This is a genomic window from Pseudomonas fildesensis, from assembly GCF_001050345.1.
GTDB lineage: Bacteria > Pseudomonadota > Gammaproteobacteria > Pseudomonadales > Pseudomonadaceae > Aquipseudomonas > Aquipseudomonas fildesensis.
This window is the reverse complement of record NZ_LFMW01000007.1, coordinates 1-708,409: the sequence shown is the minus strand read 5'-3', so window position 1 is coordinate 708,409 and position 708,409 is coordinate 1. Positions and strand designations below refer to the sequence as shown.

The following is a 708,409-nucleotide window of genomic DNA, read 5'->3' as shown; positions in this document are numbered from 1 at the left end:
GTACCCGAATTTCTTGACGACCATAGAGCATTGGAACCACCTGATCCCATCCCGAACTCAGCAGTGAAACGATGCATCGCCGATGGTAGTGTGGGGTTTCCCCATGTGAGAGTAGGTCATCGTCAAGATTAAATTCCAGAACCCCTGTTTGCTAACGCAAACAGGGGTTTTGTTGTGGGCGGTCGAAAAATGCGAGATGCCTCATTGCGGCGGCATACAGAGCTAGAGTCCGGCCTTTCTATGCAATGACCCTGCGCATGGCTATCATGCGTGCCTCATTGTGAGGCGATACATGCATGCTGACGTTGTTGAAACTTCTGAAAGATGGCCGATTCCACTCCGGAGAAGCGCTTGGCGCTGCCCTGGGCGTAAGCCGCAGCGCTGTGTGGAAGCAACTACAGCATCTTGAGGCAGAGTTGAATCTACCTATCCATAAAGTCCGCGGCCGTGGATATCAACTGGCCTCGCCCTTGGTGTTCTTGAATGCGGAGGAGATCGCGTCGAATGCGGCCTCCTTGGCATGGCCTGTTCATATTTTCGACTCCATTGATTCAACGAATGCCGAAGCCCTGCGGCTTGTCGATGCCAACTGTGCCGCGCCATTTCTGGTGCTTGCGGAACAGCAGACAGCGGGAAGAGGTAGGCGAGGCCGCAAGTGGGTCAGCCCGTTCGCTCAAAATGTGTATTACAGCCTTGTGTTGCGAATTGAGGGTGGGCTGCGACAGTTGGAAGGTTTGAGTCTTGTTGTGGGGCTCGCCGTGATGCAGGCCCTGCGTAAGTCGGGCGTACAGGATGCGGCCTTAAAGTGGCCAAACGATGTTCTCGTAGGTCGGAAGAAAATTGCCGGCATCTTGCTGGAGTTGGTGGGAGATCCCGCCGATATCTGTCACGTTGTTCTTGGGATAGGTATCAATGTGAATATGCAGAAGGCTACGGACGTGGATCAGCAGTGGACTTCGGTACAGCTCGAAACGGGCTCTCCCGTAGACCGTAACCGTCTGGTTGCACAGCTGGGCCTGCAGCTGCAAGGTTACCTGGATCTGCATAAAGCCTCCGGTTTTGCAGCGCTCCAGGAGGAGTGGGAGCAAAATCACTTGTGGCAGGGGAAGGCTGTGTCCCTTATCGCGGGCGTAAACCAGATTGATGGCGTGGTGCTGGGCATAGATCGTCAAGGTGCTTTGCGTTTGAATGTTGATGGTGTAGAAAAAATATACAGCGGTGGTGAGTTAAGCCTGAGGCTGCGTGATGATTCTTGAACTCGACTGTGGGAATAGCTTTATCAAATGGCGCGTACTTGATTCAGATAAGGCGAATGCCTCTGCGGAAGGCGTTGTTGGTTCGGATGTCGCATTAATTGATAGCCTGGTAGCACTTCCTGGTCTGCGGCTGACGCGTTGCCGGATGGTGAGTGTTCGGGCTGTGGACGAAACCAATAAGTTGGTAGCGGCGCTGGAGGTCCAATTTGGCGTTGCGGTATCTTGTGCTGTTTCTGCAAGAGAAATGGCTGGCGTAAGGAATGGTTACGAAGATTTCGAGCGCCTTGGCCTTGATCGCTGGTTAGCGATACTTGGTGGATTCAAGCTGGCATCCCGCGCCTGCCTGGTATTGGATTTTGGAACTGCGGCGACTGCGGACTTCATTGCGGCGGACGGAGAGCACTTGGGTGGGTTCATTTGCCCAGGAATGCCGCTGATGCGTAATCAGCTACGAACGCACACCCGCAAAATACGTTATGACGATGCAGCTGCTGAGCGAGCTCTGGAGTGCCTCTCCCCGGGGCGTACGACTGTAGAGGCGGTTGAACGCGGTTGTACGCTGATGCTAAGAGGATTTGCCCTGACCCAGCTGGAGTTGGCCCGAAGCTACTGGGGTGATGATTTTACCGTATTCCTGACGGGTGGGGATGCTGGCCTAGTCGCGGATGCTGTACCGAAAGCTCTGCTCGTCCCTGATTTGGTATTCGTTGGTCTGGCAATGGCGTGCCCTTTGTCTTGAGGTGTTTATGCGTTGGTTGTTTTTGCTTTTGCTCGTCCTTAATGCCTTTTATTACGTCTGGCATCAACAAGAAGCTCCATTGCGCGCAAAAGACGTCACTCCCTTGAGCCTCTATCGGGCTTCTCAGCAGGATATTCGCTTGCTTAGCGAGTCTTCTGATGCGGTGGCTCGGCGCGATCGAGTGAAGGCGCCCGATGCGCAGAATACCTGCCTGTACATAGGTGGCTTTTCTGATCAGCGCGAAGTGCAGTCTGTAGAGCAGCGCCTCACGAGCCTGGATATAAAGGTCAAGGTTCAACTGCTGAACACTCCTGACGCGTCCGGCTACTGGCTTCGCGTAGCGCCTGAAAGCAGACGCCTGGCTGATGATCTGCCCTTTGAAAACCTTGCTAAGGAATTCAATGAGTTAAAACATAAAATAATGCTGTGTGAAGGCATTGCAACTCTCGAATAGTTTGCATAGAATGGCGCCCGCTTCGCAGTGAAGACCTTTGAGGTCCAAGGTGTGAGGCGGTGGTCAATGCAGCTAACCTCATATTTTTAATGAGAAAATGCTTGACAGAAGGCCGGCGTGATGTAGAATGCCGGCTCGCTTAGGAGGGGTTCCCGAGCGGCCAAAGGGATCAGACTGTAAATCTGACGTCTACGACTTCGAAGGTTCGAATCCTTCCCCCTCCACCATTTTTAGCGTGAGCTGCAAGCTCCGCGGGTATAGTTTAGTGGTAGAACCTCAGCCTTCCAAGCTGATGATGCGGGTTCGATTCCCGCTACCCGCTCCAAGTTTGCAGGTTGTGCACGGTGTTTTGCTCTTGTAGCTCAGTTGGTAGAGCACACCCTTGGTAAGGGTGAGGTCAGCGGTTCAAATCCGCTCAAGAGCTCCATATAACAAGGCAGATATGAAAATATCTGCCTTTGTTTTAACAGCTGCCTCGGCTTGATTGTGTTGCGCCTTGCTTTGTTGTTGGGTGATTTCAGGTCTATTGGGGTTGGTTGTTGTAAAGTCTTTTTCAGGCCTGCATAATGGTCGGCCTGATTTTGTTTTAGGTCAGTAGCTCAATTGGCAGAGCGACGGTCTCCAAAACCGTAGGTTGGGGGTTCGATTCCCTCCTGACCTGCCAGATTCACTTGGTGTGTCTGGCTTTCTTTTCACAGGATCTTCATAGATGACTCCTAAGGCTGAAGCTCAAAGCTCTCGTTTCGATCTGGTCAAGTGGCTCGCTGTGGTCGCATTGGTGGTCGTAGGCGTTGTTGGCAATCAGTACTATTCTGCTTCGCCGATCCTGTACCGTGTGCTCGCTTTGCTCGCCCTTGCTGCTGTAGCTGCCTTTGTAGGCCTGCAGACTGCCAAAGGCAAGTCTTTCGCGGTCCTGGTGAAGGAAGCTCGCACCGAAATCCGTAAAGTCGTTTGGCCGACTCGCCAAGAAACCACGCAGACCACATTGATTGTAGTGGCTGTTGTTCTGGTTATGGCGTTGCTGTTGTGGGGGCTCGATTCCCTGCTCGGCTGGCTTGTTTCCTTGATTGTTGGCTAAGGGTGTCCCGTGGCTAAGCGTTGGTACGTTGTGCATGCTTACTCGGGTTACGAGAAGCATGTTATGCGCTCTTTGCTAGAGCGCGTAAAGCTGGCAGGCATGGAAGATGGCTTCGGCGAAATTCTGGTTCCCACTGAAGAAGTGGTTGAAATGCGGAATGGTCAGAAGCGCAAGAGTGAACGCAAGTTCTTTCCTGGCTATGTGCTGGTTCAGATGGACATGAATGAAGGTACTTGGCACTTGGTCAAGGATACCCCTCGTGTAATGGGCTTCATTGGCGGTACTGCCGATAAGCCTGCTGCGATCACTGACAAAGAGGCAGAAGCGATTCTGCGTCGAGTTGCTGACGGTAGCGACAAGCCCAAGCCGAAGACGTTGTTCGAGCCGGGTGAGGTTGTTCGTGTCACAGATGGTCCGTTTGCTGATTTCAACGGTACTGTCGAAGAAGTTAACTACGAAAAGAGCCGAATCCAAGTGGCGGTGCTCATTTTCGGTCGCTCTACTCCGGTAGAGCTAGAGTTCAGCCAGGTCGAAAAGGTCTAGCTGGGCAAGCATCCCAACCCCGCAGCCCTAGGCTGTGGGGTTTTGTCGTCACTGGGATAAACGCGCAAGTAACCGGGGAGCCTTTCGAGGCGTTCGAACCCGTAATTGGAGTGCCTCATGGCCAAGAAGATTACCGCTTACATCAAGCTGCAAGTGAAGGCCGCTCAGGCCAACCCTAGCCCACCCGTCGGTCCAGCTCTGGGTCAGCACGGCGTGAACATCATGGAGTTCTGCAAAGCCTTCAACGCCCGTACTCAGGGTCTTGAGCCAGGTCTGCCGACTCCAGTGATCATCACTGTATATAGCGACCGTAGCTTCACTTTCGAAACCAAGTCGACTCCGGCTTCGGTTTTGCTGAAGAAAGCTGCTGGTCTGACTAGCGGTTCCGCTCGTCCTAACACCGTTAAAGTTGGCACCGTGACTCGTGCTCAGCTGGAAGAAATCGCGAAAACCAAAAACGCGGATCTGACTGCAGCTGATATGGATGCAGCCGTGCGTACCATCGCCGGTTCTGCTCGTAGCATGGGCCTTAACGTGGAGGGTGTGTAATGGCTAAGCTGACCAAGCGCCAAAAGGCTATCGCCGGCAAAATTGAAGCAGGCAAGGCCTACAACTTTGTAGACGCTGCTGCCCTGCTGACCGAGCTGTCGACTGTCAAGTTCAGCGAGTCCGTTGACGTTGCTGTGAACCTGGGTGTTGACCCGCGTAAATCCGACCAGGTCGTTCGTAGCGCTACTGTGCTGCCACACGGCACAGGCAAGACTGTACGTGTTGCTGTCTTCACCCAAGGCCCGGCAGCTGAAGCTGCTCTGGCTGCCGGCGCCGATCGCGTTGGCATGGACGACCTAGCTGCCGAAATGAAAGGCGGCGACCTGAACTATGACGTAGTTATTGCTTCCCCGGATGCAATGCGCGTTGTAGGTCAGCTGGGTCAGATCCTCGGTCCACGTGGTCTGATGCCTAACCCTAAAGTCGGCACCGTAACGCCAGACGTAGCCACCGCGGTTAAAAACGCCAAGGCTGGTCAGGTTCGTTATCGCACCGACAAAAACGGCATCATTCACACCTCCGTTGGCAAAGTCGGCTTTGATGCCGTCAAGCTGAAGGAAAACGTTGAAGCCCTGATCGCTGATCTGAAGCGTATCAAACCAGCTTCCTCGAAAGGTATCTACGTCAAGCGCGTTACCCTGAGCACCACTATGGGCCCAGGTCTGGTCATCGACCAAGGCTCGCTGGACGTATAAGACACAGGTTGGCGCAAGCAATTGCGTCAATTGAAAAAATTGGGGTCCCTGCCTGGCGGGGGCTATCCAAGACCGTAGGCGGCGCAAGTCTTAAACCTCAAGCCTACGCAGATGGTGCTCCCGGTTCCTTACCGAATCAGACACCAAAACGACATCAGGCCTAGGCCAGATGAAACGGTAACAAGCAGGAGTTAAACCCGTGGCAATTAATCTCGAAGACAAGAAGGCCATCGTCGCTGAAGTCAACGAGGCTGCCAAAGCTGCTCTGTCCGCTGTCGTGGCTGATGCCCGTGGTGTGACAGTAAGCGCTATGACCGGACTCCGTAAAGAGGCTCGTGAAGCTGGCGTATACGTACGTGTTGTACGTAATACCCTGCTCAAGCGCGCTGTTGCTGGCACTGACTACAGTGTCCTCAACGACGTGTTCACCGGCCCGACCCTGATTGCGTTCTCCACCGATCATCCAGGCGCTGCTGCCCGTTTGTTCAAGGAATTCGCCAAGGGTCAGGATAAGTTCGAGATCAAGGCAGCTGCGTTCGAGGGCAAGTTCCTCGCAGCTAACCAAATCGACGTACTGGCAACACTGCCGACCCGTAACGAAGCTATTTCTCAGCTGATGAGCGTGATCCAAGGCGCTACCAGCAAGTTGGCTCGTACTCTGGCCGCAGTTCGCGAGCAAAAAGAAGCTGCCGCAGCCTAAGGCTGAGCACTTTCTCTCGCGTATTTTTGTTTATTTCGATGGCCGCGTAGGCCGTCCCCCAATTCAGGAATTACAGCAATGTCTATCTCCCAAGACGATATCCTCAACGCCGTAGCTGAAATGTCGGTTCTGCAGGTTGTTGAGCTGATCAAAGCTTTCGAAGAAAAATTCGGCGTTTCCGCTGCCGCTGCTTCCGCTGGCCCAGCCGCTGTAGCTGCTGTTGCTGAAGAGCAAACCGAATTCAACGTTATGCTGTTGGAAACCGGCGAGAAGAAAGTAAACGTGATCAAGGCAGTTCGTGAACTGACCGGTCTGGGCCTGAAAGAAGCCAAGGCTGTAGTTGACGCTGCTCCAGGCATGGTTCTGGAAGCTGTATCGAAAGACGCAGCTGACAAAGCCAAAGTTGCTCTGGAAGAAGCAGGCGCTAAAGTCGAGCTGAAGTAAGCATCGACCTTGCGTTTCCAGCCCAAGCGTTAAGCTGAAGGCTGATGGCTGGTGGCTCTTGCCACCGGCCTTTTTCCGTTCTTGGCTGTCGACTCGGTCGCCGCCATTAACGTGCTGTAGCCACCCGAAGCGGTGGTGCAAACCATGGGGTTTGCGAGATTTTCTGGCTGCTCCCGTCGGAGGGGCCAAACAAGCAGGTGACCAAGCTGGGGAACGCTGATGGCTTACTCATATACTGAGAAAAAACGTATCCGCAAGGACTTTAGCAAGTTGCCGGACGTCATGGATGTCCCGTACCTTCTGGCTATCCAGCTGGATTCGTATCGTGAATTCTTGCAGGCGGGAGCGACCAAAGATCAGTTCCGCGACGTGGGCCTGCATGCGGCCTTCAAATCCGTTTTCCCGATCATCAGCTACTCCGGCAATGCTGCGCTGGAGTACGTCGGTTATCGCCTGGGCGAACCGGCATTTGATGTCAAAGAATGCGTGTTGCGCGGTGTTACGTACGCCGTACCTTTGCGGGTAAAAGTCCGTCTGATCATTTTCGACAAAGAGTCGTCGAACAAAGCGATCAAGGACATCAAAGAGCAAGAAGTCTACATGGGTGAAATCCCCCTGATGACTGAGAACGGTACCTTCGTTATCAACGGTACCGAGCGTGTTATCGTTTCCCAGCTGCACCGTTCCCCGGGCGTGTTCTTCGACCACGACCGCGGTAAGACGCACAGCTCCGGCAAACTCTTGTACTCCGCGCGGATCATTCCGTACCGTGGTTCGTGGTTGGACTTCGAGTTCGACCCGAAAGACTGCGTGTTCGTGCGTATCGACCGTCGTCGCAAGCTGCCGGCATCGGTACTGCTGCGCGCGCTCGGTTACACCACTGAGCAAGTGCTGGATGCTTTCTACACCACCAACGTATTCAGCCTGAAGGATGAAACCCTCCGCCTGGAGCTGATTGCTTCGCGTCTGCGTGGTGAAATTGCTGTTCTGGACATTCAGGACGAGAAGGGCAAGGTCATTGTTGAAGCCGGCCGCCGTATTACTGCGCGCCACATCAACCAGATCGAAAAAGCCGGTCTCAAGTCGCTGGACGTGCCTCTGGACTACGTCTTGGGCCGCACGACCGCCAAGGTCATCGTTCACCCGGCTACCGGCGAGATCCTGGCTGAGTGCAACACCGAGCTGAACACCGAGATACTGGCAAAAATCGCCAAGGCTCAGGTCGTTCGCATCGAGACCCTGTACACCAACGATATCGACTGCGGTCCGTTCGTCTCCGACACTCTGAAGATCGACTCCACCAGCAACCAATTGGAAGCGCTGGTCGAGATCTATCGCATGATGCGTCCTGGCGAGCCACCAACCAAAGACGCTGCCGAAACCCTGTTCAACAACCTGTTCTTCAGCCCAGAGCGCTATGACCTGTCTGCGGTCGGCCGGATGAAGTTCAACCGTCGTATCGGTCGCACCGAAATCGAAGGTTCTGGTGTGCTGTGCAAGGAAGACATCGTCGCGGTGCTGAAGACTCTGGTCGACATCCGTAACGGTAAAGGCATCGTCGACGACATCGACCACCTGGGTAACCGACGTGTTCGCTGTGTAGGCGAAATGGCCGAGAACCAGTTCCGTGTTGGCCTGGTGCGTGTTGAGCGTGCGGTCAAAGAGCGACTGTCGATGGCTGAAAGCGAAGGCTTGATGCCGCAAGACCTGATCAACGCCAAGCCAGTGGCTGCGGCGGTGAAAGAGTTCTTCGGTTCCAGCCAGCTCTCGCAGTTCATGGACCAGAACAACCCGCTCTCCGAGATCACCCACAAGCGCCGTGTTTCCGCACTGGGCCCGGGCGGTCTGACCCGTGAGCGTGCAGGCTTTGAAGTTCGTGACGTACACCCGACTCACTATGGTCGTGTATGCCCGATCGAAACGCCGGAAGGTCCGAACATCGGCCTGATCAACTCCCTGGCTGCCTATGCGCGCACCAACCAGTACGGTTTCCTTGAGAGCCCGTACCGTGTGGTGAAAGACGCTCTGGTCACCGACGAGATCGTGTTCCTGTCCGCCATCGAAGAAGCTGATCACGTGATCGCTCAGGCTTCGGCCACGATGAACGACAAGAAAATGCTGATCGACGAGCTGGTAGCTGTTCGTCACTTGAACGAGTTCACCGTCAAGGCGCCGGAAGACGTCACCTTGATGGACGTTTCGCCGAAGCAGGTAGTTTCGGTTGCCGCGTCGCTGATCCCGTTCCTGGAGCACGATGACGCCAACCGTGCGTTGATGGGTTCCAACATGCAGCGTCAAGCTGTACCCACCCTGCGCGCTGACAAGCCGCTGGTAGGTACTGGCATGGAGCGTAACGTAGCCCGTGACTCCGGCGTTTGCGTCGTGGCTCGTCGTGGCGGCGTGATCGATTCCGTTGATGCCAGCCGTATCGTGGTTCGTGTTGCCGATGACGAAGTTGAAACTGGCGAAGCCGGTGTCGACATCTACAACCTGACCAAATACACCCGTTCGAACCAGAACACCTGCATCAACCAGCGTCCGCTGGTACGTAAAGGTGATCGCGTTCAGCGTAGCGACATCATGGCCGACGGCCCGTCCACCGATATGGGTGAGCTGGCACTGGGTCAGAACATGCGCATCGCGTTCATGGCCTGGAACGGTTACAACTTCGAAGACTCCATCTGCCTGTCCGAACGTGTGGTTCAGGAAGATCGTTTCACCACGATCCACATTCAGGAACTGACCTGTGTGGCACGTGACACGAAGCTTGGGCCAGAAGAAATCACTGCAGACATCCCGAACGTGGGTGAAGCTGCACTGAACAAGCTGGACGAAGCCGGTATCGTTTACGTAGGTGCTGAAGTTGGCGCAGGCGACATCCTGGTCGGTAAGGTCACTCCGAAAGGCGAGACCCAGCTGACCCCGGAAGAGAAGCTGCTGCGTGCCATCTTCGGTGAAAAAGCCAGCGACGTTAAAGACACCTCCCTGCGTGTGCCTACCGGTACCAAGGGCACTGTCATCGACGTACAGGTCTTCACTCGTGACGGCGTTGAGCGTGATGCTCGCGCACTGTCCATCGAGAAGACTCAACTCGACGAGATCCGCAAGGACCTGAACGAAGAGTTCCGTATCGTTGAAGGCGCGACCTTCGAACGTCTGCGTTCCGCCCTGGTAGGCCGTAAGGCTGAAGGCGGCGCAGGTCTGAAGAAGGGTCAGGACATCACCGACGAAGTACTCGACGGTCTTGAGCATGGTCAGTGGTTCAAGCTGCGCATGGCTGAAGATGCTCTGAACGAGCAGCTCGAGAAGGCCCAGGCCTACATCGTTGATCGCCGCCGTCTGCTGGACGACAAGTTCGAAGACAAGAAGCGCAAACTGCAGCAGGGCGATGACCTGGCTCCAGGCGTGCTGAAAATCGTCAAGGTTTACCTGGCAATCCGTCGCCGCATCCAGCCGGGCGACAAGATGGCCGGTCGTCACGGTAACAAAGGTGTGGTCTCCGTGATCATGCCGGTTGAAGACATGCCGCACGATGCCAATGGCACCCCGGTCGACGTCGTCCTCAACCCGTTGGGCGTACCTTCGCGTATGAACGTTGGTCAGATCCTCGAAACTCACCTGGGCCTTGCAGCCAAAGGTCTGGGCGAGAAGATCAACCGTATGATCGAAGAGCAGCGCAAGGTTGCTGACCTGCGCAAGTTCCTGCACGAGATCTACAACGAGATCGGCGGTCGTAAGGAAGAGCTGGATACCTTCTCCGACCAGGAAATCCTGGATCTGGCGAAGAACCTGCGCGGCGGCGTTCCAATGGCTACCCCGGTATTCGACGGTGCCAAGGAAAGCGAAATCAAGGCCATGCTGAAACTGGCAGATCTGCCAGAAAGCGGCCAGATGCAGCTGTTCGACGGCCGTACCGGCAACAAGTTTGAGCGCCCGGTTACTGTTGGCTACATGTACATGCTGAAGCTGAACCACTTGGTAGACGACAAGATGCACGCTCGTTCTACCGGTTCGTACAGCCTGGTTACCCAGCAGCCGCTGGGTGGTAAGGCTCAGTTCGGTGGTCAGCGTTTCGGGGAGATGGAGGTCTGGGCACTGGAAGCATACGGTGCTGCTTACACTCTGCAAGAAATGCTCACAGTGAAGTCGGACGATGTGAACGGTCGGACCAAGATGTACAAAAACATCGTGGACGGCGATCACCGTATGGAGCCGGGCATGCCCGAGTCCTTCAACGTGTTGATCAAAGAAATTCGTTCCCTCGGCATCGATATCGATCTGGAAACCGAATAACACGTGACGCGAATCGAGAGCGGGGCTGTTTAGCCCGCTCTCTGCTCCGCCAGGAGGAAAGGCCTTGAAAGACCTACTGAATTTGCTGAAAAACCAGGGTCAAGTCGAAGAGTTCGACGCCATCCGTATTGGATTGGCATCGCCTGAGATGATCCGTTCGTGGTCGTTCGGTGAAGTTAAAAAACCGGAAACCATTAACTACCGTACGTTCAAACCAGAACGTGACGGCCTGTTCTGCGCCAAGATCTTTGGCCCGGTAAAGGATTACGAGTGCCTGTGCGGTAAGTACAAGCGCTTGAAGCACCGTGGTGTGATCTGCGAGAAGTGCGGCGTTGAAGTTGCATTGGCCAAGGTTCGTCGTGAGCGCATGGCGCACATCGAACTGGCTTCGCCGGTTGCCCACATCTGGTTCCTGAAATCACTGCCGTCCCGTATCGGCTTGCTGATGGACATGACCCTGCGTGATATCGAACGCGTTCTCTACTTCGAGAGCTATGTCGTTATCGATCCAGGCATGACCACCCTTGAAAAAGGTCAGTTGCTGAACGACGAGCAGTATTTCGAAGCGCTGGAAGAGTTTGGCGACGATTTCGATGCCCGCATGGGTGCCGAAGCTGTCCGCGAACTGCTGCACGCTATCGACCTGGAGCACGAGATTGGTCGTCTGCGTGAAGAGATTCCGCAAACCAACTCCGAAACCAAGATCAAGAAGCTGTCCAAGCGTCTGAAGTTGATGGAGGCCTTCCAGGGTTCCGGCAACTTGCCAGAGTGGATGGTGCTGACCGTTCTGCCGGTTCTGCCGCCAGACCTGCGTCCGCTGGTACCGTTGGATGGTGGTCGTTTCGCGACCTCCGACCTCAACGACCTGTACCGCCGCGTGATCAACCGTAACAACCGCTTGAAGCGCCTGCTTGATCTGTCCGCTCCGGACATCATCGTGCGCAACGAAAAGCGTATGTTGCAGGAAGCGGTCGATGCCTTGCTCGACAACGGTCGTCGTGGTCGCGCTATCACCGGTTCGAACAAGCGTCCTCTGAAATCCTTGGCTGACATGATCAAGGGTAAGCAAGGTCGTTTCCGTCAGAACTTGCTCGGTAAGCGTGTTGACTACTCCGGTCGTTCGGTAATTACCGTAGGCCCGACCCTGCGTCTTCACCAGTGCGGTCTGCCGAAGAAAATGGCTCTCGAGCTGTTTAAACCGTTCATTTTTGGCAAGCTGGAAATGCGCGGTCTCGCGACCACCATCAAAGCGGCCAAGAAAATGGTCGAGCGCGAACTGCCAGAGGTTTGGGACGTTCTCGCCGAAGTGATTCGCGAACACCCGGTTCTCCTCAACCGTGCACCGACCCTTCACCGTCTGGGTATCCAGGCGTTTGAACCGGTACTGATCGAAGGTAAGGCTATCCAGCTGCACCCTCTGGTCTGTGCTGCGTACAACGCCGACTTCGACGGCGACCAAATGGCCGTGCACGTACCGCTGACACTGGAAGCCCAGTTGGAAGCGCGTGCGTTGATGATGTCGACCAACAACATTCTGTCGCCAGCCAACGGTGAGCCAATCATCGTTCCGTCGCAGGACGTTGTATTGGGTCTGTACTACATGACTCGTGAAGCGATCAACGCCAAGGGCGAAGGTCGTGTGTTCGCGGATCTGCAGGAAGTTGACCGTGTGTTCCGTGCCGGCGAAGCCGCACTGCACGCCAAGGTCAAAGTGCGGATCAACGAAACCGTCAACGACCGTGACGGCGGCAGCGTGAGCGGCACTCGTATCGTCGATACCACTGTTGGCCGTGCGCTGCTGTATCAAGTTGTGCCAAAAGGTCTGTCGTACGACGTCGTCAACCTGCCAATGAAGAAAAAGGCGATCTCCAAGCTGATCAACCAGTGCTACCGCGTGGTTGGTTTGAAAGAGACCGTGATCTTCGCTGACCAGTTGATGTACACCGGCTTCGCTTATTCGACCATCTCCGGCGTTTCCATCGGTGTTAACGACTTCGTTATCCCGGATGAAAAAGCTCGCATCATCAGTGCTGCTACTGACGAAGTGAAAGAGATCGAAAGTCAGTACGCCTCCGGCCTGGTAACCCAGGGCGAGAAGTACAACAAAGTGATCGACCTTTGGTCCAAGGCCAACGACGAAGTTTCCAAGGCGATGATGGCCAACCTCTCGAAAGAGAAAGTCATCGACCGTCACGGCGACGAAGTTGACCAAGAGTCCTTCAACTCGATGTACATGATGGCCGACTCGGGCGCACGGGGTTCTGCTGCGCAGATCCGTCAGCTCGCCGGTATGCGTGGCCTGATGGCCAAGCCGGACGGCTCCATCATTGAAACGCCAATTACAGCGAACTTCCGTGAAGGTTTGAGCGTACTTCAGTACTTCATCTCTACTCACGGTGCTCGTAAAGGTCTGGCGGATACCGCGTTGAAAACCGCTAACTCCGGTTACCTGACTCGTCGTCTGGTAGACGTCGCACAAGATCTGGTTGTAACCGAGATCGATTGCGGTACCGAGCACGGCCTGCTGATGACTCCGCACATTGAAGGCGGTGACGTAGTAGAACCGCTGGGTGAGCGCGTATTGGGTCGTGTTATTGCCCGTGACGTATTCAAGCCAGGTACCGAGGAAATTATCGTTCCTGCCGGCACCCTGGTTGACGAGAAGTGGGTCGAGTTCATCGAACTCAACAGCATCGACGAAGTGATCGTTCGCTCGCCGATCAGCTGCGAAACCCGCTACGGTATTTGCGCCAAGTGCTACGGCCGTGACTTGGCTCGTGGTCACCAGGTGAACATCGGTGAAGCGGTCGGCGTTATCGCTGCCCAGTCCATCGGTGAGCCGGGTACCCAGCTGACCATGCGTACGTTCCACATCGGTGGTGCGGCAAGCCGGACCTCCGCAGCTGACAGCGTTCAGGTGAAGAATGGCGGTACTGTCCGTCTGCATAACCTGAAGCACGTTGAGCGGGTGGATGGTTGCCTGGTTGCTGTATCCCGTTCGGGTGAGCTGGCAATCGCTGATGACTACGGTCGTGAGCGTGAGCGTTACAAGCTGCCGTACGGTGCTGTGATTTCGGTTAAAGAGGGTGACAAGGTCGACGCTGGCGCAATCGTGGCCAAGTGGGATCCGCACACTCACCCAATCGTTACCGAAATGAAAGGTACCGTGACCTACGTGGGCATGGAAGAAGGCATCACGATCAAGCGTCAGACTGACGAATTGACCGGTATGACCAACATTGAAGTCCTCGACGCGAAAGATCGTCCAGCTGCCGGTAAAGACATCCGTCCTGCCGTGAAGATGGTCGATGACAACGGCAAGGATCTGTTGCTGCCAGGCACTGACGTAATCGCTCAGTACTTCCTGCCAGCTAACGCCCTGGTCGGTGTGGCGGATGGTGCGAAGATCGCGATCGGTGATGTTATCGCGCGTATCCCGCAAGAAACTTCGAAGACCCGTGACATTACCGGTGGTTTGCCGCGTGTTGCCGACTTGTTCGAAGCTCGTCGTCCGAAAGAAGCGTCGATTCTGGCTGAAGTCAGCGGCACTATCGCGTTCGGTAAAGAGACCAAAGGCAAGCGCCGTCTGGTCATTACCCCGAACGACGGTAGCGATCTGTACGAAGAGCTGATTCCGAAGTGGCGTCACCTGAACGTGTTCGAAGGCGAACAGGTAAACCGCGGCGAAGTTATCTCCGACGGCCCAAGCGATCCACACGACATCCTGCGTCTGTTGGGTGTAAGTGCGCTGGCCAAGTACATCGTTAACGAGATCCAGGACGTTTACCGCCTGCAAGGCGTGAAGATCAACGATAAGCACATCGAGACCATCCTGCGTCAGATGCTGCGTAAAGTTGAAATCGCTGAATCCGGCGACTCCAGTTTCATCAAGGGCGACCAGATGGAACTGACTCACGTACTGGTAGAGAACGAGCGTCTGGCTGGCGACGAGAAATTCGTTTCCAAGTTCACTCGTGTACTGCTGGGTATTACCAAGGCGTCGTTGTCCACTGAGTCGTTCATCTCGGCGGCCTCCTTCCAGGAGACCACTCGTGTACTGACCGAAGCAGCGGTAACCGGCAAGCGCGATTACCTGCGCGGCCTTAAAGAGAACGTGGTCGTGGGTCGTTTGATCCCGGCGGGTACCGGTTTGGCTTACCACAGCGAGCGTAAGCGCCGCCGTGAAGCTGACAAGCCGCTGCGCGTAAGCGCCAGTGAAGTGGAAGCTGCACTGACCGAAGCGCTGAACTCAAGCGGTAACTGAGTTCTGCGATAATTAAGTCTGGGCCCTGGCAGTCCCATTCGTCGGATCGAGGCAATTTTGCCCCGGTTCGATGAGCGGGAAGGTCGGGGCCTTGCCTTGACTGGGGACAAGATCCTCTTTAGACTCTTGTACCCCTAAATTTGGCGGGAATTCGTTCCTGCCATTTTGCTTTTCTTGCAAGACAATAGCGTCGCAAGACAACAGTGGAGCTAGTAGATGGCAACTATCAACCAGCTGGTACGTCAGCCGCGTAAGCGTATCGTCGAGAAATCCGACGTACCTGCGCTGCAGAACTGCCCGCAACGTCGTGGCGTATGCACTCGCGTGTATACCACTACGCCGAAAAAACCTAACTCGGCACTGCGTAAAGTATGCCGTGTGCGCCTGACCAACGGTTTCGAGGTTTCCTCGTACATCGGTGGTGAAGGTCACAACCTGCAAGAGCACAGCGTGGTACTGATCCGCGGCGGTCGTGTAAAAGACTTGCCAGGTGTTCGTTACCACACCGTACGCGGCTCCTTGGATACTTCCGGCGTTAAAGGTCGTAACCAGGGTCGTTCGAAGTACGGTACCAAGAAGCCTAAGTAGTAGCGGCTTTTTGTAAAACTGAATCATCTTATTTTCTGAGTCGATAAGAGTAAGGTCGGAGGCGTCCCGAAAGGGCACCGATTCCGAGCGAACCTGAAGACCGTTTGAGGGCTTATCCATGCCAAGAAGACGCGTAGCAGCCAAGCGCGAAGTGCTTGACGATCCAAAATACGGAAGCCAAATTCTGGCCAAGTTCATGAACCACGTAATGGAAAGCGGCAAGAAAGCCGTTGCCGAACGTATCGTTTATGGCGCGCTGGAAAAGGTTAAAGAACGCAAGAACAGCGACCCCCTGGAAATCTTCGAGAAAGCTCTCGACGCCATCGCTCCGCTGGTCGAAGTGAAGTCGCGCCGTGTAGGCGGTGCTACTTACCAGGTTCCGGTCGAAGTTCGTCCGTCCCGTCGTAACGCCCTGGCAATGCGCTGGTTGGTAGACTTCGCCCGTAAGCGCGGCGAGAAGTCTATGGCTCTGCGTTTGGCTGGCGAACTGTTGGACGCTGCTGAAGGTAAAGGTGCTGCTGTTAAGAAGCGTGAAGACGTGCACCGTATGGCTGAAGCTAACAAAGCTTTCTCGCACTACCGCTTCTAATTCTAGCTTCACTAATTTTGCGAGGGCTTTATGGCTCGTACTACTCCGATTAGTCGCTACCGTAACATCGGTATCGTCGCTCACGTGGATGCTGGTAAAACCACCACCACCGAGCGCGTCCTTTTTTACACCGGCAAAAGTCACAAGATGGGCGAGGTGCATGACGGCGCCGCGACCACAGACTGGATGGTTCAGGAGCAGGAGCGTGGTATTACCATTACTTCTGCTGCTATTACCGCCTTCTGGAAAGGTTCCGAGAAACAGTACAAGGATGAGCACCGCTTCAACGTAATCGATACTCCGGGCCACGTAGACTTCACCATTGAAGTTGAGCGTTCCCTGCGCGTACTCGACGGCGCTGTCGTTGTGTTTTGCGGTACCTCGGGCGTTGAGCCTCAGTCGGAAACCGTATGGCGTCAAGCCAACAAATACGGCGTTCCACGTCTTGTTTACGTAAACAAGATGGACCGTGCTGGTGCCAACTTCCTGCGCGTGATCGGTCAGATCAAGCAGCGCCTGGGTCACACTCCGGTGCCAATCCAGTTGGCTATCGGTTCCGAAGACAACTTCCAAGGCCAGATCGATCTGGTGACCATGGAAGCTGTGTACTGGAACGATGCTGACAAAGGTATGGTTCCTCGTCGCGAAGCTATCCCTGCTGAGCTGCAGGAATTGGCTGACGAGTGGCGCAACAACATGGTTGAAGCTGCGGCTGAAGCCAACGAAGAACTGATGAACAAGTACCTCGAAGGTGAAGAACTCACCAACGTGGAGATCAAGGCCGCTCTGCGTCAGCGTACTATCGCTGGCGAAATCGTCTTGGCTGTTTGCGGTTCCTCGTTCAAGAACAAGGGCGTTCCCCTGGTTCTCGATGCTGTGATCGACTACCTGCCTGCTCCTGTTGATATTCCTGCCATCAAGGGTACTGACCCGGATGACGAGACTATCGAGCTCGAGCGTCATGCTGACGACGCAGAACCGTTCTCCGCTCTGGCATTTAAAATTGCCACTGACCCATTCGTGGGTACCTTGACCTTCGTCCGCGTTTACTCGGGCGTGTTGAACTCCGGCGACGGCGTAATCAACTCGGTTAAAGGCAAGAAAGAGCGCGTGGGTCGTATGGTGCAAATGCACGCAAACGCCCGCGAAGAGATCAAGGAAGTGCGCGCTGGTGACATCGCGGCCTTGATCGGCATGAAGGACGTCACCACTGGTGAAACTTTGTGCAACGCTGACAAGCCAATCATCCTGGTTCGTATGGACTTCCCGGAGCCGGTTATTTCGGTTGCCGTAGAGCCTAAGACCAAGGATGACCAGGAAAAAATGGGTATCGCTCTGGGCAAACTTGCTCAGGAAGATCCATCTTTCCGCGTCAAGACTGATGAAGAGACTGGTCAAACGATCATCTCCGGCATGGGCGAGTTGCACCTGGACATCCTGGTTGACCGGATGCGTCGTGAGTTCAACGTCGAAGCCAACATCGGTAAGCCTCAGGTTTCCTATCGTGAGCGCATCACGAAGAACTGTGAAATCGAAGGCAAGTTCGTTCGTCAGTCCGGCGGTCGTGGTCAGTTCGGCCACTGCTGGATCCGTTTTGCTCCTGCTGACGAAGGTCAGGAAGGTTTGCAATTCGTGAACGAAGTAGTAGGTGGTGTTGTTCCTAAGGAATATATCCCTGCTATCCAGAAGGGTATCGAAGAGCAGATGAAGAACGGTGTTGTTGCCGGCTATCCGCTGATCGGCCTGAAAGCAACCGTTTTTGACGGTTCTTACCACGACGTCGACTCCAACGAGATGGCGTTTAAGGTGGCTGCCTCCATGGCAACCAAGCAGCTGGCCCAGAAGGGCGGTGGTGAGTTGCTTGAGCCAATCATGGCGGTAGAGGTTGTTACACCTGAAGACTATATGGGTGATGTCATGGGCGACCTTAACCGTCGTCGCGGCATGATCTTGGGTATGGAAGACACGGTTTCCGGCAAAGTGATTCGCGCCGAGGTTCCGTTGGGTGAGATGTTCGGTTATGCGACCGACGTTCGCTCCATGTCTCAGGGTCGCGCAAGCTACTCCATGGAATTCAAAAAATACAACACAGCTCCGGCGCACATCGCTGAAACTGTATCCAAAAAACAAGGCTGATTCAGTCCTTTAGGCAAGGAGTTAATTGTCGTGGCTAAAGAAAAATTTGATCGTTCCCTACCGCACGTCAACGTTGGCACTATCGGTCACGTTGACCACGGTAAAACCACTCTGACTGCTGCTCTGACTCGCGTTTGCTCCGAAATTTTCGGTTCCGCAATCGTTGATTTCGATAAAATCGACAGCGCACCAGAAGAAAAAGCTCGTGGTATCACCATCAACACCGCGCACGTTGAATACAACTCGTTGATCCGTCACTACGCTCACGTTGACTGCCCAGGTCACGCTGACTATGTGAAGAACATGATCACCGGTGCTGCCCAGATGGACGGCGCGATCCTGGTTTGCTCGGCCGCTGATGGTCCGATGCCACAAACCCGTGAGCACATCCTGCTGTCCCGCCAGGTTGGCGTTCCGTACATCGTGGTTTACCTGAACAAGGCTGACCTGGTAGACGACGCTGAGCTGCTGGAACTGGTTGAGATGGAAGTGCGCGATCTGCTGAGCACTTACGACTTCCCAGGCGACGACACCCCGATCATCATCGGTTCTGCTCGTATGGCTCTGGAAGGCAAAGACGACAACGAAATGGGCACCACGTCCGTTCGTAAACTGGTTGAGACTCTGGATAGCTACATCCCAGATCCAGTTCGTGTTATCGACAAGCCGTTCCTGATGCCAATCGAAGACGTATTCTCGATCTCCGGTCGCGGTACTGTTGTGACTGGCCGTATCGAGCGCGGTATCGTTAAGGTTCAAGATCCACTGGAAATCGTTGGTCTGCGTGACACTACTGTCACCACCTGCACCGGTGTTGAAATGTTCCGTAAGCTGCTCGACGAAGGTCGTGCTGGCGAGAACTGCGGCGTTCTGCTGCGTGGTACTAAGCGTGACGACGTTGAGCGTGGCCAGGTTCTGGTTAAGCCAGGCTCGGTTAAGCCACACACTACCTTCGAAGCTGAAGTGTACGTGTTGAGCAAAGAAGAAGGCGGTCGTCACACTCCGTTCTTCAAAGGCTACCGTCCACAGTTCTACTTCCGGACCACTGACGTGACCGGTAACTGCGAACTGCCGGAAGGCGTTGAAATGGTAATGCCGGGCGACAACATCAAAATGGTTGTCACCCTGATCAAAACCATCGCAATGGAAGATGGTCTGCGTTTCGCTATTCGTGAAGGCGGTCGTACCGTCGGCGCTGGCGTCGTAGCCAAAATCATCGCTTAATAAGTGATGACTTGAAAAAGCCCCCGCTTAGCGGGGGCTTTTTTATTGGGTTGACACCTATCTTGGGCGTCTATAGAATTGCGCCTCCTTTTAACGGGCGCAGTGCGCCCGGTGGGAATAGCAGCCGGAGTCTGAAATCCAATGCAAAATCAGCAAATCCGTATCAGGTTGAAGGCTTTTGACCATCGCCTGATCGACCAATCCACCCAGGAAATCGTGGAAACCGCGAAACGTACTGGTGCACAAGTGCGTGGTCCAATTCCACTGCCTACCCGTAAAGAACGGTTCACCGTTCTGGTCTCCCCGCACGTCAACAAAGACGCGCGTGACCAGTACGAGATCCGTACTCATAAGCGCGTTCTGGACATCGTCCAGCCAACGGATAAAACCGTTGATGCACTTATGAAGCTTGATCTGGCGGCCGGTGTGGAAGTACAGATCAGCCTCGGCTAAGACTTGGGTCTTAGTCGTGTAACGCTCTGAAATGGGCGGCCATAGCGGGTGAAAGCCCCGTACACTCATGAGGTTTACAACATGACTATTGGTGTAGTCGGTCGTAAATGCGGTATGACCCGTATTTTCACCGAAGAAGGTGTCTCCATTCCGGTCACGGTCATTGAGATCGAACCGAATCGCGTCACCCAGTTCAAAACTGAAGAGACCGATGGCTATCGTGCAGTGCAAGTCACTGTCGGCGAGCGTCGTGCTTCGCGCGTGACTGCTGCTCAAGCAGGTCACTTCGCTAAAGCAAACGTTGCAGCTGGTCGCACTGTTATGGAGTTCCGTCTTGAAGATGGCGACTACCAGGCTGGCGATCTGATCAACGCTGAAATCTTCGCCGCTGGTCAACTGGTTGATGTAACCGGTCAGTCCAAGGGTAAAGGCTTCCAGGGTACGATCAAGCGTTGGAATTTCCGTGGTCAAGACAACACTCACGGTAACTCCGTTTCCCACCGCGTCCCGGGCTCTATTGGCCAGTGCCAGACTCCTGGTCGTGTATTCAAGGGCAAAAAAATGTCCGGTCATATGGGCGCTGAGCGCGTGACCGTGCAGTCCCTCGAAGTAGTGCGCGTCGACGCTGAACGCAATCTGTTGTTGGTCAAGGGTGCTGTTCCTGGCGCTACTGGCGGCAACCTGGTTGTACGTCCAGCGGCCAAGGCTCGCGGTTAAGGGGAAGCTGACATGCAATTAAATGTAAATGACGCTCAAGCGATCGAAGTTTCCGAACTGACATTTGGCGGCGAATTCAACGAGACGCTGGTTCACCAAGCAGTCGTGGCCTACATGGCCGGCGGCCGTCAAGGTAGCAAGCAGCAAAAGACCCGTTCCGACGTTCGTGGTGGCGGTAAGCGCCCTTGGCGTCAGAAAGGTACTGGCCGCGCTCGTGCCGGTACTATCCGTAGCCCAATCTGGCGTGGCGGCGGTACCACTTTCGCAGCTCGTCCACAGGATCACACTCAGAAGCTCAACAAGAAGATGTATCGCGCAGCTTTGCGCTCCATCCTTGCTGAACTCGTGCGTACTGATCGTCTGGTCGTGGTTCAGGACTTCGCTGTTGAAGCACCGAAAACCAAAGATCTGTTGAACAAGCTGAACGACATGGGCCTGACTGACGTCCTGATCGTGTCTGAAGCTGTTGATCAGAACCTGTACCTGGCTGCTCGCAACCTGCCACACGTTGATGTACGTGATGTGCAAGGTTCCGATCCAGTTAGTCTGATCGCATACGACAAGGTGTTGATCACCGTGTCGGCCGTGAAGAAATTCGAGGAGCTGCTGGGATGAACCAGGAACGCGTATTTAAAGTTCTGCTTGGCCCGCACGTTTCCGAAAAGGCTACGGTTCTGGCTGACAAGAAAGGCCAGTTCGTTTTCAAGGTTGCAACTGACGCAACCAAGCTGGAAATCAAGAAGGCCGTCGAAAGCCTGTTCAGCGTGAAAGTAGAGCGTGTTACTACCCTGAATGTTCTGGGTAAGAGCAAGCGCACTGCTCGCGGTCTGGGCAAGCGTAATGACTGGAAGAAGGCGGTTATCTCCCTTCAGCCAGGCCAAGATCTCGATTTCAGCAGCAGTGCTGAGTAAGGAAGGGGTGCATCATGGCAATCGTTAAATGCAAACCGACTTCCCCTGGCCGCCGTTTTGTGGTCAAGGTGGTCAACCAGGAGCTGCATAAAGGCGCTCCTCACGCACCGCTGCTCGAGAAGAAATCGAAGACTGGTGGTCGTAACAACAATGGTCGTATTACCACTCGTCACATCGGTGGTGGCCATAAGCAGCATTATCGTCTGGTCGATTTCCGTCGCAACGACAAAGATGGCATCGCTGCCACTGTTGAGCGTATCGAATACGATCCAAACCGTACTGCTCACATTGCTCTGCTGCTGTACGCAGATGGCGAGCGTCGCTACATCATCGCCCCTAAAGGCGTGAGCGCTGGCGACCAGCTGATCGCAGGTGCTTTGGCGCCGATCAAGCCGGGCAACGCTCTGCAACTGCGTAACATTCCAGTTGGTAGCACCGTACACGGCATCGAATTGAAGCCAGGTAAAGGCGCGCAAATCGCTCGTTCCGCTGGTGCTTCGGCTCAGCTGATCGCTCGTGAAGGTGTCTACGTGACCCTGCGTCTGCGTTCTGGTGAGATGCGTAAAGTGCTGGCTGAATGCCGTGCGACCCTGGGCGAAGTCTCGAACTCCGAGCACAGCCTGCGTTCGCTGGGTAAAGCTGGTGCCAAACGCTGGCGTGGCGTTCGCCCAACCGTTCGTGGTGTTGCCATGAACCCGGTTGACCACCCACACGGTGGTGGTGAAGGTCGTACCTCTGGTGGTCGTCATCCGGTATCGCCATGGGGCTTCCCGACTAAGGGCGCGAAGACTCGTGGTAATAAGCGTACCGACAAAATGATCGTCCGTCGTCGCAAGTAAATAGAGGGATACGACAGTGCCACGTTCTCTGAAAAAAGGTCCTTTTATTGATCTTCACCTACTGAAGAAGATCGAAGTGGCGGCGGAAAAGAATGATCGCAAACCGGTGAAAACCTGGTCGCGTCGTTCGATGATCCTGCCACAAATGGTCGGTTTGACCATCGCAGTACACAACGGTCGCCTTCACGTCCCAGTTCTCGTGAACGAAGACATGGTCGGCCACAAACTAGGCGAGTTTGCCGGTACCCGCACATATCGTGGGCACGTGGCAGACAAGAAAGCCAAGCGTTAAGGGGTTAGGAAATGGAAGTAGCCGCTAAGTTGTCGGGCGCTCGAATCTCCGCCCAGAAAGCCCGCTTGGTCGCCGACCAGATCCGCGGGAAGAAGGTGGGCGAAGCGCTCAACCTGTTGGCTTTCAGCAGTAAGAAAGCCGCCGAGATCATGAAGAAAGTGCTGGAGTCGGCCGTAGCCAACGCCGAGCATAACGAAGGCGCAGACGTTGATGACCTGAAGGTCAGCACCGTTTTCGTCAACGAAGGGCGTTCGCTGAAGCGCATCATGCCGCGTGCCAAAGGCCGTGCTGATCGCATCGTCAAGCGGTCTTGCCATATCACTGTCAAGGTTGCTGACAAGTAACGGAGTCGAAGAGATGGGTCAGAAAGTACATCCCATTGGCATTCGCCTGGGAATCGTCAAGGAGCACACCTCCGTCTGGTACGCAGACGGTCGGACTTATGCGGACTATTTGTTCGCTGATCTGAAGGTGCGTGAGTATCTCCAAGACAAACTAAAAAGCGCGTCCGTAAGCCGTATCGATATCCATCGTCCGGCACAAACTGCACGTATCACCATCCACACCGCTCGTCCAGGTATCGTTATCGGGAAGAAAGGTGAAGATGTTGAGAAACTGCGTCAGGACCTGACCAAGCAAATGGGTGTGCCTGTGCACATCAATATCGAAGAGATCCGCAAGCCGGAACTCGACGGTATGCTGGTTGCGCAGAGCGTAGCTCAGCAGCTGGAGCGTCGTGTAATGTTCCGTCGCGCTATGAAGCGCGCCGTGCAGAACGCCATGCGCATTGGTGCCAAAGGCATCAAAATCCAAGTGAGCGGTCGTCTCGGCGGTGCTGAAATCGCACGTACTGAATGGTATCGCGAAGGTCGTGTGCCACTGCACACCCTGCGTGCCGACATCGACTATGCCAACTACGAAGCTCACACCACTTACGGTGTGATCGGTGTAAAGGTTTGGATCTTCAAAGGCGAAGTAATTGGTGGTCGCCAAGAAGAACTGAAACCACAAGCACCAGCGCCTCGTAAAAAAGCTGCTAAGTAAGGGGTACGCCAAATGTTGCAACCAAAGCGTACGAAGTTCCGCAAGCAGATGACAGGCCACAACCGTGGTCTGGCTCAGCGCGGTAGCAAAGTCAGCTTCGGCGAGTATGCGCTGAAGTCTGTAGCTCGTGGTCGTCTCACCGCTCGTCAGATCGAGTCAGCGCGTCGTGCACTGACCCGTCACGTTAAACGTGGCGGCAAGATCTGGATCCGTGTATTCCCGGACAAGCCTATCTCCAAAAAGCCCCTCGAAGTTCGTATGGGTAAAGGTAAGGGTAACGTGGAATATTGGGTTGCCCAGATTCAGCCAGGCAAAGTCCTGTATGAAATCGAGGGTGTTACTGAAGAGCTGGCGCGTGAGGCTTTCGCCCTGGCTGCTGCAAAGCTGCCGCTCGCCACCTCCTTTGTTAAACGGACGGTGATGTGATGAAAGCGAATGAACTTCGTGAAAAATCCGCACAGCAGCTGAACGAGCAACTGCTCGGCTTGCTGCGCGACCAGTTCAATCTGCGTATGCAGAAAGCAACTGGCCAGTTGGGGCAGTCTCATCTGCTCTCGCAAGTTAAGCGTGACATCGCTCGCGTGAAGACTGTGCTCAACCAGCAGGCAGGTAAGTGATCATGGCTGAAGCCGAAAAGACTGTCCGTACGCTGACTGGCCGTGTTGTCAGCGACAAGATGGACAAAACCATCACCGTTTTGATCGAGCGCCGCGTTAAGCACCCGATCTACGGTAAATATGTTAAGCGTTCGACTAAGCTGCACGCGCACGACGAAACCAATCAGTGCCATATCGGCGACAAGGTCACTATTCGTGAAACTCGTCCGCTGGCCAAGACTAAGTCTTGGGCACTGGTTGATGTTCTCGAACGCGCTGTGGAAGTCTAAGGACTAGGGGTCGGAGAAATTATATGATTCAGACTCAATCCATGCTCGATGTGGCCGATAACAGCGGCGCTCGCCGCGTTATGTGCATCAAGGTGCTGGGTGGCTCCCATCGTCGTTACGCTGGTATCGGTGACATCATCAAAGTTACCGTGAAGGAAGCAATTCCTCGCGGTAAGGTGAAAAAAGGCCAAGTGATGACTGCTGTTGTAGTCCGCACCCGTCACGGCGTACGCCGTGCAGATGGCTCCATTATCCGCTTTGATGGCAACGCTGCTGTTCTTCTGAACAACAAGCAAGAGCCGATCGGCACCCGTATCTTTGGGCCAGTGACCCGTGAACTTCGTACTGAGAAGTTCATGAAGATCGTCTCGCTCGCCCCAGAAGTGCTGTAAGGAGATCCGACATGCAAAAGATTCGTCGTGACGACGAGATCATCGTGATCGCCGGCAAAGACAAAGGTAAGCGCGGTAAGGTGCTTAAGGTTCTCGCTAATAACCGTCTGGTTATTGGTGGTCTGAACCTGGTTAAGCGTCATACCAAGCCTAACCCTATGTCGGGCGTACAAGGCGGTATCGTCGAAAAAGAAGCTCCGCTGGACGCTTCTAACGTCGCCATTTTCAACGGCGAAACCAACAAGGCTGACCGCGTTGGTTTCAAAGTAGAAGATGGCAAGAAAATTCGTGTCTTCAAGTCGACCCAAAAAGCGGTTGATGCTTGAACACTGCTAGGTAGAAGACCATGGCACGACTAAAAGAGATTTATTGGAAAGAAATCGCACCGAAGCTTAAGGAAGAACTTAAGCTTTCGAACGTGATGGAAGTTCCACGCGTTACCAAAATCACCCTGAACATGGGTCTGGGCGAAGCGGTCGGCGACAAAAAAGTCATCGAGCACGCTGTTGCTGACCTGGAAAAGATCACCGGTCAAAAAGTCGTTGTGACTTACGCTCGGAAATCCATCGCTGGCTTTAAAGTCCGTGAAGGTTGGCCGATCGGCGTCAAAGTGACCCTGCGCCGTGAGCGTATGTATGAATTCCTGGATCGTCTGCTGTCGATCTCCCTGCCTCGGGTTCGCGACTTCCGCGGCCTGAATGCCAAGTCCTTCGATGGTCGTGGTAACTACAGCATGGGCGTGAAAGAGCAGATCATCTTCCCGGAAATCGACTACGACAAGATCGATGCTCTCCGCGGTCTGGACATCACCCTGACCACCACTGCCAAGAACGATGATGAAGGTCGCGCCCTGTTGCGTGCTTTCAAATTCCCGTTCCGCAACTGATTGGAGTAGGACCATGGCCAAGATGAGCATGAAAAACCGCGAGCTGAAGCGTCAGCTCACGGTTGCCAAGTACGCCAAGAAGCGTGCAGCACTGAAAGCAATCATCGTTGATCTGAACGCAAGTCCAGAAGCACGTTGGGAAGCGACAGTTGCTCTGCAGAAGCAGCCACGTGACGCAAGCGCTTCGCGCATGCGTAACCGCTGCCGCCTGACCGGTCGTCCACACGGCGTTTACCGCAAGTTCGGCCTCGGCCGTAACAAACTGCGTGAAGCGGCAATGCGTGGTGACGTACCAGGTCTGGTTAAAGCCAGCTGGTAAGTACTTTCAAAGTCCAGGTGGTAGGTTTCGCAAGATACTGACCGCCGGTGACCTTGAATCTGGAACAAGCCCCTTTTGGGGCTTGTTTCATTTCCGTAGTGTGTCTAAAATACGCGGCTCGCCTGAGCCCGTGTGTTTTATGCTCGGAGATTCTCGGTGACATATGTAGCCGCAAGGCTAATTTTTTTGTATTAGGAGCGTCTAGCCCATGAGTATGCAGGACCCGTTAGCGGACATGCTAACTCGTATCCGTAATGCCCAGATGGCTGAAAAGTCCGTCGTAAGCATGCCATCTTCCACGTTGAAGGTTGCTGTTGCCAAAGTCCTGAAAGACGAAGGCTACATTGCGGGTTATCAGATCAGCAGCGAAATCAAACCACTGCTGTCCATCGAGCTGAAGTACTTCGAAGGCCGTCCGGTCATCGAGGAAGTGAAGCGCGTTAGCCGTCCAGGCCTGCGTCAGTACAAGTCCGTCGATGATCTGCCAAAAGTTCGTGGCGGTCTCGGTGTGTCTATCGTCTCCACCAACAAAGGTGTGATGACGGATCGTGCTGCGCGCGCTGCCGGTGTCGGCGGCGAAGTTCTTTGCACTGTGTTCTAAGGGGGGATAAGCATGTCACGCGTCGCTAAGAACCCCGTTAAGCTGCCAGCCGGTGTCGAAGTAAAATTCGCAGGCCAACAGCTTTCGGTGAAGGGTGCCAAGGGCACTCTCGAACTGAACATCCATTCGTCCGTTGAGATCGTTGAAGAAGCTGGTGAGCTGCGTTTCGCTGCTCGCAATGGCGATCAACAAACTCGCGCAATGGCCGGTACCACTCGTGCGTTGGTAAACAACATGGTCCAAGGCGTAAGCCAAGGCTTCGAGCGCAAGCTCCAGCTGGTCGGTGTTGGTTACAAAGCGCAAGCAAAAGGCACGGTTTTGAACCTGGCCCTTGGCTTCTCGCACCCAGTGGATTACGAACTGCCGGAAGGCATCACCGCTGAGACCCCTAGCCAGACCGATATCCTGATCAAGGGTATTGATAAGCAGCTGGTAGGTCAGGTGGCCGCTGAGATCCGCGACTTCCGTCCACCAGAGCCGTACAAAGGCAAAGGTGTGCGCTACGCGGACGAAGTCGTCCGTCGTAAAGAAGCCAAGAAGAAGTAGGGCATAGCAAATGACCGACAAAAAAGTTACTCGACTGCGTCGCGCTCGCAAAGCACGCCTGAAAATGCACGAACTCGAAGTCGTGCGTCTCTGCGTGTTCCGCTCGTCGCAGCACATCTACGCCCAGGTCATCTCGGCCGACGGCAACAAAGTCCTGGCAAGCGCCTCGACTTTGGATAAAGAACTGCGTGATGGTGCCACTGGCAACATCGACGCGGCCACTAAGGTTGGCCAGCTGGTCGCTACGCGTGCAAAAGCCGCTGGCGTCTCGCAGGTGGCTTTCGACCGCTCTGGCTTCAAGTACCACGGTCGCGTCAAGGCGCTGGCTGATGCTGCTCGTGAAGCTGGGCTGGAGTTCTAAGTTATGTCAAATAACGACCAAAAGCGCGACGAAGGCTACATTGAGAAGCTGGTTCAAGTTAACCGCGTAGCCAAAACCGTTAAAGGCGGCCGTATCTTCACTTTCACCGCGTTGACCGTGGTGGGTGATGGTAAAGGGCGTGTTGGCTTCGGCCGTGGCAAGTCACGTGAAGTGCCTGCTGCGATCCAGAAGGCAATGGAAGCTGCTCGTCGCAACATGATCCAAGTTGATCTGAACGGCACCACTCTGCAGTACGCAATGAAGTCCGCTCATGGCGCTTCTAAGGTGTACATGCAGCCTGCCTCTGAAGGTACCGGTATCATCGCTGGCGGCGCTATGCGTGCTGTCCTCGAAGTTGCTGGCGTTCAGAACGTTCTGGCCAAGTGCTACGGCTCGACTAACCCAGTAAACGTGGTTCACGCTACGTTCAAAGGTTTGAAAGCAATGCAGTCTCCTGAATCCATTGCCGCCAAGCGTGGTAAAAGCGTCAAGGAGATCTTCTGATCATGGCTACCGTTAAAGTAACGCTGATCAAAAGCATGACCGGCCGCATCCCTAACCACAAATTGTGCGTTAAGGGTCTGGGGCTGCGTCGCATCGGTCACACTGTAGAAGTCCAGGATACTCCCGAGAATCGCGGGATGATCAACAAGGCTTACTACATGCTGCGAGTCGAGGGTTAATCGATGAAACTCAATGATCTGAGTCCAGCGCCGGGTTCCCGTCGCGAAAAGCATCGTCCGGGCCGTGGTATCGGTAGCGGTTTGGGTAAGACTGGTGGCCGTGGCCACAAAGGTCAGACCTCCCGTTCCGGTGGCACCATCGCTCCAGGCTTTGAAGGCGGTCAACAGCCGCTGCATCGTCGCCTGCCTAAGTTCGGTTTCGTATCACTGAAAGCCATGGACCGCGCAGAAGTGCGTTTGTCCGAGCTGGCTAAAGTTGAAGGCGACATCGTTACTGTGCAGACCCTGAAAGATGCCAACGTGATCAACGTCAACGTACAGCGTGTGAAAATCATGCTGTCCGGTGAAGTGACTCGCGCTGTCACTATCGGCAAGGGAATCGGCGCCACCAAAGGTGCGCGTTCGGCTATCGAAGCAGCTGGCGGCAAGTTCGAGGAATAAATGGCTAAGCAAGGTGCTCTCTCAGCGCTCGGCAAAGGCGGTATGTCTGAACTTTGGGCTCGTCTGCGTTTTCTGTTCCTGGCGATTATCGTCTACCGAATAGGCGCACACATCCCGGTTCCAGGTATCAACCCGGACCGACTCGCAGACCTGTTTCGACAGAATGAGGGGACCATTCTTAGCTTGTTCAACATGTTTTCCGGCGGCGCGCTGGAACGGATGAGCATCTTTGCACTGGGGATCATGCCGTACATTTCGGCATCGATCATCATGCAATTGATGACCGCCGTCAGCCCGCAGTTGGAGCAGTTGAAGAAGGAAGGTGAAGCTGGCCGTCGCAAGATTAGCCAGTACACCCGCTACGGCACTGTCGCTCTTGCTCTGGTTCAAGCTATCGGCATGTCCGTTGGCCTGGCAGGGCAGGGTGTTGCGTTCACTGGTGACTTTGGCTTCCATTTCGTCGCGGTATCCACGTTTGTGGCTGGTGCGATGTTCATGATGTGGCTGGGTGAGCAGATTACTGAGCGTGGTGTTGGTAACGGTATCTCGATGTTGATTTTCGCAGGTATCGTCGCCGGTCTTCCGAGAGCGATTGGGCAGTCTTTCGAGTCTGCACGTCAGGGTGATATCAATATTTTTGCCCTGGTTGCTATCGGTTTGCTGGCAGTAGCGATTATCGGTTTTGTGGTGTTCATTGAGCGTGGCCAGCGTCGTATTGCTGTTCACTACGCCAAGCGTCAGCAGGGCCGTAAGGTTTTTGCTGCGCAGACCAGCCACTTGCCGCTGAAAGTGAATATGGCCGGTGTTATTCCGGCAATTTTCGCGAGCAGCATTTTGCTGTTTCCGGCTTCGTTGGGTACCTGGTTTGGTCAGTCTGAAAACATGGGCTGGCTGCAGGACCTCTCTCAGTCGATCGCTCCTGGTCAGCCGTTGAATATTCTGCTGTTTAGTGCAGGGATTATTTTCTTCTGCTTCTTCTATACGGCGTTGATGTTCAATCCGAAAGACGTAGCGGAAAACCTGAAGAAGTCCGGTGCCTTTATTCCGGGCATTCGTCCAGGTGAGCAGTCTGCGCGCTACATTGATGGCGTTCTGACTCGTTTGACCCTGTTCGGTGCTCTATATATGACGGCCGTGTGCTTGTTGCCCCAGTTCCTGGTGGTTGCAGCAAACGTTCCGTTCTACCTTGGCGGGACCTCGTTGCTGATCGTGGTCGTGGTTGTGATGGACTTCATGTCCCAAGTACAATCGCACCTCGTTTCGCACCAGTACGAATCCCTGATGAAGAAAGCCAACCTGAAGGGTTACGGCAGCGGCATGTTGCGCTGAGTACCCATAAGGTTCGAGGAGTTGGTGATGAAAGTTCGTGCATCGGTGAAAAAGCTGTGCCGTAACTGCAAAATTATTCGCCGCGAAGGTGTTGTTCGAGTAATTTGCAGCGCGGAACCGCGTCACAAACAGCGCCAAGGCTGAGTGTGATCCGCTTGAAGCCCGGCAGCTAGTGCGCTGCCGGGTTGATTATTTGTTATTACAGCGATATTATCTCGCGCCCTATTTCTTGGCTTCCGGGGCGTAGGTAGCTGTCAATTGGAGTCCCACTGAATGGCCCGTATTGCAGGCGTTAACATTCCAGATAACAAGCACACTGTTATCTCGCTGACCTACATCTATGGTGTTGGTCGCACTACTGCGCAGAAAATTTGCGCAGATACTGGGGTAAACCCAGCCGCAAAGATTAAAGATCTGAGCGACGAGCAGATTGAGCTGTTGCGTGGCGAAGTGGCGAAGTTCACCACTGAAGGTGACCTGCGTCGCGAAATCAACATGAAAATCAAGCGTTTGATGGACCTCGGTTGCTACCGTGGTCTGCGTCATCGTCGTGGTCTTCCAGTGCGCGGTCAGCGTACCAAGACTAACGCGCGTACCCGTAAAGGTCCGCGTAAGCCGATCCGCAAGTAATCGCCCACGCGAATCGACAGGAAATTAATCATGGCAAAACCTGCTGCTCGTCCTCGTAAAAAAGTTAAAAAGACAGTGGTTGATGGCATCGCCCACATCCATGCTTCTTTTAACAACACAATCGTGACCATCACCGACCGTCAAGGTAACGCGCTTTCTTGGGCTACCTCCGGTGGTTCGGGTTTCCGCGGTTCCCGCAAGTCCACGCCGTTTGCTGCTCAAGTAGCTGCTGAACGTGCTGGTCAAGCTGCGCTGGAATACGGCCTGAAAAACCTCGACGTTAACGTCAAAGGTCCAGGCCCAGGTCGTGAGTCTGCTGTCCGTGCTTTGAACGGCTGTGGCTATAAGATCGCCAGCATCACCGACGTGACGCCAATCCCGCACAACGGGTGCCGTCCGCCGAAGAAGCGCCGCGTGTAATCCAGGAGATTGTAAAGAATGGCTCGTTACATTGGTCCAAAATGCAAACTCGCTCGTCGCGAAGGCACCGATCTCTTCCTGAAGAGCGGCGTGCGCGCGATCGAATCGAAGTGCAACATTGAAGCAGCACCTGGTATCCACGGCCAACGCCGCGGTCGCCAGTCCGATTACGGCACCCAACTGCGTGAAAAGCAGAAGGTCCGTCGTATTTACGGCGTTCTCGAGCGTCAGTTCAGCGGCTACTACAAAGAAGCTGCTGGCAAGAAAGGTGCAACCGGTGAAAACCTGCTGCAACTGCTCGAATGCCGTCTGGACAACGTTGTATACCGTATGGGCTTTGGTTCGACTCGTGCCGAATCCCGTCAGCTGGTATCGCACAAATCCGTCAGCGTAAACGGCCAAACCGTTAACGTTCCGTCTTACCAGGTTCGTGCTGGTGACGTTGTCGCGATTCGCGAGAAAGCAAAAAATCAACTTCGCATTGTCCAAGCTCTCGATCTGTGTGCCCAACGTGGCCGCGTAGAATGGGTAGAAGTAGACACTGAGAAGAAGTCGGGCGTTTTCAAGAACGTTCCTGCTCGCAGTGATCTGTCCGCCGACATCAACGAAAGCCTGATTGTCGAGCTCTACTCCAAGTAAGGGCTAGAAAATAGGTGCATCCATGCAGATTTCGGTAAATGAGTTCCTGACACCCCGTCACATTGATGTGCAGGTTGTCAGTCCAACCCGCGCCAAGATCACTCTCGAGCCTCTCGAGCGTGGTTTTGGCCACACCCTGGGCAACGCGCTGCGCCGCATCCTGTTGTCCTCAATGCCCGGCTGTGCAGTAGTCGAGGCCGAGATTGACGGTGTGCTCCACGAGTACAGCGCCATCGAAGGTGTACAGGAAGACGTAATTGAAATCCTGTTGAACCTTAAAGGTCTGGCTATCAAGCTGCACGGCCGTGACGAAGTTACGCTGACCTTGTCGAAGAAGGGTTCGGGGGTGGTTACCGCTGCCGATATTCAGCTGGATCATGATGTCGAGATCGTTAACCCCGATCACGTAATCGCTAACCTGGCGTCTAACGGCGCCCTGAACATGAAGCTCACCGTAGCTCGTGGTCGTGGTTATGAACCGGCCGACTCGCGTCAGAGCGATGAAGACGAAAGCCGCAGCATTGGTCGCTTGCAGCTCGACTCTTCGTTCAGCCCGGTTCGCCGTATCGCATACGTGGTGGAAAACGCCCGTGTCGAGCAGCGTACTAACCTTGACAAGCTGGTTATTGATCTGGAAACCAACGGTACTCTGGATCCTGAAGAGGCTATTCGCCGCGCTGCAACCATTCTGCAACAGCAGTTGGCTGCGTTCGTCGACCTCAAAGGTGACAGCGAACCAGTGGTAATCGAGCAGGAAGACGAGATCGATCCGATCCTGCTTCGCCCGGTTGACGATCTGGAACTGACTGTACGTTCGGCTAACTGCCTTAAGGCGGAAAACATTTACTACATCGGCGACCTGATTCAGCGCACCGAAGTAGAACTGTTGAAGACTCCGAACCTGGGCAAGAAATCCTTGACTGAAATCAAGGACGTTCTGGCCTCACGCGGTCTGTCCCTCGGCATGCGCCTCGACAACTGGCCGCCTGCAAGTCTTAAGAAGGACGACAAGGCGACTGCCTGATCGTCGTAATCACCGAACGTGAGTTTGGTAAGGAATGAACCATGCGTCATCGTAAAAGTGGTCGTCACCTGAGCCGTACCAGCTCGCACCGCAAGGCCATGTTTCAAAACATGGCGGTGTCGCTGTTCGAGCACGAGCTGATCAAAACTACACTGCCGAAAGCTAAAGAACTGCGTCGCGTTGCTGAGCCGCTGATCACTTTGGCCAAGACAGACAGCCTGGCTAACCGCCGCCTGGTTTTCGACCGTACTCGTTCGAAAGCTATCGTTGGTAAGCTCTTCAACGACCTGGGCAAGCGTTACGCTACCCGTGAGGGTGGCTACCTGCGCATCCTCAAGTGCGGCTTCCGCACTGGCGACAACGCGCCTATGGCGTACGTCGAGTTGGTTGATCGTGCTACTGCCGGCGAAGCTGTAAGCGCCGAGTAAGACGACAAGTTGTAACGAAGAACCGGGCCTAGTGCCCGGTTTTTTGTGCGCGTAAGAAAAGCGCCATGTGTACAAGCTTTCGTCAGGTCAAGACCTGCACTATGGACCCTTGGAGGGTTGGTAGTAATTTTCTATTGCGGCCTACAATTTAATGAATTTGTAAGCGTCATGCTGATGATAAATACTTCCTCCAAGCCGATTAGCCGGCAGTTCCAAGTCCGACCTGAGGGAAATTGAGCATGAGCCAGAATAAAGTCCTTACTACCGCCAGCGGCGCTCCCGTTGCGGACAACCAGAATTCCCGATCTGCGGGCCCGCGTGGCCCGTTGCTGCTCGATGATTTCCATCTGATCGAGAAGCTCGCTCACTTCAACCGTGAAAACATCCCTGAGCGTCGCGTGCACGCCAAAGGTTCGGGTGCCTACGGTACCTTTACCATCACCCAAGACATCACCCAGTACTCCAGCGCCAAGCTGTTCGAATCCATCGGCAAGCAAACGCCGACGTTCCTGCGGTTCTCCACGGTAGGTGGCGAGCGCGGTTCGGCAGACACCGAGCGCGACCCACGTGGTTTTGCCCTGAAGTTCTATACCGAAGAAGGTAACTGGGACATCGTCGGTAACAACACGCCTGTGTTCTTCATTCGCGACCCACTGAAATTCCCGGATTTTATCCACACCCAGAAACGCTTGCCGCAAAGCAACTTGAAAAGCGCGCAGATGATGTGGGACTTCTGGTCGCACTCTCCAGAGGCGCTGCACCAGGTCACCATTCTGTTTTCGGACCGTGGCATCCCCGATGGCTACCGTCACATGCACGGCTTCGGCAGTCACACCTACAGCCTGATTAACGGCAAGGGCGAGCGGCACTGGGTTAAGTGGCACTACAAGACCAAGCAAGGCATCAAGAACCTGGCGCCGGCCGAGGCCGCACGCCTGGCGGGTACCGATCCTGATTACGCCCAGCGTGATCTGTTCGGTGCGATCGAGCGCGGTGACTTCCCGAAATGGCGCGTCTGCATCCAGATCATGACTGAGGCTCAGGCGAACGCTCACTACGAGAACCCTTTCGACGTGACCAAAACCTGGTCGCAGAAAGAGTTCCCACTGATCGAAGTCGGCGAACTTGAACTCAACCGCAACCCGCAGAACTACTTCGCTGAAGTGGAACAAGCGGCGTTCGGTCCAAGCAACATGGTTCCAGGTGTCGGGCTGTCGCCAGACCGCATGCTGCAGGGCCGCGTGTTTGCTTACGCAGATGCTCATCGCTACCGTGTCGGCACCAACCACCAGCAACTGCCGGTGAATGCCCCGCGTAACCCAGTGAACAGCTACCAGCGTGATGGTTCGATGGCATTCGGCAGCAATGGCGGTGCGACTCCCAACTACGAGCCGAACAGCTACGCTGACGCCCCGAAGCAAGCGCCTCAGTATGCTGAGCCAGCTTTGGCTTTGAGCGGTGCCGCTGATCGTTACGATCACCGCGAAGACACTGATTACTACAGCCACGCCGGTGCGCTGTTCCGCCTGATGAACGATGAGCAGAAAGCGCTGCTCATCAACAACATCGCGGGCGCAATGTCCGGGGTTTCCAGTGATGTGGTTCAGCGTCAATTGCAGCACTTCTACAAGGCAGATCCTGCTTATGGAGAAGCAATCGCAACGGCACTGGGTGTATCGCTTAACTAACTCTAAACGATAAGCAGAACCGCCCTCATTTGGGCGGTTTTTGCGTTATTTCAGCTACTTTTCTCCGGAAATCTTCACTTTCCTGCCGTTTGTCCCGTGACCTCCGGGGCATCATGGTTCAAACTACAAACTTTCAAGCAGGGAGATGTAGGGCGATGCAAGGTCACCCCGACGTAATCGATTACCTCAACACGTTGCTGACGGGCGAACTGGCAGCTCGTGACCAATATTTCATTCACTCGCGTATGTACGAAGACTGGGGCTTTACCGAGCTCTACGAACGTATCAATCACGAAATGGAAGAAGAGGCGCAGCACGCCGATGCGCTGATGCGCCGTATCCTGATGCTCGAAGGCACGCCTCGCATGCGTCCTGACGATCTGGACACTGGCACTACGGTGCCTGAGATGCTCGCCAGCGATTTGCGCCTCGAATACAAGGTCCGTGCTGCCCTTTGCAAGGGCATCGAGCTCTGCGAGCAGCACAACGACTATGTCACCCGGGAAATCCTGCGGGTGCAGTTGAATGACACCGAAGAAGACCACACCTACTGGCTGGAAAAGCAGTTGGGCCTGATCAAGTTGATTGGCCTGGAGAATTACCTGCAATCGCAGTTCTGATTCCCAGCTACAAAAAAGCCCCTGTCACCTCACAGTGACAGGGGCTTTTTATTGGGCCCGATAAGTCAGGCCCGGTCGCGCGCCAGCAACGGTTTCAAGTAGTAACCGGTGTGGGACTGCGACATCTCGCAGACCTGCTCCGGCGTACCCACCGCTATGATCTGGCCACCCTTGGAACCGCCTTCCGGCCCGAGGTCTACCAGCCAGTCGGCTGTCTTGATCACATCCAGGTTGTGCTCGATCACTACGACGGTGTTGCCGTGATCGCGCAGTCGATGCAACACGTCCAGTAGCTGTTGAATGTCTGCGAAGTGCAGGCCGGTAGTCGGCTCATCGAGGATATACAGCGTCTTGCCGGTGTCGCGCTTGGACAGCTCGCGCGAGAGCTTCACCCGTTGCGCTTCACCACCGGACAAGGTGGTCGCCGATTGCCCCAGTTTGATATACGACAGGCCAACATCCATTAACGTCTGCAGCTTGCGCGCCAACGCCGGTACCGCGTCGAAGAACACCCGAGCTTCCTCGATGGTCATCTCCAGGGTTTCATGGATGTTCTTGCCCTTGTATTTGATCTCCAGGGTTTCGCGGTTGTATCGCTTGCTCTTGCACACGTCGCACGGCACGTAGATATCCGGCAGGAAGTGCATCTCCACCTTGATCAAACCGTCGCCTTGGCACGCTTCGCAACGCCCGCCCTTGACGTTGAACGAGAACCGGCCAGGCCCGTAACCCCGCGAGCGGGATTCCGGCACGCCGGCGAACAGCTCACGAATCGGCGTGAACAGCCCGGTGTAGGTTGCCGGGTTGGAGCGCGGCGTGCGACCAATCGGGCTCTGGTCGATATCGACCACCTTGTCCAGGTGCTCCAGGCCTTTGATGCTGTCGTGAGCAGCCGCTTCCAGGGTGGTCGCGCCGTTCAAGGCGGTGGCACTCAACGGGAACAACGTGTTGTTGATAAGCGTCGACTTACCCGAACCGGAAACGCCGGTTACACAAGTCAGCAGGCCAAGGGGGATTTCCAGGTCCACATTGCGCAAGTTATTGCCACGCGCGCCCTTGAGGTGCAGCGCCATCTTCTTGTTGCGCGGCGTGCGCTTGGCCGGCACTGCAATCTTCACGCGGCCGGACAGGTATTTGCCGGTCAACGAGTCCGGATGAGCCATCACCTCGGCAGGTGTGCCTTGCGCAACGATATGCCCACCGTGTATGCCAGCCCCCGGGCCGATATCGACCACATAATCCGCCAGGCGAATCGCGTCTTCATCGTGCTCGACCACAATCACCGTATTGCCGATATCCCGCAGGTGCTTCAGCGTGCCCAGCAGGCGATCGTTGTCGCGCTGGTGCAGACCAATCGACGGTTCGTCGAGGATGTACAACACACCCACCAGGCCAGCACCAATCTGGCTGGCCAGACGAATCCGTTGGGCTTCCCCGCCGGACAAGGTATCGGCGCTGCGATCCAGCGACAGATAGTCCAGGCCAACGTTAACCAGGAACTGCAAACGCTCGCGGATTTCCTTGAGGATCTTGTCGGCAATTTCCCCACGGCGCCCAGTCAGCTTGAGTACACCAAAGTATTCACAGGCATCACCGATCGGCAGGTTGGTCACCGCCGGCAGCGTCTTCTCACCCACCCACACATGCCGCGCCTCACGACGCAGACGAGTGCCCCGGCAATCCGGGCAAGGTTGGGTGCTGAGGAATTTCGCCAGTTCTTCGCGCACGCTGGCCGATTCGGTCTCGCGGTAGCGACGCTCCAGGTTCGGCACGATGCCCTCGAAAGGGTGGGAGCGTTTGACGATGTCGCCTCGGTCATTCAGGTACTTGAAGTCGACGTTCTGCGAACCGCTGCCGTGCAGGATGACTTTCTGTTGCTCGGCCGGCAGTTCGTTGAAGGGTACTTCCAGGCTGAATTTGTAGTGGGACGCCAACGACCCCAGCATCTGGAAGTAATAGACGTTGCGCCTGTCCCAGCCGCGTATCGCCCCTTCCGCCAAGGTCAGGTCACCATTGACCAGCCGCTTGATGTCGAAGAACTGCTTCACCCCCAGGCCATCGCAGGTCGGGCAGGCGCCGGCCGGATTGTTGAAGGAAAACAGCTTGGGTTCCAGTTCGCTGATGGCGTGGCCACAAATTGGGCAGGCAAACCGTGCAGAAAAGATGATCTCTTCGCCTGGCTCGTCATCCATCGGCGCCACCAGGGCGATACCGTCCGCCAGCTTCAAGGCCGTTTCGAACGATTCCGCCAGACGCTGCTGCAAATCGGCGCGCACTTTGAAGCGGTCGACCACCACATCAATCGAGTGCTTCTTCTGCTTGTCGAGCTTCGGCGCTTCATCCAGTTCATAGAGCTTGCCGTTGATGCGGGCGCGCACAAAACCTTGCGCACGCAGCTCTTCGAAGACGGAAAGGTGTTCGCCCTTGCGCTCGCGAATCACGGGCGCCAGCAGCATCAGCTTGGCGCCTTCCGGCTGGGCCAGCACCAGGTCAACCATCTGGCTGACGGTCTGGGCTTCCAGGGGAATGTCGTGGTCCGGGCAGCGGGGGATACCCACGCGGGCGTACAGCAGGCGCAGGTAGTCGTAGATTTCGGTAATGGTGCCCACGGTGGAACGCGGGTTGTGGGATGTCGACTTTTGCTCGATGGAAATCGCCGGTGACAGGCCTTCAATGGTGTCGACGTCGGGCTTTTCCATCATCGACAGGAACTGGCGGGCGTAGGCCGACAGCGATTCCACATAGCGACGCTGACCTTCGGCATACAGCGTGTCGAACGCCAGGGACGATTTACCGGAGCCGGACAGGCCGGTGATGACGATCAGTTTGTCCCGGGGCAGGGTCAGGTCGATGTTCTTCAGGTTGTGGGTTCTAGCCCCACGAATCAGGATCTTGTCCAAGATGGCCTCGCACGGCGGGCGTAAATAATGCAGGAGTATACGGCTAAAGACTGGATGAATATACACTGTCAAAGGGCCGCTTGCAGCCTTACATGAAAGCTGCGCGGCAAAGCGCCGCATATACCCTCTCAATCGATGGGACTGGTAGAATCGCCGCCGGTTCACACGAGGTTTTTCCATGCACGATCCCCACAGCGAACGCATGAGTAGCGGCGAGACCCGAGCAGCAAGCGGTCTGGCCCTGGTGTTCGCGTTCCGTATGCTTGGCATGTTTATGGTGTTGCCGGTGCTGGCGACCTATGGAATGGATCTCGCAGGCGCGACCCCCGCCCTGATCGGCCTGGCGATTGGCGCCTATGGCCTGACCCAGGCGATTTTTCAGATTCCGTTCGGGATCATTTCCGACCGCATTGGCCGTCGCCCGGTGATTTACCTCGGGCTGATCGTCTTTGCCCTCGGCAGCGTGCTTGCGGCTCAGGCCGATTCGATCTGGGGCGTGATTGCCGGGCGGATCCTGCAAGGTGCCGGGGCGATTTCCGCTGCGGTCATGGCGTTGCTGTCGGACCTGACCCGTGAACAACACCGCACCAAGGCCATGGCTATGATCGGCATGACCATCGGCCTGTCGTTCGCCGTGGCCATGGTGGTCGGCCCCTTGCTGACGAGTGCTTTTGGCCTGCATGGGTTGTTCCTGGCCACCGGCGGTATGGCGTTGTTCGGTATCGTGATCGTGGCCTTCATGGTGCCGCGCTCCACCGGCACGCTGCAGCACCGCGAGTCGGGCGTCGCGCGCAAGGCGTTATTGCCGACGCTCAAGCATCCAGACCTGCTGCGTCTGGATTTAGGTATCTTCGTATTACACGCAATGCTGATGTGCAGCTTCGTCGCCTTGCCCCTGGCGCTGGTGCAAAAAGCCGGGTTGCCCAAGGAGCAGCACTGGTGGGTCTACCTGACCGCGCTGCTGATTTCGTTCTTCGCCATGATCCCGTTCATCATCTACGGCGAGAAGAAACGCAAAATGAAACGAGTTCTGCTGGGCGCCGTCGCGACATTGATGCTCACTGAGCTATTCTTCTGGCAGTTCGGCGACAGCCTGCGGGCGCTGGTAATCGGCACGGTGGTGTTCTTCACCGCGTTCAACCTGCTGGAGGCGTCATTGCCTTCGCTGATCAGTAAAGTTTCACCGGCCGGTGGCAAGGGCACGGCAATGGGGGTGTATTCCACCAGCCAGTTCCTGGGCTCTGCACTGGGCGGCATCATGGGTGGCTGGATGTTTCAGCACGGCGGTTTGTCGGTTGTGTTCCTGGGATGTGCCGGGCTGGCTGCACTTTGGCTGGCCTTTGCTGTTACCATGCGCGAACCCCCATACGTCACAAGTCTGCGCCTGCCGTTGTCGCCCGAAGCCATTCGCGAAGCTGGCTTGGTAGAGCGCCTTAAGGCCGTCGTTGGGGTAACCGATGCAGTCGTGGTTGCTGAAGAAGCAGCTATTTACATCAAACTGGACACCGAATTATTGGATCGCGCGACGCTCGAGCAACTGGTCAACCCAGTGCCGACAGCGCGCCCAGCCTAGGAGAACGTTATGGCCCGTGGGGTTAACAAAGTCATATTGGTCGGTACTTGCGGCCAGGATCCCGAAGTTCGCTACTTGCCTAACGGTAACGCCGTGACCAACCTGAGTCTGGCGACCAGCGAACAGTGGACCGACAAGCAAACCGGCCAGAAGGTCGAGAAAACCGAATGGCACCGTGTGTCGATGTTCGGCAAGGTCGCAGAGATCGCCGGTGAATACCTGCGTAAAGGTTCGCAGGTCTACATCGAAGGTAAACTGCAGACCCGCGAGTGGGAAAAAGACGGCATCAAGCGTTACACCACTGAAATCGTGGTCGACATGCAAGGCACCATGCAACTGCTGGGCGGCCGTCCACAGGGCGACCAACAGGGCCAGGGCGGCATGTCCAACTCGGCACCGCGTCCACAGCAATCCCGTCCGCAGCCAAGCCAGCAGCCACAGCGTGAGTCGCGTCCAGCGCCACAACAGGCCGCTCCGCAACCAGCTCCGGATTTCGACAGCTTTGATGACGATATCCCGTTCTAGGATACGTCTGAGACAGTCGATGTAAAGTTTTACCCTGAAAGCCCCAGGCGCTTCGCTCTTGGGGTTTTTATTTGCCTGAAGAAAAGTAAAACCTACAAGCTTGCTTGGGCTCGGAACAAGACGACGGACTGCTGGAAAGAGTTCGTGAGTGGGTGATTGAGTTTTTCCCTGAATATCAGCAGAGAATCGATGAATATATTGCGGCTTTTCATCGTGGAGAGGTGGCGGGAAGGCGTCTTGAGGTGGCCAACCTTGAATTGCCGTGAACGACCGCTTAAGCACTCGGCATTTGTTGTGATGGGTCACAAGATTTAGGCTGTGCCCCTCCTCTAAAAAGAAGGAAAACCGCAATGACCTGGTCAGCCAAGCAGTACACGATGTTCGAACAACAGCGCACTCGCCCCGTCCGTGACCTGGTCGCGGCTATTCCGAATACCGAAGTAAACACTGCCGTCGACCTGGGTTGCGGGCCCGGTAACTCCACCGAAGTGTTGGCCGAACGTTACCCGAACGCCCACGTCACCGGCATGGACAGCTCCGACGACATGCTGTTCGACGCGCGCAAACGCTTGCCGGCACTGAGCTTCGAACTGGCGGACATTGGCGCCTGGAACCCAGGGCAAACGTTCGATGTGATCCTGGCCAATGCCTCGCTGCAATGGCTGCCTGACCACGCCACGCTCTACCCGCATCTGGTCAACCAACTGACGCCCGGCGGCACGCTGGCGGTGCAAACCCCGGACAACCTCGACGAGCCTGCCCACCGGCTGGCTCGCGAAGTGGCCGCAGGGGGGCCGTGGTCGGCAAAGATCAGCGCGGTCAAACACAATGAGCGGCACACGGCGGGCTACTACTACGAACTGCTGAGCAAACATTGCAGCAGCGTTGACGTGTGGCGCACCACTTATCAGCACCCGTTGGCCGACCATGCAGCAGTGGTGGAGTGGTTCAAGGCATCGGCATTACGGCCGTTTCTTGCGCCTTTGACCGACGAAGAAAAAGCCGCCTTCCTGCAGGAATACCAGGCGCGAATTACCCAGGCCTACCCAGCCCTGGCCGATGGCACCGTATTGCTGCCATTCCCGCGCCTGTTCATCATCGCGACGCGCTGAAGACACATCAGCAAGTGGCGGTCATGCCGCCGCTGCTTGCGCCTTAAGGTATTCGTCCGCCGACACTACACCCGCATACGCGAACTCCAGCGATGCCATATAAGCATCATGCACCTGCGCCGCCGGGATGACCTTGCCATTGAACTCCAGGTCCCGCGTGGCACAAGCGTCATGGATAACTGTGACCTTGTAGCCCAAGTCCGCCGCCGCCCGTACCACCGCGTCGATGCACATATGGCTCATGCTGCCCACGACCACCAGCTCGGTGATTGCCCGCTGCTCCAAAAGCGTTCGCAGGTTAGTCTCGCGAAACGCATTCACGAAATGTTTAAGCACCACCGGCTCACTGCCCTCGTTCAGCGCCTTGGGATGCAAGTGCGCGCCCTCGGAGCCCGGAGTGAAGAACGGCGCGTCATCGGAAGTGAATTCATGGCGTACATGAATCACTGCATCGCCCGCCTGACGAAAAGCCTTGAGCACCTGCGCTGCCTTGTCCGCTGCGGCTTCCACGCCGTCAAGCGGCCACTTGCCCTGGGGGAAGTAGTCGTTCTGGATATCGATTAGGATGAGCGCTTGCTTGGCCATGTGTATTGCCTCGTGATGGGTTGATGGGCCCCAGTATCTTAGCTGGCGCCCAGGCCGAGGATTGGCTGCACCGACAATAACAGGGGGGAAACTGACAATGGCCGTGGAACGCTCGAGTGTCGAGCTGGGTGTGTTGATCTATCAGGGCGCGCAACTGGCGGCGGTGCATGGCTTGACCGATCTGTTCGGCGTTGCCAACCGGATCGGCGCCGAGCATCAGTCCGCGCAATTGCCATTGCTGCGGGTCAGCCATTGGCAAGTGGATGCCCATGGCACGCCCGCGCGGGTATTCGACAGTCACCCGGGGCCTGCGCAAGCGATGATGGCCGTGCTGGTGCCGCCGTCGATTGGCGAGTTCACCGAAGAACAGGCGCCGCCCGCGCTGCTGGAATGGATTCGCCAACAACACGCGACGGGCACCGTGCTCGGCGGCGTATGCATCGGTTCGATCATGCTGGCGCGCAGTGGCCTGCTGGACGGGCGCAGCGCCACCACCCATTGGTCCTCGGCCAAATCGTTCGCCGCCCGTTACCCGGCCGTGCGGCTGGAGGCGGATAAACCCATTGTCGATGACGGCGACTTGATCACTACCGCCGGGCTGATGGCCTGGTCCGAGCTGGGCCTGCGCCTGGTCGACCGCCTGATGGGCCCGAGCATTGCGGCCAGTACCGCGCGCTTTTTGGTGATCGAACACAGTGACAGTGCAAGCCAGTGCGGCAGCAACTTCGCGCCGATTCTTGGGCACGGCGACGGCGCGATTCTGAAGGTTCAGCATTGGCTGCAAGCCAGTGGCGCGGTGGATGTTTCCGTGACAGCCATGGCACAAATTGCGGGCCTGGAAGAGCGCACATTCCTGCGGCGCTTTCGCAACGCCACCGGGCTCAAACCCACCGAATACTGCCAGCACCTGCGGGTGGGCAAGGCGCGTCAGATGCTGGAGTTCACCAACGGTACTATCGACCATATCGCCTGGACCGTGGGTTATCAGGACCCGAGCGCCTTCCGCGCGACCTTCAAGAAAATTACCGGCCTGGCCCCCAGCGATTACCGTAGCCGCTTTGGCGTGTAAATCGTGCAGAACGCCGCACAGATAACGGGCCGTCGTGCAGAATCAGGCAGGCCAACTGCCATCGCTTTTTCGCCAACTGATTGATTTCCAACTCATCGTCCTGAGGCGAGGCTTGGCTTGATCCCTGCAGCGTTCCACCTCCACACATGGCGGGATCGCCAAGGGGGACGCATGACCCCGAATAATCGCAAGAAGCTGGTAGTCGCTCACTCCACGAGAGAAGGTGCACCGCTGCATGAAATCGAAACCAACCGCGCCCTGGCGCGCTGGCTGGCGCAGATCCTGGGCTTGAAGTTTGGCGGCAGTTACGACCCACAACGGCATGTCGACCGTGACCTCTACTTGCTGCCCACCCAAACCCTGGTCGGTCCCGCACAAGCGCTCGCGCTCAATATCAAAGGCCCCGAAGACCTGTGGGGCGGCTATGTCGATCACGACTTCATCTGCACCAAAGCCATCAGCCATGGCCTGCTCAGCCCAGAAGCGACAGCGCCGGAAGGCTGGTCGCCGCTGTTCTGCGAGAAAGTGCGCAATGTGGTGCTCGATGGCCTGAGCGTATTCGCCCTCGAAAATGCCCGGCCTGCCGCCACGCACCTACTTTACAGCGGCCCGATTCGTCTTAAACCCATACACGCCTGTGCAGGGCGCGGCCAGGAAGTTATCCACAGCCTCGACGAATTCGAGGCCCTGCTGGCGCGAATCGACGCTGCGCAGCTGTTCAAAGACGGCGTAGTGCTGGAGCAAGACCTGCACGACGTCATCACCCACAGCGTGGGCCAAAGCTTTATCGGCGACCACGTTTTCAGTTACTGCGGCGAGCAATACCTGACGAAAGACGGGCAGGGTGAAGACGTCTACGGCGGCTCCAATTTGATTGTGGTGCCGGGCTACTACGACGACCTTCTCATGCTCGACCTGCCCGACGACGTGCGTGAGGCCATCGAGCAAGCCCAGGTCTTCGACACGGCGGCCGATGAAGCCTACCCTGGCTTTTACGCCTCCCGGCGCAACTACGACATCGCCCAGGGCCTGGACAGTAACGGCCAGCGCCGCAGCGGCGTGCTCGAACAATCCTGGCGCATGGGCGGGGCCAGCAGCGCGGAAGTCGCGGCGCTGCAAAGCTTCATCAACAACCCCGGCCTCAAAGCCATTCATGTGTCCTCGGTGGAGACCTACGTGGACCAAACGCTGCCGGCGGATGCCATCAAGGTATACCGAGGCCCGGCGGAAAACAGCGACTTTCTTCTCAAGTACGTAACGGTTAAATCTTATGACGGCTAGAAGCGAAAGCATTGCGATCGATATCGACGACGAACAGATGAGCGGCACGTTCCTCAGCCCCAAATCGAAAGTGCCGGGTGTGTTGTTTGTGCACGGCTGGGGCGGTAGCCAGGAGCGCGACCTGGAACGGGCCAAAGGCATCGCCGGCCTTGGCTGCGTGTGCCTCACCTTCGACCTGCGTGGCCATGCTGGCTCCGGCATTCCGTTATCGCGCGTCACCCGCGAAGACAACCTGCGCGACCTGCTGGCCGCCTACGACCGCCTGCTCTCGCACCCGGCCATTGACACCTCGGCCGTGGCGGTGGTGGGCACCAGTTATGGCGGTTACCTGGCGGCGATTCTCACCTCATTGCGCCCGGTGCGCTGGCTGGCGTTGCGCGTGCCGGCGTTGTACCGCGACCAGGAATGGCTCAAACCCAAGCGCGACCTGGACAAGGCCGATTTGATGGATTATCGCGGCACCCTGGTGCACGCCGAATCCAACCGCGCCTTGCACGCATGCGCGGCCTTCACCGGCGATGTGCTGATCGTCGAATCGGAGATCGACGACCACGTGCCCCACGCCACCATCATGAGCTACCGCGCGGCGTGCCAGCAGACTCACTCCCTGACCCACCGCATCATCGATGGCGCCGACCACTCCCTGAGTGACCCGGTGTCGCAGCAGGCCTATACGTCGATCCTGGTCGACTGGATTACCGAGATGGTCGTGGGTGAACGCTTAAGCATCATCCAGTCCCAGTAGATACTCACGCGGGTGTTTTCTTCACCCGCAACGCCTTGGCTTTCGCCTCGACGCCGAGGTACATCACCAGCGCAATCAGCAGCGGCAGAATAAAGTAGATCGCCCGGTAGGCTATCAACCCGGCGAGCAAACTGCCGCGCGAGGCTTCATGTTGCAGCAGTGCGATAAACACCGCTTCCAGCACGCCGAGCCCGGCTGGAATATGCGTCACCACGCCCGCAATCGCGCTGATCAGCAGCACGCCCAGCACCAGCGGATAGTCGAGTTTGGCAGGCAGCAACGTGAATATCACCGCTGCCATCAACGACCAGTTCAACGCGCCAAGTGCCAGTTGCAAACACGCCATGCGCAGCGACGGCAGGTTGATCTCGATTCCACGAATCGACCACGCGCGTTTTTTCGAAAACTGGCACGCGGCCAAATAACCCAGGCTCGCCAACACCAACAACACGCCGACGCCTTGAAGCGCGCCACTGCTCAATTTCCAACCCGGCGGCATCGTCACCAGCCCGCTGCTGAACACCACACCGGCCAGCGCCATATAGCCAAACCAATTGGTCGCCAGGCTCAGGCCAAGGATCTTGGCGATATTGCCGGTGCTCACGCCCAGCCGCGAATACAGGCGATAGCGCATGGCAATCCCGCCAACCCACGCACTCAGGTTGAGGTTGAACGCATAGCTGATGATCCCCACCGGCAGGATCTGTTTCCAGCGCAACGGCTGGCGGACGTAGGTGCGGCCGATCAAGTCAAAGCAGGCGTAGACGAGGAAACTGCACAGCGTCAGCGCGCCGGCGATCAGTAAGGTGCGCAGTTTGAAATCGCCCAGGGTCTGGATCACTTCGCTCCAGTCGATACGCCGGGCGAGCAGGGTGAACAGCACGATCAGCAGCAGGAAGAAGGCGATGGTCAGCGGCTTCTTCCAGCGCTGGAATCGAGAGCCATGGGTGTCAGCGGTCATGGACGGGGCTCTCGATGGGTTTCAGACGCGGTTTGTGCGCCGGCAGCCAGCCAGTCAGCGCCGGGAAATGACGCATGACGTGGAACACCAGGAAACCCACGGTCAATCGCCATAGCCATAAACGTGGCTTGCGGTTTTCCGGCATGGTCTGGCAGTGATTCTTACTGAGGACTTCGAGGCGTTCGTACAGCTGCTGATTGAACGCGCGGTCGCGGATCAGCACGTTGGCTTCCAGGTTCAGCGACAGGCTCAACGGGTCCAGGTTGCTCGACCCCACGGTGCTCCACACGTCATCCACCAGCGCGACTTTGCCGTGCAGCGGGCGTTGGCAATACTCGTGAATCACCACACCGTCCTTGAGCAGGTAGTCGTAGAGCATGCGTGCGGCCAGCTTGGCCAGCAGCACGTCGGGCTGGCCCTGCATGATCAACTGGACGTGTACGCCACGGCGCGCCGCATTCCGAATCTCGCGCAGCAGGCGATAGCCGGGGAAGAAGTAGGCGTTGGCAATTACCACCCGTTGCCGGGCTTTGCTCAATGCGTGGATGTAGGCCTCTTCGATGTCGTCGCGGTGTTGCACGTTGTCGCGATAAATCAGGCGCACCAGGCCGTCGCACTTGTCCGTCGGCCACAGCGAAGGGCGTTGCTGGCGCCGCCGCCAGCCACGGCGCGTGCGCACCTGACGACCGCTTTGCGCCAGGGCAAAGTGATGCAGGTCGGCCACTGCCGGGCCGATCACCTGCACCGCGTAATCCTGCTTGGCCTCGGGGCCGAAATCCCCCAGGTGGTCGGCAGAAAAATTGATCCCGCCGATAAACGCCACGGCGGCATCCACCACCACGATCTTGCGATGCAGGCGGCGAAACCAGTTGGTGCGAATACCCAGGGTCTTGGACGCCGGGTCAAACATCTGCACCGTCACGCCGGCCTCCGCCAACTCGCCGAGAAAGCCCGGGCTCAGCTCGCCGCAACCAAAACCATCGAGGCTGACCACTATTTTGACCCCACGCTGCGCCGCGTCAATCAGGATGCCTTGCAGCTCGTGGCCGACCTTGTCTTCAAAGAGGATGAAGGTTTCGAGCAGGATCTCCCGACGCGCTGCGCGCAAGGCGTCGAACACCTTGGGAAAGTACGCCTCGCCGTTCTCCAGCAACTCGACCTGGTTGCCGCTTTGCCAACCGTAATCCAGGTCGCGGGCCTTGGCTTCGCCCGGCGGCTGGTCGGTGGAGATGTGCTCGACCGCGACGTTCATAGCTCGATCTCCACCGACAGCGGCACGTGGTCTGACAGGTGGGACCAAGGCCGGGTGGTCAGCACTCTGGGGTTATGCACCTGCAAGTTGCGCACATAAATGCGGTCCAGCGGCAGCAATGGCAGGCGCGCCGGGAAAGTACGTGCGGGCTTGCCGTGGGCGTGCACGAAGACTTCCGTCAGGCCACTTTGGCTGAGGTCGGCGCGCTGGCGCCAGTCGTTGAAGTCACCGGCGACCACCAGCGGCGCATCGGCCGGGATCTCGCTAATACGTTGCTCCAGCAAGCGCAATTGCTGCTGGCGATGCACCTCGCGCAAGCCCAGGTGGATGCAGATCGCGTGCACCTCTTGCCCGGTGCCCGGCAAGCGCAGCACGCAATGCAGCAGGCCACGGTTTTCATGGCCGCTTTGGGAGATGTCGAGGTTGTCGTAGCGGATGATTTGGAATTTCGACAGCAGCGCATTTCCGTGATCGCCATGGGGGTAGACCGCGTTGCGCCCGTAGGCGAACTGCGGCCAGATGCTGTCGGCGAGGAATTCATACTGCGGCATGTTTGGCCAATCGCTGTAGCGCTGGGGATGCCGCTCGTGGGCGCCGTGAATTTCCTGCAGGAACACCATGTCGGCGCCCACACTGCGCACCGCTTCGCGCAGCTCGGGCAGGATGAAGCGTCGATTCAGGGCCGTGAAGCCCTTGTGGATATTGACCGTCAGCACCGTGAAGCGAGTGATGGCGACGCTGGGAGTGATGGGCACCCAGTCGGGAATCGCAGCCATGGTTGCTCCTGAAAAAGGGTGGGGGCCTGGCCCCCGTTTATGGCTGACTGCGATTGCGGGAAGAAAGTTTCGGGCGTCCTACAGACGGCACGCCCGAGGGATCACGGGGAACGATCAGGGCTCAAACCCGTCAGTTCCTTACAGACCCTTGCGAAGGAGCCCGGTGTTTTGCTGAATCTCAAGACTGCATTACTGCTCGGTGCGCTGCTGTTTTGCGGCAGCGGCGCACTGCAAGCCGCGTCCACCGCGCCTGAACCCGAAGCGCCGGCCAAGCCGGAATTGCTGGTTGAAGGCGGCCTGCTCGGTGCCATCAGCTCCAGCATCGATGATGTACAGGACAAGCTGGACCTCAATCAGAACCTCGTCGACGCTTGGCGCCTGCGCGCGGATCGGGCGGCGGATGAAGTGGGGCGCCTGGTCGACCAAACGGCCCAACGCTCGCCGTGGAGCATCGCCGGTGATTTCCTGCTGTTATCCGGTGTATGGATCGGCGCCTTTGCGCTGTTGACGCTGCTCGGGCGCTTCGTCGTCCAGCGCTTGAGCCGCCGGCCCTTCATTGAGCAGCGCCGGCGCCTGCAAGCGGTGCTGGGGTACGTCGTGCCTTATACGATTCCGGCCGTGGTCTGCCTGCCGCTGACCCTATACGTCAGCCACTTTTTACCCACCTCGGTGGGCCGCGCGCTGGCGCTGTGTTTTGCCTACGCCACCAGCAGCGGCATTTTTTCCACGTCAATGCTGTTGTGCGTCATCGTCATGTTCAACCTCGGCCACAAGCGCCCGGCGGTGCAGATCATTCGTGATTACTGCCCCAGGCCGCTGTTCCTGATCGGCTTCCTCGCCGCCCTCAGTGACGCCCTGACCAGCCCGCAAATCGCCCGCCAGCTAGGCGGCAATATCACCAGCGGTATCGCAGTGTTCACCGGCCTGTTCGCGGCAGTGATCTTCGGCGTACTGGTGATTCGCCTGCGTCGCCCGGTGGCCCACTTGATCCGCAATCGGCCGCTGGCCCAGCGCCTTAAACACCCGGCGTTGCAGCAATCATTGCGGGTGTTTTCCGGGCTGTGGTATTGGCCGATCCTGTTGATGGTGCTGGTCTCGGCGATCAACCTGATCGGCGCCGGCGACGACAACCAGAAGGCGCTGCGCTGTGCGCTGTTCACCACCATCCTGCTGATCGGCACGGTGTTTCTCAGCACGGTTTTGCAACACCTGTTCAGGTCCCGCAGCCAGGTGGCGATCCAGCGCAGCAGCGCCTATAAGGAGCGCTTCCTCAGCCTGTTGCATGCGATTTTGCGCATCGTCATGGCCATCGCCTTTATCGAAGTCCTTGGGCGGATCTGGGGTATCTCGCTGTTTGAGTTTGCCCAGCGCAACTCGGTGGGCCGGGCGATCAGCGATTCACTCAGCAGTATCGGCCTGATCCTGCTGATGACGTGGCTGTTCTGGGTAGTGCTCGACACCGCGATCCAGGAGGCGCTGAAACCGCCGGTGAACAAACGCTCCAGTCGCCAGCCCAGTACGCGGGTCAAAACCATCCTGCCGCTGCTGCGCAACGCGGTGAAAATTATCCTGGTGGTGATCTGCGCAATCACCACCATGGCCAACCTCGGCATCAACGTCGCCCCGCTGTTGGCGGGTGCCGGGGTGGTCGGCCTGGCCATTGGTTTTGGCTCCCAGCAATTGGTGCAGGATGTGATCACCGGCCTGTTCATCATCATCGAAGACACACTGTCCATCGGCGACTGGGTGGTGCTCGACTCCGGCCACGCCGGCACCGTCGAAGGCTTGACCATCCGCACCTTGCGCCTGCGCGACGGCAAGGGGTTTGTGCACTCGGTACCGTTCGGGCAGATCAAGGCGGTCACCAACCAGTCACGGCAATTTGCCTATGCGTTCTTCTCTGTGCAGTTCACCTACGACACCGACGTGGACAAGGCCGTGGAGTTGATCCGCGAGGCCGGGCAGTCGATTCGTGATGACGTGTTCCTCAAGTACAACCTGCAAGGGCCGCTGGAGGTGTTTGGCGTCGACAAGATGGACCTCAACGGCGTGGTGCTCACGGCGCAATTTCGTACGGTGTCGGGCGGGCAATATGCGGTCAGCCGCGCGTTTAACCAGCGTCTGAAAAAACTTGTGGATAACTGTGATGAGGTGCACTTCGCGCAAACTTATCCACAGCAGGTTTTGTTGCCCAAGCGAGCCCCGCAGGTGGATGAACCGGATGTAGAGGTGCCGGCTTCGGTGGTATTGACGGAGCAACCCAGGCCCCAATGATTGATGTTGCTGGTACTGGCCCCATCGGGAGCAAGCCCCCTCCCACATTTGGAATGCATTCCAAATGTGGGAGGGGGCTTGCTCCCGATGGGGCCCTCAAAAGTACTCAAGCTCAATGCCTGATCAATTTTTCCTGAACCGCCTGCTTATCGATATCCAGCAACACCTGCTGCTTGCCCGCAACCATCACCGCCGCCGGCAAGCCATCGCGATACACAATCCGATTCCCGCTAACGGCCGGCACTTTGCTGCCCGGCAACAACGTGCCGACCAGGTTCAATGGATCTGCCCCGCACACCGCGATCAAACTCCCGTCATGCGCCCGTCGCCGCACTTCACGCAGCAACGGAATCGCTTCCGGCAACGCAAACTGTTCCCCCGCCAACCCGCTGACAAACCGCCCCCCGCGAATCTCACCGCGCGCCTCCAGCCGATGGAACGTGCGCAGCAATTCGCGCCAGCTCGGCAACCAGTCCGCCTCGCGCTCCAGCAAGCGCCAGAACACCACGCCATAGCGGCGTAGCAGCGTCATCGCCACATGTTCCAGCGTCTCGGCGGAATGCGCGCCGGCAGCGGCGGCTGGGCGCCGAATCAACGCCCAGCGCCCGGCATCGTCCATGCCGCCGATAAACGCACCACGGCCCCTGCGACTGCTGCGCGCCTGGCGCTTGCTGGCGGGCGTGGTCAGGGCGCGCAGGCCGGCGAAGCTGTCGGCGTTCACCAGGCCGGCACCCACCAGTTCCTGCAACGCGGTCTCCAGCTCGCTGCGCAGCAGATGGGCTTCGTGTACCAGTTCATCGAAAAACAGCGCGCCATGTTCGCGCAGGGCCAGGTGGACTTTCTGCGCCTTGGGCGACAACGTCGTGCTGTCGGTGGGTTCGGTCAGTCCGCTCCACAGCGGCACCTGGCTGCGCGGCAACAGCACCACCGGCGTGCTGCGCAGGGCCATGGCGCTGGCCCTGTTGCTAAGGCGCGTCCACACCAGCTTGCCGCTGCGGCACAGGTCGTCGAGCCAGGTGGAGGAGTAATCCTTGAGCCGTGCACTGAGTAAATCACTGTCCCAGGCCGAGGTGGCGGCGGCGTAGCCTTCGAGCTGGCCGACGATCTGCGCCAACATCGCGCTGCCCTGGCCGCGCGTGCTGTCGGACACATGCTGCCAATCGAACAGAAAGCGCATGAAATCCTGCAACGCCACCGGCTCGATTTCCCGGCGCAGGCGCTTGACCGTGTAGCGATGAATGCGCGCCAGCAAGTGGCGTTCGCACCATTGCTCGTCGCCGGCGCCCGGGCTGAAACGCCCTCGCAGCACGTAGCCTTCCTGCTCCAGCCGCGCCAATGCCTCGGTGACGGCGGCCACCGGCAAGGCCAGCGGCGCGGCGATCTCGATCAGGCTCAGCGGGCCGAAACCACCGAGGCGCGCACGCAGGACTTCCACCACGGCGTCGTCGTAGGTCCAAGGCTCGTCGAAACCTGGGAGCAGCGCCAAATCGTTGGGGTAGATCGCCTGCAAACAACTCAGGCGTTCCACCGCCACCCACAAGCCGTTCTGCAAAACATAGGCGCGGCCGCCCTTGGCCAGGGCTTGCAGCCACTCGGCCCACTGCGGCGTGACTTCATGGGCGGCGATGCACGCCAGGCTCATCAACGCCTCGTGCATTTCATCCAGGCCATGGGGCGCCGGCCAGGCTTCTTCGCGCACGCCGGCGATGGCGTCGGCATCCAGCGCGCCGAGGTCGTCGGTGCTCTGCGGGTCGCTCCAGCGCCGGTTGAGCACGGCCTGGGTACGGCGTTCTTCCAACGGTGCGTCGTCGAGAAAGGTGTAGGGGCGCGCGCTGAGAATTTCTGCGGCCATGGGCGAGGGCGCCGGCAGGTCGCGGCTGATCAGGCGCACCTCGCCACGCTCCATGCGCCGCAGCAGCGCCAGCCAGGCGTCGCTGTCCATGGCTTCGTGCAGGCAGTCGTCGAGGGTCTGTTCCACCAGCGGGTGCTCGGGCACTTCGCGTTCGCCGGCGAGGTTTTCCAGGCAGGCAATCTGGTCGGGGAAGACGCTGGCGATCAGGTCTTCGCTTTTCATGCGCTGGATCTGCGGCGCCACTTTGCGCCCACCGGTGTAACGCGGCAACGCCAGGGCCACGCCGGCGTTCCAGCGCCAACGAACGCCGAACAACGGTGCATCCAGTACGGCCTGGATCAGGATGTGTTCGGCGCTGTGGCTATTCAGGTAACGCCACACCTCATCCAGCTCGAAACTGTGGCTGGTGGACAGCGACAGCACAATCGCATTCTCGCTGGCCGCCGCTTGCAGCTCGAAGTTGAAGGTGCGGCAAAACCTCTTGCGCAGCGCCAGGCCCCAGGCGCGATTGACGCGGCTGCCGAACGGCGTGTGGATGATCAGTTGAGTGCCGCCGGACGCGTCGAAAAATCGCTCCATGATCAGCGTGTCCTGAGACGGCAACGCGCTGAGGGCCAGGCGTGCGCGGGCCAGGTAATCGAGAATTTGCTCGGCGCTGGCGCGGTTCAGGCCTAGGGTGCCGGTGAGCCAGTCGAGGGCCGGTTGCAGGTCGCCGGGGCTGGTGCTGAGCAGCGCATCCAGTTGCCCCTGCAAACGCGCCACGGCGGCGGACAATTCATTGCTGCGCCCCGGCGCTTCGCCGAGCCAGAACGGAATGGTCGGTGGCTGGCCATGGGCATCTTCGACCCGCACCTTGCCGGCTTCGACCCGCAGGATTCTGTAGGACGTATTACCGAGCTGGAAGATATCCCCGGCGATGCTTTCCACCGCGAAGTCTTCGTTGACGCTGCCGATGTTCAGGCTCTGCGGTTCCAGCAACACGCTGTAGTCAGCGTTGTCGGGGATGGTGCCGCCGCTGGTCACGGCGGTCAGCTTGGCGCCACGGCGGCCGCGCAGGGTGTGGGTCACGGCGTCGCGGTGCAGGTAGGCACTGCGGATGCCCTGGCGGCCGTTGTAGCCCTCGGCGAGCATCTGCAACAGTGCCTCGTAGTGGCGCTCATCCAGGGTGGCGTAGGGCGCGGCGCGGCGGATGAGGTCGAGCAGGGCTTGTTCCGGCCATTCGCGGGCACTGACTTCGGCGATGATCTGCTGGGCCAGCACGTCCAGCGGTGCGACCGGGATCTGCAAGGTGTCCAGCTCGCCACGGCGCACGCAGTCGAGCAGGGCTGCGCATTCGATGAGGTCATCGCGTGTGGTGGCGAACAGTCGGCCCTTGGGCGTGCCGCCGACCTGGTGCCCGGAGCGGCCGACCCGCTGCAGAAAGCCGTTGATCGAACCGGGCGAGCCGATCTGACAGACCAGGTCGACATCACCGATATCAATCCCCAGCTCCAGGGATGCGGTGGCGATCAGCACTTGCAGCTCGCCGGCCTTGAGCCGTTGCTCGGCATCCAGGCGCATTTCCTTGGCCAGGCTGCCGTGGTGGGCGGCCACGGCGGTTTTGCCCAAGCGCTCGCTCAAATGCCGGGCCAGGCGTTCGGCCAGGCGCCGGGTGTTGACGAAAATCAGCGTGGTGCGGTGTTCGCGGGCCAGTGTGGCGAGGCGGTCGTAGACCAATTCCCATACATCGTTGGCCATCACCGCTGAGAGCGGCACGGGCGGCACTTCGATATCCAGGTCCCGCGGGCGGGCGTGGCCGATGTCGACGATCTCGCAGGGCCGCTCGGTGCCCACCAGAAAGCGTGACACGGCCTCGATAGGCTTTTGAGTGGCCGACAGACCGATGCGGGTCAATGGTTCGGCGCACAAGCCTTGCAGGCGCTCCAGGCTCAACGCCAGATGGCTGCCGCGTTTGCCCGCGGCAATGGCGTGGATTTCATCGACGATCACCGTGCGCGTGCGCGTGAGCATCTGCCGGCCGGAGTCCGAGCCGAGCAGCACGTACAGCGATTCGGGGGTGGTCACCAGGATATGCGGCGGGCGCTTGCGCATCTGCGCGCGGTCTTTTTGCGGGGTGTCGCCAGTGCGCACGGCGGTGCGGATCGTAAGCGGCGGCAAGCCGAGCGCCTGCAAATGCTCGGTGATCCCGGCGAGCGGGTTTTGCAGGTTGATCTGGATGTCGTTGGACAACGCCTTCAGTGGCGACACGTACACCACCAGCGTCTCGTCCGGCAGTTGCCCACCGTTGGCCAGGCCTTGGTGCACCAGGTCATCGAGTACCGCGAGAAATGCGGTGAGCGTCTTGCCGGAGCCGGTGGGCGCGGCGATCAGTGTCGAGCGGCGCTGACGAATCAACGGCCATGCCTGGGCCTGGGCGCTGGTCACCGAGGGGAACGTGCTGCGGAACCAGGCGCTGACGGCGGGGTGAAAGCCGTTCAATACCGTGTCCGTTGATTCAGGAAGGTTCATGGTCAATTTATGCGGCCGGTCATCCCAAGTTGCAACCCCGCACTTTATCCGTGACGGTTGCGCTACAAACCCGCAAAATGCAACGATTCTGGAATAAACCCACGACATGGCTCACGGCCTGTCGACAATAACCATCGTTCCAAACAGACCGGGCCTGCTCAATCTATGCGAATGCGCCTTATGTTACTGGGCGGCGGGAATGCCCTCGGGCAGGCGCTGATTCGCCTCGGTGCAGAGGAAGACATCGGTTTCCTCGCACCCAAACCGCCCAACGACGGCTGGGATGCCGCGAGCCTCACCCAATTGCTCGACGACACCCGTCCCGATGCGTTGATCAACCTCGCCTACTATTTCGACTGGTTCCAGGCAGAGGCTGTCAGCGAAACCCGCCTGGCTTCCCAGGAATACGCGATCGAACGCCTGGCCGAACTGTGTCAGCACCACAACATCACGCTGGTGCAACCGTCCAGCTACCGCGTGTTCGATGGCTCCCGCGCCACCGCCTACAGCGAAAAAGACGAGCCGGTGCCCCTGGGCCTGCGCGGACAGGCGTTGTGGCGCATTGAGCAGAGCGTGCGCGCCACTTGCCCGCAACATGTGTTGCTGCGCTTTGGCTGGCTGCTGGATGACAGCGTCGACGGCACCCTCGGGCGCTTTTTGGCCCGGGCCGAGCAGCCGGATGAGTTGCTGATGGCGGATGACCGTCGCGGCAACCCGACGCCGGTGGACGATGCGGCGCGGGTGATCATTTCGGTGCTCAAGCAGCTCGATTGCGCGGCGCCGCTGTGGGGCACTTATCACTACGCCGGCCACGAGGCGACCACTCCGTTGGCGCTCGGCCAGGCGATCCTCACCGAAGCGCGCAGCTTTCATGCGCTGGCCATCGAAGCCCCCACCGCCCAGGCCCACGCGGCTCGGCTGGATGCAGGGGAGGAGCCGCAGCACGCGGTGCTGGCCTGCAAAAAAATCCTCCACACCTTCGGCATCAAGCCACGGGCTTGGCGGGCGGGGTTGCCGGCGTTGCTGGATCGGTTCTACCGCCACAGCTGACCCAACACACAACCCAATGTGGGAGGGGCGGTGCCACGTTTCGACGTGCTCCCGATAGCGCAGTGTCAGTCAACAGATTCATTGACTGAGCTATCGCTATCGGGAGCAGCCGAATCGTCGCACCGCCCCTCCCACATTGGTTTTGTAGCGTTTGTCAGGTCGTGGTTAGAACTTGTAACCAATACCCACCATGTAAACCATCGGGTCGACGTCCACATTGACCTTGGCGCGTGTGCCCTGGCCCAGTGCATTGTTGTCGACAGTGGCCTTGGTGCTGATGTCGATGTAGCGCGCCTGGGCGTTGATCATCCACTTTTCGTTGATCATGTAGTCAGCGCCGATCTGCGCGGCCCAACCCCAGGAGTTCTCGGCCTTGAAGTTGCTGAAGCCTGCGTCCGAAGCGCGGCTGCCGACGTGTTCGTCGTAGATCCAGGTGTAGTTGATACCGGCACCGACGTACGGCTGGAAGGCCGATTTATTGTCGAGTGGGTAGTACACGATGCTCAGGGTCGGTGGCAGGTGTTTCAGGGAGCCGAGTTTGCCGTTGGCGGCGCCGAGGGCGGTGCCCTTGATCTTCACGTCATGCTCGAACGGCGTGGCCGCCAGCAGTTCGATACCGACGTGGTTGGTCAGCATGTAGGCGAAGTTCAAGCCCAGTTGCGTGTCGCTGCTCATGGTCGCCTTGCCGCCCAGGTTGGCGCCGGCCAATGGGCCCTGGTCGACCTTGACACTGCCGCTGTCGGCCTTCGGGTTCACGGTAATTGCACCGGCGCGAATCAGAATGTCGCCCGCTTCGTGAGCGTGGGCAACGGGGGCAACGAGGGCGAGCGCGAAGAGGGACGCGCCGAGCAGGGACTTGTTCATGGGAGCTCCAGAGGACGTTTAAAAGTTGTACGTCCAATGGTAGAGATCGTTCCGTTTGGTCTTTTGACCCAGCTCAATGAATGGGTGATAAGCACTATTCCGGCAATTCGTAGATGTAAATCTTCTCGGCATCCATCTGATAGCCGGCGTCGGCCAACTCACTGGACGACGGTTTGACCTGCATCGCGCCCTCGATCCAATACGGTTGATATAACTCATCGAGCTTCACGCCGATTTCGCTTTTTACATGCACGATCTGGTTCGACGGCGGCGGCGGTACGTGGATGCAGGCGCCGAAATACGGCACCAGCAAAAACTCCGTGGTGCGGCCCTCTTCACTGACTTCCAGCGGCACGATATAGCCCGGCAGGCGGATATGCCGGCCGTTGAGGCTTTGCACCACCGGCGCATTGGGCAGGTCTTGCCTGGCCGCAGGCGCCGCCTCGACCGACAAGGCATCGGCCATGTTCGACAGGTCGTGCAGCGGTTTCATATTGGGGATTTCCGGCGGTGCGTCCGGCGGGATCATCTCCTGCCAGGACAAATCCTTGGGCTGCTCCTCCGCCCAGGTGGGCACGGCGACCAGCAGCAACAACGCAAACAGCGCACGACGCATCAGAGACTCCTCAGTGGATAGCTGCAAGCTACAAGCTGCAAGTAGAAGCCGATTCGCTTGAGGCTCGTCGCTTGAAACTTGCAGCGGCTGTTCACAGCCTTATGGACAGGCCATCGGCCAACGATTGGCGATAGGCTCGCCAGGCCGGCACGCTGCCCATCAACAGCGCTGCCGCAAGAATACCGGCCAGCAGGGTCCATTCATACTCGCTCGGCCAGGCCATCGGCAGGTCCAAACCATAGTTCGCCTGCAAATACCCGCGCGACGCGGCGATGCACACATAGAGCAAGCCGACGCCCGCCACCACGCCGGCCAAGGCCAGGGCGAACGCTTCGAAGATCAGCAACGTCGCGATATGCCAGGGCCGCGCGCCCACCGAACGCAGGATCGCCATTTCGCGGCGGCGTTCGTTGAGGCTGGTGAGAATCGCCGTGAGCATGCCGATCAAACCGGTCAGCACCACGAACAGCGAGATTACGAACAGGGCTTTTTCAGCGGTGCCCATCATGCTCCACAGCTCTTGCAGCGCCACGCCCGGCAGGATCGCCAGCATCGGCTCGCCACGGAACTCATTGATCTCGCGTTGCAGGGCGAAGGTGGAAATCTTGTTGTTCAGGCCGAGCATGAACGCGGTGATGGCTTGCGGCGTCAGGTCCATATTGCGTGCCTGGTCGGCGCTGATACGGCCTTTGCCCTGGGCGGGCACGCCGTTGTGCCAGTCGATATGGATCGCTTCCATGCCGCCGAGGCTGATATGTAGCGTACGGTCCACCGGCGTGCCGGTGCGCTTGAGAATGCCGACGACGGTGAACGGCTTGTCATCGTGTTTGACCAGGCTGACCACCGCCACGCCGTGGGCCAGCACCAACTTGTCACCGAGCTTGTAGTGCAGCGCTTCGGCCACTTCCGCGCCGAGTACCACTTCGAACGGGTCGGTGGCAAAGGCGCGGCCGCTGGCCAGTTCGAGGTTTTGCTTGCGACCGTACTGGTAGTGCTCGAAGTAGGACTCGTTGGTGCCCATCACGCGGTAACCGCGATGGGAGTCGCCGAGGGAAATCGGGATCGCCCATTTCACCTGCGGGCTGGCGGCGAAGTGCTCGTAACTGTCCCAGCGGATATTGTTGGTGGCATTGCCGATGCGGAACACCGAGTACAGCAGCAGGTTGACCGAGCCTGCGCGCGCGCCGACGATCAGGTCGGTGCCGCTGATGGTGCTCGCAAAACTGTTGCGCGCCTCAACGCGTACGCGCTCTACCGCCAGCAGCAGGCACACCGACAGGGCGATGGCGAAGGCGGTGAGGATCGCGGTAAACCGGCGGTTAGCCAGGCTGGCCATGGCTAGACGAAACAAATACATCTCAAACCTCTGCAGGCGTGGCGGCGCGATTGAGTTCGGCCAGCGACAGGTTGCGGTCGAACAGCGGCGCCAGGCTTTGGTCATGGCTGACAAACAACAGGCTGGCACCGGCCTCGCGGCATTCGGCGAACAACAGTTGCAGGAAAGCTTCGCGGGCGTCGTAGTCCAGGGCCGACGTGGGTTCGTCGGCGATCACCAGTTCCGGTTGGCCGATCAGCGCGCGGGCGGCGGCCACCCGTTGTTGTTGGCCGATGGACAGCGAGTCGGCGCGGCGCTCCAGTAAGTCTTTATCCTTCAGGCCCAGGTGCGCCAGCAAAGTCGCGGCGGCCTGGTCGACACTGCCGTGGCGTTGAATCGCCCGTTGCGCGCGCAGCTTGGAAAAGTGGCAAGGCAACTCGACGTTCTCGCGCACCGACAGAAACGGCAGCAGGTTGAACTGCTGGAAGATATAGCCGGTGTGGTCGACGCGAAAACGGTCACGGGCGCCGGCCGAGAGTTCGGTCAACTCCTGGCCGAGCAGGCGAATGCTGCCACGGCTGGGTTTCTGCACGCCGCCCAGCAGGCCGAGCAATGTGGTTTTACCGCTGCCGCTCGGGCCTTTCAGAAACAGCGTTTCGCCAGGCTCCAGGCGGAACGCGGGGATGTCCAGCAACTGCGGGTGACCGGGCCAGTTGAAGCCCAGGTCAGACAGTTCGATCAGTGCTTGCTTCATGGGAAATCAATATCGCCTGCTGGCAAATTTTCAAAAATGGCGCCGCCCCCTGTAGGCGTCGGCTTGCCGGCGATGGCATCGCCGCAGAGTCCTGAAAGACCGCGCCGCCTGCATCGCCGGCAAGCCGGCTCCGATAGAGGCCGTGTTCCAGTCAGAATTTAAGGGTGGCTGTAGTGGGCGTTGCTTCAACACCTTGCTGGCCGCTTGGGCCGATCAGTTGTACCTGAATTTTCTGGGTGGCGGGGAAGGTCTTGAACACCTGGGTCAGGTCGAGGTTGCTCAGGGCAGTCGGCGTGGCGCAGGTGAACTGGTAGTGGGCGTGGATTTCGCTGTGGTCGTGATGATGCTCGTGGGCGGCTGCGCCTTTACCGTCGGTGGCGTGGTCATCATCATCGTCGTCATGGTCGGCTTCAGGCTTGTCGCCGAACAGTGGGCTGTTGAGCTCCTGGGTGCTGATCACGCAACCGGCGGCTTTGGGCAGGTTGAACAGGGTCAGGGGGCTCTCAAGCTGTTTGCGCACGGCGGCGACCTTGGCTTTGTCTGCGGCGGTGGTCGCCACGTGTTCGAACCCCACCAGGTTCATTGCCGGGCTGTCCAGCTCCAGCTCCAGGGCCGGGCCGTCGAGTACCGCGTTAAGGCGGCCGACGCCGTGTTCATGGGCGCCGAGGCTGCCATGTTCGTGGTCATGGTCGTGTTCGTCAGCGGCATGGGCGATAGCCAGTGGCAGTAGGGCGAACGGTAAAGCAAGCATCAGACGGCGCATGAGAAAGCTCCAGAACATGAAGGTTTTGTTATGTGATCTTATAACAATAATGCCGAGAGTTTGACCGCCCGCTTGGCGTTGCGCAAGCCACATGGGAGCATGCCTGTCAGAAAAGTGCAGGAGTAAGGACGATGTTGCGAATTCGTGGGACCGTCGGCGACCTGCCGGTCGACTTGACGATTGAACTGGACGACGGCGATTGGGCGCGACTCGGCGCGCAGTTGCAGGCAACGCCAGTGGCAAGCGCGGCCGCCGCGCCGGCTGCTCCGGTCAAACACAATGATGACCTGTGGCAGAACGCCCAGGACCTGTTGCGCACTGCCGGGCAACTCAGCGGGCTGGAATTGCTCGATCAATTGGAAGGCCTGGCCGGCGATGCGTCGGCGGGCAAGCGCCTGTTGGTGCGCCTGCGCCATAGCGCCAACGTGAAGGTGAGCAGCGGCGGGGATACGCCGCTCTATACCTGGATCGAACCTTTGTAGGCGCGAGGCGGGCGCTAGTACAACGCGGCAAACAACTTGCGGCGGTACACCGTGACCAGCGGGTGGTCATTGCCCAGCAGCTCGAACACCTGCAGCAAGGTCTTGTGCGGCAGGCCTTCGCTGTAGCTGCGGTTGCGGATAAACAGCTTGAGCAAACCTTCCAGCGCCGCGTCGTACTGCTGGCGCGCCAGTTGTTGAATGGCCAACTGATAGGCCGCCTCATCATCCTGCGGGTTTTGCGCCAGGCGGCTCTTCAAGTCGGCGGCGTCCGGCAGGTCGGCGGCCTGGCGCAGGAAGGTGATTTGCGCCTTGGCCCCGGCGAGGGCGGCTTTGTGCTCGTCGCTCTTCACTGCGTCGAGCACGGCCTGGGCTTCGCCCAGTTCACCGCGTTCGGCCAGGCAGCGCGCGTAAAGGATCAGCGCGGCGGCGTTGGTGTTGTCCTCGCCCAGCAACGTCACCAGCACGGCTTCGGCATCACTGATGCGGCCCTCGGCAAACAGCGCCTGGGCCTGTTCCAACGGTGCTGCGGCAGCGGGTGGCGGCATCTGCACATGCGGCTCCAGCATCGCCCGCACCGCCGACTCCGGCTGCGCCCCGGCAAACCCGTCCACCGGCTGGCCATCCTTGAACAGCACCACCGTCGGCAGGCTTTGAATGCCAAAACGCGCGACGATATCCTGCTCGGCCTCGCAATCGACCTTGGCCAGCAGCAACTCGCCCTGATAACTCTCGGCAATCTGCGCCAGCATTGGCATCAACGCCTTGCACGGCGCACACCACTCGGCCCAGAAATCCACGAGCACAGGTTTTTCGAAGGAGTTCTGGATCACCGCCTGTTCGAAGTTGGCGGTGGTGACGTCGAAGATGTACGGCTTGGGCTCACTCATGGGGCGTCTCGAATAAAGCGGAATGGGGCAACTATAAGGGCTGGCGCCGCGAATGGTACAGGCTCACCTTGCGAAACTCCCAAGGCTCGGCCAGGTCCGGCAGCGTCAGCGCATCGAGAATTTCCAGGCGTTGATAAGCGGGGTGCTGGAAGTCCCGCACCCGCGAGTCAGCCACCAGCGCTTCGCGGCCACGGCTGAGGAAGTGATCCAGCAGGGGCAGGTTGGCGCGGTCGTAGAGCACGTCGGCGACGACGATCAGGTCGAAGCGGTCGGCTTCGGCGAAAAAGTCAGCCGAATAGCTCAGTTCTACCTCGTTGAGTTCAGCATTCGCCCGGCAGGACGCGAGCGCCAGCGGGTCCAGGTCGCAGGCTACGACTTCCAATGCGCCCGCTTTAACTGCAGCAATCCCAGCCACACCCGAACCCGCGCCAAAGTCCAGCACGCGCTTGCCCGCTACCCATTCAGGATTCGCCGCCAGGTACCGCGCCAGCGCCAAACCGCTGGCCCAGCAAAAACTCCAGTAGGGCGGTTCATGCAGGATGCGCCGGGTTTCTTCAGGGCTGAACGCGCGGTCCATGTTGTCGGCGTCGAGCAGCCACAACGAGAGTTCGGTGCCCGGCAACGGGCAGGGCACCAGTTGCGCGTCGCCAATCAGTTCGCTCAGCGCCGCTTGCAGGTCCAACGGTGGCGTCATGGGGCCTTGACGAGTTGCAGGGGGCCGGTGGTCTGGGTGATCGCTTGGGTAATGCGTACGGCGGGCAGGTGCAGGATCAACTGGCCGGACTGGCTGGCGCGACCGCGCAGCTCAACCCGCGCACCGGCCGGGAAGGCTTCGGGGTTGTAGCGCAGACGGAAGGCGAGGGGCTTGCCGTTGCCGGTCAACACGCTGCTGGCGAGCAGTTGTTGCGGGCGCGAACGGTCGTCTATCACCAGCAGCGCCATTTCGACTTCGGCGCCGGCAGGCACGTTGGTCAGGCTGCCGCTGATTTCCCGCTGATAGGCCGGCAGTGGGCCGAGGTCTTCAATGCCCGGGATTTTTTTCTCTTGGGCGGGCTGAGGTTGAGGTGCGGCCGGCTTGGGGGCTTCGCTGCTGCAGGCGACCAGAAAACTGAACACGGTGAGTAAAACAAGTGGTCGTAACTGCATGTACGGCTCCAGAAAGGACAAAATCCGTGGCTATAAAATAAACAAACATATAAGCCTGCCTATATACCGTAAAGGCTATGGCTTGTCTTGCCACAGGGATGCGCTACCATGGCCCTCCCTTTTTTTGTTGCCTGCCACCATGCACTGTCCCTTCTGCGGTGCCAACGACACCAAGGTCATTGACTCACGTCTGGTCGCCGAGGGCGATCAAGTACGCCGCCGGCGCGAATGCCTGGCCTCTGGCTGCGGTGAACGTTTCACCACCTTCGAAACCGCCGAACTGGTATTGCCACGTCTGATCAAATCCGACGGCAGCCGCCAGCCTTTCGACGAAGACAAACTGCGCGCCGGTATGCAGCGCGCCCTCGAAAAACGCCCGGTGAGTGTCGAGCGGCTGGAAGCGGCGCTGGTGCATATCAAGCACAAGCTGCGCGCGACCGGCGAGCGAGAAGTCAAATCCCTGGTGGTTGGAGAACTGGTGATGGGCGAGTTGCAAAAGCTCGACGAAGTCGCCTATATCCGTTTCGCCTCGGTGTATCGACGCTTCCAGGACCTCAATGAGTTCCGCGAAGAGATCGACCGCCTGGCCCGTGAGCCGGTCAAAGAATGAACCCACTTTGCGCTGAACAAGCTGTCCTCGACGCCCATTACATGGCCCGCGCCCTCGAATTGGCGCGCAAGGGCCTGTACACCACCCATCCCAACCCACGTGTGGGCTGCGTGATTGTGCGCGACGGGCAGATTGTCGGCGAAGGCTGGCACGTGCGCACGGGCGAGCCCCATGCGGAAGTGCACGCCTTGCGCGCGGCGGGTGACAAGGCCCGAGGCGCCACGGCGTACGTCACCCTCGAACCCTGCAGCCACTACGGCCATACCCCGCCGTGCGCGGATGCGCTGGTGAGTGCCCGGCTGGCGCGGGTAGTCGCGGCGATGCAGGACCCCAACCCGGAAGTCGCCGGGCGCGGCATGCAGCGCCTGGCCCAGGCCGGGATCGAAGTGCACAGCGGCGTGCTGGAAGTTGAAGCGAGGGCCTTGAATAAGGGCTTTCTCAAGCGCATGGAACATGGCCTGCCGTTTGTGCGGGTCAAGCTGGCGATGAGCCTGGACGGCCGGACCGCGATGGCCAGCGGCGAAAGCCAATGGATCACCGGGCCTGCTGCCCGCGCCGCCGTCCAGCGCCTGCGTGCCGAGGCCAGCGTGGTGCTGACCGGCGCCGACACGGTGCTGGCCGACGGCGCGCGCCTGACCGTACGCGCTGCCGAGCTGGGCCTGGATGAGGAAACTACCGCCCTGGCCATGTCGCGCCCACCGTTGCGCGTGCTGATCGACGGCCGCCTGCGAGTGGCGCTCAATGCACCGTTCTTCAAGGCCGGCCCGGCACTGGTCATCACCTGCGTGACCCCGGAGAACCAGTTTCCCCGTGGCCCCGAGTGCCTGGTGGTGCCGGGCGTCGATGGCCAGGTCGACCTGCGCTCGGCGCTGGTGGCGCTGGCTGCGCGTGGCGTCAATGAAGTATTGGTCGAGGCTGGCCCAAGCCTGGCGGGCGCGTTTGCCCAGCAGGGGCTGGTCGACGAGTACGTGATTTTCGTCGCGGGCAAGTTTCTGGGCTCCGCTGCCCGGCCTTTGCTGGACTGGCCGCTTGAGAAACTGGCCGACGCCCCCCAACTCAAGATCACTGAAATGCGCGCTGTAGGCGACGACTGGCGAATCACTGCCATCCCTCTACCCGCGGCGAGCGTATAATTCCCGGCCTGCGCTTGAGCGTCAGCCCTTCGTTTTCAGGAGAACGAAATGTTCACCGGCATTATCGAATCCATCGGCAGCATCCGTGCAATGACCCCCAAAGGCGGCGACGTGCGCCTGCTGGTTGAAACCGGCAAGCTCGACCTCGGCGACGTCAAACTGGGCGACAGCATCGCCGTCAGCGGCGTGTGCCTGACCGTCATCGAGCTGCCGGGCAACGGCTTTGCCGCCGACGTCAGCCGGGAAACCCTGGACTGCACCGCGATGAACGATCTTGCGGCTGGCAGCCCGGTCAACCTGGAAAAAGCCCTGACCCCGACTACCCGCCTGGGTGGCCACCTGGTCAGCGGCCACGTCGACGGCGTCGGCGAAGTGGTTGCCCGTAGTGAAAACGCACGTGCGGTTGAATTCCGTATCCGCGCGCCGAAAGCGCTGGCCAAGTACATCGCCCACAAAGGCTCGATTACCGTCGATGGCACCAGCCTGACTGTGAACGCCGTGAATGGCGCAGAATTTGAACTGACCATCATTCCCCACACCCTGAGCGAAACCATCATGGCGTCGTACCAGCCAGGTCGCCGGGTGAATCTGGAAGTCGACTTGCTTGCCCGTTACCTGGAGCGCCTGCTTTTGGGCGATAAGGCCGCAGAGCCAACTGCTGGGAACATCACCGAAAGTTTTTTAGCCGCCAATGGCTACCTGAAATCCTGACCAAGGGGGTGCCCTGTGGCGCTCAATAGCATCGAAGAACTGGTTGAAGACATCCGCCAAGGCAAGATGGTCATCCTGATGGATGACGAAGACCGCGAAAACGAAGGCGACATCATCATGGCCGCCGAGCTGTGCCGGGCAGAGCACATCAACTTTATGGCCAAGCACGCCCGCGGGCTGATCTGCATGCCCATGAGCCGCGAGCGCTGCGAGTTGCTCAAGCTGCCGTTGATGGCGCCGCGCAATGGTTCCGGGTTTGGCACCAAGTTCACCGTGTCGATTGAAGCGACCACCGGCGTCACCACCGGTATCTCCGCTGCGGACCGCGCGCGCACCGTGCAAGCCGCCGCCGCGAAAGACGCCAAGGCCGAAGACATCGTCAGCCCAGGCCACATCTTCCCGCTGATGGCCCAGTCGGGTGGCACCCTGGCCCGCGCTGGCCACACCGAGGCGGCCTGCGACCTGGCGCGCATGGCTGGTTTCGAGCCGAGCGGGGTGATCTGCGAAGTGATGAACGACGACGGCACCATGGCCCGCCGGGCTGAACTTGAAGCCTTTGCCGCAGAGCACAACCTCAAGATCGGCACCATTGCCGACCTGATTCACTACCGGATGATCCACGAACGTACCGTTCAGCGGATTGCCGAGCAGCCGCTGGACAGCGAACTGGGCCAGTTCAACCTGGTGACCTACCGTGATTCCGTGGAAGGCGACGTGCACATGGCCCTGACCCTGGGCAGCATCTGCGCCGATGAGCCGACCCTGGTGCGTGTGCACAACATGGACCCGCTGCGCGACCTGTTGATGGTCAAGCAACCCGGCCGCTGGAGCCTGCGCGCCGCCATGGCTGCGGTCTCCGAGGCTGGCAGCGGTGTGGTATTGCTGCTCGGCAACCCGGTGGATGGCGACGTACTGCTCGCGCATATTCGCGAAACCGCCGAGAACACCCAGGTCAAAACACCGACCACCTACAGCATCGTCGGCGCCGGTTCGCAGATCCTGCGTGACCTCGGCGTACGCAAAATGCGCCTGATGAGCGCGCCCATGAAATTTAATGCGATATCCGGTTTCGACCTGGAAGTAGTAGAATACGTGCCCTCCGAATAACGGCTGGCGCTTTTTGCCCCTTGTTCGCGGTTAAATCATCACTGAGGGACGCACTTTTCGCGTCCCGGCTCTTTAAGAGATTTGTCGAATGACCCTGAAGACCATCGAAGGTACCTTCATCGCCCCCAAAGGCCGCTATGCCCTGGTGGTTGGCCGCTTCAACAGCTTCGTGGTTGAAAGCCTGGTAAGCGGTGCCGTGGACGCCCTGGTTCGCCACGGTGTGAGCGAGAGCGACATCACTATCATCCGCGCCCCTGGCGCCTTCGAAATTCCACTGGTTGCGCAAAAAGTTGCACAGCAGGGTGAATACGCGGCGATCATCGCCCTGGGCGCGGTCATTCGTGGCGGTACTCCGCATTTCGAATACGTGGCCGGCGAATGCACCAAGGGCCTGTCCCAGGTGTCCATGGAGTTCGGTGTGCCGGTTGCTTTCGGCGTGCTGACGGTTGATTCCATCGAGCAAGCCATCGAGCGCTCCGGCACCAAGGCCGGTAACAAAGGCGCTGAAGCTGCCCTGTCCGCCCTGGAAATGGTTAGCCTGCTGTCGCAGTTGGAGGCCAAGTGATTTCCGACGAGAGCGATCAGTTCAACCCCAAGGACCCGCGCCCATCAGACGCCGGTAAGCCATCCAAGAGCGAAAAGCGTCGTGGCGCCCGTCAGCTCGCGACTCAGGCGCTTTACCAGCGCCACATGTCTAAAACCTCGCTGAACGAAATCGAAGCGCAGTTTCGCGTCGACAACGATTTCAGCTTTGCGGACGCCAGCTACTTCCATGACATCCTGCACGGTGTTCCGGCCAACCAGACCGAGATCGACGCTGCCTTGACCCCGTGCCTGGACCTGACCATCGAAGAGCTGGACCCGGTTGAACTGGCCGTACTGCGCCTGTCCACCTGGGAGCTGCTCAAGCGCGTCGACGTGCCGTACCGCGTGGTGATCAACGAAGGCATCGAACTGGCGAAAGTCTACGGTTCGACCGACGGCCACAAGTTCGTCAACGGCGTGCTCGACAAACTGGCCCCGCGCCTGCGTGAAGCTGAAGTGAAGGCGTACAAGCGCTAATCCGCGCTTGGAGAGGCAGGGCACATTGATGGGGGAGTTTGAGCTGATCCGCAAATACTTCGCCGCCGCGCCTTGTGCGCAAGGCGGCGAGGGCATTGCCCTGGGGATCGGCGATGACTGCGCCTTGCTGGCGCTCCCCGCCGGGGAGCAGCTGGCAATCTCTACCGATACGTTAGTGGCCGGCGTGCACTTTGCCGACCCGTGTGACCCGTTCCTGCTCGGCCAGCGCTCGCTGGCCGTGGCGGTGAGCGACCTGGCCGCCATGGGCGCCCATCCCCTCGCATTTACCCTTGCCCTGACCACCCCGACGGTCGATGCCGATTGGCTGCAACGCTATGCACAGGGTTTGAACACCATGGCGCAACGCTGCGGCGTGGGCCTGGTGGGCGGTGACACCACACGCGGGCCCCTGAGCCTGACCCTGACTGTGTTTGGCCGTGTACCGGCCGGGCAAGCGTTGACGCGCAGTGGCGCACGGCCGGGCGACTTGCTGTGTGTGGGTGGCGACTTGGGCAATGCGGCTGGCGCCTTGCCGTTGGTGCTGGGCCAGCGCACCGCTGAGGCCGCCATCGCTGATCCGCTGCTGGCGCATTACTGGTCGCCGCAACCGCAGTTGGCCCTGGGGCTGGCATTGCGGGGTAAGGCGACATCGGCCATGGATATTTCCGACGGGCTTTTGGCCGATTGCGGGCATATCGCCAAGGCGTCGGCTGTCAGCCTGTTGATCGAGCGCCAGACGCTTCCGCTGTCCAAAGCCTTGCTGGCGTTTGTCGGCGATGACGAGGCGCGGGTGGCGGCGTTGAGCGGCGGCGACGACTATGTGCTGGCGTTTACCCTGCCGCCCGCCGAAGTGGCGCCGCTGCTGGCGAAGGGCTGGCCGATCCATGTTATCGGCCGGGTCGAGGCGGGGCAGGGCGTGACGCTGCTCGACGCCAACGGGCAGGACATCACCCCGGCTATTCGTGGCTATCAGCATTTTCGCGAGACGCCCTGACCGGGCGACCTGCGCTACCCTTCTATAGCGTTATCACGGACGCAAGGCGTTGTAGGAGGTCGTTACCATGGATGTGCGCCGTTGGCTCTTGGTAATGCTGTGTGCCGTCACGTCCCTGGTACAGGCTGACGAAATTGCGGTCCCCGGCAAGGTGATACTCGCGAGTGAAGAATGGCGCGACTACACCAATAAAGACGGCACTGGCCTGGCCTGGGACGTGTTGCGGCGGGTGTTCGAGCCGGCCGGGATCACGCTGAAAATCCGTAGCGAGCCCTACACCCGCTCACTCGGCCTGGCCCAGCGTGGCGAGGTGGATGGCTGGGTCGGCTCCTATCGCGATGAAGCCAAGGGCGTGCTGTACCCGCACTGGAACTTCGATTCCGACCACATCTATGCACTCGGGCTTGCCACTTCGCCTATCCCGACAGTGGCGACATTGGGCAAGTACAGCCTGGCGTGGGTGCGCGGCTACAAATACGAGCAGTATTTGCCCACTGCACGCCGCTTCAACCAGATCGAACGCCGCGATGGCATTCTGTCGATGCTCCTGCATGCCAGGGCTGACTTCTATGTCGATTCGTTGAACGAATCCAAATACGTCCTCAGTCAGGCAGAGGACCCTTCCAAGTTCAAGCTCACCCCGATTGTCGAATTGCCGCTCTACGTGGCCTTTGCCAACAGTGCACGAGGGCGGGCAATGGCGACGTTGTTTGACCAGCGCATGAAGGTCTTGGTGAAAAGCGGCGAACTCAAGCCGATTTTCGAACACTGGAAACAGCCGTATCCGTTCTAGGACCCAGTGTAGGCGCAAGGGCTAGCCGCCCGCCTCGCTCCTGCATAGAACTGATGCAAAGGCCAATCAAACCGATTGATCTTTATCAGCGATAATTCAGCTTAAGCGTCTGTAGGAACAGGCTGTTACAATGCCTGCCTCTGTGAAATCTGAAATCAGGAGCACACGGTGCCCGTCGTTTTCGTCGCTGCTTCCAAGCTGCCTACCCCTTTTGCCACGTTTACCATGAGCGGCTTTCTCGAAGAAGCCACCGGGCGCGAGCATGTTGTGCTCAGCCTGGGCGACATCGCCGATGGCGCGCCGGTGCTCGGCCGCGTGCACTCCGAGTGCCTGACTGGCGACGCGCTGTTCAGCCAGCGCTGCGACTGCGGCTCGCAACTGGAAGCCGCGATGCAGGCCATCGCCCGTGAAGGCCGTGGCGTGTTGCTGTACTTGCGTCAGGAAGGCCGTGGCATTGGCCTGTTGAACAAAATTCGCGCCTACGAGCTGCAAGACGGCGGCGCCGACACCGTCGAAGCCAACGAGCGCCTGGGTTTTGCTGCCGACCAGCGTGACTACGCCATCTGCCTGCCGATGCTGGAGCACCTAGGCGTGAAATCCGTACGCCTGATGACCAATAACCCGCGCAAGGTCAAAGCCTTGACCGAGATGGGCATCACCGTAGCCGAGCGCGTGCCGCTGCACACCGGTCACAACCCGCACAACAAACTCTACCTGGCCACCAAAGCCAGCAAGCTCGACCACATGATGGGCAACGAGCATCAGGGCGAGGTCGACCGCGCGTGACTCGCGGCCAGGTGAAACGGCGGCTGTCCTTCAACTGGTGGCAGTACCTGGCCCTGGCAATGCTGCCCTTGTTCGTGATCAACCTGGTGTTCGGCCAAGCCGAATCCTTGCTGCCGGTGCTGGCCATGCCGTTTTTTATCGCCGGCGTGGCTTCGATGTTTCTCAGCCTGCGCTATTTCCACGGCTATAAACACGCGCTGATCGCCACCTCCAAAGCCCTCGACACCCCCGAAGAACCGGCTGCCTGGATCACCCTCGCGGCCCGTCGACGCACGGCCTTGTTGGTTGCCGCCGTGCCGGCCTGGATCGGCGCACTGGCGGTGTTCGTCGGCCTGGAGGCGGTGCCGCTGTTTCTGCTGGCGCTGTCGACCCTGGTGCTGTTTTACCTCTACCGCATCCCCCGTCAGCTGGGATGATGGGGCGCTGGCTGACGCTGCTGTTGCTGGCATTCGGTGCCCAGGCGCTGGCGGTCGAGCGCGTCGTCAGCCTGGCGCCCTCCCTCTCTGAAATCGTGGTTGAACTGGGCGCTGCCGACTTGCTGGTGGGCGTGCTCGATGGCGGCGAACGGCCGGCGGCGTTGGCGAACGTGCCGTCGGTTGGGCATTACGGCCAGTTGAACATGGAGCGCCTGCTCAGCCTCAAGCCCGACCTGATCCTGCTCTGGCCCGGCAGCGTTGGGCGGGCCCAGCGTGAGCAACTGCAGCGCCTGAATATCCCGGTGTTTGTCGCCGAACCCCATAGCCTTGAACAGCTGACCACCCAAGTCCAAGCCATTGCCGAGCAATTGGGCCGTGTCGACGCCGGTCGGCAGTTGGCCGCGCAATTGCGCCAACGCCTGGCCGAACTGCGCCAGCGCTATCAGCGTGCCGAGCCGTTGCGGGTGTTTTATCAGGTGTGGAACCAGCCGCTCTACACCGTGGGCGGCGGGCAGATCATCAGCGACGCGTTGAATGTGTGTGGCGCGCGCAATGTGTTCGACGACCTCAAGTTGCCCGCACCGCAGGTCAGCATTGAGTCTGTGCTGCAGCGCAATCCCGAGGTGATTCTGGTAGGTGATCAGGCTCAGATGGAGGCCTGGAAGGCCTGGCCAGCGATGGCGGCACGGGTGCGGTTAGTGCCGGACAAGGGCCTGGAACGGCCCAGCGGGCAGATGCTGGAAGCGGTGGCGCGGTTGTGTCAGGTGATTGTGCTGAACCGCTGACACCTGCATGGGTCTGTGCTTACCGCTCAGGTTTCCGGTGTCCAGGTCACGCCAAACATCCAGACTCGACCTTCTTCCCGGTAGTTCTGATTGTTCAGGAAGTCTGGATCGTCATAGCTATAGCGTGCCCGCGCGTAGGTCTTGTCCAGCACGTTATCGACTTTCAGCGACAGCGCCACTTCCCGGTTCAACGCCCAACTGCTGCGCAGCCCCAGCAAGGCGTAACCGCCCAGGCGATTGCGATTGTCTTCATCGTCGTAGCTGCGGCTGATCGCCTGCCAACTTGCGCCCACCCCGAATTGATCAAATTGCCGATCCAGGTCCAGGCTCACTGTGCGCCGCGCGCGACGGGCCAGGGTATGGCCGGTGTCGCGGTCACGCGGGTCGATGATCGCAACGCCCAGGTTGCCCTGCCAGCCAAACAGCTCCTGCTTGAGTGCGCCTTCAAAGCCATTGATGCGTGCCGACGCTACGTTCTGCGGCTTGCTGTTGCGGTCGAGGATGATTGCATCGCTCAAGTCGGTGCGGTACAGCGAGGCTTCCAGGCGTGTGCTGTCACTCAGTTGGCTGCGCCATTGCAGCTCGTAGCTCTTCGAGGTTTCGGGCTGCAGGTTGGGGTTACTGTACTTCGTGTCGGGGTAATAGAGGTCGTTGAAGGTCGGCGCCCGGAAGCCTTCGCTGTAGCTCAGCAGCAGGTCATTGTCGGCGTTGATTGGCAATGTGAGGGTGCCGCTCCAGCTGTTCTGGCCGCCGAATTGTTGATTCTGGTCCCGGCGCAGGCCCAGCTCTGTGGAAAACCATTCGCTGTGGAAGCGGTGCTGCGCAAAGGCAGCACGGTTCCAGCGGCTGTTTTCGGTAAAGGTGGTGGAGCCGTGGAAGCGGTCTTCGTACCAGTCGCCGCCGAGTATCAGGCTGTTCTGCTCATCCAGCGTCAGGTCGTTCTGCCAGTTGACCGAGTCGCGATAGGTATTGAACACGCTGAAATCATCGCTGAGGGTATCGCGCTTGGTGTCGCGGTTTTCGCTGTGGCCCAGTTCCAGGCGCGATTGCCAGTGTTCATTGAGTGTGGCGTCGACATAACCGCTGGCGCTGCTCACGGTGTAGTCGGTGTAGGGTTTTTGCCCAACACTTTGCCTGGTGGAGAAGTCGTAGCGGCCGAAGCTGTTGTCGTACTCCGACTTGCCGCGGTTATCCAACAGATTGAAACCCAGTTCCAATTCATCACTGAACGAATGGCTGAGGTTCAGGCTGATGGATTGATTGCGATAGGCATCATGGTCGCCATCGCTTGCGAACGACTCGTGCGTGGAGTTGATGCCCGCCGTTTCATCCAGGCTCACCCCCAGGTTGAAGCGCGTGTGCTCATCACCGCCGGAGAGACCCACGCTGCGCTCCCAGGTCTGGTTGCTGCCAAAACCCAGCTTCACGCGCGGCTGCAGGCCCTGTTCGGCATTGCGTCGGGTAAATACCTGGATCACCCCGCCAATCGCATCACTGCCGTAGATCACCGAGCGTGAGCCGCGCAGTACTTCCACGCGTTCAATCTGGTCGATGTTCAGGTATTGCAGCCCGCTGTCACCGGAGGTGGTATTGGCAATGCGTTGCCCATCGACCAACACCAGGCTTTGCGCGGATTTGGTGCCACGAATAGAGATGCCCGGCAAACTGCCACGCCCGCCGGTTGGCGCGACTTGCACGCCCGGTACGCGGCTGAGCAGGTCCGTCACGCTGGTGGGTTGCAGGCGGTCGATATCATCGCGGGTGAAGACCGTGTTGGCAGCGCTGCTGTCATTGCGCGCTTGTACCTGGCGGTTGGCGCTGATGACCACGTCGGGGAGTTTCAGGGCTTGGTCGCGGGTGTCAGCGAGCAGGGCTGGCGAGGGCAGAAAGAGGAGGGGCAGGGCCAGGCGAAGGTATTTCATGGGCTGTCCATGTGTAGGAGCCGGCAAGCCGGCTCCTACAGGTGTTTTGGGGTTACAGGCCCAGCAGTGTCAGGCGCTGGCGAACCGATGCCTCAATGCCAGCCTCATCCAACCCACATTCGGCCAGCATTTGCGCCGGCTTGGCGTGCTCGACGTACATATCCGGCAAGCCTATGTGCAGCACCGACTTGAGGATATTCTCCCGCGCCAGGAACTCGCTGACGGCCGCCCCGGCACCGCCCATGATGGCGTTCTCTTCGACCGTAACCAGCAATTCATGGCTGCCGGCGATCTCGCGCAGAAGTGCTTCATCCAGCGGTTTGACGAAGCGCATGTCGACCACGGTCGCGTCGATCTTCTCGGCCACTTTCAGGGCTTCGGCCAGTTGCACGCCGAACACCAGGAACGCAGTCTTGCTGCCTTGGCGCCGCACGATGCCTTTGCCGATCTCGATCGGCTCCAGGTCTTTTTCGATCACTGCATTCGAGCCATTGCCACGCGGGTAACGCACGGCGGCCGGGCCGTTGTACAGGTGGCCGGTGCTGAGCATCTTGCGCAGTTCGTTCTCGTCGCTAGGCGTCATCACCAGCATGCCGGGGATGCACCGCAAGTAGGACAGGTCGAAACTGCCAGCGTGGGTCGGGCCGTCTTCGCCTACAAGGCCTGCGCGGTCGATGGCGAACAGTACGTCGAGGTTTTGCACCGCAACGTCATGGATCAGTTGGTCATAACCACGCTGCAGGAAAGTGGAGTAGATCGCTACCACCGGCTTGGCGCCCTCACAGGCCATGCCGGCGGCGAAGGTCACGGCGTGCTGCTCGGCAATCGCCACGTCGAAGTAGCGCAGCGGGAAACGTTCGCTGAACGCTACCAGGTCGGAGCCTTCCTTCATCGCCGGGGTAATACCCACCAGGCGTGGGTCGGCGGTGGCCATGTCGCACAGCCATTCGCCAAACACACCGGAATACTTCGGCCCGCTGGCCTTTTTCGGCGCGGCGGCGGGCGCGTCCAGGGGTTCGAGTTTGGTGATGGCGTGGTAACCGATCGGATCGACTTCGGCCGGGGCGAAACCTTTGCCCTTCTTGGTGACGATGTGCAGGAACTGCGGGCCCTTGAGGTCGCGCATGTTACGCAGGGTGGCGATCAGAGTCGGCAGGTCATGGCCGTCGATCGGGCCGATGTAATTCCAGCCCAGTTCTTCGAACAGCGTGCCGGGGACCAGCATGCCCTTGGCATATTCTTCGGTACGTCGGGCAATTTCCCACGCGCCGGGTAGGCGCGAGAGCACTTTCTTGCTGCCTTCGCGCATGCTGGCGTAGGTACGGCTGGAGAGGATTTTTGCCAGGTAATTCGACAAACCACCGACATTGCGCGAGATCGACATGTCGTTGTCGTTGAGGATCACCAACATGTTGGCGTTCACTTCCGGCGCATGGTTCAGCGCTTCGAAGGCCATGCCGGCGGTCAGCGCGCCGTCACCAATCACTGCAATCGCCTTGCGATCGCTGTTTTGCAGACGGGCGGCAATCGCCATGCCCAGTGCCGCACTGATCGAGGTGCTGGAGTGGCCGACGCCAAAGGTGTCGTACTCGCTCTCGGAGCGACGCGGGAAGGCGGCGACGCCGTCCTTCTGGCGCAGGGTGCTCATGCGCTCGCGACGGCCAGTGAGGATTTTATGCGGATACGCCTGATGGCCCACGTCCCACACCAGCCGGTCGTCCGGGGTGTCGAACACGTAATGCAAGGCGATGGTCAGCTCGATGACGCCCAGGCCTGCACCGAAATGCCCACCGGTCTGGCCGACCGTGTAGAGCAATTCCAGGCGCAACTCATCGGCCAGGGTTTCCAGCTCGGCTTCACCCAGACGACGCAGGCCGTCCGGCGTGGCAGCACGGTCGAGCAGGGGCGTGGACGGGCGCTTGCGGGGAATCTCTTGAAACGTCGTGGGCATCAGGCGAATCGTTATAGGTATAGAAGAGGCGGCAGTTTACCTCAAGCATTGCAAACTGCCCACGCAGAGCGCCGAACTTGGCCGATATGCGGCCGTAATGGCCGCTGCAATCAGTGGCGACGTTCGACGATATACCGCGCCAGGTCACGCAGTGGCTCGGCCGCCGCGTCGAAAGGTCGCAGGGCGGCCAGGGCCTGGTCGCGCAGCTCAAGGGCGTAGGCCTTGGCGGCTTCCAGCCCGAGCAGCGCAGGATAAGTCGGTTTGTCCCGTGCGATATCGGCGCCCTGGCGTTTGCCCAGGGTGGCGGTGTCACTTTCCACGTCGAGAATGTCATCCTGCACCTGGAACGCCAGGCCGACCGCCCGGGAGTAGGTCTGCAAGGCGGCCAATTGCGCAGCTTCGGCACGGCCACTGGCCAGGGCGCCCAGGTGCACGGCGGCTTCGATCAACGCGCCGGTCTTGTGCCGGTGCATGTGTTCGAGGGCTTGCTGGTCCAGCTTTAGGCTGACCGAGCCCATGTCGATCGCTTGCCCGCCGACCATGCCGGCAGGGCCTGCGGCCAGGGCCAGGGCCGTCACCATACGCAAGCGGATTTCGGCATTCACGCTGCTCAGCGCCGGGTCCAGCAATGCGCTGAACGCCAGGCTCTGCAGGCCATCGCCGGCCAGAATCGCATAGGCTTCATCAAAGGCTTTATGAGTGGTCGGCTGGCCGCGACGCAGATCGTCATCGTCCATTGCCGGCAAATCGTCGTGTACCAGGGAATAGGCGTGAATCAACTCCACCGCACACGCCGCGCCATTGGCCTGCTCAGCGGGAGCGCCGAGGGCCTCACAGGCCGCATACGCCAGCAACGGGCGCACGCGCTTGCCGCCATTCATCACGCTGTAGCGCATGGCGTCGTAGAGACGGTTCATTTCGGGGCTTGGCGCAACAAACAAGGGTTCCAACGCCGCATTGACCCGGGCTTGGCTACTGGCCTGATACGCGTCGATCATTCGGGTTGTTCCGCATCGAAAGGTTCTTCGGCCAACTCCCCATCACGCTCCAGCAACACCTGCACCTTCTGCTCCGCCTGCGCCAACGCGCTCTGGCAGTCACGGGTCAGGCCGATGCCTTGCTCAAACGCCGTCAACGAGTCTTCCAGCGACAACTCGCCGTTCTCCAGACGCTCGACCAGGGTTTGCAGGTCGGCGAGGGATTGTTCGAAATCGAGTGCAACTTTTTTGCGGGCCATGGCGGCTATTCCGGTAGACGGTAAACCGGCGCGACACTAGCAGACATGGGGGATTTGGGCAAATGAGTGGCGACCGTTCAATCGCCCCGGTCGTTGATTTGATAGCGTGTACTGCGCCCTCCGCCGGGTAAACGCACCAGGCAGTTTTTCTCCAGCAAGTCGGCCAAATGCCGCGTCGCCGTTGCCTTGGACACCTTCCCCACCGCCAGGTACTGTGCGGCGCTGATGCCGTGCTCAAAGCCGTTCTTACCGCCGTCGAGCAGGCGGTTGAGCGCCTTGATCTGTTCGGCGGACAAAGAGAAGTCACGGTGTTGCTGCCAGAACCGGCTCTTGTCCAGCACCCGATCAATCCGTGCCATCACCTGCTGCAGGCTACGCAGAAGGGTTTTCAGGAACCACTCCAGCCAGACAGTGATATCCAGCGAGGCCCTCTGGCTGGACTCCAGCGCGTTGTAGTAACCGCCTCGGTCGTCCAGGATGTTGGCCGACATCGCATAAAAACGGATAGCCTGGTGTTCGCCCTGGGCCAATGCCAAGTCAGTGATCGTGCGCGTCAGGCGACCATTGCCGTCGTCGAAAGGATGCAAGGTGACAAACCAGAAGTGCGCCACGCCAGCGCGCACCAGAGGGTCGAGATCCTGCTGATGGCGACTGTTTTCGAACCAAGTCAGCGTCAAAACGCTGTTCACGACTACATTAAATAGCGATGCCGCTCATTGACGAGCAGTGTCCCTGCGCGTTCTTGAGCTGTGTTTCAAACGCTGCCAACCCCGTCTGCCCGGAGATGAAGGGCTTTTCACCGCGTAATCTCAAGTACATGCGCGCTTTTGCCGAGGCGTGGCCGGATTCTGAATTTGTGCAACAAGCTGCTGCACAATTGCCCAGGGGGCATAATTTAGTGCTGCTGGACAAACTCCCCGGCCCCGAAACCCGCCGCTGGTGCGCCGCTCAGGCGATCAAGCACAACTGATCGCGCAATGTCCTCGCCATCCAGATCGAGGCCCGTCTGCTGGAGCGCAACGGCAACGCCGTGAGTAATGTCGAGAGCCATCTGCCCAAACCTCAGTCCGATCTGGCGCGCGAGTCCCTGAAAGATCCTTACCGCTTTGACTTTCTTAGCCTGACTGCCGATGCCCATGGATGCCCAGTTCAGGCACCCACAGGACGGCCCCACCATCGGCCTGCTGCTTCATACACGCCGTTTACCGCCGGAGCGTCAAAAAAACCACAACCAAACCCAGGGCTCGGCCTAACAGACGCACGGATATAAGGTTTTCCTCATTTACCTTGCTGCTCCGTTGTTCCCCAAGCATCATTCTTTTTCCTAGACCTGATCGCGACGTATGCAGATGCCTCATCTTCCTGCCCCGCTTCCCGCCAATGAGCAAGAGCGCATCCGGTCCCTGGAACACCTGGGCATACTGGACAGCGCACCTGAGCCAGGTTTCGACGACATCGTGCTGCTGGCGACCAGCCTTTGCGATGTGCCGATCGCATTGGTGTCGCTGGTGGATAACGAGCGCCAGTGGTTCAAGGCCTGCATCGGCCTGGACGTGCGCGAGACCCACCGCGACCTGGCGTTCTGCGCCCACGCCATCCTGGCCCCGGAAGAGGTGCTGGTGGTGGAGGACGCCACTCGCGACCCGCGTTTTGAACACAGCGCGCTGGTATTAGGGCCGCCATATATCCGTTTTTATGCCGGCGCGCCGATTTGCGATGACCGAGGTTTTGCGCTGGGCACGGTCTGCGTCATCGACACCCGTGCCAGGACGCTCACCGTCGTGCAGCACAACGCCTTGCTGGCGCTGGCGCGACAAACCGCTTGCCTGCTGCAATTGCGCCGGCTCAGCGAACAGCGCGAACAGCATGCCCAACACCTGGAGAGCGAACTCGCCCAGGCCCAGTTGCTGGGGCGTCAGGCCGAACAGTTTATGCATCATGCCAAGCGCGTTTCGTCCCTGGGTATGGTGGCCGCCAGCATCGCCCACGACTTCAACAACCTGCTGCAGGCCCTCAGCGCCAGCCTGCAGATGATCCGCCTGCGCGCGCGCCGGCCTGCGGATGTCGAGCGTTTCAGCGACGCCGGGTTGCAAGCGGTGGATCAAGGCCGATTGTTGGTCAACCACCTGCTGACCAGCGTGCGCCATGACAGCCCCAACTTGATGTGCATCGACGTCAATGAACGCCTCGAAAGCATGCGTGACGTGCTTTTGCGCACCGCCACGGACAACATCGAACTGTCGCTGGACCTGGCAGCCCCGGGTACCGGTGTCTTGTGCGAAGAGGCGCAACTGAGTGCGGCCGTCATCAACCTGCTGGCCAACTCCCGTGATGCGTTGGGCGGCAAAGGCCGCGTACACATCAGCTCGCGTCTGGTGAACATCGAGCAGGACGAAGTCCTGGCCGCCGGCAATTACCTGCTGCTCAGCGTCGCCGACAACGGCCCCGGCATGCCCGATGACCTCGCAAGCAAAGTCTTCGAGCCGTTCTTCACCACCAAGTGCGCAGGCAAAGGGACCGGGCTGGGGTTGTCCCAGGTTCTGGAGTTCGCCCAACGTGCCGGCGGCACGGTGAAGGTGCAAACCACGCTTGGCGTCGGCACCACCATGAACCTCTACCTGCGGGCCCTCGGACGTATCGACAGCCACCTGCATCTGGACTGAAAAACGCCAAAAGCCTGCTTTTCAGGGCAGGCTTTCGTTGTCAGTCGGCTGACTTAGTTCTGACGCGCCGTCAGCGCCGAATAACCGTTCATCAAGTTGCGATAGTTCGGAATGCGCTGGGACAACAGATTGCCCAGGCCTTCGATATCGTTGCGCCAGTCACCCTGCAACTCACACGCCACCGAGAACCAGTTCATCATCTGCGCACCCGCTTGCGTCATCCGGCTCCAGGCCGCCTGCTGCACCGTGGTGTTGAACGTGCCCGAAGCATCCGTCACTACAAACACATCAAATCCTTCCGCCAGCGCCGACAACGTCGGGAACGCTACGCACACGTCCGTCACCACGCCCGCAATGATGATCTGCTTACGCCCCGTCGCCTTGATCGCTTTGACGAAATCTTCGTTGTCCCAGGCATTGATCTGGCCGGGGCGAGCGATGTACGGAGCGTCCGGGAACATCTCTTTCAACTCCGGCACCAACGGGCCATTGGGGCCCTGCTCGAAACTGGTGGTGAGGATCGTCGGCAGGTTGAAGAACTTCGCCAGGTCGGCCAGGGCCAGCACGTTGTTCTTGAACTCGTTGGGCGAGAAGTCTTGTACCAGCGAGATGAGACCGGTCTGGTGGTCGACCAGCAGAACTACGGCGTCGTCTTTGTTCAAGCGGTTGTAGGTTGCAGTGCTCATGGTTGAATCCTTTTTTGTTTAAGTGGGTTGGGCGTTGCGTTCAACATGGGCACAGATTAATGGGTGGTGGGTGTGGGATAAATCGGGTGGGAGGCGTCTTACTGTCAACTAAAAAAGGACAATGTTCGCGGCGGGAATAGGTTATGGATGGATGAGGGGGATGGGTAATCGACGCGGATCTGAAGGTGAGTTTTTCTGCAGGTACTAAAAGGCCGGCACAGGCTCTGAATGCACACCCAGGAAAAAGCCCAGGTCTTTCGAGCTGGGCCTTATGCGTTTCTATCAGGCGGTTGTCATTACGGCATCTGATGCACGGAGGCGGTTGCGTGGCCGTCCAGGTAGTGACCGCCGTCATCGATCAGCGTGTAGCTGACGGGTACGCGGGCATCTGCGCCGGGGGTGAAATCTCCCAGCGGGTAGGCTTTGTCGCTGAGGGGCGGGGCCATCATGTCGAGGGACTTTGCCACGGGCTGTTCACGCCCTTGAACACCCACGCGCAAAGAAGAAAACGAGGCGTGATAGGGGCTGGGGTTATGGCACACCAGCACCCAGGTACCTGCCTGCTGTTCGATGCGAAAGGTCAGGGTGCCAGCCATTTTTTCGGGAGCGCTGGGCAGGTGGGCGGGACGGTAGAAGATTTTCATCTGGGTGTTCATGGCCACGGCGACGCGTGTAGAAAGCGCGGGAGCGTCTACTTTGGCAGGAGGGATTTCGTAGAGATTCAACCAGCTCACGGACTCACGGTCCTTGGGCAGCGCGCTACCGTCGTAAACAATGCGCAGGCCCTGCAACGCTTGGGGTTGCAGACGAAATACCGAGGGCAGGGCGATCATCGCCGAGACTGAGTTTTCCGGCGCGCGGTTGCCTTCGCCGTTGTCAACCCAGGTTTGCACCACCACGGGATAGGCATTGGTGTTGGCCAGCATCAGCGAGCGTTGGGTCTGGCCCTCGTGGAAGATCAACCGGGTCTGCTCGGGCATTAGCCCGGCGCGGGCAATTGAGGACGCACTCATTGCCGCACACATCCACACAAGTGCTGAGTAGAACGCCAGCCTGATCATTGGACCTTCACCAGTACGTAAGCGGTGGCGTTGACCCTGCCCGGCTTGGCTGTTTCGCCAGGCAGGGTGCTGAGGGTCGCGGTGATCGTCTGCAGGTAGCTGGTGTAGCCGGACGCGCTGCTGCCGGCGCTGCTGGCGCCCGCCAATACCGGGTACCAGCCGCCGGTAGCGCCCGTGCCGGTGCCCGACCATCCCAGAAAATTCATGGCACTGCCGTTGCTGGCGTTACGCAGGCTGATACCCACCCCGGTGGCTACGGAAGGGTCGGTGCCATAGCCGTTGGACACCAGATAGGTCACCCCGCCGCCACTGGTCAACAGCCCCAGGGACTGGGCTTGGGTATACGCGCTGTAGGCCACTTGGATACCCAGTGCGGTCTGGTTGCTGGCGGTGCCGGAACTGGCGGTGTTGCTGCATTCCAGGCCGATGGTGAAATCACTGCTGCGCGTCATGCCCTGGTTCAACTCAGTGGCGGTGATCGGCAGGAAACTCACTACGGGCGTGACATTGCGGGCTACGCAGGTCGCGGTGTAACTGATAGAAGCCGCGGCGCGCATGCCAAACGCAATACCGTTGCGTGCGCCCCAGAAGTTGTAGTTGTTGTTGGAGTCCGACCCCACCGGGTCCGAGGCGATGCCACCCCCTCGAAACTGGATGTAGCCATTGGGCTGGGTGCATGTATAGCTGTAGGTCCCGCTGCCACTGGAGGCTGCCTGGCCCCCGCACCAGTTACTTCCCGAGCCTGACGATGGCGGGAGGCTGGATACGCGAGCAAGTTCGCCCTGGATCATGCTCAAGTGTTTGGCTTTGATCTGGATCTTGCTGCCGACCGTGTCGTACTGGGTGATTTTGGCGTCCTGCCAATAGCGTGTGAACACTTTGCCGGAGTTCAGGTGCGTCAATTTGATCCCGACATAGGGGAACCACGTGGCGTAGTAACCGGGCAGCCCATCGTTGACCGAGGCCCCTGAGCCATTGCCGATTTCCCAATAACCGCCGACACGGTCGTCACCGTTGGTGGCGAACACCTCGTAAATGCTGTCGGCGTCGCTCAGGTCGCATTGCCACAGTACGGTCTCGCTGGTGAGTCCGGGCGCCGTCGCGGCGGAGACTACAACGGAGCCCAAATGCGTGCCGACCGGTTGCAGGTAGCTGGAGGTCAGGTTAACCCGGCCAAACGTCAGTTGTGCCGAGTTGCCGTCCAGCACTTGATTACCGTTGAAGACCCGCGTGCAGGTTGCCTGGGCATCCGCACCGACGGTGGCGCCGAGGGTCAGGAGCAGTGTGAACAGTGGGCGAAAAAGAGTCATCGTGAGCTCCGGTGTAAAAGAGGTTCAGGGGCGGCGGCAGTCGCTGTTGAGTTTGATCAGGGCTTGGCTGACATCCTGTCGCGCCAGGTCGAACTGCATCCGGCACTGCTCGTTTGTGCCTTCGCCCCAACGGACGGTCAGGCGGCCCTTGAGTTTTTCGGTGCGCAGGTAAGCCTGGCTGCCTTGGCCGACCATCCCGATGAGGCTGCCGTTTTCGTCCAATACATCGGCGCCCATGGGCACGGCCTCACCGCCGGGGCGTACGGCTTTGACCAGGATTGCGTTGCCGACGCGGGTCTTGAATTCAACCTTCACGGCTGCTCCTGCATAGGGCGCTACGCGGCGCTGGCCGTCATCGAGTTCGGCTTTTTCACTCATGCCCTCAGGGTTGATGGCTACCGTGTTGTAGCGATAAGGGGTTAGCGACGGCACCAGCGCGTAGCCGTCGCTGTCGATGGTTGCACCCATGCCATTCATGACCTTCGCACCGCTGGCGCCCTTGGCTTCGATCAGGGCGAAGGTGTCGCCCAAGTAAGGCCCGAATGTCACACCGCCGCCGTGCACGGCCAAGGCACCACGAGCGCTGCCGGACGCTTGCCAGTAATCCTGCCCTTTGGACGCGCTGGCGCTGACCGAGGCGTTGGGCAGATATTTCTGGACGTTGGCGCTCCACACGTTCTGTTTCTGATCGGCGTCGCGGGACACGTCCATGCTGTAGCTCAAGGTCTGATCGGCCCCCTGGGTGCCCGACAACGAAGTTTGATACAGGTCGCCAGAGGTAGAGCTGTGCGTCACTGAGCTGCTCAGCGACGGCACATTCGAGCGGGCCGGGCTGCCAAGAGGGAAGGACACCGAGAGCAGCGTGACGGTCTCTTGGGTGCCGGCACTGCGCGTGGTGCCTACCCCGTTGTCCGAGACCGTGTTGTCCAGTTGGTCGTTGTAATTGCCGCTTCGCCGGTTCAGGTAACTGCCGGTGCTTTGTCGCGACACGGACAGGTTGACGCTGACGTTGTTGCGCAAGGTGTTGGCCCAGCCAAATTGCAGCTGCGTGTCGCGTTCTCGGCCGCTGCGGTAGTCCTGGGTCGAACCGGATAAAAACACGCTGCCGTAGTCATTGAGGTTTTGATTGATCGACACCTCGAAGCGTGAGCGTTGCATATAGCTCGTCGACTCCCAGGTTTGGTGGTTGCGGATCGACTCGCGCACGCCGAGCACGTCGCCGAGGTCTCGATAGCCTTCGGTTGAATAGCGGTAGCCGGCAATCGACAAGGTGGTCTTGGTCGGCTGGAAGGTACGGCTGTAGGACAGGCGTGCCATCCAGCCATCGAGCTGGCCTTCGTTCGGCAGATTGGCGCGCGAGTAGGTGGTGTCCAACCCGAATGCGCCCAGGGTGCTGGCGTAAACGCCGCCGAGCACCAGCGCCTGGTAGCCCTCGGCTACCCGCAAGCCGCTGTTGGCGGTCACGCTGTTGGTCAGGCCGCGCTGGTAGGTCATTTCGCTGAAGGGATCGTGGTCGCCAAGATCGCGGCTTCGGCCCAGCGCCATGCTGTAGCGTGACAGGCCAGGTCGCAACGATTCGGGAACCGCCGAAAACGGTACCGTGAAACGGCTGACGCTGCCGTCGGCCTCGACCACCGAGACTTCAAGGTCGCCGTTGTAGCTGGTGGAGTAGAGGTCGCTGATTTCAAAAGGACCAGGCGCAACGGTGGTCTGATAGATGTCATTGCCGTTCTGGCGCACGATCACCTGCGCGTTGGTTTTGGCAATCCCACGTACCGTAGGTGCATAGCCGCGCACTGACTCCGGCAACATGCGGTCGTCGGAAGCAATCTCCAGCCCGGTGTAGCTCATGCCGGAAAAAAACCGACCTGAAGTAAAACCCTGGCCCACGGTCATTTCGCCTTGTAATCCAGGCAGGGCGCGTTGGGCGTAAGTGCGGGTGGTGTTCCAGTGGCTGCCGTTGTCGTTGTCGTAACGCAAATTGCCTTGTTGGCGCAGGCGCCACAGACCCATGTTCAACCCGTTGTTGAGGGCCAGGTAGCTGGAGTCGGAACTGCCGCTGTAGTTGCCTGTGCGTGTGACGTGGTACTGGCTGGCGCTGTAGTTCACAAAACCGATGGTGTTGCCGCCGTCCAGGTTTTGCGGCGCGACGTAGCCGCGCGGGGTGTTCAGCATCAGGCTCTGTGGCACGTTCAGGTCCAGGCGCATCTGCCCGAAATCGAATGCTGTCGACGCGCCCTGAACGGCTTTGCCGAGCACCAGGCACTGGTCCGTGCCGGGGGACTGGATAGCGCTTTTGAGAACTCCGCCGCTTTCCAGCAACGCTGCGGGCAGGCATGGCTGCACATCGCCTTCACCCTGGTCGGCGAAGCGCAGGTCAACGCGGTCGACAAAACGACCGTTGATAAACAAATCCACCCGGTATTGCCCGGGTTCAATGGCGTTGACCCTGTTGAAGCGCGCCAGTGAACCGCTGCCAAACAGCATGTTGTCGTCGAACACATAAGCGTCGCTGGACGCTGCGACGGTGCTTTGCGCCATGGCAATGCCTGGGCTCATCAGGCTGACCGTGCTGAATAGGGTTGACTGCACGAAACCGGGTAACCAGCGGTGACGTGCAAATACAAGACCCATCTTGAAGGCTGATACGCAATAGGTAGGCATGACGATCACCCCGTGCTGATCAAAGAAGGGGCAGATCAGTGACGACATCAGCACCGAAATCGTTGACCAATGTCAGGCGCACGGTGTCTCCCGCAGCGGCGGAGGCGCCGGCGGGCAGCGCCCAGTTGGCCTGGCTCAACGGCGCGACCATCGATGCCTGGGAAAGCGCGTAGGACTTGCCCCGGCTGACCACGTCGGCACGGCGCACGGTGGCGAAATACCCGCTGTCATTGCGGGCGATCACCGCCTTGCCCTGAAGCTTGAAATGCAGGGATTGGCTCAGCGCGTCGGGGTTTCCGGCCAGCTCTTGCGGGCGGTAAAACACCTTCATGCGGCTACTGACGCTGAGCAGCAACTTGTTGGCTTGCAGCTCGCTGGTCTTCATGGCCGGCATCTGCACGAAATTGAGGTAGAACAGCGATTCGCGGTCCTTCGCCAAGTCGTTGCCGGTGAAGACCAGGCGCACGACCTGGCCGGCATTGGGGTTCATGCGAAACACTTGCGGGCTGGCGATAAATGGAGCGTCAGCGGTCTGTGCGGTGAGGTTCGGGTTGCCCGTGTCGAGCCACATTTGGACCAGGTAGGGATGGGTGTCCTGATTGGTCAGTTGCACCACCTTTTCCTGGGCTTGGGCCGGGTAGATGACACGGGTGCCCGTCATTACGACGCTGGCATGTGCATAGGAGGTCATGGCCGTGCCGAGTGTCAGCGCCAAGGCCAGTGTGGTTTTCTTCAGGCGAGTCATGGTGTTCTCCGTCCAACAGGCGCAGAGCGGGTGAAGAATGCGGGCGTGGGTAAAAGTGCCGGGCACAGGGCCCGGCAGGTACCAGGGATTACAGGTAATCCAGGGCGTATTGCGCGGTGGCCGAAACAGTACCGGCCGTGGCGGCACCGGCTTCGCTGATGTAGCGAACAGCGAAATCGTGGCTGGCGCTGGTGGCGCCGGAGCTCAGGGTCAAGCCTGCAACGGAGGTAATCCCGTTGAGTACAACGGCAGAACCGCCAGTTTCGCTGAGCAGTTGCACTTGTACGTTGGTGGCCGTACCCGCGTTGGCAAGGTTGCCTGCGCTGGTCACGTTGTTACCCAGGAAAGCCGTCTTGATGGCAAGGCTAGACGAGGGTGCGGTGCAGCCGCTCACGCTGATGGTGAACGGTGTTTCGCCTGCCGTACTACCCACTGCATTCAGGGCGGCAGCGCTGACGGTAGGCATCAGGATGACCGGGTTCGCGGCGTTGCCATTGACCGCTACAGCGCAGGTTTGAGCCGATACCTGGCCGGTGAACGTGATGGTGTTCTGGGCGGCTGCGAAGGTCAGGGCTGGAGCGGCGGTCATGGCCAGGATCAAGGCAATACGCTTCATGGTGGAACTCCTCATTAAAGTTGATTAGGGCAGTGCGTGGAGGCTGTCCGGTGTTCGCCAACGGGCGTAACGGGGCTTGTCCAGGCGCCGCAATCTTAAGGAGAGGAGGCGTTGGGTTTAATCAGGCGATTCTTAAAAGTTGCGAATGGCCATGCCTGGCGACCGTTCACCGAAGCGTGCCGAAAGCGCTGGGTACTTTGAGGATCGTCTTATTCCGACGCCCTGGCTGTTGGATTAACGTTCCCTGATGAAACTACGCCAATCCCTACCTCCGTTCGACACGTCGTTCTCAACTCCCACGGCGGCGAGAAAGTTGCTGCGCCTGTTGGTCATCGCTCTGGTGTTGGGGTTTTACGCGGGCGTCTACAGCTATGTGAGCGCCACCTTGAGCCAGGAGATATCCCAACGACGCAGTTACATGAATGCGGCGATATCCGATGCGCAGAGTTTTTTCGTCAGCCGCCAGACACTGCTCAAGACGCTGCGGCTGGCGGCGGTGCGCAGCATCACTGCGCCGGTAGCCAGTGCGAACGTGGTGGCGGGGGAAGAGGTGCACATCGGCCTGGGGTCGGACAAACAGGCCTGGAGCCTGTGGCTGACCCACCGCATGATCGACTACCTGCGGCTCAACAACGTGAACCTGTTGTACGCCGCGAGCGGCACCCGAGCCGAGGTGATGCGCCTGATCCCCGCCCGCGAACCGGTCCAGCTGATTGCCCCGCATTTGTTGGCGCGGCTCAACGCTGAATATGGCAGCGCCGCCGACGAGCTTTGGCTCACGGACCCTGAGCGCGATGATTCCCCCCTGTATATATTTACCCGTCTTGATGACCGTAGCCCTCAATCGGGTTGGCTGGGGTTGGAAGTCGAGTCGCCAGACCTGCTGAGCGCCTTGCGAAACGAAAACGCCGGCCAGTTCATCTTGCTCGACGCCAGCGGCCAACTGATTTTTGATAGCGCGCAGGGACAGTCGTTACGCCTGGAATTAGCTCAAATGCCGGCGCCTCAGTCGTTCGGCTTTGTCGGCGGCCATTGGCTGCCGGATCATCTGGCGATTCGTAAACAACTGGGGTTTTCGAACTGGCAAATCGTCTACGCCCTCGACATGCACTCACTGCTCCCCGCGTTGATAACCCCCGTGCTGATCAGCGTATTGCTGTGCGTACTCGTCACCTGGCTGATGATCTGGCTGATGCGGCGTATCGACCAGCGCCTGATCGTACCCGCCGGCAATCGCATTGAGGCGCTGGTGGAAAGCGAGGCTTTCAGCCGGGCGGTGATCCGCATTGCGCCGGTGGCGCTGTGCGTACTGCGCCGCCAGGACGGCGAGGTGGTACTTGATAACCCGCTGTATACGCAATGGATCGGCGACAGCCAGGAGCGCCAGCAACGCAGTGCTGACTGGATCCGTCGCGGCTTTGATGATGCCGAACACAACACCGTCGATGAGTTGCAACTGGCGGATGGTCGTCATCTGTATTTGAGCTTCGCGCGTACTCGGTACGAGCGCGAAGACGTATTGATCTGCGCGTTCAGCGACATCAGCGCGCGGATGCAGGTGGAAGTGGCCCTGGACCGCGCGCGGCGTATGGCTGACGCCGCCAACGAAGCCAAGACCTTGTTCCTGGCAACCATGAGCCACGAAATCCGTACGCCGTTGTACGGCGTGCTGGGCACCCTGGAGTTGTTGGCGCGCACTGAGTTGAGCGATCAGCAGAAAGGCTATCTGCAGGCTATCGAAGGGTCTTCTGCCAACCTGCTGCAACTGATCAGCGATGTGCTGGATGTATCGCGTATCGAGGCGGGGCAGCTGCAACTGGAGTGCAACCGGTTTTCACCGTTGGAATTGATCGAGGAAGTGATTCACGGCTATGCCGCCGCAGCTCAACACAAGGGCCTGCAATTGTTTGCCTGCATCGATCCGCAGTTGCCGGATTGGTTGAACGGCGACGTCAGCCGCATTCGGCAGATCCTCAGTAACCTGCTCAACAACGCGCTGAAGTTTACCGACAGCGGGCGGATCATCCTGCGCGTTCGGCTGGACAGCCGCGACGGTGAGCGTGTGATGTTGCACTGGGAGGTGTCCGATACCGGCAAAGGCATCTCCCACGAAGACCAGCAACACCTGTTCGAACCGTTCTACCAGGCTGACGGGAACACCCACGTAATAGCGGGAACCGGCCTGGGCCTGTCCATCTGCAAGCGCTTGATGCACCTGATGAACGGCAGTATGCGTGTGGTGAGTGAACCGGGCCTGGGCAGCAGCTTTACCCTGCACCTGCCCCTTGAGCAGCTATCGGCGTTGGAGCCATCACTGGGCGCTGACGAACTGTTGCCGGAAATGGTCTGCGTGGTTTCGCCGGTACGCGAGTTGGCCGTCAGCATCTGTGGCTGGTTGTGCCGATGGGGCGCGCGCGCGCAAGTCGGTTTGCCCAAGGCCTATGACAATACGCAGGGTGCGGTGATCCTTGAGTTGCACCCTGGCCGACTTGGCGAAACGTTGGCCGCGCACTGGGAAGGCCCGCGCGTACTGGCTGCCAGTGACCTGCATGATGATGCACTGAACAACCCGATTGGCATGGTCAGTTTCAACAGCTTGAAAGCCCTGCGCATGGCGGTCGGGGCCGCTCAAGGGCAACTCATGCGCGGCGCGACGGCACCGGCGCAAAGCTACCCGGTATTCAACCTGGGTATCCACGTGCTGGTGGCCGAAGATAACGTCATCAATCAGTTGATTCTGCGCGATCAGCTCGAAGAACTCGGTTGCACGGTCGAATTGGCCGGTGATGGGCTCACGGCCCTGGAGATGTGGCGCCATTCGACGTTCGACCTGATCCTCACCGACATCAATATGCCGCGCATGAACGGCTACGAACTGACCGCCAAATTGCGCAGCCTCGACTGCCACTTGCCGATTATCGGCGCTACCGCGAACGCAATGAGCGAGGAGGGTGAGCGTTGCCTGGAAGCGGGTATGAACCGCTGCCTGGTCAAGCCGTTTGCCTTGCGCACGCTTTACACCTGTCTGGAACCTTACCAAAGGAGTGGCAATTGAAACCCTATCGGGTGCTGATTGTTGAAGACCACCCCTTTCAGCATGAATTTTTGCGCAACCTGTTCAGTACCCTGGGTGGGTTCAACGTAGAGGCCGTGTGGGATGGCGCTACGGCGCTGCAACGCCTGGACACTCACACCTACGATCTGGTCGTGACTGACTTGTTCATGCCCGTAATGGACGGCGTGCAACTGATCCAGAGCATTGCCAAACTCGGCAAAGCGCCTGCGCTGGCGCTGATGAGTGTGGCCTCGCGACGTATGTTGGTCAGTGCCGGGCTTGTGGCAAAGAATCTGGGGCTGGAGGTGCTCGGGCTGATTTCAAAGCCGGTGGCTGCGTACGACATCATGCGCTTGCGCGATTCTCTCGATAAGCGCCGCAGTGACTTGGATGCCTCCCGTAGCCATCCTGTGCAGCCCGCTCGCCAGTGCCTGCTGGCAGCCATGGAGAGCGGGGAAATACAGGCCTGGTTTCAGCCGAAAAAATCGTTGCGTGACGGCCGAGTGTGCAGCGCCGAGGCGTTGGTGCGTTGGCGACACCCGCAGCAGGGTACGTTGCTGCCCAGGGATTTTCTGCCGACACTTCAACGTTTCGGGCTAGAAGACAAATTGCTGTGGCTGATGCTGGAGCAGACTATCGAGGCGCAGTCGTTCTGGCGTCGTCGTGGCTGCGAAGTGCCCGTATCAATCAACTTGCCGACCCACTTGCTCGACAGCCATGACCTTGCCGATCGTCTGCATGACCGCGTGTTGGCCTTGGGCGCCGAACCCGCCTCGATCGGTTTCGAACTGATGGAGACGTCCACCACCGAGTCGCTCAGTGACTACTACGCAGGTGCCTGTCGCTTGCGCATGAAAGGTTTCGGATTGGCGCAGGACGATTTCGGCAAAGGCTTCAGCTCCTATTTCAACCTGGTTTCCACGCCCTTCAGCGAACTGAAGATTGACCGCTCATTGGTCCACGGTTGCGTCGACAACGAAAGCCTCGCCACTGCGTTACAGAGCATTGTCGAACTGAGCCGAAAGTTGGGCCTGACGGTGACGGCCGAAGGCGTGGAAACCCAGGACGAGCTAGAGTTTTTACGCAAGATCCAGTGTGATCAGGCGCAGGGCTTCCTGATCTGCGCCGCCGTACCGCCTGAACGGTTTTTTGAGTTATTGCGCGAAGATGGCCTGAAGCCAGCACTAAATTGAAGTCAAATTGTCTACCTGTAACGCGCCATGGAATGGCAACAGTGGCGGAGAAGCTCCCCGCCGTCTCATTCCAAGACCCGGGGCGTCGGCGATGAAAAATGCAAGCCTGAAGTTCGGCGTCTTCGCCTTGAGCTCTCAACGAATCAACAAGCTGTTGCTGGTGCTCGCCGGCCTGACGGTGCTGCTGGTCAGCATGTGTTACTGGGCGGTTGAAAGGGTATTGGACGAAGAGCGGATCAAGGTCGACTTCCATTTTTCGGGCTTGATGGAAAGCATTCATGAGTACGACACGTTTTTGCGCAGTGTCGCCAGCGCTTATGACCGCAGCAACCAGAACATGCTGACCAATATTCGGCCCCTGTCCCGCGTCGAAATTTTGCAGAAAGGCCAGGAGCGTGTATTCCAGAATCACGGGTTGGCCCTGTCCCAGCCTTTCACCCTGAGCGAGCGCAAGCACTATGACCCGGAGCAGTTGCAGGGCGGCTATTCGCTGGGCGTGCAACTGACCGATTACTACAGCGCATTCTGGGCCAGCTCGTTCTACTCGGCGCCACAGATATTCCTGTTTTCGCCGAGCGACCAGTTCAACATCGCGATCCCCGGCGTCGATGGCACGCGCAAGCAATCGTTATTGCTCAAGAACAACTTCTTTGACGTGACGGCTTACTTGTACCAAGGGCTGCTCGCTCGGCACGAGCAACTCAATAACCGGCGCGTGAGCTGGATGCGTGCGCCCCGGGGGTTGTTGCAGGGTACCGAGACGATTGTGGCGTTTATCGGCGTGGACGTGAATCCATTGGTCATGCCTGACCGTCGAGATGATGGCCTACTGACGGTTGCAGCGCTGTTGGACGCTGGGCAAATCAACGACCTGGACCGCTTGCTGACACGCCCGATTGACCATCGCGTCACGCTGATCTCTCCGGCAGGGGATGTGCTGCTGGGCGATGCGCAAGGTTCAGGGTCATTGCCGGTTGGCATGAGCCTGGGCGCCGAAGGCTTGCGCTTCAAGGTGGTTTCGACGGGCAAAGATCAATGGGTTGGCTTGTACACCATCAGCTATGAAAACTTCTTTCGCTTCGCCAAGTGGTCATTGCTGGGTACGGGCGCTGTGTTTCTGCTCGCGGTGTTTTTAGGCTGGCGGATTAATCGCTGGTACCGCGCCGGCATCGTCGAGCCTGCGTTGCGAGCGACACGATTACTCACCGAAAGCGAAGAGTTCAACCGGGCCATGCTGCAAAGCGCCCCGGTAGGCCTTTGCGTGGTGCAACGTAACAACAGCAAGGTGCTGCTGGAAAACCAGCGCGCCCAAGAGTGGCAGGGCTCCGCTGAGCTGATCGATTTGCTCAACCGCGACTATCAAGACGAAGATCCGCGCGAGATGCAGATCGAGGTGGCTGGACGGCATTTGCTGGTTTCGTTCAGATTCAGTCGCTATCAGGGTGAGGATGTGGTGCTCTGCGGGTTCAATGACATCACCCGCCACGTTGATGATGCCCTGCTGATGGAGCAGGCCAAACGTTCCGCAGACGAGGCCAGTGCCGCCAAGACGCTGTTCCTGGCGACCATGAGCCATGAAATCCGCACGCCCCTTTACGGCGTATTGGGCAACCTCGAGCTGCTGGGGTTGACCCATCTTGACGCCCGCCAACAGGACTATCTGCAGACCATCGAGCGCTCTTCGGCGGTGTTGTTTCAGTTGATCAGCGATGTGCTGGACGTGTCGAAAATCGAATCCGGGCAGATGGCGCTCGAGACCGTGACTTTCAGCCCTCTGGATGTCTTCGAAGATGCGGTAAACAGCTATGCTGCCGCAGCCCTCAACAAAGGGTTGCAGGTGTTCGCCTGCGTGGATGCGAACTTGCCTGCCCTGATGAGCGGTGACCCTGGCCGCATTCGGCAAATCCTGAATAACTTGCTCAGTAATGCGATCAAATTCACTGATTCTGGCCGGGTCATCGTGCGCCTCAAGGTGACGGACCTGGAACTGAACCACGCAACGTTGCAATGGCAGGTTTCCGACACGGGCGCCGGCATCAGTGAAAAGCAACTGGGGCAGTTGTTCAAACCGTTCTCGCAGCTGGGCGGCAGCCAGCAGGCCGGCGGTGCGGGGCTTGGCTTGTCGATCTGCTCCCGCTTGAGCGAACTGATGGACGCACAATTGCGGGTAGTCAGCGAGCCGGGGCTTGGCAGCAGTTTCTCCCTTCACCAACGCCTGCCTATCGTCCCAGGCCCATTACCTGACTGTTCGGCCATTGAACTTCAAGGGTTGGCGGTATACGTGCGGGCACCGTTCAAGGAGCTTGAGCAATCGCTGATTGACTGGCTCAACCGCTGGGGCGCACGTGCGGTAGCGCTGCCGGCGGGCTACCAGGGTGATCAACATGAGTTGCTGCTGGATAGGGTGACGGGGCCTGGCCAGCAGAGCGTTTGGAATGGCCGGCATATCACGGCGACCGAACTCGGCGCACGTCAGGGCGACGTGTTGAAGCAAGCGTGGACGGTCAACGCCTACGACATTCGCGGCATTGCCCGAACCCTTTCGCAGGCGCGCCCAGGCGGCGTTAAACCGCTCGGGTCATCCGAGCGCGTCGGTGACCAGCGCTTGGGGTTGAGGGTGTTGGTGGCAGAAGACAACCCAATCAATCGCGCCATTTTGCAGGAGCAACTCGAGGCGCTGGGCGCGTGGGTCGTCGCCGCTGAAGATGGTGAGGAAGCGCTGCAACGCTGGTCGCCTGGTGCCTTTGATTTGGTCATCACCGACATCAATATGCCCCGGCTTGACGGTTATGGCCTGGCCCGCGCCTTGCGCGAGCGTGACAGGCAAACGCCGATCATTGGCGTCACTGCAAACGCTCTGCGAGAGGAGGGGGAGCAGTGCCTGGCGGCGGGAATGGACACCTGGGTGGTTAAACCCTTGAGCCTGGACGCGTTGCGCAAAACCCTGCTGCGCTATTGCGGCGAGCGCGTGGATAAACAGCACGAGGCGTCCACCCTGCAGCAAGGCGATCTGGACGGGTGGATCACGTTGTCCGCGACCATGCATCGGCTGTTCATCACCACCATGCAGGACGACGTCCGCTTGACACGGCAAGGTCTCGACGCAGGCGACAAGGAACACGTGGTGCGGCATTTGCACCGCATGAATGGCTCCCTCGCATCGATTCGTGCCTCGCGCTTGAGCGCTGCATGCAACGCGCTGGAAGAGGCGCTGTACAAGGGCTCACTGAACCCGAGCCTGGTGGCTCAGGTGCGCAACCTGCTACAGCGCCTGGAAGCGGTAATGGACGCCATGGCGCTCAATCCAAGCTCTCAAGGCCAACCATCGGACAGGTAAACATGAAAAAAATCAAGGTAGTGATTGCGGACGATCATCCCATCGTGCTGCTCGGCGTGCGTGAAGTTATCCAGCGCGACGGACGTTTTATAGTGGTTGGCGAAGCGACCAGTTCCAGCCAATTGATCGACAGGCTTCAGAGCGAAAAACCGGACGTGGTCATTACCGACTTTCACATGCCCGGCGACTCGACGTTTGGTGACGGCCTCAAACTGATTGAGTACCTCACCCGAAGGTTTGTCGACACGCAGATCCTGGTGCTGACCATGATGTCCAACAACTTGATCGTGTCACGCCTGCATGAATTGGGGGTGATGGGGGTTATTCAAAAAAACCACTTGCACGAAGAAATTGAAAACGCCCTGAACGCACTCGCCTCGCGGCGTAATTACCAGAGCCCCGTGCAGGAAGCCATCTCGGTTATCCACAATCAACAACAAGTCGACGAGCGCTTTGCCAGCTTATCCCTGCGTGAAATGGAGATACTGCGCCTCTTCGTGGCCGGCCACAGCGTGACGGACATTGCACGCATGGTTAATCGCAGCAGCAAGACAGTGAGTGCGCAAAAGGTCTCAGCGATGCGCAAGCTGGCGGTCACAACCGATCAGGCGCTGGTGACTTACTGTGTGAACGCCGGGAAGTTTCAATAACGCTCGGCGACTTTAAGAACTGCCTGATGGCCTGCGGCAAGCGCACCGTTGATCATGCCCTCATTTATCCATACGGATCGTCAAAATGAGCGGCAAGTGCGTGAAGCAGAAAAACATCATGGTGCTGTGCCGCCATGTCGGTGTTCTGCTTAATTACAGTGCGTTGTTAAATGAAGTAGGGTATTTCCACGTCATCCTCTGTTCTAGCATGAAAGAAGTGTTGAGTAACGTTGCCAAATCCAAAAAGATCGACTGTTTCATCGTGGATGGTTTTCGGGTATCCAGTACCGATAAGCAATACATTCGACGCTTGAATCGCCGTTGCTTGATAAAGCATTTTTTGTTACTGGGTGATTTTGCTTTTGATGACCAACCGCATGTATTTACCTGGGCCAAAACACATTGCATCCCGTTATTAGGGATGGCCAGGCAACCTGTGAGCGCATTAGATTTGGAGCGGTATCTGGAAATGCTATAGCGAGGCATCGCGGGTTGAAGTTGTGAGGAGCGTTCGTATCGTGTTTGCGCGCATGACTCCTGTCTTGCCCTGGCCCGGAAAAAGATAGGGGCTTCCCTCATCTCGCGGAATGCTCTTCACCCGCTTTACGACTTCTTCGGCAAGATGGAGTTGAACACCCTCGGACAGGGGAGCGCCTGAAAAGCCCGTAATAGCTAGGCTATCGGCAGGATCATCGGATGGGTAGGATTATTTCGGACATTAAAAAGCCGGCTTGTGGCCGGCTTCTCGGGGACTGCCTCAGCTTGTTTTTGACAAACCTCACCAGCCTTCAAATCGCTCAGCCAACATTGCGTCTGGCTGAATAGTAGGGCATCAGCGGGAACTCCTCCGCGTCGCCGGACAGGGTGAGTAGCTTAAAGCCATACCCTGCCAAATGTGCGGCGCATGATACCCACATTCATCTCAAATGCCCACCTCTGGGTCCGATTTAGAGCCTTCCCAGCCCAATAGATGCTCATCCAGCGGCACGGGCGGTCGGCGGTTGTTCAGCGTGGACCACCAGAACACCCATCCCACGATCTGGAAGCTCTGCTCAAACCTTTCCTCGTAGGTGAGATGTTCGTCCGGATGCTCGCTGGCATTGTGGCTGCGCATGCGTAAACCGCCGCCAGGGCGGTTGTAGAGGTATTTGATGCGCAGCATGCCGTCGTGTTCGACGGCGTAGATTTCGCCGTCGATGATTTGGGTGCGGCCTCGGTCTATGGCGAGGGTGGCGCCTTGTTGGATGATGTCGATCATGCTGTTGTCGACCATGTAGGCGCCGAGGGCGCGGTCGGGGTTTACGTTGAGGGTGTCGAGGGTGTGCAGGGAGACGCGGATGCGCTCGGTGGAGGTAAAGGAGGGGTGGAGGGGGATTTCCACGTCGATTTTTTCGGGGCCCTGGGCAGGGCCTGGCAAATACTTGCCGGTGGTTTCTCGGGTGGGAAGTGCGTTCCTTGCATCGGGACCTTCCAACAGAAAGTTGGCCGGTGGGTGTTTGGAGCCGAGCCCGGTGTTCAGCCACCGGGCAGAGACGCATAACAACTCAGCGATCTCGTTGAGTCGGCCCATGGGGACGCCGCGTTTGAACCAGTTGTTCACGTGTTGAGGCGTGACGCCGCGGTTCTTGGCGAAGTCGGAGGCGGAAAGATGAACTTCCCGTAATAGCGCTTTTAAACGATCACCTGATGTATTCATAAACGCAGAGTTTACTGGCCGATAAAACTGATCAAATAAACCATCCGTTGATTTGCGCGTGTAGGTTTTTACTTAGTTGTGGCTTGATCTTTCCTTGCAGCTACTTAGTTAAACACTGCGTATCAAGCGTTGAACTTAATGTTGATTTTTTCCCACAAAAAAAGCCCCGAATAATCAGGGCTTTTTTGATTGCCAGAGCAATGAGGAGCGGGTATCAGCCTTTGTAGGCAGCGACCGACTTCATGATCTCGGCACGGGCGGCGTCTGCGTTGCCCCAACCTTCGATCTTCACCCATTTGCCTTTTTCGAGGTCTTTGTAGTTCTCGAAGAAGTGCTTGATCTGTTCCAGCAGCAGTGGCGGCAGGTCGGTGTATTCCTTCACGTCCACGTACAGCTGGGACAGCTTGTCGTGGGGTACCGCGATAACTTTGGCATCGCCGCCGCCGTCGTCGGTCATGTGCAGGATGCCGACTGGACGAGCGCGGATAACCGAGCCTGGGGTGACCGGGTAAGGGGTCACAACCAGCACGTCGAGGGGGTCACCGTCGTCAGCCAGGGTGTTGGGGATGAAACCGTAGTTGGCCGGGTAGAACATCGGGGTGGCCATGAAACGGTCAACGAACAGGCAGTCGCTGTCTTTGTCGATTTCGTATTTGATCGGCGCGTGGTTGGCCGGAATTTCGATGGCGACGTAGATGTCGTTCGGCAGGTCTTTGCCAGCCGGAATCTTGCTGTAGCTCATTGGGCGTTGCCCCCGTAGTTGGCCATGGAACATGGCCGGATTGGCCTAAAAGTGGCGGCGATTATAGGCATATTCTGACGACGATGCCATGCGCCAGACGTCGTACGGTCATTCGCCTTATGGCTGATAACGCGGGTCGTGCGCTTGCAGTTGGGTCAGGCGGGCCAGAGGGTCCTGGCGATAAAAGCGGCTGAGTTGCGCGTACACCTGTGGATAACTTTCCATCAGTAAATCCGGCGCGCTGAAAAAATATTCGCTGGTAACGGCAAAGAATTCTGCCGGGTTTTCCGCCGCGTAGGGGTCGATGGCCGTTTCGGCATCGGGGTTGGCGTCCAGCTGGCGGTTGAGGTCGTCGTAGGCGCCTTGCATCACGCTGGCCCACTCTTGCACGCGCATGTCGTTGTGCAGCGGCGGCAGGCCGTTGGCGTCGCCGTTGAGCATGTCGAGCTTGTGTGCGAACTCGTGGATCACCAGGTTGTAGCCTTCCCAATTGCCACTGGCCAGCACGCCGGGCCAGGCGAGAATCACCGGGCCTTGCTGCCAGGCTTCGCCGCTGTGCTCGCCGTCCCACTCGTGTTCCACGCCGCTGGCATCGCGGTGGCGCTGCGGGCTGACGAAGTCATCGGGGTACAGCACCACTTCGTGGAAGCCCTGGTACCAGTCGAGGTCGCCCAGGTGCATCAACGGCAGTTGCGCTTGGGCGGCGAGCAACAGGCGTTGCTCCTGATGCAGGTCGACGCCGGGCAGGGCGGTGAGGTGTTTTTCAGCGAGGAAGATCACGCACGCTTCGCGCAGCCACTGGTCCTGTTCGGCGCTGAGGCCGTCGAGGAAGGTCAGGTGCTGGCGCACCCGCTGCCAGGTGTCGTCGGCAATCGGGTGCTTGGCCAGCAGGCGCCGGCGACGCCAGGCGCTGAGGGACCACATTCGCGATTACTGCGGCTTGGCTTCGGAGGAGGTGCGGCCAAAGCGGCTGCGGAACACGCCGATGATCATCGGCACCAGCGACAGCAGGATGATAAACACCACGAGCAGGGACAGGTTTTTCTTGATAAACGGTACGTTGCCGAAGAAGTAACCCAGGGTCACCAGGCCGCCGACCCAGAGGATGGTGCCCAGTACGCTGAACCCAAAGAAGCGTGGGTAGGGCATTTTGGCGATGCCGGCGACGAACGGCGCAAAGGTGCGCAGGATTGGCAGGAAGCGCGCCAGGGTCACGGTTTTGCCGCCGTGCTTGTCGTAGAAGTCGTGGGTTTTTTGCAGGTAGTCGCGACGGAAGATTTTCGAGTTCGGGTTGCTGAACAAGCGCTCGCCGGCCGTTCGTCCTATTACGTAGTTGGTGCTGTCCCCGAGGATCGCCGCCAACATCAACAGGCCGCCCAGCAGTACTGGGTCCATGCCACCGCCTGCGGCGACTGCGCCGGCGATAAACAGCAACGAATCACCCGGCAGGAATGGCATGACCACCAGACCGGTTTCGCAAAAGATAACGAGGAACAGAATGGCGTAGATCCACGGACCGTAATTGGTTACCAGCAGGTCGAGGTACACGTCGAGATGCAGGATTAGGTCGAGCGGGTTGAAATCCATGGATGGCACCTGTGTGGATGGCCCGGCTCAGCAGGCCTGTGCGGAAGCTCGGGTAATAAGGCTACAAGTGAATGTCGCGATTCTTACAACCCTGAAAGGTCGGCATTATACGGATTGAAAAGTGAAAAGCGTGTGGGTTTTGTAGCGGGGGATGTCGTGGCGAGCTTGCTCGCCACAGGTAACCGGCTCGGCACAAATCAGTCTTCGCTGATGGGCAGTACATAGTTTTTAAATTCGGTGTCTTCACGAAACCCGATCGACTCGTAGGTCTTCTGCGCCACTTTATTGTCACTGCTGGTCGATACGCGCAACCGCACCGCGTAGGTCTCCTTGGCCATCTTTTTCGCCGTACGCATCAAGTTATCCGCCACCAACTGCCGGCGCGCATCTTCCGCCACATAGATGTCATTGAGGATCCACACACGTTTAAGCGACAGCGAAGAAAAGCTTGGGTACAGCTGACAAAAGCCGAGCAACCGCTTGTCGTCATCATCAGCAAGAGCCAGGTAGATCACCGACTCTTTACGGCGCAGGCGCTTTTCCAGGAAGGCCCGCGACGAATCCGGAAAGGGCAGGGCGCCGTAAAACTCGCGGTATTTGACGAACAACGGGGTCAACAGGTCCAGGTGTTCCAGGGTCGCTTGAGTAATCCGCATGCCAGGCCTCAACTTCCAAATGGGGTATGACCACACGAGCGGCCGTGACTTGATGCTGCCTAAACACGCTAAAAAGCGCAATCGTGCCGGGATTAGTCCTTTGGCGGACTGAGCAGGAAATTACCTTTCATCAGGTCCGGGTTGTCTGATTCGATCGTCTGAACCTGTGCCTCATCCTTGAGGTTGACCCCCGACAGCTGCCGACGACACGCCTCTCGCATCAAGTACAGCAGGCGATGGGCCGCCATGCCATAGCTCAGGCCTTCCAACCGCACATTGGAGATGCAATTGCGGTAGACATCGGTGAGGCCGACCTTGGGGTTGTAGGTGAAGTACAGGCCCAGGCTGTCCGGCGAACTAAGCCCCGGCCGTTCGCCGATCAGGATCACCACCATTTTCGCCCCGAGCAACTGGCCGATCTCATCCGCCACCGCTACGCGGCCCTGTTCCACCAGGATTACCGGCGACAAGGACCACCCTTCGGCGTGGGTCTGTTCCTCCATGCGTGTCAGAAAAGGCAGCGTATGTTTGTGCACCGCCAGCGCCGACAGCCCATCGGCCACCACCACCGCGAGGTCCACGCCGCCGGGGTTGGCTGATGCATGATCGCGCAGTGCCTGGGCCGATTCATCGCTCAAGCGCCGCCCCAGGTCCGGACGTTGCAGGTAGCTATGACGGTCGATGGCGGCGCTGTGCAGCAACAGGCTGTCACGCCCGCGCTCGGCGAGTTGGCTGCTCAGTCCCTCGTGATCGAAGGGCAAATGCACCGCATCCCGCGCCTGGGCGTGGGCGAACTGGAAGTCCAGTTGGGCATTGGTGGGTATGCTGGTGCCGGTACGGCCCAGGGCAATGCGCGCCGGGGTGAGGCGACGTAGTTCCAGCCAAGGGTTGTCGGGGCTGCTTTCAAGGGATTCGACTTGCACGGGCGGCTCCTTCATCCCAATTGCGCCAAGGCGTGGCGAAATGCCGGCGGCAGGCTGTTGCCGAAGCGCACCTTGCCGTCGGCTTGCGTGAAGATGCCCATTTTCGCCAGCCACTGTTCAAATTCCGGCGCCGGCTTTAAACCCAATGTTTGCCGGGCGTACAAGGCGTCGTGAAACGAGGTGGTCTGGTAGTTGAGCATGATGTCGTCGGAGCCGGGAATGCCCATGATGAAGTTAATCCCGGCCACGCCCAGCAGGGTCAGCAGGGTGTCCATGTCGTCCTGGTCGGCTTCGGCATGGTTGGTGTAGCAGATGTCGCAGCCCATCGGCACGCCGAGCAACTTGCCGCAGAAGTGGTCTTCGAGGCCCGCGCGGATGATTTGCTTGCCGTTGTACAAGTACTCGGGGCCGATAAAGCCGACCACGGTGTTTACCAGAAACGGTTTGAAGTGCCGGGCCACGGCGTAGGCGCGGGTTTCACAGGTTTGCTGGTCGACGCCAAAATGCGCGTTGGCCGACAAGGCGCTGCCCTGGCCGGTTTCGAAATACATCAGGTTCTGGCCCAGGGTGCCGCGATTCAGGCTCAAACCTGCGTCGTAACCTTCTTGCAGCAGGCTCAGGCTGATGCCGAAACTGGCGTTGGCGGCTTCGGTACCGGCAATCGATTGAAACACCAGGTCCAGCGGCACCCCCCGGTTGATGGCTTCGATCGAGGTGGTGACGTGAGTCAGTACGCAGGCTTGGGTCGGGATTTCGTAGCGCTGGATGATCGCGTCGAGCATCTCCAGCATGGCGCAGATCGACGCGATGCTGTCGGTGGCCGGGTTGATGCCGATCATGGCGTCGCCGTTGCCGTACAGCAGGCCGTCGAGAATGCTCGCGGCGATGCCCGCGGGTTCGTCCGTGGGGTGGTTGGGCTGCAAGCGGGTCGACAAGCGCCCGCGCAGGCCCATGGTGCCGCGAAATTGCGTAACCACGCGGATCTTCTGCGCCACCAGTACCAGGTCCTGCACACGCATGATCTTGGAGACGGCGGCGGCCATTTCCGGTGTCAGCCCTGGCGCCAGTGCGCGTAGGGATTGTTCGTCGGCCGCATCGCTGAGCAGCCAGTCACGCAGCCCGCCGACGGTCAGGTGGCTGACCGTCGCAAAGGCCTGCTTGTCGTGGGTGTCGATGATCAGCCGGGTGACTTCGTCGCTTTCATAGGGGATCAGCACTTCTTCGAGAAAGTGCTTCAACGGGATATTGGCCAGCGCCATTTGCGCCGCGACCCGTTCGCCGTCGTTCTGCGCGGCAACACCGGCGAGGAAGTCTCCGGAACGTGCCGGGCTGGCCTTGGCCATCACGTCCTTGAGGCTGTCAAAGCGGTAGGTCAATGCACCGACCGCGTGGGAAAAGCTTGCCATACAGTGTCTCCTTGGTGACGCGGGCAAAATGTGTGCAAAGCGCCCGCGTCGAGGTTTACGGCATTTAGTGCAAGGCAGCCTCTGCGGCCTGGATCGCCGCGAACTCTTCTTCCGGCGTGCCTGCTACCAAGTGATGCCGGCTGTAGAAAGCAAAGTAAGCAATTAATACTCCATAGATGACTGCGGCGCCAATCACCACCCGCGGATCCACCAGAAAGCCCGCCACCACGGCCACGCAGGCCAGTACCAGCGCCACGCCCGAGGTGAAAATACCGCCCGGTGTGCGGTACGGGCGGTCCATTTTGGGGCGACGGATGCGCAGGGTGATGTGCGCGGCCATCATCAGCACGTAGGAAATAGTCGCGCCGAACACCGCCACCAGGATCAGCAAGTCGCCCTGGCCGGTCAGCGACAGGCCGAAACCGATGATGCCGGGGATGACCAGCGCCAATACGGGCGCCTTGCTTTTGTTGGTCTGGGACAGTTTGCGCGGCAGGTAGCCGGCACGGGACAAAGCAAAGATCTGCCGCGAATAGGCGTAGATAATCGAGAAAAAGCTCGCGATCAATCCTGCCAGGCCAACCAGGTTGACGAAACCGCCCATCCAGGTAGAACCGCCGTAAGACAGCGCCAACGCTTCAACCAGCGGGTTGCCCGACTTGATGAGCGCGTAGGTACCGGCGCCGCCCGGTGCGATCACCAGGATCAACAGGGCAAAGCTGGTCAGCACCACAATGGCGCCGATCAGGCCCCGGGGCAGGTCGCGTTTCGGGTTTTTGGTTTCTTCGGCGGCCAGGGGCACGCCTTCGACGGCGAGGAAAAACCAGATCGCATAAGGGATCGCTGCCCACACGCCGACGTAGCCGAAGGGCAGGAACGTACTGGCACCCTTGGCTTCGGTCACCGGAATGTCCAGCAGGTTGGCGACATTGAAGTGCGGCACCATCGCCACCAGGAACACGCCCAGGGCAATCGCGGCGACGGCGGTGATCACAAACATCAGTTTCAGGGCTTCACCGACACCGAAGATATGGATGCCGATAAAGATGATGTAGAACGCCAGGTAAATCATCCAGCCGCCGATACCGAACAGCGACTCGCAGTAGGCGCCGATAAACACGGCGATGGCGGCTGGCGCAATGGCGTATTCAATCAGGATCGCGGTGCCCGTCAGGAAACCGCCCCAGGGGCCGAAGGCACTGCGGGCAAAGCCGTAGCCGCCACCGGCGGTGGGAATCATGGAAGACAGTTCGGCCAGGGAAAAGCACATGCACAGGTACATGGTGGCCATCAGCAATGTGGCGAGGAACATGCCGCCCCAGCCACCCTGGGCCAGGCCGAAGTTCCAGCCGGCGTAGTCGCCGGAGATGACGTAGGCAACGCCGAGGCCGACTAAAAGCACCCAGCCGGCGGCGCCTTTTTTCAGTTCGCGTTGTTGGAAGTATTCGGTGCCGACTTTTTCGAAGTCGACGGAAGAGCCAGTGGGTTCGCTAGGCATGAGAAGTACCGTCCGTTCTTATTGTTTTATGCAGACAAGGGCGGGAGGTCGTTCCCGCGCTTTGCGTGGGAATGCATCCCGTGACGCTCCGCGTCACCTTGCGCAAGACTTGAGACTTGCGCAGACATCGGGACGCAGAGCGTCCCAGGCGGCATTCCCACGCAGAGCGTGGGAACGATCGGTGCCGGGGTTAGAAGAAGCCCAACGGATTAATGTCGTAGCTCACCAGCAGGTTCTTGGTCTGCTGGTAGTGATCCAACATCATTTTGTGGTTCTCACGCCCCACACCCGACTTCTTGTACCCGCCGAACGCGGCATGTGCCGGGTACAGGTGGTAGCAGTTGGTCCATACGCGGCCTGCCTTGATCGCCCGGCCCATGCGGTAGGCGCGGTTGATATCGCGGGTCCACAGGCCGGCGCCGAGGCCGAACTCGGTGTCGTTGGCAATCGCCAGGGCTTCGGCTTCGTCCTTGAACGTGGTGATGCTCACCACTGGGCCAAAGATTTCTTCCTGGAACACCCGCATCTTGTTAGTGCCCTTGAGCAGGGTCGGCTGGATGTAATAGCCGGTGGCCAAATCGCCCGTCAGCTTCTCGACCTTGCCACCGGTCAGCAGCTCGGCGCCTTCGCCCTTGGCGATTTCCAGGTAGGACAGGATCTTGTCGAATTGTTGCTCGGAGGCCTGGGCGCCGACCATGGTGTCGGTGTCCAGCGGGTCGCCACGCTTGATCGACTCGACCTTCTTCATCACCACTTTCATGAAGTCGTCGTAGATCGACTCTTCCACCAGCGCGCGGGAGGGGCAGGTGCACACTTCGCCCTGGTTGAAGAACGCCAGCACCAGGCCTTCGGCGGCTTTTTCGATGAATTGCGGCTCGGCTTTCATGATGTCGGCGAAGAAGATGTTTGGCGACTTGCCGCCCAGTTCCACGGTGGACGGAATAATGTTCTCGGCCGCCGCATGCATGATGTGCGAGCCCACTGGCGTAGAGCCGGTGAACGCAATTTTGGCGATGCGCTTGCTGGTGGCCAGTGCTTCGCCAGCTTCTTTACCGAAACCGTGCACCACGTTCAGCACGCCCGGTGGCAGCAGGTCGCCGATCAGTTCCATCAGCACGTTGATGCCCAGCGGGGTTTGCTCGGCGGGCTTGAGTACCACGCAGTTACCGGCGGCCAGGGCCGGGGCGAGTTTCCACGCGGCCATCAGCAACGGGAAGTTCCACGGGATGATCTGGCCGACCACGCCCAGCGGTTCGTGGAAGTGATAAGCGGCGGTGTGTTCGTTGATTTCGGCGCTGCTGCCTTCCTGGGCGCGGATGCAGCCGGCGAAGTAGCGGAAGTGGTCAGCGGCCAGCGGAATATCGGCGTTGAGGGTTTCACGCACGGCCTTGCCGTTGTCCCAGGTTTCGGTGATGGCCAGCAGTTCGAGGTTCTGTTCGATGCGGTCGGCGATTTTCAGCAGCACCAGCGAGCGGTCCTGAGCCGAGGTCTTGCCCCAGGCGTCAGCGGCGGCATGGGCGGCGTCCAGCGCCTTGTCGATGTCTTTGGCGGTGGAGCGCGGGAAGTCGGCGATGGGCTTGCCGTTGACCGGCGAGGTGTTGGTGAAGTAGTTGCCATCGACCGGCGCAACGAATTCGCCACCGATGTAGTTGCCGTACTTGGCCTTGAACGAAACGATGGCGCCTTCAGTACCGGGATGTGCATAACGCATGGTGGGTATCTCCTGACTTTTTATGTTTATTGGAGTGCAGCGTTGCTGCGCTTGATAGAGCGTAGAGCAAAGGTTGGGCCACTGCTTTGCAGGCCAGGTAAATCAAGGGGTTGGCGATTGTTGCAAGTCGTTGCTGTAACAGGGCTGGCACAGCGTAAGTGACAGTTTGTGCCATAAGCGGTACAGCCTGTGACCGGTGGGTCGGCACGGGATTGCAATGGTCGGATGGCTGGGGGATGCTGGGCGTTCTCACGCAGGGAGAATAATAAGAACATGCACAACGATCATTTCAGTCGCCATGCCCAGCAAGTCTTGACCGCCACCCGTGGGCAGGTCCTTTCGCAAGGCCCCGGCAGCGATCCGTCCATCGCCCGCTCCTGGTTGCGCTGCCTGGAGGACTACCACCTCGACCCTGCGCAAACCATCGCTCCCACCGTGCTTGAACATGGCCGCCTGCTGGAAAGTCGCGAGCGCCTGCAGCAAGTGCTGCACATTGCCGGCAGCGAGATGAACAGCCTGCATCAACAACTTTCCGGCGCCGGCCATGCGGTGCTGTTGACCGACGCACGCGGGGTTATCCTCAACTGCGTCACCGCGCCGTCCGAACGCAAGATTTTCGAACGCGCCGGGCTGTGGCTCGGGGCCGACTGGAGCGAATCCTGCGAAGGCACCAATGGCATTGGCACCTGCCTGGTGGAGCGCCAGTCCCTGACCATTCACCGGGATGAACACTTCCGTGGCCGTCACACAGGGCTGACCTGCTCGGCGAGCCCGGTGTTCGACCCTCACGGCGAATTGCTGGCGGTGCTGGATGTGTCGTCGGCTCGGGAAGCGGTGTCGCGCCAGAGTCAGTTCCATACCATGGCGCTCGTGAACCTGTCGGCGAAGATGATCGAGAGTTGCTACTTCCTGCGTCATTTTGAAAACCACTGGCTGCTGCGCTTTCACCTGCAGGCCGAGTCGGTGGGCCTGTTCAGCGAAGGGCTGCTGGCGTTCGACGGCGAAGGGCGTATCTGCGCCGTCAACCAAAGTGCACTGAACCTGCTGGGGCAGGTTCGCGGCGGCTTGTTGGGGCAACCGGTCGAGGCGTTTTTCGAGTGTTCGCTGGATCAATTGCTCGGCCGCGCCAGTGCCAATGCCACGGCCAGTTGGCCGTTGCGTACACGCGATGGCCGGCATTTATTTGCAGCCTTGCGCGGCCAGCCGCGCAGTACGCCGGCCCCCATGACCAAGCCAGAACCGCCTCGCCTGCCCGGCATCTGCCTGGGCGATGCGGCGTTGCAAAACGATTTTCGCAAGGCCTTGCGTGTGTTTGAGCGTGACGTACCGCTGGTGATCAACGGTGAAACCGGCTCGGGCAAAGAGGCCTTCGCCAAGGCGGTGCACCACGCCAGCCAGCGCGCCGACAAGGCCTTCGTGGCCCTCAACTGCGCGGCTATCCCGGAAAGCCTGATCGAAAGCGAACTGTTCGGCTACCGAGGCGGCAGTTTCACCGGCGCCCGCAAGGAAGGCATGCAGGGCAAGTTGCAACAGGCCGACGGTGGCACCCTGTTCCTCGACGAAATCGGTGATATGCCCCTGGCGTTGCAGACCCGTCTATTAAGGGTGCTGGAGGATCGCATGGTGGTGCCCATCGGCGGCGAGCCTCAGGCGGTGAATGTCAGAATTATCAGCGCGACCCACCGGAATTTACTGCGGCGTGTGCAGGACGGTAGCTTCCGTGAGGATTTGTACTACCGACTCAACGGACTGGAAGTCGGCCTGCCACCGTTGCGTGAGCGCAGTGATAAGTCTCAACTGCTGGATTTTCTACTGGCCGAAGAGGCTGGCGGGCAGAGCGTATGGCTCGACCCGGCGGCGCGTTCGGCGTTGTTGGCCTTTGCCTGGCCCGGTAATGTCCGGCAGTTGCGCACGGTGTTGCGCACACTGGCGGCGCTGTGTGATGGCGGGCGTATCGGCGTTGAGGACTTGCCCGTGCTGATTCGCCAGGCGCAACCGCTGCCGGTCACCGAGGCGAAGCCTGTGGAGTCCCCGCTCGAAGATGCCGAGCGACTCGCCTTGCTCACGGCACTGGAGCAACAACGCTGGCACATGACCCACACGGCGGAGCAGTTGGACGTCAGCCGCAACACACTGTATAGAAAGCTGCGCCGGCACGGCATTGCACGGCAGGCGATCAGCTAAAGAGTGCGATTTTTGCCCCCCTGCGCTAACCTGCCTCGATGTTTACGAGGTCGACTATGCACATTCATATTCTTGGTATCTGCGGCACTTTCATGGGTTCGATGGCGGTTCTGGCCAAAGAGCTGGGCCATCATGTCACCGGCTCCGACGCCAACGTCTACCCGCCCATGAGCACACAGCTGCAGGCCCAGGGCATTGAGCTGACCCAAGGCTACGACCCGTCGCAATTCGACCCGGTTCCGGACCTAGTGGTGATCGGCAATGCCATGTCCCGTGGCAACCCGGCAGTCGAGTACGTACTCAATAAAGGTTTGCCTTATGTGTCCGGCCCGCAGTGGCTGTCCGACCATGTGCTGCAAGGTCGCTGGGTATTGGCGGTCGCCGGCACCCACGGCAAGACCACCACCAGCAGCATGCTGGCCTGGGTGCTGGAGCACGCAGGCATGAGCCCGGGCTTCCTGATCGGCGGCGTGCCGCAGAATTTTTCGGTGTCGGCGCGCCTGGGCGATACGCCGTTCTTTGTGATCGAAGCCGACGAGTACGACAGCGCCTTCTTCGACAAGCGTTCCAAGTTCGTTCACTACCGCCCGCGCACGGCGATCCTCAACAACCTTGAGTTCGATCATGCCGACATCTTCCCCGATTTGCCGGCCATCGAGCGCCAGTTCCATCACTTGGTGCGCACCATTCCGAGCGAAGGCCTGGTGATCTACCCGACCACCGAGCCCGCCCTGCAGCGCGTGATCGACATGGGCTGCTGGACGCCGGTGCAAACCACCGGCGCGGGCGGGCAGTGGCAGGTCAAGTTGCTCAGCGAAGACGGCTCCAAATTTGAAGTGCTGTTTGAAGGCGTGGCCCAAGGCGTTGTCGAATGGGACATGACCGGCCAGCACAACGTTGCGAATGCCCTGGTGACCCTGGCGGCCGCACGGCATGTGGGTGTTGTACCGTCCATGGGGATCGATGCGTTAAGTGCGTTCAAAAGCGTGAAGCGCCGCATGGAAAAGGTCGCCGACGTGAATGGGATTACCATCTACGACGACTTTGCCCACCACCCAACGGCGATTGCTACCACGCTCGATGGCTTGCGCAAGCGAGTCGGTGATGCGCCGATCATTGCGATTGTCGAACCGCGTTCCAACTCCATGAAGCTCGGCGCGCACCGCGATGGCCTGCCGGAAAGCGTCAACGACGCCGACCAGGTGGTCTGGTACGCCCCGGCCAACCTTGGGTGGGACCTGCCAGGGGTCGCTGCGTTGTGCACGGTGCCGTCGAAGGTCTGCGATTCCATCGACGGCATCATCGAATTCGTCAAGCATCAGGCCAAGCCGGGCACCCACGTGGTGGTCATGAGCAACGGCGGCTTCGGCGGCCTGCATGGCAAGTTGGCCGAGGCGCTGAAATGAGCGGCCCGGAACGCGTCACCCTGGCGATGACCGGCGCGTCCGGCGCGCCCTATGGCCTGCGCTTGCTCGATTGTCTGGTGCGCGAAGACCGCGAGGTGCACTTCCTGATCTCCAAGGCTGCGCAATTGGTGATGGCCACCGAGACTGACGTCGCGCTGCCCCCCAAGGTGCAGATGATGCAAGCCTTCCTCACCGAATACACCGGTGCGGCGGCGGGGCAGATCAAGGTCTATGGCAAGGAAGACTGGATGTCGCCGGTGGCCTCGGGCTCTGGCGCGCCGGCGGCGATGGTGGTGGTGCCGTGTTCCACTGGCACCTTGTCGGCGATTGCCACAGGCGCCTGCAACAACCTGATCGAGCGCGCAGCCGATGTGACGTTGAAGGAGCGTCGCCAGTTGATTCTGGTGCCGCGTGAAGCGCCGTATTCGAGCATTCACCTGGAGCACATGCTGAAGTTGTCGAACATGGGCGTGACGATATTGCCGGCATCGCCAGGCTTCTACCACCAGCCACAAACCATCGATGACCTGGTGGACTTTGTGGTCGCGCGCATTCTCAACCTGCTGAACATTCCTCAGGACATGCTGCCGCGTTGGGGCGAACACCATTTGAGCAGTGATGAATAAGGCGCTGCTGTTGCTAATGGCGCTGCAACTGACGGGTTGCGCCACCGCGCGTACGCTGGATGCCGCAAAGCCGGGCGCGCCTGTGGTGTATGCCGGTACGCGGTTGGATTTGTATGCCATTAACGGAGGCTGCTGTGCCAAGGACCGTTTTGGTGCCGAGGCGCCGAGCTACCCTGGCGTGGACCTGCCGGCCAGTGCGCTGCTCGACACCTTGTTGTTGCCACTGTCGGTGTTGACGGTGCTGGGGGTTGGTTTTAACGCAACGGGCGGGTTGTAAAATTCGCGCGATATCCCTGTGGCGAGCCCGTTCGCCGAAACAGCCCTTCAACTACGAAGGTCGGATTATTTGCCCAGCTTGCGCAACTCATCCGACTCCACCACCCGCACCCCATCCTGCTCTTCCAGCGCTAGGCGCCACATGGCTCGGGCCAGTTCGCACACTTCAATGCCGTGGTACTTGCCGGGAATCAGCCGTGACAACGGCCCGGCGATTTTTTCGGCCAGGCGCGACTCCAGTCTTTCTCCCAGCAACAGCGAAGGTCGCACGATGGTCAGTTGTGGCCAATCCTGTGCCTTCAGCGCCTGTTCCATTTCCCCTTTGACCCGGTTGTAGAAGATCGAGGATTTCGGGTCGGCGCCAATCGCGCTGATCACGATCAGGTGCCGCGAGCCCATTTCCCGTGCGCGCTTGGCGAAGGCCACGACCATGTCCAGGTCGACGGCGCGGAAGGCTGCTTCCGAGCCGGCTTGCTTGATGGTGGTGCCCAGGCAGCAGAAGGCGATATCGACCTGGCCACTCAGTTGCGGCAGGAACACGGCCGGGTCGCCCACCGGGTTTTCCAGGTGCGGGTGTTCGGCCAGTGGTTTGCGGCTGGGTGCCAGCACGCGGGTGACGGTGGGTTCATTGAGCAGGCGGTCGAGCAGGTGTTCGCCGGTGAGGCCAGAGGCGCCGGCGAGCAAGATATGCTGAGGTGTCAGGTACATAGTGTTTCCCCCCTTGTTACACGTTACAGCTTAGTTGCCTTTGGCTTCCTTGCTATTCATTGAGACGCTTTCGAGCGCCTTTCGTGCCTGCTGTTTGCGTAATAGTTGCCAGTGGGCGATCACGCCTTTGGGGGCCCAGATCTGCGGTTCGGAGGCTTCGAAGTTGTCCGCCTGTTCGCGTTCGGTCACATGCAGTTGCGCCAGTTTGAAGGCTTGCTGCAAGTCATCGGTCTGGTTGAAGGCTTGGGCGAAGAGGGCGTCGCCGAAGTACGTGAAGTCGGCTTCCTCGGAGCACCCGAAGGACACGCGGTCGGCGCGCGAGGCCGTCATGATCAGGGTGTGCTCGTCTTTCAGCGCCGGAATAAAGCCGCCGGAGTAGCAGGCAGAAATCACGATGATCTTGTCGCGGTTTTTCAACGGAGTGAGCACTGCGGCCAACTCGTCGGCGGGCAGGTCGGCCAGTTCCATGCGCGGCTGGTCCAGCACCAGTTCATGTTCGTGGGTGCCGTGGCTGGTCAGGTAGATAAACACCAGGTCTTCCGGCCCGCTGCGCTCGGCGAGGGTCTGCAACGCACGGCGCAGGCTTTCGCGGGTGGCCATCGGGCGGTCGGCGATGTGGTCGCGGTGGTTGACCAGGCGAATCTGCCCACGCGCACCAAAACGCGTGGCGAGCATATTGCTGACGTAATCGGCCTCGCGCAGGAACACACTTTGTTTACCGTCGCCGGCCAGCGCCAGGGTGTACAGCTCTATGGCGGGCGTGGAAGCGGGTACGGCGGCGAGGGCGGTATCGAGCAGGCGGCCCTGGGCCAGCACGCCGGTTTCCAGCGGGTCGGGCAACAGCTTGCCGTCGGCGTCACGCACGCGCATGCCGTTGACCCAGGTGCCGGCTTGTACGGTGCCATCGATGAGGACGAGGGTGCCGCGCCCCTGGTAGCTGTCGCTGTCAAAACCGCCGACATAGAAGCTGCCGTCAGTGAGGTTCAGGCGGCCTTCGCCGGTGAAGCGCCAGTCGCTGAATTGGCCGACATAGTGGCTGCCATCGACGCCAATCAACTCGCCCTTGCCGCTCAGTGCGCCTTCCTTGAACTGGCCGATCCACACGTCGCCATCGGCGTTTTCATAACGGCCCTTGCCGTTGAGCTGGTTCTGTTTGAACTGGCCGACATAAATGTCGCCATCAGCGCTGTTGAAGGTGCCGTTGCCTTCCAGCTGGCCGTCGACGAAGTGGCCGCTGAACTGATTGCCGCTGTCGTCGTTGCGCTGGCCTTCGCCATTCGGCTTGCCGTGGGCGAACTGGCCCTGGTACTGGCTGCCGTCAGCCAGCTCAAGGCGACCGAGGCCGGAATACTGGTCGTCCTTGAATTCGCCGCGATAGGTCATCTGCCCTTCTTTGAGGGTGCCTTCGCCGTTGCGTCGCCCGTTCTTGAAACCGCCCACATACTGGCTGCCGGCGGTGGTCAAGCTGCCCTGGCCGTCGAACAAGCCTTGCTGGAACTGGCCTTTATAGATTTCGCCATTGCTGCCATGCCATTCGCCCTGGCCGTGCCATTGGCCTTTGTCGAACTGCCCCGCGTACCAGCTGCCGTTGGGGTAGTCCACGCGGCCCTCGCCTTGCAGCAGGCCATTGACCACATCGCCCCGGTAGCGGCCACCATCGGGCAGGCGCGCATCGGGCGGCAACAGCGATTCGCCGTCTCCGCAGGCGGTGAGCAACAGGGCAAGGGCAAGGGGAGCGAGTGGGCGCATAGCGGGATCCGGATAATTGAGCGCCGAGTATGCCGCAGCTGTGAAGTTGATACGTACATTTGTGGCGAGCGGGCTTGTCGATTCGTCGCACCGCTCGCCACAACTGAGGTCGTGAGCCGCAGGGCTTACACGAAGTAGAGTGACAACGACTCGGCAACGTAAGCGGGTTTTTCCTGGCCTTCGATTTCCAGGGTGGCGGTGGCCTTGAGCAGCCATTGGCCGGGCTTTTTCTCGGTGACATCAGTGAGTGTCACTTGCAGACGCACCTTGGAATTGACCTTCACCGGCTGGATAAAGCGCACGCTGTCCAGGCCATAGTTGACCGCCATTTTCAGGCCTTCGGGCACGATCAGGATGTCTTCCATCAACTTGGGCATCAGCGACAGCGACAGGAAACCGTGGGCAATGGTGCTGCCAAACGGCGTTTGCGCGGCCTTGACCGGGTCGACGTGGATGAACTGATGATCGCCAGTGGCCTCGGCGAACAGGTTGATGCGCGCCTGGTCGATGGTGAGCCATTCGGAACGTCCCAGTTCCTTGCCGACATAATCTTTGAGCTGCGCTACGGGTACATAGGGCATTGCTTCTCTCCTTGGTTCATCGGTTTATCCTCATCCACTGTAGGAGCGAGGTGTTGTTTTTTATGGATTACAGAGAACCAATGTAGATCATCATGGCGAATCAACCCGGTCAACCCACCATGCTTTTGGCGAATGCCGAAGCATAGGGCTGGCGTGCTTATAATGCGGGCGGGCTTTGAAGGGGGGAGAACGGATGCTGTTACGCGGTCTGACATGGCTGGTGCTGTTTCAATTGATCGGCACCGCGATCAATCATTTGCTGTTGCCGGTACTGCCCGGGCCGATCATCGGCCTGCTGCTGATGCTCGGCTACCTGATATGGCGCGGCGAAGTCGGTGAGCCGCTGAGCCTGGCCGCCAGCAGCCTGTTGCGTTACTTGCCGTTGCTGCTGGTGCCGCCGGCGGTCGGGGTGATGGTGTACGCCAAGGATATCGCCGCGGATTTCTGGGCCATCGTCGGCGCGCTGGTGTTGTCGCTGGTGATCGCCATGGGCTTTGTCGGCGTGCTGATGCAAAAATTGGTCAAACGCCAGGCGAGCAAGGAGGAGGGGCAATGACCTTCGAGTGGCAGGGCGCCTGGACGGCAGTGATTCATCATCCCTTGTTCGGCATCGGTATCACCCTCGGCGCCTATCAACTGGTGCTGGCGGGGTTCGAGAAAACCCGCTGGATCTTCCTGCAGCCGGTGCTGGTTTCCATGCTGCTGGTGATCGGCGTGTTGCTCACCTGCGGCCTGAGCTACGCCGAGTACCGCAAGAGCACCGAGATCATGAGCATCCTGCTCGGCCCGGCAACAGTCGCCCTGGCCGTGCCGCTATATTTGAACCTGCGGCGGATTCGCCAATTGTTCTGGCCAATTTTTACTACGCTGGTGGTAGGAGGCGTGCTGGCGACCGGACTGTGTGTGCTGCTGGGCTGGTGGTTCGGCGCCGAACATATGATGCTGATGACCATGGCGCCCAAGTCGGTGACCTCGCCGATTGCCATGCTGGTGGCCGAGCAGATCGGCGGCGTGGCGGCGTTGGCGGCGGTGTTTGTGCTGATCACCGGTGTGATCGGCGCGATGATAGGCCCGGCGTACCTGTCGCGCCTGGGTGTGCATAGTCCTGAGGCGCGCGGCATGGCCCTGGGCATGACGGCCCATGCCGTCGGCACCTCGGTGGCCCTGCAGGAAAGCGAAGAGTGCGGCGCTTTTGCAGCGCTGGCCATGAGTCTGATGGGCGTGGCGACGGCGGTGTTCCTGCCGTTGGCTGTGTCGGTAATTGTTTAAACCGGGTTTAAGGAAACCTTTATGAGTCTGGCGCTGTTTCCGCTCAATACCGTGCTGTTCCCTGGCTGCACCCTCGACCTGCAACTGTTCGAGGCGCGCTACCTGGACATGATCAGCCGCTGCATGAAAAAGGGCGAAAGCTTCGGCGTGGTGTGCATCCTCGACGGCAGCGAAGTGGGCGGGGCGCCCGATGGCTATGCGTTGATCGGCTGTGAAGCGTTGATTCGCGACTTCAAGCAGCAGGACAACGGCCTGCTGGGGATTCGCGTCGAAGGTGGGCGCCGTTTCCGCGTGCGTGACGCCGGCGTGCAGAAAGACCAGTTGCTGGTGGCTGAGGTGCAGTGGCTGGAAGATCTGCCGGACCAGGCGTTGGAGGAAGAGGATGCTGACTTGCTGGCCTTGCTCCACGCCCTGGCCGAACATCCGATGGTCGCCTCGCTGGACATGGGTACCGAGGCCAATGGCCAGCAATCCCTGGGCAATCAGTTGGCGTATCTGCTGCCGTTCACCGAGGCTGACAAGATTGACCTGCTGCAACTCGACGACCCGCAGCAGCGGTTGGATGCGATCCAGATGTTGCTCGACGAGTTGCAGGGTGAACTGTTCGCTTAATAGGCATACCGCAGCAGCGCGTGTGGGGTGCCGGTGAACGCGATAAAACCGAGCACCGCCACCACCGCAGGCAACACCAACCACCAGGCTTTGATCGACATCGGCGGCAACGGGCTGCGGTACTCGCTCACGGCCAGGCTGAACGCGCACACCGTCATGGCCAGTAATGTGCCTGCCAGGATGTCGGTGGGCCAATGGGCGCCCAGGTACACCCGCGACAAGGCAATGAACGCGGCCGGGATGCACCCAAGCAACAGCCAGGTCAGGCGCAGCCGCGTGGGTTGACCGCGACCGGCCAGCACTGCCAGCGCCAGGAAAAACGCGAATGCGCCGGAGGCGTGGCCGCTGGGCATGCTGAAACTGGTCAGCGGGTCGGTAAGGATTTCCGGGCGACCACGGGCGAAAAACAGCTTGGTCCCGGTGTTGATCACTGCCGCCCCGGCCAGCGTGGCGCCGACAAACAGTGCGTGGCGCCATTGCCGCGCCAGTAGCAGCAGGCCGGTGAACACGGCGCTGGCGACGAACATCTTCTTGAACTCGCCCAACTGAGTAATCATCACCATCGTCTGGTCCAGCCAGGGGCTGCGGTGTTCCTGCACCAGAGCGCTCAGGCCCTGGTCAAAATGATTCAGGTGCGGATAACCGATGAACAGCGCAATCAACAGGGTCAGGCTGGCGCAACCGAACCACAACGTGGTGCGACGGACGCCGCGCAAACTGCCGCTTAAACCCAGCCCCAGCAACACCGCCAGGCACGCGGTGACAACCCCCGCTTCCGGCCAGAAGCCTTCCGGCAGTGGCAGGCGGAACGCGGCGCCGGTCGCCCAGCCTGGCAGCAGATAGGCCACTGTCCAGCCCGCCGCCGCGACAATGCTCACCAGCGCGAAGCGGGGGAACGGCATGTCGCACATGCCGGCCACCATCGGCAGCATGGGCCGCAGCGGGCCGATGAAACGTCCTACCAGCAGGCTGGCGATGCCGTACTTGTGGAAGTAGGTCTCCGAGCCGTTCATCCATTCGGGATGGTGGCGCAGGCCGGGCAGGCGCCGAATGTTTTGATGGAAATGCCTGCCGAGGAAGTAGGAAACCCCGTCACCCAGCAGGCCGCCGAGAAAACCCAGCAACAGGGTTTCACTCAGTGACAGCGCGCCGCTGCCGGCCAGCGCCGCAATCGCAAACAGCAACACCGTGCCCGGTACGATCAGCCCGACAATGGCCAGGCACTCCACGCACGCGACGATAAACACCGCGACCGCGAGCCATTGCGGGTTCAGGGTCAGCCAGCCGGTAATGCCATCGAGCCATTGGCCCATAAATCGTTACTCCATATCCATGTGGCGAGGGAGCTTGCTCCCGTTGGGCTGCGAAGCGGCCCCAGTAAGGTAGATACGTTCTTGCAGGCAAAACTCGATTGAGGAGTTTGTCGCCGCATCGCGACGCAGCGGGAGCAAGCTCCCCCGCCACCGCTTCAAATTAAAAAATAGTCGCGGCCTTCGACCTGGCCGCGACGCAGTGGGTTCCGCGTGCAATACGGCGCATAGCCAGCATCGACGAAGCGGTACATCAGGTGTTCATCGCGGCCGCTGGGAATTCCCAGGCGGGTGGTCTGGATAACCTGCGTGGGCGACTGGCCCACGTCCTCTACGTAGAGCAATTGCTGGTCGAAGCGCTTGGCATCCCACATCGGTACCTTCAAGCCCAGCGCCTTGCACAACAACGTCTGGCCGGCGCAGAGCTTTTGCGAGGGGCGTGGGCTGCCGCTGGCGTCCGGGTTGTTCAGCAGCATCTGCGCCAGGCTGGCGGGCCCGGAGGTTTCGTCGACCCAGGGATAGGCGGATTTGATCAGTACAGCATTGCCCGGGCCCTGGGCGCTGAAGTTCAGTGAATCGCCACCACGGGCGTAGTACATGTAGATATGACCACCATCCAGAAACAAAGCCTTACGCTTTTCTGTGTAGCCCAGTGAGGCGTGGCTGCCTTTTTCGGCCACGTAATAGGCTTCGGTTTCAATAATGCGGGCTGAAAGCCACACATCGCCGACACGATGGCGAATCACTTTTCCGAGCAATTCGCGCGCAAGCAATTGCGCATCTCGGTCGAAGAAGCGGTCGGGCAGGGCGCTGGAGGGATGTTGGGGCGAATCACTTGGCATGGCGATCAGGGGTAAATACGGCTAAATGTGACGGAATAATAACAACTCCAACCTTAATTACCGCTGAACCCCAGGTTTTTACAGTTCATTTCGACCATCCGCCCCTCACCGCTGTCAGTCGGGCGGCGTCACAGCTATAATCTGCCGCTTTCCTCTTTGCCAAGACTCCCTGACTATGACTGAGTCCGTTCTTGACTACATGACCCGCCTGGGTCGCGCTGCCCGTCAGGCCTCGCGGTTGATCGCCCGTGCGAGCACCGCGCAGAAGAACCGTGCCCTGCTGGCCGCCGCCGACGCTCTGGATGCTTCGCGCTCCGAGCTGGCGGCTGCCAACGAACTGGACCTGGCCAACGGCCGCGCCAATGGCCTGGAACCGGCCCTGCTGGACCGCCTGGCGCTGACCCCGGCACGTATTGACGACATGATCGAAGGCCTGCGTCAGGTGGCCAAGCTGCCTGACCCCATCGGTGAAATCCGCGACATGCGTTACATGCCTTCCGGCATCCAGGTCGGCAAGATGCGCGTGCCCCTGGGCGTGATCGGCATCATCTATGAGTCGCGCCCGAACGTGACCATCGACGCCGCGAGCCTGTGCCTCAAGTCCGGTAACGCAACCATCCTGCGTGGCGGTTCCGAGGCGATTAATTCCAACCGCGCCATTGCGGCCTGCATTCAGCAGGGCCTGGCCGTGGCCGAACTGCCGGCTGAAGTGGTGCAAGTGGTGGAAACCACCGACCGCGCTGCTGTTGGCGCGCTGATCACCATGCCGGAATTTGTCGACGTGATCGTGCCGCGCGGTGGCAAGAGCCTGATCGAACGGGTCAGCCGCGATGCCAAGGTGCCGGTGATCAAGCACCTGGACGGCGTGTGCCACGTTTACATCGACATCGCCGCCGATATCGACAAGGCGATCCGTATCGCCGACAACGCCAAGACCCACCGCTACGCCCCGTGCAACACCATGGAAACCCTGCTGGTGCACGTCGGCATCGCCGATCGCGTGCTGCCGCCGCTGGCTGCCATCTACCGTGACAAGGGCGTGGAACTGCGTGGCTGCGAGCGTACCCGTGCGCTACTCGGCGCGGACGTGATCGAGGCGACCGAACAAGATTGGTACACCGAGTACACGGCACCGATCCTGTCGATCCGGATCGTCGACGACCTGGACCAGGCCATCGAACACATCAACACCTACGGCTCCAAGCATACCGACGCCATTGTTTCCGAGCATTTCAGCGATGCCCGGCGTTTCCTCAACGAAGTGGATTCTGCTTCGGTGATGATCAATGCCTCGACGCGTTTTGCCGACGGCTTCGAGTACGGCCTGGGCGCGGAGATCGGTATCTCCACCGACAAGCTCCACGCACGCGGCCCGGTCGGCCTGGAAGGCCTGACCAGCGAGAAGTACGTGGTGTTCGGCGACGGTCATGTGCGCACTTGATGGCTAAACGCATCGGGCTGCTCGGCGGTACCTTCGACCCCGTGCACATTGGCCATTTGCGCAGTGCCCTGGAAGTCGCGGATGCCCTCGCGCTGGATGAGTTGCGCCTGGCCCCCAACGCCCGGCCGCCGCATCGCGATACGCCGCAAGTGTCGGCGCAGCAACGCCTGGAAATGGTGCGCCTTGCCGTAGACGGCATACCGCCGCTGGTGGTGGACGATCGCGAGCTCAAACGCGATAAACCGTCCTACACTGTCGACACCCTGGAACTGATGCGCGCCGAGTTGGCCGCGGATGACCAGTTGTTTCTGCTTTTGGGCTGGGACGCATTTTGCGGCCTGCCCTCTTGGCATCGCTGGGAGGAACTCCTCCAGCACTGCCACATCCTGGTTTTGCAACGCCCGGATGCCGACAGCGAACCGCCGGATGCCTTGCGCAACCTGCTGGCCGCGCGGTCGGTAAGTGACCCCTTGGCCCTGACCGGGCCGAACGGGAATATTGCATTCGTCTGGCAGACCCCGCTTGCGGTGTCTGCCACCCAGATCCGTCAACTGCTGGCCAGCGGTAAGTCGGTACGTTTCCTGGTGCCTGACGCGGTCCTGGCCTACATCGATGCGCACGGGCTTTACCGTGCGTCGAACTGAAAAGGCGCGCTTGATCGCACGAACAATCGTGCAGCGAGCGCCCGAACATACGAGCAAAACGAGTTTTTTATGACGAACAAAGACGTAAGCAAAGTAAAACGCAAAGGCACGTTCAAAAGCGCGCCACTGCCGGTTGAAGCCCAGGTTGGCCCGATCCCTGAAGGCGAAGCGCTGGTAGCGCTGGCCGTGGCTGCCCTGGAGGACGTAAAAGCCCAGGACATCCAGGTGCTGGACGTACGCGAGAAGCAAAGCATTACCGACTTCATGATCATCGCCACCGGTACTTCCAACCGTCAGATCGGCGCAATGCTCGACAAGGTTCGCGAAGCCGTCAAAGCCCAAGGCGTCAAGCCGCTGGGTGAAGAAGGCAAGGGCGACAGTGACTGGGTGCTGGCTGACCTCGACACCGTGATCGTGCACATGATGACCAGCAACGCCCGTCAGTTCTACGACCTCGAGCGTCTGTGGAAAGGCGCCGAGCAGAGCCGTGCCGCTGATGGCAAGCACCACAACCCGGAAGTGGGCCACGCGCACTTCGACAAGCTCAACAAAGACCAGGAATAAGGAACGGCTGTGCGCCTGCGTCTGATTGCTGTCGGTTCACGCATGCCCAAGTGGGTGGAAGAAGGCTGGCACGAGTATGCCAAGCGTCTGCCCTCCGAGTTGTCGCTGGAACTGGTGGAAATACCGCTCAACACCCGGGGCAAGAATGCCGACGTGGCGCGCTTTATCCGTCAGGAAGGCGAAGCCATGTTGGCCAAGGTCGGCCCCAACGAGCGCATCGTCACTCTCGAAGTGCACGGCAAACCCTGGAGCACTGAGCAACTGGCGGTGGAACTGGATCGCTGGCGCCTGGATTCGCGCACCGTCAACTTCATGGTCGGCGGCCCCGAAGGGCTGGCGCCTGAAGTTTGCGCGCGGGCGGACCAGCGCTGGTCGTTGTCGGCGCTGACGCTGCCGCACCCGTTGGTAAGGATTCTGATCGGTGAACAGCTTTATCGCGCCTGGACAGTTCTGTCCGGGCACCCTTACCACAAATAATCTGCGCCCCTCCCGATGACCCAGCCGATCCGCATCAAGGACCACGAGAAAGACGCACGTCTTGTACGCGCACGTGTGGTATTTGGCGCGATCATGGTGGTGGCGTTGTTGGGGGTGCTGATTGCCCGCCTGTATTTCCTGCAGGTGATCCAGTACGACTATCACTCCACGCTGTCGGAGAACAATCGGGTGCATGTGCAGCCGATTCCCCCGACCCGCGGGCTGATTTTCGACCGCAATGGCGTGGTAGTGGCGGATAACCGGCCGAGCTTCAGCCTGAGCATGACCCGCGAGCGTTCCGGCGATTGGCCGCAGATCCTCGACGTGATCGTCGAAGTATTGCAGCTGACCCCGGAAGACCGGGTGATCTTCGAAAAACGCATGAAGCAGGGGCGCCGGCCGTTCGAGCCGGTACCGATCCTGTTCGAGCTGACCGAAGAGCAGATCGCGCGAATCGCGGTGAACCAGTTCCGCCTGCCGGGCGTGGAAGTGGTGGCGCAGTTGGTGCGCCACTATCCGCAAGGGCCGCACTTTGCCCACTCGGTCGGTTATATGGGGCGGATCAACGAGAAAGAGCTGAAAAGCCTCGACCCGGTCAATTACAGCGGCACCCACCATATCGGCAAGACCGGCATCGAGCGTTTCTACGAGCCCGAGCTGCACGGCCAAGTGGGTTACGAAGAAGTCGAGACCAACGCCCGTGGCCGTGTGCTGCGGGTGCTCAAGCGGACCGACCCGGTGCCGGGCAAGGACATCGTGCTGAGCCTGGACATCAAGTTGCAGGAAGCGGCAGAGATGGCGCTGGGTGGTCGGCGTGGTGCCGTGGTGGCGCTGGACCCGAACACGGGCGAAGTGTTGGCCATGGTTAGCCAGCCGAGTTTCGACCCCAACCTGTTTGTGACCGGGATCAGCTTCAAGGCCTACGCTGAGTTGCGCGACTCCATCGACCGGCCGCTGTTTAACCGCGTACTGCGTGGCCTGTATCCACCGGGTTCGACCATCAAGCCGGCAGTAGCGATTGCCGGCCTGGATGCGGGCGTGGTCACGGCTTCAAGCCGCGTGTTCGACCCCGGCTATTACATGCTGCCCAACTACGACCACAAATACCGTAACTGGAACCGTACCGGTGACGGCTATGTCGATCTGGACACCGCGATCATGCGGTCCAACGACACCTATTTCTATGACCTGGCCCACAAGCTGGGGATCGATCGCTTGTCGACCTACATGGGCAAGTTCGGCCTGGGTCAGAAAGTCTCCCTGGACATGTTCGAAGAATCCCCCGGCCTGATGCCGTCACGGGAGTGGAAGCGCGCAACTCGCCGCCAGGCTTGGTTCCCGGGCGAAACCCTGATCCTCGGCATCGGCCAGGGCTATATGCAGGCAACACCGCTGCAGCTGGCCCAGGCCACGGCACTGGTGGCCAACAAAGGCATCTGGAACCGCCCGCACCTGGCCAGGACCATCGAAGGCGAAAAGCCGGTGGATGACAACCCGATACCGAACATTGTGCTGCGTGACCCGTCGGACTGGACCAAGGTCAACCACGGCATGCAGCAAGTGATGCACGGTGCCCGCGGCACCGCACGCAAGGCCGCAATCGGCGCGCAATACCGCATTGCCGGCAAGAGCGGTACCGCCCAGGTGGTCGCGATCAAGCAGGGTGAGAAATATGACCGCTCCAAGGTTCAGGAACGTCATCGCGACCACGCCTTGTTTGTCGGCTTCGCCCCGGCCGACGACCCGAAAATCGTCGTGGCGGTAATGGTCGAAAACGGCGAATCCGGCTCCGGCGTCGCGGCCCCGGTGGTACGTCAGATCATGGACGCCTGGCTGTTGGCCGACGATGGCAGGCTCAAACCCGAATATGGCGGCCCCCCTTCAAGCACCGAGGTTACGGCCAGTGAAGAGTAATTTTGACCGCATCCTCTCCAGCGAAGATGTGATGCGTCGCCGCGCGACGTTGCTGCAGCGCATGCATATTGATGGCCCGCTGCTGATCCTGCTGCTGACCCTGGCGGCCGGCAGCCTGTTCGTGCTGTATTCGGCCAGTGGCAAGAACTGGGACCTGCTGATCAAGCAGGCGTCGTCGTTCGGCCTGGGGCTGTTGTCGATGGTGGTGATCGCCCAGCTTGAGCCGCGCTTCATGGCGCGCTGGGTGCCCCTCGGCTATGTCGCCGGCGTGCTGTTGCTGGTAGTGGTGGACGTGATGGGTCACAACGCCATGGGCGCGACCCGCTGGATCAACATTCCGGGGGTGATTCGCTTCCAGCCGTCGGAATTCATGAAGATCCTGATGCCGGCGACCATCGCCTGGTACCTGTCCAAACGTACCTTGCCACCGCAGCTCAAGCACGTGGGTATCAGCCTGATTCTGATCGGTGTGCCGTTTGTCCTGATCGTGCGCCAGCCCGACCTCGGCACCTCGCTGCTGATCCTCGCGGGCGGTGCGTTCGTGCTGTTTATGGGGGGCTTGCGCTGGCGCTGGATTATCAGCGTGCTGGCCGCCGCCGTGCCGGTGGCCGTGGCCATGTGGTTCTTCTTTATGCACGACTACCAGAAGCAACGGATCCTGACCTTCCTCGACCCGGAGAGCGACCCGCTGGGCACCGGCTGGAACATTATCCAGTCCAAAGCCGCCATCGGTTCCGGCGGAGTATTTGGTAAGGGTTGGTTATTGGGCACCCAGTCGCACCTGGACTTTTTGCCCGAGAGCCACACCGACTTCATTATTGCGGTCATGGGCGAAGAGTTCGGCCTTGTGGGCATTTGCGCGCTGTTGCTGATCTATTTGCTGTTGATTGGTCGCGGCCTGGTGATCACCGCGCAGGCGCAGACGCTGTTCGGCAAATTGCTCGCCGGCAGCCTGACCATGACTTTTTTTGTTTACGTTTTCGTCAACATCGGTATGGTCAGTGGCCTGTTGCCGGTGGTTGGGGTGCCGTTGCCGTTCATTAGCTACGGCGGAACTTCGCTGGTGACATTGCTGTCAGCGTTTGGGGTTTTGATGTCGATTCATACGCATCGCAAGTGGATCGCGCAGGTTTGAATAAGGTGAAGATGTCAATGCAAGTAATGCGCGGCTGGGCGACTCGGCATGCATCCTGGATGGGCCTGATTGGCCTGCTGGGTGCAACGCAAGAGGCGCACGCCGGTGACTACGATGGTTCTCCCCAGGTCGCCGAATTTGTCGGTGAGATGACCCGTGACTATGGTTTCGCGGGTGAACAGCTGATGGGCGTGTTCCGCGAGGCCCAGCGCAAGCAGGCGATCCTCGACGCCATTTCGCGCCCGGCCGAACGCGTTAAGCAGTGGAAGGACTATCGCCCGATGTTCCTCACCGACGCCCGCGTGGCCCGTGGCGTGGACTTCTGGCGCCAGCACGAGGCCGTACTGGCCCGTGCCGAGCAGGAATACGGCGTACCGGCGCAGGTGATCGTTTCGATCATCGGCATCGAGACCTTCTATGGGCGCAACACCGGCAGCTACCGGGTGATCGATGCCTTGTCGACCCTGGGCTTCGATTACCCGCCCCGCGCCGAGTTCTTCCGCAAGGAGCTGCGTGAATTCCTGCTGCTGGCCCGCGAAGAGCAAGTCGACCCGATGACCCTCAAGGGTTCCTACGCCGGGGCGATGGGCTTGCCACAGTTCATGCCGAGCAGCTTTCGCGCCTACGCGGTGGATTTCGACGGTGACGGTCACATCAATATCTGGAGCAACCCGGACGACGCCATCGGCAGCGTGGCCAGCTACTTCAAGCGCCATGGCTGGGTGGGTGGCGAGCCGGTGGTGATCCGCGCCGATGTCACCGGGGATCGCGCCGACGAAGGCCTGACCCAGGGCATCGAGCCGGTCAAGACGGTCGGGGAGTTGCGGGCGCTGGGCTGGTCGAGTCAGAATGCGCCACGCGATGATATGCCGGTGACGGCGTTCCGCCTGGAAGGCGAAAACGGCCCGGAATACTGGATGGGCCTGAAGAATTTCTACGCAATCACGCGTTATAACCGCAGTGTGATGTACGCCATGGCCGTGCATCAGCTGTCAGACATGCTGGTCCAAGCACGGGGCGTCAAGTAATGCCGGTATCGCCGTTCAAAAAACCGCTCAAACTGGTGGCGTTCGCCGCGTTGTCCTTGCTGGTTGTCAGTTGCTCCACCAGTCGTGCGCCAACCCAGAAGGCTGGCGGCACGGCTGTCCGTTCCCAGCCGGGCCTGGACATCAACCGCGCGCACAAAGACGGCGCGCCGTGGTGGGATGTCGACGTTTCGAAAATCCCGGATGCCACGCCGACCCTGCACACCGGCGCCTACAAGGCCAACCCCTACACCGTGCTGGGTAAAAACTACTTTCCGTTGCAAGAGTCCAAGACCTATGTGCAGTCGGGCACGGCGTCCTGGTATGGCACCAAGTTCCACGGTCAGAACACCGCCAACGGCGAGGTCTATGACCTCTACGGCATGAGCGCGGCCCACAAGACCCTGCCACTGCCCAGCTATGTACGTGTCACCAACCTGGACAACAACCGCACCGTGATCCTGCGGGTCAACGATCGCGGGCCGTTTTATTCGGACCGGATCATCGACTTGTCCTACGCCGCCGCGAAGAAACTCGGTTATGCCGAGACCGGCACGGCGCGGGTCAAGGTTGAAGGGATCGACCCTGCCCAGTACTGGGCCCAGCGTGGCAAGCCGGCGCCGTTGATGCTCAACGAGCCGCAAACCCAGCAGCCGCAAGTGACCGCGTCGACCGGCAAGATCGAGCAGTGGACGCCGCCGCCGCAGCAGCATGCTCCGGACACGGTCGTCGTACCACGGGCGGCCCCCGGCGCTTCGGCAGCGGGCGGGCAATACTTGCAGGTGGGCGCTTTCGCCAACCCGGATGCGGCAGAGCTGTTAAGGTCCAAGCTCAGCGGCATGGTCAATGCGCCAGTATTTATCAGCTCCATCGTGCGTAACCAGCAGACGCTGCACCGTGTGCGCATGGGCCCGATCGGCTCGCCGAGCGAGGTCGCGCAAGTGCAGAACAGTGTGCGCCTGGCCAACCTGGGGCAACCCAGCGTGGTCACCGCTGAATAAGCAGTAACGAATTGATGGTTCAGGCCCGTGCGCGGGCTCGAACCCTGGTTGTTGGCTCGTTGAACAATAAAAACCCGGGGGCAAGGGGTGAGCGGGCAACCGAACACGTGACAGTCTGGCAACGGGCTGTCTGAATAAGTTTTGCCCGCGAGGGCAAGTTTCCATAAGTAATTTCGAGAGACGGATGAACATCACCACCTTAGCCAAACGTACGTGCCTGCTTCTTTCGCTGATCATCACCCCGGCCGCCTGGGCGGTTGAAATGGTGCCGGCTTCCCCGCAACTGGCCGCCAAGTCCTGGGTCCTCATGGATGCCGCCAGTGGCAACGTGCTGGTCGAGAGCAACGGTGACCAGCGCCTGCCACCAGCCAGCCTGACCAAGCTGATGACTGCCTACATCGCGACCCTGGAAATCCGTCGCGGCCAGATCGGCGAAAACGATCCGGTGACCGTCAGCGAAAACGCCTGGCGTACCGGCGGTTCGCGGATGTTCATCAAGGTGGGCTCGCAGGTTACTGTCAGCGACCTGCTGCACGGCATCATCATCCAGTCCGGTAACGACGCCAGCGTCGCCCTGGCCGAGCACATCGCCGGCAGCGAAGACGCGTTCGCCGACATGATGAACAAAACCGTGGCCGACCTGGGCATGACCAACAGCCACTTCATGAACCCGACCGGTCTGCCGAACCCTGAGCACTACTCGTCGGCTCACGACATGGCGGTCCTGGCACGCGCGATCATTCGTGTCGACCCGGTGCACTATGCGATCTACTCCCAGAAGGAATTTTTCTGGAACAACATCAAGCAGCCTAACCGCAACCTGCTGCTGTGGCGTGACAAGACCGTCGACGGTCTGAAAACCGGCCACACCGACGAAGCCGGCTACTGCATGGTGTCGTCCGCGGTACGTGATGGCCAGCGCCTGATCGCCGTGGTCTTCGGCACCAACAGCGAGCAGGCCCGCGCGGCCGAGACGCAAAAACTGCTGACCTACGGTTTCCGCTTCTTCGAAACCCAGACCTTCTATCAGAAGGGTGCTGAGCTGGCGACCGCGCCGGTATGGAAAGGCGCTACCTCGCAAGTCAAGGCCGGCCTGGCTGAAGACCTGACCCTGACCATGCCTAAAGGCCAGCTGAAAAAGCTCGCTGCCAGCATGACCATGAACCCGCAATTGGTTGCCCCAATCGCCAAGGGTGACGTGATCGGTAAAGTCGAAGTGAAACTGGACGACAAGGTGGTGCATAGCGCTGACCTGATCGCGCTGGACGCCGTCGACGAAGGTGGTATCTTCCGCCGCGTGTGGGATAGCATCCGTCTATTCTTCTACAGCTTGTTCAACTGATAAGTGTGCACCTGCAAAGCCCCGTGTTAATCCGACACGGGGCTTTGCCCGTCGCCACGGCTTACGCTTACGAGGCCGTTACGCCATGACCGATACCGAAGTAAAGGCGCCAAAGATCGAATTCCCGGTGGTGGACTATCCGATCAAGATAATCAGCGATACCGGCGTAGGCCGCAAAGACTTGATCCTCGAGATTGTGCGTAAGCACGCGACAATCAATGATCAGCGTGTGGACGAGCGATCCAGCTCCACAGGCAAATACACCACGATCCAATTGCACATCGTTGCAATCGGTCAAGACCAGCTCTACGACATCAACAGCGAACTGCGGGCCACCGGCTTCGTGCACATGGTGCTGTGATGTCACAGGTCCTGGGCTTTCGCGAGCTCGGCCAGATGGACTACGAGCCCGTCTGGCACGCCATGCAGCGCTTCACCAACGAGCGCGGCACCTCTGCCCCGGATGAAATCTGGCTAGTGGAACACCCGCCGGTGTTCACCCAGGGCCAGGCTGGCAAGGCCGAGCATCTGCTGCTGCCGGGCGATATTCCGGTGGTGCAGGTCGACCGAGGGGGTCAAGTGACTTACCATGGCCCGGGTCAACTGGTGGCGTACCTGCTGCTGGACGTGCGCAAGCTTGGGTTTGGCGTGCGTGACCTGGTGAGCCGCATGGAGGCTTGCCTGATCGAGCTGCTGGCCAGTTACGGCGTGACCGCCGCGGCCAAGCCCGATGCACCCGGTGTGTATGTGGATGGCGCGAAAATCGCCTCGCTGGGGCTGCGGATTCGCCACGGTTGTTCGTTTCATGGCCTGGCCTTGAACGTGGACATGAACCTGGCGCCGTTCCAGCGCATCAACCCGTGCGGCTATGCCGGGCTGGCGATGACCCAACTGAGCGACCATGCCACACCGATTAAATTTGCCGAGGTAAGTGCCCGGCTGCGTGCGCAGCTCGTCAAACACCTCGACTATGCTGAGCAGACGACCCTCACGGGCGGAATCGACTGATTATGACTACTGATGCAGTGCAAACCATGATCCCGACGCTGGACATCACCGAGCGTCCGGCCCCGGCCCCGCGTGCCAAGGTGGAAGCCGGCGTCAAGCTGCGCGGCGCCGAGAAGGTTGCACGCATCCCGGTGAAGATCATTCCTACCACCGAACTGCCGAAAAAGCCTGACTGGATCCGCGTGCGCATCCCGATCTCGCCGGAAGTCGACCGTATCAAGGCCCTGCTGCGCAAACACAAGCTGCACAGCGTGTGTGAAGAAGCGTCCTGCCCGAACCTGGGCGAGTGCTTCTCCGGCGGCACCGCGACCTTCATGATCATGGGTGACATCTGCACCCGTCGTTGCCCGTTCTGCGACGTTGGCCACGGCCGGCCGAAGCCTCTGGACGTCAACGAGCCGGAAAGCCTGGCCATCGCCATCGCCGACCTGAAACTCAAATACGTAGTGATCACCTCGGTAGACCGCGACGACCTGCGTGATGGCGGTGCCCAGCACTTTGCCGACTGCATCCGCGAAATCCGCAAGCTGTCACCGAACGTGATGCTTGAAACCCTCGTCCCGGACTACCGTGGCCGCATGGACGTCGCGCTGGAAATCACCGCTGCCGAGCCGCCGGATGTGTTCAACCACAACCTGGAAACCGTGCCACGCCTGTACAAGGCCGCTCGCCCGGGTTCGGACTACCAGTGGTCGCTGACCCTGCTGCAAAAATTCAAGCAGATGATGCCGCACATCCCGACCAAATCCGGCCTGATGCTGGGCCTGGGCGAGACCGACGAAGAAGTGATCGAGGTCATGAAGCGCATGCGCGAACACGACATCGACATGCTGACCCTGGGCCAGTACCTGCAGCCCTCCCGCAGCCACTTGCCGGTACAGCGCTTCGTGCACCCGGACGTCTTCGCCTGGTTCGCCGAGGAAGGTTACAAGATGGGCTTCAAGAACGTCGCCTCGGGCCCGCTGGTACGTTCCTCGTACCACGCTGACGAGCAGGCCAAGCTGGTCAAGGCAAGCCTGGTTTCGTAACCCATTGGTGTCGGGGCGGGCTTCTGTGGCGAGGGAGCTTGCTCCCGCTGGGCTGCGCAGCAGCCCCATCGATCTGTGAGTCCAATGGATGACAAGTCAATCCAGCACTGCGGTTCCAGCCCTTCGCCCAGAAGGCACCATTGCCCTGATCGCCCCCGCCGGCCCCGCCACGCTGGACGTCGAAAAAGCCGGCCAATGGATGCGCGCCCGTGGCCACGAACTCCGTATATTCTCTGGCGTATATGAACGCGACGGCTACCTCGCCGGCAGCGATGATGTGCGCCTGCGCGACCTGCATGCAGCCTTTGCGAACCCCGAAATCGATGCGATCTTCTGCCTGCGAGGCGGCTACGGCACACCGCGCCTGCTGGACAGTTTGGATTTCGACCTGCTGCGCGCAAACCCCAAGCCTTTCGTAGGCTACAGCGACATCACCGCCTTGCACCTGGCAATCAACCGCTACGCCGGTTTCGTGACCTTCCACGGCCCCATGCTCAATGCCGACCTGCTTGGCGACAAGCAGCCTCCCACCGAGGCAGCACTGTTCAGCCTGCTGCGCGGCCAATTGGGTGCTGGCGGAGTGTTGGCGCACCCGGTGGCCTACCCGTTGACCACCATCGAGCCTGGCGTCGCCTGTGGGCGCCTGCTGGGGGGCAATCTGTCGATGATTGCGGCGGTTATGGGCACGCCATTCGAGATCGATGCCGAGGGTATCATCCTGTTTATCGAAGACGTCAACGAGCCGATCTACCGCATCGACCGCCTGCTCACGCACTTGCGTCTGGCGGGCAAGCTGGCCCAGGTTGCCGGTGTGTTAGTGGGGGATGTGGCGGGCGTGGATAACGCTGCGCTGGAGCGCCTGCTGAAACAGACTTTTGAACCGCTGTGTATCCCGGTGTTGTCCGGCTGGCGCAGTGGGCATTGTGATCCGAACCTGACGTTACCGATGGGCGCGCGGGTGCGGCTGGATGCTGGGGAAAAGCAGTTGGTTCTGGAACAGGATGTGGTGTTCAAGGCCTGACACGGTGTTGTTGTGGCGGGCGGGCTTCTTGTGGCGAGCGGGCTTGCCCCGCGTTTATGATCGTTCCCACGCTCTGCGTGGGAATGCCGCCCTGGACGCTCCGCGTCCGCTCGCAACGTCATGACGCAGGGCGTCACCAGATGCATTCCCACGCGGAGCGCGGGAACGATCGTCTGGGGTCAGCGGTGTTGTAGAGATTCCAGCAGTTTCACCGTCGGATACCCATCCGCCGGCCAGCCCAGCGTTTGCTGCGCCGCCCGAATCGCCTTGCGCGTGTTCGCGCCAATGATCCCGTCCGGGTTGCCCGCGTCGTAGCCGTTGCTGCTCAGAGCCGTCTGCAAATCGATGCGCTGGGAACGGCTCAGCGGCAGTTCATCCTTAGGCCAGTCACCCCGAATCACACCACCCCCGCCAAAGCGCTCCGACAGCAAACCCACCGCCAGTGCATAGGACGACGAGTTGTTGTACTTGAGGATCGCGCGGAAGTTATCCAGCACCAGAAATGCCGGGCCACGGTAGCCCGCCGGTAGCAGCAGCGCTGCGGACAGTTGGTCTACGTTGGCCGGCATGCTGGCGCCGGCTGGAAGTTGAATACCCAGTCTCATCCATTCGGCAATGGTCTTGCGCACGCTACCGTCAGCCAGCGCGTAATCGAAGTTCGCCGGCAGTTGTTTCACCTCGAAGCCCCACGGCTGGCCTTTCTGCCAGCCGGAGCTTTGCAGGTAGTGCGCGGTAGAGGCGAGGGCGTCGGCCGGGCTGTTCCAGATGTCGCGGCGACCGTCGCCATCGAAGTCGACGGCGTGAGTGTTGTAGGTGGTCGGAATAAATTGGGTCTGGCCCATCGCGCCGGCCCAGGAGCCTTTCATCTGGTCGGCCTGGATATCGCCGTGCTGGATGATTTGCAGCGCCGCCAGCAATTGCGCCTGGGCAAACGCCGGGCGACGGCCTTCGTAGGCCAGGGTCGCCAGGGAGCGGATCACCGAGTTATTGCCCTGAAACTGGCCGAAGTTGCTTTCCATGCCCCACACCGATACCAGCGCCTGGCGGTCGACGCCATACCGTTGTTCGATGCTTTGCAGGGTATCGGCGTACTTGATCAGCAGTGCCTGGCCATTACGCACGCGTAGCGGCGACAGGGCGCCGTCGAGGTACTCCCACACCGGGCGGGAAAATTCCGGCTGGCTGCGGTCAGCGCGGATCACGCCCATGTCCGGGCTGACGTTGGCGAAAGCGTTATCAAAGACCGCAGGTGTGATCCCGGCTTTCAAGGCTTCCACGCGGAAACCGGCCTGCCATTCGGCAAAGGTCTGGGTCGGCTGGATGTCGAGATTGTCCACGGCCAATGGGGCCACGATAGCGGGCGCAACGGCCGGAGCGGTCTGAAGCTTTGGCAGGGGTTGAGCGTCCGCGGCGGTTGGTTTTTCCGCGCAGGCGACAAGCAGAATGAGGCTGGAGGCAGCGATCAATTGGCGCAGGTGCCAACGACGGGAAAGACTAGAGAGCATGCACAGGTCCAGGGATTACAAATCAAGTGCAGACCTTATCATGCCGGAGGGGCGCTTGCCTTCAGGCAGCCAGAAAGTAAGAAGCCTCCCAGCTATTAGACTGGAAGGCTTCGCGGCGGTAGCTGCCTTTGCCCTTGCCGGCGCGTTCCTGACGGCTGCGGAACAGTGGCTGGGCGATGATGGATTTGGCCTTGTTGGGGCCATGCTTGGATGGCTTTTTGCTCATGATCGGTACTCTCTTCAGATGGGATACAGCGGTGCAAATCATCTGCCGAAGTCTGGCTGCTGTAAAGCCTGACAAGGTTTTTGAAATGTAAACGCGGTCAACATGTGGGAGGGGCGGTGTTTTTAAGAGAGACTTTATTCAGCCGGCAACGTCAGGCGTTGGCCGGACATCAACAGCGACAAACGACTCAGGCTCATCCACGGCGAGCCAGCCGCCTGGCCCTTGATCTGCGCATCGATGCGCTGCGCTTCCAGCAACAATTGCGCCCAGCGTTGCGCTGTGTGCCGTTGCAGGGCTTTGCTCATCAGGGGTTTACGTTTGTCCCACACCGGGGGTTTGGCCTGGCTGAAGCATTTGTCCAGCGGCGTGCCTTGGCTGAATTGCAGGGCGATATTGGCCAGCACCCGCAGTTCCCGGGCCAACGCCCAGAGAATCACCGGTGGCTCCACGCCTTCGCCACGCAACCCTTCGAGCATGCGCAGGGCATGGGCGGGCTCACCATTGAGGATCGCGTCCACCAGCCCGAACACGTCAAAGCGTGCGCTGTCAGCCACCGCTCCTTGGACGGTTTCAACGGTAATTTGCCCGTCTTCGGCCATCAACTTGAGTTTTTCGATTTCCTGGACGGCGGCAAGCAAGTTGCCCTCGACCCGGGCGGCGATCAGCTCTACAGCGTCTTGAGTCGCTGACAGCCCCGACTGGGACAGGCGTTGACGAATCCACTGCGGCAACTGATTGCTGTCCACCGGCCAAATCTGGATGAACTGGGTCTGTGCCCCCTCCACCAACGCCTTGCCCCACTTGGTTTTCTGCGCGCTGCCGTCGAGCTTGGGCAGGCTGATCAGCAATACCGTGTCTTCGGCAGGCCGCGCGCAGTATTCCATGAAGGCGGCCGCGCCCTTGTCGCCGGGCTTGCCCGATGGCAGGCGCAGTTCGAGCAGGCGTTTTTCGGCAAACAGCGACATGCTCGCCCCGGCCTGCAGCAGCGTACCCCAGTCGAAACTGGCATCGGCGCTGAATACCTGGCGTTCATCGAAGCCTTGCTGGCGCGCGGCGGTGCGAATGGCGTCTGCGGCTTCCTGGCACAGCAACGGGTCATCACCGCTGACGATATAGACAGGCGCGAGGCCACCTTGCAGGTGTTTGGCGAGTTGGGCGGGGGCGAGTTTCATAGGCGGGGCGAACGGGGCGCCAAAGGCGCCCCGTCTGGCTTACTCGGCAGGCACTTCAACAGGCGATTGTTTCGGCGTGTTGTTTTCGTACTCTTGCGCGGCTTTCAGTGCGTCGGCATCAGCCTTGGCCTTGTCGTCGGCAGTGCGTTGCAGGATTTCAAGCTGCTGCGGCGACAGCAATTGCAGGCGCAGGATCATGCGCTGGACCAGCTCGCGACGCATTTCCTTGCGCACCTGGATGATTTCCGAATCCGAGCCCACCAGGTTGTTGCCGTCGTGGCTCACGACCTTCTGGACCTGGATCTTGTCGCCCATCAACGGCAATTGGTCACGACCCTGAACCTGGAAGGTCAGCTCGGTGCTCAACTCGATGTCCGATGCACGGCCGGCGCTGGCGTAGCTGAGGTTACGCTGGGTTTCTTTCTCGTCCGCCAGGAACAGCTTGTAGGTCGCGCCGGTGTAGACGTGCACGCCGCTGCTTTCCAGTACCTGGCGCAGTTGCGTCACGGTTTCGCCATAGGCGTTGCGGGCGCTGACGTCCAATTCCTTGATCGCCAGTTCTTGGGTGCCGGTACCGCGCAGCTGGAAGCCGCAAGCGCTCAACAACACGGCAAGGCCCATCACCAGCAAATTGCGTTTGATCATTTTGTTGCTCCCCTTGAAACCATGTGGGCCTTATCGAGGCCCTGGAGGTTTTGTTCGGCGCCGGGCTCAAACCCGGCGCCCGATCCGATTAGCTAGCGACGATGTTAACGAGTTTGCCAGGCACCACGATCACTTTGCGGATCGTCAGGCCTTCGGTAAACCGCAGCACGTTCTCGTTGATGCGCGCGGCCGCCTCTACGTCTTCACGGCTGGCGCTGGCAGGCATGTCGATCTGGCCACGCAGTTTACCGTTGACCTGGATCACCAGTTGCAGCGTGTCCTGAACCAGGGCGCTGTCATCCTGTACGGGCCAGCGGGCATCAATGACCGCTTCGCTGTGGCCCAAACGGCTCCACAGGTCGTGGCTGATGTGCGGCGTGATCGGGGCCAGCAGCAGGGTGACCGTTTCCAGGCCTTCCTGAATCAACGCGCGGTCCTGCTCGGTAGCCTGCGGCGCTTTTTCCAGCACGTTCATCAGCGTCATCACCTGGGCGATGGCGGTGTTGAATTTGTGGTGCTGGCCAACGTCCTGGCTGGCTTGCTTGATGGCCAGGTGGGTGCTGCGGCGAATGACTTTCTGCTCGTCGCTCAAGGCCGCCACGTCCAGCTTGCCGGGCAAGCCCTGGCTGACATGAGCGTGCGCCAGGCGCCAGACGCGCTTGAGGAAACGGTGCGAACCTTCGACGCCGGAGTCGGACCATTCCGCGCTCATGTCAGGTGGCGAGGCGAACATCATGAACAGGCGGCAGGTGTCTGCCCCGAACTGGTCGATCATCGACTGTGGGTCGACGCCGTTGTTCTTCGACTTGGCCATCTTCTCGGTGCCACCGATTTCTACCGGCAGGCCGTCGGCTATCAGCTTGGCGCTGATGACCTTGGCTTTGCTGTCACGCTCAAGCTCCACGTCCGCCGGGTTGAACCAGGTGTAGGCGCCATTGGCTTCGCGGCGATAGTAAGTCTCGGCGACCACCATGCCCTGGGTCAGCAGGTTCTTGAACGGTTCATCAGAGCTCACCAAGCCTTCGTCGCGCATCAGCTTGTGGAAGAAGCGCGCATACAGCAGGTGAAGAATGGCGTGTTCGATACCGCCGATGTACTGATCCACCGGCAACCAATGGTCGGCTGCGGATTTTTCCACCAGGCCGCCTTCATAGTGCGGCGAGGCGTAGCGAGCGTAGTACCACGAGGACTCGACGAAGGTGTCCATGGTGTCGGTTTCACGCTTGGCAGGCGCGCCACATTTAGGGCAGCTGCACTCGTAGAACTCGGGCATGCGCGCCAGCGGCGAACCGGCGCCGTCCGGCACCACGTCTTCCGGCAGGATCACCGGCAGTTGGTCTTCCGGTACCGGCACGTCACCGCAGGTGTCGCAGTGGATGATCGGGATCGGGCAGCCCCAGTAGCGCTGGCGGCTGATGCCCCAGTCGCGCAGGCGGAACTGGGTGCGCGAGGCTCCGAGGTTTTTCTTGATCAGCGCGACTTCCATGGCGTCGAAGGCGCCTTCGAAGTCCAGGCCGTTGAACTCGCCGGAGTTGATCAGTTCGCCGTGCTCGCCGTAGGCGTCCTGCCACGGGGCGAGGTTGGTGTCGCCCGAGCGGGTGCGTACCACGGATTTGATCGGCAGGTTGTACTTGGTGGCGAATTCGAAATCGCGCTCGTCGTGTGCCGGCACGGCCATTACTGCGCCATCGCCGTAGTGCATCAACACGTAGTTGGCGACCCAAACCGGCAGTTTTTCACCGGTCAACGGGTGCTCGACGAACAGCGAGGTCGGCAGGCCTTTTTTCTCTTGGGTGGCGACGTCGGCTTCGGCCACGCTGCCGCCTTTGCATTCGGCGATGAACGCCTGCAGCTCAGGGTTGTTCTGTGCGGCCTGGGTGGCGAGCGGGTGTTCAGCGGCCACGGCGACGTACGTCGCGCCCATCAGGGTATCTGGACGGGTAGTGAAGACTTTCAGCGTACCCGCTGCGCCGATGGAGTCGACGTTGTAGGGGAACTGTACTTCCATGCCCTTGGATTTGCCGATCCAGTTGCGCTGCATGGTCTTGACCTGTTCAGGCCAGCCCGGCAGGTCGTCAAGGCCCGACAGCAGTTCATCCGCATAAGCGGTGATCTTGAAGTAGTACATCGGGATTTCGCGCTTTTCGATCAGCGCGCCGGAGCGCCAGCCGCGACCGTCGATCACTTGCTCGTTGGCCAGGACGGTCTGGTCGATCGGGTCCCAGTTCACGGTGCCGTTCTTGCGGTAGATCACGCCTTTTTCGAACAGGCGAGTGAACAGCCATTGTTCCCAGCGGTAGTAATCCGGCTTGCAGGTGGTGACTTCGCGGGACCAGTCCACCGCCAGGCCCAGGCTGCGCAGCTGGGTCTTCATGTAGGCGATGTTTTCGTAGGTCCACTTGGCGGGAGCCACGTTGTTTTTCATCGCGGCGTTTTCCGCCGGCATGCCGAAGGCGTCCCAACCCATGGGTTGCAGGACGTTTTTGCCTTGCATGCGCTGGTAGCGGGAAATCACGTCGCCGATGGTGTAGTTACGCACGTGCCCCATGTGTAGCTTGCCGCTGGGGTAAGGGAACATCGATAGGCAATAGAAAGTCTCCTTGCCTGGCTGTTCACTGACTTCAAAGGACTTTTGCTCGTCCCAGAAGGTTTGGGCGGCATTTTCTATTTCACGGGGCTGATATTGTTCGTGCATGGCTACTTTTGAACTGAATAGGGGTGGCCTAATCCTCTTCGTTGCACTGTCCGGGTTGATCGACACCAAAAAGCGGCGCGTCCGTGCCCAAACCCTGCGGGAAGTGGAGTTACAGGAAGCGCCGTAGCATACATGACCCCACTCTATCGAGGGAAACCCTGATTGCACGGTCGCGGCCGTCTGTCGCGGCGCCGGGCAGGCGCAGCCATGGGGGCTACGCTGTTTATTGGGGAGTGAGTCTTATCTTCAATGAGGTGAGGGGATGGTGGAATCGCAGCGAATGTTATCGAAACCGGATGTTTACCAAGGACTGATCGACCGTTTGGGTCGTGCATTGGATGCAGCAAGTACAGCGGGCCGATTGCGTGATGAATGGCCCGTTGAGTTGGAGCTGCGAGGCTTGAGCCACGCGGAGCTGGAATTGATCAAGGCTTACCTGGAAAGGAATGAACGCTCGGCGCCGAACGGCGTGGCTCCCCCGCCACGCAGTCAGCCCGCGCAATCGGCCAAGGTGGTGTGGCTCAAGGACTTCTCAGCCGGTCGCGGCCCCGAAAAGCTTCGGGCCGTACGGTTCAAGTAATGCACGCCCCCTTTGCTGCCTGATGATCACTTGTTCTCGTAAGGATTGTCTCTAAACCCTGTTACGCCTTAGGCTTCGGGCATCTGTGGAGATGCCCGATGCCTATTCGTTACTTCATCAAACAACTGTTGCTGCCGCCCGGCATTCTCTTGCTGTTGCTGGCCCTTGCCTGGTGGTTTCGCCGCACTCGACCGCGCCTGGCGGGATGCTGCTTTGCCCTCGGATTGGGCGGGATGTGGCTGATGAGCCTGCCGGTGGTGGTGGAGTGGGGCGCCCAGGCGCTGGAGACCGAATTGCCGTTGGCGCGTGAGGACTGGTCGACCCTGGCCCAGCGCGCTGATGCCATTGTGATATTAGGCTCGGGACGCGAGCGCGGTGATCCAGCCTGGGGTTCGGACCAGCCTACGGGCGTCGGGCTTGAGCGTCAGCGCTATGCTGCGCGATTGGCCAAGGCGTCTGGGCTGCCGGTGCTGACCAGCGGAGGTTTGCACTACGGTACGCCGCCCAGCGAGGCTGAGTTGATGGCCGTATCAATGCAGGATGACTTCGGCGTTACGGTGCGCTGGAAGGAAGAGCGCAGCCGTACCACCTGGGAAAACGCGCAGATGAGCGCCGGGATTCTATTGCCCGAGGGCATCAAGCGTGTGGTCGTGGTCACCCAGGCATGGCACATGCCGCGTTCGGTCTGGAGTTTTGAGCGGGCCGGATTCACCGTTGTACCGGCGCCGGTAGGGTTCTTGGGCGTGGACAACGCCCGGCCGCTGGGCGGTTGGATGCCGGAGTTCAAGTCGGTATGGCAGAGCGGGCAGTTGCTTAATGAGGCGGTGGGTCAGGTGGGTTATCGGTTGTTTTACCGATAACACCTCTGTTGATCGTTCCCACGCTCTGCGTGGGAACGAGCGTAAAACATCAGACCGTCTTCGACATCCGGCCTGCCAGCAACGCCCAGCCGAACAGCGCCAAACACACAATGATCAACGGCCACGAACGCCATTGCAGGTACGGCGTGAGGTTGTGCATCGGCACCACTTCGCCGTAGAGAATCCCGCGCTCGAACTGCGGGATCTGCGCAGTGATCTGCCCGTACGGGTTGATCAGGCCGGTTACGCCGTTGTTGGTGGCGCGGATCATCCAGCGCCCGGCTTCGAGTGCACGCATCTGCGCCATTTGCAGGTGCTGCAGGGGGCCGATGGAGCGGCCAAACCAAGTGTCGTTGCTGATGGTCAGCAACAAGTCGCTCTGGGCCGAGAGGCTGGCGGCGAATTCCGGGTAGACCACTTCATAGCAAATGAACGGCGCGATCTGATAGCCCTTGGCCTGCAACATGGCCTGGTCGGCAGGGCCGCGGGCGAAGTCCGACATCGGCAGGTCGAAGAAGGCAATCAGCCCGCGCAGCATGTCTTGCAGCGGCACGTATTCGCCGAAAGGCACCAGCTTCTGCTTCAGGTAGGTGCCATCGCCTTCGCCGACCACGGTGATGCCGTTGAAGTAGCGCTTCTGGTGATGCACTTCCTGGCGAATCGGCACGCCGGTGATCAGCGCGGTGTGCCGGTCAGCGGCGAACTTACCCATCATGCCCAGGTAGCCCTCGACGGACTCCTTGAGCACCGGCACTGCCGTTTCCGGCCACACCAGCAGGTCGACACGCTTGGAGCTGAAGCTCATGTCACGGTACAGCGCGAGCTGCGCATTGAGCTGCTCGGGGTCCCACTTCATGCTTTGTTCGACGTTGCCCTGAATCGCTGCCACGCTCAACGGTGCGCCCGACGGACTGGTCCAGGCGTGATGCTTGAGCGCCAGGCCGATCACCCAGGGCGCCACCAGCAACAGCAGGCCGGCGCCGATGAAGGCGTTGCGCTTGGTTGCCAGCAGACGCGGCAGGTTGCACAGCACGGCCGCGGTCAGCGCCAGTGCGAAGGAAATCAGCCACATCCCGCCCAGTGGCGCGAGGCCGGTGAGTGGGCCGTCGAGTTGACTGTAGCCGGAGTACAACCAGGGGAAACCCGTGAGGAACCAGCCGCGGAAAGCTTCCTGGCCGACCCACAACGCCGCGAAGGTCAGGGCGTCGGCCAGCGGCGCTTCATTGCGGCGTAGCCAGCGCGCCCACAGCCAGGCGGGCAGGCCGAAGAAAAAGGCGATGGCAGCGGTAAACGCCAGCATCAACAACCCGGCCAGCAGCACCGAAGCGCCCCCGAAGTGATGAATGCTGTAGTAGATCCAACTGGTGCCGGCACCAAACAGGCCGAAACCGAAACACCAGCCACGGCCCAAGGCCTGGCGAGGCGTCAGTTCCCGCAGCCCGACATAGAACAATCCGACTGCCACCAGCGCAAACGGCCACAGATCGAACGGCGCCAGCGCCAGGGTGGTGATGGCGCCGGCCACCACGGCCAGCAAATTACCGGGCCAGCCGGGGCGGGTTAGGCGCTGCATGTCATTCCTTAGCGGGTAATAGGTGTCAGGCGAATCAAATGGATGCGGCGGCTGTCGGCATTCAGGATGCGGAAGCGATAGGCGCCGATCTCGGTGGTTTCGTTACGCTTGGGCAGGTGACCAAACGCACTCATCACCAGGCCGCCAACGGTGTCGAACTCATCATCGGAGAATTCGCTGTCGAAGAACTCGTTGAAGTTCTCGATCGGCGTCAGTGCCTTGACCAGGAAATCGCCGCTCGGCAGTGGCTTGATGTAGCTGTCTTCTTCGACGTCGTGCTCGTCTTCGATGTCGCCGACGATCTGTTCCAGCACGTCTTCGATGGTCACAAGGCCAGCCACGCCGCCATATTCGTCAATCACGATGGCCATGTGATTGTGGTTGGCGCGGAATTCGCGCAGCAGCACATTCAGGCGCTTGGATTCGGGGACGAAGGTGGCAGGACGCAGCAGGTCCTTGATGTTGAAGCTGTCGCCATTTTCCTTGAGGATCAGCGGCAGCAGGTCCTTGGCCAGCAGGACGCCCATGACGTCGTCATGGCTTTCACCGATCACCGGGTAGCGCGAGTGCGCCGAGTCGATCACGGCCGGGAGGAATTCCCGTGGGGTCTGGGTCGCCTTGATGCTGATCATCTGCGAACGCGGGACCATGATGTCCCGAACCTGCAGGTCAGCCACCTGGATGGCGCCTTCGACGATGGCCAGCGCTTCGCTGTCCAGCAACTTGTTCTGATGGGCCTCGCGCAGCAGCTCCAGCAGCTCCTGGCGGTTTTTCGGCTCGTGGGCAAAAGCCTGGGTCAGCTTACCCAGCCATGACTTTTGCCCGTTGCTCGATCGGTCTTCGCTCATAGCGATTACTCTAAATCCTTTGATGTGACAGTTGAGTGTTGATCAGTTTTCGTCGTCTGCATAAGGGTCGCGATGACCCAGTTCTGCAAGCAACGTTTGTTCCAGTGTTTCCATTTCTTCAGCTTCGTCATCGTCTATATGGTCGTAACCCAAGAGATGCAAGCAGCCGTGGATGACTAGATGGGCCCAGTGGGCCTCAAGTTCCTTGCCTTGTTCCTTCGCTTCGCGCTCGACTACCTCGACACAGATCACCAGGTCGCCCAGCAACGGGATATCCAGGAACTCATCGGGTACGTCGGCAGGAAAGGACAGCACGTTGGTCGCGTAGTCCTTTTGGCGCCAGGTGTGATTCAGTTCGCGGCCTTCGGGCTCGTCCACCAGGCGGATAGTCAGTTCCGAGTCGGCGGTGCGCTGGCGCAGGGCCAGGGCACACCATTGACGGAACTGTTCTTCGCTGGGGGCGGGCGCTTCGGTGGCCAGCTGCAGGTCAAGCTCAAGCATCGCGGCGAGCGTCCTTGGCCGGTGCGTCATCGCGGTGCTCGAAGCGCTCGTAGGCCTCGACAATGCGCTGCACCAGCGGGTGGCGGACCACATCCTTGGGCATGAAGTGCGTAAAGCTGATGCCGGGTACGTCCTTGAGCACATCGATCACTTGGGACAGGCCCGATTTGGTGCCCTTGGGCAGGTCGACCTGGGTGACGTCACCGGTGATCACGGCGGTGGAGCCGAAACCGATACGCGTGAGGAACATCTTCATCTGTTCGACGGTGGTGTTCTGGCTTTCGTCGAGGATGATGAAGCTGTTGTTCAGTGTACGGCCACGCATGTAGGCCAGCGGAGCGATCTCGATCACCTGGCGTTCGATGAGCTTGGCCACGTATTCAAAACCGAGCATCTCGTAGAGCGCGTCATAGAGCGGGCGCAGGTACGGATCGATCTTTTGAGCCAGGTCGCCGGGCAGGAAACCGAGTTTCTCGCCCGCTTCGACCGCCGGACGCACCAGCAGGATGCGGCGCACTTGCTCGCGTTCCAGGGCATCGACGGCGCAGGCCACGGCCAGGTAGGTCTTGCCGGTACCGGCGGGGCCGATGCCGAAGTTGATGTCGTTGCCGAGAATCTCTTTGACGTAGCGCTGCTGATTCAAGCCGCGAGGGCGAATCATGCCTTTTTTGGTGCGCAGGGCCACGCTGGCCTCGGCCACGGGGTTATTGGCCAGGTCTTCCACGGCAGATTCCTGCAGGTACAGGTGCACTGTTTCCGGCGACAGCTCACTACCCTTGGTTTCACGGTAGAGGCGGCGGAGCAGGTTTTCTGCAGACGTGGTGTGCTGAGGTTCACCAATGAGCTCGAACTGATTGCCGCGGTTGCGGATCTCGATGCTCAGGCGTTGCTCGATCAGGCGCAGGTGCTCGTCGAACTGTCCGCACAGATTGGCGAAACGGCGAGCCTCAAACGGCTCGAGGATAAAACGGTGGGGTTCTGCTATGGGTGCGTTCAAGGTCGCTTTTAGCCGCCCTTTGGCTGTTGAGGTGAAAGAGAGGATAACGCCAGCCGCCGGTGTGCGAAAGCACTTATCTAACCCGAGTGCCGCAATTCTAATGTGGGAGGGGGCTTGCTCCCGATGGCGCTGGATCAGGTAGCTCATCAACTGCTGACACACCGCTATCGGGAGCAAGCCCCCTCCCACAGTTGATCTGTGTAGTGCTGAAAATTATTGGATCAACGATCCACGCAACGAGTGCGGTTGCGCCGCATCGATGTGCACATCGGCAAACTGGCCGATCAGGGTCGGGTTGTCGCAACGGAAGTTGACGATTCGGTTGTTTTCGGTGCGGCCCTGCAGTTCACCGGGGTCTTTCTTCGAATAGTCGGTGACCAGAATGCGCTGGGTCGAGCCGACCATTTGTCGGCTGATCTCGAAACCCTGTTGGTTCAGGCGGTGTTGCAGCGCGTTCAGGCGCTCTTTTTTCAACGCTTCCGGGGTCTCGTCTGCCAGGTCGGCGGCCGGGGTGCCCGGGCGCTGGCTGTAGACGAACGAGTAGGAGAAGTCGAAGCCGACGTCTTCAATCAGCTTCATGGTCTGCTGGAAGTCTTTTTCGGTCTCGCCGGGGAAGCCGACGATAAAGTCCGAACTGATGCAGATGCCCGGCACCGCTGCGCGCAATTTGCGCAGTTTGGATTTGTATTCCAGGGCGGTGTGGTTGCGCTTCATGGCCGACAGAATGCGGTCCGAGCCCGATTGCACCGGCAAGTGCAGGTGTTTGACCAGCTCCGGCACGTCGGCGTGGGCCTGGATCAGGCTGTCGGAGAATTCCAGCGGGTGTGAGGTGGTGTAGCGAATGCGTTCGATACCTTCCACGGCGGCAACCACGCGGATCAGTTCCGCCAGGTCGGCCAGGCGCCCGTCATGGGTCAGGCCGCGATAGCCGTTGACGTTCTGGCCCAGCAGGGTCACTTCACGCACACCGTTTTCGGCCAGGTGGATGATTTCCGACATCACATCGTCAAACGGCCGGCTGACCTCTTCGCCACGGGTGTAGGGCACCACACAGAAGGTGCAGTATTTGCTGCACCCTTCCATCACCGACACATAGGCACTCGGCCCGTCGATGCGCGGCTCGGGCAAATGGTCGAATTTTTCGATTTCCGGGAACGAGACGTCCACCTGCGGCAACTTGGTGATGCGGGCAGCGTCGATCATTTCCGGCAGGCGGTGCAGGGTCTGTGGGCCGAAGACTACGTCGACATAGGGCGCGCGGTCGCGGATTGCCGCGCCTTCCTGGCTGGCCACGCAACCGCCGACGGCGATGACCATGTCCGGGTTGGCCAGTTTCAATTCGCGCCAGCGGCCCAGCTGCGAATACACACGGTCCTGTGCCCGCTCGCGAATCGAGCAGGTATTGAGCAGGATTACGTCGGCATCTTCGGCGCGGGCGGTGACTTCCAGGGCCTGGTGTTCGCCCAGCAGATCAACCATGCGCGAGCTGTCGTACTCGTTCATCTGGCAACCGTGGGTTTCGATATAAAGCTTCTTGGCCATGGGAATCGTCAACTGGTGGTAAAGAACCGCGCATTATAGGGGGCATGCCCATTGGTTCCTAGCGTTGTGCATCGGGTGCCATGCTATAGTTCGCGCCCTCTTTTATATCCCCGATGTGTTGTTCGCCCACCATGACCAAACGTGAAGCTCCAATCTATAAGGTGATTTTCCTTAATCAGGGCCAGGTGTTCGAAATGTACGCCAAGCAGATCTATCAAAGCGATCTGTGGGGCTTCCTGGAAGTGGAAGAGTTCGTCTTTGGCGAGCGCACACAGCTGGTCGTCGACCCGGGCGAGGAAAAACTCAAGGCCCAGTTCGAAGGCGTGGTGCGCAGTTTTGTGCCAATGCATTCGATTGTGCGCATCGATGAAGTCGAGCGCCTGGGCACGCCGAAGATCAGCGAAGCCCGTGGCACGAGCAATGTCATGCCGTTTCCGATGCCGATGCCTGAGAAATAGCCCTTTTGTGGCGAGGGAGCTTGCTCCCGCTGGGGCGCGAAGCGGCCCCAATACAATGTGCAGGCATGTCAGTTAACAGTCGGCGATTGGTTTTGGGGCCGCTTCGCAGCCCAGCGGGAGCAAGCTCCCTCGCCACAGGTTAAGGCAGGGGCGAGAACGGCGAGCGCCCGTCGGCACTCTGCAATTCCTGCAGGTAGTTGCGGAAGATCTGCCCCAGCACCTGCGTCGCCAATTCCAATTCATCGCGCTGCATGTGCTCGGCAACTTCGTCGGCTGTGTCGAGCGCGTCTTCGGCGCCGTTGACCGCCGCCATTTTCAGCACGATGTACGCCTGGACGTTATTGGCCGGCACGCCTTCACCGTGGAAAAACATGGTGCCGAGCTGGAATTGCGCCTGTGCGTGGCCCTGCAACGAGGCTTTCTCGAAGTAGCTCAAGGCTTTGTTGAGGTCGCGGGCGGGGTTTTTGCTGTCGTAGAAGAACTCGCCCAACTCGTATTGCGCTTGCGCATCCCCTCCGTCGGCCTGTTTCTGGCACGCGCTCAGGGATTCGACCTGGCTGTCTGGCTGGGTATTGAGGGTGCAACGACCCATCGCTGGGATTAACAACGAGTTGCCGCCTGCTTGTGCAAATGCCAGCAGCGGCTGAAGGAGCAACAGGCAGCCCAGAACCAGGGTGCGGCCGGTGCGTTTCATGGGAATCGACTTACCTCTGACGGGGCGCGCGGACCCTCGTGGGATCCAATAAGCGCGCATTATGAAATAAGCAGGCCCCTGCTTACAAAGTCTTTACTCGTTTTTCTGCTGCTTGGGCAAGTTATCTGCCGGATTGCAGGTGAAATCTCGAGAAAAGAAGGAAATCTCTGTAGGCAAAGTAACAAATCTGACGCCACCTAGGGCAACGTCAGATTTTTGCAGCCAGTTATTTCAGAGCAGCAAAGGCGCGCTCTGCGGCATCGAGGGTCAGTTTCAACTCGGCGTCGCCATGGGCGATCGAGGTGAAGCCGGCTTCGAAGGCACTCGGTGCCAGGTAAACACCACCTTCCAGCATCAGGTGGAAGAAACGCTTGAACAGATCGGCATTACTGCCCATCACGTCATCAAAGGTAACGATATCGTCGGCACCGCTGAAGTACAGGCCGAACATGCCACCGGCCTGGGTGGTGACAAACGGGATGCCTGCGGCATCGGCGCGCTGTTGCAGGCCGTCCAGCAAGCGAGTGGTGTAGTCGGTCAGCTCGGCGTGGAAGCCCGGGCGGCTGATCAGGCGCAGGGTGGCCAGGCCGGCCGCCATGGCCAGTGGGTTACCCGACAGCGTGCCCGCCTGGTACACCGGGCCCAGCGGCGCGATGTGCTGCATGATTTCGCGCTTGCCGCCAAAGCAGCCCACTGGCATGCCGCCACCGATGATCTTGCCGAAGGTGCTCAGGTCCGGCGTGATGCCGTAGTGTGCCTGGGCGCCACCGAGAGCCACGCGGAAACCGGTCATCACTTCGTCGAAAATCAGTACCACGCCGTGCTTGTCGCACTGCTCGCGCAGGCCTTCGAGGAAGCCCGGCGCCGGCGGTACGCAGTTCATGTTGCCGGCCACCGGTTCAACGATGATGCACGCCACGTCCTGGCCGACTTCGCTGAGCATCTGCTCGACGGCGGCGATGTCGTTGAACGGCAGTGTCAGGGTGTGTTTGGCAAACGCCGCCGGCACACCGGCCGAGCTCGGTACGCCTTGGGTCAGCAGGCCGGAGCCGGCTTTTACCAGCAGGCTGTCGGAGTGACCGTGGTAGCAACCTTCGAACTTGATAATGCTGTCACGGCCGGTGAAACCACGGGCCAGGCGGATCGCGCTCATGGTGGCTTCGGTGCCGGAGCTGACCATGCGCACCATTTCCATCGACGGCACGATAGTGCAGACCAGGTCGGCCATCTCGGTTTCCATGGCGGTCGGGGCGCCATAGGACAGGCCGTGTTCCAGTTGCTTGCGCACCGCGTCCAGCACGTCCGGGTGGCTGTGGCCGAGGATCATCGGGCCCCAGGAACCCACGTAGTCCACATAGCGCTTGTCATCTTCGTCGGTGACATAGGCACCTTCGGCATGTTTAAAGAACAGCGGCGTGCCGCCCACGCTCTTGAACGCACGCACGGGGGAGTTCACACCGCCGGGGATGTGTTTCTGAGCATTGGCAAACAGCGTTTCGGAACGGGACATGATCGGGCTCTCTAAACTGAATTTTTAAGAAGATCGTTGAACGCGCGAGCACGGCGCGTGACTTCCTGGGTGCTGTCGGCACCGAACAGGCCATGCACCACGGCCAGCAGGTCAGCGCCTTGGGCCACCAGCGGTTCGGCATTCTCCAGAGTGATGCCGCCGATCACGCAGATCGGCAGGTGCAGGCGGGTGCGGGCCTGGCCAAGCATTTCCAAGGTGGCGGCGGGGGCACCGGGCTTGGTGTTGGAATTGAAGAAGCGGCCGAAGGCGACGTAACTGGCGCCTTCTTTTGCAGCCTGCTCGGCCAGTTCGATCTGGCTGTGGCAGGTGGAACCAATGATCGCTTTTGAACCGAGCAACGCACGGGCCGGGGTCAGCGGACCGTCGGTCTGACCCAGGTGTACGCCGACACCCAGGCGCGCGGCCAATTCGGCGTCATCGTTGATGATCAGTTGAGTCTTGTAGCGCGAGCACAGTTCGCGCAGCTTCTCGGCTTCGCGCAGGCGCCGCGCTTCGTCGCTGCTTTTGTCGCGGTATTGCAGCAGGGTCACACCACCGTCCAAAGCCGCTTCGACGTAGGCGAGGAATTTGCCGGCCAAGAGTTGGCTGTCGGTAATGGCGTAAAGGCCACGTAGTTTCATCGAGCAGGTCCCTTAATGTTACGAGCAGGATCTTACGAGCAGAAATCCAGCGGCAGACGGCGAGGCACGAACTGGCCCTGGCCGAGTTGTTCGGCGTCACGCAGGGTGCGCCAAGTGTAGTTGAGGGCCGATTGCACAGCACTGGCCAGGCCTTCACCCTGGGCCAGCCGGCCGGCGAGCGCGCTGGCCAGGGTGCAACCCGAACCGTGATAACTGCCGGGCAGGCGCTGGCAGGTAAAGGTCTGGCGCGTGCCGTCGCGGCTGTACAGGCGGTTGTGCACTTCGTGCTCGTCGCCGTGGCCGCCGGTGATCAACAGGTGCTTGATAAACGGCAACAGCTTCTCGGCGCATTCGTCCGCAGTGCCGTCAGGCAGTTCAGCAAGGATGCGCGCTTCGGGCAGGTTCGGCGTGGCGATCAGCGAGAGTGGAAACAGCCGCTCACGCATCGCGTAGCCGACTTCGTCCTTGCCCAGGCTGCCACCGCCGCCGGCGCGCAGCACCGGGTCGCACACCACCGGCAGGTGCGGGTGCGCCTGCAGCAATTCGACCACGGTGTCGACCATCGCGGTGGAGCCGAGCATGCCCAGCTTGACCGCCGCCACTTCGGAATCGGTGAGCACGGCATTGGCCTGGGCCATTACCCACTCGCGGTCGAGCACGCGGAAATCGCTGACATTGACGGTGTTCTGCACGGTCAGGGCGGTGACGGCCGGAGCCGCATGACAGCCCTGTGCGAGCAGGGCTTCGATATCTGCCTGCAAGCCGGCGCCACCACTGGGATCATGGCCGGAGAGACAGAGGACAACAGGGCGAGAGCTGTAGATATTCATGGTGCGCGAGCTTACCACCAAACGCTTTTGGCGTGGCCGTCTGGCGGTGGGTGAATTTTGCCCGAGTTCGCGGGGAATCATAGCTCTTGGCTAGTACCGGTTGCTGTCTGTGAAAATCGCTGAAAGCCTCTATCTAGAGCCTTCCGTAAAATTATTTCGATGGTGTCCAATGGCCTTTAACGGCTATGCTAAAGTGGATCGAAATAACTTAATGTATCGCCGGTGTACGTCATCTCAAAAGGAATGGGGGGCTTTTGGCATAACCGGACAGGCCACGCTGGGGCTCTATGCGCTATTTGCTGATTTTATTGTTGTGCGGGCTACCCATGCTCGCCAGCGCCATCGAGTTCACACAGGACACTCGAAGCCTGCCGCTGGGCCGGTCCATGCAAGTGCTCGAAGACCCGAGCGATACCCTGACCATCGCCGATGTCAGCTCCCCCGCCTACGCTGCGCAGTTCAAGACCCACGACAAGGCCACCCTCAACGCCGGCTATTCGCGCTCGGTATTCTGGCTCAAGGTCGACCTGCATTACATGGCCAAAGACCCTCGATCCCCGCGCACTTGGTTTCTGGAACTGGCCTACCCGCCGCTGAACCATCTGGACCTGTACCAGCGCGACACCACCGGCAACTACCGAATGACCGCCCGCACCGGGAGCGCGCTGCCGTTTTCCAGCCGTCAAGTGCGCCAGAGTAATTACCTGTTCAAGCTCAACTTTGTTCCAGATCAGCAGGAGACTCTCTACCTGCGTCTGCAAAGCCAAGGCTCGATCCAGGCCCCGTTGACGCTCTGGGCCGGTACCGCCTATATGGAAGAGCAGCCGTTGCGCCTGTATGTATTGGGCGCGATCTACGGCGTATTGCTGGGGATGCTGATCTACAACCTGTTCATTTATTTGAGCGTACGCGACACCAGCTACCTCTATTACATCCTTTATATCGCGTCGTTCGGCCTCTACCAACTGTCGGTCAATGGCGTGGCTGCCGAGTACTTCTGGCCGAACAACCCATGGTGGACCAACGCGGCGGTGCCGTTCCTGATTGGTTCGGCGGCGCTGTTCGGCAGCCTGTTCGCGCGCAGCTTCCTGCACACTGCCCAACACAGCCGCTGGATCAATCGCCTGCTGCTGGCGCTGGTCGCCGGGGGCGCGGTGGTGATGTTGCTTTCACTGATGACCAGCTACGCCCTGGCCCTGCGCCTGGCGACCGGTTTGGCGCTGGTGTTCACCGTGACCATCTTCGTTGCCGCCATCAAAGCGTGGTATTGCGGGCAGCGCATGGCGCGTTATTTCATCATCGCTTGGTCGGCGTTCCTGTTGGGCGGGGTGGTCAATACGATGATGGTGCTGGGCTACCTGCCCAACATATTCCTCACCATGTACGCCAGCCAGATCGGTTCGGCGATTGAAGTGGCGCTGTTGTCCCTGGCCCTGGCAGATCGCATCAACGGCATGCGTGAGCAGCAGGCGCAAATCCTGCTTGATGCCAGCCAGAAGCTCGAAGTACTCAACCTGCAACTGGCCCGCAGCAACCGCCTCAAGGACGAATTCCTTGCCACCCTGACCCACGAATTGCGCACGCCAATGAACGGGGTGATCGGCTCGCTGGAACTGATGCAAACCGTGCCGCTGGACGACGACCTGGCGCAGTACCAGCAAACCGCCGCCGGCTCGGCGCGGGACATGATGCGCATGGTCAATGGCATCCTCACCCTCACCGAATTGCAGGCCGGGCGCCTGAGTGCCCAGCCCCGGGTGTTCAGCCTGCGCAGCGTGCTCGACACTTTGCGGCAGCAGTTCAGCGCCAGTGCCCAGAGCAAGGGCCTGGCATTTTCCATCGACGTGGCCGATGAGCTGCCGGACCGCGTGATCGGCGATGCCGACAAACTGCTCCAGTGCCTGGATTGCCTGCTGGACAACGCCTTCAAATTCACCCACGAAGGCTCGGTGCGCCTGCGGGTGGTGGGCGTGCCCCACAGCGATGGCGGCGTGCGCCTGAGCTTTATCGTCACCGACACCGGCATAGGCTTCGCTTTCCTCGACGAGGCTACTCTCTACCAGCGCTTCTTCCAGCTCGACGGTTCGATGACCCGCGAATACGGTGGTTTGGGTATTGGCCTGGCAATCTGCCGACAATTAATCGAACTGCTCGGCGGGCGCCTCACTCATCATTCCGAGCCGCGCAAGGGCAGCCGCTTCCAGTTGGAAATGGAAGTCGACGCGGTGCCGGCCGAGCCCAAATCGGCGAGCCAGTTCGCTGCGCAACGCACACCGCAGGAATGCGCAGTGCTGTTGGTGGACGACAACAGCGTCGGCCAACTGGCGGTGCGCGGCATGCTGCTCAAGCTCGGTTACCGGGTGAAAACCGCCGACAGCGGTACGACTGCGTTGGCGGCGTTGCAGGCGGAAACGTTCGATGCGGTGTTGCTGGATGTGCCTGAAGGCGGTTTCTCGTTGTGCTGTCAGATTCGTGCGCTGCCGGGGTGTGGCGAGTTGCCGGTGATCGCTTTGAGTACGTCGCTGAATACGTCTGAGCGTGAACGCTGCCATGGCATCGGCGTCACCGAGCGCCTGGTCAAGCCTGTACGTTTCGAGGCGTTGCAGGCGGTGCTGGAGCGCCGCGTGTTGTGTGTGCGAGAGGGTGAAAGCGCCGGGTATTCGGCGGGTATGCCACTTTTTTAAGCCGCGTGACGGTGCTTAACTGGAAAAACCGGCCTCAATCGACACGCCTGATGTAGGAGCGAGCTTGCTCGCGAAAAACCTGAGAGCGGCGCATTCATCCAGGATGAGCGCGTTATCGTTGACGTTTTTCGCGAGCAGGCTTGCTCCTGCAAACAGCCTCACTCGACATGGGCCTTTTCGAGGAGGCCCGTCATGAACCTGCATCAGTTCGCCGAAACCCACGACGTCACCAACCAGCCACCGTCTCTGGACGGCACCAACCTGTACCGCATCGACCTGCCCCTGCAAGACTGGTCGCGCCGTTTTGGCGCCGGCTGGGCAGAGGCGCGCATCGATGCCTACGGCGCGCTGGCCGGCGGGCCGCTGATGGAGGCCGGGTTCCTGGCGAACCAGAATAAACCGGTGTTCAGCAGCCATGACCGTTACGGCCATCGCATTGACTTGGTGGAATTTCACCCGGCCTATCACGAACTGATGCGCACCGCTGTCGAGCACGGCTTGCCGTCATTGCCGTGGGCCCATCCGCAATCCGGTGCCCATGTGGCCCGGGCCGCCATGACCTACCTGCACAGCCAGGCCGAAGCCGGCACTGGTTGCCCGCTGACCATGACCTTTGCCTGCGTCCCCGCCCTGCGTCTGCAACCGGACCTGGCTGACAGTTGGCTGCCAAAGATTCTCAACACCGAATACGACCCGCGCAACGTCGGCATCGCCCACAAGGCTGGCGCCACCATCGGCATGGCCATGACCGAGAAGCAGGGCGGCACCGACGTGCGCGCCAACACCACCCACGCATACCCGGTGGGCGCGGGCGGCCCCGGGCAGGCTTATGAATTGGTCGGCCACAAGTGGTTCTGCTCGGCGCCGATGTGCGATGGCTTCCTCACCCTGGCCCAGACTGACAAGGGCCTCACTTGTTTCCTGCTACCCCGGCACCGCCCGGACGACACGCGCAACGAGTTCTACATACAGCGCTTGAAGAACAAGCTCGGCAACTGCTCCAACGCGTCCAGCGAAGTCGAGTTTCGCGGGGCCCTGGCCTGGATGATCGGCGAAGAAGGTCGCGGCGTACCGACCATCATCGAAATGGTCGCAATGACCCGCTTCGATTGTATGGTCGGCTCCAGCGCCCTGATGCGCCAGGCGCTGACCCAGGCCAGCCATCACTGTGCCCATCGCCTGGTCGGCGGCCGTGTACTTAGCGAGCAGCCGCTGATGCAAAACGTATTGGCCGACCTGGCCCTGGAAAGCGAAGCTGCCCTGGCCTTGAGCCTGCGCATGGGGCGTGCCCTGGATCACCCGGGCGATGAGCAGGAAGCCAAGTTCGCGCGGCTGGTGACGGCGGTAGGCAAGTATTGGATCTGCAAGCGCGCGCCGGCGATGATCAACGAAGCCGCCGAGTGCATGGGCGGTGCCGGTTATGTCGAGGACAGCATCCTGCCGCGCCTTTACCGTGAGGCGCCGGTGAATTCGACGTGGGAAGGTTCCGGTAATGTGCAATGCCTGGATGTGCTGCGCGCGCTGTCGAAAGAGCCGGGTGTGCTGGAGGCGTTGTTTGTCGAGTTGGGCGATGGGCAGGGTGACAGGCAACTGGCGCGGCATATCGAGCAGTTGAAGTCGGCATTTATGGACACCCAGGATATTCAGTACCGCGCGCGGCAACTGACGGAGGACATTGCCGTGGCATTGCAGGCCAAGCTGTTGCTGGAAGCCGGTAACGCGGCGGTCAGCGACGGTTTTATCGCCAGCCGCCTGGGCGAGTCATCGGGCCGAGCATATGGCACCTTGCCACGTGGCGTTGATATCGAAACCATCGTCGCTCGCTCAACCCCCCAAGGCTTCTGATCGCAACGCCCTCTGTAGGCGCCGGCTTGCCGGCTCAGATAACTGATTCCAAATCGGTGTTCCAGTGAGGCAGCGATACAGGCAAGATGATTGCCTGCAAGTCAGAACACAGGATGCTTACCGTGACCGAAGCTTTTGTTGTCGTTCAAACCGCCGAAGAAGCCGTGGATCGGCTGGCGGCTCTCCATGAGCGTGCTACCGGCGCGCTCAATCAAGCCCTCAAGCAATACCTCAAGGACCGCGTCGAACCCGACGCCGTACAACGCGCGATGTTTCGCTACCCGGAACTGCGCCTGACTTATCACTGCCACGGCGAAGTCCCACAGACTACTCGGGCGTATGCCAAGGTCCAGTTGCCGGGGACCTACAGCGTCACCGTCACCCATCCGGCGGCGTTCCGTAAGTATTTGCTCGAGCAACTGGTGCCGCTGATGCACGACTTCACCGTGACGGTGGAAGTCGGCGTCAGCCAGCAGAACATTCCTTACCCCTATGTGGTGGAGCAGGGCGACGAACTGGCCGGCTCCGGCGTGACTGCTGCAACGCTGGCTCGGGTGTTCCCGAGCACCGACCTCTCGGCCGCCACCGATGGCATCGCCGACGGCCTCTACGACTGGGAAAACACCGACCCGCTGCCCCTGGCGCTGTTCGATGCGGCGCGCGTGGACTTTTCCCTGCGCCGCCTGGTGCACTACACCGGCAGTGACTGGCGGCATGTGCAGCCGTGGATCCTGCTGACTAACTACCACCGCTATGTCGACCAGTTCATTCTGCATGGCCTGGAGCAACTGCGCAGCGACCCGCGTTTTATCCGCATGGTGTTGCCGGGCAACGTGGTGATCGACAAGAGCATGGACCACGGCGAAGCGTCTGCGATTGCCGCAGGCGTGGTCTGGCACCGCTATCAGATGCCGGCCTACCACCTGCAGGCCACCGACGGCCACGGCGTTACGCTGGTGAACATCGGCGTCGGCCCGTCCAACGCCAAGAACATCACCGATCACCTGGCTGTGCTGCGTCCGCATTGCTGGCTGATGATCGGCCACTGCGGCGGCCTGCGCCAATCCCAGACCATCGGCGACTACGTACTGGCTCACGCCTATATGCGCCGCGACGGGATTCTGGACCGGGTGGTGCCGCCGAACATTCCGATCCCGGCCCTGGCCGAAGTGCAGATGGCCTTGCAGCAGGCGGCGGCGAATGTCACCGGCGAAAAAGGCGAAGAGCTGAAAAAACGCCTGCGCACCGGCACCGTGCTGACCTACGACGACCGCAACTGGGAACTGCGTTGGGCCCAGGAACGGCCGCTGATCAACCTGTCCCGCGCCGTGGCGGTGGACATGGAAAGCGGCACCATCGCCGCCCAGGGTTACCGTTTGCGCGTGCCCTACGGCACCTTGCTGTGTGTGTCGGACAAGCCGTTGCACAGCGAGATCAAGCTGCCGGGTTCGGCCAATGCGTTCTATGAACGTGCGGTCAGCCAGCACTTGAAGATCGGCATCGAGGCGGTCGACCTGTTGCGCACCGAACTCAACTCGCTGCACTCGCGCAAACTGCGCAGCTTCGACGAGCCGCCGTTCCGCTAAGCGGTTGGGATGGTCATTTAGCGGTCAGGCCACTAGCATTGTCGGTCCTGACCGTTAGATGTTCCTTTGCCATGTCCCGTCCCCCCCGTCCAGATTCGCGCCGCCCTGGCGTAAAACCCCCGCATTCCGCTGCGCGTCGTGTCGCCAAGGCGCCACCGGCCGAGCCGAAGCTGATCCTGTTCAATAAACCGTTCGATGTGCTGACCCAGTTCAGCGACGAAGGCGGGCGCGCGACCCTCAAGGACTTTATCGACATCCCCGGCATCTACCCGGCGGGCCGCCTGGACCGTGACAGCGAAGGCCTGTTGCTGCTGACCAACGATGGCCAGTTGCAGGCGCGCATTGCCGACCCCAAGCACAAGCTGGCGAAAACCTACTGGGTGCAGGTGGAAGGCGAGCCGACCGAAGAGCAGCTGCAACGCCTGCGCGACGGCGTGGAGCTCAACGACGGCATGACCTTGCCCGCCGAAGCCCGGCAACTGGACGAGCCCGAACTCTGGCCGCGCAACCCGCCGGTGCGTTTTCGCAAAAGTGTGCCGACCCATTGGCTGGAGTTAGTGATTCGTGAAGGGCGCAACCGCCAGGTGCGGCGCATGACCGCTGCGGTGGGCTTGCCGACCTTGCGACTGGTGCGGGTGCGTATTGGCGAGTGGTCTATCGACGGCCTGGATCAAGGCCAATGGAAGGCAGTGCCGCCGCGTTTATAAGGCGCCGGACTCGATAAGGCCGATCACCACGCTCTTGATGATGAACGCGGCTACGCCCAGGCCCAGCACGAAAAACAGGATGAACGAGCCAAAACGCCCGGCCTTGGATTTCTTCGCCAGGTCCCAGACGATAAAACCCATGAAAATGATCAGGAGGGTGACCAGGCCGGTCATCATCCATTCTTCAAACACGGCGGGATCGATGGAGTTCATGGGGTTTTTTCCGACAGGGGCAGGCGGGAAGTATAAGGCAGTGAGGTAGGCGCAACATTGACCTGGATCGAAGTGCGATCCAAATGTGGGAGGGGGAAAGCCCCCTCCCACATCGCTCGTTCCCACGCTCTGCGTGGGAATGTCTCTTGTGACGCTCTGCGTCACGCTTTAGGACGCGGAGCGTCCCTGGCTGCATGCCCACGCGGAGCGTGGGAACGAGCGAGACAGGTGTGGACTCAGGTACGCAGGTGGGTCAGCGGCAACTCGGTGCTGTTGAGCACCTGGTTCAGCACAAAGCTGGAGCGCACGCTGGTCACGCCGTCGATGCGGGTCAGGTGGCCCAGCAGCAGTTTCTGGTAGTGATCCATGTCTGGCACCACCACTTTCAATTGATAGTCGGCATCCATCCCGGTCACCAGGCTGCATTCCAACACTTGGGGCAGGGTGCGGATGGCCGCTTCGAAGTTCTCGAAACGCTCGGGGGTGTGGCGGTCCATGCCGATCAGCACGTAGGCCGTTAGGCTCAGGCCGAGCATCTTGCGGTCGAGCAAGGCGACTTGGCGCGCGATGTAGCCGTCGTCCTCCAATTGCTTGACCCGGCGTGAGCAGGGCGAAGGCGACAGGCCGATACGCTCTGCCAGCTCCTGGTTGGAGATCCTCGCGTCACGCTGCAATTCCGCCAAAATACTCAGGTCGTATCGGTCGAGCTTGCTCATTGGGTTAGCCTTTGTCGTAACTATTGCGGTGAATTATCCATGAAGGGTTAAAAATTGCGCAAGCACTGTTTATTGACGCAATCTTCGCAATCATCTGCCGGGCGCGAGCGGGTATCTTTATTAACAGAATCACCGCCTGGACATAGTCCACTGCAGCTCGCCCAATCAGGCCCGCTGCGGCCGCCACCCCAGCAGGGTTGAGCCGGCCTCCAGGCTGCACACTGTCCACAAGACGGCGTGAGGTGAGCCAACGTCATAAGCGTTGAGCCAGGACGAAATTCTCAAGGGGTGGCCGACGGGTCACCCCTTTTCTTTGCATGCGTCTTTTGCCTACCTCTCTTTAGCTAAAAAATAGTTCCCATGACTGATAACCTGTCTCAGAACCGGGCGAGGCTTTTCCAGTCTCATGTGTAAGCCCTAAACCGCAGTGAGGAAAAGCATGAAGCGCATCTGGCGTATGGCAGGTGTTGGTTTGCTGGTGGTTAGCGTCGGCACGCAGGTAATCGCCGACGAACGCGACAACTCACCGGGCCAGGGGCAGCGCCCGCAGGGTGGTGGACAGCATGAGCGGGGTCCGGAAGGTGGCGGGCGGCCCGGTAACAACCAGCCGCGCCCTGAGAACAATCAACCGCGTCAGGAGAGTAATCAGCCGCGTCCTGAAAACAATCAGCCACGCCCACAGAACCAGCATGTTGACCGTGGCGGCCAGAATGGCGGCGGTCAATGGCAAGGTCGCCCCCAGGGCAATGAGCAGGGCCGACCGGCGCCGCAGCCCCAACCCTCGAACAACCTGCCGATCCAGGGGCGTCCCGACACCGTGCGCCAGACCCAGGAACCGCGCCAGGGTGACTACCGCGACATCCCCCGGCGCAACGACGGCAACCCGCATTGGGAAGCCGGCGGCCCAGGTTCGCGTCCTGGTAATAACGGTGGCGGCTATAACAACGGCCGTCCCGGTGATAACCGTTGGCCAGGCCGGCCAGATGGGCATGGCAACGGCTGGGGCCCGGGCCCGCAGCACCGCCCCGGCTATATCGTCGACCGTTTCCCCGACCGCAACTACCGCGTGCCGTACCGTGGCCAGGATTACTTCTTCTCCGGCGGCTATTGGTATCGCCCGCAAGGCCCGCGCTACGTGATTGTCACGCCGCCGTACGGCATTCGCGTGCATTACTTGCCGGACTATGCGCGGGAAGTGTGGGTGGGCAGTGCGCTGTTCTTCCTCGCCGCTGGCGCCTATTACACCTACGAAAGCAGTTCGCAGCAGTACGTGGTGGTGGAGCCACCGACCGCCGTGCCGGCGCCGCAACCTGCGCCCCAGGGCAATGGTTATGACGTGGTGGCCTACCCGGCCAACGGCCAATCACCGGCCCAGGTGCAACAGGACGGCTACGACTGTTATCGCTGGGCGGTGCAACAAAGCGGTTTCGATCCAAGGACCGTTACCTACGCCCCCGACCCGGCCGTGGTGCAAACCTACCGCCAGGCCCAGGGCAACTGCCTGAGCAGTCGCGGGTATCAGGTTCAGTACTAAAAGCTTCAGTACTAAAAGGTGAAGTACTAAACCTTAACGCCCGCGACCACTTCCAGCGGGTCGGCGTGCACCAGCACTTCGGCGCGCGGGTAGGCGTTGTGAATGGCATCGGCGGCCTGGTCGCTGATGCCGTGGGCGACGGACAGCGTCAATTCCCCCGGCAGCTCCAGGTGCAGTTGCACAAACCAGTGGTTGCCGGAAATTCGCGTGCGCAAGTCATGGGCGCCCAGCACGCCGGGCACACCACGGGCCAATTCCAGCATGTGCTGGCTGACGTCCGGCGGCAGTTCTTCATCCATCAACACCGCAAAACTTTCCCGGCCGATCTGGATAGCGCTCCACAAGATGTACGCGGCGATGGCCAGGCCAAACCAGGCGTCGACCTGGTGGAAGCCGAAGCCTGCCAGCACCAGCGCAATCAGAATGCTGCCGTTGAGCAGCAAGTCCGAGCGGTAGTGCAGTGAATCCGCGCGCACCGCATTCGACCCCGTCTCTCGAATCACTCGGTGTTGCAAAATCAGCAGCGCCACCGTCAGCGCCAGGGATAAAACAATCACCCCAATGCTCAACCACGGCGCACCGACGGGCTCGGGATGCTTGATTCGCTCAAATGCCTGGAGCGCAATCAGCACCGCGCTGCCGGCAATGAACAACGCTTGTGCCATGCCGGCCAAGGACTCGGCCTTGCCGTGGCCGTAACGGTGATCATCATCGGCCGGTCGCAAGGCGTAATGCACCGCCAGCAAGTTCAGCAGCGAGGTCACGCCGTCCAGCAGCGAGTCGGTCAGCCCGGCGAGCATACTCACAGAACCACTGAGCCACCACGCGATGGCCTTGGTGATAATCAGCACAGAGGCCACAGCCACCGACGCGCGAGTGGCCAGGCGCAAAAGCCGGGCGTGTTCAGGACTGCTGGTCATAGGCGGGTCGAATCCTTAAGCGGCGGGTTGCAGGCCGAGGGACGCCAGTTGCTGCACGCTGCCCTTGAACTGGATCATGCGCGGGTCGTCCAGCGGCAGGGTGCGGCCGGTTTCCTTCTGGATGATGGTCTGCAGTTTGGCGTTGTCGACCTTGCCGTCTGCGCCGATGGCTTCCTGCAGTTTTTCCGGGGCGACTTGGGCGGTCTTGCCCGGTTCGAAGTAGATCGCGCCGGTGGCGAAGTCGACGCCGAACGCGATCAGGCCCGGGATCACGTAGAACAGCAGGCCCACGGCATCGAGCACGGCAATCGTCGGGTCGATCTTGCCGTCGATCTGGCCACGGCGGTCGGGGTAGAAAATCGAGCCGCAGGCCGTCAATTGGCTCAGCAGGGTGACGGCGAGGACACCGCCGATGACACGGGAAGCGATACGCATGAAAAATCTCCTGAACACGTTTAAGGGTGACTATATGCCAGACCACGCCGATCCAATAATGTAGGAGCGAGCTTGCTCCTGCAGAAAAGCCCTTAAGGCAATTACTCTCACCTTTGAGCGCATTCACAATTGAAGCGGGCGGTGTTTTTGAGACCCGCGTCGGCATCCGGCAGTTCGCCGTTATACTCGCCGCTCTGCTTTGGAGCCAGTATGAATTCGTTGCCGATCGATGATGTTTTACCTGCCCTGCGTGACGCCTTGGCGAATCGCCATGAAGCCGTGTTGGAAGCACCGCCTGGCGCCGGTAAAACCACCCGCGTGCCTTTGGCCTTATTGAATGAGCCCTGGCTGGCCGGGCAGACCATCCTGATGCTCGAACCCCGGCGCCTCGCCGCGCGTGCCGCCGCCGAACGGCTGGCCAGCGAGCTGGGTGAAAAGGTCGGTGAAACCGTCGGCTACCGCATTCGCCTCGACAGCAAAGTCGGGCCCAATACCCGTATCGAAGTCGTCACTGAAGGCATCCTCACCCGCCGCCTGCAGGACGACCCGGCGCTGGACGGCGTGGGTTTGCTGATCTTCGACGAATTCCACGAGCGCAGCCTCGACGCCGACCTGGCGCTGGCCCTGAGCCTGAACGGTCGCGACCTGTTTCGCGACGAGCAGCCGCTGAAAATCCTGCTGATGTCCGCCACCCTCGAAGGCGAGCGCCTGGCCAGCCTGCTGGACGACGCGCCTATCCTGCGCAGCGAAGGGCGCATGTTCCCGGTGCAGATGCGCTGGGGCCGGCCGTACCAGGCCGGTGAATTTATCGAGCCACGGCTGGTGCAGACCGTCCTCGAAGCCCTGCATGACGAAACCGGCAGCGTGCTGGTGTTTTTGCCGGGGCAGGCGGAGATTCGCCGGGTCAACCAACAGCTGGCCGATGCGTTGGGCGACCGCAGTGACGTATTGCTCTGCCCGCTGCATGGCGAACTCGACCTCAACGCCCAGCGCGCCGCCATCGACCCGGCGCCCGCCAGCAAGCGCAAGGTGGTGCTCGCCACCAACATCGCCGAGACCAGCCTAACCATCAACGGCGTGCGCGTGGTGATCGACGCTGGGTTGGCGCGGGTGCCGCGTTTCGACCCCGGCAGCGGCATGACTCGCCTCGACACCCAGCGCATCTCCCGCGCCAGCGCCACCCAGCGCGCCGGCCGGGCAGGGCGGTTGGAGCCGGGAGTGTGTTATCGGTTGTGGTCCGAGGACCAGCACGAAGGCCTGGCTGCCTATGGCAGCGCCGAAATCCTCGCGGCAGACCTCGCCGGCCTCGCCTTGCAGTTGGCACGTTGGGGCGTCACGCCCACGCAACTGGTGTGGCTCGACGTGCCGCCCACAGCCGCGTATGCCCAGGCCCAGGATCTGCTGCAACGCCTCGGCGCCTTGAATGAAGACAAACTCACCGCCCACGGTCAGAAGATGGCCGAGTTGCCGGCTCACCCGCGCATCGGCCATCTGCTGCTGCGCGGGCAGGACCTGGGGCTTGCGGCGACCGCCTGTGACGTCGCCGCGCTGTTGGGTGAGCGCGATATCTTGCGCGGGGGCGGCGCCGATTTGCACAGCCGCCTGGCGTTGATGTCCGGCGAAGAGCGTGCGCGGGGCGCCCAGGGCGGCGTGCAGCGGGCCAAGCAACTCGCCCGCCAATACCGTGGCTATTTAAGAGGCAAGGCGACGCAACCGGTGGCCGACCCCGACCATCCACGCTGGCTCGGCGCCTTGCTCGCGCTAGCCTACCCGGACCGTGTCGCCCAGCAACGTCGCCCCGGCGGCGCCGAATACCGCCTGGCCAACGGTCGCGCCGCATTGTTCGCCGAGGCCGACAGCCTGATGAAACAACCCTGGCTGGTGATCGCCGACCTGGGCAGCCGCCAGGGCCAGCGTGAAGAGCGCATCTACCTGGCGGCGGATTTTGACCCGGCACTGTTCGACACGGTGCTCGCCGAGCAAGTGCACAACGTCGACCAACTGGATTGGGACGAGCGCGAAGGCGTACTGCGCGCCGAACGCCAGCGCAAAGTCGGCGAACTGGTGCTCAGCCGCGAACCGCTGACCGGCCTCGACGAAACCGCCCGCAGCCAGGCGCTGGTCAACCTGGTGCGCCGCAAAGGCCTGGAACTATTGCCCTGGACCCTGGAGCTACGCCAATGGCAGGCCCGTGTTCTGCTGCTGCGCCAACTGGATGCCGGCAAACCCAGCGAATGGCCCGACGTCAGCGACAACGCCTTGCTCGCAGGCCTAGAACACTGGCTGATGCCCTACCTGGGCAAAGTTTCGCGGCTGAGCCATTTCGCCAACCTGGATATCTCCAGCTTCCTGCATAACTTATTGCCCTGGCCGCTGCCCCAGCGCCTGGACGAACTGGCGCCGCAGCATTTGAAAGTGCCGTCAGGCTCGTCGGTGCGCTTGGACTACAGCGAACAGCCGCCAATTCTGGCGGTGCGCTTGCAGGAATTGTTCGGGCTGGCGGATACCCCGCGCATTGCGGGCGGGCGGCAGGTGGTGAAGTTGCACCTCTTGTCACCGGCGCGGCGGCCGGTGCAGGTGACGCAGGACCTGGCGAACTTCTGGCGCAGTACGTACGCCGAGGTGAAGAAGGATTTGAAGGGTAGGTACCCCAAGCACTATTGGCCGGATGATCCGCTGGTGGCCGAAGCAACCGCCCGGATCAAACCGCGCAAATAAGGCTGATAGGGATCAAATGTGGGAGGGGCGGCGCGACGATTCGACTTGCTCCCGATGGCATTGTGCCTGCCAACAAATGCTTCGACTGTTACACCGGCATCGGGAGCAAGTCGAATCGTCGCGCCGCCCCTCCCACATGGGGATTGTGGTGTTGGTTATTGCGCGGCAGGCAACAGGAACCGCGCAATCACGGGCAAGTGGTTGGAGATCCGCAACGTATCTTCCTGCCGCACTTTGGCTTCCACCCGCTTGATCCGCGAGCTATAGAACAGATAATCCACCGTACGATCCGGGCCATCAATGCTCGGGTCATTCGGGAAATGCGTCAGCCATTTCTCACGGTTTATCCCGCTGGATTCGCTGTTACTCGGGATCATCGGGTATTTATCCCACAACAGATGCAACTCGCTGTCCGGTGAATACCGGCCGCGCTTGTCGGCATCCAGGCGCAGGAATTGCCCCAGCGGCAGCAAGTTGAAATCCCCGCCAATCAGCCAGGGCGTGCCACGGCCTTCGAACTTATCGAGCAATTTCACGGTTGCCTTCACTTGTTCCTGCACCGCACTGCGTCCCGGCGCGTCGTCATCCAGGCGGGTATTGAGCACGGCCAGTTGGCCGCCGTCGCTCAGCGGCAGGTAGGTCAGCAGCAAGGCAGGCTTGGGCTGGAACTGGCGGCTGATGAAGTTGGCCGGGGACGCGGGCAGTTGCAGGCGTTCGGCGTGTTCGATCTGGTAGCGGCTGAGGGTCGCCAGTTTGCGGCCGACGCTGCCGAAGATATGCAGGTTGGGGATAAAGTCGGCTTTCCAGTCGAAGGCCTGGGTGCTGCAGGGGTAGAGGTCGGCCAGGCGCTCTTGCAGCAGCGCCAACTGGTCCTGGTAGTGGGAAGGCTTGGCGCCTTCGTCGAGTTCCTGCAATAGCAGGATGTCGGGCTGTTCGTCGCGAATCACCCGTGCCACTTCGTCCAGGCTTACGGCCATGTCTTCGACGGTGGGGCGGTCGTCCGGGCCGCTGCCGTCGGCGGTGTCGTACCAGAACACGTAGTTCTTGCCGGCCAGGTACTGCACGTTCCAGGTCATCACCTTGAGCGCCTGCCCCGGCAGCAGCGTCGGCGCACGGGGCGCGACGCAGCTCACGGGGAGGGTCTGTTTGTCGTCAGGGCGCCAGGTGAGGCTGTAGATCAGGGCCGTCAGCAGGCCTGCAATGATCAGCAGGCCCAACAGGGTGATGCGCAATAAACGGGTCATCGGCTCGGCTTATGGCGTTTCAGGAGTGGCACGGAGCATATCACCGTGCGTCGGCATCGCCACCGATCAACATGAATAAACGGAACAGCACCACGCTGGTAAACAGCTGCAGGAAACTGTGCGCGCTGTCGATCAACAGCCCCAGCATCGGAGCGGGATCGGGATACGCCGCCACGCTGGCGCCCTTGAGCAGCCACAGCGGGGTCATCACGCACAGCAGGCACACCAGGATTCGCCAGAAATGCCCACGGGTCAGGCGCAAACTTTCCTTCATCGCCTGCAGTGCCGGCAGGCCGCGCAATACCAAAAGGTATTCGGCAAACGCCAGCACCACCATCAGCCACAGGCCCGGCAGGAAATACAGTGACAGCCCGAGCAAGATCAGCAGGGTGCTCATGGCCGTCAGCAAGGCGAAACGCGGCCACAAGGCGAGGGCCATGGCCCACACATCCTTGGTGCTCGGCGACTCGCCACGGGTGCGGGCGTCGAGAAACAGGATCAGCGCCCCGGTGTACAGCGGGTACACCAACAACCCCACCACCACGCTGTAGCCGGGGAACGCCTCCGGGCCCAGCGTGTGGTCGAGCACCTGTTGCAGCAGGGCTTCGAGGATCACCAATGGCAAGCACAGCTGAACGATGGCGCCCAGGTTGTGCCGGGTAAAACGGAAAGAGTCGCGCAGTACGTCTAACGGATTCATCAGAGTCATCACAGGCCGAAAAAAGCAGGGGCACACTTTAACCGATAGGTACCGGGAGCAAGCAAACGTAAACCTTGAGTAAAGACCATTGAAACAACCGGTAACACCCCCATAACTAGCACTCACCGGCCTGATCACAGGCCGGGCCCTGATTTCTACCGGCAATCTAACGAGGTCGCCATGAACAGCGAAGAGCAAACCCTGATCGATGGACTGTTTTCACGGTTGCAACAAGCCGAAACGGACTCAGCCCCCCGCGACGCGCAAGCAGAAGCGCAGATCAAGGAGCACATGACGCGCCAACCGGCCGCCGGCTACTACATGACCCAGTCGATCCTGGTGCAGGAACACGCGCTCAAGAGTCTCGACGCGCAGAACAAACAGCAGGCGCAACAGATCCAGCAATTGCAGGACGAGCTGCAACGGGCCAAGTCCACACAGCCGGCCGCCGCGCCGAGCAGCGGTGGTTTCCTGTCGAGTATCTTCGGCGGCAGTTCCCGTGACACGCCAGCGGCACAGAGCGCACCGCCTGCTTCCGGCGGTGGCTGGCGCGAACCGGCTCGGCCTTCTTTTGGCCAGCCTGCGCCGCAGCAGAACTATGCTGCGCCGCAGCAGAATTACCAACAGCCGCAACAACCGGCCGCCACCCCCGTCGGTAGTGGCTTCCTCGGTGGCGCCCTGAAAACCGCCGCGGGTGTGGCCGGTGGCGTGATGCTGGCGCAAGGCATCAGCAGCCTGTTCAATCACAATTCGCAACAGCCGCAGGTGGTGGAAGAAATCGTCCGTGAAGAGCCGGCGCCTGCCAGTGACAATGGCAACGTGGGCAATGATGACCAGAAGTTTGCCGGCAATGACAACTGGGGCAGCAACAGCTCGGACAGCTTCGCGGATAACAACGATTATTCCGACGATTCCTCCTCCTTTGGCGACGACGATTCCTTCGTCTGACCCACACTCACCGGGGCGCTTCGTCGCCCCGGGCTGATTTTTCTCGGAAACTTCTGCATGGCTGGCATACTGGCGCCTTTGCGGACCCTCGCGTTCGGGGTCCAGGCGACAGTCATGGGGAAGTGCGGTGAAGAAAATTGCAGTGTTCGCCGATGTACAAAACCTCTACTACACCGTGCGCCAGGCGTATGGCTGTCACTTCAACTATGCCGCCCTGTGGGCTGACATCAGCTCGCGCGGGCAGATCGTCGAGGCGTACGCCTATGCCATCGACCGTGGCGACAGCAAGCAGCAGCAATTCCAGCAGATCCTGCGCAACCTCGGTTTTACCGTGAAGCTCAAGCCGTACATCCAGCGCAGCGACGGCTCGGCCAAGGGCGACTGGGACGTGGGCATCACCATCGACATCATGGACGCCGCCGACCACGTCGACGAAATCGTGCTGGCCTCCGGCGACGGTGATTTTGACATGCTGCTCGACCGCATTATCCACAAGCATGGCGTCGAAGCCGTGGCCTACGGCGTGCCGGGGCTGACGGCCAATTCATTGATACGCGCTGCCAGCCGCTACGTGCCGATCGAAGGCGCGCTGCTGCTCAAATAAGCGCTGCGGCTCATTAAATTGTTAGATGGAGTTGGAACAGGTTTGGAACGTATAGCGGTCATCGACTTTGAAACCACCGGCATCACCCCGAGCAACCACTGCCGGGCCACGGAAATCGCTGTGGTCATCCTCGAACGTGGCCAGATCGTGGACCGCTACCAGAGCCTGATGAACGCAGGCGTGCGCGTGCCGGGGTTTATCGAGCAACTCACCGGCATCAGCAACGCCATGCTGCGCACCGCGCCGCCAGCCGAGCGCGTGATGAATGAGGTCAACGAATTTGTCGGCACCACACCGCTGATGGCGCACAACGCCGCGTTCGACCAGAAGTTCTGGGACTACGAGCTGGGCCTGATCCGCCGCACCCGCCTGCAAAAATTCGCCTGCTCCCTGCTGCTGGCCCGCCGTCTGATGCCGGCCGCGCCGAACCACAAACTCGGCACCCTCAACAGCTACGCCCAACTGCCCCACACCGGCAAGGCTCACCGGGCGATGGCGGATGCGGAGATGGCCGCCAACCTCACGGCGCACCTGGCTCAGGAACTGCGGCGTACCCACGGGTTGCGCGAACTGTCGCATGACCTGTTGTGCACCTTGCAGAAAGTACCGGCGGCGAAGATCAATGAGCATTTGAAGAAGCATCGCGGGTTCTGAAACCGACACAACGTCCTGTTCAGAGTGAATACCGTGTGGCGAGCGGGGTTGTTGTGGCGAGCGGGCTTGCCCCGCGTTGGGCTGCGAAGCGGCCCCCAAACCTGACACCGAGTTTTAACTGAAAGAACGCGGCGGTTGATCGTTCCCACGCTCTGCGTGGGAACGCCTCCTGTGACGCTCCGCGTCACGATGTCAAGAGCGGACGCAGAGCGTCCAGGGCGGCATTCCCACGCAGAGCGTAGGAACGATCTTCACCGACACAACGTCCTGTTCAGAGTGAATACCGTGTGGCGAGCGGGCTTGTTGTGGCGAGCGGGCTTGCCCCGCGTTGGGCTGCGAAGCGGCCCCCAAACCTGGCACCGAGTTTTAACTGAAAGAACGCGGCGGTTGATCGTTCCCACGCTCTGTGTGGGAACGACTCCTGTGACGCTCCGCGTCACGACGTCAAGAGCGGACGCAGAGCGTCCAGGGCGGCATTCCCACGCAGAGCGTAGGAACGATCTTCACCGACACAACGTCCTGTTCAGAGTGAATACCGTGTGGCGAGCGGGCTTGTTGTGGCGAGCGGGCTTGCCGCGTTGGGCTGCGAAGCGGCCCCCAAACCTGACACCGAGTTTTAACTGAAAGAACGCGGCGGTTGATCGTTCCCACGCTCCGCGTGGGAACGCCTCCTGTGACGCTCCGCGTCACGACGTCAAGAGCGGACGCAGAGCGTCCAGGGCGGCATTCCCACGCAGAGCGTGGGAACGATCTTCACCGACACAACGTCCTGTTCAGAGTGAATACCGTGTGGCGAGCGGGCTTGTTGTGGCGAGCGGGCTTGCCCCGCGTTGGGCTGCGAAGCGGCCCCAAAATCTGACACTGAGTTTTAACTGAAAGAACGCGGCGGTCTTACTGGGGCTGCTGCGCAGCCCAACGCGGGGCAAGCCCGCTCGCCACGACAAGCCTGCTCATCACAACAGGCCTGTTCATCACAACAAGCTTGTTCATCGCAGAAACGCGTTCATCACGCTATCGGGGCTTCACACACTCCAGCGCCCGATCCACCACCCCCTTCGCCATCTCCACCAAATGCATCACCGCCCGCTGTTGCGCCTTCATCGCCTCGCCAGGCGCATGCGCAGTCTCCACCGCGCAATGCAGCAAATCCGCCGCATGGGCGAGGGCATCTTCGAAGCTCAGGTTGTCATTCAGAATGAAGTTGGGCGCATCCGGGGCGGAGGCTTTGAGGTAGTGGGCGATGGCTCGACGGGTGAGCAGGGCGTCTTCGCTGAGGAAGTTTGCGTTGGAGCGAGGTGGATCGGGGGTGATTTTGACCATGGTGGAACTCCTTTGGGATAAGAAGCCATCATCGTTCGCTTGCACGCAAATGAAGGTGGCAGCTGTACGCAGGTGTGCAAGACCGGGGCAAAGGAAAACCCGGCAGACCCGAAGGTCTCCAGCGCACAGCCGCCATAACAGATAAACGCTGGTCGTTAAAAACCGGGCGTTGGAATGTCGGGAGCGTGTGCACCTTTGCCAGTCGGACTTGCACGTCCGGTCACCGAACATTCGATGACTGAGCGAGACTAGCTACCTGATCCGACGGAAACAAGGCCGTGGGATTCTCTAGGAAACGTCCCGCAAATGAAAGGGATCGGTCTTGCTGGCCATTGAAACACCAGGCTTCGGAGAGGCCTTTTCGCGGGTTATCACGGCGGTCAGTAGGTTAAGTCCGATGACCGTATCGGACTCTTCTGGCTTCCCTTTCGCTAAAGGGGGGACGTGCGCCAGGCATTTACTATCCCGCCTGTTATTAACGGAAAGGGAGTTGGCCTTAAGAGAGCCGAGATCAGCGAAAAGGTCATACAGATGTTCGTCGATACCATCGGCTTCATCGACCGAAGCCAGGTGACGGAGCAAACGGACTTCATCCATGACTTTAAGATCATTAATGACGACTTGACCTGCTTCATCATGCAGATCAAGTGGCAGTTCAATCTGCGTGCGACTCAGGAAGACTGGGACTGCATCACCACCATCAAGCAAATTGTCGACTTGATTGTTCAGCGCTCATCCCCGCAGTGAAGCCACTGTGCGCTGCGCCACCTGTAGGCGATGGCTTGCCAGCGATGGCGTCTGCCGGAACGATGCCGAAGTCAGGGAATAAACGCCATTACCGAAGCCGGTGACCCCGACCCGCCTTCAAGCCCCAACAGCCCAATCACCAACGTGACGCCTTTAGCTGGCAGCCGATCCAGGTGGGTCAAGCACTCCAGCACGATCCCGTTCCCCGCCAACACCGCGTGGTTGGTCGCAAAAGTGCTGCTCTGTCCAAAATCAACGCCGTGAGTATCAATGCCCACGCCGGCAATCTGGCGATGCTCGATCAAAAAGCCAATCGCCGCCTCGCCAATCCCGGGGAAGTGCGAGCCTTGCGCGTCTTGCGCAAAAAACGCCACAGGATCATTCCAAAGGTGTTGCCAGCCGGTGTACATCAACACCACTGAACCGGGTTCGATCTGGCCGTGTTTGCGCTCCCAATCCTCTATATCCAGCAGACCGATCTCGTAGTCCGAATGACCTTGGGTCTTGTCGCGAACATCGATAACCACAGCGGGGCGCACCAGGTCTTCAGGCGTATAGCGCTCTATCCCGATGCCATCGGTATAGAAGCTGTTCGGCGCATTCATATGGGTGGCGCTATGTTCGCCCATGCTGAAGCGACGCAGGAAATAGCCGTCTGTTTCCAGGGACGCGACCTCTTCAAACTCAACGGGGGGATCACCCGGCCAAAGCGGGATGCGCGGGTTGATCGGGTGGCTGAGGCTGATCACCTGTCGAAACTGGATCTGCTTAATTGCCATTTTTGCCATTCGCCTCCAACTGCCCCAACGGTACCCGCCGCTCTATCGCGCTCGACAAAATAATCGAGGTTTTGCTGAACCCGAACTTTGCTATCCGATTAATCAAACTCTCCAGCTCCGGCATCGAACCCACCGCCGCTTGCATGATCACGCACGGGTCGCCGGTCACCCGGTGGCATTCGGTCAATTCGGGAATTTCCGCCAGGGCGTCATAGACTTTCTGGCTGCCATGGTTGGTCAACCTCAGTTCGATCACGCACTGGATCGGCAAACCCACTTTGGACAGGTCCACCTTGGCCTGGTAGCCGGTGATCACGCCGCTGGCTTCCAGCTTGGCCACACGTTCGGCCACGGCGGGGGCGGAGAGGTTTACCTTGCGGGCGAGTTGCGCGTAGGACGCGCGGCCGTCTTCGAGCAGGGCACTGAGGAGCATGCGGTCGTATTTGTCCATGATAAGGCTCCGGTTGCGCGTGGCTTTCGAAAGCATGGGTTATAGCCTTCATAAGCATGTTTTGAAAAGTGTATGGGCGGTTTAAACAGGTTTTGTAACTTATGTTTAAGCCGCTGCTTTTCTAGAATAAGCCTCCCTTCTACTGCCATAGAGCCGCCCAATGCCTGGCCCACGTCGCTTCCCCTTACCGTTGATCGCCGCCTTTTTTGCGTTGTACGTGATCTGGGGGTCTACCTACCTGGTGATTCGTATTGGCGTGGAGTATTGGCCGCCATTGCTGTTGGCGGGGATTCGGTTTTGCACGGCGGGCGCGCTGATGTACGGCTTTTTACGTTGGCGCGGGGTGCCGGCGCCTACTTGGACGCAGTGGAAGGCCGCCGCGAAGATCGGCATTTTGCTGCTGACCTTCGGGAATGGCGCGGTGACGGTTGCCGAGCACACGGGCGTGTCGTCCGGCGTGGCCGCGCTGGCAGTGGCGACCGTGCCGCTGTTCACTTTGCTGTGTGGTTATTTCTGGGGCGCGCGTAATACCCGGCTGGAATGGGCGGGCGTGATCATGGGGATGGTCGGTATCGCCATGCTCAACATGGGCAGCACGTTGCAGTCGAGCCCGATGGGCGCTGCTTTACTGTTATTTGCTGCGGCGTCGTGGGCGTTCGGTTCGGTGTGGAGTAGGCGCCTGCCGCTGCCCCAGGGCGCGATGGCCAGTGCGGCGGAAATGCTGGTGGCCGGTGTGGCGCTGTTGATCGGCAGCGCGGTATCCGGCGAGCACCTGCAAGCCATGCCGCCGCTGGAAGGCTGGCTGGCCCTGGCATACCTGACCGTGTTCGGCTCCATCATCGCCTTCAACGCTTATATGTACCTGCTCAAGCACGTACGCCCGGCGGCCGCGACCAGCTATGCCTACGTCAACCCGGCGGTGGCGGTGTTGCTGGGGATTGTGTTTGTCGGCGAGACCATCGGCCTGGAAGAGGCGCTGGCGATGTTGGTGATCATCAGCGCGGTGCTATTGATCAGCCTGCCCCAGTGGCGCAAGCGCAAGCCGGATTTAGGGTAAACTGCCGCACATTGCGGCTTTTTTTACCCGCTCATGCGCTGCTTGTTATTTTTTCCTACGGTAAACACATGACTTTCGCCACCCTTGGCCTGATCGAACCCTTGCTGCGCGCCCTTGAGACGCTTGGCTACCAGACCCCGACGCCGGTGCAGGCGCAGGCCATTCCGGCGGTGCTGGCCGGTCGCGACCTGATGGCCGCGGCCCAGACCGGCACCGGCAAGACCGCCGGTTTCGCCTTGCCGCTCCTGCAATTGCTGACCATGGAAGGGCCGAAAGTCGCCGCCAACTCGGCGCGCGCGCTGATCCTGTGCCCGACCCGCGAGTTGGCCGAGCAGGTTCACGCCAGCGTTGCCGAATACGCCCAAAACCTGCCGCTCACCACCTACGCGGTGTACGGCGGCGTGAGCATCAACCCGCAGATGATGAAGCTGCGCAAAGGCGTTGACGTGCTGGTGGCCACGCCTGGCCGCCTGATCGACCTGTTCCGCCAGAACGCGCTGAATTTTAAACAGCTGCAGACCCTGGTGCTGGATGAAGCCGACCGCATGCTCGACCTGGGCTTTTCCGAAGAACTGGCGAACATCTACCGCATGCTGCCAAAAAAGCGCCAGACCCTGCTGTTCTCCGCGACCTTCTCCGATGAGATCCGCCTGCTGGCCGGGCAGATGCTCAACGACCCGCTGACCATCGAAGTCAGCCCGCGTAACGTCGCCGCCAACACCGTGAAGCAATGGGTGGTGCCGGTGGACAAGAAGCGCAAGGCGGAGCTGTTTGTGCACCTGATGCGCAAGGGCCGCTGGAAGCAGGTGCTGGTGTTCGCCAAGACCCGTAACGGCGTGGATGCGCTGGTGGATAAGTTGCAGGGCCTGGGCATCAATGCCGACGGCATCCATGGCGACAAACCTCAGGCGACCCGCCAACGCGCGCTGGACCGCTTCAAGTCCAGCGATGTGCAGATCCTGGTGGCCACTGATGTCGCGGCCCGAGGCCTGGATATCGAAGACCTGCCACTGGTGGTCAACTTTGACCTGCCGATCGTGGCTGAGGACTACATCCATCGCATTGGCCGTACCGGGCGTGCGGGCAACACCGGTGAGGCGATTTCCCTGGTGTGTGCCGATGAAGTGAACATGCTGTCGGCCATTGAGATGCTGACGCGTCAGACGCTGACCCGGCAGATGGAGCAGGACTTCGAACCGGAACATCGCGTGCCGGATACCGATGCCACTGGGCAGGTGGTGAAGAAGCCGAAAAAGCCGAAGAAACCCAAGGCGTCGGGTGGCGGTAAGCGCAACCTGGGCAAATGGGTGGACAGTGGGGAAGTGTCGCCGGCGGAGCCGTCGATCAAGCCGGTGCGCAAAGTGCCTGTTTTCAACACGGGGCCGCGCAAGAAGAAGTAAGGTTTCGGTGCTGCTGAAGGCCTCATCGGGAGCAAGCCCCCTCCCACATTTTTGATCTGTGAATACATTCAAAATGTGGGAGGAGGCTTGCTCCCGATAGCATTCTTGAGAGCGTCATCGCCGGCACGCCGGGCTTCTAAAGGTTAGTCGGCCTTGGTGTTTAACCATTCAAGAACGCCTCGCCCAGCCGCTCGCCCACTGGCAAAACACCCGGTCAGCAAATACCCACCGGTCGGCGCCTCCCAATCCAGCATCTCCCCCGCACAAAACACCCCCGGCAACTGGTTGATCATCAGCCGCTCATCCAGCGCTTCAAACGGCACACCGCCCGCCGTACTGATCGCCTCATCCATCGGCCGGGTTTTCACCAGCGTCAGCGGCAACGCCTTGATATCCACCGCCAACTGCGCCGGATCGTTGAAGTGCTCAGCCGGCGCCAACTCGCGCAACAGCGCCGCCTTGACCCCGTCCAAGCCCAACTGACTGTGCAAATGCTTGCTCATCGAGCGCGAGCCACGCGGCTTGGCCAATGCCGCCTGAACCTTGTCCAGCGGCTTGCTCGGCAGCAGGTCGATGTGCACGGTGGCCGAGCCATCACGGTTGATCGCTTCACGAATCGGCGCCGACAGTGCGTAGATCAAACTGCCCTCGATGCCGGTCGCGGTGACCACACACTCACCCAGCCGAGGCTTGTCATCCGCCAACCCGATGGCGACGTTTTTCAACGGCGAACCGGCGAATTTGCTGACCATTAATTCACTCCAGGCCGACACCTCGAAGCCACAATTGCTCGGTTGCAGGCGCACGTAGGGCACGCCTTTATCTTCCAGCAACTTGAGCCAGGCGCCGTCAGACCCCAGGCGCGACCAACTGCCGCCGCCAAGGGCCAGCAGCACCGCATCGCTGTGGACAACTTTTTCGCCCTCAGGGCTGTGGATAACCAGGCCACCGTCGGCATTCCACCCCAGCCAACGATGGCGAGTGTGGATAACCACGCCCTGGTCCCGCAGGCGCTTGAGCCAGGCACGCAGCAGCGGGGCGGCTTTCATGTCGGTAGGAAACACCCGGCCGGAGGTGCCGACAAAGGTTTCGATGCCCAGGCCATGTATCCATTCGCACAGTGCCTCGGCACCAAACGCCCGCAGCAATGGCGCTATGTGCGGCGCACGCTCGGCGTAGCGCGACAGGAACGCCGGGTAAGCCTCTGAGTGGGTGATGTTCATGCCGCCCACGCCCGCCAGCAGGAATTTGCGCCCCACCGAGGGCATGCCGTCATACAGGTCAACCCGCACGCCCGCCTGGCTCAGGACTTCAGCGGCCATCAGCCCGGCAGGGCCGCCGCCGATAATAGTGACGTGATGAGAAGGGGTCTGAGGCATGGGCAGGGCTGCGGTCGCTTGAATAGGCCGAGCATTCTACCCGACGGCGGCGTGGCTGCCTGATCAAAAAACGTACATCTTCCTACAGCCCATACGGCGACTGGCTTTCAGACGCTTACACTCAAGTTATCCACAGGCCGTTCCACAGGCATTGTGGGTAACGTCCACACGTCAATGACAACCTGATGACGTCCACACCCGTTGTGCGCTGTGGTGCAGGATGCCGTGACGGCGGGCCAGGGCAGCACGGTCTTTGCTGTAGCCGCCGCCGATCACGCCCATTACCGGAATGTCGCGGCCCAGGCAGTGGCGCATCACACTTTCATCACGGGCGGCGACGCCTTCGTCCGTCAGCTTGAGATAACCGAGCGCGTCATCCTTGTGCACATCCACGCCGGCGTCGTACAGCACCAGGTCGGGCTGGTAGAGCGGCAGCAAGTAGTTGAGGGCGTCGTCGACCACCTTGAGGTAGTCGGCATCGCCCATGCCCATCGGCAATGGGATATCCCAGTCGCTCTGGGCCTTGCGTGCCGGGAAGTTCTTTTCGCAGTGCAGCGACACGGTGATGGCGTCCGGCGTGTCATGGAGGATGCGTGCGGTGCCGTCGCCCTGGTGCACGTCGCAGTCGAAGATCAGCACACGGTTGACCCGCCCGCTGGCCAGCAGGTAATGGCTGATCACCGCCAGGTCGTTGAAAATGCAAAAGCCCGCCGGGTAGTCGTAGTGGGCGTGATGGGTACCGCCGGCCAGGTGGCAGGCCAGGCCGTGTTCGAGGGCCTGCTCGGCCGCCAGGATTGAGCCGCCGACCGCTCGCACGGTGCGCCGGGCCAGCGCTTCACTCCAGGGCAGGCCGAGGCGCCGTTGGTCTTCGCGGGACAACTCGCCGCTCATGTAGCGTTCGATATACCCAGGTTCATGGGCCAGGGCCAGAATCTCCGGGGGGCACAACTGCGGGCGCAGTAATTGGCTGTCTTGGGTCAGTCCGGTGGACACCAAGTGGTCACGCAACAGGCGGAACTTGTCCATGGGGAAACGGTGGTCCGCCGGGAACTCGGGGCTGTAGTCGTCGTGGTAGATCAATGGCAAAGGCATGGGATTTTCTGACGGGGATCTGCGAAGGATCTTACCAGCGCTGTACACTCACGCACATGGCAAGGGAGGGGACCCATGGAGCCGATACTGGAACTGGAAAGTGCACGCTTGGTGATGCGCCAATGGAGCGATGCCGACTTGCCGGAGTTTGCGCGCATGTGCGCCGACCCACAGGTGATGCGTTATTTCCCGACCACGCTGAGTCGCCTGGAAAGCGCCGCACTGATCGGCCGGATTCGCGGCCATTTTGCCGAGTACGGTTTTGGCCTGTGGGCCTTGCAGCGCAAGGACAGCGGCGAATTTATCGGCCTGACCGGGCTGCTGAATGTCAGCTTTGAAGCGGACTTTACCCCGGCCGTGGAAATTGGCTGGCGCCTGGCCAAGGAGCACTGGGGCCTGGGTTACGCCAGCGAGGCGGCCTGGACGGCGCTGCGTTGCGGGTTCGACCGGCTGAAGCTGGATGAAGTCGTCGCCTTCACCACCGAAGCTAATCTGCAATCACAAAAAGTCATGCAGGCCATCGGTATGCATTACGATCCCCTGGCAGATTTTGAACACCCAAAGGTCGCAGCCGATGACCCGCTGCGCCATCATGTTTTGTACCGCATCACCCGCGCCCAATGGTTGGATACGCTGCACGGATAAGCAGCCCGGAATGCCCAATAGACCCCCTGTAGGAGCGAGCTTGCTCGTGAAGAACGCAAGAGCGCTGCAGTAAACCAGAAGCGCTGCGTTATCGTTAACGATCTTCGCGAGCAAGCTCGCTCCTACAGGTAGATACCGTTTTGCTCTGAGGAGAGTGTGAATGAGCCAAGTATTGGAAGATCTGGTGGACTTGCTGACCCTGGAACCGATCGAGGAAAACCTCTTTCGCGGCCGCAGCCAGGACCTGGGTTTTCGCCAACTGTTCGGCGGCCAGGTGCTCGGCCAGTCGCTGTCGGCTGCCAGCCAAACGGTAGAAGAAGCGCGTCACGTGCATTCCCTGCACGGCTATTTCCTGCGCCCTGGCGATGCCGCATTGCCGGTGGTGTACTCCGTGGATCGTGTGCGTGACGGCGGCAGTTTCAGCACCCGCCGGGTGACGGCGATCCAGAAGGGCAATCCGATCTTCACCTGCAGCGCCTCGTTCCAGTACGACGAAGAAGGCTTCGAGCACCAGACCACCATGCCCGTGGTGGTTGGCCCGGAAAACCTGCCGTCGGAGCTGGAACTGACTCACCTGCGCGCGCACCTGATCCCCGAACACATGCGCGAAAAACTGCTGTGTCCCAAGCCGATCGAAGTGCGCCCGGTCACCGAGAAAGACCCGTTCAACCCGCAGCCGTCCGATCCGGTCAAGTATGTGTGGTTCCGCGCCGACGGTGCCCTGGCCGACTCGCCGGCCCTGCATAAATACCTGCTGGCCTACGCCTCGGACTTCGGCCTGCTGACCACCTCGCTGCTGCCCCATGGCAAGACCGTGTGGCAGAAAGACATGCAGGTCGCCAGCCTCGACCACGCGCTGTGGTTCCACGCCGACCTGCGCGCCGACGACTGGTTGCTCTATGCCATGGATAGCCCATGGGCCGGTAATTCCAGGGGGTTCTCCCGTGGCAGCGTGTATAACCGCGCCGGGAAATTGGTGGCGTCGGTGACTCAGGAAGGCTTGATTCGTCATCGCAAGGACTGGGCATGAGCCTGTCTGACGTTAAACATTGGGTGTTCGACATGGACGGCACGCTTACGGTGGCCGTGCATGACTTTGTGGCCATTCGCGTGGCCCTGGAGATACCGCCCGAGGATGACATCCTCACTCACCTCGCGGCGTTGCCGGCGGATGTCGCGGCGGCCAAACATGCCTGGCTGCTGGAGCATGAACGCGAGCTGGCGCTGGGTTCAGTCGCGGCGCAAGGCGCGGTAGAACTGGTGCGCGAGCTGGCCGGGCGTGGTTATCGCCTGGGCATCCTGACCCGCAATGCGCGGGAATTGGCGCATGTCACGCTGCAAGCCATCGGCCTGGCGGACTGCTTTGCCGTCGAGGATGTGCTGGGGCGTGATGATGCACCGCCCAAGCCTGATCCGGGCGGCCTGCTGAAACTGGCAGCGGCCTGGGACGTTGCGCCGGGCGAGATGGTGATGGTGGGGGATTACCGCTTTGACCTGGATTGCGGTCGGGCGGCGGGGACGCGGACGGTGTTGGTCAATCTGCCGGAAAACCCGTGGCCGGAACTGGCGGATTGGCATGCAGAGGACTGCGCGGTGTTGCGCCGGATGATCTGAGGCCCGCTCCCGCTATACCTTCTCGAAGTCTTTGTGCAGCCTTTCCAAAACGTTGAAGATGCCCGAACCGGCGCGTTTTGGAATATTCAATTGATCGAACACGCCTCTCCACTTCATCAGCGCTGCAAGTGTCTGGTCGATGTAGGCATCGGCATCGAGGTATTTGTAGTCTTTGCAGATTTCCTGGATACGTTTCCTGGTGGGCTTGCCAGGGTTGCGGCCACCGAAGCCCGAGGTGTGCTCGCCCAGTGCGGTGGAGAACGTCACATCGTAGCCCGGCGCCATTTTCCAGCTTTCTTGTTCTGTGCGCTTTGAAGGCTCATGGCAGAGAAAGGCAAAGTTCTTGGCGTGGTCATCATGGTTATGTGACAGGGCATTGAAAATCATCAGCCTGGCCATTTTTTCGACTTCGCCGGCATCTTTCGTCATTACCTGCGTCAGCTTAAGCAGGCTGGGGTAGTCAATTGAAGGTGTTCGGAAGTTCGCGTACATGAGTGCCGACACGGTCATCATGTGGATTTTCCTGTCGCCTTCTCTATCGAAGCGCTTTGTGGCAAAGAAATTCTCAACGGTGTTATCGGGCATCTTCACATTCAGAATGCTCGACTGGGCCATATGCACGCCTGCGTCCCTCGCCATTTGTGCATAGGCGAACTCGATTCCACCGGTTTCAACCGGTTCATTAAGGGCTCTGAACTTGACGATCCAGTGCGAATAGCCTGGTTTCAGTGCTGTAAAGGCTGATGTTGCGTGATTGCCATCTGCGGACAAGGCAACGATGGCCTTGGGACGTGCACCGCCGGGAGAGCCGCCCGCCAGTCGAAGTTTGGTCAGTACCGCTGCGGTATCGCCTTGTTGCACCTTGATCGATGCCTCATAGAGTTGCGCAATGTCCTCAGGCCCCGTGAGTGCTGTTTTGTCTGCCTTGGGTTGATATTCGAAGGCGCCCATGCCGCGATCACCGATATAGGCCAGTCGATCCAACGCGGTTGCGGTGAGTGCGGTGCCGTCGCTGAAGTGGCTGTTAAAAAAGCGATCCATCAGCAGCAATCCCCAGCCGTCTGGCAGAGAGTCGGCGAAGGGGCCGTGCAGGCCGTCGAACAGGTTCGGGTCTTTGGCCAACTGAGGCTTGTCGTTGAATGCCATGGTCAGCGGCGAGAGGTTGAATCCAGTGGCAAGCCAGACTTGGTCGTAGATGAAATAGATGCCTTTGCCGTCAGCCTTATGGAGCTCACCCACCTTTATCCCGTCCTTGAGGACCGTGAGTGACTCCGTATGTTTGAGCTCAATCGGTTTCATCGGGTACCCCGTTTGCGCTTGGCGTTTTTCAGCTCTTCGTAGGTATTGGGGTGTTCGGGTTTGAAGAGCTTGGCGACGCAGGTGAGCTCGTCAAGGGCGGTGGCCAGCAATATCAACCCTTCGAGGGTGACTACGCCGGTCATCTCGAATCGTTTGATCGTCGATTCGGAAACACCGGATTTTTCCGCCAGAGTTTTGCGAGACAGGTTTTTCGACAGTCGCAGCGCTTTCGCATTACTGCCCACCTCGCGTGCGAGTTCTGCAGGCGAACGCAGCAGATGCATGAATGACATTGGCCTGAACCTTATTGAGCATTTATTATTGGCTATATTTAAGCCGTTAAGTTTAAAAAACAAGATAAAAAGGTTATTTATGACCAATAGTTTTGTTATTTGAATAAAGCCTTCTGCCCCTGTGGCGACGTAAATATCCCATCCCCGTCATGCCCAACCCCCGGCACTTCCACCAACATGTGGTTCAACTGCGGATGCCGCAGCTTGAGGTAATAAAAATAGTTGTGACCACGAATCAAGCGATACGCACCCTGGGTCTCGGCCGCGCAGCTTTTATCCAGCGCAGGATGGTTCGGGTCGGTGTCCTGCTGGCCCAGCAGGTAGGTGATATCGCGTGATACGTAAGCCTGTTCCAACTGCTGAGCGCTCTGGCCCTTGGCATAGGCTGGCAGGTTCTGCATGCCGTATTTCCAGTCGTTGAAGCCCGGGCAACTGGCTGCGTCGAATTTCACCGGGCGCTGCGGGCTGAAATAGGCGTAGGACGACGGGTTGGCCACCACGTAACGCAGGCTGATGCCTTCGGCCTGCAGGGTCGGATGATCGTGGCCGGTGAGGGCAAAACGCTGTACCACTTGGCCACCGCCGGAATGGCCGGCGACCACGATTTCTTTCAGCGCCGGGAACCGTTTGCGGTCGCCCAAGTGCTTGATGATCTGGTCGAGGGCGCCGAAGGAGCTGACTTGGCCTGGGCCGACGGATGGCTCGCCGGCCATCCAGTCATTGCCCTTCCAGCGCAGGACCTGGTTGTCGAGGTGGTTGCGCTTGGCGTCCGATTCATTGAGAAACTGCGGCGCGATCACCAGGGTATTGGCGCCTTGGCCCGCGTGCTCGGCGGCATCTTCACCGCTTTGCAGGTAGGTCTGCGCATTGCGCAGGCGGCCATGCAAGATGATCAGCGCACGGGTGACCTGGGGCAGCGGTTTGCCCCAGTCCTGGCTTAAACCCAGGCTGAGGTCGCCGGCCTCCAGGTGAAAACGATCGGGGCTGACCACCTTGACGCCATGCTCTTTCTCGGCGGCCCAGGTGGTGGTGGAACAGGTCATCAACATGCCCAACAGCAATCCCAATCGTTTATTCATCTAAAGACTCTTGGCGGTAAAGGTGTCGCATTGAGTGATCTGGCCCTGGGCGAAGCCGGTCTTGAACCAGCGAACCCGCTGGGCCGAGGTGCCGTGGGTAAACGAGTCCGGCACCACGCGGCCCTGACCCTGTTGCTGCAACCGGTCATCGCCAATGGCGTTGGCCGCGTTCAGTGCCTCTTCAATATCGCCGGGTTCCAGCCAGTTCAGGCGCTTTTGCGCGCGGTTGGCCCACACCCCGGCAAAACAGTCGGCTTGCAGCTCCTGGCGTACCAGCAGGCCACCGTCGCCTTGCATCTGCCGGCCCTGTTGTCGCGCGGCCTGGATCTTCGACGAGATGCCCAGCAACGTCTGCACGTGGTGCCCGACTTCGTGGGCTATTACGTAGGCCTGGGCGAAGTCGCCGGCAGCCTTGAAGCGTTGGGACATTTCCCGGAAGAAATCCAGGTCCAGGTACACCTGCTGGTCGGCCGGGCAGTAAAACGGGCCGCTGGCGGACGTGGCGCCCCCGCAGGCGGAATTCACCCGGCCACGGAACAGAATCAGTTTAGGGTTTTTATAGGCCAACCCGTTTTCCTGGAACACCTGGCCCCAGGTGTCTTCGGTATCGCCCAGCACGGCGCGGACAAAATCGGCTTGCTCATCGTTGGCCGGCGGCGCCTGGCGCGACTGGGTGCTCACCGAGGGCGCCTGTTCCATCTGGCCGGTCAACTGGCCGAGGATCTGCAGCGGGTCCTGGCCCGTCAGCCAGCCGATGCCGACGATCAGCACAATCGCCCCGAGGCTCAGGCCCTTGCCGCCCCCAAACCGCATGCCGCCACCGCCACCACCACCGTCATCGCGGGCATCCACCACGTTGTCGCTGCGTCGGCCTTTTTTCCATAGCATGGGGCAATCCTCTTGATGAACGGTCCTACAAAGATGTGGGTTGAGTATGGCTGTTATTAGCGGCAATACCCTTCGCCGGTCTTCACAATCAGGCAGTCTTTTTTATCCGCCAACCATTTCAATCCAGTGGCTTCGCCGTCGCCGGCACGCAGCAGTTGCGGGCCGTCCGGGCGGGTGAAGGCGATGCCGTCTTCGGCCGCTTCACCTTTAAAGGTGCCGGAATCATCGGCGTCGAGGCCGTATTGCATGGTGAGGACGTAGTGACCACGGCCGACGCTGTCGTCCTTGGCGATGGTCAGGTTGAGGCCTTCCACGCCAATCCACTTGCCGACCCACTTATCGGTGGGCGGGGTTTCCGGTACCAGGGTTGCTTGCACTGAAGCTGGCGCGGGTTTGGCGGGTGCCTTGACTTCCTGGTTGCAGGCGGCGAGCAGGGCAAGGGCAGAGAGAACAAAAAGGGTTTTTTTCATAGCGGGCAGGCCTTGGTTAAAAAGTGTGCAACGCAGGGGCGAACGTGCAGCGTTGGACTCGAATCCGGTGATTTAGTGCGCTGTTCGCACGGTGTTTGGTTATGCTCTTGGGGCAGACGCATGCCCGGTTGCTAGATTACCGGGTTGAGTGCCATAGCGTTCAGCCCGCTCAGCAAGAGAATTCAATGACCCTAAGTACCCCTCTCTCCGGCGTCAATCACCCGTTCAAAGGCATTTTATTGATCGTGGTGGCGACCTTCCTGTTCTCCAGCCACGACGCCTTGTCCAAATACCTGGCCGGGTTCTACCCGATTGTGATGGTGGTGTGGGCGCGTTACATGGTGCATACCCTGCTGATGGCCGGGATATTCCTGCCGCAATCGGGCTTGCGTGTGCTGCGTAGCAAACGCCCCGGCATGCAGGTAGTGAGGGCGTTATGCCTGTTGGGCACCAGCCTGTTTTTCACCTCGGCCTTGCATTACATCCCCTTGGCAGAAGCCACGGCGGTGAACTTCCTCGCGCCGATTCTGGTGACGGCGCTTTCGGTGCCTCTGCTCGGCGAACACGTGACACGCGGCCAATGGCTGGCAGTGATCTGCGGGTTTATCGGGGTGCTGGTGATCATCCATCCCGGCGGTGAACTCTTCACCCCTGCGGTATTGCTGCCGATGTGCTCGGCGCTGTTCTTCTGCTTCTACCAACTGCTCACGCGCATCCTGAGCAAATACGACACGCCGACCACCAGCAACTTCTTCGCCGGCCTGTGCAATACCTTGGTGATGAGTGCGATGGTGCCGTTCTTCTGGCAGGTGCCGACCCTGTGGCACGGCGTGTTGATGCTGGCGCTGGGCACCTGCGGGATGACCGCACACTTGATGCTCACCCAGGCGTTCCGCTTTGCGGCGCCGGCCTTGCTGGCGCCGTTCGGCTATTGCCAGATCGTGTTTGCGGGGTTGTTGGGCTGGCTGGTGTTCAGTCATACCCCCGACCTGACCACAGTGGTCGGCATCGGGGTGATCTGCATGAGCGGGTTGGCCGCTGCCTGGCAGCAGCGGCGGCGATGAATCACGCGTCGACGGTAGGAATCTTGCGCGGTGCCATGAAGTACATCCAGATCAGCGCGATGAAGTACATCGCCGGGATCAAGGTGAACAACACGGTGTAGTTGTTGTTGGTCACCGTCAGGATGTGGCCGACGATCTGGGTCATGAACATGCCGCCGATGGCCGCGCACATGCCGCCGAAACCGAACACCGTGCTCATCATGTGCTTGGGCGTGTAGTCCATCACCAGGCTCCAGATGTTGGCGGTCCAGGCCTGGTGAGCGCCGATGGCCAGGGAGATGGCAAACACCGCGACCCACAGTTGGCTGGAACCGGCCGCCATGATCACGCCGACGATGCAGCAGGCAAACAGCAGCATCGACAGCAGCCGCGCCTTGATCGAATTCATCCCGCGGCCGATCAGGAACGACGACAGAATCCCCCCGCCCACACTGCCGAAGTCGGCTGTCAGGTAAATGATGATCAGCGGGATGCCCATCTGGGTCACGTTGATGCCCAGGTTGTATTGCTGGTTCAGGAACGGCGGTAGCCAGTACAGGTAGAACCAGAACACCGGCGCAGTCAGCGAGTAGGCGAGGGCGAAGGCCCAGGTGCCGCGCATGCGCAAAATGCGGCTGAACGGTACGCGGGGTTGTTCCGGTTCGACTTCCTGTTGCACGTAGTCCAATTCGGATTGTTTAACGGTGGGATGGTCTTCCGGGTTGTGGTACTTCAAACCCCAGAACACCAGCCAGATCAAGCCCAGTGACGCCATGCACAGGAATGCTGCCTGCCAGCCCCATACGTGCAGGATCAGCGGCAGCAGCATTGGCGTCATCATCGCGCCGACGTTGGTGCCGGCGTTGAAAATGCCGGTGGCCACCGCGCGCTCACCGGCGGGGAACCACAGGCGTGTGGTCTTGACGCAGGCGGGGTAGTTGGCGGCTTCAGTCAGCCCGAGGATAAAGCGGCAGACCATAAACCCGACCGCCGAAGTCGCCAGGCCGTGGGCACCGGTGGCCAGGCTCCACAGCAGCACTGCGCAGAAGAACACGCGCTTGACGCCGACGCGGTCGATCAAGCGGCCCTGTAGCACAAAACCGATGGCGTAGCCGACCTGGAACCAGAAGTTGATGTTGGCGTAGTCCATCGCCGTCCAGCTCATCTCCTTGGCCAGGATCGGTTGCATCACGCCCAGGGCGGCGCGGTCGATGTAGTTGAGGGTGGTGGCGAAAAACACCAGGGCCAGCATGCCCCAGCGGGTTTTACCGACGGCCATTGCGCCGCGAATCTTGTCGCCGATGCCGGTGTGCGGGTTGGCCGGGCGCTCGGCCAGGACGGAGTTTTGCGAAGGCATGAGGGGGTACCCGTTTTTTTGAAATTTTTATGGTGTGTTCTGGGTCTTGTTACGTGATCGATGGTGCGCAGTGGCTAAAAAATCGTCAATTCGTCGATTGCCATTTTGTTCGATAATCGCCCATAAAACTAACCGGTTCGTACATTTCAATTGCTGTGAACAGTTTAGCGGCCAATAATTTGCCGTAAATAAGACGAGCCTCAAATGCCTGGAGTCGCCCCATGCAACGTTCCATCGCCACCGTTTCCTTGAGCGGCACCCTGCCGGAAAAGCTCGAAGCCATCGCCGCCGCCGGGTTTGACGGGGTCGAGATTTTCGAGAACGACCTGTTGTATTACGACGGCAGCCCGCGTGAAGTTAGGCAAATGTGCGCCGACCTCGGTATCGCCATCACCTTGTTCCAGCCGTTTCGCGACTTTGAAGGCTGCCGCCGCGACCGCCTGGCGCGCAACCTGGAGCGTGCCGAGCGCAAGTTCGACCTGATGCAGGAACTGGGCACCGACCTGGTGCTGGTGTGCAGCAATGCTTCGGCCGACTGCGTGGGCGATGAACGCATTCTGCTGGATGACCTCAGCCTGTTGGCCGAGCACGCCGGCCGGCGCGGCCTGCGCATTGGCTATGAGGCACTGGCCTGGGGCAAACATGTGAACACCTGGCAACAGGTGTGGAACCTGGTGCGCCAGGTCGACCACCCGAGCCTCGGCGTGTTGCTCGACAGCTTCCACACGTTGTCGCTGAAGGGCGACCCAAGCGGTATCGCCGAGATCCCTGGCGACAAGATCTTCTTTGTGCAAATGGCCGACGCGCCGATCCTGGCCATGGATGTGCTGGAGTGGAGTCGGCATTTCCGTTGCTTCCCCGGCCAGGGCGAATTTGATTTGGCGGGCTTTCTCGCGCCTATCATCAAGAGTGGCTACACCGGGCCATTGTCCCTGGAGATTTTCAACGACGGTTTCCGCGCCGCACCCACCCGGGCCAACGCGGCGGATGGCTTGCGTTCGCTGCTGTACCTGGAGGAGAAAACCCGCCAGCGCCTGGCGCAGGAGCAACCTGCGGCGCCCGTCGACATCCTCTTCGAAACCCCGGCAGCCAGCGAATATGACGGCATCGAATTCCTGGAGTTTGCCGTTGATGAAAACCTCGGCGCCAAGCTGACCCAATGGCTGGAGCGCCTGGGTTTTGTCAAGGCGGGCCAGCACCGCTCCAAGAGTGTGAGCCTGCTGCGCCAGGGCGATATCAACCTGATCCTCAATTGCGAACCCTATTCCTTCGCCCACAACTTTTTCGAAGCCCACGGCCCGTCGTTGTGCGCCACGGCGATTCGGGTCAAGGACAGCGCCAAGGCCCTTGAGCGGGCAGTGGCCTACAAGGGCCAGCCCTATCGCGGCCTGGTCGGGCCCAACGAACTGGAACTGGCGGCCGTGCGTGCGCCTGATGGCAGCCTGATTTACCTGGTGGATCAGAGCGAAGGCGGGCTGTACGACACCGATTTCAACCTGCAAGCGGCCTCGGCTGCCAGCGGCGGCCTGCTGCGCATCGACCATATGGCCATGGCCCTGCCGGCCGACAGCCTCGACAGTTGGGTGCTGTTCTACAAGAGCCTGCTGGATTTCGAAGCGGATGACGAAGTGGTGCTGCCCGACCCCTACGGCCTGGTGAAAAGCCGTGCACTGCGCAGCCGTTGCAGTTCGATTCGCCTGCCGCTGAATATCTCCGAAAACCGCAACACTGCGATTTCCCACGCGCTTTCCAGCTATCGCGGCTCCGGCGTACATCACATTGCCTTCGACTGCGCGGACATTTTCGCCGAGGTGAGCCGAGCCAAAGAGGCGGGTGTGCCGTTGCTGGATATCCCGCTCAACTACTACGACGACCTCGCGGCGCGCTTTGATTTCGACGATGAATTCCTCAGCGAACTGGCGTACTACAACGTGCTGTACGACCGTGACGCTCAGGGCGGTGAGTTGTTTCATGTGTACACCGAACCATTCGAAGGGCGGTTTTTCTTCGAGATCATCCAGCGCAAGAACGGCTATGCCGGTTACGGCGCTGCCAACGTGGCGGTGCGCCTGGCGGCGATGGCCAAGTCGCGCAGCGGGGCGATACGCCAAGCGCGGTTGTGACCGGTAGCCCGGTGCTTCCTTCGAGGAGCGCCTCGGCCCATAATCGCGGGCTGCAAAATAAAAACGGCCGTGAGTGCACCATGACCCTGACTCCCGATCTCCGTGCTGTGCCAGACGCACCGCGCAAGAGTCGCAAGAACAATCCGGAAAAGACCCGCGAGAACATTCTCCAGGAAGCCATTGTCGAGTTTGTTCAGCAGGGCCTGTCCGGCGCGCGCGTCGATGCGATCGCCGAGCGAATTCACACCTCCAAACGCATGATCTATTACTACTTCGGCAGCAAGGAGCAGTTGTACGTCGAGGTGCTGGAGAAGCTTTACGGCGATATCCGCAACACCGAAACCCGCATGAACCTCACCGCCCTGGAACCGCGCGAAGCGATTCGTCGCCTGGTGGAATTTACCTTTGATCACCACGACCAGAACGTGGATTTCGTGCGCATCGTCAGCATCGAAAATATCCACAATGCCGAGTTCGTAAAACGCTCCGATTCGATCAAGGCGCTGAACAGCAACATCCTTGAAGGGCTGGGCGCCACCTTGCGCCGTGGCGCCGAGATGGGGCTGTTTCGTGAGGGGCTGGAGCCGCTGGACGTGCACCTGCTGATCAACTCGTTCAGCTTTTACCGGGTGTCCAACCGGCATACGTTCAGTGAGATTTTTCAGATCGAACTGTCGGATGAGGCGATCAAGCGGCGGCATCGCGACATGATTTGTGATTCGGTGTTGCGTTACCTGCAGGCCTGAGGCTAACGCGGAACCCAATGTGGGAGGGGGCTTGCTCCCGATAGCGTATTACAGCCAGCCTATATTTAGCTGACAGGCCGCAATCGGGAGCAAGCCCCCTCTCACATTTGGATTCCGTTTCGCCAGTCAGGTATTCATGCTGTGGAAGTGTTCCAACATCCTCTGCGCATCTGGCGCCTCGCCGCTGAACAACTCAAACGCCTTCACTGCCTGAAACACCGCCATATTGCCGCCATCCAGCGTGCGGCAACCCAAGGCGCGGGCGTTGCGCAGCAGTTCTGTTTCGAGTGGGAAATACACGATTTCCGCGACCCATAACTCAGCCCTCAACAGGGCGGCTGGCACAGGCGTGCCAGGCAGTTTGGCCATGCCCATCGGCGTGGTGTTGACCAGGCCGTCGGCTTCGGCCATGGCGTTTTCCAGGTCGTTGCCCACTTGGGCGCGACCGCTGCCAAAACGCTGGGCGAGGTTATCCACAAGGCCTTGGGCGCGGGCAGCGTCCACGTCGAAAATACTCAAGTGTTCGACGCCCTCCGCCAGCAGTGCATGTGCCACCGCTGCGCCCGCACCGCCGGCGCCCATCTGCACGACACGTTGGCGAGCGACGTCATTCAGATTCCTGCGAAAACCCTCGGCGAACCCCAGGCAATCGGTGTTGTGGCCAATGCGTTTGCCGTCCTTGAACACCACCGTGTTGACCGCCCCAATACCCCTGGCCTCGTCGGACAATTCATCGAGCAGCGGCAGGATCGCTTGCTTGCACGGGTAGGTAATGTTCAACCCGGTGAAGTGCATCAATTCGGCGGCGCGCAGCAGGTCGGGCAGTGCATTGATATCGAGGTGCAGCGGCTCCAGGTCGATCAGGCGATACAGGTAGCGCAGGCCCTGGGCATCGCCTTCCTGTTCATGCAGGGCAGGTGTGCGGGAGGCCTGGATGCCGGTGCCAATCAGGGCGGCGAGGATGCGCGGTTTCATCGGGTCGATCCCTTCAACAACTGGCTGAAATGTTCCAGGGCCAGGTGGTAGCCATGGCTGCCAAAACCGGCCAGCACTGCCTTGGCGACGGGCGATACAAAGGAGTGATGCCTGAACGCCTCACGTGCATGCACGTTGGATAAGTGCACTTCGATCACCGGCACTTCACTGGCCACCAACGCGTCGCGAATCGCCACCGAGGTGTGGGTCCACGCGGCCGGGTTGATCACGATACCTGCGCAACGAGCGCGGGCGCTTTGGATCCAGTCGAGTAACTCGCCTTCGTGGTTGGTCTGGCGAAACTCGATCCTCAGCCCCAGTTGTTCCGCGCTACGGCCGCACAGGGCGGCGACGTCGGCCAGGGTTTCATGCCCGTAGGTGGCAGGTTCGCGGGTACCGAGCAGGTTGAGGTTGGGGCCGTTGAGCACCAGCACGATGGGCGGCATAGGGGGTCTCCACAGTTATTATTGGTTGTGGGGATAAAATGTACTGAATGGTTAGTTTGGTCAATCAACCGCATTGCATCCTCGTCGACATATGTTCGATTACCGAACCATTAGTCAGTGAGAGTGGCGATTTTCAGCGTCGGCATGAGTGGTTACAAGACCGGATTCGACGGGGCGTGCACCGTTACTAATCTGTGAACAGCTCCCGTTGCAGGAGCCGGTTGTCGGGTGACACGGGAAAAGTGTTACCTGACGGAAAATAACCTAACGGATGGGTTACGATGCGAGTAGGTGCTTACAAAGGATATGTAATCTCGGTGTTTCTCAGGGACGAACATTGCCCGCCTCACGTACATGTCAGGGGCAAGGCTTGGGATGCGCGTTTTCGTTTCAGCTTTCTGGACGGGCAGGTGGAGTTGTGGGATGTAGACCCTGAACGGAGGCGGCCACCGACCGCGGTCCTGGAGGGAATACGCAAGGCGATAATGCAGCGGCACTACCTGGCGCGTGCACGCAGGATCTGGTGGGAAAGACTGCGAACGGTTTGCCTGGCGAATCATTCCTGGGACTGGGAAGCCGATGAGGTGTTGCCTGGGTTAATCATTCAGCGGGGTGTTTATGTGATCGCACATGCCCGGCACGATGTCGTGGGGCAGAAAACAATTTTGAATCTGGTCAGGGCGCCGGGTTTTGTGGAGATCGACTTATGAAAAAAATCGTAAAAGCCAAAGTTTTACCCTATGTACCGATCACCGAGGCCGATATCGACAAGGCAATAGCCCGAGGACGCAGGTTAAAACGTGTATACGCCAACGCCAGCAACGTGCGTTATGAAAATGACTGCATATCCATAGGCTTCGGCGATGGCAGCCGCATCATGTTGCCGGTGGCCGGTCTCCCGGAGTTCGAGGGGTTTTCCTTACAAGACTTCCAGCAGTTGGAGGTCGGTTACGGCGGCAAGGCGTTGTGCTGTGAGGACCGCGACCTGGACGTTTCCATCACCGGCCTGATCGCTACGAGCCAGCCTTTGATGGAGCTGGCCGCTAGCCTGGTGGCGTCGCGCAACGGTCGCAAGAGCAGCGCCGCCAAAGCCGCCGCCGCCCGAGCCAATGGCAAGAAGGGCGGCCGGCCACGCAAAGAGGTCTTGGATGCCGGTGAACCAACGGATGTATGAAGATCAATGTGGGAGGGGGCTTGCTCCCGATGGCGGTGTGTCAGCCTGTACGTTGGGTGGCTGAAACATTGCTATCGGGAGCAAGCCCCCTCACACACTTTTTGATCTGCTGCGTGTTGCAGATTTAACGGCGTGTCAGCAACACCCCGGACTCCATATGGTGCGTCCACGGAAACTGGTCAAACAGCGCGCACTGGGTAATCCGGTGTGTGTCATGCAGTTGCGCAATGTTCGCCGCCAGGGTTTCCGGGTTGCAGGAGATGTACAGGATATTGTCGAAACGCCGGGTCAGTTCGCAGGTGTCCGGGTCCATGCCGGCGCGGGGCGGGTCGACGAAAACGCTGCCGAATTCGTAGCTTTTCAGGTCGATGCCGTGCAAGCGACGGAACGGGCGCACTTCGTTGAGCGCTTCGGTGAGTTCTTCGGCAGAGAGGCGCACCAGGGTGACGTTATCCACCGCGTTTTCATCGAGGTTGCTCAGCGCCGCGTTGACCGAGGTCTTGCTGATTTCGGTCGCGAGCACGTTGCGAACGCGAGTCGCCAGCGGCAGGGTGAAGTTGCCGTTGCCGCAATACAGCTCCAGCAAATCATCCGGGCGATCGCCCAAGGCTTCGTATGCCCAGTTGAGCATCTTCTGGTTCACCGTGCCGTTGGGCTGGGTGAACGCGCCTTCGGGTTGGCGGTAACTGAACGTACGGCCACCGACGTCGAGTTTTTCCACCACGTAGTCGTGGCCGATGACATCACGCTTGCCCTTGGAGCGGCCGATGATGCTGACATTCAAGTCGGCAGCGAGCTTGTTTGCGGCAGTGTGCCAATGCTCATCCAGCGGGCGGTGATAACACAGGGTGATCATCGCGTCGCCGGCCAGGGTGGTCAGGAACTCTACCTGGAACAGCTTGTGGCTCAGGGCGGCACTGGCTTGCCAGGCGGCCTTGAGCTGCGGCATCAACTGGTTGATGCGCTGGCTGGCGATGGGGAATTCTTCGATCAGGATCGGCGTGCGCTTGTCGTCCTGGGAGAACATCGCGTAGTGGCGTTCACCGCCTTCGCGCCACAGGCGGAACTCCGCCCGCAGGCGGAAGTTCTGCAACGGCGAATCGAAGACCTGCGGCTCGGGTGCATCAAACGGTGCGAGCAGGTCACGCAAGCGCGTGACCTTGTCTTGCAGTTGAGCGGTGTAGCGTGTGGCGTCAAAAGTCATGCGTTGAACCAGCCCAGCTTGATCACAAACAGAATCGACAGAATCACCAGGGCCGGGTTCAGCTCACGGTAGCGGCCCGAAAGCAGCTTGATGGCGGTCCAGGCGATGAAACCGAAGGCGATGCCGTTGGCGATGGAGTAAGTGAAGGGCATCGCCAGGGCGGTGATCACCACGGGCGCTGCAACAGTAATGTCGTCCCAGTCGATTTCGGCCAGGCCCGAGGTCATCAGCACGGCGACGAACAGCAGCGCCGGCGCGGTCGCAAAAGCGGGCACGCTGGCGGCCAGTGGCGAGAAGAACAGCGCCAGCAGGAACAGGATCGCGACCACCACGGCGGTCAAACCGGTACGGCCACCGGCGCTCACGCCCGCAGCGGACTCGATGTAACTGGTGGTGGTCGACGTGCCCAGCAGCGAACCGGCCATGGCGGCGGTGCTGTCGGCGATCAGCGCACGGCCCATTTTCGGCATGTGGCCGTCCTTGCCCATCAGGCCGGCGCGCTTGGCGACGCCGATCAGGGTGCCGGAGTTGTCAAACAGGTCGACGAACAGGAACGCGAAGATCACGCTGACCAGGCCGATATCCAGCGCACCTTTGATATCCAGCTGCAGGAAGGTCGGGGCGAGGGACGGTGGCATCGAGGTCACGCCGCCAAACGGGGTGACGCCGATCACGATGGACACGATAGTCACCGCGAGGATGCCGATCAGCACCGCGCCGCGTACGGCCAGGGCCTCCAGCGCAACGATCAGCACAAAACCGAGGGTAGCGAGGATGGGTGCCGGTTGCTTCAGGTCGCCCAGGCCAACCATGGTCGCCGGATTGCTGACCACGATCCCGGCGTTATGCAGCGCGATCAGCGCCAGGAACAGCCCGATACCGGCAGCAATCGCCGAGCGCAGGGGCAGGGGGATGCTGTTGATGATCCATTCACGGATACGGAATATCGACAGCAGGAAGAACAGCACCGCCGAAATGAACACCGCCCCCAGCGCAACCTGCCAGGTGTGGCCCATGTGCAGGACCACGGTGTAGGTAAAGAAGGCGTTGAGACCCATGCCCGGCGCCAGGGCGATCGGGTAGTTGGCGATCAGGCCCATCACGGTCGAACCGATGGCCGCCGCCAGGCAGGTCGCGACAAATACCGCGCCCTTGTCCATGCCGGTCTCGCCGAGGATGCTCGGGTTCACGAACAGAATGTAGGCCATGGCCAGGAATGTCGTGATGCCCGCGAGGATCTCGGTGCGCACGTTGGTGTTGTGTGCTTTGAGTTGAAACAGCTTTTCCAGCATGCCTGCTCCCTGTGACGCTATCTTGCGTCGTGATTTGTTGACCTCTAAGTCAAAGCACAAACTGCGCCAAACGCCTGTGGTTTCAGAGAGGATCGGAAAAAGCGGCGCATCATACCAGCAGCCGAGGGCCAGTGGCGCATAGGCTTGATCATGGCCTTGAGGCATACTGCGCCGACGTTTAATACAGGGTCATCGACAGCATGAAAAAAGCCAGCGGCTGGAGTCTAGCTCTGTTCGGTTGTATCGGCCTGTGGCTCGGCTCGGCACCGGCTTGGGGCGCGACTGCACCGGCTTTGAGCGAGGTGCGGGTGTTCAAGGTTGAGTCGGCGCGTTGCAGTGAACAGATTCCGGAACGGGCGCCGAGCACTCAGATGTGCGAGCACCGTGGGCCCACCAAGGTCTCGGTGATGGAAGTCGGCCTGGGTAATAACCCGATGGGCCGCTTCAATGGCGCGCAACTGAACGGGCAACGCACGGCAGTGTGTCAGGTCGGCAATATCAGCGAGGCCTGCGCGGGGAGGGGCACGCTGATGGGCTACATCTATATATTCGACCTGAACGTCGAGGCCCAGGGCTGGTTCCAATTCAGCAACTCCTCGATCAACCCCCCGCAAAACACCCTGAAGACACTGCTCAATATCCGCTGATCAATTACCTTGAACGCTCAAAACCCCGGGAAGTCGTACCCCTGAGACGGCGACTTTCCTGAACGCCGCGGATGTACACCAACCCGTGAGGTGTTTATGAGCGCGACCCCCAATGGCGCGGCGGCCCAGCCGTTTGTCGCCCACCCGATACGCTTGACCCTGAATGGCCAGGATCGCCAACTGAGCGTATTGCCCTGGACCACCTTGCTCGACCTGCTGCGTGAGCAGCTCGACCTGGTCGGCAGCAAAAAGGGTTGCGACCACGGCCAGTGCGGCGCCTGTACCGTATTGCGCGACGGCAAACGTGTGAACGCCTGTCTGACGTTGGCGGTGATGTGCGACGGCGCCGAGCTGACCACCATCGAAGGCCTGGCCGACGGCGATCAGTTGCACCCGATGCAGCAAGCCTTTATCAAACACGACGCCTTCCAGTGCGGCTACTGCACCCCTGGCCAGATTTGCTCTGCCATCGGCCTGGCCAATGAAGGCCGCGCCCACGACACTGCGCAAATCCAGGAACTGATGAGCGGCAACCTGTGCCGCTGCGGCGCCTACAGCAACATCCGCGACGCCATCGAAGACGCCTTGCCGGCCTGCCGCACGCAGCGAGGTGAGCAATGAATCCCTTCCACTACAGCAAGCCGGCCGACGTACACGAAGCCGTGCACCTGAGCAGCGCCGCGTCGCGCTTTATTGCCGGCGGCACCAACCTGCTGGACCTGATGAAAGAAAACATCAGCCGCCCCGAGCACCTGATCGACATCACCGGCCTGCCGCTGCATGAGGTCGAAGAAACCGCCGAGGGCGGCGTGCGCATCGGCGCCCTGGTGAGCAATGCCGACCTGGCCTGGCACCCGCTGATCGAACAGCGTTACCCGTTGCTGTCCCAGGCCATCCTCGCGGGTGCCTCGCCGCAACTGCGCAACATGGCCAGCACCGGGGGCAACCTGTTGCAGCGCACCCGTTGCTACTACTTCTACGACGCCACCGTGCCTTGCAACAAGCGCGAGCCAGGCAGCGGTTGCCCGGCGCGAACCGGGCTGAACCGCATCCACGCGATCCTCGGCGCCAGCGCGCAATGCGTGGCTACCCATCCTTCGGACATGTGCGTGGCCCTGGCAGCGCTGGAAGCGAAAGTGCATGTAGAAGGACGTGGCGGCGCGCGGGTCATCGAGTTTGCCGACTTTCACCGCTTGCCCGGCGACACGCCAGAGCGCGACAACCTGCTGGCCGACGACGAGCTGATCACCGCCATCGAACTGCCCGCCGACCACCTGGCACGCCACAGCCACTACCTGAAAATCCGCGACCGCGCGTCGTATGCGTTCGCCCTGGTGTCCGTTGCCGCTGCCCTCGAACTGGATGGCGACAACATCGTCGATGCGCGCCTGGCACTCGGCGGGGTGGCGCATAAACCCTGGCGTGACCGCGCGGTGGAAGCCTCGCTGATCGGCCAGACTGTCAGCCGTGAAACCTTCAGCAGCGCCGCCGACGCCCTGCTGCAAGACGCTGAACCGCTGGAACACAACGGCTTCAAGATCAAGTTGGCGCGACGCGGAATCATTCGCGCCCTGAGCGACGCCGCCGTCGCAGGAGAACGCCCATGACCGCTATCGGTAAACCCCTTGACCGAGTCGACGGTCTGCTCAAGGTCACCGGCCAGGCGCGGTATGCCGGCGAATTCCCCGAAGCCGGCCTGCTCCACGGCAGCGTGGTCTCCAGCACCATCACCAAGGGCCGCGTCTTGCGGGTCGATGCGTCCAAAGCCCTGGCGCTGCCGGGCGTGGTCATGGTGCTTGATCACCTCAACCGGCCAAAACTCGCCAGCTACGATGATGCGTTCGCCGACGCCGATGCCGCAGACGGCTCGCCATTTCGTCCCTTGTACAACGACCGCGTGCTCTACAGCGGCCAGCCTCTGGCCCTGGTGATCGCCGACAACCTGGAGCTGGCGCGGCACGCCGGTTCCCTGCTGGAAATCGAGTACGAGCGTGAAGCCTTCGACACCGATTTGCTGGCGCTGCAGGAGCAGGCACACCCGTCGCCACAAACGCCGCCCAAACCGCGCGGCAACTTCCAGGCCGAATGGAGCGCCGCCGCCGTCAGCCTGGATGTGCATTACAGCACCCCCATCGAACACCACAACCCGATGGAGCCCCACGCCAGCACCGTGCTGTATCAGCCGGACGGCACCCTGCATATCCACGACAAGACCCAAGGCCCGCAGAACTGCCAGGCCTATGTGCAAAAAGTCTTCGGCCTGGACAAAAGCCAGGTGCGGATCTTCGCCGCGTTCGTCGGCGGTGCCTTTGGTTCCGGCCTGCGCCCGCAGTACCAATTGCCACTGGCGGTGATGGCCTCCCTGGCGCTCAAGCGCTCGGTGCGTGTCACGTTGACCCGTCAACAAATGTTCACCTTCGGCTATCGCCCGCGCACCTTGCAGCGTTTGCAGATGGGCGCCGCTGCCAACGGTCGGCTGCTGGCGCTGGGGCACACCGCGATTGGGCAGACCTCGCGTTTCGAAGATTTCAGCGAGCACGTGGTGGAGTGGAGCGGCATGCTCTACCACTGCGACAACGTGCAACTGACTTACAAACTGGTACCGCTGGATGTGTTCACGCCGCTCGACATGCGTGCACCCGGCGCCGCGCTGGGCGTGATCGGCCTGGAGTGTGCGATGGATGAACTCGCCTGTGCCCTGGGCATGGACCCGGTGCAACTGCGCCTGATCAACTACGCCGAGCGCAACCAGAACGAAGACAAACCCTGGTCGAGCAAAGCCCTGCGCGAGTGCTACAGCGAAGGTGCCGAGCGTTTCGGCTGGAGCCAGCGCAACCCGGAACCGCGCAGCATGCGCGATGGCCGTCAGTTGATCGGTTGGGGCATGGCCGGTGGCGTTTGGGAAGCCTTGCAAATGAAGGCCAGCGCCAAGGCGCGGATCGACGCCGACGGTAAGCTGACCGTGAGCAGCGCGACCACCGATATCGGCACCGGTACTTATACGGTGATGACCCAGATCGCGGCGCAGGCCAGCGGCGTGTCGATCGCGGATATCAGCTTTTTGCTCGGCGATTCGTCCTTGCCCACGGCCCCGTTGCAGGGCGGTTCATTTACCGTGTCCTCGGTCGGTACGGCGGTGCAGCAAGCCTGTGAGGCGTTGAATGCGCAGTTGCTGAAAATCGCCCGGCAGACTTACCCGGTATTCAAGGATGCCGAGTCCGTACGCTATGAAGAGGGCCAGTTGCATACCGGTGACGTGAGTGTGTCGTTGGCACAGTTGGTCAAGGACAGTGGCGAAGACGCGCTGGAAGTGCAGGTCGACAGTGAGCCGGACAAGAAGCGTGAAGGCTATGCCAGCGCCACACATTCGGCGGTATTTGTGGAAGTTCGGGTCGATGAAGATCTGGGCACCATCAAGGTCAGCCGGGTGGTCAGCGCGATTGCCGCCGGGCGCGTGGTCAATCCGAAGATGGCCCGCAGCCAGATTCTCGGCGGGGTGGTGTGGGGTATCGGCATGGCCCTGCATGAAGAGACCCAGGTCGACCATCAACTGGGCCGCTCCATGAACCACAGCCTGGCCGAATATCACATTCCGGTGAATGCTGATATTGGCGAGATCGACGTGGTGTTTGTCGAGGAGCACGACGAAATCGTCAACGCCCTTGGGTCCAAGGGTGTCGGTGAGATCGGCATTGTCGGGGTGGCGGCGGCGGTAGCGAATGCGATTTATCACGCTACCGGCAAGCGGGTGCGGGAGTTTCCGATCACCCTGGACAAGGTGCTTTAACTCGATCTTTCCAGCAACGAAGAGCCTGAGAGTGGGAGGGGGCTTGCTCCCGATAGCGGTGGATCAGTTAACGGATGTATTAACTGAAAGACCCTTATCGGGAGCAAGCCCCCTCCCACACTGACCTCGGTCACTCAGTGACTCAGTGCCTCATGGGATCAGGCGGTGGGTTTGGGAGCGGTGTCGTCCGCTGGCACATGCATGCGATCACGGTTGGCCAGGCTCGGGAACAGTTTGATCCAGACCCCGGTCACCAGCAGCGTACCGATCCCGCCCATGACCACGGCGGGTACGGTGCCGAACCAGTGGGCGGTAATCCCGGACTCGAATTCGCCCAACTGATTCGACGCGCCGATAAACAGGCCGTTGACTGCGCTGACCCGTCCGCGCATTTCATCCGGGGTTTCCAACTGCACGAAGGAGGCGCGGATCACCATGCTGATCATGTCCGCTGCGCCCAGCACCACCAGCACCGCCAGGGAAAACCAGAACGAGGTGGACAGGCCGAACGCAATGGTCGCCACGCCGAACACGCCGACGGCGGTAAACATCACGCGGCCCACCTTTCGGTCGACCGAGAACCGCGCCAGCCACAACGACATCAACAACGCGCCCACCGCCGGTGCCGAACGCAGCAGGCCCAGGCCCCAGGCGCCGGTCAGCAATATGTCCTTGGCGAACACCGGCAGCAACGCGGTGGCGCCGCCGAGCAGCACGGCGAACAAGTCGAGGGAAATCGCGCCGAGGATGTCCGGGCGACTGCGGATAAAGCGAATGCCGGCCAGCAGCGAGTCCATGGTGGCCTTGGCTTTGTTCAAGGGGGTCTGGCGGGCCGGCAGGTTGAGGGTCAGTACGCAGGCGATCAGGTACAGCACCACCGTCGGGCCGTATACCCAGACGCTGCCGAACGCATAGAGCAAACCGCCGAGCGCCGGGGCGACGATGGTTGCCAGTTGCTGGGCCGATTGCGACGAGGCCACCGCACGCGGGAACAGGGCGGTGGGCACGATGCTCGGCAGCATGGCCTGGGTGGTGGGCATTTCAAACGAGCGCGCGGCGCCAAGCAGGAAGGCGAGGATAAAGATCATCTCGCGGGTCACGTTGCCGGTCAGGCCGCCGATGGCCAGGGACAAGGCAATCATCGCCTGTACGGTCTGGCAGATCGCGGCGACCTTGCGCCGCTCATAGCGGTCGGCCACATGGCCGGTGTGCAGCATGAACAGCACGCGCGGCACGAACTCCACCAGGCCTACCAAACCCAGGTCCAGCACGTTGCCGGTCAGTTGGTAGAGGTTCCAGCCGATGGCCACGGTGAGCATCTGGAAGCCGCTGGCGGTAAAGATCCGTGCCAGCCAGAACGCGATGAAAGGGCGATGGTGACGTAACAGCAACGCAGGTTCACTGGGCATCGGGAATTCAGGTCAAAGCGGAGGGAAGGGCGAGATTAGCATCAAGCTGTAACAAATAGTTGCGAGAAGACGAGTGAGGCAAGCTGTCACGCGGCAAAAGACCACACAGGCCAACCGCGAAAATGGGACTACTCTTTTCACTGTGATTGATCCAGATCAAAGTCATTTCAGGATTTGTTCTGGCGGCCTTAAGGCTAGATTCCCTACGTGGCTGGTTAAAAAAGAAACGAATTTGAATTCGCCACACTCCATATCCGTGGGGGCAGTGGATGCGGCCTCCAGCCAGCATTCGGTATTACCTGACAGAGGAAGACTTATGTTCGGTTTGGAGGCGCTAGATCTCGCCCGAATTCAGTTTGCGTTCACCATCTCATTCCACATCCTGTTCCCGGCCATCACCATCGGCCTGGCCAGTTACCTTGCGGTGCTGGAAGGCCTGTGGCTCAAGACCCGCAACGACACCTACCGTGACCTCTACCATTTTTGGTCGAAGATCTTTGCCGTCAACTTCGGCATGGGTGTGGTCTCCGGTCTGGTCATGGCCTACCAGTTCGGTACCAACTGGAGCCGCTTCTCGGACTTCGCCGGCGCCGTCACGGGGCCGTTGCTGACGTACGAAGTGCTCACGGCCTTCTTCCTTGAAGCCGGTTTCCTCGGTGTGATGCTGTTTGGCTGGAACAAGGTGGGGCGCAAGCTGCACTTCTTTGCCACGGTGATGGTGGCCGTCGGCACGCTGATCTCCACCTTCTGGATCCTTGCGTCCAACAGCTGGATGCAGACGCCCCAGGGCTTTGAAATCATCGACGGCCGCGTGATCCCGACCGATTGGCTGGCCGTGATCTTCAACCCCTCGTTCCCCTACCGCCTGATGCACATGGCCACGGCGGCCTTTGTTGCTACGGCGTTCTTCGTCGGCTCTTCGGCGGCTTGGCATTTGCTGCGCGGCAAGGACAGCCCGGCGATCCGCACCATGTTATCGATGGCGATGTGGATGGCGCTGATCGTCGCGCCTATCCAGGCGGTGATCGGTGACTTCCACGGCCTCAATACCCTGAAGCACCAGCCGGCGAAAATCGCCGCGATTGAAGGCCACTGGGAAAACATCGGCGACGAACCGACCCCGCTGATCCTGTTCGGCTGGCCGGACATGAAGGCCGAAAAAACCAAATACGCGGTGGAGATTCCCTACCTGGGCAGCCTCATCCTGACCCACTCGCTGGACAAGCAGGTGCCGGCCCTCAAGGACTTCCCGCCTGAGGATCGCCCCAATTCGACTATCGTGTTCTGGTCGTTCCGGGTCATGGTGGGCCTGGGCTTCCTGATGATCTTCACCGGTTTGTTCAGCCTCTGGCTGCGCCGGGGCGACAAGATGTACACGTCCAAACCGTTCCTGTACCTGGCGCTGTGGATGGGCCCGTCCGGCCTGATCGCGATTCTCGCCGGTTGGTTCACCACCGAAATCGGTCGTCAGCCGTGGGTGGTCTACGGGTTGATGCGCACGGCGGATGCGTCGTCCGGGCATAGCCTGGCGCAGATGAGCATCACCCTGGTGCTGTTCGTGGTGGTGTACTTCGCGCTGTTCGGTGCCGGTTTGGGCTACATGATGCGCCTGGTGCGCAAAGGCCCTGTGGCCCATGACGTGACCGAGCCAACCCACGGTGGCCCTGGTCAGAAACGCACACCGGCCCGTCCGTTGTCGGCTGCCGATGATGGCACCGAAGACGACCACGCTGACATCCAGCACAAGGGGAATTGAGATGGGCATTGACCTTCCGCTGATCTGGGCCGTGATCATCATCTTCGGCATCATGATGTACGTGGTCATGGACGGCTTCGACCTGGGGATCGGCATTCTCTTTCCGTTCATTCCGGGCAAAGTCGACCGTGACGTGATGATGAACACCGTCGCCCCGGTATGGGACGGTAACGAAACCTGGCTGGTACTGGGCGGTGCGGCGTTGTTCGGCGCGTTCCCGCTGGCCTATTCGGTGGTGTTGTCGGCGCTGTACCTGCCGCTGATGCTGATGCTGATCGGGCTGATCTTTCGCGGCGTGGCCTTCGAGTTCCGTTTCAAGGCCAAGGACGACAAGCGTCACTTGTGGGACAAGGCGTTTATCGGTGGTTCGCTGACGGCGACATTCTTCCAGGGCGTGGCGCTGGGGGCGTTTATCGACGGTATTCCGGTGGTCAATCGCCAGTTTGCCGGGGGCTCGCTGGACTGGTTCACACCGTTCACCCTGTTCTGCGGCGTCGCATTGATCGTGGCGTATGCCTTGCTGGGTTGCACCTGGCTGATCATGAAGACCGAAGGCTCGTTGCAGGAAAAGATGCACAACCTGGCACGGCCGTTGGCGTTCGTGGTGCTGGCGGTGATGGGTATCGTCAGTATCTGGACGCCGCTGACACACCCGGAAATCGCTTCGCGCTGGTTCACCTTGCCCAACCTGTTCTGGTTCCTGCCGGTACCGATCCTGGTACTGGTGACCATGTACGGGCTGATCCGCGCGGTGGCCCGCAATGCGCACTACACGCCGTTCCTGCTGACGCTGGTGCTGATTTTCCTCGGCTACAGCGGCCTGGGGATCAGCCTGTGGCCGAACATCATCCCGCCATCGGTGTCGATCTGGGACGCGGCCGCGCCGCCGCAAAGCCAGGGCTTCATGCTGGTGGGCACGCTGTTTATCATCCCGTTCATCCTGGGCTACACCTTCTGGAGCTACTACGTGTTCCGCGGCAAGGTCACCCACGAAGACGGTTATCACTAGGAGGGTCGTAACATGCCCGGCAAACCTTCGTTGCACGAGATTGAACAGGCCGAGAAACAGCCATTGTGGCGGCGCCTGGGGTGGTTGGCGATGATCTGGACCGGCAGTGTGCTGGCCCTGTTTGTCGTGGCCAGCCTGATGCGCATGTTCATGAATGCGGCCGGCCTGACCACCCACTGACATCCCATCCGGGCTTTGCGGCCCGGTTTTTCAACCCTGCTCTCGCAAGAGATGCAGGGTTTTTTTATTTGCGCGCTTTGAGAATCACGAACTTCGGCGTGGTGGCCACTTGCTCGACGCCCCGGAACAGCCGCGCCAATTTGGTGTGATAACCCAGGTGACGGTTGCCGACTATATAGAGTGCTCCGCCGACCACCAACGCTTCCCGTGCCTGCTGGAACATGCGCCAGGCGAGGAAGTCGCCGACCACCTGTTGCTGGTGGAACGGCGGGTTGCACAACACCACGTCCAGCGAGTCGGGTTCCTGGCCGGGCAGGCCATCGGCGGCGCGCACGATCACGTCACGCGCGCCGAGAGTGGCCTGCCAGTTCTCAAGTGCCGATTGCACGGCCATATAGGACTCGTCCACCAGTGTGTACTGCGCGTTGGGGTTTTGCAGGGCGCTGGCAATCGCCAACACGCCGTTGCCGCAACCCAGGTCCGCCACGCGAGCACTGCCCAGACCTTTGGGCAGGTGCGGCAGGAAGGCGCGGGTGCCGATGTCCAGGTCTTCGCGGCAGAACACGTTGGCGTGGTTGAGCAGCTCAATGGCCGGTGTGTCCAGCGTGTAGCGAGTAGGGTAGGGCGAGACCGCCGCCGGGCGGTCAGCCAATGTTGCGATCAACAACCGTGCCTTCTTCACCGCTAGGGAGGCGTGCATCGGCCCGATATAACGCTCCAGCAAATCCCCGGCCGCCCGTGGCAGATGCTTGACCATCGCCCCTGCGATCACTTCGGCGCCCGGTGCCAGCTGGCCTTGCAGGCGGATCAACTGTTCTTCCAGTAGCGCCAGTGTTTTAGGTACGCGGATCAGCACCCGGTCGAATGGCCCTGTCGGCACTTGGCTGGATGGCATGAACGGCACCGCGTCAAACGCCTTGCCGTTACGCACCAGGTTTTTCTCCAGGCCTTGCGCGGCAAGGACGGAGTCCCCGCTGGAGGTCACCTGCACCCGGCCTTCAAGGCTGGCCGCCAGGGCGCCAAAGCTGTCGTTGAGCACCAGCACGCGGGTATCGAGGGAGGGCTGCTGTTCGGCCAAGTGGCTGAGCAGGTACTCGTCGGCCGCATCAAAGGCTTGCAGCGGATCATTGTGTTGCTCTGGCTGGCGGATCAGATCGAGCTGGGCGAAGGGGCTTTCGAGCAGGGGCATGGCGGGAGAAAACTCTGGGGGAATCGAACCATTGGGGTGAACGGCGACGCGAGGTTTGAAGCTGCGTCATCACCCGGAACAGGTCGCAAATGTTACGTTTTTTTCGCAAGGATTACATGGAGTGTTTCACAGCAGCCCGGATTGGGCGGCCTTCATGACGGCGGCGATCTTGTTATTGACGCCCAGTTTCCTCATTGAACTGCAGTTGTGAAAGCCGACGGTGCGCTCGGACAGGCACAGAATCTGCGCGATCTCGGCGGCGGTCTTGCCTAACGCTGACCAACGCAGGACTTCGAGCTCGCGCACGGTCAAATTGCTGCAGGGCTTGGGAGCGGGGGCGTTGGCGTACTTATGCGACACAACGCTGTGCATTGCATGACACAGCCACAATGCGATGCCGGCTTTTTCGTAAAGCTCCTCCGGGCTGATTTCGTCTTTGCTTCGGCCCAGCGTCAGCATACTGAAAACGCCTTGGGGGCCATGCAGCGGTTGGGTCCATCCCAAATGCACGCCGTGGGATTTGGCCAGTGTCCATAGATGAGGGGTGCCCTGGAATGACGTTTCCTTCCAGACGAACGGCAACACGGAGCGCTGACAATGCACCAGAACGGGATCGACATCAGCAAACATGGCTTCTTTGTAAAGGGTGTTCCATTCGTTTGGATAGTTGTTTTTTTCAAACAGGCTGGTTTGGTTGGAGGGTTGTTGGGCACTCATCTTGAAAGAGCAGAATTGGAAGCCGAGTTGATACGTTTCGTTGATGACCATCTCAAATACACTGGTTATCTCGTCCTCGCCTTCTATCTGGGGAAGCCTTTTATTGCGCCAGTTGACCATTGGTAACTCTCCATGGGATTGGGTGTACTTGGGGACGTCCTGAATCCCAATGCAGCACCCGAACGAGTGTAGGACATCGGCTACAGCGTGGGCGTAAATTTTCGCTTTTGAACAACAGGCATTAATAGGGATTTTCTGGACAGCCAATTAGTGAGCTATTCAAGCAACTAAGTATTTCTTTCGGGTTTTTAGTGAGTTGTCGATTTGTTGGTAAATAAATGACAACGCCCGGGCTGCGCTAACGGTTCAGAGTACAGTTGCGTAATAGCGAATTGATTAGGAATGCAACTAAATTGCCATCATTCTGATTGCTGTCGAGCAGCTTGAATTTGCCACTACCCACCGCAGGTGTTTCTGCGCGCCACTTTGAGGGACACTAGGGCACCTGTAGAACGGAGCCCCCCATGACGGCCAGTGCTGAGAAATTTACCCGCCAGACCTTGCTCGACGTGCAATCGCTGACCCCCAGCCTCTTCACCCTGCGCACCACCCGCGACCCTGGCTTTCGTTTTACCGCCGGCCAGTTCGTGCGTCTCGGTGTGACCAAGGTGGACGGCAGCACCGTGTGGCGCGCCTATTCCGTGGTGTCCTCGCCGTTTGATGAGCACCTGGATTTCTTCTCGATTGTTGTCCCCGGCGGCGAGTTCACCAGCGAGCTGAGTCGCCTGAAGGTCGGCGATACCTTGATGGTCGAGCGCCAGGCCACCGGCTTTTTGACCCTGAACCGCTTTGTGGACGGGCGTGACCTGTGGCTGCTGGGCACCGGCACCGGGGTGGCGCCGTTCCTGTCGATCCTGCAGGACTTCGAGGTGTGGGAGAAATTCGAGCGCATCATCCTCGTGTACAGCGCCCGCGAAGCCCGGGAGCTGGCGTACCAGTCGTTGATCAAGACGCTGGGTGAGCGTGAGTACCTGGCCGAGTACGCGCACAAACTCACCTACGTCCCCCTCGTCACCCGCGAGCAACATCCGGGCGCGCTGAATGGGCGTATCACGACGTTGATTGAAAATGGCGAGCTGGAACGCACGGCCGGCGTCGCGCTGACCCCGGAGCACTCCCGCGTGATGATTTGCGGCAACCCGCAGATGATCGACGACACCCGTCAGTTGCTCAAGCTGCGCGATATGCAATTGAGTCTTTCGCGGCGCCCTGGCCAGGTGGCGGTGGAAAACTACTGGTAACAAAAAGGCGCCCCTTGGGGTAATGCCAGTCAGTTAAGGGCGAACACTGTACCTGTGGCGAGGGAGCTTGCTCCCGTTGGACTGCGTAGCAGTCCCATCTTTGGGGCCGCTTCGCGGCCCAGCGGGAGCAAGCTCCCTCGCCACAGGTTACTTTGCGCTCTTTCTATTTCTTAACTGATCGGCATTACCCCTTGGGGCGCCTTCTTACAAAACGATGCGGCTTAGAGCGGCTTGTCGTTCTGTGCCTTGAGCAGATCACGGATCTCACCCAGCAACACTTCTTCCTTGCTCGGCGTCGGCGGCAGGGTAGGTGCTACGGCTTCTTCACGCTTGAGGCGGTTGATGGCTTTCACGCCCATGAAGATCGCAAACGCGACGATCACGAAGTCGATCACACTCTGGATGAACTTGCCGTAGGCCAGCACGACCGCCGGGATATCGCCCTGCGCTGCCTTGAGCGTCACCGCCAGATCACCGAAGTCCACGCCACCGATCAACAGACCGATGGGAGGCATCACCACGTCGCCCACAAACGAGGAAACAATTTTGCCGAAGGCAGCGCCGATGATGATACCCACGGCCATGTCGACCACATTACCTTTGACCGCGAAGGCCTTGAACTCACTGATCACGCCCATAGGTTATTCCTTGTTACAGATGAGAAGGGTGGAGGTCAGTGTAAATCAGTCGTAGCGGGCTTGCCTGACACAACTGTTAACACTGTTGGTTTTTATCGACACACTAAAACGCAAATAGTTTGCAAAGTGCCACCAGTCGCGCGGAATACTCGCGATTTCAGTGCCTTACCATCTTATTTTCTTAATCGACCTGGTGGTGTTTTTCTATTTATCTTCTGACTCGCGGGTCACTAGCCTCTGGCAAGCACAACTGAATGTGCATTAAAAAAACCAGAGGAAACCTCGATGAAGAATCCAATGAGCTGCGGCCCGGTTCTGGCGCGCCATGCGCTGGTACTGGCGACCGCCAGCCTGCTTTCCCTGTCGGTACAGGCCGCCAACCTGACCCGCGATAACGGTGCGGCCGTCGGCGACAACCAGAACTCGCAAACCGCCGGCGCCAATGGCCCCGTGCTGCTGCAAGACGTACAGCTGATCCAGAAACTGCAGCGCTTCGACCGCGAGCGCATTCCTGAGCGCGTGGTGCATGCCCGTGGTACCGGCGCTCACGGTACTTTCACCGTCACCGATAACCTCAGCGACCTGACCAAGGCCAAGGTCTTCGCGGCGGGCGAAGCGACTCCCGTGTTCGTGCGGTTCTCGGCTGTGGTGCACGGTAATCACTCCCCGGAAACCCTGCGTGACCCGCGCGGGTTCGCCACCAAGTTCTACACCGCCGACGGCAACTGGGACCTGGTGGGCAACAACTTCCCGACGTTCTTTATCCGCGACGCCATCAAGTTCCCGGACATGGTCCACGCCTTCAAGCCGGACCCGCGCACTAACCTGGATGATGACTCGCGTCGCTTCGACTTCTTCTCCCATGTGCCTGAGTCCACTCGTACACTCACCGAGCTGTATTCCGACTCCGGTACGCCGGCCAGTTACCGGGAAATGGATGGCAACGGTGTACATGCCTACAAGTTGATCAATGCCAAGGGCGAAGTGCACTACGTCAAGTTCCACTGGAAGAGCCTGCAAGGCATCAAGAACCTTGATCCCAAGCAAGTGACCGAAGTGCAGGGCCGTGACTACAGCCACATGACCAACGACCTGGTCACGCATATCAACAAGGGCGACTTCCCCAAGTGGGACCTGTACGTGCAAGTGCTCAAGCCTGAGGACTTGGCCAAGTTTGATTTCGACCCGCTGGACGCCACCAAGATATGGCCGAATGTGCCCGAGCGCAAAGTCGGTCAGATGGTGCTGAACCGCAACCCGGCCAACGTTTTCCAGGAAACCGAGCAAGTGGCCATGGCCCCGGCCAACCTGGTGCCGGGCATCGAACCGTCGGAAGACCGCCTGCTGCAAGGTCGGGTGTTCTCCTATGCCGACACGCAGATGTACCGCCTGGGCGCCAACGCATTGCAGCTGCCAATCAACGCCCCACGGGTCACCGTCAACAACGGTAACCAGGATGGCGCGATGAACTTCGGCAACAGCACGACCGGCGTGAACTACCAGCCAAGCCGCCTGTTGCCACGCGAAGAGCCGCAAACCGCGCGCTACAGCCAGTCGACGCTGGCGGGCAGCACCCAGCAGGCGAAGATCCAGCGTGAGCAGAACTTCAAGCAGGCGGGTGATTTGTACCGCTCCTACAACAAAAAAGAGCGCCAGGACCTGATCGACAACTTCGGCGGCTCCCTGGCCACCACTGACGATGTGAGCAAGCACATCATCTTGTCGTTCCTCTACAAGGCGGACCCGGAGTACGGCACCGGCGTGGCCAGGGTCGCCAAGGGTGACCTGGCGCGTGTCAAAGCGCTGGCCGAAAAACTTACCGACTAATGCTCACGCTCTCCCTGTAGGCGCCGGCTTGCTGGCGATGGCGTTCGCGGGCGTCATCGCCGGCAAGCCGGCTTCTACACGGGGGATACCGCAGAGGACCTGAATCATGCGTAATTTCATAGTGGCTATTCTGGCCTGCTGGTCGTTAAACGTGTTTGCCGAGACACCTCCCGCAAATGACCCGGTCGCGCTCAAGGCGCAGCTGCAGGATTACTATTTCGACGCCGCCCGCCGTGGCGACCTCGACATGCTCAACACCTTCATTGACTCCGGCTACAGCCTCAATACCCAGGACGACAAGGGCTACACCGCGCTGATCCTCGCCGCCTATCACGGCGAAAACGCCTATGTGGAACGGTTGCTGGCCGCCGGTGCCGACGCCTGTGCGCAGGACAAACGCGGCAACACCGCGCTGATGGGCGCGATCTTCAAGGGTGAGTTGAAAATCGCCCAGCGCCTGCTGGCCACCGACTGCAACCCCGACCAGCGCAACGGTGCAGGGCAGACCGCGGCCATGTACGCCGGGCTGTTCAAGCGCATCGAGTTGCTCGACGAGCTCAAAGCCAAGGGCGCCGACCTCAACGCGCAAGACCCGATCGGCAACAGTGCTTCACGATTGGCCAGCGGTGAAATCCGGACCCCGGCGCCGCGCTGAGCTATCATCGCGGTTTTTCGGTTGGAGGTTCTCAAATGGCAAAGGCCAAGCGCATGTACGGCTGCACGGAGTGCGGCGCGACCTTTCCCAAGTGGGCCGGCCAATGCACCGAGTGCGGTGCGTGGAACACTCTCACTGAAACCATGATCGAAAGCGGCGGTGCGGCAGCCCCCAGCGGCCGCGCCGGCTGGACCGGGCAACAGGCGCAGATCAAGACCCTGGCCGAAGTCAGCGTCGAAGAGATCCCGCGTTTCTCCACCGCCTCCGGTGAACTCGACCGCGTACTGGGCGGCGGCCTGGTGGACGGCTCGGTGGTGCTGATCGGCGGCGACCCCGGCATCGGCAAGTCGACGATCCTGCTGCAAACCCTGTGCAGCATCGCCAGCCGCATGCCGGCGCTGTACGTCACCGGCGAAGAATCCCAGCAACAAGTGGCCATGCGCGCACGCCGACTCGGCCTGCCCCAGGACCAGCTGCGGGTGATGACCGAAACCTGCATCGAAAGCATCATCGCCACCGCCCGGATCGAAAAGCCCAAGGTCATGGTGATCGACTCGATCCAGACGATTTTCACCGAGCAGCTGCAATCGGCGCCGGGCGGCGTGTCCCAGGTACGCGAAAGTGCAGCGCTGCTGGTGCGATATGCCAAGCAGAGCGGCACGGCGATCTTCCTGGTCGGCCACGTGACCAAAGAAGGCGCGCTGGCCGGGCCGCGGGTGCTGGAGCACATGGTCGACACCGTGCTGTATTTCGAAGGCGAGTCCGATGGGCGCTTGCGCTTGCTGCGGGCGGTGAAGAACCGCTTTGGCGCGGTGAATGAGCTGGGCGTGTTCGCCATGACTGACCGGGGGCTGAAAGAAGTCTCTAACCCTTCGGCGATTTTTCTGACGCGTGCCCAGGAAGAGGTTCCAGGCAGCGTAGTGATGGCGACGTGGGAAGGCACCCGGCCGATGCTGGTGGAAGTCCAGGCACTGGTGGATGACAGCCATCTGGCCAACCCGCGCCGTGTGACCCTCGGCCTGGATCAGAACCGCCTGGCGATGTTGTTGGCGGTGTTGCACCGCCACGGCGGTATTCCCACCCACGACCAGGACGTGTTCCTCAACGTGGTGGGCGGGGTCAAGGTGCTGGAAACCGCGTCCGACCTGGCCTTGATGGCGGCGGTGATGTCCAGCCTGCGCAACCGGCCGCTGCCACACGACCTGCTGGTGTTTGGCGAAGTCGGCCTGTCTGGCGAAGTGCGCCCGGTGCCCAGCGGCCAGGAGCGTTTAAAAGAAGCCGCCAAGCACGGCTTCAAGCGCGCGATTGTGCCCAAGGGCAATGCCCCGAAGGAAATGCCGCCGGGTTTGCAGGTGGTCGGGGTGACGCGCCTGGAGCAGGCGCTGGATGCGTTATTCGAATAGCCAGCCACACCACATTTTGATTTGGGTTGGTTTTTAGATCTCCATTAGCGCCGCCAGCTCTCGGTGCAGTTCGACTTCGTCACCCAGGTTAAACTCGATCAGCCGCCGCAAATGGCTGATCGAGTCCAGGTCGATGTGCTCGCACACAAACCCCAACTGCCCATTCTCGTCGTGGGTCAGGCGTGCTTGCATCTTCACGTCGGTCTGGGCGTCCAGATGAATGTCCACATCGAACGATTCGTAGCGATGGCCGGGCCACCCCTCAGGGCGTTGCACCAATAGCCCCTTGAGCGACAAATCGACCAATTGCACTGGCCACACATGGCCGTCTTGCTTCAGTTCGGTCTTGGCATCGAAGGCAATTCGCCGGAAACGGCGTCGATCGCTAGGCTGCTCGGTCATGGTGAAACCCTCTGTGGATAAACGAATTGTAGCCCTGAGCCATCACGGTGCGTTTATTTCTGCTTTTTTTGTCCTTGCAAGGCTCTAGACCAACGTAGGGGGGTGGCCTTTAAGGCCAGTAGCGCTAAACTCCGGATGGCTGTCCTTTCTGTCCACCCTGGCTGGAATATAAACATGAAAAATAATAATAGCCTGCTACGCCACTTACCCTGGCTGCTGCTGGCAATCGTAGGAGCGTGCGCCCTGGGCGTAGTGGCCTTGCGCCGCGGCGAGGCGATCAACGCCTTGTGGATTGTGGTCGCAGCAGTGGCCATTTATCTGGTTGCTTACCGTTACTACAGTCTGTTCATCGCAAACAATGTGATGCAGCTCGATCCACGACGGGCCACCCCCGCAGTGGTCAATAACGACGGTCTGGACTATGTGCCGACCAACAAACACATCCTTTTCGGTCACCACTTTGCGGCGATTGCCGGTGCAGGCCCGCTGGTCGGCCCCGTATTGGCGGCGCAAATGGGCTACCTGCCGGGCACGCTCTGGCTGATTGCCGGCGTGGTGCTGGCAGGTGCGGTGCAGGACTTTATGATCCTGTTCCTGTCCACCCGTCGCAACGGCCGCTCCCTTGGGGACATGGTCCGCGAAGAAATGGGCCGCATCCCCGGGACCATCGCGCTGTTCGGCTGCTTCCTGATCATGATCATCATCCTCGCGGTGCTGGCGCTGATCGTGGTCAAGGCCCTGGCCGAGAGCCCATGGGGCATCTTCACCGTGATGGCGACCATCCCGATCGCGATGTTCATGGGCATCTACATGCGCTACATCCGCCCGGGCCGCATCGGTGAAATCTCGATCATCGGCGTGCTGTTGCTGCTGGGTTCGATCTGGCTGGGCGGGCAAATTGCCGCTGACCCGGTCTGGGCCAAGGCCTTCACCTTCACCGGAATCCAGATCACCTGGATGCTGATCGGCTACGGTTTCGTCGCTGCGGTACTGCCGGTGTGGCTGATCCTGGCGCCGCGTGACTACCTCTCCACCTTCCTGAAAATCGGCACCATCATCGCCCTGGCGATCGGCATCCTGGTGACCATGCCCGACCTGAAAATGCCGGCGTTGACCCAGTTCATCGATGGCACCGGCCCGGTATGGAAGGGCGGCTTGTTCCCGTTCCTGTTCATCACCATCGCCTGTGGCGCGGTCTCGGGTTTCCACGCGCTGATCTCTTCGGGCACCACGCCCAAGCTGTTGGCCAATGAAGGCCATGCCCGTTATATCGGTTACGGCGGCATGCTGATGGAGTCGTTTGTGGCCATCATGGCAATGGTTGCCGCTTCGGTGATCGAGCCTGGCGTGTACTTCGCCATGAACAGCCCGGCGGCAATTGTCGGTTCCGACGTGGTCACCGTCGCTCAAACTGTCAGCAGTTGGGGCTTTGCGATTACGCCTGAGGCGCTGTCAGCAGTTGCCCACGACATCGGTGAAACCACCATCCTGGCGCGTGCCGGTGGTGCGCCGACGTTGGCGGTGGGTATCGCGCAGATCCTGCACAGTGTCCTGCCGGGTGAAAACACCATGGCGTTCTGGTACCACTTTGCAATCCTGTTCGAAGCCCTGTTCATCCTGACCGCCGTCGACGCCGGTACCCGTGCCGGTCGCTTCATGCTGCAAGACCTGCTGGGCTCGTTCGTGCCGGCGCTGAAACGCACCGAGTCGTGGACCGCCAACCTGATTGCGACTGCTGGTTGCGTGGCCATGTGGGGTTACCTGCTGTACCAGGGCGTAATCGACCCACTGGGCGGCATCAACACCTTGTGGCCGCTGTTCGGCATCTCCAACCAGATGCTGGCCGGTATCGCGCTGATGCTCGCAACCGTTGTGCTGATCAAAATGAAACGCCAGCGCTACATCTGGGTGACCATGCTGCCGGCGGTATGGCTGCTGATCTGCACCACTACGGCGGGCTTCATCAAACTGTTCGACGCCAACCCGGCGATCGGCTTCCTGTCGCTGGCCAAGAAGTACAGCGATGCGCTGACTAACGGCCAGATCCTGGCTCCGGCCAAGAGCATCGACCAAATGCAGCACGTGATCTGGAACGCCTACACCAATGCAACGCTGACGGCGCTGTTCCTGTTCGTGGTGTTCAGCATCCTGTTCTATGCGCTCAAGGTTGGCATCGCCGCCTGGGGCACCAAAGAGCGTACGGATAAAGAAGCCCCGTTCCAGGCCGTACCGGACGCGTAATCGAGGATTGCAAGCATGTTCAATGACATCAGTCGCCTCGGTAAATACCTCGGTCAGGCCGCGCGCCTGATGGTCGGCATGCCCGACTACGACACTTACGTCGAGCATATGCAAACCAAACACCCGGACAAACCGATGATGGACTACAAGGCGTTCTTCCGGGAACGCCAGGAAGCCCGTTACGGCGGCAAGGGTGGGCCCAAGTGCTGCTGACCCGTTAGTTTGGGCTGGCGGTGATCTACTGTGGGAGGGGGCTTGCCCCCGATAGCTGTGTCAGGCACTTGTATGTCGCTGACACACCGTTATCGGGAGCAAGCCCCCTCCCACATTTGTTTTGTATTCCTTCAGTTATCAGGAGAATAGTTTTGTCCTCTCCCATCCCCGTCACGATCCTCAGCGGCTTCCTCGGCGCCGGCAAGACCACCTTGCTGCGCCACCTGCTCAAGGCCGAACACGGCTTGAAAATCGCCGTGATCGAAAACGAATTCAGTGACGCCGGTATCGACACCCAATTGTTGGGCACCGATCCGGTGCAAGTCATGACCCTGTCCAACGGCTGCGTGTGCTGCACCATCCACACCGACCTGACCAAAGCCCTGTACCTGCTGCTCGAACGCCTGGACAGCGGCGAGATCGCCTTCGACCGCCTGGTGATCGAGTGCACCGGCCTGGCCGACCCGGCGCCCGTGGCCCAGACCTTTTTCATCGATGAAGAGCTGCGCGAGCGCTATATCCTCGACGGCATCATCACCCTGGTGGACGCGGCCCACGCCGAACATCACCTGACCCAGACCATCGCCCAGGCGCAGATCGGTTTTGCCGACCGCTTGCTGGTGAGCAAACGCGACCTGGTGGACGACGCGACCTTCGACGCTCTCAGCCAGCGTCTGACCCGCATCAACCGCCGCGCGCCGATTCGTGTGGTCGACCACGGCAACATCGACCTGGCGCAATTGCTCGATGTGCGTGGCTTCAACCTCAATGCCGGCATGAGCCTGCGGCCGGTGAGTGCTGCGCCGTCCATCGACCGCATCTCCAGCCTGGTGCTGCGCACCGACCAGCCGCTGGATATCGACCGCCTCAGCGAGTTCATGAACGAACTGTTGGAAGACCACGGCAAGCAGTTGCTGCGTTACAAGGGCGTGCTGAACATTGCCGGGGAAGACCGGCGCATGGTGTTCCAGGGCGTGCTGAAGCTCTACGGGTTCGATTGGGACACCGAATGGGCCGAGGGCGAGGCGCGCGAGAGCGTGATTGTGTTTATTGCCGATGAGTTGCCGGAAGACAAGATTCGCGAAGGCTTTGCGCGGGTCTACCGGCCTTGACCTGAAATACGTGATCGTTCCCACGCTCTGCGTGGGAATGCCTCTTGTGACGCTCTGCGTCACGCGTTGGGACGCGGAGCGTCCTGGGCTGCATTCCTTTGCTGCGCGTGGGAACGATTGGAAAATGTGGGAGGGGGCTTGCTCCCGATAGCGGTACATCAGACACACATCGGCTGGCTGAACCACCGCTATCGGGAGCAAGCCCCCTCCCACAGGTTTGACTGTTCAAATTGGAACAGGCATAAAAAAGCCCGGCTCAAGAGCCGGGCTTCTTAGTCAAGCAACTGCAATCAAGCGCCGTAAACCGGCAGCTTTTTGCAGATGGCCTTGACCTTCTCACGGACCGCGTCGATCACGGCTTCGTTATTCAGGTCTGCCAGGATGTCGCAGATCCAGCCGGCCAGTTCCTTGCACTCTGCTTCTTTAAAGCCACGAGTGGTCACAGCCGGTGTGCCGAAGCGCAGGCCGGAGGTGACGAACGGCGAACGTGGGTCGTTCGGTACGGAGTTCTTGTTCACGGTGATGAAGGCTTTGCCCAGGGCAGCGTCAGCATCTTTACCGGAAATGTCCTGCTTGATCAGCGACAGCAGGAACAGGTGGTTTTCAGTACCGCCGGACACCACGTCAAAGCCGCGTGCGATAAACACTTCGGCCATGGTCTTGGCGTTTTTCACCACTTGTTGCTGGTAAGTCTTGAACTCAGGCTGCAGCGCTTCCTTGAAGCAGATCGCTTTGGCGGCGATCACGTGCTCCAGCGGGCCACCTTGGGCGCCCGGGAATACGGCGGAGTTCAGCTTTTTCTCGATCTCGGCGTTGGCGCGAGCCAGGATCAGGCCGCCACGTGGACCGCGCAGGGTCTTGTGGGTAGTGGTGGTGACCACGTCAGCGAAGGGGACCGGGTTCGGGTAGACGCCAGCGGCGACCAGACCGGCCACGTGGGCCATGTCTACGAACAGGTAAGCGCCAACCTTGTCGGCGATTTCGCGGAAACGTGGGAAATCCAGGATCTGCGAGTAGGCAGAGAAACCGGCCACGATCATTTTTGGCTTGTGCTCGACCGCCAGGCGCTCGACTTCGTCGTAGTCGATCAGGCCGTTGGCATCGATACCGTATTGAACGGCGTTGTACAGCTTGCCGGAGGAGGAAACGCTGGCGCCGTGGGTCAGGTGACCGCCGTGGGCCAGGCTCATGCCCAGGATGGTGTCGCCGCCTTGCAGCAGGGCCAGGTAAACGGCGCTGTTGGCTTGGGAGCCGGCGTGTGGCTGGACGTTGGCGTAATCGGCGCCGAACAGTTCCTTGGCACGGTCGATGGCCAATTGCTCAACCACGTCGACGTATTCGCAACCACCGTAGTAGCGCTTGCCTGGGTAGCCTTCGGCGTACTTGTTGGTCAAAACCGAACCTTGAGCCTCCATCACCGCAGGGCTGGTGTAGTTTTCCGAAGCGATCAGCTCAATGTGCTCTTCCTGGCGCACGGCTTCTTGCTCCATGGCGGCGAAGAGATCGGCGTCGTACTTGGCAATAGTCAAATCACGGCTGAACATGGCGGTCCTCAAGGATCGGGGGCAGAAAAGGAGGGCATTCTAACTCAATGGGTTTTAGATGGCATATGAAAGGACATCATGTCGCGGACAAGTGGCGTTCATCCAGGAAGCTGCGGTGAACATGCCGGCGCCATCGGGAGCAAGCCCCCTCCCACATTTTTAATTTGTGAACACATTCAAGTGTGGGAGGGGGCTTGCTCCCGATGAGGCCAGCGGCTTCACCGCAAATATTCAATCGAACATGAAGAGGGCGTCGTTACTGAACTGCGCCTCGAACCGGCTCGCCGGCATCGGCCGCCCGAACAGATACCCTTGCACCTCATCGCAGCCATGTTCGCGCAGGAAGTCCAACTGCTCATGGGTTTCCACGCCCTCGGCGATCACCGCCAGGTTGAGGCTGTGGGCCATTGCGATGATGGCGCGGGCGATTTGCGCGTCCTGCTCGCCGGACGGCAGGCCGTCGACGAAAGTGCGGTCGATCTTCAGTACGTCAATCGGGAACTGCTTGAGGTAATTGAGCGAGGAATAGCCGGTGCCGAAGTCGTCCACCGCGATGCTCAGGCCGAGGTTCTTCAGGCTGGCGAGTATCTGCAAGGCTTCGTTGACCTCGCGCATCAGGATACTTTCGGTCAGCTCCAGCTCCAGGCACGCCGGCGGCAGGCCGGTGTCCTTGAGGATGTTAGCGATGCGCGTACCCAGCTGGCCGTCGGAGAACTGCCGCGCAGAGATGTTCACCGAGACCTTCGGCACCCGCACCTTGTTCTGGTGCCAGGTCTTGAGCTGGCGACAGGCTTCGCTGATCACCCAGTCGCCCACGTCCACCACCAGCCCCAATTCTTCCAGCACCGGGATGAAATCTCCCGGCGGCACCAGCCCCCGGCGCGGATGACGCCAGCGCAGCAGTGCTTCGGCGCCGGTCAGGCGTTTGCCATCGCCGCTGAATTGCGGTTGGTAATAGAGCACGAATTCGTCCTGCTCCAGGGCGTGGCGCAGGTCGCTTTCCAGCTCCAGGCGTTCCAGGGCGCTGGCGTTCATGTCGGCCTGGTAGAACTGGAAGTTGTTTTTGCCGCGTTCTTTAGCGTGATACATCGCGGTGTCGGCGTTTTTCATCAGCTGGCTCAGCTCGTTGCCGTCCTGGGGGCTGAGGGCGATGCCGATACTGGCGGTTACGAAGAACTCACGGCCTTCCAGTACGAAGGGTTTCACCAGGCTGGCGAGAATCTGCTCGGCCACGTGAATCGCGCGGTTCAGCGCCATCTCGCGGCTGACCCGCGGTTGCAGGAGCAAGGTGAACTCATCACCGCCCATGCGCGCCACGGTGTCGTCTTCAGCTACGCAACCGAGCAGGCGGGTGGCCATTTCCTTGAGCATACGGTCGCCGGCGGCGTGGCCGAGGGAGTCGTTGATTGGTTTGAAGCGGTCGAGGTCGAGGAACATCAGCACCACCCACGACTTCTGCCGCTCGGCCGACTGCAGCGCAGTGTGCAGGCGGTCCTGGAACAGCGTGCGGTTGGGCAGGTGGGTCAGGGCGTCGTAGTAAGCGAGGCGGTGGATGCGCTGCTCGCTGGCCTTGCGCTCGCTGATGTCACTGAAGAAACACACGTAGCTGGCCAGGTCGCCTTCATCGTCGAACACCGCAGTAATGCCGACCCAGGCCGGGTAATGCTCGCCGTTGCGCCGCTTGAGCCACACTTCGCCTTCCCAGGTGCTGTGCTGGTGCAGTTGCTTGAGCACGTAGCGCAGGTGAGCTTCCTGTTGTTCGTCGACGGTGAGCATGTTCGGCAGTTGGTCGAGTACGTCCGCTACCGCATACCCGCTCACCCGGCTGAACGCCTCGTTGGCCTGCACGATATAGCCCGCCGGGTCGGTGATCAGGATCGCCGAGGTGGAGTGCTCGAATACCGTGGCCGCCATGCGCAGGTCTTTCTCGGCACGACGCTGCTGGCTGATATCGCGGCCCACGCCGAGGATGCCCTCAAAGGCGCCGTGCTCATCCCACACCAGCACCAGGCGCAGCTCGATCGGCACTTTGCGGCCATCGGCGCGCAGGCAGTCAAACAGGAAGAGTTGGGTGTGCACTTCATCACGCAGCCTGGCCAGCGCCTCGGGGTCGCCCAAGGCACGGCTGACCTGCTCGACCAAGCTGTAAATACCGGCCAATTGCTGCGGGTTGGCAATGATCGACTGCCAGCCGTTCTTGAACACCCAGTCCACGTCATATCCCAACACGGCGTTGACCGACGGGCTGATGTAGTTGAGGGCCAATTGGCTGTCGGTGGAGCAGATCACGTCGCTGATGCTTTCGGCCAACATTCGGTAGCGCTGTTCGCTGTCACGCAGGGATTCGCTGGCTTCGATCTGGTCGGTAATGTCCTTGGCCACGCCGATGATGCGCGTGACTTGTGTGCTCTTGTCCCCGGCCAGGGCTTGCTCGCGGATATCGAAGCGGCGCCATTGGTTATTACGGTGGCGAAAGCGCAACTGGCACTGCAACTGGGTCGAGTAGCCGACCTGGCGTTGCTGCTGGCGTAATTCGTGGTAATGCTCGGCGTCCTCGGGGTGCAACAGGATTTCCCAGAAGTACTCGCCCATTTGCTGCAGTTCGGCCTTGTTGTAGCCGAGGGTGTGCCCCAAGTGGTGGTTGCTGAAAATCATGCGCTGGCTGATCACGTCCTGCACGTACAGGTGATCAGGCACCGTGCGCACCACGTCCGACCAGAAACTTTCACGCTCCACCAGCGACAGTTCGATCAGCTTGCGGCTGGTGATGTCGCTGATGCTGAGGATCACCGCCTTGAAGTCGTCCTGCTGCTCTGGCAGGCGCATCACCAGCCACAGGTATTGTTCGTTACCGCTGACATCGTTGAGCTGGATTTCCAGCTCCAGCTGTTTTTGTTGGGCCAGGACCGCTTCCAGTATCTGGTAGCCGATCGACGTGGCGTTGCGCGGGCAATCATCGATCAAGCGTTCCCAGGCTTGTTCGCAGGAGCTAACGTTGAGCAGGCGCACCGCCACCTGGTTGACCTCGGTGATGCGCAGTTCCTTGAGCAGTTGCTGGCGCTCTTCGGGGTTGCTTTGCAGCCAGTCGCGCAACTGCTCGCGGGTGTGCAAGTGCGACTTGTCAAAGAACGCGCCGAGGCCCGACAGGTCGAGCACGCACAAGGCCACGCCGGTGCCTTCGAAAATATCCTGGTAGCGCCGGCGGCCTTCGTGCACTTGGCGCTGACGGCGACGCATGTTCAGCAGCACGATCACCGGGATCAGCGAGAAGGCCAGGCCCAGCAGGCATTTGCCGATAAACGCCGGCAGCAGTTGCTCCAACACCGCGTTGCGGTCGAACAGCCCGCGCAATTGCCAGTCGCTCTTGCTCAGCGGCGTGACCAGCACGCTTTTATTCAATTCGTCCTGGGTCAGGGCGCTGGCCCATTGCGCCGGCATCCCGCTGTCACGGCTGATCACGCGGTGGTTCAGGGGGTTTTCGATGGCCCACAGCGGCCGCTGGCCCTGGCCGTCCTGGCGGGTCAGGTTGGTCAGGTAGTTGGGTGCCAGGCGCAGGGCCCAGTACAGGCGTGAACCGCCGCTGGGCTGGTGCAGCAGTAGATAAATGAGGGTGCCGTCGCTGTTGTTGCTCAAATAGTAGGACTGCCCGTTGCTGCGTTGCACCAGTTCCTCAAGCCAGGCGCTGTCCTGGCTGTCATTGGCACTGTCATGGATCATCGCGCCGCTGGGGGCGAGCAGGGCGATGCTGCGCAGTTCCGGCAGCGAGCGCTGCAAGGTGTGCATCAAGGCTTGTTGCTGTTCGCTGTTGCGAGGAGGCTCGACCATCGGCAGCAGGTTCAGCGCGATCTTTGCGCTCAGGGCCATGTTCAGGCTGATTTGCTCGGCCAGGTCGGCGCTGTAGTCGATGGTGTATTGCTGGTGGTCTTTCTGGTTCTGCTGCAGTTGGTCGAGCAGTTGCCAGAACAAGAGTGCGAGCAGCATGAGGACAAGCGTCGCCAATGCGCCTTTAAGGGTGCCGTGCAGGGGTGCTCCCGGCGCTATATGAGCGGCGCGCAAGGGAGTGGGCGGCGTGACTTTGGACAAGCTGTGATCCTGCGGTTTGGCTGGACTGGCGCGCGACGTGCACTATAAGCCGGGCGCCCGGAGGGCGGCTAGCATGCCTTGACTTGTGGCAAAGTGCCAGCCCCGCTTGGCTGGACTGACCAAGCGCATTCAGGTAGCTTTGCCGGTTACGCGGGGGCGTTCCAGCCCCAGATACTCAGGCTTTTTCCGCACGCAGGCATTGATCACCGTCAACGGCCCGCGCGGCGCATGGCCTGGCACGGGCTTCGCCCGCTCAATTCATCAGTCACTGACGCTAGGTTTACCATGGCTCAATACGTATTCACCATGCATCGGCTGGGAAAAGTTGTTCCGCCGAAGCGGGAAATCCTGAAAAACATTTCGCTGTCCTTCTTCCCAGGCGCCAAGATCGGCGTGCTCGGCCTCAACGGTTCGGGTAAGTCCACGCTGTTGAAAATCATGGCCGGCGTCGACACCGAGTTCGAAGGCGAAGCTCGCCCGATGCCTGAACTGAACATCGGCTACCTGCCGCAAGAGCCGATCCTGGACCCGACCAAGACCGTGCGTGAAGTGGTCGAGGAAGCCGTCAGCGTGATCAAGAACGCCCAGGCCCGCCTGGACGAGGTCTACGCCGCCTACGCCGATGAAGATGCCGACTTCGACAAGCTCGCCGCCGAACAGGCCAAGCTCGAAGCCATCCTGCAGGCCAGCGACGGTCACAACCTGGAGCGCCAGTTGGAAGTCGCCGCGGATGCGCTGCGCTTGCCGGCGTGGGACGCCAAGGTTGAATTCCTGTCTGGTGGTGAGAAGCGTCGTGTGGCTCTGTGCCGCCTGCTGCTGTCCGCCCCCGACATGCTGCTGCTCGACGAACCTACCAACCACTTGGACGCCGATTCCGTCGCCTGGCTGGAACATTTCCTTCACGATTTCCCGGGCACCGTGGTTGCGATCACGCACGACCGGTACTTCCTGGACAACGTGGCCGGCTGGATCCTCGAACTCGACCGTGGCGCCGGTATCCCTTACGAGGGCAACTACTCCGGTTGGCTGGAAGCCAAGTCCGACCGTCTGGCTGCTGAATCCAAGCAACAGTCGGCCCACGAAAAAGCCATGAAGGAAGAACTGGAGTGGGTGCGCAAAGGCGCCAAGGCCCGCCAGTCCAAATCCAAGGCACGTCTGCAACGCTTCGAAGAAATGCAGTCGCAAGAATTCCAAAAACGCAGCGAGACCAACGAGATCTACATCCCGGCTGGTCCGCGCCTGGGTGACAAGGTCATCGAGTTCAAGAACGTTTCCAAAGGCTATGGCGACCGCGTGCTGATCGACAACCTGTCGTTCTCCATGCCAAAAGGCGCGATCGTCGGCGTTATTGGTGGTAACGGTGCCGGTAAGTCGACCCTGTTCCGCATGCTGATGGGCAAGGAAACCCCGGACTCCGGCACCATCGAAGTCGGCGAAACCGTGCAGCTGGCCTGTGTGGACCAGAGTCGCGAAGACCTCGACGGCAGCAAGACCGTGTTCCAGCAGATTTCCGACGGTTCCGACCAGATCCGCATCGGCAACTATGAAATCCCGTCGCGCACCTATGTTGGTCGTTTCAACTTCAAGGGCGGCGACCAGCAGAAGTTCGTCAAGGACCTGTCCGGTGGTGAGCGCGGTCGCTTGCACTTGGCCCTGACCTTGAAAGAGGGCGGCAACGTGTTGCTGCTCGACGAACCGTCCAACGACCTCGACGTTGAAACCCTGCGTTCCCTGGAAGAAGCCCTGCTGGACTTCCCTGGCGCCGCCATTGTGATCTCTCACGATCGGTGGTTCCTTGACCGCGTCGCGACCCACATCCTGGCGTACGAAGACGACTCGCAAGCGGTGTTCTTCGAAGGTAACTACACCGAGTACGAAGCGGACCGTAAGAAGCGTTTGGGCGAAGCAGCTGCCCAGCCGCACCGTGTACGGCACAAGAAACTGGCCTGATTCAGGCTGGTGGTTTGAAAGAGCGGAGCCTTCGGGCTCCGCTTTTTTTTTGCGCTCGTTCCCATGCTCTGCGTGGGAATGCATCCTGTGACGCTCTGCGTCACGACTCTAAAAGCGGACGCGGAGCGTCCTGTGCTGCATTCCCACGCGGAGCGTGGGAACGATCAATTTTGCGGTGTACGCCGTTCAAATGTGGGAGGGGGCTTGCTCCCGATGACGATTCTCCTATTGGTGCGGCACTTGGATATACGATCCCTTTTAAGGTGCATAAAAAGCCTTTTTTTGGGTTTATTTATATAAAGCGCACCATTTAAATTCACAAATGCGACATTTTGCCCTGTCGCGGTGCGACATGAATTGATAAAGTCCGGGACAAATCTCCTTTAACGACAATAAATTTGCCGAGACTTTTCATGATCGAATCCGTTGAATCCTTCCTCGCCCGCCTCAAGAAACGCGATCCCGACCAGCCAGAATTCCATCAGGCCGTAGAAGAAGTCCTACGCAGTTTGTGGCCGTTTCTCGAAGCCAATCCCCACTATCTGACCTCGGGCATCCTGGAGCGCGTCTGCGAGCCAGAACGTGCGATTACCTTCAGGGTTTCGTGGGTGGATGATCACGGCAAGGTCCAGGTTAATCGCGGTTTCCGTATCCAGATGAACAGCGCCATCGGCCCGTACAAGGGCGGCCTGCGCTTTCACCCCTCGGTAAACCTGGGGGTCCTGAAATTCCTCGCCTTCGAGCAGACTTTCAAAAACTCCCTGACCTCGCTGCCCATGGGCGGCGGTAAGGGCGGCGCGGATTTTGATCCCAAGGGCAAGAGCGACGCCGAAGTCATGCGCTTCTGCCAGGCGTTCATGAGCGAGTTGTATCGCCATATCGGCGCGGACGTGGACGTGCCGGCCGGCGATATCGGCGTGGGGGCCCGTGAGATCGGTTTCCTGTTCGGCCAGTACAAGCGTCTCAGCAATCAGTTCACCTCCGTGCTGACAGGCAAGGGCATGGCCTATGGCGGCAGCTTGATCCGCCCGGAGGCCACCGGTTTCGGTTGCGTGTACTTCGCCGAGGAAATGCTCAAGCGCAGCGGCCAGCGGGTCGAAGGCAAGCGCGTTGCAGTCTCCGGTTCGGGCAACGTGGCGCAATACGCGGCGCGCAAGGTCATGGACCTGGGTGGCAAGGTGATTTCCCTGTCTGACTCCGAAGGCACCCTGTACGCCGAAAGCGGTTTGACCGAAGAGCAATGGTCGGCGCTGCTGGAATTGAAAAACGTCCAGCGCGGTCGCATCAGCGAACTGGCTGCCCGTTATGGCCTGGAATTCCGCGCCGGCAAAACCCCGTGGGAACTGGCCTGCGACATCGCCCTGCCATGCGCCACCCAGAACGAACTCGACGCCGAAGCGGCCCGCACCCTGCTGCGCAACGGCTGCATTTGCGTGGCGGAAGGCGCCAACATGCCGACCACACTGGAAGCTGTGGATATCTTTATCGAGACGGGCATCCTGTTCGCGCCGGGCAAGGCATCCAACGCAGGTGGCGTGGCCGTGAGCGGCCTGGAAATGTCGCAGAACGCCATGCGCCTGCTGTGGACTGCCGGCGAAGTGGACAGCAAACTGCATAACATCATGCAGTCGATCCACCATGCTTGCGTGCATTACGGTGAAGAAAACGGCCGGGTCAACTACGTGAAGGGCGCAAACATCGCGGGCTTTGTGAAAGTAGCCGATGCGATGCTGGCCCAAGGCATCGTCTAAACCTCGGCTTCGACACGCAGCACTTCGATCAATTGATCGCCGACGGGGCGCTTCCACAGCACCTCGTCGCCGACCAGGGCTCCCAGAAGCGCCCGCCCCAACGGCGAGCCCCAATTGATCAAGCCAGCAGCGGCATCAGCCTGGTCTTCGCCGACCAACTGAATGCGCTGCTGCTCATCCTGCTCATTGGCAAACGTGACCCAGCTGCCGATCTGCACCTTGTCGGTGGACGTGGCCGGGGCCACCACTTGGGCGCTTTGCACCCGTTGGTTGAAGTAGCGCAAATCCCGCTCAAGGTCGGCTTGGCGCTGTTTGTCGGCTTGTTCGCCTTTTGCGGATTCGGCGCTGTATTCGTGTTGCAACTGCGCGACCTTCGCCTGCAACTGCGCCAAACCTTGTGCGGTGAGACGGTTGGGCTGCTCGCTGACCTGACGCTCCACCGGCTGGTCGGCCTGGGCGGCGGCGTTGTCTTCATTTACAAAAGCTCGACTCATGGCGTTCTCCCTCTATGGAGTTTGGGCCATGTTCGCCGCGCTTTAGTTTCGACGGATGTCTGAAAGCGACCTATTGCGAGCGATAAGCCCTTGCCGCGTCGCGGTCCTTCTCGTGCTGCCAGGCGCGCTCGCGGTCATCCCAGTGATTGTCCTTGTAGTCGCGCAAGTCTTCGTTCTCGCGCATCGCCTTGCACTGGCGGAAACCGTCCTCCCAGCCCTCGGCGTATGTCCGTTCTTTCAGATAACGCGGCACGTTCTTGCGAAACTCGCCGGTGATCACCCCAGCAGCCTGGCGACCGCTGCTGCAACCGTCGTCAAAACCATCGGCAAAGGCCGGTGGATAACCCTTGGCCAGTAAATCCTGATGGGTTGATTGGCAACCCGACAGCCACACCACCGCACACAGCATTACTGCATACCGCCACATTGCGCACTCCCTGGCCGTTTCACGGCTGATAGGGGAAGTCTAGAAGGGGATTCGTTGGGGGGATGTGAAAGGGGTGTGAGAAATGTGTGGAACTCGCAGTGCTTAAGGCGAACGCTCTACCTGTGGCGAGGGAGCTTGCTCCCGTTGAGTCGCGAAGCGGCCCCGATGCTGGCCATTGAGAAAGGTCAGAAAGAACGCTGCGCTTGGATTAGGGGCTGCTGCGCAGCCCAACGGGAGCAAGCTCGCTCGCCACAGGGGAGTTATGCCGTCTGGTTTATCGCCAGCGCGGCATGCTCAGCCAACTCTTGCTCGATAAACGCCGCAATCATCGCGCGATACACCTGTTCGGTGACCTCAGGGTTAGCCCCCACCTCGAGGGATAAGTCCCGCACTTTGGTGATGACTTGCTCAACCCGTTGCGGCGCCTTAACGCCATCCGAATCTTTTTTGAAGCGCGCCGCTTGGGATACGTAGCCGCCACGTTCGGCCAGCAGGGTGACGATTTGCTGGTCGAGAAGGTCGATGTTTTCGCGGACTTGATCGAGGGTGGTGCAGGTAACGGCCATGTTGATGGAGCTCCTGTTCGGTCGGACAATGCTCGTTCCCACGCTCCGCGTGGGAATGCATCCTGTGACGCTCCGCGTCACGACCTCAAAAGCGGACGCGGAGCGTGGGAACGATCTACCTGTGGTGGTCAGTAGTGATACCACTTAACTTCAAGCATCACTTCATTCACTGGCGTGGAAAGGTGGCTGTACTCGCGCTGCGCACTCAGGCGCAGGCCCACGTTACGCGACAATTCCCACTGCTGGTTCAGGCTGATGCTGCGCCGTACTTCGCCATTGGTGAAGAAATCCCCTTTGGCCTCCAGGCTCAAATTCCCCAGCGGGTTTTTCCACAGCACGCCGGTATTGAACCCGGCAGCGGGGGAGATGGCTTCGTTGAAGTCGTTGTTGTGTTCCACGCGCACGGTGCCGAGGGCGAAGCCGAGCATGTCGTCGCTCAGTTGCCAGGTGCCGCCGGCGCCGCCGTTGACGTGGGCGACCAGGGTTTCGTCGTCGTGTTTGCCCGGTACGCGCTCCAGGCCGCCGGTCACTTGCCATGACCAGGGTTGCAGCAGCGCGTTGCGCGGGGTCAGGGAGCGGATGGTGGCAAGGTCGAGTTGCTGCAGTTGCCAGTGGTTGCCTTCGTACTGGCGCAGTTTCATTTGCAGGATTTCGATCTGCGCGCCGAGGGGGAAGCCTTCGGCGTTGTCGTTGAGGTCGTGGTAGGCCATGCGCAGGCCGTATTCGCCAAACGCTTTGTCGCCCCGGGTGCCGATACCGGCTTGCCAGGTACGTGATTCATGACCGTTTTCAGGCAGGCCGGGGCGCTCGACTTTCAGGTCGGGCGCGGGGTTCTGGTTGATCGCGCGCAGCAATTCGAAGCTGCGTTGGGAGCGTTCGGTGTCACGCTCCAGGCCGTTGGCGCGGTAGCGGCCGAGGCGGTAGGCGGCGTCGATGATCAGGGCCTGGCGCTCACGGGGCAAGGCTTTGAAGGCAGGCTCCTGCAATTGCTTCTGGTCGTCGCTGACCTTCAACACCCATTGCTGCTCGTCGCTGTCCAGCGGTTTGGCGCGCTCCAGCAACTCACGCTCACGGGAAGGCCGGTAGTCGATCTTCTCGACCAGACCGGCCTCTTTGACGGCCTTGACCGTGTCGGTCGGGATCGCGGTCAGCGGGAATTGCTCCGTCAGGCGCAGGCCGGGACGGGCGACTTGCAGCAGTTCCAGCAGGCGATAAGAGCAGTTTTCGTCGAAGAAGAAATAGTCGAACTGGATCTGCTTGAGCTCCCACACGTGCTCGACCATGCGCTCGGTCTCGACCTGGGTCAGGTTAAGGCGGTATTCCCACAGGTCGCGGTTTTCGAGGCTGCGGTATTCCGAGAGTTTTTCCTGGTAGGGCACCAGCGCAAACAGGCCGGGATAGCCGCCCATCAGGCCTTTCCAGGCATAGAGGATGCTGTTGTCCGAGCCTTCGATATAGGCGCCGAAGTTGATCGCGTAGCTGAGCAGGGCGGTCTTGTTGCTCTGCACGTCCGCCTGGTCGATGCGCAGCAGGGTGTGGCCGAACATCGATGACGGGCTGTTGAGGTAGGCCGCCGGGAAGATCATTACCGCACTGTGGGGCGCGACGTCCTTGAACCATTGTTTGAATTCGCTGCAGTCCAGCGCCGGCAGGTCGCTCAGGTGCAACTGATCCTTGAGCCAGCGGGTACGTGCGGGGTAGACGCATTGGGCGTGTTTTTCGCCAAGGCTTGCAGGTAAGTACAGCGCTTCAACGGTGGCCTTGAGTTCGGCATCCGGGTGGTGGGCGCCATCGGCTGCGAGGAAGAATTTCTTGTCGCTGACATAACTGCGCCAGCCACTGATTTTGCCGGCTTCGTAATGGCCCAAAGACAACCAGAACGGATCGTTGGCCAATTGCTGCAAACGTTGATCGTCAATATGCGGGGCCGCGTACAGCGGGGCGCAGGCGAAGAGTGCCATCCAGGCAAAGCGTTTGAGCATAGGGGCAACTTAAGTCGGAAAAAGTGAGACCCAAAGGGGAGGCGGGTCCAAAAGTAAAAACCCGCGCCCTGGAGGGCGCGGGCGGGTCGAGCTTAAGCCTGGGTAGCGTATTTCGCCAGGCGGGTATCGCTTTTCAGTACAGCCAGGGTGTTGTTGTGCACATCGTCAGCAGTGACGTCGGCCTTGCTGAAGATTTGTTGGAAGTGCTCGTGGGTCACGGCAGCAAAGTGCTCGCGATCTTCAGGTGCAACGCCCAGTACCACGGCGTAGGTTGTCAGCGCTTCGCCGTTACCCTTGGCCATGTCTTCGGACAGTTCGTTCATCATGCCGTTCATGGCAATCCAGGACTTGCCGCCATAGGACAGGGCGCTGTTGGTGCTGCAACCGTTGGTGCCCGAGGTCATGCCGAAGGTGGCGTTACCGGAGGTACCGTTGGTGGTGGAAGCCAGGAAGTGCGCTGGAGTACCGCGCTGGCCTTCGAACAACATGTTGCCCCAACCGCAGTTCGGGCCACCTGGTGCTTCAGCCATTGCATTGAGGGAGACGACGGTGAAGAGAGTACCAAGAAGGATCCGTTTCATAGCTTTGTTCTCTTTGTGTGCAAACCAATGGACAAGGGTTCAGGCACTTCGAAGCGCCCTAGGGGCCAGTTATTAGTCCAACCCGCGCAGTTTGGAGTTTAGGCACGTTCTTGGGGTTCCGTGAATTTTTGTAAAACAATCAGAGATGTCGCGATTTTTTTGTAGGACGCATCCCGTGTCTATGCTTTACCTCAGGCGCGCCTTGCCAGAGCGCGTGACCGGGAGCCAGAATGCCGACATCTGCCCCGCCTGATGTAAGGAAGCCCGATGCCTGATCCTGTTGCTGCCAGCTTGCGTCTAGCGCCCGAAGCGCTGACTCGTCCTTTTTCCGCTGAACAGTTCAGCTTCTCGACCACCAATGATTTGGAGCCCTTTCGCGGTGTGCTTGGCCAGGAACGCGCGGTTGAAGCGTTGCAGTTCGGCGTGGCCATGCCACGCCCCGGTTACAACGTGTTTGTCATGGGCGAGCCGGGCACCGGCCGCTTTTCGTTCGTCAAACGCTACCTGAAGGCCGAAGGCAAACGCCTGCAGACCCCGGCGGACTGGGTCTATGTGAATAATTTCGATGACCCCCGCGAGCCGCGCGCACTGGAACTGCCTGCGGGCGGCGCTGCGGCGTTTATCAGCGATATCAACGGGTTGGTCGACAACCTGGTGGCGACCTTCCCGGCCGTCTTCGAACACCCGACGTACCAGCAGCGCAAAAGCGCGATCGACCGTGCGTTCAACCAGCGTTACGACAAGGCCCTGGACGTGATCGAGCGCCTGGCCCTGGAAAAGGACGTGGCGCTGTACCGCGACAGTTCCAACATCGCCTTTACCCCGATGCTCGACGGCAAGGCCCTGGACGAGGCTGAGTTCTCGCAGTTGCCGGAAGTCGATCGTGAGCGTTTCCACACGGATATTTCCGAACTGGAAGAGCGCCTCAACGAAGAGCTGGCCAGCCTGCCCCAGTGGAAGCGCGAGTCCAACAACCAACTGCGCCAGTTCAACGAAGAAACCATCACCCTGGCCCTGCAGCCGTTGCTTGCTCCGTTGTCGGAAAAGTACGCCGAGAATGCGGGAATCTGCGGTTACCTGCAGGCCATGCAGGTGTACCTGTTGAAAACCGTGGTCGAGCTATTGGTGGACGACGCCAAGACCGACGCCCAGGCACGCAAGCTGCTCGAAGAGCAATACTGCCCGAGCCTGGTAGTCGGCCATCCGGTCAGCGGTGGTGCGCCGGTGGTGTTTGAACCGCACCCAACCTACGACAACCTGTTCGGCCGTATCGAATACAGCACCGACCAGGGCGCGCTCTACACCACCTATCGCCAATTGCGTCCGGGCGCCTTGCACCGTGCCAACGGTGGGTTCCTGATCCTTGAAGCCGAGAAAATGCTCAGCGAGCCGTTTGTGTGGGACGCCCTCAAGCGCTCCCTGCAATCACGCAAGCTGAAGATGGAATCGCCGCTGGGCGAACTCGGCCGCCTGGCGACCGTGACCCTCAACCCGCAGATGATTCCGTTGCAGGTCAAGGTGATCATCATTGGTTCGCGCCAGTTGTACTACGCGCTGCAAGACGCCGATCCGGACTTCCAGGAGATGTTCCGGGTGCTGGTGGACTTCGACGAAGACATCCCGATGGTCGACGAAAGCCTGGAGCAGTTCGCGCAGTTGCTGAAAACCCGTACGTCGGAAGAAGGCATGGCGCCGCTGACCTCGGACGCGGTAGCGCGGCTGGCGACTTACAGCGCACGGCTGGCGGAGCACCAGGGGCGCTTGTCGGCGCGCATTGGCGATTTGTTTCAGTTGGTGAGCGAGGCGGACTTTATCCGTGATCTGGCGGGCGACGAGATGACCGACGCCGGCCACATCGAGCGGGCGCTCAAGGCCAAGGCCACGCGCACCGGGCGCGTGTCGGCGCGGATTCTTGACGACATGCTCGCCGGGGTGATCCTGATCGACACCGCCGGTGCGGCGGTCGGCAAGTGCAACGGGCTGACGGTACTGGAGGTCGGTGACTCGGCGTTCGGTGTGCCGGCGCGGATTTCCGCCACGGTGTATCCGGGCGGCAGCGGTATCGTCGATATCGAGCGCGAGGTTAACCTCGGGCAGCCGATTCACTCCAAGGGCGTGATGATCCTCACCGGTTACCTGGGCAGCCGTTATGCCCAGGAATTTCCGCTGGCGATCTCTGCGAGTATCGCGCTGGAGCAGTCCTACGGGTATGTGGACGGCGACAGTGCGTCCCTGGGCGAGGCCTGCACCTTGATCTCGGCGCTGTCGAAAACGCCGCTCAAGCAATGCTTTGCCATCACCGGCTCGATCAACCAGTTTGGTGAAGTGCAGGCGGTGGGCGGGGTCAACGAGAAGATCGAAGGCTTCTTCCGCCTTTGCGAGGCGCGCGGTTTGACCGGCGAGCAAGGGGCGATCATTCCCCAGGCTAACGTCAACACGCTGATGCTCGATGAGAAGGTGTTGCAGGCCGTGCGCGCGGGGCAATTCCATATCTACGCGGTGCGTCAGGCGGATGAAGCGTTGAGCCTGCTGGTGGGCGAGCCTGCCGGTGAGCCGGACGCGGAGGGGCAATTCCCGGAAGGCACGGTGAATGCGCGCGTGGTAGAGCGTTTGCGCGCGATTGCCGAGATGATCAGCGAGGAAGACTTGAAGGAAGCGGAGAAGGAGCTGGCGCAGCAAGCGTTGGTCGAAGCGAAGCCGACTTGATTCTGACTGGCTTGGCCTGCTTGTAGTGGCGAGCGGGCTTCTGTGCTTAGAGGGTTTCTGTGGCGAGGGGCTTCTGTGGTGAAAGCGTCTGTGGTGAGAGGATCTATGGTGAAAAGATCTGTGGTGAAAGGGGCTGTGGTAAGTGGGCCTCTGTGGCGAGCGGGCTTGCCCCGCGTTGGGCTGCGAAGCAGCCCCAAAACCAGCGCCCCGGACTGCCTGACACACCACAGCGTTCTTGCTGGGGCTGCTTCGCAGCCCAACGGGAGCAAGCGCCCTCGCCACACGTTATTGTTCGCCCTTTCTATTTCTTAACTGAATGGCATTGGGGCAAGCCCGCTCGCCACAGAAGCACGCTCACCACCGGGTGACCCAGGTTCGTCACTAAATTGACTCGCAGCTGAGGGACCAACGCCCGTTGGTCCCTACAACCTTGGTTTGTCGTGTTTTTCTTCTATTCTGTGTTCAAGGGATATCCACAGGATTCGCTGGATAGAGACAGTCTCGCCGTGTGCTTGAGGCTGAACACCGATCTACCGAGGGTCGCCGCCATGCCGCGCAACCTTTGCCTCACCCGACAGTGCCTGGGCCTGGTCACCCGTATCGAATGTTCCATTCGCCCTCTTGCGGGGGATAACGGGATGTGGACGTTACTGTTTGCCGCCGGAATGACCGGCGAACAGCCTTCCACCATCAAGTCCCAGGGCCCGTTTCATGGGCCCTTCGTGGCAGAAACCATTCTGCAATCCATTGTGGACAGCCTGACCCTGTACGGCTATGAGATGGCGGAAGATCCGCAGATCTGGTGCCTGCACATGCAGGCCCATTTACGCCAGCTCAATGGCGGGCAGGAGTGCCTGGCCCTTTGATGATCGTTCCCACGCTCTGCGCAGGAATGCCGCCCCGTCCCGCCTTAGCGCACAACTTGAATTTTGCGCAGCGGCGGTGACGCGGAGCGTCAGGGGATGCCTTCCCACGCAGAGCGTGGGAAGGATCGGCAAGTGGCGGTCATTTGCTCTCGGGCTTGTCCAGCTTGACCTCGAAGCCGTACTGCACGGTGTTCAGGTCGGTGCGCTGGTAGCTTTCAACCAGGGTCGGCTGGCCGTAGAAGTAATGCACATCAAACATCGCCGTGCCGTATTCCTCGGCGCGGTGGCTGACGCCGAGGATTTCCTTGAGGTAGCGGCCGCTGGCATCCTTGGCGAAGAAGCGCCAGCTGTCAGCGGGGAATGTTTTCTGATCGACAATCAGCGCGTTGTCCTTGAGTGATAAACCCTTGGGCAGCTTGGCGGCGTCAATCTCGCCTTTTTCTATCGTCGCCAGGAACAGGGGAATTGAACCCACCACAACCCCGGGGTTTTCCGGGAACAGGTTGAGGTCGTAGGTCAGCGTGCCGCGTGCCGGGTTCAGTTCGAAGGCTTCGGTCGGCAACTCTATAGGCTTCCCGCGTTCGCCTTTTTCATCTGCAGTAAAGAACGTGACGGGTGCTTCGCTGCTTTTGCGCTCGGCACCCACCAGGTCGTCATTGAAGGTAAAGGGGTGGTCAAACACGATATGCGCGGCGCTGGCATCCTCGACGGACTGGCTGATGGTGACGCTGTTTTTCAGCTGGTCTTCGGTCAGCGCCGCGTCTTTGAGCCAGCTGGCGGCGCCGTCGTCATACACCGTGACGGGCATCGGCAAGGCTTGCACGGTGTTCTGCAGGCTATTCTTGTCGAAGCGTAGCACCGGCAGGTCCAGGTCCTTGCGGGTAACCGTGGCCCTGGAGAAGTCCAGCACGTTGACCTGCAGGTTATCGATAAGGCCATTGAAGTAGACCTTGGCGTAATGGCTGCTCTGCTTGTGTTCGAAGGTTTTCTGCTCATCTGTCAGTTGCTTTTCAAACGCATCCGACCAGGCGGTCTGCTTTTGCATCTCAGCCAGTTGTTTCTCGTAGAACGCCACTTGCGCGGCACTTTCGTTGATCGAACCTGCGCGCGTAAGAAATTGCCCGGTGCTGTCCCGCGCCTGTACCAGCAAAGGGTTCGGCGATTCGTCGCCCACTTCCGGCGCCAGGGGTTCGCTGTTGGTCAGCTCGATCTCGGCGTAATTCTTTTCAAGCAGCAGCAAATGGAGAGTGATGTTGCCCTCGGTGCGCTTGTGGCCGACGTCCTTTTTCGACAGGTCGAACGTCAGCACCTTGCCCGGCGCAACCACTTCAACCGCGCCTTTGAGGCTGACAGGCTGCGGCTGGCTCTTGTTCTCGGTCTCGATGCCATCGATGAACGGGTAGGTCACCGTCAGGTCGTCGGGGTTGGTCAGGTTGGAACTGCTGGGGCTCAGCTGGATGCCGGGGTCGGTTTCCGACCATTCGGGCTGAAACGGGATGACCTTATTGTTGCTCAAGGTGACCGACTGCCATTCCAGGCCGTGAGGGAAAGGGAACTGGTCGGGAATCGTGAAGTTGAACGGGAAGACCGGCTGCAGATCTATCAGGTAGTCGGAATGGGAGGTCTTGCGCAGCACGAACAGGCCGTTGATATACGTGTCGACCAGGGCCTGGGGCGTGGGGTAGTGCTTGAGCAGGGCCAGGGTGTCTTCGCCGTATTCAGCGTCGATGGGCTTGGTGGCGAGCTTGACCCGCGCGCGTTCCAGCAACAGCAGCGAGCCGCCAAGGTCGGCGATGGCGTCGCGCAGTTTGGGGTCCTGGATGCTATCGAGCGATTGTTCGAACTTCGTGGTTTGCTCTTCGAGGGTTGCCTGCTTCTGCTCATCGCTGGGTGAGCAGCCGCTGGCCAGCAGCAATGCCGCGCACAGGCCGATACTGGCCAAAGGGGATCGCACTTCCATCATCTGAGTTTTCCTGTCCGACATCATCGAGCCGATTTTGATGGGCTCGACACTAGCAGAAAAATTCTATTACAGATGCCGCCCAGGTCAGTTTTCTCGCGGTTACAGGTGTTTGGTAGCGGCTGGTATACTCGCCGCCATTTCTAGCCAAGCTGTGTGAGATCCCATGGAACGTTTTATCGAAAATACTATGTACGCTTCACGCTGGCTGTTGGCGCCGATCTACCTGGGGCTGTCCCTGGGCCTGCTGATTCTGGCGCTAAAATTCTTCCAGGAAGTGATCCACGTCATTCCCAACATCTTCTCCATGTTGGAAGCCGAAGTGATCCTGCTGCTGTTGTCGTTGATCGACATGGCGCTGGTGGGCGGCTTGCTGGTGATGGTGATGATTTCCGGCTACGAGAACTTCGTCTCGCAGCTGGACATCGATGACGACAAGGAAAAGCTCAACTGGCTCGGCACCATGGACTCTTCGTCGTTGAAGATGAAAGTGGCGGCGTCCATCGTGGCGATTTCCTCCATCCACTTGCTGCGTATCTTCATGGACGCCAAGAACGTCGATCCCGAGCACTTGAAGTGGTACGTGATCATCCACATGACCTTCGTGGTCTCGGCGTTTGCCATGGGTTACCTGGACAAGCTGACCAAGCACTGATCCCCGCGCCGGCCTTACTGCTCGACGAAGTAGTAAGGCTGGCGGTTGATCGCCATCTCCTTGATCACAGTCACCTTGCCGCTCAATTGCTCGGTGCGGTCCAGCAGCGCGACGTTGCCGGGTTTGGCTTCCAGGAAGCTGCGCAGCTCGGGTTCGGTTTGCAGGATCGGCAGGTAGGCCTGCAGGTAGAACACACTGGCCCCGTCGATCCGCTCGTTGGGCTGGAACAACACCACTTCCCTCCCTTCGTCTCGCAGTGCCTGGACCTGACTGATCACCGGCACGAACGACTGACGCACATCGGCTTTAGGCGCGAACCAGAAAGCTGCCGTCAGATAACATGCCACCGCCAGGGTGAACACGCTGCCGATCACGGTTTTGTGGTGGGTATACAGCGCCGGTTTGTGATCTTTCAGCCATTGCAGCAGCACCCGCGCATATTCTGCGGCGAGTACGGCGGCGGCTGGCGTCAGTGCCATCAGGTAAACCGTGCGTTTGCTGGACGCCAGGGTCAACAGGGTGAATTGCGCCACCAGCCACACACTGAAAAACAGACGGTAGCGGTTGCGCACCAGGCTTTTGCGAAAGTGCCACAGCCCCAGGTACACCAGGATGTTCCACGGTAAAAAGGCTTCAGGCAGTTTCATGAGGTAGTAGTAGAAGGGTTCGTAATGCCCGGCTTCGACAAACGAGCCGCTGAACCGTCCTACGCTGTTGGTCCACAGCACTTCGCCCACCGCCTGCATCCCGCCGCGCTGGAACAGAAAACCCAGCCAGATCAGCAGTGGCACCAAGGCCAGTAACGTAAACAGCGCCGGCTTGAGCCAGTCGCCGATGTTCAGGCGCTTGTCCATCAGGCTAGTGCTGGCCAGGTACACAAAAATCACGCTGCCCGGCATCGCCAGGCCCAGCACGCCTTTGCTCAGGGTGGCGATCACCATCCCGGCTGTAAACAATGCCCAGGCCCAGGCAGTAGAGCCTTGACGCTCGGACTCAGGCCGCATCGCCTGGTAGAACGCCAGCAGCGCGGTCGTCACGCCCAGGCTGAGCAATGAGTCCTCACCCACGCCCCGCACATTGCTCCAGTAACTGGCCATGGTCGCCAGGATCAGCGCCGCGCTGAACGCCAGTGTCTTCGGCCGCCCGAACTTGCGCAGCATCCCGTAGAGCAGCATCACGCTGAACAGTCCGGCAAACGCCGAGGCCAGGCGCACAGCCCAGGTGGTACCGCCAAACAGGCGAATCGCCCCGGCGTCGAGCCACAGGCTGAGGGGCGGTTTTTCCAGGAAGGCTTCTCGAAACAGGCGCGGCACCACCCAGTCATTGTCCAGGTGCATGGCCATGGCGATCCCGGCGACGCGGGCTTCGGTGGACCCTTGCAGTTCGTGGTTACCCAACGCAAAGAAGAACAACAGACCAGCAAGCAGAAGCAGCAGAGGAGCGGGACGCGTCATGGGTACTGGCTACCGGGGCAGGGGACCGTTCGGGGGAACGGCTCGCAATCGGTGAGTATAGGGAGGCGAATCTTAATATTTGATGAATGAACATCAGGTTTATCGTGCCGGGCCAGGGGCGATGTTTAACGCCCCTGGCCTCGTTTCAGGCGCTACGACGCTTTGACTTTAAAGCGGCTCAACCCTTGCTGCATCGAACTGGCCCGTTCCGACAGGTTTCTGGCCGCCACCGCGCATTGCTGCGAGTTGGCCTGATTTTGCTGGGTGACTTCATCGATCTGCTCCAGGCCGATACTGGCCTGTTGCAAGCCGGAAGCCTGTTCACTGGAGGCTTGGTAGATCAATGACACCAGGCTTGAGACGGTACTGGTGCCGGAGACGATGTTCCTCAACGAGTCGGCCGTGCGCCCGGCGATCACCATGCCGCGCTGCGTCTTGGTCGAGGAGTCGGCGATCAGCGCCGCTGTTTGCTGGGCAGCTTCAGCGCTGCGGGCGGCGAGGCTCCTGACCTCATCGGCGACCACCGCAAAACCGCGGCCCAATTCACCTGCGCGTGCAGCCTCGATCGCTGCGTTCAAGGCCAGCAGGTTGGTCTGGGCGGCGATGTTGTCGATGGTGGTGATAATGGCGGTGATGTCTTTGCCCGAGTTGTCGATTTCAGTCATCGCAGCGATCAATTCACTCATCAGCTTGTCACTTTCCCCCGCATCGGCGCGTGAGGCTTGGGATTGCTCATCGGCTTTTTTGGCATTGGCGGCATTGTCGGTGGTCTGCGCCGCCATTTGGGTCATGACGGCACTGATTTCAGTGATGGAAGAGGCAGAGTTGGACGCACCGTCCGACAGCGACTGACTCAACTCGGTGACCTGCGCAGAACTGCCTGTGATTTGCGTGGCGCTGGCCTGCACCTGGGAAATCAGGGTGTTCAGGTTGCCGACCATTTTTTCCAAAGACTTGCCCAGGGTGTCATGGGGCGATGACAAGCGCACTTCCAGGTCCAGATCGCCTTCGGATATACGCTCGGCCACCCGCACCTGGCGCTGCAGGCTTTCCGACATATCGTTCAAGGCAAGGGACAGTTGGCCGACTTCATCCTCAGACTGTTGCACCAGGCGACGGGAGAAATCACCCAGGCTGATGTTGGCGGCCAGGGCGGCGGCTTCACGAATCGGGCCGACGATTTTTGCCGTGGCAAACCACAGTGCAAGCAAGGCCAGCACGGAAATGGTCACGCCGACCGACACCTGCCAGATACTGCTGCGCACGCCACGGGCCTGCAGTTCCTGCTCCAGGGCGATGGCTTGGCTCATGACGACGGCCTTGGGCAGGTGAATCAGGATGGCCCAGGGTTTCTCGCTGCGACCCAGGGTGATGGGCATCTGCACCTCGATCCCCTGGGAGACCTCATTGAACCGGCTGTCTCCTTGGCCTTTTTGCACATTGGCCAACACCTTATCCCACGTGTCGGGTAATAACGCCTTCAGCGGCTGGCCAATAAGATCGGGTCGTTTACTGTCGGCGACTACCAGCCCCTGGTGACTCAGGATCGACACGGAGCCCTTGCCGCCGTAGAGGTCGGCGGACATTTGTTCACTGAGCTTCTGTATGAACGAGATGTCGAAGTCAGCACCGACCACGCCGTAGAACTTGCCATTGGCGATAATCGGCACCGACAGCGTGGTCAGCCATACATTTTTGCCTTGCACCACATAGGGAATCGGGTCCAGAACGCTTTCTTTCCGGGTGTCCCGAGGGCCTGAGTACCAGCCGCCCTTGGGTACACCATTGGGATGGCGGGCGTCGGAGTCATATTCCACCAGCGGTTGCACAGCAACACGGCCATCCGAGCTGCGCGTCCAGTAGGGGGTGAAGCGGCCGGTCACCGGGTTATTTCCTGACTCATTGTTACGAAATGCCTGATCCTGGCCGTCCAGCGCATCCGGCTCCCAGCACGAATACGTGCCGTTAAAGTCGGGGTTGTCCTTGAGCACGCTGAGCAGCATCGTATTGATTTGCTCGCGGCCCAGTGCGAGCGGGCTTTGTGCACTTTTGCTGGCCCCCAGCGTATTGGCGAGCGTGCGTGCCGAATCCAATGCATTCTGCAATTTCGACTGAATTGCGTTAGCCCGTGACTCTGCCAGGTTTTGCACTTCGCGGATGGTAGCGCTTTCAATGAGTTTTGAGACTTCAGTGCCCACATAGGCTTCATTGGCATTTGAGGAATACAGCCCATATAACACCAGGCTCGCGGAGGATATAAACAGGCAGAGTCCGGCGGTAAAACAGATTCGAGTCTGTAATGAGTTGAATTTCATGATATTTCCCGCCCACGCCAATAGTTGTCGACATAATCGGATGCCGACTTTCCAATATATTTTTCACACAAGGCTTAGTGCTGGATCATGGGCTGCTTAGGCATGGATATGCTGTACAGCTGGGTGTTGATTTAATGCTGTTCGTGCGTTTAATCGTCGAGCCATAAGCGCTCGGTATTATTAAAGCCATACCGCTGTGGCGGCACGCGCGCAATAATTCGATCAGCCTGCGCAGGATCACTCAGGTCAATGATTATTGGGGTAATGTGGATATTCAACACAGGCAAGAAGAACAACTTTACCTTTGGCGTCAGCAACGAGTCGGCGTGTTGTTCTATCACCACCCCGATACTGCCACTTTTCAATTGAACAATAGACCCGACGGGGTAAATTCCCACGGACTTTAAAAACGCGCGAAATACCTCATCATCGAAATGCCCGTCCCACGTCGACATTTGCTGGATGGCGTTGGCGGGGTCCCAGCCCTGGTTGTAGCAACGGTCCGAGGTAACGGCATCGTAGACATCGCACACCGCTGCCATTCGGGCAAACAGACTGATTTGTTCTCCCGCCAACTGGTGGGGGTAGCCGGTGCCATCGACCCGCTCATGGTGATGAAGGCATACGTCCACGACCATTTCGCACAGTTGCGAGGTGGCCAAGAGGGTTTTTTCACCTTCCATCGGGTGGGTGCGAACCCGCTCCAACTCGTCGCTGCTCAACCGTCCAGGCTTGTTGAGAATTGCACTCGGTATGGCCATCTTGCCGATGTCATGCAGCAGGCCGGCGAGCCCGACCTGGCGGATCAGCGAAGCGGGCAAGGCCAGTTGATTGCCCAGGGCGATCATCAATGCGCACACGGCGACCGAATGCATGTAGGTGTAGTCGTCGAGGCTTTTCAGGCGTGCCAGGCTGATAAAGGCATTGGGATGACGTGCTATTGAAGCGGAAATATCGTCGACCAGCGCGCTGATATGTTCAAGCTCCAGGGCACGGCCCATGCGGGCGTGGCTGAACATTTCGACCACGGCAGTCTTGGCACGGGCGCAGATTGCTTTTGCGGCCACCAATTCGTCTTTCATAGAGGTCGCAGTGGCTGGCGTAGCGGTGTCCTGTTGCGGTGCGGGGGCGGTTAAAGGGGCCGTGTCGGCAGGCTGATCGCCGTAGGCCAATGCGCACTGAATGTCCATCTGCGCGTTACGCGCGTAGTCCTTCCAGAACGGCCGAGCCTCACTGTCGGGTGTCAGGTGATAGGTTTCATTGCATTTCAACATGGTAGGCCCTCCGTTGATCTGACTTCTCGACGTCCCTGCAGCCTCTTTGGCTTGAGTGTTGTTGGTGGAGTGTCAGTCTGGGTTGGCGGCCTTTATACGTGCAACGACGCGGCCGGCCAGGTCGTCGGGGCGGAACTTGGCCAGGAAGTCATCGGCGCCGACTTTCTTGACCATAGCCTGGTTGAATCCACCCGACAGCGAGGTGTGCAGCACGATGTGCAGCTTGGCCATGCGCGGGTCGTTGCGGATTTCGGCCGTTAAGGTGTAACCGTCCATCTCGGGCATTTCGATGTCGGAGATCATCATCAGAAACTCTTCCTCCGGCTTGCGCCCCTCGTCAAGCATGGCCCGCAGATAATCAAGCGCTTGGCGGCCATCGTTCAAGGCAACCACCTCAACGCCCACGGTCTCCAGGCAGCGGGTCACCTGTTTACGTGCGACCAGCGAGTCGTCGACGGTGAGCACACGCAAGTGACGAGCCTGTTGGGTGACGTCGTGATCCAGCACGCCGATGGATATTTCTTCGGACGTTGGCGATATTTCGGTCAGTACCTTTTCAACGTCGATGATTTCGACCAGGCGATTATCTGTGCGCGTCACGGCGGTCAGGTAATTGTCTTCACCGCTGCCCATGGGCGGCGGATGAATGTCTTCCCAGTTCAAATTGACGATGTGTTCAACCGCGTAGACCAGGAAGCCCTGAACACGGTTGTTGTACTCCGTTAGTATGATAAAGGCGCTTTCCTTATCTTCGACACCCGGCAACCCTGTTGCCATGGCAAGGTCAAGAATGGGAATGCAGACACCTCGGATATTGGCGACGCCACAAATATTACTATTAGACTTTGGTATCGAAGACAGCTTGGGGCAGCGTATAACTTCGCGAACTTTAAAAACGTTGATCCCATACAATTGGTTATCATTAAACCTGAATAGCAATAGTTCCAGCCGGTTCTGGCCGACCAGTTGTGTACGGCTGTTAACGGATGCCAATACACCTGTCATACACACCCCTTGGTTTTGACTGAACTGCGCCGATATCGTAATGACATTATCATAGTTAAGGGTATGTAAAATATTTGTTAAAATATTTGTTGGGTGTTGTGGTTGAAAAGGTATAAGTCGATGAGATCAGCTATTCAGACGGATACTTAAATAGTTAGTTTGCTAACTTGTTAGTTTTAATGTTGAGAATGATTGCGATATCTTTATTACGCACAACATCACGCTGCCACCTGCTACGGACATCCGAACATGCTTTTCAAGCGCCAGGTGGACGGACCCAAGGAGGCGTCCGCTCTGCGAGTGGAATTGACTGAAGAAAGAAACGCCTGACAGTCTCTGAAGAGACGGATATTTCGCCGATGGCTTCAACGCCCGGCAATCATTACGCGCACGCAACGCCTTTGCGGCGCACCTTGCTCAAAGCCTTCGCGGGCCTGAGTGTGGCCACTGCCCTGGGTTTGAGCGTGCGCGAGCGGGTGCTGCTGCCGGAACTGTTCAGCGACTAGGGTTTCGCTGGCTTGGATGAGCTGCGCCTGGGAAGAGATGTTGGGGGCGATGGTGAAGATGGTGGTCCTTGGGGATTGGGGGTGATTTTTTCATGGCTCAAACTCCTTGATTGATGGAGTCGCCAGACATCGCGGCTAAACGAAAAGGGTTGCGACGGTACGGGAGTTAGCAGACCAGGAATCAAGGAACCCAGCGCACCCGAAAGTGCCCCACGCACCGACACAGTCAGACGCGGGTACTCACTCGTGAGTCGATCAATCAACCCCGGTAACACATCGAACACCGCCGTGGAGATGGCGCCGATTTTCAACAGGCTCGACTGCCCAGCCACAGCCACCGCCACCGCCTCCTGCACGGCCAGCTCCGGACTCTCCAGCTGCTCGGCAAACTTGCGTACCGCCGGCAGGATCGCCGCACCGGCCGGGGATCAGCTCGTATGCTGCAACAGCGGATACAGCGAAATCACCAGCAACGCTGCCATGCCGAAGTTGAACACGCGCAACCAGCGCGGGTTGCGCAGCACGTTGCGCAACACGCTGCCGAACCCCGCCCATACCCCCACGCTCGGCGCGTTGATCAGTGCGAACACGGTGGCGATGATCACCACGTTCATGGTGTAGCCCTGCAAGGGTGTGTAGGTGCTGATCGCACCAATCGCCATGACCCACGCCTTGGGATTGACCCACTGAAACGCCGCCGCGCCCCAGAACCCCAGGGGTTTGCCTTTACCTTCGGTGTCTTCGGACGCCGGGCCCGAACGGGCGATGTTCCACGCCAGGTACAGCAAGTAAGCCGCGCCCGCGTAGCGCAGGATGGTGTAGAGCACCGGATAGGCGGTAAAGGCCGCACCCAGCCCAAGCCCTACCGCCAATACCAGCACCAGGAACCCGGAGCTGATACCCAGGATGTGCGGGATGGTGCGCTGGAAGCCGAAATTGACGCCCGAGGCCAACAGCATGGCGTTATTGGGGCCTGGGGTGACCGAGGTGACAAACGCAAACAAAGCAAACGCCAGCATCAAATCAAACGACAAGGACATGGGATTTTCCTGGAAATGGGCCTTCGCGCGTCACCTGTCACCCGGACAGCGAGGGGTACAGGTGCACTGTGGCCACTTGTAGTTGGGGTCAGAACAACGAACTGAGAAAGCCAATGGCGACCATCGAGTAGAACGCTGCGCAAATCAGCCCGAAGGACTTGCGGGTCCGGGTGAAAAACGGTTCTGCCGAATGGGCGGAAAACGCCAGGGCGTAGGTGCAGAAAATCAGGAAGCCCAACAACGCACAGGCCGCCACCAGCACGAAACTGGCCCAGGCCGGCGCGTTGACGCTCAGGCCCACGGTGGTCACGGTGAACCAGGTCAAGGCCGCCTTGGGGTTGGTCAGGTGGATGCCCAACCCCTGCAAATAGAAGCCCAGGTTGCGCGTCTGCTTTGCCCGCACCTTGGCCACCGTCGTGGCGTTATGCGCCAGCGCACTGCGCACCGACTTCCAGGCCAGGAAGAACAGGTAGCAGGCGCCGAATACCTTTAACCACAGGATGATCTGGGTGTTGGACATCAACAGCGCCGACACGCCGGCAGCGGTCATCGCGCCCCAGCACAACGACCCCGAAATAACCCCCGCCGCCAACGCCAGGCCCGGTGTGCGCCCGTAGTTCAAGGAGGTGTTGGCGATGGCCAGGTTGCCTGGGCCAGGGCTGGCGGTGCCGATCACGTAGACCCCCAGTGCAGCTGCAAAACTCGAGAACTCAAACATAGGTGCACTCATACCCGTCGCGCCAGCGCGCAGTGAGCACTTCAAGCCACCAGTGGCTTGAAGTGAAGGCCAAGAAAAAGCTACTTGAAGCAACGATGATCCGGCTCCTGGGCGCGAATCTTCTCCATCCAGGGCTTGAGTTCCGATTGCTTGTACAGGCGCTCGCCCCAATTCTCCGGCGAGACCGGCAGTGGCCGCCCCAGCAGGATGTAGTCGGTGAGCAGGTGGATGAACTGCTGCAGGCAATAGGCGCCCACATGCAGGCGCAGCGATGAGGCGGTCTCGGCGGGCGCGACGTTGAAGCGCGCCACATCGATGATCTGCCCGCTGTCCACCGAAGGGGCCAGGTGATGGCAGGTCGAGCCGTAGGTTTCATCGTTGTAGTAGATCGCGTAATGCTGGCTGCCCAGGCCCCGGTACTTGGGCGGCGCCGGGTGCAGATTGATCGCGCCTTTGCGGGCATTCTTGTAGATGCTCTGCGGGAAAATGAAGTCGCCACGGTAGGAGATGATCCAGTCGCCTTCCCAATTATCCAGGTGGTAAGGATAAGGATCGCCCGGGTCCCAGCAAAACACCTCAAGGTTGGAGAATACGGTCTTGGCGAATTCCACGCCGTGATCACACCAGTCCATGGTGCATACCGACAGCAGGACCTTGTCCTTGCAGGGCTCGATTGTTTGCATCTTCACTTCTCCATTTCCAGGTAATGTGGGTGACAACAACCGCCCCCGGTAAACCCGCTCGGTCGCTAGTACGCGACAGCCCTGACCACTGCATTGAAGCGCTCGACCATTTGCCCCAGCTCCCCTTCGCTGGTGATAAACGGTGGTGCAAACAGCACATGATTGCCGTGTGTGCCCTGCACCGTGCCACTGCCGGGATAGATCAGCAGGCCGCGCTGCAGCGCCTCTTGCTTGAGGGCCGCGGCATACGCGCCGCCGCCCTTGAACGGCGCCTTGGTGGCACGGCTTTCGACAAACTCGACGCCCACGAACAGCCCGCGCCCGCGCACATCGCCGACGATATCCAGGTCAGCCAGGCTTTCCCTGAGCCAGCCGCGCAGTTGCTCACCGCGTTGGCGCACTTGCGCCAGCAGGTCTTCTTCCACGATGACTTGCTGCACTTCCAGGGCAATGGCACAGGCCAGCGGATGGTTGACATGGGTCTGGCCGTTGCCCAGCACCCCTGAGCCACGGGCCATCACCGAATGCACCTGGTCACTGATCAACAGCGCCGAGATCGGCATGTAGCCCGCCGCCAGGCCTTTGCCGACCGCGACCATGTCCGGCACGATGCCGTCGTCGGCATAGGCGAACAGCTGCCCGGTACGCCCCATGCCGGCCATCACCTCATCGAGGATCAGCAGCACATCGTGACGCTTGCACACCGCCTTGATCTTGCGAAAGTAACCGGGCACCGCAGGCACCGCGCCGTTGGTGGAGCCGACCACGGTCTCGGCAAAGAACGCCGCGACGTTTTCACTGCCCAGGCTACGAATCTTGGCGTCCAGTTCATCGGCCAGGCGCGTGGCGTACCGCTCTTCGCTTTCGTCGGGCTGTGGATCACGGTAGGCGTAGCACGGCGAGACAAATTCGGCCGGCGGAAACAGTCGGCCAAACACCGACTGGCGCTGCGGGTTGCCAGAGATGCTCAAGGTGCCCAAGGTGCTGCCGTGGTAGCTCTGTCGGCGGGAAATGAACACCGACTTGTCGGGCAAGCCGCGCTCGCATTGGTACTGGTAAGCGATTTTCATCGCCAGCTCCATCACCTCCGAGCCGCCGGATAAAAACTGCGCACGCGCCAGGCCGCCACTGGCTGCCACCAGGCGTTCGGCCAGTTCCTCGGCGGCGGCGGTGGTGAAGCTGCCCGCATGGGCCCAGGCCAGTTTCTTTGCTTCGCGCTCGAATGCCGCTGCGATACGCGGATGGCCATGGCCCAGGCTCGACACCGCAACACCGCCGCAAGTGTCGAGGTAGCGTTTGCCCGTTGCATCCTCAAGCCACACCCCCGCCCCACCGACCGCCAGGATCGGTGAGGTGTTGAGGTTTTTGTAGATCACTTTTGACATGCGCGCGGTTCCTTGGGCGGTTGGCGTTACAGCTTGTTCACGGAGTGATCCCAAGCCGTCGGCGCCTGGTGAAAGCGCCGTCCGAAACGGGAAGAATGAAACACCGAACGCGTCAGACCGATGGGCAACAGCACGACGATAAACATCAGGAACGCCAGAAATCTCAGCACGGTAAAAGCTCCAATGGGTTAAGGGTAAGGATCAATCCAGCGGGATCTCGCTGCGCCAGTCGACGGCCTCGACGAAGGCCGGCTGGCCGGGGCGCTCCAGCACGTAACGGCCCAGGACCAGCACGTCCATTTCCGTGCGCATGAAGCAGGCGTACGCTTCTTCCGGCTTGCACACGATCGGTTCACCACGCACGTTGAACGAGGTGTTGACCAGCACCGAGCACCCCGTGCGCTCCTTGAAACTGCGCAGCAGGTAGGTGAACGGTGCGTTGTTTTCCTCGGTCACCGTTTGCACCCGCGCCGACAGGTCGACGTGGGTCACCGCCGGCAACTGCGAGCGAATATTGTTGATGCTGCCCAAGCCCCGCTCCGGGCCGCTCTCTTGCCGCGACTGCTGGGATTTGATCGAGTCGGTGACCGGCGCGACCATCAGCATGTACGGGCTTTTTTCGCAGATATCGAAATAGTTGCCGGCGTCCTCGGCCAGCACGGCCGGGGCAAACGGGCGGAACGACTCGCGGTATTTGATTTTCAGGTTCATGGTGCGCTGCATCTCGGGGTTGCGCGCATCGCCGAGAATCGAACGCGCGCCCAAGGCCCGTGGGCCAAACTCCATGCGCCCCTGGAACCAACCCACCACCGCGCCCTCGGCCAGGCGACTGGCGACCTGGTCATACAGCCCGGCGTCGTCATAGCGGGTAAAGGGATATTGGTTTTCCAGCAGGAACTGGGCGATTTCTTCGTCACCAAAGCCCGGCCCAAGCAGGCTGCCGCTCATGGCATCGGACTTGTTGCCATCCAGGTGCGGGCGACCGCTGTGCTTGACCGCAAAGTCCAACGCCGCCCCCAGGGCACAACCGGCATCGCCGGCCGCCGGCTGGATCCAGATCGAATCGAAACGCCCCGAGCGGCTGAGCACGCCGTTGGCCACGCAGTTCAATGCCACGCCACCGGCCAGGCACAGGTTGCGCTCGCCGGTCTGCTTGACCGCGGCGGTGGCCAGGCCCAGCACCACTTCCTCGGTGACTTTTTGAATCGACGCGGCCAAGTCGCACTCACGCTGTGAGATCGGGCTTTCGGGTTGACGGATCGGCCCGCCGAACAGCTCCTCAAAGGCTTCGCCCACCATGCGCTCACCGCGCAGGTACTCGAAGTACTTCATGTTCAGGGTGAACGAGCCGTCCTCGCGGATATTGATCAGCTCGTCGCGAATTTTGTCGGCATAGATCGGCTGGCCATACGGCGCCAGGCCCATCAGTTTGTATTCCCCGGAGTCGACCTTGAACCCGCAATAGTAGGTCATGGCCGAATACAGCAAGCCCACGGAATGGGGGTAGGAAATCGAGTTTTTCAGTTCAAGATTGGAACCCTTGCCGTGCCAGATGGTGGTCGAATGCCATTCGCCGATGCCGTCGATGCACAACACCGCCGCGTTCTTGAACGGTGACGGGTAAAACGCCGCCGCGGCGTGGGAACGGTGATGCTGGGAAGCCTGGGTGCGCGGCGCCTTGCCCCGGCTCAGGATCTCCAATTGCTCGTCGACGAACTTGAGCACGTTCCACTTCCAGCGAATCCACTCCGGCATCGCATTGATGAACGTACGCGCGCCGCCGATGCCGCCGCTGGCAAACGACGAAATCACCCGAGAGAATTTTTCCTGGGGGTCTTCGTAGTAAACCACCGCCTCCAGGTCATCCAGGGTGATGCCCTCGGCGTCCAGGCAATAGGCAATCGCCTGGGCCGGGAATGCCGGGTCGTGGCGCACGCGGGTGAAGCGCTCTTCCTGGGCGGCAGCGACGGGCACGCCGTCCTTGACCAGGGCAGCAGCACTGTCGTGGTAGAAGGCAGAAATCCCTAAAACATAAATAGCCATTTAACTGTGCATCCTCATCGCATCATGCCAATCCGTGGAGTTGCCTGCGCCAATCGACCTGCTGGCGTCTCGGCAACCTTTCTCTGCGTTTCAAGACCACCATTGCGCGAATGGCAGGCTTCGTAAAACCGGGATCAAGGAGATCACGAGCACCAGGCTCATGGTGATATTGAACGCCTTTAAACGTTGCGGCTGGGTCAGGAAGCGCCGCATGTACTGCCCGAAAAACACCCAGACCATGGAACACGGTGAACCGAATAAAAAAAACAACAGTGCAATCAGGAACACCTGCACCGTGTACGAACCCAAGGGCGAGGTGTAGGCCAGCACCGCGCCCACCGCCATCACCCAGGCCTTCGGGTTGACCCACTGGAACAACGCCGCAGCGGTGAACCCCAGAGGCTTGCCTGATTTGTCACCCAGGTCAGTGGTGGGGGCACTGGCAATCTGGTACGCCAGGAACAACAGGTACAGCGCGCCGATCACCTGCAAGCCATCATGCAGCCACGGGTACTGCCGGAACACCGCCCCGGCCCCCAGCCCGACCGCCACCAGCATCAGCGGAAAACCGATGTTGATACCAGCCACATGGCGCAAGGTGCGACCCATGCCGAAATTGGCGCCGGACGACATCAACATCACGTTGTTCGGCCCTGGCGTGACGCACGTGGCGATCACGAACAACACAATCGAGTAGTAATCCAGTGCCTGCATGGTCACGCCCTGCTCAACGGTAATCTTCCAGCGTGCCGCGTCGACGAATGTCGACGGACACACAATGGAAACCGCCGCTCAAACTGCGCGCATGGCGCATCTTCAACGGCGCCACATCGATGTGGTGTTTTTCCAGCGCACGAATCAGCGGGACCTGCTGGTCATTGATCACCGCCAGCGACGGGTTGACCATGATGAAGTTCATGCCCTGCCAGATCGACGCACGCGGATACGACCAGCAGTAGCCGGTGTCCACCATGTCGGGGGCCCAGATGATGTCCCAATTCTTGAACACCTCCGGCACTTGATCCTTGCCGATGCGCTCGGGGTTCAACACCACCAGCCCCGGGCGCACCAGGGTGATGGTGGTGTCCAGGTGCGTACCGTCGTAGAACCCGCTGAGGGCGTGCACCCGGTATTGATCGCCGAGCACGCGCTTGAGCCACTCGTAGCCCAGGCGATTGCCGCTGCGCGACACCAGGTAAAGAATGTCGCGGCCCATGCGCAGCACGTTGGCCGCATCGAAGATCGGCTCATCGTTGGCGATGATCGAGCCTTCACGCGGGTTGACCCGGTAGGTGCTGTCCGGCAGTTCCGGCTTGGGCGCGGAAATCCAGTTGGCGCCGCTGGCGAAGTACGCCTGCAGGTGTTCGCGGTAGGCAAAAGGTTCGAAGTAACGGCTGCGCAAGGCCATCGGCGCTTCAATGATGGTCTTTCCAATCGGCAGCAGGACATCCCTTGGGCAGTAGTTGTATTCGCCGTCGGTCTTCCAGTCGCCGGTGCCGAACAGCGCGGCGTGATAGGTCTCCCTGGGCCGGCGCACGGTCACCCCATGGCCGACCAGGAAGGCCGCAAAGGCGTCCAGGTCTTCCTGGGCCTCTTCAACCAGCTGTTCGGGATAAGGGCCTGACGGAATCTCATGGGGCGAGTCGTGGTGCTCGCTGTAGTCGAGGGCGAACAGGCCCCTGTCCGGCCGAGGCACGCGCGCGCCATGGGCAATACCCACGATCATTTCCTCGAGGGGGTCCCATTCGTTATGCACTTCTACCAAAGACATAATTGCTCCTCGTGGCGTTATTGTTCGCTGGTTTCCAGCAACACTTCCCGCGTGATCGGCAAGTGATGCAGATAGCCTTTTGAAGCCGCTCTGCGTGCCGGCCGCGGGAGTACATTGCCTGCGGATGAGAGGCCCAATCGACGCAACATCGAGGTCCACTTGCCCGGCATCGGCGCCAGGGACTCATAGCCCACCCGCACGCGCTGCCATTGCGCGGCGACCTGCTCGGCGCTGGCCAATGAGCGCATGTACGCATCAATCGCATCGGCGGCCCAGGCCGAGTGCCCGGTGGACACGTTATCGATGGTGTTGTGCAGATCGACGAACGCCGTGCTGAACCCGTAGTGCCGTAAAAAGCGCCGAGCCGAGCGATAACTGCCGCCCACGCCAGACAACTCCATCGCCAGGTTCATGCCGAGGACTTCAGGCATGAACGTCACCGGCAGCTTGCCCAAGCACAGCCAATACACTGGCAGGCGGAAGGACTCCTCATACAGGCGCGGGTCTTCGGCGAATTCACGGCTACCGGTGGGGGCCAGCTCGAAATCCATTTCCCGCAGGCCATCGCGGTAGATCTTCGGGTGATTGAGCGCCTCGATGCCGTTGCCCAATTCGTCCCAATAGGTCTGGAACAGGGTGTAGCCCACATGGGAAGACGCCAGCCCCACGTCGGTAAAGCCTTGCAGCCACGCGCCGTCGATCAGCGTCAGGGGCGCCAGTTGCAGGGTCGACTCGACGATTTCTTCACGGCTCGGCATTTGCGCCGGGTCGCTGTCATCGAACTGCTGGCCGTTCTGGTCATGCTTGTCCAGCAACCAGGCGCGAAGCACATTGGTGCCCCACTGCTCGGGCAATTGGCGCTCGGAAGTTTTCAGCGATTGGCGCGAATGCTCCAGCCAACGGCTCACATAGGCATGGGCGAACTTCAGGGTGGCCGGCTGCAGCGCGCGCCCCTGCAAGACAAAATAGGCCTCGCGCAGGCTCTGGGGCCAGTGCCCCGTGTCGGCCGTGCTGGCTGTGCTCGGGCGGGCCGCAATGGCCCGACTGTCGATCGGCTGGCGCGGCAGTTGCCGAGCGGCGGCAGCCTGGGGCAACCAGTCGATCCACTGGCGAATCACGCTCAAGTCCGCCTCGCTGAAGATGCGGAACATGCGCCCGGTCGGCGCCACCAAGCTGGTGACCAGCAGGCTTTTTTTCGAGTTGCCAGGCACGATCAGGCGGCTGCGCGACAGCACATCCAGCAGGGGCAACGGGTCGTGCTGCGCGTCTTCAAGCCACAGCGCCAGGCTGCGGCCTTCGATCAGGTAATTCTGGTGATACACCGCGCCAACCCGGGCCAGGCGCTGCATCAAATGCGCGATGGCCTGCTGGGGCGAGGTGGCGGTCAGCGAGGCGTTATACAGCCGCGCATTCCAGCGTTGCAGCGCGCCGAACAGCCAGTTGGCGCCGCGCAGCAGGCGGGCCTGGCGATCTTCGCCCTGCTCGATAATCCGGTGCGCGACCCATTGGCTGATATGGCGCAACGAGGCCGGCTCCAGGCCGGGGAAGGAGGCGCTCAGGTCCAGCCGCCCCAGCGCCAGCGGCAGCCCCTCAAGCTGCCCCATAGCTGCCCAGCCCGGGCACAACCCGACGGCGCGCAGGGCCCAATCGACACCGCAGAGCTCATCGCCAAAGGCATCGCTGCGCCGGCTCAGGGCCAGCAACAGCGCGGGCAGTTCGAACGCGTCGTCATTCAGGTCCGGCAGGGTCGCCAGTTGCGCCGGGGCCAAGGCGTATGCCGTCAACTGTAACTGGCCCAACAGCGCGTTGAAGTGATGGGCGCGGGAGGCGTTCGGGTAGCCGACGCCGATGTCATGGGCGAACAGTTGCATCAAGCGCAACTGTGCGGGGTCTTCAAACACCCCGGGCGCGCTCATGCCCTGCAGCCAGCAGCCCAGCACCGAGGCCATCGGTGCCGAATAGACGGCCAACGCCTGGGCAAAGGAGTGGGCGTTGTGCTGTTCGACGGCGGCGGCCGCGGCACCGGCATACGCCGAAGCCTGCTCCAACTGCCACGCGTCGATCTGCCGGGACAGCAGCGGCAATTGCGCCGGCTCGCCGTCGTCACCCAGCAGGTTGTCGAGATATTCCGCATCCAGGAAACATTCAGGGTCGAGCGCCAAACGATAGAGTTCGCGCCACCTGTCGTCCGCGGGTATCCGCATTAAAACCGAGCCATCCATAGCCATTACCTTCCAGTGCCGTGTCAGAACATCGGATAAATGGAGGAGTCAGGCTTTTTCTTCTTTTTCCCAAACAGGCGCAGGAAAAACTTTTTGATGGATTTCATGTGCAAGTCCTTTTAGCGAGTGACATCGAGAATAAGTTTTGAAACCAGGTCGTTGCCGGCATCGGTGAAGTGGATACGGTCGACGAACTGCCAGTCCTGCGGGCCCAATGCCTCGGCCAGCAATGGCGTGATGTCGACAAACCCCACCCCCATGGCCTGTGCCCCTTCGCGCAGGCGCAGGGCGTAGGCTACGCGCACCGAGGTTTGCAGGATGTCGCCATACACCTCGGTGAAATTGCCGAGCTGGTCGAGTTCGGCAAACAGTTGCTCTTCCTGGCGGCTGCCGGTCTCGCGGACCCATCCGGCCAGGGGTTGCAGGATGAACGTCAGCTTCGCGCCCATGTCCGTGGCCAGGGCGCGCCAGATATCCAGGTGCTGCAAGGTCAGGTTGGCGGCGTAGTCAATCTGTTCCTGCATCGACGGCGGCGCGGGTTGCTCGGGCTCCTGAGGCTTGCCGAACAGATTCGACAGGCTCCAGGTGCTGGCGGCCGGCTGTTCCGGCGCCAAGGCATCGAAAAACTGATGGCAGTTGAAAAACGCGCCGTGCTCGCCCCGATAGGCCTGGGGCTGACGTGCCAGGCCAAGGTTGTTGAAACCGGAAAACAGCACGATTTCATCCACCTTGGGCAGGTGGTGCCGGTTCAGGGTGAACAGCACCAGCTCTTGGGTGGAGTTGAAACTGCGGCCGCCAAAATTGATCCAGCGCTGGCCACGGGAATCGTTCTGCGTCAGGCGTGAGGCCAGGGTCCAGCTGTCGGCGCTGGCGCCAATGCCGAACACGGTGGAGCTGCCCGCCAACAGGCGTACCGGGCCATTATTCTTGCCGCCATCGACCACCGAATAGCTGGTGCTCAATGACTCGGAATAACGAAAGCCGGATGAATCTGTATTGACCACGGGTGAAGAGTGGTCAGTCGGGTGGAAGTACATCAAGTAGGGTAACCATCGAACTTCACCGGCATCGGTGAATTTCTGTTCGTACTCGGCCATCTGCGGTGTGAGCGTCATCCTTGCCGTCATGGCGCTTGGTCCTCTTGGTATTCGCTGGGCAGATTCAAACACCTGGCTTGTTATCTATCAGGCGTCTGTTTTGTAGGGCATTTCTTAAAATTTGGTGCGTACTGTGCTGCTTTGCTATTTTGCGTCTACCGTGTCCAAGGTCTTGTGCACCGTTATGGGGCCTATCATCCCAAGGCGACGATGTGTATTGCAGATACAGCGGAGCTCAATCTTTTAAATACAGATTGGGTTTTCCTGCTGAAAATTTTTCAAAAAAAGGCCCATCTGTAACTTCTTAAGCAACAGATGAGCAGCTACAGTCAGACCCATGACTCTTTATCTGAACCTCGCCGAATTCATCAGCAGCCGCATCGAGCAAGGCCTGTATGGGCCTGGCGAGCGTTTGCCGTCTGTACGCACCCTTAGCCATGAGCACGGTGTCAGCCTGACCACCGTGCAACAGGCCTACCGTGTATTGGAATGTTCGGGGTTGGCGATACCGCGCCCCAAGTCGGGCTATTTCGTGCCGTCGGACCGGCGCGTGGCGCCTTTGCCGCAGATGGGTCGGCCCATCCTGCGGCCGGTGGACATTTCCCAGTGGGACATGGTCCAGGAACTGATGCGCTTCGATCAAAGCGCCGATATCGTCCAGCTGGGGTGCGGCATGCCGGACATCAGCGTGCCGACCCTCAAGCCGCTGCTGACCGCGATGGCCCGTATCAGCCGGCGCAGTGACAGCACCAGCCTGCAATACAGCCACATCCAGGGTGTATTGGCCTTGCGCGAACAGATCGCCCGGCTGTCTATCGATTCGGGCTGTCGCCTGACCCCGGCCGACCTGATTGTCACCAGCGGCTGCCAGGAAGCCCTGTCCACCGCGATCCGCGCGATTTGCTCGCCCGGCGACATCGTGGCGATCGCCTCGCCGAGCTACCACGGGATGATGCAGATCCTCAAGGCGGCCGATCTCAAGGCGCTGGAGATCCCCACCGACCCAGTGACCGGCATCAACCTGGAAGCACTGGAAATGGCACTGGAGCAGTGGCCGATCAAGGTGATCCAATTGACCGCCAACTGTAACAACCCCATGGGCTACATCATGCCCGACGAGCGCAAGCTCAAGCTGATCCGCATGGCCCAGCGCTTCGACGTGCCGATCATTGAAGACGATATCTACGGTGATCTGTCGCACCGCTATCCACGGCCGCGCTCACTCAAGTCCTTCGATGAGGACAACCGGGTGGTGCTGTGCAGTTCGTTTTCCAAGACCGTGGCCCCGGGCCTTCGCGTCGGCTGGATCGCCCCGGGGCGCTATCTGCCCCAGGTGCTGCATATGAAGTACATCGGCTCTGGCGCCACCGTCACCCAGCCGCAACTGGCGGTGGCCGAATTTATCGCCAAGGGCAACTACCTGCTGCACCTGCGCCGCATGCGCAAGCAATACAAGCGCAATGGCGACCTGATGAGTGAGTGGGTCAACCGCTACTTCCCGGCGGGGACCCGCGTCAGCCAGCCCCAGGGTGGCTTTACCCTGTGGGTCGAATTGCCCGGGGAATTCGACACCTACGCCCTCAACCGCCTGCTGGAAGCCCAGGACGTGCAGGTGGCCAACGGCAATATTTTCTCGGCGGCGGGAAAATACCGTAATTGCATCCGGCTGAACTTCGCCCACCCGCCCACCCGCAAGGTCGAGATGGCCGTGCAAAAGGTCGGGCAAACCGTTGGCCAGTTGATGCAGATGGAGTCGGACAACACCCTCACCGCGCAACAACGGCAGCCTTAGCCCTCTGCGTTTTAATCGGATTTATCCACGTTCGAGCCGCCGGCCGCCAATCACGCCAGCGGACGGAGCATGCCCATCCATGCCGGGCGATTGGATCCAAGTTGGTATGCAACGGAAAAATGGGCGCCACGTTTTCTGGGCGAGGTCGACCCGTCTTTGTCAGATCAATTTGACGATGCCTGCGGACGCTGTCCGTGCCGGGAAACACCGGGCGCCTTATCGGATTGGTTGAGGAGTTGGCTCCGCACGGTGATCCGACTAGTCTCTGCTCTTTGATCGAGAGCCGTTTTTTTCTGACAGCCCGAACGATCACAGGTAGTGCCATTTATGTAACCGTTCAGTTTTGCTCACGCTGTCGCTAGACGCGCATTCCGTTCAGCCAGCCACTTCCTTGGATGGCAACGATCATCGAGTTTCTCTTGGGCGGCGCTATCAGTGGCGTGAACACCTTGGCAGTGATTGAGGCGCGAGACCGTGTTGGCGAACATCAAGCGTCCTCCGCCATTGCCCTGTTCTCTACGTTAGGCAGCGTGTTGGGCCCGATTGGGAGCCACAGTGTCCTACGTCAGCGAGCATGGGTTGATGATCTCGGTAGGGGGTAGTCGGTGTGCTGTTTATTGCAGTGTCGATTTTGCGCAGAGCCCCCGTACAAGAGTGATTTGCGCCAGCGACTTCGCTAGCACCGTATCCCTCGATTGGAGATGAGTCCGGCAGCTCTGGAAGCTCGTCAGGCCGCAGCGCGGCCACGTTCTCGAACGTATGTTCCGTTTCTGCTCGTTTGGCTTCCTGCAGCTCATTGCGCTGAGCTTTGGGGTCGATGCCCTGTGCAAGCAGCTCTCTGGCCTCAACGGTTTTCTTCCTGGCTTGCGCAAGAGAAACCTCGGGATAAGAGCCGAGTGCCATGTTGATTCGATTCTTGGTGACGGGATGCCGGTAGTTGAAATTCCACTGCATCGAGCGATTGACCCTGACTCGCAGCTGGAGCCCGTCGCCATCGGTGAGGACGTAATCCTTGTCTTTCGGTTTAAGCGCCTTGAGCTGGCGGTCGGAGAGGCGGGTGGTTTGAGCGCACATGAGAAGTACTCCATGACACCTTTTGGTATTCCCAAGATTAGCGCCGGGGAGTCGGGAATATCATTGGGAATACCAAACCGCCTGGAGCTCAAAAAATCTGGAAAGCTCCTCGCAGTCTTGAAAATCCCGTATTCACTGGATTTCAGGCACAAAAAAAGACGTCCGTGGACGTCTTTTTTTGTTGAAGTGGTGGAGCCGGGGGGATTTGAACCCCCGTCCGCCAGTACTCCGCTGTCGGTACTACATGCGTAGCCGTTTCTATTAAGTTAACCCTCAGCGACCCGAAGGGCAGGGTGCTTTGGGCGAGTTGTGTAAGTTTTAGCCGCTTCGTCCACAACGTACTGCACGGCGATTCTGTTCTATATGACAATCACTTTGGGTTTACAGACATCCCCTGGTGATTGCTGGACCCGAAGGTACCAGGAGGGAAGGGCTAAGGCTGCTTACGCAGCGAGAGCGTATTCCCCGTAGGTTTCGTCATTGGCAACTATAGAAAGTTGCAACAGTGGATTTACGAGTTCTGTTACCAACTCGGCATGCACCTAAAGTTTCGCGACCGGCGTCGAATCCTAAACGGCCCCGTGCTTGTAACTCTTTGTTTCTTAGTGAGTGACAAGCCTGTGCAGTGTACGTCAATCGGTCACGGAAGGCCAACCCGAAGGTTGGCCTTGAGCGTCGGGGCGTTACTGATTGCCGCCTTTCTCGCTGTTCTGTAGGTCTTGCAGGGCCTTGGACGTGATCTCTATGCACTTCTTGTCATCACCTGCCGCTTGGGCCGCTTTGGCCTGGGAGACGGCGGTGTCGATTTCGCCACTTTTGCCACTGGTGTCGGTGGCGAGCAGTGCTTTGCCGTTGTTGATTTTGTCGAGATTAATCTGACACAGCTGGTCGGTTTTTCCGGCTGCAAACACCGGGGAGGCCAGCATCGCAGCGGTAATGAACAAGCCAGCAAGAGCGGAACGCTTCATAAGGGTATCTCCTTGCGAAATAGGGCTCGACGCTGCTGGCGTTCAAGGGCAGCCAGCGACATCACTGATGAGCCTCGATCGCCGAGGCCTATGCAGATGACTGTGCTGGCACGCAGGGGTTCTGTTTTTTTGCAGGATTAATGCGCGCGCGCCTGGGTCACGCGGTCCACGAGGTACACCAGCCCATGGTAATCAATGCCGCCATGCTGGCTCAGGCCGATCTCGCAGGTGCGGCTGGTGGAGATGCCTTCGCTGCAATATTGCACGGCATCTTTCAGCGAGCGCAGGGAGTGGGCGTTGAGCTCCGGTGTGGTAAAGCCTTTGTCTCCGGCAAAACCGCAGCAGTGGATGCCTTCCGGGATTACCACGGTTTTGGAGCAGCGTCGGGCCAGGTCGATCAGTGCCTGGCTTTCGCCGAGATGTTGGGTGCTGCAGGTGACATGTACGGCGATCGGCGCTTCCTGAGGGGTGAAGTCGAGGCGGTACATCAGGTGCGTGCGGATAAATCTTACGGGGTCGTAGAGGTCCAGGCGTGTTTCGCCCAGGTCTTGGACCAGGCGCAGGGTGCAGGGGCTGGTGTCGCAATAGATCGGGTCGAGGCCGCCACGGCTGGCGTGAAGCAGCGCGCCGATGAGCTCCTGGCGCTTGTGTTCGGCCTGTTCGGCGTAGCCATTGGACGCGAAGGGCTGGCCGCAGCACAGGCTGTCCTGGTTGTCGGGGAAGACGACTTGGTAACCGGCTTTTTCCAGCAGGCCACGGGTTTTGTCGTACAGCGACATCTGCTCTTTATCACCGGCCGCCGGCCCCATGGCGCGTGACACGCACGCGGCGAGGTAGACCACGCGTGGACGCTCGTCCGTTACCGGGGGGCTGAAACGAATGGCTTTTTCCGGCTGCGGCATGGCGCTGGTCCATTGAGGGATCTGCCCCTTGGACAGTTTGGTAACGGTCGCTGACAGCTTCGCCAGGCGCGGCGCGCCCAGCAGCATGCGCGCGCCATTGGCCACATGCAGAGTAAAGCGTGCGCCTTGCAGTGCCGTGGCGAAATGGGTGGCCACCCACTCGGCTGTTTTCGTACGGTCGGCGTCGCGGCTGCGTAGCTTTTTCACCAGGTCGCCGGTATTGATTCCCACGGGGCAGCGTTGGGCGCACAGCCCGGTGGCTGCGCAGGTGTCGATGCCTTGATAGTGGTAGGCCGCTTCCAAGTCAGTGGTGTCGATGCCAGCGCGTTTCTTCGCCTGGATGTCGCGCCAGATCACGATGCGTTGGCGTGGGCTTAAGGTCAGGCCTTTTGACGGACACACCGGCTCACAGAAACCGCACTCGATGCACTTATCCACAAGCTCATCGGCAGCAGGCAGCGGCTTGAGGTGCTTGAGGTGAATCTGTGGGTCGTTGCTGAGCACTACATCCGGGTTGAGGATGCCGTTGGGGTCAAGCAGGCGCTTGAGTTGCCACATCAATTGGTAGGCGTCGCTGCCCCATTCCAGCTCCACGAACGGCGCCATGTTGCGCCCAGTGCCGTGTTCGGCTTTCAGCGAGCCGCCAAACTCCACCGCGACCAATTGCGCCACGTCGTCCATGAACGCTTGATAGCGTGTGACTTCCTCGGCGCTGTTGAAGCCTTGGGTGAACACGAAGTGCAGATTGCCTTCCAGGGCGTGTCCGAAAAGTATGGCTTCGGCGTAGGAGTGTTTGTCGAACAGTTCGATCAAACGGTTTACGCCGATAGCCAGTTGCTCGACCGGGAAGGTCACGTCTTCGATGATCACTGTGGTGCCGGTTTTGCGCACTGCGCCAACGGCGGGGAAGGTGTCTTTGCGGATCGCCCAGAGCCGGGCGTTTTCCACCGGGTCTTCGGTGAAGTCGACCTGTTTCTCCACTGGGAAAGAGGCCAGGGACGCCATGATCAGCGCCAATTGTTCGTGGAGCAAAGACGGCGACGCCGCGCGGGATTCGATCAGCAGCGCGCAGGCCGTTTCCGACAGTTGCTGTACGAAGGCGGGCATGCCGGGTTTGTCCTGCACCGAACGCATGCTGCGCCGGTCGAGCAGCTCAACCGCCGAGACCGGCTGGGTTTTCAGGACGGTCACCGCGTTGCAGCAAGTCTCGACGTCCGGGAACACGATCAGTGCCGATGCCTTGTTCGGATGATCGATGACGGTGTCGTAGGTCACGGCGCTGATAAAACCGAGGGTGCCCTCGGAGCCCACCAGCAAATGGCTGAGGATATCCAGCGGCTCATCGAAATCCACCAAGGCATTGAGTGACAGGCCGGTAGTATTTTTCAGACGGTATTTGTGGCGGATCTTTGCGGCCAATTCAGCGTTTGCCCGCGTCTCGCGACCGAGTGTCGCCAGGCGTTCGAGCAGTGGGCCGTGCTGCTGACGAAATGCCATAACGCTCGCGGCATCTTCGGTATCCAGGCGGCTGCCGTCGGCCAGTACCAGGCGAATACCCGCCAGGGTGTGATAAGTGTTTTGCGCCGTACCGCAGCACATGCCGCTGGCATTGTTGGCGACGATACCGCCGATTTTGCAGGCATTGATCGACGCCGGATCCGGCCCGATCTTGCGCCCGTACGGCGCGAGCCAGGCATTGGCTTGGGCGCCGATCACGCCGGGTTGCAGGCGGATTTGTGTGCCTTGCCCGCGAATTTCGCGGCCGTTCCAGTTATCCCCCAATACGATCAGTACCGAATCGCTGATGGCCTGTCCGGACAGGCTGGTGCCTGCTGCGCGGAAGGTCACCGGCACACGATCACGCTGGGCCAGCTGCAGCAGCGCCACGACCTCGTCTTCCGACTCCACGCGGATCACCAACTGTGGGATCAATCGGTAAAAACTGGCGTCGGTGCCGAATGCGAGGGTGGAAAGCGCATCGTCAAAGCGCCGATCTTTCGGGATCAGTTGTGCGACGTCAGCAAGGAAAGCAGCAGGCAGACTCATTGGTCCTCCAGGATCAGCACCACCAGGTCCTTCAGACCCGGGGTGCCATAAGCCGGTACGTGTTCGTGGAGAGCTGACGCCGAAATCGTTGCCCGGCGTCTCTTATCGCTTTGTGGCCTTAGTGCACCAGCATACCGGTGAACCAGTAGGCCTGGGCGAGGGTGATAAGCCCGACTATTGTGGCGAAAAACAGGCTGTGCTTGAGGGTGAAGCGGAACAGGTCGGATTCCTTGCCCACCAGGCCGGTGGCGGCGCAGGCGACGGCGATCGACTGCGGCGAGATCATCTTGCCGGTGACGCCGCCGCTGGTGTTGGCCGCGACCAACAATACGTCGCTGACGCCGATCTGGTGAGCGGTGGTGGCTTGCAGCGAGCTGAACAGGGCGTTGGACGAAGTGTCGGAGCCTGTCAGGAATACCCCCAGCCAGCCGAGGAAGGGCGAGAAGAACGGGAAGGCTGCACCTGTGCCGGCCAATACCAGGGCCATGGTCGAGGACATGCCGGAGTAGTTGGTCACGAATGCAAAGGCCAGCACCATGCCGATAGACAGGATTGGCCAGCGCAGTTCGTAGAAGGTCTCTTTTAAGGTGGTAAGACCAATTTTTATATCAATCTTCAGTACGAACATCGAGATCAGCGCGGAGAAGAAAATCGCGGTGCCGGTGGCCGAAATCGGGTCGAGCTTGAAGATGGCAGGGATGGCTGTCGGGTTGGTGACAATGGGCGCAACCTTGACCACCAGTTGGTCCAGGTGCGGAATCGCAAAGTTGAACACCCAGCTGTACATCGAACCGCCCGCAGCGAACATCGCTTTGAACGGCTTGAGGGTCCAGATTGTTACCAGTACGGTCAGGATCAGGAACGGCGACCAGGCCTTGAAAATCTGCCCCAGGCTGTAGGGCGAAGCGACCGTGCTGCGCGGTAGGCCGAAACCGCCGGCACTGGCGGTGACCACTGCGCTGGAGGTGGCGCCGGCAATCTGCGCACCAGCTGTGCGCTTGGGTTGCCAGACTTTCAGGAACAGGGTCAGGGAAATCAGGCTGGCGAGGGCCGAGGTGATGTCCGGCAGTTCCGGGCCAATGAAATTGGACGTGAAGTACTGGGTGATGGCGAAGCTCAGGCCTGCAACCAGCGCAGCCGGCCAGGTCTCGCGAACGCCGCGCAGGCCGTCCATCATGAACACCAGCCAAAATGGAACGAACAACGACAGCAGTGGCAACTGGCGACCGGTCATGGCGCCGATCTTGAACGCATCAATGCCGGTGACTTGCCCGGCGACGATAATCGGAATGCCCAGCGCGCCGAAGGCTACAGGTGCGGTGTTGGCAATCAGGCACAGGCCTGCGGCGTACAGCGGGTTGAAGCCCAGGCCGACCAGCAGCGCGGCGGTGATCGCCACGGGTGCGCCAAAACCGGCCGCGCCTTCCAGGAAGGCACCGAAGCAGAAGCCGATCAGCAACACCTGCAGGCGTTGGTCGTCGGTGATCGACAGCACGGAGCTGCGGATGACTTCGAACTGGCCACTCTTGACTGTCAGTTTGTAGAGGAACACAGCGGCGACGATGATCCACGCGATAGGCCACAAGCCGTAGGCGAAGCCATAACCGGCGGCGGCCAACGCCATGTCCACAGGCATCTGGAAGGCAAAGATGGCTACCAGAATCGAAAGTGCCAGGGTAATGCTCCCGGCGACGTGGCCTTTGAGGCGAAACACGGCCAGGGCCAGGAAGAAGAATACGATCGGAATAACGGCGGCCAGTGCGGACAGGCCGAGGCTGCCGAGAGGGCTGTAGAGCTGTTGCCAGGTTTGCATATGGGGTGGCCCCTAATTGTTGTTGGTCAGGCACTATTTAATCAGCTTGGTTAATTGGTAATACCAATTTACAGCCGCTGTCGGCTAGAGTAAAAGCCTTGATAGGGATGTGTCAATTTGCCGCCTGTGAAACTTTGGTCGTAAGGAAGTGGCCGGGTGGGGCTGATCGGATAAATCGAAGGCGTTCTGATAGGTGCTGCACGCGCGGCAATAGGCCAGAATAGAGGCCCCGGCGAGCGGTCGGGATCGTGGAGAGTGAGTTATGGGGTTTGATCAGGTGCGTCAGCGCCGTTTGTCTGACGATATCGTCGAGCAGCTTGAGGGCATGATCCTTGAGGGCACGCTGAAGTCGGGCGAGCGCCTGCCGGCTGAGCGGGCTTTAGCTGAGAAGTTTGGTGTGTCGCGCCCGTCTTTGCGGGAAGCGATCCAGAAGCTGTCGGCCAAAGGGTTGCTGATCAGTCGCCAGGGTGGTGGTAACTATGTGGCGGACTCCTTGGGCTCCACCTTCAGCGATCCGCTGCTGCACCTGCTGGAAAACAACCCTGAGGCCCAGCGTGATTTGCTGGAGTTTCGCCAGACGCTTGAGGCGTCCTGCGCTTATTACGCGGCGTTGCGCGCCACAGAGGTCGACCGCGAGCGGCTGACGGCGGCTTTCGACGCGCTGCAGGATTGCTATACCCGTTCCGATGAGGTGAGCCGAATCGAGGAGGGCGCGGCGGATGCGAGGTTTCATTTGGCGATTGCCGAGGCCAGCCACAACGCGGTGTTGTTGCACACCATTCGCGGCTTGTTCGACCTGCTCAAGCGTAACGTGGTGACCAACATTGGCGGGATGTATCAGCAGCGCACGGAAACCCGCGACATGCTGATCAGTCAGCACCGGGATTTGTACCTGGCGATTATCGAAGGGCGAGCTGAGCAGGCGCGGGAAGTCTCAACGCGTCATCTGCTTTATGTACAGGAGGTGTTGGGGGAAATGCGTCAGGAGGTTCAGCGAGTAGCTCGGGCCGAGCGACGTAAAGGCATGTAGCCAGGGGCTGGTTGCCCGAGGCTACATTTTCACAAGGGGTTACTCTTCCTTGCCCTTGTTGCGTACGGCACGATGCAGTTCACGATCGGAATCGCGCTCGCGCTCGGTGTCACGCTTGTCGTATTCCTTCTTACCCTTGCCCAGTGCTATCTCGCACTTGACCAGGTGCTTGCTCCAGTACCAGGACAGGCATATGCAGGCGTAGCCCTTCTGCTGTACGGCAGCGGCGAGCTTGTCCAGTTCGCGAGCGTTGAGCAGCAGCTTGCGCGTGCGTACCGGGTCGGCAATCACGTGCGTGCTCGCGGTGGTCAGCGGGGTGATATGACTGCCGAGCAGCCACGCCTCGCCATCCTTGAGCAGCACATAGCTGTCGACCAGCTGCAGCTTGCTGGCACGCAGACTTTTTACTTCCCAGCCGGCCAGGACCAGACCAGCCTCGAAACGATGTTCGATGAAGTAATCGTGTCGCGCTTTTTTATTTTGCGCGATGGTCCCTGTGGGGTGTTTCTTTTGTTTAGCCATAGGGGCGGCATTATAGGGAGTTGCGAGCGTGTCGGCTACGGTCAACCTGCGTGCTTGAGCGTGTTGGACGAATCCCGGACAATGCGAGCAGTTCTTTGGTTTTTTTCTTTCGCGGATACGGCTGTTCTTTCGCGATGTTTGCCGCTCAGCTGTGGAAATAACGCTCACATGACGACGCATATTCAACGTTCGGCCCTGCTGCCTTATCCGGCTCAGGCGCTCTATGACCTGGTCAACGACGTGGCGCGTTACCCGGAATTCCTGCCTTGGTGCTCGACTGCCGAGGTGCTGGAGAGCAGTGATGAGCACATGGTTGCCAAAGTTGGCGTGGCCAAGGGCGGGCTGAGCCAGCACTTTGTAACGCGCAATGTCCTGGTGCCTGGGCAATCCATCGAGATGAATCTCGAAGAAGGTCCGTTTAACCAGTTGCATGGCGTTTGGGTATTCAAGGCGCTGACTGAAAAGGCCTGCAAGATCAGCCTGGATCTGTCGTTTGATTACGCTGGTCCCATTGTGCGAGCGACGCTGGGACCTCTGTTCAATCAGGCGGCCAATACCCTGGTGGACGCGTTCTGTCAGCGAGCCAAGCAATTGCATGGTTGAGATTGAAGTGGTGTATGCGGGTGTGGATCGCCAAGTCTTATTGGCGGTAGCGGTGCCATCAGGCACAAGCTTGCGGGCGGCGGTGGGGGCGTCGGGGATTGCCGCGCAGTTCCCTGAGTTGGATCTCGTTGATTGCCCTTTGGGGATATTTGGCAAGGTGGTGACGGACGCAGATACACGCGCCGTAAAGCCTGGTGATCGTATCGAGATTTACCGCTCGCTGCTGGCCGACCCTAAAGAGGTGCGCAGGCTGCGGGCGGCTAAGGCGGCGCTGGCGAAGCGGCAGGGTTCATAAGGCTGCGAATCGGCAGGCAACAAAAAGCCCGGCATGCCGGGCTTTTTATTGAGCGCCACACGCTTACTGTGGGCTGGTGTCCAGGGGCTGTGGCGTCGGGACTGGAACAGTTTCCACGCCGTCGACGTCTTTCTGGATCTTGTCGAGCAAGGAGCCTGGCTTGGCCGGTACATCGGATTTCGGCTTCTCGGCTTCCTGCGCAGGCGCGGTCACGTTGGTGCCGTTGTCCTTGCCCAGCAAGGCTTCATCACGGCTTACGCCGGGCATGAAGTCACCGGACAGGCTGACAAGCTGGTCATTGCCATTGAAGATGACGGCAACGCGTTCCTGCTGGCGCTCACCGCCACCAGGCTGGATGCTGTAGAGATAATCCCAGCGATCGGCATGAAAAGTGTCGGTCAGCAGGGGGTTGCCCATGATAAACCGTACTTGCCGTCGGGTCATTCCCGGGCGTAACTGGTCTATCATATCCTGCGTGACGACATTGCCCTGCTGGATGTCGATTTTGTAAACCCCGGGGAATGAACAACCGGCGAGTGCGAGCAGTCCCACAAAGGTGAAACTGGTTAGCAAGAGCTTGGTGTTTTGCATCGGTGGGCGACTTCCACTATCTTGGCTGGGACAACGTAAACGCCGATCATACCCGTATTAAGAGAAGCTGCGAAGCAGCATCCGCGAGAAAGCTAACCATGGTTGAAAATAGCGAACTACGCAAAGCCGGTCTTAAAGTGACTCTGCCACGAGTCAAGATTCTACAAATGCTCGATTCTGCTGAGCAGCGCCACATGAGTGCCGAAGATGTTTACAAGGCGCTGATGGAGTCTAACGAGGACGTTGGCCTGGCCACGGTTTACCGTGTGCTGACCCAGTTTGAAGCCGCAGGGCTGGTGGTTCGTCATAATTTCGACGGCGGTCATGCGGTGTTTGAATTGGCTGACGGTGGTCATCACGATCACATGGTTGACCTAGATACCAATGAGGTTATCGAGTTCACCAGCCCCGAAATCGAGAAGCTCCAGAAGGCCATCGCCGAAGAGCATGGGTTCGATTTGGTCGACCACAATCTGGTGCTGTACATCCGTAAGAAAAAGTAAAAAGCGACGCGAATTTGCGCTGCGAAACGATCGAAGGCGACCTCAGGGTCGCCTTCGTGCTTTCTGCGGCATTCAATTTGGCCGGTTTAGGCTCTTGTGGTCACGACCATTTTCTTCGCGTGAGCCAAGGACTCCTTGGTCAGGTCAATTCCCCCGAGCATCCGCGCCACTTCTTCCACGCGCTCCGACTTGTTCAGCTTGGACACGGCTGTACGTGTCGCATCGCTGCCCCGTACTTTATGCACAAACAAATGCTGATGCCCTTGGGCCGCCACTTGCGGCAGGTGAGTCACTGTAAGTACCTGGCCCCGATCCCCCAGGCGGCGCAGCAGTTGGCCGACTATCTCCGCAGTTGGCCCGCCAATGCCGACGTCCACTTCGTCGAACACCAAGGTTGGTACGCGTGATGTCTGGGCAGTAATTACCTGGATCGCCAGGCTGATCCGCGAAAGCTCGCCGCCGGAGGCCACTTTTGCCAGCGCTTTGAGTGGCTGCCCAGGGTTGGCGCTCACCAACAGCTCCACCTGTTCAAGGCCGTGGGGTTGCAGCTCATTGCTGGTGTTGGTGCGCAGTTCGATGGTAAAGCGGCCGCCTGGCATTCCAAGTCGCTGGATCTCCTGCTCTACGGCTCCGGCCAGGCTGGTAGCGGCCTGTTGGCGAAGGTCGCTCAGTTCGCGAGCCTTCTCCTGGTAGTGGCGGGCGAAGGAGGCGAGTTCGTCGCCCAACCGCCCAATGGATTCATCATTGGCGTTCAGGGTTTCGATTTCATCCAGCAATTTTTGCTGCATTGCCGCGACTTCAGTGGGTTGTATGCGGTGTTTGCGCGCGAGTGTATAGATGGTGTCCAGACGCTCTTCTATTTCTTGCAGGCGCGCCGGGTCGGCATCGAAGTGATCAAGGAAGCGGTTGAGTTCACCTACGGCTTCCTCTACCTGGATCTGCGCGCTGGTGAGTAGTGTGGTGGCTTCACTCAGCGAGCCAGAGGCACTGTTCACGCTGGAAAGCCGATTGAGGCTGGCCGTCAGTGCGTTGAGTACATTGCCCGAGTCGCTCTCACTGCATTGCTCCACCACCTGGCGGCAAATACCCAGCAGGGTTTCTGCGTTGGTGAGGTTCTTGTGTTCCTGTTCGAGTTGTTCCAGCTCGGTTTCGCCAAGGCCCAGGCTCTCGAGCTCTTCGAGCTGGTAGCTGAGCAGTTGGTGGCGAGCGCGCTGTTCATCGCCGGAGTTTGAGAGGCGCTCCAGTTCCAGGCGTGTCTGGCGCCAGCGTTGGGCGGCCAGTTGCACCTGGCGGGCAAGGTCGGTGGCGCCGGCGTATTCGTCGAGCAGGCGACGATGTGTATCGGTTTTCAGTAGGGATTGGTGTTCATGCTGGCTGTGGATGTCGATCAGCAGCTCGCCCAAGGCTTTCAAATCGCCAAGGGGGCAGGGCGTGCCATTGATATAGCCGCGGGAGCGTCCTTCGGCGGTGATGACCCGGCGAAGGATGCACGGGCCTTCATTATTAAGGTCGCGCTCTGCCAGCCAGGCTTCGGCTTCGGGGATGTCCACCAGGTCGAAGGTGGCCAGGATGTCGGCCTTGTCCGCGCCCGGTCGAACCACGCCGCTGTCGGCGCGGTCACCCAGGGTCAGGCCCAGGGCGTCGAGCATGATCGACTTGCCGGCGCCGGTTTCGCCTGTGATTACGCTCATCCCGCGATCAAGTTCGAGATCCAGGTGTTCAACGATGGCGTAGTTATGTACGGACAGGTGCACGAGCATGACGGCCGCTCCCAGGCTTTAGATCTGGTTATTTATACAGTGTTTTGTTCGGGGCTGACAATCCTGATGCTTAGCTCGATTTGCTTGATCTGATGTCCTTTTTAGCGCTGGAGGGAATGAGGGGGCAGGAGTTGATCTGAGTCATGCGAAAGACTTTTGGTAACGCCTGCGCCCTTGAACCTGGAAATTGTGGCCCCATATACCGGAACAGAAGCGCGAGTTGAGTTCGCGCATGATTTTGAAAGGAGAAATCTATGGCTGACGAACAGACGCAGGATACGCAAACTCCAGACGCCAATTCGGCTGCCGGTGATGAGCTGGCGACTCGTGTGCAAGTGCTCGAAGAGCAATTGGCCGCTGCGCAGGATCAGTCTTTGCGTGTTGCCGCCGATCTGCAGAACGTCCGCCGCCGAGCCGAGCAGGATGTAGAAAAGGCTCACAAATTCGCGCTGGAAAAATTCGCAGGTGACTTGCTGCCGATCATCGACAGCCTGGAGCGTGGTCTTGAGTTGTCCAATCCGGATGACGAAAACATCCGCCCGATGCGCGAAGGGATCGAGCTGACCCTGAAAATGTTCCAGGACACCCTGAAGCGTTATCAGCTGGAAGCTATTGATCCGCAAGGCGGCGAGCCGTTCAACGCTGAGCATCACCAAGCCATGGCCATGCAGGAAAGCCACGACCTGGAACCCAACAGCGTGTTGAAAGTGTTCCAGAAGGGTTATCAGCTCAATGGTCGATTGCTTCGCCCCGCAATGGTAGTGGTGAGCAAGGCTCCTGCGCCGCTTGCACCTTCTATTGATGAGCAGGCTTGAAATTCGCTGTAAGCCACCCCATCTATAAGTCAAGCGTTTAAGTGCTACCGCAGTTAGCCACCACTGCTGCGGCAACCAAATTCAAGTTTCGGGAGAGTAAATCATGGGTAAAATTATCGGTATTGACCTGGGGACCACTAACTCCTGTGTCTCCGTGCTGGAAAACGGCGTTGCAAAAGTTATCGAAAACGCCGAAGGCGCGCGTACCACGCCGTCGATCGTCGCTTACGCCAACGACGGTGAAATCCTCGTCGGTCAGTCGGCCAAACGCCAGGCTGTGACCAATCCGCATAACACCCTGTACGCGGTGAAGCGTCTGATCGGTCGTAAGTTCGACGAAGAAGTCGTACAGAAAGACATCAAGATGGTCCCTTACAAAATCGCCAAGGCTGACAACGGTGACGCCTGGGTTGAAGTAAACGGCCAGAAAATGTCGCCGCCACAAATTTCGGCTGAAATCTTGAAAAAGATGAAGAAGACTGCCGAAGACTACCTCGGTGAAGCAGTGACTGAGGCGGTGATCACCGTTCCGGCCTACTTCAACGACAGCCAGCGCCAGGCGACCAAAGACGCCGGCCGCATCGCGGGCCTGGACGTAAAACGTATCATCAACGAACCGACCGCAGCCGCTCTGGCTTACGGTATGGACAAGGCCAAGGGCGATCACACCGTGATCGTTTATGACCTGGGTGGCGGTACTTTCGACGTCTCCGTGATCGAAATCGCTGAAGTTGACGGCGAGCACCAGTTCGAAGTGTTGGCCACCAACGGTGACACCTTCCTGGGCGGTGAAGACTTTGATATTCGTCTGATCGACTACCTCGTCGACGAGTTCAAGAAAGAAAGCGGTATGAACCTCAAGGGTGACCCGCTGGCCATGCAGCGTCTGAAAGAAGCCGCTGAGAAAGCCAAGATCGAACTGTCTTCGAGCAATTCGACCGACGTGAACCTGCCGTACATCACTGCAGACGCCACCGGTCCTAAGCACTTGAACGTGAAAATCTCCCGCGCCAAGCTGGAAGCGCTGGTAGAAGACCTGGTTCAACGTACCATCGAGCCTTGCCGCATTGCGCTGAAAGACTCGGGTATCGAAGTTGGCGCGATCAACGACGTGATCCTGGTAGGCGGTCAGACCCGTATGCCACTGGTTCAGAAGCTGGTGACCGAGTTTTTCGGCAAAGAAGCACGTAAAGACGTGAACCCGGACGAAGCTGTTGCCATGGGTGCTGCTATCCAGGGCGCGGTATTGGCCGGCGACGTGAAAGACGTTCTGCTGCTGGACGTAAGCCCACTGACCCTGGGTATCGAAACCATGGGCGGCGTGATGACTGCGCTGATCGAGAAAAACACCACGATTCCTACCAAGAAATCGCAAGTGTTCTCGACTGCTGACGACAACCAGGGCGCCGTGACCATTCACGTGCTGCAAGGTGAGCGTAAGCAAGCCGGTCAGAACAAGTCTCTGGGCAAGTTCGACCTGGCTGAGATTCCACCAGCACCACGTGGCGTGCCACAAATTGAAGTGACCTTCGACATCGACGCCAACGGCATTCTGCACGTAGGCGCCAAGGACAAGGCCACCGGCAAGACTCAGTCGATCGTGATCAAGGCCAACTCGGGTCTGTCCGAGGAAGAAATTCAGCAGATGATTCGTGATGCTGAAACCAATGCTGATGAAGATCGCAAGTTCGAAGAGCTGGCGGCTGCCCGTAACCAGGGCGATGCACTGGTTCACTCGACGCGCAAAATGATCGCTGATGCTGGCGACAAAGTGACTGCTGAAGAGAAGGCCGCAATCGAAGCTGCTGTGGTTGCCCTGGAAGCCGCTGTTAAAGGCGACGACAAGGCTACCATCGAAGCCAAGGTTGAGGAGCTGTCGAAAGTCTCCGCGCCAGTCGCTCAGAAAATGTACGCCGAGCAAGGCCAGCCGGCTGATGGTGCTGCGCAACAAGCAGAGCCTGAAGCCAAGCACGACGACGTTGTCGATGCCGAGTTCGAAGAAGTTAAAGAGCAGAAGTAATCTGCTCGACCGGTTGACCGCTTTCAAGCGGTGACTGGTACGATGTCGCCGCGCGGGAGCTTGCTCCCGCGTTGGCGTGTCTGGGGTATGCGAATTTTTACAACATGCGACAACGTTCGGATGTTGGCGGTGCGACCGGGAAAGCTCCTGCTTCCCGAGCGACAGTCACCGCGTTTTTGGCCGGGTACCTGGCTAAAAGCAGTAATGACCAGGATCGTTGAATTGACGTGAGTTGGGTCCGGGCCTGTATTGGGGCTCAACGAGTTTGGCAAGGCTCAGGAGGGTCTCGCCGAACGTCCTTAAGAGTGCAAAGACTTATGGCAAAGCGTGACTATTACGAAGTGTTGGGTGTGGAGCGCGGCTCCAGCGAAGCGGACCTGAAGAAGGCTTACCGTCGCCTGGCGATGAAGCACCACCCGGACCGTAATCCGGATAACAAAGAATCCGAAGAGATGTTCAAAGAGGCCAACGAGGCCTACGAATGTCTGTGTGATCCCAACAAGCGTGCGGCCTACGACCAGTATGGTCATGCGGGCGTCGACCCGAGCATGGGTGGCGGCGGTGCAGGTTTTGGCGGCCAGAACTTCTCCGATATTTTCGGCGACGTATTCAGCGACTTCTTCGGCGGTGGCCGTGGCGGTCAGCGTGGTGGTGCCCAGCGCGGCAGCGATTTGCGTTACACCCTGGAGCTGAACCTAGAAGAAGCCGTGCGCGGCACCAGTGTCAATATCCGTGTGCCGACGCTGGTCAACTGCAAGCCGTGCGACGGTTCGGGCGCCAAGAAAGGCTCCTCGCCGATCACTTGCCCGACCTGCGGCGGTATTGGTCAGGTGCGTATGCAGCAAGGTTTCTTCTCGGTGCAGCAGACCTGCCCGCGCTGCCATGGCCAAGGCAAGATCATTTCCGACCCGTGTGACTCCTGCCATGGCGAAGGCCGTGTCGAAGAGTACAAGACACTGTCGGTGAAAGTGCCGGCGGGTGTGGATACCGGTGATCGCATTCGCCTGTCGGGCGAAGGCGAGGCGGGGACCCAGGGTGGCCCGACGGGCGATCTGTACGTGGTGATCAATGTGCGCGAGCACTCGATCTTCCAGCGCGATGGCAAGCACCTGTTCTGCGAAGTGCCGATCAGTTTTGTCGATGCAGCCTTGGGCGGCGAACTGGAGATCCCGACGCTCGATGGTCGGGTCAAGCTCAAGATCCCTGAGGGGACGCAGACCGGTAAGCAGTTCCGTATCCGTGGCAAAGGCGTTGCGCCGGTGCGCGGTGGCGGTGCTGGCGACCTGATGTGCCGCGTTGCGGTAGAAACGCCGGTCAACCTGGGGCGCCGTCAGCGTGAACTGCTTGAAGAGTTCCGCAGCTCCCTGGCTGGCGATGACACGCATTCGCCAAAAACCACTGGCTGGTTCGAAGGTGTGAAGCGCTTCTTCGGCGACCTGTAAGGACGTGAGTATGCGACGTATAGCCGTAATGGGCGCCGCCGGGCGCATGGGCAAGACACTGGTCGAGGCGGTGCAGCAGCGCTCGCCTGCCTCCGGGCTGACGGCAGCCATTGTGCGTCCGGGCAGCACGTTGATTGGTGCGGACGCGGGTGAGTTGGCTTCGTTGGGGCGCATCGGTGTTTCGTTGTCGGGCAATCTTGAACCGGTGGTTGACGAGTTCGACGTGCTGATCGACTTCACCCTGCCGGACGTGATGCTGAAAAACCTGGCGTTCTGCCGCAAGGCGGGCAAGGCCATGGTGATCGGTACCACGGGCTTGAATGCCGAGCAGAAGCAATTGCTGGTCGAGGCGGGCAAGGACATTCCTGTGGTGTTCGCCGCTAATTTCAGCGTTGGCGTGAACCTGTCGCTCAAGCTGTTGGATCTGGCGGCGCGCGTTTTGGGTGATGAGGCGGATATCGAAATCATCGAAACCCATCACCGGCACAAGATTGATGCTCCGTCGGGTACCGCATTGCGCATGGGTGAAGCGATCGCCGATGCGTTGGGGCGTGACCTGTCGAAAGTGGCTGTGTACGGCCGTGAAGGTCATACCGGTGCGCGCGCGCGTGACACCATCGGCTTTGCCACCGTTCGTGGTGGTGATGTGGTGGGGGATCACACTGTGCTGTTCGCCAGCGAAGGCGAGCGCCTCGAGATTACGCATAAAGCCTCGAGTCGCATGACGTTTGCCAAGGGTGCGGTACGTGCCGCGCTCTGGTTGGAAGGTCGCGAACCGGGTCTGTATGACATGCGCGATGTGCTGGATCTGCACTAATAAGTAGCTAAAACAGGGCCTCAGTATTATGCTGGGGCCCCGTTTTTACCCGCTAAGCGACGTCCTGTCGCATTCCCCTGCCTTTAAGGCTCATTAGCGGTGGACCAAAAAAGCCTTTTTCTGTAAGCTACAGCTTTAGTGTGTCCACTAAAAGCGCGCAGAATAATTCAGTGAAGAAGCGGGGTGACGTGTCCATACGTCACTCCGCTTTTTTACAACCTGCGATCGCCCTTTCAGGCTTTACTTACGGGAGGTCTTCTTGACTAAGCCAGCCATACTCGCCCTTGCTGATGGCAGCATTTTTCGCGGCGAAGCCATTGGAGCCGACGGTCAAACCGTTGGAGAGGTAGTGTTTAACACTGCCATGACCGGCTATCAGGAAATCCTTACCGATCCTTCCTACGCCCAACAGATCGTTACCCTGACCTATCCGCACATCGGCAACACCGGTACTACACCGGTAGATGTCGAATCTGATCGTGTCTGGTCGGCCGGTCTGGTGATTCGTGACCTGCCACTGGTTGCGAGCAACTGGCGTAACACGATGTCGCTGTCCGATTACCTGAAAGCCAACAACGTTGTGGCGATCGCCGGTATCGATACGCGCCGCCTCACGCGCATCCTGCGTGAGAAAGGCTCGCAGAACGGCTGCATCATGGCCGGTGACAATATTTCCGAAGCGGCGGCGATCGCCGCAGCGCAAGGTTTCCCAGGCCTGAAAGGCATGGACCTGGCGAAAGTTGTCAGCACCAAAGAGAAGTACGAGTGGCGCTCCACTGTCTGGGACTTGAAGACCGACAGCCACGAGACCATCGAGGCGGCAGACCTGCCGTACCACGTTGTCGCCTACGACTACGGCATCAAGTACAACATCCTGCGCATGCTGGTCGAGCGCGGCTGCCGTGTGACCGTGGTGCCGGCGCAAACCCCAGCCACTGATGTGCTGGCGTTGCAACCGGACGGCGTGTTCCTGTCCAACGGCCCGGGTGACCCTGAGCCTTGCGACTACGCCATCAAGGCCATCAAGGAAGTACTGGAAACCGAGATTCCGGTCTTCGGTATCTGCCTTGGCCACCAGCTGCTGGCCCTGGCCTCTGGCGCCAAGACCCTGAAAATGGGTCACGGCCACCACGGTGCCAACCACCCTGTGCAAGACCTGGACACTGGCGTCGTGATGATCACCAGCCAGAACCACGGTTTTGCGGTGGACGAAGCGACCTTGCCGGGCAATGTCCGCGCAATTCACAAGTCGCTGTTCGACGGTTCCCTGCAAGGCATCGAACGCACTGACAAGAGCGCGTTTAGCTTCCAGGGCCATCCTGAAGCCAGCCCGGGCCCGAACGACGTAGCGCCGCTGTTCGACCGTTTCATCAATGAGATGGCCAAGCGACGCTGACTGAGTGGCTTGCGGGCGGCCCCGGCTATCGGTGGCCCCCGCAGGCTCTTCAAAGATTGTTCAAGACGGCTTGCCGACTGACCTGCGGATTTGAGTGACAAACCCATGCCAAAACGTACAGACATAAAAAGCATCCTGATTCTCGGCGCTGGCCCGATCGTGATCGGCCAGGCCTGCGAGTTCGACTACTCCGGCGCCCAGGCCTGTAAAGCCCTGCGCGAAGAGGGCTACCGCGTCATCCTGGTGAACTCTAACCCGGCCACCATCATGACCGACCCGGACATGGCCGACGCCACCTACATCGAGCCGATCAAATGGCAGACCGTTGCCAAGATCATCGAGAAAGAGCGTCCGGACGCACTGCTGCCAACCATGGGTGGCCAGACCGCTCTGAACTGCGCACTGGACCTGGAGCGCGAAGGCGTTCTGGAGAAGTTCGGCGTAGAGATGATCGGCGCCAACGCGGACACCATCGACAAGGCTGAAGACCGCTCGCGCTTCGACAAGGCGATGAAGTCCATCGGCCTGGATTGCCCGCGTTCCGGTATCGCTCACAGCATGGAAGAGGCCAACGCAGTGCTCGAGAAGCTTGGCTTCCCGTGCATCATCCGTCCGTCCTTCACCATGGGCGGCACCGGTGGCGGTATCGCTTACAACCGTGAAGAGTTCGAAGAAATCTGCGCCCGTGGTCTGGACTTGTCGCCAACCAAAGAGCTGCTGATCGACGAATCCCTGATCGGCTGGAAAGAATACGAGATGGAGGTTGTCCGCGATAAGAAGGACAACTGCATCATCGTCTGCTCCATCGAAAACTTTGACCCGATGGGCGTGCACACCGGTGACTCGATCACTGTTGCGCCAGCGCAGACCCTGACGGACAAGGAATACCAGATCATGCGTAACGCCTCCCTGGCGGTACTGCGTGAGATCGGCGTGGAAACCGGCGGCTCCAACGTCCAGTTCGGCATCTGCCCGGACACCGGTCGTATGGTCGTGATCGAGATGAACCCGCGTGTATCGCGTTCTTCGGCGCTGGCTTCGAAAGCTACCGGCTTCCCGATTGCGCGCATCGCTGCCAAGCTGGCGATCGGTTACACCTTGGACGAGCTGCAAAACGAAATCACTGGCGGCGCTACGCCGGCGTCCTTCGAGCCGTCCATCGACTACGTCGTGACCAAGCTGCCTCGTTTTGCCTTCGAGAAATTCCCTAAAGCTGACGCCCGCCTGACCACTCAGATGAAGTCGGTTGGTGAGGTCATGGCCATCGGCCGGACCTTCCAGGAATCCCTGCAGAAAGCCCTGCGTGGCCTGGAAGTGGGCGTTTGCGGCCTGGACGAGAAGCTCGACCTGAGCAACCCGGAAAGCATGAGCATCCTCAAGCGCGAGCTGACCGTGCCGGGCGCCGAGCGCATCTGGTACGTCGCTGACGCCTTCCGTGCCGGCATGACCGTCGAAGACATCTTCGGCATGAACATGATCGACCCGTGGTTCCTGGTGCAGATCGAAGATCTGATCAAGGAAGAAGAGAAGGTCAAGACCCTGGGTCTGGCCAGCATCGACCGCGACATGATGTTCCGCCTCAAACGCAAGGGTTTCTCTGACCAGCGTCTGGCCAAGCTGCTGGGTGTGACCGAGAAAAACCTGCGGACCCATCGCCACAAGCTGGACATTTTCCCGGTCTACAAGCGCGTTGACACCTGCGCGGCCGAGTTCGCCACCGACACTGCCTACCTGTACTCCACGTACGAGGAAGAGTGCGAAGCGGCGCCGTCGGGGCGCGACAAGATCATGATCCTGGGCGGCGGTCCAAACCGTATCGGCCAAGGCATCGAGTTCGACTACTGCTGTGTACACGCCGCTCTGGCGCTGCGCGCGGACGGGTACGAGACCATCATGGTCAACTGCAACCCGGAAACAGTTTCCACCGACTACGACACCTCCGATCGCCTGTACTTCGAGCCAGTGACCCTGGAAGACGTGCTGGAAATCGTGCGCGTTGAGAAGCCAAAGGGTGTAATCGTTCAGTACGGCGGCCAAACCCCGCTGAAACTGGCGCGCGCACTGGAAGCTGCCGGCGTGCCTATCATCGGCACCAGCCCTGACGCCATCGACCGTGCCGAAGACCGTGAGCGTTTCCAGCAAATGGTTGAGCGTCTGAACCTGCGTCAGCCGCCAAACGCCACCGTGCGCAGCGAAGACGAAGCCATTCGTGCAGCCAGCAAGATCGGCTACCCGTTGGTGGTGCGTCCGTCCTACGTGCTGGGCGGCCGGGCGATGGAAATCGTCTACGAAGAAGACGAACTCAAGCGTTACCTGCGTGATGCGGTGAAAGTGTCCAACGACAGCCCGGTGTTGCTGGACCACTTCCTCAACTGCGCCATCGAGATGGACGTGGATGCTGTTTGCGACGGTACCGACGTAGTCATCGGCGCCATCATGCAGCACATCGAGCAGGCAGGCGTTCACTCCGGTGACTCCGCATGCTCGCTGCCGCCTTATTCGCTGCCTGCGCACATCCAGGATGAGATGCGCGAACAGGTCAAGAAAATGGCCCTGGAATTGGGTGTGGTCGGCCTGATGAACGTACAGTTGGCGCTGCAAGGCGAAGACATCTACGTCATTGAAGTCAACCCGCGCGCTTCGCGTACCGTGCCGTTTGTTTCCAAGTGCATCGGTGTGTCCCTGGCAATGATCGCTGCCCGCGTGATGGCCGGTAAGACCCTGAAGGAAATCGGCTTTACCAAGGAAATCATTCCGAACTTCTACAGTGTGAAAGAGGCGGTATTCCCATTCGCCAAGTTCCCTGGCGTGGACCCGATCCTGGGCCCAGAGATGAAGTCCACCGGTGAAGTGATGGGCGTGGGCGATACCTTCGGTGAAGCATTCGCCAAGGCTCAGATGGGTGCCAGCGAAGTGCTGCCGACCGGCGGTACCGCGTTCATCAGCGTGCGCGATGATGACAAGCCACTGGTTGCAGGCGTTGCCCGTGATCTGATCAACTTGGGCTTCGAAGTCGTGGCCACTGCCGGGACCGCCAAGCTGATAGAAGCTGCCGGCCTGAAAGTGCGTCGCGTGAACAAGGTGACGGAAGGCCGTCCGCACGTGGTCGACATGATCAAGAATGACGAAGTCACCCTGATCATCAACACCACCGAAGGTCGCCAGTCGATCGCGGATTCCTACTCCATTCGTCGTAATGCCTTGCAGCACAAGATCTACTGCACCACCACTATTGCTGCTGGCGAAGCTATCTGTGAAGCGCTCAAGTTCGGTCCGGAAAAGACCGTGCGTCGCTTGCAGGATCTACACGCAGGATTGAAGGCATGATCAAATACCCCATGACCGTCCAGGGCGCCAAGGCCCTGGAAGAGGAGCACGCCCACCTGACCAAGGTCGTACGTCCAAAGCTGAGCCAGGACATCGGTACGGCCCGCGAGCTGGGTGACTTGAAGGAAAACGCCGAATACCACGCTGCTCGCGAGCAGCAGGGGATGGTCGAAGCGCGAATCCGTGACATCGAAGGCCGTATGCAGAATGCGGTGATCATCGATGTCACGACCATTCCGAAGACTGGCAAGGTGATTTTTGGCACCACCGTGGAAATCGCCAACGTCGAGACTGACGAAAGCGTGGTTTACCACATCGTGGGTGAGGACGAAGCTGACTTCAAGCTCGGCAAGATCTCCGTTGGTTCGCCACTCGCCCGCGCCTTGATTGCCAAGGAAGAGGGTGATGTGGTGGCTGTTAAAACGCCCGGTGGCACTATCGAGTACGAGATTGTTGAAGTTCGCCACATCTGAAAGGCGGCGCCCGCTTCGTGCGGGCGCCATGCTTTGGCAGCTCTCCCAGATGCTTTGGGTGGGCGGCCTGTGGTTGTTGCACATTGGCGTGTTACCGGCGATGGGCCTGATTGGTCTGGCGCCGTTGCTGATCGACGAGATCGATGGATTATTGAGTGCGCTGCTGGTGGGTTTTGCGGCGGCTTGCGTAACGATTCAAGCGCTGGTGCTGATAAAGGCAGAAGGCTTGGGGAGTTTGTGGCGGGATATTCGCGGGCAACTGCTGTTGATGGCGCTGTATGCATGCGCAATGTTTTGCGTGGTGCATGTATGGCTGCCGGAAGCGTTGCGCTGGCAGCTATTCAGCTATCTTGTGCTAGGGTTCTCCGGCTTGGTGCTGGTTATGCAGCCGGCTCCGGGATGGAGTGGCGGGGCGCGCGAAGCACGCCCGTGACCCTTGCTGTTATTTGAAAGTCATCATTTGAAGCGATGAACGTTCGACAACTGCTTGTTGGCGCTGAAGTTCTTGCGATACAGCAGTGCCATCTTGCCGATGACCTGAACCAGGTCCGCTTTGCCCACCTTGCACAGTTCTGCAATGGCGGCCAAGCGCGCTTCGCGGTCAAGGATGTTGACCTTGATCTTGATCAGTTCGTGATCGCCCAATGCGCGTTCAAGTTCGGCTAACACACCTTCAGTCAAACCGTTGTCTGCCACAATCAAAACTGGTTTCAGATGGTGGCCAATGGATTTGTACTGTTTCTTCTGCTCTTGAGTGAGCGGCATAATCTGACCCCTGCGTCTGATCTTGTAAAAAGCGGCGGCCAGTTTACCCGAGCGAGTCCGGGACCGCCCAGTTAATCACGACCCGTTTTATTTTCGAGGTGGCCCGTGGCCCGTTCCAAAACTAGCCTTAAGTGGCTGCAAGAGCATTTTAACGATCCTTACGTCAAAAAGGCGCAGAAGGACGGGTACCGTTCGCGGGCCAGCTACAAGCTCCTGGAGATCCAGGACAAGGACAAGTTGATTCGTCCAGGCATGAGCGTTATTGATCTTGGTGCGGCCCCCGGTGGTTGGTCCCAGGTGACCAGTCGTCTGATTGGTGGGCAGGGCCGCTTGATCGCTTCCGACATCCTGGAAATGGACAGTATCCCGGATGTGACCTTTGTTCACGGTGACTTCACCCAGGACGCCGTCCTCGCGCAGATCCTTGAAGCTGTGGGAAATTCGCAGGTAGACCTTGTGATTTCCGACATGGCCCCCAATATGAGTGGATTACCGGCCGTCGATATGCCGCGTGCGATGTTCCTTTGTGAGCTGGCGCTGGATTTGGCGGGTCGGGTTTTGCGTCCTGGTGGTGATTTTTTGGTGAAAGTCTTCCAGGGCGAGGGTTTTGACGAGTACCACAAGAACATCCGCAAGTTGTTCGACAAGGTGCAAACGCGCAAGCCTGACTCTTCCCGGGACAGGTCTCGAGAGCAGTACCTGCTGTGCCGCGGCTACCGCGGCGTCGAGGGCGCTGCGAGCGAAGAGCGTTTTTGAGGAATTAGAGGAAGGCGATAGGTTTTTTTATATCGCTTTCGTCACGAAGCTTTACGAATATTGTGTAGTCAAAGTTTCACAAAGGGTTACAGACGGCGCCTGCCAGTGTTGTAGGTAATGTAGTAAGTTAGGCCGGTGAATATCATGCGAAGCGCGCGCCAGTAGCGGAGCTTGCTTCAGAGGGTAGTTAATTGAACGATATGGCAAAGAATCTGATCCTGTGGTTGATCATCGCGGCTGTCCTGGTGACGGTGATGAACAACTTCTCCAGCCCTAACGAGCCGCAGACCCTCAACTATTCCGACTTCATCCAGCAAGTTAAGGATGGCAAGGTCGAGCGCGTAGCGGTTGATGGCTACGTAATTACCGGTAAGCGCAACGATGGCGACAGCTTCAAGACCATTCGTCCGGCAATCCAGGACAACGGTCTGATCGGCGACTTGGTGGATAACCACGTGGTGGTCGAAGGCAAGCAGCCTGAACAGCAAAGCATCTGGACTCAGCTCCTGGTAGCCAGCTTCCCGATCCTGGTGATTATCGCCGTGTTCATGTTCTTCATGCGCCAGATGCAAGGCGGTGCGGGGGGCAAGGGCGGGCCGATGAGCTTCGGCAAGAGCAAGGCGCGCCTGCTCTCTGAAGATCAGGTGAAGACCACCCTGGCTGACGTTGCCGGTTGCGACGAAGCCAAGGAAGAAGTCGGCGAACTGGTCGAGTTCCTGCGTGATCCGGGCAAGTTCCAGCGCCTGGGTGGCCGCATTCCTCGCGGCGTATTGATGGTCGGTCCTCCGGGTACCGGTAAAACCTTGCTCGCCAAGGCGATTGCCGGCGAGGCCAAAGTGCCTTTCTTCACCATTTCAGGTTCTGACTTCGTCGAGATGTTCGTCGGTGTTGGTGCCAGCCGTGTTCGCGATATGTTCGAACAGGCCAAGAAACACGCGCCATGCATCATCTTCATCGACGAAATCGACGCCGTTGGTCGCCATCGTGGTTCGGGCATGGGTGGCGGTCATGACGAGCGTGAGCAGACACTTAACCAGTTGCTGGTTGAGATGGATGGTTTCGAGATGAATGACGGCATCATCGTCATCGCCGCGACCAACCGTCCGGACGTATTGGACCCTGCTCTGCTGCGTCCAGGCCGTTTCGACCGCCAGGTGGTGGTCGGCCTGCCGGATATCCGTGGGCGTGAACAAATCCTCAAAGTACATATGCGTAAAGTGCCAATGGGCGACGATGTGGCTCCGGCCGTGATTGCCCGTGGTACCCCAGGCTTCTCCGGTGCTGACCTTGCCAACCTGGTGAACGAGGCTTCGCTGTTTGCGGCCCGTACTGGCAAGCGCATCGTAGAAATGAAAGAGTTCGAGCTGGCGAAAGACAAGATCATGATGGGCGCCGAGCGCAAATCCATGGTCATGTCGGAAAAAGAGAAGCAGAACACTGCTTATCACGAAGCTGGTCACGCCATTGTTGGTCGCGTTGTGCCTGAGCATGACCCGGTCTACAAAGTGTCGATCATCCCGCGTGGTCGTGCGCTGGGTGTAACCATGTTCCTGCCTGAAGAGGATCGCTATAGCCTCTCCAAGCGCGCGCTGATCAGCCAGATCTGTTCGCTGTATGGCGGCCGAATCGCCGAAGAAATGACCTTGGGCTTCGACGGTGTAACCACGGGTGCGTCCAACGACATCATGCGTGCCAGCCAGATCGCACGGAATATGGTGACCAAGTGGGGCTTGTCGGAAAAGCTGGGTCCATTGATGTACGCGGAGGAAGAAGGTGAAGTGTTCCTGGGTCGTGGCGGTGGCGGTCAAGCTGCCAGCTTCTCGGGTGAGACAGCCAAGCTGATCGACTCCGAGGTGCGTAGCATCATTGATCAGTGCTACGGCACGGCCAAGCAGATCCTGACTGACAACCGCGACAAGCTGGATGCCATGGCTGATGCGCTGATGAAGTACGAAACCATTGATGCCGACCAGATCGACGACATCATGGCCGGTCGTACACCGCGTGAACCTCGTGACTGGGAAGGTGGCTCGGGTACCTCCGGCACTCCGCCCGTGGTTCAGAGCGAGCGTCCTGAAACCCCGATCGGTGGCCCGGCGGCTGACCATTAAGGTTTGAAATGACTTTTGTGTCGTCCCCCACCCGGTTGCCTTGCGGCAACCGGGTTCTTGATTTGTCCCATACGCATGTCATGGGCATTCTTAATGTAACCCCCGACTCTTTTTCCGATGGTGGTCGCTTTCGCCAGTTGGATGCCGCGCTGCGTCACGCAGAGGCAATGGTGGCGGCGGGTGCGACTTTGATTGATGTCGGCGGCGAGTCGACCCGGCCTGGCGCTCGTGTTGTTTCTCCTCTGGAGGAGTTGGAGCGGGTGGCGCCGATTGTCGAGCGCATTGCTCGTGAGCTGGATGTGATCATATCGGTTGATACATCCACTCCGACCGTGATGCGTGAGACAGCGCGTCTGGGCGCGGGGTTGATCAACGATGTGCGTTCGCTGCAGCGTGATGGCGCCCTGGATGCCGCAGCGGCCACCGGCCTGCCGGTGTGTCTGATGCATATGTTGGGTGAGCCCGGCAATATGCAGGACAGTCCGGACTACGACGATCTCGTAGGCGAAGTGAGTGGTTTCCTTGCTGAAAGGATCGCTCACTGCGTCATAGCGGGAATTGGCCCTGAGAAGATCGTACTTGATCCAGGGTTTGGTTTTGCCAAGACCCTGCAACATAATTTAAGTCTCTTTAAGCATATGGATGCGCTGCATGCCCTTGGTCGCCCCCTGTTGGTCGGCGTTTCACGCAAGAGCATGATAGGGCAGGCATTAAATCGTCCAGTGGGTGAGCGTTTGTATGGCGGCCTGGCGCTTGCGGCGCTTGCCGTGACCAAGGGCGCGCGTATTTTGCGTGTGCACGACGTCGCCGAGACTGTGGATGTAGTGCGCATGATTGCCGCTGTAGAATCAGCCGAATAAGAATGATGGAGCACTTATGACTAAAAAATACTTTGGCACCGACGGTATCCGTGGTCGGGTCGGCGAATATCCGATTACCCCTGATTTCATGCTCAAGCTGGGTTGGGCGGCAGGCATGGCGTTCCGCAGCATGGGCGCGTGCCGCATCCTGGTGGGCAAGGACACCCGTATTTCGGGTTATATGTTTGAATCCGCGCTGGAGGCTGGGCTTTCCGCCGCCGGTGCCGATGTAATGTTGCTGGGCCCGATGCCGACGCCGGCGATCGCTTACCTGACGCGTACCTTCCACGCTGAAGCCGGTATTGTGATCAGTGCTTCGCACAATCCCCATGATGATAATGGCATCAAGTTCTTCTCGGGGCAGGGCACCAAGTTGCCGGACGAGATCGAGTTGATGATCGAAGAGCTGTTGGATGCACCGATGACGGTCGTCGAGTCCAGCAAGCTGGGCAAGGTGTCGCGCATCAATGACGCGTCCGGCCGTTATATTGAATTCTGCAAGAGTAGCGTGCCAAGCAGCACCAATTTTGCCGGGCTGAAGATTGTTGTCGATTGTGCCCACGGTGCGACCTACAAGGTAGCGCCAAGCGTATTCAAGGAGTTGGGTGCGCAGGTCACGGTGCTGTCGGCCCAGCCCAACGGGTTGAACATAAACGAAAACTGCGGCTCCACTCACATGGAGCAGTTGCAGGCGGCCGTTCTGGCTGAGCATGCAGACCTGGGTATTGCCTTTGATGGCGACGGTGACCGCGTCTTGATGGTGGATCACACCGGTACGGTGGTTGATGGTGATGACCTGCTGTTCATCATCGCTCGCGATCTGCATGAGCGTAACAAGCTGCAAGGTGGTGTCGTCGGAACATTGATGAGCAACCTCGGGCTTGAATTGGCGTTGGCAGAGTTGGGGATTCCGTTCATTCGCGCCAATGTCGGTGACCGTTATGTGATTGCCGAACTGCTGGAGCGTAACTGGCAGGTGGGTGGCGAGAACTCAGGGCACATCGTGTGCTTCCAGCACACCACCACGGGTGACGCAATTATTGCTGCGCTGCAGGTGCTGTTGGCCCTGCGTCGTCGCGAAGAGAGTCTGGCCCAGGCGCGACAGGCACTGCGCAAATGCCCGCAAGTGCTGCTCAATGTGCGTTTTGCGGGTGGTGAAAACCCGATCGAGCACCCGGCTGTCAAAGAGGCGTGTGAGCGTGTAACCCTGGCAATGGCGGGGCGTGGGCGGGTGTTGTTGCGCAAGTCCGGCACAGAGCCTCTGGTGCGCGTTATGGTCGAAGGCGAGGACGAAACACAGGTTCGCGGCCATGCGGAAGACCTGGCAAAATTGGTAACTGAGGTTTGCGCCTGAATTCGGCTTGCCAGTGATGATGTGGTTGGGTAACATCTGCGCCCACTTTGACCGACGAGGTACAGCATGCGTCGCACTATGGTAGCTGGTAACTGGAAGATGCACGGTACCCGCGCCAGTGTCGCTGAGCTGATCAATGGCCTTCGTCACTTGGCCTTGCCTGGCGGTGTTGATATTGCGGTTTTCCCGCCTTGCCTGCATATCACCCAAGTGGTTGATGGCTTGAAAGGTAAGTCGATCCAGGTTGGTGCGCAGAATTCTGCGGTGGAAGCGATGCAAGGTGCGTTGACAGGCGAGATTTCGTCGAGTCAGTTGGTTGATGCGGGTTGTTCCTATGTGCTTGTCGGGCACTCCGAACGTCGTCAGATGATGGGCGAGCGTGATGGGACACTCAATCGCAAGTTCGCAGCGGCACAGGCTTGTGGCTTGATTCCAGTGTTGTGCATAGGGGAGACCCTGGAGCAGCGCGAATCGGGCAAGACTCTTGAAGTTGTCTCGCGTCAGCTGGGCAGCATCATCGAGGAGCTGGGTGTTGGTGCGTTTGCAAAGGCAGTAATTGCTTACGAGCCGGTCTGGGCCATTGGCACCGGGCTGACTGCTACACCGCAACAGGCGCAGGATGTGCACGCAGCCATCCGCGCGCAGTTGGCGGCAGAGAATTCTGAGGTCGCACAAGGTGTGCGGCTTCTATACGGCGGCAGCGTGAAGGCGGCCAATGCGGTCGAACTGTTCGGCATGCCGGATATCGATGGGGGGCTCATTGGTGGAGCTTCCCTGAATGCAGATGAGTTCGGTGCGATCTGTCGCGCCGCGGGAAACTGAAAAAATGCTGGAAACAGTCGTAGTCGTTTTTCATCTGTTGGCTGCCCTGGGCGTAGTTGCCCTGGTTTTGTTGCAACAGGGTAAAGGTGCGGATGCTGGTGCGTCTTTCGGTGCAGGTGCTTCAAATACTGTGTTCGGAAGCCAAGGTTCCTCTACCTTTCTTAGTAAGTTTACTGCTATACTTGCCGCCGGTTTCTTCATAACCAGCTTGGGGTTAGGTTACTTTGCTAAAGAGAAAGCTCATGTGCTGACTCAAGTAGGTTTGCCAAACCCAGCAGTGTTGGAAGTACCAAAAGCAAAACCGGCTTCTGATGATGTCCCGGTGCTTCAAGAGCAAAAGTCGGCTACTCCAGCGACTGACGTACCTCCAGCTCAAGAGCAGAAGTAAGAAGGTTGTAATTGCTGTATTGCCGAGGTGGTGGAATTGGTAGACACGCAACCTTGAGGTGGTTGTGCCCATAGGGTGTAGGGGTTCGAGTCCCCTTCTCGGTACCAATTATCAAGAGAGCCCGCTGTTGCGGGCTTTCTTGTAGGTGGAAGGTTAGATTGACCCTGTAAGGGATCGGTCGTATACTTCCGCCCCAGCTTTGTCGCGGGGTGGAGCAGTCTGGTAGCTCGTCGGGCTCATAACCCGAAGGTCGTCGGTTCAAATCCGGCCCCCGCAACCAGTTTTAGCGGAGCCCCTTTTAAGGGGCTTTTTGTTAGCTGGACACTTTCAACGCCGCTGTTCGACGGCGTTTCAAGGATGGGCGTTTCGCCCATTTTTTTATTTTGCACAGCATGCACATACATGCACGAGGGGGTTCAGGTGTCGAGCAAGCTAGAAGAGTTGCAGGCCTTGTTGGCCCCGGTGGTCGTGGCCCTAGGCTATGAATGCTGGGGTATTGAGTTTTCGGCTCAAGGTCGCCACTCAATGTTGCGCGTTTATATCGATAAAGAGGGTGGCGTGCTGGTGGACGATTGCGCCATTGTCAGCCGTCAGATCAGCGGTGTGCTGGATGTTGAAGATCCAATCGCCGTTGAATACACCCTCGAAGTTTCCTCGCCAGGCATGGAACGCCCACTGTTCACTATTGATCAGTTTGCAAAATTTGCCGGTGAACAAGTGAAGATCAAGCTGCGATCTCCCTTTGAAGGGCGGCGCAACTTTCAGGGCCTTCTGCGCGGTGTAGAAGAGCAGGATGTCGTGGTGCAGGTAGAAGACCATGAATTCCTGTTGCCGATCGATATGATCGACAAGGCCAACATTATTCCCAGTTTTGACTGAGACGCGGATCCCGCGGATCCAATGGCTTGCGAAAGGCGAGGCGTACGATGAGCAAAGAAGTACTGCTGGTTGTTGAGTCGGTATCCAATGAAAAGGGCGTACCGGCAAACGTGATTTTTGAAGCGCTGGAGCTGGCCCTGGCCACTGCTACCAAAAAGCGTTTTGAAGACGAAGTTGATCTGCGTGTGGAAATCAACCGCCACACCGGTGCCTATGAGACTTTCCGTCGGTGGACGGTCGTCGAAGAAGCCGATCTTGATGATCCGGCCATCGAAACCTGGCCAAGCAAGGTTGCTGAAACGCACCCAGGCGCCCAGGTCGGTGATGTTGTCGAAGATAAGATCGAATCGATCGAGTTCGGCCGTATTGCTGCACAGACCGCCAAGCAGGTCATCGTGCAGAAGGTTCGCGAAGCCGAGCGCGCTCAAGTCGTTGACGCCTATCGCGAGCGCCTGGGTGAAATCATCTCCGGCACCGTGAAAAAAGTTACTCGCGACAATGTGATCGTCGACTTGGGCAACAACGCTGAAGCGTTGCTGGCCCGCGAAGACATCATCTCCCGCGAAACCTTCCGTGTTGGCGTGCGCCTGCGTGCGCTGCTCAAGGAAATCCGCACCGAGAACCGCGGCCCGCAGCTGATCTTGTCGCGTACCGCGCCTGAAATGCTGATCGAGCTGTTCCGTATCGAAGTGCCGGAAATCGCCGAAGGCCTGATCGAAGTCATGGCTGCGTCCCGCGACCCGGGTTCGCGCGCCAAGATCGCGGTTCGTTCCAAGGACAAACGCATTGACCCGCAAGGCGCTTGCATTGGTATGCGCGGTTCGCGTGTCCAGGCAGTGTCGGGCGAATTGGGCGGTGAGCGTGTGGACATCGTCCTGTGGGACGATAACCCGGCGCAGTTCGTGATCAACGCCATGTCGCCGGCTGAAGTGGCGGCAATTATCGTTGACGAAGATGCCCATGCAATGGACATCGCCGTTGGCGCAGACAATCTGGCTCAGGCCATTGGTCGTGGTGGTCAGAACGTGCGTCTGGCCAGCCAACTGACCGGCTGGACCCTGAACGTGATGACCGAATCGGACATCCAGGCTAAGCAGCAAGCTGAAACCGGTGACATCCTGCGCAACTTCATCGACGAGTTGGAAGTCGACGAAGACCTGGCGCAGGTGCTGGTAGATGAAGGCTTCACCAGCCTGGAAGAGATTGCCTACGTACCGTTGGAAGAAATGCTCAACATCGACGGCTTTGACGAAGACACCGTCAACGAGCTTCGCGCTCGGGCCAAGGATCGTTTGTTGACTAAAGCCATCGCTACTGAGGAAAAGCTGGCAGACGCCCATCCGGCCGAAGACCTGCTCTCGCTTGAGGGTATGGACAAGGATTTGGCGATGGAACTGGCGGTGCGCGGCGTAATTACCCGCGAAGACCTGGCCGAGCAGTCTATTGACGATCTGCTCGACATCGACGGCATTGACGATGATCGTGCCGGCAAGTTGATCATGGCCGCCCGAGCCCATTGGTTCGAGTAATTAGGCGCGGCCTGAGGAGAGAAGTGCATGACGCAAGTCACGGTGAAACAACTGGCCGATGAGGTCAAAACACCGGTAGAGCGCCTGTTGCAGCAGATGCGTGAGGCAGGTCTGCCGCACACCGCCGCCGATGAAGGTGTGAGCGATAGTGAGAAGCAGTCTTTGCTGACTCACTTGAAGAGCAGCCACAAGGCGAAAGTGGAAGAACCGCGCAAGATTACATTGCAGCGCAAAACCACCAGCACCCTGCGTGTTGCTGGTAGCAAGAGCATCAGCGTTGAAGTACGCAAGAAGAAAGTCTTCGTACAGCGCAGCCCGGAAGAAATCGAAGCCGAGCGCAAACGCGAACTGGAAGAACGTCGCGCAGTAGACAATGCTGCTCGCCAGAAGGCTGAAGAAGAAGCCAAACGTCGCGCCGAAGAAGAAGCGCGTCGCCAGCCTGCTGCTGCGCAACCTTCTGGTACCGAAGCGGTCGCTGCTCCTGCTGCGCCTGTAGAAGCTGTGCGTGAGGCTGCTCCGGTTGCCGCTGCTCCAGCACCTGCTGCCGACGCCCGCAAGCGCGACGAACCTCGTCGTCCGGACAAACCACGTGCCGACGATAACAATCGTCGCGGTGGCGGTGGTGATGGCGAGCGCAAAAACGCTCCGCATCGCGCCTCGGTCAAAGAGAAAGCGCCAGCTCCACGCGTTGCTCCACGTACTACCGACGAAGAAAGCGATAGCTTCCGTCGTGGTGGTCGCGGCAAGGCCAAGCTGAAAAAACGCAACGCCCACGGTTTCCAGAGCCCAACCGGCCCTGTCGTGCGTGATGTGCAGATCGGCGAGACCATCACTGTTGGCGATCTCGCCAATCAGATGTCGGTCAAGGCTGCTGAAATCATCAAGTTCATGTTCAAACTGGGTACTCCAGCAACCATCAACCAGGTGCTTGATCAGGAAACTGCTCAACTGGTAGCTGAAGAGCTGGGCCACAAAGTGACCCTGGTCAGCGACACCGCCCTGGAAGACTCCCTGGCCGAGTCCCTGAAGTTTGAAGGTGAGACGTTCTCCCGTGCGCCAGTTGTGACCGTAATGGGCCACGTTGACCATGGTAAGACATCGCTGCTCGACTACATCCGTCGTGCCAAGGTAGCTGCTGGCGAAGCCGGCGGTATCACCCAGCACATCGGTGCATACCACGTTGAAACCGAACGCGGCATGGTCACCTTCCTCGACACCCCAGGTCACGCAGCGTTTACCGCAATGCGTGCCCGTGGTGCCAAGGCGACTGATATCGTGATCCTGGTAGTTGCAGCGGACGACGGCGTGATGCCGCAGACCATTGAAGCTGTTCAGCACGCCAAGGCCGCTGGTGTTCCACTGGTTGTTGCAGTGAACAAAATCGACAAGCCGGGCGCCGATCTCGATCGCATCCGTAGCGAACTGTCGGTTCACGGCGTGACCTCCGAAGAGTGGGGCGGTGATACGCCGTTCGTTTCGGTGTCGGCGAAAGTCGGTACTGGCGTGGACGATCTGCTCGAAGCGGTCTTGCTGCAAGCTGAAGTACTCGAACTGAAAGCAACTCCTTCGGCCCCAGGTCGCGGTGTTGTGGTTGAGTCGCGTCTCGACAAAGGTCGTGGCCCGGTTGCAACCGTTCTGGTTCAAGACGGTACCCTGCGCCAAGGCGACATGGTGCTGGTCGGTTCGAACTACGGCCGTGTACGTGCCATGCTCGACGAGAACGGCAAGCCAATCAAGGAAGCCGGTCCTTCCATCCCTGTCGAGATCCTCGGCCTGGACGGTACCCCGGACGCTGGCGACGAGATGAGCGTACTGTCGGACGAGAAGAAAGCCCGTGAAGTGGCTCTGTTCCGTCAAGGCAAGTTCCGCGAGGTCAAACTGGCTCGCGCTCACGCCGGCAAGCTGGAAAACATCTTCGAAAACATGGGCCAGGCAGAGAAGAAGACGCTCAACATCGTCCTCAAATCTGACGTTCGTGGTTCCCTCGAAGCGTTGAACGGCGCCTTGAACGGCCTGGGTAACGACGAAGTGCAAGTGCGTGTTGTCGGTGGCGGTGTCGGTGGTATCACCGAATCCGACGCCAACCTGGCACTGGCTTCCAACGCTGTACTGTTCGGCTTCAACGTGCGTGCCGATGCTGGCGCTCGCAAGATCGTCGAGCAGGAAGGCCTGGACATGCGTTACTACAACGTCATCTACGACATCATTGAAGACGTCAAGAAAGCCCTTACCGGCATGCTTGGCAGCGACGTCCGGGAGAATATCCTGGGTGTTGCCGAGGTGCGTGACGTGTTCCGCTCGCCGAAATTCGGCGCGATCGCCGGTTGCATGGTTATCGAAGGTGTTGTGCACCGTAACCGTCCAATCCGTGTACTGCGTGAAGACATCGTTATCTTCGAAGGCGAGCTGGAATCCCTGCGCCGCTTCAAGGATGACGCTTCCGAAGTACGTGCCGGCATGGAATGCGGTATCGGCGTCAAGAGCTACAACGACGTCAAGGCTGGCGACAAAATCGAAGTCTACGAGAAGGTTCAGGTTGCTCGCAGCCTCTAACTCGCGCACTTCAGGAGCCACGTCGCGCGTGGGCATGCAAATGCCCCGCGTAGCGTGCGGACTCTAAACGCAACGCCCGGTCTGGCTTTTGTCAGGCCGGGCGTTTGCCGCTTTCAGACCCCACGGGTTTCACCGTGTGGCAGTAACAGGTAACAAGACATGGCAAAAGAATACAGCCGTACCCAGCGTATCGGCGATCAGATGCAGCGCGAGCTGGCACAACTGATCCGTCGCGAAGTAAAAGACCCACGTGTTGGCCTGGTCACTATCACCGCCGTTGAAGTGAGCCGTGACGTGGGTCACGCCAAGATCTTCATCACCGTGATGGGCCAGGACAGCGCTGAAGAAATCGCCCAGAGCATCAAGGTGCTCAACTCTGCCGCAGGCTTCCTGCGCATGCAGTTAGCGCGTGAGATGAAGCTGCGCAGCGTTCCACAGTTGCACTTCCACTACGACGAAAGCGTCGTGCGTGGCGCGCACCTGTCGGCACTGATCGAGCGGGCCGTGGCTGAAGACAGCCAGCGCCCGGAAGCGGCCACCCCTGAAGACGCCAAGGAGTAAGCGGTGGCTCAGGTCAAACGTATACGTCGCAACGTCAGCGGCATCATTCTGCTCGATAAACCCATTGGCTTTACCTCCAATGCCGCGTTGCAGAAGGTTCGCTGGCTGCTGAATGCCGAGAAGGCCGGGCACACTGGTAGCCTCGATCCCCTGGCCACTGGCGTACTGCCATTGTGCTTTGGCGAGGCCACCAAGTTCTCGCAATACCTGCTCGATTCTGACAAGGGTTACGAAACCCTGATGCAATTGGGCAAGACCACCACCACGGCCGATGCCGAAGGTGATGTCCTGCAGGTTCGCGATGTGACCGTTGGTCGTGCTGATATCGAAGCTGCTTTACCTGCTTTTCGTGGGCAAATCAGTCAGATACCGCCGATGTACTCGGCGCTCAAGCGTGATGGCCAGCCGCTTTACAAGCTCGCACGTGCAGGTGAAGTGGTGGAGCGCGAACCGCGTTCTGTTACTATTGCGCGCTTGGAATTGCTCGCCGCTGAAGGCGACACTGCCCGGTTGGTGGTGGACTGCAGCAAAGGCACCTATATCCGTACCCTGGTGGAAGATATTGGTGAGCAGTTGGGCTGTGGCGCATACGTAGCCGAGTTGCGACGGACCCAGGCAGGGCCTTTTACATTGGCCCAGACGGTTACACTGGAAGAGTTGGAAGCCGTTCATGCCGAAGGCGGCAACGAAGCAGTTGATCGCTTCCTGATGCCATCGGACAGCGGCTTGCTGGATTGGCCATTGCTGCACTTCTCGGAGCACAGCGCGTTCTACTGGCTTAACGGCCAGCCGGTACGTGCACCGGATGCCCCGAAGTTCGGCATGGTGCGAGTACAGGATCATAATGGTCGCTTTATCGGTATCGGTGAAGTGAGCGAAGACGGGCGCATCGCGCCGCGTCGACTGATTCGGTCAGAATGACCGGAACCAGTTTGTGGTAAAAGCGCAGTACGCAAACTGGAACGAGTGTGGCTGTTAACAGGCACGGTCAACACTCATTTTTAGACACGGGGATTTGTCCCTGGCCTGTTGAAACTGCCCTTTGGGTGGTTTCCTGAAAAAAGGATTGCCTCATGGCTCTCGACGTTCAAGAAAAAGCACAAATCGTTGCTGACTATCAGCAAGCTGTTGGTGACACTGGTTCGCCAGAAGTGCAAGTTGCACTGCTGACCCACAACATCAACAAGCTGCAAGGTCACTTCAAGGCCAACGGTAAAGATCACCACTCCCGTCGTGGTCTGATCCGCATGGTAAACCAGCGCCGTAAGCTGCTGGACTACCTGAAAGGCAAGGATCTGGGTCGTTATCAGACTCTGATCGGTCGCCTGGGTCTGCGTCGCTAATAAGCGATTGCGCTAGAGGTTGGTTGTCTGCCGTGTGTCAGTGGGATTCCCGCTGGCCCATGGCAGGCTCCCAGCCTCAAGTTTTATCTGGATACACGTTTTACCCTGGACGAGGGTCGGGCCGATTCCCGACATTGCCCAAGAATTTCGCAAGAAGACAAGTTCCCCAAGAGCCACAAAGAAGGTAGGACACCGTGAACCCGGTTATCAAAAAATTCCAGTTCGGTCAGTCGACCGTTACCCTCGAGACAGGCCGTATCGCCCGTCAAGCCTCCGGCGCAGTGCTGGTTACTGTTGACGACGACGTCACCGTATTGGTGACCGTTGTTGGCGCCAAGCACGCGGACCCAAGCAAGGGCTTCTTCCCTCTGTCCGTGCACTACCAGGAAAAAACTTACGCTGCCGGTAAGATCCCTGGCGGTTTCTTCAAGCGCGAAGGCCGTCCTTCCGAGAAAGAAACCCTGACTTCCCGACTGATCGACCGTCCGATCCGTCCGCTGTTCCCAGAAGGCTTCATGAACGAAGTGCAGGTTGTCTGCACCGTCGTTTCCACCAGCAAGAAAACCGATCCGGACATCGCTGCGATGATCGGTACCTCGGCTGCCCTGGCAATCTCCGGTATTCCTTTCGATGGCCCGATCGGTGTTGCCCGCGTTGCTTTCCACGAAAGCACCGGCTACCTGCTGAACCCGACTTACGAGCAGCAGAAAGCCTCGAGCCTGGACATGGTCGTTGCCGGTACTTCGGAAGCCGTGTTGATGGTTGAATCGGAAGCCAAAGAGCTGACCGAAGACCAGATGCTGGGCGCTGTACTGTTTGCTCACGACGAGTTCCAGGTTGTGATCAACGCTGTTAAAGAACTCGCTGCCGAAGCTGCCAAGCCAACTTGGGCCTGGGCTCCACAAGCCGAAGCGACTGAACTGCTGGGCGCTATCCGCTCCGAGTTCGGCGCAGCGATCTCCGACGCCTACACCATCACCGTCAAGGCCGACCGTTACGCTCGCCTGAGCGAGCTGAAGGACCAGGTCGTGGCCAAGCTGTCCGGTGAAGAAGGCCAGCCTTCTTCCAGCGAAGTCAAAGCGGCTTTCGGTGAAATCGAATACCGCACCGTTCGCGAAAATATCGTGAACGGCAAGCCACGTATCGACGGTCGCGACACTCGCACCGTACGTCCGCTGAACATTGAAGTCGGCGTTCTGCCGAAGACTCACGGTTCGGCGCTGTTCACCCGTGGTGAAACCCAGGCTCTGGTAGTCGCGACGCTGGGTACTGCCCGTGACGCACAACTGCTGGACACCCTGGAAGGCGAGAAAAAAGACCCGTTCATGCTGCACTACAACTTCCCTCCGTTCTCGGTGGGCGAGTGTGGTCGCATGGGTGGCGCTGGTCGTCGCGAAATCGGTCACGGCCGTCTGGCCCGTCGTTCGATTGCAGCCATGCTGCCTGCCGCAGACGTGTTCCCGTACACCATCCGTGTTGTGTCGGAAATCACCGAGTCCAACGGTTCCAGCTCCATGGCTTCGGTCTGCGGTGCTTCCCTGGCACTGATGGACGCTGGTGTGCCAATGAAGGCACCGGTTGCCGGTATCGCCATGGGTCTGGTTAAAGAAGGCGAGAAGTTCGCCATCCTGACCGACATCCTGGGCGACGAAGATCACCTGGGCGACATGGACTTCAAGGTAGCCGGTACCGCCAAAGGTGTGACCGCGCTGCAGATGGACATCAAGATCAAGGGCATCACCGAAGAAATCATGGAAATCGCTCTGGGCCAAGCCCTGGAAGCGCGCCTGAACATCCTCGGTCAGATGAACCAGATCATTGGTCAGTCCCGCACCGAACTGTCGGAAAATGCTCCGACCATGATCGCGATGAAAATCGACACCGACAAAATCCGTGATGTTATCGGTAAAGGCGGCGCGACCATTCGTGCGATCTGCGAAGAAACCAAAGCCTCGATCGATATCGAAGACGACGGTTCGATCAAGATCTTCGGCGAAACCAAGGAAGCTGCTGAAGCTGCACGTCAGCGCGTTCTGGGCATCACCGCGGAAGCCGAGATCGGCAAGATCTACGTCGGTAAGGTTGAGCGCATCGTCGACTTCGGCGCATTCGTCAACATCCTGCCGGGCAAAGACGGTCTGGTTCACATCTCCATGCTGAGCGACGCTCGTGTTGAGAAAGTGACCGACATTCTGAAAGAAGGCCAGGAAGTGGAAGTGCTGGTACTGGACGTGGACAACCGCGGCCGTATCAAGCTGTCCATCAAGGACGTAGCAGCAGCCAAGGCTTCGGGCGTTTAATCACCCCGTCGCTGTAAGCTGAAAAAGGACTCTTCGGAGTCCTTTTTTTATGGGCGCGAGAAAATGCCGAAAAATCAGGTGCTTAATCACATCCAAAAAACCGCAACTTGCATGCAGGCACGATCCACTTCATGCAAGTTGCACGATTACGGAAATTTGGATAATTACTAACTCATTGTTTTTAAAGGATTTAATCGGGTTGTTCAAGTTGGCACAGCGCCTGCAATATCCCTGTTAACGCTGCAGCATCAAGGTATACACACTGCAGATTTTTAATAAAACAGGAGTTACTCGTATGAAGAAGTTCGCTCTCGCTACCGCAACTGCTACCGCTCTGACCCTGGCCATGGCTAACGTGGCTTTTGCTCAGACTTCCCAAGCGCCGATGACTCTGGCTGCTGGCGAAATGACCAAAGCCAAGGAGTCCACCTCGGACACTTGGATCACCACCAAAGTCAAAGCTGACCTGCTGACCGAAAAGGGCATCCCAGGCTCGGACATCAAGGTTGAGACCAACAAAGGTGTGGTTTCCCTGTCTTCGAACGTAGCTATCTCGGACTCGCAGAAAGCGACTGCTGTAGCTATCACCAAGAAAATCAAAGGTGTTACTGCTGTATCCGCTGATGGCCTGATGGCTGGCGGCGCGATGAAGGCTGACAACATCGACAAGTCCAAAGAAGCCACTTCGGACACCTGGATCACCACCAAAGTGAAAGCTGACTTGGTCACCGAGAAAGGCATTCCTGGCACCGACATCAAAGTCGAAACCAACAAAGGCGTAGTTTCCCTGTCTTCTTCTGTCGCTGTGACCGAAGCGCAGAAAACTACCGCGGTGAACATCACCAAGAAAATCAAAGGCGTTAAAGCTGTATCGGCCGATGGCTTGAAAGCAGAGTAATGCTTTGTAGCGTTTAACCCTTCGACTGAACTGTACGTCGGCGGCGGCGAGTGAGTTAGATATCCACTCAATGCACCTCACGGGTTCATGCGACCGGCCACACGGATGTGGCCATTACAGGCCCCGGCACATGTGTCGGGGCCTGTTCTATTGTGGTGTCCCATAATTGTAGGAACCGGCTTGCCGGCGATGGCGCTGTTGAATTCAGTGCTGACGCCATGAGTGCATCGCCAGGCCGGCTCCTGCAGGGGGATTACTCGGCATCCAGATGCATCGGCGTTACCACCCGACCGTCTTTCTCCGCCTGCCCAAGGTTGGCGTCAATGAAGTACACACGGTCATCTTCCAACTGGCCTTTGTCTACCAGATAGTCCTTGATGGTACTGGCGCGGTCCTGACCGAGTTGGCGCAACAGCACGTCACTGCCACTCCAGAACTTGATCACACCGTCTTTCAGCTTCGCGGTGCGGTCATCGCGGCTCAGGTCTTTCCACTCGGCCGGCGGTTGCAGTTTCAGGCGGGTGCGGTAGATGCCTTCGAGCAATGGGGCCTTCTCGCTTTCCGGCACTTCCAGTAAGGACGCCTGGGCCGGTACCTTGTCACCACGGCGCTGAAGCATCTTGTAGTAGTTGTATTGGTATTCACGTTCCAGGCGCTGGGCGGCCAGAAACGGCCCGTCGCTGCTGGCAGCCGCAGTGCCTTCGATTTCCAGGCGCAGGGTAGGGCGCTCCTTCAAAGCCTTGGCCAGTGTGTTCAGGGCGCCTTCGGCATCCTTGCTCAAATCGCTGGAGCCTGCGGCGAATGACACATTCCCCAGGTCTTCGGAGCCGCCGCCAGTCACCAGCCCACCAATAAACTTGAAAGGCGCCGTCGCCGCACGCACTACCAGGTTGCGCAGGGTCTGCCACACGATCGGCATTACGCTGAATTGCGGGTTATTCAGGTCACCTGTTACCGGCAGTTCGATGGAGATCTTGCCGTCACTGTCTTTGAGCAGGGCGATTGCCAGGCGAATCGGCAAGTCCACGGCATCAGCGCTGTCGACCTTTTCACCCAGTTGCAGCTGCTCAACGACCACCTTGTTTTCGGCCTTCAACTGGCCTTTGGTGATCACGTAATGCAGGTCGAGGTTGAGACGGCCCTTGCGGATACGGAAGCCGGCGAACTTGCCTGAGTACGGCGTCAGGGTCGTCAGCTCAACACGTTTGAAACTGGTGGCGATATCCAGCGCGGCCATCGGGTCAAACGGGTTCACACTGCCTTTGATGGTCACCGGCGCGTAACGGTCCACCTTGCCCTTGATGTCGACGCTGGCCGGTTTGGCCTGGCGACTGTCGATGGTGCCAATCTGCCCGTTGAGCTGCTGAATCGCGGTGGCGAAGTTGGGCGTGAGGCTGAAGTCGGCAAAGTTGGCCGAACCATCGTTGATCGCAATCTGACCGATATGGATACCCAACGGCTTCTCTTTGCTCGCCGCAGGCTTGGCCGCCGACTTGGCGCCACTGTCGGCCGGCTGCGGAATCAGCAGGTCATCAACGTTGGTGGTGCGGTCGTCGTTGATCATGAAGCGTGCATACGGCTGCAGCAGGTTGACCTTGTCGATCGAGAGGCTGTCGCCATGCTGGTAATTTACGCCTTCGAGTACCAGGCGCTGCCATTTGAGAAAGTCGCGGGTCTTGAGCGTGTCGAGGGTGTGCAACTGGTCGACTTGCGCGCGGCCGGTGATTTGCAACGCCAGAGGCGCGGTGCTCTTCAGGTTCACATCCAGATTGCTGCCCAGCATGCCGCTGCGCAGTTCCAGGCGAATGAACGGGCTGATATAGGACTGGGCGACCCGCAGGTCGATATCCTGAGTGTTTACTTTGAGCTTGGCGCTGACCGGGTTGAGGTTGACCTCGCCGGTTGCCTGGATCTTGCCTTGCTTGCCCAGGCCGGTATCGACCTTGAGGGTAAAGGGGCTCCGGTTGAGGCTGTCGAAGTTCTGCACGTCGACGTTCAACGGGCCCAGCTCCAGCGCTACCGCAGGCTTGGCCTGGCGGTCGGCCAGGTGCACTTGATAGTTGCGCAGTTGCACGTCCTTGAGCAGTACTTGCCATGGCTTGCTGGGCGCGGCGGGTTCAGGTTTTGGCGAGTCGGCAGTGGCCGGCGCGGTGGCGGGCTCCGGCGCCTTGGCCGGTTTGCCCGGCTGGCTGGCGAACAGCTTCTGCCAGTCCAGTTGCCCGTCGGCTTCACGGGCGGCCCAGGTTTCCAGTTTGTTGCTGCGGATCTTGCCGACCACCACTCGCTGCTTGGCCAGGTCCACTGTGGTTTCGCTGACGTCCAGGCGTTCCAGGCGCACCAGCGGGCGGCCATCCGGTGCCTTGATGGCGAACGGCGCGATGCTGGCGGAGGTGTTGGTCAGGTTCAGCTCGGTTTCTTTAGCCAGGCTGAACTTGTAGTCGGTACTGAAGTTGAGCACACCGTCATCGAGGACCAATGGCAGCGCGTCACGCACATACGGCCACCAGGCTTTCATCTTGCCGTCGGTGACTTTCAGAGTGCCTTCGGAAGTGATCGGCACCAGGCTGAAATTGCCCGTCCAGTCGATCTGTCCACCCTCGGGGCCGGCGGCGACGAGGGTCATGTCGGCATTGTCTTCCGGCAGGGTACTGAGGTTTTTCAGCTCGAAGTCGAGTTTGTCGTAGAGGAACTCGATGGGTTCGCTGGGGCGCAGATCCTGAAAATGCACATAGCCGCCGGCCAGTTTGATGCTGTCGATACGCAAAGGGAACGGCTTGGCATCAGGGGCGGTGGGGGTGGGCTCGCTGGGCGGCAGTTTGAACAAGTGCGCCAGGTTCAACTGGCCGGACTTGTCGAACAGCAGTTCAGTCTTGGGCTTGTCCAGTTGGATATCGGCCAGGTGCAAGGCGCGGGTCCACAGGCTGTCGATTTGCAGGTTGGCGTAAAGCCGCTCGAAACCAACCTGTTCCTTTCCGGGCTCACCGATTTTAAGGCCCCATGCAGTCACTTCGAGGCTGAACGGGTTGAGTTCGATACGCTCGATACGGGCAGGCACCGTGGCGTAATTGGCCAGTTGTTGGTTGGCAACGCGAAGGGCGATGCCGGGGAGGATCAAAAAGCCCAGCAGGCTGTACAAAGCAACGGCAGTCAACAAGGCGCCAGTGGCGCGGATCAATCCTTTGGGCATGGGGCGGCGCCATCTATGTCGAACAAGAGTGCCTTGGAGTATGGCACGGGTTTTCGGTTCCGAAGAACCAAGCCTTTTGAGACAAGTCTTACAGCTGCAGGATCAGCGTTTTAAGCGGTGGTTGCTGGTCTTGTGAAGGAAAGTCCGCGCCGGGCGTCATGATTTGCCAGGCGCGCACCGGGCGTCCGGCTTTTTCTGCGCAGCGCAGCACCTGTTCACGCCAGTCGTCCATGCTGACTTTCGCAAGGTTATTGCAGCAAATCAGCACGCCATTGTCGGCGGTAGCCAGCAGCGCCGGCTTGAGCAGGCTCTGGTAGTCGCGCAACAGGTCGACGGTGCCAAAGGCACTCTTGGCCCAGGCCGGCGGGTCGAGCAACACCAGGTCATATTGACGCTGTTCCAGGCGCGGGTAACTCGGCAGTGTATGCCCGCGACGCTGGGAGATCGGCAGGCCGGCCAGTTGGCGAATGGCCGGGAAGTAGTCGGACTGCACGAATTCCATGGTCGCCAGTTGCGGGTTCAGCAGACCGTTTTCGCGCCCGACCGCCAGGTTGCCCTCGGCAAAATCCAGGTTGCACACCTCACGAGCACCGCCGGCGGCTGCACTCAGGCCCACCCCACAGGTGTAGGCGAACAGGTTCAACACGCTTTTGCCGGCACTGTGGTCCTTGACCCAGCCACGGGTGTTGCGCAGATCGAGGAACAGCAACGGATCTTGTCCGGCATGTCGACCGCGTACGCGGTAATTGAGGCCCCATTCGTGGCCGACCAGGTCTTCCAGCGCAGCGGGTTCGGCACGGTAGACCGTATCTTCGCGGTCGATCCGCGAGTTTCCACGGGAGCGGTCGTTGTACACCAGCAGTAATTCCAGGCACAGGTACTGGCTGATCAGTTGATGCAGGTCCAGCAGGACCGCTGTTTCCAGCGCCTGGTGGAAGCTCTGCACCAGCAGTTGCGGGCCGTAGCGGTCGATGGTCAGGCCGCCAGCGCCTTCCTGGCTGCCATGGAACAGCCGATAGCAGTCGGTGCCCTGTGCATGCAGCTCGTTGATCAGGTCTTGGCGATAATCGAGGGCGGCGCGCAGCGCCTGATTCAAGGGAGACATGGAGCGCGCCTTGCTAAGTAAGTGTGGGCAATGAGGGCGCGGAGTTTAACAGCTATGGACCGCTGGCTACATCAACCCCATCCGCCGATGGGCGCGCTGTACCGAACCGTTGCGCATCGCCCAGCGCAGCAACGGCGCGCTGCGCCTGACCCCGGCGCGGATCATTTGGCGTCGCAGCGGGCTCTGGTGTTGTCCGAGCATGACGCTGGCCCAGTCCGGTAGCAGGTCGATCCCGGCCTGCATCATCAAGGCACCGAAGGGTTTGGCCAAATGGCTGGGGGCGGGCGCATTTAGCAAAAGGCGCAGCACTTCGCGGCTGCGTTCGTCGCACAGCAGTTGCGGGCGAATACGTGCGAGGTAATCCGACACTTCCTGCCGAGAGCGTGGCACATTCCGCGCGCCCAGCCGTTCGGCGACCAAGGCGATTTCGCTGTAATAGCGATCCTGATCGCGCCCGGAGAGTTGCGGGTTGCGGTAACGCACGTGGGCGGCGAGGAAGTTGCTGACCTCCGCCACATGCACCCAGGTCAGCAGGTCCGGATCGCTGGCCGCATAGGCTCGCCCGTCCGGGGCATGACCGACCACCTGCAGGTGAATGGTGCGCACTTTTTCGATCAGCCATTCAGCGTCTTTGCGTGAGCCAAAGGTAGTACCGGAGATGAACTGAGAGGTGCGTCGCAAACGCCCGAGCATGTCCTGGCGAAAGTTTGAATGGTCCCACACGCCGGCCAGGGCCAAGGGGTGCAAGGCTTGCAGCATCAAGGCGCTGATTCCGCCGATGAGCATGCTGCTGAAGTCGCCGTGGACTTGCCAACTGACCGAGTCCGGCCCGAACAGGCCGGGGTCGCCCTTGGGGTTTTCCAGGTCTAGCTGGCCCAGTGACAAGCCGGTGAGGCTCATCAGCTGGGTTTCGATACGGCTGCGGATAAATTCCATGGCGACTCAGGGGTTCCTATCGGTTCAGGCGTTTGTCGATCAGGCCGTCCACGACGCTCGGGTCGGCCAGGGTGGAAGTATCGCCAAGGCTGTCCAGTTCGTTGCAGGCGATCTTGCGCAAAATCCGCCGCATGATCTTGCCGGAGCGGGTTTTCGGCAGGGCAGGCGCCCATTGGATCAGTTCTGGCTTGGCAAAGCTGCCGATTTCCTTGCTGACCAGTTCCAGCAGGTGCTTTTTCAGTGCATCGCTGGGTTCGACCCCATTCATCGGGGTGACGAAGGCATAAATGCCCTGGCCCTTCACGTCATGGGGGTAACCCACCACGGCGGCTTCGGCGACCAGGTCATGCAGCACCAGCGCGCTTTCAACCTCGGCCGTACCGATGCGGTGGCCGGACACGTTGATCACATCGTCGATGCGCCCGGTGATCCAGTAGTCGCCATCCTCATCGCGCCGCGCGCCGTCCCCGGTGAAGTAGTAGCCGGGGTAGGGTTTGAAGTAGGTGTCGATCATGCGCTGCGGGTCGCCATAGACGCCGCGAATCTGCCCCGGCCAGCTGGCCTTGATCGCCAGCACGCCGCTGCCGGCGCCGCTGAATGCTTTGCCTTGTTCATCCAGCAGTACGGGCTGCACGCCAAACATCGGCTGGGCAGCACAGCCGGGTTTGATTCGCTGGGCGCTGACCAGCGGGCTGAGCATAATGCCGCCGGTTTCGGTTTGCCACCAGGTGTCCACAATCGGGCAGCGTTGTTCGCCTACCGCGTTGAAGTACCAGTCCCAGGCTTCCGGGTTGATCGGCTCGCCGACGCTGCCGAGCAGGCGCAGGCTTGCGCGGGAAGTGTTCTCCAATGGGCCGTGACCCTCGCGCATCAACGCGCGCAGGGCGGTCGGTGCGGTGTAGAAGATGTTGACCTTGTGCTTGTCGATCACCTGCCAGAAGCGCGAACTGTCCGGGTAACTTGGCACCCCCTCGAACATCAACGAAGTGGCGCCATTGGCCAGCGGGCCATACACGATGTAGCTGTGGCCGGTGACCCAGCCCACATCGGCCGTGCACCAGAACACCTCGCCATCTCGATAATCGAGCACGTACTTGAAGGTCATCGCCGTCTGCAACAGGTAGCCAGCGGTAGTGTGCAGCACGCCCTTGGGTTTGCCGGTGCTGCCGGAGGTATAGAGGATGAACAGCGGGTCCTCGGCGTCCATGGGTTCTGGCGGGCAATTGTCGCTGGCTGCGTCCAGGGCCTGTTGGTATTTGAGGTCGCGGCCTTCGCTCCAGTTCACCGCCGCACCGGTGCGCTCTACCACCAGCACCGTGCTGACGTCCGGGCAACTGGCCAGGGCTTTGTCGACATTCTGTTTCAGCGCCACCGGCTTACCGCCGCGTACGCCTTCATCGGCGGTGATCACGGTGCGGCAGTCGGCGTCGAGAATACGGTCACGCAATGCATCTGGCGAAAACCCACCGAACACCACCGAGTGCACCGCACCAATGCGCGTACAGGCGAGCATGGCGTAGGCCGCTTCCGGAATCATCGGCATGTAGATGCACACGCGGTCGCCTTTCTTCACGCCACGGCTCTTCAGCACATTGGCCAGGCGGCAGACGTTTTTGTGCAGTTGGCGGTAGGTGATTTTGGAAGATTTTGTCGGATCATCGCCTTCCCAGATGAAGGCCGGCTGATCGGCGCGTTGCGCCAGGTGACGGTCGATACAGTTGTAGCTGACGTTCAATTGGCCGCCGGCAAACCATTGGGCGGCGCCGGTGTTGATGTCTGATTGCTGGACGGTGTGCCACGGCGTTATCCAGTCGAGGAAACCCTTGGCCTGTTCGGCCCAGAAGGTGTCCGGTTGTTCGATGGATTGGCGATAGAGGCGCTGGTAGTCCTCTTGACTGAGTTGCGCGGCCCGGCGGACGGCATCGGCGGTGGGGAATGTGCTGATATCGAACATGAGCGGTCCTTATTCTTGTTTTGGCGACAAGACATAAAGATGCACCCAGTGAGGGGAGGGTTCAAGGCCAACGTCCAAACGAACGTTGGCCCTGCAGTACCGGCATCAGCCGCGGTGACGACCGCGGAAGTAGTTGATCAAGCCCTGGGTCGACGCATCGTCGGCCAAGGTTTCCTCGGCGCCGGTCAGGCGGTTGTAGACGCCTTTGCCCAGCTCCTTGCCCAGTTCCACGCCCCATTGGTCGAAGGCGTTGATGCCCCAGATCACGCTCTGCACGAACACTTTATGTTCATACATTGCCACCAGTGCGCCCAGGCGACGCGGGCTGATGCGCTCGACCACGAGGGTGTTGCTCGGGCGGTTGCCCGGGATCACCTTGTGCGGTGCGAGTTTCTGTACTTCGGCTTCCGACAGGCCTTTTTCGCGCAGCTCGGCTTCGGCTTCGCTGCGGGTCTTGCCGAGCATCAGCGCCTGGCTCTGGGACAGGCAGTTGGCGTACAGCCACTGATGGTGGTCAGACACCGGGTTGAAGCTGACGATCGGTACGATGAAGTCGGCCGGGATCAGTTGGGTGCCTTGGTGCAGCAACTGGTGGTACGCGTGCTGACCGTTGCAGCCCACACCGCCCCAGATCACCGGGCCGGTATCGGTGGACACCGGCGTGCCGTCCTGGCGCACGCTTTTGCCGTTGGATTCCATGTCCAACTGCTGCAAGTGTTTGGTGATGTTACGCAGGTAGTGGTCGTACGGCAGGATCGCATGGCTCTGCGCGCCCCAGAAGTTGCCGTACCACACACCCAGCAGGCCCAGCAGCACGGGCATGTTCTGCTCGAACGGCGCGTTCTGGAAATGCTGGTCCATGGTATAGGCCCCGGACAGCAGCTCCTTGAAGTTGGACATGCCGATCGCCAGGGCGATTGGCAAGCCGATGGCCGACCACAGCGAGTAACGCCCGCCAACCCAGTCCCACATCGGGAAGATGTTTTCTTCACGGATACCGAAGGCCACGGCCGCCGCGTTGTTGCTCGATACGGCGATAAAGTGGCGGTACAGCTCGGCTTCCGAGCCACCCTGGGCCAGGTACCAGGCGCGGGCGGCCTGGGCGTTTTTCAGGGTTTCGAGGGTGTTGAAGGATTTCGACGAGACGATAAACAGCGTGGTCTCGGCGCGCAGCTTCATGGTCAGCTCGTGGAACTCGCTGCCGTCGATATTCGCCAGGTAGTGGCAGCGCACGCCTTTATGGGCGTAGGACAGCAGTGCTTCGGAGACCAGCTCCGGGCCGAGGAACGAGCCACCGATGCCGATGTTGACCACGTCAGTGATCGGCTTCTCGGTGTAGCCGCGCCACAGGCCGTCGTGGATGCGGCCAACCAGGTCAGTGATCTGGTTCAGCACCTTGTGCACGTCCGGCATGATGTTCACGCCGTTGACCGACAGCTTGTCGCCCACCGGGCGGCGCAGTGCGGTGTGCAGGGCAGGGCGACCTTCGGAGGAGTTGACCGGCTCGCCGGCGTACAGCGAGTCGATGGCGCCTTTGAGGTCGACTTCCTTGGCCAGGCCCACCAGCAGGTCACGGGTTTCGCGGGTGATCAGATTTTTCGAATAATCGAGGAAAAGTCCGCAGCTGCTTAAGGTGAACTGGGAGAAACGCTGAGGATCGGCATTAAACGCTTCGCGCATGCTGAAATCCTGCATGGCTTGGCGATGTTGATTGAGCGCTTGCCAGGCGGGCAGAGCGGTAACGTCATGAGGGGTGCGGTAGTACGCCATCGCTGCGGGTTTCCTTTTTATTACAGGGACTGCCTTTAGGACACTTCAAAGCCCGGAACGTCCAGTCTTTCATCAAGAGGCGGGTTCCAGACAGCGCTAACCATAGCGCAGGGCGATTACATTAAACCTAGCGTGTCGAGTTGTCTTGGCTTTGTCTGCGCTGTGGCCGGTACTTTTTTATACCGGCGCAGCAGGCAGGGCAACAGGCGGGGTGTTTTTGCGGGAATACGCGCTCAGTTCAGGTTCAGGTGCAGGTTGTCGATCAAGCGGGTGGCGCCCAGATAAGCCGCGACCAGAATCACGATATCCCTATCTTCCGCCGTGGCCGGGCGCAAGTGCACGCCTTGGCGGACTTCGAGATAGTCCAGGCGCAAACCGGCGGCCTCGATCTGCTCGACCTGTTTGGCGCGCAGCGTGGCGAAGTCGCGGTCACCGCCCTTGATGGCGGTGGCGATTTGGCTGAGGCTGCGGTACAGCACCGGCGCGATTGCCCGTTGCTCTTCGGTGAGGTAACCGTTGCGCGAAGACAGCGCGAGGCCGTCCTCGGCGCGCACGGTGGGCTCACCGATGATCTGGATCGGCATGTTCAGGTCATGGACCATGGCGCGAATCACGGCCAGTTGCTGGTAGTCTTTCTGGCCGAATACGGCCATGTCCGGCTGCACCATGTTGAACAGCTTGCTGACCACCGTCGCCACGCCTTCGAAATGCCCGGGACGGCTGGCGCCGCACAGGCCTTCGGACAAGTGCGAGACACTGACGCGGGTCTGGCCGGTCGTGCCGCCTGGGTACATCTCGTCGACGGTCGGTGCAAACAACAGGTTGCAGCCGGCTTGCAGGAGCTTTTCCTGGTCGGCGGCCAAGGTGCGCGGGTACTTGTCCAGGTCTTCGCCGGCGCCGAACTGCAGCGGGTTGACGAAGATACTGGCCACCACGAAGTCCGCCTGTTGGGCGGCCTTGGTCACTAGAGTGGCATGGCCGCTGTGCAGGTTGCCCATGGTGGGCACGAAGCCGATGCGCTTGCCGGCGCTGCGCGCGTGTGCAACGGCGGCTCGCAGTTCACGTACAGTTTTAACGGTGTTCATGCAGAAAATCCGTGTTCGGCGCCTGGGAAGGTCACGCCTTTGACTTCGGCGACATAGGCACTCAATGCGGCGTGGATACTGTCCTGGCCCGTCATGAAGTTCTTCACGAACTTGGGCACGCGGCCGGTAATCGACAGGCCAAGCATGTCGTGCAGGACCAGCACCTGGCCATCGGTGGCCGAGCCGGCGCCAATACCGATCACTGGCACTTTGACGGCTTGGGTGATTTCCGCCGCGAGTTCACTGGGCACACATTCGAGCAGGATCATCGCCACGCCCGCTTGTTCCAGGGCGATGGCATCGGCCCGCATCTGGCGCGCCTGGGCTTCGTTGCGGCCTTGCACCTTGTAGCCACCGAGGATGTTCACTGACTGCGGCGTAAGGCCCATGTGCGCACACACAGGAACGCCACGTTCAGCCAGGAGGCGGATCGACTCGGCGAGCCACACGGCGCCTTCTACCTTGACCATGTGCGCGCCCGCCTGCATCAGTTTGCCGGCGTTCTGGAAGGTCTGTTCGAGGGTGGCGTAACCCATGAACGGCAGGTCGGCGATGATAAAGGCGCCGTTGTTACCGCGTTTGACGCTGGCGGTGTGGTAGGCGAGTTCATCGGTGGTGACGGGCAGGGTGCTGTCATTCCCTTGAAGAACCATGCCCAGTGAGTCACCCACCAGTAACACCTCGACGCCGGCCTGGCAGCTGGCCTGGGCGAACGTGGCGTCATAGCAGGTCAGCATGGCGATTTTTTCACCTTTGAGCTTGAGGCTCTGCAAGGTGGTCAGGGTAATGTCTGGCATGAAAAGGGTCCTCGTTCAGGCGCTTGGAAACAGCGAGTTACGCGCGTGAGTCTTCGTTTATACAGGCGCACTTTCTTGAGAGCAGTGCTTATATGGCCTGGATTGCGCCCTTCAGCGCCGGGTTGGCGGCAGCGGGACGCCTATAGTCGTGAGGAGGACACGGGAAGTCAATTGGATGTGTTACCGCATTGTTACGTGTGCGGTGTTACCCGTGTTACTGATGCGTTTCAGCAAGTTGACCGTACTGCAGGAGCCGGCTTACCGGCGATCGCATCAACGCGGTTTGACTGATAGACCGAGTTGTCTGCATCGCTGGCAAGCCAGCTCCTACGAGGATTGCGTCAGGCGTTCCAGGCCGACGAATGGGCAGGTTGTCAGCAGGTCGCTGAGGCGTTGGCCGTCGGGTAGCTGGAGAGTGGCGGGGGCCAGTTCGGCCAGTGGATACAGCACAAAAGCCCGCAGGTGCATTTGGTAATGGGGCACCTTGAGACGCGGTTCGTCGATCAGGCGCTCACCAAACAGCAGGATATCCAGGTCGAGTGTGCGTGGGCCCCAGCGCTCAAGGCGTTGGCGACCTTGTTCGTTTTCGATGGCTTGCAGCGCATCCAGCAGGTCCAGCGGTGCAAGGCTGCTGTCCAGCGCTGCAACCGCGTTGGTGTAGCGCGGTTGGCCCGGGAGCAGGGAATCGCTTTGATAGAAGGCGGACACGCCGGCGACGGTGGTGCCGGGCAACAACCCCAGCGCCTCGATGGCGCTGCGCAATTGCTGGTCCGGGGCAGCCAGGTTGCTGCCCATGCCGATGTAGATACGTTCCACGTTTATTCGCCCGCGGCGCCCGAGGCATCGGCGGCGCTGCGTTTACGCTTGCTGGCGCTGCGACGACGTTTCTTCGGCCCAACGCCTTCGCCATCGCCTTTGCTGCCGAGGTCGCGAATCATGTCGCGGCGTTCGCTGTCATTGGCGTCCTGATAGTCGGTCCACCATTCGCCCAGGCCGTCGGTCTGTTCGCCAGCGCTTTCACGCAGCAGCAGGAAGTCGTAGCCGGCACGGAAGCGCGGGTTGTCCAGCAGCAGGTCGGCGCGTTTGCCGCTGCGGCGCGGCAGGCGCTCCTGCATGTCCCAGATCTCGCGGATCGGCATGGTGAAACGTTTCGGGATAGCGATGCGCTGGCACTGCTCGGCGATCAACTCGTGAGCGGCTTCCTGCATGGCCGGGATGGGCGGCATGCCACGGTCTTGCAGGCGCAGTACACGTTTGGGCAAGGCCGGCCACAACAGGGCGGCAAACAGGAACGCCGGGGTCACCGGTTTGTTCTGTTTAATGCGCAGGTCGGTGTTGATCAACGCTTCGCTGATCAAGGTGTGGGTGTACGTCGGGTTGTGCTCCAAGGCATCGGCGCTGGCCGGGAACAATGGGTCGAACAACTGCAGGTCGACGAGCATTTCGAAGGTGTCGGCGGCGTAACCCGAGAGGAACAGCTTGAGCACTTCTTCGAACAGGCGTGCCGAGGGGATTTCCCGCAGCATGGGTGCCAGCTTGCGAATCGGTGCGGCGGTGTGCTTCTCGATACCGAAGTTCAGCTTGGCGGCAAACCGCACGGCCCGCAGCATCCGCACCGGGTCTTCCTGGTAGCGCTGTGCTGGGTCGCCGATCAGGCGGATCAGGTTGTTGCGAATATCGTGTACGCCGTTGGCGTAATCGAGGATGCGCTCACTGACCGGGTCGTAATACAGGGCGTTGATGGTGAAGTCGCGGCGCTGCGCGTCTTCTTCCAGAGTGCCGTAAACGTTGTCGCGCAGGATGCGCCCGCTCTCGTTGCGGGAAGACTGATTGGTGTCTTCCTCTTCATCGTTTTGCGGATGACCGGCGCGGAAGGTTGCGACTTCAATGATTTCGCGACCAAAGTGGATGTGCACCAGCTTGAAGCGGCGGCCGATGATTCGCGCATTGCGAAACTCGGCGCGCACCTGCTCAGGCGTGGCGCTGGTGGCGACGTCGAAATCCTTGGGCGTGATATTGAGCAGCATGTCGCGTACACACCCGCCCACCAGATAAGCCTGGTAGCCGGCGTTTTGCAACCGTTCGACGATATTCACTGCATAACGGCTGAATTGAGCGCGTTGCAGCGAATGCTGGCTGCTGTTGAGCACTTCAGGCGTGCTGCGTTTGTGTTGCGTACGACGCAAGGGAGAACGGAATGACTGGAACAACTTCTTCAGCATGGGATGCACTGTTTGAAGGAATGTTCGGCCATAACGAAGAATGACCGCATGATGGGCCGGGATTCTAGCATTTAGTCAGGGGATGGTGTAGGAACAAGCTGCAGGCCTTGCGCCATAAGCCTTAAATTGCCAAATGCCGGAAGCTATCTACCGGAAACTACAAGGGGAGCCGAAGCTCCCCCAGAAGTAGTTGCGTGCTCTATTTTTATTATTGATTTCGGGCTTCTTGTTTTTGTTGATCGCCCTCGTCATGAAGCTTCACCTTCATGACACTCCCAATCGGGAGCCAAGAGCAAACGGATTGCTTTGGTCGCTGTGTTGCTGATCTACGATCCAACCAGTTCAGGCTCTGCCTTAGGGCAGTTTTTGTTGTTCTCGGCCTGGTTGCGGGGCAAGCCCCAATGCAACGCCTCTCCAAAAGAATCAGTTAGCTGCGCCTCCGCCGTGTTGTTTTTATTGTGCGTGAGTCGATTCGTCTTATTTTTATTGTCTTGTACAAAGCTTGTTATTGTTTTTGTACTAAGCATATAGCAGGGTGCGTGCCAACTTTTGCGTCGCCCAGCAAAGCCGGGCACTTGAGGTGGTTTTGGGTTTTTGACGGGCGAAAAAAAGCCGGGGCTTCGTTACCGTAAGCCCCGGCTTTTGTTACGTGAAAAATCAGCGGTAACAGTTTTTTCACATCTGAGGGTGTTACCTGTGGGGGCACACCCTCAGCTTTCGCTGGCCACCCCCGTCTTGCGCCGTGGGATGCCCAGGCGCTGGCGCCGTTCCCACAGACACTTGCGGCTCACGCCGAGCTTGCGCGCCAGTTCGGTCTCGGTCATGTGGTCCTGATGCTCAAGGACGAAATGCTGGAAGTAATCTTCCAGTGACAAGTCTTCGGTCGGCTCATGGCTGGTATTGCTACCACCGCCCTGTTGCGGGGCTAGGCCGATGAAGTCGTCATCGTCCAGATCACTGAGTTCAATATCGATACCCAGCAGCTCTGCGGAAATTTCCGGGCTCTCCGACAGAATCACCGCACGTTCTACCGCGTTCTCCAGCTCGCGCACGTTACCCGGCCACGAGTAATGCCGAATCGCCTGCTCGGCGTCTGGGGCGAACTTCAGGTCAGTGCGGTTGATGCGGGCGCTCTGACGCAGCAGGAACGCGTTGGCGATCTCGTTGACGTCGGCGCCACGCTCACGCAGGGCCGGCAGCTTGAGGGCGATTACGTGCAGGCGGTAATACAAGTCCTCACGGAACTGGCCGATCTTGGCCAGGCTCTTCAGGTCGCGGTGTGTTGCTGCGATCAGGCGGACATCCACCTTCTGCGACTGCACCGAACCCACGCGGCGAATCTCGCCTTCCTGGAGCACGCGCAGCAATCGCGCCTGGGCTTCCAGCGGCAACTCGCCGATTTCATCGAGGAACAGCGTGCCGCCGTCCGCCGCTTCCACCAGGCCCGCACGCCCGGCGCTGGCGCCGGTAAATGCGCCTTTCTCGTGGCCGAACAGTTCGGACTCGATCAGCGATTCGGGGATCGCCGCGCAGTTCACCGAGATCATCGGTGCCTTGGCGCGCTTGGACAGGTTGTGCAGGGCGCGGGCCACCAATTCCTTACCGGTACCCGATTCACCCTGGACCAATACATTGGAGTCGGTCGGCGCCACTTTGCGGATCTTGCTGTAGAGATCCTGCATCGGTGGGCAGGAGCCGATGATGCCGATCTCGCCGTTGCTGTTGTCGACACCGGGCTTGTCCGCACCGTTGGCGGCTTTGCCGGCGGGGCGCTGCTCGGCCGGGGCGCTGCTGGACGACTGTCGGTCACGCAGGATGCGGGCCACGGCCTGGAGCATTTCATCGTGGTCGAAGGGCTTGGCGATGTAGTCCACCGCGCCCATTTTCATCGAATCCACCGCCGAGCGCAGGCTGGCGTAGCTCGTCATGATCAGCACCGGTGTGCCCTGGCCAAGCTTGATCAGCTCGGTGCCCGGTGCGCCGGGCAGGCGTAAGTCACTGACAATCAGGTCGAACGTGGGAATGCTGAATCGCTCTTGGGCTTCCTGCACCGAGCCGGCTTCGCTGACCTGGTACTGATTACGTTCAAGCAGGCGACGCAAGGCAGAGCGGATAATTGTTTCGTCTTCGACGATCAAAATGTGCGGCATTGATTCAATTCTCTCGACGGTCTCAGTTCACAGCGGACGTCGCTTCGACATGACGCGGCAAGGTCACCCGAATACGGGTGCCGCGTTGGCTTTCGGTGTCAGCCGGGCTGTCGATGGTGATTTGTCCATAATGCTCTTCAACGATGGAATAGACCAGTGCAAGGCCCAGACCGGTACCTTCACCCGGGTCCTTGGTGGTGAAGAAGGGTTCGAACAATCGGTCCATGATGTTCTGTGGAATGCCGCTGCCTTCGTCTTCGACGATCAGGTCCACGGTGTGCTCAAAAGCCTCGGTCTTGACCCGTACGGCACCGCCGCCGGGTGTCGCGTCGCGGGCGTTGGACAGCAGGTTGATCAGCACTTGGGCCAGGCGTTGTGAATCGCCGTCGACCCAATGGTCGGGGTCGCACAGGTTGAAGAACTGTACTTCGAAATTGCGCCGGTTCAAGGCCAGCAGCCCAATGGCATCCTGTGCCACTTCGGCCAGGCACACCGCCTCGTCCTGATTCTGATGGCCGCCGGCATGGGCGAAGCTCATCAGCGACTGCACGATGCGCGAGACGCGCTTGGTCTGTTCGAGGATCTGCCCGCTGATTTCGATGATTTCACCGTCTTCTTCGCGCTCTTCCCGCAGGTTTTGCGCGAGGCAGGCGATACCGGTGATTGGGTTGCCGATTTCATGGGCCACCCCGGCTGCCAGGCGACCGATGCTGGCCAGGCGCTCGGAGTGCACCAGCTTGTCTTCAAGCATTTGGGTGTCGGTCAAATCTTCGACCAGCAATACCAGGCCGCTGTTGCCCGGAGCCAATGGCTCGTCGATGGCGGCTTTATGCAGGTTGAGCCAACGGGTCTGGCCGTCGAGGGCCAGGTGCTGCTTGTGCAAGTGCTCGTCGGGCAGGTTGATAAAGCCCTGGAGCAGTTCTTTCCAGGGATCGCCCAAGGTATTCAAGCGCGAGCCGACCACCCGCTGTGCGGCAATACCGGTGAGTTCTTCCATGGCCTTGTTCCACATCAGGATCTCCTGATCCTTGGCCAGGGAGCAGACGCCCATCGGCAGTTCCTGCAGGGTCTGGCGGTGGTAGCGGCGCAGGGCATCCAGTTCTGCCGCGAGGCCGGTGAGGCGCGAGTGGTAATCCTCCAGCCGGCTTTCGATGAAATGGATGTCTTCGGTGACGTAGTTTTCGCCGCCCGCCTTGTAGGGCAAAAAGGTTTCCACCATGTCTTGGGACACGCTGGGGCCCATCAGCCCGGAGAGGTTGGCTTCGATGCGATCACGCAGGCGACGCAGGGCATACGGGCGGCGCTCGTCGAAAGGCAGGTAGAGATCGCGCAGCGCTTGCTCGACTTCCTTTTGCGCGGCTTTGGCGCCGAGGGGTTTGGCCAGTTGCGTGGCGAACTCCTGCGGCGAGGCGGCATGCAGCTCGCGGCGTTGCGGGCGACGCACGTTGTCCACCGCGCAGGCTTCGGCGGCGCTGGTTTCTTCCGGGCTGGCGTTGGTGAACAGCGAGATCAGGGTGAACATCAGCACGTTGGCGGCCAGGGATGCAATCGCCGCCATGTGCCAACTGGTGTCGTCCAACACGTAGATCATGTTCAGCAGCGGGATGTAGAAGCCCTGCAGGTTGCCGACCAATGGCAGCAGCATGGTGACGATCCACACCAGGATGCCGGCCAGCAGCCCGGCGATAAACCCGCGGCGATTGGCGGTCGGCCAGTACAGCACCGATAACACGCCCGGCAAGAACTGCAAGGTGGCGACAAACGCGACGATGCCGAGGTTGGCCAGGTCTTGCCCGGCGCCGAGCAACAGGTAGAACCCGTAGCCGGCCATGATGATCGCCACGATCAGCGCGCGGCGGGTCCATTTCAGCCAGCGGTAGATATTGCCTTCGGCAGGGGGCTGGTACAGCGGCAGCACCAGGTGATTGAGCGCCATGCCTGACAACGCCAGCGTAGTGACGATGATCAGCCCACTGGCGGCGGACAAGCCGCCGACGTACGCCAGCAGCGCCAAGGATTTACTGTTGGCGGCAATGCCGATGCCGAGGGTGAAATACTCGGGGTTGGTAGTAGCGCCCAGTTTCAGGCCGGCCCACAGGATCAGCGGCACCGCCAGGCTCATCAGCAACAGGAACAGCGGCAAACCCCAGCTGGCGCTGACCAGCGAGCGTGGGTTGAGGTTCTCGGTGAAGGTCATGTGGTACATGTGCGGCATCACGATCGCCGAGGCGAAGAACACCAGCAACAGCGTACGCCACGGGCCTTCCTGCAGCGGGGTGTGCAGTGCGGCGAGTGCGGTCTGATTTTGCAGCAGCCACAGCTCCAGCTGTTGCGGGCCGTCGAACACGCCGTAGAGCGCATAGAGGCCGACCCCGCCGATGGCGATCAACTTGATCACCGACTCGAACGCAATCGCAAACACCAGGCCTTCGTGTTTCTCACGGGTAGCGATATGGCGCGAGCCGAAGAAAATCGTGAACAGTGAGATCAGCGCGCAGAAGGCCAGGGCGACGCGATGCTGCACGGGCTCGCGGGTCAGGATACTGATGGAGTCGGCCACCGCCTGAATTTGCAGGGCCAGCAGGGGGAGCACGCCGAGCAGCATGAAGATGGTGGTCAGCGCGCCGGCCCAGGTGCTGCGAAAGCGGAAGGCAAACAGGTCGGCCAGGGACGACAGCTGATAGGTACGGGTGATCTTCAGGATCGGGTACAGCAGCACCGGCGCCAGCAAAAATGCCCCGGATACCCCGAGGTAGCTGGAGAGAAAGCCATAACCATACTGGTAGGCCAGGCCCACCGTGCCATAGAACGCCCAAGCGCTAGCGTAGACGCCCAGGGACAAGGTGTAGGTCAACGGATGGCGAATGATCGCCCGCGGAATCATTCCGCGCTCACTGATCCAGGCGACTGCGAACAACGCGGCCAGGTAGGCGGCGCTGATCAGCAGCATCTGGGTGAGGCTAAAGCTCATCGGCATCTTTTTGGCTCTGCAGGATGAAGGTCACGACGATCAGGATCAGCCACAGCAGATAGGGGCGATACCAGGCGCCCGTGGCGTCGATCCACCAATCCATGATGGCGGGAGAAAACAGGTAGATCCCGACGACCAGCAGCAGGACCAATCGATAGATGTACATGTTGGCCTCTGATTAAAAAACTGCGGCGATGGTAACGGATGCTTGGCAACCTGCAAGCGCCTTCAGCTCAATTGCGCTTCGGCCAGCGTGAGTGTGCGCGGGATCCGTTTCGCATCCCAGTGTTGAATGCCCCAATCCAGCAGTTCCCGTGGGCTGGCGTGAAGCAGTTCGTCGCCGGGTTGCTGGCCGAGGGCGCGCAAAGCCCTCAATAGCAAAGGCGTGGCCTGGTCTGGCGTCAATGGCGGGGAGCGGTAGGACTTGCCCAGCTTGTTACCGTCGGGCTGGACAATCAGCGGCACGTGCAGGTAGCGCGGTTGGCGCAGGCCCAGCAGCTCTTGCAGGTACAGATGGCGCGGCGTGGAGTCCAGCAAGTCGGCACCCCGGACGATATCGGTCACGCCTTGCCAGGCATCGTCGAGTACCACGGCCAGTTGATAGGCGTACAGGCCGTCGCGGCGGCGGATGATGAAGTCGCCTGAATCACGCCCCAGGTGTTGTCGGAATTCGCCCTGTACGCGGTCGGTAAAGTGGTATTCCAGTTCGGGAACGCGCAAGCGAATGGCGGCATCCTGCTGATCGTGACCGGCATTGCGGCACAAGCCCGGATAAATCCCGTTGTAGGGTTCCAGCTGTTTGCGCGAGCAGGTGCAGGCGTATGCCAGGCCGTGATTAAACAGGTCATTCAGCACTTTGGCGTAGGCTTCATGCCGCTCGCTTTGTCGGACCAGTTCGCCATCCCACTCGAAGCCGTAGCTTTCCAGTGCGTGCAGAATGGCCGCCTGTGCGCCGGGCTCTTCACGGGGAGGGTCGAGGTCTTCCATGCGCATTAACCAGCGGCCATGGTTGGCGCGGGCATCGAGGTAGGAAGCGAGGGCGGCGACCAGGGAACCGAAGTGCAAATGGCCGCTGGGCGTGGGGGCGAAACGCCCGATATAGGTAGAGGCTGTCATGGGCCGGATACTACTGGAAAATCCATAAACGCCAGAAACAAAAATGGGGCGTTTACACGCCCCATTCGCTCAACTCGGCAGGGATCACTTGCCGACCTGTTTTTCCTTGATTTCAGCCAAGGTCTTGCAGTCTACGCACATGTCCGCAGTTGGGCGGGCTTCCAGGCGACGAATACCGATCTCGACGCCGCAGGATTCGCACCAGCCATATTCTTCGTCTTCGATCAATTGCAGCGTCTTGTCGATTTTCTTGATCAGCTTGCGCTCGCGATCACGGGCACGAAGTTCAAGGCTGAATTCCTCTTCCTGACTGGCACGGTCCGCCGGGTCAGGGAAGTTCGCGGCCTCGTCCTTCATGTGGTCAACCGTACGGTCGACCTCCTGCATCAAGTCCTGTTTCCACTTCTGCAGGATCTTGGTGAAGTGCTTGCGCATGGGCTCGCCCATGTACTCCTCACCTTTTGACTCTACATAAGGTGTGAAGCCGCTGAGGGCTGGAGATTGTTGTTGCTTTGCTTGGGTGGACATGAATAGACCGCCTCTCACTCTTCTAATCCATTGCGCAGGATTGCAACGTCACCGACACCTGCCGGCCCTGCGGCTGCAAGCGGGCGAACTTACCAGATAGATTCAGGGTGCGCTACTCCCGGTTGTCGAGGCCCATCGCGCCGGGGTCGCAAACTGCAGCGGCCCGTCGTTGCTGGGTATGGTGCGTCTCGAATGTTGATTTTAGTCGTTTTGCAAGCGCGTGCCCGGTTCATCGTGGACCGCCGGGCAGGCAATAGAGCATGTTTTACGGCGAGGGTTCGGTAGAATCCTGATTTTGTCCTCACCGTTAAGGAAGGCTAATGGCCCAGCCCTACAGTGCGCGCAGTCGCGCTATCGAACCTTTTCATGTCATGGCGTTGCTGGCGCGAGCCAACGAGCTGCAGGCGGCTGGCCACGATGTCATCCACCTGGAGATCGGCGAGCCGGACTTCACCACCGCCGAGCCGATCATCCAGGCCGGCCAGGCCGCGCTGGCCAATGGCAAGACGCGTTACACAGCAGCTCGTGGCCTGCCTGAACTGCGTCAAGCCATTAGCGGTTTTTACCAGCAACGCTACGGCTTGAGCATTGATCCCGAGCGCATCCTGATCACGCCCGGTGGCTCCGGCGCCTTACTGCTGGCCAGCAGCCTGCTGGTGGATCCGGGCAAACACTGGCTGCTGGCAGACCCCGGCTACCCGTGTAACCGGCACTTCCTGCGACTGGTGGAAGGCGCGGCCCAATTGGTGCCGGTGGGTCCGGACGTGCGTTATCAACTGACCGCCGACCTGGTGGCCAAGCACTGGAACCAGGACAGCGTCGGCGCATTGGTCGCGTCCCCGGCCAACCCCACCGGTACCCTCCTTACACGCGACGAATTGGCCGGGTTGTCGAGTGCAATCAGGGCGCGCGACGGCCATTTGGTGGTTGACGAGATCTACCATGGCCTCACTTACGGCACCGATGCCGCCAGCGTGCTGGAAGTCGATGACGAGGCCTTCGTCCTGAATAGTTTTTCCAAGTATTTCGGCATGACCGGCTGGCGCCTCGGCTGGCTGGTGGCGCCGCCTGCTGCGGTAGGCGAGTTGGAGAAGCTGGCGCAAAACCTCTACATCAGTGCGCCGAGCATGGCCCAGTACGCGGCCCTGGCCTGCTTTACCCCGCAAACCCTGAGTATTCTGGAAGAGCGTCGCGCCGAGTTCGGCCGTCGTCGTGACTTCCTGTTGCCGGCCCTGCGCGAGTTGGGTTTTGGTATCGCTGTGGAGCCCGAGGGGGCGTTTTATTTGTACGCTGATATCAGCGCGTTCGGCGGTGATGCCTTCGCGTTCTGTCACCACTTCCTGGAGACCGAGCACGTTGCATTTACGCCCGGGCTCGATTTTGGTCGCTATCAAGCCGGGCATCATGTGCGCTTTGCCTATACGCAAAATCTCGATCGGCTACAGGAAGCGGTGGAGCGGATCGCCCGTGGCTTGCGGAGTTGGCAAGGCTGATGCGCTTTCATCCTCCCCTCGAAGAAGGTCGGCTGATTCGCCGCTACAAGCGATTTCTCACTGATATCGAAACCGTTACCGGCGAGTTGCTGACCATTCATTGCCCAAACACTGGCTCGATGCTCAATTGCATGGTCGAAGGCGGGCAGGTCTGGTTCAGTCGCTCCGATGACCCCAAGCGCAAGTTGCCAGGCACCTGGGAAATTGCCGAAACGCCTCAAGGCCGGCTGGCGTGCGTCAACACCGCGCGCGCCAATCAGCTGATTGAGGAAGCGTTACGTGCCGGGGTGATTACCGAGCTGAACGGCTTCACGGCGTTGAAACGCGAGGTGCCTTACGGCCAGGAGAAAAGCCGCATCGACTTTCGCCTGGAATACCCCGCCGGCGCGGCCTATGTCGAAGTCAAAAGCGTCACCCTGGGGTTTGATGGCACTGCGGTTGCGGCTTTTCCTGATGCAGTGACCCAGCGCGGCGCGAAACACCTGCGGGAACTGGCGCATCTGGCCCGCGAAGGTGTGCGTGCGGTGCAGTTGTATTGCGTCAATCTCTCCGGGATCGATGCGGTGCGCCCAGCCGTGGAAATCGATGCCGGTTACGCCGCAGCCCTCTGCGAGGCCAAGGCGGTGGGTGTGGAAGTGTTGGCGTACGGCGTGCGAATTACGCCTGAGGAAATTTACGTGGATCGCCGACTGGACGTGCTGCTGGGCGACTAGAGTTGCACCCACAGGCCTTTCGCGTCTTCACGGCCGGGCAGGGCGGTGAGGCTTTGCCCCGCACACGGGCCGGCGATGCACTCGCCGCTCTCAATCAGGAACAGCGCGCCGTGGGTGGCGCACTGGATCAGGCTGGCACTGCTGTCGAGAAAATGGTCGGGCTTCCATTCCAGCGGGATGCCGCGATGAGGGCAGCGATTGATATAGAAGTAGGCAACGCCGTCCCGGCGCACGGCCAACAGCTTGCAACCGTCGATATCAAAACCGAGGCTGCTGTTGGGCGCGAGGGTGTGGGAGGGGCAGAGAAACTTCATTTCAATCCTTAAGTGCCTTGACGTTCAAATGCAAACAATTATCAAATGCCGGCTTCGCCCGCTAGCTGGTAGGGTGCTCAATACGATGCCGGGCAGGGATTATCTGTCACATTGATGAGTGCTCGAAGGCCCCGCCCTTGGAAGGAAACCCTGTTATGCGCCTGAGTGCCAGCGCTATCGCGCTTGTTGTCGGACTGCTGGTCAACCACGGGGCACAAGCCTCTGAACTGCCCCAGCGCTGGGTAAGTGCCGGCGGGGCGCTGTCGGAATGGGTGGTGGCCCTGGGCGGCGAGTCGAAGTTGGTGGGGGTGGACACCACCAGTCAGCATCCTGAGTCCCTCAAGGCATTGCCGAGTATCGGTTACCAGCGGCAATTGTCGGCTGAAGGCATTCTGAGCCTGCGCCCGCAAATTCTGGTGGGCACCGAAGAAGTGGGCCCGCCGCCGGTGTTGGCGCAGATTCGCAACGCGGGTGTGCAGGTGGAGATGTTTTCCGCGCAGCCGGATTTGCCGACCCTGAAAGGCAACCTTCAGCACTTGGGCAAGTTGTTGGGCGCTGGGGCCAAGGCCGGTGAATTGTTCAGCGGGTATGAGCAGGCGCTTGATCAGCAGAAAGGCTGGGTCGCGAAGGCCCAGGCGACGCAAAAGGCCCCGGGCGTGTTGTTGCTGCTCGGGCATGCCGGCGGCAAACCGCTGATTGCCGGCAAGGACACGGCGGCTGACTGGATGTTACAGCGGGCAGGCGGGCACAACCTGGCGACCCATACGGGTTACAAACCGTTTTCGGTGGAGTCGCTGGCTGGGCTGAGTCCTGATGTGCTGGTGTTTGCTGATCGAGCCCTCACCGGTGACGCCGCGCGTGCGGCGCTGTTCAAGGAAAATCCGATCCTGGCTTCAACCCCAGCGGCCAGGAATGGGCGGGTGTTTGAGTTGGACCCGACCCTGCTGGTCGGTGGGCTTGGGCCGCGTCTGCCGCAGAGCCTGCTAAAACTGTCTGCCGGGTTCTATCCCTCCCAGGCTAAACCTGCCCCATGACCACTCTGGTGAAACCGCGAACACTGTTTATCGGGCTGGCGCTGTTGTGTGTGTTGGCGACCTGGCTTTCATTGGCGCTGGGGCCTGTCAGCCTGCCGTTGCTGGATACGCTCAGGGCCGCCTTGCGCTTGATGGGTGTGCCGATTGAGGCTCAGGGGCTGGAGCAGGCAGAGCTGATTCTGGGGCAGATCCGCTTGCCGCGTACCTTGCTCGGTCTGGCGGTTGGCGGTGTCCTGGCATTGTCGGGCGTGGCGATGCAGGGGTTGTTTCGCAACCCGTTGGCCGATCCGGGGTTGGTCGGTGTTTCCAGTGGTGCGGCGCTGGGGGCGGCCGTCGCGATTGTCGGCGGTTCGTTTTTTGGTGGATTGCCGGATGCGTTCGGGCCGTACCTGTTGTCGTTATGTGCGTTTCTCGGTGGTTTGGGGGTAACCGCGCTGGTTTACCGTCTGGGCCGGCGCAACGGCCAGACCAATGTCGCGACGATGCTGCTCGCCGGTATCGCGCTGACGGCCCTCGCCAGTTCGGCGGTGGGCTTGTTTACCTACCTGGCGGATGACGCCACGTTGCGCACCCTGACCTTCTGGAACCTGGGCAGCCTCAACGGTGCCAGCTATTCGCGCCTGTGGCCGTTGTTGCTGGTGAGCGCTGGCGTGGCACTGTGGTTGCCGCGCCGGGCGAAGGCGTTGAATGCACTGTTACTCGGCGAGTCCGAGGCCAGTCACTTGGGGGTCAATGTCGAAGGGCTCAAGCGGGAATTGGTGTTTTGCACGGCCCTCGGCGTGGGTGCGGCTGTGGCGGCGGCGGGGATGATTGGTTTTGTCGGGTTGGTGGTGCCGCATCTGGTGCGCTTGCTGGCAGGGCCGGACCATCGGGTGTTGCTACCAGCGTCGGTGCTGGCGGGTGCGAGTTTGCTGCTGTTTGCTGATCTGGTCGCACGCTTGGCCTTGGCCCCAGCTGAATTGCCGATCGGTATTGTGACGGCGTTTATCGGCGCACCGTTTTTTCTCTATTTGTTACTGCGAGGGCGCGCCTGATGCTGCGAGTAGAAGCGCTGCAGATCCGGCGTGGTCACAAAACCGTGTTGGCGGACGTCACGCTGGACCTGCTGCCGGGTGAGGTGCTCGGCGTGCTAGGCCCTAACGGCGCGGGCAAGAGCACGTTGCTCGGCGCCTTGTGCGGTGAGTTGCATCCGGACCAGGGCAAGGTGTGGCTGGATCAGCAAGAATTGAAGGACTGGAGCGGGTCGCAGCGAGCGCGGCGCCTGGCGGTGCTGCCGCAGGTCTCAACCCTGGATTTCGCGTTCCGGGTCGAAGAGGTTGTCGGCATGGGCCGCTTGCCCCATCAGACCGGGCGTGTGCGGGATGACGAGATTATCCATGCAGCGCTGCAGGCGGCGGATGTCGGACATTTGAGCGGTCGCAGCTACCTGGCCTTGTCGGGTGGGGAGCGTCAGCGTGTGCACCTGGCGCGGGTACTGGCGCAATTATGGCCGGGGGAGGCGGGGCAGACATTGTTGCTGGATGAGCCGACATCGATGCTTGATCCCTTGCACCAACACACGACGTTGCAGGCGATACGTACGTTTGCCGATCGTGGCGCGGCAGTGCTGGTGATTCTCCATGACCTGAACCTGGCGGCGCGTTACTGCGATCGGATTATGTTGCTGGAGGACGGGCGACCCCATGCGTTGGACACGCCGGCGCAGGTGATGCGGCCCGAGCCACTTAAAGCGGTGTTTGGTTTGGATGTGCTAGTGCAGCCGCATCCGGAGCGCGGGCATCCGTTGATCATTGCGCGCTGAAGCTTTTTTACAGGCAAAAAAAGACCCGGCAAGAGCCGGGTCAAATAACCGTGATTAGCCTGATGAGGAGATAATCTGAGAGTCCGAACCAATGGTCTTCCAGTTATCGGCTGATCTCGCGACCAGTTGTGATAATCATAACGATTCTCATTTGAGAGTCAACATCTGTTTTGGGTTGATCTTCTGTTTTCCTCAAGCGTGTGTGCGAAAGGCCCGTAAACATTGGGTTTTACAGCTGATCTAATTTTTCGGGCGCGTCGAAATAGCGTCCAGTTGACGGTTCAACGCTTCCTTTCGCTCGGCCGGAACGTCGTTCCAGTGCACATCCATCAACGCCCCCTCAATGGCATACAGCAGTACTTTTGACGCGCGGAACCCGCGGGTCCGTACGGCTCGATAAGCATCGACTGCCCCCAGGCGGCGCAAGTCGGACGCACTGTGGATGCCCACCGCATGCAGCCACTGCGCCGACGTCTTTCCAAGGTTTTTCAGGTGTTGCAGCTCATCGTTCATCAAGCCTCCTTGCGCCGGCCGAATGGTGCGGTGGGTATCGTGACCAGGCAAGCCTGAAAAGGAGTGTAGCGCTCAGTAGGAAAAGCGTGGTTCTTTGGTCGAGAACGGCTTAAAGCTTATAAGAATGGCGCGAATTTTTTGACGCGGGCAGGCGTGAAGCGCCCGCTACGCTTGAGCGTAGCGGGGCTAGGGGAGGCGATGTTACTTGGTGCGGTAGCGCAGGCGTGTACCAAAATTGACCGACATGAGAATCTCGTCGGCGGTCAATTCAGGGGGGAAGTAGGTGCCCGAAATCTGCGCATGGGCCAGGCTGGCACCTTCGAGAGAGCATTCGCGTAAATCCAGGCCACGCAAATCGGCGGAGCGGAAATACGCGTCGGTGAAATCCACGCCTGTTGCGTCCAGATTACGCAGATCCAGCCCTCGGAAATCGCCACCGCGCATGTCAATGACGCCGTCTTTGGGGCGCTCTTGATTGAAGCCTCGGACATTGTCTTTGTGCAGGAGCGAATAGAGCGGGGTATCAAGAAGCTTCGGCTGACTCATGACGGAGATCCTGTTGGATTTATGGCGCCAGTATAGTGCCACTATTGCATGGCCGCGCGCCGAAGACGACGACGCGACCAAGAAATTTTTCTTACAGCCCTGGCAGACGTTGACGAATATGCGCAACCAATGCGTCAAGGGTTCCGCTTTCATTGGTCTCAACGCGCTTGCTTAGGAGCAGCTCTTCGGCAGTCAGCGGATCGCGCTGGGCTTGCTGCTCTTCAATAACGCTGAGGGTGGCGTCGGAAGGATCGTTTTGATCTGCTTGACGCTGCGCCAGCCAGCTGGTGATGACGGCTTGCGGCGCGTTGCAGTCGAGGATCAGGAAAGGCGCGCCCGTTGCTTCGGCCACCTTGGCTGCAGCGTCGCGTTGCGCTTGCTTCAGGAAGGTGGCATCCAGCACCACCGGGAAACCCGCGCGCAGCACGGTATCGGCAATTTCGTTCAAACGTGCGTAAGTTTTATCGCTGGCGTCGGCGGTATAGATGCCGGCCTGTGGTGTGTTTTCAACTTGTTGCTCGCCAAACAGTCGCTTGCGCTCGACGTCCGAACGCAGGCGAACGGCGCCCAAGGCTTCCACCAGGCGTATGGCGACGTGGCTTTTGCCGACTGCCGAGACACCGTGCGTAATCGCCAGGAAGCGTGAGGGGATGGTGCTGTAGCTTTCCGCCAGGTTGGCGTAGTTGCGGTACTGGCGCAGCGTGGTGGCGCGTTGCACCGGGTCAGCCTCGCTCGGCATGCTGAACAGCGAAACCTTGGCGCGTACCAGGGCACGGTAGGCTTTATAGAAGTTCAACACTTCCAGGCCTTTATAGTCGCCGGTCAGCTCCAGGTATTGGCTGATAAAGCGGCGCGCCAGGGATTTGAGGCCGCGGTCTTCCAGGTCCATGGCCAGGAAGCCGGTGTCGGCGTACACGTCGGTGAAGCGAAACGGCTCGTTGAACTCGATGCAGTCAAAGATCACCACATGGTCATCAATCAAGGTGGCGTTGCCCAGGTGGATATCACCGTGGCACTCGCGGGTGAAACCATCGAGTTTGCGCTGTGCCAGCAGTGGCTTGAGGCGTTCGAAGCTGCTTTCTGCCCAGGCTTGCAAGGCTTCTAGTTGGATCAGGTCGGCCTTGTCGCTGAGGAATGGGCGGATCTGCTCAAAGTTTTGGCGTACGGGGGCCATCACTTCGTCTGGAGTGCCGGCAGGGTGGTCTTGCGCAACTTGGGGCGCGGTCAGGTGAAAATGCGCGATCTGTCGGGCCATCTCATCAATGTGCGCGTTGGTCAGCTCACCGTTGGCTTGCAGTGTGCTGAGCATTTGGCTTTGTGGGAATTGGCGCATTTTGAGCGCGTATTCGATCACCGGGCCGTCGCCACCCAGTTGCGGTGCCTCGGCGGTGCCGGTGATCGGCAACACTTCGAGATACAAATCTTCGGTCAGCCGTTGGTTGAGGCGTAGCTCTTCGTTACAGAAATGCCCCCGATCGTCCAGCTTGGTGAAATCCAGAAAGCCGAAATTCATTGGCTTCTTCAGCTTATATGCGAACGGACCGGTCAGAATTACCCAGGAAATATGGGTCTCGATGACTTGAAACGCTTCAACCGGATGAGGGTACAAAGCCGGGTTTTGCAGGGCGGCGATCAGGGACTGGCTCACGGGCGATCCTTCAGAGTCTGGGAAAATTCATGGCGGGCATTATGGCTGCTACGGACGGTCGTGCAAACCGCTGCCCGGCTCATGTTGATCATCAATAAAGTGCGTATAATCCGCCGCCATGACTCGAACCCGATCTCCCCGTTCCCGTAAAAAACCTCCTTCCCGTGGCCTGCGCCCATGGCTGGGCTGGGCGCTCAAGCTTGGCCTTGTGGGCCTTGTGGTGCTCGCCGGCTTCGCGGTGTACCTCGACGCTGTGGTCCAGGAAAAATTCTCCGGCAAGCGCTGGACCATTCCAGCCAAGGTGTATGCACGCCCACTGGAACTGTTCACCGGCCAGAAGCTGAGCAAGGATGATTTTCTCACCGAGCTCGACGCCTTGGGCTACCGCCGCGAACCCGTAAGCAACGGCCCCGGCGCGGCGGCTGTCAGCGGTAATACCGTCGACTTGAACACCCGCGGCTTCCAGTTCTATGAAGGCCTGGAAAAAGCCCAGCCGGTGCGCGTGCGCTTTTCCGGCGACTACGTGGCTGAGCTGTCGTCGCTCAACGGTTCAAAGCTGCCGGTGGTGCGCCTGGAACCGCTGATGATCGGCGGGATTTACCCGAAGAACCTTGAAGATCGCATTCTGATCAAGCTTGATCAGGTGCCGCCTTACCTGCTGGAAACCCTGGTCGCCGTAGAAGACCGCGACTTCTATAGCCACTGGGGCGTGTCGCCGAAGTCGATTGCCCGCGCCGTCTGGGTCAACACCTCCGGCGGAAAAATGACCCAGGGCGGCAGTACGTTGACCCAGCAGTTGGTGAAGAACTTCTACCTGACCAACGAGCGCAGCCTGACCCGTAAGCTCACCGAAGCCATGATGGCGATGCTGCTTGAGCTGCACTACAGCAAGCAGGAAATCCTCGAGGCGTATCTCAATGAGGTATTCGTCGGCCAGGATGGCCAGCGCGCGGTGCACGGTTTCGGTTTGGCCAGCCAGTTCTTCTTCGGCCAACCGCTGTCCGAGCTGAAGTTGCATCAGGTCGCGTTGTTGGTTGGCATGGTCAAGGGGCCGTCCTACTACAACCCGCGTCGCAACCCGGAGCGTGCGCTGGAGCGCCGTAACCTTGTGCTCGATGTGCTGGAGCAGCAGGGCGTTGCCACTCCGGAGCAAATCGCCGCTGCGAAGAAAATGCCACTGGGTGTGACAACCCGCGGCAAGCTGGCGGACAGTTCCTTCCCGGGCTTTATCGATTTGGTCAAACGCCAGTTGCGTGAAGACTACCGCGACGAAGACTTGACCGAAGAGGGCCTGCGGATTTTCACCAGTTTCGACCCGATTCTGCAGATGAAAGCCGAAGCGTCGGTCAACGACACCTTCAAGCGTCTGGCCGGCCGTAAAGGCTCCGATGAAGTGGAGGCGGCCATGGTCGTGACCAATCCGGAAACGGGTGAGGTCCAGGCTATGATCGGCAGTCGCCAGGCCAGTTTTGCCGGCTTCAACCGCGCATTGGATGCCGTGCGACCGATTGGCTCGCTGGTCAAGCCAGCGGTCTACCTGACGGCCTTGGAAAAACCGAGCAAGTACACTCTTACCAGTTGGCTGTCGGATGACCCGCTGTCGGTCAAAGGTGCCGATGGCCAGGTGTGGACGCCGCAGAACTTTGATCGCCGTTCCCACGGTACGGTATTCCTGTACCAGGGGCTGGCGCATTCCTACAACATCTCGACTTCACGTCTGGGTCTTGAAGTGGGCGTGCCGAATGTTCTGAAAACTTTGGCGCGGCTGGGTATCACTCGTGAATTCCCGGCGTTCCCGTCCATGCTGCTGGGGGCCGGAGCCATGACACCGATGGAAGTCGCGACCATGTACCAGACACTCGCCAACGGTGGTTTCAATACGCCGATGCGAGGGATTCGCAGCGTACTGACGGCCGAGGGCGAGCCGCTCAAGCGCTATCCGTTCCAGATTCAGCAGCGCTTCGACGCGGGCTCCATCTACCTGATCCAGAACGCCATGCAGCGTGTAATGCGCGAAGGTACCGGGCGCTCGGTCTACAGCACGTTGCCGTCGAACCTGACGTTGGCGGGCAAGACCGGTACCAGTAACGATTCGCGCGACAGCTGGTTCGCCGGCTTCGGTCAGGATGTATTGGCCGTGGTGTGGCTGGGCCGTGATGACAATGGCAAGACGCCGTTTACCGGTGCGACCGGTGCATTGCAGGTCTGGACCAGTTTCATGCGCAAGGCCGACCCGCTGCCGCTGAATATGCCGCAACCGGACAATATCGTGCAGGCCTGGATTGATCCGCATACTGGCCAGGGCTCCGATGCCAACTGTCCGGGCGCGGTGCAGATGCCGTATATTCGCGGCAGCGAACCACCACCCGGTGCCGCATGCGGTGGCAGTGCCCCTGCTGACGCGGAATCGGTGATGGATTGGGTCAAGGGCTGGATGAATTAAGCAAAGAGGGTTTCAAGTGAACAAGTGGTGGATTCCAGCTATTACAGCTCTGGCTTTGCTCAGCGGTTGCTCCAGCGTGCAGCGCGGCTCTATTCCCGTGGTGGATTCGAGCACGGCCGTTTCCAATAGCGACCGGATCTCGGCCAATGGCGGCTTCCGTCAGACCGTGACGAACCGTCCTGCACAGGCCAAACCCCAGGCCGTCCCGCAGGATTCGGGTGTGGTGGTGATGGTGCCGGGCGGTGGTGCTGCCACCTCCGCGCCGATCAGTGCCGAGCCATGGACTCCAGGGCCAAGCGCTTCGGGGCCGATCGACACTACGCCGATTCAAACGGCGCCGATTAACCAAGGCACCTACAACATGCCGTCGACGCCAAGCGGTATTCCGTCGTCCTCCAGCGCAGGCGGCCTGTCGGCTGACGAGCAACTGGACGGCCCGGTGCTGGCCTTGCTGACCACCGCTCAGCAACAACAGGCCGGTGGCGACTTGAACGGTGCCTCGTCGAGCCTTGAGCGTGCCCAGCGTGTGGCGCCTCGCGAACCACAAGTGCTCTATCGCCTGGCACAAGTACGCATGGCCCAGGGCGATGCGCCGCAAGCCGAACAGTTCGCCCGTCGAGGCTTGACCCTGGCCAACGGTCGTCCAGACCTGCAAGCCAGCCTGTGGGGGTTGATTGGTGACGCGCGAGCCGCACAAGGCGACGCCGCGGGTGCTGCGCAGGCCCGGCAAAAAGCCAAGGTCAGCCTCTGATGGATGCACGTTTTCCAGCGATTGCCGAACAGTTATTGCTGATTGAGCGCGAATTGCGTCTGCAGGGCTGGTGGGACGAAGTGCCCCCCAGCGTTGAGGCGCTCAGTAGTGTCGAGCCCTTTTCAGTCGACACGCTGGACTTCCATCAATGGTTGCAGTGGATCTTCCTTGTGCGCATGAAGCAGATCCTCGAACAGGACCTGTCATTGCCCAATGCGTCGGGGATTATGGAAATGGCCGAGATGGTTTACGCCGATCGACCGCTGGAAAGCCTTGGATTGCGCACTGCGCTGAAAAAGTTCGACCAATTGATCGTCGACGCTCGTTAATTGCCTGGCTGCCGGTTTTTCCGGCAGTCTTGCGCATATTTCTACCGCTTGACGACATTCAGGCGAGTTTTATCCCTCCTCAAAGCCCTTTCTTCTGCGTTCTCATGCGCTTAGTTGGAAAAAAGCGCAATTATTACTTGACTTGAAGGGCCTGAAACAGAAGAATCCAAAGTCCGCTGTATCGGGACTGCCAGAAGCAGGCCCGCTCAGCAGATCATGAGGCGCACATCCGCGCCGACCTGTTACACCCGCAACGCGTTACCTCGCGCTGGGTGGGAAAAGCCCGCAACACTTGGGACGATCCCAATACTTGCTCAGTCAGTGCTGACGTAGTCGGCGACCACCGTCGCTCATGCTCTGTTGAGAAGTAAACCTATTAAGACCCGTCGGTTTTTAACGGACGGTATTCTGGCGTTTTAGAGGTGAACAACGTGGAGCTTTTATCTGGCGGTGAGATGCTCGTCCGCTTTTTGCGTGACGAAGGCGTCGACTATATCTACGGGTACCCAGGTGGTGCTCTGCTGCATGTCTACGACGCACTGTTCAAGGAACCGGCTGTTACCCACATCCTGGTCCGCCACGAACAGGCCGCGACCCATATGGCTGACGGTTACGCCCGTGCCACCGGTAAAGCCGGCGTGGTACTGGTAACGTCCGGCCCTGGCGCAACCAATGCCATTACCGGCATTGCGACTGCCTATATGGACTCCATCCCGATGGTGATCATTTCTGGCCAGGTCGCAAGCACCATGGTTGGTACCGATGCGTTCCAGGAAACCGACATGATCGGTATCTCCCGGCCGATCGTGAAACACAGTTTCATGATCAAGCATGCGTCGGAAATCCCGGAAATCATGAAAAAGGCGTTCTACCTCGCACAGTCCGGTCGTCCGGGCCCTGTGGTGGTCGATATTCCGAAAGACATGACCAACCCGGCTGAGAAATTCGAATACATCTTCCCCAAGAAAGCCAAGCTGCGTTCCTACAGCCCGGCCGTTCGTGGGCACTCGGGGCAAATCCGCAAGGCGGCAGAAATGTTGCTGGCGGCCAAGCGCCCAGTGCTTTACTCGGGTGGCGGCGTGATCCTGGGCGGCGGTTCTGCACCGCTGACCGAGTTGGCCAAGCTACTTAACCTGCCGGTCACCAACACCCTGATGGGCCTCGGCGCATTCCCGGGTACGGACCGTCAGTTCGTCGGCATGCTCGGCATGCATGGCAGCTATACCGCCAACCTGGCCATGCACCACGCCGACGTGATCCTGGCCGTGGGCGCTCGGTTCGATGACCGTGTGATCAATGGCGCGAGCAAATTCTGCCCGAATGCCAAGATCATCCACATCGACATCGACCCGGCGTCCATCTCCAAGACCATCAAGGCCGATGTGCCGATCGTGGGCCCTGTCGAAAGCGTGTTGACCGAAATGGTCGCTGCGCTCAAGGACATCGGCGAGACCCCGAACAAGGAGTCCGTCGCCAGTTGGTGGAAGCAGATCGACGAATGGCGCGGTGACCGCGGCCTTTTCCCTTACGACAAGGGCGACGGCAGCATCATCAAGCCACAAACCGTGATCGAGACTCTGTGCGAAGTGACCAAGGGCGACGCCTTTGTGACCTCCGACGTGGGCCAGCACCAGATGTTCGCCGCGCAATACTACAAGTTCGACAAACCTAACCGCTGGATCAACTCCGGTGGCCTGGGCACGATGGGCTTTGGTTTCCCTGCGGCCATGGGTGTGAAGCTGAGCTTCCCGGACACCGACGTCGCATGCGTCACCGGTGAGGGCAGCATCCAGATGAACATCCAGGAACTGTCGACGTGCCTGCAGTACGGCCTTCCGGTGAAGATCGTCTGCTTGAACAACGGCGTGCTGGGCATGGTTCGTCAGTGGCAAGACATGAGCTACAACAGCCGTCACTCTCATTCCTACATGGAGTCGCTGCCCGATTTCGTCAAATTGGTTGAAGCCTATGGCCACGTCGGCATGCGCATCACCGATTTGAAAGATCTGAAGCCGAAGATGGAAGAGGCGTTCGCCATGAAGGACCGCCTGGTGTTCCTCGATATTCAGGTGGACACCAGCGAGCACGTCTACCCGATGCAGATCAAAGACGGCTCCATGCGCGATATGTGGCTGAACAAGACGGAGCGGACCTAATTATGCGGCACATTATCTCCCTGCTTCTGGAGAACGAACCCGGCGCTCTGTCTCGTGTTGTCGGCCTGTTTTCGCAGCGCAACTACAACATCGAAAGCCTGACCGTGGCGCCGACCGAAGACCCGACCCTGTCGCGGCTGACGTTGACCACTGTGGGCCACGATGAGGTGATCGAGCAGATCACCAAGAACCTCAACAAGCTGATCGAAGTGGTCAAGCTGGTCGACCTGTCGGAAAGTGCCCACATCGAGCGCGAGCTGATGCTGGTTAAGGTCAAGGCCACGGGTGCCCAACGTGCCGAGATCAAACGGACTACCGACATTTATCGCGGGCAGATCGTCGATGTGAGCGCCAGCGTTTATACCGTTCAACTGACCGGTACAAGCGACAAATTGGACAGCTTCATCCAGTCGATCGGAACGGCCTCGATTCTGGAAACGGTACGCAGTGGTGTCACCGGGATTGCCCGTGGCGACAAAGTACTCAGCATCTAACCTAATTAGTGAATGGCCTAAGGGCCTGGATATATAGAGGAACCTCATGAAAGTTTATTACGAAAAAGATTGTGACCTGTCGATCATCCAGGGCAAGAAAGTCGCCATCATCGGCTACGGCTCCCAGGGTCACGCGCAAGCTTGCAACCTGAAAGACTCCGGCGTTGACGTGACTGTTGGCCTGCGTAAAGGCTCGGCCACTGTTGCCAAGGCTGAAGCCCACGGCCTGAAAGTGACTGACGTTGCTTCCGCCGTTGCTGCTGCCGACGTGGTCATGATCCTGACCCCGGACGAGTTCCAGTCCGCGCTGTACAAAAACGAAATCGAGCCGAACATCAAGAAGGGCGCCACCCTGGCCTTCTCCCACGGTTTTGCGATTCACTACAACCAGGTCGTGCCGCGCGCTGACCTCGACGTGATCATGATCGCGCCGAAAGCACCGGGCCACACCGTGCGTTCCGAGTTCGTCAAAGGCGGCGGTATTCCTGACCTGATCGCGATCTACCAGGACGCCTCGGGCAATGCCAAGAACGTTGCACTGTCCTACGCCGCTGGCGTTGGTGGCGGTCGTACCGGCATCATCGAAACCACCTTCAAGGACGAAACTGAAACCGACCTGTTCGGCGAACAAGCCGTTCTGTGTGGCGGTACTGTTGAACTGGTCAAAGCCGGTTTCGAAACCCTGGTTGAAGCTGGCTACGCGCCAGAAATGGCCTACTTCGAATGCCTGCACGAACTGAAGCTGATCGTTGACCTCATGTACGAAGGCGGTATCGCCAACATGAACTATTCGATCTCCAACAACGCCGAATACGGCGAGTACGTGACTGGCCCGGAAGTGATCAACGCCGAGTCCCGTCAGGCTATGCGCAACGCGCTGAAACGTATTCAGGATGGCGAATACGCCAAAATGTTTATCAGCGAAGGCGCTACCGGCTACCCTTCGATGACCGCCAAGCGTCGTAACAACGCCGCTCACGGTATCGAAATCATCGGTGAGCAACTGCGCTCCATGATGCCGTGGATCGGTGCCAACAAGATCGTCGACAAAGCCAAAAACTAAGTCGTACGCATCAAGAGAAAACGCGGCTTAGGCCGCGTTTTTTCGTTTGAGGGCAGGTTCTGGTATAAAGCTGCATCGTTTGCGGGCGAACACTCGCCGCAAGTATTTGTCGAATTTTTTCACACCGTTGCAAGGTAAAGTCCATGAGCGAACGTCCCGAAGAGCCAAACCAGGCCTCTGACGCCGAAAGCCTGCTACCGATCGATGAGCACATCGAAGAAGGGCATGATGCTGAAGGTCGTAAAGTCCGGCATCGTGGCATCTATCTTCTGCCCAACCTGTTCACCACGGCGAACCTGTTTGCCGGGTTCTATTCCATCATCAACTCCATGAGTGCGCAGAGCGCTCTGGCGGCAGGTGATGCGGTGAGTGCCAGCAAGTACTTCGGTTTTGCTGCCATCGCAATCTTCGTGGCCATGGTGCTCGACGGCCTTGATGGTCGCGTGGCGCGGATGACCAATACTCAAAGTGCCTTCGGTGCCGAGTATGACTCGCTGTCGGACATGGTTGCTTTTGGTGTGGCGCCCGCACTGCTGGCGTTTGCCTGGGCGTTGGGGGATATGGGCAAGGTCGGCTGGATGGTTGCCTTTATCTATGTTGCAGGCGCCGCGCTGCGTCTCGCACGCTTTAATACCCAAGTGGGTACTGCCGACAAGCGTTACTTCATTGGCCTGGCCAGTCCTGCTGCTGCGGGTGTCGTGGCTGGTATTGTCTGGGCGTTCAGTGACTACGGCATCCAGGGGTCCAAGATGTCGTTCCTGGTGGCGTTGATGGTTGCAGCGGCCGGGATGCTGATGGTCAGCAACATCAAATACAACAGCTTCAAGGAATTGGACCTCAAGGGCCGCGTGCCTTTTGTGGCAATCCTTGTAGTGGTGCTGGTATTCGCCGTGGTCTTCAGTGATCCGCCGCGTATTTTGCTGCTGGCATTCCTGGTTTATGCCGCTTCCGGCCCGATTCAGTATCTGCTGCAGCTGCGTCGGGACAAAACGTTGCCTTAATGTAATTTCCCCCATACTCCGCAGTCTATTGGTACATCAGTTCTCCAATGCTGCGGAGTTGCCATGTTAATCAAGTTGCCTAAAGCGTCCGATTGCCACGAATCGGATGTCACCCCTGAATCCTTCTACTTCTCTCGCCGCAGCTTGCTCGGCGGTGCGCTTGCCGGTATTGCTGCCAGCAGCTTGCCGCGTTGGGCCAGTGCAGACGACGCTGCGCGCTATGCGGATGTCGAGCCGGGTAATGCCCCTGGTTGGTTTTCCAAGAAGCTGCCAGGTACGCAATGGCAGGCGGTGACGGTAAAGGACGAGGCCATCACCCCGTTCAAGGATGCGACCCACTACAACAACTTCTATGAGTTCGGTACGGATAAGGGCGACCCGGCGAAAAATGCGGGGTCACTCAAGACCGAGCCCTGGAGTGTGGTGATTGATGGTGAGGTCGCGAAGCCAGGGCGTTACGCTCTGGAAGACTTCATGCAGCCATATCAGTTGGAAGAGCGGATCTATCGCCTGCGCTGCGTCGAGGCGTGGTCGATGGTCATTCCTTGGATCGGCTTCCCCATCTCTGCCTTGCTCAAACAGGTTGAGCCGACCTCGAAGGCCAAGTACATCCGTTTTGAAACCCTCCAGGATCCCAAGAGCATGCCGGGCCAGCGCTCCAGCTTCGGTTTGATCGACTGGCCTTATATAGAAGGATTGCGTCTGGATGAGGCGATGAACCCTTTGGCCATCTTGGCCGTGGGCATGTATGGCCGGGAATTGCCAAATCAGAATGGTGCGCCGCTGCGTCTGGTAGTGCCGTGGAAGTATGGGTTCAAGAGCGTGAAGTCCATCGTGCGGATCAGTCTTGTGAGCGAGCAGCCGAAGACCACCTGGCAGAGTATTGCGGCGGATGAGTATGGGTTCTATGCGAATGTGAACCCGACGGTCGATCATCCTCGGTGGACTCAGGCGCGAGAGCGTCGTCTGCCGAGTGGGTTGTTCAGCCCGAATGTGCGTGAGACGCAGATGTTCAACGGCTACTCGGATGAGGTTGCCTCTTTATATACCGGCCTCGATCTTAGGAAGAATTATTGATGCGCTACCCAATCTGGCGCATCGGCGTATTTATAGCGGCGGCGGTGTGGCCGTTGTATTGGCTGTATGAGGCTTGGGGCTCTGCCTTGGGGCCTGATCCTGGCAAGGTGCTTGTCGACCGTTTGGGGTTGGGCACGCTGGTCCTGTTGTTGGTCACCCTGGGGATGACGCCACTGCAAAAGTTAAGCGGTTGGGCAGGGTGGATAGCGGTGCGCCGGCAGCTGGGTCTGTGGTGCTTTGCTTATGTGGTGCTGCATCTGTCGGCTTATTGTGTGTTTGTCCTTGGGCTGGACTGGTCGCAGTTGGGAGTAGAGTTGCGCAAGCGGCCCTACATTATTGTGGGTGCGCTGGGTTTCCTGTGCTTGTTGGTGTTGGCGGTGACGTCCAACCGCTATAGCCAGCGTCGACTGGGTACGCGTTGGAAGAAGCTGCATCGCCTGGTTTATGTGATTCTTGGGCTCGGTTTGTTGCACATGCTTTGGATTGCGCGGGCTGATCTGAAAGAGTGGGCTATCTATGCTTCTATAGGGGCGCTGCTTTTGGTCCTGCGAATACCGCCGGTGATGCGTCGAATCCCCCGCCTTATTGCTAAAAAAGCGCCTTCTGCAACAAAAGCGTAATTAAGGCTTGACGGCAGATTCTGAAAGTCTATAATTCGCCCCACTTCCGGCGCAGTCGAAACGGAAAACTCCTTGGTAAACAAAGAGTTATGCGGGATTCGACAGCGGGTTGCTTCAGTTCATCGAAGCCCAGAAGGAGTTGATAGAGCGGTGTAGTTTGGCTCTATTAACGTTTCGATCCTCTCGGTCGAAAGCGGAGAAAAAGAGGTGTTGACAGCAGCGTGTAACGCTGTAGAATTCGCCTCCCGCTAACGAGAGATCGGAAGCGCAAGTGGTTGAAGTTGTTGAAGAATTCTTCGAAAGCTTCTGAAAATAATCACTTGACAGCAAATGAGGCTGCTGTAGAATGCGCGCCTCGGTTGAGACGAAAGATCTTAACCAACCGCTCTTTAACAACTGAATCAAGCAATTCGTGTGGGTGCTTGTGGAGTCAGACTGATAGTCAACAAGATTATCAGCATCACAAGTTACTCCGCGAGAAATCAAAGATGTAACCAACGATTGCTGAGCCAAGTTTAGGGTTTCTTAAAAACCCAAAGATGTTTGAACTGAAGAGTTTGATCATGGCTCAGATTGAACGCTGGCGGCAGGCCTAACACATGCAAGTCGAGCGGTAGAGAGAAGCTTGCTTCTCTTGAGAGCGGCGGACGGGTGAGTAATGCCTAGGAATCTGCCTGGTAGTGGGGGATAACGTTCGGAAACGGACGCTAATACCGCATACGTCCTACGGGAGAAAGCAGGGGACCTTCGGGCCTTGCGCTATCAGATGAGCCTAGGTCGGATTAGCTAGTTGGTGAGGTAATGGCTCACCAAGGCTACGATCCGTAACTGGTCTGAGAGGATGATCAGTCACACTGGAACTGAGACACGGTCCAGACTCCTACGGGAGGCAGCAGTGGGGAATATTGGACAATGGGCGAAAGCCTGATCCAGCCATGCCGCGTGTGTGAAGAAGGTCTTCGGATTGTAAAGCACTTTAAGTTGGGAGGAAGGGCAGTTACCTAATACGTGATTGTTTTGACGTTACCGACAGAATAAGCACCGGCTAACTCTGTGCCAGCAGCCGCGGTAATACAGAGGGTGCAAGCGTTAATCGGAATTACTGGGCGTAAAGCGCGCGTAGGTGGTTAGTTAAGTTGGATGTGAAATCCCCGGGCTCAACCTGGGAACTGCATTCAAAACTGACTGACTAGAGTATGGTAGAGGGTGGTGGAATTTCCTGTGTAGCGGTGAAATGCGTAGATATAGGAAGGAACACCAGTGGCGAAGGCGACCACCTGGACTGATACTGACACTGAGGTGCGAAAGCGTGGGGAGCAAACAGGATTAGATACCCTGGTAGTCCACGCCGTAAACGATGTCAACTAGCCGTTGGGAGCCTTGAGCTCTTAGTGGCGCAGCTAACGCATTAAGTTGACCGCCTGGGGAGTACGGCCGCAAGGTTAAAACTCAAATGAATTGACGGGGGCCCGCACAAGCGGTGGAGCATGTGGTTTAATTCGAAGCAACGCGAAGAACCTTACCAGGCCTTGACATCCAATGAACTTTCTAGAGATAGATTGGTGCCTTCGGGAACATTGAGACAGGTGCTGCATGGCTGTCGTCAGCTCGTGTCGTGAGATGTTGGGTTAAGTCCCGTAACGAGCGCAACCCTTGTCCTTAGTTACCAGCACGTAATGGTGGGCACTCTAAGGAGACTGCCGGTGACAAACCGGAGGAAGGTGGGGATGACGTCAAGTCATCATGGCCCTTACGGCCTGGGCTACACACGTGCTACAATGGTCGGTACAGAGGGTTGCCAAGCCGCGAGGTGGAGCTAATCCCAGAAAACCGATCGTAGTCCGGATCGCAGTCTGCAACTCGACTGCGTGAAGTCGGAATCGCTAGTAATCGCGAATCAGAATGTCGCGGTGAATACGTTCCCGGGCCTTGTACACACCGCCCGTCACACCATGGGAGTGGGTTGCACCAGAAGTAGCTAGTCTAACCTTCGGGAGGACGGTTACCACGGTGTGATTCATGACTGGGGTGAAGTCGTAACAAGGTAGCCGTAGGGGAACCTGCGGCTGGATCACCTCCTTAATCGACGACATCAGCTGCTCCATAAGTTCCCACACGAATTGCTTGATTCATTGAAGAAGACGATAAGAAGCAGCCCGAAATTGGGTCTGTAGCTCAGTTGGTTAGAGCGCACCCCTGATAAGGGTGAGGTCGGCAGTTCGAATCTGCCCAGACCCACCAATTTTGTGTGGGAAACGCCTGTAGAAATACGGGGCCATAGCTCAGCTGGGAGAGCGCCTGCCTTGCACGCAGGAGGTCAACGGTTCGATCCCGTTTGGCTCCACCACTACTGCTTCTGAAGTTTGAGAGCTTAGAAATGAGCATTCCATCGATGTGATGGTGAATGTTGATTTCTAGTCTTTGATTAGATCGTTCTTTAAAAATTTGGGTATGTGATAGAAAGATAGACTGAACGTTACTTTCACTGGTAACGGATCAGGCTAAGGTAAAATTTGTGATTAATTGCGAATTTTCGGCGAATGTCGTCTTCACAGTATAACCAGATTGCTTGGGGTTATATGGTCAAGTGAAGAAGCGCATACGGTGGATGCCTTGGCAGTCAGAGGCGATGAAAGACGTGGTAGCCTGCGAAAAGCTTCGGGGAGTCGGCAAACAGACTTTGATCCGGAGATGTCTGAATGGGGGAACCCAGCCATCATAAGATGGTTACCTTACACTGAATACATAGGTGTAAGGGGCGAACCAGGGGAACTGAAACATCTAAGTACCCTGAGGAAAAGAAATCAACCGAGATTCCCTTAGTAGTGGCGAGCGAACGGGGACTAGCCCTTAAGTGGCTTTGAGATTAGCGGAACGCTCTGGAAAGTGCGGCCATAGTGGGTGATAGCCCTGTACGCGAAAATCTCTTAGTCATGAAATCGAGTAGGACGGAGCACGAGAAACTTTGTCTGAATATGGGGGGACCATCCTCCAAGGCTAAATACTACTGACTGACCGATAGTGAACTAGTACCGTGAGGGAAAGGCGAAAAGAACCCCGGAGAGGGGAGTGAAATAGATCCTGAAACCGTATGCGTACAAGCAGTGGGAGCCCACTTTGTTGGGTGACTGCGTACCTTTTGTATAATGGGTCAGCGACTTATTTTCAGTGGCGAGCTTAACCGAATAGGGGAGGCGTAGCGAAAGCGAGTCTTAATAGGGCGTCTAGTCGCTGGGAATAGACCCGAAACCGGGCGATCTATCCATGGGCAGGTTGAAGGTTGGGTAACACTAACTGGAGGACCGAACCGACTACCGTTGAAAAGTTAGCGGATGACCTGTGGATCGGAGTGAAAGGCTAATCAAGCTCGGAGATAGCTGGTTCTCCTCGAAAGCTATTTAGGTAGCGCCTCATGTATCACTGTAGGGGGTAGAGCACTGTTTCGGCTAGGGGGTCATCCCGACTTACCAAACCGATGCAAACTCCGAATACCTACAAGTGCCGAGCATGGGAGACACACGGCGGGTGCTAACGTCCGTCGTGAAAAGGGAAACAACCCAGACCGTCAGCTAAGGTCCCAAAGTTATGGTTAAGTGGGAAACGATGTGGGAAGGCTTAGACAGCTAGGAGGTTGGCTTAGAAGCAGCCACCCTTTAAAGAAAGCGTAATAGCTCACTAGTCGAGTCGGCCTGCGCGGAAGATGTAACGGGGCTCAAACCATACACCGAAGCTACGGGTATCACGTAAGTGATGCGGTAGAGGAGCGTTCTGTAAGCCTGTGAAGGTGAGTTGAGAAGCTTGCTGGAGGTATCAGAAGTGCGAATGCTGACATGAGTAACGATAATGGGTGTGAAAAACACCCACGCCGAAAGACCAAGGTTTCCTGCGCAACGTTAATCGACGCAGGGTTAGTCGGTCCCTAAGGCGAGGCTGAAAAGCGTAGTCGATGGAAAACAGGTTAATATTCCTGTACTTCTGGTTATTGCGATGGAGGGACGGAGAAGGCTAGGCCAGCTTGGCGTTGGTTGTCCAAGTTTAAGGTGGTAGGCTGGAATCTTAGGTAAATCCGGGATTCTAAGGCCGAGAGCTGATGACGAGTTAACTTTTAGTTAACGAAGTGGTTGATGCCATGCTTCCAAGAAAAGCTTCTAAGCTTCAGGTAACCAGGAACCGTACCCCAAACCGACACAGGTGGTTGGGTAGAGAATACCAAGGCGCTTGAGAGAACTCGGGTGAAGGAACTAGGCAAAATGGCACCGTAACTTCGGGAGAAGGTGCGCCGGTGAGGGTGAAGGACTTGCTCCGTAAGCTCATGCCGGTCGAAGATACCAGGCCGCTGCGACTGTTTATTAAAAACACAGCACTCTGCAAACACGAAAGTGGACGTATAGGGTGTGACGCCTGCCCGGTGCCGGAAGGTTAATTGATGGGGTTAGCTAACGCGAAGCTCTTGATCGAAGCCCCGGTAAACGGCGGCCGTAACTATAACGGTCCTAAGGTAGCGAAATTCCTTGTCGGGTAAGTTCCGACCTGCACGAATGGCGTAACGATGGCGGCGCTGTCTCCACCCGAGACTCAGTGAAATTGAAATCGCTGTGAAGATGCAGTGTATCCGCGGCTAGACGGAAAGACCCCGTGAACCTTTACTATAGCTTTGCACTGGACTTTGAATTTGCTTGTGTAGGATAGGTGGGAGGCTTTGAAGCGTGGACGCCAGTTCGCGTGGAGCCAACCTTGAAATACCACCCTGGCAACTTTGAGGTTCTAACTCAGGTCCGTTATCCGGATCGAGGACAGTGTATGGTGGGTAGTTTGACTGGGGCGGTCTCCTCCTAAAGAGTAACGGAGGAGTACGAAGGTGCGCTCAGACCGGTCGGAAATCGGTCGTAGAGTATAAAGGCAAAAGCGCGCTTGACTGCGAGACAGACACGTCGAGCAGGTACGAAAGTAGGTCTTAGTGATCCGGTGGTTCTGTATGGAAGGGCCATCGCTCAACGGATAAAAGGTACTCCGGGGATAACAGGCTGATACCGCCCAAGAGTTCATATCGACGGCGGTGTTTGGCACCTCGATGTCGGCTCATCACATCCTGGGGCTGAAGCCGGTCCCAAGGGTATGGCTGTTCGCCATTTAAAGTGGTACGCGAGCTGGGTTTAGAACGTCGTGAGACAGTTCGGTCCCTATCTGCCGTGGACGTTTGAGATTTGAGAGGGGCTGCTCCTAGTACGAGAGGACCGGAGTGGACGAACCTCTGGTGTTCCGGTTGTCACGCCAGTGGCATTGCCGGGTAGCTATGTTCGGAATAGATAACCGCTGAAAGCATCTAAGCGGGAAACTAGCCTCAAGATGAGATCTCACTGGGACCTTGAGTCCCCTGAAGGGCCGTCGAAGACTACGACGTTGATAGGTTGGGTGTGTAAGCGCTGTGAGGCGTTGAGCTAACCAATACTAATTGCCCGTGAGGCTTGACCATATAACACCCAAGCAATTTGATTACTCCTGACTTGGAAACAAGTAGAAGCATCAGATTGCGGTGTGTGAAGACGAAACGAACCGAAAGTTCGAGATACTCACAAAACACCGAAGCTATCACATACCCAATTTGCTGAAGCGAGGCCAGCTGGCCACGACTCAGTACCCGAATTTCTTGACGACCATAGAGCATTGGAACCACCTGATCCCATCCCGAACTCAGCAGTGAAACGATGCATCGCCGATGGTAGTGTGGGGTTTCCCCATGTGAGAGTAGGTCATCGTCAAGATTAAATTCCAGAACCCCTGTTTGCTAACGCAAACAGGGGTTTTGTTTTGGGCGGTCCTGTAGGAGCTGAGCTTGCTCGCGATGGGCGTTAACGATAACGCGTACTCCCTGATACCCCGCGAAAGCCCAAAAATCCGATACCGCGCTCCCTCCTGAAACACCCGCTCTTGATCCTCATATCACCACCAATCCCTCGACAAATTTGCACAGTTATTTCTGAACCAGACCACTAGAATAGGCACCTTACCTTTTTTAGAGTCTGAGCCCTATCTATGCCCGATCCGGTTGATGCCCTCGAGGTGTCGGATTTACCTCTGGACGACTTGGTGGCATGCCATGAGTGCGACTTGCTGATGCGCAAGCCAGCTCTCGCCCTAGGCGAAAAAGCCCAATGCCCGCGTTGCGGTTACGAGCTGTACGCTCACCGCCACAATGTTGTTGAGCGCAGCCTCGCCTTGGTGCTCGCCGCGCTGTTGCTGTACGTCCCCGCGAACTTTTTGCCCATCATGCAGCTCAATCTACTCGGGCAGTCCTCGGAAGACACCGTCTGGAGCGGCGTCGTCGCGTTATTCGATACCGGCATGCAAGGCGTCGCCTCCGTGGTGTTCCTGTGCAGCATGGGCATTCCCTTGCTCAAGTTACTCTGCCAACTGGCGGTGTTACTCAGCATCCGTTGGAAGATCGGCCGCAGCTATGGGCTGTTGCTGTACCGCATCTACCATCACATGAAAGATTGGGGGATGTTGGAGGTCTACCTGATGGGGGTGCTGGTCGCGATCGTAAAGCTCGCGGACATGGCCTCCATCACGGTTGGCCTGGGTCTGGTCTGTTTCATCAGTTTATTAATGGTTCAGGTACTGCTTGAGGTGGTGATGTCGCCCCACCAGATCTGGCAGGCGTTGTCAGGAGAGGATGATCATGCGGGCGATTGATGCGGGCATTCTGACGTGTACTGAATGCCACGAGTTGAACAAGCAAGAGCGGGACACCGATGAGCAAATCTGCACCCGTTGCGGTGCGTTGATCCATGCGCGTCGTCCCAACAGCCTCGCACGAACCTGGGCACTGCTAATCACTGCAGCGATTTTGTATATCCCTGCCAACCTGTTACCGATTATGACCATCAACTCCCTTGGTCAGGGCGATCCCAGTACCATCATGGCGGGTGTGATCCAACTGGTGCAGCACGGGATGTTCCCCATCGCTGCCGTAGTGTTCATCGCCAGTATCCTGGTGCCGACCTTCAAGCTGGTCGGTATTGGCCTGTTACTGTTCTCGGTGCAGCGTCACCAACCATTGTCCGCGCGACAACGCATCGTGATGTACCGCTTTATCGAATTCATTGGCCGCTGGTCCATGCTGGATATCTTCGTGATCGCCATTCTGGTCGCGGTCGTAAACTTTGGACGACTTGCCAGTGTCGAGGCCAACCTCGGCGCAGCAGCGTTCGCCAGTGTGGTGATCTTGACGATGCTTGCCGCAGTAACTTTTGATCCCCGACTGATTTGGGATAACACGGAGTCGGACGACGACCATGAGTGATTTGCCTAAAGCTAAAACCCGCCCAGCCTCCAACTGGTCGGCCATTTGGGTATTGCCCCTGATTGCCCTGATCATCGGTGGCTGGCTGGGCTGGCGTGCCTATTCACAGCAAGGCATCGAGATCCAGGTGCGCTTTGAAAGCGGCGAGGGCATCCAGGTCAACAAGACCGAAGTGGTCTACAAAGGCATGACCGTGGGTAAGGTCAAGACCCTGGCCCTGGACGACGAGGGCAACAATCGCGGGGTGATTGCCACCATCGAGATGAACAAGGACGTCGAACAATACCTCAAGACCAACACTCGCTTCTGGCTGGTCAAACCCAGCGTCAGCCTCGCGGGCATCACGGGCCTGGAAACCCTGGTCTCAGGCAACTACATCGCCGCCAGCCCTGGCGACGGTGAGCCCACGCGTAAATTCAAAGCGCTCTCCGAAGAGCCGCCATTATCCGACGCCAAGCCCGGTCTTCACCTGACCGTCAAGGCCGATCGCCTCGGCTCGCTCAACCGTGGCAGCCCAGTGTTCTACAAACAGATCCAGGTCGGCCAGGTCAAAAGCTACCTGCTGTCTGAAGACCAGAGCACCGTTGAGATCAAGGTCTACATCGAACCGACCTACGCCAACCTGGTGCGCAAACATACGCGTTTCTGGAACGCCAGCGGCATCAGCATCGACGCCAACCTCTCCGGCGTAAAGGTGCGTAGCGAATCCCTCTCCAGCATCGTCGCCGGCGGTATCGCTTTCGCAACACCAGAGAACCGTAAGGACAGCCCGCCGACCGATCCGAGCCTGCCCTTCCGTCTATACGAGGATTTCGACGCTGCCGCCGCCGGTATCAAGGTCAAGGTCAAACTCACCGACTTCGAAGGCCTGCAGGCCGGGCGTACGCCGGTGATGTACAAAGGTATTCAGGTCGGCAGCCTGAAAACCCTGAAAATCAACCCCGACCTTTCCAGTGCTAACGCTGAACTGACCCTCGACCCCCTGGCCGAAGATTACCTGGTACAGGACACCCAATTCTGGGTGGTCAAGCCGTCTATCTCGCTGGCCGGGATCACCGGGCTTGAAGCCTTGGTCAAAGGTAACTACATCGCCATTCGCCCGGGTGACAAAGGCACCCCGCCGCAACGTGAGTACGTGGCCCGTGCCAAGGCGCCGCCTTTGGACCTGCGTTCCCCTGGGCTGCACATGGTTCTGTTCACCGACAACCTCGGTTCCCTGGACGTCGGCAGTCCGATCCTCTACAAGCAGGTCAAGGTCGGCTCGGTGCAGAGTTACCAATTCTCGCGCAAGAACAAGCAGCTGGTGATCGGCGTTCATATCGAGAAGGAATACGAAAACCTGGTCAACGGCTCGACACGCTTCTGGAATGCCAGCGGTGTCACGCTGACAGGTGGACTCACCGGTGGCATCCAGGTGAAAAGTGAATCCCTGGCCAGCCTGATGGCCGGTGGCATCGCCTTCGAAACGCCTGAGCAGAATGTGCCGCTGAAAAAGCGTATCCCGCGTTTTCGCCTGTTCGCCGATCGTGAAGCCGCCAATCAGCACGGCACCCTGGTGACCATTAAAGTCGATCGCGCCGATGGCTTGCGTCCTGGCACGCCGATACGTTTCAAAGGCCTGGATGTCGGCAAGATCGAGAGCGTCGATTTGAGTGCCGACATGCAGTCGGTGATGCTCAGTGCGCGTATCACCCAAGTGGCGGACCGCGTCGCGCGCGCTGGCAGTCAGTTCTGGGTGGTCAAGCCGGAACTGGGGCTGATGAAAACGTCCAACCTCGAAACCCTGGTCACCGGGCAATACATCGAGGTACAACCGGCGGCAAAAAACGCCGGCCCGCAAAAGAGCTTTGTCGCCCTGGACCAGCCACCCGAAGCCGTTCACCAAGAGGCTGGCCTGAGTCTTGTGCTGAGCGCTGCACGCCGTGGTTCGCTGAAGGAAGGTGTGCCGGTTACTTATCGTGAAGTCACTGTGGGTAAAGTCACCGGCTACGAATTGGGTCAAACCGCTGACCGCGTGCTGATCCACATCCTGATCGAGCCCAAGTACGCGCCGCTCGTACGCGGTGGCAGCCGCTTCTGGAACACCAGCGGTTTCGGCCTCGACTTCGGCTTGTTCAAAGGTGCGACAGTGCGGACCGAATCCCTGGAGACCCTGGTCGCCGGCGGTATCGCCTTTGCCACGCCCGACGGTGAACGTATGGGCAGCGCCGCACGGCCGCAGCAAACCTTCCCGTTGTTCGACAAGTTCGAAGACGAATGGCTGACCTGGGCGCCGAAGATTCCACTCGGAAAATAAGCGCCACAAAAAAGGCCGCGATCGATAAGATCGCGGCCTTTTTGCGTTTCTGTGCTACCAATCAGACCTCATCCAGCTCCGGCTCATCCGCCGGCACATTCATCGTCGCCTTCACCACGTCGTGACGGCGAATGTACTTCCAGTCCGCCTCATCGATGTAGATCCCGTTCGGCCCGCTGCCGCCTTCCAGGTCGATCGCCACCTGGGCGGAGACTTGCGGTTTCACGCTGGCCAGGATCGGCACAAAGCCCAGCTGCAGACTGGTTTCCAGCAGCGCCGCCTGGTTCTTCTCGTCGATATCCGCTGCTTCGTCGAGGTAATACGGCAGACGCACACGACCCGCCTGGTCGCGGTCCATCAAGTGCAGCAACAAGTACATGTTGGTCAGCGCCTTGATGGTCATGGTCGTGCCGTTGGAGGCAGCCCCGTCGATATCGGTATGGATCACCGGCTGACCGTTGACCTTGGTGATCTCGAACGCCAGCTCGAACAGGTCCTTGAGGCCCAGCTGGTTATGGTTCGCCGCCACCAGGCGAGCCAGATATTCCTTGGCCTCTTCGTTCTTGTTGTCCTGCTCGGCGCTCTGGCTGAGGTCGAACACCGACAGGGTCTCGCCTTCTTCATACTGACCGGCACTGTGGATGATCTGGTCGATATGTTTGAGGGCTTCCTTGTTCGGCGCCAGCACGATGCGGAAGCTCTGCAGGTTGGACACCTGGCGCTTGTTGATCTCGCGGTTGAACAACGCCAACTGGTGTTCAAGGCTGTCGTAGTCGCTGCGGATATTGCGCAGGGTCCGCGCGATATCGGTGACCGCTGCACGGCGTGCCTTGCCGAGTGTCAGGGCTTCATCGGTGCGGTGCGCATAGGCGTTGATCAGCAGGTGCAGGCGACGCTCCATATCATCTTCACTGTCGAACTTGGCCACGCCTTTGAGGCGTACCTGTGCATACAGTGCGTCGATCTGGCCATCGGCGCGCAGCAAACCCTGCCAACTGTCCTGATAGTCATTGAGTAACGGCAGCAGGTTGTCCATGGAGTCGTCGACCGGGTCCATGAACGGCGTGCCGAACGGCAAGTCCGCCGGCAACAACTGACGGCGGCGCAGTGCGTCATCCAGGGTGCGTTGCTTGGCTTCCATATCGCCGATCTGGCGGCCGACCAGTTGCAGCTTGGCCGACAGTTGCTGGACACGTTCGGTAAACGCATCGCTGGAGCGCTTCAATTCGTCCTGGGCCGCTTCCATCTGCGCCAGGTTTTCCAGCTTCTCGCCTTCTTCTGCACTCAGGGTCTGCGCGCGGCGGAAGTCTTCCAGGGCCTTTTGCGCGTCCAGCACTTGCTGGTACAACGCTTCGGACTGGGTCTTGCTCGCGGCGCGGTCAGACGCTACAGCCTGTTGAGTCTTGAGTTGCTTGAGTTCTTTTTCCAGGCGCTCCTTCTGGTCGCGCAAGGCCGCGCGATCCGCCAGGGCCTGCAAGGCCGGCGGCTCGATGTGGGAGATGTCGATGGACAGCCCCGGCACTTCGAAACGCTCGCCCTTGAAGCCATCGAGGATCTGCTCCAGTGATTTAACCCACTGGCCGTCTTCGTCCAGCGTGATGCCATGCTCGCCCAACGGCAGGCTGAACAGCGAGCTGTTGAACAGGCGCATCAGACGCTCGACATCCTGCTGTGAGAATTCTTCGCGCAGTTTGGCGTAACTGTTGTTGTCGGCGTGATCAAGCTGCTGCTTGACCGACTTCAAGCGTTTTTCCAGGTCGCGCAAACGCTCGTCCAGGTCCTCGGCGCTGAACTGCCGCGATTGCGCCAGGGCGCCCGCCAATTCATCGTGGGCATCCTTGGCCGCCAGCAATTGCTGCTCCAGCACCTTGACGTCATCCACCAGGGCAAAGCGATGCTTGAGCACCGACAACTCGCCCAGCCAACGCTGGATACCGCTGATTTCCCGCTCCAGGCGCATCAGCTCCTGGGTGCCGCCACGCTGGTCGTTCTGCAGCGCGTCCTGCTCGTTGCGGTAGTGCTCGGCCTGGAGGGTCAACTCTTCCTTGCGCGCACTGGCGTAGTCCGACCAGGTGCCCAGCAGCGAATCGAGCAACGGTGACAGACGATGCAGTTTGCCGCGCAAGACTTCGCGCTGCCGAACGCCGTTGGCCAGCGCTTCAACCAGAGGACCGGCGGCCACCAGCGAGTTGTAGTCCTGCTCCATGCGTCGCACGTCGCGGAAGGCTTCTTCGCACGCGGCGATGTAATCCACGCTACCCGAACGCAGGCTATGTTCGAAGGCATCAAGGAACAGCTGCTTCAACTTCGCAGCGGTAATTTCGCGCATGTGCAGCAGGTTGATAAACAGCGCCCGAAAGGTCTTCAGGCTCTGCTCGCTGGTGGAGCGGAGCGGGATCAGCGTCAGGTCCAGCGGGATCGACGTGTGGCCGCCCACCAGCAAGCGCCGCAGTTCATCCGGCTTCAACTCATAGGCTTTCAGGCCCTCGCGCTCAAGGTTGGTGAACAACTCTTTCTGACGCAGGCAAGTGTCGTTTTTCTGGTAGTGAGCCAGGTCCAGCTTGCCAGCGTAGGCAAAGAACTGGTGACCAAAACCGCCGCCCGGGCCGCGTCCGACCACGCCGATCACGTGCGGGCCGTGGGGCAGGGAGACCTCCACGAGGATGTAGCTGGTGTCCGTAGCGAAGTAGAAGCGTCGCGATTGCTCGAGCGTGTACTTGCCGAAACTCATGTCCGACATGCGCGCCAGGATCGGGAACTGCAAGGCGTTGATCGAGGCCGATTTGCCGAGGTTGTTCGCGCCGTAAACCGACAGCGGCTCTTCCAGCGGGAACAAACCCAGGCTGTAGCCGGCGGTGTTCAATAGGGCGAAGCGGCGGATGCCGTAGCGTTCCTTGCTCATGCGTCGGTCTCCTGTTCTTCGGCAATGGCGCGGGCCATGGCGTCTTCTTCGCTTTCTTCTTCGAAGTCACTGAGGTCCAGCGGGTCATCGGTCTTCAGCAATTTTTCATCGCTGTCTTCGTCGATGATCACCGGTGCCGGCAACGGCAACACGCTGTGTACGCTGGCGGCCAGGTCGCGATCCTGCTGCACCGACAAGCACACGTCGAGGAAGCGATGCATTGGCGGCAGGAAGCGGTAAATGCCGTTGTCTTCGCTGGCAAAACCCAGCTGGGTCATGCGGCGCATGATTTTTTCTTCGAGTTCTTCCTGGGTCTGCACTTCGGCCTGGATAAACAGGTCGCGGTACTTCTCCAGCAGCGATGGCAGCTCATCGCGGCCCAGGCTGCCACCGTCGAGCACGGCGATGGGGTCGCGGCCCTGGTCGGCCAAATGCTCGACGATGATGAAGGTGAACAACGCCAGGCGCTGGGCGGTTTTGTTTACCTGCGCGCTGGCAATCGCAGAGTCCGGCACGAAGTAGTAGAAACCGCGGGTGTCGCACACCAGCTCAAAGCCCAGGGCCTTGAACAGCGTGCGGTACTGGTCCTGGAAGTTCGACAGTTGTGCGTACAGCTCCGGGTCGCGGCGGCTGACGTGGTAACCCTTGAACAGCTCGCGAAAGATTGGCGCCAGCTGTGACAGTTCGGATAGATCAAGATGCATTAGGTGTACTCGCAGAATGCTCGGCCGCCTCAGAGGTGGCCGGGAGCAGGGCGAATGAGCGCAGGCTGACCTGGTGCTCGTGTGTGTGGTAATCGCGGCGCTCCAGGCGTTCGCGCTTGAAGCGTTTTTCGCGCGAGAGCCGCGAGAACCAGTACAGCAATTCGTCGGTGGCGCCGTCGGGTTCTTGCTCCAGCAGCCAGGTCATCAGGTCGGGCATCGGCAGCGCGTCTTCGCAGCGCTCGAGCATTTCCTTGACCGTGCGCGGTGCGCGTTGGGCTTCGCCCTTGTGGGATTTGTGCGCCTTGGGGAACCGCGCCGGTTTTGGCTCGAAGTTCGCCAGGGCGTACACATAGGCTTCGACCTGGCTGGCACTGCCCAGGAACGTGCTTTGCGGCCGGGTAAACATCGGCATGGCCGCTTGCGGCACCGCGTCCAACCCTTTGCGGCGGATGGCCGACAGGGCCAGCGCCGCGCCACGGGTCACGGCGTTGTGCCGGCGTGCTTCTTCACGCAGCGGCAACAGCAGTTCGCGGGCATGACGCAAGGTCAGTTGGGCGCTGGTCTGCATTTCGAGGATGCGCGCGTGGGTGCGCAGCAGCATGTCGTCGTCCACCAGGTGCCCGAGGCGCTGTTGCTCGGTAAGCATGCGCAACAGCACGTTTTCCACCTTGCGCACGCCTTGCTCGAAGGCGCCGTCGGCGTTCACCAACTGGATCATCGGTTCGACGTATTCGTCCCATGTCGCCAACACTTCGGCGTAACGCTGGCGCAACGGGATCTGCCGGTCGCTGGTCTTGGCGCGATCGGCCACGGCGGCGAGGGCCTGTTCGTCGTTGGCGAGCTTTTTCAGCACGTCGCGCACGCGCATGTCGAGCAGGCGCAGTTGCCGGGCCAGGTCGTGGCCATCCCGGATGTCGAAGGCATCCTGGATGTAACCGGCCAGGCGCTCAAGGTGGCGCAAGTAGGCTTCGATTTCCAGGCACAGGCCAAGCCGGTGCTCCTTGCGAAGATAGGCGAGGAAGTCGTGGATCTGCGCATTGAGCTCGAAACGGTTCGGGCTCTTGGCGACAGGCACCAGGATGTCCAGGCGAATCCACACGTCCAGCAGGCTGGTGATGTCCTGAGGCGTGCTGTCCAGTTGTTGGGCGGCCAGTTGTGCACGCAGTTCGCTCAGGCTCAGGGTGCCTTGGTCGAAGTGTTCGCACAGTGGCTCAAGTAAGGCCCAGTGTTCGGCGAGGGCGCGCAGGACGCGCTTGGGTTCGATCATGGGAATGGCCGGCTGGTTGGCGATTAAAAGTCGCGATTGTACTGCATCAGGCGCGGGATTTATCCACAGCCGGTCAGTGTGCAGTGGGCGATTGTTGCCGAACAGCGGTAGAATCCCCGCTCTTTACTTATCCACAAGTGGCCGAGCTGTGCTTATCGAGTCCCGACGTCGCGCTTACTTGACCGCCATGCAGGTGGTCAACTGGCTGCCCCGCACCGAACTGCCGTTTGCCGCCCCGTCGCGGCCCGAGTTGCTGCAGGCGCTTGAGCCCTATGAGGCGCTGGAACCGTCGGGTGAGGAGGCTGCTGCGCCGGTGGCGGTGGTCAAGCCCGCCCCGCAAGCACGCCCTGTGGTTGAGCGGGCGAAGATCGAAGTGCCGCGCCCGTCGCCGGTCGCCAAACCCGTGGTGGCCGACGAGGTTGCCACGGTGGTCAAGGCCCCGGTGCTACCGCCGCCGCGTTTCGCCCTGCAATTGCTGCGGGCCGGGCGTTGCCTGCTGCTGGTGGAATTGCCCACCGGCGAGCGCTTCCAGACCCGCGACCCTGCCTACATGCTGCTCAAGGACATGTTGCGCGCCGCCGGCCTGCCGGACAGCCCGCAAATCGTCGGCGACCCGGTGCGTTGGCCGCTGCTGGTGCGCGGCACCATGGACCAGGGCCCGGAAGCTGCGCGGGATTTTGTGCAAGGTTTTGTCTCGGCGCGCCTGGAAGACGAACCCTGCGTGTGCCTGTGGCTGATCGGCCTGCCCGCCGTGCGTTTCGCCGGTGAAGCGAATGCCGAAGCCTGGTACCGCGAACTGCAGGTCGAAGGCCTGGGTTCGGTATGGGCCCTGCCGGGCCTGGAATTATTAATGGAAGAGCCACAGCGTAAGGCTGATGTCTGGCAAGCCATGCGCCGGCTGATGGCGCGCTGGAAAACAATCGATGAGTGAGGCTTTATCCTTCCGCCCGATGACCGAGGCCGACCTCGACGCCGTGCTGAAAATCGAATACGCGGCGTTCAGCCACCCCTGGACCCGTGGCATTTTTCTCGACGGGCTGGGCAAGTACCAGATCTGGTTGATGTTCGAAGGCGAGCAGCAAGTGGGCCACGGTGTGGTGCAAATCATCCTCGATGAAGCGCATTTGCTGAACATTACCGTCAAACCCGAAAACCAGGGCCGTGGCCTGGGTTTGAGCTTGCTGGAGCACCTGATGTCCCGGGCCTACGCGGCCAAGGCGCGGGAATGTTTCCTGGAAGTGCGCGACAGCAATACCGGCGCTTTCCGCCTGTACGAGCGCTACGGTTTCAACGAGATCGGCCGTCGGCGGGATTACTACCCTGCCGTGGGTGGCCGAGAAGATGCGGTTGTGATGGCCTGCACCCTCGTCGATTAAACACGAAACCCATGTGGGAGGGGGCTTGCTCCCGATTGCGGTGTGTCAGGCACTTATCGGTTACTGGCACTCCGCAATCGGGAGCAAGCCCCCTCCCACATTTTGAATCGCGTTATGTCAGCGGTTTCCGTCTACCGGATCTCGCTTCGCCAGTTCTGCTTCATCCAACCCATTCCCGCCGCCAATCTCGTCTTCGTCGACAATGCTCAGGTCGTAATCGGCCGGGTTGTCTTCACCTTCTTCCCGTGCATCCCGCGCACCATCCTCATGGATCAGCGTTTCCGGGCTCATATCGTCGTCAGTCGACTCATGATCGGCGGTCGATGCCCCGGTCATCCCGGCCTCACGCACCCGTTCGTCGGGCATCAGGTGCTCACGTTGGCCAGGCGGGATCTCATCGCCGATTTCCGCCGTCGGCTCCTGCTCGTCAAAATCCAGCTCCCGCATCGAACCCATGCGATCTTCGTTGTCATCAATCGGTGCAGGCGTCGGAGCGCCGTACGGACGTCGTGATTCAGTCATGGTCAATCCTCATACTGTGGGGCTTATAGTGTGTGGACAGGCATGGCTCCCCAAGATTCAAGTAATCGCCGGCCAGCTATCTTTAATCCAGGCGTGACCCGGACGGGCGGTCGTCTGTCAAAGCTGCGCATCATTCCTGAGGCTTTCCCTGATGAACGAACTACAAGACCTGCTTGATAACAACGAACGCTGGGCGGATGCGATCAAACAGGAAGATCCCGAATTCTTCGCCAAGCTCGCCCGCCAGCAGACTCCGGAATACCTGTGGATCGGCTGCTCCGACGCCCGGGTACCGGCCAACGAGATCGTCGGCATGCTGCCGGGTGATCTGTTCGTGCACCGCAACGTGGCCAACGTGGTGCTGCACACCGACCTCAATTGCCTGTCGGTGATCCAGTACGCGGTCGACGTGCTTAAGGTCAAACACATCCTCGTTACCGGCCATTATGGCTGCGGCGGCGTGCGGGCTTCGATGCAAGACCGCCAGTTCGGCCTGATCGACGGCTGGCTGCGCACGATTCGCGACCTCTACTACGAAAACCGCGACCTGCTGGCCCAGTTGCCGACCGAAGAAGAGCGTGTTGACCGTATGTGCGAGCTGAACGTGATTCAGCAAGTGGCCAACGTCGGCCACACCAGCATTGTGCAAAACGCATGGCACCGTGGGCAGAGCCTGTCGATCCATGGCTGCATCTATGGCATCAAGGATGGCCGCTGGAAGAGCTTGAACACCACCATCAGTGGTTTTGAGCAGCTGCCGCCGCAGTACCGTCTGCGCCCCCTGGGCGAAGCTTAAGGGCGTTTGCGCTCGCGCCATCGGTTCATGAACGCCTGACCCTCGGCGTTCAAGGGCTCCTGGCTGCCGGTGATCCAGCCCCGGCAGTTCAGCTCGCCACATTGGCAAGCGAACTGCCGGAACAGCGCGTGTTCGGTGCTGGCGTAATCCATCGTCAGCAGGGCGCCGGCTGGAACGGCTTGCACTGTCCAGAGCTCCAGGTACGTGGTGTCGAGAAACACGTTGGGGTTGCAGGAGTGCAGGATCAGGCCGCAGAACCAACAGTCGTGCAGGTGAATGCGCGGCGACAGCTGCAAAGTGTGCAAGCGTGGCTCACTCACGGCGTAGCCGGAGACCTTGGCAATGCGCACACGGCCGTCAAAGGCGATCCGAGCCTTTATCCCTGCGCCCGTGCCATTAGCGTTTTGCACCGCCTGGAAATGCTTGGCTGAGGGGTAGCCGTGTTCGACGAGCAGGGTTTTGAAAGGGTAAAGGCAGTCACTTGCAACGGTTTCAGCCTTATCCATGGCTTGAGTTTTCATGACTCTCCAGAGGGGGGCTGCATCGACCTGCGGGTGGTGGCTGACTACCAGTCTTGCAGCGTATGGGCGCGGCTCAAGACTCGCTGAAGTTGGATCCGATATCTACTGTCAAATCTGACAGTAGATATCGGCTCTTTTTTATGTAGGAAAAACACCCGGTTTTTTGACGTGGCTTACAGTGCGGGAGCCACGATAGTCGGGACCGGGGCGGCATTCTTCAGCTGTTTCAACTGCGTCTTGATGGCCGGCGTGGCGCATTTGGCGTTCGCTTGTTCCGGGCTCAGGTCGCGCACCGAGGTGTAGAACAACTCGCAGGTCTGCTCTTTGCGCGTGACCTGCCAGGTGTTCATGCACGCCTTGAGCAGCACATTCGGATCGCTCGCCGGTTTCTGGCCCATGCCGGCCTGCCAGCACGCGGCGCTCAAATCCTGGCCCATCACTTTCAAGCCGGCCTCGTCGGCCATTTGCTCGTTACCGTCATAGGTGTCGGGACTGGCCGCATACCAGATGTAACTCGGGTGGTTGGCGCCCAGCACCGAGACGGTTTTACCGGCCTGCGGGCTGATCTGCGCCAAGCCCAGCACACTCACGGTTTGCCCGTATTGTTGCTTGATCCAATTGCGCACCGGCGCGCCGAACGCGACCATCGGCAACGAGCCATTGGGGCCCAGGCTCAGCTCCTTGACCATGCGGGTCTGATAGTCGGCGAAGTAGCTGTAGACGTTTTCCAGGTCCTTGCCCGCGTTGGACGGCGCGGCGATGGGGGCGATATCGATGATGGTCTGGTAGGCCGGGGTTTCGGTGGCTGGCACGCCATTGTCGGTGAGCAACGTGGCCCAGCGGTCAGTGGTGGCCGATTCCAGGTAGTCCTGGGCCTGGGTCAGCGAGTAATCCGGAGGGAAGTGCAGCAACTCGATGCTCTTGCGGTTTTCCAGGGCCATGCCCAATGGCAGGAACAGGTACCAGTTGTAGGCCCACTTGCCGTCGCTATTGAGCTTGCTCGCGCCCTGGTAGGCCAGGTCGGCGGTATCGAGCAACGTCGTCAGGGGCTGGCCATAGGTGTCGGGTACGCCGCTGAACGTCGCCGACACTTGCCCGTCATGGCTTTTGACACTGACTTTGGCCCGGCTGTAACCGTCCCGTTGCAGACTCTGGTTCAGGTAATGCTCGGCGGTCTGTTCCAGCGTCCATGGCCGAAAACAAATCACGTTGCAGTTATTCGGGAACGCGAACAACTGAGTGACCCGTTGCGTGCTGCCCAGCGGTACCTCGATGTCGGCTTGTACGACCGCACTGGCCATCAGTGCGGCCAGGGTGAAGGACAGCCTGGTCGGTTTAAACATAGTTAATTCCTTGTCAGCGAAAGCCCGTCTGCGCGGGGTGAAAGCCCACTTGCACACAGTAGCGGCTGACCAGGAAAACCGCGTGCTAAATCTCCGGGCGTGTCGCTTTTGGATAAGCCTTCCTACACGTTGAACTGCAACGCGTTGCTCAAATCACCCATCGGCTTCTGGCCGCGGGCAATCATCGCGTCATCACGCTGCTTGAGGCCGTCAAGGGTCTCCAGCTGGAACACTCGGGTGATCAAACGCAGGATCGATGCGGTGTCGTACACCGTGTGGTCCACCGTGCCTTTGCGCGCAAAGGGCGACACCACAATCGCCGGAACCCGCGTGCCAGGGCCCCAGCGGTCGCCTTTGGGCGGCGCGACGTGGTCCCACCAGCCGCCGTTCTCATCGACGGTGACCACCACCACCATGTTTTTCCACTGCGGGCTTTCCTGCAGCACCTTCAAGGTACGGGCGATATGGCGGTCGCCCGAGGCCACGTCGGCATAACCGGCGTGCATGTTGAGGTTGCCTTGCGGCTTGTAGAAGCTCACTGCGGGCAGTTTGCCCGCCTGTGCGTCGGCGAAGAACCGGTTGGTGCTGGACTCATCGCCCAACCCCGCGTCGCGCAGTCGCTTGTCACGTTCCGCGCGGTTCTGCGGCCCCAGCTGCTTGAAGTAATTGAACGGCTGGTGGTGGTACTGGAAGTTCGGAATCTTCGGGATGCCGCCCGAATCCTTGAACTGCTCCAGCGTCGCCTGCCAGGCCCCGGCGTACCAGGCCCAGTCGATATTCTTCTTCGACAGCTTGTCGCCGATGTGTTCGTGGGTTTGCGGCACCAGCACGTTGGGCAAGTCGGGTTTGGAATAGTCCGGGTTTTCCGGGTCGCGGATCCAGGTTGGCCAGTAGGGCGGGGCCAGGGTGTTGACGGCGTAACCGTCCGGGGTCAGCGCGCTGGGGCCGAACTGCGGCGGGCCGGTCATGGCGCTGGCCGGGGATTTATCCAGCGGCTTGAGACGTGTGTCGGTCGGGTCGTCGCTTTGCAGCGTGGCAATCTGCGCCTTGGCCACCGACTGTGACGCATTCGGATAAAACGGCGCGGTAGCGCTGATCAGGTATTGATGGTTTAGGAACGAACCGCCAAACGCGCCCTGGAAGAAGTTATCGCAGAGCACAAACTCCTTGGCCACGTCCCACAGGCGCAGGGAATAACGGCTCTGGGCGTAATGCCCCATTACCAGGCCACCGGAGTCGGCCCAGGCGACAAAATTGTCGTTCTTGCCACCGTTGATCTGCATCTGGTTCTGGTAAAACACGTGCCACAAGTCGCGGGTGACCAGGCTCAGCGGCAGGTCTTCGGCGTTCGGGCCCTTGAGGGCGAAGGGCGCGTTGGGCAAGTTTTCCTGGAATTGCACCTCGCTGGGGTAGGTGACGCCGTCCACGCTTTGCGGACCGACTTGCAGCACGCCGCCCCAAGCGGGGGGCAGGGTGCTTAATGCGCTGCCATCGCGGTCGCGTTGCTGGTATTCAGCGGCAGAAAGCGCCGACAGCGGTTTCTCCACGCCGGGGAAATCAGCAAACAGGTTGTTGAAGCTACGGTTCTCGGCATAGATCACCACCACGGTTTTCACCTGGTCGTGCAAGGCCTTGTCCAGCTCTTGGGGCGTGAGCGGCCGCGCTACCGGCGGGCCCGGCGCTTCGCTGGTATTGCCACAGGCGCTCAACGTCGCGCCGACCCCCAGCACTGCCGCGCCCCCCAGGAAACGCCGCCGACTGGTATCTACTGGCGGTTGGGTAACGGAATCGGGGGAAGGGCGGTCTTCGTGGTCGTCACTCATTGCGGGGAATCCCTGGCGAGATGTTGCAAGATGTTTCGCCGGGACAGTAGCAATGGAATGTGACGGAATTAAGGCAGCGGCAAGCAATCAGCCTCAAGCTGCAAGCTTGAAGCTAATACCTTGAAGCTTGTAGCTGCTGTTATGGCATCACCGGCGGCAAATACTTCAACGTCGTCCCCAGCGCCCACAGCAGGAACAACACCAGCGGCGTATGCACCAGCAATTGCACAAACGAAAACCCTATCAAATCCCGCGCCTTCAACCCCAACACCCCCAGCAACGGCAGCATATAGAACGGGCTGATCAGGTTCGGCAGCGCCTCGGCCGCGTTGTAGATCTGTACCGCCCAGCCCAGGTGGTATTGCAGATCATTGGCCACTTGCATCACGTACGGCGCTTCGATGATCCACTTGCCGCCGCCCGACGGGATAAAGAAACCCAGCACCGCCGAGTACACGCCCATCAGCAGCGCGTAAGTGTCGTGGGAGGCGATGGAGGTGAAGAACGTCGAGATATGGTGCGCCAGTGTCGCGCCGTCGCCACCCTTGACCACGGTCATCAGCGCGGCAATCGAGCCGTACAGCGGGAACTGGATCAGCACGCCGGTGGTGGTCGGTACCGCACGCGCTACCGCATCCAGGAAGCTGCGCGGGCGCCAGTGCAGCAGCGCGCCGACCATGATGAACAGGAAGTTATAGGTGTTCAGCCCCGAGATCGCGCTGATCGCCGGCTTGGTCGAAAACTCATGGAACAACCAGCCCGCTGCCAGCAACGCCAGCAAGATGGTCAGCACCGGGCTGTGTTCCAGCCATTCGCCCGGGCGGGTCGGTGGTTGCGGCTTGGGCAGGTTGAACGCCGGGTCGACGCCGCAGGCCTTGGCATCACGTGCGCTGTTCGGGCCGGGCGCTGTGGCGTAGGCGATGATCAGCGACACCACGATCAGTGCCAGCAACAGCACGCCGGACTGCCACAGGAAGATGGTGTCGGTGAACGGGATCACCCCGGTGATCGACAGGATCGACGGCGGCAAACTGGCCGGGTTGGCCTGCAACTGCGCGGCCGACGACGACAGCCCCAACGCCCACACCGCGCCGAGGCCCAGGTAGGCCGCTGCGCCGGCAGCTCGATAATCCATGCGCAAATCCGTACGACGCGCGAGTGCACGCACCAGCAAACCGCCGAACACCAGGGACAGGCCCCAGTTGAGCAACGACGCCACCATGGAAATCAATGCGACCCACGCCACGGCGGAACGGCCGTTCTTCGGGATGCGTGCCAGGCGGTCAATCAGTTTTACCGCAGGCGGCGAGCTGGCGACCACGTAACCGCCGATCACCACAAAGGCCATCTGCATGGTGAACGGGATCAGGCTCCAAAACCCGTCACCAAAGGCTTTGGCGGCTTCGGTCGGCGCAGCGCCCATGCCCAGCGTCGCGACGGCGACAATGATCACGGCGAGGGCCGCAAACACCCAGGAGTCAGGGAACCAGCGTTCGGCGAAGTTTGAACAACGCAGGGCAAATCGGGCATAGCGGCTTTCTTCGATAGCGTCGGCCACGAGTCATTCCTCTTATCTTTATTATGGGTTTGGCAGTTTTACGGCATGTTCCGCTACGGCCATTGATATGGGAATGCAGTTATCTTCATCGATCCATGAGGAAAACAAATATATCTGCGGCGATTGCCATCATCCGGTTCAGCTCATAACCTGCACGCCATTTTGTTTGTCTGCCGAGCTCCGTCATGACTGCCACCTCCCTTCCACAGACGCAGCGTTTTTCCCGCTCCGACTACAAAACCCTGGGCCTGGCCGCCCTGGGCGGCGCGCTGGAAATCTACGACTTCATTATCTTCGTGTTTTTCGCGCTGACCCTCAGCCAACTGTTCTTCCCCCCGGAAATGCCCGAGTGGCTGCGCCTGCTGCAAAGCTTCGGCATTTTCGTCACCGGCTACCTCGCGCGCCCGCTGGGCGGCATCCTGATGGCGCACTTTGCTGACCACCTGGGGCGCAAGCGCGTATTCAGCCTGAGCATCCTGATGATGGCCTTGCCCTGTCTGCTGATCGGGATCATGCCAACCTACGCGCAAATCGGTTATTTCGCACCGCTGATCCTGCTGGCGTTGCGTGTGCTGCAAGGCGCCGCGGTGGGCGGCGAAGTGCCCAGCGCCTGGACCTTCGTCGCCGAGCACGCCCCGGCCAATCACCGTGGTTATGCCCTGGGCTTCCTCCAAGCCGGCCTGACCTTCGGCTACCTGCTCGGCGCCCTGACCGCCACGCTGCTGGCGCAAGCCTTCACCCCCGCCGAAATCCTCGACTACGCCTGGCGCTTCCCCTTCCTGCTCGGCGGCGTGTTCGGCGTGATCGGCGTGTGGCTGCGCCGCTGGCTCAATGAAACCCCGGTGTTCCTCGAAATGCAGGCCCGCCGCCAAGCCGCCGCCGAGCTGCCATTGCGCACCGTACTGCGTGACCACCGCGCCGTGTTGCTGCCGGCGATGATCCTCACCTGCGTGCTCACCTCGGCCGTGGTGGTGCTGGTGGTCATCACCCCGACCATGATGCAGAAAACCTTCGGCATGACCCCCAGCCACACCTTCGCCCTGAGCGCCCTGGGCATCGTGTTCCTGAACATCGGCTGCGTCCTGGCCGGCCTGCTGGTGGACCGCATCGGCGCCTGGCGAGCGGTGCTGGTCTACAGCCTGTTGCTGCCGGTGGGGATTGCGGTGTTGTACGCCAGCCTGATCGCCGGCGGCGTGTGGCTCGGCGCGGCATACGCGGTGGCGGGCTTGAGTTGCGGCGTAGTCGGCGCGGTGCCGTCGGTGATGGTCGGCCTGTTTCCGGCACCGGTGCGGGTGTCGGGGATCTCCTTCACCTACAACATTGCCTACGCGCTGTGGGCGAGCACCACACCGCTGATGCTGATTGCACTGATGCCGACCAGCCCGTGGATTTGCGTGGGGTATTGCGTGGTGATGGGGGCGGTGGGGGTGGCGAGTGTGGTGCGGTTCAGCAAGCGTCACACGTTGGCCGCCTAAGCACTCAAGTCAAAAAGTGCCAAAGCAACAACGTCCCCACCAACCCGACCACCGACACAATCGTCTGCAACACCGACCACACCCAAATCGTCTGCTTCAACTGCAAGCCGAAGTACTCACGCACCATCCAGAAGCCGGCGTCGTTGACGTGGCAGAAGAACACCGAGCCGGCGCCGATCACCAGCGCCACCAGTGAGCTCTGCGTGGCAGTCAGCCCGGCCATCATCGGCGCGAGGATGCCGGCGGCCGTGGTGGTGGCGACGGTGGCCGAACCGGTGGCCTGGCGCAGCGCCACGGCGATTAGCCACGCTAGTAATAAATAGGGCATGTGCGCGCCTTCGGCGACCTTGCTGATGGTTTGGCTGACGCCGGCATCCAGCAGGGTTTGCTTGAGGCCGCCACCGGCACCGATGGTCAGCAGCAACACGGCAATCGGCGCGAGGGCTTTGCGCAGGGTGTTGCCGACGTCGGCGCGCGGCATGCCGGCGGCCCAGCCCAGGCAAACCACGGCGGCGATCACGGCCAGGCCGAGGGCGATCAGCGGTTCACCGAGGAACTTCAAGGTCAGCCCTACCGTGCTGTCGACCGGCAGCGCGACTTTGGCCAAGGTGCTGCCGAGCATCAAAATTACCGGCAATAAAATGATCAGCAGCGACACGCCAAAGCTCGGCTGGCGCGGCGCCTTGGGTGGTGCGCTGAACAACGCACCGATGTCGGCGGGCTCATCCACCTGCATGCGCTTGGACAGCCAATTGCCGTAGAGCGGCCCGGCCAGGATCACCGCCGGCACCGCCAGGCAAAAGCCCAGCAGCATGGTCAGGCCAAGGTCTGCGTGCAGTGCACTCACCGCAATCAGTGGCCCCGGATGCGGTGGCATCAGGGCGTGCAGGGTGGTCATGCCCGCCAGTGCCGGAATGGCGATTTTCAGCAGCGGCTGGTTCGAGCGCTTGGCCATCACCAAGATGATCGGCACCATCATCACCAGCCCGACTTCGAAGAACAGCGGCAGGCCGATCACCATCGCCACCAACGCCATCACCCACGGCAATGACCTGCCCTTGCCCAACCCGAGCAGGGTGGTGGCGATGCGGTCTGCCGCGCCGGATTCTGCCATCAGCGCGCCAAGCATCGAGCCCAGGGCAATGATGATTCCGGCTTCACCGAGGATTGCCCCGGCGCCCTTGCTGAACGCCTTGGCGACTTCTTCCGGCGGCAGCCCGGCGCCAACCCCGGCGATAAACGTGCCGATCAGGATCGACAGGAAGGGTGGCAACTTTGTCGCGCTGATCAGCACGATGATGCTGACGATGGCCAGCAGTACGCAAAACATGAGGCGGGTGTCGTGCACCATCCACGCGGCAGCCGATAACTCCAAAACGGGACTCCTTATCGAACAGGTTGGAAAATTGTTTCATTTTGTTTCCTGCTTCAAAAGCATACCTGATACAACCGTTCCAGAGCGTTCATGTGCCGTTTTGGTGCGTTCAATCTGACAACGGGCTGGCGCGCAGATGACAATATTGCAACCCATGCCGGAGGTTTTGGCCTACAGCTCTATGATCCACCGCGCCCCCCCTGTAGGCACCGGCTTGCCGGCGATGAGACTCCCAAGATCACCCCCAACTCCGAGGATTTTCCATGAGCGCAGGACACAACCACGCCCAAGTACGCGCCGGCCACGAACGCCTGTTATGGATCGCCCTCGGGCTGACCGGCAGTTTCATGATTGCCGAGGTCATCGGTGCATTTGTCACCGGCAGCCTGGCGCTGTTGTCCGACGCCGCGCACATGATGACCGACGCCCTGGCCCTGGGCATTTCCCTGGTGGCGATCCAGGTGGCCAAGCGCGCCGCCGACCGCAAGCGCACCTTTGGCTATGCCCGCTTCGAGATTCTGGCGGCTGCTTTCAATGCGCTGCTGCTGTTCGCCGTGGCGTTCTACATCCTTTACGAGGCGTATCAGCGCGTGCAGGCGCCTACCGAGATCCAGTCCACAGGCATGCTGGTAATTGCCCTGCTGGGACTGATCGTCAACCTGATTTCCATGCGCCTGCTCAGCGCGGCCAGTGGCGAAAGCCTGAATGTGAAGGGCGCCTACCTGGAGGTCTGGAGCGACATGCTCGGCTCCATCGGCGTGATCATCGCCGCCGTGGTGATCCTGCTCACCGGCTGGGGCTGGGTCGACTCGTTGGTTGCGGCGGCCATTGGTTTCTGGGTGTTGCCACGCACATGGACGCTGCTCAAGGAAAGCATGAACGTGCTGCTGCAAGGTGTGCCGGACGGTATCGATATCGATCAGGTGGAGCAGGCTATTCGCGGTGTACCTGGGGTCAAGGACGTGCACGACCTGCATATCTGGGCGCTCACCAGCGGCAAGAATGTGCTGAGCACCCACCTGGTGGCGGATGCGACGCTGAATACCGAACAAAAAATCCTTACTCAAGTGACGGAATTGCTCCACGAAAAATTCGATATTTCCCACGCCACCATTCAGGTCGAAGGCGACGGCTTCGAGCATGACGAACACGACGAGGTGCATGCCTGACCCTGGCTAACGGATTTGTAATGTTGCGCCCACCGCCCTGATAAGTACCGAAAGCTACAGTGCCCCCGGCTTGGATTTATCCGCCATTTCATGGGCCTGGAACTCTCGTTATGCCAACTCCTGCAAGAACCTTACTGGGCGCGGCCATCGTGTTCCTGGCGATGGCCCAAGGGGTCGGCGCACAGACGTTGACCCTCGATTCCGCCCTGCAAACCGCCTTTGCCAACAACCCCGATCTGGCCGCCGCGCAATGGGAAGTCGGCATCGCCGAAGGTGGCCGCCAACAGGCTGGTCTGATCCCTAATCCGGTCGCCTCGTGGGATGCCGAAGACACCCGCCGCAACACCCGCACCACTACGGTAAAACTGAGCCAGACCCTGGAACTGGGCGGCAAGCGTGGTGCGCGAATTGATGTGGCCACGCGCGCCCAGGACGCTGCCGCGCTGACGCTGGAACAGCGCCGCAACGTGCTGCGCGCAGATGTGATCGACGGCTACTACGGCGCCCTTCGCGCCCAGGAACGCCTCGACCTGGCGCAGCGTTCCCTGGCCTTGGCCGAACGCGGTCTGGTGGTCGCGAACGGGCGTGTCACCGCCGGCAAATCGTCACCGGTGGAAGCCACCCGCGCCCAGGTGCAGCTCTCGGAAATCCGCCTGGAATTCAACCGCGCGCAGATGGGCCTAACCGACGCCTACCGCCGCCTGGCCGCCAGCACCGGCAACGCCACGCCGGACTTCCAGGCCGTCGCTACGCAACCTCAGTCCACGCCGCCGTTGCCGCCCACCGCGCAATTGCTCGCACGTCTTGAGCACACCACCGAACTGCGCCTGGCCGAACTGCAAATCCTGCAGAACGAAGCCAGCGTGGGCCTGGAAAAAGCCCAGCGCATTCCCGACCTGGATGTATCCATCGGCAGCCAGTACGACGCCAGCCTGCGCGAGCGTGTAAACCTGGTGGGCGTGTCGATGCCGATCCCGCTGTTCAATCGCAACCAAGGCAATGTGCTCTCGGCCACGCGGCGTGCCGACCAGGCGCGCGACCTGCGTAACGCCACCGAACTGCGCTTGCGCACCGAAACCCGCCAAGCCCTGGACCTGTGGCAAACCGCCAATACCGAAGTGCGCGCGTTCAACCAGCAGATCTTGCCTGCCGCCCAAAGCGCGGTCGACAGCGCCACCCGTGGTTTCGAGATGGGCAAGTTCAACTTCCTCGACGTGCTCGACGCCCAGCGCACCTTGATCGCGGCCCGCACCCAATACCTCACAGCGACCGCCCAGGCCACCGACGCCTGGGTGCGCATCGAACGGATTTACGGCGACCTCGCCCGGTTTTGATTTTTTCTGGAGTCATTTATGAACAAACGACACGGCGTGGCGCTTGCCGTCGCCTTGGGCCTGATGCTGTCCAGCGTTGCCGGTGCCGAGGAAGAAGAAGGCAAACTCGAACTCACCGAGCAGCAAATCGAGGCCGCCGGTATTCAACTCGCCGAGGCCCAACCCCGGCCGATCAGCACTCTGCTGTCACTGCCGGGGGAAGTGCGTTTTGACGAGGACCGTACCTCGCATATCGTGCCGCGTGCGGCGGGCGTGGTGGAGGCAGTGAAGGTCAATCTTGGCCAGTCGGTGAAGAAAGGCGAGCTGTTGGCGGTGATCGCCAGTCAGCAGATTTCCGATCAGCGCAGTGAACTGGCGGCCAGCGAGCGCCGGGTCGAACTGGCGCGTACCACGTTCCAGCGCGAGCGCCAGTTGTGGCAGGACAAGATCTCCGCCGAACAGGATTACCTGCTGGCGCGCCAAACCCTGCAAGAAGCTGAAATCGCCCAGAACAACGCCCGTCAAAAGATGACCGCCCTCAGCGGCAGTGCCGTGTTGGTCGGCGGCAATCGCTATGAACTGCGTGCGCCATTTGCCGGCGTGGTGGTGGAAAAACACCTGGGTGTCGGCGAGGTGGTGAGCGAAACCAGCAACGCCTTCACCTTGTCGGACCTGTCCCAGGTGTGGGTCACCTTCGGCGTGTTCCCCAAGGATTTGAACAAGGTTCGCGTGGGCAAACCGGTGAAAGTCAGCTCTACGGAAATGGGCACCGAAGTGCTCGGCACCGTGGCCTACGTCGGCAATTTGCTCGGTGAACAGACGCGTACCGCCACCGTACGCGTGAGCGTGCCCAACCCCGACGACGCCTGGCGCCCAGGGCTGTTTGTCACCGTGCAATTGGCCACCGACACCTACCAGGCCAGGGTCACCGTCCCGCAAACCGCGATCCAGACCGTCGAGGACAAACCCTCGGTGTTCGTGCGCACGCCTGACGGGTTTATCACCCGCCATCTCGAACTCGGCGTCAGTGAAAACGGCTACGTCGAAGTGCGCCAGGGCCTCGACGCCGGGGCGCAGGTGGCCACGGTCGGCAGCTTCATCCTCAAGTCCGAACTGGGCAAAGGCTCGGCCGAACACGCCCATTGATCCTGCGAGTGATTTCCCATGTTTGAGCGCCTTATCCAATTCGCCATCGAGCAGCGCATCATCGTGCTGCTGGCGGTGCTGTTGATGGCCGGTGTCGGCATCGCCAGCTATCAGAAACTGCCCATCGACGCGGTGCCCGACATCACCAACGTGCAGGTGCAGATCAATTCGGCGGCGGCCGGTTTTTCGCCGCTGGAAACCGAGCAACGCATCACCTTTCCCATTGAAACTGCCATGGCCGGTTTGCCCGGCCTGCAGCAGACGCGCTCGCTGTCGCGCTCCGGCTTGTCCCAGGTAACGGTGATCTTCAAGGACGGCACCGACCTGTTCTTCGCCCGCCAGTTGGTCAACGAACGCCTGCAAGTGGCGCGCGAGCAATTGCCCGCAGGTATCGAATCCGCGATGGGGCCGATTTCCACCGGGCTTGGGGAGATTTTCCTGTGGACCGTGGAGGCCAAGGATGGCGCACTCAAGGACGATGGCACGCCCTACACGCCGACCGACCTGCGGGTGATCCAGGATTGGATCATCAAGCCGCAACTGCGCAACGTACCCGGCGTGGCCGAGATCAACACCATCGGCGGCTTTGCCAAGGAATACCAGATCGCCCCGGACCCCAAGCGGCTGGCGGCCTACAACCTGACGCTGACCGACCTGGTCACGGCGCTTGAGCGTAACAACGCTAACGTGGGCGCCGGTTATATCGAGCGCAGCGGCGAGCAGTTGCTGATCCGCGCACCGGGGCAAGTGGCGTCCATCGACGACATCGCCAACATCGTCATCACCACAGCGGATGGCACGCCAATTCGCGTGCGTAATGTGGCCCAGGTCGAGATCGGCCGTGAGCTGCGCACCGGCGCCGCCACGGAAAACGGCCGTGAAGTGGTGCTGGGCACGGTGTTCATGTTGATCGGTGAAAACAGCCGTACCGTGTCCCAGGCAGTGGCTTTGAGACTCGAACAAATCAACCGTTCGCTGCCCGAAGGCGTCGTCGCCGTCACCGTTTACGACCGCACCAACCTCGTCGAAAAAGCCATCGCCACGGTCAAGAAAAACCTCTTCGAAGGCGCGTTGCTGGTGGTCGCGGTGCTGTTCCTGTTCCTTGGCAACATCCGCGCCGCGCTGATCACCGCGATGGTGATTCCCCTGGCGATGCTGTTCACCTTTACCGGCATGTTTACCAACAAAGTCAGCGCCAACCTGATGAGTCTCGGCGCGCTGGATTTTGGCATTATCGTCGACGGCGCGGTGGTGATCGTCGAGAACGCCATCCGCCGTCTGGCCCATGCACAAAAGCGCCACGGCCGATTGTTGACGCGCAGCGAGCGCCTGCATGAAGTGTTCGCCGCCGCCAAGGAAGCACGCCGCGCATTGATCTTCGGGCAACTGATCATCATGGTGGTGTACCTGCCGATCTTCGCCCTCACCGGCGTGGCCGGGAAGATGTTCCACCCCATGGCCTTTACCGTAGTGATCGCCTTGCTCGGCGCGATGATTCTCTCGGTGACTTTCGTACCGGCGGCGATTGCGCTGTTCGTCACCGGCAAGGTCAAGGAAGAAGAGAACCTGGTGATGCGCACTGCGCGTCGTGCCTATGCGCCGGTGCTCGACTGGGTGATGGCGCGTCGCCCGCTGGTGTTCGGCCTGGCGGTGTTGACCATCGTCGCCTCAGGGCTGGTGGCCAGCCGCATGGGCAGCGAATTTATCCCCAGCCTCAGCGAAGGCGACTTTGCCCAACAGGCGTTACGCGTGCCGGGCACCAGCCTGACGCAATCGGTGCAGATGCAGCAGCAACTGGAAAAAACCTTGATGGCCCAGGTGCCGGAAATCGAGCGGGTATTTGCGCGTACCGGCACGGCAGAAATTGCCTCGGACCCGATGCCGCCGAATATTTCCGACAGCTACGTGATGCTTAAACCCAAGGACCAATGGCCTGATCCGAAGAAATCCCGCGACGCGCTGATCGCCGATATCCAGCGCGCCAGTGCGATTGTACCGGGCAGCGCCTACGAGCTTTCGCAACCGATCCAGTTGCGCTTCAACGAGCTGATTTCCGGGGTGCGCAGCGACGTGGCGGTGAAGGTGTTTGGCGATGACATGGCGGTGCTCAACAAGACCGCCGGGGAAATCGCCGAGACCTTGCAGGGCCTCAACGGTGCCTCGGAAGTGAAGGTGGAACAGACCTCCGGCTTGCCGGTGCTGACCATTAATATCGACCGCGACAAGGCTGCGCGTTTTGGCCTGAATGTCGGCGATGTGCAGGACACCATTGCCGTCGCAGTGGGCGGGCGCCAGGCCGGTACGTTGTATGAAGGTGACCGGCGTTTCGACATGGTCGTGCGTTTGTCCGACGCGCTGCGCACCGATATCGACGGTTTGTCGCGGCTGTTGATCCCGGTGCCGGCGCTGGCCAGCAACGCGTCCGGGCAGTTGGGGTTTATCGCGCTGTCGCAAGTTGCCAGCCTGGACCTGGTGCTCGGCCCGAACCAGATCAGCCGCGAAAACGGCAAGCGCCTGGTGATCGTCAGCGCCAACGTGCGCGGGCGCGATATCGGCTCGTTTGTGGAAGAAGCCGAAGCCGCCATCACCGCGCAAGTGAAAGTGCCGGCGGGTTACTGGACCACCTGGGGCGGCCAGTTCGAACAGTTGAAGGAAGCCTCGGAGCGCTTGCAAATCGTGGTGCCGGTGGCGTTGCTGCTGGTGTTCGGGTTGCTGTTCATGATGTTCAACAACCTCAAGGACGGGTTGCTGGTATTTACCGGGATCCCGTTCGCGTTGACCGGTGGGATCATGGCGCTGTGGCTGCGCGATATTCCGCTGTCTATCTCGGCGGGCGTAGGCTTTATTGCGCTGTCTGGCGTAGCGGTGCTCAACGGTCTGGTGATGATCGCCTTCATCCGTAACCTGCGCGAGGAAGGGCGCTCGTTGTCGGTGGCGATCAACGAAGGCGCGCTGACCCGACTGCGCCCGGTATTGATGACTGCGCTGGTGGCGTCCCTCGGCTTTATCCCCATGGCCCTGGCCACCGGCACCGGCGCCGAAGTGCAGCGCCCGTTGGCGACGGTGGTGATCGGCGGGATCATTTCCTCTACGTTGCTGACCTTGCTGGTGCTGCCGGCTCTGTATCACTGGGCGCATCGGCGGGAAGAGGAAACACCAGGCTGAACCGGGTAAATCGCCCCGGCTGGCTGCTGACGTCGGCGTGTCCCTGATGCAGGTGCATGATCGACTGCACGATGGCCAACCCCAGCCCGGTGCCGCCTTCGGCGCGGGTGCGGCTGCTGTCGGCGCGGTAAAAACGCTCGAACAGGTGCGGCAGGTGGTGAGCTTCGATACCACGGCCGGGGTTGCCCACCGACAGCGACACACTCTGGTCGTAGGTTTCCACCAGCAGCAACACGGTGGAGGCCTCGGGCGTGTGGCGAATGGCATTGGACAGCAAGTTGGAAATGGCGCGCTGGATCATCAGGCGATCCCCCGTCACCCAGGCGTCGCCGCTCAGGCTGAGGGTCACGTGCTTGTCCTCGGCGCTCAAGGCGAACAGCTCCATCACCCGCTGCGCTTCCTCACCCAGCGACACCGCGCCAAACCCGGCCCGCGCCGCCGGGTGGCTGACCTGGGCAAGAAACAGCATGTCGGAAACGATGCGCGACAGGCGCTCCATTTCCTCGGTGCAGGATTCCAGCCCCGCCTTGTAGTCCTCCGAGGGGCGCTCGCGGGACAGGGTCACCTGGGCCTTGCCCATCAGGTTGGTCAGCGGCGCGCGCAGTTCGTGGGCCAGGTCGTCGGAGAATTGCGACAGTTGCTGCACGCCGGCGTCCAGGCGATGCAGCATGAAATTAATGCCCTGGGCCAGCTCGCCCAACTCCTTGGGCAGGTTGTTGAGGGACAGGCGATGGGTCAGGTCCTGGGTGCTGACTTGGGCCGCCACACGGCTGAAGTGCTGCAACGGCGCGAGCCCGCGTTGCACCAGCCACCAGGCGCCCATGCCGATCAGGATCAACAGCATCGGCAGCGCGATCACCGTGGAGCGCAGGTAGGCACTGAGCAACGCCTCGTCATCGGTGCGGTCCAGCGAGAGCAGCACGCGCACGTTTTCGCCGCTGCGCAACGGCATCAGGCGCGAGGCGCTGAGGATGCGATTGCCACGCAGATCCACCGAATTCAGGTAGGCCAGGGTTTTGCCGGCAGGCACGTCGAGCAACAGCGGCTGTTGGGGTTTGGCACCGACGCTCAGCAGCACCGGCGCATCGGGAAACGCGCCGATGATGGTCAGGTAGATATTGTCGTGGCCCATCACCAGGTCCAGCAGCGAGTGGGGGCGGGTGGCGATGTCGTGGGGTTTGAGACCCTGGCCCAGGCTGTGTTCGAGTTGCTCCATCTTGTTTTCCAGACCTTTACGCGCAAGCTTTTCCAGCTCGTGGGTCAAGGCCAGGTAAGCCAGGGTCGCCAATAGCACCACGAGGCCGGCGCCCATCAGGCTGACCGTCAACCCCAGGCGCATCGACAGGCTGCTGGTCCTCATTGACGCGCCTCCAGCACATAACCTACACCACGAATGGTGTGGATCAGCTTGACCTCGCTCTGGTCATCGACCTTGCCGCGCAGGCGGCTGATGGAGACTTCCACCACGTTGGTGTCGCAGTCGAAATTCATGTCCCACACCAGGGAAATAATCTGCGTGCGGGTCATCACCTCGCCGGCCTGGCGCATCAACACATGCAGCAGGGCGAATTCCTTGGTGGTCAGGTCGATGCGCCGCGTGCCGCGGTAGGCGCGATGCCGGCGCGGGTCCAGTTCCAGGTCCGAGACGCGCAGCACATCGGGCAGTGGGATGTGTTCGCTGCGCCGCAGCAAGGTGCGCACGCGGGCCAGCAGTTCGGGGAACTCGAAGGGCTTGACCAGATAATCGTCGGCGCCCATGTCCAGGCCCTTGATCTTGTCGGCCAGCCGGCCGCGCGCGGTCAGCATCATCACGCGCTGGTTGCCGTCGCGGCGCAGTTGCTCAAGCACTTCCCAGCCGTCGGTGTTGGGCAAGTTGACGTCGAGGATCACCAGTTCATAAGTGTGTTGCCGGGCCAGGTGCAGGCCGTCGACGCCGCTGGCGGCGCAATCGACGACATAACCACTTTCGGTCAGGCCTTGCTGCAGGTAGTCGGCGGTTTTCTGCTCGTCCTCAACCACAAGGATACGCATGGGGATTTACCTTCAAAGGAAACGAAACGGGCATGACCTCATAGAGGCATTAAGTAGGCTTTAGGAAAACTCTGAACGGTGAAGTCGCTTCAGGGTCAAGCCAGGACAGACGGCTGCGACGATTCGTCGCTGAAGCGCGCGCAAAAAAAACGCCCCGGCTGGGTAATGCCGATCAGTTAAGAATTAGAGAGAGCGGAAAGTAACCTGTGGCGAGGGAGCTTGTCGGATCGCCACAGTTCCAGCGCTCGCCCTTAACTGATCGGTATTACCCGGGAGGGGCGTAAAAGTTCATCTCTGTTCCAAAGGAGCTACACAAAAGCTGCAGAGATGAGATGTGTTCGATGTGCAGTATAAAAAGTGCAACTTAACGAGAAGGTGGGGCCAATATTACAGTTCTGACAGACTTCAACATGTGAAGAGATGTACGGCATTGGCAAGTGAATGTCAGTGGGGCTTAGAGGATTGCCAGTGGATACTCGATAATGACGCGAACTTCTTCCAGGTCCGACTCAAATGCACTTGAGCGCACCGTGGCCTGGCGCAGTCGCAGCGACAAGTCCTTCAAGTTGCCCTCTTGCACCACATACTTGGCCTCGATATCCCGCTCCCAGCGGCGTTGATCGGTAAGTGGATCGCCGGCCGCATCGCGGCGCATGTACACCGCGTTGGCGTTGCTGTAGTCGGCGCCGGTGCCTTTGCCATAGCGGGTCATGAACGACAGGCCGGGAATGCCGAACGGCTGCATGTCCAGGTCGTAGCGCACCATCCATGAACGCTCCTTGGGCGAGTTGAAGTCGTTGTACTGGATCGAGTTGTTGAGAAAGATAGAGTCCGACTGGCGCAGGTAGTCGAAGTCGTCATCGCCGTTGTTGCGCTGGTGCGACACGGCCAGGCTGTGGGCGCCGACCTTGACGCCGAGCTTGGCGCTCCAGATGTTGTTATTGAATTCCCCCAGCAGCTTTTTGCCTTCGTCCACCGCCTTGTAGTAGTTGAAGTCGCCGAACAGCGAAACGTCGTCGGTCAGTGGGTAACTCGCGGCGGTGCCGAAGTAATACTGGTCCCAGGCGTCCTTCAAGCGGCTGCTGTAGAGGCTGACGCTGAGGTGTTTGTTGAGTGAGTAATCGCCACCGAAATAGCCGATCCAGGGCGAGTCGACCGGCCCCGCATAAAACGTCGAAAAGCCTTTGTTCATGCCGCTTTCGCTGGGTTGGCTCATGCCGCTCAAGCGCCCGCCTTGCAGGCTCAGGCCTTCAAGGCTGGTGTTCTGCAAGGTCACGCCACGAAAGCTTTCCGGCAACACGCGCGAATCGCCATAGGCCACCACGGGGGTGAGTGGGAACACATCGCCGGCCTTGATTACCGTGTCCAGTACACGCAATTTCGCCGCGCCACCGACTTTGCTGTAGTTGTCTTCCGGGCGGTTATCGCTGTCCACCGGCAGCATGCCGAATGAGCCCTTGCCGCCGCTGCGGCCGGTGCCTGAGTCGAGCTTTATACCGACCATGGCGAAGGCGTCCAGGCCAAAACCCACCGTGCCCTGAGTAAACCCGGACTCGAATTTGCCGATCAAACCCTGGGCCCAGGCCTCTGAATAACCATTGCCGGTGGGGCTGGACTGGCCCTTGCGGTCATCGCGGTTGAAGTAAAAATTACGCGCCAGCACATTCACGCTGCTGCCTTCGATAAAGCCTTCGGGTTTGTCTTCCACGGCCACGGCAGCCAGGGGCAGTGCGGCAAACAGTGAAAGGGGAAGTGCAACGTTACGGATACGCATGTTTCGCTCCTCGGTATTGGCAGTGTTCAGCTTCTTAGGGAGGTGGGTGTTCTTATTGATCTGGCCCGGGCTGATAGTTGCAAACGGCGGATAACAGCGAAGTGGCATGAATATTACAATTTTGGAAACTTACGGTTATCTAACAAATAAGTAATGTTTTGGTGAACCTGGCGTCAGGGTTCGTTCGTTAGTCTCGGTACTTAACTTTTCAGTTGAGGAACGTGTCATGAACTTTTATAAAGTTGGCTTGGGTGTAATCGCTGCAATCCTGTCATTCGGTGCTCTGGCAGAGGGCGGGGGCGACCGCACCTTCGGCCTGATGATGGAGCGCAACGAAAAAGCCATGGCCGATTACGCCGTGAAAAAAGGCAAGCCGGCGCCCGAGGTCCAGACCTATCGCTACGGCATGACCCTGGACATTGCCAAGGTGGTCAACATGACGCCGCCGATCCGTTCGTGTAATCCCGTGCCGTCGCGCATGACCTATGAAGACTCCACCGGCACGCTCAATACCCTCGAATACAAGGTGATGGGCGTGTGCCGAAACAATGGCAGTTGATGGCTCCAAAAAAACAGTTGGGCCCCTTACCAAAAAGCGCTTCAGAAAACCCCGGCAGCGCCGATGCAGGTCAGATATACCTCACAAAATGACCATCGGTGCCCCATGTTCAACACCCGTTTGAAGCAGGAGCTGTCAGCTCTTCGTGAAGAGTTTTCGAGTTTGCAGCAGGTCAAGGAGAGCTTGGAGAGCGAAATGCTGTGCCTGATGCTGGACGCCGAAGGCCGGGTGGAGTGGGCGAATACCAACTTTCTGCAAGAATTGGCCTATCAGGCGAGCAGCCTCGTGGGACGCCACATCGAAGAATTGGTGCCGGCGCATGTGCGTCAGGACGAATTCCAGCAGCGCTTCAAGCATGCATTGCTGCGCGGCGAACATTTCGCCGGCACCGTGCGCCTGATGCGCGGCAATGGCAAGGAAGCGTGGCTGCGCTCGATTGTGCAGCCGGTGCGCAACTCGGAGGGGCACATCAAGCATTTTTCGATTTACTCCAGCGACCTCACCCGTACCATCGAAGCGTCGCGCGAGCACGAAAACCTGATCACCGCACTGGTGCGCTCCACGGCAGTTATCGAGTTCGACCTCGGCGGACACGTGCTCACCGCGAATGACCGGTTCCTCGGCGGCATGGGCTACAGCCTGGCGCAGATCCAGGGCAAACATCACCGTATGTTCTGCGAGCCGCAGGAGTACAACAGCGCCGAGTATCAGAACTTCTGGAAGCGCTTGAACGCGGGTGAATTCGTGGCCGCGCGCTTCAAACGGGTAGACAGCCATAACCGTGTGGTGTGGCTGGAAGCCACCTACAACCCGGTGCTGGACGCCAACGCTCGCCTGTACAAAGTCGTCAAGTTCGCCACGGTAATCACCGACCAGGTCAACCGTGAACAAGCGATTGCCGAGGCGGCCAACATTGCCTATAGCACTTCGCTGCAAACCGACAACAGCGCTCAGCGCGGTACGACCGTGGTGACCGAGGCTGTGGACGTGATGCGCGAGCTGGCCAAGCACATGCAACAGGCCGGCGAGGGCATTGAGGCGTTGAATGCCCAGTCCCAAGTGATTGGCACCATCGTCAAGACCATCAGCGGCATCGCCGAACAAACCAACTTGCTGGCGCTCAACGCGGCCATCGAAGCGGCGCGTGCCGGTGAGCAGGGCCGAGGGTTTGCGGTGGTGGCCGATGAAGTGCGCCAATTGGCCTCGCGCACCAGCAAGGCCACCGAAGAAATCGTCGGCGTGGTGCGCCAGAACCAGGACATGGCCCGCGACGCCGTGGCACTGATGACCGACGGCCGCCTGCAAGCCGAACAAGGCCTGGCCCTGGCGGCGGAAGCGGGCACGGTGATCGTGGAAATTCAAGACGGCGCGCAGAAGGTGGTCAGCGCGGTGGGGCAGTTCGCCAACCAGCTGTCGAGCTGACCTGTGGGGCTCGTGCTTGAGGTATCGTAGGGTTTTTCTCGCTTGAAGAGCCGATCCTCCATGAGCCCTACTCACCGTCGCCCCGTTCCGCTGTCCAAGGCCTACCGCTTGCTCAACCACGGCCCGACCGTGCTGGTCAGCGCCGCGCACAACGGCCAGCGCAATATTATGGCCGCCGCCTGGGCCATGCCGCTGGATTTCGAGCCGCCGAAAGTCGCCGTGGTGCTCGACAAGGCCACCTGGACCCGCCAACTGCTGGAAGGCGCCGGCACCTTCGTGCTGCAGGTGCCTTGTGCCGCCCAGGCCGACCTCGTGCAAACGGTCGGCAACACCACCGGCACCGAACGCGACAAGTTCGCCGCTTATGGCCTGCAAACCTTCAACGGTGAACACACCGAGGCACCGTTACTCGAAGGCTGCGTCGCCTGGCTGGAATGCCGCCTGCTGCCCGAGCCCCACAACCAGCAGACCTATGACTTGTTCCTTGGCGAAGTGGTTGCGGCGTATGCCGATGAGCGTGTGTTCAGCGATGGCCACTGGCACTTCGAAGGGCAGGATGAGTTGCGCACCTTGCACCATGTGGCGGGCGGGCACTTCCTTACCATCGGCCAACCCATCGACGGCAAAACCCTCGTCTGAAACACCCTTATGTAGGAGCCGGCTTGCCGGCACCTACAGAGGGTTGTATTTCAGCGGCCGAGCATCTTTACCCAGCGCGACGGCGGCATCCCGTAGGTGCTGCGAAACTGCCGGGTCATATGGCTCTGGTCGGTGAAGCCGGCGGTCATCGCTGCGTCGACCAGCGACTGCCCCTGAGCGAGCAGGCTGCGCACCAGGTCCAGGCGGCGCATGGTCAGGTAGCGGTAGGGGCTGGTGCCGAACAGCAAACGGAAATCCCGCGACAAGGCCCAGCGGTCACGGCCAGCGTGGTCGGCCATTTCATCCAGGGTGATGCTGCGGCCCAGGGCGCTGTGGATAAATTCCCGGGCGCGCTCGGTAGCGACGTAGTCGAAGGTCTTGCGGCTGGTGATCACACCTGAGGCATTGCTCAGCGCCTGGGCCAGGTCGAACATCGCGTCCTGTTCCTGCAACGGGTCGATGGGGCAATCCAGGCTTTGCAGCAATACTTCGCTGGCACGGAACAGCCACGGATCGTTGGTCACCCCTCCAGGGATAAACGGTAACGGCTTGCCGCCGAGGATCTGCTGGATCAGCGCCGGCTCCACGTAGATCATCCGGTACTTGAACCCTTCCACGCTGCTGGCCCGACCGTCATGGGTTTCATCGGGATGAATCACCATGGTCGTGCCGGGCAGGCTGTGGGTCATGCAGCCGCGATAGTGAAAACTCTGCACGCCGAACAATGTGCGCCCGATGGCGTAGGTGTCATGGCGATGCGGGTCGAACGCAAAGCCGGCAAAGTACGCCTCGATACGGTCCAGGCCGCTGGCGTGCGGGGCGCGGTGCAGCCAGTCGAGCGTGGGGATGGGTTTGCCCATAGTGGTTTGTCACAAAATGAGGTGGAAACACGTTAACCCAGTCTGCCTCCCCCTGTCTGCCGGGGTCTTGTACGATTGTGCAGGTGCTGGGTGAGGCCTATGATCCTCGTTCGATCATCGTGCTGATGGAGCTGCCTTCCCATGGAATTGTTCAACCCAGCCTATGCGGCGCCGCTGGCCTCGTTGGCCTTGTTATGGATGGTGGCGGTGGTCACGCCCGGGCCCAACTTCTTCAACACCGCGCAACTGGCGGCCAGTTGCTCGCGCCGTCATGGCGTGGTGGCGTCAGCCGGCGTGGCCACGGGCACGGTGATGTGGGGGCTGGCGGGCGGCCTGGGGATCAAGTCGCTGTTCACCACCGCGCCCATGCTGTACCTGGCATTCAAGATTATCGGCGGTTGCTACCTGATCTACCTGGGGCTGAAGCTGTTCAAGCGTTCGGCCCCGGCCATGAGTCAGAACCTGTTGCCCGACGAGCCGCAGCGCTCGCTGTTTTCCGCGTGGCGCCTGGGCTTGCTGGGCAACTTGTCCAACCCCAAGGCCGCGTTGTTTGTCGCGACTATCTTCGCCTCCACGATGCCGCCCTCGCCGTCGCCGATGTTGCTGACCCTGGCGGTGATCATCATGGCCACCTTATCGTTCAGCTGGTATTCCAGCGTGGCCCTGGTGTTTTCCAGCGAGCGCATGGCCAACCTCTACGGCCGCTCGCGCAAATGGCTCGACCGCTTTGCCGGCGGTTGCTACGTATTATTCGGTGCACATCTGGTAGCGAATCGCTGACTGCCCGTGGTAAGAAGCCTTACTTTCAACAGTGAGGCCGAGTCATGAGCAAGGTGCGGGTAGGGATTATTTTTGGTGGCCGTTCGGCCGAGCACGAAGTGTCGTTGCAGTCGGCGCGCAACATCGTCGATGCCCTCGACCGTTCGCGTTTCGAGCCCGTGCTGATCGGCATCGACAAGGCAGGCCACTGGCACCTCAACGACACCTCGAATTTCCTGATCAACCAGGAAAACCCGGCCCTGATCGCCCTCAACCAATCCAACCGCGAACTGGCGGTGGTGCCCGGCAAGGCCAGCCAGCAAGTGGTGGAAACGTCCGGTCAGGGACTGCTGGCACACATCGACGTGATCTTCCCCATCGTCCACGGCACTCTCGGCGAAGACGGCTGCCTGCAAGGCCTGCTGCGCATGGCCGACTTGCCTTTTGTCGGTTCCGACGTACTCGGCTCGGCCGTGTGCATGGACAAGGACATCAGCAAACGCCTGCTGCGCGATGCTGGCATTGCGGTCACGCCGTTCATCACCCTGACTCGTGGCAACGCGGCCCGCACAACCTTTGAGGCTGCGGTGAACAAGCTCGGCCTGCCGATGTTCGTCAAACCTGCCAACCAGGGTTCGTCGGTGGGCGTGAGCAAAGTCGGCAACGCAGCCGAGTACCAGGCTGCCGTCGAGCTAGCCCTCGGCTTTGATGAAAAAGTGTTGGTGGAATCCGCCGTCCAGGGCCGCGAAATCGAATGTGCTGTTTTGGGCAACGACCACCCCATCGCCAGCGGTTGCGGCGAGATCGTGGTGAGCAGCGGCTTCTATTCCTACGACAGCAAATACATCGACGACCAGGCGGCCCAAGTGGTGGTGCCGGCGGATATCAGCGTTGAGGCCAACGAGAAGATTCGCCGCCTGGCCATCGAAGCGTTTGAAGTACTGGGCTGCTCAGGGTTGGCGCGGGTCGATGTGTTCCTCACTGACGACGGCGAAGTGCTGATCAACGAAATCAACTCACTGCCCGGCTTCACCCGCATCAGCATGTACCCCAAGCTGTGGCAGGCGGCGGGGATGAGTTACAGCGAGCTGGTGAGCCGGTTGATTGAACTGGCGCTGGAGCGGCATGCAGGGCGTAAGGGGTTGAAGATCAGTCGGTAATCATCAACCAAAGGCCAGTAGCGCCATCAGGCGTTACTGAGGACTTCCCGAAAAACGTCCGGTCGTATCGCGGCAATATGCAGCAGTGACCGTGCTGCCCCGGAAGGTGACCGACGTCCTTGCTCCCACTCTTGAAGAGTTCTTACAGACACTCCCAGGAGTTCAGCGAATTTGGGTTGCGACAGCCCGGTCTTGCTTCTTGCTTCGGCGGCCTGGGTGATTTCTACATGATGGACATCGCCGTGACGTCCTGCTCTAACGTCCATAATGGCAGCCAGTAGTTCCTCGCCAATATTGCGCTTGGCGTCGCGTTCTTTTAGTTGTTTCTCAGTGAGTGGCATGGTTCATTTCCTTCGCGATTTTATACAGGATATGCGCTGGAATACTCTCGGTAGCACCTTTGCCATAAATCAGTAGTGCTACCAGCGATCCACACGCTAGCTGTGTGGTGTAGATGACTCGCACTGATCCACTTTTACCTCGGCCTTCCAGGTTCCAGCGTACCTTTCTGCAACCTCCAGAGCCCGGCACAATAGTTCCGGCATCAGGATGGCTAGCTAGAAACGCCATGAAAATCCCCCGTTCTTCTTCGGACCAGTAGTCAGGCCATAGCTTGCTGAACAGCGGAGATTCTATGATCGTTAACACGTGAAATTCTACGTCCTTGACGTAGCCTCTGGCAAGAAGTGGCGGGCCAGAAAATCGCAGGGGAAAAGGAGATGCTCAAGAGCCTTTTTATCGCAAAACATGACATGGCACTTTGAGTTTTGGCGATAGTGAGAGGACCTTGGAGGGATGGCTGTAGGTTTCCTGTCTCTAGGTCGTGCGAGCAATCCACGAATACAACAACGTCTTCGTTTCCTGCGGGTGATGGGTCCTTCTTCGGTAGCTGGCGAACGTTGGAGAGGTGCAGTACGTGCACACCTCACTCACCTCGATGTGCTCGCGCTTTATCCCCGCCGCTTGCAGCAGCATCAGCCCATACCCGCTCAGGTCAAACCATGCACTTCCCGCCTGCCGCGCGTGGGGCGGTGCAATCTGCGGTGACAGCAGCGGTGCCGGTTGCACGATGTGCCACGGCGCCCGGCTGTTTTGCCACACATGCCCCTGGTCCGCCTGAAACTCGGCAATAAACCCCTCGCTTACTTCATAACAGCACGGCTTGATCGACGGCCCGATAGCCACCTGCAACTGGTCCGCCGCAATCCCTTGCGCCGCAAACCGCTGCACGACATTGGCGATAATCCCGCGTTGCAGTCCCTTCCAGCCGCCATGCACCGCTGCTACCCGCCCGCCGTTTTTCGCGGCGAACAACAGGGGCAGGCAGTCGGCGGTGATCACCGCAATCGGGTGATGATGGCGCGTAATCACACCATCGGCCTCGATCGTATTGGCCACCTGGTCCGCCTGCCATTCAATTACCGACGCACTGTGCACCTGCTTGCAGATGAACACATCCTCTGGCTGCAGCGGATCATTGATCGAACAAAACCCGTGATCGACACCGGGAAGGGCGCCGAGATTGTTTGCCTTGTGCACCGTGCTCTCTCCGTTCTTTAAAGATCAGTCGCCTGACGCTTCGCCTTCACGCCGAGGGTCGGCGCCGCCGCTCAGCGACACCTTGCCCTTGGCATCCCGCGTGCGAACGATGGCCTGGATGCCGCTGGTCATATCGATCTCGCTCAGCGCATGGCCCTTGTCCTTCAGCGCCTGTTTCAGTGCAGGGCTGAACAAACCGTTTTCCAGCTCGGTAGCGCCGTTGCGGCTACCAAAGTTGGGCAGGCTGATGGCTGCTTGCGGGTCCATATTCCAGTCGAGCATCGCCACCAGGGATTTGCTCACGTACTCGATAATTTGCGAACCGCCTGGCGAGCCGACAGTGGCCAGTAATTCGCCGCTCTGGCGGTCGAACACCAGGGTCGGCGCCATGGCCGAGCGCGGGCGTTTGCCGGGCTGTACACGGTTGGCCACGGGCTGGCCGTTTTCTTCGGGAATGAACGAGAAGTCGGTCATCTGGTTATTCAGCAAAAAGCCCTGGACCATCACGTGCGAGCCAAATGCTGCCTCCACCGTGGTGGTCATCGACACGGCGCCGCCCTGGTCATCCACCGCCACCACTTGCGAAGTGGATATGCGCAGCGGCGAGCGGTCCGGCGCGTAGGCCACCTGGATGCCCGCCGGCTGGCCGGGTTTGGCGATGCCCATGCTGCGCTCGCCGATCAGCGTGGCGCGCCGGGCCAGGTAGTCCGGCGCGACCAGGCCGGCGACCGGTACCGGCACAAAGTCCGAATCGGCCACATACAACGCGCGGTCGGCAAAGGCCAGGCGGCCGGCTTCGGCGATCAGGTGCACCGCTTCGGGCGTGGGCTCAAGGCCGGCGGGGGAGGCGTTCTTCACCGGCGTCATCGGCGCGATGGCCAGGCGTGGGTCGCGGGCTTCCAGCGCCTGCAACGTGCCCATGATTTGCGCGATGGCAATTGCGCCCGAGGACGGCGGCGGCATGCCACAGATTTTCCAGCGCTTGTAGTCAGTGCACAGCGGCGCGCGTTCCTTGGCGGCATAGCCTTGAAGATCCGCCTGCGAGAGGCTGCCGGCATTGCGATTGCACTGCACCTTGCGCGCGATCTCGTCGGCAATCGGGCCGTGGTACAGCGCGTCGGGCCCTTCCTTGGCGACGCGCTTGAACACGGCGGCCAGCGCCGGATTTTTCAACAGCGTGCCGGCGGCTTTGGCGGTGCCATCGGCATTCAGGAAGTACGCCGCCATGTCGGGTGATTGCGCGATATAGCGGTCAGCGGCAATCAGGCTGTGCAAGCGCGGGGAAATCACGAAGCCCTGTTCCGACAGACGAATCGCCGGCTCGAACAGCTTCGCCCATGGCAGATTCCCAGTCTTCTTGTGCGCCATTTCCAGTGCCCGCAACACACCCGGCGTCGCCACCGAACGCCCGCCAATCTGTGCATCGGTGAACGCCATCGGCTTGCCGTCGGCCTTCAGTAACAACCGCTCCGTCGCCCCGGCCGGCGCCGTTTCACGACCGTCATACGCGTGCACGTTTTCTCCGTCCCACAGCATGATGAACGCACCACCGCCAATACCCGACGACTGCGGCTCCACCAGCGTCAACACCGCCTGCATGGCAATCGCTGCATCGATGGCCGAACCACCCAAGCGCAACATCTCACGCCCTGCTTCGGCTGCCAGCGGGTTGGCGGCGGCGGCCATATGGCGCTCGGCGTGCTGGGTGGTGAGGTCAGTACGATAGCCGGAGCCCAGCTCCGGTGCCGGTGGCTGTTCGTTGACGGAGGTGTGGCAGGCCGCAAGGGCGAGCGCGGCGGCGATGAGTGTCAGTTGACGGCGGGAAATCGAAAACACGCGCTGAACTCCGTTCATTTTGAGAATGATCTGTTGTCCTTGGGGGTACTGCTTTTTACAGGTAAATCGCGACTCATAAAACCGGCAGGGAGGTTTTTAAGTGCCTGGCAATCCCCGCTAGTCTGTAACCGCAATCGCCTGAGCCAACTGCATGTCGCTCATATGGGGGGCCGGGTAATTCGCGTGGTAGGCGCGTACGGCGAGTTCAAAGCGTGCGCTGCGGATATCGCCGTCCGAGCCAATGAATGCCAGCGCTTCGTTCTTGGCGGACTTGAGCATCTCTATCGGGTGAGAGGTAGTACCCGTCGCGGCGAAGGTCGTCAGTACCGGAATGGCGATGGTCATCAGACTGGCGCGTTCGAAAGGGCTTTTTCCTTCGGCGGCATTCACGGACAGAGGCAGCGCTGATAGTGCGAGAAAAAGGAGCAGGGACATGGAGGCCATCGAACACTGATTCCGTTTAGTGTTGGGGGAGGGTGGGTTACTGACAGCAGGTGGCACGAGTTGGCTTATGCCATACGATGCTGAACCTTCTCGATGATGGCTAACGTGTCCTGAATAGATGGCGCGATATCGTTGGCTGCCGACATTAGGCGCGAAGCATCTTTTTTCGGCAGTTCATAGAAATCGCCGCACACGATGATCGAGTCGAATTTGATTCCGGCTTGTTTAAGGTGAAGCAACGTTATCGTCGTCAGGCGCGCTTTGTCCTTGCCGTTTACACCGAACAGGAAAACCGGTTTGCCATCGGTTTTTATCCGGTAATCGATGACGTAGTCCTCTCCGCCATGAACCTCGGGGACATAACTCTCCTCGATGACGTCCTTGGGAACGAACGAATACAGCAGCTCTCGCAGGTCATGTGTAAAGGTCGAACCCACGCGGCTTTTAGTCCAGAGTGCGATGTCTTCGATTCTGCTCAGGCCTTGGCCAAGCGTGAAAATACCGCGAGAAAGCTTGTCGGCAGGCACGTCGATGTAGATCTCGCCATCGTCCTCGAGCAGGCCGCTTTCGGCCAGAATGCATTCGTAAAGCTTTGCCCTGGGGCCTGCCAGCAGTTTGGTCAGGTCATTTTCATAGCTGAGCCGCATCATGGTGTTGGCCGCATCGGATACGCGCCAGCCGCCATTTCTGCGGCTCAGGTACGCGGTGAAACAGTCCCCGTCCCGCGCAGTGAGGGGGATTGAAACGGTCAGTAGATCGCCACGCTCGCTGATCACTACGTCCTCGCAGAACGCGGTGCATAGCGATTGTCGTATTGCGGCCAAGTCGTTCATTCGAAGAGCGCTATCTGAGGTGAGTGATCATCTGTGTTGGAGTCTAGCTCCAGGCCCGTGATGTTGCAGTCCGCCAGCAGGCATGTCAAAGCACCGCTGAGGTCTGTGTATCGAGTGGTGGTCTCTGCATATTTATCCACCTTGCCCAGTTCCATATAGCGTTCTGTCGCCAAGTGGATGTGGCACAGGTTGCGGATCTCTTCGTCGCCTTCCAGCGGGTTGCGATGGATATGATAGCTGCCGTTGTATCGGGTCAGCGCGATGCCCTTGTCGCCTGGTCGTGGATAAAAAGTCAGGCCGCAGGAAAAGGCATCGGGATCTATCTGGTTTTGCCGTGTATAGAGTTCAAATGAATGAGTGCCATCAGGCGATTGGACGGTGTAGTTGCGCCTCAGCGATTTTTTGAACAGGGTCGGCTTGGCACCAGGATTTTTTACCACCTTATCCATGGTGAGAAGCTCTGAAATCAGGATGTCGGTGAGTAGCGTCATTTGAATATCCATGTCTGGAATGCGCACCTGGGCGTATTGCAAGATGGGGCTATGAGGTCCGAGAGAGTGTTGTACATCCCCTCCAAATGCGCAATTCAGTGAGCGATAGCCAATCGCCTGCCTAGACGTAGCTTTTCCGTTCGCGCCAGCAGCCTGTCAGCGTTTGCGTTGGAGTCCGGGCTAGGCAAGTGTTCTGTTACCCGATATAACCGGCGACTGTTTACTCGATCACTTTTCTTCAGGCATAAAAAAACGGCCTACCTTTCGGTAAGCCGTTTTTAGTACTTGGTGGCTACACAGGGACTTGAACCCCGGACCCCAGCATTATGAATGCTATGCTCTAACCAACTGAGCTATGTAGCCAGTGGCGCGCATTATTCGCGTAGAACGGGAATGCGTCAAGCGTTTTTGTTGAATTTTTATCTACGCTTTCAACTGTTTAACGGAAAACCCCAGCTCTGGCGACGAGCGGCGGGGCAAACCCGGCCTCCTGTGAGCCGGCTTGCCTGCGATGGTCGTCAACGATAACGCGGGCATTCAGGGTTAACGAGGCGCCAGTGCGTTTTTCGCTGGCAAGCTGTTGGGGCTGGTAGCCAGAGGCCAACCGATGCGCGCTGCATGGATGAGGCTGGCTTTAACCACCAAGCGGTGAAATGGCGCAATGATGAAGAGGTAGGCCCGGCCTAGACGGTTGTGGCACTGGACCACGGTTGAAAAAACGAGTTGGTGACAGCCTTCTGGCTCTGCCTCTTCAGAACATAGAACCGATATCCGGAAGTCGAGGTGCTTGTCGTCCTCTCCCAACACGATTTCAGTCTGGTTCGTGCTGTAGACCTTGAAGGGTCCAATCCGATTAGCAAGTGATGCCAAGTGTTTGGCTGTCTTGAGACCAAAACAGACGACGATAATATCTCGGACTTGCGTGAGCCATCCGATCCAGGGTGGCTGGTGGGAAAGGATGAATTGAGCTAACAAATCTGGATTGCTAGATGTGCCCGCAGGGAGCCGAATCGCAAAAGCGTCCGCTAGGTTCATCGACGTGTAAAGGTGGGAGATGCCGGACCTCGAGGGGACTGGCACGGACGTAATGAGCTGGGATTCTCTGGGCATCGGGGATCTCTCCTGAGGTCTAACTGCTAATTAGGCGACATGCCATGTCACGTTTCTTGTTGCAGTGGCTTGTCGTATAACGCTCCTTGTTGCCCTGTCAGTGCTTGTCTAGCTTAGACCAGAACGATTTTCTTCAAGGCGAGCTCCATGAAAAGGGCTGGCGTGCAAAACGCGACGGCCGTCTTTGCTGGTGTTCGTAGCGTATCAATCGGTTGCGCACCCTACACAGTCTGTATGGCGCTAAATATGGAGCGAAGTCACTCGTGAGAAAACTAACTCGTAACCATTGGGTCGCGGCTGGTTTTGAGGCCCTCGACCAAATAGGGCATATGGGCGTTTCGGCCGAGAGTCTATCGCGCCGATTGAATGTGACCCGCGGATCGTTCTATCACCATTTCCGCAATCGCGAAGACTTTGTCCGCACCTTGCTGGCCGCTTGGGAAGAAGACTACACGGGGCGCATGCTCGCCTATGCAGCGCAGGGTCGTAGCGCGGGCGAAATCTTGAAACGCTACTTGAGTATTGCCGCTGAGAAACAACCTGGGCGGGAAGTTTCCATCCGAGCCTGGTCGCTGCACGATCCGTTGGTAGGCGAGTTCCAGCAGCGTGTTGACACAAGACGACTGGACTTCGCGATACGGACGTGCCGCCGCTTGGTCCATATGCCAGGCCAAGCAGAAGTGATTGGTCAGGTGGCCCATCTGTGCCTGATTGGAGGTCAACAGGCAGGGCTGCGGCGTGATTCCGCTCGTTTCAACAGTTTCCTGCATCGGGCCTTTTCACTTTTTGAAGGGGCTCTTCCACCGCGGCGGGCCTAAGCCATGAGCTAAATTGGGTCACTGAATAAATTGAGGTTGCGTGCCTGCCTGGCCTGGATCAGTACACGAGAAAGCGGCGTAGTCTTTCATCGCCCGAGTCACAGACCCGGGCATTTTGGGAATATCCGCCTGATACACGCCAACAAAGAAAAACCGATGAGCCTTGAGTAGGAGGGAACCGCTCCTACAAAAAGCGAGGGTGCCAGTGGGTTATGCCGTGTGCCGGGGCAGGCATTCAACCGAGCGGTCGATCACGGTCTTGGCCATTTCCAGCAGGTGCCACACGGCGTGGATTTTGGCGCGGTCGTGGGGTTGCAGGTGGTCACGGCAGTCCAGCACGGTGGCTGAGGCGCTGTGGATCAGGTGGGAGAGGTAGAGCTGGGCATCTTCGAAGCTGAGGTGTTCGTTGACGACGAGGCAGTCTACGGGTGGGTCGGGGAGAGCCTTGGTCATGGTGTAACTCCTATTGAGCTTGGGAGCTACCACTAACGCTGCTAAACGAAAGGTGGCAGCTGTACGCGGGTTAGCAGACCGGTCAATAGGAAAACCAGCGCACCCGAAGGTGCCCCACGCACAGCCACCATAGAGGGAGACATGAACCGTGCGTCTATTGAAACGGGCTGCTAAACCCGATCACTGAATTCAGTGACGGACCGAAGACTAGCCACCCTTTCCAACAGGCACAAGGCGCCGGGGATTGTCTAGGAAACGTCCTGCAAATTAAAGGGACTCGACCTGCTGGCCCTTTACAAGCCATGACGTGAACCTTGCGCAGTGGGCATCCTGGCTGTGCGTGGCGCTCTCGGTTTTTTCGCCGGCAAGCCGGCTCCTACAGGGCGCGCGTTATGCCGATGTAGTCGTTAGCTCCCTAACGGGATAGCCTTCCTGCCCCTGAAAGTGGCACATTGTCGCACCTGCACCTGTGCATTCCCCTGCTGTACGGAAACCTGCTCATGGCTCTTAGCAATCCCCCTACCGCCGCCGGGCAAACCAGCCCGCTGGTCATGCGCATCATCGGTGCGGTGGCGCTGGCGCATTTGATCAATGACTTGATCCAGTCGGTGCTGCCGTCGATCTACCCGATGCTCAAGGCCAGTTACGGCCTGACGTTTACCCAGATCGGGCTGATTACCCTGACGTTCCAACTCACCGCGTCGCTGTTGCAGCCGTGGGTGGGTTACTACACCGACCGTCATCCACAGCCATTTCTATTGCCGTGCGGGATGATCTGCACGCTGGTGGGCATTTTGATGATGTCCCAGGTCGGCAGCTTCCCACTGATCCTGCTGGCGGCAGGGCTGATCGGGATCGGTTCGTCGACCTTTCACCCGGAGGCATCCCGGGTGGCGCGGCTGGCCTCGGGCGGGCGCTATGGCCTGGCGCAGTCGACGTTCCAGGTCGGCGGCAATGCGGGCTCGGCGTTCGGCCCGTTGCTGGCCGCGGCGATCATCATTCCGTTCGGCCAGGGCAATGTGGCCTGGTTTGGTCTGTTCGCGATCTTCGCGCTGGTGGTGCTGTATGCGATCAGCCGTTGGTACCAAACCCACCTGAACCTGTTCAAGCTCAAGGCCGGCCAGGCAGCGACCCACGGCCTGTCGAAGAGACGCGTGATGAGCGCGTTGGTGGTGCTCGGGCTGCTGGTGTTTTCCAAGTACTTCTACATGGCGAGCATCACCAGTTACTTCACGTTTTACTTGATCGAGAAGTTCGACCTGTCAGTGGCCAGTTCGCAGTTGCACCTGTTCCTGTTTCTCGGTGCGGTGGCGGCGGGGACGTTCTTCGGTGGGCCGATTGGCGACAAGATCGGGCGTAAAAAGGTGATCTGGTTTTCGATCCTCGGCGTGGCGCCGTTCACGTTGCTGATGCCCCATGTGGACCTGTTCTGGACCAGTGTGCTCAGTGTGATTATCGGCTTTGTGCTGGCCTCGGCGTTCTCGGCGATTGTGGTGTACGCGCAGGAGTTGGTGCCGGGCAATGTCGGAATGATTGCCGGGGTGTTCTTCGGGCTGATGTTCGGGTTTGGCGGGATCGGTGCGGCGCTGCTGGGGCACCTGGCGGATATTAACGGGATTGAGTACGTGTACAGGCTGTGTTCATTCCTGCCACTGTTCGGGCTGCTGGCGATCTTCCTGCCACGCACGAAAAAGGTGTGATTCGGTTGGGCAGATATCCCTGCCGCCCAACGGTTGCCAGCTAGCCTGGCTTACGGTTGCAACGGGTTGCGGGTGACGCGCTTGAGCTGTTCGCGTGCCCGCGACAAGCGTGAGCGCACGGTGCCGATTGGTATGTCCAACACGTCGGCAGTGTCCTGATAGCTGCCGTCGGTCTCCAGTGATGCGTACAAGGTTCTGCGCATCTCCACCGGGAGGTCCTTGATGGCGATCAGGGTTTTCTCCAGCCGGCGGTTGATCTCGAACTCCCAATCCAGATTTTTTTTGTCCTCTTGGCCATGCCACAGCGCTTCATCGAATTCGCAGTGCACCGGCTTGGCATATAGGCGTCGGAAGTGATTGCGGATGAGGTTCTGCGCAATGCCGCACATCCAGGTGCTGAGGGTGGCCTGGCCGCTGAAGCGGTCCCTGTTGCGCCAGGCTTCCAGGTAGGTCAGTTGCAAAATGTCGTCCGCATCTTCGGGGTTGAGCACACGCTTGTGGATAAAACGTCGGAGTTTTTTCTGATGGTCGTCCGTCAGGTGGAGCATGAATTGAGGCGAACCGCCGACAAAGTGGGCTAAAGCACCAATAGGGATATCCATGATTTTTTCCTCAGGGTAGACGCTATCGAAATGGTTTCGACGGGAACCCCTTTAGCACCGGTTGTGCCAAGCGAAAAAAATACATAACTGTTTGATTTATATAATTAAATATCTTGAAAAGAGTCCTTTTTGCGCAACGGTTTGCAAAAAGGAGCATGAGTACGTGCCGGTCTTTTCAAAACGCGCGGCAATGTTGAGAACCATGGAACCGTAACGGGATTGTTTGCCACACAAGCACACACTTCCTGTCCCGGCATGCCCATGAAAGTCGAATCCTTCCCTGATGTGCAAAAGCTCCAAAGCCTGGATCAGCCCGCCCCTGCTAAGGCCACCGGCGCCCAAACGCCTGCTGTGTCAGCAGATGTCGACGCCCTCGCCAACCTTTTCAGTCAGGAAGTGGTGTCCAACAGCAAGGCCCTGAGCCAGCGTTCAATGGGCGTTCGAGTCACCCCGGCGGAGCAGCTGTCGCAGCTTTATGACCAGTTGGGGCATCCGGCCCAGGCTACCCTGGCCTCGATTTCTCGACGTGTCAGGCTGCAATTGCTGCAGCAACCCAGTGTCGACAGGCTGCTGGAACTCACCGGTAACGATCCGGCGCGCGCCTACGTGGTACTTCGGCAGGTAACGGCCCAGGCGGAAGCCGAGGTGCGCAAGACCGAAGCGGCACTGGCGCGCGATGCCCTGGCCAAACTCGAAGTACGCTACCAGCGCGAAATCCAGGCCGGCCTCAACATCGCCATGGCGTTGCAAGCGGCCAGCGATGATCCTCAGGAGCGCCAGGCAGTCCGCGCGTTGTATTACGCCAGTGTGGTGGTGCGCCAATCCCTGGCGTCCATGATGCAGTCACTGCTGGGTGTCTACGGCGGCGAGCAGTTTGCGGCAGGGCTCAACGTGATGCGCCGCGCGCTGGCGGACGATATCGCGGCCCATACTTCGTCGGTTCCGACGGGGCAGTTGCGCACGCTGCTGCTGGGGCTGCAAAGCTGCGGTCAATTGAGCGGGGTATTGTGCAACTGCCAAACGTTGATCCTGCGCCTGAAGGTCGAACATGACGCCGTGGTGCTGCTGCAGCGCCTGCTGGGGTATGCCGCAAATGGCATTGCCGCCTCTGAAGTCCAGCGCCTGGCCGAGGCTTTGGTGGGGGAGGCGTCGACCGGTAAGTTGGCCTCGCTGAACGCGCTCTACCCGATGCTCAAGGGGTTGCCATTGGCCCTGTGGCGCGACAATCGTGGGCGCCAGGAAGGCCTGCATAATTTTTTGCTGGTGATGGATGAGCTCACCCGTCTGGAACAACTTCATCCACGTCTTGGCGATGACGCGCAGGCCCGCGCGTGACGGCGCTGGCAGCCCTCAACCGCGTTCTGCTCAAGGTTGCGCAACGTGCTGAAGTGCTGGGCGCGGTGGTGGTCCTGGCCATCGTATTCATGTTTATCGTGCCGTTGCCCACCTGGCTGGTGGACATCCTGATCGCGCTCAACATCTGTATTGCCTGCCTGCTGATTGTGCTCGCGCTGTACCTGCCCGGGCCGTTGGCGTTTTCGTCGTTCCCCTCGATTCTGCTGCTGACCACGATGTTTCGCCTGGCCCTGTCGATCGCCACCACGCGCCTGATCCTGCTGGAGCAGGACGCCGGTGATATCGTCGAGGCGTTCGGCAATTTCGTGGTGGGCGGCAACCTGGCGGTGGGCCTGGTGATCTTCATGATCCTCACCATCGTCAACTTCCTGGTGATCACCAAGGGGTCGGAGCGTGTCGCTGAAGTGGCGGCGCGCTTCAGCCTGGACGCGATGCCCGGCAAGCAGATGTCCATCGACAGCGACCTGCGCGCGGGCCTGATCGACGGCGCGCAGGCCCGGGACAAGCGTGAGCAGTTGTCGCGTGAAAGCCAATTGTTCGGCGCCATGGACGGGGCGATGAAGTTCGTTAAAGGCGACGCGATTGCCGGCCTGGTGATTGTGATGATCAACCTGCTGGGTGGCTTTTCCACTGGCATGTTCCAGCATGGCATGAGCGCCGCCGATTCCATGGCGCTGTATTCGGTGCTGACCATCGGTGACGGGCTGATCGCGCAGATCCCTGCGCTGCTGATCTCCCTGACCGCCGGCATGATCATCACCCGTGTCGCCCCGGATGGCCGCCGGGGCGCGACGAACATGGGCGCCGAAATTGCCCGGCAGATGACCAGCGAGCCCAAGAGCTGGATGATCGCTTCGGTGGGCATGCTGGCGTTTGCCGCATTGCCGGGGATGCCGACGGTGACGTTTATCGTCATCTCTTTGATGGCTGGGGCGCTCGGCTACTACCTGGCGCACGAGCGTCAAAAACAGGAGCAGTCAGAGCACACGACTGCCGACACCGTGGCGCCGCAAGATAACGGTGATGAGGACCTGCGTGCCTTTGATCCCTCGCGACCGTACCTGTTGCAGTTTCCTGCCGCGCTGCACGGCAGCCCCCAGGCTATCGAACTGATGCAGCGTATTCGCCAGACCCGCAATAGGCTGGTGACCAACCTGGGCTTGACCCTTCCGGTGTTTGAAATCGAATTTTTGCATTCGCTTGATGACGATGAGCTGCGTTTTTGCGTGCATGAAATTCCGGTGCTCAGGGCGACCTTCGGGGTGTGGGTGGCGGTGGAGCATGCCGCTCTGGTAGTCGAGCCGGCGGAAGGGGTGAGGGGCCAGGTATCGCGGGAAGAAGACGAGTGGGTATGGCTGGCGCCGGACCATCCACTGCTCGCCGATGAACAGGTGGAGCGGTTCACGACTCAGGCGTTGATCCTGGAGCGCATTGAGCGCGCGATGATGCTCAGCGGGCCACAGTTTCTGGGCGTCCAGGAGAGCAAGTCGATCCTCGGCTGGCTTGAGTCGAACCAGCCCGAATTGGTGCAGGAGCTGCAACGCATCATGCCGCTGTCGCGCTTTTCGGCCGTGCTGCAGCGACTGGCGAGTGAGGGCGTGCCGCTGCGGGCTGTGCGCTTGATCGTCGAGTCATTGATCGAGTACGGCCAGCATGAGCGCGAGCCGGATGCCCTGGCCGACTATGCGCGCATCGCGCTCAAGGCGCAGATCCTCCATCAGTACAGCGAAGCCGACGGCCTGCATGCCTGGCTGCTGTCGCCGCAGACCGAAAACATTCTGCGTGAGGCGCTGCGCCAGACCCAGACCGGCGTATTTTTTGCCCTCGACAACGACAGCAGTGCGGTATTGATCAGCCTGCTCAAGCAAGCCTTCTTCCTGCGCGCCAAACGCAAAAGTGTGCTGCTGGTGGCGCAGGATCTGCGCAGCCCCTTGCGAACCTTGCTGTTGGAAGAGTTCAACCATGTGCCGGTGCTGTCCTTCGCCGAGCTGGGGAGTGCTTCCAAGGTCAAGGTTCTGGGGCGTTTTGATCTTGCTGGCGACGGACAACTGCACGAGGCGGTGGCATGAGTGCGCTGTGGGATTACTGGCCATTTCCAGCGGCATTGAGGGCCTGAGCATGTTTGAGTTGCGCGTATTGAACGGCTTGCACCAGGGCGCTGCGTTACCGCTGTTTGGCGAGCAGTGGTGTATCGGCGCGAGTACGGAGGCCGATTTGGCGCTCTACGACCCAGGCATCGCCACGCGCCATGCATGGTTACGCCTGGTGGAGCAGCGCTGGTGTGTGCAGGCGGAGGAGGGGTTGGTGCAAGACGAAGGCGGGCAGGTGCTGGCGCAAATTGTCGACCTGGCCCCGGACCTGCCGTTTTCCATCGGCGCCATTCGGCTGTGTGTGTCCCTCGCCGATCAACCGTGGCCTGCGGAGCCTGTGCTGGAACCTGAGCCCGTGCCGCTGGAGGCGCCCGGTGAAACGCAGCCGAACCTGGCCCTTGTCACCATGCCCAAGTCCACGCAAAAACGCGTGATGGGTGTGCTTTTGGTCGTCGCGGTGCTGGTGACGGCAGTGGGGATGATGAAGACCGGCGATCACGATGCCCAGGCTTCGCTGATGCCGGCGCCCACAAAAAAAATCGATCTGGCAACCGCCCCTGAAGTTCGCAAGCAGTTGCACAAGATGCTCAACGAGCGAGAGTTGGCGCAACGGGTCAGCGTGCAGGTGATCAACGGCCAGATCTCACTCAGCGGTGATGTGTCGCCCGAAGAGATGGCGCTGCTGTCACGCATGCTCGGCCGTTTTGCCGAGCAATTCGACACCCCTGTGCCGGTCATTAGCCGGGTGAGTGAAGGCAGCAGTCAACCACCGTTCAAGATTACCCAGATCGTCGGTGGCCCCAACGGTCACGTGGTACTGGAGGACGGGCGACGGCTGTTCCTCGGGGATGAAGTGGATGGTTTGCGCCTGGTCGCCATTGATAACGCCAAGGTGATTTTTGACGGTCAGCGACGCTATGAGGTGCGCTGGTGACTGTGGACCTGAAGGCCCGTCTCGATGCCTGGCAGGTGCGCCAGGTCAACCATCTGGCCAGCTTTGCGCCGGTGGCGGTGCGCGGTCGTATCCAGCGCGTCAACGGCATGCTGCTGCAATGCCGATTGCCCCAGGCGCGTATCGGAGACCTGTGCAAAGTTGATAAGGCTGGCGGGGAAAGCATGCTCGCCGAGATCATCGGCTTTGATCATCAGGATGCCGTACTCAGTGCCCTGGGCAACCTCGAAGGCGTGCAGGTGGGTGCCAGCGTCGAGCGCTTGGGCGTACCGCATCGTGTGCGGGTAGGGAATGAATTGCTTGGGCAGGTGCTCGATGGCTTCGGTCGGCCAATTACGGGCGAAGGGCCCGGCGCGTTTGTCGATGATGCGGACACCGAGGATGCGACCCCGGTGCTGTGCGAGGCGCCACTGCCGACCGATCGCCCGCGCATCCATCAGGCGCTGGCGACGGGCGTGCGCTCGATCGATGGCTTGCTGACGCTGGGGGAAGGCCAGCGCGTCGGTCTCTTCGCCGGCGCCGGCTGCGGCAAGACCACCTTGCTGGCCGAGATCGCCCGGAATGTCGAGTGCGATGTGATCGTATTCGGCCTGATCGGTGAGCGGGGCAGAGAGCTGCGCGAGTTTCTCGACCATGAACTGGACGACGAACTGCGGGCCAAGGCGGTACTGGTGTGCGCAACGTCCGATCGCTCAAGTATGGAGCGGGCGCGTGCCGCCTTTACCGCCACGGCGCTGGCCGAAGGGTTTCGCCGCAAAGGCCAGCGGGTATTGCTGCTGATCGACTCCCTGACCCGTTTTGCGCGGGCCCAGCGTGAAATCGGCCTGGCCGCCGGTGAGCCCCTGGGGCGTGGAGGTTTGCCGCCGTCGGTCTACAGTTTGTTGCCACGGCTGGTGGAGCGCGCGGGCCTGACCCGTGATGGCGTGATCACAGCGATCTATACCGTGCTGATCGAACAGGACTCCATGAGCGATCCGGTGGCCGATGAAGTGCGCTCGTTGCTCGACGGGCACATCGTGCTGTCGCGCAAGCTCGCCGAGCGCGGGCATTACCCCGCGGTCGATGTGCTGGCGAGCCTCTCGCGGATCCTGAGCAATGTCGCCGAGCCCTCCCACATACAGTCCGGCACCGCGCTGCGGCGCCTGCTGTCGGCGTACCAACAGATCGAACTGATGCTCAAGTTGGGTGAATACCAGGCCGGCAACGACGCCCTCACCGACATGGCGGTGGACACCCGGCAGGCCGTCGACGGCTTCCTGCGCCAGGACTTGCGCGAGCCCTCGCCGTTGGCGTCCACCCTCCAACAACTGACGGAGCTGACGACCTATGTCCCTTTCTGAACTGGAGACCTTGCGAAGCCTGCGCAGGCATCGCGCCGACCGTGCAGAGCGTGCGCTGCGTGAAGCAAAACGGCATGAGCGAACCCTGCAGGCGCACATCGAACAGGCCCAGGAAGCACTCGAGCAAACACGTCAGCAGGAGGCGCGGCAAAGCGCGCAACTACTGAATGATCACCAGGGGCACGTGGTGTCGGTGCACATGCTCAAATCCTGGACTGCCAAAGAACACACCCTGTCTGCCGACACCCGCCGCGAGGAGGGCCGTTTGCAGGCGTTGCATGGGCAGAAGGATGCACACGTGGTTGAAATAGAAAACGCACAAAAGCAGGCCAGCCAGTGCTTGCGCCAGGTGGAAAAACTCCAGGAGCTTTCGACCCTGCTGGCACAGGAGGTGACATGACTCAGGTACCGGCAAGCAAGCCCGAGCGCCAGCGCCCGTCGCGTGACGAGCGTGAGTCGACGCCTGGCACTGTGTTGCCCTGGGAGCAGGGCCGGCTCTTTTCGCAACTGTTTGCCAGCGAGGGTGACGGGGAGGGTTTCAGTCGTTCGTTAACCCGCGCGGTGACGTACTCCGACACGGCGATGGTCGAGGCCTTTACCGAGCAACTCGTGCCACGCCTCAACGCGGCTATGCAGTGGCCGCTGCAAGCGGCGTTTTTCCTGCCGCGCCTGGGCAGGGTTGACGTCAGCGCGCGGCGCGAGCAGGACGGTTTGCACCTCGAACTGGATGCCGAGGAAGAACGCACACGAGAGTGGCTGGGTGGCGTGCGTCAGCGTTGCCAGGAGCGATTGGCGGATGCGTTGGGACTGCCTGTGCACCTGTCGCTGGGCGAGTCGGGCTGCCTATGATGATTTCGCCTTTGACGTTGCCTGCGGTCGATAGCGCCACCGTTGCTGCTTTGCGACGGCTGGGCCGTGGGGTGCGGATGGCTTTTCAGGTGGGCGACCAGCACGGCGAATTGGTGTTGGAACCGGGTAATGCACCGGCAGGCGAGGTTTCCTATTGCTTCGAAACAGCCTGTGGCGTGTTGGCGTTCGGTGAGCCGGGGCCTGTTCTGAGTTTACTCGGCGACTGCCCGGTGACGTTGGCCGCACACGGCAATGATCCTGAGGCCTGGTTCTGGGCGTTGTTCCAGCATCAACTCAGTCCGCAAGTGCTGTCTTTGCTGGGGTTTGTGCGTCTGCGCAACGCTGTGTTGCAGCAGGCCTTCACCTGTCGGGTCACCGTGAGGTTGGGTGAATCCCGGGTTGTGGACCGCCTGATGCTGGCCCCAGACACACTTTTGGCGCTGTGCGCCGCTGGCCCTTGGGTTGCGCTGGTACAACCGTTGCCGCCTTCGTTGCCGCTGTCGGTGTCAGTGCTGCTTGGGCTTTCGCAGCTGCCGATCAGTCAAGTCAGCAGCGTACGACCCGGTGATGTGCTGATGTTGAAACAGCCGATGTTCGACGCCAACGGCGAGGGGCAATTACGACTGGGCCGCCATCGCCTGCAAGGGCGTCTGGCCCATGAACACGGCGCTTTGCGCTTCACTCTTCTTTCGATCGAGGACACATGTGTGGATGAGGTTTCAGCAGACCAGAACCAGGGCTATGAGTGGGCTGATCCATCGCCAGCGGATGACCTGGCGCCTGTGGACACATTCGGGCAAGAGCCGTTTGACGAGCTGGCGATGGGGTTGAGTGTGCGCTGTGGCACGCTTCAATTGTCATTGGGAGAACTGCGTCAACTTGCCCCTGGTTCGGTGCTCGGGGTATCGGGATACGCGCCCGGTATGGCCGGGCTTTACTACGGCGACCGCCCAATCGGCCATGGGCAATTGGTGGATGTGGATGGGCGCCTGGGGCTGCAGCTGTCCCGCGTGATTTTCTCCCGATGACTTTCCAGGGGATAGACCCCTTCCTGCTGGCGCTGTTCCTCGGCGCGCTGTCGTTGCTGCCGATGTTGTTGATCGTGTGCACCGCATTCCTGAAGATCGTCATTGTGCTGATGATCACGCGCAACGCGATTGGCGTGCAGCAAGTGCCGCCGAGCATGGCAATCAACGGTATCGCCTTGGCGGCCACGATGTTCATCATGGCGCCGGTGGGTTATGAAATCGCCCAGGCGGTCAAGGTAAACCCGATGGACCTGAGCAGTGTGCAGGCGTTCCAGGACACCAGCGTGCACGCGGTCCAGCCGTTGCGTGCCTTCATGTCGCGCAACACCGACCCGGACATCCTGACGCATCTGGTGGAAAACACCGGGCGTATGTGGCCACCGGAAATGGCGCAGGCCGCTCATCGTGATGACCTGATCCTGCTGATCCCCGCCTACGTGTTGTCGCAGTTGCAAGCGGGGTTCGAGATCGGGTTCCTGATCTATATCCCGTTTATCGTCATCGACTTGATCGTCTCCAACCTGCTGCTGGCGCTGGGCATGCAGATGGTCTCGCCCATGACCATTTCGCTGCCTCTCAAGCTGCTGTTGTTCGTCCTTGTCTCCGGTTGGTCGCGATTGCTCGACAGCCTGTTCCTCTCCTACCTCTGAGGCGCTTATGGACCCGATCATGCTGTTCAAGCAAGGCATGTTGCTGGTGGTCGTGCTGTCGGCGCCGCCACTGATAGTGGCGGTGATCGTCGGGGTGCTGACGTCCCTGATACAGGCCCTGATGCAGATCCAGGACCAAACCCTTCCGTTCGGCGTCAAGCTGGTCGCCGTGGGTATCACCCTGGTGCTGACGGGGCGCTGGATAGGCCTGGAGTTGATTCAATTGATCAATCTGACCTTTGACATGGTCGCCCGCTCGGCATTGAACTGAGGTAGTACGCTTGCAGGTTTATCTTGAATATCTGCCAAGCCTGGTGATCGGCATGGCGCGTATCTACCCCTGCGCCATCCTGGTGCCGGCGTTCTGTTTTCAGCATATTCGCGGCATGCTCCGGCACGTCATTGTCCTGGTTATGGCACTGATACCCGCACCGGGTATTCATGCGGCCTTGCAAGGCGAGGACTACTCGTCATTGATGATCGGCGGGCTGATGCTGAAGGAGGTTGTCCTGGGCATTCTGCTCGGCGTGTTGCTGGCGATGCCGTTTTGGTTGTTCGAGTCGGTGGGGGCATTACTGGACAACCAGCGTGGGGCCTTGACCGGCGGCCAGATCAACCCTTCTCTCGGGCCGGACGCAACGCCCATCGGCCACATGTTCAAACAACTGGCGATCTTCCTGCTGATGGTCACCCTGGGCCTGGGCGTTCTGACCCAGGTGATCTGGGACAGCTATTTGATCTGGCCCGCCACGACCTGGTTGCCCCTCCCGGCGGTCGGTGGTTTTGACGTGTTCCTGGGGGTGCTGGGCGATACCCTCGCGCATATGATGTTGTACGCGGCGCCCTTTATCGCGGTGTTGTTGCTGCTGGAGTTTGGTGTGGCGCTGCTGAGTTTGTACAGCCCGCAATTGCAGGTTTCGTCGCTGGCGATGCCCGTGAAATGCCTGGCCGGGCTGGCGTTCCTGCTGCTGTATTTGCCGCTGCTGCAAGATTTGATCGTGGGGCGTATGAGCCTGTTGAGCGATCTCAAGCATTCCCTTGGCTTGATGTTCCAGGGGGCTCAACCGTGAGTGACTCAGGCGAGAAAAAACACGCGGCCAGCCCCAAGAAGCTTCGCGACCAGCGCAAGAAAGGCCAGGTCGCCCAAAGCCAGGACATCAGCAAGTTGCTGGTGCTGACGGCTCTGAGCGAAATTGCGCTGTTCACCGCCGAAGCCAGCATGCAACGTTTTCAGCAATTGCTGGTGTTGCCCATCGCGCGCATGGGGCAGCCTTTTGTACGCGCGCTGGAGGAAGTCTTGCTGGAAGGCTTGCTGGTTTTTTTCTCCTTCGCCTTGCTGATGGTCGGGGTGGCAATCGCCATAAAACTGATCAGCAGTTGGATGCAGTTCGGGCTTCTGTTCGCGCCGGAAACCTTGAAGCCGGATTTCAACCGCCTTAACCCGCTCAATCAGGCCAAGCAGTTGCTTTCTGGCCAGTCCTTGATGAACCTGCTGATGGGGCTGGCCAAGGCTGCGCTGTTGTCACTGATTTTGTATGTCGTCATCGGCCCGTCATTGGGGGCGCTGATCAACCTGGCCAGCAGCGATCTGCAGAGTTATATCCTCGGGCTGATCGCCCTGTTTCGCTATCTGTTGCACATGTGCCTGGGCTTGCTGTTGGTGCTGGCGATTGTCGACTTTACGATGCAAAAGTATTTCTTTGCCAAACGTATGCGTATGACCCAGGTGGAGGTGGTCAAGGAGTACAAGGACATGGAGGGCGACCCTCACGTCAAGGGCCAGCGCCGTCAACTGGCCTACGAGTTGGCGAATGAAGAACCGAAGGTCAAGCTGCCCAAGCTGGAGGAGTCCGACATGCTGGTGGTCAACCCGACGCACTTCGCGGTCGCGTTGTACTACCGCCCAGGTAAAACGCCGCTGCCGCTGCTGGTGGAAAAGGGTACGGATGCCCTGGCGCGTAAATTGATCGACCGCGCCAAGGCGGCGGACATCCCGGTGATCCAATGCGTGTGGTTGGCGCGTACGCTTTACAAGCAGAAGCTGGGGACGAATATTGCGCGCGAGACATTGCAGGCAGTGGCGTTCATCTACCGCACCCTGCGCGAGCTGGATGATGAGGCCAAGCGCGAGACCCTTGAACTGCCCGAGCTTGAGCAGCGTTGAGACAGCGCGGGTACGGCGTCAATTGCAGTGCCGATCCAGGTCGCCCAGTTCTGCGAGTGAGAGCAGGCGGCTGAGGATTGTCGCCAAGGGCACGTCGGCGGGTAGCGCTTTATGCCAGATCACCAGGGCACCCTTGTCGTTCAAGAACACAAAGCAACCCTCAAATGCCACGGCCTGTTCAAACCGGCGCTCCATCACGCGCTGCAATTGGCCAGCCTGCAAGGCTTGGGGAGCAATCTGCAAGGCAAGGCCGAGCTGCGCGCCGGCTTTCAACGTGCGCAGATCGATACCGTTGGACAACGGTTGGTGAGCAGCAGCGCCGCTCACCAGGTCATCCAGGAGCGCCCGCAGACGCTCGGCGTCTACGGGGAGTCCCAAAGGGGTCATCGTTCCAGCGAAACCGTCTGGTGATCCGAACGCTCCCCGGCGGGGCCGGGCTGCACGCGCATGTGCTCCGGCCACCAGATCACCATCTTGTCGGTGCTCGATTGCGGGCGTGAGCAGGAGTCGCCCCGGCAGGTGGGGGTGCAGCCGGCGACAAACACCACCAGGCTGATCAGTGTGAGGCTTGAGAGTAGGCGGGTCATTCTGGTTTCTTTCCGGTAGGTACGATCAACGAGGGACGTGAAACGCCGATGTGTTCATCTTTCACCACCGGGCGCATTGCGATAAACACTTCCGCTTCTTCACCCGGTTTGAGCCAGGCGCGCGGCCAGGCAGTGACCGCCAGGGTCTGCGAGTTGCTGCACTCTTTCTCATCGATGCGTACATGGCGGTCATGCTGGTTGCGTACCACCACGACAGCGACGTTGAACTGCGGGCCGGCGTACCACTGGCTGCGTTCGGTATTGAGCGCGAGCAGGTCGCGGGTCGTGCATAAGGTGTCCAGGCCCATGGGCATCGGCATCGCCTTGAAGGCTTTGGGTACCTGGCCGGTGACCAGCGTGGCCATGGCGTGGATCAGGTCGTTGCGCTTGATCTCGGGCGCATGCGGCGACATGCGTCTTGCCAACGGCTTGAGGGCCGTTTGCAGCTCCAGTTGGTCAGCCTGTGGCAAGTAGCGCGAAGGGTCGGCCTGATCACCTATGACCCGAGGCGTGATGATGAACAGGCGTTCGCGGCGGTTATTCTTGCGTTCGGTCGACGAAAACAGGGCCTTGCCCAGTAACGGAATATCCCCCAGGAGTGGGATCTTGCTGAGCTTGTCAGTGTTGTCGGTGACGTGGAATCCACCCACCACCAGCGAGCGTTTTTCGGCCATGACCGCTTGGGTGCTGACTGCCCCCCTGCGCACGTCGGGGCCGAGGCGGTTGGGGTTGGATTCGTCGAAATTACCGTCCTCGATATCTACCGCCAAGTGGATCTGATGGTTGCCGCGCGTAGTGATCACCCTGGGCACCACCTGGAAGCTGGTGCCGACGGTGATCGGCAGGATGGTCGCAATCTCGTTGCCGGCCGTGAGGTACTGCGTGCGGTTGAAGTCGATCACCGCGGGTTGGTTTTCCAGGGTCAGAACAGACGGGTTCGACACCAGGGTCGCCAGGCCACGCTGTTCCAGCGCGCGTACGGCGGCAAAGAATCCATCCCTGTTGTTGATCGACAATTGTGACGAGGTGCCCGGTGCAATGTTGTTCACGCCGGCCTGGAAGTTGCCGTTGCGAAAGCCCCAGTTCACCCCAAGTTCACGCATTTGTGTGCGCTCGATGTCGAGAATGATCGCGTCGATTTCAACCAGCTTGCGCGCGACATCCAGCTGGGTGATCAGGTCGCGGTACATCGCGTGGCGCTCGGGCAAGTCGTAGATCATCACGGCGTTATTGCGCACATCGGCTTCGACGCGAATACGCCCGGGCGATACCCGCGCGCGCGGTGTCAGTGACATGCCCGCGTCACCCGTTGCCTGGCTTGTCGGTGGCGCGAGCATCTGCCCCAGCAGTGGGTTACCGAGCCTGGGGAACCCTTGGGCCAGGGGCGATATCACGGGCGTGCCCGATGGCGCTGACGGGCCCTGGGTCGCCTGTGCGGTCGCCGAAGGGGAGCGGGGTTCGAGTAGGCCGCGCAACATACTGGCGACACCGGGGATCACCATCTTCTCGCCACGGTAATCGATCTGGCGGTCTATGGCATTCGCGAATTTAAGGGGGTAGGTCAGCACGCTCTGCTTTTCTTCCGGCGAGCGGCGTTGGCTGCTGAACTGCTTGATCTGTTCGATATAGCGCTTGGGACCAGACACCAGCACCACGCCGTCTTCCGGCAATTCACCCCAGCCAAAACGGCTGTCGAGCAGGCCGATATCGGTCAGTGCCTGCTTCAGGTCGGCCACGGTTTCGCTCGACACTTCCAGGCGAGCAGACTCCTGTTGATCCAGGGTGCTGATATAGAGCGTGTTGTTGTACAGGTACCACTGGAACCGGTGCTCGGTTCCCAATCGGTCGAGTAACGACTGTGGTGTGTTTGCGCGAATCTTACCGTTGACGTTGCCCTCCAGCAGGCCTTCGATCTGCAATTGTGTGCCAAAGGTTTGGGCGAAATCGTCCAGTACATCCCTCAGCGGTTTGTGCTCGGCCTCGTAGGCGTAGGCGGTATTTTTCCATTCGGCTGGGATGGCAGCGAGGCTGCTGTGCAGCGGTGCCAGCAGCAAGGGCAGGGCGAGCAGGCAACGCCAGTGAGTGCGTTTTGCGACAACCACGGGCGAGCGTGAACGCAAGCCGGTAGGCTTGTGGATCTTGTTATGCATGGGAGGCTCTCTGTATCAGTACGGTAGCTTACGTAACGAAATGGGCTGGAACTTGCGCCCGGGCCTTGCCAGGCGCGCGATGACGCTGCGCCAGGTGTCGCGTTGATTTAGAAGCGCTTCAAGGGATTTCAGCAGATGATCCTGGCTGCAATCCCGTGGCAGGCTCAACAGCAACCAGAGGTGGCCAGTGGCGGGGGCAAGCGCAAGTGCGCCTTGGAAATGCGCCAGGCTGAACTGGCCGAGACGATACCAAGACGGCAGCGGGTATTTTTCGAGCGACGGATTGGTCAGTTGAACACGCAGCAATACGTGCTCTTCATGGCAAGTCATGCTGACTTCGTCATCGTTTTCAAGCAGCACGACATGCTGTTCGTGACCATTCAAACAGTCAGCCAACGTTTGGTTCCAGCAGCTAGAAGCCATTGATGACGGACTTCACCGTATCGTGAACGTAGCTGGTGTAAGCCGAGCTCAGCGCCATATCGGAAACAAGGCCGGACTTTGCCTCAATCATCTGTTCAAAGAACATCGATCTTTCTTCGCTGTCTTCACTGTCTCGAGCGTTGGTACTGACTTGATCCATGTGCCTTTCGGACTGAGCCAGTTGACGGTAGAGCCTTGAAAGTACGCGGTCATCACCACTCATAGGGTTGTCTCCTGTAGGTTCTAACCCTGTGTGGCGCCTGATTTGTGACTGGTTCCAACAGCCGACTTATTTGTTTAGAAAATAAAGCGCGCTCGTCACGAAAAATGGTTACCTGATTTGGCTTTGGGCGGCTCCGTTATCAGGTTGTCGAGGGCGTCGGTCCAATTGATGTGAAACCCGCCGTCGTCTGTTTCAAGAACCAGTGAGTGGACGGCGAGCTCGTTTTCAACGCGCAGCGTCCATGGCACATCACAGCGCTGAGTGAGCCACTGCTCGACCTGTTCGCGGTCCAGCGGATTACACAGCAAGCTCGCCTTGATCGGCGGCAGTTGGGCAGCCAGCAGCTTGTTGAGCAGCGCCTTAAGGCGTTCAGCGGGTATGGTTTCTTCCAGGAAACTTAGAATGGCGGTGTTAATGATTGAGGAGGCGACCTGTTCCAGGTTGTCGTACATCGCTTGTCGCTCCGACTCCCAGCGATGGAGTTGGGCGTTGGCGCGCTGCCAGAACTCATGGCCTGCGTTTTCCAGTATCTGCGCGCAATGAGCGTGGGCTTGGCGCGTAAGCTCTTGCGCTTGTGTCTCGGCGTGTTCGAGCAACTGGTGGGCTTGGGCATAGTCGGCCAGCATTTCTCTGGGAATCAGGGCCGCGGGCAGGTTGGATGTGACGGTGTGCAGCTCGATTTTGTGGGCGCAGAACATGGTTGGTTTTCTCACGGTGGGGCACGCAGCGCGTCAGTCAAGGTGGTTGAGGTTGCACGCCAAAGAGCCGCTTGCCAGAGGGTGTCCAGCCTGCCATGAACGCCCATCAGCTTGGGGCGCTGCTCCAGTTCAAGTACCCGCGGACGGGCAAAGCTCAATCGCAGGCGTTGCCAGACGGCAGGGGTGACCCATGCGCGCAGGTAGTGCAGTGGATCCTCAAAGGCCACCGGCATTGGGTCTGGCACCAGCGCCTTGGCCAGGCGTTGGCACCAGAGCAGTTGGTCCTGATTCAACCGGTTGTCTTGGGTAGCGTTGTGCACCTCATTGACCAGTAGCAGTACGAGGTCGCGTTGTTGAGCGCTGGCCATCACCAGTTGCAGCAAAGCCTGAGAAGGGCGCTGGGGAAGCTCGGGGTCGATCTGGAACAGGCTGCCGACACGGCCATGATGGCTGCGTGAAAGCGCTGCTGTCTGCATAGGGTCCGTATGCGTGCGCCAGTCGAGGTGGGCATTTTCCCATGGGCACACCCACCACCGTACCCAGGCGAGATCTTCACTCATGGACGTGGGCTATTACAGGTTCTGTCGCGTGCGTGAACTTTGTCCGTCGGCGCCAGAATAGCCAGCCAGTCCCTCCCAGCACGAGGGCTATAAGGGGGGCGATCACGCTGGTACGCCAGAACCCGAGGTCTTGCTCAGGTACCAAAAAAGGGCCTAGATAAGTGAGCTGTTGCTGCTCCTGATAAGCCGTTGCCGGAACGAAAACGACTGTCAGTTTTTGCGTGTTTTCTACGGCGGAGGCCATGCCGGGTATGCTGCTGGCTACCATCCTGCGTACACGAGGATGAATATTGTCAGGGTCCAGCCGCGGATCATGCTTGATGAATACCGAGGCGGATGCCGGCTGTACGGGTTCACCTGGCGCCACTCGTTCAGGCAGCACCACATGTACGCGCGCAACGATCACCCCATCTATTTTCGATAAGGTCGCCTCCAGTTCCTGTGACAGCGCGTAGATGTAGCGTGCACGCTCCTCCAGTGGCGTGGAAATGACGCCTTCTTTGCGAAAGATATCCCCCAATGTCGAGCGGGCTACTTTGGGCAGGCCAACGGCTTCCAGGGTGCGAACAGCTCGACTTATGTCATTTGCCCTGACGCGGACAACCACCCCGTCTTTCGCTGGAATCTTCTGGGCGCGGATCTGCTTGTCTGCCAACTCTGCGATGACTTCGTTGGCTTCCTGTTCGGAGAGTTGGCGGTGGAGTTCTACGCTTTCACTGCAGCCGATCAGCAGCAACGCCGATGAAAAATAGAGTGCGATGGATAGACGGCGGTGCATGCATCTACCCCATGGTGGCGACTTTATCGACGCCTTTTACGAGTGAGCTGAGTACTTTGACGCGCGCCGTCAGGTTAAGGTGCGCTTCGGAAAGCGATTGGGTGAACTCGTGTGCTGCCTTGGTCTTCTTGTTCAGGCTCTCGTCCCGAAACCCTTTGGATACGCGCCTGGACAATGTCGTCGACTCACTGGCGCCCAATGAAAAAAGATCGGCTGCCATGGCGGGGGGAGTACCTTTGCCAGACTGGTCGGTGTGGCTCAGTTGCGCGTTAAAAAAATTCACGTCGGAAGTCCCGTTACTCGCAGCGGGCGTTTCAGCCTGAGGGGTGATACCTCTGTTTCCAGGGAGCCCTGCGTGGTTGATGTACATATGAACCTCCATCGAACGTGTCGATTATTGCGCCCGTCGGGACAGTGGAGACCTCCTCGACCTGAAGAGCAGAGGAGGTCGGTCTTGCTTAGGCAAATCGCAAGGATTTGGCGCGGCCCGCTTTCGCAGTAGTCAGTTCTTGCCTAGCTGTTTGCGCAGCCTCTTCGACAACTTGCTTTTCTTTGTTGGCGTTGATCTGATCCAGTTGCGCTTGAGCGGCAGCGCTCACTCCAGCGTTAGGTGTGTTAGGTATTGTGGACATAGGGTCACCTTTGTAAGCGGTTGATTGAAGTGCTGACAGCGATTGTTCGCTGCCTATAGCGTGTTGAGCGACTATAGAAATGGCTCACTTGATGCGTGGTGGAGGACAGATTGAGCGTTCCAATTCCAAGCCGTGTATATATTTGGAAATGTGTCCGTATGGTCACGTGTCAGGCGTTATGAATTGTTAAACGGAGTACTGCTGTTTGCTGGATATCGCAATGCGAGTGTATTCAAATTGAATGCTTTTAGTGTTGTTGTCTGTTTCGTAACAGGGCTTTTTCGGCGGCTCTTTGCAGCATTTGACATTCGTGTTGCTATCGTCCTGTTGTTGAGTTTGCTTGATGTTAGTGATTGAGCTTATAAAGTTTCCAATTGATTTTAGGCACATGAGGTTTCTGCTCTGGGTGTGGATGGGAATACGCTGGAGGGACGCCAGTATTTCTACTCTGTGAGTTTTTCCTCAGGCGCGTTCCATGTGCGTTATCCCAGTGCTATTTCCAGTTGTTTCATTCGATAGTAGAGCGTGCGTTTGGCAATGCCCAGCTCTGCTGCCACTCGGTCGACACTGTGGTCATGGCGGTGTAATGCCTCCTCAATCAGCGCTCTCTCCATTTGCTGAAGTCGTTCCTTCAGGTTCATTCCCGCATGTTGATGGTTGCTCGAGAGGGATGGGAGTGGGGGCAAGCCCAGTACGAATCGCTTGGCGGTCGAGCGTAGCTCGCGCACATTACCCTGCCATGGGTGACACAACAGTTGTTGCAGAAGTGCGCCCGATGGAGGCTGGGCGATACAGTTGAAGTGCTCAGCCTCTTGCCGAACCATTTCCAGGAACAACGGGATAATGCATTCACGTCGATCTCGCAGGGCCGGCAGCTGAATGTTGACGACATTCAGACGAAAATACAGATCACGTCTGAAGGCGCCTTGCTCCACCATTCCATGCAAGGATTGCTGGGCAGACGCAATGACACGCATATCAACAGGGATGAAGCGGGTCGAGCCCAGGCGCCCGATGCCGCGCGATTCCAAAACGCGCAGCAGTTTGGCTTGCAGGTTCAAGGGCATGCTGTCGATTTCATCGAGGTACAGCGTGCCCAGGTGGGCGGCCTCGACAGAACCTGCCCGGGATTGCATTGCCCCGGTATAAGCGCCACTGTTGACACCGAACAGCTGGCTTTCCGCAAGGCTGTCTGGAATGGCCGCGCAGTTCACTGCGACAAAGTTTCCTCGTCGTCCTGACAATCGATGAACCCGCTGTGCCAAGGTGTCCTTGCCGGTGCCAGTTTCACCGAGTAACAATATATCTATATTGAGTGTGGCAGTGTTGTTGAGCGTGGTTTCAATATCGGGTTCTTCAATGAACGACAAATAGGTTTCATGTTTTTGATGGAAGGAGTCCGACATAGTTACTGCTACTCCACTATTGCTTGATAGCGCGATATTTAATATTGGCCAGTAGAGCGCAATGTCTCAATATTGTTAGGGTGCCTGCTGGAGCGAAACAGAGGGAGGTGGTGTAAGAAAATACTAGGTGGGTGAAGGAGGGGATTGTATAAGTGTTTTTCAGGTAAAGTGGCTCTAACTCATGTAGGGGGATGCTTAAAATACTTGTCGGTCTGGTGGGTGGTAGTTGTACTAATTAGTCACGTTAAAAGCGAGCGCCCACAAAAAAGCCGATGCAGGGCATCGGCTTTTTGTTTGCGGCTAAAGCCGCGAGTGGCGCTTACACGTTGAAACGGAAGTGCATCACGTCGCCATCCTTGACGATGTATTCCTTGCCTTCCAGGCGCCATTTACCGGCTTCCTTGGCACCGGCTTCACCCTTGAATTGGATGAAGTCGTTGTAGGCGATGACTTCGGCGCGGATAAAGCCTTTTTCGAAGTCGGTGTGGATCACGCCAGCGGCCTGTGGTGCGGTGGCACCGACCTTGACGGTCCAGGCGCGGACTTCTTCAACACCAGCGGTGAAATAAGTCTGCAGGTGCAGCATTTCGTAGCCGGCGCGGATCACGCGGTTCAGGCCAGGCTCTTCCAGGCCCAGGGCCTCAAGGAACATGTCCTTTTCTTCGCCGTCTTCCAGCTCGGCGATTTCCGCTTCGATCTTGTTGCAGACCGGTACGACCATCGCGCCTTCTTCTTCGGCAATGGCCATGACCACGTCGAGCAGCGGGTTGTTTTCGAAACCGTCTTCAGCCACGTTGGCGATGTACATCACAGGCTTGGTGGTCAGCAGATGGAAGCCCTTGATCACCGCTTTTTCGTCGGCGTTCATGCTTTTCATCAGGCTGCGTGCCGGCTTGCCCAGGGTGAAGTGAGCAATCAACTGCTCCAGCAAGGCTTTCTGGACCACTGCGTCCTTGTCGCCACCCTTGGCGTTGCGCGTGACCTTTTGCAGTTGCTTCTCGCAGCTGTCGAGGTCGGCGAAAATCAGCTCGAGGTCGATGATCTCGATGTCGCGTTTCGGGTCGACGCTGTTGGAGACGTGAATCACGTTCTCATCTTCGAAGCAGCGGACTACGTGGGCGATGGCATCGGTCTCGCGGATGTTGGCGAGGAACTTGTTGCCCAGGCCTTCACCTTTCGACGCACCGGCCACCAGGCCAGCGATGTCGACGAACTCCATGGTGGTCGGCAGGATGCGCTTGGGATTCACGATGGCTGCCAGGGCTTCCAGGCGTGGATCGGGCATCGGCACGATACCGGTGTTGGGCTCGATGGTGCAGAAGGGGAAGTTCTCCGCCGCAATACCGGACTTGGTCAGGGCGTTGAACAGGGTGGATTTGCCGACGTTGGGCAGGCCGACGATGCCGCAATTGAATCCCATGGTGTTTCCCCTCGGTAAGAGTCAGGCCTTCTGGCTGTGCAGGTTTTTCATCGCACGGTTCCATTCACCGGCGAAGATATCCGGCAGCACGCCGAGGGCAAAATCGATGCTGGCATCGAGTTTTTCCTGTTCGGCGCGTGGCGCACGACCCAGGACGAAATTTGAAACCATACTGGCAACGCCTGGGTGGCCAATGCCGAGCCGCAGACGGTAAAAGGTATTCTGATTGCCCAACTGCGCGATGATGTCGCGCAGGCCGTTGTGCCCGCCATGTCCGCCGCCTTGCTTGAGCTTGGCGACCCCGGGTGGCAGGTCCAGTTCGTCATGGGCCACCAGGATTTCTTCGGGTTTGATCCGGAAGAAGCCCGCAAGCGCCGCGACGGCCTGGCCGCTGCGGTTCATGTAGGTGGTGGGAATCAACAGACGAACATCCTGACCCTGATGCGAGAAGCGTCCGGTCAGGCCAAAATATTTGCGATCGGCCACAAGATTGACGCCTTGGGCGTGGGCGATGCGCTCAACAAAAAGGGCCCCCGCGTTATGCCGGGTCTGTTCGTATTCGGCGCCTGGATTTCCCAGGCCAACGATCAGTTTAATGGCAGTCACGACAGGGGCCCTTCCTTTGGAGTTGTGGATAACATCGCCGTTGGTGCGGCGAAAGTGGACGACAAAGCTTATTAACCGTTAGAGGCCAACTTCGCATTCTCGCCCGCTTTCTCGCTACGTTCCGGTCCGCGATGTGTCCTCAAGCTCCGGCAATACAGAGTGAATTACTCTGCAGCGCCTTCTTCAGCTTCTGGAGCAACGCGTGGAGCGTGTACGTTTGCAACAGCTTTGTCATCACCGTGAACCAGTGCAACAAACTCAACGCCTTTAGGGGCTTTGAGGTCGGACAGGTGGATGATGTCGCCGATTTCAGCGTTAGCCAGGTCGACTTCGATGAACTCAGGCAGGTCTTTCGGCAGGCAGGTCACTTCGATCTCAGCGGTAACGTGCGAGATTTCGCCGCCTTTCTTGATCGGAGCAGCTTCGCCAACGAAGTGCACAGGCACGATAGCGGTCAGTTTCTGACCAGCTACTACGCGAACGAAGTCAGCGTGCAGCACGTGGCCTTTGGCTGGGTGACGTTGCAGTGCCTTGATGATGACGTTCTGCTTGGAACCGCCAACGTTCAGCTCGATGATGTGGCTGTAAGCAGCATCGTTTTCGAGCAGTTTGGCAACTTCTTTAGCCAGCATGCTGATGGATTCAGGGGCTTTTTCGCCACCGTAAACTACAGCTGGAACCAGGCTTGCGAGACGACGCAGGCGGCGGCTCGCACCTTTCCCCAGGTCGGAACGCAGTTCAGCATTCAAAGTAAATTCGTTCATGTTGTATCTCCAAAATAACCACATTCGCCCCAGCGTTTGCGACCAGCGCTAAAGGCGATATGGGCAAAAAAGCCCCGCCCCAACAGATTGCTGGGGCGGGGCGCTTTTCGTCAGTGAGGTGCTCCGAAGGTTTGACCCTTAACGGAACATCGCGCTGATCGATTCTTCGTTGCTGATGCGGCGAACCGCTTCGGCAACTACCGGTGCGATATCCAGTTGACGGATACGCGAACAGGCTTGAGCAGCAGCGGACAACGGGATGGTGTTAGTCACCACCAGTTCGTCCAGCATGGAGTTTTCGATGTTCTCGATCGCTCGGCCCGACAGCACAGGGTGTGTGCAGTAGGCGAAGACTTTTGCTGCACCGTGCTCTTTCAAGGCTTTGGCCGCGTGGCACAGGGTGCCGGCGGTGTCGACCATGTCATCAACCAGAATACAGGTACGCCCTTCGACATCACCGATGATATGCATCACTTCAGAGTGATTGGCTTTCTCGCGGCGTTTGTCGATGATCCCGAGATCAACGCCCAGGGATTTGGCAACAGCCCGTGCACGCACGACGCCACCAATGTCCGGGGACACGATCATCAGGTTTTCAAAGCGCTGGTCTTCGATGTCATCCACCAATACGGGGGAGCCGTAGATGTTATCTACCGGAATATCGAAGAACCCCTGGATTTGGTCAGCGTGCAGGTCAACCGTGAGAACACGGTCGATGCCTACCACGGTGAGCATGTCAGCAACGACTTTCGCGCTGATAGCCACACGTGCGGAACGCGGACGGCGATCCTGACGGGCATAACCAAAGTAAGGGATTACAGCTGTGATTCGAGTCGCTGAGGAGCGGCGGAAGGCATCAGCCATCACGACGAGTTCCATCAGGTTATCGTTGGTCGGAGCGCAGGTCGGCTGAATAATGAAGACGTCTTTACCGCGGACGTTTTCATTGATCTCGGCAGTAATTTCGCCGTCGGAGAATTTACCGACAGAGATGTCACCGAGAGGGATATGCAGCTGACGTACGACACGTCGAGCCAGATCGGGGTTGGCGTTCCCCGTAAAGACCATCATCTTGGACACGCGCAGTACCTAGAGGCTGAGGGTAACCTGGATGAGTATAGGAAAATGGCAGGGGCGGCTGGATTCGAACCAACGCATGGCAGGATCAAAACCTGCTGCCTTACCGCTTGGCGACGCCCCTGTATCTGTTGCAACGAGTACCCAGTACTCGGTTCCTTTTAGAGCAGACTTTGCAGCTTGCGATGCAACATCGAAACGTTGCTTCCCTTTGCTACAAACCCTGTAAGGGTCTCTGTAAGAAGGGCCGAGACTTTATCAGCTTCAGCTTTGCTTGGGAAGCCCCCAAACACACAACTTCCAGTGCCGGTTAATTTTGCTTCGGTAAATTTACCTAACAAATTCAAAGCGTTACGTACTTCTGGATAACGCCTTGCTACAACCGGTAAGCAGTCATTTCGACTGTTTCCCTTGGGAACGGGGCGCACTTTAATGGGAGGAGAGTTACGTGTCAACAGTGGATCTGAAAAAATTTCTGCTGTACTTACAGATACTTGCGGAACAAGCACGACATACCACGGCTCTTCGGGGTATTCCGGGGTGAGTTTCTCCCCTACGCCCTCGGCAAAAGCGGCGTGCCCGCGCACGAAAACCGGGACGTCCGCGCCTAGTGTCAGGCCCAGCGCAGCCAGGCGATCGTGGTCCCAACCGAGCTGCCACAAGTGATTTAAACCCAGCAGTGTGGTCGCCGCATTCGAGCTGCCGCCACCGATGCCACCGCCCATGGGCAAAATTTTATCGATCCAGATGTCGATGCCCTGCGAGCAACCGGATTGCTCCTGGAGTTTTTTCGCAGCCCTCACAATCAGGTTGCTGTCGTGGGGCACGCCTTCGAATTCGGTGTGCAGTTGGATCACGTCATCGTCGCGCACGGCGAAGGTCAGTTCATCGCCGTAGTCGAGAAACTGAAACAGCGTCTGCAACTCGTGATAGCCATCTTCACGGCGACCGAGAATGTGCAGCATCAGATTGAGTTTGGCCGGGGAGGGCAGGGTCAAGCGTTGAGCGGTCACGTTATTGCCCCAGCTTGCGCGGTTGCCAGTCCTTGATCACCAGCGTGACGTCAAGGTCGGTGCCATGCAGCTTGATGCGCTCGGGCAGCCAGTAACCGCTTTGTTCGACGTAGCTCAAATACTCGACCTGCCAACCGTCTTGCTCCAGAGAGGCCAGCCGGCTGTCACCGTTGAGGGTCAGGCGACTCTTGCTGTCGGGTGCGGGCAGCCCGCGTACCCACCAGACCAGGTGAGACACTGGCAGCTTCCAGCCAATCTGTTGTTCGAGCAGTTCTTCCGGAGACGTCGCTTCATAGCGACCCTGGTTGGCCACTTCGAGGCTCACTTGCCCCGGTCGACCGGTCAGGCGTGCTGCGCCCCGGCCCAATGGGCCGGACAGGCGAATGTCGTAGTAGTCCTGGCGTTGCAGCCAGAACAAGGTGCCACTGCCGGAATCTTTCGGCGCGCGAACCCCGGCCTTGCCCTCGATCTGCCAGCCATCAATGCTACTGAGCTGATCCTTGTGTTGCTTCCATTGTGCCGGGTTGCCCTGGCCTTCAACGGATTCGCGGCTGCCTACGCCCGCGCAACCGGCGAGCAGGGCGATGAAACTGAAAACGATAACGTGGCGCAAGAACATAAGCTTAAAGGGTCTCGGATCCGGTCAGGCGCTTGATGGTGCCGCGCAGGATGGGGCTTTCGGGTTGTTCCTTGAGGAATCGTTCCCAGATTTGTCGGGCTTCGCGTTGCTTGCCGTTGGCCCAGAGCACTTCGCCCAAATGAGCGGCGACTTCCTGGTCGGGGAAGCGCTCCAGCGCCTGGCGCAGCAAGCGTTCGGCTTCGTCCAGGTTGCCCAGGCGGTAGTTGACCCAGCCCAGGCTGTCGAGCACGGCCGGGTCCTCCGGGTTGAGTGTGTGCGCTTGTTCGATCAGTGCCTTGGCTTCGGCGTAACGCGTGGTGCGGTCGGACAAGGTGTAACCCAAGGCGTTGAGCGCCATAGCGTTTTCCGGGTCGCGCTTGATGATCAGGCGCAGGTCTTTTTCCATCTGCGCCAGGTCATTGCGTTTTTCCGCCTGCATGGCACGGGTGTACAGCAGGTTCAGGTCATCGGGGTATTGCTGCAAGGCTTGTTGCAGCAATTTCCAGGCGCGCTCGCCCTGCTTGTTGGCCGACAAGGTTTCGGCCTGGATCAGGTACAGCTGGATCGCGTAGTCCGGTTCGGCGTCGCGGGCCGCGGCCAGGCGTTTTTCCGCCTCATCGGTACGACCGTTGCTCATCAGGATGTCGGCCTGGCGCAACTGGGCGGGCAGGTAATCGTTGCCGGGGCCAACCTGGGCGTATTCGAGCAGAGCAGCCTGCGGGTCGTTGCGCTCTTCGGCGATACGGCCGAGGTTCAGGTGCGCCGAGTCCACATGGCTCTCGCGGGCAATCAGGTCTTCGAGGTAGCCCTTGGCCTCGTCCCAGGCCTTGGCTTCCAGGCACACCAGTGCCAGGGAATAACGTAATTCATCATCGTCCGGGTACTGCTGGACCAGGTTGGCGAACTGCACTTTGGCGTCCACCATGCGGTCCTGTTCCACCAGCATGCGCGCGTACGTCAGGCGCAGGCGCTTGTCTTCCGGGTACTTCTTGATGCTTTTTTCCAGCAGCGGAATCGCTTCCTTGCCGCGGTTGAGGTTCTGCAGCAGGCGAGCGCGCAGCAGGATCGGTGCGATCTCGCCGTCTTCCGGCGGGTTCTGCTCCAGCAGCTTCAATGCGGCTTCGGCTTCGTCATCCTGTTGCAGCAACAAGGCCTTGCCGAAAATCAGCTGGCTGTTTTTCGGATGCTTTTGCAGCAGACGGTCGAAACTCTTCATCAGGCCATTGCGCGTGTCCTGGTCGGTGTCGGCAGCCGACAGCGCCAGGAAGTCGAAATGCGTGTCGCCCTTGCCCTGCAGGACTTTCTCCATATAGACCATGGAGTCGTCATAGCGCCCGGCGCGGGCCAGTTGAATGGCTGCCGCGCGCTGTGCTTCCAGATCGTGCGGTGCGTTTTTCGCCCAGATCAGCGACGTGTCCAGTGCTGCCTGGTCCGCACCCAGGTATTCGGCGATGCGAAACGCCCGCTCCGAGATCCCCGGGTCCTGCGTATTGATGGCCTGGGTCACGTAGTTATCCAGCGCAATGTCGAAACGATTGCGCTGGCCAGCCAGTTCGGCGCTCAGCAGGCTGAATACCGTTTCTTCGCTGAACGAGGAGTAAACCTTGGGCTTTTCAGGGGCGGGGGTGCTCTCTTCCACCGGCGGTGTACCGTCCGGCGACACGGGTGCCATAGCCTGGCAGCCGCTGAGGAAGACAAAAGCAAGGAGCAACGCGGAGGATCTATTCATATAGGAAGAGGACGACTAACCTGCGGTCGGATCATCATGACACAAGCCTTCGGCCAAACATAACCGGGGCGCTCTTAGATGCGCTTATTGCCGCCCCAAGGAGCGTGTTTATAGGCACAACGTATAGGGACAATAGACGACGGTGGTTGTTCTGAATCTTTCGAAGTAGGACAATTGTCGGCTTCCCGACATCATCAGCGATATTGAATGGCCTTCCTCGCACTCGGTATTAACCACAAGACTGCCTCCGTAGACGTGCGCGAGCGCGTGGCGTTTACGCCAGAGCAGTTGGTTGAGGCCTTGCAACAGCTCTGCCGGCTCACCGACAGCCGCGAAGCTGCAATCCTTTCGACCTGCAATCGCAGTGAGCTTTATATAGAACAGGAACATCTTTCGGCGGATGTGGTGCTGCGCTGGCTGGCCGATTACCACCATTTGGACGTCGATGACCTGCGCGCCAGCGCTTATGTGCACGAAGATGATGCGGCAGTTCGTCACATGATGCGCGTCGCCTCCGGCCTCGATTCGCTGGTGCTGGGCGAACCGCAGATTCTCGGCCAGATGAAGTCCGCCTACGCCGTGGCTCGCGAGGCTGGCACCGTTGGCCCGCTGCTGGGCCGCCTGTTCCAGGCCACTTTCAATTCCGCCAAGCAGGTGCGCACCGACACCGCCATCGGTGAAAACCCGGTGTCCGTGGCCTTTGCCGCCGTCAGCCTGGCCAAACAGATTTTCAGTGACTTGCAGCGCAGCCAGGCCTTGCTGATCGGCGCTGGCGAGACCATCACCCTGGTCGCCCGCCACCTGCACGACCTCGGCGTGAAGCGTATTGTGGTCGCCAACCGCACCCTGGAGCGCGCGAGCATCCTCGCCGAGCAGTTCGGTGCCCACGCGGTGCTGCTGTCGGACATCCCGGCCGAACTGGTGCGCAGCGATATCGTTATCAGCTCTACCGCCAGCCAATTGCCGATCCTGGGCAAAGGCGCGGTCGAGAGCGCGCTGAAGCTGCGCAAGCACAAGCCGATCTTTATGGTAGATATCGCCGTTCCCCGGGATATCGAGCCTGAAGTCGGCGAGTTGGACGACGTTTACCTCTATAGCGTCGACGATTTACATGAAGTGGTCGCCGAAAACCTCAAGAGCCGCCAGGGCGCTGCCCAGGCGGCCGAGGAAATGGTCAGCACCGGCGCCGAAGATTTCATGGTGCGCCTGCGTGAACTGGCAGCAGTCGATGTGCTTAAAGCCTATCGTCAGCAAGGCGAGCGCCTGCGTGACGAGGAGTTGCTCAAGGCGCAGCGTTTGCTGGCCAACGGCAGCAGTGCTGAAGACGTACTGATGCAACTGGCGCGTGGCTTGACCAACAAGTTGCTCCACGCGCCCAGCGTACAGCTAAAAAAATTGACTGCCGAAGGCCGCCTCGATGCGCTGGCCATGGCGCAGGAACTCTTTGCCCTCGGTGAGGGCGCGTCAGATAGCTCTTCGGATAAAAAATCGCAATGAAAGCGTCACTGCTCAATAAGCTGGACATACTCCAGGACCGTTTCGAAGAACTGACCGCCCTGCTCGGCGATGGCGAGGTCATCTCCGATCAGGCCAAGTTCCGCGCTTATTCCAAGGAATACGCCGACGTTGAGCCCATTGTGGTCACTTACACACACCTGCTGAAAGTGCAGGCCGACCTCGAAGGCGCGCAGGCGCTGCTCAAGGACAGCGACCCGGACATGCGCGAAATGGCCGTGGAAGAAGTCCGCGGAGCCAAGGAAAAACTGGCTGAGCTGGAAGGCGACCTGCAACGCATGTTGCTGCCCAAAGACCCCAACGACGGGCGCAACGTGTTCCTCGAAATCCGCGCCGGCACCGGCGGTGACGAAGCGGCGATTTTCTCCGGCGACCTGTTCCGCATGTATTCGCGCTTTGCCGAGCGTCGCGGCTGGCGCGTCGAGATCTTGTCCGAGAACATCGGCGAACACGGCGGCTATAAAGAAGTGATCGCCCGGGTCGAAGGCGACAACGTCTACGGCAAGCTGAAATTTGAATCCGGTGTGCACCGCGTGCAGCGGGTGCCGGCGACCGAGTCCCAGGGCCGTATCCACACTTCGGCGTGCACCGTTGCTGTGTTGCCCGAGCCGGACGAGCAGGAAGCCATCGAGATCAACCCGGCGGACCTGCGGGTAGACACCTACCGCTCGTCGGGCGCCGGCGGCCAGCACGTCAACAAGACCGACTCGGCCATCCGTATCACCCACTTGCCTTCGGGCATCGTGGTGGAGTGCCAGGAAGAACGTTCCCAGCACAAGAACCGTGCGCGGGCCATGTCCTGGCTGTCGGCCAAGCTCAATGACCAGCAAACCAGCGCCGCAGCCAACGCGATTGCCAGCGAGCGCAAGTTGCTGGTGGGGTCGGGCGACCGCTCCGAGCGCATCCGGACCTACAACTTTGCCCAGGGCCGGGTCACCGACCACCGGGTCAACCTCACGCTTTACTCCCTGGACGAAATTCTCGCCGGCGGTGTGGATGCGGTGATCGAGCCGTTGCTCGCTGAGTACCAGGCCGATCAATTGGCGGCGATAGGTGAATAAATGACCATTATTGCCAGCTTGCTGCGCGCCGCCGACCTGCCCGACTCGCCCACTGCGCGCCTGGACGTGGAATTGTTGTTGGCCGCTGCCTTGGGCAAGTCCCGCAGCTACCTGCACACCTGGCCGGAAAAGATCGTCAGCAGCGAAGATGCGCTGACCTTCGCCAACTACCTGCAACGTCGCCGAACCGGCGAGCCGGTGGCGTATATCCTCGGCCAGCAAGGCTTCTGGAAACTTGACCTGGAGGTTGCGCCCCACACGCTGATCCCGCGTCCGGAAACCGAGCTGCTGGTGGAAGCAGCGCTGGAGTTGCTGCCCGCCACGCCCGCCAAGGTCCTCGACCTTGGCACCGGCAGCGGTGCAATCGCCCTGGCCCTGGCCAGCGAGCGTCCGGCCTGGCATGTCACCGCGGTTGACCGCGTGCTCGAAGCCGTGGCCCTGGCCGAACGCAATCGCCAGCGCCTGCACCTTAAGAACGCCATGGTGTTGAACAGCCATTGGTTCAGTGCCCTGCCAGGCCATACCTACGACCTGATCATCAGCAACCCGCCATATATCGCCGACAACGATCCGCATCTGGTGGCCGGTGATGTGCGTTTTGAGCCCGCCAGTGCCTTGGTCGCAGGCCATGATGGCCTGGACGACCTGCGCTTGATCATCACCGAAGCCCCAGCTCATCTTGAGGCTGGCGGCTGGCTGCTGCTCGAACACGGTTACGACCAGGCCTTGGCCGTGCGTGACCTGTTGCTCGCCCAAGACTTTGAAGAGGTGCACAGCCGCATCGACCTCGGCGGCCACGAACGCATCACCCTGGGACGCCGGCCGTGCTGACCGATCAGGAGCTGTTGCGCTATAGCCGACAGATTCTGTTGCAGCATGTCGATATCGAAGGCCAATTGCGCCTGAAAAGCAGCCGCGCGCTGATCGTCGGTCTGGGCGGCCTGGGTGCCCCGGTGGCGCTTTACCTGGCCGCAGCGGGTGTCGGCGAACTGCATTTGGCCGACTTCGACACCGTCGACCTGACCAACCTGCAGCGCCAGATCATTCATGACACCGACAGCGTCGGCCTGAGCAAGGTCGATTCGGCCATGCGCCGTCTCACGGCTATCAACCCTGAAGTCCAGCTGGTTGCCCATCGCACCGCGCTGGACGATGATTCCCTGGCGGCCGCCGTGGCCGGCGTCGACGTGGTGCTCGATTGCAGTGACAACTTCTCCACCCGTGAAGCGGTCAACGCCGCGTGTGTGGTCGCCGGCAAGCCTTTAGTCAGTGGTGCTGCGATTCGCCTGGAAGGGCAATTGTCGGTATTCGATCCGCGCCGCGCTGAAAGCCCGTGTTACCACTGTTTATACGGGCACGGCAGCGACACCGAACTGACTTGCAGCGAAGCCGGCGTGGTCGGCCCGCTGGTTGGCCTGGTCGGCAGCCTGCAGGCGCTGGAAGCCTTGAAACTGCTGGCCGGTTTCGGTGAGCCGCTGGTGGGCCGCCTGTTGCTGATCGATGCCCTGACCACGCGCTTTCGCGAATTGCGCGTCAAGCGTGACCCCGGTTGCAGTGTATGCGGGACGCAACATGGTTAAGGACGCACCGATCGGTGTGTTCGATTCCGGCGTCGGCGGTTTGTCGGTGCTGGATGAAATCCAGCAACTGCTGCCCCATGAGTCGCTGCTGTACGTGGCCGATTGCGGGCACATCCCCTACGGCGAGAAAACGCCGGCGTTTATTCGCGAACGTTCGCGCCTGGTCGCCGAGTTTTTCCGCGCGCAGGGCGCCAAGGCCTTTGTGATTGCCTGCAACACCGCGACTGTCGCCGCCGTTGCCGATTTGCGCCAGGACTACCCCGACTGGCCGCTGGTGGGCATGGAGCCCGCCGTCAAACCTGCCGCTGCCGCGACCCGCAGCGGTGTGGTCGGCGTACTCGCCACCACTGGCACTCTGCAAAGCGCCAAGTTCGCCGCCTTGCTCGACCGTTTCGCCACCGATGTGCGGGTGATTACCCAGCCGTGCCCAGGGCTGGTGGAGCTGATTGAAACCGGTGACCTGGACAGCCCGGCGCTGCGCCAGTTGTTGCAGGGCTACATCGAGCCATTGCTCAGCGCCGGCTGTGACACCATCATCCTCGGCTGCACCCACTATCCCTTCCTCAAGCCGCTCCTGGCGCAGATGCTTCCCCCCAGCATCATCCTCATCGACACCGGTGCTGCCGTAGCCCGCCAGCTAAAACGCTTGCTGGGCGAACGTGAGCTGCTGGCCCTCGGCGATCCTGAGCCTGCACAGTTCTGGACCAGCGGCGATGTGTATCACCTAAGAAATATCCTACCGACACTATGGAAACATTCTGGAGTTGTGCGAAGCTTCGGGTCGTGAAAATTTCGTGAAATGTCGCTGAACTTCTGACTGTGCGTCAGCTTCTATAGCGAGATGGCCTGTACAAAATCATACAACTTCGGTTTCAAAGGACTGTTTCTTATGAAGCGTTTGTTCTGTTTGGCTGCGATTGCGGCCGCTGTGGTGGGACACTCTTTTTCGGCGCAGGCCGCTGGCCTTGAGTTTGGCCTGGGGGCGACCAGTGATTCGACGCTGACCTACCGTCTGGGGCTGACGTCGAACTGGGACAAGAGCTGGATGCAAAGTGATGTTGGTCGGCTGACCGGCTACTGGAGCGGCGCTTATACCTATTGGGAAGGTGATGACCGTGCAGGCGCGAGCAGCCTGTCGTTCTCGCCGGTGTTTGTGTATGAATTCGCCGGGGAGTCGGTGAAGCCTTACATCGAGGCCGGGGTCGGGGTGGCGGTGTTCTCCCGTACGCGACTGGAAGACAACAATATCGGCCAGGCCTTCCAGTTCGAAGACCGACTGGGCTTCGGTTTGCGCTTTACCGGCGGGCACGAAGTGGGCATTCGCGCCACGCACTACTCCAACGCCGGGATCAGCAGCAATAACGATGGTGTAGAAAGCTATTCGTTGCACTACACCATGCCTTTGTAATCCTCCAGAACGCTTGATCGTTCCCACGCTCCTGCGTGGGAATGCATCCCGTGACGCTCCGCGTCACCCTGGCGCAGGCCTTGAGCCGTGCGCCAACATCGGAACGCGGATCGCCCCAGGCGGCATTCCCACGCAGAGCGTGGGAACGATCGGCATCTTCACGGCTGTCGAGATCAGCGGTACGCCGTCGCAATGCCCTCGCGCTCGGTCAGACACTCCGGCGCTCCCATCTCGAACTCCCGACAAATCAGCGGTCGCCGCTCATAAATCGTGCACATCATCGTGTCCCGATCCAGCGCCGCACACCAGCCGTCGTCCAGGCGCAGCATCACCTCGCCGCCCCAATCATCGGTATCGATATAGCGCTCCGGCACCCCTGTGTCGGTAATCAGCATGACTTCCAACTGGCAGCAGCAGGCCGCGCACGTTGAACAGGTGACGGTGGGTTCGACGATTTGAGTGTGGGGGATGTTGGTCATAGGCGCGCAGTGTAAGGCAAGCGGGCTCCGCGCGTGTGAATGCTCTGACGGACGTCAATCCCCAAGCTGCCCGGCGATCCAGTGCAACACTGGGAACAACATCGCCCAGAGCAACGCCAATCCGATCATCGTCGGCGCGGTGCCATAGCCAAAGCTGACGCCCGCCAATTGGCTGCCCGCGTAATACGACAGTGGCCCGCCTGCCGCGCCAAGCAGGCTGGCTTGCCACCAGGGTTGGGCGCTCCAGGCCAGGCAATGGCGCAAGGTGGTGGCCAGCAACGCCCACAGCAGGATCAGCCAAAAGGGGATCAGCGGCCCGGGCATGCTGAAATGAAACACACCGAAGGCGCGCAGCGTGGTGTCGGTCACCGTACCCAACAAGGTCACGGCGAGCATCATCTGCCCCTCCCCTGACCATGAACTTATCCACAGCAGATGCACCGCCAGCACGGCGATCCCTAAAAGCAGCCACGCGCTGTCGCCGCCCAGCACACACGCAAACCAGCCGCACTGGAACAGCACGGCATTGGCCAGTGTTTTAAGCACTGAAACGCCCGAGCAGCGGTGGGTTGATGGCGGACGGCTTGGCCAGCAGCAATTGTGCGGTGCCAATCGTGCGCTCCATAAAGCCACCTTCGCAGTAACACAGGTAGAACTCCCACAAACGCAGGAAGTATTCGTCGTAGCCCAATTCCGTCAGGCGGCCGTGAGCGCGGCGAAAGTTCTCATGCCACAGGCGCAGGGTTTTTGCGTAATGCAGGCCGAAATCTTCCATGTGCAGCAGGTTCATGTCGGTGTCGCGGCTGACGATCTGCAGCATGTTTTGCACACAGGGCAGGGCGCCGCCGGGGAAGATATAGCGCTGGATGAAATCAACGCTGTTCTTCGCCTGCTCATAGCGTTGCTCACGAATGGTGATGGCTTGCAGCAACATCAGGCCATCGCTCTTAAGCAGGTGCGCGCATTGCTTGAAGTAGGTCGGCAGGAAGCGATGGCCCACCGCTTCGATCATTTCGATGGAGACCAGCTTGTCGTACTGGCCGGTGAGGTCGCGGTAGTCCTGCAACAACAGCGTCACCTGGTTCTGCAGGCCCAGGGCCTCGATGCGTTTTTCGGTGTAGGCAAACTGCTCTTTGGACAAGGTGGTGGTGGTGACCTTGCAACCGTAGTGCTGCGCCGCATACAGCGCCATGCTGCCCCAGCCGGTGCCGATTTCCAGCAGGTGGTCGGCGGGCTTGAGCGCGAGTTTCTGGCAGATGCGCTCCAGCTTGTTCAGTTGTGCTTGTTCCAGGGTGTCGTCGGGCGACAGGAATTGCGCCGCCGAATACATCATGGTCGGGTCGAGGAATTCTTCGAACAGGTCGTTGCCCAGATCATAGTGCGCCGCTATGTTTTTCTGTGAGCCCTTGCGCGTATTGCGGTTGAGCCAGTGCAGGCCCTGGGTGAACGGGCGCGCCAACCGCGCCAGGCCGCCCTCCATTGCATCGAGTACATCCAGGTTGCTGACCATCACGCGTACCACCGCGGTCAGGTCCGGGCTGCTCCAGTAGCCATGGATAAACGCCTCGCCGGCACCAATCGAACCGTTGGCCGCCACCAGCCCCCACACAGCCGAATCGAGGATCTGGATTTCCCCGAGCAGGTGCGCTTCCCGAGCACCGAAGACTTGACGTTCACCGTCTTCGATCACTACCAACTGGCCATGGCGCAGTTGGCTGAGTTGGCGCAGCACACCCTTGCGCAGCAGCGCACTGGTCACACCGTTGACGTTCAGGCGGTTGGCCTTGACCGATAAACTAGGGGATTTCATGGCGGCGATCCTTGGTATACCCGACTGCGGTGCGAGAGGCGCCATCGGCGGCCTGATGGGAAAAAATCGGTGTGCGTTTGAGCAACAGGCGCATGGCCTGCCAGTAGATTGCCAGGCAGGTCTTGGCGGTCATCCAGGGGAAACGCCACAGGTAGCGGTGCAGGCTGGCGCGATTCAGCGGCTCTTTCTGCAGGCTCAACGTGGCGTCGAAGACTTTGTGCTCGCCTTGCCAATCGGCCATGTGCACGCCGAGCCTGGCGGCGGGCGGGCTGAAGCTCATGCGGTATTCCAGGTCGCGCGGTAAAAAAGGCGACACATGGAAGGCCTTGGCCACGGCAAAGTGCTGATGCTCATCCGCGCCGAGGGCCTGGGCCGGCAGCACGTAGTGATAGCGTTCGCGCCATGGGGTGTTCGTCACTTCACACAGGATCGCGGCCAGTTGTCCGTCATCCTCGAAGCAGTAGAAGAAACTCACCGGATTAAAAGCCAGGCCCCAACTGCGGGCCTGGGTCAGTAGGCAGATACCGCCTTGGGGTGTATGCCCCAGGGCCTTGCCGACTTCCTGGCGCACGGCATCGGTCAAGCTCATGCCGTGGCGCGTGAATTCACGCAGGTAGTCCTGCTGGCGAAAGCCGAAGGGGGCCAGGCGACTTGTGCCGGCCAGGGGCGATAGGCCGAGCACTTCGTCCTGTTCGCTGAGGTCCAGGTACAGCAGGCCGATGCGGTAGCGAAAGGCATGGGCCTTGGGCGCGAACCGGCGATGTGCGATCCAGCCGCTGTACAGGGCGCTGTTCACAGGGTTTCCCCAAAGGCTTGCGCCACACGCAGGGCGCTGACCACGCCGTCTTCGTGAAAGCCGTTGGCCCAGTAGGCGCCGCAATAATGCGTGTGTTGCGTGCCGTTCAATTCTTCCCAGCGCGCTTGCGCGGCCACGGCGGCCAGGCTGTATTGCGGGTGGGCGTAGGTGTAGCGCGCCAGAATCTTCAGTGGGTTAATCATCGACGTCTGGTTGAGGCTGACGCAAAAGGTAGTGGCGCTGTCGATGCCTTGCAGGATGTTCATGTCATAGGTGACGGCGGCCTGGGTTTGCGCGTTGCCGGCCAGCCGGTAATTCCAGCTGGCCCAGGCCAGTTTGCGGTCGGGCAGCAGGCGGGTGTCAGTGTGCAGCACCACGTCGTTGTCGGCGTAGGGCAGGGCGCCGAGAATCTCCTGCTCGGCTTGGCTTGGGTCGCCGAGCAACGCCAGCGCCTGGTCGCTGTGGCAGGCGAATACCACTTTGTCGAAAGCCTCGGTGCCTGCGGTGCTGTGAATAATCACGCCCTCGGCGTCGCGCTCCACCAGATGCACAGGGCAATTCAGGCGAATGTGCTCTTTGAAGCTGCGGGTCAGTGGCTCGATGTAGCTGCTGGAGCCACCTTCGATCACGCACCATTGCGGCCGGTTGCTCACCGACAGCAAGCCGTGGTTCTTGAAGAAGCGTACAAAGAACTGCAAAGGAAACCCGAGCATGTCCGCCAGGGACATCGACCAGATCGCCGCGCCCATCGGCACGATGTAATGCCGGATAAATCGCGGGCCGTAACCGCCGGCGGTAAGGTAGTCGCCCAGGGTCATGTCGGCGCTGATGCGCTGCTCTTGCAGGTCCAGCGGCGCCTGGCGGTTGAAGCGCAAGATATCGCGCAACATGCCCCAGAAACCCGGTGACAGAATATTGCGCCGCTGGGCAAACAGGCTGTTGAGGTTGTTGCCGTTGTATTCGAACCCCGCGTGCTGGTCGCACACCGAAAAACTCATCTCGGTGGGTTTGAACGTTACACCGATCTGCCCCAGCAGGCGGATGAAGTTGGGGTAAGTCCAGTCGTTGAACACGATAAAGCCGGTGTCCACCGCATAGCGTTGGCCTTCGACGGTGACGTTGACCGTGTGGGTATGCCCGCCGATCCGGTCGCCCGACTCGAACAGCGTAACGTCGTGGCGACGGCTGAGCAGGTAGGCACTGGTCAGCCCGGCAATGCCGCTGCCGATAATGGCGATCTTCACAGGTCGTCCTTCTTCGGCGGCGGGCTGCGCAGCATGCGTTTGCCAATGATCAATTGCGCGCGGTTCGGCAGTTTCGACAGTGGCCAGAGGGTGGCGATAAACATCGCCGGGAAGGCGATCTCCAGCGGGCGTTTGTCCAGCTTGGCGAAGATATGCCGCGCGGCCTTGTCGGCCGACCAGGCCAGGGGCATCGGAAAATCGTTGCGCTCGGTCAACGGCGTATCGACAAACCCAGGGCTGATCACGGTGACGTCGATATTTTCCGGCGACAGGCTGATGCGCAGGGCTTCGAACAGGTAGCGCAAGCCGGCCTTGGACGCGCCGTAGGCTTCGGCGCGCGGCATCGGCAGGTAGGTCACGGCGCTGGCCACGCCCACCAGGTGCGGCGTGTGCCCGGCACGCAACAGCGGCAACGCCGCTTCGATGCAGTAACTGCTGGCGAGCAGGTTGGTGCGCACCACGTGCTCGATGATCGATGAGTCAAATTGATTGGCGTCGACATATTCACAGGTGCCGGCATTCAGAATCACGGTGTCGAGGGCGCCCCAGACCACGCCGATATGCTCGCCGATCTCGCGCACGGTCTGGCTGTTGGTCAGGTCGCCGGCCACCACCAGCACTTGCCCCGGAAAGCGTTGCGCGAGTGCCTCCAGCGGGCCTTGGGTGCGTGAGCTCAAGGCCACGTGGGCGCCGCTGTTGAGCAACTCCACAGCCAGTGAAGCGCCGATGCCACTGCTGGCGCCGGTCAGCCAATATCGGCGAGGCGGTGTAAGGCTCATCCCATTCTCCTTTTTAGCCAACTGACAACCCGGCCGAGGACTGGCAGGTGTTCGTAAAGCAGTGCGCCGGCATCGAAATAGTCGCGATGGCGGTAAACCTTGTCGCGCCACATCAGGTGCGAGCAGCCTTCCACACGGATCAACTTGCCGTTGGCCAGGTGCGGGTGGCAGAAGCTCATTTTCCAGCGCAGGTAGCCTTCGCCTTCGGCCACCTGGTCGAAGCCGTGAAAGTCGAAACGCAGTTGGCTGACGTTGCTGTACAGCTCGGCGAAGTAGGTGCGCAGCGCCGGCAGCCCATGCACCTCGTGCAGCGGGTCGGTGAAAGCGATGTCTTTGCTGTACAGGCTGTCGAGCAGGTGCAGGTTGTGCTTGTCCAGCGTGGAAAAGGCCTGGGCGAAGCGGCGCAGGAAGTCACTCATGTTAAGCCCCCATGGCCTGACGCGATGGCAGGCTGCGGAAAGCCGCCAGGGCGCGTTCGCGAGATTTTTTCAGGTCGACAATCGAGCGCGGGTAGTCGGCCACCCCGAACAATCCGCCGACCGCCTCGGGGTTGTGCACTTCCTTTTTATTCAGCGCGGCCAGTTCGGGCAGCCAATGCTTGATAAACACGCCTTCGCCGTCGAATTTTTCCGACTGGCTCAAGGGGCTGAAAATCCGGAAATACGGCGCCGAATCGGTGCCCGTGGACGAACTCCACTGCCAGCCACCGTTGTTGGCCGCCAGGTCGCCGTCGATCAGGTGGCGCATAAAGAAGCGCTCGCCTTCGCGCCAGTCGATCAGCAGGTTTTTGGTCAGGAACATCGCCACCACCATGCGCAGGCGGTTGTGCATCCAGCCCGTTTCCAGCAGTTGGCGCATGGCCGCGTCAATGATCGGCAGGCCGGTGCGGGCTTCTTGCCACGCCGCGAGGTCCTTGGGCGCGTGGCGCCAGGCCACTGCTTCGGTTTCGGGGCGAAACGCACGGTGGCGGGACACCCGTGGGTAGCCCACCAGGATGTGCTTGTAGAACTCGCGCCACAGCAGTTCGTTGATCCAGGTGATCGTGCCGATGTCACCGCTTTCGAACTCGCCCTGGTTGGTGTGCAATGCGGCGTGCAGGCACTGGCGCGGCGAAACCACACCGGCTGCGAGGTAGGCGGAAAGCTGGCTGGTGCCGGGCTTGGCAGGGAAGTCGCGCTCGTCCTTGTAGTAGCTGATTTGCTGGTCGGCAAAAGCGTCCAGGCGGCGACGGGCTTCGTCTTCGCCGGCGGGCCAGAGGGCGCGCAAGGTGTCGCTGGGTCGCTTGAATCCTTCGACCTGTTCGGGGATCTGATCGCTTTTGAGGTCCAGTTTCTGCTGGGCCTTTGGCGTTGCCACAAGGCGCGGCAGGGCGCTGTGCAGGCGGCTGTAGCAAACTTTGCGGAACTGGCTGAACACTTGGAAGTAAGTGCCGGTCTTGGTCAGCACGCTGCCGGGTTGGAAAAACAGTTGGTCCAGGTAGCTGTGGAACCTCACGCCGTCAGCTTCCAGGGCCTGGGCCACGGCGTTATCGCGACGGCTTTCATGGATGCCGTATTCCTCATTGACGTGCACCGACGCCACCGACAGCTCCCGGCACAGTTCGCTGAGCACGGCGGGCGCCTTATCCCAAGTCGCGGCGGTGCGGATCAGCAACGGGATATTCAGTTCACCCAGCGCCTGGCTCAGGTGCTGCAAGTTGCGCAGCCAGAAATCGACTTTGCACGGCGCATCATCGTGAGCCAGCCATTGCTGCGGGGTGATGAGGTACACGGCGGCAACCGGGCCTCGCTGGCTCGCGGCGGCCAGTGCGGTGTTGTCGTGTAGGCGCAGGTCGGTGCGCAGCCAGATCAAGTGCATTTAAAGAAGTCCACGCTGGATCAGTATCTGGTGGGCCGACAACGGGTCTTCGGCCACGAACAATTCAGGGGTATCACGGGTTAATACGGTCAACTCGGCCTGATGGATGCATACCGTTGGTCCGACGATTAGCTTTGGGCAGCCAACGCCACCCAGAAGTTTTGCGAGTGCCGACAAATGGAGGGCTTTGCTCGAATACAGCAGCACCGCACGCGGTTGCAGGTGTTCCACCGCCAGGGCCAATTCGCCGGCCGGCAGCGGCCAGTCGAAGACTTCCACCGGGCAGTCGGCGCTGCTGGCCAGCCACGCGCTGAGCCACAGGTGTGGTTCCAGGGGCAGGTCGGAATGATTGATCAACAGCAGCGGCGCGCCGTGCAGCTGGCGATTGTTGTGGTAAATGCGCGCGCCGAACTTGCTGCGCAGCCAGGACAGGAAGAACACCCGCTCCATCTGCGCGCCGAACTGGCCTTGCCAGCGTTGTTCCAGCGCCTGCAACAGCGGCACCAGCAGTTGCTCGCACAGGGTGCGCGGCGGATACAGCGCCATCGCCTGGTTAAAGGCGTCGTCGACGCGGCGTTCGGCCAGCTCGCTGACGGCCTGCACCAGGTTCTGGCGCAGGGTGTGCCATTCGTTTTCGACGGCGTCGGGGCTCGCTTGCGCAGAATCGATCAGGTTTTTCACCTGGCTGACCGGCACGCCACGATTGAGCCAGGTGAGGATGGTGTGGATGCGTTGCACGTGTTCAGCGCTGAACAACCGATGGCCCTTGGGCGTGCGCTGCGGCACGATCAGGCCGTAACGGCGCTCCCAGGCGCGCAAGGTCACCGCGTTGACGCCGGTCTGGCGCGCCACTTCGCGGATCGGCAGCCAGCCGTCTTCAAGGGCTTGGGCGATGTCTTCGCCGGGTTCGTCTTGCAGGGCAATTTCCATAACGCTTTTCATGGGTTAGATCGCGTTTCGCAGGCTGAGGTTTTCCGGGTGCGGTTGCAGGTAGGCCTGTTGCGCGATGTAGCGATCCGGGTGTTGGCGAAAGTGGTGTTTGAGCAGGGTCAACGGCACCACCAGGGGCACGATGCCGTGGCGGTATTGGCCGATGACGGTTTGCATTTCCTGTTTGTCGTCGGCGCTGATGGCCTGCTTGAGGTAGCCGCTGATGTGTTGCAGCACATTGGTGTGGGTGCCGCGGGTGGCGCACTTCTTCAGGCCGGTCATCAGCTCGCTGAAATAACCGCTGGCCAACGCCTCAAGGTCGACGCCCTTGCCCATGCTGCCTAATAGGTGGCCGAGGCTTTTGTAATGCGCCGGGCTGTGGGCCATCAGCAGGTATTTGTAACGCGAGTGGAAAGCCAGCAGGCAGTGGCGGGTCAGGCCCTCTGCCAGCAGTTGTTGCCAGCTGGCGTAGACGAATACACGGGTCAGGAAGTTTTCCCGCAACACCGGGTCATTCAGCCGACCGTCTTCTTCCACCGGCAGGTTGGGGTGACGCGCGCAAAACGCCTGGGCATAGATGCCGCGCCCGCCGCCGTCCACCGGTGTGCCGTTTTCGCGATAGACCTTGACCCGCTCCAGGCCGCACGACGGCGACTTCTGCATAAAGATGTAGCCGCACAGGTCGGTGTGTTCCAGGGCCATTTGTTGGCCGTAGTCGTCCAGGGGCTGGGTAACATTGAGCTCGCGGTGCACGGAGCCGACGGCTTGCGGGTGATCGGGGTCGCCGACCAGGCGGATCGGTTCGCGGGGGATGCCCAGGCCGATCGCGACTTCGGGGCACAGCGGTACGAAGTCGAAATAGTCGGCAAGGGTCTTGCTGCAGAGCTGGGATTGTTTATGCCCGCCGTTGAAGCGCACGTTCTCGCCCAGGAGACAGGCGCTGATAGCGATCTTCGGTTTTGTCGTGTTGGGCATGGCCAAACCTCTGCAAGATTCCTGTACAAACTTAAAAGTCCGTACAACTAAATCTCATCATAGGTTTGATGCTGTACAAGTCAAATATTTTGTACAAGTATTTTGCGGGGAGACTATTTCCAGCCGATCTTCCAGTCCTCGGCGCTTTGCAGGGTTTGCCAGGGCAGGCGTTCACCGCGCCGGGTCATCACGGCTTGCAGTTCGATTTCCAGCACGGTGCCTTCTTCGTCACGAAACAGTTCGGTGACCAGGAAGTGTTTTTCTTTGTTTCGAGGCTGCGCTGCTGTCCACTTCGACAGCAGCAACTTGGCGGGATTAATGCGGTTCATTGCAAATGCTCGATCAAGCGTCGCGCGGCTTCCTGGCCACTGAGCCAGGCGCCTTCGACGCGGCCCGACAGGCACCAGTCGCCACACACGTACAGGCCCAGGTCGGCGTCGGCCAGCACGCCGAATTCGTGGGCGCTGGACGGTCGTGCGTAGAGCCAGCGGTGCGCCAGGCTGAACGATGGCGCCGGCATGGCGCTGTGCAGCAATTCGGCGAAGGCGCCGTGCAGGTGTTCGATCACCGCTTCCCTGGACAGGTCCAGGTGCGCCTTGCTCCAGGCGCTGGTGGCGTGCAGCACCCAGGTGTCGAGGGTGGTGTCGCGCCCCGGCTTGCTGCGGTTGCGCGCCAGCCAGTCGAGCGGGCTGTCTTGCACGAAGCAGCCTTCCATCGGTGTATCCAGGGGCTTGTCGAAGGCCAGCGCGATAGCCCAGGTCGGGTCCATCTTCACACCGGCTGCGGCACTCGCCAGCTTGGGCGCGGCAGCCAGCAGGGCGGTGGCCTGGGGCGCAGGCGTGGCGATGATCACGTGGCTGAACGGGCCGTGATTGCCGCCGTCGGCGTCGAGCAGGTTCCAGTGCTGTTTGCCTTGGAACACCTCGGTGATCCGGCAACCGAACTCCACCGGCAGGTCGTCGAGCACGGCGCGGGTGATGGCACTCATGCGCGGCGTGCCGACCCAGCGGATCTGTTCATCGGGTGACGGCGTGAGTTGGCCGGACTTGAAGTTGTACAGCTGTGGCTTCCATTGCTCGGCCCAACCATGGCTTTGCCAGCGCTGCACTTCGTTGACGAAGCGCCGGTCGCGGGCGGTGAAGTATTGAGCGCCCATGTCCAGCGCACCGGCATCACTGCGCTTGCTGGACATGCGGCCACCACTGCCGCGGCTTTTATCGAAGAGTTGTACAACGTGCCCCGCGTCTTTCAACGCTCGGGCGGCGGAGAGACCGGCGATGCCGGTGCCGATGATCGCGATGGGAACAGTCATGGGAGGCCTCGTTTTACCGTTGGGTACAGACTACGCCGACACCAATAGCTGTACAATATTGTTTTTTGGTATAAGTTTTGGCGTGCCTGATCGTGTGGGGTGACCTATGGTTAAAGCTGAGGCTTAAACCAACGTTACGCCCCTGATTATTAAATTGATCCCTGCTTATAAAATAGACCAGTGATCAGCAGCGAACGTTACATGAGGAGCATCCCATGCATATTTTGCTGACCGGCGGTACCGGCTTGATCGGTCGCCAGCTCTGCCAACACTGGCTCGCCCAGGGCCATCGGCTGACGGTATGGAGCCGTCATCCGGAAACCGTCGCCAAAGTGTGCGGCGCTCAGGTGCTGGGCGTCGGCCGCTTACAAGAGGTTATCGGCCCGGTGGATGCGGTCATTAACCTGGCCGGCGCGCCTATTGCCGACCGCCCCTGGACCCACAAACGCAAGGCGCTGTTGTGGAGCAGCCGCATCAGCCTCACCGAAACCTTGCTGGCGTGGCTGGAAACCCATGAGCAGAAGCCGTCTGTATTGATTTCGGGTTCGGCAGTCGGCTGGTATGGCGACGGCGGCGAGCGCGAGTTGACCGAAGCCAGTGGCCCGGTGCAGGACGATTTCCCCAGCCAGTTGTGCATCGCCTGGGAAGAAACCGCCCAGCGTGCCGAAGCCCTGGGCATACGCGTGGTGCTGGTGCGCACGGGGTTGGTGCTGGCGGCCGAGGGCGGCTTTTTGTCGCGCCTGTTGCTGCCGTTCAAGCTGGCGCTGGGCGGGCCGATCGGCAATGGTCGGCAGTGGATGCCGTGGGTGCATATCAAGGATCAAATCGCCCTGATTGATTTTCTTCTGCACAAGAGCGACGCCAGCGGTCCTTATAATGCCTGCGCGCCACACCCGGTACGCAACCGCGAGTTTGCCAAGACGTTGGGCCAGGTGCTGCATCGCCCTGCGTTCATGCCGATGCCGGCCTTCGCGTTGAAGGTGGGCCTGGGTGAGTTGTCCGGCCTGTTGCTGGGCGGCCAGAAAGCATTGCCCGAACGCCTGTTGGCGGCCGGTTTCACTTTCCAGTTCACTGAGTTGCATGCGGCTTTGGACGACTTGTCCAGCCGCCTCTAAGAGATAGGATGTTGCATGACGGATCACGCGTTGTTACTGGTCAACCTGGGTTCACCGGCCTCCACTTCGGTGGCCGATGTGCGCAGCTACCTCAATCAGTTTCTGATGGACCCTTATGTGATCGACCTGCCGTGGCCGGTGCGGCGCTTGCTGGTGTCGCTGATCCTGATCAAGCGCCCCGAGCAGTCGGCCCATGCCTATGCCTCGATCTGGTGGGAAGACGGTTCGCCGCTGGTGGTGCTCAGCCGTCGCCTGCAACAGCAGATGACCGCGCAATGGACCCAAGGCCCGGTGGAATTGGCGATGCGCTACGGCGAGCCGTCGATTGAAACGACCCTGACGCGCCTGGCTGCCCAAGGTATCAAGAAGGTCACCCTGGCGCCGTTGTATCCGCAGTTTGCCGACAGCACCGTGACCACGGTGATTGAGGAGGCCAAGCGGGTGGTGCGCGATAAAAAGCTCAACGTGCAATTCTCGATCCTGCAGCCGTTTTACGACCAGCCGGAATACCTCGACGCCCTGGTGACGAGCGCCCGGTCTTATGTGGAGCAGGATTACGATCACTTGCTGCTGAGTTTCCACGGCTTGCCCGAACGCCATCTGAAAAAGCTCGACCCTACCGGCGATCATTGCTTCAAGGATGCCGACTGCTGCAAGAACGCGTCGGCTGAGGTGCTCGCCACCTGCTACCGCGCGCAGTGCTTCAGCGTTGCCCGGGATTTTGCCGAGCGCCTGGGACTGCCGGACGGTAAATGGTCGGTGGCCTTCCAGTCGCGCCTGGGCCGGGCGAAGTGGATCGAACCCTACACCGAAGCGCGCCTTGAGGCCCTGGCGCAGCAAGGGGTGAAAAAGCTGTTGGTTATGTGCCCGGCGTTTGTCGCCGATTGCATCGAGACCCTCGAAGAGATTGGCGATCGCGGCCTGGAGCAATTCCGCGAAGCGGGGGGCGAGGAGTTGGTGCTGGTGCCGTGCTTGAATGACGCCCCGCAGTGGGCGGCAGCGCTCAACACATTGTGCGAAAGAGCGCCTGTTGCACTGTAATCGCGCCTTGCGGTGATCCAAATATGGGAGCGGGCTTGCTGTGGCGAGCAAGCTTGCTTGCACAGGGGCGCGAGGCGCCCTAAAAAGCGGGCGACTGCTACGCAGTCGAGCGGGAGCAAGCTCCCTCGCCACAGGGTTGATTGGATTTACAGGTTAAGGGTCAGGCTGACGGTGAGGTTGCGCGGCTCACCGGGGTTGACCCAGTAATTGCTGTACGAACGCTCGTAGTATTTCTCATCAAACAGATTGTTGAGGTTCAGGCCCACGGTGACATTTTCTGTGGCCTTGTAATGCGCGAGCAAATCCACGGTGTGATAGGCGGGCAGTTCAAAGCTGCCGCCGGCCTCACCGGAGCGATCCCCCACATACGTGAACGCTGCGCCCAGGTCTGAGCCGCGCAACGCACCCTCCTGAAACTCATACACCCCCAGCAGGCTGCCGCTGCGCTTGGCCACGCCGAGAATCCGGCTGCCGGCCGGAATAGTTTTATCGCCCTTGGTCACCTCGGCATCAATGTAGGCAAAGGCGCCGATCACGCGCACGGCGTCCGTCACTTGCCCGGTCAATTGCAGGTCAAAACCCTGACTGCGCGCTTTGCCCATGGCGCGGTCGGTGTCGGTCGCCGGGTCGCGGGCCAGCACGTTTTCCTTTTCGATATGGAACACGGCGAGGGTGGCGCTGAGACGATCGTCGAACAGCTCGCTCTTGATCCCCACTTCATACCCCACGCCTTCTTCCGGCTTGAAGGATTTGCCGCCGGCGTCCAGGCCGTTGTTGGGCTTGAACGAGGTGGACGCGTTGGCGAATACGCCGACTTGCGGCGTCAGTTGGTAGAGCAAACCGGCGCGCTGGGTCAAAGCGTCGTGGGTTTGCCGGCTCTTGGCGTGGTTGCGCGCGTAGTCGTCGGTGCTTTGCTCGAAGTGCTCGAAGCGCGCACCGATCATGCCGCGCAGGCGGTCGGTGAAGATGATCTGATCTTGAAGGTTCAGCGCCTGGCTTTTGACCTGCTCGAAGAAGTCAGTGCCCGTAGGCTTGCCATTGGGTTTGGGCTGGCCGTAGACCGGGTTGTAGATGTCGATGGCGTAGGCGCCGCCGGGAATGGTGGTCACGCGTTCCTTCTTGCGGTAGTCCTCGTACTCGGTGCCGATCAGCAGTTCATGTTGCCAACTGCCAATGTCGAACAGGCCGCGCAGTTCCAACTGGGTGATGCTGTCGTGCCAACCGGTGGAGCGCTCGCGGTAGCGGCGGTTGACGGTGTGGCCGTCGGTATTCAGCGCGCGGCTTTCCGAGGCGTCGCCCCATAGGCTGCCTTGCTTGTAGTGGCTGGCCAGGCGCAGTTTCCAGGCGTCGTTGAGGTGATGTTCGAGGGTGGCCTGGAGGCGGTTGTTGTGGTTGCGGATATCGCCGTCGTTGGGCTCGCCCAGGAAGGTTGAACGGGACATGCCGCCCCAGTGATTATTGGGGGCGACGATGCCACGGTCGAAGATGGAGCGATGGCGCACGAATTCGCTTTCTACGAGAAGGCTGGTGTCCGGGTTCAGTTGCCAACTGAATGACGGCGCGACAAACACCCGCTTGCTCCCGACGTGATCGCGGAAGCTGTTGTTGTCTTCCACCGCGAGGTTCACCCGCGACAGCACGCGGCCTTCGCTGTCCAGCGGGGTGTTGACGTCGACGGCGGTGCGATAGCGGTCCCAACTGCCAGCGCTGGTCTGCACGGTGGTAAAGGCCTCGGCCTGGGGTTTCTTGGTGACGATGTTCACCGTACCGCCGGGATCACCACGCCCGTACAAACTGGCAGCGGGCCCCTTGAGCACTTCGATGCGCTCGATATTCGCCGCGTCCGGCGTGCTTGGGTAGCCACGGTTGGCGCTGAAGCCGTCCTGGTAAAACTCAGACGTGGTGAAGCCGCGCACGCTGTATTCGTAGAGGGTCAGCCCGCCGAAGTTGTTTTGCCTGGACACGCCGCCGGCAAACTCCAGAGCGCGTTCCACGCTGGTACTGCCCAGGTCCTTGAGCACTGTGGCGGGAATCACGCTGATGGATTGTGGGATGTCGCGCAGGGCGGTGTCAGTTTTGGTCGCGCTGGCGGAGCGGGTGGCGCGATAGCCTGTGACCGGGCCGGTGGCGGACTCATAGGCGTCGGTGGTGACGCTGATGGCGTCCAGTTCAACGGTGGTTTCTTCAGCGTGGGCGGGGTCGAGCAGCAAACCCAGGGCCAGGCCAGCCAAGGGGGCGAACTTTCGAGACGGCATGTTTGAGCGTTCCAATAGCGATATTGAAACAATATAACATGACTAATGAGAATGGCTTTGCTTTGAAATATCAGCTTACAGGTACCCGCGAACGGGTACCTCAACGGCGCCGCTTATTCCTCTTCTTTCACCGGCGCCGGCGGTGGGCGCAGGCCGATTTCAGCCGACAGCTTGATCTCTTTGCCGTTGCGCATCACCTGGATCGTCACCTTGCCGGTCGGCTTGATCCGCGCCACTTGGTTCATCGACTTGCGGCCATCACCCGCCGGTTCACCGTCGATGCTGAGGATCACATCGCCCAGTTGCAGGCCGGCTTTCTGCGCCGGGCCGTCGCGGAAGATCCCCGCCACCACGATGCCAGGACGCCCGGTCAAACCAAACGACTCGGCCAGCTCCTTGGTCAGCGGCTGTACTTCGATCCCCAGCCAGCCACGAATCACCTGGCCGTGCTCGATGATCGACTTCATCACTTCCATGGCGAGTTTCACCGGGATCGCAAAACCGATGCCCTGGGAGCCGCCGGACTTGGAGAAAATTGCGGTGTTGATGCCGGTCAGGTTGCCATTGGCATCCACCAGCGCGCCGCCGGAGTTGCCCGGGTTGATCGCCGCGTCGGTCTGAATGAAGTCTTCGTAGCTGTTGAGGCCCAACTGATTGCGCCCGGTGGCGCTGATGATGCCCATGGTGACCGTCTGGCCAACGCCGAACGGGTTGCCGATCGCCAGCGCCACGTCACCCACGCGCAGCCCTTCGGAGCGGCCAATGGTGATGGCGGGGAGGTTTTTCAGATCGATCTTCAATACGGCGAGGTCGGTCTCCGGGTCGCTGCCGACGACGCGCGCCAGGGTTTCACGGCCGTCACGCAGGGCCACCACAATCTGGTCGGCGCCGGTGGTCACGTGGTTATTGGTGAGGATGTAACCTTCGGGGCTCATGATCACCCCGGAGCCGAGGCTGGATTCCATGCGGCGCTGCTTGGGCCCGTTGTCGCCGAAATAGCGGCGAAATTGCGGGTCTTCAAACAGCGGATGCGCCGGTTTGTTGATGACTTTAGTGGTGTACAGGTTGACCACCGCCGGTGCGGCGATCACCACGGCATCGGCGTAGGTCACCGGGCCTTGCACCACCGCGTTGGTTTGCGGGGCCTGTTGCAGGTTCACATCAAGGCTCGGTAAGCCCACCCACTGGGGGTAACGCTGAATAATCAGCGTCGCGATCAGCACGCCAGCCAACAATGGCCATCCAAAAAAACGCAGTGCCTTGAGCATCAAGTAAGTCCTGACAGGTTGCAGGGGGCGGGAGAGCGCCCATAATGTCGCGCATTATACGAGGCTGCGAGCGCCTCTGAACGGGATATTTAGGAGTCTTTTATGGCCGTCGCCCTGAGCACCCTTGTCGAGGAAGCGGACCGCTACCTCGGCAGCGCAAAAATTGCCGATTATTGCCCCAATGGCCTGCAAGTCGAGGGGCGCCCGCAGGTGATGCGTATCGTCAGCGGCGTGACCGCCAGCCAGGCATTGCTGGACGCCGCCGTCGAAGCCCAAGCCGATCTGGTGCTGGTGCACCATGGTTATTTCTGGAAGGGCGAGAACCCGTGCATCACCGGCATGAAGCAGCGTCGCCTGAAAACCCTGCTCAAGCACGACATCAGCCTGCTGGCCTACCACCTGCCGTTGGACCTGCATGCGGACGTCGGCAATAACGTGCAACTGGCTCGCCAACTGGACATCACCGTCGAAGGCCCGCTGGACCCGGACAACCTCAAGGTCGTCGGCCTGGTCGGCTCCCTCGCCGAGCCCCTGTCACCCCGCGACTTCGCCAGGCGTGTGCAGGAAGTCATGGGCCGTGAGCCGCTGCTGATCGAAGGCAGCGAGATGATCCGCCGCGTCGGCTGGTGCACCGGCGGTGGCCAGGGCTACATCGACAACGCGATTGCGGCGGGCGTCGACCTGTTCCTGAGTGGCGAAGCCTCCGAGCAAACCTTCCACAGCGCGCGCGAAAACGACATCAGCTTTATCGCCGCCGGCCATCACGCCACGGAGCGCTACGGCGTGCAGGCGCTGGGTGATTACCTGGCACGACGCTTCGCGCTGGAGCACCTGTTCATCGACTGCCCCAACCCGATCTGAGGGCCAAACCTCGAGGCATATCCATATACCGTTTCGATCTAGCCGGCGCCCTGAATAGAAGAAGGTGCTGTGCTAGCATGCCCCGCTCGAACACGGCCCGCAGGCCGTCCATAAGATCGTTTTTCCGTGAGTAGCCATGGTCGACAAACTGACGCATCTGAAACAGCTGGAGGCGGAAAGCATCCACATCATCCGCGAGGTCGCCGCCGAGTTCGATAACCCGGTGATGCTCTACTCGATCGGTAAAGACTCCGCCGTGATGCTGCACCTGGCACGCAAGGCCTTCTTCCCGGGCAAACTGCCGTTTCCGGTGATGCACGTCGACACCCAGTGGAAATTCCAGGAAATGTACAAGTTCCGCGACCGCATGGTTGAAGAACTCGGCCTGGACCTGATCACCCACGTCAACCCGGACGGTGTGGCGCAGGGCATCAACCCATTCACCCACGGCAGCGCCAAGCACACCGACATCATGAAGACCGAAGGCCTCAAGCAGGCCTTGGACAAGTATGGTTTCGACGCAGCGTTCGGCGGTGCCCGTCGTGATGAAGAGAAATCCCGCGCCAAAGAGCGCGTGTACTCGTTCCGCGACAGCAAGCACCGCTGGGACCCGAAAAACCAGCGTCCGGAGCTGTGGAACGTCTACAACGGCAACGTCAACAAGGGTGAGTCGATCCGTGTGTTCCCGCTGTCCAACTGGACCGAGCTGGACATCTGGCAGTACATCTACCTGGAAGGCATCCCGATTGTGCCGCTGTACTTCGCCGCCGAGCGCGACGTGATCGAGAAAAACGGCACGTTGATCATGATCGACGACGACCGCATCCTCGAGCACCTGTCCGACGAAGACAAAGCCCGAATCGTCAAAAAGAAAGTACGTTTCCGTACCCTTGGCTGCTACCCGTTGACGGGCGCGGTGGAGTCCGAGGCCGAAAGCCTCACGGACATCATTCAGGAAATGCTCCTGACGCGAACTTCCGAGCGCCAGGGCCGGGTCATCGACCATGATGGCGCAGGCTCAATGGAAGATAAAAAACGTCAAGGCTATTTCTAAGGGGCTGTCATGTCGCATCAATCTGATTTGATCAGCGAGGACATCCTCGCCTACCTGGGCCAGCACGAGCGCAAGGAAATGTTGCGCTTCCTGACCTGCGGCAACGTCGACGACGGCAAGAGCACCCTGATCGGGCGCCTGCTGCACGACTCCAAGATGATCTACGAAGATCACCTGGAAGCCATCACCCGCGATTCGAAAAAATCCGGCACCACCGGTGACGACATCGACCTGGCCTTGCTGGTCGACGGTCTGCAGGCCGAGCGAGAGCAGGGCATCACCATCGATGTCGCCTACCGCTACTTCTCCACCGCCAAGCGCAAATTCATCATCGCCGACACCCCCGGCCATGAGCAGTACACCCGCAATATGGCCACTGGTGCGTCCACCTGTGACCTGGCGATCATCCTGATCGACGCCCGCTACGGCGTGCAGACCCAGACGCGTCGACACAGCTTCATTGCTTCGTTGCTGGGCATCAAGCACATCGTGGTGGCCGTCAACAAGATGGACATCAATGGCTTTGACCAAAGCGTGTTCGAGTCGATCAAGGCCGATTACCTGAAGTTCGCCGACGGTATCGCGTTCAAGCCGAGCACCATGGCCTTTGTGCCGATGTCGGCGCTCAAGGGCGACAACGTGGTGAACAAGAGCGAGCGTTCGCCCTGGTACACCGGCCAGTCGCTGATGGAGATTCTCGAAACCGTCGAGATCGCCAACGACCGTAACTACACCGACCTGCGTTTCCCGGTGCAGTACGTCAACCGTCCGAACCTGAACTTCCGAGGCTTCGCCGGCACTCTGGCCAGCGGCATTGTGCACAAGGGCGACGAAGTCGTGGTGCTGCCGTCGGGCAAGAGCAGCCGCGTCAAATCCATCGTCACCTTCGACGGTGAACTGGAGCACGCCGGCCCAGGCCAGGCCGTGACCCTGACCATGGAAGACGAGATCGACATCTCCCGTGGCGACCTGCTGGTGCATGCCGATAATGTGCCGCAAGTGACCGACGCCTTCGACGCCATGCTGGTGTGGATGGCCGAAGAGCCGATGCTGCCGGGCAAGAAGTACGACATCAAGCGCGCCACCAGCTACGTGCCGGGTTCCATCACCAGCATCGTGCACCGCGTGGATGTGAACACCCTGGCCGAAGGCCCGGCGAGTTCGCTGCAGTTGAACGAGATCGGCCGAGTCAAAGTCAGCCTCGACGCCGCCATCGCCCTGGACGGTTACGCGAGCAACCGCACCACTGGTGCGTTTATCATCATCGATCGTTTGACCAACGGCACTGTGGCTGCAGGCATGATCATCGCGCCGCCCGTGACTCACGGCAGCGCGGCGCAGCATGGCAAGTTGGCTCACGTGGCCACCGAAGAGCGCGCCCAGCGCTTCGGCCAGCAGCCGGCCACCGTGTTGTTCAGCGGCCTGTCCGGCGCGGGCAAGAGCACCTTGGCCTACGCAGTTGAGCGCAAGCTGTTCGACATGGGCCGTGCGGTGTTCGTACTGGACGGCCAGAACCTGCGCCACGACCTGAACAAAGGGCTGCCGCAGGACCGTGTCGGGCGTACCGAGAACTGGCGTCGTGCCGCCCACGTGGCGCGCCAGTTCAACGAAGCCGGCCTGTTGACCCTGGCTGCGTTTGTTGCCCCGGATGCTGAAGGGCGCGAACAGGCCAAGGCACTGATCGGCAGCGATCGTTTGCTGACCGTGTACGTTCAGGCGTCGCCGCTGGTGTGCGCCGAGCGTGACCCGCAAGGCTTGTACGCGGCTGGTGGGGATAACATCCCTGGCGAGTCGTTCCCGTACGACGTGCCGTTGAATGCCGATCTGGTGATCGACACCCAGGCGTTGTCGCTGGAAGACAGCGTCAAGCAAGTGCTGGAGCTGTTGCGTCAACGCGGCGCGATCTAAGCTTCACGCGCACTAAAAAGCCCGCCACCGATCACTCGGTGGCGGGCTTTTGCGTTGTGGGTGTTGTGATCGTTCCCACGCTCCGCGTGGGAATGCATCCTGTGACGCTCCGCGTCACGACCTTCAAAAGCGGACGCGAAGCGTCCCGGGCGGCATGCCCACGCAGAGCGTGGGAACGATCATTTACCGGCGGTCTGGGAAGTCGGTGTGGAGCTTTTCCAGTAACCCATCCTTCTCTTCCCACAACCCATTGATCCACCCCTGGAACGCCAACCGATATTCCCCATCCTGCTCATAATTCTTGCCAATAAACTCGGCCGGAATCTGCACCTCTTCAAACTGCACCACCACGTCCTTCACATTTCCGCACAGCAAGTCCCAATAACCTGGGCGCCCGGCTGGGTAGTGAATGGTCACGTTCACCAGTGACTTCAACTGCTCACCCATGGCATCCAGCACAAACGCAATGCCGCCTGCCTTGGGTTTGAGCAAGTAGCGAAACGGTGAGTTTTGCTGCGCATGCTTGCCAGGGGTAAACCGCGTGCCCTCGGCAAAGTTGAAAATGCCCACCGGGTTGGCGCGAAACTTCGCACAGGTCTTGCGGGTGGTTTCCAGGTCTTTGCCTTTCTTCTCCGGGTGTTTCTCCAGATACGCCTTGGTGTAGCGCTTCATGAACGGAAAGCCCAAGGCCCACCACGCCAGGCCAATCACCGGCACCCAGATCAGCTCCTGCTTGAGGAAGAACTTGAGCGGACGAATTCGCCGGTTGAGCACGTATTGCAGCACCATGATGTCGACCCAGCTCTGGTGATTGCTGGTCACCAGATACGAGTGCTGGTAGTCCAGGCCCTCAAGGCCTTTGAGGTGCCAGCGGGTGCGCCGCACGAGGTTCATCCAGGCCTTGTTGTTGCTGATCCAGGCTTCATGAGTGTGGTTCATCAGCCATTCGCTGAAGCGCTTGGCGAACGGCAATGCCTTGAACAGCGCCACGATAAACAGGAACGAACACAGCAGGATCGTGTTCAGTGCCAGCAACAGCGAAGCAATCACCCCGCGCACGGCGGCAGGTAGAAAATCCAGCATTTAGATATCCATAGGTCGGTTGGCGGCTTGAATCGCAGTCAGCGCGATGGTGTACACGATGTCGTCGATCTGGGCGCCGCGCGGCAGGTCGTTCACCGGTTTGCGCAGGCCCTGGAGCATCGGCCCGAGGCTGACGCAATCGGCGCTGCGTTGTACGGCCTTGTGGGTGGTATTGCCGGTGTTCAGGTCCGGGAACACGAACACCGTGGCCTTGCCGGCCACCGGGCTGTTGGGCGCCAGTTGGCGGGCGACGGTTTCGTTGGCGGCGGCGTCGTATTGCAACGGGCCGTCGATCAGCAGCGAGCTTTGCTGTTCATGGGCGAGCAGGGTGGCTTCGCGGACTTTTTCGACTTCTTCGCCACTGGCTGAATCACCGCTGGAATAGCTGATCATCGCCACCCGTGGAGTGATGCCGAACGCGGCTGCCGAGTCGGCGCTTTGCAGGGCGATTTCCGCCAGCTCCACGGCGCTGGGGTGCGGGTTCATCACGCAGTCGCCGTACACCAGCACCTGCTCGGGGAACAGCATGAAGAATACCGATGAGACCAGGGTGCAGCCCGGCGCCGTCTTGATCAGTTGCAGGGCAGGGCGGATGGTGTTCGCGGTGGAATGGATAACGCCGGAGACCAGGCCGTCCACTTCGTCGAGGGCCAACATCATGGTGGCGATCACTACCGTGTCTTCCAGTTGCTGCTCGGCCATCGGCGCGTTGAGGCTCTTGCTCTTGCGCAGCGCTACCATTGGTTCGACGTAGCGTTGGCGGATCAGGTCCGGGTCGAGAATCTCCAGGCCTTCCGGCAGCTCGATGCCCTGGGCGCGGGCGACCGCCTCCACGTCCGCCGGCTTGGCCAGCAACACGCAACGGGCGATTCCCCGGGCCTGGCAGATGGCGGCGGCTTGCACAGTCAGCGGCTCGCTGCCCTCGGGCAACACGATGCGCTTGTTGGCGGCCTGGGCGCGTTGGATCAGTTGATAGCGGAACACCGCCGGCGACAGGCGCATTTCCCGTGGCGTGCCGCAGCGCTGATGCAGCCAGCGCGCATCGAGGTGGCTGGCGACGAAATCGGTGATGATTTCCGCGCGCTCACGGTCATCGATGGGGATTTCCTTGTTCAGGCTGTTGAGCAGGTTGGCGGTGTCGTAGGAGCCGGTGCTCACCGACAGCACTGGCAGCCCGGCCTGGAACGCGCCCCGGCACAGGTCCATGATGCGCGGGTCGGGCAGGGTATCGCTGGTCAGCAGCAGGCCCGCCAGTGGCACGCCGTTGATCGCGGCCAGGCTGACGGCGAGGATGATGTCGTCGCGGTCGCCTGGGGTCACTACCAGTACGCCGGGCTTGAGCAGCTCCACGGTGTTGCGCATGGTGCGGGCGCAAATGATGATCTTGGTCATGCGCCGGCTTTCGTAATCGCCGGCGTTGAGGATCTGCGCGCCCATCAGGTCAGCCACGTCGCGGGTGCGCGGCGCGTTGAGTTCCGGCTGATAGGGGATGCAGCCGAGCAGGCGGAAATCACCGCTGCGCAGCAACGGCGAATGTTCCTTGAGGCGCGCCGAGAAGGCTTCCATGCTTTCGTCGGTGCGTACCTTGTTGAGGATCACGCCCAGCACTTTCGGATCTTTGGGGCCGCCGAACAGCTGGGCCTGCAATTCCACGCGGCCGGAGAGTTCAGTGAGCACTTCGTTTTCCGGGGCCGAGACCAGGATCACTTCCGCATCCAGGCTCTTGGCCAGGTGCAGGTTGACCCGGGCCGCATAGCTGGCGCTGCGGGTCGGCACCATGCCTTCGACGATCAGCACGTCCTTGCCCACGGCGGCCTGCTGGTAAAGGGTGATGATTTCTTCGAGCAATTCGTCGAGCTGGCCGTCGCCGAGCATGCGCTCTACATGCGCCAGGCCCAGGGGCTGTGGTGGTTTCAGGCCGTGGGTGCGGGCCACCAGTTCGGTGGAGCGCTCGGGGCCGGTATCGCCTGGGTGTGGCTGGGCAATCGGCTTGAAAAACCCGACTTTCAGCCCGGCCCGTTCAAGTGTGCGCACCAGCCCAAGGCTGATGGAGGTCAGACCCACACCAAAATCGGTGGGCGCGATAAAAAAAGTCTGCATGCGAATTCTCTGGAGGTGCATGGCTTCGGTGGCGCTCTATGGTTGAGCGTCTACCGGGAATCAGGCGCCAAGGTTATCGTTATTCGCGCTCCTGCGCACACCAGCCGCAGGCAAAGGGCTGGCCTATTTTTTCAAGGCGTTGCGTGGGATCGAGTACCCAGGCGCGGGACTGCCATGGCGGTTGGTGGCGCAGGTGCTGGGTGTGGCCGCAGGACAGCTCGGCAATCCAGTGCTGCTCGTCGTCCAGGCGGAATCCGATGATGAAAGAGACCGTTGATCGGTCCCGTCCGTCCGGGTTCTGTTCGCTTTCGGGCAAATCCTTGTTTAGACTTGTCCGTTCTTCATTCTTATGCAAAAGGTCTCGCCCCATGACGATCGCCGCTAACAAGGCAGTCTCCATCGACTATACCCTGACCAACGACGCTGGTGAGGTCATCGACAGCTCCGCCGGCGGCGCGCCGCTGGTCTACCTGCAAGGCGCAGGTAACATTATCCCTGGCCTGGAAAAGGCTCTGGAAGGCAAGGTTGTTGGTGATGAACTGACCGTTGCCGTAGAACCTGAAGATGCCTACGGCGAATACTCTGCCGAACTGGTCAGCACTCTGAGCCGCAGCATGTTCGAAGGTGTCGACGAGCTGGAAGTGGGCATGCAGTTCCACGCATCCGCGCCGGACGGCCAAATGCAGATCGTCACCATCCGTGACCTGGACGGCGACGACGTTACCGTCGACGGCAACCACCCACTGGCTGGCCAGCGTCTGAACTTCCAAGTGAAGATCGTTGCCATTCGCGATGCTTCCCAAGAAGAAGTAGCTCACGGCCACGTTCACGGTGAAGGCGGTCATCACCACTGATTGATGCGTTAATCAGCTGGTAGCAAAAACGCCCCGACTGGTTCGGGGCGTTTTTTTTGCTCGAAAGCAAGTCGAGCGCTGCCTTTGTGGCGAGCGGGCTTTTGTGGCAGTTGGGCTTGTTGTGGCGAGCGGGCTTACTGTGGCGAGCGGGCTTGCCCCGCGTTGGGTGGCGAAGCCGCCCTAAAACCTGCTGCCGCGGTATGCCTGACACACCGCAGTGGTCTTATTGGGGTTGCTTCCAGCCCAACGCGGGGCAAGCCCGCTCGCCACAACAAGCCTATCTGCCACAACAAGCCTGCTCATCACATAAACCGCACAAACAAAAATGCCCCGGACCTTTCGGTACGGGGCATTTCTTAACTGTTACGCAACCTGAGTCACGTTGCAGTTGTTACCACTTAGGCTGCAGCAGCGACGCTCAGAGCCTTGATGTGGCCATTCAGGCGGCTCTTATGGCGAGCGGCCTTGTTCTTGTGGATGATGCCTTTATCGGCCATACGGTCGATAACTGGCACAGCCAGAACGTAAGCAGCTTGGGCTTTTTCAGCGTCTTTGGTGTCGATGGCTTTAACTACATTCTTGATGTAGGTGCGAACCATGGAACGCAGGCTGGCGTTGTGGCTGCGACGCTTCTCAGCCTGTTTTGCACGTTTTTTGGCGGAAGGTGTGTTGGCCACCGTCGAGCTCCTCGAAAGACTTTTTAGGAAATAGCAAACAAAATAGGCCGCGAATCATGCCGATGACTTGATGGGTTGTCAAGGGCGGCTGATGCGAACTGCTGAGTGGTCGATCTGAAGAGGCGGGTGATTTATTTCCGGCGCTTGACCTGTAAACTCGCGAGCTTTGGCTCTGTGCTGTTGCAGGCGCGCAGTATCGCATAAGTAGGCGCACAGTTCGCCTGCTCATTATCTAAAGGCGCAAACTCTTTCAATGAATCTGCTCAAATCGTTGGCTGCCGTCAGCTCTATCACGATGATCTCCCGGGTTTTGGGGTTTGTGCGTGACACCCTGCTGGCGCGTATTTTTGGCGCCAGCATGGCCACGGATGCCTTCTTTATTGCCTTTAAATTGCCCAACCTGCTGCGGCGCATCTTCGCCGAGGGCGCGTTTTCCCAGGCCTTCGTGCCGATCCTGGCCGAGTACAAGACCCAGCAAGGCGAGGAAGCTACCCGTACCTTTATTGCCTACGTCTCGGGTCTGCTGACCCTGGTGCTGATGCTGGTGACCATCGTCGGCATGCTCGCCGCGCCCTGGGTGATCTGGGCCACCGCCCCCGGTTTTGTCAATACTCCGGAAAAATTCGCGCTGACCACTGATCTGTTACGGGTGACCTTTCCTTATATATTGCTGATTTCCCTGTCGTCCTTCGCCGGGGCGATCCTTAATACATGGAACCGTTTCTCGGTGCCGGCGTTCGTGCCGACCCTGCTTAACGTCAGCATGATTATTTTCGCGCTGTTCCTCACGCCGTATTTCGATCCGCCGGTCATGGCCCTCGGCTGGGCCGTGCTGGCCGGTGGCCTGGCGCAATTGCTCTACCAGCTGCCGCACCTGAAGAAGATCGGCATGCTCGTACTGCCGCGCCTGAACCTCAAGGACACCGGCGTCTGGCGGGTGATGCGCAACATGTTGCCGGCGATCCTCGGGGTCTCGGTCAGCCAGATCTCGCTGATCATCAACACCGCGTTCGCCTCGCTGCTGGTCTCAGGCTCGGTATCGTGGATGTACTACGCCGACCGCCTGATGGAGCTGCCGTCCGGTGTGCTCGGCGTGGCGCTGGGCACGATTTTGCTGCCAACCCTGGCGCGTACCTACGCGAGCAAGGATCGCCAGGAATATTCGCGCATCCTCGATTGGGGCCTACGCCTGTGCTTCGTGCTGGTATTGCCTTGCTCCCTGGCCCTGGGGATCCTGGCTGAGCCGCTGACGGTGTCGCTGTTCCAGTACGGGCAATTCGACGCGCATGACGCATTGATGACCCAGCATGCGCTGGTCGCTTACTCCGTCGGCCTGCTCGGGATCATCGTGATCAAAGTGCTGGCACCCGGTTTTTACGCCCAGCAAAACATCCGCACCCCGGTGAAAATCGCGATTTTCACGCTGGTCGTCACGCAACTGCTCAACCTGGTGTTTATCGGCCCGCTGGCCCACGCGGGGCTTGCCTTGGCCATCAGCGTCGGCGCGTGCATCAATGCTGGCCTGTTGTTCTATCAACTGCGCAAGCAGCAGATGTTCCAGCCGCAGCCGGGCTGGGGCATGTTTGCCCTCAAACTGCTGGTGGCGGTGGCGATGATGTCGGCGGTGCTGCTCGGCTTGATGCACTTCATGCCTGCCTGGGATCAAGGCCATATGCTGGAGCGCTTCATGCGCCTGGGCGTGCTGGTCGCCGCCGGGGTGGTGGTGTACTTCGGGATGTTGCTACTGCAGGGCTTCCGCCTGCGGGATTTCAATCGAAAGTCGCTGGAGTAGTGCCCTGTCTCGTCAAAACAGGTTCTGTATTTGCGAGGCAGCACACAAGAGACTTTACCGCGATAAAACAGGTGTTTTATCGATTCGATCCATTTGCCCTGCGCTGTTGCCTGTCGTCCGGGGCCGGGTGTGGTTATAATCGACCACTTTATGAGCAAGAAGCGCGTTATGCAGCTGGTTCGAGGTCTCCACAACCTGCGCCCCCAGCATCGGGGCTGCGTCGCCACTATTGGCAATTTTGACGGTGTTCACCGTGGCCACCAGGCTATCCTGGCTCGGCTGCGCGAGCGCGCGGTCGAGTTGGGCGTACCCAGCTGTGTGGTGATATTTGAGCCACAGCCGCGGGAATTTTTCACCCCGGAAACGGCGCCCGCGCGCCTTGCCCGCCTGCGTGACAAGCTGCAACTGTTGGCTGAAGAAGGCGTGGACCGTGTGCTCTGCCTGGCCTTCAACCAACGTTTGCGCAGCCTCAGCGCCGCCGAGTTCGTCGACCGTATCCTGGTGGATGGCCTGGGCGTACAGCATTTGGAGGTCGGCGACGACTTCCGTTTTGGATGTGACCGGGTAGGTGATTTCGATTTCCTGCAACACGCCGGGATCACACAAGGTTTTACCGTCGAAGCCGCGCAAACCGTCGAACTGGACGGCCTGCGCGTGAGCAGTACCCAAGTGCGTAACGCCTTGGCCGCTGCCGACTTCGCCTTGGCCGAGCGCTTGCTCGGTCGCCCGTTCCGCATCGCCGGGCGGGTACTGCACGGGCAGAAGCTGGCGCGCCAATTGGGCACGCCAACCGCCAACGTGCAACTCAAGCGCCGTCGTGTGCCGCTGACCGGGGTTTACCTGGTGAGTGTCGATATCGACGGCCAACCGTGGCCGGGAGTCGCCAATATAGGCGTCAGGCCCACGGTTGCAGGTGATGGCAAGGCCCACCTGGAAGTTCACCTTTTGGATTTTGCCGGGGATTTGTATGACCGGCGTTTGACGGTGGTATTCCACCAGAAGCTGCGTGAAGAGCAGCGATTCGCCTCCCTTGAGGCGTTGAAAACGGCGATCAATGCGGATGTCGCCGCCGCCCGTGCACTAGCCGCACCTAGCGCCCATCGCTAACCGAAGAGCCTTAAATGACCGACTATAAAGCCACGCTAAACCTTCCGGACACCGCCTTCCCAATGAAGGCCGGCCTGCCACAGCGCGAACCGCAGATCCTGCAGCGCTGGGACAGTATTGGCCTGTACGGAAAGTTGCGCGAAATTGGCAAGGATCGTCCGAAATTCGTCCTGCACGACGGCCCTCCTTATGCCAACGGCACGATTCACATCGGTCATGCGCTGAACAAAATTCTCAAGGACATGATCATCCGCTCGAAAACCCTTTCGGGCTTCGACGCACCTTATGTCCCAGGTTGGGATTGCCACGGCCTGCCGATCGAACACAAAGTCGAAGTGACCTACGGCAAGAACCTGGGCGCCGATAAAACCCGCGAACTGTGCCGTGCCTACGCCACCGAGCAGATCGAAGGGCAGAAGTCCGAATTCATCCGCCTGGGTGTGTTGGGCGACTGGGCCAACCCGTACAAGACCATGGACTTCAAGAACGAGGCCGGTGAAATCCGCGCCCTGGCTGAAATCGTCAAGGGCGGCTTCGTGTTCAAGGGCCTCAAGCCCGTGAACTGGTGCTTCGACTGCGGTTCGGCCCTGGCTGAAGCGGAAGTCGAGTACGAAGAAAAGAAGTCTTCGACCATCGACGTCGCGTTCCCGATCGCCGACGAGGCCAAGTTGGCCGAGGCCTTTGGCCTGGCGAGCCTGCCCAAGCCGGCGACTATCGTGATCTGGACCACCACGCCGTGGACCATCCCGGCCAACCAGGCGCTGAACGTACACCCGGAATTCACCTACGCCCTGGTGGACGTCGGTGACCGCCTGCTGGTGCTGGCCGAGGAAATGGTCGAGGCCTGCCTGGCGCGTTACGAGCTGCAAGGTTCGGTAATCGCCACCACCACCGGTTCCGCGTTGGAACTGATCAACTTCCGTCACCCGTTCTATGACCGCCTGTCGCCGGTGTACCTGGCTGACTACGTCGAATTGGGTTCGGGTACCGGTGTGGTGCACTGTTCGCCTGCCTATGGCGTCGACGACTTCCTGATCTGTAAGAAATACGGCCTGGTCAACGATGACATCATCAGCCCGGTGCAGAGCAATGGGGTTTACTCGCCATCGCTGGAGTTCTTCGGTGGCCAGTTCATCTTCAAGGCCGACCAGCCGATCATCGACAAGCTGCGTGAAGTCGGTGCGTTGCTGCACACCGAAACCATCAAGCACAGCTACATGCACTGCTGGCGCCACAAGACCCCGCTGATCTACCGCGCCACTGCGCAGTGGTTTATCGGCATGGACAAACAACCGACCCGCGGCGACACCCTGCGTAACCGCGCGATCAAAGCCATCGAAGAAACCAAGTTCGTCCCGGCCTGGGGCCAGGCGCGCCTGCACTCTATGATCGCCAACCGTCCGGACTGGTGCATCTCCCGCCAGCGTAACTGGGGCGTGCCGATCCCGTTCTTCCTCAACAAGGAAAGCGGCGAGCTGCACCCGCGTACCGTCGAACTGATGGAAACCGTGGCCCAGCGCGTTGAACAGGAAGGCATCGAGGCCTGGTTCAAGCTGGACGCCGCCGAGCTGCTGGGCGACGACGCGCCGCTGTACGACAAGATCAGCGACACCCTCGACGTGTGGTTCGATTCGGGTACCACCCATTGGCACGTACTGCGCGGCTCGCACCCGATGGGCCACGAGACCGGCCCGCGTGCCGACCTGTACCTGGAAGGTTCGGACCAACACCGCGGCTGGTTCCACTCGTCGTTGCTGACCGGTTGCGCCATCGACAACCAGGCACCGTACCGCGAACTGCTGACCCACGGCTTTACCGTCGACGAGACGGGCCGCAAGATGTCCAAGTCGCTGAAGAACGTGATCGAGCCGAAAAAGATCAACGAAACCTTGGGCGCCGACATCATGCGTCTGTGGGTAGCTTCTACCGATTACTCGGGCGAAATCGCGGTGTCGGATCAGATCCTGGCACGCAGCGCCGATGCCTACCGTCGTATTCGCAATACCGCACGCTTCATGCTGTCGAACCTGACCGGCTTCGATCCGGCCACCGACATCCTGCCGGCCGAAGACATGCTCGCCCTGGACCGTTGGGCGGTGGACCGTGCCCTGTTGCTGCAGCGCGAATTGCAGGAACACTACGGCGAATACCGCTTCTGGAATGTGTACTCGAAGATCCACAACTTCTGCGTGCAGGAACTGGGTGGTTTCTACCTCGACATCATCAAGGATCGCCAGTACACCACCGGCGCCAACAGCAAGGCGCGCCGTTCGGCGCAGACTGCGCTTTACCACATCTCCGAAGCGCTGGTGCGCTGGATCGCGCCGATCCTGGCCTTCACCGCAGACGAACTGTGGGAGTACCTGCCAGGCGAGCGTAACGAATCGGTGATGCTCAACACCTGGTACGAGGGCCTGACTGAATTGCCGGCCGACTTCGAACTGGGTCGCGAGTACTGGGAAGGCGTGATGACAGTGAAAGTTGCCGTGAACAAGGAGTTGGAGGTGCAGCGCGCGGCCAAGGCCGTCGGTGGCAACCTGCAGGCCGAAGTCACCCTGTTTGCCGAGGAAGGCCTGACCGCCGACCTGGCCAAGCTGAGCAACGAACTGCGCTTCGTATTGATCACCTCGACCGCGAGCCTGGCACCGTTCGCCCAGGCCCCGGCTGATGCCGTCGCCACCGAAGTGCCAGGCCTCAAGCTTAAAGTGGTCAAGTCTTCGTTCGCCAAGTGCGCCCGTTGCTGGCACTGCCGTGAAGACGTCGGCGTGAACCCGGAGCATCCGGAAATCTGCGGTCGCTGCGTCGATAACATCAGCGGTGCTGGCGAGGTTCGCCACTATGCCTAATGCAGTCGGTCGTTTTGGACGTCTGGGCTGGCTCGTGCTGAGTTTGCTGGTCCTGGTCATTGACCAGGTCAGCAAGGCTCACTTCGAGGGCACCCTGGAGATGTTCCAGCAAATCGTGGTGATCCCGGATTACTTCAGCTGGACCCTGGCCTACAACACTGGCGCCGCTTTCAGCTTCCTTGCTGACAGTGGCGGCTGGCAGCGCTGGCTGTTCGCTCTGATCGCCGTGGTGGTCAGTGCGGTGTTGGTAGTCTGGCTCAAGCGACTGGGTCGCGATGACACGTGGTTGGCTATCGCCTTGGCCCTGGTGCTGGGCGGTGCATTGGGCAACCTGTACGACCGCATTGCCCTGGGCCATGTGATCGACTTTATTCTGGTGCATTGGCAGAACCGCTGGTACTTCCCGGCGTTCAACTTTGCCGACAGCGCCATCACCGTCGGTGCAATCATGCTGGCGTTGGATATGTTCAAAAGTAAGAAAACCGGAGAGACCGTCAATGACTGATCAGGTATTGGCTGAGCAACGCATCGGCCAGAACACGGAAGTCACCTTGCATTTCGCACTACGCCTGGAAAATGGCGACACGGTCGACAGCACGTTCGACAAGGCCCCGGCAACCTTCAAGGTCGGCGACGGCAACCTGCTGCCGGGTTTCGAAGCGGCCCTGTTCGGCTTCAAGGCCGGCGACAAGCGTACCCTGCAGATCCTGCCGGAAAACGCCTTTGGCCAGCCCAACCCACAAAATGTGCAGGTCATCCCGCGCTCGCAGTTCCAGGACATGGAGCTGTCGGAGGGCTTGCTGGTGATCTTCAATGATGCGGCGAATACCGAACTGCCTGGTGTGGTCAAAACCTTCGATGACGCGCAAGTGACCATCGACTTCAACCACCCTCTGGCCGGTAAAACCTTGACGTTTGACGTTGAAATTTTTGACGTTAAAGCGATCTAAACGACGACTCCGGCCTACTGTAGGTCGGGGCTTGTTGTGGCGAGGGAGCTTGCTCCCACTGGAGTGCGCAGTACTCCCAAACCGTTCACCGAGTTGCATCTTATGTGACTCGATCGCGCAGTTTGGGGTTGTTTCGCAACCCAGCGGGAGCAAGCTCCCTCGCCACACAAGCTCGCTCCTACACGGCAAGACACGAGGCACAGCATGCAAATCAAACTCGCCAACCCCCGTGGCTTCTGCGCCGGTGTGGACCGGGCGATCGAAATCGTCAACCGCGCCCTGGAAGTCTTCGGCCCGCCGATTTACGTGCGTCATGAAGTCGTCCACAACAAATTCGTGGTCGAAGACCTGCGCAGTCGCGGTGCCATCTTCGTTGAAGAACTGGACCAGGTGCCGGACGACGTCATCGTCATCTTCAGCGCCCACGGTGTTTCCCAGGCGGTACGCACCGAAGCCGCCGGCCGTGGCCTTAAAGTGTTCGACGCGACCTGCCCGCTGGTGACCAAGGTGCACATCGAAGTCGCGCGCTACAGCCGTGACGGCCGTGAATGCATCCTGATCGGCCACGCTGGCCACCCGGAAGTCGAAGGCACCATGGGCCAGTACGACGCCAGCAATGGCGGCGCGATCTACCTGGTGGAAGATGAGAAAGACGTGGCCGCGCTGCAGGTGCACAACCCTGAAAAGCTGGCGTTCGTGACTCAGACTACCTTGTCCATGGATGACACCAGTCGAGTTATCGATGCCCTGCGCACGCGCTTCCCGGCCATCGGCGGCCCACGCAAGGACGACATTTGCTACGCCACCCAAAACCGTCAAGATGCGGTCAAGCAACTTGCGGACGAGTGCGACGTGGTATTGGTCGTCGGCAGCCCTAACAGCTCCAACTCCAACCGCTTGCGCGAACTGGCTGAACGCATGGCGACGCCGGCGTACCTGATCGACGGCGCCGAAGACATGCAGCGCAGCTGGTTCGACGGTGTCGAACGCATCGGCATCACGGCGGGCGCCTCGGCTCCCGAAGTACTGGTGCGCGGCGTGATCCAGCAACTGCAGGCATGGGGGGCCACCGGTGCCGATGAGTTGGCCGGGCGCGAAGAGAACATTACTTTCTCCATGCCCAAGGAGCTGCGGGTTCGCTCGCTGCTCTGATACCCAGGGTAGCGGAGTAACCCCGGCATAATGCCTGCTCGGTCTTATCACTGCGCAGGCTGACGCGCCCGCTGGGGGCCAGCACTACCTGAAACAGGCTTTGCGGCTGATCCGTGGCGCACACATGCAGGGTGCCAGCCCGAAATCCTCCTCCTGCAAACACCGGCTCGCCCAACCCGCTGAAGCGCACCTGGCGCTTGACCGGTCCGTTGCCCATGATCGGTACATGTCCAGTATCCTGGTGCTCCAACAGAACCGGATTGTCGTCGTCCAGATATCCGCGTCCGCTCACGTCCACGATCACTCGCCATCCCAGGCTCCAGTCGTCGCGCAATGCATGAATGACGACCGCCCGGTTACGTGCGATGGCTTCGGTGCGTGCATAGCGCAGGCCGCCAACTAAAGACTGCGCTGCATTTTGTCGCTGCTGCGATTCAAGCAAACCCTTGAAGCTGGGCACTGCCAGATGGGCCAGAATGCCGCTCACAAGCAACCCGAGCAGCAGTTCGATGAGAGTAAAGCCTCGTTGTGTCATGTGCCGTCCCTCCTTGGACGCGTTTTATATTCAGATGGTAGACATAGGTATAGCGCCCAGCCTGGGGGCTGAATGATGGCCTTTATGTCCAAAGTATTTCCCTTTGTTCCCGGAGCAGCGCGGGCCAAAAACCGGCGCTAGTCTTGGGCCGCACAGCAGGTTTTTCCTGCTTTTTTTCGGCCCTCGACACGGATGACGACGGTAATGCTTGCCTGCCCGAATACTTTTTTGAGCCCCATTTTCCCACGGTTCCAAGTCGGCATGACCCTGATCGAGGTGTTGGTGGCCGTGGTGATTCTCTCGATCGGCCTGTTGGGCGCCACGGTGGTCCAGCTCAATGCGCTCAAGTACACCGACAGCGCCCGGATGACCAGCCAGGCCAGTTTTATCGCTTACGACATGCTGGACCGGATTCGCGCCAATGCAGGCGCCGACTACGCGTGGGGAAGATCTGACCGCGCGCCGCCTGTGACCTCGACTGCCAGCGTGCGTGACCTCGACCTGCATGATTTCGAGGCCAATATCATCGGGTTTGCCGGGGAGAGCGCCAAAGGCTCGGTGGCCATTCGCGCCAATGAGGTAACGGTCAGCATCAGTTGGGATGACGCCAGGGGCACGAACACCCGTGGGGCACGGGAAACCTTCACCCTGACCAGTCGCATCACCAATGAATCGGGGGTGATGCAATGAAACGGCCTGCACGGGGTTTCAGTTTGCTGGAGCTATTGCTGGCATTGGCCGTTGGGCTGGTGCTGACGCTCGGGGTCAGCCAGGTCGCGATCAGTGCGCGAATAACGCAGGCCAGTCAGCAGGCGGCCATGGTGCTGCAGGACGACGCGCGGTTTGTGCTCGGCAAGTTGATTCAGGACATTCGTCTGGCGGGCATGTTTGGCTGCCAGGCCACGGCGTTTATCGAGAATGCGCCATTGGCTTTTGATCGACCGATCAGTTGGGGCGCTGCGGGCAACGCCAGGTCTCTGACCCTGGTCACTGCTTATATTGCAGAGGGCGGCGGCAGGCCGGATTGGACGGTGTTGTCCGATTGTTCCGGTGCTGCCCAGGCCTATTCGGGGGCCTCACCGCCCGCTGCGCCAGGGCAGATACAGTTTGCGATACGCCAACTCACCTACACCTTCGAGTCGGGCCAGTTGAAAGTCAGCACACCTGCAGCCCCGGCCAGGGCGGTGCTGGTGGATAACGTACAGGCGTTCGATTTCAGTTTTGGTGTGGCGGCCATGCCTGGGTCGACTCACGTGGTGCGTTATGACCCGAGCCCCCCCGACGAATCACTGATACGCAGCGTACGCATCTTGCTGACGCTGCAAGACCCGACCGGACGAGTGAAAAATCAAACCTGGAGCGTCGTTGCGGCGCTGCGTAACCGGCTGGGGTAGGGGGTCATGATGCTTGATCACGTTATTCGTCTTCGGCAGGCGGGCATGGTGCTGTTGATCAGCCTGGTGTTCCTGCTGTTGTTATCACTGATTGGCCTGTCTTCGATACGAGGCGCTGTGTCCCAGCAGAAAATCGCCGGCAGTGTCCTGCACCGCAACCAGTCACTTCAAAGTGCCGAAACCGGCCTCAGGCTGGGGGAGTTGACTGTGCTGCGGGCGGGCAGTGCATGGCCAGCGTGCCCGTCGATCATTACATGTGCGCCGCCGGGGGAGTCGTCTTCAGTGGCTGGCGCCGGGACTCACCCTGTTTCGGCGGTGACGTGGGTCGCCATGGGTGGCGGTCTCTACGCTATTCAAGCACTGGGGCCCGCGCTGGGGCTGGTTCATTTGCCACCTGGAATGCCAGCGACGCTGTATCGGATTACGGCGGTGGGGCTCAGTGGTCAATCGCGCACCGTGCTTGAGGCGATGTATGCGGGGGTAGAGGAAGAAGGGCGTTCGCGGTATCAGCGTGTTTTGTGGCGGCAACTGTATTAAGGAGCAGTGCAATGGGCATGGATAGCCGGGGTTTTACCCTGATCGAGTTACTGATTGCCGTGGCGATCGTCGCGTTGCTGGCCGGGATTGCCTACCCGGGTTACACCGGCCACGTAAAAAAAGCCTATCGCGCGGAAATTGTGGTGTTGCTGACCGAGCAAGCTCAGCACCTGGAGCGTTTTTACACGAGGAACGGCACTTTTATTGATACAAGCGGCGTCAGTGCTGGCAATGATCGCTATAGAATCACCGCTGCATTGAGCCCTCAGGACTTCAGTCTGCTGGCTACACCTGCCGTCGACGCAGTCATGGCGGGTGACCCTTGCGGAGCGTTCAGCCTGGCCAGTACCGGCGCGCGGACCAATCCGGGCGCGGCGCCTGAAATGTCGCGCCAAGCGTGCTGGGGGCAATGATGCGAGTGCTGGATGATTGGGCGCCGCGCGCGCTTTTCCCTTTTTATCGGCTGGATCAAATGATGGCTAAGCAGCAAGTAGTGATTGTCGGTGGCGGAGTCATCGGGTTGTTGACGGCGTTCAACCTTGCGACCCAGGGGCAGGCGGTCGTGCTGCTGGAGCGTGCAGGGCTGGGGCAGGAGTCATCCTGGGCGGGCGGCGGCATTGTTTCGCCGTTGTATCCGTGGCGCTACAGCCCTGCGGTCACTGCGTTGGCTCATTGGTCGCAGGATTTTTATCCGCAACTGGCAGAACGTTTGTTTGCAGCCACTGGCGTTGATCCGGAAGTTCACACCACGGGCCTCTACTGGCTTGACCTGGATGACGAAGCCGAAGCGCTGGCCTGGGCTGTGCGCGAAGGCCGGCCATTGAGCAAGGTGGATGTCTCTGCCGCCCATGATGCGGTTCCGGTGCTGGGAGGCGGTTACTCCCAGGCCATCTACATGGCGAATGTGGCCAACGTGCGCAACCCGCGCCTGGTCAAATCCCTCAAGGCGGCGCTGTTGGCGCTCCCAGGTGTGACGATTCACGAGCAGTGCGAAGTAGACGGGTTTGTTCTGGAAGGCGACAACGTAGTGGGTGTGACTACTGCTACAGGACCGATCCTCGGTGATCAGGTCGTGCTCGCGGCAGGTGCCTGGAGTGGGGAGTTGCTGGGTAAGCTGGGCCTGTCGCTGCCCTTGGAGCCGGTTAAAGGCCAGATGATTCTGTACAAGTGTGCGTCGGATTTTTTATCGAGCATGGTCCTGGCCAAGGGGCGTTATGCAATCCCCCGGCGCGACGGGCACATTCTGATTGGCAGCACCCTGGAGCATGAAGGCTTCGACAAGACGCCGACCGAATCGGCGCTGGAAAGCCTCAAGGCTTCGGCCGTGGAGTTGATTCCCGCCCTGGCGGATGCCGAGGTGGTAGGCCACTGGGCCGGTTTGCGGCCCGGTTCGCCGGAAGGTATTCCCTACATCGGCGAAGTGCCTGGTTTTAAAGGGCTGTGGCTCAACTGCGGGCATTATCGCAATGGCCTGGTGCTCGCGCCGGCATCCTGCCAGTTGTTCGCCGATCTGTTACTTGGGCGCGCGCCGATCATTGACCCTGCACCCTATGCGCCAGAAGGCCGGTTCAACGCTGGATAGACTTCGGACCCTGTTCCAGATGCGCCTGGGTGCAATACCAGTCCTGGCGTGAGCTCAGGGCGCGATCTTGCGGCAGGTGCACGCCGCAATGGGCGCAGCGCACCATCAAGGCTGCGTCAGGCTCGCCTTGCCGTTGTTGCCGGGCAGCAGGGCTTTTGAATTTGCGCCAGAACCATACCGCGGCAGCAATGACGGCAATCCAGAACAGTAGACGAAGCATGATGGGTGGTTTCTCGACAGGGAATACGCCAGTTTAGCCAAGGACGTGTCGGGCGCACAGCGCAATAAATACTCGCCCACAAAAAAGAGAGCCCCTGAGGGCTCCCTTTTTGCGTAGCGTCGAACGATCAGTCAAATACACCGAAGGTCATGTAGCTGAACCACGAGCGGTCCTGGTTGTTGCCCAGGGCTTGAGGTTCTTCCTCTTCGATCACGTCGCCGTTCTCGTCATGCGGTTTGAGGTCCGAAGGAATCGCTTCCTTGGCATCCTGGAACTGCTTGATCACGTCCTGGTTGGCGCGGGTTTCGCCCGGCGGCAACGGTGGACGGGATTCGATCAGGCCCAGGGTGTACTTGCTCAGCCACGAACGGTTGTCCGCTTCGGCAACCTGAGGCACGAACTGGCCGTCTTTCAGGCTTGGGTGGTCCGGGTAGTTGAGCTTCAGCGTTTCCAGGCTGGTGGTCGCCAGGGCGTCCAGGTGCAGGCGCTGGTAAGCCTCGGTCATCACCGCCAGGCCGTCACCCACGGAAGGGGTTTCCTGGAAGTTCTCCACTACATAACGGCCACGGTTGGCGGCTGCTACATACGCCTGACGGGTCAGGTAGTAGTGGGCTACGTGAATTTCGTAGGAAGCCAGCAGGTTGCGCAGATAGATCATGCGCTGCTTGGCGTCCGGCGCGTAGCGGCTGTTGGGGTAGCGGCTGGTCAGCTGCGCGAACTCGTTGTAGGAGTCGCGGGCAGCGCCAGGATCACGCTTGGTCATGTCCAGCGGCAGGAAGCGCGCCAGCAGGCCAACGTCCTGGTCAAAGGAGGTCAGGCCTTTGAGGTAGTAGGCGTAGTCGACGTTCGGGTGCTGCGGGTGCAGGCGGATAAAACGCTCTGCGGCGGACTTGGCAGCTTCCGGCTCGGCGTTCTTGTAGTTCGCGTAGATCAGCTCAAGCTGTGCCTGGTCGGCGTAGCGCCCGAACGGATAACGCGACTCCAATGCCTTCAGCTTCGCTGTGGCGCTGGTGTAGCTATTATTGTCCAGGTCTGTCTGAGCTTGTTGGTACAGCTCGACTTCGCTCAGGTTTTCGTCGACGACGTCCTTGGTTGACGAGCAAGCAGCAGTCATGGCGAGGATGGCGATCAGCAGCAGGTGTTTCACTTGCATGGCGGCTTGCGTCCCTATGACGGCCGCTGTCTTGGGCGGGGCCGTCCTGTTATGATGAGCGCCCCGTTGAAAGCCTCGGGGCAAAAGACGCCGTATTTAACCACAAGCGCGCAGCCGAAACCAAAGGCTGTGCCACGCCTAGTCTGAGCATGTCCGATAAAATTGAACTTCGCGCAGAGGTGCCGTCCGAATTGGGCGGCCAACGCCTCGATCAAGTCGCCGCACAATTATTCGCTGAGCACTCGCGCTCGCGCCTTTCCGCCTGGATCAAAGACGGCCGCCTGACTGTGGATGGAGCGGTTATCCGCCCGCGAGACATAGTGCATGGCGGTGCGATTCTTGAGCTGACTGCAGAGCAGGAAGCCCAGGGAGAATGGATCGCCCAGGACATTGAGCTGGATATCGTCTATGAAGACGATGACATCCTGGTGATCAACAAACCCGCAGGCCTGGTGGTTCACCCGGCAGCCGGGCACGCTGATGGCACCTTGCTCAATGCCCTGTTGCACCATGTGCCGGACATCATCAATGTCCCGCGCTGCGGCATCGTGCACCGTCTGGACAAGGACACCACCGGCTTGATGGTGGTGGCCAAGACCATTCAAGCGCAGACGCAGTTGGTCACACAGTTGCAGAGCCGCAGCGTCAGCCGGATCTACGAATGCATCGTGATCGGTGTGGTGGTGGCGGGTGGCAAGATCAACGCGCCGATCGGTCGCCACGGCCAGCAGCGCCAGCGTATGGCGGTGATGGAGGGCGGTAAGCAGGCCGTCAGCCACTACCGTGTGCTGGAGCGTTTCCGTTCCCACACTCACGTGCGGGTCAAACTGGAAACCGGTCGTACGCACCAGATTCGCGTGCATATGGCCCACATCAACTTCCCGTTGGTCGGAGATCCGGCCTACGGCGGTCGCTTCCGTATTCCGCCTGCGGCCAGTATGACCATGGTTGAATCGCTGAAATCCTTCCCGCGCCAGGCACTGCATGCACGTTTCCTGGAACTGGATCATCCGACGAGCGGTAAGCGGATGAGCTGGGAATCGCCTCTGCCAGACGATCTGGTCTGGTTGTTGTCGCTGCTCAAGCAGGATCGCGAGGCGTTTGTCGGGTGAATGACTGGCTGATTCCTGACTGGCCCGCGCCGGCTCAGGTCAAAGCCTGCGTCACCACCCGTGCGGGCGGCGTCAGCTTGGCGCCGTTCGACAGCCTCAACCTGGGCGATCATGTCGAGGACGACCTTGCGGCCGTCCTTGAGAATCGCCGTCGTCTCAGCGATGCCTTCACTATTGAACCGGCCTGGCTGCGCCAAGTCCACGGTGTCAACGTGGTCGAAGCCGATCCTGGCCGTATTGCCGAAGCCGATGGCAGTTGGACCAGCACCCCTGGCGTCGCCTGTACGTCCATGACTGCCGATTGCCTGCCTGCGCTGTTCTGCAATCTTGCCGGCACCCGTGTCGCTGCTGCCCATGCCGGCTGGCGTGGCCTGGCGGCTGGGGTATTGGAGGCGGCTTTTGAAAGCCTGGAAACCGAGCCTGCCGAGGTACTGGTCTGGCTGGGCCCGGCGATTGGCCCGCAAGCCTTTGAAGTTGGCCCGGAGGTGCGTGAAGCCTTCATGCAGCAGTTGCCTATCACCGCCGAAGCGTTTGTGCCAAGTCGCAATCCCGGCAAGTTCATGGCTGACATCTACCAGCTGGCCCGCCTGCGCTTGGCAGCACGGGGTATCACGGCGGTTTACGGTGGCGGTTTCTGCACCGTGACTGATCCACGCTTCTTTTCTTACCGCCGCACTCCGCGCACCGGTCGGTTTGCCTCCCTTATCTGGCTTGAGCGCTAGACTGTTCTGATCTGCGTCAACGCTCTATCGCTTGAATCTCCCAGAATCGACCACATCTATAGAGCTATCTGGCAGGTTTCTTCATTCAGGATGTGTTTCTCGCGAGCAAGCTCGCTCCTACATAGCTCCGGCCTGCTCAAAAGGAAGGTGACTAATGCGTATTGATCGTTTAACCAGCAAATTACAGTTGGCCTTATCGGACTCCCAATCCCTGGCGGTCGGCCTCGACCACCCGGCGATTGAGCCTGCGCACTTGATGCAGGCGCTCCTGGAACAGCAAGGTGGTTCTATCAAGCCCTTGCTGATGCAGGTGGGCTTTGATGTAACCAGCCTGCGCAAGGAGTTGAGCAAAGAGCTCGACCAACTGCCGAAAATCCAAAATCCTACCGGCGACGTGAACATGTCCCAGGACTTGGCGCGCCTGCTGAATCAGGCCGACCGTCTGGCCCAGCAGAAAGGTGACCAGTTCATCTCCAGCGAGCTGGTGCTGCTCGCCGCCATGGACGAAAACAGCAAGCTTGGCAAGTTGTTGCTGGGCCAGGGCGTCAGCAAGAAGGCCCTGGAAAATGCCATCAACAACCTGCGTGGCGGCGATGCGGTAAACGACCCCAATCACGAGGAGTCGCGCCAGGCCCTGGATAAATACACCGTCGACCTGACCAAGCTCGCCGAAGAAGGCAAGCTTGACCCAGTGATTGGCCGTGACGACGAAATCCGTCGCACCATCCAGGTCCTGCAGCGTCGCACCAAGAACAACCCGGTGCTGATCGGTGAGCCAGGCGTGGGTAAAACCGCGATTGCCGAGGGCTTGGCCCAGCGCATCATCAACGGTGAAGTGCCGGACGGCCTGAAGGGCAAGCGTCTGCTGTCCTTGGACATGGGCTCGCTGATTGCCGGTGCCAAATTCCGTGGCGAGTTCGAAGAGCGCCTGAAATCCCTGCTTAACGAACTGTCGAAGCAGGAAGGGCAGATCATTCTGTTTATCGACGAACTGCACACCATGGTTGGCGCCGGTAAAGGCGAGGGCTCCATGGACGCTGGCAACATGCTCAAGCCGGCGTTGGCGCGGGGCGAGTTGCACTGCGTCGGTGCCACCACGCTGAACGAATACCGTCAGTACATTGAAAAAGACGCGGCCCTTGAGCGACGTTTCCAGAAAGTGCTGGTGGAAGAGCCGAGCGAAGAAGACACCATCGCGATCCTGCGTGGCCTGAAAGAGCGCTATGAGGTCCACCATAGGGTGGCGATCACTGACGGCGCGATCATTGCGGCGGCCAAACTGAGCCATCGCTATATCACCGACCGGCAGCTGCCCGACAAGGCCATCGACCTGATAGACGAAGCGGCCAGCCGCATTCGCATGGAAATCGATTCCAAGCCGGAAGTGCTCGATCGTTTGGATCGGCGTCTGATTCAACTGAAAGTCGAATCACAGGCCCTGAAGAAAGAAGAGGACGAAGCAGCGAAGAAACGCCTGGAAAAACTCCAGGAAGAAATCCTCCGCCTGGAACGCGAGTACTCGGACCTGGAAGAAATCTGGACCTCGGAAAAAGCCGAAGTACAGGGTTCTGCGCAGATCCAGCAAAAGATCGAGCAGTCGCGCCAGGAATTGGAAGCGGCGCGGCGTAAAGGCGACCTGAACCGCATGGCTGAGTTGCAGTACGGGGTGATCCCGGACCTGGAGCGCAGCCTGCAGATGGTCGACCAGCACGGCAAAAGCGAGAACCAGTTGCTGCGCAGCAAGGTGACCGAGGAAGAAATTGCCGAAGTTGTCTCCAAGTGGACCGGTATTCCAGTGTCGAAAATGCTCGAAGGCGAGCGCGACAAGCTGATGAAGATGGAAAGCCTGTTGCACCAGCGCGTGATCGGTCAGGAAGAGGCGGTGGTGGCGGTGTCGAACGCGGTGCGGCGTTCCCGCGCCGGGTTGTCCGACCCGAACCGTCCGAGCGGCTCGTTCATGTTCCTCGGCCCGACCGGCGTGGGTAAGACCGAGCTGTGCAAGGCCCTGGCCGAGTTCCTCTTCGATACCGAAGAGGCGATGGTACGGATCGATATGTCCGAATTCATGGAGAAACACTCGGTGGCTCGCCTGATCGGTGCTCCACCAGGCTATGTAGGCTATGAGGAGGGCGGTTACCTGACCGAGGCCGTGCGGCGCAAGCCTTACTCGGTGATCCTGCTGGACGAGGTCGAGAAGGCCCACCCGGATGTGTTCAACATCTTGCTACAGGTGCTGGAAGATGGCCGTCTGACGGACAGTCACGGGCGCACCGTGGACTTCCGTAATACGGTGATCGTGATGACCTCCAACCTGGGTTCGGCGCAGATCCAGGAGTTGGTGGGTGATCGTGAAGGCCAACGCGCTGCTGTAATGGATGCGCTGACCTCGCACTTCCGTCCGGAATTTATCAACCGGGTCGACGAAGTGGTGATCTTCGAGCCATTGGCACGGGATCAGATCGCGGGCATCACCGAGATCCAGTTGGGTCGCCTGCGCAGCCGCCTGGCCGAGCGCGAGTTGTCACTGGAGTTGAGCCGCGAGGCGTTGGACAAGCTGATCGCAGTCGGTTACGACCCGGTGTATGGCGCACGGCCGTTGAAGCGTGCGATCCAGCGCTGGATCGAGAACCCGCTGGCGCAGTTGATCCTGTCGGGCAGCTTTATGCCGGGGACCAGCGTTACGGCCACGGTGGAAAACGACGAAATCGTCTTCCACTAAGTCCAGTCTGTATGGCTATAAAGAGAAGGCCCCGCATTGCGGGGCCTTTTTTTTCGATAGGGCGTTGAACTGTAAGGCAAAGGCTTGTAAAGTGCCCCCCGCAGGAACGTCAGCCCACGGGTTTCTTCTCCCCAAGGAGAAATCAGAAAGAAGCGCAAATCATTGTCTTAAAAGCAATTTAAAGGGTTGACAGGGGTTTTTAAGATTGTAGAATAGCGCGCCTCGGAGACACGAACGTAGCGATACGGACGGATCAACGAGAAGCTTACATCGCAGTAAAAGTTGTACATTTGAAATATGTAGTTCCGTGATAGCTCAGTCGGTAGAGCAAATGACTGTTAATCATTGGGTCCCAGGTTCGAGTCCTGGTCACGGAGCCAATTTCAAAACCGGGGTATAGCGCAGTCCGGTAGCGCGCCTGCTTTGGGAGCAGGATGTCAGGAGTTCGAATCCCCTTACCCCGACCATATTTGGGTCGTTAGCTCAGTTGGTAGAGCAGTTGGCTTTTAACCAATTGGTCGTAGGTTCGAATCCCACACGACCCACCATTTTTGAGACCAGTTAACGCTGGAATCGAATCTTAAGATCAGATGCCAAAAGCGCTGATCGAAGAAGGCGACTGAAAGGTCGCCTTTTTTTTCCGGGGTATAGCGCAGTCCGGTAGCGCGCCTGCTTTGGGAGCAGGATGTCAGGAGTTCGAATCCCCTTACCCCGACCATATTAAAAATCCTCGTATCGAAAGATACGGGGATTTTTTTTGCCTGCGCGAAACTTGAAAACGCAGTAAATCAAATGTGGGAGGGGGCTTGCTCCCGATTGCGATGTGTCAGTTACTAAATAGCTGACTGACCCACCGCTATCGGGAGCAAGCCCCCTCCCACATTGACCGAGACCCTTCAGGGGGCCGCGTTTTAGTGCAGTTTCAGGCGTGGCTCGGTCCCGCGTCCGATCTTGCTGCCCAGCATCAGCATCGCCGTACGGAAGAAGCCATACAGCGCCATCTGGTGCATGCGGTACAGCGACACATAGAACATCCGCGCCAGCCAGCCCTCCAGCATCACACTGCCGGTCAGGTTACCCATCAAGTTACCTACCGCCGAAAAACGCGACAGCGAGATCAGTGAGCCGTAGTCGGTGTACTTGTACGATGGCAAATCCTTGCCCTCGATGCGCAACTTCAGCGACTTGGCCAGCAACGATGCCTGCTGGTGTGCAGCCTGGGCCCGTGGCGGTACATTGCGGTCGGTGCCCGGTTGCGGGCAGGCGGCGCAATCACCGAAGGCGAAGATGCTCTCGTCACGGGTGGTCTGCAGTGTCGGCAGCACTTGGAGTTGGTTGATGCGGTTGGTTTCCAGCCCATCAATGTCCTTGAGGAAACCCGGCGCGCGAATACCGGCAGCCCACACCTTGAGGCTGGCGGGGATGACCTGGCCGCTGCTGGTGATCAGCGCGTCGGCCGTCACTTCGCTGACGGCCGAGTTGGTCAGCACGGTTACCCCGAGTTTCTCCAGGGTTTTATGCACAGGCCCGCCGATACGTTCCGGCAGGGCAGGCAGCACCCGTGGCCCGGCTTCGATCAGGGTGATGTGCATGTTTTCCGGCTTGATGCGGTCCAGGCCATAGGCCGCCAGTTCATGGGCGGCGTTATGCAGCTCGGCGGCCAGTTCAACACCGGTGGCACCGGCGCCGACGATCGCGACGCTGATCTGCTCAACCACATCGGTCTGCCCGGCGTGGGCGCGCAGGTAGTGGTTGAGCAATTGTTGGTGGAAGCGCTCGGCTTGTTTGCGGGTGTCGAGGAACAGGCAGTGCTGCGCCGCGCCCTCGGTGCCGAAATCGTTGGTGGTGCTGCCGACCGCGATCACCAGGCTGTCATAGCCCAGCACGCGCTCAGGTACCAACTCGCGGCCTTCTTCGTCCAGGGTCGCGGCCAGCTGGATTTTCTTCTGTTCACGGTCGAGCCCGCTCATGCGCCCCAGCTGGAACTCGAAGTGGTTCCATTTGGCCTGGGCGACGTAGTTGAGTTCGTCTTCCGATGAATTCAGGGAGCCGGCGGCCACTTCGTGCAGCAGCGGTTTCCAGATATGGGTGAGGTTGGCATCTACCAGCGTGATGCTGGCGGTGCCGCGCTTGCCCAGAGTCTTACCCAGGCGGGTAGCCAACTCCAGGCCGCCGGCGCCGCCGCCGACGATAATAATACGATGGGTCATGGGGATATCTCGCAAGGCTAAAAGAAATCGGAGCAGTTACCCCCGCGAGCGCCAGGCAGCTCATAGCGTCAGGTAACTCAAAAGGCGGCTCAGCAAACCGAGGCCGATTACCACTACTAGCACCACACCAAGGAGCAGCCACGGCCGGAAAGGCTTGCGCTCGACTTGGTTCTGGGAGAGTTGCAGGTACTCTTCGACATGCTGTTGGTCATCGGGGTTCAGGCGGCTGGTCATATAAGGCCTCGTCGGATAGACGTTGCAAAAGGGCACCACGTTACAGTCAGGGGATGGCGGTATCGCCACAAGCGTAGCCTGTGCCCGCGTCACAGGCTGATGCCCACGTCGAATACTATGCTGCGGCCCAGGTTGTTGCGCAAGAAATCCGGTGCGTCGGGGTGGGCGAATAGCACCCGTGCAAAGGTCGGCCCTACCAGCGACAGCGAGCGCCAGCCCTGGCGCAGGTATTCGGTGGGCGGCGGGAAATGGCTGTTGAGGTCGAGCACTTCACGCTTGAGGCTGGTGAAGGCGACGATATCCAACTCGCCCAGGTCCATCCCGCGCTCTTTGTAATTGTGGGCCTTCTTGCGCAATGTGGGTGCCAGGCGCAGCAGGAACTCATGGGCCGGAATCCGCCTTGGCTTGGCTTCGCGCCGTACCAGTTGGCTCAGGGAGAATGCACTGCGCCGACGCAGCAATTCATCGCGCCATTCGTCGTTCAGGCGCCGCCCCTCATCCAGCACGAAAAACACCTCGAAACTGGCATCACGAAACAGCACGTCTGGCGGCTCTTGCCCGGCAGCGTGAAACTCCTCGGCGCGGTAGGGCACGTTCAGGCCTTGCAGCAGGCGCTGGCAGACCCAACGCTCACGCTCCCATTTGCGGGCATTGGACAGGAATGCGTTGGCTTGTTCGGCTGCCACGGTGAGCAGGCGCAAATAATCTGAGTCATCCATGCTTGCAGCTTAGCGTTCAAATGATGACGGCAGGAAGTCCCGCCGCAAAAGGTCGGTGTAGACTGGCCACTCGACCGTTATGCCGAGCATGAGGAGTACACAGTGAAGTTTTTTGCGGTGCTGTTGTTGAGCCTGTTGCCCGTGTGGGCCCAGGCGGTTGAAGTGGGTGATCGCCTGGCGCCCTGGACGCTGCTGGATCAGTTCGACCAGGCCTATACCCTGAATGACCAGGCGCAGATCCTTCTGGTCGTCCGCAGCATGGACGCCGCCAAGCAGGTGGACGCGGCGCTGCAAGGCCAACCCAAAGGCTATCTCGAAGCACGGCACGCGGTGTTTGTCGCGGACATCCAGCGCATGCCGCGACTGGTTGCCAAGTTGTTCGCCGTGCCGGCAATGCAGGCCTACAACTATCGGGTCATGCTGGACCGTGACGCGCGTATCGCCCCGCGTTATCCCGCGCCTGTGGATAAAGTGTTGTGGCTGCAACTGGATAACGGCCGACTGGTCGCGCAACACGAATACAGCTCTGCCACGGAACTGCGCGAGGCCCTGGAGCAGGTGAAGCCGTGATCAGTGCCGCGGTGCTGGCGCCGGAAACCCTCAGTATCGGCTGGCTGTTATATGCCCCGGTGCTTATGTGGGCGATCCTGCGCTCGCCGTGGGTCGAGCTGTTTGCCGACCGGCGGCGTCAGCATTTGCTGTTTGGCACGGTGTTCGCGTTGTTCATGTTGTGGTTGGTGCGGCGGGATTTCGATACGGGCGTTTCCTACCACTCTATCGGTATGACGGCGGTGACCCTGCTGCTCGACTGGCCACTGGCAGTCGTCGGTGGGTTTGCCGCCCAGTTGGGCTTGATGGCGATGGGGCGTCAGGATCTGGCCGCTCTCGGCGTCAATGGCCTGCTGTTGATCGCGCTGCCCGTGTTGATCACCGAAGGCTGTGCGCTGTTGGTGGAGCGTGCGCAGCCGCGCAATCCCTTCGTGTACATCTTCTGTTCGGGTTTTTTTGCCGCCGCGCTGTCGGCCTTGCTCTGCCTGCTGTTCGGGCTGGGTTTGCTGTGGTTCGACGGTCGTTTTGCGATGCCGGAGTGGCTGGAGGATTTTGTCGGCTATCTGTGGCTGATCATCTTCCCCGAGGCTTTTATCAACGGCATGGTGATCAGCGCCCTGGTGGTGTTTTGCCCGGAATGGCTGGAGACCTTTAACCGCACCCGCTACCTCTCGGCGCCCTGGAAGGACGACGATTCGCAGACTTGATATAGATCAAATCCCGCACAGCCTGGCAGGCTCATGCTCTGCGAAACTTTGATGAGCAAGATGGGAGCACGGATCATGAGTGTGTATGAGTGGGCACGGCAGGAGTTGCGCAGAAGCCAGGACGCGGCACAGGAAATTGGTTTTGACCCGGGCTTGAGCCTGCGCGCCATGCTCAGTGCGGTGGTGCAGCAGAGCAAGGGTGTGCGCACTTTTGAAGACCTGGCCGACGAGTTGCTATACCTTGCAGAAAACCTCGACGACCAGCAGGAACACGCTTTTATGCGGCCTTAGTGTTTGGGCTGAAAATCTTCGGAGAACAGTTCGTCTTCGGCATCCGGGCTGACGGGAATCTTGTGTTCCTCCGCGGCCCATGCGCCCAGGTCGATGAGTTTGCAACGGTCCGAGCAGAACGGCCGGTTGGGGTTGGTCGCTTTCCATTCCACGGGTGCGCCGCAGGTTGGGCATTCGACGGTCAAGGGTTGGCTCATGATCGGCCTCCACGCAAAGTAAGGTAAAAGTGGTGCAGTCGCTCGACCTCGCTGTGCAGCCAGGCGAGGTCTTTGTCGTTGACCAGTACGTCATCGGCATGGTTCAGGCGGTCTTCGCGGCTGGACTGCGCCTTGAGGATTGCCTGCACCTGCTGCTCGCTGATGCCGTCGCGCTGCAGGGTACGCTGAATTTGCAGCGATTGCGGCACGTCGATCACCAGGATGCGCTGGGTCATGCTGTACTGGCCGGACTCGATCAGCAGTGGCGACACTAGAATCGCGTAAGGCGACCGGGCACGTGCCAGGTGGCTAACAATCTCCTCGCCAATCAACGGGTGCAGCAAGGCTTCGAGCCAGCGGCGCTCTTCGGGCACTTCAAAGATCCGCTTGCGTAATGCCGCCCGGTCCAATTGGCCGTCCGGCAGCAGCACGCCCGCACCAAAATGCTCGGCGATGCGTGCCAGCGCCGGCCTGCCAGGCTCGACCACCCAGCGGGCGGCGTGATCGGCGTCCACCAGGTCGATGCCAAGGTCGATAAAGTGCTGGGCCGCCGCGCTTTTGCCGCTGCCGATGCCGCCCGTGAGGCCAAGAATCCAGGGTGTTGCAACAGAAGTGGTCATCTGAAACCGACAGACTGCAAATAGAAGTCGGTTATTTGACCACCCCAGAGCAGTGCAATCCAGCCGGCAATTGCCAAATACGGACCAAACGGCATGGGCGCCGAGGCTTCGGTCTTGCGCACGCGCATCAGGATCAGCCCGACAAACACGCCCGCCAACGAAGAGATCAGCAATGTCACCGGCAGGATTTGCCAACCGCCCCAGGCACCGAACAACGCCAATAACTTGAAGTCACCATGGCCCATGCCGTCCTTGCCGGTCACCAGCTTGAACAGCCAGAACACCGTCCACAGGCTCATATACCCAATCACTGCGCCCCATAAAGCGTCGGGCAGGGTCATCAGCAGATCGAAGCTGTTGAGGATCAGCCCCAGCCACAGCAGGGGCAGTACCAGTACGTCCGGCAGCAGTTGATGGTCCGCATCGATCAGGCTCATCGCCAGCAAGCCCCAACTCAACAGCATCACGGCGCCCGCCTGCCAGCCAAAGCCGAAATGCCAGGCCACGACGGCCGAGATCAACCCGCACGCCAGTTCGGTGAAGGGGTAGCGCGCACTGATCGGCTCATCGCAATGGGCACAGCGGCCCCTGAGCATCAGGTAGCTGAGCAGCGGGATATTTTCCCAGGGGCGAATCGGGTGATTGCAGTGTGGGCAACAGGAGTTGGGGCGCATCAGGTTATAAGCCGGCCCGGCGGGGTCGGCAGGTGTGCCGAGCACTTCATGGGCCTGCGCACGCCATTCACGCTCGAGCATTTTCGGCAGGCGCCACACCAGCACGTTGAGGAAACTGCCGACGATCAGGCCCAGCACCAGCGCCACGGCAACAAAGGCCCAGGGGTGTTCGCTCAACAGCAGGTTCAAAAGGCCGTACCGAGTTGGAAAACCGGCAGGTACATGGCAATCACCAGCGCCCCGACAATGCCCCCCAGGACCACCATGATCAGCGGCTCCATCAGGCTGGTGAGGTTATCGACCAGGTTATCGACGTCCGCTTCATAGTGGCTCGCGACCTTTTCCAGCATGCTGTCCAGCGTGCCTGACTCTTCGCCGATTGCCGTCATCTGGATCGCCATTCCTGGAAAAAGGCCGCTGCTGACCATGGATTGATTCAATTGCATGCCTGTAGATACATCATGGCGCATATGCTCGATAGCCTGTTTGAACAGCCCATTGCCGGCGGCACCGGCCACTGAGTCCAGTGCCTGCACCAGCGGTACTCCGGCCGCGAAAGTGGTTGAAAGCGTGCGGGCGTATCGCGCCACTGCCGATTTTTTCAGCAGTGTGCCTGCCAAGGGGGTTTTCAACAAACCGGCATCCAGCCAATGACGAAACCCGGGGGACGCACGATAGGCCTGGCGCAGCCCTGCATATCCTGCCACCAGCCCGAGCGCCAGCATCCACCAGGCTTGCTGCATGAACTCCGACAGGGCGATGACATACAGTGTGAAGCCTGGCAGTTTGCCGTCGACCCCGGCAAACAGGTTCTGAAACTGCGGCACCACGTGGATCAGCAGCAGGCTGCTGACGAGGCTGGCGACAATCAGGACTGCAAGAGGGTAGGTCATGGCTTTCTTGATTCTGGCTTTGAGCTGTTCACTCTTTTCCAGGTGGATCGCCACTCGCTCCAACAGGGTTTCCAGTGCACCAGCCTGCTCGCCGGCGGCAATCAGGTTGCAGTACAAATCATCGAAGTAGCGCGGCTGTTTGCGCAGCGCTACCGCAAGGTTGTTGCCTGCGCCGATCTCCTGTTTCAACCCCATTACCAACAGTTGCATAGACCGGTTGTCGAAGCCTTCGCTGATGATATCGAAGGCTTGCAACAGCGGAATACCGGCCTTCAACAACGTCGCCAACTGGCGGGTGAACAGGGCGATATCAGCGGGTTTGATCGACGCACTGAAGCTTGGCAGCCCTGGGAGTTTCTTGCGTACACGGCCCGGACTGATCCCTTGCTGGCGCAGTTGCGCTTTGATCAGCGCGAGGTTGTGGCCGGTGGTTTGCCCGGACACCCTGCGCCCTTTGCGGTTGATGCCTTCCCAGGCGTAGAGGGTTGATGCGTTGTTCATGTCTCGGGTCCGCACTCAGGTAGTCGAAGATTTATAGCTTAGTCAGATGACGGATTTCGACAGGCTGGCAGTGAGCGATAAAATGTCAGATTGTGCGTCTTGTGCGCGATTGGCCGCTCGCGGGTGAGTACACTGGCGCGGTTGTGAAATACGAGGCGCAGGACGCGCCTTGTCATGGGTTTTATTCTGGAGAGTGAATGTGATGCGTCAGAAAGGCTTTACCTTGATCGAATTGTTGATCGTCGTGGCAATCATCGGCATTTTGGCCACCATCGGCTTGCCCATGTACACCACCCACCAGGCCAAGGCCAAGTTCACGGCGGGGTTGGCTGAAATCACGGCGTTGAAGGCCGGCTACGAAGACACCTTCAACCAGGGCACCGTACCCACCGTGACATTGATTGGCGGCACCAGCCCTACCGCCAACTGCAAGATCGATGTGGCAGGGGATGTCGCCACCGGCGCGGGCTCCATCAGTTGTGAAATACTCGACGCTCCGGCGCCGGTATTGGGCAAGACCATTACCCTGACGCGCAACGCCACCACCGGGTGGAAATGCGCGACCACCGCTGACCCGAAATACGTCGCCAAGGGTTGCGGCGCCGACGGGGCATAACTGCCAAACCCTCCACACGGACGTAAAGGTGGCCGATGTCGGTATCCCTGCAGCAGCGCGGCAATATTTTCCTGGTGGCGGCTGCGTGCCTGCTGGTGATTGGGGTTTGCGCGCCTTTCAGCGGTCACGATGTGCAAAGGGTGGTGCAGATTGCCTTGGGCGTGTGCGCGGTGCTGTATGGGCTGTCGGTCTCGCCGATTGAGCGGTGGGTGGACCGGCCCACCGCTTCAGGCCTGTGCCTGGTTATCCTGCTGGGCCTGCTGTCTTCGGCGCTGGCCCACCAGCCGCTCTGGGCGTTTGCCGAGGTGGCGCTGTTTATCAGTTGTGGGGCAATTGCCGTGGCATTTGCCTCGCTTCGACGTCACGGCGCTGCGCCACTGGATCGCGTTTTGATCCTGATTGTGGTGCTGTTATGCATGATCAAATCGATCCAGTACCTGTATGCGGCGGGGCTGGCCTTTACCAGCGGCCAGCAGTTGCTGGACCCTGATCTGCTGCTTTCCGGGTTCTCCAACAAACGCTTCTACGGCCAATTCCAGACCTTCACCCTGCCATTGCTGGCGCTTCCCTTGCTGATACCCAACGTCACCCGCTCAGTGCGAGGTGCGGCGTTTGCCTTGTTGTGCGTCTGGTGGCTGATCGCAATCAGCGGTGGCACTCGCGGCACATGGCTCGGCATGGCGGTGGCGGGCGCGGTGCTGGCGCTGCTGGGGCCTTGGGGGCGACGCTGGTTGGCCTGCCAGCTGGCGGCGGTATGTGGCGGGCTGTTGCTGTATTGGCTGTTTTTCACGGTGTTGGCTGGGGGGCTGGGGATTGAGGTCAGCAATGGCGCCAGCGATCGCCTCACCACCTCGCTGTCGGGACGAGGTCCGATCTGGTGGCAGGCTTGGCACATGATCGTCGAGCGCCCGTGGCTGGGATTCGGGCCGATGCACTTTGCCGATATACCCAATGCCATTGCTGCCCATCCACACCAGGCAGTGCTGCAATGGGCGAGCGAATGGGGAGTGCCGTCGGCACTGTGTGTTGCCATATTGGCAGGGCGGGCCGCCTGGGCCACGGTCAGCGTGGTGCGCGAGCGAGCGCTGTCCGACGAACGCGCGGATCTGCTGCGCTTATGCCTGTTTGCGGCGTTGATCGGTGCGATGACGCAATCAATGGTGGATGGCGTGATCGTGATGCCCAACTCGCAGGTCTGGCTGGCACTCGTGGTGGGCTGGCTGATGGCGCTGCATAGGTGGCGGGCGCCGGCTGCTGCTGCGTTACCGTTGGCCTGGGGGAGCTGGAAAACACTCGGTGTGCTGGCCGTCGGTCTGCTGGTGTTTTTCGTGATTCGTGATGTGTCCCATCTCGCGCAAGCCCAGCAACGCTATCTGGGCGACGGCAGCCAGCACCTGCAGCCACGCTTCTGGGCGCAAGGGGTCATTGCCCTGCAAAGTCCATGAGTTGCCGGACGCCCGATGCGGTGCTAGCTTTAGCCCACCGCCCGTGTAGCTCAGCCGGTAGAGCAGCGCACTCGTAACGCGAAGGTCGCAGGTTCGTTTCCTGTCTCGGGCACAAAGGCAACACTGTTTCAAAGGCAACGTTTTCAGATGATCCCAGAATGGTTCTGAAGGCCAGACGAGTCGGCATTCGTGCCCGCTCTTTTGTATCTGCGCAACCTTGATGACCCAGATGCATCCCCATTCCTCGATCTAAGAGAACAACATGACCACAATTGAAAAGACCCAGGAAGTTCGGCACCAAGAAGCGCTCGACAAATACATCGAGCAGACGCCGCAGCTGAAAGAAGAGATCAAGGACCTGCCCGCCGATGATCAGCGTGATCAGATCCAGTGGGCATTCGAGGACGAGGCCGAGAGCCAGGGCCTGCAGCCTTGGGAGCTGACCCTCAAATACACCTCGACACCGGAAGAGTTCGAAGCGGCGCGCCTGGTGTTGCACAAAGAGGCGGCCGAGGTGCTGGGCGTCGAATGGGACGAGTACTGCGAGATGAATAATCTGGTCGTTTAAGCACTAAAGTTGGAGCGTGCTTGTTGTGGCGAGGGAGCTTGCTCCCGCTGGAGTGCGAAGCACTCCCGGAAAGGCGGCGCAGGCGTTTCTGATGCACCTCGCTGCCTTTTATGAGGGCTGCTTCGCAGCCCAGCGGGAGCAAGCGCCCTCGCCACACAAGCCGGCTCCTACATAAACACTTCAGATACTCAGCCGCATCGACAAGTCCACCGCCTTCACATCCTTGGTCATCGCGCCAATGGAGATGTAGTCCACCCCGGTTTCCGCAATCGGCAGCAGGGTGGTTTCATTGATTCCGCCGCTGGCTTCCAGCTTGGCCTTGCCGCCGTTCAGGCGCACGGCTTCACGCATATCATCCAGGCTCAGTTCGTCGAGCATGATGATGTCGGCGCCCGCCGCCAGTGCTTCGCGCAATTCGTCCAGGCTTTCCACTTCGATTTCCACCGGTTTGCCGGGGGCAATCTTGTGCGCGGCTGCAATCGCCTGGGCAATGCCGCCGCAGGCAGCAATATGGTTTTCCTTGATCAGGAACGCGTCATACAAACCGATGCGGTGGTTATGGCAACCACCGCAGGTCACCGCGTACTTCTGAGCCAGGCGCAGGCCCGGCAGGGTTTTGCGGGTGTCGAGCAGCTTGACCTGGGTGCTTGCGACAAAGTCCGCCAGGTATTGGGCGCGAGTGGCCACGCCTGAGAGCAGCTGCATGAAGTTCAGCGCGCAGCGCTCGCCGCTGAGCAGAGAACGCGCCGGGCCTTCGAGGTGGAACAGCGCCTGGTTGGGGCTGACACGTTCACCGTCGGCGACCTGCCAATGCACGGCGACGCGAGGGTCGAGTTGGCGGAACACCGCGTCCACCCACGCTGTACCACTGATGACCGCCGCATCGCGGGTGATGATCGTCGCCTTGGCCAGCCGTTCGGCCGGGATCAATTGCGCGGTGATGTCGCCACTGCCGATGTCTTCCAGCAGTGCGCGGCGCACGTTGGCTTCGATTTCGGCGGTGAGGTCGGCGAGACGGAGATTCGGCATAACAGGCTCCACAAACAAAGTGCGCCGATTATAGGGGCAGCGTGCGTTTGAACCCAGTGACCTGCACATTTACCGCCCAATGACAGAGTTTGCTGGCGCAACTGCCCCCATTTGCAAGATAATCCTGCGCCTTGCAATTGGCGTCATAGCTTTGACGTCCTGGTGATAACCGGATTCCCGCAGTGCCCAATCGGCCCTGTACCCGATCGTTCCCCAACCCACACCGCCGTTTCAGGAGGCCAGGATGCACAATGACGGAAAGGTGGTGCCTATCAACAAGGCACACGCTACGCCATCGCCGCTCGCGCGCCTGCCGGTGGTGTTGCTGCAGGTTCGCGACAAGGCTGCCCAACAGTTGCAGCAGGGGCTGCAGGACCTGTTCGATAACGCCGACGACACCCTGTTCGAAATGGCCGACAAGGCCCGCAACAACGTTGATCACCCTATCTTCTTTGAAGCCATGCGCGATTTGCGCCTCAAGCGCAAAAATTTCGAACGTGTATTCATGGAGCAATTGTTCGATGCGTTCGCGAACCTGGGGCAGGCGGGGTGCGGTGATCGGCAACTGGTGCCGGTGGTGTCCTACGAGGCGGTGTCGGGCGCGTCCAGTGACGATCTGGAAAAAGCCCTGGCGCTGGAGGCGATGCTCGGCCGGGTGCGTCACCGTGATGGCCTGGCCCTGGGGCAATTGAACGCCCGCCTGAGTGCCTTGCTCGACAAACGCCTGGATGACCGCGACAACCCTCTGGGGCCGGCATTGTTGTGCGAATTTTTCCTGCGGGCGGGGCGCAGCCTCGGGGTCGAAATCCGCGTCAAGCTGATCATGCTCAAGCTGTTTGAGAAATATGTGCTCAGCGACGCCGACCAACTGTACGGCGAGGCCAATCAATTGCTGGTCGCCACCGGCGTGTTGCCTGAGCTCAAGGCGGCGCCGTCCCGTCGCCCCGGCGGGCGTATGGCGCGCGAGCATCAGCCTGAAGACAGCTTGCCGGCAGCCGAACAGCTGGTCGACGAAAACGGCCAACAAGCCTTCGCCGCTCTGCAGGAACTGCTGGCAGCCGTGCGTGGCAGCGTGGCGCCCACCCTGGAAGCCAGTGCTGAACCGCAGCCGATTGCCACCCGCGACCTGCTGCGCCTGCTGTCCCATTTGCAGCAATATGTGCCCGAGCCGGACGCCGAGGACGATTTCGACCTGCGCAACCAGCTCGAACAGCTGCTCACTCGGGTCAGCGTCAAGAGTGGCAAATCCCGCGTGGTGGAAGACGCCGACGAAGACGTGATCAACATGATCGCCCTGCTGTTCGAGTTCATGCTCAATGACCGCGCGGTACCCGACGCCTTCAAGGCGTTGATTGCCCGCCTGCAGATCCCGTTGCTGAAAGTGGCGGTGCTGGACAAGAGTTTTTTCAGTCGTGCCGCCCATCCGGCGCGACGGTTGCTCAATGAAATCGCCTACGCCGCCATGGGCTGGAGCCCGCGCGAGGATTACCAATGCGACAGCCTCTACCTGCGCATCGAGCAGGTGGTGCAGCGTTTGCTGAATGAGTTTGTCGAAGACCCGCTGATCTTTTCTCAACTGTTGACGGAGTTCAGCGCATTTACCGCAGATGAGCACCACCGCAGTGAGTTGCTTGAGCAGCACACCCGTGACGCGCAAGCGGGGCACGTACGTACCGAAGCTGCCCGACAGCGGGTGGCGGACGTGCTTTACCGACGGCTGCAAGGCAAGGTATTGCCACGAGCCGTGGTGCAGTTTTTGCAGCAGGCCTGGAGCCAGGTTTTACTGCTGGCCAGCCTCAAGCACGGCGAGCAGTCGGTGCAATGGCAGGCTGGGCTGCGCACCATGGACGAGTTGATCTGGAGCGTAGGCCTGCAGCAAGACACCGAGGCCGGGCGGCACCTGCTGGAGCAGTTACCCGGGTTGCTCACGGCGCTGCGCGACGGTTTGACCAGCGCAGCGTTCGACCCCTTCAGTACCCGTGAATTTTTTGTGCGGCTGCAGGCCCTGCATGTCCAGCCGCCCGAGGGTGCCGAGGCGTTGATCGAAGTGCGCGAGCCGTTTGTGCTCAACCCCGGGTTGCCCGATGCAGCCGAAGACCTGCCGGCGGATGATCCCGACCTGCGCAACGTTCGCCAACTGCGTATTGGTAGCTGGGTTGAGTTCCAGGAAAAACAGGAAGCCCGCGTGCGTTGCAAGCTGACGGCGATCATGGCACCGGCCGAGCACTATATTTTCGTCAACCGCATGGGGCTCAAAGTCCTGGAGAAAAGTGCCGGCCAGCTGGCGCTCGCGTTCAAGCGCGGTGCGTTGCACGTACTCGATGATGGCCTTTTGTTTGAGCGTGCGTTGGCTGCGGTGACTGGGAAACTGCGTCAACTCAATCGCGGCAAGTGATCGCAACCACAGGGCTGAACGCGGCATACTGGTAACACCTAGTCACGTTCAAGGATCCGGTATGCAGTTGGACCCCACCAGCGGTTGGTGCAAGGGCATTCGTCATTGCCCTTCGCCCAACTTCAACGCGCGCCCTGCAGGCGAAATTTCACTGTTGGTGGTGCATAACATCAGCTTGCCTCCGGCGCAGTTCGCGACCGGCAAGGTGCAGGAGTTTTTCCAGAATCGCCTGGATGTCACGGAACATCCCTACTTTGAAGGGATTGCCGACTTACGCGTGTCTGCGCATTTTCTGATTGAGCGCGACGGTACGGTGACGCAATTTGTGTCGTGCATTGACCGCGCCTGGCATGCCGGGGTCTCGCACTTCGAGGGGCGTGAGACCTGCAATGACTTTTCTGTTGGGATCGAGCTGGAAGGTACGGATGACCTGCCGTTCACCGATGCCCAGTACGCCTCGCTGATCGACCTGACACGCCAGTTGCTGGCGACTTACCCAGGCATTACCCGTCAGCGTATTTGTGGCCACAGCGATATCGCGCCGGGGCGCAAGACCGACCCCGGCCCCGCTTTTGATTGGACGCGCTTTCGTAGCGCCCTGCAGGATGGAGGACACGCACAATGAGTTTCCTGGTGTTGGTGCTGGCAGTCTGGATCGAGAAATTCTCGGCGTTGCGCCAGCGGTTGCAACGCGACGGCGGTTGGCTGCGTGAGCTGGCCAAGTTGGAATCTAGCCCGCGTACGGGCAAACAGCCCTGGTTGATTCTTGCGCTGCTGGTGTTGTTGCCGGTGGCCTTGCTGGCGTTGTTGCTGCTGGTGCTGGAACCGGTGGCTTACGGCCTGCTGGCGCTGCCGGTGCACCTGCTGGTGGTGATCTACAGCCTGGGGCGTGGCGATCTACTGGCCGGGCTCGGACCGTTTCGCGATGCCTGGCGCCGTGGCGATCTGCAGGCCGCTGAACATGTGGCCGAACGTGACCTGAAAATTGGCGCCGACAGTGGTGAGCAATTACTTGAGCGCGTTCAGGCGCATCTGCTGTGGCAGGCCTACCAAAGCTTTTTTGCGGTGATTTTCTGGTATTTCCTGTTGGGCCCTGTCGCGGCCCTGGCTTATCGCCTGCTGGCACTGGCCAGTGAACATAGCCAGAACCCCCTGGTAGCCGAGCGCGCCGGGCAGCTGCGCCATGCCTTTGATTGGCTGCCGGTGCGCTTGCTGGCGGCCAGCTTTGCCCTGGTGGGCAACTTTGTCGCGGTCAGCCGGGTAATGCTTCATGAACTGTTGAGCTGGGACATCAGCGCCGCGCAACTGATGGAAAAGGTTGGCCTGGTCGCCGCCGAAATCCCGCCGCCAGCGGTGGGGCCTGACGGCATCAACAGCCTCGATCGCCTGTGGGAACTGCTGCTGCGTGCGGCGGTGCTGTGGTATGCCGGGTTCGCCATCTGGACGGTGCTGCCGTGACTGTGTAGGCGCCGACTTGCCGGCGGTGCCATCGCCAGCAAGCCGGCGCCTACGTCGTTAACTTTACGTTACAAAACTCCCTTTCAATTTGAGCTATATAGACAGAGCGCCAAATAATGGCTTTGTGCCGCCGCCCTGCGCCTCAAATAAAAATAATAGAAAGGGAGTTCACCTGTGAAGAGCTTGCTCTATCCCGCCGTCGCGCTGATGAACCGCCTGAGCTTCGGCATGAAGTTCAGTTTGATCAGCGTGCTGTTCCTGCTGCCCATGCTGGTGACCAACTATTTCCTGGTGCGCGATTCATGGCGTGAGTTCCAGGGCACTCGCATCGAACTGCAAAGCCTCGATCTACTCGGCAGCAGCCTGGCCCTGCGGCGCGATCTGGAAACCCTCAACAACCAGGTGCAGATCAACGCGACCCTCGGCCAATCCGGCAAGGCCGGCGACCTCGAAGGCAAGATCAGCGCGCTGGAGCAAAGTGTGCTGTCACGCCTGCAAAGCCTCAGTGCGATGACCACCGACCCCGAGCAAATCGTCGCCTTTGACGCCAAGCGTGACGAGTTGATTGCCGCCTTCAAGGCCCAGCAACAGGAGTCTTCCTTACTGAGTAAAAGCGCGTTGATCGGCAAGTTGCTCAACAAGGCCCAGATGCTCAGCCAGATCATCGCCAGCCAGTCCGGCTTGAGCCGCGACCCGCAGAGCGATTTGCGCCAACTCAGTGAGCTGGTCACCGGCATCACCCCGCAAGTCACGCAAACGCTCGGGGAAGGGCGGGCGATGGGCGCGTATTCCCTCGGCCAGGGCTTCCTCAATTCCTCTTCCAGCACCCGGTTTGACGAACTGCTGCAGCAATTGGAAAAACTCCAGGCCGAATACGCCTTGAAACTGCAGGACGCCCTCGGCGCCAGCAAAGCCGCCCATGCCGCGCTCGACAGTTTGGCCAAGGCCAGCAACGCCAGCCTCAAGCAAGGCAGTGAGTTGTTTGAGGAACAGGTCGTAATGGCTGAAACCCTCGACGCACCGTGGCAGGATTTCTACGAGGATGTGAGCAAACTGATGGCCCACACCTACCAGCTCGACGAGGCGACCCTGACGTTCCTCGAGCAGCAGTTGGAGCAACGGCTGGCGCAAAATCGCACACACATGGTGGTGTTGGTTTCGGCGCTGGCGGCGGTATTTTTGCTGATCTTCTACTTGTACGCTGGCTTCTATGCGTCCACCCGTACCACCCTGCGGCGCTTGGGGGCGATGATGGACAAGGTGGCCGCGGGTGACATGACCGTGAGTTTTGTGGCCCAGAGTCGCGACGAACTCGGCGACCTGGGCCAGGTGTTCAATGGCACCGTGGCCAAGATCCATGACCTGATCGAGCGCGTCGGGCACACCGTCAGCCAGGTCGAGCTGCAAGCGAGCCAGGTGGAAGTGGTCTCGGCGCAGAGCAACCAGGCGGTTTCCGGCCAGCGCAGCCAGATTGAGCAGGTGGCGACCGCCATGAACCAGATGTCTTCCACCGCACAGGAGGTGGCGCGCAGCGCGGCGGCAGCGGTCAGCAGCGCACACAGCGTCAACGATGAAACCGTCAACGGCCGTGGCCTGGTGCAGTCCCAGCAAGGCAGCATCGTGCGTCTGGCCTCGGGAATTGATGAGTCGGTGCGCGTGATCAACCAGTTGGCCACCGACAGTCAGTCCATCAGCAGCGTGCTGGAAGTGATCAAGAGCATCGCCGAACAAACCAATCTGCTGGCGCTGAATGCCGCAATCGAAGCCGCTCGCGCCGGTGAGCAGGGGCGCGGGTTTGCCGTTGTGGCCGATGAGGTGCGCACCCTGGCCCGGCGCACCCAGCATTCCACCGAAGAAATCGAACAGATGATCAGCCGCTTGCACAGCGGGGTCGGCGCAGCGGTGAAGGCCATGGGCATCAGCCACGAAATGGCGAATGGCACCGTGGGCCAGTCGGAAAAGGTCCAACAAGCCCTGGAAAACATCCTCGGTGCCGTGGGCATGATCGTCGATCAGAACCAGCAGATCGCCGCCGCGGTTGAGCAACAAACCGCAGTCGCCCACGATATCGATCAGAACATCGTCGAAATCCATCGGGCCGGTGAGCATGCGGCACAGGGTGCCCATCAAACCGAGGCGGCCAGCCGGCTGTTGTCGTTGCAGGTGATTGAATTGAAGCAGTTGATTGGCGCGTTTCGCGTGTAAGACCCGGCCGTAGGATTAGCCGTTTAGCGGTGTGGTGCTTGTCTTGATTTTCTTGCGTGACTTCTTTGGTGACGTGAATGGGTGAGAATTTGTTTCATCCAACCACGGTTCACGGGAGGCACGACGATGACGGCTGCCATTGGCATCAAAGGGCACTGCGCCCATTGCGATATCACCTTTGAGCTCAAGCCTTGGCAATTGAATGCCATCGCCATTCATGAACCCTTCGACTGCCCTTACTGCCAGAGGATTGTGCAGTTGGACTGCCCCAGGCAGTTGCGCCAGTTCAAGTCGCTGAATCGCTGGGTACTGGTGCGACCGAGCATGGTGGTGCTGACCTGCGTGGCGCTGATCGTGGCGCTGGTAGCGGAGTGGACAGGACTGATCAGTGTCGTCGGGCAGCTGAATGTTTCACTGGTGACGGTGCTGATTCATTTCCTGGTGTTGCGTTACGCCCGTCAACGGCAGCGGATGACCCTCGACCTGCAAGGGGTCCACCCAACCAACGCACTACCAATTGAACAGCTCGCACGCATTGCGTGTGCTCGTCTCGGCCAGCAATGACGGGCTGATGCCCATGCGCTCGGCCAGGGCGGTGCAGATATCGGGCAGGTGTTGCGGGCTATTGCGCTGGCCGGGGTACATGGCGGGCGCCATGTCTGGCGCATCGGTTTCCAGCACCACTGCTTCCAGCGGCAATTGGGCCAGCACCTTGTGCATGCGCAGGGCCTGGGGCCAGGTGGCGGCACCGCCCAGGCCGAGTTTGAAACCGAGCTTAATGTACTCGTGTGCTTCTTCCCGGCTGCCAGCAAAGGCATGGATGATGCCGGCGCGTGGCAGGCGGATGCGCTTGAGGGTGGCGATCACGGCGGCGTGGCTGCGGCGGACGTGCAGCAAGGCCGGCAGCTGGAAGTCCACGGCCAGTTTCAGTTGGGCCTCAAACAGCGCCTGTTGTCGGTCGCGGTCCAGGTCTTCTATAAAGTAATCCAGGCCGATCTCGCCGACGGCGCAGAGTTGCCGATGGCCGTGCAGACGGGTCAGCCAGTCACCCAGTTCGGTCAGGTCAGCAGGGCGATGGTCATCGAGGTACACCGGGTGCAGGCCGAAGGCGGCGAACAAACCGTCATCTTCTTGCACCAGATCCCACAACCGTTGCCAGTTCTGCTGATACACACCCAACACCACCATGCGCGTCACACCCAACTGGCGGCTGCGCGCGAGGACGTCGAGGCGGTCGCTGTCGAAATCCGCGAAGTCCAGGTGGGTGTGGGTGTCGATCAGCTCCACGCTCAGGCCTCGTGAATGCGCTGCTTGAAGGTCCGGCCGATGGCGTGCACGCCCGGTTGGTAGTGCTCGTCTTCAATGGCGGCCAGGGCCAGGCGCAGTGCGGTGTCGGCGATCAGTTGATGTTGCTGGGCCATGGCGTTGACCGGCAGCGGCAGGAAGTCCAGCAACTGTGTGTCACCAAACGTGCCCAGGCGCAGTGGCCGGGACCTGAGCGGGAAGTCGTGCAGTGCGTCGAACACGCCTTGCAGCAGCACGTAGGAAGTGGTCACCAGCGCGTCAGGCAAATGCCCCAGTTGATGTAGAAGTTGCTCCATCAACTGTCGGCCACAGTCACGGCTGAAGGCATCGCCCTGTTCGACGATCACTTCACCGGTGAAGCCTTGCAGCGCCTCACGGAATCCGGCGGCACGCTCCTGGCTGATGCTCAGCTCTGGGCGTGCACCAATCAGCACGATTTGCTTGGGCAACGGCTGCAACAGGCTGCTGGTCAATTGCTGGCAGGCCCGGCGGTCGTCGCTGACCACCGAGCAGAACTGCTCAGCCTCCATCACCCGGTCGATGGCAATCACCGGCAAACCCTTGGCTTGCAGCTCGCGGTAGCTGTCGTCGCTGGCTGGCAGGCAACTGGCGACAAACAGCGCATCACAGCGCCGCGCGCGGAACAGTTGCAGCAGTTGGCGCTCGCTGTCGGCCTCATCGTCGGAGCTGGCGATCAGCAATTGGTAGCCACGCGCCCGTGCACCTTGTTCCAATAGCTTGGCAATCCGTGCGTAACTGGGGTTTTCCAGGTCGGGCAGGATAAAGCCCAGCGTGCGGGTATGTCGACTACGCAGCCCTGCGGCCTGGGGGTTGGGCGTAAAACCATGGGCGTCGACCACCGCGCGCACCCGCTCGACGGTTGCGCTGCTGATGCGTTGCTGTGCGGCTTTGCCATTGATGACGTAGCTGGCGGTGGTCACGGACACACCGGCGAGACGTGCGATATCACTGAGTTTCAAACCGGGATTTCCTTGTTTTTTAGAGCATGCCCCGACATTTTGTCCAATCGTAACCGATTACTGCAGACGACCCATGTGTCGGCACAAGCGCCAAGTGGTCCTTCAAGGATGCGCAATTAACGCGTAATCTGCCATAAATTCTAGATTAAACGTTTCAGCAGGCGTATTTTTACGATGTTCGCTACTGAGTAGCTACTGCCAATTGACTGCTCAGTCAGTGACTCGTGAACGACTTTATACGGATTTATTCAAAACAATACCTAGTGCGACACGCGCACTAACTAGGAGAACGGCATGCTTGAGCTCACTCATGAGCAGATATCCATGGGCCAGACGGCTGTGGATAAATCTGCTGCCTTGCACCTGCTCGCTGACAAATTGGTGGCCGATGGCCTGGTCGCCGAGGGTTACCTCAGCGGTCTGCAAGCCCGTGAAGCCCAAGGCTCGACCTTTCTCGGCCAAGGTATTGCGATCCCCCACGGCACCCCGCAAACCCGCGACCAAGTCTTCACCACCGGCGTGCGCCTGCTGCAGTTCCCTGAAGGGGTGGACTGGGGCGACGGCCAGATCGTCTACCTGGCCATTGGCATTGCCGCCAAATCCGATGAACACCTTCGCCTGCTGCAGTTGCTGACGCGCGCCCTCGGTGAGACCGACCTGGGCCAGGCGCTGCGCCGCGCCAACTCCGCCGAAGCGCTGCTGAAACTGTTGCAGGGCGCGCCACAAGAGCTGGCGCTGGACGCACAGATGATTGGCCTGGGCGTGTCCGCTGATGATTTTGAAGAGCTGGTTTGGCGCGGCGCACGCCTGCTGCGCCAGGCCGACTGCGTGAGTAACGGGTTTGCCGCCGTACTGCAGCAAGTTGATGCGCTGCCACTGGGCGATGGCCTGTGGTGGCTGCACAGCGAGCAGACGGTGAAGCGCCCGGGCCTGGCGTTTGTCACGCCGGACAAACCCATGCGTTACCTCGGTCAACCGCTCAATGGCCTGTTTTGCCTGGCCAGCCTCGGCGAAGCGCACCAGACCTTGCTCGAACGCTTGTGCGCCTTGTTGATTGAAGGCCGCGGCCAGGAACTTGGCCGCGCCACCAGCAGCCGCGCGGTGCTCGAAGTGCTCGGCGGCGAACTGCCGCCCGACTGGCCCAGCGCGCGTGTCACCCTGGCCAACGCCCACGGCCTGCACGCGCGGCCGGCGAAGATCCTGGCGCAGTTGGCGAAAAGTTTTGACGGCGACATTCGCGTGCGCATCGTCGATGGCCCGGTGGGCGCCGTGTCGGTCAAAAGCCTGAGCAAACTGTTGAGCCTCGGCGCCCGTCGCGGCCAGGTGCTGGAGTTTGTCGCCGAGCCCACGGTGGCCGGTGATGCACTGCCGGCCTTGCTCGCAGCCGTGGAAGAAGGCCTCGGCGAAGACGTCGAACCGTTGCCGACCGTCAGCGCACAGCCCGAAATCCTTGATATTGAACCGGTGATCAGCGCACCCGTGGCCGGCAGTCAGGTCCAGGCCATCGCCGCCGCACCGGGCATCGCCATCGGCCCGGCGCATATTCAGGTGCTGCAACCGTTCGAATACCCGCTGCGCGGCGAGTCCTCGGTCATCGAGCGCCAGCGCCTGCACGCCTCACTGACTGAGGTGCGCAGCGATATTCAGGGCCTGATCGAACGCAGCCAATCCAAGGCGATTCGCGAGATTTTCATCACCCACCAGGAAATGCTCGACGACCCGGAACTGACTGACGAGGTCGATACCCGCCTCAAGCAAGGCGAAAGCGCCGAAGCCGCGTGGATGAGCGTGATCGAAGCCGCCGCCAAACAGCAGGAGTCGTTGCAGGACGCCTTGCTCGCCGAGCGTGCCGCCGACCTGCGCGACATCGGCCGCCGCGTGCTGGCGCAACTGTGTGGCGTCGAAACCGCCCAGGAGCCCACCGAACCTTACATCCTGGTGATGGACGAAGTCGGCCCCTCGGACGTTGCACGCCTGGACCCGGCGCGCGTCGCCGGCATCCTCACCGCCCGTGGTGGCGCGACCGCCCACAGTGCCATCGTCGCCCGTGCGCTGGGGATTCCTGCGTTGGTGGGTGCCGGCCCGGCCGTGTTGCTGCTGGCTGCCGGCACGCCGCTGTTGCTCGACGGCCAACGTGGTCGCCTGCATGTCGACCCGGACGCAGCCATCCTGCAACGTGCCACCGTCGAGCGCGATACCCGCGAACAACGCCTGCAAGCCGCGTCGGCCCAGCGCCACGAACCGGCCGTGACCCGCGACGGTCACGCCGTGGAAGTGTTCGCCAATATCGGTGAAAGCGCCGGTGTGGCGAAAGCGGTGGAGCAGGGCGCCGAAGGCATTGGTTTGCTGCGTACCGAATTGATTTTCATGGCCCACCCGCAAGCGCCGGACGAAGCCACCCAGGAAGCCGAATACCGCCGCGTGCTCGACGGCCTCGACGGTCGTCCGCTGGTGGTACGCACCCTCGATGTAGGCGGCGATAAACCGCTGCCCTATTGGCCGATCGCCGAGGAAGAAAACCCCTTTCTCGGCGTGCGCGGCATTCGCCTCACGCTGCAACGCCCGCAGATCATGGAAGCGCAATTGCGTGCGCTGCTGCGTTCGGCCGACAACCGCCCGCTGCGCATCATGTTCCCCATGGTTGGCAGCGTCGATGAATGGCGCGCCGCGCGGGACATGACCGAGCGCCTGCGCCTGGAAATCCCGGTGGCGGACCTGCAACTGGGGATCATGATCGAAGTGCCGTCGGCCGCATTGCTCGCGCCGGTCCTCGCCAAGGAAGTGGATTTCTTCAGCGTCGGCACCAACGACCTGACCCAGTACACCCTGGCCATCGACCGTGGTCACCCAACCCTGTCCGCCCAGGCCGATGGCCTGCACCCGGCGGTGTTGCAACTGATCGACATCACCGTGCGCGCCGCCCATGCCCATGGCAAATGGGTGGGTGTGTGTGGCGAGTTGGCCGCCGACCCGTTGGCGGTACCGGTGCTGATCGGCCTGGGTGTGGATGAGTTGAGCGTGTCGGCCCGCAGCATTCCTGAAGTGAAGGCGCGGGTGCGTGAATTCAGTCTGAGCGAGGCCCAGGGCCTGGCGCAAAAAGCACTCGCGGTGGGTTCGCCCGCCGAAGTGCGAGCCCTTGTGGAGGCCGTGTAAATGGCAAGGATTCTGACCCTGACGCTGAACCCGGCGTTGGACCTCACGGTGCGCCTGGCGCGCCTGGAACCGGGTGAAGTCAATCGCAGCGACGCGATGCTGACCCACGCGGCCGGCAAGGGTGTGAATGTCGCCCAGGTGCTGGCCGACCTCGGCCATCAAGTCACCGTGGGTGGTTTTCTCGGTGAGGACAATCCTCAAGCGTTTGAGGCGTTGATCGCCCGCCGCGGGTTTGTCGACGCGTTCATTCGTGTACCGGGCGAAACCCGCAGCAATATCAAGATCGCGGAAAACGACGGCCGGGTCACCGACGTGAATGCACCGGGGCCGTTGGTCAGCGTTCATGCGCAGCAAGCGTTGCTCGATCAACTGGCGCGCATTGCGCCTGGTCACGATGCGGTAGTGGTCGCCGGCAGCTTGCCGCGCGGCGTCAGCCCGCAGTGGTTTCAGGGCTTGCTGGTGTTACTGAAAAACCTCGGGTTGAAAGTCGCCCTGGACACCAGCGGTGAAGCCTTGCGCGCCGGTTTGAAAGCCGGTCCGTGGTTGATCAAGCCCAATACCGAAGAACTCGCCGACGCCCTCGACTGCCCCACGGACTCCATCGCGCAACAGGCCCTGGCAGCCGAGCGTTTACACGAGCAAGGCGTGGAGCATGTGGTGGTGTCCCACGGTGCCGACGGCGTGAACTGGTTCAGCCCGGGCACGGCGCTGCATGCCACGCCGCCGAAGGTCAGTGTGGCGAGCACCGTGGGTGCCGGCGATTCGCTGCTGGCCGGGATACTCCACGGTTTGCTCAGTTTCGATGTGCCCGAAACCACCTTGCGCCGCGCCACGGCGATTGCCGCGATGGCGGTCACGCAGATCGGTTTTGGGATCAACGATGACGCGCAGTTGGCGCGTCTCGAAAGCGGCGTCCATGTGCGCGCGCTGACCGAACAATAAGAGGGTTTGTGATGAAGTTAGCCATTGTTACCGCCTGCCCGAACGGCATGGTCACCAGTGTGCTGTGCGCCCGCTTGTTGGACGCTGCCGCGCAGCGCCAGGGCTGGAGCACCAGTGTCGAAGTGGTGGACGTGCAGCGCCCGGAGCGCCAGTTGTCCCAGGCCACCATTGACGACGCCGAATGGGTGTTGCTGGTCAGCAGCACGCCGGTGGATATGCAGCGGTTTGTCGGCAAGCGGGTGTTCCAGACGACGCCGGCCCAGGCACTGGCGGATGTCGAAGCCGTACTGCGTCGCGGCGCCGAAGACGCTCAGGTGTATGTCGCCAGCGCAGCACCGGTTGCGGCGAAGAACACCCCGCGTATCGTCGCTATTACCGCCTGCCCGACGGGCGTTGCCCACACCTTCATGGCCGCCGAAGCCTTGCAGCAAACCGCCAAGCGCCTGGGTTATGACTTGCAGGTCGAGACTCAGGGTTCGGTCGGCGCACGTACGCCGTTGAGCCCACAAGCCATCGCCGATGCCGACGTCGTGCTGCTGGCGGCGGACATCGAAGTCGCCACTGAACGCTTCGCCGGCAAGAAGATTTACCGCTGCGGCACCGGCATCGCTCTCAAGCAATCCGAGGCGACCCTCAACAAGGCCCTGGCCGAGGGCTCGGTGGAAAGCGCGGCCAGCGGAGCAGTGGCCAAGAAAGAAAAAACCGGCGTCTACAAACACCTGCTCACCGGTGTGTCGTTCATGTTGCCGATGGTGGTGGCGGGCGGTTTGTTGATCGCGTTGTCGTTCGTGTTCGGCATCCATGCCTTCGAAGAAAAAGGCACCTTGGCGGCCGCGCTGAAAACCGTCGGCGACCAGGCCTTCATGCTGATGGTGCCGCTGCTGGCGGGTTACATCGCCTACTCGATTGCCGACCGTCCGGGCCTCGCGCCCGGCATGATCGGCGGTTTGCTGGCCGGTACCTTGGGCGCCGGGTTTATCGGCGGGATTCTTGCGGGTTTTCTTGCCGGCTACTGCGTCAAGCTGATCACCCGAGCGATTCGTTTGCCGCAGAGCCTGGAGGCGCTCAAGCCGATCCTGATCATCCCGTTGCTGGCGAGCTTGTTCACCGGCCTGGCGATGATTTATCTGGTGGGCCCACCGGTGGCGCGCTTGCTCACCGGCTTGACCGACTTCCTCAGCACCATGGGCACCACCAACGCGGTGCTGCTGGGCATCCTGCTGGGCGGCATGATGTGCGTTGACCTGGGCGGGCCGATCAACAAGGCGGCGTATGCGTTCTCCGTCGGCCTGCTGGCGGCGTCGAGCGGTGCACCGATGGCCGCGACCATGGCTGCCGGTATGGTGCCGCCCATCGGCATGGGCATTGCCACCTTCCTGGCTCGGCGCAAGTTCGCCCAGACCGAACGCGAAGCCGGCAAGGCCGCGATGATCCTGGGCCTGTGCTTTATCTCCGAAGGCGCGATTCCGTTCGCCGCCAAGGACCCGCTGCGGGTGATTCCGGCGAGCATCGCCGGCGGCGCGCTGACCGGTGCCTTGTCGATGTACTTCGGCTGCAAACTGGCGGCACCCCATGGCGGCCTGTTTGTGCTGGTGATCCCGAATGCGATGAATCACGCGCTGCTGTACTTGCTGGCGATTGTCGCCGGTAGCTTGTTGACTGGAGTGGTGTACGCGCTGATCAAACGTCCGGAAGCCGCAGACCTGGCCGTCGCCCCCGCCTGATCCCTTGTAGGAGGGATCGCTGGCAGGTGTCATCTGGCTTTCATCCCTGCGTGCTTAAGTGGCCTTTTTGATACTCAAGAGGGCATTTGCATGAGCCACTTCGATCTCGGCCGTCGCCGCGTGATGCAAGCCGTCGGCGCCGGCCTGTTGCTGCCGGGCCTGGCACCGGCTGTCATCGCTTCCGTGCAAGACCGGCCGCAACTCACCGATGGTGTGCAGTCCGGCGACTTGCTTGGCGACCGTGCGATGATCTGGAGCCGCAGCGACCGCCCGGCACGGATGGTGGTGGAGTGGGACACCCGCAGCGTGTTCAGCAACCCGCGCAAATTTGTCTCGCCGCTGGCTGACAGCCGTACCGACTTTACCGCCCGGGTCGAACTCACCGGGCTGCCCGCCGACCAGGCGATCTTCTACCGCGTGCACTTCGAAGATGCCCAGACCGGCGTCGCCAGCGAACCCTGGTTCGGCCACCTGCGCAGAGTGCCGCAACAACGCCGTGACATCCGCTTTGTGTGGAGTGGCGTTACCGTCGGCCAAGGCTTCGGCATCAACCCGGACATCGGCGGCATGCGCATCTACGAAGCCATGCGTTTGCGCCTGCCGGACTTTTTTATCCACAGCGGCGACACCATCTACGCCGACGGCCCGGTGCCGGCCCAATTGACCACCGAAGGCGGGCGTATCTGGCGCAATATCACCACCGAAGCCAAGAGCAAAGTCGCCGAAACCCTCGACGAATATCGCGGTAATTACCGCTACAACCTGCTGGATGAAAACGTGCGCCGCTTCAACGCCGAGGTGCCGCAGATATGGCAGTGGGACGATCATGAAGTGGTGAATAACTGGTCGCCGAGCAAGCAGCTCGACGAGCGTTACCAGACCAAAGACATCAACACCCTGGTCGGTCGCGCGCGCCAGGCGTGGCTTGAGTATTCGCCGATGCGCCGGCAAAGCGCCGATGGCGGCGGGCGGATTTACCGCAAGCTCAGCTACGGCCCGTTGCTGGACGTGTTTGTACTCGACATGCGCAGTTATCGCGGCGGCAACGATGACAACCTGGGCGGCGAGAAACCCTTCCTCGGTCGCGAACAATTGGACTGGCTCAAGCGTGAGCTCAAGGGCTCCACGGCGCAGTGGAAGGTGATTGCTGCCGACATGCCTATCGGCCTGGGTGTGCCCGATGGCGAAGTCAGCCCCGGCGTGCCGCGTTGGGAAGCCATCGCCAACGGCGACGGCGGCCCTGCGCAAGGCCGCGAGCTGGAAATCGCCGAGCTGTTGACCTTCCTGCGCGCGCAGCAGGTGCGTAACCATGTGTGGCTGACGGCGGATGTGCACTACTGCGCAGCGCATCACTATCACCCGGACCGAGCGGCGTTTCAGGATTTTGAGCCGTTCTGGGAGTTTGTCGCAGGCCCCTTGAATGCAGGGAGTTTTGGGCCTAATCCGCTGGATAAAACCTTTGGCCCGCAAGTGGTGTTCGAAAAGGCCCCGCCTGCGCAAAACACCTCACCGTTTGCCGGGTTTCAGTTTTTTGGCGAGGTGCAGATTGATGGGCAGACGGCGGAGTTGACCGTTATTTTGCGCGACCTGGACGGGGTCTCGGTGTTCGAGCAAAAGCTGCAACCCGTGTAATTTGAAATGTGCTCAACCTGTGGGAGGGGGCTTGCTCCCGATTGCGGAGGATCAGTAACAGATAAGCTGACTGACAGAACGCAATCGGGAGCAAGCCCCCTCCCACATTGATTTTTCAGCGCCTACAGGATCTCAGTAAACGTCGCGCCGATAGCGCCCTTGCTCAATCAAGCGCTCCACCATCTCGCTGCCCAGCACATCGTGCAGCGCCTGATCCACCCCGGCTGCCATCCCCTGCAAACTCCCGCACACATAAATTGCCGCGCCGTCCGCCAGCCATCGACGCAGCACCTCGGCCGATTCGCGCAGGCGGTCCTGCACGTAGATCTTCTCTTCCTGATCGCGGGAGAACGCCAGGTCCAGCAGCGCCAGATCGCCACTGGCCAACCAGCCTTGCAGTTCGTCCTGGCACAGGTAGTCGTGGGCGATATTGCGTTCGCCGAACAACAGCCAGTTGCGCTGCTGACCCTCGGTAATCCGCGCCTTGAGCAAGCTGCGCAAACCGGCCAGGCCGGTGCCGTTGCCGAGCAGAATCAGCGGTACCGGCGCAGCAGGCAGGTGGAAGCCACTGTTGCGCCGCAACCGCAGGCTGATGCTTGAGGCGATGGCCGCGTATTCGGTGAGCCAGCCGGAGCCTAGGCCCAGGCTGCCGTTCGGGTGGCGCTCCTGGCGCACGATCAGTTCCAGCACGCCGTCGCTGGCAATCGAGGCGATGGAGTATTCGCGCATGCCCAGGGGCGCCAGCGCGTTGACCAGCGCCTGGGCATGCAGGCCGACCAGGTGAGCGCGGTTGTCTGGCAGTTGGCGGGTCGCCAGCGCCTGGTTGAGGGTGTGTGCCAGGCCATCGATCAGCACGCCGTCGCTGCCGGACAGGCCCAGGCCATTCAGCAACTGTTCGATGGCCCACGGGCAGTTGCGCGGCAGGATCTCCACCAGGTCACCGGCCAGCCAGCTCTGGGGCGACGGTGGGGTCAGGCCCAGCAGGTAGACCGCCGAACCCGTACTGTTCAGGTTGAGCAGGGTGCGCTGGTGCAAGGTCCAGTTTTCGTACTGCGCAGTCGGCCATGCCGCTGCCGGCGCGTGGCCGGTGAGTTCACCCAATTGCTGTTGCCACTGCAGCAGCGCAACGGTGTCGCCACTGTCGACTTCCACCGGAGCAAACAACGGGGTACCGCCCTGGCGGGTCAGCCAGAAATGCAGGCGCCGGGCAAAGCCACAGAAGTGTTCGTACTGGCGATCACCCAGGGCCAGTACCGAGTAGTTCAAGCCTTTGAGGGACAGGTCCTGGCCGAGCACGCTGCGCTCGAAACCACGGGCGCTGTCGGGCGCTTCGCCGTCGCCGAAGGTGCTGACCACAAACAGCGCATGTTCCGACTGGCGCAGATCATCCTGACTGACGCTGCCCAGCGGCTGTACCTTCACTGGCAATCCAGCGGCCTGCAACTGCCCGGCGGTCTGCCAGGCCAACTGTTCGGCAAAACCACTCTGGCTGGCGAAACCTATCAGCCAGGCCGGTGCATCGCTGTGGTTGGCGCCCAGGCCTTTACGCGCATCGCGCACCTGGCGTTTTTTACGGCGGCGGTCGAGGTACAGCAACCAGCCGGTGATAAAGAACAACGGCATGCACAGCGCGCTGACGGTGAGGATGATCCGGCCGATCAGGCCGAAGTAGCTGCCGGTGTGCAGCGCGTAAATGCTCGTCAGTAGTTGGGACTTGAGGCTCTTGCTGGCGTACGGGTCATGGGATTTGACCTCGCCGGTGGCCGGGTCCAGGTTGATCTGGTTGAGCGCCCGGTCATGGGGCGAGTTCGCCAGCAGGTAATAAACGATGGCCGGCTGCCCGGCGACCGCCGGCATGCGGATGTTGTAGGCGTTCAAGCCAGGGCCGGCGTTGCTGTAGATGCTGCTCCAGATCGCATCATAGTTTGCCACCGCCGCCGGCCCTTCAGGCGCCGGGCCGCGCTTGCGCACCCGTTCATTTTGCGGGGCGTCGGAGAGCAATTTAGTCAGGCCCTGGCTGTACCATTCATAGGACCACGACAAGCCGGTCAGCGCCGCCAGCAGGTAAAAAAGCAGGCACCAGGTGCCGAACACCGAATGCAAATCCCAGTTGAAGCTGCGGCCCTTCTTGCGCCAGTCGAGGGTCAGCCAGGCGCGCCAGCTCGCCACTTGGCGCGGCCAGCGCAAGTACAGGCCGGAGAGGCAGAAGAACAACAGGATCAGCGTGCAGGCGCCGGTGATTTGCCGACCGGTTTCGCCCATGGCGAGGAAACGGTGCAGTTGCAAGATAAAGCCGAACACGTCCTGGCCGACCACGTCGCCCATGTAGTCGCCGGTGTAGGGGTCGAAGTAACGCATCTGGCCACGCCGTTCTCCTGGCGGCGGGGTAAAGAACACGCGCGCGGCATTCCCGCTTTCGCTTTCCACCCACAGCATGGAGACGGTCTTGCCTTCGGTGGCTTCCAGCTTGCGCACCAGTTCGGCGGGCGGCAGTACCCCGGCTTCGCGTTTCTCCACGCTGAGCACCGTTGGGTTGAGCGCCTGCAGGATTTCATCCTGAAACGACACCGCAGCCCCGGTAATCCCCATCAAGGCCAACACCAGCCCGGCCGTAATGCCGAAGAACCAATGCAACTGGAACAGGGTTTTCTTCAACACGTCGACCGGCCTCGTCTATCTGGATGTGAATGCTACGGCGCGCATTATGCCGTGAGTTGTCGAGAAACATTCTTTTTTACACAAAAAAAAGCCCACGACAGGTCGTGGGCTTTTTCTTGTAGCTGGCAGCTTAACGCTTGCCGCTGCTATTAAACGTAAAACGACTTCAATGGCGGGAAGCCATTGAACTCAACCGCGCTGTAGCTGGTGGTGTAGGCACCGGTCGACAACCAGTACATCCGGTCACCAATCGCAAGGTTCAGCGGCAGGCCGTACTTGTAGTTTTCGTACATGATGTCGGCGCTGTCGCAGGTAGGACCGGCGATGACCACTTCTTCCATCTCGCCTTTTTTCTCGGTCCAGATCGGGAACTTGATGGCTTCGTCCATGGTTTCGATCAGGCCGGAGAACTTGCCCACATCCGTGTACACCCAACGCTCGACGGCGGTGCGCGATTTACGTGCCACCAGTACCACTTCACTGACCAGGATGCCGGCGTTGGCGATCAACGAACGGCCTGGCTCCAGGATGATTTCCGGCAGGTCGTCGCCGAAATCTTCCTTGAGGAAGCGGATGATTTCCTGCGCGTAGGTTTCCAGGCTGTTGGTGCGGGTGATGTAGTTGGCCGGGAAGCCGCCACCCATGTTGATCAGCTTGAGGTGGATGCCGTCTTCTTCCTTCAGGCGTTCGAAGATCACTTTGACCTTGGCGATTGCCGCGTCCCACACGCTGATATCGCGCTGTTGCGAGCCGACGTGGAAGGAAATGCCGTACGGCACCAGGCCCAGGTCACGGGCGAGGATCAGCAGGTCCATGGCCATGTCGGTCTGGCAGCCGAATTTGCGCGACAGAGGCCAGTCAGCCGTGGTCGAGCCTTCGGTGAGGATGCGCACATACACTTTCGAGCCCGGCGCGGCCTTGGCGATGTTGCGCAGGTCGGCTTCGGAGTCGGTGGAGAACAGGCGCACGCCCTTCTCATAGAAGTAGCGGATGTCCTTGGATTTCTTGATGGTGTTGCCGTAGCTGATACGGTCGGCGCTGACGCCGCGATCCATGACCTTGTCCAGCTCGTAGATCGAGGCGATGTCGAAGCTCGAACCCTTGTCTTTCAACAGGTCGATGATTTCGACGGCAGGGTTGGCCTTGACCGCGTAATAGACTTTGGCGAATTCGAAACCGGCGCGCAGGTCATCGTAGGCCTGGCTGATCATCGCGGTGTCGATCACCACGAACGGGGTTTCTTGCTTGTCGGCGAACGCCTTCATTTTGTCAAAAGTGGCGCGCGCGAAATAATCTTCGACGTTGATCGACATGCTGGGAACTCCTAAGGGCAAACTAAATTGATCAATGGGTGCAAATGAACGTCCTCCGTATCCCCACTTTGGTTCGCCTACTTCCCAAGGCATGTCGCCGAAAGCAAAAAGGCCATGGGATCACCTGCGTCCCTTGGCCTTGCTGTCTCGTCGTCAGTACTTGAGCCGGATGGATCGTTTCCAGCATGGACGTTCGGCGCGAACTTTAGGGCGTGAGGGGCTCGAGATCAACTAAAAATGTCGCGTTTTTGCACGCGTTCGTCGCGGGACCGCGTACAGCTACTTATGTAACCGACCGGTGTGACGGATTGATGTTCCCCGGATGGGGCAATTCAGGGGTAATTGCTGACACGCTGGAGATCCAAATGTGGAAGGGGGCTTGCTCCCGATTGTGGTGTATCAGCTACAAGTGAGCTGACTGAAACACTGCAATCGGGAGCAAGCCCCCTCCCACATTTTGAACTGAGTGGTGTCAGATCAAGCCAGTGCGGTTTCCGCAGGGGAAACAATACTGGTCTTGCCCCCACGCGACTTACCGGAACTCAGGTACTCGGCAATCGACTCCTGAGTCACTTCACCCAGGAACACTCGCTCCGCATCCATCACCGGCAGCCACGAGCGGTTGAACTCGTACATGCGCGACAGCAGGATGCGCAAATGCTCGTCGTAAGCCGCCGTGGCGTTGAATTCGCGCAGGTATTGGCCACATGTACCGGTCTGACGGTGCAGGTCGCGACGTCGTACATAACCCAGCGCCTTGTTCTCTGCGCAGGTGACTACCACATAGCGACGGTCGAGTTCGTCCATCTGCTCCAGGGCGTCGGCCACCGGGGTTTCCGGGCTGACTGACGGGGCGTTGTCCGCCGCGTCCTCGGCTTTCACCAGCAGCAGGCGCTTGAGGGTGCTGTCCTGGCCCACAAAGTTGCTGACGAACTCGTCGGCCGGGTGTGCCAGCAGCGTGTCCGGATGGTCGATCTGCAGCAGCTTGCCGGCGCGGAAGATCGCGATCTTGTCACCCAGCTTGATGGCTTCGTCGATGTCGTGGCTGACCATGATCACGGTCTTGTTCAACGCGCGTTGCATCTCGAAGAATTCGTTCTGGATCATCTCGCGGTTGATCGGGTCGACCGCGCCGAACGGCTCGTCCATCAGCAGCAGTGGCGCATCGGCCGCCAGGGCACGGATTACGCCGATACGCTGTTGCTGGCCACCGGACAGTTCTCGCGGGTAGCGGTGCAGGTACTGCTTGGGCTCCAGCTTGATCATGCTCATCAATTCGCGGGCGCGGTCGTGGCATTTCTGCTTGTCCCAGCCGAGCAGCTTGGGCACGACCACGATGTTTTCCTCGATGGTCATGTTCGGGAACAGGCCAATCTGCTGGATCACATAACCGATGTTGCGACGCAGGGTCACTTCGTCGAGGTCGGTGGTGTCTTCGCCGTTGATCAGGATCTTGCCCGAGGTGGGCTTGATCAGGCGGTTGATCATTTTCAGCGTGGTGCTCTTGCCGCAGCCCGACGGGCCGAGGAATACGCAAATCTCGCCTTCGTTGACGGTCAGGCTTACGTCGTTCACGGCGGAAACTGTCTTGCCGTTGCTTTGAAAAGTCTTGGTCAGGTTTTGAAGTTCGATCATTTGAGCAGTCCTTTTGGAGTCAGCGAGCGTTGCAGCCATTGCAAAAGCAGGTCGGCGAAGATGGCCAGGAGACTGACCAGTACGGCGCCAACGATCAGCATCGACATGTCGCTGCGGCTGATGGAAGCCAGAATAAGTACACCCAGGCCACCGGCGCCGATGGTGGCTGCGATGGTCATTACGCCGATGTTCATCACCACGGCGGTGCGCACACCGGCGAGGATCACCGGCACGGCGATGGGCAGTTCGACCATGCGCAGGCGCTGGCCGAAGGTCATGCCGATGCCTTTGGCGGCCTCGCGTATGCCCGGTTCAACACCGGTGAGGGCCAGGTAGGTGTTACGCATGATCGGCAGCAGGGAGTAGAGGAACACTGCGGTGATCGCCGGCATCGGCCCCAGGCCCTGGCCGAATTTGGAGTAGAACGGTAGCAGCAGGCCGAACAGGGCGATGGACGGTACGGTCAGCAGCACCGTGGCGCTGGCTTGCAGCGGGCCGGCCAGGGTCGGGAAGCGCGTCATCAGCACGCCCAGTGGCACGCCGACGACGATTGCCAGGATCACTGCAATACCGACCAGCGTGATGTGCTGCCCGGTCAATTGCAGGACTTGGGCCCAATCAAGATGGGAAAAGGCGTTCAGAAATTCCATGTCTTCTCCTCTTAGTTGAGTGGGTGCTGACGCAGGAAATCTGCGGCAACAGCGGACGGGCTTTCATGGTCGACGTCGACCCGCGCGTTCAGCTCTCGCATGGTTTTGTCATCGAACAAGGCGGCCAGTGGCTTGAGGTCAGCCTCCAGCTGCGGGTGCGCGTCCAGATAAACCTGACGCACCACCGGTGCGGCGGTGTAGTCCGGGAAGTAGTGCTTGTCGTCTTCCAGCAGCTTCAATTTGAAGGCATTCAGGCGGCCGTCGGTGGTGTAGACCAAACCGGCAAACACTTGGCCATTACGCAAGGCGGTGTAGACCAGGCCAGCATCCATCTGCCGCGTGTTTTTGCGGGTCAGGTTCATGTCATACAGCTTGACCATGCCGCCCATACCGTCGGAACGGTTGGCGAACTCGGTGTCCAGGGCCACCAGGCGCGTGCCTTTGGTTTTTTCGGCCAGGGCTTGGGTCAGGTCGCTGATGCTGTTGATCTGCGGGAATTCCTTGGCCACGTTCTCGGGCAAGGCCAGCGCGTAGGTGTTACTGAATTTCGACGGCGACAGCCAGACCAGTCCTTTTTTAGCGTCGAGTTCTTTCACCCGAGCGTAGGACTGCTCACTGTCGAGCTTCTCATCGACATGGTTGTAAGCCACCAGCGACACACCGGTGTATTCCCAGATCAAATCCAGTTGCCCGCTTTCCTGGGCACTGCGCGCCAGGTTGCTGCCCAGGCCGCCGGTCACGCGGGTGTCATAACCCTTGGTGCGCAGGTACTGGGAGGTGATTTCGGCGAGCAGGGTCTGTTCGGTGAACACCCGGGCGCCGATGCGGATCACCGGTTTTTCAGCGGCTTGCGCAATGCCTGCAAACAGCAGGACGCAGCTCAATATCAGAGTCAGTTTTTTCATGTGATTTCCTTTGCCAAGCCTTAAGACGGACGCAGCCCGCGTTCCAGCCAGAGGCGGCTGGCCATGGTCACCAGACCGTCAAGCAGCAATGCCAGCAACGCGGTGCACGCGGCGCCGAGCAGCAATTGCGGCTGATTGTTCAGGGCGATGCCGGGGAAAATCAGGCTGCCCAGGCTGTTGGCGCCAATCAGGAAGGCCAGCGGGGCGGTACCGACGTTGATCGCCAGGGCCACGCGCACACCGCCGATGATGATCGGCACGGCGTTCGGCAGTTCGACGCGAAACAACACTTGGCGCGGTGTCATGCCGATGCCGGTGGCGGCTTCTTTCAGCGAGCCTTGTACGTTTTTCAGGCCTTCGTAGGTGTTGCGCACGATGGGCAACAAGGAGGCGAGGAACAGGGCGAAGATCGCCGGGCCGCTGCCGATGCCGAGGACGCCGAGGGCGATGGCCAGTACGGCCAGGGGAGGGACGGTGTTGCCGATGTTGAAGATCTGCATGAAGCGTTCTGCGCGCCCGACCATGTTCGGTCGGCTAAGCAGGATACCGGCGGGGATGCCCACAATCAGGGCGGCCAGCATGGAAACCAGGACCAGAATCAGATGAGCTTGCAGGTAAAACAACAAATCGTCGCGGTACAGTTCGATCGTGTTGATGCCGATCCAGTGGACCAGCAGGGCCAGGAGAGCGACGACAACCACTCCTCCTATCAGCCCTTTGCCATAGCGAATAGCCACAGGCGGACTCCTTTTTTCTTTTGTCGGCGAACACATTTCCGGGCGGCAATGCCATGCCTGGCTGCCTCTGAATGTGGTCGCGAAAAGCAGCTCGCCAATACCGGCAACGCGGTATCAAATCGAGCCATGAGCGCAGCCTCGTCAGGCTAACTTGCTGATTTATCAGCCCCTGTTACGAGTGCGGTAGCAGGGGAGTGGACGTCTCTACCTTTTAAAAGGTTCCACACTTGGCAGCATTTAGCCACCCCCAATGGGGTGAACGGTGGTCCGGCGTGCCCGGTTTGCGCTATACTCGCCGCCCTTTTTTGACTCACCTGCCAGGCGATTTCCCATGACCCACCAGGCCGCCGAAGTCGCGAAACGCCGCACTTTCGCCATTATTTCCCACCCCGATGCCGGTAAAACCACCATCACCGAAAAGCTCCTGCTGATGGGCAAGGCGATCGCAGTGGCCGGCACGGTGAAATCCCGCAAATCCGACCGCCATGCCACCTCCGACTGGATGGAAATGGAAAAACAACGGGGTATTTCCATTACCACGTCCGTCATGCAATTCCCGTATCGCGACCACATGGTCAACCTGCTCGACACTCCGGGCCACGAAGACTTCTCCGAAGACACCTACCGCACCCTGACCGCGGTGGACTCGGCCTTGATGGTCCTCGACGGCGGTAAGGGCGTTGAGCCACGTACCATCGCGCTGATGGACGTCTGCCGTCTGCGCGACACGCCGATTATCAGCTTCATCAACAAACTCGACCGCGACATCCGCGACCCCATCGAGTTGCTCGACGAAATCGAAGCCGTCCTGAAGATCAAGGCTGCGCCGATCACCTGGCCGATTGGTTGCTACCGCGACTTCAAGGGCGTGTACCACCTGGCTGACGACTACATCCTTGTCTACACCGCCGGCCACGGCCACGAACGCACCGATGTGAAAATCATCGAGAAGCTCGACTCCGACGAAGCCCGCGCCCACCTGGGTGACGAGTACGACCGTTTTGTCGACCAGCTGGAACTGGTGCAGGGCGCCTGCCACGAATTCAACCAGCAGGAATTCCTCGACGGCCAACTGACCCCGGTGTTCTTCGGTACCGCCCTGGGCAACTTCGGTGTCGACCACGTGCTCGACGCCGTCGTGAACTGGGCGCCAAAGCCTCTGGCCCGCGTCGCCAACGAGCGCACTGTGGAACCGGTGGAAGAGAAATTCGCCGGCTTCGTGTTCAAGATCCAGGCGAACATGGACCCGAAACACCGCGACCGCATCGCCTTCATGCGCATCTGCTCCGGCAAATACGAAAAAGGCATGAAGATGCGCCACGTGCGCACCGGCAAGGACGTGCGCATCGGCGACGCCCTGACGTTCTTCTCCTCCGAGCGTGAGCAGCTCGAAGAAGCCTACGCCGGCGACATCATCGGTTTGCACAACCACGGCACCATCCAGATCGGCGACACCTTCACCGAAGGCGAAGTACTCGGCTTCACCGGTATCCCGCACTTCGCCCCGGAACTGTTCCGCCGCGTACGCCTGCGTGACCCGCTGAAATCCAAGCAACTGCGCCAGGGCCTGCAGCAACTGGCGGAAGAGGGCGCCACCCAGGTGTTCTTCCCCGAGCGCAGCAACGACATCATCCTCGGCGCTGTCGGTGTACTGCAGTTCGATGTGGTCGCCAGCCGCTTGAAAGAGGAATACAAGGTGGAATGCTCCTACGAGCCGATCACCGTTTATTCCGCGCGCTGGATTGAGTGCAGTGACAAGAAGAAGTTGGAAGAATTCTCCAACAAGGCCGTGGAAAACCTCGCGGTGGACGGCGGTGGTCACCTGACCTACCTCGCCCCGACCCGGGTTAACCTGGCGCTGATGGAAGAGCGGTGGCCGGATGTGAAGTTCCGCGCGACTCGCGAACACCATTAAGGTCTGAGCGATAGACGAAAGGGCGAAGCTATGATGGCTTCGCCCTTTTTTGTGGCGAAAAGTGCGTTTCACCTTTATCTCAAAGAGCAATAAAGGCCGCTTCCTAGTCCGTCTCAACTATCGAGTTCGGGTGTGGGCAACGTTGTTTTGCAAACCACCACAGAGTGACCACCCCAAGAAGGGTTGTCAGCACGGCCAGACTGAGGATTACCTGCTGCGTGCCCAAAGACGTAGCCAGCAATGCCACCAGCAAACCAGCCAATGGCTGCGACATGTTGTTCAGCAACGTGATCGCGCCCACGGTCTTGCCGAAGTCCTGAGGTGGAATCACCCGCTGCCGAATAGTGCGCATGTATACGTTGAACATTTTATCGAAGCCGACAATCAACAAAAAACCGACCACATAACCGATCAAGTTCGGACTCAGAGCGCTAATGAATGCTCCTATGGCAATCAGTGAGTAGCCAATAAGCCCCAAGACCCGCAAAGGCAGTTCCACCCGAGCGAGAAAAAACAGGATCAGGATAGTTGTCACTGCTCCAGCCGCTTGCAGCCCTGCATAGTCATCCTTGCCAGCGCCGTACTCGCCGATCACCATGGCCGCCGAGGTGGCCAAGGTGACACCGACGATCAGATTGACTCCTATCGCGAGAGCGATGATTTTTTTCAACTCGGCCACATTACGGATATGCCCGAAAGCGATCCGCAAAGGCTGCAACCAGATGTCTTTGTGCTGCTCGAACACCGGTAACGTAATTCGACTGAAGCGTTGCCACACCAGCATGCTCAGGTCTGCCAGCAGGAACAGCCCGGCGATCCAAAGCACCACCCAGTGCCAAGCCCATACCTCCAGCACCAGCGCCGCCACCAGTGGCCCAAGCACCAGGCCGGTTTGGTCGGCGATCTGGGAATAGGACAGCGTCTTGGTGTAACTGTAGTGCTGAAAGATGGACGGCATCAGCACTTCGCGGGCCATTATGCCTTGCGTGGTCAACACTCCGCATAATGCTGACAGCACCACTAACCAAGCGATGCCACCCACTACTTCGTAGAACACCATCGCCAGCACACAAAGCAATGCCCGATAGATCTGACTGCCATGCAGGATCCTGATAGGCGAGTACTTGTCGCACAGGGCACCGCACAACGGAAACGCGAGAAATCGCGGTAGCGATTCGACGAAAAATGCCAGCCCGGCCCAGGATGCGCTGTTGGTGGTCTGGAACACCACCAGCGGAACCATAAACAACAGGATTTGATCCGCCAGCCTCGATAGAAAAAGCGAGGTGAAAAAGGCGAGATAATCCTTACGCATAAACACCTCCTGCGAGTAAGTGGCCTGGGGTGGCATTTGGAAAAAACATCAGTAGGCCGATCCCAAGGGGTCATTGAGATTATGGCGCTCGTCGCCCCGCAGTGGCGGATTGAAGACGCTGACCACAATCAAGTCATGTTCCTTGCCGCCACGCAGGAAATGCCGATCATGCTGATCAAGCACATACAAGTCTCCCGGCCGAATCGAAAAGATATTTCCTTGCATGTCTTCGACTTCGCCTTCTCCGGCGATGCAATAGCACGCTTCCAGGTGATTTCGGTACTGCAGCAGCGACTCTGTGCCCGCGCGGACAACGGTGTGGCATAGCGTGAAGCCCATGGCATCGCGTTCAGTGAGCAGGCGGTGGCTGGTGCCCGCGCCCCATTCGACGAAGTAAGGGGTTTTCTCGATGTCGGATTTATTGCGGACAAACATGTGACACCTCTCTGGAACAGCCGATTGGAAATAAATCAGTTCTTTAGCGCGTCTGCAGGGAGGGGCCGGAGGATGGCATCTCCGGAGGCCAACATTGCTGCGCTCCATGCAACGTCTCGGTGCGCGGCCATAGTCTGGATATCACGCCAGTGGCGCTGAAGCGGGTTGCTTGCCATCAGGGACGAGACGCCGAGTCTTTCCACCAACCGGCGTACAACCTGCACGCACTGTTCCGCCAGATAGGCGCGATCGCGCTTGAGCTGCAACAACTCTTGCGCATTTAGCGCACGGTCATTGATACCTGCGTTGTGCAGCCAGGTGATCAGCGAGTCGTACAACTGCGTGGCGCTGTGTAGTTGCGCAGCCGAGTGAGCCGCCTGTTCAGCGATCCGAGGATCGCATTGCGTTAACGAACTGCGGAACCCAGCTACAAACACGGTAAATGCGCCCTCGGCACATCCCAGCAGTGGGCCGATGATCGAGGTGGTGAGGTAAGGCGCGAGGGGTAATCGATCTATGTAATCGCAGGCAGGCGCACGCGGCGCCTGCGCAAATATATCGTGCAACGCGAACACGCGATCATGGGGCACTAACAACTGATGGGTCAGTACGTCGTGAGAACCCGTTGCAACCATACCGCAGCTGTCCCAACTGTTAAGCCTCTCAACTTCATTGGCGGCGATCAGCACTAGAAAGCGCGGATTGTGAGTATCCGAGTGGTTAGTGCTGGGAGCGTTGAGCATCAACCAAGTGGCGTCCTCGATGCCAGAGCTGAAGCGCCACCGTCCGTTGACCCGTGCGCCTGCGGACTCAAAGGACAGCAAACTCTCGGCACAAGGGGAGGCTGAGGCGAATAGTTGTTTCGGCCAATCGTTGTATAACTGGTTTATGCAAGTGGCGGGTAGTCTCCTGGCGATTGAACCGTGACCGCCTACTAACGCCATTATCCAGCCGGTAGATGCACATGCCCGAGCGGCAATGCGTGCACTTTCCACAAGTGTGGGCCAGTGTCCGGAGCTTGTGACTGGCGCACGCGGTGACAACAGATCCAGCCAGCCTTCAGCAAACAATTCGTCGAATGTGCTGCTACTCAGGCGCATAGCGAGTTCGGCCGCAGCGGCCCGCTCGCGCCATCTTGGCAGATGCTCAACTGCCCGCAGGCATAACGAGGGCAATGCGTCGCGGTGGAACGGTTGCTCAGAAACATTAAACATGGCCTGGCCCCGTATCACCGTTTTGCAGGGAGGTCACGGCGCCAATACGCGAACCTTCAAAGCAGAAACTCGATGGTTGAACCACTGGCCCCAGAAGATCTAGAAACCGCGTCACCTGATGCGGGTCGTTCGAGGCGACGAACTCACAGAAGTTGCTGCTGCTCCACAGCAGGTGCACACAGGTGAAGTGGGCCGACAGGGCGCACACGAGTTCGTCCAGTGTGACTTGCCCGTTTTGCATTTGCTCAAGCATCTGCTGGCGTTTCCAGCGGATTTCTTCCTCGCTGAAGTAGCGGGTCTTGAACTGCTCGTCTTTGATCTTCTCCCGCCGCAAATACTCCTTCGGATCGGGGTGGTTGAACTTTTCCAGGAAAAACACCAGCCCGTCAGGCTTGAGAAATTGCTTGATATGGGAGATTTGGCCGTTGCGGTCGCGGGTATAGAACTGGAATGCGGCCATCTCATAAATGAAGTCGAAACCCTTGCTGAAGCAATCGTATTCGGGGGCTTGCAGCAGGGCTGGCGTTACCCTGAATACCGACTGTGGATAGAACCACGATAGCGTCGGGTCGGCATGCCGTTCGAAGGCTATCTGATTGGCCCGGTTTGGTGACGAGGTGAAGCTGCGGATCAGGCCCTGGGAGTGGCCAGCAATAGCACGGCCGTTACTGCCATCAAAGGCGTCAACTTCAAACAGGCTGAAGGTCCGACCTGTTTCTCCGGTATTGACCTGAGCCATGCGGGTCATTGCTACCCCGACCCTGGATAATTCTTCGAGGATGTACGGCACGCTGGCCAGGAAGTGGGAGAACAACGGTCCTGATCCCTCAATTAGCCTGTCGTGGTAATCAAGGACGTTGGGGTCGTTGATTTCGGACCGCAGATGACTATCAAGTGACTGCGAGGGCACTTGGCTTGCACCCGTCGCCAGGCTGTGGAAGTGTCCAGCGAGTTTCAGCATTGCACTTTGTTGCAGATCACGATCGAGGCCAGGGTGATCCATGGGATTGAGGGACGTTTTCATGGCAAAGCTCCTACTATCAGATCAGTCCTTTGGCGGTGAACTTTCCCGATTCGGTTTTTGGCAGGGCCTTCAGGAATACGCACTGAGTCGGGACCATGTGCCAGTCCAGATGCTTCTTGCAGTGCTCGATCAGCGTCTGTCCGCTGGTCTGACCATGATCGACATCAAGCACGATATAAGCTCTGGGCACATGTCCGGCCCACTCGTCAGCGACCGGGACCACCAGCACTTCGGCGACCGCCGGATGCATCGCTAGACATTGCTCAATCTCCCGTGGGTTGACGTTCCAGATATTGCGCGAGAAAACATCGTCCTTGCGGGCGACATAGTAGAGATAGCCTTCGACGTCCTGCCTGAACAGATCGCCTGTGCGATACAGCCGTGAATGACCGAACGCATCATGAATAAAGGCACTGGCATTCGCTTCGGGCATGTTCCAGTACTCAAGCATCAGGTAATCGCTAGCCACCAGCAGCTCACCAACTTGTCCGGGCTGGTTGATAATTCGCCCCTGTTCGTCCACCAAGTGCACGCTGACGCCGGGTAAGGGCTTGCCTACCGACATCGGGCGCTGGTCAATTTCTTCGGGGCGCAGGTAGCTCACGCGCTTGCATTCAGTAAGCCCGTAGTTGGAAAAAATCTGCACCCTTGGGAGCGCTTGGCGAATTCGTTGGATGTGACGGGTGTGAAGGGGCTGCCCGCTGCTGGAGATGTAACGCAAGCCTGGCACCCGCGCCTGCCAGTGCGGACCCGTATTGGCCAATAGGAAGAATACCGGGGGAAACACGTGCATCGCCGTAACTGACTCGCGTTCGACGACCGCTAGCACGTCCTCTGCACTGCCGGCAGGTCGGCTCTCAATGACACTGGTGGCCCCAGCGTAAAGTGGCATCATTACGTTGTAGACGCCGTAATCGGATGCCAGCGTCGAGTAACTGAGGATACGGTCGTCTGGAGTGTTTTGCAGGTACGCAGTGACTTGGCGGCAGGCCGCCGACATGATGCGGTGATTGACTAACACACCTTTCGGATTAGAGGTAGAGCCCGAGGTGTAGAAGATCGATGTAGGCCGCTCAGGATCATCGGCCAACGGTCGGACAATGACATCCGTTCTGTCATTGTGTGCTGCGATGGCATCGGCAAGTTGGATGGCGCGAGGCACAGCTATCTGGGCAGGGGCGGTGAGTAAAACCCGCTCTAGTCCCGCCTCGTCTATCAGGCCCTGCAAGTCATCAGTGCAGTCAGTGATCAGCACTCGGGCGCCAGAGTGCTTGAGTTGGTGGATCAGCTTGGTGCGGCTGAGAGTGTGATGAGTCGCTGCGGTGATCACGCCAGTTTGCAGCATGCCGAGGTAGCTGGCGATCAAATCAATGGACATCTGCGCGTACATGCCCACCCGGTCGCCGGGGGCGAGCCCGAGCGTTGAAAGCGTCGAGGCCATGTCATTCGCCCGTTGTTGCAGTTCCTTATATGTAGTTGCCTGCCCGTCCAGGATGATGGCGGGTTTGGTCGAGTATCTCGTGGCGTTGTTGGCGATGACCTGATGGAAAAGCTGCATTCCCCAATCTCCACTCAAGCAGAACGGTACGAAGTTATTTGCGCTTTTGCGCGCACACTGAGACATAAGTCCCTTGCCATGTATAAGGCTCGATGGGCAAGTTTTCAGAGCTGCTAAGTGGCCAGCTTTGTTTATCAAAACAATGATTGAAGGCAAATATGTCAAAGTCACCCAGCCAAGCGTCGAAAAAACCTTCGCTGTCTTGGGTAGATAGTCCAGCCTCCTTGTCCCATATGAAAGGTTCTCCGGTAGCCTGAAAAAAGCGAGTCAGGTCTGACAAGATATCCAGAAAAACATATCCGCCTGGTTTTACTGAGTTAATTATTTTGGGCATTACCTGCTTAAGTTCATCTTTGGTAAAGCAATGAAGAACCTCGGAGCATACAACCACGTCGTAGCCTTCATGTACGGGTACGTAGGTTAATATATCGGACTGCTGGAATTTCAGATCCTTTAACCAAGGATTAAGCTTGCGACTGTGTACAGTGCTGTCGACGATGTCCACGCCGCTTACGCTGTAGCCCTTGCGTGCCAAGGCAGTGAGGTTGCGACCGTCTCCGCAGCCAAGCTCAAGAGCGCTGCCGCATCCATTGGGAAGGGTGGATAGAAACTGCTTGAATTCACTTCGTGGCTCGCCGAATAGAGTGCCGGTTTCACAGGTACTGTATTCGCTGTCGTACCATTTTTTCAGGAGGGAGCTATCCACCGTTTTCATAGTTTCTCTTCCAACGTTATATATGAGTGTACAACGACTTGCCGAATGGAAAAAGCATGGGGGAATCCATTTGATTATGGGCATTCGATTTGCCCCGGGGTTTACTTGAATAAACTGATGACGGAGTTGAGCTGTTCGCCAGGCTTGTTTTCTGGCCTAGGTGAAGTTAAGCTATTGAATTAAATAACTTCCGTCATTGAGCAATGTTTCTTATATGTAAGATGTCAGGGGGTGATTAAAAAAACAAGCGTTTGTGTCATGTGATCTGATTTTTCGGAAAGTTCCTTCAGAAAAGTCTTTTTATTAGTGGGGATGTTTAATTTTTACTTATTTTTATATTGCTAAGTAATTGTCTTTGCTCTTTATCATGACAACCCCAAAGTCGGCTCCCACATTTTTTGATCACCACAAGGCTGAGGATTGGGGAGAACCTCGCATCAGGTCTAGCGTTTACCCACCGACTTTAAAGGAGACCAACGTGCAAAATGTGCAACGCCTCTCCTCCTAATCAACTCCGGTAGTTGGCAGCCGCAAGCCCAGTCCGCCTCCAAGGAAGAAGCGGAAAACCCCTACAACGAAGGGGAGGACAGTGAAACCTACGACGACTGCGATACCTGAGGCCTGGCGCAAACCCGGCATTGGGACTAGCGTCAACGCTGGCGGCGGTAAACAGCTGTCGTGCGGGATTTACCTACTGACTGGACGGAATCAACCATGAGTATTTTTCAACGAGTAGTGTTGTTGATAAAGGTGCTGGTGTTGTTGTCGCTGGGGATGTCGACGGCCTGGGCGCATAACCCGGTGCATGGTAGCCAGGCGGGCTTTTCGGCGGTGCAGGCGACGCAGGGTGTGGGGTTGCAACTGGCCAAGTCGGAGTCCGAGGGCGGCGATAAGGACCAGGGCGGCAGCAATGACGATGATGACTCCACCACTGACGAACCGGACAGCGATGATCCTGCTGATGATGACGGCGATAGCCAGACGTAGATCGCAGGCAAAAGAAAGCCCCTCCTGCCAGGCTGATGCGCAACCTGGCGGGAAGGGCTGTGAAACTCATTACCACTGCTGCTGATCGTTCCCACGCTCTGCGTGGGAATGCATCCTGTGACGCTCCGCGTCACCAACGCGCAAGACCTGAGCCTTGCGCCGATGGCGGGACGCGGAGCGTCCCAGGCGGCGTTCCCACGCAGAGCGTGGGAACGATCTTCACGCGACGAATTGCTCCGCGTAGTGGCACGCCACCTGGCGGTTATCCAACGGCCGCAGCTGCGGCTCTTCGCTGCTGCAACGCGCTGTCGCATACGGGCAGCGCTTGTGGAAAGCGCAGCCCGACGGCGGGTTCAGCGGGTTGGGCAGTTCGCCGACAATCTTGATCTTCGGCTTGTTCGGGTCCGGGTGAATGGTCGGGGTCGCCGACAGCAGTGCCTGGGTGTACGGGTGCAAGGGACGCGCATAGATGTCGTCCTTGGGGCCCACTTCAACAGGGCGACCGAGGTACATCACCATCACATCATCGGCAACGTGTTGCACCACCGCGAGGTTGTGGGAAATGAACACGTACGCCGTGTTGAATTCCTGCTGCAAATCCATGAACAGGTTCAGCACCTGAGCCTGGATCGACACGTCCAGTGCCGAGGTCGGCTCATCCGCCACCAGCACTTTGGGTTGCAGCATCATCGCGCGGGCCAAGGCGATCCGCTGGCGCTGGCCACCGGAGAACATGTGCGGGTAGCGCTGATAATGCTCGGGGCGCAGGCCCACCTGCTTCATCATTGCTTGCACTTTTTCGCGGCGTTCGGCGGCGGACAGGTTGGTGTTGATCAGCAGCGGCTCGCCGAGTTGATCACCGACCTTCTGGCGCGGGTTCAACGAGGCGTACGGGCTCTGGAACACCATCTGCACGTCTTTGCGCAATTGCTTGCGCTGGGCCTTGTTGGCGCCGGTGACTTCCTGGCCGGCGATTTTCAGGGACCCCGACGAAGGCTCTTCGATCAGCGTCAGCGCGCGGGCCAGGGTGGATTTGCCGCAACCCGACTCGCCTACGACGGCGAGGGTCTTGCCGGCTTCCAGCTCGAAAGACACACCATTAAGGGCGCGCACGGTAGCGTGGCCCTTGAACAGGCCACGGGACACTTCGTAGTGACGGGTGAGGTCGCGGGCGGTAAGAACGACGGCCATTACGCCACCTCCTGGTTCAAGGGGTAGAAGCAGCGCGCAAGGCTGTAGGCTTTAGGGTCCAGGCCGGGGCGGGTCTGGCGGCAGCTGTCTTGCACATACGGGCAACGCGGTGACAGCAGGCAACCCTGCGGGCGGTCATAACGACCGGGCACGATGCCGGGCAGGGTGGCCAGGCGTTCGGCGCCGAGGCTGTGCTCCGGGATCGCCTTGAGCAGCGCTTCGCTGTAGGGATGTGCCGGCACGTCGAAAAGTTGCGGCACCTGGCCGACTTCCACGGCCTGGCCGGCGTACATCACGCACACGCGCTGGGCCGTTTCGGCAACCACTGCGAGGTCGTGCGTGATCAGCACCAGGCCCATGTTTTGTTCTTTCTGCAGGGCCAGCAGCAGGTCCATGATCTGCGCTTGAATGGTCACGTCCAACGCGGTGGTCGGTTCGTCGGCGATCAGCAGTTTCGGCTCGCCGGCGATGGCCATGGCGATGGCCACACGCTGGCTCATACCGCCGGACAGCTGGTGCGGGTAAGCATCCATACGGCTGGCAGCGCCTGGGATCTCGACCTTTTCCAACAGTTCGATGGCACGCTTGCGCGCTTGTTTGCCGGACATTTTCAGGTGCAGGCGCAGCACTTCTTCAATCTGGAAACCCACGGTATAGCTGGGGTTCAGCGCGGTCATCGGGTCCTGGAATACCATCGCCAGGTCTTTGCCGACGATCTGGCGACGCTGGCGATTGCTCAGCTTGAGCATGTCCTTGCCATCGAAGTTCAGGGCGTCGGCGGTGACGATGCCGGGGTGCTCGATCAGGCCCATCAGCGCCATCATGGTCACGGATTTACCCGAACCCGACTCGCCAACGATCGCCAGTACTTCGCCTTTGTCGACAGAGATGTCGAGGCCATCGACCACCGGCACGGCAGTCTTGTCGCCGAAGCGGACGTTGAGATTCTTGATTTCTAACAGTGACATGGGAATCTCCTCAGGCGGCGTTCTTGAGTTTCGGGTCCAGCGCATCGCGCAGGCCGTCACCCATCAAGTTGATTGCCAGCACGCTGAGCAAAATGGTCAAACCCGGCAGGCTGACGACCCACCATGCGCGTTCGATGTAGTCGCGGGCCGAAGCCAGCATGGTGCCCCACTCAGGCGTTGGCGGTTGTACGCCAAGGCCCAGGAAGCCCAGGGCCGCGGCATCAAGGATCGCCGAAGAGAAACTCAGGGTGGCCTGAACGATCAGCGGTGCCATGCAGTTAGGCAGCACGGTGATGAACATCAGGCGGGGCAGGCCGGCGCCGGCGAGGCGGGCGGCGGTCACGTAGTCGCGGTTCAGTTCGCCCATCACCGCAGCGCGGGTCAGACGGACATAGGACGGCAGCGAGACGATTGCGATGGCGATCACGGTGTTGATCAGGCCAGGGCCGAGGATCGCGACGATGGCAACAGCCAGCAGCAGCGATGGCAGGGCCAGCATGATGTCCATCAGACGCATGATGGTCGGGCCGAGCAGACGCGGGAAGAACCCGGCGAACAGGCCCAGCAGGATGCCCGGGATCAGCGACATCACTACCGACGACAAGCCGATCAGCAACGAGAGGCGGGAGCCCTGGATCAGGCGCGAGAGCAAGTCACGGCCCAGTTCGTCGGTGCCGAGCAGGAACTGGATCTGCCCGCCTTCCAGCCACGACGGCGGGGTCAGCAGGAAGTCGCGGTATTGCTCGCTCGGGTTATGCGGCGCAACCCACGGCGCGAAGAGCGCGCAGAACACCACCAGCAGCATGAACATCAGGCCGGCAACGGCGCCTTTGTTCTTGGAAAAGGCTTGCCAGAATTCTTTGTACGGGGACGGGTACAGCAGGCTTTGATCGACTGCTGACACTGGAGTAGGTGTGGTCATGGTCATGATCTCAGCGCTGGTGACGGATGCGTGGGTTGGCGAAGCCGTAGAGGATATCCACCACGAAGTTCACCACGATCACCAGGCAGGCGATCAGCAGAATGCCGTTTTGCACCACCGGGTAGTCCCGCGCGCCAATGGCTTCGATCAGCCATTTGCCGATGCCGGGCCACGAGAAGATGGTTTCGGTCAATACCGCACCGGCCAGCAAGGTGCCGACTTGCAGGCCGACCACGGTGAGGACCGGGATCAGCGCGTTACGCAGGCCGTGGACGAAGACGACGCGCGCCGGCGACAGGCCTTTGGCCTTGGCGGTGCGGATGTAGTCTTCGCGCAGCACTTCGAGCATCGACGAACGGGTCATCCGCGCGATCACTGCCAGCGGGATGGTGCCGAGCACGATGGCCGGCAGGATCAGGTGGTGCAGGGCATCCCAGAAGGCGTCCGGCTCGTCAGCCAGCAGGGTGTCGATCAGCATGAAGCCGGTGCGCGGCTCGATGTCATAGAGCAGGTCGATACGCCCGGAGACCGGGGTCCAGCCCAGGCTCACCGAGAAGAACATGATCAGGATCAGGCCCCACCAGAAGATTGGCATCGAATATCCCGCAAGGGAGATGCCCATCACCCCATGGTCGAACAGGGATCCTCGCTTGAGTGCCGCGATCACCCCGGCCAACAGGCCCAGGATACCGGCGAACAACAGGGCGGCCATGGACAGTTCCAGGGTCGCGGGGAAGAGCGCGGTGAATTCGCTCCACACGCTGGTACGCGTACGCAACGATTCGCCAAGGTCGCCCTGGGCGAGCTTGCCGATGTAGTCCAGGTATTGCGCATACAGCGGCTTGTTAAGGCCAAGGCGTTCCATTGCCTGAGCGTGCATCTCGGGGTCGACGCGCCGTTCGCCCATCATGACTTCTACGGGGTCGCCTGGAATCATGCGAATCAACGCAAACGTCAGCAACGTGATGCCGAAAAACGTGGGGATCAATAACCCCAGTCGGCGGGCAATAAAACTAAACATCTTGTTGTGTACCTCAATCAGCCGGTTAGGCAGGTTCGGCACCGTCAATATCGACGGTGCCGAGCGTTTCTCTTATTTACTTCACCTGGGTGGTGGCGAAGTTATTTGTACCTAGAGGGCTTTGGGTAAAGCCTTCTACGTTTTTGCGCATGGCGGTGAACAGTTTCGGGTAAGCCATGGGAAGCCATGGTTGGTCCTTGTCGAAAACGTCCTGTGCTTGTTCATAGAGCGCAGCCCGTGCCGCCGGTTCCTCGATTGCGCGGGCCTTGTCGATCAAGGCTTGAAACTCCTCGTTACACCAGCGGGCGTAGTTTTCGCCGTTTTTGGCGGCATCGCAACTCAGGTTGGGCGTGAGGAAGTTATCCGGGTCGCCGTTATCACCGACCCAGCCTGCGGAAACCATGTCGTGCTCACCGGCTTTGGCGCGCTTGAGCATTTCGCCCCATTCCATGACCTTGATGTTGACATTCAGGCCAACCTGGGCCAGATCCGCCTGCATACGCTGGGCGCCCATCATTGGGTTGGGGTTGGTCGGGCCGCCGTTGGCGCGAGTGAACAGGGTGAACTCAGTGCCTTCCGGTACGCCGGCTTCCTTGAGCAGGGCGCGGGCCTTGTCCAGGTCACGTGGCGGGTTTTTCAGTTTGTCGCTGAAGCCCAGTAGCGTTGGTGGATACGGGCCGGTGCCGACGACTGCGTTGCCTTCGCCAAACAATGCTTTGGTATAGCCGGCCTTGTCGAATGCGATGTTGATCGCGTGACGTACCCGCGCGTCGCTCATGTACTTGTGGGTGGTGTTCAGGGCGGTGTAGCTGGTGGTCATCGCCGCCAGTTCATCGATCTTCAGGTTCGGGTCTTTCTTGATGCTTGGGATGTCATCCGGCTTGGGAAACAGCGCGATCTGGCACTCGTTGGCTTTCAGCTTCTGCAGGCGCACATTGTTGTCGGCGGTAATTGCCAGGATCAACGGGTCTACCTGCGGCTTGCCACGGAAGTAGTCCGGGTTGGCCTTGAAGCGTGCCTGAGCGTCTTTCTGATAACGGATAAAGATGAAGGGGCCGGTGCCGATCGGCTTGGCGTTCAGGTCTTCGGTCTTGCCGGACTTGAGCAGCTGGTCGGCGTATTCCTTGGAATGGATCGAAGAGAAGGCCATGCCCAGGTCGGCCAGGAACGGTGCTTCACGGCGCGTCAGGGTGAAGACCACAGTGTGATCGTCGGTCTTCTCTACGCTCTTGAGCAGTTCCTTGAAGCCCATGCTTTCAAAGTACGGGTAGCCCACGTTGGACTTGTTGTGCCACGGGTGTTTCGGGTCCAGCTGGCGCTGGAAACTCCAAAGCACGTCGTCGGCGTTCAGGTTGCGCGTGGGTTTGAAGTAGTCGGTGGTGTGGAACTTGATGTCGTCACGCAGGTGAAAGGTGTAGGTCAGGCCATCGGCGCTGATTTCCGGCAGGTCTTTGGCGAGCGCCGGGATCACTTCGGTGGTGCCTGGCTTGAAGTCCACCAGGCGGTTGAACATGGTTTCAGCGGCGGCGTCAGCGGTGACGGCCGTGGTGTAAAGGACCGGGTCGAAACCTTCCGGGCTGGCTTCGGTGCAGACCACCAGCGGTTTGGCCGAAACGCCGATCGCTACGCTCAACAGCGCAGCGGCAATGGCGGCTTGTAGCGGGAGCATTTTCATTCGGAGCCCTCTGCAATCGATGGGACCAGACAAGCGTAGACGGCAGGCTCTTCGTGAGCCCGCCGTTTACCTGGTGCTAATTAGAGAATGTTGAACGGGATGGTGGTGACCAGACGGAATTCCTTGATGCTGCCGTCGGACTGGAACTCGCTGCCGCGGTGCTCAACGTAGGTTGCACGCACAGTGGTGGCCTTGAGTGGGCCGCTCTGAATTGCGTACGAGCTGCCAACGCCGTATTCCTGGTGCTTCTCGCCGTCCTGAACCTGGATACCGTCGTAACCTTTGCCGACCACACCGCGGTTGCCGGTGTAGTGGGTGCCGTCGATGCCCCAGCCGCGTGCCGAGTAGATGTTGAACTTCAGGCCCGGTACACCGTATTCGGCCATGTTGAGGCCATAGGCGATCTGGAAGGATTTCTCGTTCGGGCCGTTGAAGTCGGACGTCAGGGAGTTGGCCAGGTAGATACCGTTGGTTTCGTGCAGGTAGTCGAAGTACTCGTTACCGTTTACGGCCTGGTAGGCGAAGGTCAGGCTGTGGGCTTGGTGCGCCAGGCCCAGGGACAGGGAGTAGGTATCGTTGTCGATATCCCCCATCAGTTTTTTGCCTTCATCGACGGTTTTGTAGTAGTTGAAACCGGTGGTCAGGGCCAGTTGCTGGCTGTCACCCAGCTCGTGGGTGGCGCCGAAATAGTACTGGTTCCAGAAGTCCTTGACGTTGGCACCGAAGAAGCTGGTCTTCAGGCTTTTGAACGGCTGGTAGTTGGCGCCCAAGGTGTAGACCTTGTCGGTTTCTACGCCTTTGGCACCGGCGCTGTTGTACTCGCTACGGAATTTGGACAGGCTCTGTTCGGTCCGTGGCGAAACGCGGTCAAATACGCCGCCTTGGAAAGACAGGTTGCTGAACTCTTCGCTGTTGAAGCTCACACCTTGGAAGCTCGACGGCAGGGCACGGTTGCCGATGGTGTCAACAATTGGCGTGCTGAAGTTCTGGCGACCGGCAGTCAAGGTGGTGTTCGAGGCACGGAACTGCACGTTGGCCAGGCCCAGTTTGCTCCACTGGTCTACGGCATTGCCGTTAGAGTCAGCCAGGGTACGGTTGGAGCCGCCCTTGATATCGCGTTTGCTGCGGTCCAGGACCAGCGCGTTGTAAAGCGCTACTTCGGCCTTTACGCCTACTGTGCCCTGAGTGAAGCCCGAGTTGGCGTTGATGATGGTGCCCTGGACCCAATTGGTACGGTTCCGGTCGGTCAGGGTCTGGCCATGTTTTTGATATTTCCAGCTGCCGCCACGGTAAAGGCTTTCGTGGGCGTACCAGTTACGCGTCGTGCCGCCCAAGGTGAAATCTTCGATAAAACCTTTGGCCTCGCTTTGGGCGCTGGCGCCGGCCAGTGTGGTCGGAACGAAGTCCTGGCTGACGGGTTCAGCATAGGCAGTCGCCGTGATGGTGCTGATGGCCAGGGCCAGAAGCGCTTTGCTGCTCAGTTTCATGGGTGAAGCTCCTTTGGTTCTCTTTTTAATGCCGGTCTTATTCGGTGAACCGGCTATTGGGTGTGTAACTCTTTCAAGCCATCGCAAACGTTTGCTGTAGGAAAAATCCCAAAACATGGCTGCACGTTTGCGAGAGAGCCAACTTCGCTCTTTGCAATCCGGTTATTTTCTTATGGGGTAATACTGACGCCCGAGAACACGTTGCGGCCGAAGGGGCTCACTTTGAAACCTTCGACTTTGGCGCTTAACGGCTGGTTGACCGTCGAGTGGGCGACGGGCGTGATCGGCACCTGTGCTTTAAGCAGCTGCTGCGCCTGTTTGTACAGAACAGTCCTTTGTTCGCGGTCGGTGACGACCTTGGCTTGCTTGATCAGCTTGTCGTACGCCGGGTCACACCACATGGAGTAGTTGTTCCCGCCGATGGCGTCGCAGCTGTAGAGGGTGCCCAGCCAGTTGTCCGGGTCACCGTTGTCACCTGTCCAGCCGATGAGGCTGATATCGTGCTCACCGTTCTTGGTGCGCTTGATGTACTCGCCCCACTCGTAGCTGACGATCTTCACTTTCAGGCCGATCTTGGCCCAATCGTTTTGCAGCATCTCGGCCATCAGCTTGGCGTTGGGGTTGTACGGACGTTGCACCGGCATCGCCCACAGGGTGATCTCGGTGCCTTCCTTCACGCCGGCGGCCTTGAGTAATTCCTTGGCTTTTTCCGGGTTGTAGGCGGCGTCCTTGATGCTCTCGTCGTAGGACCACTGGGTCGGCGGCATGGCGTTGACCGCCAGTTGCCCCGCGCCCTGGTATACGGCGTTCAGAATGCTCTGCTTGTTCACCGCCATGTCCAGCGCCTGGCGCACTTCAAGCTGGTCGAACGGCTTGTGGCGTACGTTGTAGGCGATGTAGCCGAGGTTGAAGCCTGGCTTGGTCAGCAGTTGCAGGTTCTTGTCGGCCTTGAGCGCGTCGACATCCGCAGGGCGTGGATGCAGGGTGATCTGGCATTCGCCGGCCTTGAGCTTCTGCACGCGCACCGACGCGTCGGTGTTGATCGCGAAAATCAGCTGGTCGAGTTTGACGCGGCTCGGGTCCCAATACTGTTTGTTGCCTGCATAACGGATCTGCGAGTCTTTCTGATAGCGCTGGAACACGAACGGGCCAGTGCCGATCGGCTTCTGGTTGATGTCGCTTGGTTTGCCGTCCTTGAGCAACTGCTCGGCGTACTCGGCCGACAGAATCGAGGCAAAGCTCATGGCGATGTTCTGCACGAACGCGGCGTCGACCGTGTTCAGGGTCATCACCACGGTGTACGGGCCGGTTTTCTCGACCTTGGCGATGTTCTTGTTCAGGCTCATCCCGTTGAAGTACGGAAACTCGGTGGGGTAGGCCTTGCGAAACGGGTACTCGGGGTCAAGCATTCGGTTGAAGGTGAACAGCACGTCATCGGCGTTGAAGTCGCGCGTCGGCTTGAATTCCTTGTTGCTGTGGAATTTCACCCCTTCACGCAGGTGAAAGGTGTACGTCAGGCCATCTTCGGAAATATCCCACTTGGTTGCCAAACCAGGTACGACGTTGGTCTCGCCCTTTTCAAACTCAACCAGGCGGTTGTACAGCGGCTCGGCCGCGTCGTTGTCGGTGGCGGTGGTGTATTGCGCGGTGTCAAACCCTGCCGGGCTGCCTTCGGAGCAGAACACCAGGCTCTTCTTTTCGGCGGCCTGGCCCATCGTGGCCACAGCCAGCAGGCTGGTGCCAAAAATTGCGGATAGAACAGTGGTATGGCGCATGACGATCCCGATCCTTGTTTGTAGTTGTCATCAGCGAGCAATCACTCAGGCTTTCGGCCGAGGTGACAACGCTGATCCCACACACAGCAAGTGCCTTGCAGATTGATGCCTCTGCTGTCCTACGACGTTAGGGGTCGTTGGCCTCGCAGTAAATGCGTCAAATCTGACTGACCTTGTAGGTAACGGCGCCGCGAATCGCAGTTCGATGCTGTAGGAAAGCAACGAGCGCGAATGTGGTCTGATTCCTACGGTCTTGGCAGATGTAATAACGGCGACGTTATGAAACGTCGCCGCTATTGATCCTTACTTGCCGCTTACGCTCACGCCGTAGAAGGAGTTCAAGCCAAACGGGCTGATCTTGAAGTCCTGCACGGTGTTGCGCATGGGTTGATACACCGTCGAGTGCGCGATAGGTGTCATCGGGACTGCATCTTTGAGGATATGTTGCGCCTGCTTGTACAGCTCGGTGCGTTTGGCGACATCCGATGTGGCCTTGGCTTCTTTCACGATGCCGTCGAATTTCTTGTCGCACCATTTGGAGAAGTTGTTACCTGCCAGCGAGTCGCAGCCGAACAGCACGTTCAGCCAGTTGTCCGGGTCACCATTGTCGCCGCTCCAGCCAATGATCATGGCCTGGTTCTCGCCGCCTTTGGAACGCTTGATGTACTCGCCCCACTCGTAGCTGACGATGTTGACCTTCAGGCCGATCTGTTTCCAGTCGTTCTGCAGCATCTCGGCCATCAGCTTGGCGTTCGGGTTGTACGGACGCTGTACCGGCATCGCCCACAGGGTGATCTCGGTGCCTTCCTTGACGCCGGCTTCCTTGAGCAAAGCCTTGGCTTTGGTCACGTCGTGCGGGGCATCCTTGATGGTGGTGTCGTAGGACCACTGGGTTGGCGGCATGGCGTTGACGGCCAGTTGGCCTGCACCCTGGTAAACCGAGTCGATGATCTGCTGCTTGTTCACCGACATGTCGAGGGCTTCACGCACCCGGATGTCCGACAGCGGGTTAGGCGCGGTCTGGCCCTTGAGGACCGGCATCACGTTGTAGGCGATGTAACCCAGGTTGAAACCCGCCTGGTGCGGCAGTTTCAGGTCCTTGTCTTCACCCAGCGCCTTCAGGTCGGCCGGACGTGGGAACAGAGTGACCTGGCATTCGTTTTTCTTCAGCTTCTGGATACGCACCGACGGGTCGGTGGTGATGGCGAAGATCAGGTTGTCGATCTTCACGTCGGAAGGATTCCAGTAATCCTTGTTGCCGGTGTAACGGATGTTGGAGTCTTTCTGGTAGCTCTTGAACACGAACGGACCAGTGCCGATTGGCTTCTGGTTGATGTCCTGTGCCTTGCCGTCCTTCAACAGCTGGGCGGCGTATTCGGCCGACTGGATGGAGGCAAAGCTCATTGCCAGGTTCTGGATGAAAGCGGCGTCCACGGTGCCAAGGGTGAACTTGACGGTATGGGCATCGACTTTCTCGATGTTCTTGATGTTGGTGTCCATCCCCATGTCCGTGAAGTACGGGAACTCGGTGGGGTAGGCCTTACGGAACGGATCGTCTTTATTGATCATCCGGTTGAAGGTGAACAGTACGTCGTCAGCCGAAAATTCACGAGTTGGCTTGAAGTACGGGGTGGTGTGGAACTTGACGCCTTCACGAAGGTGGAACGTGTACGTCAGGCCATCCGGGGAAACCTCCCAGGTAGTGGCCAGCCCAGGAACAACAGCGGTGCCGCCGCGCTCAAACTGGGTCAGACGGTTGAACATGGTCTCGGCCGAAGCATCGAAGTCTGTTCCGGTGGTGTACTGGCCTGGGTCAAAACCGGCCGGGCTCCCTTCGGAGCAGAACACCAGGTTGCTCGCCGCCTGGGCGAAAGGTGCAGCAGCCATTAAACCGGCGCTGACTAATAACGGAATGACTGCGTGTTTGAACATGTTGGCCTCATGATTTGTTGTCATTTTTGGTAGTGAGGGCGACCTCGTGAGTCGACCTGCGGATACTTATGCAGGGGCCATACCCATTGCAAGATGCTGAACCGTTGCAAGGCTGAAAGAGTGGTACGAGCGTACAAGAATGTCGCAATTATGAAAGTTTCGACATAATTGCGCATATTTGGAGGGTTTTTTCGGTGCAGAGGATGCACCAAAGAGCCCCGTCCGAGGCCTCTAGTGCACCCGGTTGGGGCGCGGCTGTTACTTATCTAGACTCACGCCGTAGAACGGCGTCAGGCCAAATGGACTGATTTTGAAATCCTGTACTTCCTTTCGGAGGGGTTGGAAAACCGTCGAGTTCGCAATAGGCGTTATAGGTACTTGTTCTTTAAGAATTTTCTGTGCTTGTTGATACCACTTGATGCGTTGCTCGCGGTCGCTGCTGACCTTGGCTTGCTGCACCAAATTGTCGTAGGCCGGGTTACACCATTTGGCGTAGTTGCTGCCCTTGACCGCGGCACAACTGTAGAGCACGCCGAGCCAGTTATCCGGGTCGCCGTTGTCGCCGGTCCAGCCATAGATCATCGCGTCGTGCTCGCCATTTTTGGCGCGCTTGATGTATTCGCCCCATTCGTAGCTGACGATGTTGGCCTTGATGCCGACCTTTTCCCAATCCTGTTGGATCATTTGTGCGGACATGCGCGCGTTGGGGTTGGAGGCGCGCTGAACCGTCATCGCCCACAGGTTGATGGTAGTACCTGGTGCAACCCCTGCTTCTTTTAGTAGCGCCCGGGCCTTGGCCGGGTCGTGAGGTGCGTCCTTGATTGTTGGGTCATAAGACCACTGCGCTGGAGGCAGCGCGTTCTGCGCCAATTGTCCGGCGCTTTGGTATACCGCCTTGATAATCGCCGGCTTGTCGATGGCCATATCCAGGGCCTGGCGCACCTTGAGCTGATCCAGCGGCGGGTGCGTCACGTTGTAAGCGAGAAAGCCCAGGTTGAACCCGGCCTGTTGCAGCACGCGCAGGTTTGGGTCTTGCTTCATCACTTCGATGTCGGACGGGCGTGGGTAACCGCTGACCTGGCATTCGCCGGCCTTGAGTTTCTGCAGGCGCGCAGCGGCATCCGGGGTGATTGCGAACACCAGGTTGTCGAGCTTCACATCCTCGGGCTTCCAATACTGTTTGTTGGCGCTGTAGCGAATCAGCGAGTCCTTCTGGTAGCGCTTGAACACAAACGGCCCGGTGCCGATCGGCTTCTGGTTGATGTCGGCGGCCTTGCCTTCCTTCAACAATTGCGCGGCGTATTCGGCGGACTGTACGGAAGCGAAACTCATGGCCAGGTTCTGCACGAACGAGGCGTCGATGTTGTTCAGGTTGAAGCGCACGGTGTGGTCGTCGAGCTTGTCGACGCGCTTGATCGTAGTGTTCAAGCCCATGTCGGTGAAGTACGGCGACTCGGACGGGTAGGCCTTGCGGAACGGGCTCTCGGCATCCAGCAAGCGATTAAAGGTGAACAGCACGTCATCCGCGTTGAAGTCGCGGGTAGGGGTGAAGTACTCGGTGGTGTGGAACTTGACGCCATCACGCAGGTGGAAGGTGTAGGTCAGGCCGTCTTTGGACACATCCCAACGCGTAGCCAGGCCCGGTTCGACTTCGGTGCCGCCGCGCTTGAACTGCGTCAGGCGGTTGAACACGGTTTCGGCGGAGGCGTCAAAATCGGTGCCGCTGGTGTACTGGCTGGGGTCGAAGCCGGCGGGGCTGGCTTCGGAGCAGTAGACCAGGGTGCTGGCGGCGTGGGCCATTGGCATAAAGGCCAATAGGCCGGCGGCGAGGAGCAGCGGTTTTAAGGTGATTCTTTCCATGGAGACCCCTGAAGTGGCAGGCATATAAAAGCTGCCCAAACGAAAACGGCGGTAACCGAGGTTACCGCCGTTCAGGGGGGGCAGGTAGGGGGTAGCGCTTATCTGTCCAGCTTAGGTGTAATCTCCATACGTATAGGTGCAGATTTTTCTATGACATAACGGTTACCGTCAATTTCATTGCCGCTGCGTATAGTTATAGTCCTTGATGCTTTTGTATTGAGGTCAGTAATAGTTTCAATCTCTCCATTTTTGTCGAGAAGTCTGCGGATTAAAAAGTCGGATTTTGCTGTGACGGATACTTCATTGTTGACGGGGTCAAAGTTTATATAGTAGTGCGGGTCGCGCCCGGTACCGAAGACCGTGTCTTTGAATCGAGGTGTACTAAATTCCTCTGGAACAGGGCCGAGTAGCCATTGATGAGAAACTTCAGAAACTCGTAATCTTAGCTCAGGATCAGGCATGAATTTCTCAATGAGTTCGATATTTTTTTGTTTAATTGCATCGATCTCTTCTTGTGACGCTAAACTACCTTTTAAGCGTCCGTAATCTCTTATGTCTGCGCCGACGTCAATTTCCAATTTGCTGCCGTCGGGTTTTTCTAATGTGAATTTGCTGCGATTTAAATCGTCAATAAATTGAGCGCTATAATCGTTCGTGCCGAAGTTCGAGTTGATGTCGTTCGGCGGCAGTGTAGCCCGGGCTGGGTTCTCTTCAGTTGTCCAGGAAATTTGCGGAACAACTTCACCGTCTTCTGTTATGGCAACGCCATAGGTGTAAGGGTAGCGTTCATCGAAATTTAGATATTCGTCGAATTTTTCGGCCCCTTTCATTTTCGATCCATTTAGCTCAATGAGATGATCCGAAACTTTTGGTGGGAGCTTGAGTTCGTTACTTGGGGTTGGCGAAACGGGACGCTGCCACGGCCACTTCACGCCGCCATCCGCCGCACCTCGTGCCCATTCCCCATTGCGCCCCGGATTAACACGCATCACCGCCCTTCCGGTAGTGGGGTTAATGATCGATGCAAACCTATCGCCCGTCTTGTAATCACCTTTGAGTTCGAACACTGCGCTTTTTCCCGTTTCATCGGTATAGCGAACGAACTGGCGGTAGACACCGGTCGTGTCTTGGGTCCGATAAACGCCTAATGCATCAGGCGTGACATTTTTGATCAAGTCCTCGCCATTTGTCAGAGCATGCTCGCTCATTTTGATGAGGCTCGGCGCTGGCGGTCGTGGTGGCGTTATACCGGGCGTGCCGTTTGGCAGCGGATTAGGGCGAGAAGGGCCCGGTGTGGGTTGATTGGCCTCAGGTAAGGCGGGTGTTTCGTCACGCGGCAGCAAATCATCTTCAGGCACTTCGAACGGGTCCTTCGCCTTGCCCGGCGAGGCAGTGACCGAGAACAACGTATTCAGCGTGCCATCAAAGGTCTTCAAGGCGCCGTCCTTGCGCTCCGCCTGGGTGTCACCCGAAACGGTCTTTTGCGCTCCCAGGGCTGTTTCAGTGAGGCCGGTGCCGACAGCGGCAACAGCGAGGGGCCATCCAAGGGGCGCCAACTTGGCCAAGAGTCCCGCACCTGCCGAAATGTCATTGAGCCACGTATCCCGGGTGACTTCACTGTTGGATTTAATGGCAGTGTCGGCATCGCTGACCATGCGCTCCTTCGCGTCGCTCTTCAGGTGGCTAAAGATGTCGCCCGCAACGTTTACGTTGCCACGTTCAATGGTTTTGCCTACCTCGCTTTCCCAGTCTCCGCTGGCGAGATGGGCGAGTGAGGAGTCGACCCCCGACTTGCCCAGGAACGTGGCGCCGTCCTGACGGTTGTACAAGGAAAAGTGTGAAGCCAGGGCTTCGCGCTTTTGTGGATCCCTGGCTTGAGTGACCACCCAATCGTCCATTTTCTTGAGCGAGTCGAAGCGTAAAAACGCGGGGGTAGCGCTCGGAATATAGAGAATCTGCCTACCGTCTCGACGGTTGTTTTCGTAATTGCCTTGGCCATCATCGTAATCAGCAAATCGAATGATGTCGCTTGGCCAGCCGTTGATATCGAAGGTATGCGCCCGAAGCTTGCCCTGTGTTGAAGTCTCTGCCTGCAATTGTTCAAGCGTCACGGGGGCGTTTTCATCAATGGCAATATTGGAGGCAGCCCCCATCACCAATTTATAGTCATCGCGGGTGAATTTCTGTTCCTCAGGCTGCAGTTTTTGTTCTGCGGGCGATTTTGCCTCAAAGCCCTTCAATTGCTGGCGCGCCTGATTAACGAATTCGCCTTTTGCCAGCGTGCGGAAATCGCTGTCGTGGGTGTTCCAGAAGTCGTTGATCTTTTGCGTGACAATGCCCTGAAAGTTAGCGGCCGATACACCCCGCATAAAGACCGAAGGGTCGAGAGGAAACTCGTTGTGTTTGCCATAGCCCTTGGTTGGGCTTTGGCCGGGTCCTTCAGTATAAATACCGCCGTTATTGTCCAGCTCTCCGGGAAGCCTGTCGTGCTCCGAGAAGTTGCGTATGACAGCCTCAGTAAGCGTCTCTGACTTAGTCGGCTCGCCCGAGAAAAACCAACCTGAACGGCCGGCGTCGGGGTGAGGGCTTTGTGCAGCGCCTCCCTGCAAAAGCCAAAGTTTGTCGGCGTCCACATTCTTTTGGTCAGGCAAGGCTTGCTTGATGATGTCCTCTGCCAAGCCTTTTGCCAGACTTTTTATGTTCGGAATCGCCTGCGTTACAGCGGTTGCCAGTTTTGAAAAGGCCAGTTTTTGAGGGGCTTCGGTATAGACCTTTTCGGCATTGCCTCGCTGTACTTCAAGGGCGTGTGCCGATTGCCTTTCGTTTGGCACAGCGTTGAAGGTTTTCTGGTTGTTCAACTGGTCTATGCGCTGCCTGCTCTGGGCCACGTTGGCAGGTGTGGGCTCAGCATAAAACTTGGCGACCACCTTCATGGACGTCGCCGTCCCTTTCGAGGTAAACGACACCGACAGGGACTGATCGGGTGTGGGCGCGATGACTTTCGCGACCTCCAGAAGAGGCCCCGAGATTTGTCTCCAGCCCGAGTTGTCGGTCAGTGAAAACTGTTTCGTTTGGCCATTGACGGAGGCTGACATCGCGCCGGTGGACGGCACGATTGTCAAGGTGGCGAGGTCTATTCCCTGCTCGTTCAGCCAATGCTGAACCACGGGCTGCTCCAGGTGTTTTTCATAGAGCCCGAGCCACTGGCCCAGGACGGTATCTGGCGGAATCGTGACCAACCCCGCGTTGCCTCCGCTCACCTTCTTTTGCCATTCGTTGGTGAAAAACTGCACCAGTTGTGAATCACCGGGAGCATCAGGGGTGGCGGCGTGCCGCTGATAAATGCCGGCCAGGGTCTGTTGTTGTTCGCTCAGCGCATTTTCTCCGCGTACGGAGGAGGACCTGTACGGATCTGTCGGCGCAGCCGGAGGGAACGTGTGAGTGCGTTCGAGTTCTTTGACCGTCGCCTCTTCCAGGGCTGATACGCCATAAAAAGACGCCACTTTTCTCAGTTCCGCGGTGTCGAGAAAGGCTTCCTTGTAGTGAACGGAATCACCACTGCCGTTGCTTACCACCTTGCTCGCCGCTAATAGGGGGCCGGCTACGCTGGACCATCCGGAACTGTCGTTGGGGGTGAACGTGACGCGCTGATGATTGATCGCGACCGAGAGGGAGCCAGTGTCTGGAAGAATGACGATGCTTGCAGGCGCAATCCCCTTTTCCTTTATCCAGTCTTGAAACTCAGGGTTTTTCAGTGCGATAGCCAATTGGGTTCGCCACTGACCGAATGTGGATGAGGGGGGGATTTGCACCGATGCTTGCGGATCATCCTTTGTCGCGCGCATTGCACTGATCAGGTTTTGTACCAACTGGCTGTCGCCCAGGGCGCGACTGTCGGGTGGCGTCTTGGCCGTAAGTGGGGCGTTTGAGTCAGGCCGAACAGCGAACCGATTGTGTGGAGGCAGTTGGATGTGGGTAGGGGAGGCTGTGACTGTCATCGATCGAGTTCTCGCTGGTGGTTTGAATACCTGCCCGCAGCGCACTCCTTGCAAGTCTGGGAGGGGTGTAGGTAGGTGTCGAAAACCGGGCGATCGATTCCACGAAGACTGTATTAAACGATGGCAGCATATTGCGAAATGGCCGATCAGGCGTGTACCCGATTCGGCTTGCATTCAGGCGAAAAAAAAACGGCGCGCCTGTTCAGGCTGCGCCGTTGCGGTTCGGGGTGAGCGGCGTTAATGGGTAAGCGCGGAGTCCGCTGGAGCGTTATGTGCAAACCGGTTCGTGACTAGACCGTCAGCGCGTCGATATTGTAATCGAGGTGAATGTCACCGGAGGGTTGGGGGGTGTTGGAGCCGTGCTCGAATTTCAACGAGGGCGGTGGCGTGTGTGGGGGCTGACTGACCAGGCTTGAGCTGCCTTTAAGAGACGGGCTTACGGACACTCCGACACTGTCGGTCAATTCAGCAATACACGGGACACCAAGGTCAGTATTCATATGGGATTTTCCGACGATGGCCACGAACTTTCCTCCGGGCGGGGTTCGCTCGATGATTTTCACCGCGTGATAATTGAACTCTTTAAGGCGGTCCTCTACTCCCTGTGCATGCGTGTATATATGCATTCTATCGTCTGTACGCCATGTCAATTGCTGGTGTTCGAGGCCTATGACTTTTATCCCATGTTTGTCTGCTTCGTTTATGACGTCCAGCAGCGTCGGGCCGCCGGTGTAGTCGGCGCTGTAAGCGTGTGGACCAAAGTAAGGGGCGTCCGAAGGGAGCAGCGCCGCGTCGGCAATGTTGGAAGAGCCTTGAATAAACGGAGCACCCTCGACATAAAGGGTTGAGACGCCACTCGCCTTGAAGTGTTTCATCTTATCGATGACCAACTGATAGGCGGAAGGCTCATCATGCATTTCGCCGATGACCAAACCCCGCACTCCCGGTTGGGACAGCGTGCTTTGAATGGCCGATTCCGGTGTGCTGTTGATAGTCATCACGGGGAGTTCAGGCCGCGTCGGCATACCGTTTGTTGCCAGATTGTCGTAGAAAATGTCCATATCACGCCTGAACCAGCGCCTGATTTGCCCGATAGCGGCTGCGCCATCGTTGATGTCATTGATCGCATTGCCTGCGAGAACTCGATCCATATAGACGCTGTCTGTGGGTGGCAAAGACCGGCCTAGGTGTCGCCTGCCCCCCAGTATGTCATTCGAGCCCCATTTCCCATCAGGTTTGGCATGTACAGTCATGACCGGCTTGCGTGTATCAGGATCAATGATCTGCACATAGTTGTTTTTAAGCCTGAAGTTCCCTCTGATCTCATACACCTGGGGAACACCGGTTGCATCGGTATAGCGGACGAACCAGTAGTCGTTGCCGGTGGTTTCATCCTTGAGTTGGTAGATGCCCTTCGAGTTGCGCACGGCATTTTCAATCAGCTGCTCGCCGTTCGGCACCGCGTATTGGCTGATGTTCCCTGCTTGGCTGGGGCTCAGCCGGTTAACTCCAGGTTCTGTTGGCGGCGCTCCATCCACTTTTCCTGTCTCGGGCTTATCTTCAGACTCTTCCTCCTTTGGAACGATGACATCATCAGTACTGCTGGAAGCCTTTGGTACGCGTACCAATTCAAAGTCTTTCGTCTGCGCATTATATGTCCAGCTGTAATGTTGGATTGCGGCGGAGTCAACGATCGCGTCGGCCTCACCCAGTAAGGGCTCTGCTGCTATTAGCGCCACTTCATGCACCAGTTGCAGGCTTGATAAAACGGCTGCGGCATTGCCGCCAACGCGGTCGTCGGCTTTCATGCCATAGATGGAATCATGGACGCCGAAGACAATGTTGCCCGCGTTACCGACGACGGGTACGTAACCGAAGGTATTGCCCCACAAGTCTTTCGCGGCCTTCCAGTTTTGCTGCGAGGATCCAAACACCTCAGTTTGGTCGGACCATACTGCATTGTTTGCGTTCAGAGCCTGGTAGTGGGAGGCAATACCGCTCTCCAGGTCGCCATGTTTCAATTGATAATCCGAGTCACGCGACAGGGTGTAATTAAATAACTCTCGAACGGGTATGGATTGATCTGAAAAGGCGTTGTAGTACCCTGGGAATCTGGATTTGTTATCTTGAATCAGACAGTCGAGGACATACCCAGCCCGCGGCCAATGAGCGTCTTTGCCTCCTTGTCTATTGCTCGCATTAAAACTGCGTAGTACATGTTCACGGTTGTCTTTAGCCCAACTTGCAAACGCGTCATCGCCGTTTATTTCACGAACAGAGCCGTTCCTCAAATCAACCATCAAACCCTTATTGGGTCTATGCTCATAATCGCCGTTATACGGGGTGTAAGGAATAAAGGCATACCCGGCCAATGGGTAGCCGTACAGGTTGGGGATAATGACTTGCCCGTTATTATCCAGTGTGCGATTGACTGCTTCTTGACCGGCAGGGCTTAACGTTTCAATGCTGTCCTCATTGTCACGAAGGTTTTGCAGGGTGGCCCGTATTACATAGGCGTCTGCTTTTCCCGAGCGTTGCGCTACTGCTCCCGACGCCACCCGCATTGGCTTGGCTATTTCAGCTTCCCAATGATTTTGAAGTTTCTCGCCAAGCGATTCCAGATCCTTAACCTTGCTTCGATCTTGAGACTCGATATGCATGAAATTGAAATTGATCGGACCACCGCGCTGCACTTTGTCGTGCGCGAGGGCACCCGCTGCAATTTCCCATGCAAAGTAGGTGCGTTTGTCGGTGTGGGTCAGTACGTCGGGTTTGCCCATTCCTGTGTAGGAGGTGAACGTCACCGTGATTTTTTCATGCGGGTCGTAGCCTGCTGCCAACAAACCAGCACTGAAGTACCCTGCGGGTTCCGTTAAGAGGCGCGCGTTCTGGAATTTAACGTTTCTTGCGCCTTCGTTGCCGCTTTCTATATCCCCGATATGGTTTTTTACACGTTTGGCAAAGGCATCGATATGCTGCAACCGCTCTTCGACGGTATACCCGGTTGTGGGCGGCGAAATGGTGTCTGACCCATAAATTGTGGCCCTGGCGGAATAGAGTTCAGAATCAGGACTCGCGACCGGAGCCGGTTTTTGTCGAGGATCAACCTTTTTATCGTTTGAATTATCCTCGGTGGGCGGGATTTGCTCGGTGTGCCGATGGTAGATGTCGGCCACGGCTTGTCGCTGCTTGTGCAGCGCATAGTCTCCGTATTCGGGGTGATGCCTGGGTTGAAATATTTGCCCAGGCTCAGCGTTGGTGTGAGTGCTTGCGGTTTCTTTATGGATCATCCGCTCCATCACTGGCGAGCCATAGAATGACGCCACTTTTCGCACTTCAACCGTGTCGCGAAAGGCGTCGTTGTAGTGGATGGGATCACCGCTGCCGCCGGCTATCACCTCACCTGCCGCCAATACAGGTGCCGCTACGCTGGACCATCCGGAACTGTCGTTGGGGGTGAACGTGACGCGCCGATGATTGATCGCGACCGAGATGGAGTCGGTGTCTGGAAAAATGACGATGCTTCCAGGCGCAATCCTAGTGTCCTTTATCCAGTCTTGAAATTCGGGGTTTTTCAGCGCGAAAGCCAATTGGGTTCGCCACTGACCGAGTGTGGAAGAGGGGGGGATTTGCACAGGTTCCTGCTGATAATCCTTTCTCTTATTCATTGCACTGATCATGTTTTGTGTCAGTTGGTTGTCGCCCAGGGCGCGACTGTCGGGTGGCGTATTGGCCGTGAGTGGCGTGTTTGAGTCAGGCCGAATAGCGGACTGGTTGTGTTGAGGCAACGGGAGGTGCGCAGCGGAGGCTGTGATTGTCATTGTCATCGATCAAGTTCTCAGTGGTGGTTTGAATACCTGCCCGCAGCGCACTCCTTGCAAGTCTGGGAGGGGTGTAGGTAGGTGTCGAAAACCGAGGGGTTGATTCCACTGAGACGCTCTTAATAGATGGCCGAATATTGCGAAATGGCCGATCAGGCGCGTGCCCGATTCGGCTTGCTTTCAGGCGAAAAAAAACGGCGCAGCCTGTTCAGGCTGCGCCGTTGCTATAGAGGGGAGCGACGTTACGGGGTCACTTCAATCACGCCGTCTGCCGACATCGATACCTGGCTGGTACCCGCTTCAACTTCCGGCGTCGGTGCTGAATCCATCGCTGCGGCTTTCATCATCATCCCGCCGCGTGCGTAAGGCTGTGGATAACCATTGGTGTTGAAGTTCAGGTTGACGATTTTGTAACCCTTGCCGCCCAGCGCGTCGGTGGCCAGTTGCGCGCGTGCCTTGAATGCGGCGACCGCTTCCTTGAGCAGGGCATCTTCGCTGGCCTTGCGGGTCGAGTTGGCGATGGCAAAATCCATGCTGTCCATTTTCAGGTTGGTCAGCATCTCGCCGGTGAGCTTGGACAGCGCAGCAAAGTCTGAGCTTTCCATGCGCAGTTCAGCGCGTTCACGCCAGCCGGTGATCTTCTGGTTCTTGTTGTCGTAGATCGGGTAGCTGTTGCGGCTGCCCTGGCGCAGGGTCACGTCTTTGACTTCACGCGCCTGGGCCAGGGCCTTGTTCATGGTGGTGGTGATTTCGGCGGCCAGCTTGCCCGGGTCGGTGTTTTGGGACTCGGTGTAGAGCGTGACGATCATTTGATCGCGGGCCACTTCCTGGCTGACTTCGGCGCGCAGGGAGATCTGGTTGTAATGCAGTTCATCGGCAGCCACGGCTGGCAGGCTGGCGAGGGTGGCGGCGCCGAGAGAGAGAACGGCAGCACTGCGAATGAAACGTGACATGGAAGCTCCTTGAGGGTTGTTCGTATCGGTATGACTGTAGACGGTGGTGTCGGGTTCTTCGGGTTTACGAATTAGAAAAAAAGAGTCAAGCGACAAGCTGCAAGCTGAAAACGCGCGCTTTCTTGCCGCTTTTAGCGTGCGGCTTGAACCTGCGACGCCCCTGCGTCAAAGAGCCACACACCCCATGCCCGAGGCGCCGCTTCGTTTATACTCCTGCCGATCCGCCTGCAGCGCTCACCGGGAGAGCTCATGCTCGCCGCCGTAAAACTGACTTCCGCCACCCGCCAGAACCTCTGGCGCCTGACGTTCATTCGCACCTTGGTGCTGGCCGCGCAGGCCGGCTCCGTCGGGCTCGCCTATTGGTTCGACCTGTTGCCGCTGCCGTGGGTGCAACTGGCGGTGACGCTCGGGTTTTCCATCGTGCTGTGTGCGTTTACCGCTATCCGGCTGCGCACCACCTGGCCGGTGACCGAGCTGGAATACGCCCTGCAATTGGCCTGCGACCTGTTCATCCACAGTGTGTTGCTTTACTTCTCAGGTGGTTCCACCAATCCCTTCGTTTCTTATTATCTGGTGCCACTGACCATCGCGGCCGTGACCTTGCCGTGGCGTTACTCGGTGGTGCTGTCGGGCATTGCCCTGACCCTCTACACCCTGCTGCTGGCGCAGTTCTATCCGTTGCAGACCTTTCCCATCGCCCGCGAAAACCTGCAGATCTACGGGATGTGGTTGAGCTTCGCCCTGTCCGCTGCGGTCATCACCTTCTTCGCCGCGCGCATGGCCGAAGAGCTGCGCCGTCAGGAAGAACTGCGCGCCATCCGCCGTGAAGAAGGCTTGCGCGACCAGCAGCTGCTGGCCGTCGCCACCCAGGCTGCCGGCGCGGCCCATGAGCTGGGTACGCCGCTGGCGACCATGAGTGTGCTGCTCAATGAAATGATCCAGGACCACCACGATCCGGCCCTGCAGGATGACCTCGGCGTGCTGCAGGAGCAGGTCAAGCAGTGCAAGATCACCCTGCAACAGCTGGTGCGCGCCGCCGAAGCCAATCGCCGCCTGGCGGTGGAGATGCAGGACGTCACGCAGTGGCTCGACGAAGCCCTGAACCGCTGGCACCTGATGCGCCCCGAAGCGAGTTACCGTTTCCACCTGCTGGGCCAGGGCAGCGTGCCGCGCTTGGCGCCGCCGCCGGACCTGACCCAGGCGTTGCTCAACCTGTTGAACAACGCCGCCGATGCCTGCCCCGAAGGGCTCGAAGTGCAGTTGGACTGGGATGTGGAAAACCTCACGATCAGCATTCGTGACCACGGCGCAGGCGTGCCGCTGGCCATTGCCGAGCAAATCGGCAAGCCCTTCTTTACCACCAAAGGCAAAGGCTTCGGCCTCGGCCTGTTTTTGAGCAAGGCCAGCGTGACCCGCGCGGGCGGCTCAGTGAAGCTCTATAGTCATGAGGAAGGCGGCACGCTCACCGAGCTGCGCCTGCCCCGTGTCGCACGAGGAGATATCGATGAGTGACGAGATCCAAGTCGAAGGCGAAGAACTGCCGCACCTGTTGCTGGTAGATGACGACGCTACCTTTACCCGCGTGATGGCGCGCGCTATGAGCCGTCGCGGTTTTCGCGTCAGCACCGCAGGCTCGGCCGAAGAAGGCCTGACCATCGCCCAGGCCGATCTGCCGGACTACGCCGCGCTCGACCTGAAAATGGACGGTGATTCGGGCTTGGTGCTGTTGCCCAAGCTGCTGGAACTCGATCCGGAAATGCGCGTGGTAATCCTCACGGGTTACTCCAGCATCGCCACCGCCGTCGAGGCCATCAAGCGCGGCGCCTGCAACTACCTGTGCAAGCCTGCCGACGCTGACGACGTGCTCGCCGCGTTGCTTTCCGAGCACGCCGACCTCGACACCCTGGTGCCGGAAAACCCAATGTCGGTGGACCGCCTGCAGTGGGAACACATCCAGCGCGTGCTGACCGAGCACGAAGGCAATATCTCCGCGACCGCTCGTGCCCTCGGCATGCACCGTCGCACCCTGCAACGCAAACTGCAGAAGCGCCCGGTACGCCGCTGAACGCCGGCTGAACAAACTGCTTCAGGCCGCACGGAGCCTTGAACCGATCGTCTATGATCGGTTCAAACGCCTGTCATCTTTTTCCTGTCGAGCCTGAACGATGAATCAGAACGCTGAGTATTCCGCGGTCAACGATACGGTGCGTGGGCAATTCTTCCGCCGAACCTGGGCGATGATCACGCCGTATTGGCGCAGTGAAGAGAAGGGCAAGGCTTGGTTGTTGCTGGCCGCAGTGATTGGCCTGTCGCTGTTCAGCGTGGCGATCTCCGTTTGGATCAACCACTGGTACAAGGATTTCTACAACGCGCTGGAGCACAAGGACACGGCGGCCTTCTGGCAATTGATCGGCTATTTCGGCGGCATCGCCGCCGTGGCGATTCTCGGCGCGGTGTATCGCCTGTACCTGACCCAGATGCTGACCATCCGCTGGCGTGCGTGGCTCACCGAAAAGCACTTCGCGCGCTGGCTTGCCGACAAGAATTACTACCAGCTGGAGCAGGGCGGCTACACCGACAACCCGGACCAGCGGATTTCCGAAGACCTCAACACCTTCACCTCCAGCACCTTGAACCTCGGGCTGGGGCTGCTGCGCAACGTGGTCAGCCTGGTGTCGTTCTCGATCATCCTGTGGGGTGTATCGGGCAGCATCGAGGTGTTTGGCGTCACGATTCCCGGCTACATGTTCTGGTGTGCATTGCTCTATGCCGCCGTGGGCAGTTGGCTGACGCACCTGATCGGTCGTCGCCTGATCGGGCTGAGCAACCAACAACAACGTTTCGAAGCGGACCTTCGCTTCTCCATGGTGCGCGTGCGCGAGAACGCCGAGAGCATCGCCCTGTACAACGGCGAGCCTAACGAAAACCAGCGCTTGAGCGAGCGCTTCGGCAAGGTCTGGCATAACTTCTGGGACATCATGAAAGTGTCCAAGCGCCTGACCTTTTTCACCGCCGGTTACAGCCAGATCGCGATTATCTTCCCGTTTATCGTCGCCGCGCCGCGCTACTTTACCGGCAAGATCGAGCTGGGTGAGCTGATGCAAATCAACTCGGCATTCAGCAACGTGCAGGATAACTTCAGCTGGTTTATCAGCGCCTATACGGAGCTGGCCAGCTGGCGCGCGACCAGTGATCGTCTGCTGAGCTTCAGTCAGGCCATGAGCGACAACGAGCAGCGACCTGCGGCCATCGATGTACGTCCGGAAGGCGAACGCCTGGTGGTGCAGGGCCTGGGCATGGACCTGGCGGATGGTCGCCACTTGCTCACCGATGCCGACATGACCGTAGAACCGGGCCAGCGGCTGATGCTCAGCGGGCGTTCCGGCAGCGGCAAAAGCACCTTGCTGCGTGCGATGGGCCACCTCTGGCCGGCGGGTCACGGCAGCATTCGGCTACCGGCGGCGCGTTATCTGTTCCTGCCGCAGAAGCCTTACCTGCCGATCGGTACCCTCAAGGCCGCATTGAGCTATCCACAGGACGACAGCGCCTACCCGGCGGAACGTTATGCACAGGTCCTGGAAACCTGCCGCCTGCCGCACCTGGTCAGCCGTCTGGATGAGGCCAACCACTGGCAACGCATGCTCTCGCCAGGTGAGCAGCAGCGCCTGGCCTTTGCCCGCGCGTTGTTGTTCGCGCCGCAATGGCTGTACATGGACGAAGCCACCTCGGCCATGGACGAAGAAGATGAGGCGACGTTGTACCAGGCACTGATCGATGAACTGCCTGGGCTGAGCATCGTCAGCGTCGGCCACCGCAGCAGCCTCAAGCGCTTCCATGGGCGGCATGTGCGGATCGAAAGCGGACGCCTACTGGAGCAGGAGGTTTAACACTCTGGTGAGTGGGCTTGCCCTTATGCCGATCAGGTAAAAGCAAGCACTGTACCTGTGGCGAGGGAGCTTGCTCCCGCTCGGCTGCGCAGCAGTCGTAAACCCTGACTGCGCGGTCGTACTGAAGAAAAGCGGGGCCGCTTCGCAGCCCAACGGGAGCAAGCTCCCTCGCCACAATAAGCCCGCTTGCCACAATGGGGTGAGTCGCCCGTTTCAGGGCAACAAAAAGCCCGGCTGATCATCGATCAGCCGGGCTTTTTGTTGCCCTGAAAATAACTTACTTCTTCAAGCCGTAATGCTCATCCAGCATGCCAGGGGCGTTCGGCGTTTTTGGCGCATAGTCCCGTGGTGGCTCCTGGTTTTCCCGGGGCGGGGTCAGGCGTTCCCGTGGGGTTTGCGGTGCATCGGAATGCAACGCGGCCAGCAGGCGCTGACGGGTGATGTCGTCGAGGGCCAGGCGGTTAGCGCCATCGGCGAGGTGATCCTGTACTTCCTGGTAGCTCTGAGTGAGCTTCTTGACCAGGGTCGCGGTGCTGTTGAAGTGGGTAACAACCTCGTTCTGATAACTGTCAAAACGTTCCTGAATGTCATCCAGCTGACGCTGCGTGCGGTTAGGCGCGGCGTTCGGCAGCAGGCGAGCAACCAGGAATCCAATGGCGACACCGGCAACCAGGGCAAGAGTCGGCAACAACCAAACTAAGAGCGAGTGTTCCACGAGTCCTTCCTCTATAAACGGCTTTGCTTTACGTTAACGGCTCAGACCTGCGCTGTATACCGCGATTAAGCTCGCAATGATGCCATGCACAGACTTTTAGCTAGACGAGTCGACCCCTAGAGAGGTCACGGAGTTCATTCCTTGCTCATGCGTGAAACCCCTGTTTTGATCGATGGCCCGGTAGGCCAATTGGAAGCCTTGTACCTGGATCACCCCGAGCCACGTGGCCTGGCGCTGATCTGCCACCCTAACCCGGTGCAGGGCGGGACCATGCTCAATAAAGTTGTATCGACCCTGCAGCGCACCGCGCGCGATGCCGGCCTGATCACGTTACGTTTCAATTACCGTGGCGTCGGTGCCAGCGCCGGTACACACGACATGGCCACCGGTGAAGTGGATGACGCCGAAGCGGCCGCCACCTGGCTGCGGGAAAAACACCCCGACCTGCCGATCACCCTGCTCGGGTTTTCCTTCGGTGGCTATGTGGCCGCCAGCCTCGGTGGCCGTCTGGAAGCCAAGGGTGAAAAGCTTGCGCACCTGTTCATGGTGGCCGCCGCCGTGATGCGCCTGCGCGATACCGACGTGCTGCCCCAAGACTGCCCGTTGACCCTGATCCAGCCGGAAACCGACGAAGTGGTCGACCCACAGGCCGTCTACGACTGGTCCGCCGCCCTGAAACGCCCCCATGAGCTGCTGAAAGTGGCAGAATGCGGACACTTTTTTCATGGCAAGCTGACCGATCTCAAGGATCTGGTACTGCCGCGCCTCTCGAATTGATAGCAGTCTGATAAGCGATTACCCATGACGACTCGTACCCGCATCCTCACCGGCATCACCACCACCGGCACGCCGCACCTGGGCAACTACGCCGGTGCGATCCGCCCGGCGATCCTGGCCAGCCAGGACGCCAATGCTGATTCCTTTTACTTCCTGGCCGACTACCACGCGCTGATCAAGTGCGATGACCCGCAGCGCATCCAGCGCTCGCGTATGGAAATCGCCGCGACCTGGCTGGCCGGTGGCCTGGATGTGAACCGGGTGACGTTTTATCGCCAGTCCGACATCCCGGAGATCCCCGAGCTGACCTGGCTGCTGACGTGCGTTGCCGCCAAGGGCCTGCTCAACCGCGCCCACGCCTACAAGGCCTCGGTGGACAAGAACGTGGAAACCGGCGAAGACCCGGATGCGGGTATCACCATGGGCCTGTACAGCTACCCGGTACTGATGGCGGCGGACATTTTGATGTTCAACGCACACAAGGTGCCGGTCGGTCGTGACCAGATCCAGCACGTGGAAATGGCTCGCGACATCGGCCAGCGCTTCAACCACCTGTTCGGCAACGGTAAAGAATTCTTCACCATGCCCGAGGCGTTGATCGAAGAAAGCGTCGCGACCTTGCCGGGCCTGGATGGCCGCAAAATGTCGAAAAGCTACGACAACACCATCCCGTTGTTCACCAGCGCCAAGGAGATGAAAGACACCGTCTCGCGGATCGTCACCGACTCCCGCGCGCCCGGCGAAGCGAAAGACCCGGACAACTCGCACCTGTTCACCCTGTACCAGGCGTTTGCCACCAAGGCTCAGCAAGAAGAATTCCGCGGCGAGCTGCTGCAGGGTCTGGGTTGGGGCGAAGCGAAGAACCGTCTGTTCCAACTGCTGGACGGCCAATTGGGCGAGGCGCGCGAGCGTTATCACCAACTGATGTCACGCCCTTCGGACATGGAAGACCTGCTGCTGATCGGCGCCAAGAAGGCCCGCGCCGTGGCGGCGCCTTTCCTCGCCGAGTTGCGCGAAGCGGTGGGCCTGCGTTCGTTCGTCAACCAGGCAGTAGCGCCGGTCAGTGCCAAGAAGAAAGCCGCGAAAGCCGCGCGTTTTGTGAGTTTTCGTGAAGACGACGGCAGCTTCCGCTTCCGCCTGCTGGCCGCTGATGGCGAGCAATTGCTGTTGTCGCGCAATTTTGCCGACGGTAAAGCCGCCGGCGCGGTGACCAAGCAACTGCAAAGCGGTGACGCGTTGGACGTACGCACTGAAGCCCTGAGCTTCAGCGTATGGCTGGACGGCGCCGCAGTGGCCGACAGCGCCCCATTCGCCGACGATGCGTCGCGTGATGCCGCCATCGCCGCCTTGCGCGTCGCGCTGACCCCCCTCGAGGATTAACCCGACCAAGGGTTGATTGCCATTATCCAGGGCCGTCGTTACAGTGACGGCCCGTTTTTGTTGCCTTGCTAACGAAATTATGACGCCCCTAGAACGATATCAAGCTGATCTGAAACGCCCTGAATTCTTCCATGACGCTGCCCAGGAAAACGCGGTGCGTCATTTGCAACGCCTGTATGACGACCTGGTCGCGGCTTCGCAAAGCAAGCCAGGGATGTTCAGCAAGCTGTTTGGCAAGAAAGACCACACACCGGTCAAAGGCCTGTACTTCTGGGGTGGCGTGGGCCGTGGCAAGACCTACCTGGTGGACACCTTCTTCGAAGCGCTGCCGTTCAAGGAAAAGGTTCGGACGCACTTCCACCGCTTCATGAAGCGCGTACACGAAGAGATGAAGACCCTGCCGGGCGAGAAAAACCCGCTGACGATCATCGCCAAGCGCTTCTCCGACGAAGCGCGGGTGATCTGCTTCGATGAGTTCTTCGTGTCCGACATCACCGACGCCATGATTCTCGGTACCCTGATGGAAGAGCTGTTCAAGAACGGCGTGACCCTGGTCGCCACCTCGAACATCGTGCCTGACGGTTTGTACAAGGACGGCCTGCAACGCGCGCGCTTCCTGCCGGCCATCGCGCTGATCAAGCTGCACACCGACATCGTCAACGTCGACAGCGGCGTCGACTACCGCCTGCGTCACCTTGAGCAAGCGGAGCTGTTTCACTTCCCGCTGAACGAAGCGGCGCACGAAAGCCTGCGCAAAAGCTTCCGCGCCCTGACGCCGGAATGCACCCAGTCCGTCGAAAACGACAAGCTGATGATCGAAAACCGCGAGATTATCGCCCTGCGTACTTGCGATGACGTGGCCTGGTTCGAATTCCGCCAACTGTGCGACGGCCCGCGCAGCCAGAACGACTACATCGAGTTGGGCAAGATCTTCCACGCGGTGATCCTGAGCGGCGTCGAGCAGATGAGCGTCACCACAGACGACATCGCGCGACGCTTCATCAACATGGTCGACGAGTTCTATGACCGCAACGTCAAGCTGATCATCTCGGCGGAAGTCGAGCTCAAGGACCTCTACACCGGCGGTCGCTTGAACTTCGAATTCCAGCGTACGTTGAGCCGCTTGCTGGAAATGCAATCCCACGAGTTCCTGTCGCGCGGGCACAAACCCTAAGCACATCTTCCAGCCAGCGCCGTTGATCGTTCCCACGATCCGCGTGGGAATGCATCCCGTGACGCTCTGCGTCACACTCGTGCGCCGAATGGCGGGACGCGGAGCGTCCCAGGCGGCATTCCCACGCAGAGCGTGGGAACGATCATTCAGGCAGCCTGCTGGAACTGCTGCCGGTACTGGTTAGGCGACAGCTCGGTGTGCTGCCGGAACAACCGCGCAAAGAAACTCGCATCGTCGTAACCCACCTCATAACTGATGGTCTTGATGCTCTTGCGGCTGCCCGAGAGCAGGCCCTTGGCGGTCTCGATGCGCAGGCGCTGCAGGTAATGCAGTGGCTTGTCGCCGGTGGCGGTCTGGAAACGGCGCATGAAGTTGCGGATGCTCATGCCGTGTTCGCGGGCGACGTCTTCGAAGCGGAACTTGTCGGCGAAGTGCTCTTCTAGCCAGTGCTGGATCTGCAGGATGATCACGTCCTGGTGCAGCTTCTGCCCGCCAAAACCAATGCGCCCCGGCGCGTAGTTGCGCTGCACTTCGTAGAGGATGTCGCGGGCCACGGCCTGGGCGATGTTGGCGCCGCAGAAGCGTTCGATCAGGTAGATATAGAGGTCGCAGGCCGAAGTGGTGCCGCCGGCACAGTACAGGTTGTCGGCGTCGGTGAGGTGCTTGTCCTGGTTGAGCTGAACCTTGGGGAAGCGCTCGCTGAAGGCGTTGAAGAAACGCCAGTAGGTGGTCGCCTCCTTGCCATCGAGCAGCCCGGCCTCGGCCAGCCAGAACACCCCGGTGGCTTCGCCGCAGAGCACGGCACCGCGTGCGTGTTGCTCGCGCAGCCACGGCAGCACTTGCGGGTAGCGCGTGCACAGGGCCTCGAAGTCATCCCAGAAGGCCGGTAAGACGATGATGTCGGCGTCTTCCAGGCCGCCGTCCACCGGCATGATCACATCACTGAAGCTGCAGACCGATTGCCCGTCGGGGCTGACCAGGCGCGTTTCGAACGCCGGAGTCAGGCCCAGGCCTTGTTGCTTGCCGTAACGCAGGCTGGCGAGGTGGAAGAAATCCTTGGCTTGCATGAGGGTTGAAGCGAATACCCGATCAATGGCCAAAATGCTGACGCGCCGCAAGGGCGTGGAGATTTGGTTAGACATAATTTCATTTATTCTTATAGGGGAAAGTGGTCACCAGACGGCTGGATCGTCTTATTTTTTGTCGCATGTGTCCAGTGTCCCGTGACGCCTTCGCGGCATAGGCTCTGTGGGCTCGTCTTTGTCCGACAATCCACGCAGGTGACCCATGATCCCCAGAACGTTGTTCAGCCCGGAGCACGAACTCTTCCGCCATAGCGTGCGCACTTTCCTCGAAAAAGACGCCGCGCCGTTTCACGGGCAATGGGAGAAGCAGGGCTATATCGATCGCAAGCTTTGGAGTAAAGCGGGCGAGGCGGGGATGCTGTGCTCCCATCTGCCAGAGGAATACGGCGGCCTGGGCGCGGACTTCCTCTACAGCACGGTGGTGATTGAGGAGATCAGCCGACTGGGGCTGACCGGCATCGGTTTCTCCCTGCATTCGGACATCGTTGCGCCGTACATCCTGCATTACGGCAGTGAAGCGCTGAAACACAAGTACCTGCCCAAATTGATCTCCGGCGAGATGGTCACGGCCATTGCGATGACCGAGCCGGGGGCCGGGTCCGACCTGCAAGGGGTCAAGACGACTGCCGTGCTCGACGGCGATGAGTATGTGATCAACGGCTCCAAGACCTTTATCACCAACGGCTTTCTCGCCGAGTTGGTGATCGTGGTCGCCAAGACCGATCCCAAGGCCGGTGCAAAGGGCACCAGCCTGTTTCTGGTTGAAGCCGACACGCCGGGCTTCGACAAGGGTAAGCGTCTGGAGAAGGTGGGCATGAAGGCCCAGGACACGTCGGAGCTGTTCTTCCAGGACGTGCGCGTGCCCAAGGACAACTTGCTGGGTCAGGCGGGCATGGGCTTCGCGTACCTGATGCAGGAGCTGCCCCAGGAGCGCTTGACCGTGGCGATTGGCGCGCTGTCGTCAGCCGAGGCGGCGTTGCAGTGGACCTTGGATTACACCCGCGAGCGCAAAGCGTTTGGCAAGGCGATTGCCGATTTCCAGAACACCCGGTTCAAGCTGGCCGAGATGGCGACCGAGATCCAGATTGGCCGCGTGTTCGTCGACAAGTGCTTGGCGTTGCATCTGGAGGGCAAGCTGGATGTGCCCACGGCGGCGATGGCCAAGTACTGGGCCACGGACCTGCAATGCAAGGTGCTCGACGATTGCGTGCAGTTGCACGGAGGCTACGGCTTCATGTGGGAATACCCGATTGCCAGGGCCTGGGCAGATGCGCGCGTGCAACGGATTTATGCGGGGACCAACGAGATCATGAAGGAGATTATTGCGCGGGCGCTTTAGCGCCGGAGTTGAAGGGCTTTTGTGGCGAGCGGGCTTGCCCTGAAGCCGCTCAGTTAAGGGCGGGCACTGAACCTGTGGCGAGGGAGCTTGTCGGATCGCCGCACCGTCCCGTTGGGCCGCGAAGCAGCCCCAAAGATGGGACTGCTACGCAGTCCAACGGGACGGTGCGGCGATCCGACAAGCTCCCTAGCCACAGGGTATGTGTCAGCCTGTCCAGTCAATCAAGGTGCAGGATTTGGATGATCCTTCTGAATCGCCTCAATCCCGTCCAGCACCTCTTTCGATAACTTCAGATCAGCACTGGCAATGTTGCTGTCCAGCTGCTCCAGGCTCGTCGCGCCAATAATGTTGCTGGTCACGAACGGCTGCTGCGTCACGAACGCCAGGGCCATCTGCGCCGGGTCCAGGCCATGCTCGCGCGCCAGTGCGACATAACGGCTGCAGGCTGCTTCCGACTGCGGGTTGAAGTAGCGGCTGAAGCGGCTGTATTCCGTCAGGCGCGCTTTTGCCGGGCGTGCACCGCCTTCGTACTTGCCGCTGAGCATGCCGAACGCCAGAGGCGAGTAGGCCAGCAGCCCGCACTGTTCGCGAATGGCGATTTCCGCCAGGCCCACTTCGAAGCTGCGGTTGAGCAGGTTGTAGGGGTTCTGGATCGACACCGCGCGGGTCCAGCCACGGGCTTCGGCCAGGGCCAGGAACTTCATGGTGCCCCACGGCGTTTCGTTGGACAGGCCGATGTGGCGGATCTTGCCGGCCTTCACCTGTTCGTCCAGCGCTTCGAGGGTTTCCTCCAGCGGGGTCAGGTCGTCTTCGTCCTTGTGCTTGTAGCTCAGTTGGCCAAAGAAGTTGGTGCTGCGTTCCGGCCAGTGCAACTGGTAGAGGTCGATCCAGTCGGTTTGCAGGCGCTTGAGGCTGGCATCCAGGGCTTCGACGATGTGCTTGCGGTTGTGCCGCAGGTGGCCATCGCGGATGTAATCGATGGTGTTGCCGGGGCCGGCGATCTTGCTGGCGAGGATCCAGTCGGCACGGTCGCCCCGGCTCTTGAAGTAATTGCCGATATAACGCTCAGTGGTGGCATAGGTGTCGGCCTTGGGCGGTACCGGGTACATTTCTGCGGTATCGAGGAAGTTGATCCCCGCGGCCTTGGCCCTTTCGATCTGTGCGAAGGCCTCTGCCTCGCTGTTCTGCTCGCCCCAAGTCATGGTGCCCAAGGCTATCGCGCTCACGTTCAGATCGGTTCGGCCCAGCTGTCGATAATCCATCGGGTACTCCTTCAGGGAAAACAATCATAAAAGCAGGTTGAATTTTTTTTCGCAATCTGCATAATTGCCCACCTCTTTCTGCAGTGGAAGTGATGCGCCGCCTGCCGAAGAATCTTGCCGTTGAACGGACGCGCCGACCCGAGCCCCCGATAGCGTCTGTATCCGGCTGCCTTTGACTTGTCAAAGTACGCACTATTCAGTAAGATCCGCCGTCTAATTTACAGGGCGGCCCCTGAGGCTATTAAAGAATGACAACTTTTACTGCAAAACCGGAAACAGTTCAGCGCGACTGGTTTGTCGTCGACGCCGCTGGTCAGACTCTGGGTCGTCTGGCCACTGAAGTCGCCAGCCGTCTGCGTGGCAAGCACAAGCCTGAATACACCCCTCACGTTGACACCGGTGACTACATCGTGATCATCAACGCTGAGCAGGTACGTGTTACCGGCAACAAAGCGCAAGACAAAATGTACTACCGTCACTCCGGTTTCCCAGGCGGCATCAAGTCTTCCAATTTCGAAGGCCTGATCGCTAAGAAGCCTGAGGCCCCGATTGAAATCGCGGTTAAAGGCATGCTGCCGAAGGGCCCACTGGGTCGCGATATGTTTCGCAAGCTGAAAGTCTATGCGGGCGCTGCTCACCCTCATGCTGCTCAGCAGCCCCAAGAACTGAAGTTTTAACGGAATAGTTCATTATGTCGGCGACTCAAAATTACGGCACTGGCCGTCGCAAAACCGCAACCGCACGCGTTTTCCTGCGTCCGGGCACTGGTAACATCTCGATCAACAACCGCACTCTGGAAAACTTCTTCGGCCGCGAAACTGCCCGCATGGTAGTTCGTCAGCCGCTGGAATTGACCGAGACAGTTGAAAAGTTCGACATCTACGTCACCGTTATCGGTGGCGGTGTAAGTGGTCAAGCTGGCGCAATCCGCCACGGTATCACTCGCGCTCTGATGCAGTACGACGAAACCCTGCGTGGCGCTCTGCGCAAAGCTGGCTTCGTGACTCGTGATGCCCGTGAAGTTGAACGTAAGAAAGTCGGTCTGCGTAAAGCGCGTAAGCGTCCGCAGTACTCGAAGCGTTAATTCGCTTTACGTTCCACAAAAACGCCCAGCTCCTCACGGAGCTGGGCGTTTTTTATTGCCTGCGATTATTCACAAATTTCGCCGTGACAACTTGCCACATCCGTAGACCCCCTATACTACAAGGCCTGGAGCTGGAGGCCCGGGCAATTCCCTTGTCAGACGTGGGGCTTTTCATTACCATTCGGCAAAATTTTTATAAGTTCAGATTTAATACTTAGTAGACGCCTGATTTAACAGGCCAAAAAAGCTGATGGGAGAGGACTGAATGAGCAATGACGGCGTGAATGCAGGCCGGCGTCGCTTCTTGGTAGCAGCCACATCCGTGGTGGGTGCTGCAGGAGCGGTGGGGGCTGCGGTCCCGTTCGTGGGGTCATGGTTTCCCAGTGCCAAGGCGAAAGCCGCAGGTGCACCGGTGAAGGTGAATATCAGCAAGATCGAGCCAGGTCAGCAGATGATTGCTGAGTGGCGTGGTCAGCCGGTATTCATTGTTCGTCGTACAGAGGAAATCCTGGGAAATCTGAAAAAGATCGAAGGCCAGTTGTCTGACCCTACATCTGAGAAATCCGACCAACCCGCCTACGCCAAAAACGAAGCACGTTCGATCAAGCCAGAGATTCTGCTGCTGGTCGGTCTCTGCACCCACCTCGGATGCTCGCCTACCTTCCGACCGGAAGTCGCGCCAGTTGACCTGGGCAAGGACTGGGTCGGCGGTTATTTCTGCCCTTGCCACGGCTCGCACTATGACCTGGCGGGCCGCGTCTACAAATCGCAACCAGCTCCGTTGAACCTGCCCGTGCCTCCGCATAACTACGAATCTGACGACATCATTGTCATTGGCCTCGACAAGGAGAACGCGTGATGAGCAAGTTCATGGATTGGGTAGATGCGCGCTTCCCCGCTACGAAAATGTGGGAAGACCATCTCAGCAAGTATTACGCACCAAAGAACTTTAACTTCTTCTACTTCTTCGGCTCCCTGGCACTGCTGGTGCTGGTCAACCAGATCGTCACCGGCGTCTGGCTGACGATGAGCTATACACCCTCGGCGGAAGAAGCGTTCGCTTCCGTCGAATACATCATGCGTGACGTCGAATACGGCTCGATCCTGCGCCTGCTGCACTCCACCGGCGCGTCAGCGTTCTTTATCGTCGTCTACCTGCACATGTTCCGTGGCTTGCTCTACGGTTCGTACCAGAAGCCCCGCGAGCTGGTGTGGGTCTTCGGCATGCTGATCTACCTGGCGCTGATGGCCGAAGCCTTCATGGGTTACCTGCTGCCGTGGGGCCAGATGTCCTACTGGGGCGCCCAGGTGATCATCTCGCTGTTTGGTGCGATTCCGGTGATCGGCAACGACCTGACGCAGTGGATCCGCGGTGACTACCTGATCTCCGGTATCACCCTGAATCGCTTCTTCGCCTTGCACGTCGTGGCCCTGCCGATCGTGATTCTCGGCCTGGTGGTGCTGCACATCCTGGCGCTGCACGAAGTGGGTTCCAACAACCCGGATGGTGTGGACATCAAGAAGCACAAGGACGAGAACGGCATCCCTCTGGATGGCATTCCGTTCCACCCGTACTACACCGTGAAAGACATTGTCGGTGTTGTCGTGTTCCTGTTCGTGTTCTGCTCGATCGTGTTCTTTTTCCCGGAGATGGGTGGTTATTTCCTGGAGAAGCCTAACTTCGAACAGGCCAACGCCTTCAAGACCCCTGAGCACATTGCTCCTGTCTGGTACTTCACGCCGTTCTACGCGATCTTGCGGGCGATCCCCGACAAGCTCATGGGCGTCATCGCCATGGGCGGGGCCATCGCGGTGCTGTTCGTGCTGCCGTGGCTCGACCGAAGCCCGGTCAAGTCCATGCGCTACAAGGGCTGGCTGAGCAAGATCTGGCTGTGGGTGTTCTGCATCTCGTTCGTGATCCTGGGCGTGCTGGGCGTATTGGCACCGACTCCTGAGCGTACGTTGCTGTCACAGGTCTGCACCTTCCTGTACTTCGCCTACTTCATTCTGATGCCGTTCTACACCCGGCTTGAGAAGACCAAACCGGTACCGGAAAGGGTGACTGGCTGATGAAAAAATTATTCGTTGCATTGATACTTGCGGCCCTGCCGCTACTGTCCTTCGCTGCCGAGCACGGCCCGGAACTGGAAAAAGTCGATATCGACGTTTCAGACAAGGCCGCCCTGCAAGACGGCGCGCGTACGTTCGCCAACTACTGCATGGGTTGCCACAGCGCTAAGTTCCAGCGTTATGAGCGTGTTGCCGATGACCTGGGCATCCCCCACGAGGTCATGCTGGAGAAGCTGGTGTTCACCGGCGCCAAGATTGGCGACCACATGAACATCGGCATGAAGCCGGCTGACGCCAAGGCCTGGTTCGGTGCTGCACCGCCCGACCTGACCCTGGTGGCACGTGTTCGCGGCACCGACTGGCTCTACGGTTACCTCAAGTCGTTCTACGAAGACCCGTCGCGTCCATGGGGCGTGAACAACAAAGTGTTCCCGAACGTCGGTATGCCTAACGTTCTGGTCGGCCTGCAAGGCAAGCAAGTGGTAGGATGCAAGCAGGTTCAGGTCGTGGAAGACGGCAAGAAGCAATACGATCCGTTGACCGGCACGCCGTTGACTCATGAAGCGTGCGATCAACTGAAGATAGACACCCCCGGTGCCTTGAATGACGAGCAGTTCGACGACAAGGTCAAGAACCTTGTGACCTTCCTGGCCTACTCGGCCAACCCGGTCAAACTGCAGCATCAGCGTATCGGTACTTATGTCTTGCTGTACCTGGCTTTCTTCTTCGTATTCGCTTATCTGCTCAAACGCGAATACTGGAAAGATGTGCATTGATCCAACCGTAAGCAATTGCTGTTAATCTTGCGCGCCCAGCGGCATCTCTGAACACGTAGCGACGGGTAAAACCTGTCGTTGCAGAGATGCTCTCTGGGCGCGCTCGTTTTTGAGCTTTCGATAATTTCAACAAGCGAGGAGGACCGCCATGGGCGTGACCAACCGGTTGGCCTGTTACTCCGACCCCGCCGACCACTATTCCCACCGAGTACGCATCGTGCTCGCAGAGAAGGGTGTCAGCGCCGAGATCATCAGTGTGGAGGCGGGTCGTCATCCGCCAAAACTGATCGAAGTGAACCCTTACGGCAGCTTGCCCACCCTGGTCGATCGTGACCTAGCGTTGTGGGAGTCAACCGTGGTGATGGAATACCTGGATGAGCGTTACCCTCATCCACCTTTGCTGCCGGTGTATCCGGTGGCGCGTGCCAACAGCCGCCTGCTGATCCATCGGATCCAGCGTGACTGGTGTGGGCTGGTGGATGTGATTCTGGATTCGCGCAGCAAAGAGGCAGCCCGTGTCGTGGCGCGCAAGGAATTGCGCGAGAGCCTGACCGGCGTTTCGCCGCTGTTCGCCGACAAACCTTTTTTCCTCAGCGAGGAACAAAGCTTGGTCGATTGCTGCCTATTACCCATACTCTGGCGCTTGCCGATTCTGGGCATTGAACTGCCACGGCCGGCCAAGCCGTTGCTTGATTACATGGAGCGCCAGTTTGCGCGTGAGGCTTTCCAGGCGAGTCTGTCTGGCGTCGAACGCGATATGCGCTAAGGCTTAAGGAGCCGCTGATGAACTCCAGTCGACCCTACCTGGTCCGCGCGCTCTATGAGTGGATTGTGGACAACGATTGCACCCCGCACATGCTGGTCAATTCGGAATTTGCTGCGGTTCAGGTACCGCAGGGTTTTGCCAGTGACGGGCAGATCGTGCTGAACGTTTCACCCAGTGCCGTGCGCCACCTGCACATGGACAACGAAGCCGTAAGCTTCGAAGGGCGTTTCGGCGGTGTGCCGCATACGCTGTACGTGCCGATCGGTGCAATCCTCGGGATCTATGCCCGGGAAAATGGCCAAGGCATGGTGTTTGATCTGGAGTCGCCTTTCGAGGATGACGAAGCGATCGAAAACGAAGATGGCGATGCTGTGCCGCCACCGGATTCCGAGCCACCGCGCCCAAGCGGTCGGCCGAGCCTGAAAGTGGTGAAGTAAGCGGCTTTCGCCCTCGGGCAAGCCTGAAAAATGCCTCGGCGGTTGCCGGGGCATTTTTTTGCCTGCCGGTTATGGATGAAAGTCATGCCAGGGACGGTGATCGTACAACCGCCATGGGCTATGATGTGTCCTCAGTTCACCGAGAAAGATGACCCCCCCATGGAAAACGCCAACACCGCCCCTCGTCTTCCCCGCAAGCGCCGCAGCCTTGCCCAGGAACTGGTCACGGTGTTGTCCGAGCAAATCCGCGACGGCCAACTCAAACGCGGCGACAAACTGCCCACCGAGTCGGCGATCATGGACGCCCATGGGGTCAGTCGCACCGTGGTACGTGAGGCCATCTCGCGCCTGCAGGCGGCGGGGCAGGTGGAAACCCGCCACGGCATCGGCACGTTCGTGCTGGATACACCAAGCCCCAGCGGCTTCCGCATCGACCCTGCCACGGTAGTGACCTTGCGCGACGTGCTGGCCATCCTGGAGCTGCGTATCAGCCTGGAAGTGGAATCCGCCGGCCTCGCCGCGTTACGTCGCAGCAATGAGCAATTGGCAGCCATGCGCGCGGCACTCGATGCCCTGAATGAAAGCGCGGCGCATGCCGGCGATGCGGTGGCGTCAGACTTTGCGTTCCACCTGGAAATTGCGCTGTCCACCGGCAACCGCTACTTCACCGACATCATGACCCACCTGGGCACCAGCATCATTCCGCGTACCCGCCTGAACTCGGCGCGCCTGGCCCATGATGACCAGCAGCACTACATGGGGCGCCTGAGCCGCGAACACGAAGAGATTTATGAGGCGATTGCTCGTCAGGATTCGGACGCGGCGCGGGCGGCTATGCGCTTGCACCTGACGAATAGCCGCGAGCGGCTGCGCCATGCGCATGAAGAGGCAGAGGCGCAGCGGGGTTAAATCGGGTGTCACGGCGGGACTTTTACCTCTAATGGCTCCGAGTATCAGTCTCCCGATTCGGCGCGTATTTGGTATCGGATCTCCACCGTGCTGTTTGCGTAGTCTTTCAGGTCATCCGAAGACAGGTAGAGCTTGTCCTCCTCATTGAAGTTCGGCGTAACTGTCAGAAATCACAGTCGCGCCGAATGGCCGTCAAGGCAACGGCGTATTCGGCTTGTAGTCCTTCAACAGCAAATACGTACTCCACCCCCACCAATCATTTGTCCAGTGCTTGTCGTTCAGGTCATTCACGTCCTTGCGCCGCAGCACCTTGCCACCCTCCATCTTGAACAGCGGTGAGAAGTTATTCGCCGGGTTCTGCGCTGCATTCAAGTCCGGCACATACAGCGGCGCCTTGAAGGTGGCCGGGGAGGGCGCGGCGCCGCTGATAAAGGCCTCGAATACTTCATCCGCCGAGGCCTGGACCGCGCGTTTGACCTGCCCGCGATTGGCCGCGTCGAGGGTGTCGAAGTAGCGTTTATCCCCGTACGCGTGCCATTGATCCCCCAGGGCGTTGCGCACCTTGAGCCCGAACTTGCTGTCTTCATCGTGCATGAAGCGGCTGATCAGCGAGCCCAGTTCCCCAGGCGTCACCACGCCTGCCAACTGTTTGCGCGGCACCCGCAGGTGGCCGGCGGAGAACAGGTCGGTCAAGAAGTGGTCGGCAAAACTGTTCATGGCATACGCCAGCTCAAGTGCCTGGTCGGTGCCGATTTGATGGGCCACGACGGCTTGTTGCAGTGCCGCCGCATGGCCTGCCAGGTACGCTGAAAGCGCCCATTCGCCGAAGTGGTCGGCATTGTCCGCCGCCAACTTCAAGTAACGCCCCAGTGGAATCAGCGCTGAAACCGCACTGCCGCCGCCAGTGATGCGGTTCCACTCCTCGGACAACGTATCACCGAGCGCATCGTAAGCGTCATGGGGTTGTTTGCCGTCCTTGATCGCCTGGTTGACCGCGTTGATCTCCTTTTGCATCACCGCAAGGATCTTGTGCGCTTCTTCCCGCGAGGCGGGCAGCACCGCCAGCGAGTTGAAGGCTGCGGTAAAACGTTGTCCGCGGTCGGCAGCGGAGGCGCCGTCGCTGATGGGCTGGCCGGGGATGCCGTAGAAGTCGCCACCCAGGGCAATCACCTGGCCGTAAGTCAGGGCTAGGCCGTTGGGCAGGTGCAGTTCGACTTGTCGTGCGGGAATCGCCGGTGCGTCTTTGGTGAAGCGCAACAGCGTGTCGTCGCCGATAGCGGTGTGTTCGCCGCCTTCGAAGCGCAGGGTGGGAGGTTTTTTTTCGGGTGCCGCGAGTTCAAGACCTGACATGTTAGCTCCTTGCTATGTCGTAGGAATCTTCCTTGGTAACTGTATGTATATACAGTCATGTCGAGCATAGAGGAAAAACTTCCTACGTCAAGAACGCTTGTCTCAACACTCTGCGGGATGAAGGTCGATGAATTGCAGTTGACGAATCTTTTTATAGTTGTACGATGACGTACGACATCACCAATACCAACAACAATCTTTCGACAGAAAGTCTTCGCCCAGGGTGTTCGAATAATGAATCCACAAGAACTGAAGTCCATCCTCTCCCACGGTCTGCTGTCTTTCCCCGTGACCGATTTCAACGCCCAGGGTGACTTCCACCAGGCGGGCTACATCAAGCGCCTGGAATGGCTGGCCCCATACGGCGCCACCGCCTTGTTCGCCGCTGGCGGCACCGGTGAGTTTTTCTCCCTGGCGGCCAGCGAATATTCGCAAGTGGTAAAGACCGCCGTTGATACCTGCGCCACCAGCGTGCCGATCCTTGCCGGTGTCGGCGGTGCGACGCGCCAGGCCATCGAATACGCCCAGGAAGCCGAACGCCTCGGCGCCAAAGGCCTGTTGCTGCTGCCGCACTACCTCACCGAAGCCAGCCAGGACGGCGTTGCTGCCCACGTTGAAGCCGTGTGCAAGTCCGTAAAAATCGGCGTGGTGGTCTACAACCGTAACGTCTGCCGCCTGACCGCGCCGCTGCTGGAACGCCTGGCCGAACGCTGCCCGAACCTGATCGGCTACAAGGACGGCCTGGGCGACATCGAGTTGATGGTGTCGATCCGCCGTCGCCTGGGCGACCGTTTCAGCTACCTCGGCGGCCTGCCGACTGCAGAGGTTTACGCCGCTGCCTACAAGGCCCTGGGCGTGCCGGTGTACTCCTCGGCGGTGTTCAACTTCATCCCGAAAACCGCGATGGACTTCTACCACGCCATTGCCCGCGAAGATCACGCCACCGTCGGCAAGATCATCGATGACTTCTTCCTGCCGTACCTCGACATCCGTAACCGCAAGGCCGGCTACGCCGTGAGCATCGTCAAGGCGGGCGCGAAAATCGTCGGCTACGACGCAGGCCCGGTGCGCACGCCGCTGACCGAGCTGCTGCCGGAAGAGTACGAAGCCCTGGCCGCGCTGATCGACAAGCAAGGTCCGCAATAACTTATCTATAAGGCCGTTGAGAGATCAGCGGCCTTTTGCGTCAGGAGAAGATTCGTGTCCCAAGCCAAGCGTTTTGAAAACTACATCAACGGCCAATGGGTGGCCGGCGCCGACTACTGCGTCAACATCAACCCGTCGGAGTTGTCCGATGTCATTGGCGAATACGCCAAGGCGGATGTCGCCCAGGTCAACGCTGCCATTGACGCAGCCCGCGCCGCATTTCCTGCCTGGTCCACCTCCGGTATCCAGGCCCGTCACGACTCGCTGGACAAAGTCGGCAGCGAAATCCTCGCCCGTCGCGAAGAACTCGGCACCCTGTTGGCCCGTGAAGAGGGCAAGACCCTGCCCGAAGCCATCGGCGAAGTGACCCGCGCCGGCAACATCTTCAAGTTCTTCGCCGGTGAATGCCTGCGTTTGTCCGGTGATTACGTGCCGTCGGTGCGCCCGGGCGTCAACGTGGAAGTCACCCGCGAAGCCCTGGGTGTGGTCGGTTTGATCACCCCGTGGAACTTCCCGATTGCCATCCCCGCCTGGAAAATCGCCCCGGCCCTGGCCTACGGCAACTGCGTGGTGATCAAGCCGGCTGAACTGGTACCCGGTTGCGCCTGGGCGCTGGCGGAAATTATCTCCCGCGCCGGTTTCCCGGCCGGCGTGTTCAACCTGGTGATGGGCAGCGGTCGTGTGGTTGGCGATGTGCTGGTCAACAGCCTGAAAGTCGACGGCATCAGCTTCACCGGTTCCGTGGGTGTAGGGCGCCAGATCGCAGTCAGCTGTGTGTCGCGCCAGGCCAAAGTGCAGTTGGAAATGGGCGGCAAGAACCCGCAGATCATCCTTGATGACGCCGACCTCAAGCAAGCTGTCGAGCTGTCGGTACAGAGCGCGTTTTACTCCACCGGTCAGCGTTGCACCGCGTCGAGCCGCTTGATCGTCACTGCCGGTATTCACGACCAGTTCGTGGCGGCCATGGCCGAGCGCATGAAGTCGATCAAGGTCGGCCACGCGCTGAAAAGCGGCACCGACATCGGCCCGGTCGTTTCCCAGGCCCAGTTGGACCAGGACATGAAATACATCGACATCGGCCAAAGCGAAGGTGCGCGGCTGGTGAGCGGTGGCGGCCTGGTGACCTGCGACACCGAAGGCTACTACCTGGCGCCGACGCTGTTTGCCGACAGTGAAGCCGAGATGCGCATCAGCCGTGAAGAAATTTTCGGCCCGGTGGCCAACGTCGTACGGGTTGCCGACTACGAGGCAGCGCTGGCCATGGCCAACGACACCGAGTTCGGCTTGTCGGCGGGTATCGCCACCACCTCATTGAAATACGCCAACCACTTCAAGCGTCATTCCCAGGCCGGGATGGTGATGGTCAACCTGCCGACCGCCGGTGTGGACTATCACGTTCCGTTCGGTGGCCGTAAGGGCTCATCCTATGGGTCGCGTGAGCAAGGTCGCTATGCGCAAGAGTTCTACACCGTGGTGAAAACCAGCTACATCGGTTCGTAAGACGCAACACCCCTGTTATGGGGGCTGTCTTTCTGTAGGAGCGAGGCGGGCGGCTAGCCCTTGCGCGCTCCTACAGGGGCAGCACCAGGCAACACAAAACAATTACCCGCAAAAAAAATAATTAGTGGGAGTACTTCTACATGCAAGCGACCAAGCCGACCCATGTCCGCTATTTGATCCTGCTCATGCTGTTCCTGGTGACCACGATCAACTATGCCGACCGGGCCACTATCGCAATCGCGGGCTCCAGCCTGCAAAAAGACCTCGGCATCGACGCGGTCACCCTCGGTTATATCTTCTCCGCATTCGGTTGGGCCTACGTGGCCGGGCAAATCCCCGGCGGCTGGCTGCTGGACCGGTTCGGTTCGAAAAAAGTCTATGCCCTGAGCATCTTCACCTGGTCGCTGTTCACCGTGCTGCAAGGCTATGTCGGTGAGTTTGGTGTCTCCACTGCTGTTGTCGCGCTGTTTATGCTGCGCTTTATGGTGGGCCTGGCTGAGGCGCCTTCGTTTCCCGGAAATGCCCGTATTGTTGCGGCGTGGTTTCCTACGGCCGAACGCGGTACTGCCTCGGCCATCTTCAACTCGGCGCAATACTTCGCCACTGTGTTGTTCGCGCCTTTGATGGGCTGGATCGTCTACAGCTTTGGCTGGCAGCACGTGTTTATCGTGATGGGCGTGATCGGCATTGTGTTCTCGCTGATCTGGCTGAAAGTTATCCACAGCCCACGCCAGCACCCGATGATCAACGAAGCCGAGTTCAATCACATTGCAGCCAATGGCGCGATGGTCGATATGGATCAGGACAAGGGCAAGGGTCAGAAAACCGACGGTCCGAAGTGGGATTACATCCGCCAACTGCTGACCAACCGCATGATGCTCGGCGTGTACCTGGGGCAGTACTGCATCAACGGCATTACCTACTTCTTCCTAACCTGGTTCCCGGTGTACCTGGTGCAGGACCGTGGCATGACCATCCTCAAGGCCGGTTTCATTGCCTCGTTGCCGGCGATTTGCGGGTTTATCGGCGGCGTGCTCGGCGGGGTGATTTCCGACTATCTGCTGCGCAAGGGCCATTCCCTGACGTTCGCCCGCAAGGCGCCGATCATCGCTGGCCTGCTGGTTTCCAGCAGCATCATTGCGTGTAACTACGTTGACGTTGAATGGATGGTAGTGGGCTTCATGGCTTTGGCCTTCTTCGGCAAGGGCGTTGGCGCACTGGGTTGGGCGGTGGTGTCCGACACTTCGCCGAAACAAATCGCTGGTCTCAGTGGCGGCTTGTTCAACACCTTCGGTAACCTGGCGTCGATTACCACGCCGATTGTCATCGGCTACATCATCAGCACCACCGGCTCGTTCAAGTGGGCCCTGGTGTTCGTCGGCGCCAACGCGCTGGTGGCGGTGTTCAGTTACCTGGTGATTGTCGGCCCGATCAAGCGCGTGGTGCTCAAAGAGCCACCCAGCCAAGGCCCTGAGCTGACCAACCTTACCGAAGCGCATTCCTGAGGGGCCTTGTGATGCAGTTGATTGAACATGCCGACTCGCCGCGCTCCATTCGTTTGCACGAGCGGGACAACGTAGTGATCGTGGTCAATGACCAGGGCGTACCGGCCGGGACCGAGTTTCCGGACGGCCTGGTGACCGTGGACTTCATCCCACAGAGCCACAAGGTGACGCTGGAAGATATCCCTGAAGGCGGTCAGATTATTCGCTACGGCCAGACCATTGGTTACGCCCTGGCGCCGATTCCGCGCGGCAGTTGGGTGCAGGAAGATCAACTGCGCATGCCCACCGCGCCACCGCTGGACAGTTTGCCGCTTTCCACTGAAGTGCCTGAAGCCCAGGCACCTTTGGAGGGGTTCACGTTCGAGGGTTACCGCAATGCCGACGGCACAGTCGGTACGCGTAATATCCTCGGCATTACCACCACGGTGCAGTGCGTCACCGGGGTGCTGGACCATGCGGTCAAGCGCATCAAGGACGAATTGCTGCCCAAGTACCCGCACGTCGATGACGTGGTGGCGCTGACCCACAGCTACGGCTGCGGGGTGGCAATCACTGCGACGGATGCCTACATTCCGATCCGTACCGTGCGCAACCTGGCGCGCAACCCGAACCTGGGCGGCGAAGCGTTGGTGATCAGCCTGGGCTGCGAGAAATTGCAGGCCGGGCAGGTAATGCACGACAACGACAGCTCCGTCGATCTGAGCGAGCCGTGGCTGTATCGGCTGCAGGATTCCAGTCACGGCTTTACCGAGATGATCGAGCAGATCATGGGGCTCGCTGAGGTCCGCTTGAAAAAACTCGACCAGCGCCGCCGGGAAACCGTGCCGGCGTCCGAGCTGATCCTGGGCATGCAGTGCGGCGGCAGTGATGCGTTTTCCGGGATCACCGCCAACCCAGCGTTGGGGTATGCCTCGGATTTGTTGTTGCGGGCGGGGGCGACGGTGATGTTTTCCGAAGTCACTGAAGTGCGTGACGCCATCTACCTGCTGACTTCTCGCGCAGAGACGAAGGAAGTAGCTGAAGAGCTGGTCAGGGAAATGGACTGGTACGACCGTTACCTGGCCAAGGGCGAGGCGGATCGCAGTGCTAACACCACGCCGGGGAACAAGAAGGGCGGGTTGTCGAACATTGTCGAGAAGTCCCTGGGCTCCATCGTCAAGTCCGGCAGCAGCGCGATCAACGGGGTGCTCGGCCCGGGTGAGCGTTTCAAGGGCAAGGGACTGATCTTTTGCGCGACGCCGGCCAGTGATTTTGTGTGTGGCACCTTGCAACTGGCGGCAGGGATGAACCTGCATGTGTTCACCACCGGGCGTGGTACGCCTTACGGGCTGGCCATGGCGCCGGTGGTGAAGGTGTCGACGCGTACGGAGTTGGCGCAGCGCTGGCCGGACCTCATCGATATTGACGCCGGGCGCATTGCCACCGGGCGCGCGACCATCGAGGAGCTGGGCTGGGAGTTGTTTCACTTCTACCTGGATGTGGCCAGCGGTAAGAAGCAGACGTGGGCAGAGAAGCACAAGCTGCATAACGACATCACGTTGTTCAACCCTGCGCCCATCACCTGAGACCGCAATGAACGGTGACAAACGGGCTTGTTGTGGCGAGCGGGCTTGCCCCGCGTTGGGGTGCGAAGCGCCCCCAGTTAAAGACGACTGCGGTTTACCAGATACTCCTCGGCGTCTGGTTTTGGGGCCGCTTCGCAGCCCAACGCGGGGCAAGCCCGCTCGCCACAGAGGTCGGCGTTTCAAGTGGTAGACCAGACGAAGCGGTCTGCACTGGCTTATCATGAGCGTCCTGATCACAGGCTCAAGGTTTAACCGGCATGCTGGCTATCTTCCTCACCACCCTCACCATCACCGCGCCGGTGTTTGCCATGCTGTTCCTCGGTGTGCTGCTCAAGCGCATCAACTGGATCAACGACAACTTTATCCACACAGCCTCGTCCCTGGTGTTCAACGTCACCATGCCGGCGCTGCTGTTTCTCGGCATCCTCCATGCCGACCTGCATTCGGCGCTCAAGCCGGGATTGCTGATCTACTTTTCCGTCGCCACGCTACTCAGTTTTGCGCTGGCGTGGGGCTGGGCGATCTTTCGCTGCAAGCGCGAAGACCGTGGCATCTACACCCAGGGTGCCTTTCGCGGCAACAACGGCGTGATCGGCCTGGCGCTGGCCGCCAGCATGTACGGCGACTACGGCATCTCGCTGGGGGCGATCCTCGCGGCACTGGTGATCCTGTTCTACAACACGCTGTCGACCATTGTGCTGGCGGTCTACAGCCCGGTGATCAAGTCCGACCCGTGGAGCATTTTCAAAAGTGTGGTGGCCAACCCGCTGATCATCAGCGTGGTGGTTGCCGCGCCGTTCGCCTACTTCCAGATCGGCCTGCCGGGCTGGCTGGAGAAATCTGCGCAGTACCTGGCGGACACCACATTGCCGTTGGCGCTGATCTGTATTGGCGGCACGTTGTCCCTGGCGGCGTTGCGCAAGAGCGGCAACATGGCGCTGAGCGCGAGTCTGATGAAGATGGTCTGGCTGCCGGTGGCCGCCACGCTGGGCGCCTGGCTGCTCGGGTTCCGGGGGCCGGAGTTGGGGATTCTGTTTCTGTACTTCGGTGCACCTACCGCTGCGGCGAGCTTTGTGATGGCCAGGGCGGCAGAGGGCAATCATGAGCTGGCGGCGGCGATTATCGTGATCACTACCTTGATGGCGGCGGTGACCACGAATATCGGGATTTTTGTGTTACAGGCGGGGGGCTGGGTGTAGGAGCGAGCTTGCTCGCGAAAAACCTGAGAGCGCCTCGTTTATTCAGGTTGCCCGCTTAATCGTTGACGATTTTCGCTCCTACTCGGCCTGGTAGGTATCGATCACTTCCTGTGCGGCTCGAAACGCGTCAATTGCCGCCGGCACACCGGCATACACCGCGCAATGCAGCAGTGCTTCGCGAATCTCTTCCACGGTGCAGCCATTGTTCAGCGCGCCACGCACGTGGCCCTTGAGTTCCTGTGGGCATTTGAGGGCTGTGAGGGCGGCGAGGGTGATCAGGCTGCGCGTCTTTAGCGGCAGGCCTTCGCGGTTCCATACGCTGCCCCACGCATGCTCGTTGACGAAGTCCTGCAGCGGCTGGGTGAACTCGGTGGCATTGCCCAGGGCGCGGTCGACGAATACATCGCCCATCACCTGACGACGCATTTCAACCCCGGGTTTTTTCTGATCGGTCATTGCGATTCCCTCTTGTGTTGGCGGCGCCAGGCTCGCAGCGAACTGAACAACAGGAAAGCCACCAGCGCCGGCAGGACGTAATACAGCATCAGTTGTTCAAGCTTGTTGGCCAGGGGCATGCCGGTAGTGAATGCCATCACATGCAGCCCATACGCCAGGTACAACCCCAGCAGCACCAGGCCTTCGGCGCGGGTCACGCGGTAGCCGGTGTAAAACACCGGCAGGCACAACACCACCACGCCGAGCATCACCGGCAGGTCGAAATCCAGGGCATTGGGTGACACCGACAGCGGTGAGGGCGCGAGCAGGGCAGTCAGCCCCAGCACCCCCAGCAGGTTGAACAGGTTGCTGCCGATCACGTTGCCCACGGCAATCTCCCGCTCGCCGCGCAGGGCAGCAATCAGCGACGTGGCGAGGCAGGGCAGGGAGGTGCCGACGCCGATCAGGGTCAGGCCGATGATGCGTTCCGACAGGCCCAGGTCGCTTGCCACGTCCACCGCCGCCCCCAATAACAAATGCCCGGCCAGCACCAGCACCAGCAACCCGCCGAGCATCAGCAGCACACTGCTCAGCCAGGGCGCCCTGGCCACGGTGTCCAGTGTGCGCGGGCGGCGTGAATGGCGGGTCTGGTAGTGCAGCACTCCGAGGTAGGCCATGAGCGCAACCAGCAGCAGCAAGCCATCGACGGGTGTCAGCTCTTCATTGGCTGCCAGCGTAAACACCAGTAGCCCGGCGAGGATCATCACCGGGATATCCAGGCGCACCAGTTGCCGCGAGACGCGCAGCGGAATGATCAGCGCCGACAGGCCCAGGGTCACGAGGATGTTGAAGATACTGCTGCCGATCACACTGCCCACAGCGATATCGGTATTGCCGGCCAGGGTGGCTTGCAGGCTGACGGTCATCTGCGGTGCGCTGCTGCCGAAGGCGACAATCGTCAGGCCGATGATCAACGGGCGAACCTTGAGGCTGGCCGCCAGGCGCACGGCAGCGCGCACCAGGATTTCGGCGCCGACGATCAGCAGCACCAGGCCGCTGATCAATTCGATCAGGCTCCAGGGCGAGAGGGCGGTTAATCCGAAAATGGCGAGGGCTCCGTCAGTTGCTCAGGGCTTGCACGCGAACCCGCGCGGTCCCGCTGCGCAGCATACCCAACTGCTCGGCAGCCTTGCGTGAAAGATCAATCAAGCGCCCACGGGTGTGCGGGCCGCGATCATTGATGCGCACCACCACCGATTTGTCGTTGTCGAGATTCGTCACTTTGACCTGGGTACCAAAAGGCAGGCGCCGATGGGCAGCGGTCAGAGCGTTCTGGTTGAAGGGTTCACCGCTGGCAGTCCTTTTGCCGTGGTGCTTGGCCCCGTAGTAGGAGGCGGTACCGGTTTCGTCGTAGCCGTTGGGGTCGATGAGGCCGCTGGCGCAACCGGCCAACAGGGAGAACAGGGCCAGGAGGCCGAGTAGACGCTTCATTCAAGATTTCCCCGAAAAAGTGATCGTTCCCACGCACCGCGTGGAAATACGGCCCGTGACGCTCCGCGTCACAACAGCGGACGCAGAGCGTCCATTGAGGCGTTCCCACGCGGAGCGTGGGAACGATCATGCGTCGTGAGTCAGCCTTCGAGCTTGCTTTTCAGCAGTTCGTTCACCTGTTGCGGGTTGGCCTTGCCTTTGGAGGCCTTCATCGCTTGGCCGACAAAAAAGCCGAACATCTTGCCGCGTTTGGCTTCGTCTGCCGCGCGGTATTGCTCGACCTGTTCGGCGTTGGCCGCCAGCATCTCATCGAGTACGGCCGAAATGGCGCCGCTGTCGGTGACTTGCTTGAGACCGCGCTTGTCGATGATCTCGTCCGCGCTGCCTTCACCGCTGGCCATGGCCTCAAACACGGTCTTGGCAATTTTGCCGGAGATGGTGTTGTCCTTGATGCGCAGCAGCATGCCGCCCAATTGCTCGGCGGTGACCGGGGCTTCGTCGATTTCCAGGCCCTGTTTGTTCAACAGGCTACCTAGCTCAACCATTACCCAGTTGGCTGCCAGTTTGGCGTCACCGGCGATGCTCACGACTTTTTCGAAGTAGTCGGCTTGCTCACGGCTCGACGCCAGTACGCTGGCGTCGTAGACCGACAGGCCGAACTGCGCCTGGAAACGCTCGCGTTTTTGCGGTGGCAATTCCGGCAGGGTGGCGCGCACGTCATTGAGGAACGAATCCTCGATGACCACCGGCAACAGGTCCGGGTCGGGGAAGTAACGGTAGTCGTTGGCTTCCTCTTTGCTGCGCATGGCGCGGGTTTCGTCTTTGTTCGGGTCGTACAGGCGCGTTTGCTGGATCACCTTGCCGCCGTCTTCGATCAGTTCGATCTGGCGACGCACTTCGGTGTTGATCGCCTTCTCGATGAAACGGAACGAGTTGACGTTCTTGATCTCGCAGCGGGTGCCGTACTCGACCTGGCCTTTTGGCCGCACCGACACGTTGCAGTCGCAACGCAGCGAGCCTTCGGCCATGTTGCCGTCGCAGATGCCCAGGTAGCGCACCAGCGCGTGGATCGTCTTGACGTAAGCTACGGCTTCCTTGGCGCTGCGCATGTCCGGCTCGGAAACGATCTCCAGCAGCGGGGTACCGGCGCGGTTCAGGTCGATACCGGTGGCACCGTTGAATTCTTCATGCAGGCTTTTGCCGGCATCTTCTTCAAGGTGCGCGCGGGTCACGCCGACACGTTTGATGGTGCCGTCTTCCAGGGGGATATCCAGGTAGCCCTTGCCGACAATCGGCAATTCCATCTGGCTGATCTGGTAACCCTTGGGCAGGTCCGGGTAGAAGTAGTTCTTGCGGGCGAACACGTTGTGCTGGCCGATCTCGGCGTCAATCGCCAGGCCGAACATCACCGCCATGCGCACCGCTTCCTGGTTCAGCACCGGCAGCACGCCGGGCATGCCCAGGTCTACGAGGCTGGCCTGGGTGTTGGGCTCGGAGCCGAACGTGGTGGCGCTACCGGAGAAAATCTTCGATTGGGTGGCGAGCTGGGTATGAATCTCCAGCCCGATCACGACTTCCCATTGCATAGTGTTCTCCTCAGAAGCCGGTAGGGGTGCGAGTGTGCCAGTCAGTGTTCAACTGGTACTGGTGCGCCACATTGAGCAGGCGGCCTTCCTGGAAATACGGGGCGAGCAATTGCACGCCGACCGGCAGGCCATCGACGAAACCGGCAGGCATGGACAAGCCCGGCAAGCCCGCGAGGTTGGCGGTGATGGTGTACAGGTCTTCCAGGTACTCGGCGATCGGGTCTCCGGTCTTGGCGCCGATCTTCCAGGCCGGGTTCGGCGTGGTTGGGCCAAGGATCACGTCGACTTCTTCAAAGGCAGCCATGAAGTCGTTCTTGATCAGGCGACGGATCTTTTGCGCCTTGAGGTAGTACGCGTCGTAGTAACCGGCCGACAGGGCGTAGGCACCGACCATGATCCGGCGTTGCACTTCGGCACCAAAGCCTTCGCCACGGGAGCGCTTGTACAGGTCGGTCAGGTCTTTCGGGTTCTCGCAGCGATAGCCGAAACGCACGCCGTCGAAGCGCGACAGGTTGGAGGAGGCTTCGGCCGGCGCGATCACGTAGTACGCAGGAATCGCGTGCTGGTTGTTCGGCAGGCTGATTTCCTTGATCACGGCGCCGAGCTTTTCCAGCTCTTTGACGCTGTTGTGCACGAGTTCGGCGATACGCGGGTCGAGGCCAGGGCTGAAATACTCTTTAGGCACGCCGATGCGCAGGCCTTTGATCGAGGTATTCAGGCTGGCGCTGTAGTCCGGCACCGGCTCGTCGATGCTGGTGGAGTCCTGTTTATCGAACCCTGCCATGCCTTGTAATAATATTGCGCAGTCTTCAGCCGTGCGTGCCAGGGGGCCGCCCTGATCGAGGCTCGACGCGTAAGCGATCATGCCCCAACGGGAAACGCGACCGTAGGTCGGCTTCAGCCCGGTGAGGTTGGTGAACGCGGCTGGCTGGCGGATCGAACCGCCGGTGTCGGTGGCCGTAGCGGCCGGCAGGAAGCGCGCGGCAACGGCCGCAGCCGAACCGCCCGAGGAACCGCCCGGCACGTGTTCAAGGTTCCATGGGTTTTTCACTGCGCCGTAGTAGCTCGACTCGTTGGCCGAGCCCATGGCGAACTCATCCATGTTGGTCTTGCCCAGGGTCACGGCCCCGGCAGCGGCCAGTTTGGCGACCACTGTGGCGTCGTAGGGCGCCTTGAAGTTGTCGAGCATCTTCGAGCCGCAGCTGGTGCGAATGCCCTGGGTGCAGAACAGGTCCTTGTGGGCGATCGGTGCGCCCAGCAGCGCGCCGTTCTCACCGCTGGCGCGACGGGCGTCGGCGGCCTTGGCCTGGCTCAGGGCCAGCTCTTCGGTGAGGCTGATGAAGCTGTTGACCTTGGGATCGAGCGCGTTGATACGCGCCAGCAGGGTCTTGGTCAGCTCTTCGGAAGAAAACTTTTTATCGGCGAGACCGCGGGCGATCTCGGCCAGAGTCATGTGATGCATTGCAGGCTCTTTCCCTTTAGTCGATGACTTTCGGAACCAGGTACAGGCCGTTTTCGACCGCTGGCGCGATGGACTGATAGGCCTCGCGATTATTAACTTCGGTCACGACGTCTGCGCGCAGGCGCTGGTTGGCTTCCAGCGGGTGAGCCAGGGGCTCGATGCCGTCGGTATTCACGGCCTGCATTTGGTCGGCCAGCCCGAGAATGCTGTTCAGGGCTGCGGTGGTCTGTGGAAGATCGGCTTCAACAAGGTCCAAATGGGCCAGGTGAGCGATTTTTTCCACGTCGGAGCGTTCAAGCGCCATGGGATTCTCCAGTGGAAAACAGAACGGAGGGCGTCCGTGTGTTAGATTGTAGGAACACTACCGCATTTCTACGGTCATATGGCCGCGATTGTGGGGGTTGGTGCACAGAAAGTCGGCCAATTTAGCACATTGGCGCCTTGCCCAAAATCCCTGTCGTTGTTAGAGTTTGCCGCACTTTTTTACCCACGCGTTGCCTAGGGTCCTTTCCCCATGTTCAAGAAACTGCGTGGCATGTTTTCCAGCGATCTTTCCATTGACCTGGGCACTGCCAACACCCTTATTTACGTGCGCGAGCGCGGAATCGTCCTGAATGAGCCATCGGTTGTGGCTATTCGGACCCATGGTAATCAGAAAAGTGTCGTTGCCGTTGGCACCGAGGCCAAGCGTATGCTTGGCCGAACACCAGGCAATATTGCTGCCATTCGTCCGATGAAAGACGGCGTGATCGCCGACTTCAGTGTCTGCGAGAAGATGCTGCAGTACTTCATCAACAAGGTTCACGAAAACAGCTTTCTGCAGCCCAGCCCTCGTGTGCTGATCTGCGTTCCGTGCAAGTCCACCCAGGTGGAGCGTCGTGCCATCCGTGAATCGGCCCTTGGTGCCGGTGCCCGTGAAGTGTTCCTGATCGAAGAGCCAATGGCTGCTGCGATCGGTGCCGGCCTGCCGGTAGAAGAAGCGCGCGGTTCGATGGTGGTGGATATCGGTGGTGGTACTACCGAGATCGCCCTGATTTCCCTGAACGGTGTGGTGTATGCCGAATCCGTACGCGTAGGCGGCGACCGCTTCGACGAAGCGATCATCACTTATGTACGTCGTAACTACGGCAGCCTGATCGGCGAATCCACTGCCGAGCGCATCAAGCAGGAAATCGGTACCGCTTACCCGGGCGGCGAAGTTCGCGAAGTCGATGTTCGCGGTCGCAACCTGGCCGAAGGCGTTCCACGTGCCTTCACCCTGAACTCCAATGAAGTGCTGGAAGCTCTGCAAGAGTCGCTGGCGACCATCGTTCAGGCTGTGAAGAGCGCTCTGGAGCAATCGCCGCCGGAACTGGCTTCCGATATCGCCGAGCGTGGCCTGGTACTGACCGGTGGTGGTGCCTTGCTGCGCGACCTCGACAAGTTGCTGGCCCAGGAAACCGGTCTGCCGGTGATCGTCGCCGAAGACCCGCTGACCTGCGTCGCCCGTGGTGGTGGCCGTGCACTGGAAATGATGGATAAACACACCATGGACCTGCTCTCCAGCGAATAAGTGTTTGCTGGTTTGCCCATGTTTCGCCCGCAGGCAGCACTTTGCAGTGCTGCCTGTTGGCGTTTATCTTCTTCAATCTGCATCCAGGCCGGTTAGATGCCGTATGAATAAAGAGAACATTTGCCTGGGAGGAGCGGCCTATTAAACCGCTTTTCGCCAAAGGCCCCTCATTGGGCGTGCGCTTATTGGTGCTGGTCGTGCTTTCGGTCGCGCTGATGGTGGTCGATGCCCGCTTTGCACTGCTCAAGCCTGTGCGTAGCCAAATGTCGCTGGTGTTGATGCAGACCTACTGGATCACCGACCTTCCGCAACGTCTCTACCAGGGCGTGGCCAGCCAATTCGGCAGCCGCACCGAGCTGGTCGCCGAGAACGAAAAACTCAAGACTGAAAACCTGCTGCTGCAGGGGCGCATGCAAAAGCTTGCGGCCCTCACAGAGCAGAACGTTCGGCTGCGCGAGTTGCTCAACTCTTCCGCGCTGGTCAACGAGAAGGTCGAAGTGGCCGAGTTGATCGGCATGGACCCCAACCCCTTTACCCACCGCATCATCATCAACAAGGGTGAGCGCGACGGTGTGGTTCTCGGCCAGCCGGTACTCGATGCCCGAGGGCTGATGGGCCAGGTGGTCGAGCTGATGCCCTACACCTCGCGGGTATTGCTGTTGACGGACACGACCCACAGCATTCCGGTGCAGGTCAACCGCAACGGCTTGCGTGCGATTGCCAGCGGCACCGGTAATCCGGAACGTCTGGAATTACGTCACGTAGCCGATACTGCGGACATCAAGGAAGGCGACCTGCTGGTCAGCTCCGGCCTGGGCCAGCGCTTCCCGGCGGGTTACCCGGTGGCGACGGTCAAGGAAGTGATCCACGATTCCGGCCAGCCGTTCGCTATCGTGCGTGCTGTGCCCACCGCCGCACTCAACCGCAGCCGCTATCTGCTGCTGGTGTTCAGCGACAACCGCACCCCGGAAGAGCGCGCCAACGCAGCCGCCCAGGCCCAGGAAGCGGAAGACAAGCAAAACGGCACTGCGCCGATCATTCCCGCCAAAGTGCCTAAACCTGCGCCTGCAACGCCCGCGACACCGGCGGCCACAGTCCCAGCGGCAGCCGCGCCAGTGGCCACACCGATCAAACCGGCCGTTCACAGCGCCCGCCCGGTGAAACCGGTTGCGACCAAGCCGCCGGCCGCCACGCCGGCCGCCACGCCTGCTACCACGACGCCCGCAGTGAAGCCGCCGGCTGCTGCGCCGGCAACCACGCGGCAGAGGGAGGAATAATGGCCGGTACTCATTCAGGTAATGGCTGGCTCGTCTGGCTGACCTTCGCCATCGGCTTGCTGCTCAGCGTTTCGCCGCTGCCGCAATTCATGGAAATCCTGCGTCCGCTGTGGCTGGCCTTGCTGCTGGCGTTCTGGTCGCTGAACCTGCCGCACAAGGTGGGCATGGTCACGGCCATGTTCCTGGGCTTGGCGGAAGATGTGCTCTATGGCACCTTGCTGGGCCAGAACGCGTTGATCCTCACCTTGATTACCTTCCTGGTGCTGTCGTTGCAGCAGCGTCTGCGCATGTTCCCGATGTGGCAACAGTGCCTGGTGATCCTGGTGATCTTCGGCCTGGCGCAGTTGGTGCAGTTGTGGCTCAGTGCCCTCACCGGTAACCGACAGCCGACTCTTGCGCTGGTGTTGCCGGCCCTGGTCAGTGCGCTGCTGTGGCCATGGGTCAGTTTCGGTCTGCGTGGGTTAAGTCGTCGTTATAAAATCAATTGAATGGATTGCGAGGCTCTGCCTGGTTATCGAACCCTACAGGGAGAGTCTGCAATGAATTCGCTTTATCTGGCCTCGGGCTCCCCCAGGCGGCGTGAACTGCTGACCCAGATTGGTGTGCCCTTCACCGTGGTCAGCGTCGCCATTGATGAAACTCCCCTTACTAATGAATCCGCCGTTTCCTACGTCGAGCGCCTTGCGCGCGGCAAGGCGGCGGCGGGTTTTACTGCGCTTGAGCAAACCTCGGACGCCTGCGTGCTGGGCGCCGACACGGCGGTGATTGTCGACGGCCAGATTCTTGGCAAGCCGGTGGACCAGGCGGATGCGCTGGCGATGTTGATGGCCCTGGCGGGGCGTGAGCATGAAGTCCTTACTGCCATTGCCCTGACTGATGGCCTGCACTCTGAAACTCGATGTGTAAGCAGTCGCGTACATTTTCGTGGGATTTCTGTCGAAGAGGCTACAACCTACTGGCACAGTGGCGAACCCCAGGACAAGGCAGGCGGCTATGCTATCCAGGGGCTCGGGTCGGTATTTGTCGCCGGGCTCAATGGCAGTTATTCCGCTGTGGTAGGCCTGCCCGTGTGCGAAACCGCGCAACTGCTCGCCCAATTCGGCATACCCTGTTGGCAAAACCTTACCGTGCGCTGAACGCCTTACTCCAGCGCCAAGCCTTAAGCGATCGGTCACTATTGTGAAAACGCCTGAACGAGACCCAGCCATGAGTGAAGAGATTCTGATCAATATCACGCCGATGGAATCGCGCGTGGCGGTGGTAGAGAACGGTGTTCTGCAAGAAGTGCACGTCGAGCGCACCCAGAAGCGCGGCATTGTCGGCAATATCTATAAAGGCAAGGTGGTGCGCGTATTGCCGGGCATGCAAGCGGCTTTTGTCGACATCGGCCTGGACCGTGCGGCGTTTATCCATGCTTCGGAAATTTCTCTGCGCGAAGGCCCGGCGGTCGAAAGCATCAGCGCCCTGGTGCATGAGGGGCAGAGCCTGGTGGTGCAAGTCACCAAGGACCCCATCGGTTCCAAGGGCGCACGGCTGACCACACAACTGTCGATTCCTTCGCGCTACCTCGTGTACATGCCGCGCACGGCCCATGTCGGTATTTCCCTGAAAATCGAAGATGAAGCCGAGCGTGAGCGCCTGAAAAAGGTGGTCAGCGACTGCGTGGCCGCCGAGGGCATCAAGGAAGCCGGCGGTTTTATCCTGCGCACAGCCGCCGAAGGCGCCGGTGCCGATGAAATCCTCATGGACATCCGCTACCTGCGGCGCCTGTGGGATCAGATCGGCGCACAGATCAAGACCATTGGCGCGCCAAGCGTCATCTATGAGGACCTGGGCCTGGCCCTGCGTACCCTGCGCGACCTGGTCAGCCCGAAGATCGAGAAAATTCGTATCGACTCGCGGGAAACCTTCCAGCGCACCACGCAATTTGTCGCCGAACTGATGCCGGAAATTGCCGACCGCCTGGAGCATTACCCGGGTGAGCGGCCGATCTTCGACCTCTATGGCGTCGAAGACGAAATCCAGAAAGCCCTGGACCGCAAAGTGCCGCTCAAGTCCGGCGGCTATCTGGTCGTGGACCCGGCGGAAGCGATGACCACCATCGACGTCAACACCGGTGCGTTTGTCGGCCATCGCAACCTCGAAGAAACCATCTTCAAGACCAACCTCGAAGCAGCCACGGCGATTGCCCGGCAACTGCGCCTGCGCAACCTGGGCGGCATCATCATCATCGACTTCATCGACATGGAAGACGAAGAGCACCAGCGCCAGGTGCTGCGGACCCTCGAGAAGCAGTTGGAACGTGATCACGCCAAGACCAATATCATCGGTATCACCGAGCTCGGCCTGGTGCAGATGACCCGCAAGCGTACCCGTGAAAGTCTGGAACAGGTGCTGTGCGAGCCGTGCAGCAGTTGCCAGGGACGCGGCAAGTTGAAGACCCCGGAAACCGTTTGCTACGAGATTTTCCGGGAAATCCTGCGGGAGGCACGTGCCTACCAGGCCGAAGGTTATAGAGTGTTGGCCAACCAGAAAGTGGTCGACCGGTTGCTGGATGAAGAGTCCGGTAATGTTGCCGAACTGGAGGGGTTTATCGGGCGCACGATTCGCTTCCAGGTCGAAACCATGTATTCCCAGGAACAATACGACGTGGTGCTGCTCTGATCCTCATTCGCTTTCTTTTGTTGATCCCGGCAGACCTTGATCTGCCGTCCGACTACTGTCTTGAGGGTCGCCTGACATGGAGCGTCTAATACGCTTTTTTGCCGCTTTGACCCGTTGGGGCCTGGGCCTGTGCGCCTTGCTGCTGGTATTGGCAGCCGTATACGTGAGCCTGGGTCGTGAATTGACGCCGCTGGTGGCCGAATACCGTGCTGAAGTCGAAGCCAAGGCCCAGGCTGCGGTGGGTATGCCGCTGCACATCGGCAGCCTGGAAGGGCGCTGGAGCGGTTTCGCGCCGGTGTTGCTGGCCCACGACGTGATGGTCGGCCAGGGCAGCAGTGCCTTGCGCCTGGACCAAGTCGAAGTGGTGCCGGATATCTGGGCCAGCCTCATGGCTCGCGAAGTACGGATTGCGCACCTGGAAGTCAGCGGACTGCAATTGAGCGTCAAGGAAGACAAGGACGGCCATTGGGCGCTGCAAGGGTTGCCGGTGCAAGATGACCAGCCGCTGGACCCGCAGCAGTTGCTCGAGCGCATGCAAATGGTCAAGCGTGTGTCGTTGCTCGATAGCCAAGTGACCCTGCAGCCGTTCGAGCAGGCACCGCTGACCCTGACTTACGTAGGCCTGAGCCTTCACACCGGCTCTAGCCGTCAACGCCTGGATGCCCGCCTGACCCTGCCCGATGGCCAGCCCCTGGCCCTGAGCCTGCAAAGCCGCATTCGCGCGAGCCAATGGAAAGACGGCGAAGTCCAGGCCTACCTGAGCCTGCCCCAGAGTGATTGGGCCAAATGGATGCCGGCCAGGCTGACTCAGCAATGGAAACTCACGCAGTTCAAGGCCGGCGGCGAATTCTGGCTGACCTGGGCCAAGGGCACTGTGCAAAGTGCCGTGGTGCGCCTCAACTCACCGCAAGTGAAGGGCAGCTACGCCGACCGCAAGCCCGTGAGTATCGAAAATCTCGCGCTGACCGCTTACCTGCAACGCAGTGAAACGGGCCTGAAGGTGCTATTCGATACGCTGGCGATGAACCTTGGGGAGACCCGCTGGGAATCGCGCCTGCAATTGCAACAGAGCCTGGCCACCGATAAGGCGCAGGAAATCTGGAAACTACAGGCCGATCGCCTGGACCTCACGCCGATTACGCCGCTGCTGAATGCCCTGGCGCCATTGCCGGAAGGCTTCGCCAAAACCATCGAACACCTCAAGGCCACTGGCTTGCTGCGCAATGTGCTGGTGGATTTCCGTCCGCAGGACACCACCGATCAGAAAGTCAGCTTTGCTGCCAACCTGGAGCGCGTGGGTTTTGATGCGTATTTTGGCGCGCCCGCTGCGCGGAATGTGTCCGGCAGCATCAGCGGTGACTTGGGCCATGGCGAGTTGCGCATGGACAGCAAGGACTTTTCCCTACACCTCGATCCTATCTTCGCCAAGCCCTGGCAGTACATCCAGGCCAATGCGCGGCTGACCTGGAAGCTGGATAAAGAAGGTTTCACCCTGATCGCCCCCTATATCAAAGTGCTGGGTGAGGAAGGCAAGGTGGCCGCCGACTTCCTGATTCGCCTGCATTTCGACCATAGCCAGGAAGACTACATGGACCTGCGTGTCGGCATGGTCGACGGCGACGGGCGTTTCACCCCTAAATACTTGCCTGCGGTGCTGAGCCCTGCTCTCGACGAATGGCTGCGCACCGCGATTCTCAAGGGCGCGGTCGATCAAGGCTTCTTCCAGTACCAGGGCTCGTTGGATCACGACGCGCTGCCGGCATCGCGCAATATCAGCCTGTTCTTCAAGGTGCATGACGCCGAACTGGCGTTCCAGCCGGGCTGGCCGCATGTGAGCAAGGTCAACGGCGAAGTGTTTGTCGAGGAAAGCGGCGTACGCATCCTGGCCAGCAAGGGCCAGTTGCTCGACACCAAGGTCAAGGACGTCTACGTCAATATTCCTCACGCGCCTGCGGGCAAGGACAGCCACCTGTTGCTCACCGGTGAGTTTTCGGGTGGTTTGGGTGATGGCCTGAAAATCCTTCAGGAAGCCCCGATAGGGACTGCGTCGACCTTCGCCGGTTGGAAAGGTGATGGCGACCTGCAAGGCAAGCTCGACCTGGATGTTCCGCTGGTCAAGGGCACAGAACCGAAGATTGTGGTGGACTTCCAGACCGACAAGGCCCGTCTGCAATTGGCCGAGCCGACTCTTGACTTGAACCAGCTCAAGGGCGAATTCCGGTTTGACAGTGCCAAGGGGTTGAGCGGCCAGAACATCACCGCCCAGGCGTTCGACCGGCCGATCACCGCGCAGATCTTTGCCGATGGCAAGCCGGGCAACATCAGCACTCGCGTTATCGCAAAGGGCCAAGTCACGGTCAAGCGGCTGACGGACTGGTTGAAAGTAGGCCAACCGCTGCCGGTGTCCGGTGATATTCCGTACCAATTGCAACTCAATCTGGACGGCGCCGACAGTCAGTTGATGGTCAGCTCCAATCTGAAAGGAGTCGCCGTGGACCTGCCGGCGCCGTTCGGCATGCCGACCAGCCAGGGCCGTGACAGTGTGTTCCGCATGACCTTGCAGGGCGCCGAGCGTCGTTATTGGTTTGATTACGGCGAGCTGGCGAACTTCACCTTTGCGGCGCCGCCGGACAAACTCAATGACGGTCGCGGCGAGCTGTTCCTCGGCGATGGCGACGCGGTGCTGCCCGGTGGCAAGGGCTTGCGCATTCGTGGAGTGCTCTCGGAGCTGGACATTGATCCGTGGAAAAAGCTGGTGAGCCAGTACGCCGGCAATGACCCGGGCGGCAGCGCCAAACAACTGCTGAGCGGTGCTGATTTCAAGGTGGGCAAGCTGACCGGCTTTGGCAAGCAGTTTGACCAGGTCAACTTGCAACTCGACCGCAAACCCACCGCGTGGGGCCTGCAACTCGACAGCCAGCAAGCCAAAGGCACGGTAAACCTGCCTGATGCCAAGGGCGCGCCGATTGCCATCAACCTGCAATACGTGAAACTACCGGCCGTGGACCCGACCGTACAGGCAGACGAAAACGCGCCGGACCCACTGGCTGATATCGATCCTAAGGACATTCCGGCGCTGGATATCAGCATCGATCAACTGTTCCAGGGGCCGGACTTGGTGGGGGCCTGGTCGCTGAAAGTCCGGCCAACCGCCAAGGGCATGGCCTTCAACAATCTGGATCTGGGCCTCAAGGGCCTTCAGCTCAAGGGCGCGGGCGGTTGGGAAGGCGCGCCGGGTGACAGCAGCAGTTGGTACAAGGGGCGCCTGGACGGCAAGAACATCGCTGATGTGCTCAAGGGGTGGGGCTTTGCACCGACTGTCACCAGCGAAGACTTCCATCTGGATGTGGACGGCCGCTGGCCGGGTTCGCCCGCCTGGGTCGGGCCCAAGCGCTTCTCCGGCAGCCTGGATGCAGCCTTCCGCAAAGGTCAATTTGTTGAAGTGGAAGGGGGCGCCCAGGCGTTGCGGGTGTTCGGCCTGCTGAACTTCAACTCCATCGGTCGCCGGCTGCGCCTGGACTTCTCCGACTTGCTTGGCAAGGGCTTGAGCTATGACCGGGTCAAAGGTTTGCTGGCCGCCAGCAACGGAGTGTTTGTGACCCGTGAGCCGATCATCCTGACCGGGCCTTCGAGCAACCTGGAGCTTAATGGCACCCTGGACCTGGTGGCTGATCGTGTTAACGCCAAGCTGTTGGTGACCCTGCCGGTCACCAACAACCTGCCGATCGCTGCGCTGATTGTCGGTGCGCCGGCCATTGGTGGCGCTTTGTTCTTGATCGATAAATTGATCGGTGACCGTGTCTCGCGCTTTGCCAGCGTGCAATACAAAGTGGAAGGGCCGTGGAAAGACCCGAAAATCACCTTCGACAAGCCATTCGAAAAGCCTAACTGAGGTTTTCTGGAGTAGCCTGAGACTATTCGTTTACGGAGTATCGGCCCATGTCCTTTGCGGTAATTCAGATGGTCAGCCAGAGCGATGTGCTGGCCAACCTGGCCCAGGCCCGGCGCTTGCTCGAGCAAGCGGCACAGGGCGGTGCGAAACTGGCGGTGCTGCCGGAAAACTTTGCCGCCATGGGCCGCCGTGACGTGGCCGATATCGGGCGTGCCGAGGCGTTGGGCGAAGGCCCGATCCTGCCATGGTTGAAACAGACCGCCCGCGACCTCACCTTATGGATAGTGGCCGGCACTTTGCCGTTACCGCCCAAGGATCAACCGAACGCCAAGTCCAATGCCTGCTCGCTGCTGGTGGATGACAGGGGCGAGATCGTCGCCCGCTACGACAAGCTGCACCTGTTCGATGTCGACGTGGCGGACGCTCGGGGTCGCTATCGGGAATCCGATGACTATGCTTTCGGGGGCAACGTGGTGGTGGCGGATACGCCGGTCGGGCGCTTGGGCCTGACGGTGTGCTATGACCTGCGCTTCCCGGAGTTGTACAGCGAATTGCGTGCGGCGGGGGCTGAATTGATTACCGCGCCCTCGGCGTTTACCGCGGTGACCGGCGCCGCGCATTGGGACGTGCTGATTCGTGCGCGGGCCATCGAGACCCAGTGTTACCTGCTGGCGGCCGCCCAGGGCGGTGTGCACCCGGGGCCACGGGAAACCTATGGTCGTGCGGCAATTGTCGACCCTTGGGGGCGCGTGCTGACACAACAGGATCAAGGCGAAGCGGTGTTGCTGGCCGAACGCGATAGCAGTGAACAGGCGTCGATACGGGCGCGCATGCCGGTGGTCAACCACCGGCGCTTTTTCTCGCAGGGCGCGCGGCGACCTGCTTCAGAACGATGAATTTAAGGCCAAACCTATGAGCGAGTTGTTGTCCTCAGTCAGTGAACACCTCCTGGCACCCGGTGGCGTGACCATCGAAAGCTTGCAAACCGTGCTCGGTGATCTGGCCGGGCCAGGTATTGACGCGGCCGACCTGTATTTCCAGGGGCAGATTTCCGAGTCCTGGGCCCTGGAAGACGGCATCGTCAAGGAAGGCAGCTTCAACCTCGATCAGGGTGTGGGCGTGCGGGCGCAATCCGGTGAAAAAACCGGATTTGCCTACAGCAACGCGATCACGCTTGAAGCCCTGGGCCTGGCAGCTCGTGCTGCGCGGTCGATTTCCCGCGCGGGGCAGAACGGCACGGTTCAGGCGTTCACCACCCAGGACGTGGCGCAGCTTTACGGGCCAGACAACCCGCTGGAAGTGATGAGCCGCGCTGAAAAGGTCGATTTGCTCAAGCGTGTCGACGCGGCCACCCGTGCCCTGGACACGCGTATCCAGCAGGTCACCGTGAGCATGGCGGGTGTGTGGGAGCGCATCCTGGTGGCGTCCACCGATGGCAGCCTGGCGGCGGATGTGCGTCCGCTGGTGCGCTTCAACGTCAGCGTGATCGTCGAGCAGAACGGTCGCCGCGAGCGCGGCGGCCATGGTGGCGGCGGGCGTACCGACTACCGTTATTTCCTCGCCGACGACCGCGCCATGGGCTATGCCCGTGAAGCGCTGCGCCAGGCGCTGGTTAACCTGGAAGCCATTCCGGCGCCCGCCGGTACCTTGCCGGTAGTGTTGGGTTCGGGTTGGTCGGGCGTATTGCTCCACGAAGCCGTGGGCCATGGCCTGGAAGGCGACTTCAACCGCAAGGGCAGTTCGGCCTACAGCGGGCGCATGGGCGAGATGGTTGCGTCCAAGCTGTGCACCATCGTCGATGACGGCACCCTGGCCGGTCGCCGTGGCTCGCTGACCGTCGATGACGAAGGCACGCCGACCGAGTGCACCACGCTGATCGAAAACGGCGTACTCAAGGGCTACATGCAAGACAAGCTCAATGCCCGCCTGATGGGCGTGGCGCGGACCGGCAACGGCCGTCGCGAGTCCTACGCACACCTGCCGATGCCGCGCATGACCAACACCTACATGCTCGGTGGCGAAAGCGACCCGGCGGAAATCATCGCCTCGGTGAAACGCGGTATCTACTGCGCCAACCTCGGCGGCGGCCAGGTGGATATCACCAGCGGCAAATTCGTGTTCTCCACCAGCGAGGCGTACCTGATCGAAGACGGCAAGATTACCGCGCCGGTCAAAGGGGCGACGTTGATTGGTAACGGTCCGGAGGCGATGAGCAAGGTATCGATGGTGGGTAACGACCTGTCGCTGGACAGCGGCGTGGGTACGTGCGGCAAGGACGGGCAGTCGGTACCTGTGGGTGTCGGCCAGCCTACCTTGAAAATTGATGCGATCACCGTGGGTGGCACGGGGTCGTAAGCGGTGGAGCTTCGGGTGGCGGAGACCGCCACCCGGGGAAGGGGATCAGCGCAGTCCGCGCTGAGCCTCGTCCAGCTCACGGATGTACTTGAAGATTTTTCGGCTGGTGGCCGGAGCCTTGTTTTGCGCCAGTTCGTGCTGGGCCTGACGGATCAGGGAGCGCAGTTGCTGGCGGTCCGCGTCCGGATAGTCCAATACGAATTTCTCCAGAACGGCATCGTCGCCGCCGATCAAACGGTCACGCCAACGCTCCAGGTTATGGAAGCGTTCGTTGTACTGGCGAGTGGAGGCATCGAGTTGATCGAGCAAGGTCAGAATGGCGTCAGTGTCCTGGTCGCGCATCAATTTGCCGATAAACATGATGTGCCGTTTACGCGCGATATTCGCGGTGTGCTTAGGCGCATCCGCCAAAGCCCGGCGCATTTCGTCGGTCAGTGGCAGTTTTGCAACCAAATCCGGCTTGAGCGTTGTAAGGCGCTCGCCAAGGTCAACCAGAGCATGCAGCTCACGTTTGACCTGGGTTTTGCTTTTCTCCCCATCGAGGGAGTCGTCGTAAGAATCAACCATGGTGGCAGTCCGCAAAGAAACGCCGCCATGATAACCAGTCGGGGGCCACTTGTCCGGCCCGGTCGCTCGATGGCCTTAACCGAAAGCAGAATTTGAGTGGAGAAAACCATGAGTGCAGCCCAAAGCGTCGGTCCGCAAGCGTTACCGGCACTGCAGGAACAAGTCGAGCAGATCCTTGCCGAGGCCAAGCGTCAGGGTGCCAGTGCCTGTGAAGTAGCGGTGTCGCTGGAGCAGGGGCTGTCGACGTCGGTGCGTCAGCGGGAAGTCGAAACCGTTGAATTCAACCGCGACCAGGGGTTTGGCATCACCTTGTACGTCGGGCAGCGCAAAGGTTCGGCCAGCACGTCGGCCAGTGGCCCGGAAGCGATTCGCGAGACGGTTGCCGCCGCATTGGCGATTGCCAAGCACACCTCCGAGGATGAAAGTTCAGGCTTGGCCGACAAGGCGCTGATGGCCAAAGACCTGAATGATTTCGACCTGTTCCATGCCTGGGATATCACCCCGGAGCAAGCCATCGAGCAGGCACTTATCTGCGAAGCAGCGGCGTTCGATGCCGATGCCCGCATCAAGAACGCCGATGGCACCACGTTAAGCACCCATCAAGGTTGCCGCGTCTATGGCAACAGCCATGGTTTTATCGGCGGTTATGCCTCCACTCGTCACAGCCTGAGTTGCGTGATGATCGCCGAAGCCGACGGTCAGATGCAGCGCGACTATTGGTACGACGTGAACCGTAAAGGTGAGTTGCTGGCAGCCCCGGCCAGCATTGGCCAGCGTGCCGCGCAACGTGCCGCGAGCCGCCTGGGCGCGCGCCCGGTGCCGACATGTGAAGTGCCGGTGCTGTTTTCTGCGGAACTGGCCGGTGGATTGTTCGGCAGCTTTCTGGGGGCGATTTCCGGCGGCAACCTGTATCGCAAGTCATCGTTCCTTGAGGGTGCAATCGGCCAGAAGCTGTTCCCGGAATGGCTGACCATCGATGAGCGTCCGCACCTGATGCGCGCCATGGGCAGCTCGTCGTTCGACGGTGATGGCCTGGCGACCTATGCCAAGCCGTTCGTCGAGAAGGGTGAGTTGGTGTCGTACGTATTGGGCACTTACGCCGGTCGCAAACTCGGTCTGCCCAGCACCGCCAACTCCGGCGGCGTGCATAACCTGTTCGTCACCCATGGTGATGAGGACCAGGCGGCGCTGTTGCGGCGCATGGGGCGCGGTCTGCTGGTCACCGAGTTGATGGGCCATGGCTTGAACATGGTCACGGGCGATTACTCGCGTGGTGCAGCGGGTTTCTGGGTGGAAAACGGCGAGATTCAGTTCGCCGTCCAGGAAGTGACCATTGCGGGCAATATGCGCGATATGTTCAAGCAGATCGTTGCGGTGGGTAACGACCTGGAACTGCGTAGCAATATTCGCACAGGTTCGGTCTTGATCGAGCGTATGACAGTCGCTGGCAGTTAATCCTTCCGACGCTTCACAAAAAGGCGCGCCATCCCACGGATGGCGCGCCTTTTTTATGCCTGTGTTGCAGGGGGATTAACGAGTCGCCCTTGTTTTGATTCTCAATATCATTTAATAATAAATATCATTACCGAATGAGTGTGGATCATGAGTTCTGTCCTGCATGAGGATCCTTACCTGGAGAGCTGGCGCTGGATGAGTCGTCAGATTCGCTGTGGCCTCGATCCCAATGAACCTCGCCTGATCGAACATTACCTCAACGAGGGTCGATACCTGGCGTGCTGCACCGCGACCCATCCGTGGACGATCGCTGAAACTTCATTCCGCCTGCTTATCGACACCGCCAGCGATATCGCCTTGCCGTGGCATTGGCGATCCATGTGCCTGGATCAGGCCTGGCGCCCGTTGCGCGACCTGGAAAAACTTTCCCAGTGTGCCTGCCGCCTCAAGCGCTGGCAGACCTTTGCCTGGCAATTGGCGACCTGCGAATTGCTGCCTTCCATTTCCGTTTCTGACCTGGTGCAAGGATCTTCCGATGATTAGGGTCTGCCATCACTTATTTCCTGTGCCGCGCCGGGCCTGCAATCGCGCAGGGCAAGGCGTGAGGAGCGCGGTTTGGTCGTTCCAAATAAGCTCCGAGCAACGCAGCCCTGCGCGATTGCAGGCCCGGCCCTTCGGGTTGTGTCTGAAAGCGGGCCAGGCTGCGTTGCAGTCCTTGGCAAGGGAACAACCATTACCAGCGGACTACGCCTTGCCTGGCCCGCTTTCAGACCTCAACGCGACACAGGAAATAAGTGATGGCAGACCCTAACACCCGTATCGAACGCGACAGCATGGGCGAACTGCAAGTCCCCGCCGAGGCCTTGTACGGTGCGCAAACCCAGCGCGCGGTGAACAACTTCCCGATCAGCCATCAACGCATGCCGGCGCAATTCATTCGCGCGCTGATCCTGGCAAAGGCGGCTGCGGCCAAGGTCAACGTCGACCTCAAGCAGATCAGCGAAGGGCAGGGCAGGGCTATCGTCGACGCCGCTCAAGGTTTGCTGGAAGGCGACTATATGCAGCACTTCCCGGTGGATATCTTCCAGACCGGTTCCGGCACCAGCTCCAACATGAACGCCAATGAAGTGATTGCGACCCTCGCCAGCCGTGTGCTGGGCGAGGCGGTGAACCCTAACGACCACGTCAACTGTGGGCAGAGCAGCAACGACATCATCCCGACCACCATCCACGTCAGCGCAGCGTTGGTGTTGCATGAACAAACACTGCCGGCTCTGCTGCACCTGGTGCAGGTCATCGAGCAGAAGGCCGAAGAGGTTCACCCGTTCATCAAGACCGGTCGTACCCACCTGATGGACGCCATGCCAGTGCGCATGAGCCAGGTGCTCAATGGCTGGGCGCAGCAGCTCAAGGCCAATATAGGCCACTTGCAAGACCTGCTGCCGAGCCTGCAGGCGCTGGCCCAGGGTGGTACGGCGGTGGGGACCGGGATCAATGCACATCCGGAATTTGCTGCACGCTTCAGCCAGCAACTGAGCAAGCTGACCAACGTGACATTCACGCCAGGCAAGAATCTGTTCGCATTGATCGGCTCCCAGGACACCGCCGTCGCCGTCTCCGGCCAGTTGAAAGCCACTGCTGTTTCGCTGATGAAAATCGCCAACGACTTGCGCTGGATGAACTCCGGCCCACTGGCCGGCCTCGGCGAAATCGAGCTGGAAGCCCTGCAACCTGGCTCGTCGATCATGCCGGGCAAGGTCAACCCGGTGATCCCCGAAGCGACGGCCATGGTCGCTGCACAGGTCATCGGTAATGACACGGTGATCACCGTTGCCGGCCAGTCGGGCAACTTTGAACTGAATGTGATGCTGCCGATCATCGCCCAGAACCTGCTCAGCAGCCTCGAACTGCTGGCCAATTCCAGCCGTTTGCTCGCGGACAAGGCCATTGCCAGCTTCAAGGTCAACGAAGCCAAGCTCAAGGAAGCGCTGTCGCGCAACCCGATCCTGGTCACCGCACTCAACCCGATCATTGGTTACCAAAAGGCTGCTGAAATCGCCAAGAAGGCCTATCAGCAAGGCCGTCCGGTGATTGAAGTCGCCCTCGAGCACACCGACTTGTCCCGCAGCCAACTGGAGATCCTTTTGGACCCGGAAAAGCTCACGGCCGGCGGCGTGTAATCACCGAACCTGCTTTGGAGGCTCACCATGGAGCATTGGAAACGCACGATCGAACGGGCCAATCGCTGCTTTATGCAGGGCGAACTGGTTGACGCTCGCGAGGCTTACTTACAAGCCCTGGCCCTGGCGCAAGTGTTGTTCGAGCGCTGGGCGGATGCCGACGAAGCAGTGGCGGCTTGCGTCATTTCCCATCACAACCTGGCGGACCTGCACCTGCGCCTGAATCAGCCAGAGGAAAGCGCTGAATACCTCTGTGCCATTCACCAGCGCCTGCTGCAGACCATGCAGGACCCGCGGCTGAGCCCGCAATTGCGCGAAGCGGCCCTGCGTCAGAGCAGCAAAACCTACGTCGAACTGTTGAATTTCATCAGCGATCACGGCGAGTACCCACGTACCCATCGCTTGCTGGGTGGTACGGCGGCGCACCCGGATGTGGCGACCCGCAACAGTCCTTATTACGGAGCACATTGATATGACCTACACCTTGCCTGACTTGCCTTACGCCTACGATGCCCTGGAACCGCATATCGATGCGCAAACCATGGAAATCCACTACACCAAGCATCACCAGACCTACATCAATAACCTCAACGCCGCTATAGAGGGGACTGAATTCGTCGGTTGGCCGATTGAAAAACTGGTCTCCAGCGTCCAGCAACTGCCGGAAAAACTGCGTGCCGCTGTGATCAACCAAGGTGGCGGCCACGCCAACCACTCGTTGTTCTGGGCCGTGATGTCGCCCAAAGGTGGTGGCAAGCCTGAGGGTGCGCTGGGCAAGGCTGTCGACGAGCAACTGGGCGGTTTCGGCAGCTTCAAGGAAGCGTTCACCAAAGCCGCGTTGACCCGGTTCGGCAGTGGTTGGGCGTGGCTTAGCGTTACCCCGCAAAAGACCCTTGTGGTGGAAAGCAGCGGCAACCAGGACAGCCCATTGATGAGCGGCAACACGCCGATCCTTGGCCTGGACGTGTGGGAGCATGCCTATTATCTGCTCTACCAGAACCGTCGCCCTGAATACATCAATGCCTTCTACAGTGTTATCAACTGGCCGGAAGTCGCCGCACGTTATCAGGCTGCCGTAGCCTGATATTCACCTCCACAACAAGATCTAAGGCCGACTATGGGCACTGAAATACTGGCGATCAGCAGCGGGCGAATGTTTCGTTATGCGTTTGGCTCGCTGCTGCTGTTGGCAGGTACTGCATTGCTGGTGGCTCACGGGCTGGCCTGGCTGAACTTGGAGCCGCGTATCCTGCGAGCCCTGCAGGGCGGGGCGATCTGCGCGCTCGGCACGGCGTTGGGTGCGGTGCCGGTGTTGGTCATCCGGCGGATGCCGCTGGCGTTGAGCGATACGTTGCTGGGCTTTGGGGCTGGAGTGATGTTGGCGGCGACGGCGTTTTCGCTGATCGTGCCGGGCATTGCCGCCGCTGAAAGCCTGGGGCTCTCGCCTTGGGGCGCCAGTGGCTTGATCAGCTTTGGCATCATGCTGGGGGCTTTTGGGCTGTATCTGGTTGACCGCAAAGTGTCCGGCGCCAGCCCGGAGATGTTGGTGGGCACATCGGATAAACCGGTGATCCCGCCACGTATCTGGCTGTTCGTGTTTGCCATCATTGCCCACAACATCCCGGAAGGCATGGCGGTGGGCGTTTCGGCAGGCGGTGGAATGCCGGATGCCGACAGCTTGGCCATGGGCATTGCGTTGCAGGATGTGCCCGAAGGCCTGGTGATCGCGCTGGTATTGGCCGGGGCAGGGATGTCGCGGTTCAAAGCCTTCCTGATAGGCGCTGCCTCAGGTTTGGTCGAACCAGTATTTGCTGTGCTCTGTGCCTGGTTGGTGAGCCTGGCCGAAGTGCTGTTGCCCTTGGGGCTGGCGCTGGCTGCTGGGGCGATGTTGCTGGTGGTGACTCATGAAGTGATCCCGGAATCGCGGCGCAATGGTCACGAAAAGCTCGCCAGCCTGGGACTGTGCATCGGGTTTTGTTTGATGATGGTGATGGATACTGCGTTGGGGTAGAGCCTGTCTACTGTAGGAGCGAGCTTGCTCGCGAAAAACGTCCAGGCGCCGCGTTAAACCAGCATGCCCGCATAATCGTTGACGTTCTTCGCAAGCAAGCTCGCTCCTACAGCAGGTTGCTTATTCGCCTTCGTCGAAGAAGTTATTGATCAACTTCACCAAGGCGTCCATCGCCTCCTGCTCCTGCTCGCCTTCCGTCTTCAAGTGAATATTCGTGCCCTTGCCGGCAGCCAGCATCATCATGGCCATGATGCTTTTGCCATCGACCATCGACTCCGGAGTACGTCCGGCTCGAATCTGGCAGGGGAACTGCCCGGCAACGCCGACGAACTTGGCAGAGGCCCGGGCGTGCAAGCCCAGTTTGTTGATTATTTCAATTTCCAGAGCGGGCATCGCGAGGGTGTTCCTTTCAGCTAAGGTCGCGGTGGCGAACCTGGACGTTCTTGAGGGTTTGTTGCAGCACCTGGCCCAGGCGTTCGGTCAAGTAGACGGAACGGTGGTGGCCGCCGGTGCAGCCGATGGCAATGGTGACATAGGCCCGATTGCTCGCGGCAAAGCGCGGCAACCATTTGAGCAGGTAGCTGGAAATGTCCTGGAACATCTCCTCGACATCCGGTTGTGCCGCCAGGTACTCGGCCACAGGCTGATCCAGCCCGGACTGTTCACGCAGCTCCGGTTTCCAGTAAGGGTTGGGCAGGCAGCGCACGTCGAACACCAAGTCGGCATCGACCGGCATGCCACGCTTGAAGCCAAACGACTCGACGAGAAACGCCGTGCCAGGCTCCGGCTGGTTCAGCAGGCGCAGCTTGATGGCATCGCGCAGCTGATACAGGTTCAGGCTGGTGGTGTTGATCTTGAGGTCGGCGAGATCAATGATCGGCCCGAGCAGCTTGGTCTCATCCTCGATAGCTTCAGCCAGCGAGCGGTGGGGGCTGCTGAGGGGGTGGCGTCGACGGGTTTCGGAGAAACGCTTGAGCAGGGTCTCTTCATCCGCATCCAGGTACAGCACGTCGCAATGAATATGCTTGGCGCGTACTTCCTCAAGCAGTTCCGGGAAGCGCGAGAGGTGGCTGGGCAGGTTGCGGGCGTCAATAGACACAGCGACCAGAGGTTGCGCGAGTTCGGTGTGGATCAGGGCACGTTCCGCCAGCTCCGGCAGCAGGCCGGCGGGCAGGTTGTCGATGCAATAGAAGCCGCTATCCTCAAGAACATTGAGGGCGGTGCTTTTACCTGAGCCGGAGCGGCCGCTGACGATGATCAAACGCATGATTACTGCCCGTTTTGTTCGTCCAGGACAACCTGATACAGCGCCTCGTTGCTGCTGGCACTGCGCAGTTTGTCGCGTACTTCCTTGCGGTCGAGCATGCTGGCGATCTGCCGGAGCAGTTCCAGGTGCGCATCGGTGGCGGCTTGCGGGACCAGCAGAACGAACAGCAGGTCGACCGGGGCACCGTCGATGGCGTCGAAATCGATGGGGGCGTCCAGGTGCAGCAGGGCGCTGACCGGAGACTCACAGCCTTGCAGGCGGCAGTGAGGAATAGCGATGCCGTTGCCAAAACCGGTCGAGCCGAGTTTTTCACGGGCGATCAGCGCCTCGTACACAGCTTGCGTATCCAGTTCGGGCACTTCGCGGCCGATTAGGTTGGCAATTTGTTCGAGGGCGCGCTTTTTACTGCCGCCCGGCACGTTCACAAGGGAGCGGCCGGGGGTCAGGATGGTTTCAAGTCGGATCATGGGTGGGGAGTGTTAGCGGCCGGTGCCTTGAAGGAGGCTCTGCTGCTTTTCCTTATGCTTTTTGATTTGGCGATCCAGCTTGTCGGTCAGGTCGTCGATGGCGGCATACATATCTGAATGCTCGGCATTGGCGACAACTTCCCCGCCGGGTATACGCAAGGTGGCTTCGATTTTCTGCTTCAGCTTTTCGACAGTCATAATGACTTGCACGTTGGTGATCTTGTCGAAATGCCCCTCAATTCGTTTGAGTTTTTCGCCGATATAGGCGCGCAGCGGTTCGGTCACTTCCAGTTGGTGTCCACTGATATTAACTTGCATACAGCTTCTCCTTCGTTGCCAGTGCATAAAGCGACAGGCAGAAATGCCTGCCACTGGAACGCTATGGCCCGCCCGTCACATCAAACGCTTACGCTCGCTGGAAGGCGCGATCCCTAGGGACTCGCGGTACTTGGCGACGGTTCGACGGGCGACCTGAATGCCTTGTGCCTCCAGTAAACCAGCGATCTTGCTGTCACTCAACGGCTTTTTCTGATTTTCCGCGGCAACCAGTTTTTTGATGATCGCGCGGATCGCCGTTGACGAGCATTCGCCGCCTTCGGAGGTGCTTACATGGCTGGAGAAAAAGTATTTCAACTCATAAATACCCCGTGGGGTATGCATGAATTTTTGCGTGGTCACCCGGGAAATCGTCGATTCGTGCATGCCTACCGCTTCGGCGATATCGTGCAGAACGAGGGGTTTCATCGCTTCGTCACCGTATTCCAGGAAGCCGCGCTGGTGCTCGACGATCTGGGTGGCCACTTTCATCAGGGTTTCGTTGCGGCTTTGCAGGCTCTTGATGAACCAGCGGGCCTCTTGCAACTGGTTGCGCATGAAGGTGTTGTCGGCGCTGGTGTCAGCGCGGCGTACAAAGCCGGCGTATTGCGGGTTGACTCGCAGGCGTGGCACCGATTCCTGGTTCAACTCCACCAGCCACCGCTCGTTGTCCTTGCGCACAATCACATCAGGCACGACGTATTCGGCTTCGCTGGACTCGATTTGTGAGCCCGGACGAGGGTTGAGGCTCTGTACCAGCTCGATGACCTGACGCAGGTCGTCTTCCTTGAGCTTCATGCGGCGCATCAGCTGGCTGTAGTCGCGACTGCCCAGCAGGTCGATGTAGTCGGTGACCAGGCGTTGGGCTTCGGCGAGCCAAGGGGTCTTGGCGGGCAGTTGGCGCAGTTGCAGCAGCAAGCACTCACTGAGGTTGCGCGCACCAATGCCGGCGGGCTCGAACTGCTGGATGCGGTGCAGGACGGCTTCGATCTCGTCGAGCTCGATGTCCAGTTCCGGGTCAAACGCTTCAAGAATCTCTTCAAGCGTCTCGTCCAGGTAACCCTGATTATTGATGCAGTCGATCAGGGTTACGGCGATCAGGCGATCGGTGTCGGACATCGGCGCCAGGTTCAATTGCCACAGCAAATGGCTCTGCAGGCTCTCGCCGACGGAGGTTCGGGTGGTGAAGTCCCACTCGTCATCATCGTTGCTGGGCAGGCTGCTGGCGCTGGTCTGGTAAACGTCTTCCCAGGCGGTGTCCACGGGGAGTTCGTTGGGAATGCGCTCGTTCCATTCACCTTCCTCAAGGTTATCCACCGTGGGGGCGGTTTCCTGGTAGGAGGGTTCCTGTACGTCGGGGTTGGGTTTTTGCTCGATGTTGTCGGCAAGCGGGTCTGCATTATCGAAGTCGTCGCCTTCTTCCTGGCGCTCGAGCATCGGATTGGACTCCAGGGCCTCCTGGATTTCCTGTTGCAGGTCCAGGGTCGACAATTGGAGGAGGCGGATGGCCTGTTGCAGCTGCGGTGTCATCGTCAGCTGCTGGCCCATTCTCAGGACTAGCGATGGTTTCATGGCAGGGGCTTAACACCTTATTCGCCGGCGCAATGCGCCATCCACGACAGGGCGCGTGAGCGCCAAACATAAGCAAATTATATGCCTGATGTCGGGGGCTTTGCCTAGAGCGCGGTAACAATAAAAATCCGGAGGTTTTTATTGACTCCCGCGCATCTTGGCAAACGGCCTTGACACCAAGGTGCTTACAGGCGGAACTCGTGGCCCAGGTACACTTCCTTGACCAGTTCATTGGCCAGGATAGTGGCGGAATCACCTTCGGCGATCAGCTGGCCATCGTTGACGATATAGGCGGTTTCACAGATATCGAGGGTCTCACGGACGTTGTGGTCGGTGATCAGTACGCCGATGCCCTTGGCCTTGAGGTGGTGGATGATCTGTTTGATATCGCCGACCGAGATTGGATCGACGCCGGCAAACGGTTCGTCCAGCAGGATGAACTTCGGCGCGGTGGCCAGGGCGCGTGCGATCTCCACACGACGACGTTCACCACCGGACAGGCTCATGCCCAGGTTGTCGCGAATGTGGTTGATGTGGAATTCCTGCAGCAGGCTTTCCAGCTCCGCGCGACGGCCGTCACGGTCGAGTTCCTTGCGGGTCTCGAGGATCGCCATGATGTTGTCGGCGACTGACAGTTTGCGGAAGATCGACGCTTCCTGGGGAAGATAGCCGATACCTGCGCGCGCACGGCCGTGCATCGGCTGGTGGCTCACGTCCAGGTCGTCGATCAGAACGCGACCCTGATCCGCCTGGACCAGGCCGACGATCATATAGAAGCAGGTGGTCTTGCCGGCGCCGTTGGGACCGAGCAGGCCGACGATCTGGCCGCTGTCGATCGACAGGCTGACGTCGCGCACGACCTGACGGCTTTTATAGGCCTTGGCCAGATGCTGGGCTTTCAGGGTTGCCATTACTCGGCCTTCTTCTTCGGCTGGATAACCATGTCGATGCGTGGGCGTGGTGTGACCTTGGTGCCATTGGCGCGACCGGCTTGTGCGACCTGTGTATTGGTGTTGTAGACGATCTTCTCGCCTTCGGTAGAGTTACCGTCGGCACTCAGCACCTTGGCCTGGTCGATCAGCACAATGCGGTTTTGCTGGGCATGATACTGGATAGTCTTGCCGTAGCCCTTCATCGGGCCAGGATCTTTAGCCGCTTGTTGCTGTTCGAAGTAGGCCAGGTTGCCTACCGAGGTCACGACATCAATGTCGCCGGCCGGGGTGCGAGTTAGCGTCACTGTGTTGCCGGTGATCTTCATCGAACCTTGAGTAATGATCACGCCACCGGTGTAGGTCGCGACACCTTGCTTGTCATCCAACTGCGCATCGTCAGCCGAAATGTGGATCGGTTGCTGGCTATCGTTCGGCAGAGCCCAGGCGCTCACGCTTCCCAGTGCTGCGCCCAGACCGAGCAAAATAGGGAGAGTTTTAACGAGCCTCATACTGTCCTCTTACGTTCGATAGCAGGTGTATCCTGCTTTCTTTCAAATACGCTTTCATTCCCTTGCCAGTCGATACACCGCCAGCGCCGTCGATTCTAACGTCTTGCTCGGTCTGCGCATATTGCTTCTGTGGGAATACGGTCATGCGACTGCTGGTGATAATGGTGTCTCGGTTCTGTGCGTCAGTACGTGCGACGCGCACCGAGTCGATCAGTTCCACTTCGGTGCCGTCCGGATTGACCTCGCCACGCTTGCTGGTGACGTGCCACGGAAATTCAGTGCCGCGGTACAGGTTCAGGTCCGGGTTGGTCAGCAGGGTGACTTCGGAGGCCTTTAAATGCTCGACCTTGTCCGATGTCATTTCGTACTGCACCTTGCCATCGGGCAGGAACTGCACGCTGTAGGCGTTGGTCGCGTAATAGTCGATAGCGCCCTGGTCAACCTGCGCAACAGGCTGGTCGAGAAAGCGCTCCGGGCTGATATTCCAGTAGCCCACCGCGAGGAACAGCGCGGCGATGACTCCGAATAGCAGGAAGTTGCGAATCTTTTTGCTCAGCATAAAACGCTCTATAGGTAGGCGGCGTGGGCCGCTTCAAGGCGGCCCTGGGCCCGCAGGATCAACTCGCAGAACTCGCGGGCGGCGCCTTCGCCGCCACGGGCCGTGGTGATGCCATGGGCGTGCTCGCGAACAAACGCCGCCGCATTGGCGACGGCCATGCCCAGTCCCACGCGGCGGATCACCGGCAGGTCGGGCAGGTCGTCGCCCAGGTAGGCGACCTGCTCATAGCTTAGGTTGAGTTGGCCAAGAAGCTCGTCCAGAACCACCAGTTTATCCTCACGGCCTTGATACAGGTGAGGAATCCCCAGGTTTTGTGCGCGGCGTTCCACAACAGGCGTTTTTCGACCGCTGATAATGGCGGTTTGCACGCCCGCCGCCATCAGCATCTTGATGCCCTGGCCGTCGAGGGTGTTGAACGTCTTGAATTCGCTGCCGTCTTCGAGGAAATACAGGCGGCCATCGGTCAGCACGCCGTCTACGTCGAAAATCGCCAGCTTGATGTTTTTGCCGCGTTGCAACAGGTCGCTGGTCATCTACATCACTCCCGCACGCAGCAAGTCGTGCATGTTCAGGGCGCCAATCGGGCGGTCGTCGCTATTGACCACCACCAGGGCGCCAATCTTGTGGTCTTCCATGATCTTCAACGCTTCGGCTGCCAACATTTCGGGGCGGGCGGTCTTGCCGTGAGGCGTCATCACCGCATCAATGGTGGCGGTGTGGATGTCGATGGTGCGGTCCAGGGTGCGGCGCAGGTCACCGTCAGTGAACACGCCTGCCAGGCGCCCGTCCGCTTCCAGGATCACGGTCATGCCCAGGCCCTTGCGGGTCATTTCCATCAGCGCGTCCTTGAGCAAGGTGCCGCGTTGGACGTGGGGCAATTCATCGCCGGAATGCATGACGTTTTCCACTTTCAGCAGCAGGCGGCGGCCCAGGGCGCCGCCGGGGTGGGAAAACGCGAAGTCTTCCGCAGTAAAGCCGCGGGCTTCCAGCAGCGCCACCGCCAATGCATCGCCCATGACCAGGGCTGCGGTGGTGGAGGAGGTTGGCGCCAGGTTCAGCGGGCAAGCTTCGTGGGTCACGTGAACGTTCAGGTTCACTTCGGCGGCCTTGGCCAGCGTCGATTCCGGGTTGCCGGTGACGCTGATCATCTTGATGCCAAGACGTTTGATCAGCGGCAGCAGGGTCACGATTTCGTTGGTCGTGCCGGAATTGGACAGTGCCAGGATGATGTCATCCTTGGTGATCATGCCCATGTCGCCGTGGCTGGCTTCGGCCGGGTGCACGAAAAATGCGGTTGTCCCGGTGCTCGCCAGGGTGGCGGCGATCTTGTTGCCGACGTGACCGGACTTGCCCATGCCGACCACGACAACGCGGCCCGTGCTGGCCAGAATCATCTCGCAGGCGCGCACGAAATCCGCGTCGATATGGGCCAGCAAGCCTTCTACGGCTTCGAGCTCGAGGCGGATGGTGCGTTGTGCGGATTGGATAAGGTCGCTGGATTGGCTCATGTCTGAAATCGTATAGCCTGACGAAAAGTCGGCGATTATAGCGGTAATGAACAATTCCCTCACGCAAGTTCGTCAGGCTTTATTCGACAGGTGTCTGAGATTCCATTCTCGGTAACATAGTCAGCAACGTTTTTTCCCTGTCCACAATCTGAACAAGCGCTGTTCCGGCCTTGGGGGCTCTGCACCACCAGTGATATAGTTCGCCGCCAGTTCGGTCCGCCCAGCCCATGCGTCCAGTTATATTGCGCAACCGTGCAAACGTTTGTGACCAACATGGTGTCTGAGTGAGAGGCTGCATCCCAAGGAGTTTAGATGAGTGCCGATAACGCCTACGCGGTCGAGCTGAAGGGCCTTACCTTCAAGCGCGGGACGCGCAGCATCTTCAATAACGTCGATATTCGCATTCCCCGCGGCAAAGTCACGGGCATTATGGGGCCTTCCGGTTGCGGCAAGACCACCCTGTTGCGCCTGATGGGCATGCAATTGCGCCCCAGCGCCGGCGAAGTGTGGGTCAATGGCCAGAACCTGCCGACGCTGTCGCGCAGCGATCTGTTCGATGCGCGCAAGCATATGGGCGTGCTGTTCCAGAGCGGTGCGCTGTTCACCGACCTGGATGTTTTCGAGAACGTAGCCTTCCCGCTGCGGGTGCATACCCAGCTGTCCGATGAAATGATTCGGGACATTGTGTTGCTGAAACTGCAGGCTGTTGGCCTTCGCGGCGCCATCGACCTGATGCCCGACGAATTGTCCGGCGGCATGAAGCGCCGTGTTGCCCTGGCGCGCGCCATCGCCCTTGATCCGCAGATTCTCATGTACGACGAACCCTTCGTGGGCCAGGACCCGATCGCCATGGGCGTGCTGGTGCGCCTGATCCGCCTGCTCAACGATGCGCTGGGGATCACCAGTATCGTCGTCTCCCACGACCTGGCTGAGACCGCGAGTATTGCCGACTACCTTTATGTAGTGGGCGATGGCCAGGTGCTGGGGCAGGGTACGCCTGAAGAACTGATGAACGCTGACAACCCGCGCATTCGCCAATTCATGACCGGCGATCCCGATGGCCCGGTGCCTTTTCATTTTCCGGCAGCGGACTACCGCTCAGATCTTCTGGGGAAGCGCTGATGCGCAAGACATCTTTACTCGAGAAGGTTCGCCTTTTCGGTCGCTCCGGTATCGACATGGTCGAAGTGCTGGGCCGTTCGACGATTTTCCTGTTCCATGCCTTGCTGGGGCGCGGTGGCATTGGTGGCGGTTTTGGCCTGCTGCTCAAGCAACTGCACTCGGTAGGTGTGATGTCCCTGGTGATCATCGTGGTCTCCGGGATATTCATCGGCATGGTGTTGGCACTGCAGGGGTTTAACATTCTCTCCAGCTACGGTTCGGAGCAGGCAGTCGGGCAGATGGTCGCCCTGACGCTGTTGCGCGAACTGGGGCCGGTGGTGGCTGCGTTGCTGTTCGCCGGGCGCGCCGGTTCTGCGCTGACCGCTGAAATCGGCAACATGAAGTCCACCGAGCAGTTGTCCAGCCTGGAAATGATCGGTGTTGACCCCCTCAAGTACATTGTTGCGCCGCGCCTGTGGGCCGGCTTCATTTCCCTGCCGCTGCTGGCGATGATTTTCAGCGTGGTGGGTATCTGGGGCGGTTCTTGGGTGGCGGTGGACTGGTTGGGCGTCTATGAAGGATCCTACTGGGGCAACATGCAAAACAGCGTGACGTTCAGCGGTGACGTGCTCAATGGCGTCATAAAGAGCATCGTCTTCGCCTTTGTAGTGACCTGGATCGCCGTATTCCAAGGCTATGACTGTGAGCCCACTTCAGAAGGGATCAGTCGCGCCACCACCAAGACCGTTGTGTACGCCTCGCTGGCGATACTGGGCCTTGACTTCATTTTGACCGCCTTGATGTTTGGAGATTTCTGATGCAAAACCGCACTGTGGAAATCGGTGTCGGCCTTTTCTTGCTGGCTGGCATCCTGGCTTTACTGTTGCTGGCCCTGCGAGTCAGTGGCCTTTCGGCCAGCCCCACCGCCGATACTTATAAACTTTACGCGTACTTCGACAATATCGCCGGTTTGACTGTCAGAGCTAAAGTGACCATGGCCGGTGTAACCATCGGCAAGGTCACGGCAATCGATCTGGATCGCGACAGCTTCACCGGCCGGGTGACGATGCAACTGGACAAGAAGGTAGATAACCTGCCGACCGACTCCACTGCATCTATCCTCACTGCGGGTCTGCTGGGCGAGAAGTACATCGGTGTCAGCGTTGGCGGGGAAACAGCCCTGCTCAAGGATGGTTCGACCATTCACGACACGCAGTCGTCGCTGGTGCTTGAGGACCTGATCGGTAAATTCCTGCTCAATACGGTCAATAAAGACGCCAAATGAGGAATCTGTTCATGATCTCTACCTTGCGACGTGGTCTGCTGGTACTGCTTGCAGCGCTGCCAATGATGGCCAACGCGGCAGGTTCTGCGCACGAACTGGTGCAGGATACGACCAGCAGAATGTTGGCTGACCTGACGGCCAATAAAGAGCAGTACAAGCAGGACCCGAGTCAATTTTACGAAGCGCTGAACACGATTGTCGGCCCTGTGGTGGATGCCGAAGGCATCTCCAAGAGCATCATGACCGTGAAGTATTCGCGCAAGGCAACGCCTGCGCAGATGCAGACTTTCCAGGAGAACTTCAAAAAGGGCCTGTTCCAGTTCTACGGCAACGCCCTGCTGGAGTACAACAATCAGGGTATTACCGTCGATGCGCCGAAGGACGAGTCCGGCGATCGCACCAGCGTTGGCATGACCGTCAAAGGCACCAACGGCGCCGTCTACCCTGTGCAGTACACCCTGGAGAAGATCAGCGGCGAGTGGAAGCTTCGTAACGTGATCATCAACGGCATCAACATCGGCAAGCTGTTCCGCGACCAATTCGCTGACGCGATGCAGCGCAATGGCAATGATCTGGACAAGACCATCAATGGTTGGGCCGGTGAAGTGGCCAAGGCCAAGCAAGAAACCGATAAAGCAGCCGGGAAGCCCGCTCAATGACCGGATCAGCTGTTCGTCTCGGCGATGCCGGCGAGTTGCTGCTCAGTGGTGTGCTGGACTACCGCTCCGGGCCTGACCTGCGCAAGCAGGGCCAAGCGCTGATCCAGTCCAGCAGCGCACCTACGGTCGTGGTGGATTGCTCGGCGGTGACCAAGTCCAGCAGTGTCGGTTTGTCGTTGCTGTTGTGCTTCATGCGTGATGCCGAAGCGGCCAAAAAGCCGGTCAGCATCCGCGCGTTGCCTGAAGATATGCGCGAAATTGCCGAGGTTTCTGGGCTGACCGAGCTGTTGGCGCATCCTTAATACACATTATTAGAGAAGCCCCCCGTCAGAGTCCTGCTATGCGGGGTTCGCAGGCGCGGGGCTTTTTTGTATGATGTGCGACCCGTGCGCACTGGGCGCCGATAGAGGTTGAGCATGCAGGCCCTAGAAGTTAAAAGCTTCCTTGAAGGAAAGCTGCCGGAAACGAACGTAGAAGTTGAAGGCGAAGGCTGCAATTTCCAGCTGAACGTGATTAGCGATGAACTGGCGGCATTGAGCCCGGTCAAGCGTCAACAGCAGATCTATGCCCATTTGAACCCGTGGATCACCGATGGCAGCATCCACGCGGTCACTATGAAATTTTTCAGCCGCGCGGCCTGGGCCGAGCGCACCTGAGCCCCCAAGGCGTCGAGATTCTTATGGATAAATTGATTATTACCGGCGGTGCCCGCCTTGATGGCGAGATCCGCATTTCCGGTGCGAAAAACTCCGCCTTGCCGATCCTGGCAGCGACCCTGCTGTGCGATGGCCCTGTGACTGTGGCCAACCTGCCGCACCTGCACGACATCACTACCATGATCGAGCTGTTCGGTCGCATGGGCATCGAGCCGGTGATCGACGAGAAACTCTCGGTCGAAATCGACCCGCGCACCATCAAGACCCTGATCGCTCCGTACGAACTGGTGAAAACCATGCGTGCCTCGATCCTGGTGCTTGGCCCGATGGTTGCCCGTTTCGGCGAAGCCGAAGTCGCACTGCCTGGCGGTTGCGCCATTGGCTCGCGTCCGGTGGACCTGCACATCCGTGGCCTGGAAGCCATGGGCGCGACCATCGACGTCGAGGGCGGCTACATCAAGGCCAAGGCGCCGGAAGGCGGCCTGCGTGGCGCCAACTTCTTCTTTGATACCGTCAGCGTGACGGGTACCGAGAACATCATGATGGCTGCCGCGTTGGCCAACGGTCGCAGCGTGCTGCAAAACGCCGCGCGCGAACCGGAAGTGGTCGACCTGGCCAACTTCCTGATCGCCATGGGCGCCAACATCACCGGCGCCGGCACTGACACCATCACTATCGAAGGCGTGAAGCGCCTGCACTCGGCCACCTACAAGGTGATGCCGGACCGCATCGAGACTGGCACCTACCTGGTTGCCGCCGCCGTGACCGGTGGCCGCGTCAAGGTCAAGGACACCGATCCGACCATCCTTGAGTCCGTTCTGGAAAAACTCAAGGAAGCCGGCGCAGAAATCACCACAGGTGAAGACTGGATCGAGCTGAACATGCACGGCAAGCGGCCAAAAGCCGTTAACGTGCGTACCGCTCCGTACCCGGCGTTCCCGACCGACATGCAAGCGCAGTTCGTCTCCCTGAACGCGATTGCCGAAGGCACCGGTGCCGTGATCGAGACCATCTTCGAAAACCGCTTCATGCACGTGTACGAACTGCACCGCATGGGCGCCAAGATCCAGGTCGAAGGCAACACTGCTATCGTGACCGGTATCGAGAAACTCAAGGGCGCCCCAGTAATGGCCACCGACCTGCGTGCCTCGGCCAGCCTGGTAATCTCGGCGCTGTGTGCTGACGGCGACACTTTGATCGACCGCATCTACCACATCGACCGTGGGTATGAGTGCATCGAAGAAAAACTGCAGATGCTCGGCGCGAAAATCCGCCGCGTACCGGGCTAGTCCCAGTAGTTGCAAACACTGTCACTGTGGCGAGCGGGCTTGCCCCGCGTTGGACTGCGTAGCAGTCCCGTTTTTGGGGTCGCTACGCAACCCAACGCGGGGCAAGCCCGCTCGCCACGGAAAGGTGTTTTGCTGTTAACTGAGTGTGTCCCTGCTGAATTTGTTTCAAATCGAGGCTGTAATGGCCTCGGTCTGTGTCTGGCGCCGATTGCGACCAGACAGCAATAGCCTGATGAAGGACTGACGTTTCCCATGTTGACTATCGCACTGTCCAAGGGCCGCATCCTTGACGACACATTGCCGCTTCTGGCTGAAGCGGGCATCGTGCCGACCGAGAGTCCGGACAAGAGCCGCAAGCTGATCATCCCCACGACCCAGGACGACGTTCGCCTGCTGATCGTGCGGGCTACCGACGTGCCGACCTACGTTGAACATGGCGCCGCCGACCTCGGTGTCGCCGGTAAAGACGTGCTGATGGAATACGGTGGCCAGGGCCTGTACGAGCCGCTGGACCTGCGTATCGCCCTGTGCAAGCTGATGACTGCCGGCCGTGTCGGTGATGTCGAACCCAAGGGCCGTCTGCGGGTTGCCACCAAGTTCGTCAACGTCGCTAAACGCTACTACGCCGAACAAGGCCGTCAGGTCGACATCATCAAGCTCTACGGCTCGATGGAGCTGGCGCCGCTGATCGGCCTGGCCGACAAGATCATCGACGTGGTCGACACCGGCAACACCCTGCGCGCCAACGGCCTGGAACCTCAGGATTTCATCGCCGACATCAGCTCCCGCCTGATCGTCAACAAAGCTTCGATGAAAATGCAGCACGCCCGTATCCAGGCGTTGATCGACACCCTGCGCAAGGCAGTGGAGTCTCGACACCGCGGTTGACTCACCTGCGCGGCCTTAGGTCGCGCCCGTCTATCCGCCTCATAGCCAGAATTCTCAGGTGCCCAAGCGGAGCGAACGGTAGTTTAGGGCGCCTGAGTTTTTTGCCAATCCTATGAGGCCCTCGCTATGACCACGTCCACTGCAATTGCCCGACTCAACGCTGCCGACCCGGATTTCGCCGATCATCTGGATCATCTGCTGAGCTGGGAAAGCGTGTCCGACGATTCGGTCAACCAGCGGGTGCTCGACATCATCAAGGCTGTGCGCGAGCGCGGTGACGCAGCCCTGGTGGATTTCACCCGCCAATTCGACGGCCTCGACGTGGCGTCCATGTCGGACCTGATCCTGCCGCGCGAACGCCTGGAGCTGGCGCTGACACGCATCACTGCACCTCAGCGCGAAGCCCTGGAAGTCGCCGCAGCACGCGTGCGTAGCTACCACGAAAAACAGAAACAGGACTCCTGGAGCTACACCGAGGCCGACGGCACCGTGCTGGGCCAGAAGGTCACGCCGCTGGACCGTGCCGGCCTCTATGTGCCAGGTGGTAAAGCCTCGTACCCGTCGTCGGTACTGATGAACGCGATCCCCGCCAAAGTGGCCGGCGTGACCGAAGTGGTCATGGTGGTACCGACTCCGCGCGGTGAGATCAACGAACTGGTACTGGCCGCTGCCTGCATCGCCGGCGTCGACCGCGTGTTCACCATCGGTGGTGCTCAAGCCGTTGCGGCCCTGGCCTATGGCACCGAAAGCGTGCCGAAGGTCGACAAGGTGGTCGGCCCGGGTAACATCTACGTCGCCACTGCCAAGCGCCATGTGTTTGGCCAGGTCGGTATCGACATGATTGCGGGCCCCTCGGAAATCCTCGTGGTGTGCGATGGCCAGACCGACCCGGACTGGATCGCCATGGACCTGTTCTCCCAGGCAGAGCACGACGAAGATGCCCAAGCGATCCTGGTCAGCCCGGATGCCGAATTCCTCGACAAGGTCGCCGCCAGCATCGATAAGTTGATGCCGACCATGGAGCGCGCCGAGATCATCGAGAAGTCGATCAATGGTCGTGGCGCGCTGATCCTGGTGCGTGACATGGAGCAGGCCATCGAAGTGGCCAACCGCATCGCGCCGGAACACCTGGAATTGTCCGTAGCCGACCCACAAGCCTGGCTGCCGTCGATTCGTCACGCTGGCGCGATCTTCATGGGCCGCCACACCAGCGAAGCGCTGGGCGACTACTGCGCCGGTCCGAACCACGTGTTGCCAACGTCGGGCACCGCGCGATTCTCCTCGCCGCTGGGCGTGTACGACTTCCAGAAGCGTTCGTCGATCATCTTCTGCTCGCCCCAAGGCGCGTCGGAGCTGGGCAAGACCGCTTCCGTGCTGGCCCGTGGCGAGTCGCTGACCGCCCACGCCCGCAGTGCCGAATACCGCATTCTTGACGACAAGAAAGGAAATTGAGATGAGCAAATTCTGGAGCCCCTTCGTCAAGGACCTCGTGCCTTACGTGCCCGGCGAGCAACCCAAGCTGACCAAACTGGTCAAGCTCAACACCAATGAAAACCCCTACGGCCCATCGCCGAAGGCGTTGGCGGCGATGCAGGCGGAGTTGAACGACAACCTGCGCCTGTACCCGGACCCCAACAGCGACCTGCTCAAGCAAGCGGTGGCCAAGTATTACGGGATCGACGCCGGCAAGGTATTCCTCGGCAACGGTTCGGACGAGGTCCTGGCGCACATCTTCCACGGCCTTTTCCAGCACGACCTGCCGCTGCTGTTCCCGGATATCAGCTACAGCTTCTATCCGGTGTACTGCGGCCTCTACGGCATCAAATCCGACCCGGTGCCGCTGGATGAGCAATTCCAGATCCGCGTGTCGGACTACGCCAAGCCCAACGGCGGGATCATCTTCCCCAACCCGAACGCGCCGACCGGCTGTGTACTGGCGCTGGAAGCGGTGGAGCAGATCCTCAAGGCCAGCCCGGATTCGGTTGTGGTGGTTGATGAGGCTTACATCGACTTCGGCGGCGAAACCGCCATCAGCCTGGTGGACCGTTATCCAAATCTGCTGGTCACCCAGACCCTGTCAAAATCGCGCTCACTCGCCGGTTTGCGGGTTGGCTTGGCGGTGGGTCACCCTGACCTGATAGAGGCGCTGGAGCGGGTCAAGAACAGCTTCAACTCCTACCCGCTGGATCGCCTGGCGATTGTCGGCGCGGCGGCCGCATTTGAAGATCGTGAGCACTTCGAGAAGACTTGCCGATGGGTGATCGACAGCCGTGAAAAGGTTGTGGCGCAATTGGAGGCCAAAGGTTTTGAAGTGCTGCCGTCGGCAGCCAACTTCATCTTTGCCCGTCACCCACGGCATGATGCCGCCGGGTTGGCAGCCAAATTGCGGGAGCAAGGGGTAATTGTTCGGCACTTCAAGCAGGAGCGGATTGCCCAGTTCCTGCGGATCAGCATCGGCACGCCTGAGCAGAATCAGGCGTTGATCGATGCGTTGGGCGAGCTCTAAGCGTTGATCCTTCCCACGCTCCGCGTGGGAAGGATCGTTTTAGAGCAGAGGCTCGTCAGGCTTCTTGTTCTTCCAGCCGTCATTGCCCGGCAGCAGCAGGTTCAAACCAATCGCTACCACTGCACATAGGGCGATGCCCTTCAGGCCAAAGTCATCCGGGCCAGTGCCGGTGCCGACCAGCACACCGCCAATCCCGAACACCAGGGTCACCGACACAATCACCAGATTGCGCGCTTCGCCCAGGTCGATCTTGTGGCGAATCAACGTATTCATCCCTACCGCGGCAATCGAGCCGAACAGCAGGCACAGAATCCCGCCCATCACCGGCACCGGAATGCTTTGAAGTAGCGCACCGAACTTGCCGACAAACGCCAGGCTGATGGCAAACACTGCCGCCCAGGTCATGATTTTCGGGTTGTAGTTCTTGGTCAGCATCACTGCGCCCGTCACTTCGGCGTAAGTGGTGTTCGGCGGGCCGCCAAACAGGCCGGCAGCCGTGGTGGCAATGCCGTCACCCAGCAATGTGCGGTGCAGGCCAGGCTTCTTCAGGTAGTCGCGACCGGTCACGCTGCCCACCGCAATCACACCGCCGATATGCTCGATCGCCGGGGCCAGGGCCACCGGGACGATAAACAGGATCGCCTGCCAGTTAAATTCCGGCGCGGTGAAGTGGGGGATGGCGAACCAGGGCGCTGCGGCGATCTTCGCAGTGTCGACCACGCCAAAGTAGAACGCCATGGCAAACCCCACCAGCACGCCGGAGATGATCGGCACCAGGCGGAAAATGCCTTTGCCGAACACGGCCACGATCAGTGTGGTCAGTAAGGCGGGCATCGAGATCAGCATCGCCGTCTGGTAATGAATCAGCTCGGCGCCATCGCCGGATTTACCCATGGCCATGTTGGCGGCTATCGGCGCCATGGCCAGGCCGATGGAAATAATCACCGGCCCGATCACCACGGGCGGCAGCAGCCGGTCGATGAAACCGGTGCCCTTGATCTTCACCGCCAAGCCCAAGAACGTATAAACAAAACCGGCCGCCATCACGCCGCCCATGGTCGCCGCGAGGCCGAACTGGCCCTTGGCGAGAATGATCGGGGTGATAAACGCAAAGCTCGACGCCAGGAACACCGGCACCTGCCGCCCGGTCACCACCTGGAACAACAGCGTTCCCAGGCCTGCGGTGAACAGTGCGACGTTTGGATCAAGACCTGTGATCAGTGGCATCAACACCAGCGCGCCAAATGCCACGAAGAGCATTTGTGCGCCAGACAGGATCTGGCGCCAAAGCGGGTCGTTGAACTCATCCTGCATGCTCACGCGTCCTTCTGCTTGGTACCGAAGATCTTGTCGCCGGCATCGCCCAGGCCCGGGATGATGTAGCCGTGTTCGTTCAGGCGTTCGTCGATGGACGCGGTGTAGATCAGCACGTCCGGGTGAGCCTTCTCGACGGCAGCGATGCCTTCGGGTGCGGCGACCAGCACCATGGCGCGGATGTCCTTGCAACCGGCTTTTTTCAGCAGGTCGATGGTGGCAACCATGGAGCTGCCGGTGGCGAGCATCGGGTCGATGATCATCGCCAGGCGCTCGTTGATTTCCGGCACCAGTTTTTCCAGGTAGGTGTGGGCCTGCAGGGTTTCTTCGTTGCGTGCCACGCCAACAGCGCTGACCTTGGCGCCCGGGATCAGGCTGAGTACGCCTTCGAGCATGCCGATACCGGCCCGCAGGATCGGCACCACGGTAATCTTCTTGCCGGCGATTTTCTCGACCTGGACGGGCCCGGCCCAGCCTGGGATCTCGTAGCTCTCCAGGGGCAAATCTTTGGTGGCTTCGTAAGTGAGCAACGCTCCGACTTCCTGAGCAAGCTCACGGAAATTCTTCGTGCTAATGTCGGCACGGCGCATAAGGCCGAGTTTGTGTCGGATCAGCGGGTGGCGGATCTCGCGAATGGGCATGGGAAAGGCTCCGGCGGCGGGCAAAAAAACCGGCCTAGATTAATCTATCCGAGGGTGTTGTCCTATAGACATCTAGTACGTTAGTCCATTAAGGCTTGAACGTTGCGCCTCACATGCGTACCTTTGCCCGCTTTTCTTGCCACAGCACCCCTTGGAGAGCGCCATGTCCGCTGATCTCGAGCATATCCGTCAAATCATGCGCGAGGCTGACTGCCTGTACACCGAAGCGCAAGTCGAAGAAGCGATCGCCAAGGTTGGCGCACACATCTCCCGCGAAATGGCCGACACCAACCCGGTGGTCTTCTGCGTGATGAACGGTGGCCTGATTTTCGCCGGCAAACTGCTGACCCACCTGCAATTCCCGCTGGAAGCGTCCTACCTGCACGCCACCCGCTATCGCAACGAAACCACCGGCGGCGACCTGTTCTGGAAGGCCAAGCCGGAAGTCTCGTTCATCGACCGCGACGTGCTGATCGTCGACGACATCCTCGACGAAGGCCACACCCTGGGTGCGATCATCGACTTCTGCAAACACGCCGGCGCGCGCAAAGTGCACACCGCCGTGCTAATCGACAAAGACCACGACCGCAAGGCGCGTCCTGAGTTGAAAGCCGATTTTGTCGGCTTGCCGTGCATCGACCGTTATATCTTCGGTTACGGCATGGACTACAAAGGCTACTGGCGCAACGCCAATGGGATCTACGCCGTTAAAGGGATGTAATGCATGACCCGCTTTCTTGATCAGACGCTGTTTGCCGAGTTGGCCGAGAAAGCGGCCGCCAGCCCTCGTGGGCGGCACCACTACAACTTCCATCAGATGGAAGAGCCGTGCCATCGCATGGCTGTGGGTTTGCAACCCAGCACGTATGTGCCACCCCATCGACACCTGAGCACCGACAAGGCGGAAACCCTGCTGGTGCTCAAGGGAAGCCTGGGCCTGCTGATCTTCAACGAGACCGGTGAAGTGCTTACCAAGCGTGTGTTGCAGGCGGGCGGCGAGTGCCAGGGCGTCGATTTACCGCCGGGCGTTTTTCATGGCCTGGTGGTGCTGGAACCCGACACCCTGATGTTCGAATGCAAGGCCGGGCCGTATCGCCCGGTGGGTGAGGGCGAGCTGGCCAGTTGGGCGCCGCGCGAAGGCGATGCCGAAGTGGCCGAGTATCAGCGCTGGATGCTTGCCCAGTTCGATTGAGCTACAGTGCTGGGCCATCTCTCACGGAGCGGCCCATGAGCCTGTTGATACGCACCTGCGCTGCCCTGGCGTTGACCCTCAGTCTGCCTCTGGCTGCTGCCCCTGCACCGATGCATAGCCAATTCCTGCCGCCGGACGACCTGACCCTGCGCGCCGAAGTCCCCGACCAGCAACAACTGCTGCAAGTCACCGAATACGCGGTGGTGGTGGGCAACCAGCGTCAATCCAGCCAGCAACCGATCCCGGTCACCTCGCCGTTGATGATTCGCCTCAAGGGCAAGTCCCTTAGCAAAGGCGCGACCATCGCCCAGGTGGTGCTCAACTTCGACGCCGAAAGCAAAAGCCTGAAAAAGCCGGCCTACGATGACAAAAGCAAGACCCTGACCTTGTCGTACCCGGTGGCCCAATACCGCGTGATCGTCGACCTGCTGCGCAATGACACGGTGTATGTGCAGTTCCTAAGCTATGCCAACGGGCATATCTGGGCGGATTTGCATACCGGTGCGGTCCGAGCGCGGTAACAAGAACACTAACTAGCCCAATGTGGGAGGGGGCTTGCTCCCGATGGCGGTGGATCAGTCAATTAGATGTCGACTGACACACCGCCATCGGGAGCAAGCCCCCTCCCACAGTGTTTCTCAGTGCTTTCGAAGCCGGCGCCTCGCAGGTAGACTTCAACCCCCCGTGTAAATGTCTGCAGGCTGGAGTCGGTAATGCGTAAAGATAAGAAACAGGTGATTGGTGACGAGATCGGCGACGATCAAATCAAGTTGTTCCTGGACTTCGAGCCGGTCGACGCGACTTCACCGTCCCTGCACAAGCTGACCAAGGCCTACCGTGGCCTACGTATCGACGACTTCGAGCGCTTCCTGGGCTTCTTCAAGGAAGCCGGCCTGGACCTCGACGGCAAGGACGAGCATGGCCAGACCTTTGTCGACCTGATCAAGGACCAGCGCAACGCCGCCGAGTACATTGAGCTGATCGATAACGCCCGCGGCTGATCGCAGGCGAAAAAAAGCCCCGCTTCTCAGATCGAGAAGCGGGGCTTTTTTATCTCGAGGCCTTAAGCGTAGCTTTCGGTCTCGCTGCTCTGCTCAACCAATTCCAGGCTGATGTTGTTCTGCGTGTTGATCTTGCGGTACAGCTCGGCATCGGTCTCCAGAATCTTTTCCCGCGCCGGGAAGATCTCGTGCAGCTTGGCCGCCCACTCGCCGGCAGTCTTCTGCGGGAAGCAGCGCTCGATCAGTTCCAGCATGATCGAAACAGTCACCGAAGCGCCCGGTGAAGCGCCCAGTAGCGCCGCCAGCGAACCGTCTTTGGCTGCGACCAGCTCGGTGCCGAATTGCAGCACGCCGCCTTTTTTCGGGTCTTTCTTGATGATCTGCACCCGTTGGCCGGCCACTTCCAGGCGCCAGTCTTCGGCTTTCGCTTGCGGGTAGAAACGGCGCAGGGATTCCAGGCGCTGCTCCATCGACTGACGGACTTCGCTGACCAGGTACTTGGTCAGGTCCATGTTGTCGCGGGCCACGGCCAGCATCGGGCCGATGTTGCCAGCGCGAATCGACAGTGGCAGGTCGAGGAATGAGCCGTGCTTGAGGAACTTGGTGGTGAAGCCGGCGTAAGGCCCGAACAGCAGGGACTTCTTGCCGTCGACAACGCGGGTGTCCAGGTGCGGCACCGACATCGGTGGCGAACCCACTGCCGCCTGGCTGTAGACCTTCGCCTGGTGGTGCTTGACCACTTCCGGGTTATCGCAACGCAGCCACTGGCCGCTGACCGGGAAGCCGCCAAAGCCTTTGCTTTCTTCAATACCCGAGGCTTGCAGCAGTGGCAGGGCCGCGCCGCCGGCGCCGAGGAAGACGAACTTGGCGTCCACGTCACGGCTGTTGCCGCTGTTGACGTCCTTGATGCTCACGGTCCAGCCGGCACCGTTACGCTTGAGGCCGGTCACGCGCTTGCTGTACTTGACCTGGGCGTCTGCCGAGCTGGTCAGGTGGCCGAGCAGTTGATTGGTCAGGGCGCCGAAGTTGACGTCGGTGCCGTTCATTACGCGGGTGGCAGCGATTTTCTCTTCGAGCGGGCGACCAGGCATCATCAGTGGCATCCACTCGGCCATCTCGCTGCGGTCTTCGGTGTAGTGCATGTCCGAAAACGCATGGTGCTGGCTGAGGGTTTCAAAGCGCTTCTTGAGGAACGACACACCTTTTTCGCCCTGCACGAAGCTCAGGTGCGGTACCGGGCTGATAAAGGACTTGGACGAGCCAAAGGTGCCTTTTTTGGTCAGGTACGCCCAAAACTGCTTCGACACCTCGAACTGGGTGTTGATGTGCACGGCTTTCTTGATGTCGATGGAGCCATCGGTGGCCTGGGGTGTGTAGTTCAGCTCACACAGCCCGGCGTGGCCGGTACCGGCGTTGTTCCACGGGTTGGAACTCTCCGCGGCACCCGAATCCATCAGCTCAACGACTTCCAGCTTGAGGCCGGGGTCGAGCTCCTTGAGCAGTACGGCCAGGGTGGCGCTCATGATGCCGGCCCCTACCAGTACTACGTCGACTGCTTCGTTATGCGCCATTTAACGCGTCTCCAAAATCTGCAGCACCAAATTGTCGGCATGGCTGCCAGGAGTGACGGGGCGGTTCACGTGTTGCCCCAGGTTACCCATGGCCAGGATCGCCATGTCCGATTCGCAATTCTTTGCAACTTCAGCGCACGCTTCCTGCCGGGCCTAATCTGCCTATGAACGCATTCATGGGCGCCTGTGGCAATTCGACTTATGGTCAACGCGTGCGATTCGTGCAATCAATCCGTAGCGGACAGGCTCAAGCTCCGGTTTTTGAGGAGTACTCGGTCCTGTATGGTTGGGCTGTTCCAGACGCTGATGGTGCTTGTACAAACGCCAAACTATTCATTTGCTCGCCACACTCTTGTGAAGTTGTGAAAACCCGTTTTTTCACGCTCTTTTGAAGACGTGAACCTCAAAAAAGGGCTGCCCCAGCCTGGCACCTGGCCCGAAAACCTTGCCGTTACACGGCAAAACGGGCAAACAACTCAAGTGGCCGAGCGCAATGGCAGCTCTGGCAGATTCGGTAAAGGAGGGTGGTTTGCAAAAAAACAGCAAGCGCGCCAGCTTCACTCGATCTGTGTGGGCGGCTCTCTGTGGGCGATCTGGGGGCTAATACCGAGGCATTAACGATGCTGCGAGGCCCGATCAGGAGACGTCCTTATAATCGGGGGGAGATTGTAGCGAAGAACGCCAAGGAAATGGGCGTGTTTTATGACTTTTATTAGTGCTGCAGTCAGGAGGCCAACGCATGCCGGGTATGTGCGTGCATAACCTGTGGGCTGACCCGTGCGCTGGCAGGCAGCGGGCGGTGCATCCAGCTCAGGCGAATCTCCGCGACTTCCACCCAGCCTTCGCCGACAGGCGGCAGGCAGCACTCTTTGAACGCCAGGCAATGGCCATTGGCATCGAGCAGGGCGAAGTGGCGATGACGGGCGTGTGGCATGAACAACGATTTAAGAAGGCGCATGGCTGTGTACCGGTTGCGTTACATGCTTGAAGGTTGCCAGTCTGCCATGACATTCGAATGACGAATTTATGCGAAATTGTAATTTCACCCGCACTTCAGGCCGCGTTCAGGATTGCTGGTGAGTGTCGCGCGTGCACCGTTATACTGGCGGCCTGTCTGCACCCAGTCCTGGAGAAATGAGTATGTTGCAACGCCTGTTGTTCGGTTTGATCACTGTGACCAGTTTGGCCCTGGTTGGCTGCGCCAACAGCCCGCAACAACTGAGCCCGCAACCGAAGATCACCACGCAACTGGCGCCAGTGGGTCATGGCCAGCCGGTGTCGGTGCGCGTGGTCGATGGTCGTCCGTCGCCTACCCTGGGCTCCCGTGGCGGCCTGTACCCGGAGACTGCCCTGGTGTCGGTGAACGCTGCCGACGTACTGCCCAAGCTGCAAGCGCAGGCTGAAGCCGCCGTGCGCCTGCTGGGCTTCACCCCGGCCAACTCGCCGGGCGCCCCTCAGCTGACCATCACCCTGGCCGAACTGAAATACCAGTCGCCCAAAGACGGCCTGTATGTGACCGAGGCTTCCATCGGCGCGACCTTCAAGTCCGACGTTTCGGCAGGCACTCGTCGCTACAGCGGCCGCTACGGCGCGTCCCTGAATCAGCGCTTCGGCATGTCGCCGAACCAGGAAACCAACACCAAGCTGGTCAGCGACGTACTGAGTGACGCCCTGACCCGCCTGTTCAAGGATCCAAGCATCGGCCAATTGCTCAGCGCGCAATAAGCGCCGATAAAAAACCGGGCTCAGCGATGAGCCCGGTTTTTTTGTGTCTGCAAATTTTACGCTGCGGTGTCGATACAGAAGTCCAGCAGGCTCACTCCCGTCAGCAAATCGGTTTCCGGCAAGTCCGCATGCTGGTGCCCGCCCAGAGCGCAATACACCAACCAGTGGCGATCCTGCACATTGAACGCCAGGCCGCCGATCAGCGCCTCTTGCTCATCACTTTGGACGATCAGATACAGCCGATCCTGGTTTTGCGCGTGCAACATGACAAGCTCCCGAGCGTTTGAAGGGCAACAGAGTGGCTTGTTAAGGTGACGTTCAGGTGACGCTGTAAATTACTGGATACATTAGCCGTCCATGGGGAATGGAACATTTCAGGCGCAGGAGGCGACTATCGTTCAGGTGTGTATCTGAACCGATACCCGGAGGCTGATTCACCGAGGTTTGCGATGGCGCTGCCCGCACTGCTGATTAACGCTCTTGCCCTATTGGTGGCCTGCCCGGGTGCAGCGCTGCTGTTTATCACCCGCCTTCGCGAACAACGCGCGATGGCCGAACTTGCCGCGCAAAGCGAAAATCGCGCGATCGACCAACCGATGTTGTTTCTGGATGTGCGCACCGAACGGTCGCATCGTTTGGCTTACCGCATTGGGTTTGCCTGCCTCGGGCTGGCGCTGGCCATGTCCTGGCTCAGCACCCGCCTTTAAGAGCACCGCACGTTTACAGCGGAATTCCTGCCTTTACCCGATACTGGTTGCGCACTGGCGTTGCATATTGCACCACCAGGAACGGCCGGTGTTCGGCCGGGGATTCGTTCAGGCGTCGTTCCCACTCTGCCTTCGCCTTGACCAGCTCATTGGCCGGGAATACGTCAGCCGCCTTCGGTACCTGCAGTTGCGGGTCGGCATCGCTCCACTGTTCATACGCCAGGTAATGCACCGGGAACAACCGGTAACCGCCGAGAATCTGCCGGTCCATTTCCACGGCCAGCACCTTGGTGTCTTCGAAGCGCTCGGTGATCGGCGGCGCAAAGTTGATGTGGACCCGGCCCTTGTAGCCGGTAATGCCCAGCGCAATGCTCACATCGTCTTCGCCCGGTGCCTTGGTATAGATGCCGGTCGTGGCGCGGATGTACAGCTCGCGCGCCTTGGCTGAATCGCAAGGGTCGTACTCGTAGCTGATGGACACCGGCGTCAGGTTCAGCGACTGGATCACCTCGGCAAACGGCTCATCCTTGCGGCTGACGTGGAACATCTTGAGGATCGCTGATTCGGTGCGGTCATCCCCATCCTTGGCGCGGCCTTCTGCCTGGGCGATCCAGATCGACTGGCAGTCGTTGCGGATCGAATGGTTGATGTAGGCCGACAGCAGGTTATACGCCGCCATCTTCTCCTTTCGCCCGGTGATCGAGCGGTGCACGATAAAGCTCTTGTTCAAGCGCATCAGGTCGCTTACAAACGGCTTTTGCAGCAGGTTGTCGCCAATGGCGATGCGCGGCGTCGGCAGGCCGGCGTGGTAGACGGCGTAGTTGACGAAGGCCGGGTCCATCACGATATCGCGATGGTTGGCCAGGAATACGTAGGCGGTGCCCGACTTGAGCTGTTCTACACCGGTATAGGTCACGCCGTCGGTCGCCCGATCAATCGTGTGGTCGACGTAGTACTCGACTTTGTCCTGCAGCGTGGCCACGGTGGTGACGCCGGCAAACTCGCGGCGCAGCTTGCGCGCGATCATCGGCTTAAGCAGCCAGCCCAGGGCGCCGGCGAAGCGCGGGAAGCGAAAGTGGGTCAGGATGTCCAGAAAGGCCTTGTCACTGAACAGCCGGTCCAGCACTGCCGGGACTTCGCTGTCGTTGTAAGGTCGGATGGTATCGAATTGGCCCATCATGCTCTCTTGTTAGAAACGGCTAGGGTAAGTAAAGGTTTGGATCGAAAAAAGTCAGGGCGCGGTCTGAACAAACGGCGCAGACGCGAATAGCCCTGCTAATAGACCGGCGATTATACGCACAAGTCACCTGGGAGACCGCGATGGAAGAGGAGTCGTACGAATGTCCTTATTGTGGAGAGGTGGTCACGGCGTTGCTGGACCTGTCCGGTGGCGATCAGGAATATATAGAAGACTGTCCGGTATGTTGCCGGCCGATTAATTTCGACCTGCAGGTGCACGAAGACGAATGGATGCTCTACGTGCGCGGCGAGAACGAATAACAGGTACGCCCATGCAGCGAATCTATGAACCGGAAAACCTGATGGAAGGCGAGTTGCTCCAGCAGATGCTCGCCAGCGAGGGTATCGACGCGCACTTGGTGGGGCGCCATTTACTTGGTGGTACCGGCGAGTTGCCGATCTTCGGCTTGTTGGGGCTGGAGGTGGATAACGACCAGGCAGCGTATGCCCGCGAGCTGATTACCGCCTACAACGGTGCGCAGCCGTTGCCCGGCGAAGAACCCGACAGCTTCCCTGACGTGTTGGTCTGTTAGGCTGTCGGTCGGTTTATCCAAGAGTCGTGTTGCCCCATGTGTGGACGTTATGCCCTGTTTCGCTGGAACCCTACTTTTGCTGCCTTGCCGGGCTTTCCGGCCGATCAGCAGGCCCAGTGGAACATCTCCCCGACTGATTCGGTGCTGATCCAGCGCGTCACCGACGGCCAGCGCACCCTCGCGCGGGCCCGCTGGGGCCTGACGCCACCGTGGCTGACGGACCTTTCCCGCACCCCGGCGCATGCCCGTGCGGAAACCCTCGCCGAGCAACCGATGTTTCGTGAGGCCTTTCGCCAGCGCCGTTGCCTGCTGCCGGCCAATGGTTTTTACGAATGGCGCGGCACCCAGCGCAAGCGCCCGTACTGGCTGACGCCAGGGGAGGGCTCGACCCTGTTTTTTGCGGCGATCTGGGAAGCGTATCCGGTGCAGGAACAGGTGTGGCTGAGCACCGCGGTGGTGACCCAGGCAGCGCAGAGTCAGCGGCGGCCGTTGATTCTGGATGTGGTGGGCCAAGAGGCCTGGCTTAATCCTGAGACGCCGCTGCATGTGTTGCAGGGCCTGTTGGCCGGTGAGCCCATCGCGTTGCGCGAGCGGGTCCTGGCCAATATGGTCAATGATCCCAAGCTCAATGGGCCGGAGTGCCTGACCCCGGCTTAAACCTTGCCAGGTCCTGTGGGATGTATCCGAAATTTAGCGGTTGCACGTCTGTTGTATCTGGCGCAGATACACATCACCGCCTACGATACGCGCCATGTTTTCAAGGCGTCTTTTCAGGGCATCTTTTCAGGGAGAGTTTGGTGATGAAAAAATCATTGGCCGTAAGTGTATTGGCAGCAGCAATGCTGCTGGCCGGGTGTCAGTCGGTCAACACCACCAGCGGCGGCGCCGTTGGGGTGGAGCGCAAGCAGTACATGTTCAGCATGCTGTCGAGTCAGGAAGTTGACCAGATGTATGCCCAGTCCTACCAGCAGACCCTGGGGGAGGCCAGTGGCAAAGGTATGTTGGACAAGACCAGCGCCAACGCCAAGCGCGTGCAGGCCATCGCCAACCGCTTGATCGCCCAGGCGCCCACGTTCCGTCCCGACGCGGCGCAGTGGAAGTGGGAAGTGAACCTGATCAAGAGCGATGAGATGAACGCCAACTGCGGGCCTGGCGGCAAGATCTTCGTGTACAGCGCGTTGATCGACAACCTCAAGCTCACCGATGACGAATTGGCGGCGGTGATGGGCCATGAAATCGCCCACGCCTTGCGTGAGCATGGCCGTGAAGCCATGTCCAAGGCCTACGGCATCGAGATGGCCAAGCAGGGCGCGGGTGCATTGTTCGGCCTGGGTCAGGACAGCCTGGCGCTGGCCGATACCGTGGCCAACTACGGCATGACCTTGCCCAACAGTCGCAGCAATGAAAACGAAGCGGACCTGATCGGCCTGGAACTGTCGGCACGTGCCGGCTACAACCCGAACGCGGCGATCACGTTGTGGAACAAGATGGCCAAGGCTTCGGAAGGCGCGCCACCGGAGTTCATGAGCACTCACCCAGCCTCCGATAGCCGGATCGCCTCGTTGCAGGCGGCGATTCCGAAGGTGATGCCGCTCTACCAGCAGGCCAAGAAATCCTGAGACCCTGATCGTTCCCACGCTCTGCGTGGGAATGCATCCAGTGACGCTCTGCGTCGCGCTTTCAAGGGCAGACGCAGAGCTTCCAGGGCGGCATTCCCACGCAGAGCGTGGGAACGATCATTGGGCTAGATCCAGCCGCTGCTTTGCATGGCTTTGTAGACAGCCACGATCGCCAGTACAAAAAACGCCGTGGCCGCCAGTCGACGAATCAGCGTCAACGGTAGTTTTTCCGCCGCGAAATTCCCCGCCAATACCACCGGCACGTTGGCAATCAGCATGCCCAGCGTGGTGCCGATAATCACCAGCCACAACTCCGGGTACTGCGCCGCGAGCATCACCGTGGCGATCTGTGTCTTGTCACCGATTTCCGCCAGGAAGAACGCAATCAGCGTGGTCAGGAACGGCCCGAACTTGCGCGTGGTGCTGGCCTCGTCATCGTCAAGTTTGTCCGGTACCAGGGTCCACAACGCGGTGGCGCAGAAGCTCGCCGCGAGGATCCAGTGCAACACCGCATCCGAGAAGAAACTGCCAAACCAGGCACCCACGGCACCGGCGGCCGCATGGTTGGCCAGGGTCGCGGCAACGATGCCGGCGATGATCGGCCAGGGCTTGCGAAAGCGAGCAGCGAGAATGAGCGCGAGCAGTTGCGTCTTGTCGCCGATTTCGGCCAAGGCAACGATTGCGGTAGGAACGAGTAGTGAATCCAGCATCAGGTAGGTTTCCAGGGGCGGGTCGACACGGCTATGACACGTACAGCCTTCCCGCCCCGGGTAAGGTGTTCGTGTCATAGGTCTTGTCAAACCCCGGTCCGTCTGTGCGGACTCCTGGGTCGCATACGCCATGGTCTGTTGACCAAGTATGTTGACGTATGCCGGACGAGCGTGGGGCTCGTGGGAGACTACTCCCCTAGGACGGAGCGGATTCTGCCTAGGCAAAATCCATTCGGCAAGCCTTCTTTTTCAAACACCCTCAGCCGCGCTTGGCACGGTAAATGCGAAAACCATTGCCTTCGGCCTTGACCGCACACACACCCAAGTGCTCTTCGATCAGCGGCTGGTACTTCAGGAAGCTGTTGGCGACCAGGCGAAGTTCGCCGCCTTTTGCCAGGTGTTTCGCCGCTTTTCGCAGCAGGTTCTCGGTAGCGAAATAATCGGTATGCACGCCGACATGGAACGGCGGGTTGCTCAAAATTGCATTCAAACCCATCGGCGCGGCGTCGATGCCGTCACCGGTCAATACCTCGGCTTCCAGGCCATTCGCGGCCAGGGTCAGGCGGCTGCTGGCGGCGGCAAACGCGTCGACATCCAGCATCGTCACTGTGTTGTGTGGGTAGCGACGTTTCACCGCTGCGCCCAGTACGCCGGCGCCACAGCCGAAGTCCAGCAGATGGCCGCTCGGCAGTTTGTCCAGATGCTCCAGCAGCAACTCGGTGCCGCGATCCAGGCGACCGTGGCTGAACACGCCGGGCAGGCTCACCACCTTCAGCGGCCCTTCGGCCAGCGGCACCTCGAACGCCTGGGCGAGGCTCTCCAGCTCGACCGCTTGCGGGGCGTTGGCCACGGTGACTTGCCACAGCTGGCAATGCCGCGCGTTATCGAGCTTGCGCGGTTTCCCGAACGGTATCATCTGCTTGGCGGCGCTTTCGATACCGCCTTTTTTCTCCCCTACCAGAAACAGCTCGACGCCGGGCAGGCGCGCGGCCACGGCGTTGAGCAGGTAGTCGGTGAGGTCCTTGGACTTGGGCAGGAAGATCACTGCCGCATCGAACTCACGCTCCGGCACATTCACGCCGAACTGGCTGCGCTCGGGGAAACGTGCCTCGAGCGCAGCCTGGTCACCGGCATGCCAGCACCAGCCGTGGGCGTTGGGCAGGCGACCGAGCAGGTCGTCGGCCGGCAAGCCCACCAGCAACAGGTTGCCTTGAAAAAGTTCGGCCTGACGAAGCAGTACTTCACTGCGCGGATCCATGGTCTGCTCCTTGAAAAGGGGCGCAGTTTATCAACTGACGACGCGCAGCGGGGCGCCACTGAAAAAGCCCCGAGCGTTTTCAGCCAGTTGGCCGACGATCCGCTGCCGTGCTTCACGGCTGCCCCAGGCGTTGTGGGGCGTGACGATCAGTCGAGGAATGTCGCCGGCCAGCAGCGGGTTGCCGTTCACGGGCGGCTCCACACTCAGCACATCGGTAGCCGCGCCGCCCAAATGGCCGCTGCGCAAGGCGTCGGCCAGGGCCTGTTCGTTGATCAAACCACCGCGTGCGGTGTTGACGATAAATGCGTTGGGCTTGAGCAGCGCCAGTTCGCGGGCGCCGATAAAGTCGCGGGTGTGCTCGTTGAGCGGGCAGTGCAACGTCAACGCGTCAACCTGCGCCAGCAATTCATCCAGCGGCACACGGTCGGCACGGGCAGGGCGCCCGGGAATCGCGCCGAGTAGCACGCGCATACCGAAGGCTTCGGCCAGGCGCGCGACGGCACTGCCCAGTTCGCCATGGCCCAGCAGGCCGAGGGTTTTGCCTTCCAGTTCGACGATGGGGTGGTCCAGCAGGCAGAACTGCTTTGCTTCTTGCCACTTACCGGCGCTCACGTCCCGCTGATAATCCTTCAAACGCGTCGCCAGGTTGAGCAACAGCATAATGGTGTGCTGCGCCACCGACGGCGTGCCGTAGCCCTGGCAGTTGCTCACGGTGATGCCATGTGCGCGGGCGGCTTCGAGGTCGACGTTGTTGGTGCCGGTGGCGGACACCAGAATCAGCTTGAGTTCCGGGCAGGCCGCCAGGGTTTCGGTGTTGAGCGCGATCTTGTTGCTGATCGCCACCTGGGCGCCTTGCAGGCGTTCGACCACATTCTGCGGCGTGGTCTGCTCAAACAGTTGCAGGTCGCTGAAGCTGTTGCGCAACTCGCTGAGGTCAAGGTCCCCCAGGTCCAGGGACGGGTGATCAAGGAAGACGGCGCGGCGATTGTTCGTCATCAACTGTACCTTTTGCGACAGGGTTCGAAGGCGTAACCTGCCGAGCCTATCAGATGAAATAATCCGTTACTTAATGGAGTGAGTATGTACGCCGCCGAGTTTTTGACAGTAGCCCTGATTCACTTGTTGGCGGTGGCCAGCCCCGGCCCGGATTTCGCGGTAGTAGTACGTGAAAGCGTGACCCATGGCCGCCGCGCCGGCACCTGGACCGCACTGGGCGTGGGCTCGGCGATTTTCCTGCATGTGGGTTATTCGCTGCTGGGCATCGGCCTGATCGTGTCCCAGTCCATCGTGCTGTTCAACGCGCTGAAATGGGCGGCGGCCGCGTACCTGCTGTACATCGGCTTCAAAGCCCTGCGCGCGCAGCCGGCCAAGCCTGCCGTAGAAGGCGAATTGCACCGCGAAGTGGGCGAACGCACTCCTCGCGGCGCGTTTACCGCGGGCTTCGTGACCAACGGCTTGAACCCCAAGGCCACGCTGTTCTTCCTGTCGCTGTTTACCGTAGTGATCAACCCGCACACGCCGCTGGCGATCCAGGCTGGTTACGGCGTGTACCTGGCGGTGGCGACGGCGTTGTGGTTCTGCCTGGTGGCGATGTTGTTCAGCCAGCAGCGGGTGCGTGCAGGTTTTGCGCGGATGGGGCATTGGTTTGATCGGACCATGGGGGCGGTCCTGATTGCCATCGGCGTGAAACTGGCGTTTACCAGCATGAAATAAGCCGAATACTGGCGCAAAGCTAGCATTCACTGGGCTCTGCAAATCATTCCTTTGGCTGATTTGGCTGAAACATAACGTCTCTACAGTGCAGGTCTTCAAGCCAAGACCGTGCAGTCATAAAAAGGGATTCGTATGTTGCAGACCCGTGTTATCCCCCCCGCCGAAGGTGCTTACCAATACCCGCTGTTGATCAAGCGCCTGTTGATGTCCGGGACCCGTTACGAGAAGACCCGGGAAATCGTCTATCGCGACAAACTGCGCTACACCTACCCGACGCTGATCGAGCGGGTCGCGCGCCTGGCCAATGTGCTCACCGAAGCCGGGGTCAAGGCCGGTGACACCGTGGCGGTGATGGATTGGGACAGTCATCGTTACCTGGAATGCATGTTTGCTATCCCGATGATCGGCGCGGTGATCCACACCATCAACGTGCGCCTGTCGCCGGAACAGATTCTCTACACCATGAACCATGCCGAGGACCGCTTTGTGCTGGTCAACAGCGAGTTCGTGGGGCTCTACCAGGCGATCGCCGGGCAACTCACCACTGTCGACAAGACCCTGCTGCTCACCGACGGCGACTCCAAGACCGCCGAGCTACCCAACCTGGTGGGCGAGTACGAAACCCTGCTGGCCGCGGCCAGCCCGAAGTACGACTTCCAGGATTTTGACGAAAATTCCGTCGCCACTACCTTCTACACCACCGGCACCACCGGCAATCCCAAGGGCGTGTACTTCACCCATCGCCAACTGGTGCTGCACACCATCGGCGTGGCGACCATCATGGGCAGCATCGACAGCGTGCGGCTGCTGGGCACCAACGACGTGTATATGCCGATCACGCCGATGTTCCACGTACACGCCTGGGGCCTGCCGTATGTGGCGACTATGCTCGGGCTGAAACAGGTCTACCCCGGCCGTTACGACCCGGAATACCTGGTGGAGTTGTGGCGCAAGGAGAAGGTCACCTTTTCACACTGCGTGCCGACCATCCTGCAAATGGTGCTCAACGCCAAGGCCGCCCAGGACGTGGATTTTGGCGGCTGGAAAATCGTCATCGGCGGCAGCGCCCTCAATCGCTCGCTGTATGAAGCGTCCAAGGCGCGTGGTATTCAGCTGACCGCCGCGTATGGCATGTCCGAGACCGGGCCGCTGGTTTCTTGCGCCCACCTCAACGAAGAGTTGATGGCGGGCACCGAGGACGAACGCACCACTTACCGCATCAAGGCCGGCGTGCCTGGACCGCTGGTGGAGGCAGCGATCATCGACGGCGACGGCAATTTCCTGCCCGCCGATGGCGAGTCCCAGGGCGAACTGGTGCTACGCGCGCCGTGGCTGACCGAGGGCTATTACAAAGAGCCGCAAAAGGGCGCCGAGTTGTGGGAAGGCGGCTGGATGCACACCGGCGACGTGGCCACGCTGGATGCCTTCGGCGTGATCGATATTCGCGACCGCATCAAGGATGTGATCAAGACCGGTGGCGAGTGGATTTCCTCCCTGGCCCTCGAAGACCTGGTCAGCCGCCACCCGGCGGTACGCGAAGTAGCGGTGGTGGGCATCGCCGACCCGCAGTGGGGCGAGCGCCCGTTTGCCTTGCTGGTAGTGCGTGATGGCCATGTGATAGGAGCCCGTGAGCTCAAGGAACACCTCAAGCCGTTCGTTGAATTGGGCCATTTGAGCAAGTGGGCGATTCCGAGCCAGATCGCCGTTGTTACTGAAATTCCCAAGACCAGTGTAGGAAAACTCGACAAAAAACGTATCCGCGTTGACATCATCGAATGGCAAGCCAACAACAGCACCTTCCTGTCGACCCTCTGAGCTGATTTGCCGTGCCCAAATAGCACGGCAATGCTCTACTTCAAGCCTTTACTTGTGATTTGCCAATTTTCAGCCATCCTTCCCGCGTCGGCCTTCGCCGACATGGCGAAAGGGCTGTGGCAGACGGGTTGGTGATGCAAATCACACTTTAGAGGGATCAAGCGGTACCCCCTGCTGGCTATAGTCCCTCCCAGAGTTTTTCAAGGATGCGTCGCTTCGGGCCATGGAGGTTCAGTTGCCAGGCGGCATTGGAATCGTTGTATTCCGGCCGTTACAAGCATCACAGAAAGAACTCACTGCCATAACAATAATGCACATGGAGTAGCGTCGATGACCTCAGTAAACCAGTTCTGGCGCCGGGCAAGACTGCCCCTGGCCGTCAGTCTCGCCTCTACGCTCGCCGGGCCCGCATTCGGCGTCAGTTTCAATATCGGTGAAATCGAAGGGAGCTTTGACTCGTCGCTTTCTGTGGGAGCCAGTTGGTCTACGGCCAAGCCCAACAGTGACTTGATCGGTGCCAACAACGGCGGCAAGGGCTTGTCCCAAACGTCTGATGACGGCCACTTGAACTTCAAGCGCGGTGAGACGTTCTCGAAGATCTTCAAGGGCATTCATGACCTGGAACTGAAATACGGCGATACCGGCGTCTTTGTGCGCGGCAAATACTGGTACGACTTTGAGTTGAAAGACGAAAGTCGTCAGTTCAAGGACATCAGCGACAACAACCGCAAAGAGGGCGCCAAGTCCTCCGGCGGGCAGATTCTCGATGCGTTCATCTATCACAACTACTCGATTGCCGATCAGCCAGGCAACGTGCGCTTCGGTAAGCAGGTAGTGAGCTGGGGTGAAAGTACCTTCATCGGTGGCGGTATCAACTCCATCAACCCGATCGATGTGTCGGCGTTCCGTCGTCCGGGGGCTGAAATCAAGGAAGGCTTGATTCCGGTCAACATGTTCTATGTGTCGCAAACCCTGACCGATAACTTGTCGGCAGAGGCGTTTTATCAGTTGGAATGGGATCAGACCGTTACCGATAACTGCGGGACGTTCTTCTCGCAGCCGGACGTGATTTCAGATGGCTGCGATAACAACCTGCGGGTACTGAACAAGCGCTCGACCATTCCGGGTGCTGCCTTGCCGACGTTGAATGCCCTGGGTGTGGACGTCAACAGTGAAGGCGTGCTGGTGCGTCGCGGTCCGGATCGTGATGCCCGCGACAGTGGCCAGTTCGGCGTGGCCATGCACTACAACTTCGAACCGCTGGACACTGAGTTCGGCGCGTACTTCATGAATTACCATAGCCGTGCGCCGATCTTCAGCGCACAGGGCGCGCCATCGTCGGCGTATACCCGTCCACTGGGGCCGCTGGCCGCATTGCGTCCGTTGATCGTGGCCGGTAGTTCGAACTACTTCGTCGAGTATCCGGAAGACATCCGTCTCTATGGTTTGAGTTTTTCCACCACGCTGCCTACCGGCACCGCATGGAGCGGTGAGTTGAGCTACCGGCCGAATGCGCCTGTGCAACTGAGCACCACTGACATTCTTTACGCCGGTGTCACGCCGATTCCGGGCTTTGGCAATGCGTCCGTGCTCAAAGGCTCGCCGGGCCAGGACCTGCATGGCTACAACCGTAAGGAAGTGACCCAGTTCCAGACCACCTTCACGCACTTCTTCGATCAGGTCATGGGCGCCAGCCGCCTGACAACGGTGGGTGAAATTGGCGTGACCCATGTGGGCGGCCTGGAAAGCAAGTCAGAAGCTCGTTATGGCCGTGATCCGGTGTTTGGCCCAGGCAGCCTGCCGGGTGGGTTCTGCAACGCCCTCAACAACTCGACGGCCAACGGCGCAGGTCTGGCCAACGCCTCCGGCCTGAACACTAACTGCAACAACGACGGTTACACCACCGCAACGTCCTGGGGCTACCGTGCTCGTGCCATCTGGGAATACCCGGATGTATTTGCTGGCGTCAACTTCAAGCCTAACGTGGCTTGGTCCCATGACGTCAAAGGTTACTCGCCAGGCCCTGGCGGCAACTTCGAGGAAGGTCGCAAAGCTGTCAGCCTGGGGCTGGATGCCGAATACCAGAACACCTACACCGCCAGCCTGGCCTACACCAACTTCTTTGGTGGCAAGTTCAGCACGGTGGATGACCGCGACTTCGTCGCTTTGAGCTTCGGCGCCAACTTCTAAGCACACTGCATTTCAGGAAGACCAGAACATGAAAATAACCAAAAATCTGTTGCAGGCGGGTGTGCTGGGGCTGTCGCTAATGGCGGGAAGCGTCATGGCGGCAGTGTCGGCGGATGAAGCCGCCAAGCTGGGCACAACCCTGACCCCGATGGGCGCTGAAATGGCCGGTAACGCAGCAGGCACCATTCCTAAATGGTCGCCGCTGCCCACCAACGCCGGCGCCGTCGATGCCCGTGGGTTCCTGGCCAACCCATACGCCAGTGAACAACCCCAATTCACCATTACTGCGCAGAACGTCGAGCAGTACAAAGACAAACTGGCCCCTGGGCAGTACGCGATGTTCAAGCGTTACCCGGAAACCTTCAAGATGCCGGTCTACCCGAGCCATCGCGGCGCTACCGTGCCGGCCGATGTGTTCGCGGCCATCAAGAAAAACGCCACCACCACCAACCTGGTGTCCGGCGGCAACGGCCTGGAAAACTTCGAAACCGCCGTACCGTTCCCGATTCCCAAAAGCGGCGTCGAGGTTATCTGGAACCACATCACCCGCTATCGCGGCGGCAGCGTGACTCGCCTGGTCACCCAGGCCACGCCGCAAACCAACGGTTCGTTCAGCCTGGTGTATTTCAAAGACCAGTTCGTGTTCCGCGACAAAATGAAGGATTTCGATCCGAAAAACCCGGGCAACGTGTTGTTCTACTTCAAGCAGCAAGTGACCGCGCCGGCGCGTCTGGCCGGTGGTGTGCTGCTGGTGCACGAAACCCTGGACCAGGTGAAAGAGCCGCGTTCGGCGTGGGTCTACAACGCCGGCCAGCGCCGTGTGCGTCGGGCGCCGCAAGTGTCCTATGACGGGCCGGGTACTGCCGCCGATGGCCTGCGTACGTCCGACAACCTCGACATGTACAACGGTGCCCCGGACCGTTACGACTGGAAGCTGGAAGGCAAGAAAGAAATCTACATCGCCTCCAACAGCTACAAGATCGACGATCCGAAGCTCAAGTACGCCGACATCATCAAGGCTGGCCATATCAACCAGGACCTCGCACGTTACGAGCTGCGCCGCGTCTGGCACGTGGTCGCGACCTTGAAGGAAGGCCAACGCCACATCTATGCCAAGCGTGACTTCTTCATCGACGAAGACACCTGGCAAGCCGCCGTGATCGATCACTACGACGGTCGTGGCCAGCTCTGGCGCGTCGCCGAGGCCCATGGCGAGAACTACTACGACAAACAAGTGCCGTGGTACGCGATCGAAACCCTCTACGACCTGCAGTCCGGCCGCTACCTGGCCCTTGGCATGAAGAACGAAGAGAAGCAGGCGTATGACTTCGGCTTCACCGCCACCACCAGCGACTTCACCCCCGCGGCCCTGCGCCAGGACGGTGTTCGCTAAGCTGCACGAGTGACTCAATGTGGGAGGGGGCTTTGCTCCCGATAGCGGTGTGACAGTCAGCGCATGCATTGACTGATCCGCCTCTATCGGGAGCAAGCCCCCTCCCACTTTTTGTTTGTGGCGATATTTCTTGTCTCAGTTCTTTTTCAGGCAAATGTTGCAAAGATCTACAAACCCGCCGCTTTTACCGCTAGTCTGCGGACATCTGCAATGCCGACAACAGCCTTCTACAAGAGCCCGGCGATGACTGATCTGTCCCGAATCCAAGGGCCTGCCAGTAGGGTAGTCCCGACCCTGGAAGGTCGCTTCTACAGGCCTCCGCTGCCTGACGGCTACGTGCTGCGCCCCCGCCTGTGTGAACGGCTGAGCGCCGGCCTGGAAGGGCGGTTGCTGCTGGTCAGCGCACCGGCTGGGTTCGGCAAGAGTTCGTTGGCGGTGGAGTTCTGCCAGGGCCTGCCGGCTCACTGGCAAAGCCTGTGGCTGGGCCTGAGCCCACGGGACAACGACCCGGGGCGTTTTCTCGAGCGCCTGCTCGATGGTCTTCAACAATACTTCCCGCAAATCGGCGCCCAATCCCTGGGCCTGCTGAAGATGCGTCAGCGTCATCAACCCTTCGCCTTTGAAGAATGGCTCGACGGCCTGCTCGATGAGCTGACGGTGCATTTGTCCACCCGTGCACCGCTGCTGCTGGTGCTGGATGACTACCATCTGGCCCAGGGCCCGGTGCTTGATCGTTGCCTGCAATTTTTCCTCAATCATTTGCCCGACGGCTTGTTGGTACTGGTCACCAGCCGCCAGCGCCCGGACTGGCATCTGGCGCGCTTGCGGTTGTCACGGCACTTGCTGGAGTTGCACGAGCAAGACCTGCGCCTGACCCATGCCGAATCCCAGGCGTTGCTGGATCGTCACAGCAGTTCCTTGAGTGGTGAAGCCCTCGACAACCTGATCCGCCGCAGCGAAGGCTGGGTGGCCGGCCTGCGCTTTTGGCTGCTGGCGGCTTCCGAAGCCGGCAACGAGGGCGCCTTGCCGCAAAGCCTGCACGGTGGGGAAGGGCTGATCCGCGACTACCTGCTGGAAGAAGTGATCGACTGCCTGCCGCCCGAGGTGCAGGCGTTCCTGTTCGACACCGCTCCCCAAGACCGCTTCTGCAGCGAGTTGTGCGATGCCGTGCGCGAAGCCCATGACAGCGCCGAGATCCTGCGTTACCTGCAAGCCCACCAGGTGTTTCTGGTGCCCTTGGACGAGCAGGGGCATTGGTACCGTTATCATCATTTGTTCTCCGATCTGCTGCGCACCCGCCGCGCGAGCAGCAATGTATTGCCGGCCGCCAGCCTGCACCTGCGCGCGTGCCGTTGGTTCAACGCCCAGGGCTTGATCGATGAAGCGGTGGAGCAGGCGTTGCGCGCCGGCCATCTCGATGTGGCGGCGAACCTGGTGCAGAACCTGTCCGAAGAACAACTGCTGGCCGAGCAGAATGTCGGCATGCTGCTTCGCTGGAAGATGGACTTGCCCGACAGCTTGCTGATCAGCACGCCGCGGTTGATCGTGCTCTACAGCTGGGCCTTGGGGCTCGCCTGCCAGTTGGATGCGGCGGAAGAGTTGTCCGGCTACCTCAGTCGTTTCCTGCCCGCACCCTCGGCCACTGCGCAAAAGTCGATGCTGGCCCAATGGCTGGCGTTGAGCGGGATTATCGCCCGTGGCCGGGGTGATCGCGAATTGACCCAGCGCTATTGCAGCGAGGCCTTGGAGAGCCTGCCGCAGCGCCGTTACGGGCAGCGGCTGATGTGCCTGTCGACCCTGTCCAACCTGGCTATCGTCGATGCTGACCTGTGGCGCGCCCGTGGCCTGAACCGTGAATCACTGGAGCTGGCGCAGCGCGTCGGCAACCCGCTGTTTGAAGCCCTGGCCCACTACGACCGTGCGCGTGTGTTGCAGGCGCGCGGCGAAATCCTGCGGTCGCTCGATGAAGTGCGCCAAGGCTTGCAACGCTTGCACGGCCTCGCGCCCCAGCGGTTGTACGCCGTGCGTGCGCGACTGTCGCTTTACGAAGGCTATTTGCTGCTGGTGCGCAATCAGCCCGAAGCCGGTATGGAACGCCTGCGCGCCGGCCTCACCGAAGCCCGCGCCTGCCGCGATATCAGCGTACTGATCGGCCATTGCGTGATCGCCAACTTCGAAGGGCGCCGTAACGACTTCGCCAAAGCCTTCGCCGAACTCGCCGAAGCCGAACGCTTGATGCATATCTGGGATGTGCCGCCGATCTACTACCTGGCGATGATTACCCTGATCAAATGCGAACTGTGGCTGGCTCAAGGCCGCACCGACCTGGCGGATGCCTGGCTGACGCGCCTGGGGCAGACTTATCACGGCAAACAGGCCGCCGCTGCACCGGAATTCCACCCGCACTTGCCGCAACATATCGGGCTGCAACAAGCCGCACTCGATGCCGTCCGCCATCAGCCCCAGGCGGCGCTGGAGCGGCTCGAAGACCTGGCGCAACAGGCCCACAACAGCGGGCGCCAGATGATTGCCCTGATGGCGCTGACCCAGCAGGCGCAGTTGCTGCTGGAGTGCGGTCAGGAAGCCAAGGCGCGGCCGGTACTGGCCCGGGCCTTTGAAGCGGGCGCCGGAGGTGCGTTGCAGCCGTTCCAGCGCTTGTTGGAGGGGTATCCGGACTGGATGCGCGAGCAATTGGGCAAAGACCCGCAGGGTCTGCTGCACCAGAGTCTGCTCGCGCTTCTCCCCGCGGTGGTGACGCCCGAGGTCGCGACCACCCACGAAACCCTGAGCACGCGCGAGTTGGCGGTCCTGCAACTGATCGCCCAAGGCTGCTCAAACCAGGAAATCAGCAACCAGCTGTTTATCTCCCTGCACACCGTCAAGACCCACGCCAGCCACATCAACAGCAAACTTGGGGTGGAGCGACGCACCCAGGCCGTGGCGCGAGCCAAGGCGATGGGCTTGCTGGCGTGATTGCCAGGCGGTTTACGGTGCAGTCGGGCACTGGCTGGCTGAGCTGTCGACCGCCTGGCTGATTTGCGCTGCAAAGCGCTTGAGATTGTTTTGATGGGCGAGCACCACGTTGTCGATGCTCAGCCCGGCGGGCGACTGCAACGTGGTCCGGCAGGTCAGCGGCGGGCGCTCGGTGCCACCGGCCGGCCGTAGGCGCCATTTGACGTCGAGCAGCGCGTACTGGCCGGGCACGGAGTCAAAGCGCTGCACTTCAAGACGCAACAACATCGATTGCCGAGGGTTGCTGTTGGCCAATTGGTCCACCAGCGCACTCCTCAACTCATCCGCGAGGCTCGCGGCCCACCACTGGGTTTCCAGGATCGCCACGCCACTGTCGCCCTGGCGGATCACAATCTGCGGTCGGTCGACTTGGGGTGGAACGGTGATGCTTTCAATCCGGAGGGTGCCCGCGCCGGCTCCAGTGGCCGTATTCCAATGCGCCGGCGTCAGCGTATGAAAGGTAATCGGTGTACTGCTGCACGCCGTCAGCAACAGCAGCATGCCGACCCATGTGATTTTCAACGGAAACGTCATGGCGCTTGCTCCAGGGGTCATTTGCGCGGTGGTCCTTGCAGGTCCAGGGGCGCGGCGTTGTCGGGGCGGCCGCGAATCAGCGATTCCGGGTGACGGCCCAGGTAGTCCGACAGCTCGCGCAGGGAGCGCGACATGCGGCCCAGTTCATCCAGGGTCTGGGTCAGCTGTTCGCGCTGCGGTGAGTCCTCGGCCAGGGTCGAACTGGCCGATTGCAGCGTCTTGCTCACGTCAGCCAAGGTGTTCTGAACGCCGGGCAGGGTTTTGGCGTTGAATTGGGTCAGTCCTTTGCGCAGCTCGACAAGGTTGCTGTCGAGGTTGCCGGCAATGCGTTCGATCGGCAGTTGGTTGATCTTGTTGACGATGTTTTCGAGTTTTTCCTGTAGCTGCTCCAGGTTGCCGGGAATGGTTGGAATGCTGACGGGGCGCAGGCTGGGGTCAAATTTGACCTTGTCGGCTTTCGGGTAGAAGTCCAGCGCGATGTATAACTGGCCGGTCAGCAAGTTGCCACTGCGCGCCTGGGCTCGCAGGCCATTTTCGATGAACGAGCCGATCAGCTGTACGCCGGCGGCCTCATCGTTGGGGTCATGGTTCATGACCTTGAGCAGTTTGGTGTGGGCCTGCCCGAGCAACTGTGGATAGATCACGATGCCGACGTTGAGCGGGAAGCTGCGTTTCTTGGCGTCGAAGTCCAGGTTGATCGATACCACTTTGCCAAACTCGACGCCTAGGAACTCAACCGGCGCCCCGACCTTGAGCCCGCGCAATGCCTGATCGAATCGCAGGGCCATGTATTGCCCCTCGCCATTGGGTGGGGCGAGGGCGCTGTCTTGGTCGTCGAAGAGCTCAAAGGTACGTGCTTCGTCGGCCGGTTTGTCGTTCGGGCTGTACGGCGGCGCCCTAAAGGCGATGCCACCCACTAGCATGGACGAGAGCGATTCGGTCTTCAGCGCGAAGCCATTGGCGCCCACGCTCAGGTCAATCCCGCTGGCGTTCCAGAAGCGCGTGTTTTCGGTGACATAGGCGTCATTGGGCGCATGCACGAACACCTCGACATTGACGCCCTTGCCCTCGGCATCCAGCTCGTAGGCCACCACTTGGCCGACCTCGATTTTTCGGTAGTACACCGGTGAGCCAATATCCAGCGAACCGAGGGTCTGCGTGTGCAGCGTGAAACGCTTGCCCGGTTCGCCGTAGGTGATGGGAGGCGGGTTTTCGAGGCCTTTGAACTGCTTGGCGCGTGTCTCGGATTGGCCGATGTCGGCACCGATGTAGTCGCCGGAGAGCAGGGTGTCGATGCCGGATACGCCGCCGGCGCCGATACGCGGGCGCACCACCCAGAACTGTGAGTCGGCGCGGGTGAAACTTTCGGCCTGCTTGGCCAGTTGAACGGTAGCGTTGACGCTTTTCTGGTCGTCACTCAAGGCGACATCGGTCACCTGGCCAATCACCACGTTGCGGTACTTGACCTCGGTTTTATTCGCGGTCAAGCCGCTGCCGGTCTTGAAATTGAGGGTGATGGTCGGGCCCTGCTGGAGGATGCTGTGTACCACCAGCGAAATCCCCACCAGCACCGCGACGATCGGCACGATCCACACCAGCGAAACGCTGAAGCGCCGTGTCTTGATCGCAGGTGACCCTGGGGCTTGCGGGGTGTCAGTGGGATGTGACGTCATCCGAGGTCTCCTTGTTGTGTGGGGTTTCCCAGATCAGCCTCGGATCGAAGCTCATGGCGGCCAGCATGGTAAACACCACCACCAGGCCGAAAAACAGGATGCCCAGGCGCGGCTCGATGGTGCCCAGGGCCTGGAACTTCACCAGCGCGGCCACCAGCGCGACCACGATGACATCCAGCATGGACCAGTAGCCAATCAGCTCGACGAACCGGAACAGCTTTGAACGTTCCTTGCGTGCCCAAAGGCTATTGCGCTGCACGGTGACCAGCAGCAGGGTCAGGGACACAAACTTGATGCCGGGCACTGCGATGCTGGCGATGAAAATAATCAGCGCAATGTCCCAGGCGCCATGCTGCCAGAACTCCAGCACCCCGCTCATGATGGTGCTGTCTGCCCCCGAGCCGAGCATGGTGGTGTTCATCACCGGCAGGAGATTGGCCGGCACATAGAGCGCCAGCGCGGTGAGCATGTAGGCCCAGGTGCGCGTCAGTGAACTGACCTTGCGCCGGTGCAAGGGCGCGCCACAGCGCTCGCATTCGGTCGGCCCGGCGCGCATGTCGCAGGACAATCCGCAGCTGTGACAGAGGCACAGAGCGAGCTCGCTGGCCGTCGGCGGTGTGTTCATACGGTGTCCCACAGGTCACGCACATCACGCCCGGCAATGCGGATCAGCAACAGGCTGAGCACGGCCAGGGCAAACAGGCCGGTGCCGGGTATCACATCAAGCATGCCGGCCAGCTTGAACACCGCCACCATCGCACCGAGCAGGCACACCTCCAGCATGCTCCAGGGCCTGAGCGCCTCCAGCCAACGCATGCACAATCGGAACGCCGGTGAGCGCTTGCCCGAGAGGGCAAAACTCAAGACCCACATCAATAGCAGCAACTGGAAAACCGGCGCGATGATGATGGAAATGGCCGCCACCAACGCTATAAACGTGATTGGCCCCAGGCTCAGCGCTACCACCGAGTCCCATAACGTGGCGCTGCTTTTCAGGCCTTGCAGGCTGATACTCATCACGGGATAGAAGTTGGCGAAGGTCCACAGCACCGCAGCCGTCAGCGTCAGGGCGAGGCGCTGTTGCACCGACAGGCCGTTGTAGCGCTGGAGCACGCCTGCGCAACGTAGGCAGAGGGCTTTTTGATGTCTGGCGAGCGTGACTTTTTCGTACACGCAGTCGCAGTGCTCGCAGATGATCAGTTGATTCGCCATGGGGATCGCTCCAACGCGGCACAGTTGCGGTGGCATGGATTGTTTTTCGATGGCGTGGGCAAGCTTAGCAGTCGGTGCTCTTCAGGTCTGGCGCCTCGTCAACCATACTGTGCGGAATATGCCATAGAGCCCGCAGGAGCACCGATGAATATTGAAAAAACCGCGCTGATCCGCGAAACCTTTCCGGTCGGCCCGTTGCAGTGCAACTGCACGATCATTGGCGACCCCATCACCAAAAAGGCCATTGTGGTCGACCCGGGTGGCAACCATGAATTGATCCTGGCACGTCTCGATGCGCTGGGCCTGAAAGTGGTGAGCATCATCCACACCCATGCCCATCTCGATCACTTCCTTGCCTCGGGACAATTGAAGGAAAAGACGGGTGCCACCCTGCACCTGCACAAGGAAGACCAGTTTCTCTGGGATAACCTGGAGATGCAGTGCCAGATGTTTGGTGTGCCCTACACCCCGGTGCCGTCGCCGGATCACTGGCTGGCCGATGATGAGGAGCTGGCCTGTGGGTGTGGCGTGGCGTTGCATACGCCGGGTCACACGCCGGGTTCGATGAGTTTCTGGTTCTCCGATGCCAAGCTGCTGATCGCGGGGGACACGCTGTTTCGGCGCGGCGTGGGGCGTACGGATTTGTGGGGTGGGGACCAGGCGACGATCGTGCGTTCGATCAAACAGCGGCTGTACACGCTGGACGAGGACGCAATTGTGGTGACCGGTCACGGGCCAGACACGCTGCTGGGGGATGAGATGCGCGAGAACCCGTTCGTACGGGCGTGATGGGGCATGGGGAATGGTCGGTGCTGTTGTATCTGGAGACACGTTGCAGCACAAACACAGGTTGCGTTCAGTGTGTGTCTGCTACCGTTTCTGCAGTGGTCATTGTCGCCAACCTTTTGTTACAGCGCGGCGCGCGGCCATGGAATTTTTACCGTTTGTCGCGTTCAAAACTCGGCACAGGTCCATTGCCAATGTCCTCTGCACCACAGAATGCAAAAGTAGGAGCTCCCTTCATGTTCACTCCACGTCGTCTGCTTGTTGTCGCTACCGCCGTAGCCCTGTTGTCCGGCTGCGCTTCACCTAATCCTTATGACGGCAGCAGCCAGGGACAGGCGAATAATGAATCCGGTGGTATGAGCAAGACCGCCAAGTACGGTGGCCTGGGTGCCCTGGCCGGTGCATTGGCCGGTGCGGCCATCGACCATAACAACCGTGGCAAGGGCGCGCTGATCGGTGCGGCTGTCGCGGGTATTGGCGCGGCGGGTTACGGCTACTACGCCGACAAGCAGGAGGCCGAGCTGCGAGCCAAAATGGCCAATACCGGCGTCGAGGTGCAGCGCCAGGGTGACCAGATCAAGCTGATCATGCCGGGCAATATCACCTTTGCCACCAACTCGGCTGATATCTCCGGCAGCTTCTACACGCCGCTGAACAACCTGGCCAACTCGCTCAAGCAGTTCAACCAGAACACCATCCAGATTGTCGGCTACACCGACAGCACGGGCGGCCGTCAATTGAACATGGACCTGTCGCAGCGTCGCGCTCAGAGCGTGGCCAACTACCTGACTTCGCAAGGCGTTAGCCCGACCAACCTGAGCGCACGCGGTGCTGGCCCGGATAACCCGATTGCCAGCAACGCCGACGTCAATGGTCGCGCCCAGAACCGTCGCGTAGAAGTCAACCTTGGCCCGATCCCAGGCCAGCAGTACGGCCAGCCAGCCGCGCAGCAGCAGGCGCCTCAGCAGAACAATCAGTTCCAGGGCAACCCGTACTCGCAGTACCAGTAAACGCTGGCCACTAAAAAGGGCGCCGTGCAGTCAAATGCACGGCGCCCTTTTTATGGCTGCCCGTTTACATCAGTCGATGTATTCGAACACCTTCACGATCTTCTGCACGCCCGACACACCCTGTACCAGGTTGGCCGCACGGGTTGCTTCTGTCTGGGTCAGCAGGCCCATCAAGTAGACGATACCGTTGTCGGTGACGACTTTGATCCGCGAGCCGGGAATCGCGTTGTCAGTCAGCATCTGCGCCTTGATCTTGGTGGTCAGCAATGCGTCGTTGCTGATGGCCAGCAGGGTGATCGGGTCCATCACCTGCAATTCGTTATGGACTTTCTTGACGCGTTGAACAGCCGAGGCGGCTTGTTCAGCCTGGGCCTTTAGGTCTGCGCGCGGGGTTTGGCCGGCGAGCAGTACCACGCCGTTGAAGCTGGTTACGACGATGCGAGACGCGCCATTGCCCAGATCCTGTGCGGCCTTGGCGACGTTCACCTCGACCTTAGTTTCGATCAGCGAGTCGTCGATCTTGCTGCCGAAGGTGCGGGTACCCTTGTCATCCTGGATGGGGGTGTCACGTGTCGCGGTGATGGCTGTGCTGCAACCGCTGATGCCGAGGCACAGCGCAATAGCCAATAGACTGAGACTTTTAACGGTCATTCTTCACTCCCGAACAGTTGGCTGTCGATCAGATCGCACAGGCAGTGGATCGCCAGCAGATGGACTTCCTGAATACGTGCAGTGACATTGGCCGGGACGCGAATCTCCACATCCTCGGGCAGCAGCAGCGAGGCCATGCCGCCGCCGTCGCGTCCGGTCAATGCTACGACAATCATTTCGCGATCATGTGCGGCCTGGATCGCCTGAATAATATTCGCCGAGTTGCCGCTGGTGGAAATCGCCAGCAACACGTCACCCGGTTGGCCGAGGGCGCGGATCTGCTTGGAGAAGATCTCGTTGTAGCTGTAGTCGTTGGCGATCGAGGTGATCGTCGACGAATCGGTGGTCAGGGCGATAGCCGGCAGGCTCGGGCGCTCGCGCTCGAAACGGTTGAGCAGCTCGGACGAGAAATGCTGGGCATCGCCGGCCGAACCGCCGTTACCGCACGAAAGCATTTTGCCCTCGTTGAGCAAGGCATTGACCATGACCTGACTGGCTTGCTCGATGTGCGGTGCAAGTACGTCCATCGCCTGTTGCTTGGTGTCGATGCTGGCCTGGAAAAGCTGGCGAATTCGGGATTGCATGTCCATCTGTGTGACCTTAAGTAGCGCGGCTGTATGGCACAGGAATGTGCAGCCCGCAAAGCAAAGAGCAAAAGTGTGTGGTGAAAATGTCCGGCGAATCAGCTGTCGAAGGCATCTTTGAGCCAGTTCAGATCAGCTTTTCCAGACGGTTTGCTTTCTATGGCAACCACATCGAAACGGCAGGGGGAATCAGCCCAGCGATGCTCCTTGAGCAGGAAAAACTGCGCGGCGAGTATCAGCTTCTGACGCTTGCGCCCGTCAATACTGGCGAGCGCGCCACCCCATTGTGCGTGTTTTCTGTAGCGGACTTCGACGAATACTACTGTATCGCCGTCAAGCATGACCAGATCAAGCTCGCCGCGTTTACACAACCAGTTCTGCGCCAGAAGGCGCAGACCCTGTTGCTGCAGGTATTTCAGAGCTTGAAGTTCGGCATCCTTGCCGCTTTGTGCGCTGGACCGCTCGGGCATCAGCGTGGGGTATCGGGCAGGCGCTGGACCTCGCCGCTGACGAACTTGGCCCATGGCAGCTGGCGATCAACGCGCTGATTGGGGCTGATGCCCAGGCTGCCGGAGAGGCCATCAACGCGTGTATCCGGCAGCGCCTTGAGCTGGCCCAGGCGTGGCGCCAGGCGGTAGGCGTCGACGCCCATCGCATACAGGCGGCCGAGGCTGCCATTGGCTTGTGGCCATTGTGCGGCAACCTGGTTGCGCAGTGGATCGGTGGTGTTGAGCAGCCAAGGGGTTTCGCAGAACATGACGTTGGTCATGTCCAGGTACTGGTTCTTGTCGCCGCTGGCGCTGAACACGTGGGACGTCGCATACACTGGCACATCACCGGCGTACTGGAAGTTCAGGGTTGGCTTGATCTGCTGGGCCAGTTGCGGGGTAACGGCCAGGAAGATGAACTCGATGTCCTGGCGACGCGAAGGTTGTGCGGCAACGTCGGTGCCCACGGTGCTTTGCAGGCTCTTGGCGCGGCCTTCACTTTTACGCAGCTGGAACAGATCGGCAATCTGCTGGGCGAGGGCAACCGGCTGATCGACGTACTCGACGCCCATAACGGTGCCGCCATTGGCTTCCCAATCCTGACGGAAAGCCTTGTAGACACGCTCACCCCATTCGCCACGCGGCACCATGGCGGCGGCGCGGTGCAGGCCGTCGGCTCGGGCGCGGCGCGAAACTTCGCGGGCTTCGTCCTCAGCGGCCAGGCCAAACTGGAACAGCTGTGCCGGGCTTTGATCGGTTTCGCTGTAGTTCAGCGCCAGGGTGGTAATCGGTAATTGCGCACGGGCGCTGAGCTGTTTGACCAGCGGCTTCTCCAGTGGGCCTACGACCAGTTGTACGCCGGCGGCCTGGGCCTTGGCGTAGAAGTCATCGATGGAGGTCAGGCGCGAGCTGTCGTAGAACTCGATGACCGGCGGCTTCTGTCCGGCTTGTTCAGCCTGGTAGTGCGCGGCCATGAAGCCTTCGCGCAGCGCCTTGGCGACGGAGGCCAGCGGGCCGTCCTGTGGCAGTAGCAGGGCAATCTTGTTCAGGGGCTGGCTGGCCAGCTCCTTGAGCTTGGTCAGCGGCGTTGGCAGTTGCACAGCCGCCGGGTGGCTCGGGTTCTGCGCGCGCCAGGCGTCGATTGCGGCTTGTTGTTGCTCCAGTGTGCCGGCGCCCTTGACCGCCTTGGCGAGTGTGATCCAGCCGTCCAGCGTCGTATTGCCACTGGCTTGCAGCTGTTCGGCCGGCAGTGCGGCAATCAATGCCCAGATGGCTTCGTGATTGCTGTTGGCGGCATCACCACTGAGCAGCGGCGCCATGGCGACACGCTCACGGGCGGCTGCCAGGGTCTGGCCATCAGCTTCATAAGCGCGGGCATGTACGGTGCCGGTGCGGATCTGCTGTTCTGGCGGCAGGTCCTTCAGGCTCTGCAGGCTTGGGTGGTTCAGGGCCGTCAACGCAGCCTTGGGCTGGTTGCGCGCCATGGCGAGTTCGGCAGCCAGGGTGCTGGCAAAGATTTGCGCCGCCGGCTTGAGGACATCCAGGGGCACCTGCGCAAGAATCTGCGACGAACGGCCCGGGTTGTTCTGGTGGTAGGCCATGTCAGCCGCACTCAGGCGCAGCAATGCGGCCTTTTCTGGCGTTTTGGCGGTGGTGGCCTGTTCGAGCAGTTGCTCGATACTGGCGTCCGGGGTCCGTGGGAGGTCGCCAAGGCTGGACGAGGGCGAGCTGGCACACGCGGCCAACAAGGCGGCGAGGCAGAGGGCGGAGAGCAGCCGCAGGCAAGCGATCATGTAAGTGTTCCTGATACCGATCAAATTAGCGTGGAATTGTACCCAAGCACTGGCCCAGGCGCGATGTTACTGGCGTGAAACCGTCAATTTAGGTCGTGCAAATGTTGCGGGTGACCCTGAGCGGCAGAAAAGGCATCCGCCTTGATGGCATATTTTCAAGGCGCCTGCGGCTACAATGTAGCTTTTGCCAACTATCGAGGTGTGCGCTTTGACTGCTCCAGGTCCTTTGAATTCCACTGCAGGCTCGCTTTTTGTCGTGGCGACGCCCATTGGCAACCTGGACGACATCAGTGCCCGGGCGCTGAAAGTGCTGCGCGACGTTAAATTGATAGCGGCTGAAGATACTCGGCACTCCCAGCGTTTGATGCAGCACTTTGGTATCAGCACGCCATTGGCCGCGTGCCACGAGCACAACGAGCGCGAAGAAGGCAGCCGTTTTATCACGCGCCTGTTGGCGGGTGATGACGTGGCGCTGATCTCCGATGCTGGTACCCCGTTGATCTCTGATCCTGGCTACCACTTGGTCCGCCAGGCGCGTGCCGCTGGTATCAATGTAGTGCCTGTTCCGGGAGCGTGCGCGCTGATTGCTGCATTGTCGGCGGCGGGCCTGCCGTCGGACCGCTTTATTTTCGAGGGTTTCCTGCCAGCCAAGGCGGTAGGGCGCCGCGCGCGGCTGCAAGCTGTAAAGGAAGAACCCCGCACTTTGATCTTCTATGAGGCCCCTCATCGCATCCTGGAGTGCTTGCAGGACATGGAGCTGGTATTTGGTGGCGAGCGCCTGGCGCTGCTGGCGCGGGAGATCACCAAGACCTTCGAAACCCTCAAGGGCCTGCCCCTGGAAGAGCTGCGCGCATTTGTAGAGGGCGACAGCAATCAGCAGCGCGGCGAATGCGTAGTGCTGGTGGCAGGGTGGACGGCGCCAGAGGCTGAAGACGCGGTCGGCAGCGAGGCCATGCGTATTCTGGATCTGCTGCTCAAGGAGATGCCACTCAAGCGCGCAGCAGCGCTGGCAGCTGAAATTACCGGGTTGCGTAAGAACGTGCTGTATCAAGTCGCGCTGGATAAACAGAAAGCCGAATAGTTCCGGGGTTAAACCGGTATTCCGTCTGAACGTGATGGCAATGCAGCGCTTTTAATACTTGTCCTCAGCCCGCCGTGCCGTTAACCTTCGCGGCGGAGAGTCGATTGGACAGTCGCTGCCCTCTATGAAAATTAGGGGGGGGAGGAAAGTCCGGGCTCCATAGGGCGAAGTGCCAGGTAATGCCTGGGAGGCGTGAGCCTACGGAAAGTGCCACAGAAAATAACCGCCTAAGCACTTCGGTGCCGGTAAGGGTGAAAAGGTGCGGTAAGAGCGCACCGCACGACTGGCAACAGTTCGTGGCTAGGTAAACCCCACTTGGAGCAAGACCAAATAGGGTCCCAAGGCGTGGCCCGCGCTGGGACCGGGTAGGTTGCTAAAGATGTCCAGTGATGGCCATCGTAGACGAATGACTGTTCAAGACAGAACCCGGCTTATAGATCGACTCTCCACCTTTTTTCCTTCTGTCCGAATCTCGGGCAGAAACCCGGTAGTAACGCAAGAATCCCTTCCTGCCGAATCATTGGCAGATGCATCTTCGTAATACCAAAAAAATCTTACTCTTAATAAATCACTTTAAGTTTGAGCCATAGCTCTTTGAGCTATTTGTGCTTGTTGGGTCAAAAATACCGCCGAACTCGTGTTTCTCCTCCCTTTGCGCTCCTAAATCTCCGTTCTGTAAGGCTTTTCCTTTAATCCGCGCCTTGACGGTGTGGTGGGCGCATTCCTATAGTGTGCGCAAGTGGCGGAAAGTGGCACAAAGTGGGTTTTTTGAACGTAAAACGCTAAAATTTGGAGAAACGCATCTGTGTTTCGCGGAGCTAACGCTATAAGTCTCGATGCAAAAGGCCGTCTCGCCATGCCGAGCCGGTATCGTGACGAGCTCATTTCGCGAAGTTCCGGACAGTTAATCATCACCATTGATGCCGTTGACCCTTGTTTATGCGTTTACCCCCTCGATGAGTGGGAGTTGATCGAAACCAAGTTGCGCGCCCTGCCTTCGTTGCGTGAAGAAAACCGCCGCCTGCAGCGTTTGCTGATTGGTAATGCTGTCGACCTCGAACTCGATGGCAGTGGTCGTTTCCTCGTGCCGCCGCGTCTGCGCGAGTACGCCAAGCTGGACAAGCGCGCAATGCTGGTCGGCCAACTGAACAAGTTCCAATTGTGGGACGAAGATGCCTGGGATGCTGTTTCTGCAGCTGACCTGGCTGCTATTCAACAACCGGGCGCTATGCCTGATGAACTGCGTGATTTGATCCTGTGACTATTGATAGCGGCTTTAACCACATCACCGTACTGCTTGACGAAGCCGTTGAGGCTCTCGCCGTACGCGCGGATGGCTGCTATTTGGATGGCACCTTCGGCAGGGGCGGGCACAGTCGGTTGATACTCAGTCAGCTCGGTTCCGACGGCAAACTCCTCGGGTTCGACAAAGATCCCCAAGCGATTGCCACCGGGCAAGCGCTAGCGGCCGAAGACGGCCGCTTTGTCGTTGTGCAGCGCAGCTTTGCCGAGCTGGGTGCCGAAGTGGCCGAGCGCGGCATGGCGGGCAAGGTGGCCGGGGTTTTGCTCGACCTGGGCGTTTCTTCGCCACAGCTGGATGACCCTGAGCGTGGTTTCAGTTTCATGAACGACGGCCCCCTCGACATGCGCATGGATCCCACCCGAGGCATCAGCGCAGCCCAGTTCATCGCCACCGCGCCCCATGAAGAAATCACCCGTGTCTTCAAGGAATACGGCGAAGAACGCTTCGCCGGCCGCATGGCCCGTGCCGTGGTCGAGCGCCGCGAAATCCAGCCGTTCGAGCGCACTGCCGACCTTGCTGAGGTGCTGAAAGTCGCCAACCCTGCGTGGGAAAAAGGCAAGAACCCGGCCACCCGTGCGTTCCAGGGCCTGCGTATTCACGTCAACAACGAACTGGGCGATCTTGAAGCCGGCCTCGAAGCCGCGCTGGAAGCCCTGGAAGTGGGCGGTCGCCTGGTGGTGATCAGCTTCCACTCCCTGGAAGATCGGATCGTCAAACTGTTCATGCGTCGCCTGGTCAAGGGCGAGTCCGACAACCTGCCGCGCAACCTGCCGGTGCGTTTCGAAGCCTTTGTGCCGAAAATCAAAATTCATGGCAAACCGCAGTTCGCTTCCGAAGCTGAACTCAAGGCCAACCCACGTTCCCGTAGCGCCGTCATGCGCGTCGCGGAGAAGCTGCGGTGAGCAAGCTTTTCGCCAAGCCCCTGCCGGGCGGCAGCTTCTTTATGTTGCTGCTGTTTGTCGGCGTACTGGTGTCCGCGATTGCGGTGTCTTACAGCGCCCACTTCAACCGTCAGTTGCTCAACACCCTGTACGGGGAGTTGAGCGTGCGTGACAAGGCGCAAGCGGAGTGGGGCCGGCTGATTCTGGAGCAAAGCACCTGGACGGCGCATAGCCGCATCGAAGTGCTGGCCACCGAACAGCTGAAGATGCATATTCCCGGCGCAGCCGAAGTTCGCATGGTGGCGCCATGATGAAACTCGAAGGCGCGCTCTACCCATGGCGTTTCCGCCTGATGATCGGCTTACTGGCAGTGATGGTGGGCGCGATCGTCTGGCGGATTATTGACCTGCAAGTGGTTGACCGTGACTTCCTGATCGGCCAGGGCGATGCCCGCAGCCTGCGTCATATCCCGATTCCTGCGCACCGCGGCCTGATCACCGACCGTAACGGCGAGCCGCTGGCCGTCAGTACGCCGGTGACCACCCTGTGGGCCAACGCCAAGGAGTTGCAGGTTGCCAAGGACAAATGGCCGGAACTCGCCGCCGCCCTGGGGCAGGATCCGAAAGCCTTGTCCGAACGCCTGGAAGCCCAGGCCAATAAAGAATTCATCTACCTGGTGCGCGGCCTGACTCCCGAGCAGGGCCAGCAGGTGCTCGACCTTAAAATCCCCGGTGTCTACGGCATCGAGGAATTCCGTCGTTTCTACCCGGCCGGCGAAACCACCGCACATATGGTTGGCTTTACCGACATCGACGACCATGGCCGCGAAGGTGTGGAGCTGGCCTACGATGAATGGCTGGCCGGGGTTCCCGGCAAGCGACAGGTCATCAAGGATCGGCGCGGCAGACTGATCAAGGATGTCCAGGTCACCAAAAACGCCAAGGCCGGTAAGCCCTTGGCGTTGTCGATTGACCTGCGCCTGCAATACCTGGCCAACCGCGAACTGCGCAACGCGATCATCGAGAACGGCGCCAAGGCCGGCAGCCTGGTGATCATGGACGTGAAGACCGGTGAGATCCTCGCCATGGTCAACCAGCCGACCTACAACCCGAACAACCGTCGCAACCTGCAGCCGGCGATGATGCGCAACCGCGCAATGATCGACGTGTTCGAACCGGGTTCGACCATGAAAGCCATCTCCATGAGTGCCGCCCTGGAAACCGGACGCTGGAAGCCCAGCGACAAGGTCGACGTGTACCCAGGCACCCTGCAGTTGGGCAAATACACCATTCGTGACGTGTCCCGCACCGAAGGTCCGGTGCTGGATCTGACAGGTATCCTGATCAACTCCAGTAACGTGGGCATGAGTAAGGTTGCCTTCGATATCGGCGGCGAAACCATCTACCACCTGGCGCAAAAAATCGGCCTGGGCCAACCCACCGGTCTGGATTTTCCGGGCGAGCGTGTGGGTAACCTGCCGAACTACCGCGACTGGAAAAAAGCCGAGACCGCGACGCTTTCCTATGGTTACGGCCTGTCGGTGACCGCGATCCAATTGGCCCACGCGTTCTCCGTGCTGGCCAACAACGGGCGCATGGTGCCGCTGAGCCTGATCCACGTCGACGAAGCACCGAAAGCGACCCAGGTGCTTCCGGAAAACGTCGCCAAGACCATGCAAGGCATGTTGCAACAAGTGATCGAAGCGCCACGCGGCGTATTCCGTGCCCAGGTGCCGGCGTATCACGTGGCAGGCAAGTCCGGTACCGCACGTAAAACTTCGGTGGGCACCAAGGGCTACGCCGAGAACTCGTACCGCTCGCTGTTCGCCGGCTTCGGCCCGATGAGCGACCCGCGTTACGCGATCGTCGTAGTGATTGATGAGCCGAGCAAAGCCGGTTACTTCGGTGGCCTGGTTTCGGCGCCCGTGTTCAGCAAAGTGATGTCCGGCACCCTGCGCCTGATGAACATCACGCCGGACAACCTGCCGCCGACCCAACAAGCGAACGCCGGACCACCGGCCGCTGCTGTAAAAGCCAATGGAGGGCGCGGCTGATGTCTCTTAGCCTGAACAAGATTTTTGCCCATGCCGGTCGCGATCTGCTGATCCGCGAGTTGAGCCTGGACAGCCGTAATGTGCGCGCCGGTGACCTGTTCCTGGCAGTGCCGGGCGGCAAGTACGATGGCCGTGCGCACATTGCCGATGCCTTGCAACGTGGTGCCGCTGCTGTCGCGTATGAAGTGGACGGCGCCACCGTGCTACCGATCACTGACGTGCCGTTGATTCCCGTCAAAGGCCTGGCCGCACAGCTTTCGGACATCGCGGGGCGCTTCTATGGCGACCCGAGCCGTCACCTGAACCTGATTGGCGTTACCGGCACCAATGGCAAGACCAGCGTGACGCAATTGGTTGCCCAGGCCCTGGACCTGCTCGGCCAGCACTGCGGCATTGTCGGCACCCTGGGTACCGGCTTCTATGGCGCGCTGCAAAGCGGCCTGCACACCACACCGAATCCTATCGTCGTGCAAGCGACCCTGGCTGACCTGAAAAAAGCCGGTGCCAAGGCGGTTGCCATGGAAGTCTCGTCCCACGGCCTGGACCAGGGTCGCGTGACTGCCCTGGCGTTTGACGTGGCGGTGATGACCAACCTGTCCCGAGATCACCTCGACTACCACGGCACCATGGAAGCGTACGCCGCTGCCAAGGCCAAGCTGTTTGCCTGGAATGACCTGAAGTGCCGGGTGGTGAACCTGGACGACGCTTTCGGCCGACAACTGGCGGCCCAGGACAGCGAAGCGCGTTTGATCAGCTACAGCCTGGAAGACTCCAGTGCGTACCTGTATTGCCGCGAAGCCCAATTTAATGACGAAGGCGTGCGCGCCACGTTGGTGACGCCTCAGGGCGAACATCATTTGCGCAGCACGCTGCTCGGTCGTTTCAACCTGAGCAATGTGCTGGCCGCTGTCGGTGCGTTGCTTGGCCTGGATTACGCCCTCGATGAAATCCTGCGTGTGCTGCCGAAGCTGGAAGGCCCGGTCGGTCGCATGCAACGTCTCGGCGGCGGTACGCAGCCGCTGGTAGTGGTCGATTACGCTCACACCCCGGATGCGCTGGAAAAAGTCCTGTTGGCCCTGCGCCCGCACGCCAAGGGCAAGTTGCTGTGCCTGTTCGGCTGCGGCGGTGATCGCGATCGCGGCAAGCGTCCGTTGATGGCCGAAATCGTCGAGCGCCTGGCGGATGGCGTGCTCGTCACCGACGACAACCCGCGCAGCGAAATGCCGAGCCAGATTTTCGACGACATTCGTGCCGGCTTCAAAGATGCGTCCAAGGTTACCTTCGTCGCCGGTCGTGGCGCGGCCATTGCCCAATTGATCGCCAGCGCCAGCGCTGATGACGTTGTGGTGCTGGCCGGCAAAGGCCACGAGGACTACCAGGAAATCAACGGCGAACGCCACGCGTTCTCCGACTTGGTCGAGGCTGATCACGCCTTGACCACCTGGGAGGTCGCCCATGCTTAAAGCGATGACCTTCAGTGAACTGTCCCAGGCCCTGTCGGCCCGTGTGCTGTCGAGCGATTGCAGCTTTGACGGCGTGAGTATCGACAGCCGCGCGATCAAGCCGGGGCAATTGTTTGTCGCCTTGGCGGGCCCGCGTTTTGACGGCCACGACTACCTGAATGAAGTCGCCGCCAAAGGCGCCGTCGGCGCCCTGGTGCAACGCGCAGTGGCTGACGCTACCTTGCCGCAATTGCTGGTCGCCGACACCCGTTTGGCCTTGGGGCAACTCGGTGCGCTGAACCGTGCCGCTTTCAACAAGCCGGTTGCAGCCATCACCGGCTCCAGCGGCAAAACCACGGTCAAGGAATTGCTCGCCGGTGTCCTGCGCACGCGCGGTCCCGTGCTGGCGACCCGTGGCAACCTGAATAATGATTTCGGCGCACCGCTGACCCTGCTCGAACTGGCCCCGGAACACACGGCGGCTGTCATCGAACTGGGTGCTTCGCGCGTCGGCGAAATCGCCTACACCGTGGCGCTGACCAAGCCCCACGTTGCGATCATCAACAACGCCGGTACCGCCCATGTTGGCGAGTTCGGCGGCCCGGAAAAAATCGTCGAAGCCAAGGGCGAAATCCTTGAAGGCCTCGATGCCTCGGGCACCGCTGTATTGAATCTTGATGACAAGGCCTTCGAGACCTGGCGTGTACGCGCCGCCGGTCGCAAGGTCCTGACGTTTGCCGTGCTGAATGCGGCGGCCGATTTCCACGCATCCGACATCACCGTCGACGCCCGTGGTTGCCCGTCCTTCACCTTGCACACCCCGCAGGGTAGCGAGCATGTGCAGTTGAACTTGCTGGGTAACCATAACGTCGCCAACGCCCTGGCCGCGGCCGCTGCTGCACAAGCCCTGGGCGTATCGTTGTTCGGTATCGCCACCGGCCTGGGCGCAGTGCAACCCGTTAAAGGCCGCACCGTTGCGCAACTGGCTACCAACGGCATGCGTGTGATCGACGACACCTACAACGCCAACCAGTCCTCGGTCTGCGCCGCCATTGATCTGCTCAAAGGCTTCGACGGTCGCAAGGTGCTGGTGCTGGGCGATATCGCCGAACTGGGCGACTGGGCCGAACAGTCCCATCGCGAAGTCGGCGCCTACGCCAGCGGCAAAGTCGACGCCCTCTACGCTGTTGGCGCGAACATGGCCCACGCCGTCAACGCCTTCGGCCCCGGTGCGCGGCATTTCGCGACCCAGGCTGAGCTGATCCAGGCACTGGGCGCGGTTGAACAAGACAAACACACAACCATTTTGATCAAGGGATCGCGCAGCGCGGTGATGGAAAACGTCGTCGCGGCCTTGTGTGGCTCAAGTACGGAGAAACATTAATGCTGCTGCTGCTGGCTGAGTATCTGCAACAGTTCCACAAAGGCTTCGCGGTCTTTCAGTACCTGACCCTGCGCGGGATTCTGGGCGTGCTGACCGCGCTGTCTCTGTCACTGTTCTTGGGGCCGTGGATGATCCGCACCCTGCAGAACCTGCAAATTGGTCAATCGGTTCGCAATGACGGCCCGCAGTCGCACCTGGCCAAATCCGGCACTCCGACCATGGGCGGCGCGCTGATCCTGTCGTCCATCGGCATCAGCACCTTGCTCTGGGCTGACCTGCATAACCGCTATGTCTGGGTAGTGCTGCTGGTGACCCTGCTGTTCGGTGCTATCGGCTGGGTGGATGACTACCGCAAAGTGATCGAGAAAAACTCCAAGGGGCTGCCTAGCCGCTGGAAGTATTTCTGGCAGTCGGTGTTCGGCCTGGGCGCAGCGATTTTCCTCTACACCACCGCCCCGAGTGCGGTGGAAACCACCTTGATCATCCCGATGCTCAAGGACGTGAGCATTCCGTTGGGTGTCGGCTTCGTGGTGCTGACCTACTTCGTGATTGTCGGTTCGAGCAACGCGGTGAACCTGACCGATGGCCTCGATGGCCTGGCGATCATGCCGACGGTGATGGTGGGCGGCGCGCTTGGCATCTTCTGCTACCTGTCGGGTAACGTGAAATTCGCTGAATACCTGCTGATCCCTTATGTGCCGGGCGCGGGTGAGCTGATCGTGTTCTGCGGCGCGCTGATCGGTGCCGGCCTGGGTTTCCTGTGGTTCAACACCTATCCCGCACAAGTCTTCATGGGCGACGTTGGCGCGTTGGCGCTGGGCGCAGCCCTGGGCACCATCGCAGTGATCGTTCGCCAGGAAATCGTGCTGTTCATCATGGGCGGTGTGTTCGTGATGGAAACCCTGTCGGTGGTCATCCAGGTGGCTTCCTTCAAATTGACCGGGCGCCGCGTATTCCGCATGGCGCCGATTCACCACCACTTTGAACTCAAGGGCTGGCCCGAGCCACGCGTGATTGTCCGTTTCTGGATCATCACCGTGATTCTGGTACTGGTTGGCCTTGCCACCCTGAAACTGAGGTAGAAACGAGTGTCCCTGATCGCTTCAGACCACTTCCGCATCGTTGTCGGCCTCGGCAAGAGCGGCATGTCCCTGGTTCGCTTCCTGGCGAACCGGGGCACGTCGTTTGCCGTGGCCGATACGCGGGAAAATCCACCGGAGCTGGTCACGCTGCGCCGTGACTACCCGCACGTGGAAGTGCGTTGTGGCGAGTTGGATGTCGAGTTTCTGTGCCGTGCCGATGAGCTCTACGTGAGCCCCGGCCTGGCCCTGGCGACACCCGCCCTGCAAGCCGCAGCGGCGCGTGGCGTGAAGCTGTCCGGGGATATCGACCTGTTCGCGCGTAACGCCAAGGCGCCGATCGTGGCCATCAGCGGTTCCAACGCGAAAAGCACCGTGACCACCCTGGTCGGCGAGATGGCGGTTGCGGCTGGCAAGCGCGTCGCGGTAGGCGGCAATCTCGGTACGCCGGCGCTGGATTTGCTCAGCGACGACGTCGAGCTTTACGTGATGGAGCTGTCGAGCTTCCAGCTGGAAACCACCCACGACCTGGGTGCCGAAGTGGCCACCGTATTGAACGTCAGCGAAGACCACATGGACCGCTACAGTGGCCTGCCGGCTTACCACCTTGCCAAGCACCGGATCTTCCGGGGCGCGAAGCAAGTGGTGGTTAACCGCCAGGATGCCCTGAGCCGTCCGCTGATGGGCGAGGGCCTGCCGTGCTGGACCTTCGGCCTGGGCAAACCTGATTTCAAAGCTTTCGGTATTCGTGAAGAAAATGGCGAGAAATACCTGGCCTTCGAATTCCAGAACCTGATGCCGGTGCGCGAACTGAAAATCCGTGGCGCGCATAACCAGTCCAACGCCCTGGCGGCCTTGGCGCTGGGGCATGCCGTCGGCTTGCCGTTCGACGCCATGCTCTCGAGCCTGCGCACCTTCGGCGGCCTTGAGCATCGCTGCCAGTGGGTACGCGACCTCAATGGCGTCAGCTATTACAACGATTCCAAAGCCACCAACGTCGGTGCCGCATTGGCCGCCATCGAAGGCCTCGGTGCCGATATCGATGGCAAGCTGGTGCTGATCGCCGGTGGTGATGGCAAGGGTGCCGATTTCAAAGACCTTAAAGGTCCGGTAGCCGCGCATTGCCGCGCTGTTGTGCTGATGGGCCGCGACTCCGATCTGATCGCCGCGGCCCTGGGCGACGGCGTGCCGCAAGTACGCGCCACCTCACTGGACGACGCTATCGCCCACTGCAAAGCCCTGGCCCAGCCTGGCGATGCGGTGTTGCTGTCGCCAGCGTGCGCCAGTTTCGACATGTTCAAGAACTACGAAGAGCGCGGCCAGTTGTTCGCCCGCGCCGTGGAGGACTTGGCATGAGCATCGACTTCAGAAACATCATCAAGCCGTACCCGTCGCCGATCATAACCGGGCGCGGTATCGACCTCGATTTCCCAATGCTTGCCGGTTGCCTGGCACTGCTGGGCCTGGGCCTGGTGATGATCACCTCGGCGTCGTCCGAAGTGGCCGCCGTGCAATCGGGCAACACCCTGTACATGATGATTCGTCACCTGGTTTACCTGGTGATCGGCCTCGGCGCGTGCATCGTGACCATGATGATCCCGATCGCCACCTGGCAACGTCTGGGTTGGCTGATGCTGATCGGTGCGTTCGGCTTGCTGATCATGGTGATCCTGCCGGGCATCGGCCGCGAGGTGAACGGTTCGATGCGCTGGATCGGCTTCGGTGCATTCAACGTGCAGCCGTCGGAGATCGCCAAGGTGTTCGTGGTGATCTACCTCGCCGGCTACCTGGTGCGTCGTCAGAAAGAAGTGCGCGAAAGCTGGATGGGCTTTTTCAAGCCGTTCATCGTACTGCTGCCCATGGCCGGTCTGTTGCTGATGGAGCCCGACTTCGGTGCCACCGTCGTGATGATGGGCGCTGCGGCGGCGATGCTGTTCCTCGGCGGCGTGGGCCTGTTTCGCTTCACCTTGATGGTGGTGCTGGCAGTGGCTGCGGTGACTGTGTTGGTGCAGGCGCAACCCTACCGGATGGCCCGTCTGATTACCTTCACCGACCCGTGGTCCGACCAGTTCGGCTCCGGCTACCAGTTGACCCAAGCGTTGATCGCCTTCGGTCGCGGCGAGTGGCTGGGCGTGGGCCTGGGCAACAGCGTGCAGAAGCAGTTCTACCTGCCGGAAGCGCACACCGACTTCGTGTTCTCGGTACTCGCCGAAGAGCTCGGCGTGGTTGGTTCGCTGTGCACCGTCGCGCTGTTCGTGTTCGTGTGTGTACGCGGCATGTACATCGGCTTGTGGGCCGAGCGGGCCAAACAGTATTTCGCCGCGTACGTGGCGTACGGCTTGTCGTTCCTGTGGATCGGCCAGTTCCTGATCAACATCGGGGTGAACGTCGGCCTGCTGCCGACCAAGGGCCTGACCTTACCGTTCCTCAGTTACGGCGGCAGTTCGTTGGTGATTTGCTGCGCCTGTCTCGGTTTGTTACTGCGCATCGAGTGGGAGAGTCGAACCCACCTGGGCAGCGAAGAGATGGAGTTCAGCGAAAGCGACTTCGCCGAGGAGCCTCCCCATGGGCGCTAACGTGCTGATCATGGCGGGCGGCACCGGGGGCCACGTGTTCCCGGCCCTGGCCTGCGCGCGTGAATTCCAGAACCGTGGCTACACCGTGCACTGGCTGGGTACGCCGCGCGGTATCGAAAACGATCTGGTACCGAATGCTGGCTTGCCGCTGCATTTGATCAACGTCACCGGCCTGCGCGGCAAGGGCAAGTTGTCCCTGCTCAAGGCGCCGTTTGTGTTGCTCAAGGCAGTGTGGCAAGCCCGTAAAGTTATTCGTGAACTGAAGCCTGTGTGTGTGCTCGGTTTTGGCGGTTATGTGACTGGGCCTGGTGGTGTCGCCGCCAAGCTCGCGGGCGTGCCGGTGATCGTGCACGAGCAGAACGCCGTCGCCGGGACCGCCAACCGCCTGCTGGTGCCCTTGGCCGCTCGGGTGTGTGAAGCGTTCCCCAATACCTTCAGTGCATCGGATAAACGTCGCACCACCGGCAACCCGGTGCGCACCGAACTGTTTATGGACATCGCGCGTCAGGCATTGGCCGGGCGCAAGGCGCACTTGCTGATCCTGGGTGGAAGCCTGGGCGCCGAGCCGCTGAACAAATTGCTGCCGGAAGCGGTGGCGCAACTCCCTGTGGAATTGCGCCCGGAGATCTTCCACCAGGCCGGCAAGAATCACGATGAAATGACCGCAGCCCGCTATCGCGAGGCCGGGGTCGAGGCGAACGTACAGCCCTTCATCAAAGACATGGCCCATGCCTATGGCTGGGCCGACCTGGTGGTCTGCCGCGCGGGTGCGCTGACCGTCAGTGAACTGGCCGCCGCCGGTCTGCCGTCCTTGCTGGTGCCTTTGCCCCACGCGATCGACGATCACCAGACCCGCAACGCCGAATATTTGGCCGGGGAGGGCGCTGCCTTCCTGCTGCCGCAAAGAACGACTGGCGCCGCCGATTTGGCCGCACGCCTGACCGAGGTTTTGATGCAACCGGAACGACTCAACAGCATGGCGAGCACCGCAAGCCGCCTGGCCAAACCTGACGCAACCCGCACCGTGGTCGATATCTGCCTGGAGGTGGCCCATGGTTGAGAATCAGAAAGCCATGCCGCAACCCGAGATGCGCCGCATCCGTCGTATCCATTTCGTCGGTATCGGCGGCGTGGGTATGTGCGGCATTGCCGAAGTGCTGCTGAACCTGGGCTACCAGGTGTCCGGCTCTGACTTGAAAGAGTCGCCGGTCACTGACCGCCTGAAGTCTTTTGGCGCACAGATCTTTATCGGCCACCGTGCCGAGAACGCTGCTGAAGCCGACGTGCTGGTGGTGTCCAGCGCCGTGAACACCTCCAATCCGGAAGTGGCCACCGCGCTTGAGCGGCGTATTCCCGTAGTGCCTCGCGCCGAGATGCTGGCCGAGCTGATGCGCTATCGCCACGGCATCGCCGTCGCCGGTACACACGGCAAGACCACCACCACCAGCCTGATCGCCTCGGTGTTCGCCGCTGGCGGCCTGGACCCGACCTTCGTGATCGGTGGCCGCCTGAATGCAGCCGGTACCAACGCCCAGCTCGGCACCAGCCGCTACCTGATCGCCGAAGCCGATGAAAGTGACGCCAGCTTCCTGCATCTGCAGCCACTGGTTGCTGTGGTCACCAACATCGACGAAGACCACATGGCGACCTACGACGGTGACTTCAACAAGTTGAAGAAAACCTTCGTCGAGTTCCTGCACAACCTGCCGTTCTACGGTTTGGCCGTGGTGTGCCTGGACGACCCGGTCGTGCGCGAGATCCTGCCGCTGGTCAAGCGTCCGACCGTGACCTACGGCTTCAGCGAAGACGCCGACGTGCGCGCGATCAATGTACGTCAGGAAGGCATGCAGACCTTCTTCACCGTGCTGCGCCCCGACCGCGAGCCGCTGGACGTCTCGGTGAACATGCCGGGCAACCACAACGTGCTCAACTCCCTGGCAACCATTTGCATCGCCTCCGATGAAGGCGTCAGCGATGAAGCCATCGTTGAAGGCCTGTCGCGTTTTGCCGGTGTGGGCCGTCGCTTCCAGGTCTACGGCCAGTTGCCGGTAGAAGGTGGTGAGGTAATGCTGGTGGACGACTACGGTCACCACCCGACCGAAGTCGCTGCCGTGATCAAGGCCGTGCGCGGTGGCTGGCCGGAGCGCCGTCTGGTGATGGTCTACCAGCCGCACCGCTACAGCCGTACCCGCGACCTGTACGACGATTTCGTTAATGTATTGGCCGATGCCAACGTACTGCTGCTGATGGAAGTCTACCCGGCCGGTGAAGAACCGATCCCGGGCGCCGACAGCCGCAAGCTGTGCAACAGCATCCGTCAGCGTGGCCAGTTGGACCCGATCTACATCGAACGGGGTGTGGACCTGGCGCCGATCGTCAAGCCGCTGCTGCGCGCCGGTGACATCCTGCTGTGCCAGGGTGCCGGTGATATCGGCGGCCTTGCCCCTAAATTGCTGGCGAGTCCCTTGTTCGTAAAGAAAGAGCTTGCCGCTGCACAGGGGAAGTCGAAATGACCACTGACTACGGCTCCCTGTTCTCTACTATCCAGCCCGCTGACTTCGGTCGCGTGGCCGTGCTGTTCGGCGGCAAGAGCGCCGAACGCGAAGTGTCGCTCAAGTCTGGCAATGCCGTGCTCGAAGCACTGCAAAGCGCCGGCGTGAACGCGTTCGGTATCGACGTGGGCGATGACTTCCTCGCCCGTCTGCTGGCCGAGAAGATCGACCGCGCCTTCATCATTCTTCACGGCCGTGGCGGTGAAGACGGCAGCATGCAGGGCTTGTTGGAATGCGCAGGGATTCCCTACACCGGCAGCGGCATCCTTGCCTCGGCACTGGCCATGGACAAGCTGCGCACCAAGCAGGTTTGGCACAGCCTGGGGATTCCAACCCCACGTCACAGCGTTCTGTGCAGCGAAGACGATTGTATTTCTGCGGCCAAGGAACTGGGCCTGCCTTTGATCGTCAAACCAGCCCATGAAGGCTCCAGTATCGGCATGGCCAAAGTGAACTCGGCCGCTGAATTGATCGACGCATGGAAAGCGGCAAGTACCTACGATTCGCAAGTGTTGGTGGAACAGTGGATCCAGGGTCCCGAGTACACCATCGCCACCCTGCGTGGCCAGGTATTGCCGCCTATCGCATTGGGCACCCCCCACACCTTTTACGACTACGACGCCAAGTACGTGGCCTCCGATACCCAGTACCGGATCCCGTGTGGCCTTGACGCAACCAAGGAACAGGAATTGATGGACCTCACGGCGAAAGCCTGTGAGGCGCTGGGTATCGCCGGTTGGGCGCGGGCAGACGTGATGCAGGATGACCAAGGGGATTTCTGGTTCCTTGAAGTCAACACCGCACCGGGCATGACCGATCACAGCCTGGTACCTATGGCCGCTCGCGCAGCGGGCCTGGATTTCCAGCAACTGGTGCTGGCGATCCTTGCCGCAAGTACTGCCGGTGAAGAAAGGGAACGAGGCTAAGCATGAAAGGCGCATCGCTTCGTCATCAGCCCCCACAAGCACCCGGCCGCAAGCCGGTGCCACGGGGCGCCAGTCGAATGGTGGCTAAAGAGCCGATGTCGGCGCGCCTGCCGAAAGCCAATTTTGGTTTTCTCAAGGCCTTGTTCTGGCCGGTGCTGTTGGTGGTGTTGGGCTTCGGCACGTATGAAGGTGCACAGCGTCTGCTGCCGTATGCCGACCGCCCGATCACCAAGATCAGCGTGCAGGGCGACTTGAGCTACATCAGCCAGCAAGCGGTACAGCAGCGCATCGGTCCGTTCCTGGCCGCGAGTTTCTTCACCATCGACCTGGCCGGTATGCGCCGGGAGCTGGAGCAGATGCCGTGGATCGCCCACGCCGAAGTCCGCCGCGTATGGCCGGACCAGGTGACGATCCGCCTGGAAGAACAACTGCCCGTGGCCCGTTGGGGCGACGAAGCGCTGTTGAACAACCAGGGCCAGGCGTTCACCCCGCGTGAGCTGGCCAACTATGAGCACCTGCCGCAGCTGTTTGGGCCGCAGCGGGCGCAACAGCAAGTGATGCAGCAGTACCAGGCCTTGAGCCAGATGCTGCGGCCACTGGGCTTCTCCATTGCACGCCTGGAATTGCGTGAGCGGGGCAGCTGGTTTTTGACGACCGGGGCAGGCAGTTCCGGCCCGGGCATTGAGTTGTTGCTGGGACGCGACCGCTTGGTGGAAAAGATGCGCCGTTTCATTGCCATCTATGACAAGACCTTGAAAGAACAGATTACGAACATTGCGAGCGTCGACCTGCGTTACGCCAACGGCCTTGCCGTCGGCTGGCGTGAACCGGCTGCGCCCACGGCAGCGCAACCCGCTGTCGCGAAGAATTAAGAAGAGGCAGGACCCATGGCAAACGTGCAAAGCGGCAAAATGATCGTCGGTCTCGATATCGGCACCTCCAAGGTGGTGGCGCTGGTGGGCGAGGTCGGGGAAGACGGCACGATCGAAATCGTCGGTATTGGCACGCATCCGTCCCGGGGCCTGAAGAAGGGCGTGGTGGTGAATATCGAGTCCACCGTGCAATCGATCCAGCGCGCTATCGAAGAAGCGCAGCTGATGGCCGGTTGCCGGATTCACTCGGCGTTCGTCGGCGTGGCCGGCAACCATATCCGCAGCCTGAACTCCCACGGCATCGTGGCGATCCGTGACCGCGAAGTCAGCGCGGCTGACCTTGAGCGCGTCCTCGACGCCGCCCAGGCCGTGGCGATCCCGGCTGACCAGCGCGTGCTGCACACCTTGCCGCAGGACTACGTGATCGATAACCAGGAAGGCGTTCGCGAGCCCCTGGGCATGTCGGGCGTACGTCTGGAAGCCAAGGTCCACGTGGTGACCTGCGCCGTCAACGCCGCACAGAACATTGAGAAATGCGTGCGCCGCTGCGGCCTGGAAATCGACGACATCATTCTTGAGCAGCTTGCTTCTGCGTATTCGGTACTGACCGACGACGAAAAAGAGCTGGGCGTGTGCCTGGTGGACATCGGCGGCGGCACCACCGACATCGCGATCTTCACCGAGGGTGCGATCCGTCACACCGCTGTGATCCCGATTGCCGGCGACCAGGTCACCAACGACATCGCGATGGCGCTGCGTACACCGACCCAGTACGCCGAAGAAATCAAGATCCGCTACGCCTGCGCCCTGGCCAAACTGGCCGGTGCCGGTGAAACCATCAAGGTGCCAAGCGTGGGCGACCGTCCACCGCGCGAACTGTCGCGCCAGGCCCTGGCCGAAGTGGTCGAGCCGCGCTACGACGAACTGTTCACCCTGATCCAGGCTGAACTGCGCCGCAGTGGCTACGAAGATTTGATCCCGGCAGGCATCGTGCTGACCGGTGGCACCTCGAAGATGGAAGGCGCGGTCGAACTGGCCGAGGAAATCTTCCACATGCCGGTCCGCCTGGGCGTGCCCCATGGCGTGAAAGGCCTGGGTGATGTGGTGCGCAACCCGATTTATTCCACCGGTGTGGGCTTGCTGTTGTACGGGCTGCAAAAGCAGACCGACGGCATTTCCCTGTCGGGCCCAAGCAACCGTGACAGCTACCGCAGCGACGACGAAGCCAAAGCGCCGTTGTTCGAGCGTCTGCAGGCTTGGGTAAAAGGCAATTTCTAAAGATTTACCGCAACACCGCAGTAAGCAGTAGGCGAAAAAACTAGAGAAAACGAAAGGAGAGGGAACATGTTCGAACTCGTAGACAACATCCCCGCAAGCCCGGTCATCAAAGTGATCGGTGTCGGCGGTGGCGGCGGCAACGCTGTCAACCATATGGTCAAGAGCAACATTGAAGGCGTTGAATTCATCTGCGCCAACACTGATGCCCAGGCGCTGAAAAGCATCGGCGCGCGGACCATCCTGCAATTGGGCACAGCCGTGACCAAGGGCCTCGGCGCTGGCGCCAATCCGGAAGTCGGCCGTCAAGCCGCCCTGGAAGACCGCGAGCGTATTGCTGAAGTGCTGCAAGGCACCAACATGGTGTTTATCACCACCGGCATGGGCGGCGGTACCGGTACCGGTGCAGCACCAATCATTGCCGAAGTGGCCAAGGAAATGGGTATTCTGACGGTTGCTGTCGTGACCCGTCCGTTCCCGTTCGAAGGTCGCAAGCGCATGCAGATCGCCGACGAAGGCATCCGTCTGCTGTCGGAAAGCGTCGACTCGTTGATCACCATCCCCAACGAGAAGCTGCTGACCATCCTGGGCAAGGACGCGAGCCTGCTGTCCGCATTTGCCAAGGCTGACGATGTACTGGCCGGTGCCGTTCGCGGTATCTCCGACATCATCAAGCGTCCGGGCATGATCAACGTCGACTTTGCCGACGTACGCACCGTGATGAGCGAAATGGGCATGGCAATGATGGGCACTGGCTGCGCCAGCGGTCCTAACCGTGCACGTGAAGCCACCGAAGCGGCCATCCGCAACCCATTGCTGGAAGACGTGAACCTGCAAGGCGCACGCGGCATCCTGGTGAACATCACCGCCGGTCCTGACCTGTCCCTGGGTGAGTACTCCGACGTGGGTAGCATCATCGAAGCCTTCGCTTCCGAGCACGCGATGGTCAAAGTCGGTACTGTTATCGATCCGGACATGCGCGACGAACTGCACGTGACCGTGGTTGCTACCGGCCTGGGCGCAAAAATCGAGAAGCCTGTAAAGGTCATCGACAATACCGTTCACACCGGCCACAACAGCCAATCGGCTGCCGCTCCAGCGCCTTCGCGCCAGGAACTGCCGTCGGTGAACTACCGTGACCTGGACCGTCCGACCGTGATGCGCAACCAGGCTCAGGCCGGTGCTGCGGCGTCCCGTAGCCCGAATCCGCAAGATGATCTGGACTACCTGGACATCCCGGCATTCCTGCGTCGTCAGGCCGATTAATGGAATGTATCAGGGCTATGAAGGTGATTGGTGTTCAGCAAAGGTCTGGTCTGCTATTATCGCCAGCCTTTGTTGATACCAGTTCGCAATTTGCGCTGAAGCGGTCCAAGCCATGATTAAACAACGCACCCTGAAGAATATTATTCGTGCCACAGGTGTAGGTCTGCACTCCGGGGAGAAGGTATACCTGACCCTCAAACCTGCACCTGTCGACACCGGCATTGTGTTTGTTCGTGCCGACCTGGACCCTGTGGTGCAGATTCCTGCTCGCGCGGAAAACGTTGGCGAAACCACTATGTCGACCACACTGGTCAACGGTGACGTCAAAGTGGACACGGTGGAGCACTTGCTCTCGGCCATGGCCGGCCTGGGCATCGATAACGCCTACGTCGAGCTCTCCGCGTCCGAAGTCCCTATCATGGATGGCAGCGCTGGACCCTTCGTATTCTTGATTCAATCTGCCGGCCTGGAAGAACAGGACGCAGCCAAGAAGTTCATACGCATTCTGCGGGAAGTGACAGTAGAAGACGGCGACAAGCGCGCCACCTTCGTCCCGTTCGAAGGCTTTAAAGTGAGCTTTGAGATCGATTTCGATCACCCGGTATTCCGTGACCGCACCCAAAGTGCAAGCGTGGATTTTTCCAGCACTTCGTTCGTAAAAGAAGTCAGCCGCGCCCGTACGTTTGGTTTCATGAGTGACATCGAGTACCTGCGCAAGCACAACCTCGCACTCGGCGGCAGCGTTGAAAACGCCATTGTGGTCGACGCGGATGGTGTACTGAACGAAGACGGCCTTCGCTATGAAGACGAATTCGTGAAGCACAAGATCCTCGATGCAATCGGTGACCTCTACCTGCTGGGCAATAGCCTGATAGGCGAGTTCAAAGGCTTCAAGTCGGGCCACGCCCTTAACAACCAGCTGCTGCGCAAGTTGATTGAGCAGACAGACGCTTGGGAAGTTGTGACCTTCGAAGATGCCAGCACCGCACCGATCTCTTACATGCGTCCCGTTGCGGCGGTGTAAGTAACACTCTCTTTCTTTAGTTTTGAAAGGCTGCCTTCGGGTGGCCTTTTTTTATACCTGTCGTTCCCACTCGGAGTGTCGATCGTTCCCACGCTGTGCGTGGGAATGCTGCCAGGGACGCTCCGCGTCCCACCCGGCCGCGCAAGACTCAAGTCCTGCGATCATCTCATTCACAATTCAAAGAGTCGCAGCATCAACGATGCGGTTGCGCCCCGTGTGCTTGGCCTCATACAACGCCTGATCAGCACTCAGCAGCAAGTCCTCCAACGCCATGCGGCTGCGCTTGTCCCAGGTGTTCATGCCGATGCTAACGGTGATTGGCCGCTCATCCCCTGCCACCCGTGGCAAATGCTCGACGCCGCTGCGGATATGCTCGGCGATCACCGCTGCGCCCTTGGCATCGGTATCCGGTAACACCACTGCAAACTCTTCCCCGCCATAACGGGCGGCCAGGTCGGCCGGGCGACGGATATTGCTGCCGATCACCTGCGCCACGTTGCGCAATGCTTCGTCGCCGCCCTGATGGCCATGGCGGTCGTTGAAGGCCTTGAAGTGATCCACATCGATCATCAGCAGCGTCAATGGTTCGGTCGAGCGTTGGGCACGGTCCCATTCCAGGCGCAGGCGTTGGTCCAGGATGCGTCGGTTGGCCAGGCCGGTGAGGGCATCGGTGGCTGCCAGTTCTGACAGTATGCGTTCAGCGCGAAAGCGCCGTCGCAGTTCCCGGCGCAGCATCCAGGTCAGCCACAGCAGGCCAATGCAAAGCACGCCCGTGGCGCCACCTGTGAGCTGCGCCGCGCGTTTCCAGGGGGCGAATACATCCTCACTGGACAACGCCACCACCACAATCAGCGGCAGCGACCCGACATTCGTGAAGGTATACAGGCGCTCCTTGCCGCTGATGGCTGAGATGGCTTGAAAGCTGCCGCTGCCTTCGCGCAGCATCCGCTTGAAGTTGGGACGCTCACTCAGGTCCTTATCGATCATGTCGCGCTCCATCAGCGGCTGCTGGGCCAGGAGAATGCCTTGGTTGTTCAGCAGGTTGATCGAGCTGCCATTGCCGATGGTCAGGCTGTTGAACAACTGATCGAAGTACGCCAGGCGCATGGTTGCCACCGCAACCCCGGCGAACTCGCCGTTGGGCCCGGTGACACGCCGACTGAAAGCCATGCGCCACACTTGCTCACAGTCACAGTGGATTTTGAACGGGCGGCTGATGAACAGCGCGGGCTGCCCAGCCTTGATATGCGCCTGGAAATAGTCACGGTTGGAGAAATTGCGCGCTGTGGGCTGCAGCGTCGAAGAGTCAGCGATCACGTCGCCTTCGGCGTCCAACAGCAAGACCTCGCCCTTGAAAGGCGCTGCCGTAGACTGGTCAAACTGCACCAAATGCTGGATGTCTGCGGACACCTGGGACAAATCCTGGCGCTGCTTGGCCGCGATAAGGCCCTGCAGGGCAAGGTCATAGAGCTCGACGTTACGCAGCACATCGGCATTGATCAGCTGCGTGATATTGGTCGTGGAGCGCTTTGCGGCCTGCAAGGTGCTGGCGTGTTCGCGAATCAGCAGTGCCGCGACGATGATGACAATGAGGGCGACAGTGAGGCCACTGCCCAGAATCAGTAGAAGCTCCGGGCGTGCAGGGATGTTCTTAGGGCGTCGTGAACTCATCAGGCTGACTTCATCGGTGGCGATGCTGGCAGTTTAGTTCTATGCACTCAAAATTGAACTGTCGACGAGAAAGAAAAGGTCTGCGATCAGAACACGTTGATCGGATAGTCCACGATCACCCGGTATTCATCCACGTCCCGGTCCACCGCCGAGTAGCCATTGCTGCCCCGGTTGGTCGCCCATTGCAGGCGCACCGCCAGGTCCTTGGCCTTGCCACCTTGCACCACGTACTTCAGGTCGATATCCCGTTCCCAGTGCTTGGCATTCTTGCCGTCGGCGCTGTACCAGGCGCTGTAGCCACGGCTTTGCGGGTCGACCTTGGTCAGGTCGGTCTTGCCGCTGATGTACGACACCGCCGAGGTCAGGCCGGGCATGCCGAGGCCTGCGAAGTCGTAGGCGTACTTGAGCTTCCACGAGCGTTCGTTGGGGCCGTTGAAGTCCGAGTATTGCTGGGAGTTATCCAGGTACACGCTGTCGCCCTGGGCGATGTAGTCGAACGGCGTATTGCCGTTGACCCGCTGGTACGCGGCGGTGACGCTGTGGTTGCCCACGCCCACGGTGAAATGCAGGCTGTAGGTGTTGTTGTCGATATCCCCCAGCAACGACTGCCCGGTGTCCTGGGTGTGGTAGTAATGCAGGCCCGGGTTGAGGCTGACCAAGTAGTTGAGCGCGTAGGTGTAGTCCAGGTCGTAGTAGTACTGGTGCCACACGTCCTTGAGTTCGGAGGCGTACAGGTTGCTGGTCAGCCCCGGGATGCCGCTGAACGAAACACCGGCCCAGTCCATGTGCTGGCTGTCGGTATTGCTCGGCAAGGCGCCGTAGCTGGTGCCGATGCGTCGGTGGCCGCTCTGGTTGTAGAGCTTGGTGAAACTGGCCTGGCCGCCTTCGAGCATCCAGCCTTCAAAACTGTGGTTGGTCAGGCTCACGCCACGAAAGGTCTGCGGCAGCATGCGTGTCATGCCGCCGGCGATTACCGGGTTGTTGAGGAACAGGTCGCCGGCTTTCAGCTCAGTGTCGAAGGCGCGCATCTTCAAGGTGCCGCCTGCAGTAGAAAACGATCCCGGTGCTTTGCCGCTGCCTTCGCTATTGCCGTAGGGAAGGATGCTGGAACCGTCGGTCCCGCCACCGCCGTCGAGCTTTAGGCCGAGCATGGCGTGGGCGTCCAGGCCGAAACCGACTGTGCCCTGGGTGTAACCGGATTCGAAGGTGCCGAGAAAACCCTGGCCCCATTCCTTGCTGTCATCGGTGTGGATGTCGCGACGGTCGCGGTTCATGTAGTAATTGCGGGTGTTGATGTTGAGGTGGGAACCTTCGACGAAGCCGTCGGCGGGGGTGGAGTCTGCCGCGTGGGCAATAGGGGCGATCGTTGCTGCAATCGCGAGGAATAGCGGGGTGAACGTCAGCGAGTTCTTCACCGGTGGAGCTCCTTTGGTCTATCGAAAACGGCCAATGTCGTGGGGGTGTGCCTGTCCTTTTTTTACGGCAAAAAAAAGCCGCTGAAGTCAGCGGCTTTAAGACAGATTCCCAGTGTAGAGCCCTGGAAATAAGTCGAGGGGAATTCGGGTAAGCGGGTCAGCTGTCTTTGCCGTCGCGCTCATCGATGCGTCAAATTAACGCAGGCGAGCGGTACGGTACAGAGTGTAACAAGATAATGACTGTTGCCCAAATCGCAACAGTCGCCCGATCGTTTCCGCACCCTGCGCTGATCGTTCCCACGCTCTGCGTGGGAATGCATCCCGTGACGCTCTGCGTCACCATTGCGCAAGACTCCAGCCTTGCGACAGTACCTGGACGCGGAGCGTCCGGGGCGGCATTCCCACGCGGAGCGTGGGAACGATCAATTAGACCGGCAGGGTGATGCCGAAGGTATTGCCGCCGTGCTCACTGCGCACGAACACATTACCGCCGTGCATCAACGCAATCGCCTTGACGATGGCCAGTCCCAATCCATGGTTGGCCCCACTGTTGCTGCGCGAGGCGTCCACCCGATAGAAGCGCTCAAACAGCCGTGGCAAGTGCTCGCTGGCAATTTCGTCGCCGGGGTTGGTCACGCCGATCGCCACCTGGTGCTCCTGTACCTCAATGTTCACTTCGATGACTTGCCCCGGCGGGGTGTGCTGCACCGCATTGCTCAGCAGGTTGATCAGCGCGCGGCGCAGGTGGGCTTTTTCGATCTGTACCTGGGCATCGCCGCGCACCTGCACTTTGACCTGGGCGTCTTCGAGGATGAAGTCCAGGTAGTCCAGGGTGGTCGCGACTTCATCGGCCAGTGAGCTTTCGATCAGCTTGGTGGCCTTGCTGCCCTGGTCGGCGCTGGCGAGGAACAGCATGTCGTTGATGATCGAGCGCAGGCGTTCCAGCTCTTCGAGATTGGATTGCAGCACTTCGAAATAATGCTCTGCTGAACGCCCGCGCGTCAGGGCCACCTGGGTCTGGCCGATCAGGTTGGTCAGGGGCGAGCGCAGTTCGTGGGCCACGTCTGCATTAAAAGATTCCAGGCGCGAGTAGGCTTGTTCCACCCGGTCGAGGGTGGCGTTGAACGAGTTGACGAACTGGCTCAGTTCCGGCGGCAACGGCGACAGTTGAAGGCGCCCGGAGAGTTTGGGCGGTGCAAGTTTCTGTGCCTCGTCCGAAAGCTTGCCCAGCGGCTTGAGGCCGATGCGCGAGACCCAGAACCCCAGCAGTGCGGCCAGGATCACGCCGACCAGTGCCAGGCTGACCAACGCCACCAGCAAGTGATGTTGGGTCGCGCGGAAGTTCTCGGTGTCGATGGCGATCATGAAGCGCAACGGCGGGCGTTGGTCCTTGGCTGGGAATTGGCTCACCAGTACCTTGAACGGGTAGTCATGGCCTGGCAACCGCAGGTCGCGTTTCCCCGTGGGGCCTTCGGCAAAGGCACGGATCTGCGCGTCCGGATTGCCGTATTCGTAGTCCGGGTCGCTGCTCACCACCCAAAACCGAATGCGTTTGTCTTCCTCACCCAGTAACTTGAGTTTGGCCTTGATCTTCACCCAGTGGTCCGGCGTGCCGAAACGCGTCACTGAAGACTCCAGCACACTGTAACGCGCATCCAGCTCCACCCCCGGCAACAAGCCCAGGCCCCGGTCCACCTGCTGGTACAACGCGCCGCCGATCAACAGGAAGATCAACGCCGCCACCAGGGTGAACATGCCGCTGAGGCGCAGGGCAATGGAGTTAGCCACCACTTTGGTTCTCCAGCATGCGGTTTTCCAGCACGTAGCCCATGCCGCGAATAGTGTGCAGCAGCTTCTGTTCGAACGGCCCGTCGAGCTTGGCCCGCAGGCGTTTGATCGCCACTTCCACCACGTTGGCATCACTGTCGAAATTGATGTCCCAGACCATCTCGGCAATCGCTGTCTTCGACAGTATCTCGCCCTGGCGCCGTGCCAACACACTGAGCAACGAGAACTCCTTGGCGGTCAGGTCGAGGCGCACGCCATTGCGGCTGGCCTTGCGGCTGATCAGGTCGATCCACAGGTCGGCCACCGTCACCTGCACCGGTTCATGGCCGCCGCTGCGGCGGGTCAGGGCCTGTAGGCGCGCGACCAGTTCCAGAAAGGAAAACGGTTTGCCGAGGTAATCGTCAGCGCCCTCACGCAGGCCGCGAATACGGTCTTCCACGCGCTCGCGGGCGGTGAGCATGATCACCGGCGTCTGCTTGCGCGCACGCAGGGCCCGCAGCACACCGAAGCCGTCGAGGCCGGGCAGCATCACGTCGAGCACGATCACCGCGTAATCGTTCTCCAACGCGAGGTGCAAGCCCTCGACGCCTTCGCGCGCCACATCGACGGTGTAGCCTTGCTCCGTCAGACCGCGGTGCAGGTAGTCTGCGGTTTTTTCTTCATCTTCAATAATCAGGACGCGCATGAGCCTTTTTTCCAGGGCGGGGCCTCAGCCTCAGTGTGTGGTCGCCAGCTCGGGAGCCGGTTTGGGTCTATGGAAAAATTTCTCGAGGTATAAGTATATGACCGGCGTGGTGAACAGCGTCAGCGCCTGGCTCACCAGCAGCCCGCCGACCACCGCAATGCCCAGTGGCTGGCGCAGTTCGGCGCCGGGGCCTGAGCCCAGCATCAGCGGCACCGCGCCCAGCAGCGCGGCGAGGGTGGTCATGATGATCGGCCGGAACCGCGTGACACAGGCTTCGTAGATCGCGTCCTGCGGCGACATGCCTCTGACCCGTTGGGCCTCCAGGGCGAAGTCGATCATCAGGATGCCGTTCTTCTTCACGATCCCGATCAGCAACACCAGGCCGATCAGCGCCATGATCGAAAAGTCCTGGCCCAGCAGCCACAGCATGATCAAGGCGCCCAACCCGGCCGACGGCAAGGTGGAGATGATCGTCAGTGGGTGCACGAAGCTCTCGTATAACACGCCGAGGATGATGTAGACGGCCACGAGTGCTGCGAGGATCAGCCACGGTTGGCTGGCCAGCGAACTCTGGAACGCCTGGGCCGCACCCTGGAAGTTGCCGATGATGCTGGCGGGCATGCCGATTTCATTCTTCGCCTGGTTGAGCATGATCACCGCATCGCCCAACGCCACGCCGGGGGCGAGGTTGAACGACAGGTTGGCGGCCGGGAACATGCCGTCATGGCTGATGGACAATGGCCCCACGGTAGGCGCATCGACCTTGGCCACCGCCGACAGCGGCACCATCTCGTTGGTCAGCGGCGAGCGCAGGTAGAAGTAGTTCAGGCTCTCGGCCTTGCCGCGTTGCTGAGTGTCCAGCTCCAGCACCACCTGGTACTGGTTGATCTCGGTCTGGAACTCGTTGATCTGGCGCTGGCCGAAGGCGTCGTACAGCGCCTGGTCGACATCGGTGGCGGTCAGGCCGAAACGTGCAGCGGCCTGACGGTCGATGCTGATGTGGGTGATGCTGCCGCCCAGTTGCAGGTCGTTGGACAGGTCGCGGAACGCGGGGTTGGCGCGCAGTTTTTCGGTGAGACGCTGAGTCCAGGTATTCAGCGTCGGGCCGTCGTTGCTCTTGAGCACATATTGGTACTGGGCGCGGCTCGGGCCGGAGCTCAGGTTGATGTCCTGGCCGGCGCGCAGGTACAGCACGATGCCGGGCACCTTCGCCAGCTTGGGCCGGATACGGTCGATGAATTGGCTGGCCGACACGTCGCGATCACCCCGATCTTTCAAGGCGATCCAGAAGCGGCCGTTGGCGATGGTCTGGTTACTGCCGGTGACGCCCACCGAATGGGAAAACGCCGCCACCGCGGGGTCGTCCTTGACGATCTCGGCCAGGGCCTTGTGTTTGGCGACCATGTCCGGGTATGACACGTCGGCTGCTGCTTCGCTGGTGCCGAGTACAAAGCCGGTGTCTTGCACCGGGAAGAAACCCTTGGGAATAAACACATACCCGACCACCGCGAGCGCCAGGGTGACCACGAAGATCGCGAGCATGCTGCGTTGATGGGCCAGGGCGCGGCGCAAGTTGCGCGCATAGCTGGCGAGCAGGCGTTCGCTGAAACCGGGTTTGTCGTGGGCGTGATGGGTCGGTGCACGCATGAAGAGCGCCGCCAGGGTGGGTGCGAGGGTCAGCGAGACCACCACCGAAATCAGGATGGTCGACGTCGCCGTCAGGGCAAATTCCTTGAACAACCGCCCGACCACGCCGCCCATGAACAGCAGCGGAATAAACGCCGCCACCAGCGAGAAGCTGATGGACACCACGGTAAAACCAATCTCGCCAGCGCCCTTGATTGCCGCTTCGCGCTTGCCCAGGCCGGCTTCCAGGTGGCGGTGAATGTTCTCCACCACCACGATGGCATCATCCACCACAAACCCCACGGCGATCACGATCGCCACCAGGGTCAGGTTGTTCAGGCTGAAGCCCATCACGTACATCAAGGCGAAGCTGGCGACCAACGACACACCGAGCACACTGGACACAATCAGCGTCGCCGACAACTGGCGCAGGAACAGCGCCATCACCGCCACCACCAGCAACACGGCGATCAGCAGGGTGACTTCCACTTCATGCAGGGAGGCGCGGATGGTCTTGGTGCGGTCGGTCAACACGCTGACCTGCACCGAGGCCGGCAGCATGGCCTGCAGGCGCGGCAGTTCCGATTGAATGCGGTCAACGGTTTCGACGATGTTCGCGCCGGGTTGGCGCGAAATCACCAGGTTGACCCCGGGCGTATCGCCGGACCATGCCTGCACGTAGGCGTTTTCCGAACCGTTGATGACTTTGGCGACGTCGCGCAGTTGAACCGGTGCGCCGTTCTTGTAGGACACGATCAGCTGGGCGTAGTCCTCAGGATGAAACAACTGGTCGTTGGTCGACAGGGTCGACACGCTGTTCTCGCCGTAGATCGCACCCTTGGCCAGGTTCAGGCTCGATTGCTGGATGGCCAGGCGAATGTCGGCCAGGGTCAGGCCGATGGCTGCGAGTTTGTCGGGAGAGGCCTGCACGCGAATCGCCGGGCGTTGCTGGCCGGTGATGTTGATCTGGCCGACGCCTTCGATCTGGCTGATCTGCCGGGCCAACAGCGTTTCCACATAGTCGCTCAACTCGGTGCTGGGCATGCTGTCGGAGCTGACGCTGAGGATCAGCACCGGGCTGTCTGCCGGGTTGACCTTCTTCCAGGTCGGCAGGCTTGGCATGTCGCTGGGCAGTTTGCCGGACGCGGTATTGATCGCCGCCTGTACTTCCTGGGCGGCGGTGTCGATGCTCTTGTCGAGGGTGAATTGCAGGGTCAGTTGGGTTGAGCCCAAGGCGCTGCTGGAGGTCATCTGGGTCATACCGGGGATGGCGCTGAATTGCACCTCCAACGGCGTTGCCACGGAAGACGCCATGGTGTCCGGGCTGGCGCCGGGCAGTTGCGCGGTGACCTGGATCGTCGGAAATTCCGCTTCCGGTAGTGGGGCGATGGCCAGACGCGGGAAGGCAATCAGCCCGAGCAGCACCAGGGCGAAGGTCAGCAGCAGGGTCGCGACCGGGTGGTCGACGCACCAGGCCGACGGTGAACGGCTGCTGTTCATGGCTGCACCTTGGCGTCGACGGTCTGGATCACCTGCGGCGGCTCCTTGAGCACGTCCACCTGGGCGCCCGCCTTGAGCCGCGACTGGCCATCGCTGACCAGCACATCGCCGGCCTGGACGCCCTTGATGATGTTCACGTCGCTGTTTTGATACATCACTTGCACCGGCACCACGTCCACCCTGTCACCGTTGACCCGGTACACGAAGTGCGAATCCAGGCCGCGCTGCACCACGGTGGGTGGCACCACCAGGGCGTTCTTGTCGAGGGCGGTCTGGATCTTGATGGTCACCAGTTGCCCTGGCCACAGGCGCTGCGAGGCGTTGTTGAACTCGGCCTTGGCACGCAGGGTGCCGGTGGTGGAACTGATTTGGTTGTCGATCAGGCTCAAGTGGCCTTCACCGAGCAAATCGCCGGTCTGGCCGTCGGTGTCGGCGCCCATGTAGGCATCGACGCTGGCCTTTGTCGGCGCTGCAATCAGGCCTTGCAGGGTTGGGAGCATCTGTTGCGGCAGGGAGAATTCGACGGCAATCGGGTCGATCTGGGTGACCGAGAACAGGCCCTGGGTATCGCTCGTGCGCAGGAAGTTGCCTTCATCCAGTGTGCGAATGCCGACGCGGCCGCTGACTGGCGAGCGAATCTGCGTGTAGGAAAGCTGTACCTGGGCTGCGTCGATGGCCGCCTGATTGCCCTGCGCGGTGGCCTTGAGCTGGTTGACCAGGGCTTGCTGCTGGTCGTACGTCTGTTTGGACACGCCGTCGTCGACGCTCAGTTCCTTGTAGCGCTTGAGGTTGATCAGCGCCACTTGCAACTGCGCCTGGTTTTCCCCCAATTGCGCCTTGGCCTGGTCGAGGCTGGCGCGGATCGAGCGATCATCGATGGTTGCCAACAGATCCCCGGTCTTGACCAACTGGCCTTCCTTGACCAGCAGTTTGGTGAGGATGCCGTCAACCTGCGGGCGAATCACCACATTGTGCAGCGACAGCACCGTTCCTATGCCGCTGACAAAACGCGGGATGTCCTGTTGCGCCACGCTCACCACCCGCACCGGAATCGCCGTCGGCACCGCCAGTTTGGTCTTGGCCGGGCGGGTCAGTGCCCAGGCTGCAATCGCCAGCACCACGAGGACACCCACGATCAGGGCGGTTTTTCGTTGAATTTGCATGGGAAGACGCCATAGGCGCAGCTGCAAGTTTCAAGCTGCAAGTTGAAGTTTGGATGAGTGCTTTATAGCGTTGTAACCCAGTCAGAATCGTGACCGCTAACTGACAGCCGTGACAGCTGGCGCTTTTCACTTGCCGCTTGAAGCTTACCGCTTGAAGCCCCGGCCCCGGTATACTCCCGTTTTTACACAAACAGCTGCGCCGGAGCCCTTATGACTTCCCCGACACAACCCCCTGTTGAAGCGGCCGACCTCGTCGATCCGGCCAGCGCCGAGAACGTTGAAAAAGCCGAGATCCAGGCGTTCAAGTTTCCCTTCAAACCGGGTGAACTGGCCGGGGCCAAAGACGCCGCACAGCCTTGGTACAAGAACGGCGCCAAGAACGGCCACACCAAGTCACCGGGGATGGCGCCGCCGGGCACTCGCCGTTCAATGGGTAAACGCTGAGAGTAACAAGTCGCACGCCGTGTCGACTTTTGCCTACAAGGCTGGCTGATATTTCTGCTTGTAGGTCCGCGTCCATTTCTTGAAAGCTTGCACCGCATTGGCTCCATCCCGCTTGTTTCTCAGAGAGGATGGGGCGCGATGAGGCTGGTTTTCTGGAAAGGACGTCCCTGTGACCTTGATACACCTCTGTGTGGCGCTTGCCTTATTGCTGTTGGGCGGTGTTTTTTGCACTGCCGCTGCAGATGATCAAACCCGCCACGAAATTCGTTTCGCCGTCGCGGCGCTGTTCCCGCCTTTCCAGAGCCGCAATCAGCAGGGGCAACTGGTGGGGCTCAATATTGAGCTGGGCAACGCCTTGTGCCAGCAGCTCAACGTGCGGTGTACCTGGGTCGATCAGGTGCTCGTCGAAGACATCCCGGCGCTCGAAGCCCGGCATTTCGATGCAATCATGGGCATGGCCCCGACATCGAGACGACGGCAATGGGTGAACTTCACCGATGACCTCTATCCCTTCACCACGCGCCTGGTCGCGCGCAGAACCTCCGGCTTGATGCCGAACGTACGCTCGCTCAAAGGCAAGCGCGTCGGGGTGTTGCTGGCGAGCAATCGCGAAGCCTTTGCCTTGTCCAAGTGGGCGCCCAAGGGCGTTATCGTCAAGAGCTTCTGGCTCAACGACCAACTGGTGCGCAGCCTGGTGGCAGGCGATATCGACGCCACCTTGCAAGGTACTGTAGAAATTCGTGAAGCACTGCTCGACACCGCCGACGGCCAGGATTTCGATTTCCTCGGGCCCCCGGTTTTGGCACACCTATTGGGTAATAGCGTGGCGATCGCGGTACGCAAACCCGATACCGCGTTGCGCGATGATCTCAACCGCGCCCTTGAACAATTGATGCAAAACGGCGAACACCAGCGGATCCTCCAGCGCTACAGCCTGGACACATCACCCTCCATGCCGTGATCGCAAATTAATTGCGCATGACGTGAGCTGGATCAGTGTTTGCCCCATGGGGGCGCTTCGAGTCGACGCCCTGTCGACTAAGCCTGACGCCCGCAGGACGGGGGCAGCGGACCGCGTCTACGCACGGCTGCGGGCGGGCAAGCGGCGCAGATGGCCGGTGATCGGCATGGGCGTAAAGCTGACGGCCGGGCTTGGCTGGAACCTGTGGCGAGGGAGCTTATGCCGCGCGCAGCGAAATAAACGCATAGTTGGCCGGCACCTCGGTGGCGATCTGCGCCCCGGCATCCAGCAACTGCTCCGCGATGTCTATGCCGGACACATGAAACACCCACTCATTGGCCACGGACGGCCGATCAACCGCCAACTCGATCGCCTGGGCAAATGCGTGCATGTCGGGTAGGTACGCGGTAAAGCCATCGCCCTTGAGCGCGGTGGTGCGAATCCCCAGCAAGGCGCACACCGCCTCCTTGGTCTGCACGTCGTCACGGTCGGCCTGGCGCGAACGGCGGATCAATTCAACCAGTTCCTGATCCATCAATTCACCCCCCACGATTAACGCCGGGCCCTGTTCCCACGATTCCTGCGGGCATTCCTTGGCTGCGGGGTTCAGCGGGATATGCGGGTTGATCTCCATCGGGTAGATGCGACACACCAGTGGCCGACGCTCATAGATGCCACAGCGGTTGTCTTCGTCAAGATTCCGGCAGCGTCCGGGGTTGTAGGCGGCGAAGGTGATTGCCACAAACGCCTGGGTGTTTCCGCTGGGTACCACCACCGAGCGGCGTTCGGCGTGCTCGCGTTGTTGCAGGGGCAGGCCCAGGCCATTGTCGAGAAAACCCTCCACCAGCACGATGACGTTTCCGCCGTCAGCCGCCCACTGGCGGGCTTCGTGGAGGGTCAGGGGTACATGGTGGTCGGAGCAGCATTTGCCGCAACCTACGCAGGAAAAGTGAGTATTCATGGAGGATCTGTCACCAGGCAGGGTCAGAGGGCACGCTTGAACGGTGACGGGTTTTTACCTCTGTCCAGCGTTCAGGCTCTCTGGAAGCAAGTTATGCGCCAGTGACTGTCAGGCCTCGGTGATCACATCGCGCAACACAAAGACCATGCCTGCACTTTCGTAGAGTTGCCGGGCGCGCAGGTTGCTTTCCAGCACCTTGAGGTCGACATAGGGTTCGCCGCGCTGCTTGAACACCTGAAAGCTGTGCAGTAACAAGGCGCGGCCCAGCCCTTGGCCCTGTGCGCACGGGTGGACGCAGAGGTTTTTGATAAAGGCGCTGGTCCAGCATTGGGCCACGCCGAGAATGCCGTCGCCGTTGCTGGCCACCAGGCATAGCGTGGGGTCGAACTCGGCATCGGTGATGAACTGGTGTTGCCAGGTTTGCAGGTTGGCGACGCGGCCACCGCCCTGTTCCTGGGTCATGCGCAACACGGCATGAATCGCCGGGGCCAGTTCATTGCGGTAATGATCCAGCCGAGTATCGGCCGGCCACTGCGGTGCGGGCAGGCTGGCGGTGAGGTCGCGGCGCAGCAGCTGGAAATACTCTGCCACCGGTTACAGGCCTTGTTGCGCCACGGTCTGGGCGGCGACGACCAGGCATTTGGTCAGTTCTGGCGAAGAGAATTTGGTCAATACCGCATTGGCGCCGGCCACGCGGGCTTTTTCGCTGTTCATCGCGCTGTCCAGGGAGGTGTGCAACAGCACGTAAAGGTCCTGGAAGTCCGGGGTTTCGCGCAGAGTGCGGGTCAGGGCGTAACCGTCCATCTCGGACATTTCGATGTCGGACACCACCACATTGATCTGCTCGGCGGTGCCTTGTAGCTCCAGCAACACGTCGATGGCCTCTTTGGCGCTGCGCGCGGTGTGGCACGTCAGGCCGAGGTTGCGCAGGGTGTGCACCGATTGCTGCAGGGCGACCTGGCTGTCATCCACCACCAGAATCCGCGCATGGCCGAGCACTTCGGCCTCTTCCATGGTCAGGTCGGTCGGTGCCACTTCAATCGGCGCCGGCGCGATACCGTGGATGACCTTCTCGATATCCAGTACCTGCACCAGTCCGCCTTCGACCTGGGTCACCCCGGTGATAAACGAACGGTTGCCGCCGGAGCCGAAGGGCGGCGGGCGGATATCGGTGGTCAGGCAATGCACAATCTTGCTGACCGCCTGCACATGCAGGCCCTGTTTGGAACGGCTGACATCGGTGACGATCAGGCAGCCGCCGTTCGGGTCCGCCAGGGGCATTTCGCCCAAGGCACGGCTGAGGTCGATCACCGCCAACGAGGCGCCGCGCAGGGTGGCAATCCCTTTGACGTGGGGATGGGACTCCGGCAGCTTGGTCAGCGGCGGGCAGGGGATGATTTCGCTGACTTTCAGCAGGTTGATGGCCATCAGCTTGCCGCTGCGCAAGGTAAAGAGCAGAAGCGAGAGTGAGTCTGCGCGGGCTTTGGTGGTGGACATAAAAACCTTCTGTGGATCAGGGATGACGATCTTCTATTGAGGTTATCGACCTCGACGGCCCAGGCTTTAACCGGTTGTGGCGAGCGAGCTTGCTCGCGCTGGAGTGCGCAGCGCTCCCAGGTTTTTTGGGGCCGCTTCGCAGCCCAGCGCGAGCAAGCCACAGAAAACCCACACCTGCCTTTGTTTGTGTCTGGTCTTAGCCCTTCCACACCTGCGGGTTCACCAGATCCTGCGGCCGCTGGCCCAGCAGGGCGCTGCGCAGGTTCTCCAGGGCGCGGTTGGCCATGGCTTCGCGGGTTTCGTTCGTCGCCGAGCCGATATGCGGCAGGGTCACGGCATTGCTCAGTTGGAACAGCGGCGACTCGGCCAATGGCTCCTGCTCGTACACATCCAGCCCGGCGCCGCGAATTTTTTGGGTTTGCAGGGCTTCGATCAGCGCCGGTTCGTCGACCACCGGGCCACGGGAAATATTGATCAGGATCGCGCTGGACTTCATCAGCCCCAGCTCGCGGGTACTGATCAGGTGGCGGGTCTTGTCGCTCAACGGCACCACCAGGCAGACGAAATCCGCCTCGGCCAGCAACTGGTCCAGGCTGCGGAACTGCGCGCCCAACGCCTGTTCCAGCTCAGTCTTGCGGCTGTTGCCGGTGTACAGAATCGGCATGTTGAAACCCAGGCGCCCGCGACGGGCCACGGCTGCGCCGATATTGCCCATGCCGACGATGCCCAGGGTCTTGCCGTGCACATCGCAGCCGAACAACGGTGCACCCACGCTGGCTTTCCACTGGCCGGCCTTGGTCCAGGCGTCCAACTCGGCCACGCGACGCGCGCTGCTCATCAGCAGGGCGAAGGCCAGGTCAGCGGTGCTTTCGGTGAGGACGTCGGGGGTGTTGGTCAGCATGATCCCGCGCTCGTTGAAGTACGGCACGTCGTAGTTGTCGTAACCCACCGAGACGCTGGAGACCACTTCCAGCTTGCTCGCGCCTTCGAGCTGTGCGCGGCCCAGCTTGCGACCCACGCCAATCAAACCGTGGGCGTGGGGCAGCGCTTCGTTGAACTGCGCGTTGATGTCACCCAGTTTGGGGTTGGGCGCGATCACCTCGAAATCCTGTTGCAGGCGTTCGATCATTTCCGGGGTGACACGGCTGAAAGCGAGGACAGTCTTTTTCATTGCAGGCGGGCTCATCGACTACGGAAGAATGCTAAGCAACCTAACATTTATCCCCTCAACACAACACCACTGTAGGAGCGAGCAAGCTCGCTCCTACAGATGTCTTCAGTTCGCCAACCGCGCCCCGCTGAGGCTGCCACTCAATTCATACGCCACCAATTCCGCCTGATGCGCCGCCAGGATCTCCGGTAGCGAACCGCGCAGGTATTCCACCCAGGTCTTGATCTTCGCATCCAGGTACTGGCGTGACGGGTAGATGGCGTACAGGTTCAGCTCCTGGGAGCGGTAGGTGGGCATGACCCGCACCAGCGTGCCGTTGCGCAGGCCTTCGATCGCGGCGTACACCGGCAGCAGACCGACGCCCATGCCGCTGGTGATCGCGGTTTTCATCGCATCGGCCGAGTTCACCAGGAACGGCGAGGTGTTGATGGCCACGCTTTCCTGGCCTTCGGGGCCGTTGAAGGTCCATTTGTCCAGCTGGATCACCGGGCTGACCAGGCGCAGGCAGGCGTGGTTGAGCAAGTCATGGGGGCGCTGGGCGCAGCCTTTGGCCTTGACGTAATCCGGCGAGGCGCAGGCGATGCTGTAGGTGATGCCCAGGCGTTGGGACACAAACCCTGAATCCGGCAATTCACTGGCCAGCACGATGGACACGTCGTAGCCCTCGTCGAGCAAGTCCGGCACACGGTTGGCCAGGGTCAAGTCGAACGTCACGTCCGGGTGGGTGCGGCGGTAGCGGGCAATCGCGTCGATGACGAAATGCTGGCCGATACCGGTCATGGTGTGCACTTTCAACTGCCCGGAGGGGCGCGCGTGGGCGTCGCTGGCTTCGGCCTCGGCTTCTTCGACGTAGGCCAGGATCTGCTCGCAGCGCAGCAAGTAACGTTTGCCGGCTTCGGTCAGCGCAATGCGGCGGGTGGTGCGATTGAGCAAGCGGGTTTGCAGATGGGCCTCCAGGGTGGAGACCGCGCGCGAGATATTGGCAGTGGTGGTGTCCAGTTGCACGGCGGCGGCAGTGAAGCTGCCGGCTTCGGCGACGCAACTGAAAGCGCGCATGTTTTGCAAAGTGTCCATGGAGTGTTCTCAGGGGAGATAACAAATTGTGACAGAAAGTTACGCCGTCCAGTGATCCCTACCAACGGATTATCGCCTGAACGGTAACAAAGATTCACAGGAATACCAGCTTATCGCCATTCCTCTCGCCGCCTAGAATTGCGCCACCTTCCCCGCAACACCCACCTCAGGAATTCGCAGCAGTGCCGCGTCGCATCAGCAGAGAGCTGAAGACTCTCAGTGTTTGGGCTTTATCGTTAGCAATCAGCGGCTGCATCGGAACCGCAGGCATCGCCCCACAGGGCCAGGCCCTGAACGCCAATCACCTGGCCACCGACGAAGCAATCCAGAGCGCCGCCCAGGACGCTCACTGGCCCACCGCCCAATGGTGGCAAGCCTACGGCGACCCCCAACTCAACCGCTGGGTCCAACTCGCCACTCACGACAGCCCGAGCATGGCCATGGCCGCCGCGCGGGTGCGTGAAGCGCGGGCCATGGCCGGGGTGGCCGAGTCGGCCGAGTCGTTGCAGATCAACAGCGACACCACTCTCAAGCGCCATAACTGGCCGAAGGATCAGTTCTACGGCCCGGGCGAGCTGAGCGGCGCCAATACTTGGGACAACAATGCTTCCCTGGGCTTCAGCTACGCCCTCGACCTGTGGGGCCGCGAAAGCAACGCCACCGAGCGTGCGGTCGACCTGGCACACATGAGCGCCGCCGAAGCGCGCCAGGCCCAGCTCGAACTGCAGAACAACGTGGTGCGCGCCTATATCCAGCTGTCATTGCATTACGCCAACCGCGATATCGTCGCGGCCACGTTGGCCCAGCAACAGCAGATTCTCGACCTGGCCAACAAGCGCCTGGACGCAGGGATCGGCACGCATTTCGACGTCAGCCAGGCCGAGACCCCGTTGCCGGAAACCCATCGCCAACTCGACGCGCTCGACGAAGAAATCGCCCTGAGCCGTAACCAGCTGGCGGCTTTGGCCGGCAAGGGGCCGGGGGAGGGCGCACCACTGCAGCGGCCGACCTTATCCCTCGCCGCGCCGCTGAAACTGCCATCGAGCCTGCCCGCGCAATTGCTCGGCCAACGCCCGGACGTAGTCGCCAGCCGCTGGCAGGTCGCGGCACAAGCCCGTGGCATTGATGTGGCGCATGCCGGCTTCTACCCCAACGTCGACCTGGTCGGCAGCCTCGGCTACATGGCCACCGGCGGCGGCATGCTGGGGTTTCTGGCCGGCAAGAAATTCAACTACAACGTCGGCCCGGCGATCACCCTGCCGATCTTCGACGGCGGCCGATTGCGCGCGGAGCTGGGTGAAGCCAGCGCCGGTTATGACATCGCCGTGGCGCGCTACAACCAGACCCTGATTAATGCGCTCAAGGGCATCAGCGACCAGTTGATCCGCCGCGAGTCGATGGACAAGCAGTCGTTGTTCGCCGCGCAATCGGTAGCCTCGGCGCAGAAAACCTACGACATCGCGATGATCGCCTACCAGCGCGGCCTCACCGACTACCTCAATGTGCTGAACGCCCAGACTCTGCTGTTCCGCCAGCAGCAGATCGAGCAACAGGTGCAGGCCGCGCGCCTGAGCGCCCATGCCGAACTGGTGACTGCCCTGGGTGGTGGCCTCGGTGCGGGCAACGACGTGCCGCAGGATACCAGGACCCTCCCGAGCAAGACCCCGGCGGCGCTCGCCGTGTTTGATCACTGAGTAGGATTTCATGACTCCCTTGCCTGCACCGCTGCGCTGGTTGCACTCCCTTGAGTGGCGCCGTGGTTTTTTCGACTGGGCACGCAGCGACGGCGTGACCTGGGTGTACATCTTCAAAGTACTGATCGCCGCGTTCCTCACGCTGTGGCTGGCGATGCGCCTGGAGCTGCCGCAACCGCGCACCGCGATGATCACCGTATTTATCGTGATGCAACCGCAGAGCGGCCAGGTGTTTGCCAAGAGCTTCTATCGCTTCCTCGGCACGCTGACGGGGTCGGCGGTGATGGTGCTGCTGATCGCCTTGTTTGCGCAGAACACCGAGCTGTTTCTAGGGGCACTGGCGATCTGGGTGGGGATTTGCACCGCCGGTGCGACGCGCAACCGCAACTTTCGCGCCTATGGTTTTGTGCTGGCGGGGTATACGGCGGCGATGGTCGGCTTGCCTGCCCTGGCGCATCCGGACGGCGCCTTTATGGCCGCCGTGTGGCGGGTGTTGGAAATCTCCCTGGGGATTCTGTGCGCCACGCTGGTCAGCGCCGCGATCCTGCCGCAGACCTCCAGCGCCGCCATGCGCAACGCGCTGTATCAACGCTTTGGCGTGTTCGCACTGTTCGTCACCGACGGCCTGCGGGGGCGCAGCCAGCGCGAAGATTTTGAAAGCAGCAACGTACGCTTTATCGCCCAGGCCGTGGGCCTGGAAGGGCTGCGCAGCGTCACTGTGTTTGAAGACCCGCACATGCGCCGACGCAACGGCCGGCTCAGTCGCCTCAACAGCGAGTTCATGAGCATCACCACGCGCTTCAATGCCTTGCACCAGTTGCTTGAACGCCTGCGCACCGATGCCGCAGACCCTGTGGTCGCCGCGATCAAACCCGGCCTGCAGGACCTGGCCGAACTGCTCGACGGTTTCTCCGGCCGCGCCCTGACCAGCCCCGACGCTGCGCGCCTAGTCAACCAACTCAGCGCCTACAAGGACGGCCTGCCCGCCAAGGTGCGCAGCCTGCGCACGACCTTCCAGGAGGGCAACCCGAGCGAAGCCGAGCAGCTGGATTTCCATACCGCCTACGAGCTGCTTTACCGCTTTGTCGACGACCTGCACAACTACGCGCAAACCCACGCTTCCCTGGCCGATCACAGCCATGCGCGCGAACAGTGGGACGAGACCTTTAGCCCCAAGACCAACTGGCTGGCCTGCGCCGCCTCGGGAATTCGCGCCTCGTTCATCCTGATCGTGCTCGGCAGTTACTGGGTGGCCACGGCGTGGCCGAGCGGTGCCACCATGACCCTGATCGCAGCGGCCACCGTCGGTTTGTCCGCTGCCACGCCGAATCCCAAGCGTATGGCGTTCCAGATGGCCTGCGGTACGTTGATCGGCGCGCTGGTGGGTTTCGTGGAGATGTTTTTCGTATTCCCCTGGATCGATGGCTTCCCACTGCTGTGCGTGATGCTCGCCCCGGTGATCATCCTCGGCGCCTTCCTCGCCTCGCGTCCGCAATACGCCGGGGTGGGCGTCGGCCTGCTGATCTTCTTCAGCACCGGCTCGGTGCCCGACAACCTCACCGTCTACAACCCCTACGCCTTCATCAACGACTACATCGCGATGATCATCGGCATGCTGGTGTGCGCGGCGGCGGGGGCGATCATCCTGCCGCCCAACAGCCGGTGGCTGTGGCGACGCCTGGAGCAAGACCTGCGCGAACAAGTGGTGTACGCGATCAGCGGCAAGCTCAAGGGGCTGGCGTCGAGTTTCGAAAGCCGCACCCGCGACCTGCTGCACCAGGCCTACGGCCTCGCCGTCGGCCAGCCACAGGTGCAGCGCGACCTGCTGCGCTGGATGTTCGTGGTGCTGGAAGTCGGCCACGCGATCATCGAGCTGCGCAAGGAACAGGCGATTTTGCCGGTGCACCCTGCCTATGCCGAATCCCAGCCCTGGCGCCAGGCGATCCGGGTGATGGGCCGCTCGTTGGTGCGGCTGTTCCTGCAGCCCAGGGCGAGCAACCTGGAGCGCGGGCTGATCGCCGTCGACCATGCGATCAGCCGTGTACAGGCCACCGACGAACCCTTCGCCCCGCACTTCGACACCTCGGCCCTGCGCCGGGTGAAAAGCTACCTGCACTTTATCCGCACCTCGCTGCTGGACCCGCAATCGCCACTGGCGGCCCTCAAAGGAGCCCCGCATGCCTCGTGAAATCGCCTTCCACGGTATTTACATGCCGACCATGACCCTGATGTTTTTGCTCGCGGCAGGGCTGGCCTGGGCCCTGGACCGCTTCCTGGCCGGGTTCGACCTGTACCGTTTTTTCTGGCACCCGGCGTTGCTGCGCCTGAGCCTGTTCGTTTGCCTGTTCGGCGCCCTGGCGCTGACCGTCTACCGTTGAGAATGCCCCGATGAAAAAGTTTTTCAGCCTGCTCGCCACCTTGCTGGTACTGGCTTTGGCGATCTGGATGGGCCGCACGCTGTGGGTGCACTACATGGAAACGCCCTGGACCCGCGACGGCCGTGTACGCGCCGACATCATCAACGTTGCTGCCGACGTCACCGGTGAAGTGGTTGATGTGCCGGTGCGTGACAACCAGTTGGTGAAAAAGGGCGACCTGCTGATGCAGATAGACCCCGAGCACTACCGCATCGCGGTCAAGCAGGCGCAATCATTGGTTGCGTCGCGTAAAGCCACCTGGGAAATGCGCAAGGTCAACGCCCACCGCCGCGCCGACCTCGATGCCCTGGTCATCTCCAGGGAAAACCGCGACGACGCCAGCAACATCGCCGACTCGGCCCTGGCCGATTACCAGCACGCGCTGGCGCAACTGGAAGCGGCCGAACTCAATCTCAAGCGCACCCAAGTGCTGGCGGCGGTCGACGGTTATGTCACCAACCTCAACGTGCACCGTGGCGACTACGCGCGTATCGGCGAAGCCAAGATGGCCGTGGTCGATATGAACTCGTTCTGGGTCTACGGCTTCTTCGAAGAAACCAAACTGCCCCACGTCAAAGTCGGGGATAAAGCCGACATGCAATTGATGAGTGGCGAGACCCTCAAGGGTCACGTAGAAAGCATCTCGCGCGGCATCTACGACCGCGACAACCCCGAGAGCCGCGAGCTGATTGCCGATGTGAACCCGACGTTCAATTGGGTGCGTTTGGCCCAGCGCGTGCCGGTGCGGATTCATATTGATGAAGTGCCGGAGGGCGTGATGTTGGCGGCTGGCATCACCTGCACCGTTATCGTCAACCAAACGCCGAACTGAACTGTGGGAGGGAGCAAGCCCCCTCCCACATTTGACCGAGTTAAGCCTTGATAAAGGTCTCATGCAGGTGACGCCACAGCAGCGCACCACTGGCCTGTTTTTCGAACACTACCGTGGCACGCCGATCCGTCTGCGTGCCGCTGTTATCAATCTGATGCTCGCGGTATGTGACGGTGGCGCCACGCGCATGTCGGTCGATGCCGGTCATTTCACTCAAGGTGATTTTCAATCCCGGCCGCATGCCACCCAAGCGAGTGAACAGGGCATTGACCCCCGCCGTATTGACCCGCGTGCCGGTGGCGGGCGCAATCATGCTGAACTCCGGCGAGAAGCGGGCCAGCAGATTCTGCAGGGTGCCTTCAGGCGCAACCCCGGCAAACCATTGCTCGATCTCGACATGGGTCTGGATCACTTCTTCGAAAAAGTCGCTGTAGTCGATCATTGGTGAGTCTCGCTGGCAGGGTGGAGCAGTGCCCGTACTCTGGAAGCCTCCAGGCGCAGCACTGCGAAAAGAGGCAGCAGTGTCAGGGCTGCTGCCATCGTGAAGGTTATGGCGAAGGAATCCAAGGCCGACAACAGTCCACTCAGTTGCGTTGCTATCTTCTCTGAACCACTGCGACAGTTTTTAGTGTTCACATAAAAGGACATTTGCCATGCCTGCTCGACGAACCGTTCCAGATAAAGAGTTCACCGCTCCCGGCTATCTGCCGGGCGATATCTATCACCTTGTGCTGTTCGCCTATAAGCCTTCAGTCACACCGGCACAACGCCAGGCAATCATCACCCGGTTTTTGACCATGATTGACCGCTGTGTGCGCGATAAAAAGCCCTATATCGTCTCGATCGACAGTGGGCTGCCTAATGGATTCGAAGGGCAAGAGAAGGGTTTTGAGCAAGCATTTGTCGTGCGCTTTCGTTCAGAAGGTGACCGTAACTTTTATGTCGGAACGCCAAAGGTGACCCATCCAGACTACTACGACCCAGTGCATCATCAGTTCAAGGATTTTGTTGGGCCATTGCTCGGTAATGTCCTGGTCTACGATTTCCGTGCGGGTTCACAGGAGCCGATTGTGCCGATTCCAGAGCCCATTCCTCGAAGCCGGTAGCCGGTGTTAAAGGTTTCTGCTCAGCCCAAAACGGTTTTTCAATACCCTCTCCAGGAGTGCCTTGGGCAGCAAGGTGGCAATTAACGGCAGGGCCCGACTGCCATTGCCCGAGCGCAACAGGCGTGGAGGCCGAGATTGCTGGACGGCCTTGAGTACATCCGCCGCAAACACGCTGGCGGGGGTCGGCTTGTCCTGTGAGGCCTGGCTGCGCGCGCGAATGCCGTCGCGCAACGGCCACCACGGCGACTGTTCATTGATCAACAGCTCAGCCTGGGCGCCGGCGTTTTTCGCAAAACTCGTATCGATTGCCCCCGGTTGTACTTCCATTACCCGCACGCCAAACGGTGCAAGTTCCATACGCAGCGCATCGCTCAATGCATGCACGGCCGCTTTTGACGCGCAGTAGGCGCCAGCAAACGGCGTCACCAGCACACCGGAAACGCTGCCGATATTCACCACCAGGCCTTTGCTGCGCCGCAGGGCCGGGAACAACGCCTGGGTCACGCCGACGATAGAGAACACATTGGTCTCGAATTGGCGCTGCATCGCCTCGGTGCCGCCGTCGAGCAATGGCCCCATGGCGCCATAACCGGCGTTGTTGATCAGCACATCCAGTTCGCCCCACTGCTCGGCCAGGTGCTGCAAGGCAGCGCTGTCGTTGACATCCAGTTTCACCGCGTTGAAGCCGGCGGCGGATAAGTGGGCGACATCTTCCGGACGGCGGGCGCTGGCCCACACCTCATAGCCGGCAGATTTAAACGCATCAGCCAGGGCACGGCCGATGCCGCTGGAGCAACCGGTGATCAGTACGTTGGGCATCAATCAATCCTTTGTCAGTCCGAGAAACTGCCTTGCAGGTGCTCGGCGCGAAATTCCAGGGTTTGCGGGCGGTAGCCGGGGCGTAGTGGTGGGGTGGGCAGGCAATCGTCCCAGGTCGCGCCGGCCTGCAGTTCGCCGGGGCCACGGTAGCGCGGGGCGGCGTAGACGTTGTCGGCGAGGTTGACCGTGTCACCCGGCGCATAGGCGGCGACGCGCCAGCGCAGTTCGGTCAGCGGTACGTCGTTGCCGTTGTTCAGGGTCAGCTTCAGCGGGCGGTCGGCAGGGCATTCTTCGGGCGCGTAGACGATGCGCAACTCCAGGCGTGCCAGTTGCGAGGCTTCGCGGTTGTCCAGCCACACCACCCACACGCCCACCAGGCCAAGCCCGAGGGCGGCGGCGAGCGACACCGGCAAGGCTTTGGCCGGGTAGCGCAGCAGCAGGACCAGCCAGGTGATAATCAGTAGAACGCCGAAGAACATGGAGACCACCTCGAATAGGGAACGAGCATCCTAACTTAAGCGTAGGTGGGATTGGCTACCTTGAGGTCTGTGTTGGCTGGGCTGACGCCTTCGGGAGCAAGCCCCCTCCCACAGTTTGACCGCATTCCAAGGATGTACCCGGTCAAAAATGTGGGAGGGGGCTTGCTCCCGATGAGGCCCTCACAGTCACCGCAAGGCCAAACAAAAAGCCCCCATCCAACCCGCTGCGGATAGGGGACGCAGTCGGCTGGACGGGGGCTTCTTCTACGACTGTTTTACTGCGCGATAGTTTTCACCGACACACCACGCTCAACCGGCGTGGAGCGCCCGTAGATATCTTCAAACCGCTCGATATCGTCTTCGCCCAAATAGCTGCCCGATTGTACTTCGATGATCTCCAGCGGGATCTTGCCCGGGTTGCGCAGGCGGTGCACCGAGGCAATCGGGATGTAGGTGGACTGGTTTTCGCAGAGCAGGAACACGTTCTCGTCACAGGTGACTTCGGCGGTGCCGCTGACCACGATCCAGTGTTCGGCGCGGTGGTGGTGCATCTGCAGTGACAGGCACGCGCCCGGCTTGACCGAGATGTGCTTGACCTGGAAACGCCCGCCCATGTCCACCGAGTCGTAGGAGCCCCACGGACGATAGACCTCGCAGTGGTTCTGGGTTTCGCTGCGGCCCTGTTCGTTGAGCGTGGCGACCATCTGCTTGACGCCCTGGACCTTGTCCTTGTGGGCAATCATCATCGCGTCCTTGGTTTCCACCACCACGATGTTTTCCAGGCCGATCACCGACACCAGCTTGCCGTTGCCGTGGATCATGCAGTTCTTGCTGTCCTGGATCACCACGTCGCCCTTGGTGACGTTGCCGTTGGCGTCTTTATCGTTGACCGCCCACAGCGACGCCCAGCAACCCACGTCGCTCCAACCGGCACTCAGCGGCACCACGCAGGCGCGCTGGGTTTTTTCCATCACGGCGTAGTCGATGGAATTGTCCGGGCAGCAGGCGAAGGTGGCTTCTTCGAAGGTCACGGTGTCGGCATCTTGCTCGCTGCGTTCCAGGGTCAGCACGCATGTGTCGTAGATGTCCGGATCGTGCTTTTTCAGCTCTTCGAGGAAGCGGCTGGCGCGGAACAGAAACATACCGCTGTTCCAGAAGTAGCCACCGCTTTTGACGAACTCGACGGCGCGTTTTTCATCGGGTTTTTCCACGAACTGTTGCACGCGGCTCACGCCTTCAGGCAGCAGCGAATCGTTGCCGGATTTGATGTAGCCATAACCGGTTTCCGGACGGGTTGCCGGCACACCGAACAGCACCATCTCGCCGCGCTCGGCGGCCACGGTGGCCAGGGCCAGCGCGCGTTGCAGGGCTTTCTGGTCGTCGATCACGTGGTCGGCGGGCAGCACCAACATCAGCTCGTCGCGGCCTTCATTGACCAGCATCATCGCAGTCAAGGCCACGGCCGGCGCGGTGTTGCGGCCGAAGGGTTCCATCAGGATGCGTTGGCATTCCAGCTTACGGGTGCTCAGCTGTTCGTTGACGATGAAGCGGTGGTCTTTGTTGCAGACCACGATCGGGGAGTCCATGCCGTCGAACACCAGGCGTTCCAGGGTTTGCTGGAACAGCGTGTGCTCGCCGGTCAGGGCCAGGAATTGTTTCGGGAACTGTTTACGGGAAAGCGGCCAAAGACGTGAGCCGCTACCACCGGAAAGGATTACTGGGATCATGCTGTTTCTCCTTGAATCGATTTGGGTCAGAGCTACGAAGGTTTGTCGTTTCACTCTTGTTTTTGTCTCGTGTCTCAAATTGAACGCATAACCCTTGTAGGAGCCCGGCTTGCCGGCGATGGCGGCCTTGAGGGCGCTATCGCCGGCAAGCCGGACTCCTACAGGGAGTGGTTCAACTTGAGAAAGTCATTAGCGCGTCGACACAGGGCGTTTTACCCAGACTGGCGAAATGTTCGAACCGGAACCGGTCACGTACAGCACCGCCGCTTCACCGCGTTCCAGGGCAACCGGCTTCACGTCGCCGACTTTCTTGTCGCCGTCGTACAGCGCCAGGCTGACTTTGACCGGGTTGATTTCGCGTTCGCCACGGCCTTTGGCGGCCACCGACTTGACCACGTCAGTCTTGCCGTCGGCGGTTTTCAGGGTCAGGGCCTTGTCGCTGAGGTTCTGCACGCGCACCAGGGATTTCTGCTTGTTCTTAAACGGCGGCTCTTCGATCAGTTGCGGCTGGCCGCTGCCGTTGTTGACGAGGGTGTAGTAGTGATCGGCGGCGAGTTTCACCGGCACGGTCTGGCTGCCGACCTTGGCGCTGTAGTCGCCGCCCGGCATGAAGCTGAAGTCACTGCTGGCCAACGGCGCCACTTCGCTGAGGTTGGTGCTGCCAACCGTCGCGCTGACTTCCTGGTTGGAGGCGTTGTAGACACGCACGAAGCTGGAGCCTTTTGGTGCGACAGGGCCGTACAGGGCGGCGTCACCGGCGAAGGCAGACATCGAAACAACGCTCATGCCGGCAACCAGGGCCAGGGTCTTGGCGAGACGACGAGGAGTAGTAGTGAAAGTCATGTGAGTTACCTCTCTTTCAGTTTTGCGCCCGGTCGGGCGTCTCGGATTTTTGATTTTTTGCTGGGGTGTTCAGAGCCATGTTTTGTTGGCGCGAACCGGCTTGTTTAAGTTGCGCAACCCACTGCGGGTCGGCATCACCGATTTCGTTGTTCACGGGCAGATAGCGTTCAGGAAATTCCCAGATCAGCACCTGCGGCGGGCTGTTCTTGAAGTCATCGCTTTTGAGATAGCTGAGCATCGGCAGGATCGGGCCGTGGCCATCTTCGGAATAGTTGATGACGTCGCTGCCCAGGGCTTGCTTGAGCGCGCCGACGAAGTTCCAGTTGGGGTTGGCGCTGTAGCTGGTGCCCACCAGTGCCACCGGGGTTTCGCTGTCGGTGAACAGCGCGTCGTCGCCTTTGCTTTCAGCCAGGTGCGTGACACGTTTTTCCAGCGGTTCTTTGGGCGGCATCAGGTTTTCGAACAGCGGGTCCAACGGCAGGAACAGACGCAGGTCGCCGTTGTGCGGCTCGGTTTTCTCGGCTTCGGTGACAAAGCGCTGCGGCTCGCCGCTGAGCGGGGTCTTGTCGGCGATGCCCTTGGCCAGTTGTTTGGCGGCGATTTCAGCGCCGTCCGGGGTCCAGTGGGTGTCGGTGCGCAGGAACACTTGCTTGCCGCCCAGCTTGGCCTGTTGCAACGGGCCAAGCAGGTCGGGGGCGAGGATCTTGTCGGCAGCGACACGGGCGTGGAAGTCCTCGTACAGGTTGGCGTGGATGCTCGCCGGTTTCACGTCACCCAGGTGTTCCGGGTACAGGCGCACCTTGGCCGGCACAATCGCCATCACCAGTTGAATGCCTTGGGCCTTGAGCTTCTGGCGCACGCCTTCGACCAGGGCGTAGTTGCCCTGCAGGTTCTGGTCTTCGTTGACGGCCGGGTTGAACTCTTCGTCGCTGTACAACCAGTGATCGCGGCCCAGCACTACGCCAGGGCGACCTTCATTGAACAGCTTGTAGTCCAGCGCGGCCCACAAGTTGGTGCCGATACGCTTGATCGGGAACTCGTCGTCGTAGTGCGTCTCGACGGCCTTGGTCCAGCGGCCGTTGAGCACGGTCGCGTCGGCGTTGGTGCTGAAGCCGAAGAAGCTGCGCACCGACCAGGCGCCCAGGGCCATCAGCACCACCAGGAACAGGCTGATATAGAGGACGCGGAATGAATGGGTCATGGTCGGCTCCCTCAGAATTGGAAGTAAAGGAACGGCGAGAAACTCTGCGCCGACAGTTTGAGAATCGACGCCACGAACAGCAGCAGCACCGCAGTGCGCATGGCGTAGCGTGGCCAGTCAGCGGTCCAGTAGGCCGGTTGCACGGCAGCGTCCTGGCCAACGGTGAAGCCTGGCTGATGGATGCTGTCCGGGTTGTCGCCGGGCACGGCCTTGATCAGGCTCGGGTCGGCCGGCTTGGCTTTTTCGGCAGGGCGGTTGGTGTAGAAGTCGCGCAGGCCAAAGAACGCCAGGGTTGCGTACGCCACCACCAGGGTCGCGACTTGCAAGCCGGTGAGGTTGGCGCGGTTGAGTTCCGACAGCGACCACTCGCCAAAGCTGAACATCGCACCGTACATACGGCCGGCGACGTGAAGGTTTTCGGAACGGAAGATCACCCAGCCCATCACCACCAGCAAGAAGGTGAAGGCCCAGCGCACCGGGTTGAAGCTGCGCGGCGAGGTGTTGAGGCCGACGGCTTTTTCAATCGCCAGCCACATGCCGTGCCAGGCGCCCCACACGATGTAAGTGATGTTCGCACCGTGCCACAGGCCACCGAGCAGCATGGTCAGGAACAGGTTGCGGTAGGTGGTCAGCGTGCCTTTACGGTTGCCGCCCAGGGTGATGTACAGGTAGTCACGCAGCCAGGTGGACAGGCTGATGTGCCAGCGCCGCCAGAACTCGGTGATCGACTGGCTGATGTACGGCTGCTTGAAGTTTTCCATGAAGCGGAAACCCATCATCAAGCCCAGGCCGATGGCCATGTCGCTGTAGCCGGAGAAGTCGAAGTACAACTGCGCGGTGTAGGCCAGCGCGCCGAGCCAGGCATCGCCGGTGGTGGGGTTTTGCAGGGCGAAACAGTGGTCGGCCACCACCGCCAGGGTGTCGGCGATGAAGACCTTCTTGATGAAACCCTGCATGAACCGCGTGCAGCCCTCGGAGAACTTGTCGAGGGTGTGGGTGCGGTTGTTGAACTGGTCGGCCAGGTCGCGAAAACGCAATACAGGGCCGGCAATCAGGTGCGGGAAGATCGCCACGAACGCCGCAAAGTCGATGAGGTTGCGGGTGGCCGGGGTGTCGCCGCGGTACACGTCGATGATGTAGCTGATGGACTCGAAAATGTAGAACGAGATCCCGATCGGCAACAGCACGTGGGTGAGGATAAAGGGCTCCAGGCCCGCCGACTTCATCATCACGTTGATGCTGTCGACGCCGAAGTTGGCGTACTTGAAGTAGCCGAGGATGCACAGGTCGACCACCACGCCGAGCAGCAGCCAGCGCTGTGCCGGCTTGGTGCGCACGCCCGCCGCACCGACCTTGAGGCCGATCCAGTAATTCCACAGCGTGACGGCGGCGAACAGCGCCAGGAAGTCCACTCGCCACCAGGCGTAGAACACATAGCTGGCCAGTAGCAGCAGCAGGTTGCGATAGCGTTGCCCGCTCAAGTAGTACAAGCCGAGAAAGATCGGCAAGAACAGAAACAGGAACACATTGGACGAGAAAACCATCCCGATCTCTCCATGTTTAACCAACAGTCAAGGGCCGAAGCCCCCCCAAACCCCCCCAGGAATTCGGGAGGAGGTTGTATTGCATTGCTCAAATGTGGGAGGGGGCTTGCTCCCGATTGCGGTGAATCAGTCACCGGATGCATCAACTGACACACCGCTATCGGGAGCAAGCCCCCTCCCACATTTGTTAACCGCGTTTCGTCAGCTGCCTTTGTTGCCTTTTTCATGCGCCGGGTCGTAGACCTTGGTCAGGTCACCCCCCAGCCGGAACGTCTTGAACGGCTGCATCCCGTGCTTGCGCTCGATCACTTCCGGGGTGCAGGTGTAGAGGCTGCAGAAGGGTTCGAGCCAGGCAAATTTCATGTCCTCCTTGAGGTCTTTCATGTCCTGCTCTTTGCCATTCTTCTTCTCGAAGATTTCCGGGTCTTTGACCCCGGCCAGCACGTTGTCACCCAGGCGCTTGAGCGCGCCGTTGTTTTCCTGGCGCAGGTCAACACCGTTGACCAGGGCAAAACTGGCGATCATCGACAGCGGCGGCAGGGCGTAGTTGTGATACGACAAGGCGCGTTGTTGACGCTTCAATTCGTTCGGCAGGAAGCCCTGGGCGTCGACCTGATTGGCGCCGACCTTGTATTCCTTCACGGCCCAGTCAAACAGGTCGCGACGGTTGGTGGCGATGGAGGTTGCCATCACCGACCAGGCGGCCCAGTAGGAGTGATTGTTGGTTTTTTCCAGCGGCAGGTTGTCCCAGTCGCTGACCACCTGATCGCCCATTTTGCTGAACCAGGCCTCGATCAACTGCGCTTCCTGCTGATGGTTGGCCAACGGGTGCGACTCGGAGAACTTCAGGCGTACATAAGCCGAGGCCATACTGCCCAGCGCCCATTTGCGCATGGACTTGCCGGTGTGGTTGAAGTCCTTGGACATCAACGCATCCGCCTTGGCCCAGCTCGTAAGCCAGGTCAAGGTGCATTCCAACTGCTCCGGGCGACCGTCGCGCATGAACTGCATCACGCGCTTGCTGGTGTCTTTTTCCAGCTTGGTGATGTCGGCGGTGCTGTCGCGGAAGGCTTTTTCCGATTGCACGTTCAGCGTGGAGCGGGCCTTGTCCGAACCTTCGTACTTGCTGCGAAATTGCAGCGAGCCGGTGTACGGCGCCGGCATGGCGTCGCAGTCATTCTTGAAGTCGCCGGTCTTGAACGCTTCCACCGGGGCGAAATAACCCTGGGGTGGACGCAGTGGCGCGGCGGCGTTGACTGAACCTGCGAACATCGCCAGGCCCAGCAGCGTTGGAATCAATAACTTCTGCATAAGTAACCTCATTGCCCTGTCGAGGCAGTCTGTTGACCACCCGCCGGGAATACGTTGCGTGTGCAAATTTTCGCTTCGACTTTCTGCGCGGCAGCGCCCGCTTCAGGGCCCTGCACTTCCACGGCCAGCAAGTTCTGCGAGGCCCAGTCTTCATCGGTGCGCAGTTCAAAGGCGAAACGCCCGTCTGTATCGGATGTTTCGGGTTTATCGATCTTGATGTCCTCGTGGCGCCCGTTCATGTACCAGAGGGTGGCTTGCAAGGTTTTCACCGACGGATCGGCGAAGCGGATATCAACCTGATGGTTGGCGTTGCGCAGGTCTTTGTTCGAACTGTTGACCATCAATTCGTTCTTGCCGGGTTTGAGAGTGGTGCTGGCGGTCATCTGTGCGGTCTTGCCTTCACAGCCGTTGTCCAGCAGCGACATCATCTGCCGGTAGATGGTCTCTTGGTCCAGGCGGTACAGCGGCGAGAACTCCCAGATCAAAATCTTTGGCGGGGTCTTCTGGAATTCTTCGCTGCCCAGGTACTGGATCATCGAGCCTTCCAGGCCACCGCCAGGGAAGGCGACGTTAAGGATGTCGGCACCGATTTCCTGCTCGAGGAAGCCGGCAAAGTTGTAGTTCTTGCCGCTGTGGCTGGTGCCGACCAGGGTAATCTGCGGGTTGCCCGAATCACTGAACAAATCGCCGTCGCCCGCTTCGCCCTTGGGCTCGGTGGTGAACTGGTCCATGTACTGGATCGCGTAGCTGGTGCCGCACAATTGCCCGGCCATGTTGTGCAGGGTGCCGGTCTTGCCCATGCGCCCGGACAGTTTGGTCTCGAATTCACGCTTGGGGATGTCGGCGAATTCAGGCATCGCACGCACTTTGGCGCCGACGATTTTCGCGGTGCGCTGGGCGCCGTATGGGGTCCAGTGCTGGTCGCCACGGAAGTAGAAATCGTGGGCGGGCAATTCGTCCGGTAGCTGCTCATTGGTCAACGGCGACAGGTCCGGCACCACATAACCCATCTTGGCGAAACGGCCGAGCATGGTCTTGTAGTTACCCAGGGCCTTGTCGAAATCGAACTTGGCTTTCTCCTCGGGATTGAGCTTGTTGCGGTTCACCAGGCCACGGGTCGGCTGGTAGACCACCACCAGTTCCACGCCCTTGGCCTTGAACGCATCGTGCAGCTGTTGCATGCGCTTGTAGCCGGCGGGGGAGGTGTCGAATTCGGTGCGCAGGTCTTCCTGGGTACGGAACAGCCAGTCGCCCTGGGCTTGCACCAGGGTGGTGAAGTTCTGCTGGTAGCGTGTGGTGTAGTTCTTCGCGTCATGGGCGGCCGGGCACAGGCTGCAGCACGGTTCGGCGCTGAAGGTCGGTGGCTTTACTTCGTCGGCGCGTACGCCCTGGCTGGCCGCGAGCAGGCCGAGGGTCAGACCCGAGAGGCTCAGCAGTTTGATCATGTGTGGGTGCATAAGGGTCATCCTCAGTCCTGCATTTCGGTCTGGCGTTCGACAGGGTCGATCAGCACGGCTTTCTGCTGGCGTACCAGCAGGTCGAGAATTTCTTCCTGGCGGTCGCCCAGGATGCCGTTGAAGCTGATACCGCTGGATTTGGTCGGCGCCAGCATCGACACGCGGTACAGCTCGACACTCAACGGCGAGTCGATGGACAGCGGCCCGCTGCCGTTTCCGGCCAGCTCGCCACCTACAACGATCAGCGAGACCTTGGCGTCGAACGGGTCGAGGGCGATGTCGCGGTCGGTGTCGGTCAAATCCTTGATGTGGCCGTAGACGCCGGTCAGGCCGTTGGCCATCGAGGTGTTTTCGTACAGGCGAATGTTCACGCTGTTACGAATCCGGATGCCGTGGCGACGGTTGGCGATCACTTTGTTGCCCCACAGCAGGTTGTCACCGCTCTCATAGAGGGTGATGCCGTCGGTGTGGTTGCGGTAGATCTCGTTGTCGGCGATCAGGTTGTTCACGCTGTTACGGTCGATCACCAGGCCCGAGAGCTTGTTGTCGTAGCTGCGGTTGTTGAAGATGAAGCTGTCGTTCACTTCCCGGGAAATGATGATGCCGTGCTTCTTCTTGGTGCCGTAGACGGTGTTGTCCGCGATGATCAGGCCGTGGGAACGGTCATGGGGGTCAATGCCGTAGACGATGTTGTCTTTGTAGGTATTGCCCTTGACCACAAAGCCTTCGGTCTCGTAGCAGTAGAAGCCGTACCACATGTCCGAGAACTCGGAATTGATGATCCAGCCAGTCGGCTCGGAGCGCTTGAGCACCTTGGCCATGTTCGGCGTGTACTGGGAAATACTCACCCCGTACGACTTACTGTTGGCGTAGCCGAAACTGGCCATCTTGGTGTTGGAGATGTAGGTCTCGGTACCGCCCCAGGCCAGCAGGAACGGACGGAATTCCTTGGGTGACTGGAAGGTCGCCGGGCCGTTGGCCTTTTCGCGCCAGCCAGTGATTTTGGTGTCACGCACAAACAGTTGGCCGTCGTTGATCAGGAACGAACCGGCTTCCTGGGACAGGCGCAGTTCTTGGGTCTGCTTGTCGATTTCCAGGATGCCTTTACGCCCGACCACAATCGGCAGCTTGGCCAGGAACACACCCGGCGAGGTTTCGCTCAGGTACTGCTTCGGCACTTTCTTCAGCAGGTCCTTGAGGTTCATGTAGCCGTCGTCGATAAAGATCGCCTGGGGAATGCCGTGCTGGCGCACCACCCATTCGGCCATCTTGTTGTCGCCGCCGATGAAGTCCTTCAGGGCGTCTTCCTGCATCATGCGGCGGATGCTGATTTTGCCGGGCTTGGTGCGTACGATCTTTTTTTCGATTGCTGCGCCGGTGTAGCCCGACAGGTCCGGCAGGGCGGGCTTGGGCAGTTCCAGCGGCGCGGTCGGCGGGCTGGAAATGGTGTAGGTCTTGGCCTGTTGCAGTTCTTTGGCGATGGTCGGCGCCTTGACCTGCTGCGCGGTATCGGCGAAGGCTGTGGCACTGGCCATCAGCATCGCGGTCACCAGCAAGCGTCTGCCGTTGAAGGGGTGAGCAATCATTGAGAGGGCTCCCATCAGAACTTCCAAATCACGTCGACAAAGGCGCGATGCATATACGAGTCAACCTGGCTGCCATAGGCATCGCCTGGCTTGAACACGCCGGCACGGAAGCGCACCAGGGCCGACGGTTCGTCGATCGACTGGCTGAGCGCGGCCGGCAGCAGGCCTTTCTTGAAGTACTTGGTGACCACCAGGTCCATCTCCTGGCCCAGGTCCTTCTTGCCATCTTCAAGGGGCAGGGAGGTGCTGGACAGGATCGCGCCGGTCACGTCATCGGTGTTGTTCTGCACGGCATCGATGCCGTTGCTGCCCACTGGCTTGTTGCCGTCGACACGCCAGAACTTGTGGTACACGAGGCTTGCGTCGTAGTCCTCGCGCAGTTGCCAGGAACCGAACAGGCTCATGGACTGCATGTTGTTCATCTCGCCGCGAAACGCTTCGCCGAAGCGGTGCACGCGGGACTGGGTGCCGGTCCAGTTCGAACGGTTGCTTTGCAGGCCGTTCTGTTCGTATTCGGCGCTGGCGCGGGAGTACGCCGCACCCACCTGCCACTGCGGGTCGAGGCGCAGGCGCACACCGATGTCGGTGGCCCAGCCATTCACGTCATCGCTGCTCTTGGCATTGGTGGGGCGAGTGCCGTCGGCGTTCAAGGCGTTGACCGTGTTGCGGTCGCCCTGCATGCCGGTGAGGCTTGCCCAGTAGTTGACGGTGTTGGTGTTGCGCCAGTTGTAGGCGTCGCTGCTGGCTTCGATGCCGAGCCAGGTCAGGTCGCCGTTCTCGCGTTTGTCCAACGGGTCGCTGGCCACACCCGGCTCGGCGTAGTCGAGCTTGCCGTCGTCATGGGTGTGGTGGGCGCGCAGGCCGATCCACTGCCCCGGCGTCCACTGGTAGGCGGCGTCGGCGTAGAGGTGCTGACGGTCCTTGTCCTTGGGCGACAGTTCCTTGAGGTCGGTGCGGTATTCGCTGAAGCGTTCAGCGACGCCGACATTGGCTTTGAGCAACGTGGTGTCGAAGGTCCAGTTCAGCGCTTCGATGTTGGTGTCGCGCCATTGGCCGTCGTCATTGCGCAGGCGCTGGCGGCCGAGCTTGAGGATCTCGCCGGGGTACGGCGTGAAGCCGCCGTAGCCGACCCAGAACTCGCGCAGGGCCAGGTAGTTTTTCTTGGTCTTGCGGTCGTCGCTGCTCGATTGCTCGTTGGTGTCATCGGAGGACTGTTGCAGGGTGTCCGTCTCGATGATGTCGCTCGAGGCAACTGCCTGGCCCATGGCGTAGGCGCTCCAGTTGCCGCTTTCGCCGTAGATCCAAGGGCGCAGGTCGAGACCGATGCCGTTGACGTCGCCGCCTTTCTGGGTGCCCAGGTCGCGGTCATCTTCGGACTGGCCGGTGATTTTCACGTCCAGGCCAAAGTTCTTGGTTTCAGTCAGCGCGGCCAGGGTCGGGCACGACCACAGCAGGGCGAAGGTCAGGCCAATACCGCCCTGCACGAATGGATTGAGCTTCATAGGGATTCCTCGCCGTCTTCTTCTTCCAGGGCATGCAGTTGCAGCGTGCTTTGGGCCAGGGTGCCGCGAGTGGCCAGTTCCTGTTGCACCAGGCGTTGGCCTTCGGCGCGTTGTTCTGGCGTCAGCGGGGCTTCGAGCTGCGTGGCCAAGTCGATGGCCTCTGGCGTTTCCTGGGCTTTAGCCAACTGGCTGAAGACATAGGCGTTCAATGGGTCGGGCTTGGTGCCCTTGCCTTGGGAAAACAGTTGAGCGATGGCGAAGTCGGCGCTGTTCTGGCCGTTGCGCGCTGCGGTCAGCAAGTGGTCCAGGGCTTTTTGTGAGTAGACCTGGCCGAGGTAGCCACGGCGGTAGATCTGGCCGAGGTAGTAATCGGCAGCCACTTCACGGCCCACGGCTTTTTGGAAGTGGGCCTCGGCTGCCTTGGCGTCCGCCGGCACCCATTTGCCTTCGTAGTAGAGCTTGCCCAGCAACAGCTCGGCGCGCGGCTGGTCGGCGGCGCGGCCGTTGTCGAGGTACTTCATCATCTGATCGACGTCACCCAGTTCGGGGAAGTCGTAGAGCAGTTGCGCCAGGCTGACCCAGGAAGCGGGGTAGCCCGGGGCGATTTTTTCCAGCAGGGCCTGGGCGGTTTTTTCGTCGGTCTTGCCGAGGGAGGCATCACCGAGCACGCGGGCTACGCTGTCGACGCGCTGGGCGGTGACGGTGCCATGGCTGTAGCCTGCTTCCATCTGCTTGATCAGTTCGGCCTGTTGCTCTGGCTGCGCTTTTTTCTGGTAGACCGTTGCCAGTTCGACGTAGCAGATATCGGTGCTGTTCAGCGCGGCCTTGCAGATGCGCTCGACATCATCCAAGTGCTGGTCGTAGGTGTCCTGGGTGCGATAGAGCAGCACCTGGGCCAGGCCGGCTTCCGGGTAACCCGCAGCCTGCCACTTGCTGATCTGCTGCTGGGCGTTGACGTTCGGGAAGCTGTGGGGATATTGCAGGTACAACATCGCCAGCGGGATCAGGGTGTTGCCTTCGCCATTGGCAAAGGCTTTTTTCAGCAGGCCTTCGGCTTCATGGTGTTCGGCTTCGGTGGAGCCAGGCTTGGCCACCAGCAGGCGACCCAGGCGAGCCTGGGCGCGCGGCGAAATATCCGCCGCTGCTCGGTAAGTGGCCTCGGCCTGTTTGATTTGCGCCGGATCGCGGGTGCCTACCTGGATATCGGCCAGGCCCACCTGGGCCTCGCTGTAACCCAGGTCTGCCAGTTGCTGGTAATTCTGCTGAGCAGTGACGGTGTCGCCACGCTTGAGGGCTTCATTGGCCAGGCGTTGGTCGGGCAGGCCGGCGCAACCGGCGAGGGCGATGGCCAGCGCCAGGGGCACCGGCAGGTTTCGAAGGGCGCTCATGATTAAAGACCCGCAGCCATGGCTTTATCGATCAGCCAGTTCAGGGACGGGCCACGGTCGCTGGTGACTTCCACCGGGCGACCGGCGTAGGCGCTGTCCAGCGGTGCGTCGGGCTTGATCTGCACGCGGATGTCGGAGGACAGGTCGGCGCTGTTCAGGCTGGTGCTGCTGACGATGGTGCCGGTGCGCAGCTGTTCTTCGTCGGCCACCTGGAAGCTCACCGGGGTACCTGGGCGCACGTCGCCGAACTGGCGATAGCTGAAGCGGGCTTCCACGTTGGCCTGGGCACCGCGTGGCACCAGTTGGAAGATCACGTCGCCTTTGCTGGCGTACTGACCGTCGGCGACCATTTGCTGGGCGACGATGCAATCGCAAGGCGAAGTCAGTGTGCCGGTCATTTGCTTGCCAAACAGTTCTTCAACCTTGGCCGGTTGCAGCTGGTCTTCGTCCAGGTGGCCCTTGAGCACGTCGAGCATGCTGGTGCTGAAGGTCGCGAGTGGCGCGCCTTTGGCGGCGACCGCGTCACCTTTGAGCAGGCTTTGCACGGTGCCGTCGCGTGGCATGGTCACGTTCATGCCGGGCACGCTGACCAGGCCAGCCTGGGCGTGGCTGACGAAGTACATGCCGTACACCGATTTGAAGACGAAACCGAAGGCTGCCAGGCCGACCAGGAAGATCGCCAGGCTGAACGTCACGGCGCGCAGGCGGCCGAAAGCGCTCATGTTGCTGCCGCCGTCCTTGACCTTGCGCGCCTTGGTGAAGTTGTCACGTTGCAGGGTCGCGAGTACGTCGCCCATGGTCACGATGTCACCCGACAGGTGCGAAGTGATCAGGTGGCGCAGGGTGGAGATGTCCTGGGCGTCGAGGTTCTGGAACTGGCAACCGGTACGGCCGCTCTGACGGTCGTAGGAGCGAATCTGCAGCTCCACGTCCATCGCCAGGCCAAGGTTATCGATGACGAACTGCAGGCGACCCTTGTGCACTTCGCCCACTGTCAGTGGCTGGGTCGCGGTGAACGCCAGGCCGCCGGCGGACAGGTCGATCACCCGTGCTTCGGTCTGGGTGCGGTCTGTGTTGAAGAAGCGCAGCTTGGCCGGGATTTTGACCCGGGCGTGTTGGCGCTGGGCTTCGGATTCGTGGACAACGTTGGCGTTTACTTGGCTGTTCATCAGGGCAATTTCCTATAGTTAATTCAGGCTTGGCAGGGTCAGACCATCATCAGCAACACGGCGACGAAAATGCTGCCGGCGGAGAAGGTCATGGTCCGAGACGACCAGGTGTTGAACCAACGTTGAAAGCTGGCCAAATCGCGGGTCAGTTTGGTGTCCTGGCGGGTCCAGGACTGTTGATCAAGGCGGAAGAACACGTAGATCTTCACCAGCGCGCCCATGATCTGGTTGTAATACAGAATCACCGGGTAGGCCGGGCCGATCCGGTGGCCGGAGCACGACAGCAGCAGGGTCAGGATCAGGCGGGTGATGCCGATCCACAGCAGGTACGCGAGGATGAAGGCGCCGCCGTACTTGAAGGTGGCGATGATGGCCACGGTCAGGCCGAGCAAGGAGGTCCACATCGACACGCGCTGGTCGAACAGCACCACGCTGGTGAACAGGCCCAACCGGCGCACGCCCAGGCCCAGTGCTCGGGAGTTCTGGCGCAGGTTGTTGCCGTACCAGCGGAACATCAGCTTGCGGCTGGCCTTGATAAAGCTCTTTTCCGGCGGGTGTTCCACGGTGTTGATCGCCGCATCCGGCACGTAGAAGGTGTCGTAGCCGAGGCGCATCAGGCTGAACCAGCTGGACTTGTCGTCACCGGTCAAAAACTTGAAGCGGCCCAGGCGCCAGTGTTGCAGCGAGTCGCTTTCCACATCGGCGATAAAGCCCGGGTCGGTGACCACGTTGGCACGGAACACCGACATACGCCCGGTCATGGTCAGCACGCGCTTGGACAGGGCCATGGAGCACATGTTGATGTGGCGCTGGGCGAAACGCAGTTTGTGCCATTCGCTCATGATGTAGCCGCCGCGCACTTCGCAGAACTCGTTGGTGGTCAGGCCGCCGACATTGTCGAACAGCTGGAACCACGGCACGGTCTTGCGAACCACGCCCTCGGCGAGCACGGTGTCGCCGTCGATCACGGCGACGACTGCGCGGTCATCCGGCAGGTGGCGGGAGATCGCGCGGAAACCGAAGGCCAGGCCATCGCGCTTGCCGGTACCGGCGATGCGCACGAAGTCGAGTTTCACATGCTCCGGCGGGTTCATGCGTTCCCACAGGCTCTTGACCAGCAGCTCGTCGGACATTTCCACCAGCGAGCACACGACGGTGGTGGGGAAGCCGCATTCGATCGCTTCGCGAATCACCGAGCTGTAGACCTGCGCGGTGGTCAGCGCATCGATGCGAAAGCTGGTGACCATCAGGAACACATGGGACGGGTCCGCTGCCTTGCCCAGCTTGCGCACTTTGCGCCGCAGGTGCGGGTAGACCACGTACAGGAACAGCATGCCGCGAAAGAAATGCGTAGCACCCATCGAGTAGCGCCAGATACCGACGGCGCCAATCAGGAAAATAAAATTCTTCGACTCGGAGTCGAACGTACTCGCCGGCAACAACGCGGCGAGTCCCATCAGCAGGCTCAGGAAGAACAGCCAGCCGGCGGATTGGAGGAGTACGTGTTTTAACTTGGACATAAGCGTCATCCGAAGGTGAAGAAGGCTTCAAGCTGCAAGCGCTGGGGATCAGGACACTTGCAGCTCGAAACTTGCCGTTGCTGTTACCAGCAAATGCCTTCGGTACGACCGCTCACGCTGGTGGCCTTGGACATGAAGCCCACCAGGTCGACCACTTGCTTGCCTTCCGGTGCGTTGTGCGCCAGGGCACGGAATTTCTCGTCACGGTTGCCGAGGATGATCACGTCGGAGTTGTTGATCACATCATCGAAGTCCGAGTTGAGCAGGGACGACACATGAGGGATCTTGCTTTCGATGTAGTCCTTGTTCGCACCGTGCACACGGGCGTACTCGACGTTGCTGTCGTAGATGCTCAGGTCGTAACCCTTGCCGATCAGCATTTCTGCCAGTTCCACCAGTGGGCTTTCGCGCAGGTCATCGGTACCGGCCTTGAAGCTCAGGCCCAGCAACGCGACTTTGCGCTTGTCGTGGCTTTCGACGATGTCGAAGGCGTTCTGCACCTGGGACTCGTTGCTGCGCATCAGCGAGTTGAGCAGCGGCGCTTCCACGTCCAGCGTGCTGGCGCGGTAGGTCAGGGCACGCACGTCTTTTGGCAGGCACGAGCCGCCGAACGCGAAGCCTGGGCGCATGTAGTACTGGGACAGATTGAGGGTCTTGTCCTGGCACACCACTTCCATCACTTCGCGACCATCGACGCCGACCGCCTTGGCGATGTTGCCGATCTCGTTGGCGAAGGTCACCTTGGTGGCGTGCCACACGTTGCAGGTGTACTTGATCATTTCGGCGACAGCGATGTCCTTGCGGATGATCGGGGCGTCGAGTTCTTCGTACAGCGACTGCAGGACATCGCCGGAGGCTGTGTCGAATTCGCCGATGACGGTCATCGGTGGCAGGTCGTAGTCGGCGATGGCGGTGGATTCACGCAGGAATTCCGGGTTGACCGCGACGCCGAAGTCGACGCCGGCTTTCTTGCCGGAGCAGTCTTCGAGGATCGGGATCACCACGTTGGCGACAGTGCCTGGCAATACGGTGCTGCGCACCACGATGGTGTGGCGGGTGGCCTTGTCACGCAGGACAAAACCGATCTCGCGGCACACCGCTTCGATGTAGTTGAGTTCCAAGTCGCCGTTCTTCTTGCTCGGCGTGCCGACGCAAATCATCGACAGGTCGGTGTCACGAATCGCTTCGGCGAAGTTGGTCGTGCCGCGCAGCCGGCCGGTCTCAATACCCTGGCTCAACAGTTCGCCCAGACCCGGTTCAACAATCGGCGATTTGCCAGCGTTGATCAGGTCGATCTTTTCCTTGGAGATGTCTACGCCGACCACTTCATGGCCACGAGCAGACAGGCAACCGGCGCAGACTGCGCCAACGTAACCCAAACCAAATATGCTGATGCGCATCGCATTTACCTCTTTGTCATTGAAGACGGTGTTAATCATGCCAATAGATGGCCGGAGTTCATGTTTGCAAGCGTCACTGATGCCGCGAAAGTTAGGCGAATAGACGCCGACTTGCCGCGTGCAGGCATGTTGAATAACGAGTGACTAACGATTGCACTCAAGTTGTGCGCAACGTGGCCTTATTATTGGGGCCTGCCCTGAAATGCAGCCAGCCTTCTTGGGAGAAGGGCTTGGCGCCAGTGCCGCAGGGCCTTGATAGAGGCAATAAGCCTTTAAATATCAATACCTTGGGTTGTCTCACTGACCAATTAGGGTAAGCACAGCCTTGGCCTTATAGTGTGTGGCAATTCATCCTTGTCGCCGCTCTTAACTAGTGGGTTGGTAATGTGACCTCTGAGTCAAAGTTAATTGTGACAACTTCGCTACTTCCGTTGGTCGCCATGTAAGTCATCTCTTACGTAAACAGAGAATTCCGTTACCGGTGGTATGAGCAGTGCTTTAGGACGAAGTTCCTGGCCGCTCATCCTGTTTCCGGAAATTTCTTGAAATATCAGAAAAGATGGCACTGGTACTACAGTGATAGCACTTGCTATTTGGGCCAGTAGTTATAGGGAGTTGGCGCGATAAGATAGTTTTGTGCCACTAGTGCTTTAAAAAAGTGGTGCCACTACGAAAAAAAATGATGAATGTCGAGTGAAATAATTGTTAGGGATACGTCATGATATTTTTTGACGCCAAACAATTGACGAGTCTTGATGTGAAATGCAGGAAAAAATGTGGGAGGGGCGGTGCGACGATTCGACTTGCTCCCGATAGCGGTGTGTCAGTCATTTATAAATCGACTGAACCACCGCCATCGGGAGCAAGTCGAATCGTCGCACCGCCCCTCCCACATTTGGATTTCATTGTCTGAAAGAGGCTGGTACGGCCTTATTCCGGTGCGTGATCGCGCAGAAACACCAGGTTGTCCGGTTTGGACTGCTCTGCATTGAAGCGATAACCCTGCACATCAAACTGCTTGAGCTTGGCGGGGTCGTTGATGCGCTCTTCAATCACAAAGCGGCTCATCATGCCCCGGGCCTTCTTGGCGTAGAAGCTGATGATCTTGTACTGGCCGTTTTTCAGGTCTTTGAACTCGGTGTTGATGATCCGCGCCTTCAGGGCCGTGCGCTTGACCGCCGAGAAGTATTCGTTGGACGCCAAATTGAGCAGCAGGTCGTCGCCTTGTTCGGCCAAAGCCTCATTAAGCCACTCGCTGATACGGGTGCCCCAGAAGGCGTACAGGTCCTTGCCACGGGCGTTGGCCAGTTTGGTGCCCATCTCCAGGCGGTACGGCATCATCAGGTCCAGGGGGCGCAGCAGGCCGTACAGGCCCGAGAGCATGCGCAGGTGGTCCTGGGCGTAGCTGAAGTCGGCGTCGCTGAAGGTCTCGGCATTCAGGCCGGTGTAGACGTCGCCCTTGAATGCCAGCAACGCCTGCTTGGCGTTGGCCGGGGTGAACGCCGGGGTCCAACTGCCGAAACGGGCGGCGTTGAGGCCGCCGATCTTGTCGGACACGTGCATCAATTCGCTGATTTGCGCCGGGCTCAGGTCGCGCAGTTGCTCTATCAGCTCTTGGGAGTGGTCGAGGTAGTGCGGCTGGGTGAAGCGCGGGGTTGCCGGCTTGGACTCGAAGTCGAGGGTTTTGGCGGGGGAAATCACCATCAGCATGAAGTTGGCTCCTGTAATCGTGGGGGGATTGTAGGGGGGCTGGGGGTTTGACTCCACCTATGATGGTGATAGGCGTCTGTGGTTTTTGTGTGCATATCCGTTGTTTGGATAACGGCGACTTATGGTTCCGCTCTTACAGCGGGTCACTTTTGGAAAGACCCAAAAGTAACCAAAAGGTCTTCGCCCCACCACTCGGCACCTCGCCTAGGCTCGGTGTGCCCGCACGCAGATTTGAATCCGTGGGTCGCCGCCACGCGCCATCCATGGCGCGGGGCGGCTAACCCGGCGTCCTGCCGGGTTACCCACGGATTCAAACCTGCGTGCGGCCAGCGTGGTTAACGGGGCGCCTAAGATGAAGAACAGATCAAAAGCAGAGCACGGCGGCCTAGTAGCCGACCTGAGTGGTAGAAGCAAAGGCTAGATCAACAGCGGTGTGCTTTTGATGATCGTTCCCACGCTCCGCGTGGGAATGCATCCCGTGACGCTCCGCGTCGCCTAGCGCAAGGCTTGAGATAGGCGCCGATATCTGGACGCGGAGCGTCCGGGCGGCATTCCCACGCAGAGCGTGGGAACGATCATCGACTACCAGGCCGCCGTGCTCTGCTTTTGATCTGCTGTTGATCTTGATCTTAGGCGCCCCGTTAAACCACGCTGGCCGAACGCAGGTATTACGGAGCGGGTAAACCGGCAGGACGCCGGTTTAGCCGCGACGGGGCAGGGACGCCCCGTCGCGGCGGCCCGCTTCGTAATGCCGGAGTGAGGGCACACCGAGCCTAGGCGAGGTGCCGAGTGGTGGGGCAAGAGCCCTTTTGATTACTTTTGGCTGGGCCGGCATTCCGGGCTCTTTTCCAAAAGTGACCCGCCGTAAGGGCGGAACCCTAATCAGCCGTTACCGAATTAACGGATATACACACCTACCCCAAGAGCCCCCCCATGCGATCAGCTATAGTGCCGGTCGACTCTGGAAAGGAAGACCCGTTGTGCGAATTGCGCTTTTATTGTCGGCTTGCCTGCTGTGCCTGAGTGCCCAGGCGGCGCCGGTGGATGTGGCGAGCCTGGACCGTGGCACCTGGCCCGAAAAACTCAGCAGCCCTGCGCTGTTCGACGTGGCCTCGCGCGCGGAAATCCTGATGTTCGCCCACAGCCTCATCGCCAGCGAAGCTCAGGATGAAACGGCGCTCAAGCAGCGCCTCGGGTTGAAGATCATCAATTTGGCCGCCATCGACGACCTGCGCCGCCAGCTCTGGCAGCGCCTGCTGGAGAACTACACCTTCGCCCAGCAGAGCTGCGAGGAAGACGCCTCGTTCTGCTACCTGGTGGAGAGCATGGACGACCTGCGCGAGCAGGCGGGCAAGTTCGAGGTCAGTGAAAAATCCTTCTATATAGGCTGGGCCAGCCCGAGCCATGTGTTTCATGAACGCTACCTGGACGAGTTGTTGCGCAAGGCCGCGCTCTTTCCACAGATCACCAGCGAGATCGCGCGTTTCGGCGACCACGAGCGCAATGGCGACGAACTCAACGACCGGCTATTCCTGCTGACCTTCGACGGTGGCCCGGCACCGGTCAGCGGCAATACCGACTGGCTCACCGATTACCTGCGCAAGCAGAAAATGAACGCGACCTTCTTTGCCCTCGGCAGCAGCCTGCAAACCCGTGTGGAGCGCAGTTCCGCCAGCGATGTGCAGGCGCTGTACCAAGGCCAGTGCGTGGGCACCCAGGGTTGGCAGTACCGTTCCCATAGCCATTGGGTCGACTGGCAAAGCTCTATCACCCGCAGCGCCGCGCTGGCGCAGAATCTGATGCCGGAAAACTACGTGCCGCTGTTTCGCCCGCCGTATGGCCAGCGTCGAGCGGACAGTCAGGGGTTTTTCCAGTCCCAGGGGTTGCAGGTGGCGTTGTGGGATATCGATTCCCAGGACGAGCCGGGCAAACTCAAGGCTGACGAGTCGGCGCAACGGGTGCTCACGCTGATGCTGTTGTGGCGCAAAGGGGTGATTGTGTTTCACGACACCCAGGACAAGGCGCGGGTGGCATTGCCTCTTTTATTGCAGGCAACGGCGCAAAGCGGGCTGGGTTGGCAGGACTGCCGGGAGGCGTTTCGCTGAAAACAGTGAAGTGCCCGTTCCTGTTGGGGATGCGGCATTTTCGGGGTGATTTTGTGTGGCATTTCGAAGCAGGCGGACTTCCGACTTTAACGGGGTACCTGGCACTCGGCTAGTGCTATTCGTCATCCTGAAAAATAAACTTCAAAAAAGCGTCAAAGTGCTTTTTCCTGTCATGGGTTATGCGGTATTACGAAGTCAGATCGCCGAACCCTGCAACACAGGTGGCGTCTTCCAAGACTCCTCATGTGGGCACTGCGCTTGACGTCACTCAGGTGCAGTCGGTGGTCGAATCGAGGCGCAGCACTGTTGTGGTATTGCGTCGACTGGCTCCCACAAAGGTGACCGAGTATGGATGATCATGGACGTAACCCTTCTTCCGACCAGCCAATCCTTTATGTGCTTGATACCAACGTACTGATCCACGATCCAAACGCACTGCTTAACTTCGAAGAACACCACGTCGCTATCCCGATGATCGTGCTTGAGGAGCTCGACAAACTCAAAAGCGGGCACCACAGCGTGGCTGCCGAATGCCGCCAGGCCATTCGCCTGATCGACAAGACCCTGGGCGAAGCGTCACCCGAGGACGTTGAGGTCGGCGTGCCGATCCAGCGTGGCAAAAGCGGGCCCAAGGGCTTGCTGTCGATCCTGATGAACAAGCGCAGCGAGCCCAACAGCCTGTTGCCGGAAAACCTGAACGACAACAAAATCATCAACCAATTGATCGACCTGCATGCGCGCGACAAGGACCTGCGCCTGGTGCTCGTGACCAAAGACATCAATATGCGCCTCAAGGCACGAGCGTGTGGGATCGCTGCCGAGGACTACAGTACCGACCAACTGGTCGACGACGTGTCGATGCTGTCCCGTGGGTATCACACTGTGACAGGCTCGTTCTGGGACCTCGTCAGCAAAGTCGAAACCCGTCAGGACCACGGCCGCACCTGGCACCAGGTCCAGCTGATCGATAACCTGCCAGCCGTGCACATCAATGAATTCATCATCGACGAACAGGGTTTTGTGGGCTGGATCAAAGAGATCCAGGTCGACAAGCTGCTGATTCTCGACCTGCATCAGGAACCCCTGTTGCACCAGGAAGCCTGGGGCCTGAAACCGCGTGACATCTACCAAAGCCTGGCGCTGTACGCGCTGCTCGACCCGGACATCCACCTGGTCAACCTGACCGGCGCTGCAGGCTCGGGGAAAACCATCCTCGCCCTGGCTGCCGCCATCGAGCAGACCATGGTGACCAAGCGTTATCGCCGCATCATCGCCACCCGCAGCGTGCAGGGCCTGGACCAGGAAATCGGTTTCCTGCCCGGCACCGAAGCGGAAAAAATGGAGCCGTGGCTGGGGGCGATCACCGACAACCTCGAAGCCTTGCACATGGATGACGAAAACACCCATGGCAGCGTCGACTACATCCTCAGCAAAGTGCCGTTGCAGTTCAAATCCCTCAACTACATCCGGGGTCGCAGCTTCCAGCAAAGCCTGATTTTGATCGATGAATGCCAGAACCTCACGCCGCACCAGATGAAAACCATCATCACCCGTGCCGGCGCCGGTTCCAAAGTGGTGTGCCTGGGCAACCTGGCACAGATCGACACCCCTTACCTGTCCGCGACCAGCTCCGGGCTGACTTACCTGACGGAACGCTTCAAAGACTTCCCGAACGGCGTGCATATCGCGCTGCAAGGGGTACCTCGTTCGATTCTGGCCGAATACGCAGAATCTCACCTGTAAACGCGGTCATTGTGGGAGGGGGCTTGCTCCCGATGGCGGTTTGTCAGTCAACAAACATGTTGAATGTACCGCTATCGGGAGCAAGCCTCCTCCCACATTTGTTATGCGTTGGGTTTACAATCGCTGCTCCTGATCAGGAGTATCCCTGTGCTGACTCATCTCGATTCCCAAGGTCGCGCCCATATGGTCGACGTCACTGACAAGTCCGTGACGTTCCGTGAAGCGGTGGCCGAGGCGCGGGTGCGCATGTTGCCCGACACCTTGAAAATGATTGTCGACGGCGCCCACCCCAAGGGCGACGTGTTTGCCGTGGCCCGCATCGCCGGTATCCAGGCCGCGAAAAAAACCAGTGATTTGATCCCCCTGTGCCATCCGTTGATGTTGACGGGCGTCAAGGTCGAGCTCAGCGCCGAGGGTGCAGACTCTGTGCACATCGTGGCGCGCTGCAAACTCTCCGGCCAGACTGGCGTGGAGATGGAAGCGCTGACAGCTGCCAGTGTCGCTGCGCTGACGATCTACGACATGTGCAAGGCCGTGGACCGTGGCATGACCATCGAAAGTATTCGCCTGCTGGAAAAGCTCGGCGGGAAGAGTGGACATTTCAAGGCGGATGAACAATGAGCATCACTGTGCTGTTTTTTGCGCGTTATCGTGAAGCCGTGGACCTGGACTCGCTGGAGGTTGAAGGCGAATTCGCCACGGTCGAGGCTGTGCGACAGGCATTGGCGGGCGACCCCGGCTTTGACGTGCTGAATGAAAAGGGCCTGATGTGCGCCCGTAACGAAGCGCTGTGCTCGCTGGACGAGCCGCTCGTCGACGGCGATGAAGTCGCGTTTTTTCCGCCAGTGACCGGAGGCTGAGCATGGCCATTCGTGTGCAGGTTCAGGCCTTTGATCCCGGCGCCGAAGTCAACGCCATGCACGCGTCCAATGTCGGTGTGGGCGCGGTGGTGAGTTTTGTCGGCTATGTACGGGACTTCAATGAAGGCCGTGAAGTAGCGGGGATGTTCCTTGAGCACTATCCGGGCATGACTGAAAAGGCCCTGGCCAAGATCACTTTGGAGGCCGAGCAACGCTGGCCGCTGCTCAAGCTGGAAGTACTGCACCGTATCGGCGCCCTGGAACCGGGCGAGCCGATCGTGTTTGTCGCTGCGGCCAGCGCCCATCGCCAGGCAGCGTTTGATGCCTGCGCGTTTGTGATGGACTACCTGAAGACCCGGGCGCCGTTCTGGAAGAAAGAAAACACCCCCGAAGGCTCACGCTGGGTGGAAGGGCGCGATAGCGATCACGCGGCCGCCGACCGCTGGAAATAACCACCCTGTGGCGAGGGAGCTTGCTCCCGTTGGGCTGCGCAGCGGCCCTAATAATCCAGGGAGCGCTGCGCACTCCAGCGCGGGCAAGCTCGCTCGCCACAATAAGCGTCACGCTTCGCGTCATGACCGTCAACGGCGGACGCAGAGCGTCCAAAGTGGCATTCCCACGCAGAGCGTGGGAACGATCGGACTGCGTTTCAGCTTAGGGACGCTGGCGCTCGACAGGGCGCAACAGATGCGTCGGCGGTGTCTCGCAGCTGATCTTGCGGCCCAGCAGCGTCTCGATCGACGGCAACTGATACGAGTCATCTTCCCCGGCAAAGCTGATCGACACACCCGCAGCCCCGGCCCGGCCCGTACGGCCAATACGGTGTACGTAGTCGTCCGGCATTTCCGGCAGGGTGAAGTTGATCACGTGGCTGATGCCGTCGATGTGAATCCCGCGCCCGGCCACGTCGGTGGCCACCAGCACACGAATCTTGCCTTCGCGAAAGCCTTCCAGGGTCTTGATGCGCTTGTGCTGCGGCACATCACCCGACAGTTGCGCTGCGTTGACGCCATCGCGCACCAGGCGCTCTTCGATGCGGCGCACTTCGTCCTTGCGGTTGGCAAACACCATCACGCGTTCCCAACCGTTATCGTTGATCAGGTTGTAGAGCAGCTTGTACTTGTCGGCACCGGCCACGGCGTAGATGTGCTGTTCAACGTTTTCGCTGGCGACATTCAGCGCTTCGATCTCGACGATGGACGGCTCGGTGGTCCACTGCTTGGCGAGGTTCATCACGTCTTCGGTGAAGGTCGCGGAGAACAGCAGGGTCTGACGCTCGTTTTTCGGCGGGGTCTGGCGAATGATCTGACGCACTTGCGGGATAAAGCCCATGTCGAGCATGCGGTCGGCTTCGTCCAGCACCATCACTTCGACCATGTCCAAGTGCACGTCGCCGCGCTGGTTGAAGTCGAGCAGGCGGCCTGGCGTGGCGACGAGGATGTCGCAATGCCGGGCTTCGAGGTGCTTGAGCTGTTTGTCGAAGTCCATGCCGCCGACAAACGTCATGACGTTGAGGCCGGTGTATTTGGTCAGGTCGGCAGCGTCCTTGGCGATCTGCACCACCAGCTCGCGGGTCGGCGCAATGATCAGCGCGCGCGGTTCACCCATGTAGCGTTCTTTGGGCGGCGGCGTTTGCAGTAACTGGGTGATGATCGAGATCAGGAACGCGGCGGTCTTGCCGGTACCGGTCTGGGCCCGGCCGATGGCGTCTTTGCCTGCCAGGGTAAAGCCCAGTACCTGTGCCTGGATCGGCGTGCAGTACGGGAAGCCCAGGTCCTGGATGGCGTGCATCAGTTCCGGGGAGAGTTTGAAATCGTGGAAGCGGGTTTTGCCTTCCTGGGGCTCGACGACGAAGTCTTCGAGTGTCCACGGGGTGACGGGCGGCTTGGGCGCACGTTCGCGGCGTGGTGCTTTTGGCTGAGCGGGCGCGGGAGCCGCCTCAGCAGGTATTGCCTGTTCAGGCGGTGTCACCGTCGGCGTCTTCGGCTGGGCGACAGGTGCGGTCCGTTCGGGCTGTTTACCGTCATTGCGGTTGCCGGGCTTGGGCACAGGAGCACTGGGAACAGGCGCGAGCGGCTCAGCCTCGCTTTTGCCGAACATCTTCTTAAGTGCTTTGAGCACGGTGATCTCATTAATTGGTTAAGGAATGTACGCCGGCCAGTGTAATGCAAGAACCGGGCGCGGCGTAGTGCGTCTGTCATACGGCTACATAATCGCGGGTATTCAGCGTAGACGGTCGGTCAGCCAAGCACCGATATCGTGTATCTCCTGGGGTAACACTTCGTGGCCCATTGGGTATTCCTGCCATGTCGCGGTGACATTACGGACCTTCAGGTGCTCATAGGCGCTGCGGCCCATGGCATTTTGCACCACGTCGTCGTATTGGCCGTGCAGGCAGAGGACGGGAATGCGTTGCTGGCTGGCGGACAACTCCAGCTCGTAATCGAAAGTGGGTGCATAGGTGGAGAGGGCAATTACGCCACCCAGCGAGCCCTGCCATTTAAGGAAGGCGGTGTGGAACACCACGGCGCCCCCTTGGGAAAAGCCGGCGAGGAAAATTCGCGAGGCGTCTATTCCGCCGCTTTTCTGGTCCTGTATCAAATTCGTGAGCATTTTTGCCGACTCGTCGAGCTCCTCGAGGCTGATCGAGCGCGCCGGGCTCATGGCCTTGATGTCGTACCAGCTGGGCATCTCGTAACCGCCGTTGATCGTCACCGGACGCGTCGGCGCCTGGGGTAAAACGAAACGAGTGGTCAGCAAGCTTTCCTGCAACGCTTCGGCTACCGGCATGAAGTCGTAGCGATCGGCACCCAGGCCATGCAACCAGATAACGCAGGCGTCTGCGGGCTTGGCGGGCTGAAGAATCAAGGGTTCGGTCATATCTGCTCCATATATGTGCGCACGCTCCGATTGGGTGCGTCGGAACGGTGCGCGACTGGTTGATCTGTTAAGAAGATGTCGCACGGTTGAATCTTTTGCTGTTGACCATGGGCTGAAACGACTCAGTCGCCACTCTGGTACGGCGCTTGCTATGCACAAAGCGATGTCAGGTCTCTCTCACGGCGGTAACACTATCAGTGACTGCCGCTTGTGGGATAGCAACTGGACTTATAGCGACAGCCTCAAACCGCTTGACCCCAAAAAAAGCCAACACGGGTCAAGATCGCCTCAAAAGGGTGCGGTGGGGTTCGAGCACAGGCACAACAAGAGCAACTGGAGGTTTGAATGAAGGTATTGAAATCCACCCTGGCCATCGTAACTGCGGCCGCTGTACTGGGTGTCAGTGGTTTCGCCCAAGCCGGCGCCACTCTGGATGCCGTGCAGAAGAAAGGCTTTGTGCAATGTGGCGTGAGTGACGGTTTGCCGGGTTTCTCGGTGCCGGATGCCAGCGGCAAGATCCTCGGGATCGACGCTGACGTTTGCCGCGCTGTGGCCGCCGCCGTTTTCGGTGACGCAACCAAGGTCAAATTCAGCCAGTTGAACGCCAAGGAGCGTTTCACCGCGCTTCAGTCCGGCGAAGTCGACATCCTGTCGCGCAACACCACCATGACCAGTTCCCGCGATGCGGGCATGGGCCTGAAATTCCCGGGTTTCATTACCTACTACGACGGTATCGGCTTCCTGGTTAACAACAAGCTCGGCGTGAAAAGTGCCAAGGAACTGGACGGTGCAACCATCTGCATCCAGGCCGGTACCACCACTGAGCTGAACGTTTCCGACTACTTCCGTGGCAACAACCTCAAGTACACCCCGATCACCTTCGACACCTCCGATGAAAGCGCCAAGTCGCTGGAATCCGGTCGTTGCGACGTGCTGACCTCCGACAAGTCCCAACTGTTCGCCCAGCGCAGCAAGCTGGCCGCGCCGAAGGACTACGTGGTTCTGCCGGAAACCATTTCCAAGGAACCGCTGGGCCCGGTCGTACGTAACGGTGACGACGAGTGGCTGGCCATCGTGCGCTGGGTTGGCTACGCCATGCTCAACGCTGAAGAAGCCGGTATTACTTCCAAAAACGTTGAAGCTGAAGCCAAGTCCACCAAGAACCCGGACGTTGCTCGTCTGCTCGGTGCTGACGGCGAATACGGCAAAGACCTGAAAGTGAAGAAAGACTGGGTCGTACAGATCGTCAAGCAAGTCGGTAACTACGGCGAAGTGTTCGAGCGCAACCTGGGCAAGAGCACCCCGCTGGAAATCGACCGTGGCCTGAACGCTCTGTGGAACGCCGGCGGCATTCAATACGCACCGCCTGTGCGCTGATCGCTGATGGTTCTTTCACCCGGTGGGCCAACCGCCGGGTGATGTTCTGTTCCATTATTTCCGGGGCACTTCATGCAAAATCAAATCGGCGCACCCAAGCAGAAGCTCAGCTTCAGCGATCCCAAAGTGCGTGCGTGGCTCTTCCAGATCATCACGATTGTGGCGGTGGTCTCGCTGGGCTGGTACCTCTTCAACAACACCCAGACCAACCTTCAGCACCGAGGCATTACCTCGGGTTTCGACTTTCTTGAGCGCAGTGCCGGCTTCGGCATCGCTCAGCATTTGATCGACTACACCGAATCGGACAGCTATGCCCGAGTCTTTGTGATCGGCCTGCTCAATACCTTGCTGGTGACCGTGATCGGCGTGGTCCTGGCGACCCTGCTCGGCTTCATCATCGGCGTGGCGCGCTTGTCGCCGAACTGGATGATCAGCAAGCTGGCGACTGTGTATGTGGAAGTGTTCCGCAACATCCCGCCGCTGCTGCAAATCCTGTTCTGGTACTTCGCGGTGTTCCTGACCATGCCGGGGCCGCGCAACAGCCATAACTTCGGCGACACCTTCTTTGTCAGCAGCCGAGGCCTGAACATGCCGGCAGCGCTTGCCGCTGACGGGTTCTGGGCGTTTGTGGCCAGTGTGGTTGTTGCCATTGTCGCGATCGTATTGATGACCCGCTGGGCCAACAAGCGCTTTGAAGCGACCGGCGTACCTTTCCACAAGTTCTGGGCGGGCCTGGCGCTGCTCATCGTGATCCCTGCGTTGTGCGCCTTGATCTTCGGCGCGCCGCTGCACTGGGAAATGCCCAAGCTGCAAGGCTTCAACTTCGTCGGCGGCTGGGTGCTGATTCCCGAACTGCTGGCGCTGACCCTGGCGCTTACCGTGTACACGGCAGCGTTTATTGCCGAGATCGTGCGGTCGGGCATCAAGTCCGTCAGCCACGGCCAGACCGAAGCCGCGCGTTCCCTGGGCCTGCGCCCTGGGCCGACGCTGCGCAAGGTCATCATTCCGCAAGCCCTGCGGGTGATCATTCCGCCGCTGACCAGCCAATACCTGAACCTGGCGAAAAACTCTTCGCTGGCCGCCGGTATCGGTTACCCGGAAATGGTTTCGCTGTTTGCCGGCACGGTGCTCAACCAGACCGGCCAGGCCATCGAAGTCATTGCCATCACCATGAGCGTGTACCTGGCGATCAGCATCAGCATTTCCCTGCTGATGAACTGGTACAACAAGCGCATTGCGCTGATCGAGCGGTGAGGAAACGCCCATGAGTTCTCATATTTTCAAACCTGACATGCCGCCGCCGAACAAAGTGTTCGGCCCGATGGCGTGGATGCGCGCCAACCTGTTCTCCAGCTGGCTCAACACCCTGCTGACGTTGCTGGCGTTTTACCTGGTCTACCTGGTGGTGCCACCGATCCTGCACTGGGCCATCCTCGATGCCAACTGGGTCGGAACGACTCGCGCGGATTGCACCAAGGAAGGCGCGTGCTGGGTGTTCATCCAACAGCGTTTCGGGCAGTTCATGTACGGCTACTACCCCGGCGACCTGCGCTGGCGTGTGGACCTGACCGTGTGGCTGGCCATTGTTGGCGTGGCGCCGTTGTTCATCTCGCGTTTTCAACGCAAGGCGATCTACGGCCTGAGCTTCCTGGTGTTGTACCCGATCATCGCCTTCTGCCTGCTGCATGGCGGGGTGTTCGGCCTGACCAACGTTGCCACCAGCCAATGGGGCGGCCTGATGCTGACCCTGGTGATCGCCACCGTCGGTATCGCCGGCGCCTTGCCGCTGGGCATCGTGCTGGCGTTGGGGCGGCGTTCGAACATGCCGGCGATTCGTGTGGTCTGCGTGACCTTCATCGAGTTCTGGCGTGGCGTGCCGTTGATCACCGTGCTGTTCATGTCGTCGGTGATGCTGCCGTTGTTCCTGCCCGAAGGCATGGGCATCGACAAGTTGCTGCGGGCGTTGATCGGCGTGATCCTGTTCCAGTCGGCCTACGTGGCTGAAGTGGTGCGCGGTGGCCTGCAGGCGATTCCCAAGGGGCAGTACGAAGCGGCCGCAGCGATGGGCCTGGGTTACTGGCGCAGCATGGGCCTGGTGATTCTGCCGCAAGCCCTGAAGATGGTGATCCCGGGCATCGTCAACACGTTTATCGCGTTGTTCAAGGACACCAGCCTTGTGATCATCATCGGCCTGTTCGACCTGCTCAACAGCGTCAAGCAAGCCGCCGCCGACCCTAAATGGTTGGGCATGGCCACCGAAGGCTATGTGTTTGCCGCCCTGGTGTTCTGGATTTTCTGTTTTGGTATGTCGCGCTATTCCATTCATTTGGAACACAAGCTCGACACAGGCCACAAGCGTTAGGAGTTGTTGTTATGAGCGAAGCGATCAAACAGCCTGTGAGCCCTGAAGGCATTATCCAGATGCAGGGCGTCAACAAGTGGTACGGCCAGTTCCACGTGTTGAAAGACATCAACCTCGACGTTAAACAGGGCGAGCGTATCGTGCTGTGCGGCCCGTCGGGTTCGGGCAAGTCCACCACCATCCGCTGCCTCAACCGTCTGGAAGAGCACCAGCAGGGCCGCATCGTGGTCGATGGCGTGGAGCTGACCAACGACCTCAAGCAGATCGAAACGGTACGCCGTGAAGTCGGCATGGTGTTCCAGCACTTCAACCTGTTCCCGCACCTGACCATCCTGCAGAACTGCACGCTGGCACCGATGTGGGTACGCAAGATGCCCAAGCGCAAGGCCGAAGAAATCGCCATGCATTACCTGGAGCGCGTGCGCATCCCGGAGCAGGCCCACAAGTTCCCGGGGCAACTGTCCGGCGGCCAGCAACAGCGTGTGGCCATCGCCCGTGCCCTGTGCATGAAACCGAAAATCATGCTGTTCGATGAGCCAACCTCGGCCCTCGACCCGGAGATGGTGAAGGAAGTACTCGACACCATGATCGGCCTGGCCGAAGACGGCATGACCATGTTGTGCGTGACCCACGAAATGGGCTTCGCCCGCACCGTGGCCAACCGCGTGATCTTCATGGACAAGGGCGAAATCGTGGAGCAGGCGGCGCCGAATGACTTCTTCGATAATCCGCAGAATGATCGGACCAAGTTGTTCTTGAGCCAGATTTTGCATTGATCGATGGGTGATGTTTAAAAATAAACCCGGCCTGGTGCCGGGTTTGTTTTTTGTGCTCGGTCAGGGCGTCGTCAGGGTTTCGTACTCTTTATGGACCGTATTCGTGGAGTTACGCAGATCTGCGCCTTCACTGAGTATTTTTGCCTCGACCAGCAAGTGTGGATGCCGCTCGAGCAAGCGCATCAGGATCACCAGGGACTTGGGTGGTAATACCTCGCCGCGTTCGTAGCGAGAAAACGCGTTATGGCCGCCACCCGACAGCAGTTGCACCGTTTCCTTTTGTGAGAGGTGCAGCTTGCGGCGTATACGTTTCATCTCTGTGCCGATCATTTGCCTGAAGGTGTGGACTATCTCATCACACAGGTTCGAATAGCGTTCTGCATCTTCAGGATCGAGGATGACTTCCCCGCATGACTGACATTCCAGCCCAGACAAGTTGTCTATACGGCGCAATAAGCCTTTGACCTCCATTGTCTCGCTACGTCCTGAAAAGTGAAGCATCCCGTCAGGTCTTCCACAGCTATAGCATTGCTCTGTTTTCATGGGTTTTTCTCCTTGAAGGAGATCACCGGAGGTTGACCGCCCGGGCGGTAAGTCACCTTGATGTAGATCTCCAAACCGTGCGAGGAAACGTGGTAGACATCCTGCCAGGTGCGATAGTCGCTATAACTCGTCATTGACTTGTACAGCATCGTTTTTTTCAGCTCGTAGATGACTGCCTGCATCTCTTCCACATCCATGCCAAGGTCTTTTGCGCACAGTCGCGCTGTACTGGTGAAAGCCTTGTAGCCAAGCCGCCTCACATCCGCCTTTATCACCGCCAAATCGTAATGAGGTGTGTACTTTTCCATAAGACACCTGAGTCCAATAATTACCCTCTAAGGGTAATTTTACCAATCGAAAATACTGCTCCTTTGCCTGCCTAAGAACCCTAGTGCGTTGCCTTTGTAGGTGAGTCCGAATAGGCTGTAGGAAAATTCATCCTATGATTGGACGAAAGCGCAAATCCGATGACAGACATCGCCCCCCTGATCAAACGCTCCCTGGTCGACCAGGCCCTGGAGCAGATGCGCCAACGCATCACCCAAGGTGCTTGGGCCATCGGCGAGCGCCTGCCCACCGAGCCCGAGCTGTCCGCCGAGTTGGGCATCAGCCGCAATACCGTGCGCGAGGCGATGCGTGTATTGGCGTTCTCCGGCTTGATCGAAATCCGCCAGGGCGACGGCAGTTACCTGCGCTCGATGACCGACCCACTGGGCGCAATGCGAGCGCTGTCCCATTGCACCCTGGAGCAGGCACAGGAGACGCGGCAGATTCTGGAAGTGGAGGCCATCGGCCTCGCCGCGCTGCGCCGCACCGAGCAAGACCTCAACGATTTGCGCCAGGCACTCAACCTCAGCGCCGAGCTGTATCACGGTGAACTGGAGGCCTATATCAGCGCCGACCTGGTGTTCCACAAACACTTGGTCGACGCCGCGCACAACCCGGCCTTGAGCGAGCTGTACCATTATTTTTCCAGCATCGTCGGCGCCCTGTTGCGCCAGACCCTGAACATTTCGCCGCGTCGCCAGGCCGTGTTCGACCTGCATATCGCCCTGCTCGAAGCCGTGGAGCAGCAGGACCCGGAGCGCGCCAAATCCCTCTGCCGGCAGTTGATCAATGAACCCTGAAACCAAGCGTACGACCGAACTCGAAGAACTGTTGATCGACGCCGAAGCCGACGACGATGTCGTGCAGCACAGTCCGCCGCTCGTCACGCGGCCGTGGCTGTTGCTGCTGGGCCTGATCCTTGTGGCGTTGAACCTGCGCCCGGCGCTGTCGAGCCTGTCGCCGTTGCTGGCCGAGGTTTCCAATAGCCTCGGCTTGTCGGCCGCCAAGGCCGGTCTGCTGACCACCTTGCCAGTGCTCTGCCTGGGCCTGTTCGCGCCGATGGCGCCGATCCTGGCGCGGCGCTTCGGTGCCGAGCGGGTGGTGCTGGGGATTCTGCTGACGTTGGCTGGCGGGATCATTCTGCGCAGTTCGTTCGGTGAAGTCGGCCTGTTTGCCGGCAGTCTGCTTGCCGGTGCGAGCATCGGCATCATCGGCGTGTTGCTGCCGGGTATCGTCAAGCGCGACTTCGCCAAACAGGCGGGCGCCATGACCGGCGTCTACACCATGGCGTTGTGCCTGGGGGCGGCGCTGGCGGCGGGTTCCACGGTGCCGTTGAGTCGTTACTTCGGCGACAGCTGGAACATCGGCCTGGGCTTCTGGATGCTGCCGGCAGTGGTGGCGGCGCTGTTCTGGTTGCCGCAGGTGGGGCACAAACACGGCGCCCATCGAGTTGCCTACCGCGTGAAAGGTTTACTGCGCGATCCGTTGGCCTGGCAGGTGACCTTGTACATGGGGCTGCAATCGTCCCTGGCCTACATCGTGTTCGGTTGGTTGCCGTCGATCCTGATCGGCCGCGGCCTCACGGCGACCCAGGCGGGGTTGGTGCTCTCCGGCTCGGTCATCGTGCAACTGGCCAGTTCCCTCGCTGCGCCCTGGTTGGCCACGCGCGGCAAGGACCAGCGCCTGGCGATCGTGGTGGTGATGCTGCTGACCCTCGGCGGGTTGTTCGGTTGCCTGTATGCACCGCTGGACGGTTTGTGGGGCTGGGCGATCCTGCTGGGCCTGGGCCAGGGCGGCACGTTCAGCCTGGCGCTGACCTTGATCGTGCTGCGCTCGCGCGACGCCCACGTGGCCGCCAACCTGTCGAGCATGGCCCAAGGGGTTGGTTACACCCTGGCGTCCCTCGGGCCGTTTGCGGTCGGGCTGGTGCATGACTGGACCGGCGGCTGGGGCGCCGTCGGCTGGATCTTCGCGGTGATCGGCGTGGGCGCCATCGTCGCCGGGCTCGGCGCGGGTCGGGCGCTGTACGTGGGCGTCAGCAGCGAGAAGGTCTAGGGGGGCGTTCTCAATCTGTTTCCCCGCCGCGGGGAAACTAATTGAGAACGCCCCTAGAGATACACCACTTCCAGCGTGCCGGAGCCATCCATGCGAATGTCGGTGCTCAAGTCCAGTTCCTGCCTGGCGTTGATCACCGCTTCCAGTGTCAGCGTGCTGGTCAGGGTCTGGATGGCCGAAGGGCCGGCGGTGCTGCCTTCTGTATCGGTAAAACCCAGCAGGCTTTTGGAACCGATGTCGATCGGGTTGCGGTTGGACGTACGCCAGGCCAGGCCGCCCGTGGTGGACTCGGTGCCGTAGAGGTCCGGCAGTGTATCGGCCACGGTTTGCGTCGGGTCGAAACTGAGCGAATACACGCCAACCTTGTTGCCGCTGCTGTCCAGTCCCAATCCGTAATAAATCTCGCTGTTGACGTGGGCCGTGCCGTCGCGGTTGTCGCGCATGCGCAAGGCATAGCGTGCGGCGCCATTGCAATTGACGGTCAGGGTCAGGGATTTGACTGGCAGCCGCGTGCCGCTCGCCAGGTTGAGGTCTTGCTGGGAGATCTTGCCGAAGTCGACCAACCCGCCAGCGGACAAGATTGGGGTACAGGCCACCGGGGTGATCAGGCCGTTGACGTTCAGGTCGACCGTGGAGGCCGCCATCGCCAGAGGGCTCAGGGCCAGGGTCAGGACGATCAGTGATGTGTTCATCGTGGGCTCCGATAAGCAGGTTAGAGGTAGATGATTTCCAGTGTGGCCGAGCCGTTGAGTCTGATCTCGCTGCTCAGGTCCAACTGCTGGAGGGGCGCTAGAATGGCCTTCACATTCAGCAGCGCATTCAGGCTTTGCAAGGCTGTGGGGCCAAGGGTGCTGCCGGCACTGTCGGTAAATCCCAGGTAGCTGCGGGCGGCAAGCGGGATGGGATTGGTATTGGCGCTGCTCCAGGCCACGCCTGCTGTGGTGGAGTCGGTGCGATACAGCTGTGGCAGGTTGTCGGCGCTGGTTTGGGTCGGGTCGACGCTCACGTAGTAGCGGCCGATCTTTTGCGAGCGCGCGTCCAGCCCCAGCCCGTACGCCGTTTCATCGGTGCCGCCGGTGGCGGAGCCCTGGCGATTGTCCTGCATGAGCAAGGCAAAATGAGTCGGCCCGTCACAGTTCACGGTCAGGGCCAATGGTTTGTCCGCCAGGGGCGTGTCCCTGTCGGCGTTCAGCGCGTTGACCGACAGCCTGCCAAAGTCCACTTTGCCGTTATTGGACAGGCTTAGCGTGCACGCCGCCGGGGCGAAACGCGCCAGCAGCTGCAGTTCCCGGGAGCGGCCAGTGACGGGCGCATCGACCCAACCGGAAGCTTGCCAGGTGACGGCATCGCGAACGCGAGCGGCGCCTTCCTCGGCCCAGGCATTGACCACCACCTGCACGGAAAAACTGCGCCCGTTGGCGGGTTGGCCGTTTTGCATCGGCACGATGCCGTGGTCGGCGCGCCAGTTCAGGCTCGAACCCGAGGCACTCGGGGCTTGTCCGTTACCAGCCATAAGGCCTAGCTCCACGGCGCGGCCATCGAGCACACCCTCGCGCACCTGGAGCTGGTAGCTGCCCTGTTCGGTAAAGCGCAGTCGTTCGGCCCCCAAGGCCAAACCTCGATAGAACAGGCTCATATCAGCGGGTTGCGGGCAGTTAAGAGACACGCTCAGGCGCCGTTCGCCCAGCAGTCGCTCTGGCCCGGGGGGTTGGGTAATGGCCCGGTTCATCAAGCCAAAGTCCAGGCTCGATGCGCTCAGGTCCAGGCGGCAGTCGTCCTGGGCCTGGGCAGTGCCTATGCCCGACAGCACGAGCGCTATCGCAGGCAGCAGGTAATCAAGGTTCATGGCGGGTTTCCTAAAGGCGTTGGGCACTGGGCCGGGGCGGTTTCGAAATACACCTGCGGGTCGGCTTTTTTCGGTAACTCAAAGTGCAATCGGCAGCGGGGCTGTCCGGGCGCCTTGATCCACAAGGTCGGCTGATCGAGCACATTCGGCAGGAACACCTGGTTGCCTTCCTGGACCAGCGTGACGAACTCCCCGTTGCCGGTGGTGACCGTCGCCCCACGCGGCACTGGCCGGTCCAGGGTCAACAAGGCCCGCCGCGTCATGGCCACGCCGAATTCGAGCCGGTCCACCGCGCCGCGCCCTGCCGAGACCACGGCCAGGCCATTGCTGATGTCGGCATTGCGTGGCAGTGAGCGCGTTTGCACCTCCACGGGGCTGCGGCCGTAGGCGCTGATCTGCGGCACCACGGCCTGGCCTTGCCAGTCGGTCCATACGGGGCCGCTGGGGGTACTGACCTTGACGCCGGCCATTTCGCCCACCGACAGCAGCGCAAAGGTGTCGCGCACCGGGTAGGGCGAGAAGGTCACGCCGTCGCCGTGCAGCACCACCCCGCCGCGGGCCCCGCCCTGGTAGCTGGAGCGTTCGTCGTCGGAGCGGGTGTAGTTGAAATCCAACTGGCTGTAGAACGGCAGGGCCGAGAACCCCAGGGACGACTCCACCTCGCGGTCACGGCTGTCATGTTCAACCCCGACCCGATAGGCCAATTGGTCGTTGATCTGCTCGTTGACGCCCATGCCGATACGGTGTTCGCCACCGGAGTTGCGCACCCAGGCCCGGCCACGACGGCTCTCGCCAAGCGGCAGGCTGATGTTCAGGTACACGGCGTCATCGTTGTACTGACGACCGCCCATCTGCCATTCGGCGGTGGCGGAAATGGAGACGCCGCCCACCTGAGTGCCCCAGGACGCCAGCGCGCGACTGCTGCTCTCGCCGGAAAATGAGGAGGAGCGAGAAGCCCCGGCGCTGAACGCTCCCAGCCATGGATGAGACCAGGAAGCCGTGGCGCTTTGTTGGTCGCGGTACCGGGAGCGTTGTTGCTCACGGGTGTCGGTGGTGTAGGTTGAGTCGGAGAGTTCGCGGTAGCCCTCGGTTCGCCAGGAATTGGCGGCACTGATTGCCCAGCGCTCACCCAGTTGTTGGCTCCACGACAGGTCTGTCTGCAGGCCGCGCTTGTGATCCTGATGAGTGGCCTCGGCGGCCACTACCGCCAGTTGCAACTGGCTGTCCTGCCAGGGCAAAAGCCCCAGGTTCAGGCCGGCCGAGCGATAGTCTTCGGCGGCCAGCAGTCCGCTGCCCAGGGTGACCAGCGGATGCGGCACCGTCGTCCACCCCGCACTGACCACCCAGGGTTCTGCGCCATTACTGTCGCCTGTAGTGCGCACCCGGCCGGCCGCCACTGAATAACCCGGCGCCGGCAAGCCCAGCCCCAGCATGGCTGCGGGCACGATGAAACGGCGCTCGTCGCCGGAAACTTCCTTGACCGTTACCTCCACATCGGAGCGCCCGTTCAGGCGCGGTACATTGCTCAGCGAAAACGGCCCGGCGGGCACCACGGTGGAGTGGATCAGTACACCGTTCTGCCGTACCTCCACCTGGGCCGGGCCGTTGGCGATACCGTCGACAGTCGCGCCTTGGTTCTGGTCTTGCAGGGCCTGCTCGGTGAGCACCTGCACGCCGTTGATCTGGGCCCCCGCCAGCACCGGGTTATAGAGGTTGATCTGCCCGGCCTGCAACACCGCCTGTTGGCTGGCGAAGGTGCGTTGGGCGTAGGCGTCCAGGTGGGTGCTGCGCGAACTGCCGGCTTGCCAGGTCTGCACCTGGCGGCTGCGCACGATCCAGTCACCGGCGTTGAAGCCGACCTCGGTATTGGCCGAGCCGAATCGACTGGTGTTGTCACCCAACTGGTTGTACAGCCCGGTCACGTCGTAGTTGAGCAAGGCCGCCAGGCCGCCGGTGCTGTAGCCGGAAATATCCTGGGTTGCGGGACGCAACGCCTGGGTCGGGACCACCAGCGACAGGCTCAGGCTGGCCGGGTCTGGCTCGATCACGGTTTGCGGGTATTGCTCGATAAACCCGTGACAGTCACCGAGGCTGCGTGGCGGTACCACCAACTGACCAGCGTCCAGCAGGGCGGGGTCAAAGCACAGCCCGCCTTGTGCGTCGAAGGCCACGTCGACACGGCCTCGCCGCTGACCGTTGACCGTCAGGTTGACGGTGTGACGTCCGCTGGCAAAGCGCGGTGCCTCCAGCAGAATGCTGGCCAATTGCGGATCAATGCCGCGCTGGTGCAGGGTCTGCAGGTCAAAGGAACCTGTTGCCGGCGCGTCGTCGGCCCAGGCCTGGTTGGCCAGCAGGACATGGCTGACGGCCCAGGCGACGCCGCCCAGGTGAGCGAGTGACCGGCGAGGTGAAACGCCGGGCACAGCGTTGCCGTCACGGTAATTGATGACTGTGTCCACACAAATACACTCTGGTAATGGGCGTCCGAGGCTTGATTTCCTATCGCGCCAGGCCGTCTTCCCGGTGACCTTCAGGGGGTGGCCACTTCGTTTTGTATTGGCGTCGGGGCTTCCTTCGACGCCGTTGGGTCAAGGCGTAATGGGCGCCTCGTGGGGGGCGACGGCGAAGCCATACACCGTCGCCGGTTGCAGGCGCACCGAGGTCGCTGAGGCGCCCTGGGCCGTGACCGTCAGGGTTTCTCCCGGCAGCACATAGGTGCGCGGTAGCATGGCCGAGCCTTTGCCGGGCAGTAGCCGCAACTCCTGGGCCAGGCGTACCACGTAAGGCGTGGGGTTACGCACGCTGAGCTGGTCGTTTTCCAGGTGCCAGCTCAGGCCCAGCCACGGCGTACGATTGCGCGCCAGACCCTTGGGATGCAGGATCACCGGCAGGTTCTGCCGCACCGTGACGCCCACCTGCGCGCGCCCGGCGTCGGCGCCGCTACGTTGCTGGGGCATGCCTTCGAAAATCACCCGCTTGAGGCGCTGGGTCTCCAAGGGCTCGGTCGATTGCAGGATGAACCGCACCAGCTGACTCTTGCCGGCCTCCACCCGTGCCAGGGGCGGGGTAACGACCAGCAGCCGTTGCGTGTCTTTGTCCTCGGGAATGTCTTCGAGGGTCACATGCAACAGGGCCAGTTTGCTGTCGGTATTGGTCACGGATACGGCGGCTTCGCCCTCCGCTTCGTAGACGATCACCACCGAGGTGTCCGGCACCATACCGTCGGCCAGCGCGGTGGTGGCGCCGCACCAGAGCGCGACGCCAGCACAGCCGGCGCGTATCCAGGAAACATGCATCATCATCTGAGGGCTCTTTCAATAAGGGGTTACAGGTATTTGAGGTCCAGGGTGATCGAACCTTGCAAAGGCACTTCTTCCTTCAGCGTCAGGCTATTGGCCGGGCTGATGGCGGTTTCCACCCGCAGGCTGGCGACCAGTTGCTTGATGGGCTCGGGCTGCTGGGCGTCGACGCGGGCAAAACCCATGTATTTTTTCGGGTAGGCATTGGGTTCCGGGTGCCATGTGCTACCGCTGTCCGAAGAGCTAATGACCAGCAGGGTGACGCCGTCGCCCACTGGCCCGCGCACCGACAAGCCCACCGATCCGAGGCGCTCCGCTGGCGCGTGAATGTTCATGCCCAACCCGTAGAGAACATCGGGCGCCACGGAGGAGTTGGGCTGATTGTCGAGACCCACCAGGGCGAACAGGGTCGGGCCTTCACAGTTGATGCTCAGGTCCATTTGCTGACTGGGCAGCAGAGTGACCTGAGTCTGGTTAAGGGACTGCGCGAGGATCTTGCCGAAATCGATCAGGCCGCTGTCGGACAGCAAAACACTGCAGGCTTGAGGCGTAATCAAGCCGGTCACGCCCAGATCCACGGTGGACCCAGCGAAGGCCGGTGTCAGGTTCAGGGCGAGCAGCGTGAGCGCCCATGGCGGGATCGTTGTGTTCATCGCGTAGGAATCACTGTGGGAAAGCACGGTATCAAGGGCGCACGGCAAGGGCGCTGGGTGCGTAAAGCGTCTGGAACGTGTACGTGCAGGCGTTGTTCGAGGTCGCCCGGTGGTCTTGCGACTCGCTCATCTGGGCGGGCGCACCACCGGGCAAGGTCGGGCTTACCAGTACTTCACTTGCAGGGTGGCGTGACCGTCGATGGGCACGTCATCCACCAAGGTCAGCTCGGTGGCGGGTACCAGGGTGGTGAAGGCGCTCAGCCGCGCGGTCAACACCCTGAGGGCGATCGGGGCATCGAGATCGCTCGCTAGGGCGAAGGCCGTCAGCCCGGCATGTCCCAGGTACGTCGAAGGGCGCCAGGAGGCACCGCCGTTGCTGGACATAATGGTGCGCACCGGCACCCTGTCGGCCATTGCATCCAGCAGGATGAACGCCACGCTGCCCAACATTTGATCATCGTTGACCATGCCCAGGCCATGGCTGGACGGGCGGATGGCCGAGGTGCCGGGGCGGTTGTCGACGGTGGTCAGGGTGAACAGGGTTTCTGCTTCGCAGATGATCTCCAGTTGCAGGTTGGCGGTCTCCAGGCGAGTCGGTACGTCGGGGTTCAGGTCCTTTACGGTAAGTTTGCCGTGGTCGACGATGCCACCACTGGACAGGCTAGGCTCGCAAGAACTGGGTGTGATCAGGCCGCTGACGGTCAAGTCGGTGGCGCTGGAAGCAAAAGCGCCAGGCGCGCTGGCCATCACCACGATTGCAGTGAGGCAGGTTAGGGCACGAGTCATGGTTGGCACATCCTGTGGGGTGACGGCGGCTTACAGGTACAGCAATTCAAGGGTGGCGGAGCCATCGATCAGCACGTCATTGTCCAGGTTCATGCCCCGGATGGGGGAGATCATGGTCTCGATGAGAAGGTCCGTGGTCAGCGTCTTGATCAGCATGGGTGCCCACGGGCCACTGGACTGGTCGCTGAAGGCAATGTGCTTCGTAACGGCCCAGGGTTCCCCATCGCCGGATCCCCAGGTGTTGCCGCCGTCGCGTGAAAGAATCGGCAGCACCGCTGATCCGTCGGCCTGTGAGTTCGAGGTATCGAGCAAGTACGAGCCGATTTTTTTGCCGTCGATCATGCCCAGCCCATAGTAGGAGTTAGAGTCGATTGAGCCGGTGCTGTTGTCGATGCCTTTAAGGGCAAACAGGGCGGGGGCCAGGCACTCGACGCTCAGCTGCAAGGTGCGTTTGAACGTGGTGTATCCGTCGGGTTTGAGATCGTTGACCGAAATCTTTCCGAGGTCGACAACACCGGTGTTGGACAGGAGGGGTTCGCAGGCGCTTGGCGTGATCAGGCCTGTGACGGTGAGGTCGATGCTGCTGGCGGCATACGCCTGGGGCAAGGCGGTCAGCAGCAGTGAGATGACGACGAGTCGGGAGCAAGGGTTCATGGCGAAAATCCTGGGCGGCGCGCTGTGCGCCTGGTCAATAAGCGGTGATTTACAGGTACTTCACTTCGAGGGTGGCGGAGCCAGCGAGTGGGACTTCATTGCTCAGGTCCAAGCGGCTGGAGGGGGCAATCTGGGTATACACAAGCATGTCGGTGCGCAGGTCCTTAATGGGATCCGGTCTCCTGTTGGAACCTATGCCTATGCCAAAGCCTGCCAGGGTGCCAACTGACCACGCGGCTCTGTCGATGTCTTGCCAGGTTGTGCCGCCATCACTGGACTCCATCGGGTAAGTGGTTTGCTCGTCTGCCACGACATTGCGGAACTCAAGGTTGTAGCTACCAATTTTTTGCGTGTTGTTGATCAGGCCCAGGCCATAACCCGTCGGAAGGTAGGACGAAGGATTATTGTCAATGCCATTCAACGCAAACAAGATCTGCGAACCGCAGCTCACGGTCAGTTGTAAGGTGGCTATGGGCAGGTCGGTGGGGGAATTTGGGTTCGGGTCGAGGTCCTTGGCCGAGATCTTGCCGTGGTCTACCACACCGCCGCCCGACAACGCGGGCGTGCAGGCACTCGGGGTAATCAGGCCTGTGACGGTCAGTTCCGTCGTGCTTGCGGCAACGGCCGAGCCTTGGTGGGCGACCGCGAGAATGATGGCGAGTGCTGCTAGGGACTTATTCATGTGGAGGGGTTCCGGTGCAAGGCTGACTGACTGTGGTTCAAGGGCAGCCGTCATGGGTGTTGCGACCACGTGAATGGTCGTACGGGCCCTTTTGGGGTGTGGCGAAGTTATCGAGAGTGAGTGCTAGGGGACATACAACAATTACGAGATCGGGCGGAGGTTGCACAGGGATAATCGTTCATGTTGGAACGGGCTGTTGTTCGCGTCGGACGCATGAAGTTTTCGTAGTTTTTGTATCGTCCAAAGCCGTTCACTCGACTATTTTTCAAGCACCTTTTTCTGTCATAAAAAATTCAAAAACGTAGTTCAGAGTGGCGCGTCCTGTCGGCCAAGGCTGGGCTGTTTCCTGCGCGCATGCCGTGCCCTTCAGGCTCGTTCTTTACGGTAAGTTGAGGTAGTCATGTCATCGGGCATTCCCCCAGGCGACGGCGGTGGGGATGAGTCGCTGCTGTCGACCACCTCGCCCGCCTACTGGCAACGGCTCAAGGTATTGGTCGTCGACGACCACCCTGCCTATTGCCTGCTGATGGGAGGGATCCTCAACCAACTGGGCCTGGGCCATGAGGTATGCAGGGATGGGCGGGCTGCGCTCGCCGCCATGGACGTGCAGCACTTTGATCTGATCCTGACTGACTGTCAGATGCCCGTCGTGGATGGCTATGCCATGACCCGTGAAATTCGGTGTCGGGAACGTGAGGCGCTGTCTGCACGAATACCCATCATTGCCTTGACATCGAACCTGGGCCCGAACGAAGCCCGCCTGTGCCTGGAGGCCGGCATGGACGCCTGGCTGATCAAGCCCCTGACCTTTGCACAGTTGCGCAACGTCCTGGTTTATTGGTTGGCGGATGCCGATGTGCGTGTGCCCAAGCAGGGTGGGGAGGCGCACGCCAGGGTCGTGCAAAAAAGAGGCTGGCCAACACGTGCCGTGCTGGTGCAGATGTTCGGTGGTAACGAGGTCGTGGAAAGCATGCTGCGCAGTTTGGTACATGAGGCACAGCAAGACCTGCGAGCGCTTTCGAGTGCGATGGTGCGCCTCGATGGTGTTGCGACCAGTCAGCACTTGCATCGGCTGATTGGCAGCGTCGCGTTCCTGGGCGTCACCTCCATGGAAAAGCGTGGGATCCGGCTGATGACGGTGGTGAGCATCGATGGAGTGGCCCTGCATGCCCGCGCCCTGGTGCAACTGCGTCAGGACCTGGTGCGTTATCTGGCGTACTTGTCGACGTTATGAGGCGAGCAGATTTCGGCGGAAGTGAAGGAATTTTGCGGTCTGATATGTAGGTTGTTTCTGACGGTTTGTTCTGCTTTTTTTGTAGGCGTTAATCTTGGTTGCAAAGATTGTTGGGGTATCTGCCATTGCCTGTTTTATTGGCGGTTGTTGCAGGCCACATCCAGCGGTACTTTGCGCAGGTCAATTTGCCATCACGGTGGTTCTAATGCTTCGCGTAATAATTGCTGACGATCATCCGATTGTGCGTATCGGCCAAAAAGTAGTGATCGAGGCGAATGGCAAGTGCAAGGTGGTCGGCGAGGCCGATGGCCCCGATCAACTGCTGGCCTTGCTCGACAGTACACCTTGCGATCTGCTGGTGACCGACTTCGCCATGCCCGGCAACCAGCAGGCCGATGGTTATGGCCTGTTGAGCCTGATGCATCGCAAGTACCCGGAATTGCCGGTGATCCTGGTGACCATGTTCGCCAACGTCGCCACCCTGCGTGCCTCTTTCGCCCATGGGGCGCGGGCGATCGTCGCCAAAAGCGCCTCGGCCAGGGAGCTGCCCCAGGCGATCAGGGCGGTGAGCGAGGGCCAGACCTTTGTCAGCGAATGCCTGCGGGTGCAACTGGTGGAAGCCGGCACCGGCGACCAGCAGGCGGTGCCGCAGTTGTCCGGCAAAGAGCGCGAAGTGGTGCGCATGCTCGCCAGTGGCATGACCGTCAGCCAGATCGCCGCGCAGGTCAATCGCAGCATCTCGACCATCAGCAAGCAGAAAAGCACCGCCATGAACCGGTTGTGCATCTCCACCGATGTGGATTTGTTTGCCTATGCTCGCAGCAGTGGCATGGTGCCGTGACCGCGGTATTTGCGCGGCGAATGTCAGTAGCCTTGTCGGCGCGGGAGGCTTATCGTGCCTACCTTTCTGACGCCAGCGGAGCCTGCCCATGAGTGATGCCCATAACGCCCTGATCACCGAGTTCTACAGCGCATTTCAGCGTCTGGATGCCGAGGCCATGAGCGCCTGCTACACCGACGATGTGGTGTTCAGCGACCCGGCGTTCGGCGAGCTGCGGGGCCGTGATGCCGGGGATATGTGGCGCATGCTGACATCGCGCGCCAAGGACTTTTCCCTGACGTTCGACCATGTGCGCAGCGATGAAACCACCGGCAGCGCGCATTGGGTGGCGACGTACCTGTTCAGCGCAACCGGCAATACGGTGGTCAATGATATCGGGGCGCGGTTCGTGTTTCGCGATGGCAAGATCTGCGAGCACCACGACCACTTCGACCTGTGGCGTTGGTCGCGCCAGGCGTTGGGCCTCAAGGGTCTGTTGCTGGGCTGGTCGCCGGCGCTGAAAAACGCCGTGCGTGCCCAGGCGCTCAAAGGCCTGAGGGCATTTCAGGCCAGTCGTTGATAAGATTGGCACTCCTTCTGGTTTGCCGAATCGACCCGTGACTGATCCTTCTGAACCCAAACCCTGGTTTGTCTACCTGGTGCGTGCCGCCAATGGTTCACTCTATTGCGGCATCAGCAATGACCCGGTGCGCCGGTTTGCCTCCCACCAAAGTGGCAAGGGCGCGCGGTTTTTTTTATCCAGCCCGGCTGTTGCGCTGGTGTACACCGAGCAATGCGCGAGCAAGGGTGAGGCGCTGCGCCAGGAGCGGCTGATCAAGAAGCTGAAGAAGAGCGCCAAGGAATGTCTGGCGGCGAGTGCTTCATTGATTTGACTGATGGGTTCCCATCGTCCCCACACGCGGTTTAGCAGGCTAAGCTACTGACTCATTTAATTGAGCGGAGCCTGGCATGTCTGAGTTGATCCTCCACCACTACCCGCAGTCCCCCTTCGCTGAAAAAGCCCGTCTGCTGCTGGGTTTCAAGGGCTTGTCGTGGCACTCCGTACAGATCCCGCCGATGTTGCCCAAGCCTGACCTGACGGCATTGACGGGTGGCTATCGCAAGACGCCAGTGTTGCAGGTGGGCGCCGATATCTATTGCGACACCGCACTGATTGCTCGGCGACTGGAGCAGGAAAAATCCACCCCGGCACTGTTTCCGCTCGGCCAGGAAATGAACACGCAGGCCTTCGCCTTCTGGGCCGACAACGTGGTGTTTCACCATACTGTCAGCCTGGTATTTCAACCTGAATCCGCCGCCGTGCGCTTCGCCAGACTGCCGCCGGAGATCATGAAGGCGTTTGTCGCTGACCGCGTCGCACTGTTCAGCGGCGGCACCGCGAGCAAGGTGCCCATCGAACTGGCCAGGCATCAATGGCCGGCGCTGATGCTGCGCCTGGAGCAGCAGTTGCAGCATCAATCGGGGGATTTCCTGTTTGGCGAACCGTCGATTGCCGACTTTGCCATGGCCCACCCTTTATGGTTTCTCAAGGCCACCCCGGTGACTTCGCCGCTGGTGGATGAGTATCCCGCCGTCGCGGCCTGGCTTACTCGGGTGTTGGGTTTTGGTCATGGCACCTCAAACGAGATGAGCGCAGAGCAAGCGCTGGAGATCGCCCGCAATGCCACGCCCGCCGCCTTACCGGACGAAGTCTTTGCAGACCCCAACGGCTTCAAGTCGGGTCAGCAGGTGACTATTACAGCCACTGACTACGGCACCGACCCGGTGGCCGGAGAATTGCTGTTTGCCGGCCGCGAAGAGCTGATCCTGCGCCGTACCGACGAGCGCGGCGGCACGGTGCATGTGCACTTCCCGCGCATGGGTTTTCGCATTCAGGCGCAATAACCTTCACCTTTGATGATCGTTCCCACGCAGAGCGTGGGAACGATCAGTGGTGTTTTTAGAATTATTTTCAAAACAAGGTGAGGTAAATCGTCGGCCCAACCGTGTAGTGTTTGAAACTGCGATCTATTCGCATTAACAGCGTTTTCTACACGGGTTCTCACAGCATGAAGTCGATGGCGGGCGGTTTGGTTAAACAGTGGCTGGGAGCCTCGGTATTGGCAGTGTCGGGGCTGGCGTTGCTGCCCTTGAGCGTGGCGCATGCGCAGGAGCAGCAAAGCGCCCAGTACAACTTTGCCCTGGCAGCCAAACCGCTGCCCCAAGCCCTGAGCGATTTCAGCCGGGTCACGGGGATCAGTGTGATCTACACCGATGAAGCGCCCTATGGCCTCAGCGCCCCGGCGGTCAGCGGGCAGATGAGCGCGACCCAGGCCCTGCAACGCCTGCTCGGCAACTCGGGCTTTACCTTCCGCCAGATCGACGCCCGCACCCTGGCCCTGGAACCCGTGCCCACTGAGGGCGCGATCAACCTGGGGGCGACCACCATCAGCGGTGTCGGCCAAACCCAGGACAGCACCAGCTACCAGCCACCGCCCACCAGCTCGGTGATGCGTTCCCGTGGCCTGCTGCTGGAAACGCCGCAAACCGTCAACGTGGTGCCCGCCCAGGTATTGCGCGACCAACAGCCGCGCAACCTGGACGACGCCCTGGCCAACATCAGCGGCATCACCCAGGCCAACACCCTCGGCAGCACCCAGGACGCAGTGATGCTGCGCGGGTTTGGCGACAACCGTAACGGCTCGATCATGCAGGACGGCATGCCTGTGGTGCAGGGCCGCGCGCTGAACTCCACCGCCGAGCGCGTTGAAGTGCTCAAGGGTCCATCGTCGCTGCTGTATGGCATTCAGGACCCGGGCGGCGTGGTCAATATTGTCAGCAAAAAGCCCGAGCTGACGCAATCCACCAGCCTCACCGTGCGCGGCTCGACTTTCGGCGACGGCAAGAACGGCAGCGGCGGCAACCTCGACACCACCGGCCCCATCGGTGACAGCGGCCTGGCCTATCGCCTGATCGTCGACCACGAAGATGAAGACTACTGGCGCAACTACGGCACGCACCGCGAGAGCATGATCGCGCCGTCGCTGGCGTGGTATGGCGATACCACCAAAGTGGTCTTCGCCTACGAGCACCGGGAATTTCTCTCGCCGTTCGACCGGGGCACTGCCATCGACCCCAAGACCAACCACCCGTTGGACATCCCCGCTACCCGTCGCCTGGATGAGCCGTTCAACAACATGGAAGGCCGCTCCGACCTGTACCGTTTCGAAGCCGACCACGACCTGAATGACGACTGGAAAGCGCACTTCGGCTACAGCTGGAACCGCGAAACCTACGACGCCAGCCAAGTGCGCGTCGCTTCGGTCAACGCCGACGGCACCCTGACCCGCAGCATGGACGGCACGCGCGGTGCGTTGACCACCGACCGCTTCGCCACTGCGAGCCTGGAAGGCAAGGTGATGGCCGGCGGTATGCAGCATGACCTGGTGTTCGGGCTGGACGACGAGTACCGCAAGGTCTACCGCGCCGACCTGATTCGCCAGACGCAACGCAGCGCCTTCAGCTACGTCAATCCGGTGTATGGCAAGGATGTGGAAGGCACCACCGTCAGCCCCAAGGACAGTGCCCAGACCGACCTGCTGCGCAGTGATTCGCTGTTCTTCCAGGACGCGATTCACCTGACCGACCAGTGGATCCTTGTGGGCGGCGCGCGCTACCAGATGTACGACCAATACGCGGGCAAGGGCGTGCCGTTCAAGGCCAACACCGACGGCAATGGCCAGAAGTGGGTGCCGCGTGCCGGCCTGGTGTACCGCTACACCGATGAATTGTCGTTCTACGGCAGCTACACCGAATCTTTCAAACCCAACTCCACCATCGCTCCACTGAACGATGGCAGCGTGCTCCAGGGCGATTTGCAACCGGAAGAATCCAAGTCCTGGGAGTTGGGCGCCAAGCTCGACATGCCGGGGCGCATCACCGCCAGCGCTGCGCTGTTTGATATCACCAAGCGCAACGTGCTGGTGTCCGTCGGTACGGGCGTGGACACGGTCTACAGCGTGGCCGGCGAAGTGCGTTCCCGTGGCCTGGAACTGGATGCCACCGGCCAGCTTACCGACCAATGGAGCCTGATCGGCAGCTATGCCTACACCGATGCCGAAGTCACCAAAGACCCGGCCCTGGAAGGCAAGCGCTTGCAGAACGTGGCCAAGCACACCGGCTCGCTGTCGGCGGTGTATGACTTCGGCAATATTTTCGGCGGTGATGGTCTTCGTGTCGGTGCCGGTGCGCGGTATGTGGGCCAGCGCGAAGGCGATGCGACTAACAGCTTCAACCTGCCGGGTTACACCGTGGCGGATGCGTTCGCCACCTACAACACCAAAATTGAAGGGCAGAAGGTCAAGTTTCAGCTCAACGTGAAGAACCTGTTTGACCGCACCTACTACACCTCGGCGGCCAGCCGGGTGTTTGTGTCGATGGGGGACGCGCGGCAGGTGTCGGTGTCGAGCACGCTGGAGTTCTAAAAGCCTGGCGCGCTCCCTGTGACGAGCGGGCTTGTTGTGGCAGGCAGGCTTATTGAAGTGAGCGAGCGTGTTGTGGCGAGCGGGGCTGTTGTGGCGAGCGGGCTTGTCGTGGCGAGCGGGCTTGCCCCGCGTTGGGTGGCGAAGCCGCCCTAAAACCTGCCACCTCGGTATGCCTGACACACTGCGGTGTTCTTATTGGGGCTGCTACGCAGCCCAACGCGGGGCAAGCCCGCTCGCCACAGTAAGCCCGCTCGCCACAACAAGCCGGTCTGCCACAACAGCCCCGCTCGCCACAGGTGCCCCGAACTGTTAGCGTTGCCGCCATTGAAGACTTGCAGGAACAGTACACAGATGCACGTTGGAAGATGGTTACACACCCGCACGATGCTGGTTGGCTTGAGCTTTTTACTGGGGGGCTGCGCAAGTGTTTCGCAGACCTCCACCCCGGCAACCCTGGACCACCTGCTGGCCGATCCGGCGCTGAATGGCGCGACGGTCTCCGTGATGGTGCGCGACGCCCGCAGCGGCAGCACCCTCTATCAACACAACCCGCGCACGCGGTTGATCCCCGCCTCCAACCTCAAGCTGCTGACCACCGCCGCAGCGATGGACGTGCTGGGCCCGCAGTATCGCTTTTCCACGCAACTGTTGAGCAGCGGCACCCAACAGGGCGAACGCCTGACCGGCAATCTGTACCTGCGCGGCCTCGGCGACCCGACCACGCAGTTCGCCGATTACCAGGCATTGGCCGCGCAACTGGCGAGCCAGGGCGTGCGTCAGGTGTCGGGCGACCTGGTGTTCGACGACAGCTGGTTCGATGCCGAGCGCCTGGGCGTGGACTGGGCTCAGGATGACGAAAGCACCTACTACGGCGCGCAGATCTCGGCGCTGACCGTGTCGCCGAATTCGGATTTTGATGCGGGCACATTGCTGGTCACGGCCAAGGCACCTTTGGCGGTCGGTCAGCCAGTGAGTGTGGTGATCAGTCCGTCCACCGATTACGTGCAACTCAGCAACCGCGCGGTGAGCGGGCCGGGCAACAGCTACGGGATTACGCGCCAGCACGGCACCAACCTGCTGCAACTCACCGGCGCGCTGGCACCGGGCAAACAAAGCCGGCAGTGGGTGAGTGTGTGGGAGCCGACGCAATTGGTGGCCAACCTGTTTGAACAGGCGTTGGCGCAGCAGGGCATCCAGGTGCTGGGCCGACGTGTGATCGGCGGTGTCAGTCCGGTCACGGCCAGGGTGTTGGCAGAGCATCAATCGGCGCCGTTGCAGGAACTGATCACGCCGCTGCTCAAGCTCTCGAACAACAACATGTCCGAAGCCTTGCTCAAGGCCATGGGGCGCAAGACAGCGAATGTGGGCACGGCGCAGGCGGGTGTGGCGGCGGTGGCGGGCTTTATGAAACGCCAGGGCCTGGACCCGGCGACGCTGAACCAGGTGGACGGCTCAGGCTTGTCGCGGCGCAACCTGGTGTCTTCGCAGAACCTGACTGACCTGTTGCTGGCGACGGCCAGGCAGCCCTGGTTCGACGCCTGGTACAACGCTTTGCCGATTGCCGGCAACGCGGACCGTATGACCGGCGGCAGCCTGCGCTATCGTCTGCGCGGCACGGCCGCTGAAAACAACCTGCATGCCAAGACCGGGTCGATGGGCGGCGTGTCGTCGTTGAGCGGCTACATCACCGATGCCCAGGGACGGCGCCTGGTGTTTTCCATCCTCAGCAACAACTACCTGAGCGACGCGGCGCCGATCCGTGCCCTGGAAAATCGCCTGGCAGTTGCCCTGACTCAATGGCACGACTGATTCAGGGCTGATAACCCATGCGCCAACTCACGGCCCGGGTCGCTGCCAGCAAGTGCTGCGCCGCCGGGCCATCTTCGTCGGCTTGGAACAGCGAGGTGGGGCCGACCACGGTCATCACCGCCGCCACTTGACCGACTGCGTTGAACACCGGCGCAGACAGCGCGTCCACCCCCGGCATCAGCAGTCCATGCACAAAGTGCAGGCCACGGCTGCGGATCTTTTCGCACGCGGTGGCGTAGGCGTGATCGTCCGCCAGGGCGTGGGCGATGCCGGCCTGAACCTCGCGTTCGCGCAACTCCACGGTTTCCCGCGAGGGCAGGAACGCGCTGAACACCAGCCCGGTGGACGAGCTGAGCAGCGGTAGCACCGAACCCAGCTGGGTCACGACCGTGATCGCGCGCACCGCCGGCTCAATGTGCACCACGGTCGCGCCCTGGTTGCCCCATACCGCCAGAAAGCAGGTTTCATTCAATTCATCGCGCAGCTCTGCCAGGGGCAGGGCGCCGACTTTCAACACGTCCATGCTGCCTAGCGCCGCCAAACCCACGCGCAACGCCTCGCGGCCCAGGCCGTAATGGTTGGTGGCAGTGTTCTGTTCGGCAAAACCGGAGGCAATCAGCGCCTGGAGGTAGCGGTGCACCTTGCTCGCCGGCATCTGCACATGCTCGGCCAGACGCGACAGCGACGTGGCCGGGGACAGTTCGGCGAGTGCCTTGAGGATATCGGTGCCCACTTCGGCCGAGCGGACTTTCTGTTTACCGGTGTCGCGGGGCTTTTCCATGGAGGGGCGAGAATCCGAGAGATGAATGGGCGTCTTTATAGCTTGACGGTCGATAGTGATCAAATTACGTTATGCGTAACTGGATTACGATAAAAACAACTTCCGTACAGAGGATGATCCATGAACCTCGAATACCAATCGGGCTTCGGCAATGAATTCGCCAGCGAAGCCTTGCCCGGCGCACTGCCCGTCGGCCAGAACTCCCCGCAAAAAGCGCCCTACGGCCTGTACACCGAACTGTTCTCCGGCACGGCCTTTACCATGGTACGCAGCGAAGCTCGCCGTACCTGGCTGTATCGCATCCAGCCGTCGGCCAATCACCCGGCGTTCATCAAGCTGGAGCGGCAATTGGCTGGTGGACCGTTAGGCGCGGTGACGCCGAATCGCTTGCGCTGGAATCCTCTGGATATTCCGAGTGAGCCGACCGACTTTATCGACGGGCTCGTAGGCATGGTCGCCAACTCGGGGTCCGAAAAACCCTCAGGCATCAGCATCTACAACTACCGCGCCAACCAGTCCATGCAGCGCGTGTTCTTCAACGCCGATGGCGAACTGTTGATCGTCCCTGAGCAGGGCCGCCTGCGCATCGCCACCGAGTTGGGCGTGCTGGAGGTCGAGCCGATGGAAATCGTCGTGCTGCCCCGTGGCCTCAAGTTCCGTGTCGAACTGCTGGACACCCAAGCGCGCGGCTATGTCGCCGAAAACCACGGCGCCCCACTGCGCCTGCCGGACTTGGGCCCGATTGGCAGCAACGGCCTGGCCAACCCGCGTGACTTCCTCACGCCGGTCGCCCACTACGAAGACCTCAAGCAGCCCACCACCCAGGTACAGAAATTTCTCGGCGAGTTGTGGGCCTGCGAGCTGGACCATTCACCGCTGAACGTGGTGGCCTGGCACGGCAACAACGTGCCGTACAAATACGATCTGCGCCGCTTCAATACCATTGGCACCGTGAGTTTCGATCACCCGGACCCGTCGATCTTCACCGTATTGACCTCGCCCACCAGCGTGCACGGCCTGGCTAACCTCGACTTCGTGATTTTCCCGCCGCGCTGGATGGTGGCTGAGAACACCTTCCGTCCGCCGTGGTTCCACCGCAACTTGATGAACGAATACATGGGCCTGATCCAGGGCGCCTACGACGCCAAGGCCGAAGGCTTCCTGCCTGGTGGCGCATCGCTGCACAGTTGCATGAGCGCCCACGGCCCGGACGGCGAGACCTGCACCAAGGCCATCAACGTAGACCTGGCGCCGCACAAGATCGATAACACCATGGCCTTCATGTTCGAGACCAGCCAAGTGCTGCGCCCGACACAGTTCGCCCTGGAATGCCCGCAACTGCAAAACACTTACGACGCGTGCTGGGCCTCGCTGCCCGCCACCTTCAACCCGAACCGGAGATAACCCATGACTCAGCCCACTTTTACCCGCAGCTGGGTGGCCTGCGCCAACGGTCACCGTGATTTCCCCCTGCAAAACCTGCCGCTGGGCGTATTCAGCATCAAGGGTTCGGCACCGCGCAGCGGCGTGGCGATTGGTGACTATATTCTCGACCTGCACGCGGCCCTGGATGCGTTTGAGGGTGAGGCACGCCGTGCCGTCGACGCCACCGCTGGCGGTCAGTTGAATGCGTTTTTCGAACTCGGCCGTGGCCCGCGTGTTGCCCTGCGCGAACGTCTGCTGGAATTGCTCGCTGAAGGCAGCCAATTGCAAGCGCGTGAGGCCGAGGTGCTGCACCTCGCCGCCGATTGCCAGATGCATTTACCCGCGAGGATTAATGATTACACCGACTTCTATGTCGGCATCGAGCACGCGCAAAACGTCGGCAAACTGTTCCGTCCGGATAACCCCTTGCTGCCCAACTACAAGTACGTGCCGATCGGTTATCACGGCCGTGCGTCGACCATTCGCCCGTCCGGCACCGAGGTGCGCCGTCCCAAAGGCCAGACCTTGCCTGCGGGCCAGACCGAGCCAACGTTTGGCCCGTGCGCACGGTTGGACTACGAGCTGGAGCTGGGCATCTGGATTGGCCAGGGCAATGCCATGGGCGATTCGATTGCAATTGGTGATGCGGCCGAGCATATCGCCGGTTTCTGCCTGCTTAACGACTGGTCGGCGCGGGATATCCAGGCCTGGGAATACCAGCCACTGGGCCCGTTTTTGTCGAAGAGCTTCATCACCAGCATCTCGCCGTGGGTGGTGACGGCCGAAGCGTTGGAACCGTTCCGCAAGCCACAACCGGCGCGCCCCGAGGGTGATCCGCAACCGTTGCCGTACCTGCTGGATAACCGTGATCAGAAAGCGGGCGCCTTCGATATCGAACTGGAAGTGCTGTTGACCACAGCATCGATGCGCGAACAGAACCTGCCGGCCCACCGTCTGGCGCTGAGCAACAGCCTGCATATGTACTGGACTGTTGCGCAATTGGTTGCACACCACAGCGTCAACGGTTGCCAGTTGCAAGCCGGTGATCTGTTCGGTACAGGCACCTTGTCCGGGCCGCAACCTGGGCAGTTCGGCAGCCTGCTGGAGATTACCGAAGGCGGCAAAAAGGCGATTGAATTGGCGTCCGGCGAGGTGCGTAAATTCCTCGAGGACGGTGATGAAATCATCCTGCGCGCTCGCTGCAGCCGCGACGGCTTTGCCTCCATCGGCTTCGGCGAATGCCGTGGCACTGTGGTCGCGGCGCGTTAAGAGGGCAGGGCGATGCAACTCTATACCTACTACCGTTCAACCTCGTCGTACCGGGTGCGTATTGCCCTGGCGCTGAAGGGGCTGGATTTCACCGCCATACCGGTCAACCTGCTGGTGCCGGCAGGCGGCGCGAACCGCCAGCCCGAGTACCTGGCAATTAACCCGCAAGGGCGCGTCCCGGCCCTGCGTACCGATAACGGCGAGCTGTTGATTCAGTCACCGGCGATCATCGAATACCTGGAGGAACGTTATCCACAGGCACCGCTGCTGTCCAAAGACCTGGCAACCCGCGCCCATGAGCGCGCGGTGGCGTCGATCATCGGCTGCGATATTCACCCGCTGCACAACTCCAGCACCCAGAACCTGCTGCGCCAGTGGGGGCATGATGAGGCGCAGGTGCTGGAGTGGATCGGCCATTGGATCAGCCAGGGCCTGGGGGCGGTGGAGCAGTTGATAGGCGACGAGGGCTTCTGCTTTGGCGAGCAGCCGGGGATGGCGGATGCGTTTCTGATTCCCCAGTTGTACGCGGCCGAGCGTTTCAAGGTGCCGTTGGCGGCGTACTCGCGCATTGGGCGGGTTGCGGCGTTGGCGGCGCAGCACCCGGCGTTCATCCAGGCCCACCCTGCCAACCAACC

General features: G+C 60.0%; 650 protein-coding genes, 15 tRNA genes, 4 rRNA genes, 2 other RNA genes, 11 pseudogenes and 1 riboswitch. Of the genes and pseudogenes, 374 read left to right on the top strand and 308 right to left on the bottom strand.

The genetic code is table 11. From position 1 onward, the window contains the following. Positions 1-12: 12 nt before the first annotated feature. The 50 genes from rrf (ACR52_RS13790) (at position 13) to bfr (ending at position 35,701) form a co-directional block, all read left to right on the top strand. Positions 13-128 (top strand): 5S ribosomal RNA (gene rrf, locus ACR52_RS13790). A 168-nt stretch (positions 129-296) separates the two neighbouring features. Then, a complete protein-coding gene (gene birA / locus ACR52_RS13785) occupies positions 297-1,256 on the top strand; it encodes a bifunctional biotin--[acetyl-CoA-carboxylase] ligase/biotin operon repressor BirA (RefSeq protein ID WP_048724907.1) in 960 nt (319 codons plus the stop codon). After that, positions 1,246-1,995 (top strand): pantothenate kinase, encoded by a 750-nt coding sequence (locus ACR52_RS13780; RefSeq protein WP_048724904.1) that lies wholly within the window; start codon positions 1,246-1,248, stop codon positions 1,993-1,995. The genes birA and ACR52_RS13780 overlap by 11 nt, the downstream gene beginning before the upstream one ends. A 7-nt stretch (positions 1,996-2,002) precedes the next feature. Continuing rightward, on the top strand, positions 2,003-2,449 hold the full coding sequence (locus ACR52_RS13775) for a hypothetical protein (RefSeq protein ID WP_048724901.1): 447 nt from the start codon (positions 2,003-2,005) through the stop codon (positions 2,447-2,449). A gap of 142 nt (positions 2,450-2,591) precedes the next feature. After that, positions 2,592-2,676, top strand: a tRNA-Tyr gene (locus tag ACR52_RS13770). A gap of 24 nt (positions 2,677-2,700) precedes the next feature. Further along, positions 2,701-2,774, top strand: a tRNA-Gly gene (locus ACR52_RS13765). 26 nt (positions 2,775-2,800) lie between these two features. Further along, a tRNA-Thr gene (locus tag ACR52_RS13760) sits at positions 2,801-2,876 on the top strand. A gap of 161 nt (positions 2,877-3,037) precedes the next feature. Then, a tRNA-Trp gene (locus tag ACR52_RS13755) sits at positions 3,038-3,113 on the top strand. Between the two features lie 45 nt (positions 3,114-3,158). Beyond that, positions 3,159-3,527, top strand: a complete 369-nt coding sequence (secE, locus tag ACR52_RS13750; protein ID WP_003194658.1) for a preprotein translocase subunit SecE — start codon at positions 3,159-3,161, stop codon at positions 3,525-3,527. Positions 3,528-3,536: 9 nt separating this feature from the next. Continuing rightward, positions 3,537-4,070, top strand: coding sequence for a transcription termination/antitermination protein NusG (nusG, locus tag ACR52_RS13745; protein ID WP_048724899.1), 534 nt, complete (start codon positions 3,537-3,539; stop codon positions 4,068-4,070). 117 nt (positions 4,071-4,187) lie between these two features. Next, positions 4,188-4,619 (top strand): 50S ribosomal protein L11, encoded by a 432-nt coding sequence (gene rplK / locus ACR52_RS13740; RefSeq protein ID WP_003176435.1) that lies wholly within the window; start codon positions 4,188-4,190, stop codon positions 4,617-4,619. Beyond that, entirely contained in the window at positions 4,619-5,314 is a 696-nt protein-coding gene (gene rplA, locus ACR52_RS13735) for a 50S ribosomal protein L1 (protein ID WP_003232403.1), read from the top strand. The genes rplK and rplA overlap by 1 nt, the downstream gene beginning before the upstream one ends. A gap of 199 nt (positions 5,315-5,513) precedes the next feature. Further along, positions 5,514-6,014, top strand: coding sequence for a 50S ribosomal protein L10 (gene rplJ / locus ACR52_RS13730; RefSeq protein WP_048724894.1), 501 nt, complete (start codon positions 5,514-5,516; stop codon positions 6,012-6,014). Between the two features lie 78 nt (positions 6,015-6,092). Continuing rightward, complete coding sequence (gene rplL, locus ACR52_RS13725) at positions 6,093-6,458, top strand: 50S ribosomal protein L7/L12 (protein WP_048724891.1); 366 nt, start codon at positions 6,093-6,095, stop codon at positions 6,456-6,458. Between the two features lie 219 nt (positions 6,459-6,677). Then, positions 6,678-10,751 carry a DNA-directed RNA polymerase subunit beta gene (rpoB, locus tag ACR52_RS13720; RefSeq protein ID WP_048724888.1) on the top strand — a complete coding sequence of 1,358 codons (4,074 nt, stop codon included), beginning with the start codon at positions 6,678-6,680 and terminating at the stop codon, positions 10,749-10,751. Positions 10,752-10,815: 64 nt separating this feature from the next. Next, positions 10,816-15,015 (top strand): DNA-directed RNA polymerase subunit beta', encoded by a 4,200-nt coding sequence (gene rpoC / locus ACR52_RS13715; RefSeq protein ID WP_048724885.1) that lies wholly within the window; start codon positions 10,816-10,818, stop codon positions 15,013-15,015. 216 nt (positions 15,016-15,231) lie between these two features. Further along, complete coding sequence (gene rpsL, locus ACR52_RS13710; RefSeq protein WP_002555494.1) at positions 15,232-15,603, top strand: 30S ribosomal protein S12; 372 nt, start codon at positions 15,232-15,234, stop codon at positions 15,601-15,603. Positions 15,604-15,721: 118 nt separating this feature from the next. Next, positions 15,722-16,192 carry a 30S ribosomal protein S7 gene (gene rpsG / locus ACR52_RS13705; protein WP_002555493.1) on the top strand — a complete coding sequence of 157 codons (471 nt, stop codon included), beginning with the start codon at positions 15,722-15,724 and terminating at the stop codon, positions 16,190-16,192. A 30-nt stretch (positions 16,193-16,222) separates the two neighbouring features. Beyond that, on the top strand, positions 16,223-18,328 hold the full coding sequence (gene fusA, locus ACR52_RS13700; RefSeq protein ID WP_048724881.1) for an elongation factor G: 2,106 nt from the start codon (positions 16,223-16,225) through the stop codon (positions 18,326-18,328). Positions 18,329-18,358: 30 nt separating this feature from the next. After that, the gene (gene tuf / locus ACR52_RS13695; protein ID WP_048724879.1) at positions 18,359-19,552 is read left to right on the top strand and encodes an elongation factor Tu; all 1,194 of its coding nucleotides are present in this window, start codon (positions 18,359-18,361) and stop codon (positions 19,550-19,552) included. Between the two features lie 141 nt (positions 19,553-19,693). Further along, positions 19,694-20,005, top strand: a complete 312-nt coding sequence (gene rpsJ, locus ACR52_RS13690) for a 30S ribosomal protein S10 (protein WP_003186070.1) — start codon at positions 19,694-19,696, stop codon at positions 20,003-20,005. An 81-nt stretch (positions 20,006-20,086) separates the two neighbouring features. Further along, positions 20,087-20,722: a 50S ribosomal protein L3 gene (rplC, locus tag ACR52_RS13685; RefSeq protein ID WP_003194649.1), complete on the top strand. Its 636-nt coding sequence runs from the start codon at positions 20,087-20,089 to the stop codon at positions 20,720-20,722. A gap of 12 nt (positions 20,723-20,734) precedes the next feature. Next, positions 20,735-21,337: a 50S ribosomal protein L4 gene (gene rplD, locus ACR52_RS13680; RefSeq protein ID WP_048724873.1), complete on the top strand. Its 603-nt coding sequence runs from the start codon at positions 20,735-20,737 to the stop codon at positions 21,335-21,337. Further along, entirely contained in the window at positions 21,334-21,633 is a 300-nt protein-coding gene (gene rplW, locus ACR52_RS13675) for a 50S ribosomal protein L23 (protein WP_002555488.1), read from the top strand. Before rplD ends, rplW begins: the two co-directional genes overlap by 4 nt. 14 nt (positions 21,634-21,647) lie before the next feature. Next, a complete protein-coding gene (gene rplB / locus ACR52_RS13670; protein WP_003210080.1) occupies positions 21,648-22,472 on the top strand; it encodes a 50S ribosomal protein L2 in 825 nt (274 codons plus the stop codon). Positions 22,473-22,488: 16 nt separating this feature from the next. Further along, complete coding sequence (gene rpsS, locus ACR52_RS13665) at positions 22,489-22,764, top strand: 30S ribosomal protein S19 (RefSeq protein ID WP_003232420.1); 276 nt, start codon at positions 22,489-22,491, stop codon at positions 22,762-22,764. A gap of 11 nt (positions 22,765-22,775) precedes the next feature. Next, a complete protein-coding gene (gene rplV / locus ACR52_RS13660; protein ID WP_003103908.1) occupies positions 22,776-23,108 on the top strand; it encodes a 50S ribosomal protein L22 in 333 nt (110 codons plus the stop codon). 13 nt (positions 23,109-23,121) lie between these two features. Then, positions 23,122-23,808, top strand: a complete 687-nt coding sequence (gene rpsC / locus ACR52_RS13655) for a 30S ribosomal protein S3 (protein ID WP_003176422.1) — start codon at positions 23,122-23,124, stop codon at positions 23,806-23,808. 12 nt (positions 23,809-23,820) lie between these two features. Beyond that, a complete protein-coding gene (rplP, locus tag ACR52_RS13650; RefSeq protein ID WP_003210075.1) occupies positions 23,821-24,234 on the top strand; it encodes a 50S ribosomal protein L16 in 414 nt (137 codons plus the stop codon). Further along, complete coding sequence (gene rpmC, locus ACR52_RS13645; protein ID WP_002555481.1) at positions 24,234-24,425, top strand: 50S ribosomal protein L29; 192 nt, start codon at positions 24,234-24,236, stop codon at positions 24,423-24,425. Before rplP ends, rpmC begins: the two co-directional genes overlap by 1 nt. 2 nt (positions 24,426-24,427) lie before the next feature. After that, entirely contained in the window at positions 24,428-24,694 is a 267-nt protein-coding gene (gene rpsQ, locus ACR52_RS13640; protein WP_003176419.1) for a 30S ribosomal protein S17, read from the top strand. 23 nt (positions 24,695-24,717) lie between these two features. Further along, a complete protein-coding gene (gene rplN, locus ACR52_RS13635; protein WP_002555479.1) occupies positions 24,718-25,086 on the top strand; it encodes a 50S ribosomal protein L14 in 369 nt (122 codons plus the stop codon). A gap of 11 nt (positions 25,087-25,097) precedes the next feature. Continuing rightward, positions 25,098-25,412, top strand: a complete 315-nt coding sequence (rplX, locus tag ACR52_RS13630; RefSeq protein WP_003176416.1) for a 50S ribosomal protein L24 — start codon at positions 25,098-25,100, stop codon at positions 25,410-25,412. Positions 25,413-25,432: 20 nt separating this feature from the next. After that, positions 25,433-25,972, top strand: a complete 540-nt coding sequence (rplE, locus tag ACR52_RS13625) for a 50S ribosomal protein L5 (protein ID WP_003176415.1) — start codon at positions 25,433-25,435, stop codon at positions 25,970-25,972. A gap of 13 nt (positions 25,973-25,985) precedes the next feature. Continuing rightward, complete coding sequence (rpsN, locus tag ACR52_RS13620) at positions 25,986-26,291, top strand: 30S ribosomal protein S14 (protein WP_003176414.1); 306 nt, start codon at positions 25,986-25,988, stop codon at positions 26,289-26,291. A gap of 208 nt (positions 26,292-26,499) precedes the next feature. Then, positions 26,500-26,892: a 30S ribosomal protein S8 gene (gene rpsH, locus ACR52_RS13615; RefSeq protein WP_003186040.1), complete on the top strand. Its 393-nt coding sequence runs from the start codon at positions 26,500-26,502 to the stop codon at positions 26,890-26,892. A gap of 12 nt (positions 26,893-26,904) precedes the next feature. Next, the gene (gene rplF, locus ACR52_RS13610; protein WP_003176412.1) at positions 26,905-27,438 is read left to right on the top strand and encodes a 50S ribosomal protein L6; all 534 of its coding nucleotides are present in this window, start codon (positions 26,905-26,907) and stop codon (positions 27,436-27,438) included. Between the two features lie 10 nt (positions 27,439-27,448). Beyond that, positions 27,449-27,799, top strand: a complete 351-nt coding sequence (rplR, locus tag ACR52_RS13605; RefSeq protein ID WP_003186037.1) for a 50S ribosomal protein L18 — start codon at positions 27,449-27,451, stop codon at positions 27,797-27,799. A gap of 3 nt (positions 27,800-27,802) precedes the next feature. Then, positions 27,803-28,303, top strand: coding sequence for a 30S ribosomal protein S5 (rpsE, locus tag ACR52_RS13600; RefSeq protein WP_003186035.1), 501 nt, complete (start codon positions 27,803-27,805; stop codon positions 28,301-28,303). Between the two features lie 2 nt (positions 28,304-28,305). Further along, positions 28,306-28,482 (top strand): 50S ribosomal protein L30, encoded by a 177-nt coding sequence (rpmD, locus tag ACR52_RS13595; protein ID WP_003176408.1) that lies wholly within the window; start codon positions 28,306-28,308, stop codon positions 28,480-28,482. A gap of 3 nt (positions 28,483-28,485) precedes the next feature. Next, entirely contained in the window at positions 28,486-28,923 is a 438-nt protein-coding gene (rplO, locus tag ACR52_RS13590) for a 50S ribosomal protein L15 (RefSeq protein ID WP_003176407.1), read from the top strand. After that, positions 28,924-30,252 carry a preprotein translocase subunit SecY gene (secY, locus tag ACR52_RS13585; RefSeq protein ID WP_017736663.1) on the top strand — a complete coding sequence of 443 codons (1,329 nt, stop codon included), beginning with the start codon at positions 28,924-28,926 and terminating at the stop codon, positions 30,250-30,252. 27 nt (positions 30,253-30,279) lie between these two features. Then, a complete protein-coding gene (gene rpmJ, locus ACR52_RS29390) occupies positions 30,280-30,396 on the top strand; it encodes a 50S ribosomal protein L36 (RefSeq protein WP_002555468.1) in 117 nt (38 codons plus the stop codon). A 129-nt stretch (positions 30,397-30,525) separates the two neighbouring features. Continuing rightward, positions 30,526-30,882, top strand: coding sequence for a 30S ribosomal protein S13 (rpsM, locus tag ACR52_RS13580; protein ID WP_003210063.1), 357 nt, complete (start codon positions 30,526-30,528; stop codon positions 30,880-30,882). A 30-nt stretch (positions 30,883-30,912) separates the two neighbouring features. Further along, positions 30,913-31,302, top strand: coding sequence for a 30S ribosomal protein S11 (gene rpsK, locus ACR52_RS13575; protein WP_002555466.1), 390 nt, complete (start codon positions 30,913-30,915; stop codon positions 31,300-31,302). A gap of 18 nt (positions 31,303-31,320) precedes the next feature. Then, a complete protein-coding gene (rpsD, locus tag ACR52_RS13570) occupies positions 31,321-31,941 on the top strand; it encodes a 30S ribosomal protein S4 (protein WP_003210056.1) in 621 nt (206 codons plus the stop codon). A gap of 22 nt (positions 31,942-31,963) precedes the next feature. Further along, positions 31,964-32,965, top strand: coding sequence for a DNA-directed RNA polymerase subunit alpha (locus ACR52_RS13565; protein ID WP_003176403.1), 1,002 nt, complete (start codon positions 31,964-31,966; stop codon positions 32,963-32,965). Positions 32,966-33,006: 41 nt separating this feature from the next. Next, positions 33,007-33,393 carry a 50S ribosomal protein L17 gene (gene rplQ / locus ACR52_RS13560; RefSeq protein ID WP_017135967.1) on the top strand — a complete coding sequence of 129 codons (387 nt, stop codon included), beginning with the start codon at positions 33,007-33,009 and terminating at the stop codon, positions 33,391-33,393. A gap of 239 nt (positions 33,394-33,632) precedes the next feature. Beyond that, a complete protein-coding gene (locus tag ACR52_RS13555; protein WP_048724824.1) occupies positions 33,633-35,081 on the top strand; it encodes a catalase in 1,449 nt (482 codons plus the stop codon). Positions 35,082-35,236: 155 nt separating this feature from the next. Then, positions 35,237-35,701, top strand: a complete 465-nt coding sequence (gene bfr, locus ACR52_RS13550; RefSeq protein ID WP_003210048.1) for a bacterioferritin — start codon at positions 35,237-35,239, stop codon at positions 35,699-35,701. A 65-nt stretch (positions 35,702-35,766) separates the two neighbouring features. Here the strand turns inward: bfr and uvrA are convergent, their stop codons facing one another. After that, a complete protein-coding gene (gene uvrA, locus ACR52_RS13545; protein ID WP_048724821.1) occupies positions 35,767-38,601 on the bottom strand; it encodes an excinuclease ABC subunit UvrA in 2,835 nt (944 codons plus the stop codon). Between the two features lie 178 nt (positions 38,602-38,779). On the opposite strand from uvrA, the gene ACR52_RS13540 reads away from it, so the two are divergent. The 3 genes from ACR52_RS13540 to tam all read left to right on the top strand — a co-directional run bounded on the left by ACR52_RS13540 (position 38,780) and on the right by tam (position 41,811). After that, positions 38,780-40,174 carry an MFS transporter gene (locus tag ACR52_RS13540; RefSeq protein WP_048724819.1) on the top strand — a complete coding sequence of 465 codons (1,395 nt, stop codon included), beginning with the start codon at positions 38,780-38,782 and terminating at the stop codon, positions 40,172-40,174. A 9-nt stretch (positions 40,175-40,183) separates the two neighbouring features. After that, on the top strand, positions 40,184-40,699 hold the full coding sequence (locus ACR52_RS13535) for a single-stranded DNA-binding protein (RefSeq protein ID WP_003232445.1): 516 nt from the start codon (positions 40,184-40,186) through the stop codon (positions 40,697-40,699). Positions 40,700-41,049: 350 nt separating this feature from the next. Next, positions 41,050-41,811, top strand: coding sequence for a trans-aconitate 2-methyltransferase (tam, locus tag ACR52_RS13530; protein ID WP_048724814.1), 762 nt, complete (start codon positions 41,050-41,052; stop codon positions 41,809-41,811). Between the two features lie 21 nt (positions 41,812-41,832). Here tam and ACR52_RS13525 read toward each other — a convergent pair whose 3' ends face one another. Further along, a complete protein-coding gene (locus ACR52_RS13525; RefSeq protein WP_048724811.1) occupies positions 41,833-42,396 on the bottom strand; it encodes a cysteine hydrolase family protein in 564 nt (187 codons plus the stop codon). A gap of 97 nt (positions 42,397-42,493) precedes the next feature. On the opposite strand from ACR52_RS13525, the gene ACR52_RS13520 reads away from it, so the two are divergent. From ACR52_RS13520 to ACR52_RS13510, 3 genes are all read left to right on the top strand, one after another. Then, positions 42,494-43,465: a GlxA family transcriptional regulator gene (locus tag ACR52_RS13520; RefSeq protein WP_048724809.1), complete on the top strand. Its 972-nt coding sequence runs from the start codon at positions 42,494-42,496 to the stop codon at positions 43,463-43,465. Between the two features lie 171 nt (positions 43,466-43,636). Continuing rightward, on the top strand, positions 43,637-44,746 hold the full coding sequence (locus ACR52_RS13515) for a DUF3182 family protein (RefSeq protein WP_048724806.1): 1,110 nt from the start codon (positions 43,637-43,639) through the stop codon (positions 44,744-44,746). After that, positions 44,736-45,491, top strand: coding sequence for an alpha/beta hydrolase family protein (locus ACR52_RS13510; protein ID WP_048724804.1), 756 nt, complete (start codon positions 44,736-44,738; stop codon positions 45,489-45,491). The genes ACR52_RS13515 and ACR52_RS13510 overlap by 11 nt, the downstream gene beginning before the upstream one ends. 4 nt (positions 45,492-45,495) lie before the next feature. Here the strand turns inward: ACR52_RS13510 and ACR52_RS13505 are convergent, their stop codons facing one another. The 3 genes from ACR52_RS13505 to ACR52_RS13495 are packed head-to-tail and all read right to left on the bottom strand — an operon-like array spanning position 45,496 to position 48,480. Then, positions 45,496-46,452 carry a lysylphosphatidylglycerol synthase domain-containing protein gene (locus ACR52_RS13505; protein WP_048724802.1) on the bottom strand — a complete coding sequence of 319 codons (957 nt, stop codon included), beginning with the start codon at positions 46,450-46,452 and terminating at the stop codon, positions 45,496-45,498. Continuing rightward, positions 46,442-47,704, bottom strand: a complete 1,263-nt coding sequence (clsB, locus tag ACR52_RS13500; protein WP_048724800.1) for a cardiolipin synthase ClsB — start codon at positions 47,702-47,704, stop codon at positions 46,442-46,444. The genes ACR52_RS13505 and clsB overlap by 11 nt, the downstream gene beginning before the upstream one ends. Beyond that, positions 47,701-48,480, bottom strand: a complete 780-nt coding sequence (locus ACR52_RS13495; RefSeq protein WP_048724798.1) for an endonuclease/exonuclease/phosphatase family protein — start codon at positions 48,478-48,480, stop codon at positions 47,701-47,703. Before ACR52_RS13495 ends, clsB begins: the two co-directional genes overlap by 4 nt. Positions 48,481-48,648: 168 nt before the next feature. Here ACR52_RS13495 and ACR52_RS13490 point away from each other — a divergent pair, with 168 nt between their 5' ends. After that, on the top strand, positions 48,649-50,754 hold the full coding sequence (locus tag ACR52_RS13490) for a mechanosensitive ion channel family protein (RefSeq protein ID WP_048724795.1): 2,106 nt from the start codon (positions 48,649-48,651) through the stop codon (positions 50,752-50,754). Positions 50,755-50,866: 112 nt separating this feature from the next. Here the strand turns inward: ACR52_RS13490 and ACR52_RS13485 are convergent, their stop codons facing one another. After that, positions 50,867-55,114 carry a DEAD/DEAH box helicase gene (locus ACR52_RS13485; RefSeq protein WP_048724793.1) on the bottom strand — a complete coding sequence of 1,416 codons (4,248 nt, stop codon included), beginning with the start codon at positions 55,112-55,114 and terminating at the stop codon, positions 50,867-50,869. Between the two features lie 165 nt (positions 55,115-55,279). Here ACR52_RS13485 and ACR52_RS13480 point away from each other — a divergent pair, with 165 nt between their 5' ends. Further along, positions 55,280-56,164 (top strand): sugar nucleotide-binding protein, encoded by an 885-nt coding sequence (locus tag ACR52_RS13480; RefSeq protein WP_048724790.1) that lies wholly within the window; start codon positions 55,280-55,282, stop codon positions 56,162-56,164. A 165-nt stretch (positions 56,165-56,329) separates the two neighbouring features. Here the strand turns inward: ACR52_RS13480 and ACR52_RS13475 are convergent, their stop codons facing one another. From ACR52_RS13475 to ACR52_RS13455, 5 genes are all read right to left on the bottom strand, one after another. Then, positions 56,330-57,028 carry an OmpW/AlkL family protein gene (locus ACR52_RS13475; RefSeq protein ID WP_048724787.1) on the bottom strand — a complete coding sequence of 233 codons (699 nt, stop codon included), beginning with the start codon at positions 57,026-57,028 and terminating at the stop codon, positions 56,330-56,332. A 94-nt stretch (positions 57,029-57,122) separates the two neighbouring features. After that, positions 57,123-57,644, bottom strand: coding sequence for a DUF3299 domain-containing protein (locus ACR52_RS13470; RefSeq protein ID WP_048724785.1), 522 nt, complete (start codon positions 57,642-57,644; stop codon positions 57,123-57,125). A 91-nt stretch (positions 57,645-57,735) separates the two neighbouring features. Beyond that, positions 57,736-59,001 (bottom strand): ABC transporter permease, encoded by a 1,266-nt coding sequence (locus tag ACR52_RS13465; protein WP_048724782.1) that lies wholly within the window; start codon positions 58,999-59,001, stop codon positions 57,736-57,738. A gap of 1 nt (position 59,002) precedes the next feature. Continuing rightward, complete coding sequence (locus ACR52_RS13460) at positions 59,003-59,713, bottom strand: ABC transporter ATP-binding protein (RefSeq protein WP_048724781.1); 711 nt, start codon at positions 59,711-59,713, stop codon at positions 59,003-59,005. A 151-nt stretch (positions 59,714-59,864) separates the two neighbouring features. After that, on the bottom strand, positions 59,865-60,476 hold the full coding sequence (locus ACR52_RS13455) for a DUF2796 domain-containing protein (protein WP_048724779.1): 612 nt from the start codon (positions 60,474-60,476) through the stop codon (positions 59,865-59,867). A 131-nt stretch (positions 60,477-60,607) separates the two neighbouring features. Here ACR52_RS13455 and ACR52_RS13450 point away from each other — a divergent pair, with 131 nt between their 5' ends. Beyond that, positions 60,608-60,958 carry a hypothetical protein gene (locus ACR52_RS13450; RefSeq protein ID WP_048724777.1) on the top strand — a complete coding sequence of 117 codons (351 nt, stop codon included), beginning with the start codon at positions 60,608-60,610 and terminating at the stop codon, positions 60,956-60,958. A 14-nt stretch (positions 60,959-60,972) separates the two neighbouring features. Here ACR52_RS13450 and trxA read toward each other — a convergent pair whose 3' ends face one another. From trxA to ACR52_RS13435, 3 genes are read right to left on the bottom strand one after another with little or no spacing between them, the layout of a single operon-like run. Further along, on the bottom strand, positions 60,973-61,845 hold the full coding sequence (trxA, locus tag ACR52_RS13445; RefSeq protein WP_048724775.1) for a thioredoxin: 873 nt from the start codon (positions 61,843-61,845) through the stop codon (positions 60,973-60,975). 31 nt (positions 61,846-61,876) lie between these two features. Continuing rightward, positions 61,877-62,539 (bottom strand): class I SAM-dependent methyltransferase, encoded by a 663-nt coding sequence (locus ACR52_RS13440; RefSeq protein ID WP_048724772.1) that lies wholly within the window; start codon positions 62,537-62,539, stop codon positions 61,877-61,879. Beyond that, positions 62,536-62,991: a YbaY family lipoprotein gene (locus tag ACR52_RS13435; protein ID WP_048724770.1), complete on the bottom strand. Its 456-nt coding sequence runs from the start codon at positions 62,989-62,991 to the stop codon at positions 62,536-62,538. Before ACR52_RS13435 ends, ACR52_RS13440 begins: the two co-directional genes overlap by 4 nt. Positions 62,992-63,130: 139 nt before the next feature. Between ACR52_RS13435 and nrdR the strand changes: the two genes are divergently transcribed. From nrdR to ACR52_RS13380, 11 genes are all read left to right on the top strand, one after another. Then, complete coding sequence (gene nrdR, locus ACR52_RS13430) at positions 63,131-63,601, top strand: transcriptional regulator NrdR (protein ID WP_048724962.1); 471 nt, start codon at positions 63,131-63,133, stop codon at positions 63,599-63,601. Then, on the top strand, positions 63,598-64,734 hold the full coding sequence (ribD, locus tag ACR52_RS13425; RefSeq protein WP_048724768.1) for a bifunctional diaminohydroxyphosphoribosylaminopyrimidine deaminase/5-amino-6-(5-phosphoribosylamino)uracil reductase RibD: 1,137 nt from the start codon (positions 63,598-63,600) through the stop codon (positions 64,732-64,734). Before nrdR ends, ribD begins: the two co-directional genes overlap by 4 nt. Before the next feature lie 48 nt (positions 64,735-64,782). Continuing rightward, complete coding sequence (locus ACR52_RS13420; protein WP_048724766.1) at positions 64,783-65,445, top strand: riboflavin synthase; 663 nt, start codon at positions 64,783-64,785, stop codon at positions 65,443-65,445. Positions 65,446-65,460: 15 nt separating this feature from the next. After that, positions 65,461-66,552 (top strand): bifunctional 3,4-dihydroxy-2-butanone-4-phosphate synthase/GTP cyclohydrolase II, encoded by a 1,092-nt coding sequence (gene ribBA, locus ACR52_RS13415; protein WP_048724764.1) that lies wholly within the window; start codon positions 65,461-65,463, stop codon positions 66,550-66,552. A gap of 88 nt (positions 66,553-66,640) precedes the next feature. After that, positions 66,641-67,117 carry a 6,7-dimethyl-8-ribityllumazine synthase gene (gene ribH, locus ACR52_RS13410; protein WP_048724761.1) on the top strand — a complete coding sequence of 159 codons (477 nt, stop codon included), beginning with the start codon at positions 66,641-66,643 and terminating at the stop codon, positions 67,115-67,117. Beyond that, positions 67,114-67,614 carry a transcription antitermination factor NusB gene (gene nusB, locus ACR52_RS13405; RefSeq protein ID WP_048724759.1) on the top strand — a complete coding sequence of 167 codons (501 nt, stop codon included), beginning with the start codon at positions 67,114-67,116 and terminating at the stop codon, positions 67,612-67,614. Before ribH ends, nusB begins: the two co-directional genes overlap by 4 nt. A 28-nt stretch (positions 67,615-67,642) precedes the next feature. Then, positions 67,643-68,608: a thiamine-phosphate kinase gene (gene thiL, locus ACR52_RS13400; protein WP_048724757.1), complete on the top strand. Its 966-nt coding sequence runs from the start codon at positions 67,643-67,645 to the stop codon at positions 68,606-68,608. Positions 68,609-68,675: 67 nt separating this feature from the next. Next, positions 68,676-69,401 carry a substrate-binding periplasmic protein gene (locus ACR52_RS13395; RefSeq protein WP_048724755.1) on the top strand — a complete coding sequence of 242 codons (726 nt, stop codon included), beginning with the start codon at positions 68,676-68,678 and terminating at the stop codon, positions 69,399-69,401. A gap of 168 nt (positions 69,402-69,569) precedes the next feature. Beyond that, a complete protein-coding gene (ribA, locus tag ACR52_RS13390) occupies positions 69,570-70,187 on the top strand; it encodes a GTP cyclohydrolase II (protein WP_048724753.1) in 618 nt (205 codons plus the stop codon). Then, on the top strand, positions 70,184-70,603 hold the full coding sequence (locus ACR52_RS13385) for a nuclear FMR1 interacting 1 family protein (RefSeq protein ID WP_048724751.1): 420 nt from the start codon (positions 70,184-70,186) through the stop codon (positions 70,601-70,603). The genes ribA and ACR52_RS13385 overlap by 4 nt, the downstream gene beginning before the upstream one ends. Next, positions 70,600-71,388, top strand: a complete 789-nt coding sequence (locus tag ACR52_RS13380; protein ID WP_048724748.1) for a cobalamin-binding protein — start codon at positions 70,600-70,602, stop codon at positions 71,386-71,388. Before ACR52_RS13385 ends, ACR52_RS13380 begins: the two co-directional genes overlap by 4 nt. Before the next feature lie 26 nt (positions 71,389-71,414). On the opposite strand, the gene ACR52_RS13375 is transcribed toward ACR52_RS13380, so the two are convergent. The 5 genes and pseudogenes from ACR52_RS13375 to ACR52_RS13355 form a co-directional block, all read right to left on the bottom strand. Continuing rightward, positions 71,415-73,310, bottom strand: coding sequence for a TonB-dependent receptor domain-containing protein (locus tag ACR52_RS13375; protein ID WP_048724745.1), 1,896 nt, complete (start codon positions 73,308-73,310; stop codon positions 71,415-71,417). A 52-nt stretch (positions 73,311-73,362) separates the two neighbouring features. Beyond that, entirely contained in the window at positions 73,363-75,261 is a 1,899-nt protein-coding gene (gene dxs, locus ACR52_RS13370) for a 1-deoxy-D-xylulose-5-phosphate synthase (protein WP_048724743.1), read from the bottom strand. Between the two features lie 110 nt (positions 75,262-75,371). After that, positions 75,372-76,259: a (2E,6E)-farnesyl diphosphate synthase gene (gene ispA / locus ACR52_RS13365; RefSeq protein ID WP_048724740.1), complete on the bottom strand. Its 888-nt coding sequence runs from the start codon at positions 76,257-76,259 to the stop codon at positions 75,372-75,374. Next, positions 76,256-76,498: an exodeoxyribonuclease VII small subunit gene (locus tag ACR52_RS13360; RefSeq protein WP_003176346.1), complete on the bottom strand. Its 243-nt coding sequence runs from the start codon at positions 76,496-76,498 to the stop codon at positions 76,256-76,258. The genes ispA and ACR52_RS13360 overlap by 4 nt, the downstream gene beginning before the upstream one ends. Positions 76,499-76,575: 77 nt before the next feature. Then, a pseudogene (locus ACR52_RS13355) lies at positions 76,576-77,169 on the bottom strand (Fic family protein); the annotation flags it as partial. Positions 77,170-77,204: 35 nt separating this feature from the next. Here ACR52_RS13355 and ACR52_RS29385 point away from each other — a divergent pair. Together ACR52_RS29385 and ACR52_RS13345 are read left to right on the top strand one after the other, a co-directional pair. Then, positions 77,205-77,633 (top strand): annotated as a pseudogene (locus ACR52_RS29385) (DUF1016 N-terminal domain-containing protein); the annotation flags it as partial. Positions 77,634-77,847: 214 nt separating this feature from the next. After that, positions 77,848-79,161 (top strand): sensor histidine kinase, encoded by a 1,314-nt coding sequence (locus ACR52_RS13345; protein WP_048724959.1) that lies wholly within the window; start codon positions 77,848-77,850, stop codon positions 79,159-79,161. 53 nt (positions 79,162-79,214) lie between these two features. Here ACR52_RS13345 and ycaC read toward each other — a convergent pair whose 3' ends face one another. From ycaC to ACR52_RS13315, 6 genes are all read right to left on the bottom strand, one after another. Then, the gene (gene ycaC / locus ACR52_RS13340) at positions 79,215-79,847 is read right to left on the bottom strand and encodes an isochorismate family cysteine hydrolase YcaC (RefSeq protein WP_048724734.1); all 633 of its coding nucleotides are present in this window, start codon (positions 79,845-79,847) and stop codon (positions 79,215-79,217) included. Between the two features lie 296 nt (positions 79,848-80,143). Then, the gene (locus tag ACR52_RS13335) at positions 80,144-80,860 is read right to left on the bottom strand and encodes a fimbrial biogenesis chaperone (protein ID WP_236692140.1); all 717 of its coding nucleotides are present in this window, start codon (positions 80,858-80,860) and stop codon (positions 80,144-80,146) included. A gap of 44 nt (positions 80,861-80,904) precedes the next feature. Then, positions 80,905-82,218: a fimbrial protein gene (locus ACR52_RS13330; RefSeq protein ID WP_082143142.1), complete on the bottom strand. Its 1,314-nt coding sequence runs from the start codon at positions 82,216-82,218 to the stop codon at positions 80,905-80,907. A 24-nt stretch (positions 82,219-82,242) separates the two neighbouring features. Continuing rightward, positions 82,243-84,930 carry a fimbria/pilus outer membrane usher protein gene (locus tag ACR52_RS13325; RefSeq protein WP_236692139.1) on the bottom strand — a complete coding sequence of 896 codons (2,688 nt, stop codon included), beginning with the start codon at positions 84,928-84,930 and terminating at the stop codon, positions 82,243-82,245. Continuing rightward, entirely contained in the window at positions 84,902-85,627 is a 726-nt protein-coding gene (locus tag ACR52_RS13320; protein ID WP_048724733.1) for a fimbrial biogenesis chaperone, read from the bottom strand. The genes ACR52_RS13325 and ACR52_RS13320 overlap by 29 nt, the downstream gene beginning before the upstream one ends. Before the next feature lie 88 nt (positions 85,628-85,715). After that, positions 85,716-86,243 (bottom strand): fimbrial protein, encoded by a 528-nt coding sequence (locus ACR52_RS13315; RefSeq protein WP_048724730.1) that lies wholly within the window; start codon positions 86,241-86,243, stop codon positions 85,716-85,718. 247 nt (positions 86,244-86,490) lie between these two features. Between ACR52_RS13315 and ACR52_RS13310 the strand changes: the two genes are divergently transcribed. The 5 genes from ACR52_RS13310 (at position 86,491) to ACR52_RS13290 (ending at position 94,956) form a co-directional block, all read left to right on the top strand. Continuing rightward, positions 86,491-89,298, top strand: a complete 2,808-nt coding sequence (locus ACR52_RS13310; protein WP_048724727.1) for an ATP-binding protein — start codon at positions 86,491-86,493, stop codon at positions 89,296-89,298. Next, positions 89,295-90,491, top strand: coding sequence for an EAL domain-containing response regulator (locus ACR52_RS13305; RefSeq protein ID WP_048724724.1), 1,197 nt, complete (start codon positions 89,295-89,297; stop codon positions 90,489-90,491). Before ACR52_RS13310 ends, ACR52_RS13305 begins: the two co-directional genes overlap by 4 nt. 91 nt (positions 90,492-90,582) lie before the next feature. Next, a complete protein-coding gene (locus ACR52_RS13300) occupies positions 90,583-93,828 on the top strand; it encodes a hybrid sensor histidine kinase/response regulator (RefSeq protein WP_048724722.1) in 3,246 nt (1,081 codons plus the stop codon). A 2-nt stretch (positions 93,829-93,830) separates the two neighbouring features. Continuing rightward, entirely contained in the window at positions 93,831-94,478 is a 648-nt protein-coding gene (locus ACR52_RS13295) for a response regulator (protein ID WP_048724719.1), read from the top strand. An 85-nt stretch (positions 94,479-94,563) separates the two neighbouring features. Then, entirely contained in the window at positions 94,564-94,956 is a 393-nt protein-coding gene (locus ACR52_RS13290; protein ID WP_048724716.1) for a hypothetical protein, read from the top strand. 24 nt (positions 94,957-94,980) lie between these two features. On the opposite strand, the pseudogene ACR52_RS31235 reads toward ACR52_RS13290, so the two are convergent. The 10 genes and pseudogenes from ACR52_RS31235 to exaC form a co-directional block, all read right to left on the bottom strand. Next, positions 94,981-95,100 (bottom strand): annotated as a pseudogene (locus ACR52_RS31235) (tyrosine-type recombinase/integrase); the annotation flags it as partial. Between the two features lie 300 nt (positions 95,101-95,400). Then, a complete protein-coding gene (locus tag ACR52_RS13285) occupies positions 95,401-96,174 on the bottom strand; it encodes a LexA family transcriptional regulator (protein ID WP_048724714.1) in 774 nt (257 codons plus the stop codon). A gap of 214 nt (positions 96,175-96,388) precedes the next feature. Then, on the bottom strand, positions 96,389-96,916 hold the full coding sequence (ppa, locus tag ACR52_RS13280) for an inorganic diphosphatase (protein WP_048724712.1): 528 nt from the start codon (positions 96,914-96,916) through the stop codon (positions 96,389-96,391). Between the two features lie 117 nt (positions 96,917-97,033). After that, positions 97,034-97,840, bottom strand: a complete 807-nt coding sequence (locus ACR52_RS13275) for a M90 family metallopeptidase (protein WP_048724709.1) — start codon at positions 97,838-97,840, stop codon at positions 97,034-97,036. 6 nt (positions 97,841-97,846) lie between these two features. Then, positions 97,847-98,503, bottom strand: coding sequence for a DedA family protein (locus ACR52_RS13270; RefSeq protein ID WP_048724706.1), 657 nt, complete (start codon positions 98,501-98,503; stop codon positions 97,847-97,849). Between the two features lie 197 nt (positions 98,504-98,700). Continuing rightward, positions 98,701-99,159, bottom strand: coding sequence for a GNAT family N-acetyltransferase (locus tag ACR52_RS13265; RefSeq protein WP_048724703.1), 459 nt, complete (start codon positions 99,157-99,159; stop codon positions 98,701-98,703). 92 nt (positions 99,160-99,251) lie between these two features. Then, entirely contained in the window at positions 99,252-100,097 is an 846-nt protein-coding gene (eutC, locus tag ACR52_RS13260) for an ethanolamine ammonia-lyase subunit EutC (RefSeq protein WP_048724699.1), read from the bottom strand. Further along, positions 100,094-101,488, bottom strand: coding sequence for an ethanolamine ammonia-lyase subunit EutB (locus tag ACR52_RS13255; protein ID WP_048724695.1), 1,395 nt, complete (start codon positions 101,486-101,488; stop codon positions 100,094-100,096). Before ACR52_RS13255 ends, eutC begins: the two co-directional genes overlap by 4 nt. Before the next feature lie 64 nt (positions 101,489-101,552). Beyond that, a complete protein-coding gene (gene eat, locus ACR52_RS13250) occupies positions 101,553-102,986 on the bottom strand; it encodes an ethanolamine permease (RefSeq protein ID WP_048724693.1) in 1,434 nt (477 codons plus the stop codon). A 190-nt stretch (positions 102,987-103,176) separates the two neighbouring features. Then, the gene (exaC, locus tag ACR52_RS13245; protein ID WP_048724691.1) at positions 103,177-104,697 is read right to left on the bottom strand and encodes an acetaldehyde dehydrogenase ExaC; all 1,521 of its coding nucleotides are present in this window, start codon (positions 104,695-104,697) and stop codon (positions 103,177-103,179) included. Positions 104,698-104,970: 273 nt separating this feature from the next. Here exaC and ACR52_RS13240 point away from each other — a divergent pair, with 273 nt between their 5' ends. The 4 genes from ACR52_RS13240 to ACR52_RS13225 are packed head-to-tail and all read left to right on the top strand — an operon-like array spanning position 104,971 to position 109,190. Beyond that, positions 104,971-106,881 carry a sigma-54-dependent Fis family transcriptional regulator gene (locus tag ACR52_RS13240; RefSeq protein ID WP_048724690.1) on the top strand — a complete coding sequence of 637 codons (1,911 nt, stop codon included), beginning with the start codon at positions 104,971-104,973 and terminating at the stop codon, positions 106,879-106,881. Between the two features lie 56 nt (positions 106,882-106,937). Beyond that, complete coding sequence (mpl, locus tag ACR52_RS13235) at positions 106,938-108,287, top strand: UDP-N-acetylmuramate:L-alanyl-gamma-D-glutamyl-meso-diaminopimelate ligase (protein WP_048724689.1); 1,350 nt, start codon at positions 106,938-106,940, stop codon at positions 108,285-108,287. Next, positions 108,284-108,913 (top strand): flavin prenyltransferase UbiX, encoded by a 630-nt coding sequence (gene ubiX, locus ACR52_RS13230; protein WP_017735613.1) that lies wholly within the window; start codon positions 108,284-108,286, stop codon positions 108,911-108,913. The genes mpl and ubiX overlap by 4 nt, the downstream gene beginning before the upstream one ends. Next, a complete protein-coding gene (locus ACR52_RS13225) occupies positions 108,906-109,190 on the top strand; it encodes a YceK/YidQ family lipoprotein (RefSeq protein WP_048724688.1) in 285 nt (94 codons plus the stop codon). The genes ubiX and ACR52_RS13225 overlap by 8 nt, the downstream gene beginning before the upstream one ends. Before the next feature lie 65 nt (positions 109,191-109,255). On the opposite strand, the gene ACR52_RS13220 is transcribed toward ACR52_RS13225, so the two are convergent. From ACR52_RS13220 to ACR52_RS13210, 3 genes are all read right to left on the bottom strand, one after another. Beyond that, positions 109,256-109,897, bottom strand: coding sequence for an oxidoreductase (locus ACR52_RS13220; protein ID WP_048724687.1), 642 nt, complete (start codon positions 109,895-109,897; stop codon positions 109,256-109,258). A gap of 30 nt (positions 109,898-109,927) precedes the next feature. Then, positions 109,928-111,646 carry a C13 family peptidase gene (locus ACR52_RS13215; RefSeq protein WP_048724685.1) on the bottom strand — a complete coding sequence of 573 codons (1,719 nt, stop codon included), beginning with the start codon at positions 111,644-111,646 and terminating at the stop codon, positions 109,928-109,930. Positions 111,647-111,771: 125 nt separating this feature from the next. Then, positions 111,772-112,227 carry a MaoC family dehydratase gene (locus tag ACR52_RS13210; RefSeq protein ID WP_048724683.1) on the bottom strand — a complete coding sequence of 152 codons (456 nt, stop codon included), beginning with the start codon at positions 112,225-112,227 and terminating at the stop codon, positions 111,772-111,774. A gap of 193 nt (positions 112,228-112,420) precedes the next feature. On the opposite strand from ACR52_RS13210, the gene ACR52_RS13205 reads away from it, so the two are divergent. From ACR52_RS13205 to ACR52_RS13195, 3 genes are read left to right on the top strand one after another with little or no spacing between them, the layout of a single operon-like run. Further along, positions 112,421-112,783, top strand: a complete 363-nt coding sequence (locus ACR52_RS13205) for a CidA/LrgA family protein (protein WP_048724681.1) — start codon at positions 112,421-112,423, stop codon at positions 112,781-112,783. Further along, complete coding sequence (locus ACR52_RS13200) at positions 112,780-113,496, top strand: LrgB family protein (RefSeq protein ID WP_048724679.1); 717 nt, start codon at positions 112,780-112,782, stop codon at positions 113,494-113,496. Before ACR52_RS13205 ends, ACR52_RS13200 begins: the two co-directional genes overlap by 4 nt. Positions 113,497-113,517: 21 nt before the next feature. Continuing rightward, positions 113,518-114,108, top strand: coding sequence for an LON peptidase substrate-binding domain-containing protein (locus tag ACR52_RS13195; RefSeq protein WP_048724677.1), 591 nt, complete (start codon positions 113,518-113,520; stop codon positions 114,106-114,108). Here ACR52_RS13195 and ACR52_RS13190 read toward each other — a convergent pair. Together ACR52_RS13190 and ACR52_RS13185 are read right to left on the bottom strand one after the other, a co-directional pair. Then, positions 114,105-115,421: a bifunctional DedA family/phosphatase PAP2 family protein gene (locus ACR52_RS13190; protein ID WP_048724675.1), complete on the bottom strand. Its 1,317-nt coding sequence runs from the start codon at positions 115,419-115,421 to the stop codon at positions 114,105-114,107. The genes ACR52_RS13195 and ACR52_RS13190 overlap by 4 nt on opposite strands. A gap of 155 nt (positions 115,422-115,576) precedes the next feature. Next, positions 115,577-116,260 carry a DNA-3-methyladenine glycosylase gene (locus ACR52_RS13185; RefSeq protein WP_048724673.1) on the bottom strand — a complete coding sequence of 228 codons (684 nt, stop codon included), beginning with the start codon at positions 116,258-116,260 and terminating at the stop codon, positions 115,577-115,579. Positions 116,261-116,435: 175 nt separating this feature from the next. On the opposite strand from ACR52_RS13185, the gene ACR52_RS13180 reads away from it, so the two are divergent. The 13 genes from ACR52_RS13180 to ACR52_RS13120 all read left to right on the top strand — a co-directional run bounded on the left by ACR52_RS13180 (position 116,436) and on the right by ACR52_RS13120 (position 128,860). Then, positions 116,436-117,701: a glutamate-5-semialdehyde dehydrogenase gene (locus ACR52_RS13180; protein WP_048724671.1), complete on the top strand. Its 1,266-nt coding sequence runs from the start codon at positions 116,436-116,438 to the stop codon at positions 117,699-117,701. Continuing rightward, positions 117,701-118,345 (top strand): nicotinate-nucleotide adenylyltransferase, encoded by a 645-nt coding sequence (gene nadD, locus ACR52_RS13175; RefSeq protein ID WP_048724668.1) that lies wholly within the window; start codon positions 117,701-117,703, stop codon positions 118,343-118,345. Before ACR52_RS13180 ends, nadD begins: the two co-directional genes overlap by 1 nt. Before the next feature lie 69 nt (positions 118,346-118,414). Beyond that, positions 118,415-118,909, top strand: coding sequence for a ribosome silencing factor (gene rsfS, locus ACR52_RS13170; protein ID WP_048724665.1), 495 nt, complete (start codon positions 118,415-118,417; stop codon positions 118,907-118,909). 9 nt (positions 118,910-118,918) lie between these two features. Then, positions 118,919-119,386, top strand: coding sequence for a 23S rRNA (pseudouridine(1915)-N(3))-methyltransferase RlmH (rlmH, locus tag ACR52_RS13165; RefSeq protein ID WP_048724663.1), 468 nt, complete (start codon positions 118,919-118,921; stop codon positions 119,384-119,386). Positions 119,387-119,401: 15 nt separating this feature from the next. Beyond that, positions 119,402-121,300 carry a penicillin-binding protein 2 gene (gene mrdA, locus ACR52_RS13160; protein WP_048724659.1) on the top strand — a complete coding sequence of 633 codons (1,899 nt, stop codon included), beginning with the start codon at positions 119,402-119,404 and terminating at the stop codon, positions 121,298-121,300. Positions 121,301-121,331: 31 nt separating this feature from the next. Beyond that, positions 121,332-122,435, top strand: coding sequence for a rod shape-determining protein RodA (gene rodA, locus ACR52_RS13155; protein WP_048724950.1), 1,104 nt, complete (start codon positions 121,332-121,334; stop codon positions 122,433-122,435). A gap of 17 nt (positions 122,436-122,452) precedes the next feature. Further along, on the top strand, positions 122,453-123,463 hold the full coding sequence (gene mltB / locus ACR52_RS13150; protein WP_048724657.1) for a lytic murein transglycosylase B: 1,011 nt from the start codon (positions 122,453-122,455) through the stop codon (positions 123,461-123,463). Beyond that, positions 123,463-124,461, top strand: coding sequence for a septal ring lytic transglycosylase RlpA family protein (locus ACR52_RS13145; protein WP_048724654.1), 999 nt, complete (start codon positions 123,463-123,465; stop codon positions 124,459-124,461). Before mltB ends, ACR52_RS13145 begins: the two co-directional genes overlap by 1 nt. A gap of 184 nt (positions 124,462-124,645) precedes the next feature. Beyond that, a complete protein-coding gene (locus ACR52_RS13140) occupies positions 124,646-125,803 on the top strand; it encodes a D-alanyl-D-alanine carboxypeptidase family protein (protein ID WP_048724652.1) in 1,158 nt (385 codons plus the stop codon). A gap of 85 nt (positions 125,804-125,888) precedes the next feature. Continuing rightward, a complete protein-coding gene (locus ACR52_RS13135; RefSeq protein ID WP_048724650.1) occupies positions 125,889-126,164 on the top strand; it encodes a DUF493 domain-containing protein in 276 nt (91 codons plus the stop codon). Next, positions 126,164-126,811, top strand: coding sequence for a lipoyl(octanoyl) transferase LipB (lipB, locus tag ACR52_RS13130; protein WP_048724648.1), 648 nt, complete (start codon positions 126,164-126,166; stop codon positions 126,809-126,811). The genes ACR52_RS13135 and lipB overlap by 1 nt, the downstream gene beginning before the upstream one ends. A 26-nt stretch (positions 126,812-126,837) precedes the next feature. Further along, positions 126,838-127,839 (top strand): lipoyl synthase, encoded by a 1,002-nt coding sequence (lipA, locus tag ACR52_RS13125; protein WP_161799299.1) that lies wholly within the window; start codon positions 126,838-126,840, stop codon positions 127,837-127,839. Positions 127,840-127,927: 88 nt separating this feature from the next. Then, a complete protein-coding gene (locus ACR52_RS13120; RefSeq protein ID WP_048724643.1) occupies positions 127,928-128,860 on the top strand; it encodes a S66 peptidase family protein in 933 nt (310 codons plus the stop codon). A 179-nt stretch (positions 128,861-129,039) separates the two neighbouring features. On the opposite strand, the gene ACR52_RS13115 is transcribed toward ACR52_RS13120, so the two are convergent. From ACR52_RS13115 to leuS, 5 genes are all read right to left on the bottom strand, one after another. Next, a complete protein-coding gene (locus ACR52_RS13115; RefSeq protein ID WP_048724641.1) occupies positions 129,040-130,365 on the bottom strand; it encodes a lytic murein transglycosylase in 1,326 nt (441 codons plus the stop codon). A gap of 61 nt (positions 130,366-130,426) precedes the next feature. Beyond that, positions 130,427-130,591 carry an alternative ribosome rescue factor ArfA gene (gene arfA / locus ACR52_RS13110; protein WP_003176285.1) on the bottom strand — a complete coding sequence of 55 codons (165 nt, stop codon included), beginning with the start codon at positions 130,589-130,591 and terminating at the stop codon, positions 130,427-130,429. Between the two features lie 134 nt (positions 130,592-130,725). After that, on the bottom strand, positions 130,726-131,763 hold the full coding sequence (holA, locus tag ACR52_RS13105; RefSeq protein WP_048724637.1) for a DNA polymerase III subunit delta: 1,038 nt from the start codon (positions 131,761-131,763) through the stop codon (positions 130,726-130,728). Positions 131,764-131,802: 39 nt separating this feature from the next. Further along, positions 131,803-132,408: an LPS-assembly lipoprotein LptE gene (locus ACR52_RS13100; protein ID WP_048724635.1), complete on the bottom strand. Its 606-nt coding sequence runs from the start codon at positions 132,406-132,408 to the stop codon at positions 131,803-131,805. A gap of 88 nt (positions 132,409-132,496) precedes the next feature. After that, positions 132,497-135,103, bottom strand: a complete 2,607-nt coding sequence (leuS, locus tag ACR52_RS13095) for a leucine--tRNA ligase (protein WP_048724633.1) — start codon at positions 135,101-135,103, stop codon at positions 132,497-132,499. Positions 135,104-135,365: 262 nt separating this feature from the next. Here leuS and ACR52_RS13090 point away from each other — a divergent pair, with 262 nt between their 5' ends. Both ACR52_RS13090 and ACR52_RS13085 read left to right on the top strand, forming a co-directional pair. Beyond that, positions 135,366-135,683, top strand: coding sequence for a hypothetical protein (locus tag ACR52_RS13090; protein WP_048724631.1), 318 nt, complete (start codon positions 135,366-135,368; stop codon positions 135,681-135,683). A gap of 98 nt (positions 135,684-135,781) precedes the next feature. Next, positions 135,782-136,543, top strand: a complete 762-nt coding sequence (locus ACR52_RS13085; protein ID WP_048724629.1) for a YdcF family protein — start codon at positions 135,782-135,784, stop codon at positions 136,541-136,543. Between the two features lie 49 nt (positions 136,544-136,592). Here the strand turns inward: ACR52_RS13085 and lnt are convergent, their stop codons facing one another. The 5 genes from lnt to miaB form a co-directional block, all read right to left on the bottom strand. Beyond that, complete coding sequence (gene lnt / locus ACR52_RS13080; protein WP_048724628.1) at positions 136,593-138,116, bottom strand: apolipoprotein N-acyltransferase; 1,524 nt, start codon at positions 138,114-138,116, stop codon at positions 136,593-136,595. Between the two features lie 8 nt (positions 138,117-138,124). Continuing rightward, complete coding sequence (locus ACR52_RS13075) at positions 138,125-138,964, bottom strand: HlyC/CorC family transporter (RefSeq protein WP_048724626.1); 840 nt, start codon at positions 138,962-138,964, stop codon at positions 138,125-138,127. 42 nt (positions 138,965-139,006) lie between these two features. Next, a complete protein-coding gene (gene ybeY, locus ACR52_RS13070; protein WP_048724624.1) occupies positions 139,007-139,465 on the bottom strand; it encodes an rRNA maturation RNase YbeY in 459 nt (152 codons plus the stop codon). Then, positions 139,458-140,462: a PhoH family protein gene (locus ACR52_RS13065; protein ID WP_048724622.1), complete on the bottom strand. Its 1,005-nt coding sequence runs from the start codon at positions 140,460-140,462 to the stop codon at positions 139,458-139,460. Before ACR52_RS13065 ends, ybeY begins: the two co-directional genes overlap by 8 nt. Positions 140,463-140,675: 213 nt before the next feature. Beyond that, positions 140,676-142,004, bottom strand: coding sequence for a tRNA (N6-isopentenyl adenosine(37)-C2)-methylthiotransferase MiaB (miaB, locus tag ACR52_RS13060; protein ID WP_048724620.1), 1,329 nt, complete (start codon positions 142,002-142,004; stop codon positions 140,676-140,678). A 131-nt stretch (positions 142,005-142,135) separates the two neighbouring features. Between miaB and ACR52_RS13055 the strand changes: the two genes are divergently transcribed. Further along, positions 142,136-142,462: a DUF1820 family protein gene (locus tag ACR52_RS13055; RefSeq protein ID WP_003194436.1), complete on the top strand. Its 327-nt coding sequence runs from the start codon at positions 142,136-142,138 to the stop codon at positions 142,460-142,462. A 139-nt stretch (positions 142,463-142,601) separates the two neighbouring features. Here the strand turns inward: ACR52_RS13055 and ACR52_RS13050 are convergent, their stop codons facing one another. From ACR52_RS13050 to ACR52_RS13035, 4 genes are all read right to left on the bottom strand, one after another. Further along, a complete protein-coding gene (locus tag ACR52_RS13050; protein WP_048724616.1) occupies positions 142,602-143,156 on the bottom strand; it encodes a tetratricopeptide repeat protein in 555 nt (184 codons plus the stop codon). A 226-nt stretch (positions 143,157-143,382) separates the two neighbouring features. Next, positions 143,383-144,666 (bottom strand): glutamate-1-semialdehyde 2,1-aminomutase, encoded by a 1,284-nt coding sequence (hemL, locus tag ACR52_RS13045; protein ID WP_048724614.1) that lies wholly within the window; start codon positions 144,664-144,666, stop codon positions 143,383-143,385. Between the two features lie 11 nt (positions 144,667-144,677). Continuing rightward, positions 144,678-145,307, bottom strand: a complete 630-nt coding sequence (gene thiE, locus ACR52_RS13040; protein WP_048724612.1) for a thiamine phosphate synthase — start codon at positions 145,305-145,307, stop codon at positions 144,678-144,680. A 32-nt stretch (positions 145,308-145,339) separates the two neighbouring features. Beyond that, positions 145,340-146,137: a hydroxymethylpyrimidine/phosphomethylpyrimidine kinase gene (locus ACR52_RS13035; protein ID WP_048724947.1), complete on the bottom strand. Its 798-nt coding sequence runs from the start codon at positions 146,135-146,137 to the stop codon at positions 145,340-145,342. A 287-nt stretch (positions 146,138-146,424) separates the two neighbouring features. Here ACR52_RS13035 and ACR52_RS13030 point away from each other — a divergent pair, with 287 nt between their 5' ends. The 4 genes from ACR52_RS13030 to ACR52_RS13015 all read left to right on the top strand — a co-directional run bounded on the left by ACR52_RS13030 (position 146,425) and on the right by ACR52_RS13015 (position 152,959). Then, positions 146,425-148,821 carry a hybrid sensor histidine kinase/response regulator gene (locus ACR52_RS13030; protein ID WP_048724609.1) on the top strand — a complete coding sequence of 799 codons (2,397 nt, stop codon included), beginning with the start codon at positions 146,425-146,427 and terminating at the stop codon, positions 148,819-148,821. Between the two features lie 192 nt (positions 148,822-149,013). Continuing rightward, complete coding sequence (locus ACR52_RS13025; protein WP_048724607.1) at positions 149,014-150,666, top strand: acyl-CoA dehydrogenase family protein; 1,653 nt, start codon at positions 149,014-149,016, stop codon at positions 150,664-150,666. A gap of 86 nt (positions 150,667-150,752) precedes the next feature. After that, a complete protein-coding gene (gene amn / locus ACR52_RS13020) occupies positions 150,753-152,252 on the top strand; it encodes an AMP nucleosidase (protein ID WP_173439233.1) in 1,500 nt (499 codons plus the stop codon). A 71-nt stretch (positions 152,253-152,323) separates the two neighbouring features. Next, positions 152,324-152,959, top strand: a complete 636-nt coding sequence (locus ACR52_RS13015; RefSeq protein ID WP_048724603.1) for a pseudouridine synthase — start codon at positions 152,324-152,326, stop codon at positions 152,957-152,959. Here the strand turns inward: ACR52_RS13015 and ACR52_RS13010 are convergent. Both ACR52_RS13010 and ACR52_RS13005 read right to left on the bottom strand, forming a co-directional pair. Continuing rightward, complete coding sequence (locus ACR52_RS13010; RefSeq protein WP_048724945.1) at positions 152,954-153,163, bottom strand: DUF2788 domain-containing protein; 210 nt, start codon at positions 153,161-153,163, stop codon at positions 152,954-152,956. The two genes, ACR52_RS13015 and ACR52_RS13010, sit on opposite strands and share 6 nt — an antisense overlap. A gap of 245 nt (positions 153,164-153,408) precedes the next feature. Then, positions 153,409-153,888: an Lrp/AsnC family transcriptional regulator gene (locus ACR52_RS13005; RefSeq protein ID WP_017735654.1), complete on the bottom strand. Its 480-nt coding sequence runs from the start codon at positions 153,886-153,888 to the stop codon at positions 153,409-153,411. Positions 153,889-154,327: 439 nt separating this feature from the next. Here ACR52_RS13005 and ACR52_RS13000 point away from each other — a divergent pair, with 439 nt between their 5' ends. Then, a complete protein-coding gene (locus ACR52_RS13000) occupies positions 154,328-155,422 on the top strand; it encodes a DUF6515 family protein (protein WP_048724600.1) in 1,095 nt (364 codons plus the stop codon). Between the two features lie 26 nt (positions 155,423-155,448). On the opposite strand, the gene ACR52_RS12995 is transcribed toward ACR52_RS13000, so the two are convergent. Both ACR52_RS12995 and ACR52_RS12990 read right to left on the bottom strand, forming a co-directional pair. Further along, positions 155,449-156,342 (bottom strand): cation diffusion facilitator family transporter, encoded by an 894-nt coding sequence (locus ACR52_RS12995; RefSeq protein WP_048724599.1) that lies wholly within the window; start codon positions 156,340-156,342, stop codon positions 155,449-155,451. Positions 156,343-156,357: 15 nt separating this feature from the next. After that, complete coding sequence (locus ACR52_RS12990) at positions 156,358-156,777, bottom strand: hypothetical protein (RefSeq protein ID WP_048724598.1); 420 nt, start codon at positions 156,775-156,777, stop codon at positions 156,358-156,360. 210 nt (positions 156,778-156,987) lie between these two features. On the opposite strand from ACR52_RS12990, the gene hrpB reads away from it, so the two are divergent. After that, positions 156,988-159,495, top strand: a complete 2,508-nt coding sequence (gene hrpB, locus ACR52_RS12985) for an ATP-dependent helicase HrpB (protein WP_048724596.1) — start codon at positions 156,988-156,990, stop codon at positions 159,493-159,495. A 155-nt stretch (positions 159,496-159,650) separates the two neighbouring features. Here hrpB and ACR52_RS12980 read toward each other — a convergent pair whose 3' ends face one another. Both ACR52_RS12980 and ACR52_RS12975 read right to left on the bottom strand, forming a co-directional pair. Then, on the bottom strand, positions 159,651-160,739 hold the full coding sequence (locus ACR52_RS12980) for an endonuclease/exonuclease/phosphatase family protein (RefSeq protein ID WP_048724595.1): 1,089 nt from the start codon (positions 160,737-160,739) through the stop codon (positions 159,651-159,653). A gap of 40 nt (positions 160,740-160,779) precedes the next feature. Further along, positions 160,780-161,439, bottom strand: a complete 660-nt coding sequence (locus tag ACR52_RS12975; protein ID WP_048724594.1) for a YciC family protein — start codon at positions 161,437-161,439, stop codon at positions 160,780-160,782. 180 nt (positions 161,440-161,619) lie between these two features. On the opposite strand from ACR52_RS12975, the gene ACR52_RS12970 reads away from it, so the two are divergent. The 3 genes from ACR52_RS12970 (at position 161,620) to ACR52_RS12960 (ending at position 163,645) form a co-directional block, all read left to right on the top strand. Then, complete coding sequence (locus tag ACR52_RS12970) at positions 161,620-162,387, top strand: DUF2076 domain-containing protein (RefSeq protein ID WP_048724592.1); 768 nt, start codon at positions 161,620-161,622, stop codon at positions 162,385-162,387. Between the two features lie 127 nt (positions 162,388-162,514). Further along, on the top strand, positions 162,515-162,991 hold the full coding sequence (locus ACR52_RS12965) for an NYN domain-containing protein (protein WP_024077544.1): 477 nt from the start codon (positions 162,515-162,517) through the stop codon (positions 162,989-162,991). Between the two features lie 42 nt (positions 162,992-163,033). Further along, positions 163,034-163,645: a 3'-5' exonuclease gene (locus tag ACR52_RS12960; RefSeq protein WP_048724588.1), complete on the top strand. Its 612-nt coding sequence runs from the start codon at positions 163,034-163,036 to the stop codon at positions 163,643-163,645. A gap of 1,011 nt (positions 163,646-164,656) precedes the next feature. On the opposite strand, the gene ACR52_RS12955 is transcribed toward ACR52_RS12960, so the two are convergent. Further along, entirely contained in the window at positions 164,657-164,965 is a 309-nt protein-coding gene (locus ACR52_RS12955) for a DUF6124 family protein (protein WP_048724586.1), read from the bottom strand. A 531-nt stretch (positions 164,966-165,496) separates the two neighbouring features. Here ACR52_RS12955 and ACR52_RS12950 point away from each other — a divergent pair. Then, entirely contained in the window at positions 165,497-165,712 is a 216-nt protein-coding gene (locus ACR52_RS12950; protein ID WP_048724584.1) for an acyl carrier protein, read from the top strand. Positions 165,713-165,783: 71 nt separating this feature from the next. Here the strand turns inward: ACR52_RS12950 and ACR52_RS12945 are convergent, their stop codons facing one another. Both ACR52_RS12945 and ACR52_RS12940 read right to left on the bottom strand, forming a co-directional pair. Beyond that, positions 165,784-166,491 carry a cyclase family protein gene (locus ACR52_RS12945; RefSeq protein ID WP_048724581.1) on the bottom strand — a complete coding sequence of 236 codons (708 nt, stop codon included), beginning with the start codon at positions 166,489-166,491 and terminating at the stop codon, positions 165,784-165,786. After that, positions 166,481-166,942, bottom strand: a complete 462-nt coding sequence (locus ACR52_RS12940) for an Lrp/AsnC family transcriptional regulator (protein ID WP_048724579.1) — start codon at positions 166,940-166,942, stop codon at positions 166,481-166,483. Before ACR52_RS12940 ends, ACR52_RS12945 begins: the two co-directional genes overlap by 11 nt. Positions 166,943-167,102: 160 nt before the next feature. On the opposite strand from ACR52_RS12940, the gene yedA reads away from it, so the two are divergent. Together yedA and ACR52_RS12930 are read left to right on the top strand one after the other, a co-directional pair. Further along, on the top strand, positions 167,103-167,999 hold the full coding sequence (gene yedA, locus ACR52_RS12935; RefSeq protein WP_048724577.1) for a drug/metabolite exporter YedA: 897 nt from the start codon (positions 167,103-167,105) through the stop codon (positions 167,997-167,999). Between the two features lie 68 nt (positions 168,000-168,067). Next, entirely contained in the window at positions 168,068-169,399 is a 1,332-nt protein-coding gene (locus tag ACR52_RS12930; RefSeq protein WP_048724575.1) for a DEAD/DEAH box helicase, read from the top strand. Positions 169,400-169,542: 143 nt separating this feature from the next. On the opposite strand, the gene ACR52_RS12925 is transcribed toward ACR52_RS12930, so the two are convergent. Both ACR52_RS12925 and ACR52_RS12920 read right to left on the bottom strand, forming a co-directional pair. Next, positions 169,543-170,778, bottom strand: a complete 1,236-nt coding sequence (locus tag ACR52_RS12925) for a TIGR03862 family flavoprotein (protein WP_048724573.1) — start codon at positions 170,776-170,778, stop codon at positions 169,543-169,545. A gap of 171 nt (positions 170,779-170,949) precedes the next feature. Further along, positions 170,950-171,870, bottom strand: coding sequence for a histone deacetylase family protein (locus ACR52_RS12920; RefSeq protein WP_048724571.1), 921 nt, complete (start codon positions 171,868-171,870; stop codon positions 170,950-170,952). A gap of 75 nt (positions 171,871-171,945) precedes the next feature. Here ACR52_RS12920 and ACR52_RS12915 point away from each other — a divergent pair, with 75 nt between their 5' ends. From ACR52_RS12915 to ACR52_RS12905, 3 genes are all read left to right on the top strand, one after another. Continuing rightward, positions 171,946-172,515 (top strand): GNAT family N-acetyltransferase, encoded by a 570-nt coding sequence (locus ACR52_RS12915; protein ID WP_048724569.1) that lies wholly within the window; start codon positions 171,946-171,948, stop codon positions 172,513-172,515. A 160-nt stretch (positions 172,516-172,675) separates the two neighbouring features. After that, on the top strand, positions 172,676-173,545 hold the full coding sequence (tesB, locus tag ACR52_RS12910) for an acyl-CoA thioesterase II (protein ID WP_048724567.1): 870 nt from the start codon (positions 172,676-172,678) through the stop codon (positions 173,543-173,545). Beyond that, entirely contained in the window at positions 173,542-174,129 is a 588-nt protein-coding gene (locus ACR52_RS12905) for an HAD family hydrolase (RefSeq protein WP_048724566.1), read from the top strand. The genes tesB and ACR52_RS12905 overlap by 4 nt, the downstream gene beginning before the upstream one ends. A 12-nt stretch (positions 174,130-174,141) precedes the next feature. On the opposite strand, the gene ACR52_RS12900 is transcribed toward ACR52_RS12905, so the two are convergent. The 5 genes from ACR52_RS12900 to ACR52_RS12880 all read right to left on the bottom strand — a co-directional run bounded on the left by ACR52_RS12900 (position 174,142) and on the right by ACR52_RS12880 (position 178,158). Further along, on the bottom strand, positions 174,142-175,428 hold the full coding sequence (locus ACR52_RS12900) for a type II toxin-antitoxin system HipA family toxin (protein ID WP_048724565.1): 1,287 nt from the start codon (positions 175,426-175,428) through the stop codon (positions 174,142-174,144). Next, the gene (locus ACR52_RS12895) at positions 175,425-175,721 is read right to left on the bottom strand and encodes a helix-turn-helix domain-containing protein (RefSeq protein WP_048724563.1); all 297 of its coding nucleotides are present in this window, start codon (positions 175,719-175,721) and stop codon (positions 175,425-175,427) included. The genes ACR52_RS12900 and ACR52_RS12895 overlap by 4 nt, the downstream gene beginning before the upstream one ends. A 95-nt stretch (positions 175,722-175,816) precedes the next feature. Continuing rightward, positions 175,817-176,800: a hypothetical protein gene (locus ACR52_RS12890; protein WP_048724561.1), complete on the bottom strand. Its 984-nt coding sequence runs from the start codon at positions 176,798-176,800 to the stop codon at positions 175,817-175,819. Beyond that, the gene (gene ypfJ / locus ACR52_RS12885; RefSeq protein ID WP_048724560.1) at positions 176,801-177,688 is read right to left on the bottom strand and encodes a KPN_02809 family neutral zinc metallopeptidase; all 888 of its coding nucleotides are present in this window, start codon (positions 177,686-177,688) and stop codon (positions 176,801-176,803) included. 56 nt (positions 177,689-177,744) lie between these two features. Further along, entirely contained in the window at positions 177,745-178,158 is a 414-nt protein-coding gene (locus ACR52_RS12880) for a lipoprotein (RefSeq protein WP_048724558.1), read from the bottom strand. Positions 178,159-178,343: 185 nt separating this feature from the next. Here ACR52_RS12880 and ACR52_RS12875 point away from each other — a divergent pair, with 185 nt between their 5' ends. Next, a complete protein-coding gene (locus ACR52_RS12875) occupies positions 178,344-179,222 on the top strand; it encodes a DMT family transporter (RefSeq protein ID WP_048724556.1) in 879 nt (292 codons plus the stop codon). A 1-nt stretch (position 179,223) separates the two neighbouring features. Here the strand turns inward: ACR52_RS12875 and ACR52_RS12870 are convergent, their stop codons facing one another. Continuing rightward, entirely contained in the window at positions 179,224-180,558 is a 1,335-nt protein-coding gene (locus ACR52_RS12870; protein WP_048724555.1) for an MFS transporter, read from the bottom strand. 221 nt (positions 180,559-180,779) lie between these two features. Between ACR52_RS12870 and quiC the strand changes: the two genes are divergently transcribed. Together quiC and ACR52_RS12860 are read left to right on the top strand one after the other, a co-directional pair. Then, a complete protein-coding gene (gene quiC / locus ACR52_RS12865) occupies positions 180,780-182,681 on the top strand; it encodes a 3-dehydroshikimate dehydratase QuiC (protein ID WP_048724553.1) in 1,902 nt (633 codons plus the stop codon). Between the two features lie 80 nt (positions 182,682-182,761). Beyond that, positions 182,762-183,427, top strand: coding sequence for a TetR/AcrR family transcriptional regulator (locus ACR52_RS12860; protein WP_048724552.1), 666 nt, complete (start codon positions 182,762-182,764; stop codon positions 183,425-183,427). Positions 183,428-183,553: 126 nt separating this feature from the next. Here ACR52_RS12860 and ACR52_RS12855 read toward each other — a convergent pair whose 3' ends face one another. Further along, positions 183,554-184,402, bottom strand: coding sequence for a shikimate dehydrogenase (locus ACR52_RS12855; protein WP_048724551.1), 849 nt, complete (start codon positions 184,400-184,402; stop codon positions 183,554-183,556). After that, positions 184,399-184,848, bottom strand: coding sequence for a type II 3-dehydroquinate dehydratase (gene aroQ, locus ACR52_RS12850; RefSeq protein WP_048724550.1), 450 nt, complete (start codon positions 184,846-184,848; stop codon positions 184,399-184,401). The genes ACR52_RS12855 and aroQ overlap by 4 nt, the downstream gene beginning before the upstream one ends. A gap of 281 nt (positions 184,849-185,129) precedes the next feature. On the opposite strand from aroQ, the gene ACR52_RS31225 reads away from it, so the two are divergent. Together ACR52_RS31225 and ACR52_RS12840 are read left to right on the top strand one after the other, a co-directional pair. Continuing rightward, positions 185,130-185,558, top strand: coding sequence for a hypothetical protein (locus tag ACR52_RS31225; RefSeq protein WP_048724549.1), 429 nt, complete (start codon positions 185,130-185,132; stop codon positions 185,556-185,558). After that, complete coding sequence (locus tag ACR52_RS12840) at positions 185,555-186,022, top strand: DUF2442 domain-containing protein (protein ID WP_048724548.1); 468 nt, start codon at positions 185,555-185,557, stop codon at positions 186,020-186,022. The genes ACR52_RS31225 and ACR52_RS12840 overlap by 4 nt, the downstream gene beginning before the upstream one ends. A 124-nt stretch (positions 186,023-186,146) precedes the next feature. Here the strand turns inward: ACR52_RS12840 and trmA are convergent, their stop codons facing one another. Both trmA and ACR52_RS12830 read right to left on the bottom strand, forming a co-directional pair. Further along, positions 186,147-187,226 (bottom strand): tRNA (uridine(54)-C5)-methyltransferase TrmA, encoded by a 1,080-nt coding sequence (gene trmA, locus ACR52_RS12835; protein ID WP_048724547.1) that lies wholly within the window; start codon positions 187,224-187,226, stop codon positions 186,147-186,149. Then, positions 187,223-188,518, bottom strand: a complete 1,296-nt coding sequence (locus ACR52_RS12830; RefSeq protein WP_048724546.1) for an NCS2 family permease — start codon at positions 188,516-188,518, stop codon at positions 187,223-187,225. The genes trmA and ACR52_RS12830 overlap by 4 nt, the downstream gene beginning before the upstream one ends. A gap of 200 nt (positions 188,519-188,718) precedes the next feature. Between ACR52_RS12830 and ACR52_RS12825 the strand changes: the two genes are divergently transcribed. The 4 genes from ACR52_RS12825 (at position 188,719) to ACR52_RS12810 (ending at position 192,952) form a co-directional block, all read left to right on the top strand. Then, a complete protein-coding gene (locus ACR52_RS12825; protein ID WP_048724545.1) occupies positions 188,719-189,165 on the top strand; it encodes a DUF4879 domain-containing protein in 447 nt (148 codons plus the stop codon). A 96-nt stretch (positions 189,166-189,261) separates the two neighbouring features. Beyond that, positions 189,262-189,786 (top strand): (2Fe-2S)-binding protein, encoded by a 525-nt coding sequence (locus tag ACR52_RS12820; RefSeq protein WP_048724544.1) that lies wholly within the window; start codon positions 189,262-189,264, stop codon positions 189,784-189,786. Then, positions 189,783-190,772, top strand: a complete 990-nt coding sequence (locus tag ACR52_RS12815; RefSeq protein WP_048724543.1) for an FAD binding domain-containing protein — start codon at positions 189,783-189,785, stop codon at positions 190,770-190,772. Before ACR52_RS12820 ends, ACR52_RS12815 begins: the two co-directional genes overlap by 4 nt. Next, entirely contained in the window at positions 190,769-192,952 is a 2,184-nt protein-coding gene (locus tag ACR52_RS12810; RefSeq protein ID WP_048724542.1) for a xanthine dehydrogenase family protein molybdopterin-binding subunit, read from the top strand. The genes ACR52_RS12815 and ACR52_RS12810 overlap by 4 nt, the downstream gene beginning before the upstream one ends. A 158-nt stretch (positions 192,953-193,110) precedes the next feature. Here ACR52_RS12810 and ACR52_RS12805 read toward each other — a convergent pair whose 3' ends face one another. Further along, on the bottom strand, positions 193,111-194,361 hold the full coding sequence (locus ACR52_RS12805) for an MFS transporter (protein WP_048724541.1): 1,251 nt from the start codon (positions 194,359-194,361) through the stop codon (positions 193,111-193,113). A 316-nt stretch (positions 194,362-194,677) separates the two neighbouring features. Here ACR52_RS12805 and ACR52_RS12800 point away from each other — a divergent pair, with 316 nt between their 5' ends. From ACR52_RS12800 to ACR52_RS29375, 3 genes are read left to right on the top strand one after another with little or no spacing between them, the layout of a single operon-like run. Further along, positions 194,678-196,117, top strand: coding sequence for a cytochrome ubiquinol oxidase subunit I (locus tag ACR52_RS12800; RefSeq protein WP_048724540.1), 1,440 nt, complete (start codon positions 194,678-194,680; stop codon positions 196,115-196,117). A 1-nt stretch (position 196,118) separates the two neighbouring features. Then, on the top strand, positions 196,119-197,126 hold the full coding sequence (cydB, locus tag ACR52_RS12795; protein WP_048724539.1) for a cytochrome d ubiquinol oxidase subunit II: 1,008 nt from the start codon (positions 196,119-196,121) through the stop codon (positions 197,124-197,126). Between the two features lie 12 nt (positions 197,127-197,138). Continuing rightward, entirely contained in the window at positions 197,139-197,306 is a 168-nt protein-coding gene (locus tag ACR52_RS29375; RefSeq protein WP_082143140.1) for a DUF2474 domain-containing protein, read from the top strand. A 64-nt stretch (positions 197,307-197,370) separates the two neighbouring features. Here ACR52_RS29375 and ACR52_RS12790 read toward each other — a convergent pair whose 3' ends face one another. Together ACR52_RS12790 and ACR52_RS12785 are read right to left on the bottom strand one after the other, a co-directional pair. After that, complete coding sequence (locus tag ACR52_RS12790) at positions 197,371-198,495, bottom strand: methyltransferase (protein WP_048724538.1); 1,125 nt, start codon at positions 198,493-198,495, stop codon at positions 197,371-197,373. 126 nt (positions 198,496-198,621) lie between these two features. After that, entirely contained in the window at positions 198,622-199,332 is a 711-nt protein-coding gene (locus ACR52_RS12785; RefSeq protein ID WP_048724537.1) for a helix-turn-helix transcriptional regulator, read from the bottom strand. Positions 199,333-199,736: 404 nt separating this feature from the next. Here ACR52_RS12785 and ACR52_RS12780 point away from each other — a divergent pair, with 404 nt between their 5' ends. Next, a complete protein-coding gene (locus tag ACR52_RS12780) occupies positions 199,737-200,513 on the top strand; it encodes a ferredoxin--NADP reductase (protein ID WP_048724536.1) in 777 nt (258 codons plus the stop codon). Positions 200,514-200,734: 221 nt separating this feature from the next. Here ACR52_RS12780 and mscL read toward each other — a convergent pair whose 3' ends face one another. Beyond that, positions 200,735-201,151 carry a large-conductance mechanosensitive channel protein MscL gene (gene mscL / locus ACR52_RS12775; protein WP_048724535.1) on the bottom strand — a complete coding sequence of 139 codons (417 nt, stop codon included), beginning with the start codon at positions 201,149-201,151 and terminating at the stop codon, positions 200,735-200,737. A gap of 285 nt (positions 201,152-201,436) precedes the next feature. Between mscL and katB the strand changes: the two genes are divergently transcribed. The 3 genes from katB (at position 201,437) to radA (ending at position 205,036) form a co-directional block, all read left to right on the top strand. Next, positions 201,437-202,978 carry a catalase KatB gene (gene katB, locus ACR52_RS12770; RefSeq protein WP_048724534.1) on the top strand — a complete coding sequence of 514 codons (1,542 nt, stop codon included), beginning with the start codon at positions 201,437-201,439 and terminating at the stop codon, positions 202,976-202,978. A gap of 106 nt (positions 202,979-203,084) precedes the next feature. Further along, entirely contained in the window at positions 203,085-203,633 is a 549-nt protein-coding gene (locus tag ACR52_RS12765) for an ankyrin repeat domain-containing protein (protein WP_048724533.1), read from the top strand. Positions 203,634-203,668: 35 nt separating this feature from the next. Further along, positions 203,669-205,036, top strand: a complete 1,368-nt coding sequence (gene radA, locus ACR52_RS12760) for a DNA repair protein RadA (protein WP_048724532.1) — start codon at positions 203,669-203,671, stop codon at positions 205,034-205,036. 33 nt (positions 205,037-205,069) lie between these two features. Here the strand turns inward: radA and ACR52_RS12755 are convergent, their stop codons facing one another. Then, positions 205,070-205,438 (bottom strand): PilZ domain-containing protein, encoded by a 369-nt coding sequence (locus ACR52_RS12755; RefSeq protein WP_048724531.1) that lies wholly within the window; start codon positions 205,436-205,438, stop codon positions 205,070-205,072. A gap of 174 nt (positions 205,439-205,612) precedes the next feature. Between ACR52_RS12755 and ACR52_RS12750 the strand changes: the two genes are divergently transcribed. The 3 genes from ACR52_RS12750 to yjiA all read left to right on the top strand — a co-directional run bounded on the left by ACR52_RS12750 (position 205,613) and on the right by yjiA (position 209,004). Continuing rightward, the gene (locus ACR52_RS12750) at positions 205,613-207,679 is read left to right on the top strand and encodes a carbon starvation CstA family protein (protein ID WP_048724530.1); all 2,067 of its coding nucleotides are present in this window, start codon (positions 205,613-205,615) and stop codon (positions 207,677-207,679) included. Positions 207,680-207,694: 15 nt separating this feature from the next. Further along, complete coding sequence (locus tag ACR52_RS12745) at positions 207,695-207,892, top strand: YbdD/YjiX family protein (RefSeq protein WP_003176208.1); 198 nt, start codon at positions 207,695-207,697, stop codon at positions 207,890-207,892. 152 nt (positions 207,893-208,044) lie between these two features. Next, entirely contained in the window at positions 208,045-209,004 is a 960-nt protein-coding gene (yjiA, locus tag ACR52_RS12740) for a GTPase (RefSeq protein WP_048724529.1), read from the top strand. A 290-nt stretch (positions 209,005-209,294) separates the two neighbouring features. On the opposite strand, the gene glyA is transcribed toward yjiA, so the two are convergent. Further along, positions 209,295-210,548: a serine hydroxymethyltransferase gene (gene glyA, locus ACR52_RS12735; RefSeq protein ID WP_048724528.1), complete on the bottom strand. Its 1,254-nt coding sequence runs from the start codon at positions 210,546-210,548 to the stop codon at positions 209,295-209,297. A 231-nt stretch (positions 210,549-210,779) separates the two neighbouring features. Continuing rightward, positions 210,780-214,631, bottom strand: coding sequence for a sensor domain-containing protein (locus tag ACR52_RS12730; RefSeq protein ID WP_048724527.1), 3,852 nt, complete (start codon positions 214,629-214,631; stop codon positions 210,780-210,782). Between the two features lie 285 nt (positions 214,632-214,916). Between ACR52_RS12730 and ettA the strand changes: the two genes are divergently transcribed. Next, positions 214,917-216,581, top strand: coding sequence for an energy-dependent translational throttle protein EttA (gene ettA, locus ACR52_RS12725; RefSeq protein WP_048724526.1), 1,665 nt, complete (start codon positions 214,917-214,919; stop codon positions 216,579-216,581). A 413-nt stretch (positions 216,582-216,994) separates the two neighbouring features. Further along, positions 216,995-218,332, top strand: coding sequence for an NADP-specific glutamate dehydrogenase (gene gdhA / locus ACR52_RS12720; protein WP_048724525.1), 1,338 nt, complete (start codon positions 216,995-216,997; stop codon positions 218,330-218,332). On the opposite strand, the gene ACR52_RS12715 is transcribed toward gdhA, so the two are convergent. The 5 genes from ACR52_RS12715 to ACR52_RS12695 form a co-directional block, all read right to left on the bottom strand. After that, positions 218,329-218,826, bottom strand: coding sequence for a GreA/GreB family elongation factor (locus ACR52_RS12715; RefSeq protein ID WP_048724524.1), 498 nt, complete (start codon positions 218,824-218,826; stop codon positions 218,329-218,331). The two genes, gdhA and ACR52_RS12715, sit on opposite strands and share 4 nt — an antisense overlap. A gap of 70 nt (positions 218,827-218,896) precedes the next feature. After that, a complete protein-coding gene (locus tag ACR52_RS12710) occupies positions 218,897-219,253 on the bottom strand; it encodes a hypothetical protein (RefSeq protein ID WP_048724523.1) in 357 nt (118 codons plus the stop codon). 260 nt (positions 219,254-219,513) lie between these two features. Then, positions 219,514-219,819: a chorismate mutase gene (locus tag ACR52_RS12705; protein WP_048724522.1), complete on the bottom strand. Its 306-nt coding sequence runs from the start codon at positions 219,817-219,819 to the stop codon at positions 219,514-219,516. 128 nt (positions 219,820-219,947) lie between these two features. Next, positions 219,948-221,801 (bottom strand): Lnb N-terminal periplasmic domain-containing protein, encoded by a 1,854-nt coding sequence (locus ACR52_RS12700; protein ID WP_048724521.1) that lies wholly within the window; start codon positions 221,799-221,801, stop codon positions 219,948-219,950. Positions 221,802-221,893: 92 nt separating this feature from the next. Beyond that, on the bottom strand, positions 221,894-222,382 hold the full coding sequence (locus tag ACR52_RS12695; RefSeq protein ID WP_048724520.1) for a DUF3015 domain-containing protein: 489 nt from the start codon (positions 222,380-222,382) through the stop codon (positions 221,894-221,896). A 267-nt stretch (positions 222,383-222,649) separates the two neighbouring features. Here ACR52_RS12695 and ACR52_RS12690 point away from each other — a divergent pair, with 267 nt between their 5' ends. Next, positions 222,650-225,088 carry a Lon protease family protein gene (locus ACR52_RS12690; RefSeq protein WP_048724519.1) on the top strand — a complete coding sequence of 813 codons (2,439 nt, stop codon included), beginning with the start codon at positions 222,650-222,652 and terminating at the stop codon, positions 225,086-225,088. A 548-nt stretch (positions 225,089-225,636) separates the two neighbouring features. Continuing rightward, positions 225,637-225,954, top strand: coding sequence for a PA4575 family protein (locus tag ACR52_RS12685; protein ID WP_048724518.1), 318 nt, complete (start codon positions 225,637-225,639; stop codon positions 225,952-225,954). Between the two features lie 139 nt (positions 225,955-226,093). On the opposite strand, the gene ACR52_RS12680 is transcribed toward ACR52_RS12685, so the two are convergent. Beyond that, complete coding sequence (locus ACR52_RS12680) at positions 226,094-227,917, bottom strand: hypothetical protein (RefSeq protein ID WP_082143137.1); 1,824 nt, start codon at positions 227,915-227,917, stop codon at positions 226,094-226,096. 163 nt (positions 227,918-228,080) lie between these two features. On the opposite strand from ACR52_RS12680, the gene ACR52_RS12675 reads away from it, so the two are divergent. Next, entirely contained in the window at positions 228,081-228,569 is a 489-nt protein-coding gene (locus ACR52_RS12675; protein WP_048724517.1) for a TIGR00645 family protein, read from the top strand. Between the two features lie 14 nt (positions 228,570-228,583). On the opposite strand, the gene ACR52_RS12670 is transcribed toward ACR52_RS12675, so the two are convergent. The 5 genes and pseudogenes from ACR52_RS12670 to ACR52_RS12655 form a co-directional block, all read right to left on the bottom strand. Then, positions 228,584-230,023, bottom strand: coding sequence for an ArnT family glycosyltransferase (locus tag ACR52_RS12670; protein ID WP_048724516.1), 1,440 nt, complete (start codon positions 230,021-230,023; stop codon positions 228,584-228,586). Between the two features lie 152 nt (positions 230,024-230,175). Further along, positions 230,176-230,964, bottom strand: coding sequence for a methyl-accepting chemotaxis protein (locus tag ACR52_RS31995; protein ID WP_456238978.1), 789 nt, complete (start codon positions 230,962-230,964; stop codon positions 230,176-230,178). 111 nt (positions 230,965-231,075) lie between these two features. Beyond that, positions 231,076-232,026 (bottom strand): annotated as a pseudogene (locus tag ACR52_RS31990) (PDC sensor domain-containing protein); the annotation flags it as partial. A gap of 461 nt (positions 232,027-232,487) precedes the next feature. Then, on the bottom strand, positions 232,488-233,612 hold the full coding sequence (locus tag ACR52_RS12660; RefSeq protein WP_161799297.1) for an HD-GYP domain-containing protein: 1,125 nt from the start codon (positions 233,610-233,612) through the stop codon (positions 232,488-232,490). A gap of 72 nt (positions 233,613-233,684) precedes the next feature. Next, complete coding sequence (locus ACR52_RS12655; protein WP_048724514.1) at positions 233,685-234,617, bottom strand: chemotaxis protein CheV; 933 nt, start codon at positions 234,615-234,617, stop codon at positions 233,685-233,687. A 359-nt stretch (positions 234,618-234,976) separates the two neighbouring features. Between ACR52_RS12655 and ACR52_RS30315 the strand changes: the two genes are divergently transcribed. Further along, complete coding sequence (locus ACR52_RS30315; protein ID WP_236692137.1) at positions 234,977-235,123, top strand: hypothetical protein; 147 nt, start codon at positions 234,977-234,979, stop codon at positions 235,121-235,123. A 212-nt stretch (positions 235,124-235,335) separates the two neighbouring features. Here the strand turns inward: ACR52_RS30315 and ACR52_RS31590 are convergent. The 11 genes and pseudogenes from ACR52_RS31590 to ACR52_RS12610 form a co-directional block, all read right to left on the bottom strand. Next, positions 235,336-235,551: pseudogene (locus tag ACR52_RS31590) on the bottom strand (LysR family transcriptional regulator); the annotation flags it as partial. Further along, positions 235,552-236,163, bottom strand: coding sequence for a LysE family translocator (locus ACR52_RS12650; RefSeq protein ID WP_048724513.1), 612 nt, complete (start codon positions 236,161-236,163; stop codon positions 235,552-235,554). It lies immediately after the preceding pseudogene. An 88-nt stretch (positions 236,164-236,251) separates the two neighbouring features. Beyond that, the gene (locus ACR52_RS12645; RefSeq protein ID WP_048724512.1) at positions 236,252-236,881 is read right to left on the bottom strand and encodes a LysE family translocator; all 630 of its coding nucleotides are present in this window, start codon (positions 236,879-236,881) and stop codon (positions 236,252-236,254) included. An 80-nt stretch (positions 236,882-236,961) separates the two neighbouring features. Further along, complete coding sequence (locus ACR52_RS12640; protein ID WP_048724511.1) at positions 236,962-237,564, bottom strand: formyltransferase family protein; 603 nt, start codon at positions 237,562-237,564, stop codon at positions 236,962-236,964. A gap of 65 nt (positions 237,565-237,629) precedes the next feature. Continuing rightward, a complete protein-coding gene (locus tag ACR52_RS12635; protein WP_048724510.1) occupies positions 237,630-238,949 on the bottom strand; it encodes an aspartate aminotransferase family protein in 1,320 nt (439 codons plus the stop codon). 26 nt (positions 238,950-238,975) lie between these two features. Next, positions 238,976-239,119 carry a hypothetical protein gene (locus tag ACR52_RS30910; RefSeq protein ID WP_173439231.1) on the bottom strand — a complete coding sequence of 48 codons (144 nt, stop codon included), beginning with the start codon at positions 239,117-239,119 and terminating at the stop codon, positions 238,976-238,978. Between the two features lie 31 nt (positions 239,120-239,150). Then, entirely contained in the window at positions 239,151-240,992 is a 1,842-nt protein-coding gene (locus ACR52_RS12630; RefSeq protein ID WP_048724509.1) for a carbamoyltransferase family protein, read from the bottom strand. A gap of 90 nt (positions 240,993-241,082) precedes the next feature. Further along, entirely contained in the window at positions 241,083-241,706 is a 624-nt protein-coding gene (locus ACR52_RS12625) for a LysE family translocator (RefSeq protein WP_048724508.1), read from the bottom strand. A gap of 13 nt (positions 241,707-241,719) precedes the next feature. After that, the gene (locus tag ACR52_RS12620; protein ID WP_048724507.1) at positions 241,720-242,763 is read right to left on the bottom strand and encodes an inosamine-phosphate amidinotransferase 1; all 1,044 of its coding nucleotides are present in this window, start codon (positions 242,761-242,763) and stop codon (positions 241,720-241,722) included. Positions 242,764-242,780: 17 nt separating this feature from the next. Continuing rightward, positions 242,781-244,967, bottom strand: a complete 2,187-nt coding sequence (locus ACR52_RS12615) for an iron-containing redox enzyme family protein (protein ID WP_236692136.1) — start codon at positions 244,965-244,967, stop codon at positions 242,781-242,783. Between the two features lie 137 nt (positions 244,968-245,104). After that, complete coding sequence (locus ACR52_RS12610; protein WP_048724505.1) at positions 245,105-246,112, bottom strand: SGNH/GDSL hydrolase family protein; 1,008 nt, start codon at positions 246,110-246,112, stop codon at positions 245,105-245,107. A 307-nt stretch (positions 246,113-246,419) separates the two neighbouring features. On the opposite strand from ACR52_RS12610, the gene ACR52_RS12605 reads away from it, so the two are divergent. Next, the gene (locus ACR52_RS12605) at positions 246,420-247,874 is read left to right on the top strand and encodes an aminotransferase-like domain-containing protein (RefSeq protein ID WP_048724504.1); all 1,455 of its coding nucleotides are present in this window, start codon (positions 246,420-246,422) and stop codon (positions 247,872-247,874) included. Positions 247,875-248,612: 738 nt separating this feature from the next. Here the strand turns inward: ACR52_RS12605 and ACR52_RS29350 are convergent. The 5 genes and pseudogenes from ACR52_RS29350 to ACR52_RS12585 form a co-directional block, all read right to left on the bottom strand. Continuing rightward, positions 248,613-248,948: pseudogene (locus tag ACR52_RS29350) on the bottom strand (integrase arm-type DNA-binding domain-containing protein); the annotation flags it as partial. Between the two features lie 187 nt (positions 248,949-249,135). After that, positions 249,136-249,529: a transfer-messenger RNA gene (gene ssrA, locus ACR52_RS29345) on the bottom strand. A 102-nt stretch (positions 249,530-249,631) separates the two neighbouring features. After that, positions 249,632-249,916, bottom strand: a complete 285-nt coding sequence (locus ACR52_RS12595; RefSeq protein WP_048724502.1) for a hypothetical protein — start codon at positions 249,914-249,916, stop codon at positions 249,632-249,634. Between the two features lie 137 nt (positions 249,917-250,053). Next, on the bottom strand, positions 250,054-252,864 hold the full coding sequence (locus tag ACR52_RS12590) for an FAD-binding and (Fe-S)-binding domain-containing protein (RefSeq protein WP_048724501.1): 2,811 nt from the start codon (positions 252,862-252,864) through the stop codon (positions 250,054-250,056). Between the two features lie 118 nt (positions 252,865-252,982). Then, on the bottom strand, positions 252,983-254,677 hold the full coding sequence (locus ACR52_RS12585; protein ID WP_048724500.1) for a lactate permease LctP family transporter: 1,695 nt from the start codon (positions 254,675-254,677) through the stop codon (positions 252,983-252,985). Between the two features lie 262 nt (positions 254,678-254,939). Between ACR52_RS12585 and ACR52_RS12580 the strand changes: the two genes are divergently transcribed. Beyond that, positions 254,940-255,707, top strand: coding sequence for an FCD domain-containing protein (locus tag ACR52_RS12580; RefSeq protein ID WP_048724499.1), 768 nt, complete (start codon positions 254,940-254,942; stop codon positions 255,705-255,707). 39 nt (positions 255,708-255,746) lie between these two features. On the opposite strand, the gene smpB is transcribed toward ACR52_RS12580, so the two are convergent. Further along, complete coding sequence (gene smpB / locus ACR52_RS12575; protein WP_048724498.1) at positions 255,747-256,229, bottom strand: SsrA-binding protein SmpB; 483 nt, start codon at positions 256,227-256,229, stop codon at positions 255,747-255,749. 168 nt (positions 256,230-256,397) lie between these two features. Between smpB and ACR52_RS12570 the strand changes: the two genes are divergently transcribed. Together ACR52_RS12570 and ACR52_RS12565 are read left to right on the top strand one after the other, a co-directional pair. After that, entirely contained in the window at positions 256,398-256,832 is a 435-nt protein-coding gene (locus ACR52_RS12570; protein WP_048724497.1) for a type II toxin-antitoxin system RatA family toxin, read from the top strand. Beyond that, positions 256,825-257,127: an RnfH family protein gene (locus ACR52_RS12565; RefSeq protein ID WP_048724496.1), complete on the top strand. Its 303-nt coding sequence runs from the start codon at positions 256,825-256,827 to the stop codon at positions 257,125-257,127. The genes ACR52_RS12570 and ACR52_RS12565 overlap by 8 nt, the downstream gene beginning before the upstream one ends. 63 nt (positions 257,128-257,190) lie before the next feature. Here the strand turns inward: ACR52_RS12565 and ACR52_RS12560 are convergent, their stop codons facing one another. Further along, entirely contained in the window at positions 257,191-257,718 is a 528-nt protein-coding gene (locus ACR52_RS12560) for an outer membrane protein assembly factor BamE (protein WP_048724495.1), read from the bottom strand. Positions 257,719-257,816: 98 nt separating this feature from the next. Between ACR52_RS12560 and fur the strand changes: the two genes are divergently transcribed. Beyond that, the gene (gene fur, locus ACR52_RS12555; RefSeq protein ID WP_024077449.1) at positions 257,817-258,221 is read left to right on the top strand and encodes a ferric iron uptake transcriptional regulator; all 405 of its coding nucleotides are present in this window, start codon (positions 257,817-257,819) and stop codon (positions 258,219-258,221) included. 86 nt (positions 258,222-258,307) lie between these two features. Here the strand turns inward: fur and recN are convergent, their stop codons facing one another. Beyond that, positions 258,308-259,981, bottom strand: a complete 1,674-nt coding sequence (gene recN / locus ACR52_RS12550; protein ID WP_048724494.1) for a DNA repair protein RecN — start codon at positions 259,979-259,981, stop codon at positions 258,308-258,310. Between the two features lie 254 nt (positions 259,982-260,235). Here recN and grpE point away from each other — a divergent pair, with 254 nt between their 5' ends. From grpE to ACR52_RS12510, 8 genes are all read left to right on the top strand, one after another. Then, the gene (grpE, locus tag ACR52_RS12545; protein WP_048724493.1) at positions 260,236-260,796 is read left to right on the top strand and encodes a nucleotide exchange factor GrpE; all 561 of its coding nucleotides are present in this window, start codon (positions 260,236-260,238) and stop codon (positions 260,794-260,796) included. A gap of 103 nt (positions 260,797-260,899) precedes the next feature. Next, positions 260,900-262,816, top strand: a complete 1,917-nt coding sequence (gene dnaK, locus ACR52_RS12540) for a molecular chaperone DnaK (RefSeq protein ID WP_048724492.1) — start codon at positions 260,900-260,902, stop codon at positions 262,814-262,816. Between the two features lie 317 nt (positions 262,817-263,133). Next, positions 263,134-264,258 (top strand): molecular chaperone DnaJ, encoded by a 1,125-nt coding sequence (gene dnaJ / locus ACR52_RS12535; protein ID WP_048724491.1) that lies wholly within the window; start codon positions 263,134-263,136, stop codon positions 264,256-264,258. Between the two features lie 10 nt (positions 264,259-264,268). Next, positions 264,269-265,075: a 4-hydroxy-tetrahydrodipicolinate reductase gene (gene dapB / locus ACR52_RS12530; protein ID WP_048724490.1), complete on the top strand. Its 807-nt coding sequence runs from the start codon at positions 264,269-264,271 to the stop codon at positions 265,073-265,075. A gap of 259 nt (positions 265,076-265,334) precedes the next feature. Then, positions 265,335-266,471: a glutamine-hydrolyzing carbamoyl-phosphate synthase small subunit gene (carA, locus tag ACR52_RS12525; protein WP_048724489.1), complete on the top strand. Its 1,137-nt coding sequence runs from the start codon at positions 265,335-265,337 to the stop codon at positions 266,469-266,471. A gap of 105 nt (positions 266,472-266,576) precedes the next feature. Further along, positions 266,577-269,798, top strand: coding sequence for a carbamoyl-phosphate synthase large subunit (gene carB / locus ACR52_RS12520; protein WP_048724488.1), 3,222 nt, complete (start codon positions 266,577-266,579; stop codon positions 269,796-269,798). Further along, a complete protein-coding gene (greA, locus tag ACR52_RS12515) occupies positions 269,795-270,271 on the top strand; it encodes a transcription elongation factor GreA (RefSeq protein WP_048724487.1) in 477 nt (158 codons plus the stop codon). Before carB ends, greA begins: the two co-directional genes overlap by 4 nt. A 28-nt stretch (positions 270,272-270,299) precedes the next feature. After that, positions 270,300-270,704 carry a hypothetical protein gene (locus tag ACR52_RS12510; RefSeq protein ID WP_048724486.1) on the top strand — a complete coding sequence of 135 codons (405 nt, stop codon included), beginning with the start codon at positions 270,300-270,302 and terminating at the stop codon, positions 270,702-270,704. A gap of 23 nt (positions 270,705-270,727) precedes the next feature. Here the strand turns inward: ACR52_RS12510 and ACR52_RS12505 are convergent, their stop codons facing one another. Further along, positions 270,728-271,036: a YhbY family RNA-binding protein gene (locus ACR52_RS12505; RefSeq protein ID WP_029298992.1), complete on the bottom strand. Its 309-nt coding sequence runs from the start codon at positions 271,034-271,036 to the stop codon at positions 270,728-270,730. Between the two features lie 105 nt (positions 271,037-271,141). Here ACR52_RS12505 and rlmE point away from each other — a divergent pair, with 105 nt between their 5' ends. The 16 genes from rlmE to ACR52_RS12425 all read left to right on the top strand — a co-directional run bounded on the left by rlmE (position 271,142) and on the right by ACR52_RS12425 (position 287,390). After that, the gene (rlmE, locus tag ACR52_RS12500) at positions 271,142-271,792 is read left to right on the top strand and encodes a 23S rRNA (uridine(2552)-2'-O)-methyltransferase RlmE (RefSeq protein WP_048724485.1); all 651 of its coding nucleotides are present in this window, start codon (positions 271,142-271,144) and stop codon (positions 271,790-271,792) included. A gap of 200 nt (positions 271,793-271,992) precedes the next feature. Continuing rightward, on the top strand, positions 271,993-273,903 hold the full coding sequence (ftsH, locus tag ACR52_RS12495; protein ID WP_048724484.1) for an ATP-dependent zinc metalloprotease FtsH: 1,911 nt from the start codon (positions 271,993-271,995) through the stop codon (positions 273,901-273,903). 8 nt (positions 273,904-273,911) lie between these two features. Further along, positions 273,912-274,763, top strand: a complete 852-nt coding sequence (folP, locus tag ACR52_RS12490) for a dihydropteroate synthase (RefSeq protein ID WP_048724483.1) — start codon at positions 273,912-273,914, stop codon at positions 274,761-274,763. Positions 274,764-274,779: 16 nt separating this feature from the next. Continuing rightward, entirely contained in the window at positions 274,780-276,117 is a 1,338-nt protein-coding gene (gene glmM, locus ACR52_RS12485) for a phosphoglucosamine mutase (protein WP_048724482.1), read from the top strand. 66 nt (positions 276,118-276,183) lie between these two features. After that, positions 276,184-276,939: a triose-phosphate isomerase gene (gene tpiA / locus ACR52_RS12480; protein ID WP_048724481.1), complete on the top strand. Its 756-nt coding sequence runs from the start codon at positions 276,184-276,186 to the stop codon at positions 276,937-276,939. A gap of 4 nt (positions 276,940-276,943) precedes the next feature. Beyond that, positions 276,944-277,327 carry a preprotein translocase subunit SecG gene (gene secG, locus ACR52_RS12475; RefSeq protein WP_010206600.1) on the top strand — a complete coding sequence of 128 codons (384 nt, stop codon included), beginning with the start codon at positions 276,944-276,946 and terminating at the stop codon, positions 277,325-277,327. 21 nt (positions 277,328-277,348) lie between these two features. After that, a tRNA-Leu gene (locus ACR52_RS12470) sits at positions 277,349-277,434 on the top strand. A 96-nt stretch (positions 277,435-277,530) separates the two neighbouring features. Next, a tRNA-Met gene (locus ACR52_RS12465) sits at positions 277,531-277,607 on the top strand. Between the two features lie 140 nt (positions 277,608-277,747). After that, positions 277,748-278,206, top strand: a complete 459-nt coding sequence (gene rimP / locus ACR52_RS12460; protein ID WP_032865935.1) for a ribosome maturation factor RimP — start codon at positions 277,748-277,750, stop codon at positions 278,204-278,206. 47 nt (positions 278,207-278,253) lie between these two features. After that, positions 278,254-279,735, top strand: coding sequence for a transcription termination factor NusA (nusA, locus tag ACR52_RS12455; protein WP_048724480.1), 1,482 nt, complete (start codon positions 278,254-278,256; stop codon positions 279,733-279,735). A 27-nt stretch (positions 279,736-279,762) separates the two neighbouring features. After that, a complete protein-coding gene (gene infB, locus ACR52_RS12450; protein WP_048724479.1) occupies positions 279,763-282,288 on the top strand; it encodes a translation initiation factor IF-2 in 2,526 nt (841 codons plus the stop codon). A 159-nt stretch (positions 282,289-282,447) separates the two neighbouring features. Then, positions 282,448-282,849: a 30S ribosome-binding factor RbfA gene (gene rbfA, locus ACR52_RS12445; RefSeq protein WP_048724478.1), complete on the top strand. Its 402-nt coding sequence runs from the start codon at positions 282,448-282,450 to the stop codon at positions 282,847-282,849. A gap of 3 nt (positions 282,850-282,852) precedes the next feature. After that, positions 282,853-283,770, top strand: a complete 918-nt coding sequence (gene truB, locus ACR52_RS12440; protein ID WP_048724477.1) for a tRNA pseudouridine(55) synthase TruB — start codon at positions 282,853-282,855, stop codon at positions 283,768-283,770. A gap of 152 nt (positions 283,771-283,922) precedes the next feature. Next, on the top strand, positions 283,923-284,192 hold the full coding sequence (gene rpsO / locus ACR52_RS12435) for a 30S ribosomal protein S15 (RefSeq protein ID WP_003177875.1): 270 nt from the start codon (positions 283,923-283,925) through the stop codon (positions 284,190-284,192). A gap of 194 nt (positions 284,193-284,386) precedes the next feature. Then, positions 284,387-286,492: a polyribonucleotide nucleotidyltransferase gene (gene pnp / locus ACR52_RS12430; RefSeq protein WP_048724475.1), complete on the top strand. Its 2,106-nt coding sequence runs from the start codon at positions 284,387-284,389 to the stop codon at positions 286,490-286,492. 295 nt (positions 286,493-286,787) lie between these two features. After that, entirely contained in the window at positions 286,788-287,390 is a 603-nt protein-coding gene (locus ACR52_RS12425; protein ID WP_048724472.1) for a BON domain-containing protein, read from the top strand. A gap of 253 nt (positions 287,391-287,643) precedes the next feature. Here ACR52_RS12425 and ACR52_RS12420 read toward each other — a convergent pair whose 3' ends face one another. From ACR52_RS12420 to dksA, 14 genes are all read right to left on the bottom strand, one after another. After that, positions 287,644-290,577, bottom strand: coding sequence for a DUF748 domain-containing protein (locus ACR52_RS12420; protein WP_048724470.1), 2,934 nt, complete (start codon positions 290,575-290,577; stop codon positions 287,644-287,646). An 88-nt stretch (positions 290,578-290,665) separates the two neighbouring features. Beyond that, positions 290,666-291,682 carry a class I SAM-dependent rRNA methyltransferase gene (locus tag ACR52_RS12415; protein ID WP_048724468.1) on the bottom strand — a complete coding sequence of 339 codons (1,017 nt, stop codon included), beginning with the start codon at positions 291,680-291,682 and terminating at the stop codon, positions 290,666-290,668. Positions 291,683-291,748: 66 nt separating this feature from the next. Continuing rightward, complete coding sequence (locus ACR52_RS12410) at positions 291,749-292,618, bottom strand: oxygenase MpaB family protein (protein WP_048724466.1); 870 nt, start codon at positions 292,616-292,618, stop codon at positions 291,749-291,751. A 16-nt stretch (positions 292,619-292,634) separates the two neighbouring features. Beyond that, positions 292,635-294,572: an acetate--CoA ligase gene (gene acs / locus ACR52_RS12405; protein ID WP_048724464.1), complete on the bottom strand. Its 1,938-nt coding sequence runs from the start codon at positions 294,570-294,572 to the stop codon at positions 292,635-292,637. A gap of 105 nt (positions 294,573-294,677) precedes the next feature. Further along, complete coding sequence (gene pgi / locus ACR52_RS12400; protein WP_048724462.1) at positions 294,678-296,342, bottom strand: glucose-6-phosphate isomerase; 1,665 nt, start codon at positions 296,340-296,342, stop codon at positions 294,678-294,680. A gap of 233 nt (positions 296,343-296,575) precedes the next feature. Continuing rightward, entirely contained in the window at positions 296,576-297,427 is an 852-nt protein-coding gene (gene panC, locus ACR52_RS12395) for a pantoate--beta-alanine ligase (protein ID WP_048724460.1), read from the bottom strand. Next, positions 297,424-298,224, bottom strand: coding sequence for a 3-methyl-2-oxobutanoate hydroxymethyltransferase (panB, locus tag ACR52_RS12390; RefSeq protein ID WP_048724458.1), 801 nt, complete (start codon positions 298,222-298,224; stop codon positions 297,424-297,426). Before panB ends, panC begins: the two co-directional genes overlap by 4 nt. A 327-nt stretch (positions 298,225-298,551) precedes the next feature. After that, a complete protein-coding gene (folK, locus tag ACR52_RS12385) occupies positions 298,552-299,040 on the bottom strand; it encodes a 2-amino-4-hydroxy-6-hydroxymethyldihydropteridine diphosphokinase (RefSeq protein ID WP_048724457.1) in 489 nt (162 codons plus the stop codon). A 2-nt stretch (positions 299,041-299,042) separates the two neighbouring features. Further along, positions 299,043-300,446, bottom strand: coding sequence for a polynucleotide adenylyltransferase PcnB (locus ACR52_RS12380; protein ID WP_048724455.1), 1,404 nt, complete (start codon positions 300,444-300,446; stop codon positions 299,043-299,045). Positions 300,447-301,156: 710 nt separating this feature from the next. After that, positions 301,157-302,596: a sigma-54-dependent transcriptional regulator gene (locus ACR52_RS12375; RefSeq protein ID WP_048724454.1), complete on the bottom strand. Its 1,440-nt coding sequence runs from the start codon at positions 302,594-302,596 to the stop codon at positions 301,157-301,159. A gap of 22 nt (positions 302,597-302,618) precedes the next feature. Beyond that, positions 302,619-305,573, bottom strand: a complete 2,955-nt coding sequence (locus ACR52_RS12370) for a sensor histidine kinase (RefSeq protein ID WP_161799296.1) — start codon at positions 305,571-305,573, stop codon at positions 302,619-302,621. After that, a complete protein-coding gene (locus tag ACR52_RS30310; protein WP_003176118.1) occupies positions 305,557-305,733 on the bottom strand; it encodes a hypothetical protein in 177 nt (58 codons plus the stop codon). The genes ACR52_RS12370 and ACR52_RS30310 overlap by 17 nt, the downstream gene beginning before the upstream one ends. Before the next feature lie 62 nt (positions 305,734-305,795). Then, positions 305,796-306,683, bottom strand: a complete 888-nt coding sequence (gene gluQRS, locus ACR52_RS12360) for a tRNA glutamyl-Q(34) synthetase GluQRS (protein ID WP_048724440.1) — start codon at positions 306,681-306,683, stop codon at positions 305,796-305,798. Between the two features lie 84 nt (positions 306,684-306,767). Continuing rightward, positions 306,768-307,211, bottom strand: coding sequence for an RNA polymerase-binding protein DksA (gene dksA / locus ACR52_RS12355; protein ID WP_048724437.1), 444 nt, complete (start codon positions 307,209-307,211; stop codon positions 306,768-306,770). 320 nt (positions 307,212-307,531) lie between these two features. On the opposite strand from dksA, the gene ACR52_RS12350 reads away from it, so the two are divergent. Together ACR52_RS12350 and sfsA are read left to right on the top strand one after the other, a co-directional pair. Further along, positions 307,532-308,704, top strand: a complete 1,173-nt coding sequence (locus ACR52_RS12350) for a pyridoxal phosphate-dependent aminotransferase (RefSeq protein ID WP_048724436.1) — start codon at positions 307,532-307,534, stop codon at positions 308,702-308,704. After that, positions 308,704-309,417, top strand: a complete 714-nt coding sequence (sfsA, locus tag ACR52_RS12345; RefSeq protein WP_048724435.1) for a DNA/RNA nuclease SfsA — start codon at positions 308,704-308,706, stop codon at positions 309,415-309,417. Before ACR52_RS12350 ends, sfsA begins: the two co-directional genes overlap by 1 nt. Here sfsA and ACR52_RS12340 read toward each other — a convergent pair. Then, on the bottom strand, positions 309,414-309,731 hold the full coding sequence (locus ACR52_RS12340) for a Rieske (2Fe-2S) protein (protein WP_048724433.1): 318 nt from the start codon (positions 309,729-309,731) through the stop codon (positions 309,414-309,416). The genes sfsA and ACR52_RS12340 overlap by 4 nt on opposite strands. Before the next feature lie 155 nt (positions 309,732-309,886). Between ACR52_RS12340 and ACR52_RS12335 the strand changes: the two genes are divergently transcribed. The 3 genes from ACR52_RS12335 to ACR52_RS12325 are packed head-to-tail and all read left to right on the top strand — an operon-like array spanning position 309,887 to position 312,566. Beyond that, positions 309,887-310,765, top strand: a complete 879-nt coding sequence (locus tag ACR52_RS12335) for a heme/hemin ABC transporter substrate-binding protein (RefSeq protein ID WP_048724431.1) — start codon at positions 309,887-309,889, stop codon at positions 310,763-310,765. Positions 310,766-310,815: 50 nt separating this feature from the next. Next, complete coding sequence (locus ACR52_RS12330; protein ID WP_173439241.1) at positions 310,816-311,799, top strand: FecCD family ABC transporter permease; 984 nt, start codon at positions 310,816-310,818, stop codon at positions 311,797-311,799. Continuing rightward, a complete protein-coding gene (locus tag ACR52_RS12325; RefSeq protein ID WP_048724429.1) occupies positions 311,799-312,566 on the top strand; it encodes a heme ABC transporter ATP-binding protein in 768 nt (255 codons plus the stop codon). Before ACR52_RS12330 ends, ACR52_RS12325 begins: the two co-directional genes overlap by 1 nt. Before the next feature lie 240 nt (positions 312,567-312,806). On the opposite strand, the gene ACR52_RS12320 is transcribed toward ACR52_RS12325, so the two are convergent. From ACR52_RS12320 to ACR52_RS12310, 3 genes are all read right to left on the bottom strand, one after another. After that, on the bottom strand, positions 312,807-313,079 hold the full coding sequence (locus ACR52_RS12320; protein ID WP_048724426.1) for a TfoX/Sxy family protein: 273 nt from the start codon (positions 313,077-313,079) through the stop codon (positions 312,807-312,809). 201 nt (positions 313,080-313,280) lie between these two features. Further along, a complete protein-coding gene (locus tag ACR52_RS12315; protein WP_048724424.1) occupies positions 313,281-313,625 on the bottom strand; it encodes a pentapeptide repeat-containing protein in 345 nt (114 codons plus the stop codon). A 91-nt stretch (positions 313,626-313,716) separates the two neighbouring features. Next, entirely contained in the window at positions 313,717-315,273 is a 1,557-nt protein-coding gene (locus tag ACR52_RS12310; protein WP_048724422.1) for a bifunctional aminoglycoside phosphotransferase/ATP-binding protein, read from the bottom strand. A gap of 118 nt (positions 315,274-315,391) precedes the next feature. Between ACR52_RS12310 and mrcB the strand changes: the two genes are divergently transcribed. The 17 genes from mrcB (at position 315,392) to ACR52_RS12225 (ending at position 334,806) form a co-directional block, all read left to right on the top strand. Continuing rightward, positions 315,392-317,716, top strand: a complete 2,325-nt coding sequence (gene mrcB / locus ACR52_RS12305) for a penicillin-binding protein 1B (protein ID WP_048724421.1) — start codon at positions 315,392-315,394, stop codon at positions 317,714-317,716. A gap of 16 nt (positions 317,717-317,732) precedes the next feature. Further along, positions 317,733-318,467: a tetratricopeptide repeat protein gene (locus tag ACR52_RS12300; RefSeq protein WP_048724420.1), complete on the top strand. Its 735-nt coding sequence runs from the start codon at positions 317,733-317,735 to the stop codon at positions 318,465-318,467. Further along, complete coding sequence (locus tag ACR52_RS12295) at positions 318,467-318,796, top strand: YqcC family protein (RefSeq protein ID WP_048724418.1); 330 nt, start codon at positions 318,467-318,469, stop codon at positions 318,794-318,796. The genes ACR52_RS12300 and ACR52_RS12295 overlap by 1 nt, the downstream gene beginning before the upstream one ends. 431 nt (positions 318,797-319,227) lie before the next feature. Then, positions 319,228-320,952, top strand: a complete 1,725-nt coding sequence (locus ACR52_RS12290; protein WP_048724937.1) for an acetolactate synthase 3 large subunit — start codon at positions 319,228-319,230, stop codon at positions 320,950-320,952. 2 nt (positions 320,953-320,954) lie between these two features. Beyond that, entirely contained in the window at positions 320,955-321,446 is a 492-nt protein-coding gene (gene ilvN, locus ACR52_RS12285) for an acetolactate synthase small subunit (protein ID WP_003176102.1), read from the top strand. A 46-nt stretch (positions 321,447-321,492) separates the two neighbouring features. Further along, positions 321,493-322,509 (top strand): ketol-acid reductoisomerase, encoded by a 1,017-nt coding sequence (gene ilvC, locus ACR52_RS12280; protein ID WP_048724408.1) that lies wholly within the window; start codon positions 321,493-321,495, stop codon positions 322,507-322,509. A 143-nt stretch (positions 322,510-322,652) separates the two neighbouring features. Next, on the top strand, positions 322,653-323,510 hold the full coding sequence (gene pssA / locus ACR52_RS12275; protein WP_048724405.1) for a CDP-diacylglycerol--serine O-phosphatidyltransferase: 858 nt from the start codon (positions 322,653-322,655) through the stop codon (positions 323,508-323,510). Positions 323,511-323,573: 63 nt separating this feature from the next. After that, positions 323,574-324,587, top strand: a complete 1,014-nt coding sequence (gene msrP / locus ACR52_RS12270) for a protein-methionine-sulfoxide reductase catalytic subunit MsrP (protein ID WP_048724401.1) — start codon at positions 323,574-323,576, stop codon at positions 324,585-324,587. After that, the gene (gene msrQ / locus ACR52_RS12265; protein WP_048724399.1) at positions 324,587-325,207 is read left to right on the top strand and encodes a protein-methionine-sulfoxide reductase heme-binding subunit MsrQ; all 621 of its coding nucleotides are present in this window, start codon (positions 324,587-324,589) and stop codon (positions 325,205-325,207) included. The genes msrP and msrQ overlap by 1 nt, the downstream gene beginning before the upstream one ends. A 545-nt stretch (positions 325,208-325,752) precedes the next feature. Next, positions 325,753-327,289 (top strand): 16S ribosomal RNA (locus ACR52_RS12260). 82 nt (positions 327,290-327,371) lie between these two features. Next, positions 327,372-327,448: transfer RNA gene (locus ACR52_RS12255), tRNA-Ile, on the top strand. A gap of 30 nt (positions 327,449-327,478) precedes the next feature. Continuing rightward, positions 327,479-327,554 (top strand) — tRNA-Ala (locus ACR52_RS12250). A gap of 234 nt (positions 327,555-327,788) precedes the next feature. Continuing rightward, a 23S ribosomal RNA gene (locus ACR52_RS12245) occupies positions 327,789-330,680 on the top strand. Between the two features lie 173 nt (positions 330,681-330,853). Further along, positions 330,854-330,969 (top strand): 5S ribosomal RNA (rrf, locus tag ACR52_RS12240). The 16S, 23S and 5S rRNA genes sit together here with 2 tRNA genes alongside, the layout of an rRNA operon. A 271-nt stretch (positions 330,970-331,240) precedes the next feature. Continuing rightward, entirely contained in the window at positions 331,241-331,900 is a 660-nt protein-coding gene (locus ACR52_RS12235) for a paraquat-inducible protein A (protein ID WP_048724397.1), read from the top strand. Beyond that, positions 331,887-332,510 carry a paraquat-inducible protein A gene (locus tag ACR52_RS12230; protein WP_048724395.1) on the top strand — a complete coding sequence of 208 codons (624 nt, stop codon included), beginning with the start codon at positions 331,887-331,889 and terminating at the stop codon, positions 332,508-332,510. The genes ACR52_RS12235 and ACR52_RS12230 overlap by 14 nt, the downstream gene beginning before the upstream one ends. Then, complete coding sequence (locus tag ACR52_RS12225; RefSeq protein ID WP_048724394.1) at positions 332,503-334,806, top strand: PqiB family protein; 2,304 nt, start codon at positions 332,503-332,505, stop codon at positions 334,804-334,806. Before ACR52_RS12230 ends, ACR52_RS12225 begins: the two co-directional genes overlap by 8 nt. Before the next feature lie 61 nt (positions 334,807-334,867). On the opposite strand, the gene mksF is transcribed toward ACR52_RS12225, so the two are convergent. The 3 genes from mksF to mksB are packed head-to-tail and all read right to left on the bottom strand — an operon-like array spanning position 334,868 to position 339,679. Continuing rightward, entirely contained in the window at positions 334,868-337,708 is a 2,841-nt protein-coding gene (gene mksF / locus ACR52_RS12220) for an Mks condensin complex protein MksF (protein ID WP_048724392.1), read from the bottom strand. Then, positions 337,705-338,412, bottom strand: a complete 708-nt coding sequence (gene mksE / locus ACR52_RS12215; protein ID WP_048724390.1) for an Mks condensin complex protein MksE — start codon at positions 338,410-338,412, stop codon at positions 337,705-337,707. The genes mksF and mksE overlap by 4 nt, the downstream gene beginning before the upstream one ends. Continuing rightward, a complete protein-coding gene (mksB, locus tag ACR52_RS12210; RefSeq protein WP_048724389.1) occupies positions 338,402-339,679 on the bottom strand; it encodes an Mks condensin complex protein MksB in 1,278 nt (425 codons plus the stop codon). The genes mksE and mksB overlap by 11 nt, the downstream gene beginning before the upstream one ends. 187 nt (positions 339,680-339,866) lie before the next feature. On the opposite strand from mksB, the gene ACR52_RS12205 reads away from it, so the two are divergent. Together ACR52_RS12205 and rimI are read left to right on the top strand one after the other, a co-directional pair. Further along, positions 339,867-340,610 carry a hypothetical protein gene (locus ACR52_RS12205; RefSeq protein ID WP_048724387.1) on the top strand — a complete coding sequence of 248 codons (744 nt, stop codon included), beginning with the start codon at positions 339,867-339,869 and terminating at the stop codon, positions 340,608-340,610. Beyond that, positions 340,603-341,055, top strand: a complete 453-nt coding sequence (gene rimI, locus ACR52_RS12200) for a ribosomal protein S18-alanine N-acetyltransferase (protein WP_048724386.1) — start codon at positions 340,603-340,605, stop codon at positions 341,053-341,055. The genes ACR52_RS12205 and rimI overlap by 8 nt, the downstream gene beginning before the upstream one ends. Before the next feature lie 117 nt (positions 341,056-341,172). On the opposite strand, the gene ACR52_RS12195 is transcribed toward rimI, so the two are convergent. After that, complete coding sequence (locus ACR52_RS12195) at positions 341,173-341,577, bottom strand: hypothetical protein (RefSeq protein ID WP_048724382.1); 405 nt, start codon at positions 341,575-341,577, stop codon at positions 341,173-341,175. 151 nt (positions 341,578-341,728) lie between these two features. On the opposite strand from ACR52_RS12195, the gene can reads away from it, so the two are divergent. Further along, positions 341,729-342,373, top strand: coding sequence for a carbonate dehydratase (gene can / locus ACR52_RS12190; RefSeq protein ID WP_046070813.1), 645 nt, complete (start codon positions 341,729-341,731; stop codon positions 342,371-342,373). Here can and ACR52_RS12185 read toward each other — a convergent pair. From ACR52_RS12185 to ACR52_RS12170, 4 genes are all read right to left on the bottom strand, one after another. Beyond that, positions 342,370-342,894, bottom strand: coding sequence for an SET domain-containing protein (locus tag ACR52_RS12185; RefSeq protein ID WP_048724380.1), 525 nt, complete (start codon positions 342,892-342,894; stop codon positions 342,370-342,372). The genes can and ACR52_RS12185 overlap by 4 nt on opposite strands. A gap of 173 nt (positions 342,895-343,067) precedes the next feature. Further along, entirely contained in the window at positions 343,068-344,237 is a 1,170-nt protein-coding gene (locus ACR52_RS12180) for a hypothetical protein (RefSeq protein WP_048724379.1), read from the bottom strand. A gap of 122 nt (positions 344,238-344,359) precedes the next feature. Then, entirely contained in the window at positions 344,360-346,060 is a 1,701-nt protein-coding gene (gene acpA / locus ACR52_RS12175) for an acid phosphatase (protein WP_048724376.1), read from the bottom strand. A 139-nt stretch (positions 346,061-346,199) separates the two neighbouring features. Continuing rightward, a complete protein-coding gene (locus tag ACR52_RS12170) occupies positions 346,200-347,618 on the bottom strand; it encodes a short-chain fatty acid transporter (RefSeq protein WP_048724374.1) in 1,419 nt (472 codons plus the stop codon). A gap of 185 nt (positions 347,619-347,803) precedes the next feature. Between ACR52_RS12170 and ACR52_RS12165 the strand changes: the two genes are divergently transcribed. After that, complete coding sequence (locus ACR52_RS12165; protein ID WP_048724373.1) at positions 347,804-349,093, top strand: MFS transporter; 1,290 nt, start codon at positions 347,804-347,806, stop codon at positions 349,091-349,093. 4 nt (positions 349,094-349,097) lie between these two features. Here ACR52_RS12165 and ACR52_RS12160 read toward each other — a convergent pair whose 3' ends face one another. Continuing rightward, the gene (locus ACR52_RS12160; RefSeq protein WP_048724371.1) at positions 349,098-350,468 is read right to left on the bottom strand and encodes a GntT/GntP/DsdX family permease; all 1,371 of its coding nucleotides are present in this window, start codon (positions 350,466-350,468) and stop codon (positions 349,098-349,100) included. Between the two features lie 263 nt (positions 350,469-350,731). On the opposite strand from ACR52_RS12160, the gene ACR52_RS12155 reads away from it, so the two are divergent. The 4 genes from ACR52_RS12155 to ACR52_RS12140 all read left to right on the top strand — a co-directional run bounded on the left by ACR52_RS12155 (position 350,732) and on the right by ACR52_RS12140 (position 357,261). Further along, positions 350,732-351,637 (top strand): cation diffusion facilitator family transporter, encoded by a 906-nt coding sequence (locus ACR52_RS12155; RefSeq protein ID WP_048724369.1) that lies wholly within the window; start codon positions 350,732-350,734, stop codon positions 351,635-351,637. Positions 351,638-351,747: 110 nt separating this feature from the next. After that, positions 351,748-352,971, top strand: a complete 1,224-nt coding sequence (locus tag ACR52_RS12150; RefSeq protein ID WP_048724368.1) for a TolC family protein — start codon at positions 351,748-351,750, stop codon at positions 352,969-352,971. Between the two features lie 18 nt (positions 352,972-352,989). After that, the gene (locus tag ACR52_RS12145) at positions 352,990-354,096 is read left to right on the top strand and encodes an efflux RND transporter periplasmic adaptor subunit (RefSeq protein ID WP_048724366.1); all 1,107 of its coding nucleotides are present in this window, start codon (positions 352,990-352,992) and stop codon (positions 354,094-354,096) included. A gap of 18 nt (positions 354,097-354,114) precedes the next feature. Next, positions 354,115-357,261 (top strand): CusA/CzcA family heavy metal efflux RND transporter, encoded by a 3,147-nt coding sequence (locus tag ACR52_RS12140; RefSeq protein ID WP_048724365.1) that lies wholly within the window; start codon positions 354,115-354,117, stop codon positions 357,259-357,261. On the opposite strand, the gene ACR52_RS12135 is transcribed toward ACR52_RS12140, so the two are convergent. The 3 genes from ACR52_RS12135 to ACR52_RS12125 form a co-directional block, all read right to left on the bottom strand. After that, positions 357,185-358,621, bottom strand: coding sequence for a heavy metal sensor histidine kinase (locus tag ACR52_RS12135; protein ID WP_048724363.1), 1,437 nt, complete (start codon positions 358,619-358,621; stop codon positions 357,185-357,187). The two genes, ACR52_RS12140 and ACR52_RS12135, sit on opposite strands and share 77 nt — an antisense overlap. Beyond that, positions 358,618-359,292 carry a heavy metal response regulator transcription factor gene (locus ACR52_RS12130; protein WP_048724362.1) on the bottom strand — a complete coding sequence of 225 codons (675 nt, stop codon included), beginning with the start codon at positions 359,290-359,292 and terminating at the stop codon, positions 358,618-358,620. The genes ACR52_RS12135 and ACR52_RS12130 overlap by 4 nt, the downstream gene beginning before the upstream one ends. Positions 359,293-359,746: 454 nt before the next feature. Beyond that, the gene (locus ACR52_RS12125; RefSeq protein WP_048724360.1) at positions 359,747-361,066 is read right to left on the bottom strand and encodes an OprD family porin; all 1,320 of its coding nucleotides are present in this window, start codon (positions 361,064-361,066) and stop codon (positions 359,747-359,749) included. Between the two features lie 226 nt (positions 361,067-361,292). Between ACR52_RS12125 and ACR52_RS12120 the strand changes: the two genes are divergently transcribed. From ACR52_RS12120 to ACR52_RS12110, 4 genes and pseudogenes are all read left to right on the top strand, one after another. Then, complete coding sequence (locus ACR52_RS12120; RefSeq protein WP_048724359.1) at positions 361,293-361,625, top strand: DUF2790 domain-containing protein; 333 nt, start codon at positions 361,293-361,295, stop codon at positions 361,623-361,625. A 63-nt stretch (positions 361,626-361,688) separates the two neighbouring features. Further along, positions 361,689-362,507: pseudogene (locus ACR52_RS31725) on the top strand (PAS domain-containing protein); the annotation flags it as partial. A 108-nt stretch (positions 362,508-362,615) separates the two neighbouring features. Then, positions 362,616-363,047 carry a methyl-accepting chemotaxis protein gene (locus ACR52_RS31720; protein WP_236692143.1) on the top strand — a complete coding sequence of 144 codons (432 nt, stop codon included), beginning with the start codon at positions 362,616-362,618 and terminating at the stop codon, positions 363,045-363,047. A gap of 60 nt (positions 363,048-363,107) precedes the next feature. After that, positions 363,108-363,686 carry a flavin reductase family protein gene (locus ACR52_RS12110; protein ID WP_048724355.1) on the top strand — a complete coding sequence of 193 codons (579 nt, stop codon included), beginning with the start codon at positions 363,108-363,110 and terminating at the stop codon, positions 363,684-363,686. 50 nt (positions 363,687-363,736) lie between these two features. Here ACR52_RS12110 and ACR52_RS12105 read toward each other — a convergent pair whose 3' ends face one another. Next, positions 363,737-364,546, bottom strand: a complete 810-nt coding sequence (locus tag ACR52_RS12105; RefSeq protein ID WP_048724353.1) for an AraC family transcriptional regulator — start codon at positions 364,544-364,546, stop codon at positions 363,737-363,739. 141 nt (positions 364,547-364,687) lie between these two features. Between ACR52_RS12105 and ACR52_RS12100 the strand changes: the two genes are divergently transcribed. Both ACR52_RS12100 and ddlA read left to right on the top strand, forming a co-directional pair. Next, entirely contained in the window at positions 364,688-365,326 is a 639-nt protein-coding gene (locus tag ACR52_RS12100; protein WP_048724352.1) for a LysE family transporter, read from the top strand. 44 nt (positions 365,327-365,370) lie between these two features. Continuing rightward, on the top strand, positions 365,371-366,465 hold the full coding sequence (gene ddlA / locus ACR52_RS12095) for a D-alanine--D-alanine ligase (RefSeq protein ID WP_048724350.1): 1,095 nt from the start codon (positions 365,371-365,373) through the stop codon (positions 366,463-366,465). Positions 366,466-366,491: 26 nt separating this feature from the next. Here ddlA and ACR52_RS12090 read toward each other — a convergent pair whose 3' ends face one another. From ACR52_RS12090 to ACR52_RS31580, 9 genes and pseudogenes are all read right to left on the bottom strand, one after another. Beyond that, positions 366,492-366,806, bottom strand: a complete 315-nt coding sequence (locus tag ACR52_RS12090) for a helix-turn-helix domain-containing protein (RefSeq protein WP_048724348.1) — start codon at positions 366,804-366,806, stop codon at positions 366,492-366,494. 475 nt (positions 366,807-367,281) lie between these two features. After that, entirely contained in the window at positions 367,282-368,004 is a 723-nt protein-coding gene (gene pgeF, locus ACR52_RS12085; protein ID WP_048724346.1) for a peptidoglycan editing factor PgeF, read from the bottom strand. Positions 368,005-368,028: 24 nt separating this feature from the next. Beyond that, positions 368,029-369,858, bottom strand: a complete 1,830-nt coding sequence (locus ACR52_RS12080; RefSeq protein WP_048724345.1) for a gamma-glutamyltransferase family protein — start codon at positions 369,856-369,858, stop codon at positions 368,029-368,031. Between the two features lie 99 nt (positions 369,859-369,957). Further along, positions 369,958-370,275 carry a DUF2388 domain-containing protein gene (locus ACR52_RS12075; protein ID WP_236692135.1) on the bottom strand — a complete coding sequence of 106 codons (318 nt, stop codon included), beginning with the start codon at positions 370,273-370,275 and terminating at the stop codon, positions 369,958-369,960. Between the two features lie 74 nt (positions 370,276-370,349). Continuing rightward, complete coding sequence (locus ACR52_RS12070; RefSeq protein WP_048724343.1) at positions 370,350-371,117, bottom strand: DUF1828 domain-containing protein; 768 nt, start codon at positions 371,115-371,117, stop codon at positions 370,350-370,352. After that, a complete protein-coding gene (locus ACR52_RS12065) occupies positions 371,114-371,620 on the bottom strand; it encodes a hypothetical protein (protein ID WP_236692134.1) in 507 nt (168 codons plus the stop codon). Before ACR52_RS12065 ends, ACR52_RS12070 begins: the two co-directional genes overlap by 4 nt. 274 nt (positions 371,621-371,894) lie before the next feature. Then, positions 371,895-371,971: transfer RNA gene (locus ACR52_RS12060), tRNA-Met, on the bottom strand. Positions 371,972-372,151: 180 nt separating this feature from the next. Then, positions 372,152-372,718, bottom strand: a complete 567-nt coding sequence (locus ACR52_RS12055) for a DUF2867 domain-containing protein (protein ID WP_048724340.1) — start codon at positions 372,716-372,718, stop codon at positions 372,152-372,154. Positions 372,719-372,834: 116 nt separating this feature from the next. Further along, a pseudogene (locus tag ACR52_RS31580) lies at positions 372,835-372,927 on the bottom strand (DJ-1/PfpI family protein); the annotation flags it as partial. A 54-nt stretch (positions 372,928-372,981) separates the two neighbouring features. On the opposite strand from ACR52_RS31580, the gene ACR52_RS29330 reads away from it, so the two are divergent. After that, a complete protein-coding gene (locus ACR52_RS29330) occupies positions 372,982-373,536 on the top strand; it encodes a TetR/AcrR family transcriptional regulator (RefSeq protein ID WP_082143135.1) in 555 nt (184 codons plus the stop codon). A 210-nt stretch (positions 373,537-373,746) separates the two neighbouring features. Here ACR52_RS29330 and ACR52_RS12045 read toward each other — a convergent pair whose 3' ends face one another. After that, positions 373,747-373,989 (bottom strand): hypothetical protein, encoded by a 243-nt coding sequence (locus ACR52_RS12045; RefSeq protein ID WP_048724336.1) that lies wholly within the window; start codon positions 373,987-373,989, stop codon positions 373,747-373,749. Between the two features lie 500 nt (positions 373,990-374,489). On the opposite strand from ACR52_RS12045, the gene ACR52_RS12040 reads away from it, so the two are divergent. After that, positions 374,490-375,689: an MFS transporter gene (locus ACR52_RS12040; protein ID WP_048724932.1), complete on the top strand. Its 1,200-nt coding sequence runs from the start codon at positions 374,490-374,492 to the stop codon at positions 375,687-375,689. A gap of 50 nt (positions 375,690-375,739) precedes the next feature. Here the strand turns inward: ACR52_RS12040 and ACR52_RS12035 are convergent, their stop codons facing one another. Further along, positions 375,740-376,291: an RNA polymerase sigma factor gene (locus tag ACR52_RS12035; RefSeq protein WP_048724334.1), complete on the bottom strand. Its 552-nt coding sequence runs from the start codon at positions 376,289-376,291 to the stop codon at positions 375,740-375,742. 261 nt (positions 376,292-376,552) lie between these two features. Here ACR52_RS12035 and sctW point away from each other — a divergent pair, with 261 nt between their 5' ends. The 11 genes from sctW to sctU are packed head-to-tail and all read left to right on the top strand — an operon-like array spanning position 376,553 to position 386,720. Further along, entirely contained in the window at positions 376,553-377,626 is a 1,074-nt protein-coding gene (gene sctW / locus ACR52_RS12030; protein WP_048724332.1) for a type III secretion system gatekeeper subunit SctW, read from the top strand. Continuing rightward, a complete protein-coding gene (gene sctV / locus ACR52_RS12025) occupies positions 377,623-379,716 on the top strand; it encodes a type III secretion system export apparatus subunit SctV (protein ID WP_048724330.1) in 2,094 nt (697 codons plus the stop codon). The genes sctW and sctV overlap by 4 nt, the downstream gene beginning before the upstream one ends. Positions 379,717-379,765: 49 nt before the next feature. Then, the gene (locus tag ACR52_RS12020) at positions 379,766-380,671 is read left to right on the top strand and encodes an FHA domain-containing protein (RefSeq protein WP_048724929.1); all 906 of its coding nucleotides are present in this window, start codon (positions 379,766-379,768) and stop codon (positions 380,669-380,671) included. Continuing rightward, the gene (locus ACR52_RS12015) at positions 380,668-382,029 is read left to right on the top strand and encodes a FliI/YscN family ATPase (RefSeq protein WP_048724328.1); all 1,362 of its coding nucleotides are present in this window, start codon (positions 380,668-380,670) and stop codon (positions 382,027-382,029) included. The genes ACR52_RS12020 and ACR52_RS12015 overlap by 4 nt, the downstream gene beginning before the upstream one ends. Next, positions 382,016-382,429 carry a YscO family type III secretion system apparatus protein gene (locus ACR52_RS12010; RefSeq protein ID WP_048724326.1) on the top strand — a complete coding sequence of 138 codons (414 nt, stop codon included), beginning with the start codon at positions 382,016-382,018 and terminating at the stop codon, positions 382,427-382,429. The genes ACR52_RS12015 and ACR52_RS12010 overlap by 14 nt, the downstream gene beginning before the upstream one ends. Continuing rightward, a complete protein-coding gene (locus tag ACR52_RS12005) occupies positions 382,426-382,878 on the top strand; it encodes a type III secretion system HrpP C-terminal domain-containing protein (protein ID WP_048724324.1) in 453 nt (150 codons plus the stop codon). Before ACR52_RS12010 ends, ACR52_RS12005 begins: the two co-directional genes overlap by 4 nt. Beyond that, the gene (gene sctQ, locus ACR52_RS12000) at positions 382,875-383,906 is read left to right on the top strand and encodes a type III secretion system cytoplasmic ring protein SctQ (protein ID WP_048724323.1); all 1,032 of its coding nucleotides are present in this window, start codon (positions 382,875-382,877) and stop codon (positions 383,904-383,906) included. The genes ACR52_RS12005 and sctQ overlap by 4 nt, the downstream gene beginning before the upstream one ends. Next, complete coding sequence (gene sctR / locus ACR52_RS11995; protein ID WP_048724322.1) at positions 383,903-384,556, top strand: type III secretion system export apparatus subunit SctR; 654 nt, start codon at positions 383,903-383,905, stop codon at positions 384,554-384,556. The genes sctQ and sctR overlap by 4 nt, the downstream gene beginning before the upstream one ends. Positions 384,557-384,563: 7 nt before the next feature. Next, on the top strand, positions 384,564-384,827 hold the full coding sequence (gene sctS / locus ACR52_RS11990) for a type III secretion system export apparatus subunit SctS (RefSeq protein ID WP_048724320.1): 264 nt from the start codon (positions 384,564-384,566) through the stop codon (positions 384,825-384,827). A gap of 10 nt (positions 384,828-384,837) precedes the next feature. Beyond that, positions 384,838-385,626: a type III secretion system export apparatus subunit SctT gene (sctT, locus tag ACR52_RS11985; RefSeq protein ID WP_048724318.1), complete on the top strand. Its 789-nt coding sequence runs from the start codon at positions 384,838-384,840 to the stop codon at positions 385,624-385,626. Then, a complete protein-coding gene (gene sctU, locus ACR52_RS11980; protein ID WP_048724316.1) occupies positions 385,623-386,720 on the top strand; it encodes a type III secretion system export apparatus subunit SctU in 1,098 nt (365 codons plus the stop codon). The genes sctT and sctU overlap by 4 nt, the downstream gene beginning before the upstream one ends. 18 nt (positions 386,721-386,738) lie before the next feature. On the opposite strand, the gene ACR52_RS11975 is transcribed toward sctU, so the two are convergent. The 19 genes from ACR52_RS11975 to ACR52_RS11890 all read right to left on the bottom strand — a co-directional run bounded on the left by ACR52_RS11975 (position 386,739) and on the right by ACR52_RS11890 (position 401,405). After that, positions 386,739-387,107, bottom strand: coding sequence for a hypothetical protein (locus ACR52_RS11975; protein ID WP_048724314.1), 369 nt, complete (start codon positions 387,105-387,107; stop codon positions 386,739-386,741). After that, entirely contained in the window at positions 387,104-387,307 is a 204-nt protein-coding gene (gene hrpT / locus ACR52_RS11970; RefSeq protein ID WP_048724312.1) for an HrpT family type III secretion system protein, read from the bottom strand. The genes ACR52_RS11975 and hrpT overlap by 4 nt, the downstream gene beginning before the upstream one ends. Beyond that, the gene (gene sctC, locus ACR52_RS11965) at positions 387,304-389,457 is read right to left on the bottom strand and encodes a type III secretion system outer membrane ring subunit SctC (RefSeq protein WP_048724310.1); all 2,154 of its coding nucleotides are present in this window, start codon (positions 389,455-389,457) and stop codon (positions 387,304-387,306) included. The genes hrpT and sctC overlap by 4 nt, the downstream gene beginning before the upstream one ends. Positions 389,458-389,472: 15 nt before the next feature. Continuing rightward, positions 389,473-389,817 carry a type III secretion protein gene (locus ACR52_RS11960; protein WP_152687617.1) on the bottom strand — a complete coding sequence of 115 codons (345 nt, stop codon included), beginning with the start codon at positions 389,815-389,817 and terminating at the stop codon, positions 389,473-389,475. Positions 389,818-389,869: 52 nt separating this feature from the next. Then, positions 389,870-390,103: a hypothetical protein gene (locus ACR52_RS11955; RefSeq protein ID WP_048724306.1), complete on the bottom strand. Its 234-nt coding sequence runs from the start codon at positions 390,101-390,103 to the stop codon at positions 389,870-389,872. A 95-nt stretch (positions 390,104-390,198) separates the two neighbouring features. Continuing rightward, positions 390,199-390,801 carry a type III secretion system stator protein SctL gene (gene sctL / locus ACR52_RS11950; RefSeq protein WP_048724304.1) on the bottom strand — a complete coding sequence of 201 codons (603 nt, stop codon included), beginning with the start codon at positions 390,799-390,801 and terminating at the stop codon, positions 390,199-390,201. Positions 390,802-390,812: 11 nt separating this feature from the next. After that, positions 390,813-391,361 (bottom strand): type III secretion protein, encoded by a 549-nt coding sequence (locus tag ACR52_RS31205; RefSeq protein ID WP_236692133.1) that lies wholly within the window; start codon positions 391,359-391,361, stop codon positions 390,813-390,815. Further along, positions 391,354-392,139, bottom strand: a complete 786-nt coding sequence (gene sctJ, locus ACR52_RS11940) for a type III secretion system inner membrane ring lipoprotein SctJ (RefSeq protein WP_048724301.1) — start codon at positions 392,137-392,139, stop codon at positions 391,354-391,356. The genes ACR52_RS31205 and sctJ overlap by 8 nt, the downstream gene beginning before the upstream one ends. A gap of 4 nt (positions 392,140-392,143) precedes the next feature. Next, complete coding sequence (locus ACR52_RS11935) at positions 392,144-392,509, bottom strand: hypothetical protein (RefSeq protein ID WP_048724300.1); 366 nt, start codon at positions 392,507-392,509, stop codon at positions 392,144-392,146. An 88-nt stretch (positions 392,510-392,597) separates the two neighbouring features. Next, the gene (locus tag ACR52_RS30780; protein ID WP_161799295.1) at positions 392,598-392,771 is read right to left on the bottom strand and encodes a hypothetical protein; all 174 of its coding nucleotides are present in this window, start codon (positions 392,769-392,771) and stop codon (positions 392,598-392,600) included. Positions 392,772-393,253: 482 nt separating this feature from the next. Continuing rightward, positions 393,254-394,177: a sigma-54-dependent Fis family transcriptional regulator gene (locus tag ACR52_RS11930; protein WP_048724298.1), complete on the bottom strand. Its 924-nt coding sequence runs from the start codon at positions 394,175-394,177 to the stop codon at positions 393,254-393,256. Positions 394,178-394,496: 319 nt separating this feature from the next. Continuing rightward, positions 394,497-395,597 (bottom strand): redox-regulated ATPase YchF, encoded by a 1,101-nt coding sequence (gene ychF / locus ACR52_RS11925; RefSeq protein WP_048724295.1) that lies wholly within the window; start codon positions 395,595-395,597, stop codon positions 394,497-394,499. 21 nt (positions 395,598-395,618) lie between these two features. Then, on the bottom strand, positions 395,619-396,203 hold the full coding sequence (gene pth, locus ACR52_RS11920) for an aminoacyl-tRNA hydrolase (protein ID WP_003208389.1): 585 nt from the start codon (positions 396,201-396,203) through the stop codon (positions 395,619-395,621). 164 nt (positions 396,204-396,367) lie between these two features. Continuing rightward, complete coding sequence (locus tag ACR52_RS11915; protein ID WP_048724293.1) at positions 396,368-396,967, bottom strand: 50S ribosomal protein L25/general stress protein Ctc; 600 nt, start codon at positions 396,965-396,967, stop codon at positions 396,368-396,370. Between the two features lie 138 nt (positions 396,968-397,105). Beyond that, on the bottom strand, positions 397,106-398,047 hold the full coding sequence (locus ACR52_RS11910) for a ribose-phosphate pyrophosphokinase (protein WP_003208392.1): 942 nt from the start codon (positions 398,045-398,047) through the stop codon (positions 397,106-397,108). 46 nt (positions 398,048-398,093) lie between these two features. Continuing rightward, a tRNA-Gln gene (locus ACR52_RS11905) sits at positions 398,094-398,168 on the bottom strand. Between the two features lie 37 nt (positions 398,169-398,205). Then, a complete protein-coding gene (gene ispE / locus ACR52_RS11900; protein ID WP_236692141.1) occupies positions 398,206-399,009 on the bottom strand; it encodes a 4-(cytidine 5'-diphospho)-2-C-methyl-D-erythritol kinase in 804 nt (267 codons plus the stop codon). Positions 399,010-399,058: 49 nt separating this feature from the next. Continuing rightward, positions 399,059-399,676, bottom strand: a complete 618-nt coding sequence (gene lolB, locus ACR52_RS11895) for a lipoprotein insertase outer membrane protein LolB (RefSeq protein ID WP_048724288.1) — start codon at positions 399,674-399,676, stop codon at positions 399,059-399,061. A 4-nt stretch (positions 399,677-399,680) separates the two neighbouring features. Next, entirely contained in the window at positions 399,681-401,405 is a 1,725-nt protein-coding gene (locus ACR52_RS11890) for a tetratricopeptide repeat protein (protein ID WP_048724285.1), read from the bottom strand. 207 nt (positions 401,406-401,612) lie between these two features. Between ACR52_RS11890 and hemA the strand changes: the two genes are divergently transcribed. The 6 genes from hemA (at position 401,613) to ACR52_RS11860 (ending at position 406,969) form a co-directional block, all read left to right on the top strand. After that, positions 401,613-402,902, top strand: a complete 1,290-nt coding sequence (hemA, locus tag ACR52_RS11885) for a glutamyl-tRNA reductase (protein WP_048724281.1) — start codon at positions 401,613-401,615, stop codon at positions 402,900-402,902. Next, positions 402,899-403,981: a peptide chain release factor 1 gene (gene prfA, locus ACR52_RS11880; RefSeq protein WP_048724278.1), complete on the top strand. Its 1,083-nt coding sequence runs from the start codon at positions 402,899-402,901 to the stop codon at positions 403,979-403,981. The genes hemA and prfA overlap by 4 nt, the downstream gene beginning before the upstream one ends. After that, positions 403,982-404,812: a peptide chain release factor N(5)-glutamine methyltransferase gene (gene prmC, locus ACR52_RS11875; RefSeq protein ID WP_048724276.1), complete on the top strand. Its 831-nt coding sequence runs from the start codon at positions 403,982-403,984 to the stop codon at positions 404,810-404,812. Next, positions 404,806-405,561 carry a molybdopterin-synthase adenylyltransferase MoeB gene (locus ACR52_RS11870; protein ID WP_048724273.1) on the top strand — a complete coding sequence of 252 codons (756 nt, stop codon included), beginning with the start codon at positions 404,806-404,808 and terminating at the stop codon, positions 405,559-405,561. Before prmC ends, ACR52_RS11870 begins: the two co-directional genes overlap by 7 nt. After that, positions 405,554-406,348 carry a glutamate racemase gene (gene murI / locus ACR52_RS11865; protein WP_048724270.1) on the top strand — a complete coding sequence of 265 codons (795 nt, stop codon included), beginning with the start codon at positions 405,554-405,556 and terminating at the stop codon, positions 406,346-406,348. The genes ACR52_RS11870 and murI overlap by 8 nt, the downstream gene beginning before the upstream one ends. Positions 406,349-406,450: 102 nt before the next feature. Continuing rightward, positions 406,451-406,969: an acyloxyacyl hydrolase gene (locus ACR52_RS11860; RefSeq protein WP_048724268.1), complete on the top strand. Its 519-nt coding sequence runs from the start codon at positions 406,451-406,453 to the stop codon at positions 406,967-406,969. Positions 406,970-407,142: 173 nt separating this feature from the next. On the opposite strand, the gene ACR52_RS11855 is transcribed toward ACR52_RS11860, so the two are convergent. The 12 genes from ACR52_RS11855 to ACR52_RS11800 form a co-directional block, all read right to left on the bottom strand. Next, entirely contained in the window at positions 407,143-407,448 is a 306-nt protein-coding gene (locus ACR52_RS11855) for a YkgJ family cysteine cluster protein (protein ID WP_048724266.1), read from the bottom strand. Positions 407,449-407,502: 54 nt separating this feature from the next. Beyond that, complete coding sequence (locus ACR52_RS11850) at positions 407,503-407,994, bottom strand: DUF2878 domain-containing protein (protein ID WP_048724264.1); 492 nt, start codon at positions 407,992-407,994, stop codon at positions 407,503-407,505. Then, entirely contained in the window at positions 407,987-409,258 is a 1,272-nt protein-coding gene (locus ACR52_RS11845) for an SAM-dependent methyltransferase (protein ID WP_048724262.1), read from the bottom strand. Before ACR52_RS11845 ends, ACR52_RS11850 begins: the two co-directional genes overlap by 8 nt. Further along, complete coding sequence (locus ACR52_RS11840) at positions 409,245-410,054, bottom strand: DUF1365 domain-containing protein (protein ID WP_048724260.1); 810 nt, start codon at positions 410,052-410,054, stop codon at positions 409,245-409,247. Before ACR52_RS11840 ends, ACR52_RS11845 begins: the two co-directional genes overlap by 14 nt. Further along, on the bottom strand, positions 410,051-411,298 hold the full coding sequence (locus ACR52_RS11835) for an NAD(P)/FAD-dependent oxidoreductase (RefSeq protein WP_048724258.1): 1,248 nt from the start codon (positions 411,296-411,298) through the stop codon (positions 410,051-410,053). Before ACR52_RS11835 ends, ACR52_RS11840 begins: the two co-directional genes overlap by 4 nt. Beyond that, complete coding sequence (locus ACR52_RS11830; RefSeq protein ID WP_048724256.1) at positions 411,295-412,077, bottom strand: SDR family NAD(P)-dependent oxidoreductase; 783 nt, start codon at positions 412,075-412,077, stop codon at positions 411,295-411,297. The genes ACR52_RS11835 and ACR52_RS11830 overlap by 4 nt, the downstream gene beginning before the upstream one ends. Continuing rightward, positions 412,074-412,496, bottom strand: coding sequence for a nuclear transport factor 2 family protein (locus ACR52_RS11825; RefSeq protein ID WP_048724254.1), 423 nt, complete (start codon positions 412,494-412,496; stop codon positions 412,074-412,076). Before ACR52_RS11825 ends, ACR52_RS11830 begins: the two co-directional genes overlap by 4 nt. 1 nt (position 412,497) lies before the next feature. After that, a complete protein-coding gene (gene phrB, locus ACR52_RS11820; RefSeq protein WP_048724253.1) occupies positions 412,498-413,934 on the bottom strand; it encodes a deoxyribodipyrimidine photo-lyase in 1,437 nt (478 codons plus the stop codon). Beyond that, complete coding sequence (locus ACR52_RS11815) at positions 413,935-414,864, bottom strand: MerR family transcriptional regulator (RefSeq protein ID WP_048724250.1); 930 nt, start codon at positions 414,862-414,864, stop codon at positions 413,935-413,937. It lies immediately after the preceding gene. A gap of 15 nt (positions 414,865-414,879) precedes the next feature. Then, the gene (locus ACR52_RS11810; RefSeq protein WP_048724248.1) at positions 414,880-415,839 is read right to left on the bottom strand and encodes a YbgA family protein; all 960 of its coding nucleotides are present in this window, start codon (positions 415,837-415,839) and stop codon (positions 414,880-414,882) included. 113 nt (positions 415,840-415,952) lie between these two features. Next, on the bottom strand, positions 415,953-416,168 hold the full coding sequence (locus tag ACR52_RS11805; protein WP_048724246.1) for a TIGR02450 family Trp-rich protein: 216 nt from the start codon (positions 416,166-416,168) through the stop codon (positions 415,953-415,955). Continuing rightward, positions 416,165-417,151, bottom strand: coding sequence for an NAD(P)/FAD-dependent oxidoreductase (locus ACR52_RS11800; protein ID WP_048724244.1), 987 nt, complete (start codon positions 417,149-417,151; stop codon positions 416,165-416,167). The genes ACR52_RS11805 and ACR52_RS11800 overlap by 4 nt, the downstream gene beginning before the upstream one ends. 215 nt (positions 417,152-417,366) lie before the next feature. Here ACR52_RS11800 and ACR52_RS11795 point away from each other — a divergent pair, with 215 nt between their 5' ends. Together ACR52_RS11795 and hemH are read left to right on the top strand one after the other, a co-directional pair. After that, complete coding sequence (locus tag ACR52_RS11795) at positions 417,367-418,266, top strand: TIGR01777 family oxidoreductase (protein WP_048724243.1); 900 nt, start codon at positions 417,367-417,369, stop codon at positions 418,264-418,266. 15 nt (positions 418,267-418,281) lie between these two features. Then, the gene (gene hemH / locus ACR52_RS11790; protein ID WP_048724241.1) at positions 418,282-419,307 is read left to right on the top strand and encodes a ferrochelatase; all 1,026 of its coding nucleotides are present in this window, start codon (positions 418,282-418,284) and stop codon (positions 419,305-419,307) included. 146 nt (positions 419,308-419,453) lie between these two features. On the opposite strand, the gene ACR52_RS11785 is transcribed toward hemH, so the two are convergent. Both ACR52_RS11785 and algW read right to left on the bottom strand, forming a co-directional pair. After that, on the bottom strand, positions 419,454-421,562 hold the full coding sequence (locus ACR52_RS11785) for a TonB-dependent siderophore receptor (protein ID WP_048724240.1): 2,109 nt from the start codon (positions 421,560-421,562) through the stop codon (positions 419,454-419,456). A 113-nt stretch (positions 421,563-421,675) separates the two neighbouring features. Then, positions 421,676-422,830 carry a Do family serine endopeptidase AlgW gene (gene algW / locus ACR52_RS11780; protein ID WP_048724238.1) on the bottom strand — a complete coding sequence of 385 codons (1,155 nt, stop codon included), beginning with the start codon at positions 422,828-422,830 and terminating at the stop codon, positions 421,676-421,678. Between the two features lie 102 nt (positions 422,831-422,932). Between algW and ACR52_RS11775 the strand changes: the two genes are divergently transcribed. From ACR52_RS11775 to cysN, 3 genes are all read left to right on the top strand, one after another. Continuing rightward, the gene (locus ACR52_RS11775) at positions 422,933-423,691 is read left to right on the top strand and encodes a Nif3-like dinuclear metal center hexameric protein (RefSeq protein WP_048724235.1); all 759 of its coding nucleotides are present in this window, start codon (positions 422,933-422,935) and stop codon (positions 423,689-423,691) included. Positions 423,692-423,827: 136 nt separating this feature from the next. After that, positions 423,828-424,745 carry a sulfate adenylyltransferase subunit CysD gene (gene cysD, locus ACR52_RS11770; protein ID WP_048724233.1) on the top strand — a complete coding sequence of 306 codons (918 nt, stop codon included), beginning with the start codon at positions 423,828-423,830 and terminating at the stop codon, positions 424,743-424,745. Positions 424,746-424,754: 9 nt separating this feature from the next. Continuing rightward, the gene (cysN, locus tag ACR52_RS11765) at positions 424,755-426,653 is read left to right on the top strand and encodes a sulfate adenylyltransferase subunit CysN (protein WP_048724231.1); all 1,899 of its coding nucleotides are present in this window, start codon (positions 424,755-424,757) and stop codon (positions 426,651-426,653) included. Between the two features lie 183 nt (positions 426,654-426,836). Here cysN and ACR52_RS11760 read toward each other — a convergent pair whose 3' ends face one another. The 3 genes from ACR52_RS11760 to ACR52_RS11750 form a co-directional block, all read right to left on the bottom strand. After that, positions 426,837-427,736 carry an acyltransferase gene (locus ACR52_RS11760; RefSeq protein ID WP_048724229.1) on the bottom strand — a complete coding sequence of 300 codons (900 nt, stop codon included), beginning with the start codon at positions 427,734-427,736 and terminating at the stop codon, positions 426,837-426,839. After that, entirely contained in the window at positions 427,737-429,836 is a 2,100-nt protein-coding gene (gene pta / locus ACR52_RS11755) for a phosphate acetyltransferase (protein WP_048724227.1), read from the bottom strand. Positions 429,837-429,915: 79 nt separating this feature from the next. Next, positions 429,916-430,206 (bottom strand): DUF3565 domain-containing protein, encoded by a 291-nt coding sequence (locus ACR52_RS11750; protein WP_048724226.1) that lies wholly within the window; start codon positions 430,204-430,206, stop codon positions 429,916-429,918. On the opposite strand from ACR52_RS11750, the gene ACR52_RS11745 reads away from it, so the two are divergent. Further along, positions 430,205-430,690, top strand: coding sequence for an FKBP-type peptidyl-prolyl cis-trans isomerase (locus ACR52_RS11745; protein WP_048724224.1), 486 nt, complete (start codon positions 430,205-430,207; stop codon positions 430,688-430,690). The genes ACR52_RS11750 and ACR52_RS11745 overlap by 2 nt on opposite strands. Before the next feature lie 398 nt (positions 430,691-431,088). Here the strand turns inward: ACR52_RS11745 and rpsT are convergent, their stop codons facing one another. After that, positions 431,089-431,367: a 30S ribosomal protein S20 gene (gene rpsT, locus ACR52_RS11740; protein WP_016976313.1), complete on the bottom strand. Its 279-nt coding sequence runs from the start codon at positions 431,365-431,367 to the stop codon at positions 431,089-431,091. A 253-nt stretch (positions 431,368-431,620) separates the two neighbouring features. Between rpsT and murJ the strand changes: the two genes are divergently transcribed. From murJ to ispH, 6 genes are all read left to right on the top strand, one after another. Then, positions 431,621-433,159 (top strand): murein biosynthesis integral membrane protein MurJ, encoded by a 1,539-nt coding sequence (gene murJ, locus ACR52_RS11735; protein WP_048724221.1) that lies wholly within the window; start codon positions 431,621-431,623, stop codon positions 433,157-433,159. Positions 433,160-433,327: 168 nt separating this feature from the next. Then, positions 433,328-434,266, top strand: a complete 939-nt coding sequence (gene ribF, locus ACR52_RS11730) for a bifunctional riboflavin kinase/FAD synthetase (protein WP_048724219.1) — start codon at positions 433,328-433,330, stop codon at positions 434,264-434,266. Positions 434,267-434,280: 14 nt separating this feature from the next. Beyond that, positions 434,281-437,112 carry an isoleucine--tRNA ligase gene (gene ileS / locus ACR52_RS11725; RefSeq protein ID WP_048724216.1) on the top strand — a complete coding sequence of 944 codons (2,832 nt, stop codon included), beginning with the start codon at positions 434,281-434,283 and terminating at the stop codon, positions 437,110-437,112. Next, positions 437,105-437,617 carry a signal peptidase II gene (lspA, locus tag ACR52_RS11720; RefSeq protein WP_048724214.1) on the top strand — a complete coding sequence of 171 codons (513 nt, stop codon included), beginning with the start codon at positions 437,105-437,107 and terminating at the stop codon, positions 437,615-437,617. Before ileS ends, lspA begins: the two co-directional genes overlap by 8 nt. Before the next feature lie 7 nt (positions 437,618-437,624). Beyond that, positions 437,625-438,062 carry an FKBP-type peptidyl-prolyl cis-trans isomerase gene (gene fkpB / locus ACR52_RS11715; RefSeq protein ID WP_173439239.1) on the top strand — a complete coding sequence of 146 codons (438 nt, stop codon included), beginning with the start codon at positions 437,625-437,627 and terminating at the stop codon, positions 438,060-438,062. A gap of 204 nt (positions 438,063-438,266) precedes the next feature. Then, positions 438,267-439,214, top strand: a complete 948-nt coding sequence (gene ispH / locus ACR52_RS11710; protein WP_048724209.1) for a 4-hydroxy-3-methylbut-2-enyl diphosphate reductase — start codon at positions 438,267-438,269, stop codon at positions 439,212-439,214. Here ispH and ACR52_RS11705 read toward each other — a convergent pair. After that, positions 439,168-439,749: a GspH/FimT family pseudopilin gene (locus tag ACR52_RS11705; protein WP_048724208.1), complete on the bottom strand. Its 582-nt coding sequence runs from the start codon at positions 439,747-439,749 to the stop codon at positions 439,168-439,170. The two genes, ispH and ACR52_RS11705, sit on opposite strands and share 47 nt — an antisense overlap. A gap of 204 nt (positions 439,750-439,953) precedes the next feature. Between ACR52_RS11705 and pilV the strand changes: the two genes are divergently transcribed. From pilV to thiO, 5 genes are read left to right on the top strand one after another with little or no spacing between them, the layout of a single operon-like run. Then, positions 439,954-440,439 (top strand): type IV pilus modification protein PilV, encoded by a 486-nt coding sequence (gene pilV, locus ACR52_RS11700; RefSeq protein ID WP_048724206.1) that lies wholly within the window; start codon positions 439,954-439,956, stop codon positions 440,437-440,439. Continuing rightward, on the top strand, positions 440,436-441,143 hold the full coding sequence (locus ACR52_RS11695; protein WP_048724204.1) for a prepilin-type N-terminal cleavage/methylation domain-containing protein: 708 nt from the start codon (positions 440,436-440,438) through the stop codon (positions 441,141-441,143). The genes pilV and ACR52_RS11695 overlap by 4 nt, the downstream gene beginning before the upstream one ends. 6 nt (positions 441,144-441,149) lie before the next feature. Then, a complete protein-coding gene (locus ACR52_RS11690) occupies positions 441,150-441,680 on the top strand; it encodes a PilX N-terminal domain-containing pilus assembly protein (protein WP_048724201.1) in 531 nt (176 codons plus the stop codon). A gap of 11 nt (positions 441,681-441,691) precedes the next feature. Next, complete coding sequence (locus tag ACR52_RS11685; RefSeq protein WP_048724199.1) at positions 441,692-442,093, top strand: type IV pilin protein; 402 nt, start codon at positions 441,692-441,694, stop codon at positions 442,091-442,093. Positions 442,094-442,152: 59 nt separating this feature from the next. Beyond that, positions 442,153-443,262, top strand: a complete 1,110-nt coding sequence (thiO, locus tag ACR52_RS11680) for a glycine oxidase ThiO (RefSeq protein WP_048724923.1) — start codon at positions 442,153-442,155, stop codon at positions 443,260-443,262. Here thiO and ACR52_RS11675 read toward each other — a convergent pair. Further along, positions 443,249-443,482, bottom strand: a complete 234-nt coding sequence (locus ACR52_RS11675; protein ID WP_048724195.1) for a PP0621 family protein — start codon at positions 443,480-443,482, stop codon at positions 443,249-443,251. The two genes, thiO and ACR52_RS11675, sit on opposite strands and share 14 nt — an antisense overlap. A gap of 127 nt (positions 443,483-443,609) precedes the next feature. Further along, positions 443,610-444,635: an outer membrane protein assembly factor BamD gene (locus ACR52_RS11670; RefSeq protein ID WP_048724194.1), complete on the bottom strand. Its 1,026-nt coding sequence runs from the start codon at positions 444,633-444,635 to the stop codon at positions 443,610-443,612. Between the two features lie 149 nt (positions 444,636-444,784). On the opposite strand from ACR52_RS11670, the gene rluD reads away from it, so the two are divergent. From rluD to ACR52_RS11635, 7 genes are all read left to right on the top strand, one after another. Beyond that, entirely contained in the window at positions 444,785-445,747 is a 963-nt protein-coding gene (rluD, locus tag ACR52_RS11665) for a 23S rRNA pseudouridine(1911/1915/1917) synthase RluD (protein WP_048724192.1), read from the top strand. Next, on the top strand, positions 445,744-446,469 hold the full coding sequence (pgeF, locus tag ACR52_RS11660) for a peptidoglycan editing factor PgeF (protein WP_048724190.1): 726 nt from the start codon (positions 445,744-445,746) through the stop codon (positions 446,467-446,469). The genes rluD and pgeF (ACR52_RS11660) overlap by 4 nt, the downstream gene beginning before the upstream one ends. Before the next feature lie 154 nt (positions 446,470-446,623). Continuing rightward, positions 446,624-449,188: an ATP-dependent chaperone ClpB gene (clpB, locus tag ACR52_RS11655; RefSeq protein ID WP_048724187.1), complete on the top strand. Its 2,565-nt coding sequence runs from the start codon at positions 446,624-446,626 to the stop codon at positions 449,186-449,188. Between the two features lie 304 nt (positions 449,189-449,492). Next, positions 449,493-449,568, top strand: a tRNA-Asn gene (locus ACR52_RS11650). Positions 449,569-449,578: 10 nt separating this feature from the next. Then, a tRNA-Pro gene (locus ACR52_RS11645) sits at positions 449,579-449,655 on the top strand. A gap of 5 nt (positions 449,656-449,660) precedes the next feature. After that, positions 449,661-449,736 (top strand) — tRNA-Lys (locus ACR52_RS11640). Positions 449,737-449,829: 93 nt separating this feature from the next. Then, positions 449,830-449,906, top strand: a tRNA-Pro gene (locus tag ACR52_RS11635). Between the two features lie 193 nt (positions 449,907-450,099). Here the strand turns inward: ACR52_RS11635 and ACR52_RS11630 are convergent. From ACR52_RS11630 to ACR52_RS11620, 3 genes are all read right to left on the bottom strand, one after another. Next, positions 450,100-451,398: an NAD(P)/FAD-dependent oxidoreductase gene (locus ACR52_RS11630; RefSeq protein WP_048724184.1), complete on the bottom strand. Its 1,299-nt coding sequence runs from the start codon at positions 451,396-451,398 to the stop codon at positions 450,100-450,102. A 60-nt stretch (positions 451,399-451,458) separates the two neighbouring features. Beyond that, positions 451,459-451,632 carry a DUF3094 family protein gene (locus ACR52_RS11625; RefSeq protein WP_048724181.1) on the bottom strand — a complete coding sequence of 58 codons (174 nt, stop codon included), beginning with the start codon at positions 451,630-451,632 and terminating at the stop codon, positions 451,459-451,461. 89 nt (positions 451,633-451,721) lie between these two features. Next, positions 451,722-452,351: a DUF1780 domain-containing protein gene (locus ACR52_RS11620; protein ID WP_010213242.1), complete on the bottom strand. Its 630-nt coding sequence runs from the start codon at positions 452,349-452,351 to the stop codon at positions 451,722-451,724. 102 nt (positions 452,352-452,453) lie between these two features. Between ACR52_RS11620 and ACR52_RS11615 the strand changes: the two genes are divergently transcribed. From ACR52_RS11615 to ACR52_RS11605, 3 genes are all read left to right on the top strand, one after another. Further along, positions 452,454-452,921, top strand: a complete 468-nt coding sequence (locus tag ACR52_RS11615) for a hypothetical protein (protein ID WP_048724175.1) — start codon at positions 452,454-452,456, stop codon at positions 452,919-452,921. Then, positions 452,918-453,607, top strand: a complete 690-nt coding sequence (locus ACR52_RS11610) for an energy-coupling factor ABC transporter permease (protein WP_048724173.1) — start codon at positions 452,918-452,920, stop codon at positions 453,605-453,607. The genes ACR52_RS11615 and ACR52_RS11610 overlap by 4 nt, the downstream gene beginning before the upstream one ends. Positions 453,608-453,682: 75 nt before the next feature. Then, positions 453,683-453,898 carry a hypothetical protein gene (locus ACR52_RS11605; RefSeq protein WP_048724170.1) on the top strand — a complete coding sequence of 72 codons (216 nt, stop codon included), beginning with the start codon at positions 453,683-453,685 and terminating at the stop codon, positions 453,896-453,898. Here the strand turns inward: ACR52_RS11605 and yacG are convergent. Genes yacG through ACR52_RS11585 form a run of 4 tightly spaced genes read right to left on the bottom strand, consistent with a single transcriptional unit; the run spans position 453,895 to position 456,783 of the window. Continuing rightward, positions 453,895-454,095 carry a DNA gyrase inhibitor YacG gene (yacG, locus tag ACR52_RS11600; RefSeq protein WP_048724168.1) on the bottom strand — a complete coding sequence of 67 codons (201 nt, stop codon included), beginning with the start codon at positions 454,093-454,095 and terminating at the stop codon, positions 453,895-453,897. The two genes, ACR52_RS11605 and yacG, sit on opposite strands and share 4 nt — an antisense overlap. Next, a complete protein-coding gene (gene coaE / locus ACR52_RS11595; protein WP_048724165.1) occupies positions 454,092-454,715 on the bottom strand; it encodes a dephospho-CoA kinase in 624 nt (207 codons plus the stop codon). The genes yacG and coaE overlap by 4 nt, the downstream gene beginning before the upstream one ends. Next, positions 454,712-455,578, bottom strand: a complete 867-nt coding sequence (locus ACR52_RS11590) for a prepilin peptidase (protein WP_048724163.1) — start codon at positions 455,576-455,578, stop codon at positions 454,712-454,714. Before ACR52_RS11590 ends, coaE begins: the two co-directional genes overlap by 4 nt. After that, positions 455,575-456,783 carry a type II secretion system F family protein gene (locus tag ACR52_RS11585; protein WP_048724162.1) on the bottom strand — a complete coding sequence of 403 codons (1,209 nt, stop codon included), beginning with the start codon at positions 456,781-456,783 and terminating at the stop codon, positions 455,575-455,577. The genes ACR52_RS11590 and ACR52_RS11585 overlap by 4 nt, the downstream gene beginning before the upstream one ends. A gap of 202 nt (positions 456,784-456,985) precedes the next feature. Between ACR52_RS11585 and ACR52_RS11580 the strand changes: the two genes are divergently transcribed. The 4 genes from ACR52_RS11580 to ACR52_RS11565 all read left to right on the top strand — a co-directional run bounded on the left by ACR52_RS11580 (position 456,986) and on the right by ACR52_RS11565 (position 459,412). Next, a complete protein-coding gene (locus ACR52_RS11580; protein ID WP_048724161.1) occupies positions 456,986-457,399 on the top strand; it encodes a pilin in 414 nt (137 codons plus the stop codon). A 35-nt stretch (positions 457,400-457,434) separates the two neighbouring features. Beyond that, positions 457,435-458,844 (top strand): O-antigen ligase family protein, encoded by a 1,410-nt coding sequence (locus ACR52_RS11575; RefSeq protein ID WP_048724159.1) that lies wholly within the window; start codon positions 457,435-457,437, stop codon positions 458,842-458,844. 39 nt (positions 458,845-458,883) lie between these two features. After that, positions 458,884-458,956: transfer RNA gene (locus tag ACR52_RS11570), tRNA-Thr, on the top strand. Between the two features lie 150 nt (positions 458,957-459,106). Beyond that, the gene (locus ACR52_RS11565) at positions 459,107-459,412 is read left to right on the top strand and encodes a DUF6388 family protein (protein WP_048724157.1); all 306 of its coding nucleotides are present in this window, start codon (positions 459,107-459,109) and stop codon (positions 459,410-459,412) included. 180 nt (positions 459,413-459,592) lie between these two features. On the opposite strand, the gene nadC is transcribed toward ACR52_RS11565, so the two are convergent. Continuing rightward, complete coding sequence (gene nadC / locus ACR52_RS11560) at positions 459,593-460,441, bottom strand: carboxylating nicotinate-nucleotide diphosphorylase (RefSeq protein ID WP_048724155.1); 849 nt, start codon at positions 460,439-460,441, stop codon at positions 459,593-459,595. Between the two features lie 244 nt (positions 460,442-460,685). On the opposite strand from nadC, the gene ACR52_RS11555 reads away from it, so the two are divergent. The 6 genes and pseudogenes from ACR52_RS11555 to ACR52_RS11535 all read left to right on the top strand — a co-directional run bounded on the left by ACR52_RS11555 (position 460,686) and on the right by ACR52_RS11535 (position 467,063). Beyond that, on the top strand, positions 460,686-462,836 hold the full coding sequence (locus tag ACR52_RS11555; protein ID WP_048724153.1) for a DUF1631 domain-containing protein: 2,151 nt from the start codon (positions 460,686-460,688) through the stop codon (positions 462,834-462,836). A gap of 61 nt (positions 462,837-462,897) precedes the next feature. Further along, entirely contained in the window at positions 462,898-463,461 is a 564-nt protein-coding gene (gene ampD / locus ACR52_RS11550) for a 1,6-anhydro-N-acetylmuramyl-L-alanine amidase AmpD (protein ID WP_048724151.1), read from the top strand. Beyond that, complete coding sequence (ampE, locus tag ACR52_RS11545) at positions 463,458-464,294, top strand: regulatory signaling modulator protein AmpE (RefSeq protein WP_048724148.1); 837 nt, start codon at positions 463,458-463,460, stop codon at positions 464,292-464,294. Before ampD ends, ampE begins: the two co-directional genes overlap by 4 nt. 207 nt (positions 464,295-464,501) lie before the next feature. Beyond that, positions 464,502-465,641 (top strand): annotated as a pseudogene (locus ACR52_RS31715) (HAMP domain-containing protein); the annotation flags it as partial. Positions 465,642-465,989: 348 nt separating this feature from the next. Beyond that, positions 465,990-466,499: pseudogene (locus tag ACR52_RS31710) on the top strand (methyl-accepting chemotaxis protein); the annotation flags it as partial. Positions 466,500-466,625: 126 nt separating this feature from the next. Next, positions 466,626-467,063, top strand: coding sequence for a hypothetical protein (locus tag ACR52_RS11535; RefSeq protein ID WP_048724144.1), 438 nt, complete (start codon positions 466,626-466,628; stop codon positions 467,061-467,063). Here the strand turns inward: ACR52_RS11535 and ACR52_RS11530 are convergent. Both ACR52_RS11530 and cra read right to left on the bottom strand, forming a co-directional pair. Further along, on the bottom strand, positions 467,010-467,786 hold the full coding sequence (locus ACR52_RS11530) for a TatD family hydrolase (RefSeq protein WP_048724142.1): 777 nt from the start codon (positions 467,784-467,786) through the stop codon (positions 467,010-467,012). The genes ACR52_RS11535 and ACR52_RS11530 overlap by 54 nt on opposite strands. A gap of 2 nt (positions 467,787-467,788) precedes the next feature. Then, on the bottom strand, positions 467,789-468,784 hold the full coding sequence (gene cra, locus ACR52_RS11525; RefSeq protein ID WP_048724140.1) for a catabolite repressor/activator: 996 nt from the start codon (positions 468,782-468,784) through the stop codon (positions 467,789-467,791). 294 nt (positions 468,785-469,078) lie between these two features. On the opposite strand from cra, the gene ptsP reads away from it, so the two are divergent. The 4 genes from ptsP (at position 469,079) to ACR52_RS11505 (ending at position 476,235) form a co-directional block, all read left to right on the top strand. Beyond that, on the top strand, positions 469,079-471,937 hold the full coding sequence (ptsP, locus tag ACR52_RS11520; RefSeq protein WP_048724137.1) for a phosphoenolpyruvate--protein phosphotransferase: 2,859 nt from the start codon (positions 469,079-469,081) through the stop codon (positions 471,935-471,937). Beyond that, the gene (pfkB, locus tag ACR52_RS11515) at positions 471,938-472,879 is read left to right on the top strand and encodes a 1-phosphofructokinase (RefSeq protein ID WP_048724134.1); all 942 of its coding nucleotides are present in this window, start codon (positions 471,938-471,940) and stop codon (positions 472,877-472,879) included. It begins immediately after the preceding gene. Between the two features lie 11 nt (positions 472,880-472,890). Further along, the gene (locus tag ACR52_RS11510; RefSeq protein ID WP_048724131.1) at positions 472,891-474,603 is read left to right on the top strand and encodes a PTS fructose-like transporter subunit IIB; all 1,713 of its coding nucleotides are present in this window, start codon (positions 472,891-472,893) and stop codon (positions 474,601-474,603) included. Between the two features lie 90 nt (positions 474,604-474,693). Continuing rightward, on the top strand, positions 474,694-476,235 hold the full coding sequence (locus ACR52_RS11505; RefSeq protein WP_048724124.1) for an alkaline phosphatase D family protein: 1,542 nt from the start codon (positions 474,694-474,696) through the stop codon (positions 476,233-476,235). A gap of 132 nt (positions 476,236-476,367) precedes the next feature. Here ACR52_RS11505 and ACR52_RS11500 read toward each other — a convergent pair whose 3' ends face one another. The 6 genes from ACR52_RS11500 to ACR52_RS11475 form a co-directional block, all read right to left on the bottom strand. After that, on the bottom strand, positions 476,368-478,893 hold the full coding sequence (locus ACR52_RS11500; RefSeq protein ID WP_048724121.1) for a PepSY domain-containing protein: 2,526 nt from the start codon (positions 478,891-478,893) through the stop codon (positions 476,368-476,370). 149 nt (positions 478,894-479,042) lie between these two features. Beyond that, the gene (locus ACR52_RS11495; RefSeq protein WP_048724118.1) at positions 479,043-480,206 is read right to left on the bottom strand and encodes a type III PLP-dependent enzyme; all 1,164 of its coding nucleotides are present in this window, start codon (positions 480,204-480,206) and stop codon (positions 479,043-479,045) included. A gap of 477 nt (positions 480,207-480,683) precedes the next feature. Continuing rightward, positions 480,684-481,841 (bottom strand): osmoprotectant ABC transporter ATP-binding protein OsmV, encoded by a 1,158-nt coding sequence (locus ACR52_RS11490; RefSeq protein ID WP_048724116.1) that lies wholly within the window; start codon positions 481,839-481,841, stop codon positions 480,684-480,686. After that, positions 481,838-482,491, bottom strand: a complete 654-nt coding sequence (locus ACR52_RS11485; protein ID WP_048724114.1) for an ABC transporter permease — start codon at positions 482,489-482,491, stop codon at positions 481,838-481,840. Before ACR52_RS11485 ends, ACR52_RS11490 begins: the two co-directional genes overlap by 4 nt. 11 nt (positions 482,492-482,502) lie before the next feature. Next, positions 482,503-483,396, bottom strand: a complete 894-nt coding sequence (locus ACR52_RS11480; protein WP_048724111.1) for a glycine betaine ABC transporter substrate-binding protein — start codon at positions 483,394-483,396, stop codon at positions 482,503-482,505. Between the two features lie 20 nt (positions 483,397-483,416). Next, positions 483,417-484,169, bottom strand: coding sequence for an ABC transporter permease (locus ACR52_RS11475; RefSeq protein WP_242460935.1), 753 nt, complete (start codon positions 484,167-484,169; stop codon positions 483,417-483,419). 295 nt (positions 484,170-484,464) lie between these two features. Between ACR52_RS11475 and ACR52_RS11470 the strand changes: the two genes are divergently transcribed. Then, positions 484,465-486,048: a peptide chain release factor 3 gene (locus ACR52_RS11470; RefSeq protein ID WP_048724109.1), complete on the top strand. Its 1,584-nt coding sequence runs from the start codon at positions 484,465-484,467 to the stop codon at positions 486,046-486,048. 103 nt (positions 486,049-486,151) lie between these two features. Here the strand turns inward: ACR52_RS11470 and ACR52_RS11465 are convergent, their stop codons facing one another. From ACR52_RS11465 to ACR52_RS11440, 6 genes are read right to left on the bottom strand one after another with little or no spacing between them, the layout of a single operon-like run. After that, positions 486,152-487,363: an MFS transporter gene (locus ACR52_RS11465; protein WP_048724107.1), complete on the bottom strand. Its 1,212-nt coding sequence runs from the start codon at positions 487,361-487,363 to the stop codon at positions 486,152-486,154. A 48-nt stretch (positions 487,364-487,411) separates the two neighbouring features. Continuing rightward, the gene (locus ACR52_RS11460) at positions 487,412-487,798 is read right to left on the bottom strand and encodes an ectoine synthase (protein ID WP_048724105.1); all 387 of its coding nucleotides are present in this window, start codon (positions 487,796-487,798) and stop codon (positions 487,412-487,414) included. Between the two features lie 35 nt (positions 487,799-487,833). Beyond that, the gene (locus ACR52_RS11455) at positions 487,834-489,012 is read right to left on the bottom strand and encodes an acyl-CoA dehydrogenase family protein (RefSeq protein ID WP_048724104.1); all 1,179 of its coding nucleotides are present in this window, start codon (positions 489,010-489,012) and stop codon (positions 487,834-487,836) included. Next, positions 489,005-490,036, bottom strand: coding sequence for a hypothetical protein (locus tag ACR52_RS11450; protein WP_048724102.1), 1,032 nt, complete (start codon positions 490,034-490,036; stop codon positions 489,005-489,007). The genes ACR52_RS11455 and ACR52_RS11450 overlap by 8 nt, the downstream gene beginning before the upstream one ends. Positions 490,037-490,052: 16 nt before the next feature. Beyond that, complete coding sequence (locus ACR52_RS11445) at positions 490,053-491,594, bottom strand: class I adenylate-forming enzyme family protein (RefSeq protein WP_082143134.1); 1,542 nt, start codon at positions 491,592-491,594, stop codon at positions 490,053-490,055. Between the two features lie 34 nt (positions 491,595-491,628). Next, a complete protein-coding gene (locus ACR52_RS11440) occupies positions 491,629-492,309 on the bottom strand; it encodes a class I SAM-dependent methyltransferase (protein ID WP_048724100.1) in 681 nt (226 codons plus the stop codon). Positions 492,310-493,023: 714 nt separating this feature from the next. Here ACR52_RS11440 and ACR52_RS11435 point away from each other — a divergent pair. Further along, entirely contained in the window at positions 493,024-493,296 is a 273-nt protein-coding gene (locus ACR52_RS11435) for a hypothetical protein (protein WP_048724098.1), read from the top strand. A gap of 219 nt (positions 493,297-493,515) precedes the next feature. Here ACR52_RS11435 and ACR52_RS11430 read toward each other — a convergent pair whose 3' ends face one another. The 12 genes from ACR52_RS11430 to ACR52_RS11375 all read right to left on the bottom strand — a co-directional run bounded on the left by ACR52_RS11430 (position 493,516) and on the right by ACR52_RS11375 (position 514,899). Next, positions 493,516-494,487 (bottom strand): peptide ABC transporter ATP-binding protein, encoded by a 972-nt coding sequence (locus ACR52_RS11430; protein ID WP_048724095.1) that lies wholly within the window; start codon positions 494,485-494,487, stop codon positions 493,516-493,518. Then, the gene (locus tag ACR52_RS11425; RefSeq protein ID WP_048724093.1) at positions 494,487-495,455 is read right to left on the bottom strand and encodes an ABC transporter ATP-binding protein; all 969 of its coding nucleotides are present in this window, start codon (positions 495,453-495,455) and stop codon (positions 494,487-494,489) included. The genes ACR52_RS11430 and ACR52_RS11425 overlap by 1 nt, the downstream gene beginning before the upstream one ends. 10 nt (positions 495,456-495,465) lie before the next feature. Further along, on the bottom strand, positions 495,466-496,377 hold the full coding sequence (locus ACR52_RS11420) for an ABC transporter permease subunit (RefSeq protein ID WP_048724091.1): 912 nt from the start codon (positions 496,375-496,377) through the stop codon (positions 495,466-495,468). 10 nt (positions 496,378-496,387) lie between these two features. Beyond that, on the bottom strand, positions 496,388-497,398 hold the full coding sequence (locus ACR52_RS11415) for an ABC transporter permease subunit (protein WP_048724919.1): 1,011 nt from the start codon (positions 497,396-497,398) through the stop codon (positions 496,388-496,390). Between the two features lie 76 nt (positions 497,399-497,474). Beyond that, a complete protein-coding gene (locus ACR52_RS11410) occupies positions 497,475-499,073 on the bottom strand; it encodes an ABC transporter substrate-binding protein (protein ID WP_048724089.1) in 1,599 nt (532 codons plus the stop codon). Between the two features lie 80 nt (positions 499,074-499,153). Next, complete coding sequence (locus ACR52_RS11405) at positions 499,154-500,560, bottom strand: OprD family outer membrane porin (protein ID WP_048724087.1); 1,407 nt, start codon at positions 500,558-500,560, stop codon at positions 499,154-499,156. 170 nt (positions 500,561-500,730) lie between these two features. Continuing rightward, entirely contained in the window at positions 500,731-502,275 is a 1,545-nt protein-coding gene (locus ACR52_RS11400) for an ABC transporter substrate-binding protein (RefSeq protein ID WP_408003338.1), read from the bottom strand. Between the two features lie 363 nt (positions 502,276-502,638). Beyond that, positions 502,639-504,267 carry an ABC transporter substrate-binding protein gene (locus ACR52_RS11395; protein ID WP_048724084.1) on the bottom strand — a complete coding sequence of 543 codons (1,629 nt, stop codon included), beginning with the start codon at positions 504,265-504,267 and terminating at the stop codon, positions 502,639-502,641. 258 nt (positions 504,268-504,525) lie between these two features. Next, positions 504,526-506,127, bottom strand: coding sequence for an ABC transporter substrate-binding protein (locus tag ACR52_RS11390; protein WP_048724083.1), 1,602 nt, complete (start codon positions 506,125-506,127; stop codon positions 504,526-504,528). A gap of 98 nt (positions 506,128-506,225) precedes the next feature. Then, positions 506,226-509,894, bottom strand: coding sequence for a dermonecrotic toxin domain-containing protein (locus ACR52_RS11385; protein ID WP_152687614.1), 3,669 nt, complete (start codon positions 509,892-509,894; stop codon positions 506,226-506,228). Between the two features lie 521 nt (positions 509,895-510,415). Further along, positions 510,416-513,946 carry a membrane-targeted effector domain-containing toxin gene (locus ACR52_RS31575; RefSeq protein WP_161799294.1) on the bottom strand — a complete coding sequence of 1,177 codons (3,531 nt, stop codon included), beginning with the start codon at positions 513,944-513,946 and terminating at the stop codon, positions 510,416-510,418. Between the two features lie 242 nt (positions 513,947-514,188). Then, positions 514,189-514,899, bottom strand: a complete 711-nt coding sequence (locus tag ACR52_RS11375) for an SIMPL domain-containing protein (protein ID WP_048724080.1) — start codon at positions 514,897-514,899, stop codon at positions 514,189-514,191. A 249-nt stretch (positions 514,900-515,148) separates the two neighbouring features. Between ACR52_RS11375 and ACR52_RS11370 the strand changes: the two genes are divergently transcribed. The 3 genes from ACR52_RS11370 (at position 515,149) to ACR52_RS11360 (ending at position 518,786) form a co-directional block, all read left to right on the top strand. After that, positions 515,149-516,411 carry an ATP-binding protein gene (locus tag ACR52_RS11370; RefSeq protein ID WP_048724078.1) on the top strand — a complete coding sequence of 421 codons (1,263 nt, stop codon included), beginning with the start codon at positions 515,149-515,151 and terminating at the stop codon, positions 516,409-516,411. Beyond that, positions 516,404-516,964, top strand: a complete 561-nt coding sequence (locus tag ACR52_RS11365; RefSeq protein WP_003171731.1) for a response regulator transcription factor — start codon at positions 516,404-516,406, stop codon at positions 516,962-516,964. Before ACR52_RS11370 ends, ACR52_RS11365 begins: the two co-directional genes overlap by 8 nt. Before the next feature lie 100 nt (positions 516,965-517,064). Then, a complete protein-coding gene (locus ACR52_RS11360) occupies positions 517,065-518,786 on the top strand; it encodes an ABC transporter ATP-binding protein/permease (protein WP_048724077.1) in 1,722 nt (573 codons plus the stop codon). Positions 518,787-519,063: 277 nt separating this feature from the next. Here ACR52_RS11360 and ACR52_RS11355 read toward each other — a convergent pair whose 3' ends face one another. Further along, complete coding sequence (locus ACR52_RS11355; protein WP_003171734.1) at positions 519,064-519,501, bottom strand: YhcB family protein; 438 nt, start codon at positions 519,499-519,501, stop codon at positions 519,064-519,066. Positions 519,502-519,648: 147 nt separating this feature from the next. On the opposite strand from ACR52_RS11355, the gene ACR52_RS11350 reads away from it, so the two are divergent. The 3 genes from ACR52_RS11350 (at position 519,649) to zapE (ending at position 522,832) form a co-directional block, all read left to right on the top strand. Beyond that, a complete protein-coding gene (locus ACR52_RS11350; RefSeq protein WP_048724074.1) occupies positions 519,649-520,278 on the top strand; it encodes an alpha/beta hydrolase in 630 nt (209 codons plus the stop codon). Between the two features lie 24 nt (positions 520,279-520,302). After that, positions 520,303-521,658: a tryptophan--tRNA ligase gene (locus tag ACR52_RS11345; protein ID WP_048724073.1), complete on the top strand. Its 1,356-nt coding sequence runs from the start codon at positions 520,303-520,305 to the stop codon at positions 521,656-521,658. A 79-nt stretch (positions 521,659-521,737) separates the two neighbouring features. Beyond that, positions 521,738-522,832, top strand: coding sequence for a cell division protein ZapE (zapE, locus tag ACR52_RS11340; protein WP_048724071.1), 1,095 nt, complete (start codon positions 521,738-521,740; stop codon positions 522,830-522,832). A 146-nt stretch (positions 522,833-522,978) separates the two neighbouring features. On the opposite strand, the gene ACR52_RS11335 is transcribed toward zapE, so the two are convergent. Beyond that, the gene (locus ACR52_RS11335) at positions 522,979-523,899 is read right to left on the bottom strand and encodes a GlxA family transcriptional regulator (protein ID WP_173439237.1); all 921 of its coding nucleotides are present in this window, start codon (positions 523,897-523,899) and stop codon (positions 522,979-522,981) included. Between the two features lie 220 nt (positions 523,900-524,119). On the opposite strand from ACR52_RS11335, the gene ACR52_RS11330 reads away from it, so the two are divergent. Beyond that, the gene (locus ACR52_RS11330) at positions 524,120-525,256 is read left to right on the top strand and encodes an acyl-CoA dehydrogenase family protein (RefSeq protein WP_048724067.1); all 1,137 of its coding nucleotides are present in this window, start codon (positions 524,120-524,122) and stop codon (positions 525,254-525,256) included. A gap of 221 nt (positions 525,257-525,477) precedes the next feature. On the opposite strand, the gene ACR52_RS11325 is transcribed toward ACR52_RS11330, so the two are convergent. Continuing rightward, positions 525,478-526,518, bottom strand: a complete 1,041-nt coding sequence (locus tag ACR52_RS11325) for an NADP(H)-dependent aldo-keto reductase (RefSeq protein WP_048724066.1) — start codon at positions 526,516-526,518, stop codon at positions 525,478-525,480. Between the two features lie 248 nt (positions 526,519-526,766). On the opposite strand from ACR52_RS11325, the gene rplM reads away from it, so the two are divergent. The 8 genes from rplM to ACR52_RS11285 all read left to right on the top strand — a co-directional run bounded on the left by rplM (position 526,767) and on the right by ACR52_RS11285 (position 532,560). After that, the gene (rplM, locus tag ACR52_RS11320) at positions 526,767-527,195 is read left to right on the top strand and encodes a 50S ribosomal protein L13 (RefSeq protein WP_010568039.1); all 429 of its coding nucleotides are present in this window, start codon (positions 526,767-526,769) and stop codon (positions 527,193-527,195) included. A gap of 14 nt (positions 527,196-527,209) precedes the next feature. Continuing rightward, positions 527,210-527,602: a 30S ribosomal protein S9 gene (rpsI, locus tag ACR52_RS11315; protein ID WP_003216038.1), complete on the top strand. Its 393-nt coding sequence runs from the start codon at positions 527,210-527,212 to the stop codon at positions 527,600-527,602. A 265-nt stretch (positions 527,603-527,867) separates the two neighbouring features. After that, positions 527,868-528,461, top strand: coding sequence for a ubiquinol-cytochrome c reductase iron-sulfur subunit (gene petA / locus ACR52_RS11310; protein WP_048724060.1), 594 nt, complete (start codon positions 527,868-527,870; stop codon positions 528,459-528,461). Continuing rightward, positions 528,461-529,672, top strand: a complete 1,212-nt coding sequence (locus tag ACR52_RS11305) for a cytochrome b (protein ID WP_048724058.1) — start codon at positions 528,461-528,463, stop codon at positions 529,670-529,672. The genes petA and ACR52_RS11305 overlap by 1 nt, the downstream gene beginning before the upstream one ends. Beyond that, positions 529,672-530,448, top strand: coding sequence for a cytochrome c1 (locus ACR52_RS11300; protein WP_048724057.1), 777 nt, complete (start codon positions 529,672-529,674; stop codon positions 530,446-530,448). Before ACR52_RS11305 ends, ACR52_RS11300 begins: the two co-directional genes overlap by 1 nt. 148 nt (positions 530,449-530,596) lie before the next feature. After that, the gene (locus tag ACR52_RS11295; RefSeq protein WP_032886246.1) at positions 530,597-531,214 is read left to right on the top strand and encodes a glutathione S-transferase N-terminal domain-containing protein; all 618 of its coding nucleotides are present in this window, start codon (positions 530,597-530,599) and stop codon (positions 531,212-531,214) included. Positions 531,215-531,231: 17 nt separating this feature from the next. Then, positions 531,232-531,651 carry a ClpXP protease specificity-enhancing factor gene (locus ACR52_RS11290; protein WP_048724053.1) on the top strand — a complete coding sequence of 140 codons (420 nt, stop codon included), beginning with the start codon at positions 531,232-531,234 and terminating at the stop codon, positions 531,649-531,651. 159 nt (positions 531,652-531,810) lie between these two features. Next, a complete protein-coding gene (locus tag ACR52_RS11285; protein ID WP_048724051.1) occupies positions 531,811-532,560 on the top strand; it encodes a FadR/GntR family transcriptional regulator in 750 nt (249 codons plus the stop codon). A gap of 192 nt (positions 532,561-532,752) precedes the next feature. Here the strand turns inward: ACR52_RS11285 and ACR52_RS11280 are convergent, their stop codons facing one another. Beyond that, positions 532,753-533,910 carry a hypothetical protein gene (locus ACR52_RS11280; RefSeq protein WP_048724049.1) on the bottom strand — a complete coding sequence of 386 codons (1,158 nt, stop codon included), beginning with the start codon at positions 533,908-533,910 and terminating at the stop codon, positions 532,753-532,755. 234 nt (positions 533,911-534,144) lie between these two features. On the opposite strand from ACR52_RS11280, the gene kdgD reads away from it, so the two are divergent. The 5 genes from kdgD (at position 534,145) to ACR52_RS11255 (ending at position 540,825) form a co-directional block, all read left to right on the top strand. After that, positions 534,145-535,056, top strand: a complete 912-nt coding sequence (kdgD, locus tag ACR52_RS11275) for a 5-dehydro-4-deoxyglucarate dehydratase (protein WP_048724047.1) — start codon at positions 534,145-534,147, stop codon at positions 535,054-535,056. Between the two features lie 54 nt (positions 535,057-535,110). Beyond that, on the top strand, positions 535,111-536,556 hold the full coding sequence (locus ACR52_RS11270; protein WP_048724046.1) for an aldehyde dehydrogenase family protein: 1,446 nt from the start codon (positions 535,111-535,113) through the stop codon (positions 536,554-536,556). 140 nt (positions 536,557-536,696) lie between these two features. Then, on the top strand, positions 536,697-538,061 hold the full coding sequence (locus tag ACR52_RS11265; RefSeq protein WP_048724044.1) for an MFS transporter: 1,365 nt from the start codon (positions 536,697-536,699) through the stop codon (positions 538,059-538,061). An 11-nt stretch (positions 538,062-538,072) separates the two neighbouring features. Further along, entirely contained in the window at positions 538,073-539,626 is a 1,554-nt protein-coding gene (garD, locus tag ACR52_RS11260) for a galactarate dehydratase (protein WP_048724043.1), read from the top strand. Positions 539,627-539,883: 257 nt separating this feature from the next. After that, complete coding sequence (locus ACR52_RS11255; protein WP_048724040.1) at positions 539,884-540,825, top strand: AEC family transporter; 942 nt, start codon at positions 539,884-539,886, stop codon at positions 540,823-540,825. A 78-nt stretch (positions 540,826-540,903) separates the two neighbouring features. Here ACR52_RS11255 and ACR52_RS11250 read toward each other — a convergent pair whose 3' ends face one another. The 6 genes from ACR52_RS11250 to gatC form a co-directional block, all read right to left on the bottom strand. After that, a complete protein-coding gene (locus ACR52_RS11250) occupies positions 540,904-541,281 on the bottom strand; it encodes a carboxymuconolactone decarboxylase family protein (RefSeq protein ID WP_048724038.1) in 378 nt (125 codons plus the stop codon). After that, entirely contained in the window at positions 541,278-542,324 is a 1,047-nt protein-coding gene (locus ACR52_RS11245; protein ID WP_048724036.1) for a calcium/sodium antiporter, read from the bottom strand. The genes ACR52_RS11250 and ACR52_RS11245 overlap by 4 nt, the downstream gene beginning before the upstream one ends. A gap of 55 nt (positions 542,325-542,379) precedes the next feature. Continuing rightward, positions 542,380-542,751, bottom strand: coding sequence for a septal ring lytic transglycosylase RlpA family protein (locus tag ACR52_RS11240; protein WP_048724034.1), 372 nt, complete (start codon positions 542,749-542,751; stop codon positions 542,380-542,382). Positions 542,752-542,891: 140 nt separating this feature from the next. Beyond that, entirely contained in the window at positions 542,892-544,337 is a 1,446-nt protein-coding gene (gatB, locus tag ACR52_RS11235) for an Asp-tRNA(Asn)/Glu-tRNA(Gln) amidotransferase subunit GatB (RefSeq protein WP_048724032.1), read from the bottom strand. 10 nt (positions 544,338-544,347) lie between these two features. After that, a complete protein-coding gene (gatA, locus tag ACR52_RS11230) occupies positions 544,348-545,799 on the bottom strand; it encodes an Asp-tRNA(Asn)/Glu-tRNA(Gln) amidotransferase subunit GatA (RefSeq protein ID WP_048724029.1) in 1,452 nt (483 codons plus the stop codon). A 16-nt stretch (positions 545,800-545,815) separates the two neighbouring features. Further along, entirely contained in the window at positions 545,816-546,103 is a 288-nt protein-coding gene (gatC, locus tag ACR52_RS11225) for an Asp-tRNA(Asn)/Glu-tRNA(Gln) amidotransferase subunit GatC (protein WP_048724027.1), read from the bottom strand. A 210-nt stretch (positions 546,104-546,313) separates the two neighbouring features. Between gatC and mreB the strand changes: the two genes are divergently transcribed. The 8 genes from mreB (at position 546,314) to tldD (ending at position 557,539) form a co-directional block, all read left to right on the top strand. Continuing rightward, positions 546,314-547,351 carry a rod shape-determining protein MreB gene (gene mreB / locus ACR52_RS11220; protein ID WP_002555108.1) on the top strand — a complete coding sequence of 346 codons (1,038 nt, stop codon included), beginning with the start codon at positions 546,314-546,316 and terminating at the stop codon, positions 547,349-547,351. A 140-nt stretch (positions 547,352-547,491) separates the two neighbouring features. Next, on the top strand, positions 547,492-548,628 hold the full coding sequence (mreC, locus tag ACR52_RS11215; RefSeq protein WP_082143132.1) for a rod shape-determining protein MreC: 1,137 nt from the start codon (positions 547,492-547,494) through the stop codon (positions 548,626-548,628). Then, on the top strand, positions 548,628-549,116 hold the full coding sequence (gene mreD, locus ACR52_RS11210; protein WP_048723991.1) for a rod shape-determining protein MreD: 489 nt from the start codon (positions 548,628-548,630) through the stop codon (positions 549,114-549,116). The genes mreC and mreD overlap by 1 nt, the downstream gene beginning before the upstream one ends. Positions 549,117-549,167: 51 nt before the next feature. Next, a complete protein-coding gene (locus tag ACR52_RS11205; RefSeq protein ID WP_048723989.1) occupies positions 549,168-549,764 on the top strand; it encodes a Maf family protein in 597 nt (198 codons plus the stop codon). Positions 549,765-549,834: 70 nt separating this feature from the next. Then, positions 549,835-551,292 (top strand): ribonuclease G, encoded by a 1,458-nt coding sequence (rng, locus tag ACR52_RS11200; protein ID WP_048723987.1) that lies wholly within the window; start codon positions 549,835-549,837, stop codon positions 551,290-551,292. Positions 551,293-551,368: 76 nt separating this feature from the next. Then, on the top strand, positions 551,369-555,184 hold the full coding sequence (locus ACR52_RS11195; protein WP_048723985.1) for a YhdP family protein: 3,816 nt from the start codon (positions 551,369-551,371) through the stop codon (positions 555,182-555,184). 47 nt (positions 555,185-555,231) lie between these two features. Further along, positions 555,232-556,080, top strand: a complete 849-nt coding sequence (locus ACR52_RS11190; RefSeq protein WP_048723984.1) for a carbon-nitrogen hydrolase family protein — start codon at positions 555,232-555,234, stop codon at positions 556,078-556,080. A 16-nt stretch (positions 556,081-556,096) separates the two neighbouring features. Further along, entirely contained in the window at positions 556,097-557,539 is a 1,443-nt protein-coding gene (gene tldD / locus ACR52_RS11185; RefSeq protein ID WP_048723983.1) for a metalloprotease TldD, read from the top strand. A gap of 45 nt (positions 557,540-557,584) precedes the next feature. Here tldD and yjgA read toward each other — a convergent pair whose 3' ends face one another. After that, entirely contained in the window at positions 557,585-558,106 is a 522-nt protein-coding gene (gene yjgA, locus ACR52_RS11180) for a ribosome biogenesis factor YjgA (RefSeq protein WP_048723981.1), read from the bottom strand. 108 nt (positions 558,107-558,214) lie between these two features. On the opposite strand from yjgA, the gene pmbA reads away from it, so the two are divergent. The 6 genes from pmbA (at position 558,215) to ACR52_RS11150 (ending at position 563,752) form a co-directional block, all read left to right on the top strand. Beyond that, entirely contained in the window at positions 558,215-559,561 is a 1,347-nt protein-coding gene (pmbA, locus tag ACR52_RS11175; protein WP_048723979.1) for a metalloprotease PmbA, read from the top strand. Positions 559,562-559,708: 147 nt separating this feature from the next. Continuing rightward, on the top strand, positions 559,709-560,104 hold the full coding sequence (locus ACR52_RS11170) for a hypothetical protein (protein ID WP_048723977.1): 396 nt from the start codon (positions 559,709-559,711) through the stop codon (positions 560,102-560,104). Positions 560,105-560,358: 254 nt separating this feature from the next. After that, the gene (locus tag ACR52_RS11165; RefSeq protein ID WP_048723975.1) at positions 560,359-561,741 is read left to right on the top strand and encodes a class II fumarate hydratase; all 1,383 of its coding nucleotides are present in this window, start codon (positions 560,359-560,361) and stop codon (positions 561,739-561,741) included. Between the two features lie 27 nt (positions 561,742-561,768). After that, positions 561,769-562,212, top strand: a complete 444-nt coding sequence (locus tag ACR52_RS11160; RefSeq protein ID WP_048723974.1) for a hypothetical protein — start codon at positions 561,769-561,771, stop codon at positions 562,210-562,212. 1 nt (position 562,213) lies between these two features. Next, positions 562,214-562,825, top strand: coding sequence for a superoxide dismutase (locus ACR52_RS11155; protein WP_048723972.1), 612 nt, complete (start codon positions 562,214-562,216; stop codon positions 562,823-562,825). Positions 562,826-562,858: 33 nt separating this feature from the next. After that, complete coding sequence (locus tag ACR52_RS11150; RefSeq protein WP_048723971.1) at positions 562,859-563,752, top strand: ZIP family metal transporter; 894 nt, start codon at positions 562,859-562,861, stop codon at positions 563,750-563,752. A 120-nt stretch (positions 563,753-563,872) separates the two neighbouring features. Here the strand turns inward: ACR52_RS11150 and ACR52_RS11145 are convergent, their stop codons facing one another. The 10 genes from ACR52_RS11145 to ACR52_RS11100 all read right to left on the bottom strand — a co-directional run bounded on the left by ACR52_RS11145 (position 563,873) and on the right by ACR52_RS11100 (position 570,881). Further along, positions 563,873-564,145, bottom strand: a complete 273-nt coding sequence (locus ACR52_RS11145) for an HPr family phosphocarrier protein (RefSeq protein WP_048723969.1) — start codon at positions 564,143-564,145, stop codon at positions 563,873-563,875. A gap of 16 nt (positions 564,146-564,161) precedes the next feature. Next, a complete protein-coding gene (gene rapZ / locus ACR52_RS11140) occupies positions 564,162-565,019 on the bottom strand; it encodes an RNase adapter RapZ (protein WP_017526131.1) in 858 nt (285 codons plus the stop codon). Between the two features lie 2 nt (positions 565,020-565,021). Then, positions 565,022-565,486, bottom strand: coding sequence for a PTS IIA-like nitrogen regulatory protein PtsN (ptsN, locus tag ACR52_RS11135; protein ID WP_048723965.1), 465 nt, complete (start codon positions 565,484-565,486; stop codon positions 565,022-565,024). Positions 565,487-565,498: 12 nt separating this feature from the next. Next, a complete protein-coding gene (hpf, locus tag ACR52_RS11130; protein WP_010170586.1) occupies positions 565,499-565,804 on the bottom strand; it encodes a ribosome hibernation-promoting factor, HPF/YfiA family in 306 nt (101 codons plus the stop codon). Positions 565,805-565,879: 75 nt separating this feature from the next. After that, the gene (locus ACR52_RS11125; RefSeq protein ID WP_048723961.1) at positions 565,880-567,373 is read right to left on the bottom strand and encodes an RNA polymerase factor sigma-54; all 1,494 of its coding nucleotides are present in this window, start codon (positions 567,371-567,373) and stop codon (positions 565,880-565,882) included. A gap of 185 nt (positions 567,374-567,558) precedes the next feature. Beyond that, positions 567,559-568,284 carry an LPS export ABC transporter ATP-binding protein gene (lptB, locus tag ACR52_RS11120; RefSeq protein WP_048723959.1) on the bottom strand — a complete coding sequence of 242 codons (726 nt, stop codon included), beginning with the start codon at positions 568,282-568,284 and terminating at the stop codon, positions 567,559-567,561. Then, positions 568,284-568,814, bottom strand: coding sequence for a lipopolysaccharide transport periplasmic protein LptA (lptA, locus tag ACR52_RS11115; protein ID WP_048723957.1), 531 nt, complete (start codon positions 568,812-568,814; stop codon positions 568,284-568,286). The genes lptB and lptA overlap by 1 nt, the downstream gene beginning before the upstream one ends. Beyond that, positions 568,801-569,373 carry an LPS export ABC transporter periplasmic protein LptC gene (gene lptC / locus ACR52_RS11110; RefSeq protein WP_048723956.1) on the bottom strand — a complete coding sequence of 191 codons (573 nt, stop codon included), beginning with the start codon at positions 569,371-569,373 and terminating at the stop codon, positions 568,801-568,803. Before lptC ends, lptA begins: the two co-directional genes overlap by 14 nt. An 8-nt stretch (positions 569,374-569,381) precedes the next feature. Next, positions 569,382-569,906 carry a KdsC family phosphatase gene (locus ACR52_RS11105; protein WP_048723954.1) on the bottom strand — a complete coding sequence of 175 codons (525 nt, stop codon included), beginning with the start codon at positions 569,904-569,906 and terminating at the stop codon, positions 569,382-569,384. Next, positions 569,907-570,881 carry a KpsF/GutQ family sugar-phosphate isomerase gene (locus ACR52_RS11100; protein ID WP_048723952.1) on the bottom strand — a complete coding sequence of 325 codons (975 nt, stop codon included), beginning with the start codon at positions 570,879-570,881 and terminating at the stop codon, positions 569,907-569,909. A gap of 312 nt (positions 570,882-571,193) precedes the next feature. Here ACR52_RS11100 and ACR52_RS11095 point away from each other — a divergent pair, with 312 nt between their 5' ends. The 10 genes from ACR52_RS11095 to hisC all read left to right on the top strand — a co-directional run bounded on the left by ACR52_RS11095 (position 571,194) and on the right by hisC (position 579,265). Next, positions 571,194-572,003, top strand: a complete 810-nt coding sequence (locus ACR52_RS11095) for an ATP-binding cassette domain-containing protein (RefSeq protein ID WP_003171811.1) — start codon at positions 571,194-571,196, stop codon at positions 572,001-572,003. Then, positions 572,003-572,800, top strand: a complete 798-nt coding sequence (mlaE, locus tag ACR52_RS11090) for a lipid asymmetry maintenance ABC transporter permease subunit MlaE (RefSeq protein ID WP_048723948.1) — start codon at positions 572,003-572,005, stop codon at positions 572,798-572,800. Before ACR52_RS11095 ends, mlaE begins: the two co-directional genes overlap by 1 nt. Then, complete coding sequence (gene mlaD, locus ACR52_RS11085; protein ID WP_003171814.1) at positions 572,800-573,267, top strand: outer membrane lipid asymmetry maintenance protein MlaD; 468 nt, start codon at positions 572,800-572,802, stop codon at positions 573,265-573,267. Before mlaE ends, mlaD begins: the two co-directional genes overlap by 1 nt. A gap of 11 nt (positions 573,268-573,278) precedes the next feature. Next, positions 573,279-573,926 carry an MlaC/ttg2D family ABC transporter substrate-binding protein gene (locus ACR52_RS11080; RefSeq protein ID WP_048723945.1) on the top strand — a complete coding sequence of 216 codons (648 nt, stop codon included), beginning with the start codon at positions 573,279-573,281 and terminating at the stop codon, positions 573,924-573,926. Further along, the gene (locus ACR52_RS11075) at positions 573,923-574,228 is read left to right on the top strand and encodes an STAS domain-containing protein (protein WP_048723944.1); all 306 of its coding nucleotides are present in this window, start codon (positions 573,923-573,925) and stop codon (positions 574,226-574,228) included. The genes ACR52_RS11080 and ACR52_RS11075 overlap by 4 nt, the downstream gene beginning before the upstream one ends. A 114-nt stretch (positions 574,229-574,342) precedes the next feature. Beyond that, positions 574,343-574,582 (top strand): BolA family protein, encoded by a 240-nt coding sequence (locus tag ACR52_RS11070; RefSeq protein ID WP_008434291.1) that lies wholly within the window; start codon positions 574,343-574,345, stop codon positions 574,580-574,582. Between the two features lie 23 nt (positions 574,583-574,605). Then, complete coding sequence (gene murA / locus ACR52_RS11065; RefSeq protein ID WP_048723941.1) at positions 574,606-575,871, top strand: UDP-N-acetylglucosamine 1-carboxyvinyltransferase; 1,266 nt, start codon at positions 574,606-574,608, stop codon at positions 575,869-575,871. Between the two features lie 252 nt (positions 575,872-576,123). Next, positions 576,124-576,759, top strand: a complete 636-nt coding sequence (gene hisG / locus ACR52_RS11060) for an ATP phosphoribosyltransferase (protein ID WP_048723939.1) — start codon at positions 576,124-576,126, stop codon at positions 576,757-576,759. 126 nt (positions 576,760-576,885) lie between these two features. Further along, entirely contained in the window at positions 576,886-578,211 is a 1,326-nt protein-coding gene (hisD, locus tag ACR52_RS11055; protein WP_048723937.1) for a histidinol dehydrogenase, read from the top strand. 1 nt (position 578,212) lies between these two features. Further along, on the top strand, positions 578,213-579,265 hold the full coding sequence (gene hisC, locus ACR52_RS11050) for a histidinol-phosphate transaminase (protein WP_048723935.1): 1,053 nt from the start codon (positions 578,213-578,215) through the stop codon (positions 579,263-579,265). Between the two features lie 39 nt (positions 579,266-579,304). Here hisC and ACR52_RS11045 read toward each other — a convergent pair whose 3' ends face one another. Then, a complete protein-coding gene (locus tag ACR52_RS11045; protein ID WP_048723932.1) occupies positions 579,305-580,579 on the bottom strand; it encodes a uracil-xanthine permease family protein in 1,275 nt (424 codons plus the stop codon). Positions 580,580-580,581: 2 nt separating this feature from the next. Continuing rightward, positions 580,582-581,220, bottom strand: coding sequence for a uracil phosphoribosyltransferase (upp, locus tag ACR52_RS11040; protein ID WP_048723931.1), 639 nt, complete (start codon positions 581,218-581,220; stop codon positions 580,582-580,584). 163 nt (positions 581,221-581,383) lie between these two features. Between upp and ACR52_RS11035 the strand changes: the two genes are divergently transcribed. From ACR52_RS11035 to ACR52_RS11020, 4 genes are all read left to right on the top strand, one after another. Then, on the top strand, positions 581,384-581,941 hold the full coding sequence (locus ACR52_RS11035; RefSeq protein ID WP_048723929.1) for a hypoxanthine-guanine phosphoribosyltransferase: 558 nt from the start codon (positions 581,384-581,386) through the stop codon (positions 581,939-581,941). 3 nt (positions 581,942-581,944) lie between these two features. Beyond that, entirely contained in the window at positions 581,945-582,412 is a 468-nt protein-coding gene (locus ACR52_RS11030; RefSeq protein WP_048723926.1) for a WbuC family cupin fold metalloprotein, read from the top strand. 35 nt (positions 582,413-582,447) lie between these two features. Further along, a complete protein-coding gene (locus ACR52_RS11025) occupies positions 582,448-582,933 on the top strand; it encodes a hypothetical protein (RefSeq protein WP_048723924.1) in 486 nt (161 codons plus the stop codon). Positions 582,934-583,125: 192 nt separating this feature from the next. After that, a complete protein-coding gene (locus tag ACR52_RS11020) occupies positions 583,126-583,413 on the top strand; it encodes a PA4642 family protein (RefSeq protein WP_048723922.1) in 288 nt (95 codons plus the stop codon). 62 nt (positions 583,414-583,475) lie between these two features. Here the strand turns inward: ACR52_RS11020 and mqo are convergent, their stop codons facing one another. Together mqo and ACR52_RS11010 are read right to left on the bottom strand one after the other, a co-directional pair. Beyond that, positions 583,476-584,984, bottom strand: a complete 1,509-nt coding sequence (mqo, locus tag ACR52_RS11015) for a malate dehydrogenase (quinone) (protein WP_048723921.1) — start codon at positions 584,982-584,984, stop codon at positions 583,476-583,478. Positions 584,985-585,708: 724 nt separating this feature from the next. After that, positions 585,709-585,942 (bottom strand): hypothetical protein, encoded by a 234-nt coding sequence (locus ACR52_RS11010; RefSeq protein WP_048723919.1) that lies wholly within the window; start codon positions 585,940-585,942, stop codon positions 585,709-585,711. 182 nt (positions 585,943-586,124) lie between these two features. Here ACR52_RS11010 and ACR52_RS11005 point away from each other — a divergent pair, with 182 nt between their 5' ends. After that, a complete protein-coding gene (locus ACR52_RS11005; RefSeq protein ID WP_048723917.1) occupies positions 586,125-586,709 on the top strand; it encodes a YajG family lipoprotein in 585 nt (194 codons plus the stop codon). Positions 586,710-586,765: 56 nt separating this feature from the next. On the opposite strand, the gene ACR52_RS11000 is transcribed toward ACR52_RS11005, so the two are convergent. Further along, on the bottom strand, positions 586,766-586,975 hold the full coding sequence (locus tag ACR52_RS11000) for a hypothetical protein (protein ID WP_048723915.1): 210 nt from the start codon (positions 586,973-586,975) through the stop codon (positions 586,766-586,768). Positions 586,976-587,158: 183 nt separating this feature from the next. Here ACR52_RS11000 and ACR52_RS10995 point away from each other — a divergent pair, with 183 nt between their 5' ends. After that, the gene (locus ACR52_RS10995; RefSeq protein ID WP_048723914.1) at positions 587,159-587,416 is read left to right on the top strand and encodes a hypothetical protein; all 258 of its coding nucleotides are present in this window, start codon (positions 587,159-587,161) and stop codon (positions 587,414-587,416) included. Positions 587,417-587,429: 13 nt separating this feature from the next. Here ACR52_RS10995 and ACR52_RS10990 read toward each other — a convergent pair whose 3' ends face one another. After that, complete coding sequence (locus ACR52_RS10990; RefSeq protein WP_173439229.1) at positions 587,430-588,593, bottom strand: 1-acyl-sn-glycerol-3-phosphate acyltransferase; 1,164 nt, start codon at positions 588,591-588,593, stop codon at positions 587,430-587,432. Positions 588,594-588,736: 143 nt separating this feature from the next. Here ACR52_RS10990 and ACR52_RS10985 point away from each other — a divergent pair, with 143 nt between their 5' ends. From ACR52_RS10985 to ACR52_RS10970, 4 genes are all read left to right on the top strand, one after another. Further along, positions 588,737-588,916 (top strand): CPXCG motif-containing cysteine-rich protein, encoded by a 180-nt coding sequence (locus tag ACR52_RS10985; protein WP_048723908.1) that lies wholly within the window; start codon positions 588,737-588,739, stop codon positions 588,914-588,916. A gap of 11 nt (positions 588,917-588,927) precedes the next feature. Beyond that, positions 588,928-589,188 (top strand): putative signal transducing protein, encoded by a 261-nt coding sequence (locus ACR52_RS10980; RefSeq protein WP_048723906.1) that lies wholly within the window; start codon positions 588,928-588,930, stop codon positions 589,186-589,188. Between the two features lie 36 nt (positions 589,189-589,224). Then, positions 589,225-589,845 (top strand): SOS response-associated peptidase, encoded by a 621-nt coding sequence (locus tag ACR52_RS10975; protein ID WP_048723902.1) that lies wholly within the window; start codon positions 589,225-589,227, stop codon positions 589,843-589,845. 143 nt (positions 589,846-589,988) lie between these two features. Further along, the gene (locus ACR52_RS10970) at positions 589,989-590,807 is read left to right on the top strand and encodes a M48 family metallopeptidase (protein ID WP_048723900.1); all 819 of its coding nucleotides are present in this window, start codon (positions 589,989-589,991) and stop codon (positions 590,805-590,807) included. Positions 590,808-590,932: 125 nt separating this feature from the next. Here the strand turns inward: ACR52_RS10970 and ACR52_RS10965 are convergent, their stop codons facing one another. The 3 genes from ACR52_RS10965 to ACR52_RS10955 all read right to left on the bottom strand — a co-directional run bounded on the left by ACR52_RS10965 (position 590,933) and on the right by ACR52_RS10955 (position 593,771). Continuing rightward, positions 590,933-591,517 carry a TMEM165/GDT1 family protein gene (locus ACR52_RS10965; RefSeq protein WP_005784895.1) on the bottom strand — a complete coding sequence of 195 codons (585 nt, stop codon included), beginning with the start codon at positions 591,515-591,517 and terminating at the stop codon, positions 590,933-590,935. Positions 591,518-591,605: 88 nt separating this feature from the next. Further along, positions 591,606-591,727: riboswitch (yybP-ykoY riboswitch) on the bottom strand. Between the two features lie 49 nt (positions 591,728-591,776). Continuing rightward, positions 591,777-592,775 carry a class I SAM-dependent methyltransferase gene (locus ACR52_RS10960; RefSeq protein ID WP_048723898.1) on the bottom strand — a complete coding sequence of 333 codons (999 nt, stop codon included), beginning with the start codon at positions 592,773-592,775 and terminating at the stop codon, positions 591,777-591,779. Positions 592,776-592,805: 30 nt separating this feature from the next. Beyond that, complete coding sequence (locus ACR52_RS10955) at positions 592,806-593,771, bottom strand: 2-hydroxyacid dehydrogenase (protein WP_048723897.1); 966 nt, start codon at positions 593,769-593,771, stop codon at positions 592,806-592,808. A gap of 84 nt (positions 593,772-593,855) precedes the next feature. Between ACR52_RS10955 and ACR52_RS10950 the strand changes: the two genes are divergently transcribed. From ACR52_RS10950 to ACR52_RS10930, 5 genes are all read left to right on the top strand, one after another. Then, the gene (locus ACR52_RS10950) at positions 593,856-594,488 is read left to right on the top strand and encodes a LysE family translocator (protein WP_048723895.1); all 633 of its coding nucleotides are present in this window, start codon (positions 593,856-593,858) and stop codon (positions 594,486-594,488) included. A gap of 132 nt (positions 594,489-594,620) precedes the next feature. After that, positions 594,621-596,303 carry a fatty acid--CoA ligase gene (locus ACR52_RS10945; protein WP_048723894.1) on the top strand — a complete coding sequence of 561 codons (1,683 nt, stop codon included), beginning with the start codon at positions 594,621-594,623 and terminating at the stop codon, positions 596,301-596,303. A gap of 330 nt (positions 596,304-596,633) precedes the next feature. Continuing rightward, entirely contained in the window at positions 596,634-598,493 is a 1,860-nt protein-coding gene (locus ACR52_RS10940) for a DUF1302 domain-containing protein (protein ID WP_048723892.1), read from the top strand. Positions 598,494-598,521: 28 nt separating this feature from the next. After that, positions 598,522-599,886, top strand: a complete 1,365-nt coding sequence (locus tag ACR52_RS10935; RefSeq protein WP_048723891.1) for a DUF1329 domain-containing protein — start codon at positions 598,522-598,524, stop codon at positions 599,884-599,886. Between the two features lie 243 nt (positions 599,887-600,129). Then, a complete protein-coding gene (locus tag ACR52_RS10930; protein WP_048723889.1) occupies positions 600,130-602,859 on the top strand; it encodes a LuxR C-terminal-related transcriptional regulator in 2,730 nt (909 codons plus the stop codon). Positions 602,860-602,871: 12 nt separating this feature from the next. Here the strand turns inward: ACR52_RS10930 and ACR52_RS10925 are convergent, their stop codons facing one another. Genes ACR52_RS10925 through ACR52_RS10910 form a run of 4 tightly spaced genes read right to left on the bottom strand, consistent with a single transcriptional unit; the run spans position 602,872 to position 606,317 of the window. Beyond that, positions 602,872-603,432: a PqiC family protein gene (locus tag ACR52_RS10925; RefSeq protein WP_048723887.1), complete on the bottom strand. Its 561-nt coding sequence runs from the start codon at positions 603,430-603,432 to the stop codon at positions 602,872-602,874. 17 nt (positions 603,433-603,449) lie between these two features. Beyond that, positions 603,450-605,105 carry a PqiB family protein gene (locus ACR52_RS10920; protein WP_048723886.1) on the bottom strand — a complete coding sequence of 552 codons (1,656 nt, stop codon included), beginning with the start codon at positions 605,103-605,105 and terminating at the stop codon, positions 603,450-603,452. Continuing rightward, on the bottom strand, positions 605,086-605,730 hold the full coding sequence (locus ACR52_RS10915; RefSeq protein ID WP_048723884.1) for a paraquat-inducible protein A: 645 nt from the start codon (positions 605,728-605,730) through the stop codon (positions 605,086-605,088). The genes ACR52_RS10920 and ACR52_RS10915 overlap by 20 nt, the downstream gene beginning before the upstream one ends. Next, positions 605,727-606,317, bottom strand: coding sequence for a paraquat-inducible protein A (locus tag ACR52_RS10910; RefSeq protein ID WP_048723882.1), 591 nt, complete (start codon positions 606,315-606,317; stop codon positions 605,727-605,729). The genes ACR52_RS10915 and ACR52_RS10910 overlap by 4 nt, the downstream gene beginning before the upstream one ends. Before the next feature lie 144 nt (positions 606,318-606,461). Between ACR52_RS10910 and ACR52_RS10905 the strand changes: the two genes are divergently transcribed. Next, positions 606,462-607,106 carry an MBL fold metallo-hydrolase gene (locus tag ACR52_RS10905; protein ID WP_048723880.1) on the top strand — a complete coding sequence of 215 codons (645 nt, stop codon included), beginning with the start codon at positions 606,462-606,464 and terminating at the stop codon, positions 607,104-607,106. A 233-nt stretch (positions 607,107-607,339) separates the two neighbouring features. Beyond that, positions 607,340-608,113, top strand: a complete 774-nt coding sequence (locus tag ACR52_RS10900; protein WP_048723878.1) for an OmpA family protein — start codon at positions 607,340-607,342, stop codon at positions 608,111-608,113. 69 nt (positions 608,114-608,182) lie between these two features. On the opposite strand, the gene ACR52_RS10895 is transcribed toward ACR52_RS10900, so the two are convergent. From ACR52_RS10895 to ACR52_RS10880, 4 genes are all read right to left on the bottom strand, one after another. Beyond that, positions 608,183-608,764: a BON domain-containing protein gene (locus ACR52_RS10895; protein WP_048723877.1), complete on the bottom strand. Its 582-nt coding sequence runs from the start codon at positions 608,762-608,764 to the stop codon at positions 608,183-608,185. Beyond that, a complete protein-coding gene (locus ACR52_RS10890; RefSeq protein ID WP_007904374.1) occupies positions 608,761-609,354 on the bottom strand; it encodes a phosphoheptose isomerase in 594 nt (197 codons plus the stop codon). Before ACR52_RS10890 ends, ACR52_RS10895 begins: the two co-directional genes overlap by 4 nt. Before the next feature lie 92 nt (positions 609,355-609,446). Next, complete coding sequence (locus tag ACR52_RS10885; RefSeq protein WP_048723872.1) at positions 609,447-609,818, bottom strand: YraN family protein; 372 nt, start codon at positions 609,816-609,818, stop codon at positions 609,447-609,449. Then, positions 609,818-611,629, bottom strand: coding sequence for a penicillin-binding protein activator (locus ACR52_RS10880; protein WP_048723870.1), 1,812 nt, complete (start codon positions 611,627-611,629; stop codon positions 609,818-609,820). The genes ACR52_RS10885 and ACR52_RS10880 overlap by 1 nt, the downstream gene beginning before the upstream one ends. Before the next feature lie 208 nt (positions 611,630-611,837). On the opposite strand from ACR52_RS10880, the gene rsmI reads away from it, so the two are divergent. From rsmI to lpxC, 18 genes are all read left to right on the top strand, one after another. Further along, positions 611,838-612,710 carry a 16S rRNA (cytidine(1402)-2'-O)-methyltransferase gene (gene rsmI / locus ACR52_RS10875; protein ID WP_048723868.1) on the top strand — a complete coding sequence of 291 codons (873 nt, stop codon included), beginning with the start codon at positions 611,838-611,840 and terminating at the stop codon, positions 612,708-612,710. Between the two features lie 96 nt (positions 612,711-612,806). Next, positions 612,807-613,160, top strand: an RNA gene (gene rnpB / locus ACR52_RS28925) — RNase P RNA component class A. Between the two features lie 355 nt (positions 613,161-613,515). After that, positions 613,516-613,971 (top strand): division/cell wall cluster transcriptional repressor MraZ, encoded by a 456-nt coding sequence (gene mraZ, locus ACR52_RS10870; protein ID WP_003171868.1) that lies wholly within the window; start codon positions 613,516-613,518, stop codon positions 613,969-613,971. Next, positions 613,968-614,915, top strand: a complete 948-nt coding sequence (gene rsmH / locus ACR52_RS10865) for a 16S rRNA (cytosine(1402)-N(4))-methyltransferase RsmH (protein WP_048723864.1) — start codon at positions 613,968-613,970, stop codon at positions 614,913-614,915. Before mraZ ends, rsmH begins: the two co-directional genes overlap by 4 nt. Continuing rightward, positions 614,912-615,205 (top strand): cell division protein FtsL, encoded by a 294-nt coding sequence (ftsL, locus tag ACR52_RS10860; RefSeq protein ID WP_048723862.1) that lies wholly within the window; start codon positions 614,912-614,914, stop codon positions 615,203-615,205. Before rsmH ends, ftsL begins: the two co-directional genes overlap by 4 nt. Continuing rightward, positions 615,205-616,947 carry a peptidoglycan D,D-transpeptidase FtsI family protein gene (locus ACR52_RS10855; protein WP_173439235.1) on the top strand — a complete coding sequence of 581 codons (1,743 nt, stop codon included), beginning with the start codon at positions 615,205-615,207 and terminating at the stop codon, positions 616,945-616,947. The genes ftsL and ACR52_RS10855 overlap by 1 nt, the downstream gene beginning before the upstream one ends. Continuing rightward, positions 616,947-618,410 (top strand): UDP-N-acetylmuramoyl-L-alanyl-D-glutamate--2,6-diaminopimelate ligase, encoded by a 1,464-nt coding sequence (locus tag ACR52_RS10850; RefSeq protein WP_048723859.1) that lies wholly within the window; start codon positions 616,947-616,949, stop codon positions 618,408-618,410. The genes ACR52_RS10855 and ACR52_RS10850 overlap by 1 nt, the downstream gene beginning before the upstream one ends. Continuing rightward, complete coding sequence (locus ACR52_RS10845; protein ID WP_048723857.1) at positions 618,403-619,773, top strand: UDP-N-acetylmuramoyl-tripeptide--D-alanyl-D-alanine ligase; 1,371 nt, start codon at positions 618,403-618,405, stop codon at positions 619,771-619,773. The genes ACR52_RS10850 and ACR52_RS10845 overlap by 8 nt, the downstream gene beginning before the upstream one ends. Next, positions 619,773-620,855 carry a phospho-N-acetylmuramoyl-pentapeptide-transferase gene (mraY, locus tag ACR52_RS10840; protein WP_048723854.1) on the top strand — a complete coding sequence of 361 codons (1,083 nt, stop codon included), beginning with the start codon at positions 619,773-619,775 and terminating at the stop codon, positions 620,853-620,855. The genes ACR52_RS10845 and mraY overlap by 1 nt, the downstream gene beginning before the upstream one ends. A 6-nt stretch (positions 620,856-620,861) precedes the next feature. Then, the gene (gene murD, locus ACR52_RS10835; protein WP_048723852.1) at positions 620,862-622,208 is read left to right on the top strand and encodes a UDP-N-acetylmuramoyl-L-alanine--D-glutamate ligase; all 1,347 of its coding nucleotides are present in this window, start codon (positions 620,862-620,864) and stop codon (positions 622,206-622,208) included. After that, entirely contained in the window at positions 622,205-623,428 is a 1,224-nt protein-coding gene (ftsW, locus tag ACR52_RS10830; RefSeq protein WP_048723850.1) for a putative lipid II flippase FtsW, read from the top strand. Before murD ends, ftsW begins: the two co-directional genes overlap by 4 nt. Then, positions 623,418-624,488 (top strand): undecaprenyldiphospho-muramoylpentapeptide beta-N-acetylglucosaminyltransferase, encoded by a 1,071-nt coding sequence (murG, locus tag ACR52_RS10825; RefSeq protein ID WP_048723849.1) that lies wholly within the window; start codon positions 623,418-623,420, stop codon positions 624,486-624,488. Before ftsW ends, murG begins: the two co-directional genes overlap by 11 nt. Further along, a complete protein-coding gene (gene murC / locus ACR52_RS10820) occupies positions 624,481-625,941 on the top strand; it encodes a UDP-N-acetylmuramate--L-alanine ligase (protein WP_048723847.1) in 1,461 nt (486 codons plus the stop codon). The genes murG and murC overlap by 8 nt, the downstream gene beginning before the upstream one ends. After that, entirely contained in the window at positions 625,938-626,906 is a 969-nt protein-coding gene (locus tag ACR52_RS10815; protein WP_048723845.1) for a D-alanine--D-alanine ligase, read from the top strand. Before murC ends, ACR52_RS10815 begins: the two co-directional genes overlap by 4 nt. A gap of 2 nt (positions 626,907-626,908) precedes the next feature. Further along, complete coding sequence (locus ACR52_RS10810) at positions 626,909-627,778, top strand: cell division protein FtsQ/DivIB (protein ID WP_048723843.1); 870 nt, start codon at positions 626,909-626,911, stop codon at positions 627,776-627,778. Between the two features lie 15 nt (positions 627,779-627,793). Then, the gene (ftsA, locus tag ACR52_RS10805; RefSeq protein ID WP_027604757.1) at positions 627,794-629,056 is read left to right on the top strand and encodes a cell division protein FtsA; all 1,263 of its coding nucleotides are present in this window, start codon (positions 627,794-627,796) and stop codon (positions 629,054-629,056) included. A gap of 66 nt (positions 629,057-629,122) precedes the next feature. Beyond that, complete coding sequence (ftsZ, locus tag ACR52_RS10800; RefSeq protein WP_048723841.1) at positions 629,123-630,319, top strand: cell division protein FtsZ; 1,197 nt, start codon at positions 629,123-629,125, stop codon at positions 630,317-630,319. A 112-nt stretch (positions 630,320-630,431) separates the two neighbouring features. Next, positions 630,432-631,343 (top strand): UDP-3-O-acyl-N-acetylglucosamine deacetylase, encoded by a 912-nt coding sequence (lpxC, locus tag ACR52_RS10795; protein ID WP_003171886.1) that lies wholly within the window; start codon positions 630,432-630,434, stop codon positions 631,341-631,343. A gap of 177 nt (positions 631,344-631,520) precedes the next feature. Here the strand turns inward: lpxC and ACR52_RS10790 are convergent, their stop codons facing one another. The 6 genes from ACR52_RS10790 to ACR52_RS10765 form a co-directional block, all read right to left on the bottom strand. Further along, on the bottom strand, positions 631,521-633,014 hold the full coding sequence (locus tag ACR52_RS10790) for a sensor domain-containing diguanylate cyclase (protein WP_048723836.1): 1,494 nt from the start codon (positions 633,012-633,014) through the stop codon (positions 631,521-631,523). Between the two features lie 86 nt (positions 633,015-633,100). Further along, positions 633,101-634,429 (bottom strand): OprD family porin, encoded by a 1,329-nt coding sequence (locus tag ACR52_RS10785; RefSeq protein ID WP_048723835.1) that lies wholly within the window; start codon positions 634,427-634,429, stop codon positions 633,101-633,103. A gap of 426 nt (positions 634,430-634,855) precedes the next feature. Next, a complete protein-coding gene (locus ACR52_RS10780) occupies positions 634,856-636,220 on the bottom strand; it encodes a heavy metal sensor histidine kinase (RefSeq protein ID WP_048723833.1) in 1,365 nt (454 codons plus the stop codon). Then, complete coding sequence (locus tag ACR52_RS10775) at positions 636,210-636,902, bottom strand: heavy metal response regulator transcription factor (RefSeq protein WP_048723832.1); 693 nt, start codon at positions 636,900-636,902, stop codon at positions 636,210-636,212. Before ACR52_RS10775 ends, ACR52_RS10780 begins: the two co-directional genes overlap by 11 nt. 30 nt (positions 636,903-636,932) lie before the next feature. Further along, positions 636,933-640,028: a multidrug efflux RND transporter permease subunit gene (locus ACR52_RS10770; protein ID WP_048723831.1), complete on the bottom strand. Its 3,096-nt coding sequence runs from the start codon at positions 640,026-640,028 to the stop codon at positions 636,933-636,935. Further along, complete coding sequence (locus ACR52_RS10765) at positions 640,025-641,191, bottom strand: efflux RND transporter periplasmic adaptor subunit (RefSeq protein ID WP_048723829.1); 1,167 nt, start codon at positions 641,189-641,191, stop codon at positions 640,025-640,027. The genes ACR52_RS10770 and ACR52_RS10765 overlap by 4 nt, the downstream gene beginning before the upstream one ends. Before the next feature lie 210 nt (positions 641,192-641,401). Between ACR52_RS10765 and ACR52_RS10760 the strand changes: the two genes are divergently transcribed. Both ACR52_RS10760 and ACR52_RS10755 read left to right on the top strand, forming a co-directional pair. Next, on the top strand, positions 641,402-641,635 hold the full coding sequence (locus ACR52_RS10760; protein ID WP_048723828.1) for a hypothetical protein: 234 nt from the start codon (positions 641,402-641,404) through the stop codon (positions 641,633-641,635). A gap of 169 nt (positions 641,636-641,804) precedes the next feature. Further along, on the top strand, positions 641,805-642,596 hold the full coding sequence (locus tag ACR52_RS10755) for a transporter substrate-binding domain-containing protein (protein WP_048723826.1): 792 nt from the start codon (positions 641,805-641,807) through the stop codon (positions 642,594-642,596). A 217-nt stretch (positions 642,597-642,813) separates the two neighbouring features. Here ACR52_RS10755 and ACR52_RS10750 read toward each other — a convergent pair whose 3' ends face one another. The 5 genes from ACR52_RS10750 to ACR52_RS10730 all read right to left on the bottom strand — a co-directional run bounded on the left by ACR52_RS10750 (position 642,814) and on the right by ACR52_RS10730 (position 647,299). Continuing rightward, the gene (locus tag ACR52_RS10750) at positions 642,814-643,557 is read right to left on the bottom strand and encodes a YkgJ family cysteine cluster protein (protein ID WP_048723825.1); all 744 of its coding nucleotides are present in this window, start codon (positions 643,555-643,557) and stop codon (positions 642,814-642,816) included. 108 nt (positions 643,558-643,665) lie between these two features. Then, positions 643,666-644,148 carry a GNAT family N-acetyltransferase gene (locus ACR52_RS10745; RefSeq protein ID WP_048723823.1) on the bottom strand — a complete coding sequence of 161 codons (483 nt, stop codon included), beginning with the start codon at positions 644,146-644,148 and terminating at the stop codon, positions 643,666-643,668. Between the two features lie 3 nt (positions 644,149-644,151). Further along, positions 644,152-645,054, bottom strand: a complete 903-nt coding sequence (locus ACR52_RS10740; protein ID WP_048723822.1) for a chemotaxis protein — start codon at positions 645,052-645,054, stop codon at positions 644,152-644,154. 196 nt (positions 645,055-645,250) lie between these two features. Continuing rightward, positions 645,251-646,225, bottom strand: a complete 975-nt coding sequence (locus ACR52_RS10735; RefSeq protein ID WP_048723820.1) for a 2-hydroxyacid dehydrogenase — start codon at positions 646,223-646,225, stop codon at positions 645,251-645,253. Between the two features lie 105 nt (positions 646,226-646,330). Beyond that, positions 646,331-647,299, bottom strand: coding sequence for a LysR family transcriptional regulator (locus tag ACR52_RS10730; protein WP_048723819.1), 969 nt, complete (start codon positions 647,297-647,299; stop codon positions 646,331-646,333). A 182-nt stretch (positions 647,300-647,481) separates the two neighbouring features. Here ACR52_RS10730 and ACR52_RS10725 point away from each other — a divergent pair, with 182 nt between their 5' ends. From ACR52_RS10725 to ACR52_RS10710, 4 genes are read left to right on the top strand one after another with little or no spacing between them, the layout of a single operon-like run. Beyond that, positions 647,482-648,993 (top strand): efflux transporter outer membrane subunit, encoded by a 1,512-nt coding sequence (locus tag ACR52_RS10725; RefSeq protein WP_048723816.1) that lies wholly within the window; start codon positions 647,482-647,484, stop codon positions 648,991-648,993. A 10-nt stretch (positions 648,994-649,003) separates the two neighbouring features. After that, positions 649,004-651,181, top strand: a complete 2,178-nt coding sequence (locus ACR52_RS10720; RefSeq protein WP_048723814.1) for an FUSC family protein — start codon at positions 649,004-649,006, stop codon at positions 651,179-651,181. Beyond that, positions 651,171-651,371 (top strand): DUF1656 domain-containing protein, encoded by a 201-nt coding sequence (locus ACR52_RS10715; RefSeq protein WP_048723812.1) that lies wholly within the window; start codon positions 651,171-651,173, stop codon positions 651,369-651,371. Before ACR52_RS10720 ends, ACR52_RS10715 begins: the two co-directional genes overlap by 11 nt. A 10-nt stretch (positions 651,372-651,381) precedes the next feature. Next, positions 651,382-652,242, top strand: coding sequence for an efflux RND transporter periplasmic adaptor subunit (locus ACR52_RS10710; protein ID WP_048723810.1), 861 nt, complete (start codon positions 651,382-651,384; stop codon positions 652,240-652,242). 40 nt (positions 652,243-652,282) lie between these two features. On the opposite strand, the gene ACR52_RS10705 is transcribed toward ACR52_RS10710, so the two are convergent. Continuing rightward, on the bottom strand, positions 652,283-652,684 hold the full coding sequence (locus ACR52_RS10705) for a hypothetical protein (RefSeq protein ID WP_048723809.1): 402 nt from the start codon (positions 652,682-652,684) through the stop codon (positions 652,283-652,285). Continuing rightward, positions 652,681-652,839, bottom strand: a pseudogene (locus tag ACR52_RS31195) (MFS transporter); the annotation flags it as partial. The gene ACR52_RS10705 and the pseudogene ACR52_RS31195, both read right to left, overlap by 4 nt. A gap of 56 nt (positions 652,840-652,895) precedes the next feature. Here ACR52_RS31195 and ACR52_RS10695 point away from each other — a divergent pair. After that, complete coding sequence (locus tag ACR52_RS10695; protein ID WP_053221238.1) at positions 652,896-653,348, top strand: Dabb family protein; 453 nt, start codon at positions 652,896-652,898, stop codon at positions 653,346-653,348. A gap of 6 nt (positions 653,349-653,354) precedes the next feature. On the opposite strand, the gene ACR52_RS10690 is transcribed toward ACR52_RS10695, so the two are convergent. The 15 genes from ACR52_RS10690 to yaaA all read right to left on the bottom strand — a co-directional run bounded on the left by ACR52_RS10690 (position 653,355) and on the right by yaaA (position 673,004). After that, positions 653,355-654,167, bottom strand: coding sequence for an SDR family oxidoreductase (locus ACR52_RS10690; RefSeq protein ID WP_048723805.1), 813 nt, complete (start codon positions 654,165-654,167; stop codon positions 653,355-653,357). A gap of 14 nt (positions 654,168-654,181) precedes the next feature. Next, positions 654,182-654,646: a hypothetical protein gene (locus ACR52_RS10685; RefSeq protein WP_048723802.1), complete on the bottom strand. Its 465-nt coding sequence runs from the start codon at positions 654,644-654,646 to the stop codon at positions 654,182-654,184. 275 nt (positions 654,647-654,921) lie between these two features. Beyond that, the gene (locus ACR52_RS10680; RefSeq protein ID WP_048723801.1) at positions 654,922-656,373 is read right to left on the bottom strand and encodes a mannose-1-phosphate guanylyltransferase/mannose-6-phosphate isomerase; all 1,452 of its coding nucleotides are present in this window, start codon (positions 656,371-656,373) and stop codon (positions 654,922-654,924) included. Between the two features lie 189 nt (positions 656,374-656,562). Beyond that, positions 656,563-657,216, bottom strand: coding sequence for an alginate O-acetyltransferase AlgF (locus ACR52_RS10675; RefSeq protein ID WP_048723800.1), 654 nt, complete (start codon positions 657,214-657,216; stop codon positions 656,563-656,565). A gap of 16 nt (positions 657,217-657,232) precedes the next feature. Then, complete coding sequence (locus tag ACR52_RS10670) at positions 657,233-658,417, bottom strand: alginate O-acetyltransferase (protein WP_048723799.1); 1,185 nt, start codon at positions 658,415-658,417, stop codon at positions 657,233-657,235. An 11-nt stretch (positions 658,418-658,428) separates the two neighbouring features. Next, positions 658,429-659,961: an MBOAT family O-acyltransferase gene (locus ACR52_RS10665; RefSeq protein ID WP_048723798.1), complete on the bottom strand. Its 1,533-nt coding sequence runs from the start codon at positions 659,959-659,961 to the stop codon at positions 658,429-658,431. 201 nt (positions 659,962-660,162) lie between these two features. Then, entirely contained in the window at positions 660,163-661,272 is a 1,110-nt protein-coding gene (locus tag ACR52_RS10660; RefSeq protein ID WP_152687613.1) for a mannuronate-specific alginate lyase, read from the bottom strand. A gap of 8 nt (positions 661,273-661,280) precedes the next feature. Further along, positions 661,281-662,729, bottom strand: coding sequence for an alginate O-acetyltransferase (locus ACR52_RS10655; protein ID WP_048724912.1), 1,449 nt, complete (start codon positions 662,727-662,729; stop codon positions 661,281-661,283). Between the two features lie 11 nt (positions 662,730-662,740). Next, positions 662,741-664,315 carry a mannuronan 5-epimerase AlgG gene (gene algG, locus ACR52_RS10650; RefSeq protein ID WP_408003335.1) on the bottom strand — a complete coding sequence of 525 codons (1,575 nt, stop codon included), beginning with the start codon at positions 664,313-664,315 and terminating at the stop codon, positions 662,741-662,743. Between the two features lie 14 nt (positions 664,316-664,329). Then, positions 664,330-665,817, bottom strand: coding sequence for an alginate export family protein (locus tag ACR52_RS10645; protein WP_048723792.1), 1,488 nt, complete (start codon positions 665,815-665,817; stop codon positions 664,330-664,332). Then, entirely contained in the window at positions 665,814-667,205 is a 1,392-nt protein-coding gene (gene algK, locus ACR52_RS10640; RefSeq protein ID WP_048723790.1) for an alginate biosynthesis TPR repeat lipoprotein AlgK, read from the bottom strand. Before algK ends, ACR52_RS10645 begins: the two co-directional genes overlap by 4 nt. A 2-nt stretch (positions 667,206-667,207) precedes the next feature. Beyond that, positions 667,208-668,374: an alginate biosynthesis protein Alg44 gene (locus tag ACR52_RS10635; RefSeq protein WP_048723788.1), complete on the bottom strand. Its 1,167-nt coding sequence runs from the start codon at positions 668,372-668,374 to the stop codon at positions 667,208-667,210. A gap of 38 nt (positions 668,375-668,412) precedes the next feature. Further along, complete coding sequence (gene alg8 / locus ACR52_RS10630) at positions 668,413-669,894, bottom strand: mannuronan synthase (RefSeq protein ID WP_161799293.1); 1,482 nt, start codon at positions 669,892-669,894, stop codon at positions 668,413-668,415. A gap of 83 nt (positions 669,895-669,977) precedes the next feature. Next, complete coding sequence (locus ACR52_RS10625; protein WP_048724910.1) at positions 669,978-671,294, bottom strand: nucleotide sugar dehydrogenase; 1,317 nt, start codon at positions 671,292-671,294, stop codon at positions 669,978-669,980. 930 nt (positions 671,295-672,224) lie between these two features. After that, positions 672,225-673,004, bottom strand: a complete 780-nt coding sequence (yaaA, locus tag ACR52_RS10620; RefSeq protein WP_048723784.1) for a peroxide stress protein YaaA — start codon at positions 673,002-673,004, stop codon at positions 672,225-672,227. A 980-nt stretch (positions 673,005-673,984) separates the two neighbouring features. Between yaaA and ACR52_RS10615 the strand changes: the two genes are divergently transcribed. From ACR52_RS10615 to moaE, 5 genes are all read left to right on the top strand, one after another. Beyond that, on the top strand, positions 673,985-675,109 hold the full coding sequence (locus ACR52_RS10615; RefSeq protein ID WP_048723782.1) for a polysaccharide deacetylase family protein: 1,125 nt from the start codon (positions 673,985-673,987) through the stop codon (positions 675,107-675,109). A gap of 348 nt (positions 675,110-675,457) precedes the next feature. Then, entirely contained in the window at positions 675,458-676,852 is a 1,395-nt protein-coding gene (locus ACR52_RS10610) for a PhoH family protein (RefSeq protein ID WP_048723779.1), read from the top strand. A 147-nt stretch (positions 676,853-676,999) separates the two neighbouring features. Then, positions 677,000-677,473 carry a cyclic pyranopterin monophosphate synthase MoaC gene (moaC, locus tag ACR52_RS10605; RefSeq protein ID WP_048723778.1) on the top strand — a complete coding sequence of 158 codons (474 nt, stop codon included), beginning with the start codon at positions 677,000-677,002 and terminating at the stop codon, positions 677,471-677,473. Beyond that, a complete protein-coding gene (gene moaD / locus ACR52_RS10600; RefSeq protein WP_048723776.1) occupies positions 677,470-677,712 on the top strand; it encodes a molybdopterin converting factor subunit 1 in 243 nt (80 codons plus the stop codon). Before moaC ends, moaD begins: the two co-directional genes overlap by 4 nt. A 2-nt stretch (positions 677,713-677,714) precedes the next feature. Then, the gene (gene moaE, locus ACR52_RS10595; RefSeq protein WP_048723775.1) at positions 677,715-678,164 is read left to right on the top strand and encodes a molybdopterin synthase catalytic subunit MoaE; all 450 of its coding nucleotides are present in this window, start codon (positions 677,715-677,717) and stop codon (positions 678,162-678,164) included. 202 nt (positions 678,165-678,366) lie between these two features. Here moaE and rhlB read toward each other — a convergent pair whose 3' ends face one another. Next, positions 678,367-679,839 carry an ATP-dependent RNA helicase RhlB gene (gene rhlB, locus ACR52_RS10590; RefSeq protein WP_048723773.1) on the bottom strand — a complete coding sequence of 491 codons (1,473 nt, stop codon included), beginning with the start codon at positions 679,837-679,839 and terminating at the stop codon, positions 678,367-678,369. A 96-nt stretch (positions 679,840-679,935) separates the two neighbouring features. Continuing rightward, a complete protein-coding gene (locus ACR52_RS10585) occupies positions 679,936-680,592 on the bottom strand; it encodes an alpha/beta hydrolase (protein ID WP_048723771.1) in 657 nt (218 codons plus the stop codon). A 345-nt stretch (positions 680,593-680,937) separates the two neighbouring features. On the opposite strand from ACR52_RS10585, the gene ACR52_RS10580 reads away from it, so the two are divergent. The 4 genes from ACR52_RS10580 (at position 680,938) to ACR52_RS10565 (ending at position 685,107) form a co-directional block, all read left to right on the top strand. Then, complete coding sequence (locus tag ACR52_RS10580; protein WP_048723770.1) at positions 680,938-681,969, top strand: amino acid ABC transporter substrate-binding protein; 1,032 nt, start codon at positions 680,938-680,940, stop codon at positions 681,967-681,969. A gap of 72 nt (positions 681,970-682,041) precedes the next feature. Continuing rightward, on the top strand, positions 682,042-683,223 hold the full coding sequence (locus ACR52_RS10575) for an amino acid ABC transporter permease (protein WP_048723768.1): 1,182 nt from the start codon (positions 682,042-682,044) through the stop codon (positions 683,221-683,223). Positions 683,224-683,233: 10 nt separating this feature from the next. Continuing rightward, the gene (locus tag ACR52_RS10570) at positions 683,234-684,331 is read left to right on the top strand and encodes an amino acid ABC transporter permease (RefSeq protein ID WP_048723766.1); all 1,098 of its coding nucleotides are present in this window, start codon (positions 683,234-683,236) and stop codon (positions 684,329-684,331) included. 11 nt (positions 684,332-684,342) lie between these two features. Further along, positions 684,343-685,107 (top strand): amino acid ABC transporter ATP-binding protein, encoded by a 765-nt coding sequence (locus ACR52_RS10565; RefSeq protein ID WP_048723765.1) that lies wholly within the window; start codon positions 684,343-684,345, stop codon positions 685,105-685,107. 60 nt (positions 685,108-685,167) lie between these two features. On the opposite strand, the gene ACR52_RS10560 is transcribed toward ACR52_RS10565, so the two are convergent. Together ACR52_RS10560 and ACR52_RS10555 are read right to left on the bottom strand one after the other, a co-directional pair. Continuing rightward, the gene (locus tag ACR52_RS10560) at positions 685,168-685,650 is read right to left on the bottom strand and encodes a type II toxin-antitoxin system MqsA family antitoxin (RefSeq protein ID WP_048723764.1); all 483 of its coding nucleotides are present in this window, start codon (positions 685,648-685,650) and stop codon (positions 685,168-685,170) included. Further along, positions 685,647-685,958, bottom strand: a complete 312-nt coding sequence (locus ACR52_RS10555; RefSeq protein WP_048723762.1) for a type II toxin-antitoxin system MqsR family toxin — start codon at positions 685,956-685,958, stop codon at positions 685,647-685,649. Before ACR52_RS10555 ends, ACR52_RS10560 begins: the two co-directional genes overlap by 4 nt. Positions 685,959-686,117: 159 nt before the next feature. Here ACR52_RS10555 and ACR52_RS10550 point away from each other — a divergent pair, with 159 nt between their 5' ends. Together ACR52_RS10550 and ACR52_RS10545 are read left to right on the top strand one after the other, a co-directional pair. Next, positions 686,118-686,777 carry a FadR/GntR family transcriptional regulator gene (locus ACR52_RS10550; protein WP_048723761.1) on the top strand — a complete coding sequence of 220 codons (660 nt, stop codon included), beginning with the start codon at positions 686,118-686,120 and terminating at the stop codon, positions 686,775-686,777. Beyond that, positions 686,767-688,032, top strand: a complete 1,266-nt coding sequence (locus ACR52_RS10545) for a CynX/NimT family MFS transporter (RefSeq protein WP_048723760.1) — start codon at positions 686,767-686,769, stop codon at positions 688,030-688,032. Before ACR52_RS10550 ends, ACR52_RS10545 begins: the two co-directional genes overlap by 11 nt. A gap of 53 nt (positions 688,033-688,085) precedes the next feature. On the opposite strand, the gene ACR52_RS10540 is transcribed toward ACR52_RS10545, so the two are convergent. The 8 genes from ACR52_RS10540 to ACR52_RS10505 all read right to left on the bottom strand — a co-directional run bounded on the left by ACR52_RS10540 (position 688,086) and on the right by ACR52_RS10505 (position 695,952). Continuing rightward, on the bottom strand, positions 688,086-688,724 hold the full coding sequence (locus ACR52_RS10540) for a DUF1120 domain-containing protein (protein ID WP_048723759.1): 639 nt from the start codon (positions 688,722-688,724) through the stop codon (positions 688,086-688,088). Positions 688,725-688,744: 20 nt separating this feature from the next. Then, positions 688,745-689,878, bottom strand: coding sequence for a DUF1120 domain-containing protein (locus ACR52_RS10535; protein ID WP_048723757.1), 1,134 nt, complete (start codon positions 689,876-689,878; stop codon positions 688,745-688,747). After that, the gene (locus tag ACR52_RS10530; RefSeq protein WP_048723755.1) at positions 689,875-692,337 is read right to left on the bottom strand and encodes a fimbria/pilus outer membrane usher protein; all 2,463 of its coding nucleotides are present in this window, start codon (positions 692,335-692,337) and stop codon (positions 689,875-689,877) included. Before ACR52_RS10530 ends, ACR52_RS10535 begins: the two co-directional genes overlap by 4 nt. A gap of 129 nt (positions 692,338-692,466) precedes the next feature. Further along, positions 692,467-693,174, bottom strand: coding sequence for a fimbria/pilus chaperone family protein (locus ACR52_RS10525; RefSeq protein ID WP_408003337.1), 708 nt, complete (start codon positions 693,172-693,174; stop codon positions 692,467-692,469). 29 nt (positions 693,175-693,203) lie between these two features. Beyond that, positions 693,204-693,830 (bottom strand): DUF1120 domain-containing protein, encoded by a 627-nt coding sequence (locus ACR52_RS10520; protein WP_048723752.1) that lies wholly within the window; start codon positions 693,828-693,830, stop codon positions 693,204-693,206. A gap of 162 nt (positions 693,831-693,992) precedes the next feature. Then, positions 693,993-694,616, bottom strand: coding sequence for a DUF1120 domain-containing protein (locus ACR52_RS10515; RefSeq protein ID WP_048723751.1), 624 nt, complete (start codon positions 694,614-694,616; stop codon positions 693,993-693,995). 30 nt (positions 694,617-694,646) lie between these two features. Then, on the bottom strand, positions 694,647-695,270 hold the full coding sequence (locus ACR52_RS10510; protein WP_048723750.1) for a DUF1120 domain-containing protein: 624 nt from the start codon (positions 695,268-695,270) through the stop codon (positions 694,647-694,649). 49 nt (positions 695,271-695,319) lie between these two features. Beyond that, positions 695,320-695,952: a DUF1120 domain-containing protein gene (locus tag ACR52_RS10505; RefSeq protein ID WP_048723748.1), complete on the bottom strand. Its 633-nt coding sequence runs from the start codon at positions 695,950-695,952 to the stop codon at positions 695,320-695,322. Positions 695,953-696,352: 400 nt separating this feature from the next. Between ACR52_RS10505 and ACR52_RS10500 the strand changes: the two genes are divergently transcribed. The 7 genes from ACR52_RS10500 to dacB all read left to right on the top strand — a co-directional run bounded on the left by ACR52_RS10500 (position 696,353) and on the right by dacB (position 704,299). Further along, positions 696,353-697,186, top strand: coding sequence for a response regulator (locus tag ACR52_RS10500; RefSeq protein WP_048723747.1), 834 nt, complete (start codon positions 696,353-696,355; stop codon positions 697,184-697,186). A gap of 205 nt (positions 697,187-697,391) precedes the next feature. Further along, positions 697,392-698,027: a response regulator transcription factor gene (locus ACR52_RS10495; RefSeq protein WP_048723746.1), complete on the top strand. Its 636-nt coding sequence runs from the start codon at positions 697,392-697,394 to the stop codon at positions 698,025-698,027. Positions 698,028-698,115: 88 nt separating this feature from the next. Then, positions 698,116-698,586: a nuclear transport factor 2 family protein gene (locus ACR52_RS10490; protein WP_048723745.1), complete on the top strand. Its 471-nt coding sequence runs from the start codon at positions 698,116-698,118 to the stop codon at positions 698,584-698,586. Between the two features lie 37 nt (positions 698,587-698,623). Then, entirely contained in the window at positions 698,624-698,899 is a 276-nt protein-coding gene (locus tag ACR52_RS10485) for a GIY-YIG nuclease family protein (protein WP_048723744.1), read from the top strand. 76 nt (positions 698,900-698,975) lie between these two features. After that, the gene (locus ACR52_RS10480; protein WP_048723743.1) at positions 698,976-699,911 is read left to right on the top strand and encodes a glutathione S-transferase family protein; all 936 of its coding nucleotides are present in this window, start codon (positions 698,976-698,978) and stop codon (positions 699,909-699,911) included. A gap of 164 nt (positions 699,912-700,075) precedes the next feature. Further along, the gene (locus tag ACR52_RS10475) at positions 700,076-702,490 is read left to right on the top strand and encodes a TonB-dependent siderophore receptor (protein ID WP_048723742.1); all 2,415 of its coding nucleotides are present in this window, start codon (positions 700,076-700,078) and stop codon (positions 702,488-702,490) included. Positions 702,491-702,841: 351 nt separating this feature from the next. Then, positions 702,842-704,299 carry a D-alanyl-D-alanine carboxypeptidase/D-alanyl-D-alanine endopeptidase gene (dacB, locus tag ACR52_RS10470; protein WP_048723741.1) on the top strand — a complete coding sequence of 486 codons (1,458 nt, stop codon included), beginning with the start codon at positions 702,842-702,844 and terminating at the stop codon, positions 704,297-704,299. A gap of 1 nt (position 704,300) precedes the next feature. On the opposite strand, the gene ACR52_RS10465 is transcribed toward dacB, so the two are convergent. Further along, positions 704,301-705,080, bottom strand: coding sequence for an IclR family transcriptional regulator (locus ACR52_RS10465; protein ID WP_048723740.1), 780 nt, complete (start codon positions 705,078-705,080; stop codon positions 704,301-704,303). 120 nt (positions 705,081-705,200) lie between these two features. Between ACR52_RS10465 and hmgA the strand changes: the two genes are divergently transcribed. The 3 genes from hmgA to maiA form a co-directional block, all read left to right on the top strand. After that, positions 705,201-706,484: a homogentisate 1,2-dioxygenase gene (hmgA, locus tag ACR52_RS10460; protein WP_048723739.1), complete on the top strand. Its 1,284-nt coding sequence runs from the start codon at positions 705,201-705,203 to the stop codon at positions 706,482-706,484. Between the two features lie 3 nt (positions 706,485-706,487). Continuing rightward, positions 706,488-707,774 carry a fumarylacetoacetase gene (gene fahA / locus ACR52_RS10455; protein WP_048723738.1) on the top strand — a complete coding sequence of 429 codons (1,287 nt, stop codon included), beginning with the start codon at positions 706,488-706,490 and terminating at the stop codon, positions 707,772-707,774. 12 nt (positions 707,775-707,786) lie between these two features. Continuing rightward, positions 707,787-708,409 (top strand): maleylacetoacetate isomerase (maiA, locus tag ACR52_RS10450; RefSeq protein ID WP_048723737.1); only part of this gene is annotated, 623 nt, incomplete at its 3' end.

What these genes read in the sequence shown, in the direction of transcription:
- birA (WP_048724907.1), top strand. Translation starts at nt 297, where the DNA reads ATGCTGACGTTGTTGAAACTTCTGAAAGATGGCCGATTCCACTCCGGA.
- ACR52_RS13780 (WP_048724904.1), top strand. Translation starts at nt 1,246, where the DNA reads ATGATTCTTGAACTCGACTGTGGGAATAGCTTTATCAAATGGCGCGTA.
- ACR52_RS13775 (WP_048724901.1), top strand. Translation starts at nt 2,003, where the DNA reads ATGCGTTGGTTGTTTTTGCTTTTGCTCGTCCTTAATGCCTTTTATTAC.
- secE (WP_003194658.1), top strand. Translation starts at nt 3,159, where the DNA reads ATGACTCCTAAGGCTGAAGCTCAAAGCTCTCGTTTCGATCTGGTCAAG.
- rplK (WP_003176435.1), top strand. Translation starts at nt 4,188, where the DNA reads ATGGCCAAGAAGATTACCGCTTACATCAAGCTGCAAGTGAAGGCCGCT.
- rplA (WP_003232403.1), top strand. Translation starts at nt 4,619, where the DNA reads ATGGCTAAGCTGACCAAGCGCCAAAAGGCTATCGCCGGCAAAATTGAA.
- rplL (WP_048724891.1), top strand. Translation starts at nt 6,093, where the DNA reads ATGTCTATCTCCCAAGACGATATCCTCAACGCCGTAGCTGAAATGTCG.
- rpoB (WP_048724888.1), top strand. Translation starts at nt 6,678, where the DNA reads ATGGCTTACTCATATACTGAGAAAAAACGTATCCGCAAGGACTTTAGC.
- rpsL (WP_002555494.1), top strand. Translation starts at nt 15,232, where the DNA reads ATGGCAACTATCAACCAGCTGGTACGTCAGCCGCGTAAGCGTATCGTC.
- rpsG (WP_002555493.1), top strand. Translation starts at nt 15,722, where the DNA reads ATGCCAAGAAGACGCGTAGCAGCCAAGCGCGAAGTGCTTGACGATCCA.
- fusA (WP_048724881.1), top strand. Translation starts at nt 16,223, where the DNA reads ATGGCTCGTACTACTCCGATTAGTCGCTACCGTAACATCGGTATCGTC.
- rpsJ (WP_003186070.1), top strand. Translation starts at nt 19,694, where the DNA reads ATGCAAAATCAGCAAATCCGTATCAGGTTGAAGGCTTTTGACCATCGC.
- rplC (WP_003194649.1), top strand. Translation starts at nt 20,087, where the DNA reads ATGACTATTGGTGTAGTCGGTCGTAAATGCGGTATGACCCGTATTTTC.
- rplD (WP_048724873.1), top strand. Translation starts at nt 20,735, where the DNA reads ATGCAATTAAATGTAAATGACGCTCAAGCGATCGAAGTTTCCGAACTG.
- rplW (WP_002555488.1), top strand. Translation starts at nt 21,334, where the DNA reads ATGAACCAGGAACGCGTATTTAAAGTTCTGCTTGGCCCGCACGTTTCC.
- rplB (WP_003210080.1), top strand. Translation starts at nt 21,648, where the DNA reads ATGGCAATCGTTAAATGCAAACCGACTTCCCCTGGCCGCCGTTTTGTG.
- rplV (WP_003103908.1), top strand. Translation starts at nt 22,776, where the DNA reads ATGGAAGTAGCCGCTAAGTTGTCGGGCGCTCGAATCTCCGCCCAGAAA.
- rpsC (WP_003176422.1), top strand. Translation starts at nt 23,122, where the DNA reads ATGGGTCAGAAAGTACATCCCATTGGCATTCGCCTGGGAATCGTCAAG.
- rplP (WP_003210075.1), top strand. Translation starts at nt 23,821, where the DNA reads ATGTTGCAACCAAAGCGTACGAAGTTCCGCAAGCAGATGACAGGCCAC.
- rpmC (WP_002555481.1), top strand. Translation starts at nt 24,234, where the DNA reads ATGAAAGCGAATGAACTTCGTGAAAAATCCGCACAGCAGCTGAACGAG.
- rpsQ (WP_003176419.1), top strand. Translation starts at nt 24,428, where the DNA reads ATGGCTGAAGCCGAAAAGACTGTCCGTACGCTGACTGGCCGTGTTGTC.
- rplN (WP_002555479.1), top strand. Translation starts at nt 24,718, where the DNA reads ATGATTCAGACTCAATCCATGCTCGATGTGGCCGATAACAGCGGCGCT.
- rplX (WP_003176416.1), top strand. Translation starts at nt 25,098, where the DNA reads ATGCAAAAGATTCGTCGTGACGACGAGATCATCGTGATCGCCGGCAAA.
- rplE (WP_003176415.1), top strand. Translation starts at nt 25,433, where the DNA reads ATGGCACGACTAAAAGAGATTTATTGGAAAGAAATCGCACCGAAGCTT.
- rpsN (WP_003176414.1), top strand. Translation starts at nt 25,986, where the DNA reads ATGGCCAAGATGAGCATGAAAAACCGCGAGCTGAAGCGTCAGCTCACG.
- rpsH (WP_003186040.1), top strand. Translation starts at nt 26,500, where the DNA reads ATGAGTATGCAGGACCCGTTAGCGGACATGCTAACTCGTATCCGTAAT.
- rplF (WP_003176412.1), top strand. Translation starts at nt 26,905, where the DNA reads ATGTCACGCGTCGCTAAGAACCCCGTTAAGCTGCCAGCCGGTGTCGAA.
- rplR (WP_003186037.1), top strand. Translation starts at nt 27,449, where the DNA reads ATGACCGACAAAAAAGTTACTCGACTGCGTCGCGCTCGCAAAGCACGC.
- rpsE (WP_003186035.1), top strand. Translation starts at nt 27,803, where the DNA reads ATGTCAAATAACGACCAAAAGCGCGACGAAGGCTACATTGAGAAGCTG.
- rpmD (WP_003176408.1), top strand. Translation starts at nt 28,306, where the DNA reads ATGGCTACCGTTAAAGTAACGCTGATCAAAAGCATGACCGGCCGCATC.
- rplO (WP_003176407.1), top strand. Translation starts at nt 28,486, where the DNA reads ATGAAACTCAATGATCTGAGTCCAGCGCCGGGTTCCCGTCGCGAAAAG.
- secY (WP_017736663.1), top strand. Translation starts at nt 28,924, where the DNA reads ATGGCTAAGCAAGGTGCTCTCTCAGCGCTCGGCAAAGGCGGTATGTCT.
- rpmJ (WP_002555468.1), top strand. Translation starts at nt 30,280, where the DNA reads ATGAAAGTTCGTGCATCGGTGAAAAAGCTGTGCCGTAACTGCAAAATT.
- rpsM (WP_003210063.1), top strand. Translation starts at nt 30,526, where the DNA reads ATGGCCCGTATTGCAGGCGTTAACATTCCAGATAACAAGCACACTGTT.
- rpsK (WP_002555466.1), top strand. Translation starts at nt 30,913, where the DNA reads ATGGCAAAACCTGCTGCTCGTCCTCGTAAAAAAGTTAAAAAGACAGTG.
- rpsD (WP_003210056.1), top strand. Translation starts at nt 31,321, where the DNA reads ATGGCTCGTTACATTGGTCCAAAATGCAAACTCGCTCGTCGCGAAGGC.
- ACR52_RS13565 (WP_003176403.1), top strand. Translation starts at nt 31,964, where the DNA reads ATGCAGATTTCGGTAAATGAGTTCCTGACACCCCGTCACATTGATGTG.
- rplQ (WP_017135967.1), top strand. Translation starts at nt 33,007, where the DNA reads ATGCGTCATCGTAAAAGTGGTCGTCACCTGAGCCGTACCAGCTCGCAC.
- ACR52_RS13555 (WP_048724824.1), top strand. Translation starts at nt 33,633, where the DNA reads ATGAGCCAGAATAAAGTCCTTACTACCGCCAGCGGCGCTCCCGTTGCG.
- bfr (WP_003210048.1), top strand. Translation starts at nt 35,237, where the DNA reads ATGCAAGGTCACCCCGACGTAATCGATTACCTCAACACGTTGCTGACG.
- ACR52_RS13540 (WP_048724819.1), top strand. Translation starts at nt 38,780, where the DNA reads ATGCACGATCCCCACAGCGAACGCATGAGTAGCGGCGAGACCCGAGCA.
- ACR52_RS13535 (WP_003232445.1), top strand. Translation starts at nt 40,184, where the DNA reads ATGGCCCGTGGGGTTAACAAAGTCATATTGGTCGGTACTTGCGGCCAG.
- tam (WP_048724814.1), top strand. Translation starts at nt 41,050, where the DNA reads ATGACCTGGTCAGCCAAGCAGTACACGATGTTCGAACAACAGCGCACT.
- ACR52_RS13525 (WP_048724811.1), bottom strand. Translation starts at nt 42,396, where the DNA reads ATGGCCAAGCAAGCGCTCATCCTAATCGATATCCAGAACGACTACTTC.
- ACR52_RS13520 (WP_048724809.1), top strand. Translation starts at nt 42,494, where the DNA reads ATGGCCGTGGAACGCTCGAGTGTCGAGCTGGGTGTGTTGATCTATCAG.
- ACR52_RS13515 (WP_048724806.1), top strand. Translation starts at nt 43,637, where the DNA reads ATGACCCCGAATAATCGCAAGAAGCTGGTAGTCGCTCACTCCACGAGA.
- ACR52_RS13510 (WP_048724804.1), top strand. Translation starts at nt 44,736, where the DNA reads ATGACGGCTAGAAGCGAAAGCATTGCGATCGATATCGACGACGAACAG.
- ACR52_RS13505 (WP_048724802.1), bottom strand. Translation starts at nt 46,452, where the DNA reads ATGACCGCTGACACCCATGGCTCTCGATTCCAGCGCTGGAAGAAGCCG.
- clsB (WP_048724800.1), bottom strand. Translation starts at nt 47,704, where the DNA reads ATGAACGTCGCGGTCGAGCACATCTCCACCGACCAGCCGCCGGGCGAA.
- ACR52_RS13495 (WP_048724798.1), bottom strand. Translation starts at nt 48,480, where the DNA reads ATGGCTGCGATTCCCGACTGGGTGCCCATCACTCCCAGCGTCGCCATC.
- ACR52_RS13485 (WP_048724793.1), bottom strand. Translation starts at nt 55,114, where the DNA reads ATGAACCTTCCTGAATCAACGGACACGGTATTGAACGGCTTTCACCCC.
- ACR52_RS13480 (WP_048724790.1), top strand. Translation starts at nt 55,280, where the DNA reads ATGCGAATGCGCCTTATGTTACTGGGCGGCGGGAATGCCCTCGGGCAG.
- ACR52_RS13475 (WP_048724787.1), bottom strand. Translation starts at nt 57,028, where the DNA reads ATGAACAAGTCCCTGCTCGGCGCGTCCCTCTTCGCGCTCGCCCTCGTT.
- ACR52_RS13470 (WP_048724785.1), bottom strand. Translation starts at nt 57,644, where the DNA reads ATGCGTCGTGCGCTGTTTGCGTTGTTGCTGCTGGTCGCCGTGCCCACC.
- ACR52_RS13465 (WP_048724782.1), bottom strand. Translation starts at nt 59,001, where the DNA reads ATGTATTTGTTTCGTCTAGCCATGGCCAGCCTGGCTAACCGCCGGTTT.
- ACR52_RS13460 (WP_048724781.1), bottom strand. Translation starts at nt 59,713, where the DNA reads ATGAAGCAAGCACTGATCGAACTGTCTGACCTGGGCTTCAACTGGCCC.
- ACR52_RS13455 (WP_048724779.1), bottom strand. Translation starts at nt 60,476, where the DNA reads ATGCGCCGTCTGATGCTTGCTTTACCGTTCGCCCTACTGCCACTGGCT.
- ACR52_RS13450 (WP_048724777.1), top strand. Translation starts at nt 60,608, where the DNA reads ATGTTGCGAATTCGTGGGACCGTCGGCGACCTGCCGGTCGACTTGACG.
- trxA (WP_048724775.1), bottom strand. Translation starts at nt 61,845, where the DNA reads ATGAGTGAGCCCAAGCCGTACATCTTCGACGTCACCACCGCCAACTTC.
- ACR52_RS13440 (WP_048724772.1), bottom strand. Translation starts at nt 62,539, where the DNA reads ATGACGCCACCGTTGGACCTGCAAGCGGCGCTGAGCGAACTGATTGGC.
- ACR52_RS13435 (WP_048724770.1), bottom strand. Translation starts at nt 62,991, where the DNA reads ATGCAGTTACGACCACTTGTTTTACTCACCGTGTTCAGTTTTCTGGTC.
- nrdR (WP_048724962.1), top strand. Translation starts at nt 63,131, where the DNA reads ATGCACTGTCCCTTCTGCGGTGCCAACGACACCAAGGTCATTGACTCA.
- ribD (WP_048724768.1), top strand. Translation starts at nt 63,598, where the DNA reads ATGAACCCACTTTGCGCTGAACAAGCTGTCCTCGACGCCCATTACATG.
- ACR52_RS13420 (WP_048724766.1), top strand. Translation starts at nt 64,783, where the DNA reads ATGTTCACCGGCATTATCGAATCCATCGGCAGCATCCGTGCAATGACC.
- ribH (WP_048724761.1), top strand. Translation starts at nt 66,641, where the DNA reads ATGACCCTGAAGACCATCGAAGGTACCTTCATCGCCCCCAAAGGCCGC.
- thiL (WP_048724757.1), top strand. Translation starts at nt 67,643, where the DNA reads ATGGGGGAGTTTGAGCTGATCCGCAAATACTTCGCCGCCGCGCCTTGT.
- ACR52_RS13395 (WP_048724755.1), top strand. Translation starts at nt 68,676, where the DNA reads ATGGATGTGCGCCGTTGGCTCTTGGTAATGCTGTGTGCCGTCACGTCC.
- ACR52_RS13380 (WP_048724748.1), top strand. Translation starts at nt 70,600, where the DNA reads ATGATGGGGCGCTGGCTGACGCTGCTGTTGCTGGCATTCGGTGCCCAG.
- ACR52_RS13375 (WP_048724745.1), bottom strand. Translation starts at nt 73,310, where the DNA reads ATGAAATACCTTCGCCTGGCCCTGCCCCTCCTCTTTCTGCCCTCGCCA.
- dxs (WP_048724743.1), bottom strand. Translation starts at nt 75,261, where the DNA reads ATGCCCACGACGTTTCAAGAGATTCCCCGCAAGCGCCCGTCCACGCCC.
- ispA (WP_048724740.1), bottom strand. Translation starts at nt 76,259, where the DNA reads ATGATCGACGCGTATCAGGCCAGTAGCCAAGCCCGGGTCAATGCGGCG.
- ACR52_RS13360 (WP_003176346.1), bottom strand. Translation starts at nt 76,498, where the DNA reads ATGGCCCGCAAAAAAGTTGCACTCGATTTCGAACAATCCCTCGCCGAC.
- ACR52_RS13345 (WP_048724959.1), top strand. Translation starts at nt 77,848, where the DNA reads ATGCCTCATCTTCCTGCCCCGCTTCCCGCCAATGAGCAAGAGCGCATC.
- ycaC (WP_048724734.1), bottom strand. Translation starts at nt 79,847, where the DNA reads ATGAGCACTGCAACCTACAACCGCTTGAACAAAGACGACGCCGTAGTT.
- ACR52_RS13335 (WP_236692140.1), bottom strand. Translation starts at nt 80,860, where the DNA reads ATGAGTGCGTCCTCAATTGCCCGCGCCGGGCTAATGCCCGAGCAGACC.
- ACR52_RS13330 (WP_082143142.1), bottom strand. Translation starts at nt 82,218, where the DNA reads ATGACTCTTTTTCGCCCACTGTTCACACTGCTCCTGACCCTCGGCGCC.
- ACR52_RS13325 (WP_236692139.1), bottom strand. Translation starts at nt 84,930, where the DNA reads ATGTCGTCACTGATCTGCCCCTTCTTTGATCAGCACGGGGTGATCGTC.
- ACR52_RS13320 (WP_048724733.1), bottom strand. Translation starts at nt 85,627, where the DNA reads ATGACTCGCCTGAAGAAAACCACACTGGCCTTGGCGCTGACACTCGGC.
- ACR52_RS13315 (WP_048724730.1), bottom strand. Translation starts at nt 86,243, where the DNA reads ATGAAGCGTATTGCCTTGATCCTGGCCATGACCGCCGCTCCAGCCCTG.
- ACR52_RS13310 (WP_048724727.1), top strand. Translation starts at nt 86,491, where the DNA reads ATGAAACTACGCCAATCCCTACCTCCGTTCGACACGTCGTTCTCAACT.
- ACR52_RS13300 (WP_048724722.1), top strand. Translation starts at nt 90,583, where the DNA reads ATGAAAAATGCAAGCCTGAAGTTCGGCGTCTTCGCCTTGAGCTCTCAA.
- ACR52_RS13295 (WP_048724719.1), top strand. Translation starts at nt 93,831, where the DNA reads ATGAAAAAAATCAAGGTAGTGATTGCGGACGATCATCCCATCGTGCTG.
- ACR52_RS13290 (WP_048724716.1), top strand. Translation starts at nt 94,564, where the DNA reads ATGAGCGGCAAGTGCGTGAAGCAGAAAAACATCATGGTGCTGTGCCGC.
- ACR52_RS13285 (WP_048724714.1), bottom strand. Translation starts at nt 96,174, where the DNA reads ATGAATACATCAGGTGATCGTTTAAAAGCGCTATTACGGGAAGTTCAT.
- ppa (WP_048724712.1), bottom strand. Translation starts at nt 96,916, where the DNA reads ATGAGCTACAGCAAGATTCCGGCTGGCAAAGACCTGCCGAACGACATC.
- ACR52_RS13275 (WP_048724709.1), bottom strand. Translation starts at nt 97,840, where the DNA reads ATGTGGTCCCTCAGCGCCTGGCGTCGCCGGCGCCTGCTGGCCAAGCAC.
- ACR52_RS13270 (WP_048724706.1), bottom strand. Translation starts at nt 98,503, where the DNA reads ATGGATTTCAACCCGCTCGACCTAATCCTGCATCTCGACGTGTACCTC.
- ACR52_RS13265 (WP_048724703.1), bottom strand. Translation starts at nt 99,159, where the DNA reads ATGCGGATTACTCAAGCGACCCTGGAACACCTGGACCTGTTGACCCCG.
- eutC (WP_048724699.1), bottom strand. Translation starts at nt 100,097, where the DNA reads ATGAAGGAGCCGCCCGTGCAAGTCGAATCCCTTGAAAGCAGCCCCGAC.
- ACR52_RS13255 (WP_048724695.1), bottom strand. Translation starts at nt 101,488, where the DNA reads ATGGCAAGCTTTTCCCACGCGGTCGGTGCATTGACCTACCGCTTTGAC.
- eat (WP_048724693.1), bottom strand. Translation starts at nt 102,986, where the DNA reads ATGCCTAGCGAACCCACTGGCTCTTCCGTCGACTTCGAAAAAGTCGGC.
- exaC (WP_048724691.1), bottom strand. Translation starts at nt 104,697, where the DNA reads ATGCGTTATGCACATCCCGGTACTGAAGGCGCCATCGTTTCGTTCAAG.
- ACR52_RS13240 (WP_048724690.1), top strand. Translation starts at nt 104,971, where the DNA reads ATGCACAACGATCATTTCAGTCGCCATGCCCAGCAAGTCTTGACCGCC.
- mpl (WP_048724689.1), top strand. Translation starts at nt 106,938, where the DNA reads ATGCACATTCATATTCTTGGTATCTGCGGCACTTTCATGGGTTCGATG.
- ubiX (WP_017735613.1), top strand. Translation starts at nt 108,284, where the DNA reads ATGAGCGGCCCGGAACGCGTCACCCTGGCGATGACCGGCGCGTCCGGC.
- ACR52_RS13225 (WP_048724688.1), top strand. Translation starts at nt 108,906, where the DNA reads ATGAATAAGGCGCTGCTGTTGCTAATGGCGCTGCAACTGACGGGTTGC.
- ACR52_RS13220 (WP_048724687.1), bottom strand. Translation starts at nt 109,897, where the DNA reads ATGTACCTGACACCTCAGCATATCTTGCTCGCCGGCGCCTCTGGCCTC.
- ACR52_RS13215 (WP_048724685.1), bottom strand. Translation starts at nt 111,646, where the DNA reads ATGCGCCCACTCGCTCCCCTTGCCCTTGCCCTGTTGCTCACCGCCTGC.
- ACR52_RS13210 (WP_048724683.1), bottom strand. Translation starts at nt 112,227, where the DNA reads ATGCCCTATGTACCCGTAGCGCAGCTCAAAGATTATGTCGGCAAGGAA.
- ACR52_RS13205 (WP_048724681.1), top strand. Translation starts at nt 112,421, where the DNA reads ATGCTGTTACGCGGTCTGACATGGCTGGTGCTGTTTCAATTGATCGGC.
- ACR52_RS13200 (WP_048724679.1), top strand. Translation starts at nt 112,780, where the DNA reads ATGACCTTCGAGTGGCAGGGCGCCTGGACGGCAGTGATTCATCATCCC.
- ACR52_RS13195 (WP_048724677.1), top strand. Translation starts at nt 113,518, where the DNA reads ATGAGTCTGGCGCTGTTTCCGCTCAATACCGTGCTGTTCCCTGGCTGC.
- ACR52_RS13190 (WP_048724675.1), bottom strand. Translation starts at nt 115,421, where the DNA reads ATGGGCCAATGGCTCGATGGCATTACCGGCTGGCTGACCCTGAACCCG.
- ACR52_RS13185 (WP_048724673.1), bottom strand. Translation starts at nt 116,260, where the DNA reads ATGCCAAGTGATTCGCCCCAACATCCCTCCAGCGCCCTGCCCGACCGC.
- ACR52_RS13180 (WP_048724671.1), top strand. Translation starts at nt 116,436, where the DNA reads ATGACTGAGTCCGTTCTTGACTACATGACCCGCCTGGGTCGCGCTGCC.
- nadD (WP_048724668.1), top strand. Translation starts at nt 117,701, where the DNA reads ATGGCTAAACGCATCGGGCTGCTCGGCGGTACCTTCGACCCCGTGCAC.
- rsfS (WP_048724665.1), top strand. Translation starts at nt 118,415, where the DNA reads ATGACGAACAAAGACGTAAGCAAAGTAAAACGCAAAGGCACGTTCAAA.
- mrdA (WP_048724659.1), top strand. Translation starts at nt 119,402, where the DNA reads ATGACCCAGCCGATCCGCATCAAGGACCACGAGAAAGACGCACGTCTT.
- rodA (WP_048724950.1), top strand. Translation starts at nt 121,332, where the DNA reads ATGCGTCGCCGCGCGACGTTGCTGCAGCGCATGCATATTGATGGCCCG.
- mltB (WP_048724657.1), top strand. Translation starts at nt 122,453, where the DNA reads ATGCAAGTAATGCGCGGCTGGGCGACTCGGCATGCATCCTGGATGGGC.
- ACR52_RS13145 (WP_048724654.1), top strand. Translation starts at nt 123,463, where the DNA reads ATGCCGGTATCGCCGTTCAAAAAACCGCTCAAACTGGTGGCGTTCGCC.
- ACR52_RS13140 (WP_048724652.1), top strand. Translation starts at nt 124,646, where the DNA reads ATGAACATCACCACCTTAGCCAAACGTACGTGCCTGCTTCTTTCGCTG.
- ACR52_RS13135 (WP_048724650.1), top strand. Translation starts at nt 125,889, where the DNA reads ATGACCGATACCGAAGTAAAGGCGCCAAAGATCGAATTCCCGGTGGTG.
- lipB (WP_048724648.1), top strand. Translation starts at nt 126,164, where the DNA reads ATGTCACAGGTCCTGGGCTTTCGCGAGCTCGGCCAGATGGACTACGAG.
- lipA (WP_161799299.1), top strand. Translation starts at nt 126,838, where the DNA reads ATGATCCCGACGCTGGACATCACCGAGCGTCCGGCCCCGGCCCCGCGT.
- ACR52_RS13120 (WP_048724643.1), top strand. Translation starts at nt 127,928, where the DNA reads ATGACAAGTCAATCCAGCACTGCGGTTCCAGCCCTTCGCCCAGAAGGC.
- ACR52_RS13115 (WP_048724641.1), bottom strand. Translation starts at nt 130,365, where the DNA reads ATGCTCTCTAGTCTTTCCCGTCGTTGGCACCTGCGCCAATTGATCGCT.
- arfA (WP_003176285.1), bottom strand. Translation starts at nt 130,591, where the DNA reads ATGAGCAAAAAGCCATCCAAGCATGGCCCCAACAAGGCCAAATCCATC.
- holA (WP_048724637.1), bottom strand. Translation starts at nt 131,763, where the DNA reads ATGAAACTCGCCCCCGCCCAACTCGCCAAACACCTGCAAGGTGGCCTC.
- ACR52_RS13100 (WP_048724635.1), bottom strand. Translation starts at nt 132,408, where the DNA reads ATGATCAAACGCAATTTGCTGGTGATGGGCCTTGCCGTGTTGTTGAGC.
- leuS (WP_048724633.1), bottom strand. Translation starts at nt 135,103, where the DNA reads ATGCACGAACAATATCAGCCCCGTGAAATAGAAAATGCCGCCCAAACC.
- ACR52_RS13090 (WP_048724631.1), top strand. Translation starts at nt 135,366, where the DNA reads ATGGTGGAATCGCAGCGAATGTTATCGAAACCGGATGTTTACCAAGGA.
- ACR52_RS13085 (WP_048724629.1), top strand. Translation starts at nt 135,782, where the DNA reads ATGCCTATTCGTTACTTCATCAAACAACTGTTGCTGCCGCCCGGCATT.
- lnt (WP_048724628.1), bottom strand. Translation starts at nt 138,116, where the DNA reads ATGCAGCGCCTAACCCGCCCCGGCTGGCCCGGTAATTTGCTGGCCGTG.
- ACR52_RS13075 (WP_048724626.1), bottom strand. Translation starts at nt 138,964, where the DNA reads ATGAGCGAAGACCGATCGAGCAACGGGCAAAAGTCATGGCTGGGTAAG.
- ybeY (WP_048724624.1), bottom strand. Translation starts at nt 139,465, where the DNA reads ATGCTTGAGCTTGACCTGCAGCTGGCCACCGAAGCGCCCGCCCCCAGC.
- miaB (WP_048724620.1), bottom strand. Translation starts at nt 142,004, where the DNA reads ATGGCCAAGAAGCTTTATATCGAAACCCACGGTTGCCAGATGAACGAG.
- ACR52_RS13055 (WP_003194436.1), top strand. Translation starts at nt 142,136, where the DNA reads ATGACCAAACGTGAAGCTCCAATCTATAAGGTGATTTTCCTTAATCAG.
- ACR52_RS13050 (WP_048724616.1), bottom strand. Translation starts at nt 143,156, where the DNA reads ATGAAACGCACCGGCCGCACCCTGGTTCTGGGCTGCCTGTTGCTCCTT.
- hemL (WP_048724614.1), bottom strand. Translation starts at nt 144,666, where the DNA reads ATGTCCCGTTCCGAAACGCTGTTTGCCAATGCTCAGAAACACATCCCC.
- thiE (WP_048724612.1), bottom strand. Translation starts at nt 145,307, where the DNA reads ATGAAACTACGTGGCCTTTACGCCATTACCGACAGCCAACTCTTGGCC.
- ACR52_RS13035 (WP_048724947.1), bottom strand. Translation starts at nt 146,137, where the DNA reads ATGAATATCTACAGCTCTCGCCCTGTTGTCCTCTGTCTCTCCGGCCAT.
- ACR52_RS13030 (WP_048724609.1), top strand. Translation starts at nt 146,425, where the DNA reads ATGCGCTATTTGCTGATTTTATTGTTGTGCGGGCTACCCATGCTCGCC.
- ACR52_RS13025 (WP_048724607.1), top strand. Translation starts at nt 149,014, where the DNA reads ATGAACCTGCATCAGTTCGCCGAAACCCACGACGTCACCAACCAGCCA.
- amn (WP_173439233.1), top strand. Translation starts at nt 150,753, where the DNA reads ATGATTGCCTGCAAGTCAGAACACAGGATGCTTACCGTGACCGAAGCT.
- ACR52_RS13015 (WP_048724603.1), top strand. Translation starts at nt 152,324, where the DNA reads ATGTCCCGTCCCCCCCGTCCAGATTCGCGCCGCCCTGGCGTAAAACCC.
- ACR52_RS13005 (WP_017735654.1), bottom strand. Translation starts at nt 153,888, where the DNA reads ATGAGCAAGCTCGACCGATACGACCTGAGTATTTTGGCGGAATTGCAG.
- ACR52_RS13000 (WP_048724600.1), top strand. Translation starts at nt 154,328, where the DNA reads ATGAAGCGCATCTGGCGTATGGCAGGTGTTGGTTTGCTGGTGGTTAGC.
- ACR52_RS12995 (WP_048724599.1), bottom strand. Translation starts at nt 156,342, where the DNA reads ATGACCAGCAGTCCTGAACACGCCCGGCTTTTGCGCCTGGCCACTCGC.
- ACR52_RS12990 (WP_048724598.1), bottom strand. Translation starts at nt 156,777, where the DNA reads ATGCGTATCGCTTCCCGTGTCATCGGCGGTGTCCTCGCCGTCACCCTG.
- hrpB (WP_048724596.1), top strand. Translation starts at nt 156,988, where the DNA reads ATGAATTCGTTGCCGATCGATGATGTTTTACCTGCCCTGCGTGACGCC.
- ACR52_RS12980 (WP_048724595.1), bottom strand. Translation starts at nt 160,739, where the DNA reads ATGACCCGTTTATTGCGCATCACCCTGTTGGGCCTGCTGATCATTGCA.
- ACR52_RS12975 (WP_048724594.1), bottom strand. Translation starts at nt 161,439, where the DNA reads ATGAATCCGTTAGACGTACTGCGCGACTCTTTCCGTTTTACCCGGCAC.
- ACR52_RS12970 (WP_048724592.1), top strand. Translation starts at nt 161,620, where the DNA reads ATGAACAGCGAAGAGCAAACCCTGATCGATGGACTGTTTTCACGGTTG.
- ACR52_RS12955 (WP_048724586.1), bottom strand. Translation starts at nt 164,965, where the DNA reads ATGGTCAAAATCACCCCCGATCCACCTCGCTCCAACGCAAACTTCCTC.
- ACR52_RS12950 (WP_048724584.1), top strand. Translation starts at nt 165,497, where the DNA reads ATGTTCGTCGATACCATCGGCTTCATCGACCGAAGCCAGGTGACGGAG.
- ACR52_RS12945 (WP_048724581.1), bottom strand. Translation starts at nt 166,491, where the DNA reads ATGGCAATTAAGCAGATCCAGTTTCGACAGGTGATCAGCCTCAGCCAC.
- ACR52_RS12940 (WP_048724579.1), bottom strand. Translation starts at nt 166,942, where the DNA reads ATGGACAAATACGACCGCATGCTCCTCAGTGCCCTGCTCGAAGACGGC.
- yedA (WP_048724577.1), top strand. Translation starts at nt 167,103, where the DNA reads ATGCCTGGCCCACGTCGCTTCCCCTTACCGTTGATCGCCGCCTTTTTT.
- ACR52_RS12930 (WP_048724575.1), top strand. Translation starts at nt 168,068, where the DNA reads ATGACTTTCGCCACCCTTGGCCTGATCGAACCCTTGCTGCGCGCCCTT.
- ACR52_RS12925 (WP_048724573.1), bottom strand. Translation starts at nt 170,778, where the DNA reads ATGCCTCAGACCCCTTCTCATCACGTCACTATTATCGGCGGCGGCCCT.
- ACR52_RS12920 (WP_048724571.1), bottom strand. Translation starts at nt 171,870, where the DNA reads ATGCCTTTGCCATTGATCTACCACGACGACTACAGCCCCGAGTTCCCG.
- ACR52_RS12915 (WP_048724569.1), top strand. Translation starts at nt 171,946, where the DNA reads ATGGAGCCGATACTGGAACTGGAAAGTGCACGCTTGGTGATGCGCCAA.
- tesB (WP_048724567.1), top strand. Translation starts at nt 172,676, where the DNA reads ATGAGCCAAGTATTGGAAGATCTGGTGGACTTGCTGACCCTGGAACCG.
- ACR52_RS12905 (WP_048724566.1), top strand. Translation starts at nt 173,542, where the DNA reads ATGAGCCTGTCTGACGTTAAACATTGGGTGTTCGACATGGACGGCACG.
- ACR52_RS12900 (WP_048724565.1), bottom strand. Translation starts at nt 175,428, where the DNA reads ATGAAACCGATTGAGCTCAAACATACGGAGTCACTCACGGTCCTCAAG.
- ACR52_RS12895 (WP_048724563.1), bottom strand. Translation starts at nt 175,721, where the DNA reads ATGTCATTCATGCATCTGCTGCGTTCGCCTGCAGAACTCGCACGCGAG.
- ACR52_RS12890 (WP_048724561.1), bottom strand. Translation starts at nt 176,800, where the DNA reads ATGAATAAACGATTGGGATTGCTGTTGGGCATGTTGATGACCTGTTCC.
- ypfJ (WP_048724560.1), bottom strand. Translation starts at nt 177,688, where the DNA reads ATGCTATGGAAAAAAGGCCGACGCAGCGACAACGTGGTGGATGCCCGC.
- ACR52_RS12880 (WP_048724558.1), bottom strand. Translation starts at nt 178,158, where the DNA reads ATGAAAAAAACCCTTTTTGTTCTCTCTGCCCTTGCCCTGCTCGCCGCC.
- ACR52_RS12875 (WP_048724556.1), top strand. Translation starts at nt 178,344, where the DNA reads ATGACCCTAAGTACCCCTCTCTCCGGCGTCAATCACCCGTTCAAAGGC.
- ACR52_RS12870 (WP_048724555.1), bottom strand. Translation starts at nt 180,558, where the DNA reads ATGCCTTCGCAAAACTCCGTCCTGGCCGAGCGCCCGGCCAACCCGCAC.
- quiC (WP_048724553.1), top strand. Translation starts at nt 180,780, where the DNA reads ATGCAACGTTCCATCGCCACCGTTTCCTTGAGCGGCACCCTGCCGGAA.
- ACR52_RS12860 (WP_048724552.1), top strand. Translation starts at nt 182,762, where the DNA reads ATGACCCTGACTCCCGATCTCCGTGCTGTGCCAGACGCACCGCGCAAG.
- ACR52_RS12855 (WP_048724551.1), bottom strand. Translation starts at nt 184,402, where the DNA reads ATGAAACCGCGCATCCTCGCCGCCCTGATTGGCACCGGCATCCAGGCC.
- aroQ (WP_048724550.1), bottom strand. Translation starts at nt 184,848, where the DNA reads ATGCCGCCCATCGTGCTGGTGCTCAACGGCCCCAACCTCAACCTGCTC.
- ACR52_RS31225 (WP_048724549.1), top strand. Translation starts at nt 185,130, where the DNA reads ATGCGAGTAGGTGCTTACAAAGGATATGTAATCTCGGTGTTTCTCAGG.
- ACR52_RS12840 (WP_048724548.1), top strand. Translation starts at nt 185,555, where the DNA reads ATGAAAAAAATCGTAAAAGCCAAAGTTTTACCCTATGTACCGATCACC.
- trmA (WP_048724547.1), bottom strand. Translation starts at nt 187,226, where the DNA reads ATGACTTTTGACGCCACACGCTACACCGCTCAACTGCAAGACAAGGTC.
- ACR52_RS12830 (WP_048724546.1), bottom strand. Translation starts at nt 188,518, where the DNA reads ATGCTGGAAAAGCTGTTTCAACTCAAAGCACACAACACCAACGTGCGC.
- ACR52_RS12825 (WP_048724545.1), top strand. Translation starts at nt 188,719, where the DNA reads ATGAAAAAAGCCAGCGGCTGGAGTCTAGCTCTGTTCGGTTGTATCGGC.
- ACR52_RS12820 (WP_048724544.1), top strand. Translation starts at nt 189,262, where the DNA reads ATGAGCGCGACCCCCAATGGCGCGGCGGCCCAGCCGTTTGTCGCCCAC.
- ACR52_RS12815 (WP_048724543.1), top strand. Translation starts at nt 189,783, where the DNA reads ATGAATCCCTTCCACTACAGCAAGCCGGCCGACGTACACGAAGCCGTG.
- ACR52_RS12810 (WP_048724542.1), top strand. Translation starts at nt 190,769, where the DNA reads ATGACCGCTATCGGTAAACCCCTTGACCGAGTCGACGGTCTGCTCAAG.
- ACR52_RS12805 (WP_048724541.1), bottom strand. Translation starts at nt 194,361, where the DNA reads ATGCCCAGTGAACCTGCGTTGCTGTTACGTCACCATCGCCCTTTCATC.
- ACR52_RS12800 (WP_048724540.1), top strand. Translation starts at nt 194,678, where the DNA reads ATGTTCGGTTTGGAGGCGCTAGATCTCGCCCGAATTCAGTTTGCGTTC.
- cydB (WP_048724539.1), top strand. Translation starts at nt 196,119, where the DNA reads ATGGGCATTGACCTTCCGCTGATCTGGGCCGTGATCATCATCTTCGGC.
- ACR52_RS29375 (WP_082143140.1), top strand. Translation starts at nt 197,139, where the DNA reads ATGCCCGGCAAACCTTCGTTGCACGAGATTGAACAGGCCGAGAAACAG.
- ACR52_RS12790 (WP_048724538.1), bottom strand. Translation starts at nt 198,495, where the DNA reads ATGCCCCTGCTCGAAAGCCCCTTCGCCCAGCTCGATCTGATCCGCCAG.
- ACR52_RS12785 (WP_048724537.1), bottom strand. Translation starts at nt 199,332, where the DNA reads ATGGTCAACTGGCGCAATAAAAGGCTTCCCCAGATAGAAGGCGAGGAC.
- ACR52_RS12780 (WP_048724536.1), top strand. Translation starts at nt 199,737, where the DNA reads ATGACGGCCAGTGCTGAGAAATTTACCCGCCAGACCTTGCTCGACGTG.
- mscL (WP_048724535.1), bottom strand. Translation starts at nt 201,151, where the DNA reads ATGGGCGTGATCAGTGAGTTCAAGGCCTTCGCGGTCAAAGGTAATGTG.
- katB (WP_048724534.1), top strand. Translation starts at nt 201,437, where the DNA reads ATGAAGAATCCAATGAGCTGCGGCCCGGTTCTGGCGCGCCATGCGCTG.
- ACR52_RS12765 (WP_048724533.1), top strand. Translation starts at nt 203,085, where the DNA reads ATGCGTAATTTCATAGTGGCTATTCTGGCCTGCTGGTCGTTAAACGTG.
- radA (WP_048724532.1), top strand. Translation starts at nt 203,669, where the DNA reads ATGGCAAAGGCCAAGCGCATGTACGGCTGCACGGAGTGCGGCGCGACC.
- ACR52_RS12755 (WP_048724531.1), bottom strand. Translation starts at nt 205,438, where the DNA reads ATGACCGAGCAGCCTAGCGATCGACGCCGTTTCCGGCGAATTGCCTTC.
- ACR52_RS12750 (WP_048724530.1), top strand. Translation starts at nt 205,613, where the DNA reads ATGAAAAATAATAATAGCCTGCTACGCCACTTACCCTGGCTGCTGCTG.
- ACR52_RS12745 (WP_003176208.1), top strand. Translation starts at nt 207,695, where the DNA reads ATGTTCAATGACATCAGTCGCCTCGGTAAATACCTCGGTCAGGCCGCG.
- glyA (WP_048724528.1), bottom strand. Translation starts at nt 210,548, where the DNA reads ATGTTCAGCCGTGATTTGACTATTGCCAAGTACGACGCCGATCTCTTC.
- ettA (WP_048724526.1), top strand. Translation starts at nt 214,917, where the DNA reads ATGGCTCAATACGTATTCACCATGCATCGGCTGGGAAAAGTTGTTCCG.
- gdhA (WP_048724525.1), top strand. Translation starts at nt 216,995, where the DNA reads ATGATCGAATCCGTTGAATCCTTCCTCGCCCGCCTCAAGAAACGCGAT.
- ACR52_RS12715 (WP_048724524.1), bottom strand. Translation starts at nt 218,826, where the DNA reads ATGAGTCGAGCTTTTGTAAATGAAGACAACGCCGCCGCCCAGGCCGAC.
- ACR52_RS12710 (WP_048724523.1), bottom strand. Translation starts at nt 219,253, where the DNA reads ATGTGGCGGTATGCAGTAATGCTGTGTGCGGTGGTGTGGCTGTCGGGT.
- ACR52_RS12705 (WP_048724522.1), bottom strand. Translation starts at nt 219,819, where the DNA reads ATGGCCGTTACCTGCACCACCCTCGATCAAGTCCGCGAAAACATCGAC.
- ACR52_RS12700 (WP_048724521.1), bottom strand. Translation starts at nt 221,801, where the DNA reads ATGCTCAAACGCTTTGCCTGGATGGCACTCTTCGCCTGCGCCCCGCTG.
- ACR52_RS12695 (WP_048724520.1), bottom strand. Translation starts at nt 222,382, where the DNA reads ATGAAACGGATCCTTCTTGGTACTCTCTTCACCGTCGTCTCCCTCAAT.
- ACR52_RS12690 (WP_048724519.1), top strand. Translation starts at nt 222,650, where the DNA reads ATGCCTGATCCTGTTGCTGCCAGCTTGCGTCTAGCGCCCGAAGCGCTG.
- ACR52_RS12685 (WP_048724518.1), top strand. Translation starts at nt 225,637, where the DNA reads ATGCCGCGCAACCTTTGCCTCACCCGACAGTGCCTGGGCCTGGTCACC.
- ACR52_RS12680 (WP_082143137.1), bottom strand. Translation starts at nt 227,917, where the DNA reads ATGATGGAAGTGCGATCCCCTTTGGCCAGTATCGGCCTGTGCGCGGCA.
- ACR52_RS12675 (WP_048724517.1), top strand. Translation starts at nt 228,081, where the DNA reads ATGGAACGTTTTATCGAAAATACTATGTACGCTTCACGCTGGCTGTTG.
- ACR52_RS12670 (WP_048724516.1), bottom strand. Translation starts at nt 230,023, where the DNA reads ATGACGCGTCCCGCTCCTCTGCTGCTTCTGCTTGCTGGTCTGTTGTTC.
- ACR52_RS31995 (WP_456238978.1), bottom strand. Translation starts at nt 230,964, where the DNA reads ATGGTCGGCAACCTGAACACCCTGATTTCCCAGGTGCAGGCCAGCGCC.
- ACR52_RS12660 (WP_161799297.1), bottom strand. Translation starts at nt 233,612, where the DNA reads ATGTTGAAATGCAATGAAACCTATCACCTGACACCCGACAGTGAGGCT.
- ACR52_RS12655 (WP_048724514.1), bottom strand. Translation starts at nt 234,617, where the DNA reads ATGACAGGTGTATTGGCATCCGTTAACAGCCGTACACAACTGGTCGGC.
- ACR52_RS30315 (WP_236692137.1), top strand. Translation starts at nt 234,977, where the DNA reads ATGGCTTCAACGCCCGGCAATCATTACGCGCACGCAACGCCTTTGCGG.
- ACR52_RS12650 (WP_048724513.1), bottom strand. Translation starts at nt 236,163, where the DNA reads ATGTCCTTGTCGTTTGATTTGATGCTGGCGTTTGCTTTGTTTGCGTTT.
- ACR52_RS12645 (WP_048724512.1), bottom strand. Translation starts at nt 236,881, where the DNA reads ATGTTTGAGTTCTCGAGTTTTGCAGCTGCACTGGGGGTCTACGTGATC.
- ACR52_RS12640 (WP_048724511.1), bottom strand. Translation starts at nt 237,564, where the DNA reads ATGCAAACAATCGAGCCCTGCAAGGACAAGGTCCTGCTGTCGGTATGC.
- ACR52_RS12635 (WP_048724510.1), bottom strand. Translation starts at nt 238,949, where the DNA reads ATGTCAAAAGTGATCTACAAAAACCTCAACACCTCACCGATCCTGGCG.
- ACR52_RS12630 (WP_048724509.1), bottom strand. Translation starts at nt 240,992, where the DNA reads ATGGCTATTTATGTTTTAGGGATTTCTGCCTTCTACCACGACAGTGCT.
- ACR52_RS12625 (WP_048724508.1), bottom strand. Translation starts at nt 241,706, where the DNA reads ATGCAGGCACTGGATTACTACTCGATTGTGTTGTTCGTGATCGCCACG.
- ACR52_RS12620 (WP_048724507.1), bottom strand. Translation starts at nt 242,763, where the DNA reads ATGTCTTTGGTAGAAGTGCATAACGAATGGGACCCCCTCGAGGAAATG.
- ACR52_RS12615 (WP_236692136.1), bottom strand. Translation starts at nt 244,967, where the DNA reads ATGCGGATACCCGCGGACGACAGGTGGCGCGAACTCTATCGTTTGGCG.
- ACR52_RS12610 (WP_048724505.1), bottom strand. Translation starts at nt 246,112, where the DNA reads ATGACGGCAAGGATGACGCTCACACCGCAGATGGCCGAGTACGAACAG.
- ACR52_RS12605 (WP_048724504.1), top strand. Translation starts at nt 246,420, where the DNA reads ATGACTCTTTATCTGAACCTCGCCGAATTCATCAGCAGCCGCATCGAG.
- ACR52_RS12595 (WP_048724502.1), bottom strand. Translation starts at nt 249,916, where the DNA reads ATGAAGCGTTCCGCTCTTGCTGGCTTGTTCATTACCGCTGCGATGCTG.
- ACR52_RS12590 (WP_048724501.1), bottom strand. Translation starts at nt 252,864, where the DNA reads ATGAGTCTGCCTGCTGCTTTCCTTGCTGACGTCGCACAACTGATCCCG.
- ACR52_RS12585 (WP_048724500.1), bottom strand. Translation starts at nt 254,677, where the DNA reads ATGCAAACCTGGCAACAGCTCTACAGCCCTCTCGGCAGCCTCGGCCTG.
- ACR52_RS12580 (WP_048724499.1), top strand. Translation starts at nt 254,940, where the DNA reads ATGGGGTTTGATCAGGTGCGTCAGCGCCGTTTGTCTGACGATATCGTC.
- smpB (WP_048724498.1), bottom strand. Translation starts at nt 256,229, where the DNA reads ATGGCTAAACAAAAGAAACACCCCACAGGGACCATCGCGCAAAATAAA.
- ACR52_RS12570 (WP_048724497.1), top strand. Translation starts at nt 256,398, where the DNA reads ATGACGACGCATATTCAACGTTCGGCCCTGCTGCCTTATCCGGCTCAG.
- ACR52_RS12565 (WP_048724496.1), top strand. Translation starts at nt 256,825, where the DNA reads ATGGTTGAGATTGAAGTGGTGTATGCGGGTGTGGATCGCCAAGTCTTA.
- ACR52_RS12560 (WP_048724495.1), bottom strand. Translation starts at nt 257,718, where the DNA reads ATGCAAAACACCAAGCTCTTGCTAACCAGTTTCACCTTTGTGGGACTG.
- fur (WP_024077449.1), top strand. Translation starts at nt 257,817, where the DNA reads ATGGTTGAAAATAGCGAACTACGCAAAGCCGGTCTTAAAGTGACTCTG.
- recN (WP_048724494.1), bottom strand. Translation starts at nt 259,981, where the DNA reads ATGCTCGTGCACCTGTCCGTACATAACTACGCCATCGTTGAACACCTG.
- grpE (WP_048724493.1), top strand. Translation starts at nt 260,236, where the DNA reads ATGGCTGACGAACAGACGCAGGATACGCAAACTCCAGACGCCAATTCG.
- dnaK (WP_048724492.1), top strand. Translation starts at nt 260,900, where the DNA reads ATGGGTAAAATTATCGGTATTGACCTGGGGACCACTAACTCCTGTGTC.
- dnaJ (WP_048724491.1), top strand. Translation starts at nt 263,134, where the DNA reads ATGGCAAAGCGTGACTATTACGAAGTGTTGGGTGTGGAGCGCGGCTCC.
- dapB (WP_048724490.1), top strand. Translation starts at nt 264,269, where the DNA reads ATGCGACGTATAGCCGTAATGGGCGCCGCCGGGCGCATGGGCAAGACA.
- carB (WP_048724488.1), top strand. Translation starts at nt 266,577, where the DNA reads ATGCCAAAACGTACAGACATAAAAAGCATCCTGATTCTCGGCGCTGGC.
- greA (WP_048724487.1), top strand. Translation starts at nt 269,795, where the DNA reads ATGATCAAATACCCCATGACCGTCCAGGGCGCCAAGGCCCTGGAAGAG.
- ACR52_RS12510 (WP_048724486.1), top strand. Translation starts at nt 270,300, where the DNA reads ATGCTTTGGCAGCTCTCCCAGATGCTTTGGGTGGGCGGCCTGTGGTTG.
- ACR52_RS12505 (WP_029298992.1), bottom strand. Translation starts at nt 271,036, where the DNA reads ATGCCGCTCACTCAAGAGCAGAAGAAACAGTACAAATCCATTGGCCAC.
- ftsH (WP_048724484.1), top strand. Translation starts at nt 271,993, where the DNA reads ATGGCAAAGAATCTGATCCTGTGGTTGATCATCGCGGCTGTCCTGGTG.
- folP (WP_048724483.1), top strand. Translation starts at nt 273,912, where the DNA reads ATGACTTTTGTGTCGTCCCCCACCCGGTTGCCTTGCGGCAACCGGGTT.
- glmM (WP_048724482.1), top strand. Translation starts at nt 274,780, where the DNA reads ATGACTAAAAAATACTTTGGCACCGACGGTATCCGTGGTCGGGTCGGC.
- tpiA (WP_048724481.1), top strand. Translation starts at nt 276,184, where the DNA reads ATGCGTCGCACTATGGTAGCTGGTAACTGGAAGATGCACGGTACCCGC.
- secG (WP_010206600.1), top strand. Translation starts at nt 276,944, where the DNA reads ATGCTGGAAACAGTCGTAGTCGTTTTTCATCTGTTGGCTGCCCTGGGC.
- nusA (WP_048724480.1), top strand. Translation starts at nt 278,254, where the DNA reads ATGAGCAAAGAAGTACTGCTGGTTGTTGAGTCGGTATCCAATGAAAAG.
- infB (WP_048724479.1), top strand. Translation starts at nt 279,763, where the DNA reads ATGACGCAAGTCACGGTGAAACAACTGGCCGATGAGGTCAAAACACCG.
- rbfA (WP_048724478.1), top strand. Translation starts at nt 282,448, where the DNA reads ATGGCAAAAGAATACAGCCGTACCCAGCGTATCGGCGATCAGATGCAG.
- rpsO (WP_003177875.1), top strand. Translation starts at nt 283,923, where the DNA reads ATGGCTCTCGACGTTCAAGAAAAAGCACAAATCGTTGCTGACTATCAG.
- ACR52_RS12425 (WP_048724472.1), top strand. Translation starts at nt 286,788, where the DNA reads ATGAAGAAGTTCGCTCTCGCTACCGCAACTGCTACCGCTCTGACCCTG.
- ACR52_RS12420 (WP_048724470.1), bottom strand. Translation starts at nt 290,577, where the DNA reads ATGCCCAAAGGATTGATCCGCGCCACTGGCGCCTTGTTGACTGCCGTT.
- ACR52_RS12415 (WP_048724468.1), bottom strand. Translation starts at nt 291,682, where the DNA reads ATGTCTCCCTTGAATCAGGCGCTGCGCGCCGCCCTCGATTATCGCCAA.
- ACR52_RS12410 (WP_048724466.1), bottom strand. Translation starts at nt 292,618, where the DNA reads ATGGAATTTATCCGCAGCCGTATCGAAACCCAGCTGATGAGCCTCACC.
- acs (WP_048724464.1), bottom strand. Translation starts at nt 294,572, where the DNA reads ATGTTCGATATCAGCACATTCCCCACCGCCGATGCCGTCCGCCGGGCC.
- pgi (WP_048724462.1), bottom strand. Translation starts at nt 296,342, where the DNA reads ATGGCGTACTACCGCACCCCTCATGACGTTACCGCTCTGCCCGCCTGG.
- panC (WP_048724460.1), bottom strand. Translation starts at nt 297,427, where the DNA reads ATGAACACCGTTAAAACTGTACGTGAACTGCGAGCCGCCGTTGCACAC.
- panB (WP_048724458.1), bottom strand. Translation starts at nt 298,224, where the DNA reads ATGCCAGACATTACCCTGACCACCTTGCAGAGCCTCAAGCTCAAAGGT.
- ACR52_RS12380 (WP_048724455.1), bottom strand. Translation starts at nt 300,446, where the DNA reads ATGCTGAAGAAGTTGTTCCAGTCATTCCGTTCTCCCTTGCGTCGTACG.
- ACR52_RS12375 (WP_048724454.1), bottom strand. Translation starts at nt 302,596, where the DNA reads ATGCCGCACATTTTGATCGTCGAAGACGAAACAATTATCCGCTCTGCC.
- ACR52_RS12370 (WP_161799296.1), bottom strand. Translation starts at nt 305,573, where the DNA reads ATGCCGATGAGCTTTAGCCTCACCCAGATGCTGCTGATCAGCGCCGCC.
- ACR52_RS30310 (WP_003176118.1), bottom strand. Translation starts at nt 305,733, where the DNA reads ATGTACATCTATCGATTGGTCCTGCTGCTGGTCGTCGGGATCTACCTG.
- gluQRS (WP_048724440.1), bottom strand. Translation starts at nt 306,683, where the DNA reads ATGACAGCCTCTACCTATATCGGGCGTTTCGCCCCCACGCCCAGCGGC.
- dksA (WP_048724437.1), bottom strand. Translation starts at nt 307,211, where the DNA reads ATGTCCACCCAAGCAAAGCAACAACAATCTCCAGCCCTCAGCGGCTTC.
- ACR52_RS12350 (WP_048724436.1), top strand. Translation starts at nt 307,532, where the DNA reads ATGGCCCAGCCCTACAGTGCGCGCAGTCGCGCTATCGAACCTTTTCAT.
- sfsA (WP_048724435.1), top strand. Translation starts at nt 308,704, where the DNA reads ATGCGCTTTCATCCTCCCCTCGAAGAAGGTCGGCTGATTCGCCGCTAC.
- ACR52_RS12340 (WP_048724433.1), bottom strand. Translation starts at nt 309,731, where the DNA reads ATGAAGTTTCTCTGCCCCTCCCACACCCTCGCGCCCAACAGCAGCCTC.
- ACR52_RS12335 (WP_048724431.1), top strand. Translation starts at nt 309,887, where the DNA reads ATGCGCCTGAGTGCCAGCGCTATCGCGCTTGTTGTCGGACTGCTGGTC.
- ACR52_RS12325 (WP_048724429.1), top strand. Translation starts at nt 311,799, where the DNA reads ATGCTGCGAGTAGAAGCGCTGCAGATCCGGCGTGGTCACAAAACCGTG.
- ACR52_RS12320 (WP_048724426.1), bottom strand. Translation starts at nt 313,079, where the DNA reads ATGAACGATGAGCTGCAACACCTGAAAAACCTTGGAAAGACGTCGGCG.
- ACR52_RS12315 (WP_048724424.1), bottom strand. Translation starts at nt 313,625, where the DNA reads ATGAGTCAGCCGAAGCTTCTTGATACCCCGCTCTATTCGCTCCTGCAC.
- mrcB (WP_048724421.1), top strand. Translation starts at nt 315,392, where the DNA reads ATGACTCGAACCCGATCTCCCCGTTCCCGTAAAAAACCTCCTTCCCGT.
- ACR52_RS12295 (WP_048724418.1), top strand. Translation starts at nt 318,467, where the DNA reads ATGGATGCACGTTTTCCAGCGATTGCCGAACAGTTATTGCTGATTGAG.
- ilvN (WP_003176102.1), top strand. Translation starts at nt 320,955, where the DNA reads ATGCGGCACATTATCTCCCTGCTTCTGGAGAACGAACCCGGCGCTCTG.
- ilvC (WP_048724408.1), top strand. Translation starts at nt 321,493, where the DNA reads ATGAAAGTTTATTACGAAAAAGATTGTGACCTGTCGATCATCCAGGGC.
- pssA (WP_048724405.1), top strand. Translation starts at nt 322,653, where the DNA reads ATGAGCGAACGTCCCGAAGAGCCAAACCAGGCCTCTGACGCCGAAAGC.
- msrP (WP_048724401.1), top strand. Translation starts at nt 323,574, where the DNA reads ATGTTAATCAAGTTGCCTAAAGCGTCCGATTGCCACGAATCGGATGTC.
- msrQ (WP_048724399.1), top strand. Translation starts at nt 324,587, where the DNA reads ATGCGCTACCCAATCTGGCGCATCGGCGTATTTATAGCGGCGGCGGTG.
- ACR52_RS12235 (WP_048724397.1), top strand. Translation starts at nt 331,241, where the DNA reads ATGCCCGATCCGGTTGATGCCCTCGAGGTGTCGGATTTACCTCTGGAC.
- ACR52_RS12230 (WP_048724395.1), top strand. Translation starts at nt 331,887, where the DNA reads ATGCGGGCGATTGATGCGGGCATTCTGACGTGTACTGAATGCCACGAG.
- ACR52_RS12225 (WP_048724394.1), top strand. Translation starts at nt 332,503, where the DNA reads ATGAGTGATTTGCCTAAAGCTAAAACCCGCCCAGCCTCCAACTGGTCG.
- mksF (WP_048724392.1), bottom strand. Translation starts at nt 337,708, where the DNA reads ATGAGCAAGGAACGCTACGGCATCCGCCGCTTCGCCCTATTGAACACC.
- mksE (WP_048724390.1), bottom strand. Translation starts at nt 338,412, where the DNA reads ATGCATCTTGATCTATCCGAACTGTCACAGCTGGCGCCAATCTTTCGC.
- mksB (WP_048724389.1), bottom strand. Translation starts at nt 339,679, where the DNA reads ATGATCGAACCCAAGCGCGTCCTGCGCGCCCTCGCCGAACACTGGGCC.
- ACR52_RS12205 (WP_048724387.1), top strand. Translation starts at nt 339,867, where the DNA reads ATGCAGGTGGTCAACTGGCTGCCCCGCACCGAACTGCCGTTTGCCGCC.
- rimI (WP_048724386.1), top strand. Translation starts at nt 340,603, where the DNA reads ATGAGTGAGGCTTTATCCTTCCGCCCGATGACCGAGGCCGACCTCGAC.
- ACR52_RS12195 (WP_048724382.1), bottom strand. Translation starts at nt 341,577, where the DNA reads ATGACTGAATCACGACGTCCGTACGGCGCTCCGACGCCTGCACCGATT.
- can (WP_046070813.1), top strand. Translation starts at nt 341,729, where the DNA reads ATGAACGAACTACAAGACCTGCTTGATAACAACGAACGCTGGGCGGAT.
- ACR52_RS12185 (WP_048724380.1), bottom strand. Translation starts at nt 342,894, where the DNA reads ATGAAAACTCAAGCCATGGATAAGGCTGAAACCGTTGCAAGTGACTGC.
- ACR52_RS12180 (WP_048724379.1), bottom strand. Translation starts at nt 344,237, where the DNA reads ATGTTTAAACCGACCAGGCTGTCCTTCACCCTGGCCGCACTGATGGCC.
- acpA (WP_048724376.1), bottom strand. Translation starts at nt 346,060, where the DNA reads ATGAGTGACGACCACGAAGACCGCCCTTCCCCCGATTCCGTTACCCAA.
- ACR52_RS12165 (WP_048724373.1), top strand. Translation starts at nt 347,804, where the DNA reads ATGACTGCCACCTCCCTTCCACAGACGCAGCGTTTTTCCCGCTCCGAC.
- ACR52_RS12155 (WP_048724369.1), top strand. Translation starts at nt 350,732, where the DNA reads ATGAGCGCAGGACACAACCACGCCCAAGTACGCGCCGGCCACGAACGC.
- ACR52_RS12150 (WP_048724368.1), top strand. Translation starts at nt 351,748, where the DNA reads ATGCCAACTCCTGCAAGAACCTTACTGGGCGCGGCCATCGTGTTCCTG.
- ACR52_RS12145 (WP_048724366.1), top strand. Translation starts at nt 352,990, where the DNA reads ATGAACAAACGACACGGCGTGGCGCTTGCCGTCGCCTTGGGCCTGATG.
- ACR52_RS12140 (WP_048724365.1), top strand. Translation starts at nt 354,115, where the DNA reads ATGTTTGAGCGCCTTATCCAATTCGCCATCGAGCAGCGCATCATCGTG.
- ACR52_RS12135 (WP_048724363.1), bottom strand. Translation starts at nt 358,621, where the DNA reads ATGAGGACCAGCAGCCTGTCGATGCGCCTGGGGTTGACGGTCAGCCTG.
- ACR52_RS12130 (WP_048724362.1), bottom strand. Translation starts at nt 359,292, where the DNA reads ATGCGTATCCTTGTGGTTGAGGACGAGCAGAAAACCGCCGACTACCTG.
- ACR52_RS12125 (WP_048724360.1), bottom strand. Translation starts at nt 361,066, where the DNA reads ATGCGTATCCGTAACGTTGCACTTCCCCTTTCACTGTTTGCCGCACTG.
- ACR52_RS12120 (WP_048724359.1), top strand. Translation starts at nt 361,293, where the DNA reads ATGAACTTTTATAAAGTTGGCTTGGGTGTAATCGCTGCAATCCTGTCA.
- ACR52_RS31720 (WP_236692143.1), top strand. Translation starts at nt 362,616, where the DNA reads ATGCGCGAGCTGGCCAAGCACATGCAACAGGCCGGCGAGGGCATTGAG.
- ACR52_RS12110 (WP_048724355.1), top strand. Translation starts at nt 363,108, where the DNA reads ATGAGCCCTACTCACCGTCGCCCCGTTCCGCTGTCCAAGGCCTACCGC.
- ACR52_RS12105 (WP_048724353.1), bottom strand. Translation starts at nt 364,546, where the DNA reads ATGGGCAAACCCATCCCCACGCTCGACTGGCTGCACCGCGCCCCGCAC.
- ACR52_RS12100 (WP_048724352.1), top strand. Translation starts at nt 364,688, where the DNA reads ATGGAATTGTTCAACCCAGCCTATGCGGCGCCGCTGGCCTCGTTGGCC.
- ddlA (WP_048724350.1), top strand. Translation starts at nt 365,371, where the DNA reads ATGAGCAAGGTGCGGGTAGGGATTATTTTTGGTGGCCGTTCGGCCGAG.
- ACR52_RS12090 (WP_048724348.1), bottom strand. Translation starts at nt 366,806, where the DNA reads ATGCCACTCACTGAGAAACAACTAAAAGAACGCGACGCCAAGCGCAAT.
- ACR52_RS12080 (WP_048724345.1), bottom strand. Translation starts at nt 369,858, where the DNA reads ATGAACGGAGTTCAGCGCGTGTTTTCGATTTCCCGCCGTCAACTGACA.
- ACR52_RS12075 (WP_236692135.1), bottom strand. Translation starts at nt 370,275, where the DNA reads ATGTCCCTGCTCCTTTTTCTCGCACTATCAGCGCTGCCTCTGTCCGTG.
- ACR52_RS12070 (WP_048724343.1), bottom strand. Translation starts at nt 371,117, where the DNA reads ATGAACGACTTGGCCGCAATACGACAATCGCTATGCACCGCGTTCTGC.
- ACR52_RS12065 (WP_236692134.1), bottom strand. Translation starts at nt 371,620, where the DNA reads ATGGATATTCAAATGACGCTACTCACCGACATCCTGATTTCAGAGCTT.
- ACR52_RS12055 (WP_048724340.1), bottom strand. Translation starts at nt 372,718, where the DNA reads ATGCCCAGAGAATCCCAGCTCATTACGTCCGTGCCAGTCCCCTCGAGG.
- ACR52_RS12045 (WP_048724336.1), bottom strand. Translation starts at nt 373,989, where the DNA reads ATGACCAAGGCTCTCCCCGACCCACCCGTAGACTGCCTCGTCGTCAAC.
- ACR52_RS12040 (WP_048724932.1), top strand. Translation starts at nt 374,490, where the DNA reads ATGGCTCTTAGCAATCCCCCTACCGCCGCCGGGCAAACCAGCCCGCTG.
- ACR52_RS12035 (WP_048724334.1), bottom strand. Translation starts at nt 376,291, where the DNA reads ATGGATATCCCTATTGGTGCTTTAGCCCACTTTGTCGGCGGTTCGCCT.
- sctW (WP_048724332.1), top strand. Translation starts at nt 376,553, where the DNA reads ATGAAAGTCGAATCCTTCCCTGATGTGCAAAAGCTCCAAAGCCTGGAT.
- ACR52_RS12020 (WP_048724929.1), top strand. Translation starts at nt 379,766, where the DNA reads ATGTTTGAGTTGCGCGTATTGAACGGCTTGCACCAGGGCGCTGCGTTA.
- ACR52_RS12010 (WP_048724326.1), top strand. Translation starts at nt 382,016, where the DNA reads ATGTCCCTTTCTGAACTGGAGACCTTGCGAAGCCTGCGCAGGCATCGC.
- ACR52_RS12005 (WP_048724324.1), top strand. Translation starts at nt 382,426, where the DNA reads ATGACTCAGGTACCGGCAAGCAAGCCCGAGCGCCAGCGCCCGTCGCGT.
- sctQ (WP_048724323.1), top strand. Translation starts at nt 382,875, where the DNA reads ATGATGATTTCGCCTTTGACGTTGCCTGCGGTCGATAGCGCCACCGTT.
- sctR (WP_048724322.1), top strand. Translation starts at nt 383,903, where the DNA reads ATGACTTTCCAGGGGATAGACCCCTTCCTGCTGGCGCTGTTCCTCGGC.
- sctS (WP_048724320.1), top strand. Translation starts at nt 384,564, where the DNA reads ATGGACCCGATCATGCTGTTCAAGCAAGGCATGTTGCTGGTGGTCGTG.
- ACR52_RS11975 (WP_048724314.1), bottom strand. Translation starts at nt 387,107, where the DNA reads ATGACCCCTTTGGGACTCCCCGTAGACGCCGAGCGTCTGCGGGCGCTC.
- hrpT (WP_048724312.1), bottom strand. Translation starts at nt 387,307, where the DNA reads ATGACCCGCCTACTCTCAAGCCTCACACTGATCAGCCTGGTGGTGTTT.
- sctC (WP_048724310.1), bottom strand. Translation starts at nt 389,457, where the DNA reads ATGCATAACAAGATCCACAAGCCTACCGGCTTGCGTTCACGCTCGCCC.
- ACR52_RS11955 (WP_048724306.1), bottom strand. Translation starts at nt 390,103, where the DNA reads ATGAGTGGTGATGACCGCGTACTTTCAAGGCTCTACCGTCAACTGGCT.
- sctL (WP_048724304.1), bottom strand. Translation starts at nt 390,801, where the DNA reads ATGTTCTGCGCCCACAAAATCGAGCTGCACACCGTCACATCCAACCTG.
- ACR52_RS31205 (WP_236692133.1), bottom strand. Translation starts at nt 391,361, where the DNA reads ATGAGTGAAGATCTCGCCTGGGTACGGTGGTGGGTGTGCCCATGGGAA.
- sctJ (WP_048724301.1), bottom strand. Translation starts at nt 392,139, where the DNA reads ATGCACCGCCGTCTATCCATCGCACTCTATTTTTCATCGGCGTTGCTG.
- ACR52_RS11935 (WP_048724300.1), bottom strand. Translation starts at nt 392,509, where the DNA reads ATGTACATCAACCACGCAGGGCTCCCTGGAAACAGAGGTATCACCCCT.
- ACR52_RS30780 (WP_161799295.1), bottom strand. Translation starts at nt 392,771, where the DNA reads ATGTCCACAATACCTAACACACCTAACGCTGGAGTGAGCGCTGCCGCT.
- ACR52_RS11930 (WP_048724298.1), bottom strand. Translation starts at nt 394,177, where the DNA reads ATGTCGGACTCCTTCCATCAAAAACATGAAACCTATTTGTCGTTCATT.
- ychF (WP_048724295.1), bottom strand. Translation starts at nt 395,597, where the DNA reads ATGGGATTCAATTGCGGCATCGTCGGCCTGCCCAACGTCGGCAAATCC.
- ACR52_RS11915 (WP_048724293.1), bottom strand. Translation starts at nt 396,967, where the DNA reads ATGAACGAATTTACTTTGAATGCTGAACTGCGTTCCGACCTGGGGAAA.
- ispE (WP_236692141.1), bottom strand. Translation starts at nt 399,009, where the DNA reads ATGCTGCACATTCTCGGTCGCCGTGAAGATGGCTATCACGAGTTGCAG.
- lolB (WP_048724288.1), bottom strand. Translation starts at nt 399,676, where the DNA reads ATGTTCTTGCGCCACGTTATCGTTTTCAGTTTCATCGCCCTGCTCGCC.
- ACR52_RS11890 (WP_048724285.1), bottom strand. Translation starts at nt 401,405, where the DNA reads ATGAATAGATCCTCCGCGTTGCTCCTTGCTTTTGTCTTCCTCAGCGGC.
- hemA (WP_048724281.1), top strand. Translation starts at nt 401,613, where the DNA reads ATGGCCTTCCTCGCACTCGGTATTAACCACAAGACTGCCTCCGTAGAC.
- prfA (WP_048724278.1), top strand. Translation starts at nt 402,899, where the DNA reads ATGAAAGCGTCACTGCTCAATAAGCTGGACATACTCCAGGACCGTTTC.
- prmC (WP_048724276.1), top strand. Translation starts at nt 403,982, where the DNA reads ATGACCATTATTGCCAGCTTGCTGCGCGCCGCCGACCTGCCCGACTCG.
- murI (WP_048724270.1), top strand. Translation starts at nt 405,554, where the DNA reads ATGGTTAAGGACGCACCGATCGGTGTGTTCGATTCCGGCGTCGGCGGT.
- ACR52_RS11860 (WP_048724268.1), top strand. Translation starts at nt 406,451, where the DNA reads ATGAAGCGTTTGTTCTGTTTGGCTGCGATTGCGGCCGCTGTGGTGGGA.
- ACR52_RS11855 (WP_048724266.1), bottom strand. Translation starts at nt 407,448, where the DNA reads ATGACCAACATCCCCCACACTCAAATCGTCGAACCCACCGTCACCTGT.
- ACR52_RS11845 (WP_048724262.1), bottom strand. Translation starts at nt 409,258, where the DNA reads ATGAAATCCCCTAGTTTATCGGTCAAGGCCAACCGCCTGAACGTCAAC.
- ACR52_RS11830 (WP_048724256.1), bottom strand. Translation starts at nt 412,077, where the DNA reads ATGAGCCTTACACCGCCTCGCCGATATTGGCTGACCGGCGCCAGCAGT.
- ACR52_RS11825 (WP_048724254.1), bottom strand. Translation starts at nt 412,496, where the DNA reads ATGAGTGACTTCCTGCGCCGCTTCGCCCAGGCCTTTTCCACGCTGGAC.
- phrB (WP_048724253.1), bottom strand. Translation starts at nt 413,934, where the DNA reads ATGCACTTGATCTGGCTGCGCACCGACCTGCGCCTACACGACAACACC.
- ACR52_RS11815 (WP_048724250.1), bottom strand. Translation starts at nt 414,864, where the DNA reads ATGGAAATTGCCCTGCAAGACGAACCCGGCGAAGACATCGCCCAAGCC.
- ACR52_RS11810 (WP_048724248.1), bottom strand. Translation starts at nt 415,839, where the DNA reads ATGCCCAACACGACAAAACCGAAGATCGCTATCAGCGCCTGTCTCCTG.
- ACR52_RS11805 (WP_048724246.1), bottom strand. Translation starts at nt 416,168, where the DNA reads ATGAACCGCATTAATCCCGCCAAGTTGCTGCTGTCGAAGTGGACAGCA.
- ACR52_RS11800 (WP_048724244.1), bottom strand. Translation starts at nt 417,151, where the DNA reads ATGACTGTTCCCATCGCGATCATCGGCACCGGCATCGCCGGTCTCTCC.
- ACR52_RS11795 (WP_048724243.1), top strand. Translation starts at nt 417,367, where the DNA reads ATGCATATTTTGCTGACCGGCGGTACCGGCTTGATCGGTCGCCAGCTC.
- hemH (WP_048724241.1), top strand. Translation starts at nt 418,282, where the DNA reads ATGACGGATCACGCGTTGTTACTGGTCAACCTGGGTTCACCGGCCTCC.
- ACR52_RS11785 (WP_048724240.1), bottom strand. Translation starts at nt 421,562, where the DNA reads ATGCCGTCTCGAAAGTTCGCCCCCTTGGCTGGCCTGGCCCTGGGTTTG.
- algW (WP_048724238.1), bottom strand. Translation starts at nt 422,830, where the DNA reads ATGCTCAAGGCACTGCGTTTTTTTGGATGGCCATTGTTGGCTGGCGTG.
- ACR52_RS11775 (WP_048724235.1), top strand. Translation starts at nt 422,933, where the DNA reads ATGGCCGTCGCCCTGAGCACCCTTGTCGAGGAAGCGGACCGCTACCTC.
- cysD (WP_048724233.1), top strand. Translation starts at nt 423,828, where the DNA reads ATGGTCGACAAACTGACGCATCTGAAACAGCTGGAGGCGGAAAGCATC.
- cysN (WP_048724231.1), top strand. Translation starts at nt 424,755, where the DNA reads ATGTCGCATCAATCTGATTTGATCAGCGAGGACATCCTCGCCTACCTG.
- ACR52_RS11760 (WP_048724229.1), bottom strand. Translation starts at nt 427,736, where the DNA reads ATGCTGGATTTTCTACCTGCCGCCGTGCGCGGGGTGATTGCTTCGCTG.
- pta (WP_048724227.1), bottom strand. Translation starts at nt 429,836, where the DNA reads ATGCAGACTTTTTTTATCGCGCCCACCGATTTTGGTGTGGGTCTGACC.
- ACR52_RS11745 (WP_048724224.1), top strand. Translation starts at nt 430,205, where the DNA reads ATGACGATCGCCGCTAACAAGGCAGTCTCCATCGACTATACCCTGACC.
- ACR52_RS11750 (WP_048724226.1), bottom strand. Translation starts at nt 430,206, where the DNA reads ATGGGGCGAGACCTTTTGCATAAGAATGAAGAACGGACAAGTCTAAAC.
- murJ (WP_048724221.1), top strand. Translation starts at nt 431,621, where the DNA reads ATGAATCTGCTCAAATCGTTGGCTGCCGTCAGCTCTATCACGATGATC.
- ribF (WP_048724219.1), top strand. Translation starts at nt 433,328, where the DNA reads ATGCAGCTGGTTCGAGGTCTCCACAACCTGCGCCCCCAGCATCGGGGC.
- ileS (WP_048724216.1), top strand. Translation starts at nt 434,281, where the DNA reads ATGACCGACTATAAAGCCACGCTAAACCTTCCGGACACCGCCTTCCCA.
- lspA (WP_048724214.1), top strand. Translation starts at nt 437,105, where the DNA reads ATGCCTAATGCAGTCGGTCGTTTTGGACGTCTGGGCTGGCTCGTGCTG.
- ispH (WP_048724209.1), top strand. Translation starts at nt 438,267, where the DNA reads ATGCAAATCAAACTCGCCAACCCCCGTGGCTTCTGCGCCGGTGTGGAC.
- ACR52_RS11705 (WP_048724208.1), bottom strand. Translation starts at nt 439,749, where the DNA reads ATGACACAACGAGGCTTTACTCTCATCGAACTGCTGCTCGGGTTGCTT.
- pilV (WP_048724206.1), top strand. Translation starts at nt 439,954, where the DNA reads ATGCTTGCCTGCCCGAATACTTTTTTGAGCCCCATTTTCCCACGGTTC.
- ACR52_RS11695 (WP_048724204.1), top strand. Translation starts at nt 440,436, where the DNA reads ATGAAACGGCCTGCACGGGGTTTCAGTTTGCTGGAGCTATTGCTGGCA.
- ACR52_RS11690 (WP_048724201.1), top strand. Translation starts at nt 441,150, where the DNA reads ATGATGCTTGATCACGTTATTCGTCTTCGGCAGGCGGGCATGGTGCTG.
- ACR52_RS11685 (WP_048724199.1), top strand. Translation starts at nt 441,692, where the DNA reads ATGGGCATGGATAGCCGGGGTTTTACCCTGATCGAGTTACTGATTGCC.
- thiO (WP_048724923.1), top strand. Translation starts at nt 442,153, where the DNA reads ATGATGGCTAAGCAGCAAGTAGTGATTGTCGGTGGCGGAGTCATCGGG.
- ACR52_RS11675 (WP_048724195.1), bottom strand. Translation starts at nt 443,482, where the DNA reads ATGCTTCGTCTACTGTTCTGGATTGCCGTCATTGCTGCCGCGGTATGG.
- ACR52_RS11670 (WP_048724194.1), bottom strand. Translation starts at nt 444,635, where the DNA reads ATGCAAGTGAAACACCTGCTGCTGATCGCCATCCTCGCCATGACTGCT.
- rluD (WP_048724192.1), top strand. Translation starts at nt 444,785, where the DNA reads ATGTCCGATAAAATTGAACTTCGCGCAGAGGTGCCGTCCGAATTGGGC.
- clpB (WP_048724187.1), top strand. Translation starts at nt 446,624, where the DNA reads ATGCGTATTGATCGTTTAACCAGCAAATTACAGTTGGCCTTATCGGAC.
- ACR52_RS11630 (WP_048724184.1), bottom strand. Translation starts at nt 451,398, where the DNA reads ATGACCCATCGTATTATTATCGTCGGCGGCGGCGCCGGCGGCCTGGAG.
- ACR52_RS11625 (WP_048724181.1), bottom strand. Translation starts at nt 451,632, where the DNA reads ATGACCAGCCGCCTGAACCCCGATGACCAACAGCATGTCGAAGAGTAC.
- ACR52_RS11620 (WP_010213242.1), bottom strand. Translation starts at nt 452,351, where the DNA reads ATGGATGACTCAGATTATTTGCGCCTGCTCACCGTGGCAGCCGAACAA.
- ACR52_RS11605 (WP_048724170.1), top strand. Translation starts at nt 453,683, where the DNA reads ATGAGTGTGTATGAGTGGGCACGGCAGGAGTTGCGCAGAAGCCAGGAC.
- yacG (WP_048724168.1), bottom strand. Translation starts at nt 454,095, where the DNA reads ATGAGCCAACCCTTGACCGTCGAATGCCCAACCTGCGGCGCACCCGTG.
- coaE (WP_048724165.1), bottom strand. Translation starts at nt 454,715, where the DNA reads ATGACCACTTCTGTTGCAACACCCTGGATTCTTGGCCTCACGGGCGGC.
- ACR52_RS11585 (WP_048724162.1), bottom strand. Translation starts at nt 456,783, where the DNA reads ATGAACAACGCATCAACCCTCTACGCCTGGGAAGGCATCAACCGCAAA.
- ACR52_RS11580 (WP_048724161.1), top strand. Translation starts at nt 456,986, where the DNA reads ATGCGTCAGAAAGGCTTTACCTTGATCGAATTGTTGATCGTCGTGGCA.
- ACR52_RS11575 (WP_048724159.1), top strand. Translation starts at nt 457,435, where the DNA reads ATGTCGGTATCCCTGCAGCAGCGCGGCAATATTTTCCTGGTGGCGGCT.
- ACR52_RS11565 (WP_048724157.1), top strand. Translation starts at nt 459,107, where the DNA reads ATGACCACAATTGAAAAGACCCAGGAAGTTCGGCACCAAGAAGCGCTC.
- nadC (WP_048724155.1), bottom strand. Translation starts at nt 460,441, where the DNA reads ATGCCGAATCTCCGTCTCGCCGACCTCACCGCCGAAATCGAAGCCAAC.
- ACR52_RS11555 (WP_048724153.1), top strand. Translation starts at nt 460,686, where the DNA reads ATGCACAATGACGGAAAGGTGGTGCCTATCAACAAGGCACACGCTACG.
- ampD (WP_048724151.1), top strand. Translation starts at nt 462,898, where the DNA reads ATGCAGTTGGACCCCACCAGCGGTTGGTGCAAGGGCATTCGTCATTGC.
- ampE (WP_048724148.1), top strand. Translation starts at nt 463,458, where the DNA reads ATGAGTTTCCTGGTGTTGGTGCTGGCAGTCTGGATCGAGAAATTCTCG.
- ACR52_RS11535 (WP_048724144.1), top strand. Translation starts at nt 466,626, where the DNA reads ATGACGGCTGCCATTGGCATCAAAGGGCACTGCGCCCATTGCGATATC.
- ptsP (WP_048724137.1), top strand. Translation starts at nt 469,079, where the DNA reads ATGCTTGAGCTCACTCATGAGCAGATATCCATGGGCCAGACGGCTGTG.
- pfkB (WP_048724134.1), top strand. Translation starts at nt 471,938, where the DNA reads ATGGCAAGGATTCTGACCCTGACGCTGAACCCGGCGTTGGACCTCACG.
- ACR52_RS11510 (WP_048724131.1), top strand. Translation starts at nt 472,891, where the DNA reads ATGAAGTTAGCCATTGTTACCGCCTGCCCGAACGGCATGGTCACCAGT.
- ACR52_RS11505 (WP_048724124.1), top strand. Translation starts at nt 474,694, where the DNA reads ATGAGCCACTTCGATCTCGGCCGTCGCCGCGTGATGCAAGCCGTCGGC.
- ACR52_RS11495 (WP_048724118.1), bottom strand. Translation starts at nt 480,206, where the DNA reads ATGTCGATCAACGTCGAAGATTATTTCGCGCGCGCCACTTTTGACAAA.
- ACR52_RS11490 (WP_048724116.1), bottom strand. Translation starts at nt 481,841, where the DNA reads ATGATCGAACTTCAAAACCTGACCAAGACTTTTCAAAGCAACGGCAAG.
- ACR52_RS11485 (WP_048724114.1), bottom strand. Translation starts at nt 482,491, where the DNA reads ATGGAATTTCTGAACGCCTTTTCCCATCTTGATTGGGCCCAAGTCCTG.
- ACR52_RS11480 (WP_048724111.1), bottom strand. Translation starts at nt 483,396, where the DNA reads ATGAAAAAACTGACTCTGATATTGAGCTGCGTCCTGCTGTTTGCAGGC.
- ACR52_RS11475 (WP_242460935.1), bottom strand. Translation starts at nt 484,169, where the DNA reads ATGTGTTCGCCGACAAAAGAAAAAAGGAGTCCGCCTGTGGCTATTCGC.
- ACR52_RS11470 (WP_048724109.1), top strand. Translation starts at nt 484,465, where the DNA reads ATGACCCACCAGGCCGCCGAAGTCGCGAAACGCCGCACTTTCGCCATT.
- ACR52_RS11465 (WP_048724107.1), bottom strand. Translation starts at nt 487,363, where the DNA reads ATGCGTAAGGATTATCTCGCCTTTTTCACCTCGCTTTTTCTATCGAGG.
- ACR52_RS11460 (WP_048724105.1), bottom strand. Translation starts at nt 487,798, where the DNA reads ATGTTTGTCCGCAATAAATCCGACATCGAGAAAACCCCTTACTTCGTC.
- ACR52_RS11455 (WP_048724104.1), bottom strand. Translation starts at nt 489,012, where the DNA reads ATGTTTAATGTTTCTGAGCAACCGTTCCACCGCGACGCATTGCCCTCG.
- ACR52_RS11450 (WP_048724102.1), bottom strand. Translation starts at nt 490,036, where the DNA reads ATGAAAACGTCCCTCAATCCCATGGATCACCCTGGCCTCGATCGTGAT.
- ACR52_RS11445 (WP_082143134.1), bottom strand. Translation starts at nt 491,594, where the DNA reads ATGCAGCTTTTCCATCAGGTCATCGCCAACAACGCCACGAGATACTCG.
- ACR52_RS11440 (WP_048724100.1), bottom strand. Translation starts at nt 492,309, where the DNA reads ATGAAAACGGTGGATAGCTCCCTCCTGAAAAAATGGTACGACAGCGAA.
- ACR52_RS11435 (WP_048724098.1), top strand. Translation starts at nt 493,024, where the DNA reads ATGAGTATTTTTCAACGAGTAGTGTTGTTGATAAAGGTGCTGGTGTTG.
- ACR52_RS11430 (WP_048724095.1), bottom strand. Translation starts at nt 494,487, where the DNA reads ATGGCCGTCGTTCTTACCGCCCGCGACCTCACCCGTCACTACGAAGTG.
- ACR52_RS11425 (WP_048724093.1), bottom strand. Translation starts at nt 495,455, where the DNA reads ATGTCACTGTTAGAAATCAAGAATCTCAACGTCCGCTTCGGCGACAAG.
- ACR52_RS11420 (WP_048724091.1), bottom strand. Translation starts at nt 496,377, where the DNA reads ATGACCACACCTACTCCAGTGTCAGCAGTCGATCAAAGCCTGCTGTAC.
- ACR52_RS11415 (WP_048724919.1), bottom strand. Translation starts at nt 497,398, where the DNA reads ATGTTTAGTTTTATTGCCCGCCGACTGGGGTTATTGATCCCCACGTTT.
- ACR52_RS11410 (WP_048724089.1), bottom strand. Translation starts at nt 499,073, where the DNA reads ATGAAAATGCTCCCGCTACAAGCCGCCATTGCCGCTGCGCTGTTGAGC.
- ACR52_RS11405 (WP_048724087.1), bottom strand. Translation starts at nt 500,560, where the DNA reads ATGAAACTGAGCAGCAAAGCGCTTCTGGCCCTGGCCATCAGCACCATC.
- ACR52_RS11400 (WP_408003338.1), bottom strand. Translation starts at nt 502,275, where the DNA reads ATGGGCCAGGCCGCCGAAAAGAAGAGCCTGGTGTTCTGCTCCGAAGGC.
- ACR52_RS11395 (WP_048724084.1), bottom strand. Translation starts at nt 504,267, where the DNA reads ATGTTCAAACACGCAGTCATTCCGTTATTAGTCAGCGCCGGTTTAATG.
- ACR52_RS11390 (WP_048724083.1), bottom strand. Translation starts at nt 506,127, where the DNA reads ATGGAAAGAATCACCTTAAAACCGCTGCTCCTCGCCGCCGGCCTATTG.
- ACR52_RS31575 (WP_161799294.1), bottom strand. Translation starts at nt 513,946, where the DNA reads ATGACAATCACAGCCTCCGCTGCGCACCTCCCGTTGCCTCAACACAAC.
- ACR52_RS11375 (WP_048724080.1), bottom strand. Translation starts at nt 514,899, where the DNA reads ATGTCACGTTTCATTCGCAGTGCTGCCGTTCTCTCTCTCGGCGCCGCC.
- ACR52_RS11370 (WP_048724078.1), top strand. Translation starts at nt 515,149, where the DNA reads ATGCTCGCCGCCGTAAAACTGACTTCCGCCACCCGCCAGAACCTCTGG.
- ACR52_RS11365 (WP_003171731.1), top strand. Translation starts at nt 516,404, where the DNA reads ATGAGTGACGAGATCCAAGTCGAAGGCGAAGAACTGCCGCACCTGTTG.
- ACR52_RS11360 (WP_048724077.1), top strand. Translation starts at nt 517,065, where the DNA reads ATGAATCAGAACGCTGAGTATTCCGCGGTCAACGATACGGTGCGTGGG.
- ACR52_RS11350 (WP_048724074.1), top strand. Translation starts at nt 519,649, where the DNA reads ATGCGTGAAACCCCTGTTTTGATCGATGGCCCGGTAGGCCAATTGGAA.
- ACR52_RS11345 (WP_048724073.1), top strand. Translation starts at nt 520,303, where the DNA reads ATGACGACTCGTACCCGCATCCTCACCGGCATCACCACCACCGGCACG.
- zapE (WP_048724071.1), top strand. Translation starts at nt 521,738, where the DNA reads ATGACGCCCCTAGAACGATATCAAGCTGATCTGAAACGCCCTGAATTC.
- ACR52_RS11335 (WP_173439237.1), bottom strand. Translation starts at nt 523,899, where the DNA reads ATGCAAGCCAAGGATTTCTTCCACCTCGCCAGCCTGCGTTACGGCAAG.
- ACR52_RS11330 (WP_048724067.1), top strand. Translation starts at nt 524,120, where the DNA reads ATGATCCCCAGAACGTTGTTCAGCCCGGAGCACGAACTCTTCCGCCAT.
- ACR52_RS11325 (WP_048724066.1), bottom strand. Translation starts at nt 526,518, where the DNA reads ATGGATTATCGACAGCTGGGCCGAACCGATCTGAACGTGAGCGCGATA.
- rplM (WP_010568039.1), top strand. Translation starts at nt 526,767, where the DNA reads ATGACAACTTTTACTGCAAAACCGGAAACAGTTCAGCGCGACTGGTTT.
- rpsI (WP_003216038.1), top strand. Translation starts at nt 527,210, where the DNA reads ATGTCGGCGACTCAAAATTACGGCACTGGCCGTCGCAAAACCGCAACC.
- petA (WP_048724060.1), top strand. Translation starts at nt 527,868, where the DNA reads ATGAGCAATGACGGCGTGAATGCAGGCCGGCGTCGCTTCTTGGTAGCA.
- ACR52_RS11305 (WP_048724058.1), top strand. Translation starts at nt 528,461, where the DNA reads ATGAGCAAGTTCATGGATTGGGTAGATGCGCGCTTCCCCGCTACGAAA.
- ACR52_RS11300 (WP_048724057.1), top strand. Translation starts at nt 529,672, where the DNA reads ATGAAAAAATTATTCGTTGCATTGATACTTGCGGCCCTGCCGCTACTG.
- ACR52_RS11295 (WP_032886246.1), top strand. Translation starts at nt 530,597, where the DNA reads ATGGGCGTGACCAACCGGTTGGCCTGTTACTCCGACCCCGCCGACCAC.
- ACR52_RS11290 (WP_048724053.1), top strand. Translation starts at nt 531,232, where the DNA reads ATGAACTCCAGTCGACCCTACCTGGTCCGCGCGCTCTATGAGTGGATT.
- ACR52_RS11285 (WP_048724051.1), top strand. Translation starts at nt 531,811, where the DNA reads ATGGAAAACGCCAACACCGCCCCTCGTCTTCCCCGCAAGCGCCGCAGC.
- ACR52_RS11280 (WP_048724049.1), bottom strand. Translation starts at nt 533,910, where the DNA reads ATGTCAGGTCTTGAACTCGCGGCACCCGAAAAAAAACCTCCCACCCTG.
- kdgD (WP_048724047.1), top strand. Translation starts at nt 534,145, where the DNA reads ATGAATCCACAAGAACTGAAGTCCATCCTCTCCCACGGTCTGCTGTCT.
- ACR52_RS11265 (WP_048724044.1), top strand. Translation starts at nt 536,697, where the DNA reads ATGCAAGCGACCAAGCCGACCCATGTCCGCTATTTGATCCTGCTCATG.
- garD (WP_048724043.1), top strand. Translation starts at nt 538,073, where the DNA reads ATGCAGTTGATTGAACATGCCGACTCGCCGCGCTCCATTCGTTTGCAC.
- ACR52_RS11255 (WP_048724040.1), top strand. Translation starts at nt 539,884, where the DNA reads ATGCTGGCTATCTTCCTCACCACCCTCACCATCACCGCGCCGGTGTTT.
- ACR52_RS11250 (WP_048724038.1), bottom strand. Translation starts at nt 541,281, where the DNA reads ATGACCGATCAGAAAAAACCCGGGGTTGAAATGCGTCGTCAGGTGATG.
- ACR52_RS11240 (WP_048724034.1), bottom strand. Translation starts at nt 542,751, where the DNA reads ATGAAGCGTCTACTCGGCCTCCTGGCCCTGTTCTCCCTGTTGGCCGGT.
- gatB (WP_048724032.1), bottom strand. Translation starts at nt 544,337, where the DNA reads ATGCAATGGGAAGTCGTGATCGGGCTGGAGATTCATACCCAGCTCGCC.
- gatA (WP_048724029.1), bottom strand. Translation starts at nt 545,799, where the DNA reads ATGCATCACATGACTCTGGCCGAGATCGCCCGCGGTCTCGCCGATAAA.
- gatC (WP_048724027.1), bottom strand. Translation starts at nt 546,103, where the DNA reads ATGGCGCTTGAACGCTCCGACGTGGAAAAAATCGCTCACCTGGCCCAT.
- mreB (WP_002555108.1), top strand. Translation starts at nt 546,314, where the DNA reads ATGTTCAAGAAACTGCGTGGCATGTTTTCCAGCGATCTTTCCATTGAC.
- mreD (WP_048723991.1), top strand. Translation starts at nt 548,628, where the DNA reads ATGGCCGGTACTCATTCAGGTAATGGCTGGCTCGTCTGGCTGACCTTC.
- ACR52_RS11205 (WP_048723989.1), top strand. Translation starts at nt 549,168, where the DNA reads ATGAATTCGCTTTATCTGGCCTCGGGCTCCCCCAGGCGGCGTGAACTG.
- rng (WP_048723987.1), top strand. Translation starts at nt 549,835, where the DNA reads ATGAGTGAAGAGATTCTGATCAATATCACGCCGATGGAATCGCGCGTG.
- ACR52_RS11195 (WP_048723985.1), top strand. Translation starts at nt 551,369, where the DNA reads ATGGAGCGTCTAATACGCTTTTTTGCCGCTTTGACCCGTTGGGGCCTG.
- ACR52_RS11190 (WP_048723984.1), top strand. Translation starts at nt 555,232, where the DNA reads ATGTCCTTTGCGGTAATTCAGATGGTCAGCCAGAGCGATGTGCTGGCC.
- tldD (WP_048723983.1), top strand. Translation starts at nt 556,097, where the DNA reads ATGAGCGAGTTGTTGTCCTCAGTCAGTGAACACCTCCTGGCACCCGGT.
- yjgA (WP_048723981.1), bottom strand. Translation starts at nt 558,106, where the DNA reads ATGGTTGATTCTTACGACGACTCCCTCGATGGGGAGAAAAGCAAAACC.
- pmbA (WP_048723979.1), top strand. Translation starts at nt 558,215, where the DNA reads ATGAGTGCAGCCCAAAGCGTCGGTCCGCAAGCGTTACCGGCACTGCAG.
- ACR52_RS11170 (WP_048723977.1), top strand. Translation starts at nt 559,709, where the DNA reads ATGAGTTCTGTCCTGCATGAGGATCCTTACCTGGAGAGCTGGCGCTGG.
- ACR52_RS11165 (WP_048723975.1), top strand. Translation starts at nt 560,359, where the DNA reads ATGGCAGACCCTAACACCCGTATCGAACGCGACAGCATGGGCGAACTG.
- ACR52_RS11160 (WP_048723974.1), top strand. Translation starts at nt 561,769, where the DNA reads ATGGAGCATTGGAAACGCACGATCGAACGGGCCAATCGCTGCTTTATG.
- ACR52_RS11155 (WP_048723972.1), top strand. Translation starts at nt 562,214, where the DNA reads ATGACCTACACCTTGCCTGACTTGCCTTACGCCTACGATGCCCTGGAA.
- ACR52_RS11150 (WP_048723971.1), top strand. Translation starts at nt 562,859, where the DNA reads ATGGGCACTGAAATACTGGCGATCAGCAGCGGGCGAATGTTTCGTTAT.
- ACR52_RS11145 (WP_048723969.1), bottom strand. Translation starts at nt 564,145, where the DNA reads ATGCCCGCTCTGGAAATTGAAATAATCAACAAACTGGGCTTGCACGCC.
- rapZ (WP_017526131.1), bottom strand. Translation starts at nt 565,019, where the DNA reads ATGCGTTTGATCATCGTCAGCGGCCGCTCCGGCTCAGGTAAAAGCACC.
- ptsN (WP_048723965.1), bottom strand. Translation starts at nt 565,486, where the DNA reads ATGATCCGACTTGAAACCATCCTGACCCCCGGCCGCTCCCTTGTGAAC.
- hpf (WP_010170586.1), bottom strand. Translation starts at nt 565,804, where the DNA reads ATGCAAGTTAATATCAGTGGACACCAACTGGAAGTGACCGAACCGCTG.
- ACR52_RS11125 (WP_048723961.1), bottom strand. Translation starts at nt 567,373, where the DNA reads ATGAAACCATCGCTAGTCCTGAGAATGGGCCAGCAGCTGACGATGACA.
- lptB (WP_048723959.1), bottom strand. Translation starts at nt 568,284, where the DNA reads ATGGCAACCCTGAAAGCCCAGCATCTGGCCAAGGCCTATAAAAGCCGT.
- lptA (WP_048723957.1), bottom strand. Translation starts at nt 568,814, where the DNA reads ATGAGGCTCGTTAAAACTCTCCCTATTTTGCTCGGTCTGGGCGCAGCA.
- lptC (WP_048723956.1), bottom strand. Translation starts at nt 569,373, where the DNA reads ATGCTGAGCAAAAAGATTCGCAACTTCCTGCTATTCGGAGTCATCGCC.
- ACR52_RS11105 (WP_048723954.1), bottom strand. Translation starts at nt 569,906, where the DNA reads ATGACCAGCGACCTGTTGCAACGCGGCAAAAACATCAAGCTGGCGATT.
- ACR52_RS11100 (WP_048723952.1), bottom strand. Translation starts at nt 570,881, where the DNA reads ATGAGCCAATCCAGCGACCTTATCCAATCCGCACAACGCACCATCCGC.
- ACR52_RS11095 (WP_003171811.1), top strand. Translation starts at nt 571,194, where the DNA reads ATGAGTGCCGATAACGCCTACGCGGTCGAGCTGAAGGGCCTTACCTTC.
- mlaE (WP_048723948.1), top strand. Translation starts at nt 572,003, where the DNA reads ATGCGCAAGACATCTTTACTCGAGAAGGTTCGCCTTTTCGGTCGCTCC.
- mlaD (WP_003171814.1), top strand. Translation starts at nt 572,800, where the DNA reads ATGCAAAACCGCACTGTGGAAATCGGTGTCGGCCTTTTCTTGCTGGCT.
- ACR52_RS11080 (WP_048723945.1), top strand. Translation starts at nt 573,279, where the DNA reads ATGATCTCTACCTTGCGACGTGGTCTGCTGGTACTGCTTGCAGCGCTG.
- ACR52_RS11075 (WP_048723944.1), top strand. Translation starts at nt 573,923, where the DNA reads ATGACCGGATCAGCTGTTCGTCTCGGCGATGCCGGCGAGTTGCTGCTC.
- ACR52_RS11070 (WP_008434291.1), top strand. Translation starts at nt 574,343, where the DNA reads ATGCAGGCCCTAGAAGTTAAAAGCTTCCTTGAAGGAAAGCTGCCGGAA.
- murA (WP_048723941.1), top strand. Translation starts at nt 574,606, where the DNA reads ATGGATAAATTGATTATTACCGGCGGTGCCCGCCTTGATGGCGAGATC.
- hisG (WP_048723939.1), top strand. Translation starts at nt 576,124, where the DNA reads ATGTTGACTATCGCACTGTCCAAGGGCCGCATCCTTGACGACACATTG.
- hisD (WP_048723937.1), top strand. Translation starts at nt 576,886, where the DNA reads ATGACCACGTCCACTGCAATTGCCCGACTCAACGCTGCCGACCCGGAT.
- hisC (WP_048723935.1), top strand. Translation starts at nt 578,213, where the DNA reads ATGAGCAAATTCTGGAGCCCCTTCGTCAAGGACCTCGTGCCTTACGTG.
- ACR52_RS11045 (WP_048723932.1), bottom strand. Translation starts at nt 580,579, where the DNA reads ATGCAGGATGAGTTCAACGACCCGCTTTGGCGCCAGATCCTGTCTGGC.
- upp (WP_048723931.1), bottom strand. Translation starts at nt 581,220, where the DNA reads ATGCCCATTCGCGAGATCCGCCACCCGCTGATCCGACACAAACTCGGC.
- ACR52_RS11035 (WP_048723929.1), top strand. Translation starts at nt 581,384, where the DNA reads ATGTCCGCTGATCTCGAGCATATCCGTCAAATCATGCGCGAGGCTGAC.
- ACR52_RS11030 (WP_048723926.1), top strand. Translation starts at nt 581,945, where the DNA reads ATGACCCGCTTTCTTGATCAGACGCTGTTTGCCGAGTTGGCCGAGAAA.
- ACR52_RS11025 (WP_048723924.1), top strand. Translation starts at nt 582,448, where the DNA reads ATGAGCCTGTTGATACGCACCTGCGCTGCCCTGGCGTTGACCCTCAGT.
- ACR52_RS11020 (WP_048723922.1), top strand. Translation starts at nt 583,126, where the DNA reads ATGCGTAAAGATAAGAAACAGGTGATTGGTGACGAGATCGGCGACGAT.
- mqo (WP_048723921.1), bottom strand. Translation starts at nt 584,984, where the DNA reads ATGGCGCATAACGAAGCAGTCGACGTAGTACTGGTAGGGGCCGGCATC.
- ACR52_RS11010 (WP_048723919.1), bottom strand. Translation starts at nt 585,942, where the DNA reads ATGCGCCTTCTTAAATCGTTGTTCATGCCACACGCCCGTCATCGCCAC.
- ACR52_RS11005 (WP_048723917.1), top strand. Translation starts at nt 586,125, where the DNA reads ATGTTGCAACGCCTGTTGTTCGGTTTGATCACTGTGACCAGTTTGGCC.
- ACR52_RS11000 (WP_048723915.1), bottom strand. Translation starts at nt 586,975, where the DNA reads ATGTTGCACGCGCAAAACCAGGATCGGCTGTATCTGATCGTCCAAAGT.
- ACR52_RS10995 (WP_048723914.1), top strand. Translation starts at nt 587,159, where the DNA reads ATGGCGCTGCCCGCACTGCTGATTAACGCTCTTGCCCTATTGGTGGCC.
- ACR52_RS10990 (WP_173439229.1), bottom strand. Translation starts at nt 588,593, where the DNA reads ATGGGCCAATTCGATACCATCCGACCTTACAACGACAGCGAAGTCCCG.
- ACR52_RS10985 (WP_048723908.1), top strand. Translation starts at nt 588,737, where the DNA reads ATGGAAGAGGAGTCGTACGAATGTCCTTATTGTGGAGAGGTGGTCACG.
- ACR52_RS10980 (WP_048723906.1), top strand. Translation starts at nt 588,928, where the DNA reads ATGCAGCGAATCTATGAACCGGAAAACCTGATGGAAGGCGAGTTGCTC.
- ACR52_RS10975 (WP_048723902.1), top strand. Translation starts at nt 589,225, where the DNA reads ATGTGTGGACGTTATGCCCTGTTTCGCTGGAACCCTACTTTTGCTGCC.
- ACR52_RS10970 (WP_048723900.1), top strand. Translation starts at nt 589,989, where the DNA reads ATGAAAAAATCATTGGCCGTAAGTGTATTGGCAGCAGCAATGCTGCTG.
- ACR52_RS10965 (WP_005784895.1), bottom strand. Translation starts at nt 591,517, where the DNA reads ATGCTGGATTCACTACTCGTTCCTACCGCAATCGTTGCCTTGGCCGAA.
- ACR52_RS10960 (WP_048723898.1), bottom strand. Translation starts at nt 592,775, where the DNA reads ATGGATCCGCGCAGTGAAGTACTGCTTCGTCAGGCCGAACTTTTTCAA.
- ACR52_RS10955 (WP_048723897.1), bottom strand. Translation starts at nt 593,771, where the DNA reads ATGACGAACAATCGCCGCGCCGTCTTCCTTGATCACCCGTCCCTGGAC.
- ACR52_RS10950 (WP_048723895.1), top strand. Translation starts at nt 593,856, where the DNA reads ATGTACGCCGCCGAGTTTTTGACAGTAGCCCTGATTCACTTGTTGGCG.
- ACR52_RS10945 (WP_048723894.1), top strand. Translation starts at nt 594,621, where the DNA reads ATGTTGCAGACCCGTGTTATCCCCCCCGCCGAAGGTGCTTACCAATAC.
- ACR52_RS10940 (WP_048723892.1), top strand. Translation starts at nt 596,634, where the DNA reads ATGACCTCAGTAAACCAGTTCTGGCGCCGGGCAAGACTGCCCCTGGCC.
- ACR52_RS10935 (WP_048723891.1), top strand. Translation starts at nt 598,522, where the DNA reads ATGAAAATAACCAAAAATCTGTTGCAGGCGGGTGTGCTGGGGCTGTCG.
- ACR52_RS10930 (WP_048723889.1), top strand. Translation starts at nt 600,130, where the DNA reads ATGACTGATCTGTCCCGAATCCAAGGGCCTGCCAGTAGGGTAGTCCCG.
- ACR52_RS10925 (WP_048723887.1), bottom strand. Translation starts at nt 603,432, where the DNA reads ATGACGTTTCCGTTGAAAATCACATGGGTCGGCATGCTGCTGTTGCTG.
- ACR52_RS10920 (WP_048723886.1), bottom strand. Translation starts at nt 605,105, where the DNA reads ATGACGTCACATCCCACTGACACCCCGCAAGCCCCAGGGTCACCTGCG.
- ACR52_RS10915 (WP_048723884.1), bottom strand. Translation starts at nt 605,730, where the DNA reads ATGAACACACCGCCGACGGCCAGCGAGCTCGCTCTGTGCCTCTGTCAC.
- ACR52_RS10910 (WP_048723882.1), bottom strand. Translation starts at nt 606,317, where the DNA reads ATGGCGAATCAACTGATCATCTGCGAGCACTGCGACTGCGTGTACGAA.
- ACR52_RS10905 (WP_048723880.1), top strand. Translation starts at nt 606,462, where the DNA reads ATGAATATTGAAAAAACCGCGCTGATCCGCGAAACCTTTCCGGTCGGC.
- ACR52_RS10900 (WP_048723878.1), top strand. Translation starts at nt 607,340, where the DNA reads ATGTTCACTCCACGTCGTCTGCTTGTTGTCGCTACCGCCGTAGCCCTG.
- ACR52_RS10895 (WP_048723877.1), bottom strand. Translation starts at nt 608,764, where the DNA reads ATGACCGTTAAAAGTCTCAGTCTATTGGCTATTGCGCTGTGCCTCGGC.
- ACR52_RS10890 (WP_007904374.1), bottom strand. Translation starts at nt 609,354, where the DNA reads ATGGACATGCAATCCCGAATTCGCCAGCTTTTCCAGGCCAGCATCGAC.
- ACR52_RS10885 (WP_048723872.1), bottom strand. Translation starts at nt 609,818, where the DNA reads ATGCCCGAGCGGTCCAGCGCACAAAGCGGCAAGGATGCCGAACTTCAA.
- ACR52_RS10880 (WP_048723870.1), bottom strand. Translation starts at nt 611,629, where the DNA reads ATGATCGCTTGCCTGCGGCTGCTCTCCGCCCTCTGCCTCGCCGCCTTG.
- ACR52_RS10855 (WP_173439235.1), top strand. Translation starts at nt 615,205, where the DNA reads ATGAAACTCGAAGGCGCGCTCTACCCATGGCGTTTCCGCCTGATGATC.
- ACR52_RS10850 (WP_048723859.1), top strand. Translation starts at nt 616,947, where the DNA reads ATGTCTCTTAGCCTGAACAAGATTTTTGCCCATGCCGGTCGCGATCTG.
- ACR52_RS10845 (WP_048723857.1), top strand. Translation starts at nt 618,403, where the DNA reads ATGCTTAAAGCGATGACCTTCAGTGAACTGTCCCAGGCCCTGTCGGCC.
- mraY (WP_048723854.1), top strand. Translation starts at nt 619,773, where the DNA reads ATGCTGCTGCTGCTGGCTGAGTATCTGCAACAGTTCCACAAAGGCTTC.
- ftsW (WP_048723850.1), top strand. Translation starts at nt 622,205, where the DNA reads ATGAGCATCGACTTCAGAAACATCATCAAGCCGTACCCGTCGCCGATC.
- murG (WP_048723849.1), top strand. Translation starts at nt 623,418, where the DNA reads ATGGGCGCTAACGTGCTGATCATGGCGGGCGGCACCGGGGGCCACGTG.
- murC (WP_048723847.1), top strand. Translation starts at nt 624,481, where the DNA reads ATGGTTGAGAATCAGAAAGCCATGCCGCAACCCGAGATGCGCCGCATC.
- ACR52_RS10815 (WP_048723845.1), top strand. Translation starts at nt 625,938, where the DNA reads ATGACCACTGACTACGGCTCCCTGTTCTCTACTATCCAGCCCGCTGAC.
- ACR52_RS10810 (WP_048723843.1), top strand. Translation starts at nt 626,909, where the DNA reads ATGAAAGGCGCATCGCTTCGTCATCAGCCCCCACAAGCACCCGGCCGC.
- ftsA (WP_027604757.1), top strand. Translation starts at nt 627,794, where the DNA reads ATGGCAAACGTGCAAAGCGGCAAAATGATCGTCGGTCTCGATATCGGC.
- ftsZ (WP_048723841.1), top strand. Translation starts at nt 629,123, where the DNA reads ATGTTCGAACTCGTAGACAACATCCCCGCAAGCCCGGTCATCAAAGTG.
- lpxC (WP_003171886.1), top strand. Translation starts at nt 630,432, where the DNA reads ATGATTAAACAACGCACCCTGAAGAATATTATTCGTGCCACAGGTGTA.
- ACR52_RS10790 (WP_048723836.1), bottom strand. Translation starts at nt 633,014, where the DNA reads ATGAGTTCACGACGCCCTAAGAACATCCCTGCACGCCCGGAGCTTCTA.
- ACR52_RS10775 (WP_048723832.1), bottom strand. Translation starts at nt 636,902, where the DNA reads ATGCGCGTCCTGATTATTGAAGATGAAGAAAAAACCGCAGACTACCTG.
- ACR52_RS10770 (WP_048723831.1), bottom strand. Translation starts at nt 640,028, where the DNA reads ATGAACAGCAGCCGTTCACCGTCGGCCTGGTGCGTCGACCACCCGGTC.
- ACR52_RS10765 (WP_048723829.1), bottom strand. Translation starts at nt 641,191, where the DNA reads ATGCAAATTCAACGAAAAACCGCCCTGATCGTGGGTGTCCTCGTGGTG.
- ACR52_RS10760 (WP_048723828.1), top strand. Translation starts at nt 641,402, where the DNA reads ATGACTTCCCCGACACAACCCCCTGTTGAAGCGGCCGACCTCGTCGAT.
- ACR52_RS10750 (WP_048723825.1), bottom strand. Translation starts at nt 643,557, where the DNA reads ATGAATACTCACTTTTCCTGCGTAGGTTGCGGCAAATGCTGCTCCGAC.
- ACR52_RS10740 (WP_048723822.1), bottom strand. Translation starts at nt 645,054, where the DNA reads ATGTCCACCACCAAAGCCCGCGCAGACTCACTCTCGCTTCTGCTCTTT.
- ACR52_RS10735 (WP_048723820.1), bottom strand. Translation starts at nt 646,225, where the DNA reads ATGAAAAAGACTGTCCTCGCTTTCAGCCGTGTCACCCCGGAAATGATC.
- ACR52_RS10730 (WP_048723819.1), bottom strand. Translation starts at nt 647,299, where the DNA reads ATGGACACTTTGCAAAACATGCGCGCTTTCAGTTGCGTCGCCGAAGCC.
- ACR52_RS10720 (WP_048723814.1), top strand. Translation starts at nt 649,004, where the DNA reads ATGACTCCCTTGCCTGCACCGCTGCGCTGGTTGCACTCCCTTGAGTGG.
- ACR52_RS10715 (WP_048723812.1), top strand. Translation starts at nt 651,171, where the DNA reads ATGCCTCGTGAAATCGCCTTCCACGGTATTTACATGCCGACCATGACC.
- ACR52_RS10710 (WP_048723810.1), top strand. Translation starts at nt 651,382, where the DNA reads ATGAAAAAGTTTTTCAGCCTGCTCGCCACCTTGCTGGTACTGGCTTTG.
- ACR52_RS10705 (WP_048723809.1), bottom strand. Translation starts at nt 652,684, where the DNA reads ATGATCGACTACAGCGACTTTTTCGAAGAAGTGATCCAGACCCATGTC.
- ACR52_RS10695 (WP_053221238.1), top strand. Translation starts at nt 652,896, where the DNA reads ATGCCTGCTCGACGAACCGTTCCAGATAAAGAGTTCACCGCTCCCGGC.
- ACR52_RS10690 (WP_048723805.1), bottom strand. Translation starts at nt 654,167, where the DNA reads ATGCCCAACGTACTGATCACCGGTTGCTCCAGCGGCATCGGCCGTGCC.
- ACR52_RS10685 (WP_048723802.1), bottom strand. Translation starts at nt 654,646, where the DNA reads ATGTTCTTCGGCGTTCTACTGATTATCACCTGGCTGGTCCTGCTGCTG.
- ACR52_RS10680 (WP_048723801.1), bottom strand. Translation starts at nt 656,373, where the DNA reads ATGATCCCAGTAATCCTTTCCGGTGGTAGCGGCTCACGTCTTTGGCCG.
- ACR52_RS10675 (WP_048723800.1), bottom strand. Translation starts at nt 657,216, where the DNA reads ATGACTTTCACTACTACTCCTCGTCGTCTCGCCAAGACCCTGGCCCTG.
- ACR52_RS10670 (WP_048723799.1), bottom strand. Translation starts at nt 658,417, where the DNA reads ATGACCCATTCATTCCGCGTCCTCTATATCAGCCTGTTCCTGGTGGTG.
- ACR52_RS10665 (WP_048723798.1), bottom strand. Translation starts at nt 659,961, where the DNA reads ATGGTTTTCTCGTCCAATGTGTTCCTGTTTCTGTTCTTGCCGATCTTT.
- ACR52_RS10660 (WP_152687613.1), bottom strand. Translation starts at nt 661,272, where the DNA reads ATGCAGAAGTTATTGATTCCAACGCTGCTGGGCCTGGCGATGTTCGCA.
- ACR52_RS10655 (WP_048724912.1), bottom strand. Translation starts at nt 662,729, where the DNA reads ATGCACCCACACATGATCAAACTGCTGAGCCTCTCGGGTCTGACCCTC.
- algG (WP_408003335.1), bottom strand. Translation starts at nt 664,315, where the DNA reads ATGATTGCTCACCCCTTCAACGGCAGACGCTTGCTGGTGACCGCGATG.
- ACR52_RS10645 (WP_048723792.1), bottom strand. Translation starts at nt 665,817, where the DNA reads ATGAAGCTCAATCCATTCGTGCAGGGCGGTATTGGCCTGACCTTCGCC.
- algK (WP_048723790.1), bottom strand. Translation starts at nt 667,205, where the DNA reads ATGAGCGCCCTTCGAAACCTGCCGGTGCCCCTGGCGCTGGCCATCGCC.
- ACR52_RS10635 (WP_048723788.1), bottom strand. Translation starts at nt 668,374, where the DNA reads ATGAACAGCCAAGTAAACGCCAACGTTGTCCACGAATCCGAAGCCCAG.
- alg8 (WP_161799293.1), bottom strand. Translation starts at nt 669,894, where the DNA reads ATGTCCAAGTTAAAACACGTACTCCTCCAATCCGCCGGCTGGCTGTTC.
- ACR52_RS10625 (WP_048724910.1), bottom strand. Translation starts at nt 671,294, where the DNA reads ATGCGCATCAGCATATTTGGTTTGGGTTACGTTGGCGCAGTCTGCGCC.
- yaaA (WP_048723784.1), bottom strand. Translation starts at nt 673,004, where the DNA reads ATGCTGATGGTGATTTCCCCCGCCAAAACCCTCGACTTCGAGTCCAAG.
- ACR52_RS10610 (WP_048723779.1), top strand. Translation starts at nt 675,458, where the DNA reads ATGGATGATCATGGACGTAACCCTTCTTCCGACCAGCCAATCCTTTAT.
- moaD (WP_048723776.1), top strand. Translation starts at nt 677,470, where the DNA reads ATGAGCATCACTGTGCTGTTTTTTGCGCGTTATCGTGAAGCCGTGGAC.
- moaE (WP_048723775.1), top strand. Translation starts at nt 677,715, where the DNA reads ATGGCCATTCGTGTGCAGGTTCAGGCCTTTGATCCCGGCGCCGAAGTC.
- ACR52_RS10585 (WP_048723771.1), bottom strand. Translation starts at nt 680,592, where the DNA reads ATGACCGAACCCTTGATTCTTCAGCCCGCCAAGCCCGCAGACGCCTGC.
- ACR52_RS10580 (WP_048723770.1), top strand. Translation starts at nt 680,938, where the DNA reads ATGAAGGTATTGAAATCCACCCTGGCCATCGTAACTGCGGCCGCTGTA.
- ACR52_RS10575 (WP_048723768.1), top strand. Translation starts at nt 682,042, where the DNA reads ATGCAAAATCAAATCGGCGCACCCAAGCAGAAGCTCAGCTTCAGCGAT.
- ACR52_RS10570 (WP_048723766.1), top strand. Translation starts at nt 683,234, where the DNA reads ATGAGTTCTCATATTTTCAAACCTGACATGCCGCCGCCGAACAAAGTG.
- ACR52_RS10565 (WP_048723765.1), top strand. Translation starts at nt 684,343, where the DNA reads ATGAGCGAAGCGATCAAACAGCCTGTGAGCCCTGAAGGCATTATCCAG.
- ACR52_RS10560 (WP_048723764.1), bottom strand. Translation starts at nt 685,650, where the DNA reads ATGAAAACAGAGCAATGCTATAGCTGTGGAAGACCTGACGGGATGCTT.
- ACR52_RS10555 (WP_048723762.1), bottom strand. Translation starts at nt 685,958, where the DNA reads ATGGAAAAGTACACACCTCATTACGATTTGGCGGTGATAAAGGCGGAT.
- ACR52_RS10550 (WP_048723761.1), top strand. Translation starts at nt 686,118, where the DNA reads ATGACAGACATCGCCCCCCTGATCAAACGCTCCCTGGTCGACCAGGCC.
- ACR52_RS10545 (WP_048723760.1), top strand. Translation starts at nt 686,767, where the DNA reads ATGAACCCTGAAACCAAGCGTACGACCGAACTCGAAGAACTGTTGATC.
- ACR52_RS10540 (WP_048723759.1), bottom strand. Translation starts at nt 688,724, where the DNA reads ATGAACACATCACTGATCGTCCTGACCCTGGCCCTGAGCCCTCTGGCG.
- ACR52_RS10535 (WP_048723757.1), bottom strand. Translation starts at nt 689,878, where the DNA reads ATGAACCTTGATTACCTGCTGCCTGCGATAGCGCTCGTGCTGTCGGGC.
- ACR52_RS10525 (WP_408003337.1), bottom strand. Translation starts at nt 693,174, where the DNA reads ATGCATGTTTCCTGGATACGCGCCGGCTGTGCTGGCGTCGCGCTCTGG.
- ACR52_RS10520 (WP_048723752.1), bottom strand. Translation starts at nt 693,830, where the DNA reads ATGAACACAACGATCCCGCCATGGGCGCTCACGCTGCTCGCCCTGAAC.
- ACR52_RS10515 (WP_048723751.1), bottom strand. Translation starts at nt 694,616, where the DNA reads ATGACTCGTGCCCTAACCTGCCTCACTGCAATCGTGGTGATGGCCAGC.
- ACR52_RS10510 (WP_048723750.1), bottom strand. Translation starts at nt 695,270, where the DNA reads ATGAACCCTTGCTCCCGACTCGTCGTCATCTCACTGCTGCTGACCGCC.
- ACR52_RS10505 (WP_048723748.1), bottom strand. Translation starts at nt 695,952, where the DNA reads ATGAATAAGTCCCTAGCAGCACTCGCCATCATTCTCGCGGTCGCCCAC.
- ACR52_RS10500 (WP_048723747.1), top strand. Translation starts at nt 696,353, where the DNA reads ATGTCATCGGGCATTCCCCCAGGCGACGGCGGTGGGGATGAGTCGCTG.
- ACR52_RS10495 (WP_048723746.1), top strand. Translation starts at nt 697,392, where the DNA reads ATGCTTCGCGTAATAATTGCTGACGATCATCCGATTGTGCGTATCGGC.
- ACR52_RS10490 (WP_048723745.1), top strand. Translation starts at nt 698,116, where the DNA reads ATGAGTGATGCCCATAACGCCCTGATCACCGAGTTCTACAGCGCATTT.
- ACR52_RS10480 (WP_048723743.1), top strand. Translation starts at nt 698,976, where the DNA reads ATGTCTGAGTTGATCCTCCACCACTACCCGCAGTCCCCCTTCGCTGAA.
- ACR52_RS10475 (WP_048723742.1), top strand. Translation starts at nt 700,076, where the DNA reads ATGAAGTCGATGGCGGGCGGTTTGGTTAAACAGTGGCTGGGAGCCTCG.
- dacB (WP_048723741.1), top strand. Translation starts at nt 702,842, where the DNA reads ATGCACGTTGGAAGATGGTTACACACCCGCACGATGCTGGTTGGCTTG.
- ACR52_RS10465 (WP_048723740.1), bottom strand. Translation starts at nt 705,080, where the DNA reads ATGGAAAAGCCCCGCGACACCGGTAAACAGAAAGTCCGCTCGGCCGAA.
- hmgA (WP_048723739.1), top strand. Translation starts at nt 705,201, where the DNA reads ATGAACCTCGAATACCAATCGGGCTTCGGCAATGAATTCGCCAGCGAA.
- fahA (WP_048723738.1), top strand. Translation starts at nt 706,488, where the DNA reads ATGACTCAGCCCACTTTTACCCGCAGCTGGGTGGCCTGCGCCAACGGT.